The 922,746-nt window shown below is 37.0% G+C and carries 849 protein-coding genes, 2 tRNA genes, 2 other RNA genes, 9 pseudogenes, 5 riboswitches and 6 other annotated features (1 of these 873 only partly in view); of the genes and pseudogenes, 672 read left to right on the top strand and 190 right to left on the bottom strand.

The window, feature by feature from the left end; all coding sequences use genetic code 11:
• A protein-coding gene (locus tag IGK70_RS11220) for an ABC transporter permease (RefSeq protein WP_010713130.1) crosses the window boundary here: on the top strand, positions 1-8 show its end. 751 nt of this gene lie to the left of the window's left edge; the window shows 8 of its 759 coding nt (coding positions 752-759); the start codon falls outside the window, past its left edge; its stop codon occupies positions 6-8.
• 128 nt (positions 9-136) lie between these two features.
• Complete coding sequence (dinB, locus tag IGK70_RS11215; RefSeq protein ID WP_023894966.1) at positions 137-1,252, top strand: DNA polymerase IV; 1,116 nt, start codon at positions 137-139, stop codon at positions 1,250-1,252.
• Between the two features lie 44 nt (positions 1,253-1,296).
• Here dinB and nrdG read toward each other — a convergent pair whose 3' ends face one another.
• On the bottom strand, positions 1,297-1,893 hold the full coding sequence (nrdG, locus tag IGK70_RS11210) for an anaerobic ribonucleoside-triphosphate reductase activating protein (protein WP_002356379.1): 597 nt from the start codon (positions 1,891-1,893) through the stop codon (positions 1,297-1,299).
• Positions 1,894-1,925: 32 nt separating this feature from the next.
• The gene (gene nrdD, locus IGK70_RS11205; protein ID WP_002385686.1) at positions 1,926-4,109 is read right to left on the bottom strand and encodes an anaerobic ribonucleoside-triphosphate reductase; all 2,184 of its coding nucleotides are present in this window, start codon (positions 4,107-4,109) and stop codon (positions 1,926-1,928) included.
• Positions 4,110-4,514: 405 nt separating this feature from the next.
• On the opposite strand from nrdD, the gene IGK70_RS11200 reads away from it, so the two are divergent.
• The 14 genes from IGK70_RS11200 (at position 4,515) to IGK70_RS11135 (ending at position 19,917) form a co-directional block, all read left to right on the top strand.
• Entirely contained in the window at positions 4,515-5,282 is a 768-nt protein-coding gene (locus tag IGK70_RS11200; RefSeq protein WP_002356382.1) for an ABC transporter ATP-binding protein, read from the top strand.
• Positions 5,272-7,368 (top strand): FtsX-like permease family protein, encoded by a 2,097-nt coding sequence (locus tag IGK70_RS11195; RefSeq protein WP_438775259.1) that lies wholly within the window; start codon positions 5,272-5,274, stop codon positions 7,366-7,368. The genes IGK70_RS11200 and IGK70_RS11195 overlap by 11 nt, the downstream gene beginning before the upstream one ends.
• 203 nt (positions 7,369-7,571) lie before the next feature.
• A complete protein-coding gene (locus IGK70_RS11190) occupies positions 7,572-7,721 on the top strand; it encodes a teichoic acid D-Ala incorporation-associated protein DltX (RefSeq protein ID WP_002356384.1) in 150 nt (49 codons plus the stop codon).
• A 14-nt stretch (positions 7,722-7,735) separates the two neighbouring features.
• Complete coding sequence (gene dltA / locus IGK70_RS11185; protein WP_010713131.1) at positions 7,736-9,256, top strand: D-alanine--poly(phosphoribitol) ligase subunit DltA; 1,521 nt, start codon at positions 7,736-7,738, stop codon at positions 9,254-9,256.
• Positions 9,253-10,458 carry a D-alanyl-lipoteichoic acid biosynthesis protein DltB gene (dltB, locus tag IGK70_RS11180; RefSeq protein ID WP_002382500.1) on the top strand — a complete coding sequence of 402 codons (1,206 nt, stop codon included), beginning with the start codon at positions 9,253-9,255 and terminating at the stop codon, positions 10,456-10,458. The genes dltA and dltB overlap by 4 nt, the downstream gene beginning before the upstream one ends.
• 32 nt (positions 10,459-10,490) lie before the next feature.
• Complete coding sequence (gene dltC / locus IGK70_RS11175; RefSeq protein WP_002356389.1) at positions 10,491-10,727, top strand: D-alanine--poly(phosphoribitol) ligase subunit DltC; 237 nt, start codon at positions 10,491-10,493, stop codon at positions 10,725-10,727.
• The gene (gene dltD / locus IGK70_RS11170) at positions 10,727-12,001 is read left to right on the top strand and encodes a D-alanyl-lipoteichoic acid biosynthesis protein DltD (protein ID WP_010817612.1); all 1,275 of its coding nucleotides are present in this window, start codon (positions 10,727-10,729) and stop codon (positions 11,999-12,001) included. Before dltC ends, dltD begins: the two co-directional genes overlap by 1 nt.
• A 212-nt stretch (positions 12,002-12,213) precedes the next feature.
• Entirely contained in the window at positions 12,214-13,296 is a 1,083-nt protein-coding gene (locus tag IGK70_RS11165; RefSeq protein ID WP_002367214.1) for a M42 family metallopeptidase, read from the top strand.
• 20 nt (positions 13,297-13,316) lie between these two features.
• Positions 13,317-14,108, top strand: a complete 792-nt coding sequence (locus tag IGK70_RS11160; protein ID WP_002356392.1) for a DUF975 family protein — start codon at positions 13,317-13,319, stop codon at positions 14,106-14,108.
• A 145-nt stretch (positions 14,109-14,253) separates the two neighbouring features.
• On the top strand, positions 14,254-14,994 hold the full coding sequence (locus IGK70_RS11155) for an MBL fold metallo-hydrolase (RefSeq protein ID WP_002356393.1): 741 nt from the start codon (positions 14,254-14,256) through the stop codon (positions 14,992-14,994).
• 32 nt (positions 14,995-15,026) lie between these two features.
• Complete coding sequence (locus IGK70_RS11150; RefSeq protein WP_010817611.1) at positions 15,027-16,031, top strand: lipoate--protein ligase; 1,005 nt, start codon at positions 15,027-15,029, stop codon at positions 16,029-16,031.
• Positions 16,032-16,644: 613 nt separating this feature from the next.
• Positions 16,645-17,334, top strand: a complete 690-nt coding sequence (locus tag IGK70_RS11145; protein ID WP_002381418.1) for an O-methyltransferase — start codon at positions 16,645-16,647, stop codon at positions 17,332-17,334.
• Between the two features lie 240 nt (positions 17,335-17,574).
• Positions 17,575-18,138: an alkyl hydroperoxide reductase subunit C gene (gene ahpC / locus IGK70_RS11140; RefSeq protein WP_002356396.1), complete on the top strand. Its 564-nt coding sequence runs from the start codon at positions 17,575-17,577 to the stop codon at positions 18,136-18,138.
• Positions 18,139-18,234: 96 nt separating this feature from the next.
• Positions 18,235-19,917 (top strand): FAD-dependent oxidoreductase, encoded by a 1,683-nt coding sequence (locus IGK70_RS11135; RefSeq protein WP_104874334.1) that lies wholly within the window; start codon positions 18,235-18,237, stop codon positions 19,915-19,917.
• Between the two features lie 100 nt (positions 19,918-20,017).
• On the opposite strand, the gene IGK70_RS11130 is transcribed toward IGK70_RS11135, so the two are convergent.
• The 3 genes from IGK70_RS11130 to IGK70_RS11120 form a co-directional block, all read right to left on the bottom strand.
• A complete protein-coding gene (locus IGK70_RS11130) occupies positions 20,018-20,608 on the bottom strand; it encodes a hypothetical protein (protein WP_104855968.1) in 591 nt (196 codons plus the stop codon).
• A 120-nt stretch (positions 20,609-20,728) separates the two neighbouring features.
• A complete protein-coding gene (locus tag IGK70_RS11125; protein ID WP_002356400.1) occupies positions 20,729-21,262 on the bottom strand; it encodes a 3'-5' exonuclease in 534 nt (177 codons plus the stop codon).
• Positions 21,263-21,295: 33 nt separating this feature from the next.
• Positions 21,296-22,051 (bottom strand): exodeoxyribonuclease III, encoded by a 756-nt coding sequence (locus IGK70_RS11120; RefSeq protein ID WP_002367205.1) that lies wholly within the window; start codon positions 22,049-22,051, stop codon positions 21,296-21,298.
• A gap of 205 nt (positions 22,052-22,256) precedes the next feature.
• Between IGK70_RS11120 and IGK70_RS11115 the strand changes: the two genes are divergently transcribed.
• Complete coding sequence (locus tag IGK70_RS11115; RefSeq protein WP_010817608.1) at positions 22,257-23,171, top strand: Gfo/Idh/MocA family protein; 915 nt, start codon at positions 22,257-22,259, stop codon at positions 23,169-23,171.
• Between the two features lie 86 nt (positions 23,172-23,257).
• Positions 23,258-24,145: a UDP-N-acetylmuramate dehydrogenase gene (gene murB / locus IGK70_RS11110; protein ID WP_438775331.1), complete on the top strand. Its 888-nt coding sequence runs from the start codon at positions 23,258-23,260 to the stop codon at positions 24,143-24,145.
• 73 nt (positions 24,146-24,218) lie between these two features.
• Here murB and cbpA read toward each other — a convergent pair whose 3' ends face one another.
• Positions 24,219-24,857, bottom strand: a complete 639-nt coding sequence (gene cbpA, locus IGK70_RS11105; protein WP_002365057.1) for a cyclic di-AMP binding protein CbpA — start codon at positions 24,855-24,857, stop codon at positions 24,219-24,221.
• Between the two features lie 285 nt (positions 24,858-25,142).
• Here cbpA and rpmG point away from each other — a divergent pair, with 285 nt between their 5' ends.
• The 4 genes from rpmG (at position 25,143) to IGK70_RS11085 (ending at position 27,153) form a co-directional block, all read left to right on the top strand.
• A complete protein-coding gene (gene rpmG, locus IGK70_RS11100) occupies positions 25,143-25,295 on the top strand; it encodes a 50S ribosomal protein L33 (protein WP_002356408.1) in 153 nt (50 codons plus the stop codon).
• A 20-nt stretch (positions 25,296-25,315) separates the two neighbouring features.
• Complete coding sequence (gene secE, locus IGK70_RS11095) at positions 25,316-25,486, top strand: preprotein translocase subunit SecE (RefSeq protein WP_002356409.1); 171 nt, start codon at positions 25,316-25,318, stop codon at positions 25,484-25,486.
• Positions 25,487-25,610: 124 nt separating this feature from the next.
• Positions 25,611-26,156 (top strand): transcription termination/antitermination protein NusG, encoded by a 546-nt coding sequence (gene nusG, locus IGK70_RS11090; RefSeq protein WP_002384070.1) that lies wholly within the window; start codon positions 25,611-25,613, stop codon positions 26,154-26,156.
• Between the two features lie 118 nt (positions 26,157-26,274).
• Positions 26,275-27,153 (top strand): alpha/beta hydrolase, encoded by an 879-nt coding sequence (locus IGK70_RS11085; protein WP_010712763.1) that lies wholly within the window; start codon positions 26,275-26,277, stop codon positions 27,151-27,153.
• A 92-nt stretch (positions 27,154-27,245) separates the two neighbouring features.
• On the opposite strand, the gene IGK70_RS11080 is transcribed toward IGK70_RS11085, so the two are convergent.
• Positions 27,246-27,968: a MurR/RpiR family transcriptional regulator gene (locus tag IGK70_RS11080; protein ID WP_104855972.1), complete on the bottom strand. Its 723-nt coding sequence runs from the start codon at positions 27,966-27,968 to the stop codon at positions 27,246-27,248.
• A 76-nt stretch (positions 27,969-28,044) separates the two neighbouring features.
• Between IGK70_RS11080 and IGK70_RS11075 the strand changes: the two genes are divergently transcribed.
• The 3 genes from IGK70_RS11075 to IGK70_RS11065 are packed head-to-tail and all read left to right on the top strand — an operon-like array spanning position 28,045 to position 31,632.
• Positions 28,045-29,673, top strand: a complete 1,629-nt coding sequence (locus IGK70_RS11075) for a peptide ABC transporter substrate-binding protein (RefSeq protein WP_104845551.1) — start codon at positions 28,045-28,047, stop codon at positions 29,671-29,673.
• Positions 29,674-29,686: 13 nt separating this feature from the next.
• Entirely contained in the window at positions 29,687-30,790 is a 1,104-nt protein-coding gene (locus IGK70_RS11070; protein ID WP_002374067.1) for a M42 family metallopeptidase, read from the top strand.
• Positions 30,787-31,632 (top strand): M55 family metallopeptidase, encoded by an 846-nt coding sequence (locus tag IGK70_RS11065; protein WP_002365054.1) that lies wholly within the window; start codon positions 30,787-30,789, stop codon positions 31,630-31,632. Before IGK70_RS11070 ends, IGK70_RS11065 begins: the two co-directional genes overlap by 4 nt.
• 64 nt (positions 31,633-31,696) lie before the next feature.
• Here the strand turns inward: IGK70_RS11065 and sdaAA are convergent, their stop codons facing one another.
• Entirely contained in the window at positions 31,697-32,569 is an 873-nt protein-coding gene (sdaAA, locus tag IGK70_RS11060; protein WP_002362308.1) for an L-serine ammonia-lyase, iron-sulfur-dependent, subunit alpha, read from the bottom strand.
• A 22-nt stretch (positions 32,570-32,591) separates the two neighbouring features.
• Entirely contained in the window at positions 32,592-33,260 is a 669-nt protein-coding gene (sdaAB, locus tag IGK70_RS11055) for an L-serine ammonia-lyase, iron-sulfur-dependent subunit beta (protein WP_002414070.1), read from the bottom strand.
• A 375-nt stretch (positions 33,261-33,635) separates the two neighbouring features.
• Between sdaAB and lsa(A) the strand changes: the two genes are divergently transcribed.
• The 5 genes from lsa(A) to rplL all read left to right on the top strand — a co-directional run bounded on the left by lsa(A) (position 33,636) and on the right by rplL (position 37,731).
• Positions 33,636-35,132 (top strand): ABC-F type ribosomal protection protein Lsa(A), encoded by a 1,497-nt coding sequence (gene lsa(A) / locus IGK70_RS11050; protein WP_220421696.1) that lies wholly within the window; start codon positions 33,636-33,638, stop codon positions 35,130-35,132.
• 122 nt (positions 35,133-35,254) lie between these two features.
• The gene (gene rplK / locus IGK70_RS11045) at positions 35,255-35,677 is read left to right on the top strand and encodes a 50S ribosomal protein L11 (RefSeq protein WP_002356424.1); all 423 of its coding nucleotides are present in this window, start codon (positions 35,255-35,257) and stop codon (positions 35,675-35,677) included.
• A 111-nt stretch (positions 35,678-35,788) separates the two neighbouring features.
• Complete coding sequence (gene rplA, locus IGK70_RS11040; protein ID WP_002356425.1) at positions 35,789-36,478, top strand: 50S ribosomal protein L1; 690 nt, start codon at positions 35,789-35,791, stop codon at positions 36,476-36,478.
• Positions 36,479-36,540: 62 nt separating this feature from the next.
• Positions 36,541-36,670: a sequence feature (ribosomal protein L10 leader region), on the top strand.
• Between the two features lie 129 nt (positions 36,671-36,799).
• Positions 36,800-37,300 carry a 50S ribosomal protein L10 gene (gene rplJ, locus IGK70_RS11035; protein ID WP_002356426.1) on the top strand — a complete coding sequence of 167 codons (501 nt, stop codon included), beginning with the start codon at positions 36,800-36,802 and terminating at the stop codon, positions 37,298-37,300.
• Positions 37,301-37,362: 62 nt separating this feature from the next.
• On the top strand, positions 37,363-37,731 hold the full coding sequence (gene rplL, locus IGK70_RS11030) for a 50S ribosomal protein L7/L12 (protein WP_002356427.1): 369 nt from the start codon (positions 37,363-37,365) through the stop codon (positions 37,729-37,731).
• A 122-nt stretch (positions 37,732-37,853) separates the two neighbouring features.
• Here the strand turns inward: rplL and IGK70_RS11025 are convergent, their stop codons facing one another.
• Both IGK70_RS11025 and IGK70_RS11020 read right to left on the bottom strand, forming a co-directional pair.
• Positions 37,854-39,356, bottom strand: coding sequence for a glucosyltransferase domain-containing protein (locus IGK70_RS11025; protein WP_438775256.1), 1,503 nt, complete (start codon positions 39,354-39,356; stop codon positions 37,854-37,856).
• Positions 39,357-39,550: 194 nt separating this feature from the next.
• The gene (locus tag IGK70_RS11020) at positions 39,551-40,381 is read right to left on the bottom strand and encodes an AraC family transcriptional regulator (RefSeq protein WP_002356429.1); all 831 of its coding nucleotides are present in this window, start codon (positions 40,379-40,381) and stop codon (positions 39,551-39,553) included.
• 148 nt (positions 40,382-40,529) lie between these two features.
• Here IGK70_RS11020 and IGK70_RS11015 point away from each other — a divergent pair, with 148 nt between their 5' ends.
• The 3 genes from IGK70_RS11015 to IGK70_RS11005 all read left to right on the top strand — a co-directional run bounded on the left by IGK70_RS11015 (position 40,530) and on the right by IGK70_RS11005 (position 45,513).
• On the top strand, positions 40,530-42,029 hold the full coding sequence (locus tag IGK70_RS11015) for an amino acid permease (protein WP_002381422.1): 1,500 nt from the start codon (positions 40,530-40,532) through the stop codon (positions 42,027-42,029).
• On the top strand, positions 41,962-45,084 hold the full coding sequence (gene ebgA, locus IGK70_RS11010; RefSeq protein WP_162783028.1) for a beta-galactosidase subunit alpha: 3,123 nt from the start codon (positions 41,962-41,964) through the stop codon (positions 45,082-45,084). The genes IGK70_RS11015 and ebgA overlap by 68 nt, the downstream gene beginning before the upstream one ends.
• 180 nt (positions 45,085-45,264) lie before the next feature.
• Positions 45,265-45,513, top strand: a complete 249-nt coding sequence (locus IGK70_RS11005; RefSeq protein ID WP_002356434.1) for a GlsB/YeaQ/YmgE family stress response membrane protein — start codon at positions 45,265-45,267, stop codon at positions 45,511-45,513.
• 71 nt (positions 45,514-45,584) lie between these two features.
• On the opposite strand, the gene rlmD is transcribed toward IGK70_RS11005, so the two are convergent.
• Positions 45,585-46,955 (bottom strand): 23S rRNA (uracil(1939)-C(5))-methyltransferase RlmD, encoded by a 1,371-nt coding sequence (rlmD, locus tag IGK70_RS11000; protein ID WP_002356436.1) that lies wholly within the window; start codon positions 46,953-46,955, stop codon positions 45,585-45,587.
• A gap of 131 nt (positions 46,956-47,086) precedes the next feature.
• On the opposite strand from rlmD, the gene recX reads away from it, so the two are divergent.
• The 4 genes from recX (at position 47,087) to IGK70_RS10980 (ending at position 50,989) form a co-directional block, all read left to right on the top strand.
• Entirely contained in the window at positions 47,087-47,887 is an 801-nt protein-coding gene (gene recX / locus IGK70_RS10995) for a recombination regulator RecX (RefSeq protein WP_438775254.1), read from the top strand.
• Complete coding sequence (gene mutY / locus IGK70_RS10990; RefSeq protein ID WP_104855881.1) at positions 47,877-49,061, top strand: A/G-specific adenine glycosylase; 1,185 nt, start codon at positions 47,877-47,879, stop codon at positions 49,059-49,061. Before recX ends, mutY begins: the two co-directional genes overlap by 11 nt.
• 180 nt (positions 49,062-49,241) lie before the next feature.
• Complete coding sequence (locus tag IGK70_RS10985; protein WP_002368824.1) at positions 49,242-50,366, top strand: LCP family protein; 1,125 nt, start codon at positions 49,242-49,244, stop codon at positions 50,364-50,366.
• A gap of 137 nt (positions 50,367-50,503) precedes the next feature.
• Entirely contained in the window at positions 50,504-50,989 is a 486-nt protein-coding gene (locus IGK70_RS10980; RefSeq protein WP_002356444.1) for a hypothetical protein, read from the top strand.
• Between the two features lie 44 nt (positions 50,990-51,033).
• Here IGK70_RS10980 and IGK70_RS10975 read toward each other — a convergent pair whose 3' ends face one another.
• From IGK70_RS10975 to IGK70_RS10960, 4 genes are all read right to left on the bottom strand, one after another.
• On the bottom strand, positions 51,034-51,558 hold the full coding sequence (locus tag IGK70_RS10975) for a GNAT family N-acetyltransferase (RefSeq protein ID WP_002381427.1): 525 nt from the start codon (positions 51,556-51,558) through the stop codon (positions 51,034-51,036).
• A gap of 16 nt (positions 51,559-51,574) precedes the next feature.
• Complete coding sequence (locus IGK70_RS10970) at positions 51,575-52,414, bottom strand: NUDIX domain-containing protein (protein ID WP_002384084.1); 840 nt, start codon at positions 52,412-52,414, stop codon at positions 51,575-51,577.
• A 144-nt stretch (positions 52,415-52,558) separates the two neighbouring features.
• Positions 52,559-53,746: a toxic anion resistance protein gene (locus IGK70_RS10965; protein ID WP_002356447.1), complete on the bottom strand. Its 1,188-nt coding sequence runs from the start codon at positions 53,744-53,746 to the stop codon at positions 52,559-52,561.
• Positions 53,747-53,765: 19 nt separating this feature from the next.
• On the bottom strand, positions 53,766-54,446 hold the full coding sequence (locus IGK70_RS10960) for a 5-bromo-4-chloroindolyl phosphate hydrolysis family protein (RefSeq protein WP_002356448.1): 681 nt from the start codon (positions 54,444-54,446) through the stop codon (positions 53,766-53,768).
• A 402-nt stretch (positions 54,447-54,848) separates the two neighbouring features.
• Here IGK70_RS10960 and IGK70_RS10955 point away from each other — a divergent pair, with 402 nt between their 5' ends.
• From IGK70_RS10955 to IGK70_RS10945, 3 genes are read left to right on the top strand one after another with little or no spacing between them, the layout of a single operon-like run.
• Positions 54,849-55,433: an NUDIX domain-containing protein gene (locus IGK70_RS10955; RefSeq protein WP_162783027.1), complete on the top strand. Its 585-nt coding sequence runs from the start codon at positions 54,849-54,851 to the stop codon at positions 55,431-55,433.
• Positions 55,430-55,726: a cell wall synthase accessory phosphoprotein MacP gene (gene macP, locus IGK70_RS10950; protein ID WP_078131053.1), complete on the top strand. Its 297-nt coding sequence runs from the start codon at positions 55,430-55,432 to the stop codon at positions 55,724-55,726. The genes IGK70_RS10955 and macP overlap by 4 nt, the downstream gene beginning before the upstream one ends.
• Before the next feature lie 15 nt (positions 55,727-55,741).
• Positions 55,742-56,437: a 5'-methylthioadenosine/adenosylhomocysteine nucleosidase gene (locus IGK70_RS10945; protein WP_002356454.1), complete on the top strand. Its 696-nt coding sequence runs from the start codon at positions 55,742-55,744 to the stop codon at positions 56,435-56,437.
• Positions 56,438-56,504: 67 nt separating this feature from the next.
• On the opposite strand, the gene IGK70_RS10940 is transcribed toward IGK70_RS10945, so the two are convergent.
• Together IGK70_RS10940 and IGK70_RS10935 are read right to left on the bottom strand one after the other, a co-directional pair.
• Positions 56,505-56,771, bottom strand: coding sequence for a GIY-YIG nuclease family protein (locus tag IGK70_RS10940; protein ID WP_002356455.1), 267 nt, complete (start codon positions 56,769-56,771; stop codon positions 56,505-56,507).
• Positions 56,761-57,495: a tRNA1(Val) (adenine(37)-N6)-methyltransferase gene (locus tag IGK70_RS10935; protein WP_002356457.1), complete on the bottom strand. Its 735-nt coding sequence runs from the start codon at positions 57,493-57,495 to the stop codon at positions 56,761-56,763. Before IGK70_RS10935 ends, IGK70_RS10940 begins: the two co-directional genes overlap by 11 nt.
• 188 nt (positions 57,496-57,683) lie before the next feature.
• On the opposite strand from IGK70_RS10935, the gene IGK70_RS10930 reads away from it, so the two are divergent.
• From IGK70_RS10930 to IGK70_RS10915, 4 genes are read left to right on the top strand one after another with little or no spacing between them, the layout of a single operon-like run.
• Positions 57,684-58,310 (top strand): lysophospholipid acyltransferase family protein, encoded by a 627-nt coding sequence (locus IGK70_RS10930; RefSeq protein WP_002356461.1) that lies wholly within the window; start codon positions 57,684-57,686, stop codon positions 58,308-58,310.
• 51 nt (positions 58,311-58,361) lie between these two features.
• The gene (locus IGK70_RS10925; protein ID WP_173961587.1) at positions 58,362-59,630 is read left to right on the top strand and encodes an exonuclease SbcCD subunit D; all 1,269 of its coding nucleotides are present in this window, start codon (positions 58,362-58,364) and stop codon (positions 59,628-59,630) included.
• A 4-nt stretch (positions 59,631-59,634) separates the two neighbouring features.
• Positions 59,635-62,772, top strand: coding sequence for an SbcC/MukB-like Walker B domain-containing protein (locus IGK70_RS10920; protein WP_104855759.1), 3,138 nt, complete (start codon positions 59,635-59,637; stop codon positions 62,770-62,772).
• Positions 62,773-62,791: 19 nt separating this feature from the next.
• A complete protein-coding gene (locus IGK70_RS10915; RefSeq protein WP_104855758.1) occupies positions 62,792-65,989 on the top strand; it encodes a DEAD/DEAH box helicase in 3,198 nt (1,065 codons plus the stop codon).
• A 51-nt stretch (positions 65,990-66,040) separates the two neighbouring features.
• On the opposite strand, the gene IGK70_RS10910 is transcribed toward IGK70_RS10915, so the two are convergent.
• Positions 66,041-66,754: an HAD family hydrolase gene (locus IGK70_RS10910; protein WP_002356474.1), complete on the bottom strand. Its 714-nt coding sequence runs from the start codon at positions 66,752-66,754 to the stop codon at positions 66,041-66,043.
• A gap of 327 nt (positions 66,755-67,081) precedes the next feature.
• On the opposite strand from IGK70_RS10910, the gene IGK70_RS10905 reads away from it, so the two are divergent.
• Positions 67,082-68,797, top strand: coding sequence for an ABC transporter ATP-binding protein (locus IGK70_RS10905; RefSeq protein ID WP_002394119.1), 1,716 nt, complete (start codon positions 67,082-67,084; stop codon positions 68,795-68,797).
• 43 nt (positions 68,798-68,840) lie between these two features.
• On the opposite strand, the gene trpS (IGK70_RS10900) is transcribed toward IGK70_RS10905, so the two are convergent.
• Complete coding sequence (trpS, locus tag IGK70_RS10900) at positions 68,841-69,851, bottom strand: tryptophan--tRNA ligase (RefSeq protein WP_104855757.1); 1,011 nt, start codon at positions 69,849-69,851, stop codon at positions 68,841-68,843.
• Positions 69,852-70,210: 359 nt separating this feature from the next.
• Between trpS (IGK70_RS10900) and spxA the strand changes: the two genes are divergently transcribed.
• The 4 genes from spxA (at position 70,211) to pepF (ending at position 74,740) form a co-directional block, all read left to right on the top strand.
• Entirely contained in the window at positions 70,211-70,609 is a 399-nt protein-coding gene (gene spxA, locus IGK70_RS10895) for a transcriptional regulator SpxA (RefSeq protein WP_002356477.1), read from the top strand.
• 342 nt (positions 70,610-70,951) lie between these two features.
• A complete protein-coding gene (locus tag IGK70_RS10890; RefSeq protein WP_002356478.1) occupies positions 70,952-71,614 on the top strand; it encodes an adaptor protein MecA in 663 nt (220 codons plus the stop codon).
• A gap of 88 nt (positions 71,615-71,702) precedes the next feature.
• Positions 71,703-72,881: a competence protein CoiA gene (locus tag IGK70_RS10885; protein WP_104855756.1), complete on the top strand. Its 1,179-nt coding sequence runs from the start codon at positions 71,703-71,705 to the stop codon at positions 72,879-72,881.
• A gap of 47 nt (positions 72,882-72,928) precedes the next feature.
• Positions 72,929-74,740 (top strand): oligoendopeptidase F, encoded by a 1,812-nt coding sequence (gene pepF, locus IGK70_RS10880; protein WP_002356480.1) that lies wholly within the window; start codon positions 72,929-72,931, stop codon positions 74,738-74,740.
• Positions 74,741-74,831: 91 nt separating this feature from the next.
• Here the strand turns inward: pepF and IGK70_RS10875 are convergent, their stop codons facing one another.
• Positions 74,832-75,491, bottom strand: a complete 660-nt coding sequence (locus tag IGK70_RS10875; protein ID WP_002356482.1) for a ClpXP adapter SpxH family protein — start codon at positions 75,489-75,491, stop codon at positions 74,832-74,834.
• A 63-nt stretch (positions 75,492-75,554) separates the two neighbouring features.
• Complete coding sequence (locus IGK70_RS10870) at positions 75,555-76,133, bottom strand: CYTH domain-containing protein (RefSeq protein WP_002395485.1); 579 nt, start codon at positions 76,131-76,133, stop codon at positions 75,555-75,557.
• 196 nt (positions 76,134-76,329) lie between these two features.
• Here IGK70_RS10870 and IGK70_RS10865 point away from each other — a divergent pair, with 196 nt between their 5' ends.
• The 4 genes from IGK70_RS10865 to mgtE are packed head-to-tail and all read left to right on the top strand — an operon-like array spanning position 76,330 to position 80,107.
• A complete protein-coding gene (locus IGK70_RS10865) occupies positions 76,330-77,004 on the top strand; it encodes a GTP pyrophosphokinase (protein WP_002356484.1) in 675 nt (224 codons plus the stop codon).
• 12 nt (positions 77,005-77,016) lie between these two features.
• On the top strand, positions 77,017-77,814 hold the full coding sequence (locus IGK70_RS10860) for an NAD kinase (RefSeq protein ID WP_002356486.1): 798 nt from the start codon (positions 77,017-77,019) through the stop codon (positions 77,812-77,814).
• 7 nt (positions 77,815-77,821) lie between these two features.
• Positions 77,822-78,715, top strand: coding sequence for an RluA family pseudouridine synthase (locus tag IGK70_RS10855; RefSeq protein ID WP_104855754.1), 894 nt, complete (start codon positions 77,822-77,824; stop codon positions 78,713-78,715).
• A gap of 30 nt (positions 78,716-78,745) precedes the next feature.
• On the top strand, positions 78,746-80,107 hold the full coding sequence (gene mgtE / locus IGK70_RS10850; protein ID WP_220421697.1) for a magnesium transporter: 1,362 nt from the start codon (positions 78,746-78,748) through the stop codon (positions 80,105-80,107).
• A gap of 117 nt (positions 80,108-80,224) precedes the next feature.
• On the opposite strand, the gene cutC is transcribed toward mgtE, so the two are convergent.
• Positions 80,225-80,854, bottom strand: a complete 630-nt coding sequence (gene cutC, locus IGK70_RS10845) for a copper homeostasis protein CutC (protein ID WP_002359565.1) — start codon at positions 80,852-80,854, stop codon at positions 80,225-80,227.
• Between the two features lie 129 nt (positions 80,855-80,983).
• Between cutC and IGK70_RS10840 the strand changes: the two genes are divergently transcribed.
• The 4 genes from IGK70_RS10840 (at position 80,984) to recD2 (ending at position 86,144) form a co-directional block, all read left to right on the top strand.
• The gene (locus IGK70_RS10840) at positions 80,984-81,829 is read left to right on the top strand and encodes a methyltransferase domain-containing protein (RefSeq protein ID WP_104855753.1); all 846 of its coding nucleotides are present in this window, start codon (positions 80,984-80,986) and stop codon (positions 81,827-81,829) included.
• Positions 81,830-82,140: 311 nt separating this feature from the next.
• A complete protein-coding gene (gene trmL, locus IGK70_RS10835) occupies positions 82,141-82,647 on the top strand; it encodes a tRNA (uridine(34)/cytosine(34)/5-carboxymethylaminomethyluridine(34)-2'-O)-methyltransferase TrmL (protein ID WP_104855752.1) in 507 nt (168 codons plus the stop codon).
• 216 nt (positions 82,648-82,863) lie between these two features.
• Positions 82,864-83,508, top strand: a complete 645-nt coding sequence (locus IGK70_RS10830) for a histidine phosphatase family protein (RefSeq protein WP_104855751.1) — start codon at positions 82,864-82,866, stop codon at positions 83,506-83,508.
• A 26-nt stretch (positions 83,509-83,534) separates the two neighbouring features.
• Entirely contained in the window at positions 83,535-86,144 is a 2,610-nt protein-coding gene (gene recD2 / locus IGK70_RS10825; protein WP_104855750.1) for an SF1B family DNA helicase RecD2, read from the top strand.
• 66 nt (positions 86,145-86,210) lie between these two features.
• On the opposite strand, the gene IGK70_RS10820 is transcribed toward recD2, so the two are convergent.
• Entirely contained in the window at positions 86,211-87,170 is a 960-nt protein-coding gene (locus IGK70_RS10820) for a diacylglycerol/lipid kinase family protein (RefSeq protein ID WP_104855749.1), read from the bottom strand.
• A 262-nt stretch (positions 87,171-87,432) separates the two neighbouring features.
• Here IGK70_RS10820 and IGK70_RS10815 point away from each other — a divergent pair, with 262 nt between their 5' ends.
• Together IGK70_RS10815 and IGK70_RS10810 are read left to right on the top strand one after the other, a co-directional pair.
• The gene (locus IGK70_RS10815) at positions 87,433-87,939 is read left to right on the top strand and encodes a QueT transporter family protein (protein ID WP_104855748.1); all 507 of its coding nucleotides are present in this window, start codon (positions 87,433-87,435) and stop codon (positions 87,937-87,939) included.
• A 237-nt stretch (positions 87,940-88,176) separates the two neighbouring features.
• On the top strand, positions 88,177-89,382 hold the full coding sequence (locus IGK70_RS10810; protein ID WP_002408714.1) for an aminoacyltransferase: 1,206 nt from the start codon (positions 88,177-88,179) through the stop codon (positions 89,380-89,382).
• Between the two features lie 55 nt (positions 89,383-89,437).
• On the opposite strand, the gene IGK70_RS10805 is transcribed toward IGK70_RS10810, so the two are convergent.
• From IGK70_RS10805 to IGK70_RS10790, 4 genes are read right to left on the bottom strand one after another with little or no spacing between them, the layout of a single operon-like run.
• The gene (locus IGK70_RS10805; RefSeq protein ID WP_002356501.1) at positions 89,438-90,073 is read right to left on the bottom strand and encodes an ECF transporter S component; all 636 of its coding nucleotides are present in this window, start codon (positions 90,071-90,073) and stop codon (positions 89,438-89,440) included.
• Between the two features lie 3 nt (positions 90,074-90,076).
• Positions 90,077-90,631, bottom strand: coding sequence for a phosphopantothenoylcysteine decarboxylase (gene coaC, locus IGK70_RS10800; RefSeq protein WP_104855681.1), 555 nt, complete (start codon positions 90,629-90,631; stop codon positions 90,077-90,079).
• Entirely contained in the window at positions 90,628-91,401 is a 774-nt protein-coding gene (coaB, locus tag IGK70_RS10795; protein ID WP_078131043.1) for a phosphopantothenate--cysteine ligase, read from the bottom strand. The genes coaC and coaB overlap by 4 nt, the downstream gene beginning before the upstream one ends.
• 15 nt (positions 91,402-91,416) lie before the next feature.
• On the bottom strand, positions 91,417-92,409 hold the full coding sequence (locus IGK70_RS10790) for a YhdH/YhfP family quinone oxidoreductase (protein WP_002356506.1): 993 nt from the start codon (positions 92,407-92,409) through the stop codon (positions 91,417-91,419).
• A 263-nt stretch (positions 92,410-92,672) separates the two neighbouring features.
• On the opposite strand from IGK70_RS10790, the gene IGK70_RS10785 reads away from it, so the two are divergent.
• The 11 genes from IGK70_RS10785 to IGK70_RS10735 all read left to right on the top strand — a co-directional run bounded on the left by IGK70_RS10785 (position 92,673) and on the right by IGK70_RS10735 (position 103,496).
• Positions 92,673-93,215 (top strand): helix-turn-helix domain-containing protein, encoded by a 543-nt coding sequence (locus IGK70_RS10785; RefSeq protein ID WP_002356507.1) that lies wholly within the window; start codon positions 92,673-92,675, stop codon positions 93,213-93,215.
• 25 nt (positions 93,216-93,240) lie between these two features.
• Positions 93,241-94,326 (top strand): ABC transporter ATP-binding protein, encoded by a 1,086-nt coding sequence (locus tag IGK70_RS10780; RefSeq protein ID WP_002356508.1) that lies wholly within the window; start codon positions 93,241-93,243, stop codon positions 94,324-94,326.
• A gap of 18 nt (positions 94,327-94,344) precedes the next feature.
• Complete coding sequence (locus IGK70_RS10775; protein WP_002356510.1) at positions 94,345-95,151, top strand: ABC transporter permease; 807 nt, start codon at positions 94,345-94,347, stop codon at positions 95,149-95,151.
• Complete coding sequence (locus IGK70_RS10770; RefSeq protein WP_002356512.1) at positions 95,151-95,987, top strand: ABC transporter permease; 837 nt, start codon at positions 95,151-95,153, stop codon at positions 95,985-95,987. The genes IGK70_RS10775 and IGK70_RS10770 overlap by 1 nt, the downstream gene beginning before the upstream one ends.
• Positions 95,984-97,057 carry an ABC transporter substrate-binding protein gene (locus tag IGK70_RS10765; RefSeq protein ID WP_002359578.1) on the top strand — a complete coding sequence of 358 codons (1,074 nt, stop codon included), beginning with the start codon at positions 95,984-95,986 and terminating at the stop codon, positions 97,055-97,057. Before IGK70_RS10770 ends, IGK70_RS10765 begins: the two co-directional genes overlap by 4 nt.
• Before the next feature lie 149 nt (positions 97,058-97,206).
• A complete protein-coding gene (locus IGK70_RS10760; protein WP_002368872.1) occupies positions 97,207-97,890 on the top strand; it encodes a TVP38/TMEM64 family protein in 684 nt (227 codons plus the stop codon).
• Between the two features lie 109 nt (positions 97,891-97,999).
• Positions 98,000-99,292, top strand: a complete 1,293-nt coding sequence (locus IGK70_RS10755; protein ID WP_002359581.1) for a GntP family permease — start codon at positions 98,000-98,002, stop codon at positions 99,290-99,292.
• Between the two features lie 21 nt (positions 99,293-99,313).
• Complete coding sequence (locus tag IGK70_RS10750; RefSeq protein WP_002367172.1) at positions 99,314-100,462, top strand: glycerate kinase; 1,149 nt, start codon at positions 99,314-99,316, stop codon at positions 100,460-100,462.
• 141 nt (positions 100,463-100,603) lie between these two features.
• Positions 100,604-101,617, top strand: a complete 1,014-nt coding sequence (locus IGK70_RS10745) for a CdaR family transcriptional regulator (protein WP_104855577.1) — start codon at positions 100,604-100,606, stop codon at positions 101,615-101,617.
• Positions 101,618-101,739: 122 nt separating this feature from the next.
• A complete protein-coding gene (locus IGK70_RS10740; protein WP_010713166.1) occupies positions 101,740-102,642 on the top strand; it encodes a diacylglycerol/lipid kinase family protein in 903 nt (300 codons plus the stop codon).
• 119 nt (positions 102,643-102,761) lie between these two features.
• Positions 102,762-103,496: a YcjF family protein gene (locus tag IGK70_RS10735; protein ID WP_002384134.1), complete on the top strand. Its 735-nt coding sequence runs from the start codon at positions 102,762-102,764 to the stop codon at positions 103,494-103,496.
• Positions 103,497-103,778: 282 nt separating this feature from the next.
• Here the strand turns inward: IGK70_RS10735 and IGK70_RS10730 are convergent, their stop codons facing one another.
• From IGK70_RS10730 to IGK70_RS10715, 4 genes are all read right to left on the bottom strand, one after another.
• On the bottom strand, positions 103,779-105,488 hold the full coding sequence (locus IGK70_RS10730) for an ABC transporter permease/substrate binding protein (RefSeq protein WP_104855576.1): 1,710 nt from the start codon (positions 105,486-105,488) through the stop codon (positions 103,779-103,781).
• Positions 105,481-106,671 carry a quaternary amine ABC transporter ATP-binding protein gene (locus IGK70_RS10725; RefSeq protein ID WP_002388977.1) on the bottom strand — a complete coding sequence of 397 codons (1,191 nt, stop codon included), beginning with the start codon at positions 106,669-106,671 and terminating at the stop codon, positions 105,481-105,483. Before IGK70_RS10725 ends, IGK70_RS10730 begins: the two co-directional genes overlap by 8 nt.
• A 200-nt stretch (positions 106,672-106,871) precedes the next feature.
• Positions 106,872-107,504 carry a GntR family transcriptional regulator gene (locus tag IGK70_RS10720; RefSeq protein WP_002356525.1) on the bottom strand — a complete coding sequence of 211 codons (633 nt, stop codon included), beginning with the start codon at positions 107,502-107,504 and terminating at the stop codon, positions 106,872-106,874.
• Between the two features lie 14 nt (positions 107,505-107,518).
• Entirely contained in the window at positions 107,519-109,465 is a 1,947-nt protein-coding gene (locus IGK70_RS10715) for an ABC-F family ATP-binding cassette domain-containing protein (protein WP_002381483.1), read from the bottom strand.
• A gap of 213 nt (positions 109,466-109,678) precedes the next feature.
• Here IGK70_RS10715 and IGK70_RS10710 point away from each other — a divergent pair, with 213 nt between their 5' ends.
• On the top strand, positions 109,679-110,329 hold the full coding sequence (locus tag IGK70_RS10710; protein WP_002356528.1) for a redox-sensing transcriptional repressor Rex: 651 nt from the start codon (positions 109,679-109,681) through the stop codon (positions 110,327-110,329).
• A gap of 42 nt (positions 110,330-110,371) precedes the next feature.
• Here IGK70_RS10710 and IGK70_RS10705 read toward each other — a convergent pair whose 3' ends face one another.
• Positions 110,372-111,025, bottom strand: a complete 654-nt coding sequence (locus tag IGK70_RS10705; RefSeq protein ID WP_002356529.1) for a CPBP family intramembrane glutamic endopeptidase — start codon at positions 111,023-111,025, stop codon at positions 110,372-110,374.
• A gap of 18 nt (positions 111,026-111,043) precedes the next feature.
• A complete protein-coding gene (locus tag IGK70_RS10700; protein WP_002356530.1) occupies positions 111,044-111,220 on the bottom strand; it encodes a hypothetical protein in 177 nt (58 codons plus the stop codon).
• Between the two features lie 232 nt (positions 111,221-111,452).
• Here IGK70_RS10700 and groES point away from each other — a divergent pair, with 232 nt between their 5' ends.
• The 28 genes from groES (at position 111,453) to IGK70_RS10560 (ending at position 137,170) form a co-directional block, all read left to right on the top strand.
• Positions 111,453-111,737 carry a co-chaperone GroES gene (groES, locus tag IGK70_RS10695; RefSeq protein ID WP_002356531.1) on the top strand — a complete coding sequence of 95 codons (285 nt, stop codon included), beginning with the start codon at positions 111,453-111,455 and terminating at the stop codon, positions 111,735-111,737.
• A 57-nt stretch (positions 111,738-111,794) separates the two neighbouring features.
• Positions 111,795-113,420, top strand: coding sequence for a chaperonin GroEL (gene groL, locus IGK70_RS10690; RefSeq protein WP_002362559.1), 1,626 nt, complete (start codon positions 111,795-111,797; stop codon positions 113,418-113,420).
• A 301-nt stretch (positions 113,421-113,721) separates the two neighbouring features.
• Positions 113,722-114,441: a response regulator transcription factor gene (locus IGK70_RS10685; protein WP_002356534.1), complete on the top strand. Its 720-nt coding sequence runs from the start codon at positions 113,722-113,724 to the stop codon at positions 114,439-114,441.
• A gap of 23 nt (positions 114,442-114,464) precedes the next feature.
• On the top strand, positions 114,465-115,175 hold the full coding sequence (locus tag IGK70_RS10680) for a hypothetical protein (protein ID WP_104855575.1): 711 nt from the start codon (positions 114,465-114,467) through the stop codon (positions 115,173-115,175).
• A gap of 16 nt (positions 115,176-115,191) precedes the next feature.
• Positions 115,192-116,739: a glucosaminidase domain-containing protein gene (locus IGK70_RS10675; RefSeq protein ID WP_002400942.1), complete on the top strand. Its 1,548-nt coding sequence runs from the start codon at positions 115,192-115,194 to the stop codon at positions 116,737-116,739.
• Between the two features lie 218 nt (positions 116,740-116,957).
• Positions 116,958-117,368 (top strand): GtrA family protein, encoded by a 411-nt coding sequence (locus tag IGK70_RS10670; protein WP_002356537.1) that lies wholly within the window; start codon positions 116,958-116,960, stop codon positions 117,366-117,368.
• Positions 117,369-117,445: 77 nt separating this feature from the next.
• The gene (locus IGK70_RS10665) at positions 117,446-118,930 is read left to right on the top strand and encodes a nicotinate phosphoribosyltransferase (protein WP_002356538.1); all 1,485 of its coding nucleotides are present in this window, start codon (positions 117,446-117,448) and stop codon (positions 118,928-118,930) included.
• A 2-nt stretch (positions 118,931-118,932) separates the two neighbouring features.
• Positions 118,933-119,760: an ammonia-dependent NAD(+) synthetase gene (gene nadE, locus IGK70_RS10660; protein WP_002356540.1), complete on the top strand. Its 828-nt coding sequence runs from the start codon at positions 118,933-118,935 to the stop codon at positions 119,758-119,760.
• A 166-nt stretch (positions 119,761-119,926) separates the two neighbouring features.
• On the top strand, positions 119,927-121,756 hold the full coding sequence (locus tag IGK70_RS10655) for a heavy metal translocating P-type ATPase (protein WP_002380658.1): 1,830 nt from the start codon (positions 119,927-119,929) through the stop codon (positions 121,754-121,756).
• 91 nt (positions 121,757-121,847) lie between these two features.
• Positions 121,848-122,132 (top strand): (4Fe-4S)-binding protein, encoded by a 285-nt coding sequence (locus IGK70_RS10650; protein WP_002356543.1) that lies wholly within the window; start codon positions 121,848-121,850, stop codon positions 122,130-122,132.
• Entirely contained in the window at positions 122,122-122,397 is a 276-nt protein-coding gene (locus IGK70_RS10645) for a GNAT family N-acetyltransferase (protein ID WP_002356545.1), read from the top strand. The genes IGK70_RS10650 and IGK70_RS10645 overlap by 11 nt, the downstream gene beginning before the upstream one ends.
• Before the next feature lie 167 nt (positions 122,398-122,564).
• The gene (gene secG, locus IGK70_RS10640) at positions 122,565-122,801 is read left to right on the top strand and encodes a preprotein translocase subunit SecG (RefSeq protein ID WP_002356546.1); all 237 of its coding nucleotides are present in this window, start codon (positions 122,565-122,567) and stop codon (positions 122,799-122,801) included.
• 145 nt (positions 122,802-122,946) lie between these two features.
• Positions 122,947-123,720: an alpha/beta hydrolase gene (locus IGK70_RS10635; RefSeq protein ID WP_002384145.1), complete on the top strand. Its 774-nt coding sequence runs from the start codon at positions 122,947-122,949 to the stop codon at positions 123,718-123,720.
• A complete protein-coding gene (gene rnr, locus IGK70_RS10630; protein WP_002387150.1) occupies positions 123,720-126,089 on the top strand; it encodes a ribonuclease R in 2,370 nt (789 codons plus the stop codon). Before IGK70_RS10635 ends, rnr begins: the two co-directional genes overlap by 1 nt.
• A 12-nt stretch (positions 126,090-126,101) precedes the next feature.
• Positions 126,102-126,566 carry an SsrA-binding protein SmpB gene (smpB, locus tag IGK70_RS10625; protein ID WP_002356550.1) on the top strand — a complete coding sequence of 155 codons (465 nt, stop codon included), beginning with the start codon at positions 126,102-126,104 and terminating at the stop codon, positions 126,564-126,566.
• Positions 126,567-126,868: 302 nt separating this feature from the next.
• Positions 126,869-127,588 (top strand): F0F1 ATP synthase subunit A, encoded by a 720-nt coding sequence (gene atpB / locus IGK70_RS10620; protein WP_002356551.1) that lies wholly within the window; start codon positions 126,869-126,871, stop codon positions 127,586-127,588.
• Positions 127,589-127,636: 48 nt separating this feature from the next.
• Positions 127,637-127,858, top strand: coding sequence for an ATP synthase F0 subunit C (gene atpE, locus IGK70_RS10615; RefSeq protein WP_002356552.1), 222 nt, complete (start codon positions 127,637-127,639; stop codon positions 127,856-127,858).
• A 137-nt stretch (positions 127,859-127,995) separates the two neighbouring features.
• Positions 127,996-128,526 carry a F0F1 ATP synthase subunit B gene (gene atpF / locus IGK70_RS10610; protein ID WP_002362573.1) on the top strand — a complete coding sequence of 177 codons (531 nt, stop codon included), beginning with the start codon at positions 127,996-127,998 and terminating at the stop codon, positions 128,524-128,526.
• Positions 128,513-129,055 carry an ATP synthase F1 subunit delta gene (atpH, locus tag IGK70_RS10605; protein WP_002356554.1) on the top strand — a complete coding sequence of 181 codons (543 nt, stop codon included), beginning with the start codon at positions 128,513-128,515 and terminating at the stop codon, positions 129,053-129,055. The genes atpF and atpH overlap by 14 nt, the downstream gene beginning before the upstream one ends.
• 28 nt (positions 129,056-129,083) lie before the next feature.
• Positions 129,084-130,640 (top strand): F0F1 ATP synthase subunit alpha, encoded by a 1,557-nt coding sequence (atpA, locus tag IGK70_RS10600; RefSeq protein ID WP_002356555.1) that lies wholly within the window; start codon positions 129,084-129,086, stop codon positions 130,638-130,640.
• Between the two features lie 15 nt (positions 130,641-130,655).
• Positions 130,656-131,564 (top strand): F0F1 ATP synthase subunit gamma, encoded by a 909-nt coding sequence (locus IGK70_RS10595; RefSeq protein WP_002359606.1) that lies wholly within the window; start codon positions 130,656-130,658, stop codon positions 131,562-131,564.
• A 74-nt stretch (positions 131,565-131,638) separates the two neighbouring features.
• Positions 131,639-133,045, top strand: coding sequence for a F0F1 ATP synthase subunit beta (atpD, locus tag IGK70_RS10590; protein WP_002356558.1), 1,407 nt, complete (start codon positions 131,639-131,641; stop codon positions 133,043-133,045).
• A 16-nt stretch (positions 133,046-133,061) separates the two neighbouring features.
• Positions 133,062-133,481, top strand: a complete 420-nt coding sequence (locus IGK70_RS10585) for a F0F1 ATP synthase subunit epsilon (RefSeq protein ID WP_002356559.1) — start codon at positions 133,062-133,064, stop codon at positions 133,479-133,481.
• Between the two features lie 188 nt (positions 133,482-133,669).
• Positions 133,670-133,906: a DUF1146 family protein gene (locus IGK70_RS10580; RefSeq protein WP_002356560.1), complete on the top strand. Its 237-nt coding sequence runs from the start codon at positions 133,670-133,672 to the stop codon at positions 133,904-133,906.
• A gap of 102 nt (positions 133,907-134,008) precedes the next feature.
• Complete coding sequence (gene murA, locus IGK70_RS10575; RefSeq protein ID WP_002400933.1) at positions 134,009-135,310, top strand: UDP-N-acetylglucosamine 1-carboxyvinyltransferase; 1,302 nt, start codon at positions 134,009-134,011, stop codon at positions 135,308-135,310.
• Between the two features lie 13 nt (positions 135,311-135,323).
• Positions 135,324-135,500: a DNA-directed RNA polymerase subunit beta gene (locus IGK70_RS10570; protein WP_002356564.1), complete on the top strand. Its 177-nt coding sequence runs from the start codon at positions 135,324-135,326 to the stop codon at positions 135,498-135,500.
• A 127-nt stretch (positions 135,501-135,627) separates the two neighbouring features.
• On the top strand, positions 135,628-135,996 hold the full coding sequence (locus IGK70_RS10565; RefSeq protein WP_002356567.1) for a PTS glucitol/sorbitol transporter subunit IIA: 369 nt from the start codon (positions 135,628-135,630) through the stop codon (positions 135,994-135,996).
• A 4-nt stretch (positions 135,997-136,000) separates the two neighbouring features.
• Positions 136,001-137,170, top strand: a complete 1,170-nt coding sequence (locus IGK70_RS10560; protein ID WP_002381494.1) for an AI-2E family transporter — start codon at positions 136,001-136,003, stop codon at positions 137,168-137,170.
• Positions 137,171-137,231: 61 nt separating this feature from the next.
• Here the strand turns inward: IGK70_RS10560 and IGK70_RS10555 are convergent, their stop codons facing one another.
• Positions 137,232-137,858, bottom strand: coding sequence for an FMN-dependent NADH-azoreductase (locus IGK70_RS10555; protein WP_085367844.1), 627 nt, complete (start codon positions 137,856-137,858; stop codon positions 137,232-137,234).
• A gap of 300 nt (positions 137,859-138,158) precedes the next feature.
• On the opposite strand from IGK70_RS10555, the gene licT reads away from it, so the two are divergent.
• The 10 genes from licT to manA all read left to right on the top strand — a co-directional run bounded on the left by licT (position 138,159) and on the right by manA (position 151,050).
• Positions 138,159-139,001: a BglG family transcription antiterminator LicT gene (gene licT / locus IGK70_RS10550; protein ID WP_002359608.1), complete on the top strand. Its 843-nt coding sequence runs from the start codon at positions 138,159-138,161 to the stop codon at positions 138,999-139,001.
• Between the two features lie 162 nt (positions 139,002-139,163).
• Positions 139,164-141,044 (top strand): beta-glucoside-specific PTS transporter subunit IIABC, encoded by a 1,881-nt coding sequence (locus tag IGK70_RS10545; protein ID WP_220421699.1) that lies wholly within the window; start codon positions 139,164-139,166, stop codon positions 141,042-141,044.
• Between the two features lie 24 nt (positions 141,045-141,068).
• Positions 141,069-142,514 (top strand): glycoside hydrolase family 1 protein, encoded by a 1,446-nt coding sequence (locus IGK70_RS10540; RefSeq protein WP_104855571.1) that lies wholly within the window; start codon positions 141,069-141,071, stop codon positions 142,512-142,514.
• A 181-nt stretch (positions 142,515-142,695) separates the two neighbouring features.
• Complete coding sequence (locus tag IGK70_RS10535; protein ID WP_220421700.1) at positions 142,696-143,265, top strand: guanylate kinase; 570 nt, start codon at positions 142,696-142,698, stop codon at positions 143,263-143,265.
• A 147-nt stretch (positions 143,266-143,412) separates the two neighbouring features.
• The gene (locus tag IGK70_RS10530; protein WP_002367146.1) at positions 143,413-144,090 is read left to right on the top strand and encodes a TetR/AcrR family transcriptional regulator; all 678 of its coding nucleotides are present in this window, start codon (positions 143,413-143,415) and stop codon (positions 144,088-144,090) included.
• Between the two features lie 20 nt (positions 144,091-144,110).
• Positions 144,111-145,838 (top strand): ABC transporter ATP-binding protein, encoded by a 1,728-nt coding sequence (locus tag IGK70_RS10525; RefSeq protein ID WP_104855570.1) that lies wholly within the window; start codon positions 144,111-144,113, stop codon positions 145,836-145,838.
• Positions 145,835-147,703, top strand: coding sequence for an ABC transporter ATP-binding protein (locus IGK70_RS10520; RefSeq protein ID WP_104806292.1), 1,869 nt, complete (start codon positions 145,835-145,837; stop codon positions 147,701-147,703). Before IGK70_RS10525 ends, IGK70_RS10520 begins: the two co-directional genes overlap by 4 nt.
• A gap of 291 nt (positions 147,704-147,994) precedes the next feature.
• Complete coding sequence (locus tag IGK70_RS10515) at positions 147,995-148,864, top strand: VOC family protein (protein WP_002356578.1); 870 nt, start codon at positions 147,995-147,997, stop codon at positions 148,862-148,864.
• A 129-nt stretch (positions 148,865-148,993) separates the two neighbouring features.
• Positions 148,994-150,037: a serine hydrolase domain-containing protein gene (locus IGK70_RS10510; RefSeq protein ID WP_033625409.1), complete on the top strand. Its 1,044-nt coding sequence runs from the start codon at positions 148,994-148,996 to the stop codon at positions 150,035-150,037.
• A 41-nt stretch (positions 150,038-150,078) separates the two neighbouring features.
• Positions 150,079-151,050, top strand: coding sequence for a mannose-6-phosphate isomerase, class I (manA, locus tag IGK70_RS10505; protein WP_002388370.1), 972 nt, complete (start codon positions 150,079-150,081; stop codon positions 151,048-151,050).
• A gap of 54 nt (positions 151,051-151,104) precedes the next feature.
• On the opposite strand, the gene IGK70_RS10500 is transcribed toward manA, so the two are convergent.
• The 5 genes from IGK70_RS10500 to IGK70_RS10480 all read right to left on the bottom strand — a co-directional run bounded on the left by IGK70_RS10500 (position 151,105) and on the right by IGK70_RS10480 (position 155,742).
• Positions 151,105-151,650 (bottom strand): ECF transporter S component, encoded by a 546-nt coding sequence (locus tag IGK70_RS10500; RefSeq protein WP_104844749.1) that lies wholly within the window; start codon positions 151,648-151,650, stop codon positions 151,105-151,107.
• A gap of 2 nt (positions 151,651-151,652) precedes the next feature.
• Positions 151,653-152,627 carry a nucleoside hydrolase gene (locus tag IGK70_RS10495; protein ID WP_220421701.1) on the bottom strand — a complete coding sequence of 325 codons (975 nt, stop codon included), beginning with the start codon at positions 152,625-152,627 and terminating at the stop codon, positions 151,653-151,655.
• Between the two features lie 77 nt (positions 152,628-152,704).
• Positions 152,705-152,749: riboswitch (PreQ1 riboswitch) on the bottom strand.
• A gap of 114 nt (positions 152,750-152,863) precedes the next feature.
• Positions 152,864-153,556, bottom strand: coding sequence for a type 1 glutamine amidotransferase (locus tag IGK70_RS10490; protein WP_002356583.1), 693 nt, complete (start codon positions 153,554-153,556; stop codon positions 152,864-152,866).
• Positions 153,546-154,898, bottom strand: a complete 1,353-nt coding sequence (locus tag IGK70_RS10485; RefSeq protein WP_002362254.1) for a Mur ligase family protein — start codon at positions 154,896-154,898, stop codon at positions 153,546-153,548. The genes IGK70_RS10490 and IGK70_RS10485 overlap by 11 nt, the downstream gene beginning before the upstream one ends.
• A 205-nt stretch (positions 154,899-155,103) precedes the next feature.
• Positions 155,104-155,742, bottom strand: coding sequence for a helix-turn-helix transcriptional regulator (locus tag IGK70_RS10480; protein WP_002381503.1), 639 nt, complete (start codon positions 155,740-155,742; stop codon positions 155,104-155,106).
• A gap of 412 nt (positions 155,743-156,154) precedes the next feature.
• Between IGK70_RS10480 and ssnA the strand changes: the two genes are divergently transcribed.
• The 23 genes from ssnA to nifJ (IGK70_RS10365) all read left to right on the top strand — a co-directional run bounded on the left by ssnA (position 156,155) and on the right by nifJ (IGK70_RS10365) (position 184,611).
• Positions 156,155-157,489 carry a putative aminohydrolase SsnA gene (ssnA, locus tag IGK70_RS10475; protein ID WP_002368903.1) on the top strand — a complete coding sequence of 445 codons (1,335 nt, stop codon included), beginning with the start codon at positions 156,155-156,157 and terminating at the stop codon, positions 157,487-157,489.
• A 30-nt stretch (positions 157,490-157,519) separates the two neighbouring features.
• Complete coding sequence (gene ygfK, locus IGK70_RS10470; protein ID WP_104855568.1) at positions 157,520-160,525, top strand: putative selenate reductase subunit YgfK; 3,006 nt, start codon at positions 157,520-157,522, stop codon at positions 160,523-160,525.
• 29 nt (positions 160,526-160,554) lie between these two features.
• Positions 160,555-161,928, top strand: a complete 1,374-nt coding sequence (hydA, locus tag IGK70_RS10465) for a dihydropyrimidinase (protein WP_002362250.1) — start codon at positions 160,555-160,557, stop codon at positions 161,926-161,928.
• Positions 161,929-161,951: 23 nt separating this feature from the next.
• Positions 161,952-163,145 carry a diaminopropionate ammonia-lyase gene (gene dpaL / locus IGK70_RS10460; RefSeq protein WP_002367133.1) on the top strand — a complete coding sequence of 398 codons (1,194 nt, stop codon included), beginning with the start codon at positions 161,952-161,954 and terminating at the stop codon, positions 163,143-163,145.
• Positions 163,136-164,461, top strand: a complete 1,326-nt coding sequence (locus tag IGK70_RS10455; protein WP_002362247.1) for a YgeY family selenium metabolism-linked hydrolase — start codon at positions 163,136-163,138, stop codon at positions 164,459-164,461. The genes dpaL and IGK70_RS10455 overlap by 10 nt, the downstream gene beginning before the upstream one ends.
• A gap of 38 nt (positions 164,462-164,499) precedes the next feature.
• Complete coding sequence (gene ygeW / locus IGK70_RS10450) at positions 164,500-165,693, top strand: knotted carbamoyltransferase YgeW (protein WP_002359643.1); 1,194 nt, start codon at positions 164,500-164,502, stop codon at positions 165,691-165,693.
• Positions 165,694-165,933: 240 nt separating this feature from the next.
• Complete coding sequence (arcC, locus tag IGK70_RS10445; RefSeq protein ID WP_002359647.1) at positions 165,934-166,878, top strand: carbamate kinase; 945 nt, start codon at positions 165,934-165,936, stop codon at positions 166,876-166,878.
• A 14-nt stretch (positions 166,879-166,892) separates the two neighbouring features.
• Positions 166,893-167,273 (top strand): RidA family protein, encoded by a 381-nt coding sequence (locus IGK70_RS10440; protein ID WP_002356593.1) that lies wholly within the window; start codon positions 166,893-166,895, stop codon positions 167,271-167,273.
• A gap of 93 nt (positions 167,274-167,366) precedes the next feature.
• Complete coding sequence (locus IGK70_RS10435) at positions 167,367-168,686, top strand: nucleobase:cation symporter-2 family protein (protein WP_220421702.1); 1,320 nt, start codon at positions 167,367-167,369, stop codon at positions 168,684-168,686.
• A 93-nt stretch (positions 168,687-168,779) separates the two neighbouring features.
• Positions 168,780-169,139 carry a winged helix-turn-helix domain-containing protein gene (locus IGK70_RS10430; RefSeq protein WP_002356595.1) on the top strand — a complete coding sequence of 120 codons (360 nt, stop codon included), beginning with the start codon at positions 168,780-168,782 and terminating at the stop codon, positions 169,137-169,139.
• Positions 169,136-170,143: an XdhC family protein gene (locus IGK70_RS10425; protein ID WP_002419484.1), complete on the top strand. Its 1,008-nt coding sequence runs from the start codon at positions 169,136-169,138 to the stop codon at positions 170,141-170,143. Before IGK70_RS10430 ends, IGK70_RS10425 begins: the two co-directional genes overlap by 4 nt.
• Before the next feature lie 120 nt (positions 170,144-170,263).
• Entirely contained in the window at positions 170,264-172,837 is a 2,574-nt protein-coding gene (xdh, locus tag IGK70_RS10420) for a selenium-dependent xanthine dehydrogenase (RefSeq protein WP_104855566.1), read from the top strand.
• A gap of 13 nt (positions 172,838-172,850) precedes the next feature.
• Positions 172,851-173,432 (top strand): molybdenum cofactor cytidylyltransferase, encoded by a 582-nt coding sequence (mocA, locus tag IGK70_RS10415; protein WP_002419486.1) that lies wholly within the window; start codon positions 172,851-172,853, stop codon positions 173,430-173,432.
• Between the two features lie 13 nt (positions 173,433-173,445).
• Positions 173,446-174,594 carry a selenocysteine lyase SclA gene (gene sclA, locus IGK70_RS10410; RefSeq protein WP_104855565.1) on the top strand — a complete coding sequence of 383 codons (1,149 nt, stop codon included), beginning with the start codon at positions 173,446-173,448 and terminating at the stop codon, positions 174,592-174,594.
• Between the two features lie 15 nt (positions 174,595-174,609).
• Positions 174,610-175,632 carry a selenide, water dikinase SelD gene (gene selD / locus IGK70_RS10405; RefSeq protein WP_104855564.1) on the top strand — a complete coding sequence of 341 codons (1,023 nt, stop codon included), beginning with the start codon at positions 174,610-174,612 and terminating at the stop codon, positions 175,630-175,632.
• Between the two features lie 15 nt (positions 175,633-175,647).
• On the top strand, positions 175,648-176,235 hold the full coding sequence (yedF, locus tag IGK70_RS10400; protein WP_002374269.1) for a sulfurtransferase-like selenium metabolism protein YedF: 588 nt from the start codon (positions 175,648-175,650) through the stop codon (positions 176,233-176,235).
• Between the two features lie 20 nt (positions 176,236-176,255).
• Positions 176,256-176,513, top strand: coding sequence for a DUF3343 domain-containing protein (locus tag IGK70_RS10395; RefSeq protein WP_002367121.1), 258 nt, complete (start codon positions 176,256-176,258; stop codon positions 176,511-176,513).
• Entirely contained in the window at positions 176,501-177,256 is a 756-nt protein-coding gene (gene yqeC / locus IGK70_RS10390) for a selenium cofactor biosynthesis protein YqeC (RefSeq protein WP_002367120.1), read from the top strand. Before IGK70_RS10395 ends, yqeC begins: the two co-directional genes overlap by 13 nt.
• Positions 177,220-178,050, top strand: coding sequence for a selenium-dependent molybdenum cofactor biosynthesis protein YqeB (gene yqeB, locus IGK70_RS10385; RefSeq protein ID WP_002400904.1), 831 nt, complete (start codon positions 177,220-177,222; stop codon positions 178,048-178,050). The genes yqeC and yqeB overlap by 37 nt, the downstream gene beginning before the upstream one ends.
• A gap of 236 nt (positions 178,051-178,286) precedes the next feature.
• Positions 178,287-178,751, top strand: a complete 465-nt coding sequence (locus IGK70_RS10380) for a flavodoxin (protein ID WP_002382673.1) — start codon at positions 178,287-178,289, stop codon at positions 178,749-178,751.
• Between the two features lie 37 nt (positions 178,752-178,788).
• Positions 178,789-179,646, top strand: a complete 858-nt coding sequence (locus IGK70_RS10375) for a sulfide/dihydroorotate dehydrogenase-like FAD/NAD-binding protein (RefSeq protein ID WP_025186668.1) — start codon at positions 178,789-178,791, stop codon at positions 179,644-179,646.
• Complete coding sequence (gene gltA / locus IGK70_RS10370; protein ID WP_071981557.1) at positions 179,639-181,057, top strand: NADPH-dependent glutamate synthase; 1,419 nt, start codon at positions 179,639-179,641, stop codon at positions 181,055-181,057. Before IGK70_RS10375 ends, gltA begins: the two co-directional genes overlap by 8 nt.
• A gap of 20 nt (positions 181,058-181,077) precedes the next feature.
• Positions 181,078-184,611 (top strand): pyruvate:ferredoxin (flavodoxin) oxidoreductase, encoded by a 3,534-nt coding sequence (gene nifJ, locus IGK70_RS10365; RefSeq protein WP_438775247.1) that lies wholly within the window; start codon positions 181,078-181,080, stop codon positions 184,609-184,611.
• A 35-nt stretch (positions 184,612-184,646) separates the two neighbouring features.
• Here the strand turns inward: nifJ (IGK70_RS10365) and IGK70_RS10360 are convergent, their stop codons facing one another.
• Positions 184,647-186,062, bottom strand: a complete 1,416-nt coding sequence (locus IGK70_RS10360) for a Ktr system potassium uptake protein D (RefSeq protein WP_002385738.1) — start codon at positions 186,060-186,062, stop codon at positions 184,647-184,649.
• 369 nt (positions 186,063-186,431) lie between these two features.
• Here IGK70_RS10360 and IGK70_RS10355 point away from each other — a divergent pair, with 369 nt between their 5' ends.
• The 8 genes from IGK70_RS10355 (at position 186,432) to IGK70_RS10320 (ending at position 194,190) form a co-directional block, all read left to right on the top strand.
• Positions 186,432-187,949, top strand: coding sequence for a flavocytochrome c (locus IGK70_RS10355; protein WP_438775246.1), 1,518 nt, complete (start codon positions 186,432-186,434; stop codon positions 187,947-187,949).
• Positions 187,950-188,175: 226 nt separating this feature from the next.
• Positions 188,176-188,760: a thymidine kinase gene (locus IGK70_RS10350; protein WP_002356618.1), complete on the top strand. Its 585-nt coding sequence runs from the start codon at positions 188,176-188,178 to the stop codon at positions 188,758-188,760.
• 11 nt (positions 188,761-188,771) lie between these two features.
• The gene (prfA, locus tag IGK70_RS10345) at positions 188,772-189,845 is read left to right on the top strand and encodes a peptide chain release factor 1 (RefSeq protein WP_002356619.1); all 1,074 of its coding nucleotides are present in this window, start codon (positions 188,772-188,774) and stop codon (positions 189,843-189,845) included.
• A complete protein-coding gene (prmC, locus tag IGK70_RS10340; RefSeq protein WP_033600912.1) occupies positions 189,838-190,671 on the top strand; it encodes a peptide chain release factor N(5)-glutamine methyltransferase in 834 nt (277 codons plus the stop codon). Before prfA ends, prmC begins: the two co-directional genes overlap by 8 nt.
• A gap of 43 nt (positions 190,672-190,714) precedes the next feature.
• Positions 190,715-191,737 (top strand): L-threonylcarbamoyladenylate synthase, encoded by a 1,023-nt coding sequence (locus IGK70_RS10335; RefSeq protein WP_002356622.1) that lies wholly within the window; start codon positions 190,715-190,717, stop codon positions 191,735-191,737.
• A gap of 75 nt (positions 191,738-191,812) precedes the next feature.
• Positions 191,813-193,051 (top strand): serine hydroxymethyltransferase, encoded by a 1,239-nt coding sequence (gene glyA / locus IGK70_RS10330; protein ID WP_002356623.1) that lies wholly within the window; start codon positions 191,813-191,815, stop codon positions 193,049-193,051.
• A gap of 131 nt (positions 193,052-193,182) precedes the next feature.
• Positions 193,183-193,812, top strand: a complete 630-nt coding sequence (upp, locus tag IGK70_RS10325) for a uracil phosphoribosyltransferase (protein ID WP_002356624.1) — start codon at positions 193,183-193,185, stop codon at positions 193,810-193,812.
• Between the two features lie 105 nt (positions 193,813-193,917).
• Positions 193,918-194,190 (top strand): hypothetical protein, encoded by a 273-nt coding sequence (locus tag IGK70_RS10320; protein WP_071981555.1) that lies wholly within the window; start codon positions 193,918-193,920, stop codon positions 194,188-194,190.
• Between the two features lie 73 nt (positions 194,191-194,263).
• Here the strand turns inward: IGK70_RS10320 and IGK70_RS10315 are convergent, their stop codons facing one another.
• On the bottom strand, positions 194,264-194,500 hold the full coding sequence (locus IGK70_RS10315) for a hypothetical protein (RefSeq protein WP_002381528.1): 237 nt from the start codon (positions 194,498-194,500) through the stop codon (positions 194,264-194,266).
• A 158-nt stretch (positions 194,501-194,658) separates the two neighbouring features.
• Between IGK70_RS10315 and IGK70_RS10310 the strand changes: the two genes are divergently transcribed.
• A tRNA-Thr gene (locus tag IGK70_RS10310) sits at positions 194,659-194,731 on the top strand.
• A 125-nt stretch (positions 194,732-194,856) separates the two neighbouring features.
• Here IGK70_RS10310 and IGK70_RS10305 read toward each other — a convergent pair.
• From IGK70_RS10305 to IGK70_RS10295, 3 genes are read right to left on the bottom strand one after another with little or no spacing between them, the layout of a single operon-like run.
• A complete protein-coding gene (locus IGK70_RS10305; protein ID WP_033640571.1) occupies positions 194,857-195,996 on the bottom strand; it encodes a tyrosine-type recombinase/integrase in 1,140 nt (379 codons plus the stop codon).
• Positions 195,997-196,014: 18 nt separating this feature from the next.
• On the bottom strand, positions 196,015-196,530 hold the full coding sequence (locus tag IGK70_RS10300) for an ImmA/IrrE family metallo-endopeptidase (RefSeq protein ID WP_050492556.1): 516 nt from the start codon (positions 196,528-196,530) through the stop codon (positions 196,015-196,017).
• A gap of 3 nt (positions 196,531-196,533) precedes the next feature.
• Positions 196,534-196,905, bottom strand: coding sequence for a helix-turn-helix domain-containing protein (locus tag IGK70_RS10295; protein WP_010707258.1), 372 nt, complete (start codon positions 196,903-196,905; stop codon positions 196,534-196,536).
• A gap of 167 nt (positions 196,906-197,072) precedes the next feature.
• Here IGK70_RS10295 and IGK70_RS10290 point away from each other — a divergent pair, with 167 nt between their 5' ends.
• The 25 genes from IGK70_RS10290 to IGK70_RS10170 all read left to right on the top strand — a co-directional run bounded on the left by IGK70_RS10290 (position 197,073) and on the right by IGK70_RS10170 (position 213,504).
• Positions 197,073-197,252: a hypothetical protein gene (locus IGK70_RS10290; protein ID WP_016615081.1), complete on the top strand. Its 180-nt coding sequence runs from the start codon at positions 197,073-197,075 to the stop codon at positions 197,250-197,252.
• Positions 197,253-198,029: 777 nt separating this feature from the next.
• Complete coding sequence (locus IGK70_RS10285) at positions 198,030-198,281, top strand: hypothetical protein (RefSeq protein WP_033640569.1); 252 nt, start codon at positions 198,030-198,032, stop codon at positions 198,279-198,281.
• A gap of 85 nt (positions 198,282-198,366) precedes the next feature.
• On the top strand, positions 198,367-198,693 hold the full coding sequence (locus IGK70_RS10280) for a hypothetical protein (protein WP_002365226.1): 327 nt from the start codon (positions 198,367-198,369) through the stop codon (positions 198,691-198,693).
• Positions 198,693-199,097, top strand: a complete 405-nt coding sequence (locus IGK70_RS10275; RefSeq protein WP_033640567.1) for a DUF961 family protein — start codon at positions 198,693-198,695, stop codon at positions 199,095-199,097. Before IGK70_RS10280 ends, IGK70_RS10275 begins: the two co-directional genes overlap by 1 nt.
• Before the next feature lie 142 nt (positions 199,098-199,239).
• A complete protein-coding gene (locus tag IGK70_RS10270) occupies positions 199,240-199,392 on the top strand; it encodes a DUF6906 family protein (protein ID WP_033640565.1) in 153 nt (50 codons plus the stop codon).
• A 15-nt stretch (positions 199,393-199,407) separates the two neighbouring features.
• The gene (locus tag IGK70_RS10265; protein WP_033640563.1) at positions 199,408-200,124 is read left to right on the top strand and encodes a DUF2786 domain-containing protein; all 717 of its coding nucleotides are present in this window, start codon (positions 199,408-199,410) and stop codon (positions 200,122-200,124) included.
• A gap of 54 nt (positions 200,125-200,178) precedes the next feature.
• Entirely contained in the window at positions 200,179-200,502 is a 324-nt protein-coding gene (locus tag IGK70_RS10260; RefSeq protein WP_002399121.1) for a hypothetical protein, read from the top strand.
• 59 nt (positions 200,503-200,561) lie between these two features.
• Positions 200,562-200,894 (top strand): nucleotidyltransferase family protein, encoded by a 333-nt coding sequence (locus IGK70_RS10255; RefSeq protein ID WP_002399122.1) that lies wholly within the window; start codon positions 200,562-200,564, stop codon positions 200,892-200,894.
• The gene (locus tag IGK70_RS10250) at positions 200,878-201,246 is read left to right on the top strand and encodes a HepT-like ribonuclease domain-containing protein (protein ID WP_002365216.1); all 369 of its coding nucleotides are present in this window, start codon (positions 200,878-200,880) and stop codon (positions 201,244-201,246) included. The genes IGK70_RS10255 and IGK70_RS10250 overlap by 17 nt, the downstream gene beginning before the upstream one ends.
• Positions 201,247-202,755 carry an FtsK/SpoIIIE domain-containing protein gene (locus IGK70_RS10245; protein ID WP_033640558.1) on the top strand — a complete coding sequence of 503 codons (1,509 nt, stop codon included), beginning with the start codon at positions 201,247-201,249 and terminating at the stop codon, positions 202,753-202,755.
• A gap of 18 nt (positions 202,756-202,773) precedes the next feature.
• Complete coding sequence (locus IGK70_RS10240; protein ID WP_438775244.1) at positions 202,774-203,040, top strand: hypothetical protein; 267 nt, start codon at positions 202,774-202,776, stop codon at positions 203,038-203,040.
• Positions 203,041-203,337, top strand: a complete 297-nt coding sequence (locus IGK70_RS10235; RefSeq protein ID WP_002365214.1) for a hypothetical protein — start codon at positions 203,041-203,043, stop codon at positions 203,335-203,337. It abuts the gene before it with no gap.
• A 21-nt stretch (positions 203,338-203,358) separates the two neighbouring features.
• Positions 203,359-203,874: a hypothetical protein gene (locus IGK70_RS10230; protein WP_002399521.1), complete on the top strand. Its 516-nt coding sequence runs from the start codon at positions 203,359-203,361 to the stop codon at positions 203,872-203,874.
• A 24-nt stretch (positions 203,875-203,898) separates the two neighbouring features.
• Positions 203,899-204,324, top strand: a complete 426-nt coding sequence (locus IGK70_RS10225) for a hypothetical protein (RefSeq protein WP_010708074.1) — start codon at positions 203,899-203,901, stop codon at positions 204,322-204,324.
• A gap of 303 nt (positions 204,325-204,627) precedes the next feature.
• On the top strand, positions 204,628-205,911 hold the full coding sequence (locus IGK70_RS10220; RefSeq protein WP_033640555.1) for a replication initiation factor domain-containing protein: 1,284 nt from the start codon (positions 204,628-204,630) through the stop codon (positions 205,909-205,911).
• A 66-nt stretch (positions 205,912-205,977) separates the two neighbouring features.
• Positions 205,978-206,604: a YkgJ family cysteine cluster protein gene (locus IGK70_RS10215; RefSeq protein ID WP_033640553.1), complete on the top strand. Its 627-nt coding sequence runs from the start codon at positions 205,978-205,980 to the stop codon at positions 206,602-206,604.
• Between the two features lie 276 nt (positions 206,605-206,880).
• Positions 206,881-207,495, top strand: coding sequence for a hypothetical protein (locus tag IGK70_RS10210; protein WP_033640551.1), 615 nt, complete (start codon positions 206,881-206,883; stop codon positions 207,493-207,495).
• Positions 207,495-208,061, top strand: coding sequence for a hypothetical protein (locus IGK70_RS10205; protein ID WP_033640549.1), 567 nt, complete (start codon positions 207,495-207,497; stop codon positions 208,059-208,061). The genes IGK70_RS10210 and IGK70_RS10205 overlap by 1 nt, the downstream gene beginning before the upstream one ends.
• 95 nt (positions 208,062-208,156) lie before the next feature.
• Positions 208,157-210,154, top strand: a complete 1,998-nt coding sequence (locus IGK70_RS10200) for an isopeptide-forming domain-containing fimbrial protein (protein ID WP_033640591.1) — start codon at positions 208,157-208,159, stop codon at positions 210,152-210,154.
• Between the two features lie 108 nt (positions 210,155-210,262).
• Entirely contained in the window at positions 210,263-210,886 is a 624-nt protein-coding gene (locus IGK70_RS10195; RefSeq protein ID WP_438775241.1) for a class A sortase, read from the top strand.
• A gap of 13 nt (positions 210,887-210,899) precedes the next feature.
• On the top strand, positions 210,900-211,451 hold the full coding sequence (locus IGK70_RS10190; protein WP_033640547.1) for a hypothetical protein: 552 nt from the start codon (positions 210,900-210,902) through the stop codon (positions 211,449-211,451).
• On the top strand, positions 211,448-211,915 hold the full coding sequence (locus tag IGK70_RS10185; RefSeq protein ID WP_033640545.1) for a hypothetical protein: 468 nt from the start codon (positions 211,448-211,450) through the stop codon (positions 211,913-211,915). The genes IGK70_RS10190 and IGK70_RS10185 overlap by 4 nt, the downstream gene beginning before the upstream one ends.
• Positions 211,896-212,882, top strand: coding sequence for a conjugal transfer protein (locus IGK70_RS10180; RefSeq protein ID WP_033640543.1), 987 nt, complete (start codon positions 211,896-211,898; stop codon positions 212,880-212,882). The genes IGK70_RS10185 and IGK70_RS10180 overlap by 20 nt, the downstream gene beginning before the upstream one ends.
• The gene (locus IGK70_RS10175) at positions 212,882-213,106 is read left to right on the top strand and encodes a hypothetical protein (RefSeq protein ID WP_002365201.1); all 225 of its coding nucleotides are present in this window, start codon (positions 212,882-212,884) and stop codon (positions 213,104-213,106) included. Before IGK70_RS10180 ends, IGK70_RS10175 begins: the two co-directional genes overlap by 1 nt.
• Before the next feature lie 8 nt (positions 213,107-213,114).
• Positions 213,115-213,504 carry a conjugal transfer protein gene (locus IGK70_RS10170; protein ID WP_002394253.1) on the top strand — a complete coding sequence of 130 codons (390 nt, stop codon included), beginning with the start codon at positions 213,115-213,117 and terminating at the stop codon, positions 213,502-213,504.
• 76 nt (positions 213,505-213,580) lie between these two features.
• Here the strand turns inward: IGK70_RS10170 and IGK70_RS10165 are convergent, their stop codons facing one another.
• Complete coding sequence (locus tag IGK70_RS10165; RefSeq protein ID WP_002394252.1) at positions 213,581-213,889, bottom strand: hypothetical protein; 309 nt, start codon at positions 213,887-213,889, stop codon at positions 213,581-213,583.
• 5 nt (positions 213,890-213,894) lie between these two features.
• Complete coding sequence (locus IGK70_RS10160; RefSeq protein ID WP_002394251.1) at positions 213,895-214,113, bottom strand: hypothetical protein; 219 nt, start codon at positions 214,111-214,113, stop codon at positions 213,895-213,897.
• 161 nt (positions 214,114-214,274) lie between these two features.
• On the opposite strand from IGK70_RS10160, the gene IGK70_RS10155 reads away from it, so the two are divergent.
• The 7 genes from IGK70_RS10155 (at position 214,275) to IGK70_RS10125 (ending at position 221,423) form a co-directional block, all read left to right on the top strand.
• Positions 214,275-216,779 carry an ATP-binding protein gene (locus IGK70_RS10155; protein ID WP_033640541.1) on the top strand — a complete coding sequence of 835 codons (2,505 nt, stop codon included), beginning with the start codon at positions 214,275-214,277 and terminating at the stop codon, positions 216,777-216,779.
• A gap of 15 nt (positions 216,780-216,794) precedes the next feature.
• The gene (locus tag IGK70_RS10150) at positions 216,795-218,840 is read left to right on the top strand and encodes an ATP synthase F0 subunit A (protein ID WP_033640539.1); all 2,046 of its coding nucleotides are present in this window, start codon (positions 216,795-216,797) and stop codon (positions 218,838-218,840) included.
• Between the two features lie 42 nt (positions 218,841-218,882).
• On the top strand, positions 218,883-219,911 hold the full coding sequence (locus tag IGK70_RS10145; protein ID WP_033640538.1) for a phage tail tip lysozyme: 1,029 nt from the start codon (positions 218,883-218,885) through the stop codon (positions 219,909-219,911).
• Between the two features lie 11 nt (positions 219,912-219,922).
• A complete protein-coding gene (locus IGK70_RS10140) occupies positions 219,923-220,219 on the top strand; it encodes a hypothetical protein (protein ID WP_033640536.1) in 297 nt (98 codons plus the stop codon).
• 19 nt (positions 220,220-220,238) lie between these two features.
• Complete coding sequence (locus IGK70_RS10135) at positions 220,239-220,463, top strand: hypothetical protein (protein WP_010773678.1); 225 nt, start codon at positions 220,239-220,241, stop codon at positions 220,461-220,463.
• Entirely contained in the window at positions 220,460-220,996 is a 537-nt protein-coding gene (locus IGK70_RS10130) for an EF0163 family protein (protein ID WP_033640535.1), read from the top strand. The genes IGK70_RS10135 and IGK70_RS10130 overlap by 4 nt, the downstream gene beginning before the upstream one ends.
• Positions 220,997-221,063: 67 nt before the next feature.
• On the top strand, positions 221,064-221,423 hold the full coding sequence (locus IGK70_RS10125) for a lipoprotein (protein ID WP_033640533.1): 360 nt from the start codon (positions 221,064-221,066) through the stop codon (positions 221,421-221,423).
• A 238-nt stretch (positions 221,424-221,661) separates the two neighbouring features.
• Here the strand turns inward: IGK70_RS10125 and IGK70_RS10120 are convergent, their stop codons facing one another.
• The 5 genes from IGK70_RS10120 to IGK70_RS10100 all read right to left on the bottom strand — a co-directional run bounded on the left by IGK70_RS10120 (position 221,662) and on the right by IGK70_RS10100 (position 226,970).
• Entirely contained in the window at positions 221,662-223,932 is a 2,271-nt protein-coding gene (locus IGK70_RS10120; RefSeq protein ID WP_033640531.1) for an ATP-dependent DNA helicase, read from the bottom strand.
• 231 nt (positions 223,933-224,163) lie between these two features.
• Positions 224,164-224,730 carry a hypothetical protein gene (locus IGK70_RS10115; RefSeq protein ID WP_050492555.1) on the bottom strand — a complete coding sequence of 189 codons (567 nt, stop codon included), beginning with the start codon at positions 224,728-224,730 and terminating at the stop codon, positions 224,164-224,166.
• Between the two features lies 1 nt (position 224,731).
• Positions 224,732-225,631, bottom strand: a complete 900-nt coding sequence (locus IGK70_RS10110; RefSeq protein ID WP_033640529.1) for a nucleotidyltransferase domain-containing protein — start codon at positions 225,629-225,631, stop codon at positions 224,732-224,734.
• 318 nt (positions 225,632-225,949) lie between these two features.
• Positions 225,950-226,276, bottom strand: a complete 327-nt coding sequence (locus IGK70_RS10105; protein ID WP_002362235.1) for an AzlD domain-containing protein — start codon at positions 226,274-226,276, stop codon at positions 225,950-225,952.
• Positions 226,263-226,970, bottom strand: coding sequence for an AzlC family ABC transporter permease (locus IGK70_RS10100; RefSeq protein ID WP_002356628.1), 708 nt, complete (start codon positions 226,968-226,970; stop codon positions 226,263-226,265). Before IGK70_RS10100 ends, IGK70_RS10105 begins: the two co-directional genes overlap by 14 nt.
• A 213-nt stretch (positions 226,971-227,183) precedes the next feature.
• Here IGK70_RS10100 and IGK70_RS10095 point away from each other — a divergent pair, with 213 nt between their 5' ends.
• From IGK70_RS10095 to IGK70_RS10020, 16 genes are all read left to right on the top strand, one after another.
• Positions 227,184-227,735 carry a helix-turn-helix domain-containing protein gene (locus IGK70_RS10095; RefSeq protein WP_071981553.1) on the top strand — a complete coding sequence of 184 codons (552 nt, stop codon included), beginning with the start codon at positions 227,184-227,186 and terminating at the stop codon, positions 227,733-227,735.
• 112 nt (positions 227,736-227,847) lie between these two features.
• Entirely contained in the window at positions 227,848-229,179 is a 1,332-nt protein-coding gene (locus tag IGK70_RS10090) for a hypothetical protein (protein WP_002407190.1), read from the top strand.
• Between the two features lie 175 nt (positions 229,180-229,354).
• Positions 229,355-233,659 (top strand): bacterial Ig-like domain-containing protein, encoded by a 4,305-nt coding sequence (locus IGK70_RS10085; protein ID WP_438775238.1) that lies wholly within the window; start codon positions 229,355-229,357, stop codon positions 233,657-233,659.
• A gap of 198 nt (positions 233,660-233,857) precedes the next feature.
• Positions 233,858-234,559, top strand: coding sequence for a bacterial Ig-like domain-containing protein (locus tag IGK70_RS10080; RefSeq protein ID WP_002376645.1), 702 nt, complete (start codon positions 233,858-233,860; stop codon positions 234,557-234,559).
• Positions 234,560-235,996: a helix-turn-helix domain-containing protein gene (locus IGK70_RS10075; protein ID WP_002356635.1), complete on the top strand. Its 1,437-nt coding sequence runs from the start codon at positions 234,560-234,562 to the stop codon at positions 235,994-235,996.
• A 243-nt stretch (positions 235,997-236,239) separates the two neighbouring features.
• Entirely contained in the window at positions 236,240-237,427 is a 1,188-nt protein-coding gene (locus IGK70_RS10070) for an FtsW/RodA/SpoVE family cell cycle protein (protein WP_002367107.1), read from the top strand.
• Between the two features lie 24 nt (positions 237,428-237,451).
• On the top strand, positions 237,452-237,811 hold the full coding sequence (locus IGK70_RS10065; RefSeq protein WP_002376650.1) for an arsenate reductase family protein: 360 nt from the start codon (positions 237,452-237,454) through the stop codon (positions 237,809-237,811).
• A gap of 5 nt (positions 237,812-237,816) precedes the next feature.
• Positions 237,817-238,131: a glycine cleavage system protein H gene (locus tag IGK70_RS10060; RefSeq protein ID WP_011109554.1), complete on the top strand. Its 315-nt coding sequence runs from the start codon at positions 237,817-237,819 to the stop codon at positions 238,129-238,131.
• 53 nt (positions 238,132-238,184) lie between these two features.
• Positions 238,185-238,432: a binding site (T-box leader), on the top strand.
• Between the two features lie 113 nt (positions 238,433-238,545).
• On the top strand, positions 238,546-239,583 hold the full coding sequence (locus IGK70_RS10055) for a methionine ABC transporter ATP-binding protein (protein ID WP_002356639.1): 1,038 nt from the start codon (positions 238,546-238,548) through the stop codon (positions 239,581-239,583).
• On the top strand, positions 239,576-240,262 hold the full coding sequence (locus IGK70_RS10050; RefSeq protein WP_002356640.1) for a methionine ABC transporter permease: 687 nt from the start codon (positions 239,576-239,578) through the stop codon (positions 240,260-240,262). Before IGK70_RS10055 ends, IGK70_RS10050 begins: the two co-directional genes overlap by 8 nt.
• A 14-nt stretch (positions 240,263-240,276) precedes the next feature.
• Positions 240,277-241,095 carry a MetQ/NlpA family ABC transporter substrate-binding protein gene (locus IGK70_RS10045; protein WP_016616121.1) on the top strand — a complete coding sequence of 273 codons (819 nt, stop codon included), beginning with the start codon at positions 240,277-240,279 and terminating at the stop codon, positions 241,093-241,095.
• 347 nt (positions 241,096-241,442) lie between these two features.
• Positions 241,443-242,258, top strand: a complete 816-nt coding sequence (locus IGK70_RS10040; RefSeq protein WP_002356646.1) for an isoprenyl transferase — start codon at positions 241,443-241,445, stop codon at positions 242,256-242,258.
• Complete coding sequence (locus IGK70_RS10035) at positions 242,255-243,055, top strand: phosphatidate cytidylyltransferase (RefSeq protein ID WP_438775236.1); 801 nt, start codon at positions 242,255-242,257, stop codon at positions 243,053-243,055. Before IGK70_RS10040 ends, IGK70_RS10035 begins: the two co-directional genes overlap by 4 nt.
• 763 nt (positions 243,056-243,818) lie before the next feature.
• Positions 243,819-244,469: a hypothetical protein gene (locus IGK70_RS10030; RefSeq protein ID WP_010823866.1), complete on the top strand. Its 651-nt coding sequence runs from the start codon at positions 243,819-243,821 to the stop codon at positions 244,467-244,469.
• A gap of 87 nt (positions 244,470-244,556) precedes the next feature.
• On the top strand, positions 244,557-244,784 hold the full coding sequence (locus IGK70_RS10025) for a hypothetical protein (RefSeq protein WP_002362220.1): 228 nt from the start codon (positions 244,557-244,559) through the stop codon (positions 244,782-244,784).
• Positions 244,785-244,931: 147 nt separating this feature from the next.
• The gene (locus IGK70_RS10020) at positions 244,932-245,663 is read left to right on the top strand and encodes an HAD family hydrolase (protein ID WP_071981550.1); all 732 of its coding nucleotides are present in this window, start codon (positions 244,932-244,934) and stop codon (positions 245,661-245,663) included.
• A 23-nt stretch (positions 245,664-245,686) separates the two neighbouring features.
• On the opposite strand, the gene IGK70_RS10015 is transcribed toward IGK70_RS10020, so the two are convergent.
• From IGK70_RS10015 to IGK70_RS09995, 5 genes are all read right to left on the bottom strand, one after another.
• Positions 245,687-246,799, bottom strand: a complete 1,113-nt coding sequence (locus IGK70_RS10015; RefSeq protein ID WP_071981549.1) for an SHOCT domain-containing protein — start codon at positions 246,797-246,799, stop codon at positions 245,687-245,689.
• Positions 246,800-246,900: 101 nt separating this feature from the next.
• A complete protein-coding gene (locus IGK70_RS10010; RefSeq protein ID WP_010783600.1) occupies positions 246,901-247,452 on the bottom strand; it encodes a DUF5067 domain-containing protein in 552 nt (183 codons plus the stop codon).
• A gap of 222 nt (positions 247,453-247,674) precedes the next feature.
• Entirely contained in the window at positions 247,675-248,484 is an 810-nt protein-coding gene (locus IGK70_RS10005; RefSeq protein ID WP_002381542.1) for a TPM domain-containing protein, read from the bottom strand.
• Positions 248,481-249,626, bottom strand: coding sequence for a hypothetical protein (locus IGK70_RS10000; RefSeq protein WP_010776016.1), 1,146 nt, complete (start codon positions 249,624-249,626; stop codon positions 248,481-248,483). The genes IGK70_RS10005 and IGK70_RS10000 overlap by 4 nt, the downstream gene beginning before the upstream one ends.
• 103 nt (positions 249,627-249,729) lie before the next feature.
• Positions 249,730-250,962: an SPFH domain-containing protein gene (locus IGK70_RS09995; RefSeq protein ID WP_002381543.1), complete on the bottom strand. Its 1,233-nt coding sequence runs from the start codon at positions 250,960-250,962 to the stop codon at positions 249,730-249,732.
• 207 nt (positions 250,963-251,169) lie between these two features.
• Between IGK70_RS09995 and pbp4 the strand changes: the two genes are divergently transcribed.
• The 7 genes from pbp4 to IGK70_RS09960 all read left to right on the top strand — a co-directional run bounded on the left by pbp4 (position 251,170) and on the right by IGK70_RS09960 (position 258,754).
• Positions 251,170-253,212, top strand: coding sequence for a penicillin-binding protein PBP4(5) (gene pbp4, locus IGK70_RS09990; RefSeq protein WP_071981548.1), 2,043 nt, complete (start codon positions 251,170-251,172; stop codon positions 253,210-253,212).
• Between the two features lie 115 nt (positions 253,213-253,327).
• Entirely contained in the window at positions 253,328-254,047 is a 720-nt protein-coding gene (gene tsaB, locus IGK70_RS09985) for a tRNA (adenosine(37)-N6)-threonylcarbamoyltransferase complex dimerization subunit type 1 TsaB (RefSeq protein WP_010717684.1), read from the top strand.
• Positions 254,019-254,573 (top strand): ribosomal protein S18-alanine N-acetyltransferase, encoded by a 555-nt coding sequence (gene rimI / locus IGK70_RS09980; protein WP_002387121.1) that lies wholly within the window; start codon positions 254,019-254,021, stop codon positions 254,571-254,573. The genes tsaB and rimI (IGK70_RS09980) overlap by 29 nt, the downstream gene beginning before the upstream one ends.
• A gap of 7 nt (positions 254,574-254,580) precedes the next feature.
• Positions 254,581-255,045, top strand: coding sequence for a ribosomal protein S18-alanine N-acetyltransferase (gene rimI / locus IGK70_RS09975; RefSeq protein ID WP_002359702.1), 465 nt, complete (start codon positions 254,581-254,583; stop codon positions 255,043-255,045).
• The gene (tsaD, locus tag IGK70_RS09970) at positions 255,042-256,088 is read left to right on the top strand and encodes a tRNA (adenosine(37)-N6)-threonylcarbamoyltransferase complex transferase subunit TsaD (RefSeq protein WP_071981547.1); all 1,047 of its coding nucleotides are present in this window, start codon (positions 255,042-255,044) and stop codon (positions 256,086-256,088) included. The genes rimI (IGK70_RS09975) and tsaD overlap by 4 nt, the downstream gene beginning before the upstream one ends.
• A 42-nt stretch (positions 256,089-256,130) precedes the next feature.
• Positions 256,131-256,333: a binding site (T-box leader), on the top strand.
• A gap of 73 nt (positions 256,334-256,406) precedes the next feature.
• Positions 256,407-258,098 carry an arginine--tRNA ligase gene (gene argS, locus IGK70_RS09965; protein ID WP_071981546.1) on the top strand — a complete coding sequence of 564 codons (1,692 nt, stop codon included), beginning with the start codon at positions 256,407-256,409 and terminating at the stop codon, positions 258,096-258,098.
• Between the two features lie 155 nt (positions 258,099-258,253).
• On the top strand, positions 258,254-258,754 hold the full coding sequence (locus tag IGK70_RS09960) for an HD domain-containing protein (RefSeq protein ID WP_002356666.1): 501 nt from the start codon (positions 258,254-258,256) through the stop codon (positions 258,752-258,754).
• Between the two features lie 81 nt (positions 258,755-258,835).
• Here IGK70_RS09960 and IGK70_RS09955 read toward each other — a convergent pair whose 3' ends face one another.
• Positions 258,836-259,129: a helix-turn-helix domain-containing protein gene (locus IGK70_RS09955; protein ID WP_048941565.1), complete on the bottom strand. Its 294-nt coding sequence runs from the start codon at positions 259,127-259,129 to the stop codon at positions 258,836-258,838.
• Between the two features lie 131 nt (positions 259,130-259,260).
• Between IGK70_RS09955 and IGK70_RS09950 the strand changes: the two genes are divergently transcribed.
• The 20 genes from IGK70_RS09950 (at position 259,261) to tnpA (IGK70_RS09855) (ending at position 281,043) form a co-directional block, all read left to right on the top strand.
• Positions 259,261-259,584: a hypothetical protein gene (locus tag IGK70_RS09950; protein WP_002384203.1), complete on the top strand. Its 324-nt coding sequence runs from the start codon at positions 259,261-259,263 to the stop codon at positions 259,582-259,584.
• 64 nt (positions 259,585-259,648) lie between these two features.
• A riboswitch (Fluoride riboswitch) is annotated at positions 259,649-259,718 on the top strand.
• Positions 259,719-259,794: 76 nt separating this feature from the next.
• A complete protein-coding gene (locus IGK70_RS09945; protein ID WP_071981545.1) occupies positions 259,795-261,060 on the top strand; it encodes a voltage-gated chloride channel family protein in 1,266 nt (421 codons plus the stop codon).
• 49 nt (positions 261,061-261,109) lie between these two features.
• Entirely contained in the window at positions 261,110-261,388 is a 279-nt protein-coding gene (locus tag IGK70_RS09940; RefSeq protein WP_002356679.1) for a UPF0223 family protein, read from the top strand.
• Positions 261,389-262,171 (top strand): inositol monophosphatase family protein, encoded by a 783-nt coding sequence (locus IGK70_RS09935; protein WP_071981544.1) that lies wholly within the window; start codon positions 261,389-261,391, stop codon positions 262,169-262,171.
• 220 nt (positions 262,172-262,391) lie between these two features.
• On the top strand, positions 262,392-264,227 hold the full coding sequence (gene typA / locus IGK70_RS09930) for a translational GTPase TypA (RefSeq protein WP_002356682.1): 1,836 nt from the start codon (positions 262,392-262,394) through the stop codon (positions 264,225-264,227).
• 316 nt (positions 264,228-264,543) lie between these two features.
• A complete protein-coding gene (gene recQ, locus IGK70_RS09925) occupies positions 264,544-266,313 on the top strand; it encodes a DNA helicase RecQ (RefSeq protein WP_071981543.1) in 1,770 nt (589 codons plus the stop codon).
• Between the two features lie 226 nt (positions 266,314-266,539).
• Positions 266,540-266,845 (top strand): YlaN family protein, encoded by a 306-nt coding sequence (locus IGK70_RS09920; protein ID WP_002356684.1) that lies wholly within the window; start codon positions 266,540-266,542, stop codon positions 266,843-266,845.
• Between the two features lie 3 nt (positions 266,846-266,848).
• Positions 266,849-268,057: an FtsW/RodA/SpoVE family cell cycle protein gene (locus IGK70_RS09915; protein ID WP_071981542.1), complete on the top strand. Its 1,209-nt coding sequence runs from the start codon at positions 266,849-266,851 to the stop codon at positions 268,055-268,057.
• Between the two features lie 32 nt (positions 268,058-268,089).
• Positions 268,090-271,518, top strand: coding sequence for a pyruvate carboxylase (locus tag IGK70_RS09910; RefSeq protein WP_002376701.1), 3,429 nt, complete (start codon positions 268,090-268,092; stop codon positions 271,516-271,518).
• Between the two features lie 16 nt (positions 271,519-271,534).
• Positions 271,535-272,659 (top strand): CAP-associated domain-containing protein, encoded by a 1,125-nt coding sequence (locus IGK70_RS09905; protein WP_080488180.1) that lies wholly within the window; start codon positions 271,535-271,537, stop codon positions 272,657-272,659.
• On the top strand, positions 272,656-273,090 hold the full coding sequence (locus IGK70_RS09900) for a YlbF family regulator (RefSeq protein ID WP_002400862.1): 435 nt from the start codon (positions 272,656-272,658) through the stop codon (positions 273,088-273,090). The genes IGK70_RS09905 and IGK70_RS09900 overlap by 4 nt, the downstream gene beginning before the upstream one ends.
• On the top strand, positions 273,080-273,430 hold the full coding sequence (locus tag IGK70_RS09895) for a YlbG family protein (protein WP_002359714.1): 351 nt from the start codon (positions 273,080-273,082) through the stop codon (positions 273,428-273,430). Before IGK70_RS09900 ends, IGK70_RS09895 begins: the two co-directional genes overlap by 11 nt.
• A gap of 59 nt (positions 273,431-273,489) precedes the next feature.
• Entirely contained in the window at positions 273,490-274,083 is a 594-nt protein-coding gene (gene rsmD, locus IGK70_RS09890; RefSeq protein ID WP_002414371.1) for a 16S rRNA (guanine(966)-N(2))-methyltransferase RsmD, read from the top strand.
• A 1-nt stretch (position 274,084) separates the two neighbouring features.
• A complete protein-coding gene (coaD, locus tag IGK70_RS09885) occupies positions 274,085-274,576 on the top strand; it encodes a pantetheine-phosphate adenylyltransferase (RefSeq protein WP_071981540.1) in 492 nt (163 codons plus the stop codon).
• Positions 274,563-275,633: a SepM family pheromone-processing serine protease gene (locus IGK70_RS09880; protein ID WP_002382735.1), complete on the top strand. Its 1,071-nt coding sequence runs from the start codon at positions 274,563-274,565 to the stop codon at positions 275,631-275,633. Before coaD ends, IGK70_RS09880 begins: the two co-directional genes overlap by 14 nt.
• Positions 275,634-275,695: 62 nt before the next feature.
• On the top strand, positions 275,696-276,373 hold the full coding sequence (locus IGK70_RS09875) for a helix-hairpin-helix domain-containing protein (protein ID WP_071981539.1): 678 nt from the start codon (positions 275,696-275,698) through the stop codon (positions 276,371-276,373).
• A gap of 122 nt (positions 276,374-276,495) precedes the next feature.
• Positions 276,496-276,999, top strand: a complete 504-nt coding sequence (locus IGK70_RS09870) for a ComE operon protein 2 (RefSeq protein ID WP_002356697.1) — start codon at positions 276,496-276,498, stop codon at positions 276,997-276,999.
• Positions 277,000-277,033: 34 nt separating this feature from the next.
• Positions 277,034-279,298, top strand: a complete 2,265-nt coding sequence (locus tag IGK70_RS09865; protein WP_174114998.1) for a DNA internalization-related competence protein ComEC/Rec2 — start codon at positions 277,034-277,036, stop codon at positions 279,296-279,298.
• Positions 279,299-279,355: 57 nt separating this feature from the next.
• Positions 279,356-280,384 carry a DNA polymerase III subunit delta gene (gene holA, locus IGK70_RS09860; protein WP_002364451.1) on the top strand — a complete coding sequence of 343 codons (1,029 nt, stop codon included), beginning with the start codon at positions 279,356-279,358 and terminating at the stop codon, positions 280,382-280,384.
• Between the two features lie 203 nt (positions 280,385-280,587).
• Positions 280,588-281,043, top strand: coding sequence for an IS200/IS605 family transposase (gene tnpA, locus IGK70_RS09855; protein WP_002411089.1), 456 nt, complete (start codon positions 280,588-280,590; stop codon positions 281,041-281,043).
• A gap of 125 nt (positions 281,044-281,168) precedes the next feature.
• On the opposite strand, the gene IGK70_RS09850 is transcribed toward tnpA (IGK70_RS09855), so the two are convergent.
• The gene (locus tag IGK70_RS09850; RefSeq protein ID WP_071981538.1) at positions 281,169-282,110 is read right to left on the bottom strand and encodes a ketopantoate reductase family protein; all 942 of its coding nucleotides are present in this window, start codon (positions 282,108-282,110) and stop codon (positions 281,169-281,171) included.
• A 168-nt stretch (positions 282,111-282,278) separates the two neighbouring features.
• On the opposite strand from IGK70_RS09850, the gene IGK70_RS09845 reads away from it, so the two are divergent.
• Positions 282,279-282,836 carry an acyl-CoA thioesterase gene (locus tag IGK70_RS09845; protein ID WP_002382741.1) on the top strand — a complete coding sequence of 186 codons (558 nt, stop codon included), beginning with the start codon at positions 282,279-282,281 and terminating at the stop codon, positions 282,834-282,836.
• An 86-nt stretch (positions 282,837-282,922) separates the two neighbouring features.
• Here IGK70_RS09845 and rpsT read toward each other — a convergent pair whose 3' ends face one another.
• A complete protein-coding gene (gene rpsT / locus IGK70_RS09840) occupies positions 282,923-283,174 on the bottom strand; it encodes a 30S ribosomal protein S20 (protein ID WP_002356703.1) in 252 nt (83 codons plus the stop codon).
• 210 nt (positions 283,175-283,384) lie between these two features.
• Here rpsT and IGK70_RS09835 point away from each other — a divergent pair, with 210 nt between their 5' ends.
• From IGK70_RS09835 to IGK70_RS09825, 3 genes are read left to right on the top strand one after another with little or no spacing between them, the layout of a single operon-like run.
• Positions 283,385-284,419 (top strand): inorganic phosphate transporter, encoded by a 1,035-nt coding sequence (locus tag IGK70_RS09835; RefSeq protein WP_002356704.1) that lies wholly within the window; start codon positions 283,385-283,387, stop codon positions 284,417-284,419.
• 12 nt (positions 284,420-284,431) lie between these two features.
• Positions 284,432-285,055, top strand: a complete 624-nt coding sequence (locus IGK70_RS09830; protein WP_002356705.1) for a DUF47 domain-containing protein — start codon at positions 284,432-284,434, stop codon at positions 285,053-285,055.
• An 18-nt stretch (positions 285,056-285,073) separates the two neighbouring features.
• Positions 285,074-285,859 carry a ChbG/HpnK family deacetylase gene (locus IGK70_RS09825; protein ID WP_071981537.1) on the top strand — a complete coding sequence of 262 codons (786 nt, stop codon included), beginning with the start codon at positions 285,074-285,076 and terminating at the stop codon, positions 285,857-285,859.
• A gap of 38 nt (positions 285,860-285,897) precedes the next feature.
• Here IGK70_RS09825 and IGK70_RS09820 read toward each other — a convergent pair whose 3' ends face one another.
• Entirely contained in the window at positions 285,898-286,728 is an 831-nt protein-coding gene (locus tag IGK70_RS09820) for an undecaprenyl-diphosphate phosphatase (protein ID WP_002381570.1), read from the bottom strand.
• Positions 286,729-286,843: 115 nt separating this feature from the next.
• On the opposite strand from IGK70_RS09820, the gene IGK70_RS09815 reads away from it, so the two are divergent.
• The 5 genes from IGK70_RS09815 (at position 286,844) to IGK70_RS09795 (ending at position 291,943) form a co-directional block, all read left to right on the top strand.
• Positions 286,844-287,404, top strand: a complete 561-nt coding sequence (locus IGK70_RS09815) for a PTS sugar transporter subunit IIA (protein ID WP_071981536.1) — start codon at positions 286,844-286,846, stop codon at positions 287,402-287,404.
• A gap of 151 nt (positions 287,405-287,555) precedes the next feature.
• Positions 287,556-288,665 carry a DUF871 domain-containing protein gene (locus IGK70_RS09810; protein ID WP_002364446.1) on the top strand — a complete coding sequence of 370 codons (1,110 nt, stop codon included), beginning with the start codon at positions 287,556-287,558 and terminating at the stop codon, positions 288,663-288,665.
• On the top strand, positions 288,640-289,530 hold the full coding sequence (gene murQ / locus IGK70_RS09805; protein WP_002381571.1) for an N-acetylmuramic acid 6-phosphate etherase: 891 nt from the start codon (positions 288,640-288,642) through the stop codon (positions 289,528-289,530). The genes IGK70_RS09810 and murQ overlap by 26 nt, the downstream gene beginning before the upstream one ends.
• A gap of 22 nt (positions 289,531-289,552) precedes the next feature.
• The gene (locus tag IGK70_RS09800) at positions 289,553-291,007 is read left to right on the top strand and encodes a PTS transporter subunit EIIC (protein WP_002356713.1); all 1,455 of its coding nucleotides are present in this window, start codon (positions 289,553-289,555) and stop codon (positions 291,005-291,007) included.
• A gap of 87 nt (positions 291,008-291,094) precedes the next feature.
• The gene (locus IGK70_RS09795; protein WP_002382748.1) at positions 291,095-291,943 is read left to right on the top strand and encodes a MurR/RpiR family transcriptional regulator; all 849 of its coding nucleotides are present in this window, start codon (positions 291,095-291,097) and stop codon (positions 291,941-291,943) included.
• A 49-nt stretch (positions 291,944-291,992) separates the two neighbouring features.
• On the opposite strand, the gene IGK70_RS09790 is transcribed toward IGK70_RS09795, so the two are convergent.
• Both IGK70_RS09790 and IGK70_RS09785 read right to left on the bottom strand, forming a co-directional pair.
• Entirely contained in the window at positions 291,993-292,703 is a 711-nt protein-coding gene (locus tag IGK70_RS09790; RefSeq protein WP_002381572.1) for a histidine phosphatase family protein, read from the bottom strand.
• A gap of 40 nt (positions 292,704-292,743) precedes the next feature.
• Positions 292,744-293,370, bottom strand: coding sequence for an MBL fold metallo-hydrolase (locus IGK70_RS09785; RefSeq protein ID WP_071981535.1), 627 nt, complete (start codon positions 293,368-293,370; stop codon positions 292,744-292,746).
• A 219-nt stretch (positions 293,371-293,589) separates the two neighbouring features.
• Here IGK70_RS09785 and guaD point away from each other — a divergent pair, with 219 nt between their 5' ends.
• The 12 genes from guaD (at position 293,590) to thrB (ending at position 306,955) form a co-directional block, all read left to right on the top strand.
• Positions 293,590-294,975, top strand: a complete 1,386-nt coding sequence (gene guaD / locus IGK70_RS09780) for a guanine deaminase (protein WP_071981534.1) — start codon at positions 293,590-293,592, stop codon at positions 294,973-294,975.
• Positions 294,976-294,978: 3 nt separating this feature from the next.
• A complete protein-coding gene (locus tag IGK70_RS09775) occupies positions 294,979-296,310 on the top strand; it encodes a nucleobase:cation symporter-2 family protein (protein WP_002359736.1) in 1,332 nt (443 codons plus the stop codon).
• Positions 296,311-296,451: 141 nt separating this feature from the next.
• Positions 296,452-297,429, top strand: a complete 978-nt coding sequence (gene guaC / locus IGK70_RS09770) for a GMP reductase (protein ID WP_002356720.1) — start codon at positions 296,452-296,454, stop codon at positions 297,427-297,429.
• 161 nt (positions 297,430-297,590) lie between these two features.
• Entirely contained in the window at positions 297,591-297,923 is a 333-nt protein-coding gene (locus tag IGK70_RS09765; RefSeq protein ID WP_002356722.1) for a PadR family transcriptional regulator, read from the top strand.
• Positions 297,920-298,948: a permease prefix domain 1-containing protein gene (locus IGK70_RS09760; protein WP_071981533.1), complete on the top strand. Its 1,029-nt coding sequence runs from the start codon at positions 297,920-297,922 to the stop codon at positions 298,946-298,948. Before IGK70_RS09765 ends, IGK70_RS09760 begins: the two co-directional genes overlap by 4 nt.
• Positions 298,949-299,082: 134 nt before the next feature.
• On the top strand, positions 299,083-300,534 hold the full coding sequence (locus IGK70_RS09755; RefSeq protein ID WP_104855550.1) for a PLP-dependent aminotransferase family protein: 1,452 nt from the start codon (positions 299,083-299,085) through the stop codon (positions 300,532-300,534).
• A gap of 120 nt (positions 300,535-300,654) precedes the next feature.
• Entirely contained in the window at positions 300,655-302,379 is a 1,725-nt protein-coding gene (locus IGK70_RS09750; RefSeq protein WP_071981531.1) for a phospho-sugar mutase, read from the top strand.
• Positions 302,380-302,485: 106 nt separating this feature from the next.
• Complete coding sequence (proC, locus tag IGK70_RS09745) at positions 302,486-303,268, top strand: pyrroline-5-carboxylate reductase (RefSeq protein WP_010821004.1); 783 nt, start codon at positions 302,486-302,488, stop codon at positions 303,266-303,268.
• A gap of 116 nt (positions 303,269-303,384) precedes the next feature.
• Positions 303,385-303,693 carry an ArsR/SmtB family transcription factor gene (locus IGK70_RS09740; protein WP_002382758.1) on the top strand — a complete coding sequence of 103 codons (309 nt, stop codon included), beginning with the start codon at positions 303,385-303,387 and terminating at the stop codon, positions 303,691-303,693.
• A gap of 51 nt (positions 303,694-303,744) precedes the next feature.
• Positions 303,745-305,037 carry a homoserine dehydrogenase gene (locus IGK70_RS09735; RefSeq protein ID WP_002356731.1) on the top strand — a complete coding sequence of 431 codons (1,293 nt, stop codon included), beginning with the start codon at positions 303,745-303,747 and terminating at the stop codon, positions 305,035-305,037.
• A gap of 2 nt (positions 305,038-305,039) precedes the next feature.
• On the top strand, positions 305,040-306,095 hold the full coding sequence (gene thrC / locus IGK70_RS09730) for a threonine synthase (RefSeq protein WP_002356733.1): 1,056 nt from the start codon (positions 305,040-305,042) through the stop codon (positions 306,093-306,095).
• A complete protein-coding gene (gene thrB, locus IGK70_RS09725; protein WP_002359743.1) occupies positions 306,092-306,955 on the top strand; it encodes a homoserine kinase in 864 nt (287 codons plus the stop codon). The genes thrC and thrB overlap by 4 nt, the downstream gene beginning before the upstream one ends.
• A 42-nt stretch (positions 306,956-306,997) precedes the next feature.
• Here thrB and IGK70_RS09720 read toward each other — a convergent pair whose 3' ends face one another.
• Positions 306,998-307,855, bottom strand: coding sequence for a pyruvate, water dikinase regulatory protein (locus tag IGK70_RS09720; protein ID WP_002389973.1), 858 nt, complete (start codon positions 307,853-307,855; stop codon positions 306,998-307,000).
• Positions 307,856-307,953: 98 nt separating this feature from the next.
• Here IGK70_RS09720 and IGK70_RS09715 point away from each other — a divergent pair, with 98 nt between their 5' ends.
• The 12 genes from IGK70_RS09715 (at position 307,954) to IGK70_RS09660 (ending at position 319,246) form a co-directional block, all read left to right on the top strand.
• A complete protein-coding gene (locus IGK70_RS09715; RefSeq protein ID WP_002387080.1) occupies positions 307,954-308,394 on the top strand; it encodes a Fur family transcriptional regulator in 441 nt (146 codons plus the stop codon).
• Between the two features lie 165 nt (positions 308,395-308,559).
• Entirely contained in the window at positions 308,560-308,736 is a 177-nt protein-coding gene (rpsU, locus tag IGK70_RS09710) for a 30S ribosomal protein S21 (RefSeq protein ID WP_002356740.1), read from the top strand.
• A gap of 25 nt (positions 308,737-308,761) precedes the next feature.
• Entirely contained in the window at positions 308,762-309,211 is a 450-nt protein-coding gene (locus tag IGK70_RS09705; RefSeq protein WP_002356741.1) for a GatB/YqeY domain-containing protein, read from the top strand.
• Positions 309,212-309,345: 134 nt separating this feature from the next.
• A complete protein-coding gene (locus IGK70_RS09700) occupies positions 309,346-310,368 on the top strand; it encodes a PhoH family protein (RefSeq protein WP_002356743.1) in 1,023 nt (340 codons plus the stop codon).
• A gap of 28 nt (positions 310,369-310,396) precedes the next feature.
• A complete protein-coding gene (locus tag IGK70_RS09695; RefSeq protein WP_002356744.1) occupies positions 310,397-312,595 on the top strand; it encodes an HD family phosphohydrolase in 2,199 nt (732 codons plus the stop codon).
• A complete protein-coding gene (gene ybeY, locus IGK70_RS09690) occupies positions 312,595-313,074 on the top strand; it encodes an rRNA maturation RNase YbeY (protein WP_002356745.1) in 480 nt (159 codons plus the stop codon). The genes IGK70_RS09695 and ybeY overlap by 1 nt, the downstream gene beginning before the upstream one ends.
• On the top strand, positions 313,058-313,459 hold the full coding sequence (locus IGK70_RS09685; RefSeq protein ID WP_002382764.1) for a diacylglycerol kinase family protein: 402 nt from the start codon (positions 313,058-313,060) through the stop codon (positions 313,457-313,459). Before ybeY ends, IGK70_RS09685 begins: the two co-directional genes overlap by 17 nt.
• A 13-nt stretch (positions 313,460-313,472) precedes the next feature.
• Entirely contained in the window at positions 313,473-314,375 is a 903-nt protein-coding gene (era, locus tag IGK70_RS09680; protein WP_002359745.1) for a GTPase Era, read from the top strand.
• Positions 314,376-314,457: 82 nt separating this feature from the next.
• Complete coding sequence (gene recO, locus IGK70_RS09675; protein ID WP_002382765.1) at positions 314,458-315,252, top strand: DNA repair protein RecO; 795 nt, start codon at positions 314,458-314,460, stop codon at positions 315,250-315,252.
• A gap of 768 nt (positions 315,253-316,020) precedes the next feature.
• The gene (glyQ, locus tag IGK70_RS09670) at positions 316,021-316,929 is read left to right on the top strand and encodes a glycine--tRNA ligase subunit alpha (RefSeq protein ID WP_002379669.1); all 909 of its coding nucleotides are present in this window, start codon (positions 316,021-316,023) and stop codon (positions 316,927-316,929) included.
• Between the two features lies 1 nt (position 316,930).
• Positions 316,931-319,015, top strand: a complete 2,085-nt coding sequence (glyS, locus tag IGK70_RS09665) for a glycine--tRNA ligase subunit beta (protein ID WP_071981529.1) — start codon at positions 316,931-316,933, stop codon at positions 319,013-319,015.
• A 39-nt stretch (positions 319,016-319,054) separates the two neighbouring features.
• Positions 319,055-319,246: a DNA-directed RNA polymerase subunit alpha C-terminal domain-containing protein gene (locus IGK70_RS09660; protein WP_002382766.1), complete on the top strand. Its 192-nt coding sequence runs from the start codon at positions 319,055-319,057 to the stop codon at positions 319,244-319,246.
• Positions 319,247-319,279: 33 nt separating this feature from the next.
• Here IGK70_RS09660 and yidC read toward each other — a convergent pair whose 3' ends face one another.
• Together yidC and IGK70_RS09650 are read right to left on the bottom strand one after the other, a co-directional pair.
• Positions 319,280-320,212, bottom strand: coding sequence for a membrane protein insertase YidC (gene yidC / locus IGK70_RS09655; RefSeq protein ID WP_002382768.1), 933 nt, complete (start codon positions 320,210-320,212; stop codon positions 319,280-319,282).
• A 166-nt stretch (positions 320,213-320,378) separates the two neighbouring features.
• On the bottom strand, positions 320,379-320,654 hold the full coding sequence (locus IGK70_RS09650; protein ID WP_010715369.1) for an acylphosphatase: 276 nt from the start codon (positions 320,652-320,654) through the stop codon (positions 320,379-320,381).
• Between the two features lie 106 nt (positions 320,655-320,760).
• Here IGK70_RS09650 and IGK70_RS09645 point away from each other — a divergent pair, with 106 nt between their 5' ends.
• The 11 genes from IGK70_RS09645 to sufB all read left to right on the top strand — a co-directional run bounded on the left by IGK70_RS09645 (position 320,761) and on the right by sufB (position 331,033).
• Entirely contained in the window at positions 320,761-321,537 is a 777-nt protein-coding gene (locus tag IGK70_RS09645; protein ID WP_002356757.1) for a TrmH family RNA methyltransferase, read from the top strand.
• 19 nt (positions 321,538-321,556) lie between these two features.
• Positions 321,557-321,994, top strand: coding sequence for a GNAT family N-acetyltransferase (locus IGK70_RS09640; RefSeq protein WP_002382772.1), 438 nt, complete (start codon positions 321,557-321,559; stop codon positions 321,992-321,994).
• Between the two features lie 183 nt (positions 321,995-322,177).
• Complete coding sequence (gene rpsB / locus IGK70_RS09635; RefSeq protein WP_002356759.1) at positions 322,178-322,963, top strand: 30S ribosomal protein S2; 786 nt, start codon at positions 322,178-322,180, stop codon at positions 322,961-322,963.
• 105 nt (positions 322,964-323,068) lie between these two features.
• Complete coding sequence (gene tsf / locus IGK70_RS09630; protein ID WP_002356760.1) at positions 323,069-323,950, top strand: translation elongation factor Ts; 882 nt, start codon at positions 323,069-323,071, stop codon at positions 323,948-323,950.
• 260 nt (positions 323,951-324,210) lie between these two features.
• On the top strand, positions 324,211-324,933 hold the full coding sequence (gene pyrH, locus IGK70_RS09625; RefSeq protein ID WP_002356761.1) for a UMP kinase: 723 nt from the start codon (positions 324,211-324,213) through the stop codon (positions 324,931-324,933).
• 3 nt (positions 324,934-324,936) lie between these two features.
• The gene (frr, locus tag IGK70_RS09620; RefSeq protein ID WP_002356762.1) at positions 324,937-325,494 is read left to right on the top strand and encodes a ribosome recycling factor; all 558 of its coding nucleotides are present in this window, start codon (positions 324,937-324,939) and stop codon (positions 325,492-325,494) included.
• A gap of 368 nt (positions 325,495-325,862) precedes the next feature.
• Positions 325,863-326,633: a Fe-S cluster assembly ATPase SufC gene (sufC, locus tag IGK70_RS09615; RefSeq protein ID WP_002356763.1), complete on the top strand. Its 771-nt coding sequence runs from the start codon at positions 325,863-325,865 to the stop codon at positions 326,631-326,633.
• A 14-nt stretch (positions 326,634-326,647) separates the two neighbouring features.
• Positions 326,648-327,934: a Fe-S cluster assembly protein SufD gene (gene sufD / locus IGK70_RS09610; RefSeq protein WP_010827606.1), complete on the top strand. Its 1,287-nt coding sequence runs from the start codon at positions 326,648-326,650 to the stop codon at positions 327,932-327,934.
• The gene (locus IGK70_RS09605) at positions 327,931-329,166 is read left to right on the top strand and encodes a cysteine desulfurase (RefSeq protein WP_104855549.1); all 1,236 of its coding nucleotides are present in this window, start codon (positions 327,931-327,933) and stop codon (positions 329,164-329,166) included. The genes sufD and IGK70_RS09605 overlap by 4 nt, the downstream gene beginning before the upstream one ends.
• Positions 329,153-329,620: a Fe-S cluster assembly sulfur transfer protein SufU gene (gene sufU, locus IGK70_RS09600; protein WP_002356768.1), complete on the top strand. Its 468-nt coding sequence runs from the start codon at positions 329,153-329,155 to the stop codon at positions 329,618-329,620. The genes IGK70_RS09605 and sufU overlap by 14 nt, the downstream gene beginning before the upstream one ends.
• An 18-nt stretch (positions 329,621-329,638) precedes the next feature.
• Positions 329,639-331,033, top strand: coding sequence for a Fe-S cluster assembly protein SufB (gene sufB / locus IGK70_RS09595; protein ID WP_010827604.1), 1,395 nt, complete (start codon positions 329,639-329,641; stop codon positions 331,031-331,033).
• 80 nt (positions 331,034-331,113) lie between these two features.
• Here sufB and IGK70_RS09590 read toward each other — a convergent pair.
• Positions 331,114-332,378: pseudogene (locus IGK70_RS09590) on the bottom strand (ISL3 family transposase).
• 289 nt (positions 332,379-332,667) lie between these two features.
• Complete coding sequence (locus IGK70_RS09585; RefSeq protein WP_205216872.1) at positions 332,668-333,045, bottom strand: JAB domain-containing protein; 378 nt, start codon at positions 333,043-333,045, stop codon at positions 332,668-332,670.
• Positions 333,046-333,946: 901 nt separating this feature from the next.
• On the opposite strand from IGK70_RS09585, the gene IGK70_RS09580 reads away from it, so the two are divergent.
• From IGK70_RS09580 to IGK70_RS09510, 15 genes and pseudogenes are all read left to right on the top strand, one after another.
• Positions 333,947-336,694 carry a type I restriction-modification system subunit M gene (locus IGK70_RS09580; RefSeq protein ID WP_071981525.1) on the top strand — a complete coding sequence of 916 codons (2,748 nt, stop codon included), beginning with the start codon at positions 333,947-333,949 and terminating at the stop codon, positions 336,692-336,694.
• Complete coding sequence (locus tag IGK70_RS09575) at positions 336,695-337,936, top strand: restriction endonuclease subunit S (protein ID WP_071981524.1); 1,242 nt, start codon at positions 336,695-336,697, stop codon at positions 337,934-337,936.
• A gap of 14 nt (positions 337,937-337,950) precedes the next feature.
• Positions 337,951-341,058, top strand: coding sequence for a type I restriction endonuclease subunit R (locus tag IGK70_RS09570; protein ID WP_080488176.1), 3,108 nt, complete (start codon positions 337,951-337,953; stop codon positions 341,056-341,058).
• Positions 341,059-341,119: 61 nt separating this feature from the next.
• Positions 341,120-342,025: a DUF5655 domain-containing protein gene (locus IGK70_RS09565; protein WP_258318805.1), complete on the top strand. Its 906-nt coding sequence runs from the start codon at positions 341,120-341,122 to the stop codon at positions 342,023-342,025.
• Between the two features lie 613 nt (positions 342,026-342,638).
• Positions 342,639-343,907, top strand: a complete 1,269-nt coding sequence (gene rseP, locus IGK70_RS09560; RefSeq protein WP_002362168.1) for an RIP metalloprotease RseP — start codon at positions 342,639-342,641, stop codon at positions 343,905-343,907.
• Between the two features lie 71 nt (positions 343,908-343,978).
• Complete coding sequence (locus tag IGK70_RS09555; protein WP_002359769.1) at positions 343,979-345,697, top strand: proline--tRNA ligase; 1,719 nt, start codon at positions 343,979-343,981, stop codon at positions 345,695-345,697.
• A gap of 515 nt (positions 345,698-346,212) precedes the next feature.
• Positions 346,213-346,743 carry a hypothetical protein gene (locus tag IGK70_RS09550; RefSeq protein ID WP_010707318.1) on the top strand — a complete coding sequence of 177 codons (531 nt, stop codon included), beginning with the start codon at positions 346,213-346,215 and terminating at the stop codon, positions 346,741-346,743.
• A 12-nt stretch (positions 346,744-346,755) separates the two neighbouring features.
• Positions 346,756-347,079: pseudogene (locus IGK70_RS09545) on the top strand (hypothetical protein); the annotation flags it as partial.
• A 61-nt stretch (positions 347,080-347,140) separates the two neighbouring features.
• Positions 347,141-347,677: a hypothetical protein gene (locus IGK70_RS09540; protein WP_010828902.1), complete on the top strand. Its 537-nt coding sequence runs from the start codon at positions 347,141-347,143 to the stop codon at positions 347,675-347,677.
• Positions 347,678-347,690: 13 nt separating this feature from the next.
• Complete coding sequence (locus IGK70_RS09535) at positions 347,691-349,007, top strand: hypothetical protein (protein WP_010816153.1); 1,317 nt, start codon at positions 347,691-347,693, stop codon at positions 349,005-349,007.
• 13 nt (positions 349,008-349,020) lie between these two features.
• Positions 349,021-349,311, top strand: coding sequence for a hypothetical protein (locus IGK70_RS09530; RefSeq protein ID WP_010826188.1), 291 nt, complete (start codon positions 349,021-349,023; stop codon positions 349,309-349,311).
• 3 nt (positions 349,312-349,314) lie between these two features.
• The gene (locus IGK70_RS09525; protein WP_002381591.1) at positions 349,315-349,650 is read left to right on the top strand and encodes a hypothetical protein; all 336 of its coding nucleotides are present in this window, start codon (positions 349,315-349,317) and stop codon (positions 349,648-349,650) included.
• A 242-nt stretch (positions 349,651-349,892) separates the two neighbouring features.
• Complete coding sequence (locus tag IGK70_RS09520) at positions 349,893-354,248, top strand: PolC-type DNA polymerase III (protein ID WP_002381593.1); 4,356 nt, start codon at positions 349,893-349,895, stop codon at positions 354,246-354,248.
• A gap of 211 nt (positions 354,249-354,459) precedes the next feature.
• Positions 354,460-355,917: an amino acid permease gene (locus tag IGK70_RS09515; RefSeq protein WP_002356790.1), complete on the top strand. Its 1,458-nt coding sequence runs from the start codon at positions 354,460-354,462 to the stop codon at positions 355,915-355,917.
• A 217-nt stretch (positions 355,918-356,134) separates the two neighbouring features.
• On the top strand, positions 356,135-357,511 hold the full coding sequence (locus IGK70_RS09510; RefSeq protein WP_071981521.1) for a hypothetical protein: 1,377 nt from the start codon (positions 356,135-356,137) through the stop codon (positions 357,509-357,511).
• 275 nt (positions 357,512-357,786) lie between these two features.
• On the opposite strand, the gene IGK70_RS09505 is transcribed toward IGK70_RS09510, so the two are convergent.
• On the bottom strand, positions 357,787-358,224 hold the full coding sequence (locus IGK70_RS09505; RefSeq protein ID WP_071981520.1) for a MarR family winged helix-turn-helix transcriptional regulator: 438 nt from the start codon (positions 358,222-358,224) through the stop codon (positions 357,787-357,789).
• Positions 358,225-358,344: 120 nt separating this feature from the next.
• Here IGK70_RS09505 and IGK70_RS09500 point away from each other — a divergent pair, with 120 nt between their 5' ends.
• The 5 genes from IGK70_RS09500 to asnS all read left to right on the top strand — a co-directional run bounded on the left by IGK70_RS09500 (position 358,345) and on the right by asnS (position 365,959).
• Complete coding sequence (locus IGK70_RS09500) at positions 358,345-359,601, top strand: hypothetical protein (protein WP_010827586.1); 1,257 nt, start codon at positions 358,345-358,347, stop codon at positions 359,599-359,601.
• A 367-nt stretch (positions 359,602-359,968) separates the two neighbouring features.
• Entirely contained in the window at positions 359,969-362,758 is a 2,790-nt protein-coding gene (locus IGK70_RS09495) for an ATP-dependent DNA helicase DinG (RefSeq protein WP_071981519.1), read from the top strand.
• Between the two features lie 75 nt (positions 362,759-362,833).
• Complete coding sequence (locus IGK70_RS09490; RefSeq protein ID WP_002382785.1) at positions 362,834-363,352, top strand: cell wall elongation regulator TseB-like domain-containing protein; 519 nt, start codon at positions 362,834-362,836, stop codon at positions 363,350-363,352.
• A 38-nt stretch (positions 363,353-363,390) separates the two neighbouring features.
• Positions 363,391-364,590 (top strand): pyridoxal phosphate-dependent aminotransferase, encoded by a 1,200-nt coding sequence (locus tag IGK70_RS09485; RefSeq protein ID WP_002359774.1) that lies wholly within the window; start codon positions 363,391-363,393, stop codon positions 364,588-364,590.
• A 16-nt stretch (positions 364,591-364,606) separates the two neighbouring features.
• Positions 364,607-365,959: an asparagine--tRNA ligase gene (gene asnS, locus IGK70_RS09480; RefSeq protein ID WP_002398791.1), complete on the top strand. Its 1,353-nt coding sequence runs from the start codon at positions 364,607-364,609 to the stop codon at positions 365,957-365,959.
• A 46-nt stretch (positions 365,960-366,005) separates the two neighbouring features.
• On the opposite strand, the gene IGK70_RS09475 is transcribed toward asnS, so the two are convergent.
• On the bottom strand, positions 366,006-366,965 hold the full coding sequence (locus tag IGK70_RS09475) for a Gfo/Idh/MocA family protein (RefSeq protein ID WP_002382786.1): 960 nt from the start codon (positions 366,963-366,965) through the stop codon (positions 366,006-366,008).
• 166 nt (positions 366,966-367,131) lie between these two features.
• Between IGK70_RS09475 and IGK70_RS09470 the strand changes: the two genes are divergently transcribed.
• The 12 genes from IGK70_RS09470 to clpB all read left to right on the top strand — a co-directional run bounded on the left by IGK70_RS09470 (position 367,132) and on the right by clpB (position 384,031).
• Positions 367,132-367,656, top strand: a complete 525-nt coding sequence (locus IGK70_RS09470) for a hypothetical protein (RefSeq protein ID WP_002382789.1) — start codon at positions 367,132-367,134, stop codon at positions 367,654-367,656.
• Between the two features lie 59 nt (positions 367,657-367,715).
• On the top strand, positions 367,716-367,895 hold the full coding sequence (locus IGK70_RS09465; protein WP_002384259.1) for a hypothetical protein: 180 nt from the start codon (positions 367,716-367,718) through the stop codon (positions 367,893-367,895).
• Between the two features lie 99 nt (positions 367,896-367,994).
• Positions 367,995-368,636 carry a glycoside hydrolase family 73 protein gene (locus tag IGK70_RS09460; RefSeq protein WP_002366997.1) on the top strand — a complete coding sequence of 214 codons (642 nt, stop codon included), beginning with the start codon at positions 367,995-367,997 and terminating at the stop codon, positions 368,634-368,636.
• 19 nt (positions 368,637-368,655) lie between these two features.
• The gene (locus IGK70_RS09455) at positions 368,656-369,342 is read left to right on the top strand and encodes a hydrolase (RefSeq protein WP_002356802.1); all 687 of its coding nucleotides are present in this window, start codon (positions 368,656-368,658) and stop codon (positions 369,340-369,342) included.
• 146 nt (positions 369,343-369,488) lie between these two features.
• A riboswitch (purine riboswitch) is annotated at positions 369,489-369,586 on the top strand.
• A 154-nt stretch (positions 369,587-369,740) separates the two neighbouring features.
• Complete coding sequence (locus tag IGK70_RS09450) at positions 369,741-370,322, top strand: xanthine phosphoribosyltransferase (RefSeq protein WP_071981518.1); 582 nt, start codon at positions 369,741-369,743, stop codon at positions 370,320-370,322.
• A 2-nt stretch (positions 370,323-370,324) separates the two neighbouring features.
• Complete coding sequence (locus IGK70_RS09445; RefSeq protein WP_071981517.1) at positions 370,325-371,644, top strand: nucleobase:cation symporter-2 family protein; 1,320 nt, start codon at positions 370,325-370,327, stop codon at positions 371,642-371,644.
• Between the two features lie 327 nt (positions 371,645-371,971).
• Positions 371,972-373,087 (top strand): 5-(carboxyamino)imidazole ribonucleotide synthase, encoded by a 1,116-nt coding sequence (gene purK, locus IGK70_RS09440; protein WP_071981516.1) that lies wholly within the window; start codon positions 371,972-371,974, stop codon positions 373,085-373,087.
• A 42-nt stretch (positions 373,088-373,129) separates the two neighbouring features.
• A complete protein-coding gene (purB, locus tag IGK70_RS09435; protein WP_002400818.1) occupies positions 373,130-374,425 on the top strand; it encodes an adenylosuccinate lyase in 1,296 nt (431 codons plus the stop codon).
• Between the two features lie 396 nt (positions 374,426-374,821).
• Positions 374,822-375,883, top strand: a complete 1,062-nt coding sequence (locus tag IGK70_RS09430; protein ID WP_071981515.1) for a DUF916 and DUF3324 domain-containing protein — start codon at positions 374,822-374,824, stop codon at positions 375,881-375,883.
• A 30-nt stretch (positions 375,884-375,913) separates the two neighbouring features.
• Positions 375,914-380,581 carry an InlB B-repeat-containing protein gene (locus tag IGK70_RS09425; RefSeq protein ID WP_071981514.1) on the top strand — a complete coding sequence of 1,556 codons (4,668 nt, stop codon included), beginning with the start codon at positions 375,914-375,916 and terminating at the stop codon, positions 380,579-380,581.
• A gap of 202 nt (positions 380,582-380,783) precedes the next feature.
• Positions 380,784-381,155 (top strand): DoxX family protein, encoded by a 372-nt coding sequence (locus IGK70_RS09420; RefSeq protein ID WP_002362881.1) that lies wholly within the window; start codon positions 380,784-380,786, stop codon positions 381,153-381,155.
• A 269-nt stretch (positions 381,156-381,424) separates the two neighbouring features.
• On the top strand, positions 381,425-384,031 hold the full coding sequence (gene clpB / locus IGK70_RS09415) for an ATP-dependent chaperone ClpB (RefSeq protein WP_002356811.1): 2,607 nt from the start codon (positions 381,425-381,427) through the stop codon (positions 384,029-384,031).
• A gap of 34 nt (positions 384,032-384,065) precedes the next feature.
• Here the strand turns inward: clpB and IGK70_RS09410 are convergent, their stop codons facing one another.
• Both IGK70_RS09410 and IGK70_RS09405 read right to left on the bottom strand, forming a co-directional pair.
• Positions 384,066-384,545 carry a nucleoside 2-deoxyribosyltransferase gene (locus IGK70_RS09410; protein WP_002362157.1) on the bottom strand — a complete coding sequence of 160 codons (480 nt, stop codon included), beginning with the start codon at positions 384,543-384,545 and terminating at the stop codon, positions 384,066-384,068.
• A 23-nt stretch (positions 384,546-384,568) separates the two neighbouring features.
• Positions 384,569-385,789 (bottom strand): GNAT family N-acetyltransferase, encoded by a 1,221-nt coding sequence (locus tag IGK70_RS09405; protein WP_002356813.1) that lies wholly within the window; start codon positions 385,787-385,789, stop codon positions 384,569-384,571.
• Positions 385,790-386,035: 246 nt separating this feature from the next.
• On the opposite strand from IGK70_RS09405, the gene lepA reads away from it, so the two are divergent.
• Entirely contained in the window at positions 386,036-387,871 is a 1,836-nt protein-coding gene (lepA, locus tag IGK70_RS09400) for a translation elongation factor 4 (RefSeq protein WP_002362155.1), read from the top strand.
• 74 nt (positions 387,872-387,945) lie between these two features.
• The gene (gene trpS / locus IGK70_RS09395; RefSeq protein WP_071981513.1) at positions 387,946-388,950 is read left to right on the top strand and encodes a tryptophan--tRNA ligase; all 1,005 of its coding nucleotides are present in this window, start codon (positions 387,946-387,948) and stop codon (positions 388,948-388,950) included.
• Between the two features lie 53 nt (positions 388,951-389,003).
• Here the strand turns inward: trpS (IGK70_RS09395) and IGK70_RS09390 are convergent, their stop codons facing one another.
• Together IGK70_RS09390 and IGK70_RS09385 are read right to left on the bottom strand one after the other, a co-directional pair.
• The gene (locus IGK70_RS09390) at positions 389,004-390,782 is read right to left on the bottom strand and encodes an ABC transporter ATP-binding protein (protein ID WP_071981512.1); all 1,779 of its coding nucleotides are present in this window, start codon (positions 390,780-390,782) and stop codon (positions 389,004-389,006) included.
• Between the two features lie 52 nt (positions 390,783-390,834).
• Positions 390,835-392,562: an ABC transporter ATP-binding protein gene (locus IGK70_RS09385; protein WP_071981511.1), complete on the bottom strand. Its 1,728-nt coding sequence runs from the start codon at positions 392,560-392,562 to the stop codon at positions 390,835-390,837.
• Between the two features lie 66 nt (positions 392,563-392,628).
• On the opposite strand from IGK70_RS09385, the gene IGK70_RS09380 reads away from it, so the two are divergent.
• Positions 392,629-393,444, top strand: coding sequence for a MerR family transcriptional regulator (locus tag IGK70_RS09380; RefSeq protein ID WP_002398783.1), 816 nt, complete (start codon positions 392,629-392,631; stop codon positions 393,442-393,444).
• Positions 393,445-393,916: 472 nt separating this feature from the next.
• A complete protein-coding gene (locus tag IGK70_RS09375) occupies positions 393,917-398,059 on the top strand; it encodes an isopeptide-forming domain-containing fimbrial protein (RefSeq protein WP_438775231.1) in 4,143 nt (1,380 codons plus the stop codon).
• A 93-nt stretch (positions 398,060-398,152) separates the two neighbouring features.
• On the opposite strand, the gene IGK70_RS09370 is transcribed toward IGK70_RS09375, so the two are convergent.
• Complete coding sequence (locus tag IGK70_RS09370) at positions 398,153-398,740, bottom strand: CPBP family intramembrane glutamic endopeptidase (RefSeq protein WP_002398566.1); 588 nt, start codon at positions 398,738-398,740, stop codon at positions 398,153-398,155.
• Between the two features lie 351 nt (positions 398,741-399,091).
• On the opposite strand from IGK70_RS09370, the gene IGK70_RS09365 reads away from it, so the two are divergent.
• The 6 genes from IGK70_RS09365 (at position 399,092) to IGK70_RS09340 (ending at position 406,356) form a co-directional block, all read left to right on the top strand.
• Positions 399,092-400,048 (top strand): ABC transporter permease, encoded by a 957-nt coding sequence (locus IGK70_RS09365; RefSeq protein ID WP_002356852.1) that lies wholly within the window; start codon positions 399,092-399,094, stop codon positions 400,046-400,048.
• Positions 400,049-400,059: 11 nt separating this feature from the next.
• A complete protein-coding gene (locus IGK70_RS09360) occupies positions 400,060-400,983 on the top strand; it encodes a carbohydrate ABC transporter permease (RefSeq protein WP_002359877.1) in 924 nt (307 codons plus the stop codon).
• A gap of 23 nt (positions 400,984-401,006) precedes the next feature.
• Complete coding sequence (locus IGK70_RS09355) at positions 401,007-402,473, top strand: ABC transporter substrate-binding protein (RefSeq protein WP_002356854.1); 1,467 nt, start codon at positions 401,007-401,009, stop codon at positions 402,471-402,473.
• A 70-nt stretch (positions 402,474-402,543) separates the two neighbouring features.
• Positions 402,544-403,179: a YesL family protein gene (locus IGK70_RS09350; RefSeq protein ID WP_002381610.1), complete on the top strand. Its 636-nt coding sequence runs from the start codon at positions 402,544-402,546 to the stop codon at positions 403,177-403,179.
• Complete coding sequence (locus IGK70_RS09345) at positions 403,133-404,863, top strand: sensor histidine kinase (protein WP_002398568.1); 1,731 nt, start codon at positions 403,133-403,135, stop codon at positions 404,861-404,863. Before IGK70_RS09350 ends, IGK70_RS09345 begins: the two co-directional genes overlap by 47 nt.
• A gap of 11 nt (positions 404,864-404,874) precedes the next feature.
• The gene (locus tag IGK70_RS09340; protein WP_002359882.1) at positions 404,875-406,356 is read left to right on the top strand and encodes a response regulator transcription factor; all 1,482 of its coding nucleotides are present in this window, start codon (positions 404,875-404,877) and stop codon (positions 406,354-406,356) included.
• A gap of 40 nt (positions 406,357-406,396) precedes the next feature.
• Here the strand turns inward: IGK70_RS09340 and IGK70_RS09335 are convergent, their stop codons facing one another.
• Positions 406,397-408,538 (bottom strand): GH92 family glycosyl hydrolase, encoded by a 2,142-nt coding sequence (locus IGK70_RS09335; protein WP_071981509.1) that lies wholly within the window; start codon positions 408,536-408,538, stop codon positions 406,397-406,399.
• A 172-nt stretch (positions 408,539-408,710) separates the two neighbouring features.
• Between IGK70_RS09335 and IGK70_RS09330 the strand changes: the two genes are divergently transcribed.
• Positions 408,711-409,811, top strand: a complete 1,101-nt coding sequence (locus IGK70_RS09330) for an FUSC family protein (RefSeq protein WP_002389175.1) — start codon at positions 408,711-408,713, stop codon at positions 409,809-409,811.
• A gap of 43 nt (positions 409,812-409,854) precedes the next feature.
• Here IGK70_RS09330 and IGK70_RS09325 read toward each other — a convergent pair whose 3' ends face one another.
• Together IGK70_RS09325 and gloA2 are read right to left on the bottom strand one after the other, a co-directional pair.
• Positions 409,855-410,337 (bottom strand): SRPBCC family protein, encoded by a 483-nt coding sequence (locus tag IGK70_RS09325; RefSeq protein ID WP_002356863.1) that lies wholly within the window; start codon positions 410,335-410,337, stop codon positions 409,855-409,857.
• Between the two features lie 21 nt (positions 410,338-410,358).
• Positions 410,359-410,739, bottom strand: coding sequence for an SMU1112c/YaeR family gloxylase I-like metalloprotein (gene gloA2 / locus IGK70_RS09320; RefSeq protein ID WP_002356864.1), 381 nt, complete (start codon positions 410,737-410,739; stop codon positions 410,359-410,361).
• Positions 410,740-410,951: 212 nt separating this feature from the next.
• Here gloA2 and treP point away from each other — a divergent pair, with 212 nt between their 5' ends.
• On the top strand, positions 410,952-412,418 hold the full coding sequence (gene treP, locus IGK70_RS09315) for a PTS system trehalose-specific EIIBC component (protein ID WP_002388267.1): 1,467 nt from the start codon (positions 410,952-410,954) through the stop codon (positions 412,416-412,418).
• A 127-nt stretch (positions 412,419-412,545) separates the two neighbouring features.
• Positions 412,546-413,550 carry a nucleoid-associated protein gene (locus IGK70_RS09310; RefSeq protein ID WP_002356866.1) on the top strand — a complete coding sequence of 335 codons (1,005 nt, stop codon included), beginning with the start codon at positions 412,546-412,548 and terminating at the stop codon, positions 413,548-413,550.
• Between the two features lie 37 nt (positions 413,551-413,587).
• Here IGK70_RS09310 and IGK70_RS09305 read toward each other — a convergent pair whose 3' ends face one another.
• Positions 413,588-413,941, bottom strand: coding sequence for a YxeA family protein (locus IGK70_RS09305; protein ID WP_071981508.1), 354 nt, complete (start codon positions 413,939-413,941; stop codon positions 413,588-413,590).
• Between the two features lie 198 nt (positions 413,942-414,139).
• On the opposite strand from IGK70_RS09305, the gene IGK70_RS09300 reads away from it, so the two are divergent.
• Together IGK70_RS09300 and IGK70_RS09295 are read left to right on the top strand one after the other, a co-directional pair.
• On the top strand, positions 414,140-414,844 hold the full coding sequence (locus IGK70_RS09300) for a zinc metallopeptidase (protein ID WP_002384290.1): 705 nt from the start codon (positions 414,140-414,142) through the stop codon (positions 414,842-414,844).
• An 83-nt stretch (positions 414,845-414,927) separates the two neighbouring features.
• Positions 414,928-415,266, top strand: coding sequence for a hypothetical protein (locus IGK70_RS09295; RefSeq protein ID WP_002356871.1), 339 nt, complete (start codon positions 414,928-414,930; stop codon positions 415,264-415,266).
• A 27-nt stretch (positions 415,267-415,293) separates the two neighbouring features.
• Here the strand turns inward: IGK70_RS09295 and IGK70_RS09290 are convergent, their stop codons facing one another.
• Together IGK70_RS09290 and IGK70_RS09285 are read right to left on the bottom strand one after the other, a co-directional pair.
• The gene (locus tag IGK70_RS09290; RefSeq protein ID WP_071981507.1) at positions 415,294-416,139 is read right to left on the bottom strand and encodes a PhzF family phenazine biosynthesis protein; all 846 of its coding nucleotides are present in this window, start codon (positions 416,137-416,139) and stop codon (positions 415,294-415,296) included.
• Between the two features lie 56 nt (positions 416,140-416,195).
• Positions 416,196-417,047, bottom strand: coding sequence for a PucR family transcriptional regulator (locus tag IGK70_RS09285; protein WP_002383772.1), 852 nt, complete (start codon positions 417,045-417,047; stop codon positions 416,196-416,198).
• Between the two features lie 77 nt (positions 417,048-417,124).
• Between IGK70_RS09285 and tadA the strand changes: the two genes are divergently transcribed.
• The 3 genes from tadA to IGK70_RS09270 all read left to right on the top strand — a co-directional run bounded on the left by tadA (position 417,125) and on the right by IGK70_RS09270 (position 419,290).
• Entirely contained in the window at positions 417,125-417,646 is a 522-nt protein-coding gene (gene tadA, locus IGK70_RS09280) for a tRNA adenosine(34) deaminase TadA (RefSeq protein ID WP_002389160.1), read from the top strand.
• Positions 417,647-417,685: 39 nt separating this feature from the next.
• Positions 417,686-417,772, top strand: an RNA gene (gene ffs / locus IGK70_RS09275) — signal recognition particle sRNA small type.
• A 115-nt stretch (positions 417,773-417,887) separates the two neighbouring features.
• Positions 417,888-419,290 (top strand): IS3 family transposase gene (locus IGK70_RS09270; protein ID WP_240185197.1). Its coding sequence is split into 2 segments (ribosomal slippage): positions 417,888-418,353 and positions 418,353-419,290, totalling 1,404 coding nucleotides; the frame shifts between segments, so codons are not numbered across the junction.
• Positions 419,291-419,379: 89 nt separating this feature from the next.
• Here IGK70_RS09270 and IGK70_RS09265 read toward each other — a convergent pair.
• Both IGK70_RS09265 and IGK70_RS09260 read right to left on the bottom strand, forming a co-directional pair.
• Positions 419,380-419,760 (bottom strand): PH domain-containing protein, encoded by a 381-nt coding sequence (locus tag IGK70_RS09265; RefSeq protein WP_002356881.1) that lies wholly within the window; start codon positions 419,758-419,760, stop codon positions 419,380-419,382.
• 259 nt (positions 419,761-420,019) lie between these two features.
• The gene (locus IGK70_RS09260; protein WP_002389310.1) at positions 420,020-421,258 is read right to left on the bottom strand and encodes an aminopeptidase; all 1,239 of its coding nucleotides are present in this window, start codon (positions 421,256-421,258) and stop codon (positions 420,020-420,022) included.
• Positions 421,259-421,508: 250 nt separating this feature from the next.
• Between IGK70_RS09260 and IGK70_RS09255 the strand changes: the two genes are divergently transcribed.
• Entirely contained in the window at positions 421,509-422,081 is a 573-nt protein-coding gene (locus IGK70_RS09255) for a TetR/AcrR family transcriptional regulator (RefSeq protein WP_438775229.1), read from the top strand.
• A gap of 157 nt (positions 422,082-422,238) precedes the next feature.
• Positions 422,239-422,712, top strand: a complete 474-nt coding sequence (locus tag IGK70_RS09250; RefSeq protein ID WP_002356884.1) for a TspO/MBR family protein — start codon at positions 422,239-422,241, stop codon at positions 422,710-422,712.
• Between the two features lie 74 nt (positions 422,713-422,786).
• Here the strand turns inward: IGK70_RS09250 and IGK70_RS09245 are convergent, their stop codons facing one another.
• On the bottom strand, positions 422,787-423,230 hold the full coding sequence (locus IGK70_RS09245; RefSeq protein WP_002356885.1) for a flavodoxin: 444 nt from the start codon (positions 423,228-423,230) through the stop codon (positions 422,787-422,789).
• A 174-nt stretch (positions 423,231-423,404) separates the two neighbouring features.
• Here IGK70_RS09245 and map point away from each other — a divergent pair, with 174 nt between their 5' ends.
• From map to IGK70_RS09185, 12 genes are all read left to right on the top strand, one after another.
• Positions 423,405-424,169 (top strand): type I methionyl aminopeptidase, encoded by a 765-nt coding sequence (gene map, locus IGK70_RS09240; protein ID WP_002389095.1) that lies wholly within the window; start codon positions 423,405-423,407, stop codon positions 424,167-424,169.
• A gap of 15 nt (positions 424,170-424,184) precedes the next feature.
• A complete protein-coding gene (locus IGK70_RS09235; RefSeq protein ID WP_002383768.1) occupies positions 424,185-425,093 on the top strand; it encodes a YihY/virulence factor BrkB family protein in 909 nt (302 codons plus the stop codon).
• 110 nt (positions 425,094-425,203) lie between these two features.
• Positions 425,204-426,340 carry an MraY family glycosyltransferase gene (locus tag IGK70_RS09230; RefSeq protein ID WP_002366956.1) on the top strand — a complete coding sequence of 379 codons (1,137 nt, stop codon included), beginning with the start codon at positions 425,204-425,206 and terminating at the stop codon, positions 426,338-426,340.
• 121 nt (positions 426,341-426,461) lie between these two features.
• The gene (locus tag IGK70_RS09225) at positions 426,462-427,250 is read left to right on the top strand and encodes a glycosyltransferase family 2 protein (protein WP_002359892.1); all 789 of its coding nucleotides are present in this window, start codon (positions 426,462-426,464) and stop codon (positions 427,248-427,250) included.
• Complete coding sequence (locus IGK70_RS09220) at positions 427,250-428,077, top strand: glycosyltransferase (protein ID WP_002389137.1); 828 nt, start codon at positions 427,250-427,252, stop codon at positions 428,075-428,077. Before IGK70_RS09225 ends, IGK70_RS09220 begins: the two co-directional genes overlap by 1 nt.
• 3 nt (positions 428,078-428,080) lie before the next feature.
• The gene (locus IGK70_RS09215; RefSeq protein WP_002384299.1) at positions 428,081-428,794 is read left to right on the top strand and encodes a glycosyltransferase family 2 protein; all 714 of its coding nucleotides are present in this window, start codon (positions 428,081-428,083) and stop codon (positions 428,792-428,794) included.
• Between the two features lie 122 nt (positions 428,795-428,916).
• Positions 428,917-429,783, top strand: a complete 867-nt coding sequence (gene rfbA / locus IGK70_RS09210; RefSeq protein ID WP_002364387.1) for a glucose-1-phosphate thymidylyltransferase RfbA — start codon at positions 428,917-428,919, stop codon at positions 429,781-429,783.
• Positions 429,784-429,795: 12 nt separating this feature from the next.
• On the top strand, positions 429,796-430,368 hold the full coding sequence (gene rfbC / locus IGK70_RS09205) for a dTDP-4-dehydrorhamnose 3,5-epimerase (RefSeq protein WP_002356893.1): 573 nt from the start codon (positions 429,796-429,798) through the stop codon (positions 430,366-430,368).
• 24 nt (positions 430,369-430,392) lie between these two features.
• Positions 430,393-431,421 carry a dTDP-glucose 4,6-dehydratase gene (gene rfbB, locus IGK70_RS09200; RefSeq protein WP_002359895.1) on the top strand — a complete coding sequence of 343 codons (1,029 nt, stop codon included), beginning with the start codon at positions 430,393-430,395 and terminating at the stop codon, positions 431,419-431,421.
• 92 nt (positions 431,422-431,513) lie between these two features.
• On the top strand, positions 431,514-432,356 hold the full coding sequence (rfbD, locus tag IGK70_RS09195; protein ID WP_002356895.1) for a dTDP-4-dehydrorhamnose reductase: 843 nt from the start codon (positions 431,514-431,516) through the stop codon (positions 432,354-432,356).
• A gap of 58 nt (positions 432,357-432,414) precedes the next feature.
• Positions 432,415-433,140: a glycosyltransferase family 2 protein gene (locus tag IGK70_RS09190; RefSeq protein WP_002359897.1), complete on the top strand. Its 726-nt coding sequence runs from the start codon at positions 432,415-432,417 to the stop codon at positions 433,138-433,140.
• Positions 433,140-433,490: a DUF2304 domain-containing protein gene (locus IGK70_RS09185; RefSeq protein ID WP_002356898.1), complete on the top strand. Its 351-nt coding sequence runs from the start codon at positions 433,140-433,142 to the stop codon at positions 433,488-433,490. Before IGK70_RS09190 ends, IGK70_RS09185 begins: the two co-directional genes overlap by 1 nt.
• Before the next feature lie 73 nt (positions 433,491-433,563).
• Here IGK70_RS09185 and IGK70_RS09180 read toward each other — a convergent pair whose 3' ends face one another.
• Complete coding sequence (locus tag IGK70_RS09180) at positions 433,564-433,905, bottom strand: EamA family transporter (RefSeq protein WP_002356899.1); 342 nt, start codon at positions 433,903-433,905, stop codon at positions 433,564-433,566.
• A gap of 247 nt (positions 433,906-434,152) precedes the next feature.
• On the opposite strand from IGK70_RS09180, the gene IGK70_RS09175 reads away from it, so the two are divergent.
• The 15 genes from IGK70_RS09175 to IGK70_RS09105 all read left to right on the top strand — a co-directional run bounded on the left by IGK70_RS09175 (position 434,153) and on the right by IGK70_RS09105 (position 457,775).
• On the top strand, positions 434,153-434,947 hold the full coding sequence (locus IGK70_RS09175; protein WP_002356900.1) for an ABC transporter permease: 795 nt from the start codon (positions 434,153-434,155) through the stop codon (positions 434,945-434,947).
• A gap of 12 nt (positions 434,948-434,959) precedes the next feature.
• On the top strand, positions 434,960-436,177 hold the full coding sequence (locus IGK70_RS09170) for an ABC transporter ATP-binding protein (RefSeq protein WP_002356901.1): 1,218 nt from the start codon (positions 434,960-434,962) through the stop codon (positions 436,175-436,177).
• The gene (locus IGK70_RS09165) at positions 436,167-439,310 is read left to right on the top strand and encodes a glycosyltransferase (protein ID WP_071981506.1); all 3,144 of its coding nucleotides are present in this window, start codon (positions 436,167-436,169) and stop codon (positions 439,308-439,310) included. The genes IGK70_RS09170 and IGK70_RS09165 overlap by 11 nt, the downstream gene beginning before the upstream one ends.
• An 11-nt stretch (positions 439,311-439,321) precedes the next feature.
• On the top strand, positions 439,322-441,463 hold the full coding sequence (locus IGK70_RS09160) for a glycosyltransferase family 2 protein (RefSeq protein WP_071981505.1): 2,142 nt from the start codon (positions 439,322-439,324) through the stop codon (positions 441,461-441,463).
• Positions 441,464-443,467 (top strand): DUF7657 domain-containing protein, encoded by a 2,004-nt coding sequence (locus tag IGK70_RS09155; protein ID WP_002383759.1) that lies wholly within the window; start codon positions 441,464-441,466, stop codon positions 443,465-443,467.
• Between the two features lie 28 nt (positions 443,468-443,495).
• Positions 443,496-444,797, top strand: coding sequence for an EpaQ family protein (locus tag IGK70_RS09150; protein WP_071981504.1), 1,302 nt, complete (start codon positions 443,496-443,498; stop codon positions 444,795-444,797).
• Between the two features lie 105 nt (positions 444,798-444,902).
• Entirely contained in the window at positions 444,903-446,300 is a 1,398-nt protein-coding gene (locus IGK70_RS09145; protein ID WP_002410860.1) for a sugar transferase, read from the top strand.
• Positions 446,301-446,420: 120 nt separating this feature from the next.
• Positions 446,421-447,254, top strand: a complete 834-nt coding sequence (locus tag IGK70_RS09140) for a glycosyltransferase (RefSeq protein WP_002410862.1) — start codon at positions 446,421-446,423, stop codon at positions 447,252-447,254.
• Between the two features lie 15 nt (positions 447,255-447,269).
• Positions 447,270-448,112 (top strand): LicD family protein, encoded by an 843-nt coding sequence (locus IGK70_RS09135; protein WP_002410863.1) that lies wholly within the window; start codon positions 447,270-447,272, stop codon positions 448,110-448,112.
• Between the two features lie 319 nt (positions 448,113-448,431).
• Positions 448,432-452,091 (top strand): GW dipeptide domain-containing protein, encoded by a 3,660-nt coding sequence (locus IGK70_RS09130; RefSeq protein WP_438775227.1) that lies wholly within the window; start codon positions 448,432-448,434, stop codon positions 452,089-452,091.
• A 554-nt stretch (positions 452,092-452,645) separates the two neighbouring features.
• Complete coding sequence (locus IGK70_RS09125; protein WP_002378508.1) at positions 452,646-453,350, top strand: IspD/TarI family cytidylyltransferase; 705 nt, start codon at positions 452,646-452,648, stop codon at positions 453,348-453,350.
• 12 nt (positions 453,351-453,362) lie between these two features.
• On the top strand, positions 453,363-454,421 hold the full coding sequence (locus tag IGK70_RS09120; RefSeq protein ID WP_002411418.1) for an NAD-dependent epimerase/dehydratase family protein: 1,059 nt from the start codon (positions 453,363-453,365) through the stop codon (positions 454,419-454,421).
• 1 nt (position 454,422) lies between these two features.
• Complete coding sequence (locus IGK70_RS09115) at positions 454,423-455,400, top strand: glycosyltransferase family 2 protein (protein ID WP_002411417.1); 978 nt, start codon at positions 454,423-454,425, stop codon at positions 455,398-455,400.
• Between the two features lie 27 nt (positions 455,401-455,427).
• Complete coding sequence (locus IGK70_RS09110; protein WP_002411416.1) at positions 455,428-456,888, top strand: O-antigen polysaccharide polymerase Wzy family protein; 1,461 nt, start codon at positions 455,428-455,430, stop codon at positions 456,886-456,888.
• Positions 456,885-457,775: a hypothetical protein gene (locus tag IGK70_RS09105; protein WP_033919481.1), complete on the top strand. Its 891-nt coding sequence runs from the start codon at positions 456,885-456,887 to the stop codon at positions 457,773-457,775. The genes IGK70_RS09110 and IGK70_RS09105 overlap by 4 nt, the downstream gene beginning before the upstream one ends.
• A 396-nt stretch (positions 457,776-458,171) precedes the next feature.
• Here IGK70_RS09105 and IGK70_RS09100 read toward each other — a convergent pair whose 3' ends face one another.
• The gene (locus IGK70_RS09100; RefSeq protein ID WP_002411414.1) at positions 458,172-459,719 is read right to left on the bottom strand and encodes an oligosaccharide flippase family protein; all 1,548 of its coding nucleotides are present in this window, start codon (positions 459,717-459,719) and stop codon (positions 458,172-458,174) included.
• A gap of 211 nt (positions 459,720-459,930) precedes the next feature.
• On the opposite strand from IGK70_RS09100, the gene IGK70_RS09095 reads away from it, so the two are divergent.
• From IGK70_RS09095 to tnpA (IGK70_RS09010), 18 genes are all read left to right on the top strand, one after another.
• Positions 459,931-460,881 (top strand): GDP-mannose 4,6-dehydratase, encoded by a 951-nt coding sequence (locus tag IGK70_RS09095; RefSeq protein ID WP_071981502.1) that lies wholly within the window; start codon positions 459,931-459,933, stop codon positions 460,879-460,881.
• Positions 460,882-461,037: 156 nt separating this feature from the next.
• Positions 461,038-461,784, top strand: coding sequence for a glycerophosphodiester phosphodiesterase (locus tag IGK70_RS09090; RefSeq protein ID WP_010827565.1), 747 nt, complete (start codon positions 461,038-461,040; stop codon positions 461,782-461,784).
• A complete protein-coding gene (gene miaA, locus IGK70_RS09085) occupies positions 461,785-462,714 on the top strand; it encodes a tRNA (adenosine(37)-N6)-dimethylallyltransferase MiaA (protein ID WP_002411411.1) in 930 nt (309 codons plus the stop codon).
• 3 nt (positions 462,715-462,717) lie between these two features.
• Complete coding sequence (gene hflX, locus IGK70_RS09080) at positions 462,718-463,959, top strand: GTPase HflX (protein WP_002411409.1); 1,242 nt, start codon at positions 462,718-462,720, stop codon at positions 463,957-463,959.
• A 202-nt stretch (positions 463,960-464,161) separates the two neighbouring features.
• Positions 464,162-464,545: a MerR family transcriptional regulator gene (locus IGK70_RS09075; RefSeq protein ID WP_002388239.1), complete on the top strand. Its 384-nt coding sequence runs from the start codon at positions 464,162-464,164 to the stop codon at positions 464,543-464,545.
• Positions 464,546-464,587: 42 nt separating this feature from the next.
• Positions 464,588-465,928 carry a type I glutamate--ammonia ligase gene (gene glnA / locus IGK70_RS09070; protein WP_002356929.1) on the top strand — a complete coding sequence of 447 codons (1,341 nt, stop codon included), beginning with the start codon at positions 464,588-464,590 and terminating at the stop codon, positions 465,926-465,928.
• 257 nt (positions 465,929-466,185) lie between these two features.
• Positions 466,186-469,917, top strand: a complete 3,732-nt coding sequence (gene nifJ / locus IGK70_RS09065) for a pyruvate:ferredoxin (flavodoxin) oxidoreductase (RefSeq protein WP_071981500.1) — start codon at positions 466,186-466,188, stop codon at positions 469,915-469,917.
• A 196-nt stretch (positions 469,918-470,113) separates the two neighbouring features.
• Complete coding sequence (gene cdaA, locus IGK70_RS09060) at positions 470,114-470,998, top strand: diadenylate cyclase CdaA (RefSeq protein ID WP_002389035.1); 885 nt, start codon at positions 470,114-470,116, stop codon at positions 470,996-470,998.
• Complete coding sequence (locus tag IGK70_RS09055; RefSeq protein ID WP_002362088.1) at positions 470,995-472,158, top strand: CdaR family protein; 1,164 nt, start codon at positions 470,995-470,997, stop codon at positions 472,156-472,158. The genes cdaA and IGK70_RS09055 overlap by 4 nt, the downstream gene beginning before the upstream one ends.
• Entirely contained in the window at positions 472,151-473,506 is a 1,356-nt protein-coding gene (gene glmM, locus IGK70_RS09050; protein ID WP_002356936.1) for a phosphoglucosamine mutase, read from the top strand. Before IGK70_RS09055 ends, glmM begins: the two co-directional genes overlap by 8 nt.
• Positions 473,507-473,735: 229 nt before the next feature.
• Positions 473,736-474,287: an ECF-type riboflavin transporter substrate-binding protein gene (locus tag IGK70_RS09045; RefSeq protein ID WP_002356937.1), complete on the top strand. Its 552-nt coding sequence runs from the start codon at positions 473,736-473,738 to the stop codon at positions 474,285-474,287.
• Positions 474,288-474,387: 100 nt separating this feature from the next.
• Positions 474,388-476,094, top strand: coding sequence for an ABC transporter ATP-binding protein (locus IGK70_RS09040; RefSeq protein ID WP_438775225.1), 1,707 nt, complete (start codon positions 474,388-474,390; stop codon positions 476,092-476,094).
• Entirely contained in the window at positions 476,091-476,924 is an 834-nt protein-coding gene (locus tag IGK70_RS09035; RefSeq protein WP_002419726.1) for an energy-coupling factor transporter transmembrane component T family protein, read from the top strand. The genes IGK70_RS09040 and IGK70_RS09035 overlap by 4 nt, the downstream gene beginning before the upstream one ends.
• A 442-nt stretch (positions 476,925-477,366) precedes the next feature.
• Complete coding sequence (glmS, locus tag IGK70_RS09030; RefSeq protein ID WP_002356940.1) at positions 477,367-479,175, top strand: glutamine--fructose-6-phosphate transaminase (isomerizing); 1,809 nt, start codon at positions 477,367-477,369, stop codon at positions 479,173-479,175.
• 396 nt (positions 479,176-479,571) lie between these two features.
• The gene (locus IGK70_RS09025; protein WP_002362084.1) at positions 479,572-480,810 is read left to right on the top strand and encodes an aminoacyltransferase; all 1,239 of its coding nucleotides are present in this window, start codon (positions 479,572-479,574) and stop codon (positions 480,808-480,810) included.
• A gap of 47 nt (positions 480,811-480,857) precedes the next feature.
• Positions 480,858-481,148 (top strand): hypothetical protein, encoded by a 291-nt coding sequence (locus IGK70_RS09020; RefSeq protein WP_002359936.1) that lies wholly within the window; start codon positions 480,858-480,860, stop codon positions 481,146-481,148.
• Positions 481,149-481,323: 175 nt separating this feature from the next.
• On the top strand, positions 481,324-482,289 hold the full coding sequence (locus IGK70_RS09015; protein WP_002372066.1) for a hypothetical protein: 966 nt from the start codon (positions 481,324-481,326) through the stop codon (positions 482,287-482,289).
• Positions 482,290-482,483: 194 nt separating this feature from the next.
• Positions 482,484-482,939: an IS200/IS605 family transposase gene (gene tnpA, locus IGK70_RS09010; RefSeq protein ID WP_000063801.1), complete on the top strand. Its 456-nt coding sequence runs from the start codon at positions 482,484-482,486 to the stop codon at positions 482,937-482,939.
• 170 nt (positions 482,940-483,109) lie between these two features.
• Here the strand turns inward: tnpA (IGK70_RS09010) and IGK70_RS09005 are convergent, their stop codons facing one another.
• The 3 genes and pseudogenes from IGK70_RS09005 to IGK70_RS08995 all read right to left on the bottom strand — a co-directional run bounded on the left by IGK70_RS09005 (position 483,110) and on the right by IGK70_RS08995 (position 485,224).
• Positions 483,110-483,289 (bottom strand): hypothetical protein, encoded by a 180-nt coding sequence (locus IGK70_RS09005; RefSeq protein ID WP_002383739.1) that lies wholly within the window; start codon positions 483,287-483,289, stop codon positions 483,110-483,112.
• Between the two features lie 213 nt (positions 483,290-483,502).
• A pseudogene (locus IGK70_RS09000) lies at positions 483,503-484,994 on the bottom strand (glucosyltransferase domain-containing protein).
• Positions 484,995-485,151: 157 nt separating this feature from the next.
• Positions 485,152-485,224: transfer RNA gene (locus IGK70_RS08995), tRNA-Thr, on the bottom strand.
• A 263-nt stretch (positions 485,225-485,487) separates the two neighbouring features.
• Positions 485,488-485,733: a binding site (T-box leader), on the top strand.
• A gap of 295 nt (positions 485,734-486,028) precedes the next feature.
• Positions 486,029-486,279 (top strand) — a binding site (T-box leader).
• Between the two features lie 85 nt (positions 486,280-486,364).
• On the opposite strand from IGK70_RS08995, the gene IGK70_RS08990 reads away from it, so the two are divergent.
• The 5 genes from IGK70_RS08990 (at position 486,365) to IGK70_RS08970 (ending at position 492,103) form a co-directional block, all read left to right on the top strand.
• A complete protein-coding gene (locus IGK70_RS08990; RefSeq protein ID WP_071981498.1) occupies positions 486,365-487,435 on the top strand; it encodes a methionine ABC transporter ATP-binding protein in 1,071 nt (356 codons plus the stop codon).
• Positions 487,436-487,453: 18 nt separating this feature from the next.
• Positions 487,454-488,134, top strand: coding sequence for a methionine ABC transporter permease (locus IGK70_RS08985; RefSeq protein WP_002359998.1), 681 nt, complete (start codon positions 487,454-487,456; stop codon positions 488,132-488,134).
• A 19-nt stretch (positions 488,135-488,153) separates the two neighbouring features.
• Positions 488,154-488,987, top strand: coding sequence for a MetQ/NlpA family ABC transporter substrate-binding protein (locus IGK70_RS08980; protein ID WP_002366917.1), 834 nt, complete (start codon positions 488,154-488,156; stop codon positions 488,985-488,987).
• 14 nt (positions 488,988-489,001) lie between these two features.
• On the top strand, positions 489,002-490,195 hold the full coding sequence (locus IGK70_RS08975; protein ID WP_071981497.1) for an amidohydrolase: 1,194 nt from the start codon (positions 489,002-489,004) through the stop codon (positions 490,193-490,195).
• A gap of 369 nt (positions 490,196-490,564) precedes the next feature.
• Positions 490,565-492,103 (top strand): ABC-F family ATP-binding cassette domain-containing protein, encoded by a 1,539-nt coding sequence (locus IGK70_RS08970; protein ID WP_002409800.1) that lies wholly within the window; start codon positions 490,565-490,567, stop codon positions 492,101-492,103.
• Between the two features lie 54 nt (positions 492,104-492,157).
• Here IGK70_RS08970 and IGK70_RS08965 read toward each other — a convergent pair whose 3' ends face one another.
• From IGK70_RS08965 to IGK70_RS08955, 3 genes are read right to left on the bottom strand one after another with little or no spacing between them, the layout of a single operon-like run.
• The gene (locus tag IGK70_RS08965; protein ID WP_002425954.1) at positions 492,158-493,084 is read right to left on the bottom strand and encodes a metal ABC transporter substrate-binding protein; all 927 of its coding nucleotides are present in this window, start codon (positions 493,082-493,084) and stop codon (positions 492,158-492,160) included.
• The gene (locus IGK70_RS08960; protein ID WP_002369145.1) at positions 493,071-493,940 is read right to left on the bottom strand and encodes a metal ABC transporter permease; all 870 of its coding nucleotides are present in this window, start codon (positions 493,938-493,940) and stop codon (positions 493,071-493,073) included. Before IGK70_RS08960 ends, IGK70_RS08965 begins: the two co-directional genes overlap by 14 nt.
• Complete coding sequence (locus tag IGK70_RS08955; protein ID WP_002360005.1) at positions 493,937-494,686, bottom strand: metal ABC transporter ATP-binding protein; 750 nt, start codon at positions 494,684-494,686, stop codon at positions 493,937-493,939. The genes IGK70_RS08960 and IGK70_RS08955 overlap by 4 nt, the downstream gene beginning before the upstream one ends.
• A gap of 212 nt (positions 494,687-494,898) precedes the next feature.
• On the opposite strand from IGK70_RS08955, the gene IGK70_RS08950 reads away from it, so the two are divergent.
• The 4 genes from IGK70_RS08950 to mnmA all read left to right on the top strand — a co-directional run bounded on the left by IGK70_RS08950 (position 494,899) and on the right by mnmA (position 498,937).
• Positions 494,899-495,873, top strand: a complete 975-nt coding sequence (locus tag IGK70_RS08950) for a ribose-phosphate diphosphokinase (RefSeq protein ID WP_002362076.1) — start codon at positions 494,899-494,901, stop codon at positions 495,871-495,873.
• Between the two features lie 156 nt (positions 495,874-496,029).
• Positions 496,030-497,175 carry a cysteine desulfurase family protein gene (locus tag IGK70_RS08945; RefSeq protein WP_071981496.1) on the top strand — a complete coding sequence of 382 codons (1,146 nt, stop codon included), beginning with the start codon at positions 496,030-496,032 and terminating at the stop codon, positions 497,173-497,175.
• Between the two features lie 67 nt (positions 497,176-497,242).
• Positions 497,243-497,587 (top strand): DUF1831 domain-containing protein, encoded by a 345-nt coding sequence (locus IGK70_RS08940; RefSeq protein ID WP_002356959.1) that lies wholly within the window; start codon positions 497,243-497,245, stop codon positions 497,585-497,587.
• 225 nt (positions 497,588-497,812) lie between these two features.
• Positions 497,813-498,937 carry a tRNA 2-thiouridine(34) synthase MnmA gene (gene mnmA, locus IGK70_RS08935; RefSeq protein WP_002362075.1) on the top strand — a complete coding sequence of 375 codons (1,125 nt, stop codon included), beginning with the start codon at positions 497,813-497,815 and terminating at the stop codon, positions 498,935-498,937.
• Between the two features lie 179 nt (positions 498,938-499,116).
• Here the strand turns inward: mnmA and IGK70_RS08930 are convergent, their stop codons facing one another.
• Both IGK70_RS08930 and IGK70_RS08925 read right to left on the bottom strand, forming a co-directional pair.
• A complete protein-coding gene (locus tag IGK70_RS08930; protein WP_002374511.1) occupies positions 499,117-500,355 on the bottom strand; it encodes a multidrug efflux MFS transporter in 1,239 nt (412 codons plus the stop codon).
• Positions 500,356-500,371: 16 nt separating this feature from the next.
• Positions 500,372-500,887 (bottom strand): YbhB/YbcL family Raf kinase inhibitor-like protein, encoded by a 516-nt coding sequence (locus tag IGK70_RS08925; protein WP_002362073.1) that lies wholly within the window; start codon positions 500,885-500,887, stop codon positions 500,372-500,374.
• Between the two features lie 132 nt (positions 500,888-501,019).
• On the opposite strand from IGK70_RS08925, the gene IGK70_RS08920 reads away from it, so the two are divergent.
• The 8 genes from IGK70_RS08920 (at position 501,020) to cydC (ending at position 511,873) form a co-directional block, all read left to right on the top strand.
• The gene (locus IGK70_RS08920) at positions 501,020-501,589 is read left to right on the top strand and encodes a TetR/AcrR family transcriptional regulator (RefSeq protein ID WP_002356965.1); all 570 of its coding nucleotides are present in this window, start codon (positions 501,020-501,022) and stop codon (positions 501,587-501,589) included.
• A gap of 97 nt (positions 501,590-501,686) precedes the next feature.
• Positions 501,687-502,052, top strand: a complete 366-nt coding sequence (locus IGK70_RS08915) for a DUF1033 family protein (RefSeq protein WP_002356966.1) — start codon at positions 501,687-501,689, stop codon at positions 502,050-502,052.
• Between the two features lie 130 nt (positions 502,053-502,182).
• Positions 502,183-504,264, top strand: coding sequence for a DNA topoisomerase III (locus IGK70_RS08910; RefSeq protein WP_071981495.1), 2,082 nt, complete (start codon positions 502,183-502,185; stop codon positions 504,262-504,264).
• A gap of 84 nt (positions 504,265-504,348) precedes the next feature.
• Complete coding sequence (locus IGK70_RS08905; RefSeq protein WP_071981494.1) at positions 504,349-505,212, top strand: AraC family transcriptional regulator; 864 nt, start codon at positions 504,349-504,351, stop codon at positions 505,210-505,212.
• A gap of 731 nt (positions 505,213-505,943) precedes the next feature.
• Positions 505,944-507,362: a cytochrome ubiquinol oxidase subunit I gene (locus tag IGK70_RS08900; RefSeq protein ID WP_002356974.1), complete on the top strand. Its 1,419-nt coding sequence runs from the start codon at positions 505,944-505,946 to the stop codon at positions 507,360-507,362.
• On the top strand, positions 507,359-508,372 hold the full coding sequence (gene cydB, locus IGK70_RS08895) for a cytochrome d ubiquinol oxidase subunit II (RefSeq protein ID WP_002356976.1): 1,014 nt from the start codon (positions 507,359-507,361) through the stop codon (positions 508,370-508,372). Before IGK70_RS08900 ends, cydB begins: the two co-directional genes overlap by 4 nt.
• A 4-nt stretch (positions 508,373-508,376) precedes the next feature.
• Positions 508,377-510,110, top strand: a complete 1,734-nt coding sequence (cydD, locus tag IGK70_RS08890; RefSeq protein ID WP_002364369.1) for a thiol reductant ABC exporter subunit CydD — start codon at positions 508,377-508,379, stop codon at positions 510,108-510,110.
• A complete protein-coding gene (gene cydC, locus IGK70_RS08885) occupies positions 510,107-511,873 on the top strand; it encodes a thiol reductant ABC exporter subunit CydC (protein ID WP_080488173.1) in 1,767 nt (588 codons plus the stop codon). The genes cydD and cydC overlap by 4 nt, the downstream gene beginning before the upstream one ends.
• A 79-nt stretch (positions 511,874-511,952) precedes the next feature.
• On the opposite strand, the gene IGK70_RS08880 is transcribed toward cydC, so the two are convergent.
• Positions 511,953-512,933, bottom strand: a complete 981-nt coding sequence (locus IGK70_RS08880) for a polyprenyl synthetase family protein (RefSeq protein ID WP_002378476.1) — start codon at positions 512,931-512,933, stop codon at positions 511,953-511,955.
• Between the two features lie 121 nt (positions 512,934-513,054).
• On the opposite strand from IGK70_RS08880, the gene IGK70_RS08875 reads away from it, so the two are divergent.
• The 17 genes from IGK70_RS08875 (at position 513,055) to IGK70_RS08795 (ending at position 530,618) form a co-directional block, all read left to right on the top strand.
• Positions 513,055-513,960: a prenyltransferase gene (locus IGK70_RS08875; RefSeq protein ID WP_002360016.1), complete on the top strand. Its 906-nt coding sequence runs from the start codon at positions 513,055-513,057 to the stop codon at positions 513,958-513,960.
• Between the two features lie 28 nt (positions 513,961-513,988).
• Complete coding sequence (locus IGK70_RS08870; RefSeq protein ID WP_438775222.1) at positions 513,989-515,200, top strand: NAD(P)/FAD-dependent oxidoreductase; 1,212 nt, start codon at positions 513,989-513,991, stop codon at positions 515,198-515,200.
• A 313-nt stretch (positions 515,201-515,513) separates the two neighbouring features.
• Positions 515,514-517,937, top strand: a complete 2,424-nt coding sequence (locus IGK70_RS08865) for a DNA translocase FtsK (RefSeq protein WP_071981491.1) — start codon at positions 515,514-515,516, stop codon at positions 517,935-517,937.
• A 130-nt stretch (positions 517,938-518,067) separates the two neighbouring features.
• Positions 518,068-518,769, top strand: a complete 702-nt coding sequence (locus IGK70_RS08860) for a GntR family transcriptional regulator (protein WP_071981490.1) — start codon at positions 518,068-518,070, stop codon at positions 518,767-518,769.
• Positions 518,770-518,886: 117 nt separating this feature from the next.
• Positions 518,887-519,636: an ABC transporter ATP-binding protein gene (locus IGK70_RS08855; RefSeq protein WP_002384339.1), complete on the top strand. Its 750-nt coding sequence runs from the start codon at positions 518,887-518,889 to the stop codon at positions 519,634-519,636.
• Entirely contained in the window at positions 519,626-521,455 is a 1,830-nt protein-coding gene (locus IGK70_RS08850; protein ID WP_002389252.1) for an ABC transporter permease, read from the top strand. Before IGK70_RS08855 ends, IGK70_RS08850 begins: the two co-directional genes overlap by 11 nt.
• 124 nt (positions 521,456-521,579) lie before the next feature.
• Complete coding sequence (gene rlmN, locus IGK70_RS08845) at positions 521,580-522,653, top strand: 23S rRNA (adenine(2503)-C(2))-methyltransferase RlmN (RefSeq protein ID WP_071981489.1); 1,074 nt, start codon at positions 521,580-521,582, stop codon at positions 522,651-522,653.
• A 290-nt stretch (positions 522,654-522,943) separates the two neighbouring features.
• Entirely contained in the window at positions 522,944-524,272 is a 1,329-nt protein-coding gene (locus IGK70_RS08840; protein WP_438775221.1) for an APC family permease, read from the top strand.
• Positions 524,273-524,511: 239 nt separating this feature from the next.
• The gene (gene comGA / locus IGK70_RS08835; RefSeq protein ID WP_071981487.1) at positions 524,512-525,480 is read left to right on the top strand and encodes a competence type IV pilus ATPase ComGA; all 969 of its coding nucleotides are present in this window, start codon (positions 524,512-524,514) and stop codon (positions 525,478-525,480) included.
• Positions 525,437-526,483: a competence type IV pilus assembly protein ComGB gene (comGB, locus tag IGK70_RS08830; protein WP_104855908.1), complete on the top strand. Its 1,047-nt coding sequence runs from the start codon at positions 525,437-525,439 to the stop codon at positions 526,481-526,483. The genes comGA and comGB overlap by 44 nt, the downstream gene beginning before the upstream one ends.
• Positions 526,483-526,758 (top strand): competence type IV pilus major pilin ComGC, encoded by a 276-nt coding sequence (gene comGC, locus IGK70_RS08825; RefSeq protein WP_071981485.1) that lies wholly within the window; start codon positions 526,483-526,485, stop codon positions 526,756-526,758. The genes comGB and comGC overlap by 1 nt, the downstream gene beginning before the upstream one ends.
• Positions 526,755-527,201, top strand: coding sequence for a competence type IV pilus minor pilin ComGD (gene comGD, locus IGK70_RS08820; RefSeq protein ID WP_002366895.1), 447 nt, complete (start codon positions 526,755-526,757; stop codon positions 527,199-527,201). Before comGC ends, comGD begins: the two co-directional genes overlap by 4 nt.
• Positions 527,167-527,493 (top strand): type II secretion system protein, encoded by a 327-nt coding sequence (locus IGK70_RS08815; protein ID WP_010712601.1) that lies wholly within the window; start codon positions 527,167-527,169, stop codon positions 527,491-527,493. Before comGD ends, IGK70_RS08815 begins: the two co-directional genes overlap by 35 nt.
• Entirely contained in the window at positions 527,483-527,917 is a 435-nt protein-coding gene (comGF, locus tag IGK70_RS08810; RefSeq protein WP_002357060.1) for a competence type IV pilus minor pilin ComGF, read from the top strand. Before IGK70_RS08815 ends, comGF begins: the two co-directional genes overlap by 11 nt.
• Positions 527,917-528,270 carry a competence type IV pilus minor pilin ComGG gene (comGG, locus tag IGK70_RS08805; protein ID WP_071981483.1) on the top strand — a complete coding sequence of 118 codons (354 nt, stop codon included), beginning with the start codon at positions 527,917-527,919 and terminating at the stop codon, positions 528,268-528,270. Before comGF ends, comGG begins: the two co-directional genes overlap by 1 nt.
• A gap of 128 nt (positions 528,271-528,398) precedes the next feature.
• Entirely contained in the window at positions 528,399-529,406 is a 1,008-nt protein-coding gene (locus tag IGK70_RS08800; protein ID WP_002357063.1) for a class I SAM-dependent methyltransferase, read from the top strand.
• A 24-nt stretch (positions 529,407-529,430) separates the two neighbouring features.
• Positions 529,431-530,618: an acetate/propionate family kinase gene (locus IGK70_RS08795; RefSeq protein ID WP_002357064.1), complete on the top strand. Its 1,188-nt coding sequence runs from the start codon at positions 529,431-529,433 to the stop codon at positions 530,616-530,618.
• 111 nt (positions 530,619-530,729) lie between these two features.
• Here the strand turns inward: IGK70_RS08795 and IGK70_RS08790 are convergent, their stop codons facing one another.
• The 4 genes from IGK70_RS08790 to IGK70_RS08775 form a co-directional block, all read right to left on the bottom strand.
• Positions 530,730-531,203: a universal stress protein gene (locus IGK70_RS08790; protein WP_071981482.1), complete on the bottom strand. Its 474-nt coding sequence runs from the start codon at positions 531,201-531,203 to the stop codon at positions 530,730-530,732.
• A 177-nt stretch (positions 531,204-531,380) separates the two neighbouring features.
• Positions 531,381-531,659 (bottom strand): hypothetical protein, encoded by a 279-nt coding sequence (locus tag IGK70_RS08785; RefSeq protein ID WP_002380425.1) that lies wholly within the window; start codon positions 531,657-531,659, stop codon positions 531,381-531,383.
• 61 nt (positions 531,660-531,720) lie between these two features.
• Positions 531,721-531,914: non-coding RNA, 6S RNA (gene ssrS / locus IGK70_RS08780), on the bottom strand.
• Positions 531,915-531,986: 72 nt separating this feature from the next.
• On the bottom strand, positions 531,987-533,264 hold the full coding sequence (locus IGK70_RS08775) for a replication-associated recombination protein A (RefSeq protein WP_002360030.1): 1,278 nt from the start codon (positions 533,262-533,264) through the stop codon (positions 531,987-531,989).
• A gap of 128 nt (positions 533,265-533,392) precedes the next feature.
• On the opposite strand from IGK70_RS08775, the gene IGK70_RS08770 reads away from it, so the two are divergent.
• The 28 genes from IGK70_RS08770 (at position 533,393) to IGK70_RS08635 (ending at position 562,686) form a co-directional block, all read left to right on the top strand.
• Complete coding sequence (locus IGK70_RS08770; protein WP_071981481.1) at positions 533,393-534,070, top strand: DNA-3-methyladenine glycosylase; 678 nt, start codon at positions 533,393-533,395, stop codon at positions 534,068-534,070.
• Positions 534,027-534,512: a DUF3013 family protein gene (locus IGK70_RS08765; RefSeq protein ID WP_002388170.1), complete on the top strand. Its 486-nt coding sequence runs from the start codon at positions 534,027-534,029 to the stop codon at positions 534,510-534,512. Before IGK70_RS08770 ends, IGK70_RS08765 begins: the two co-directional genes overlap by 44 nt.
• Before the next feature lie 15 nt (positions 534,513-534,527).
• Positions 534,528-535,475, top strand: a complete 948-nt coding sequence (prmA, locus tag IGK70_RS08760) for a 50S ribosomal protein L11 methyltransferase (RefSeq protein WP_002357075.1) — start codon at positions 534,528-534,530, stop codon at positions 535,473-535,475.
• 1 nt (position 535,476) lies between these two features.
• Positions 535,477-536,229: a 16S rRNA (uracil(1498)-N(3))-methyltransferase gene (locus IGK70_RS08755; protein WP_071981480.1), complete on the top strand. Its 753-nt coding sequence runs from the start codon at positions 535,477-535,479 to the stop codon at positions 536,227-536,229.
• A gap of 214 nt (positions 536,230-536,443) precedes the next feature.
• Positions 536,444-538,651 (top strand): RelA/SpoT family protein, encoded by a 2,208-nt coding sequence (locus IGK70_RS08750; RefSeq protein WP_438775220.1) that lies wholly within the window; start codon positions 536,444-536,446, stop codon positions 538,649-538,651.
• Between the two features lie 22 nt (positions 538,652-538,673).
• Positions 538,674-539,120 (top strand): D-aminoacyl-tRNA deacylase, encoded by a 447-nt coding sequence (dtd, locus tag IGK70_RS08745; protein ID WP_002357080.1) that lies wholly within the window; start codon positions 538,674-538,676, stop codon positions 539,118-539,120.
• 62 nt (positions 539,121-539,182) lie between these two features.
• Positions 539,183-539,390 (top strand) — a binding site (T-box leader).
• An 87-nt stretch (positions 539,391-539,477) separates the two neighbouring features.
• Positions 539,478-540,779 carry a histidine--tRNA ligase gene (hisS, locus tag IGK70_RS08740; RefSeq protein ID WP_002362049.1) on the top strand — a complete coding sequence of 434 codons (1,302 nt, stop codon included), beginning with the start codon at positions 539,478-539,480 and terminating at the stop codon, positions 540,777-540,779.
• Between the two features lie 17 nt (positions 540,780-540,796).
• Entirely contained in the window at positions 540,797-542,566 is a 1,770-nt protein-coding gene (gene aspS, locus IGK70_RS08735; RefSeq protein ID WP_071981479.1) for an aspartate--tRNA ligase, read from the top strand.
• Positions 542,567-542,719: 153 nt separating this feature from the next.
• Positions 542,720-543,556: a bifunctional hydroxymethylpyrimidine kinase/phosphomethylpyrimidine kinase gene (locus IGK70_RS08730; protein ID WP_002385835.1), complete on the top strand. Its 837-nt coding sequence runs from the start codon at positions 542,720-542,722 to the stop codon at positions 543,554-543,556.
• Positions 543,540-544,046 carry an ECF transporter S component gene (locus tag IGK70_RS08725; protein WP_002357086.1) on the top strand — a complete coding sequence of 169 codons (507 nt, stop codon included), beginning with the start codon at positions 543,540-543,542 and terminating at the stop codon, positions 544,044-544,046. Before IGK70_RS08730 ends, IGK70_RS08725 begins: the two co-directional genes overlap by 17 nt.
• Complete coding sequence (locus IGK70_RS08720; RefSeq protein WP_002365825.1) at positions 544,043-544,612, top strand: TIGR01440 family protein; 570 nt, start codon at positions 544,043-544,045, stop codon at positions 544,610-544,612. The genes IGK70_RS08725 and IGK70_RS08720 overlap by 4 nt, the downstream gene beginning before the upstream one ends.
• 142 nt (positions 544,613-544,754) lie before the next feature.
• A complete protein-coding gene (locus IGK70_RS08715; RefSeq protein ID WP_002357090.1) occupies positions 544,755-545,633 on the top strand; it encodes a YitT family protein in 879 nt (292 codons plus the stop codon).
• Positions 545,634-546,052: 419 nt separating this feature from the next.
• Positions 546,053-547,090, top strand: coding sequence for a sugar-binding transcriptional regulator (locus IGK70_RS08710; protein WP_002357092.1), 1,038 nt, complete (start codon positions 546,053-546,055; stop codon positions 547,088-547,090).
• A gap of 39 nt (positions 547,091-547,129) precedes the next feature.
• On the top strand, positions 547,130-548,131 hold the full coding sequence (gene gap, locus IGK70_RS08705) for a type I glyceraldehyde-3-phosphate dehydrogenase (RefSeq protein WP_002357093.1): 1,002 nt from the start codon (positions 547,130-547,132) through the stop codon (positions 548,129-548,131).
• A gap of 126 nt (positions 548,132-548,257) precedes the next feature.
• A complete protein-coding gene (locus IGK70_RS08700; protein ID WP_002357094.1) occupies positions 548,258-549,451 on the top strand; it encodes a phosphoglycerate kinase in 1,194 nt (397 codons plus the stop codon).
• Positions 549,452-549,499: 48 nt separating this feature from the next.
• On the top strand, positions 549,500-550,255 hold the full coding sequence (gene tpiA / locus IGK70_RS08695) for a triose-phosphate isomerase (protein ID WP_002362045.1): 756 nt from the start codon (positions 549,500-549,502) through the stop codon (positions 550,253-550,255).
• A gap of 131 nt (positions 550,256-550,386) precedes the next feature.
• The gene (gene eno, locus IGK70_RS08690; RefSeq protein ID WP_002357098.1) at positions 550,387-551,685 is read left to right on the top strand and encodes a phosphopyruvate hydratase; all 1,299 of its coding nucleotides are present in this window, start codon (positions 550,387-550,389) and stop codon (positions 551,683-551,685) included.
• A 353-nt stretch (positions 551,686-552,038) separates the two neighbouring features.
• Positions 552,039-552,863 (top strand): toll/interleukin-1 receptor domain-containing protein, encoded by an 825-nt coding sequence (locus IGK70_RS08685; protein ID WP_002357099.1) that lies wholly within the window; start codon positions 552,039-552,041, stop codon positions 552,861-552,863.
• A 16-nt stretch (positions 552,864-552,879) separates the two neighbouring features.
• The gene (locus IGK70_RS08680; RefSeq protein WP_071981478.1) at positions 552,880-554,241 is read left to right on the top strand and encodes a deoxyguanosinetriphosphate triphosphohydrolase; all 1,362 of its coding nucleotides are present in this window, start codon (positions 552,880-552,882) and stop codon (positions 554,239-554,241) included.
• 211 nt (positions 554,242-554,452) lie between these two features.
• Positions 554,453-554,668, top strand: a complete 216-nt coding sequence (locus tag IGK70_RS08675) for a hypothetical protein (RefSeq protein ID WP_002357102.1) — start codon at positions 554,453-554,455, stop codon at positions 554,666-554,668.
• 143 nt (positions 554,669-554,811) lie between these two features.
• On the top strand, positions 554,812-557,583 hold the full coding sequence (locus IGK70_RS08670) for a sigma 54-interacting transcriptional regulator (RefSeq protein WP_071981477.1): 2,772 nt from the start codon (positions 554,812-554,814) through the stop codon (positions 557,581-557,583).
• A 71-nt stretch (positions 557,584-557,654) separates the two neighbouring features.
• A complete protein-coding gene (locus IGK70_RS08665; protein ID WP_071981570.1) occupies positions 557,655-558,074 on the top strand; it encodes a PTS sugar transporter subunit IIA in 420 nt (139 codons plus the stop codon).
• 11 nt (positions 558,075-558,085) lie between these two features.
• A complete protein-coding gene (locus IGK70_RS08660) occupies positions 558,086-558,556 on the top strand; it encodes a PTS sugar transporter subunit IIB (RefSeq protein ID WP_002357106.1) in 471 nt (156 codons plus the stop codon).
• A 15-nt stretch (positions 558,557-558,571) separates the two neighbouring features.
• Complete coding sequence (locus tag IGK70_RS08655; protein WP_002357107.1) at positions 558,572-559,363, top strand: PTS mannose/fructose/sorbose/N-acetylgalactosamine transporter subunit IIC; 792 nt, start codon at positions 558,572-558,574, stop codon at positions 559,361-559,363.
• Positions 559,344-560,177 carry a PTS system mannose/fructose/sorbose family transporter subunit IID gene (locus IGK70_RS08650; protein WP_002384383.1) on the top strand — a complete coding sequence of 278 codons (834 nt, stop codon included), beginning with the start codon at positions 559,344-559,346 and terminating at the stop codon, positions 560,175-560,177. Before IGK70_RS08655 ends, IGK70_RS08650 begins: the two co-directional genes overlap by 20 nt.
• A 10-nt stretch (positions 560,178-560,187) precedes the next feature.
• A complete protein-coding gene (locus IGK70_RS08645) occupies positions 560,188-561,264 on the top strand; it encodes an SIS domain-containing protein (protein WP_002370979.1) in 1,077 nt (358 codons plus the stop codon).
• A complete protein-coding gene (locus IGK70_RS08640) occupies positions 561,258-562,262 on the top strand; it encodes an SIS domain-containing protein (RefSeq protein ID WP_078127050.1) in 1,005 nt (334 codons plus the stop codon). The genes IGK70_RS08645 and IGK70_RS08640 overlap by 7 nt, the downstream gene beginning before the upstream one ends.
• Before the next feature lie 73 nt (positions 562,263-562,335).
• Entirely contained in the window at positions 562,336-562,686 is a 351-nt protein-coding gene (locus IGK70_RS08635) for a DUF2200 domain-containing protein (RefSeq protein ID WP_002360043.1), read from the top strand.
• A gap of 146 nt (positions 562,687-562,832) precedes the next feature.
• Here the strand turns inward: IGK70_RS08635 and IGK70_RS08630 are convergent, their stop codons facing one another.
• Together IGK70_RS08630 and IGK70_RS08625 are read right to left on the bottom strand one after the other, a co-directional pair.
• Positions 562,833-563,192: an iron chaperone gene (locus IGK70_RS08630; RefSeq protein WP_002360044.1), complete on the bottom strand. Its 360-nt coding sequence runs from the start codon at positions 563,190-563,192 to the stop codon at positions 562,833-562,835.
• Positions 563,193-563,342: 150 nt separating this feature from the next.
• On the bottom strand, positions 563,343-563,492 hold the full coding sequence (locus IGK70_RS08625) for a hypothetical protein (protein WP_002357118.1): 150 nt from the start codon (positions 563,490-563,492) through the stop codon (positions 563,343-563,345).
• Positions 563,493-563,700: 208 nt separating this feature from the next.
• On the opposite strand from IGK70_RS08625, the gene IGK70_RS08620 reads away from it, so the two are divergent.
• The gene (locus IGK70_RS08620) at positions 563,701-565,533 is read left to right on the top strand and encodes an LTA synthase family protein (protein ID WP_220421634.1); all 1,833 of its coding nucleotides are present in this window, start codon (positions 563,701-563,703) and stop codon (positions 565,531-565,533) included.
• A gap of 40 nt (positions 565,534-565,573) precedes the next feature.
• Here IGK70_RS08620 and IGK70_RS08615 read toward each other — a convergent pair whose 3' ends face one another.
• The 3 genes from IGK70_RS08615 to IGK70_RS08605 all read right to left on the bottom strand — a co-directional run bounded on the left by IGK70_RS08615 (position 565,574) and on the right by IGK70_RS08605 (position 567,997).
• On the bottom strand, positions 565,574-566,755 hold the full coding sequence (locus IGK70_RS08615) for a multidrug effflux MFS transporter (RefSeq protein WP_104855793.1): 1,182 nt from the start codon (positions 566,753-566,755) through the stop codon (positions 565,574-565,576).
• A gap of 109 nt (positions 566,756-566,864) precedes the next feature.
• Positions 566,865-567,260: a DUF3224 domain-containing protein gene (locus IGK70_RS08610; protein WP_002362038.1), complete on the bottom strand. Its 396-nt coding sequence runs from the start codon at positions 567,258-567,260 to the stop codon at positions 566,865-566,867.
• 71 nt (positions 567,261-567,331) lie between these two features.
• A complete protein-coding gene (locus IGK70_RS08605) occupies positions 567,332-567,997 on the bottom strand; it encodes a cyclic nucleotide-binding domain-containing protein (RefSeq protein WP_002381758.1) in 666 nt (221 codons plus the stop codon).
• Between the two features lie 88 nt (positions 567,998-568,085).
• On the opposite strand from IGK70_RS08605, the gene IGK70_RS08600 reads away from it, so the two are divergent.
• From IGK70_RS08600 to IGK70_RS08585, 4 genes are all read left to right on the top strand, one after another.
• Positions 568,086-568,736 carry a YczE/YyaS/YitT family protein gene (locus tag IGK70_RS08600; RefSeq protein WP_002364152.1) on the top strand — a complete coding sequence of 217 codons (651 nt, stop codon included), beginning with the start codon at positions 568,086-568,088 and terminating at the stop codon, positions 568,734-568,736.
• A gap of 317 nt (positions 568,737-569,053) precedes the next feature.
• Entirely contained in the window at positions 569,054-571,756 is a 2,703-nt protein-coding gene (locus tag IGK70_RS08595; protein WP_438775219.1) for a cation-translocating P-type ATPase, read from the top strand.
• 69 nt (positions 571,757-571,825) lie between these two features.
• Positions 571,826-572,362 (top strand): GNAT family N-acetyltransferase, encoded by a 537-nt coding sequence (locus tag IGK70_RS08590; RefSeq protein ID WP_104855794.1) that lies wholly within the window; start codon positions 571,826-571,828, stop codon positions 572,360-572,362.
• A gap of 69 nt (positions 572,363-572,431) precedes the next feature.
• Positions 572,432-572,872, top strand: coding sequence for a hypothetical protein (locus IGK70_RS08585; RefSeq protein WP_002385841.1), 441 nt, complete (start codon positions 572,432-572,434; stop codon positions 572,870-572,872).
• Positions 572,873-573,114: 242 nt separating this feature from the next.
• Here the strand turns inward: IGK70_RS08585 and IGK70_RS08580 are convergent, their stop codons facing one another.
• Positions 573,115-573,276: a hypothetical protein gene (locus IGK70_RS08580; protein WP_002357133.1), complete on the bottom strand. Its 162-nt coding sequence runs from the start codon at positions 573,274-573,276 to the stop codon at positions 573,115-573,117.
• A 33-nt stretch (positions 573,277-573,309) separates the two neighbouring features.
• Positions 573,310-573,666, bottom strand: a complete 357-nt coding sequence (locus tag IGK70_RS08575; RefSeq protein ID WP_002357135.1) for a hypothetical protein — start codon at positions 573,664-573,666, stop codon at positions 573,310-573,312.
• Positions 573,667-573,845: 179 nt separating this feature from the next.
• Here IGK70_RS08575 and IGK70_RS08570 point away from each other — a divergent pair, with 179 nt between their 5' ends.
• The 7 genes from IGK70_RS08570 to IGK70_RS08540 all read left to right on the top strand — a co-directional run bounded on the left by IGK70_RS08570 (position 573,846) and on the right by IGK70_RS08540 (position 582,644).
• Positions 573,846-575,180 (top strand): FAD-dependent oxidoreductase, encoded by a 1,335-nt coding sequence (locus IGK70_RS08570; RefSeq protein WP_104855799.1) that lies wholly within the window; start codon positions 573,846-573,848, stop codon positions 575,178-575,180.
• Positions 575,170-576,636 carry a helix-turn-helix domain-containing protein gene (locus tag IGK70_RS08565; protein WP_438775217.1) on the top strand — a complete coding sequence of 489 codons (1,467 nt, stop codon included), beginning with the start codon at positions 575,170-575,172 and terminating at the stop codon, positions 576,634-576,636. The genes IGK70_RS08570 and IGK70_RS08565 overlap by 11 nt, the downstream gene beginning before the upstream one ends.
• Positions 576,637-576,912: 276 nt before the next feature.
• Positions 576,913-578,418: a glycerol kinase GlpK gene (gene glpK, locus IGK70_RS08560; protein WP_002357138.1), complete on the top strand. Its 1,506-nt coding sequence runs from the start codon at positions 576,913-576,915 to the stop codon at positions 578,416-578,418.
• Positions 578,419-578,438: 20 nt separating this feature from the next.
• Positions 578,439-580,268 carry a type 1 glycerol-3-phosphate oxidase gene (gene glpO / locus IGK70_RS08555; RefSeq protein WP_438775216.1) on the top strand — a complete coding sequence of 610 codons (1,830 nt, stop codon included), beginning with the start codon at positions 578,439-578,441 and terminating at the stop codon, positions 580,266-580,268.
• Between the two features lie 7 nt (positions 580,269-580,275).
• Complete coding sequence (locus IGK70_RS08550) at positions 580,276-580,995, top strand: MIP/aquaporin family protein (RefSeq protein ID WP_162783024.1); 720 nt, start codon at positions 580,276-580,278, stop codon at positions 580,993-580,995.
• A gap of 283 nt (positions 580,996-581,278) precedes the next feature.
• The gene (locus IGK70_RS08545; RefSeq protein WP_002385845.1) at positions 581,279-581,806 is read left to right on the top strand and encodes a 5-bromo-4-chloroindolyl phosphate hydrolysis family protein; all 528 of its coding nucleotides are present in this window, start codon (positions 581,279-581,281) and stop codon (positions 581,804-581,806) included.
• A complete protein-coding gene (locus IGK70_RS08540; RefSeq protein WP_220421636.1) occupies positions 581,799-582,644 on the top strand; it encodes a hypothetical protein in 846 nt (281 codons plus the stop codon). The genes IGK70_RS08545 and IGK70_RS08540 overlap by 8 nt, the downstream gene beginning before the upstream one ends.
• Before the next feature lie 302 nt (positions 582,645-582,946).
• Here the strand turns inward: IGK70_RS08540 and IGK70_RS08535 are convergent, their stop codons facing one another.
• Both IGK70_RS08535 and IGK70_RS08530 read right to left on the bottom strand, forming a co-directional pair.
• A complete protein-coding gene (locus tag IGK70_RS08535) occupies positions 582,947-584,455 on the bottom strand; it encodes a helix-turn-helix domain-containing protein (RefSeq protein WP_002364143.1) in 1,509 nt (502 codons plus the stop codon).
• Positions 584,456-584,573: 118 nt separating this feature from the next.
• Positions 584,574-586,487 carry a PfkB family carbohydrate kinase gene (locus tag IGK70_RS08530; protein WP_162783023.1) on the bottom strand — a complete coding sequence of 638 codons (1,914 nt, stop codon included), beginning with the start codon at positions 586,485-586,487 and terminating at the stop codon, positions 584,574-584,576.
• A 146-nt stretch (positions 586,488-586,633) separates the two neighbouring features.
• Here IGK70_RS08530 and rihC point away from each other — a divergent pair, with 146 nt between their 5' ends.
• Genes rihC through IGK70_RS08515 form a run of 3 tightly spaced genes read left to right on the top strand, consistent with a single transcriptional unit; the run spans position 586,634 to position 589,477 of the window.
• Complete coding sequence (gene rihC, locus IGK70_RS08525) at positions 586,634-587,587, top strand: ribonucleoside hydrolase RihC (protein ID WP_002399043.1); 954 nt, start codon at positions 586,634-586,636, stop codon at positions 587,585-587,587.
• Between the two features lie 16 nt (positions 587,588-587,603).
• On the top strand, positions 587,604-588,977 hold the full coding sequence (gene dcuC / locus IGK70_RS08520) for a C4-dicarboxylate transporter DcuC (protein WP_078127038.1): 1,374 nt from the start codon (positions 587,604-587,606) through the stop codon (positions 588,975-588,977).
• Between the two features lie 11 nt (positions 588,978-588,988).
• A complete protein-coding gene (locus IGK70_RS08515; RefSeq protein WP_078127037.1) occupies positions 588,989-589,477 on the top strand; it encodes a GNAT family N-acetyltransferase in 489 nt (162 codons plus the stop codon).
• Between the two features lie 78 nt (positions 589,478-589,555).
• Here the strand turns inward: IGK70_RS08515 and IGK70_RS08510 are convergent, their stop codons facing one another.
• Positions 589,556-590,584 carry a lactonase family protein gene (locus tag IGK70_RS08510; protein ID WP_002366856.1) on the bottom strand — a complete coding sequence of 343 codons (1,029 nt, stop codon included), beginning with the start codon at positions 590,582-590,584 and terminating at the stop codon, positions 589,556-589,558.
• A gap of 191 nt (positions 590,585-590,775) precedes the next feature.
• Between IGK70_RS08510 and clpX the strand changes: the two genes are divergently transcribed.
• On the top strand, positions 590,776-592,029 hold the full coding sequence (gene clpX, locus IGK70_RS08505) for an ATP-dependent Clp protease ATP-binding subunit ClpX (RefSeq protein ID WP_002357154.1): 1,254 nt from the start codon (positions 590,776-590,778) through the stop codon (positions 592,027-592,029).
• 97 nt (positions 592,030-592,126) lie between these two features.
• Positions 592,127-592,708: a ribosome biogenesis GTP-binding protein YihA/YsxC gene (gene yihA / locus IGK70_RS08500; protein ID WP_002357155.1), complete on the top strand. Its 582-nt coding sequence runs from the start codon at positions 592,127-592,129 to the stop codon at positions 592,706-592,708.
• 16 nt (positions 592,709-592,724) lie between these two features.
• Here yihA and IGK70_RS08495 read toward each other — a convergent pair whose 3' ends face one another.
• The gene (locus tag IGK70_RS08495) at positions 592,725-592,877 is read right to left on the bottom strand and encodes an SPJ_0845 family protein (RefSeq protein ID WP_010827527.1); all 153 of its coding nucleotides are present in this window, start codon (positions 592,875-592,877) and stop codon (positions 592,725-592,727) included.
• A 177-nt stretch (positions 592,878-593,054) separates the two neighbouring features.
• Here IGK70_RS08495 and yidD point away from each other — a divergent pair, with 177 nt between their 5' ends.
• Entirely contained in the window at positions 593,055-593,357 is a 303-nt protein-coding gene (yidD, locus tag IGK70_RS08490) for a membrane protein insertion efficiency factor YidD (RefSeq protein WP_104855803.1), read from the top strand.
• 2 nt (positions 593,358-593,359) lie between these two features.
• Positions 593,360-594,241, top strand: coding sequence for an ROK family protein (locus IGK70_RS08485; protein WP_104855804.1), 882 nt, complete (start codon positions 593,360-593,362; stop codon positions 594,239-594,241).
• Positions 594,242-594,281: 40 nt separating this feature from the next.
• On the opposite strand, the gene IGK70_RS08480 is transcribed toward IGK70_RS08485, so the two are convergent.
• Positions 594,282-594,893, bottom strand: a complete 612-nt coding sequence (locus IGK70_RS08480; RefSeq protein ID WP_002366855.1) for an FUSC family protein — start codon at positions 594,891-594,893, stop codon at positions 594,282-594,284.
• 102 nt (positions 594,894-594,995) lie between these two features.
• On the opposite strand from IGK70_RS08480, the gene IGK70_RS08475 reads away from it, so the two are divergent.
• From IGK70_RS08475 to IGK70_RS08455, 5 genes are all read left to right on the top strand, one after another.
• Positions 594,996-595,955, top strand: coding sequence for an aromatic acid exporter family protein (locus IGK70_RS08475; protein WP_002360063.1), 960 nt, complete (start codon positions 594,996-594,998; stop codon positions 595,953-595,955).
• A gap of 117 nt (positions 595,956-596,072) precedes the next feature.
• Positions 596,073-597,026: a hypothetical protein gene (locus IGK70_RS08470; RefSeq protein WP_002360064.1), complete on the top strand. Its 954-nt coding sequence runs from the start codon at positions 596,073-596,075 to the stop codon at positions 597,024-597,026.
• 154 nt (positions 597,027-597,180) lie between these two features.
• Positions 597,181-598,518: a UDP-N-acetylmuramate--L-alanine ligase gene (murC, locus tag IGK70_RS08465; protein WP_002357163.1), complete on the top strand. Its 1,338-nt coding sequence runs from the start codon at positions 597,181-597,183 to the stop codon at positions 598,516-598,518.
• Positions 598,519-598,716: 198 nt separating this feature from the next.
• Positions 598,717-599,202: a MaoC/PaaZ C-terminal domain-containing protein gene (locus IGK70_RS08460; RefSeq protein WP_002357164.1), complete on the top strand. Its 486-nt coding sequence runs from the start codon at positions 598,717-598,719 to the stop codon at positions 599,200-599,202.
• Complete coding sequence (locus tag IGK70_RS08455; RefSeq protein WP_104855805.1) at positions 599,195-599,881, top strand: Bax inhibitor-1/YccA family protein; 687 nt, start codon at positions 599,195-599,197, stop codon at positions 599,879-599,881. Before IGK70_RS08460 ends, IGK70_RS08455 begins: the two co-directional genes overlap by 8 nt.
• 45 nt (positions 599,882-599,926) lie before the next feature.
• Here the strand turns inward: IGK70_RS08455 and IGK70_RS08450 are convergent, their stop codons facing one another.
• The 3 genes from IGK70_RS08450 to IGK70_RS08440 all read right to left on the bottom strand — a co-directional run bounded on the left by IGK70_RS08450 (position 599,927) and on the right by IGK70_RS08440 (position 603,034).
• Positions 599,927-601,729: a glycerophosphoryl diester phosphodiesterase membrane domain-containing protein gene (locus IGK70_RS08450; protein ID WP_002364138.1), complete on the bottom strand. Its 1,803-nt coding sequence runs from the start codon at positions 601,727-601,729 to the stop codon at positions 599,927-599,929.
• A gap of 100 nt (positions 601,730-601,829) precedes the next feature.
• Positions 601,830-602,438, bottom strand: coding sequence for a TVP38/TMEM64 family protein (locus tag IGK70_RS08445; RefSeq protein WP_002383106.1), 609 nt, complete (start codon positions 602,436-602,438; stop codon positions 601,830-601,832).
• A 221-nt stretch (positions 602,439-602,659) separates the two neighbouring features.
• Positions 602,660-603,034 (bottom strand): VOC family protein, encoded by a 375-nt coding sequence (locus IGK70_RS08440; RefSeq protein WP_438775214.1) that lies wholly within the window; start codon positions 603,032-603,034, stop codon positions 602,660-602,662.
• A 196-nt stretch (positions 603,035-603,230) separates the two neighbouring features.
• Here IGK70_RS08440 and IGK70_RS08435 point away from each other — a divergent pair, with 196 nt between their 5' ends.
• The 4 genes from IGK70_RS08435 to rplS all read left to right on the top strand — a co-directional run bounded on the left by IGK70_RS08435 (position 603,231) and on the right by rplS (position 606,445).
• Positions 603,231-604,592 (top strand): Nramp family divalent metal transporter, encoded by a 1,362-nt coding sequence (locus IGK70_RS08435; RefSeq protein WP_002357171.1) that lies wholly within the window; start codon positions 603,231-603,233, stop codon positions 604,590-604,592.
• Positions 604,593-604,699: 107 nt separating this feature from the next.
• On the top strand, positions 604,700-605,224 hold the full coding sequence (gene rimM, locus IGK70_RS08430) for a ribosome maturation factor RimM (protein WP_002362017.1): 525 nt from the start codon (positions 604,700-604,702) through the stop codon (positions 605,222-605,224).
• Complete coding sequence (trmD, locus tag IGK70_RS08425; protein ID WP_002381776.1) at positions 605,214-605,954, top strand: tRNA (guanosine(37)-N1)-methyltransferase TrmD; 741 nt, start codon at positions 605,214-605,216, stop codon at positions 605,952-605,954. The genes rimM and trmD overlap by 11 nt, the downstream gene beginning before the upstream one ends.
• Before the next feature lie 143 nt (positions 605,955-606,097).
• Positions 606,098-606,445: a 50S ribosomal protein L19 gene (gene rplS / locus IGK70_RS08420; RefSeq protein WP_002357176.1), complete on the top strand. Its 348-nt coding sequence runs from the start codon at positions 606,098-606,100 to the stop codon at positions 606,443-606,445.
• Positions 606,446-606,566: 121 nt separating this feature from the next.
• On the opposite strand, the gene IGK70_RS08415 is transcribed toward rplS, so the two are convergent.
• Positions 606,567-607,472, bottom strand: a complete 906-nt coding sequence (locus IGK70_RS08415) for a polysaccharide deacetylase family protein (protein ID WP_104874214.1) — start codon at positions 607,470-607,472, stop codon at positions 606,567-606,569.
• A gap of 223 nt (positions 607,473-607,695) precedes the next feature.
• On the opposite strand from IGK70_RS08415, the gene yqeK reads away from it, so the two are divergent.
• From yqeK to IGK70_RS08400, 3 genes are all read left to right on the top strand, one after another.
• Complete coding sequence (gene yqeK / locus IGK70_RS08410) at positions 607,696-608,274, top strand: bis(5'-nucleosyl)-tetraphosphatase (symmetrical) YqeK (protein WP_220421637.1); 579 nt, start codon at positions 607,696-607,698, stop codon at positions 608,272-608,274.
• A 90-nt stretch (positions 608,275-608,364) separates the two neighbouring features.
• The gene (locus IGK70_RS08405; RefSeq protein ID WP_002419915.1) at positions 608,365-609,366 is read left to right on the top strand and encodes a DUF4767 domain-containing protein; all 1,002 of its coding nucleotides are present in this window, start codon (positions 608,365-608,367) and stop codon (positions 609,364-609,366) included.
• A 334-nt stretch (positions 609,367-609,700) separates the two neighbouring features.
• Positions 609,701-610,453 (top strand): DeoR/GlpR family DNA-binding transcription regulator, encoded by a 753-nt coding sequence (locus IGK70_RS08400; protein WP_002374588.1) that lies wholly within the window; start codon positions 609,701-609,703, stop codon positions 610,451-610,453.
• A 40-nt stretch (positions 610,454-610,493) separates the two neighbouring features.
• Here the strand turns inward: IGK70_RS08400 and IGK70_RS08395 are convergent, their stop codons facing one another.
• From IGK70_RS08395 to IGK70_RS08385, 3 genes are all read right to left on the bottom strand, one after another.
• Positions 610,494-611,897 (bottom strand): PTS galactitol transporter subunit IIC, encoded by a 1,404-nt coding sequence (locus IGK70_RS08395; RefSeq protein WP_002357183.1) that lies wholly within the window; start codon positions 611,895-611,897, stop codon positions 610,494-610,496.
• A 94-nt stretch (positions 611,898-611,991) separates the two neighbouring features.
• Positions 611,992-612,294: a PTS fructose transporter subunit IIB gene (locus IGK70_RS08390; protein ID WP_002357185.1), complete on the bottom strand. Its 303-nt coding sequence runs from the start codon at positions 612,292-612,294 to the stop codon at positions 611,992-611,994.
• A 1-nt stretch (position 612,295) separates the two neighbouring features.
• The gene (locus IGK70_RS08385; RefSeq protein WP_002408828.1) at positions 612,296-612,790 is read right to left on the bottom strand and encodes a PTS sugar transporter subunit IIA; all 495 of its coding nucleotides are present in this window, start codon (positions 612,788-612,790) and stop codon (positions 612,296-612,298) included.
• A 222-nt stretch (positions 612,791-613,012) separates the two neighbouring features.
• Between IGK70_RS08385 and lacA the strand changes: the two genes are divergently transcribed.
• Together lacA and lacB are read left to right on the top strand one after the other, a co-directional pair.
• Positions 613,013-613,441, top strand: coding sequence for a galactose-6-phosphate isomerase subunit LacA (lacA, locus tag IGK70_RS08380; RefSeq protein ID WP_002357188.1), 429 nt, complete (start codon positions 613,013-613,015; stop codon positions 613,439-613,441).
• Positions 613,442-613,466: 25 nt separating this feature from the next.
• Positions 613,467-613,982, top strand: coding sequence for a galactose-6-phosphate isomerase subunit LacB (lacB, locus tag IGK70_RS08375; protein ID WP_002357189.1), 516 nt, complete (start codon positions 613,467-613,469; stop codon positions 613,980-613,982).
• Between the two features lie 245 nt (positions 613,983-614,227).
• Here lacB and IGK70_RS08370 read toward each other — a convergent pair whose 3' ends face one another.
• On the bottom strand, positions 614,228-614,515 hold the full coding sequence (locus IGK70_RS08370) for a hypothetical protein (RefSeq protein ID WP_002369241.1): 288 nt from the start codon (positions 614,513-614,515) through the stop codon (positions 614,228-614,230).
• A gap of 580 nt (positions 614,516-615,095) precedes the next feature.
• Here IGK70_RS08370 and IGK70_RS08365 point away from each other — a divergent pair.
• The 5 genes from IGK70_RS08365 to IGK70_RS08345 all read left to right on the top strand — a co-directional run bounded on the left by IGK70_RS08365 (position 615,096) and on the right by IGK70_RS08345 (position 618,845).
• On the top strand, positions 615,096-615,542 hold the full coding sequence (locus IGK70_RS08365) for a PTS sugar transporter subunit IIA (RefSeq protein ID WP_104855765.1): 447 nt from the start codon (positions 615,096-615,098) through the stop codon (positions 615,540-615,542).
• Positions 615,543-615,556: 14 nt separating this feature from the next.
• On the top strand, positions 615,557-616,054 hold the full coding sequence (locus tag IGK70_RS08360) for a PTS system mannose/fructose/N-acetylgalactosamine-transporter subunit IIB (protein WP_002357192.1): 498 nt from the start codon (positions 615,557-615,559) through the stop codon (positions 616,052-616,054).
• A gap of 33 nt (positions 616,055-616,087) precedes the next feature.
• Positions 616,088-616,939, top strand: coding sequence for a PTS mannose/fructose/sorbose/N-acetylgalactosamine transporter subunit IIC (locus IGK70_RS08355; protein WP_104855766.1), 852 nt, complete (start codon positions 616,088-616,090; stop codon positions 616,937-616,939).
• On the top strand, positions 616,914-617,783 hold the full coding sequence (locus tag IGK70_RS08350) for a PTS system mannose/fructose/sorbose family transporter subunit IID (RefSeq protein WP_002382434.1): 870 nt from the start codon (positions 616,914-616,916) through the stop codon (positions 617,781-617,783). The genes IGK70_RS08355 and IGK70_RS08350 overlap by 26 nt, the downstream gene beginning before the upstream one ends.
• Before the next feature lie 75 nt (positions 617,784-617,858).
• Positions 617,859-618,845, top strand: coding sequence for a hydroxyacid dehydrogenase (locus IGK70_RS08345; RefSeq protein ID WP_224798938.1), 987 nt, complete (start codon positions 617,859-617,861; stop codon positions 618,843-618,845).
• A gap of 427 nt (positions 618,846-619,272) precedes the next feature.
• Here the strand turns inward: IGK70_RS08345 and larD are convergent, their stop codons facing one another.
• From larD to larA, 4 genes are read right to left on the bottom strand one after another with little or no spacing between them, the layout of a single operon-like run.
• Positions 619,273-619,983, bottom strand: a complete 711-nt coding sequence (larD, locus tag IGK70_RS08340; protein WP_002357197.1) for a D/L-lactic acid transporter LarD — start codon at positions 619,981-619,983, stop codon at positions 619,273-619,275.
• Positions 619,984-619,997: 14 nt separating this feature from the next.
• A complete protein-coding gene (gene larC / locus IGK70_RS08335) occupies positions 619,998-621,272 on the bottom strand; it encodes a nickel pincer cofactor biosynthesis protein LarC (protein ID WP_002362001.1) in 1,275 nt (424 codons plus the stop codon).
• Positions 621,269-622,012 (bottom strand): nickel pincer cofactor biosynthesis protein LarB, encoded by a 744-nt coding sequence (gene larB, locus IGK70_RS08330; RefSeq protein WP_104855865.1) that lies wholly within the window; start codon positions 622,010-622,012, stop codon positions 621,269-621,271. The genes larC and larB overlap by 4 nt, the downstream gene beginning before the upstream one ends.
• A gap of 37 nt (positions 622,013-622,049) precedes the next feature.
• Complete coding sequence (gene larA, locus IGK70_RS08325) at positions 622,050-623,324, bottom strand: nickel-dependent lactate racemase (RefSeq protein ID WP_002357200.1); 1,275 nt, start codon at positions 623,322-623,324, stop codon at positions 622,050-622,052.
• 159 nt (positions 623,325-623,483) lie between these two features.
• Here larA and IGK70_RS08320 point away from each other — a divergent pair, with 159 nt between their 5' ends.
• From IGK70_RS08320 to larE, 5 genes are all read left to right on the top strand, one after another.
• Positions 623,484-624,140: a Crp/Fnr family transcriptional regulator gene (locus tag IGK70_RS08320; protein ID WP_002361998.1), complete on the top strand. Its 657-nt coding sequence runs from the start codon at positions 623,484-623,486 to the stop codon at positions 624,138-624,140.
• Positions 624,141-624,158: 18 nt separating this feature from the next.
• The gene (gene cbiM, locus IGK70_RS08315) at positions 624,159-625,145 is read left to right on the top strand and encodes a cobalt transporter CbiM (RefSeq protein ID WP_002361997.1); all 987 of its coding nucleotides are present in this window, start codon (positions 624,159-624,161) and stop codon (positions 625,143-625,145) included.
• The gene (locus IGK70_RS08310) at positions 625,145-625,930 is read left to right on the top strand and encodes an energy-coupling factor transporter transmembrane component T family protein (RefSeq protein WP_002398393.1); all 786 of its coding nucleotides are present in this window, start codon (positions 625,145-625,147) and stop codon (positions 625,928-625,930) included. The genes cbiM and IGK70_RS08310 overlap by 1 nt, the downstream gene beginning before the upstream one ends.
• A gap of 1 nt (position 625,931) precedes the next feature.
• Positions 625,932-626,645, top strand: coding sequence for an ABC transporter ATP-binding protein (locus tag IGK70_RS08305; protein WP_033593205.1), 714 nt, complete (start codon positions 625,932-625,934; stop codon positions 626,643-626,645).
• A gap of 105 nt (positions 626,646-626,750) precedes the next feature.
• Entirely contained in the window at positions 626,751-627,587 is an 837-nt protein-coding gene (gene larE, locus IGK70_RS08300; protein ID WP_033593204.1) for an ATP-dependent sacrificial sulfur transferase LarE, read from the top strand.
• A gap of 184 nt (positions 627,588-627,771) precedes the next feature.
• Here larE and IGK70_RS08295 read toward each other — a convergent pair whose 3' ends face one another.
• A complete protein-coding gene (locus tag IGK70_RS08295) occupies positions 627,772-629,694 on the bottom strand; it encodes an FUSC family protein (RefSeq protein WP_113793632.1) in 1,923 nt (640 codons plus the stop codon).
• 108 nt (positions 629,695-629,802) lie between these two features.
• Positions 629,803-631,259 (bottom strand): annotated as a pseudogene (locus IGK70_RS08290) (helix-turn-helix domain-containing protein).
• A gap of 227 nt (positions 631,260-631,486) precedes the next feature.
• Between IGK70_RS08290 and IGK70_RS08285 the strand changes: the two are divergent.
• From IGK70_RS08285 to sprE, 13 genes are all read left to right on the top strand, one after another.
• The gene (locus IGK70_RS08285; RefSeq protein ID WP_104855863.1) at positions 631,487-634,159 is read left to right on the top strand and encodes a bacterial Ig-like domain-containing protein; all 2,673 of its coding nucleotides are present in this window, start codon (positions 631,487-631,489) and stop codon (positions 634,157-634,159) included.
• The gene (locus IGK70_RS08280; protein ID WP_104855862.1) at positions 634,135-634,494 is read left to right on the top strand and encodes a peptidase; all 360 of its coding nucleotides are present in this window, start codon (positions 634,135-634,137) and stop codon (positions 634,492-634,494) included. Before IGK70_RS08285 ends, IGK70_RS08280 begins: the two co-directional genes overlap by 25 nt.
• The gene (locus IGK70_RS08275; RefSeq protein ID WP_002357217.1) at positions 634,487-635,038 is read left to right on the top strand and encodes a hypothetical protein; all 552 of its coding nucleotides are present in this window, start codon (positions 634,487-634,489) and stop codon (positions 635,036-635,038) included. Before IGK70_RS08280 ends, IGK70_RS08275 begins: the two co-directional genes overlap by 8 nt.
• Before the next feature lie 98 nt (positions 635,039-635,136).
• Positions 635,137-636,117 (top strand): DUF916 and DUF3324 domain-containing protein, encoded by a 981-nt coding sequence (locus tag IGK70_RS08270; protein ID WP_104855861.1) that lies wholly within the window; start codon positions 635,137-635,139, stop codon positions 636,115-636,117.
• Between the two features lie 208 nt (positions 636,118-636,325).
• A complete protein-coding gene (gene adhP, locus IGK70_RS08265) occupies positions 636,326-637,342 on the top strand; it encodes an alcohol dehydrogenase AdhP (protein WP_104855860.1) in 1,017 nt (338 codons plus the stop codon).
• A gap of 47 nt (positions 637,343-637,389) precedes the next feature.
• Positions 637,390-637,785: a hypothetical protein gene (locus IGK70_RS08260; RefSeq protein ID WP_162783019.1), complete on the top strand. Its 396-nt coding sequence runs from the start codon at positions 637,390-637,392 to the stop codon at positions 637,783-637,785.
• A 505-nt stretch (positions 637,786-638,290) separates the two neighbouring features.
• Positions 638,291-643,918: a TIM-barrel domain-containing protein gene (locus tag IGK70_RS08255; RefSeq protein ID WP_181035537.1), complete on the top strand. Its 5,628-nt coding sequence runs from the start codon at positions 638,291-638,293 to the stop codon at positions 643,916-643,918.
• An 81-nt stretch (positions 643,919-643,999) separates the two neighbouring features.
• A complete protein-coding gene (locus IGK70_RS08250) occupies positions 644,000-645,967 on the top strand; it encodes an amidase domain-containing protein (protein ID WP_104806307.1) in 1,968 nt (655 codons plus the stop codon).
• Between the two features lie 418 nt (positions 645,968-646,385).
• On the top strand, positions 646,386-647,117 hold the full coding sequence (gene fsrA / locus IGK70_RS08245) for a response regulator transcription factor FsrA (RefSeq protein WP_080442520.1): 732 nt from the start codon (positions 646,386-646,388) through the stop codon (positions 647,115-647,117).
• A gap of 88 nt (positions 647,118-647,205) precedes the next feature.
• Positions 647,206-647,934: a quorum-sensing system protein FsrB gene (gene fsrB, locus IGK70_RS08240; RefSeq protein WP_104806306.1), complete on the top strand. Its 729-nt coding sequence runs from the start codon at positions 647,206-647,208 to the stop codon at positions 647,932-647,934.
• The gene (gene fsrC, locus IGK70_RS08235) at positions 647,931-649,274 is read left to right on the top strand and encodes a sensor histidine kinase FsrC (protein WP_078126946.1); all 1,344 of its coding nucleotides are present in this window, start codon (positions 647,931-647,933) and stop codon (positions 649,272-649,274) included. Before fsrB ends, fsrC begins: the two co-directional genes overlap by 4 nt.
• 234 nt (positions 649,275-649,508) lie before the next feature.
• Positions 649,509-651,041: a gelatinase GelE gene (gene gelE / locus IGK70_RS08230; protein ID WP_104855857.1), complete on the top strand. Its 1,533-nt coding sequence runs from the start codon at positions 649,509-649,511 to the stop codon at positions 651,039-651,041.
• Positions 651,042-651,089: 48 nt separating this feature from the next.
• Positions 651,090-651,944 carry a serine proteinase SprE gene (sprE, locus tag IGK70_RS08225; RefSeq protein WP_080442518.1) on the top strand — a complete coding sequence of 285 codons (855 nt, stop codon included), beginning with the start codon at positions 651,090-651,092 and terminating at the stop codon, positions 651,942-651,944.
• Positions 651,945-652,091: 147 nt separating this feature from the next.
• Here sprE and IGK70_RS08220 read toward each other — a convergent pair whose 3' ends face one another.
• Positions 652,092-652,922, bottom strand: a complete 831-nt coding sequence (locus tag IGK70_RS08220) for an MBL fold metallo-hydrolase (RefSeq protein WP_104855856.1) — start codon at positions 652,920-652,922, stop codon at positions 652,092-652,094.
• A 391-nt stretch (positions 652,923-653,313) separates the two neighbouring features.
• Here IGK70_RS08220 and IGK70_RS08215 point away from each other — a divergent pair, with 391 nt between their 5' ends.
• The 9 genes from IGK70_RS08215 to IGK70_RS08175 all read left to right on the top strand — a co-directional run bounded on the left by IGK70_RS08215 (position 653,314) and on the right by IGK70_RS08175 (position 664,157).
• A complete protein-coding gene (locus IGK70_RS08215) occupies positions 653,314-654,168 on the top strand; it encodes a LysR family transcriptional regulator (RefSeq protein WP_104855855.1) in 855 nt (284 codons plus the stop codon).
• 381 nt (positions 654,169-654,549) lie between these two features.
• Positions 654,550-655,938, top strand: coding sequence for an MFS transporter (locus IGK70_RS08210; protein WP_256891523.1), 1,389 nt, complete (start codon positions 654,550-654,552; stop codon positions 655,936-655,938).
• A gap of 41 nt (positions 655,939-655,979) precedes the next feature.
• Positions 655,980-658,040 (top strand): LTA synthase family protein, encoded by a 2,061-nt coding sequence (locus tag IGK70_RS08205; protein ID WP_220421638.1) that lies wholly within the window; start codon positions 655,980-655,982, stop codon positions 658,038-658,040.
• Positions 658,041-658,319: 279 nt separating this feature from the next.
• Entirely contained in the window at positions 658,320-658,649 is a 330-nt protein-coding gene (locus IGK70_RS08200; protein WP_002398721.1) for an LPXTG cell wall anchor domain-containing protein, read from the top strand.
• The gene (locus IGK70_RS08195) at positions 658,646-659,305 is read left to right on the top strand and encodes a WxL domain-containing protein (protein ID WP_104855853.1); all 660 of its coding nucleotides are present in this window, start codon (positions 658,646-658,648) and stop codon (positions 659,303-659,305) included. Before IGK70_RS08200 ends, IGK70_RS08195 begins: the two co-directional genes overlap by 4 nt.
• Before the next feature lie 32 nt (positions 659,306-659,337).
• Positions 659,338-660,051 carry a WxL domain-containing protein gene (locus IGK70_RS08190; protein WP_010825313.1) on the top strand — a complete coding sequence of 238 codons (714 nt, stop codon included), beginning with the start codon at positions 659,338-659,340 and terminating at the stop codon, positions 660,049-660,051.
• A complete protein-coding gene (locus tag IGK70_RS08185; RefSeq protein WP_025190747.1) occupies positions 660,044-661,081 on the top strand; it encodes a DUF916 and DUF3324 domain-containing protein in 1,038 nt (345 codons plus the stop codon). Before IGK70_RS08190 ends, IGK70_RS08185 begins: the two co-directional genes overlap by 8 nt.
• Before the next feature lie 13 nt (positions 661,082-661,094).
• The gene (locus IGK70_RS08180; protein WP_101008465.1) at positions 661,095-662,822 is read left to right on the top strand and encodes a hypothetical protein; all 1,728 of its coding nucleotides are present in this window, start codon (positions 661,095-661,097) and stop codon (positions 662,820-662,822) included.
• A gap of 90 nt (positions 662,823-662,912) precedes the next feature.
• On the top strand, positions 662,913-664,157 hold the full coding sequence (locus IGK70_RS08175) for a GHKL domain-containing protein (protein ID WP_104874222.1): 1,245 nt from the start codon (positions 662,913-662,915) through the stop codon (positions 664,155-664,157).
• Between the two features lie 33 nt (positions 664,158-664,190).
• Here IGK70_RS08175 and IGK70_RS08170 read toward each other — a convergent pair whose 3' ends face one another.
• Together IGK70_RS08170 and IGK70_RS08165 are read right to left on the bottom strand one after the other, a co-directional pair.
• Positions 664,191-664,928, bottom strand: a complete 738-nt coding sequence (locus IGK70_RS08170; protein ID WP_104855851.1) for a LytTR family transcriptional regulator DNA-binding domain-containing protein — start codon at positions 664,926-664,928, stop codon at positions 664,191-664,193.
• 125 nt (positions 664,929-665,053) lie between these two features.
• Positions 665,054-665,893 (bottom strand): helix-turn-helix domain-containing protein, encoded by an 840-nt coding sequence (locus IGK70_RS08165; RefSeq protein ID WP_002381794.1) that lies wholly within the window; start codon positions 665,891-665,893, stop codon positions 665,054-665,056.
• Between the two features lie 202 nt (positions 665,894-666,095).
• Between IGK70_RS08165 and IGK70_RS08160 the strand changes: the two genes are divergently transcribed.
• The 19 genes from IGK70_RS08160 to IGK70_RS08070 all read left to right on the top strand — a co-directional run bounded on the left by IGK70_RS08160 (position 666,096) and on the right by IGK70_RS08070 (position 689,414).
• Positions 666,096-666,671, top strand: coding sequence for a WxL domain-containing protein (locus IGK70_RS08160; protein ID WP_002381796.1), 576 nt, complete (start codon positions 666,096-666,098; stop codon positions 666,669-666,671).
• 170 nt (positions 666,672-666,841) lie between these two features.
• On the top strand, positions 666,842-667,810 hold the full coding sequence (locus tag IGK70_RS08155) for a DUF916 and DUF3324 domain-containing protein (protein ID WP_048942385.1): 969 nt from the start codon (positions 666,842-666,844) through the stop codon (positions 667,808-667,810).
• Positions 667,807-669,975: an L-type lectin-domain containing protein gene (locus IGK70_RS08150; protein ID WP_220421639.1), complete on the top strand. Its 2,169-nt coding sequence runs from the start codon at positions 667,807-667,809 to the stop codon at positions 669,973-669,975. The genes IGK70_RS08155 and IGK70_RS08150 overlap by 4 nt, the downstream gene beginning before the upstream one ends.
• Positions 669,976-670,341: 366 nt before the next feature.
• On the top strand, positions 670,342-671,187 hold the full coding sequence (locus IGK70_RS08145; RefSeq protein WP_010777702.1) for a glycosyltransferase family 8 protein: 846 nt from the start codon (positions 670,342-670,344) through the stop codon (positions 671,185-671,187).
• Positions 671,177-672,076, top strand: a complete 900-nt coding sequence (locus IGK70_RS08140; RefSeq protein ID WP_438775212.1) for a glycosyltransferase family 8 protein — start codon at positions 671,177-671,179, stop codon at positions 672,074-672,076. Before IGK70_RS08145 ends, IGK70_RS08140 begins: the two co-directional genes overlap by 11 nt.
• A gap of 133 nt (positions 672,077-672,209) precedes the next feature.
• Positions 672,210-673,148 (top strand): magnesium transporter CorA family protein, encoded by a 939-nt coding sequence (locus IGK70_RS08135; RefSeq protein ID WP_010777700.1) that lies wholly within the window; start codon positions 672,210-672,212, stop codon positions 673,146-673,148.
• A gap of 36 nt (positions 673,149-673,184) precedes the next feature.
• Positions 673,185-674,015 carry a manganese catalase family protein gene (locus IGK70_RS08130; RefSeq protein ID WP_104855850.1) on the top strand — a complete coding sequence of 277 codons (831 nt, stop codon included), beginning with the start codon at positions 673,185-673,187 and terminating at the stop codon, positions 674,013-674,015.
• Positions 674,016-674,294: 279 nt separating this feature from the next.
• Positions 674,295-675,026, top strand: coding sequence for a GntR family transcriptional regulator (locus IGK70_RS08125; protein ID WP_002360115.1), 732 nt, complete (start codon positions 674,295-674,297; stop codon positions 675,024-675,026).
• An 11-nt stretch (positions 675,027-675,037) separates the two neighbouring features.
• Positions 675,038-676,210, top strand: a complete 1,173-nt coding sequence (agaS, locus tag IGK70_RS08120; protein ID WP_104855849.1) for an SIS domain-containing protein — start codon at positions 675,038-675,040, stop codon at positions 676,208-676,210.
• 22 nt (positions 676,211-676,232) lie between these two features.
• Positions 676,233-677,228: a tagatose-bisphosphate aldolase gene (gene lacD / locus IGK70_RS08115; RefSeq protein WP_002357245.1), complete on the top strand. Its 996-nt coding sequence runs from the start codon at positions 676,233-676,235 to the stop codon at positions 677,226-677,228.
• Between the two features lie 15 nt (positions 677,229-677,243).
• Entirely contained in the window at positions 677,244-678,185 is a 942-nt protein-coding gene (locus IGK70_RS08110) for a hexose kinase (RefSeq protein WP_010827495.1), read from the top strand.
• Positions 678,186-678,217: 32 nt separating this feature from the next.
• Positions 678,218-680,032, top strand: coding sequence for a glycoside hydrolase family 35 protein (locus IGK70_RS08105; RefSeq protein WP_025191144.1), 1,815 nt, complete (start codon positions 678,218-678,220; stop codon positions 680,030-680,032).
• Positions 680,029-680,508, top strand: a complete 480-nt coding sequence (locus tag IGK70_RS08100) for a PTS system mannose/fructose/N-acetylgalactosamine-transporter subunit IIB (RefSeq protein WP_002361968.1) — start codon at positions 680,029-680,031, stop codon at positions 680,506-680,508. Before IGK70_RS08105 ends, IGK70_RS08100 begins: the two co-directional genes overlap by 4 nt.
• A 13-nt stretch (positions 680,509-680,521) precedes the next feature.
• A complete protein-coding gene (locus tag IGK70_RS08095; RefSeq protein WP_002357253.1) occupies positions 680,522-681,421 on the top strand; it encodes a PTS mannose/fructose/sorbose/N-acetylgalactosamine transporter subunit IIC in 900 nt (299 codons plus the stop codon).
• A complete protein-coding gene (locus IGK70_RS08090; RefSeq protein WP_002357254.1) occupies positions 681,408-682,217 on the top strand; it encodes a PTS system mannose/fructose/sorbose family transporter subunit IID in 810 nt (269 codons plus the stop codon). The genes IGK70_RS08095 and IGK70_RS08090 overlap by 14 nt, the downstream gene beginning before the upstream one ends.
• Positions 682,218-682,236: 19 nt before the next feature.
• Positions 682,237-682,644 carry a PTS sugar transporter subunit IIA gene (locus tag IGK70_RS08085; RefSeq protein ID WP_002361967.1) on the top strand — a complete coding sequence of 136 codons (408 nt, stop codon included), beginning with the start codon at positions 682,237-682,239 and terminating at the stop codon, positions 682,642-682,644.
• 150 nt (positions 682,645-682,794) lie between these two features.
• A complete protein-coding gene (locus IGK70_RS08080; RefSeq protein ID WP_438775211.1) occupies positions 682,795-686,769 on the top strand; it encodes an endo-alpha-N-acetylgalactosaminidase family protein in 3,975 nt (1,324 codons plus the stop codon).
• Positions 686,770-687,494: 725 nt separating this feature from the next.
• Positions 687,495-688,649, top strand: coding sequence for an AI-2E family transporter (locus IGK70_RS08075; protein WP_002386882.1), 1,155 nt, complete (start codon positions 687,495-687,497; stop codon positions 688,647-688,649).
• 120 nt (positions 688,650-688,769) lie between these two features.
• Positions 688,770-689,414, top strand: a complete 645-nt coding sequence (locus IGK70_RS08070; protein ID WP_002364092.1) for a DUF998 domain-containing protein — start codon at positions 688,770-688,772, stop codon at positions 689,412-689,414.
• Between the two features lie 46 nt (positions 689,415-689,460).
• Here IGK70_RS08070 and IGK70_RS08065 read toward each other — a convergent pair whose 3' ends face one another.
• Entirely contained in the window at positions 689,461-690,072 is a 612-nt protein-coding gene (locus tag IGK70_RS08065; RefSeq protein WP_002381806.1) for a hypothetical protein, read from the bottom strand.
• Between the two features lie 178 nt (positions 690,073-690,250).
• Here IGK70_RS08065 and IGK70_RS08060 point away from each other — a divergent pair, with 178 nt between their 5' ends.
• The 6 genes and pseudogenes from IGK70_RS08060 (at position 690,251) to IGK70_RS08035 (ending at position 696,091) form a co-directional block, all read left to right on the top strand.
• Positions 690,251-690,703, top strand: coding sequence for a DUF2188 domain-containing protein (locus IGK70_RS08060; protein WP_002361962.1), 453 nt, complete (start codon positions 690,251-690,253; stop codon positions 690,701-690,703).
• Positions 690,704-690,893: 190 nt separating this feature from the next.
• On the top strand, positions 690,894-691,913 hold the full coding sequence (locus IGK70_RS08055) for a branched-chain amino acid aminotransferase (protein WP_002408876.1): 1,020 nt from the start codon (positions 690,894-690,896) through the stop codon (positions 691,911-691,913).
• Between the two features lie 215 nt (positions 691,914-692,128).
• Positions 692,129-692,769 (top strand): annotated as a pseudogene (locus IGK70_RS08050) (IS607 family transposase).
• Positions 692,770-692,791: 22 nt separating this feature from the next.
• Positions 692,792-693,868: pseudogene (locus tag IGK70_RS08045) on the top strand (RNA-guided endonuclease InsQ/TnpB family protein); the annotation flags it as partial.
• A gap of 199 nt (positions 693,869-694,067) precedes the next feature.
• A complete protein-coding gene (locus tag IGK70_RS08040) occupies positions 694,068-694,388 on the top strand; it encodes a cupin domain-containing protein (protein WP_002357264.1) in 321 nt (106 codons plus the stop codon).
• Positions 694,389-694,450: 62 nt separating this feature from the next.
• Complete coding sequence (locus tag IGK70_RS08035) at positions 694,451-696,091, top strand: peptide ABC transporter substrate-binding protein (protein ID WP_104855523.1); 1,641 nt, start codon at positions 694,451-694,453, stop codon at positions 696,089-696,091.
• A gap of 97 nt (positions 696,092-696,188) precedes the next feature.
• On the opposite strand, the gene IGK70_RS08030 is transcribed toward IGK70_RS08035, so the two are convergent.
• On the bottom strand, positions 696,189-697,064 hold the full coding sequence (locus tag IGK70_RS08030; RefSeq protein WP_010707493.1) for an NAD(P)H-hydrate dehydratase: 876 nt from the start codon (positions 697,062-697,064) through the stop codon (positions 696,189-696,191).
• 149 nt (positions 697,065-697,213) lie between these two features.
• On the opposite strand from IGK70_RS08030, the gene IGK70_RS08025 reads away from it, so the two are divergent.
• The 14 genes from IGK70_RS08025 to IGK70_RS07960 all read left to right on the top strand — a co-directional run bounded on the left by IGK70_RS08025 (position 697,214) and on the right by IGK70_RS07960 (position 710,914).
• Positions 697,214-698,080, top strand: coding sequence for an SPFH domain-containing protein (locus IGK70_RS08025; RefSeq protein ID WP_002357267.1), 867 nt, complete (start codon positions 697,214-697,216; stop codon positions 698,078-698,080).
• Between the two features lie 173 nt (positions 698,081-698,253).
• Entirely contained in the window at positions 698,254-698,742 is a 489-nt protein-coding gene (purE, locus tag IGK70_RS08020; protein WP_010822914.1) for a 5-(carboxyamino)imidazole ribonucleotide mutase, read from the top strand.
• Positions 698,735-699,859 carry a 5-(carboxyamino)imidazole ribonucleotide synthase gene (gene purK / locus IGK70_RS08015; RefSeq protein ID WP_104855522.1) on the top strand — a complete coding sequence of 375 codons (1,125 nt, stop codon included), beginning with the start codon at positions 698,735-698,737 and terminating at the stop codon, positions 699,857-699,859. Before purE ends, purK (IGK70_RS08015) begins: the two co-directional genes overlap by 8 nt.
• A gap of 151 nt (positions 699,860-700,010) precedes the next feature.
• Positions 700,011-700,724: a phosphoribosylaminoimidazolesuccinocarboxamide synthase gene (gene purC / locus IGK70_RS08010; RefSeq protein WP_002407785.1), complete on the top strand. Its 714-nt coding sequence runs from the start codon at positions 700,011-700,013 to the stop codon at positions 700,722-700,724.
• A 13-nt stretch (positions 700,725-700,737) separates the two neighbouring features.
• Positions 700,738-700,989, top strand: a complete 252-nt coding sequence (purS, locus tag IGK70_RS08005; protein ID WP_002357271.1) for a phosphoribosylformylglycinamidine synthase subunit PurS — start codon at positions 700,738-700,740, stop codon at positions 700,987-700,989.
• Positions 700,990-701,664 carry a phosphoribosylformylglycinamidine synthase subunit PurQ gene (gene purQ, locus IGK70_RS08000; RefSeq protein ID WP_002361952.1) on the top strand — a complete coding sequence of 225 codons (675 nt, stop codon included), beginning with the start codon at positions 700,990-700,992 and terminating at the stop codon, positions 701,662-701,664. It begins immediately after the preceding gene.
• Entirely contained in the window at positions 701,661-703,880 is a 2,220-nt protein-coding gene (purL, locus tag IGK70_RS07995) for a phosphoribosylformylglycinamidine synthase subunit PurL (RefSeq protein ID WP_104855521.1), read from the top strand. Before purQ ends, purL begins: the two co-directional genes overlap by 4 nt.
• Positions 703,856-705,295, top strand: a complete 1,440-nt coding sequence (gene purF, locus IGK70_RS07990) for an amidophosphoribosyltransferase (protein ID WP_104855520.1) — start codon at positions 703,856-703,858, stop codon at positions 705,293-705,295. The genes purL and purF overlap by 25 nt, the downstream gene beginning before the upstream one ends.
• A 1-nt stretch (position 705,296) precedes the next feature.
• Positions 705,297-706,328 carry a phosphoribosylformylglycinamidine cyclo-ligase gene (purM, locus tag IGK70_RS07985; RefSeq protein ID WP_002408888.1) on the top strand — a complete coding sequence of 344 codons (1,032 nt, stop codon included), beginning with the start codon at positions 705,297-705,299 and terminating at the stop codon, positions 706,326-706,328.
• The gene (gene purN, locus IGK70_RS07980; RefSeq protein WP_002366811.1) at positions 706,325-706,897 is read left to right on the top strand and encodes a phosphoribosylglycinamide formyltransferase; all 573 of its coding nucleotides are present in this window, start codon (positions 706,325-706,327) and stop codon (positions 706,895-706,897) included. The genes purM and purN overlap by 4 nt, the downstream gene beginning before the upstream one ends.
• Positions 706,849-708,435 (top strand): bifunctional phosphoribosylaminoimidazolecarboxamide formyltransferase/IMP cyclohydrolase, encoded by a 1,587-nt coding sequence (gene purH, locus IGK70_RS07975; RefSeq protein ID WP_373415119.1) that lies wholly within the window; start codon positions 706,849-706,851, stop codon positions 708,433-708,435. The genes purN and purH overlap by 49 nt, the downstream gene beginning before the upstream one ends.
• Before the next feature lie 18 nt (positions 708,436-708,453).
• Positions 708,454-709,701, top strand: a complete 1,248-nt coding sequence (gene purD / locus IGK70_RS07970; protein ID WP_071981471.1) for a phosphoribosylamine--glycine ligase — start codon at positions 708,454-708,456, stop codon at positions 709,699-709,701.
• A gap of 128 nt (positions 709,702-709,829) precedes the next feature.
• Entirely contained in the window at positions 709,830-710,159 is a 330-nt protein-coding gene (locus tag IGK70_RS07965) for a DUF1648 domain-containing protein (protein WP_002380370.1), read from the top strand.
• Positions 710,160-710,179: 20 nt separating this feature from the next.
• On the top strand, positions 710,180-710,914 hold the full coding sequence (locus IGK70_RS07960) for a TIM44-like domain-containing protein (RefSeq protein ID WP_002380369.1): 735 nt from the start codon (positions 710,180-710,182) through the stop codon (positions 710,912-710,914).
• Between the two features lie 39 nt (positions 710,915-710,953).
• Here the strand turns inward: IGK70_RS07960 and IGK70_RS07955 are convergent, their stop codons facing one another.
• The 4 genes from IGK70_RS07955 to IGK70_RS07940 all read right to left on the bottom strand — a co-directional run bounded on the left by IGK70_RS07955 (position 710,954) and on the right by IGK70_RS07940 (position 713,426).
• Positions 710,954-711,475 (bottom strand): QueT transporter family protein, encoded by a 522-nt coding sequence (locus tag IGK70_RS07955; protein ID WP_002385866.1) that lies wholly within the window; start codon positions 711,473-711,475, stop codon positions 710,954-710,956.
• Positions 711,476-711,620: 145 nt separating this feature from the next.
• Complete coding sequence (locus IGK70_RS07950) at positions 711,621-712,406, bottom strand: 3-oxoacyl-ACP reductase (protein ID WP_002398738.1); 786 nt, start codon at positions 712,404-712,406, stop codon at positions 711,621-711,623.
• 62 nt (positions 712,407-712,468) lie between these two features.
• Positions 712,469-712,702 (bottom strand): DUF2829 domain-containing protein, encoded by a 234-nt coding sequence (locus tag IGK70_RS07945; protein ID WP_002357284.1) that lies wholly within the window; start codon positions 712,700-712,702, stop codon positions 712,469-712,471.
• Complete coding sequence (locus IGK70_RS07940) at positions 712,692-713,426, bottom strand: YigZ family protein (RefSeq protein WP_002410598.1); 735 nt, start codon at positions 713,424-713,426, stop codon at positions 712,692-712,694. Before IGK70_RS07940 ends, IGK70_RS07945 begins: the two co-directional genes overlap by 11 nt.
• 69 nt (positions 713,427-713,495) lie before the next feature.
• Between IGK70_RS07940 and IGK70_RS07935 the strand changes: the two genes are divergently transcribed.
• Both IGK70_RS07935 and IGK70_RS07930 read left to right on the top strand, forming a co-directional pair.
• The gene (locus IGK70_RS07935) at positions 713,496-713,783 is read left to right on the top strand and encodes a DUF7662 domain-containing protein (RefSeq protein ID WP_002357286.1); all 288 of its coding nucleotides are present in this window, start codon (positions 713,496-713,498) and stop codon (positions 713,781-713,783) included.
• Positions 713,784-713,903: 120 nt separating this feature from the next.
• Positions 713,904-714,239 (top strand): PTS sugar transporter subunit IIB, encoded by a 336-nt coding sequence (locus tag IGK70_RS07930; protein ID WP_002364074.1) that lies wholly within the window; start codon positions 713,904-713,906, stop codon positions 714,237-714,239.
• A 324-nt stretch (positions 714,240-714,563) separates the two neighbouring features.
• On the opposite strand, the gene IGK70_RS07925 is transcribed toward IGK70_RS07930, so the two are convergent.
• Entirely contained in the window at positions 714,564-715,280 is a 717-nt protein-coding gene (locus IGK70_RS07925) for an AAA family ATPase (RefSeq protein ID WP_002357289.1), read from the bottom strand.
• A 271-nt stretch (positions 715,281-715,551) separates the two neighbouring features.
• Here IGK70_RS07925 and IGK70_RS07920 point away from each other — a divergent pair, with 271 nt between their 5' ends.
• The 16 genes from IGK70_RS07920 (at position 715,552) to IGK70_RS07845 (ending at position 731,683) form a co-directional block, all read left to right on the top strand.
• Entirely contained in the window at positions 715,552-716,868 is a 1,317-nt protein-coding gene (locus tag IGK70_RS07920; RefSeq protein WP_071981469.1) for a DEAD/DEAH box helicase, read from the top strand.
• On the top strand, positions 716,858-717,544 hold the full coding sequence (locus tag IGK70_RS07915) for a ComF family protein (protein ID WP_071981468.1): 687 nt from the start codon (positions 716,858-716,860) through the stop codon (positions 717,542-717,544). Before IGK70_RS07920 ends, IGK70_RS07915 begins: the two co-directional genes overlap by 11 nt.
• A gap of 138 nt (positions 717,545-717,682) precedes the next feature.
• Positions 717,683-718,234, top strand: a complete 552-nt coding sequence (gene hpf, locus IGK70_RS07910; protein WP_002357293.1) for a ribosome hibernation-promoting factor, HPF/YfiA family — start codon at positions 717,683-717,685, stop codon at positions 718,232-718,234.
• A 255-nt stretch (positions 718,235-718,489) separates the two neighbouring features.
• Positions 718,490-721,027 carry a preprotein translocase subunit SecA gene (gene secA, locus IGK70_RS07905; protein ID WP_010817353.1) on the top strand — a complete coding sequence of 846 codons (2,538 nt, stop codon included), beginning with the start codon at positions 718,490-718,492 and terminating at the stop codon, positions 721,025-721,027.
• 76 nt (positions 721,028-721,103) lie between these two features.
• Positions 721,104-722,205, top strand: a protein-coding gene (gene prfB, locus IGK70_RS07900) for a peptide chain release factor 2 (protein WP_113793629.1) whose coding sequence is annotated in 2 segments (ribosomal slippage) — positions 721,104-721,175 and positions 721,177-722,205 — 1,101 coding nt in all. Because the reading frame shifts where the segments join, the coding sequence is not laid out codon by codon here.
• Between the two features lie 105 nt (positions 722,206-722,310).
• On the top strand, positions 722,311-722,997 hold the full coding sequence (gene ftsE / locus IGK70_RS07895; RefSeq protein ID WP_002361935.1) for a cell division ATP-binding protein FtsE: 687 nt from the start codon (positions 722,311-722,313) through the stop codon (positions 722,995-722,997).
• The gene (gene ftsX, locus IGK70_RS07890; RefSeq protein ID WP_002364071.1) at positions 722,990-723,874 is read left to right on the top strand and encodes a permease-like cell division protein FtsX; all 885 of its coding nucleotides are present in this window, start codon (positions 722,990-722,992) and stop codon (positions 723,872-723,874) included. Before ftsE ends, ftsX begins: the two co-directional genes overlap by 8 nt.
• Positions 723,875-724,049: 175 nt before the next feature.
• Positions 724,050-724,904: a phosphate ABC transporter substrate-binding protein PstS gene (locus IGK70_RS07885; RefSeq protein WP_002357298.1), complete on the top strand. Its 855-nt coding sequence runs from the start codon at positions 724,050-724,052 to the stop codon at positions 724,902-724,904.
• A 122-nt stretch (positions 724,905-725,026) separates the two neighbouring features.
• Positions 725,027-725,947 (top strand): phosphate ABC transporter permease subunit PstC, encoded by a 921-nt coding sequence (gene pstC / locus IGK70_RS07880; protein WP_002357299.1) that lies wholly within the window; start codon positions 725,027-725,029, stop codon positions 725,945-725,947.
• The gene (gene pstA / locus IGK70_RS07875) at positions 725,947-726,831 is read left to right on the top strand and encodes a phosphate ABC transporter permease PstA (protein WP_002357300.1); all 885 of its coding nucleotides are present in this window, start codon (positions 725,947-725,949) and stop codon (positions 726,829-726,831) included. The genes pstC and pstA overlap by 1 nt, the downstream gene beginning before the upstream one ends.
• A gap of 16 nt (positions 726,832-726,847) precedes the next feature.
• Entirely contained in the window at positions 726,848-727,657 is an 810-nt protein-coding gene (pstB, locus tag IGK70_RS07870; RefSeq protein ID WP_002420128.1) for a phosphate ABC transporter ATP-binding protein PstB, read from the top strand.
• Positions 727,658-727,667: 10 nt separating this feature from the next.
• Positions 727,668-728,426 carry a phosphate ABC transporter ATP-binding protein PstB gene (pstB, locus tag IGK70_RS07865; protein ID WP_002357303.1) on the top strand — a complete coding sequence of 253 codons (759 nt, stop codon included), beginning with the start codon at positions 727,668-727,670 and terminating at the stop codon, positions 728,424-728,426.
• Between the two features lie 14 nt (positions 728,427-728,440).
• A complete protein-coding gene (gene phoU / locus IGK70_RS07860) occupies positions 728,441-729,118 on the top strand; it encodes a phosphate signaling complex protein PhoU (protein ID WP_002357304.1) in 678 nt (225 codons plus the stop codon).
• A 209-nt stretch (positions 729,119-729,327) separates the two neighbouring features.
• Positions 729,328-730,929, top strand: coding sequence for a daptomycin-sensing surface protein LiaX (liaX, locus tag IGK70_RS07855; protein WP_002360155.1), 1,602 nt, complete (start codon positions 729,328-729,330; stop codon positions 730,927-730,929).
• A gap of 74 nt (positions 730,930-731,003) precedes the next feature.
• Positions 731,004-731,327, top strand: coding sequence for a PspC domain-containing protein (locus IGK70_RS07850; protein ID WP_002357306.1), 324 nt, complete (start codon positions 731,004-731,006; stop codon positions 731,325-731,327).
• On the top strand, positions 731,327-731,683 hold the full coding sequence (locus IGK70_RS07845) for a phage holin family protein (RefSeq protein ID WP_002357307.1): 357 nt from the start codon (positions 731,327-731,329) through the stop codon (positions 731,681-731,683). The genes IGK70_RS07850 and IGK70_RS07845 overlap by 1 nt, the downstream gene beginning before the upstream one ends.
• Before the next feature lie 35 nt (positions 731,684-731,718).
• Here IGK70_RS07845 and IGK70_RS07840 read toward each other — a convergent pair whose 3' ends face one another.
• A complete protein-coding gene (locus tag IGK70_RS07840) occupies positions 731,719-732,681 on the bottom strand; it encodes a GIY-YIG nuclease family protein (protein WP_071981466.1) in 963 nt (320 codons plus the stop codon).
• Between the two features lie 209 nt (positions 732,682-732,890).
• Here IGK70_RS07840 and hprK point away from each other — a divergent pair, with 209 nt between their 5' ends.
• The 6 genes from hprK to IGK70_RS07810 all read left to right on the top strand — a co-directional run bounded on the left by hprK (position 732,891) and on the right by IGK70_RS07810 (position 737,888).
• A complete protein-coding gene (gene hprK / locus IGK70_RS07835; RefSeq protein WP_002357309.1) occupies positions 732,891-733,826 on the top strand; it encodes an HPr(Ser) kinase/phosphatase in 936 nt (311 codons plus the stop codon).
• Positions 733,827-733,843: 17 nt separating this feature from the next.
• Positions 733,844-734,677, top strand: a complete 834-nt coding sequence (gene lgt, locus IGK70_RS07830; protein ID WP_002381830.1) for a prolipoprotein diacylglyceryl transferase — start codon at positions 733,844-733,846, stop codon at positions 734,675-734,677.
• A gap of 68 nt (positions 734,678-734,745) precedes the next feature.
• Positions 734,746-735,768 (top strand): NAD(P)H-dependent glycerol-3-phosphate dehydrogenase, encoded by a 1,023-nt coding sequence (locus IGK70_RS07825; protein ID WP_002357312.1) that lies wholly within the window; start codon positions 734,746-734,748, stop codon positions 735,766-735,768.
• Positions 735,769-735,779: 11 nt separating this feature from the next.
• Positions 735,780-736,676, top strand: a complete 897-nt coding sequence (galU, locus tag IGK70_RS07820) for a UTP--glucose-1-phosphate uridylyltransferase GalU (protein ID WP_438775210.1) — start codon at positions 735,780-735,782, stop codon at positions 736,674-736,676.
• Positions 736,677-736,853: 177 nt separating this feature from the next.
• A complete protein-coding gene (locus IGK70_RS07815) occupies positions 736,854-737,285 on the top strand; it encodes a DUF948 domain-containing protein (protein ID WP_002357316.1) in 432 nt (143 codons plus the stop codon).
• A 15-nt stretch (positions 737,286-737,300) separates the two neighbouring features.
• A complete protein-coding gene (locus IGK70_RS07810; RefSeq protein WP_438775209.1) occupies positions 737,301-737,888 on the top strand; it encodes a YtxH domain-containing protein in 588 nt (195 codons plus the stop codon).
• Between the two features lie 120 nt (positions 737,889-738,008).
• On the opposite strand, the gene IGK70_RS07805 is transcribed toward IGK70_RS07810, so the two are convergent.
• Entirely contained in the window at positions 738,009-739,112 is a 1,104-nt protein-coding gene (locus tag IGK70_RS07805; RefSeq protein WP_071981465.1) for an aminopeptidase P family protein, read from the bottom strand.
• 214 nt (positions 739,113-739,326) lie between these two features.
• On the opposite strand from IGK70_RS07805, the gene ccpA reads away from it, so the two are divergent.
• The 3 genes from ccpA (at position 739,327) to IGK70_RS07790 (ending at position 742,320) form a co-directional block, all read left to right on the top strand.
• The gene (gene ccpA, locus IGK70_RS07800) at positions 739,327-740,328 is read left to right on the top strand and encodes a catabolite control protein A (RefSeq protein WP_002357319.1); all 1,002 of its coding nucleotides are present in this window, start codon (positions 739,327-739,329) and stop codon (positions 740,326-740,328) included.
• Positions 740,329-740,534: 206 nt separating this feature from the next.
• The gene (locus tag IGK70_RS07795) at positions 740,535-741,227 is read left to right on the top strand and encodes an ABC transporter ATP-binding protein (RefSeq protein WP_071981464.1); all 693 of its coding nucleotides are present in this window, start codon (positions 740,535-740,537) and stop codon (positions 741,225-741,227) included.
• A complete protein-coding gene (locus IGK70_RS07790) occupies positions 741,220-742,320 on the top strand; it encodes an ABC transporter permease (RefSeq protein ID WP_071981463.1) in 1,101 nt (366 codons plus the stop codon). Before IGK70_RS07795 ends, IGK70_RS07790 begins: the two co-directional genes overlap by 8 nt.
• Positions 742,321-742,505: 185 nt before the next feature.
• Here IGK70_RS07790 and IGK70_RS07785 read toward each other — a convergent pair whose 3' ends face one another.
• Positions 742,506-744,917 carry a transglycosylase domain-containing protein gene (locus IGK70_RS07785; RefSeq protein ID WP_071981462.1) on the bottom strand — a complete coding sequence of 804 codons (2,412 nt, stop codon included), beginning with the start codon at positions 744,915-744,917 and terminating at the stop codon, positions 742,506-742,508.
• Positions 744,918-745,101: 184 nt separating this feature from the next.
• Between IGK70_RS07785 and tyrS the strand changes: the two genes are divergently transcribed.
• Positions 745,102-746,364 carry a tyrosine--tRNA ligase gene (gene tyrS, locus IGK70_RS07780; RefSeq protein WP_071981461.1) on the top strand — a complete coding sequence of 421 codons (1,263 nt, stop codon included), beginning with the start codon at positions 745,102-745,104 and terminating at the stop codon, positions 746,362-746,364.
• A gap of 255 nt (positions 746,365-746,619) precedes the next feature.
• On the opposite strand, the gene IGK70_RS07775 is transcribed toward tyrS, so the two are convergent.
• A complete protein-coding gene (locus IGK70_RS07775) occupies positions 746,620-746,910 on the bottom strand; it encodes a hypothetical protein (protein ID WP_002393362.1) in 291 nt (96 codons plus the stop codon).
• Positions 746,911-747,346: 436 nt separating this feature from the next.
• On the opposite strand from IGK70_RS07775, the gene IGK70_RS07770 reads away from it, so the two are divergent.
• The 8 genes from IGK70_RS07770 (at position 747,347) to ybaK (ending at position 754,954) form a co-directional block, all read left to right on the top strand.
• The gene (locus IGK70_RS07770; RefSeq protein ID WP_002381844.1) at positions 747,347-748,009 is read left to right on the top strand and encodes a YdeI/OmpD-associated family protein; all 663 of its coding nucleotides are present in this window, start codon (positions 747,347-747,349) and stop codon (positions 748,007-748,009) included.
• Complete coding sequence (locus IGK70_RS07765; protein WP_071981460.1) at positions 748,009-748,476, top strand: DUF1801 domain-containing protein; 468 nt, start codon at positions 748,009-748,011, stop codon at positions 748,474-748,476. Before IGK70_RS07770 ends, IGK70_RS07765 begins: the two co-directional genes overlap by 1 nt.
• Positions 748,477-748,486: 10 nt before the next feature.
• Positions 748,487-749,380, top strand: coding sequence for a deoxyribonuclease IV (locus tag IGK70_RS07760; protein WP_071981459.1), 894 nt, complete (start codon positions 748,487-748,489; stop codon positions 749,378-749,380).
• 193 nt (positions 749,381-749,573) lie between these two features.
• Complete coding sequence (locus IGK70_RS07755; protein ID WP_002357397.1) at positions 749,574-749,792, top strand: YneF family protein; 219 nt, start codon at positions 749,574-749,576, stop codon at positions 749,790-749,792.
• A 197-nt stretch (positions 749,793-749,989) separates the two neighbouring features.
• Positions 749,990-751,741 (top strand): ABC transporter ATP-binding protein, encoded by a 1,752-nt coding sequence (locus IGK70_RS07750; RefSeq protein ID WP_071981458.1) that lies wholly within the window; start codon positions 749,990-749,992, stop codon positions 751,739-751,741.
• Positions 751,741-753,525: an ABC transporter ATP-binding protein gene (locus IGK70_RS07745; RefSeq protein WP_010777673.1), complete on the top strand. Its 1,785-nt coding sequence runs from the start codon at positions 751,741-751,743 to the stop codon at positions 753,523-753,525. Before IGK70_RS07750 ends, IGK70_RS07745 begins: the two co-directional genes overlap by 1 nt.
• A gap of 155 nt (positions 753,526-753,680) precedes the next feature.
• A complete protein-coding gene (gene aroD / locus IGK70_RS07740) occupies positions 753,681-754,442 on the top strand; it encodes a type I 3-dehydroquinate dehydratase (RefSeq protein ID WP_071981456.1) in 762 nt (253 codons plus the stop codon).
• Positions 754,439-754,954: a Cys-tRNA(Pro) deacylase gene (gene ybaK / locus IGK70_RS07735; protein ID WP_025186625.1), complete on the top strand. Its 516-nt coding sequence runs from the start codon at positions 754,439-754,441 to the stop codon at positions 754,952-754,954. The genes aroD and ybaK overlap by 4 nt, the downstream gene beginning before the upstream one ends.
• A gap of 127 nt (positions 754,955-755,081) precedes the next feature.
• On the opposite strand, the gene IGK70_RS07730 is transcribed toward ybaK, so the two are convergent.
• Complete coding sequence (locus IGK70_RS07730) at positions 755,082-755,489, bottom strand: ribonuclease HI family protein (RefSeq protein ID WP_002357402.1); 408 nt, start codon at positions 755,487-755,489, stop codon at positions 755,082-755,084.
• 100 nt (positions 755,490-755,589) lie between these two features.
• Here IGK70_RS07730 and IGK70_RS07725 point away from each other — a divergent pair, with 100 nt between their 5' ends.
• Positions 755,590-756,051, top strand: coding sequence for an EbsA family protein (locus IGK70_RS07725; RefSeq protein ID WP_002364050.1), 462 nt, complete (start codon positions 755,590-755,592; stop codon positions 756,049-756,051).
• A gap of 104 nt (positions 756,052-756,155) precedes the next feature.
• Here the strand turns inward: IGK70_RS07725 and IGK70_RS07720 are convergent, their stop codons facing one another.
• Complete coding sequence (locus tag IGK70_RS07720; RefSeq protein ID WP_002357404.1) at positions 756,156-756,362, bottom strand: cold-shock protein; 207 nt, start codon at positions 756,360-756,362, stop codon at positions 756,156-756,158.
• A gap of 178 nt (positions 756,363-756,540) precedes the next feature.
• Between IGK70_RS07720 and IGK70_RS07715 the strand changes: the two genes are divergently transcribed.
• The 16 genes from IGK70_RS07715 to IGK70_RS07640 all read left to right on the top strand — a co-directional run bounded on the left by IGK70_RS07715 (position 756,541) and on the right by IGK70_RS07640 (position 774,080).
• Positions 756,541-758,211 (top strand): formate--tetrahydrofolate ligase, encoded by a 1,671-nt coding sequence (locus tag IGK70_RS07715; RefSeq protein WP_438775207.1) that lies wholly within the window; start codon positions 756,541-756,543, stop codon positions 758,209-758,211.
• 104 nt (positions 758,212-758,315) lie between these two features.
• Entirely contained in the window at positions 758,316-759,020 is a 705-nt protein-coding gene (locus IGK70_RS07710; RefSeq protein WP_071981454.1) for a CBS domain-containing protein, read from the top strand.
• A gap of 5 nt (positions 759,021-759,025) precedes the next feature.
• Positions 759,026-759,502: a signal peptidase II gene (gene lspA / locus IGK70_RS07705; RefSeq protein ID WP_002366774.1), complete on the top strand. Its 477-nt coding sequence runs from the start codon at positions 759,026-759,028 to the stop codon at positions 759,500-759,502.
• Positions 759,489-760,394, top strand: coding sequence for an RluA family pseudouridine synthase (locus tag IGK70_RS07700; protein ID WP_002371061.1), 906 nt, complete (start codon positions 759,489-759,491; stop codon positions 760,392-760,394). Before lspA ends, IGK70_RS07700 begins: the two co-directional genes overlap by 14 nt.
• Positions 760,395-760,732: 338 nt before the next feature.
• The gene (gene pyrR / locus IGK70_RS07695) at positions 760,733-761,272 is read left to right on the top strand and encodes a bifunctional pyr operon transcriptional regulator/uracil phosphoribosyltransferase PyrR (protein WP_301280621.1); all 540 of its coding nucleotides are present in this window, start codon (positions 760,733-760,735) and stop codon (positions 761,270-761,272) included.
• Between the two features lie 16 nt (positions 761,273-761,288).
• Positions 761,289-762,569, top strand: coding sequence for a solute carrier family 23 protein (locus tag IGK70_RS07690; protein WP_002357410.1), 1,281 nt, complete (start codon positions 761,289-761,291; stop codon positions 762,567-762,569).
• A 13-nt stretch (positions 762,570-762,582) separates the two neighbouring features.
• Positions 762,583-763,509, top strand: a complete 927-nt coding sequence (locus IGK70_RS07685) for an aspartate carbamoyltransferase catalytic subunit (protein WP_002357411.1) — start codon at positions 762,583-762,585, stop codon at positions 763,507-763,509.
• Between the two features lie 8 nt (positions 763,510-763,517).
• Positions 763,518-764,801, top strand: a complete 1,284-nt coding sequence (locus IGK70_RS07680) for a dihydroorotase (RefSeq protein WP_002357412.1) — start codon at positions 763,518-763,520, stop codon at positions 764,799-764,801.
• Between the two features lie 2 nt (positions 764,802-764,803).
• Positions 764,804-765,883, top strand: coding sequence for a carbamoyl phosphate synthase small subunit (locus IGK70_RS07675; RefSeq protein ID WP_071981453.1), 1,080 nt, complete (start codon positions 764,804-764,806; stop codon positions 765,881-765,883).
• On the top strand, positions 765,883-769,065 hold the full coding sequence (carB, locus tag IGK70_RS07670) for a carbamoyl-phosphate synthase large subunit (RefSeq protein ID WP_002379494.1): 3,183 nt from the start codon (positions 765,883-765,885) through the stop codon (positions 769,063-769,065). The genes IGK70_RS07675 and carB overlap by 1 nt, the downstream gene beginning before the upstream one ends.
• A gap of 107 nt (positions 769,066-769,172) precedes the next feature.
• Entirely contained in the window at positions 769,173-769,964 is a 792-nt protein-coding gene (locus IGK70_RS07665; RefSeq protein WP_002365731.1) for a dihydroorotate dehydrogenase electron transfer subunit, read from the top strand.
• The gene (locus tag IGK70_RS07660; protein WP_002369312.1) at positions 769,961-770,899 is read left to right on the top strand and encodes a dihydroorotate dehydrogenase; all 939 of its coding nucleotides are present in this window, start codon (positions 769,961-769,963) and stop codon (positions 770,897-770,899) included. Before IGK70_RS07665 ends, IGK70_RS07660 begins: the two co-directional genes overlap by 4 nt.
• Positions 770,889-771,602: an orotidine-5'-phosphate decarboxylase gene (gene pyrF, locus IGK70_RS07655; RefSeq protein WP_002357417.1), complete on the top strand. Its 714-nt coding sequence runs from the start codon at positions 770,889-770,891 to the stop codon at positions 771,600-771,602. The genes IGK70_RS07660 and pyrF overlap by 11 nt, the downstream gene beginning before the upstream one ends.
• A gap of 1 nt (position 771,603) precedes the next feature.
• On the top strand, positions 771,604-772,236 hold the full coding sequence (gene pyrE, locus IGK70_RS07650) for an orotate phosphoribosyltransferase (RefSeq protein ID WP_002357418.1): 633 nt from the start codon (positions 771,604-771,606) through the stop codon (positions 772,234-772,236).
• Positions 772,237-772,418: 182 nt separating this feature from the next.
• Positions 772,419-773,132 (top strand): carbonic anhydrase, encoded by a 714-nt coding sequence (locus IGK70_RS07645; RefSeq protein WP_016616868.1) that lies wholly within the window; start codon positions 772,419-772,421, stop codon positions 773,130-773,132.
• Between the two features lie 18 nt (positions 773,133-773,150).
• Positions 773,151-774,080, top strand: coding sequence for a LysR family transcriptional regulator (locus IGK70_RS07640; protein WP_071981452.1), 930 nt, complete (start codon positions 773,151-773,153; stop codon positions 774,078-774,080).
• A 48-nt stretch (positions 774,081-774,128) separates the two neighbouring features.
• Here IGK70_RS07640 and IGK70_RS07635 read toward each other — a convergent pair whose 3' ends face one another.
• On the bottom strand, positions 774,129-775,175 hold the full coding sequence (locus IGK70_RS07635; RefSeq protein WP_002381851.1) for a GntR family transcriptional regulator: 1,047 nt from the start codon (positions 775,173-775,175) through the stop codon (positions 774,129-774,131).
• Between the two features lie 156 nt (positions 775,176-775,331).
• On the opposite strand from IGK70_RS07635, the gene IGK70_RS07630 reads away from it, so the two are divergent.
• The 4 genes from IGK70_RS07630 (at position 775,332) to IGK70_RS07615 (ending at position 781,664) form a co-directional block, all read left to right on the top strand.
• Positions 775,332-776,621 (top strand): glycoside hydrolase family 125 protein, encoded by a 1,290-nt coding sequence (locus IGK70_RS07630; protein WP_002357422.1) that lies wholly within the window; start codon positions 775,332-775,334, stop codon positions 776,619-776,621.
• Positions 776,622-776,632: 11 nt separating this feature from the next.
• Positions 776,633-779,323: an alpha-mannosidase gene (locus IGK70_RS07625; protein ID WP_010783570.1), complete on the top strand. Its 2,691-nt coding sequence runs from the start codon at positions 776,633-776,635 to the stop codon at positions 779,321-779,323.
• A gap of 161 nt (positions 779,324-779,484) precedes the next feature.
• On the top strand, positions 779,485-780,648 hold the full coding sequence (locus IGK70_RS07620) for a pyridoxal phosphate-dependent aminotransferase (RefSeq protein WP_104855391.1): 1,164 nt from the start codon (positions 779,485-779,487) through the stop codon (positions 780,646-780,648).
• Between the two features lie 125 nt (positions 780,649-780,773).
• Positions 780,774-781,664, top strand: coding sequence for a phosphate ABC transporter substrate-binding protein PstS family protein (locus IGK70_RS07615; RefSeq protein WP_002357425.1), 891 nt, complete (start codon positions 780,774-780,776; stop codon positions 781,662-781,664).
• Between the two features lie 41 nt (positions 781,665-781,705).
• Here IGK70_RS07615 and pnpS read toward each other — a convergent pair whose 3' ends face one another.
• Together pnpS and IGK70_RS07605 are read right to left on the bottom strand one after the other, a co-directional pair.
• On the bottom strand, positions 781,706-783,481 hold the full coding sequence (gene pnpS / locus IGK70_RS07610) for a two-component system histidine kinase PnpS (protein WP_002381855.1): 1,776 nt from the start codon (positions 783,479-783,481) through the stop codon (positions 781,706-781,708).
• Entirely contained in the window at positions 783,478-784,188 is a 711-nt protein-coding gene (locus IGK70_RS07605; RefSeq protein ID WP_002364032.1) for a response regulator transcription factor, read from the bottom strand. Before IGK70_RS07605 ends, pnpS begins: the two co-directional genes overlap by 4 nt.
• Positions 784,189-784,350: 162 nt before the next feature.
• Here IGK70_RS07605 and IGK70_RS07600 point away from each other — a divergent pair, with 162 nt between their 5' ends.
• The 3 genes from IGK70_RS07600 (at position 784,351) to ffh (ending at position 786,660) form a co-directional block, all read left to right on the top strand.
• Positions 784,351-784,815 (top strand): DUF523 domain-containing protein, encoded by a 465-nt coding sequence (locus IGK70_RS07600; RefSeq protein ID WP_002364031.1) that lies wholly within the window; start codon positions 784,351-784,353, stop codon positions 784,813-784,815.
• A gap of 83 nt (positions 784,816-784,898) precedes the next feature.
• Positions 784,899-785,237 (top strand): putative DNA-binding protein, encoded by a 339-nt coding sequence (locus tag IGK70_RS07595; protein ID WP_002357429.1) that lies wholly within the window; start codon positions 784,899-784,901, stop codon positions 785,235-785,237.
• A 4-nt stretch (positions 785,238-785,241) separates the two neighbouring features.
• On the top strand, positions 785,242-786,660 hold the full coding sequence (ffh, locus tag IGK70_RS07590) for a signal recognition particle protein (protein ID WP_002360194.1): 1,419 nt from the start codon (positions 785,242-785,244) through the stop codon (positions 786,658-786,660).
• Positions 786,661-786,734: 74 nt separating this feature from the next.
• On the opposite strand, the gene IGK70_RS07585 is transcribed toward ffh, so the two are convergent.
• Positions 786,735-787,490 (bottom strand): MerR family transcriptional regulator, encoded by a 756-nt coding sequence (locus tag IGK70_RS07585; protein WP_002360196.1) that lies wholly within the window; start codon positions 787,488-787,490, stop codon positions 786,735-786,737.
• 117 nt (positions 787,491-787,607) lie between these two features.
• Positions 787,608-788,162, bottom strand: coding sequence for an NADPH-dependent FMN reductase (locus IGK70_RS07580; protein WP_002357432.1), 555 nt, complete (start codon positions 788,160-788,162; stop codon positions 787,608-787,610).
• A gap of 141 nt (positions 788,163-788,303) precedes the next feature.
• On the opposite strand from IGK70_RS07580, the gene IGK70_RS07575 reads away from it, so the two are divergent.
• From IGK70_RS07575 to IGK70_RS07535, 9 genes are all read left to right on the top strand, one after another.
• On the top strand, positions 788,304-789,107 hold the full coding sequence (locus IGK70_RS07575; protein ID WP_010826102.1) for a GNAT family N-acetyltransferase: 804 nt from the start codon (positions 788,304-788,306) through the stop codon (positions 789,105-789,107).
• A 146-nt stretch (positions 789,108-789,253) separates the two neighbouring features.
• Positions 789,254-789,529, top strand: coding sequence for a 30S ribosomal protein S16 (gene rpsP / locus IGK70_RS07570; protein ID WP_002357434.1), 276 nt, complete (start codon positions 789,254-789,256; stop codon positions 789,527-789,529).
• 11 nt (positions 789,530-789,540) lie between these two features.
• The gene (locus IGK70_RS07565) at positions 789,541-789,786 is read left to right on the top strand and encodes a KH domain-containing protein (protein ID WP_002357435.1); all 246 of its coding nucleotides are present in this window, start codon (positions 789,541-789,543) and stop codon (positions 789,784-789,786) included.
• Positions 789,787-789,906: 120 nt separating this feature from the next.
• Positions 789,907-790,473, top strand: coding sequence for a hypothetical protein (locus tag IGK70_RS07560; protein WP_002357436.1), 567 nt, complete (start codon positions 789,907-789,909; stop codon positions 790,471-790,473).
• A gap of 214 nt (positions 790,474-790,687) precedes the next feature.
• Positions 790,688-791,629 (top strand): ribonuclease Z, encoded by a 942-nt coding sequence (gene rnz / locus IGK70_RS07555; RefSeq protein WP_002361891.1) that lies wholly within the window; start codon positions 790,688-790,690, stop codon positions 791,627-791,629.
• Entirely contained in the window at positions 791,630-792,418 is a 789-nt protein-coding gene (locus tag IGK70_RS07550; RefSeq protein ID WP_002381860.1) for an SDR family NAD(P)-dependent oxidoreductase, read from the top strand.
• A gap of 16 nt (positions 792,419-792,434) precedes the next feature.
• Positions 792,435-792,902, top strand: coding sequence for a LapA family protein (locus tag IGK70_RS07545; RefSeq protein ID WP_002381861.1), 468 nt, complete (start codon positions 792,435-792,437; stop codon positions 792,900-792,902).
• A gap of 154 nt (positions 792,903-793,056) precedes the next feature.
• The gene (gene recJ, locus IGK70_RS07540; RefSeq protein ID WP_002398750.1) at positions 793,057-795,369 is read left to right on the top strand and encodes a single-stranded-DNA-specific exonuclease RecJ; all 2,313 of its coding nucleotides are present in this window, start codon (positions 793,057-793,059) and stop codon (positions 795,367-795,369) included.
• Between the two features lie 2 nt (positions 795,370-795,371).
• Positions 795,372-795,884, top strand: coding sequence for an adenine phosphoribosyltransferase (locus IGK70_RS07535; protein ID WP_002357441.1), 513 nt, complete (start codon positions 795,372-795,374; stop codon positions 795,882-795,884).
• 105 nt (positions 795,885-795,989) lie between these two features.
• Here the strand turns inward: IGK70_RS07535 and IGK70_RS07530 are convergent, their stop codons facing one another.
• Together IGK70_RS07530 and trhA are read right to left on the bottom strand one after the other, a co-directional pair.
• Positions 795,990-796,187: a hypothetical protein gene (locus IGK70_RS07530; protein ID WP_002360203.1), complete on the bottom strand. Its 198-nt coding sequence runs from the start codon at positions 796,185-796,187 to the stop codon at positions 795,990-795,992.
• A 193-nt stretch (positions 796,188-796,380) separates the two neighbouring features.
• Entirely contained in the window at positions 796,381-797,034 is a 654-nt protein-coding gene (gene trhA, locus IGK70_RS07525) for a PAQR family membrane homeostasis protein TrhA (protein ID WP_002357443.1), read from the bottom strand.
• A gap of 131 nt (positions 797,035-797,165) precedes the next feature.
• Here trhA and IGK70_RS07520 point away from each other — a divergent pair, with 131 nt between their 5' ends.
• The 12 genes from IGK70_RS07520 (at position 797,166) to IGK70_RS07465 (ending at position 806,412) form a co-directional block, all read left to right on the top strand.
• Positions 797,166-798,008 carry a DegV family protein gene (locus IGK70_RS07520; protein WP_002357444.1) on the top strand — a complete coding sequence of 281 codons (843 nt, stop codon included), beginning with the start codon at positions 797,166-797,168 and terminating at the stop codon, positions 798,006-798,008.
• Between the two features lie 103 nt (positions 798,009-798,111).
• Positions 798,112-799,011, top strand: a complete 900-nt coding sequence (locus IGK70_RS07515) for an SGNH/GDSL hydrolase family protein (protein WP_002365717.1) — start codon at positions 798,112-798,114, stop codon at positions 799,009-799,011.
• Positions 799,004-799,657, top strand: a complete 654-nt coding sequence (locus IGK70_RS07510) for a YpmS family protein (RefSeq protein ID WP_002381864.1) — start codon at positions 799,004-799,006, stop codon at positions 799,655-799,657. The genes IGK70_RS07515 and IGK70_RS07510 overlap by 8 nt, the downstream gene beginning before the upstream one ends.
• A gap of 16 nt (positions 799,658-799,673) precedes the next feature.
• Entirely contained in the window at positions 799,674-800,189 is a 516-nt protein-coding gene (gene msrA, locus IGK70_RS07505; RefSeq protein WP_002357448.1) for a peptide-methionine (S)-S-oxide reductase MsrA, read from the top strand.
• Positions 800,190-800,194: 5 nt separating this feature from the next.
• On the top strand, positions 800,195-800,413 hold the full coding sequence (locus tag IGK70_RS07500) for a YozE family protein (RefSeq protein WP_002357449.1): 219 nt from the start codon (positions 800,195-800,197) through the stop codon (positions 800,411-800,413).
• A gap of 230 nt (positions 800,414-800,643) precedes the next feature.
• Positions 800,644-802,086, top strand: coding sequence for a S41 family peptidase (locus tag IGK70_RS07495; RefSeq protein WP_002361887.1), 1,443 nt, complete (start codon positions 800,644-800,646; stop codon positions 802,084-802,086).
• Between the two features lie 18 nt (positions 802,087-802,104).
• On the top strand, positions 802,105-802,659 hold the full coding sequence (gene lepB, locus IGK70_RS07490) for a signal peptidase I (RefSeq protein ID WP_438775206.1): 555 nt from the start codon (positions 802,105-802,107) through the stop codon (positions 802,657-802,659).
• Positions 802,660-802,773: 114 nt separating this feature from the next.
• Complete coding sequence (locus IGK70_RS07485; protein WP_071981448.1) at positions 802,774-803,229, top strand: hypothetical protein; 456 nt, start codon at positions 802,774-802,776, stop codon at positions 803,227-803,229.
• Between the two features lie 148 nt (positions 803,230-803,377).
• Positions 803,378-803,746 carry a GntR family transcriptional regulator gene (locus IGK70_RS07480; RefSeq protein WP_002357453.1) on the top strand — a complete coding sequence of 123 codons (369 nt, stop codon included), beginning with the start codon at positions 803,378-803,380 and terminating at the stop codon, positions 803,744-803,746.
• A complete protein-coding gene (locus IGK70_RS07475) occupies positions 803,743-804,597 on the top strand; it encodes an ATP-binding cassette domain-containing protein (protein ID WP_002366745.1) in 855 nt (284 codons plus the stop codon). Before IGK70_RS07480 ends, IGK70_RS07475 begins: the two co-directional genes overlap by 4 nt.
• Position 804,598: 1 nt before the next feature.
• Complete coding sequence (locus tag IGK70_RS07470) at positions 804,599-805,330, top strand: hypothetical protein (RefSeq protein ID WP_002366744.1); 732 nt, start codon at positions 804,599-804,601, stop codon at positions 805,328-805,330.
• A gap of 113 nt (positions 805,331-805,443) precedes the next feature.
• Positions 805,444-806,412, top strand: coding sequence for an NADP-dependent oxidoreductase (locus IGK70_RS07465; protein ID WP_002398751.1), 969 nt, complete (start codon positions 805,444-805,446; stop codon positions 806,410-806,412).
• Positions 806,413-806,491: 79 nt separating this feature from the next.
• Here the strand turns inward: IGK70_RS07465 and IGK70_RS07460 are convergent, their stop codons facing one another.
• The 4 genes from IGK70_RS07460 to IGK70_RS07445 form a co-directional block, all read right to left on the bottom strand.
• On the bottom strand, positions 806,492-807,094 hold the full coding sequence (locus IGK70_RS07460) for an alpha/beta hydrolase (RefSeq protein WP_002361880.1): 603 nt from the start codon (positions 807,092-807,094) through the stop codon (positions 806,492-806,494).
• Positions 807,095-807,106: 12 nt separating this feature from the next.
• Positions 807,107-808,069, bottom strand: coding sequence for a ring-cleaving dioxygenase (locus IGK70_RS07455; protein ID WP_002381868.1), 963 nt, complete (start codon positions 808,067-808,069; stop codon positions 807,107-807,109).
• Between the two features lie 10 nt (positions 808,070-808,079).
• Positions 808,080-808,508 carry a MarR family winged helix-turn-helix transcriptional regulator gene (locus IGK70_RS07450; RefSeq protein ID WP_002366740.1) on the bottom strand — a complete coding sequence of 143 codons (429 nt, stop codon included), beginning with the start codon at positions 808,506-808,508 and terminating at the stop codon, positions 808,080-808,082.
• A gap of 129 nt (positions 808,509-808,637) precedes the next feature.
• Positions 808,638-809,432, bottom strand: a complete 795-nt coding sequence (locus tag IGK70_RS07445; protein ID WP_002360217.1) for an SDR family NAD(P)-dependent oxidoreductase — start codon at positions 809,430-809,432, stop codon at positions 808,638-808,640.
• A 196-nt stretch (positions 809,433-809,628) separates the two neighbouring features.
• Here IGK70_RS07445 and IGK70_RS07440 point away from each other — a divergent pair, with 196 nt between their 5' ends.
• Entirely contained in the window at positions 809,629-810,381 is a 753-nt protein-coding gene (locus IGK70_RS07440) for a DUF7006 family protein (RefSeq protein ID WP_002398752.1), read from the top strand.
• A 104-nt stretch (positions 810,382-810,485) separates the two neighbouring features.
• Positions 810,486-811,208, top strand: a complete 723-nt coding sequence (locus IGK70_RS07435) for a TraX family protein (protein ID WP_002357468.1) — start codon at positions 810,486-810,488, stop codon at positions 811,206-811,208.
• A gap of 59 nt (positions 811,209-811,267) precedes the next feature.
• On the opposite strand, the gene IGK70_RS07430 is transcribed toward IGK70_RS07435, so the two are convergent.
• Positions 811,268-812,302, bottom strand: coding sequence for a YdcF family protein (locus IGK70_RS07430; RefSeq protein ID WP_002398753.1), 1,035 nt, complete (start codon positions 812,300-812,302; stop codon positions 811,268-811,270).
• 282 nt (positions 812,303-812,584) lie between these two features.
• Between IGK70_RS07430 and ptb the strand changes: the two genes are divergently transcribed.
• From ptb to IGK70_RS07390, 8 genes and pseudogenes are all read left to right on the top strand, one after another.
• A complete protein-coding gene (gene ptb / locus IGK70_RS07425) occupies positions 812,585-813,406 on the top strand; it encodes a branched-chain phosphotransacylase (RefSeq protein ID WP_002364006.1) in 822 nt (273 codons plus the stop codon).
• 18 nt (positions 813,407-813,424) lie between these two features.
• Complete coding sequence (gene buk / locus IGK70_RS07420; RefSeq protein ID WP_002381869.1) at positions 813,425-814,507, top strand: butyrate kinase; 1,083 nt, start codon at positions 813,425-813,427, stop codon at positions 814,505-814,507.
• Positions 814,508-814,512: 5 nt separating this feature from the next.
• A complete protein-coding gene (lpdA, locus tag IGK70_RS07415) occupies positions 814,513-815,922 on the top strand; it encodes a dihydrolipoyl dehydrogenase (RefSeq protein ID WP_002381870.1) in 1,410 nt (469 codons plus the stop codon).
• 10 nt (positions 815,923-815,932) lie between these two features.
• Positions 815,933-816,925 carry a thiamine pyrophosphate-dependent dehydrogenase E1 component subunit alpha gene (locus IGK70_RS07410; RefSeq protein WP_080488168.1) on the top strand — a complete coding sequence of 331 codons (993 nt, stop codon included), beginning with the start codon at positions 815,933-815,935 and terminating at the stop codon, positions 816,923-816,925.
• A gap of 21 nt (positions 816,926-816,946) precedes the next feature.
• Complete coding sequence (locus IGK70_RS07405) at positions 816,947-817,933, top strand: alpha-ketoacid dehydrogenase subunit beta (protein WP_002357475.1); 987 nt, start codon at positions 816,947-816,949, stop codon at positions 817,931-817,933.
• 23 nt (positions 817,934-817,956) lie between these two features.
• A pseudogene (locus tag IGK70_RS07400) lies at positions 817,957-818,127 on the top strand (biotin/lipoyl-containing protein); the annotation flags it as partial.
• A 195-nt stretch (positions 818,128-818,322) separates the two neighbouring features.
• Positions 818,323-819,255 (top strand): annotated as a pseudogene (locus tag IGK70_RS07395) (dihydrolipoamide acetyltransferase family protein); the annotation flags it as partial.
• Positions 819,256-819,398: 143 nt separating this feature from the next.
• Positions 819,399-820,451, top strand: coding sequence for a PTS sugar transporter subunit IIC (locus tag IGK70_RS07390; protein WP_002384478.1), 1,053 nt, complete (start codon positions 819,399-819,401; stop codon positions 820,449-820,451).
• Between the two features lie 8 nt (positions 820,452-820,459).
• Here IGK70_RS07390 and IGK70_RS07385 read toward each other — a convergent pair whose 3' ends face one another.
• Positions 820,460-821,350, bottom strand: a complete 891-nt coding sequence (locus IGK70_RS07385) for a LysR family transcriptional regulator (protein WP_002357478.1) — start codon at positions 821,348-821,350, stop codon at positions 820,460-820,462.
• Between the two features lie 176 nt (positions 821,351-821,526).
• On the opposite strand from IGK70_RS07385, the gene IGK70_RS07380 reads away from it, so the two are divergent.
• From IGK70_RS07380 to IGK70_RS07325, 12 genes are all read left to right on the top strand, one after another.
• Entirely contained in the window at positions 821,527-822,468 is a 942-nt protein-coding gene (locus IGK70_RS07380) for a 2-dehydropantoate 2-reductase (RefSeq protein ID WP_002357479.1), read from the top strand.
• A gap of 275 nt (positions 822,469-822,743) precedes the next feature.
• Positions 822,744-823,595, top strand: a complete 852-nt coding sequence (gene ylqF, locus IGK70_RS07375) for a ribosome biogenesis GTPase YlqF (protein WP_071981444.1) — start codon at positions 822,744-822,746, stop codon at positions 823,593-823,595.
• 1 nt (position 823,596) lies between these two features.
• Positions 823,597-824,364 carry a ribonuclease HII gene (locus IGK70_RS07370; protein WP_002408462.1) on the top strand — a complete coding sequence of 256 codons (768 nt, stop codon included), beginning with the start codon at positions 823,597-823,599 and terminating at the stop codon, positions 824,362-824,364.
• Between the two features lie 60 nt (positions 824,365-824,424).
• Positions 824,425-825,288: a DNA-processing protein DprA gene (dprA, locus tag IGK70_RS07365; RefSeq protein WP_002393384.1), complete on the top strand. Its 864-nt coding sequence runs from the start codon at positions 824,425-824,427 to the stop codon at positions 825,286-825,288.
• A 90-nt stretch (positions 825,289-825,378) separates the two neighbouring features.
• A complete protein-coding gene (locus IGK70_RS07360) occupies positions 825,379-826,032 on the top strand; it encodes a CPBP family intramembrane glutamic endopeptidase (protein WP_002381873.1) in 654 nt (217 codons plus the stop codon).
• Positions 826,033-826,228: 196 nt separating this feature from the next.
• Positions 826,229-828,307, top strand: a complete 2,079-nt coding sequence (gene topA, locus IGK70_RS07355; RefSeq protein ID WP_002357484.1) for a type I DNA topoisomerase — start codon at positions 826,229-826,231, stop codon at positions 828,305-828,307.
• Positions 828,308-828,414: 107 nt separating this feature from the next.
• Positions 828,415-829,722 (top strand): FADH(2)-oxidizing methylenetetrahydrofolate--tRNA-(uracil(54)-C(5))-methyltransferase TrmFO, encoded by a 1,308-nt coding sequence (gene trmFO, locus IGK70_RS07350; RefSeq protein WP_071981443.1) that lies wholly within the window; start codon positions 828,415-828,417, stop codon positions 829,720-829,722.
• Positions 829,723-829,933: 211 nt separating this feature from the next.
• Positions 829,934-830,833, top strand: coding sequence for a tyrosine recombinase XerC (xerC, locus tag IGK70_RS07345; protein WP_002381875.1), 900 nt, complete (start codon positions 829,934-829,936; stop codon positions 830,831-830,833).
• 28 nt (positions 830,834-830,861) lie between these two features.
• Positions 830,862-831,410 (top strand): HslVU peptidase proteolytic subunit, encoded by a 549-nt coding sequence (gene hslV / locus IGK70_RS07340; protein WP_002357489.1) that lies wholly within the window; start codon positions 830,862-830,864, stop codon positions 831,408-831,410.
• 14 nt (positions 831,411-831,424) lie between these two features.
• The gene (gene hslU, locus IGK70_RS07335) at positions 831,425-832,828 is read left to right on the top strand and encodes an ATP-dependent protease ATPase subunit HslU (protein ID WP_002381876.1); all 1,404 of its coding nucleotides are present in this window, start codon (positions 831,425-831,427) and stop codon (positions 832,826-832,828) included.
• Between the two features lie 20 nt (positions 832,829-832,848).
• Complete coding sequence (gene codY, locus IGK70_RS07330) at positions 832,849-833,631, top strand: GTP-sensing pleiotropic transcriptional regulator CodY (RefSeq protein WP_002357492.1); 783 nt, start codon at positions 832,849-832,851, stop codon at positions 833,629-833,631.
• A 33-nt stretch (positions 833,632-833,664) separates the two neighbouring features.
• Positions 833,665-834,540: an aldose 1-epimerase family protein gene (locus tag IGK70_RS07325; RefSeq protein WP_002381877.1), complete on the top strand. Its 876-nt coding sequence runs from the start codon at positions 833,665-833,667 to the stop codon at positions 834,538-834,540.
• 41 nt (positions 834,541-834,581) lie between these two features.
• On the opposite strand, the gene plsY is transcribed toward IGK70_RS07325, so the two are convergent.
• On the bottom strand, positions 834,582-835,211 hold the full coding sequence (plsY, locus tag IGK70_RS07320) for a glycerol-3-phosphate 1-O-acyltransferase PlsY (protein WP_002360243.1): 630 nt from the start codon (positions 835,209-835,211) through the stop codon (positions 834,582-834,584).
• A gap of 205 nt (positions 835,212-835,416) precedes the next feature.
• Positions 835,417-835,576, top strand: a riboswitch (cobalamin riboswitch).
• Positions 835,577-835,694: 118 nt separating this feature from the next.
• On the opposite strand from plsY, the gene IGK70_RS07315 reads away from it, so the two are divergent.
• From IGK70_RS07315 to IGK70_RS07175, 29 genes are all read left to right on the top strand, one after another.
• Entirely contained in the window at positions 835,695-836,723 is a 1,029-nt protein-coding gene (locus IGK70_RS07315) for an ABC transporter substrate-binding protein (RefSeq protein ID WP_002396310.1), read from the top strand.
• Complete coding sequence (locus IGK70_RS07310; RefSeq protein ID WP_002381878.1) at positions 836,716-837,723, top strand: FecCD family ABC transporter permease; 1,008 nt, start codon at positions 836,716-836,718, stop codon at positions 837,721-837,723. Before IGK70_RS07315 ends, IGK70_RS07310 begins: the two co-directional genes overlap by 8 nt.
• On the top strand, positions 837,720-838,487 hold the full coding sequence (locus IGK70_RS07305) for an ABC transporter ATP-binding protein (RefSeq protein ID WP_002357498.1): 768 nt from the start codon (positions 837,720-837,722) through the stop codon (positions 838,485-838,487). Before IGK70_RS07310 ends, IGK70_RS07305 begins: the two co-directional genes overlap by 4 nt.
• 141 nt (positions 838,488-838,628) lie before the next feature.
• A complete protein-coding gene (locus IGK70_RS07300; RefSeq protein WP_002363995.1) occupies positions 838,629-839,072 on the top strand; it encodes a EutP/PduV family microcompartment system protein in 444 nt (147 codons plus the stop codon).
• Positions 839,069-839,650 carry a cob(I)yrinic acid a,c-diamide adenosyltransferase gene (locus IGK70_RS07295; protein WP_002360247.1) on the top strand — a complete coding sequence of 194 codons (582 nt, stop codon included), beginning with the start codon at positions 839,069-839,071 and terminating at the stop codon, positions 839,648-839,650. Before IGK70_RS07300 ends, IGK70_RS07295 begins: the two co-directional genes overlap by 4 nt.
• Positions 839,651-839,694: 44 nt before the next feature.
• Positions 839,695-839,844, top strand: a riboswitch (adenosylcobalamin (AdoCbl) riboswitch).
• Positions 839,845-840,136: 292 nt separating this feature from the next.
• On the top strand, positions 840,137-841,267 hold the full coding sequence (locus tag IGK70_RS07290) for a 1-propanol dehydrogenase PduQ (protein ID WP_104855556.1): 1,131 nt from the start codon (positions 840,137-840,139) through the stop codon (positions 841,265-841,267).
• Between the two features lie 159 nt (positions 841,268-841,426).
• Positions 841,427-841,774, top strand: a complete 348-nt coding sequence (eutS, locus tag IGK70_RS07285) for an ethanolamine utilization microcompartment protein EutS (protein WP_002345864.1) — start codon at positions 841,427-841,429, stop codon at positions 841,772-841,774.
• Between the two features lie 27 nt (positions 841,775-841,801).
• Positions 841,802-842,374, top strand: coding sequence for an ANTAR domain-containing response regulator (locus tag IGK70_RS07280; protein WP_002357503.1), 573 nt, complete (start codon positions 841,802-841,804; stop codon positions 842,372-842,374).
• The gene (locus tag IGK70_RS07275) at positions 842,375-843,808 is read left to right on the top strand and encodes a sensor histidine kinase (protein ID WP_002357504.1); all 1,434 of its coding nucleotides are present in this window, start codon (positions 842,375-842,377) and stop codon (positions 843,806-843,808) included.
• A gap of 66 nt (positions 843,809-843,874) precedes the next feature.
• Positions 843,875-845,323, top strand: a complete 1,449-nt coding sequence (gene eutA / locus IGK70_RS07270; protein ID WP_104855557.1) for an ethanolamine ammonia-lyase reactivating factor EutA — start codon at positions 843,875-843,877, stop codon at positions 845,321-845,323.
• Between the two features lie 17 nt (positions 845,324-845,340).
• Positions 845,341-846,705, top strand: a complete 1,365-nt coding sequence (locus IGK70_RS07265; RefSeq protein ID WP_002357506.1) for an ethanolamine ammonia-lyase subunit EutB — start codon at positions 845,341-845,343, stop codon at positions 846,703-846,705.
• A gap of 17 nt (positions 846,706-846,722) precedes the next feature.
• On the top strand, positions 846,723-847,634 hold the full coding sequence (eutC, locus tag IGK70_RS07260; protein WP_002363986.1) for an ethanolamine ammonia-lyase subunit EutC: 912 nt from the start codon (positions 846,723-846,725) through the stop codon (positions 847,632-847,634).
• 13 nt (positions 847,635-847,647) lie between these two features.
• Positions 847,648-848,301 (top strand): ethanolamine utilization microcompartment protein EutL, encoded by a 654-nt coding sequence (gene eutL, locus IGK70_RS07255; RefSeq protein WP_002357509.1) that lies wholly within the window; start codon positions 847,648-847,650, stop codon positions 848,299-848,301.
• Between the two features lie 13 nt (positions 848,302-848,314).
• Complete coding sequence (locus tag IGK70_RS07250; RefSeq protein WP_002381883.1) at positions 848,315-848,833, top strand: BMC domain-containing protein; 519 nt, start codon at positions 848,315-848,317, stop codon at positions 848,831-848,833.
• Complete coding sequence (locus IGK70_RS07245; protein ID WP_002365684.1) at positions 848,824-850,302, top strand: acetaldehyde dehydrogenase (acetylating); 1,479 nt, start codon at positions 848,824-848,826, stop codon at positions 850,300-850,302. Before IGK70_RS07250 ends, IGK70_RS07245 begins: the two co-directional genes overlap by 10 nt.
• Before the next feature lie 123 nt (positions 850,303-850,425).
• A complete protein-coding gene (locus tag IGK70_RS07240) occupies positions 850,426-850,716 on the top strand; it encodes a BMC domain-containing protein (RefSeq protein ID WP_002357513.1) in 291 nt (96 codons plus the stop codon).
• A gap of 67 nt (positions 850,717-850,783) precedes the next feature.
• A complete protein-coding gene (locus tag IGK70_RS07235; RefSeq protein ID WP_162783015.1) occupies positions 850,784-851,353 on the top strand; it encodes a hypothetical protein in 570 nt (189 codons plus the stop codon).
• 3 nt (positions 851,354-851,356) lie between these two features.
• Positions 851,357-851,992: an ethanolamine utilization phosphate acetyltransferase EutD gene (gene eutD, locus IGK70_RS07230; protein ID WP_002357516.1), complete on the top strand. Its 636-nt coding sequence runs from the start codon at positions 851,357-851,359 to the stop codon at positions 851,990-851,992.
• 14 nt (positions 851,993-852,006) lie between these two features.
• Entirely contained in the window at positions 852,007-852,606 is a 600-nt protein-coding gene (locus tag IGK70_RS07225) for a TIGR02536 family ethanolamine utilization protein (protein ID WP_002381885.1), read from the top strand.
• A 12-nt stretch (positions 852,607-852,618) separates the two neighbouring features.
• Entirely contained in the window at positions 852,619-852,882 is a 264-nt protein-coding gene (locus IGK70_RS07220; protein WP_002357519.1) for a EutN/CcmL family microcompartment protein, read from the top strand.
• A gap of 12 nt (positions 852,883-852,894) precedes the next feature.
• Positions 852,895-853,995, top strand: a complete 1,101-nt coding sequence (eutH, locus tag IGK70_RS07215) for an ethanolamine utilization protein EutH (protein WP_002357520.1) — start codon at positions 852,895-852,897, stop codon at positions 853,993-853,995.
• Between the two features lie 12 nt (positions 853,996-854,007).
• Positions 854,008-854,451, top strand: coding sequence for an ethanolamine utilization protein EutQ (locus tag IGK70_RS07210; RefSeq protein WP_002357522.1), 444 nt, complete (start codon positions 854,008-854,010; stop codon positions 854,449-854,451).
• Positions 854,452-854,538: 87 nt separating this feature from the next.
• The gene (locus IGK70_RS07205) at positions 854,539-854,967 is read left to right on the top strand and encodes a CoA-binding protein (protein WP_002381886.1); all 429 of its coding nucleotides are present in this window, start codon (positions 854,539-854,541) and stop codon (positions 854,965-854,967) included.
• Positions 854,968-855,171: 204 nt separating this feature from the next.
• Complete coding sequence (gene parE, locus IGK70_RS07200; RefSeq protein ID WP_002381887.1) at positions 855,172-857,229, top strand: DNA topoisomerase IV subunit B; 2,058 nt, start codon at positions 855,172-855,174, stop codon at positions 857,227-857,229.
• A gap of 12 nt (positions 857,230-857,241) precedes the next feature.
• The gene (parC, locus tag IGK70_RS07195; protein WP_002381889.1) at positions 857,242-859,704 is read left to right on the top strand and encodes a DNA topoisomerase IV subunit A; all 2,463 of its coding nucleotides are present in this window, start codon (positions 857,242-857,244) and stop codon (positions 859,702-859,704) included.
• 289 nt (positions 859,705-859,993) lie between these two features.
• Positions 859,994-862,240 (top strand): formate C-acetyltransferase, encoded by a 2,247-nt coding sequence (pflB, locus tag IGK70_RS07190; RefSeq protein ID WP_002357529.1) that lies wholly within the window; start codon positions 859,994-859,996, stop codon positions 862,238-862,240.
• Between the two features lie 76 nt (positions 862,241-862,316).
• Positions 862,317-863,081 (top strand): pyruvate formate-lyase-activating protein, encoded by a 765-nt coding sequence (pflA, locus tag IGK70_RS07185; RefSeq protein ID WP_002357530.1) that lies wholly within the window; start codon positions 862,317-862,319, stop codon positions 863,079-863,081.
• Positions 863,082-863,176: 95 nt separating this feature from the next.
• Positions 863,177-864,103, top strand: coding sequence for a manganese-dependent inorganic pyrophosphatase (locus tag IGK70_RS07180; protein ID WP_002360265.1), 927 nt, complete (start codon positions 863,177-863,179; stop codon positions 864,101-864,103).
• A 71-nt stretch (positions 864,104-864,174) separates the two neighbouring features.
• A complete protein-coding gene (locus IGK70_RS07175; RefSeq protein ID WP_104855558.1) occupies positions 864,175-865,059 on the top strand; it encodes a DUF1803 domain-containing protein in 885 nt (294 codons plus the stop codon).
• Between the two features lie 58 nt (positions 865,060-865,117).
• Here IGK70_RS07175 and IGK70_RS07170 read toward each other — a convergent pair whose 3' ends face one another.
• Positions 865,118-865,669, bottom strand: a complete 552-nt coding sequence (locus IGK70_RS07170) for a DUF2179 domain-containing protein (RefSeq protein WP_002361848.1) — start codon at positions 865,667-865,669, stop codon at positions 865,118-865,120.
• A gap of 180 nt (positions 865,670-865,849) precedes the next feature.
• Between IGK70_RS07170 and cls the strand changes: the two genes are divergently transcribed.
• A complete protein-coding gene (gene cls, locus IGK70_RS07165) occupies positions 865,850-867,310 on the top strand; it encodes a cardiolipin synthase (protein WP_010827433.1) in 1,461 nt (486 codons plus the stop codon).
• Positions 867,311-867,403: 93 nt separating this feature from the next.
• Here cls and IGK70_RS07160 read toward each other — a convergent pair whose 3' ends face one another.
• Positions 867,404-868,069 carry a cyclic nucleotide-binding domain-containing protein gene (locus IGK70_RS07160; RefSeq protein WP_010827432.1) on the bottom strand — a complete coding sequence of 222 codons (666 nt, stop codon included), beginning with the start codon at positions 868,067-868,069 and terminating at the stop codon, positions 867,404-867,406.
• A 196-nt stretch (positions 868,070-868,265) separates the two neighbouring features.
• Here IGK70_RS07160 and IGK70_RS07155 point away from each other — a divergent pair, with 196 nt between their 5' ends.
• The 8 genes from IGK70_RS07155 (at position 868,266) to IGK70_RS07120 (ending at position 876,268) form a co-directional block, all read left to right on the top strand.
• On the top strand, positions 868,266-869,189 hold the full coding sequence (locus tag IGK70_RS07155) for a phosphate/phosphite/phosphonate ABC transporter substrate-binding protein (protein ID WP_002381894.1): 924 nt from the start codon (positions 868,266-868,268) through the stop codon (positions 869,187-869,189).
• 38 nt (positions 869,190-869,227) lie between these two features.
• Positions 869,228-870,001 carry a phosphonate ABC transporter ATP-binding protein gene (gene phnC, locus IGK70_RS07150; protein ID WP_010713386.1) on the top strand — a complete coding sequence of 258 codons (774 nt, stop codon included), beginning with the start codon at positions 869,228-869,230 and terminating at the stop codon, positions 869,999-870,001.
• Positions 869,998-870,777 (top strand): phosphonate ABC transporter, permease protein PhnE, encoded by a 780-nt coding sequence (gene phnE / locus IGK70_RS07145; protein ID WP_010713387.1) that lies wholly within the window; start codon positions 869,998-870,000, stop codon positions 870,775-870,777. The genes phnC and phnE overlap by 4 nt, the downstream gene beginning before the upstream one ends.
• Positions 870,774-871,556 (top strand): PhnE/PtxC family ABC transporter permease, encoded by a 783-nt coding sequence (locus IGK70_RS07140; RefSeq protein WP_002360274.1) that lies wholly within the window; start codon positions 870,774-870,776, stop codon positions 871,554-871,556. The genes phnE and IGK70_RS07140 overlap by 4 nt, the downstream gene beginning before the upstream one ends.
• A 1-nt stretch (position 871,557) precedes the next feature.
• Entirely contained in the window at positions 871,558-872,376 is an 819-nt protein-coding gene (locus IGK70_RS07135; RefSeq protein ID WP_104855727.1) for a metallophosphoesterase family protein, read from the top strand.
• Between the two features lie 338 nt (positions 872,377-872,714).
• Positions 872,715-874,595: a beta-glucoside-specific PTS transporter subunit IIABC gene (locus tag IGK70_RS07130; protein WP_104855728.1), complete on the top strand. Its 1,881-nt coding sequence runs from the start codon at positions 872,715-872,717 to the stop codon at positions 874,593-874,595.
• Positions 874,595-875,998, top strand: coding sequence for a glycoside hydrolase family 1 protein (locus IGK70_RS07125; RefSeq protein WP_438775204.1), 1,404 nt, complete (start codon positions 874,595-874,597; stop codon positions 875,996-875,998). Before IGK70_RS07130 ends, IGK70_RS07125 begins: the two co-directional genes overlap by 1 nt.
• Positions 875,999-876,106: 108 nt before the next feature.
• Positions 876,107-876,268 carry a hypothetical protein gene (locus IGK70_RS07120; RefSeq protein ID WP_002361843.1) on the top strand — a complete coding sequence of 54 codons (162 nt, stop codon included), beginning with the start codon at positions 876,107-876,109 and terminating at the stop codon, positions 876,266-876,268.
• A gap of 59 nt (positions 876,269-876,327) precedes the next feature.
• Here IGK70_RS07120 and IGK70_RS07115 read toward each other — a convergent pair whose 3' ends face one another.
• Together IGK70_RS07115 and IGK70_RS07110 are read right to left on the bottom strand one after the other, a co-directional pair.
• Positions 876,328-877,308: a LacI family DNA-binding transcriptional regulator gene (locus IGK70_RS07115; RefSeq protein ID WP_104855730.1), complete on the bottom strand. Its 981-nt coding sequence runs from the start codon at positions 877,306-877,308 to the stop codon at positions 876,328-876,330.
• A gap of 18 nt (positions 877,309-877,326) precedes the next feature.
• Positions 877,327-878,787, bottom strand: coding sequence for a sucrose-6-phosphate hydrolase (locus IGK70_RS07110; RefSeq protein WP_104855747.1), 1,461 nt, complete (start codon positions 878,785-878,787; stop codon positions 877,327-877,329).
• Between the two features lie 242 nt (positions 878,788-879,029).
• Here IGK70_RS07110 and IGK70_RS07105 point away from each other — a divergent pair, with 242 nt between their 5' ends.
• The 4 genes from IGK70_RS07105 to IGK70_RS07090 all read left to right on the top strand — a co-directional run bounded on the left by IGK70_RS07105 (position 879,030) and on the right by IGK70_RS07090 (position 885,369).
• Positions 879,030-880,703 carry a glycoside hydrolase family 13 protein gene (locus IGK70_RS07105; RefSeq protein WP_104855731.1) on the top strand — a complete coding sequence of 558 codons (1,674 nt, stop codon included), beginning with the start codon at positions 879,030-879,032 and terminating at the stop codon, positions 880,701-880,703.
• A 16-nt stretch (positions 880,704-880,719) separates the two neighbouring features.
• Positions 880,720-882,648 carry a sucrose-specific PTS transporter subunit IIBC gene (locus IGK70_RS07100; RefSeq protein ID WP_104855732.1) on the top strand — a complete coding sequence of 643 codons (1,929 nt, stop codon included), beginning with the start codon at positions 880,720-880,722 and terminating at the stop codon, positions 882,646-882,648.
• A 272-nt stretch (positions 882,649-882,920) separates the two neighbouring features.
• On the top strand, positions 882,921-883,802 hold the full coding sequence (locus tag IGK70_RS07095) for a helix-turn-helix domain-containing protein (protein ID WP_002357542.1): 882 nt from the start codon (positions 882,921-882,923) through the stop codon (positions 883,800-883,802).
• Positions 883,803-883,935: 133 nt separating this feature from the next.
• A complete protein-coding gene (locus IGK70_RS07090; RefSeq protein ID WP_104855733.1) occupies positions 883,936-885,369 on the top strand; it encodes a cryptochrome/photolyase family protein in 1,434 nt (477 codons plus the stop codon).
• A 212-nt stretch (positions 885,370-885,581) separates the two neighbouring features.
• Here IGK70_RS07090 and IGK70_RS07085 read toward each other — a convergent pair whose 3' ends face one another.
• The 5 genes from IGK70_RS07085 to IGK70_RS07065 form a co-directional block, all read right to left on the bottom strand.
• A complete protein-coding gene (locus IGK70_RS07085) occupies positions 885,582-887,018 on the bottom strand; it encodes a catalase (RefSeq protein ID WP_104855734.1) in 1,437 nt (478 codons plus the stop codon).
• Between the two features lie 302 nt (positions 887,019-887,320).
• Complete coding sequence (locus IGK70_RS07080; RefSeq protein ID WP_104855735.1) at positions 887,321-888,331, bottom strand: hypothetical protein; 1,011 nt, start codon at positions 888,329-888,331, stop codon at positions 887,321-887,323.
• Positions 888,332-888,470: 139 nt separating this feature from the next.
• A complete protein-coding gene (locus tag IGK70_RS07075; protein WP_438775203.1) occupies positions 888,471-888,896 on the bottom strand; it encodes an 8-oxo-dGTP diphosphatase in 426 nt (141 codons plus the stop codon).
• 88 nt (positions 888,897-888,984) lie between these two features.
• Positions 888,985-890,763 carry an ABC transporter ATP-binding protein gene (locus IGK70_RS07070; RefSeq protein WP_104855737.1) on the bottom strand — a complete coding sequence of 593 codons (1,779 nt, stop codon included), beginning with the start codon at positions 890,761-890,763 and terminating at the stop codon, positions 888,985-888,987.
• Complete coding sequence (locus tag IGK70_RS07065; RefSeq protein WP_104855738.1) at positions 890,756-892,504, bottom strand: ABC transporter ATP-binding protein; 1,749 nt, start codon at positions 892,502-892,504, stop codon at positions 890,756-890,758. The genes IGK70_RS07070 and IGK70_RS07065 overlap by 8 nt, the downstream gene beginning before the upstream one ends.
• 136 nt (positions 892,505-892,640) lie before the next feature.
• Here IGK70_RS07065 and IGK70_RS07060 point away from each other — a divergent pair, with 136 nt between their 5' ends.
• Positions 892,641-893,459, top strand: coding sequence for a helix-turn-helix transcriptional regulator (locus IGK70_RS07060; protein WP_104855739.1), 819 nt, complete (start codon positions 892,641-892,643; stop codon positions 893,457-893,459).
• Between the two features lie 54 nt (positions 893,460-893,513).
• On the opposite strand, the pseudogene IGK70_RS07055 reads toward IGK70_RS07060, so the two are convergent.
• Both IGK70_RS07055 and IGK70_RS07050 read right to left on the bottom strand, forming a co-directional pair.
• Positions 893,514-894,040: pseudogene (locus tag IGK70_RS07055) on the bottom strand (GNAT family N-acetyltransferase).
• Positions 894,041-894,059: 19 nt separating this feature from the next.
• Entirely contained in the window at positions 894,060-894,560 is a 501-nt protein-coding gene (locus IGK70_RS07050; RefSeq protein ID WP_104855741.1) for a GNAT family N-acetyltransferase, read from the bottom strand.
• Between the two features lie 176 nt (positions 894,561-894,736).
• Here IGK70_RS07050 and IGK70_RS07045 point away from each other — a divergent pair, with 176 nt between their 5' ends.
• On the top strand, positions 894,737-895,345 hold the full coding sequence (locus IGK70_RS07045; protein ID WP_002363964.1) for an NUDIX hydrolase N-terminal domain-containing protein: 609 nt from the start codon (positions 894,737-894,739) through the stop codon (positions 895,343-895,345).
• A 50-nt stretch (positions 895,346-895,395) separates the two neighbouring features.
• Here the strand turns inward: IGK70_RS07045 and IGK70_RS07040 are convergent, their stop codons facing one another.
• The 4 genes from IGK70_RS07040 to IGK70_RS07025 form a co-directional block, all read right to left on the bottom strand.
• Positions 895,396-896,736, bottom strand: coding sequence for an NADH oxidase (locus IGK70_RS07040; RefSeq protein WP_002369384.1), 1,341 nt, complete (start codon positions 896,734-896,736; stop codon positions 895,396-895,398).
• Between the two features lie 297 nt (positions 896,737-897,033).
• On the bottom strand, positions 897,034-897,477 hold the full coding sequence (locus IGK70_RS07035) for a Fur family transcriptional regulator (RefSeq protein ID WP_220421648.1): 444 nt from the start codon (positions 897,475-897,477) through the stop codon (positions 897,034-897,036).
• A gap of 138 nt (positions 897,478-897,615) precedes the next feature.
• Complete coding sequence (gene cysK, locus IGK70_RS07030) at positions 897,616-898,548, bottom strand: cysteine synthase A (protein WP_010775844.1); 933 nt, start codon at positions 898,546-898,548, stop codon at positions 897,616-897,618.
• 228 nt (positions 898,549-898,776) lie between these two features.
• Positions 898,777-899,637 carry a glucosaminidase domain-containing protein gene (locus IGK70_RS07025; RefSeq protein ID WP_002357562.1) on the bottom strand — a complete coding sequence of 287 codons (861 nt, stop codon included), beginning with the start codon at positions 899,635-899,637 and terminating at the stop codon, positions 898,777-898,779.
• A 354-nt stretch (positions 899,638-899,991) separates the two neighbouring features.
• Between IGK70_RS07025 and IGK70_RS07020 the strand changes: the two genes are divergently transcribed.
• Positions 899,992-901,182 (top strand): MFS transporter, encoded by a 1,191-nt coding sequence (locus IGK70_RS07020; protein ID WP_153853778.1) that lies wholly within the window; start codon positions 899,992-899,994, stop codon positions 901,180-901,182.
• A 50-nt stretch (positions 901,183-901,232) separates the two neighbouring features.
• Here the strand turns inward: IGK70_RS07020 and tkt are convergent, their stop codons facing one another.
• Together tkt and IGK70_RS07010 are read right to left on the bottom strand one after the other, a co-directional pair.
• Entirely contained in the window at positions 901,233-903,227 is a 1,995-nt protein-coding gene (gene tkt, locus IGK70_RS07015; RefSeq protein ID WP_025193365.1) for a transketolase, read from the bottom strand.
• 71 nt (positions 903,228-903,298) lie between these two features.
• Entirely contained in the window at positions 903,299-903,541 is a 243-nt protein-coding gene (locus IGK70_RS07010) for a DUF896 family protein (protein WP_438775202.1), read from the bottom strand.
• Positions 903,542-903,691: 150 nt separating this feature from the next.
• Between IGK70_RS07010 and lexA the strand changes: the two genes are divergently transcribed.
• On the top strand, positions 903,692-904,312 hold the full coding sequence (gene lexA / locus IGK70_RS07005) for a transcriptional repressor LexA (RefSeq protein ID WP_002357566.1): 621 nt from the start codon (positions 903,692-903,694) through the stop codon (positions 904,310-904,312).
• 13 nt (positions 904,313-904,325) lie between these two features.
• Here lexA and queG read toward each other — a convergent pair whose 3' ends face one another.
• The 18 genes from queG to aroE form a co-directional block, all read right to left on the bottom strand.
• Positions 904,326-905,495 carry a tRNA epoxyqueuosine(34) reductase QueG gene (gene queG, locus IGK70_RS07000; protein WP_002366694.1) on the bottom strand — a complete coding sequence of 390 codons (1,170 nt, stop codon included), beginning with the start codon at positions 905,493-905,495 and terminating at the stop codon, positions 904,326-904,328.
• A gap of 23 nt (positions 905,496-905,518) precedes the next feature.
• The gene (gene dfr, locus IGK70_RS06995; protein WP_002366693.1) at positions 905,519-906,013 is read right to left on the bottom strand and encodes a trimethoprim-sensitive dihydrofolate reductase; all 495 of its coding nucleotides are present in this window, start codon (positions 906,011-906,013) and stop codon (positions 905,519-905,521) included.
• A gap of 16 nt (positions 906,014-906,029) precedes the next feature.
• Entirely contained in the window at positions 906,030-906,977 is a 948-nt protein-coding gene (locus IGK70_RS06990) for a thymidylate synthase (protein ID WP_002357569.1), read from the bottom strand.
• Positions 906,978-906,994: 17 nt separating this feature from the next.
• Complete coding sequence (locus IGK70_RS06985) at positions 906,995-908,884, bottom strand: ABC-F family ATP-binding cassette domain-containing protein (RefSeq protein ID WP_002365663.1); 1,890 nt, start codon at positions 908,882-908,884, stop codon at positions 906,995-906,997.
• A gap of 110 nt (positions 908,885-908,994) precedes the next feature.
• Positions 908,995-911,049 (bottom strand): cation:proton antiporter, encoded by a 2,055-nt coding sequence (locus IGK70_RS06980; protein ID WP_002360309.1) that lies wholly within the window; start codon positions 911,047-911,049, stop codon positions 908,995-908,997.
• A gap of 35 nt (positions 911,050-911,084) precedes the next feature.
• Entirely contained in the window at positions 911,085-911,417 is a 333-nt protein-coding gene (locus tag IGK70_RS06975) for an ACP phosphodiesterase (protein WP_002357572.1), read from the bottom strand.
• 77 nt (positions 911,418-911,494) lie between these two features.
• Positions 911,495-911,971, bottom strand: a complete 477-nt coding sequence (locus IGK70_RS06970) for a hypothetical protein (protein ID WP_104855742.1) — start codon at positions 911,969-911,971, stop codon at positions 911,495-911,497.
• Between the two features lie 11 nt (positions 911,972-911,982).
• On the bottom strand, positions 911,983-912,177 hold the full coding sequence (locus IGK70_RS06965; RefSeq protein ID WP_002357574.1) for a hypothetical protein: 195 nt from the start codon (positions 912,175-912,177) through the stop codon (positions 911,983-911,985).
• Between the two features lie 193 nt (positions 912,178-912,370).
• Entirely contained in the window at positions 912,371-913,219 is an 849-nt protein-coding gene (locus IGK70_RS06960; RefSeq protein WP_002382324.1) for a DegV family protein, read from the bottom strand.
• Between the two features lie 75 nt (positions 913,220-913,294).
• Entirely contained in the window at positions 913,295-914,467 is a 1,173-nt protein-coding gene (locus IGK70_RS06955; protein WP_002365661.1) for an LCP family protein, read from the bottom strand.
• A 143-nt stretch (positions 914,468-914,610) separates the two neighbouring features.
• The gene (gene pheA / locus IGK70_RS06950) at positions 914,611-915,459 is read right to left on the bottom strand and encodes a prephenate dehydratase (RefSeq protein ID WP_104855743.1); all 849 of its coding nucleotides are present in this window, start codon (positions 915,457-915,459) and stop codon (positions 914,611-914,613) included.
• A gap of 7 nt (positions 915,460-915,466) precedes the next feature.
• Entirely contained in the window at positions 915,467-915,973 is a 507-nt protein-coding gene (locus IGK70_RS06945; RefSeq protein ID WP_220421651.1) for a shikimate kinase, read from the bottom strand.
• Between the two features lie 19 nt (positions 915,974-915,992).
• Entirely contained in the window at positions 915,993-917,279 is a 1,287-nt protein-coding gene (gene aroA, locus IGK70_RS06940; RefSeq protein ID WP_002420201.1) for a 3-phosphoshikimate 1-carboxyvinyltransferase, read from the bottom strand.
• Positions 917,280-917,285: 6 nt separating this feature from the next.
• Positions 917,286-918,380 carry a prephenate dehydrogenase gene (locus IGK70_RS06935; RefSeq protein ID WP_002374855.1) on the bottom strand — a complete coding sequence of 365 codons (1,095 nt, stop codon included), beginning with the start codon at positions 918,378-918,380 and terminating at the stop codon, positions 917,286-917,288.
• A 33-nt stretch (positions 918,381-918,413) separates the two neighbouring features.
• Positions 918,414-919,580 carry a chorismate synthase gene (gene aroC, locus IGK70_RS06930; protein ID WP_061101168.1) on the bottom strand — a complete coding sequence of 389 codons (1,167 nt, stop codon included), beginning with the start codon at positions 919,578-919,580 and terminating at the stop codon, positions 918,414-918,416.
• 1 nt (position 919,581) lies between these two features.
• Positions 919,582-920,658 carry a 3-dehydroquinate synthase gene (aroB, locus tag IGK70_RS06925; RefSeq protein WP_101008434.1) on the bottom strand — a complete coding sequence of 359 codons (1,077 nt, stop codon included), beginning with the start codon at positions 920,656-920,658 and terminating at the stop codon, positions 919,582-919,584.
• Positions 920,659-920,680: 22 nt separating this feature from the next.
• Positions 920,681-921,706 carry a 3-deoxy-7-phosphoheptulonate synthase gene (aroF, locus tag IGK70_RS06920; RefSeq protein ID WP_002363948.1) on the bottom strand — a complete coding sequence of 342 codons (1,026 nt, stop codon included), beginning with the start codon at positions 921,704-921,706 and terminating at the stop codon, positions 920,681-920,683.
• 36 nt (positions 921,707-921,742) lie between these two features.
• Positions 921,743-922,609 carry a shikimate dehydrogenase gene (aroE, locus tag IGK70_RS06915; RefSeq protein WP_104855744.1) on the bottom strand — a complete coding sequence of 289 codons (867 nt, stop codon included), beginning with the start codon at positions 922,607-922,609 and terminating at the stop codon, positions 921,743-921,745.
• Positions 922,610-922,746 lie beyond the last annotated feature (137 nt).

Below are 922,746 nucleotides of genomic sequence, written 5' to 3'. Positions count from 1 at the left end.
TCGTATAATTAAAAAGCTGGAAATCTGTGTTTATAACTTCACGGATTTTCAGTTTTTTCTGGTTGAAATAAAGAAGTTTCAATTTGAAAAAGAACGGACGTTCGTATATAATGGAGGGAGGAGGCGAATCAAAATGATGAGCGAATTACGTTTTCCCTTAAAAAAAGATACGTCGAGAAAAATTATACATATAGATATGGACGCGTTTTTTGCTTCAGTTGAAGAACGAGATCATCCAGAGCTAGTAGGACATCCGTTAGTTATTGCGCGCCATCCAAGTGATACTGGGGGCAAAGGAGTGGTGACCACAGCGAATTATATTGCTCGACAGTATGGTATTCACTCGGCTATGAGTGCTCAAAAGGCGTATGAACTATGTCCAAGTGCCATTTTTAAGCCAGGTAATTATCAGAAATATAGTGAAATTTCTCAAGAAATCCGTGAAATTTTTCGCCGCTATACAGATGTGATTGAACCAGTATCTATTGACGAAGCGTATTTAGATGTAACTGAAAATAAGGTCAACAGTAAGTCGGCTATTAAAATTGCGAAAATGATTCAATATGATATTTGGCATGAATTGCAGTTAACTTGCTCGGCAGGTGTTAGTTACAATAAGTTTTTAGCCAAGTTAGCATCAGATTTTCAGAAACCAAAGGGCCTGACGGTTGTCTTACCAGAAGAGGCCGAAGATTTTTTGAAAGCATTACCGATTGAAGATTTCCACGGAATCGGGAAAAAAACAGTGCCTAAAATGCATGAACTAGGGATTTTTACTGGAGCAGATTTATACAAGCAAGATGAGATGACGTTGATTCGGTTATTCGGTAAAATGGGTTATTCATTGTATCGTAAAGTCCGCGGTATCCATGATGCGCCAGTTCAAGTGACTAGAGATCGTAAGTCGGTAGGGAAAGAACATACTTACGGCACCCCTTTAACGACGGAAGAGCAGGTTACGGCTCAATTGAGACAATTAGCAGCAGGGGTTGAGCGTGCGTTGCAACGAGTGCAAAAACATGGCAAAACAGTAGTCCTAAAAGTTCGTTATACTGACTATACGACGATTACGAAACGTGTGACATTACCTGAATATATTTCTAAAAAAGAAGAACTTTTCTATCAAGCGAATTTAATTTGGGAAGATATTTTAGGTTTAGAACAAGGAATCCGTTTATTAGGCATTACTTTAACGAATTTAGATCCACTAGCGTATGAAAACATTGTTTTACCTTTATGGGAAAAAAGTTAGCCCTTTAGACACATCCTCAAGAGATGGCTAAAGGGCTAACTTTTTTAAATTGATTTTTTGATTTGTTCATAAGACGTTTCGGCGTCATGACATTTTTCCCAAATAACAGCTTTGCCAGCAGCAAGTGATTTGGGTACATCAATAATCCGTTGATTACTACTGCCACGAAATTGTAAATTTAAATTACGTTTTGCCAGTTCAAAGCGCCCATCAACTAAAATGTCAATTGAATGGAGTAGTTCAAGCTTATCAGGCGTTTCTAAAAGTAGTTCTTCAAAGGTATACCCAGACCAAGACCAGATATCTTTGGCTGAGCCAAATGTTTCCCGCACACGTTTGACTACACTAAGACAAACATCTGTATTCAGAAAAGGTTCACCACCCAAAAGAGTCAAACCTTGGACATAGTCATGGGACAAATCTTCAATAATTTGATTCATTAAAGATTCTGTAAACGGCGTACCGTAATTGAAATTTTGGACAGCTTTGTTAAAACAACCTTCACAAGCAAAGAGACAGCCGCTCACATATAAACTATTGCGTACACCTTCGCCATCAACAAAGTTGAACGCTTTGTAATCGGCAATCTTTTTTTGGCTGTAGTCTTCGGTTTTCCATTCTTGTGGTTTCGGATTACGCATCAGCAAAACTTCTTTCTATAGAATAATCGAGTTTAATTTTTTAAATGTTTCACACGAGAGGAAATTTCTTTGTGACGACCGTGTACCATTGGGCGAGCTTGCGGGTTACCTAAATAACCACAAGTCCGTTTAACGACATCACAAGTCTTAGGATCATGATTGCCACATTCTGGACATTCAAAGCCACGTTCAGTTGGATGGAAGTCCCCTTCAAAACCACAGGCATAACAATGATCAATTGGCGTATTGGTTCCTAAATAGCCAACTTTGTCATAAGCGTAATCCCAGACAGCTTCAAGTGCTTTGGGATTTTGCTGTAACATGGGGTATTCACAGTAGTGGATAAAACCACCAGAACAGTATTTTGGATAATCCTTTTCAAAATCAAGTTTTTCAAAAGGCGTTGGATTTTTGCGTACATCATAATGGAAACTATTTGTGTAATATTCTTTATCTGTAATATTTTCGACGATGCCAAATTTTTCAGTATCTAAACGGCAAAAACGGTCAGTCAAGCTTTCGCTCGGTGTAGAGTAGACACTAAAATGATAGCCGTATTCGTTGCCCCAGTTGTCGGCATTTTTTTTCAGTTCTTTTAAAATATCCAGTGTAAAGTTTTTGGCCTCTTGATTGTCCTCCCAAGCACCGCCGTAAAAGGCAGAAGCCACTTCATACAAGCCAATATAGCCAAGCGAAACCGTGGCACGTTTGTTTTTAAACAGTTCATCTACGGCATCCTGTGTAGCTAAACGTTTTCCAAATGCACCATACATGTATAAAATCGGTGCATTCGCTGGTTTAGCTTCTTTAACACGTTCAACCCGATAAACCAAAGCATCTTTAACGATCGCCAAACGTTCATTTAAAATTTGCCAGAACTTTTCTTGGCTTCCTTGCGCTTCTAAAGCGATTCTTGGTAAGTTCAAGGTCACAACGCCTAAATTCATTCGGCCAACATTTACTTCTTCACCTTGTTCGTCTTTCCAGCCTTGTAAAAAGGAACGACAGCCCATTGGTACCTTAAAACTACCTGTTAGTTCAACGATTTTATCATAGTTTAAAACATCAGGATACATGCGTTTCGTTGCGCATTCCAGTGCCAGTTGTTTAATATCGTAGTTTGGATCAGTAGGTTGCGCATTGACGCCGCGTTTAATTGTGAAAATCAGTTTTGGGAAAATAGCTGTTCGTTTTTCAATCCCTAAACCATTAATTCGGATTTGTAAAATCGCCCGTTGAATTTCTCGCTCAAACCAGTTGGTACCTAAACCAAATCCCAGAGAAGTAAAAGGGGTTTGTCCATTGGAAGTAAATAAAGTATTAATTTCATACTCAAGACTTTGCATGGCATCAAAAATATCTTTTTTCGTTTTCTTCCGAGCGAATGCTTTTTGGCGTTCTTCTCCTTCAATCCATTCTTGCGCATCTGCTAAATGTTTTTCATAATTACGTTCCGCAAAAGGCGCTAATAATTCATCAATCCGATCGGCAGAGCATCCACCATATTGACTGGAAGCTACATTGGCAATAATTTGAGAAATTTGTGCAGTGGCTGTTTGAATTGATTTTGGTGATTCGACATCAGCGTTCCCAATTTTAAAGCCATTGTTTAGCATGCCTTTAAAATCAATTAAACAGCAGTTTGTCATGGGCGTATATGGATGATAATCTAAATCGTGGTAATGAATGTCGCCTTTTTGATGGGCATTAGCCACGTGTGAAGGCAACATCTTTAAACCAATTGATTTTCCAACAATCCCAGCGGTTAGATCACGTTGCGTATTAAAAACGTCACTGTCTTTGTTGGCATTTTCGTTCACGACAGTCTGATCTTTATTAATTAATTTGCCGATAGATACATTAATATCAGTTGCTTTACTACGCTCAAAATCACGTTGGGTTCTGTAATGAATGTATTCTTCGGCTAAGGCATATTCATTGTTGGATAGCAGAGTATGTTCCACAATATTTTGAATTTCATAAATTTTTACGTTATTGGTAAAACGTTCGGCAATTTCTCGATTGACATCGGCAACAATCGATTGGACTTTTTGATGTGTCAAAGGAGTGACTTGGTCATGTATTTTTTGTTCAGCTTTGATCAAAGCATCGTATATTTTTTGATCATCGAAAGTCACTAAACGACCATCTCGTTTGACGACTTTAATTGTTGAGAGATTAACATCCTCGGCTTTTTCATCAGTAATCTTCATCATTTTATCCAGCTCCTTATATCTCGTTAGTAACTATCCTAATACAAAGGTCGGCTAAATTCAATCGATATATTGCGTATTTTTAGTAAAATATCACTAGACAAACACTATATATTGTGCTTGCGCTGTTTTGAAAAAATATGAAAACAAATGAAGAAAAGGATTGAGCAAATTTTTTTGTGTGAAAAAAATTCTTTGTCCAAATTAAAAAACAGCAAAGAGTTTTTTGCCAAATTGCTAAAAGCAACACTAAAAAATAACAATTATTAAATAATAATTGTTTGCGGATTTATTCACGAAATGCCAATTATTCTTTGACTACCGAACGATATTGTAAGATAAAACGATGTTCATTCAGATTTTTTCTTGGTAAAATAAGAGTAATAACAAAACGTTGGAGCGAGAAAAATGAAAAAAATTGTAGAAGTAAACCATGTCAGCAAGACATATGGTCGTTTAAATAATAAAACAGAAGTATTAGATAATATTTCGTTTACCGTTGATGAAGGCGAATTTGTGGGGATTATGGGTCCCAGCGGTGCTGGGAAATCGACACTGTTGAATGTCTTATCCTCGATTATTTTGCCGACCGCAGGGATCGTGCGCATCGCCGGACAAGATATTTTAAAAATGCGAGATAATCAATTAAGTGATTTTCGAAGAAACGAAATGGGGTTTATTTTTCAATCGTTTAACCTAATTGATACGTTAAATGTGAAGGACAATATTCTGTTGCCTTTAGCTGTAGAAAAAGTTTCATTAGAAGAAATGGATAAACGTTTGTTACATGTGACTTCGATTTTGGGGATTCAGGAGCTTTTATCTGCTTATCCACCAGAGATATCTGTGGGACAAAAACAACGGGTAGCAGCTGCTCGTGCTTTGATTACGAACCCTAAAATTATTTTTGCAGATGAACCAACTGGCTCGCTGGATTCAAAATCAGCAACAGAATTGTTGAAATATTTAGCTGAAATTAATCTACATGATGATGCCACAATTTTGATGGTGACACATGACCCGTACACGGCCAGTTTTTGCAATCGCATCTTATTCATTAAAGACGGTGCGATTTTCTCAGAAGTTGTTCGTCAAGGATCACGTAAGGAATTTTTTAATCGTGTGATAGATATGCAAGCAACGATTGGTGGAGGCGGGCGCGCAAATGATTTTTAAACTATCATTAAAAAATTTAAAAGCTCATGTACCTAACTATCTGGTTTATTACATTAGTATGACTTTTGCAGCGGTCGTTTATTATTGTTTCCGTGCGATTGCTTACAACCAGCCTCTTGTCGCAGGTGCAGGCCGTGATATCGAAATTAAGCGATCTTTAGGACTCGGTAGTACCTTAGTCACCATTATTATTTTGGGCTTTATGTTGGCAGCAAATCGTTTTTTTATAGGAAAACGTAGCCAAGAAATTGGATTGTATCGATTAATTGGCTTGAGAAAGAGCCAAGTTTCACTAATTTTTTTAGTGGAAAATTTAGTTTTAGGCTTTGTTTCACTAATTAATGGGATTATTTTAGGAGTGATTTTCACCAAGTTGTTTTCAATGATTTTAGCCAAAGTTATGTTTTTAGAAGTGCCCAGTTTCTTCTATATTTCTTGGCGTTCCGTTATTGAAACCGGTGTAGCTTTTGCATTTATGATTCTGATTGTCTGCTTAAGAAGTATTTGGATGATTTATCGTTATCCATTGTCGCAGCTTATGCACCAAGAAAAAATTGGTCAAATTAATTATAGTCGTTTAACGAAACGGCGGCAGTTTCTAGGTATTTTAGGTCCTATTTGTTTACTGGCCGGTTATTTTATTGCGTTTGATTTTCGGAATTTAGCGACAGGTATTGTGTATAAACAATTAAATGATTCATTGGATATCTCGATTCCAATGATTATTACGTTGACCCCTTTTATCATTTTGGGTCCATGTGTGGTGGGAACTTATTTATTTTTCCGTTATACCATGTATTTTATCATTCGCTTATTTAATCATAGAAAAAAATGGTATTACCAAGATTTACGCATGATTACTTTAGGCAATGCCAAACGCTACTTATTTAAAAGTAGCAAAACACTCACTGGTTTGACCTTGTTAATTGCGACAGCCTTGAGTGGGATTGGCGTGATGGTTTTTGTGTATACGATTAGTATGCACACGGTCAACAGTGATGGCCCCGTGGACTTTTTAGTTTCACAGGAAAGCTATCCTAAATTGAAGAAAGTTCTCGATGAAGCTAAGGACACCAAAATAAAAAATGAAGTGACACTTTCTTATAAAATTACTGGAATTGAACGAAGTTTGCGAATTGGTCAAGCGCAAGAGGAACAAGAAACGATTGAAGCAGTTAATGTTTTATCCTTCTCAAATTACCGCAACTATCAAAAAATTAATCCTTATTTAAACGATTTACATTTAAAAAATGACCAAAGTGTTATCTATATGGATAGCTTTACCAATATTTTAAGTGGTATGTCTCGTTATGAATCGAAACTGCAATTTGTTGAAGGAGAGAAGGCACAACTGCAACAAGTGCTGCCTAACTATCTAGGCAATTTTTTATTGCAATATTCCTTACCAACGATTGTCGTTTCCGATGCCCTTTATCAGAAAGTGACAAAAAATTCCATTCAGTATCAGATTAACGCCGTAAATGTTGACACGAAAAGCCGTGAAAAACTTTATGAAGCCGTAAATAAACAGATTGCCACAGAATGGCAAGCGCCAATTTTGTATAAGTATGAAAAAAATAACCAGCAGTTGAGTGGTTTTGCCAAACAAATGCCTAACGAAGAGGTAAAGAATACGCAAGATGATGTCACCGAAACTTGGCGGCTAAATATGAATGATCGCTACGCCTCTTTACGCTATGAACGAAAAATTAACGGCTTGACTTTATATGTCTCCATGTTTGTGGCAATTTTAGCGTTGTTTATTACGGGCAGTATTTTGATGTTACGACAACTGTTTTCAGCTGTAAGTGAGCGTCAAGATTACGTGACTTTAAAACGGATGGGTGTTTCTAGTAAAGCGATAACTAAGCAAATTTATCGACAGAATAGTTTGATTTTCTTTCCGCCGATGGTCATTGGGATTTTGCATACCACCTTTGCCATTTATTTGTTAAGCCAATTTATTAAGAGTCCAGGATATTTGTTAGTATATCTTTCTTGTGGAATCTTAATAATTGTTTATCTAATTTTTTATATTTTAACGTCTGCCATTTATGCGCGGATGATTCGACACATCCATTTTTAAAAAACTGTAAAAGCCGTTGTGAAGCGGTTTTTACAGTTTCTTTATGCGAAAAAATTATGAGAGTTCCCTTTATGAAAATCATGAAAATTTAAGAAGTGACGAAATTGTTAGTTTTTTTATTAAATTGTAAGAAATTTCAATGGACTTTGCTGAAATATAGCATAAAATAATGGATAGCGATTAACCTTAGGAGGTGAATGATAATGAAAACAACTTTTCAGAAAATTCTCAATAACGAAAGTCTTAAATTCATCGGTAAAACGTTATTTTATTCTTTCATTGTCATTGCATTAATTTATCTTTATCATTACAAGAATATCAATGGAGGAACCTTCATTTATAACGAGTTTTAAGGAGGCGGCTATACATGGAAAAAGTAATTAATATGATTCAAACGATTGATGAATGGGCACGTAAAGAACCCCAACGTCCTGTTTATTTAACCGAAGAAAAAGTCTCTACGTATGGAGAGTTAAAAGAAAAGTCAGACAATCTAGCCGCTTATTTAGCTGAGCTGAAAACGGACAAGTCAGCGATTGTCGTATACGGAGAATTAGATTTTGAAATGATTGTGAGTTTTTTAGGCGCATCGAAAGCTGGTTTTAGCTATATCCCCATTGATGCACATACACCAAAAGAACGCATTGAACTAATTCTAAACGTAGCCAAACCAACCGCAGTGATTGCTGTGCATGAATGGCCTGAATTAGCCACCGAAGTGCCAGTAATTACGGCGGAAGAATTAACAGAAATGATGATGCATGCACCCCGATATGCGCCTGCGTTGACGCCTGTCACAGGAGCAAGTAATTACTATATCATTTTCACTTCAGGGACAACTGGCGTACCAAAGGGTGTGCAAATCAGCCATGATAATTTAGTTAGCTTTACGAATTGGTTGTTGCAAGATTTTGGTTTAGAAGAAGGGGCCCGCTTTTTAGCACAGGCACCTTATTCGTTTGATTTATCGGTGATGTCTATTTATCCCGCATTGGCGTTAGGTGGCTCATTAACTCCGTTACCCAATGAAATCATTAACGATTTTAAACAATTATTTACGCGTTTGCCACAATTAACAATCGACGTCTGGGTTTCAACACCGTCCTTTATTGAATTGTGTCTAATGGAACCAAGCTTTGATGGTGAACATTTACCAGCACTGCGCACGTTTTTATTCTGTGGAGAAGAATTACCAAAACCAACGGCTGAAAAATTAGCCGCTCGTTTCCCAACTGCGCATATTTATAATACGTATGGGCCGACAGAAGCGACTGTAGCGATTAGTGCCATTGAAATCACTCAAGAAGTTTTAAAAAGTGTCCAACGTTTACCAATCGGGTATGTGAAAGAGGATACGCAAATTTATATTATGGAAGGCATGTCAAAATTACCTGCAGGTGAAATTGGTGAAATCGTCATTGCTGGACCAAGTGTTTCCAAAGGCTATCTAAATAATCCTGCGAAAACAGCTGAAGCTTTTTTCCAATTAGATGGCGTACCAGCTTATCGCACAGGCGATGCTGGAAAGTTAGTTGATAACCTATTGCAGTATGAGGGACGCTTAGATTTTCAAATTAAATTGCATGGCTACCGCATTGAGTTAGAAGAAGTAGATCATCACTTAACGAATGTTTCCTACGTGAAACAAGCAGTCGTTGTGCCGAAATATCAAGGAAATAAAGTCCAACAATTAATTGCCTATGTCGTTCCGCAAGCACATGAATTTTCAAGTGATTTTCAATTAACTAAGGCAATTAAACAAGAATTAGCCACGTTGACAATGGACTATATGATTCCGCAAAAATTTGTATATGTTGAACAATTACCTTTGACAAGTAATGGCAAAATTGATCGGAAAGGGTTGATGAATGAGGTGAATGCCACATGATGAATTTTCCTCATATGATTCCCTATAATGCACCGTATTACTTTGTTCTGCTAATTGCGGCCTTGTTGCCGATGATTTTAACTTTAGCCATTAAAGGGACACGTTGGCCTTGGTACCAAACACTCGTGACACTGGTCTTTCTATATATCAGTTTTGGTGGCGAATTTTGGCAACAAGGAGTCGCTCTGATTGTATATGTTATTTATCAAACGTTACTAACGTGGGGCTATGCGGCTTATCGAAAAAATAAAAATGCAGGTTGGGTCTTTTATCTGGCTGTCTTTTTAGCTATATTACCGCTTGTTTGGGTGAAAGTTTCTCCCTTCATGACAGGCAAAACAACCTTACTTGGCTTTTTAGGGATTTCTTATTTAACCTTTAAAGCGGTCCAAGTGGTCATGGATTTACGGGATGGCGTAATGAAGGAATATCATCCGTTTCGTTACATTCAGTTTCTCTTGTTTTTCCCGACTATTTCTTCAGGACCCATCGATCGTTATCGGCGCTTTGAAAAAGATTTGAAAAACCCGCCGAGTGCGGAGAAATATTTAGACTTTTTAGAAAAAGGAATTTTTTATTTATTTCTAGGGTTTTTATATAAGTTTATTATCAGTCATTATCTTGGTGGTGTCTTTTTACCACATGTGGAAAAAATGGCCTTGGCACAAGGTGGTTTATCTTGGTGGACAGTCGGCTATATGTATAATTACAGTTTGTATCTATTCTTTGATTTCGCAGGCTATAGTTTACTGGCCGTTGGCACAAGTTATTTAATGGGCTATGATACACCAATGAACTTTAACAAACCGTTCCTAAGTTGGAATATTAAAGAATTCTGGAATCGTTGGCACATGACCTTATCTTTTTGGTTCCGTGATTACATTTACATGCGCTTAATGTTTTTCTTAATGAAAAAGAAAGTCTTTAAAAGTCGGATTGTGACTTCTAATATTGGTTACTTTGCATTGTTCTTAATTATGGGCATTTGGCATGGATTAACGTGGTTCTACATCGCTTATGGGCTCTACCATGCAACACTAATTTGTGTGACAGATGCTTGGCTACGTTTTAAGAAAAAACATAAAGACAAGATACCATCAAACAAATTTACACATGCATTTGCAGTCTTTTTAACTTTCCAAGCGGTTTGTGTCAGCTTCCTGATTTTCTCAGGATTTTTAGACAAACTATGGTTTAAATAAACAAAAATAAAAATATAAAGGGGCAATTTACAATGAACATTCAAGAAACAGTATTAAACATTTTAGAAGATATTACAGGAACAGACGAAGTTGTGAACAATCAAGACATTCAATTATTTGAAGAAGGATTATTGGACTCTTTAGCAACGGTTCAATTATTAGTAGAAATTGAAGGACAATTAGGAATCCAAGTTCCTGTATCAGACTTTGACCGTGAAGTATGGGGAACACCAAAACAAATCATTCAACAAGTGGAAGCTTTACAATAATGTCTAGAAAAAAACGACTAATCAGAATCTTAGGTCCAGTGCTTTGTTCAGCGGTCTTGGTTGCAGTGTTCTTTTTTGCACCGTTCAGAATCAATTTAACTTCCGAAAAAACGTTGAAGGAAGCATCAACGTCAATGGCACCGAACGTTTTAAAAGGCAATGTGATTAAAAACAAAGCAGTGGCTTCTGGTAAATATGTTCCTTTTTTTGGCTCTTCTGAATTAAGTCGATTTAGTGCTTTCCACCCTAGTGTGCTCTCTGAAAAGTATCAACGGAACTATCGACCGTTTTTACTAGGAGAAGCGGGCACACAGTCATTAACCCAAGCAATGGTCATTCATTCGATGGGCGATGCGATTGCCAATAAGAAAGCGGTCTTTATTTTATCTCCGCAATGGTTTGTCAAAAAGGGTGTACCTAATGATAGTTTTGGTGCACACTATTCACAATTACAAACCTATCAATGGTTAGCTAATTTAACCGAATTAACCAGCGGTGACCAATATCTAGCACAACGTTTGATCAAATTTCCAGTTGTTCAAAAAGACAAAGTCTTAATGGAAACCTTGGCAAATCTGCAGGCAGGGCAACTTCCCCAACGCTCTCAACGAGATTATTTTATAATGAATCTCCGTTTCTTGAATCGTGAAGATGAATTGTTTAGCCAAATTGGCATGGTTAGCAGAGAACCAATTGTTGAAAAAGATATGAAACAATTACCTGCTACGTATAATTTTAATGAATTAGATCAGCTAGCTGGAAAAATTGCGGCAAAAGCCATTAATAATAATAAGTTTGAAATTAGTAACGGTTTTTATCGCCAACGGATTAAACCAGTTTTACCGAAATTAGCTCATTCACAAAAGAAATGGGATTATCGTTTTTCTCCAGAATATGGTGATTTCCAAGCTGCGTTGGAACAGTTAGCAGAAAAAAATGTCGATGTTTTATTTGTAATCCCACCTGTTAACAAACGTTGGTCGGACTATACGGGCTTGTCACAAGATATGTTGCAACAAGTAGCACGCAAGCTGAAATATCAACTTCAAGAGCAAGGCTTTACTAACATTGCTGACTTCTCAACATGTAGTAATGAACGCTACTTTATGGCGGATACGATTCATTTAGGTTGGCGTGGTTGGCTCGCTGTTGATCGTCAAGTAGATGAATTTATGAAACAACCTGCGCCTAAAAAGTTAGCGTATCAAATTGATGATCGTTTTTATCAGACAGATTGGCAACAACAAAATCCATTGGTCTTACCTCAATTTTAAGAAGGCAAGATGGATCAAGTACCAATTATCTGAAGCGGACTAGAAACGCTTCGTAACAATGAAAATAGCCTGTACCTGCCGTTGAATAACGAGCGTGCAGGCTGTTTTTTCGTTTACTTTTAGTGGAGAACGTTGCTCAATTTATTTTTTGTAAGTATTTTTTTAGTTCGTGGTATAATGGATAAAATTGGTTTTTGAGGGGAGTTATTTTTATGGATGCAAAAGAAGAAAAAATGTTAATTGATTTAACAAGTGCTAAAGGGATTGCTGGGAATGAAGACGAAGTACGTTCGTTATTTAAAAAGTATGCAGCACCGTATGCGGATAAATTTTTATATGATGGCCTTGGCAGTATTATTGCAAAAAATGTTGGTGATAAAGAAGGACCAAAAGTCTACATTTCTGGGCATATGGATGAAGTCGGTTTCATGGTTACCCAAATCACAGAAAAAGGCTTTTTAAAATTTCAAACCGTTGGCGGTTGGTGGGGGCAAGTGATGTTGGCCCAACAAGTTCAGATTAAAACCACGACTGGTAAGGTTTACCATGGTGTCATTGGGTCTAAACCACCGCATGTGTTAACAGCGGAAGTTCGTAACAAACCCTATGAGATTGCAGATATGTTTATTGATATTGGTGCAAGTAGCGATCAACAAGTTGCAGAATGGGGGATTCATCCAGGGGATATGGTGACACCATATATTGACTATCGTCGCATGAATGATACAAAATTTTTATTGGCAAAAGCGTGGGATAACCGAATTGGTACGGCCGTTTCATTAAAAGTTTTAGAAAATTTAGCGACAGAAGGGCACCCCAATATTTTATTTGCAGGCAGTGATGTGCAAGAAGAAGTGGGGCTACGCGGTGCGCAAACAAGTACGCATCTTGTGAATCCAGACATAGCGTTTGCTTTAGACACAGGAACAGCTGGTGACACACCAGGAATGACACCTAAAGAAGCCGACTCTGTTTTAGGTGAAGGGCCACAAATTTTGATTTATGATGCATCGATGATTCCGCATAAAAAATTACGTGATTTTGTTATTCAAGTGGCGGAAGAAAATAACATTCCCTTCCAATATACAGTGATTACAGGGGGAGGTACGGATGCTGGCCGCATGCATTTAACACGCAATGGGATTCCATCATTAGCCATCACGGTGCCTGTTAGATATCTGCATTCACATACCTCAGTTATTCATGAAGATGATTATTTCAACACAGTCAAATTAGTCACAGAAGTGGTGAAACGTCTAGATAAAGAAACAGTCGCTAAATTGACTAGTTATTAGTTTCAGAAAGGATGGAATGAATGAAAAGTTTAGTAACAAATTCGCAACATCGTGCCAATGCTCGCAGAGCCCTTGATGGGCAATGGGGGATCATGGCTTGGTTAACTTTCTTAGGAGTGGTTTTACAGAGCTTCTTAACATCGATTGTGCAAAATTTATTTTCTGGTGAAAATCAAGTTTTTCAAAGTAGTTTTGCCGCAGTATTACTGCAAATTTTTGTTTTATTCGCGTTAAGTTATGCGCTATATTACGCAGCCTTGAAGGTGTTGCGTGGTGAAAAGGTGCGGGTCAATATTTTAATGAGTGTTTTTCAAGGAAAATATTATGGTCCGCTATTTGTGGTCAACCTACTTCAAAAAGTACTTGAACGTGTAATTGGTTTGTTATTTTTGTTACCAATTCTATTTGGGGCAGGGACAACCTTGTATTTCAAATTGATGTTTAATACAGTTACACCAGAGGAAATCCAAGCCTTTTTCTTAAATGATTTTTCCTTTTTCCTAGCGTTTGGCGTCGCCTCTATCTTAATCTTTTTAATTGGTTTATTTGTGAGTGGCGTTTTTCAATTTGCTGTGTGGCTACGTTTTGATAATCCAGAACTGCCAATTATGATGGCGTTGAAACAGGCGTTATACTTAATGAAAAATCGTTTTTGGCAATATTTATGTTTACAATTTTCTTTTATTGGTTGGTATATTGTGGGCTTTTTAGCTATTGGTATCGGTCTATTATGGGTGATTCCTTATAACTATGTAGCGTTAGCTAGTTTTTATCAAACTGCCTTAGAAGAAAAAGGTTTAGCCGAAGAATAAAATAGAAGCTTGAATCCTTCGTCATCTCGACAAAGGGTTCAGGTTTTTTCTTTGGTCTTTTTGTGAAAATTTAAGCGTTTTAACCTCGTTTTTCCGTTATTTTATGGTAACATGGAAGTATCGTATTGAAGGAGGTTGTCCACACATGAAATTGACTGTCTTAGGCTGTTTAGGTGCTTATCCATACAAAGGAGAAGGAACGAGTTCCTATTTGTTAGAATCTGAAGGCTTTCATTTGCTTATTGATGCAGGCAGTACGACATTAGTGCGTTTAGAAAACTATCTAGATCCATTGAAATTAGATGCTGTCATTCTGTCGCATTATCATCATGACCATATCGCAGATTTAGGCGTTTTACAATATTATCGTCAGCTTTATCCAACGCTGGAACCGACTCCTATTTTGCCGATATATGGCCATACACAAGATCAAATGCATTTCAAAGAACTAACGCTTCCTAACGTTTCCGAAGGGAAAGAGTATTTTGAAGCAGAAGAGTTGGCAGTAGGACCATTTTTAATTACTTTCATGGAAACAATTCATCCTGTCACTTGTTACGCGATGCGGATTGTTGAAAAAGCGACCGGCAAAGTCTTTGTCTTTACAGGAGACTCTGGTTACTTAGCAAGTTTTGAAGACTTTGCAAAAGACGCGGATTTATTCTTAGCGGATACGTACTTATTTGAAGGTAATGAACGACATCATGCACACTTTACGTCAAGAGAAGCGGGTGAGATTGCCAAAGCAGCACAAGTCAAACAATTGATGTTGACCCATTTACCACAACATGGGTCATTGGAACAACTACGTGAAGAAGCGCAAAACTATGCTGGAACGGAAATTCCAGTGACATTAGCCCAACCAGATTTAACAGTTGAGATTTAAAAAAGTAACTATACCAAGGGAGAGAACCGATTGTGATTTTTGTACCGAATGAAAATAATGACCCACGAGTGAACTTAGCAATTGAAACATATTTGTTAACAGAAATGCCTTTAGATGAGCCCATTCTTTTATTTTACATTAACGAGCCGTCAATCATTATTGGCCGTAACCAAAATACAATTGAAGAAATTAACAAAGAATATGTAGATGAGCACGGCATTCATGTTGTTCGTCGCTTAAGTGGCGGCGGCGCCGTTTATCATGATCATGGTAATTTGAATTTTAGTTTTATTATGCCAGATGACGGCAACTCTTTCCGTGATTTTGCGAAAGTTACCCAACCAATTATTCAAGCATTGCACGACTTAGGCGTTGAAGGTGCCGAATTAAAAGGGCGCAATGACCTAGTGATTAATGATATGAAGTTTTCAGGAAATGCGATGTACGCTACCAACGGCCGCATGTTTGCACATGGAACCTTAATGTTTGATAGTGATATTGATGAAGTTGTAAATACATTGAAAGTACGGAAAGATAAAATCGAATCTAAAGGTATCAAGTCTGTTCGTTCACGGGTAACAAACATTAAACCATTTTTATCTGAAGATAAACAAGAGATGACAACGGAAGAATTCCGCCAAGAAATTCTTTTGAAAATTTTCGGCGTAGATTCGATCGACCAAGTTAAAACGTATGAATTAACTGATCAAGACTGGGCGGCTATTAACAAAATTTCAGAGCAATACTATCGCAATTGGGATTGGAATTATGGTAAATCACCTGCATTTAACTTAGAACGTCGCCATCGTTTTCCAATTGGCTCAATTGAAATGAAAATGAATGTGGCGGATGGTGTCATTCAAGAAATTAAAATCTTTGGGGACTTCTTTGGGCTTGGTGAAATTAAAGATGTTGAAGATATTTTAACCGGCGTGAAATATGATAAAGCTTCTTTAGAAGAAGCCATTGATCAAATTGACGTTAAAAAATACTTTGGCAATATCGAAAAAGAAGATTTGCTTGGGTTAATTTATTAAAAAAAAAGACAGCCGTTTCAAACGGTTGTCTTTTTTCTAGCTAAAAATAATTTTTAGCTTTTAGAAAGGTAGTGCTATGTGCAAAATCGTCGAAACGATTTTTATCAGGGAACTATCAAATAGCTCGCCTGCATATGTACTTGAACCAAGTCAAGTCCGGGAATTTGGTTATGTGCTTCACTATAAATCACTATCTGTAAAGAGTATACAAGATTTCCTTTCTTTTGTGATATCAAATTTTTACAGACAAAGTAGTAAAATTTGACGTTTCTTATTTTGGCAAGGTTATAGGCTTGTTTTGGGGCTTGAAATAGCAAGAATTAATAGTGATTTAAGGGAAAATATTAACATATGTAGAAGTATTTTTATAAGAAATAACGAGAAAAAATCAATAAGTATGTTCTTGAGGGCTACTTTTTGACGTTTTCTAATTAAAACTTAATAAAAAATAGCAGAAACAAAGAAAAAATGTGCTTACAAGAAGTAATCCGCATTTAGCTAGGAAGTTAAGAATGTGCATGTTATTTTCAAACAAATAATAAGAATCCTATTTCAATCCTTTACAGAGGAACAAGGACTTCGTATAATAAAGGGACGAAAAGGAGCGAAAGTGATGAGAAACGAAATGATGCATCGACCAGTCGTTAAACCAGAATTGGTTGAGTATATGCGTACAAAACAAAAGAAACTTCCCGGAGAATTAGGTGCAGTGGAGGCGGAAGCCAATGAAGCAGGGGTGCCGATTATTCCGCACGAAACAGTAGTTTTTCTACAATTTTTGCTAGGACAACTAAAGCCCAAAAATATTTTAGAAATCGGGGCAGCAATTGGTTTTTCTTCAAGCTTGATGGCCCAATTTGTTGGTGAAGATGGTCACGTGACCACGATTGATCGTTTTGACGTAATGATAAAAAAAGCGAAGAAAACCTACCAACGCCTAGACTTAGAAGAAAAGGTCACTCTTTTAGAAGGACAAGCAGCTGAGATTCTACCAACGTTGGAAGGACCTTATGACTTTATTTTTATGGATAGTGCCAAATCAAAATACATTGAATTTTTACCTGAATGTTTACGGTTGCTACCAGTTGGCGGCGTTTTAATGGTGGATGATGTATTTCAAGCTGGGACAATTTTAGACCCTGCTGAGGAAGTACCGAAAAAAAATCGAGCGATTCATCGTAAATTAAACCAATTTTTAGATGTAGTCATGGCGCATCCTGATTTAACTTCTACTTTAGTTCCTCTTGGTGATGGAGTTATTTTAATTACCAAAGAGAAAGAAACGATTATTTTAGATAGTTAAAGAATGTCTTCACAAAAAGAAAGCGAATCATTAAAAAGCAAGTTCTTTTAATGATTCGCTTTCTTTTTTATGTTATTTAAAAAGTTATCTCACTATTTCTAATTGAGAATTATAATCATAAAATTCTCAATATGACAGTATTATGTGTTAATAAAACCTCTTTTGTTTATAATTATTCTATTGACGGAATAATTATAAACTGTTATCCTTAAAGAGTAAAAAAACAGAGGAGGAACGACAATGAATTTAATTAATCAAAAACTTTTTGACTTTGAATGTGATGCCTATCACGATGGTGAATTTACACGAGTATCAACAGAAGATATTTTAGGAAAATGGAGTATTTTCTTCTTTTATCCAGCTGATTTTTCTTTCGTGTGTCCTACGGAATTAGGGGATATGCAAGAGCATTATGCGCATTTACAGGAATTAAATTGTGAGGTTTACTCTGTTTCAGAAGATAGTCATTATGTGCATAAAGCATGGGCTGACGCTACAGAAACGATTGGAAAAATTAAATATCCAATGTTAGCCGATCCCAACGGTCAACTTGCTCGTTTCTTTGGCGTTTTAGATGAAGCTTCTGGAATGGCTTACCGTGCTTCATTTATTGTGAGTCCAGAAGGTGAGATTAAATCTTATGAAATCAACGACATGGGTATTGGTCGTAATGCTGAAGAACTTGTTCGTAAATTAGAAGCTTCTCAATTTGTAGCAGAACATGGTGATAAAGTTTGTCCAGCCAATTGGCAACCAGGAGAAGAAACGATTGCGCCAAGCTTAGATTTAGTTGGTAAAATTTAAATTCGCTTTGTAAATAGAGGTCAAAGAGTTGGATAAAACAGAGAAAATGTTTTGTTCAGCTCTTTTTCTGAAACACAGAAGAAAGAGGAGAAGCAAGTGACAGAAGAAATCTACGATTTGATTATTATTGGTGGCGGCTCAGCTGCTTTATCTGCAGGTATCTATGCAGGTCGCGCAATGATGGATACCTTAATTATTGAAAAAGACAAAATTGGCGGACAAGTAACGACGACTTCTGAAATTGTGAACTATCCAGCGATTCGTCACACAACAGGTCCAGAACTAATGGAAGAAATGCGCATTCAAGCACAAGACTTCGGTGTAGCTTTTACAAACGACGAGATTATTGATGTTGATTTTAGTCAAACGATAAAAACTGTTCAATCGGCGAGTCAAACCTACCAAGCATATGCAGTATTGATTGCGACAGGAGCTTCTGCTCGTAAAATTGGTTTCCCTGGTGAAAGTGAATTTACAGGACGCGGCGTGGCCTATTGTTCTACTTGTGATGGGGAGTTTTTCCAAGGCCTAGATATTTTTGTGATTGGTGGCGGTTATGCAGCAGCGGAAGAGGCCGTTTATTTGACACGTTACGGTAAATCAGTAACGATGATTATCCGAGAACCTGATTTTACATGTGCAAAATTAACTGCGGAGGCGGCTAAAAATCACCCGAAAATTAAGATTGTTTATAACACAGAAGTGAAAGAAATTATGGGCGATGATTTTGTCCGGAAAGCTGTGTTTGTCAATAACCAGACGGGAGAAGAAACGGTTTATGAAGCACCAAAAGACAGTACATTTGGTCTGTTTGTTTTTGCTGGAAATAAACCAAGTACAGAAATTTTTGAAGGGAAAATTGCCTTAGACCGTGGGTATGTGCCAACAACTGAGAATATGGAAACTAATATTCCCGGAGTTTATGCAGCAGGAGATTTACGAATAAAAGAATTACGTCAAATTGTGACGGCGGTTGCAGACGGTGCAATTGCCGCCACTCATGCGCAACGTTACGTGACAGAACAAAAAACACAGGCGGGCCAACCGATTGTAACGAAGCGAATGACTGAACGATTAGCTAATCAATCTGCCCCTGAAACAAACAGTCAGCAACCAAAAGAAAAACAGTCAGCGAAAGTTACTGGTAAGCATCAGTGGTTCCCAGAAAGTATGCGCCAACAATTAAACGGTATTTTCGCTAAACTAACCAAAAAAGTGACATTACTTCAGTTTTTGGATGCAAGTGATGAAAAATCATTGGAACTTCAGTCATTCTTAACAGAATTTGCAAGTCTGGATCAGAAGATTACTTTAGAAACGATTTTGAAAGATACTGAGCCAGCCAAAGAATTGCTGTATGGGATTGAAAAAATGCCTAGCGTTGTGCTCTTAGATGCGGCAGGAAACTATACAGGAATTAAATTTAGTGGTATTCCTAGTGGCCATGAAGTAAACTCGTTGGTTTTGGCGGTTTATAATGTCGGCAGCGAGGGGCAGCCGTTAGAAGCAAGTCTGCAAAAGAACATACTTGCATTGCCAAAAAGAAAAATAGAAATCTTTGTTTCACTAACATGTCATTTCTGTCCCGATGTCGTGGCGGCTTGCCAACGTATTGCATCAATTAATCCTCATGTGGAAGCAGAAATGGTGGACATTAGTCTATTTCCAGAGTTGAAAAAAGAAAAGAAAATTATGAGCGTTCCAGCAATGCTGATTGATGGAGAACAAATGATTTTTGGTTCAAAAACAATGACCGAAATTATTGAAGCCTTGGCTTAAAAGAGGCGGAAAAAAGTAATTAACCTAAAGAACCTAAGTCATTCAAAAAAGTGAGAAATACGTCGAGATGACGTATTTCTCACTTTTTTCGCATAGTTAGTCAAGTACCTTTTTTGATTAAGCGATTGAGTTTCCTAAAAAGAACTAAAAAGACACAACAGCAAATGAACAATAGGCTTCCTGTTAGTGGTAAAAAGATACCTTGCATGTAGCTATCGATATGCATTAAACCAGGTACCTCGCTGAAAAAATCATGGATAAACTGTTGAATGAGCTTATTGGCTAGAAAAGCAGCTAAAGGCAAAACAAAAATCAAATAATAGATGGGTTGTAAGGCATAGCTAATTAAAATTTGTAATTTTGTCGTACCTAAAAGAGCTAAGATCAGTAAGTCGTTTTTTTGCTCTAAAAAAGTTAGGAAGAAAGCTCGACAAATATAACTAATCAGGAAGGAAAAGAGTGTTCCAGCGCTGATTCCAGCCAAACCTCTGAAAATTTTCAAGGGAGGAATCACTGCATAATTATCAAGAAGAATCATTTGTGAAAGCCATCGAGAAAACAACAAAGTCAATAATAGAGCAGAAAAAGTCAGAAAACTAATAATAAAGATAAGAATCAACGTACTAAATTGTTTTTTTGAGCGCCACGCATTTTTGAGAGAGTCTGTGAATAAGTAAAGAATCGAATACATCATCGCGTCCTTTCTGAAAAATTTTTGGTTTAGCGGAAAAGTTATGTAAAAGAAAAGACGTTATCTCCTGCCAACTAGCTGCTGAAAGAGATAACGCCTTCGCTGGAAACAAGAACTGGATTATTTCACCAATACTAATTTTTTTAAAGGTTCAACCCCAAATCGTTGTTCTTGTTGTAAAAGAATTTCGGCACAAGCTCGGCTATCTTCTAAAGCATCATGATGATTATTTAAAGTGATATTGAGGTTTTCACAAACGGTATTTAATTTATGATTAGGAAATTCAGGAAACAGTTTGCGACTCGTTTTGACTGTACATAAAGAAAGGTAATTAGGTTGTTCTAAGCCATAGTAATCTAAACAGCCAGCCAAAACACTACAATCGAAACTTGCATTGTGGGCGACCACTAACCGATTTGGTTGAAAACAATGCTGAATTTGTTGCCAGACTTCAGGGAATTTGGGCGCATTGACAACATCTGATTCATGAATGCCGTGAATTTGCGTATTTCGCCAGAAAAAAGGTGTTTCTGGCTTGATTAACGTATAAAATTCATCCACAATCCGACTATTTTCTACTTTAACAATTGCAATGGAACAGGCACTATGTTTATCATAACTAGCTGTTTCAAAGTCAAAAGCGTAAAAGTTCATTAAAAAAACTCCTTTCAACGCGTTGAGTAACACTTAAAAATCAAGTACAACTTCCACTGGACAATGATCACTACCAAGAATATCTGTATGGATTTTAGCACTGACTAAACGTTCATTCAAGGATTCTGACACAACGAAATAGTCAATCCGCCAACCTGCGTTATTTTTTCGTGCGTTAAAGCGATAACTCCACCATGAGTAGATGCCCTCAGCTTCTGGATAAAAATAACGGAATGTATCAGTGAAGCCACTGTCTAATAACTCAGTAAATTTTTGCCGTTCTTCAGGCGTGAACCCCGCATTTTTTTGATTGGTTTTCCAATTTTTTAAATCAATCTTTTGATGAGCTACGTTTAAGTCACCGCAAAGAATTACGGGTTTTTCTTGATTTAATTCGTTTAAGTAGGCACGAAAAGCATCTTCCCATGTCATTCGATAAGCTAAACGCTTTAGTTCAGCTTGTGAGTTCGGTGTGTAGCAAGTGACCATGAAAAATTCTGGATATTCTAAAGTGATCACGCGGCCTTCTTGATCGTGAGCCTCGATACCTAAGCCATAGCGAACACTTAACGCTTCTTCTTTAGCGAAAATTGCTGTGCCAGAATAGCCTTTTTTTTCGGCGTAATTCCAATACTGATGATAGCCAGGAAGTTCTAAATCAATTTGCCCAGCTTGTAATTTTGTTTCTTGTAAACAGAAAAAATCTGCATCTAATTCATTAAAAACATCCATAAAATTCTTTTTAACAACCGCTCGTAAGCCGTTGACATTCCAAGAAATACATTTCATTGTTGAAACTCCTTTCAAATAAGAAACGCTTTTGCTCGTTTCAGTGCAAACCAGAACCAAAGAAAAGGTCGCTTGGTGCTTTCTTCTATTCTAATACTTTTTAAAGAAGTTTTAAATACTTGAAAAGAAAAAGAGAAAATGACTGATTTTTGGAAAGAAGTAGTCTATGATAAAATAGTAAAAAGAGCAGAAATGAGGACAACGAATGAAAATAGGAGTCATTGGTTTAGGAAACATTGCACAAAAAGCGTATTTGCCAACTTATAGTGAATGCCGTCACTTGGCGGAGTTTGTATTAGCGACTAGAAACCCAGAAACACGACAAGAAATCGCTAATAAGTATGGCTTTACAGAAACCGTTGGGACCATAGAAGAATTGATTGAAGCGAAGATTGATGCTTGTTTTGTCCATGTAGCCACAAAAGTGCATGGTGCAGTCGTTCGCCAATTATTACAGGCTGGTATTCACGTCTTTGTGGACAAACCTTTAAGTGAAGAGCTTGCTGAAGTCAAAGAATTACAAGCATTAGCAGCAGCAAAAAATCTGCGCCTGATGGTTGGCTTCAATCGTCGTTTTGCCCCTTATACGGAAGTATTGAAAAATATTCCTGAAAAACAAACAATTTTTATTAAAAAGAACCGCATCAATACAACGAGAGAAACAAGTTTTATGATGTATGATTTATTTTTACATGTCGTTGATACCGCAGTTTATTTAGCGGAAGGACCGCTCCACGTGGTGCAGTCAAAATTAGTGGAAGAAAACGGTCATTTAAAACGAGCAATTTTACAATTAGAAACCGAACAGACAACAATTGTTTGTTCTATGGATTTACACTCTGGGGCCAATACAGAAACTTTTGAAGTCACCAGCCCCACAGGTACTTATCGCTTGGAAAATTTAACGCATTTGACCATCCAAACAGAAGAAGAATACCAAGTAAAAGAGATGGGAGATTGGACGCCAACATTGGAAAAAAGAGGTTTTTACCAAATGGTTACTGCTTTCATCCAGGCCATTCAAAAACCGCAAGAGCAAGAGTTGAAACAAGAAAAAGTCTATGAAAGTCATGCGTTATGTGAAGAAATGCTACGCCAACAACAACGACATGTCCTTTAAAGAGGACTAGCAACTTTCTTTCTATCGTGCTAGAATAAGACAGATATTTTGAAAAGAAAGGACTAACTTTCGTGAACACTAAAGCTATGTTAGAAACATTAAACGAAATTACTTTATTAGTAGATGAACCATTAAAAAACGTAACCTTTACCAAAACAGGCGGCCCAGCTGATGTGTTGGCCTTACCCAAAACAAAAAAAGAAGTCGAACAGATTGTGGCGTATTGCCGAGAACAAGGGCTTTCATGGTTAGTATTAGGCAATGCTAGCAACTTGATTGTTCGTGATGGCGGTATTCGCGATGTCGTGATTATGCTAACAGAAATGAAAGAAATCAAAGTAGCCGGTACCACCATGGTTGTGGATGCTGGTGCCAAACTGATTGATACAACCTACGAAGCCTTAGCAGCTGATTTAACTGGTTTTGAATTTGCTTGTGGTATTCCAGGAAGTGTCGGCGGTGCTGTTTATATGAATGCTGGAGCATACGGCGGGGAAATTAAAGATGTTTTCCAATCTGCAGAAGTGCTGTTGGCAGACGGCACTATCCAAACCATGACGAAAGAAGACCTGAATTTCCGTTATCGTCATAGTGAAATTCAAGAATTACATTGCATTGTCTTGCAAGCAACGTTTGCTTTAGAAAAAGGAAACCATGCAGAAATTAAAGCCCAAATGGATGAATTAACGGAACTTCGTGAACTGAAGCAACCGCTAGAGTATCCCTCTTGTGGCAGTGTTTTTAAACGCCCTGTTGGTCATTTTACAGGGAAATTAATCCAAGATGCTGGCTTACAAGGCTTAAAATGGGGCGGTGCTCAAATTTCCGAAAAGCATGCGGGATTTATTGTTAACATCGATCATGCAACCGCAACAGATTATGTGGAATTAATTGCACATATCCAAGAAGTGATTAAAGAAAAATTTGATATTGAATTGCAAACGGAAGTTCGAATTATTGGTGAAGAAGTCTAAAAAATAAGCTAGGGAGGTAAGTCATTTTGACTTGCCTCCCTAGCTTTAAATCCTAATATAAAGGTCGTAAATTTTACTCGTCTTCTAAATTTTCCAATTCTACAACTTTAAAGTTTTTCCGCTCTAAATGTTCTACAATGGCTGTACACGTTTCGGCAGTTGTGCCGGCTGGCAAAGTAATAAGTGTGCGACGAACAAATTCTTCACTATCAACATCCAATGTAATACAGCTGGCGATGCTGCTATATTTGGCAATGATTTTTGAAATGGCTGCTAAGTCGCCTTGTTGACCAACTGAAGCAATCGTTAAAACATAGCTCCCTTGTTTTACATTCCAAGATTGCGCTAAAATATTTAATAAGGTGCTGTGTGTTAAAATACCATAAAAATAATTATTTTCATCTAAAACAGCAATGTAAGGTAGTTCTTTAATAGTAAAAAATACCTTGAAAAATGAAGTGTTGACATAAATAAATTTTGTGGCATTTTTTAACAAATAGGTAACAGGTAAACTCATATCGCCACCATTTGCTTTATGGCGGTAAATATGCATTTTATAGATATTTCCTCGGAAAATTTTTCCAGATTCGTCTAAAATTGGGACACAACGGTAACCTGAGTCTTCTAAAATAGAAAGAGCTTCTTCTAGAGTACAAGATTCATTGACGGTTGTTAAATTATCTTTTTTAATAACTACAGATTTTAATAACATAAACAGGCCTCCTAAAGGTTCATTTTTAATAAATTTATCATATCATAACTTAGCAGAAAACAATAGCTGAGACCTCAGAATAAAAGCAATTTTGTTAAAATAAATAGAAAATAAAGAAAAATCAGATATTTTATAAAAGAAATCAAGCACGTATTCGCGATAATGGTAAAAAATTACGTAAGAATCGGCACAGCGCTTCTTTAAAAAGTAAATTAAACTTTGACAACTTTTTCGAATAATGGTACTGTTAAGAAGTAAATTTGTGAATAGAGGAGGTCGAAGAACATGGCAACAAAGAAAGCAGCTCTTGCTTGTTCCGTTTGTGGCTCTCGCAACTATTCTAAATCCGTTAGTGAAGGTAAACGTGGCGAACGCTTAGAAATCAATAAATTCTGTAAATATTGTAATCAATACACGTTACATAAAGAAACGAAATAGATTTAGAGGAGGGTATCAACATGAAATTTTTCCGCAGCGTTGCTGATGAGATGAAGCAAGTAACTTGGCCAACAAAAAAACAATTGCGTAAAGATACATTAGTTGTAATTGAAACATCTATTTTATTTGCAGCATTGTTCTTTATCATGGATACTGTTATCCAAACGGCATTTGGCTGGATTTTAAAATAATTAATTCTAGTATTTCCCGACGAGGGGTGCTATAATAGTATTCGAGAAAAAGCTTCGGGAAACTGAGCTTTTTTTATTTGCTCGAAAAAAATAAACTAAAACATTTAAAGGAGCCGAATCAGTAATGGAAACTTTTGAAAGAAATTGGTACGTATTGCACACCTATTCAGGCTATGAAAATAAAGTAAAAGCAAACATTGAATCACGTGCACAAAGCATGGGAATGGGCGATTATATTTTTCGTGTCGTTGTACCAGAAGAAACAGAAAAAGAAGTCAAAAATGGTAAAGAAAAAGAAATCGTTCATAAAACTTTCCCTGGTTATGTGTTAGTGGAAATGATTATGACCGATGATTCTTGGTATATTGTTCGTAACACGCCAGGCGTAACTGGTTTTGTAGGCTCACATGGTGCTGGTAGTAAACCCGCTCCTTTATTACAAGAAGAAATTAACCACATTTTACGTTCAATTGGCATGAGCACCCGTCAATCAGACTTAGAAGTAGCGCTAGGCGATACAGTGAAAATTATCGAAGGTGCCTTTTCTGGTCTTGAAGGTGTTGTGACAGAAATCGATGAAGAAAAACAAAAATTAAAAGTAAACATCGATATGTTTGGTCGTGAAACAAGTACAGAATTAGACTTTGAACAAGTCGATAACATTGATTAATAAGCAAGCTGACAAACTATTGTTCAGCTGATTGATACAGATTGTAGGGTCTGGAAAAGCAGTCAACTGACTTCTTTTCCAAGCCCTTTTTTAGTTCATCGCAGAAAGGAATGAAAAAATGAAACATGCCCAAAAATATCGTTATTTTTCTTTGCTAATAGGTCTTGTTCTATTATTAAGTGCTTGCCAAATTGGGGCAAGCACGAAGAATGACAATCAAGCCGCCACAAAAGAAGCAACTGTTGAGTTAAACCGCACACCAACACCAACACTTTTTTTTCATGGTTACGCAGGAACTAAAAATTCGTTTGGCTCGTTACTGCATCGCTTGGAGAAACAAGGTGCCACAACTCAAGAATTAGTGCTACTCGTTAAACCTGATGGGACCGTGGTTAAAGAGCGAGGAGCTTTAAGTGGCAAAGCGACGAATCCCAGTGTTCAAGTTCTATTTGAAGATAATAAAAACAATGAATGGAATCAAACAGAATGGATAAAAAACACATTACTCTATTTACAAAAAAATTATCAAGTGAACAAAGCCAATATTGTCGGGCACTCTATGGGTGGTGTTAGTGGTTTACGTTATTTAGGAACCTATGGGCAAGACGCATCGTTACCTAAAATTGAAAAATTCGTCAGCATTGGAGCACCTTTCAATGATTTTATTGATACGAGTCAACAGCAAACCATCGAAACGGAACTAGAAAACGGCCCCACAGAAAAAAGTAGCCGCTATTTGGATTATCAAGAGATGATTAATGTTGTTCCAGAAAAACTGCCCATTTTATTAATTGGTGGTCAATTAAGTCCAACAGATTTAAGTGATGGAACGGTACCGTTATCTAGTGCCTTAGCAGTCAACGCCTTGCTAAGACAGCGAGGAACTCAAGTCACTAGCCAGATTATTAAAGGAGAAAATGCACAACATAGTCAATTACATGAAAATCCTGAAGTAGATCAATTGTTAATCGAATTTTTATGGCCGAGTAAAAAATAGCAAAAAGGCACATGTTCCATAAAAAATGGAACATGTGCCTTTTTCTATACTTGGGCTAGCGAAATAGCTTTTTTCAGCTATAATAAATAAAATTATTTATTTTTAGGAGATATTGGAATGGAATCCTCATGATTTAAATAAGCACAAATCAAGGCTTCAAAGGTGATTAATGTTTGGCCAAAAAACATTTGTGGCTGAGCGACACTTGTTGAAAACGGGCTGTAAGAGTCAGTTGAAAAAACGAGATCTGCCAGTCGACCAAGAGTTGAATTTTTGGCACCAACAAAAGAAATGATAGGATGTTTTTTCTCTTTCGCAAGCAGAGCTGTTTCTTTTAGGTATTTTTCTTCACCAGAATGTGAAAGAATGATAAAAAGAAAATTCTGATTATTTTGACTATTTATCAAATGAGTATAGGCTGTTGTGATGCTGGGGATGCCATGAAAATTGAAAACTTCACTAATGTAAGCCGCCAAATGTCGTGAAAAGTCATGACCTAAAATAACAAATAAATGACTCTTGTGTTTGGCAAGCAGTCGACAAAACTCGTTGGTTGTTTCAAATGAAGGCGCTGTTTCAAAAGGGATTGGCTGAGAAAAATGGGCTTCTTTTAATTTGTAAATAAGTTCATTATAACCTGATAAATTTAATTTTTTGGCTAAACGAATGATGGAACTAGGCGAAGAAAAGCAGTGTTTGGCAACTTCTCGAATACTCAAATCGGCCGCGTTCGTACTTTGTTGTTCCAAATAATACAAAATCTGACTTTCTGTTTTTGTTAAATGATACGTTTCTTTTAAGTAATCTAAGTTCATGAGCAAACCTCCTTTATCAGATTATAAATAATTTTGTGGGAAAAAGGTATCAAAAAATAAAAAATGAGGTGTTTTTATGAAAAGGGCAACAAAGCAAAGGCTGTCTTTGGCAGCAATCATGGTTTTACTTCTCTCGGGCTGTGGAAGTGTTGGGAAAGAAACCAAAAAGCAAGAACAACAGGTATTACGGGTCGGAATTGATTCGGAATTATCAACGGCAGACGTGTCGTTGGCAATGGATAATACAGCAGCAGATGTAATGAGCCAAGTAGGGGAGGGACTTTTCTCCTTTGACGAAAAAGGAGAAGCTAAACCAGCATTGGCAACTGAAAAAGTACAGCCCTCCAATGATGGTTTAATCTATACTTTTACGATTCGAAAAGATGCAAAATGGAGTAACGGCGAGCCGATCACAGCCAATGATTTTGAATACTCTTGGAAGCGCACAGTGGACCCAAAAACAGCTTCCCCGCAAGCGTATTACTTTGAAGGGCTAAAAAATTATCGTGCTATTGTTGACGGTGGCAAATCTAAAGAAGAGTTAGGGGTAACAGCCATTGATGACCATACCTTGGAAGTAGAGCTAAGCTATCCTATGAGTTATTTTCAACAATTATTGGCGGTACCAGCTTTTTATCCTTTAAATGAAGCATTTGTCGAAAAAACGGGCAAAAACTATGGTACATCAGCTGAGTCAACACTTTACAATGGCGCCTTCACATTAGAAGGTTGGGATGGCACGAATAATACTTGGTCCTATGTGAAGAATAAAAATTATTGGGATCAAGCGAATGTTTCGCTAGATAAGGTGGATGTCCAAGTAGTTAAAGAAGTCAATACTGGGAAAAATCTTTTCGAAGGGAAAGAATTAGATGTTGTAAAAATTTCTGGAGAAATTGTTGCACAAGAACAAGGCAATGCAGCTTTGAAAATTCGTGAAATTCCTGGAACGTATTATATCCAATTAAATACGCAAAAAGATCTTTTGGCAAATAAGAATGCACGTCGAGCGATAGCATTATCATTGAATTCTGAACGTTTAGCTAAAAATGTTTTAAATGATGGCTCAAAAAAAGCACTTGGCTTCGTGCCAACAGGTTTCACTAATCAAGAAACGCAAAAAGATTTTGCAGAGGAATTAGGAGATTTAAATCCTAGTGAACCAGAAAAAGCGAAAGAGTTATGGCAAACGGCTAAAAAAGAATTAGGAATTGAAAAAGCGGAGCTAACGATTTTAAGTTCGGATACAGAAAATGCTAAAAAAATCAGTGAGTATGTTCAAGGAGCTTTAGCAGATAATTTAGAAAATTTAACAGTCAATGTTTCACCAGTTCCTTTTAATAATCGTTTAGAAAAAAGTCGCAGCGGAGATTTCGACATTGTGGTTGGTGGCTGGACGCCAGTATATGCTGATCCAATCGATTTCTTAAACTTACTGCAATCAAAAAATTCCAATAATTTTGGTAAATGGTCTAATAAGACCTTTGATCAGTTGCTTCAAGAAGCAAACGTAACTTATGCAAATAAATATGAAGAACGTTGGAAAACATTACAAAAAGCGGATCAATTGGTTGCGGAAGAAGCACCCCTAGTTCCTCTTTATCAATTAACAGAAGCACGCTTAGTGGACGATTCTGTCCAAAATTTAGTCTATGGTCCATTAGGTTCAGGCTATTACAAATCAGTCTCTATCAGTGACAAGTAAAGGTTGGGAAAAAATGAAAAAAAGTCAAGCTGTTCAATTAATTCAGGAACTTTCAAATGCTAATGGTGTTTCAGGTTTTGAAACAGAAGTCGTTAGAATCCTTCAACACGCAACTGCAGATTTTACTATTCAACGGCTAGATGCCATTAAAAATTTATATCTTGAGAAGAAAAATAATCTAAGTGAAGGTCCAGTAGTGCTTTTTGATGCTCATAGTGACGAAGTGGGTTTTATGATTCAAGCAATTAAAGAAAACGGCTTGTTGCGTTTTCTTCCGTTAGGTGGCTGGGTCCCTAATACGATTTCTGCACAAAAAGTTCGGATTCGCAACCGGGAAGGTACCTATCTGCCAGGCGTAGTTACTAGTCGACCTCCTCATTTTATGACACCAGAGGAACGTCAGCGGCCGTTAACCATTGCTGATTTGACGATCGACATTGGTGCTACCTCAAAAGAAGAAGTAATTGAAACGTACAAAATCGATCTTGGTGCACCGGTCATTCCAGATGTGACGTGCTGTTACAACGAACAGACAGATCTTTTTTTAGGAAAAGCTTTTGATTGTCGCATTGGCTGTGCTTGCTTAGTGGATGTCATGGAGGAGTTGAAAGAAGAGACACTTCCATTCAAGTTAGTTGCGACAGTAACTGCACAAGAAGAAGTTGGCGAAAGAGGAGCACTTATTGCCGCAAAGCAAGTCAATCCTGATTTAGCTATTGTTTTCGAAGGCTGCCCGGCTGATGATACGGCAGAAACGCCAGAGATGATTCAATCAGCAATGGGAAAAGGACCGATGTTACGTTATTTTGATGTTTCTATGATTACGAATCCGGAATTTCAAGAGTATGCACTAGAGATTGCTAAAATAAACAAAATTCCTGTTCAAGTTTCTGTTCGAAGTGGTGGTGGAACCAATGGCATGGCGATTACACAAGTTCAAGGAGCCCCGACGATTGTTGTAGGAATTCCTGTCCGTTACGCTCACACACCCCATTGCTATGTGGACTTTCAAGATTACCAAGCGGCGAAAGAATTAGTCATTCAATTAATCAAAAATTTAGACGCCGACAAAATTCAAGCACTGGTTCAGCCATTGTCAAAGGAGTGGAACAAATGAAGATTTATGTGTCATGCGATATTGAAGGATTAGCAGGTATTGCGACATTTGATATGGAAAAAGAAGACACCGTTTTATTTCGAGAATTATATCACCAACATGTGGCTTGGTTGATTGAAGGGATTCAAAAGAGTGCCAAAAATGAACAAATTACAGAAATTACTATTGCCGATTCGCATAGCCGTGGATTGAATTTAGCTTATGCGCGCTTGGCAGAAATGGATGAACGAATTTCCTTAGTGAGCGGCTTTCCTCGCATGGATTATATGATGAGTGGCTTGGATAGTAGCTATGATGTGGTCTTTTTCTTAGGTTATCATGCCGGTATTGGCAAACAAAAAGGGAATATGGATCATGGGTATAGCGCTAGTGTTGCTTATGATTTAAAAATAAACGACTTAGCGATGAATGAAACGACAATTAATGCAGCTTACGCTAGCGAATTAGGTGTCCCTGTTGGTTTAATTATCGGTGAATCAGGCTTAGAGGAACAACTTTTTCAAGAAAAAATGATGCCCGAAGTTCCCTTTGTTTCCACCAAAGAATCTCTGGGACGTTATGCAATCAAAAATAGACCCATGCAACAAGTTCGGGAAGCTATCGTAGCAACTACAAGTCAGGTGTTAACTTCCTTTGCGTTGTCTGAATTACCCCGATATGCCTTGCAAACACCAGCAACTGTAAAATTGCAATGCGTGACGACAGCACAAGCAGATCGTATTGAAATGTTACCAATGATTAAACGCATTGATGGTAGAACTGTTTCATTTGTAGGTGAAACGATGAAAGATGTCATGAATGGAATTGTCGCTGTGGTTGGTTTAGGCGGAACAAGTTATTAAAGAAGAAGCTTACGGAAAAAACGAGTGGACGTTTTTTTCTGTAAGCTTCTTGCTATAGTTATTTCTATTTTTGTTTCTCTAGAATTTCTTTGCTTAAACGTTGTGCAGTTGGTGTCACCGCAAGACCGCCTTCAGCGGTTTCCTTGAAAATTTGTGGCATTTGGCGACCCACTTGGTACATTGCGTGGATGACTTCATCTGGTGGAATGACACTTCGAATCCCCGCTAAAGCCATGTCAGCTGAGATGAAGGCTTGAGAAGAACCTAATGCATTTCGCTTCACGCAAGGGACTTCAACAAGTCCCGCAACAGGATCACAAATGAGGCCCATCATATTTTTTATCGTAATGGCCACAGCTTGAGCAGATTGATCAGGCGTACCGCCAGAAGCCGCAACTAAAGCGGCACTGGCCATTGCACTAGCAGAACCGACTTCAGCTTGACAACCACCTTCGGCACCGCTGATTGAGGCATTATTGGCAATCACTAAGCCAAAAGCCCCAGCTGTAAATAGAAAATCCAATTGTTGCTGATGCGTTAACTTTAAGCGATCAATAACTGCCAACAAGACGCCAGAAACTACTCCGGCACTGCCTGCGGTTGGTGTAGCACAAATCAAGCCCATTTTCGCATTAACTTCATTAACAGCAATCGCATTTCGCACGGCTTGTAAAATGGTCTCACCGCTTAAAAAGTTGCCTGAATGTATGTAATCATTTAAGCGGGTTGCATCGCCACCAGTTAGCCCTGTTACTGAGGTAACACCAGCGATTCCTTCAGCGACGGATTGTTTCATAACGGCTAGATTTTTTTCCATTGTTTCAATAATTCGTTCACGAGAATACCCGCCATGAGCCATTTCTGTTGCAATCATTAATTCGCTCACAGAAGGGTAATCTTTCGCTTGAGCTACCAAATCTTCAATTGAATAAAACATCGTATTACTCCTTTACGTTCATTTAGTCAAAATAGTTAACGCTATATATATGAGGGATTTCAGCTAATTGCATGACAATGTCACCGACTTCGGCTTGATCAACTTCAATAATCATAATCGCTTTTTCCCCTTTAGATTCTCGGGTAACGGTCATTGTACTAATATTGATATCGCTAGCTGAAAGGATGTTGGTCACCTTAGCAATCATGCCAGGAACATCTTGATGGACAACGATAAATGTTGGCGTGCCCATACTTAAAGACAATTTGAAGCCATTTAATTCAGAAATTTGAATGTTTCCACCACCAATTGAAATTCCTGTCACAGATAGTTTTCGGTCGCCAGAAGAAACCACAATTTTAACGGAATTAGGATGGTCTGCTTTTTCACTTTTAGGAATAAAACAAACTTCCATTCCTTGTTCATAAGCAATTTCCAAAGAATTGGCTAGTTGCTCATCATCTGGTTCCATACCTAAAAGGCCGCCAACTAAGGCGATATCTGTTCCGTGACCACGATAAGTTTTAGCAAAAGACTCATATAAATAAATGTCAACGCTATCAGGTTGCTGTCCAAAAATACTCCGAACCACTTTTCCAATTCTTGCCGCTCCAGCTGTATGAGAACTGCTTGGACCAATCATAACGGGTCCGATAATATCAAAAACACTATTAAAGCGTAACTCTTCCATTTCAGCACCTTCTTCATTAGAATATGTTTTCATTGGAAGTCTAACACAAAAAATGGCGGGGAACTAGGCAATCGCTTGTGTTTTAGCGAATAATTTAAATTTTTATTAGAATGAAAGCAAGGGGCCTTCGTTGACAAATCAGTGAAGAGATGCTAAATTCTAGATAATAAAAGACGAAAAGAGGGATTCGTGCGTTGAAAATTTAAGTTAATTTTTTAGAGAAACTGTATAACTTTGCCTGAATATAACGGGTGGAGTGTGCGGATTTTCGGAAATTAGCTTAAAGAATTCAGCCACGGGTCTTTTTGTATACCTTGGATTGATGCCGCTGATTTCCGTAAAGCTGCATCAATTTTGCTTTATGGAGGTATATTTATGTCGAAAATTGAACTAAAACAACTATCTTTTGCCTATGATAATCAAGAAGCGTTGCTTTTTGATCAGGCAAATATCACGATGGATACCAATTGGAAATTAGGATTGATTGGCCGCAATGGCCGTGGGAAAACAACCTTATTAAGATTGTTACAAAAGCAGTTGGATTACCAAGGAGAGATTCTTCATCAAGTCGATTTCGTATATTTTCCACAAACAGTTGCAGAAGAACAACAGCTCACTTATTATGTCTTACAAGAGGTGACTTCTTTTGAACAGTGGGAATTAGAACGAGAATTAACGCTTTTAAACGTTGATCCTGAAGTTTTATGGCGGCCCTTTTCTTCTTTATCAGGCGGCGAAAAGACGAAAGTTTTATTAGGTATTCTTTTTATTGAAGAAAATGCCTTTCCTTTAATTGACGAGCCAACAAATCACTTAGATCTAGCTGGCAGACAACAAGTGGCTGAATATTTGAAGAAAAAGAAACACGGGTTTATTTTAGTCAGCCACGATCGGGCATTTGTTGATGAAGTGGTTGATCATATTTTGGCGATTGAAAAAAGTCAATTGACGCTGTATCAAGGGAATTTTTCTATTTATGAAGAGCAAAAAAAATTAAGAGATGCTTTTGAACTAGCAGAAAATGAAAAAATCAAAAAAGAAGTCAATCGCTTGAAAGAAACCGCTCGTAAAAAAGCGGAATGGTCGATGAACCGTGAAGGTGATAAGTACGGCAACGCTAAGGAAAAAGGAAGCGGGGCGATTTTTGATACAGGAGCCATTGGTGCCCGGGCAGCGCGCGTAATGAAGCGCTCAAAACACATTCAACAACGTGCCGAAACACAATTAGCAGAAAAAGAAAAACTATTAAAAGATCTTGAGTATATTGATCCTTTGTCAATGGATTATCAGCCAACGCATCACAAAACATTATTGACGGTGGAAGAGCTTCGTCTAGGCTACGAGAAAAATTGGCTATTTGCGCCAATTTCTTTTTCAATAAACGCGGGAGAAATTGTTGGAATAACAGGAAAAAATGGCTCAGGAAAATCGAGCTTGATTCAGTATTTGTTGGGGGATTTTTCTGGAGATTCAGAAGGCGAAGCCACTTTGGCTCACCAATTAACCATTTCTTATGTGCGCCAAGATTATGAAGACAATCAAGGAACTTTATCCGAATTTGCAGAGAAAAATCAGTTAGATTACACTCAATTTTTAAATAACTTACGAAAACTTGGGATGGAGCGCGCCGTTTTCACTAATCGAATTGAACAAATGAGTATGGGGCAACGGAAAAAAGTCGAAGTAGCCAAATCATTGTCTCAATCAGCTGAACTTTATATTTGGGATGAACCCCTTAATTACTTGGATGTATTTAATCATCAACAATTAGAAGCGCTAATCTTATCTGTGAAGCCTGCAATGCTAGTGATTGAGCATGATGCACATTTCATGAAGAAAATAACAGATAAAAAAATTGTCTTGAAATCATAAAAACATCTTGAAAAAGTAAAGGGAATCCTGTATAATAACAGGGTATGTTTTAAATGTACGTTGAGTGGGAGGGGAAATCTCAACCCCATTAACCACGCACGAGAACTTAAGGAGGTATTTTCGTGGCTAAAAAAGTAGAAAAAATCGTTAAATTACAAATTCCTGCGGGGAAAGCAACACCAGCTCCACCAGTAGGTCCAGCGTTAGGTCAAGCAGGTATCAACATCATGGGATTCACTAAAGAATTCAATGCTCGTACAGCTGACCAAGCAGGCTTGATTATTCCAGTAGTAATCTCTGTATATGAAGATCGTTCATTTACATTCATTACTAAAACACCACCTGCTGCAGTCTTATTGAAAAAAGCTGCAAAAATCGAAAAAGGTTCAGGTGAACCAAACAAAACTAAAGTTGCAACAGTTTCAAGCGATCAAGTGAAAGAAATCGCTGAACTTAAAATGGCAGACCTAAACGCCGCTGACGTTGAAGCAGCAATGCGCATGGTTGCAGGAACTGCACGAAGCATGGGTATCATCGTAGAATAATTTTTATTCCACACTTACTCAAAGAAGTAGCTTCTCAGTTCGTTTCATATTTAAAGATATGAAAGACGTGGGAGGTACAACCGTTATAACCACAATCAAGGAGGAAACAAAATGGCTAAAAAGAGCAAAAAAATGCAAGAAGCATTGAAAAAAGTTGATGCTACAAAAGCTTACTCAGTTGAAGAAGCAGTAGCTTTAGCAAAAGATACAAACATCGCGAAATTTGACGCAACAGTTGAAGTTGCTTACAAATTGAACGTTGACCCTAAAAAAGCAGATCAACAAATCCGTGGAGCAGTTGTGCTTCCAAACGGAACTGGTAAAACACAAACTGTTTTAGTATTCGCTAAAGGCGAAAAAGCTAAAGAAGCTGAAGCTGCTGGTGCAGATTTCGTAGGCGACGACGACATGGTTGCAAAAATCCAAGGTGGATGGTTCGACTTTGACGTAGTTGTTGCGACTCCTGACATGATGGCTACAGTTGGTAAATTAGGCCGTGTCTTAGGACCAAAAGGTTTAATGCCAAACCCTAAAACTGGTACTGTAACAATGGACGTTACAAAAGCTGTTGAAGAAGTTAAAGCTGGTAAAGTAACTTACCGCGTTGACAAAGCTGGTAACATCCACGTACCAATCGGTAAAGTTTCATTTGATAACGAAAAATTGGTTGAAAACTTCAACACAATTAACGACGTATTATTGAAAGCTAAACCATCAACTGCTAAAGGTCAATACATCAAAAACATTTCAGTAACAACAACATTTGGACCTGGAATCCACGTTGACCAAGCTTCTTTCTAATTTGAAAGAAAATAATTAAAAAATTCTTGACTCACTCACTTACCCTATGGTAAAGTGAGTGAGGTTAATAATTAACTGTACCGAAGACAGTAGGTGACGCAAGTCTTAATTTCCTACCGAGGACAATTGTTGAGTTATATACAATTCAGTCCCTCTATGTCTACGGTGGCATGGAGTTTTGTTGTTTTACACGACTTTTTGAAAAAAAACGATGTAAAACAATACTTGGCGAGCGAAGTGAGCGAAGTTTCATTTGATTCTTCTACTTTACATATCGTAAACCAAGTCCAACTCCACCATCAAAATCAGGAGGTGAAATAAATGAGTGAAGCAGCAATCGCTAAAAAAGAAACCCTAGTTCAAGCAGCCGCTGAGAAATTTGAATCAGCAGCATCAGTTGTAATCGTGGACTACCGTGGTTTAACAGTTGAAGAAGTCACTAACTTACGTAAACAATTACGTGATGCAGGCGTAGAAATGAAAGTCATCAAAAACTCAATCCTTTCTCGTGCAGCTAAAAAAGTTGGTTTAGACGGCTTAGACGAAGTCTTTACAGGCCCAACTGCTGTCGCATTCAGCAACGACGATGTAGTAGCACCAGCTAAAATCATCGACGAATTTGCTAAAGATGCAAAAGCATTAGAAATCAAAGGTGGCGTCATCGAAGGAAAAGTTTCTTCAGTGGAACAAATTACTGCGTTGGCAAAACTACCAAACCGCGAAGGTTTACTATCTATGCTATTATCTGTATTACAAGCGCCAGTCCGCAACGTGGCTTACGCTGTCAAAGCAGTGGCAGAGAAAAACGAAGAAGTTGCTTAATTGCAGTCTAATTCAAACCAATAAAAAACAAACAATTTTAATTTAAATGGAGGAAATTCAAAATGGCATTAAACATTGAAAACATCGTTGCTGAGTTAGAAACAGCAACTATCTTAGAACTAAGCGAATTAGTTAAAGCTATCGAAGAAAAATTTGACGTATCAGCAGCAGCTCCTGTAGCAGTAGCTGGACCAGCAGCAGGTGGAGCAGCAGAAGAACAAACTGAATTCACTGTTGAATTAACAGCAGCTGGCGATCAAAAAGTTAAAGTTATCAAAGCAGTTCGTGAAGCAACTGGCTTAGGCTTGAAAGAAGCTAAAGCTGTAGTTGATGGCGCTCCTGCACCAGTTAAAGAAGCTGTTTCTAAAGAAGAAGCAGAAGCTTTAAAAGCTGCTTTAGAAGAAGTTGGCGCTTCAGTAACAGTAAAATAATTCATTCAACTTTTGAATGTTCGAGAACCCTTGTGTGGCAAGGGTTCTTTTTTTATAGCAAACGGTAGTTGTCTTTTGCTAAAACAACTACCGCTAGTAAAATATCTATAAAATTTAATTGTCTACTTTGACAAATTAACAACAATACAATCATCTACCACTCGGATAGAATCTTTGCTAGGCCAGACATTCATTTCCGCTTGTAAAGCTTTGTGTTTTTCAAAATCTTCTGGGGTAGGATCATTAAAATTTAATCCAAATGTTTTCATATAGAGCAAAGTATTTAAACTAGTATGCACCGAGTTAGGCATGAATTCAAATAATGAGACACCGTTTGTTTCACCTTTTATATTTGAAACATTCTGAGGAGAACGATTTCTATACATTAAAAGTTTATAGGATTCTGGATTCTCAATTTCCATTGAATAAATATTATTTGTAATCATTTCCGCAGTACGTAAATCTTCTTCCGCTGTTAGATACTCAGAATATTCTAGGTTGGTTGTTTCCCGAACTTGAATAAAAGTAAAGAGAATTACTATACCAATTAATAAATGTTTAAGCACAAAGTTGTATCCCCAATAAATCATAATAAAGATGAGTAATAACGCTAAAACAGCAGGGAAGTTAGGTACTTCACCTCTAATTGCTGGACGTTTTCCACCTAAAATTGTAAACATGAGTGGAGTGATTAGAATACCTAACAAGGTAATAAAGATGAAGAAAACATTTTTGCGTTTCAGATAGGACATATTAATTAATACAATGACCAGTAAAAGAATACATATCAAAAACAGCGGTGTAAAAAAAGTGTCTCCGACTGGAGGGAAGAATAGTTCTTTGGCGTAATCTTTAATATCGTTGATAGAATCTATCAAGGGGCGTTTACCCCAAAGAATCATATTATCTAGATAGGAGCTTTCAACGTTTAAAACTTTTTTCGCTAACACCGTCATTAGTTGAGATAGAACGAGAGATGAAATAGCTAGTAGAATAAAATGACCAATTTTGAAGGCATAGTCTTTAAAAGAAATTTTAAGGTCATTCAACTGAGCAAAATACAATGTCATTAAAATCTTGAATAAAATTAAGGTACACGCAAATACAAAGAATGATTGGTACATAGTAAGTGTAAATGTCAGCAACAAAAAGCCGAATAATTTAAAAATTTTATTGGGAATATGGTAAATAGCAATGAGAGAAAGTATAACCAAACAGATACCTAATGAAAATTCAAAATTTTGTAGGACGAAGTAAAATTGTTCGCTAAATAATTGACTGGTTGGAAAAATACTTGGGATAATATATAAATACTTTTTGTTATAAATCTGCTTAGTTGAAAGATCAACATAATAGCACAACAAGATAGTGGCGATAGCAAAGAAAATAATAGCTAACAAATTTAAAAAATAAACATTTACATAGTTGTATGTTAAAAGCTTTAAAGCTACTAATCCTGGTCTACCAATCGAAACCCAATGTTTTAAGTAGCCTCTGTAGTTAGTCATTAAGTGCATAGTATCAATAGCGTAAGTATTGTTAAATAGTTTAATACCATAAGTAGCAAAGACAATTAAAAAGCTGTAGATGGCTAAACCTTTGTTTTCTTTAATAAAATGTTTCATTTTTCTCTCCAATATTGTTTATTTGCTAAAACTTGTAAATTATTTATTGATTTTGATTAGTCTATATATCACACTCCCACCTATAATAAAACCCTAATTAATTATAAAATAGATAAATTATAAGAACTACCTAAATTTGAAAATTATTAAATAAATCGTTTTTTTCTTTAACTACAGATAAGCAACAATTTATTTTAAGTCAAAAACTGTTGACGATATTGTCGAGGTGTCATCTCTTTTTTCTGGAAGAAAAATTTTGAAAAATAAGAAGGTGAAGAAAAACCTGCTTCAAAACTGATTTCCGTGATGGTTAGGGAGCTTTTTCTTAACAGAGAACAGGCTTTTTGCAATTTTAAGTTTTGTACATAAATACTAGGATTTGTTTGTTCATAACGCTGAAACAGCTTAAATAAATAGCTACGATCAATGTTATACTCAGAAGCTAATTGACTAATTGAAAGATTGTTTGAAAAATTTTCGTGAATAGCCATTTTAATTTGGTTAAATAATTGTTGGCTTTGATTTTCGTGCTGTGTAACGGAATGATGCTCTAGATAATTCAACAATTGAAAGCTTTCACTTAAACTGCCAAAATGATTATGTTTCTTCGCTTCTTGGTAAATATTTTTAAATAAACTTTCTAATTTCTTATCAACAGTTCCTTTTAAAATACAATTTTCGGTAGTCAGGCCTATTTTTTCTAAATACTGAGACGAAAGATCTCCAACAAAACCGACCCAATGATAGGTCCAAGGATTTTGCCGATTAGGATAATAAATATTGCGACAATTAGCTGGAATCATAAACAAATCGCCAGCGGTAATGTGTTGTTTTTCCATAAAGGGTGTTGAAAAATAACCTTCACCATCGCTACAATAATGCAAAACCCAATAATTAATGGGGGCAAACTCAGTTGGTTTTGTCGGGCGGCATTTTTCATAGCCAGCTTCATAAAGATGAAATTCTTGGCTAATAGGTTGATCATTAATCAGGATGCTGACATTATTTGTAAAAACATTTTGCATGCTATCACCTCTTTATAAGAGTATGTAAAGGCTTTCTAAAAGTCAACATCTTTACAAGAAATAGGCAACATTTTTTATTTTTAAAAAACTGTAAGCGTTTTACAATGTGTGAGTACTAATTAATTTGATAAAGAGAGGATGTAGTAAAATGGCAACACATTCACGGGAACGATTAGGTTCTGTCGCATTGATGCTCATGACTTTTTCAGCGGTTTTTGCCTTTCCCAGCATTGTTAACAACAGTATTCAGATTGGCCTAGCAACTATTCCAGGCTATTTATTCGGCTCTATTTTTTACTTTTTACCATTTATTCTAATGATTGCAGAATTTGCTTCTGCTAATTCTGAAAATGAATCAGGTGTTCACAGTTGGTTGGAATCTGTGTTAGGACCTAAATGGGCATTTTTAGGCGCTTGGTCATATTTCTTTGTCAACTTGTTTTTCTTCTGTTCATTACTACCGAATACATTGATTTATGGTTCATACGCTTTTTTAGGTCAAAACGTTTTTCAAGGAAACCATAGTACTAAAATAATTGCAGTGATTTCTATTCTGTTATTTTGGTTAATGACATGGGTTTGTATTAAAGGGGTTTCGTGGATTTCGAAAGTGACTAGCTTAGCGGGTGGTGCTCGTTTATTTATGGGCGTGGCTTTTGTGGTTTTAGCCTTTGTCGTCGTGTTTGGTTTTGGCAATGAGCCAGCACAAGAATTTACCACGACGTCAATTATGCCAACTTTTAATTGGACTTTTTTCATGACGATGGCGTGGATTTTACAAGCTGTTGGCGGTGGTGAAAGTATCGGTGTATATATTAAGGATGTTAAAGGCGGCAATAAAACGTTTGTCCGCACGATGATTGGTGCAACGATTGCGGTCGGTATCATGTATATTCTTGGTGCCGTTGCTGTAGGTTTGGTAGTGCCAACGGACGTCTTAAAAGGAAATTTTTCAAATGGTATTTTTGATATCTTTAAAATTTTAGGTACGTATTTCCATATTCCCGCAGCAATGATGGTGCGCTTAGTAGGAATTATCTTATTTGTCGGAAGTCTTGGTTCTTTGGCTCTGTGGACAGCAGCACCAGTTAAAGTATTTTTCTCAGAAATTCCTGATGGGGTCTTCGGTAAGTGGCTAGTGAAAACCAACGAAGAGGGAAATCCAACCAATGCTTTGTTAGTTCAAGGAATTATTGTGACGATTTTAGTTGCCATTCCAGCACTAGGAATTGGAAATATAGATAGCTTTTTAGAAACGTTAATTAATATGACAGCTTCTACGTCATTAGTGCCTGTCTTGTTCTTGTTAATCGCCTATATTGGGCTTCGTTGGAAAAAAGAAACAATGCCGAGAAGTTTCCGCTTTGGTAATCGAACCTTTGGCTTAATTGCGGGGATTTTCTTATTAGCCATTTTTATCTTTGTATTCTTTATGTCAACTGTGCCGGATCCAAAATTAATCATGGAAGAAATCAATGGCACATTACCGAAAGGAACCGCTAGTCCACTGGGAATGTTGGCGTATAACATCATTGGGTTAATTGTCTTTATGGGCTTTGCTTGGATTTGTTGGAAACGGTATGAAACAAAAGAAAAAAATGAAGTTGGTAAAGGAGAAATGGATTATGAAGACTTGGGAAAATTATAAAGTAGATAGTATTAATCGGTTGCCTGGACGAGCACACTTTTCGAGCTTTCCCTCGAAAGAAACAGCGTTATTAAATGAAAATAAATATACACAAGCATACAAAAATTTAAACGGACGCTGGCATTTTTTCTTTTTAGAAGCGCCAGAATACAGCCCAGAAAACTTTTTTGCGACGGACTTTGATACAAGCCAAATGGATCAAATCACTGTTCCTGGAAATTGGCAAGTCCAAGGATATGGCAAAATGCATTACTCTGATTTATGGTACAATTTTCCCATTAATCCGCCGTATGTACCAACGGAAAACCCAACAGGTATTTACAAACGGACATTTGCTATAGATGAAACATTTCACGATAAAAAAATCATTTTACGTTTTTGTGGCGTAGATTCAGCTTATCATGTTTGGGTGAACGGCCATGAAGTTGGCTACAGTAAAGGTGCACGAAATGAAGCAGAATTTGACATTACGCATTACGCTAAAATTGGTGAAACAAATGATTTAACGGTGCGAGTCTATCAATGGTCAGATGGTACGTATTTAGAGGATCAAGATATGTGGTGGTTAAGTGGTATTTTTCGTGATGTTGAATTACTCGGTGTACCAGAAAATGGGCTGGAAGATTTCTTTATTATTTCCGATTTAGATGATTCGTATCAAAATGGCCACTTGGCAATTACGGGTAAATTTTGGCAAGACAAAGGACAACAAGTTCAATTGGAGTTGATGGATCAGCAGGGAAAAACGGTTCTTAAAGAGACTGTCGCAGGAAATCAAGGTACGGTTGAATTTTCAGCAAGTTTGCCGTCTGTCACTGCTTGGTCAGCGGAGAAACCATACTTGTATCAGCTATTTATCACTGTTTTTTCTGAAGGGGAAGTCGTCGAAGTTATTCCGCAAAAAGTTGGTTTCAGAAATATTCATGTATCTGGTGAGACTTTCTTAGTCAACGGTGTGGCCATTAAACTAAAAGGAATGAATCGTCATGATTATAATCCGAAAAATGGTCGAGTGGTTAGTCGTGAAGAAATTGAAAAAGATATTCGTTTAATGAAACAATTTAATATTAATGCCATTCGAACCAGTCATTATCCAGCATCTGCTTATTTCTATGATTTATGCGATGAATATGGAATGTATGTGATTGATGAAACTGATTTGGAATGTCACGGCTTTGAATTAACCGGAGAATATGATTGGATTAGCAACGATCCAGAATGGGAAACGGCTTATGTTTCTCGGATGGTACGGATGGTTCAACGGGATAAAAACCATCCATCAATTCTCTTTTGGTCGTTAGGAAATGAATCTGCGTTTGGTCATAACTTTATTGAAATGGCCCGTATTGCCAAAGAAATGGATCCAACACGTTTAATTCATTATGAAGGTGATTTTGAGACAGAGGTCGCGGATGTCTATTCTACAATGTATACGTGGTTGGAACACCCAACTAGAGAATTACTGATGAATACGATTATTGAAAATTCAAAAAAACCGCATATTTTATGTGAATATTGTCATGCGATGGGAAATGGCCCTGGGAATTTAAAAGAATACCAAGAGCTATTTTATGCTCATGATAAATTACAAGGTGGCTTTATTTGGGAATGGTTTGACCATGGCATTGAATCGGTAACAGATAACGGTGAAGTTTATTATCGTTATGGCGGCGATTTCGGCGATGATCCAAGTAACAAAGATTTTTGTATTGATGGGATGTTGATGCCTGACCGTACGCCATCTCCTAGCTTGTATGAATACAAAAAAGTCATTGAACCCATTACAACTAGTGCTATTGACGTTCTGTCGGGTGAATTCTCATTATTGAGTCGGTTTGACTTTGAAAACTTGGCTATCTTTAAGCTGGTTTATACAATTACTGAAGATCAAACAGTGATTCAATCAGGGACAGTAGCAGTGCCAGCAATTGCTGCTAGAGAAGAAGGAAGACTGCACTTACCTTATCATTTAGATTTTCCTAAAAAGGCAGGAGCCGCCTATTATTTAACTCTTTCATATCAATTGAAAGAAACGACCGCCTATGCATCTGCTGGTCATGAATTAGCTACCGCACAGTTTGAATTGCCAATTGCAACACCAGGGATTGAGATCACACCAGTTGGCTCGCTGATGGCAAAGGAGATTGGCCCTCATTTATACATTGAAGGACCAAACTTTTCAATTAATTTTGATAAAGTGAAGGGCGCCTTAACGAATGTGACACGAGATGGTAAAAAATTATTGCATAAAGGGCCGAGATTTACATTTTGGCGGGCACCAATCAGTAATGATATGGAAATTATTGATGAAATGAAGAAAAAATATTTCTTACATTTAGAGCATGAAATTGTCCGTTCTTTTGAGTGGAAAAAAGTTGATGATTTTATCCAAGTCATCGTAAAAACAATTAACGGAACGACTAACAGTGCTTGGCATTATCAATGTACCTATCAGTATTTAATTGCACCAAATGGCGAAATTTTCTTCGACTTAAAAGGTAGTCCTGCTGGTAAAATTGAAAATGCGCCAGATATGTTACCACGTTTGGGTGTGACTCTCCATTTAGACAAGTCTCTATCAGAAGTAAAATATTTCGGTAAAGGGCCGAGAGAAAACTATGTAGATTCACAAGAAGCTGGTTTACTTGGCGTTTATGATGCTACAGTGGCGGAGATGTTCACTAATTATGTTGTTCCACAAGCCAATGGTAACCACATGGCGACTAAATGGTCCGCATTCACGGATGATCGCGGCCAAGGAGTAGTAGCAACAGCGGCTGATTCATATAATTTTAGTGTTTCTTATTTTGAAGAACAAGCGCTAGATGTTGCTAAGCATACCAATGAATTACAAGAAAGTGAGTATGTTGTTTTAAATATCGATTACAAACAAAACGCCCTAGGTAGCTACTCTTGTGGCCAGTGGCAATTAGAAAAATACCGGACTACGTTTGAAGAATTCCAATTGGCATTCCGCTTAACACCTTTTAATAATAAAGAGATTCAAGCAGCGGATGTCGCACATGAACGAGTAAAACGACCAACGATTTCTTAAATAAAAGCTCAGAACAGTGCACTTCGGTCTCCTGTTCTGAGCTTTTTTAATGAAATTATCAGAAATTATTGCTTTTTTTTCATGGAAACGAGCAAACTATTTTGTTATCTAATAAAAGTAGTCCATAATAGTAACATAGCGAATTATTCGCTAGATAAAGCATTTAGGAGGAATTATTTTATGCATACTTTATGGGTTTTAATCGTTGGTGCTGTTATCGGTGCTATCGCTGGCGCGCTTACAAGCAAAGGTCAATCAATGGGTTGGATTGCGAATATCGTTGCCGGTTTAGTTGGTTCATTTATCGGAGAAAAAATCTTAGGTAGCTGGGGTCCTCACGTAGCAGGTATGGCAATTGTGCCATCAATTATTGGGGCAGTAATTTTAGTTGCTGTGGTTTCATTCTTCTTCGGACGAAAAAATAGCTAATTAAGTAAATAATTGTTTAATTAGTTAAAGGCACCAAGTCTCACGAATTTCGTGAGACTTGGTGCCTTTTTTTATTTTCTCGTTAATTTTACGACAACTTCACAACGAGCGGTTTGTGGAAACATATCAACAGATTGTAAATAGTCTACTTGATATACTTTGGCTAATTGAACTAAATCACGTGCTAACGTGGATACATTACAAGAAATATACACCATTTTCTTAGGTGGTTGTTTCAAAAGGGCCGTTAATAATTTACGATCCAAACCAGTCCGTGGGGGATCAACTACAATGGCATCAGGTTTAAAGCCTTCTTTGAACCATTTAGGTAATAAGTCTTCAGCTGTTCCAACAGCATAATGTGTGTTCGTAACACCAAGTCGTTTTGCATTGAATCTAGCATCGTCAATTGCGGCGGGAATGGTATCCATACCACGAACTTGATGCGCTTGTTTCGCTAAACTTAAGCCAATGGTCCCGACGCCACAATAAGCATCAACAACAGTTTCATTTGGTTGTAAATCTAAGGCCTTGATTCCTTCATTATATAAAACTTCCGTTTGTTCTGGATTCAATTGGAAAAATGCTCGCGGCGATAAATCAAAGACAACGTCGTTAATGTGTTCTTCAATGCTTTCTTTGCCCCATAAGTGAAGGGTATCATCACCCATTACTAGAGAGGTTTTTTTATTTTGGACATTTTGCATAATAGAAACAACTTCTGGTAATTGTTCATTAATTGCGCGAACCATTTTTTCTTTTTGTGGAAATTTCTGCGATTGTGTAATGAACACTACTTGGACTTCGCCAGTTTGGATGCCCACTCGAACCATTAATGTTCGAAAGATACCACTATTTTTACGTTCATCATAAATTGGTAATTGAAAGTTATTCAATAAATCAACTAATGTATTCATCACCTTGGTTGTCGCAGGCTGTTGGACCAAACAGTTATCAATCGGTACTAATTGATGTGAATCAGCTTGATAGAGACCAGCTTCTACTTGGCCATCGATTTGGCGTAATTGGAATTGGGCTTTATTTCGATAATTCCAAGGATTCTCCATCCCAATTGTTTTTCGTAGTTCATAGTTTTGATAATTGGCTGGTTTAAATTTGTTAAGAGCCTGCTTTAATAAATCTTTTTTAAAGTCTAATTGTGCTTTGTAGGCTAAATGTTGTAGTTGGCAGCCGCCACATGTTTCATAGACAGGACAAGGAGGGACCACGCGATCTTTAGCAGCTTTTTTGACAGATTGAAGGGTTCCTTCAGCAAATTTGGGTGTAACATTTGTGATCGTGGCAGTTACTTCTTCTTTGGGTAGCGCCCCAGGAACGAAAATAATTAATTTTTTATAATAGCCGATACCTTCGCCATTAATTCCTAATCGTTTAATTTTTAAAGAAATTTGTTGGCCTTTTTTTACTAGTTGTTGGGTCATATTCTTTCATCCTTTAGTCATCTCACATTTTTCACTTCCTCCCATTTTAGCACATTTTTATTTATTTGGCTTCCAAGGATTCTATGGTATAGTAGAATATATGTTCTGATTTAGAGGGGCAGGAGAATAAGATGACAACAATCACACGAATTAGTAAAGATAAAGGTGAATTTTATCTACTTTGGCTATCTTCAGGCGAAAAACTGCGTGTCTCGGAAGATATTTTAGTACGGCAGCGTCTGCTAAAAGGCCAAGAGTTATCAGATACTTTAATAGAAGAAATAAAAAAAGCCAGTTCTTATGATGTCGGGTTACAAATGGCGATGAATTATTTAAGCTATCAATTACGTTCAAAGAAAGAGATTTTTACTTATTTAAAAGAGAAAGAAATTGAACCTGAAGATCGAGTAAAAATCGTTCAACGTTTAGAAGAGCTACGGTTGTTAGATGATGCAATTTTTAGTGAAAGTTACGTACGGACAGCTATGCGAACCAGTGATAAAGGACCACGAAATGTGGCACAACAATTAAAGCAAAAAGGCATTAGTGAAGAAGATATTCAGCATGGCTTGACCTTTTATACGTTAGATGAACAACTTAATGTTGCCACAGAAACTGCAGAAAAAGCCATGAAACGCTATCGAACTAAAAGTTTTAAAGATGCACTTCAGAAAACGCGTCTGCATCTGATGCAAAAGGGCTTTACAAATGAAATCATTGATCTAGCTTTGGAATCTTTAGCTTTTGAAAAGGACGAAGAACAAGAACAACAAGCGTTAGACAAGGAAGGCGAACGTTTATGGCGTGCCAATCAGCGATTTGATTTTTCTAAAAAAGTCCAAAAAGTCAAACAAAGCTTATTCCAAAAAGGGTTTGACTATGATTTGATTCAGCAATTTATTAGCGAAAAGGAAGTAGAACATGACGAATAAAGAGCCTTGGGAGGCGTGGAGTCCCGAAAAAGTTAGTTCATTCCAGGAAGATTTTTTAGCTTGGTATGAACGAGAAAAACGCAATTTACCTTGGCGAGCGAATACAGATGCATATCGTATTTGGATTTCTGAAATTATGCTACAACAAACTCGCGTAGATACAGTCATTGATTATTTTTATCGATTTATGGAATGGTTTCCGACGATTCAAGATTTAGCGGAAGCGCCAGATGATAAGTTGTTGAAAGCTTGGGAAGGGTTAGGCTACTATTCACGAGCACGTAATTTAAAAGTGGCAGCGCAACAGATTGTTTCAGAATTTGGTGGGAAAATGCCTGACACAATCGAAGATATTCGGAGTTTAAAAGGAATCGGCCCCTATACAGCTGGTGCGATTGGCAGTATTGCCTTTAATTTACCCGAACCAGCAATTGACGGTAACGTCATGCGGGTAGTGAGCCGTTTATTTGAAATTGATGCAGATATTGCGAAAGCGAGTAGTCGTAAAGTATTTGAAGCGGCGATGCTTAAAATCATCGATCGTGAGCGTCCAGGGGATTTTAATCAAGCCTTAATGGATCTGGGCTCAGCCGTCTGCACCCCAACTTCCCCTAAGTGTGAAAGCTGTCCGCTTCAGCAATATTGTGCGGCCTATCAGGCAGATAAAATGACCGCTTATCCAGTCAAATCAAAAAAAGTTAAGCCGAAAGATGTGTATTATGTCGGCACTATTATTGAAAATAAAAAGCAAGAATTTTTATTAGAACAACGACCTGAAACAGGTTTGTTAGCCAATATGTGGCTGTTTCCGATTGAAGAAATTAGCAAAAAACAATTTCAACAATTGCAAAAAATGGCGCAACCAGCAGAAACGGAAAAACAATTAACTTTAGAGTTAGAGCCTGTAACAGAGCCTTTGGTCGCTGAAGAACCTGTCAATGTTTTTGCTGACTATGAAACAGTTGTCTGGCAAAAACGTGCCTTAGGCGAAGTCGTTCATATTTTCAGTCATTTAAAATGGCATATCTTAGTCTTTTATGGCCGAAATACAGGCGAATTAGCCACACTAGAGTCGCAGCGATGGGTGGCAGTACAACAATTTTCAGAGTATGTTTTTCCAAAACCACAGCAAAAAATGGTGGAATTGTTCAAAAAAGAACACAAAAATAAATAACAAAAAAGAGAGGCTTTTAAACAAACAAGCCCCTCTTTTTTGTTTCCTCTAGGTTATACCCCTATATAAATTCTGCTATGTTTAGTTTTGAAGGGGACTGGTAAGATAGACTTGTCTCTTGTCTGCTTAGAGGAGTAGTAATGATGGTGGAGACTTTTCAAGAGAGAGGAAGTACAGCCAATGAGTAGGAAGCGAAAAATCAGCTTAATTAGTTTAGTCATCATTTTGTTTTTTGTCACAGTCGGCTCAGCATACTTTGCTGTAGCGGGTAGCTATTTAAAGAAAACGATTGATAAAGGCTATGTCCCCATAAAAAATGATTATACTGAAGCGCAAAATAAAGATAGTCAATCGTTTTTGGTCATGGGTCTAGACAATACAATTGAACGGAAATTAGGCACAACTAGGACTGATGCTATGATGGTGATTACCGTGAATAACAAGACGAAGAAAATAACCTATTTAAGTTTGCCACGGGATAGTTTTGTTCAAATTGATGCGAAAAATTACCAAGGGATGCAGCGAATTGAAGCCGCCTATACCTACGATGGACCAACAGCTTCTGTTAACACAGTTGAGAAATTATTGAATATTCCAATCAATCATTACGTTGTGTTTAACTTTTTATCTTTTATTAAGTTAATTGATGCAGTTGGCGGCATAGATGTCAATGTCAAGCAGGCGTTTGATGGTGTCACCAAAGACGGGCCAGGATCCATTCATTTTGATGCAGGGAAACAGCATTTAGATGGTACGAAAGCTTTATCTTATGCCCGTGAAAGACATAGCGATAACGATATTATGCGTGGATTCCGACAACAAGAAATTATTCAAGCAGTTGAAGACAAGTTGAAATCTGGTCAATCAATCATGAAAATAATGGACATTATTGATTCGTTAAATGGAAACATTCAAACTGATGTGGATTCCAATGAATTGACTCATTTAGTCAAAGAAGGTTTGACTTGGACCAATTATGATAAACAACAGCTTTCTTTTGACTGGCGCACTTTTAGTAATGAAGGGCGCAGTATGGTTGAACTATATCCAGATAGTATTGAAAATGTCCGTCATCAATTACGTGTGTCTTTAAATTTAGAAAAGCCAGATGAACGAGATCAAGACGGCTATGTCTTCCATACGAACGGTGAATTTTTATATCAAAGTGATTATACCGTTCAAGATGAAGCAGCTGAGGAAAACGAAATGACTTCCATCAACGGCAATACGTATATTGGTGTTCCTGGTAATACACAGACCGGCCCGTTGCCATCAGTTAAAACGGAAAATGGCTTTATAAAATAATTTATTTTCCAAGTGTAGAAAATCCGAACATAACAGATTAAATAATCCGCTTACTTATTATTCTTCTAAGGAAAAAACGAAGGATTTTAGCAAGGAAACAGCGTATCATTTGATATAAACCCAACATTCCCTTTATAATGAAAGTAACAAGCAAATTTTTGTTACTTAGAAGGGGAAGGGAGCAAGGAGTTATGTTTAGTTATACAGATACCATTTTGTCAATTATGCAAAGAATTGAAGTATACAACGAAATTTTCAAAGCCATCTCTAAAGAAGTTCAAGAATACGGTTGTAATCAGGCTGCACATCGGAGAGGCCGTGACACTTATATGTTTTGCCGAAATAATGTGAATCGTTTTTTTACAGAAGAAATGATGTTTCGTAAAAATTTAGAGCCGTATTATGATAAAGAAGCAACGAAAATCTTGCTAGAAGGATTAGATACGTATAAAGAAGGAGTATTTTTCTGGTTAGAGGCATTAAGTGAATCTTGCCAAGTGACAGATGAATTGAAATATCAATTAGGAATCCGCCAAAAAGAATCCTCTTATTTATTAATTAATCAAGCTTGTAAAGAAGCCTGTGAGGGCATTCAAAGCGCTCATAGTGTTCATAAGATGTAAAAAGTTAGGGATAGCTGTCAATCTGGCAGTTATCCCTAACTTTTTTATTTCAATATCATCTGATAAGCATAACGTTCGCCATCGTTAACATCTAAAATCACGTCACCTTGATAAACAAAGCCAGCTTTTTTAATCAGGTGCTGCATGGCGAGATTTTGTGGATGTGTATCGATTCGAATATCAGTAGCACCTTGCAAACGAGCGGCTGTAACCAGTGAGCGCAAAAGCACCAAGGCCAGTCCTTGACCTTGAAAGGAACTTTTTAGAGCAACACGATGAATTGCCGTATACGTAGCTTGAGAATGAGGTTGCCAAGAACCATTAAAAATCGCTTCATAAGCAGGATCAATCTCCGAACATAAAACACCAACGCCTGCCAAGGCATCATCAACCATTAAAATATAGCAAGTTTGCTGGTCGATATCTTTTGCTAAAATTTCTTGATTCGGGCCATCGCCGTTTTGCCATTGGGGAATGCCACTTTTTTGTAAGGTGCGGCGTCCATCTTCAATGATAGCAAGGATGTCAGGCAAATCAGAAGGTTCTGCTTTTCTTAAGTAAACAGTCAAAAAATATTCCCTCCTCTTAGAACCCTGTTGTTGTTTTCAATTGGTAAATTTTTGAAGGACGGCCAATGCCAACGGGACGTTCACCTAACTCTTCAAAATATTGTGTCATGGCTTTTTTAAAATTTGAATGGTCAATGCTGCGATAATCAACGCCGAGGAACTTCGCAAAAACTTTACGGGCTTCCGTAATGGTGAAATCTTTTCCTAAGACTTGAAGCACTTGCGGTTCATGTTCCATTTTATCAACAACACGATTAAACGCCTTAATTATAATTTCACTATGGTCGAAGGCTAATGTATCTTTACCAAGAGAGGCCGCTGTTTTCAAGTCTAAAGTAATTTCCACATCTTCATGAGATAACGTGATATGTTGACCATGCCGTTCAAGATTGAACCAGTGGACTTCTTTGGCATCGTCGCCAGCAATTAAAGGTTCTTCACCAATAAAGGCTAAATAGCTGACTGTCACGACCCAGCCACGAGGATCACGATCTGGGCGACTAAAGCTGTGTAATTGTTCAATATTTTCTTGAGAAATCACCACACCAGTTTCCTCTTTTGTTTCTCTTAAAACACTATCTTCAGTAGATTCGTTACGATTAACAAAACCGCCAGGAAGCGCCCATGAGTTTCTAAAGGGGTGACCTTTACGTTGAATCAGTAAGACTTTTAATTGATCAGCTTCCTTGTTGTAACAAAGAAGAACCATATCAACGGTTAAAGAGGGTTTTTCATATTCAGGTAATTCTTGTTGATGATACCAAGTTAGAAACTCTGCTAAGCTAGCTTGGCGTTCATAATAATTTTTTTCTTCGGCTTTAGAAGCAAATTGTGGCACAATTGCTCCTCCTTTCAAAAAGAAACATGGTTTTCTTTTATTGTATCATTAAGTGGCTGAAATACAATATTCAAGCGTAAAAAGAAAAGCAAGCCTGGGACAAAAATCACTTTGGATTTTTGTCCCAGGCTTGTACTATAAGAAGTTTGTTCTAAACGTTGTTTATTGTGTTAATTCTAATAATTTATTTTTCAAATCTTCTTCCATATGGCCAAGTTCGATTTCGGCAGCTTGGCGTTTTTCTTTTCCTTCTTGTTGAATACGTAATGTTTCTTGGATAGTTTCAATTAAATCATTTTGTGTTTTTTGTAATGTTTCAATATCGACTAGGCCACGTTCGTTTTCTTTTGCTGTTTCAATTGCAGAAATTTTTAGCATTTCTGAATTTTTCTTCAGTAAGTCATTGGTGGTTTCAGAGACTTGACGTTGAGCAGTCACAGCATCTTTTTGACGGAGTAAGGTCAAGGCGATGACTACTTGGTTTTTCCATAACGGAATCGCTGTATTCACCGATGATTGAATTTTCTCAGCCAAAGCTTGGTTAGTATTTTGGATTAAACGAATTTGTGGGGCTTGTTGAATCGTAATTTGACGAGCCAAGCGTAAATCATGGGTTCTTTTTTCTAAACGGTCTAGGAATTGGTTATAATCATTAACAATTTGGACATCCATTTGATCCCCAGATTCTTCCGCTTTTTTCATGGCTTCAGGGATAATTTGCGTCCGTAGTTCTTCTGCTTTTAATTCCCCAGCGGCAATATAGATGTTTAAGGCATCAAAATAATCTTTATTTTTTTGATACAATTGATCTAACATGGCATTATCTTTTAAAAGACCATCTTTTTCATGGGTTAATTTGACAGCGATTTTGTCAATTTGCGCACCAATTTTTTGATATTTGGCGGTAATTTCGTAAACGGATTGTTTGACTTTACCTAACATTTTTTGAATAAAGTTGCCTTCGCCAGCACGTAATTCATTGGGATTGGCTTCATTTAAACGAAACATTAAATCGGTCAGTGAATCACCAACAGGACCAATGTCTTGTGCTTGAACGTGGTTTAACATCGCTTGCGAAAATTCGCCAAGTTTGATTTGGGCATTTGAACCATAGGTAATTACTGCTTGTGAATCTTGAACGTCAATTTTTGAAGCTAACTCTTTTGCTTGGGCTTGACGTTCTTGTGGTAATTTATCAATTAAACGAGGAGCTGCTTGCTGTTCTTTTAACTCAGATAGTTCATTTTGTTGCGTTGGTGTTAGTTCATCCATTGATGAAAATGGATTACTTAATAAATCGTCCAATGTATTGGTTACAGATGTTGTTTCTTTGGGTTGTTGCTCAGTCATTTTTTTTCCTCCCTAATGATTATTGCTGGTCTTCGTTTACTTGAGGTGATTCCTCAGTTGCAGCTTTTTGCGACAAGCTGCTTTTAGCGATCGACATTTCGACATCTAAATCGTCTAAGTCATCGGAAACGATTTCCTCATAATCATTTTTAACTAATTTTGACAATTGGTCAATGATTTGTGCGCTTTCTTCTAATTTTTCATACGTTTGTTTGTTTTTTACTTCATGTTGTTCGATTTCTAAATGTTTACTTGTTAAGTCAACGATATTTGGTAAATGTGTATAGAGAAAGTGATTGGCTAAGTGTAACTTTTTAGGTTCTTTCACTAACTCTTTAAACAGAGCTTTAGAAACCTTCGTTGTATCATTACGTAAGTCAATCGCCCGTAATTTAGTTGAACGATTCATGTTTTCTTGTAATTGTATGATTTGTTTTTTGGCTGTGCTCATTGTACTTCTGAAAAAATCAATTTCTTGTGGAGATAACCCCAACTCACGATAATGGGCTTCTTTATCTTTTGTTAAGTAAGGCATTTGATCGCTCTTGTCGGCGGCATTTTTCTTTTTTCGATAGAGAACGAATACTAAAAAGCCTACCAGAATCACAAAAGCGAAGAAGCCATATTCTCTAGCGACAGCAATGATTAAGGCTCCTAAAAGAATATAGCCAATCAGTAATTTTGTATTTAATTTGTTCATTTATATAGTTCCTCCTATCTATCTAATCCTCGAAAGAGTCAGCTCTCGTTACAATAGTTATTTTAGCATACTCTGTGAGAGAAAAGACATACAGCGGAAGATGTATTTTATGATTTAGTGAAATCATAAGAAAAAAAGTATAAAACGCAAAAAAAGACCCGTCCTAATTGGGGGTAGGACGGGAAAGGAGTTAAAAATGAAAAAGTGTTTTGTTAGGGTTGTTTGTTGGTATGCTTAAATAATACAAGGAAGTTGTGAATTTTTTATGTCTATTTTTTTTCGAAAATGTAATTTTTTTCTAAAGCAATAAATTTTTTTCTTTGAAAAGGGTTTAACTAGAGAAGAAGGGGTGCGATTTTTATCATTTTAGGGTATGATAAACAAGAAAGGTTGGTGAAAGATATGTTAAATTATGAGGACTTCGAAGAAAAAACACTTCAACGTCGAGAAATTTTTAAAGGAAAGATTATTGATGTTTTTTTGGATGACGTGGCTTTACCGACAGGCGGCACTGCTAAACGCGAATTGGTTTTTCATTCAGGCGCAGTAGCTATGATTCCGTTAACCGCAGAAGGAAAAATCGTCTTAGTTAAACAATTTAGAAAACCCTTGGAACAAGTAATTTTAGAAATTCCGGCGGGAAAAATTGATCCTGGAGAAGAAAATCAACTGGAAAAGACGGCTATGCGGGAATTGGAAGAAGAAACTGGGTATCGTGCAGGTCAACTTACCTACATAAATTCAATGTATCTGTCACCAGGATTTGCTAATGAAAAATTGGCTCTCTATTTGGCAACGGATTTGCAGAAAGTCGAAAATCCGCGTCCTCAAGATGAAGATGAAATCTTGGAAATTTACGAGCTAACAATAGCTGAAGCCAAAGCAGAAGTGGCAAAGGGCACGATTTGTGATGCAAAAACACTTTTTGCTATACAATACTGGGAATTGTATTTACTGCAGAGACAGTTTAAGGAGGACACGCAATGAGCAAAGGTCCGTTAGTCACTCGGACAGAACTTCGCAAACGCAGAGAAGCAGAAGAAAAAGAAGTAGAACGTCGTCAGCAGGAAGAACAGAAGCTGGCGGAAAAAGCGTATAAGCGAAAAGAAAAAGAAATTTCGACGTTTTATCGTAAAGAAAAGAAAAAACAAAAACCGATCAACAAGTCACGAGTAGGAGAATACTCGAAACGTCGAGAACGGAGTACTTGGTTAAACAAGGCAATTATTATTGTAGCGATTTTATTAGCCGTTGTGGCGTATATCGTTTTGAATTTATAGAAAAGAGGAATCACTATGAAAATTGGAATTATTGGAGCAATGGATCAAGAGGTCAAAATTCTAAAAGAAAAATTGACAGACACGATGTCATGGGAACGAGCAGGCGCTTTATTTGTTTCTGGTTCGTTAGGAAGACATGAGGTGATTGTGGTTCGTTCAGGAATTGGTAAAGTGGCCTCAGCTGTGACCACGACTTTATTGATTCATCAATATGGCGTAAATATGGTGATTAATACAGGTTCTGCTGGTGGTATCGGTGAAGGACTAAAAGTCGGCGATTTAGTCATTGCAGACAAATTAGCTTACTTTGATGTTGATGTCACTGGTTTTGGTTATGCCTATGGACAATTGCCTGGTGGTGTGCCTTTGTATTTTGAAACAAGTGAATACTTGCGGATGGAAATTGCGAAAGCTGCTGAAAAAACTGGGCTAGCTATTCGTAAAGGATTGATTGTTACTGGAGATACTTTTGTGGATAGCGCTGAGAAAATCGCCAAAATTAAGAAAGAGTTTCCTGAAGCCTTAGCTTGTGAAATGGAAGGCGCAGCAATTGGCCAAGCGGCTTCACAGTTCAATATTCCATTCTTAGTTGTACGGGCAATGAGTGATACAGCAGATGGCGAAGCAACTCAAAGCTTTGACGAATTCATCGATGAAGCTGGGAAAAAATCAGCCGAAATGGTTATTCATTTTGTCGAAAACTTAGTTTAAAAAGAGAAAGAAACAGCCATCATTTCATCAATGAAATGATGGCTGTTTCTTTCTGATTTATTGTCATTTAATGGAAGGTTTTTAAATACTGTTCTTTTTGTTTGCGCGTTAATTTTTTAAAGGCGGCTTCGGCTTTGGTGGCCGCGCTACGTGTTTCAAATTTCTCTGTATGAATCATTTTGACTGGCCGTCGTTTGGCTAATCGAGTATATTTTGCACCAGTTCCGCTATTATGTTCGGTTAATCGACGTTCTGGCTCAGTTGTATAGCCACCGTAAAAGGAACCATCTTGGCAAAGTAAAACATAAAAATAATGGGATTTCTTATTCTCCATACAGCATAGCCTTCATTTCTGCTTCGTATTCGTTCTTTTCATTGTATGTAAAAAGAGGTGGTAACACACGAAAACCGTCTTTTTTGCCTTGTTTAATGCCTTCAATTAGTAAAACATTGGCTTCTTTGCCTGGCTTCGGATAAACAAACCGAGCTTTTTTCGGCGCAATATTGGCGTTTTCCATGGCATGTAAAATATCCAGGAAACGATCAGGACGATGAACCATTGCGAGGCGACCATTTGTTTTTAATAAATCCGCCGACACAGTGACCACTTCTTGAAGAGACGTGTGAATTTCATGACGGGCAATCGCTAAGTGCGGGTTTGGATTTTTTTGGCTAGTTGGTCGTTCTTTAAAGTATGGGGGATTACATAGTACTAAATCCACAGAATCTTTTTTGATGACTTCTGTCGCTTGTTTTAAATCACGTTCATACATCGTTACTTGTTTTTCCAATTTATTTAATAGAATACTTCGTTGACCCATATCTGCCAAACGAGGTTGTAATTCGATTTGGTCGATCTTTGCAGCTGTTTTCCGACTAACGAAGAGGCCGACCGCGCCATTGCCAGCACACAAATCGACAATCTTGCCTTTTTTTGGTAGTTGCGGAAAATTAGCCAATAAGACTGCATCAATGGAAAAAGAAAAGACTTCTTTGCTTTGAATAATTTGAATATCATCCGCATATAATTGATCAATCCGTTCGCCGGATAATAACATAGATTAAGAACCTCCAACTTTTCATCTGATTGTTCATGTATTATACTACTTTTAAACCCGTATGACAAAATCTGTTCCCTAGATTAGTAGGGACATGTTATTTCTCTGATTGATAGACGTAAAAAAAGCTTGTCAAAAGGTAGAGCTTTCGGCATACTAGAAAGCGGAGAGAAGAAAGGAAGAAAATTATGTTTTTTACATTTATGCGTGGCGTGGTTCGCGTCATTTTATTTGTGATTAATGGAAATGCACATTATGAAAATAAAGAAAAATTACCAAAAGACCAAAACTATGTCTTAGTTGCGCCGCATCGAACATGGTGGGAACCGCTGTATTTAGCTGTTGCTGGCAGTCCTAAGAAGTTTAGCTTTATGGCAAAAAAAGAGTTGTTTAAAAATCCTGTTTTACGTTTCATTTTAAAACATGCGAATGCGTTTCCGGTGGATCGTGAGAAGCCCGGTCCCAGCGCGATTAAAACACCTGTCAAAATTTTAAAAAATTCTGATTTAAGTTTGATTATGTTCCCTAGTGGCACGCGTCATTCCTCAGAATTAAAAGGTGGGGTAGCCTTGATTGCTAAAATGGGGCGAGTACCTATCGTGCCATCTGTTTATCAAGGTCCGTTAACTTTAAAAGAGTTGTTTAAACGTAAAAAAGTAACGGTTCGTTTTGGGGAGCCAATCGATATTAGCGATATTAAAAAAATGGATAAAGACGGTTTAGCTGAAGTGGAACGTCGGATGCAAGAAGCATTTGATCAGTTAGATAAAGAAATTGATCCAACTTTTAAATATGAATCAACAGAAAAAGAATAAAACAAACCGCTACAAAATAGGAATGTTACTGGCAGGTAGTCTCATCAAAAGATGATGCTCCCTGTCTTTTTTCTTGTGTTAAGAAAAAAGTTTGTTAAAAATCTAATTCTTCTGTCCGATTTTCTTAAAAAATACCAGAAATTTGTTATAATAATAAGAAGGACTTTTTTAGGCGGTGAAAAAATGAAATTTTTACATACAGCAGATTGGCATATTGGCAAAAAATTACATGGTTTTGATTTATTGGCAGAACAAAAGGAAGCCTTTAAACAAATCTTAGCAATTGCGAAAGAAGAGCAAGTGGATGCTGTTGTGATCGCTGGAGATTTGTATGATCGCTCTGTTCCAGCGGTTGAAGCAGTCGAGATTTTTAATGAAATGATGATTCAAATGAATCTCAAAGAGCATTTACCCGTGTTAGCTATTTCGGGAAACCATGATAGCAGCACTCGTTTAGAAACAGGAGGCCCTTGGTTTAACCAAACGCAATTTCATTTGAATACGCGTTTAGAACAAGCCTTTCAACCAATTGAAATCGACAATACCCAATTTTATTTGTTGCCTTATTTTGAACCGATTGCGGCTCGCTTATATTTTGAAGATGAAACGATTCGAACGATTCAGGCGGCGATGGAAAAAGTTGTCGCGAAAATGCAGGAATCTTTTCTTCCCAACAAAAAACAGGTGTTAGTTAGTCATTTTTTTGTCGCTGGCAGTGAAAAAACTGATTCTGAAACAAAATTAACAGTGGGTGGTTTGGATGTTGTACCGACGGCTTTGTTAGAGCCTTTTGATTATGTCGCGTTGGGCCACTTACATGGAAAAAATGCGTTGCAGGCACCTAATGCTCGATACAGTGGCTCGCCTGTAAAATTTTCTTTATCAGAAATGACACAAGAAAAGGGTGTTTGGCTTGTTGAAACAGAAGCTGAAGTTCATTTTAAATTCCGTACTTTGAAACCATTGCGAGACATTCAACAATTGACGGGCTCGTTTCAGCAGTTAACGGATCCCGCTTTTTATCAAGAAGTGAATCGGGAAAATTATTTACATGTCCAATTAACCGACCGAGCGATCATTCCCAACATGATGAATCAATTGCGAAAAATTTACCCCAAAATTATTGGGTTGGAACGTTTGAATGGTCGAGAAACAAGCAACGGAAATCAGAAAAAAGTGGTACAAATAGAACAACGTTCACCAGAAGAACATCTGCATGACTTTTTTAACGATGTGACAGGAGAGGCCTTGACAGAACAACAAGCACAATGGGTCCAAGAAGAACTGAGTACACTTAATCAATTAGAAAGAGGGAAGTAACAGGATGAAACCATTATCTTTAACATTGAAAAACTTCGGACCGTATATTAATGAAACCATTGATTTTACGAAGTTTGAAGATTCTTCACTTTTTCTAATTAGTGGAAAAACAGGGTCTGGGAAAACAACGATTTTTGATGGAATGAGCTATGCTTTGTTTGGTGAAAGTTCTGGGAAATTACGTTTAGGCAAAGAAATGCGTTCCACATTTGCTGACCCCTCAGAAGCCACTGAAGTTACTTTGCTTTTTAAACATAACGAGTATCTCTATGAACTGAACCGCCTTCCCGAACAAGAACTTTTTAAAAAACGTGGCACAGGAGTCCGTAAACAAAGTGCCAAAATTTCTTTAATTGTCAAAGATGCTCAAGGGAAAGAACTACGAGCCTATTCTAAAAGACGCGAAGTGGACGAACTCATTCAAGAATTATTGCATTTGAATGCCAATCAATTTGCTCAAATTGTATTGTTACCACAAGGAGAATTTCGGACTTTTTTAATTGCTAAAAGTGATGAAAAAGAAAAGGTTTTGCGTAATTTATTCGGAACAGAATTGTATCAGTTGTTCAGCGAAAATTTAAAAGAACGCTTAAAAATTGCCAATCAAGAGATTCAAGAAACCCAGCAAAAAATTGAACTGAAAACAGAACAGTTGCATTGGTCAGAAGAACCTGAACCGACAATGACACTTTTTGAAAAACTTCAATTATTAGAAAGCCAACAACAAGAGGCTCAGCAACAACTATTAGTTGAAAGAGAACAAATTGCAACCTTAAAACAAGCCAAACAAGCAAAAGAGCAAGTTCGTTATGCCATTGAAGAACGGCAAAACTTGCAACAGCAAAAAGAAGAATTACTGGAAAAGAAAGCAAAACAAGCTGAACAGGAAACCGTCATTGAGCGGCTAAAGGAACAGATTCAGCAATTAAAATGGAGCCAAAAACAGCAATCTTTAGCTGAAAAAGTCTTTGAAAAACGAAGCGAAAAACAACAAAAAGAGCAAGAAACAAAGTCCAAACAACAAGCTCTTATGGAAACGCAACAAGCATTGACAGATTGGCAAGCAATCATGAGTGAGTTGGAAGAACAACAACCATTGATTGCTGAAAAACAAGAACGTCTTCAAACGATTCAACGTCAATTACCACAATACCAAGAATATGAACAGTTAGCCCAACAACAAATAGCAGAACAAGCCAATTATCAAGCCATTCAAAAAGAGTATGAATCTTGCCAACAGGAAAAAATAACATTAGCGGATAAAGTGGCGACAGCCAAACAATTTATTGAACAAGAAGGAACACTTGAAAAAGCAAATTTTGAATGTTCTAGTGTAGCAGATCATTGGCAAAATTTTGTAGAACGTTGGCAAAAAAATCAAAAAGCTTGGCAAAAAATTAGTCAAAACCAAGTGGAATTGCACGAGTTGACACAACGGTTTGCTGTTGAACAGCAACAAAAAAGCGCCGAAGAAGCGAAGTTGCAGACAAAGAAAAGTCAATGGGCCTCTTTACAAATCCAACGATTAAGCTTGTTACTTGAAGAGGGGGAACCTTGCCCAGTTTGTGGCTCTTTAGAACATCCAAAGCAACAAACTCATCAAGAAGTTTCCTTAGAAGAGATTGATCAAGCGGAACGGGAATTAACGGAAGTTGAAAAAACGGTTCAACGATTTACTGAAACGCTCTCTGCATTAGGGGCGGAAAAGCAACAGAAAGAAAGCCAATTACAAGAACAGGAAGCTGCGTATACTGAGGAACAAGAACAATTAGCAGCGCAGTTTGCTGACTTGCAGTTGCCGTTAACAGGACTAACTTTTTCACAAGTAACACCTGCAGAAATTGCGGAAGTTGAGTCGCAATTAGCTAAAGAAAAACAACGAATAGCACAAAAACTAACGGAAATTTCAGTCGAAAAGGACCATCTAGCGGAACTAGAAGAACAAGTAGCTGAAAATTCCCAACGCTTTGAAGTGCTCCGACAACAAGTAGAAACAATGCAACAAAGTCTGGAAAGAATCACTATCCAGCAGCAAATGATTGCTAGCCAATTATTGGATGCAACCGTCACATATGAAGAAATGACCAAACAACAAGCTTTGCTTCAAGAAGAACTCTCTGCATTTGAACGTCAAAAAGAAAACGTGACGACACAAGGAGAAACCTTGAAGAAAGAAGAAATGATCCTTGAAAGTACGTTGACGCATTTGGAGAAAGAACAACAAACACTTCAACAAACAGTCACGCAACTTGAGAGTCAGTTAAAGGCAGTTTTAACGGAACAAGGAGTGACAGAGGACCAATTGACGGAGTGGTTGAAAGAGGTACCGACACTAGAAAGTCAGCAAGAACAAATTTCTTTATTTGAACAAGAGCAAACCCAACTGACTATCCAACTCGCTGAAATTGAGAAAAAATTATCTAGTGATACGTTCCCAGAATTATCTTTAATCACCACAGAAATTGAACAAATAACACAACAAATTGAAGAACAAGAAAAAAAATACTATCAACTGCATGAAAAAATGCTGAACAACCAACAGTTGGTTCAAGAAATTAATGCGCAAAGAACAACAATTGAAGACAAGTTTGAGGAAGTTGCTGCACTACAACAGTTGGCAGATACGGTGAATGGCAATAATTCTAAAAAAATTAGTTTTGAACGGTATATGTTACAAACGTATTTAGAAAGAGTGCTGACAGTCGCTAATCAGCGTTTAGACCGCCTGACCAATAGTCGTTATCAATTTGAATTGAATCACGAAGCAGGCAGTTATCGGAATCAAACGGGGCTAGAAATCAATATTTATGATGACAATTCAGGGACGGTGCGCAGCGCTCACACGTTATCAGGCGGGGAAAGTTTTATAGCAGCGTTAGCTTTGGCACTTTCTTTAGCAGAAGTGATTCAAGAACAAGCAGGCGGAGTCTTAATTGATGCGTTGTTTATTGATGAAGGCTTTGGTTCCTTAGATGAAGAAGCATTGGAAATGGCAATGGAGGCGTTAGAAACGATTGAAAATGAAGGCCGCATGATTGGGATTATTAGTCATATTGGCGAATTAAAAGCACGAATTCCACAACAATTACAAATAAAAAGCAATGGAAATGGTCAAAGTACCGTTCACTATCAGCTAGCTTAGTAGAAGAGGAGGTGAGTCGATGAAATGGAGTATTCCAGAGCGAATCGTTGAACAAGGGCGCGAATATATGCAAGAAGGCCGGGTCTTATCTATCGTTCAAAATCCAGAAAAAAGGATCTGGTTGTCTGAGGTTTTAGGGGAAGAACTTTATCTTGTTGAATTGGATGGTACCGCCAAAGAACAAGATGTTTGTGAATGTCAATATTGGATGGAACATGGCTATTGCAAGCATACAGTGGCAGTTGAACTGGCACTGAAACAACGAGGCGTGTCAAGAATTATTCAAGCGAATCAAACAGTCAGTTTTGAGAAAACAAATCGATCAACAGCTGAAATGTTTACCAAAGGCTTTGCCAAATTAAGCAAAGCTTCTGCCGAAGTTCCCTTGCAGCCTTTACGTTTAGAATTTCATTTAGATGTGATTGAAACGAATAATTACTATCCAGAATTATCAACGATTGGTCTTTCTTTAAAAATTGGTTTGGAAGGCACCAAACCTAAAACATATATTGTGAAAAATATTGGTGATTTTTTACAAGCATATGAAAAAGAAATGACTTTTATGGTGAATAAACAACACCAATTTACTTTGCTACATGATTCTTTTTCAATGGAGATTCAAGAAATTTTAACAGAACTTGCGGCAATTTATCATACCAGCCAATTATTAGGTGCAAACGGTATTCAAGTTAAAGGGAAAATCGACAAACGTTATCTATTATTACCAATTGATCGCAGTCAATCGTTAGTTGAAAAAATGAATCGAACGGGTCAGTTTATATTGACCAATCAAACTCATAAGTATCGCTATCTAACGTTCAAAGAAACCAGTTTGCCACTTACGTTTACAGTACAAAAAACCGAGGAACAAAGCTTCAAATTAACTATTCAGAATCCTATTACAACGTTTCTAGCCCACTATCACTGGGCGATTGCGGATCAAACGGTTTATTTACTAACAGAAGAGCAGGAAGCCATCTACACCACGTTACTTCAATTAATGAAACGCTTGGAAGAGCCGACAATTATTTATGAAAAAGAAACAGTTTCTGATTTATTTAGTGAAGTGTTACCATTATTGGAAAAAATTGGTCGAGTGTCTGTTGAAGAATCAGTTGAAGAATTAGTCGTCCACCATCCTTTAAAAGCAGTCTTTATTTTTAAGAAAATTAAAGGTCGGATTAACGCTCGGATTGACTATCACTATGGAGAAGTCATTTTCTCGACAAACCCGAAATATGCTCAATTACCTGAAGTCAATCAAGAAATCGTTCGAGATAAAGCAAAAGAAACAGCAATTAAGCAACAATTTCAACAGTTTGCCTATCAGCAAACAACCACAGGCTTTGAAAAAGTCTTACCTGCTGGAGAGTCCTTGTATTATTTCTTTAAAGCCGAGGTTCCAGCTTTCCGTCAATTAGGAGAAGTTCGGATGGGACGGAAATTACGGGAATTGTATTTAGATGCCCAGCATCATCAACCAACGATTGAAGTTGCGGAAGGGGATTCTTGGTTAGATATTCGGTTTGATGTCACTGGCATTGATGAAACCGAAATCGATGCAGTATTGACTAGTCTGCTACGTAATGATGCTTTTTATACGTTAAAAAGTGGTGAAATTCTTGCTTTTGACTCAGAGGAATTTTTCCATACAAGTGCAATTTTAACGAAGCTGCGAAAAAATATGCATCAAGAAGACAATGTCATTCATGTGCCCAAAAACCAAGGCCTCATGATCGAAAGTTTATTAGAAGACAACGAGCGGGCACATTTTTCAGATTCCTTTAAAAAAATGGTCACGGATTTAACGCATCCAGAAAACTTTGAAGCGCAAGTCCCCAAAACCTTACAAGCAACGTTACGCCATTACCAAGAAACAGGTTATAAATGGCTGAAAATGCTTAGCCATTATCAATTTGGCGGTATTTTAGCTGATGAAATGGGTTTAGGGAAGACACTGCAAACCATTACCTATTTACTTTCGGAAAAAGAAGAAGAGCGCTTGAAAGGGACAGCTTTGATTGTCGCTCCTGCAAGTTTAACCTATAACTGGTTAGCCGAAGTCAAACGTTTTGCGCCAACCTTAAATGTTCAAGTGGTTTCTGGCAACCGCCAAGAACGAGCAGCGCTTTTACAAAATAGCACCGAAGATATTCTGATTACTTCTTATGCAAGTATGCGACAAGATGTTCAGCTTTATCAGGAAATGCGTGTCGGCTATTTGATTCTAGATGAGGCCCAAATGGTTAAAAATAGTGGGACTAAAACGGCGCAAGCCTTAAAAAGTTTAAAAGTACCACAACGTTTTGCATTAAGTGGCACACCAATTGAAAATAATTTAGATGAATTGTGGTCAATTTTCCAAATGATCTTACCGGGATTGTTCCCAGGCAAAAAAGCCTTTCGAGAAATTAAGCCGGAAGAAATTGCCAAAATGATTCAACCATTCATTTTACGACGAGACAAGAAAACGGTGCTTGCAGACTTACCAGAAAAAATTGAAAATAATATGTACAGTGTCTTAACAGAAGAACAAAAAACGGTTTATTTGGCCTATCTAAAACAAATGCAAGCAGATGTTAGTCAAATGGATCAGGCGACCTTCAAGAAAAATCGCATGAGTATTTTAGCAGGCTTGACCCGTTTACGACAAATCTGTTGCGATCCGCGTTTGTTTATTGAGGATTACACGGGAGGTTCTGGCAAAGTGGAACAAGTCAAAGACTTTTTAGTGGCTGCCAAAGAAAACAATCGTCGTGTCCTATTATTTTCTCAGTTCACAAGCATGCTTTCTATCTTAGAAAAAGAATTGAATGAATTAGGCTTAGAGACGTTTTATTTACGAGGAAGTACGAAGCCTCAAGATCGGTTAACGATGGCGAATGCCTTCAATGAAGGAGAAAAAGATGTCTTCTTAATTTCATTGAAAGCAGGGGGAACCGGACTAAATTTAACTGGTGCAGATACAGTTATTTTATACGATTTATGGTGGAATCCCGCAGTCGAAGAACAAGCGGCTGGTCGGGCACACCGCATGGGACAAAAAAAAGTTGTTGAAGTGTGGCGGATGATTGCAGAAGGAACGGTTGAAGAAAAAATGAATTCCTTACAGCAAGAGAAACGCGAGCTGTTCCAAAAAGTGATTCAAGGAAATGAAGAGCAATTAGCGAAAATGACGGAAGAAGATATTCGCACAATTTTAAGCATTGGAGAATAGAAAAAACCTAACTACATTTCAAATTTGAAGCGTAGTTAGGCTTTTTTATTTTTAAAGATTAAATAATTTCTCCACAGTCGGACAAAGTTCAGTGAAACAAGTGACTTCTGCAAGGTGTGATGCAGGTTGGCAACTTGGTAGTTCACGAGAGCGGTGGTTAAACCAAAGAGAATGCCAGCCACCATTACGTGCGCCTACAATATCATTGTCATAACTATCACCAACATATAAAGTATGTTCAGGTTCCATACAAAATTGATTACAGGCTAAATCAAAAATTTCCTTTTCAGGTTTTTGGAAACCCGTACTTTGAGAAATAATGATATTTTGGCTTGGAACCCATTTTTCAAGATTCAATTGTTTAACTTTTTTAAATTGATGGTCTGTTGGACCATTTGTAATAATCCCCATCGGAATTTCTTTCTCTTGTAAAGTATCAAGAAGCTTAGTAACTTCTGGATGCATCGTAATATTATCCAATTCTTCTTCATAAACTTGTTGGAAAATTTTTCCTTCTTCTTGTGAAATTCCTGGATAGTTTAGATCCTTTAATGTTTCATTCATCCGGAAAAACCGCATGAAATCTAGGGACCATTCATTGGCTAAAACTTTCGGAAACGTTTCATCGCTGTGGTGTCTAAAACGAAGATACAATTCATGCATATCCTCTGTCGCAACGTTCGGGAAAATTTTAGTCATCGCATTTCGAAAGGGTTGTTGCTGATCGTACAGCGTGTCATCAACATCAAAAACAATGGTTCTCATTTAACAAGTGCACCTCTTAACTTTTTTACAAAACTTTTCATATGTTATATTGTAGCCGATATTTTCACAAATAAATAGAGTATTTTTCACTGTATTTCAAGGTTTTGTACAGAAATCAAAGCCTTGCGGGAAAAGACAATTATAGTTATTTTTACCGAAAAAATGGAAACGATAAATGAAAAAATATTCTGATAATGAAAAGTTTGTGAAAATGATTTTGAGTCAAAGTTACTTAAATAACACGTGTTCTGATAGAAGTTAGAATTTTGCAAGAGACAGTCTTTTTCCGTATAATGAATGAGAATGAAGGGGGAGAGTTAGGGAGTTATGTTAAAGCGTTTTTTTGGGTATTATCGGCCTTATCGTCGATTATTTATTTTGGATTTTGGGTGTGCCGTTTTTGCGGGGCTGTTAGAGTTGGCTTTTCCAGTAGCAGTCAATCAAGTAATTGATAAGATTATGCCAAAAGGAGATTTTCGCCTCATTGCATTAGCTAGTGCGGGCTTATTTGCATTTTATATAATCAATACGTTTTTACAATTTATTGTGGTTTATTTTGGTCATATGTTAGGCGTGAATATTGAAACAGATATGCGTGAAGAATTATATCAACATCTTCAAACACAACCGTTTGAGTATTATGATAATCAAAAAACAGGGAAATTAATGAGCCGTTTGACCACTGATCTTTTTGAAATTTCGGAAGTGGCGCATCATGGTCCAGAAGACGTCTTTATTACGATTATGACGTTAGCAGGTTCTTTTTTATTAATGTTAACCATTCACGTGAAATTAGCCATCGCTACGTTTATTTTATTGCCATTTATCACGATTGCGCTAGGCTATTTTAATAAAAAAATGACAAAAGCGAATACGGATATTTACGATAATTTAGGTGAATTTAATGCTGGGATTGAAGCGTCAGTAAGTGGGATACGTGTCACGCAATCTTTTGCAAATGAACCATTTGAACGAAAACAGTTTAATTATTTAAATCAAATGTATCGAAAATCGAAATTATATTTTTATAAGGTGATGGGTGTCAGTTCCGCCTATAATTACTTATTAATTCGTCTGATAAATTTATTTTCATTAATTTTTGGTGCGTATTATACAATTAAAGGAGAAATTACAGAAGGCCAGTTTGTAGGGTTTATTTTATTAGCCAATATTTTTATTCGGCCGATTGAAAAAGTCAACAATATGATTGAAAGTTATCCCAAAGGATTTGCTGGTTTTAAACGTTTTACGGAAGAAATGGACAAACAACCGTCCATCAAAGATTTGCCAGGAGCTGTTGCTGTTTCGCATTTAGAAGGAACGATTGCCTATAAAGATGTTTCATTTGCTTATGAAGATGGCACAAAAGTTTTAGACCATATCAATTTAAAAATTCAACCTGGTGAAACCGTTGCTTTCGTTGGCCAAAGTGGTTCAGGAAAAACGACCTTGTGCAATCTGTTGCCTCGTTTTTATGAAGTCAGTAGTGGTGAAATTACGATTGACGGTAGAAATATCCAGCAAATGACCTTGGCTTCATTACGTAAGCAGATTGGAATTGTTCAACAAGATGTGTTTTTATTCCCTGGAACATTACGAGAAAATATTGCTTATGGGAATTTAAATGCTACAGAAATAGACATTCAACAAGCGGTGAAATTAGCACATTTAGAACATGTAATTCAGCTAATGCCAGATGGCTTGGACACAATTATTGGCGAACGTGGCGTGAAATTATCGGGCGGTCAAAAGCAGCGAGTGGCAATTGCGCGAATGTTCTTGAAGAACCCGCCAATTTTAATTCTAGATGAAGCGACTTCTGCATTAGATACAGAAACAGAGCAAGTGATTCAAGAGTCATTAAACTCGTTAGCTGACGGGCGAACAACATTAATTATTGCCCACAGACTGGCAACGATTAAACATGCTGATCGAATAATCGTAGTTAGTGACCAAGGAATTTTAGAAGATGGAACACATGAAACTTTGTACGCGCAAAGAGGCCACTATCGTCGGCTGTACGATGCTCAATTTAGAACATAAAAAAACCCGCGAATAAAACTTCGCGGGTTTTTATTATGTTTAGTTAGCGCCAAACTTTTCTTCCCAAACCAACAGCATTTTTCATTCGTTGAAGTGTTTTGTTGGCTACCTGGCGAGCGTTTTCTGCACCCTCATCTAAAATCATATCTAATTCTTCTGAAGCTAGAAGCTCTTGGTAGCGCACTTGAATAGGTTCTAATAAGGCAACTACTGCTTCTGCTAAATCTGCTTTGAAGTCTCCATAGCCTTTGCCTTCGTAAGCTTGAACAAGTTCCTCAACAGTTTGACCTGTCGCAGCAGAATAAATATTTAGTAAGTTAGTAATGCCAGGCTTTTCTTCTTTATTATATTCAATTACACCAGTTGAATCAGTTACAGCAGAGCGGATTTTTTTGCGAATCACTGCTGGCTCATCAAGCATTGAAATAAAGCCCTTCACATTTGTATCAGACTTACTCATCTTTTTCGTTGGTTCTTGTAAGCTCATAATTCGACTACCTTGCTCAGCGATTTTTACTTCAGGCATCGTTAAAATTTCTTGATTTTTTTGAGCGTAACGTTTGTTGAAGCGTTCCACAAAATCACGTGTTAATTCTAAGTGTTGTTTTTGATCATCTCCGACTGGCACTAAGTCAGCGTTGTACAACACGATATCACCAACCATTAATGGAGGGTATGTTAAAAGACCAGCGCTTACGCCAGCACGACCATTTTTTTGCGATTTATCTTTAAATTGTGTCATTCGCTCTAACTCACCAATAGAAGTATTGCACTGAATGATCCAACCAGCTTCTGCATGGGCACTCACTTCAGACTGTATGAAAATTGTTGCTTTTTGTGGGTCTAAACCAACCGCTAGGTAAAGAGCTGCTAAACTACGAATTTGCTGGCGTAGCTTTTGCGGTTCTTGGGGAACGGTAATGGCATGTTCATCCACAATACAAAAATAACAATTGTATTCATTTTGTAATTCGATAAATTGTTTCATTGCACCAATGTAATTTCCGATTGTCGGAGTACCACTGGGCTGAATACCAGAAAAAATTGTTTTCATTAAATAACCACCTGACTTTAGACTTAAGATAGTGAATAGTTCTATTATACATTTTATTAGAAAAAAATACATGGGAACTTCTTGAAAAATCACCAAGAGAAGTAAATTATAACAGCAACCATAAAAATAGAAAACTGTATTACTTTTTTACAGAATCATAACGAATATCCATAAAATTTCATAAAAATTAACCCTAATTTTACACGGATGTAATGAAGGAAAAATAAACAAAGTTAATAAAAAATGTTTAAAAACCCCTAGTATTTTTATTAGAAATTAGGTATACTGGTTTTAAATAGAGGAACAGTACAGTTCCCTGTTTCAGAAACGCGATGATTCGCGAAAAGGAGTGATGCACAATGTTGACACTTTATACTTCCCCAAGTTGCACGTCATGTCGTAAGGCTAGAGCCTGGTTGCAAGAGCACGAAATTCCTTTTAAAGAAAGAAATATTTTTTCTGAACCTTTAAATATTGAGGAATTAAAAGCAATTTTAATCATGACAGAAGATGGAACAGAAGAGATTATCTCTACTCGCTCTAAAGTTTTCCAAAAATTAAATATGGATTTGGACGAGCTTCCACTTCAAGATTTATTAGAGTTGGTTCAAGAAAACCCTGGATTGTTGCGTCGGCCAATTATGATTGATGAGAAAAGATTACAAGTCGGTTTTAACGAAGATGAAATTCGCCGATTCTTACCAAGAGATGTTCGACAACTGGAATTGCGCCAAGCACAATTAATGGCAGGTTTATAAAAAATATAAAATTTTGTTCTTTATTTGTTAATTGTAATAAAGAATGATTCATATGAATTTAGGGCCAGGGATTTTTATCTCTGGCTTTTTAATACATATTTAGAACTTGTATTCATTTGATTTGGCAGAACGTGGTCAAGGAAAAATAGTATCTTTTTTGGAGAGACTGCGTTAAGATGAAAAGGTAGAAGGAGCGAAAAACCAATCGTTAAAAAAGTTCAAAGTTTATAAAACGTTCGCTAGTTTTCGAGGATTTATAGACTTTCCACTTTACTTTTGTGTAGTTTTCGCTACAATGAACGTAAGAAGTTTCCTGATTGAAGCAAAGAGAGGTGTAGCGCTATGGAAATGGAACATATTAATGAAAATACGATTCGTGTGTTAATTGGCAACGAAGACCTGGCGGATAGAGGGATTACTTTTCTTGACTTACTAGGAAACCACAAAGATGTTGAAAATTTCTTTTATAGTATTTTAGAAGAAGTTGATGTCGAAGATGAATTCCAAGGTAGTGAAGCAGTCACTTTCCAAGTCTTGCCTAAAAATGATGGTTTAGAACTGTTTATTAGTAAAAATGTCGCTATGGACGACTTGTCTTCCTTAGAAGGTCTGAGCGAAGTCAATGCAGATGTTAGCGAATTAATTCGCAAACAAATTGAAGCAGACAAAGCAGCCGCCGATGAACTTGATGAGATGGAAGCCACAGATGAAACAAACAGAAATGTAATCTTTGAATTAGATAATTTTGAAGCGATGATCCAATTATCCAAAGAAGTCTTCATGCAATCTGTTTTGACTAACTTATACACGTACAACGATCGTTATTACTTACAAGTTTTGTTCTTAACCGATGAATTAGAAAAAACAAATGTTGACAATGAAATTGCACAGATTTTAGAATTTGCTCATAAAACAACTGTCACTCAGGATACTTTAGTCGAATATGGCACTTGTATTATGGAACGCAGTGCATTGGAATTAACACGTTATTACTTTAATGATTAAGCAAAAAAGCAAAAACTTTCGAGTTTTTGCTTTTTTTTTGATGAAAATTAAGAAACTTTGCGTAGTTTATTTATGAGAGGTGAAAATCATGTTAACAGCTTTAACGGCAGACAACCAAGAATTATTTTCTTTAATCGATTGCTCGATTGATGAATTAACACAGATACGAAGCGAACAAGCTTTTGTGTGTCCAATGTGTCATCAATCGGTCATTTTGAAGGCAGGCCCCATTAAAATACCCCATTTTGCTCATCGTAAAAAGAATAGTTGTTGGTACGAAGCAGAAGCTGAAACAGAAGAACACCTCCGCTTGAAGCAGCTTTTTGCGGAAAAGTGTTTACGTGAAAAGCTGTCTTTTCAAGTTGAGGCATACTTACCCGCCTTGAAGCAACGCCCAGATTTACTCATTGGGAAGATAGCCATTGAAATTCAATGTAGTCCATTGCCAATTAAACGTTTGGTGGAACGGACGGAGACTTATCAAACTCATGGCTATCAAGTTGTTTGGATTTTAGGTGAACGATTAGTGCCTAAAGACAAACTCACGCAATTAACGAAACAATTCCTTTATTTTTCGGAGTCCTTGGGATTTTATTTATGGTCGGCCAATAAGAAACAAGAACGAATAGAGTTACTTTGTCATATTGAAGAGAGTCAATGTCAACAATTTTATAGAAGAAAACAATCATGGGATTTTTACGAAAAAAAATTACTAGAAATCTTCCGACTCCCGACCGCTAATTTAAATTTACTGCCAGATAGACGGCACACTGGCCAATTGATGCATGATTATTATCAAAAATTGACTCAACAACTTGGTTACAGAAATGCTCAGTTGCTTAGGACACAGAGCTTTTTATATACGAAAGGTTGTCACCTTCTCCAGTTACCTCCTTGGTTTTACTATCCTGGATTGAAGCTATTACCTTCTTCTGAAGAAGATATTCATTTAAAAATGCTTGTTTGGGAAGCACTAAAAACCAAAGAAGGGCGTTTAGTGACCAAACAGGAACTATGGCGTATCTTGGAAGCTGTTTTTTTTAAAGAAGGGAACTTTGTTTGGCAACCGCTACCGAATATTGGCTTAAAAAAGCTTTTTAAAATCGTGGGGAATAGCTTATTGAGCTGGTTACAAGAATGTTATGTGTTAATTAAAGTAAACAATAAGTACCTAATAACTAGTATTTTCCTAAGAGAAGATCCTGAAAAGCTCATTCATTGGCTAAAAAAAGTGAAAAAACAACATTTTTTTAGTCACACGTGTTAAATTATGATAGTATAATGAGTAAAACGTTTCTTAAAGGAGAGTAAACTATGAGCGAAATTAAACAATTACCAACACGTGATGAAGTTCCAACTCCATTGACTTGGGATTTAACCAAAATTTTTAAAGATGATGCTGCTTTTGATGTTGCGTATAATCAGTTGACAGAGGAGCTAAATCAAGCAGAGTCATTTAAAGGTACCTTAGGGAATGGCGCAGAAGCTTTTCTAGCTGCGTTAGAATACGTTTTAGATGTCTATCGAAAAGTGGAAACATTATATGTCTATTCTCATTTAAAAAATGATCAAGACACTACAAATACAGCTTACCAAGCTTTATATGCCAGAGCTAGTTCTTTATATGCACAAGTTAGTGAAGCTGTTTCTTGGTTTGACCCAGAGGTTTTAACATTAAGTGATGAACAAATCTGGGGATATTTTGAAGAGCAGCCGAAATTAGCTGTTTATCGTCACTATATTCAAAATATTTTAGATGAACGTCCCCATGTTTTATCGATGGAACAAGAAGCTTTACTGGCGGGGGCTAGTGAAATTTTTGGTGCCTCAAGTAATACATTTTCAATTTTAAATAATGCAGATTTAGAATTTCCAACTGTGCAAAATGCTGAAGGCGAAACGATTCAACTTTCTCATGGCGTTTATGGTCAATTAATGGAGAGTGTCGATCCATCTGTTCGTGAAGCAGCATTTAAAGGGTTGTACAAAGTGTACAAACAATTTAGAAATACATTAGCCTCAACTTTAGGTGCACATGTTAAAACGCATAATTATAAAGCAAAAATTAGAAATTATGATTCTGCTCGGGCAGCCTCTTTAGCAAGTAATCATATCCCTGAAAGTGTTCACGAAACATTAGTAGCTGTAGTAAATAAACATTTACCTTTGCTACATCGTTATGTAAAATTAAGAAAAAAATTATTAAACGTAGAAGAATTACACATGTACGACTTGTATGCGCCTTTGCTAGGTGAAGCACCAATTCGTTACAGCTATGAAGAAGCAAAAGAAAAAGCAATTGAGGCTTTAAAACCACTAGGTGAAGACTATTTATCTATTGTTAAAGAAGCTTTTTCAAGTCGTTGGATTGATGTGATTGAAAATCAAGGAAAACGAAGCGGCGCATATTCTTCCGGAGCTTATGATACAGCCCCATACATTTTAATGAATTGGCATGATAGTTTGGATCAACTATTTACATTAGTCCATGAGATGGGCCATAGTGTTCATAGTTACTATACAAGAAATAATCAGCCGTATGTTTATGGCGACTATTCAATTTTCTTAGCTGAGATTGCTTCAACCACAAATGAAAATATTTTAACAGAATATTTATTACAAACAGAGACAGATCCTAAAGTACGTGCGTATGTCTTAAATCACTATTTAGACGGCTTTAAGGGAACCATTTTCCGTCAAACGCAATTTGCGGAATTTGAGCATTTTATTCACACGGAAGATGCTAAAGGCACGCCATTAACAAGTGAATATTTGAGTGAGTATTATGGCGAGCTCAATGCTAAATATTATGGACCAGAAGTAGTTAGAGATGAAGAAATTAGTTACGAATGGGCGAGAATTCCACATTTTTATTATAATTACTATGTTTATCAATATGCAACTGGCTTCTCAGCCGCTTCGGCATTGTCTAAACATATTTTAGCTGGAGAAGAGGGAGCTTTAGAGAACTATCTTAACTACTTGAAAGCAGGAAGTAGTGACTTCCCAATTGAAGTGATGAAAAAAGCGGGCGTGGATATGACACAAGCCGCGTATATCGAAGATGCAATGAAAGTTTTTGAAGAACGTTTAACGGAATTAGAAGCTTTGGTTGAAAAATTATAGACAAAGAAGTGGGATATAAGTCCAAATGACTTATATCCCACTTTTTAACTCTTAAGATAATTGGTTAACAGCTTTTGTCGCAGCATCTTTTTTATAATAAATGTAAATGTCCATTTGGAAAATGATAATTGGAGCGACGTTTAAATTCAAAGGTTGCGTCACCTTGGTCCAGCAACGGTTCGTTATGTGGATGGACACGACATAGTTGTTTAATTTCATCCATGTTTTCAAAATTTTCGACTAAAATGCCGAAATCATTCTCGCAAGTATAGTTGTAAACGACTGCGGTAGGATGTTGTTTAATCCCCATTTCTCGAGCAACTTTTTGGTCGGTTTGGAAAGATTCTTTGACAAAATCGGATTGTCGGTCTTTACGATACATATCAATATCCCCGCCGGCTGCTAGAAGTAGTTCTTCTGATAACTCAGGAGAGTAAGCTAGACCGTCTTCAGCTACTGCTTTTTGTAAGCCAATCAACAATTGTCGGCCTTTTTTTCGGCCTTGTAACTGTGCTGCTTTATAGTCAAGAGCGGCTGAGTATAAATCTTCAAAAATTCGATTCCGTCGTTTAATGTCATTAATCGGAATATGTTGACGACTCAAAAATTCATTGATCGTTTTCATGTTTAATAAAGGAATAAAGCGCAATTGTATTTTCTTCTTGTCGTTAACAGACAATTGTATAATTTCTTTTTCAATTTCTAAACAGACGCCGCCTAAAGGATTGACGAACAAATAAATTTCAACCATTCATACTTCCTCCAATGCCATGCTTTTTCAAATACAGGTGCCAGAACGTCAGTGCTTCGAATACTAAGGGGCAGTGGTCCGCATCATGCGTTGAATCTTGTTAGGTGCAAGCGTAATGGGAATGTTCAAATCAGCCATTAATGTTTGAAACGCTTGCTTGCCGCTTTCAGCTTCAGTAACTTCTAACTCTAATTCAAAATCGTGCTGTTGGTTATACCAACTTTCGTCTAACGCAAGTAGTCCTTGAGGAATTTGTTTTTCTGCACGTGCTGTTTTTAATGAACCAATCAAATGGATCGAGGCGATTTCAATACCTAATTCTTGTAATTTCTTCGCCACAGCCCCCTCAGTAGGGAGGTGATTCCTCTTGATAAAGTGGTTCGCCGTCTCAAGCGATAAAGGGTCATTGATTTCTAATAATCCTTCTGGCGCAGGAACTTTTAAGGTTAACTCACCACGATCTGCTAATACGCGAATTCTTAAGCCCATTCGTTGTGCTTTTAATTGAAAATCGTCCGTATCAAAATAATGATTTGTTTGCGTAAAAAAGTCCGTTTTTTGAATAGAAAAATGGTCGATTAATCGTTTGAAATCTTGCGGACTAACTAATGTTTTAAATTCAATTTCTAAGTGCTCACTCATGGGGTTCTCTCTCTTTCTTAAATCACTCCAATTTTCACATATTATATAGGTTTCCGTCAAGAAAAGTGGTCTTCTCTGTGAAAAATTTTTCTAATGAAAGGCGTTTGGAAATCAAATAGCGAATAACACCCTATTTTAGGGAGGACTGTGGTAAAATAATCAGTGAATGAAATTCAAGGAAATTGAGGGATCTACCATGGAACGAGAGTGGGAGCTGTTTTTAGCGCCATATGAACAGGCGGTCAGCGAATTAAAAGTAAAACTACGAGGTATTCGTAAACAATTTCGGGAGCAAGATAAACACATACCAATTGAATTCGTTACAGGACGTGTGAAACCAGTAGATAGTATTTTGACGAAGACGGCAATTCGGCATATTCCTTTAAATCGGATTGAAGAAGAAATGCAAGACATTGCTGGTTTGCGGATTATGTGCCAATTTGTGGAAGACATTTATCAGGTAGTCGCACTTTTAAGAAATCGTAAAGACTTAAAAATTGTGGAAGAACGGGACTACATTGAAAATAAAAAAGAAAGTGGCTATCGTTCGTACCATGTGGTGGTGGAATATCCTGTGCAATTAGTCACCGGGGAAAAGATTATTTTGGCCGAAATCCAAATTCGGACACTCTCCATGAATTTTTGGGCAACGATTGAACATTCTTTAAATTATAAATATCAAGGTGTCTTTCCTGAAGAAATGAAAGAACGCCTTCAGCGAGCGGCAGAGGCAGCCTATTTATTAGATGAAGAAATGTCATCTATTCGTGAAGAAATTCAAGAAGCACAACATTACTTCTCTCATGGCCGTGGCTTGCTAGAAAACGAATACTATAAGCAAATTAAAAACGAAACACCAGAAAATCAGTAAAGGAGTCTGCTTATGAAAGTGGCGATTGTTCATAACTCGGAAGAAAAATCGAAACAAGTCACAAAACAACTGACAACACTATTAGAGCAAAACCAAATTCAAATAGACAATCGTCAACCTGAACTTGTGATTTCAGTCGGCGGAGATGGTACGCTTCTTTCCGCTTTTCATCGATTTAATCATCTGTTAAACGAAGTAAGTTTCTTAGGTGTACATACCGGACACTTGGGTTTCTATACAGATTGGCGTGATTATGAATTAAAAGAACTAGTTGAGAGTTTGTGTATTCATCGTGAAAAAAGTACGAGTTATCCATTATTAGATGTGCGGATTCGGTTTAGAGATGGGAAACCAGATAAACATTTTTTAGCATTAAATGAATCAACAATTAAACGAGGAAACCGGACGATGGTGGGCGATGTGTTTATTAAAGACGAACTGTTTGAACGATTTCGTGGTGATGGGTTGTCGATTTCGACCCCAACCGGCTCTACTGCGTATAATAAAAGTATTGGTGGGGCTGTTTTGCATCCTAGCATTAATGCGTTTCAGTTAACCGAAATCGCCTCCTTAAACAATCGTGTCTTTCGAACATTGGGGTCACCGATTGTAATCGCACATACGGAGTGGCTGGAGATTAAATTACAGGAAAGTGATGATTATTTTGTCACGGTGGACCAATTAGATATTTATCAAGAAAATATCGCTTCCGTCTGCTATCGAATTGCAGACGAACGGATTCATTTTGCCTCTTATCGGCACATGCATTTTTGGCATCGAGTGAAAGATGCCTTTATTGGTGAGGATTAATTAAACGATGGAATTTCAATGGACATATGACAAAGAAACAACACAACAAGTGAAATATTTTTTAAAGGAACAAGGCGTTTCAAAAGGGTTATTAGCTAAGGTGAAATTTCAGGGTGGTAAAATTCAAGTGAATGGGACCGCTCAAAATGCCATCTATCCTTTACAAACTGGCGATGTCGTTAAAATGACGATTCCAGATGAAGCGGAACATGAGACATTATTAACAGATGATGAACCGATTGAAATTGTGTTTGAAGATGATCATTTTTTAGTAGTTAATAAGCCTGCTGGCATTGCCTCGATACCTGCTCAGTATCATCCTTCAGGAACGATGGCGAATCGTGTTAAGGGGTATTACAAGCGTCAAAATTACGTGAATCAAGTTATTCATGTCGTGACTCGTTTAGATCGAGATACTTCTGGGCTGATGTTATTTGCGAAACACGGCTTTGCTCATGCTTTAATTGACCAAGAATTACGAGAAAAAAAGGTGACAAAAATTTATTATGCCCTTGTTAGTGGAGCGATTGAGCAGTTAAACGAGCATCAATTGATTGAAAAGCCAATTGGGCGCGACTTGTCCTCTTTATTAAAACGCCAAGTTATCGAAACAGGTCAATTTGCTAGTACAGAATATTGGCTCGCAAAAAGAGGAGCCCAAGCAGCAGCTGTGCGCATTCAGCTCCATACAGGACGAACACATCAAATTCGGGTACATTTTGAAGCAATTGGCTGTTCATTGTTAGGGGATGAGATGTATCATGGAGAGATGGATCAAGGAATTGAGCGGCAAGCGTTGCATTGTATGGAACTAATTTTTACTCATCCTTTTACCAAAGAAACGGTTCATCTGATTTCCCCACTAGCGGAGGATATGAAAAATGTAGATGATACGTTATAATAATAAAGAGGCAGGAGGGGAAAGTGTAAGATGAATGAAGTCCAAGAAATGGAAGAGCAATTTGCCCTTCTTTTAGAAACGCTAAAAAATCAACAAATGAACGAATTTCGTGAGCTATTTTTAGCGTTACACATTTATGAACAAGGACAATTTTACCAATCGTTAGATGAAAAAGACCGACAACATTTATACAATTACCTATCTCCGAAAGAATTAGCGGATATGTTTGATGTTATCGAAGAAGATAATGAGAATATGAAAGATTATTTAGCTGAAATGCGCCCAAGTTATGCAGCCGATATGTTAGCTGAGATGTATACCGATAATGCGGTGGATTTACTAAATATGTTAGATAAAAGCCAAAAGGCGAAATATCTTAGTTTGTTAAGTAGTGAAGAAGCAGGCGAAATTAAAGAGTTACTTCATTACGAAGATGAAACTGCTGGGGCGATTATGACCACCGAATTTGTTTCGATTGTGGCGAATCAAACAGTGCGTTCTGCGATGTACGTCTTAAAGAATCAAGCGGACATGGCAGAAACAATCTATTACGTTTACGTAGTCGACCAAGAAAATCATTTAGTCGGCGTTATTTCGTTGCGGGATTTAATTGTTAATGATGATGATACCTTGATTGCTGATATTTTGAATGAACGGGTTATTTCAGTTCATGTTGGCGATGACCAAGAAGATGTCGCGCAAACAATTCGTGACTATGACTTCTTGGCTGTGCCAGTTACAGATTATGATGATCATTTGTTGGGGATTGTAACAGTTGATGATATTATTGATGTTATTGATGATGAGGCCGCTAGCGACTACTCTGGTTTAGCCGGGGTCGACGTTGAGGAAGTTAGTGAGAACCCTTTAAAAGCCGCTTCTAAACGATTACCTTGGTTAATTACATTGCTGTTTTTAGGAATGTCTACGGCCTCGTTAATCAGTAATTATGAGTCTTTAGTTAGCGAAGCGAGTATTTTAGCCGTTTTTATTTCTTTAATTACCGGAACAGCCGGCAATGCTGGGACACAATCATTGGCGGTTGCGGTACGCCGTTTGGCTATGAAAGATGAAAAGGATAGTAATTTTGGTCGCTTAATCTTAAGTGAAGTGCTCACGGGACTAGTGACGGGGGCTGTGACAGGTTTAACCATTATGATTGTGGTTGGCGTGTGGCAACATAATCTTCCGCTTGGATTTGTGATTGGGATGGCTATGCTCTGTGCAATTACTGTGGCAAATTTAGCAGGGAGTTTAATCCCAATGTTAATGGATAAATTAGGGTTTGATCCCGCAGTTGCCAGTGGCCCATTTATTACTACCTTAAGTGATTTAACCAGTGTATTAATTTATTTCAATATTGCAAGCATGTTTATGCGTTATTTTGTTTAAAAAATTGCACTTATCTATTATGAGACTGAGGTAAAAGGATTCGTTGGTTTGCTTGAAATCAAAAAAGTGAGATAGCCGTTAATACGACGGCTACCTCACTTTTTTAGATACAAGAAATTAAACAATTTTTGTGCCATGGACTTCTGTGACTTTTAAAGTGTCCATCACAGTTTGAACGTTTTCTGTGGAAATACCGCCACCTGGTAAAATAAGAATCCGTTGATCTGCGTAGGCAATTAATTCTTTTAAATGATCAAAGTTGTCTTCGATAGGGGTACCAGCTGGCCCACCATGAGTTAAAATACGCGTCACACCACGCTCAGCTAACCAGTCGATCGCCTTAAATTGGTTTTCTTTCGACAAGGCATCAAAAGCCATATGGAAAGTGATTTGCAAGCCTTCAGCTGTTTCAATGAATAAGTCCAAAGCTTCTTCATCTAACCAACCGTCCTCAGTTAAACAGCCAATAACAATGCCGTCGGTTCCTAATTTCTTTGCTTCGATTAAATCGGTATGCATAATTTTTAATTCAATATCATTATAGACAAAATTGCCGCCACGAGGACGAATGATTGTCATCACTGGTACAGAATGTTCGCCAGCGTATGCTAAGACTTCTTCAATAACACCAGTACTTGGCGTCGTTCCACCTACGGCTAAGTTATCGCATAATTCGATGCGATTCGCACCTTTTTGAATGGCTTGGGGAATCTTAGTGAAATTTTCGGCACAGAATTCTTTAATCATTTCTTATCGCTCCTTGCTTTTTCTTCACAGGCATTGTACCATAATTCTGCTTACTACCATAGCCCTGAAAAAAAGAGTGCAACTTTTTATAAGAGAAAATGTTCATTTGATGAACGTAAGGAGTTTTAAATGTTAAAGAAAATTGAACGAGCACAACAATTATTGAAAAAAGAAGCAGCCGTATTTCGCTGTCCAACTTGTCATGAACCAATGCATGTAGAAGGGGTTGGTCTGATTTGTCAACAGAGGCATCAATTTGATTTATCCAAGAAAGGCACGCTATACTTTCTAAATCATGGCGTACAGACAGAATATAATAAAAAAATGTTTACTTCTCGAGGAAAAATGATTCAAAGTGGCATGTACGCGCCTGTTTTAAACAAAATTATGCACTATCTTCCTCAAAATAAAACAGTAGTCGATGTTGGTTGTGGTGAAGGGAGTTTTCTAGCTGAGTTAAGTCAAGCAGGCTTATCTGGACTGAAAATCGGGTTTGATTTATCAAAGGAAGGAATCTATTTAGCAAGTAATCAACCAATTGATGCGTTTTGGTGTGTGGCGGATTTAACGAATTTGCCATTTGCGAATGAAGGGATTGATACGATTTTGAATATTTTTTCTCCTTCACATTATCAAGAATTTCGGCGAGTACTAAAAGCTGACGGGACTGTGATTAAAATTATTCCTGAAGAGAATTACTTAAAGGAATTACGAGCGGCTTTTTATCCCAATGACGAAAAGAAACAAAGTTATTCCAATCAAAAAGTAGTCCAACGTTTTGCCGAGGAATTAGCTGTGGAAGTAGATGAACGAATAACTTATTGCTTTGACATTCCCGAGGAAAGACGGTTGGATTTATTAGAAATGTCGCCATTAGAGTGGCAAGTTTCTCAAGAAGTTAAAGCCGAGCTACAACAGCGACCATTGGAAAAAATCACGATTGACGTCCGCTTGTCAGTAGGTCGTAAAAGATAGACTTTTTTGTGAAGAAAATCCTAAAAAAGTCTTGCAATAAAGTGACATTGGTGTTATATTACTTACAAGTTGTTTTTTCATTGGTTTTTATCAGGGTCCTGTTCTGATAAAAGTTAGTGAAGAGACCTTCACTAACGTAACGACTCGCCGTGCTAGACACCGAGACGGTACGTTTTTTTTATTGGTTAGAATAGCTGCCGCCTGACATCATCGCGTCATGCGGTTTTTTTTGAAAATAAGTATTGTGGGCGCTATTTATTTTGAATTTATGTTAAAATGAACACGATTGATATTTGAGGAGCTGAAGATAGTTGACGAACCATATTGTTTTATTTGAACCACAAATTCCAGCAAATACTGGAAATATTGCACGGACATGTGCAGCGACGAATACACCGTTGCATTTAATTGAACCTTTAGGATTTTCAACAGATGATAAACACTTAAAACGTGCCGGATTAGATTATTGGAATGATGTAAATATTACGTATCATAAAGATTTGGCTGCCTTTTTAGCCCATGTGGCAGGCAAACACTTGCATTTAGTAACCAAATTTGCTCACCAAACATACAGCGAGGTTAATTATAATGATGGCAAGGACCATTATTTCCTTTTTGGAAAAGAAACAACGGGCTTACCAGAAACGTTTATGCGAGAAAACGAAGAAAAGTGTATCCGAATTCCTATGAATGATGAACATGTGCGCTCGTTGAATCTTTCTAACACTGCCGCACTAATTATTTATGAAGCCTTACGTCAGCAAAATTTTCCGAACTTAGAACTGACGCATCATTATGAAAATGATAAATTGGATTAAAAAAAGTTAAGATAGTAGCGCTTTTTTCAAAAATGTCAGAAGAAAGTGGTTTTATTTTTACTGTTGCCCAGTTTTCAAGCCTAGAACAAAAAACAATTTAGATTTTTGTTCTAGGCTTATTTTGCTTGGATTACTAGAAACTTCCATGGATATTTTCGCAGGGAAGTGATAAACTAGAAAGACATATGAAGAGATAAAGAAGTTTGGAGAAGTTACATGAAATTATATTTTACACGACATGGAAAAACTGAATGGAATCAACAGAAACGATTTCAAGGAATGACAGGAGATTCGCCGTTATTACCAACTAGTTATGACGAAATTAAACAATTAGGCCAATATTTACAAGATATTCAGTTTGAAAAAATTTATTCTAGTCCGCTATTACGTGCCAAAAATACTGCGCGGGGAATTCAACAAGAATTGAATCATCCAGTTGAAATTGTTTATACAGATACCTTAAAAGAATTAGGTTTAGGTCGTCTAGAAGGACAATATATTGAAGAAATGCGTAATTTTTATGGAGAAGAATTAGATCATTTACGGCATCGTTTAGATTTGTATGATCCAACAATTTTTGATGGTGAACCAATCGAGCAAGCGATTCAAAGGATTTCAGAAACAGTTGCTGAAGCGGCGAAGCAACACGAAGGTCCAGTTCTATTTGTCGGACACGGAGCAGCGCTGACGGCGGCAATCCAAGCGATGGCTGGTAAACCATTATCAGAATTACGGACAATGGGCGGGCTGTTAAACAATAGCCTCTCAATCCTTGAAACCAAAGAGGCATCAAGGAACATGCCGTACGACTTAACGTTATGGAATGATACGTCTTTTTTAGCTAAAGAAAAAGCACAATAAGCGCACAACAGAAAGGAGGGCTTGTAGTGGTAACACTTTTTGGTGAAGACGAAGAAAAAGCCTTTATTGTTGGGACTGTACAAGCAATCTTTTTTGAAAATCCCAGTAATTTTTATAAAGTCGTTCTTGTAAATGTGACCGATACAAATACAGATTATTTAGAAAAAGAAATTGTAGTAACTGGAAGTTTTGGCCAAGTTCAAGAAGAGGAACCCTATCGTTTCTTTGGTCATTTTGTGGACCATCCTCGTTATGGCAGACAGTTTCAGGTGGATAGTTATCAGCAAGAAAGACCGACTTCGGCTAGTGGGGTGGTTAACTATTTATCAAGTGACAAATTTCCTGGCATTGGTAAACGAACTGCTGAAAAAATTGTTGAAGTATTAGGGGAAAGTGCGATTGACCGAATTATTGATGACCCGAGTGTTTTGGAAGAAGTTACTGTTTTAAATGAAAAAAAACGTCAAGTAATCGTCGAAACAATTCGCTTGAATCACGGGATGGAGCAAGTGATTGTGGGACTAAATCGATACGGCTTCGGTAGTCAGTTAGCTTTTTCAATTTATCAAACCTATCAAGAAGAAACCCTTTCTGTGATTCAAGAAAATCCTTATCAGTTAGTTGAAGATATTGAGGGAGTCGGATTTAAACGAGCGGACAATATTGCTGAACAAATCGGCATTCAGGCGGATTCTGCTGTTCGAATTCGAGCGGCGATTTTACATGAAGTGTTTGAACACTCCATTCGTTCAGGCAATACGTATGTTCAAGCAGATGTTTTATTAGAAGAAGCGATTCGGACCTTGGAAGCAAGTCGCCCAGTGGAAATCTCACCTGATCAAGTGGCCAATGAAATCATTACGTTAGTCGAACATGGAAAAATCCAACAAGAAGAGACTAAACTTTTTGAGAACAGTCTCTATTTTTCTGAATGGGGCATTGGTACTTCGATTCAGCGTTTACTTTCTCGTAAAAAAGAAATTCATTATGAGGAAGAAGAAGTCCAAAAAAATATCCGAATGATTGAGAAACGTTTAAATATTCAGTATGGCGACTCGCAACAAGCAGCGATTGAAGAAGCGATTAAATCACCGTTATTTATTTTAACTGGAGGGCCCGGAACAGGGAAAACAACTGTTATTAATGGGATTGTCTCGTTGTTTGCGGAACTAAATGGTCTTTCATTAGATCTCAAAGACTATACGCAGGAGATGTTTCCAATCTTGCTAGCGGCGCCAACTGGGCGAGCAGCGAAACGTATGAACGAAACGACAGGTTTACCTGCAAGTACCATCCACCGTTTGTTAGGCTTGACAGGTCGTGAAAAAAATCCGAGTTTAACCGCCAAAGAATTAGAAGGCGGTTTGCTAATTGTAGATGAAATGTCAATGGTGGATACTTGGTTAGCCAATACGTTATTAAAAGCTATTCCGACAAACATGCAAGTGATTTTTGTTGGTGATAAGGATCAGCTACCGTCTGTCGGTCCAGGTCAAGTCTTACATGACTTATTGCAAATTAACGAAATTCCCAAATGTGAGTTAAACGAAATTTATCGTCAAGGAGACGGTTCAAGTATTATTCCTCTTGCCCATGAAATTAAAGAAGGAAAGTTGCCTACTGATTTTCAAAAAAATCAAAAGGATCGCTCGTTCTTTGCAAGTGATATTGGTCATATTGAAGAATACATTCGACAAATCGTCACAAAGGCAAAAGCAAAAGGGTTTACGCCACAAGATATCCAAGTTTTAGCGCCAATGTATCGTGGCGCAGCTGGCATTGATGCCTTGAATAAAATGATGCAAGAAATCTTCAATCCAAATGAGGGGAAGAAAAAAGAAGTCAAGTGGAATGACACCGTCTATCGGATTGGGGACAAAGTTTTGCAACTAGTCAATACGCCAGAATTAAATGTGTTCAATGGAGATATGGGAGAAATCGTCGGAATTACTTTAGCCAAAGACTCAGAGGACAAAGTGGACGAGTTGGTTTTACAGTTTGATAATAATGAAGTAACGTATAAAAGAAATGAATGGAATAAAATTACGCTATCGTATTGTTGTTCGATTCATAAAGCGCAAGGTAGTGAATTCCGCATGGTGTTACTGCCAATGGTTCATCAGTATAGCCGAATGCTGCAACGAAATTTGCTGTATACAGCAGTGACACGTAGTAAAGAATTATTAATTCTACTAGGTGAGGTTTCTGCTTTTGAAACATGTGTCAAAAACGAATCGGCTAGTCGCATGACGATGCTAAAAGAACGAATCGTGAACGCAGAACAAATGACCTTAACAACTAGAACCCAGTTAGAAGCCTATGAAGAAGGTTTAACGGCAGACCATCCATTTACTGAAAAGGAAACAAAAGCTGTCTCTTATGAAACTGAACAGCAATCAACGAAAGCCGATCAGATCAAAGAAACAGACGAGCAATTAGTTGACACAACGGTACAAGAAGTTTCACTATTTGCTGATGAAGGGGAAGAGTCAACCCCAGAAACAGCAAATAAAGCGACAAAAGTTGTCGAAGAATCATTACCAAAAGAACCACGACTAACAGTCGAAATTATTCAAACAAATGCTATTGATCCAATGATTGGAATGAAGGATACGACGCCTTATCAATTTATGTGAGAAAAGGAAAGAGTGCCATAAGTCGTTTTGACTTATGGCACTCTTTTTCAACCTTAAGGGACTCAGTTAAAACCAAAACAAACGTTTTTGTGTGGTATAAACCATATCAATACTTCGTTTGCCTAAAATCTCGCCATCTGCGTGAATGGTTTGTGGAATCGTCGAAACAATTCGAATTTTGCTTGATTGAAAATGATGAAAATGCTTAGATTTCCCTTGTTTTTGACGAAGCAATAGGAAAATAAGCCACAAAATTTTAAAAATATTGATTCGTTCCACGACAACTAAGTCCACGACTGCTTTGCGAGGATTGGCCGTCGGCATAATTGATACGCCCCCGCCAAAATAAGGATGATTTGTGACCGTACATAGGAAAGCACGATTAAATGTGTATTGTTTACCATTCATTTCAACTAAAATTGGAAAGCCTTTTTGTTTAAAAAAGACATGAATGATTGAAGAAATATAGGAAAGCGAGCCAAGGTTAAATTTATTTAAGGCTTTTTTTGATGACGATTCGTTGGTTTTTTCCACGATTGCCGCATCTAACCCTAAGCCAACATTATTGGTGGCTAAGCCGATTTCTTCTTGGTTGGCTTCTACATAATGAATTGTTTGAATTTCTTTTGGTCGTCTGGTGCGCAGGATTTGATGCAATGCTTTATCAATATTTCTTGATAATCCCACCCCTCGTGCAAAATCATTTCCAGAGCCGCATGGAATATAGCTTAAAGGAATAGCTGAATCATATGGAAGTAATGAATTAATGACATTATGTAGTGTGCCATCGCCGCCTAGCACGACTAGGATTGGAAAAGTTGAAACGTCTAAGTCTTCAGACCAAGGAAGTAAAGTTGTTTCTGCAAGTTCCTTCGTCAATTCTTTTTCATGTCCAGCGTAATCAGTGTAAAGAGCCGTATATTTAAGTTCTTGTTGCTTGAGTTGTTGAATCACTTTTCTAGCGACTTTTCGGCCATTGCCGCTACTTGCCTGCTCGTTGATAATAAGATAGTAGTGAATGTTCATTGAGCTCCTCCTTTGAATCGCTATTGTCCATTATACCAGAGGGAGGAACTTCTGCGAATAAAGATTGCTTAAAAAAGTAAAAAATGACTAGAAAAAGGCACGAAACAATGCATGAGAGGTGAAAACTGCAAATAAGTGCAAAGTAAAACAGGGCTTTCATTGACTATTTTGACTTTCCATATTAGAATGTGAACTGTTGCAATTGTAACCAAGGTTCATCAACCATCCCTTGTAAAAAAACTCGGAGAAAGAAGGAAAAAGTATGCAAAATTCGTTTCAAGCCAATCGAAAGCTAAGAACAGTCTTAGCCAATGGTATCATTATGGGCATATATATTGTCCTCTCTTTATTGGTTCGGCCAGTTTCTTCTGGTATGATTCAATTTAGAATTTCAGAAAGTTTGAATCACCTAGTCGTTTTCAATCGCAAATTGATGTGGGGTGTTTTAGGCGGCGTTATCTTTTTTAACTTATTTTTTGGTTTCGGTGTAATGGATGCTCTGTTTGGTGGAGCACAAACATTATTTGCGTTGAGTTTAACAGCTTTTTTACAAAAAAAGGTACCAAGTATTCCTGTTAGAATGTGTCTAAATAGTCTATTTTTCACTGTAAGTATGTTTTTTATTGCCTTTATGCTAGTACCAAGTGGCGGTCAAGCATTTTGGACAACTTATGGTTGGTTAGCATTAAGTGAAGCGATTATTATGACGATTTCAGCACCAATCATGTACTTTATCAACAAATCATTAAAATTTGAAACACGTATTTAATTGAAAAGATGTGGATAGAAATGATTCATCCTTTGAATGGCAGTGAAGAAAAGTGTCGTTGCTATTAGTGAACTAAGTGATAGAATGAACTGTTTCTACCTCGTCTTTTTTACATAAAGAATAAGATCTACATTTTTTCTAAAAATTTTCATGTAAAACTTTACTAGTCTGTTGGAATACACTATGATAGTGTAAGATAAACGGACTATTGGAAAGTCACAGCAGAGGAGTTTGAACATGTACACATTTAAAATCGGTATTCCGGCAGAAGTACACGATACATTTGTTAAAAATCACCCATTATGTAATTTACTACAGTCATCTTCATGGGCAAAAGTCAAGGATAACTGGGGTTCTGAAATTGTTGGGGTTTATGAAAAGGATACATTAGTTGCATCAAGTTTAGTTTTAATCAAACCATTACCAGCCGGTTTTACGATGTTATATACACCAAGAGGTCCAGTAATGGACTATACAAATGAACGTTTGGTCAGCTACTTTATGGCTGAATTGAAAAAATTTGGCAAGAAAAAACGAGCTTTATTTATAAAAATGGATCCAGCGGTTCACTATCAAGATTTTCATTTGGGAGAAGAACATCAACCGCATGCTGAAGCGACATCTATTATTGAGACCTTGAAAAAGGCAGGGGCCAAATATCAAGGACTGACAATGGATATGGGGGCCACCATCCAGCCCCGCTTCCAAGCGAATATTTATCGTGAAGATTTTAGTGAAGAACAATTGTCAAAAAGCACCAAGAAAATGATTAAAACAGCTGAAAAAAAAGGGGTCGTTGTGCAGCAAGGGCATGTTGACTTTGTTGATGAATTTGAAAAAGTCATTCAATCAACCATGGAACGCCAACATATTTCTTTACGGAATAGTGATTACTTTAAGAAGCTGTTGAACATTTACCCAGAAGACTCCTTTATTATGCTGGCGCAAGTCAATTTAAAGGAACGCTTAGATAGCACGCGACAACGCTATGACAAAAATCAAAAAGACTTGAGTAATTTGAAAGAAAATCAAGTGAAAAAGCGCCATAATTTAGAAGAATTAGATGCTTCCTTGACTCGGGAACTAAAAGAATTAGAAGAAAATATCGCAGAAGCTGGTGAAATCGTCACGGTTGCTGGCGCCTTGGCTGTGACATTTGGTCCAACAAGTGAAATCCTTTATGCTGGCTTAGATGATCGTTATAAACGCTACATGCCAACTTATGTGACTTGGCGAGATGCCATTCAAGAATGTTTTAACCGTGGCTGCGAAAGCTGTAATATGGGCGGCTTAGAAGGTAGTTTAAATGATGGCTTAATTAAGTTTAAAGCGAACTTCAACCCAACGATTAATGAATTTATTGGGGAATTCGATTTACCGGTTAATAAATTATTATTTAAGGCCAGTGAATATGCCTATAAATTACGAAAACAAAAAAAATAAATAAAAAACACAGGGACTAAAAATCAAACTTGATTTTTAGTCCCTGTGTTTTTTTCTATAGTTTTTGCGTTGCATTCCGTTTCATTAAGCGAAGCAAAACGCTAGCAATTGCTGAAGCAGCTACACCAGCAACAAGAGCTTCTGGCACACCAGAACTGAAAATCGTCGCAATAATAGCTAGGTAAACAGCAGTTCCAGCTTTACCAATAATTTCAGCATAAGCTGAATTAAAAAGAAAATAAATCATGTTCATGACTAAAATGGTATTCGTTGCTGAGCCTAAAACACCAGCAACAAATAAGGAGACAGGTTGCGCTTTTTCCTTCGTTAATTTATTTAGCCATTTGTAAGCGAAATAAGGAACGACCCCAATTAAAATCCGCGGAATTAGCACAATTAAAAGAGCCTTCCAACTACCGTGATCGGTACCGATCACGGGAATAAATGGAGAAAAAACAAACGACAAAGGTGTTGGTGCTGTCGTATTTTTAATTAAGCTAATGATCCCAAACGTGCCGCCCAACATACTACCGATTTTTGGCCCTAAAACAATGGAACCAATAATTACAGGAATATGCATCGTGGTCGAATTTAAAGGACCTAATGTGATAAATCCTAGCGGGGTTAAAGCCAGTAAAAGTAAGATAGCTAAGAACATGGCTGTTAACGTAAATTTTTTCGTGTTATTCATAAATTACTCCTTGTTATCAGATGCTAAAATTTTCATCACTGTTTGAAGAATATCTTCAACAGTGGCAAGTGCGCCACGACCATAATCGCCACAAGCTAATAGAGCTTCACGTGGGATTATTTCTTGATAGCCGACTTCTTTTAAAATGCCAATATTTCGTTGGACAATGAGGTTTTGGTACATATACGTATTCATCGCGGGCGCAATAATTTTGGGTGTTTCAGGATAAAGCGCCAAAGCAACTGTTGATAGTAAGTCGTCGGCAATCCCATGGGCTAATTTCCCAATTGTATTGGCCGAAGCAGGTGCTACTAAAAATAAATCCGCTTTTTTAGCTAACTCAATGTGATTAATTTTACTGGGATCAATTTCCATCATGACATCCGTATGCACTGGATTCTTAGAAAGTGATTGTAACGTCAGCGGAGTGATGAACGCTGTGCTGCTTTTAGTCATTAAAATTTCCACATTGTAGCCAAGCTTAGCTAGTTGACTTGTAATATCTGCTGCTTTATATGCAGAAATGCTGCCAGAGACGCCTAATAAAATAGTTTTCATTGTTGTTCTCTCCATTTCTTTTCAACATTTTTAACGATCATTGAACCAATCCCTTGTTTTGAACAAGCTTCTTGGACAATGCCCGTTTCGTTAATTAATAATCCTTCGTGTTCTGTTTCATGAACATTCATCAAGTCATTGGCTAAGACAAAGTCACACCGATTTTTAATCAAAGCGGCTTGTGCAACTTGGACAAGTTCTTCTTGTGAAACGTTGACAAGTAATTTAAAGCCCACTAAAACAGTTTGGGGTTGCTTGTCACGAATCATTTGGATGACTTTAGGATTTTTCTTTAGAAAAATTAATAATCGGTCCGTATCAGATGAAATTTTTGTTGCTGTTTGAGGAATATCAGCAATCTGATTCAATGTGTTTTGAACGATAGTTACCAAGGCTTCTTTGGTCTTTGGCAATGTTTGTTCGCTTAATTGTTGCGCAAAAGAATCAATAAATTGTTCTTCCGTTTGCGCGGTTTCCGTCGTAAAATCACTGACTGCCATTGCGTGAACAATCGCATCAAATTGCTTTTCAGCAAAGAGTTGTTCTAACGTAGTGGCTAATTCAACCGTTGTTTCTATTTCTTTAATTGATAAGTCCAATTGTTGGGTTGGACGTAATGCATGTTTGGTTGTTACGTAGGTTACGGTGTGTCCAGCAGCTAAAAAACTTTCAGCAATTGCTTTTCCTAGTCCGCCAGAAGAATGATTGGTAATCGAACGAACATTATCAATCGGTTCTGACGTTCCGCCAGCAGTAACTAAAACATCCATAATCAAAACGCCTCCTTAAGAAATTCGGACAATGGTCCGTCCAATATGTTGGCCTGCTTGTAATGCTTCAAAAACAGGGGGAAGTTCTTCTAAAGTAATCTCTTGATACACAGCTTTTTCAGTGATGTCTAAATCAGTGGCAAGACGTTGCCAGACTATTTTTCGTTTGTCCATACCAACATTAACCGAATCAATGCCCAATAAATGAACGCCCCGTAAAATAAAGGGTAAAACGGTTGTCTCTAATGTAATTCCAGCAGCGCGGCCACAAATGGCTGAACGGCCATCATAACGAAGTTGTGGTAAAACAGCAGAAGTAATTTCCCCACCAGTGGTATCAATTGCAAAAGCAAAACGCTGTTTCATCAATGCTTTAACAGGAGTTGCTAAGAAATCTTCTACTAATAAGCATTCACTAACACCTAACTCTTTTAAAAGCTCAAAAGAATCTGGCTTTCTAGTTAATGCAGTGATTGAAGTGTAGCCTAATTGATGCAACATCGCAATAGACAATGTCGCAACACCGCCTGTCGCACCAGTTACAATAATGGGGGCTTCTTTGTCGTCTCGTAAGCCATCGTCTTCTAAAGCTGTGACAGATAATCCGGCCGTAAAGCCAGCAGTTCCGAAAATCATTGCTTCTTTGAGACTCATTTTTTCAGGAAGTGGAACTACCCAATCGCCAGGAACACGCACATATTCAGAATAACCACCAGTATGACTAACCCCTAATTGATAGCCTGTTACGATCACTTTATCGCCTTCTTTGAAACGAGGATCTTCCGATGTGACAACAGTGCCACTGACATCAATTCCTGGAATCATTGGATAATTGCGAATCACACCGCCGTCTTTTTTTGAAGCTAAAGAGTCTTTAAAGTTAACTGAGGAGTAGGCTGCTTTGATTACTACAGTGCCTTCTGATAAATCGTCTAAAGTAATGGTTTCTAGTTGACCAATAACAGATGTATCTTGTTCTCTTAACGTAAATGCTTGAAATGAATTCATATAAAAACTCTCCTTCCAATTATGTAAAAAAGCAACTCGTCTTATTTTATCATATTCTGATTTTTTCGTATCATTTTTCTTCTTATAAACAGTAAGTTATACAGAAAAGAAAGATTGTGTGACAATTAGACTAGAAAAATAAAGAAAAATGGTTGAAATTTTTCAAAAAGTTCGTATACTAAAAAAGGTAAAACTAAACTGTAAGTTTAGTATTACAAAACTTTTGTTGAAAAGATTAGCTGAAAATAGAAACGAGGTGTGCCATGGAAATTGGTGAGAAGTTGAGAAATTTACGCATTCAGAAAAATTTAACACAAGAAGAATTAGGCGAAAGAACGGATTTATCCAAAGGCTATATTTCCCAATTGGAGCGGGATTTAAGCTCACCATCAATGGAAACATTTTTCTCAATTTTAGAAGTACTAGGCGTGACGCCAGAGCAGTTTTTTAGTCAGCAACCGCTTGAACAGAAAATTGTTTACAATGAAGAAGAAAGTACTCTCTATTATGATGAAGAACATGGCTATGAACTAAAATGGTTAATTCCAGCCTCAAATGAAAAAGAAATGGAACCTGTCATTATTACTTTTGATAAAAATGGCGAATATAAAACGTTTGAACCTTCTCTATCAGAAACATTTATTTATGTGATTGATGGCTCCATTCGTTTGACATTAGGGGAAGCCACGTATATTGCTAAAAAAGGTCAAACCATGTATTACCAAGCAACAGAACCTCACCAAATCAGCAACAATGGTCGAGGAAAAAGTCGTGCGTTAATTGTGGCGACAGAATCGTATTTATAAAGGACGAAATGGAGGAGTTTATCCAGTGAGAAACCATGTGATTTCATTTGAAAATGTTGTCAAACAATTTGACGATGAACCAGTATTAAAAAATGTCAGCTTTGAAATTGAAGAAGGAAAATTTTATACCTTATTAGGACCTTCAGGATGTGGCAAAACCACGATTTTGCGTATTATTGCGGGATTCAATGACGTGACTTCTGGTGATGTTTATTTTGATGGTAAAAGAATAAATGATGTACCTGCCAATAAACGCCAAGTCAATACCGTGTTTCAGGATTATGCTTTGTTTCCTCACATGAATGTTTTTGATAATGTTGCATTTGGTTTAAAAATCAAAAAACTATCCAAAGCAGAAATTGAAAAAAAAGTGAAAGAGGCATTACGTTTGGTTCAATTACCGGGCTACGAAACACGTGAAATTAGTGAAATGTCTGGGGGGCAACGTCAGCGGGTCGCAATTGCACGAGCGATTGTCAATGAGCCAAAAGTATTGCTTTTAGATGAGCCGTTATCCGCTTTAGATTTGAAATTACGCACAGCGATGCAATATGAACTACGTGATTTACAACAACGTTTAGGAATTACTTTTATTTTTGTGACCCATGATCAAGAAGAAGCATTAGCGATGAGTGATGAAATTTTTGTCATGAATAAAGGTCATATCGTGCAAAGTGGCACACCAGTCGATATTTATGATGAACCGATTAATCACTTTGTTGCTGACTTTGTAGGGGAAAGTAATATTGTGGATGGCGTGATGCTGGAAGATAATTTAGTTTCATTTGTGGGCAAAAAGTTTGAATGTGTCGATGGCGGCATGCGGAAAAATGAACCTGTAGAAGTCGTTTTACGTCCAGAAGACTTAACGATTACCACGCTTGAAAAAGGCAAGCTAACTGTAACGGTGGACACGCAGTTATTCCGCGGCGTTCATTATGAAATTATTTGTTTTGATGAACAAGGAAACGAATGGATGGTGCATTCCACTCGAAAAGCCAAAGAAGGTGCTCAAGTAGGTCTCTCTTTTGAGCCAGAAGATATTCACGTGATGCGCTTCAATGAATCAGAAGAAGACTTTGATGCCCGTTTAGAAAGTTACGACGAGTAAACGAAAGGGGAAAATAAAATGAAAACAATGCGTCGAATTTATTCGATTCCCTATGTAATGTGGTTACTTTTATTCGTCATTGCGCCAGTGCTAATGATTATTTATCAATCATTTTTCGATATGAATGGCCAGTTTACCTTGGCGAATTACCAAACGTATTTTACATCAGGAACGTATTTAAGTATGACCATTAATTCAGTGTGGTATGCTTTTCTGATTACCATTTTTACGTTATTGGTAAGTTATCCTACGGCTTATTTTTTGACAAAGCTCAAGCATAAACAGTTGTGGTTAATGCTTGTTATTTTACCAACGTGGGTGAATTTATTATTAAAAGCTTATGCCTTTATTGGGATTTTCAGTATTCATGGGAGTATCAATCAGTTTATGAGTTTTATGGGTTTGGGCACGCACCAAATTCTGTTTACAGATTTCAGTTTTTTATTTGTCGCAACGTATATTGAAATTCCATTTATGATTATGCCGATTTTTAATGCCTTAGAAGAGATGAATCCTTCATTGATTAGTGCTAGTCGGGACTTAGGAGCTAGCAGTGCGGAAACATTCCGCCGTGTCATTTTTCCTCTCTCCCTAAACGGTGTGAAAAGTGGCGTTCAAGCTGTCTTTATTCCTTCGCTCTCGCTCTTTATGTTAACGCGTTTAATTGGCGGCAATCGGGTGATTACGTTGGGAACGGCGATTGAGGAACACTTCTTAGTAACGCAAAACTGGGGCATGGGTTCAACAATAGGTGTGATTTTAATTGTTGCCATGTTTATTGTGATGTTGCTGACGGGTGAGAAGAAGAAAGGGCGTGGCAAATAATGCAAAAGAAAAAGTTTAAATGGTCTTATGTGTATTTATTCGTTGTCTTTGCGCTACTGTACGCACCAATCTTTTATTTGATTTTTTATTCGTTTAACGACACGCAAACGATGAATCAGTTTACTGGTTTTACGTTAGATAATTATCGGAACGTTTTCGAAGACACACGCTTGTTAACCATTGTTCTGAATACGTTTTTGTTAGCTTTCTTATCGGCTTTAATAGCAACCATCATTGGAACATTTGGCGCGATGGGGATTTATTATACAAAACGTCGTAAAAACCGGAACACGTTGCTTAGCTTTAATAACATTTTACTCGTTTCACCAGATGTTATTATTGGAGCCAGTTTCTTAATTTTCTTCACGGCAGTAGGGTTTATCAGTTTAGGTTTTACAAGTGTATTATTGTCGCATATTGCCTTTAGTATTCCAATTGTTGTTTTAATGGTTTTACCAAAACTACAAGAGATGAACGATTCTATGGTAGATGCGGCACGGGATTTAGGGGCCAATAATGTTCAAGTGATTAAAAATATTATTTTGCCTTTTTTAGCGCCAGGAATTATTGCTGGCTACTTTATGGCCTTTACTTATTCGTTGGACGATTTTGCCGTAACATTCTTTGTGACAGGCAATGGTTTTTCAACATTATCTGTTGAAATTTATTCACGAGCACGTCAGGGAATTAGTTTAGAAATCAATGCCTTAAGTGCGTTAGTATTCCTATTCTCAATGATTCTAGTTGTCGGTTATTACTTTATCAGTAAAGACAATACGCCAAAACGTTTAAAGAAAATGCGTCGGGAACAAAGTGAGGTGGCCAAGTTAAAATGAAAAAATTACAGTCACTTTTTATTGGAATTATCGCTATTATTGTCATCTTGTTTTTTGGCGTGCGCCAATTGGAGAAAGCAAGTGGCATGGCAGGAGCAGATACCTTGACCATTTACAATTGGGGGGACTATATAGATCCGGCCTTGATTAAGAAATTTGAAAAAGAAACAGGTTATAAAGTCAATTACGAAACCTTTGATTCTAATGAAGCCATGTATACAAAAATTCAGCAAGGTGGTACAGCCTATGATATTGCCATTCCTTCTGAATATATGATTCAAAAAATGATGAAAGCGAAGATGCTTTTACCACTTGATCACAGCAAATTAAAAGGCTTAGAAAACATTGATGCACGCTTTTTAGATCAATCCTTCGATCCCAAAAATAAGTTTTCCGTTCCATACTTCTGGGGCACGTTGGGGATTATTTATAATGATAAATTTATTGACGGTCGTCAGATCCAACATTGGGATGATTTATGGCGCCCGGAATTAAAAAATAATGTCATGCTGATTGATGGCGCTCGCGAAGTGTTAGGATTATCTTTGAACAGTTTAGGCTATTCGTTAAACAGTAAAAACGACCAACAATTACGTCAGGCTACCGATAAGTTAAACCGATTAACGAACAATGTCAAAGCAATTGTTGCCGATGAAATCAAAATGTACATGGCTAATGAAGAAAGTGCAGTTGCTGTAACTTTCTCTGGTGAAGCTGCTGAAATGCTAGAAAACAATGAACATCTACATTATGTGATTCCCAGTGAAGGCTCTAATCTCTGGTTTGATAACATTGTGATGCCTAAGACAGCCAAAAATAAAGACGGCGCCTATGCATTTATGAACTTTATGTTACGACCAGAAAATGCAGCACAAAATGCAGAATATATTGGTTATTCCACACCAAATAAAGAAGCTAAAAAACTATTACCAAAAGAAGTTGCCGAAGATAAACAATTTTATCCAGATGATGAAACCATCAAACATTTAGAAGTTTACCAAGATTTAGGTCAAGAATACTTAGGAATTTATAACGATCTGTTCTTGGAGTTTAAGATGTATCGGAAATAAAAAAAGTACCTTCGTAACTTTCGAGCCGCCCCTAAAAGTTAGATTTTTAGTCTAACTTTTAGGGGCGGCTTTTATTCATACAAGCTTCTAATTGAGGCACAAAGAATCCTGTGCTACACTTTGTATAAAGCATAAAAGGAGCAAAGAAAATGAAAAGGAAAACAATCCGAATACTACTAATCAGTAGCGGGCTTATTTTAATCCTACTGGTAGGTTACCGTTTGTATCTAGAATATCAAACAGATATTCAATTATTTTTGAATCCTAAAGCCAGTAAGACACAATTATTAGAGCGAATTCGTTCACATGGTTTTTCAGCAGCGCTGTTGTTAGTTTTTTTGACCGCGATCATGTGTGCAGTACCAGGGATTCCAACCTCGGTAATTGGTGTGATTGCAGGATTGAGTTTTGGTCCCTTCAGCGGCACACTCATTAACGTTTTAGGGAATAGTTTGGGAAATTTAGTTGCAATCTTTTTGATGCATCATATAAAATTTTTAGATAGAAAAACGGAGACCAATCATTGGGTCCAGTCCATTCGACGGATGAAGCATCCAAAAATTGGGATTATGGTGGGCTACATGATTCCAATTATTCCTTCTTCTGTGATTAATTTTGCTGCGGATACTATGCAGTTGCCATTAAAAAATTTAATAGCCGCTATATTCATTGGTGTAATTCCTTCCTCAATACTTTACGCATGTGGAGGCGAAGCACTATTTCATGGATATAATAAAACGGCAGTATTGTTAATTGTGAGTGTTCTTTTGTTCGTTGGATTGGTGGTCATTATTGAGAAAGATAGAAAAAGATTTCAAAAAACTGTTCTTTAAGAACGGTTTTTTTGTGCATTTGAACAATAAATCCTGTTAAATTTACAATTTTAAAAAGAAAGGACTTTGATAGAATGAAAGCGTAAACAATTTAAGGAGCTGATTTTGAATGCCAGATATTACAATATCTTGGGTTGCTGCAATTTTAGGATTAGTTGTAGCGATAGTATTAATTTTGAAAAAATTTAATCCTGTGTATTCCTTGTTTTTTGGTGCAATTGTTGGTTGTCTTATTGGAGGCGCTTCCCTGTCAGATACAGTCGCTGTTCTATTAAACGGAACACAAAGTATTATGGGAACCGCAATCCGTGTCTTAGCAGCCGGCATGTTGGCGGGTGTGATGATGGAATCTGGTGCGGCAGAATCAATTGCCAACGCCATTGTACAAAAGCTTGGCGAGAAAAAAGCTATTTTATCTTTGGCATTATCCACAATGGTAATTACAGCAGTGGGCGTATTCATTCCTGTTGCAGTGTTGATTGTTGCCCCGATTGCTCTATCTGTTGGGAAAAGTACGGGTATCAGTAAGTTATCATTATTGATTGCCTTATCAGGTGGCGGCAAAGCGGGCAATATTATTTCGCCTAATCCAAATACTATTGCAGCGGCGAACGGCTTTGATTTACCTCTAAGTGACGTTATGATTGCTGGCTTTATTCCAGCCGTATTTGGCTTAATTACAGCTGTTGTTCTTGCAAATATCATGAGAAGTAAAGGATCAATGGTCAAAGAAACGGATCTTGTGGAGGAACAAACAAAAGAATTATTACCTTTGAAAAAGGCGTTAATCGCGCCAGTGTTAGCGATTGTCTTATTATTACTTAATCCGATTGGCGCCGTTTTAAATATTTCTTTCATCAAAAGTTTGAATATTGATGCTCTGTATATTTTGCCGTTCGCCTCAGTTGTTGGGACAATTGCGATTGGGCAAACAAAACAACTGGCCTTTTATGCATCTTCTGGCTTGAAGAGAGTAACCGATACCGTTTTAATTTTAATTGGTGCAGGTGCAATTGCTGGATTAATTTCTGTTTCTGATTTATCAACACAAATTGTCCACTTAATTTCTGTTATGGGAATTTCTGGAACCTTCTTGGCACCGATTTCTGGTATTTTAATGGGCTTAGCAGTTGGTTCAACATCCACAGCGGTTATTTTAGCGACAGGTTCTTTTGGACCAGCGATTTTAGATATGGGCACATCTTCACTTTCAGCAGCAGTCATGGTGCATACTGGGGCAACTGTGATTGATAGTGTTCCTCAAGGCAATTATTTCCATATTACGGCACAAAGTATGAATATGACGATTAAAGAAAGAATTCGAGTGATTCCTTATGAAATGTGTGTCGGTGGGGTAATGACGATTGTTGCAACCATTTTATATGGCTTTATTTTAAACTAGTTGGAAAGTAGGCGCGAAAAGATGACGAAAAAATTTGTTTTGGCTCCAGACTCATTTAAAGAAAGTATGAGTGCAAAAGAAGCCTGTCTGGCAATGGAAAAAGGGATTTTAGCTGTATTTAAAGATGCAGACATTCAACACGTCCCGATGGCAGACGGCGGGGAAGGAACGGTGGATTCCTTAGTGGATGCAACAGGAGGTACAAGAGTACCAGTGCGCGTGGCAGGACCGCTTCCTGATCAAATCGTTGAAACCTATTACGGCTTATTAGGTGACCAAGAAACGGTGGTCATTGAAATGGCGAAAGCCAACGGAATTGAATTGGTTAAAGCAGCAGAACGTAATCCCTTGATCACTTCTACTTATGGTACAGGAGAGATGATTCAACATGCGCTCAATCATGGGGCAAAAAAAATCATTATCGGCATTGGTGGTAGCGTGACAAATGATGGGGGTGCAGGTATGATTCAGGCACTTGGTGCGCGTTTGTTAGACAAGGAAGGGCAAGAATTGACACGTGGCGGTGGTGCATTAGATAAACTGGCGCAGATCGATTTAACACAGTTTGATCAACGTATTTTTGCTACCGAAGTTCTAGTAGCAAGTGATGTGAATAACCCACTAACAGGGCCAACAGGGGCGTCTCATGTCTTTGGCCCGCAAAAAGGTGCGACAGAAGAAATGGTGGCTCAATTAGATAAAAACTTAGCCCATTATGCAGCGATCATCAAAAAAGAGATCGGCATTGATGTTGAGATGATGCCAGGCGCAGGAGCCGCTGGTGGTTTGGGTGCAGGGTTACTAGCATTCACAAAAGCTCAGTTACGCCCAGGGATTGATATTGTCGTAGAAGTGAATCAATTAGAAGAAAAAATAAAAGCTGCTGATTATGTCTTTACTGGTGAAGGCGGTATGGATTTTCAAACAAAATTCGGCAAAGCCCCTTATGGCGTCTCACGTTTGGCCAAGAAGTATCAAAAACCGGTTTTCGCTTGTGCTGGCTATATCGGCAAAGATGTGGATGTCCTCTATGAAGAAGGGATGACGGCTATTTTTGGAATTTTGGCCAAAGCCGAACCATTGGAAGCAGCATTGAAAAATGGACCAGTTAACTTAGAAAGAACCGTTGAAAATATTGCTCGTACATTACAGCTGGTGCCTTGTGACTAAGAACTAGCCATGGTATCATCAGTAATGAAAGCTGAAATAAAAATGTTCAGTCGTTGATCTGAAGAATTAAGCGTTTGGGACATAAGTCATTGCGGCTTATGTCCCAAACGCTACTCGCTTTTTAGAAAGTTGGCGATAGCAATGTTAAAATTAGACAAAATCCAAGCAAATAAAATTGTTGAAAAGTTAATGGCGGATATTCCTTATAACATCAATATTATGGATGAACGAGGAAAAATTATTGCGAGTGGAGATTCTGCTCGAATTGGGGAGCGCCATCGTGGTGCAGAAAGAGCCATCAATGAACGGAAAAATATTGAAATTTATAAAGATACTTCTTTAGAGAAAAAAGGCACCAATGAACCGATTATTTTGAATGATCACATTTTAGGTGTCGTAGGCATTTCAGGAGAACCAGACGAGGTGCGCAAATTTACCAAGCTTGTGCGCTCGATTGTTCTTTTACTGACAGAAGAATTAAATACACAACAAGAACGCGAAAAAAAGAAGAAACAAAAAAATCAGTTTATCAAGCACTTAATGCATGTTGATTCTGCTTACTCAGAAGCCTTAAAATTTGAAGCGTTGGAACTATATAACCTTCAATTAGATGACCAGAATCATTGTGTACTAACCAAGGACAAGCGCTTATTATCCAGTTATTATCCTGGCCATGAAATATTTGAATGGGAAAATTGTTATCTGGTGATTACTTCTGAACCACCTCAGATAACAAAGCCAGTAACAGAATACCTTGTAATAAGTTCGGAAAAAGCCACGATTCAACAAATGGTCCAAGAGGCACAAAACACGTATTTACTTCTATCGTTTCTCCAATTAGAAAAGGCTAAGTTTTACCAAGCAGAAGATTTTTTCATTCAAGGAATTTTTAATTTTCCTTTTCATATTGAATTGGACTTTTTTGAAACCATCCAGACGATTTATGATGAATACTATGAAACCGTTATTTTTTTCGCCAATCATAACTTAAACATCAATGAAACCTCACAAGTATTACATATCCATCGAAATACATTGAATTACCGCTTGAAACGAATTCATGAATTGACGGGGATGGATCCAAAAGTTTGGCAAGATTTTTGGAAATTGTTCTATTATTTTGCCTATTGCTTTAAAGAACGTTTTGAAAAGTAGTGAGGAGCAGGAATGCTTGTTTGTTAAGCAAGTGTCAGCATATTTTTCGCCAGAATCAAAAATATCTTTTATAATAATTGTAAGGAATCAAACGATTTAGATATCAATGAGGAGTGGTACCAGTGAAAAAAGCAGTTTTAATTGTTAACCCCAGTTCTGGTGGTGAAAAAGCCAAAGAATTTGAAACGTTAGCAGAAGAAAAATTAAAACAGTTATTTGATGAAGTTGTAGTGAAACAAACAGAAAAAGGCGGCGATGCAGAACAATTTGCCCGTGAAGCTGCGGAAAGTCACTTCGACAGTGTTTTCGTAATGGGGGGAGATGGAACCGTTAATGAAGGAATTAGCGGGTTGGCAGAACAAGCTTACCGCCCAAAATTTGGCTTTTTTCCTTTAGGAACGGTGAACGATTTAGCGCGAGCCTTGAATTTACCGATGGATCCTGAAGAGGCGATTCAACAATTAGATTTAGAAAAAACCAGTGCTTTAGACGTGGGGAAAATCAATGACGACTACTTTATGAATGTCGTTGCGATTGGGACGATTCCAGAGTCAATTAACGACGTGGACGTTGAACAAAAAACGAAGTTAGGAAAACTCGCTTATTTTATTTCAGGTGCCAAACATTTAGCGAATGCTCAAACGTATCCTTTTCATTTAAGCTTGGATCAAAAAGAACAAACCATTGAAAGTAGTACCGTTTTAGTTGGCTTAACGAATTCAATCGGTGGGTTTGAAACATTATTACCAGAGGCCCAAGTGGATGATGGCAAACTTCATTTAGTTTATTTAAAAGATCAATCATTGTGGGATGCAGTAAAAGCAGTCCCAGATTTGTTAAAAGGTGTCGACCAGTCCACTGATAATTTAGTTTACCTAACCTTTAAAGAAGGAACAATCTCCTTAGAAAACCAAGAAGAATTAACCACTAATGTGGATGGTGATGAAGGAGCTGCTTTGCCAATTACGCTGGAAATTTTGCCTAAACACTTGACGGTCTATTGCGGTGAAGAACAAACAAAATAGCTGATTTTTTGAGAAAAGCTGGAACATTTCTATTTGTTTAAAAAACAGATAAGTTCTGGCTTTTCAAATCATCTAAAAGAGAATCAATCAGGGGCTATGCTATACTTTGTTTCTACATATTGATAGATAAGGGAGTTAATGAGATGAGAAGAAAAAAACATAAAAACAAAAAGAAACAAGAACTTTTTGAAGAGATTGAAAAACAAGAATTAGCAGAACAAGAAACTAAGCAATTGAATGAAGAAATCGAAGACCCAGAATTTCGTTCTTTTTTTCAAGATGTCTTGAAAAAATTTCCACAAAAAACGTCTACGGCCATAATGAATGCTTTCGCAACTTCTAAAGGTAAAGCAGAACAATTAGTGACGAACAGTCAAACACAACTCGACAAAGTATTTGATGAATTTTTGGCTGGTGTTTCACCTGACGTGAAAAAGAAAAGTCATCAAACGATTCATTTTGCTGCATTGTCAGCAGCAATTATTGGGTTTTCGCCAATTCCATTTTCGGATGCTTTTTTACTGGTACCTGTTCAATTAACTATGATGTCACGGCTGCATAAAATTTTTGGTCAGTCTTGGTCTGAAAGTTTAGGTAAAAGTTTAACCAAAGAATTAGTAGTGGTTAGTTTAGGTAAGAGCGCAGTCGGGAATATTCTAAAAGTGATTCCTGTTGTCGGAACTGTGACTGGTGGCATGGTCAATGCTTCAGTTGCGGTAGCAATTACGGAAGCGCTTGGCTGGGTGACCGTCAAAATGTTAAACGATGGTGTTGATATCTTTGATGATGTGATGTCTTTCAAAGGACAATTTTCAACATTATTTAAAGCCATCCAAAATGCTAAAAAGAAATAATCGCTGTATCGATTAACTAGGGTGAGACACATTTAAACTTTTTTAAGTAATTCGTAGCAAATTTCCAAGGTTTTCGTCACAAATTATTCACAGGTTCTCGTTAATATATAAGCATACCAACAAAACACCCAACATAAACACTTTTCATTTTTACTCCTCAAGTAAAAATAACTCCTTTCCACTCAGTCTACCCAACTGAGTGGTTTTTTTGCGAAAAAAGAGGGCGTTGAACAATTTGTTCAACGCCCTCTTTTAATAGATGGGGAAGTCATTTGTTAAGAATTATTTTTTCCATTCTGCTACTTGGTCTTTATGTGAATCAACCCAATCACGTGCAGCTTCTTGTGGGTCTTTGCCTTCGTTAATTTCTAACATGACAGATTCCATATCCTTAGTTGTCCAATGGAAATTATCTAACACTTTGTAAGCTTCTGGTTGATCTTCTTTTAGGCCTTGGCGAGCCATTGTGTGAATCGCTTCTTCGCCGCCCATAGTGCCTTTTGGATCAGCTAAATATTTTAAATCATATTTTGCAAACATCCAGTGAGGAGACCAGCCAGTAATAACGATGTCTTCGTTGTTTTTAATTGCTTGTCCTAAGGCGACAGTCATGGCACCTGATGAAGAAGTTTCAACAGACCAATCTTTCAAATTAGGATAAGCTTCTTTAGTTTTCTCTGCTGCTGCAACAACACCAGCCCCAGGTTCAATTCCAGTAATCTTTTTCCCAGCTTGATCAGATAAATCTTCGATAGAATCAACATCCATATAAGAAGGGACGACAATTCCTAGCTTCGCGCCTTTAAGGTTTTCACCAAGGTCGTCTAATTTATCTTTATATTGTTTATATTGCTCTGCGTGAGTTCCTGGCAGCCACGCACCAACCATGGCATCTGTTTCACCTTTAGCTACAGATTCCCACATAATTGCGTTATCTAAAGGAGTCGTTTTAACATCATATCCCATATCTTTTAAGACTTCGGTAACCACATGTGTGGAGGCTACTTCGGTATCCCATTCCACATAAGAAAGGGAAATTTGCTTATCATTTGTTGTTGTAAAAATTGAAGCACCAACTAAGCCAGCGACAATTACAACAACCGCTGCAATAATCCCGTATTTTTTCTTTTTAGAGGTGGCACCAGCTGCTTTAGGGGCTGCTTTTTTATTATTTAAATGTTGAGTAAAACGGTCAATGATAATCGCTAAAATAACTAAAGCCACACCATTTACGAAACCGTTCCCGACTTGTGCACGTTGTAAAGCGGAAAGGACGCCACGTCCTAATCCAGGCGCACCAATCATTGAAGCAATAACTACCATTGATAGGGCTAGCATGGTTGTTTGGTTAACACCAGCCATAATCGTGTTTTTGGCTAAAGGTAATTCTAGTTTGAATAATTTTTGCCAGCCAGTACTACCGTAAGAATCAGCTGCTTCAACAAGTTCATTTGGCACTTGTCGAATTCCTAAGTTCGTAAAGCGCACGGTTGGTGGTAAAGCGAAGATAACAGAGGCGAAGACCCCAGGAACCATACCAATTCCGAAGAATGCAACGGCTGGAATCAAGTAAACGAAACCAGGCATTGTTTGCATGAAGTCCAAAATCGGTGTAATAATACTCTTGGCTTTTTCACTTTTCGCCATTAAAATCCCTAGTGGCACACCAATGATAATGGAAATAACACTAGAAAGTAAAACTAACGTAACGGTACTCATTAAATCGTTCCATAAGTTTTGATTATAGATAAACATTAAGCCGATAAACGTGAATAAACTTAAGCCGATTTTTTTATTAGAAATAAAGAAAGCAGCAATCGTTAATAGCACAATCAGCACAAGTGGTGGTACGGCTGTTAGTAAGGCAGTAATGTTGTCCATTACACTTTGACCAATTGTTTGTAAAAAGCTGAATAATCCAGCAAATGTTGAAGTTAACCAATCAGTAAAACTTTCAACCCAAGACGCGACAGGTAATTGATACTTATTCATGTTCGTTCACCTCTGTTTCTGCAAGTGCTTCAAGTACGCTACCACGGATGACCACGCCTAATAGTTTGCCGTTATCAGTCACGGCAAGAGGCGTTTGTGCATCATAAATCAGTGGGAAAATATCATTCACTAACATATCTTTGTCGATTGTTTGAATTTCTGGATCCACACATTCTACAAGAGAAGTCCCGTTTTTACGCGCTTCTAAAGCTTTTTCTGCGCGTACAACGCCTTTTAGTTGGCGTTTTTTATCCACGGCAAGTAACATACTCACTTCTTCTTGACGCATCCGTTTTAAAGCAACAGTTGGGCCATCAATTTCAATGTTAGTAGTTAAAGCAGGTACCATAATATTTTGGGCAGTTAAGACTTTTGAACGATCCACATCTTCCACGAAGGTTCGCACATATTCGTTGGCTGGGTTGGTTAAAATTTCTTCTCCAGTCCCAATTTGCATAATTTGACCATCTTTCATCAAAGCAATCCGGTCGCCGATTCGTAAAGCTTCATTCAAATCATGTGTGATAAAGATAATGGTTTTTTTGACATTTTCTTGTAAATCTAATAGTTCGTCTTGCATTTCACGACGAATTAACGGATCAAGAGCAGAGAACGCTTCGTCCATTAATAAAATTTCTGGATCGTTAGCCAAGGCACGAGCAAGGCCGACACGTTGTTGCATCCCACCAGATAATTGACTTGGTAATTGGTCTTTAAAAGCAATTAAGCTAGAATTTTCTAAGGCTTTTTCAGCTTTTGCTTGGCGTTCTTCTTTAGGAACACCACGAATTTCTAAACCATATTCCGTATTTTCTAAGATAGTTCGATGGGGGAAAAGACCAAAGTTTTGGAAAACCATGCTCATTTTATTTCGACGTACTTCACGTAATCCTTCTTTATCTAAAGAAGAAATATCTTGTCCATCAATATAAATATTTCCTGAAGTTGGTTCAATCAAACGATTTAATAAACGAATTAATGTTGATTTCCCACTTCCTGATAACCCCATAATAACGAAAATTTCGCCTTCTTCAACTTCGAAATTTACATCATAAACACCGACTGTGGCACCCGTTTTTTCTAAAATTTCTGTTTTGCTTTTGTTGGCACGAATCATTTCAAGTGCCGGTTTGGTTTTCTTACCAAAGATCTTGGTAAGGTGATTTACTTTTACTTTTGGCAAATCATTGTTCCTCCTCATTAAAAAAAGTGACTACATCAGACTACTATAAAGTTGTCACTTTGTCAAATTAGATGAAAATCTTTCTGAAAATGAAGAAAAACAGTATTTTAACTAGGTTTTATAGTGGTTTTTTATGAAAAATAGAAATAATAAATAAAAAAAGTGACTATTTACCGCAAGATAAGTAGTCACTTTTTTGTTTAAGGATAAAAGAAATTCTGCACTCGTTGTAAGGTTGATTCGTCATGTCCAACAAAATAAAGTGTGTCGTTCAACGAAATCTTTGCATATGGACCAGGTGAGACCAGAAGCTCTTCTTTGTGTTTGATGGCGATAATCGTTGCCGAAGTGTTTTGCCAAAAATTCATTTCGCTAATCGTCGCCTCAAGATAAGCAGCTTCTTCTGTTAAAACTAATGAATAAGGATTCATTGGATTGAAAGAATCAAAACGCTTTGTTTGTTCAACAAGAGTATCTAGAATGCTAGAAAAATGAGTAAGTTCTTCTTTTTGTTTCGCTACGCTATCTAGCAATTCTTCTTTAATTTCAGCAATCGTTTGAACGTCTTGATATTGTGTCACAAAGTCCTGCGCTTTTTCTTTTGATGCCACATAGAAGCCGCTGCCGTGTTTGGCTTTAACGATTTCTAAATCGACTAAAACGATAATGGCTTTGCGGGCTGTTTCTGGCGACACTTGGTATTGGTTAGCTAGGGTGGAACGGGCATGGATTTTATCTCCAACATGTAATTTGCCTTCTGCAATTTTTTCCGCAACATCAACGGCGATTTGTTGATATTTGGGCTTCGTTAAACTGATTTTTTTGGAAGCCATAGTGAATCCCTCCGTTAATTGTTATTTTCCATTTCTTCTAATTCTAAACTGAAATTTTCCCATTGCTCAAGTAGTTCATCTTGTTGCTGACGAGCGTCATCTAATTGTTGGTTTAAAGCCAGCAATTCAACATGATTTTCTAGAATGTCTGGTTGACTCATTTGTGCTTCTAATTGTGCAATTGTCGTATCTAACTGAGCAAGATTTTCTTCGACTTGTGTTATTTTTCTTTGCAAAGTACGGAGTAATTTTTGTTGCTCCTTGTTTTGATAAAAGGTATTTTTGGCTGTAACTGGTTCGGGTTTTTTCGCCGCTTCTTCATTAGCTAAGAGGGCAGCGATTTCTTCTTCCTCTTGTTTCTTTTCTAAATAATAATCATAGTCGCCTAAATAAAGTTTGCTGCCTTTTTCAGAAAGCTCAACAACTTTTGTTGCAATTCGATTGATAAAGTAACGGTCATGGGAAACGAAGAGGATGGTTCCTTCATAATCAATCAGCGCATTTTCTAAAACTTCTTTATTATCGATATCCAAGTGGTTGGTTGGCTCATCGAGAATCAAGAAATTGTCACGATCCATCGCTAATTTTGCTAATGCCACACGGGCTTTTTCGCCACCGCTTAATAAAGGAATCGTTTTTTCAACATCATCTCCACTGAAGAGAAAGCCGCCTAAAATACTTCGAATCTCTTTTTCAGGTGTGGTTGGGTGTTCATCCCATAATTCCGCTAAGACCGTTTTATTGCCATGTAAATTGGCTTGCTCTTGGTCATAGTAACCTACAGAAACATTGGTGCCAAAAGTTTTACTTCCTTTAATGAAAGGAATGCGGTCAATAATTGATTTCAAGAGAGTGGATTTACCAATTCCGTTCGGTCCGACTAAGGCAATGGCTTCTTTACGACGAATATCCAAGTGAATAGGTTCGGATAAAATATGTTCTGGGTCGTAACCAATGGCGGCATCTTCGACTTGTAAAACAACATTTCCCGAGACTTTTTCACTATCGAAAAGAAAATGCGCCGATTTTTCATCTCCTTGAGGTCGGTCTAAACGGTCCATTTTTTCTAATACTTTTCGGCGACTTTGTGCACGTTTTGTTGTAGATGCACGAACCAGATTTTTGGCAACGAAATCTTCTAACTTATTGATTTCTTCTTGTTGCTTTTCATACGCTTTCCATTCACTGGCTAATTGTTCTGCTTTTAACTCTAAGTATTTGGAATAGTTTCCTTTGTAGTGAGTCATTTTTTTGCGACTCAGTTCATAAACTTCATTAACTACCTTATCTAAAAAATAACGATCGTGGGAAACAATCAATAGGGCGCCGGCATAGCTTGGCAAATAAGATTCCAGCCAAGAAAGCGTCTCGATATCTAAGTGGTTTGTAGGCTCGTCCAGAATTAAAATATCTGGTTTTTGTAAAAGCATTCTCGCTAATGCAAGCCGGGTTTTTTGACCACCAGATAAGGTTTGAATATCTTTCGTGTAAAAGGATTCATCAAAGCCAAAGCCGTGAAGGACTGAGCGAATTTCATTTTCATAGCCGTAGCCATTTTTTTCAGAAAACGTATGTTGCAATTGATCGTACTCTTTTAAAATTCCTTCATAAACGGAGGTGGTTGGCTCCATTTCACTAATTTTGGTTTCTAATTCTCGCATACGCTGTTCCATTTCTAGGATGTCAGCGAAGGCTTTTGTCATTTCTTCCCAAACGGTTTTATCTGATTCTAAGCCGGTATTTTGAGCTAAATAACCTAACGTAGCAGTTTTATTTTTGGCAATGGTTCCGCTATCGGGAGCATCAATGCCTGCAATGATTTTTAAAAAAGTCGATTTTCCAGCACCATTACGACCAACTAAGGCAATCCGACTTTTTGTTGCAATTTCTAAATGTATGTTTTCAAACAATGTTTCCGAGCCAAAATGCCGGGCAACTTGATTTGCTTGTAATAAAATCATCAGTAGTCCTCATTTCTAAATTCATTGCCCTTAGTGTAGCATAAAATCTGCTAAAATAGCACGTATCAAAAAATGCTTTGTGAAGGTTTATACCTTTTATCACAAACTTTTGAAGAAAAATGCTATTTTTGAGCCATAGAATTGCTTTTTATTGTGAAAAACTGCTATTATGTTAATGGATAAGATTTAAGTGAAAGTATTGGAGGTCCAATTGTGAAAGATCAAGTTATTCCAAAAGCAACGGCGCGACGCCTTCCTTTATATTATCGCTACTTAAGAATGTTACATGATACAGGAAAAAATAAAGTCTCATCAACTGAATTAAGTGAAGCGGTACAAGTAGACAGTGCGACTATTCGTCGTGACTTTTCATATTTTGGTGAATTAGGTAAACGTGGGTACGGCTATGATGTTGAAAACTTAATGAACTTTTTTGCAAAAACATTGAATGAAGATGAGTTAACCAATGTCGCATTAATCGGGGTTGGTAATTTAGGAAGTGCTTTATTAAAGTACAAATTCCATCAAAGCAACAGTATTCGTGTAAGTTGCGCATTTGATGTGAATGAAGATATTGTGGGACGCATTGTTGACGGTATTCCGGTTTATCCAATGGAAGATATGATGGAACAAATCCGTGTTCAACAAATCGAAGTAGCTATTTTAACTATTCCAGCTCGCAAAGCGCAAGAAGTTGTGAACAAACTTGCCGAAGCAGGGGTTAAAGGCATTCTAAACTTTACGGCTGCGCGTTTAGTAGCGCCACCTGAAGTATTAATTCAAAATGTTGACTTAACCAACGAATTACAAACATTAATTTATTTCTTACATCATGACAATGAATTGATTGACGAAGAAGAATAAGCAAAAGAAAAGGGCCTAGTCGTTTAGACGAAGGCCCTTTTCTTATTGAATTGCACCATTATGCAAAAGTAGTTGAACAATAATCACAATCGTATTCATGCCGCAATGGGCAATAATTGAGGTCCAAATTTTTCCAGTTTGCTTGTACAAAAGAGCAAAGAAAAATCCCATAAAGAAATAAACAAAAAAGTGACCATCGGCATGTGCGAGTGAAAAAATCGCCGAACTAACAGTAGCCGCAATCCAGAAATTTGTAAAAGGCTGGATTAAATGGATAAATGCATAACGAAAGACGAATTCTTCCATAATCGGACCACCGATAGTAGTTGCCAAAATAAATAAAGGATTTGCCAAAATCACCGCTACAATAGCTTGTGTATTTTGAGAAGTAGCTTGTTCTCCTGTGATGGCTACTTCAATGGCAAAAGTAACCCCTTGAATCAGCATGGCAATGAAAATCCCACTAACACCTAGTAAAAAAATAAAAATAGGTGATTTCAAGGTTGCTGTTTCCTCTAAAGGAGAAGGTTCTGTTGTTTTTAAAAAGATGCCAATCATTACAAGGGCGCCAATAATGTAGAGAGCAGTTGTCACATTAATCGCTGCATTGGGGGAAATACCCGAAAAAAGTAACGGCCCGAAAAAAGCGATAATGTATGTGACTAAAATAAATAAACTTGATTTTCTTAAGGTCATGGTTAATCCTTTCTATAATTATTTTTTACGATTATTGCGATATCCTAATAAAAGAAAAACGAATAAGAAAAAGAAAAGAGATTCCCAAAGTGTCGAAACAATTCCTTCTGTGACACTGAAAACAAGATTTCCTAAATTCGCTATCACAAAATAAACGAATGTTGCTATTAGTGCTGTAAGTAAACGTTGTTTCATTTTATTCGCCTCCAATCGTAGTCAATTTATTTTACCATGAATTAAAGGATTGGAAAAACATTCCATGAAAAAAGAATACTCAATAAAAAATGCGTATCTTATAATTGACAAGAAAAAGAGAGAAAAGACTTGCATTTTTAGAGTGAAATGAGTATTATAAATAGTGTGAGTTAGCACTCTTGTGTATCGAGTGCTAAAATAAGCGAAAACTTTTTATTTGGAGGGATTTATTGTGTTAAAACCATTAGGCGATCGCGTCGTAATTAGAGTCGCGAAAGAAGAAGAAAAAACTGTTGGAGGAATTGTTCTTGCATCCGTTGCAAAAGAAAAACCACAAACAGGTGAAGTTATCGCAGTAGGTGAAGGTCGTGTGCTTGAAAATGGCACAAAAGTTCCGATGGAAGTAAAAATTGGTGACACAGTAATGTTTGAAAAATATTCAGGAACAGAAGTGAAATACGAAGGCGTAGAATACTTAATTGTATCAGCCAAAGACATTATTGCCACTGTTGAATAATAAACAACTTTTACAGAATAATATAATAGAAGAAAAAAATTATGAGGTGAAGAAATCATGGCAAAAGAGATTAAATTTGCAGAAGATGCACGTGCAGCAATGCTACGCGGAGTAGATGTATTAGCAGATACAGTGAAAGTGACATTAGGCCCTAAAGGTCGTAACGTTGTTTTAGAAAAATCATTTGGTTCACCATTGATTACTAACGATGGAGTAACAATTGCTAAGGAAATTGAATTAGAAGATCATTTTGAAAACATGGGCGCAAAATTAGTTTCAGAAGTTGCTTCTAAAACGAATGATATTGCTGGTGACGGAACAACAACAGCGACTGTTTTGACACAAGCCATTGTTCGTGAAGGCTTAAAAAACGTAACTGCTGGAGCTAACCCATTAGGTATTCGTCGTGGGATTGAATTAGCAACAAAAACAGCAGTAGAAGAATTACACAATATTTCATCTGTAGTTGATTCAAAAGAAGCGATTGCACAAGTCGCTGCTGTTTCATCAGGTTCTGAAAAAGTCGGCCAATTAATTGCCGATGCAATGGAAAAAGTTGGTAACGACGGCGTAATTACCATTGAAGAATCAAAAGGGATTGAAACAGAATTAGATGTGGTTGAAGGAATGCAATTCGACCGCGGTTATTTATCTCAATACATGGTTACTGACAACGATAAAATGGAAGCTGTTTTAGAAAATCCATATATCTTAATTACCGACAAAAAAATCTCAAATATTCAAGATATCTTACCTTTATTAGAACAAATTCTACAACAAAGCCGTCCACTATTGATCATTGCGGATGATGTTGATGGGGAAGCTCTACCAACATTAGTATTGAACAAAATCCGTGGTACATTTAATGTTGTCGCAGTAAAAGCGCCAGGATTTGGTGACCGCCGCAAAGCGATGCTTGAAGATATTGCTATTTTAACAGGTGGTACAGTAATCACTGACGACTTAGGATTAGAATTAAAAGACACAACTATTGAAAACTTAGGAAATGCTAGCAAAGTAGTTGTCGACAAAGATAACACAACAATTGTTGAAGGTGCTGGTTCAAAAGAAGCCATTGATGCCCGCGTTCATTTAATTAAAAACCAAATCGGCGAAACAACGTCTGATTTTGATCGTGAAAAATTACAAGAACGTTTAGCTAAATTAGCTGGCGGGGTTGCTGTCGTTAAAGTCGGTGCTGCTACTGAAACAGAATTAAAAGAATTAAAATTACGAATTGAAGATGCATTAAACGCAACACGTGCCGCTGTAGAAGAAGGCATGGTTTCTGGTGGTGGTACCGCACTGGTCAATGTAATTGGTAAAGTCGCTGCGCTAGAAGCTGAAGGCGATGTGGCAACAGGGATCAAGATTGTCGTTCGTGCATTAGAAGAACCAATCCGTCAAATCGCTGAAAATGCTGGTTATGAAGGATCAGTGATTGTTGACAAACTAAAAAATGTTGACTTAGGTATCGGATTCAATGCAGCTAACGGTGAATGGGTAAACATGGTTGAAGCCGGTATTGTTGACCCAACAAAAGTAACTCGTTCTGCCTTACAAAATGCAGCTTCTGTGTCAGCTTTATTATTAACAACTGAAGCAGTTGTTGCAGACAAACCAGAACCAGCTGCACCAGCTCCTATGATGGATCCATCAATGGGCATGGGCGGTATGATGTAAAAATAAAAAAGTATTCTAAAAGCTTACGATTGAAAAATCGTAAGCTTTTTTTACATAAAGAATAAATAATCTAAATAATATCTTTGCTTATAGTATTTTCTCAAATATTTACTCATTTAACAAAAAAGATGATAATTTAAAGGCTTCGTTTTAGCTAGACAGCCTTGTTTTTATTCGATAAAATTTAGTAATAACAATCATTTTTTGAAAACTAGTAGTTGGTAATTTTTATTTATTAATAGAATATAAATAAAAATTATTATATTTTGAAGGGGAATATTAGGAAGATTGAGGTGGAAAAATGGAAAAATATACAATTGGTGTCGTTCCTTTGACAATTGAAACAAAAGAATACTGTCAAAATTGGTTTGTTAGTAATCAAGTAGAATGTCAGATCATCCAAGGAACAAATATACTTCTTCATTTGCACCATATTGATGGATTAGTGATTGAAGTTACTGACCACCAGCAAGTAAATACTTGTTGTGAGTTATTAATGACGATTCGCAAGCAGTCAGATTTACCGATTTGGTTATTTTCTCGGACAGAAGTAATTAGTAAAGTCAATCGAATTATTTATTTACAATTAGGTGCAGATGGCGTTTTTGATCATTCTTATGATCGTCAAGAATGCATGTTAAGCATGAGTAATTTATTGCAACGTGTAAAAAGACGTTTTTATCCTAAATTAGCTATTGCAAACGAGGAACAAACAGTTACTAAGAATCTTTCTGAGAGATTGTATTTAATTGCGCCAAATTTGAGTGTTTGCTTGGGAAGTGGAGAAGAAATTCTTTTAACAAAATTGGAATTTTTCACAATAGAGTATTTATACAAACACGCAGGACAAACAATTACATATGAAGAACTCTACAAAAATGTCTGGAAAGATACTGCGAATGAACGAAAATATCGTGTCGCTAATGTGATTTTCCATTTGCGTAAAAAAATTGAACAAGATGTGAACAAACCACAATATATCAAAACAATTCGCTCAAAAGGCTATATGTTAACGGTGTAAAAGGTACGAAGGAGGAGAAACAAATGTGGCAATTTTTGACTAAAAACAATGAAGATGAGGAGTATGAGAAGATGCCGGATTTTGAAAATGAACAATCGATGAAAGCACAACCAAAGGTAACAGAGGAAGCAATCTTTGATGACGAGTTCGTTTATGCAAAAGAGCAATCCGCAAAAGTAAAACAGGTCCAGCAACAAGTGCCGACTGAACTGTCAGAAGAGTCATTTTCTTTTGTTGAAAAACTAGAAGAAGAAAATCAACTATATCAGCAATCCATTAAAAAGCTAACGGAGCAATTATTAATGCAAACCAATGAAGTGGAAGCATTACAAAAACAAGTAGTCGAAAAAGATGTTCAACTTAAACATGTTAAAGAAACATTAAGTGATAAAGAAACAACTATCACTTCTTTACAGAAACAATTGTCTGAAGAAAAGATGCAACAGAGACAGACCAGTGAAGAGAATTTAGACACAGCCGTTACGCTTTCTCAAAAAGAAATTGGCGAAGTGTTATTGGAAGCCAAACGTCAAGCAAAAGAAACAATTAGTCAAGCCAAACAACAAGTTGCAACAGTTCATGAAGAAATGGAACAACGTTTAGCAACTTTAACACGCATGAAGCAAGTGGCAAGAGAGTACCAAGCTTATTGTGAACAAATGCTGACAATCAAGAATGAATCAACAGGAACGTACCAACAGATAGAGCAGTTATTAGCAGAAATAAAGAGGTAAATGAAGGAGAAATGCGATGAAAAAAAGAAAGGCAAGATATTTGAAGTTGGTATGTATTGGAATTTTAGGGATTTATGCGGGAGCCAGTTACTACAATTCGGAACCATTAATCGCTCAAGAAGAGACCGAAACGAGGGACGAAAGTCGACAGCTATCGCTGGAAGAAAAAAGAGCGGACCAAGCCAATCAAGATCAAGGAACCCTTACTTCTTCAACGCTGAACGAAACAATAATAAGTTCGTCTGAACAACAAGAAAGTTCAACACAAAATGACAGCGGTGACCATCAGGAAAATAATGTGGAACCTTCAGAATCTGAAAATAGTTTACCGCCACAAGAAAAGCCAATTGCTAGTACTAAACTAACCGAATCGTTACAAAGTGAGCAACCAGCGTCTGAAGAGCGTAAAGCACTCACTGAAAAGCCGCCTCATAATCAGGAACCACAAAATTCTACATTAACTGAAAAGACCAAAGAGCCGTTGGTACATTCAGAGATAGACAATAGTCAAGAAAAGGAAAAGCAAGCAGGAATTCAACAACAAGCCGAGGCAAATTTTGTTGTCCAAGGGAATGCTTCTACTTCTGAGTTTATTAGAAAAATTGGTGAAGAAGCACGAGTTATTGGTCAGCAACATGATCTATACGCTTCTGTCATGATAGCTCAAGCTATTTTAGAAAGTGGCTCGGGCAATAGTGCGTTAGCGGCGGCGCCAAATTATAATTTGTTTGGCATTAAAGGCGCTTACCATGGTCAAAGTGTCAGCTTTCCCACACAAGAAGATGATGGTAAAGGGAAGATGACCACCATTCATGCCGATTTTCGTCAGTATCCATCTTATAAAGAGTCATTAACAGACTATAGTAAATTAATTATCAATGGGCTGGCGGGTAATCCGACGTTTTATCACGGTGTTTTGAAAGCAAACACGACGAATTATCAGCAGGCAACAAAATTTTTAACAGGTCGTTATGCAACGGATACATATTACGATAAAAAATTAAACGCGTTGATTGAAACCTATCAATTAACTGAATACGATCAAGAAAAGAAGAAACCAGTAGTGACTAATTTGGCAGAAGAAAAGAAACCTTCGTTTGATAAGGAAGCAGTCAAAGAACAGCTAAAAAAAGAAGCAGTCATCTATGAAGTAAGCAAAGGAGATTCTCTCGCCACCATTAGCCAGACGTTTGGTGTGTCAGCAACAGCCATATTAAAACAAAATTCAAAGACTCAAGAAATGTTTTATATTGGCCAAAAAATCACGATTCCTCAGCATACAGCGGCGACTTCTCTAGAACCGAAAGAACAAGCGTTACTTCAATCACTAATAATCAGTAAATCGGTGACTAATGCTTTGGAAACAGCAGAGCAATCAAATGGTACAGCGAATGACTCAAAAACAGAGTCTACTGAGTATTATGAAGTAAAAAGAGGAGAGACACTCGCAAAAATTGCAAAAAAAACGGGCTATTCCTTAACCGCCCTCAAGCAGGCAAATGACTTAACGTATTCTGTATTAACCGAAGGACAAACGATAGCACTTCCTAAGCTAAAGGACTAATGCTGATTTAACTTATTGGTCGATAGAGTCAATATATTATTAGAGTAAGAGTAGAGGGTAAGTTCATTCATGGATTAACTTTTCCTCTACTCTTACTATGTTTTTCATAAATACTTAATAAATAGTAAAATTAGCAAGAGAATTGTGTCTTTACACAAAATAGATAGGTTTTCTTGCCGAAGTTTGATAAAATGATTAGTTGAAAGGATGCGTGAAAATTGAAAGAATTATTTCGTAAATACCGAGAAGTACTGGCTTATTTATTTTTTGGTGGTGCAACGACGGTCGTCAACTTAGTTGTGTTTTTTGTTTGTCAAAATGTGTTAGGGCTGGATTACAAGATAAGTAACACAATTAGTTGGTTTTTATCTGTTCTATTTGCCTTTTTCACGAATAAATATTGGGTATTCGCAAGTAAGCATGAAAGCATAGCTGGTTTTTTTAAAGAAATGGGCTTATTTTATTGGTACCGAATTTTATCTTTTGTGGCTGATATGGGTTTAATGATTCTCCTAATTGATGGCATTCATTTTTCATCGTTTTGGGCGAAAATGATTACACAAGTTGTAGTAGTGATTTTAAATTATTTCTTCAGTAAATTTTTCATTTTTAAAGAAAAAGAGGTCTAAGCAGATTTTAGGCTAAAAAAAATTTTTTTGTTATAATATAAACAAGTTTTTAATACAAAGAATAGAGGTAGAAAACGATGGACTATACATATGCAGATGATAGTTTGACATTGCATACAGATATGTATCAAATCAATATGATGCAAACATACTGGGAATTAGGGAGAGCAGATTTACATGCTGTTTTTGAATGTTACTTTAGAGAGATGCCCTTTAATCATGGCTACGCAATTTTTGCAGGTTTAGAACGTTTAGTCAATTATCTCGAAAATTTAACGTTCACAGAATCTGATATTGCATATCTCCGAGAAGTTGAAGAATATCCAGAAGATTTCTTGACGTATTTAGCAAATTTTGAATTTAAATGTACTGTACGCTCTGCTTTAGAAGGGGATTTGGTTTTTAATAACGAACCGTTAATTCAAATTGAAGGTCCTTTGGCACAATGTCAATTGGTAGAAACTGCCTTGCTAAATATGGTGAATTTCCAAACATTAATTGCGACAAAAGCGGCTCGAATTAAATCCGTGATTGGCGATGATCCTTTATTGGAATTTGGAACACGCCGAGCACAAGAATTAGATGCTGCCATTTGGGGCACAAGAGCCGCCTATATTGGTGGGGCGGACGCGACAAGTAATGTTCGTGCTGGTAAAATTTTTGGTATTCCGGTTAGTGGGACTCACGCCCATTCATTGGTTCAGTCGTATGGAAATGATTATGAAGCATTCATGGCGTATGCCAAAACACATCGGGATTGTGTTTTCCTTGTTGATACGTATGATACTTTGAAAGCGGGTGTGCCAAGCGCAATTCGAGTAGCTCGAGAAATGGGTGATAAAATTAATTTCCTAGGTGTGCGGATTGATAGTGGCGATATGGCTTATATTTCTAAACGAGTTCGTGAACAACTGGACGAAGCTGGCTTTACTGAAGCAAAAATTTATGCATCGAACGATTTAGATGAAAATACGATTTTGAATCTAAAAATGCAAAAATCAAAAATTGATGTATGGGGCGTGGGTACCAAGCTGATTACGGCCTATGATCAACCGGCTTTAGGAGCGGTGTTTAAATTAGTTTCAATTGAAGGTGAAGATGGTCAAATGAAAGATACCATTAAACTATCTAGCAATGCTGAAAAAGTGACAACACCAGGAAAAAAACAAGTCTGGCGCATTACACGTAAATCTGATAAAAAGTCAGAAGGGGACTATGTGACACTTTGGAATGAAGATCCTCGCCAAGAAGAAGAAATTTATATGTTCCATCCCGTTCATACCTTTATTAATAAGTATGTCCGTGATTTTGAAGCACGGCCAGTACTCCAGGATATTTTCGTTGAAGGAAAACGTGTGTACGAATTACCAACTTTAGATGAAATTAAACAATATGCAAAAGAAAATTTAGATTCACTTTGGGAAGAATACAAGCGGGACTTGAATCCGCAGAAATATCCAGTGGACCTTTCAACAGATTGTTGGAACCACAAAATGAATTTATTGGAAAAAGTGCGTAAAGACGTTAAACATTTAACGGAAACGGTGAATAAGGAGGCCTAGAAATGACAACACTTCAAGAAAAAATCATTCAAGAGTTAGGTGTGTTACCGACAATTGATCCAAAAGAAGAAGTTCGTAAAAGTATTGATTTTCTGAAAGCTTATTTAACTAAACATCCTTTTTTAAAAACCTTTGTCTTGGGAATTAGTGGCGGACAAGATTCAACATTAGCTGGGCGCTTAGCACAATTAGCGATGACTGAAATGCGCGAAGAAACAGGAGATATGTCGTATCAATTTATTGCGATTCGCCTTCCTTACGGTGAGCAAGCAGATGAAGCTGATGCACAAGCCGCGCTAGCCTTTATCCAGCCAGATGTTTCTTTACGAGTGGATATTAAACCAGCAGTGGATGCAATGGTTGGTTCGCTAGAAAACGCTGGCGTTCAAATTAGCGATTTTAATAAAGGGAACATGAAAGCACGTCAACGTATGATTACACAATATGCAGTAGCTGGCGAAAATGCTGGCGCAGTAATTGGCACAGACCACGCAGCCGAAAATGTCACAGCTTTCTTCACCAAATATGGTGATGGCGGAGCGGATATTTTACCGTTATTTCGTTTAAATAAGCGCCAAGGAAAAGCTTTGCTGAAAGAACTTGGGGCACCAGAAGCCTTGTATTTAAAAATACCAACAGCTGATCTAGAAGATGACAAACCGTTAGTTGCAGATGAAGTTGCCTTAGGTGTCACGTATGATGCCATTGATGATTATTTGGAAGGCAAAAAAGTCTCGGAAACAGATCAACAAACAATTGAAAACTGGTATAAAAAAGGACAACACAAACGGCATTTACCCATTACAATTTTTGATGATTTTTGGAAATAAAAACACAGACCATCGGCGAACGAACGATGGTCTGTGTTTTTTATATAACTACTTTTCAGAAAGTAAACGTTGCTACAGCAACTATTCTATGATAATGAAAGTCGTTTTCATTTAGACGTTTTCACTTTCTTTTTCAAAACAGAAAAGGTACGCTCAATAATGTAAAGTGAATGATGGGAGAGAAAAAGAGATGAAGCATGTAACAAAATTGGGGATTACAATTATAACAGGAGTTTTGGCATTATTATTTGAATTTATTTTACATCAGCCGAATTGGGCGTATGGCATTATTTTAATAACAGGTTCTGTAATGGCGTTAATGATGTTCTGGGAAATGATTCAAACCTTACGTGAAGGAAAATATGGTGTCGATATTTTAGCGATTACCGCTATCGTCGCGACCTTAGCTGTGGGAGAATACTGGGCCAGTTTGATGATTTTAATTATGTTGACTGGTGGTGATTCATTAGAAGACTATGCCGCTGGAAAAGCTAACCAAGAGCTGAAGTCATTATTGGATAACTCGCCACAAAAAGCTCATCGCTTGAATGGCGAAAATTTAGAAGATGTTTCTGTTGAGGAAATCAATGTTGGCGATGAATTAGTAGTAAAACCAGGGGAACTAGTTCCAGTTGATGGCTTGGTAAAAACCGGGACATCAACAGTCGATGAATCTTCATTAACAGGAGAATCAAAACCAATTGAAAAAAATCCTGGTGATGAATTAATGTCGGGTTCCGTGAATGGTGATGGCTCTTTGAAAATGGTTGCTGAAAAAACTGTAGCCGACAGTCAATATCAAACGATTGTGAACTTAGTGAAAGAATCTGCGGCACGTCCAGCTCATTTTGTACGTTTAGCAGACCGCTATGCGGTACCTTTTACACTAGTTGCCTACTTAATTGCAGGTGTTGCTTGGTTTGTTTCAAAAAGTCCGACACGTTTTGCGGAAGTCTTAGTTGTTGCTTCGCCGTGTCCTTTAATTCTATCTGCCCCAATTGCTTTAGTGGCAGGGATGGGTCGTTCAAGTCGTCATGGGGTCGTTATTAAATCGGGAACGATGGTCGAAAAATTAGCTTCTGCAAAAACGATTGCGTTTGATAAAACAGGCACGATTACGCAAGGACAACTTTCTGTTGATCAAGTCCAACCAATCAATGCTGAAATAACTGCTGCTGAATTAGTGGGATTGGCAGCAAGCGTGGAACAAGAATCAAGTCATATTTTAGCTAGATCAATTGTTGCTTATGCCAGAAAGCAAGATGTCCCATTAAAAAATATTACAGATCTAGCGGAAGTTTCTGGTGCTGGCGTGAAGGCATTTGTGGATGGTGCTGAGATACGGGTAGGTAAAAAGAATTTTGTGACACAAGAGTCTCAAACAACTGAAAAAATTGATAAAACGACCATTCATATTTCACGTAATGGCACATATTTAGGCCGAATTACTTTTACAGACACAGTACGACCAGAAGCAAAAGAGACTATGGAAAAATTACACCAATTACATCTTCAACGAATTTTAATGCTGACGGGGGATCAAGAATCCGTCGCAGAAACGATTGCTGCAGAAGTAGGAATTACCGAAGTACATGGGGAATGTTTACCACAAGATAAGTTAACTATTCTAAAAGAATTGCCCAAAGAAAACCATCCAGTCATCATGGTAGGGGATGGTGTAAATGATGCACCTTCGCTTGCTGCTGCAGACGTAGGTATTGCTATGGGCGCTCATGGAGCTACTGCGGCTAGTGAAACTGCTGACGTTGTTATTTTAAAAGATGACTTAAGTAAAGTCAGCCAAGCGGTCGAAATTGCCCAAGATACCATGAAAATTGCCAAACAATCTGTATTAATCGGAATTTTTATCTGCGTTTTACTAATGCTAATTGCTAGTACCGGGATCATTCCGGCGCTAATCGGGGCTATGCTACAAGAAGTTGTGGACACTGTGTCAATCTTATCTGCTTTGCGTGCTCGTCGAATTGGCAAGTAAGGTGGAACAATTAATTGCCTGAATGTCCAGCTTAGTGGTAAAATAAAGGTACGTTTTTAATATTAATAAGTTACAGGGGAGAGATTGTGCAATGAAAGGAAACCAAATAGATGGGCAACCAGTCACGGAAGAACAACTATTAAAAGAAGGCTACCGTAAATATACTGGGGAAGGAATTGATATCTTTTATAATAAAGATATTTGTGAACATATTGGTAATTGTGTTCGCGGAAATCCAGAAGTCTTTGAAGTTGGTCGGAAACCATGGATTATTCCAGATAACGGAAGTGTTGAAAATGACATGATTGTGGTAGATTCATGTCCAAGTGGTGCTCTAAAATATATTCGGAAAGCAGGGAACGAATATGCAAATTAAAGAAGAAAACAATCGTTTTGCTCTATATAACGATGAAAACCAAGAAATTGGTGAAATGACATGGTCAGATGCTGGTGAAAGCATGATGATTATTGACCATACGTTTGTTGATCCAACTTATCGTGGACAAAAATTAGCTGAAAAACTTGTTTTAGCCGGTGTTGAAAAAGCGAGAAAAGAGCATAAAAAAATTATTCCGCTATGTCCATTTGCCAAAAAAGAATTTGATACTAAACCTGAATACGGAGACGTATTGAGAAAATAAAAAAGAAGCTAGCAACAGCCGCAAGTAGAAATCTGATTCCTACTTGCGGCTGTTGCTATTAGAGACAAATAAGGAAAGACATTAAATTTCACTGGTGTTTACAGATAAAATATGCTACATTAAAGTAGATGAATTTCGCATATTTGTATAAAAAGGAGAATTAACGCATGTATAATCTAATCTTAACGTTGGTCATCATTTTATCTGTTTTAATCGTCATTACTGTTATGATGCAACCAAGCAAACAAAACAGTGCAGCAAGTGCCTTCACTGGCGGTGCAGATAAATTATTTGGGAAGCAAAAAGCGCGCGGCTTTGAAGCTGTTATGCAACGCTCAACAGCAGTTCTTGGCGCAATTTGGATGATTTTATTATTTGTTTTGGCGTTCTTATCTTCAAAATAAGTACGTAATCTTTTAAAATGACAAGTTTAGAACAGAGAGATGAGTGCGGACACTTATTTTTCTGTTCTTTTTCTTTCTGAAAAAGTCTTTGAAACTTATCATTTCGGAAGGTTTTCTTTGGAGAATATGATAGAATGAAGCTGAGGTGAGCGAAGTGGCAAAAAAAATCAATTTACCGAAGCCGTTATTTTCAGAAAAAGGAAAACGGGCGGTCCTTTTATTACACGCTTATTCTGGCAGCAGTAATGATGTACGGATGTTAAGCAGACGTTTAGAAAAAGAAAATTATACTGTCTATTCGCCTAATTTTTCAGGACATGGCACGCTAGTTCCTGAAGATATTTTAGATCAAACAACGGAACAATGGTGGCAAGATACACAAGAAGCAGTCGCTTTTTTGAGAGAAAGAGGCTACCAAGAAATTGCCATTTTTGGTTTATCAATGGGCGGGATTTTCAGTATGCATGCATTAACGGAACAATTAACAGGATTAATTGGTGGTGGATTTTTCTGTTCACCGATCTACCCTGTCGAAAATAAAGTCCCAGAAAATTTTGTATTATACGCAGAAAACGTGATGAAAATTGCAGAAGTTCCTGCAGAGGAACAACAAAGCCGGTTGCAATCGATTGAGCAACGAGTCAAACAACAATTAGGAGCGATTGAAACAATTGCTAGTCAGACGGCAGACAAACTAAACAAAATCCACGCACCTCTTTTCTTAGCGCAAGCTGGCAAAGATGAAATGATTGAGCCAATGGGCGTCTATCAAACGGCCCAAGCGCTAACACAAGCACGTGTGACCTTACAATGGTACCCAAACAGCGGACATGTCATTACGGTGAGTGGAGAACACAAACAATTAGAGCAAGATGTGGTGCAATTTTTAGCAACACTACCTTGGAATGAGGAGAAATAATGACAAAACAAACAATTAAAGAGCAAATTTTACATTTCATGGAAAGCCAAAAAAAGAAAAGCTTTTCAATGGAAGAAATTGCACAAGGCTTGAATTTAGAAAAAAGTTCAGATTTTAAAATTTTAGTGCAAACCATTGCACAAATGGAACGAGAAAAGTCAGTTAGTTTCAACAAAAAAGGCAAAGTCCTGTTACCAATGAAAGACTTATTAATAGAAGGAACGTTTCGTGCAAATGAACGAGGCTTTGGTTTCGTGACCATCGATCCTGAAGAACCAGATGTTTACATTCCTAAAGAGGCAACGAACTTTGCAATGGATGGGGACACGGTTTTAATCGACGTGATCCAACATGCGGATCCTTTTTCAGATCGCGGCGCAGAAGGTAAAGTCAAAGAAATTAAAGAGCGAGCAGTGAGCCAAGTTGTCGGAGAATTTGTGGCATATAGTGAAGAAGAAATGGCAGAAATGGGACTGTATGGCTACATGATTCCCAAAGATAAGAAATTGAATCAGTATACTGTATCAATTGCACCTGAAGGGATTAAGCCAGTAGATGGCAGCATTGTCATTGCTGAAATTACCTATTATCCAGATCAAGAATATCCAACGAGTATGGAAGGACTAGTCAAACAAGTGATTGGTCATAAAAATGATCCAGGAATGGATATTTTATCAATCGTGGTGGCTCATGGAATTCCCACAGCATTTCCTGATGAAGTTTTAGCTGAAGCGGACCAAGTACCAGAAACTATTGCAGAAAGCGATTTAGTCGGTCGTCGGGATTTACGTGATCAGTTGATTGTGACGATTGATGGAGAAGATGCGAAAGATTTAGATGATGCGGTAACGGTACAAAAGTTAGCAAATGGCAATTTCTTTTTAGGGGTGCATATTGCAGATGTTTCTTATTATGTAACTGAAGGAAGCCAATTGGATATGGAAGCGTATGAACGCGGCACAAGTGTCTATTTGACAGACCGAGTTGTGCCAATGATTCCGCAGCGATTATCAAATGGGATTTGTTCGCTAAACCCACATGTTCCACGTTTAACCATGAGCTGTGAGATGGAAATTACACCAGAAGGAGAAGTTATTTCGCATGAAATTTTTCAAAGTGTGATCCAAACAACGGAGCGAATGACCTATACAGCAGTCAATGAAATTTTAGAAGAGCAAAAACCTGAAACGTTAGAACGCTACAAAGAGCTAGTTCCCATGTTTAAAGAGATGGGCGAGCTGCACCACATATTAGAAGAGATGCGTATGCGCCGTGGTGCGATTTCTTTTGAAGATCGTGAAGCCAAAGTCCTAGTTGATGAAAATGGTCATCCCAAAGATATTCTTTTACGCACGCGTGGCGTGGGTGAACGATTAATTGAATCTTTTATGTTGGCAGCGAATGAAACTGTGGCACGTCATTATCATGACTTAAAACTGCCATTTATTTATCGGATTCATGAACAACCAAAAGAAGAAAAAATGCAACGTTTCTTTGATTTTGCTGCAGTACTTGGCATTCTTGTTAAAGGAACAAAAGAAAACATTTCACCGAAAGATTTACAAAAAGTTTTAGAGCAAGTTGAAAATAAGCCGGAAGAAGTGGTTATCAATACGATGTTGCTAAGAAGTATGCAACAAGCGAAATACTCAGAAGACAACTACGGACACTATGGGTTGGCTGCTGAATATTATACGCATTTTACTTCACCAATACGTCGTTATCCAGATTTAATTGTGCATCGTTTGATTCGCAGCTATAGCCAAGATCAATCTGAAAAAAATCAAGAAAAATGGAACGAAGCATTACCAGAAATTGCCAATCATAGTTCAAGTATGGAACGTCGCGCAGTTGATGCAGAGCGTGAAGTGGACGCTATGAAGAAAGCCGAATTTATGGTAGATAAAGTGGGAGAAACGTATGACGGGATCATCAGCTCTGTCACAAAATTTGGTATCTTTGTGGAACTGCCTAATACAATAGAAGGCTTAATTCACGTGAACAACTTAAAACAAGATTATTTCCACTTTATTGAAAATCATATGGCGTTAGTTGGTGAACGGACGGGAATGACTTTGAAAATTGGTCAGAAAGTTCAAATCCGTGTTGAAAAAGCTGATCCAGAAACAAGAGAAGTTGATTTTGAATTGATTTCAGCTGAGGAAGTTGCGCCAGTCGAAGGACCAAAAGGACGTAAAAAAGGTAAAGCCAATTCTTCAACTCGTTCAAATAATCAACGAAGAAATAAAAAAGATGAATCATTTGATGGTAAGAAAAAGAAAAATAAGAAAAAAGGCAAAGGCAAAAAACAACCTTTTTATAAAGAAGCAATGAAACAAAAAAATAAAAAAGGGAAAAAGAAGAAGTAGAGGAGGTCGCTTATGCCAAAAGGGGAAGGAAAATTAATCGCACAAAACCGCAAAGCTAGACATGATTATTCAATTATCGATACGGTTGAGGCTGGGCTTGTTTTACAAGGAACAGAAATCAAATCTATTCGAAATGGTCGTATCAATTTAAAAGATGGTTTTGCACGAATTCGAAACGGGGAAGCCTTTTTGTATAATGTTCATATTAGTCCATATGAACAGGGCAATATTTTTAATCATGACCCATTACGTACCAGAAAATTATTATTACACAAAAAACAAATTAATAAGTTAATCGGCGAAACCAAAAATACAGGTATCACATTGGTACCTTTGAAGGTCTATATTAAAGACGGCTATGCCAAAGTTTTGATTGGTTTAGCTAAAGGGAAAAAGCAGTACGACAAGCGTGAAGACTTGAAACGTAAGGAAGTTGACCGACAAATCAGCCGAACATTAAAAAATAACCGACGTTAAAAATGTAAATTTATTCTTTTTCGCATATTTGCTTGCCTTTCTTCGGATTAGGTGTAAAATCTGGTAAGTGTTGAGTAAATGAATGTAAATGATTCATTTTTTAATCGCTTCGGAAAGCAGTACCACCCTGCATTAGATTGGTTTATGGAAAAGGTTTTCCAACCAATTTTCAACACATGAAATTTTAAAAGTAAACTATTTGTAAATTATCAACAAGTGGTGGTACGATAGCTTTGCCAGGGATTATCACTCAGGAGTAGGATGAAACTTCTGAAAGATTGTTGGAAAAGAGGTGAATTGATTTGGAAGAGAAGAAATTACTCTTCAATATCGGACCAATTTGGTTTGATGGAACCATTGTTTTGATGGTGCTGTTGACGTGTATCATTGTTTTCGCCTTTGTCTATGCTTGTACGAGAAATATGAAGCTACGACCTAAAGGCAAACAAACGGTCATCGAATGGTTAGTGGATTTTATTCGTGGAATCATTACAGACAATTTACCTCGTAAAGAAGTGAGCAATTTTCATTTAATGGCGTTTACCCTCTTCATGTTTGTACTTGTTTCAAACATCTTGGGTCTCGTTACAAAAATCGTTGTGGGCGACGATCTCAGCGTTTGGAAAAGTCCAACCGCCGATCCAATCGTAACCTTAACGTTAGCGATGATGATGATTGTCTTAACACACTTCTTTGGTATGAAACGCTTTGGTTTTAAAGGCTATCTAGTTAATAGTTATTTAAGACCTGTTGGTTTCTTACTACCGGTAAAATTAATGGAAGAATTCACGAATCTATTAACATTAGGCTTGCGTTTGTACGGAAACATTTTTGCTGGCGAAGTTCTATTGGGCTTGATTGCTGGAACCGTAGCAAGCGTTGGATTATGGGTTATCCCACTAGCAATTCCGCTAGAAATGATTTGGGTAGCATTCTCAATCTTTATTGGATGTATCCAAGCATTTATCTTTGTGACACTTTCAATGGTTTATATGTCACACAAAATTGAAACAGAAGAATAATCAAGAAATACGAAGGACAAAAATTATCTTTTAGGAGGATTTTACACAATGGAAGGATTAAATTTTATCGCAGCAGCAATTGCAATTTTCGGTTCAGCTATCGGAGCCGCTATCGGTAACGGACAAGTTATTTCAAAAACAATCGAGTCAATGACTCGTCAACCAGAAATGTCTGGTCAATTAAGAACAACAATGTTTATCGGGGTCGCTTTAATCGAAGCTGTGCCAATTTTAGGTGTCGTTGTTTCTTTATTACTTTTATTCAGATAAGCAATAAAATGGAGGCAGGACGCTGATTATTATCGGGACCGTCACTGCTTTCTTCTATCTTTAGCCTTTTCAATAGCTAGTGATAAAGCAGTTGAAGAAGCTAAATCGATTTTTGCAAGAAAGGAAGTTGAGACTTCATGCTACTTACTATATTGGTAGTCGGTGAAACGGCTCCTAGTACCACACTAGGCACGATGATTGTTGTCAGTGGTGCATTTTTAATCTTGATGCTCTTATTAAAGAAATATGCATGGGGAGCAATCGTAGATATTTTGACACAACGTGAAGAAAAAATTGCCAACGATTTAGACTCTGCAGAACAATCTCGCGTAGCAGCAGCGAAAATGGAAAAAGAACGTCAACAACAATTACTTTCTTCCAGATCAGAAGCAGCTGAAATTATTAAAAACGCGAAAGAAAGTGGAGAACAGACTCGCCAAAAAACATTAAAAGAAACAACTGCGGAAGTTACTCGCCTACGCGAAAAAGCTCGGACAGATATTTCTCAAGAACGTGAAGAAGCATTGTCTTCAGTAAAAAATGAAGTGGCAGATCTTTCTCTTCAAATTGCAGCCAAAATTTTAAATAAAGAATTAACACCAGATGCACATGAAGCATTGATTGATTCTTATATTGAAAGTTTAGGTAAAGCAAATGAAACTAGATAAATATACAGTTGGTAAACGCTACGGCAAGGCTTTGTTTGAGTTGGCAGTTGAAAAGAACCAAGCTGAAGCAATTTATCAAGAATTATTGACGCTTCGCGAAGTCTATCACCAAGTACCTGGTATCGGCGATATTTTAAGTGATGATCGCTTAGAGCCTTATGAAAAAGACAGCATCATGGAAAAACTAGTAACAGGTTTTAGTGAAATGATGCAAAACTTTTTGCGAGTGGTTTACGAATATCGTCGCATGTACGATCTGCTCTTGATGATTGATGAATATGAACGACGTTATGATGAGCACCAAGGACTAATTTTGGGTTCAGTGACAACAGCCATTCCTTTATCAAAAGAACAACATCAAGCAATGGAAGAAAAAGCTGCCCAATTATTAGGGTATGAACAAGCGCATTTAGTCAATTTAATTGACCCGTCAATTGTCGGCGGAGTGGTTATTGAAGCAAACCATCAAGTAATCGATGGCAGCATCCGCAAACAATTAGAACATATGCAGCAGAAGTTATTAAAATAATCTTTAGGACTACAAAGAGGTGAATTGAATGGCTATCAAAGCAGAAGAAATCAGTGCCTTGATTAAAGAACAAATCGAAAACTATCAACAACAGCTTGCTGTTGAAGAAGTTGGAACAGTCACTTACGTCGGTGACGGAATTGCCCGCGCCCACGGTTTAGAAAATGCCATGAGTGGAGAACTTGTTGAGTTTTCAAACGGTTCATACGGAATGGCACAAAACTTAGAAACAAATGATGTAGGGATTATTATCCTTGGCGATTTTGAAACCATTCGTGAAGGAGATAAAGTACAACGCACAGGCAAAATCATGGAAGTACCCGTTGGGGAAGCTTTGATTGGCCGTGTTGTTAATCCATTAGGTCAACCATTAGATGGTTTAGGCGAAATTAAAACAGACAAAACACGTCCTGTGGAAGCAACAGCTCCCGGTGTTATGCAACGTCAATCTGTTGCTGAACCAATGCAAACTGGCTTAAAAGCCATTGATGCCCTCGTACCAATTGGTCGTGGACAACGGGAATTGGTTATTGGAGACCGTAAAACAGGGAAAACATCGATTGCAATTGATACAATTATTAACCAAAAAGGACAAGATGTAATTTGTATTTATGTAGCGATTGGTCAAAAAGAATCTACTGTTCGTAACCAAGTAGAAACACTTCGTAAATTTGGTGCCTTAGATTATACAATCGTTGTGACTGCAGGGGCTTCACAACCAGCACCATTACTTTACATTGCACCGTATGCAGGAACTGCAATGGGTGAAGAATTCATGTATAACGGCAAACATGTCTTAATTATTTTTGATGACTTATCAAAACAAGCCGTGGCTTATCGTGAACTTTCTCTACTATTACGCCGTCCACCAGGTCGTGAAGCTTATCCAGGGGATGTCTTCTATTTACACTCACGTTTGTTAGAACGTGCAGCTAAATTAAGTGATGAATTAGGTGGCGGTTCAATGACAGCCTTACCATTCGTTGAAACACAAGCAGGCGATATTTCTGCTTATATTCCAACAAACGTTATTTCAATCACTGATGGACAAATTTTCTTAGAAAGCGACTTGTTCTATGCAGGCACTCGTCCAGCCGTTGATGCTGGGTTATCTGTTTCTCGTGTCGGAGGATCAGCGCAAATCAAAGCAATGAAAAAAGTTGCCGGAACGCTTCGTTTAGACTTAGCTAGTTACCGTGAGTTAGAAGCCTTTACACAATTTGGCTCTGATTTAGATGCGGCAACACAAGCTAAATTAAACCGTGGTCGTCGTACGGTAGAAATTTTAAAACAAAAACTACATGCACCACTGCCTGTAGAAAAACAAGTTTTGATTTTATATGCGTTAACACACGGCTTTTTAGATAGCGTGAGCGTAGATAAAATTTTACACTTTGAACAAGATTTATTCGATTATTTTGATGGCAAACATGCAGACTTATTGGAAACTATTCGTACAACGAAAGACTTACCAGATACTGATGCATTAGATGCAGCGATTACAGAGTTTTCTGAAATGTTTGCAGCGGCAAACAACAGCGGAGATTCAGCCAAAGAAGCTTTAGAAAAAATCGATAACGCATAAGAGAGGTGAGCAACATTGGGTGCTTCATTAAACGAAATCAAACAACGCATTGCATCAACAAAAAAGACAAGCCAAATTACCAAAGCGATGCAAATGGTTTCTGCAGCCAAATTGACCAAGTCAGAAGGCGCCTCTAAAAGCTTTCAAGAATATTCTTCAAAAATTCGTAGTGTCGTTACGCATTTAGTAGCTGCTCAGTTAAGTGAATTACGTGAAACAGAACAATCTTCTCTTAGTGAAGGGAACTATCATGTGATGTTAGCGCAACGACCTGTCAAAAAAACAGGCTATATCGTTATCACTTCTGACAAAGGATTAGTTGGTGGCTACAATAGCTCAATCTTAAAACAAACCATGAGTATGATTCAAGAAGACCACGATTCTAATAAAGAATATGCCTTAATCGCTATTGGTGGTACAGGGGCGGATTTCTTTAAAGCACGCGGAATCGATGTTTCCTATGAGCTAAGAGGCTTAACGGATCAACCAACGTTTGAAGAAGTCCGTAAGATTGTGACAACGGCAACGACTATGTACCAAAACGAAGTGTTTGATGAATTGTATGTTTGTTATAATCACCACGTTAACTCACTAACGAGTCAGTTTCGTGTGGAAAAAATGTTGCCAATTACTGATTTAGATCCATCAGAGGCGACCTCTTACGAACAAGAATATCTTTTAGAGCCTTCACCTGAAGCAATCTTGGATCAATTATTACCACAATATGCAGAAAGCTTAATTTATGGGGCGATCATTGATGCGAAAACAGCAGAACATGCTGCTGGGATGACCGCCATGAAAACAGCCACTGACAATGCGCAAAATATTATTAGCGATTTAACAATTTCTTATAACCGTGCTCGTCAAGGGGCGATTACCCAAGAAATTACAGAAATTGTTGCTGGTGCAGCTGCACTAGAATAATCTAGTCTTACGTTTGAACGTTTGTAAAAAACGTTCAAAGCGTGTGACTTTATGAAGACTGGAGGAAAGAAATTATGAGTTCAGGAAAGATTGTTCAAGTAATCGGTCCCGTTGTTGACGTGGAATTTTCATTAGATCAATCCTTACCCGATATTAACAACGCTTTAGTCGTTTATAAAAATGGCGAAGCAAAACAAAAAGTAGTACTTGAAGTCGCTTTAGAACTAGGTGATGGAGTGATTCGTTCTATCGCCATGGAATCGACAGATGGTTTACAACGTGGAATGGAAGTTATCGATACAGGAAAATCAATTTCAGTTCCTGTTGGTAAAGATACATTGGGTCGTGTGTTTAACGTTTTAGGAGACACAATTGACTTAGAAGCGCCATTCCCTGCAGATGCTGAACGTAGTGGGATTCATAAAAAAGCGCCAGCATTTGATGAATTAAGTACCAGTAATGAAATTTTAGAAACAGGGATTAAAGTTATTGACTTATTAGCACCTTATTTAAAAGGTGGTAAAGTCGGGCTTTTCGGTGGTGCCGGTGTTGGTAAAACCGTCTTAATTCAAGAATTAATTCATAATATTGCCCAAGAACATGGAGGGATTTCCGTCTTTACTGGTGTTGGTGAACGGACACGTGAAGGGAACGACCTGTACTATGAAATGAAAGATTCAGGCGTTATTGAAAAAACAGCCATGGTTTTTGGTCAAATGAACGAACCACCAGGTGCACGGATGCGTGTGGCCTTAACTGGGTTAACGATTGCTGAATATTTCCGTGATGTGGAAGGACAAGACGTGCTATTATTTATTGATAACATTTTCCGTTTCACCCAAGCCGGTTCAGAAGTTTCTGCCCTTTTAGGTCGGATGCCGTCAGCCGTTGGTTACCAACCAACCTTAGCGACTGAAATGGGACAATTACAAGAACGGATTACTTCAACGAAAAAAGGATCAATTACCTCTATTCAAGCAATCTATGTTCCAGCCGATGACTATACCGATCCAGCGCCAGCAACAGCGTTTGCCCATTTGGATGCAACAACTAACTTGGAACGTAAATTAACCGAACAAGGGATTTATCCAGCGGTAGATCCGTTAGCTTCATCTTCTAGTGCCTTGGCTCCTGAAATTGTTGGAGAAGAACACTACGAAGTGGCTACCGAAGTGCAACATATTTTACAACGTTACCGTGAATTACAAGATATCATCGCTATTTTAGGGATGGACGAATTATCAGATGACGAAAAAGTACTTGTTGGTCGCGCACGCCGTGTTCAATTCTTCTTATCTCAAAACTTTAACGTTGCTGAACAATTTACAGGTCAACCTGGTTCTTATGTACCAGTTGCGGAAACAGTTCGTGGCTTTAAAGAAATTCTTGAAGGTAAGCATGACAATCTGCCAGAAGAAGCCTTCCGGAGTGTCGGTAAAATTGAAGATGCCATTGAAAAAGCGAAACAATTAAACTACTAGAAAGGCGGCAAACACAATGGATAGTCTTACTGTGAATGTAGTAACGCCTAATGGTCTAGTTTATGACCACCATGCAAAAATCGTTGTGGCGAAAACAACAGATGGTGAAATTGGTATTTTACCAAAACATGCGCCAATCATCGTTCCGCTAGCGATTGATGAAGTCCGCATCAAACGGACCGATTCAGATACACATGTTGACTGGGTAGCTGTAAATGGTGGTATCATGGAAGTCCGTGATAATGTCGTTTCTATTATTGCCGATAGTGCCGAACGTGAACGAGATATCGATGTACCTCGTGCTGAACGAGCAAAACAACGAGCAGAACGTTTAATTGAAGAAGCCAAAGCAAAAGATGACCGCGATCAACTACGTCGTGCGACTGTTGCTTTGCATCGTGCAATCAACCGGATCAACGTATCGAAACATGGGTAAAAAAGGCTGAAGGATTCAGTCACTTTTGTAGAGTTTAAGGCGCTTGCTATTGAGTCAGTTGCCTTAAACTCTATTTCTTCGTATTTTTTAATAAATAGTGTCAAATTTTGGCATTTCAAGTGGATTAATTATCGGTTTTTATTATTTTGTGATAAAATGTTCCTACGTTAGAAAAAAGGAGGCTCCTTATGCAATACTATGGAGTAGATGCTATTGTTCGAATCGTTAGTCATCTTATGTTCATTTACATAAGTTTTTGGGCGTTGCAATCATTGCGTATTGAGCAATTTTTCAAAACCCAATTTACACCGCAAATTAGAATGCTGATGGTATTTTTCGCCATCGCTATCGGATACACAGTTAGCTCGTTTGCTTTAGAATTGATTGCGCTTTGTCGAAATCTTTTCATTGTGTATTTTCCTTAAAAATTGAAAAATAAAAAAAGGTACAATTTTTAGTTGAATAATGGTATAATAGTAAAGATTTTGAATAGGAATACCTATTCTCATTTTTTTGGGGGGAACAAAATGGAACAAATTATTGTTCATGGTGGTAATACAAAATTAGAAGGAACTGTAAAAATTGAAGGCGCCAAAAACGCTGTCTTACCAATTTTAGCAGCTACTCTTTTAGCTGAAGAAGGCGTTACTACTTTAAAAAATGTACCAATTTTATCTGATGTATTTACAATGAATCAAGTAATTAAGCATTTGAATGTAGCCATTGATTTTGATGAAGACGCGAATGAAGTAACAATAGACGCAACACAACCTTTAGGGATCGAAGCAAACTATGAGTATGTTAGTAAAATGCGTGCTTCTATCGTTGTAATGGGACCTTTATTGGCTCGTAATGGTCATGCCAAAGTGGCAATGCCAGGTGGCTGTGCCATTGGCAAACGACCAATTGATTTACACTTAAAAGGCTTCCAAGCATTAGGTGCAAAAATCATCCAAAAAAATGGTTACATTGAAGCAATTGCGGATGAACTAATCGGTAACACTATTTACTTAGACTTCCCAAGTGTCGGCGCTACGCAAAATATTATGATGGCTGCTGTTCGTGCGAAAGGAACAACCATCATTGAAAACGTTGCTCGTGAACCTGAAATCGTTGACTTAGCAAACATTTTAAACAAAATGGGTGCCAATGTTATCGGTGCTGGGACAGAAACGATGCGTATCGAAGGCGTCGATAAATTACATGCCGTAGAGCATTCAATCGTTCAAGATCGAATTGAAGCAGGTACGTTCATGGTAGCTGCAGCAATGACTGAGGGCAATGTTTTAATTGAAGAAGCAATTTCTGAACATAATCGTCCGCTAATTTCTAAATTAACTGAAATGGGTGCAATCATTGAAGAAGAAGAAAACGGCATCCGTGTAATTGGACCAAAACATCTAAAACCAACAGATGTTAAGACAATGCCGCATCCTGGTTTCCCAACAGACATGCAAGCACAAATGACAGCGATCCAAATGTTTGCTGAAGGAACAAGCATCGTGACAGAAACAGTCTTTGAAAATCGTTACCAACACTTAGAGGAAATGCGTCGAATGAACGCTGACTTAAAAATTGACGGCAACATTGCGATTATTAATGGTGGCAACGAGTTACAAGGAGCAGCAGTGGAAGCCACTGATTTACGGGCAGCTGCCGCATTGATTTTAGTAGGGTTACGTGCAAATGGCATTACACGTGTCTCTAATTTGAAATATTTAGATCGTGGCTATTATGAGTTCCATAAAAAACTTCAAAAATTAGGCGCGAACGTTGAACGCGTCAATGATGAAAAAATTGAAGAAAAACAAGCAACGACAGTAATCTAAAGGAGTCAAACGTATGAGTTCATTTCGTTATATTTTAGTAACATTATTGAAAATTCTAGTGGTCATTTCGTTAGTCATTATCTTATTTGTTGTGGGAACAATGATTGGTTATGGTTTGATTGGAAATGGGAATCCAATGGATGTCTTTGATGAAAAAATTTGGACTCATATTATGAACTTCTTTAAATAAAAACTTATTTTAAGGCGGTGAACAAAAGTCAATTGACGATTGTTCACCGCCTTTTCTTTTTCCTGAATATCTATTTTATTCTATGCTATAATAATAGAAGTAAGATAATGAAGGAGTGGGATGGAAGATGCAAGCAACCGTAACAGAAATAGGCAAACATGCAATCGATGATTCAGAAAAAATGATTATTCTTTTTGGAGAAACTGCTACCGATACCTTGAAGCAACATGCAGTTATTCAATCATTCCCAGAAAAAGACCAAGTTACCTTGGCAGAAGGAGATCATCTGAAAATTGGCGATACAAACTATACAATTACAAAAGTGGGTTCTTTTGCCAATAGTAACTTGCAAAGTATCGCTCACAGCACTTTAATCTTTGCTGATGCACCAACCGATGAGGATGATGTTATCCGGAATGGTGTTTATTTAACGCCCCATCAGTTACCAAAGATAACTATTGGAACAACAATTGATTATTTAGTAAATGGAGCGTGAATCAATGGATAAAAAACAAACGACTGATAAACGCCTGTCTTGGTTTTGGCGTTGGTTTTTAAATAATCAAGTAGTAACAGCCTTACTGATTGTCTTATTGGTGCTGTTAATTATTCTAACTTTTACGAAAGTTTCTTATTTATTTAAGCCCGTCTGGCAGTTTTTCGGCGTTGTCGGCTTACCAGTAATTATGGCGGGGATTTTATATTATTTATTAAATCCGATTGTCGATTATTTAGAGAAAAAACAAATCTCACGTGTCTGGAGTATTATCGGCCTATTTATTTTAATTGTGGCACTACTCATTTGGGGTGGTATTGTAATCGTTCCTAAAATTCGTGAGCAATCTGTCAGCTTTGTAAATCATTTTCCTCAATATATTGATACAATTGATCAAAAATCGCAGGAAATATTAAGTGATCCACTTTTCGCGCAATTTAGAGAACAACTTGAAGCGGCAGGCGATAAAGTTGTCAGTTCGTTAGGTACCATCATTAAAAACGTCTCAACGTTCACAGTACAAGGAATTGGTAATTTCTTTGGGGCGGTGGCTACGATCTTTGTCGCCATCATTACGATGCCCTTTATTCTATTTTATTTACTGAAAGATGGCAAAAACTTAGCGCCATATTTAATGAAGTTTTTACCAGTGAAGATGCGTAAACCAACCTTAAAAGTTCTTGCAGAAGTCAATGATCAAGTCTCTTCTTATATTAGAGGACAGTTAACTGTCGCTTTCGCAGTGGCAATTATGTTTATGATTGGTTTTTCTGTCATTGGCTTAGATTATGCAGTCACTTTAGGTATTGCAGCAGGCTTTTTAAATTTAATCCCTTATTTAGGGTCATTTTTAGCCATGATTCCAGCAGTCTTTTTAGGAATTGTCAGTGGGCCAGCTTTGTTAATTAAAGTCTTGATTGTTTTTGCCATTGAGCAAACGGTCGAAGGTCGGTTTATTTCACCACTTGTCCTAGGCAGTCAGTTATCCATTCATCCAGTCACCATTTTGGTTGTTTTATTAACGTCTGGTAAACTATTTGGGATTGTCGGGGTAATTTTAGGAATTCCTGTTTATGCCGCAGCTAAGGTGATAATTACACACATTTTTGAGTGGTACCAAATTGTTTCTGGTTTGTATGATGAAGATAAGCCAGATCAACAAGAATCTACGTAACAAAAGAGACAAGCAGTGAATGAACTGCTTGTCTCTTTTTGATGTAAATCACTCGGAAAATTTAGAATGTTTTACCGTATTCAGTTGCTTTGGTCATAGCAGTATTTAAAAGTTCTTCCGCACGATCAGGGAAATGATCGATTCCTTCGATGAATAATCCGTCGACTTGATCAACACCAATAAAGTTTAGAATCGCTTTAATGTATTGAGAAGCAAAATCTTTTCCTTCGTAGAAGCCGCCATTTGATTGGATGTGTAAGGCTTTTTTGCCACTTGTTAGAGGTTTTGGTCCTTCTGCAGTATATTGGAATGTTTTTCCAGCAACGTTGATTGTATCTACCCAAGCTTTTAAGCGTGCTGGTACGTTTAAGTTCCACATTGGATTAGCAATTACTACTTTGTCTGCAGATAAAAATTGATCAGTTAATTCATTAAAACGAGCCACTTTTTGTTGTTGGTTTTCGCTTAATGTTTCAAATGCTGCACCAGCGCGAAGTGCACCCCAAGCAGATAATAATTCTTCATCGATTTCCGGCATGTTTGTTTCTGGTGCATAAACATCTAAAATTTCGATTTCGTCTGATGGATTTGTTTCGCGGTATGAAGCTAAAAATGTTTCTAACGCACGAACTGAGCGTGATTCTTCTTTTGTTAATGGATGTGCTTTAACAACTAATAATTTTGACATTGTGTAATCTCCTTAAAATAAATAGTTTAAAAATTCAACATCTCTATTTTACTAATAAAAAGTAAGAGAAAGCAAGTCTTTTTTTTACTTTTAGTAAACTTTTTTTAAAATGGATCAACTGAGTAAAAAATAAATAAAAATATTTTTTTGGAAAGGCTTGCATATTAAAAAAAAGCATGCTATTATTACTTTGTAAATAAGGATTGTTACTGCTTTGCAGGCAAAACCAGAGTCTTCCATTAACACAATCAGTGGAGGGATTCTGGGCTTTTTTTATAAAAAAGTGAGGTTGCATTCATCATGAGGATTGAAAAAGTTTTAAATAATAATGTCGTGCTTTCAAGAAATGAGCAAGGCGAAGAAATTGTTTATATGGGACGCGGCTTAGCCTTTCAAAAGAAGATTGGAGACACGATCAATCCAGATTATGTTGAAAAGGAATTCGTGTTAAAGGACTCCGCTATGGCAGGGCAATTCCAGCAGCTGTTTGAAGACGTCCCCACCAAAGAAGTAGAAGTCGTTAAACAAATCGTTGATTTAGCAGAAACAACGCTAGCGATTGAGCTTTCATCAAATATTTATTTAACTTTAACGGATCATATTCACTATGCGTTACTTCGAGCCAAAGAAGGAATTGATATTCCGAATCCTCTTGTATTCGAAACACGCAAATTTTATCCTAAAGAATTTGAAATCGCAAAGCAAGCATTAGCGATTATTGCTGAAAAGCTAGGGGTTCAATTTTCAGAAAATGAAGCGGGCTTCATTGCTTTTCATATTGTGAATGCTGAACAAGGAAATGGCAATATGGAAGTTACCATGGAAGCAACCAAGATGGTTCGTGATATTTTAACGATTATTAGTCGCTACTTTGGACAGGTGTTTGATGAAGATTCATTGAACTATCAACGAATTGTTACACATCTTCAATATTTTGCGCAACGTTATTTAAAACAAGAAGCGCATGATGAGGAGGACGAATTTCTTTTTGCATTGGTCCAAGGAAAGTATCCTAAGGCGTTTCAAGCGGTCCAACGTATTAATGAGTATTTATTAAAAAGCTATGATCGACCAATTGATCAAGCGGAAATGATTTATTTAACCATTCATATCCAAAGAGTGGTCAATGATAAAAAAGCATAACAACCAATAATCGCGGATTGTTACTGATAATGCAGGCAAAACCTAGATTGAAAAAACCGATAACGATTTTCGCAGACTGCGCAGCTGTGAAGAGAAGGATCTGGCTCTTTTTCAATGTAGGTTTTTTTGATATTAAAAATTAATGGAAATGAGGATCTAGAGATGAGTAAAAATCAAGAAATTGCAGCACGTGTGTTAAAAGCTGTTGGGGGCGAAGGCAACGTTAATAGTGTTGTTCACTGTGCTACACGCTTACGTTTTAAATTAAAAGATGAAAATAAAGCAGATACAGCTGCATTGAATGCTGACCCAGATGTTATTCAGGTAGTTCAAAGTGCAGGACAATATCAAGTGGTTATTGGCAGTCACGTTAGTGATGTCTATAAGGATTTGATGGCCAACAGTGGACTAGGTAATGATTCTGATAATAGAGAAAAAGAAAGTGGCGGAAATATCTTTAACCGTTTAATTGATATTATTTCTTCTATTTTTACACCGTTTTTAGGTGCAATGGCCGGCGCTGGGGTTCTAAAAGGCTTCTTAACATTGGCTGTAACTATGGGCTGGTTAGCTGACACTTCAGGCGTATATCTTGTTCTCTTTTCGATTGCAGATGGTTTATTTACTTTCTTACCAATTATGTTAGCGTTTACGGCTGCTAAAAAATTCAATACTAATCCCTTTTTAGCGGTTGCTTTGGCGATGGCCTTAGTTCATCCCAGCATTACTGCTTTAGCAGGCAAAACAATTAGCTTTGCTGGTCTTCCAGTGATTATTGGGCCAAGTGGCTATACTTCTTCGGTTTTACCAATTATTTTGGCTGTTTTTGCACAAAGTTATGTAGAACGTTTCTTCAAAAAAGTAATTCCGAGTTTTCTACAAATTATCTGCGTTCCGTTAGCTGTTTTCCTTATTATGGCACCTGTTACCTTCTTAGCTATTGGTCCTATCGGGACGGTCATCGGCGATTGGTTGGGACAAGGATACAACGCAATTTACGCTTTTAGTCCAATTATCGCAGGGTTATTAATGGGTTCGTTGTGGCAAGTCTTGGTAATGTTTGGTATGCATTGGGGCTTTGTACCAATTATGATGTTAAACTTAACACAAGGTGGCGATACGATGGTACCAATGTTATTACCAGCCGTTATTGCACAAGGCGGGGCTGCTTTAGCTGTCTTTTTCCTAACAAAAAATGTGAAATTAAAAGGTTTGGCTTTGTCTTCAAGTATTACGACTATTTTTGGAATTACTGAACCAACTGTATATGGCGTGACTTTACCATTGAAAAAACCATTTATTGCAGCTTGTATTGGTGGCGGTATCGGTGGTGCATTTGTGGCTATGAATCACGTGAAAAACTTTACGTTTGGCTTGGTTAGTATGTTGAGCTTGCCTGGCTTTATTCCTGCAGAGACAAAATATACTGCACCGATGATTACTGGTGCAATTGGTGCCGGAATTGCCTTTATCATTGCGTTTGTCTTAACGTTTGTCTTACGTTTTGAAGATCAACCTAATCCAGAAATAGCAACTGAAAAAACAGAAACTGATAAGATGGTGGCACCTGTAAAAACGAATCAAGAAGACAAAATTATTTTAGTAAGTCCACTTCAAGGTGAAATTTTACCGCTAGAAAAAGTACAAGACCCTGTTTTTGCGTCAGGTGCTTTAGGAAAAGGTGTTGCAATTGAGCCGACTGAAGGCAAACTATATGCACCCGCAGATGGTGAAATCACCACATTATTTCCGACAGGACATGCTGTTGGCTTGACGACAACAGAGGGCGTTGAATTATTAATGCATATTGGCATGGATACAGTCGAATTAGATGGTAAAGGCTTTGAATTATCAGTGAAACAAGGTGATTCTGTTAAAAAAGGAGATTTGCTGGTTACTTTTGATATTGCTGCCATTAAAGAAGCTGGTTATCCAGTAGTTACACCGATTGTGGTAACGAATACGAATGATTATTTAGATGTTTTGGATATGAACCAAACAGACGTGTTACATGGTGAAGACTTTTTAGCCATTATTAAATAAAAGACAATTGGAGGAGGAACAAGTATGACAACAACGACAAAATTTCCAAAAGGATTTTTATGGGGCGGTGCGACCGCAGCCAATCAATTAGAAGGGGCTTACTTAGCCGACGGTAAAGGTTTATCTGTGGCAGATGCGATGCCGGGAGGAAAACAACGTTTCGCTATTTTAGGAGATGAAGCGTTTGATTGGACGATTGACGAAACGAAATATCGCTACCCTAATCATACAGGAATTGATCACTATGATCGCTTTAAAGAGGACATTGCGTTATTTGCTAAAATGGGCTTCAAATGTTATCGGTTTTCAATTGCGTGGTCGCGTATTTTTCCACAAGGAGATGAAACACAACCGAATGAAGCCGGCTTGAAATTTTATGATGCGGTTATCGATGAATGCTTAAACTATAACATTGAACCAGTAATTACGATTTCTCATTATGAAATGCCACTGCATTTAGCGAAAGAATACGGCGGGTGGAAAAATCGTCAATTAGTTGACTTTTATGAACGTTTTGCGGAAACTGTTTTAACACGTTACCACCAAAAAGTTAACTATTGGATGACATTCAATGAAATTAATTCAGCTTTTCATTTCCCAGCACTTAGTCAAGGATTGGTGAAAAGCAATGGGGCCAATGATTATCAAAATATTTTCCAAGCCTGGCATAATCAATTTGTTGCAAGTAGTAAAGCTGTAAAAATTGGCCATGAATTAAATCCAGAATTAAAAATTGGATGTATGATTATTTATGCAACAACGTATGGCATTGATTCGAATCCAGTCAATCAAGTTGCTACAATGATTGAAAACCAAGAGTTTAATTATTATTGTACAGATGTTCAAGTTCGTGGTGAATATCCAGCATACGCAGAACGCATATATCAAAAATATGATGTGAAAGACTTAGTCATTGAAGAAGGCGATTTAGAATTATTAAAAGAATACCCAGTGGATTACATTGGCTTTAGTTATTATATGTCGACTGCTGTCGATGTTACTGGTACTACCAACGATACAGCAAATGGGAATCTTTTAGGCGGCGTTAAAAATCCCTTCTTAGAAGCAAGTGAATGGGGTTGGCAAATTGATCCCGAAGGCTTACGAATTGCCCTAAATGAATTATATAATCGTTATCAAAAACCTTTATTTATTGTGGAAAACGGCTTAGGTGCAATTGATAAAGTAGACGAAAATTTCTATGTGGCAGACGACTATCGGATTGATTATTTACGTCGTCATATTGAAGCAATGGCAGAAGCAGTTGCAGATGGCGTCGATTTAATGGGCTATACGCCGTGGGGCTGTATTGATTTAGTCAGTGCTTCCACAGGTGAAATGAGTAAACGGTATGGGTTTATTTACGTTGATTTAGACGATGAAGGAAATGGTACTAAAAACCGTTATGAAAAAAAATCGTTTAATTGGTACAAACAAGTTATCGAAACTAATGGACAAAACTTAGACTAGTTATTGTAATTAAACAAAACAAGATAAGCGTAGCAGGTTGTTGCTTCTGTTCCCGCCGTCTATTAATTTTTAAGCTTGGGCCAAAAATCTAAAGTGATTTTTGGCCCAAGCTCTTTTTTGTCAATTTTTCAAAATAGTGCACAATACGTTATAATAGAAACAACTGAGAGGAGCGTTTCTAATGATTAAGCAATTACAACATCCATTTTTTGTTATTATGGGTCCTAGTGGTTCTGGCAAGACCGCAATTACAAGTAAGGTTTTTCCGAAAAACTATAAAGTTATCTCGCATACTACGAGGAAAAAACGGTTGGATGAAGTGGATGGTGTGGATTACTATTTTGAAACAAAAGCAAGTTTTCAAACCTTGATTGAAACCAATCAGTTAGTGGAGTATGATTTTTACCATGGAAACTATTACGGTGTCGGTGTAGCTGCCATCGTTGAAACAACGAAAGAGCATCCAGCCTATAATGCGTTAACTTTTCCAGGCTTTCAAGCGGTCTTTGAGCGTTTTGGTGAGTCCGTCATTCCAGTTTTTTTTGACGTTTCAAAAGAAAATATTTATCAACGTTTAAAGCAACGAGAATCTGATCCTAAAATTATTGAAGAACGTTTAAACCTTTATGATCAAGAAATTCTTATCAAAAACCAATTGGAACAATATCCTAATTATCAACGAATAGATGCCAATGGACTTATAAAAGAGGTCGCTGGCTTGTTACAAGAATGCATCAAACACTATTATTAATCAAGCAACTGGTGAGACAGAATCTAACATCAATTTTGTCTTGCTAGGTGCTTGATTTTTTTTGTAAAAAACTTGCATTCTGAATAGAGAGTGCTATAATGACATGGTGTCATATGACAATGTGTCATAAAAGGGAGGAACACAAATATGCCTACGAATACGTTTTTTCATTTGCCAGAAGAAAAGCAACAACGCTTATTAGATGCTGCGCAAATTGAATTTTCACGCCATTCTTTACAAGAAGCGTCAATTGCAAATATTGTTAAATTAGCGGAAATTCCTCGCGGTAGCTTTTATCAATATTTTGAGAACAAAGAAGATTTGTATTTTTATTACTTTGCGACATTAAGAAAAAATAGTGAACGAGATTTAGAGAAACAAATTATTGCAGAAAATGGTGATTTAATCGAAGCCATGGATGTCTATTTCTCCAAAATGATTGTCGAAGTGCTAACGGGAGAGAATGCTTCTTTCTATCGGAATTTATTTGTCAACATGGATTATCGTGCTTCACGTCGGGTGACGGATAATTTAGCGACTGGAGAAGAGGAAAAAAATAGGAAACAGCACTGTCATAAGCATAGAGGAAGAAAAGGCCATGCTGCCTATGCAGAACATCTTTATCAAATAATTGATCGTTCGAAATTAACCATTGAAACGCCAAAAGAATTCACATGGTTCATGCAGACGGCGATGCATGCCGTTTTCTCAACAATTGTTGATGGGTATCGTCAACAAAGAGAAAATACTGCCTATGATTCAACTGAAGCAGTCAAACAATTAAAAATGAAATTAAATTGGTTGAAAAATGGCGCTTATAAGTAGCAAAAAGGAGGAGAAGTTAGTTGATTAAACTAGTCAAACGGATGTCGTTATGGTCGGTCTTTGCAGCGGTTGTATTTATGATCGTACAAATTATCGCAGATTTATATCTGCCCACATTAACATCTAATATCATTAATGACGGTGTCGCTAAAGGAGATATTAACTATATTTGGAGTACAGGAGTTGTCATGTTAGGCTTTTCTTTGATTAGCATTGTCGCTTCTATTGGAAATACCTTTTTTGCCACCAAAGAATCACAAAGTTTAGGTAAAAAATTACGGACTGATATTTATCGAAAAGTTGAAAATTTTTCTAATAATGAATTTGACAAATTCGGGACAGCTTCGCTAATTACACGAACAACCAATGATGTCAATCAGATTCAAATGGTTATGCAAATGTTTTTACGTTTAATGATTAACGCACCTTTAACGTTAATTGGTGCAAGCTTTATGGCGTATAATAAGGACCCGCAATTAACGAAAATTTTTCTATATGTTTTACCAATTATGGCTGTTTTAGTGGGCGGTATCATGTTTTTAGCGGTTCCGTTATTTAAAAGCATGCAAAAGAAAACCGACCGTTTAAATTTAGTTTTTCGTGAAGGACTGACAGGAGTTCGTGTGATTCGGGCCTTTGGCAAAGCAAACTATGAAGAACAACGTTTTGATGAAGCCAATAAGGATTATACACAAACGGCGATTAAAGTGAATACGATTGTCGCTTTGATGATTCCTTTAATGACACTCATTATGAGTGGTACCAATATTGCAATCACTTGGTTTGGCGGTCATTATATTGCGGAAATGCAACTAGAAGTAGGGAACTTAATTGCCTTTATGACTTATGCCATGCAAATTCTGATGAGTTTCATGATGTTATCTATGATTTTTGTCATGGTACCGCGGGCGCAAGCTTCTGCTGATCGGATTAATGAGGTGCTAAATACTGATTCAGAAATCAAAAATGTACCCAATCCAGAACTGCTCTCTCTAAAAGGTGACAAAGCAACATTGGCGTTTGAACATGTTAATTATCGTTACCAGCATGCTGAAAACTTAGCACTGGAAGATATAGATTTTTCAGCAAAATCTGGGGAGACGGTCGCAATTATTGGTGGGACTGGTTCTGGGAAAACAACGCTGGTTAATCTTTTACCACGTTTTTATGATGTTGAATCTGGCAAAATTTTGCTAAATGGTAAAAACATTAAAGATACGTCACAGCATAATTTACGAGAAATGATTGGCTTTGTACCGCAAAAGGCTGTTTTATTTACAGGAACGATTCGTGAAAATATGCAATACGGCGCCCCAAATGCGACCGATGAAGAAATTTGGCAAGCCTTAGAAATTGCGCAGGCAAAGGCGTTTGTTTCAGAATTGGCAGAAGGTTTGGATAGTCATGTCGAACAAGGCGGCGGTAATTTTTCTGGCGGACAACGCCAGCGGTTGGCTATTGCTCGTGCTTTAGTAAAACCAGCAGATGTCTATGTTTTTGATGATTCCTTTTCTGCATTGGATTTCAAAACAGATGCTAATTTAAGAAAAGCCTTAAAAGAGCAGATGACGGATGCAATTGTCGTTTTAGTGGCCCAACGTGTAAGTACTGTTATGGAAGCATCGACAATTTTAGTATTAGACGAAGGGAAATTAGTTGGTAAAGGAACGCATGAAGAGTTATTAGCGAATAATCAAACGTATCAAGAAATTGTACATTCTCAATTGAGAGAGGAGGACCTTGCATGAGTAGTCGACCAAAAGGCGGACCAATGGGCGGTGGACCAGGACGCAACATTGGCGCAAAAGGGCCAAAACCAAAAAATTTCTGGAAAACAGTGAAACGTTTATTTCGGTACATGTCTAAACGAATGCTGTCAATTATTGCAGTCTTAGTATTAGCAATCGCAGCCGTCGTTTTCCAAATTCAAACACCAAAAGTATTAGGACAGGCAACAACTGAAATTTTTAAAGGCGTCATGAAAGGCGCTGCTGAAATGAAACAAGGCTTAAAAATAACATCTTTTCCAATTGATTTTGACAAAATCGGTCAAATTTTATTAATTGTTATTGCCATGTACCTTATTTCTGCTGTCTTTAATTTCTTGCAGCAAGTAATTATGACACGTGTTTCACAGCGAACAGTTTATGAATTACGTCAAGAATTAGAAGCGAAAATGAACAAAGTTCCAATTTCCTATTATGATACTCATAGTAATGGGGACATCATGTCGCGGGCAATTAACGACATGGATAATATTGCGAGTACTTTACAACAAAACTTAACCCAATTAATTACCAGTATCGTGACATTTGTGGGCGTACTTTGGATGATGCTGACCATTAGCTGGCAGTTAACACTAATTGCCTTAGCAACAGTGCCATTAAGTTTAATTGTTGTGATGGTTGTGGCGCCTCGCTCGCAAAAACATTTTGCGGCTCAACAAAAAAGCTTAGGATTATTGAATAACCAAGTCGAAGAAACCTACGGTGGTCACGTAGTAGTAAAAAGTTTCAACCACGAAGAAAGTGATCAAGAAGTATTTGAAAAAGAAAATGAAAAATTATACCATGCTGGTCGCAAAGCACAATTTATTTCAGCAATCATTATGCCTTTAATGAACTTTATCAAAAATCTAGGCTATGTGTTTGTTGCAGTCCTTGGTGGCGTAAAAGTAGCGAATGGTATGATGGATTTAGGGGATGTCCAAGCATTTCTTCAATATACCAATCAATTTTCACAACCGATTACTCAAATCGCTAATTTAATGAATACAATCCAAGCTACGGTGGCTTCGGCAGAACGTGTCTTTGAAGTATTAGATGAAGAAGAAATGGTTGATGCACCTTCTGGCGTACCAGTGGAAACAGATAGTCCTTATCGTGTTTCTTTTGAACATGTTGCTTTTGGCTATTCACCAGAGAAATTATTAATGAAAGATTTCAATTTAAATGTTAAACCTGGGGAAATGGTCGCAATCGTGGGCCCAACAGGTGCTGGGAAAACAACCCTAATTAACTTATTGGAACGCTTCTATGATATTAGTAGCGGCAGCATCAAATATGATGGCGTAGATACGCGCGATTTATCTCGCGAAGAGTTGCGAGCACACTTTTCAATGGTTCTTCAAGATACTTGGTTGTTCACTGGAAGTATCTATGACAATATTCATTATGGTAATGAGCAAGCGAGCGAAGAAGAAGTGATCCGTGCGGCGAAAGCAGCCCATGTGGATGATTTTGTCAGAAAATTACCAGAAGGCTATCAAACGATTCTAAATGAAGAAGCCAGCAATATTTCTCAAGGTCAACGACAATTAATTACAATTGCTCGAGCATTCTTAGCAAATCCAGACGTTTTAATTTTGGATGAAGCCACCTCAAGTGTGGACACTCGAACAGAAATACTGATTCAAGCAGCAATGAATCGTTTATTGGAAAATCGGACTAGCTTTGTAGTTGCTCATCGCTTGTCGACTATTCGTGATGCCGATACGATTATCGTTATGGCAGAAGGTTCAATTGTGGAAACAGGAACCCACGATGAATTAATGGCGAAAAATGGTTTTTATGCTGACTTATATAACAGTCAGTTTTCAGAAGAAGTAGCCTAAAAGGCGAAGCAAAAAAATAGTAATTCATGATGGGAGGTCGGGACAGAAGCGTTTAACTCCGAGAAATAAGAAGGAATCTCCGAAAATTGTTCTTTAATTTTTGGAGAATTTCGGCTTATTTCCGAAGGAGTTGCTTCTGTTCCCGCCGTTTATCAGTGTTTGAGCGTGTAGCAAAAATCCAAAGTGATTTTTGAACCACGGTCTTATTTTTTTAACAAAAAGTTAGCGAAATTGAAAAATTTCTATTTTCTTTTGAGAAAAACAGGATATTACTTGATGAAATAGCAAGAGATGTATAAAATGGGAGAGAAGAAAATGGAGGTAACAGAAAAAATGACTGAATTTCAATTAGAAAAAGCTGCGACATTAAAAACAATTGCCATTCGTGCGAAAAAAGTTGGCGAAATGGTCGACTTTTATAAAAAAGTAATGGGTTTTGTTTTAAAGTCAGAAGAAAATAACCTGTCTATCTGGGGTACACGTGAAGCAGGAACGCAATTATTAATTTTAGAAGAAACTAGAAAAGCCGAAGATTTTCATAATGAAGAAAAGCAAATGGCTTATTTTTCAATTAAAGTTCCTACGGAAAAAGAATTTTTACAAATTGCTCAACGAGTGCTTGAACAAGACTACCCAATTGATGAAAGTTTCCAAATTGGCACACGTCAAAGCATGTTCATTACTGATCTTGAAGGCAATCAATTTGAGATTTTTCACGATGAAGCAACAGCAAATTCGACTTCTGAAAAGCAACCGATTGTGCTCAAAGATCTTATCAGTGAGGACTTAGAGCCACATCAAGGGTTAGCCGCTGGGTCATATTTAGCGCATGTGCAATTAAAAACAAACAATCAAAAAGAAATAAAAGCATATTATGAGGAAGTTCTGGGTTTAAAACGCAATGAAAAAGATCAATTTGTTTTAGAAGATGGCAAAGCAACTATTGGATTCCAAAAACCTGAAACAAGTGAAGTGGATCAATTACCTGATCCACACTTAGGTTTAGATTTCTTTACCATTAAGCTCTCTGATCAAGACCATATTTTAGCAATAGAGCAACAATTAACGGCAAAAAATCAAGAGTTCTTTATTGACCAGAAAAAAGCAATTGTCACTGTGTTTGATCCAATTGGCTTGGAATGGTGGTTTGTCTTAAAATAAACGCTTAGACAGACAAAATAAGCTTGTTTTAGCAAGTCTGGAATAAAGTCGGAATAAAAGTTTAACGCTACTTTTGTTCGGAACTTATTCTAGACTTTTCCTTTAATATTAAAAATAGAAGGTGAAAAAATGTACGAAAAAACAAAGTGGAAAATTCAAAAAATGATGAAAAAAGGTGTTTTTTCGGGGGCTAGTTTTTGTTTCATTGAAGGTGAAAAAGAGGAGAGCAATTGTTGGGGACTCGCACAAATAAAACCCACCAAAGAACAATTAACCTCGGCCATGCTGTTTGATGTGGCTTCTTTAACCAAAGTAGTCGGCACCACCACCGTTATTTTGCAATTAGTGGAAGAAGGAAAAATTATTCTAGATCAATCATTACAAACTTATTATCCCTCTTTTCAAGATTCTAATATTACAATCCGGCATTTGTTGACACATACGGCAGATTTACAAGGCTATATTCCTAATCGTGATCAGCTGAATGCCCAAGAATTAAAAGACGCCTACAATCATTCCTTTCACGCAGGCAAAGCAATAGGTGAAAAAGTCGTCTATACAGATGCAGGGACTATTTTATTAGGCTTTATGTTAGAAGAAATGTTCCAACAATCAATGATAGAAATTTTATCTGAGCGAGTATTGCTTCCTTTAGGGATGAACGAAAGTACGTTTCTACCAAAGAATCCTTTAAACTGTGTGCCAACAGAATTACATGAACAACGAGGGTTGATTCGAGGTGCAACCCATGATCCTAAGGCATTTGTTTTACGGGAACATGCAGGGAATGCTGGCTTGTTTAGCAATGTCTATGATTTAACAAAATTTGTTCGAATGTATTTAAATCGAGGCAGTTATCACAATCACCAATTCTTGAAAAAAGAGACGATTGATTTGTTACTAGTTAACCAAGTGCCAGCTGCAGATAAACCACGTTCTCTAGGCTGGGATTTTAAATATGATGTAGCTACGCAACGGCCATTATTATTCCATACAGGCTATACAGGCACTTTTTTGCTAATTGATGTGCGACAACAATCAGCGTTTATCTTTTTATCTAATCGAGTCCATCCAGAGGACCACCGGAACACTTATATCGAAGAAAGAGATCAGTTGTTGGCAACCTATTTAAAAGAGAAATCATCAGTTTCAGATGAAATGACTAGTTTTTAGTGATATAATGAGAGCGAATTCAATTTGGGAGGTCACAGTCAATGCAAGAACCATTATTTTTACAACCTGTTTTTCAAGAAAAAATTTGGGGCGGCAATCGTCTACACACGCTATTTGGTTTCGATTTACCGAGCGATAAAATTGGTGAAGATTGGGCAATCAGTGCACATCCACATGGCGTTAGTACTGTTTTAAATGGCGAATTTAAAGGAAAAAAATTAGATGAATTGTGGGCAGACCATCAAGAGTTATTCGGCCATGCAGATGGCGCTGTCTTTCCATTATTAACGAAAATTTTAGATGCTGAAGATGATTTATCCGTGCAAGTTCATCCCGATGATGCATATGGCCAAAAACATGAAGGCGAGCTAGGCAAAACTGAATGTTGGTACATTATTGATGCAGAACCTGGCGCTGAAATCATTTATGGACATCACGCGAAAACAAAAGAAGAACTAGCTGAAATGATTGAAGAAGGTCGTTGGGACGATCTTTTAAGAAAAGTACCAGTGAAAAAAGGCGATTTTTATTATGTACCAAGCGGCACTATTCATGCCATCGGCTCGGGTATTTTAATTTTAGAAACGCAACAAAGCAGTGATACTACGTATCGGGTTTATGATTATGATCGAACAGATGATCAAGGAAAGACCCGGGAATTGCATATTCAACAATCCATTGATGTGACAACCGTTCCGGCAAAGGATCCTGATCTCTCTATTCAACAAGAAAATCAAGGACAATCAAGCATTGTTACTTATGTAAAAACAGATTTCTTTAATGTCTATGAGTGGCGTGTCAGTGGGATTCTAAAAGTCAAAAAACAAGCACCTTATACATTAGCAACAGTTATTGAAGGTGTGGGTCGATTGATTACAGAAGATGCTGCAAAAGCAGATGTGGCTACTTTTGATTTGAAAAAAGGCGATAGCTTTATCTTTCCAACAGATATTCCGAGCTGGCGTTTTGAAGGTGATTTAACGATTATAGCTTCAGAACCTGGCAGTCGCTAAAAAAAAGAGGAGATCATCAACAGATGATTTCCTCTTTTTTAGCATTAAAACAGTTTATTTTGTTATAAAGGAACGTTTAGGTAAGACAGCGATAACAGCTGTGACGATGATGACTGATAGCAAACGATCCCCGTAATCTGTTATCAATTGAACCAACAGGACGCTTGCTAACTGATTTAAGCCTAAACCATATAAAAATTGGACAATTATGCTGGAGCCAGCAGAAGTAATTCCACCAAATAAACAAACTGTAATCAAGGAAGAAATCACTGTTCCTGGTATCGTTAACCACAACGTTTTAAATGGTAATTTGGTTACTTTTAACTGCTGATGAAGGAGCAAACCTGCTAAAATTCCTGTGCAGAGTTGGACAGGTGAATAATACAGAGAAAAGATATCCGTTGTCAATCCAGTTAATAGACTTGTTAAAATACCTGTCAGTGCACCAAAGAGTGGGCCTAATAACGCACCTGTAAAAATAGTTCCCGCACTATCAAGATAAATTGGTAAACGAAGGAGTAACGCAATGGTACTGCCAAGGTAATTTAAAGCAACACTAAAAGCGATAATTGTAATGATTCGTGGTGTTATTTTTTTCATGGTTATCCCATCCTTAAATTTTTGAAATCTCTTTCGATCTCATCTATTTGTACATTTAAAAGAATGGATAGAAACTTCACGAAAAACTGTTGACTATCAACCGTAGTCAAGACATGACAATTAGCTGGTTGCTGCTGGAAATGATATTGATCGATCATTGATTGCCCCATAGCAATGCCGTCAGGAACAATTTGTCCGTAACTGGAAAAGCCTTGGCAGAGCGTAGGATCAATAAAATAAGCAACCGCTAAGGGATCGTTGATAACACACCCTAAAATACGTTCATATTTCCAATGAAAATCAAAATAAAATTGAGTAATCTCAGCGAGGTAATTCCCCATTTTGGGGTTGAGTCGTTGGCAATAATTGAGAATTGTTGGTGTAAAAACAATTTCTCGTGTGACATCTAAGCCGACCATTTCGATTTTTGCACCTAATTTCTCAAAAACCCAAGCTGCTGCATCAGGATCACACCAATAATTAAATTCTACAACAGGAGAGCAATTGCCGTGGCTTTTAAAGGTACCACCCATTGAGACAAAACGTTGAAGATTTCGCCCCAGAAGAGGTTCTTTTTTTAAAGCTAAAGCAATATTTGTTAAAGGACCAAGGGCAATGATTGAGCAATCGGTAGCTTGTTGAAAGGTTTGTGCTAAATAGTCAGCAGCGGAAAGCGCTTGTGCTTGAATTTTGCTAGTTCTGGGGAAATATGTTTCACCTAAACCATCCATGCCATGTGTATCTTGTGCACTAACAAATGGCCGTTTTAAAGGGTTAGCAGCCCCTTGGTAGACAGGAATATCTAAGCGATTAACTTTTTCTAAACATTTAAAAACATTTCCCACGCCAATTTCCACAGGGACATTTCCACAAACAACTGTAATCGCTTGGACATCTAGCTCTGGTGAAGCAAGTGCATACAAGAGAGCAAGCGTGTCATCAATTCCAGGATCACAATCAATAATTACTTTTTGCATTTTTTCCAATCCTCCTTTTTCGTTAACTGCAAATGATAACTCTTGTTAAAAAAGCTATGACTTGAGTTAGTATTGAGAGATACTTAGTTTTTTATTCTGGGAAGTTTCCGAACCAGTCCGAGAAATTCTCGATTTTAAATGCACCTCTTTATCTTACTATATTTTGTAAAGATGTAAATAGTTGTCGGAGAAATGAAAAAGAATCTAGTCCTATATGTAGGAACTAGATTCTTCTTTTATTTATAAAGCGTTTCAGGAATAGCGATCGGTTCACCATATTTTTTCTCTAAAGCGGTCCGAATTAACCGAATCCCTAGATTTTTGTTGCGTGCTAAGATTGGACCGTGGAAGTAGGAGCCAAACACATTTTTATAGACAACGCCTTCGCCATTATCTTGACCGTTATTGCCTTTGCCTTGTTTGACTGTTCCTAAAGGTCGTTCACCTTCGCCTAAAAAAGTCATGCCATTATGATTTTCAAAACCATAATACGTTTCATCAAATTCTTCATTATAAATTTCGATATCACCAATGAAACGATTGTTGTCTTGGCTCAAAGTGTAATGATCTAATGCACCGATTCCTTTAATTTTTTCGCCTTGTGCGCCGACATAGTAATGTCCTAGAAGTTGATAACCACCACAGATAGCTAACAAGACGCCATCATTTTCAATATAAGAAGTCAAAGCTTCTTTTTTATTCTGAATGTCTTCTGAGATGATCAATTGCTCGAAGTCTTGACCGCCACCAACAAAGACTAAATCATATTTTTCGGGATCAAACGGTTCGTAGATACTGATAATTTCTGATCGGAAGGTAACGCCCATTTTTTCGGTTAAATATTTAAGCATCAATAAATTTCCGTTATCTCCGTAAGTATTTAATAAGTTGCCATATAAATGACAAACGACTAATTCTTTAGACACCATTCATTCCCCCTTGAATATACCCTTGGGCTGTTAATGATTTTCTTAATTGCAAAACAGCAGTATAGGTTGCCAAAATATAGACATGATCTGTCGGCAACGTTTTAATTTCTGAAATTACTTGCTCCAAATCAGGAATTTCTAGTAATTTTTCTTCAGGAATACCCGCAACTTTTAAACGCAAGGCCATATCTTCATGGCGATCACCGCCAGCAATTACTTTTGGAATGTCCATATCAGCAAAGGCTTCATGATTACCATCCCAAATCCAACTGACATCAATTCCATCTGCATAATTGGCATTTAATAATGAAACCAGCGAGAAAGAGTAAGGGGCTAAGCCCATCATATCAATGACCTGATTTAAACCAACGGGATTTTTTACTAAAACTAACGTACATTCTTTATCGCCAACTTTAATGGTTTCTTGACGCCCAAAAACTTTTTCATCATAAGCTAAGCCTGCTCGGATTTTATCTGGTGCCACCTGATAATATTCTGCTACCGCTGTGGCTGCTAGCGCATTATAAACATTATACATCCCACCAACAGCAATGCCGTATTCTTCGCCATCAATCACAAAATCAGCAGATGTATTATCCATCCGGACCATTTCCGTTAACTGCACATCCAACTCAGGCCGTTTGAAGCCACAATTTGGGCAATAGTAATCACCTAAATTAGCATACGTAATCATTTTATAATGAAGAATATGATTACATTTTGGACATAAAACCCCATCTGTATTGTAATGAGCCAATTGCTCTTTCGGTGGTAAATGATTAAATCCATAGTATTTGCGAGGATTTACAGTTTCTTTTGAATTAAAAATTGGCGAATCACCATTGCACAAAATAGTTGCTTCAGGAGCAGCAGCGGCGCCTTCCATAATTAAGCGATACGTCGTATAGATTTCGCCATAGCGATCCATTTGGTCGCGGAAAATATTCGTAAAAACAAATAATTTTGGTTGAATATATTTAGTGACACGGCTTAAACTTGCTTCATCAATTTCTAAAACCGCAAATTTCTTTTGTCCTTTTTTCGCCTTGGCATTTAAAAAAGTAGAGACAATTCCTTGCTCCATGTTAGCACCCGTTGGATTTGTTAATACCTCATCAAATTCTTGGCGTAAAATGTTAACAGTTAAAGCAGTTGTCAATGTTTTGCCGTTCGTTCCAGTGACTACGACAATTTCATAGTCTTTTGCCAATGTATCTAAAATTTTAGGATCGATTTTTAGGGCTAATTTCCCTGGGTAGCTACTGCCGCCTTTAAAAAATGTTTGTAAAACCCATTGCGAAGTTTTTCCTGCAGCAATTGCTAAATGACTTCGAATCCCCATTTGTTGTCCCCCAATTTCTATATCTTTAATTTTTCGTTATTTTAAATTAAACTCAATCTATCATACCATAACTAAAATAAAAAATTAATTCCTTTTACTTTTTCTTACTATTATTTAAAAAGTCTTTTAGAAAAAGTAGAATAGTGAAGGAAAAAAGAGAATAGACGACTTGTCTTAACAACAAATCGTCCATCGATTTCCATTTTTATTTCGCATCAATATAACTGTATAGCGTATATTTAGAAATATTGAAGAAGTTAGAAACTTTGTCCCCAGATTTAGTGACTAAGAAGGCGCCTTTATTGTTTAAAAATTGAATACACTTGATTTTATCGTCCTTCGTCATTAATGGGACCGGCTTACCAACTAATTTGACTGATTCATGAATTAAATCGTCTAACAACTCATTAACATCCTGAGGAATGTAATCAGGGTCTTTATCTTCTTCAGGTTCTGCAGTGGAAATCAAAGATTTTAAGTTTGACTCTGCAGCAATCAATGTAGTGATGTCGTAGTTAATAGCAAAAATACCATCGAGCTGACCATTCTCATCTTTAAAATACATTGTACTAGATTTTAAAATACGACCATCATGGGTGCGGGTCAGATAGTTAATATGATCATTCAACTCACTAGGGTCTTTTTTTAAGGCTTCTAAGACTACTTGAGAAGGTCCATCGCCTAGATGACGAGAAGAGACATGACCATTTTCAATAGAAACAATAGAATTGTTAATATTGTCTTCATTGATTTGGTGGATAACGACTTCGCAGTTTTCACCAAATTGACCAGCTAAACCTTTAGCAATTTGTGTTAAAAAAGTAAGTTTTTCGTCGGATAACATAAATAAGCTCCTTTCTAATGTGCCTGGCACAAACAGTTTTTATAAGATTGTGTCAAATTTAACATAATATTTTTAAATGGAATAGGCAGGGCTAAATCCTTTAATGTCGTGTACTACCTGTTCTGAAAAATAATGATAGCATGATAAAAATAATAATACAAGATAACGGCTGTCAAAATTCTAAAAAATATTTTTTAGGTAGCATTGTTTTTTTTAAGGTAAGGTGATATACTTTAATCAAGTTAATGAGTTCGTTAGTAAAAAATGCAAGCGCTTCAAATGCTTTTCGTAGGGATTTCGTAGGGATATAGATTAGCCAAGCTAGTCAAGCTATATTCGTGAATGATTGAGCGATAGGTTTGTAAGCGTTTGCCGCTTGTGGGGAATAGGTTGAAAAATAGGAGGAGAATACATGTTATTAATTGGAAATGGGCGTTTAATCACTCGGGATGCGCAGAATCATTTTTTTGAAAATGGGTGTGTGGCGATTGATGGTCAAGTTGTGAAACAAGTCGGAACGACAGAAGATTTAAAACAAGCTTATCCAGAAGCGACATTTATTGATGCTAAAGGTGGAGTGATTATGCCAGGCTTTATTAACATGCACAATCATATTTATAGTACCTTTGCACGTGGGTTAAGTTTAACGAATTATCATCCTAAAAATTTCATGGATATTTTGGTAGATCAATGGTGGCGAATTGATCGTGCTTTGACATTAGAAGACACTTATCAAAGTGGTAAGGTTGCTTATTTAGATAGTATTCGCAACGGCGTTACAACTGTCTTTGATCATCATGCTAGTTACGGAGAAATTACAGGGAGTTTAACCCAATTATCTAATGCAGCGGACGAGTTAGGGATTCGGACCTGCCTTTGTTATGAAGTTTCTGATCGCGATGGTGAGCAGAAAATGCGGGAAGCAGTTCAAGAAAATGCCGCCTTTATTAAAGCCAGTTCCTTAAGAAATGATGATATGCAAAAAGCGATGATGGGTATGCATGCAGCATTTACTTTATCAGATGCTTCTTTAGAATTATGTGCAGCCAATACGCCAGATGGGATTGGTTATCATATTCATATTGCAGAGGATTTAGCCGATGTTCATGATTCTTTGAAAAAATATGGGAAGCCGATTGTGAACCGATTATTTGATTTAGGAATTTTAGGAAAACAGACAATGGCAGGCCATTGCATCCATATTGGACCTCATGAGATGGAATTACTAAGAGATACAGACACAATGGTGGTCACGAATCCAGAGTCGAATATGGGGAATGCGGTCGGTTGCCCACCTGCGATGCGTATGTTTAATGAGTATGGTATTTTGATGGGTCTTGGCACAGATGGTTATACGAATGATGTGACGGAATCTTATAAGGTAGGAAATGTTATCCACAAACATCATTTAGCTGAGCCAAATGCGGCTTGGGCAGAAATTCCCACAATGCTGTTTGATAATAATCCGCAAATGGCTAATCGCTATTTTAAAACAAAGCTAGGCGTTTTAGAACCTGATGCAGCAGCGGACGTCATTATTGTTGATTACCATGGCCCGACACCAATGACAAAAGAGAATTATAACATGCATATTTTATTCGGCATGAATGGTGGGATGGTCACTGACACGGTGATTAATGGAGAAATTCGGATGCGTAATCGTGAAGTTCAAGGAATTGATGAAGAGAAAGTTTGGCATGATGCGCAAACGCAAGCACAATCTTTCTGGAAACGAGTAAATCAATAGCTTTCATTATAAATAAAAGGAGTGACGTTAATGAGTGATATTATGCATCCCATCTCAATTGATGCTTTGTTAAATTGGATTTTTAGTGAGTATCAACAAGATGGCACAATTTTTGGCATTCGTAAATTTTATCATGCGGATCCTACAAAAACGATTTCGTTATTTGGAGAAAAAATGGAAACCCCTTGTGGTCCAGCAGCAGGTCCCCATACACAATTAGCACAAAATATTATTGCGGCCTATTTAACAGGTTCTCGTTTTTTTGAAGTTAAGACAGTCCAGATACTGGATGGAGAAGATTTACCTGTGAGTAAACCATGTATCGCAGCAGCAGATGAATGTTACAACGTTGAGTGGTCCACAGAATTGCGCGTCCCCCAAGCTTATGATGAATACGTCAAAGCATGGTTTGTTTTGAAGTTACTTAGTAAAGAGTTCGAGCTAGGTGACCCGAATGGTTTCATTTTTAATATGAGTGTTGGCTATGATTTGGCAGGGATTCAATCACCAAAAATTGATCGTTATATTAACGAAATGCAGAACGCAGAAGGAACGCCGATTTGGGCGGAATGCCAAGCTGCTGCAAAAAAATATCTATCTTCTTTTAAAAAAGTAGATGACTTATATATCGAAGCAATTAGTCCTAAAGTCTGCCATTCTATTACGCTGTCGACTTTACACGGTTGTCCATCAGACGAAATTGAACAAATTGCGGCCTATTTATTAAGTGAAAAAGGGCTCCATTCCTTTATTAAATGTAATCCAACCATGTTAGGTTATGAATATGCGCGTCAAACGATGGATGAGCTAGGGTTTGATTATATGGTTTTTGACGATCACCATTTTAAAGAAGATTTACAATTTGAAGAAGCAGTACCGATGTTACAACGTCTGCAATTATTAGCCAATAGTAAAAATCTAAGCTTCGGAGTTAAAATTACGAACACTTTCCCAGTAACGATTGCGGCAAATGAATTACCTGGTGATGAAATGTACATGTCAGGACGTTCGCTATTTCCTCTTAGTATTTCATTGGCACAAAAATTATCAGAAGCATTTGATGGGAAACTACAAATTTCTTATTCTGGCGGTGCAGATATTTTCAATAGTAAAGAAATATTTGATGCTGGGATTTGGCCAATCACTATGGCAACGACGCTATTGAAACCTGGTGGCTATCAACGAATGAATCAAGTTGCTAATGTATTAAGCGCAGCAGAATATCCTCAGATGGTTCATGTCAACTTGGATAAATTAGCCCAAGTTGTTGAGAAAGCTAAAACACAAGCGCGTTACCAAAAATCAATTAAATTACCAGAAAGTACCAAACTAAGAAAAACAGTTCCGTTAACAGATTGTTATATTGCTCCTTGTCGAAGTGACGGTGGTTGTCCAATCAATCAGGATATTCCTGCTTACCTTCGTTATGTAAGTGAAGGCAATTATTTAAAGGCCTTGCAAGTAATTGTCGATAAAAATCCGTTGCCTTTTATTACTGGAACCATTTGTGCACATCCTTGTATGACTAAATGTACACGTCAATTTTATGAAGAATCTATTCATATTCGGGAAGTGAAGTTAGAAGCAGCTGAACATGCTTATGATGAATTATTGACGACACTAGAAAAGCCACAGCCAAAAGAAAATGCACCTAAAACAGCTGTTGTGGGTGGAGGCCCTGCTGGGATCTCTGCTGGGTATTTATTAGCACGTGAAGGCATGCCTGTTACTGTGTTTGAAAAATCCGAGACAATTGGGGGCGTTTGTAGCCAGATTGTACCAGAATTTCGAATTTCTATGGAATCTGTTCAAAAAGACGTTCAGTTAGCGGAATTTATGGGAGCCGAATTCCGTACAGGACAAGAGGCGCCATCATTGGCAGAATTGAAAAACCAAGGCTATACGAATGTTATTTATGCCATTGGTGCATGGAAACATGGGGTCCTTCGTTTAGAATCTGGTCGAGCATTGAATTCGTTAGAATTTTTAAAAGCAAACCGAGAAAATCCAACGATTAATCCTTACGGAGAACAAATTGTCGTCGTTGGTGGCGGAAATACAGCCATGGACTGTGCTCGTGCAGCCACAACATTACCTGGTGTTAAAAAAGTCTCAGTGGTTTATCGTCGGAATAAACGCAATATGCCAGCAGATGAAGAAGAACTTTATTTAGCCTTAGAAGATGGCGTTGACTTTTTAGAATTACTTTCGCCAATTAAACATGAAAATCAACAATTAACTTGTGAAAAAATGGTCCTAGGTGAACGAGATGCCTCTGGACGCCGTCGACCAATTGGTACAGGAGAAATGATTGATATTCCTGCTGATACAGTGATTGCCGCTGTTGGTGAAAAAGTAGATACAGAATTTTACCAAGCATTAGGCATTCACACAGACAACTATGGGAAAGTCGTTTCAAATCAAGAAACATTGGAAACAAATATACCAGGCGTCTATGTCATTGGTGACGCTAATTTAGGACCAGCCACAATTGTTGAAGCAATCGCTGATGCAACCAAAGCGACCAATAATATTTGTCTTGTCCACAATCATCACTATGAAAAAGATAATTTAAATAGTGATGTCGCATTTGTTAGAAACAAACGGGGTATCCTTGTGACAGACGAGATGTCTTGTAGTCAAGCTAGTCGTTGCTTAGAATGCTCCACAATTTGTGAATCTTGTATGGATGTCTGTCCAAACCGAGCAAATATTGTTGTGTATGTCGAAGGAAAACCACAAATTGTCCATGTTGATCGGATGTGTAACGAATGTGGTAACTGTGAAACATTTTGCCCTTATGCAAGTGCCCCTTACAAAGACAAATTTACCTTATTTAACAGTGAATCTGATTTTTATGACAGTACTAATTCAGGTTTCTATGTTCAAAATCCTGTGGATAAAATTTGTTTACTGCGTTTATGGGGAACGGTGTCAACAATTCAATTAACGGATCAAGGATTAGATGTACCAGAAGATTTAATCGCATTAATGGTAACTATGATTGAAGAATATGCTTATTGTATGCAAGCATAAAAGGAAATTTACGACTGGGGGATAAATAGATGTCTATTCTGCTCAAAGGTGGAACCGTCGTATCTGCATATAATCGTCGTCAATTGGATATTCGAATTGACGGCGAGCAAATTGTAGAGATGGGGGCAAATTTACCAGTAGAAAATTCTCAGATTGAGGATGTTACGGGGTGTTATGTATTACCAGGCTTTATTGATGCGCATACGCATCTGGAATTAAATAATGGCAAAGGTTCGTTAAGTACGGCGGATAACTTTACCACTGGAAGCCAAGCGGCGGTGGCCAAAGGTACGACTACGGTTATTGATATGGCTACACCTAATAAAGGCGGCTCATTGAAAGACTGTTTAGCTACTTGGAATCAATTGGCTGAAGGCAAGAGTTCATGTGATTATACTTACCATATGTCCATGATTGAATGGAAACCAACGATAGCTGCTGAAATTCAGGAAATGATTGCTGCAGGTATTACTTCCTTCAAAATGTATATGGCTTATGATAATTTGCGGACCACAGATGCGGAAATTTTTGAAGCGATGAAGGAAATAAAAAAAGTTAATGGAATGTTAGGCGTTCATTGTGAAAATGGTGATTTAGTAGATGAATTAATCCAATCATATGTTTCTCAAGGAAAGCTAACCCCGCACTATCATCCGTTATCAAGACCGGCGGCTGTTGAAGCAGAAGCGGTAGCAAGATATTTGATGATAGCGGAAATGGCTGATTTGCCGGTTAATATTGTGCATTTAAGCACAAAACGATCGTTAGAAGCGGTGGAACGGGCTCGTCAAAGAGGACAATCAGTCTATGTAGAAACTTGCCCTCAATATCTTTTACTAGATGATCACTTGTATGATGCGCCTAATTTTGAAGCAGCAAAATATGTCTGCTCACCGCCACTACGCAAACGAGAGGATCAACAGGCTTTGTGGCAAGGGATTAAAGAGGGGGCAATCAATACAATATCGACAGATCACTGCAGCTTTAATTTTCACGGACAAAAAACAGTTGGCGAAGATGATTTTAGTAAAATTCCAAATGGGATGCCAGGTGTTGAAACGAGACCAGAATTAATTTACACGGAAGGTGTGGCGAAGGGCCGAATCACCTTGGAAAAAATGGTTGCTCTGCTTTCTGAAAATATTGCTAAACAATTCTCGATGTATCCACAAAAAGGTGTGGTGCAAGAAGGCAGTGATGCCGATTTAGTTGTTTGGGATCCTAGAACAACCGGCGTGATTGCTGCGAGAACGCAGTTACAAAATGTCGATTATACGCCGTATGAAGGATTTGAAACACAAGGACAGGCTCGAATGGTTTATTTAAGAGGTCAAAAAGTTGCTGAAGCTGGGCAAGTCATCTTGGCAAATCAAGGAAAATTTGTTTTTCGTAAAGCAACTTAAAAATAGAAGGAGGAGAAGTATTTTTGGAAAAAATTAAATGGACAGCAAATGACATGCCGAAGACGGAGGATAAGTACTTACCTCTGATGTCTAAAGAAAAAATTGAGAAAGCTTTGGCTTTTCACAAAAGTTTTCCACAGTATTCAGAAACACCATTAGCAGAATTGAATCATATGGCCGCGTATCTGGGGTTAAATGATTTCTTTGTTAAAGATGAATCTTATCGCTTTGGTTTAAATGCTTTTAAAGTATTAGGTGGTTCGTTTGCCATGGCTAACTATATTGCCGAAAAATTAAAGAAAGATGTTTCGGAACTAACATATGATGAATTAACTTCTGATCAATTACGATCAGCTTTTGGACAAGCTACGTTTTTTACAGCAACTGATGGCAACCATGGACGAGGAGTCGCTTGGGCTGCGAATAAATTAGGTCAAAAATCAGTTGTACTCATGCCGAAGGGTTCAACACAGACGAGAAAAGAAAATATTGAAAAAGAAGGCGCAATCGTCACAATTGAAGAAGTTAATTACGATGAATGTGTGCGAATGGCTAATAAAATGGCCGAAGAAACTGAAAACGGTGTCATGGTTCAAGACACCGCTTGGGACGGATATGAAAAAATTCCGACTTGGATTATGCAAGGATATGGAACGATGGCATTAGAAGCCTCTCAACAATTAAGAAAATTTGGCTCTGAACGACCTAGTCATGTTTTTGTTCAAGCTGGTGTCGGCAGTTTAGCTGGTGCAGTGATTGGTTATTTTGCTAATGCTTTTCCAGAAAACCCACCGATTATGGTCGTAGTTGAGGCACAGGCGGCTGACTGTTTATATCAATCAGCAATTAAAAAAGACGGAGAAATTCGCTTTGTCGATGGTGATTTACAGACAATTATGGCTGGCTTAGCATGCGGAGAACCTAATACGATTTCTTTTGATATTCTAAAAAATCATACATCCTTCTTTGTTTCAGCACCAGATTGGGTTTCTGAAAAAGGAATGCGTATGTTGGGCGCGCCATTAAAAGGGGATCCGCAAGTTGTATCAGGCGAATCTGGGGCAGTAGCAATGGGCTTAGTAGCTACAGTGATGCAAGATCCCGACTATCAAGAATTACGTGAGGCATTGCAACTGGATGAGACGTCAAACGTTTTAATGTTTTCTACCGAAGGGGACACTGATCCAGACAATTATAAAAAAATTTTATGGAGGTAAAAGGAATGGATTTTAATGCAGTAAATGCAGCAGCAGAAGGTTACAGAGAAGATATGGTCAAATTTTTAAGAGACCTTGTCAAAATTCCAGGAGAAAGTGCAGAAGAAGGCAACAAAATTGCGCGAGCAAAAGCCGAAATGGAAAAATTAGGTTTCGATAAAATTGACATTGATCCTCAAGGAAATTTACTTGGTTATATGGGGTCTGGTGAAAAATTAATTGCTTTTGATGGGCACATGGATACTGTCGGAATTGGTGAAATGAGTAACTGGAAATTTGATCCTTACGATGGCTATGAAACAGAAACTGAGATCGGTGGTCGCGGTACGTCTGACCAAGAGGGCGGGATTGTTTCGGCTATTTATGGCGCTAAAATCATGAAAGATTTAGGTCTATTATCAGAAAAATATACTGCTTTAGTAACAGTTACTGTCCAAGAAGAAGACTGTGACGGTTTATGCTGGCAATACATTATCAAAGAAGACGGTATCCGTCCAGAATTTGTTGTTTCAACAGAGCCAACAGATGGTGGGATTTATCGTGGTCAACGAGGCCGAATGGAAATTAAAGTTGATGTCAAAGGCGTTTCGTGTCATGGCTCAGCTCCAGAACGTGGAGATAATGCCATTTACAAAATGGCGGATATCTTACAAGATGTTCGTGCCTTAAACAACAATGGAGATACAGAAAGCACAGCGATTCGTGGTTTAGTTCGTATGTTAGATCCTAAGTACAATCCAGAGTGGCAAGAAGCCCGTTTCTTAGGACGTGGTACGGTGACTGTTTCGCAAATTTTCCATTCTTCACCAAGTCGGTGTGCTGTTGCGGATGGCTGTACCGTTTCACTAGACCGTCGAATGACTGCTGGAGAAACTTGGGAAAGTTGTTTAGAAGAAATTCGCAATTTACCAGCTGTTAAAAAATATGGAGATGATGTGACGGTTTCAATGTACAACTATGATCGTCCTTCTTATACTGATTTAACTTATGAAATTGAATGTTATTTCCCAACGTGGGTCATTCCAGAAAATCATGATGTAACAAAAGCCTTGATGGAAACGCATAAAAATCTCTATGGAGAAACACGGAAAGGCTCTGTAGAAACAGTGGAAATGCGTGAAGAACGCCCATTGTTAGATAAGTGGACCTTCTCAACAAATGGCGTTTCAATTATGGGACGTAATGGCATTCCTTGTATTGGTTTCGGGCCAGGGGCGGAAGCACAAGCACATGCACCAAATGAAAAAACTTGGAAAGATGATTTGGTTCGTTGTGCAGCCGTTTATGCGGCATTACCAACGGTCTATTGTGGTTAAGTAAAGGATTATTAGATAAGCAAAAAGGAGCAGATGGAATGGAAACGTTTAAAGAATATATTGAGAAATTAGATAAATTAGAATTTGAAAAAATGTACGAAAATGACTTTTTCCTAACTTGGGAAAAAACAAGAGATGAATTAGAAGCTGTTTTTACAGTTGCCGATACATTACGCTATTTAAGAGAAAATAATATTTCAACTAAAATCTTTGATAGTGGCTTGGGGATTTCTTTATTCCGCGACAACTCTACAAGAACACGTTTTAGTTTCGCTTCAGCGTGTAATCTTTTGGGCTTAGAAGTTCAAGATTTAGACGAAGGAAAAAGCCAAATTTCTCACGGAGAAACTGTTCGTGAGACAGCAAACATGATTTCTTTTATGGCTGATATCATTGGTATTCGTGATGACATGTACATTGGTAAAGGCAATGCTTACATGCACGAAGTATCAGAATCTGTCCAAGAAGGATATAAAGATGGGGTATTAGAACAACGCCCAACGTTAGTGAATTTACAATGTGATATTGACCATCCGACGCAAGCAATGGCGGATGCGTTGCATTTAATTCATGAATTTGGTGGCATTGAAAACCTGAAAGGGAAAAAAGTTGCCATGACTTGGGCGTATTCACCATCTTATGGAAAACCATTATCTGTTCCTCAAGGAATTGTTGGTCTAATGACCCGTTTAGGAATGGATGTCGTTTTAGCACATCCAGAAGGTTATGAAATTATGCCAGAAGTAGAAGAAGTTGCGAAGAAAAATGCGGCAGAATTTGGTGGAAACTTTACTAAAACGAATAGTATGGCAGAAGCATTCAAAGATGCGGATGTTGTTTATCCGAAAAGCTGGGCACCTTTTGCGGCAATGGAAAAGAGAACTGAATTATATGGCAATGGTGACCAAGCAGGAATTGATCAATTAGAACAAGAATTACTGTCTCAAAATAAAAAGCACAAAGATTGGGAATGTACAGAAGAATTGATGAAAACAACGAAAGACGGCAAAGCTTTGTATATGCATTGTCTACCAGCTGATATTACTGGCGTAAGTTGTGAAGAAGGCGAAGTGGAAGCTTCTGTTTTCGATCGTTATCGGGTCGAACTTTACAAAGAAGCTAGCTACAAACCGTATGTTATTGCGGCTATGATTTTCTTAAGTAAAGTAAAAAATCCGCAAAAAACCTTAACAGACTTAGCGGATAAAGCGACACCAAGAGAAGTAAAATAATGAATTTGGCATGAAGACAGATGCTTTTTCTTTACACAATGAATCATTAGAAGTTGCCTCTTCAACATGAACAAATAAGACCTTCCCAAGTCTATTCATGAATGTGTGATTGTCTCGAGTCAAGAACGCTTAGTCATGTGCGTTGACTTCATGCAACGACAACAGACAGTTAATACGAAAACTCGTTGTGAAAAAGAAAAAGCATCGTCCTTTTTATAAAACAGAAAATGAGGTGAAGCAATGGGCAAACGCGTCGTAGTAGCTTTAGGTGGCAATGCTTTAGGAAATAATTTGACGGAGCAGATGACTGCCGTAAAACAGACTTCCAAAGCGATTGCAGATTTGATTGAAGCAGGATATGAAGTTATTTTATCTCATGGCAATGGTCCTCAAGTGGGGATGATTCAATTAGCTATGGAAGAATTTTCCTTTAATAATCCACAATATCCAGTTGTTCCGTTATCCATGTGCGTAGCCATGAGTCAAAGTTACATTGGCTATGATTTAGAGAATGCGCTACAAGAAGAGTTGCGTCAACGAAATATAAGTAAAGCCGTCACCACCATAGTCACTCAAGTGGTCGTGGATGAAAATGATCCGGCGTTCAAAAAACCAACGAAACCAATTGGCCGCTTCATGACAAAAGAAGAAGCAGAACAATTAGTCAAAGAAAAAAATATACAAGTGATGGAAGATGCTGGCCGTGGTTATCGCCAAGTCGTCGCTTCTCCTAAACCAAAAAATATTGTCGAACTTCTCACGATTCAAACATTGGTTGATGCTGGCCAAACAGTCATTGCTGGCGGCGGTGGTGGCATCCCAGTCATTCAAGAAGGGAACCGACTAAAAGGTGTAAATGCAGTCATCGACAAAGATTTTTGTAGTGAACGACTAGCTGAACAAGTAGATGCTGATCTGCTCGTGATTTTAACAGCAGTTGAAAAAGTTTGTATTAATTTTGGTAAAGAAAATCAAGAAGCCCTAGGGAATATTTCAACAGAAAAAATGAAACAATATGCGCAAGAAGGTCAGTTTGCTCCAGGTTCAATGTTACCAAAAGTTGAAGCAGCGATTAAGTTTGCTGAATCTAAGCCAGGTCGAAAAACATTGATTACGTTATTAGAAAAAGCCAAAGAAGGATTATCTGGAAAAACAGGGACTTTAATTGAAAATAAAGAATCATAGAATGGAGGAAAACGATGACAAACAAAATGATTAATTCTGCACAGGCACCAGCTGCTGTAGGACCTTATTCACATTCTGTCTTAGCGGGAAATACGTTGTACATTTCTGGACAACTAGGATTAGATCCGCAATCGGGTGAAATGAAGGCTACAGTGGAAGAACAAGCAAAACAAGCTTTTATCAATTTAGGTTCGATTTTAAAAGAGGTCGAGATGACCTATGATAATGTTGTGAAAACAACGGTGTTTTTACAACATATGTCTGATTTTAGCAAAATTAACGAAATCTATGGGAATTACTTTTCAGAAGTTTTGCCTGCACGTTCTTGTGTAGAAGTAGCCAAGTTGCCAAAAGATGGTTTATTTGAAATTGAAGCAGTTGCTGTCAAAGGATAATTTTTAAGATGTTTCTGAGGGAAAAAGGATTGCATTCTTTACTGATTAAGGGGAACAATCCTTTTAGAATAAAAAGAAGAAGGAAACGATCCTATGAATGAAAAAAAAGAGCAAGCATTATTTGAATATGATGCGAAACTATCAATTTCTGAAGCAATTCCGATGGGATTGCAACACGTTGTCGCAGCAGTAGTAGGGATTGTCACACCGGGAATCATGATTGCCAAAGTTTGCCAATTAAGTCCTAGTGATACGACTATTTTGATTCAAACATCATTGATTTTTTCAGCAGTTGCAACGTTAATTCAACTTTTCCCTATTTTTGGAAAAGTGGGTTCACGGTTACCAGTTATGATGGGGGCAAGTTTTGCGTATGTACCGATTTTGATGGCCATCGGAGCTGATTTTGGAATTGCAGCAATTTTTGGTTCACAATTAGTTGGCAGTATTCTTGTTATTATTGTTGGTTTGTTCATTAAAAAAATCCGTGTGTTGTTTCCGCCTTTAGTAACAGGAACGGTTATTTTAAGTATTGGCCTATCCTTGTTTCCAGTTGCGATTAAGTATATGGCAGGAGGAGCTGGTAGTGCTGATTTTGGTTCAGCCCGGAATTGGTTAGTTGCATTATTAACCTTTGCGATTGTCTTTTACTTCAATTATTTTGCAAAAGGATTTTTGAAGTTATCAGCAATTTTAAACGGAATGGTTATTGGCTATTTGATTTCTTTAGCTTTAGGGATGGTTAGTTTTGAGCCAGTTCAAAATGCTAAAATCGTTCAGGTAATTACCCCGTTTCATTTTGGACTGGATTTTCAATTGGTACCAATCTTTACGCTTGTGGTGATGTTTATTGTTGATGCTGTTCAAGCCATCGGTCAATTTACAGCAACAACGGTTGGGGCAATGGATCGGGATGCAACGGATGAAGAATTATCTGGCGGAATTATGGGGAGTGGTTTCACTAACTTTATTGGCAGTTTATTTGGATCAATCCCAGTGGCAACTTTTGGACAAAATGTTGGTCTGGTTACGGTAACAAAAGTGATTAATAAGTATGTTCTGGTTTTCGCTTCAGTTATATTATTAATTGCTGGTTTTGTTCCGAAAGTAGCTGCGTTATTAACTACGATTCCTTACGCAGTAATTGGTGGCGCAACGATTTCAGTTTTTGCTTCTATTTCTATGACAGGTATTCGGATGATTGCTTCGCAGGAAATGACTCCTCGAAATACTGGGGTTGTCGGAACAGCTCTAGCATTTGGAATTGGTGTCACATTGTCTACTGGAAGCTTAGCTGGTTTTCCAACTTGGGTAACAACGATTTTCGGTAATTCGGAAGTTATCTTAACCACTTTGGTAGCAGTCTTTTTAAATGTCATTTTAAAACCAAAAAAGCGCGTAGCACTTGAGTGAAGATTGCTTTTTTTGATACGAAAGTGAGTAAGCTTTCGTATCCTTTTTCCCTTACGTTATCTATAAAAAAATGAACGAATAAAGGAGGAGAAGATGTTTACGTATTCCCTAAACTTAAAATTAAAAACAGATCGGAACTTTTTTGGTCCTGGCGTTGTCGAAGTTTTACAAAAAATTCAGCAAACTGGTTCACTAAACTTAGCGGCAAAAGAGATGAAAATGTCTTATAATAAGGCATGGCGAATTGTGCGGGTAGCTGAAGAAGAGCTATCTTTTCCATTAATTATCAAAAGTGTTGGTGGTTGTAATGGTGGCGGGTCAATTGTTACGGATCAAGGAAAAGAGTTGATTGATCAATATCTTTTATTTGAGAAAAAAGTGTATCAACAGGTAGAGGCATGCTTTGAAGAAATATTTAAAGAACAGGATGTAGTATCGGAGGAACTGAAATGAGAGAAGTATTTCAGCGTTTGAAACAGGCAATATTGGAAAAGCAAGACACGATGTTATTAACGATTGGTACAAGTTCAGGATCTACACCACGAAGTCAAGGGGCTAGAATGCTGGTTTCCGCCGAAGGTAGAATAGCCGGAACTGTTGGTGGTGGCGCGGTTGAATTTCAGGCTGAACAAGTGGCAAAAAAGCTACTTATTGAGAAAGAAAATGCACAACGTCAATTTATTTTAGCACCGAATAATATTGCTGATTTAGGTATGGTCTGTGGCGGAAATGTCACGATTTTTTTCCATTATCTTTCATGGGAAACGCCATTTTTAAAAGAGTTGTGTGAGTCCATAGAAACGCATTTTCAAAATAATCAACAAGGTTGGTTAATGACTGAACTAGATCAAAACAATTTAGGAAAAGTATCCTTTTATAGTGAAACAGGCGAATTGATTGGTTCCACTTCTTGGGAGGGGGAATTAAGTTTGCTACCTAAAGGTATCCATTGTGAGCAAAAAGAGGACATAATTTTTTTAACAGAAGCAATCCTCCAAGTAGGGAAAGTGTATATTTTTGGAAGTGGTCATGTCGCACGCGCATTGGTACCTATTTTAAACTATTTATCGTTTTATTGCGTTGTAGTGGACGATCGTCCAGAATTTTTGACGGCACAAGCTTTTCCACAAGCTGAGGAACTACGGGTTATTCCTTTAGAAAATTTAGCTGCGTTTATTGAAATAACGGCGGACGATTATGGTATAGTAATTACCAGAGGACACAATTTTGATTTCATCGTTGCCAAACAGTTATTGGAAACACCAGCCAAATATATTGGTGTGATGGGGAGCAAACACAAAATTGCTTCACAAGTTCGACGGTTAAAAGAGGTCGGTTATACAATGAATGAAATTGAAAGAATTTTCATGCCAATTGGCTTAGACATTGCAGCCGAAACACCAGAAGAGTTAGCGATTAGCATCGCGGGAGAATTAATTCAACAGCGCTATCAATAATGAGGACCTTTAAGTTGAACAAAAAAGTTTTTTTGCTAAAAAATAATTTTTAGAACGAAGATTTGTGGTATAATCTAGGTGATTGAACACTAAACTATATCAGAAATCGAGGTGCAAGAAATGTATTCAATTATTGTAAATGGTCAAAGTGAAACCTGTGAAACAAACAAAAAATTAATGGACTTTTTGCGGGAGGATCTGGGCCTAACTGGAACAAAAGATGGTTGTAACCAAGGCTCTTGCGGCGCATGTACGGTGCTAGTAAATGGAAAGGCTTCCAAAGCGTGTTTGTTTACTTTAGAAAAATTAGCTGGTAAAGAAGTCACGACAATCGAAGGTTTAAGCCAACGGCAAAAAGATGTCTACGCCTATGCGTTTGCAAAAACGGGTGCAGTTCAGTGCGGATATTGCATCCCTGGGATGGTTATTTCGACACAAGGATTATTGAACAAGAAACCCGAACCCACAAAAGAAGACATTCAGAAAGCTTTACGCGGGAACATTTGTCGTTGTACAGGATATGTGAAAATAATAGAAGCCATTCAGTTAGCTGCTAAAATGTTTTGTGAAGAAACGAGCATTCCGGAAGAACATTCAAATGGTAAATTAGGGGAAGACTTCCAACGGGTCGATGCAGTAGAGAAAACCTTAGGAACAGGGATTTATGTAGATGACATTGACATAGAAGGAATGCTTCATGCATCTGCTTTGCGGAGTGCCTATCCTCGCGCAAAAGTTCTATCAATCGATAGTACCCAAGCATTGGCGCATCCTGACTGTGTGGCTGTGTTCACAGCTAAAGACGTTCCAGGAAATAATAAAATTGGTCATTTAGAATTTATTTCCGATTGGGATGTAATGATTCCAGAAGGAGAAATAACACGGTATGTTGGGGATGCAGTAGCACTCGTTGTTTCAAAAAGAAAAGAAACCTTACCAGAGATAAAAAATTTAGTGGAAGTTGATTACGAAGAAATGATACCGCTTACTTCTTGTGAAGCTGCTTTAGCAGAAGGTGCACCAGCTATTCATGAAAAGGGCAATATCTTGTCTCATGAACACTTGGTACGTGGCAACGCAGATGGAGTATTAGCAAATTCTGCGTTTGTAGTGACAGAACATTATTCCGTACCAATTAACGAACATGCCTTTATGGAACCCGAGTGTGCGATTGCACAGCCTGAAGGTGAGGGCATTTTACTCTTTAGTGCGGGTCAAAGTATCTATGATGAACAACGGGAAGTGGCTCGGATGTTAGGACTGGATAAGGAAAAAATTCATGTTCAATCAAAACTTGTTGGTGGCGGTTTTGGTGGGAAAGAAGACATGAGTGTTCAGCATCATGCATCCTTAGCCGCTTGGTTATTGAAGAAACCAGTAAAAGTACTGCTAAGCCGTGAAGAAAGTTTGATGGTTCATCCCAAACGCCATGGCATGGAAATGGACTTTACGACCGGCTGTGATGAAGAAGGCAATTTAACTGCAATGAAAGCAGTGATTTATGCGGATACTGGGGCCTATGCTTCTTTAGGAGGACCAGTATTGCAACGGGCTTGTACACATGCGGCAGGTCCTTACAAGTATCAAACGATTAATGTGGAAGGGTTTGCTGTATATACTAATAATCCGCCAGCAGGTGCATTTCGTGGATTTGGTGTTTGCCAAACGGCTTTTGCAATTGAAAGTAATTTAAACTTGTTAGCAGAAAAAGTCGGACTATCACCATGGGAAATACGCTTTAAAAATGCCGTCGCCCCAGGAGATACTTTACCGAATGGACAATTGGTCTCAAAAAATGCGGCGTTAAAAGAAGCCTTGTTAGCGGTTAAAGACGTCTATGAACAAGCGGAAGTTGCTGGAATTTCTAGTTTCTTTAAAAATAGTGGTGTGGGTGTAGGGCTACCTGATACAGGGCGTTGTATTATTTCTGTTGAAGAAGGAAAAATACATGTCCGCACAAGTGCTGCTTGTATCGGTCAAGGGATGGCAACCGTTACGACGCAAATTACCTGTGAAACATTAAATTTACCACCAGAAATGATTGTTGCGGAAGCCCCTGATACGAGAAGAACACCGAATTCAGGAACGACAACGGCTTCGAGGCAGTCACTCTTCACAGGAGAAGCAACTAGAAGAGCGGCAATGCAATTACGGTATGAACTTGATATGGGACGTGCTTTAAGTGATTTGGAAGGTGAAGAATTTTATGGGGAATATTCAGCGAAAACGGATCCATTAATTAATGATAAAAAAAGTCCAGTTAGTCATGCTGGTTATGGTTATGCTGCTGAAGTAGCTATTCTAGATGACAAAGGAAAAGTAGCTAAATTTGTGGCTGCGTATGATATGGGGCAAGTGGTGAATCCACGAGCTGCTGAAGGTCAAATTGAAGGTGGGATTGCAATGGGCATGGGGTATGCTTTAACTGAAAAATTTGCCTTAGAAGAAGGTTATGTTAAAGCAAAATATGCAACGCTAGGATTAGTGAACGCCACTCAAGTACCACCAATCGAAACAATTTTGGTTCATGCTGACAATCTTCACGAAGGTTTAGCCTATGGAATTAAAGGCGTAGGTGAGTTAGCAACGATCCCTACCGCACCAGCTTTAGCAGGCGCATATTTCGCCTTGGATGGTCAGCTCCGACCAAGTCTGCCTTTAGAAAATACCCCTTATCAAAAGAAAAAAAGATAAAAGGAGACAACTCATGTCACTCGTTAGTGTCATTATTCTAGCATCGGGCAATTCACAACGGATGGGCCAAAATAAATTGTTCTTAAAATATCAAGGAAAAACATTTTTAGAGCACACGTTAACCTTAGTGAACCAATTAGACGTATTAGAACGGATTTTAGTTGTTTCGCCTGAGAATCAGCCAGCGTTTCCTTTACCTAAGAACATTCAGTTGATTCTCAATCATCAATGGCAAGAAGGGCAAAGTAGCAGTATTCGTTTAGGAACTGAACAAGCTCGGGGAGCTGGCTATTTATACTTACCTAGTGATCAACCATTGTTAACACCTAAAATGCTACAACCCGTGTTAGATAAATGTCAGAGAAATAAAATTATAGTGCCATTACAAAAAGATGGTTGTCCTAGTAGTCCAGTATTATTCGGTAATCAATTTCGACAAGAACTATTAACATTGACTGGTGAAACAGGCGGACGCATGATTTGTGAACGCTTTCCAGAAGCAGTTCAGATGTTGAAAATAGCGACTCCTGGCCGTTTAAAAGATATCGATACGCCAGAAGAGTACAGAAAATTAATTCAAGAAACCAATAGTTAGAGAGGAAAAGCGTATGAAGGACTTGGTTTATTTAAATTATGCAGCGACTTCCTATAAAAAATTTCCAGCAACCATTGAGGCTTTGACTGCCTATTTAGCAGAAAATCAGTTCATGAATTACGGAAGAAATGCCCCTTTGCTTAGAGAGGGGCTTCCTCTTTTAGAGACACGTCAATTGTTAGCAGACTTTTTTCAGGCACCCAGTGCGGCTCAGATTACGTTTACGAATAACGCAACAACTTCCTTAAATCTTGCATTAGCGGGGATTTTACAACCTGGCGACCATGTGATTACGACCATGCTAGAACATCATGCAGTAGCTAGACCTCTTCACTTACTTGAGAAAGAACGAGGTATTTCAGTGACGTATGTTGCTTGTCAAAAAACGGGCCTGTTAGATGTAGAAGATATTCAGCGAGCCTGGCGAACGAATACAAAAGCATTGGTGATGACACACGCGTCGAATGTCTTAGGCACCATTTTACCCATTGAAGAATGTTTTCAATGGGCCCAACAGAAAGGATTATTAACCGTTTTGGATGCGGCTCAAACGGCGGGCTTTCTACCAATAAAAATGACTCAGATGGCCATTGATGTGTTAGCCTTTACTGGACATAAAAGCTTATATGGATTAGCAGGTATTGGTGGGTTAGCTTTTAGCGAGCGAGGGGCTGAAGCGGTCAAACCACTGATAACGGGCGGTACAGGTAGCCGTTCTAATTCTTTTGATCAACCCTCTTTTTTACCAGATAAATTTGAAGCTGGTACGTTAAACAGTTTAGGTATTTTAAGCTTAAATAGTTCTGTTAAAGAGTTGAATAAAATTGGTTTAGCAGCGATTCAAAAGCACGAACGAACCTTAATGCAGAATTTTTTAGATGGTTTATCAGGGTTATCTGTCACAATTTTAGGAACCAAGGACGTGGCACAAACTGTCCCTGTTGTTTCTATCACACTGTGGAATCAGGAAGAAACAGTGGTAGCACAGCAACTAGCAGAACAATATGGCATTATGACGCGCGCAGGTTTGCATTGTGCACCATTAGCCCATGAAACAGCTGGGACTTTAGCAACTGGCACCTTACGTTTTAGCTTTGGTTGGCAGACAACGCCTGAAGAAATTACTTGGACAATTCACGCTTTACAAGAACTACTAATTTGAGAAGGAGCGGACAGCATGGATTTTTTATCACAATGTACATCAGGTGGCTGCGGGGCAAAAATTGAATCCCGTGTACTGAATCAATTGTTGCAACACTTACCCGAAACACCGGCAAATGAGCGGCTACTCGTCGGATTTGAACATGCCGACGACGCCGCGGTTTACCAAATAACGCCTGAAAAAGCTTTGATTTCAACGGTAGATTTTTTTTCACCAATGGTCAATGATCCGTTATCATTTGGAAAAATTGCGGTCGCTAATGCTTTAAGTGATGTTTATGCCATGGGCGGAACAGTCCTTTATGCGTTAAATCTTGTTTGTTTTCCACAAAAGATGTCAAAAGAATGGTTGGAACAAATGCTCTTGGGTGGCAGTTTAAAATTAAAGGAAGCGGGTGCTTTACTGGCAGGAGGCCATTCGATTTATGACCATGAACCCAAGTATGGTCTAGCGGTAACTGGAGAAGTTCATCCAGAAAATTTGTGGCATAATAATACGCCACAGGTGGGGGATGTCTTGATTTTAACTAAAGCATTAGGTGTAGGAATTATTCAAGCGGCTGTTCGGGGGCAATTGGCGAAGCAGACGGAACAAAAAATCTCACAAGATTCGATGGAACGTTTAAATAAATATGCCGCTGCGAATGCTCGATCCTACGCAGTACATGCTTGTACTGACGTGACTGGGTTTGGTCTATTAATTCATGCGAAAGAAATGGCTGATAATCAGGTAACATTACTGATTGATACAGAAGCATTACCAACCATTACAGGAGCGTTGGCCTACGCCGCAGAATGTTTAGTCACTGCAGCTGGGCAAAGAAACCGACAAACAATCGGAACGACAATCGATTATTCAAAAATTTCTATGGAAATGCAAGAACTTTTGTTTGATCCACAAACATCTGGCGGACTGTTAATTAGTGTCGCTGCTGACGAAGCGGCAGCCTGTTTAGCAGCTATTCAAAAAGAGGACCCTGTTGCCAAAATTATTGGCGAGGTTCTGCCAAAAGAACAACAAGCAGTAGTACTTTTATAGAAAGAAGGGCCAAATATGAAATTAGTAGATGCATTGGGGAAACCTTGCCCAATACCTGTGATTGAAACAAAAAAAGCTTTGGCGGAGTTAGGTTTAGCTGGAGGCACTATCGAGGTTTTAGTCGATAACGAAGTCGCTGTTGAAAATTTGAAAAAATTAGCTGCTAAAAAACAGGCCACTTTGACTGCGAAGCAGATAGAAGCCACGGTTTTCTCTGTCAAAATTACGGTACCTGAAGAAGCGACGCAACAAACAAGTCAGTCAGCAACAGATTTAGTAATTACGATTGGCTCCGATCAATTAGGTACTGGAGACGAGCAGCTAGGACGACTACTAATGAAAAGTTATCTTCAATCCTTATCAGAAGCAGAAACTGTTCCTACACAGCTATTATTCTTTAATCGAGGGGCGTTTTTAACGAATCAAGCAGCGAATACCTTAGCTGATTTGCAACAATTAGCGGAGAAGGGAACCACGATTAAAACGTGTGGGGCCTGTTTAGATTTTTATCATTTAACAGACACCTTAGCTATCGGCTCTATTACTAATATGTACGAAATTGTTGAAACAATGAATCAAGCGGCTAAAGTAATTACGCTTTAACAAAAAAAGAAGGTGAAAAGATGGAGTATTTGCTAACCTTTCCGAATACACATTATGCTGTTCAGGCAGAACAAGTACTGTTGACAAGAAAGGTGGCTGTTCGGGTCTTTACTTTGCCACCATCATTGACGGATGGCTGTGGGATCGGTTTACTCATTAATGAAGCGGAAATAACTCACAGTGTATGTTTTTTAGAAGAAGCAAAAGTACGCGTAGCCTCTATTTTTTCTGTGAAAAATGACCTTGGGGAAAGGAGGTACCAACTGTGGAGTCCTTAAAAAAGTGTTTTGATTTACAAGGAAAGGAGATTGTGTCAATTGTTGGTAGTGGTGGGAAAACAAGCTTAATGTGGGCGCTAGCAAAAACATATCGAAAGGAAGCTGTTCTGGTTAGTACAACTACAAAAATTGGGTTTCCCCAACGTCAATTGTATGATTATTTTTATACAAACCATTTTGAAAAAATAACGCCGAATATCTGCGGAATCACTTTAGCAGGAACCGCTATCAACAATCAAACAAAACTAACGATGCCTGCAATGACTTCGCTTCAAATATTGTTTCAGCACTTCACGAAAGTTTTTTTAGAAGCGGATGGTTCCAAACAACGACCTTTGAAAGGCTGGTCCTCTTATGAACCCGTGATATTAAAAGAAACAACCACCACAATTGGTGTGCTTCCGATTTCTGTGATTGGTCAAAAGATAGATGAAACGACCATTCATCGGTTGCCGCTTTTTTTGGAATTAACCGATGCGCAACAACAAGAACCAATCACAGAAACATTGTTAGCTCAACTGATTGCTCATCCAAAAGGATTGTTTAAAGAGAGCCAAGGCAAACGAATTTTGTGTTTAAATCAAACCCATACGCGAAGAGAGTTCGTTCAAGCGATGAATGTCTGTCTTCAGTTACCCAAAAGCTGTTTTGAAAAATTAGACAAAATTATTGCTTGCAATATGGAATTAGAGAAAGGACTTATTTTATGGGAGAAATCAGTCAAAACATCCAAGAAAAATTAGTGATTGTTCGCGGAGGGGGCGATCTAGCGACAGGCGTTATCCAAAAATTATGGCACGTTGGCTTTAAAATACTAGTATTAGAAACAGAATGTCCTCTGGCCATTCGGAGGACTGTTTCAGTTTGTGATGCTATTTTTCAGAAAGAACAAAGAGTGGAAGATTTGATTGCTGTTCGAATTACTTCATTAAAGGATTGCGCGAAATGTTGGCAGCAAAATAAGCTGCCTGTTTTTGTCGATCAAACAGCAAGTGCTATTCAACAATTGAAACCACTGATTGTTATCGATGCGATTTTGGCTAAGAAAAATTTAGGTACGCATCGAGGAATGGCACCGATTACGATTGCTTTAGGACCAGGTTTTTCAGCACCGCAAGATGTCGATGTTGTGATTGAGACAATGCGTGGCCATAGGCTGGGACGTTTATACTTTGAAGGAACAGCTTTACCTAATACAGGTATTCCAGGTGAAATTGGCGGAAAAAGTGCGGAACGAGTTGTCCATGCCCCTGCTTCCGGACAAGTTACCCACCTTAAAAACATAGGGGATCTCGTGTTGAAAGGGGAAGTATTATTTTTTATCGATCAGGTTCCAGTTTATTCGCCTCTGACAGGGACTTTGAGAGGATTGATTTCAGAAAAGGTAACCTGTTATCAAGGGTTGAAGTGTGCGGATGTAGATCCTCGACCGGTTGAGAAAGTCGATTGCTTGACGATCTCCGACAAAGCTCGTGCATTAGGGGGAGCGGTTTTAGAAGCAATTTTTATGATTGGAAGAAGGAAAAACATTTTATAAAAAAGAACCTAAATAATATTTTTTTTACCTTAAAAATATTGTTAAAAAGGTTTGGAGTGTGGTATAGTAAAGACGTAGTAAAAAATACTCTATCTCGAAAGGAGAAGAGTACATACTTAGTTAGATTAGTTTGTGAATAAAATCATTTGTAAAAGTTATTTTTTTAGGAATTAATGTAAGGGGTTACAATTGCATTTGAATGCATTGAAATATTTAGGACAACAGAAAGGAAATGAATGAAGATGGCACTAGTAAAAATTGTTTATGCAAGTATGACTGGAAACACAGAAGAAATTTCCGAGATTTTGGAAGAACAGTTTCAAGAAGCTGGAGTTGAAGTAGAACGTGAAGAATGTTCAGAAGTTGATGTAGACTTCTTTGATGATGCAGATGCTTGTATTATCGCAACGTATACTTATGGTGATGGGGAACTGCCTTTTGAATTTGAAGATTTCTTTGATGAATTAACTGAAAAGGATTTAGCAGGTAAGCCATTTGGCGTTGTTGGTTCCGGTGATCGTGAATATGGTGAATTTTTCTGTAAATCAGCGCATGATTTTGTAGGAGCTTTTGAAAAAGCTGGTGCTAAAAAAGTAGCTGAAACAGTTGAAATTGAAAACAATGCAGAAGAAGAAGACATCGAAATGCTAAAAACATTTGTTAAAAGTGTCGCCACAACTTTATCTGATAGCGTTGCCTAAAGGTTTAAGAAAGTAGGAGTCAGAATGAAAAGGAATGATGAAGGTAGGTATTTCAATGTTTAATATTCTTCAGTCGACTCAATTATCTAGTAATACATTTGATTTTTGGCTGGAAGCACCAAGAATAGCGACACATGCCCAGGCTGGACAGTTTGTTATTTTAAGAATTGACGAAAAGGGAGAGCGGATCCCTTTAACGATTGCGGAGACAAATCCACAAGCAGGCAGTATTCGAATTATTTTCCAAGTAATCGGTAAGACAACAGCTGCACTTTCCCAGCTTAAAACTTCAGACTCTTTGTTAGATATCACTGGACCTTTAGGTATGCCCACAGAAGTGAAGCAATATGGAACGGTGATGGTTGTCGGTGGCGGGGTTGGCATCGCGGCTATTTATCCAATTATCAAGGCTTTAAAAGAAGCAGGCAACCGAGTGATTACGATTTTGGGGGCACGAACAGCTGAGTTAGTTCTGTTACAAGAAGAATGCCGTCGTTATTCGGATGAACTAATCATTACAACGGATGATGGTTCATTAGGTAAAAAGGGCTTAGTAACAGAAGCGATGGAAGAAGTTATTGCACGTGAATCTGTAGCGTGCAGTTGGGCGATTGGGCCCAGCATCATGATGAAATTTTGTACCTTGACAGCTGAAAAACATCAATTACCAATTTATGTTTCCTTGAATCCTATTATGATTGACGGAACAGGTATGTGTGGCGGTTGTCGGGTCACTGTTGATGGCACCATGAAATTTGCCTGTGTTGATGGACCTGAGTTTAAAGGCAATGAAGTAAATTGGGATGAATTCATTAATCGAATGAAGCAATATCAGGAAGAAGAAGCAGTTTGCTTTACAGATCGTTTGAAAGAGCAGGTGAAGAAAAATGGCTAGAAAAAGTCGTATAAAAACACCGATTGCGGAACAAGCACCTACTATCAGAAAGAGTAATTTTGAAGAGGTTTGCTTAGGCTATACATTAGCAGAAGGGCAAGAAGAAGCGGTTCGTTGTTTACAATGTAAAAATGCACCTTGTATTGCTAAATGCCCCGTGATGATTGATATTCCTGGATTTATTTTAGCTATTCGTGAAGGAAACATGGAACAAGCAGCCGATATTTTAAGTAAATATACGAATTTACCTGCTATTTGTGGACGCGTTTGTCCGCAAGAGAAACAATGTGAACAAGTTTGTAAATTAGGGAAAGCCAAAAACTTTGAACCAGTGGCAATTGGCAAATTAGAACGTTTAGTTGCCGATTGGGCATTAGAAAATCACATGTTTCCTAAAAAAACAGCGGAACCAACAAAAGGGAAAATCGCAGTGGTCGGTTCTGGTCCTTCTGGGTTAACAGTTGCGGGGGATTTGGCAAAGCTAGGCTACGAAGTAATTATTTTTGAAGCGCTTCATGAAGCTGGCGGCGTATTAACCTATGGCATACCTGAATTTCGATTACCGAAAAAAATTGTTAAACAAGAAATTGCGAGTATTGAAGCCTTAGGTGTAACAATAGAAACCAATGTGGTAGTAGGTAAAACGATTACGATGGAAGAAATAATGTCAGAGTTTGATGCCTGTTATCTATCGGTTGGTGCAGGGGCACCAAACTTTATGGGAATCCCAGGAACTAGTTTAAATGGGGTTTATTCTTCTAGTGAATTTTTAACACGAATCAATTTAATGCATAGCTATGAGTTTCCAGAATATGATACACCGATTAAACGTGCTAAAAATGTTGTTGTGATTGGCGGCGGGAATGTTGCAATGGATGCTGCTCGTTCAGCCAAACGATTAGGCGCTGAAAATGTGAACATTGTGTATCGTCGTTCGTTAGAAGAATTACCAGCAAGAATTGAAGAATACCACCATTCCCTTGAAGAAGGAATTAACTATTATTGGTTAACGAATCCAATTGCTTATTTAGATGACCAACAAGGAAATCTAGCCGGTGTTGAATGTGTCAAAATGGTTTTAGGTGAACCAGATGCGTCTGGAAGACGACGGCCAGAACCGGTTCCAGACAGCACGTTTACCATTCCTGCTGATGCAGTAATCGAGGCAATTGGCCAAGGGGCAAATCGAGTCTTGTTATCAACATATCCAGAAATAGAACTAAACCAATGGGGGTACATTCAGGCTGATCCTAAAACAGGAGCAACCTCAATACCTGGCGTTTTTGCTGGGGGCGACATAGTCACAGGTGCTGCCACCGTTATTTTAGCGATGGGCGCCGGAAAAATCGCAGCTAATGCAATTGATCAGTATGTCAAAACACAAAAAACAACAGTCACAAGCAATGCTTAGGAAAGATAAAAGGTGAAAAAATGAAAAAAACAATGGATGGAAACACCGCAGCGGCTTATATTTCATATGCGTTTACAGAAGTTGCCGCTATTTATCCTATCACACCAAGTTCAACAATGGCTGAGTTGGTGGATGAATGGGCGGAAAGTGGTTTAAAAAATATTTATGGTCAAAAAGTTCAAGTTATTGAAATGCAATCAGAAGCTGGGGCAGCGGGAGTAGTTCATGGTTCGTTAAAAACAGGTGCGTTAACCACTACTTATACTGCTTCACAAGGTTTACTGTTGATGATTCCCAATATGTATAAAATCGCAGGAGAATTGCTGCCTTCTGTGTTCCACGTGGCGGCTCGGGCAGTAACGACAAGTGCGTTGAGTATTTTTGGTGATCATGGCGATGTGATGGCTACCCGCCAAACAGGTTTTTGTATGTTAGCAGAATCGAGTGTTCAAGAAGTGATGGATTTGTCGGCAGTTGCTCATTTAGCTAGCTTAGAAGGTAGTTTACCTTTTGTAAACTTTTTTGATGGTTTTAGAACGAGCCATGAACTACAAAAAATCGAAGTGATTGATTATGATGACCTGAAAGAAATGGTGAATCAGGAAGCTGTAACTCGTTTTAGAATGGGAGGCATGAATCCTAATCATCCCACTGTTTCAGGGACCGCTCAAAATCCTGACATTCATTTTCAACAAAGAGAAACAGTCAATAAAAATTACGAAGAAATGCCAAAAATTGTTCAAAAATACATGAAAAAAATTAACAATCTTCGTGGAACAACGTATGATTTAACCGATTATTACGGGGTTGAAGATGCAACAGAAGTCATTATTTCAATGGGGTCGGCTTCGCCAGTAATCAAGCAAACAGTTGACTATCTCAATCAACAAGGACGCAAAGTTGGTTTTATCAATATTCATTTATATCGTCCATTTCCTACCGAAAACCTTCTTGAAAAATTACCAGCTACAGTAGAAAAGGTTGCGGTTTTAGATCGAACAAAAGAATCAGGAGCCGAAGGAGAACCGTTATTGTTAGATGTTCAAAGCGCTCTCTATCAACATGAAAATCGACCAATTGTGATTGGTGGACGTTATGGGTTAGGCTCTAAAGACGTAGCGCCTAATCAAATTAAAGCGATCTATGATCATTTGTTATTGCCATTTAAAGAATTAAAACAACGTTTTACGGTAGGGATCGTTGATGATGTAACCTATCAATCATTGCCAGAAGAACCTACTTTAGATTTAACGCCAGATACTACCTTCCAAGCAAAATTTTGGGGCTTTGGTTCTGACGGAACTGTGGGAGCAAACAAGCAAGCGATTAAAATTATCGGAGATCATACCGACCTTTATGCACAAGCTTACTTTAGTTATGATTCTAAAAAATCAGGCGGTTTAACCGTTTCGCATCTGCGTTTTGGTAAAGATCCAATTACTTCCACGTATTTAATTGAACAAGCAGATTTCATCGCTTGTCATAATGCTTCCTATTTGCATAAATACGACCTGTTAAAAGGTTTAAAAGATGGCGGAACGTTTTTACTGAATACTATTTGGGATCAAGAAAAGGTTCACCGTTTATTACCGGCTAAGTTAAAAAAATATATTGGGGAGCACCAAATCAAATTTTATATTATCAATGCGGTTGAGTTAGCTCGCAAAGTAGGCTTAGGCCGTCGGATCAATACAGTGATGTCTACTGCCTTTTTTGAAGTAACAGATATTTTAACGAAAGAGCAATATTTACCGTTACTTAAAGAAGAAGTGAAAAAGACTTATGGAAAAAAATCAATGGAAATTGTTGAAAAAAATTACCAAGCGATTGATGCTACCTTTGAATCGCTGCAAGAAATCGTAGTTCCAGAAGATTGGGCAACCATTGTTTTAGAACCAGAAAATCAAGAGTCGGAAGCTCCAGCTTTTGTGACAAATATTTTAGAACCAATCAATCGTCAAGAAGGGGATCAGCTGACCGTTTCAGATTTGATTGAAAACGGAATGAAGGGCGGTGCCATTCCTATGGGCACTGCGGCTTATGAAAAACGTGGCATTGCGTTAGAAGTGCCTGAGTGGCAAATGGATAAGTGTACGATGTGTAATGAATGTGCCTTTGTTTGTCCACATGCGGCTATTCGACCGTTTTTAGCGGATGAAGAAGAACTGAAAGAAGCACCTGCAGGTTTTGCCATGCGCGAAATGCGTGGCACAGATGGGTTGATGTATCGTATCCAAGTTTCTTTAGAAGACTGTACAGGTTGTGGTCTTTGTGTTCAGGCATGTCCCGTGAAAGACAAGGCGATTTTAATGAAACCTTATGAAACTCAGAAAGAGCAAGCGATGAATTGGGCCTTTGCGATGACTCTTAAACAAAAAGCCAACCCAGTCAAAAAACTTTCAGTTAAAGGTTCCCAATTTAACCAGCCATTGATGGAATTTTCAGGTGCTTGTGAAGGCTGTGGCGAAACACCTTATATTAAGTTGTTGACGCAATTATTTGGTGATCGAATGATGATTGCTAACGCAACAGGCTGTTCATCAATTTGGGGTGGTTCGTCACCAGTGACACCTTATACAACGAACGAATGTGGCCAAGGACCAGCTTGGAGTAATTCGCTGTTTGAAGATAATGCGGAATATGGTTATGGTATGTATATTGCCAATCGAACGAAACGGCAACATTTAGCTAGTCTGGTTGAAGAAAGTCTTGCTAAAAACGTCGGATCAGATTCACTTCAAGCCTTGTTAAATGATTGGTTGGAACACATGGCTGAAGGGGAAGGAACACAACAGCGAGCAACCAAACTAGCGGCGGCATTAAGTGAAGAAGCCGATGAAGATCCACTTTTAACAAAAATTTACGAACAAAAAGATTTACTAGTGAAAACGAGTCAATGGATTGTCGGCGGCGATGGTTGGGCCTATGATATCGGGTTTAGCGGCATTGATCATGTTCTTGCCAGTGGGGAAGATGTTAATATTTTTGTTATGGATAATGAAGTATATGCCAATACAGGTGGGCAAACATCTAAAGCTACACCAGCTTCAGCCATTGCCAAATTCTCAGCGGGTGGGAAACATACCTCTAAAAAAGATTTAGGGATGATGGCAATCACTTATGGGAATGTCTACGTTGCACAAGTAGCTTTAGGCGCAAACTCAATGCAAACGATTAAAGCAATTGACGAAGCGGAGCGGTACCCAGGCCCATCAATTATCATCGGTTATACCCCATGTATTAATCACGGGGTCAAAGGCGGAATGGTTCGGACGTTAGATCAAGCTAAAGAAGCCGTTGAATCTGGCTATTGGCCTCTTTATCGCTATAATCCAGAGTTAGTTAAGAAAGGCAAAGATCCGATGGTCATTGACTACAAGAAAACAGATTTTGATAAAATGCGTGATTTTCTTGAAAAACAAACACGTTACTCTGCGCTGCATACAATTAAAGAGAATCAAGAAGTAGTCGAACATTTACTTGATAAAACTAAAGAAGATGCAATTGAACGCTCTGAAAGTTATAACAAACTAGTCACACACATGAAAAAATAAAAAAACAAAGCCTCTTACTTGAGAGGCTTTGTTTTTTATCCAATAATAATTTTTTCTGAAGGGTATTCGTAGCCTAAGTCACGTGTTTCTTTTGGTACAAAAATCATTAAGGTATAAAGCATACCAATACGTCCAATAAACATTAATAAGGCAATCATTAATTTACCTACTGTTGTTAAATCGTCTGTAATGCCCAAAGAAAGACCGGTTGTTCCAAAGGCAGAAGCGACTTCCACAATGATTGAAATCAAGGGCAGATTTTCAGTGGCTGACAAAAAGACGACAGCGAAAAAGCACATAATCAAAGATAACATGAAGACGACAATCGATTTTTTGACATCATCGTCATCTATTTTACGGCTAAAGACGCTAATATCATCTTCACTTTTTAAAAAGGCTAACAAATACAAGCCAATAATCGCAACAGTCGTTGTTCGAACACCACCACCAACAGAGCTAGGACTACAACCAATAAACATTAACACAGAGAAAATAATCAACGTTGTAATTTGGAAGTCCCCTAAATCATTAATTTGGAGGCCAGCGTTTCGTGTAGTCATCGAATAAAACATCGAACTTACCCAACGGCCACTTTCATTCATTGTCAAAAATAGGTGATCTTTTTCTAATAAGTAAATCAAAATAGTCCCACCAATAAACAGAACAATAAACGCTAGCAAAGCAATTTTACTAAACAATGAGAAGCGGAAAGGCAAGCCTCGTTTCTTCTTACGAAAGTTCTTTTTCTTAAAATGTAACCACTCATGAATTTCCAGTAAAACGGGAAATCCAATTCCGCCGATAAAAATTAAGAACATAATTGCCAGTAAAAAGAGATAATCATGAGCAAAAGGAATAATTGAATCACCTGAAATATCAAAGCCTGAATTAGTCACTGCAGAAATAGCTTGATAAAATCCATAGAATATCGCATCTCGCCAGTTTGTATAATAACCACTTATATAAAAATAAAGCGAAAAGAGCGAGCCGAAGATTACTTGGAACCAAATTAAAATCAAAAAAGTGGTGCGGATCAGTCGAACAATTCCGCTCAGACGCGGCTGATTCATGTCAGTCATAATTAACTGACGTTGCTTTAATGTGATTCGCCGTTTTGATAAAATAAAAAAGACCGTTGAAATCATCATAATCCCTAAGCCACCAACTTGGAAAAGAACCTCCAATAAGACGATCCCACGATCATTAAAAACCGAATTAATATCGACTGTGGTGAGTCCAGTAACACTGACTGTACTGATTGCTAAGAAAAATAAATCAATAAAAGGAACATGCGAGTCAGGTTCTCTGAAAATAGGGAGGCAAAACAATAAATAAGAAATAACCGTCATTAATATGTAATAAGCGACGATGATTTGAATAGATGAAAAATTTTTGCGAATAAATCGATCGCTTTTTCGCTGTGCCAGCCACAGCAAACGTGTATGGTTCACTAGATAACCTCCCAATTCTAATTAAACTAAGTATACCAAAACTTTTCGCCTCAAACGAATAATTCTGCCAGAAAATCCTTGAAATGACAAATAAAAATAAGAAATTCGTTAGAAATAATTGGAAAACATCCACAAACAAGCGAGAACATGATATTTTATGAAAGAATAGAAAAATAGGTTGTTCCCCAAACAACTTATTGCTAATTGGTCAGTTTGTCTAACGATACAACTTTAAAAAGTAGTGGTAGCTTTTTTATTTCGGTTGATATGTGAATGTGTTCACTTTATGTAACAAACTGTTATTTTTATTCAAATGAAAAATAAGAAATTGTGTTGGTAGAAATCAATAGTTTATAAGGTGGGAAAACAATGAAAAAAGTGTTAATGGGAGTTCTTTCCCTAGGGTTATTATTAGGTGCAGCAACAGGTTGTACAAGCGATCAAGAAAAAGCCGCTGGTAAAACAAAAGCGTCTTCTGAAAAAACAGAAGCAACATCTGGTGCCTCTGCTAATGGTTATACAGATCCAAGTGAACTAAAAGACAGTTATGATGTTGTTATTGTTGGTTCAGGTGGTGCGGGGATGACCGCTGCATTACAAGCCAAAGAAGCTGGCATGAATCCAGTTATTTTAGAAAAAATGCCTGTTGCAGGTGGGAATACAATTAAATCGTCTTCAGGAATGAATGCTTCACAAACAAAATTCCAAGAAAAAGAAGGCATTAAAGATAGCAACGATAAATTCTTTGAAGAAACACTAAAAGGCGGTAAAGGAACCAACGATCAAGAATTACTACGTTATTTTGTTGATCATTCAGCTGAAGCAATTGATTGGTTAGATACAAAAGGAATTACATTGAGCAATTTAACGATTACAGGTGGAATGAGCGAAAAACGCACACACCGACCTGCTGACGGATCAGCAATTGGGGGCTATCTAGTTGACGGTTTAGTACGTAACGTTCGCGAAGAAAAAATTCCATTGTTTGTTGATGCTGACGTCACAGACTTAGTTGAAGAAAACGGTCAAATCGATGGCGTAAAAGTGAAAATGAAAGATGATAAAGAAAAAACAGTTAAAGCAAAAGCAGTCGTTGTCACAACAGGTGGTTTCGGTGCCAACGAAAAATTAATTACACAATACAAACCAGAATTGAAAAACTATGTTACAACGAACCAAGAAGGAACAACAGGTGACGGTATCCAAATGATTCAAAAAGTTGGCGGTGCGTTAGTGGATATGAAAGAAATTCAAATTCACCCAACTGTTCAACAAAGCGATGCTTTCTTAATTGGTGAAGCAGTTCGTGGAGAAGGCGCAATCTTGGCTTCTCAAAAAGGAGAACGTTTTGTTAATGAGTTAGATACACGCGACAAAGTTTCCGCAGCAATCAATGCCTTACCAGAAAAATCAGCTTATTTAGTCTTTGACCAAGGCGTACGCGACCGTGCAAAAGCCATTGATTTCTATGATCAAAAAGGCTTCGTGGAAAAAGGTGAAACGATTGAAGAATTAGCTGAAAAAATTGGCATGCCTGCCGATACATTGAAAGTAACGATTGATACTTGGAACCAAGATGTTAATGCCAAAGATGACAAACAATTTGGCCGGACAACTGGAATGGAAGCTGACTTAAGCACAGCGCCTTACTACGCAATTAAAATTGCACCAGGGATTCACCACACAATGGGTGGCGTGAAAATCAACACGAAAACAGAAGTTTTACGTGAAGATGGCACACCAATTAAAGGTCTATATGCTGCTGGTGAATTAACAGGTGGCTTACATGGTCAAAACCGTATCGGAGGCAATGCCATCGCCGATATTATCATTTATGGTCGTCAAGCAGGTACGCAATCAGCAGAATTTGCCTCTGCTCAAAAATAACTAGCATTAAAAAGTCTGAAATTGTAGTCAAATAACTACAATTTCGGGCTTTTTTATTGCATACTAGCAGGATCATTAGTTGGAGTATAAACAGCCCTGCTAAAATGACTTTGGCGTAGATTCTGTTTTTTTCAGAAAAATGCACGACCATTTTAGCTAAAAATACTGCTTTTTTGCTGAAAATATAGTAAAATACGTAAGGAACTAACGGAAAGGTGTAGTGAACATGGCTCAATTATTTTTCAAGTATGGCGCAATGAACAGTGGTAAAACCATTGAAATCTTAAAAGTAGCACACAATTACGAAGAACAAGACAAACCAGTTGTTTTGATGACCAGTGGACTAGATACACGTGATGGTGTTGGGAAAGTATCCAGTCGCATCGGATTACGCAGAGATGCTATTCCAATTTTTGAAGAAACCAATGTCTTTGACTTGATTAATGATTTGTCTTACAAACCTTTTTGCGTATTAGTCGATGAATGTCAATTTTTAAACAAGCATCATGTCATTGAATTTGCACGAATTGTTGACGAATTAGATATTCCAGTAATGGCATTTGGGCTAAAGAATGATTTTAGAAATGAATTATTTGAAGGCTCAAAGTATTTACTTTTATATGCAGACAAATTAGAAGAATTAAAAACGATTTGCTGGTTCTGTCATAAAAAAGCAACTATGAACTTGCACTATATTGATGGCAAACCCGTTTATGAAGGGGATCAAGTCCAAATTGGTGGGAATGAAGCCTACTATCCTGTTTGTCGCAAACATTATTTTCATCCAAAAACAGTGAATGAAGAACAGTAAGGAGAGACACTATGTACGATCAATTACAATCTATTGAAGATCGCTATGAGGAATTGGGCGAATTATTAAGTGACCCAGCAGTCATTAGCGATACAAAACGTTTCATGGAATTATCGAAGGAAGAAGCTAATACACGTGAGACGGTTGAAGTTTATCGCCGATATAAACAAGTTGTTGAAGGGATTAGCGATGCCGAAGAACTTTTAAGTGAAAACTTAGATGCGGAAATGGCCGAAATGGCGAAAGAAGAACTTTCTGATTTGAAAAAAGAAAAAGAAGTGTTAGAAGACCGCATTAAAATTTTATTATTACCAAAAGACCCAAATGATGATAAAAATATCATCATGGAAATCCGTGGTGCAGCCGGTGGCGATGAAGCCGCACTTTTTGCTGGCGACTTATTTAATATGTACCAAAAATATGCAGAAGCACAAGGGTGGAAAGCGGAAGTTTTAGAAGCAAACGTCACTGGAATCGGTGGATATAAAGAAGTAATTATGATGATTTCAGGAGATAACGTCTTTTCAAAATTAAAATACGAAAGTGGTGCTCACCGCGTGCAACGAGTTCCTTCAACAGAATCACAAGGACGGATTCATACATCGACAGCAACCGTTGTAGTTATGCCGGAAGCGGAAGAAGTCGAAATCGAATTAGCTGATAAAGATATCCGTGTCGATATTTATCATGCAAGTGGCGCTGGTGGACAGCACGTCAATAAAACCGCTTCGGCTGTTCGTTTAACCCATTTACCAACAGGAATCGTAGTCGCAATGCAAGATGAACGTTCACAGCTAAAAAACCGTGAAAAAGCAATGAAAGTTTTGCGTGCTCGTGTGTATGACCAAATTCAACAAGAAGCACAAAGTGAATATGATGCTAACCGTAAATCGGCGGTGGGGACCGGAGATCGTTCAGAACGAATCAGAACGTATAACTTCCCACAAAATCGAGTAACGGATCATCGTATCGGTTTAACCATCCAAAAACTAGACCAGATTCTTGCTGGCAAATTAGATGAAATCATTGATGCATTAGTCTTATATGATCAAACATCGAAATTAGAAGAGATGCAAAATGGCTAAACGTTACTTTGAAGTCCTTAACTGGGCTTCTTCTTTTTTAGAGGCGCAAGGCAAAGAAGGCTATGCTATTCACTATGTTTTTTTAGAACGTAAAGGTTGGGATAAAACGCAGTGGCTCCTGCATATGCAAGAAGAAATGCCCCAAGAAGAAGAGGAACAATTAAAAACGGATTTAGCCCAATTATTGACAGATTACCCAGCACAATATTTACTAGGACAAGCTGAATTTTATGGACATTCCTTTATTGTTAATGAACATACTTTGATTCCTAGGCCAGAAACAGAAGAATTAGTCGAGCGTTGCTTAAAAGCCAATCCAGATACTCCTTTGACGGTCGTGGATGTCGGAACAGGGACAGGTGCCATTGCGATTAGCTTGAAACTGGCACGGCCCAACTGGCGAGTTATTGCCATTGATCTTTCAGAGGAAGCGTTGACTGTCGCTAAACAAAACGCGCAAGCATTAGGTGCTGGCATCGAATTTTATCATGGGAATGGCTTACAGCCAGTTACTTCTGAAAAAATTGATCTGCTTATTTCTAATCCGCCCTATATTAGTGAACAAGAATGGCATTTAATGGATGCAAGTGTCCGAACGTATGAACCTAAAACCGCTTTATTCGCTGAAAATAACGGTTTGGCCTTATACCAACAATTAATTCATGAAAGTCAAACGATGCTTAAAGCAGACGGTAAAATTTATTTTGAAATAGGGTTTCAACAAGGCGCAGCCCTCCAAGAATTATTGAGCGCCGCCTATCCACAAAAAACAATTAAAATTGAAAAAGATTTATCTGGCAACGATCGCCTCGCGATAGCCGAGTAACTAAGGTTCTTCGTCGCCACTTTTCTAGAAGGAGCGATTTGCAATGGAAACAAAAAAATTAACCAAACAAGAAATAGCCCAAGCAGCAGCAGCCATTCAAGCAGGCGAGCTAGTGGCTTTTCCAACAGAAACTGTTTATGGCTTAGGTGCCGATGCCTTAAATGAAGCGGCAGTAAAAAAAGTTTACCAAGTAAAAGGCCGCCCCAGTGATAATCCATTGATTGTTCATGTGAACAACGTTGAGATGGTCAAAAAATACGTGGCGACCTTACCAGAAGTCGCTACAAAATTGGTGTCTGCCTTTTGGCCGGGACCATTAACTTTAATTTTTAATGTGCCTAGCGATACATTTTCTAAAACAGTAACAGGTGGTTTAGAGACAGTCGCTTTTCGTATGCCAGATAACCAAGCGACCTTAGCTTTGATTGAACAAGCCAATGTTCCATTGGTCGGACCAAGTGCGAACACTTCTGGCAAGCCTAGTCCAACATCTGCAGAGCATGTTTATCATGATTTGCAGGGGAAAATTGCTGCCATATTAGATGATGGTCCAACTCAGATTGGGGTGGAGTCAACGGTCTTAGATTTAACGGCGGAAGATGGTGTGCCAGTTATTTTACGACCAGGAGCAATTACCAAAGAGCAGTTGGAAAGCATTATTCCTCAAGTGAAAATCGATACACATTTGATTAGTGAAACTGCAGCACCCAAAGCGCCAGGGATGAAATACAAACACTATTCTCCTGATGCGGAAGTTTGGATTATAAGCGGTCAAACAGCAGAATGGCAAGCGGCGATTCAGCAAGCAAAAGAACAACAGGAAAAAATCGGCTTATTTTTAAGTGATGAACAGGCAGCACAACTAGATACAGAAAATGCGTTTGTTTATTCTTATGGTGCAGAAACGGTTGAAAATGCCACAAAAGAACTATTTGCAGGGTTAAGAGCGTTAGATGAGCAAGGAGCTACCACGATTTTTGCACAAGGATTTGCAGAAACTGGTTTAGGCACTGCTTACATGAATCGCTTGAAAAAATCAGCCAATCAAAAATTTTTTGAAAAATAAGAGGTATTTGTAACGAAGCTGACACAGAAGTATGATACAATCAGACAAAAGAAAACAAAATGGAGTGTTGTTTGAATGGATTACAAAACGTATGACCCAGATTTATGGAATGCAATTGCAAGAGAAGAAGAGCGCCAAGAAAATAACTTGGAACTAATCGCATCTGAGAATGTCGTGTCAAAAGCGGTGATGGCTGCCCAAGGAAGTATTTTAACGAATAAATATGCAGAAGGTTACCCTGGTAAACGGTACTATGGTGGTTGTGAATTTATCGATATCGTAGAAAATTTAGCTATTGATCGTGCCAAAGAATTATTTGGTGCAAAATTCGCGAATGTACAAGCCCATTCAGGTTCTCAAGCCAATACAGCGGCATACCTTTCATTGGTTGAACCAGGTGATACCATTTTGGGGATGGATTTATCAGCTGGTGGTCACTTAACACATGGTTCGCCCGTTAACTTTAGTGGAAAAACCTATAATTTTGTCAGTTATGGAGTGGATCCTTCAACAGAAGTAATCGATTACGATGTCGTGCGAATTTTAGCAAGAGAACATCGTCCAAAATTAATTGTTGCTGGCGCAAGTGCGTATTCACGAACGATTGATTTCAAACGTTTCCGTGAAATCGCTGATGAAGTAGATGCCAAGTTAATGGTTGATATGGCGCATATTGCAGGCTTGGTAGCTTCAGGGTTGCACCCAAATCCAGTTCCGTATGCTGATATCGTAACAAGTACGACCCATAAAACATTGCGTGGTCCTCGTGGCGGTTTAATTTTGACAAATAGCGAAGAATTGGCGAAAAAAGTAAATAGTAGTATTTTCCCAGGCATTCAAGGTGGCCCATTGGAACATGTGATTGCCGGAAAAGCCGCAGCTTTTAAAGAAGCATTGGATCCAAGTTTTGCTGAATATAGTCAGCAAGTGATTGCAAATGCGCAAGCGATGACAAAAGTTTTCAATCAAGCGCCAGAAGCTCGTTTAATTAGTGGGGCAACAGACAACCACTTATTACTGATTGAAGTGACAGGTTTTGGTTTAAATGGAAAAGAAGCAGAAGCTATTTTAGATAGTGTAAATATTACTGTCAATAAAAATTCAATTCCGTTTGAACAATTAAGTCCATTTAAAACAAGTGGTATCCGTATTGGAACGCCTGCGATTACTTCACGTGGTTTTAAAGAAGAAGATGCGGTAGAAGTTGCCAAATTAATCGTTCAAGTCTTAAAAGATCCAGAAAATACAGCAGTTCATGATGAAGTCAAAGCAGCTGTAGCAGCGCTAACTAAAAAATATCCATTATATAACTAACATCAGGGATAGCTGAAGCGCGATTCTCTGTACAAATAAGAGTCGGAGCTTAGGATTTAAGGAATTCAACTTGTGTCCTAGGCTCTTTTGTTTTACAATAAGAAAGAATAAAATAATGAAGGAGAATAGATATGGGAAAATTTCAAGTAATTGATCATCCGCTAATTCAACACAAACTAACAATGATTCGCGAAAAGAACTGTGGGACAAAGGTTTTCCGCGAAGTTGTCAACGAAATTGCTATGTTAATGGCTTATGAAGTATCACGGGATATGCCTTTAGAGGATGTTGTCATCGAAACACCGATGGGTAAATCAACACAAAAAACACTTTCAGGGAAAAAAGTAGCAATCATTCCTATTTTACGTGCCGGCATTGGCATGGTTGATGGGATTTTAGAATTAATTCCAGCAGCGAAAGTTGGACACGTTGGACTTTACCGTGATGAAGAAACATTGCAACCACATGAATACTTCGTGAAATTACCTGAAGACATTGCAAGTCGTCAATTATTTGTTGTTGACCCAATGCTAGCAACAGGTGGTTCCGCAATTATGGCCATCGATTCATTAAAAGAACGTGGTGCTAGCAACATTAAATTTGTATGTCTAGTGGCCGTTCCAGAAGGTGTGAAAGCTTTACAAGAAGCGCACCCAGATGTAGATATTTATACAGCAGCTTTAGATGAGCGCTTAAACGAAGACGGCTATATCGTTCCTGGTTTAGGGGATGCTGGTGACCGTTTATTTGGAACAAAATAATAACAAAAAACCGTTAGATAACCGATTATGGTTACTAACGGTTTTCTTTTGCTTAAAGAACTTTTCTAGGTGTATAATAAAAAATAAAAAAACAAAGGAGTAGCTATGAAAAAGAATAAAAAAGCCTTACACGCTATCGCTGTGATTGATAGTGTGATGTCAGTTTTGATGTATGTTTCATATATTCCACAAATTTATGGAAATTTACATGGGGAAAAAGGCAATCCGACGCAACCATTAGTGGCAATGATTAATTGTATTTTTTGGACGATTCATGGGTTATATGGAGACGATGGAGAAACACGAGATAAGTCCATTATTTTTGCTAATGTGCCCGGAATTATTTTTGGTTTTTTTGCGTTTATTACAGCATTATAGTTTCCGACGAATTGGAAAGTATTCCAATTCTGTACATAAAAAAGAGCGGGGGAAATTTCCCACGCTTGAAGAATTAAATCTTTTTCAATTGTTTGTAATTAATAACAATCACACCATTGCTGTGCACCATTAAGTGATTGTTTTTTTGCGTTTCGTCAATTTCGACGACAGCGGCATTTTTTAATTGTTTCGTAACAACGCCTGTTTGTGGCTGTCCGTGAACAAGAAAAGTAACATGGGTGTCAACGGCGAAATCCTTACCAGCATCCGATGGAACAACAGGAGTAACCATACCATTAAAATTTGACATACAAAAAACCATCCTTTCTTGATATCTCTATTATACCACATTTTCAGAAAAAAGTTTGTAAAGTCGCTATTTGGCTTATTTTAAAGAGATTTTGCATAAATAAATAACAAACAGACTTTACAAATAAAGTAGAAAGTCCTATAATAGATTTGTTTCAGGCCAGCTTAGCTCAGTTGGTAGAGCAACGCACTCGTAACGCGTAGGTCACAGGTTCGATCCCTGCAGCTGGCATAGATTGAAAGACAGATACACCAAGCCGTAAAGGTAATAGGTATATCTGTCTTTTTTGTGTTTTGAAAGTTTCCGATGCCTAAAATTGCCTACTTATTAAAAGTTAGTATTTAAAACATGTTATTTTATAGCTCGAAAATATCATAATTATCAAATTTGTCGCTCATTGATTTTTGAGAATTAGGGTATAAATGACCATAAGTATCAATTGTTGTAGTAATGGAAGAATGACCTAATCGTTCTTTTATAGTAGTATTTTTTTCGTTATTGTGAATAAGAAGAGCTACGTGTGAATGTCTAAAGTCGTGTAATCTTATAGTTTTAAGGTTCAAGTCGTTTTTTGCAATTATTTTTTTTATTTGTTTAGAATAATAATCACTTGAAGGGTGTTTTTCATTGTATTGAAAAACAAGTAATTTGTCACTATCAATATTTTGAAAATTATCTATTAGTAATTTTGGTTGTATTTCTTGCCATTTTTTTAACATGGAGGTGATTTTTGTGTTGATAGTAATATATCTGTTACTGCTTTCCGTTTTTGGTGTTGTGGTTACGTAATTACCATTAATTAGTTTAGCACTTTTATTTATACGGACTGTTTGATTATAAAAATCAATGTCACTCCACGTTAAAGCAATCATTTCTCCTGCACGCATTCCTGTAAAAAACGCAAACTGGTAAAATACTTTTAAAAATGGTTTATTTTTATCTATATGAGAAATAAAGGTTGTAAATTCGTCTAATGTCCAAAAATTAATTTCTTTTTTTTGCACTTTTAACTTGTCTATTTGGTTACAAGGATTTTCGTAGAATAATCCTTCTTTCATAGCTACGTTAAATAATTTCTGTAGATGAATAATAATCATATTGATAGTCTTATTTGATAAAGTCTCTTTTCTCTTAGGTTTACTGGTTAATAGAAACTGTTGAAAATCATAGATTTGTTGTTTTTTTATTAGCTTGATTTGAGTATCTTTAAAATAAGGTTCTATATAGTTTTTAAAAATTCTTTCTTGTGTTTGTTTGTAAGATGGCTTAAGGTTTTGCGTGTATTTTTCTTCGTAAATTTCATAAATATCTTTTAAAGTTAAGTCTGAATTAGTTGTTAATTTATTTTCGTGGTATAACCTTAAATACTTTGATTCAATTTGTTGGGCTTCTTTTTTAGTTGAAACTGTAAGTCTCTTTCTACGTTGTTTGCCTGATATTGGATCAATCCCCAAGCTAACGTCAACAAAGTAACCATTTTCTTTTTTTGTAATCATATGCAGGTCTCCTTTTTATTAATAATATATATTATCTTTTGCGAACGTATGTTCTTTTTGGTTTAAAAAAAATAAATCATATTTCATTTTTACAATATCGAAGTCTAAATTAAAGTAAGAAGATAGTTCGTAAATATTCATATTTTGGATAAAGGGTAATTCTTCTTTCAGCATTGAATCATTTAATAATAATTCAGTTGCGAATATATTTGCTTCATTTTCTAAAGTAGCTTCAAAAGCTAGGGTGTGCATATCTACACAGAATACATTTAAATGTTTGTGTAAGAAATAATGTCCTAGCTCATGAGCTATTATTTTATCCTGTCTTATTTCATCGGTAATATTGCTATTAACGTGAATGATGTAAGTATGATTATAGTATTGTAGAAAACCTTCTACATTGCCTAAGTTAGATTTTAAAACATGAATTCCTAAGAATTCTGAAATTCTTTTTGGATCATTAGATGAATAAAAATTAATTATACCTTCAACTTCGCTTTTTATTTTTGAATAGATGCTACGTATCGTACTCACTCCTTAGTCATTTTTCGTCATATCGTCAACAGTTTTTATACCATTTTTTATAGCAGCTTTTAATAATCTAGCTGTATTTTCGTCAAACTCCCCGTTTTTCATAAATAATAATGTATCTTCATTTTTTAATTCGTCAATAGTTGAATCAATAATTTGTTCAAGTTGGTTTTTGTTTTTTTCGGGTTGACCTAATAGATAGTTAGTTGATACATCGAAATAATCAGCAAGTTCTATAATAACTTTAGCTGTAGGTTGAATTTTTCCATTTTCATAGCCACTAATGGTTGTTTGCTCAACAAAGATAATATCAGCAAGTTCTTTTTGGGTTAATTTTTTTTGTTTTCTAAGTTGTCTTAAAATTTGTCCGAACTCCATTAAGAACGCCTCCTTTTAAATTATATTAGCAGTTTAAATCATAATTAGGAATGAAATATAAAAAATATTCATATTACTATTGACAATAGGATTATAATCCTATAATCTATGTGTATAGAGAATAAAAAGAGATAAAAAATCATTTAAAATCATTTGGAGGGATAGGAATGAAAATTAAGTTTTTGACAGCAAATGACGTTAGTGAATTAATGAATTGTTCAAAAGCTAAAGCCTATGGAATTATCAAAGAATTAAATAGCGAATTAAAAGAACAGGGAATGAAAACTTCGGCAGGAAGAGTGAATGAACAATTTTTTGCTAAAAAATTTGGTTTTGAGCATGAGTAATAAAGTTGGATATTTTGTTTTATTAGAGTATCTGATTATATGTCGGATATTCTCATAAGGCAAAAAGCCTTAATAAAATTGAATAAACAAAAAAGCGTTCACGAGAAGAAAATGAATTTCTGTTTCGCAAACACTTAAAGTAATACCTAGACAATATTATTTTAAGCGATTTGATGAAATAATACAAGAATGAAATTTTTGTTCGAGGTTATAAGTCTGTTTGTGGTGGGGCAAGTCAGCCAATGAATGACTTGTAAGGTGGTAACGAGTATCTTTAATTAGAGCCACGTAGAGTGATTTTTTGTAGACAGAAGTTTTCTTGTTTATTGCTAAGGACTAGATTTCTTGTTCGTATTGAACGGTGGAAATATTGGAAGTAATTCCGCTTAGCGTAAATCGGTATCTGTTTATGATAATCAGTTCATTTCTAATAGCCATGTCGAGATGACACGCTAGAAATGGATATGGAAGCATACTAGAAAACAAGTATGTGGAAATCGTTACAAAGGAGGATAGGGACACCGTATGAAACAATTCTATTAATGAGCCGTGATGTATAATTACTAGCCGTTGAAGATCGATTCTAAGAATTGTTTTGAATGTAAGAATCAAAAATGTATTCTCACTAAGATGATTGTTTAAAAAAAGTGGAAAAGATTTTTTCTAAAAGAATAATCAATCTTAGTTTAAGTATGCACAACTGGATTACTCTGGTTGTGCTTTTTTTATTCCAAATGAAAAACAGAATTTGTTATTAAGTGAATAAGGAGGATAAGAATGATAGAAGAGTTGTTACTTTTCGTTGAAAAGTTTGTTGAACGTATGAAACGACAGAAAAAAGCTTTTTCTATTTCGGATATAGAAAAGAGCTATAACTTAAAACGTAAAAAGTTAGGTAAGAGTGTAGTTAAGTTAACAAACATGGAACGTTTGACAATTGAAAGTCGATTGTTAAAAAATCAGGTTTTACAACGAACATATAAAATGACAGGTTATCATAAACCTTGTCAAGTTGTGTTTTTTAGTTAATAAGAAGAATGGCATAAAGAGAGAAAGGCAGTCAATGGTTGACTGTTTATTTTTGTATAAAAATTAGTGAAAGAAGGAAATTATTTTGGCAAATAGAATTCAAGAAATCGCATTAAGTGATAAAAATTTAGGAAGTAAAATTAAAGCTGTTTATAAAACAGAACGTGATATTTATGTAAATGGAGCACCTGTTCGTGGTCGTGTGTTCACCGCTTCAAGCGAAAAGCAACGTGATTTTGAGATTTTTGTTCCTCATTTGCGAAACTCACAAATGTTGAATGGCCGTGAAGAAGTAAAATTAATTGATCCAGTAGCACGAATCAATGTAAAACGGAATAACATTGGAAATAGTCGCTCAATTGACATGGTAGTTTATGCAAAACGTTTAGAAGTAGTTGGAGGTAATAAATAATGGGATTAACATTTGAAAATAATACAATTGAAAATTTTGACGTACAAGGCACATTTGGTACGATGAATTTCTTAGAAGTAGTGGCAATTAATGAGCGTGATGGTGAAGGAAATGTCACTGACGAAGTTCGTGAACAACGAGTGACGGTTTATTCTAGCAAATTAAATGACCAAGTAGAGATTGCGATTGATCCAGACTATGATGTTAGTGGTATTAATTATGATGATGAGATTGAATTGACTGGAAATGTAACTGCTCGTGGTTGGCTTAATACTTTCAAAGGCTTTAATGACAATGTACAAACTGAACAAGCCTTTAAAGTACGTGCAGCTGGTATTAAAAAAGTAGGGAGTATTAAACCAACGCAGGTATCTCAACCAAAAGAAAAACAAGAAAATAAATAATAAAAGTAAATATTGTATTCGGACGAACGGTGGCACCGTTTAACAGCTGTGAAGGGCATTCTAACGAGTGCCCTTTTTATTATTAATTTGTGTCAACAAGGCTTGTTAACAGACATTAATAATAAAGAATAGGAGTGGTTAAATGAAACAAGGGAAACGCCCAGTTAGGAAAGAAAAAGAATTGCTGAAAAGTCGCAGATTGAATGCAATGAATTGGTTAGTGGAAAGACGGTTGAAGAGTAGTGTTATTTTTCTGCATAAAGAAAGTGGTAATTTGAAAGAAATACATTATTAAGAAAGGAGCGCTGTTTTGGATAACAAAAAAATAATTAAAAAGATAAAAGGTTTGCTAGCTATTTCTAGGGATCAAAAAAATGACGAAGAAAGCCAATCAGCTTTTGTTTTGGCACAAAAATTGATGATTCAATACAATATTGATAAAAATGAAGTAGAAGAATTATCTATTGATTCTGAAAATGATGTAATTGGAGAGGAAAGTGTCACGATATATAAAAGGCTTTATTGGTGGGAACGTCAATTAGCATTTATTATTTCTAAAAATTTTAGAGTTAAAAATTTTTTGAATAATAAATATTCAGGTAGACAAAAAAAGCGAAGAATCGTTTTTTATGGTTTTGGTCGTGATTTAGAGTTAGCTAAAGAAATGTATATTTTAGCCTACGAAGTTATTTTGTTTCATAGTAAAAAATTTATTGATAACTATTATTTAGAAAATCCTAAAGTTAGTCGAAGTAGATATATGACCAATAGTTTAAAAGCTAGTTATATTAATGGCTTTTTGGAAGGGTTGGAACAAAGGTTTGACGAACAAGTTTCAGCGCTAAGAGAAGTTTATGAAGTTCTTGTATTAGTACCAGAAGAAGTAGAGAGTTCTTATAAAGATTATTCGGAAAACTTTGGTAAATCAACATTTTCTAAACCTAATTCTAATATTCATGAAGCATATTGGGATGGATATGTTACAGGGAAAGAGATAGATTTTACTAAAAGTACAATTGACGGATAATGTGATGTTAAAGCTAGATGATGTATGAGCTGAAAGGGGGTGTCTTGTAAGTTAATGAGTAGTCTGTCGGAAAAAATGGAGCATAAACAAGTAAGATATCGAGCGTTTTTAGAAAGAAGATTTTATTCATACAGGGGGTGGCAAAGTTTTAATTATTACCGTGACTTGTACTTAAAATTATTTGATGAAACGAGTAATGGTCTTATTCAATTCTTATTACTAGATGATTCTTTTTTTGAAAGTGAACAAGCTGTTTTGAAATTATTAGATAGTTTTTTGGATCAATTAGTTCGTGCGTACGATTTAAAGTTCCATGAAGATTTTGAAAAGAAAGTGTATTTTGAAGAATATCCATTAGGAATAAGTGAGGTAAATTGATTGTGATGGTTTGATGGCTTATAATGGCTTTAGAATAGACGTTAGAAGAGGTGAGACAAATGGTAATGACAATGAATGAAATTAAAGAGCGTGTGAAGCCAATAGCTGAAAGATACGAAATTCCTGTGATATATGTGTTTGGTTCTTATGCTAGAGATGAAGCGAAGGAATCAAGCGATATTGATTTTTTGGTTGGCACTACTGGTTTGCCAGAAAAATATCGGTGGTCTGTGTATAGTGATTTTTTCGATGAATTGAAGGAAGCCGTTGAACATGAGATCGATTTAGTAGAGCTTGAAGCATTTGAACAACCAATTGATTCAGAATACCAGAAAGAGTTTTACGATACTATGATGAAGGAGAAAGTTAAAGTATTTGAAAGAGAAAAATAGAGATATTCGTGTTCTCAAGGGAACATTGATTTATTGTGAAGATGTAAAATCGGCACTCAATCGTTGTAGCAGAAGCTTTGAAGTTTTCTCTCACGATAGAGTGTTTTTTCATGCAATCAGTATGTCTTGCATGCAGGTAGGAGAACTTGCTAACTCTTTTTCTGAAGGGTTTAAGGAAAGAAATAGTGGTGCGGTTGATTGGCGACAATTAAGGTCAATTAGAAATATTTTTGCACATGCGTATAGTAATATTAATAAACGGACTGTTTGGGAACTTGCAACAGTCTTTTTTCCTGTTTACGAAGAATTTTGTAGACAAGAATTAGCACGATTACAAAAAGAAGGTAGGTAAATGTTTAAAAAATTATTTAGATATAGAGGAAGGCGTATCCGTTATTCTTCAAGAAATTTGTTGGCACTCTATCGAGTGTTATTTTTTATGCCAATTTTTGTTTGTTTAGGCTATTTTGTGGGCTATAAATGGCTTTATCCATTGTATCTCTCAAATCCACCTGATTGGAAAATTTATATTGTGCCAGCGTTAATCATTGTAGGTGTTTCGATAGGTGCAATTGTGCTAATTACATTGCTTGTTAAGGCTTCAATTATCAATTCAGGCTATTTTTCTAAAGTAGAACAACGTCAAGTGTTAGCTCGTATGATTATTGACAATGGCTATTATACGAAGAAACAAGTGAAAAGTTCTGATGGTAAAACAAGAGAAAAAATCAAGTTTCCAAAAATTTATTATAAGTCTGAAAAAAATAGTATTTTCGTTTCATTTGAAACAGCAGGTAATAAGTTTCAAGAAAAATTTGAAACCATTGGTGGTTTTTTGGAAACAGCGTTTCATGCGGATAATTTAAGTCAGACTAGTGAAAAGGGATTTGTAATTTATGAGTTAGCAACTGATGTGTATAGTAAACGTATTTCCATTAGAGATATGCAAGCAGATAAAGGCAAAGTCCAGTTGATGAAAGGGTTATATTGGCATTTCGATAAAGACCCGCATATGTTGATTGGAGGAGGTACAGGTGGTGGTAAAACTTTTACCATTCTTTCTTTAATCTATGCTTTGTGTCGTGTGGGTGAAATAGAAATATGTGACCCAAAAAATTCAGATTTAATGGCACTAGGTAGATTGCCTTTATTTGAAGGAAAAGTTTATACAGGGAAAACGGATATTGTCAATTGTATTAAAAATGCAGTTCAGGAAATGGAAGATCGATTTAAAACTATCAATGAGAGTCCAAAATTTAAAATGGGTAAAAATTATGCCTATTACGGATTAAAACCAAAATTCATTGTCGTAGATGAATTTGCTGCATTTAAAGCAGAATTAGCGAATGACTATGCGACTGATGGTGATGTAGATGAATATTTAACTCAACTTATTTTGAAAGCTCGTCAAGCAGGGATTTTCTTTATTGTTGCAATGCAAAGACCAGATGGAGAGTTTATCAAAACGGCATTAAGAGATCAATTTATGTTTCGTATGTCTGTTGGCCGTTTATCAGAAACTGGTATTTTGATGATTTTCGGTGATGAAAATAAAAATAAAAAGTTTAAATATGTTGAAAAAGTCGATGGATTGAAAGTTTATGGACGTGGTTATGTTGCTTTAGGTGGTTCTGTCGCAAGGGAATTTTATAGCCCACAAGTACCACAAGATTTTGATTTCATTCAGGAATTTATCAAGATTTCTAAAGAGCTAGGATATGAAGATGTTTCAAAAGAAGTGCAAGAAGAAGTATCTCAAAAAATAGCTAAGCATGTAGATAAAGAAGCCCTTGCGGAAATTGATGAAGAGTTAGAAAAAGGTCAAGCAAAGTTAGCTAAGTTAAGTGAAAAATTTGAGTAATGAGGAAGGAGATTTTTATTGGATTCTAGCGAAATAATCAAACGTGTTAGAGAACGAGTGTATGTTGAAGTCAAGAAACGATATAAAAAGTCTGATTTAGATATACGTATTCGTGACATTCTGTATGAACAATCAGAAAGCTATGCAAAATTAGTGAGGTTTTCTAACGGAAAGCGAATAAAGAAATTAGCTGACCCTGTAGAGTTTGAAAAATTTATGGAAAATAGGGGGGCTAAAATTGTTGATGAAGTGATTGTTGGTTTAAATGAAAAAGGAGAAGTATAAATGGAATTTAAAAATAGTAATCAACTTATGGAATATTGGGAAACAAAAGTAAAGGAATTTGAAAAAGAACTTAATAGTGGAATTTCCCAATTGTCAAAAGAAGAGAGACAAGAATCATGTGTTGTTGAAGCAAAAAAATATTTAGAAGAAAAAAGAAAATATGCGAATAATCTTCATGCGTTATTTTATGTTGAAGGTAGTTATCAGAATTCTAATGAAGTAGATAGGAAATTTGATAGAGAATTCTATCCAGCGTTTTATTCGTTTTTAAGTGAAATTGATATTTTGGCTCATTAATAGAAAGGAATAGTGATTGGTATGAATGGTAAATTGACTCTTGAAGAGTTTTATAAAAAAATGTCTTCGGAAATTTATAGAAAAGTGAAATTAAAATACAAGAAAAAAGATTTAGATGATAGGTTTAGTCAGGTATTGCATAATTCGTCTTTTCGTTTTATTTATAGAAAATATCAGAATCGTCCTGATAGTTTACTTACTTATCAGGAAAGTGAAATGGAATTGGATAAAAATTTAGATGGTCTTGTCGATGAAGTATTAAAAGGATTAACAAATGTTCGTCAAATTGATTTTTCGGAATATCTGGAAACTGTCAAACGTGCAACATTTAAACGCTGTTCTGAAAAAACAACAAAGTATTTTTCTAGTCAAGATTTTAATTCTATTTTTAGAGAAGAATGTTTTGACTTTGTGAAGAGTGCTTTTAAAAGAGATTCAGACGGAGAAAGTGTTATTTGCTGTGATGATTTAGATATTTTAATGGAAATAGTAGTGAAGGATTGTGTTGAAAAAGTTATGCGTGTAATTAATAAGTAATGCAGGGGGAGCAGGTGAGTGAATATGTTCTCATTTGAAGAAGTGCTTTTTGAATTAGATAATGCTATTTCTTTGAAAACGTTGAAAAATTGGGCAAATAAAATTGAAAAATTAACAGATGTTCGATTTGTTCGCCAATACGCTAAAAATAAACAGGGTAGAAACTACTCGTATAAAGTTTTTAGTGTAGAACAGGTTGAACAGTTAAAGCAATTGGTTCAATTAAGGAAGCAAAATGTCCCGCTAGATCAGGCAATGATTGAAGTGTTTATGTCTGCAGAAGAAAAAGAAAGGCAGCAAGTAATTACTATTGCAAAAATAGATTTTGAAGAAAATAAAGCAACGGTGAAAGAATTAATTGACTTAGTAAAAGATGTCTTGTCGGATAATGCAGAGATAAAAAAGCGACTGAAAGTTCTAGAAATGAAGCAAGGAATGACAAGAGAGTAGACTAGTAGTTGCTAGGGATTGTTGCGTGATTTGTAGGTGGTGTAGGGGTGGCGCCCTAAGGCGCCCGCCCCTACACCACCGTACACAAAATTAGCAACGTATATCCCAAATACTTCTAGTCGTGAGGTGGGCTTGTCCCACCTCAAAAGTTTCTACCCCCGTTTTATAACATGGGGGTAGAATTTAACATACCATATAAAAAAGTTGCTTAAACGCTATGTCCCACAAGGGATTGAGCGATTTTGTTTTTGTCACATTTTTTGACTAAAGTTGTCACATTTTTTTGGAAGTAGGTTTAAAGCAGTGAGAGGTGTTGATTTAAAGCGATATAGAAAAGAGCTAAAATTAAAACAGCAAGAATTGGCAAGTAAATTAGGAATTGAGCGTTCGTTAATTTCAAAAATAGAATCTGGAAAACGTGTTATTTCTAAAGAGTTAGAACAAAAGATTATTGATGTGTTGAACTTAGATGGTGGGTATGCTTCGGTAGAAGCAAAAATTGACTTTTTGAGAATACGATTTAAGACATTAGATGTTCGGACAGTTGTTGAAAAGTTGTTGCATATGGATATGAACTGGTTTACTCATGAACCTAGAGGGTTTTATCATTATACTGAAACATTTTCGTATAGCTCTATTCGGATTTTTCGGAATCCAGAAAACGTGAATATGGGAATTATGTTGGACTTGTCTGGCGAAGGTTGTCGTCAATTAGAAGAAATTTTTGAAGAAGACAACAAGCGATCGTGGACAGAATTTTTTCGCTCACTCTATGATGATGATATTTTCGGGCAAGGTGTTTTAGTTGATACAAAAATAACTCGAATTGATATTGCTCTTGATGAATTGATTGTGAAAGAACAAGAAAATTTTGATTTATATGTTTTGAAAGAAAAAATGGAACAAGGGCTTGTGGATACCACTTTTAAGAATTTTGATTTTAGCGGGGGCTTTGCTTATGAAAATAAAAAAATGGTAAATAAAGGTTTGTCTCTTTATTTTGGTAGTCGTCAATCGCCATTATATTTTAACTTTTACCAAAAAGATTACGAGTTAGCAAGAAAAGAAAGTATAAGTGTTGAGGAAGCAAGAGAAAAATATGAAATTAAAAATCGATATGAAATTCGCCTTTCAGATGAAAAGGCGTTTTTGTTTGTAGAATATTTTCTATCAAGCGGTGAGTCGTTAGATTGGTTAGTGAAAGAAATTATTAATCAATCTTTGACTGTATATGACATTGAAGATGGTACGAAAGTTTATTGCAAAGCTTGGTATGATGTCGTTGACAAATTGGAAGGCTTAAAATTATCTATTCAAGGTGAAAAACCGTCTATTGAAAAAACACTTCGGTGGTTATCAAATTATTTAGCCCCTTCATTAAAGATGATTAAAGAGATTGATAATCTGTTAGGAACAAATGAGTTGATGGAACGTATCGATTTAGCAGAACTAAAGGAGAAACACGAGGAAATTATTGAAATGGTGTGTGTTGATGCGAAAGATTTATTGTTTACCAGTAACTTGAATGCAAGTGTTCGGAATTATATGGAACAAGAATTTGATTTAGAGGAAGAGTATCCGTTTTAATATTTGATATAGAAAATATTGAATCATGTTATAATGATTATATAAATTATGACATGAGGTGATTATGTGGGACGAAATGATAAGTGTTTTTGTGGAAGTGGCAAGAAAACAAAAAAATGCCATTATACGGTTAAAGAGACTAGTAAGTTAGCGGAGATTTACAAAGCAAATGTAACCTTTGATTTGAAAGTAAAAGATAGTAATATTCATGCTAATTGTCCAGTGAATTGTTCTAGTTGCTGTAATGATTTTTTCTTTGTTTCAGAAAATGAGTTTTTGTTAATTTTGGATAGTATTCAAAGAAAAGGTGGAAAAACGTTGATAGAAACGTATCAACAAAAAGCAGAAGAGTATCAAAGTTATCTAGAAGTTTATTATCCTGATATAATGAATATGTTAGATTCATTTATGCCACAAGGTAATAGAGAAGATACAAGAATTTATTTTAATGATCAGTTTCAATGGGATAGGTCAAAAAGTTGTATTTTTTTAGAAAATGGGAAATGTACAATTTATGAAGATAGACCACATATTTGTCGTATGTATGGAGTGTGTCAGTGCTGTCCTATTATTAATAATGAGCCTTATCATTTTCAGGAAGAAGTTGATTTGGCTTTAACAGATTTAATAAAAGGTGAACGTGCTATTTTGAAGAGACCATATCCATTGTTTTATTATTTTAGCTTTTTTTAAAACAGCCATATTATGACAGTATTATGCAAAAACTTACAATGATTCGAACTAAAACTGAAAAAGAATATGCTGAATTTTGTGAACAAATACAAATGTAGGAAAGAACGGTACAGGTAACTTAATACTTGTACTGTTTTTTTGTAATTAATTTATAGCTTATTAGATGAAAAGGAGAGTAATAGAATGACACAATGGGAAATTGTAAGGTTAATTGAAAAAAATAATAATATTTCTATAGTAGTAATGGATAGTAAAGCTAAAAGGAGTGTATGAATTATGAGTAAAGAAGTTATTGAACGAAACACGAAAGTAGCAATTGCTATTACTGAAAAAATGAAAAAAGGTAGAAATGATTTAAAAAAAGCCAAAGAAAAAATTATTCAATTAGATAAACAAGGAGAGTTGACTATTCCTTTTTTAAAGACTACTTTTGAAAAGCTTTCAGAATCAAATGAAGAGCTTTTAAAAGAAATTTCAAGATATGAATATACTTATGTGGTTCATGAAGCAGAAATGACGGTTAAAGAGAAAGCAATTTGGGAAGAATTTTTCAGTATAAAAAAATTGTATGATAAAGAGCTTTCAGAATTTGCCAGTTTTAAAGAGAAGTATAAATATTTTGAGTCTAAAAATAGTGAAGAATTAAAAAAACAAGCTCGAGTGTTGCTAGAAAAGAAAGGGTATATTGTTGATAGTCCATTTGAAGGAGATTTTGAAAGATGGATTGGCGTTTATGCTAGACCTAAAGATAAACCAACTTATTTAGATCCAACTGATGGAGAAGAAGCTGGATTACAAGAATTGTACAGTGTAGATGGATTTAAGCAAGACTTTGCAGAATGGTTTGAGTTTGAAGTTGTGGAAGGGAAATTAAAGGAGGACATTTTGTAGTGAAAAAGATTTGGCAATTGGCATGTTTAGAAAATAATTATGATTCACACAGCTCTTATTTTCGGGATATGGTAAGATATTTTTCCTATACACTGTTAGCACTACTTTTATTCTTTTTAGGTTTGTATTTTAACATAGATTGGCTAGGTGGTTTTTGTTTAGTAGGTTTGATACTTTTACCATATATGGGTTTTTTATCTCATGATAATTATAGAGAATTCGCGCCGAAAGTATGGAAAATAAGAGATGTTCGAGAGTTAGAAGAATTGTATCCTGTAGTTGTTGATAGAGTATGGGATAGATTACTTTTTTATGAAAAGAAACTCTATTTAAAGGGAGATAGTTTGAAGCATGCGGATTCAATGAAAGAAGGTTTTGTTCTTTCAGAAATTTCTTTAGAAAATGAGTTGATTTTTAATGCTAGTATAGCAAAGAAAAGTTGTATAGTTGTTGAGGAGTATGTATATGAAAATGTAAATTTTGAAGAAGAATTCCAGAATAAAAAGAATCAAGAAGCTCCTGTATTACGCTATATAGTTTATACAAATAACTTTTTAAGTGAATAACTATGGAAAGGTGAACCAATGAAGAGGATTCGTGGCTCTCCTATTTTTTTATGCAAAATCTAGGAGAAATGAAATAGAAATACAAAAAAATAATGATGAAAAGAGGAACTATTTTGAAGAAAACAACGATTATTCAAGGATTAGCAACGACAATTATTTTAGCAGGTATGGCAATGCCAATGATGGTTCAAGCGCAAGAAGGCGGACAAGTTCCACAAACAGTTAGAGCCGACTTTTTTCAACGTGCAAATGCAAGCTCTAACTCAATCATTAATGCGCCGAACGCTTCTGTAGTCACACCAGATGATGAAGCTGGTTCAAAGTATAGTTTTATTGCAAAGTTTATTAAAGGTGTCACTACGGTTGAAACAGGTGGTGATGGGTGGACGAATGATGTTTACGTTAATATGCCTCCACAAAAATGGGATGGGAAAATCGGTCTTGATGTAACGAAAACAAAGAAAGGGCAATCGTGGATTCGTTACAATAACGTTGGTACAGCTGATGATGGGACACCGATTGATTTAAAAATTACCATTCAAGACTGGGAACAATATAAAAATGCACAAAATATGGTGTCAAATAATATTGTTGCCTTTAACAATGTATCCGCAATTGCAACCTACCAAGGTGGTTTCTCATGGGTGAAACAAACATGGACGTACCTAGAACATGGCACAGACAAAGAAAAACCAGTCAGTGGTTACTATTCATGGATTGATATTGATAATTTACAAGGAATGACGATTGACAAAGATTCGTACAAAGCAATAGATAAATTGTACGTACCAACGAAAGATACAATTGTTAAATACAAAGAAGAAAAAGACGGTGGAAAAACTTTTTACGATTCTGACGATATTCCATTAGATGATGGTGACAATCGTGGTGATTTTACGTTCTTGTATTCTAATCGTTCTCGATTTGATTTCACGTACAGTGAAGATTTCGCGACACGTGAAAAGAATTTAGGGTATCCTTTACCGCCAAAAAATAATAACCAGTACAGCTATTTTGGCTATAGTGCCAAAAAAACAGTTCGGACAGCGCCAATGATTCCTACTAAAACGGTGACAGATAGTGATGAAACAAATGTTGATAAAAATACGTTAGAAGGATTAGGCGAAGTATATAGCTATACGATCACACATAAAGTTCCTGATGAAATGAAAGAATTTTATTATAGCAACTATGAAATGCAAGACGAACTAATCCTTGAATTGGAACGTGTGTCTGATGTGAAAGTCACTGATGAAGCAGGAAAGGACGTTACCAATAAATTTGAAGCGAAGCATGAAGGCAATTTAGTACGTATGGTTGCAAAGGCTGACGTATTAAAAACAGCGGATTTCTATAATCACGAATACAAATTCAATTTCCAAACAAAAATTCGTGAAGGTGCCAGCTTAGATAAGTACCTTATTGATGGCAAGTTACAAATTCCAAATAAAGCAAAAATTATCCAAAACAACAAAGAAGTCCCAACTGATGAAACAACCACCACTGTCACACCAAAAGACCCGTCTATCGCTAAGAAAATCCTTGAAGGCGATAAAGAAGTGGATTTGACCAGTGCCAAAGTGGGCGATGAAGTGACATTCAAATTAGATGTGCAAGTGCCAAACACCAAAGATATGACGTCTTTAGTGATTCAAGATGATTTAGAAGATGTATTGGAAGCGAATAAAGAAGTGAAAGTTACTCTTTCAGATGGGACAGATATTACGGATCAGGGGAAAATTAGTGTTGATGAAAAAACACAAAAAGTTTCTTGGACTGCCAATGAACCAAACAAATTAAAAGAAAAACAATTGTTTGTGTACATTAAAGGGAAATTGAAAGACGCAGACTTTTCGCAATATGTCGATGATAAAGGGAAAATTATGATTCCAAACGTGGCACAATTGGTGATTAATGATGAACCGACAGATTCTAACAAAGTGAATGTTACAACTCCACAAGAAAAACCAAAAGTATTGCCAAATACGAATATGGATTTTGGAACAAGTGCAGGTGTAGCTACAGTGATTGCAATTTCATTAATTGGTGTGGTCGTAGCAGTGAAACGACAAAAAGATAGCAAAGAGGGCTAATTAATGAAAAAATGGATTGAAAAAAACAAATATTTTGTTGGAGCAATTTGAGTTATTCTCATTGCTCTTTTTTCATTCCTTCTTTTTCAAAACCAACAAAAAGAAGAAGTGAAAGAAGCTATAAATACAATGGTATCAAGTGGCTTAGAGGAAGCAGAAAAGCCGAAAAAACATGTAGAGACAAAATCTAGTGAAACTGTTCAAAGTAATCAAGTAGATGTTATTACTGGTACGGAAGTACAAGAAGAAACACCTATTCCAACAGTGATTTCTTTAACCGAAGGCGAACGTCCGTCTGTTAAAACGATTCAAAGTGCCCAAGTAAATTTTAATGAAGTGTCGGATTCTGTTTTGGGGTCTATTGAAATTGATTCTATTCAATTAAAATTGCCTATTTTAATGGGTGATAGTTTTGACAATATGCTTTATGGAGCGTGTACTGTTTTATCAAAACAAACGATGGGAAAAGGAAATTATGCTTTAGCTTCTCACAATGCTGGATATGAAGGATTACTTTTTACCTCGTTAAATAAAGTTTCTGTAGGAGATTTGGTCAAACTTAATGATCGTGAAGGACATTCGTTCACATATAAGGTAAAAGAGCAAAAGCATGTTGATATGACTGATACAACTATGTTGAATCTAACAAGAAAGCCAACATTAACTTTAATAACTTGTGACCAAGCCACAAAAACAACAGGAAGAATTATTGTGATTGCGGAATTAGTTTAGAGGAGGGAAAAAGTTGGTTGAAAAAATAAGGGAATTATCAAAAGAAGAATTTGTCAATAAGTACATGTTTGATTTTAAGTCATTAATTTTCAAATCCAATAATCCTGAAAAAATAACAGCTAAACAAGAAAAACTCTTGGAATGTGAAAAGAAAATCGCTGTATTATTTTATGAAACATATAAACGAATGAAGGGGTATCCGCCTGATGAAAAAGAACTGGGTAGGATTGTTCAAAGAAATTTCCTTGACCGTTTAAAGTTATTTCGAGTGGAATATGATGTGATTAGTGAAGAAAAATTTTGTGGTCTACACGTACAAATGGTCAAACAGCAAATGCCATTAGAAAAGTATCGATCCGATGATTTATCTTATATTTTAGGACGAGAAAAGAAGATCGCTATTAATTATTTTATCGCACATGATGATTTTCCTATGGGTTATGAAGAACTAATGATAAGTCGTTCTAAAAAAGCAGTTACCCAAGGCTTGGAAGAGTTAAGAGGAGAATTTATGGAAAGATACCATAAATATTACAGAAAAATGGAAAGGAGTTGTATTTTATGAATCAACATATTATGCCAATTTTTAGAGAGCATAGTAAATTTTACCAAAGGTATTCAAATGTACCAGTTCCTGAAATGCTTCGCTTGCATGGATTCATAGTTGATGAAATGCCAATTGATGAAGCAGATATTGTTTATATGGAAGAATATAAAAATTCTTTACTTAAAATGGGGATTATTATTGATGAAGTACCTTTTAAGAAGGAATTTGTTGCGCAATACGTTTTTCATGGCGGTATAACTAGTTTGATTGCAGAAGGTCAATACTTGAGAAAGCCTAACGGGGATAAAATGTACAATTCGTATTATTTTTATTTGTATAAAGAAGGTTTTCAAACACATAAGGGGCATGTTAGAGAGAGAGTTTATGTTGAAAAGGCGATTAAATCTACTTTTTTAAAAACGTTTGAAAGTTGTTTGGGCTTATTAAGAGTAGGAGGGGAATATGAATTTAAAGAAAATTAAAAAGAAAGAGAAGAAAGAAAAAACACCAAAGGTTAAAACTTTTTCTCAAAAGAAAGCGAATCGGGTTGTGTTAATTGGCGCTAGTGTTTTACTGGTGATGTCTGGAGTTGGTGCGCTTCGAGCCAATGTGATGGCAAGTAATGTAGATAATTTGTATTCAAAAGTGGATACATTAAGTGAACAATCAAAAAAGAATAAAGTTGATAGAGAGGAGCTTGATTATTCAGCCCTCTCTTTTTATGTCGAAAATTTTGCGAAAGAGTATTTGAATTATAACTCGAAAGCTAGTGATGAAGCGAAAAAGGCTCGTATTGATCGATTATCTAAATATTTATCACTAGATGTAAAAGATGTTGATGAAACAGAAAATCTACAAGGGAATGTCTTACGTACGTTTAAAAATACGTCTTTATCACGTATAGAGAAAATGGAAGATTGTTATTTGGTTTATCTAAATGTGAATTATGAATTGGAGAAAGATAAAAAGACTGAAAATGTGACACAGAATATGGTTTTACCAATTCAAGTAAAAGACAATTTGTTTTCAATTGTAGGGCGTCCTTATTTTGTAGCAAGTAGTTTACCACAAGGGAAAACAGTACCTCTAAAACATACAGAAAATTCAATAGATGTTGATGGGAAAGAAAAACAATCTGTAGAGAAATTTTTAAAGATGTTTTTTACAAAATATTCAGTTGGGAACAAACAAGAATTAATGTTGTTAATGAAAAATCCAACAACGACAGCTGGTCAAGACTCGTTTGTTTCAATAGATTCTGGTGATATGAAATTTTTTGATACAAAGCAGAAAGACGTAACAGGGGTTCAAGTATCGGTTACTTTTTCAGATAAAACAACAAAATTAACGCATACAGAGGATTTTTCGCTTTGGTTATCTAAAACGGAGAATTCTTATTTTATTAATACGATGAAACATTACTTTACAGAGAAAGAAGGAAATGACTAATGAATACAGGAAATTTGAGTAATTTTTTAAGTACAAGTTTTATTACAATTATGGCGGCTGGTGTAATTATTTTGATTCTAAAACACTGGAAAGGTGCTGAATGGGCAAAAATTGGTTCAGTAATTGTCATTGCCTTAATCTTACAGGATTTTGCGACGAATCAAGGAAAAAATATTTTTGCAGTTGTTAAATGGTTCCTAAGTTTAGTTGGAATTAAGATGTAGGTGAGTATATGAAATATTACGATTATTCGAGGGGCTTAAAAGCCCCTTATTCAATGCAAGTTATTAAGTCGCCTAAGGGTCAAGTGGTCTGGGTATTTGCACAACCTGTTAGCCTATCCTATCTCCTAATTCTATTTTTAGGGATTGTGTTAACTGGTTTGTTTTGGAAAGAAGTACCATTACCACAAATTTTAGGAATTAACTTAAATTTGTTAATCATGGTGTTGGTGCCGAATAAAGTTGCTCGTTGGTATTCCGAAAAGGAATTCGAAGGAAAAACAGGCTTTGGTTTTTTAAAAGATGGTTTTGTCTATGTGAAAAATTATGTGTTAGATAGTAGACCAATTGTAGCTTTCGAACGAGTAAAAGAAATAGAAGAGTTTTCATTTAAACGTTAGTACAAAAAGCGCACTATATCTATGAATAAAAAAACAAGGAGCGCATAGCATTAGCTCCTTATTTTTTATGTCTAAATTATGAATTTTTATATTTTAAATAAAGCATGACTGCACAGACTATTATTCCAATGACTAAAAGTAGCACAGTAACAATACTTTCATTTTTATTTATTTTTCTTTCAGGTCTATAGCTAGGATTAATTTGTTTTGCGTTAAAATCAGTAATTCCAAAGTCTAAAGTAGGAAGTAAAAACAGTAATAAAATAATATATATAATTCCTGCTATAAGGAAAATAGGAGCGTTGGTGAAAAGTGAAATAATGGTACCTATGATTATAGGAGTTAAAATGTATAAAAAGGATTTGATAACATTTTCTTTTCTCATTTTAATTACCAAATTTTGTTATTCATGTTTCCCATATTTCCTAAAGGAACACAATAACCACCGCTCATATTTTTTCCACCTGTAGACCAACCACCTTTTTTAAAATAAAAACCACCAGGGCAAGAGCTACCAAATTCAGCTTCTCTGGCACTAGCTTCTGAACTAAAAATAAAAGGTGTTACCATTGCGAAAATAGTTAAAGCTAAAAAAACTTTTTTCTTCATACACTTTCCTTCTTTCCAATTATTATTTAAAAGCTATATTAAATATAGCTTTATTTTATAATAACTGAATGAAAAAAAGTTGTCCAATAATATATAGAAATTTCTGAAAAATCATTTTTAATGTTAATTACTAAAATAAAATCAACAAGAAAGGAAAAAATATGCAATTAGAATATCCATTAACGAATCATATGAAAGGAAATATTGTTTTAACACAAGAAAAAACAGCGATAGCTTACTATCGTGTTCGCTCTGAAACTGTAATGTTGACTGATGTTGAAAAGAAATTAAAAACGAAAAGGAAAGTTTCTCGTGCGTTAAATCGTTTAAAAGCTAATGATGGATTTGAAATTAACCTTTTGCCAGTTAATGCCGACATTCGAGGAAAAATGGGTGCTATGCGTTCTTTAATTGATTCTAATAATTATGAAGTAGGCGTAGATAAATTGATGAAAACGGCAATGGTTTTAGAACAAGAAATGGGCATGGTTTACGAATATACATGGGTAATTGGTGTACCTTTAATCAAGAAAGACTTGGCTGTTGATTTAAAAGAAACCGTTACTAACTCAATTAGTAACGTATCGGAAAAGTTTGTCAAAGGCTTAGGTTTTGATGTAGAACTAGCAGAAGATTGGGAAAAAGATTATCGAGAGCAAGAATTAGAAGTTTACCAAAATCTATCTGAATTGTTAATTGAACGATTAACAGAAGATGAATTGTATTATTACCAAGCGTACCAATTCTTGAAAAATATTCCTCATGAGCGACAAGATGTTCTTTCTAGTCAAAATTTAGATAATTTAATGGCAACAAAAATTAAACCATTATTTGGCGGGGGATTGCATTTGAATTGTGATTATGGCGAAAGCTATATATCCTATCTTCCAATGGGAGATGTAGGTGTTTTTCTTGATGGTAATCATTTTTTAGAGGTCGTTCAAAAAATGCCTTTCCCAGTCGAAGTGAAGATTCAAGCGACTTTTGCAGAAAGTAAAGGGCAATTAGCACTGTCTGGGCGTTCGTCACGTGCAAGAACCCGCACTAAGAATATCATGCAGGAAGCACACTTAGCTGGTTCTAAACAAAAACGAAAGATTGTTGAAGGTCAATTATCACTAGACGATTTAGACCAAAAAATTGATGATGGTGTGGATATTATTGACTGGAAAGCAGTGATTGTTGTTAGTGGTAGCACGAAAAAACAAATGCGTGCAAGAAAAAAATATTTAATCAATCGTTTTGATAGTTTAGATATTCCACTTATTAAAGCAACGTTTGATAATCCTTATTTATTTCAATCCACTTTGTTTGGTAATTTTATCCGCATGCAGACTTCTCGTTGGCAACACACGTCAACGATTGAATCGTTTGCCGAGTTGAATTTCTTTACTTCACTTCATGCAGGTACGAAGTTAGGCTTTTACCTTGGACGAGTGGATACAACTTTGGAAGAAAAAGAAGATAGAAAATCTATTATTTCTAGTTCAAAAAATCTAATTTTTATGAACATGTTACTAGCGAATAAACAAAATGTTGATGGTAAGAAAACCAATAATCCACACTGGGCTTTAACTGGAGATACTGGAAACGGAAAATCGGTTACAGCTAAAACATTGTTTATGCAAATGGCACTTTTAAAAGACAGAGTGTTATACATTGATCCAAAAAAAGAAATGCGAAAGCAATTTATGTATACAATCAATGATCCTGAATATCAAAAGAAATATCCTTTAGATGTTGATTTTGTGAAGTCCTTTAATTTCGTCACTTTAGATGTTCGTGACACGAAAAATCATGGGGTACTGGATCCGATTGTTTTGTTTGATGAAACAGAAGCGATTGCAACAACTAAAGCAATGTTAACCAATATATACGAAGGAACATGGAATTTAAAGCAAAAAACAGAAATTAATGAAGCGATTGCGAAAGTTGTTTTGGAACGGAAAGAAGGCAAAAAGGTTGGGTTTTGGCATGTAATTGAGCGATTAGTGGAAAGTGAAATTTCTGACGTGATAGATATGGGTAGATTTATTTTGTCGACTGTTAAAGGTTCAGTTTTAGAATTAGCTTTTTCTCATGGTGATGTTGAGGGTCTATCATTCGATAAGAAAGTAACAATTTTAGAAATTGAGGACTTAGACTTACCAACTGATAAAAATGAAAATTTAGATGAAAATAAACGTCTTTCTGTTACATTGATGTTTGCTTTAGGAACGTTTTGTTCGAAGTTTGGTTCAAGAAATCCAAAAGAAGAAACAGTGACGTTCTTTGATGAATCTTGGATTTTTCAATCTTCGCCAGAAGGTAAAGCGATTTTAAAATCAATGAAACGTATTGGTCGTTCGTTTAATAATTTCTTAGTATTGATTACACAATCAACAAATGATTTGGATGATAGTGAAGATGGTACTGGTTTTGGTACAGTGATTTGTTTTGATGAAGTTCAAAATCGAGAAGGTGTTTTGAAATATCTCAATTTACCAGTGAACGAAATTAACATGAAATGGGTCTCAAATATGGTTCAAGGTCAGTGTTTAATGAAAGATATGTTTGGTCAGACTAATCGAATTGTTGTTCATGTTATTTTTGAAGAATGGTTGGAACTGTTCAAAACCGTTGATGATACAGAAGCTTCTAAAATGGAGAACCGCTTTGTTGCATAGGAAGGAAGTGAGAATATGCAGTATCTAATTGACAGTTATAGTGCGTATACGGTTGATGGTGGTTTGTTGGATAAAGGATGGCAAGTAGTGAATTGGTTCTTTGTAGATATACCATTCTTTATCTTACGAATGTTTGTTTCTTTTTTCCTTTTTTGTGAGAACGTCTTAAACCAATCTAGTTTCTTTGAAGGAAAACAAGAAACAGTATTGAATATGTCAAAAAATGTTCTAAGTGGCATTGGTGGCAAGGGATTTAGAGGTGGTTCTTTACTAGCATTAGCGATTCTTATTAGTGCATATTATCTGCTTTATCATTTCTTTTCCAGTCGTAGAAGCTTTTCAAAAGTATTCCTTCATTATTTAGCAGTTGTTGTTTTGTTTGGTTTTTGGTTTGGCTCTGTATCAACGTCAACGGGCACAACAAGTGGCTCAATGTTCTTGATTCAATCAACTAACGCAATTGCTAAAGGAGTACAAAGTACATTTACTTCAAGTGCTAATTTAGGAACAGAAGGATTTAAAGATGGAGAAGTATATCAAAGTCCAATTTTTGATGCCACAGTAAAACAAACATTTAATTTTGTGAATAGTGGTTCGCTAGATGGAAAAATGGAGAATGGTAAGAAATTAGATGAAGGTAAACTACTAGAAAAGCCTAAATTGTCTAAAAAAGAAAAAGCAAAGTTTGAGGATGAAAGAAGTACCTATATAAAAAATAATGAGAAAGATAATCCATACTTCTCACAGGACGGAGCAAAAACAATGGAAAAAGCTTTTGGCGTTGGTGTGGGTGTAGTCAATTTAGCAGTCTTAGCAGTGCCTGTCACGTATATTAATATTATGCTCAATGTAATTCAAATCATTGTTGATTTACTCATTCTTGTTTTTCCGATTATTGCGTTGGTGTCTTTCTTCCCTCGGTGTCAAATGATGATGTTTAAATTTTTTAAATCATTAATTGGCATTTTATTTTTACCTGTAGTTTTCGGTATATTTTTGTCTGTGTTATTTTGGATCAATAAGTTAATTGACCAAGCGTTTTTAGGATTGATGGATAAAGTAAGTAGTAGTTTATTAATGGTGATGTCTGGTGGTGTTTTTCTTTTAGGCACATTAATTGTTACTGCATTGGTGAAAATTATTTTGTATCGGAAAATTTGGAAAAGCAGATATAAAATATTATCATTCTTTTCTGATGGTCAAGTTCAACAACCTTCTTTTGAATCAAAAATGAATGAAAAAACAAAAGAAACGGTTGCACGTACAGGTGAAATTGGTGTTGGAGCAGTAAAAGCAGGAATAGGTGCTTCCACTGGAAATTTAGCGTTGGCTGCTGATGGTGCTAGTCATTTAATGCCAAAACATGACAAGGCATTGAACTTAGCCAAAGACCATTTTATTGACGATAATGGGCAATTTGCTGGTGTTAAAACAGGATTGAATTCATTATTGAATCGTTCTACTCAAGAAGAACAACAACCATTAAAAGACGATATGTTGCCCGAAAAAGAAATTGCGGAAGTAGAAGAGCCAACCAATGTTGATAATGAGGAATTAGAAGAAATAGAAGATAAAGCTTTAACTGATGAAGTGGAGAATTTTGAAGATTTAACAGATGATGAAGCGGATAATTCTTTAGAAGAAATTGATGTTCCTGTATTAGATGAAACTGTATCTGATTCTGATACTTCTTTAGCTGATGAAAGTAATATTGAGTTAGAGCCAATTATTGAAAATGAACTTGATAGTTTAGATTCAAGTGTAGAATCAAGTGAAAATGATAGAGAAGAGCCAATTCATGAAGTTGATGAGCAAGAAATAGCGGACAATTTGAATGTTACGGTCGATAATTTTGATGAGTTGGCATTTGCTCGTGAAGAACGTGCATTTTTTGATGGTGGAGAGGATAGCGAGTTAATCACAAACAATAATGATTCATTAAATAACGTTTATTCATTTTACCAAACAGAAGAAAACTTTAATAATTTAGAACAAACAGAGGAACAATTTTTTGGTAGTGTGAATACGGAAGAATATAATTTTGATGTTGTAGAGGGCTGATGAAATGATTATCAGCCTTCTTTTTTATTGAAAGGAGAGATCATGAAGAAATTAGGCAAGGTTTTAATTGTTAGTTGTTTTATTTTTATTCTTCCTTTTTTATTATTTTTAGGTGTATTTTCTTCTAGTGAAAGCGGAGATTCTTCCCAGTTTCAGCCTGCTACACCACAGGAAAAAGTAGCATTAGAAGTTTCTAACTACGTGACGTCACACGGTGGAACGTTGCAGTTTGCTTCCGCTTGGATTGGCAATATGGAACATGAAAGTGGATTAAATCCTGCTAGAATTCAAAGTGATTTGGCTTTTAATCCTTCTATTGCTTATAACGCTAGTTTAGGCGGTTATGGAATTGGGTTAGGACAATGGGATTCAGGACGAAGAGTTAATTTATTAAATTTTGCAAAAAGTCAAAAAAAGGAATGGAAATCAGTAGCTTTACAAATGGATTTTGCGTGGAATAAGGATGGTTCTGATAGTGACTTACTTAAAAGAATGTCTAAATCAAAAGATGTGAATACACTTGCGGTAGATATTTTGAAGTTGTGGGAACGAGCTGGAACAAAAGATGATCCTGTAGAACAAGTAAAAAGAAAGACTAGTGCTAACAATTGGTATAAACGACTTTCTACAGGTTCCATGGGCGGAGGTTCAGCCAATATTGGTGGTGGAAAAATTGATGTTTTGGAAAAAGTAATGGGACAAACTATTAATGGTGGTCAATGTTATGGCTTATCTGCTTTTTTTGTTGAAAAACAAGGAGGTTTTCAAATGATGGGTACAGGGCATATGTTCGCAAGTGAGATTGGTAATGATTACAATTGGCCGTCAATAGGTTGGAAAGTGATAAAGAATCCAAACTACTCGGATATTAAAGCAGGAGATGTCATTAATTTTGGTCAAGGTGGTGTGGCTACTAGTATTTATGGGCATACTGGTGTTGTTGCAGGCGTAGAAGGCAAAGGAAAATTTACAACATACGAGCAAAATGCGGAACAAGGTCAAATTATTGCTAAGTATTCTCGAACTTGGGGATTAGATTTTCCACATGTAACGAGTTTAGTAAGAAAATAGGAGGGCTATGAATGGTAAGTTGTAAATCAGAAGTTGTTTCATTAAATATTATCAATAGCTATTTTTTAGGAATAAGGGAGATAAATTTTCCTGTCTATCAAAAGCAATTTAAACAAATAGATTTAGAATTATTTATAAGTTTAGCTGATTTTATGGGAAATTTAACAGAGCTAGAAAAAAATAATTATATACAATTGGTCTTAGAGGATTTAAAAAAATTTTTGATGTCTATTGAAAGTAAAAATTATTCTCGAACGGTTCAGAGAATGCTTTTAGATATGAAAACAGAGATAGCCAAGATAATTTAAGCTAAGGAGGAAGTTAAAAATGTTTTTAAATAAGAGAAGTGGATTAACCAATCGTCAGATAAAAGAAGTTTGTTCGAGATTTAACTGTAAAAAAAATGAATTTGCAGTTCAAAAGTATCAAGATGGTTTTTTAGTAGCTGTGAATAATAAAGAGTATCGTGTTAAATTTTCTGAGGGGATTTTTTCAAAGATTGTGTATGTTAAAGAAGTACAACGCATTTCAAAGAAAGTAGGTAGAAAATGAAAAAGTTAAGTTTAGTAGTTTTATTATTAGGTGCTGGATTAGTATTTACTGCATGTGGCGGGAATACTAAAGGTCATGAAACGGTGGTTTCGTTAGCAACTGACTCTGTGGATATGAAACCAGTTGATGATATGACTTCTACGAAAGGAAGTGAAGTAACTGAAAAAAGTAGTACTAAACCTATGCAGATTAAAGATAAACTAGCAGAAGAAAAAGTATCTGATACTTACCAGTTGGTAGAGGACTTTGGAAATGCTTATGCTAATTTTTCTAGTATTAATGATCGTAACGAAAAATTGAAGAAATTAATGACTACTGAATGTGTAAAGAAAAATGGTATTGATGTGAAAACTGGTGCAAAATTGGAAAGTAAAGGTGAAGTAAGTTCAGTATATCAAAATGATAAAAAGGAATATGCAGTCTTACTTGATTGTGAACAAAACGGAACAAAAACGAGAGTACTTTTATTGGCAAAAGTGAAAGGGAATAAGATAGCAGAAATGACCTATAATTCTGTTAAACAAGAGTATTAACCTTGATATATATGGATTTGTACTTTAGTTAATGGTATAATGTATGTATAAGTAAGGAGATGGAAAAATGAAAAAGGTAGTTTCAATTGTGTTGATGGTTGTTGCAGTTTTCACATTAACTGCATGTAATGGTTCTAAATTAGATAAAACAGGTGAAGAATTTAAAGATTCTATAATGAAAGATTCTGCATATGGGGATGAGTATTCGGAAGATGGGTTTAGTTTTTTAATGTATAAAGATAAAGATACTAATCGTTATTTGGCTGATGTTTGGGTTCCTGTTAAAAATGAAACTAGTGCACTGGAGTATTTTTATTATTATGATGAAGATAAGCGATTAGATAGTACTAAAAGTAAAGTAACCTTTGATGATATGAAAGCTAGTGGTAACTATGAATTGGTGTACAAATCAGGAAAATTTAAATAAGTCTTTGAACTATGTTTAAGGTTTTTATATGAATCTTTGAATGAGAGTAATATATTATTGTTAATAAAAAGTAAAACCATTACACCAATAAATGGATTATTTGGTGTGATGGTTTTACTTTTTTTAGTTAGCTAATGTGTATAGAATATTTTAATATAATAAAATACATATTGCACTTCTTAATTTTATTGATTTAACGTATTTTAAATTAGCACAGTGTACAATAAAATGTGATTTTTTATTGAGCAGTTATGGTTATAACTGGTCCTGAGACTGTAGGGCTTAAACGTGCCAAACTTTTATTGTAGGTCGGAAAACTCTCCGCTACTATTTTATAGTCTATTCCTTTTTGATGACAAAAGTTTATAGCAGCTTGATAAACTTCTTTATCCGAATGACATTTTTTATAAGGAACTCTTGGATTTTTATATGGCGTATCTTTCTTATGCTCTTGAACAAAGAGTCTGAGCCATTTTTGTAAGTCATTTTCTTCGTTTTCTTTTTTTAGATTTTTCCGTATATTGCTTGTCGGATTATTTTCAAGAGTAGTAGAATTATTGTTAAATATGATTGTTGGAAGATTTAATTTTTTTTTGTTGTAGTGACTAGTCGATATGTTAATTATTTTTTTTTGATTATTTATTATAAATTTTTCTACTTCCAAAATATTTGATGTGATTTTATATCCTAATTTTTCTATAAAAAATTTTATATTTTTATTGGAATAGACTCTAGAATCAAAAAGAGTTATTATTCCAAAATCTGAATTACTTCGAATAAGTCGTCCTAATCCTTGTTCAAGTTTTTTTAACATTATAGGGAGATAAAAATTGTCATATAATTCGTGCCTTTCATAACCTTGAGAAATTAATTCTATATAGGGATCTGTTGGAACTGGATAAGGAAGTTTAGTTATAAGTAACTTATTTAAAGATTTTCCTTCAATAGAAAAACCAGTAAAAAAACTTCCAGATCCGACCAATATGCTATTAATATCTTTCCTGAATTTATTACTTAGATGTTGAGTACCTTGGTCACCTTGAACATAAATAGTTTCATGAATCTTTTTATTTTCTTTTAAGTATTTTGATAGATATGTTAAATATTTGTTTGATGTACATAAAATTAATGTTCCGCCTGAAATTAATTTTATTATTCTAGGCAGATCTTCTTGAATATGCTGAAGGTGATGTTGGGAATTTGGGTTAGGATAATTTTTTGGAATGTACATAATAGATTGTTTATCTAAAGAAAAAACAGTAGGGTAGTTTTTATAGATATATTTATCTGATGTCAAATTCCAGTCTACGTTTATATCTTTTTCATAATCGGTAACAGTTAAAGTTCCAGACATGAGAATAATTTTTGAATATGACGATAGATTAAAAAGATATTCTTGGAACTGCCTGTTAAAATTTAAATCTACATAATGTAAAGACAAGTCTTTATTATCAAATTGTATCCATGATTTATGTTTTTGGCTTTTTAAAAAAATTGATAAAAATTCACTTGCATCATTAATCTCTTCAACAATATTTTCTGGATAGTTTTGACGTGCAGTTAGAGAAATTAAATTTTCATTTAGAATGTTCATTAATTCGATAAGTAAATATTTATCTTTATATTGTATTTTATATCGCATTGATGTGTTTTCAGAATCGCAGTCTATATAATTTAAGAAAGATTTTGATAATTTGTTTAAGTAACTAAAATATTTTTTTCTATTTTTAGTTAGCTTTAGTTTTCTTAAATTTTTTGTATTGTAAGACTTTTCGATACTTGCAAGAAAATTTTCTTTGAGAGAATGTGCTTCATCGATAATGAGTATATTATTTCTAAAATTTACGATAGGTGCTCTTCTTTTTTTTTCATTAACATATGATTGATTTAATTGGTTATGGTTAGTAATTGTAAGTTGATGTCTTTTTTTATATGTGCTTCTATGTCTGTGTCCAGGACATTTAAAATCCTCGCAACGATGTGTAACGTACTCCATTGATAGGTATTTATACTTATTTTTATTTATACTAGGTAGTAATATTTCTAATTCAGAAAATAAACCAAACTTACATGTTTCAAAAAATTGAAAAAGTAATTTCTTTTCTTTAGCAGTAAATTTATCAATATTTTCTTTAAAACTGGTTTTGCAAGTGTAATTTGATTTTCCTTGTGCTAATATTTTATTTGAAGTCTTGAGTAGTTTTAATTTCTCTAGCATAATTGAGTCGACATCGTATATTTGATGTTGAAGGTTGATTGTGGAAGTAGCATATAATATACTATTTTTGTTTTCTTTGGTGTATAAAAGACTGGGAATTAATACACCTAGTGACTTACCTGTTCCAACTGGGGCTTCTAAAAACATAATTTGTTTTTTTGAATTAAATAGAAAATCAGCAACGTCAAGAGCCATTTGAACCTGATGCTGTCGAATACTAGTTTTATTGTTAAAAATAGCTGGAATTTCATTTTCAAAGTAATTAAGAATTTCTGCTGTTATATTTTTCAATAATGTATCCTCCTAAGAAAATCAATTATTTTAGTTCTATTGTATCATGAATTTACCTTGTATATTAAAGATAGTGGAAAAGAAACAAGTTATTATTTAGTTAAATTGTGAACTTCTTATGATGAAAGAAGATTAAATGACATTAAAAAATGCTATTAAATTAATAATAAGATTATATGTATAAAAAGCCTATACTTCAATTAGTACAGACTTTTTCATTTGTGAATAGGATTATAATCGGGTCAAGTTTATATCACCAATGGTTTTTCTATCAGTCCAGTACATTCCATTAAGAGTATTATTTCCAATTTCTAATATAACACTGCCATAATGAATAGGGCTATTTCCACGATGACTAGATTTTGGAGTATTACGATAAATATATATTAATTTATTCTGTTGACTATTTTCATCGATGATGTAATCGAAAGAAATACTTTCACTTTTACTTTCATCTGTAATCATTGTACAGCTAGTTTTAAATAAAGATTGTCTGATTTCTAATGTTATATTTATTGGTTTAGATTGGTTATTCCAAGAAGAAGTTAAGCTTCCTTTCCATGTACCATTTAAAACTGGAATTAACACAAACCACCCGTTAAATAATTTGAATTTCCAAAGATATGAACAAAATAAAATAGAAGCTGTTGTACATACTGTAGTAGATGCCGAAAAGCAACTGATGAAAAAATTAAGGTTCACTTCTTCAGAAGACAATAACATATATTTAATTCCGGTTGTGAGAATAACTAAGCCAACTATAACGCTAAAGGCAATTGAACTTTTAATATTTTTCATATTAGTACTCCATAAATGACCATAGAGAGTTTACAAAACTTGACACATCGTCACTTGTCCATTTTCTATTATTATGGAATAAATAAAACATTCCACTAACTTCTGTCCAGTTTTTATATGAATTATCGTTAATTGATGATTCGAGAAAAATTAGAGTTTGTTTAATAGTTTCATCCCATGTGTCATAGTCATTAATGTAATTATTAGGAACATTCCAGATTAAGCATTCGATTAAAAAAGAGGTAATGTTTTCGTTAGTAAAATGGTTTTCTGCAGTCATTTTATTTCTTAAACGTTTTATTACTCGGACAAGTCTTTTGTAATTTTTATGGGTTTGGTTATTTTTTTCAATACCATTATTAATGTGAACTTTTGGATAATTAACTACTGAAGTATTATCTGATGCAAAATATTTTATACCTTCAATATAGTTGTTTGGAGAAGAACTATTTTTATATTCATAATTTCTATATAGAAGACTTGGTATGCAGTCAGCTTCAACTCTATAGGAGTTTGAAGTAATTTTTATGGATTTATTACCTACAGTTACATTCCCAGTTCCAAATTTATTGGTAAGCGCTGTAAGAATCAAATCCTTATACTCATTATAGGTAATAGTTCCATCAGTAAAGCCATAGTCGGAATCTGTTTTACCTTCGGGATATTTCGAATAAAATGTACTGGTGAGCATGATATTTACATCAATATCACTGTTGGTTCTAACGTTAGTATTATTTCCATAAGAACCTTGCACAAAAACTTCATAGACTAAATTATCAAAATTATTATCATTTTTTATGGCGGATTTAATCATTTTAATGGTATTTTCAATTCTATCTTCTTCTGTAACGCTTGCGGGTTTTGTCCAACCACTTAATGTAGATTCACTAAATTTACTCAAGATAAAGACTCCTAACTTATTTTTTTGATAATATTGTATCATATAAATTTATAAGTGTTACTATGAATTGGAAAAAATAATTTCAGAAGTTCAGATAGCTAAAATTTGTTATATTTTTATGTCTAAAAATGACTAGAGTATTCTTTATTATGTCTAGTTTTTGTATTATTTGTAATAGCAATGTTGATTTAAAAGTATTTATAAATAAAAAGCAATATTTTATTTACTCGTAACGCGTAGGTCACAGGTTCGATCCCTGCAGCTGGCATCTAAAAAAACAGACAGGCACTACCAGATGGTAGTGCCTGTCTGTTTTTTTTAGATAAAATTTTGGATTAGTGCAAATGAAGCAATGCCTACCAGTACAATAAGCAATAAGTTTTTAGTAAGTATTGCGGCTAAAATGGTAGGGAATGAAGCGAATAAATAAGGAAGATTGAGGCTTGGTAAATGCCCAATTCTTTGTTCAAATAAGCTACTAAACCATAAGGCGGACATAATCACAATGGGAACAAAACTTAGATATTCTAATAATTTCTGTGGCAGACTGATTTTTTTTAAAAGTAAAAATGGCAGTATTCTTGAAAGCCAGGTTGCAACGGTACAGCCTAAAATTGTTAAAAAGAGATACTCAGAAGAAGGCATGTTTTATCATCACTCCTATTCCACACCCGATTAACGTGACAACTAAGACAATTAAATTACTGGGAATAAAAATTAGACCAATAGACATCAACCCAAAAGTAATCAGGACCATGATGAGTTGTAAAGCGATTTTCATGGAACGATCACTAATTATCTGCAGATAGAGTAAACCAATGAACATAGCCACGACCGCAAACTCAAGACCTAATGCTTGAGGGTTTGCAATAAAGCGCCCTAGATAGGCACCGATGATCGTCGAAAAAACCCAAGTCGCATAGGAAATCAAATTGGCAGCATTAAACCACTCAAAACTTAAACGTCCTTTGGTATGGTTTAATTTATTCATTCCTAGTGCAAAACTTTCATCCGTCAGTAAGGTTCCCAACCAGAGATTTTTACCGAGAGATTCGGCTTTAAAGTAAGGCGCAATGGTCATTCCCATAAGAATCATACGCGCATTTACTAAGAAAGTCGCTAACACAATAGATAAGATAGGGCTGCCGCCAGTCAACATACTAACTGTTACAAACTGAGCAGATCCTGCAAAAATAAAAAACGACATCGCACTAACAATCAGAGGGGAAAAACCTGCTGCTTGTCCTACGATACCAAAAGCAATGCCAATACCAATATAGCCAAAAACCGTTGGCAAGGCTTCACGAATGCCAGTGCGTGCATCTAATTGGTGGTTCATTCTCTTTTTTTCCTTCTTTCTGTATAAAATTTAAACACGTGTGTCTGAAAATCTAGACCTTCGATAATAAGACACAACGAGCGAATGAGCGTTTTCATTATTAACCACTCCTTTTGAACAACTAAGATATATATTGTATAATACAATAAAGAATACTTTTGTTCAATATATTAAACTTTTGGATGATAAAAAGAAGCAGAAGGAGCAACTATTTTGGAGATTAATACAATTATTGGCAATAATTTAAAAAAAATTAGACAAGAAAAAAAACTTACGTTAGATGAACTAGCTGGGATAACCGGAGTGAGTAAAGGGATGCTTTCGCAGATTGAAAAAGGAACCACCAACCCTACCATAAATACAATTTGGAAAATAAGTAATGGACTCAATGTTCCATATACGTATTTATTAGAAGATGACTATGTTAAAGAAAATCCCGTGGTTAAAAAAACTGAGACGGTAACACAACATTCTGAAGATCACTCCTATCGAGTCTTTAATTACTACTCAGACAACCAGGAAAGAAACTTTGAACTCTTTCAGTTTGAATTAGATCCAGGGAAAAAGTATCAAGCTGTTGGGCATTCAAAACGTTCGACAGAATATGTCATGGTTATTCAAGGATCATTAGCTATTGAAGTGGGCGGTCAGAGATACCTTCTTCCAAAAGACGCCGCTATGTATTTTGATGCTAATCAAGTACACACGTATATAAATGATGGAACAGAGAAAGTCCAAGCTGTTGTCATTAACTATTATACGTAACAGTGGAAAATAAACATTAGGAAATTGCTACATCTGTTATTTTATGGACAAAAAAAGTAAACAATGCTACCCTAAAAATAATAGAAAATGAAAGATAAAAGAAGAGGTCAAAATGAATAAAAAAATTGAAAGTCTTGGTAATACAGCATTAAGTTTACTAAGTAATACGATTATAGTTGTGCCTTATTTACTTTACATTCAATTGAGTGATGGACACAACCTTCTAACAATTTTACCATTTGTCTTATTTTATACATTGCGTATGACAGGCATTTTTCTAGTTCGAGGAATTAATTTGTCTTTGACTAGTCTAGGTCTACTAAAGATTTCTCTATTGTTAGGTTTGGCAGGATCCTTAATTGGGATCGCCGGCGCTTTTTCTTTCCCGCTTTATAGTATTTCAGGAATGTTGTTAGGACTTAGTGGGGCGTTGTTGCCACCAAGTAATCAATCAATTCGCTTTTTCTTGAAAGAAGAAGGTCAAAAAATTAGTCACAGCAATCTTTTAACGACAGTCTTATTGACCGCTGTTTTATTTGGCGCTTTATTTTTTAAAGCGACTGAGATTGGACTGGCGTTATTGGTGTACGCGCTCTATTTTCTGGTTGCTTTAGTAGCAATCAAGAGCTATCCTGTTTCATTAAACGAGCTAGAAGAAGAATCAGCAGAAGTTTCACGAAAAGAATTAATTCTGTTTGTTATCTTTTTTGTGTTATTACTTTTATTAAGAAGTGGTCGCTTATTAACGAATGCGGTGGAATTTGATTATGCGATTGTTGGCGCCTGCTGTTTCTTTGTGGTGGCTGTCCTTTTCGTTAGTCATTATGGCAAACGCGGCGCATATAAAGTATCATTAGAAATGAATCTTGCGACCTTGATTAACGGGATTGTGGGGAACTATTTATTTTTATTTGGTTCCATTTATGTTGCAGGGGTTTATGGCAGAGCTCATATGGGCATCTATCTCTATTTACCTTATGTTTTAGGGATGATTTTTGCAATGATTGCAGCTAGTAAAACGAAACAATGGTCAAACAACATACCAATGGTTGGTCTGGCGGGAAGTTTGGGAATATTACTTCTTACCTCGTGGACTATTTTAGGCCTGTTTCTCTTGAGTTTTTTCAAAAGCACATTGAACAGCTTTTTAGCTAGGCGATATTATCAAGAGACAGATTTGCCAAAAGATAGCCGCATCCTTATCAAATATACAACACAAACAAAAGGGAGTTTATTCCATCAATTTATTTTGATGGCGCTTATGTTAGTCACTGTAGTAGGCAAAGGTGGTACGACACAATTTTTATTAGAATTGACTGGCGGCAAAGGCATTTCAATGCAAACAAGTCAATTTTTAACTTTTATTAAAAATAGTAACTCGCTCTTAGTGTTATTGTTTATTGCAGTTTATTTCGTGGTCGTTTTTCGTCAAAAGAAACGATAATTTACAAATATTAATAAAAAAATACTTGGAAAAACAGTGATTGTGGCTGATTTTCCAAGTATTTTTTTATGAAAAGATGTTTTTTTTTTTTGAAGATTCAAAAAAAATTAATCAATTGTTTCATTTTTAACAAGCTATTATTAGGTTATATGAATTTTATTGAAAGGGGATTAGTATGAAGAAAAAAACTTTTTCTTTTGTGATGTTGAGTATACTTCTCGCACAAAATTTCGGGTTTGCCGTAAATGCCTATGCTGTAACAACGACAGAAGCACAAACAGAGACCATTGATACAGCAAAAAAAGAGGCAGAGTTATCGAACTCAACACCATCTTTACCTTTAGCAACAACGACTACTTCAGAAATGAATCAACCAACTGCAACAACTGAATCGCAAACCACAGAGGCGAGCACAACAGCTTCCAGTGATGCTGCTACACCATCTGAACAACAAACAACGGAGGGCAAGGACACCTCACTTAATGAAAAAGCCCTACCAGATGTTCAAGCGCCAATTACAGATGAACTACTTGACAGTATGAGTCTTGCGCCGATTGGTGGAACAGAATACAGCCAAACAGAGGTTCACCGCGAATTAAATACAACACCGGTAACCGCTACGTTCCAATTTGCTGTTGGAAACACGGGTTATGCACCTGGATCAGTTTATACAGTTCAATTACCAGAACATTTAGGTTATTCAACTGTCAGCGGAGAAGTGACAGGCATTGGCGCAACTTGGGCAGTCGATGCGGCAACCAAAACATTAAGTATTACGTTTAATCAGCGAGTTTCGGATACCTCCTTTAAAGTAGAACTAAAAAGTTATCTAACAACAGAGGCGGAACCATTAATCAAAATTGAAACTCCAGGAAAAAATAAAAAAACCTACTCGTTTGATTTATATGAACAAGTAGAACCAATTCAATATAACGAACGAACCAGAACGACAGGGTTAGATGGCGAAATTTTTTATAATTTAGACCGGACGTTAACTGGCAATCAAACATTAGAATTATTAACAACAGAGACGCCAGGCGCTGTCTTTGGAAAACAAGATAACTTGGAACCTCAAGTTTTCAGTTACGATGTCGACATTAATGGTCAAATTTTACCAGAAACGCAAACCCTGTTAACACCTGGCAAAGATTATACATTAAGCGATAATTCACTAGGGCGGATTGCTGTAACTGTTCCAAACATGAATCAACAAAAAGCCTATTCCTTATCGATTAATCGGACAATTTATTTAGAGAGTGCTTCGGACTATAACTACTTATATTCGCAGCAGTATCCAACAACAAAAATTGGGTCAATTTCTTTGAAAAGTACGACAGGAACTAAACAAACAACCGATTTTACTGCTAAGACGAGTCAAACAAGTAAAGTAATTGCTGATCGTGAAATGCGTAGTATGTCCTATATCAGTTTTCAAAGCAAAGGGAAATATTATGTAACAATTTATGGCACGTTAACAGAAACAAAAGTGGGTCAACAAATCGTATTAGAGAGTACAAACGGTCAAGAAATTAAGAATCCTAAATTTACGGCGTATGGACCTTTATATGAAAATGTAAAATTGGAAGACTATTTTGATATTAAAACTGAAGGTGGCAGGCTCATCTTAACGGCCACAAAAGATAGCTATTTAAGAATAAATATTTCTGATTTAACAATGGATTTTGACAAGAAGGACATTAATCTATCATTAAGTACACCTGTAATTGGTCCCAATAAAGCCATTCAATTAGTATCCGATCAATATATTGAACCCATTAGTGTTGTTAATCCTTTGAATGCTGAAACTGCTTGGGGTAATTATGATCAAAATGGTGCCTATTCATCAAGAACAACTGTCTCAGTTATGGGAAGCAAAGAGACACCGATTCAAAATTTAGAAATTAAAGTAAAGCATCCTAATTATCTTTCATTGCGAGCTACAAAAGAAATTTATTTTTATTACAAGTTAGGAACGGATTATACAGTAACGCCAACGTCAGATGGTTCAGTTATTAAGTTCACTACGCCAATAACCAACGAAATCCAAATTCCAATTGGTTTTAATTATGTGCCAGATAGTTTGCCAAAAGATAAAAGTATCCCAGTCGATACGATACCGATAACAATGAGTGCTGAAGGTTTAACTCCAGTTGATACGACAGTAACTACTAATAGTAAGCGTGGTTCTGAACGAACACTTCAAAGTAGTAAAAATCAATTCCTTGTCAATGCACGAAATGATTCTTTTGACTCACTAAGCGTCCGTACAAAAATTCCAGCTGGCGCCGATGTTCTTTTTGACATTTATGATGTTTCAAACGATCAGGTAGATTCAATTTATCCACAATACTGGGATCGTGGCTATTATTTTGATAAACCAATGTCACCAGACAGTCCTGGATACCCAACGATTACTTTTGACGAAAATACCAATAGTTACACGTTTGATTTTGGAAAAACCAACAAACGTTACATTATTGAGTATAAAAATGCCAATGGCTGGATCGACGTGCCAACTCTTTATATAACAGGGACAGCGAAAGAACCACAATCGAATAATAATGAAGGGTCTGCTACGGTTTCTGTTCAAAATGAAGCGTTAGACATTTTGAGTGCAACACAAGCGGCGAATCCAACATTAAAAAATGTAACAAAAACGACAGTAACAACAAAAAATATTGATAATAAAACACATCGCGTGAAAAATCCAACGATTGAATTAACACCAAAAGGCACAACCAATGCTCAAATCGATTTGAATTCTATTACCGTGAAAGGCGTGCCAGAAGATGCTTATTCATTAGAGAAGACTACAAACGGTGCGAAAGTCATTTTTAAAGACTATACATTGACAGAAAACATTACGATTGAATACAATACTGTCTCTGCAAACGCTGGCCAAATCTATACAGAAATAACAATCGACTCTGAAACATTGAACCAGATGTCTGCTAGCAAGAAAAAAGTCACCACTGCACCAATCACATTGAAATTCTCAGAAGGCGATGCGGAAGGCATTGTTTATTTAGCAACTGCCACATTCTATACGCATAACATAGAGGATGAAAACCAAGCAATTGCGAAGGTTTCTTTTGAACTAATTGATAATGTCACGCATACAGCAACCGAATTTACAACAGATGAAAAAGGTCAATACTCCTTTGATGCCATCATGACAGGTGATTATACTTTGCGAGTAACGAATGTACCGCAGGAATATTCCGTGGATGAAGAGTATTTGACAGGAAAAGCCATTAAGCTGGTCAAAGGAGACAATCAACTAAAAATTCCATTAACTAAAACAATTGATCACAGTCGTTTACAAGTCAAAGATACAACGATTTATGTCGGCGATTCATGGAAACCAGAAGAGAACTTTGTTTCAGCAACAGATAAAACAGGTCAAGATGTTCCCTTCGAAAAAATCACTGTTTCAGGTCAAGTTGATACTAGCAAAGCAGGCGTTTATCCAATCGTATACAGTTACGAAGGTAAAGAAGAAACAGCTAATGTGACCGTCAAAGCCGACCAGTCTAAGTTAGAGGTCAAAGATTCAACGATTTATGTTGGTGATTCGTGGAAACCAGAAGATAATTTCGTTTCAGCGACAGACAAAACAGGTCAAGACGTTCCGTTTGAAAAAATTGATGTTCAGGGAACAGTGAATGTTGATAAAATAGGCGATTATGAAATTGTCTATAAAAATGGCACAAAAGAAGCGAAAGCAATCGTTCATGTCCGTGATGACAGTCAGTTAGAGGTCAAAGATACAACAATTTATGTGGGTGATAAATGGGAAGCAGAAGATAACTTCGTTTCCGCGACAGACAAAACAGGTCAAGACGTTCCCTTCGAAAAAATCACTGTTTCAGGTCAAGTTGATAACACCAAAGCAGGCGTTTACCCAATCGTATACAGTTACGAAGGTAAAGAAGAAACAGCCCATGTGACCGTCAAACCCGACCAATCTAAGTTAGAGGTCAAAGATACAACGATTTATGTTGGTGATTCGTGGAAACCAGAAGATAATTTCGTTTCAGCGACAGATCGTGACGGTCATGCTATATCCTTTGATAAAGTTCAAGTAAAAGGGGAAGTTGATACAAAGAAAACAGGAGAGTACCAGATTTCCTATACCACTGAGCCAGTTAATGAAACCAAACCAGCTGTGCAGTCACGACTTTTCTCAATGTTTTCAAACGAAACACCTCGTCAATTGACGACAGTAGCAACTGTTCATGTGATTGATCGTAATCCTACACCACTACCAGATAAAAATGAGAACAACCAGACTAGTTCCTCAACGAATCAAACCACGATAAAACGTAGTCAGTATGTCACACATATTGTGAAACCTGACAAGCAGGGCCGTTATCCAAAAACGGGAGAACAAACTAATGGTCTATATCGTGTGCTAGGACTTGTTGTGTTACTTATTGTGATTATTAGTGGTATAGTCATCAAGAAGAAACGAAAATAATTAAATGAGCGTGGGGCAAAAGTTTAAAGTAACTTTTGTTCCACGCTTAAAAGATGAATAAGTGCATGAATGAGGGTAGCTGTTTCCTTGGAAAATAGGAAGTTTTACAAGTGACTTTTATTTTAAGAACACCTATTAGCAGGTTTTTCTGTTAAGATAGTTATTTTTATGAAATAGTTTGGAGGAATAATAAACGAGATGAACCAGCGAACTATTTATTATGGTAGTATCGGCACAGCCTTATTTCTTTCTTCAGGAATGTTGATTGCTTCAGTGAATAGCTATGCAAACGAAGCGACAACACCAGGCAAATACACCGTGACTTATGAAGTGGATGGCAAAATTGAAACAGCAACCATTACGGTCAAAGAAAATCAAACGGAACTTAAATTAAAAGACACGTTTTTAGGAGTTAATCAAGCATGGTCACCCTTAGACAATGTCGTTTTTCTAAAAGATAAAGAGGGTCGCCCTTTAAATTTAGAAAATGTAATTATAGAAAATAATGTAAATACTCAAAAAGTAGGCCTTTATTTTGTAACCTTCCGTTACGAGTCATACCTTTCTATTGCGAAGGTGTATGTCAACCCTACTAATTTTGCTGCAGAGGGGAATATGCTTGCAGAGCTTCCTTATAGTCATGCAATGATTGGGCCAGAAAGACCAATTATTGCCTCGAGACAGGACAAGGAGCAACAAACAAAACAGGAGAAAAAGAAAAATAAAATTGAACAGGAACGAGTAAATAAAAAGGTGCTGTTAAATGATGAGTTGTTGAAAAAAATAGATACGATAGCCCCAGTGGAAATTACTGGAGGAGCGGCAAGTGGGGCCTCTCAATTTGGCACCACTTTAAGCTTCCTGTCAGGCTCACTTTTGTATGGAACAAGGAGAGTTTAAATGGAATTCTTGTTATTAGATGATCGGGAAAATTTAAAATTAGCGATTATTAGAAAGTTAGAGCAACAATATTCATTTTCTGAACGAAAAGATCGTTTATGTAAGCAATTAGCTATTTCTCCTTATTTGCTAGAACGGAACATAACAGAAATCAATGCAGATTTGCAACGCTTTGGTCTGATTAATGAGATGGAAATCAGTGAAAAAAATAATGAAATTTTGTTATCTCAAAGCCTTCGTATTTCTTCAAGTATTATTGAAGAATATTATTTAAAAGACTCGTTAGAATTTAATCTATTAAAAACTATTTTCTTTCATCAGTTTACCTCAATCAAAAAATATGGTGAAAAGCACGGGATGAGTCGAACGGTTGTATACAAAATTGTTGACCATATCCGGAAAGAATTAGGTCAATACGGTATTAAGTTATCCAAAAATTTACAACTTAGCGGCAATGAAATGGCGATTAGACAATATTTTACTATGCTTTATTACCGAATTTACAAAGATTCTGAAGAATTATATAATCAAACAGATCTTCGCGCAGTGAACCAATTATTGGCTCAATTGAAAGGCTCTTATGAAAATATCACTAATTTTCATTTATTTAAACATTATGTATTGGTGGCGTTAGAACGAACGCAAAGAAAAGCTAATTATTTTTTATCCCAAGAAGAAAATCCATTCGCTTTTGATGAAGAAAGTTCGATTTATCAAGAAATTCAAAGTTGGATCAACGAAGTGATGAAGGCGACTCATGCAGAGAAAAACGCAGAAATTCAAGGAATTATCGGCAATTTATCGGTCTATCAAAGTGAACTTATTTCGGAACATTTGCTAAGTTCTCACAATGAGGCAATTACGGCTACGAAAACATTATTCTTTTCTTATATGCCGTTTACAATTTCGGACGAAGAATTTTATCAAGAAATTGTTCCGATTATTTATCAACATCGTTTTATTACGCCGTTCATCGATATCACCTTACGAATTATGGATTTAGAATTTTTTCAGGAACGCTACCCAATTGTTTTTAATAGCTGTCGTCAGTTTTTATTTGCGTTGGATTGCTCGGCGTTTGAGTTTAGTAAGCTTTCTTTATTTTTTGATTTGCTATTAGTGTTATCCCGTCTTTATGACCAAAGGAATGAAAAAAGCACGATCAATCTTTATGTGAATTTTACGCAAGGAGAAAAATATACTCAGTTTATCAAAGAACAAATCAAAATATTCGAATCTTTCAGCATTCACTTTCATTCAGCGATTCGACCAGATACTGATTTAGTAGTTTCGGATTATTTACCAAAAACGTTATTTTCAGTAAAATGTTTAATTTGGTTAGCGCCTCCGCGAGCCAGTGACTGGCAAAATTTTGGCAACGAAATTGTCCGAATTAATAAAGAGCTACAACAAACGAAACAAAGAAAAAGCGAATAAAAACAGTCGCAACGTGTTTTAGTTGCGACTGTTTTTTGTTACTGAATGTTTATAGTAAACTTTCTCATTATCACTGATGTAAAAAATTTTAAATAAAAGCCAAATAGGATTGAAGAAAAAGAAAAAATTGCTAGTGAAGGACCAATTCTCTAAAGTTTTTCTCAAATATAGTAGAATTCCTTTCTTTTCTTCTGTGAGAAAGATATAATAAAAAACGTATGAACAAAGGAAAAGGGATGACGAATGAATAGAAAAGAGAAAACAAATTTAGATAGTCGAATTGATTACGGCGTGATATTACCAGTTTTTCTTTTATCACTAATTGGTATGCTATCGCTTTACGTAGCGCTTTACAATGATCCAAGCAAACCTAAAATTGGTAGCTTGTTAATGAAACAAGGACTGTGGTATTTAGTCGGAGGATTAAGTATTGTCATTATTATGCATTTTAGCTCAAAATTACTCTGGCGGTTAACGCCCGTTTTTTATGCACTTGGATTAGTATTAATGGGATTACTACTGAAATTCTATGACCCCGTGCTAGCAGAGCAAACAGGTTCTAAAAACTGGATTCGCTTTGGTGGCACCACATTCCAACCATCGGAATTGATGAAGATTGCGTTTATTTTGATGTTGGCCTATATAGTGACCATGCATAATGTTAAATATGTGGACCGAACACTCAAAAGCGACTTTTGGCTAATCGCTAAAATGCTATTAGTCGCGATTCCGGTAATTGTTTTAGTACTTTTACAAAAAGACTTCGGGACGATGTTAGTTTTCTTAGCCATTTTTGGGGGAGTTTTCTTAATGTCTGGCATTACTTGGAAAATTATTGTGCCCGCCTTTATCATAGCTGCTCTAGTCGGAGCTGGAACCATCTACTTGGTAACAACAGAAACAGGAAGAGACTTATTGTCTAAAATTGGCATTAAAGCTTATCAATTTGATCGGATTGATTTATGGCTAAATCCTTTCCATACAGATCCAGATCGCTCATTCCAACCAGCGCTAGCATTAACAGCAATTGGTTCTGGGGGCCTTTTCGGAAAAGGCTTTAATGTGAGTGATGTGTATGTCCCTGTTCGTGAGTCAGATATGATTTTTACAGTTGTTGGTGAAAACTTTGGCTTTATTGGTGGCTGTTTCATTATTTTGTTGTATTTTATTTTAATCTACCGCATGATTCGCGTTTGTTTTGATACAAATAATGAATTCTATGCCTACATTGCCACAGGAATTATCATGATGATTTTGTTCCATGTTTTTGAAAACATTGGAGCGAATATTGGTTTACTACCATTAACTGGGATTCCATTACCGTTTATTAGTCAAGGTGGTTCTTCCATTTTAGGTAACATGATTGGGGTGGGCTTAATTATGTCCATGCGTTACCAACAAGAAACGGTTCGTACCAGAAGTGGTCGTTAAAGAAAGAAGAAAGAAGGGGTAGAAATGTACACACTTTATGAATATCCTAAATGCTCAACTTGTAAAAAAGCGAAAGCGTGGTTAGACCAACAAGGCGTTAAATACCAAGCAATTGATATTAAAACAACACCGCCTAGTAGTGAACAACTAGCAAAATGGATGAAAGAAACCGGCTTGCCTGTTCGTCGTTTTTTTAACACAAGTGGGGTTTTATATAGAGAACAAGGCTTAAAAGATCTTGTTGACAGTTTTTCTATTGAAGAAGCAAGTCAGCGCTTAGCTGCGGATGGCATGTTGATTAAGCGTCCAATTCTCTTAAAAGACAATACATTTCTAACGAATGGTTTTAAAGAAGCAGATTACGAAGGAGTGCTTGGAAAATGAGTGAAATGAAACAAATTGATCAATTATGGATCTTACCAACAGAAGCAGGTTATAAAATTGGTTTAACCGCCGAAGCCCAAGAGGATTTAGGAAAGATTACTTTTGCAACGTTTCCAAAAGTCGGACAAACATTAGCTAAAGGTGACTCTTTAATTGAATTAGAAGCAGAAAAAGCAGTCAGTGAATTCAGTAGTCCATTATCTGGTAAGGTAGTTGCGATTAATGAAGCGGCTGATCAAGAGCCAAGTGCATTAGATGAAGAAAATGCCTGGATTGCTGTTTTAGCAGATGTTGAACCAACAGAATTTGAAAATCTTTAGTCTTACGTTGACAAGGCCAATGTTTATTGCTATAATTTTCTCAATCTAATCAAAAGAAAGCTTTGAAAAGAAGAGTACATGTTAAGGACGTTTGAAGAGAGCCCTGTTTGCTGAGAATGGGTAACAGATTTAAGATGGAAGATGGTCTTTGAGCAGAGTAAGTGAGCGAAGCAGTGAACTTACTACGGGGCGCCCGTTACAGCCAACGGTATGCGAAGAATCAAGTACCGTATGAGGTTATTATTGAGAAATAATAGCGAATTAAGGTGGTATCACGAAATGACAAACTTTCGTCCTTTTTGCTGTAATAGCAAAAGGATGGAAGTTTTTTTGTTTTTATTAAGCAAATTCGTTTCATAAAAAGTGCGAAACCTTCAAAATAAGAAAGTAGAACAGAAAGAAGAGGAGAACAAAATGGCATTAATTGAATTACGTCATGTAAAAAAAGAGTTTTCCGGTAAAGCGGGTAAAGTCACGGCTTTAAAAGATATTGATTTAACAGTTGAATCAGGTGATATTTATGGCATTATTGGCTATTCAGGTGCAGGAAAAAGTACGTTGGTTCGCCTATTGAATGGACTTGAAACACCTACAGAAGGTGAAGTAGAAATTCAAGGACAAGATATTGCATTGTTGCCAAATAAAGAACTACGAAACTTCCGTAAAAAAATTGGGATGATCTTTCAACATTTTAATTTATTATGGTCACGGACGGTCCTAGAAAATATCATGCTCCCATTGGAAATTGCTGGCGTTCCAAAACAAAATCGGAAAAGCCGCGCAGAAGAGTTAATCAAGTTGGTTGGTTTAGAAGGACGGGAAACCGCCTACCCAAGTCAACTCTCTGGTGGGCAAAAGCAACGAGTGGGGATTGCCCGTGCCTTAGCTAACAATCCTGATATTTTGCTTTGTGATGAAGCAACGAGTGCTTTGGATCCGCAGACAACCGATGAAGTGCTAGAATTACTACTAAAAATCAACCAAGAATTAAATTTAACGGTTGTATTAATTACCCATGAAATGCACGTGATTCGTAAAATTTGTAATCGCGTAGCCGTGATGGAATATGGTGAAATTGTTGAAGAAGGTAAAGTGATCGATATTTTCAAAAAGCCTCAAACGGAAATTGCGAAACGCTTTATCCAACAAGAAGCGGATAAAAACATTGAAGAAACGGAACTGGTTGTTGAAGAAATGTTGGAACAATATCCGAATGGAAAAATTGTTCGCCTACTTTTCCACGGCGAACAAGCAAAATTGCCAATTATCTCGCATATTGTCCAAGAATATCAAGTAGAAGTCAGTATTATTCAAGGGAACATTCAGCAAACAAAGCAAGGTGCAGTGGGTTCTCTTTATATTCAATTATTAGGCGAAGAGCAAAATATTCTAGCAGCCATTGAAGGATTACGTAAACTTCGTGTAGAAACAGAGGTGATTGGAAATGAATAATCGTGGCTTAGCAAGTTTCTTTGATTTTTCCCAAATTGATATAAGTAAACTACAAGAAAAAACGATTGAAACACTCTATATGACAGGGATTTCAATCATAGTGGTCGCCATTTTAGGGCTGATTTTAGGACTACTACTTTTTGAAACGTCAGGCAGAAAAGGGATTTTGAGCCGATTACTGTATTGGCTAGTGGCCATTTTTGTAAATATTTTCCGTTCGATTCCGTTTATTATCTTAATCGTTCTGTTAATTCCTTTTACAAAAATTATTTTAGGGAGTATGTCTGGTGTCAAAGGCTCCTTACCAGCATTGATTATTTCCGCAGCACCTTTTTATGCTCGCATGGTCGAAATTGCTTTTCGTGAAGTCGATAAAGGCGTGATTGAAGCAGCCAAAGCAATGGGGGCCAATCGTTTCCAAATAATTTGGAAAGTTCTATTACCAGAAAGTCTGCCAGCACTTGTTTCTGGCTTAACCGTTACAACCATTTCTTTAGTGGGCTACACTGCAATGGCAGCTGCTATTGGAGCGGGTGGTTTAGGAAGTTTGGCGTATCAAGATGGCTTCCAACGTGGTCAAAATACAGTTACCTTAGTAGCAACGATTTGTATCTTAATTATTGTCTTTGCGATTCAATGGCTTGGGGATACAGTCGCTAAAAAAATAGATAAACGATAAATGGAGGGAATAAGATGAAAAAACGTACATTATGGTCAGTAATTACTGTAGCAGTAGCTGTCTTAATTTTAGGGGCTTGCGGCAATAAAAAGAGTGATGACTCGGTCTTGAAAGTTGGGGCTTCACCGGTTCCACATGCAGAGATTTTAGAACATGTAAAACCTTTATTAGAAAAAGAAGGCGTAAAACTAGAAGTGACGACTTATACAGATTACGTGCTACCTAACAAGGCGTTGGAAAGTGGTGATATCGATGCCAACTATTTCCAACATGTGCCGTTCTTTAATGAAGCGGTTAAAGAAAATGATTATGACTTTGTGAATGCAGGTGCGATTCATTTAGAACCAGTTGGGCTTTACTCGAAAAAATACAAATCGTTACAAGAAATTCCTGATGGTTCAACGATTTACGTTAGCTCTTCCGTTTCAGATTGGCCACGTGTTTTAACGATTTTAGAAGATGCTGGTTTAATCACGCTGAAAGAAGGGGTAGACCGGACAACTGCTACTTTCGATGATATTGATAAAAATACTAAAAAGTTGAAATTCAATCATGAAAGTGATCCAGCAATCATGACCACTCTTTATGACAATGAAGAAGGGGCTGCGGTTTTAATTAACTCAAACTTTGCCGTGGATCAAGGATTAAATCCGAAAAAAGATGCGATTGCCTTAGAAAAAGAAAGTTCACCTTATGCCAATATTATTGCGGTTCGTAAAGAAGACGAAAACAACGAAAATGTAAAAAAATTAGTCAAAGTGTTACGTAGCAAAGAAGTCCAAGATTGGATTACGAAAAAATGGAACGGTGCCATTGTTCCAGTCAATGAATAAAGAGAAAAAGACAATAGAATAAAAACTTGAGGTCGGGACAGGCGTGTTAAGCTTCAAGAAATAAGAAGAAAGTTCTGAAAGATGCTTTTTGTCTCTCAAGGACGTTCAGCTTATTTCCGAAGAAGCTGCTCCTGTCCCGTTGTTTATTTAAAATTTTAAAGCTAGGCAGATACATCATGTTGATTTACTTGCCAAGTCTAAGTTTTTTTCTTTTAAAAAAGGACTATAAATGATAAAGTTACAAGGAATTTCTTAATTATCAGGAAAATTCAGGGACTATGCATAGGCATTTGCATTAGTTATTGTTATAATAATTAAGATAGATTTTTTGGAATGGAGGGAAAAAGATGTTACGTTTTTTTCCGCAAAAAAATAAATATGTAGAAGAAGCAAGCCAGTACGCCTTTGATAAAGAAGGCCAAATTCCGCAGCACATTGCCATTATTATGGACGGAAATGGCCGGTGGGCACAGAATCGAAGACTGCCGAGAATTGCTGGACATAAAGAAGGCATGGATACGGTTAAAAAAATAACGAAGCATGCTAGTCATTTAGGCGTTAAAGTTTTAACACTTTATGCATTTTCAACGGAAAATTGGAAGAGACCAACAGATGAAGTCAATTTCTTAATGCAATTGCCTGTTGATTTTTTTGATACATTCGTGCCTGAATTAATTAAGGAAAATGTTAAAGTCAATGTAATGGGCTACCAAGAGTTTCTACCAAGCCATACGCAAGATGCTGTTAAGCGGGCCATTGAGCAAACCAAGGACAATACGGGCATGGTTTTGAACTTTGCTTTAAATTATGGGGCGCGTGCGGAGCTACTAACTGCCATGAAACAGATTGCTGCAGAGGTTTCAGAAAAAACATATACGGCAGATGAGATTACAGAAGAAACGATCGCAGATCACTTAATGACTGGCTTTTTACCCACGGAACTTCGTGATCCAGAATTGTTGATTCGAACAAGTGGGGAAGAGAGAATTAGTAATTTCTTGCTATGGCAAATTGCTTATAGCGAGTTGTTTTTTACAAAAGCATTATGGCCTGATTTTTCAGGGGACACTTTAGAAACCGCGATTGCTTCTTTCCAAAATCGTAATCGTCGTTTTGGAGGTCTAAAAGAAACTACAGAAACAGAAGGGAGCGATCCGCAGTGAGACAACGTGTCATCACAGCTATCGTCGCATTAATCATCTTTATTCCAATTATCTGGTATGGTGGTTTTGCAATTGAGATTGCCGCTGTTGCTTTGGCAGTAGTCGGCGTGTACGAGTTATTCCGTATGAAAGGATTAACGTTATTAAGTTTTGAAGGTATTTTATCAGCATTAGGGGCCGTTTTTTTAGTTATCCCAACAATTAAATGGTTAAACTTTTTGCCGGAAATGCAAACAAATTTCATTTTATTTTATGTCACTATAATGTTGTTGTTAGGTGCTTCGGTAATTTCTAAAAATACATATACGATTGAAGAAGCTGGCTTTCCAGTTATTGTCAGTTTATATGTAGGGATGGGGTTCCAGAACTTTATTAGTGCCCGTTCCGCAGGTTTTGAAGTCTTGTTATTTGCTTTATTCATTGTCTGGGCAACGGATATTGGTGCATATCTATTTGGACGCCGATTTGGTCGTCATAAATTGATGCCAGATGTTTCACCCAACAAGACAATAGAAGGTGCACTTGGTGGTATTTTATCAGCCGTCGTTGTAGCAGCGTTGTTTTTAGTTTTCACAGCTAATAAAGGGCTATTTCCTTATCAAATGCCGGTGATGCTCGTATTGACGGTTCTATTTTCTATAGTAGGGCAATTCGGTGATTTGGTTGAATCTTCTATCAAACGTCATTATGGCGTGAAAGACTCTGGTAACATCTTGCCAGGACATGGTGGTATTTTAGATCGTTTTGATAGTTTATTATTTGTTTTCCCAATTATGCACTTATGTGGATTATTTTAAATTGATTAACAAAATTTAAAAAAGTATCGTCAAATAAGCAAAAATCCAGAAGAGAGACTCTTCTGGATTTTTGCTGTTTATTGAGATAATGCGTGAAACACTGACAGGGTATGTTTGAGATAAGTTTAATTTTAAACATTCGGTGGTTTTACTCTTTAATTGACAATAGCCTTCTCTTTAAAGAGAAGGCTATCTAACGAATCAATATTATTATTTTAAAGTTGGATCAGACTATTTCTAGTATTCAAGTATTTTTCATTTAAGCGATGTATTCCCTACCTCTAATACATCCTTGTGTCTCTCTAGACACGCCAGTTTTGAATAAAATCATCAAAACAATTGAATGGTTCGTTTAAAAATATTTTTCGTGTTCTAATTATTATAACATAAAACTCGTCAACTGACCACTAGCTGACGAGTTCATAATTTTTCCAGATAAATAGACAGCCGTTTTCCGCCGACTGTCTAAGATTAAGATAGATTTGTAAAGAAGTGAATAAATGCTTCCTACCCTCTCTTTATAACATGAGGAAAAGAAAACTGCAAAAGATAGCTGTGTTTTTTGAAAAAAAGATCAGCTGGTTTCCGCCAGCTGATCATCCGTTGAAAAGAGATATAAAGAAGTGAATAAAGCTTGCTTTACCTCTATTTTATACCATGTTTTGATTCAAATAACTATTCAGTATTAGTTATACTTAAATAATAAATATGTATACGGATGTATTATTTTGAGGTATAGTCATAGAGAAAAGAGGGAACGTTTATGAAAAAATTTTGTTTAAGTTATAGCTCTGGTAAAGATTGTTTATTGGCGATGGATCGATTGGTACAAGCAGGAAATCAGCCAGTTGCGTTAGTGACAACATTAAGTGATGAAATTAATCGTTCTTGGTTTCACGGCATACCAATCTCCGTCTTAGAATCAGCAGCCGAAGCGTTAGATTTACCACTTGTTATATCACATAACAACGAAACAAATTACACAGAAAAAGTGGTTGAGGCACTGCATGAAACTAAAAAATTGGGTGCAGAAACGGTTTGTTTTGGCGATATAGATATTGAACAAAATGGTGCTTGGGATCGCCAAGTTGCATTAAGTGCTGGGCTTGAGCCACAATTACCTCTTTGGCAGGAGAATCGCGAAGCACTTGTCAAAGAATTCTTGGCAAAAGGGTACACAGCAATTATCAAAACGGTCAGCAAAGAGGCAGGTATTCCAATAAAATTTTTAGGAGAACCGTTAAATGAAACATTTATCACGTACCTTAAAGAGCATCAATTAGATATTTGCGGAGAAAACGGGGAGTACCATACGTTGGTAATTGACGGCCCGCTATTTAAAAAGAGGCTCAATTATTATACTTCAGGAATTTATGAAAGTCCTTATGCTTATTCCTTGATTATTGATGCTTAAATGAAAGTAAAAGGATACAAGCTGCCACTTTTTCTAGGGATATGCTATAATTAACTTAAGAAAAGTAGAGAAAGTGAGTGGTTAATTATGGAAGAAACTGTCTTTTTTAATTTAGGAAATGCCCTTGCTTCAAAAAGAGATCAAAAAGAATTAATTAAAGAAGCCCAAATTGCGAAAGATACTCGAAAGATTCCAGGAAAACTGATTATCGTTGAAGATGAAGAAAATGGTACCCATATTTTATTTGAATTAGCTGATCAAACAGAACCGTCTGCTGAAACAAAAGAATTCAAAGTGAAAAAAGTAATCGATTAATATAAAAGCAACGAATTTTTCTAAATTCGTTGCTTTTTTATATTTTTTTACACAAATGATACAAAAAGAATATCAAAATCAAATAAATGATTAGTATACTTGAAGAAACAAATAGGAAGCAAAGCAAACGTTTTGAGGTGTTCTTTCATGGAAAATCGAGGAATTTTATTTGATAAAGATGGTACGTGTATTCGTTTTGACACTCTTTGGCAAGCAGGTTTGAAAGCTTGTTTTGAAACACTAAGTATGTTAGCCCCTCATCATTCAGCAGAAATAAAAAAGATATTAGCTATTCAGGAGCAACGTTTTTTGCAAAAACATTTACTTGATGAAGTCCTTTATCAGGAACTTTATCAGGAATTGGCGCAATTTGAGGAATTAGTCGAACAGGGAATCAGCAGTCGATGGCTGGAGCAATTTTTTTATGATTATTTACGAAAAAATCTGAAAAAGATTGAAGCAATTGGTGATTTAAAACAGTTATTTCTTGAGCTGAAACGGAAGAACTATAAAATTGGATTAGCAACTTCAGATACTTTGCCAGCGACTATGTTAATTATGGAATATCTTGGTTTAACAGAAATGTTTGATTTTATTGCGACAGGAGATCGTTACTTACCGAAACCAGATGTGGACATGCTCCAAGCCTTTTGTCAGTCATGTCAATTGAAGGCGACAGAAGTAATTATGGTAGGTGATTCGCTCGTGGATGTTTTCATGGGAACGTGTCATGGTAAAGCAGGAATTGGCGTTTTAACCGGCAACTGCCAGTCAACTGATTTTGAAAAGTTTGAAGTAGCTTATTTTCGTGATATCCATGAAATACCTTATCAAGAATTATGGGAAAATACCAAGAATAAAAAAATCCTGAAAAGATGACGAGTCTTTTCAGGATTTTTTTATTAATCTAATTGAAGCAATTGCCGTTTCTTTTGTTGAAATTCTTCTTCTGTTAGAATTCCTTCATCAACTAACAGTTTTAAATTTCTTAACTCAGCCATTACGTCTTCAATAGCGCTAGGTGAGTTTTTTTGTGAATCAAATAGCTTTGCTTCAATCGGTTGGTTTTTATCACTCTTTATAGGAGTTGGTATTTCTTTTTCTTTTATTCGACGAACAATAGTGTCTAATGATGAAAGGGCTCGTTCGGCGTTGAAACGGGCTCTATCGATCGCTAATTGACGATCAAATTCAGTAGTTTGCTCACTAAGTGTCTTTAAAAAGGAAATAGTGATGGTTGGACGTTGCAAATCATCTAGATTAATCAAAATATAGACACTACTAACGCGATCATAAGGTACGTTTTCTTCTGTGAAATGGGTATTTTTTTTCTCTAAAATTTTGTAATCAGCGATAATGCTTACGGGCAAAATTTTTGATGAACCAACCAGTCGGAATTTTTTTTCAGGTTCATCGAATTCAATCGAGCCAGCAATAGTTGTTGTAGGATTGAATAGCCGGTTGTCTTCTTGGACATTTCTTAAATCCGTCAATGTCCAAGTTTGGGTATATCCTTGTCCTTGGACACCGAGTTGACCTGCACATTTCTTACAGATTTGGTAATTATCTGAAGTTAAATATTTTCCTTTATTATCCTGACAAAGAGCACATAGATTTCCATAAACTTCAGCATTTTTTTCATTTGCTTTTGCGATTTCAGACTGCTTGTTTATTAACTTTTGCATTTGTTGTAAATCAGCTAAACTTTTTTTATCAACGGACCAAGTGGATACTTTAAGTTTTTTTAAACAGCTTTTTCCTACGCGATAAAAATCACTCGTAAAGTACTTGCCAGTTTCCTCTTCGCAAAGATAACATAAATTTCCCTTTGCTTGCATTGCTTGATCCTTTTTTATAATTTCTTCTTGACGTTTTATAATACTTTCCATTGTTCGATCTTTAATTTCTTTTGGTTTTAACTCTAAATGTTCTGCACAATGTTTACAGATACCGTGATTATCAAAGGTGATGATTTTACCAGGATTTAGATCACACAGTTCGCACATATTTTTCATGGGATGACTCCTTTTGGTTAAGATAAATTAATTTTACCATTCAACTCTATGAAGAACAAACCAAAAAAGCAAGTAGAACTAAGTGCCTACTTGCTTACAGACTATTTAATTGTAATTTCTTCAACAGCGATAGGATCTCCCATGCTGAACATACTGTCTCTGAAAGTAAAAGTTACAGGTTTTGTTTCATCAGCAAATTCATAAGGGTATGCTGCTTGGACAGTTGCGCCAGGATTAACTTTTTTATTTAACATGTCAATTCTATCTTTAATCGGAGAATCATTAACAATTCCATAAGTTAAATCTTCTGTTGTATCGCCGGTATTTTGTGATACGCTAACAAAGCTAGAGTATAACATTTGTACATCTTGTGCTTCCTTAGTGTTATTAGTCAAATCAAATAGTACATAAAAGATTGGTTTACCATCGAAACTTGTACCTTTTTGGAATTCGGTGATTTTTAATACACCATCAGGAACAGTCAATGTTCGATCTTTATAAGTCCCTTTATCTTCTTTAGCTTTTGTTTCAGTTGTTGCGGTAGCAGTACTTGAAGTTTTTTTAGTTTTATTAGTGTTGTTTGTTCCAGAACCACATGCACCTAAAATCAGAGTACTAATTAAAACTAATCCTAACATAGAAAATTTTTTCATTTTCACTTTACCTCCCATAGTTTAGTTAATGATTTGTAGCGCTTACTAAATAGTTGAAAACAATCCCCAATTAAATAACTTTGGACTACAAATCACTTAGTTTAAATGAAAATAAGTATACCGTCCTGTGTAAAAATAACACACCACAGTATACTTATTTTATCATTATTCCATAAAAATAACACCATTATTTTTATGAAATAATTAAAAAAGATAAAAAATCTAAAAACTTCGACCGCCGCCACCGAATGTACCGCCGCCAGTTGAGTGGGTGGTGCTACCACCACCGCCCATTCCGCCACTGCCACCATTGTTTTTAGGAATACGACGAGTAGTGATGAAAGAGTTGGTTAACTGATCTGTGCGGGAGGTTAAGTTTAACGTTGTTTTTTCCCTAAAAGGATATTGATAACTTGAAAATTTTAATTGATATTTAGAAATATTGATGCCTAAGAAGACCAAGCTGAGTATCAGCGCAGCAGCAAAAGCAATTACCATTTCCAGCGGGGTAATGACTTTATAACGAGTGATTTTACCTGTTTCGCTGTCCACACGATAGTGACCCCCAGGAACCCCTTTATCAACAAATGCTTGAGTTTCCTGAACAAAGGTTTGAGCAGCCGCAAAATAATTTCCTTGACTCATTCCATCCATTACTTTATCTAAGGTATCATCAATTCGTGCATCCGTCATATAATCAATCATGTTTCCAGAAGTAGAGATGTAGACTTTCCGTAAGTCCATATCAATGAGAAAAAGAATCGCATTTTGATCCTTACCAACTTTATTTAAAAGATAATGATCTGCATAGTCTTGTTCATCACCATAAGTATTATTATTTGTGGTCACAATAAAGACAGAGGCTTTGGTCTTTTCTTCTAAAGGTTGTATCTCTTGTTTTAGTTGGTTGATTTGATCAGGTGTCAGTAATTGTGCACCATCATCAATTGAATTTTCAGCCGCCGAAACAGGTAGGGCAAGGCCAAAGGAAAGAAGTATTAGGAAAAAAATAGGTAAAAGTCGTTTTTTCATAGGAAATAACCTCCTAATAAAAAGAGTGCTAAGAGTCCAGCGAAAATGCCTAACGTTGCTAGTCCTAAACGAGTGTAACTAATTGGAAGCACACCGCTTACTTTACCTGTTTGTCCATTCATGGCATAATAATAAACTTTTTTTGATTGTTCCTGACTGCGATAGGTGACTAACCAAATTGGCAAAAGCATATAGTGATTATTTTCTTGGTCTAGAGAAATATCCGTGCGAACATTTGTCAACGTAGTATAACCAGAAGCAGAGTCCCGTAACAATGATTCCGAATAATCTTGTAATTCTTGTTGGACGTGTTTTTTGATTGCTTCATATTCAATATCGCGTTTTTCTGCTTGAAAACCTGCTAGGTATTGGCTTTTGAAAGGCACTGCTTGATCAATTAAAAATGGTTGAACGCCTTCCACCATTTTTTGTTGGACGTTTTTTGACAAGGCATTTTTAACTAATTCTTTAAACGATAATTTTCCTGAACGTCCCACATTGAAACGTTTTGTTTCGGTGTATTCAATATCACCTACGCGCCAAATGCGAATACTTGTGCCAGTAGCTTGGAGTTGTCCATCGACTTCTGCATCAACGACCCAATAGGGGAAGTAAACCCCAGTTAATTTATCGATTTGATTTTTGCTGAAAAAATCTCGGGGAATGAACCATTTTTTCTTGGTCCAAGCGAGAAATTTTTCAATCGCTTCGTCTTTTTCAATTGTAAAGGGTAAGACGTTTTCTGGTAAAAATTCGCCACTTAATCGACCAGCCAAGACAACAGGATTATGGCAATAATAACAGTATGTGGCAGCCGTTGTTGCATCGGTGACAATTTGAGCGCCACAGCTTGGACAATTAAAAATTTCCATTGTGCCTGCATCTGCAGCTGCTTCATTCTCAGTGGTCTCTGTTTGTTGCGTAGCGGAGGATTCTTCTTCCGCCGTGAAAGTCAAATTTTCCTCGGCAGTCGTTGTTGAGGGATTCTCTAAATGCGCCTCATGTTGCTGTTGCTCATAACGAGTCACTTCTTCTTCCGTGTAAATATTTAAACAATATTCACAATGAAATTTTTGATCTTTGGGATTAAATAAGAGCGGGCCGCCACAGTTGGGGCATTTATGGGTAAATGTTGTTTCCATTGCAACCGTCCTTTCTAATAGAGTGAGTAAATAACAGGAATCTGATTCAAAGAAAAAGGGTAGACTTGTGCCTGACCCTTTTCTTTAATTGTTCACTACTTGCTTATAAAGGAACCCCTTGGAATGGTTTACCACAATGTGGACAGAACTTAGGAATACCATTACTTAAGTCAACAATTTCGCTACATTCACTACATTTCATTTCTAATTTTGGTTTCTCGTTTGTTGGTTTTGGTGTACCACAGTTTGAACAAAACTTCCCAGTGTTTTCAGTCCCACATTGTGGGCAAGTCCAAGTGTCTGTAGACCCTTGTGCGTTTTGCTGGTTTTGTTTTTCTTGCATTTGTTGTTGGTTTGTTTGAGACGCTTGCGCAAAGTAGTTGCCATTCGCATTCATGCCCATACCAACGCCCATAAAGCCGCTCATAGCGCCACCTTCATTTTTACCAGCAGCCTCCATACCACGAGCCAAGGAACCTTGAACATAGCCTTCGCGAACACCTGGATCGCTGAGCATAGCTCCTTCATTTCGCATGTTGATTAATTTTGTTGAATCATCTGTATAAGAAATGCTCGCAACTGCTACAGAAACAATTTCCATGCCGCGATTGGTGCGCCAATCCTCATCAAGTGCAGTTTGCATATATTTGCTTAATTCAACACTTTTTGAGGGAACATAAGAAATACGTTGCCCATCAGCAGACATTTGATTGATTGCTGCTTGCAATGCTGTAATGAACTCTGCCAAATATTGTTCATTAATATCATTAATATCTACTTGCGTTTGGTTTTTAGGAATCGCATTAGTATAAAATAGTAAAGGATCTGTAATTTTAATTGAGTAATTTCCGTGTGCACGTAAGAAAAGTTCGGCATTATAAAAATTATCAAAATAGTTTAATGGCGCAGGTGTTCCAAATTTAATGCCTTTAATTTCTTGCAAGTTAATATAAAAAACTTGTTGTTTTTGTGGAGTTACGCCACCAAATTTGAAACGACTGAAGGTTTCTGCAATCGCATCTTTTAAAGAACCGTTAAACATTGAAGGCGCAGAATCATTTTTGACTGTATAATAGCCTTCTTCAGCAGTGTAATCGATGATTTTGCCCCCATCGACAAGAAGCATCATCATGTTGGGATAGACATGTACAACAGAACCATCTGTTAAAACATCGTCCGTTCCTTTACGATTAGAACCACGTTTATCATCTTTACGTACAAAAACACCTTTTGTCATGACGGTTGTGTCCCCCATATTATCAGGTTCAATAACCTCTAGCCATTGATCGGCCAAGCCACCGCCAACTGAACTTGTTGCTGCTTTAATAAGTCCCATGTTCATTCCTCCTAATAAAAAACTAATTGTTACAGCTAGTATACCACACAATGAATGCAGAGAAATCCAACGAAAGCCTGATGAAATGGAAAAAATTGATCAAACTTTATTAAGAAATTAAAAAAAGTATAGGTGAAACACAAGCATTTTAAAAAAAGTTACGTATAATAGAAGAAAAGGCATATTATATAGTTAGGGGATTATTGAATGGAACGAAGCAATCGTAATAAAAAATCTTCAAAAAAACCACTTATTCTTGGTGTTTCTGCCTTGGTTCTAATCGCTGCTGCCGGTGGCGGGTATTATGCTTATAGTCAATGGCAAGCCAAACAAGAATTAGCCGAAGCGAAGAAAACAGCTACTACATTTTTAAACGTATTGTCAAAACAGGAATTTGATAAGTTACCGTCCGTTATTCAAGAAGCTAGCTTAAAGAAAAATGGCTATGATACTAAATCTGTTGTTGAAAAATACCAAGCAATTTATTCAGGGATTCAAGCAGAAGGAGTCAAAGCTAGTGATGTTCAAGTCAAAAAGGCGAAAGACAATCAATACACATTTACCTATAAATTATCGATGAGTACCCCTTTAGGCGAAATGAAAGATTTGTCTTATCAATCAAGTATCGCCAAAAAAGGCGATACCTACCAAATCGCTTGGAAGCCGTCTTTAATTTTTCCAGATATGTCAGGAAATGATAAAATTTCGATTCAAGTAGATAATGCCAAACGTGGAGAAATTGTCGATCGTAATGGTAGTGGGCTAGCAATTAACAAAGTGTTTGACGAAGTGGGCGTAGTGCCTGGCAAACTCGGTTCTGGCGCAGAAAAAACAGCAAATATCAAAGCTTTTAGTGATAAATTCGGCGTTTCTGTTGATGAAATCAATCAAAAGTTAAGCCAAGGATGGGTCCAAGCAGACTCCTTTGTACCAATCACAGTCGCTTCTGAACCAGTGACAGAATTACCAACAGGGGCTGCGACAAAAGATACAGAGTCACGTTATTATCCGCTGGGGGAAGCAGCTGCGCAATTAATCGGGTATACGGGCACCATTACTGCAGAAGATATTGAAAAAAATCCAGAGTTAAGTAGTACGGGCGTAATTGGTAAAACTGGCTTAGAACGAGCGTTTGATAAAGAATTAAGAGGGCAAGATGGTGGCTCACTAGTTATTTTAGATGACAAAGAGAATGTCAAAAAAGCTTTACAAACCAAAGAGAAAAAAGATGGTCAAACGATTAAATTAACGATTGACAGTGGCGTACAACAACAAGCCTTCGCTATATTTGACAAACGCCCTGGTAGTGCGGTCATTACCGATCCTCAAAAAGGCGATTTATTAGCAACGGTTAGTTCACCTTCGTATGATCCTAATAAAATGGCCAATGGCATTTCTCAAAAAGAATATGATGCTTACAATAACAACAAAGATTTACCATTCACAGCACGTTTTGCGACAGGCTATGCACCAGGCTCTACCTTTAAAACAATTACCGGTGCCATTGGTTTAGATGCAGGGACATTGAAGCCAGATGAAGAGCTAGAAATTAATGGTTTGAAATGGCAAAAAGATAAATCTTGGGGCGGCTATTTTGCGACACGTGTAAAAGAAGCAAGTCCAGTCAATCTGCGTACCGCTTTAGTTAATTCAGATAATATTTATTTTGCCCAACAAACATTACGGATGGGGGAAGACAAATTTAGAGCGGGTCTTAATAAATTCATTTTCGGTGAGGAACTAGATTTACCAATTGCCATGACGCCTGCTCAAATTTCAAATGAAGATAAATTTAATTCTGAAATTCTTTTAGCAGATACGGGCTACGGTCAAGGCCAATTGTTAATTTCGCCAATCCAGCAAGCTACCATGTATAGTGTTTTCCAAAATAATGGAACATTGGTCTATCCAAAATTAGTTTTAGACAAAGAAACGAAGAAAAAAGACAATGTAATCAGCGCCAACGCAGCGAATACAATTGCCACAGATCTTTTAGGTAGTGTGGAAGATCCTTCAGGTTATGTTTATAATATGTACAATCCGAACTTCTCATTGGCTGCTAAAACAGGAACAGCTGAAATAAAAGATAAACAAGATACAGATGGCAAAGAAAACAGTTTCCTTCTAACGTTAGATCGTAGTAACAATAAATTCTTAACAATGATTATGGTTGAAAATTCAGGAGAAAATGGTTCTGCAACAGATATCAGTAAACCATTAATTGATTACTTAGAAGCAACCATTAAATAAAAAGAGAAAATGAACGAAACGAGGTTTCTGTAAAAAGAAACCTCGTTTTCCCTTTTTAGAAAAAGGAAAGTGTGCTACAATGAAGCGACTAAATTGTAGAAGGAAAGGGATTCGTGTGCGAATTTTAGCAATAGATACATCTAACCAAACATTGAGTATTGCTGTGTGTGAAAATCAAAAAATTCTGGGAAGTTATACAGCAACGGTTAAAAGAAATCATAGCTTAACATTAATGCCGGCAATTGACTATTTGATGAGCCAATTGAACTTGGCGCCAACGGCAATTGATCGTTTTGTCGTAGCAGAAGGACCTGGATCATACACTGGCTTACGTTTAGGCGTGACGACTGCCAAAACATTGGCCTATACTTTAAAGAAAGAGCTAGTAGGCATTTCCAGTCTACAAACGTTAGCTGCCAATTGTGTTGGACAAACCGGTTTAATTGTGCCTCTTTTTGATGCGCGTCGTAAAAACGTCTATGCTGGTGCTTATCGGTTTGTCGATGGCGTGTGGCAAAATGAGTTACCGGACCAACATATTTCCCTGCGGGAGTTATTAGAACAACTAAAAAATGAACCAAATCTTTTTTTTGTTGGTGAAGATGTTGAAAAATTCACTGAAGAAATAGCTCAAATCATTCCTCATGGGGAAATTTGTGATGTCCCGCAATGGCAAATTCCTAATGCCGCAGTTTTGGCTGCGTTAGGTAGTGTGGCTGAACCTGTTGAAAATGTTCATGGGTTCTTACCTGCGTATTTGAAAAAAGTAGAAGCGGAAGAAAATTGGTTGAAGACACACACGCCTAATGGAGAAAGCTATGTGGAAAAACTTTAATTTTGTGACAAAATACTTTACAAAAAGACGGCAACGGTATATAACTAAAACCATTGCAATGAACCAGCAAGAATTTCAATTGCGTGAAATCACCTACCAAGATATTAAGGATTTACTAGCAATTGAACGTGAAGTTTACGCTGGGGAACTTCCTTGGACGATGTCTGCTTTCATGGCAGAACTTGGCTCAAAAGCGCCGCATCTCTATTTGTTAGCGGCAATTAACGGAAAAACAGTTGGCTTTATTGGTTGTCGGATTCAAGGAACGGATGCACACATTACGAATGTCGCTGTCCATACAGCATACCAAGGCTTAGGTTTAGGTCGTTCTTTAATAGAAGAAACGCGAATTTTTGCCAAGAAAAATCGTTGTGAAACCTTATCGCTAGAAGTACGAATGAGTAATGTTAAAGCCCAACGTTTATATCGAAAAATTGGCTTTGTCTCACAGACGGTGAAAAAAGGCTATTATGACGAAAATAATGAAGACGCACTAGAAATGATAATTGATTTAAAAGAAGAGTGAAGAAAAAATGTTAGTAACAAAAAAAGAAATATCTGTAGCAAATATTGGTGAAGAATTATGGCGTTTTAGTAATTCTTCTTATACAACTGGCTCCCCTTGGACAGAAACACAATTCGCGGAAGATTTTGCTCAGGAAAATAGCGAATATCTTTTTTTAGTTGAAAATGGCCAGTGGTTAGGTTATATTGCCTATCATTTTATTTTAGATGAAGCAGAAATTAGTCACGTTGTTGTGAATGGTCAGAAACAACACCAAGGAATTGGTTGTCAGTTAATGAAAGCTTTTAAAGAATATGTTAAAAGTCGTGACATTACACAAATTTTCTTAGAGGTCAGAGAATCGAATACATTAGCTCAAAAACTTTATGAGAAAACAGGTTTTCGGAAAGTAGCTGTTCGAAAAAATTATTATAAAGAACCTCAAGAAAATGCCTTTGTAATGTGTGCGAAATTAAGGAAGGAAGCCCAATGACAATTTTTACAAAAGAACGTAAATTATTATTAGCTGTGGAAAGTAGCTGTGATGAAACAAGTGTGGCTGTCATTGAAGATGGCGACAAAATTCTTTCCAATATCGTAGCTTCGCAAATTAAGAGCCATCAACGTTTTGGCGGAGTCGTTCCGGAAGTTGCGAGTCGTCATCATGTTGAACAAGTGACGATCTGTATTGAAGAAGCATTAACAGAAGCAAAAGTCACACCAGAAGAACTCAGTGGCGTTGCTGTGACCTATGGGCCTGGGTTAGTCGGTGCTTTATTAATAGGACTTTCTGCAGCAAAAGCATTTGCTTGGGCGCACCAATTACCACTTATTCCAGTCAATCATATGGCTGGGCACATTTATGCTGCCCGTTTTGTGGCACCGCTCGAATTTCCATTGATGGCCTTACTCGTTAGTGGAGGACATACGGAATTGGTCTACATGAAAGAAGATGGCTCTTTCAAAATTGTTGGTGAAACACGTGATGATGCAGCTGGTGAAGCGTATGATAAAGTCGGACGTGTGTTAGGGTTGCCTTATCCTAGTGGCAAAGAGATTGATGCTTTGGCCCATGAAGGCACAGATACCTACCAATTTCCACGGGCGATGCTAAAAGAGGATAACTATGACTTTAGCTTTAGTGGTTTGAAAAGTGCGTTTATTAACACGGTTCATAATGCAGAGCAACGTGGTGAAGTACTGTCTACAAAGGATTTAGCCGCAAGTTTTCAGGCGAGTGTGGTAGAAGTATTAGTGACTAAAACCATTCGTGCTTGTCAAGAATATCCTGTTAAGCAATTGCTAATTGCTGGGGGAGTTGCTGCGAATCAAGGATTACGAGAAGCAATGAGACATGCAATCAGTGAACAATTGCCAACAGTAACATTACTTATTCCGCCATTAAAACTTTGTGGGGATAACGCGGCGATGATTGGCGCTGCCGCTTTTATCGAAGCTGAAAAGAATCATTTTGCTTCGTATAACTTAAATGCAGAACCTGGCGTTAGTTTTATGACAATTAGTGAAGAAGGCTAGCCAGCTAGACAAAAATTTGCTATAATGAAGCCAGTTTAACAATGACATTCGATGATAAAGAGAGTACTTATTTCAACGTCAGCTTAGCGATCTTGGGAAGGTGGGAGCCAAGAGTGATCGGAATGAGGAAGCGCACTTTTAGAATTCTGCTGAAAGCAGACGGCAATCACCGTTATCGATGAAGCAGGTCTATCCAGTAGTATAGACAATTAGAGTGGTACCGCGGGTAAATTCTCGTCTCTGACAAAACAAATCATTTTGTTTTGTCAGAGACGTTTTTGTTTTTTTAATACTTACAAATTAATCAGGAGGGTTCTTATGAACAACAAAGAAATCGTAGCAAAAGCGTTACATGATGTTTTAAATGAAGAATTAACGATGGATCAAATCGAACAATTATTGGAAAATCCTAAATCTGTCGATCATGGAGATGTGGCTTTTCCAGCCTTTTCATTAGCTAAAATTTATCGTAAAGCACCTCAACAAATTGCAGCAGAATTAGCAGAAAAAATTGATGGCACGAATTTTGAAAAAATTGAAGTGGTGGGACCTTATTTAAACTTCTTCATGAATAAAGAAGCAGTCAGTCAAGCTGTTATTGGCGAAGTAGTCAAAGAAAAAAACAACTACGGAAACAGTACCTTTGGTAATAATGGCAATGTTCCTATTGATATGTCTTCACCAAACATTGCTAAACCAATTTCTATGGGGCACTTACGTTCTACGGTAATCGGGAATTCAATTGCCTTTATTTTAGAAAAAATTGGGTATCAGCCAATTCGGATTAACCACTTAGGTGACTGGGGTACACAGTTTGGTAAGTTAATTGTAGCTTATAAAAAATGGGGTTCTGAAGAAGCAGTTCGCCAACAACCAATTAATGAATTATTGCGCTTATATGTGCAATTTCATGAAGAAGCAGAAGAAAAACCAGAATTAGAAGACGAAGCACGTGCTTGGTTTAAAAAATTAGAAGAAGGAGACCAAGAAGCCAATGAATTATGGAAATGGTTCCGTAGCGAGTCTCTAAAAGAATTTGATAAAATCTATTCCATGTTAGAAGTTGAATTTGATTCATACAATGGCGAAGCCTTTTATAATGATAAAATGGATGAAATTGTTACTTTATTAGAAGAAAAACATTTATTAACAGAAAATCAAGGTGCAGAAATTGTTGATTTGACAGAATATAATTTAAATCCAGCACTTATTCGTAAATCAGATGGTGCGACGTTATATATCACACGGGATTTAGCGGCTGCGCTTTACCGTAAACGGACGTATGATTTTGCCAAATCACTTTATGTAGTCGGCAACGAACAAAGCAATCACTTCAAACAATTAAAAGCAGTCTTGAAAGAACTAGGGTTTGACTGGTCAGATGATATGGAACACATTCCGTTTGGTTTAATTACTCAAGGCGGTAAAAAATTATCCACACGTAAAGGGAAAATCGTTTTATTAGAAGAAGTATTGAATGAAGCTGTTATTTTAGCAGGAAATCAAATTAACGAGAAAAATCCAGACTTAGCAAATCGTGAAGAAGTGGCGAAACAAGTAGGTGTAGGTGCAGTTATTTTCCATGACCTTAAAAATGATCGTCTAAATAATTTCGATTTTGTATTAGATGAAGTTGTTCGTTTTGAAGGTGAAACTGGCCCATATGTTCAATATACGCATGCTCGTGCGATGAGTATTTTACGTAAAGCAAACTTTACACCAGACGCTACACAACGTTATGCACTAAATGACAAGGACAGCTGGGAAGTCGTGAAGTTGTTACAAAAATTCCCTGAAACTGTGATGCAAGCTGCTGAAAAATATGAACCATCTGTTATTGCGAAACATAGCATTCATTTAGCACAAGCGTTCAATAAATATTATGCCCATGTTCGGATTTTGGATGAAGATGCTCAAAAAGAGGCACGCTTAGCGTTAGTTTATGCAGTAGCTACTGTTTTAAAAGAAGATTTACGTTTACTAGGGTTACATGCACCAGAAGAAATGTAGAAGTTTTTGTGAAAATTTTACTGCGTTGAACGCTAAACTTATTAAGCAAATATTAAAGTTAAGTTACAGATTGAGAAATTCATAGTAATTAAATAGCTGGGGTGCTATACTCGAGTCAAGTTATAAAAGGATTAGAAAAGGTGGCACCCAATTATATGACAGAAAAATGGCGTGAAGACGAAGAATATCTTTCTTATGTAGAAGATTTATTAGCAACCGAAGAAGTCCAAAAATTAGCAGAATACACACAACATATGCATTCAACTCGTTTAGAACATTCAATTAGTGTTTCCTATCATAGCTATAAATTAGCAAAGCGTTGGAACGGCAATGCTCGTGCAACAGCTCGTGCTGGTTTATTACATGATTTGTTTTACTATGATTGGCGCACAACAAAGTTTGACGAAGGCTCTCATGCCTATGTTCATCCACGAATTGCAGCCAAAAATGCTGAAAAAATTACAGAGTTGTCTGATTTAGAACGAGACATTATTATTAAACATATGTGGGGTGCAACTATTGCACCACCAAAATACAAAGAAAGTTACATTGTAACCTTTGTTGACAAATATTGTGCTGTGAAAGAAGCGGCGTTGCCGATGACGACAGCCATGAAAACCAAATGGCGTCAGTATTTTGGCCAACAGTCAATCTAATAAAAAGCTTATCCGTAAGGATAAGCTTTTTTTGTTTGACGTTGACTAAAAAGTCTAGCATTCATCTATTTAAAATAAATATTAAAAGTAATTTTGTTCTGTTAATTTCTTTTGAGCATATCGATAGACTGCTTCTTGATTTTCAGTTGTCAATTGTTTGTAAACATTCATAATATTGGTCGGGACAACAAATGGCGTTTCTTCCGTTTCAGGAATACCTAAGATTTCAAGAGGTGATACATCTAAAACTTTAGATAAGGCGACAATTTTATCCCTCCCCATATTTTCAATCATTCCAGTTTCCCATTTCCTGACGGTACTTTTTCCAACACCAACAAAATTTCCAACTTGTTCTAATGTAAGATTTTTCTCCATCCGTTTTTGCTTCAAAAAATTCTCTTTCAAAAAACCACCTCCGTAAAAACATTCTAGCACAAAAAGTGTCGCAAAAGAAACATGTTTTACTCTATACATAGAGTGATAAATAACTATTGAATAGGCATATATTGACGGTTTTTTCACAAAATGATATACTTCCAGTGTCTAATAAGACACTAAAAGGGGTGAAAAGGGGGAGTAAAATGGAATCAAATTTAATTCATTCAAAATTGAAATTAAAAGGGAAAAATGTTGAATGGTTAGCAAGTGAAATGACCGCTGCAGGTCAACCAATCTCAGCTTCAACAATTTATAAGAAATTAAAAGGAGAGGTTGTATTTAAAGCTTCAGATATTAAATTGATTTCTAAGTTGTTAGATTTGGAAAGCGAAGAAATCATGGTTATTTTTTTTAATGAACTAGTGTCTAAAAAGACACGTGAAGGTTGTTAAAGGTAATGAGTTATTCTTCTATTGCACTTTCCAGAGTTGCGTGGTATTATTTTTAATAGTTTAATAGCAACATGGTGATGGTGTTCACCACGAACTATTTATTGGACGAATAAATTAATGACGCCTACCAAACGGGAGAAGTGTACCCTTTGGTAGGCTTTTTCTGTACGCTAGGATTGGCGATAAGAAAATTGTAAAGGAGCATGTAAAGTGAAAAAAGAAACAAAGCAACTACTATCAATTGGCGGGTATATGGCAAAATGGTTGCTCATTACCGCAATTATTGGTTTATTTATGGGGGCGTTATCCGCCTTTTTCTTAAAGAGTCTCACCTATGTAACAGATGTTCGTTTAGCAAATCCTTGGTTACTCTTTATCCTCCCCATTAGCGGTGTCGTTTTTACGTATTTCTATACGCGTTTTGGGAAAAATGCTAGCCGAGGAAATAACTTAGTGATTGAACAAGGCAATGGTGGGGAAGAAGATATTCCCTTGCGCTTAATTCCTTTAACATTGTTTGGCACGATTACTACGCACTTATTTGGTGGTTCCGTTGGTCGTGAAGGAACGGCGGTGCAAATGGGGGGCACAATCGCAAATGCTGTAGGAAAAGTCTTTAAACTGTCCGCTTTGGAACGACAAGTAATTATTATTAGCGGAATTAGTGCAGGTTTTAGTTCTGTTTTTGGCACACCATTAGCGGGAACGGTTTTCGGATTAGAAGTTTTGGCGATTGGAAAAGTTCGTGCAGAGGCACTTTTCCCAAGTTTTTTTGCAGGCTTATTTGCTAATTTTGTGACTGAAAGTTTTGGTGTAACACATACGCATTATCCGATGGGCAAAATTCCGACTTGGTCGGTTGAACTATTTGTAAAATTATTTTTGGCATCGATTTGTTTTGGTTTGGCAGGTTGGGTTTTTAGTCGTTCCATTGTCTTTTTAAAAAAGACCTATGCAAATTGGTTTGCTAATGTCTACCTTCGTGCGTTTCTTGGCGCTGCCATTGTCGTTCTGTTTGTGCTCGTCTTAAACAACCAACGTTATTTAGGCTTGAGTTTACCTTTACTAGAAGATGCTTTTGCAGGCAATGCGCAGCCTTTTGATTTTGTTGGGAAATTATTCTTTACGGTGTTATCCTTGGGTGCCGGATTCCAAGGAGGAGAAGTGACGCCATTGTTTGAAATTGGGGCTACGTTAGGTAGTTCTTTGGCCCCTTTGTTACATCTATCAATTCCTTTTTTAGCAGGTTTAGGATTTATTGGTGTTTTTTCTGGCGCCACGAATACGCCGATTGCTTGCTTCATTATGGGCATTGAACTATTTGGTAGTGAAGCGGCGGTCTATTTTTTCATGGTCTGCTTAATCAGTTTTATGTGTTCAGGAAATAGCGGTATTTATGCTTCGCAACAAAGTTTGTATCGTAAAGGAACAGCAGAATATCCTCTCTTTAACGCATTAAAAAATCGACGTAAATAAGATGTTTTTTTATGAAAATATGCTAAACTAGAGAAGATGAGGTGAAGACATGAAAGACTATCAATATCCATTAGATTTAGATTGGACGACAGAGGAAATGGTGATTGTCACTAATATGTGGACAGCAGTTGAGCAAGCCAATGAAACAGGCTTACCTGTTGACAAATTTTTAACAACTTATCAACAATTTAAAACGGTCGTTAAAAGTATCGGCGAAGAAAAACGCTTAGGTCGTGAATTTGAAAATGCTTCAGGATATTCGTTATATCGTACGCTTCAACAAGCTAAAAAACAGGGAAGCGGTAAATTAAAGCTGGGGGATGATTAGATGACTGAAACGCAAAAATTTATTCAAACAATTCAAAGTTGGCTTTTTGAAGCAGCCGATGTGATTCGAATGAACTTGGAATCAGAGTTAACCGTTCAACAGAAAAATGGCCGCACTGATTTAGTGACAAATATGGATGAACAAACCCAAGAATTTTTAATGAATAAAATTCAAACAAATTTTCCCGAAGATCAAATTTTAGGGGAAGAAAAAGGCTACAATACTTTAAAAAGTTTTGCTGGTCGCGTGTGGATCATCGATCCGATTGATGGCACAATGAATTTCGTGATGGAAAGAGAAAATTTTTGTATTATGTTAGCTGTTTATGAAGACGGCATTGGTAAATTAGGTTTTATCTATGATGTGATGCGAGAAGAACTTTATTGGGGCGGCAAAGGACTTGGCGTTTATCGGAATAATCAATTATTAAAAGCGCCTACTATGAAAGCCTTGGCAGATGGATTATGGGGCATGAATGCTTACATGCATGGAAAAAATATTCATCACGCAACGGAAATCGGACAAGCAAGCATGGGCGTGCGTATTAGCGGTTGTGCAGGTTTGGAAATTATTGCTATGTTAAAAGGCAACCATCATGGCTATTTATCTAATATAAGTCCTTGGGATTATGCAGCAGGCTTAGTACTTTTGGAAGAATTTAGGTTTAAATACTCTGGTATTACAGGAAAACCATTAACTTTTACGGGTCGTGAATACTTTATTGCAGCAACGCCTGAAACCTATGATGAAGTATTTACCCAGTATTTAAATGAATCGGAATAATCAAAGAAGAGCGTTGCTGAAAGGTAAGGCTCTTCCTCTTTTAAAAGAGAAAAATTTGTAAAAAAATGTCCTTGTTTTCAGAAAAAGCCGAATAATTTCTAAAACTTTCATTATTTTTGCAGGCGAAAGCCTTTTTTTAATGAAAAAAGTTTGCTATAATAAGCAGTCGGCTTTTATGGACTTAAGTAACATAAGCGTATATAGATAAGGAGCAATTAAATTGAAATACAGAGATGATATTCGTAACGTGGCAATTATCGCCCACGTTGACCATGGTAAAACAACCTTAGTAGATGAACTTTTAAAACAATCTGACACTTTAGATGGGCATACACAATTACAAGAACGTGCAATGGATTCCAATGCACTTGAAAGTGAACGTGGAATTACTATCTTAGCAAAAAATACAGCCGTAGATTATAACGGTACACGTATCAACATTCTAGATACACCAGGACACGCGGACTTCGGTGGTGAAGTAGAACGTATCATGAAAATGGTAGACGGTGTTGTTTTAGTTGTCGATGCGTATGAAGGAACAATGCCTCAAACACGTTTCGTATTGAAAAAAGCATTAGAACAAAAAGTAACACCAATCGTGGTTGTTAACAAAATTGACAAACCTTCTGCTCGTCCTGAACACGTAGTAGATGAAGTTTTAGAGTTATTCATCGAATTAGGTGCAGACGACGATCAATTAGATTTCCCAGTTGTTTATGCTTCTGCTTTAAACGGAACTTCAAGTGAATCAGATGATCCAGCAGATCAAGAGCCAACAATGGCCCCAATTTTTGATAAAATTATTGAACATGTGCCAGCTCCAGTTGATAATTCAGACGAGCCACTTCAATTCCAAGTCTCATTACTAGACTACAACGATTACGTTGGACGTATTGGGATTGGCCGTGTGTTCCGTGGCACAATGAAAGTCGGCGACCAAGTTGCGTTGATGAAATTAGATGGCAGCGTGAAAAATTTCCGTGTAACGAAAATTTTAGGTTTCTTTGGCTTACAACGTGTGGAAATTGATGAAGCAAAAGCGGGCGATTTAATTGCCGTTTCCGGAATGGAAGACATTTTCGTTGGGGAAACAGTTGTAGATGTTCACAATCAAGAAGCATTACCAATTCTACACATTGATGAGCCAACCTTACAAATGACTTTCTTAGTTAACAATTCTCCATTTGCGGGACGTGAAGGAAAATACATTACCGCTCGTAAAATCGAAGAACGTTTAATGGCTGAATTACAAACAGACGTATCTTTACGTGTTGATCCAATTGGCCCAGATTCTTGGACTGTATCAGGCCGTGGCGAATTGCATTTATCAATTTTAATTGAAAACATGCGTCGTGAAGGCTATGAATTACAAGTTTCTCGTCCAGAAGTTATTGAGCGTGAAATTGACGGGGTTAAATGTGAACCATTTGAACGTGTTCAAATTGACACACCTGAAGAATACATGGGTAGCGTGATTGAATCACTAAGTTTACGTAAAGGCGAAATGCAAGATATGATTAATGCCGGTAACGGACAAATGCGTTTAATCTTCTTAGCACCAGCTCGTGGCTTAATTGGTTATTCAACAGAATTCTTATCAATGACTCGTGGGTATGGTATTATGAACCACACCTTCGATCAATACTTACCAATGATTCAAGGAACGATTGGCGGCCGTCATCAAGGTGCATTAGTTTCAATCGATACTGGTAAGGCAACGACTTACTCAATTATGAGTATTGAAGAACGTGGTACAGTTTTCGTTGAACCAACGACAGAAGTTTACGAAGGAATGATTGTTGGGGAAAACAACCGTGACAACGATTTAACTGTGAACATCACAAAAGCTAAACAAATGACTAACGTTCGTTCGGCAACGAAAGACCAAACATCAGTCATCAAAAAACCGAAAAAATTAACGTTAGAAGAATCATTAGAATTCTTGAATGAAGATGAATACTGTGAAGTAACACCAGAAAGCATCCGTTTAAGAAAACAAATTCTTAACAAAAACGAACGCGAAAAAGCAAGCAAGAAAAAGAAAAAAGCTGAATAATTTTTCGACAAATAAACATTTAAACCAACTATGCTCGTTTTACTACGAAAATAGTTGGTTTTTTTGATGGTAAAAACGAATTAATGCGTATTTTAAGATAAGTATATTTTTTATGTGTGGATAACTACTCGTTATCCACAACAAGCAAATGTCGCTATTTTTGAAAGCTTTTGATAGCAAGCTTTCACAATTTTTCATTCTTTTTGATGTTTCACGTTAACTGGTGTTTCACGATTGTGTCTTGTTTTAACACACCTTGTTCCTGTTAGATTAGCGTGTTAAAATGACTTGTAGAACAAAGATTGGAGCGCAATAAATGAGTGCATTACAAGAATTATTAAAAGATACATTTGGCTATGATGATTTTCGGCCAGGACAAGAAACGATTATTCGTCATGTATTGCGACAAGAAAATGTCTTAGGCATTATGCCAACAGGTGGAGGCAAATCAATTTGTTATCAGTTGCCAGCCTTACTTCTGGATAATTTAACATTGGTGATTTCACCATTAATTTCTTTAATGAAAGATCAAGTAGATGCCCTGAATTTAATGGGGATTCCAGCTACATATATCAATAGTACCATTTCCTATCAAGAAATGAATCAACGTATTCAATTAGCGGTTAACAAAGAAGTCAAGCTATTGTATGTTGCGCCAGAGCGATTAGAATCTTATGATTTTCAACAGATGCTGACACATGTACCAATTGATTTATTGGCAGTAGATGAGGCACACTGTATTTCACAATGGGGGCATGATTTTCGTCCAAGCTATTTGCGTTTAGCAGAGATTATTGATCAATTTCAACAGCAACCAACTGTGATTGCACTAACAGCTACAGCAACGCCACAAGTAGCGGAGGATATTGTTAAACAATTAAGAATTCCATCAGAAAATGAAATCAAAACAGGGTTCGCTCGAGAAAACTTATCTTTTCAAGTCGTGAAAGATCAAAACAGAGACGTTTTTCTTTTGGAATATTTAAAGATGAATACTGGGCAATCAGGTATTATCTATGCAAGCACGCGGAAGGAAGTTGAACGAATTTATCATTTATTAGAAAGTAAAAAAATTGCAGCTGGGATGTATCATGGGGGCATGAGTGAACAGTTACGTAGTGAAAATCAAGAAGCGTTCTTGTATGATCAAGTGCAAGTGATGGTAGCAACAAATGCCTTTGGTATGGGGATTAATAAGAGTAATGTTCGTTTTGTCATTCACGCACAAGTACCAGGAAATATTGAATCTTATTACCAAGAAGCGGGCCGAGCTGGTCGTGACGGTCTACCTAGTGATGCTGTGTTAATGTTTGCTCCACAAGACTTGCAAATTCAACAATACTTTATTGAACAATCTGAAATGACCATTGATTATAAGCAGAAAGAGTACTTGAAATTACGGGAAATGTCACAATATGCGAATGCACAAATGTGTTTACAAAAATATATTTTACGCTATTTTGGTGAAGAAGGGACGGACTGCGGTCGCTGCTCGAATTGTCTGGATAATCGAGAATTAGTCGATATTACGGTCGATGCCCAAAAAGTCTTGTCTTGTGTAAAACGTATGGGAGAACGTTTCGGTAAGGGCTTAGTTGGTAAAGTCTTGACTGGTTCAAAAGATCAAAAAATTGATCAATGGCATTTTGATCGTTTGCCAACATACGGACTAATGAAAGGTCGCACCCAAAAAGAAGTCACACAGCTGATTGATTATTTAACAGCAGAACGTTATTTAATTCCTTCTGATGGGCAATTTCCGTTGTTATCAGTCTCGACAGAAGGTGTTCAGGTGCTTTTAGGAGAACGGAAAGTCTTCCGAAAAGAAGACCAAAAAGTTCGAAAAGTAGCAGTGGATGATGCCTTGTTTGAACGATTGCGCGAATTACGTATGGACATGGCTCAAGAGGCAGGCGTGCCGCCATATGTAGTCTTTTCCGACAGTACACTTAAAGAAATGTGTGAAAAATTACCGCAAACAACGATTCAATTATTGCAAATAAAAGGGGTCGGCCAAAATAAATTAGATAAATATGGCACCGCCTTTTTAGAAGTAATTAAAGAATATCAAGAGATAAAAAAATGATATAGTTTGTTATTTTATTTAAAATTAAAAGCAGAAAATAAGAAAAAAGTCTTTTAATGTATTTGTTGTTGTATTGATAAAATAAGCTTGTTATATAAAGATATTTCTTACTTAATATATCGCTTGGTTTTAGAAAATTTCTTAAAGGAAATTTTCTGAAATCATCATGTATCTAACTGAGAATTATGTTATAATTATTTAATTAAGATAGGGAGGTTCTGTACAAATGGACGAAGGAATTTCAAAGAAATTTGCCATTCAATTATTAGAAGACGATGCAGAACGCATTAAAATGCTTATTCGTAATCAAAAAAACAGTTTGTGTATTTCTCAATGTAAAGCATTTGAAGAAGTAGTGGATACACAAATGTATGGTTTTTCAAGACAAGTGACCTATGCGACCCGTTTGGGGATTTTAACTAATGATGAAGGACATCGCTTACTAAGTGATTTAGAACGAGAATTGAATCAATTATATACAGATGTTTATGAAGAAACACAAGAAAAAAACGAGATTGGCAAGGAGGGTTAAGCTTTGCCAAACAAAGTAAAGAAACGGCATTTGCTAGACTATAGTATTTTTATTCCATATTTAATTTTAAGCATCGTGGGATTGATTATGGTATATAGTTCCACATCCGCATTACAAGTAATGAAAGGTTTTTCACCTACGTCATTCGTTATTAACCAGGTTGCCTTTTGGGTGGTAGGGTTAGTTGCAATGTTTTTTATTTATAAGATGAAAACATCCGTTTTCCAGAATCGAAGTTTTATCATGTTTGCCATTGCAGTAATTACGGTTATGGTTTTAGCCGTTCGGATTCCTGGTATCGGGAAAGAAATTAACGGCGCACGTGGTTGGATTGAGATTGGTGGATTTTCGATGCAACCAGCTGAGTATTTAAAAATTATGGTTGTCTGGTACTTGTCTTATATTTTAGCACGGCGACAAAAGACAATTAATGGAGGCATGGATCAATTTAAACAAGCTGCCGGGCGACCGTTGATGCTCGTTTTTGTATTAATTGCTCTAGTTGCAATCCAGCCTGACTTCGGGAATGCGGCCATTCTAACATTGATTACCGTCGTGATGGTTTTAGCAAGTGGGATTAATTATATGTATACCTACTTGGTCGGTGGCTTGGGCATTTTAGGTAGTATCACGGCTATTCAGTTATTAATTATGTCGAAAGGAAAAATTTTCCCAGCGCGTTACCAATATATTTATAATCGTTTTGCTGTTTTTAAAAATCCATTTTTAGATGAACGGAACTTAGGCCATCAGTTAGCTAATTCTTATTATGCAATCAGTAATGGCGGCTGGTTTGGTAAAGGTCTAGGAAATAGTGTTCAGAAAAAAGGCTTTTTACCTGAAGCACATACGGATTTTATCTTTGCGATTACTTTAGAAGAGTTAGGCATTATCGGCGGTCTAGCGATTTTAGGATTGTTGATGTTTATGATTGCGCGAATTATTTTAGTCGGTGTACGCTCGAAGAAACCTTTTAATTCACTAATGTGTATTGGAATTGGTACAATGTTATTAATTCAAGTCTTTATTAATGTTGGTGGGATTACTGGGATTATTCCATTAACAGGAATTACTTTCCCGTTCTTGAGTCAAGGTGGGAATAGTTTGCTGATTATTTCGATTGCTGTGGCCTTTGTCCTGAATATCAGTGCAGATGAAACACGTCAGAAATTAGAAAATGAGTACTATTTATCTTTAGAACAGAACCAATAAATTTGAAGGAAATTGATGGTAGGAGTGACGTTATGAAAAAGGTATTAGTTGCCAATCGTGGCGAAATTGCGATTCGAATTTTTAGAGCTTGTACAGAATTAGATATCCGTACAGTAGCGATTTATGCTGCAGAAGATGAGTATTCTGTTCATCGTTTCAAAGCAGATGAAGCGTATTTAGTTGGTAAAGGGAAAAAACCAATTGAAGCCTATTTAGACATTGAAAACATTATCCAAATTGCCAAAAAATCGGGAGCAGATGCCATTCATCCTGGTTATGGCTTTTTATCTGAGAACTTACGCTTCGCCGAACGTTGTGAAGAAGAAGGAATCATTTTTGTTGGACCTAAAACACATCATTTAGATATTTTTGGCGATAAAATTAAAGCGAAAGAAGCAGCTGTAGCTGCGGGGATTGCTTCGATTCCAGGCTCAGATGGGCCAGTAGCAACGGTGGAAGAGGTCGTAGCTTTTGGTGAGACGCATGGCTTTCCTATCATGATTAAAGCTGCTTTAGGTGGCGGCGGTCGCGGGATGCGCGTTGCCCACGATGCCAAGGAAGCACGAGAAGGTTACGAAAGAGCAAAAAGCGAAGCGAAAGCAGCCTTTGGTTCTGACGAGGTTTATGTTGAAAAGTATATTTCTAATCCTAAACATATCGAAGTACAAATTTTAGGCGATCATCATGGGAATGTCTTGCATTTATTTGAACGTGATTGTTCCGTTCAACGGCGCCACCAAAAAGTGGTAGAAGTCGCACCATGTGTATCAATGAATGAAGAACAACGAGCAGCCATTTGTTCGGCTGCTGTGCAGTTAATGGCGCATGTCGGCTACGTGAATGCGGGAACGGTTGAGTTTTTAGTAGAAGGGGATCAGTTTTATTTTATTGAAGTGAATCCTCGTGTTCAGGTAGAACATACTATCACAGAAATGATTACAGATATTGATATTGTGATCTCTCAATTACAAATTGCGCAAGGGCTTGATTTGCATAAAGATATGCATTTGCCAGAACAAAACGAATTGACATTAAAAGGCGCGGCTATTCAATGTCGGATTACGACTGAAGATCCACTGAACCAGTTTATGCCAGATACAGGGAAAATCGATACGTATCGTTCACCAGGTGGTTTTGGTGTGCGTTTAGATGTAGGGAATGCTTATTCTGGCTACGCTGTGACGCCCTACTTTGATTCTTTATTGGTTAAAGTCTGTACGCATGGTTTCTCTTTTGAACAGGCAATCAGTAAAATGCAACGCTGCTTAAAAGAATTTCGGATTCGTGGCGTGAAAACAAATATTCCGTTTTTACAAAATGTTGTGAGCTATCCAGCGTTTCAATCTGGCGAAGCCAAAACAACCTTTATTGATAATACACCTGAATTATTTGAATTTCCTCGTATGCGCGATCGTGGCAATAAAACGATGAAATACATTGGAGAAGTAACGGTCAATGGGTTCCCTGGCATTGAACGAACGGAGAAAAAATATTTTGAAGCTCCGCGCGTGCCGACAGATATTGAAGTTCCAGAAAAAGTGATCACAGCTAAAAATATTCTAGACGCTCAAGGAGCAACCGCCGTCATCGATTGGGTTAAGAATCAAGAAAGTGTGTTAATGACAGATACCACGTTCCGTGATGCGCACCAAAGTTTATTAGCTACTCGTGTGAGAACACAAGATTTTAAAGCAATTGCTGGTCTAACTGATGCAGCCCTGCCTGAGCTGTTTTCTAGTGAAATGTGGGGTGGCGCTACGTTCGATGTTGCCTATCGCTTCTTAACCGAAGACCCATGGCAACGTTTAAGAAAAATTCGTCAGTTGATGCCAAACACACTTTTACAAATGCTGTTCAGAGGTTCTAATGCGGTAGGCTATCAAAATTATCCTGATAATGTTATTGAAGAATTTATTAAAGAATCCGCTCGCCAAGGAGTCGATGTTTTCCGAATTTTTGATAGCTTAAACTGGATTCCTCAAATGGAAAAAAGTATTCAAGTCGTTCGGGATACCGGAAAAATTGCGGAAGCAGCAATTTGTTATACTGGGGACATCAATGATCCAGCCCGAGCAAAATATAATGTTCAATATTACCTTGATATGGCTAAAGAATTGGAAAATTTAGGTGCACAAATCATTGCGATTAAAGATATGGCTGGCTTATTGAAACCACAAGCTGCTTATCGTTTAATTAGTGAATTAAAGGCAGCCACGGATTTACCAATTCATCTCCACACTCACGACACTAGTGGCAATGGGATCATCACTTATTCAGCAGCTACTAAAGCGGGCGTTGATATTGTTGACGTCGCAATGAGTGCGATGAGTGGCGCAACTAGCCAGCCAAGTATGAACAGTCTATATTATGCTTTAGTCAATGGTGAACGGACGCCAACTATTAACATTGATAATGCACAGAAAATCAATCATTATTGGGAAGATGTGCGCATGTATTATCAACCATTTGAAAATGGGTTAAATGCCCCGCAAACAGAAGTCTATATGCATGAAATGCCTGGTGGTCAATACTCTAATCTACAGCAGCAAGCAAAAGCGGTAGGCTTAGGGCACCGTTGGGATGAAATCAAAAAAATGTATCACACAGTAAATTTGATGTTTGGCGATATTGTAAAAGTGACGCCATCTTCAAAAGTCGTGGGAGACATGGCACTCTTCATGGTTCAAAATAATCTGACAGAACAAGATGTTTATGCGCGTGGTGAAGAACTAAGTTTTCCTGAATCAGTTGTGACTTTTTTCCAAGGTGATTTAGGTCAACCAGTTGGTGGGTTCCCGAAAGAGCTCCAACGAATTATTCTAAAAGGTCGACCAGCCTTCACAGAGCGGCCAGGTGACTTAGCAGCACCAGTTGATTTTGCGAAAGTACAAGAAGAATTAGCCGAAAAAATTGGGTATCAACCTAAATTGGAAGAAGTTTTAAGTTATTTAATGTATCCACAAGTATTTTTAGAGTATCGTCAAAAATACGAAACCTTTGGAGATATAACCTTATTAGATACGCCAACATTCTTTAATGGTATTCGTCAAGGAGAGACATTGGAAGTTCAAATTGAACGAGGAAAAACGTTAATTATTCGTTTAGATGAAATTGGCGAACCTGATATTGACGGAAACCGTGTCTTGTTCTTCAATTTGAATGGGCAACGTCGTGAGGTTTTAGTTAAAGATGCCTCTATTAAGTCAGCTGTTCAAGTAAAACAAAAGGCGGAACCAACTAATAAAGAACAAATCGGCGCAACGATGTCTGGTTCTGTTCTACAAGTATTGGTCAAACGTGGCGATAAAGTAGAAAAAGGTCAGCCGTTGCTGATTACAGAAGCCATGAAAATGGAAACGACTATCGAAGCACGTTTTGCGGGCACGGTAGATCACATTTATGTTGAAGAAGGCGAAGCAATCAGCTCAGGTGATTTGTTATTAGAAGTAAAAGAAAAATAAGATGAGAGGGGAAAAAATGAAGCGATTTTGGGCCTTTACTGCTGTTTTTTTAACAGTTCTACTCATCGGATATTTAGAGCCAGTTTTTTTCCCTGCTGAAAAACCAACCGAAACAGCTCAAAGTGGGCGCTTATCCAGCGCTCACACCGCTGTTCCTCATGAAGAATTGCCAGCTTCTGGCTACGCAGTATACATAGGGAAAGATGTGGAAACCTTTATCCGCCAGTTTGGCAATCCTAAAGAAAAAATTAAAACAGGTCGTACGTATGAATTATGGACGTTCGGTTTGACGATGAATGATTACTTAGAAGTCAACGTTCGAGAAAATAAAGTCATCGCAATTAAGGCCTTTAACAATGACAAAATGATAGAACCGTTTAAGATAGATATGAAGCTTGCTGACTTGTCTGATTTAATGACGATTTATTCGAATTTTGCATTTAATTTTCATCATGAAGCTTACGATGTCGAGCTGATGGAAGAAGATATGAACTATCGACCACTGGTTGCTTTTGATAATGGCAGTTTTGCAGTGTTATTTTTTAATCAGCGGACAGGTGGTTTGATGGCAGTTAATTATGTCAATAAAGAAACGTTGCTTACGGAAATGCCGTATCAATTAAATGAAGGTTCTCCTTTGCCAGTTGATATAACGCAGTCAATGACCTTCGATCCTGTTCAAAGTAACCAAGCGATTTATGTCATGAATCTGGTTAAACAGCAAGAAAAGCAAGCTGCTTTTTCAGTTTCCACACAAAGTCAAAAAGATGCCCAAACATTGTATCAAACGCTGGCTAATCATACACCAACAATTTTGTCGGCAAATCGACAAGCAGAATTGTTACAAACGAGAGAGGAACATACAGCCATTCGTCCCTTTCAGTTGACTAAGGACGAATTTTCTTTATTAGTTAAAACGAGCAAACTTTCGTTGAGAGAACCAGCAGGTATTTTCCAAGAACCTGTTTATGATAGTACCTTTACTATTTTGTCATGGTTTTCGGACCCGCAATATGATAGCTATTTTGCTGAGTCAGAAACGACAGAATTGGGCGTTGCCTTTTCCAATGAAGGTGTGTTAGTCTTATTAGAGAAACGACCAGAAAATAGGCAAATCACGGAGAGTAGTGAAAAGTTATGATTGTGACAGAACATTTATTTGCAATTGAAGATCAAACAGAATGCTTAATTTCAGCACTTTTAGAAAGTGATGCTGTTCAAAACTATAAAGAAACAAAAAAAGCTATGTATGCTTCGACGGAAGTTGCTCAGTTACAAAAAGCATTTTTAGAAGCTAAGTCAGCTTTTGAGCGAGTAGAGGCTTATGGAATTCATGCACCCGATTTTCGGGAGAAACAACGAGCCCTACGTAAAGCAAAGCGGGCGCTTGATTTAAATGAAATCGTTGCAAACTATCGTTTTGCTGAGACAAACGTTCAAACGTTGCTAGATACAATTGGTTTAAAGATTGCGCAACTAATTTCTGAAGATATTAAAGTAGATGCTGGAAATCCTTTCTTTGAACGAGGAAAGAAACATTCAGGTTGTGGAGGAAGCTGCCATGCAAGCTAAAGAAGAAAAAGAATTTACGCTTCAAGAGCGTCGTTGCCTAATTGTTTGGGTATACACATTAAAACCGTTAAAACAGTTACGCCGATATGGACTGATTCACTATGTTTCACGAAAAATGAAATATGTGGTGATTTACATGAATGAAGAAAATATTGAAAGTAACATGGAAAAAATTAATCAGTTACATTTTGTTCGTAGTGTCGATAAATCGTATCGACCAGATGTCGAAATGAATTTTGCTGAAAAAATTGGTACCAAAGCGGCTTATCAAGAACAAGAAGACGACGGCTATGTAGTAGAGGAATTATCTACAGAGATTCGCTTAGCAGAGAATGTCTAATGCAAAAGAGTGAGAAATGTTATGAGAAATTTCAAACATTTTTCACTCTTTTTGTTATAATGAATTATAAAAGAATGATTGATAAAGGAGTCGAAACAATGCGTGTTATTTCTGGAGAATATGGTGGACGGCGCCTGAAAGCGTTAGATGGCGACAATACTAGGCCTACAACAGATAAAGTAAAAGAATCTATTTTTAATATGATTGGTCCATATTTCGATGGTGGAATGGCGCTGGATTTATATTCAGGAAGTGGCGGGTTAGCGATTGAAGCCGTTTCTCGTGGAATGGACAAAAGTATTTGTATTGAAAAGAATTTTGCTGCACTAAAAGTAATTAAAGAAAATATTGCGATTACAAAAGAACCAGAAAAATTTGAAGTTAGAAAAATGGATGCTAATCGTGCCTTAGAACAGTTTTATGAAGAGAAGCTACAATTTGATTTGGTCTTATTGGATCCGCCCTATGCCAAACAAGAAATTGTTTCACAATTAGAAAAGATGTTAGAACGGCAGTTATTAACAAACGAAGCCGTTATCGTTTGTGAAACAGATAAAACTGTCAAATTACCGGAAACGATTGGTACACTAGAAAAAACAAGAGAAACCGTTTACGGAATCACTCAAGTAACGATTTATCGTCAGGAGGCGTAAGATGCGTAAAATTGCTCTATTTCCCGGAAGTTTTGATCCGATGACAAATGGTCATTTAAATTTGATTGAACGCAGTGCGAAGTTATTTGACGAAGTCATCATTGGCGTTTTTATAAATACAAGTAAGCAAACATTATTTACGCCAGAAGAGAAAAAATATTTAATTGAAGAAGCAACTAAAGAAATGCCAAATGTGCGTGTTATCATGCAAGAAACCCAGTTAACTGTGGAAAGTGCAAAATCATTAGGGGCTAATTTTTTGATTCGTGGCATTAGAAACGTCAAAGACTACGAGTACGAGAAAGACATTGCTAAAATGAATCAACATCTGGCGCCAGAAATTGAAACGGTTTTTCTATTAGCAGAAGAAACATATGCACATGTAAGCTCCAGTTTACTAAAAGAAGTTTTACGTTTTGGAGGCGATGTGTCTGACTATCTTCCTCCCAATATTTATCATGCGTTAAAACAAAAGAAGAATGACTGGAGCTAAAATAATGAATAAAAAAACAGAAAAATTTTCGTTTAAATCACTCATTCCAATGGTATTGGCATTGCTGCTAATTGGTTTGTTTATCGTCCCAATTCCTTATTATATTGAAGGACCAGGAACGACAGAAAATTTAAAAGAGTTTGTAACTGTTGATGGAAAAAAAGATACGCAGTCAGGTGCTTTTTATTTAACAACGGTGGGCATTCGTTCGGCCACTATTTTTTCTGCCATAAAAGCAAACTTTTCGGATTTTCAAGAAGTCATGTCCAAAAAAGAATTAATGGGAGATAGTAGTAATAGCGAATATAATCGAATTCAACAATATTATATGGATTCCTCAAAAAACGCCGCAATTGAGCAAGCCTTAAAATTAGCGAAGGTTCCATATGAGATGAAATTTAAAGGTGTCTATGTGTTAGCGATGGAAGACAACTCAAGTTTTAAAGGAAAAATTGAAGTTGGCGATACCGTGACAGGCGTGGATGGTAAATCTTTTAAAAGCAGTGAAGAATTAATGAATTACATTAAAGCACAAAAAGTGAATCAAAAAGTCACTGTTCAATTTATTCAAGATGGCAAAGCAAAAGAAGCGACCGGCAAATTAATTGAATTGCCAACAGATAAAAAAGCGGGGATTGGTATTGGTTTGACTGATCATACTGAAATTGATTCTTCTATCCCAGTATCTATTGAAGCGGGTGATATTGGTGGGCCATCGGCTGGGTTAATGTTTACTTTGCAGACCTATGAACAATTAAGTCATAAAGATTTACGTAAAGGTCATGAAATTGCTGGAACAGGTACGATGAACAGTCAAGGAATCGTTGGTAGAATCGGAGGCATTGACAAAAAAGTTGTAACTGCCAGTGAGAACGGCGCAGAAATTTTCTTTGCACCTGATGATGAAATAACTTCAGAAATGAAAAAAGTTGAGCCAAAAATCAAATCGAATTATCAAGAAGCACAAGAAGCTGCGAAAAAAATTGGGACAAAAATGAAAATTGTCCCAGTAAAAACGGTTCAAGATGCCTTGAACTATCTAGAGAAATTAAAATAAAAGTACGCCTGGACCAAAAATTACTAGTGATTTTTGGTCCAGGTGCATTTTTTTGTTAAAAAATGCGTAATTATATTTTGAAGGGAGGACAAACGATGGATTGGTTGAAACAGTTACCTAAAAAGTGGCTATTGCTAGGTAGTGGCGCGTCTATAGTTATTTTGATAACTCTATTAGTGGGCATTTATTTGATGGTTAATAAGGAGCCACGAGTAGACACCACAATGTGGGAGGAGACAAGTCTGACCACTATGGCAGAGGTCGCCACAGATACCACAAAAGAAAGGGCAGAAACAATGATCTATGTTGATATTAAAGGCGCAGTGAAAGTACCAGGAATCTATCAACTAAAAAATCAGCAGCGGATTTGGGATGCTTTAGCTTTAGCTGGAGGCGTGAGCGAGGAAGCTGATACTGCCCAGGTCAATTACGCTCAAAAAGTAAAAGATCAAATGATTATTTACGTGCCCAAAAAAGGAGAAGCAGTGGCACAGTCATTAGAAACGCTGCAGGAATCGGCACCTGCTCAGCAAAATCAGGAGGAAAAAATCAACCTTAATACGGCAACAGAAGCAGAGCTACAAACGATTTCAGGAATCGGTGCGAAAAAAGCACAAGAGATTATTCGTTTTCGTGACGAACAAGGACCGTTTAAAACCGTCGAGGAACTGAAAAATGTTCCAGGTATTGGAGAGAAAACAGTAGAACGTTTAAAAGACATGTTGACAGTGACTGGCTAACTTTTAACAGAAAATTCCTGAGAATTCTTGACTATGGGATGCGGATAACATACTATTTGTAATAAGATTAAATGATTTGGCAAATCGAACACAGGAGTCATTAAAAATAAAGGAGGTTTATTATGGAACGAATTCCATGGGACCAATATTTTATGGGACAAAGCGTCTTATTATCATTAAGAAGTACTTGCACACGGTTAACTGTCGGAGCAACCATTGTTCGCGACAAACGAATTATTGCAGGAGGTTACAATGGTTCAGTCAGTGGCGGAACGCATTGTATTGATGAAGGATGCTATGTTGTTGATAATCATTGCGTTCGAACAATCCACGCAGAAATGAATGCAATTTTACAATGTGCGAAGTTTGGCGTCCCTACAGAAGGGGCAGAAATTTATGTGACACATTTCCCTTGCCTGCAATGTACAAAGATGATTTTACAAGCAGGGATTAAAAAGATTTATTATTTAAAGGATTACCGTAATGATGCGTACGCCCTAAATTTAATTGAACAAGTAGGAGCCACGGTTGAAAAAGTGACTTTAGTACCAAAATATTTTGCCGAATTACAATGGGGAGAAGAATTTGCCACGCTTGAGGACAATCCTTCCTCAGCTGAGGAATAATTGGTTCTTCATAGCTCTGCTGATTAGTTGTGGGCTGTGGTGTCTTTTCGCACCTAGTTTATTAGGAGCTCTTCTTCTTTCTATCACTGTTATCCGTATTGTCTGTACAAAAAGTTTTCCTGTTATATTGGGAGGTTTTTTGTGCAGTTTTTTAATAGTAGGAGGCGTATTGATTTTCCAGTGGTTAAAGCCAGTCTCTTTGTTGCCTAAAGAAGTCCGCTTGTCAGGACAGCTAATGATATTACCAGATGAAATACAAGTAGATGGCGATCAAGTGAAATTTCCTGCCAATTGGATCGTAAAAGGCAAAAGGCAGAAAGTACTGGCATTTTACCAATTAAAAAGTGTGAAAGAAAAACAGCAATGGCAACAACTAACCACAACCATTCAGGCAACCGCTGTAGGTATTTTAGACTCGCCCCAAGGTCAAACCAACAAAAATGGCTTCAATTATCAACTATTTTTAAAGAATCAAGGAATCGAAGCTATTTTATTCATTGAGGAGATAGGACAACCGCGTCCTTTTTTTTCTTGGCGGTTTAAAGAAATCATTAGCGGCTGGCGGAAGTGGGCGATGGTACATATTCAGAAAAATTTTGCTGAGACTAGTGCAATGTATATGAATGCGTTGCTCTTAGGTTTTCGTAATGAAGAATTTGCTGAAATAAGCGATAAATTTTCAGCATTAGGCATTTTGCATCTTTTTAGTTTGTCAGGGATGCATGTTTCTTTTTTCCTTCGTTTATTTCGCTTGCTAATGCTAAGAATTGCTCGCCGAACGCAAGAAAGTTATTTTTTGTGGCAATGCGGTTTTTCACTGATATATGCTGGTTTAACAGGATTCTCAGTCAGTGTCATGCGGGCGCTTTTACAAACAAACCTCAATACGTTCAATCGACGGTTTAATTGGCAGGTACCGGCCCTCGATTGTTGGAGTTTAACTCTCTTAGTGCACTTGATTGTTCAGCCAACCCTCTTTTTTTCAGTCGGCGGTCAATTTAGCTACTTACTTTCCTTTGTTCTGCTGTTTTTAGAGCAAACATTGGTTGGTTATTCTTCGCCTTTCATTAAAAATTGTTTAGGCTCTTTCCTATTGGCTGTGGCTTCCTTACCTATTTTAGTCCAATCATTTTATGAATGGCCCTTGTTAGGAAGTTTCTTAACATTTCTCTTGTTACCAATTTTTGAACGGTTCTTGTTACCGCTTTTGACGTTGAGCTTTTTTCTAGTGATTATTATGCCAGCACGCTATTTAGCAGCCTTGCTCGAACCACTATTTTTAACAATGAATGGCTTATTTGAGTGGGTGCTAGTTCACTTAAACCCGAAGCTGACCATCGGCTATTTAAATGCTTGGATACAAATTAGTTTGTTATTACTAATCGGTCTTTCGATGATTTATTTAGCAGACAAGTCTAAAAAAATTTTTTTCTCAATCGGACTACTAATTGTTTTGATAAATAGTAAATACCTTTCGCCAATTGGCATTGTTGCAATGATCGATGTAGGCCAAGGGGATAGTTTGTTTATCCAAGCGCCTTTTCACAGAAAAAATACACTGATCGATACAGGTGGTCGGTTGTCTTTTGACAAAGAAGCTTGGCGGCAACGGAAAAATAGTCGATCAGGAGCGGAATATTCAGTGATTCCTTTTCTCAAAAGTCAAGGGGTCAAACGTTTAGATGAAGTGATCATTACACACGCACATGAAGACCATTTTGGCGATTTATTAGCTATTGCGCAGAAGGTTCCAATTTCTGTTCTTTATTTCCCTAAAGGAGCAGCTGAAGCCAATTTTTCGTTTCGCCAAGTCTTGAAACAACTCCAAAAAAGCGGAACAGACTGTCGGCCAATTTTAGCGCCCAAGCGAATTAATGGGCCCGTTTCTTTTCAAATTTTATCGCCAAATAAGAGCAGTATTGGGGGCAATAATGACTCGATAGTGTTTTCCACACAATTAGGCGGACGGCATTTTTTATTTACTGGTGACTTGGAAGCCGAAGGAGAAGAACAAGTGTTGGCTCGCTATCCCCAGTTGAAAATCGACATCTTGAAAGTCGGTCATCATGGTAGTAAAACGTCGTCTACTAAAAGATTTATCAAACAGCTTAATCCGCGAGAAGCATTGATTTCAGCTGGACTGAATAATCGTTTTAAACATCCTCATCAGGAGACATTAGCGACGCTGGAGGAGCAAAAAATAAATTATTATCGGACCGATCTTCAAGGAATGATTTATTATCAATGGTTACCTTGGCAAGGGCTTTCTAAAGCCAAATTTGTTAAAGAACAAGACTAGTATTTCCAGAAGTAACATGATAGGATAAACAAGAGAAACGAGAAAAGGAGCGAGCCAATGGAGTTACAAAAAGCTTTGAAAGAAGTGCGAGAGCAAAAAATCGCTCCAGTGTATTTATTAATAGGAACAGAACTTTATTTAACTGAATTATTTAAAACAACATTGATGAAAGAATTGTTGACGGAAGAGGATGATCAATTTAACTTTTTCTCATTTGATATGGAGGAAACACCTTTAAGTGCAGCGATTGCTGAAGCGGAAACAATTCCGTTTTTTGGTGATTATCGCCTTGTCTTTGTGGAAAATCCTTACTTTTTAACTGCCGAAAGAAAAACAAACGGTGTGGAACATGATGTCAATCTTTTATTGAATTATTTGGAAAGTCCATCACCAACAACTGTTCTTGTTTTTATGGCCTCTTATGAAAAATTAGATGAACGCAAAAAAGTTACCAAAGCATTGAAAAAAAATGCCACAGTAGTTGACGTCAATCCAATGGATGAAAAGGCTATTCGTCAGTACATTTCTCAAACGATTGAGAGCGAAGGGTACACTATTCGCTCCGATGCTTTTGATTTATTACTTCAATTGACAGACTTGAACTTATCAAAAATTATGGGAGAATTACAGAAGCTGTATTTATATGCCCTTGAAACGAAGACAATTACACGAGGTGCGGTTCAAGAATTAGTCCCTAAGTCTTTGGAACATAATGTTTTTGATTTAACCAACGAAGTACTTTCTGGAAACAGTGAAAAAGCTGTTCAATTGTATGAAGATTTACTTTTACAAGGAGAAGAAACCATTAAGTTAAATGCAATCTTATTGAATCAGATTCGCCTTTTTCTGCAAACAAAAATTTTGGCTAAGATGGGCTATCAACAAGCGAATATCGCTGATACATTAAAGGTTCACCCTTATCGAGTCAAGTTAGCGTTACAACAAGTCCGACGATTTGAATTGTCTCGATTAGAAAGACTTTATGATGAATTAGTTGAAAATGATTACCGCATGAAAACGGGCCAAATGGATAAAGAATTACTATTCCAATTATTTATTTTAAAATTGACTGCGCAAGCAAAATAAGAAAATGCCAGAGGCAATCGTCATACAACGATTGCCTCTGGCACTTTCTTATTAATGACTTTAGTCAGTCGAAATCTCTAAAGAGATTTCGACAAAAAAACCACGCGTACTGCGCGTGGAGGCCAGAGCTTTAGCGATAAAAACTCCTTTCGATATAATAGATAAAGGCTACCAACCGTTATCAAATCGAAAGGAGTTTTTGAATGTCGAACGACGATAAAAGTTTAGCACATACTCGTTGGAATTGTAAGTATCATCTTGTGTTTACACCAAAATATAGAAGAAAAGTAATCTATGGTCAATTGAGGCGAGATATAGGGAAAATACTAAGGAAATTGTGTGAGATGAAAGAAGTCGAAATCATTGAAGCGCATGCAATGCCCGACCATATCCATATGTTGGTAAGAATTCCGCCGAAGTTGAGTGTATCAGGTTTTATGGGTTTCTTAAAAGGAAGAAGTGCAGTAATCATTCATGAACGTCATGCGAATTTAAAATACAATTATGGAAATCGATCCTTTTGGTCAAAAGGCTATTATGTGAGCACTGTAGGATTGAACCAAAAAACGATAGCTAAGTATATACGAGAACAAGAAGCAGAAGATCGAGTAAGGGATAGTATAAACAAAAGAGAGTATAAAGATCCATTTAGGAAGTAACAACTAGATAAGAATAGAATGGTAGCGGTTGGCAGTCTCTAAAAAAAGCTCCCTTAAAGGGAGCAGCAGGTAGCGAGCCCTTCTAGGGCTATTAAAAAGCCACCCGCTATGCGGGTGGATATTTACTATTTAGCTCCTAATAGTTCTTCTTTTCCGTGAACAAGCTGTGTCAACATGGCACAGAAAGGTGTTGCTACGTTGTATTTTTGTCCTTTGCGCCAAACAGCACCATTAATGTAATCAATTTCTGTGAGACGATGATTTTTAATTAAATCTTGATACATAGATGGATAGTGCAAGCCAATACCGTTTGGATCATAAGTTTGAGCAATATGTGTATAGACTTCTGCTTGATCTAAATGAATGGCTTCTTTTTCTGCGACTGCTGCAAATTCACTGATTAATGTTTTAACAAGGGATTCACTAACAGGTAGTGCGCCAAATTCGGCAATATTACAATCAAGGATTGTACACAAACCGTTTAGCGTGCCATTGACACAGGCTTTCCGCCAAATAGAGTAGCGAACATTGCTACTATAGCTTGGATTTAAACCAGCTTTTTGGAAGACATCAACGACTTCTAAAGCAAATTCTTTACCAGAAAGATCAATATTTTCTAATTCAATTTCGCCATCACCTAAAAGTTTAACACGTCCCGGTCCTTCTAAACCAGCTGTCCACATGGTAATGCCAACCAAGATGTTTTCTTTTGGTACATATTTTTCTAGTACATCTTCATGACCTAAGCCATTTAATAAACATAGTACATACGTTTTTTCAGTAATCATTGGTTGAATCGCTTTAAACATTGCATCTAATTGTTGTGCTTTAGTTAAAGCGATAATTAAATCTACTTGTTCATTTTGATGGTCAATTTCTTCTGGTGAGAAGATTGGTAGGTTCGCGACAACTTCTTCTCCATTAAAATCAGCGATTAAACCATTTTTACGAATAGCTTCAATGTGCGCGGGCCATTGATCGATTAAAGTTACATCATTTCCGCCTTGATGCAACATAATTCCTAAACGGCTGCCCATAGCGCCAGCACCAGCAATTGCAATTTTCATGTGTATCCATCTCCTTAAAAGTTCTTTAACCGTTATTATTATACAGCAACTTTCCTAAAAATGAATAAATGGGACTTGCAAATTTGTTATTTTTTAAATGTTTCCTAAAAAGTAAGGATTGCATCAAATGGTAAAGTAAGCTAAAGTAAAGCGTGGAAAAGTTTATAAATGAAAGTAGAGGAATCGTTAATGACGAAAGAAAAATTTTGTCGAGAATCACGAGTGATTCAAACACATCGTGTATTTCCCTTTGATTTAAATCCCTTTGGTGCACTATTTGGTGGGAAATTAATGTCTTTAATTGATGACGCCGCATCCATTTCCGTTTCACGACATTGTCGGAGAGGGGCAGTTACAGCATCTTTAGATAACTTGAATTTTTTAAAACCTTTAAAAGAAAATCACTCAGTGTGTGTTGAAACGTTTGTTTCTGGCGTGCATCATAAATCGATGGAAGTATTTGTTAAAGTTGTAGGAGAAGATTTAACAACTGGAGAGCGTTATTTAGCGGCGACTTGTTTTACAACTTTTGTAGCCATTCCGTCTCATATGAATCCCGAAAGTGACTTCCAATTAGCGGCAGTCGTCCCAGAAACTGCAGAAGAAAAGTTGATTTGTTCCAATTATGAAACGAGACGACAACAACGTTTAGCTTTGCGAGAAGAGACCAAATTATTTAGTCAACATCTCACAACGGATTTACCGTGGATTGATTCACCTTTATAAAAAAATGTCCGAGTCTTTGTGAAAACAGACTTGGACATTTTTTGATGAAAAAAGAAGCTAACATGAATGCTAACTTCTATCTCACATTATTTAGCTAATTTGCTTAAACGAATTTTATCGCGGTTAGCTTTGTTTTTATGGATTAAACCTTTAGTTGCAGCCATATCAACAGCTTTAACAGCTTCGTTGTATAAAGCATCGACGTTATCAGCTCCAGCAGCTACAGCTTCTTCAAATTTCTTGATTGCTGTACGCATTGCGTTTGTTTGAGATGAATTTTTCGCATTCGCGTTAGCACTTGTACGTACGCGTTTGATTGCAGATTCGATATTTGGCATTTGTTTCACCTCCGATGATTTAGGTTTTACACTGGTCAGCCAATGTAATTCAACAGTAATCATTATACCTAATCCATTGTTCCATTGCAATAAAAGACGACAAGTTTTTTTCCTTAACAGACAATTTCAAGAAAAAAATAAGAAAATTTGCCAGAGCCTTAAGAAAAAAGCATACATTTTTTTTAAAACATGCTATGATAAAATAGATAAATGAAAAATGGTGGTGTCTTTGTGAGTATTGCATTATTGGTAACGATTACTTTGGTAATGGGTGTAATTTTTGTTAACGGTTGGACGGATGCGCCGAACGCAATTGCAACCGCTGTCTCGACTCGGGTGTTAAAACCGAATGTCGCAATTTGGATGGCTGTTGTGATGAACTTTTTAGGTGCATTAGTTATGACCTTTTTTAATGCCCAAGTAGCTGAAACGATTAGCAACATTGTTAGTTTTGACGCAAATGGAAACGCTTCACAGGTGGCTTTGGCTGCTTCGCTTTTTTCAATTGTGGTTTGGGCAGTTGCTGCGTGGTATTTTGGTATTCCCACAAGTGAAAGCCATGCGTTAATTGCCGGCTTGACTGGTTCGGCAATGGCATTAGGTGGTTTGGGTGCAGTCAATGGCTCGGAATGGATCAAAGTGCTTGTTGGTCTAGTTGTTTCTACCGTTATGGGCTTTGGCGGCGGTTATTTGATTGCCAAACTTGTTGTGAAAGCTTTCTCGGCTGTGCCTAGAAGAAAAGCCAACAAATTTTTTACAGTTGGACAAGCCTTTGGTGCAGGAGCTAATGCTTTTTTACATGGTGCGCAAGATGGGCAAAAATTTATGGGCGTGTTCATGTTAGTGCTTTTTTATAATAATTTAGTCGAAAAAACAGGTGGCGGTTTTGTGATTCCGTTATGGGTTATGGTTCTGTGTTCCATTACAATGGGCATTGGAACTTCTGTGGGCGGCATGAGAATCATTAAATCAGTCGGGATGGATATGGTAAAACTCGAACGTTATCAAGGCTTCACTGCAGATTTAAGCACGGCTATTTGTTTATTTTTAGCATCGGCTTTTGGGATTCCAGTTTCAACTACTCATACAAAAACAACAGCGATTATGGGAGTAGGTGCTTCTAAGCGAATCTCAAGTGTTGACTGGCGTATCGTGAAAGAAATGCTGATAGCATGGATTTTAACTTTCCCAGGATGTGGGCTGATCGCTTATGTGATGTCAAAATTATTTATTGCAATTTTTTAAGGAGAGAAAAACATGGCACGTAAAAAACAATTTGATTATTTTGGAGAATTAAACCAGTTAGCAACAAATGCTTATGAAGCAGCAAAGGTTTTGCAAGAAATTGTAGACAATTATTCATTAGAAAACTTAGTAAAAAAATCAGAAGCGATTCATCAATTGGAAAAAGAGAATGATGAAATTGTTCGCAAAATTTTAAATGAACTCTATATTTCCTTTATTACGCCGATTGATCGAGAAGATATTGTCGATATTACGGATCACTTAGATAACATTATCGATAGCATTAATAGTTTGTCTTATTTACTTGATCATTTAGTTGTCGAAGAAATGATTGCGCCCGCGCTAGAATTAACTGCTTATATTGTTAAAGCGACAGAAGGCGTTAAATCAGCAACGAAGGAATTTGCAAAATTTAAGAATTCTAAAACGTTAGTTTCATTGATTGATGAAGTGAATACGATTGAATCTCAAGGCGATAAATTATACAGTAGCGCCATGAAAGATTTGATGACTAACGAAAAAGATTTATTAAAAGTTATCAAGTGGAAAGATGTTTATGATCAGCTTGAGCGCACGATTAATGATTGTGAATCAGCTGTTAATATTATTGTCGGAATTGTCATCAAAAATACGTAAAGAAAAGAGGGGGAGCTGTTGGTTAAAGTAATTGTTGATGCTGATGATTTTGGGATGTCAGAAGCGATTAATCATGGCATTATCAAAAGTTATGTCGATGGTTTAACAACGTCGACACTTTTGATGCCCAATTTACCAACAGCAGAACATGCCGTTGCGTTAGCAAAAAATTATCCAGGCTTATTTGTAGGTCAGCATACGAATTTTTTATTAGGGAAACCTTGTGCGGACCCATGTATGATTCCTTCACTGGTAGATGAACAAGGCAATTTTCATCGCTCTTCTTATTATCGTCAACAAAAGCAAGTAGCCTTCGTATATGAAGAAGTACGACTTGAAACGATTGCGCAATTGACGCGTTTTAAGGAACTAACTGGACATTATCCTGAACATTTTGATTGCCATTCGATTGGTGATGAAGTGGTTGATCAAGTATTTTTAGAATTAGCAGAAGAGTACGGACTTCATACAACCCTGAAATATAGTGGGGAAAAAGAATATCCACCGCAACAAGGTTATTTCCAGGTGACACATTTGTTAGAGTCTGGCGCGTTATCTTATATTCACGAAGGCGTATCAGTGGAGAATTTTTTAGAAGACGACTTTGGTTTATTACGGATGCCGGAATCGGCAATTGCTGAGATGCATTTTGATGTTGGGTATTTGGATCAATTTGTGTTAGACAATTCTTCTTATACCACTTTACGCTGCAAAGAATTAGCAACGATTTGTGATCCTCGTGTTCGTCAGTGGTTTGAAGAACAGGGGATTGAGCGAATAACGTTTGGCGATTTAAAAAAATAAAACCGTTGCTTTCGACAGTGAAAGCAACGGTTTTATTTTTATGAGAATAACCAGTAGCCAATTAAAATCGCACCTAAAATTACACGATACCAACCGAAAACTGTAAAATCGTTTTTCTTCAAGTAATTCAATAAGAATTTAATCGCAATGATGGAAACAACGAAGGCAACAATAGAGCCAGTTAATAAAATAATGATTTCTTCTGACCCAAACGTATTTCCTTTGGCCAAGAATTTAAAGATTTTTAAAAAACTTGCTCCAAACATTACTGGAATTCCTAAGAAAAATGAAAACTCTGTTGCAACAAAACGTGAGGCCCCAATTAAGATTGCCCCTAAAATGGTCGCTCCTGAACGTGAAGTTCCTGGAATTAATGCCAGTACTTGGAAAGCACCAACGATTAAAGCGGCTTTATAAGTGAAGTCTTTTAGATTAGTACACTTCGGTGCAACATTTTTATTTCGTTTTTCAATGATAATAAAAGCAATCCCATAAACAATTAACATAATCGATACTGTTAAAAAGTTATAAAAATGTGCATCTAAATAATCATCAAATTTTAGACCAATAACTGCCGCTGGTAAACAAGCGACTAAGACTTTAGACCAAAGAATCCAAGTATCTTTTTTCTCTTCGCCATTTTTCTTTGGTGAGAAAGGATTCAATTTGTGGAAGTATAAAATAACAACCGCCATAATCGCTCCCAATTGGATAACGACGTTGAACATTTCCATAAAATCTTTACTTAGATTGAGTTTAATAAACTCATCCACTAAAATTAAATGTCCGGTACTACTAATTGGAAGCCACTCGGTAATTCCTTCGATAATACCAAGAATAATTGCTTTCCATAGGTTAGCAAAAAGCATGTCACCATTCCTTTCTGAAATAAATGCAAAACACATCAAGTATAAGTATACCCGCTGACAAAGTAAATGCCAATGCAAATTCTTATTTTAAAATAAATTTTAGAATTATACAAAGGTGCCACTTGTAATTCATGAAACTTTTTTCTATACTAGTGATACTTTAAAAAATGGGGGAAGAGAAATGTTTGGATTTTTGAAGAAAAAGAATGAAGTTGTCGAAAATAATACAATGCATGCCGTTGCCAATGGAACCATTATCCCAATCAGTGAAGTGAATGATCCTGTTTTTTCACAAAAAATGATGGGAGATGGCTATGCAGTAGTTCCAGAAAATGGTGAAATTTATGCACCTATTGAAGGAGAAGTTTTAAGCGTTTTCCAAACAAAACATGCCATTGGTTTAAAAATGACAAACGGTCTTGAAATTTTATTACACATGGGTATCGATACGGTAGAGTTAAACGGGGCACCGTTCACTATTAAAGTGAAAGAAGGCGACCAAGTGACTGCAGATACGGTGGTCGCAATTGCTGATTTAGAAGCAATTAAAGCAGCTGGTAAAGGAACTGAAATGGTTGTTATTATTACCAACATGGATAAAGTAGCACAATTTTCGTTAGAGAAAACTGGCGTGGTTACAGCTGGTACACCAGTTGGCTCTGCCACAGCCAATTAATGCATTAGACAGATATTTCTATAAAGGAATATCTGTTTTTTTTTGAACAGAAATAAAATTTTATTTTGGAATTAAAAAATATTTAGAAAAATAGTTGAAATTTTATTTCAAACAAGTTATAATGAAAGCGTATTAGAGAGGAGCTAAAAAGATGTATGGTATTTCAGTTTTTCTTGGTGAAGAGATTACAAACGATACAATTATTTATATCAAAAAGATGAAAGCGCTTGGATTTGATGGTATTTTCACTTCTTTACACATTCCAGAAGATGATACTTCCCTTTACCGCCAACGCTTGACTGATTTAGGGGCAATTGCTAAGGCAGAAAAAATGAAAATTATGGTAGATATTTCAGGTGAAGCGTTAAAAAGAGCGGGTTTTTCTTTCGATGAATTAGAGCCTTTAATCGAGTTGGGCGTAACTGGCCTTCGGATGGATTATGGCATTACGATAGAACAAATGGCTCATGCTTCACATAAGATTGATATAGGATTGAATGCTAGTACCATTACACTGGAAGAAGTGGCTGAGTTAAAGGCTCACCAAGCGGACTTTTCTCGCTTAGAAGCTTGGCATAATTATTATCCAAGACCTGAAACAGGCATTGGAACAACATTTTTTAATGAAAAGAACCGCTGGCTTAAAGAATTAGGCTTACAAGTTTTTACTTTTGTGCCAGGAGATGGGCAAACAAGAGGCCCAATTTTTGCTGGTTTACCAACATTAGAAAAACATCGGGGGCAAAATCCTTTCGCCGCTGCCGTTGGTTTGATGGCTGATCCTTATGTCGATGCTGTTTATATTGGTGACCCCACAATTAGTGAGCGAACCATGGCTCAATTTGGTTATTATCACCAAACCAATCAATTTCTGTTAGAAGTAGCACCTAGCGAGAGCCGCTATTTGAAGCGAATACTTGGGACTCATACCAATCGTTTAGATGCTGCAAGAGATGTTTTGCGAAGTGAATTATCAAGAACGAGTGAAATGTTCAGAAAAGATGAAATTGCAACGATTGAGTCAGAGCAGACTGAAGCACGTCCAGTGGGAACCGTAACGATTGATAATGAAAAATATGGTCGCTATATGGGAGAAATTCAAGTCACACTGGTGGACTTGCCGAAAGATGAAAAAGTCAATACGATTACACGAATTATTGAAAAAGATCAAACGATATTGCCGTTAATCAAGGCAGGCAATCAATTTACGCTAGTCACGGAAGGAACGATAGAAAATGAATTTAGAAAACTTAACAACTGAACGTAGAAATGAAAATACAATGGGCTTAGATGAGATGAGTGTCAAAGAAGCTTTACAAAAAATGAATCAAGAAGACCAAAAAGTTGCAATTGCAGTGGGTCAAGAATTAGCAGCCATTGAACCAGTGGTAGAAGCCATCATCAAAAGCTTCAATCAAGGCGGCCGCTTGATCTACATGGGCGCTGGTACGAGTGGTCGGTTAGGTGTCTTAGATGCAGCCGAATGTGTACCAACTTTTGGCGTCGAGCCAGAGATGGTTCAAGGCCTCATCGCTGGTGGTCAAAAAGCAATGACTGTCGCAGTAGAAGGTGCTGAAGATTCAAAAGAACTAGGTCGTCAAGATTTAGTTGATCTAAAATTATCAGCAAATGACATTGTTGTTGGGATTGCAGCCAGTGGTCGGACGCCTTATGTAATTGGCGGTTTAGAATATGCAACAACGGTGGGAGCAGCTACCGCAACTGTGGCATGTAATAAAAATGCCGAAATTAGTAAATATGCGCAAATGCCGATTGAAGTAGATGCAGGACCTGAATTTTTAACAGGTTCGACTCGCTTGAAATCTGGGACAGCTCAAAAATTAATTTTAAATATGTTATCAACTATTTCTATGATTGGTATTGGGAAAGTCTACAATAACTTAATGGTTGATGTAAAACCAACCAATGAAAAATTAGTGGAGCGTTCCAAACGGATTATTATGGAAGCAACGGGTTGTAGTTATGAAGTTGCCGAACTAAAATTTGTAGAAGCAGAAGAAAATGTGAAGTTAGCAATTGTAATGATTTTAACTGATAGTACTAAAGAAGAAGCAACACAAAAATTAATTGACGGGAATCAATTTATCAAGAATACATTAAATTAAGGAATTAGGAGGGTGTTTTAACATGGCAGAAGAAAGAATTAAACGCATTGCTGATGGGATTTATAAAGAAGTTGGTGGTCAAGAAAACGTGGACAAAGTCATTCATTGTATGACTCGTGTTCGTATGGATATCCGAGATTATGACAAAGTGGATATTGAGGGATTGAAAAAAATTGATGGCGTTATGGGCGTCGTAGAAGATGATACGTTACAAGTAGTTGTTGGTCCAGGGACTGTTAACAAGGTTGCACAAGAAATGGTAGATCAAGCAGGTGTCAAATTGGGAGAACCATTTAATCATGACACCGCAACTGATGCTTCAGCAGGCAAATCTGGAAAAGATTTAGTAGAAGAAAAAGCCGCTCAAATGAAAGCACAACAAAAAGCGAAACAAAATAACACTTCACCATTTAAAAAAGTGTTAAAAGCCATTTCTAGTATCTTTGTTCCGATGATTCCTGCCTTTGTTGGGGCTGGTATTATTGGCGGGATTGCAGCTGTTATGTCTAACTTAGTTGTTGCTGGTGATATTTCAGCTTCATGGCAACAATATATTGATGTCTTAAATATTATTAAAAATGGGATTTTTGCTTATTTAGCTCTTTACACTGGGATTAACAGTGCCAGCGTTTTTGGTGCAACGCCAGCGTTGGGTGGTGTTATTGGGGCAGTCACAATGTTGACAGGAATGAATCCAGATGCACCAATCAGTAATATTTTCACTGGGGGAACATTATCTGCAGGACAAGGCGGAATTATCGGTGTTATTTTTGCCGTATGGTTATTATCATTGTTAGAAAAACAATTGCATAAAATTGTCCCAGAATCAATTGATATTATCGTAACGCCAACCATTTCACTTTTAGTGATTGGCTTAGCAACTATTTTCTTAATCATGCCTGTAGCCGGAGCTATTTCTAATGGCTTAGTTGGTATTATCAATGTTGTCTTAGAAAAAGGTGGTATGGTTGCTGGCTTTACTCTTGGTTTAACCTTCTTGCCAATGGTAATGTTTGGTTTACATCAAATTTTGACGCCAATCCACATTGAAATGATTAATCAAACAGGGATGACTTTGTTATTACCAATTCTGGCCATGGCTGGTGCGGGACAAGTCGGTGCAGCTTTAGCATTATGGATTCGTTGTAAATCTGATAAAAAATTAGTTGAAATGATTAAAGGTGCCTTGCCAGTTGGGATTTTAGGTATTGGTGAACCATTAATCTACGGAGTTACTTTACCATTAGGACGTCCATTCATTACTGCTTGTATCGGCGGTGGTATTGGTGGTGCGGTGATTGGGGCCTTCGGTAATGTTGGTGCGATTGCTATTGGACCAAGTGGGGTGGCTTTAATTCCATTAATTGCCAACAACCAATGGCTTGCATATGTATTAGGTTTATTGGCTGCTTACGCAGGTGGTTTTGTAGCAACGTTATTCTTTGGGATTCCTAAAGATATGCAAACAACTAAATAATAAATAGAAAAAAGGAGAACTTGGCTTCTCCCTTTTTCTTTGTTAAAATTTAATTGCGTAGGAAATGGTGTATCAGGAGGGGTGTTTATGCAACAAAATATTGTCTTATCTATCCAAGATCGTCTACAACAATTACCAAAATCAGAACGAAAAATCGCAGAATATATTTTAAAAAATACAGAAACAGTTATTTCAATGAATGCGCAAGAGCTAGCGAAACAAGCAGGATCAAGTCCAGCGGCAATTATTCGCTTTTGTCATTCTATGGATGTGAATGGCTTCACAGAGTTGAAACTTTTATTATCTGCAAATCTTGGCCAAATGAAGCAGCAAATGTACACTGAAGTTACTAAAGGGGAATCAACAGCTGATATTAAACAAAAGTTACAAGCGCGCTTTGTTCATGTGGTTGAGCGAAGCGGTCAGACATTAGAGGATGTCGCAGTGAATGAAGCCGTTGATTTGTTGGAAAAAACAGAAGTAATTTTTGTCTATGGGTTGGGTGCCTCTTCGTTGGTTGCTCAAGATATTTATCAAAAATTTACGCGATTAGGCCGAACGGTATTTACAACATTGGATCATCATTTATTTGCTTCTATGTTAGGCTCAACAGAAAAGCCTAGTGTTTTTATTGTTATTTCTAATTCTGGAACGAATAAAGAAGCAAGTACTTTAGCTGATTTAGCGAAGCAGCAAGGGATTCCTATTATTAGTATCACACAAGATGAAAAATCAGTGATTGGTGAAAAAAGTGATATCGTCCTCCAAACCTCTAGTGGGGAAGACGTGCCATTGAGAAGTGCGGCTACTGTTTCCTTGGTGGCACAATTGTATGTAGTCGATGTTTTATTTTTTGCTTATGCAGCAAAAAACTATAAGGAAACCTTAGAAAAAATTCAAATCTCAAGAAAAAATGTAGAACGTTTAAAAGAATAAATAAAAAGAGAAGGTTATCTGTCATTTTGACAGATAACCTTCTCTTTTTTTACAACAAACGGCACTTTTCAGCGATCTTTTTTCCCTTTTCAATATAAGAACTATCATTAATTCCTTGAATGGTAAATGTTCCTTTTTCGTAAGTTAAGGTCGTCACGCTACCATTCTCCAGTGCCATCTGCATAGGCAAACTTGCATCAATTAAGGAAAGTAAAAAGGAAATTGTTAGTCCATGGGAAACCACCATGACTTTGCCGCCACCATTTTTTTCTCGATGATGAGCGATATCTTCGAAACCAGACCAAACACGATCACGAATAACTTCATAAGGCTCCGCCCAGTCAGCCGTATCGGCTTCAATAATAGCATTTGCTAGCTCACGATAGGTAATCTTCGTGGTCATCATGTCCTCATAACTTTTAAAAGCTAAAATGCGTGGCACCACACCCCAAAGTTCACCATCATAGCCACCATCTAAAGAACCAAAACACCACTCACGAATCCGTTTATCGGTTAGGTAAGGAATATTTTGGTGGTTTTGATGTTCTTGTAAAATAATCTGAGCGGTTTGCATGGCACGACCACTATCACTACTATAAGCTTCCCTAAAGTCTATGTCTCTAAGACCTAAGCCTAAATGATAAATGCCTTCTTCTCCTTGTTTGGTTAAGGGGGTATCTGACCAGCCTTGGGTTCGGCCAATCGTATTAAACATCGTTTTTCCGTGACGAATAATATAAAGTGTCGTTGCTTCAGTCATTGCTACTCCTCCTAAGTTTCTTTAAATAGTGAATAAATCTCTAATTAAAAAATGGGTTTGTGGCTTTTTCATGTTGAATGGTCGTGGCATCACCATGGCCTGGATAAACAGGAAATTCTTCTGGTAAAGTGAATAGATAGGTCGTAATGCTGTGTAATAATTGTTGCATATCACCAGTGTGTAAATCAGTACGACCAATACTACCTTTAAACAATGCATCCCCAACAACAACAAAATTATCAAAGACAAAGCTGACGCTACCAATTGAATGACCAGGTGTTGGGACTACGGAAAATTTCATGCCGCCAATTTCATAATCGGTTAGTTTAAATTCATGTTCGGCGGGTTGAACAATAATATTTGCTATATCGTCATGTCTGCCTAATCCTGAAAGATTCAAAATAGGATTGGAAAGCCACGCTTGTTCTAATGGACTAACATAAACAGGGATTTGATAATGATGGCGCAATTCTTCTACCGCACCAATATGATCATAGTGAGTATGTGTTAATAAAATAGCGGCTGGTTTCTTCCCTAAACGGGTAATTTCTTGAATTAGTTTTGCTCCTTCTGCACCTGGATCAATAATTAATAATGCTTCTTCATTATAAACAAGATAACAGTTTTCTTGAATAACACCTGTTCTAATTTGTTCGATCTGTATCATCTCAGGACCTCCTAAAGTTCTAACGATTCTCTTCAAGTATACCGAAGAATCTTAAGAATAGAAAGTTTTCTTGTTTATCCAAAGAAAAAATAAATCATTCTTAGAATGTTCGGTTTTTGCTTGTTTTAACACGTATTTTTTTTAAAAAACTCACATTTTTATAGTTATTAAACGAAAGTTTATGTATAATCTTCATGTGATAGTAAGGAGGAGTATTAAATGTTTCATTTTGTAATAAAAGGAACAGGTTTTTCTAGTAAAAATTTGCAAGAGATTAAAGTTTATGAAGAGACACTTTTTTGTATAGATGAGGCCGGAGTAATTCAGGAAATAATTGAACCAGATGCTGAAGCGTATGAAACTGTGCTAGCAGAACAAAAAGAGGCACAACGTTTTCAAGAATTGCCCCAAGATTCTTATCTTTTACCCGGCTTTGTTGATTTACATGTCCATGCACCTCAGTGGGCACAATCAGGGACCGCCTTGGATATTCCATTGTATGAATGGCTGAATACGTACACGTTTCCTTTGGAGTCCAAGTTTGCAGATTTAGCATTTGCCCAACAAGTCTATGATGAATTGGTAACCCAATTGTTAGCTAATGGGACAACAACAGCCCTTTATTTTGCAACCATTCATTATGAAGCTAGCCGTCGTTTGGCAGAGATTTGTGCGGAAAAAGGGCAGCGTGGCTTAATTGGTAAAGTTGTAATGGATGATCTTAATGAGAATCCTGAATACTATCGTGATCAAACAACGCAACAAGCATTAGAAGAAACGGAACGGTTTATTCAAGAAATTCAAACATTAGCGCAGCAAACAAAACAAGGCGTGTATCCCGTTGTAACTCCGCGTTTCATTCCTAGTTGTACAGAGGAAGCACTTAAAGGATTAGGAGAATTAGCAGCGAAATATCAAGTCCATGTTCAAAGTCATTGTAGTGAGAGTGATTGGGAACATCAATTTGTTCAAGAACGTTTTGGAAAAAATGATGCTCAAGCATTGAATGATTTTGGTTTATTAACAGAAAAAGCAGTGATGGCACATGCAGGCTTTTTAGAAGAAGCAGATATGAATTTATTCCATGAAACAGGGACGGCTGTGGCGCACTGCCCAATCTCTAATGCTTATTTTGGCAATGCAGTAACACCGATTGCAAAATTAGTACATCAACATCAAGTAGAAGTTGGTTTAGGTAGTGATCTTTCAGGTGGTTTTTCACCAAGTCTTTTTGACAATTTAAAGCAAGCGGTTATTTCTTCTAGAATGTTAGAAGATGGTGTCGATGCTACAAAAAAAACAGAAATACGAGGTGTTAAAACAGCACGGATTACCGTAAATGAAGCGTTTTATTTAGCTACTGCTGGTGGTGGTCAAGCGCTAAGTTTACCAATTGGAAAATTAGAAAAAGGGTATGCTTGGGATGTTCAAATTATTAATACAAGCTTGTCACAAGCACGAATCCCTAAAAATCCAGGGGAATCATTGCTTGATATTTTCCAAAAAATCTTATATTTAGCACGACCAGAAAATATTCGAGAAGTCTGGGTACAAGGTGAAAAAGTACATGATAAAAATTTAATGTCAGCAACTAAAGGAGTATAAAAAATGAGTGAAAAGAAACAAAATAATCTTCATTTAACAGTGGGGCCAGAAGATTCAGTATCTTTTGGGCAGGCCACTATGTTAGGGATTCAGCATGTCTTAGCAATGGACGTGTACGTCGTACCTGTGATCATTGCTTCAATTATTGGGATTAGCACAGCACAAACGTCTTCTTTAATCCAAGCAACATTCATAGCAGCAGGACTTGCCACGATTATTCAATCTCATTTTTGTATGAGATTACCAGTTGCGCAAGGCCCTTCATTTATTCCAATCGGGGCAATTGCAGGAATTTATTTTGCCAATAACCAACAAGGAAATGGCTGGGGCGCAGTTTTAGGTGCTAGTTTAGTGGGGGCAATTGTTGTTATTATATTAGGATTTACTGGTATCTTTAATCGTTTAATCACTAAATTTGTTCCACCAATTGTGGGAGGAACAATTATTTTTGTGGTGGGGCTTTCGTTAATGCCAGTCGCTTTATCGGATAATATTTACCACGCAAAAGGGGAATTAGGACAAAATATTTTATTAGCATTTATAGCAGCGGGTACGTTGATCTTCTTTGCGCTCTTAGGTTCTGCTTTGAAAAAAGGGCGGATTTTCCGCGTTTCTTCTGTTATTTTGGCATTATTATTTGGGAGCATCGCGGCACAATTATTAGGGGTACTTGATTTATCAGCCGTTAGTGAAGCGGCTTGGTTTAGTTTGCCTCAGTTACCATTAGTTAACTTTTCTTTCCAATTTGACTGGTCAGCCATTGCCACGATGTTAGTTATTTATCTGGTTTTAATGGCGGAAACAACAGGCACTTGGTTTGCTGTGAGTCATGTTGTCGCTGAACCTTTGACCGAAGAAAAAATTAATCGCGGCGTAATTGGTGAAGGCTTAGGTTGCTTAGTTTCTTCATTCATTGGCGGCACGCCAGTAACTAGTTACTCTACAAATGCTGGGATTATTTCAATCACTGGGGTTGCTAGTCGCAAGGTTTTTGTGGCTGCAGGTGCGTGGTTTGTCTTATTTGGCTTATCTGGAAAACTTTCCACCTTGATTTCGGCCATTCCGGCACCAGTTATCGGCGGTGTTTTTGTGGTTGTTTGTGGCATCATTTCTGTAAGTGGAATGAAAGTCATGAGTGATGTAACAATTCATGAAAAAGAGATGTATGTAATTGCCGTTCCGATTATTATGACATTAGCGTTGACATTGTTACCAAAAGAGTTTTTGGAAACTCTACCACAATTTTTACAATATTTATTTAGTTCACCCGTGGCAACTGCCTCAATTGTTGCTATTTTATTGCAGGCCATTTTACCAAACGTTCAAGAAGGGTAAAAAGATTAATTTTCGTTAAAACGCCTTTGACAAGTGGCGGTAAATAGTGTAAATTAACAATGGTGTTTGTAAACACGAACGTTAAATGACCGAATGTTCGGTTTTTACGTTATTTTTGTAAATAACTAGGAGGCAGTAAGTATGAAAGTTTTTGATTATGAAGATGTCCAATTAATTCCCAATAAATGTATCGTGAATAGTCGTTCTGAATGTGATACTACAGTAACTTTAGGAAAACATTCGTTTAAAATGCCTGTCGTTCCAGCGAACATGCAAACAATTATTGATGAAACGATTGCGGAAACCCTTGCTGAAAATGGTTATTTTTATATCATGCATCGGTTTGATGAAGAGGCGCGAGTGCCATTTATTAAAAAAATGCAACAAAAGGGCTTAATCACGTCAATTAGTGTGGGTGTGAAAGAAGGGGAATACGCTTTTGTTGAAACGTTAGCCCGAGAAGGTTTAGTTCCTGACTACGTGACAATTGATATCGCCCATGGTCATTCAAATGCGGTGATTAATATGATTCAACACTTGAAAAAATCTTTACCAGAGACGTTCGTTATTGCGGGCAATGTTGGAACACCAGAAGCCGTTCGCGAATTAGAAAACGCTGGAGCCGATGCCACCAAAGTGGGGATTGGACCAGGAAAAGTTTGTATTACTAAAATTAAGACTGGCTTTGGGACAGGTGGCTGGCAGTTAGCGGCTTTACGTTGGTGTGCCAAAGCTGCTCGGAAACCAATTATTGCAGATGGTGGGATTCGGACCCATGGAGATATTGCAAAATCTGTGCGTTTTGGGGCAACTATGGTCATGATTGGTTCATTATTTGCTGGACATGAAGAATCACCAGGTGAAACAAAAGTGGAAGATGGCGTTGTTTACAAAGAATACTTTGGTAGCGCCTCTGAATTCCAAAAAGGCGAAAAGAAAAACGTTGAAGGCAAAAAAATCTGGTTACGCCATAAAGGGAAGTTGGCAGATACTTTAGTCGAAATGCAACAAGATTTACAATCTTCCATTTCATACGCGGGAGGTCGTGATTTAGAAGCGATTCGTAAAGTTGATTATGTGATTGTAAAAAATTCTATTTTTAATGGTGATACCATTTAACATTCAACTATAGACTGAAAAGAAGACAGCACGTAGTGCAGAAATTAAATTGATTTCTGCATTACGTGCTTTTTTTACTTTACCTATCGTAGTAATCGTGTTAAGATAATTACAACGACAGACGTAGTACGATAGTTGAAGTACTTGAGGGAGGAATTTATGTGATTGGTAGTGATGCAATTCGAGGATACAACGATACCTTTATTCTCTCAATCTTACAATCCGGCGCTTCATATGGTTATGCGATTTCTAAACGCATTCGTGAAATTTCTAAAGAACAATATTCGATTAAAGAAACGACACTTTATTCTGCTTTTACACGTTTAGAGAAAAATGGCTACATTGAATCATTTCCAGGAGAAGTAACGCATGGCAAAAAGCGGACCTATTATCAAATAACCCATGCAGGAGAGCGTTATTTAGAGGAAAAGTTACTAGAATGGGAAGTAACAAAAGACGTCGTCGAAGCATTTGTAAAGGAGATGGGAAAATGAAAATTATAGAAGAATTTATTGATAGCTTATTTTCAGGCGTTGTTGAAACATCTGAAACAAAACAATTAAAGGCGGACTTATTAGCAAATGCTGAGGATCGTTATGAAGACTTGCTCAGCCAAGGAAAATCGGAAAATGAAGCAATTGGTACAATTATTTCTGAATTTGGTACTATTGATGAATTAATGGAAGAATTGAATTTAGAAAATAAACAAGTGGATGAAACAAACGATTCAATGAACGGTTTGCCAGAAATTTCAGTGGAGGAAGGACTTGACTATTTAGCTGTCCAACGTAAAGGTGCTATTCAAATTGGCCTTGGTGTTGTTGCAATCATGGTGGGTGTTGGCTTGCTGGTTGGTATGCGTGGTGTTCTTTCTAACGGTCTTGGTTTAGTTTGTCTTTTCATAGGTGTGGCAATCGGCGTTCCATTATTTATTGTTGCTGGTAATCGGTTTGTTGCAATGGACAAACAACTGGGGCAACGATTGATTCCGATTAAGTTAAAAAAAGAAGTTGCACAAAGAGAACAAAGTTTTCAACGATCATTTATTTTTTGTATGGCAGCGGGCGTCGTTTTTTGTATTTTGGGTTTAATCCCAGTTGTTGTCTTTAGTAGTGGCCTTCATCTGATGATGCGCCGTTCCATGCATCAAATGATGGGCGGACAATATTATAATGGAACGATGGGGATTAGTTGGCTCTTCTTTTTAGTATCGGTTGGCGTCTTCTTGTTTATATTTGGTGGAGTAATTAAAGGAAGTTTTAATAAATTGTTGAATGAAACTTATTTTTATTCAGAACATGTTGGTCATTCTGATTTTGCCCCTCAACAAACAAAAACAGAGGAAGGACCTGTGGGAAATCCTGTCGGTGCAATTATTGCATCCGTTTATTGGCCCTTAGTTGTTGCACTCTATCTATTTATTAGTTTTGTTTTAGGGGATTGGCGGTTTAGTTGGTTAATCTTTATGTTCGCAGGAATCTTTTATAACACCATCCAAGCATTTTTACACAAACATTGAGACAAACCTGTTAATAGTAAAACAGAAAAGTGGGACATTCGTCAAAACGGCTGTCTCACTTTTCTTGTATTTTCGATTGACAAAAGCATTAAACTGGATTACTTTTAACTCATCCAATTATTGAGGTGATTGCTATGTGGCAACTTAAAAAAGAACAAAATGTTCCCATTTATCGCAGTATTATGGAAATGATTGTTCAAAAGATTCAAACAGGCGAATTATTACCAGGCGAAAAAATCCCTTCGGAACGTAAACTGGCAGAATACTTGTCTGTCAATCGTTCAACCGTTGTTCATGCATTAGATGAACTGGTGGACTTAGGCTGGATTGTGCGAAAAAGAGGGAGTGGAACGATTGTCAACGAAGGGAAATGGGGGGTAATGATGACACCACGAACGGATTGGCATCGTTATTTAGAACAAAATGTGTTCAAACAAGTTCATCCCTTGGTGACAGAGATTGAGTTACGAGCTAAACAAAATTTGCCGACTGACTTAGATATGTATACAGGCGAGTTGCCGTTAGACTTAATTCCCAGTTTCGATTTTCCAGCATTAAATTGGAAACAATTTTTAAAAGAGGAAGCACAAGATGAATTAGGTTATTTGCCGTTAAGAAAAGAAATCCAAGCCATTACAGCAACGGAATATCAGCTTCATTTACCAAGTGAAAGTTTATTGCTTACTTCAGGTGCGCAACAAGCACTTTTTTTAGTTTTGCAAGTTTTATTGAGACAAGGAGATAGTGTTGCTGTAGAAGATCCATCTTTCTTCTATGCCTTACCAATTTTCCAAGCTGCTGGTGTGCGCTTATTTGGTGTGCCCATGACAGATGAAGGGATTGATCTTGAAGCGCTAGAACAAACAATCCGACAACATCGCATCAAAATGGTTATGGTTAATCCTTCCTTTCAAAATCCGACTGGGACAGTGATGCCTTTAAGAAAAAGAGAACAGCTTGTGAAAGTCTGTCAAACGTATCAAGTTCCTATTTTAGAAGATGATGTTTTTGGGCAGTTAAGTTTTATCCCGAAAACAGAAATTCCTCCTTTAAAAAAATTAGATCCAGATAATGTCTTGTATATCGGTTCGTTGTCAAAAATTTTAGGTTCGACCACGAAAATTGGTTGGTTAAGTGCGCCCGCCTCCGTGACGAAACAAATTGCAGAAGCCAGAAAAATGATGGATGTTTCGTTGAGTATTTTTCCGCAGATGCTCGCTAAAATGGCGATTGAAGATCCTTCTTTTTCTGAAAAAATTACGTTATTAAATAAACAAGTGGAACAACGAGCAACAGCTGTATATCAAGTATTTAAATCGTTGCCAGAATGGGAAGTTTCGCCAGTAAAAGGCGGCTTTTATTTATGGGCACATTGGCGTCAAGGGGCACTTAAGCCAGAAGATTGGCAAGTATTTTTACGAGAAGGTGTTTTGGTAGCACCAAGTGTAGCTTTTAGTGAAAAACGTGGAAGTATTCGCTTGAACTGTTCCCGAATTTCACCAGAAGAAATGCCTCTTTTTTGTGAGCGAATGGTACGGATTACACGACAGCTTTCTGAAAATAGACAAACAAAAATAGAACACTAAGTAAGATTTTTCTTATAAAAATCATTTGCTGAGAGAAAACGCTACAACTTCCCTTTTCTAAACGAATATCCAATGCTATACTTAAAAAGTAAAAACAAAAAAACAAATGAGGTGTTTTCCATGTCTTGGGAACAAGTTTACCAACAATGGTTAAATGAAGAAAATATTCCAGAAAATTTAAAAAATGAATTAAAGGACTTAAATACAGACCCTGAAAAATGTGAAGATGCATTTTACGCACCATTAGAATTTGGGACTGCCGGGATGCGCGGGATTTTAGGCGCCGGTATTAATCGGATGAATATCTTTACAGTTCGTCAAGCGACAGAAGGGCTTGCACGTTTTATGGATACGCAAGATCCTGAAACAAAACGTCGCGGTGTAGCCATTGCCTATGATTCACGTCATATGTCTCCAGAATTTGCAATGGAAGCAGCTAAAACATTAGCTAAACATGATATTCCTTCTTTTGTGTTTGAAAGCTTACGACCAACACCAGAATTATCTTTTGCGGTCCGTTACTTTAAAGCTTTTGCGGGAATCATGATTACGGCTTCTCACAATCCAGCTGCCTATAATGGCTACAAAGTCTATGGTGAAGACGGTGGTCAAATGCCGCCAGCTGATGCAGATGCATTAACTAAATATGTTCGTAGTATCGAAAATCCTTTGAAAATTGATGTCTTACCAGATGAAGAAGTTGCCCACAGCGGTTTAATTAACATTGTTGGTGAAGAAGTCGATAACGCGTATTTGAAAGAAATTAAAACAGTTACGATTAATCAAGAATTAATTAACGAAATGGGTAAAGAATTAAAATTAGTTTACACTCCCTTACATGGAACTGGGAAAATGTTAGGAGAAAAGGCATTAAAACAAGCCGGTTTTGAAAAATTTGTTTTAGTACCTGAGCAAGCCGTTGCTGATCCTGACTTTACTACAGTTAAGTCACCAAACCCTGAAGAACATTCAGCTTTTGAATACGCGATTCGTTTAGGGGAAAAAGAAGGCGCTGATTTATTGATTGCAACAGATCCAGATGCTGATCGTTTAGGTGCTGCTGTGCGGATGCCAAACGGAGACTACCAAGTATTAACAGGAAATCAATTAGGTTCAATTATGATTCATTATATTTTAGAAGCCCATCAACAAGCAGGCACGTTGCCTCAAAATGCTGCGGTTCTAAAATCAATCGTTTCTAGTGAACTTGCTACAGCGATTGCTGAGAAATATAATACGAAGATGTTTAATGTTTTAACAGGTTTCAAATTTATTGCTGAAAAAATTCAACAATACGAAGAAGACCACAGTCAAACGTTTATGTTTGGTTTTGAAGAAAGTTATGGTTACTTAGTGAAACCTTTTGTTCGTGATAAAGATGCAATTCAAGCGTTAGTTTTATTAGCAGAAGTAGCGGCTTTCTATAAAAAACAAGGAAAAACATTATACGATGGTTTACAAGATATCTTTGAAGAATTTGGTTACTTTGAAGAAAAAACTATTTCCGTAACAATGAGCGGAATTGAAGGCAGCGGTAAAATCAAAGCTTTAATGGCAAAATGTCGTGAACAAGCGCCAACTGAGTTTGCCGGGATTCAAGTTGCTCAAACGGAAGATTTTAAAGAATTAACACGCACTTTTGCAGATGGTCAAACAGAACAATTACAAACGCCTCCTTCTGATGTGCTGAAATATCATTTAGAAGATGGCAGTTGGATTGCTATCCGACCATCAGGAACAGAACCAAAAATTAAATTCTATCTAGCGACAAAAGCAACAAGTAGTTCAGAAGCTTCTGAAAAAATTGCTGCGTTTGAAGCAGTCGTTAATGAATTAACAAAATAAAATAAACGAAACAGGCTGTACGGAAAAAAGTACGAATGTTAGTGTTTGTGTCAAAAGCTAATTGACTTTTGACACAAACACTTTATTTAACTAAGGAGGGAATGCTATGAAAATTGGCTTTATCGGTGCTGGCAGTATGGGCGGTGCCATGATTAAAGGGTTACTAAAAGCTGAGGCAGTCAAGAAGGAACATTTATATGTGAAAGGTGGCTCAAGTGGAACAGCAGAAGCACTTCAAAAAGAGTGGGGCTTTCAACTTGTCACAGATTATGCACTTTTCCAAGAATGTAAGGTTATTTTTATTGCGACAGGAGCAAAGGTCGTGTTACCTGTTCTTCAGGAATTAGCTCCTCATTTTTCCAACGAAAGTCTATTGATTTCTGTTGCAACAGGTCATACCATACAAGAAGCACAAATGGCCCTTGGCAATAAAGAAGCCAAAGTTGTTCATGCCATTCCTAATACACCAGTTAGCGTGAATCAAGGCGTGATTGGCGTAGCCTTGGCACCAACAATTGAAGGCCAAACGAAGGAACTGGTAATGGAACTTCTTGCTACTTTAGGGTTAGTCAAAGAAATTCGTGAAGCGCAACTGGAAACTTTTGGTACTGTGGCTGGTTGCAGTCCAGCTTTTGTTGATATCTTTATGGAAGCATTGGGAGATGCAGCAGTCTTAGAAGGGTTACCAAGGGACTTATCTTATGAAATTGTCGCTCAAATGATAAAAGGAACGGCGACCTTAGCCTTAGACACGAAAAAACATCCAGGAGCATTGAAAGATGAAGTGACTTCTCCAGGAGGAAGTACGATTCGCGGTGTCGTAGCTTTAGAAAAAAATGGCTTCCGTTATGCCGTGATGGATGCAGTTCAGCAAGCCAACCACGAATAGATGAAGAAAGTTGGAAAATCGACAAGTTTGTCATTTTTCCAACTTTCTTTGTGCCATATTTTTCGTAGGAAAGAACAATCGCAGTTCTTATTTTAAAAAACTCTGTGTTATAATGAGTGCAAAGTGAGGCGACTATAATGAAACAAATGGAAGAAATCAAACAAGTAAGTCAATTATATAAAGTATTAAGTGATCCAACACGTTTAAGAATTTTGCTACTTTTAAAAGAAGGCGAGCATAATGTAACGGCGATTAGTGAACAATTGGAAATGGAACAGTCCGCCGTTTCTCATCAACTAAAATTATTAAGAGATAGCCGGGTTGTCAAGGCACGTCGCGAAGGAAAAACGATTTTTTATACATTGGATGATCATCATGTAATAGATATTTTAAATCAGACCTTTGAGCATATTGAACATCGATAAAAAGTAGGAAAAAATAGCGTAACTAGAATAGCGCTGTTGATGGAGGTAAAAATGAAGGATACCTTAAAGATCGGGTTACTAGGATTAGGGACTGTAGGCACTGGCGTTTTAACTCTCTTGAAAGAACATCAAGAGAAAATTTCACAAGTGACAGGAATGAATGTAGTCATTGAAAAAGCATTTGTCCGAAATCTTGAAACGAAACAAGCGCAAGCGGAAGAATACGGTCTGTCTTTAACAACTTCAATTGATGATATTTTAGAAGATAAAGAGATTCAAATCGTTGTGGAATTAATGGGAACCATTGAACCAGCCAAAACCTATATCATGAAAGCTTTAGAAAAGGGCAAACATATTGTGACTGCCAATAAAGATTTACTGGCGCAACATGGGAGTGAATTAGTAGCGTTAGCCCAAAAACATCATTGTGATTTATATTACGAAGCAAGTGTTGCTGGCGGGATTCCTATTTTAAGAACAATTGCTAATAGCTTAGCGGCAGACAATATTCAACAAGTTTTAGGAATTGTGAACGGTACGACGAATTATATGCTTACGCAAATGGTTTCTGCTGATAAAAGTTATGAAGAAGCTTTAGCAGAAGCGCAAGCGTTGGGATTTGCTGAAGCGGATCCGACAAATGATGTCGATGGAATCGATGCAGCCTATAAAATGGTTATTTTAAGTCAATTTGCTTTTGGGATGAATGTTTCATTACCACAAGTTGATATTCGCGGAATTCGCGGATTGTCTTTAGATGATGTCGCCATGGCTAAACAACTGGGGTATGAAATCAAATTGATTGGCTCTGCTGAACAAAATGAGAATAGTATCTCGGTGGAAGTGGCGCCTATGCTAGTCAATCAAAAGCATCCTATTGCATCTGTTCGGAATGAGTACAATGCAGTATTTATAAAAAGTGCAGGCGTGGGCGAATCAATGTATTACGGTCCAGGAGCTGGCGCTAAACCGACAGCAACCAGTGTGGTCAGTGATTTAATTACGATTGCTAAAAACATTCGCTTGGCAACGACTGGCCATATGTTCAATTCGTATCAACATAAAACCCAATTGACGAGTTCCGAAAATGTATTTGGGCAGTACTATTTTTCATTAGATGTTCCAGATACACCAGGACAATTTTTGCAGTTGACGCAATTAATGACTAAAGCAGAAGTCAGCTTTGATCAATTAGTTCAACAGAAATCAGATGGACAGCGAGCAAGAATTGTTGCCATTACACACCAGATATCAAAAGCACAAATGCAACAAGTTGTGACAGCTATTCAAAATACGGAAGCCTTTCAGTTATTGAATGTAATGAAGGTTATAGGAGATGAGTAAACATGTATGAAGGTTTGTTAAAACAGTATCAAGCGTATTTGCCCGTAACAGAAAAAACACCAATGATTTCTTTAGCCGAAGGAAATACGCCACTGATTCCTTTACCTAATTTATCCAAAGAATTAGGTATTCAATTATATGGAAAATACGAAGGCTTAAATCCCACTGGCTCATTCAAAGATCGCGGGATGGTGATGGCTGTAGCAAAAGCGGTAGAAGAAGGTGCCAAAGCGATTGTTTGTGCTTCTACAGGAAATACTAGTGCCGCCGCTGCTGCGTATGCCACAAGAGCAGGCATTAAAGCGTATGTAGTGATTCCAGAAGGAAAAATCGCACTGGGAAAATTGGCGCAAGCTATTATGTATGGGGCAGACATTATTTCGATTCCAGGTAACTTTGATGAAGCATTAAAAGCGGTGCGAGAGATTGCGAAAACTGAGGCAGTTGCGCTAGTTAATTCAGTGAATCCTTATCGCTTAGAAGGGCAAAAGACAGCAGCTTTTGAAGTTTGTGAACAATTAGGTCAAGCGCCCGATGTCTTAGCGATTCCAGTTGGAAATGCCGGCAATATTTCCGCTTACTGGAAAGGCTTTAAAGAATGGCATGAAAAACAAGGAACAACTTTACCAAGAATGCATGGTTTTGAAGCAGAAGGTGCCGCAGCGATCGTGAAAGGCCAAGTGATTGAGCAACCTGAAACCGTGGCAACAGCGATCCGGATTGGAAATCCTGCTAGTTGGCAACTAGCAGAACAGGCACGGGATGAATCCGGTGGTTTCATTGATGCCGTGACAGATCAAGAAATTTTAACGGCTTACCGAAAAATTGCTGCTCAAGATGGGGTTTTCATTGAACCTGGTTCGGCTGCTTCATTAGCTGGAGTTATTCAACATGTTAAAAGCGGTAAAATCAAAGCAGGTGAAACCGTCGTGGCAGTCTTTACTGGTAACGGATTGAAAGATCCGGATACAGCAATGGAGACAGAAGTAGCTATTTCAAAAATGAGTGACGTGGAAGAAATGCGTCTGCACTTACGAAAAGGAGTCGCAACACTATGAAAATAAGAGTACCTGCCACTAGTGCCAACTTAGGACCTGGCTTTGATTCATGTGGCATTGCATTATCCGCTTATTTAACAATCAACGTTTTAGGTGAAAGTGAATTTTGGGAAATTCAACATACTTTGGGAGAAGAGATTCCTACTAATGAAGAGAATTTATTAATTCAAACGGCATTGAAAATTGCACCAGAATTAACACCAAAAGTTATTCGGATGGTTTCTGACATTCCCCTTGCAAGAGGACTAGGCAGTAGCTCAAGTGTGATTGTAGCAGGCATTGAATTAGCTAACCGACTAGCACATTTAAATTTGTCCCCTAAAGAAAAAGTTCGTTTGGCCACAGAGATGGAAGGACATCCGGATAATGTTGCCCCAGCTATTTTAGGAGATTTCGTGGTGGCTAGCCATGTAGAAAACCAAGTCTACCATGTCAAACATCACTTTCCAATGTGTGATGTCATTGCATTTATTCCAGAGGAACCATTATTTACCGAAAAAAGTCGCGCTGTTTTGCCCGAAAAATTGACTTATAAAGAAGCGGTCGCGGCCAGCTCAATTGCCAATGTTATGATTGCCGCAATTTTAAACGGGGATTTACCTTTAGCAGGCAAAATGATGGAACAAGATAAATGGCATGAAACGTATCGTCGTTCATTGGTTCCTCACTTAAAAGAAATTCGTCGTTTAACTCAGCAAAAAGGTGCTTATGGCTCTTTCTTAAGCGGTGCTGGTCCAACTGTGCTAATCTTGTCGCCAGAAGAACGAACCAACGAAATTGTTCAAAGTTTGGAGAAATTATCTACCAAAGCGAGCATCCAAATTTTCAATATTGATCAAGAAGGCGTTCAAGTCTTTTAAAAAAAACGAGAAAAAATCACTAGTGATTTTTTCTCGTTTTTTTTAATCCTCGGCTGTTTCCGTGGAATAATAACTATGATCTTCTAAGTTCAAAGCATTAAGAATCATTGAGGCAGTTTCTTCAATTGAAAGAGAAGCGACATCAATAACGATACAACCTAATTTTTGATAAAGATCATTAGCAAAAGCCAGTTCTCGCCGAATTTTTTCAATATCTGAATAAGAAGTATTTTCAGGCAATCCATATGCGCGCATTCGTTCTTTACGAATCCCGTTTAAAACATTGGGATCATTGGTTAAGCCAACAATTTTTTTAGGGTCCATTTCGAATAATTGTTTCGGTAAATGTGCTTCAGGAATTAGTGGCAAATTAGCAACTTTTAAGTTCTTGTTGGCTAAAAAGAGACTTAGCGGTGTTTTAGAAGTTCGGGAAACGCCAAGAAGTAACACATCCGCTTCTAAAAAGCCTCGTGGGTCCTTGCCATCGTCATATTTGACAGCAAATTCCATTGCTTCAATTCGTTTAAAATAATTTTCATTCAGATGATGTAAGGCACCTGGTTCCCGCATGGGTGCGACACCTGTTAATCGTTCGATTTCCGCAACTGGTGGTGTCAAAATGTCAAAATGGAACAATTGATGCTCATTGAAAAATTGATTAGCAATCGCCACGAGATGATCATTAATGATAGTATGCAGTACCATGGCCTCTGCTTTTTTGGCATCTTCTAACGCTTGCACCAGTTTATCTTCGTCTTTAACGAATGTTCGTCTAATCAAAGTAAAATCAACAGTGGGGTACTGGGCCATTGAAGCAGCCGCCAATTTTGAAGCGGTCTCGCCAGCAGAATCTGAGATGACAAAAATCGTCACACATTTTTTTTCTTCAGAAATAGTCATAGAGGGTAAGTCCTTTCTTGCATTTTTAATAATTTTATTATACCATAAGTCCAGAATCTATTTCGTAATGATTCTGATTTAGGTTGGTGAGGGAGGAAATGGCGATGGCACCAGTAAAAACCAATATTGAACAAGCCTTAGAAACCATGAAAGCCAGTGGATTAAAATATACTAAAAAACGAGAATTACTGATGAGCTATTTGATTAAGCGAAATCGGTATGTTTCTGCACGTGAAGTGTATGAATTTATGAATGAAACCTTTAAAGGAGTCAGTTATGATACGGTTTATCGTAACTTGCATGACTTTGAGCGCTTAGAATTACTGGAAAAAACAGAATTAAATGGCGAGCAAAAGTTTCGTTTCCGTTGTTGCCAAGAGGTGGAACATCATCATCACTTTATTTGTACGGTTTGTGGCAAAACGGAAGAAATTCACATGTGTCCGATGAATTTTTTTGAAGAACAGTTAAAAGGTTGTTCAATTGAAGGACATCGCTTTGAAATACTTGGTCGTTGTGCCGATTGTTGCGAAAAATAGCGAATAAGACGAAAAATCAAACAAAAATTTCGTATTTTATCAGTAGAGTGGTTGACGGTTATTTATGCTTTAGCTATAATATAACAAGGACAGTATTTTAATTTGTGGGTTTTTCCCACAAATAAGAAAAACGGTTACTTTTTAAGCTCGGAGGGAGGGAATAACATGTCAAAAACAGTCGTTCGTAAAAACGAATCTCTTGATGATGCTCTTCGTCGCTTCAAACGTTCCGTTTCAAAAGCGGGTACTTTACAAGAATCACGTAAACGTGAATTCTACGAAAAACCAAGTGTAAAGCGTAAGAAAAAATCTGAAGCAGCTAGAAAACGTAAAAAATTCTAGTTTTGAATGAATTGGAGTTGGTGGTATGTCATTGCTAACCACATTGAATGACGACATTAAAACAGCGATGAAAGCTAAAGACAAAGAAACTTTAGCCGTACTTCGTATGTTAAAGACTGCCATTCAAAATGATCAGATTAAAGCGGGCCGTGAATTGAACGGAGAAGAAGAACTCACTGTATTGTCTCGTGAGATGAAACAGAGAAAAGATTCTTTATCAGAGTTTGAAAAGGCGGGACGCGACGATCTTGTTGAAAAAGTAAAAGTTGAAATAGCAATTGTTGAAAAATATATGCCTCAACAACTAACAGAGGAAGAAATTCGTCAACTAGTTCAAGAGGTAATGACGCAAACTGGCGCCACTTCACCAAAAGATTTTGGTAAAGTGATGGGCGCTATGATGCCGAAAGTCAAAGGCAAAGCCGATGGCAACCAAGTTAACGCAATTGTGAAAGAATTATTACAAGAAAACTAAGAGCGTTATCGAAACTAGGACAGGATACTGTCCTAGTTTTTTTATGCCAAGAGAAAACCGGTAGCTTTTTACGGTTTTCTCTTTTTTGACTTTCAAAGTCAAATCAGGTACGACTTCTTTTTAAACAGATAAGAATGTGGTATCATTGTAAAGGACTATATAATAAAGGAGATGGACGTTTTTTGACAGATAATCAGTCAAAATCTTTAGAATTAATACTTACTGATTCTGATGATGCACACATGCTTTTAGGAACACATGATAAACATATCAAATTTTTAGAAGAGAATACCCACGTAACGATTAATAGTCGTGGCGAAGTTATTCAGTTAATTGGCGAATCATCAGAGGTAGAGTTAGTCGCTTCCGTGTTAAGAGCGCTACAAACATTAATTCAACGAGGCATCAAAGTGCATACGCCAGATGTCGTTTCTGCTTTAAAAATGGCCAAAGCTGGAAATTTAGAGGCGTTTATTGCCATGTATGAAGAAGAAATTATGAAGGACCATCATGGTCGGGCCATCCGAATTAAGAATGTTGGTCAAAAAAAATATATCGATGCAGTTAAAACTCATGACGTCATTTTCGGGGTGGGACCTGCGGGAACAGGAAAAACCTTTTTAGCCGTGGTGATGGCGGTAGCAGCTTTGAAAAAAGGAGAAGTACAAAAAATTATTTTAACTCGTCCAGCGGTGGAAGCTGGCGAAAGCTTGGGCTTTTTACCAGGTGACTTAAAAGAAAAAGTCGATCCTTATTTACGTCCAGTTTACGATGCCTTGTATCAAATTTTTGGTATGGATCATACAAATCGTTTAATGGAACGCGGCGTTATTGAAATAGCCCCGCTTGCTTATATGCGTGGTCGTACATTGGATGATGCTTTTGTCATTCTAGATGAAGCACAAAATACCACGGTTGCCCAAATGAAAATGTTTTTAACTCGTTTAGGGTTTAGTTCAAAAATGATTGTTAATGGAGATACTAGTCAGATTGACTTGCCACGTGGTGTAACAAGTGGTTTAGTTAACGCCGAGCGTACGTTAAAAGACATTGAAAAAATTGCCTTTGTAAATTTTGAAGCCAGTGACGTTGTGCGTCATCCGGTTGTAGCACAAATTATTCAAGCCTATGAAAAAGAACAACAAAAGCATTCCTAAGCAGTTAGGGAAGGAGTGAAAGTACCTTTTGAAAAAAGTACTTACAAAGTTAGGGGATCGTTTAGGTAAAGCCTATTTACCTATTTTATTAGCCGTTTTTTCTCTTCTTTTATTTATGATTATGTTTGGCAGTGTCCATCAGAAAAGAGTAGAAATTAAAGAAGGTCAACTGGCCGAGAAAACCATTCGTGCAAATAAAAATATCGAGAATACCTACGAAACAGAACAAAGAAAAAAATTGGCAGCAGAAGCTGTCACCCCCGAATATATTTATCAAGAAGATACGGCATCTGTCCAACATAATCGTATTGATAAATTATTTAAATTGATTGATTCTGCGAATGAAAAAGTAGACAAAGAGTACAGCAATAAGCAAGCGAAGGCCAAAAAGGAAGAAACGATTCCTGCGCCGACCGTGGAAGAACGAGTAGCTAGCTTAAAGTCATTGTTTGAATCTTTACCGCAAGATGAAGTTACGTTTTATCAAAGTTTTCCTAATGTTTTTTATCAAACAATCTTTACATTAACCTCTGAGCAATTAGATAAGGTTCGTTCAGAAAGTTTGATGTTGGTGGATGACGCAATGCAAAATCACGTTCGAGAATCTGATTTGGATAAAATTCGCCAAGAAGCTAACGGTAAAATTCAATACTTAGACATTACGAGTACCATGCAACAAGTCATTCGTTACATTGTTAACCAAGGGATTGTGGTAAACGATATTGCCAATGAAAAACGAACAGAAGAGCTACGCCAAAAAGCGATGAATGCTGTTCAACCCGCAATGATTTATCAAGGCGAAATTATTGTTCGTGAAGGTACTCAAATTGATGCAAAAGCGGTCGAAAAACTTGAGTTACTAGGAATGACTAGTCAAAATACGTCTATTTTTCCGATGGTGGCATTAGCATTAGCTATTTTACTTCAAGTTGAAGTGTTGATTTTCTTTACAAAACAAGTGACTGAGCCTTCGCGACAACGCTCGTTTATTATCTTTTACACGGGTGCTATGCTAATCAGTGTTATTTTAATGAAATTCTTCCAGATTTTCCAAACAGAGCAGTTGATGTATATTCCCTTGTTCTATCCAGCAGCCTTTGCGCCGCTGATTCTAAATCATTTTGTGAATCGTCGTTCAGGGATAATCGCTGCCATTTTCCAAGTCGTTTTTGCGTTATTTATCTTTTATAATTCTATTGGCACAAACTCGTTGACGGTTATTCTGATTATGTACTTATTCTCAGGATTTCTAGCAACAGTTGTTAAACGAAAACGGATGAGTGAGCAAGTTTTCCCAGCTTTAATGTGGGTAGTGGTCTTTCCTGTTTTCATGGCGGTTGTCTTAATGATTTATCAAGGGATGAGTTTAACAGATGGTAAAACGTGGACAGCTTTAATTTGTGCAAGTGCAGGAACGGTACTTTCATTTTTAGCAACAATGGGCTTGCATCCATATATCGAATTATTAGTGACCGATGATAGTATGATTGTCTTGAATGAATTAAGTAATCCGAACCATCCGTTGTTAAAACAATTGTTAGAAGAAGCGCCAGGTACCTATCATCATAGCATGATGGTGGCTAGTTTGAGTGCTAACGCTGTTGCTGAGATTGGCGGGCGGTCGCTATTAACACGAGTTGCTTGTTATTACCATGACATTGGCAAAATTAAACACGCCAATTTCTTTGTGGAAAACTTACCTGCTGGTGCAGAAAATCCACATAACTTTTTATTACCAGAAGATAGTAAACAAATTATTTTTGGCCACGTAATTGATGGCGCCAAAATTTTAGAAGAGTACAATATGCCGCAAATGGTGATTGACATTTGTCGTCAACATCATGGCACAACATTGATGAAGTTTTTCTATGTGAAAGCAAAAGAACGCAATCCTGAAATTAAAGAATCAGACTTCCGTTATCCTGGACCACGTCCACAAACACGAGAAGCAGGGATTGTGAGTATTGCTGATACTTGTGAGGCTGCTGTGCGGGCGATGGATCATCCGACCAACGAAAAAATTCAAGCCTTTGTGCATAATGTGATTCAAGACAGAATTTCAGATGGCCAATTAGATGAATGTGGGTTAACGATGAAAGAGATTCGCATCATTGAAAAATCATTAATTAATGGATTATGCAGTACCTTCCATTCACGGATTAAGTATCCAAAAATGAAAGCTGAAGCAGAAGAAATGAAAGATGAACAAGAAAAGAGAGATGACTAATGGATATTACTTTCATTGATGAAACCGAAAAAGTGCCAACAGAAGAAATCAAAGAAATCGAAAACTTGCTGCAATTTGCAGCGGGTTTTCTAGAAATTGCCGAAGATACGGAGATGTCGGTGACTTTTACAGATAACGCAGGTATCCAAGTGATTAATCGTGACTATCGGGGCAAAGATATGCCTACAGATGTCATCAGTTTTGCTTTAGAGGATGAAGGGGAAGACGAATTGCCAATTATTTTTGATGATGAAGAGTTGGCAGAGCTACCACGTAATCTAGGTGATTTAATTATTTCAACAGAGCGAGCAGCAGAACAAGCAGTTGAATATGGGCACACATTGGAACGAGAAATGGGCTTTTTGGCAGTACATGGCTTTTTACATTTGAATGGGTACGATCATATGGAACCTGAAGATGAAAAAGAAATGTTTGGTTTACAGAAAGAGATTTTAGATGCGTATGGCCTTAAAAGATGAGCAAACAGGAAAAAATAAACATTTTATTAATTCATTAGAATTTGCCTGGCAAGGAATCAAAACAGTTTTTCGAGAAGAACGTAATATGCGCAAACATGTGGCGTTTGGCGTCACGGCCATTGTGTTTGGTTTCTTGTTTTCCTTAACACTTGCTGAATGGCTGTGGTTGTTATTGGCCGTTTTTCTTGTCTGGTTGGCAGAAATTATCAACACAATTTTTGAAAATGTCGTAGATATGTTTACGGATTTTCACTTTCATCCAATCGGAAAAAAAGTTAAAGACATGGCCGCAGGAGCTGTTTTATTAACAGCCGGTTTCGCAGTGCTAGTAGGACTAATTCTATTTGTACCAAAAATTTTACAAATCATTCAAATGTGGAAATAAGAGGAGAAATACAATGACAACTGAACATAAATCTGGTTTCGTAGCCATTGTCGGCAGACCAAATGTTGGAAAATCAACATTGTTAAATCGAATTGTCGGCCAAAAAATTGCAATTATGAGTGACAAAGCACAAACAACTCGTAATAAGATTCAAGGAATTTATACAATTCCTGAAGCACAAATTGTTTTTATCGATACTCCAGGGATTCACAAACCTAAACACCGCTTAGGCGATTTCATGGTGGAAAGTGCCTACAATGCGATGCGTGAAGTAGATGCTACTTTATTTATGGTAAGTGCTGATCAAAAACGCGGGAAAGGTGACGACTTTATTATTGAACGATTGAAAAATAATAATAGTCCAGTCTACTTGATTATTAATAAAATTGACAAAGTCCATCCAGATGATTTATTGAGTATTATTGAAGACTATTCGAAACAAATGGACTTTAAAGAAATTATTCCCATTTCTGCCACTGAAGGAAATAATTTTGAGCATTTGATGGATGTTCTCGTTGAGCAAATGCCAGAAGGACCACAATATTTCCCTGATGACCAAATTACGGATCATCCAGAATATTTTATCGTTTCCGAATTAATTCGTGAAAAAGTGTTACTTTTAACAAGAGATGAGATTCCTCATTCTGTCGCTGTCGTTGTGGACTCAATGAAACGGGATGAAAACGATAAAGTCCATGTCCAAGCAACCATTATTGTGGAACGGGACAGTCAAAAAGGTATCATTATTGGCAAAGGCGGAAAAATGCTGAAACAAATTGGTACCAAGGCGCGTCAAGATATTGAATATTTATTAGATGACAAAGTGTATTTGGAGCTTTGGGTAAAAGTCCAAAAAGACTGGCGTGACAAAAAAATCTATTTACAAGATTTTGGTTATCGCAAAGAAGAATATTAAGAAAGTAGTGTTTGGGAAGCGAGTGTATAAACGAACTTTCCAAACACTACACTAATTTACATAAGAAATGGAAGTGAATTGAATGGCATTAGGGGAGACCAAAGGCATTATTTTATTTACGAAGGATTTTAAAGAGAAGGATAAACTCGTCAAAATTTTTACAGAATCCTATGGGAAATTGATGTTTTTTGTGAAAGGCGCGCATCGAAAAAATAATCCTCTTTTGCCAGCGATTCTGCCATTTACAGAAGCCGTCTACATCGGAAATTTTAGAGAAGAAGGCTTATCTTTTCTCAATAGCAGCAAAGAAGTTCAACCTTTTCGAAACATTCAACAAGACATATTTATTAACGCATATGGAACATATATTTTAAACTTAGTCGATGCAGCAATTGAAGATCAGCACTATGACCCTAATTTATTTCAATTTACCCACATGGCATTATCCGCTTTAAATGAGCAAAAAGATCCGGAAATCATTACAAATATTTTTGAAATTCAATTGTTAGAACGGTTTGGTGTACGACCAGAATGGCATCATTGTGTGGCTTGTGGCGAAACACAAGGGAAATTTGATTATTCCTCAAGATATAGCGGTGTGCTTTGTGAAAAACATTGGCATTTAGATGAACAGCGATACCATGCAGATCCTAGAGCAATTCATTTTATTCGCTTATTTTCGCAAGTCTCCTATGAAAAAGTCCAAAACATTCAAGTAAAAGAAGAAACTAAGAAAAGTATTCGAGAAACGATTGATATGTTATACGATGAATATGTCGGGTTGCACTTAAAAAGCAAAAAATTTATTGATCAAATGAAAACGTGGGAAAATACGTTAAAAATTCCACCACGAAAGAAGGAAGAAAAAGAAACATAAACAAGCAGTCGTTTTTCTAAAAAAAATTTGACAACTTCCCTCAGACACCGTATTATGATAGAGAAGTTAAATACGTACGAAGAAAAAGAGAAGTAAAAAGAACCCTCTGTTAAGCGAATCTGGGAGAGTGGGAGCCAGAAACACGGAACTTTTGAAAGGCACTTTGGAGTACGACAAACGAAGCTGCCGATGAACACATCGGAAGTAGGGTGGAACCGCGATAATTATTCGTCCCTATGTCTATTAATAGGCATGGGGACTTTTTGCTGTGAATCACTACGATTGGCGCAAATGCGACAGAGTAGATGATGAACAGTACAAGGTGACCAAAGGGAACGTTGTAACCGAATAAAAAAAGCAAACAGTTAACACCAAAAGAAAAATAGTAACGTTTATTCAAAAAAGCTCAATTGGCGCAAAAGTGTCAGAGCAGATGTGGAACAGCACAAGGTGACCAAAGGGAACGTTGTCTCCTCTATGTTAAAACAAACTGCTTAGCCAAAAACATGGAGTAGATGATGAACAGTACAAGGTGACCAAAGGGAACGTTGTAACCGAATAAAAAAAGCAAACAGTTAACACCAAAAGAAAAAATAGTAACGTTTATTCAAAAAAGCTCAATTGGCGCAAAGGCGACAGAGTAGATGATGAACAGAATAAAAATTATCCCATTCTACAAAATTGTTTCTCTGTAGCCCTTTTTAAATTTACATTCCCGAAGCAAAGCCAATCCCTATGTCTATAAAAAATATTCCAAGGAGGAAAACAATGAAAAACAAGTTAACCGTACAAGAAATGATTTTAACCTTGCAAAAATTTTGGTCATCTAATGGCTGTATGTTAATGCAAGCCTATGATACAGAAAAGGGAGCCGGTACCATGAGTCCTTACACGTTTTTACGTGCCATTGGACCTGAACCATGGAATGCTGCCTACGTAGAACCTTCTCGTCGTCCAGCTGATGGACGCTATGGTGAAAATCCGAATCGTCTATACCAACATCATCAATTCCAAGTTGTAATGAAGCCTTCTCCTGAAAATATCCAAGAACTTTATCTAGAAAGTTTGAAATTATTAGGAATTGATCCATTAGAACATGACATTCGTTTTGTAGAAGATAACTGGGAAAATCCTTCAATGGGCTGTGCTGGTTTAGGTTGGGAAGTTTGGTTAGATGGCATGGAAATTACCCAATTTACGTATTTCCAACAAGTTGGCGGCTTACAATGTCATCCTGTCACTTCTGAAATTACTTACGGGTTAGAACGCTTGGCATCATATATCCAAGAAGTCGAAAGTGTCTATGATCTAGAATGGACACAAGGCGTTAAATATGGTGAAATTTTTGTGCAACCTGAATATGAACATTCAAAATATTCCTTTGAAATTAGTAACCAAGAAATGCTTTTAGAAAACTTTGACAAATTTGAAAAAGAAGCTAAACGCTGTATTGAAGAAAGCTTAGTTCACCCAGCCTATGATTATATTTTAAAATGTAGCCATACATTCAATTTATTGGATGCTCGCGGCGCTGTCTCTGTAACGGAACGTGCAGGATATTTAGCCCGCATTCGGAATATGGCTCGTTCCGTAGCGAAAATTTTTGTGGCTGAACGTGAAAAATTAGGGTTTCCATTATTAAATAAAGACCAAAGTGTATCCAAGGAGGCAGAATAACATGGCAAAAGATTTATTATTAGAAATTGGCTTAGAAGAAATGCCCGCACATGTTGTCACACCAAGCCGTATCCAACTTGAAGAAAAAGTAATCAAATTTTTAGATGAACATCATTTAGACTATGAAACAGTGCAATCCTTTGCCACACCTCGTCGTTTAGCCGTGAAAGTAACTGCGATTCCTGAAAAACAAGCGGATGTTGAAGAAGAAGTAAAAGGTCCAGCGAAAAAAATTGCTTTAGATGCTGAAGGAAATTGGTCAAAAGCTGCACAAGGTTTTGTACGCGGCCAAGGAGTCACAACTGAGGACATTGTTTTCAAAGAATTAAATGGTGTCGAATATGTCTATGTGACGAAGTTTACCAAAGGCCAAAGTGCCAAAGAAGTATTAACAAAATTAAATGACGTGATTACAAGTCTAACTTTCCCGGTAACAATGCACTGGGCAAACTATGATTTCGAATATATTCGTCCAATTCACTGGATTGTGGCACTACTTGATGATGAAGTAATTCCTTTCAACGTGTTAGACGTGACGACAGGGCAAACTTCTCGTGGCCACCGTTTCTTGGGAGACGATGTGACGTTCCAACATGCTAATGAATATGAAGCAAAATTAAAAGAACAATTTGTAGTGGTTCAACCGAATGAACGGAAACAAATGATTGTTGATCAAGCGAACGCACTCGCTGCAGAAAAAAATTGGCAGTTAGCTTTAGATGAAGAGTTATTGGAAGAAGTTACGAATTTAGTGGAATATCCAACTGCATTTGTAGGCAGTTTTGATGAAAAATATTTATCTGTTCCAGATGAAGTATTAGTGACTTCTATGAAAGAACACCAACGTTACTTTGAAGTTCGTAACGACCAAGGCTTATTAATGCCGCATTTTATCGCTGTTCGCAATGGGGATAATGTTCACCTTGAAAACGTGATTAAAGGAAATGAAAAAGTGTTAATTGCTCGTTTAGAAGATGCAGAATTCTTTTACAATGAAGATAAAAAATTAACGATTGAAGCATGTGTTGAAAAACTAAAAAATGTGACTTTCCATGAAAAGATTGGCTCAATTTATGAAAAAATGCAACGGGTTGCTTTGATTGCACAAATCATTGGTCGAAAAGTTGGCTTATCTGAGGAGGAATTGGAAGATTTAAAACGTGCCTCTGAAATTTATAAATTTGACTTAGTAACAAATATGGTTGGTGAATTCCCAGAATTACAAGGAATTATGGGAGAAAAATATGCCTTATTACAAGGCGAAAAACCAGCCGTAGCAACGGCGATTCGAGAACATTATCTACCAACTTCCAGTGAAGGTGAATTGCCAGAAACAGCAATCGGGGCTGTTTTAGCCTTAGCCGATAAGCTTGACAGCGTCTTTTCATTCTTCTCAGTTGGTATGATTCCAACAGGTTCTAACGATCCTTATGCACTTCGTCGTCAAACCTATGGCGTTATCCGAATTATTGAAGATAAAGGCTGGACCTTCCCATTAGTCCAATTACAAACAGAAGTTGATGAAGCAGTGAATCAAGATGTTGAGAAATATGGCGTTTTACTAAACGAAGGACAAGCAGAAGTCGTTGAATTTGTGAAAGCTCGCTTACGTCAATTATTAATGACGAAAAATGTTCGCCATGACATTATCGATGCAGTGGTGTCTGCTGAGCAAGCCGATTTATCGAAAATATTTGCTTCAGCAAATATTTTAAAAAGCCGTTTTGAAGATCAAGATTTTAAACCATCAATGGAAGCCTTAACGCGTGTTATTAATTTAGCGAAAAAAGGTCAAGAACTTTTAGGTGATACTGAAGAAGGGATTGATCCAAGTCTGTTTGAAAATAAGGCAGAAAAAGAACTGTATCAAGCAGTTAACGATTTATCTGAAGCTTTTGCGACACGCACGATTGCAGAAAACTATGAAGCACTAGTAAATCTACGTCCGTTAATTGATGCGTACTTCAATGAAACGATGGTTATGGTTGAGGATGAAAAAGTCAAACAAAACCGATTAAAACAATTAATGCAAATTGCTAAAATGGCGTTATCAATTGCTAGCTTAGATTTATTAATTGTAAAATAAAAAGCGCTGCTTTTCGACCGCTAAGGAGGAACCGACAGCATGTCTGAAACAACGTTTGAACAAATTTTAACACAATTATCAAAGCCAGCTGTTCGTGCACTAACGAATGAAAAAATCGACAGTGTGGATGAACTCTACGCACGAGGCCGAAAAGCGTTACTTTCGTTGCATGGCTTTGGTCCAAAGTCTATTCGAACTATTGAAGAGATGACTGGGAAAGAATTGAAGTAAAAAAAGGATCGCCGTTTAGAGGCGATCCTTTTTTTATTTACGTTTTTGTTTTCCAGCATTGCGACCTTTATTGCCGTTTGCTTTTGGTTGGTTCGTTTTTTGCGTTACTTTGTTTGTTTCTTTTGGTGTCACATCCTTAATAGGAGTAACCACTTGTTTTGGTGGGTTATTTTTCAATTCTTCTTGTACTTGTTTTTTAATTCTTGGACGTAAGAGGATATTTGTGATGGCAGATTGAATACATGTGAAAATACCACCAACTACCCAGTAAAGCGCTACGCCTGCAGGTGAGCTAAAGGACATGAAAACAATCATTAATGGTGAAACAATCAGCATTGATTTCATTGTTTTCTTTTGTTCTTCAGGAATACCAATCATTGAAATATAACCTTGAGCTAAATAGGCTAAACCAGCTAATGCCACTAAAATCATATTTGGTTGCCCTAAATTCATTCCTAAGAAGCTTGCCGTGGCAATACCTTTTGTATAACGAGCAGCAAAGAACAGAGAAGAGAAAATAGGCATTTGAATTAATAAAGGCAAACAACCAATTCCGCCAACCATACTCACATTGTTTTCTTTATAAATCCTTTGTAGTTCTGCTTGTGCGGCCATTTGTTCTTCACGCGTACTTGCTTGTTTCATTTTTGCTTGTGCAACATCCACTTGAGGTTTGATTGCTTGCATTTTTTCCGTTTGGATAAAGCTTTTTTTCGATTGATGTAAGCCTAACGGTAAAATAATGATTCGTACAATAATGGTGATAAAAATAATCGCCCAACCATAGTTCCAATTAAAGTTATCGACAAGATAAGTAATTGCATTACTCATCGGTAAAACAAGGAAGTTATAGACAAAACCTTCACCAGTTGGTTGTCCATCTGCTCCTGTTTTCACACAGCCTGATAAAAACATTACTAAAAATAGTAAGCCAGAGCCGTAAAGCCATCGGTTTAATTTACGCATGTAATTCGGTCCTTTTCTAAAAAATTTTTACATGGTTAACTATACTTGAAACAGCGCTCTTTTTCAATCAAAATCGAAAAGAAGCTCTTACAAAAATCAATAAAAAGCAGGAACTACTTGCTGTTCAAGGCTTCTTCCCAAAGAAATCAATCGTTAGAAAGTAAGTTTATTGAATCACTTTAAATTGTTCCGTTTCTTCTAACAAAGGGTCTTCTTGAATATCAACATACGTTACACGTCCCGCTGGACTGGGGGAATCTTTGATTTTTTTGATAAATGTTTCCATTATGTCTTCAGGTGCCATTGCTGTGATTGAAACGGACCCGTCGTCTTCGTTTTTCACCGAACCAGTGACACCTAATTGATCTGCCACCATTTTGGTCATGTAGCGGAAGCCAACACCTTGGACACGCCCTTGTACATTCATTCTTAGTTTTTCCATGAGAGACACTTCCTTTGCTTTTTTCTTTATGATAGCGATTTTTCTTGGTTCTAGCAAGTATCCAAGCAAGCTAGAAGCATGCTATAATACAAAGGCGAGGTGACTTATGAAAGAAATTACATCAACGAAAAATAACCAATTAAAAGAATGGAAAAAATTACACAAAAAGAAGTACCGAGAAGAACTGAACCAATATATAATAGAAGGATTTCATTTAGTTGAAGAAGCCGTGAAGGCCAACGCCGATGTTCAGTGGATTTTGTTTAACCAAAGAGGTCAACAAGAATGGGGAACTTGGTTAGCTGAACAAGAAACAGAAAAATTAATTTTTGTTAGTGATGAGGTTTTAAATAGCTTGTCGGAGCTGCCAACTTCACAAGGAATTTTGGCAATTGTCACCTTGGAAACGCAACAAGAGCAGTCGCTTTCTTTTAAAGGTGGTTGGTTACTTTTAGATAATATCCAAGACCCTGGTAATGTTGGTACGATGATTCGCACAGCTGATGCAGCAGGTTTAGCAGGTGTGATTTTAGGTAAGGGCACAGCAGATATTTACAATACAAAAGTGTTGCGCTCAATGCAGGGAAGTCACTATCATTTGCCGGTTCTCCAACGAGAATTGACCGAAGTGGTTCAGGCATTCAAGAAGCAAGGTCTACCAGTTTTCGGTACAGAACTAAATGAAGCTGCGATTGCTTATTATGAACAAGAGGCAGTGGAAAATTATGCGTTGATTTTAGGCAATGAAGGTAGCGGGGTTTCGCCAGAATTGTTAGCAGAAACCACGAAAAATCTTTATATTCCAATGAAAGGTCAAGCAGAATCATTGAATGTCGCTATCGCAGCGGGCGTGTTAATGTTTTATTTTGAAAATAATCAATAACAGAAATGAGTGTCAAAAAATGCTGACTATCAAAAAGACAACCCAGTTAACAGAAAAAGAATTAGAAACCATTATGGCTATTTGGCTGCAAACGAATCTAGAAGCTCATCCATTTGTCGCGCCAACTTATTGGCAAGAAAATAAAGCATTTGTCCGCGCTGCGTTACCAAAAGCAACACTGATCTTAGCAGAAGAAGAGGATCAGATAATTGGGTTTTTAGGATTAATGGATAACTATATCGCAGGAATTTTTATAAAAAAAGCGTTTCAAGGGAAGGGCATCGGTCAGAAATTACTGCAAGTAGCAAAAGAAGAACAGGATGTCTTATCTTTGGCTGTTTACAGGGAAAATCAAGCAGCTTATGCCTTTTATCAAAAACAAGGCTTTGTCCAACAAAAGCGAACCATCGATGAAACGGGAAACGAAGAATGTCATCTTGTTTGGCAAGCGCAGTAGGAGCGACATTTCTAGTTTTAAGGCTTGCTATTTTTCTGAAAATATCTTATACTGTTAAAGGTGTGATTTTCACACACGAAATCCACATTCTTTTCCATCTGCGAAGTGGTGCTACTACGGTAGTTCTTCAAGGAGTTGACGAAAAGAAGAGGAAAATAAAAACCAAACTGGAGGAAACACAACATGGCAGTAATTTCTATGAAACAATTACTAGAAGCCGGCGTACACTTTGGTCACCAAACTCGTCGCTGGAACCCAAAAATGAAGAAATATATCTTCACAGAAAGAAACGGTATCTACATCATTGACTTACAAAAAACAGTGAAATTAGTAGATGCAGCTTACGATTACATGAAAAACGTTGCAGAAGAAGGCGGCGTTGCTTTATTCGTAGGAACTAAAAAACAAGCACAAGAAGCAATCAAAGATGAAGCAATCCGCGCTGGTCAATACTATGTAAACCATCGTTGGTTAGGTGGTACGTTAACTAACTGGGATACAATCCAAAAACGTATTGCTCGCTTGAAAAAAATCAATGCAATGGAAGAAGACGGCACTTTCGAAGTTTTACCTAAGAAAGAAGTTGCTGGCTTAAACAAAGAACGTGAACGTTTAGAAAAATTCTTAGGTGGTATCGCTGATATGCCAAGAATTCCAGATGTAATGTACATCGTTGACCCACGTAAAGAACGCATTGCTGTTCAAGAAGCACACAAATTAAACATTCCAATCGTTGCAATGGTTGATACAAACTGTGATCCTGATGAGATCGATGTTGTAATCCCTTCAAATGATGATGCAATCCGCGCCGTGAAATTAATCACTGCTAAAATGGCTGATGCTTTCATCGAAGGTAACCAAGGGGAAGACCAAGCAACTGAAGAGTTATTCGTTGAAGAAACACCAGAAGCAACTTCAATCGAAGAAATCGTTGATGTTGTTGAAGGAAACAACGAATCAGCTGAATAATAATGATTACGGAGCTGTCTCAAAGGCTAGGCGACAAAAAGCCTGATTCTCCTTTGAGATAGCTTTTTTAAAAAGAATTGATAATATCCGAGGAGGACACAAATAATGGCAGACGTTACAGCTAAAATGGTAAAAGAATTACGCGATATGACTGGCGTTGGAATGATGGACGCTAAAAAAGCATTAGTAAAAGTAGAAGGCGACATGGAAAAAGCCGTAGACTTTTTACGTGAAAATGGTATGGCTAAAGCAGCGAAGAAAAATGACCGCATTGCGGCTGAAGGTTTAGCAAACGTAGCAACTGTAGGTAACGTTGCAGCAATCGTTGAAGTAAACTCAGAAACTGACTTCGTTTCTAAAAACGAAATGTTCCAAGATTTAGTTAAAGATATTGCGACTAAAGTTGCTGAAAACAAACCAGCTACGATGGAAGAAGCAATGGCTATTAAAACTGAAAAAGGCACAATCGAATCTGATTTAATCGAAGCAACAACTGTTATCGGTGAAAAAATCAGCTTCCGTCGTTTTGAAGTTGTCGAAAAAGCTGACAATGCTGCATTTGGCGCTTACTTACACATGGGTGGCCGTATTGCTGTATTAACAGTTATCGATGGCACAACTGACGAAGAAGTAGCGAAAGATGTTGCTATGCACATCGCGGCAATCAACCCTCGCTATGTCAATGAATCTCAAATTCCTCAAGAAGAATTAGAACACGAAAAAGCTGTGTTAACTGAACAAGCATTAAACGAAGGTAAACCAGCAAATATCGTTGAAAAAATGGTTGTTGGTCGTCTACAAAAATTCAAAGCAGAAATCGCTTTGGTTGACCAACCATTTGTTAAAGATCCAGATATGACTGTCGAAAAATTTGTTGCTTCTAAAGGCGGCGAAGTGAAATCATTCGTACGTTTTGAAGTTGGCGAAGGTATCGAAAAACGTGAAGATAACTTTGCGGATGAAGTAATGAGCCAAATGAAAAACTAAGAGCATCAAACGCTCGGTTGAAAAGCCGTGAATCATAAGTATCTAAACAGACAGCGATCCCCAAAGGAAGCTGCATAAATTGATTACTGCTTGATTCAAGGCAGTCTTTCAGCCATTTGGGAACGCATAACTTTGATATGCGCTCCCTTTTTTTAGGCAAAACCAGTGGATCGCACTGCTTGGTCTAAAAAATCATTTTGGTGAAAAGTCATCTAAATGAGGAATTGAATGATTTTTAGAGAATCTTGGAGGGAATTATGATGGTTAAACCTAAGTATCAACGTGTCGTATTAAAGTTAAGTGGAGAAGCGCTAGCCGGAGAAGACGGTTTTGGCATTAAACCACCAGTCATTAAAGAAATCGTCCAAGAAATTAAAGAGGTCCATGAATTAGGTATCGAAATGGCCATCGTGGTTGGCGGCGGAAACATCTGGCGTGGACAAATTGGTGCTCAAATGGGCATGGAACGTGCACAAGCAGATTATATGGGCATGTTAGCTACTGTGATGAATGCCTTAGCATTGCAAGATACATTAGAAAATCTTGGTGTGCCTACACGTGTTCAAACATCAATTGAAATGCGTCAAATTGCAGAACCATACATTCGTCGTCGTGCAGAACGTCATTTAGAAAAAGGCCGCGTTGTTATTTTTGCCGGAGGAACAGGAAATCCTTACTTCTCGACAGATACAACGGCTGCGTTACGAGCTGCAGAAGTAGATGCAGACGTCATCTTAATGGCGAAGAACAATGTTGATGGTGTTTATTCTGCAGATCCACGTGTGGATGAAACAGCGACAAAATTTGAAGAACTAACACATTTAGATGTTATTTCTAAAGGGCTGCAAGTAATGGATTCAACAGCAAGCTCATTAAGTATGGATAACGATATTCCTTTAGTTGTCTTTAACCTAAATGAAGCAGGAAATATCCGTCGTGCCATCCTTGGTGAAAATATCGGAACAACTGTAAGGGGGAAATAAAGAATGTCTAAAGAAGTTTTAGCAACAGCCAAAGAAAAAATGACAAAAGCGGAAGAAAGCTTACGCCGTGAATTAGGTCAAATTCGTGCTGGTCGTGCGAACGCAAGTCTATTAGACCGTATTCAAGTAGAATATTATGGTGCACCAACACCAGTTAACCAATTAGCAAGTATCAATATCCCAGAAGCACGTGTATTAATGATTACACCGTTTGACAAAAATTCTATCGCTGATATTGAAAAAGCTATTCAAATGAGTGATATCGGCATTAGTCCAACCAATGATGGAAATGTCATCCGTTTAGTGATTCCACAATTAACGGAAGAACGTCGGAAAGAATTAGCCAAAGACGTGAAAAAAGAAGCGGAAAACTCAAAAGTTGCTGTCCGTAACGTTCGTCGTGATGCAATGGATGAGTTGAAAAAAGCTCAAAAAAATGGCGACATCACTGAAGATGAATTACGTTCATTTGAAAAAGATGTTCAAAAATTAACAGACGATAGCATCAAAAATATCGATGCGATTACTGCTGAAAAAGAACAAGAACTTTTAGAAGTATAAAACCAATCACTAATAAAAATTATTGAATCCAGAGAAGCAATTGCTCTGGATTTTTTGTATAGATGAGGAAGGCGTATCTCAACGCTCTCTTTGCGAAAGTCATTCTAAAGTAATTATTCAAGAAAACGCTTTCTTTAATAAATTTTTTTATTCTACCAGAATTTTTTTCTTTGTGTAGGGAGGATCACTTAAAAATATAGAGAAACTTTGAAATATCAGCCTTTTAAAATTTTCCTTCACAAATTGAATCCTAAAATTTGATGATAAGAGTTGTTATTTTTAGCAATTGTAATTTGCGATTCATTCTCAATTAGGCTAAAATGAGTGAGAACGGAAAAACGATTAAAACAAGTTGGAGGGAATTGTACATGTCTGTGTTAGAAATCAAAAATTTACACGTATCAATTGAAGATAAAAAGATTCTAAAAGGAGTCGATTTAACAATTAATACTGGAGAAATCCATGCAATTATGGGGCCTAATGGAACTGGTAAATCTACTTTATCAGCAGCAATTATGGGAAATCCTAACTATGAAGTCACAGAAGGAGAAATTCTATTTGATGGCGTCAACGTTTTAGATTTAGAAGTAGACGAACGCGCTCGCCTAGGCTTATTCTTAGCAATGCAATACCCAAGTGAAATTCCAGGGATTACCAATGCTGAATTCATGCGTGCAGCAATCAATGCAAAACGTGACGAAGACAACAAAATGTCAGTCATGCAGTTCTTAAAAAAATTAGATAGCAAAATGGAATTATTAAATATGCCTGAAGAAATGGCTGAGCGTTACTTAAACGAAGGGTTTTCTGGCGGCGAGAAAAAACGAAATGAAATTTTACAATTATTGATGTTAGAGCCTACGTTTGCCATTTTAGATGAAATTGATTCAGGCTTAGATATCGATGCGTTAAAAGTAGTTTCTAAAGGGGTTAATGAAATGCGCGGCGAGAACTTTGGTGCGTTAATTATTACCCATTATCAACGCTTATTGAACTATATCACGCCAGATGTTGTTCATATCATGATGGAAGGCCGCGTTGTGAAAACTGGTGGGGCTGATTTGGCAAAACGTTTAGAAACAGAAGGCTATGCTGGTATCAGCCAAGAATTAGGTATTGATTACAAAGAAGAAGCGTAAGGAGGACAAGATAAATGAAAAAAGTAAATCTAATGGATTATCTTGACGAAGTCACCGCTTTTTCACTAGAACATGAAGAACCAGCTTGGATGACTGAATTGCGAACAACGGCTTTAAAAAACGCTGACGAAAGTGAGTTACCACATATTGATCGTGTGAAATTTCATCGTTGGCCTTTATTAAATGTTCACATGGAAAGTTATGTGCCTTCTGAAGGAAATGTCGCAAGTTTTGATCAAATGAAAGACAATCCTTTAATTGTTCAACAAGGATCTTTTCATGCTTTTGAGCAATTGCCAGCCTCATTAGCGGAACAAGGGGTAATTTTTACAGACATTTTTACTGCTTTACAAGAGCACCCAGAATTAGTTAAAGAATACTATATGACTAAAGCCGTATTATCAGAAGAAGATAAGCTGACAGCAGCTCATGCAGCTTTCATGAATAGTGGCGTTTTCTTATACGTTCCTAAAAACGTAGTGATTGAAGAGCCCATTGAATCTTTGTTTATTCAGGATTCAGATAGCAACCAACCTTTCTTTAAACATGTTTTAATCGTTGCAGATAATCATAGTGAATTCAGTTATTTAGAACGTTTTCAATCAACCGGTCATCACGCAGAGAAAGCTTCTGGAAATATTGTTGTGGAAGTGATTGCGAAAGATGGCGCAAAAGTTAAATACTCAGCTGTGGATCAATTGGGGCAAACTGTAACGACTTATATGAATCGTCGTGGCTATATTATGCGGGATGCCTCTGTTGATTGGGCTCTAGGCGTCATGAATGATGGCGATGTTGTTGCTGATTTTGATTCTGATTTAGTTGGCGAAGGCGCTCATTCAGAAGTTAAAGTCGTTGCAATTAGTGCAGGTAAACAAACACAAGGCATCGACACACGAGTGACAAACAAAGCGCCACATTCGATTGGTCATATTTTACAACATGGAGTCATTCGTGAACGTGGTACTTTAACGTTTAACGGAATTGGCCACATTTTAAAAGGCGCAAAAGGAGCCGACGCACAGCAAGAAAGTCGTGTTTTAATGCTGTCTGATAAAGCTCGTGGTGATGCCAATCCAATTCTTTTAATTGATGAAAATGAAGTGACTGCCGGACACGCAGCCAGCGTTGGTCGAGTAGATCCAGAAGAAATGTATTATTTAATGAGCCGCGGCTTGCGTAAAGAAGAAGCGGAACGTTTGGTGATTCGTGGCTTCCTAGGTTCTGTCATTACAGCAATTCCAGTTAAAGAAGTACAAAATGAATTTGTAGAAGTAATTGAAGGGAAGTTAAACGCATGATGGATGCAGCAACCATTCGTCAATCGTTTCCTATTTTATTTCAAGAAGTTAATGATGAACCGCTAGTTTATTTAGACAATGCTGCAACAACCCAAAAACCAACGGCAGTGTTAGATGTTTTACGACATTATTATGAAACCGATAATGCCAATGTTCATCGTGGGGTGCACACGTTAGCCGAACGAGCAACGAAGGACTATGAAGCCTCCCGCGAAAAGGTTCGCCAATTTATCCATGCCAAAGAAACAGCGGAAGTTTTATTTACACGAGGAACAACAACCAGTTTGAATTGGATTGCCAAAAGTTATGGTGACTTGGCAGTTACAGCCGGGGATGAAATCGTCATATCTTACATGGAACATCATTCAAACATTATTCCCTGGCAACAATTAGCCCAACGTACAGGGGCTATTTTGAAGTATATAGACGTCACTGAAGACGGCTTTTTAGACATGTCAAGTGCACGTCAACAAATTACAGAAAAAACGAAAATTGTTTCGATTGCTCATGTTTCAAATGTGTTAGGGGTCATTAATCCAATCGAAGAATTAACACAATTAGCTCATCAAAATGGCGCTGTGATGGTGGTAGACGGCGCGCAAGCAGTTCCTCATATGCCTGTGGACGTTCAAGCCATCGATGCTGATTTTTATGCATTTAGTGGTCACAAAATGTGTGGACCAACTGGAATTGGTGTCCTTTATGGCAAACGTCATTTATTGGAACAAATGGAACCTGTGGAATTTGGTGGCGAAATGATTGACTTTGTTCATCTTCAAGAAAGTACTTGGAAAGAGCTTCCTTGGAAATTTGAAGCTGGCACACCTAATATTGCTGGGGCAATTGCCTTAGGTGCCGCCATTGATTATTTAACTGAAATTGGTTTAGAGGCCATTCATCAACATGAAGCAGCCCTTATTCACTATGTTTTGCCAAAGTTGCAAGCTATCGAGGGCTTGACGATTTATGGTCCACAGAATCCAAAAGACCACACAGGTGTGATTGCTTTTAATATTGAAGGTTTACATCCACATGATGTGGCTACAGCGTTAGATATGGAAGGGGTCGCTGTCAGAGCGGGTCACCATTGCGCGCAACCGCTATTAAACTATTTGAGCGTGCCAGCAACCGCACGGGCAAGTTTTTATTTATACAATACCAAAGAAGACGCAGATCGCTTAGTTGAAGCGATTAAAGCGACAAAGGAGTTTTTCCAGCATGGCACTTTCTAAATTAGATAACTTATATCGCCAAGTCATTTTGGACCATTCTAGCCACCCACATCACCACGGAACGCTAGATGCGTCTAGCCAAACAATTGAACTGAATAATCCTACTTGTGGAGATGTGATTGAACTGGATGTGGCCATTGAAGACGGTGTGATTAAAGATATCGCCTTTCAAGGAAGTGGCTGTTCCATCAGTACCGCAAGTGCTAGTATGATGACTGATGCGGTCTTAGGAAAAACAATCGCCGAAGCAACGGCCTTAGCAGAGGATTTCTCTCAACTTGTTCAAGGAAATGAAGTGGCCGAAGATGAAAAATTAGGCGATGCAGCAATGTTAAGCGGCGTAGCTAAATTTCCAGCTCGGATTAAATGTGCAACCTTGGCTTGGAAAGCCTTAGAGCAGGCTGTTGCTAATAACGGCCAAGGCGAAGCCGGTCATTTACATTGTGAAAAATAAAGAAAGGGTGACGACGAATTGAGTACAGTACCTGAATTAGAAGAATATAAATTTGGCTTTCACGACGATGTGGAACCAATCTTTAGTACCGGAGACGGCCTAACCGAAGACGTTGTTCGCGAAATTTCTCGCGTGAAAGGCGAACCAGAATGGATGCTTGACTTCCGTTTAAAATCGTTAGAACAATTCAATAAAATGCCCATGCAAGAATGGGGTCCAGACCTGTCAGATATTGACTTTAGTAAAATTAAATATTACCAAAAACCGAGTGACAAACCCGCACGCGATTGGGATGATGTACCTGATAAAATCAAAGAAACCTTTGAAAAAATTGGGATTCCCGAAGCTGAGCGTGCTTATCTAGCTGGGGCTTCTGCTCAATATGAATCAGAAGTTGTTTATCATAACATGAAAGAAGAATTTGAAAAATTAGGCATCATTTTTACAGATACTGACTCTGCTTTAAAAGAATATCCTGACTTATTCAAAGAGTATTTTTCAAAACTTGTGCCACCAACAGATAATAAACTGGCCGCTTTAAACTCAGCTGTTTGGTCAGGTGGAACCTTTATTTATGTACCAAAAGGTGTTCGAGTTGATGTACCATTACAAACATATTTCCGAATCAACGCTGAAAATACCGGCCAATTTGAACGGACCTTGATTATTGTCGATGAAGGGGCCAGCGTTCACTATGTTGAAGGTTGTACGGCACCCACGTATTCAAGTAACAGCTTGCATGCGGCCATCGTAGAAATTTTCACTAGAAAAGATGCTTATTGTCGTTATACGACCATTCAAAACTGGTCAGATAACGTCTACAACCTAGTAACCAAACGTGCTAAAGCTTACGAAGGTGCCACTGTCGAATGGATTGATGGTAACCTAGGAGCTAAAACAACCATGAAATACCCAAGCGTTTACTTAGATGGCAAAGGTGCCCGTGGCACGATGTTATCGATTGCCTTTGCTGGCGCTAACCAAATCCAAGATACTGGGGCCAAAATGATTCACAATGCGCCGAATACCTCTAGCTCAATTGTTTCAAAATCAATTGCTAAAGACGGCGGCGAAGTTAACTACCGTGGCCAAGTGACTTTTGGCAAAGACAGCGCAGGCTCGATTTCCCACATCGAATGCGACACGATTATCATGGACGAAAAATCAAAATCAGATACGATTCCGTTTAACGAAATCCATAACAGCCAAGTGTCCTTAGAACACGAAGCCAAAGTTTCAAAAATTTCTGAAGAACAATTATATTATCTAATGAGTCGCGGCTTGTCTGAAGCCGAAGCGACAGAAATGATTGTTATGGGCTTTGTTGAACCATTTACGAAAGAATTACCGATGGAATATGCGGTTGAGTTGAATCGATTGATTAGTTATGAGATGGAAGGTAGTGTGGGTTAAACCTTTTTTGTCAAATAATGTTGGTAAAGAGAAATTGTAGAATTATGTCGAGTCCAGAGGAGAAAATCCTCTGGATTTTTTTATTTGGTCTGTAGGGCTTGTCCTTGTTGGACGAGAATCCGCAACTTGAAATTATAAAAGTTACGAAAACCATAGGCATTCCGCTTTAACACTTTGATATGATTATTTAGACACTCTAATTGTCCATTGGAATAAGAATAATTCAAGGCATGATGAATTTGTTTTTGGTACTTTTTAAAGGTTCGTAAAGTGGTTTGATAAGTAGCTGGCAAGTGAGAAATAAAATATTTTGCGTAAGCAAGACATCAAAATACGTTTGGTCGCGTTTATGAACGGCATACAAGAAGTCTTGGTACAACGTGTAGCCTTGCGTTAATTCAACGCTATAGGAAAGCAGTCTGTCCACAAGCTCTGTTTCAGTTAAATACGTTTTAAACGAAGGGCGCCAACGGCGGTTTAAACTATCCAACTCTTCTTGATTTTTTTGTAATAACTTCCAATATTTTTTGTGCTGTTTTCCTTGTCGTTTTTCAGCTAAACTTGAACTTTTTAATAGGCGATTTGTCCAAGTGATTCGATGATTTCGAAAGGTCCGACCGATGTGTTGAACGATATGGAAGCGATCAATGATGATCTTTGCGTTAGGAAAACATTTTTTCACTAGAGAAACGTAAGGTGTGTACATATAAATGACAATAAATTGGACGTTTTCTCGCACAGACAGCGGAAAACAAGTAAAATAACGTTCTATAAGGCAGTTGTCGGTTTTCAACAATATCAAATAATTTTCTTGTTTGACCATTTAAATGATAAAACTCATGGCGCCTGAAACCTGACGAACGGTTGGTAAGGTTGTGTTAAAGGGATTCATCGGTTGGTAAAAGCGTTTCAGCACACAATAAACAGAAGTAATAGACACATTTTTTTGGCGAGCGATGCCTGTCATGGAAGTATTTTCTTTCAACCGTGTAGTAATGGCCCATTTAACGGATTGGCTAATGAAGCAGTGTTTTTATGCAATACTTGTGTCCGCAACAAAGGTCCGTTGACACGCATTACATTTAAATCGTTGTTTTCTCAATTCCAGATACGTTTTGAACTCTACGACTTCATTCAGTAACAACCGAACGGTTGTCATTCCCCAGCGAATAATCGTAGAATGACTTTTACAATGTTCACAGGAATTTGGCAAGTAGGTTAATTTCCCTGTATAAACTTTACAAATTTGTCCGTTTATTTTTTCTTTTCGCAAACAATTTTCTTCAAAAGTAACATTTAGGTCTAGAATATTTAGAGTTTCTTTGATAAGCTCAGTATAGGACATCTTGATTCCTCCTTAGAATGGGTTCAACGACTTTAATTTTACAGGATTTCGAGGTGTCTTTTCTTGTGAAACAAAAAAGATGTTGGTAAAAATACCAACATCAGAAGGCATAGAGCCAAAATTCAAAGATTACAATTGTGTAGTCTATTTATTTTTTCTAAAACTAAGTAATCATCACTTTCATATTTGCTGAAATAGAGGATTTTTGACGTCAAAAAAACCTTAGCTAAACCAGCTAAGGCTAGAATACAACATTATTTTTGATTTGTGAATAGCTCGCATGCTTTTGTTAATCTTGATGTAAATACACTATCAGATTCACTGGGGTGGGATCACCAGAGGGATGATTATGAGCAACAATAATTTGAGCGGAATTATCTCTTATTGCTTCTCGAAAAATGTCTCGAGGATGCACAATACTTTGATTTAGAGTTCCAATAAATAATGTTTTTTTTCTAATAATTTGGTTCTTAGTGTTTAATGTTAGGAGAATAAAATGTTCTTGTTCTAAATTATGTGTTTCTTGAATTAAGTGTTGGGAAAGCCCATACGAGCTAGTTACTTTCTCCTTTTTTATATCAAATTGTAAAATACGTTTTGATATAAAAAAGCTTGCCTTGAATTGGAATTCCATAGTTGGTGGAAATTCGGTAAGTCCATTTCTCAAATCTGCTAGAGTATCTATACTTTCTAATATTTCAGCTGCTTTTGAAGGTTTTAGATTGAATGAGAGTTCAATTAATTCTTGAGTGCTAAGATTATTGAATTTGTCGTTCTTATTCGATCGTTAAACATATAAGATGTCATTAACTGCTTTTTTAGAGTGTTTTCTGTTGCTACTGCCATTTTTAATCATTCCTATTCTATTTATTCATCACTCTTTTTCGCAAGCATGGCTTGCATTGATTTATAAAAGAAAGGTTTGAGGATGAAAGTAAGAACAGAGTAGCGTAGATAGCTTCTTCTTGATTCTCGTGCAACTTAGAATAAGGGACAGGAGTGTATTTTTGTAATAAATATTAACTTTCACTGTAATTATTAAAAGGTTGGTATGGTAGTGTTTTTAATGGGTTTTATGTTGGAATTACAAAATTACATATTTTGGGAGTTCTTATTTTATTTCGATATACACTCATAGACACAATTTTATATATTTTATTATAAAAAAGTGTAATAAGTGTAATTTTATTTGAAAAGATAGTGTTTATGAGGAGGAACAGAGCTTCGAAATGTAACAGTGAATTAATTCTGTGTAATTTTAAGTAATCTTGTTGACTTGATGAGCGAGATAAAGAATAAAGAAGCTAAAAAGTAATAGCTTTCCTGTCTTAAGTGTGAGCGATGATGCGTCCCGAGAAAATATGATTATCATTATCTGTTCAAAGTAGTAGTATTTTAATCACTCATCATTCATTTTTCCTTATCATAATAAGAGAAACACAAAAATATTGCAATCGAAAAATTACTACTCAATGTGCTATAATAAAAAGGATTGTATAGAAAATTAGAGTGGTGAAAATTCATCATTTTTTAAACTGAAAAATAACTATAAGGAATAGGTGGACAGCATGAATAAGAAACAATTAGCTGCTAAAATATGGGAATCAGCAAACAATTTACGTGGTAAAATGGAAGCAAATGAGTATAAAGACTATATTCTTGGGTTTATTTTTTATAAATTTCTTTCTGATAATGAAACGACATTTTTAAAGAATGAACATTATACTGATGAAGATATACAAAATTTGACAGAAGAAGATCAGGATCAAGTGAACTATATTAAGGAGAATCTTGGATACTTTATTTCTTATGAAAACCTATTTCAACACTGGATTGAACTAGGAAATGATTTTAGTGTGGATAATGTTGTCACAGGACTTTCTGATTTTAACAAAAACATTGGGGAAACCCATAAAAAAGTTTTTAAAGGTATTTTAAAAACTTTAGATCAAGGAATTACAAAACTAGGTGACACTGCACAATCTCGTACGAAGTCTATTCGTGAATTAATCCGAATTATTAAAGATATTCCGACTGATAATAAGTCTTATGATGTACTAGGATTTGTTTATGAATATTTAATTAGTCAGTTTGCATCTAATGCAGGTAAAAAAGCTGGGGAGTTTTATACGCCACATGAAGTATCCGTTGTGATGGCAGAATTGATTGCTAACCATGTTCAAGGCTTGGATAAAATGCATATCGATATCTATGATCCAGCTAGTGGTTCGGGTTCTTTACTTATAAATATTGGTTCGTCAGTGGCAAAATATATGAAAAATAAAGATTCTATCAAGTTTTATGCGCAAGAGTTGAAAGAAAATACCTACAATTTAACACGGATGAATTTAATTATGCGTGGTATTATTCCAGATAATATTGTTGCTCGAAATGGTGATACACTTGATGATGATTGGCCTTACTTTGACGAGAATGAGAATGGAGCTATTGAGGGAACTTATACTACTTTAAGGGCTGATGCAGTAGTAGCCAATCCACCCTATTCTCAAAAGTGGGATATAGAGGGAAAGGAAAATGATCCCAGATTTAGTGGCTATGGATTAGCTCCTAAGTCAAAAGCAGATTATGCATTCTTATTACACAACCTTTACCATCTAGATACGAATGGAATAATGACAATTGTTCTTCCACATGGAGTTTTGTTTAGAGGGAATGAAGAAGGAAATATTCGAAAACAATTAATAGAAAATGGCTATATTGATGCAATAATTGGGTTGCCAGCAAATATCTTTTTTGGAACGTCAATTCCTACCGTTATTTTAGTACTAAAGAAAACGCGAAAAAACAACGATGTTTTATTTATTGATGCATCAAGCGGATTTGAAAAACAAAAGAATCAAAATGTGTTAAGAGCACGTGATATAAAAAAAATTGTAGATACAGTTATTTCTCGTAAAGAAGAAGCAGGTTATTCTTATGTGGCAAATTATGAAGAAATTAAAAATAATGATTACAATTTAAACATACCAAGATATGTATCTTCTTTTGGTGGTGGGGATTTCGTAGATTTATATGCATCTGTTTATGGAGGAATACCTAAAAAGGAACTTGAGATTTTTAATGATGTATGGGAAACATTCCCCACATTGTTTAATACACTATTTACAGAAGTTAATACTGATTATGTTTCCCTTAGAGAGAAAGATCTTAAATCATTAATGAATTCCAACAAAGAAGTTGAGTCATACAAGAGTAGATTTTCTCATGATTTTGAAGATTATCCTAACTACTTAAGGAGTAATTTAATTGACAAGGTTGAGACAATTAATGAAGCAGGTATTGTAGATAAATTAACCGTGGATCTTTTTCAGCGCTTAGAAAATTATGAATTAATAGACAAATATTATGCTTATCAACTACTATCAAATTCTTTTCTCAAGATTTTAGAAGACCTTGAAATCATCCAAAGTGAGGGAATTGAATCAATTATAAAAGTTGATCCAAATGAAGTTGAAAAAACAAAAAAAGGGAAAAAAGTAATTGTCCAAGATGGCTGGATAGGTCGCATTCTGCCGTTTGGTCTAGTCCAAAAAGAATTGTTAAAATCAGAGTTGATCGAAATTGACAATAAAAAACAAAGGCTATCTGAAATAGAGAATAGCTTAATTGAAATCAAAGAGATGTTATCAGAAGAAGATGGGGAATTTGATGTCTTAAATAATGATAATTCAAAATTTGTGAAGACTGAAGTGAATAAAAAATTAGTCGAATATCGCTCAGATATCGAATTACCAGAAAAAATTCTTTTTGAAAAATATCTAACTTTAAATCGAAATGAAAAATTAGATTTTGTACAAGAACATGATGAGATTAATTGGGATCAGATGACACTTGGTAAAAATGGCTACACTAAAGGAGAACTTAATAAGTATCTGAATCATTTGCTAAACAGTTTTGATTTTCCAGAAGGAACTTTTGCAGCTAAACTTGCTGAAGTATCCAGATTAATGGAAGAACAAGCTGAATTGACTAAACAAATTAAGTCTGATGAAGAAACCCTTCATAATCAAACGAAAGAGACAATTGAGTCGCTTTCTGTTGATGAGTCTCTCAATTTGTTAGATATTAAATGGAACCAACCAATAGTAGAAAGTATAAATGGACTGCTTCCTAATGCAATAAGTGATATTATTTCTGAAATTGATACTTTAAACAATAAGTATATAGATACACTGATTTCTATTGAAACAGATCTAAAGGCAGCTAATAATAAAATGAAGCCTTTATTGGATGGATTTAAAGGAAATAAAGATGCTCTTCAAGCATTGGAAGAACTAAAAGGGGTGCTTGATTAAATGTCTAAAAGCAAAGAACCATCTTTAAGATATCAAAAATTTACTGACGCTTGGGAACAGCGTAAGTTAGGAGAAGTAGCAGATATCGTTGGTGGAGGAACACCAAATACAAGTATTCTAGATTACTGGGGTGGTGATATAAGCTGGTATTCTCCTGTTGAAATTGGTGATCAAGTTTATATGGGAGACAGTCGAAAAAAAATCACAGAGCTTGGATTACAAAAAAGTTCTGCTCGTATGTTGCCAGTTGGAACAGTATTATTCACGTCTCGTGCTGGTATCGGAAATACTGCTATTTTAATTAAAGAAGGTTGCACGAACCAAGGTTTTCAATCTATTGTTCCGCATGAAACTGAACTTGATTCTTATTTCATATTCTCTCGTACCCACGAATTAAAATGCTACGGTGAGACAAATGGCGCCGGTTCAACATTCGTGGAAGTGTCAGGTAAGCAGATGGCTAAGATGCCAATTTTACTACCTAGCATTAAAGAACAACAAAAAATCGGCTCCTTCTTCCAACAACTCGACAACACTATTGCTCTTCATCAACATAAGTCGAATAAACTAAAGCAAATAAAGAAATCTTTGATGAGTCAAATGTTTCCAAAAGACGGAGTAGATACTCCTGAGTTAAGAATCGGTGAGTATTCAGATAATTGGAAAGAAGAACAATTAGGTCAGTTAGTTGAACAAGTAAAATCTTATTCGCTATCCAGAGATGTAGAAACAAAAAATAATACAGGTTTTAGATATATTCATTATGGTGATATCCATACTAAAGTTGCGGACATGATAGATAGTAAAAGTAAGTTACCTAACATAAAAGAGGGCCAATATGAGTTGTTGAAAAAAGGGGATGTAGTTGTGGCGGATGCTTCAGAAGATTATCAAGGCATTGCTACTCCTGCCGTTATCACAACAGAGTTACCTTATAAATTAGTAGCAGGGTTGCATACAATTGCTTTAAGACCTAAAAAAATTGATTCTGTATTTTTATATTACTTAATTCATTCTCCTGCTTTTAGAGAATATGGGTACAGAATTGGAACTGGAATGAAAGTATTTGGAATCAGTGCTAAAAATCTTTTGAACTTTGAAGGTAAGTTACCTTCTATTGAAGAGCAAACCGCTATAGGGAACTTTTTTAAGCACTTAGACGAAACTATTGCTATTCATCAAGAAAAATATGAAAAATTGAAGCAAATAAAAACAGCTTTATTAAATGATATGTTTGTTTAAGGAGAGGAGGTAGAATGATGCAATTTACAAGAGAGATTGATTTCGAAAATGCTTTAGTAGAATTATTAAAGAATAAAGGATGGGATGGCGGAGTTATTGAAAACCCTACTGAACAGGAATTAATTCAAAACTTGGCCGACATTCTTTTTAACAACAATAAAAGTGAAAATCGTTTAAATAGAGTCCCTTTATCTAAAGGTGAAATTGATCAAATTATCGAACAATTAAATGGTATAAAGACGCCAAATCAAGCAAACAAATGGATAAATGGCGGATCTATTCAAATTATTAGAGATAAAGATTCTGAAGATTTATTGCATCAAGGAAAAGTAGTGAGTTTGAAGCTCTATGACAGACGCGAGATAGCAGCAGGGAAAAGTCATTATCAACTGGTTCGTCAACCAAAGTATAAGAAGAAAATTGATGTTTCTAAAGATAGAAGAGGAGATGTTTGGTTATTAATTAATGGTTTACCAGTTATTAATATTGAATTGAAGCGTTCAGGTGAAACAGTTTACAGAGCAACAGGACAGATAGAGAAATACTACTATGAAGGTGCTTTTTCCGGATTATTCAGTCTAGTTCAGATTTTCATAGCAATGACGCCAGAGGAAACAGTTTATTTTGCCAATCCTGGTAGTGTAGAGGCTTTTGATGAAAAATATTTTTTCAAGTGGGCTGATATTAATAATGAACCTATAAATTATTGGAAAGATATAGCTGAAAGATTGCTTTCTATACCAATGGCACATACATTAATAGGGTATTATACGGTTGCTGATGATAGTGATGGTATTTTAAAAGTAATGAGAAGCTATCAATTTTATGCGGCTAGTACAATTTTTAATCAAATGAAGAAGACAGATTGGTCAGCACCAGAAAAATTAGGCGGATTTATTTGGCATACTACTGGTTCGGGAAAGACATTGACTAGTTTTAAGTCGGCTCAACTAATCGCAGACTGGGGAAATGCTGACAAGGTTGTTTTTCTATTGGATCGAGTTGAACTTAGTACACAATCTTTTGAAAATTTCCAAGGATTTTCTGATGATGAAAATGATATACAAGATACGAATTCAACTTTTGAATTAAGAAAGAAACTGATTGATACTGATCAGAGTTCGACGTTAATTGTTACATCTTTACAGAAAATGAGTATTGTTAGCAATGATGATAAGAATTTATCAGATTTGGAAAAAATAACGGACAAAAGAATTGTTTTTATCGTTGATGAGGCACATAGAACTACTTTTGGAGATATGCTTACTGATATCAAAAAAAGGTTTTCACGCGCAGTGTTTTTTGGGTTTACTGGCACACCAATAATGAAAGAAAATGAAAAAAATGGGAATACAACATCTGATATTTTTGGTTCTGAACTTCATCGTTATTCATTAGCGGATGGCATTCGAGATAAAAATGTATTAGGATTTCAGATTGATCAGGTTCCGACATTTTCTGATGAAGATATCCGACTTGCGGTGGCACTTGATAAGGCAAAAGCAGTTGATTTTATAGAAGTTAGTAGTGATGAACAAAAAAAGAAAGTTTTTGATTATTATATGAATCCTGCTAAAGTAAAAATGGCTGGTGAAAAACTAGATGGTAAATATAAAAAAGGAATTGAAGACTATCTTAATTCTTCTCAGTACAAAGATAAAGATGAACATTATGATGCAGTATTAACAGATATTGCTAAACAGTTTCCTGTATTGTCACAAGCCAATAAATATCACGCAATATTGGCAACTACTTCAATTGAAACAGCTATAAAATATTATAAAAAAGCTAAGAAAAAATATCCAAACATAAAATGGGCAGCTGTTTTTGATGCAGATGATTCGAACAGTTTTACTTCACTCTCTAAAATAAAGGGATTACATGAAGTTTTAGAGGATTACAATAAACAATATAACCAATCTTTTTCAGTAGAGAGTGGCTCATTTAAAAAGTATAAAAAAGATGTTGCCAATAGATTAGCTCATAAAAAACCTTATCAACATATAGAGTTGGGTCAACAGATTGATGTCATAATAGTTGTACGTCAACTTTTAACTGGATTTGATTCTAAATGGATTAATACAATCTATCTGGATAAAGTACTTGAATATGCTGATGTAATTCAAACTTTTTCTCGGACGAATCGCTTGAATGGATTTGATAAACCCTTTGGAAATATTCGCTATTATCAGAGAATTCATACAATGAATAAAAATATTGAGGAAGCGATAGATTTATATTCAGGCAATCGACCAGAGTTACTTTACGTAGCTAAGCTAGGATTGAATGTTCAATTGATGAATCAAAAGTATGAAGAGATAAAATTGCTATTTCTTAAAAATAAAATTACTAATTTTGAAAAGCTGCCTTCTGAAGTAGTTGAAATTAATCAATTTGCTAAATTGTTTAACGAATTGGACGGTATATTAACAGCGGCAAAATTACAAGGCTTTGTATGGGAAAAAAATGAATATCTGTTTGAAGGTGAAGTTATTGAACTACAGTTTTCTGAAGAAGACTATTTAGTCTTAGTTCTTCGGTATAATGAAATTGAACGTGGTAATGGTGGTGGAGAAGGTGTGGGGAAGGTTCCTTTAGATGTGCCTTATCACCCAATACCATTGAACAAAACAATTGTAGATAGTAATTTTTTCAATAAGCTTTTTGTTAAGTTTGTTAAACTGAGTCAAGAAGATTCTTCAGAGGAAGTAATAAGTGAGGCATTGAATGAATTACACTCGAAATTCTCATCTCTAACTCGTGAACAACAAGATTATGCTGAAATTGTTATTCAAGATATTCAAAATGGAAAACTTTCAATTAATGAAAATGCGAACTTTTTAGAATTAATCAGTGAGTATCAATTCCATCAGGAAATGAAAGAATTGAATGAAATTGCAAATTCTCTAGGTCTTGATGCAGAAAAATTGAAAAAAGTAAAGAATGTAGTTACAAGTGAATCTAATTTGAATCAATATGGTCAATTTGATAACTTGAAAAAAATGGTTGATTTTGAAAAAGCGAAAATTCTTTTTGAAAAAGAGTATGGTAAAAAAATACCAGCGTTTAAGATAAATCAAGAAATTGATAAACGTCTGAGAAAATTTATACTTGAAAAATAGGAAGAACTTATTCCTTACAGGAGGTGTTATGTTGGCTCTTTATCATATCAATAAACATAAGATGGTAAAAATTCAAGAAGTACCATTTGCTAAAGAAAAGGAATTACAATTTTTAGTAGAATCAAATTTAGAAAAGTTGTTCAATTTGAAATTTGTGGCTACTGAATTTTCTGTAGATGATTTTCGGCTGGATACGGTAGCTTATGATGAAGAAACCAAGAGTTTTGTAATCATTGAGTACAAAAAAGGGAAGCGATTCAGTGTAATTGATCAAGGCTATGCTTATCTAAACTCATTATTAGCTCATAAAGGGGAATTCGTTTTGAATTATAATGAGCAGTATCCAGATCAACTAAAGCGTATTAGTGAAATCGAATGGTCACAAACGAGAGTCATTTTTATAGCGAATGATTACACTAATTATCAACAGGGAGCAGTTAATAATCCCGATTTACCTATTGATTTGGTGACAGTTAAAAAATATGAAAACGGCTTGATAGATGTTGAAACGTTAAACAAAACTAATTTAAAGCAGGCTAAAGTTAATAAGCAGAGTAATCAGGGAGAAGCAAACAAGAAAGGTTTATCTAAAGAAATTATAGTTTATACAGAAGACGAACATCTTGAGAAAGGTTCTACAGAGGTTCAAGAACTTTATGAAGAATTAAAAGAAATTATTTTGAGCTGGGATAGTAATATTCGAATCAAGCCTGTCAAATTATATAATTCTTTTAAATTAAAACGTAACATAGTAGATATTCAAATTCAGAAAAGAGCTCTAAAAATTTGGATTAACCTAAAATATGGAGAACTAAATGATCCTGAAAATATAACTCGAAATGTAAGTGAGACAGGTCATTGGGGAAATGGTGATTATGAAATTATTATGAAAAACAATCAAAATATTGAGTATATTGCTAGTTTAATTAAGGAATCTTGGCGATATCACAAGCAGCAATTAAGTTAATTACTAACACCTAAACTAGCGCCAATCCCGAAAAATCATCAGAATTTCATGGTACCGCCCAAAACAACGGATGTTGAGCTAACAGCATTTAGAAGCTGTTGAAACTTGTAGAAACCACTAACCCTTTGCTGAAAGGTTCAGTCGCCTGAAAACTCAAACCAACAACATACTTCAAGAAACCAGCGTCTAACGCTGGTTTCTTTCTTTAACAACTACCGTTATGCCTTGCAAAAAACAAATAAGAAATTCCCTTATCTACTCAAAGTTATTTCTATTAGAACCAATCAACTATAGCTTATATTTTTTTCTATAACGAGCTAAACAAACCACATTCTTATTGAATTTTTAAAGCAACGTTCTCAAATTAACGGATTTTCTAAAAAAACACAAAATATCCAGACGAACTGGTCAAGTCCAATGGTTATTTATGAGTGAATATGCTAAAATAAAACTTGTCTTACATAAGGAAAGATTTGTTCACTAACAGTGGCGACTGTTCTCAGTAAACAGTTGCACTGGTTTATCGGGAAGGGAACAGAGCAAGTTTTACGAGACTTTCCCATGTAATAATAAAAAGCACTGAACGTCAGTGAATGAAGGAAGAAGGACATCTATGAAAACAATTATCACATTCATTATTGTCTTCGGTATTCTTGTCCTCGTACATGAATTTGGCCACTTTTATTTTGCAAAACGAGCGGGTATTTTAGTTCGTGAGTTTGCAATCGGAATGGGACCAAAGATTTTTGCGCATCGTGGAAAAGATGGCACCACTTATACGATTCGCTTATTGCCAATTGGTGGCTATGTGCGAATGGCTGGGATGGGCGAAGACATGACAGAAATCACACCAGGTATGCCTCTATCTGTTGAGTTAAATGCCGTGGGTAATGTGGTTAAAATTAATACAAGTAAAAAAGTACAATTACCTCATAGTATTCCGATGGAAGTCGTTGATTTTGATCTTGAAAAAGAATTATTCATCAAGGGCTATGTCAATGGAAACGAGGAAGAAGAAACCGTTTATAAAGTTGACCATGATGCAACGATTATTGAAAGTGATGGAACCGAGGTGCGGATTGCGCCACTTGACGTTCAATTTCAATCAGCGAAATTATCGCAACGCATTTTAACGAACTTTGCGGGGCCCATGAATAACTTTATCTTAGGGTTTATTCTGTTTACGTTAGCGGTTTTTCTACAAGGAGGCGTTACTGATTTAAACACGAATCAAATTGGACAAGTGATTCCTAATGGCCCAGCCGCAGAAGCTGGGTTGAAAGAAAATGATAAAGTCTTATCGATTAATAATCAAAAAATCAAAAAATACGAAGATTTTACAACCATTGTGCAGAAGAACCCCGAAAAGCCGTTAACGTTCGTAGTTGAGCGTAACGGCAAAGAAGAGCAACTAACAGTGACACCAGAAAAACAAAAAGTGGAAAAACAAACGATTGGTAAAGTCGGCGTTTATCCTTATATGAAAACCGATTTACCGTCAAAATTGATGGGCGGTATTCAGGATACTTTAAATAGTACGACACAGATTTTTAAAGCACTTGGCTCACTATTCACAGGCTTTAGTTTAAACAAACTAGGTGGGCCAGTCATGATGTTTAAATTATCGGAAGAAGCATCCAATGCTGGAGTAAGTACAGTTGTATTCTTAATGGCCATGCTGTCAATGAACTTAGGGATTATTAATTTGTTGCCGATCCCAGCTTTAGATGGCGGGAAAATTGTTTTAAACATTATTGAAGGTGTGCGTGGAAAACCAATTAGTCCTGAAAAAGAAGGCATCATTACGTTAATTGGCTTTGGGTTTGTCATGGTGTTAATGGTGTTAGTTACTTGGAACGATATTCAACGCTTTTTCTTTTAAGGAGAAAGCTTAAGTAAAAAAGTGTGTAAAGAAATCAAAAATAGTTGATTTTAAAATAGAGGAGAGTTTTAATGAAACAGTCAAAAATGTTAATTCCAACGTTAAGAGAAGTACCAAATGATGCAGAAGTCTTAAGTCATCAAATTCTGTTGCGCGCAGGCTATATTCGTCAAGTCGCTGCAGGGATCTATTCTTATTTACCTTTAGCCAATCGTGTTTTAGAAAAATTAAAAACGATTATGCGAGAAGAATTTGAGAAAATTGATGCAGTTGAAATGTTAATGCCTGCGTTATTACCCGCAGAACTTTGGAAAGAATCAGGCCGTTATGAAACTTATGGACCTAACTTGTATCGCTTAAAAGATCGCAATGACCGTGACTATATCTTAGGTCCAACGCATGAAGAAACCTTCACAGAATTAATTCGTGATGAAATCAATTCTTACAAACGATTACCTTTGAATTTATACCAAATTCAAACAAAATATCGTGATGAAAAACGCCCACGTTCTGGCTTATTAAGAGGCCGTGAATTTATCATGAAAGATGGCTATTCTTTCCATGCCGATGAAGCTAGTTTAGATCAATCATACCGTGATTACGAAAAAGCTTACTCACGCATTTTTGAACGCTGTGGACTAGAATTCCGTGCCATTATTGGGGACGGTGGTGCCATGGGTGGTAAAGATTCTAAAGAATTTATGGCGATTTCTGAAATTGGGGAAGATACTATTTGTTATTCAACAGAAAGTGATTATGCTGCCAATTTAGAAATGGCAACAAGTCTTTATACGCCGAAAAAATCACATGAAACACAATTAGATTTAGAAAAAATTGCAACACCAGAAGTGGGTACAATTGCCGAAGTGGCAAACTTCTTTGAAGTTGAGCCACAACGTATTATTAAATCAGTACTATTTATTGCCGATGAAGAGCCAGTAATGGTCTTGGTTCGTGGCGATCATGATGTCAATGATGTCAAATTGAAAAACTTCTTAGGCGCTGATTTCCTAGATGAAGCAACAGAAGAAGATGCTCGCCGTGTCTTAGGAGCTGGCTTTGGTTCAATTGGTCCAGTCAATGTTTCCGAAGATGTTAAAATTTATGCAGATTTAGCTGTTCAAGATTTAGCCAACGCCATTGTTGGGGCTAACGAAGATGGCTATCATTTGACAAATGTAAATCCAGATCGTGACTTCCAACCAATTAGTTACGAAGATTTACGCTTTGTTCAAGAAGGCGATCCTTCTCCTGATGGCAATGGTGTCTTAGCCTTTACTAAAGGAATCGAAATTGGCCATATCTTTAAATTAGGAACGCGTTATAGTGATGCTATGGGCGCAACAGTTTTAGATGAAAACGGTCGTGAAAAATCAGTGATCATGGGTTGCTATGGCATCGGCGTTAGTCGTTTACTTTCAGCAATCGTTGAACAAAATGCAGACGAGCGCGGTATTAATTGGCCAACAGGAATTGCGCCATTTGATTTACACGTGGTCCAAATGAATGTGAAAGATGAGTATCAAACAAAACTATCACAAGAAGTTGAAGCAATGATGACCGAAGCGGGCTACGAAGTATTAGTTGATGACCGCAATGAGCGCGCAGGTGTAAAATTTGCTGATGCTGATTTAATTGGTTGTCCAATCCGTATCACAGTCGGTAAAAAAGCAGTCGATGGTGTGGTAGAAGTCAAAATCAAACGTACTGGTGAAATGTTGGAAGTACGCAAAGAAGAATTAGAAAGCACACTTTCTATTTTGATGAACACAACATCAGAAGTAGAATAAATAAACAAACTTAATAACAGTATAAAGCTTAAAACGAAATCAAAGTTTCTCTGATTTTGTTTTAAGCTTTTTTAATGTAATAAAAAACTTAAATGTCTCAAGCTATAAACAATATTCGATTTTAAAGATTAATCTATATAAAATTATTTCCTTTATTGTTTTTAATAATAAAAGAAATAAATAAGTGGTTTAAGCTGATTAAATGATATTTTTTTGTTTTTAAACAAATTTTTCATATATAGATAAAATTTAAAATTATATTTACACTAATTATATGTTGGTGATATTATAAAATAGTGGCTAATTCATTAGATTAAATGGAAGAGATTATAACTAATAAAAAATAGGTTAGAAAATTAAAGAAAATACTCTTTCAGAAGAGAAACGATTGAATGAAGTTAGGCTAGTAAAGGGAACCCAGTAGCATTGGTGCTGTACTAGTGAAAGGAATTTATGGGACGAATCCAATAAGTGTTAAAACATGATTGTACATAAAAAAGAAAGGAGGGAAGCCAGTGAAAAAAGGAAAACTAAGTACCTTAGCTGCTGTAGTACTAATCATAATAGGAATTGGAGGGAAACAATACATGGATAAAAAAGCAATAGAAAAAGATTACCAACAAGGCATCGGTTTAATTCAAAAATATGTATCAAACTATTTGGTAGAAAACTATGAAGGTATTGAGAAGATTGAGTGGCAAGGCGTTGGCGTGGAATGGCGGAATGCAAAAGGATATGGGCCTTCGTTGTTGGGGAATTATGTGAATACTAGAGTGAATATATTTGTATCAGAAGATAAATATTTTTCTGTAAGATTTACTTTGACAGATGAAACAGATTATGACAATAATTTGAAAAAATATGTTAAAGCAAGTTCTTTGAATTCTGAAAATATTGATTTTTCAATCAAATCGGATTTGGAAAATGCTACCTATGATTTAAAACAGAGTGAAAAAGAATCATTCACGAAGCTAGAGAAGTCAATTTTTGGTAGTGATAATGCAAAAATCATTTATAACTTAGAAATTTATGAGTTGAACTATTAGGGGGGAGAATCTATGAGTAGAGAAATCACAACGGAAATATTAGCTAACGCTATTGATGAGACGAAAGATACTGTTCAAACAAAGAATACAAATGTACGATTGAAAATTCAAGGAAAAAAAACAGACTTCAAAATCATCCACAAAGCCGCCAGCACCCAATCCAACCAACTAAATGCCATGGCCATCGCCCCTTTAGATGACCAAGGCAAACCTGACTATAACAATGTCACTGTCGTGTACGCTGGTACCAATTCCTTTGGTGATGAAGGCAAAAAAGGCTTTGAAACAGCTGGGACGGCTTTTGTAGGTGGCTTTTCTTCTGAATATCAGGAAGCCTGAATATCTTAACATAGAGTTTTAAAACATGATTGTACATAAAAAGAAAGGAGGGAAGCTAGTGAAAAAAGGAAGATGGTGGCTAATTGGTTTAGCTACTGCATTACTAATCATAATAGGAATCGGAGGAAAACAATACATGGATAAAAAAGCAATAGAAAAGGATTACCAACAAGGAATCGATTTAATTCAAAAATATGTGTCGAACTATTTAGTGGAAAACTACGAAGGCATTGAGAAGATTGAGTGGCAAGGCGTTGGCGTAGAATGGCGGAATGCAAAAGGATATGGGACTTCGCTGTTGGGGAATTATGTTAATAGTGAAATTAGAGTATATGTATCTAAAGATGATTATTTCATGATGTATTTTCGTCTAACCGATAAAACAGAATATGATGATGAATTGAAAAAATATGTTGTGCTAGACTCATTAAACGATAAAAATACAGATGTTGCAGTTAGAGTAGGATTAAGGAATGCGACATACGATTTGAACCAAGCTGAAAAAAAAGTTTTTGAGAGATTTAGAAAGTCTGATAAAGGAAGTCCAAATGCAAAAGTAGTTTATAACTTAGAAATTCATGAATTAATATATTAGGAGGGAAAGGAATTTGAGTAATGATGAAATTACAACAGAGACCTTAGCAAAAGCAATTGATTCTACAAAAGAGACAGTTCAATTGAATAGTGATACAGTAGTTTTAGAAATTCAAGACAAAACACAAGACTTCAAAATAATCCACAAAGCCGCCAGCACCCAATCCAGCCAACTAAATGCCATGGCCATCGCCCCTTTAGATGACCAAGGTAAACCTGACTATAACAACGTCGCTGTCGTGTACGCTGGTACCAATTCCTTTGGGGATGAAGGTAAAAAAGGCTTTGAGACAGCTGGGACAGCTTTTGTAGGTGGACTTTCTGAAGAATATCAGGAAGCTGAAAATTTTTTAAAACAAACGCAGCAAAAAATCGCCTCGCAAAACGGCACAATTACCGATGTTGCAGGCTTTAGTCAATCAGGTGGCTACATGATGAAAATGGCAGGGAAATACGGGCAAGAAATGGGCTTTCGTACCACCAGTTTTGATGATTGGGGCCGCAATCAATTTGAACGTTTAACGACGAGTGAAAAACAGTGGTTACAAGAAAATCCAGAATTTTTGATTCGCTACCAAAATGATTCATGGGCAGCACTGTCAGGACGTGATAGTAAATATGGCACGCTTTCTTCGATTTCAGGGGTTGGTGAACATAATACTTTAGCTAACTATTTTGACGGGGACGACTTGGATTTGGATCGTTTAGCCAAAGATGGCATTTTCGCACCGAATATGACTTTGGAGCAAGTCAAGTTAGCAGCGAAAGTCTGGGCAAAGAAAAATGGCGACTGGGATCCCACCACAAATAATGAAGCCGAAGCGAAAAAACGAGTGCAGGAGTACTTAGAACTCTATGGCGAATTTGCGCAAACGAATGCGAATTTGGAAAAATTAAAATCTGGTACTGATAAAGCTATTCGTTCCTTACATACAAAAATTGCCAGTGCTTCTGGCGGTCAAAAAATCAAGTTACGAGCAGACTTGGCATTACAGGTAGCTAATCAGGCTAGAACAATCGGTGAAGAAGCGGAGAAATTGCTGAAACAAAGCCAGCAAGACACAGAACAAGCGTTAGCAGAAATTTCCAAGGAAATTTTAACAAGTGCCAATGAAATAAGACAATATTTGTCTTATTCTGAGGTCCAAGCAATGATTGCACCCTATGAAAAAAGTCGTTTGTGGGACGAGGCACAGGCCAGTCACAATCGGAAACAAGTTCAACAATATAATCAAAAACTGATGACATTTAGTGAAAAGTTAACAACTGCGGCTAAAAATATTCAAGAATACGATCGCCAAGCAGGGAATCAGTTATTTACACAGAAATGAAAGGATGTCGCACATGGATGAACTGGAAAGAGAACTTCAATTAGAATTAGAACGCATACAAAAGATGCAAGAACGCCAAGCCATTCAAGCTGTGATTACAGCAAAACAAACCAGAATCGCAACCATCAAACAAACCTCCACACAGACAATCAAGGAACTTTCAAAATTAATGAGCAAGCAATCAAAAACTGCGTTGCCATCTTCCTTAAAAGGTGCGTTTCAAGGGCAAGTGGCGGACGCAGCGAGCCATTATTTGAAAGCGATTCCTGACGCAAATTTAAAAACACCAGCAAAAGGAGGTTAGGAGATGACACCGGAAGAAAAACGCCGCAGTTACCAGATGATTGAAGACAGCTATTATCAAGAAAAGCGCAGAATCAATCAACAACAGCAACATGTTTCCGCTGAAATCCAGCGATTTAGACAACAAACGAACCAACTAGTAGACAAGGTGGCTTATTTTACTAGAAATGATACTTGGGACAAACGAATGTTTCATCATCAAATAGCCACCAGTTTAGATGAAGTGAAACGAACAGAAAATCGGTTTGTTTCAATCCTAGAAGAAACAGAACAAACCATGCGGAAAAATTATCGAAAAGAGATTGAGAAATTGGAAGAAATGGCAAGAATGGATTTGTAAGGGATTGGTAAATACGGATTGACAGGATGTTTTTTGTTCAATATGTTCAAACAAATAATGGAATTCTTCACGAGTACATTACTCTTGTTCTCTAATTTTTAGCAAGCCATTGACGGAACAAGATTGTTTTTTTACAAAAAACGAGTATACTTAATAGAGAAGCGAATGCAGAGAAACCGAAAAAAGGCACTTGACAGATTTGTCTGAGGGCCTTTTTTCAATGATAGAAGGAGGTTCATTTTGTGACAGAAAAAGCACGCGATTTATTTGATAAACTGATGACGCAAATTCAGTTAGATGACACAGCGAAAGAACATCCCTTAATTCAAAATGGCCGGATTGACAAGGTCATTGTTCACCAACAAAGTCGCTTATGGGAATTTCATTTAAGTTTTGATGAATTGATGCCAGTGATGCTATATCAAACATTTATGCAACAATTGGAACTAGCTTTTCAACAAATTGCACAGGTTTCCGTTCAAATAACCACAAATCAGACAACATTTACTGAGGAACAATTAACGGATTATTGGCAGTTGGCCTTGTTAAATAGTCAATGCAATACGCCGTTAGTTCAGAAAGTCTTAAAAACACAGACACCACAATTTGAAGATCGGAAAATTATTTTACCTGTTGATAATGAAGCAGTTATTCCTTATTTGAAGCAACAATATTTACCAATTATTGAGGAACTTTATTTCTCTTACGGGTTTCCTAAATTTCATATTGAACCAAAAATGGATCAACAGCAAGCTGCAGAAGTGCTGAAAAAGTTTGAAGAGCAAAAATTAGAACAAGCCGCAGCCTTTCAACAACAAGCTGCTGAATCGCTTGTTAAACATGAACAAATGAAAAAAGAAAAACAACAACAAGCGCCTGCGTTTGATGGTCCAATTCGTTTAGGGCGGAATATTCCCAATGATGAACCCATTATGCCAATGGGAAACATACTGGAAGAAGAACGTCGGATAACGATTGAAGGCTTTATTTTTGATAAAGAAGTGCGTGAATTGCGTTCTAAACGAAAAATTTTAATTTTGAAAATAACTGATTATACTTCCTCTTTCGTGGTGAAGAAATTTTCGAATGGGGAAAAAGATGAACAAGTTTTTGATGCGATTCAACCACAAAGTTGGATTCGTGTTCGTGGTAGTGTACAAGAAGATACCTTCATGCGTGATTTAGTCATGAATGCTCAAGATTTGATGGAAGTCGCCCATGCGCCAAGAAAAGACTACGCGCCAGAAGGTGAAAAACGTGTAGAATTACACATGCATAGTAACATGAGTACAATGGATGCGACCAATAAAGTCGGTGACTTAGTGGCGCAAGCGGGGAAATGGGGTCACAAGGCCATCGCAATTACGGATCATGGCGGCGCCCAAGCGTTTCCTGATGCCCATGCTGCAGGTAAAAAAGCAGGCGTTAAAATTTTATACGGCGTGGAAGCCAATATTGTTGATGATGGTGTACCTATTGCTTACAACGAAGAACATATTGAATTAACAGATGCTACCTATGTGGTCTTTGACGTGGAAACAACGGGGCTTTCCGCTGTTTATGATACAATTATTGAATTGGCCGCTGTCAAAATGCACAAAGGAAATGTCATTGAGACTTTTGAGCAATTTATTGATCCTGGCCATCCATTATCTCAAACAACGATCAATTTAACTGGGATTACAGATGAAATGGTGCGCGGTTCAAAATCCGAAGAAGAAGTTTTACGCATGTTTAAAGAATTTTCAGAAGGAACTATTTTAGTGGCCCACAACGCTTCTTTTGATATGGGGTTCTTAAATACAAGTTATGGCAAACATGGAATACCTGAAGCGGCTAATCCCGTCATCGATACATTAGAATTATCCAGATTCTTGTATCCACATTTCAAAAGCCATCGTCTAAATACCTTATCGAAAAAATTTGGCGTCAACTTAGAACAACATCACCGCGCCATCTATGACTCGGAATCAACAGGTCATTTGTGCTGGATTTTCTTAAAAGAAGCGAAAGAGAATCATGATATGCATTTCCATGATGATTTGAATCGTCATATTGGCGAAGGAGACTCATACAAACGAGCTCGACCTTTCCATGCAACGATTTTAGCAACAACTCAAGCAGGATTAAAAAATCTTTTTAAATTGATTTCCATGTCCAATGTAGATTATTTTTTCCGAGTACCACGGATTCCTCGTTCGCAATTATCGAAATTAAGAGAAGGGCTTTTAATCGGTTCCGCATGTTCAAACGGCGAAATTTTTGAAGCAATGATGCAAAAAGGTGTCGAAGAAGCAAAAAATCGTGCCAAATTCTACGATTATATTGAAGTTATGCCCAAACCAGTATACGCGCCATTAATTGAACAAGAATTGGTGAAAAATGAAGCAGATTTGGAAGAAATTATTAGTAATCTAGTGAAAATCGGTGACGAACTTGGCAAGCTGGTTGTCGCCACTGGAAATGTTCATTATTTAAATGAAGAAGATGCCATCTATCGGAAAATTTTAGTCGGGTCTATGGGTGGCGCTAATCCGTTAAATCGCCATAGTTTACCAAAGGTTCATTTCAGAACCACCGATGAAATGTTAACGGAATTCCAATTTTTAGGACAAGACGTCGCTAAGCGAATTGTGGTAGAAAATCCCAACAAAGTCGCTGATTTATGTGAAGAAGTTATTCCAGTAAAAGACGATTTGTATACGCCAAAAATTCCTGGGTCTGAACAAGAAATCACTGATTTAAGCTACAATCGTGCGCGCGAATTGTATGGCGATCCTTTACCAGAAATTGTCGAAAAACGTTTAGAAAAGGAACTGAATTCGATTAACGGGAATGGTTTCTCGGTTATTTATTTAATTTCTCAAAAACTGGTGCATAAAAGTAATGAAGACGGCTATTTAGTCGGTTCACGGGGCTCTGTCGGTTCGAGTTTTGTTGCGACAATGACAGGGATTACTGAAGTAAATCCTTTAGCGCCACATTATTATTGTCCTGAGTGTCAATATTCTGAGTTCTATGAAGATGGTTCCTATGGTTCAGGTTTTGATATGCCTGAAAAAGCCTGTCCAAAATGTGGCGCTCGATTGTTTAAAGATGGTCACGATATTCCTTTTGAAACGTTCTTAGGATTCCATGGCGACAAAGTTCCTGATATCGATTTGAACTTTTCTGGCGATTATCAAGCCGAAGCCCATAACTACACGAAAGTTCTTTTTGGTGAAGAATATGTCTACCGGGCAGGAACCATTGGTACAGTAGCCGACAAAACAGCGTATGGCTTTGTTAAAGGATATGAAAGAGATCATAATTTACATTTGCGTGGTGCTGAAATTGATCGCTTAGCCAAAGGTTCAACAGGGGTTAAACGGACGACTGGGCAGCATCCCGGCGGTATTATTGTAATTCCTGATTACATGGATGTTTATGACTTTACGCCAATCCAATACCCTGCAGATGATCAAGAGGCAGAATGGAAAACGACGCACTTTGATTTCCATTCTATTCACGATAATATTTTAAAACTTGATATTCTAGGACATGATGATCCGACCGTGATTCGGATGTTACAAGATTTATCTGGGATTGAGCCAAAAACCATCCCAACAGACGATCCAGAAGTGATGCGTATTTTTGAAGGACCTGATGTTCTAGGTGTGGATGCAGAGCAAATTTATTCTAAAACAGGAACTTTAGGAATTCCTGAATTTGGGACACGTTTCGTTCGAGGTATGTTAGAACAGACCCATCCATCAACTTTTGCAGAATTACTTCAAATTTCTGGACTGTCTCACGGAACCGATGTGTGGCTAGGGAATGCAGAAGAATTGATTCGCCGTGGCGAAGCCAATCTTGCTGAAGTAATTGGTTGTCGGGATGATATCATGGTTTATTTAATTCATGCTGGTTTGGACAGTGGGATGGCCTTTAAGATTATGGAAACGGTACGTAAAGGACAATGGAATAAGATTCCTGATGAACTACGGGATACGTATTTAAATGCGATGAAGGAAAACAACGTCCCTGACTGGTATATTGATTCTTGTTCTAAAATTAAATATATGTTCCCGAAAGCCCATGCGGCAGCATACGTATTAATGGCATTGCGGGTCGCTTACTTTAAAGTTTATTTCCCAATCTTATATTACTGTGCATTTTTCTCCGTTCGGGCGGATGACTTTGACTTAGTGGCAATGTCACAAGGGAAAGAAGCTGTGAAAGCACGAATGAAAGAAATTACGGACAAAGGGATGGACGCCTCCACCAAAGAGAAAAACTTATTAACGGTTTTAGAATTATGTAATGAAATGCTGGAACGGGGCTATAAATTTGGCATGATTGATTTGTACAAATCAGATGCTGAAAATTTTGTGATTGAAGGGGATACCTTGATTGCACCTTTCCGAGCAGTGCCAAGTTTAGGACTCAACGTAGCGAAAGCCATTGTCGCTGCGCGAGAAGAGCAACCGTTCTTGTCGAAAGAAGATTTGGCAACACGAGGCAAAGTTTCTAAAACGTTAATTGAATACATGAATGAAAATGGTGTCTTAAAAGACTTGCCAGATGAAAACCAATTATCATTATTTGATATGTTATAAAAGAAAAATCTCTTAGAAAAGGGGCGGTGAAGCGACTTATTCACCGCCCCTTTTTTAGTAAACAAATAAATTAGAAAACCATTGCTAGAAGCGTTTTAATTACTTATTAAAAAGCCATCTTTATTTAATTATGTTAAGCTTGTGCATAAAAAGTAAAATGCTTATGATAAATGAAGAGCTTTATTTTTTTATTAAGAAAGGAATTGGTTATATGGACAAAAAGCAATTACGATGGTTTACCGTCGGGTTAATTGCCTTTAACATGGTCTGGGGTCTTGGAAATGTTGTGAATAATTATGCACAACAAGGGATTTCAGTGGTCACTTCATGGCTTTTGATTTTAGTTTTATATTTTATTCCCTATGCCTTAATCGTAGGACAGTTAGGTTCAACATTTAAAGACAGTAATGGTGGGGTTAGTTCGTGGGTGCAAAACACCAGTACTAAACGTCTAGCCTATTATGCAGCATGGACTTATTGGGTAGTGCACATTCCTTACTTGGCACAAAAACCACAAGCAATTTTAATTGCCTTAGGTTGGGCAGTTCAAGGGAATGGAAACTTAGTCAATACGATGCCAATCGTAACGGTATCATTTATTTCATTAATAATTTTCTTGGTTTTCTTGTTATTATCAACGAAAGGGTTAACCACCTTAAAAGTTATTGGTGGTTTAGCTGGAACCGCCATGTTTGTGATGTCTATTTTATTCATTTTATTAGCGGTAGGCGCACCATTTATTAATTCAACGGTTGAATTTGCGACGCCAAACATGTCACAAGTCAGCACTTACATTCCTAAATTTGACTTTAGTTATTTTACAACCGTATCAATGTTAGTTTTTGCGGTAGGTGGCGCTGAAAAAATTTCTCCTTACGTAAATGCAACTAAAAATCCAGCCAAAGAGTTCCCTAAAGGAATGATTTTCCTAGCAGCAATGGTTGGTTTATCGGCTGTTTTAGGTTCATTTGCAATGGGAATGTTATTCTCAAGTGACAATATTCCTAAAGATTTAATGGCAAATGGTGCCTACAGTGCCTTCCAAAAATTAGGCGCATATTATGGTGTCGGTAATCTCTTAATGATTGTTTATGCTTTGACGAATACAGTGGGTCAAGTGGCTGCGTTAGCCTTTTCAATTGATGCTCCACTGAAAATTCTTTTAGCTGAAGCAGATCCAGAATTTGTTCCAAGTTGGTTACGTAAACGTACGAAAAAAGGTACGTTAATTAATGGTTACTTATTAACAGGTATTTTAGTAAGTATTATTATTGCTTTACCGATGTTTGGGTTGAAGGACATGAACGAAGTGGTTAAATGGCTAACTAACTTAAATTCTGTAGTTATGCCAATGCGTTACTTGTGGGTCTTCTTTGCCTATATGCTTCTAAACAAAGCATACAAACAATTTAATTCAGAATATAAATTTGTTAAAAATCCTAAAATTGGTTTTGTGTTTGGTCTTTGGTGTTTCCTATTTACAGCCTTTGCTTGTATCCTAGGAATGGTGCCTAAATTTGAGTATGCCTCAGACCCTCAAGGCTGGTTGTTCCAATTAGCTTCTAACATTGTGACACCAATCGTCTTAATTCTATTAGGAATGATTTTACCAGCAATTGCACGTCGCGAGAAAAAAGACACAATTTTGCCAATTGATTCAGCAGAATAATTGGTTGCATGTTTCAAGGATAAAATAGTCAGTTTAAGTATTTTGCGTGAGATAAATGGTCAATAGGACTGTTTGTCTCACGTTTTTTTCTATCGATTTTTCTCTAAAATTTCTGTTGTCTCTTAAAAACATGAGAAAATCAGAAGAATTTCTCCTGTATACTAAAGGTATCTATCATTAAAAATGGTTATTAACGGAGAAAAAGGAAGTGAACCTCATGACTAAAACACTTGAAACACAACCAGAAGAGAAAACGGTCTTTCTTTGTAAAGAAACGAATCCAGATTTTTTAGGACGAGAAATTTATGCGGATAATGTTGAAACACCGTATAATTTTTACTTAATTCGCAAGCTTTATTTAGCGAAAGAGTATCAAAATTTAGCAGAAGGGGAACAATTTTTTGAGGCTTTATGTGAAAGTTGGGATGAATCAGAACAGTTTGAAGAGTTAATTGTTAAAAAGATTTATGTCTATGTTGAAACGGAGTTAATGTACTACACTGTTTATTTTGGAAGCTTTGAGCCGACCACTCGTGACTTACGATTCGCACTAAAACAATGGATGTATGAAATACCGACAACTAAAAATAAAAAAACAGTCCGTACGAATGAAACCAATGTGCAAGTAGTGCCGCAAGAAAATCAATTAACGGAATTAGCTGGTGAAATTGCTGTCTTACGTGAAATGTTGACACTTTTAAAAGAAAATTTAGCCTCCTTGAATGAAGCCGTTAATCAAACGAGAAATCCCGTCATTTCTAGACAAATAAAAACGATCCATTTGAAAAGAGCTTCTCCTGTGATAGCCGCAGAACAGGCATCTCTGAAAATATCAGAGGATACTAATCCGGAACAACCAGACGTCAATCTCTCGCCTGATAATCTGGAAAAGCAAGAAGTTGAAACTACTGTAGCACCAAGTGAAGCAGTGCTTCCTGTTAACAAACCAGCGCTTGAAGAACGAGCGAAAGAACCAGTGTTATCTGAACCAGCGCCATTTGAAGAAGCGCTGCCAGAAGAACCTCAAGAAAACCAGCAGAGCACCGCGGTAAAACCTTTATTTACTTTTCTACAAGAAACAGAAAAAAGCTCGCTAAATTCAGTGAATGAATCTGCCGAAAAAGAAGAGGAGCAGAAGCCAGAAAAAGAAGCTGTCTCTATGGAAAGTGAGGAAGAAAATTCATCAAGTCGGACAATTCCTGCAGACTTTCAACGACAATTGGACGAATTAGAAGAGGAAATTTATCGTCGCTTTATGAGTCGCCAGTTAGAGGATACTGATGGAAATCAAGCAGTTCCGAAAATAACGATTGAAAAAAGACAGTTAGAAGTACAAATGCTTGAAGCAAAAGCATTCTCACAATCATTTAAACAAGTTCAAAAGAAAAAGGCAGGAGACGTGCGAATTTGCAATCAGTTAAGTTGTATAAAATTAGAAAAAGGATTAGATAAATTTTTAGACGAAGTTACAGAATATGTTGAAAAGCGGACCCTATTTAATAAAAAGGTTCGTTGTCCGCTCCCAGTAATCAGAGAATTGGAAGGCTATGGGCAATTAAACCAGTATATGCAGAAAATCCTTGACTGTTATTAATAAATTGACTAGAAAGGGATGGGCTACATAAACCAAAACGACTATCTAATATATCTTAATGCTTAAACTAATGGTGAGGTTCAAAAAAAGCCTGAGACAAGAATCATTTTGAATTTTTGTCTCAGGCTTAAAAATTGATAAAAACTGAAACATTTTTGTTCAGATTTCTAAAGTATCGCTAAAAATAAGTCGATATAGATTGTAATTATCGAAGAATTTAATGATTTTGATTCGATATTAGACTACACATTTTTGGTTTTAGAACTTAGCTCGTGTTAATCAGAAGTTTCGTCTTCAGTTAAATGAAGATAAACTTTTTCCAATTTTGGCATGACTTCTTCGGGTTTTAGTTCTGGCATTTTTTGAAAGAAATCTTGCCACCATTGATCCATAATCTGTTGCAGGCGTTGTGCTAATTGAACGCCTTGTTCAGTTAAAACAATTCGTTTGGCACGTCCGTCTGTTTGGTCGGAAATTCGTAGCAATAAGCCTTTTTTTTCTAAAGTCCGCAAATCTCGTGTTAGTAGACTAGGATCAATTGCCATTTGTTCTGCAATTTGTTTTTGTAAAAAATTAGGATGCTCATAGATAAATAATAAAATATCACTCTGTGTTGCACGAACGTCTAAATGAGTGATTTGTTGATTAAAATCATTTTTTGATTTGCGGTAAATGGTTGCAATATATTTACTAATTAAGTGAAATTGAGACATTTTTTCCTCCTAACGAAAATAGTTGACAAGTCCATTAAATAGAATATAATAAAAATTGTCAAGGGTTTAACGTGTACTTTTGATGAAAAAGGAAAAAATAAGGGAAAAGGAAGTGGTAATATGAAAAAAGTCAGTACGATTTTAGAATTACAACAAGCATTGAAAAACGCAGAAGAATCTGTGATTGAATTACAAAATTCAATGACTTCGCCTACTGTTTTGCATGTGCCAAAAGGAGTTAAATTAGTAGGAGCGAAGGATCAACTTGTTTTGTTAGCCTTTAGTAGTGACGATGGAATTGCTTTAAATGGAAATAATGAAATTACTAATATTGCTATCCAAACAAATCCGAGCAATCGAGCAATCTTCATTGAATCTGTTGAAGAAGATTTAGGTATAATTACTTTACAAAATTTAACGATTACTGGACAAATTCAATTATTGACTAGAGAAGCCACAATGAAAACCACAATTATCGCAAAAGACATTGACGTTGTTATGGCTGATAGCCGTCGCTACTCTGAACAGCCACAAAAATATGGCGTGAATGTCTATCAAGGAGCGTTCACAATTTATAACTATAATAGTAATCCTGATAGTCTAATTAAAGCAACTTTAGAAAACATAACCATTGGTCGTGAAAATGCACCGAGCGTTGGTTCCGGTATTTTTATTAGTGGTTTCAATGACAATGGTGGGCAAGTTCGTGTGGATCAACTAACAACAGGTGATATTTATACAAACGGGATGATTCCAGCAGGACAACCTAATTTAATTACTGGCGGTATCTTTATTGTAAACAGTGTTAAAGCAGAAAAGATTCATAGCTTAGGAACTGTCGTAACTTATGGAACCAATGATATGGTTCTCGATGTTTGGGGGGAAGTGGTTAATTGGACATTAGAAAAACCGGTAATTTCTTATGGTGCTAGTGGGATTGGTTTTGTGAACTTTGGAATTGTTCATAATTTTATTGCAAAAGAAGAAATTTCTACATATGGTTTAGGAGCTCGAGGTTTTAATCAATACGATGGAACCGTTGATAACGCAGAATTTGATTCCATTACAACTTATGGACAAGGTGCGATTGGCATTCAAATTAGTAAGCCAGTAGGTTCTATCAAAGTCAATAACTCTGTTGAAACACATGGATCTATTGGGAATACCTTAGTAAAAGGTGTAATTATGTCGCTAGCTGCAGATGGAATTAGTGTTAAACCTGGCGGTGAAGTCCAACAGTTAGAAATCGGTAAAAATATTGTAACTCATGGCGATAATGTAACATGTTATCATATTGATGGTGGTGTGGTAGAAAACTTCCATTTAGGTGGCGAGTTGATTGCTAAAGGACAAAACTCTGCTAAAGAACAGATTTAATAGCAATACAAAAGAGGAATTAAGTAATAAAAGATTTGTATAAATATTTGAACAAAGAGGATGCTGCGGTATTATTAGTAAATCATCAAAGTGGATTGATTTCAGGATTATGCTTCAGAAACTTTTCAACAAAATATTTAAGTGCCAGGTTGATACAGCTGCGTACTTCGACTTATCGACTATTGCGACAATAAGTTTTCAAGATGATATAAAATGAAGACCGCAAATCATAATAAGGATTTGCGGTCTTCATTTTATGGTTTTGAGGGATTGATTGTAAACTTTTTTATCTCTGGAAAAGATTTCAAGAGAATTTTTGAAATACTAGTGAAAATCCTATAAATTGTAGTATAATTTTCAAAGATGAATGAAAGGCGTGAAGTCATTGAAAGACAAACAAGTGTATGCAGTAGTTGACCTTGAGACGACTGGAACAGATCCTACAAGTGATCGGATCATTCAGTTTGGATGCGTTCTCGTTCAAGATGGAAAGATTATTGCGAACTTTGCGACAGATGTGAATCCCAATCAAGTAGTACCAAAACAAATTCAAAGTTTAACGGGGATTAGTAATACGCAAGTTCAAAAAGCGCCTTATTTTGAAGATGTAGCACATACAATTTATCATTATCTGGAAGATACTATTTTTGTGGCGCATAACGTCCACTTTGATTATAATTTTTTAGCTCGTGAACTGGTACGGTGTGGCACGCCGCCACTTACCATTCCAGCCATTGATACAGTGGAATTGGCACAGATTTTTTTACCGACAGAAAAAAGTTTCCGTTTAAGTGATTTGTCGGAAAGTTTAGGTTTGTCTCATGAGAATCCCCATCAAGCAGATAGTGATGCGCAGGTTACAGCCGAACTTTTGTTATTAATTCAAGAAAAAATGAAATCTTTACCATTAGTCACTATGGAAAAAATTGCGGAATTAAGTCAACAGACAGCGCGGGAAACCAGTGCCTTTATTCAACAAACGTATGAACAAATGAAAAAACAAGTCACACCATTAAATCCAGCTTATCAAGTGGTCAGTGGCATTGCTTTACGCAAAAAAGAAGTTCCTCTTTTTGAAGAAACGTTCTATCAGACTAGTACGTATCCCAAAACTAAAAAAGCCAAAGAAAAACTGTTTGGCGAACGTTTCGCTTATCGTGCGGAACAGAGTCGGATGATGAATTTAGTCTATGATCATTTTACAGAAGGAACGACAAAAGATTTATTTATTGAAGCAGCGACTGGAACGGGAAAAACATTAGGCTATCTGTTGCCGATGAGCTATTTAGCAACGCCAGAAAAACCAGTCATCATTTCAACAGTTTCGATTGTTTTACAAAATCAATTAGTGGAAAAAGATTTACCATTAGCCAATCAAATCTGCCAAGGGAAATTACGAGGCATTGTTATTAAAAGCCATCGACACTATCTTGATTTACAACGCTTTAAGGCAACGTTGAATCAGCCAACTCCGCAAAAACAATACGCTCTTTATCAAATGGGCGTTCTCGTCTGGTTGCTAGAAACAGAAACGGGCGATTTAGATGAACTACAATTGACGAATTTAAATCATTTATTCTGGAAAGAAGTTACACATCGCGGATTGGATTTTCTTTCAAAAAAAGATGAACTTTATGAAGTTGACTTTTTAAGACATCTGTATAAAAAAGTCGCTCAAAGTAACGTGTTGATTGTTAATCATGCATTTTTGGCGCAAGAGTCGCTAAGGAAACAACCGTTATTACCTGAAAGTCCGTGGCTAATTATTGATGAAGCACATCATTTACCAGACATCGCTAGTCGGATGGCGAGCGAACGAGTGAACAGTGTGATACTAAAAAAACAAGTCACACATTTTATTGAAAAAGAACAACTTTTTGTTGCTTTACAGCAAATTTTTCAACAGTTTTCTGAAGAGCAGCGGTTTGTAAAAATTTATCAGCAAGGTTTACTGGATTTTGTGGATGAATGGCAAGATTTTCTTTTTGAATTGCATCGTTTATTTAGTAAAACGCAGAAGCGGATAGACCATCAGGAGTTGCTTTTAACCAAAGAACGTATTGATTATTTATCTGCTGCGGGAGAAAAACATAGTCAAACGCTCCAGCTTTTACTGCAGGAGTTGTTAACTATTCAAAGTAAGTTACAGCAAACAATTATGAGTCAGTTGGAAACCTTTAGTTTGGCTGATCGCATCGTTTTTGTTCGCTTGTTTCAATTTTTTGATGAAATTGAACGTATTCATCACTGTTTTACCATTTATCTTGATGATTGGCGTCCACGTTGGGTAAAAGAATATTTACCGCAAAATGAAGACCATGGCTTGATTGAAATTCATGACTTAGAAGCTAGTTTGCTTCCTGAAACAAAGTGGTATCCGCGGTATGAACGAATTATTTATACAAGCGGCACATTGAAGTTTGGCAACAATAAAAAGTATTTACCGCAACGATTAGGTTTAACAGAGGTGATGTTCAAAACCCTGCCAACGCCATATAACTATGCAGAAAATGCGCGAGTCTATGTACCGGAAGAAGCAGTAGCCATTCAAAATGCCTCTTCCTATGAAATGGGTCAATACATTTCAGATACCATTGAAAAATTGATGGCGCAAGAGGAACGTTCGCTGTTGGTTCTTTTTACTTCGCATGAATTATTGTCCACCGTGTATCATCAAGTCCAGCCGAGATTATTGGAAAAAGGACAAGAGGTCCTCGCCCAAGGGATTAGCGGCAGTCGTGAAAAAATTCTTAAACGGTTCTCTAATGGAAAACCGAATGTCTTGCTAGGAGCCGATAGCTTTTGGGAAGGTGTGGACTTACCAGGAACAGCTTTACAGTTATTGATAGTCACGCGTTTACCTTTTGAAAACCCGAAACGACCACTTGTGCAAGCAAAATATGCGTATTTAGAAGCAGAAGGGATACAACCATTTGCTCAAGAAGCGGTACCGAAAGCAGCCTTACGTTTGCGACAAGCACTGGGCCGTTTAATCCGTTCTGAAGAAGATAGAGGGGCATTGCTGATTCTGGATCGTCGTTTAGTCACTGCAAAATATGGCAAACGATTAATCAAAGCGTTTCCCAAGGGACTCTCAGTAAAAGAAGCGCCCATGCCTGAAATTTTAGAAGAATTAAAGGAATTTTTAAACAAATAATCGATTATTTTTAGGTCATATTTGTGAAAGGCCGCTATTTTTCTGCTATAATAAGACCCAGTAAGTTTAGAGAGGATGGAAGGATTTTTGGAGGAATTAGAAGAAAAGAAAGAGAAGAAACGGATTACTGTCCTTTTAACCCTATTGGCAATCCTTTTAGCAATTCTTGTAACAATAATTATCTTTTTTGTACGAACCAATCAACCAATGGCTCAAGCCAAAAAAGAAGCAACCGCAATTGCCAAAACTTCTGCTAATTTAGAAACAGTTGATAAATTTTACTGGTTTACACGCAAAAATACGTATTTTACTTTAACCGGCAAAAATGATAAAGGCACAGAGATTGTCGTGATTGTCCCTAAATCGGGAGAAAAAGTCACGGTCTTAAATCAAAAAGATGGTCAAACTGAACAACAAATAACAGACATTGTTGCTAAAGCCCATCCCGATGAATCGGTGATGAAAGCTACGTTAGGGCTTTATGATAAGCGCCCTGCATGGGAAGTGGTCACCGAAAATGATCAAGGAGTACTAACATATTATCTTATGAGCTTTGATAAAGGCGAAGAGATCAACGTTGTCAAAGATATTTAATTTAGATAGGTTTTGATGAAAGTGGGAGTGAAAGGTGTATGAACGTATCAAATCGAGCACAGCAATTGACTCCTTCTGTTACATTAGCAGCTGCCGCCAAAGCGAAAGCATTAAAAGCAAAAGGTGTAGATGTTTTAAGCTTAACGGTTGGGGAACCAGATTTTGTAACCCCGAAAAATATTCAAAAAGCAGCAATTGCTTCAATTGAGGATGGAAGAGCAAGTTATTACACACCTTCTGGCGGCATTCCTGAATTAAAGCAAGCAATTGTCTCTTATGTGGAACGAGAATATCAACTTCGTTATCAACCCAAGCAAGTTATTGTGACAGATGGTGCCAAATATGCGCTGTATCTATTATTTCAAGCCATTTTGAACGTTGGGGACGAAGTGATTATCCCTGTCCCTTATTGGGTAAGTTATGGTGAACAAGTCAAGTTAGCAGAAGGCAAGCCAGTATTTGTATCAAGCACGCAAGAGCAATCATTTAAAGTGTCAGTCGCACAATTAGAAGCTGTACGAACGGACAAAACAAAAGCAATCATTCTAAATTCACCATCTAACCCAACTGGTGTTATTTATACGGAAGAAGAATTACGCCAAATTGGTGAATGGGCAGTTGCTCATAATATCCTCATTATTGCAGATGATATTTATGGTCGTTTGGTGTACAATGGACATCGGTTCACACCAATTGCAACCATCTCAGAAGCAATTCGTCAACAGACAATCATTATTAATGGTGTTTCCAAAACATATGCAATGACAGGCTGGCGCATTGGTTTTGCAGTCGGGGATGAAAAAATTATTCAAGCAATGACACAACTCGCTTCACAATCCACCAGTAATCCAGTCGCAGTTAGCCAATATGCGGCAATTGAGGCTTTAACAGGTGAACAGTCGACAGTTGAAGACATGCGTCAGGCCTTTGAAAAACGCCTGAATCATATCTATCCAAAAGTAGCAGCTTTGCCAGGTGTTTCGCTAATAAAACCTGAAGGCGCCTTTTATCTATTCCCGAATGTCAAAAAAACATTAGAAATTTGTGGGTATGATAACGTGACTAATTGGGTGGAAGATTTATTACAAGAAGCGCATGTTGCTCTGGTAACGGGAGAGGGCTTTGGTGCACCAGAACATGTGCGGATGAGCTATGCGACAGATTTAATGACGTTAGAAAAAGCGATTGAGCGAATGAATGACTTTATAGAAAAGAAACGAATTCAGCACAACGCCTAAAAGAATAAACTAAGAAATGAACGGAGAGACAAACGTGGAACAAATTCAAATTATTGATTCAAACAAACATGTTGGAGAAACAGTAAAAATTGGCGCTTGGATTGCTAACAAACGTTCAAGCGGAAAAATTGCCTTTTTACAATTACGTGACGGGACAGCCTTTTTCCAAGGTGTCGTGTTCAAACCAAACTTCATTGAAGCCTTTGGTGAAGAAACTGGTACAGAAAAATTCCAAGAAATTAAACATTTATCACAAGAAACAGCAGTCATGGTTACTGGTGTTATCAAAGAAGATAGCCGTTCTAAATTCGGCTATGAAATGGATATCACTGATTTAGAAGTTGTTGGCGCTTCAGAAGATTACCCAATTACGCCGAAAGAACACGGCACAGATTTCTTAATGGATCATCGTCATTTATGGTTACGTTCAAGCAAACAACATGCAATCATGTTAGTTCGTAACGAAATTATTCGTGCTACTTACGAGTTCTTTAACGAACAAGGATTCATTAAAATTGACAGCCCAATTTTAACAGGCTCAGCACCAGAAGGCACAACAGAATTATTTGAAACAGATTACTTCGGACAACCAGCATTCTTATCACAAACAGGTCAATTATATGCAGAAGCTGGTGCGATGGCATTTGGAAAAGTCTTTACTTTTGGACCAACTTTCCGCGCGGAAAAATCCAAAACTCGTCGTCACTTAACGGAATTCTGGATGATTGAACCAGAAATGGCATACACAACTCATGAAGAATCACTAGATATTCAAGAAGCCTACGTAAAACATTTAATTAAATCAGTATTGAAAAATCAACAATATCCATTGGATGTTTTAGAACGTGATACAGCGTTACTAGAGAAATATGTTTCGGAACCATTCAAACGTATTACTTACGATGATGCGATTGAGTTATTACAAAAAGAAGAAGCAAACAATGATTATGATCACATTGAATGGGGCGAAGACTTTGGTAGCCCACATGAAACCTTTATTTCAAATTACTATGGCGTTCCAACATTCATTTTAAATTATCCAAAAGCAATTAAAGCCTTCTATATGAAACCACATCCAACACGTGAAGATGTTGTAATTTGTGCCGATTTAATTGCGCCAGAAGGTTATGGTGAAATTATCGGTGGTTCAGAGCGTGCAACTGATTATGATTATTTGAAAGAAAAAGTAGCTGAGTTTGGCTTATCTGAAGAAGAATATAGCTGGTATTTAGATTTACGTAAATACGGTTCTGTACCACATTCTGGCTTCGGATTAGGTTTAGAACGTGCTGTTACGTTCATTACTGGTAATGAACACATTCGTGAAGCGATTCCATTCCCACGTATGTTAAACCGTATTTATCCATAGAGAACAAATAAAAAAGAGAACTTCAGCAAAAGCCGAAGTTCTTTTTTTAATTCTGCCATAATTTTTGCATCTGGTCCAAAATATCAATGACTTCTGTCGTGAAAAATAAGGAGCGGTTGGGTTGTGTACCTTTGATTGCTTCAACCATATTGTAGATTTCATAATTCATGGCTTCAGCTGAGTACCCAGAAACGATGGTCTCAACCGTACCGTCATTGTAGTGAACGATTGCTTCATCTGCACGTGGATAATCTGTAATGGTAATATAGGCATCTTCAAAAGCAACAATTCCTTGCTTTGGCATTTTTGCTTGGAATGTTAATGAAATAGTAGCCAACTCATTTTCTTTATTCCGAAGCAATGTCACCGATTGTTCATCAACGCCAGTAGAGAAGGGAACCATGCTAGAAGCTAAAACGTCTGGCTGTGAGCTGAGAAACCAACGAGCAAACGAAACCGCATAAGTACCAATATCTAACAATGCGCCGCCTGCTAAGTCAGGATTAAAAAAGCGATTTTTAGGATCGGGTTCTTTGTAACTTCCAAATGGTGCTTGAATCATTTTTAACTGACCAAATTTGCCAGCATCCATCAAGCGACGTAATTCGTCGTATAGTGGCATGTTAAAAATAGTCATGGCTTCTGCTAAAATAAGGTCATTTTTTTCTGCAACTGCCAAGGCTTGTTTTAATTCTGCCGCGTTCATCGTAATAGCTTTTTCACACAACACATGTTTTCCGGCCTGGAGCGCTTTTAAAATGTGTTCAGCATGTTGTTTATTTGGCACTGCTATATAAACAACATCGATTGTTTCATCTGCTAGCAATTCTTCATAAGAACCATAGGCTTTAGGGATTGAATAATCAGCGGCAAATTGTTCTGCTTTAGACAATGTCCGTGAAGCAACAGCTGCAAGTTGGCTAGTTTCTTGTTTAAACGTTGAAGCAAATTCGTGGGCAATCCCACCTAATCCGACGATGCCCCATTGATATAATTTTTTTGTCAAAAGAAGTCCTCCTAATCTATGCAATTTCTTCAAATCTTCTTCATTATTTATTATACTGTAAACAAGAGAAATTAGAAAACAAGGACAATTTTGTAAATATGATAAAATCCAGAGATAAAAAGATGCTTTTTTTAGAGAATTTCAGTAAAATAGAAAATGGAGGCGAATGATTATGCATCAAGTTTATGTAGATATTATTGTTGACGCAATTATTGAACAGTACCAAACAGAAGAAAATTTTTACTCCGCTTATCAAATTCAAGCAGCCGATTGGCAAGCTTGGAAAGAAGGCCAATTTGGTTTGGACAATGAAGTCATGCAAAAAATTAAGAATTTGTTTACGGATTATGAGTGGATGCTGACTCAAAAAATACTCCGCCAAACCATCTTATTTCCGGAAAAACGTAACCTAGCTGTTTCGGAATATAAACGGTTAAAAACAACAATTGCCAAAAAATGGTTACAATCTGATTTGGGCGTTGTAGAATTGATTCCTAACAATAAACAGGAACAAGAAATTGCTGCTGGTTATATTGATTTGAAAGTGACGCTGGCCTATGGCGAATGGGGTTTTGATGATATTATTACATTCCGGTTACCAGCTACGATTCAACGACAATTGGAAGGTTCAAAAGTTGAATTATTAGATTGGGTCAATGAAAATCTGATGGATACTTACGTAGGTGAATAACGAATAGGAAGGATGGTCTTTTGAAATACACAATTGCTGGGATTTTATCTGTGATTATTATGTTTGGTGCGGTAATTTTTGTCTTTTTTGGCAAAAAGCCAGTTGAAGAATCTGTTCACACATCAACTGAAACAACAGTGAAATCATCCACTAAAATTTCTGAAAGTAGTACAGTTTCTTCAACTGCTACCACTGAATCAAGTACTGAAATCACGAGCGTAAGCAGTGATGAAAGTTGATAATTTTCTGTGAAAATGATACAATTATTCGGTTATAGTAACAAATGAAATCAATCACGAAAGTGAAAGATAGTGAAACATTTTATCGGAAAATAAAAGATGAAGTGGGGAATTAATGAAGTGAGCAACTATCAGAAAAAAAGAAAAAAGCAGCTGAATTTGCCAAAGTTATTCTTAGGCGTAGTTGTCGTCGGTTTGGCCTTTGTCTTTTCGTTATCTGTCCTTTCTGATTCAGATAAGGGACAAAGCGAGTCAGTCAATCGCCAAAATGAAAACATCTCAAAAGAAGAATTTGTTGCTGAAATCACACCGTATGCACGTGAATTACAAGAATCTTACGGGGTATTACCAAGTATTATTATGGGGCAAGCAGTTTTAGAATCAAATTTTGGACAAAGTCAATTAGCATCGAAATATAACAATCTTTTTGGGATTAAAGCATATGGCAATCAACCAAAAGTCAATTTAGAAACAAAAGAGTATGTCAATGAGGTCTGGATTACGATTCAGGGCGATTTTCGAGTTTATGACAATTGGGAAGAATCCATGCGAGATCATACCAAGTTATTTGTTGATGGGGTCGATTGGGATCCAAATTTATATGAAAAAGTCTTGTTAGCCAAAAATTATAAAGAGGCTGCACAAGCGCTTCAAGATGCTGGATACGCAACGGATCCTACATACGCTGATAAGATCATTCATGTAATTGAAGAATACAATTTAAATAAATACGACCGTTAAGCATGGAGGAACGATGACAATGAGCGAAAAGTGGATTCCAGAAATTATGACGCCGCTGAAACAAGATATTGTAAAAATGCCAGAGATTATTCGGCAAGCCAGTGGCATTAAAATTTTTGGCCGTAAAATAAAATCAATTATTTTTACGACAGATATTGCGATTATCCGCAATACGGATGCACAGGCAGTGATTGCTGTATATCCTTTTACACCGCATCCAGCGATTACAAAAGGCATTATTGAAGCAGCGGATATTCCTGTCTTTTCAGGAGTCGGCGGCGGTTTAACGCAAGGTATGCGTTCTGCTTATATGAGTTTATTTGCAGAAGCACAAGGCTCAATGGGTGTCGTTTTGAATGGTCCTACACCAATTGAAACAATTAAAATGGTGGATGAAGCAATCGATATTCCTATTATCAGCACAGTAACTTCTATTCATACGCCAATTGATGAAAAACTTGCGGCTGGCGTGGATATGATTAATATCAGTGCGGGAAAAGACACTGCAGCCACCGTACGCTATTTCCGTGGCAAGTATCCAGAATTACCGATTATTGCAACAGGAGGACCAACTGAATCGAGTATTCATGAAACCATTATCGCCGGAGCGAATGCTATTACATATACGCCCCCTAGTAACGGTGAATTATTCAGCAAAAAAATGAAAAAATATCGTGAACAAGAAAAAGCAACCGATGAAGAATAAAAAACGCTTTGGCAGTCTATCCTGCCAAAGCGTTTTTAGCTATTTAATGTTCGCTTTTACGGAACAATGGAAGAATGAACCAATTATTTGAAAATTCTAATGAAAAAAAGTTGTTAAACCATTGAAAGTTAGAGATTTTTGTACTATCCTAGAGAAACATAGAAGCTTGTATAAGGTTAAAATACGGTTGACCGTCTCTACCCAGCACCGTAAATGCTGGTCTATAAGTGAAGAAGAGCGGATAGCCCTTTTTTGCTTTGGCAAAATGGGCTTTTTTCTTTTGTTAGAACACGAATATAAATAGCACTTTGTTTTATTTCGTTCGTTTTTAACGAACCGTCCTTTCCTCAGGATGAGAACAAAGCATCTATCGAAAAATAAGTAAAGGAGTTCATATTGTGAAGGAATTAGTCGAACGTATTAAAAATGATGGCCGTGTATTAGGTGAAGGTGTTTTAAAAGTAGATAGTTTTATTACGCACCAAGTGGATCCAGAATTGATGGAGGCTATGGGTAATCGTTTTGCTGAGGTTTTCGCAGAAGCAGGCATTACCAAAGTAATTACAATTGAAGCATCAGGAATCGCTCCTGCCTTATACGCAGCGCAAAAATTAGGCGTGCCAATGATCTTCGCTCGTAAGGCAAAAAGTTTAACCATGGATGAAGAGCTCTTAACGGCTTCAGTTTATTCATTTACAAAACAAGTGACAAGTCAAATTTCCATTTCAAGAAAATTTTTATCTGATGCTGATAAAGTGTTGATTATTGATGACTTTTTAGCTAACGGACAAGCTGCCAAAGGGTTGGTAGAATTATGCCAACAGGCTGGTACAAAGGTTGAAGGAATTGGTATCGTAATTGAAAAATCATTCCAAGATGGTCGTCAGTTATTAGAAGACATGGGCTTAAATGTAGTCTCTTTAGCACGTATTGCTTCATTAAGTGAAGGAACGGTGACGTTTTTAGAGGAGGATGCATAATCTTGGAAACAAAACAATTGAATACACCACAACAGACGGAAACACCAAATGGGAAAGCCGCCGTTTTAGGATTGCAACATTTATTAGCGATGTATGCTGGAGCAGTTGCCGTACCTTTATTAATCGGAACCGGCTTGAATTTTGATTCGCAACAAATGACGTATTTGATTTCAATCGATATTTTTATGTGCGGCGTTGCGACACTTTTACAATTAACGGTGAATAAGTTTTTTGGGATTGGCTTGCCAGTCGTTTTAGGTTGTGCCATTCAAGCAGTTGCGCCTTTAATCATGATTGGTACGAACAAAGGGGTTGGGGCAATTTACGGTTCAATTATTGCTTCGGGCATTTTTGTCGTTCTTATTGCAGGATTTTTCTCAAAAATTAAACGTCTATTTCCGCCTTTAGTCACCGGCACAGTCATTACAGTTATTGGTTTGACCTTAATTCCTGTTGCTGTTGAAAAAATGGGTGGCGGCTTAGCAACGGACAAAAGTTTTGGTGATCCTAAAAACTTGCTACTCGCATTTGTAACAATTGCCTTAATCACTGTTGTGCAAGTTTGGGGACGTGGCTTTATCAAGTCAATTGCCGTGTTAATCGGCCTAGTCGGTGGCACAATTTTAGCTGCGTTTCTGGGATTAGTGGATTTGTCTCCTGTTGGTCAAGCTACGTGGTTTCATTTTCCACAGCCATTTTATTTTGGCAAACCAACGTTTGATCTTTCTTCTATTGTGTTGATGATTATTATTTCAATTGTTAGTATGGTTGAATCAACAGGTGTTTATTTTGCCTTAGGAGACATTACAGGGAAGAAAATTGGCGAAGATGATTTACGTCGTGGGTATCATGCAGAAGGTTTAGCCGTCATTTTAGGGGGGATTTTTAATACGTTTCCTTATACAGGTTTCTCTCAAAATGTCGGGTTAGTTCAATTATCTGGGATCAAAACACGTCGACCAATCTATTTTTCTGCTTTTTTCTTAATTATTTTAGGCTTATTACCAAAAATTGGTGCGATGGCCCAAATTATCCCAGAGCCAGTTTTAGGCGGCGGAATGCTAGTTATGTTTGGAATGGTGGCTGTCCAAGGAATGCGCATGTTGTCAAAAGTTGACTACTCAAATGACAAAAATTTATTAATTATTGCCATCTCGATTGGCTTTGGTTTAGGCTTTAATATTATGCCGACGCTCTTTAATAAAGTACCAGAAACTGTTAGCATGTTTACTGGTAATGGAATTGTCATGAGCAGCATTACCGCAATTATTTTAAATCTTTTATTCAATGGTTTAAAAGAAACCTCAGAAAGTAACGAATAGTTTCAAAAAAGTATGATAGATAAGGTCAGGTGGCTTTTCTTTCATACTTTTTTGACCTCATCATCGTTTAGAAAAATTTAATGTTTTCATCCATTTGAAGAGAAAAAGAGAAAAAAGCTTGGTTACAAAGAGACAAGTAGTAAGTTACCGCTGTTTTATCCTAAAGTATGTTAATAAATTCTGATGAGAAAACCTAATGGAAACACTGCTGGCACTTGAAGTTGAGCCTTTTTCCTTGTATCATGTAAAAAGAGCACTCTTAAAGGCTAGACTGCGACGAGAAACCGCAGAAGGATTTTAAGGATAAAACTGTGATGGAAAGTTGTGATGAACTTGGATAAACCACTATTACCTGGTCAAGTGATTGGTATCATTGGTGGCGGACATTTAGCAAAAATGATGGCCCTTAGTGCAAGAGAAATGGGGTTTCGAGTGGGTGTGCTAGATCCACAAATTGATTGTCCTGCTGCACAAGTTGCCGATTGGCAATTATTAGGAGCATATAATGATCCTGAAGCGTTAGAGAAATTGGCAAAACGTGCCCAAGTGATTACGTATGAATTTGAACATGCAGATGTTGATGCGTTAACAGCGATTCAACATTTAGCGAATATACCACAAGGAACAGACATTTTAGCGATTACGCAAGATCGCTTAATGGAAAAAAGTTTCTTGGAAGATAATAATATTGTGATTGCCCCTTATGCAACGATTGTTAGTCCGACTGATATTCAAGAAGCAATTGATGGCATTGGTTATCCGTGTATCTTGAAGAATACGCGAGGGGAAGGTCGTTATGTACTACATAGTACTTCAGACTTAGCGCCATCCATGAATCTTCTAAGAGAAGGAACCTGTGTTTTGGAAGCTTGGATTCCTTACGAAAAAGAATTATCTGTTCTGATTTCTGGTAATGGTCGTGGCGAATTTGCGACATTTCCAGTTGTGGAAACAATTAAAAAAGAGCGTAAGCTACATGAAACGATTGCACCAGCCCGAATTGATGACGAAGTCAGTGGTGAGTTGCAACGAATTGCTAAGGTGATTGCTAAAGCAGTTGGTTTAGTCGGCACCCTTTCAATTGAAATGTTTTATACAGAAACAGGCGGGATTTATGTAAATAAAATTTTACCTCGTCCAGAAGATGCTGGGAATTTTTCAATAGATGCTTGTTCTTTTAGCCAATATGATACGCATATTCGTGGTTTATGTAATTGGCCAATGCCAACGATTCAACTGTTGTCTGAAGCAGTCACGGTCAATGTGCTTGGAAATGAAGCCTATGAAACGATGGACATTATTAATGAACATCCAGATTGGCATTTCCACTATTATGGCCACAGTGAAGCAAAAGCGCAACGAGCGATGGGGCATATTACTATATTAACCAAAGAAATCGATGAAACACTGGAAGAAATTAAAGAAAAAAAGATTTGGTCGTAATTATTTTTCAAAAATTGAGGAGTAAAGAGGGGATAAGGCACAATGATTGATCGTTATACAAGACCCGAAATGGGCGCAATTTGGACAGATGAGAACCGCTACAAGGCATGGCTAGAAGTTGAAATTTTGGCGGATGAAGCTTGGGCAGAACTTGGCGAAATTCCTAAAGAAGATGTACAAAAAATCCGAGAAAATGCATCATTTGATGTTGCACGTATTTTAGAAATTGAAGCAGAAACACGTCATGATGTTGTCGCTTTTACCCGTGCCGTTTCAGAAACGCTTGGTGAAGAGCGAAAATGGGTGCACTATGGGTTAACCAGCACAGATGTTGTGGATACTGCCTATGGTTATCTATTGAAACAGGCGAATGATATTTTACGGAAAGATTTACAAACATTTACGGAGATTGTCGGAGCCAAAGCCAAAGAGTATAAACATACGGTCATGATGGGAAGAACGCATGGTGTTCATGCAGAACCGACTACATTTGGTTTGAAATTAGCGTTGTGGTATTCTGAAATGAAACGCAACATTGAACGTTTTGAACATGCAGCCAAAGGTGTCGAAGCGGGTAAAATCAGTGGAGCCGTAGGTACCTTTGCCAATATTTCACCATTTGTTGAAGAATATGTTTGCGAACATTTGGGGATCCGTGCTCAAGAGATTTCGACACAAGTTTTACCACGTGATTTACATGCAGAATATGTTTCTACCATGGCATTAATTGCGACAAGTATTGAAAAATTTGCGACAGAAATTCGTGGTCTACAAAAATCAGAAACACGTGAAGTAGAAGAATTTTTTGCAAAAGGACAAAAAGGATCTTCGGCAATGCCGCATAAACGGAATCCAATTGGTTCTGAAAATATGACTGGTTTGGCACGTGTGATTCGTGGTCATGTTATTACTGCCTTTGAAAATGTGAGTTTATGGCATGAACGAGATATTTCTCACTCGTCTGCTGAACGGATTATTATTCCCGATACGACGATTTTACTAAATTACATGTTGAATCGTTTTGGTAATATTGTCAAAAACTTAACGGTCTTCCCAGAAAATATGAAACGTAACATGGATGCGACCTATGGACTAATTTACAGCCAACGTGTCTTATTAAAATTGATTGACCATGGCATGACACGTGAAGAAGCGTATGATCTGGTCCAACCAAAAACAGCTTACGCATGGGATCATCAAACGGCGTTCCGTCCGTTGCTAGATGCGGATGAAAAAATTACTTCTGTTTTATCAAAAGAAGAGCTAGATGATGCCTTTGATTACCATTATCATTTAAAAAACGTTGACACGATTTTTGAACGTGTTGGTTTAGGATAAAAAGAGAGCAGCTAGGATAAAAACACTTTGTTTTTTGTCCTGGCTGCCCTTTTTTATTTTCAGAAAAAAAGTTGAAAAGTTATTTAGTAGAAATTAGAGAAAAAAGTATTAAATTTTAGCGAGCAAACGTCAATAGGTGAAAGAACGACACTTATCTTATGATGTTTGTTCGTTGTTTATTTGTTTGCACTTTAGATTTTAAAGGAGATATTTTTCAAAACAAGAGGGAATTTAGACGTTTTCATAGGGAGAAAGGGTCGCTAAACCCTTGTGGTATAAGAAGATACTGTTTTTTTTATTATAGGTTTAAAAATTCAAAATTATTTTTTGTGTGTCTTCAGATATAATGAGTCTATTAACGGTAATTCTTAAAAGAAAGGGGGAAAGTTGGTTGAAATGAAATTGTCACAAGTCATAAATAAGACTACAGGGGATGGAATGAAAGTATTTAGCTATCTCTGTTTTATAATTATTTATTATCTAATCTTCTTACATTTCGAAGTTGCTTTAGCGCAACAACCTGAGTCAAAGCCGCTAGCAGGTTTTACAGTTGAAAGTGTGATACCAGATAATCAGCTAGATAAGAACCAAACTTATTTTTATTTAGGCGTTCAGCCAAGTAGTCAGCAGATTATTCAAGTGAAAATCAGAAGTTTGCAGAAAGAACCAGTCACTGTCGCTTTAGGTATTCATGATGCGGTTAACGGAACGGAAGGACAGATTGACTATACGCAGACGAATCCTAAATTAGATTCTAGTTTAACGAATTCCATCAAGCAAATTGTACATTTACAAAATAAGGAAGCTACGGTCACTGTAAAAAACTTTGAAGAAAAAATAGTAAATTATGAAATTAAAACGCCTAAAGAGCCGTTTTCGGGAGTTAAATTAGGTGCATTACGATTTGTCAAACAACTAGAGGATGAATCATTAACAACTAATCAATTTACATCAACCTATGCTTATACTATTTCAATCATGCTGACAGAAGATAAACAGCCATTTGATGAAGGAGCAGAATTGAAACTAAAAAAAGTTGATACAACGATCAGCGGTGGCCTACCTGTTGTTCAAGCAACATTCCAAAATCGACAACCAAAAGTTATGAAAGGAGCAACAATTACCAACTGGTTAACCAAAAAAGGTCAGTCAAAAGAGTTACTAAAAAAAGTACAAGCGGATGTGTCAGTGGCACCTAATTCTCTATTAGCTATGGATTTATCATTGAATGAAGTCGCCCTTTCACCGGGAACGTATACTTTTCATAGTCAAGCCAGCGCTGGTAATCAAGAATGGCACTGGCGAAAAGATTTTACAATCACACAATTGCATGTAAAACAATGGTCGGCTAGTACATCTTCAGCAAAAAGCCAACCGCTTTTGTTAATAGTTCTTAGCACATTGTGTCTTGTTACAATTAGCGTTTATTTTTATCTTAAAAAGAGTAGAACAAAATAAAGGAATAAAAAGGAAAAGAAGGTGTTGGTTATGAATAAGAAACCGAGTTGTCTTATTTGTGTCATAGTCATATTATTAGGAATGATGATTTTACCAATTAATGGCTTAGCTGAGGGGTCTAAGTCGACAACAGTAACGAGTGAAATGCAACAAATTATTGAAGATTCATTACCTAAGTTATCAGATCCATCACAACAAGCGACAGAAACAACAGATTCTTCAACAAGAACAACGGAAACAACAGATTCTTCAAGTGAAACAACTCAAGAAACGAAAGAAGTAGAAACTGTTTCTTTTACTTGGTCTCAACAGGAACCAGAACATCAAGTGCCTGCAGGAACAGATTTTTATCTAAAAATAACTAGCAATGTAACCTGGGCGGAAATACAATTGCCTCAGGAAATTCAATATAATCCCAAAAAAAATCAACAATTGAAGGAGCATAGTTCCTATAATCAAGAACAACATAGCTTGGTTTTAAGAGACTTAGCGCAGTTGGGGGAGAGTTACCTGCTGTTAACTACAACAAAAGCAGGAACCTTCACCTTGTCAGTCAAAGATAAAAATCAAGAAATTTTGGCTAAAAATTTAGAAGTGACGATTGCTAAAGAGCCAATACCTGAGCCTCAAAAGACACAGGAGAGCAGTGAGAAGAAACAAACGAAGGAAAACAAAAAAAGCAAATCCGTCGGTAAAACTAAAAAGATTGCCTCAAAAGCAAATGGGATTACGGTCGGTTTGACTGCTCCTGCCACTTATCGCACGTATACTGACCCTGTGACAGGAACAGCACCAGATTACTTAACGATTTCTATACCAGTTTCCATCAGCCAAGCGGGCCTCACTGGTACTTCAATTGAACTTCCTTATGGCTTTTATCCAAGTAAAAGCGACCCCGTTTTTAAAGACTTTGATAATACAGCACCCATTTTTTCGTTAGTCACACCTAGTACGCCTAGTGCTAATTCAATTGTAGCATCGTATGTAAATGATACGACTAATAAAAAGTTGATTATTCGTTTGAAACAAACCAAGACAACATTAGAGACGATTAATTTACGGTTTAAATTTAATAACGTCTATAATGCCAAAATCCCATCTGGACAAATCGTGTGGAATAATCTCCAAGCGAAGGTATTTGACAATACCGGTAAACAAATCGCAAATTCAGGGACGAATAAAACCGTAAAAACTGATGTAGGTTCTCTTGCTGCATATATAGGCTCTAGTTACGCAGTTCCTAGTGACAACAATTATTTTGATGGTGATATTGTTTTGACACATTCTTATCAGTTTTATTATTTAGCTAGAGCAAATTTAGACCCTAGCTATAATCATCAAGTGTATGTGGAAATTCCAACAGGAGCTACATTAAAGGGAAATTTAGCCAATAGATTATTAAAAACAGGGATCACGAACGCACAAGATCCTAGTGTTCCTGTAGGTTTAACTCGGTACTATCAGAAATTAGTAACTCTCACACCAACCATTTTAGACAATCCAGCAACTCTTGTTGATTTACGCTATAGCGATACAAGGGTCACTTTGAATAAAGCTTATGCAGAAGGTCGTTCTTTTTCTATAAATTTTGGAATGAAGGTAAAATTCCAGAATGGGAAAATAGATACGCTCACAAGTACGAAAAGTTATATAAAACGTTCTAGACCAGATTTTCAATTATCAGGAATAGGTTATCATTATGATGGTACAGGAGCTACTACAGCAGTTAATAATTTAGACAATTTAGCGACAGCTGGATCTTTTTACGCTTTTGGACATTCTACGTTTAGTACCTCTAGTACTATTAAGAATACTGGAACTAAAGCGATTCAAGGTGTGAAATATTCATTACAAGAATTAACGGCAGGATCAGCTAAAGGCAACTTTGCTAATTTATATATTTATGGTGTTACTGATGGAGTAAGTGCACCAGCCTATTATCGCCCTTGGTATTATATTAGAAATGCTGTAACCGGAGTGGGTCGTTCTGTTTGGAGTAGTACACCAGCTATAGTTGGCAACTTTAGTCCTGCTTTACCGACTTTAAAAGCTAATGAATATATTTCAACAATTTATGTCATTCCTATGGGAACCGATGGCACAACAGCCAATTCGTTACCTCCAGGTAATGGGATGTTTCTTGGATATCGCATTAAAAGTTGGCTTAATGGGAGGTGGCCAGATGGAACCACACTTTCTAAGAAGTCTAATCCAATTACCTTTGGAGCCACCATGCAGTACCAAGATGCAACTGGTACTCCTACAACGCTTAAATTAAGAGATCACGTCGTGTATTATAATAAAGGCGTAGCCTTGAATGTTAATGCTAACTTGACCAGTGTTAATAGTCAAAATAAATTACCTGGAGAAACGATTAACTATGAAATAATTGGGAGAAATCATAGCTACTATACAGACACTTCTTCGGGGGATTGGGTGAATCCCATTATTACAATTAAAGTTCCCAAACAGTTACGGTTAAAAGCTACTACGAAAAAAGATTTTATTGATGGCAGTAATCAAGTTACCTACCCAGCTTCGGTGACAGTTGAAACGTTACCTATCAAAGACACGGCTTACAATTATTATCGTTTTAAGACGTCTAGCACGGCTTATAAATCCAAAGTACTGAGAGAGTCTAGTATTTTTCGGATTCCATTAGAGTTTGTAGTTGATAGTTTAACCGCTTCGGGAAGCTATCAGATTCCTTATGTCGCCTATAGTAGTTCTAAGACAACTGATTTCTTTAGAGGTGTACCTGCTCAGTTAGATGCTGCAGAGGCTAAAAAAATCGGTTTAGATAACGCAAATGAAAATAGCTATGCGATGAACGCATCTACTGCTAGTAATATCGGTTTTTCCGTTGTTGATGCTTCAAAACTGGATAGCGCAACGAATGCTCGGGGATCAGCGACGCAAACTTGGTCTAGCAGTAATATCTTTGCGGTAGAGAGTAAAGGAACACCGCAAATGCAAACAGTGATTAGAAACTCAGGGAATACCAGCTTTACGAGCGTTCGGTTATATGACATATTACCTTCTGCTAGTGATGGTCGTGGTTCAACAGGAAGTATCGGTTTTACAAACTTGACTAATAATAGTGGGACAGCCAAAATTTACTATACAACTAAGCCTGTTTCACAATTACCTAGTTATACTAACAATGATTTACAAGCTTGGAATGCCACTAAATTAACTAGTTTAGGGTTCACTACAACTAAACCCGCTAACTCAGCTTTAATCACAGCAATCTATGTCGATTTTGGCGCAACGACAATCAAACCAAGTGAGACATTAGATGCGATTATGAACTTTTTAGTGCCGGATGCGGAGAATCAAAAAGCGATTAATCAATTTCAATATTCTGCCAAAGAAGCCAAAGCAGGAGCAGCTTTAACGGCAGTCAGTGACAAAATTACCTTTAGTACGGAGTTTGCTCAAGTAGCATATGAACAAAATTTACCAAGTGTTATCGTGCCAGGAAGTGGCGTTAAAGGTCTACCTTCTCCGCAAACGATTCAGTTAGATGTGAATGGTGCTGGAAAAGTTGTTATTCCCACAACAAAACCAACACTTAGTGGTTATACTTTTGTGGAATGGCAAGATGTTGCAATGGCAACCAAAAAGTATCAACCGGGTGCAACGATTAACTTTACGTCTACTTCAACTACTACAAAAATAACACTGAAAGCTATTTGGAAACCCATCTCAGTGAATGTGACTTTTAATGCCAATGGGGGCTCAGGTGATACAGCTGCTAAAGCATATACTTTTGGGACGGCAGTTAATTTAAGCACCGTTGCGAAACCAACAAGAACAGGTTACACTTTCCAAGGTTGGGCTACAACAGCCAACGCCGCAACCCCAAATATTACAACAAATCCTCTCGTTAATTATACTTCAGCTAGGACCTATTATGCTGTTTGGAAAGGAAATAGCTATACTGTGAAGTTTGATGCTAATGGAGGAACTGGTACGATGCCTAGTACGAGTTTTGTTTATGGAATAGGTAAGCCATTACCAGCCAATACTTTTACAAAAGAGAGTAATACATTTCTTGGTTGGGCAAGGACGCGAGCAAGTGAAGTTGTGTATACAGATAAACAAATAGTTTCAATATTAACTGCTACTAATAATGGAACTGTAACGTTATATGCGAAATGGAGTGGACAACGGCCTGTATTGATGGGGACACCAAGTACTTTTGATTTTGGGAAACAAGCTATTTCGCCGATGACAAAAAATTACGGATTAAATTCAGCAAACTATGTAGGAAGTCCCGAATTACAACAAGCTGGTTTTAAGTTACGTCTAGAAGATAATCGACCAATCAGCACAGGTTGGAAATTAAACGTTAGTTTATCTGAATTTAAAGATAGTACTGGTAAATCTTTACCACAAGGAGAAGGGATTACCTTGAACTTTGCGAACACTCAACTTCAAAAAGTTCAATATGCTAATACAACCGTGGAATCAGTAACTAATAGTTTTACCAATGGACCGACGTTAGGTTCTCAAGCTTTTCGATCAGGTGCAACAGCCCAATCAATAATCACAGCAACTGGAACACAAGGAAGTGGAACTTGGCAACTATATTTTCCTTTTGAAGAGATAAAATTAACTGTGCCTGCAAATGTAGGAGAAATATCAAAAGTATATCAATCTACAGTAATCTGGTCCTTGGACGATGTAGTCTAATCTTAGTATGTTTTACTTAGAAGGAAAGTTAATTGTATTAGGGGAAATGCTTCTGAAGAAAAATATAAGTTTTACAGTAACATTAAAAAACAAACGTATTGTTAAATACGTTTGTTTTTTTCTATACTTTTTTCTATTTATCCTTTATAATGTAACTTAAGTAGTTACATTAACTATTAAATGCAAACAAAGGAGGAGAAGTATGGATAAACAACAACGAGGCATTCAAGTGATTAGAATTTGGCTAGGGGTGACGATGCTAATTCATGGAGTGATGAAAGTAACGTCATTGGAAGATACTTTAGCGTTTTTTGGTAGTATTGGTTTGCCAAGTCTTTTTGTTTATGGTGTAGCAGCAATTGAATTAATTGGTGGATTATTTATGATTATTGGCTTTTTAATTCCTTTGGTATCAGTAGGATTCATAGCAGTTTTAGTCGGAGCTATTTTTTCTTTTGGTTTGGCAAGTGGTTTTAGTGGTTATGAGTACGAATTATTTTTAGCGATAACCAGTTTGGCTATTTTGGTTAGCTATGCCGATAAAAAGTATCTTACGTTAAAACTTTATTTTTAATAAATCAAAGCAATAAAGAGTTGGTCAAACTAGTTGTGATTGCGAAAAAGCCCTAAAACAGTGATATTTAGTTGTTTTAGGTTTTTTTTATCAAAAAGGTCAAAAAAGGTCAATTTATTTATTGATCTTTACTGACCAATGGGGTATAATAAATTTATAAGGTTTACGAATACCTTAACTTTTGAAGAAATCCATCAAAAGTCGGATAATAATAATTGTAAAGAATGTTAAAATAAAAAAGACAAAATAATAAACGGGAGGGATCGTTTATGAATATTGAAAAAATGACAACCACGCTTCAAGAGGCGATTGCTGAAGCTCAAAAAGTTGCGGTGACACGGCAACATCAAGAAATTGATATCGCACATTTATGGAAAATTTTTCTTCAACCAAACCATTTTGGACGTAATTTTTACACAGATGCTGGTTTAGATGTTGACGCATTTGAACGAGAAGTAGATAACGCGTTAGATGAATATCCAAGTGTGGCGGGCGGTAATGTGCAATATGGTCAAAATTTAAGTCAAAATTTGTTCCATTTATTGCAAGAAGCTGATTCACTTCGAGAAGAATTCCAAGATGAATTTTTATCAACCGAAATTGTACTTTTAGCTTTAATGAAATTGAAAAATTATCGTTTAACAAAATATTTAATGCAACAAGGCATTACGGAAAAAGAGTTAAGAAAAAATATTGAAGAGATGAGAGGAGGAGATCGTGTGACTTCTCAAAACCAGGAAGAACAATATAAAGCACTAGAAAAATACGGTGTTGACTTAGTACAACAAGTAAAAGCAGGAAAACAAGATCCAATCATTGGTCGTGACGAAGAAATTCGTGACGTTATTCGGATTTTATCAAGAAAAACTAAAAATAATCCAGTCTTAATTGGTGAACCAGGTGTTGGTAAAACAGCGATTGTTGAAGGATTAGCACAACGAATCGTTCGTAAAGATGTCCCCGAAAACTTAAAAGATAAAACCATTTTTTCTTTAGATATGGGCGCCTTAATTGCGGGAGCAAAATTCCGTGGCGAATTTGAAGAACGGTTAAAAGCTGTTTTAAAAGAAGTGAAAAAAAGTGATGGCAAAATCATTTTATTCATTGATGAAATTCATAATATCGTCGGAGCTGGTAAAACAGAAGGCAGTATGGACGCCGGGAATTTATTAAAACCGATGCTAGCACGTGGTGAATTGCATTTAATCGGTGCCACAACGCTTGATGAATATCGCCAATATATGGAAAAAGATAAAGCCTTAGAACGTCGTTTCCAAAAAGTATTAGTCAAAGAACCAACAGTAGAAGATACAATTTCTATTTTGCGTGGCTTAAAAGAACGATTTGAAATTCACCACGGCGTGAATATTCATGACAATGCTTTAGTTGCTGCCGCTACTTTATCCGATCGCTATATTACTGATCGTTTCTTACCAGATAAAGCGATCGACTTAGTCGATGAAGCAAGCGCAACGATTCGAGTGGAAATGAATTCGATGCCAACAGAGCTCGACCAAGTAACACGTCGGTTAATGCAACTAGAAATTGAAGAAGCGGCCTTGAAAAAAGAATCGGATGATGCAAGTAAAAAACGGTTAGCCAACTTGCAAGAAGAATTAGCAGATTTGCGTGAAGAAGCCAACTCAATGAAAATGCAATGGGAAACGGAAAAAGAAGAAGTTAATGCGGTTTCCAATAAACGTGCAGAGATTGATAAAGCAAAACACGAATTAGAAGATGCTGAAAATAATTATGATTTAGAACGAGCTGCTGTTTTGCGTCATGGAACAATTCCGCAATTAGAACATGAATTGAAAGAATTGGAAGAAAAGAACGCTAAAGATAACGTCAAAATGGTACAAGAATCGGTTACTGAAAACGAAATTGCGCAAGTGGTCGGTCGTTTAACCGGCATTCCTGTGACAAAATTAGTTGAAGGCGAACGAGAAAAATTAATGAAACTGAATGAAACATTACACAAACGTGTGATTGGTCAAGATGAAGCCGTCGATGCTGTTAGTGATGCGGTAATTCGTTCAAGAGCAGGCTTACAAGATCCAAATCGCCCACTCGGTTCGTTCCTTTTCTTAGGACCAACTGGTGTTGGTAAAACAGAACTTGCTAAAGCCTTAGCTGAAGATTTGTTTGATTCTGAAGATCATATGGTACGGATTGACATGAGTGAATACATGGAAAAACATGCCGTGTCTCGTTTGGTTGGTGCTCCTCCAGGCTATGTTGGTTATGAAGAAGGTGGCCAGTTAACAGAAGCTGTTCGTCGAAACCCTTATACAATTGTCTTATTAGACGAAATTGAAAAAGCGCACCCAGATGTCTTTAATATCTTATTACAAGTTTTAGATGATGGTCGTTTGACAGATTCTAAAGGTCGGGTCGTTGATTTTAAAAATACAGTTTTAATTATGACAAGCAACATCGGTTCTCAGCTTTTATTGGAAGGTGTGACACCTGAAGGAACAATTCCAGAAGAAGTTGAAAATCAAGTCATGAATATTCTAAAAGGACACTTTAAACCAGAGTTCTTAAACAGAATTGATGATACTATTTTATTTACACCATTAAGCTTGGATAATGTGAAAGGAATCATTGGTAAAATGACCGCACAACTTGCTCATCGTTTAGAGCAACAAGAAATTGTGTTGGAAATCACTGATGAAGCTAAAACATGGATTGCTGAAAATGGGTATGAGCCAGCTTATGGAGCTCGTCCGTTAAAACGTTTCATTACTCGCGAAGTTGAAACACCATTAGCAAAAGAAATTGTTTCTGGACGAGTAATGCCAAAAACAAAAGTCACGATTAGTCTATTAGACAATCAATTAGTTTTTGAAAATGAACCGATAGAAGAAGTATAAAAAAGAACGAGCGAATTCGCTCGTTCTTTTTTTATTATGACAATCGTTGCTTAATTTCTTCCAACAAGTCTTCTTCTGAAGAAACAACCCGACCATTCAATTTAATCAAACCAACTGTGTAAAGGTTTAAATAATGGAATTGATTTTCAGCGACTTCGTTCAAAGCATCAAGCTTTTGGTGATTATCAGCACCTTGTTGGCGGCTGTCTGTGTAAAGGGCAACCACCGGGATTCCTTTGGCATAAGCAACACCAATTTCGGAAGCTACGCCCGCATCAATGGTTGGACCGTCTAATAAAGCAACCAATAAGTCGCTAGCAAGGACATTTTCTGTATCTGCTAAGGCAATCATTTTACTATCGGCATAAGCAGATTTGTCGTTAATCGCCGCATTTTCTTGTGGTAAATAAAGATCGATTGTTTTATCCAATTGTCGAATTTGTTCGACTAAATAGGCATTATAACGTAAGTCAGCTTGCGAAAATAAAGGTCCTGCAAAATAAATTTTTGTCATTTGTCTGTCTCCAATCCAAGGGTTTAGAAATAATCACTGAAATAAGCTTCTTGGTCAGGAAAAATCCGTTCCAAAGAATTTAAAGTTTCTTTATCTGTATCAATGCGCTCAATTCGATGTAAGTACGAAGGGCGTCGGTAATTCATGACTAAACAAGTTAGTGTTTGAATATCTAAGTGAACGGCGGTGCCTAGAGGTTCATCCGTAATGGTTACTTGATCATTTTCATCCCAAATTAAGCCAAAAATACCATTATTCCACTCAGCCACAGGATCTTTAACGACAAAATGGAAGGGCTTAGCCGTACTTTCAAAAGGAAAATTTTCTAAAAAGGCTTTGACATCAACAATTCGCGCCATATAATAGGGCTCAATGCTTTCTTTAATTTGGCTGTCTTCTAAAAGAAAGGCTAAAGGTTCGTTTTTATAGATATCGCCCTTGACCCAATAAACCATCGAAAAATGCGCAGTAATAAAATTCCACAAGCCATTTCGGGCTTCTTGGTTCAAGTAAAACATTTCCTTAATATGAAATACCTCATCCGCCACCCAATAGAAAAGTACTCCTAAAGGTTCTTGATTGGCACCATAATAGACAGCAGCAGTCCGTTCTTCCTCGTTTTCGAAACGCCAATATTCTTCCCAGTTGAAGGCACTACGAATGAGTGCGCCGTGATTTTGACGAGCGAATCGCGCATAGACATCAAAGACATCTGGGTGATCGACAGCTAACCGTTCAATCATTCCTGGAACGGGAACGGTTTTTGGTAATTGCGTATCCCGAATTTTAAAAGATAACTTGTCGGACATGATTTCCCAACCTTTACGTCGGTAATAAGGAATGTTGTAAGGGAAAAGATAAGAAATCCACTGTTTATCTTGGCGCATTTCTTCTAATGCCGTTTGAATCAAGTCTTTCATTAAACCGTGGTTGGCATATTCAGGATAGGTACCGACACCAGTAACACCACCCATTTTATATAAAGCGCCATGGATATTGACTTCGCATGGATAGATAGCAATTTGTGAAATTAATTGATTTTCGTGAAACCAGCCAAATACTTTTGAAAGTTCTAAAATCGGTTGTTTTGATTTGATAAATGCGCGTTTGTTTTCAAAACCACTTTCTTCAATATCTGCTTCAGTCACTTGAAAAACATAGGAAAGAAGTTCATTAAATTGATCAATGTGTTCTTCCTCAACAGGCTTTAAGGTCAGTTGCTTTCGAAATTCTTGTTCATCCATTTTTCCATCTCCAATAAATTTACTGTTTTTAGTATACCAAATTTTTCGAAACTCTGTTAGCCTTTCGAAACCAAAAGAATAAAAGGGAAGTGCTTTAAATCTTCTTCAAAAATTGGTATAATGAAAAGTGCTGATTATCCTAGACCTTTAAACATGATAATTTGATAAAAAAGGCAACTAAAATATAACAATTGATTGATGAAGCTAGCAGGGAGTTAGCTTTTCTTAAAAGAAATGAGGCAAAAAATGAACAATAAAGAAATGAAAGCAAGACAAGAGAAAATTCGTAATTTCTCGATCATTGCCCACATTGACCATGGGAAGTCAACTTTAGCCGACCGGATTTTGGAAAAAACAAATACAGTTAGCAGTCGAGAAATGCAAGATCAATTACTTGATTCAATGGATTTAGAGAGAGAACGCGGCATTACCATCAAATTAAACGCAATTGAATTAAACTATACAGCCAAAGATGGTGAAACCTATACTTTCCATTTGATTGACACACCAGGGCACGTCGATTTCACCTACGAAGTTTCTCGTAGTTTGGCAGCTTGTGAAGGGGCTGTTCTAGTTGTTGATGCGGCGCAAGGAATTGAAGCGCAAACGCTAGCAAATGTCTATTTGGCATTGGATAATGACTTAGAAATTTTACCTGTTATTAATAAAATTGATTTACCCGCCGCTGATCCAGAGCGTGTTCGGACAGAGATTGAAGACGTAATTGGAATTGATGCATCGGAAGCTGTTTTAGCAAGTGCAAAAGCAGGGATTGGGATTGAAGATATTTTAGAACAAGTGGTGGAGTATGTACCAGCTCCATCAGGCGATATTGAGGCTCCTTTAAAGGCTTTGATTTTTGACTCTATTTACGATAGCTATCGAGGGGTCGTTTTAAACATCCGTGTAATTGACGGTGTCGTTCGTCCTGGGGATAAAATCCAAATGATGAGTAACGGTAAAACGTTTGATGTAACAGAAGTCGGCGTTTTTTCACCGAAACCAATCGCTCGTGATTATTTAATGGTTGGTGATGTGGGCTATATCACCGCTAGCATTAAAACGGTTCAAGATACACGTGTCGGGGATACAGTGACTTTGGCCGACAATCCAGCAGCAGAAGCACTACCAGGCTATCGCAAAATGAATCCAATGGTTTATTGTGGCTTATATCCAATTGATACGTCGCGCTACAACGATTTACGGGAAGCATTAGAAAAATTACAATTAAATGATGCGGCGTTACAATTTGAACCGGAAACATCGCAAGCTTTAGGGTTTGGTTTCCGTTGTGGTTTCTTAGGTTTGCTGCACATGGATGTTGTTCAGGAACGTTTGGAACGAGAATTTAATTTAGAGTTAATTACAACAGCACCGTCTGTAATCTATCATGTTAATAAAACTGACGGAACAACCGTTGTTGTTGATAACCCAGCTGAATTTCCAGAACCAGTAACGATTGAATCTGTGGAAGAACCTTATGTTAAAGCGCAAATCATGGTGCCAAACGATTATGTAGGAGCAGTAATGGAATTATCACAACGTAAACGTGGCGAATTCATTACAATGGATTACTTAGACGATTATCGTGTAAACGTAGTTTATGAAATTCCGTTATCTGAAATCGTGTTTGACTTTTTCGATAAATTGAAATCAAGTACAAAAGGCTATGCATCCTTAGATTACGAAATGGCTGGCTATCGTACCAGCCGCCTAGTGAAAATGGATATTCTATTAAATGCTGAAAAAGTGGATGCGTTAAGCTTTATTGTTCACCGAGATTTCGCATTTGAGCGTGGAAAAGCGATTGTTGAGAAACTGAAAAAACTAATTCCACGTCAACAGTTTGAAGTCCCAGTTCAAGCGGCGATTGGTCAAAAAATTGTGGCTCGTTCAGATATTAAAGCCTTACGCAAAAACGTACTGGCTAAATGCTATGGTGGCGATGTTTCTCGTAAACGTAAATTGTTAGAGAAACAAAAAGAAGGGAAGAAACGGATGAAACAAATTGGATCCGTGGAAGTTCCTCAAGAAGCCTTTATGGCGGTTCTGAAAATGGATGAAGATGATCAGAAAAAATAAACAGAAAAACAAGACAACCTTTTTCGTTGTCTTGTTTTTCTAAACTACTTAAAAACGATAAAGGTGTGTAGACAATGAATACTATCTTAACAGGTGATCGTCCAACTGGTAAATTGCACCTAGGACATTACGTAGGTTCTTTAAAAAAACGAGTAGAAATGCAAGCAGACCCTACAAATCAATTATTTGTCATGATTGCAGATTTACAAGCATTGACAGATAATGCAAAAAATCCCGAAAAAGTTTCAGTCAATGTTTTAGAAGTTGCTTTGGACTATTTAGCAGTTGGTTTAGACCCTACGAAAACAACAATTTTTATCCAATCGCAAATTCCACAGTTAGCTGAATTAACAATGTACTATCTAAATTTAGTGACCACGTCACGTGTTCGTCGGAATCCAACGGTCAAAGCAGAAATTGAGCAAAAAAAATTTGGGGAGGGTGTTCCGACAGGATTCTTTATTTATCCCGTTTCACAAGCTGCTGATATTACTGCCTTTCAAGCGAACTTAGTCCCAGTTGGGGAAGACCAAAAACCAATGTTGGAACAAGCGCAAGAAATTGTGCATAGTTTTAATCAGACGTACGGTGAAGTTTTAGTTAGACCGGAAGCTGTGTTACCACCAAAAGGCATGGGACGCTTGCCAGGAATTGATGGCAACGGAAAAATGAGTAAGTCTTTAGGCAATGGTATTTATCTTTCAGATCCAGCTGAAGTGGTACAGAAAAAAGTAATGAGTATGTATACCGATCCAAATCATATTCGTATAGAGGACCCAGGACAAGTTGAAGGAAATATGGTCTTTACTTACTTGGATGTCTTTGGGAAAGAGAAAGAATATATTGAAGAATTAAAAGAGCACTATCGTCATGGCGGTTTAGGAGATGTGAAAATTAAACGTTACTTAATTGATGTCCTAGAAGAAGAACTCGCACCGATTCGTCGACGTCGTGAAGAGCTGGCTAAAAATCCAGAAGCGATTATGGAAATGTTGCATAAAGGAAGTCTTGCTGCTGAAAAAGTGGCAGCACAAACCTTAACAGAAGTCAAAAAAGCAATGGGAATTCAATACTTCTAAGCAATAAAAGAACTGGAACAAGTCAAAAGAAGAATGACTTGTTCCAGTTCTTTTTAAGTGGTTTGAAATTGACTATTATATAAGCTGGCGTAAAGAGTCGGAGCTTGTAATAGTTCCTGATGCGTTCCTTTTTCAATAATATCGCCATTTTTCATCACTAAAATTAAATCAGCATTTTCAATCGTGGATAATCGATGAGCGATAACGAAGCTTGTTCGATTTTCTGTGACAGTTTCCATCGCTTTTTGAATATGGGCTTCTGTTCGTGTGTCCACACTCGAAGTTGCTTCATCGAGAATAACAACGGGCGGATTTGCTAAAATGATTCGGGCGATGGTTAATAACTGTTGTTGCCCTTGTGATAATGCACCATTTTCGCTAGAAATAATTGTGTCATATCCTTGAGGAAGGGTCCGAATAAAATGATCACATTGAGCAATTTTAGCTGCTTCAATTATTTCTTCACGAGAAGCATCTTTTTTTCCATAGGCAATATTATCTGCTACGGTTCCTTCAAATAGCCAAGTGTTTTGTAAAACCATGCCAAATAAATTTCTTAGATTTTGTCGAGAAAGTTTCGTAATATCAATCCCATCAAAAGTAATGGCACCTTGATTTATTTCATAGAAACGCATTAATAAGTTGACTAATGTTGTTTTACCAGCGCCGGTGGGTCCTACAATGGCCACTGTTTTTTTCGGTTGAACAGAAAAATCAACATTCTTCATTAAAATTTTTTCTGGTGTGTAGCCAAATTGAACATTTTTAAATTCAATGGCTCCTTTAGGAGAAGAAATAGTTTCTAAATGAGTTGCTTCTGGCTGTTCATCAGCTTCATCTAAGATAACAAAAATCCGATCAATGGAAGCCATCGCTGCTTGAATTGAGTTAATGACATAAGAAGCAGTAGAAATCGGCTCAGAAATTTGGTTGATATATTGCAAATACGCTTGCAAGAAACCAATCGTAATACCACCAGATAAAACGAGCATTGCGCCTAAGATAGCACTGATAATAAAAGCCAACTGATTGATAAAACGAATAGCTGGATAAATCGCAAAATTTAGAAACTGTGCTTTTTTAAAGGCGCGATAATGTTGTTGATTAACAGCATCAATTGTTTTTTCAGCATTTTGCTGTTGATTAAAGGTTTTTGTGACCAAATTTCCTGCTAAATATTCTTCCATCTTATTATTTAATTGACCTAATTCAGCTTGACTTTGATCAGCAAACACCTTGTTTTTATTCGCGATTTTTGTCGTCATGAAAGTACTGCCGCCAATTAGCAGCAACACTAAAATGGTTAATTTTGCATCAATATAGAACAACATGATTCCTGCAAATAGGATAGTCACGACGGAAGTGAAAAATTGGTTGATGCCTGTTAAAAGAACTTGTGACAATTGGTTTAAGCCAGTTGTTGAACGACTAATGATATCGCCCACTTGGTGATTGTCAAAGAAGGCCATTGGTAAAGTTTTAAACTTTTTTGTCACTTCTTTTCTAATTCTTAAAGTAACCCGTTCGCTTAAAGAAGCCATTGCTCGTTCCTGAATAAAAGAAGTGATACTACTAATGATTGAAAAGAGAATTAAAAGTAAGACGGGACCTAAGAGCGCTTCTTCAACTAAAGTAAGTGTCATGCCTTTGAGCCCGACACGCTTGATAGCTTCTAAGAGGTTATCAATCCCGATTGCCATAATATAGGTCATGGCAACAATTAATAAGTTTCCAATTAAACTGCAGATCATTAGACCATAAAAGATTGGATGCTCAGGTTTAATCATTTTCCAGAAACGTTTAAAGCTTTGAAGATTCATTGTTTTTTTCATTGTATGGCTTGAAAAGAAAACTTTCTTTCAAGCAGTCACATCCTTTCTTTAGTTATTTGGGTAAGATACCTTGTGATTTAGCAAAGTCTTGGTAATAGCTATTAGTGGCAAGTAAATCAGCGTGGTTGCCTTGACCAACAATCCTTCCTTCATCTAGGACGATAATATTGTCAGCGTTCATGATTGTACTTAACCGTTGAGCAACAATGAGTAAAGTTTTGTCCGCCATTTGTGCATATAAAGCGGCACGTAGAGCGGCATCAGTTTTGTAATCTAATGCGGAAAAGCTGTCATCGAAAATATAAACGTCTGCCGGTTTGATTAAGGCTCGTGCAATACACATTCTTTGTTTTTGACCACCAGAATAGTTGGACCCGCCTTGTGCTACGAAACTTTCAATCCCTTGTGGTAAGGAATCGATAAATTCAGAAGATTGTGAAATTTCTAGTGCCGTTCTTATTTCTTCTGTAGTTGCTTTGGCATTTCCCATTAATAAGTTTGATAAGATTGTCCCACTGAAAAGAAAGGCTTTTTGTGGCACATAACTGATGACTTGGCGAATCGTTTGCTGAGATAATGAGCGGATATCTGTGCCAGAATAGCTAATCGTGCCGGCTGTGACCTCATTTATTCGTAAAAGTAACTTAACTAAAGTACTTTTACCAGCGCCAGTTGCTCCAACAATCGCCGTTGTTTTTCCTTTAGGAATGACAAAACTAACATTTTCTAAAACAGGATCAGCTGTTTCTGTGTATTGAAACGTGACGTGATCGAAGCAAATCAAGGCTTTCTCAGGATGATAAGCAATGGTTGCTTCAGTATGAGGATCGCTAATTTCAATTTCTTCTGACAAAACTTCTTGCAAGCGATTCAAGGAAGCAACGGACCGTGGAATGACAACTAATACCATAGCCGCGATCATTAAGTAGGCCAAAGTTAGAAGCGTATATTCAATCACAGCTGTAACGGTGCCAATTTGTAGGGTGCCTACTGCAACTAAATTACCGCCAAACCACAAAATAGAGGCGTACACAACGCCCATTAATAAAAAGGCAACGGGAGTAATCCAAGCAAAGATTCGATTCACTTTACTCATGCGTTCAGCATAATTTTTAAATGTTTGATTGGTTCGCTGCTCTTCAAAGTCTTGATTATTGAACGCACGAATCATATTAATTCCAGTAAAGAACTCTCGTAAAGTCGTAGTAATTCGATCCATTTTTGGTTGAATTTTTAAAGATAAAGGGGTACCTTTTTTCATTAAAAAATAAACAACGACTAAGTAAAATACGATGGAAGCCAATGTTACCCAAGCGAGTGAAACTGAATAAGAAAATGTCATCACTAAGGCAAATAAACTAATAATAGGCGCTGGAAAGATTAATTGGCAAAATAGCACAATCATTGTTTGAACATTATCTACATCGTTGGTCATTCTAGTTAGCAAAGAATTTGAACCAAATTTATCAACATTTTTCATCGAGAATTGTTGAAATTTTTTAAAGAACAATCCTCTAACTTGAAAACCAAATTTAGCAGCTACTAAAGCAGACAAATAGCTAGAAATAATTGCGGCAATTGTTCCAATGAATGCCACAAGAAACATTTGTATGCCAATCGTTTTAATTACTTGTTGGTCACCGCTAACGATGCCCACATCAATCAACTTGCCAACTAATTTAGGGACGCCAAGGGTTCCTGCGATTTGCAAACAGATGGTTAAAGTTGTCGCAAGAACAATCCATTTATTTTCTTTAATAAACTCTTTCATTAATTTCATGAAATTTCCTCCTTAAACAATACCGTTTTAGCTGTTACAAGGAGTCATTGTACACGTTCAAGTAACTTGAATGTCAACAGTAGAAATGCTAAACTTTTTGATGGAGGGAACAGGATGGAAAAAAATTACACAATAAAAGATGTTTCTGAGTTGTTAAATATCCCTAAGTCCACGATTCGTTATTGGGACGAGCAAGGGTTGATTAGTACCACACGCAATGAAGAAAACGGATATCGAACCTTTGATTTAGAAGATTTGTTCAAAATATATGATATTGATTTTTATCGAAAAATGGGGATTCCTATCAAAGATATGTTGAATTTATATAAAAAGACACCTACCGATCTCTATGCCACCATGGAAGCAACAGAAGAACAACTGGGTCAAGAAATAAAAAGGCTTCAACATAAATACAAAGAAATCAAAAAAAGAAAGTTACATTTACATGCGTTAATTGATTTAGAAACATTGGTTTTTTCAGATGAACCAATTCCTTTTGATAAAATTGTTGTTGTCGATATTGAAGATCCAGAAGAGATGAAGGTTTACATGGAACACATTTCAACTTTAGGCATCTATGGGGATTTAAGTGAATCCAATGAACTGACGTATGGGATTTGTTTGGCAAATCATGTGAATAAAAAAAGTTTAGACAAAGTGATTTGGCTCAAAGAACCAAGTAGCCAATACAAAGGCTTTATTTTAAAAGTCAATACACAAGATACCCGTTTGAATAATATCGAAGAAGTAAAAAAGCGTTTAGCAAAACAAGGATTTGAAACAGGCATCGTTGTCGGGGAACATATCTTGACACAACTAGAAGAGGAAAATCAATATATTGAATATTATTATGGTTGGATTGAAATTTTAGGGGAAAAGTAAAACAATTAAAAAAAGGAACTAGCAATAGCAAATGTAGCTAAGCTAGTTTCTTTTTTTGGTAAATATAATGAAAATTACATGAAAAAAGTTTTAGTTTTTAAAACAATTTAGAACGAATGTTATTAAAGGGAAAACAATAAAAAAATTACTCTTAAAGCTAGAACTTGCCTATACTTGTATTTTTTAGGAAAAGTCAATATATTTGCTTCATATAAAACGTGTTATTTAATTCGTGGTTTTTCGTTGAAATATCGGGCTTTTTTCTTTTTTTAGCTAATAGAATATGTTACTTTTTTGTTATAAGGAGAAACGGAAAATCGTACGTTAAAAAAGTTGTTGTGGCTGAATAAATAAAAAATTGAAGGTTGAAAAAGTATTTTATGGAGGTGGATATTGAGAAATAATTAGTAATTGTAAAAGTTGTTTGAAGATGATTTGTTTCATTAAATGAAAAGAACGAAGGAGAATGTAAATGAATAAAGCAGTTAAAAATTTTGTCAGCTATCTCATGATCACAATGCTGTTTATTTTAAATTTGTTACCAATGATGAACGCATTTGCTCAAGAAGTAACAAGTGATGCTGAGAATACTGTTGAAAAAGACGGGCTCAAAGTAATAGGGAAAATAGAAGATACATCGTCTCAAGAAGATATTAAAACGGTCACTTACGAAGTAACAAATACACGAGATGTACCAATCAAAGATCTCATTTTAAAACAAAAAAATAACAATGATAGTCCAATCAAATTTGTATTAGATACTTTAAGCGAAGAGCGAGGACCTACGTCTTTAGAAGAACAAGCAAAGGTTGAAACAAATGAGAAAGATCAAACAACCGATATTAAACTGCTTAACCTTCAACCAAATTCGACAAGAAAGATTACCATAAATGGGCAAATAACTACAAAAGCGTCGAGCAAGTTATTGGTCAGCGTACTAATAGAAGATAATGAAAAAGGAACACTAGTAATTGATTTACCTAGTAAAGATATGCTAGCAGATAAAGAGTTTGTTTCGAAGGAAAAACAGGAAACTTCAGAAACAAAAGTAGAAAATCAGGCAAGCGAAACAGCCTCTTCTACAAATGAAATGACCGCAACTACTAGTAACGAAACAAAGCCTGAAGCAGGAAAGGCGACAGAAAGTATTCAAGATACAGCACTAACGCAGGCTACCGAAAGTCCTGAGCAACCTCCATTAAAGGCGCAACCTACTGGTCCGTTAGTGCCACCAACACCTGGTCGGGGGTTTAATACACCGATTTATCAAAGCGTTCATAAAGGAGAACTTTTTTCAACGGGAAATACCAACTTAAAAATTGCGAATGAAAATACGGCGGCTGCGCAAACATTTTTAAATACACGAGGAGCAAGTAGTGGTTATGCAATTAACAATTTTCCTTTAGAATTTGCAGATGTTGACAATGATCCAAATACGTATAACTCTAGTCGGGCTTATATTGATTTAAATGGTGCAAAAGAGATTGCTTGGGCGGGCTTATTTTGGAGTGCGTCTAGATATAAAGGCCCTGCTTACGGAACAAATCTTTCTGATGAAGAAATTAGTGCACCAGTTCAATTTACAACACCAAATGGAACCGTACAGCGCGTTTCGCCCCAAAGGTACCATCGTATCGATCAAGATGCAACAAACCCAGGACAACGTTTCGGGTACAATAACACTGGATTTTCTAATTATGCAGATGTAACTTCAATTTTACAAGGGGATAAAAGTGCGACAGGAAGTTATACGTTAGCAGATATTCCTATGACAAGTAGTTTAAATGGTCAATATCAATATTATAACTTTAGCGGTTGGAGTTTGTTTGTTGTTACAAAGGATCAGGCAAGTAAGTCAAGAGCTTTTAGTATTTACTATGGAGCACGTGGCAATGCTGCTGGAACTAATAATGAATTCACTATGAGCAACTTTTTAACAGCAAAACAAGGAAAGCTTGATCCAATTGTGACCTGGTTTACTGTTCAAGGAGATAAATACTGGACTGGAGACAACGCACAAATTAAAAATAGCGCAGGAACTTGGGTAAATATTTCGAACACGCTCAACCCAGTTAATAATGCTATGAACGCAACTGTGACAGATAACGATGAACATATGGTAGACAAGTATCCAGGTAAATTTGCGCCGGATCATCCTAATTTTTTAGATATTGATATCGATCGTATGGCAATTCCCGAAGGTGTTTTAAATGCTGGACAAAACCAAATTAATTTTAGAACAACAAGTAGTGGTGACGATTATTCTACGAATGCGATTGGTTTTGCTGTAAACGCAGAAACACCTGAATTTGAAATTAAGAAAGAAATTGTGGAACCAAAAGAAACTTACAAAGTTGGTGAAACAATCACGTATCGTGTCTCACTAAAAAATACAAAAGCTGATTCAGAAGCGATAAATTCAGTTTCGAAGGATGCACTAGATGGTCGCTTAAATTATTTGCCAGGCTCTTTAAAAATTATTAGTGGACTAAATTCTGGTGAAAAAACGGATGCTTCAGGCGATGATCAAGCAGAATATGATGCAACCAATAAACAAATTATAGTCCGTGTTGGCAATGGTGCAACTGCTACACAAGGAGGTAGCTACAAAGCTGATACAGCTGAAACAATTTACGAATTTAAAGCGCAGATAAATGAACGAGCAAAAGCAAATGAATTAGTGCCTAATAGCGCAACCGTTGAGGCAGTAGATATTTTAACATCTGCAAAAGTCAACGAAACCTCTAATATAGTAGAAGCAAAAATTGCGGACGAACAAGTAACTGGCAAATTAACCGCTACAAAAACCGTTAATAACGCCAAACCAAAACTAGGGGAAGCAATCGAATACACCATCAGCTTCCGCAACACCATCGAAAATGGCATCCTAAACAAAGTAGTTATCACAGACCAACTACCAAAAGGATTGACGTATGTCAAAGATAGCCTAACAAGTGTCGGTGATGAACCCAAGCCAACCAGCTTGAAAGAAGCCAACGGCACAATCACAGCGGAATACCCAAGTATCACCGATACAAAAGAGCGGAGTATTCGTTTTAAAGTGATTGTTAATGAAGAAGCCAAGGCAGGCGAAACAATTCTCAACAAAGCCAAAGTAGATGACACAGTTAATCCGCCCGAAGAACCAGAGGTACCCATTACACCCGAAGAACCAATCACACCTCGAATAAAAGAAGGCAAACTAACCGCAACAAAAACCGTTAATAACGCCAAACCAAAACTAGGGGAAGCAATCGAATACACCATTAGCTTCCGCAACACTGTCGAAAATGGCGTCTTAAACAAAGTGGTTATCACAGACCAACTACCAAAAGGACTAACGTATGTCAAAGATAGCCTAACAAGTGTCGGTGATGAACCCAAGCCAACCAGCTTGAAAGAAGCCAACGGCACAATCACAGCGGAATACCCAAGTATCACCGATACGAAAGAGCGGAGTATTCGTTTCAAAGTGATCGTTAACGAAGAAGCCAAAGCAGGCGAAACAATTCTCAACAAAGCCAAAGTAGATGACACAGTTAATCCACCAGAAGAACCAGAGGTGCCTGTGGTACCAGAAACGAACGCAGGCAAACTAGCCGCTACAAAAACCGTTAATAACGCCAAACCAAAACTAGGGGAAGCAATCGAATACACCATTAGTTTCCGCAACACCATCGAAAATGGCGTCCTAAACAAAGTAGTTATCACAGACCAACTACCCAAAGGATTGACGTATGTCAAAGATAGCCTAACAAGTGTCGGTGATGAACCCAAGCCAACCAATTTGAAAGAAACCAACGGCACAATCACAGCGGAATACCCAAGTATCACCGATACGAAAGAGCGGAATATTCGTTTCAAAGTGATCATTAACGAAGAAGCCAAGGCAGGCGAAACAATTCTCAACAAAGCCAAAGTAGATGACACAGTTAATCCGCCCGAAGAACCAGAGGTACCCATTACACCCGAAGAACCAATCACACCTCGAATAAAAGAAGGCAAACTAACCGCAACAAAAACCGTTAATAACGCTAAACCAAAACTAGGCGAAACTATCGAGTACACAATCAGCTTCCGCAACACCATCGAAAACGGCGTTTTAAACAAAGTAGTTATCACAGACCAACTACCAAAAGGGCTGACGTATGTCAAAGATAGCCTAACAAGTGTCGGCGATGAACCAAAACCGATCAGCTTGAAAGAAGCCAACGGTACAATCACAGCGGAATACCCAAGTATCACCGATACAAAAGAGCGGAGTATTCGTTTCAAAGTGATCGTTAACGAAGAAGCGAAGGCAGGCGAAACAATTCTCAACAAAGCCAAAGTAGATGACACAGTTAATCCACCCGAAGAACCAGAGGTGCCTATTACACCCGAAGAACCAGCGAAAAATAAAAAGGAAACAAAAAAAGTTGTTACAGACCAGAACAAACCTACAAAAAATAGTAAAAATGAAATTGCCATAAACAAGAAAGAAACGTCTAAATCATCCTATTTACCAAAAACAGGAGAAAAAGTCCAAAAAATATTTGCATATCTGGGTGTAGGACTGATCTTAATTGTATTAATTCTCTATGTTATAAAGAGAAACAAAGAAAAAGAGGAGTAAACAAAATCGATTGTTTTAGAACGACTAATTAGCTGAAAATTTAAGAGTTGGCAACATAAGTCAAAATGACCTATGTCGCCAACTCTTTTTGATTTATAACAAGAAACCCAACATATTATTAACAATATGAATAGCCATAACAAATACAAGCGAACGATTTGATTTTAAGTAAGCTGCAGATAATAAAATAGCTCCTGGCAGATAAATGAGAAAATCAAGGGGCTGTTGTGTGTGCATAAAGGTGAATAAAAAAATTGAAATTATAGTCGCACTGGCTATACCAATTGTTTCCGATAAACAATTCATTAATACTTGCCGAAAAACTAGTTCTTCAGCAATTGGCCCCACGATTGCTAAGAAAAATAGAGTAACAAGCAATGGAACTTGTGCACCAAATGAGAGAACATCTTGTTGATTAGCAATTGGATTATTACTCATGATTTTTTGAATAATAACATCGACTAAAAAAATCAGCCCCACCCATAAGAAAATGCTAAAAATACGCCAAAGAGTCTCTTCTTTAAAATAGTCGAACCCAGCAACGATTTCTTTCCAAAATAAAACTATTCCCACAATAGCAGTAATAGTTAAACCTGTTACGAGATTCGCAAAAGATGATTCTACTAAATTATTATTAAATAGTAGTGAGATAGCTAATAATAATAAAGAACCAGCTTGCATTAAAACTGCAAAAAAATATACCACAATTAAACTAATTGCTCTGGCGTTTTTACGGATAAAATTCAAAAATAGTCCTCCTCAAAAATAATTAGATAATATCCTTTGTGAAAATAACAAGTTCTCAGCTTTTATACAACAAATACGCACTAGTGAAATCGCTTTATGAGTGAGATTTATTCAATTATTTTTAAGGTTCTTAAGCAGTTGTTAAAAAAATATCAGATAAACGTTTTCACAAAGAACAGTCAATTCGGTAAATTTTTAGCTTAAAATGATACAAAATCTATAATTTGTTTCTCAAATCCTATAATTTGTTCCTTAAAAAGATATTATGAAAACGCTATTATATTTATGAAAGGAGCGAAACGAATGAAGAAGAAAAACGGGTTTTTTCAAAATGTATGGCGTTATAAGGCCTTAATCCTTATGGCGTTACCAGGATTTATCTGGTTTATATTTTTCTTCTATATACCAGTCTTAGCCAATGTGGTCGCATTTAAAGATTTTCATATTTCACCAGATGGTTTCTTAGCTAGTCTAAGAGAAAGTCCTTGGGTTGGTTTTGAAAACTTTAAATTTTTATTTGCGTCAAAAGATGCTTGGTTAATTACTAGAAATACCATTTTGTACAATGTCGTCTTTTTAGCCTTTAACTTATTCTTCGCGATTGCTTTTGCTATTATTATGAGTGAATTAAGAAATCGTCGCTTGGTTAAAGTTTATCACACGATGTCATTGCTACCATATTTCTTATCTTGGATGGTTATTAACTATTTTGTTTATGCCTTTTTAAGTCCAGATAAAGGGATTTTGAATCAATGGATTACTGGTAATGGCGGCACAATGATTAACTGGTATGCAGATCCACGTTGGTGGCCAGTAATTTTTGTCTTCCTAAATGTTTGGAAGAGTCTAGGCTACAACAGTATTATCTACTATGCTTCTGTGATGGGGATTGATCCGACATACTATGAAGCAGCGATGGTAGATGGTGCCAACAAATGGCAACAAATAAAAAATGTTACGATTCCACAAATTTTACCAATGATGTCTGTTTTATTAATTTTAAACATCGGCGGTATCTTCAGAGCAGACTTTGGTTTGTTCTACATCGTACCAAGAAATTCAGGTGCGCTTTACAACGTGACAAGTGTGTTAGATACCTATATTTACAATGGCTTAACGGCTACTGGTGATGTAGGCATGACGGCAGCTGCAGCGTTATATCAATCTGTCGTTGGGGCATGTTTATTATTAATTGCGAATTTAGTTGTTCGTCGAATTGAACCAGATTCAGCACTATTTTAGGAGGAAGGATTATGAAAAAGAAAAAAGTCACTAGCGTTAACGTTCGATCCTTCAACCCGACAGCGAATTTGATTTTCAATATTGTCATTGCTATTTTTGCTATTTCCTGTGTGGTTCCGTTTTTCTTTGTTATTATGATTTCATTGACAAGTGAAGGATCATTAGCAGCAAACGGCTACCGGTTTTGGCCAAAAGAATTTTCATTGGAGGCCTATCGTTACATTTTCCAAGGGGCAATGAGTCAACGCATTATTCATGCCTTAGGGGTAACGGTCTTCATTACGGTGACAGGGACGATTGTCAATGCAACAATGACGTCATTATATGCCTATGTCATTTCTCGTTCCAACTTTCCATTTAAAAAATTCTTTACATTGTTTGCGTTAATTACAATGTTATTTTCACCAGGGATGGTTGCGAACTATTTAGTAATGACAAACTTATTGCAATTGAAAGATACAATTTGGGCGTTAATTTTGCCTTTAGCTTTAGGACCATTTAATATTTTAGTGATGCGAACGTTTTTCAAGAAAACCGTGCCTGACAGTATTATTGAATCGGCACGTATTGATGGCGCAAGTGAAATGCGCATTTTTGTCAGCATTGTGTTACCACTAGCCGTTCCAGGGATTGCCACAATTAGTTTGTTTGCGGCTTTGGGTTATTGGAACGATTGGTTCAATGCGTTACTTTACATTCAAAAAGATACCTTGGTACCATTACAGTATTTATTGATGAAAATTCAAAACAACTTAGAGTTCTTATCAAGAAGTACGGATATGGGTGCAGCAGCACAAGAAGGGTTAGGCGTTCTACCAAGTGAATCGGCTCGAATGGCGATTGTTGTCTTATCTACGTTACCAATTGCGTTAACTTACCCATTTTTCCAAAAATATTTCGTGGGTGGTTTAACAATCGGCGGCGTGAAAGAATAAAATTGTACAGGAGGAAATAAGGAATGAAAAAATGGCAAAAAGGATTAGCCGTAGCTGGCGCAGCAGCTTTAGCTGTAGGATTAAGCGCGTGCGGTAAATCTTCAAAAGATGCAGCGTCAAAAGGTGATGATAGTACACCAACGTTATTAATGTATCGTGTTGGGGACAAACCAGATAATTATGACCAATTAATCGATAATGCGAATAAAATTATCGAGAAAAAAATTGGGGCAAAATTAAAAATGGAATTTGTTGGTTGGGGCGATTGGGACCAAAAAATGTCAACAATCGTTGCTTCTGGTGAAAGCTATGATATTTCATTAGCACAAAATTATGCAACGAATGCACAAAAAGGCGCCTATGCTGATTTAACTGATTTAGCACCTAAATATGCAAAAGAAGCCTATGATCAATTACCAGATAACTATATTAAAGGAAATACGATCAATGGAAAACTGTATGCGTTCCCAATTTTAGGTAACTCTTACGGTCAACAAGTTTTAACTTTTAATAAAGAATATGTCGATAAATACAATTTAGATATTAGTAAAGTCGATGGTAGTTATGAAAGTGCAACGGAAGTTCTAAAAGAATTCCATAAAAAAGAACCAAATATTGCTGCTTTTGCTATCGGCCAAACATTCTTTGCAACAGGTAATTATGACTTCCCTATTGGTAACCAATATCCATTTGCAGTAAAAACAACTGATACTGGCTCACCAAAAATTATTAACCAATATGCCGACAAAGACATGATTAATAACTTAAAAGTCTTACATCAATGGTATAAAGATGGCTTGATTCCAACAGATGCTGCTACAAGTACAACACCATATGACTTAAATACCAATACTTGGTTCATGCGTCAAGAAACACAAGGACCTATGGATTATGGTGATACAATCTTAACACAAGCTGCTGGCAAACCACTTGTTTCTCGTCCACTAACAGAACCATTAAAAACAACATCACAAGCGCAAATGGCTAACTATGTTGTTGCAAACACGTCTAAAAACAAAGAAAAATCTGTTGAATTGTTAGGTTTATTAAACAGCAATCCAGAATTGTTAAACGGACTTGTTTATGGTGAAGAAGGCAAACAATATGAAAAAGTTGGCGATGATCGTGTGAAATTATTGAAAGATTACACACCAACAACTCACTTGAGTGCTTGGAACACAGGAAATAACTTAATCATTTGGCCAGAAGAATCTGTCACTGAAGACATGGTTAAAGAACGTGATAAGAGCATCGAAGAAGCAAAAGATTCACCAATTCTTGGTTTTACTTTTGTAAATGATAAAGTGAAAACTGAAATCACTAACGTTGCTACAGTTATGAACCGCTACGCAGCAAGCTTAAATACAGGAACTGTTGATCCAGAAGAAACACTTCCAAAATTAATGGATGACCTAAAAACAGCTGGCTGGGATAAAGTTCAAAAAGAAATGCAAACACAATTAGACGAATATATCCAATCTCAAAAATAATCACAGGAGGCTGAGGCATTAGCTGAGCGCTTTTGGCTCAGCCTTTTACATAATAGAAAGGAAGAGGAAGATGGAAAGTACAGGGATTCAACGGTTGTTTTACCTTTCCTGGACAGTAATCAAACTAAATTTACTGTTTGTTTTATTTAGTTTAGCTGGAGGGATTATTTTTGGTGTTGGTCCAGCACTCCAAATGATGACTGATTTCATTTTGGAAGAGGGCATGAATTATCAAGCAATCACCGTTAAACGAGCATTTGAATCATGGAAAGCACATTTTAAAAGAAGTAACTGTTATTTTTTACTTTTTCTCTTCACTTTAGGATTTGTTTTTTATAATATTTATTTAGCCGTTCAATTTACCGGAATAATGTGGTTAATTATTACATTTATTTTATTTTTTGTTTCCCTAATACTCGTTATTTTTTACATTTATATGCTACTATATGAAGGAAGCTATTTTATCTCAACTATTGATTTAATGAAGCTTTCATTTATCAGTATCTTTTTAAACCTCGGTGTATTTTTTAAAGTCTTATTCGGTGTAATTAGTATCATTGCTTTAACTTGGAAAATGAAAGGACTGCTACTATTTGCTTCGTTTGCCTTAATTATGATGTGGTGTGCCTATGTCACGCGTAAAAATCGCCAGTTTATTGATGGAAAGTTGGAACAAAATGAAGCGAATCTTCAAAAAACTGTTTAAAAAAAAATATTTATTAAATCGATTAGTACAAAAATACAGTCTACTGTTAACAAGTATTATTTTGTTAACGGTGGCTGCTTTGTGCGCTTATGTTACTTATACAATTAACTTATCAATTGATTCACAAAAAAATAATGCCATTTCCCAAATTGACAGCTATGTAACGAATAAAAATAATGCGGCGACAAATATGATTAATGAATTAGCTGGCTCTGCAAGTAAAATTGAAAACATGCGAAAATATATGGAACTTTCTCCTCCTGAGTATTTTGACTATACTTACAGTCAATGGTCGGAAGATCGGGTCAGTACCCACTTTGGAAATAATTTAAGTACATTATTTAGCACCTTTCCTGACTTAGAAGAAGTGATTATTCGCTTAGATGAATTTGATCAGGTTTTGTTCGCCAATCGCACAGCTACAAATGGGAAAAAAATGGATATGTCATCAATTAAAAAACATGGCTTTCAACTAATGCGAATTATTTCCGATCCTTATACAGGACAACCGTTGGGAGAATTATACACTGTGTTTTCAAGTCAAGAGTTGCTAGGCAACCAAGCAGACTTATTGAAAAAATCAGGTATTAATGCGTTTATCTATGATAGTGCTGGAAATCAAATTTTTTCTGAAAAAGCACAATTTACCAAAGAAGAAGAGCGGCAACTAGATAAAAGAATGCACACCGATAGTGACATTCAACAGGTTTTTCATAATCGCTACGATATTACGGAAATAGAAAGCAGTGGCCGGAGTACCATTCTCTTATTAACAAGCCGCCGAGTCTTATTTCAGCAATTGTTTATGAATTATGCGGCCATTTTAGGGATTGGGTTACTTTTGATTGTTATTTTATTAGTGGGCTTAAACCGCCTGTTTAAACGCTATTCTCAACAAGTCCAATTAATTTTAGAAGCGACACGAGCCATTGGCGATGGCAATTTAAAAGAACGAATTGACACGAATCAAGTTCAGGAAGAGTTGAATGATATTGCTTCCGCGATTAATTTTATGGTAGACAGTTTAGATCAATACATTCACGATATTTATACTTTAGAAATTAAGCAACGCGATGCTCACATGAGAGCGTTACAGTCGCAAATTAATCCTCATTTTCTTTATAATACGTTGGAATATATTCGTATGTATGCCTTGAGTCGGCAACAAGAAGAACTAGCTGATGTTGTCTATGCTTTTTCAACGTTACTTAGGAATAATATTAACCAAGAAAAAACCACGACCTTGGCAGAGGAAATCTCATTTTGCGAAAAGTATGTGTATTTGTATCAAATGCGTTATCCCGACCAATTTGCCTATAAGTTCGAAATAGAAGAAACAATTGCTGATGTCGAAATTCCTAAGTTCATTATTCAGCCGCTTGTCGAAAATTATTTTGTGCATGGTATTGACTATCAACGACAAGACAATGCTATTAAGGTCCACGCCTACCGAGAAGGCGAAAAAATTATTGTGGCTGTTGTGGATAATGGAAAAGGAATCACCGCCAATCGGTTAGAGGAAATTCGCGCACGTTTAAATCAAACAGAAATAGAAACGGAACAATCCATTGGATTAAGAAATGTTCATGAACGTTTACAACGCTTTTTTGGGGAGAGTTATGGTTTAACCATTGAAGGGAAAGAAGGAGAAGGGACGACAATTCGTCTTTCGTTTGTAGCATAAGGGGTGAAAAGATGTATCGAGTGATGTTTGTTGATGATGAATATATGATTTTAGAAGGCTTAAAATGGATTATTCCTTGGCAAGAGTTAGGCTTTGAAATTGTTAAAACAGCGCGTAGTGCGCAAGAAGCATTGGCTTTTTTAGAAACAGAATCCATTGATGTTTTATTAACAGATATTACGATGCCGGAAATGAGTGGGATCGAATTAATTGAGCAAGCAAAGAAAAAAGGACATCAATTTATTAGTTTAATTTTATCAGGTTATCAAGAGTTTGATTACGTCAAAAAAGGCATGGCTTTGCAGGTCCAAGATTATCTTTTGAAACCAGTCAATAAGCAAGAACTATTAGCCAATATCCAGAGAATCAAAACAGAATTAGACCAACAAAAAAAATCCCATGCCCGCGTGCGTCTATATCTAGAAAATGGCTTGATGCGTTGGCTTAATGATGAAATCAGCGAAGGGGAATACGAAGAGTTAATGCAGCAATTTGCGACTATAAAACCAGGTGATTTTACCGTTTTATTGGTTGAAGCTGAGATGCCATTTTTAGAAACAATCAAGGAACTATTTATGAAAAAAGGTCAACTGTTATTCATTGAAAGTTGGATGAGTACGTACCACCAATTGTTACTTATCTATAAAGGAGCCAGACAAGAAGCGTTCTTATTTATTCGTGAAATTGAAGCGATTCTAGCTGGTCAAGGTCAGATTTTTGTAGGGGAATCTGTCAATGAATGGGAAACGGTTTATGAAAGTTATGAGAAAGTAAAACAGTTGCAAGCAATTGAAACGTTTTATCAAGAATTTCTGCCAAATAATCAAAAAGAACAAATGAATCGTTCGGCAGAAGATTTTACTTTTCTAGCGTTTAACCAAGCCTTGATGATTGGGGATATGCAGACCATTCAACGGGAATTAGATGCTATTTTCAATCAGTTAAGTCAACAACACGCTACGCCAGAATATGTACGCTATGTAGTCTTCTTACTTTTTTCAGATATTTCCCGTCAGTATCCAACTGTGTTAGAAGAAAACTATGAAAAAATCGTGGAAGAAATTCGAGCCAGCAACAATCTTAATACACTGTATGCGTTAATGCAGCAAGTCTTGGCAGAAGTGAAAAATAAACCTAAAATAAAAAAATATTCAGAAAGTGTTAGCCAAGCTGTAGAAAGAATTGAACAAGGCTATTTAGAAGAATTAAACTTAAAAACGGTGGCGGATGAGCTTCATTTGAACCCTAGTTATTTAGGCCAAATTTTTAAAAAAGAAACCAAGCGGAGTTTTTCTCAATATTTGAATCAAGTGCGTACCAAGCATGCCCAGAAATTATTATTGTACACGGATGATACAATCAACGAAATTTCAGAAAAAGTAGGATTTAACAATACCAACTATTTTTCAAAAATGTTTAAAAAATTAAATGGAATTACGCCAAAAGAATTTCGAGAGCAATACCAATCAAATTACGCAGGTGTCGAAGAATAAAAAGAAAGATGTTCAATTTTTATGAACATCTTTCTTTTTATTATTTTTCCGTACTTAATGAAAACGGTCGTTCTGCTGTGTTTTGTGGATTCGGGACGATCCCTAATTGATAATCTAAAGTCCCGCCGTTTAATAGTTCTTGATGAGTAAAGTAAGGCGCAGTATGTTTTTCTTGGTTTAACTGAATTTCATGAATAAATTGTTGTTGGACTTTGTTTGGTGATGTCTGAATGGTTAATTGTTTACCATTTGACAGTTTTACTTCCGCCGTCTGGACTAAAGGCATCCCGATTACATATTCACCAGTTCCTGGTGTGACGGGATAAAAGCCTAAGCTATTAAAAATATACCAAGCAGACATGCTGCCATTGTCTTCATCACCTGGATAGCCAGTTGGTGAAGCATCAAATGTTTGCATTAGTTGTTTTAAAAGTGGTTGAGCCATCTCTGGTTTGCCGATGTAGCTGAATAGAAACGGATAATGGAAACTTGGTTGATTTGAGATGGCTAATTGACCAAAATCAATTGCCGCCATTTCACTCATTTCATGAATTTCAAAACCATAGCCTTCAACGTTAAAGTTAGGCGCTTGATTGCAGAGCTGAATTAATTTTTTTTCGAAAGCTAACTCGCTACCATATAGCTTAATCAAACCTGCAAAATCTTGATAAACCGCAAAACTTGATTGCCAAGCACTTCCTTCGGCGTAATCTTTGCCCCAACGAATATCTAAAAAGTCAGGACGGAAATGGCCTTCAGTATCCTTTGCTTGCATAAAGCCAGTTTCAGGATTAAAAAGTTGTTGATAATTCAAGGCTTGTTGACGATAAAACGTTGCGGTCTCTGAATCATTCAATGTTTTTGCAACTTGCGAAATACAGAAATCACTGTACGCATAGTCTAAGGTATGATTGACAGATTCATGATAGGTTGAAGGAACATAGCCATATTTTAGATAATCCAGAGTTCCTTGACGTCCATAATTTTCTCGTTCGCTTTGTTGTGTGGCGCCTTTTTTCATCGCTTCTAGGAACTGAGGCATCAAGTCAGGACGAATCTTTTTCACGGCGGCATCAGCAATGACAGCGTCAATCAAGGTGCCGGGCATTAAACCACGCTCATCTGGAGATAACCATTTTGGCAAGAAACCTGTTTCGTTGTAACTATTTAAAAAGCCTTCTAGCATCTCTTCGTATTTTTCTTGAGCAATTAGTGAGAACAATGGGTAAACCGTTTTATAAGTATCCCAAAAGCCATTATTGGTATATAGTACACCAGGACGAACCGTTTGCGAGAACGTATCATAATGAATCGGCTGCTGATTTTCGTCCAATTCATAAAAGGTTTGCGGAAATAGGAATGTTCGATACAGTGTATGATAAAACGTTTTAGTATGTTCAGGATTTTCATGCGTTACTTTAAGGCGATCGAAATAATTATGCCAATCTGCGATTCCTTGTTGCAGCATCTCAGTAGAACGCAAAGAGATTTCTCGCGCTAAATTTAACTGCGCTTGTTTTTCAGAAATAAATGAACTACTAAAATGAACAACTTGTTGAGCAATATTTCCAAAAGAAAGAAGGATTTTGCCATCTTCACCTGAAGAAGGGGCAAACCATTTGGTTAAAGGCTGTTCAAAATGAAGCACAAAATAAAAACTAAAATCTGGATCTTCACAACCAGAATAGTTGATGACTTTTACAGCCACTTGATGGTCATCTAATTGTTTTACTTGATAACGTCCAGGCAGAGTTAGTAGTAAGTGATTATCTTTTTGGTGATAATCAATGGTTAAGATACCACCATACATGCTTGGGATTAATTGAGAAGTTATTTGATAGCGTAATTGAGTTAAGTTAATTTCGACAGGAGAAAAAAGGCTTTCTTCTGGACGATAAGAACTTTGGGCATGGAATAAAGAAAGTTCCGACAATGAACCACTGACAGGGGTCATTAATAAATGGCTAAAATCACCCATCCAAGGACTTGGTTGATGCGTTACTCGATAGCCTTGAAATGTTCGATCTTCTGGATGAAACCACCAGCTGCCTTTTTGGTCAGTTGTTTGCGGGGCGTAAAAATTCATCCCAAATGGCACGCCAGTATAGGGTAGACAATTTCCATTTGAAAAACTATGTTGGTTGGCAGTTCCGTGTCGCGTATCAATCGCTTGAATATTCATGAAAGTAGCTCCTTTGTTTTAAATGATATATCATATAGGCTGATTATAGCACAAAAAACGAGAAATGAAAGCGTATTTATTTGCTTTTTTATTTATTTTTAACGAATTGGTATATTCAATTTGGAGAGGGAATTGACAAGCATGTTACAATGGATAAGGAATCGATATTGGAGTGATTGTTATTTATTTTTTTAGTACAAAAAGTCAGCAATTTTTTGCGTATGTTTGGGCCATTTTCCCAGTCATCGCCTTTTTTTTGGTTAGTTTTTATACATTGGATTTTTTATTTTCCCCAAGCTATTTAATTATGGTGCCTGTATTTACTATTATGTTTAAAATTAACTATAAAAAAGATTATTCGCTTGTAGCGCTGCTCAAAATGAGTATCAGGCAATTTGTGATCAGTTTTTTAGCATTTATAGCTAGTAGTTCCTTTAGCTGGTCTATTATTTTAAATAGTAGTGTGACATTTTTAATTGTTTATTTATTTTATTCATCTGCGACACCGATGCGGTATCATAGTTATTTGATGATGTTTACGTTTTGTCAGTTAATCCAGGTTAAAGGAAATACATTTTTGATGCAATCTCAAGTTGTGGCCTTTTTAATTGGTCTTTTTTTATTGGCTTTAACATTAAATGCTTGGTGGCAAACAGGATTAAGTCAGCTAACCAGCTTAAAGAGTAGGGGCCATAAAAGTATTCAATTAAATATGAAGCAACAGAAATTGGCGGTTATTAATTTCTGGCACGACTTACAACAGACTTTTTTTGGGATTACAAGTTTCAAACAATTTTTAGAAAGTCCTGACGAAAGGGTGCAACGATTTCGTTTAGCTGTTCGTATGAGTTTCACCATTACGCTGAGTTTTATTTTAATGTGGAGTGTAGGAGGCATTAAAATAATTTGGATTCCGATGAATGTTTTTCTACTCTTGCATCCAGTGAAAGCAGAAATGAACACGCGTATTAAGACACGTTTTTGGGGGACTCTTTTAGGATGTTTCCTTAGTCTGTTTGTTGTCAATTGGCTTCAATTGCCACTGACACACCTCGTTGTTTCTAGTATTATTGGCATTTTTGTTTATGCCCTAAAACCAGGAACCGTGTTACAAGTGACAATGGCAACGATTTTTGGGTTATGTTTGGCAACAATTAGTTTACGAGGGATGTACGCCGCAGAGTTGCGGGTCTCTTTTGTATTATTGGCAATTTTTGTTGTTTGCTTAATTGATTTAGGTTTATTTGTTTATCAGCGTATCTTGCGTTTTTAAAAAGTGTGGCACAGAGGGTTATTTACCCGTTGTGCCACACTTTTTAATTTTCTAAATTCGTTAATTTTTCCAAGTAATGATTTTCTATTTGCGGAAAATCTATTTTTTCTGGTGCTGCATCAGGAGTTTCAACTACTTGCTTCAAGCGATTGAGAACAATTGACCAACCAGCGATATCTTTATGGCGAGGTGTTGTAAAATTTTCTGGGAGAGATTCTGAAAAGACTAACAGGGTCTGATGAGGTGCTTGTTCTTTTAAGTCAAAATAGATGATACCAGTATCCCAAGTCACGCCCAGATATTTTTCCTCTGCATAATCAGTGAAAGGCATTGTTTCTTCAAAATCGGGCAGAATAAACCGCCAAAACCCGTTAACACCTAATTCACCAATCTCTAATTCTGGAAACCATTGTTTTAGCTTGTCTGTCTCAGTTAAGTAGCGCCAAATCGTTTGAGGGCTGGCTGAAATTGCTCGTTCTGTACCAAAATAAATCGTCTGGTTTTCTAAGCGAAAGGTATCTTTCATTTTGTTTCTCTCCTTTATTTATTATTCATGAAGTTCTAAAGGTAGTCCATCTGGATCAAAAAAGAAGGTCATTTTTTCACCCGTAAAATCATCTACTCGTAGCGGTTCTGTTTCAATTCCTTGCTCATTTAAAAAAGCAATCACTTCTTCAATATGTTCAACTTTAAAAGCTAAATGACGTAATCCTAAAGCTTCAGGATAAGAGGGGCGAGCTGGAAATTGATCAGAAATGAAAATTTCCAATTCTTGGCTGCCTAATTTTAAATCTAATTTAATATCGTTTTTTTCGGGACGATGATTTTCGCGAAGAACTTCAAAGCCCAACTTTTCGACATAAAAATTTTTAGTTGCTTGATAATTTGAGGCATTGATTGCCACATGATGAATTTCTTTAAAAAACATTTTTCATACTCCTTTTCGTTTTTTCCCTCTGTAGTATAGCAATAAAGAAGCAGCTAAAAAAGCGTTCTGTTTGACTCTTTAAGTAAAGACAAGGGATTTGTAAAAAAATAAAATTCTTTTTTTTGAAAGAAAGCGCTTGCCAAAAAAAGAATAATCAAGTATGATGTATATACAACTTAATTGTATATACAAGTTTGAGAGGAGAATGTAAAATGGGTAAGTTTCAAAGCGATGCACAACAGTTGTTGAAAGCAGTAGGAGGCAAAGAAAATATTTCAGCTGTTTCTCATTGTGCAACTCGAATGCGTTTTGTATTAAAAGATCCAAAAAAAGCGGATGTACCTGTGATTGAAGATATTCCTTCTGTAAAAGGAACCTTTACAAATGCTGGACAGTTTCAAGTAATTATTGGGAATGAAGTCCCACAATTTTATAATGATTTTTCTGCAATTTCCGGTTTAGAAGGGGTTTCAAAAGAAGAAGGGAAAGCAGCTGCCAAAAGTAATTTGAGTCCTGTTCAACGAGTTGTTTCTGTTTTAGCTGAGATTTTTACACCATTAATTCCTGCACTTGTTATCGGGGGATTGATTTTAGGGTTCCGCAATATTTTGGAAGGGGTTCCATTTGGCTTTCTTGATGGTCAAACAATCGTGGAAGTTTCTCAATTTTGGAATGGAGTCAATTCATTCTTATGGTTAATCGGCGAAGCAATTTTCCACTTCTTGCCAGTTGGGATTACGTGGAGTATTACGAAGAAAATGGGAACCACACAAATCTTGGGGATTGTCCTAGGGATTACATTAGTCTCACCACAACTTCTGAATGCTTATTCAGTTGCGACGACTAAAGCAGCAGAAATTCCTTTCTGGGATTTTGGGTTTGCTCAAGTTAACATGATTGGTTATCAAGCGCAAGTTATCCCAGCTATGTTAGCCGGCTTCTTGCTTGCCTATCTTGAAATTTTCTTTAGAAAAGTGATTCCTCAAGCAATTTCAATGATTTTTGTCCCATTGTTTGCTTTAGTACCAACAGTATTGGCTGCACATGTCATTTTAGGACCAATCGGTTGGACGATTGGTAGTTGGGTTTCTGATATTGTAAATGCTGGATTAACGTCAACATTTAATTGGTTATTTGGCGCCGTCTTTGGCTTTATGTACGCACCATTAGTCATCACTGGGTTACATCATATGAGTAATGCTATTGATTTACAGTTGATTGCTGACTTTCAGTCAACCAACTTATGGCCAATGATTGCTCTATCAAATATTGCACAAGGTTCAGCGGTTTTAGCAGTTATCTTTATGCATCGTGGAAACAAAAAAGAAGAACAAGTTTCGATTCCAGCGATGATTTCTTGTTACCTAGGTGTGACTGAACCAGCGATGTTTGGGATCAACTTAAAATATGTTTATCCATTTGTTGCGGGCATGATTGGTTCAGCAATGGCAGGAATGTTTGCCACTTTAATGGGCGTTCGTGCGACAAGTATCGGCGTCGGTGGCTTGCCAGGAATTTTATCTATTGTGCCACAATATTACTTGCCGTTTTTAGTCGCAATGGTGATTGCCATTATCGTACCAATGGGCTTAACTTATATTTTCAGAAAGAAAGGCATCTTTAATAAAGTCGATCCAGTTGATGAAGCAACAGGGATGTTATACAGCGAAGAAGGGTAATCGCTTTTTGAAGTTAAGAAGAATTCGTAGACATTTGTCTACGAATTCTTCTTCTTTTTATAGAAACTATTGGCTTTTTTCTCTCTTTCAGTTAGACTAAAAAGGTTGAGAAAAGGAGAGCGTAAAAATGGATATTTATTTAAAAAAAGCAATTTTACACATTATTGATCGAGAAACTGGGACGCCGGTTTTTTCTGAAAAGGAACTAGATTTAACCACTGAGTATATTCGAACGTATTTAACTGCAAAAATTTCAAAACTTTCGACTGCACAAACAAAGACTGGAACATTGGCGGAAAATAGTTCCTTTGTTGACACGTTACGTGGGATTCCTAGTGATTTTGTGAAGAAAAGCCAAGAAGTTACCCAACATTGGTATGATGTTTATTCAGGAAGCGAAGATGCGCCTAGTGCTGATATTTTGTTCATTTTATATGAATTAGATACGGTGTTACATGTCGCAATGATTAAATTAAACTATAAAGAAAGTTACACGCATTACGTCGACTATGAAGAAGAATCCGTTTATAACAAACTGATTATCAATCGAGCAATTTTGTCTTCAAAATCACAAAAACCAGATGAAGGGATTACGGTTGACTTAGATACATTAGCGTTTGAATTACTAGAGAAAAGATATGAATTTTCAGGAGAAAAAATCTGGTATTTCTCTGAAAAAGTGATTGAGACGCAAGCGGCACCTTCCATGGAAGAAAATATCAAAGAAATTAAAAAGGCAGTCAAACGCATTGGAAAGAAATTTAACGAAGATGAGTTTGAACTAATGGCTTCTGTAAAAGAAGCGGTATATGATAGTATTGAGGAAACGGGAACGATTGACAATGAGCAAATTGCTGAGCAAGTGTTTAAAGAAAATGTATCAGCTAAATTAGCTTACCAAGAAGAAGTGAATGAATCGAAGTTTGTCGACAAAACACCGCCAGTCAGAGAATCTCGCGAAATTTCTGAAAAGAAATTTGGCAAACAGAAGTTAAAAATGGATAACGGTATTGAATTAATTGTTCCGTTAGATGTTTACCGCAATGGCGATTTAATTGAATTTGTTAATAATCCAGATGGCACAGTGTCCATTATGCTAAAAAATATCGAAAAAATTAGTAATCAATTATAAAGAAAAAACCGTTGGTCGCTTGCCAACGGTTTTTTCTTTATTTTAATTTTTCTAAAGCTTTTTCAGGGACTTCTTTTTCTGTCACTTCATTCCAGCTGATCACGCCTTTACGGGAATTAACTTTCAATTTTAGATAGGCTTTCATACGCAATGGTTGATCACGGGATTCGTTTAATTCCACGGTTTTTTCTTCACCGTTTTTATTAAACGCAGGTTGTTGATAGTAATAAATGGTCATTGCTTCACCAGAATTTGTTTTTTCATCTTTCTTTTCACCAGATGTTGTGATTTGTGTATAATAGGCTTCTCCACCGTAATAGTAATTATAAACGCCCCAGCTACCACCGGCTAAAATGACTATGGGAATTAATATTTTTAGTAATGTTTTCATTTTCCTCACCTCAAGGAATAGTATGCCTTTTTTTTAGGAAATTTGCCATATTTTTTACCGTTAATTGAGTGACAATTTTGTTAGTTTCGGCACTTTCTTGAAAAATTCATCATTTTTTTAAACAAAAGACAACGTTTGTCGCTCCCTTTTTTTCACTATCATGCTACAATAAAGAAAAAAAGATGGAGGTAGAGGACAATGATGCCCTTTTATTTTGGAATCGATCCAACCTATATATTGGTAATTATCGGAATTGCGATTTCTGGTGCGGCCTCCGCATATGTTAACAGTACCTTTCGTAAATATGATCAAGTACGAAGCAGTAAACATGTTACAGGCACGCAGGCAGCACAATATATTTTACAAAAAGAACAAATTAATGATGTTGGAGTTCAGCAAATTGCTGGTGATTTAACTGACAATTATAATTCTGGAAACAAAATGTTGAGCTTATCCGAAGCCACTGCTCAATCGACATCGGTTGCGGCTATTGGCGTGGCGGCTCATGAATGCGGACATGCGGTACAAGATCATACGAACTATGTGCCTTTACGTCTTCGTGCAGCTATTGTTCCAGTTGCCAACATCGGTTCAACCATTTCCTTTCCACTAATTTTGATTGGTGTTTTATTTAGTTGGAATCAAACATTAATCAACATTGGAATTTTGGCTTTTTCATTAGCCTTGATTTTTCAATTGGTGACTTTACCGGTGGAGTTTAATGCGTCTAGACGTGCATTAAGTATTCTTTCTGAAGGTGGGTTATTAACAGAAGAAGAAGTCCCAATGGCCAGAAAAGTTCTTTTTGCAGCTGCACTTACCTACGTAGCAGCGGCGCTTTCGACCTTTTTACAACTTTTACGTTTGGTTATTTTATTTGGTGGCAATAACCGACGGGACTAAGTGCTAGTAAAGGTCTTTCTATTACGCATAAAAGTAATAATATGTTATGATTAAAGTAGAAAATAACAGAGGAGCTGAAGGAAATGAAAGCATCAACAAAAATTGGTATCGGTTTAAGCATTGCTGCAGTTGCAAGTGTCTCTGTTGCAGTCATCGCTTCTGAAAAAATTATTAAGAAGGTATCTCATGTTTCCAATCGTTATAAAGTTAAAAAGTTTGTAGACGATAAATTTGATGGAAACCAAAAATTATTATCGATTGTCGATGATTTATCCGATGATGAATTAGATTCTGTTTTAAATGTTGTTGATCGTGTGAAAGATGGCGGTTCAAAATTAGCTGAATATGGCGAAAAAGTTAAAGACAATACAGATTCTTTAAAAGAACGCTTTTTCACATTTATTGAAGATGCAATGAAGTAAAAAAGATGGCCTAGGCCATCTTTTTTTTTATAAAAATAATTCTTTTGTTTCAACATAATAGCCTCTGCCACCAACTAGAACTTGATTAATTGTCTTTTGAGGTGTAGTGTTCAAACACACTAAGACTTCTGAAGGAGCGTTTAAGGTATAACCTTGGACGAAAGTGTAATTGGTTTTTTGTAAAATTTGGTGATGGTGCAGATAACAAGCTAACGCACCGTTTGATGTACCAGTAGCGGCTTCTTCATCGATGTCATAAAGGGGTGCAAAATTCCTACAAATGATATTTTCTTCAGACAAAGCAAAAAGATGCATCCCGATAACTCTATACTTTTGACTAAGTAACTTAATTTTTTCAAAGTTTGGTTGTAAATCCTGTAATAATTGCGCATTTTTAATGGGAACCAAAATATCTTTTAGGCCCGTTGACACAATCTGGATAGGAAAAGCAGTTGCCACTGCGTTTAAATCAAAGCAGCCGCTCAATTCTTCTAAAGTGAGCGTATCATAAAAAGTTGGGACAGTTTGTTCCATAAATAGTTGTTCACCGTTAGCCGTGATTGCGAGCAAACCGCTGTTCGTTTCGATTGTATATTCTGTTTGCAATAATTTATTTAAGTGCTTCATAATGGTGAAAGCGCCAATTGTCGCGTGGCCACATAAGTCGACTTCTTCTTTTGGTGTAAAATATTCAAGGCGGAAATCAGCAATCTTTGAGTCTGAAATAAAAGCAGTTTCTGCAAATCCTAGTTCTTTGGCGATGGCCATTTTTTGGGTTCTCGTTAAGGGCTGTGTCATAAAAACAACGCCTGCTTTGTTGCCACCTTCGTGGTTTTTACTAAATGCACTAGCGACATATGCGGTAATTTTCATTGGAACGCCTACTTTCTAATTGGGAATAAAAAACATACGAGTAAAAAATGGACGTACTACTTTCTTAATAACAAATAACAAAAGATTAAATCATCCATTTTTTTTAAAGATAAGCCAGTTTGTTCAAAAAACTTTTCCAACCGATAGTGTAAAGTATTTCGATGCATAAATAAATCTTTTGCAGTGGAGCTGATATTGCCTTGATTTTTCCACAAAGCGCTGATGATTGGCTGAATATCGGTGTCTTTATTTAATAAACGACGATAATACTCAACAAGTACATTTTGGCTCATGGCTTCCTTGGTAAAATAGTGGAGGGCAACATCGGTTAAACTAAAAACAGTCGTCCGACTAGAGGAATTAAGTTCTTCTGAAAAAATACGTTGTTCTTCATGGAAACAACGCCGGAGAATGTCTTCAGAGGAATAAAAATTGCCAACAAATACAGCACTAGTGCAATCAAAGTCTGTATCTAATGTTAAAAAGATTCCTTGAATTTCTTCTTGTTGAAAGGTATTTTTTGACTGTTCTTCAACTAAAATATACATATTATTACTTGGACTGAAACAATCAACTGTATCTGGAAACATCTTTGTTAAATTAAATTGCCATTCAGCTTGTAATTCTTTTGTGACATTCGTTTGAATTTGCAACATACGAAAGGTCCCTTCGGCAGGTAATTTTGCCTGTTGAAATAAGTAACTGAACCAAGGATGGTTACCAGTAATTGTTGGGTTTTCAGAAATTGGGAAAAGCGCTTCCAACAAATGCTGTTCTTTAATACTTAAGAAAGCTTTATTCACAATGAAAAATTGGTCGTCAACAGGAATTGAATAGGTGGCTTCGGAACCAATTGTTTTTGATAAATAGCCTTTGGGATAAAGCTGAGATAAATTTTCAATAATCATAGACACACCTCACTGATTTATTGTACCATGAAGCAAGACAGAAGTTTAGTGGGAAAAAGCCGAAAGGTGGAAATTAATTGGGAAAAAAAGAAACAACGTTAACACAAGAAGAAAAAGAATTTTTTATGCGAGAAGCCATTGCAGAAGCGAAAAAAGCAGAAGGTTTGGCTGAGGTGCCTATTGGAGCTGTAATTGTTCGGCAAGGGGAAATTATTGGCCGCGGGCATAATCTGAGAGAAGCACGGCAAGAAGCAACGGCGCATGCAGAAATGTATGCAATCCAAGAAGCGTGTCGCGGGATAGAAAATTGGCGTCTAGAAGAAACCCAATTATTTGTAACTTTAGAGCCTTGTCCAATGTGTAGTGGGGCGATGCTTTTAGCACGAATTCCAGAAGTTTATTATGGCGCAACCGATCCTAAAGCAGGCACTGCTGGCACATTGATGAATTTATTAGAAGATGAACGCTTCAATCATGTGGCCTATGTCGAAGCAGGCGTTTTAGAAGAAGAGTGTCGCTTATTGCTAGTTCAGTTCTTTAAAAAGTTACGGGCAAAGAGAAAAGAAGAGAAACTTTTAAAAAATCAAAAGAAAGACTAGTCAAAAGAATAAAAATACGTTATACTAGGTTTTGCCGAAAGGCTAGGACAATGGCGGGCTAGTGAATTGTGTCAGATCCGGAAGGAAGCAGCACTAAGCAAGTGCCGCCATGTGTCTGATTGAATAAGGAACGTATCAAGGCTGAGAAGCCTTTTTTATTTTATCTAAAATTAAAAAGACAGGAAATGAGCCGACCCCCAAAAGTTAGACCTAGAAATCTAACTTTTGGAGGTTTTTTTGTATGGCAAAATACAGTTTTGAATTTAAACTTAAACTTGTTCATGACTACTTATCTGGTCAAGGAGGTCTAAGGTTTCTCGCAAAGAAGTATGGGTTTAAAGATAGTTCTCAAATAAGCAAATGGATAAATGCCTATAAAGAACTTGGTGAAGAAGGCCTACTTCGCAGTCGAAAAAATAAGAATTACTCTGTTCAATTTAAGCTAGATGCGATAGAGTTATATTTAACAACAGAGTTGTCCTATCAAGAAGTAGCTAATCTTCTAAAAATGAACAATCCATCATTGATTGCGAATTGGCTTAGAACGTATCAGAAGTTTGGTATAGAGGGACTCTCTAAACAGAAAGGACGTCCACCTACCATGTCTAAAAAGAAACGAAATGAACCTCAACCACTACCAAGTGAACGATCTCAAGTAGAGAAACTAGAAAAAGAAAATAGAATGTTAAAAATTGAGAATGCCTATTTAAAAGAACTGAGGAGACTGCGTTTAGAGGACGAACAAAAAATGAACGAATCGCACGAATCATTCACAGTCTCCGAAGACACTTTCGATTAAAAGATATTTTGGAAACCCTAAGGTTTCCAAAATCTACTTACATGTACTGGCAAAAACGCCTCGACAGAACAGCTTCAACACAAATCATTGAAGAAGAAATTCAAGCGATTCGTAAAAAACATCAGCATTATGGCTATAGAAGGATAACCCAAGAATTGAAACGACGTGGATTTCAAGTGAATAAAAAGAAAGTTCAGCGATTAATACAAAAGTTAAAGTTACAAGTCAAAGCTTTTACTAAGAAATCCAGAAAATATAATTCCTATAAAGGAACCGTTGGTAAAATCGCTAAAAATTTGATTCGTCGCCGATTTAAAACCTCTGTTCCTCATCAAAAAATTACAACTGATACAACTGAATTTAAGTACTTTGAAGCAGATAACGCAGGCATCTTTCGTCAGAAAAAACTATACTTAGATCCATTTATGGATATGTATAATAGTGAAATTCTAAGCTATAGCCTTTCTACTCAACCAAATGGTAAAACAGTTATGGAAGGTCTGAAAGAAGCAATTTCTCAAACAAATGATTGTCCCTATCGGCGCACCTTTCACTCTGATCAAGGCTGGGCTTATCAAATGAATGTCTATATACAAACATTAAAGGACAATAATATCTTTCAAAGTATGTCTCGAAAAGGAACCTGTTTAGATAATTCTCCTATGGAGAATTTCTTCAGTATCCTAAAACAAGAAGTGTACTATGGAAAAATCTATCAAAGTCAAAATGAATTGAGAGAAGCAATTGAGAACTACATTTATTATTACAATCATCACCGAATCAAAGAAAAACTTAACTGGAAAAGCCCAGTAGAATTTCGACAATTCAATCAAAAAACTGCATAAAAATAGAGTGGAAAAATCCACTCTATAAAAAGTCTAACTTTTTGGGGTCACTACAAAAGTTGGTCGCTTTCCTGTCTTTTTTTGTGGATTCAAGATAATACAGCAGCTGCTAAAGCTTGTTGAATAGCAACAATATCTTTATCTTTTCTAAATTGAAGACTTACTGAAGGTAACTCAGCACTTGAAATCCATATCTTTAGTTCTGCATCTAGGTCGAAATGTCCACTAGTTTCAACAGAAAAGCGTGAAATAGATTTGTAGGGAATCGATTTATAATCAACTTTTTTACCTGTAATTCCTTGTTTATCGACTAAAATTAAGCGTTTATCTGTAAAGACAATTAAATCTCTTACTAAAGTGAAGGCCATATCTACTTTTTCGTTAGGGATTAAAACATCCCGTAATTCTTTTTCAGCTGTTTCATTGTTATTTTGTGTTGCATTCCCTAATAATCCATCAAATAATCCCATGTTAATTCTCCAATTCTCCTTTTTTGAAAAAAATTCTTTTATTTAAAAGTAAACTTATATCGTGTAAAAGAATCCGATTTCAATTTGATTATAACGTTAAAGGTCCTTCGAATGCAATTGATTTTTTAGCATAAGAAAGTGAGGCCTAAATCGCTGCAACTTAGGCCTCACTTTCTAAATTTTAAAAGAACCTACTGAATAAAAGCAGTTTCTTCTTATTTCTTGGAGCTAAAAACTTTGGTTTCAACATTTGGTAGGACTATGCCCAATCGCCATTTCTAAAAACTGGAACAATCGTCCCGTCTTCCTTAATGCCGTCAATATTCATTTTGTCAGATCCTACCATAAAGTCCACATGTGTTTGGCTACGATTTAAACCAGCTTCAGCTAATTCTTCTTCGCTCATCTCCGTGCCGCCTTGTAAGTTGAAGGCATAGGCCGAACCAAAGGCTAAATGATTAGAGGCGTTTTCATCGAACAATGTATTATAAAAAATCAAACCGGATTGTGAAATTGGTGAAGGGTCAGGTACTAAAGCAACTTCCCCTAGGTGTTTGGCACCTTCATCAATAGCTAAGAGATTTTTCAATGCTTCTTCGCCTTGTTCAGCTGAGAAGTCAACAACTTTTCCATCTTTAAATGTAAATTTCATTCCCGAAATGATTGTGCCAGCATAACTTAGTGGTTTTGTACTAGAAACATAACCATCAACGCGGCGACTATCTGGGGCGGTGAAAACTTCTTCTGTTGGCATATTAGCCATGAATTCTTCCCCACGCGCGTTATAACTACCAGCGCCTTCCCATAAATGGTTTTTAGGCAAACCAATCGTTAAATCTGTCCCAGGAGCTGTGTAGTGTAAAGCAGTAAATTGTTGTTCGTTTAATTCAGCCGCTTTTTCTTGTAATTTTTTATCATGGATATCCCAAGCAATGACTGGGTTTTCTTCATAAATTCGTGTTGTTTTGAAAATTTCATTCCAAAGTGCATCAACTTGTTCTTCACTTGTTGCTAATTCTGGAAAGACTTTAGCTGCCCAGCCTTCACTAGCAGCAGCTACAACAGTCCAACTTACTTTGTTGGCTTGCGTTGCTTTTCGTAGGTTGACCAATGCTTTCCCATTAGCCGCTTGGAAAGCTGCTACACGTTGTGCATCCACGCCAGCTAATGCATCAGGATTAGAAGAAACCACGCTAATTCGGCTTGCGCCTTTGGCAATCCAATCATCGGTTTGATCAATTTTATATTGAGGAACATTTTCAATACGATCAGTTGCAGCATGAGCTAAAAATTCACGTTGAATGGTTTCGTCGCTCCATTGAACAATTACTTCGGCCGCGCCTAAGCGATAAGCTTCTTCCGTAATTAAGCGGGCAAGGGGCGCTTGATTGACACTGATTTGTAAAACAACCGTATGATTGTCCTGAACATTGACACCCGTTTCAGCAATTAAACGTGCATATTTCTTTAGATTTTCATTAAAATTCTCTAAGGTCATTCGTGATTCCTCCTTCAATTTGATGGGTAATGACTGCTCATATCATAACACGGAAGAGCGGGGAACTCAACGAAATAAAGCCTTTATCAACTGTTATTTTAAGTTGGGGTAAAAGTTGTCGTGCTCCCGCTCAGTGAACTTTTGTACAAAGAGTTGTTCTAATTTTGCATAATAGAAAAATCGTGTTACAATAACCATAAGCATTTATTTGGAAGCGTTGTATATGAATGAATAAAGGGGATAGGGAATTATGGCAAGAAAAAAAACCATTACGAAAGAGAAGATTTTAACAGCTGCCTATGAAGTAGTCGCCACTGAAGGATTTTCGAAGTTCACTGCACGTAATATTGCTAATAAAATGAAATGTTCCACCCAACCGATTTATTTGGAATTTAAAAACATGGATGATTTACGCGATGCTTTATTCCAAAAAATTCATAAATACTTAGCGAAAGAAGTCTTTCCAGTAAAACATACTGGGAATACAATTGTTGATTTGGCTTTAAACTATATTCATTTTGCGACAAGTGAAAGTAAGCTATACCGTGCGCTTTATTTAGAAGAATATGGTGGCGGCAAAAAAATGCAAGAATTCTCTTATCACTATTTTACTGAAGCGGTAAAAGCTGATCCTGAGTATGCTAATTTAAACGATGTTCAAATTGACTCTTTACACATGGGAACATGGGTGGTCGCTACTGGTGTGGCTGCGTTGATGACTTCTGGAATTATCCATCCTTCAGAAGAACAAATCATTCATTTAATGAAAGATAGTATTGAAGCAATTCTTGAACGAGATGAACCAATTGATATTGACCTATAAAAATTAAAAAAAGTGTAACCTCATGCTGATAACTTCTGTGAGGTTACAGCAAAAGACTGTTTCTTAAAAGAACGGTCTTTTTTTGTTAAGTGTATTAATGGTAGATTATTCGCAACCATGCTACAGTAAAGAAGAGAAATAGAAAGGGGCAAAAAACATGAACCGAGTGAAAGATAAGCGTTTATGGCTAAGTATTGTAGGAATTACCGGACTAGGGCTCTTGTCGGGCTTATTTTCAGTAAATGCGAGAGAATATTATCAAGCGTTGAGATTACCAAGTTTTGCTCCGCCAGGCTGGTTATTTGGACCAGTGTGGTTGGTGTTGTATATTTTTATGGGCATTACTTTTTATTTCATCTTAGTTCATCCAAATAAACAACAGAAAAAACGGATGATTACGCTATTTATTTTACAATTTATTGCGAACTTTTTCTGGACATTTTTCTTTTTTTCTTTACAAAATAATTTATTATCTGTGATTGATATCTCATTGTTATGGCTATTATTAATAGTTCAACAGTGGGACTACTTGCGTTATAAATTAATAACGCGTGGCTGGTTGATGATTCCTTATATTCTTTGGGTTACTTTTGCGGCAGCATTAAATTACAGTATTTTATTTTTAAATTAGGAATATCAAAACACCAGAGAAAAATGGGAACTAGCCATTTTTTTCTGGTGTTTTTTTTATTTATTTCAAAGTAGTTATTCTGCGGCAGTTGCTAATTTTTTCGCAAATTCTTCTAAACGTTGGATGTCGTCTTCTTCAGCGGCTAAATCAACTTTAACGCTGTCGGCGCCTTTTTTTGCCCCAATTTGAGTAAAGACTGCTTCGAAGTCGTCCACCGATTTACAAAAATCATCATAAAACGTGTCTCCTGAACCACAAACGCCGAAGATTTTTCCTGATAAATCAATCTCTTGTAAGTCTTCATAAAAGTCGACAATTTCATCAGGTAAATCGCCATCGCCATACGTATATGTAGCTACTACACAGATATCGGCCTCTTCAAAATCAGCGGCATCGACTTGCGTACACTCATCAATTTCGACCTCTAATTCTAAATCTTCAAATGCTTCTGCAACAATGTCGGCAATTTCTTCTGTATTCCCAGTCATGCTTGCATACACAATTTTAGCTAACGTCATAAACTTTCTTCCCCCTCATACAATTCTGTCACTTATTATAGCAGATGCGCATTTCTTATAAAAGACTAGCGAGTGCTTTTATTAAGGGACTTTTTGAAAATTGGTGTTTGAACAATCTTTTTTGCAAAAAATGTGATAAAATAATTTGAATGAAACAAGTTTAGGAGAGATAGTATGATTACATTAAAATCACCACGAGAAATTGAAATGATGGATGAATCAGGGGAATTATTAGCGGATGTTCACCGTCATTTACGGACGTTTATTAAACCTGGCATTACAAGCTGGGATATTGAAGTATTTGTGAGAGACTTTATTGAAAGTCATGGTGGCGTGGCGGCTCAAATTGGCTATGAAGGTTACAAATATGCTACTTGTTGTAGTATCAACGACGAAATCTGCCACGGATTTCCTCGTAAAAAAGTATTAAAAGATGGCGACCTAATCAAAGTAGATATGTGTGTCGACTTAAAAGGCGCAATCTCTGATTCATGCTGGTCTTATGTCGTGGGTGAATCAACACCTGAAATTGACCGCTTGATGGAAGTAACCAAAAAAGCGCTATATCTTGGGATTGACCAAGCACAAGTAGGAAATAGAATTGGCGACATTGGTCATGCAATTCAAACGTATGTAGAAGGGGAAGGCTATGGCGTAGTTCGCGACTTTGTAGGTCATGGCATTGGCCCAACTATTCATGAAAGTCCAATGATTCCTCACTATGGTGAAGCAGGTAAAGGACTACGTTTAAAAGAGGGAATGGTTATTACCATTGAGCCAATGGTTAACACAGGAACTTGGCGCATGAAAATGGACCCAAATGGTTGGACTGCTTATACTGAAGATGGCGGTCTAAGTTGTCAATATGAACATTCATTAGCGATTACGAAAGAAGGTCCAAGAATCTTAACGTCACAAGGCGAAGAATTGACTTATTAATAAGGAGAGTGTGTGATGAAGTTTCTCGACAACATCAAAAAGAATCAATCTTTGATGCGTTTTATTGAGACAACGCAAAGTCACATGGTCACAGCCGAAATAGGCAACAGCTCAGTGGTTGTTGCCTATTATTTATTACTCTCGCTGTTTCCATTACTGATTGCGGTGGGCAATGTCTTACCTTATTTAAGAATCGACCCTAATTCTGTGTTGCCTTATATTGCAGAGGCCATTCCGAAAGATGTTTATAAGAACTTAGAACCAGCGATTCGTTCACTATTGACTCAACGTTCAGGGGGGTTGCTTTCTGTTTCCGCTTTAGCAGCATTTTGGAGTGCCAGTCAAAGTATTAATGCACTACAAAACGCGATGAATAAAGCTTTTGGTGTCGAACAAAGGAAAAATTTTATTCTCGTAAGAGTGGTCTCATTTTTAGTTATTTTGTTATTTATGGTAGCGATTGTTGGTGTAGTAGTAATTTTAGGTTTGGGTCAGTACATTATTGAATTACTGCAACCAATTTTCCACTACTCAACATCTGTGATCGATACTTTCCAAGCGTTAAAATGGCCGTTAACGACCGTTGTTTTATTAGTGATTATGTGTTTGATTTATGCGGTCGTTCCTAATCGGAAATTATCGTTACGTTCCATTTTGCCAGGGGCTATTTTTTCGACAGTCGGTTGGATGTTATTATCACAAATTTTTGGTTTGTACGTAAAATATTTTAGTTCTAGAATCGCAAGTTATCAAATCATCGGGAGTTTTATCATCTTAATGTTATGGCTGAATTTTGCTGCCACGATTATTATTTTAGGAGCAATTGTCAACGCTGTTGTCGATGAATACTTATCTGGAGATAAAGAAAAAAAACAACCAAGTTTTGAACAACGCTTGTTTAGATGGTTTAAAAAGAAAAAATAAATGGATTTCTTTAAAAAAGTCTAAACCGTTGCCAGAACACATGTTTCAGCTTGTAAATGCTTCAGTTTACGGTATAATATACCCTGAACGAGAAGAAAGTGGGTTCGACTATGTCACTATTTATTTATGAAGTTTTGATACGTTTATTTATGACATTTATCTTATCTTTGCTATTAACACCACTTGTTAAGCTTCTAGCGTTTCGGATTGGCGCCTATGATGCACCAGGAGAGCGACGAATCAATACCAAAAATATGCCTACAGCAGGAGGACTTGCAATCTACATTGCTTTTGCTAGTTCATGTTTATTGATTTTTCGTTCGATTATCCCACAAGATTATATTTGGCCGATTATTTTGGCTGGTGGAATGGTTGTTTTGACAGGCCTCATTGATGATATTAAAGAGATTACTCCAATGAAAAAAACAATCGGTATTTTGTTAGCAGCATTAGTTATTTATTTTGTTGCTGGAATTCGGATAGATTTTGTGACGTTGCCAGTTGTTGGAATGATTGATTTGCGCTGGTTTAGTTTACCACTAACTTTATTGTGGATTTTAGCGATTACGAATGCAGTAAATTTAATTGATGGTTTGGATGGTTTAGCATCAGGCGTATCCATTATTGGATTAACCACGATTGGTATTACAGGGTATTTTTTCCTACATGCTAAAACGGTCTATATCCCAATTGTTATTTTTATTTTAGTTGCGAGCATTGCGGGATTTTTCCCATACAATTTTTATCCGGCTAAAATATTTCTAGGAGATACCGGGGCGTTATTCCTCGGGTTTATGATTGCAGTAATGTCGTTACAGGGCTTGAAAAATGCTACGTTTATTACGGTAATTACGCCAATGGTGATTTTAGGTGTGCCAATTACGGATACGGTTTATGCAATTATTCGACGGCTATTGAACAAGAAGCCCATTTCCTCAGCAGATAAAATGCATTTACATCACCGCTTGTTATCTTTAGGTTTTACCCATAAAGGGGCGGTCATGACTATTTATGCATTAGCGTTAGTTTTTTCCTTTGTCTCTTTATTGTTCAGCTATTCAAGTACAGTAGCATCAATTTTATTAATTGTCTTTTGTTTAATTGGCTTAGAACTATTCATTGAACTAATCGGTCTAGTTGGCGAAGGGCATCAACCGTTGATGTATTTGTTACGGATTTTAGGGAATCGTGAATATCGTCAGGAGCAAATGAAAAAGCGACTTGGCAAGCATTCTAAGAGAAAGTAAAGAAATCTTTAGGTTGCTTTGCGAGAGCGTAAACCTATGATATAATTCCATTAAACTTAAAAAAGTATATGTGTGAAACATATGCTTTTTTTTTAAGACGATGTTTCAGTAGTAAGGAGAAATGAGCATGCAAGAAATGGTAACAATCTCGATTGTCACTTATAATAGTCGTTACATTTTTAATGTACTAGACCAATTAAAAGCCGAACTAGGTACTGATAGTATCTATGATATTCATATCTATGACAATCATTCTGAAACAGCGTATCTTGAAAAATTAACAACATATGAACCATTTATTACTATCCATCGCGCTGAAGAAAATCAAGGGTTTGGTCATGGTCATAATCAAGTGTTATTCAATGCTTCGACAAAGTATGCAATTATTTTTAATCCCGATGTGTTGGTTACTAAAGACGTGCTTGATCGTTTATTAGACCGTATCAAAATAGATAAGAACATTGCAGTCGTTAGCCCTAAAGTGTTAAATGAAGATGGCACGACGCAATATTTAGTTCGTCAAAAATTAGATGTCTTCGATTATATGTTACGTTTTATTCCCTTTCAATTTGTAAAGAAAATTTTTGATAAACGTTTGAGTATTTATGAATGTCGCGATTTGTCGGATACAGAAACAACGGATATTAAAATGGGCTCAGGCTGTTTTATGTTGATTGATCGTGAAAAATTCGTTGAAATTGGTGGGTTCGATGAACGTTTCTTCATGTACTTTGAAGACAACGATTTATGTTTACGCTTTGGCAAAGCAGGCTATCGGATTCTCTATACGCCTTTTGAAACGGTTGTTCACATGTATGAAAAGGGCGCCCATAAAAGTCGAAAATTGTTTAAAATCTTTATGCAATCAATGGGGAAATTTTTTAACAAATGGGGCTGGAGGTTCTTTTAATGAGTCAAAGATTAGCGGTAGTCATCGTCTTATATCAAATGAAAATGGCTGATACGCCGAATTATTTGTTATTAAAAGAAGTGGTAGACCACCCCCAATTGCACTTATTTATTTATGACAACAGTCCACTTCCTCAAGAAGATGCATTATTTTTACAACCAAATGTTACTTATCGACATAATCCTGATAATCCAGGACTAGCGACCGCTTATAATGAAGCGATTGCTTTTAGTCAAGCGAATCAATGTGAATTATTGTTGCTCCTTGACCAAGACACAGAAGTGCCAGCCTCTTATTTTGATACGTTGATCATCATGCCATTAGATCCGACTGTGGCAGTCTATGTTCCAATTGTAGAAGCAAATGGACAACAAATTTCGCCAGTATATAGTGATCAATACGTTGGGCTTAAAGGAGCAAAGCCAACAGCAGGGATAGCCAACCAACCGTTGATGGCTATCAATTCTGGTACAGTTATTACGGCAGAAACGCTACGCTGGTTGGAAGGATTTTCGGAAGAATTTCCTTTGGACTATTTAGACCATTGGTTCTTTTATCAATTAAATCAAGCCAATAAAAAGATTGAAGTCTTACCAATCCACCTAAAACAAGAATTGTCTGTTTTAGATTATCGTACAATGAGTCCTCAACGTTATCGCTCTATTATTGAAGCAGAAACGTTATTTTATCGTCGATATGATCAAGAAAAGTTTTCCCATCATCGACGCCATTTATTTTTACGCAGTAGTAAGCAATTTTTAACTGTCAAAAATCGCCAAATTTGGCGGCAAACATTGGCAGAATTTCTCAAGTTAATGAAAGGATAATCTATGATCTCAGTTTGTATTGCGACATATAATGGAGAAAAATATCTCGCGGAACAATTAGATAGTATTCTTTTACAAGTCAGTGAAGAAGATGAACTAATTATTTCAGATGATGGTTCTACTGATCATACGTTGGAAATTTTGAGGACGTATGCAGCGAATTATCCCCAAATTCAATTGTTACAAGGTCCAGGGCAAGGAGTGATTGCTAATTTTGCATTTGCGCTTACGCATACGAAAGGCGAAGTAATATTTTTAGCAGATCAAGATGATGTTTGGTTGCCAAATAAAGTAACGACGGTGACAGAATATTTTGAAGCGCACCCTGACATCCAAGTGGTTATTAGTGACTTGAAAATTGTTGATGCGGATTTACAAGTTACCAATCCCTCTTATTTTAAGTTTCGAAAAGTCAAACCAGGGTTTTGGCGAAATGCGATAAAAAGTGGCTATATTGGGGCAGGTATGGCCTTTCGTCAAGAAATGAAAAACGTCATTTTACCCATTCCGCCAGAAGTTCCTATGCATGATATGTGGATTGGCTTATTAGCTGCACGGAAGAAGCAAACGGGTCTCATTAAAGAACCATTAGTGCTTTACCGAAGACATGGAGCGAATGTCAGCCCCATTATTACCAAAACAAGTTTCCAACAAAAATTAAATTGGCGTGTGAATTTATTAAAAGCTTTACATCAGCGTTTAAAGGAACAGCGCTAAACTTTTACAGATTTGTAAAATTTACGTAAAAAACATGACAAACCCTATGCTTAATGCGATAATAGGGAAGGATATTTGGTTTTATAGAAACTAAAAATAGAAGTTATTTAAGGAGATTGTTCATGAAAGGAATTATTTTAGCAGGCGGAAGCGGGACACGCTTATATCCGTTAACAAAAGCAACATCAAAACAATTAATGCCAATTTACGACAAACCAATGATTTATTACCCAATGTCAACGTTAATGTTGGCGGGAATTAATGAAATTTTGATTATCTCTACACCAGAAGATACACCACGTTTTGAAAGCTTATTCGGCGATGGCCATGATTTAGGCATTCATATCGAATACGCGGTGCAAGAAAGCCCAGATGGTTTGGCGCAAGCATTTATTATTGGTGAAGAATTTATTGGTGATGATAGTGTCTGCTTAGTTTTAGGGGACAATATTTATTATGGTGGTGGCTTATCAAAAATGTTGCAACGAGCGGCTTCTAAAGAGTCAGGGGCAACAGTCTTTGGTTACCATGTAAATGATCCAGAGCGTTTCGGCGTGGTAGAATTTGATGAAGAGATGCGGGCGCTTTCTATTGAAGAAAAACCAGCACAACCGAAGTCAAATTACGCAGTGACAGGTTTGTATTTTTACGACAATGAAGTGGTTGAAATTGCGAAGGGGATCAAACCTTCAGAACGTGGGGAATTAGAAATAACAGACGTTAATAAAGTCTACCTTGAAAAAAATAAACTTTCTGTTGAGGTAATGGGCCGTGGCTTTGCTTGGTTAGATACAGGCACACACGAATCCTTATTAGAAGCGTCAACATTTATTGAAACAATTGAAAAACGTCAAAATTTAAAAGTCGCTTGTTTGGAAGAAATTGCTTATCGAATGGGCTATATTACAAAAGAACAATTGGTAGAATTGGCACAACCATTGAAGAAAAATGGCTACGGCCAATACTTGCTACGTTTAGCAGCAGAATAGGAGCGAAGAAACGTGAAAGTTATTGATACAAAATTACAAGATGTCAAAATTATCGAAATGGATGTTTTCGGTGATCATCGTGGCTTTTTTACAGAAAGTTATTCCAAAGCTAAATTTGCAGAACATGGATTAGACTTTGACTTTGTCCAAGATAATCATTCATTATCAACAGAAGCAGGTGTCTTGCGTGGATTGCATTTTCAAAAAGGCGAAGCTGCGCAAACAAAACTAATTCGTGTTGTAACAGGTGCGGTATTAGATGTGATTGTTGATATTCGTAAAGGGAGTCCAACCTATGGCCAATGGGAAGGCTACATTTTATCAGAACATAATCACCGTCAACTTTTAGTACCAAAAGGTTTTGCCCATGGTTTTGTCACTTTGACACCGAACGTGAACTTTATGTACAAGTGTGATAATTACTACAATGCGGCAGCAGACGGCGGTATTGCTTTTAACGATCCAGCGTTAGCTATTGATTGGCCAATTGCGCCAGAAAAAGCGATTACGTCAGAAAAGGATCAAAAACATCCAACCTTAAAAGAATTTGAAGCGGAAAATCCGTTTATCTATGGCGAAATTTAAGAAAAAAGTAGGAGAGTTTCAATTATGAAAAAAATCATCGTAACAGGTGGAGCTGGTTTTATCGGCTCAAATTTTGTTCATTATGTTGTAAAGAATCATCCAGAAGTTCATGTAACTGTATTAGATAAATTAACGTATGCAGGAAATGAAAAAAATCTTGAAGGTCTACCAAGTGATCGCGTGGAATTAGTCGTAGGAGATATCGCTGATGCTGAATTAGTTAATCGTTTAGTCGCTGAAACAGATGCGGTTGTTCACTATGCTGCTGAATCGCATAACGACAACTCATTAAACGACCCATTCCCATTTGTACAAACCAATCTGATTGGGACGTACACATTGATCGAAGCTTGCCGTAAAAACAATGTTCGTTACCACCATGTATCGACTGATGAAGTTTATGGCGATTTACCTTTAAGAGAAGATTTACCAGGACATGGAGAAGGCGAAGGGGAAAAATTCACTGCCGAAACGCCTTACAATCCTTCAAGTCCTTATTCTTCAACAAAAGCAGGATCTGACTTGTTAGTCAAAGCATGGGTTCGTTCTTTTAACTTACAAGCAACAATTTCAAATTGTTCAAATAACTATGGTCCATATCAACATATTGAAAAATTTATTCCCCGTCAAATTACCAATGTCTTAAGTGGCATTACACCAAAACTTTATGGTGCTGGTAAAAATGTTCGTGACTGGATTCATACAAACGACCATTCTTCGGCTGTTTGGGCAATTTTAACAAAAGGTCAAATTGGCGAAACATATTTAATCGGAGCCGATGGTGAAGAAGACAATAAAACAGTGATGGAATTAATTTTAGAATTAATGGGACAACCTGTTGATGCCTATGAGCATGTCAACGATCGTGCAGGACATGACTTACGTTATGCGATTGATTCAACCAGATTACGCGAAGAATTAGGTTGGGAACCAGAATTCACGAATTTCCGTGAAGGCTTGGCAGAAACCATCAAGTGGTATACAGAAAATGAAGACTGGTGGCGTGCAGATAAAGAAGCTGTTGAAGCAAAATATGCACAAAATGGTCAGTAATTTTTTCTGACATGTGAGATAACAGTCGAAAGGCGATGGCAAAGTACAAAAGCTACTTTGCCCTGCCTTTTTTTCAAGAAGGAGCGAAAAAAATGATTTTAATTACTGGTGGAAATGGCCAATTGGGCACAGAATTACGTCACCTATTAGACGAACAAGGAATTGAGTATGTTTCAACGGATTCCACAGAATTAGATATTACTGATGCGGATAGTACGTTGGCAAAAGTGAAAGAAATTCAACCAAGCGTCATTTATCATTGTGCTGCTTATACAGCTGTTGATAAAGCAGAAGACGAAGGCAAGGAATTAGATGAAAAAGTGAATGTAGATGGCACACGTCATGTTGCAGAAGCTGCTAAAGCAGTGGGGGCGACACTTGTTTATGTAAGTACAGATTATATTTTTGATGGAACTAAAAAAGAAGGCGTCTATGCGATTGATGATCAACCGAATCCTTTAAATGAGTATGGTCGGACGAAGTTATTAGGTGAACAAGCGGTACAAGAAATCCTGGACGACTATTATATTATTCGAACATCATGGGTATTTGGTCAATACGGTCATAACTTTGTCTTTACCATGCAAAAATTAGCGGAAACAAGAGACCAACTAACGGTAGTGGACGATCAGTTTGGCCGCCCAACTTGGACAAGAACGTTAGCCGAATTTATGGCATTTGTTATTGCAGAAAAAGCGCCATTTGGTGTTTATCATTTGTCTAATGAAAACAGCTGTAGCTGGTATCAGTTTGCTAAAGAAATTTTAAAAGATACTGAAGTGGAAGTACTGCCAGTGGATTCAACTCAATTTCCACAAAAGGCGCAAAGACCACAATATTCTGTCATGGATTTAAGTAAAACAGAAGCGTTAGGCTTTAAAATTCCTACTTGGCAAGAAGCCTTAGCACAAATGTTAGAAAATGTTCAACAATAAATTGTTTTGTGTAAGTGAGGGGTTTTGTTAGAGAAAAAGTGGAAAGGTGTTTCTCTTTATGAAGGTACTTTTAATCATTCCTGCTTACAATGAGGAAGAAAACATTTTGCGGACGATTGCTTCCATTGAAACATTTAAACAGGAAGTTACGCATTTTCAACATGAATTGGATTATGTGGTAATTAATGATGGCTCGACAGATGGAACCAAACAAATTTTAGAAGTCAACCAAATTAATGCCATTCATTTAGTGTTGAATTTAGGTATTGGCGGGGCGGTACAGACCGGCTATAAATATGCCTTAGAAAATGAGTATGATGTGGCGGTTCAGTTTGATGGTGATGGTCAACATGATATCAATAGTTTACCTATTTTACTGGAACCATTAGCAGAGGGTAAATGTGATTTTTCGATTGGCTCTCGTTTCATTCCTGGAAACGAAGCGGCTTTTCAAAGTACGAAAATGCGCCGTTTTGGTATTCGTTTGTTATCTTTTTGCATTCGAATGGCTTCTGGTAAAACAATTTATGATGTGACTTCTGGTTATCGAGCGGGAAATCGGAAAGTGATTGCTTTTTTTGCAAAGCGTTATCCGACAAATTATCCCGAGCCAGAATCGATTGTTCACTTAATTAAAAAACGCTTTGTGATTGTTGAAAGACCTGTCAATATGATGGAACGGCTTGGTGGTGTTTCTTCGATTCGTGCCTTGGCTTCTGTGAAGTATATGCTGGAAGTCGGCTCAGCAATTCTGATTGCTGCCTTTATGAAGGAGGGAGATTAATGCTACCAACCGTGTTATGGCTAGCTTTATTTTTATTTGCAATTGGCTTTTTCTTATACATTATTCGAGGGATTAATAAAAATATTTTTCTCCTAAAAAATGCTTTGATTTGGTTATTAATCTCAATTGTCTTAATTATTTTTGCTATTTTCCCGCATGTGGCAGAATGGTTAGCAATGGCCTTTGGGTTTGAAACAACATCAAACTTCTTATTATCAGCTGCGGTGATTGTCCTTTTAATCATGGAAATTAAAAATTCTGTGTTGATTTCAAAACACGAAAATCGCATTAAAACATTATTGCAAGAATTATCTATCATGAAATCTGAAGAAAATAAAAAAGATCGCTAATGTGTAGTGACCCTTAAAAGTTGGACCTGAAAGTCTAATTTTTAAGGGTCAGCTCAATGAATAGCGATCTTTTTTATTTAAGATTCATAATCACAATGCCGACAATAATAACCACAGCACCAATAAGGGCATTCGTTGTGATTGTCTCTTTTAGAATCAGATTTGAAGCAATTAAAATAGCGATGTTTGTACAGGCAACGCCTAAAGGAACAATGTAAGAAACATCGGAACGACTAATAATTAACATCCATAAAATAAAACTAATTAAATAACAAAATAAACCTAATAAAGATATAAGTGAGATATTCATTGAAAAAATTGTTTGTTGGAGTTGGATGTTCAAACTGCTAGAACCTAGTTTAAATAAGACCAGACCAGCAGAAGACAGAAATACGTAAATAATAAAAAGAACCATAATTTCCCTTCTCTCAAAAATAGTTTCCGTGCAAAAAAATGCAAGACCTCCATTATTGTAGCATAATCTCCTAAAAATTGGACAAGATTTTTTAATATAGCTAAATCAGTTAAATTTTTCTTTATAAAAAGGGGTCTACTATTGAAAAGCTAGGCGTTTATCGATAAAATAGAAATGTTGTTTAAAATGGCATTTTTGTATCCAAAAATTTTAGATAAAAATAGTTTATTACGGAAGGAATAAGTATATGTTTAAAGAAACATTTTCAATTTTCAAGAATATTTTTCAGAACAAAAAATTGTTATTACAATTTTCATTTAATGATTTTAAGGCCAAGTATGCTGGTTCAGCACTAGGAATTGTCTGGGCGTTTTTAACGCCATTAGTAACTGTTTTGACGTATTGGTTTGTCTTTTCTGTAGGCCTTCGTTCTAGAGCTGGCGACAATATGCCATTCATTGTCTATTTAGTAACAGGGATGGTACCTTGGTTCTTCTTTTCAGATTCGTTATTATCAGCCACGAATGTGTTTCGTGAATATAGTTATTTAGTTAAAAAAGTCGTGTTTAATGTACAAATTTTACCAACATCTAAAATTTTATCGAACTTGTACACCCACTTGTTTTTCATTCTAATTGGTTTTGTAATTACTACAGCTAACGGTTATTACCCAAGTCTGTACAGTTTGCAATTAATTTACTACTTAGCTTGTTTATTAGTCTTTTTAACAGCAATTACGTGGATTACTGCTTCAACACAACCATTTTTACCTGATATTATGCAATTTATCAATATCATTATGCAAACAGTTATGTGGACATTACCAATTTTATGGCAACCAACTGGAATGATTGCGACAATCTTAAAAATCAATCCATTATATTATATTGTTCAAGGATACCGCGAATCTTATTTAGGCGGTGCATGGTTCTGGGAACATTGGCAATATAGCTTATATTTCTGGGGAGTTACTATTGTTTTACTATTAATTGGCTCAACCGTGTTTAGACGCTTAAAACCACATTTTTCAGATGTACTATAAGGAGAGAACGACATGTCAGAATATGCAATCGATATCCAACATATTACCAAAACATACAACATGTATAAAAAGCCGTCCGATCGGTTTAAAGAAGCGCTTAGTCCAACCAAAAAATCCTACCACGATTTGTTTTATGCGTTAGACGATGTCACGATGCAAATTAAAAAAGGCGAGATGATTGGCTTTGTCGGCGAAAATGGTTCTGGAAAATCAACCATGTTAAAAATTATTACAGGAGTATTAACGCCAACCTCCGGGTCCATGGTGATTAATGGGAAAATTTCAGCGTTGCTTGAATTAGGTTCAGGTTTTAACCCTGAATATTCAGGATATGAAAATATTTTCTTAAATGGAATGGTCTTGGGTTTTTCCCGAGAAGAGATGGAAGAGCGTGTCCAAGATGTCATTGATTTTGCTGACATCGGCGATCATTTGTATCAACCAGTTAAGACATACTCTAGTGGTATGTTTGTCCGCTTGGCTTTTGCGGTAGCTATTAACGTGGATCCCGATATTTTAATTGTCGATGAAGCGTTGGCTGTCGGGGATTTAGAGTTTCAATTAAAATGTATGGAAAAATTTACGGAAATTAAAAATTCTGGTAAAACAATTTTATTTGTTTCTCACGATGTAAACTCCATTCGTCGTTTTTGTGACAGAACTTTTTGGTTGCAACACGGGAAAGTCGTTGAATATGGAGATACGATGGACGTGACGACCAACTACGAAAACTTTTTGAAAAAGAAATCAATTAAAACGGTTGACCGCGAAGCGACCATGAAAGATGAAACCCCAACACCAGATATTATTGAAGTGGATCATGCGGAACTTTTAAATGCGGATTATGAACCATTAGAAATGGTAACGCAAGATGAAAAAGTGATTGTAAAAATTGAATATACTGTCAAAAATGACCAAATTAAGAAGCCTGTTTGTGGGGTCGCTATTCGAACAGTGGACAATCATTATGTCTGTGGCTTAAATACGTTGTTAGATGGCGTGCAAATTCCTTGGAAAAAAGGACGGAATGTTTTTTATTTAGAATATGAAAAAATGTCATTATTAACAGGTGAATATTATTTTGATATTGCTTTCTTTGAGGAACATGCAACAGTCCCATTAGTCTACAAAACAAAATACGTGACGATGTTTATTACCGGTCGTTATGCCGGAGAAGGAATTGTCATCTTAGATCATAAATGGAAGGATACGACAAAAGATGAAGTATGATTTTGAAATGGAAACAGACGAGAGTACCAGTGTTGGGAAAATCGTAGCACAAATCAAAGAAAATAGTGATGTCTTGGAATTTGGTCCAGGTAATGGGCGAATGACTAGCTATTTGATGGAAGAAAAAAAGTGCCAGGTCTCAATTGTTGAATTAGACAAAGAACTTTATGATCATGTCAGTCAATTTTCAACAGATGCCTTTTATGGCAATATTGATGAAAATGATTGGGTCGAATACTTTGCTGGTAAGACGTTTGATTATATCGTTTTTGCAGATGTGTTGGAACATTTAATGAATCCTCAAAGCGCCTTAGCAAAAGTCAAACCATTTTTAAAACCAGGTGGTCAAATCTTAATCACTTTCCCTAATTTGGCGCATAATTCGGTCTTAATTGATTTATTTAATAATCGTTTAACATGGAATGAAACTGGGCTGTTGGATGCTACGCATAAATCATTCTATTTACAAGAAGGATTTGAAAAAGTTTTTGCAGAAGTTGGTTTATACATTGCCAAAGAAGATTTTACATTTAATCAAGTTGGCTACAACGAAATTCCTACGACGTATGAAGCGTTACCTGTAGAAGTACAAGCAGCTTTTAAAGCGCGTCCCTTTGGCGAAGTGTATCAGTACTTTTTTGCCTTGACTGCTGAACCAGTAGAACAGCCAGAGCGAGTGACACCAGTAAATTCATACAATGAAAAAAACGTTCATATTTTAATTAATTGCGGCGAAGAAAAAGAGACTGAGTTGGATCAACCAGTTGATTTACAAAAACCTGAAACAAAACGGTTCCAACTAAAGATACCAGAAGACGTCCAACTGATAAAATTATTCCCAAGTTTAACAGGGGCAATTGTCAAATTATCCATGACGATAGACGGGGAGACAGTCCCAGTCGCAGCCACGAATGCTTTTCTGGTACAAGAGGATATCTATTATTTCTTAGATACACAAGTACCTGTAATCGAAGTAACCGAGGCACAAATGGCAGGCAAATACCTGACAGTAGCCATTGATTATTTCTTTGAAGGCAACTATTCAGAACGTGAAAATACCTTTATTCATGCACTGTTAGATGAAAGAAATCAATTTTTAGAAGAAATGAATAAACAGACGGAGACTGCCCCTATGCCTACTGGAAAATATAAACGAATCACATTAACTAAATTTGATAAAATGATTAACTTAACCATCGATGATATTGCTCGCGATGTAGAAAATAACGTTTCTGTTATCAGAGGGTGGGCGTATGACAAACAAACAAATTATCCGCTAAGATTCAGTATTGCAGAAGCTAGTGAATCAGTCACTTATACGGTGGAAACAGAATATCGTCGGGATGTTATTGATATGTTTGAATTAGAAGGCGATCAAGATTATGGTTTTGTCATTACGATTAAAGATCCAGAAGATTTACCAGCCTACACGTTAAACATTGATACCAAATCAGGCCAGAAGGTTCAATACGTGGTGGAGCGTCCAAACATGGTTCAACCGGGCACGAAATTTGATCGAGCATGGCGTTCGATTCAGACACGTGGTTTGATGGGCTCAGTGAAGTGGTACTTTAAACGACAAGAAAAAGCAGAATCCCCTGTTGACGTGGAGACAGTTTTAGCGGAAATTAAAACGTTCCAATTTCAGCCTAAAATTTCTGTCGCTGTGCCTGTTTATAATGTCGAAGAAAAATGGCTTGCAGCGTGCGTTTCTTCTTTACAAAATCAGTACTATGAAAATTGGGAGTTATGTTTAGCAGATGATGCATCGCCAAGCGAACATATTAAGCCCATGCTAGAAAAATATAAAGAACTAGATCAACGAATCAAAGTTATTTATCGCGAAGAAAACGGACATATTTCAGAAGCAACTAACTCAGCTTTGTCGATTGCTACTGGCGATTTTGTTGGTTTCATGGATAACGATGATGAATTAGCGCCACAAGCATTATATGAAGTGGTCAAAGCTTTAAATACAGACCCAACGATTGATTTTCTTTATACTGATGAAGATAAAATTACAGAAAATGGTCGTCGCTTCAACGCGTTTTACAAATCGGACTGGAATCCAGAACTGATTTTAAACCATAATTACATTACACACTTTGTTGTTGTGAAACGTGATTTATTAGAAAAAGTAGGCGGATTGAACTCAGCATATAACGGCGCTCAAGACTATGATTTCGTATTACGAGCAACGGAACAAGCAACGAAAATCAAGCATATTCCTGGTATGATGTATCATTGGCGTGCCATTGAATCATCGACTGCTCTAAACCCTGAAAGCAAAGGTTACGCCTATGTAGCTGGTCAAAAAGCGGTCCAAGCGGCAACGGAACGCCGTGGCTTAAAAGCACAAGTAGAGATTGCCGAATTTTATGGTTCCTATAAAATTAACTATCTTTATGATCATGTGCCGATGGTATCATTGATTATTACGAATGATACAGAGAATATGAGTAGCTACTTACGTCAATTATTAGAAAAAACTGCCTATACAAATTATGAAATTCTATTGCCTGCACGCTTCGAGAATCAAATAAATATCCAAAATGACCGTCTTCGTTATGTTTCAACAGAAACACGTCATGGCATGATTCAAGCTGCTAAGGGAGAATATGTGGCTTTATTAAATGCTGGATTGGTACCAACGAAAAATGATTGGTTAAAAGAGTTAATGAACATTGGTCAACAAGAGACCTCTGGTTTAGTGACTGGCCGCGTAGTTGACGCACGCTATCGTGTGGAAACAGTAGGAGTATCAGTTGATACAGACAAAGGTCGATTACTTTATCCCGAAAAAGGCACCCCTGGTAAAAGCTTAGGTTACTATTACAGAATTGCTTTACCAAGAAATATTCAAGCAGCAACTGAAGACTGCTTACTATTCAACAAACAACTTTACCTAAATTTAGAAGGAATTAACGAAAACTTAGGAAAAGAATGGATGGGTGTCGATTTATCGTTACAATTTGCTAGCGCTGGTAAACGAAATGTATATGTGTCCTATGCAATTTTGAAAGCAGACGAAAAAATGCAAAACCATGATAAAAAAGGATCTTATAAAGAACTTGCGGAAAAATGGACCGCGGAAGCTTTAGTTGATCCCTACCGAAATCCGAAACATCTATAAGGAGAATGCACATGAATGAAGACATTAAGGTGATCTTTGATAGTATCTATCGCGACAAAACAACAAATAATTTAACCATTACAGGTTGGGCGTTGGATACAATCACTAAAGAAAGCCCAACTTTCACAATTAATAATGAAAACCAAGTGTCCGCTTATAACATTCAGCGCGTTTTACGTGAAGATGTTAATCAAATTTATCAAACAGAGCCTGCGATTGAAGCTGGCTTTGTTGTTACACTTGAAGGAATTAAACAAAAAAAAGTACTCCCTTTTCATTTTCAATCATCAGCACATGTTGTAACGGTGGATTTCCCCTTGAATAAAAAATATCCAGTGATTCCAGGGACAGAAGATAAAATGACTCGTCTCTGGATAAAAGCCAAAAAAGGATTTAAGTATATGGCTAAAAATGGTATTTCTCATACCATTCAACGAGCGAAAATTGAGAAACTGAGAAATCAAGCTTCGTATCCTAACTGGTTAGCTAGAAATGAAGTACTTGACATAGAAGCGATGACACAAGAAATCGCAACATTTCATTACCAACCTAAAATTTCCATTGCGATGCCAGTGTATAATGTTGAAGAAAAATGGCTTCGGTTGTGCATTGATTCTATTTTGAATCAAGTCTATACTAACTGGGAATTATGTATGGCCGATGACGCCTCAACAGATCCCAATGTCAAAAAGATTTTAACAGAGTACCAGCAATTGGATGAGCGAATTCGGGTCGTCTTTCGTGAACAAAATGGTCATATTTCCGAAGCAACCAACTCTGCTTTAGCGATTGCTACCGGAGAATTTGTCGCCTTACTAGACAACGATGATGAATTAGCGATCAATGCTTTTTATGAAGTGGTTAAAGTGCTTAATGAAAACCCAGAACTGGATTTAATTTATAGTGATGAAGATAAGATTGACATGGATGGAAATCGTTCTGATCCAGCCTTTAAACCAGATTGGTCACCTGATTTACTTTTAGGAACCAATTACATTTCGCATTTAGGCGTGTATCGTCGGAGTATTCTAGAAGAAATTGGTGGCTTTCGAAAAGGTTACGAAGGTTCTCAAGACTACGATTTAGTCTTAAGATTTACTGAAAAAACGACAAAAGAACGCATCAAACATATTCCAAAAGTTCTTTACTATTGGCGGATGCTACCGACCTCAACAGCAGTGGACCAGGGTTCCAAAGGTTATGCTTTTGAAGCGGGACTAAGAGCCGTGCAAGATGCGCTTGTTCGTCGAGAAATTAATGGTCGTGCAACGCATGGGGCGGCGAATGGCTTATACGATGTTTATTATGACATTAAATCCGACAAGTTAGTCTCAATTATTATTCCAACTAAAAATGGCTATAAAGACGTACAACGTTGTGTTTCATCGATTATTGAAAAAACAACCTACCAAAATTACGAGATTATTATGGCTGATAATGGAAGTACAGATCCAAAAATGCACGAATTGTATGCAGAATTTGAACAACAATTACCTGGCCGCTTTTTCGTTGAATCAATCGATATTCCATTCAATTTCTCAACTATTAACAATCGTGCAGCGAAAAAAGCGCACGGAGAGTATTTATTATTTTTAAATAATGATACCGAAGTGATTACAGAGAATTGGTTAACTTTGATGGTTTCATTTGCTCAGCAAGAACGGATTGGCTGTGTAGGTGCGAAATTATTGTATCCAAATAATACGGTCCAACACGCAGGCGTTATTTTAGGATTAGGTGGTGTTGCTGGACATGGTCATTATGGTTATCCCCATGGTGACTTAGGCTATTTTGGTCGGTTAGCTATTAATGTTAATTATTCAGCAGTAACTGCCGCGTGCTTACTTATGAAAAAAGCAGATTTTGATGCAGTTGGTGGTTTTGAAGAAGCGTTTACCGTAGCTTTCAATGATGTTGATTTATGCCTGAAAGTCCAAGCTTTAGGACGTGACAATGTTTGGCTTCATGAAGCAGAGCTTTATCATTTTGAATCTCAAACTCGTGGATATGATGATAAAGGCAAAAAGAAAAAACGTTTTGAACAAGAAAAAGTGATGATGGAAGAAAAATGGGGACCTTTAATTGAAAATGATCCATTTTATAATCCTAATCTGACAAGGGATATTCCCAACTTTTCATTACGAATTGACTAGATGCAATTGCGGATGACGAAATGGAGCGAAAAGATGGAACAACAACTAACTACAAGAAAAGAAAAACAACCATTACGCAACCAAGCTGAGCAGAGCGCTCGCTTGGTTGATCATTTGTTACGCTGGCGCTATCTGCTAGCGGCAGTCATTTTTATTTTACTGGTCGCCTTTAAAGTCCATGGTAGTTCATTAAACATGTGGGATGCGTATGTTTCTGAATATGCGGATGGCCAAAAAAGTTCATTAATTGCTGGTGAACCAAGAGGTGTTCGTTCGGATGAATGGCTCGTTCAAACCCCATTTAGTCTGTCGCAAACACAAACGGGTTTGAAAACACATAATGATGTGATTACGTTAAATGGTCAAGACATGGTGGTAGGCTATAATTCGCCAGCGTGGAATTTGGCCACGTTAGCGAAACCTTTTACTTGGGGCTACGTGCTACTAGGTAAAGAATATGGCTTATCTTGGTATTGGAATCTTAAATTAATTGGTTTGATTTTATTCTCTTTTGAAATTGGTTTGATCGTCACACGGCGGAATAAATATTTAGCTTTGTTAGCAAGTGTTTGGATTCCGTTTTCTTCGGCCCTTCAATGGTGGTTTGTCTCGCCAGTTGGAGATTTAGTATTTTTTGGCTTAGGTTTTTTAGTGGGAATTTATAATTATTTCTATTATCATAGTAGTGTTCGACGTCGTGTCATTTGTGCGATAACGGCTGTTATTATGGCCTCAGGATTTGTTTTAGTTATTTATCCTGCGCTACAAGTACCACTTGGTTATTTGATTTTATTATTTTTAATTTTATTCTTTTTAGAATTTCGTAAAAAAATTAAGTTGGATAAGTGGGATGGGGTCCTGATAGGTGGGGCACTCTTGATGACGGCGATTATTGTTGGCGGATCGCTATATGGCTCATTGGATTCCTTAAAAGCAGTAATGGATACCGCTTATCCAGGAAAACGGGTAAGTTTAGGTGGCGATATGCCTAAACGCGATATTTTGTTATTTTTAACAAATTGGAAAATGCCGTTTCAAGATGTTCCATATTCAAATAATTCGGAAATCAGTAGTTTTTATCAATTATTTTTTGTTATTTTGCCGCTCTCACCATTTATTTTTTATAAAAAAATCAAAGAAAACATTTACGGTTTTGTCTTATTCGTGTATTGTTTATTTAACTTAGTTTGGATGAGCGTGCAATTTCCAACAATTTTTGCTAAGTTGACATTGTGGTCTTATGTGCCAGAACAACGGGCGATGTTATCCTTCGGGTTTGCCGCTGTGTTGTTGAGTTTATGGTTCATCGATTATTTATGGAATCGCCAAGCAAAAATTCCAATGATGGCCTGGTTAGGGGCGCTAGGATTAAATGTTGTTCTGTATTTCTTTGTTTTATATACGGGCAATTTACGGTTATACGTTACACGAATGGACATCATTGGTGTCTTAGTTGTCGCTACCGTTTTAATTGTTGCTTTATTTAAACGTTGGCGCACGTTATTTGTCCTTGTCTTATTAGGAATCATTATGGTTTCTGGTGCCTTTGTTAATCCAATTTCTCGAGGCGTTTCTGCTGTCTATGGAAAAAAATTAGCGGTAGAAGTGGAAGAAATTAACAAAAAAGACCCCAACCAATTGTGGGTGGGCGAACGCTTGATGTATGGCTATTTGCCAATGTTAGGTGTGCATACATTTAACGGTGTTGCTTTTACACCTGACTTAGAGGCTTGGAAACCATTAGATCCAAAAGGAAAAGACACATTTATTTATAATCGCTATGCGCACATCAATGTTGAAGTAGGAAATCAGACCCCTGTTTTAGAGTTGATGCAAAAAGATGCGATTATTGCTCGTTTATCTCCAGAAAAATTAAAAGAATATGGGATTAAATATGCGGTCGTTTATAAACCATTAGAACCGTTAGACACACCAACGATTCATTTTGAAAAATTATATGGACCTGATCAGAACGGGGCATATATTTATCGAATAAACGACTAGTGATTCATTCATGGAATGAGGTTTGAATATGGGAAAAGTATTGAATAGAATCGGTCGACTTATTTTATTAGTTACAATGATCGGCTCGTATACGATGTGGGTCGTAGGAATTGATGCGCCAGTCACAAAATATATGTATGCCAATAGTTCAATTTTATTATTAATAGCAGTAATACTTGTACTGCTATTAAATTGTACGAAATTAAAATTTATTGACTGGCTGACCGTAGCGTTGGCGCTAGCCACCTGGCTCTTGTTTCACTTTACGGAATCAATCCGTCATAGCACGATGCAAACAGATACAATGATTCCTTTAATTATTTTGTTGGTCCTTTGTTTTAAAGTTTGTGTCTTTGACCGTATGGATCAAACGCTTTTATTAATTGTCTCTTTAGTTGCTTTGAGTGCGACTTTGTATCGGATGTCCGTGGAGTTGCCACAGTTGATTCCAGCAGACGAAATTTTTAAAGAATCAAATAAACTAGAAAGTATTTGGATTAATACCAATACGATTGGTGCAACATTGATGTTTTCAACAATGATGGCCAGTAGTTTGATCAAAGCATATAGAAATAAGGTTTTTAACCTGCTGCTTTTACCTGTATACATTGGTGGTGTTTTAGGTACATGGGTCAGTCAATCAAAAACCTCTTTTGCCATTTTAGTTGGTTTTATTCTGGTGGATAATCTTTTACCAAAACGTTTCTTGCAACGTTCGAAAGTTTGGCTGTTTGGTTTTGTCGGAGTAGCTGCATTGGGACCATTGTTATTTTACTTATGTGCGGAATCGGATACTGTGGATTTATTTACAGGAAGAGAACGAATTTGGCATGAGTTTTTTGCTAAATGGTTATCTGATCCTCAACATATTAAAGTCGGTATGGAGCCTTTTGTGGCCTCATGGAAACCGCTGGGGACACATAATGCTTTTCTATTTACGTTAAGTAATTTTGGTGTCATTGGCTATCTGATTTTATTTGGTTTTTTAGTCAGTATGATTTTATTGATTGGTTTCCGCAAAAAAACATTGGATCGTATGCAAGTTAGTTTACTTTTAGGCTTCCTTTTAATCTGGATTCATTCATTTATGGAAGATATTTTATTAGCGCCTCATTGGATGCCGATTGTTTATAGTTTCCTTGGGCTAGCCTTCTACTTCCGGCCAGAGAAAAAACGAGGAAGACATGAAAGACCAACGACACCTAAAAGAAGAAAACGAGTGAAACAAACAAGTCCTGTTAGCAATGAAGAGCGCCCGATAGCACCTGTTGACGAAGAGGGCTGGGACCAACCTGAAGAATTAAGTCGTGTCCAAAGACATCGCAGATAATTTTCATCCTATAGAACTTTCTTGTCCGCTGACATTATGGTAATATAGGGGTTGCATGTTATTACAAATAATGTAATTACTGGAAGTGAAGAGAGGAAGTTTTTAATGACATCAAAAAGTGAATGGAGTAATGCAAGACGGATTGTAATTATTTTAGCAGACGTTTTGCTCTATAATTTATCAATCATCTTAGGATTTATAATGAAATTTGGCCGAGCAATACCATCATTTAACTTTGTGGCTTATGAAAAATCTGCAATTTATATTTCAATCTTTTTTATCTTTTTGAATTTGTTGTTAGGTGCGTATATTTTTTATAATCGCAAAATTAGTGACATCATTTTTGTCACGGTGATTGGTCAAATTTTAATGACTTTAACGATTATGATTGTGACATTTGCCGGACGTTGGTTTACGTTCCCGCGTTCTGTTTTAGGATATTCTTTTATAATCGGAATTATTGTTCTAAGTTTTTGGCGAATTCTTGTTTATTATCTTTACTTAAAGGTCAGCAATGAGCGAAAAGTTGTTTTACTAGGTAAAGAAAATCAAGTCATGCGGTCAATTCAAAACTTTATGTCTGATAAAAATAACAAGCATAAAGTAACGAGTGTTGTTGTCAGTAATTACTATGAAAACTTAAAAAAAATTATCGATGAAATCGATATTGTTTATATTTCAAGTAATGTTGATGAGAACGAAAAAGTAAAATTGTATCAATTAATTGTCAAACACAAGAAAAAAATCTTTTTAGATACAAGTTTTGAAAATCTAATTATGTTAAAACCAAACATGATGAACTTTGAAGATGAAAGTATTATCGAAGTCTCAAATTTTGAAATTCAACCAGAAGAGAATTTTATTAAACGTTTATTCGATATTTTAGTCTCTGTTTGCCTATTTGTGATTACCTCCCCCTTAATGCTTATTGCAGCAATTTTAGTCAAAGCAACCTCACCGGGACCAGTGATTTACAAACAAACTCGGATTACATTAGATCAACGTGAGTTCTCGATTTTAAAATTTAGAACGATGTCGGCAACAGCGGAAGCAAAATCAGGTCCAGTCTTATCTACAAGTAACGACAGTCGCGTCACTACAGTTGGTAAATACTTGCGCGCTTTACGTATTGATGAGTTGCCACAACTAATCAATGTTATTCGCGGGGATATGTCCATTGTCGGACCACGTCCTGAACGACCATTCTTTGTTGATCAATTTAATCAGGAAAACCCGAATTACTATTTACGTCACAATGTACGTGCGGGGATTACTGGCTATGCCCAAGTTTATGGGAAGTATGCTTCTGACTACAATAGTAAATTGAACTTTGATTTACTGTACATCAAGAATTATTCATTACTGTTGGATATGAAAATTCTGCTTCAAACCATCAAAATTCTCTTTGATAAAGTATCATCAAGAGGATTGGATGAGTCTGAAGAACGTGAAGAATTGACGATGGATTATTGTAAAGAGAATGCTATTAGAATTTACCGTTAAGAGGAGCAGTAGCTCCTCTTTTTTTGAAAAAAAAGAGAGACTTCTAACAAAGCTTGAAAAATTAGGTATTCTATGTAAAAATATACAAGCGTGGATGAAAAAAGAAATAGGGGTGAAGAAATGGAAAAGGTACCAGTAAGTGTCTTACTTTCCATTTATATAAAAGAGCGTCCTGAATATGTTATTGCATGTTTAGACAGTATTTTTAATCAAACTGTAAAAGTCGATGAAATAGTATTAGTAGAAGATGGTCCTGTAACTGAAGAAATGACAGTCATTGTAGATAAATATAAAGAAACGTATCCAGAAGTGCTTCATGTTTTACCTCTAGAAAAAAATGTTGGTTTAGGTAAAGCGTTGGCAGAAGGGGTTAAAGTTTGTCGTAATGAACTGATTGCACGAATGGATGCAGATGATATTATGAAGACGGATCGGATTGAAAAGCAGTGGCAATTATTTCAAAAAAATCCTAACTTGGTCATTGCTGGTTCTAACATTATCGAATTTGAAGGGAACATAGAAAATGTTTTGGGTTATCGTAACCTTCCCAGTTCTAATGAGGATATTCGTGAATTTTCCAAAAGAAGAAACCCGTTTAATCATATGACTGTCATGTATAAGAAGTCAGACATTTTAGAGGTCGGTAACTATCTGCCAATGTCAGGATTTGAAGATTATTATTTGTGGGTGCGGTTATTGAAAAAAGGAAAGGAAGCTCAGAACCTTTCTGAACATTTAGTCTATGCTCGAACAGGCAGTGATATGTACGCACGGCGTGGTGGTTGGCAGTATTTTAAGTCAGGACTAAAAGGACGCAAAGCAATCTATCAAGCAGGACTTGGTAGTTTTAAAGATTTTTTTGTGAGTTCCAGTGCACATGTTGTCGTAAGTTTGATGCCGAATAATTTACGAGGTAAATTTTATGAGAAGTTTTTAAGGAAAGATAATGATTAAGATTGAGGTAAAATTATGCAAGAGATGACCCAGACAGATTTAAAAGAAATACAAGCTGTAACATTAACTATGTCCAAATATTTTGTTCAATTTTGTCAAGAAAATAATTTATTATGTTATTTCTGTGGCGGTGGTTGTATTGGTGCTGTACGCAGTCAAGGATTTATTCCGTGGGATGATGATTTGGATTTTTTTATGCCACGACCAGACTATGAAAAATTAAAAAAGCTATGGCCGCAGAAAGCAGACATAAATAGATATCCATTATTAGTTGCTTCTAAAACATATAATGATCATAATTCATTTATAACTATTAGGGATACTGCCACTACTTTTATTAAACCCTATCAAGAGGATTTAGATATCCCTCATGGTTTACCAATTGATATTTTTCCATTAGATGGTGCGCCAGAAGGGAAATTGCGAAGAAAAATTCAAAAGTTTTGGGCACTGATTTATGCGTTATTTTGTTCGCAAGTTGTTCCAGAAAAACATGGTGGTCTGATGGCTACAGGAAGCAAGGTTTTATTAGGGATTTTTTCTTCAAGCAAAATTCGCTATCATATTTGGCGCTTCGCTGAAAAAAGAATGACCAAGTATTCCTTTGGTTCAACTCCTTATGTCACTGAATTATGTGTCGGACCACGCTACATGGGCAATATTTATCATTTAGAAGATTTTAAATCTGCTATTTTTGTTCCATTTGAAGATACAAAAATGCCAATACCAGTGGGATACAATCGCTATTTGACACAAGTTTTTGGAGATTATATGCAATTGCCACCAGAGGAAGATCGTCAACCTCATCATGAAGCGCTAATTGTTGATACTAAAAAATCGTATACAGAATATATTTAAAAACTTCAATTATTTATACTAATGCTGAACGTTATCTATAAATAGCGTTCAGCATTTTGTTGTAAAAAAATAAATAACACAATCAATGTAATAAAAAGATAAAGTTTAGAAATAAAATAGTAAAAAAAAGTTAGCAAGATTTTCTTGACGTAAGCTAAAATTTATTAGAAAATTATTTGAAACTAGTGCTCATTCTAATCAGTTTTGAGAAATTTCAATTTGAAAAGTAAAAAATTGTTGGTTTCAAGTAAAATTTACATACTATAATTAAATGAGGATTAATTGTAAAGAATACGTAAAAAGAAGGGTTAAATAAATAATGAAGAGAATAAATAAAATATCTGTTATTACAATGCTAATGCTGACAACATTGGTTCCTAGTTCATCAATAGTGTATGCAATCGATGCATCAAGTAGTGAAAGTGCAGAAGAAGTAATTTCTGCGGATACAGCAGAAACACTAAACTCTACGTCATCTAGTGAGGAAACTTCGACAGAAAGTTCTTCTAGCACCTTATCATCAGTTCCTTCGGAAACAAAAAATAGTTTGGACACGAGTGGTGCTACAGACACTAGGCAATCAACAGATGCTGAAGAAACTTCGGAAACGACTAGTTCTTCAGAAGCTAATAAGAAAGATGAAGACGAAATCGTAATAACAGAGGATATGAACAAACCTATGGGATCAGGAATGAAAGGAACGAGAAGAAAAAGAGCCGCATATGCCTACGGTGATCCTATTAGCATAACAGAGGCAAATCGTCCGCCTAAAAACTTTATCGATGTATCTTCTTGGAATGGTAGTTTAAGTGTAGCAAATTATCAAACTATGAAAAGTTATGGGATAGGCGGAGTGGTCGTTAAAATGACCGAAGCGACAACTTATCAAAATCCAGAAAGATTTGCACAAGTTCAAAATGCAAATGCAGTGGGAATAAAAGTATCCGCCTATCACTATAGTCACTTTACAACAAAAGATCAGGCAATAAAAGAAGCAAACTACTTTGCCGATACAGCAATTAATACTGGATTATCAAAAGACACTTTAATGATTAATGATGCAGAAGAAGGTAGCATGAATAATGGACAATTGACAGCTAATTCAATTGCTTTTGCCAATCAATTAAAAGCAAGAGGCTTTACGAATGTATTACATTATTCAATGGCAGCCTGGTTTACAGAAGGAGTTTTATCGCCTACACAACTAGGGACTGAAAATATTTGGATTGCTCAGTATCCTTTTGAACCGACTGCAGATCAGTTATGGCACAAAAATGAAGGTTATGCGGCATGGCAATGGTCTTCTTTATTAACGATTCCAGGTGTTGATATCGGCGTAGGTGTGTTTGATATTAATGCTGATTACACTGGACGATTTACATCTAGTGGTGGAAAACAGTATGATGTAATTTTAGATGAAAAACAATATGATTACACGGCAAGGGTAAAACCAGCAGCTGAATCAGGAAAACACGGCGTGTTTAATGGGATTATGAATACAGCTCCTGGAATCGTTAATATCGGTATGGGAGATAAATATGCGAACCAAAGCGTTCATATCATAGGATATGCCAAAACAAGCCGGACAGAGTTACTCCATTTTACAGTAGGTGGAAAAGATGCAGGCTGGATGGACAAACGAGCATTCACAGCTACACTAGATAAAGCCACGTATAGTAAAATGAGTCGTGGAGCCAAAATAGGCGATGTAGCAGTTTCATCGAAGCATGGATTATATACAAAACCAAATAATACAGCAGAAGATGGAGAAAAAATAGGTTTAGGCTCTCTATATGCGAATCAAAACGTGCAGATTATTCAATCCGCTAAACTATCAACAGGTGTTACGGCTTATCAATTTCAAATAAATGGACAAACAATTGGCTGGTTGGACAGCCGTGCCTTCAGCAATGTGTATGATGAGCTGCTAGATGAAAAAAGCTATGATTACATGGCAAAAGTAAAACCAACAGCTGAATCAGGAAAACATGGTGTGTTTAATGGAATTATGAATACAGCTCCTGGGATCGTTAATATCGGTATGGGAGATAAATATGCGAACCAAAGTGTTCATATCATAGGATATGCCAAAACAAGCCGGACAGAGTTACTCCATTTTACAGTAGGTGGAAAAGATGCAGGCTGGATGGACAAACGAGCATTTACAGCTACATTAGATAAAGCCACGTATAGTAAAACGAGTCGCAAAGCCAAAATAGGCGATGCAGTAGCTTCATCGAAGCATGGATTATATACAAAACCAAATAATACAGCAGAAGATGGAGAAAAAATAGGTTTAGGCTCTCTATATGCGAATCAAAACGTGCAGATTATTCAATCCGCTAAACTATCAACAGGTGTTACGGCTTATCAATTTCAAATAAATGGACAAACAATTGGCTGGTTGGACAGCCGTGCCTTCAGCAATGTGTATGATGAGCTGCTAGATGAAAAAAGCTATGATTACATGGCAAAAGTAAAACCAACAGCTGAATCAGGAAAACATGGTGTGTTTAATGGAATTATGAATACAGCTCCTGGGATCGTTAATATCGGTATGGGAGATAAATATGCGAACCAAAGTGTTCATATCATAGGATATGCCAAAACAAGCCGGACAGAGTTACTCCATTTTACAGTAGGTGGAAAAGATGCAGGCTGGATGGACAAACGAGCATTTACAGCTACATTAGATAAAGCCACGTATAGTAAAACGAGTCGCAAAGCCAAAATAGGCGATGCAGTAGCTTCATCGAAGCATGGATTATATACAAAACCAAATAATACAGCAGAAGATGGAGAAAAAATAGGTTTAGGCTCTCTATATGCGAATCAAAACGTGCAGATTATTCAATCCGCTAAACTATCAACAGGTGTTACGGCTTATCAATTTCAAATAAATGGACAAACAATTGGCTGGTTGGACAGCCGTGCCTTCAGCAATGTGTATGATGAGCTGCTAGATGAAAAAAGCTATGATTACATGGCAAAAGTAAAACCAGCAGCTGAATCAGGAAAACATGGCGTGTTTAATGGAATTATGAATACAGCTCCTGGGATCGTTAATATCGGTATGGGAGATAAATATGCGAACCAAAGTGTTCATATCATAGGATATGCCAAAACAAGCCGGACAGAGTTACTCCATTTTACAGTAGGTGGAAAAGATGCAGGCTGGATGGACAAACGAGCATTTACAGCTACATTAGATAAAGCCACGTATAGTAAAACGAGTCGCAAAGCCAAAATAGGCGATGCAGTAGCTTCATCGAAGCATGGATTATATACAAAACCAAATAATACAGCAGAAGATGGAGAAAAAATAGGTTTAGGCTCTCTATATGCGAATCAAAACGTGCAGATTATTCAATCCGCTAAACTATCAACAGGTGTTACGGCTTATCAATTTCAAATAAATGGACAAACAATTGGCTGGTTGGACAGCCGTGCCTTTAGCAATGTGTATGATGAGCTGCTAGATGAAAAAAGCTATGATTACATGGCAAAAGTAAAACCAGCAGCTGAATCAGGAAAACATGGCGTGTTTAATGGGATTATGAATACAGCTCCTGGAATCGTTAATATCGGTATGGGAGATAAATATGCGAACCAAAGCGTTCATATCATAGGATATGCCAAAACAAGCCGGACAGAGTTACTCCATTTTACAGTAGGTGGAAAAGATGCAGGCTGGATGGACAAACGAGCATTCACAGCTACACTAGATAAAGCCACGTATAGTAAAATGAGTCGTGGAGCCAAAATAGGCGATGTAGCAGTTTCATCGAAGCATGGATTATATACAAAACCAAATAATACAGCAGAAGATGGAGAAAAAATAGGTTTAGGCTCTCTATATGCAAATCAAAATGTGCAGATTATTCAATCCGCTAAACTATCAACAGGTGTTACGGCTTATCAATTTCAAATAAATGGACAAACAATCGGTTGGTTGGATAGCCGCGCCTTTAAAATATAGAATAAGTTTATAAAGGTAACGAACAAACAATCTATCGAGGTTCTTTGTCAAATAGTATTGGTAAATAAAAATAGTGAACATCGTAAAAGTCAGAGGAGAAAACCCTCTGGCTTCTTCATTTTTTATTAAGTGATTCTTATTATGAAATTATTTTTTTATCAAACATATGGTTATGGTCTATTTAACGTATTTGAATAAAAAATAGTATTTTCTGAAATACTTGTATCCGTGACAAATGGCATTTAAGCCTATTTTTACTCACTTCTAAATACGGCTTGAGTTCTACTATTTGAATTCTACAGAGTTTTGAGATGTTTTTTGTAAATCAAAAAGTATAGAGTTTTTATCGTTTGTCCGTAATTTTTGTATTAAAATAACGAACAAAAATATTTACAGTTCGATTAAGGTCTACGATAAATTATTGAAACTTACTGTTAGTTATGAGAAAATATAAAAGATTGAATGCAGTTTTGGCTGTGTTGATGAATATATAAGTTAAACAAAATTGAAATAAAACTAGTGGTTGACTAGTTAGAGAAAGGATTTTGTATCAAATGATTACAGCTTTAATTATTGCCGGTGGGGTCGGCAAACGAATGGGGCAGGAGATTCCTAAACAATTTATTATGGTAGAGGAAAAACCGATAATTATCTACACATTGGAATCTTTTCAAAAGCATCCACTCATTGATCGAATCTTAGTTGTGTGTAAAAAAGGTTGGGAACAAACACTAGATGCCTATGCAAAAGAGTACCATATTGACAAATTACAATGGATTATTCCAGGAGGAAATTCTGGTCAAGAATCAATTAATAATGGGGTTAATTTCTTAAAAGAACATTCAAACCCAGAAGATACTATTGTTATCCATGACGGAATTCGTCCATTAGTTGATGAATTAGTTTTATCTGATGTAATTGTTAAGTGTCAAGAATACGGTAATGCAGTGACTTCGTTGCCATATAATGAACAAATTTTTGTAAAAGAAACTGAGGAAACAACTCGACAATATATTAATCGTGAAACATTACGTCGCGTGTCAACACCACAAGCCTATAAATTTGAAAAATTAACTTGGGCTTACGAAAAAGCATTCCGTGAGAATATTGGTATTTCTGAATCGTCATACACGAATACTATGATGGTGGATTTAGGCGAAACATTGTATTTTGCTTTAGGCTCAGATAAAAACATTAAGTTAACTACACAAGATGACTTACAGTTATTTAAAGGATTCTTGAAAATGAAAGAAGAGTAGTGGAGGGATACCATGTTATTTACAGACGATAATTATTTATCAGACGTTGAACGAGTTTTAGAGAAGACACCAGATTGGACGAAAGTAACTAATAAATCTGTTTTTATAACTGGTGCTTCAGGCATGATTGGGACCTTTTTAATTGATGTGCTTATGTACCAAAATAAAACGAGAAATGCGAATATTTCGATCTGGGCGATGGGACGAACATTGTCGCGTTTAGAAGAGCGATTTACTAGTTATCTAGAAGATCCGTTATTCCATATAGTTATCGGAGATGTCATAGAAGAAATTCAGGTAGCAGAAGCTTGTGACTATGTGTTGCATTGTGCTAGTAATACACATCCTAAATCATATGCCAGTGATCCAATTGGAACGATTATGACCAATATTGCTGGTACGCAGCATATTTTAGATTATGCGGTCAAAGCGAATAGTGAAAAAGTGTTATTTTTATCAACTGTTGAAATCTATGGAGAAAATCGTGGAGATCTTGATAAATTTACGGAAGACTATTGCGGCTATATTGACTGTAACACGCTACGGGCCGGTTATCCAGAAGGAAAACGAGCAAGTGAATCATTATGTCAAGCCTATATTCAGAAATATGGTATTGATGTTGTTATTCCAAGAATTAGTCGTACTTTCGGGCCTACGATGTTACTTTCGGATAGTAAAGCTTCTTCTCAATTTATTATGAATGCAGTCCATAAAGAAAACATTGTGTTAAAAAGTGCAGGGACCCAACTATATTCTTATGCATATGTTGCAGATATTGTATCTGCTCTTCTGTTTTTATTAGTTAAAGGGCAAAAAGGGGAAGCTTACAATGTTTCAAACGAACATTGCGATATTACGTTACGTACTTTTGCGGAAACATTAGCCAATGTGGCTGGAACAAAAGTGATTCATGGAGAAGCCACCGCCCAAGAAAAACAAGGATTTTCTAAAGCAACAAAAGCACTACTAGACAATCAAAAAATCTACGCATTAGGTTGGCGTCCATTGTACGACAGTATGGAAGAACCATTAAAACATACAATTAAAATTTTAGAAAGTAGCGGAAATTGATATGCCCAAAATTAGTATTATTGTTCCTGTATACAATGTAGAAAAATATTTAGAAAAATGTGTACGCTCTATTTTAGCTCAAACATTTACTGACTTTGAATTGATTCTTGTAGACGATGGCTCTCCAGACAGTTCTGGAGCAATGTGTGATCAGTTTGCTAAACAAGATGAACGGGTAAAAGTTATCCATAAAGAAAATGGAGGACTGAGCGATGCTCGTAATGCTGGAATTGAAATAGCGACAGGTGAGTATTTAGGTTTCATAGACAGTGATGATTACATTGCAGATGATATGTATGAATTATTATATACAAATATCGTAAAAGAAGATGCCGATTTATCAATATGTGGTATTTATGATGTCTATGAGGGGAAAGAGCCTGTAGAAAAACAACAGCAATATATAGTACTAGATAAAGTAGCAGCAATGAAAATGATTTTAGAAGCTAAAGTTGTATCTGTTCATGCCGTGAATAAGTTATATAAAAAAGAAATTTTTGAAGATATCCGATACCCTGTAGGCATGATTACAGAAGACGGTGCAGTTATTTTATCTATTCTAGAGCATACAGAGAAAATTGTTATTGATACGCAACAAAAATATTATTATTTTCACCGTGCCAATAGTATTTCAACCAATCTTTTTTCTAAGAAAGATTTAGATACAATCAATGTTTGGAAAGAAAATGAAAAATATATCTTAGACCGGTATCCTGAATTATCTAATGTTGTTCATACACGTGTATGTTGGGCAAATTTTATTGTTTTAGATAAAATGGTTACTAGTCAGTTAACGGAAGAAGAAAAAATAATTCAAAAAGAGGTTATTTCTTTTTTGAGGAAGAATTTTCTGTTCATTATGAAAAATAAATATTTTACTAAGGCTAGAAAGATAGCCATGTGTGCTCTACAATTTAGTAAGTGTGCGTATTCTTGTTTCCCTAAATTACAAGAAGCAAATAATAAAAAGAATAGTTAAAATTTAAAAAGTTGTTAGGAGAATATTATGAAAAAAAAGCTTAAACTGGATATATATACAATTACTCAAACCATCTGTATAATTGTATCGATTATTCTTTTTTTCTATGGTAAAGCTAAGATGTTGTACAATTGGCAACTATTTGGTGTAATGTTTTTTTGGACAGGCAATTTGGTTTATTCATTTAAAAATTTCGGACAAAAATCAGTTTTTTTCTTTTTTAATATTACTATTTTTGTCTTCTTATTAAGTCGTCCATTTATTAGTTTCTTTCGTAATAGAATTTGGTGGCATTGGGGGTATTCAGGATCAAATTTTGCGATGAATGTTCTGTATCTAACTTTAATTGGCATCTTAATAGGTGCGATGTTATTTCAAAGGTTTGGACTTAAAGATTTTGATTCTAAGCTGGAAAAACAAAAGTATCCTACTTATCGAATATATTTAATGAAATTTAGTTTAGTCTTTTATTTCATAACATTGATTGTAAGTGTTTATGGTGATATGGAAAAACTAATATTTGTACGTAGTACGTCATATGAAGAGTTCTATGCATCTTTTTCTTCGAACTTGCCAACATATGTGCAAGTATTAGGTTTAATGATGCCTTATGTTGTGTGCATTTATTTAGCTTGTATGCCCAAAAAAGGCATTAGTTACGTGGTATTAGGAAGTTATGTGATAAGCTCTTTTCCAACTTTTTTAATGGGACAGCGAGGCCCGTTAATTTTAAAAATTATCTTTGCGTTACTTTATTTTATTATTAGAGACTATTTACAAGATTCTCAAAAATGGATAAGTAAATTTGAAAAAATTGTAATTATTCTAGCGACACCTTTAATGATTGTATTGATGGGGGCTTTTAACTATATTAGAGCAAATTCTTCAATTGAAACAAACGGATTTTTTTCATTAATTGTTGATTTTTTCTTCAAACAAGGAACCTCTTTTGATACAATTATATTTGGGCATGATTTTTTGGACAAACTACCATTTATTGATGTAAAAAATTATACATTTGGAAGTTTTATTGATTCTTTTAAGTATGGATTTATTGGTCAAAAGCTATTCAATGGTATCGGATTGCCTAGCACTAATAGTCCGGAAAAAGGCATGATTAGTAATAGTTTGGCACATAATTTGGCATATGTTTATCGTAAAGATGAGTATTTAGCTGGAAATGGAAATGGTTCTTCTTATCTGTTAGAAATATTTGCAGATTACGGATATATAGGGGTTTTTATAGCTAGTATTTTATTAGGAATTATTTTGATTTTTCTTGTAGTAAGTTTTAAAAGAAACAATTTACTTTTATCTACGATTGCATTGATTTGTATTTCTAATATTTTGTTTATTCCACGTAGTGATGCTACTAGCTGGTTACAATTTATTATGAAACCAACATTTATTGCACCAATGATTATATGTTTTGGCAGTTCATTTTTACTTGCTAAGTTGGAGAGGTTAAGGAAGGTAAGTCGTAAATGAAAAAAACAATTGGGACAATTCTAACAGTTATTACAGTAAGTATTTTATTGAGTGGATGTAGTAAAGCAAAATATCCAATTATTCATTTCACTCAAAAGGAATTTGTAGCAGATGGCAACGGTGTTGTAGAGATCAAAGGACAATTTTTGAATGGTGAACCAGGTACTTTAGAAGCTAACATAAACAGGAAAGCAGGCAAAGTTAAAGTCGATAAAGATCAGAATTTTCATATTCGATACCAAATGGATTCCATTAAAGATACAGATTTTTATTTAGGAATTAAGGATGAAAAGAATCGTATTGCTGTGGGGACAACTAAAATTGATTCTTCTGAAGTAGAAGCTGTCCAAAACGATTTTGAAGTTATAAGAACAAGTGATATCATTAGTTATTTTAATAAATATGATATAAAATTTTTAGACTATAATGAGAACAACGTTGCAGAGCTATCTGGTTTAACTAGTTCTGTAGTTTTTAATGTAGGAACAAGAATGGATGGGACTTCAATAAAAGAAGGAGTTTATTTATTTGAAGACCCAGAGTCTTGGAATAAGGCTAATTTATCGATTTTAGATTGGTGGAATAAAAAAGTATCCAATTCATTAAATAAAAATTATAATGATTTAGATAAAGATTCATCTGTAAATTTTTTATACGGACCTAATTTTATCGATTCAGCGGAAGAAAAAATGATTAAACAAATTGATTTTTTTGATAATAATCGTTTTTTATGGACGTATAGAGATAAAGAAAAATTTTTAATATTAGTTTCGGATCCAGAATTAACAAGTATTGAACGCGGCAAAAGTATGCTTGCCATTCAAAGCTTATTAATAGATAAAACTTTTAGTTTAGACAAGGATGAAGAAGATTCAGAAAGAGGATAATTTAGCAAAAATCTATTGAATTTTGTACACATTATTATCATGTTTAAAATCTAAGAAATTATTTAAAATAAAAAGACACTCCTGTAACACAAACGAATATAGGGGTGTTTTTTTGCTCTTTGTTAATAAGGGTTGATGAGTTGTAAAAATGAGCCTGGGACAAAAATCCAAAGTGATTTTTGTCCCAGGCTTAAAAATTGATAAAGAGCGGGAGCAGAAGCAACTCTTTCGGAAATAAGCCGAAATTCTCCAAAAATTAAAGAACAATTTTCGAAAATTCCTTCTTATTTCTCGCAGTTAAACACTTCTGTCCCGACCTCTTGATACGATTCTACAATATTTATTTACTAACATTTAATAAAAAGCTTTTTTTCATCATATAATAAATAAAACGTATTAATGCCTTTTTTTGAGCTTAGTGATAAGGCTGTTAAAAATACTTATTACAAATTTAAATTCAGCTGTGCGATAAAATAAAATAACGAAGACTATTGCTCCAATAACAATTCCAGCTAAAGATCTCAATATAATACTTAAAAGAGTTGTAGCAGATATCAAACTAAATAATGGATAAGTAGCTAGAATACCTAATCCTAAGGCTATGCAATACTTTAAAGTGACAAACAAATACTTGCCAAATCTATCATGAATACCATATTTTAAGACTACATAAGGTTCATACCAAGAAACTGAGGTTAGAGAAGATAAGATAGTGGCTAAAATAACTCCAGCGATACCCATATCGAAAATTAATAAGAAAATTAAAGAAAATACGATGTTTAAAATGGACTCCACAACAGATTTCCATCTTTGAATCCAAGCTAAACCATATGCAGCTATGAATACTTGCGCAGAATTTCTAAAAACGCCAATAACAAAGTTTAAGATGATTAAAGTGAAAATGAAATTATCTAGTTGGTAAGAAGAGCCTACCCACCAAGATATGAATGGTTGTATAGATAAGAACATAACAATCGTTGCAAAATAAATCAGAATAAAATTTATAAAATAGTGTCTAAAAAATATTTCACGACCATTTTCTCTGTCATCTGAGACGGCTACGCTTCCAATGCTGGCTGTTATAGAATTAGTAAACTGGTTGAAAATACCTTTAATACTATTTACAATTAACACATAGTTGGAGTAACGTCCTACTGCAGCTAAATTAACAAATATGGAAATTAAGATATTATCTGTACTCAAAACAACGACAGAACCAATTTTATTAGAAAGATTTCCAATGGTATTTTGTTTTAAAATCTTAATAGTTTCTCTATCCAATTTTTTTATTTCTTGATATTGAAATACGTGTTTGTATCTTTTTTTTACTCGCAGAGAAATATCAATGTTTGAAATTACTGTACAAATAATTTGAATAAGTAAATAAAGTGCGTAATTGCCCGTTGTGTATAATACGAACACCTGAATAACTGTAGCGACAACTAAATAAGCAAACGTGTTAATCACATTGAGGTATCCAAGCTGATCTGCATTAAGCAATGAGCGGTTATAAGTAAAGAAATAGCTGAAAACGGAGTTGGCTAAAAATAATAAATATAAAAGCTGAATATTCGGGATACCTACATCTTTACCGACTATCACAGGTAAAAAAGGAATGAGTAAACAACCTATGATACCTATTGCTATACCGATTATATTGTATATTTTTTTATATAGATGCATTAAAGCTTTAATTGTTGCAGTATCCTCTTGTTGCAATGGTTTGTATAATGAGAAAATGATTGAGGTTCCAACACCTAATTCGGCTAATGACAACATACTAAGTATATTTGTAAATAAGCCGTTTAGTCCTAAGTATTCAATTCCTAAAAAGCGAATGAATATCGTTCTAGAAATAAACTGAATTCCTATGGTCAAAATAAATATTATTGTTGAGATGCTAGAATTAATAATAGAATATTCTAAACGTGATTTTTTTTGCATAATGTTCTGTTCTCCTTATTAAAATGGTTCTACTAAGATAAATAAAAACTTTATTCAGTTGCAATCATAACTTAATGAAGAAAGAATATCAATTCTCTAAGAGATTTTTTCGTAATATATTAATAATTGTTATTCGTTAAGGAACGATGTTTTATGGTTAAAAATATGATAAAATACAATAAATTAATCATTTTAGAAAGTAGGGACAAAAGTGGAATCATTCCTAATCACAGGCGGTGCCGGCTTTATCGGCTCAACCTTAGCAAATTATTATAGTAAAGACAATCAAGTTGTGGTCATTGATGATTTATCAATGGGCCAAACTGAAAATTTAAACGCATCTGAAAACATCACGTTCATTGAAGGTAGCGTGACTGATCAACAATTAATGGAAAAAGTACTACAAGAGTATCAGTTCGATTACATTTTTCACTTAGCCGCGATTGCTAGTGTAGCAGACTCAGTAGCACGTCCAGTGGAAACACACCAAGTGAATTTTGAGAGTGTGTTACAATTACTGGAATTAATTCGGAAATACCAGAAAGATTTAAAACGTTTGGTGTTTGCTTCTTCTGCAGCAGTTTACGGCGATGAGCCAACTTTACCAAAACAGGAAGAATCAGTAATTCGTCCATTAACGCCTTATGCGGTGGATAAATTTGCTTCTGAAAAATATGTGTTAAACTATTGTCATTTATATGATGTTCCGACAAGCGCTGTTCGGTTCTTTAACGTTTATGGGCCAAACCAAAATCCTAATTCCCCTTATTCTGGCGTTATTTCGATTGTGATGGACTCTTACAAACGCTTATTAGCCAATCAAGAAGTGACATTCAATATCTTTGGTGATGGAAAACAATCTCGTGATTTTGTCTTTGTTGAGGACGTGGTTCAAGCGTTGAATCTTGTCGCTCATTCTGACCAATCACTTGGGGAAGTATATAATGTCGGAACAGGGAAAGCAACTGATTTAAATGAGTTAATTTCTTCTCTAAATGATATTATGAAAGTCACTTTGCCAGTTGAATACAAAGAAGCGCGAGCTGGGGACATCAAAGATTCTTTAGCGGATATATCTAAATTACGTGCCATTGGATATGAACCAAAATATAGTATCCAATCTGGTTTAGATAAATACGTTAATTATGAATTAAAAGATTAAGAGAATAAAAAGACGGATTTGAGACTAAATTGTTTATAAGACTTAAAGAGTAGGACATCAGTCGCTTTGATTGATGTCCTACTCTTTCTTTTAGTTTTTCCCATATTTGAACCCACCTCACTCCAATGGTACAATAAACAAGATTGGAGTGAGAGCATGACAGATATTATTGCACATCGAGGAAGTAAAGGCACCCATCCTGAAAATACGTGTATTGCTTTCAGAGAGGCTGTTCGTATTGGTGCTGAAGGAATTGAATTAGACGTTCACCTATCTAAAGATGGTTATTTAATCGTTATGCATGATGAAACGGTGGATCGTACGACAGATGGTCATGGTGAAATCCAACAGTTAACATTAAACGAATTAAAACAACTAGACGCTGGAAGCTGGTTTCAGAAAAATCCTTCTGTTCAATGTGTTCCAACATTGGAAGATGTTTTAAATTGTCTTGTAGAAGAACAATTCAATGGTTTTTTGAATATTGAACTTAAAACGGATATTATCCATTATGAAGGAATTGAGAAAAAAGTCGTCCAACAAATGAATCAAAAAAACTGGCCGTTTCGTTATTTATATTCCAGTTTTTATTTTCCAAGTTTAGTTAAATTAAAAAAAGCTGATCCTAAGACAGAAATTGCCTTTATTTATGAATCTGCAGAGGATTTAAGTCAAGCGGGACCGGCATTTGCGCTTGTCGATAGTTTACATCCAAAATTGTCATGGGTGTTGGCTCATAAAAAAGAACTTATCACAATTGGCAAACCGCTGCGGCCATGGACTGTTAATCGGATGGAAGAAATGGAAAATTGTTTTCAGCTAAAATTGGCGGGTGTTCATACGGATTTTCCTGAAGAAGCAAAATTTGCTCGTCAAAATTGGCAAGAAGAAGGAGAAACATAATTGGAGAAAGTATTAGTTATTGTAGGACCCACTGCGGTGGGGAAAACAGCATTAAGTATTGCTTTAGCAAAAAAATTTAATGGTGAAATTATTAGCGGTGACTCCATGCAAGTTTATCGCTCGTTAGACATTGGCACCGCTAAAGTCACAGAAACAGAAAAAGAAGAGATTCCTCACCATTTAATTGATTGCCGTGAAGTCAGCGAAACATATTCTGCTGCTGATTTTCAGAAAGAGGGTCGTCAAAAAATCAAAGAAATTACTGAAAAAGGGAAACTACCAATTATAGTTGGAGGAACAGGTTTGTATATTCAATCACTCCTTTATGATTTTCAACTAGGAAGTCGTGAGATAGATGACTCGCCTGAAATTAGAGAAACGTACAATTTATTTGCGGAAGAAAAAGGGAATCAAGCCTTATGGCAGTTATTACAACAAAAGGATCCTCTAGCGGCTGACAGTATCCATTTTAATAATCGCAAAAAAGTCATTCGTGCGTTAGAGGTCTTTGATAAAACCGGTTATAGTATTTTGACCCCGAAGGAAAAACCAGCTCGTCTCTATGATTATTATTTATTAGGTTTGGAAACAGATCGCGCTTTATTGTATGAGCGTATTAATCAGCGGGTGGATCAAATGATGACAGAAGGACTGTTGGAAGAAGCAAAACAGATGTTTCAGCAACCACATGCACAAGCAGCTCAAGGTATTGGCTATAAAGAATTTTTCCCGTATTTTTCCGGTGAACAATCATTAGAGATGGCGGTTGAAACAGTCAAACAGCAATCGCGGCGATATGCCAAACGTCAATTGACTTGGTTTAGAAATCGAATGGCTGCGCATTGGTGGGATTTGGTTCAGCAGCCAACAGATTTGCCCAAGTTGGAAAAAGAAGTAGCGGAATGGCTACAACAGAAGGAGAGTGAGTAGGCGATGACCACTCATGAAAAAGTGATTCTAGTAGGAGTTGAGACGGAAAAAAATTATCAGACATTTTCTGCATCAATGGAAGAACTGGCGAATTTAACGGAAACCGCTAATGGAGAAGTGGTGTTTGTTTTAACACAAAAACGACCACAAGTCGATCGACAAACCGTAATTGGTAAGGGGAAATTGGAAGAATTAATTCAATTAACAGATGCCTATGAAGCGGATCTTGTGATTTTTAATCATGAGCTCACACCGCGTCAAAATCAACTGTTATCTGAAGCGTTAGCTGTGCGAGTAATTGATCGTGTACAATTAATTTTGGATATCTTTGCTTTGCGTGCGCGCTCCAAAGAAGGAAAGTTACAAGTTGAATTAGCACAATTGGATTATTTATTGCCTCGCTTGGCTGGGCAAGGAAAACAGTTGTCCCGACTTGGAGGAGGTATTGGGACGCGCGGGCCTGGTGAAACGAAATTAGAGTCGGACCGCCGACACATTCGGAATAAAATCTTAGGCATCCGTCGTGAGTTAAAAGAAGTCACTGCTCATCGTGAACGAAGCCGGCAGAAAAGACAAAATTCAGAACTATTTCAAATTGGCTTGATTGGTTATACCAATGCTGGCAAATCAACCATTCTCAACATGTTGACAACAGCAGGAACTTATTCAGAGGATCAATTGTTTGCAACGTTAGATCCTTTAACTAAAAAATGGCAATTGCCTCAAGGCATGGAAGTTACTCTGACCGATACGGTTGGCTTCATTCAAGATTTACCAACACAACTGATTGAAGCCTTTCAGTCGACATTGGAAGAAAGTCGGACGATGGATTTACTGCTCCATGTGGTGGATGCAAGTGCGCCAGATCGTTTACAACATGAACGCACAGTTCAAACATTGATTAAAGAATTAGCGTTGGAAAATATTCCATGCTTGACGGTTTATAATAAAAGAGATCAAGTGGACAGCAAAGAATTTGTCCCAACCTTATTTCCCAATGTATTGATCTCAACTAAAATTTCTGAAGATAAAGAACGACTGGTTCAAGCTATCCGTGCCCAAATGATGGAATTACTCGAGCCTTATCAATTAGAAATTAGCCCAACTGACGGACAACTATTAAGTGAACTTCGCCGGATGACACTAATGGTTTCAGAAGAATATGCTGAAAATGAAAATCGGTATATCGTGAAAGGATTTGCGAAAAAAGAGTCTAAATGGTTGGCTGAATCCGAAAAAGAATAAAAAATGGTAAGTTGATTAGAAATGATTTGTAAAAACAAATCATTTCTATTTTTTTGATTAGTAGGAGAAAATCAGCCGTGAAAAGATGGGAAAGTCCATATTTATCAGGTTTTTTGTTTTATGTTAGAAAATCTAACATAAGTTCTTGACAATTTGTCATTCTATTGTTATTCTAAGAAATAACTAAGAGAGGAGGATGGAGATGAGAGAAAAAGAGTTACGCCGTTCCATGTCAGTTTTTCCAATTGGTACAGTTATGAAACTAACGGATTTGACCGCTCGACAAATTCGCTACTATGAAGAACAGGGATTGATTCATCCAGAACGTAGTGAGGGCAACCGACGCATGTATTCTTTAAATGATATTGATGTTTTGTTAGAAATTAAAGATTATTTATCTGATGGATTGAACATGGCAGGGATTAAGCGTGTGTATGAAATGAAATTAGAGGAACAAAAAAACACCGCCGAGGCAACTCGTCCATTAACCGATGCAGATGTTCGTCAGATTTTATACGACGAAATTCTTTCGCAAGGAGGACTTACTCAGCAAAATCCGTTCCAATCGAATGTACCAAGGCTTTAACGTTTCAGCAGCCAATAAAAATGAAGGATGGGGATCAGACCGATGACAAGAAAAGCCAAAACGGCAGAAGAGATTAAACATATTGCAGAAGAAGAAAACGTACGTTTTTTACGACTAATGTTTACCGACATTATGGGAACAATTAAAAATGTTGAAGTTCCTGTGAGTCAGCTAGATAAAGTATTAGATAATAAAATGATGTTTGATGGGTCATCCATTGAAGGATTCGTTCGTATCGAAGAAAGTGACATGTATTTATACCCTGATCTATCTACATGGATGATTTTTCCGTGGGAAAGCGACCATGGAAAAGTTGCGCGCTTAATTTGTGATATTTACAATCCTGATGGTACCCCTTTTGCCGGAGATCCCCGCGGTAATTTAAAACGTGCCTTAGCAGATATGAAAGAATTAGGCTTTACTTCGTTTAACTTAGGACCAGAACCAGAATTTTTCCTATTTAAATTAGATGAGAATGGTGAAATTACCACTGACTTGAATGATAAAGGTGGCTATTTTGATTTTGCGCCAACCGATTTAGGTGAAAATTGTCGCCGTGATATTGTTTTAGAGTTAGAAAGTTTAGGCTTTGAAGTGGAAGCTTCGCATCATGAAGTAGCACCTGGTCAACATGAAATTGACTTTAAATATGCTGATGTAGTTGATGCTTGTGACAATATTCAAACGTTTAAGTTAGTTGTGAAAACTATTGCACGCAAACATGGTTTGCATGCAACATTCATGCCAAAACCTTTATTTGGAATTAATGGTTCTGGCATGCACTGCAATATGTCATTATTTAATGAAGAAGGTAATGTTTTTTATGACGAGTCAGGAGAGATGGGCTTAAGCCAAACTGCGTATCATTTCTTAGGTGGTTTATTAAAACATGCCCGTGCCTATACTGCGGTATGTAACCCAACAGTGAACTCTTATAAACGCTTGGTACCAGGTTATGAAGCACCTGTTTATGTAGCTTGGAGCGGCAGAAATCGTTCACCACTCATTCGAGTTCCTGAATCTCGTGGTTTATCGACTCGTTTAGAATTACGTTCTGTCGATCCTTCAGCGAATCCGTATTTAACAATGGCAGTCTTATTACAAGCAGGTTTGGATGGTATTCGTAATGAACTTACGCCACCGCCAGCAGTTGATCGTAATATTTATGTGATGAATGAGGAAGAACGTCAACATGCACAAATTGAAGATTTGCCATCAACCTTACACAATGCCATCAAAGAATTACGTAAAGATCAAGTAATGATTGATGCATTAGGTCGTCATATTTTTGCCAATTTTGTAGAAGCGAAACGAATGGAATGGGCAGCCTTCCGTCAAACCGTTTCTGAATGGGAAAGAGAACAATATTTGGAGTTGTACTAAAAGCCGTTACTTTTAATAATCTTAATGTTTAGAAAGAGGAAGATAAGTCGAAACGCTTATCTTCCTCTTTCGTTCTTTAGTTTGTGAATGAATAGATAATTTTTATTTCACAAAATAAAGTAATTTTAATTCAGTGAAATAGTTTGTTTATAGGGGAGAAAGGGGGTTTTTCTCAATTTCTCTTTTATTTTTAAGCAAAAAAATTGACAAAATCTTTCATAATTTGTGAAATTCCGCTATAATAAACAAGAATATGCGTGCAACTATTCTATTTTTTAGATATAAAGGATGAGAAAAACATGCGGAAAATGAAAACAATGGATGGGAATGCTGCAGCAGCTTATATTTCCTATGCTTTTACAGAATTAGCAGCCATTTATCCAATAACACCAAGTTCAACGATGGCTGAACTTGTTGATCAGTGGTCGGCCGAAGGTAAGAAAAATATCTTTGGTCAACCTGTGAAAGTAGTCGAAATGCAATCGGAAGCTGGTGCTGCCGGCGTGGTCCATGGCTCTTTAAAAACAGGCGCGCTTACCACGACCTATACGGCTTCACAAGGGTTACTTTTAATGATTCCTAATATGTACAAAATAGCTGGAGAACTATTACCATCTGTTTTTCATGTGGCGAGCCGAGCTATAACCACGAATGCTTTAAATATTTTTGGTGATCAAGGAGACGTAATGGCCGCACGCCAAACAGGCTTTGCTATGTTGTCAGAAAGCAGTGTGCAAGAAGTGATGGATTTGGCACCAGTGGCTCACTTGGCTTCGATTGAAGCGAGTGTTCCATTTATGAACTTTTTTGATGGCTTTAGAACAAGTCATGAAATTCAAAAAGTGGCAGTTCTTGACTATGAAGAATTAGCACCCTTAGTAAACCAAGAGAAATTAGCCGAATTTCGTCGTCGGAGCATGAACCCGAATCACCCTTCCGTTAGTGGAATGAACCAAAATCCAGATATTCACTTTCAACAACGAGAAACAATAAATCCTTATTATGAAAAATTACCTGGTATTGTTCAAAAATATATGACAGAAATTAATCGGTTACGGGGAACCAATTATGATTTAGTGACGTATTATGGCGCAGAAGATGCAGAAGAAGTGATCGTCACGATGGGTTCAGTTGCACAAACAATTGAACAGACGGTTGATTATTTACAAGAACAAGGAAGAAAAGTTGGCTTCCTTAATGTCCATCTTTATCGACCATTTCCAGTTGAAACATTTCTCGAAAAAATACCACAATCAGTTAAAGCAATTGCTGTTTTGGATCGGACGAAAGAGCCCGGCGCTGGTGGCGAACCGTTATTATTGGATGTCCAAAGTGCGATGTATGAAACGGATATTCGCCCGACGATTATTGGTGGGCGCTATGGTTTAGGTTCTAAAGATGTATTGCCAAATCAAATTGTTGCGGTTTTTGATGAATTAATGAAAGAACGTTCTGCCATGAAGAAGCGCTTTACAATTGGGATTGATGATGATTTAACTTATACTTCATTAGAAGTTGGCAAACCACTTGATTTGACGAATCCGAAAACCTATCAAGCTAAATTTTGGGGCTTTGGTTCTGATGGCACAGTAGGGGCGAACAAGTCAGCAATTAAGATTATCGGTGATCATACAGACAAGTATGCGCAAGGCTTTTTCTATTATGATTCAAAAAAATCAGGCGGGTTGACCGTTTCTCATTTACGTTTTGGCGAGACACCCATTCGCTCAACGTACCTCATTGAACATTCTGATTTTGTGGCTTGTCATACAGCCGCTTATTTGCATACCTATGATTTAGTAAAAGGGTTAAAAAAAGGCGGTACTTTCCTCTTAAATACCATTTGGAATGATGAACAACTAGCACGATTTTTACCAAATCAATTAAAACGGTATCTAGCTGAAAATGAGATTCAGTTTTATACAATCAATGCAGTGAAATTAGCTAGTGAAGTCGGACTAGGCGGGCGAATTAATACCGCGATGGAAACAGCTTTCTTCAAATTAGCGGAAATTATGCCTTTTGAGCAAGTGTTGCCAATTTTAAAAGACGAAGCATTGAAAAGTTATGGTCATAAGTCCATGAAAGTTGTCGAAAAAAATATTCAAGCAATCGATAAGACCGTTGAATTGTTGCATCAGGTACCTGTTCCAGCAGAGTGGAAAACGCTTGAAGTTCAACCGCGAAAACGTTCAGAAAATGTTAGTGATTTTGTTCATGAAATTGTTGAACCGATTAATCGTCAAGAAGGCAATGCGTTATCTGTTGCGACACTAGCGAAAAATGGGATGACAGATGGGCGGATGCCTTTGGGAACTGCGGCAGTTGAAAAACGTGGAGTTGCATTAGAAGTACCTGAGTGGATTAGCGATCGATGTACTATGTGTAATGAGTGTGCCTTTGTATGTCCTCATGCGGCGATACGACCATTCTTAGCCGATGAAGAAGAAATGACTGAAGCGCCAGAAGGATTCATTGTGCGTGATCTACGTGGTGCCGACGGCTTGAAATATCGTATCCAAGTCTCAGTCAAAGATTGTACTGGCTGTGGACTTTGTGTTGAAGCCTGTCCAGCTAAAGGCAAAGCTTTAGTAATGAAACCTTATGAAAAAGAAAAAGAGCAGGCTATGAACTGGGCGTTTGCTATGACGTTACGTCAAAAGGAAAACCCAGCAAAACCGAATACTGTTTTAGGTTCGCAATTTAATAAACCTTTATTAGAGTTTTCTGGTGCTTGTTCTGGTTGCGGCGAAACGCCTTATGTTAAATTATTGACGCAAATGTTTGGTGACCGAATGCTGATTGCTAATGCAACAGGTTGTTCATCGATTTGGGGTGCTGCAGCGGGTGTGACACCTTACACTACTAATGAACAAGGACAAGGTCCAGCTTGGTCAAATTCTCTTTTAGAGGATAATGCCGAGTTTGGTTATGGCATGTTGTTAGCAACGCAAGCCCGTCGCGAACGTTTGGCTAGTAAAATGACCAAAGCTTTTTCTGTAGCCAGTGACTCGTTGCGTCTATTGATGGAAGATTGGATAGCACATCTGTCCGAAAGTGAAGGTACGCAACAACGTGCAGCTAAATTACGTGCAGCTTTGCTTGAAGAAAAAACGAATCAACCTTTATTGGAAGCAATTTATGACGATCAAGATCTTTTTGTTAAACCAAGTCAGTGGATGATTGGTGGAGACGGCTGGGCTTACGATATTGGCTACGGCGGTATTGACCACGTGTTAGCTAGTGGCGCTGATGTGAATATGTTAGTTCTAGATAATGAAGTCTATTCCAATACAGGTGGCCAAACTTCCAAAGCAACTCCGGCATCAGCGATTGCGAAATTTGCTGCCAGTGGGAAATATGCCTCTAAAAAGGATTTAGGGATGATGGCAATGACTTATGAAAATGTCTATGTCGCTCAAATTGCCTCAGGTGCAAACCAAATGCAGACGATTAAAGCTTTTGAAGAAGCAGAAAAATTCCCTGGACCATCGATTATTATTGCTTATACACCATGTATTACACATGGTTTAGCAGGTGGGATGAGTCAAACGTTGAAAGAAGCGAAAGACGCAGTTCATTCAGGTTACTGGTCTTTATATCGCTATAATCCATTATTGCGAGAAAAGGGCAAAGAACCAATGACATTGGATTTCAAAAAACCAGATTTTTCATTAATGAAAGAGTTTATGCGCCAACAAGTTCGCTTTGCATCCTTAGAATCTAGTCAACCAGATACAGCGGAATTGTTATTTAATAAAACAATTAATGATGCTAAGAGACGGTTCTATAATTATGCTCGTTTAGCTGGTCAAGAAGAAAAAATTCGAGCAAAACTAGAAAAACAAAGTGAACCAGAAATAAATACGCCAGAGAACGAGAAGCCACGAGTGAAAAAAGAACGCGTAGTTGATCCGGAAGCGGAAGCAAGAAGGGCTGCCCGTCGCGCTGAACGAGCAGCCAAGAGAAAACAACGTGGGCAAGATTAAATAGAAATCAAAAAAACGTGTCTGAGCTTTTTGCTTAGACACGTTTTTTAGTTAGAAATGCGATTTTTTGATGAAAAATTTCAAGTTATTTGAAAAAGTTCCTAAATTTTTTTGATGTTTCCGCTTGCGTTCTGTGATGAAAGAAAATAATGTGGTATACTTGTTAGGAAATCTTGAGAGAGAAGTGAGGGGTATGATGTCGTTTCAATTGAATCAATTATTAGATTTGAATTATTGGCAGCAAGTCATCTCAACGGATTTCTTATCTAAGGATTTTGTTATCAATATCATAGATATCCTAGTCGTATGGTACCTCGTTTACAAATTAATCATGCTTGTTCGTGGAACAAAAGCAGTCCAACTATTAAAAGGTGTCGCTGTTTTTATCATTATCCGCATTCTAAGTGAGATAATTGGTCTACATACATTATCTTGGTTAATGAATCAAGTCATCATGTATGGTGTAATCGCCGCGGTTGTTATTTTTCAACCAGAAGTGCGAAGAGGGCTGGAACATCTAGGGAGAAGTTCGTTTTTCCGCCCGAATAAAGGTGCGCAACAAGAAGATGAGCGTATTATTCAGGCCTTTGACAAAGCCATTCAGTACATGTCAAAACGGAAAATTGGTGCTTTGATAACCATTGAACGCAATACCGGTTTAGATGAATACATTGAGACAGGTATTGATTTGGATGCCGATATTACTGGTGAATTACTGATTAATATTTTCATTCCAAATACACCACTACATGATGGTGCAGTGATTATCAAAAATGAAAAAATTGCTGTTGCTAGTGCGTATTTACCGCTATCAGAGAGCAATTTAATTCCAAAAGAATTTGGAACGCGCCATAGAGCCGCAGTCGGTATCAGTGAAGTCAGTGACGCCATTACGATTGTTGTTTCTGAAGAAACTGGTGACGTTAGTTTGACGTTGAACAATGAATTAATTCCTGGACTAACGCAAGAAGAGTATTTAACAATTTTGCGTAAGGAGTTAATTTCGGAATCATCGGAAGATAAAAAAAGTGCTTTGCAGCATTTTATCGATGATGTAACAAAGGGGGTTAAACGCAAATGAGAAAAGCCTCCCAAAAAAGCTGGTTTAATGGTTTGCTTTCATTGCTGTTTGCATTGTTGTTATTTTTTAATGCCAATGCAACAGGCAATAATCCCTCCAATTCAGGTTCAAGCCAAACGTATAGTGAGACACTGAATAATATTCCTGTCCAAGTCCAATACGATAAAGACAAATATTATGTCTCTGGATTTGAAGAGAGTGTAAATGTTCATTTACGTAGTGCGAACCGCATTCAATTAAACATGGAATCAAATGCTGACACACGAAATTTCCAAGTGGTCGCAGACTTAACCAAATTGCCATTAGGGACTTCGGAAGTACCCTTGACAGTTCGGGGACTAAGTTCAGCTGTTACAGCTGAAATTGAACCGAAAACAGTGACTGTAACGATTGAAAAGAGAGTAACAAAAAAATTCGATGTAGAAGCACAACTTTCTGATAACATTGAAAAAGAAGGCTACAAAGTAAAAAATATTTCTGTAGATCCAAAAACTGTAGAAGTAACAACTGGAGAAGAAACAGCGAAAGCAATTGACAAAGTGATTGCGCCAGTCTCAAGTGCCAAACAAACAATTGATACGATTAAACAAACGGTAAATGTCCAAGCGCTAGATGCCAAAGGTCAAGTCCTAAGTATCGAAAATCCAGCACCACAAGTCAAAGTAACAGTAGGCTTAACTGCGCCAACAAAAGATGTACCACTGAATGTTAGTATGACAGGTACGCCACCTGCTGGGATCGCTCATTACAATTATAGTTTATCAACGTACCAAGTTAGGGTCAGTGGTCCGCAATCAATTTTAGATACGCTAGAATCAATTGAGGTACCGGTAGATATTTCTGATATTCGCAAAGAAACAAAACAATCAGTGACTATTCCCGTTAATGGAGAATACGTAGTTACACCAGATGAGGTTGACGTTTCTTTGAGCCCCGTGTACAATCAACAACAGTCATCAAATACAAATGAAACTTCAGGGGAACCTGCAAGTTCAACAACGGCTGGCTCAGGTAGCCAAGCAGTACAACCAAGTACATCCAGTCAAGTAGAATCAAATACTTCTGAAACAACAAGTGAGGGATCAACAGTAGAAAGTACAACTGCTGGTTCAACTGAAAATACAGAGAATCAAGTGACTAAGGAGAATCAAAATGGGTAAATATTTTGGAACAGATGGTGTAAGAGGAATTGCAAATAAGGAGTTAACACCTGAATTAGCCTTTAAATTAGGGCGTTACGGTGGTTATGTGTTGAGTCAACATGAAGATAGTTCAAGAAAACCTCGTGTTCTCGTAGGCCGCGATACACGTATTTCAGGTGAGATGTTGGAACAAGCATTGATTGCTGGATTATTATCAGTCGGGATTGAAGTTTTCCAATTAGGGGTGATTTCAACACCTGGTGTAGCATATCTTACTCGTTTACAAAAAGCATCCGCTGGCGTAATGATTTCAGCTTCACATAATCCTGCGGAAGACAATGGGATTAAGTTTTTTGGGGCAGATGGCTTCAAATTAGTAGACGATCAAGAAGCAGAAATTGAAGCATTGTTAGACGCAGAAGAAGACACCTTACCAAGACCTTCTGCAGAAGGCTTAGGCTCATTAGATGAATTTCCAGAAGGCTTACTAAAATATTCGCAATTTTTAGTTCAAAGTATTCCTGGCGATTTAGCAGATATGACTGTTTGTTTAGATGCTGCCAACGGAGCAACTGCAACAGCAGTCAATCGTGTCTTCGCGGATTTAGAGACAGATTTCTATACAATGGGAACAAGTCCTAATGGATTGAATATCAATGATGGTGTGGGTTCCACTCATCCTGAAGCTTTGGCAGAAATGGTTGTTGAAAAAGGCGCAGATGCTGGTTTGGCTTTCGATGGCGACGGTGATAGAATTATTGCAGTCGATGAATTAGGACGAATTATCGATGGTGATAAAATCATGTATATTTGTGCCAAATATTTAGCTGAGAAAAAACGTTTGAAAAAAGATACAATCGTTACAACGGTGATGAGTAATCTAGGTTTCCATAAAGCTGTAGAAGAAATTGGCTTAAAAGATGTGGTAACGCAAGTGGGTGATCGTTATGTTGTAGAAGAAATGCGTAAAAATGATTACAATTTTGGTGGCGAACAATCTGGTCACATGATCTTTTTAGATTACAACACAACAGGTGATGGCATGCTTTCAGGGATTCAATTGTTGAATGTTATGAAGCAAACGGGCAAAAAATTATCTGAATTAGCGGATGAAGTGACGATTTATCCACAAAAATTAGTCAATATTCGTGTCACAGATAAAAATGGTGCAATGGAAGTTCCGGCAATCAAAGCAGTTGTCGAACAAGCAGAAGCAGAAATGAATGGCGAAGGTCGTATTTTAGTTCGTCCTTCTGGAACAGAACCATTGTTACGTGTGATGGCCGAAGCGCCAACACAAGAAAAAGTTGATTATTACGTTGATAAAATTGCTGAAGTAGTACGTGCAGAAATCGGCGTTGAATAAGAACAAATTAGAAACCAGACACTTAATGCTAGCTTGCGTTAAGTGTCTGGTTTCTTTGTTGGAAATCAAAAAAAGAAAATAGCTAATAAGCTCCGTCTATCATTGACATAGAGCGGTTAAAAGGGTACTATTTTAGAAGTAAGATGCACCGCGTATCTTCTTTTTTTATTTGATAAAATCAAGAAGGGAGCGGCTGTAAATCAATGGAGTTATAGAATGGAGGAGCGAAATGAAAGAAAAAATGTCCGTCAAGACAATTGTAGCAATTGGAATTGGCTCTGCAGTTTTTGTTATTTTAGGTCGATTCGTTGTAATTCCAACTGGGATTCCTAATACGAACTTAGAAACGTCGTATCCATTTCTTGCTTTAATGTCAGTTGTTTTTGGACCAGTAGCTGGAGGGCTAATTGGTTTGATCGGTCACACGTTAAAAGATTTTACCACGTATGGTAGCGCTTGGTGGAGCTGGATTATTTGTTCAGGAATTATTGGTATTATTTTTGGCTTCGCTGGTCGTAAAATGGATCTTCAACATGGTGAATTTACAACAAATGACATGGTGCGTTTCAATATTTTCCAAGCGTTTGGTAATATCGTCGTTTGGGGCTTAATCGCGCCTAGCTTGGATATTTTGATTTATAGTGAACCCGCAAGTAAAGTATTTACACAAGGCGTATTCGCGACTGTTTCAAATATTGTCGCTGTGGGGATTATTGGAACATTGTTGATGAAAGCTTATGCATCAACAAGAACAAAGAAAGGCAGTTTATCGAAAGATTAAGAAACTGTCGAAATAATTTAAATGGTTAAGGGTCTGCCCTAGTAATTACTTTGCTAATGCTCAGACCCTTTCTTTTATGGAGAAACTGAGGTGAGGCCGAATGAAAAAACCAATCATTACTTTTAATAATTTTTCCTTTCAATATCATAGCCAATCTGAACCGACATTAAAGGGGATTCAATTAACCATCTATGAAGGAGAAAAGGTTTTAATCGTTGGGCCTAGTGGTAGTGGTAAATCAACATTGGCGCAATGTATCAACGGGTTAATTCCCAATATTTATGAAGGTGAGATTCAAGGAACAGCTACGGTTGCTGGTAAAAATATCCAAGAAACAAGTCTATTTGATTTGTCTTTTGATGTAGGAACTGTTTTGCAAGATACCGATGGGCAGTTTATCGGTTTAACGGTTGCTGAGGATATTGCTTTTGCTTTAGAAAACGATGCAGTTGTACAAGCAGAAATGAAAAAAGCGGTCCACAAATGGTCCGAGATTGTTGAGCTGAATCAGTTATTGCAACACCGTCCACAAGATTTGTCAGGTGGTCAAAAACAACGTGTATCTATGGCGGGCGTTCTAATTAACCAATCAAAAATTTTACTTTTTGATGAACCTTTGGCTAATCTTGACCCACGAGCGGGACAAGAAACAATGACTTTGATTGACACCATTCAACAAGAAACAAAAGCGACTGTTTTAATAATAGAACATCGCTTAGAGGACGTTCTTTGCGAATCAGTTGATCGAATTATTGTCATGAATGAGGGCGCAATTATTTCTGATACAACGCCAGATGAATTGTTACGTCAAGATACGTTGACCCAACAAGGGATTCGTGAACCTTTGTACGTTACAGCCATGAAATATGCTGGGATTGATTTAACACAAGTTAGTCATTTAGACAAATTAGCCGAAGTATCAGGCGAAACAGTTTTGTCCAAAATGACACAGTGGTCTGTCCAACCTAGTTCAGTTAGTGCAGTCAAAGGAGCTGAACTATTACGTTTGGAACAAGTGTCCTATCAATATGATCGTCACGGTGAAAAAGTGTTAGATGACTTCTCAGTAACTATTCATCATGGAGAAATGATCAGCATTGTAGGAAAAAATGGTGCCGGGAAGTCTACACTTTCTAAAATAATTTGCGGGTTCATCACGCCTCAATCGGGCAAAGTTTTATGGGAAGGCCAGGATTTTTCCAATTATTCAATCAAAGAACGTGCAGATAAAATTGGTTATGTGATGCAAAATCCCAATCAAATGATTTCTAAAAAAATGATTTTTGAAGAAGTAGCTTTAGGATTAGTTTTACGAGATGTGCCACAAGCAGAAATTGAGGAACGTGTGACGAATATTTTACATATTTGTGGGCTGTATCCCTTCCGGAACTGGCCGATTTCTGCATTGAGTTTTGGGCAGAAAAAACGGGTAACTATTGCATCAATCTTAGTTTTAGAACCTGAATTATTAATTTTAGATGAACCAACAGCTGGGCAAGATTTTAAACATTATACAGAAATGATGACATTTTTAGAAGAATTGAACCGCTTAGGTGTGACTATTTTAATGATCACTCACGATATGCACTTAATGTTGGAATATACAACACGTGCGTTAGTAGTTTGTGATGGACGTTTACTAGCAGATGCGACTCCAGTTGCTGTTTTAACAGATGAAAAATTAATTCAAGCGGCTTCTTTAAAAGAAACGAGCTTGTTTACCTTTGCTAAAGCGTTAGGCTTGGAAAATCCCTTGCTATTTACGGAAAAATTTGTTGCTTACGATCGTGAGGTGCGTTTTGGATGAGTGAACGACAAATGTTAGGCTATCATCCTGATTCAACCTGGATTCATCGCTTAAACGGCACAAGCAAATTAGTCTTTTTAATCGTTGTCTCTGTGGCTTGTATGACCACGTATGATACTCGTTATCTGTTAGGAATGTCTGTGATTTCGCTTGTTTTGTTAAAATTATCAAATATTAAATGGCATCAAATATCTTTTGTTATTAAATTTATTGCTATTTTTTCTTTGTTAAATATCTTAACGGTTTACCTTTTTGCACCTGAATATGGGGTTGATTTATATCAATCACGTACCGTGATTTGGGAAGGAATCGGACGGTTTACTTTGACACAAGAAGAATTATTTTATGAATTTAATTTAGTTTTAAAATATTTCTGTACGATTCCGTTGGCATTAATCTTTTTATTAACAACAAATCCTAGTGAATTTGCCTCCAGCTTGAATCGAATTGGTGTGAGTTATCGGATTAGTTATGCAGTAGCGCTGGCTATTCGTTATATTCCCGATATCCAAGAAGATTTTTTTAATATTTCTTTAGCACAACAAGCGCGAGGTTATGAGATGTCTAAAAAGGGACGGTTAGGCCAACGAATCAAAGGCGTAGCACAAATCGTTTTACCCTTAATCCTATCTAGTTTAGATCGAATTGAAACTGTGAGTACCGCTATGGAATTAAGGCGTTTTGGTCAAAAGAAAAATCGAACGTGGTATGCGCAACAACCTTTTCATCTGCGTGATTTTTCGGTAATGATACTTGCCTTGTGCTTATTAGGAATCAGTTTCTGGTTGTTCCATGTGAATGGTGGACGGTTTTATAATCCATTCCAATAAATAACAAATTGATAAGGTTCTATAAATAGAACGGATATTTTTTTATTATTAAGAATCTAGTACTTTCTCTTACTATGAGTGTACTAGATTCTTTTTTTACAACTTTAAAGAACTAGACCGATTTTCGTTTTTTAGATTTTTGTTGACAAGCACCTACTTTTAATTGTATTATTGTTTATGTTTCTACGGAATATATTTGCAAAGGAGGTATATAGACCAATATTGGATAGCGCCAGACCTGAACGTTCAGGTGACGAGGAGAGAGCTTATCGAAGATTCGGCGGGTGGCTCTAGGGACTGCACTCTACAGATAACAAAGAAAAACTAATTGTGAAGTTAGAACAAAGCGGTTATCACGCAGGTAGAAACATATAATGGGATTTGCTAGTTAAACAGGACCTAGTAAATACAGAATTTCAATTGGAAAGTAGGAATTAGCATTATGTGTGGAATTGTCGGAATGATTGGGAAAGAAAATGTCACGGAAAGTTTGATTCAAGGATTAACAAAATTGGAATATAGAGGTTATGATTCTGCTGGGATTTGTGTGAATGATCAAAGCCAACAGCCCCATGTAGTTAAGGCAGTTGGGGGCATTGCCGATTTAGCAGCAAAATTAACGCCAGAAATCGATGGAACAGTTGGTATTGGTCATACTCGTTGGGCCACTCATGGCGAACCAACTGTCGCCAATGCACATCCCCATGTTTCAAGCGATCAACGCTTTGCATTAGTGCATAATGGTGTCATTGAAAATTTTGAAGAATTAAAAGAACAATTTTTAAGTGGTGCTCACTTAATTGGTGATACAGATACTGAAATCGTCGTTCAATTAATTGCTCATTTTGCTGAAAATGGTTTTTCAACAAAAGATGCTTTTAAAGCGGCTTTAGCCGAAATTAAAGGTTCATACGCTTTTGCTTTAATGGATAAAATGGACCCCAATACTATCTACGTAGCGAAAAATAAAAGCCCGTTACTTATCGGTCTAGGTGAAGGCTTTAATGTTATTTGTAGTGACGCGATGGCGATGATTAAAGAAACCAATCAATTTGTTGAGATTGTTGATGGTGAAATTGTAACTGTTACAGCGGATAAAGTAGTAATCGAAACGCCAGAAGGACAAGTAATCAACCGAGAACCTTTTGAAGCGCAATTAGATTTAAATGACATTGAAAAAGGAACATATCCGTTTTATATGCTCAAAGAAATTGATGAACAACCTGCAGTGATGCGCAAAATTGTTCAAGCATATACTCAAGGTGAAAAAGTGACTTTAGATGAGGCGTTACTTGAAAAAATTAATCAATGTGACCGAATTTACATTATTGCTTGTGGGACAAGTTATAATGCAGGTTGGGTCGGAAAATCTTTAATTGAAACGATTGCCAGTATTCCTGTGGAAGTTCATTTATCAAGCGAGTTTGGCTACAACATGCCTATTTTATCTGAAAAACCGTTCTTCATTTTCTTAAGCCAAAGTGGTGAAACGGCAGATAGTCGCCAAGTACTGGTACAGGTTAATGAATTAGGTCATCCATCACTTACATTAACAAATGTTGCTGGCTCAACATTATCACGTGAAGCGGACGATACCTTGTTATTACACGCAGGACCAGAAATTGCTGTCGCTTCCACCAAAGCTTATACTGCTCAAATCGCTGTCTTAGCTATTTTAGCAAAAGCAATTGGCGAAGAACGTCAAACATTAGCAGCCGTCTCATTTGATGTGGCTCACGAATTGAGCGTGGTAGCGGCTGTCATGGAAACCTTGATTGATGAAAAACAACAAATGAAAGCCTTAGTGGAAGATTATCTGACGTATACTCGAAATGCCTTCTATATCGGGCGAGGAGTCGACTATTATGTGTCGATGGAAGCGGCCTTGAAGTTGAAAGAAATTTCCTACATTCAAGCAGAAGGCTTTGCGGCAGGTGAATTGAAGCATGGAACGATTGCCTTAATTGAAGAAGGAACACCTGTGATTGGGATTGTGACAGATGCCAAAGTCGCAGCCCATACAAGAGGCAATTTAAAGGAAGTCGAAAGTCGTGGAGCAAGAAATATTGTGATTGCCTTGGAATCCTTGGCAAAACCACAGGATCAACTGATTATTCCAGATGTTCATCCGTTACTTTCTGCCTTAGTTAGCATTGTTCCAGGTCAATTATTAGCGTACTATGCAACCTTACAAAGAGGCTACGATGTTGATAAACCAAGGAACTTAGCCAAAAGTGTAACTGTTGAGTAAATCAAGAACCTGAGAGAAAGATGTTTAACGGGTTCTCATAAGTTTTAATATCTGAGGTCGGGACAGAAGCGTTTAACTCCGAGAAATAAGAAGGAGTTGCTTCTGTTCCCGCCGTTTATAAGTTTTTGAGCGTGGAGCAAAAATCCAAAGTGATTTTTGTCCCACGCTCAGATATTTTTTATAAAAGAAAGATATTCAGTCAAAAATGAAAGATTCCAAAGAAATTCTTTTTTTCCGTTGAAAACTGTTTGCATTTTAGCAAAATTAGATATAATTAATAAGAACCGAAAAATAAGAATTAGCCAGTGAGGTAACTTTGTTTGAAAGAAAGCAAAAAGTAGGTTAAGCTGAAAAGTGCTAATTTATTTAACAAAAAAAGATTGTGAGTTGTTTGATATGGATCAGTTTAGTACATTAACTGAACAAGAATTTACTACCTTTGCAATGACACATCCTGCAGGTAACTTTTTAGAAACACCCGAAATGAAACATTTATTGGAACGACGTGGCTGGCATTGTGAATACGTTGGCGTCAAACGAGAAGGCCAACTAATTGCTGCGTGTATCCTAAGCAAGAAAAAAGTCAAAATTGGTTATGCTTTCGACATTGACGGCGGAATTTTGATGGATTATACAGATAAAAAATGTGTAGAAGCCTTTTTCACAGGCTTAAAAAAATATGTGAAAAAAAATGATGGCCTTTATTTAACCTTTACTCCCAATAAACAAATTTGTTTACGTGATTTTAATGGCGGTGAAGTTGAAAAGGTCAATCAAGAAACATTTGACTATTTCACATCAATTGGTTTTGAACACCAAGGGTTTGATGTGCACAATTTTGATGGCGCGCCACGTTGGCTGTTTGTCAAAGATATGGCTGGATTAACAGAAGAAGAGCTCTGGAAATCTTATGGAAAAGATGCTAAATATGACATCAAGAAAACATGGGAATATGGAGTAACAACCCGAGAACTTCGTTACGAAGAGCTACCTCTCTTTAAGAAATTAACGGAAGAAACAAGTGCACGACGTAATTTTGAAGATAAGGATTTAGCTTATTACCAAGCTGTTTATGAAGAGTTTGGCGAACGAGCAAAATTTATGGTGGCGGAACTAAACTTTGCTACTTATTTAGAAAATCTTCATGAGAAATTACGCAAATTACAAGAGACGCTCAACGAAGTCAATGAAGCGTTAATTGCCAATCCTAAAAGCCGTAAAAAAAATAACCAGAAACGTGAATTTGAAGATGAAGTTCGTACCGTGCGCAAACGGATTGACGAGGCTAAAGAAATGAAAACATCAGATGAACCTGAAATTTTAGCAGGCGCCTTATTCATTGTTCATCCACAAGAAGTTGTTTACTTGTTTAGTGGTACGTATGAAAAATATAAACAATACTATGCACCGTATTTAATTCAACATAAAATGTTAACTTACACAGTAGAAAATAACATTCCCAAATATAATTTTTATGGCGTTGACGGTGTTTTTGATGGAAGTGATGGGGTTCTTAAATTCAAACAATCCTTTGGCGGTCATGTCGAAGAATTAATGGGCAATTTCCAATGGAAAGCCAAACCAATGAAATATGCCTTATATCACGCATTAAAAACAATTAAAGAAAAAGTCTAAAATTAAAACCTAATCCTTAAAAAGGAATGGCAAAGTGAGGCGTTTAAATGGAAAATCAAGTCGAGGTTATGACGTATGCACAGTTAAAAGAAATTATGCAGGCGTTAGAAGCAAACGAAGCGATTACAGAAGATACAAAAGTCTTTATTGATACAGGCTGGGATAGCGTGCAAGAAGTAGCACCAGATGCAGTCAGTATTGAAAAAGTTGCTAAATTTACAGTAGCAGATGTTTTAACAAACGAAAGTTTTGCTGGGTATAGTTTAGAAGAAAAGGCGGAGAAGATGAACGCTGAGGGCGACCTAGAAACGGCAATTATTATTCGTAATCTTTACTAAAAAAGTCCGTTTGAATAGTTAAAATCGAGGTCGGGACAGAACTGTTTAGCTCCGAGCAACGCGTAGTGTTGGTTCTGTTCCCGCCGGTTATCAGGTTTTGAGCCTGGAGCAAAAATCCAAAGTGATTTTTGTCCCAGGCTCATCTGCTTTAAATAAGAAATAAAGGAGGTTAGATATGAGTACCATTCATGAATTTCCAAAAAACTATGAACGTTTTATTGCGAAAGGAGAAGAAGCACTTGTAGAACATAATCAGATCGCCGCTTTAGAAAATTTTCAACAAGCCTATCAGCTACAACAAACGCCGCCAGTAAACCAAAAAATTGTCCAATTATTGTTGGAAATGGATGAAGCTGACGAAGCACTAGCATTGGCAGAAGCGTTCCAAGATTCTTATTTTGAGAACCTCGAAACAGCGGCAATTTATATGCAAATTTATAGTCAGAGCCGTCGCTTTATTGAAGGATATATTTTATTGAAGCAACTACTTCAAACTAATAAAATAACGCTAGCACAACAAAAAACGTTAGAACAGCAATTAATGCAAGTGGAAGAGGCGTATCGACAATTAGAAACGCAGCAAATTCAAGCAATTAAAAGGAACTTGTTAGTAAGCGATCAATTGCCCGTTTATCAACAATTAGCGAACATTAAAACCAGTTTATATTTGCCTAAACCAGTATTTGTGGAAGTCGCAAAAGATTTAGTTATGAACCAAGCACTTAGTTATTTTGCTCGGGAATGGTTCATTGAAGAATTAGCACTGTTGCAATTTTCAGAGCCACTGACTTTTCTTTGGTATGACAATCAGCCTCAGACAGTCTTACTAGAAGGAAAAACTGGACCGTTAAATACGCCGATCTATTCCGAAATTTGTACTGAACTTAGGAATCGCTTAGAAAATGATGATCCAATTATGCTGCAGCATTTGGAAGAAGAAATTCGGTTGCATCTTGCCTATTTGTATCCATTAGCAGAGACGGTTATTTCAGATCCAACTATCTGGGTCTTGGGTTATTTGGCAACCTACTATCCTGAATATATTGAAAAAGAATTGACTGAAGCAAAAGGCCATCAAATCGCTGCTGTTCAAAAAGTTCAACAGCCGATACGAACGGCTTTTACACAAATAATGCTTTAAAAAATGGCACGTCCTAAAAACGAGGACGTGCCATTTTTTCGGTTAATGACTTTAGTCAGTCGAAATCTCTAAAGAGATTTCGACAAAAAAACCACGCGTACTGCGCGTGGAGGCCAGAGCTTTAGCGATAAAAACTCCTTTCGATATAATAGATAAAGGCTACCAACCGTTATCAAATCGAAAGGAGTTTTTGAATGTCGAACGACGATAAAAGTTTAGCACATACTCGTTGGAATTGTAAGTATCATCTTGTGTTTACACCAAAATATAGAAGAAAAGTAATCTATGGTCAATTGAGGCGAGATATAGGGAAAATACTAAGGAAATTGTGTGAGATGAAAGAAGTCGAAATCATTGAAGCGCATGCAATGCCCGACCATATCCATATGTTGGTAAGAATTCCGCCGAAGTTGAGTGTATCAGGTTTTATGGGTTTCTTAAAAGGAAGAAGTGCAGTAATCATTCATGAACGTCATGCGAATTTAAAATACAATTATGGAAATCGATCCTTTTGGTCAAAAGGCTATTATGTGAGCACTGTAGGATTGAACCAAAAAACGATAGCTAAGTATATACGAGAACAAGAAGCAGAAGATCGAATAAGGGATAGTATAAACAAAAGAGAGTATAAAGATCCATTTAGGAAGTAACAACTAGATAAGAATAGAATGGTAGCGGTTGGCAGTCTCTAAAAAAAGCTCCCTTAAAGGGAGCAGCAGGTAGCGAGCCCTTCTAGGGCTATTAAAAAGCCACCCGCTATGCGGGTGGATATTTACTTCAGAAATTTGCTGAATCTGCTCTAATTGCTTTTCTTGACTGATTATTGCGGATAATAGAAAAAAGCAAGACAGAAATAAGTAAAAAGAATTCCTTGAATCAAGCAAATCACAACGAACAATGGCGTTGCTCCTGGAAAAGAATCAGAAATCCGTGTAATTAAAAATTCAACTAACCATAAAATCATTGAAAATAAAAATAATTTTTTCTGACGAGTTCTCATAGTCCGCAACAACCTTTCTGGTGATTTTCACTTCTCTATCATAACATAGAAAACGAGCTGTTTTTTCTCAAAAATTTTGTTACTTCATAAGAAAAATGGGAAATAAACAAGTTTCAGGAAGTAATAAATGTACCCGAAAAGAATACTTAATCCATCTTAATCAAACCATACAGTCACGTTTATTGCAAAAGAAGTGTTTTTGGATGGAACAAATTATTTCATAAACACAAATATTTCTTTGTTGTTTGTATAAATGTCATAAAAGTGATTACTTACTACTTTTTGATTTTTAGACATATCCGTATCGGTCAGTGGTGCCATCTCTACTCCTAAATTCGATGAAGTATTGAACCAAACGTAATTAGGGAAGTATAGACCGTCATTTGGTGGCACAATTTTTGAAAGAATTGGGTAGTTTCGACTTGTATTAGCATAAACAGTTGAATTTTTGAAAAACGTATTTAAATAAACTTTTTTTCGTTCGTTTGTTACAACATTTTTTAAATCATCTGTTAAAACAGCTGCTTGGCGATTGAATGCTTCTTTTTGATAGTTTAATGTGGAAGAATACACCAAAACAAACGATAAAATATAATAAGATAACAAGCTGGCCACAAGTAACGAAGTTAGATAAATTGCTTTCACTTGTCGATTGTTAAATAAACTTAACATGCTGATTGTAACAAAAACAGCAAATCCGTAAATATAGCGAGGCGCATCACCAGCGATATTTCTTGAATAGACAATAAAAATACCAAAACTTAAGAGAGAAGCAAGTCCTAAATATAAGATACAATAAAGGAAACTTAAGCCCAAGTTGATTTTGCTATTTGATAGATGACTAATAAAAAATAAAACAAGCAGTAGGAGCAGTAATAAGAGCCATAAACGATTACTCTGGTTCAATAGCTCTGAAAAATAATGGTAACTATTTTGATAAGCCACACTTGGAATATCGTGCAAACTTGGTAAGGCCTGACTGCCCCCAATGTTGTTTGTTGCGGAAGGTACAAATTTTAACTCGATAAGGTAGCTGACTATAGAAAGTAGATAAGCGATAGCAGCAAGTGCGACTTTTTTACAAAGAGCAATGAAATTTTCTCCAGCAAGTAACTGCTTGAAAGTAAGGAATAAGACGATAACTATATAAATTCCTGACGAGGCTTGGTAAGTATTAAACATAACAAACAGTGAAAAGGCAGAAACCAAGAAAAACGTAAAAGAATTACGCTGCCACCAATAAAAAGGGAGAAACGAACAAAAAATACTCAATGCCATATAGGGACTATCAAACCTGAAACTAAGACATTGAAGGAACCAAGGATTGAGGCCAATTAAAGTAGCTACTAAAGAGGAACCCCAGCTAATTTTTTTGGTCATTGATGATATAAATAGCCAGTATGCTTGTGAGAGATAAGATAAGACCTGTTAGAATCGGTGTGGTCAAGCCCAGATCTGTCAAATGACGACTTCCTTGAACAAACCATGAGAGAAATTCACTGCCCCAACGTGCGTAAGTCGTACCAAAATCTGTCATTCCAGCGACTTGGCGAGCATTATCATCTAAGTAAGGGAAATTGATAATGCCGATGGATAAAACTGCCACTTGATAAATTAAAATGATCAATAGAAGATAGGCTTTATTTTCAATACACCAATTCTTTAAATCAAATTTTTTTGATTCTGTAGGTAATTGTTTCATCATTGTACTCCACTCCAATAATTATTTAACAATTAAAATATACCATAACGAGTGGAATGAAGAAATTGCTTTTGTTATTTTCTCATCTTGACAGAACACTAAGGGTAGGCAAAACAAAAAAATCCCAACTCTTTATTAAAGAGTTGGGATTTTACCAAAAAGCCACCTGCCGGGCTTGAACCGGCGACCCCCACCTTACCATGGTGGTGCTCTACCAACTGAGCTAAGGCGGCGTTTTCAAAGGCTAAACTAACTCGAGGATTGCAACGAAGTGAAACCCATAGAGTTCACTTTCAAAGGCTACACTGCGACGAGTAATCGTCAAAGTTCCTTTTGAAAAATCGTACAAATCTCGTGCACAAGAAATAGAATAACGTATAGACGAAAGTTTGTCAATTGCTCTTTCGTAAAAAAAGAAAAATGATTTTTTTCTAAGAAAAACTGTTGACAATCTCTTTTTTCTCTAGTAAAGTGTAAATCAACATCACAGATAACTATTCATTCGTTGAAGAGAAGAGTAAATTTTGATGACCTTCAAAAGAGAGTCCTGATTGGTGAAAAGGGACAAGGTTCAGAAAAGTTGAAGATGGCCTCTGAGAATAAATTGCTGATAAGTAAGCAATTTCGGCTAAGCACCCGTTACCATGTGCACCAAGTTAATAAAGACTTGGATAAGAGATGAGATATAAAGAATCAGTTATATTTCGAAAAAAGGTGGTACCGCGAATCATTCGCCCTTTACTAGCAAAACGCTAGTGAAGGGCTTTTTGCTGTGAATCACTACGACTGGCGCGAAGCGACAGAGTAGATGCTGAACAGTACAAGGTGACCGAAGGGCAAGTTGTGTCATTTGCACGAAAGTGTTCCTACGATTCTCGCCAAGGCTGTGATTCTCGTCACAGTCAAATCCTGTTGAGCACTACGACTGATGCAAAGAGAGAGAGTAGCTATTATCTGCGATTACTCTTGAAGGGATAGGAACTCTAGTCTGTTTAATTTTGAAAACAGATGAAAATCAGTTTAGAATGAATAGAAATAAAAAAGCAGTGATATAGTAAGTACAAGACTTGATTTGTCTAACAGAGAGCCTAGGTAGCTGAGAATAGGTGACAAAGACGTTTTGGAAAATGGCTATTGAGCAAGCGCTCCGAGTGTTAAACACAAGGCGGCGACGGGGGCTCCCGTTATCGAGCTAGGGTATCGAACATATTGTTCCGTACTTGAAAAGGGAATTTGTGTGAGCAAATTCTGAACATGAGGTGGTAACACGCAAAAAAGCGTCCTCAACGATACAACTTGAGTTGTGTCGTTGAGGATGCTTTTTTCTTTTTTATGAAAAAATGCAGGTTGGTAAGAATGAAGGGGGATAAAGAATGATTGAACTAAAAAATATCAGTGTGACATTTCAACAAAAAAAACAAGAAATTCAGGCTGTCCAAGATGTTTCTTTGACAATTGATAAAGGGGATATCTACGGAATCGTTGGTTATTCCGGTGCTGGAAAAAGTACGTTAGTACGGGTAATTAATTTATTGCAACGACCAACAGCGGGCACCGTTATTATTAACAAAGAAAATATTTTAACTTTTTCTAAAAAGGAATTACGACAACAACGAAAAAAGCTTGGAATGATTTTTCAACATTTTAATTTGATGAAAGAGCGGACTATATTTAGTAATATCGATTTTTCATTAAAATATTCTGGGCTAAGTAAAAGTGAACGGCGTCAAAAAATCAGCCATTTATTAGAGCTAGTTGGACTAAGTGAAAAACGGGACGCTTACCCCAGTCAACTATCAGGAGGGCAAAAACAGCGGGTTGCGATTGCCCGCGCTTTAGCAAATGATCCTGAAATTTTACTTTGTGATGAAGCGACGAGTGCGTTAGATCCAAAAACAACGGGACAGATTTTAGCTTTGTTAAAAAAGTTAAATCAAGAACTGAACTTGACGATTGTCTTAATCACCCATGAAATGCAAGTGGTTAAAGAAATTTGTAATAAAGTCGCGGTGATGGAAAATGGCTGCGTTGTCGAATCAAACGATATTGTTTCGATTTTTAGTCAACCCCAACAACCTTTAACCAAAGATTTTATTCGGACAGCAACTCATATTGACCAAGCATTAACCACGATTCTTGAACATCCTAAATTAGCTGATTTAGATAAAAATCAAGAATTAATTGAATTTTCTTATGTGGGAGATCAAACGAACGAGCCATTAATTGCACAATTGTATAGCCAATATCAGGTATATACAAATATCCTTTATGGCAATGTCGAAATTGTTCAAAACGTTCCTATTGGCCATTTAATTGTGGTGCTTTCTGGTGATGAGGCCCAGCGTCAACAAGCCCTTACTTATTTAGCGAAACAAGGCGTGCGAACCAATGTTTTGAAAACCTATCAGCAAACGAAGCAAAAGCAGAATTTACAGGTGATTTAAAAAAGGAGTGAACTGAGAATGTATCAATTATTTGAGAAATATTTTCCGAATGTCGTTCAATTAAAACAAGAGTTTCTTCAAAGTACATGGGAAACATTATACATGGTTTTTTGGACAGCCTTAATTGCTGGTGTGTTAGGAGTCTTGTTGGGTGTTGTGCTTGTCAGTACTGGCCCCAGTGGTGTTTTGAAAAATCCACCCCTGTATAGCGTCTTAGAAAAAATTATTAATGTTTGTCGTTCTATTCCTTTCATCATTATGCTCGCACTGATTCAACCATTAACACGAATTTTGGCAGGAACGACAATTGGTACAACCGCAGCGTTAGTCCCATTAGTTATTGGCGTAATTCCGTTCTTCGCGCGCCAAATTGAAAATGCGTTATTAGAAGTGGATCCTGGCGTTATTGAAGCGGCAGAAGCCATGGGGACGAGTCCCTTAGGGATTATTTTTCGGGTTTATTTAATTGAAGGGTTACCAAGTATTATTCGTGTTTCAGCAGTGACAATTATTAATTTGATTGGATTAACAGCCATGGCAGGAGCGATTGGAGCCGGTGGTCTGGGCAACTTAGCGATTACTCGAGGATACAATCGGTTTCAAACCGATGTGACATTTATGGCCACGTTAATTATTTTAATTATGGTATTTATCAGTCAAGCCATTAGTAATCAATTAATCAAAAAAACATCACATTAGAAAAAAGGAGAAATGACAAATGAAAAAATTTAGTAAATTAATTGGACTTATTGGGGTATTAGCTTTTACGATTGCAGGTTGTGCATCGGGGTCTGCGAAGGATACTAAGACAGAAACCGTTAAACTAGGGGTTGTAGGAACAAAAAATGATGAATGGGAATCGGTCAAAGACCGTTTGAAAAAGAAAAATATTGATTTACAATTGGTAGAATTTACAGACTATACGCAACCAAACGCAGCATTAGCAGAAAAAGAAATTGATTTAAATGCCTTTCAGCATCAAATCTTTTTAGACAATTACAATAAAGAGCATGGAACGAAATTAGTATCAATTGGCAATACAGTCAATGCACCATTGGGAATTTACGCTAATAAATTGAAAGATATCACGAAAATTAAAGACGGCGGAGAAATTGCTATTCCTAATGACCCAACGAATGGTGGGCGGGCGTTAATTTTATTACAAACTGCAGGACTGATAAAAGTTGATCCTGCGAAACAGCAACTACCGACTGTCAGTGATATTACTGAAAATAAACGCCAATTGAAAATAACTGAATTAGATGCTACGCAAACAGCGCGCGCTTTACAAGATGTCGATGCTTCAGTGATTAATAGCGGCATGGCTGTCGATGCTGGGTATACACCAGATAAAGATGCTATTTTCTTAGAACCTGTAAACGAAAAAGCGAAACCTTATGTGAACATTGTCGTGGCTCGAGAAGAAGATCAAGAGAATAAACTTTATCAAAAAGTTGTAGAAGAATATCAACAAGAAGAAACGAAAAAGGTCATTGCGGAAACATCAAAAGGCGCCAATGTTCCGGCCTGGGAAACATTTGGTAAAAAATAAAGGAGGCATTTATAATGAGTACAACAACGATTCAAACAATCCAAGAAGCTATTGCTACAGAAAAGGAATGGATAATCCATTTAAGACGTCATTTTCATCAATACCCTGAAGCAAGTTTAAAAGAATATGAAACGATTAAGCGAATTAAAGAAGAACTACTAGCCTTAGCTATTCCTTTTGTAGAAGTAGGGGAAACAGGTGTTTTAGCAACCATTGAAGGAAGTCTTGGCGCTGGCAAAACGATTTTGTTACGTGCAGATATTGATGCGTTGGAATTGCCAGATGCAACAGGTGCTGCCTATGCTTCTAAAAATCCAGGACTCAATCATGCTTGTGGACACGATGGTCATGCGGCAGCATTGCTAGGTGCAGCTAAAGTGCTCAAAAAACATCAGGATACCTTTTCAGGAACGATTAAACTGGCCTTCCAGCCAGCTGAAGAAATTGGTGCAGGCGCTCGACAATTTGTGGAAGGAAATTATTTAGAAGCAATCGACCAAGTGTTTGGGATTCATTTAGATTCCAGTGTGCCGGTTGGAAAATTAGTCGCTACCAAAGGCGCCACCAACGCCTCTTGTGATATTTTTAAAATTGAAGTCAGTGGTCAAAGTAGTCACGTCGCCCAACCACAGAATGGCCGGGATGCTGTTTTAGCAGCGGCCAGTATCGTTGTGGAATTACAAAAAATTGTAGCTCGCGAGATTGATCCTTTAGATTCTGTCGTAGTAGGAATTGGCGTTTTACAAGCAGGAACACGCTATAATATTGTAGCAAACCAGGCAACCATTGAAGGTACTGTTCGAACATTTAGTCAGGAAACGCGCCAATTTGTTTTACAACGAGTCGAAGAAATTGCCCATGAAATTGCCCAGTCTCATCGCACAGAAATTGCTGATTTTTCTGTTTATGCGGCAGCGAATCCATTAATTAATGAAGAACAAGCAACCAACCGTGCACAGCAGGTAGCCAGTGAAATTGTTGGTTTTGAAAATGTTGTGACCAATCATCCTAAAAGTTTAGGGGCGGATGATTTTGCTGATTACTTAGCGGTAATTCCTGGTATCTATGGACGGGTCGGTTCACGAAACCCTGAAAATCCTGCTACTCATTTTGGACACCATCATGAACAATTTGATATTGATGAACGTGCCTTACTTTTAGCAGCAGAGTACCACGTACGCTATGCATTAAACTATTTATCAGAATAACAGGGATAGGGAGCCGACAAAATGATGGTTTGTGGGCTCCTTTCGTTATAAACCAACGTGGCTTGCTTTCTTGTCATTCTATGGTAGAATACAAGCATAAGAAAGGTGATTCACATGTTTTTTGTTTTAACTGATAAATTAACAAGAAAAGTAGCTCCCGATAGTTTAAGAACAGATGAAGCACTGTTGTGGAGCCGAGCAATTAATTTCTTCATCGCTTGATAGGACATTTTTTGACTAGAAAAGCTAGTCTTATTTGAGTGTACGTACAAGCGGTTGTCGGGATTTCTGTCAGGATGGACGACGTGCAGACGTGGTTCTTTTTTTGTTGTCCCAAAATAATCAGTTAACAAGAAAGAAGTGACGAAAATGAGTATTTTAACTATTGAACATTTAACGCATCGATTTGGCGAAAAGGTCTTGTATGAAGAGGCTTCATTGCAAGTGAATAAAGGGGATCATTTAGGCTTAACTGGCCAAAATGGGGTCGGCAAATCCACCTTAATTAAAATTTTAACGGGGGAAGTATTGCCAGACGAAGGAACGATTCAGTGGCAAAAAAATTGCAAGATTGGGTACTTGGATCAGCACGTTTCTGTAGAACAATCACTAACGATGGTTGATTTTTTGAAACAAGCCTTTCAAGAACTTTTTGATAAAGAAGCGAAACTGACAAAGCTTTATGAAGAATACAGTCAAACGGCTTCGGAAAAACTTTTAGAACAAGCAGGCAAGTTACAAACAGATTTAGATGAAAGTAATTTTTACCAAATCGACACGATTATTCAGGATTTAGCCAATGGGTTAGGACTACAAGCAATTGGTTTGGATAAAAAGTTAGGGGAGCTAAGCGGTGGTCAACGTTCAAAAGTGATTTTAGCAAAATTATTGTTAGAGGCCCCTGATGTGTTACTTTTAGATGAACCCACCAACTATTTAGATGATACACATATTCAATGGCTTGTTCGCTATCTGAATAATTTTGAAGGAAGCTTTCTATTAGTCTCCCATGATTATCAATTTTTAAATGAAGTGACGAATTGCATCGCAGACATTGAGTTTGGCAAGTTAACCAAATATACTGGAAATGTAGAAAAATCTTTTGCACAAAAAGAGCAGAATAAACAAACCTATTTGAAACAGTATCAGGCCCAACAAGAAAAAATTGAAAAAATGGAAGCCTATATTCGTAAATACAAAGCTGGAAATCGAGCAACGATGGCTAAAAGTCGACAAAAACAATTGGACCGGTTGGAACGATTGACTCCGCCTGGTTCCTTGACTAAGCCAGCGATTGAATTTCCTTATCAAGGGTTAGTTGCAACGCAAGCACTAACGACCCAGAAGTTAGTTGTCGGCTATCGGGAACCTTTGTTAGAACCGTTAAATTTAATGGTTCATGTCGGTGAAAAAGTCGCATTGAAAGGCTTTAATGGGATTGGCAAATCAACATTAATTAAAACGTTGACGAAAGTGATTCCTTCATTAGATGGAGAATTTCATTATCCGCTGAATACAAAAATTGCTTATTTTACCCAAGACTTAGCGTGGCCTAATGAGCAGTTAACGCCGCTAGACTATTTATCAGATCGTTTTCCAGATACAACGATTAAAGAGCGAAGAAGTCATTTGGCTAGGGCAGGTTTACCAGATAAGCTAGCAATGCAGTCGTTAGCCCTGTTAAGTGGTGGTGAGCAAACAAAAGTAAAACTAGCGGAACTAATGATGCAAACAAGTAATTTGTTATTTTTAGATGAGCCAACCAATCATATTGATGAAGCGGCCAAAAAAAGTTTACAAGAAGCAATTCACGTTTACCCAGGAACGGTTTTTCTGGTTTCCCATGAAGCAGATTTTTATGAGGAAATTGTGGATCGAGTAATTGATATTGAGGAATTAGTTAAATAAAGAAGAAAGAACCAAGTTGAGGGGGAGTCAACTTGGTTCTTTCTTCTTTATTATTTATTTACTCATTAAGCCATCATGGATTTTTGTTAAATTCCAGTTCATCATGCTGTAGTACGTATCGCCTTCTGTTCCTTCTTTGGCAAGAGAGTCTGTGAAAAGTGTATCGTAAATTGGTCGTTTCACTTCTTTTGAGACCCGTTCCATACTACGTTTATCGACACTGGTTTCAACAAATAACACAGGTGCTTTTGATTTCTTAATGGTATCAATAATCGTGGTCATTTGTTCAGGTGTTCCTTGACTTTCTGTGTTAATTTCCCAAATATAAGCGGCATTTAAATCATAAGCTTTGGAGAAATATTTAAAGGCACCTTCACTTGTAACTAATAATTTTTTATCATCAGGAATATCAGCGAATTTAGCTTTGGCTTCCTCATGTAGTTTGCTAAGTTTTTCGGTATAATTTTTCGCGTTTTCTGTATAGAAATCTTTATTTTTTGGATCTTTTTCTACTAACACGTCACGAATGTTTTCTACATATTTAATGCCATTTTCAATGTCTAACCAAGCATGCGGATCTTCTGTTTGTTCTTGACCGGCACTTGTTAAATATTGTGGCGTAACATTTTTACTTGTAGAAAAGTAATCTTTATTCTCAACTTTTTTGGCCGTTTTCATTAATTTGTTAAACCAGCCATTTCCGCCTGTTTCTAAGTTCAAGCCGTTAAAGAATAAAATGTCCGCTTCAGAAGCTTTCGCAATGTCTTCTGGTAACGGTTCATATTCGTGAGGGTCTGTCCCAATTGGCACAATACTATGCAGCTCAATTTTGTCTTGCCCAACATTTTTCACTAAATCGGATAAGATCGAGTTCGTTGTCACAATTGCTAATTTTTCTTTCTTTTCAGCGGCTTGATTCCCGCAAGCAGCTAACGTTAACCCTGCTAAAAATGTTAAAAAAAATAAACTAAATTTTTTCATTCGTTGATTCCTCCATTTCTTTCTCACGGTTTACAAATACTAGGCCTTTCTTTGGTGAGAAAAAGAAAGCCAATAAAAAGAATAAGGCGGCGGTTAAAACAATCGTCGCACCAGAAGCTAAGTTATAAGAATAACTAAAGAATAGGCCAATCACTGAACTTAAAATCCCAAAAGTAGAGGCTAAGCCAATCATTGTCGGTAAGTGATTTGTTAATAGATAAGCTGTTGCCGCTGGCGTAATCAGCATGGCAATGACTAAAATAGTTCCGACGGTTTGCAAAGAAGAAACAGCGACTAATGTTAGTAAAAACATCAATGCATAGTGGAAAAATTGAATATTTAAACCATAGGCCTGAGCCATTGTGGGATCAAAAGAAGTGAGTTGCAACTCTTTATAAAACAATGCCACAAAAATCAAAACAATCACGCCGACGACACAAGTAATTAAAATATCGGTATCTGCGACCGCTAATACATTTCCAAACAGAATATGATATAAATCGGTGGAACTTTTTGCAAAAGAGATAAAAATAATCCCTAAAGCAAAAAAAGAGCTAAAGACAACACCAATGGCAGTATCATTTTTTAGTGGACTTTTTTGGGTAATAAAGCCGATTGATAATGCAGCTAATAAGCCAAAAATAGAAGCGCCAAAAATATAATTGAAACCAAACATATAAGAAACAGCGACCCCTGGTAAAACAGCATGTGAAATCGCATCACCCATCAAAGACATCCCACGTAAAATAATGAATGAACCAATTACCCCTGAAATGAGTCCGACAATTACAGACGTCAAAAGGGCATTTTGTAAAAATTGATAACGGAATAAACCATCAATAAATGCAGCAATCATTTTGCAACCCCCTGTATTAATAAATCACCTAACAAATCACCGTATGCTTCTTGGAGCGTTTCTGCAGTAAATGTTTGTTCAACAGGACCCGCAGCAATTAGCCGGTTTTTCAAAACGATTAATTCATCAAAATAGTGGGACACTTTGTGCAAATCATGGTGAACAATGATAATCATTTTACCTTGATTTTTTAATGATTTGAGAATATCCATAATCACTTTTTCACTAGACATATCAATGCCGACGAAAGGTTCATCTAAAAAAATCACCTCAGCACCTTGGGCCAAAACACGAGCGATAAACACACGTTGTAATTGGCCACCAGAAAGTTCGCCAATCTGGCGTTGCGCATAGTCTTCTAATTGCACCATTTTTAATGCAGCCATGGCTGCTTGCTTTTCTTTCTTTCCTGGGCGTTTTAATAGTCCCAAGTTTGGATAGGTTCCTAGCAAGACCGTTTCAAAAACGCTAATTGGGAAACTAAGATCCAAGGCGCTACGTTGTTCTACATAGGCAATGGTTGTTTTTTGTTGGTCAATCGCTTGATTATTTAACAAAACATCACGTTCCTTTGTTTTAATCAAGCCTAATAACCCTTTAATAAATGTTGACTTTCCAGCACCATTTGGTCCGATAATTCCAGTAATTTTACCGGAGGGAATAGTAACGTGGATATTATTTAAAGCGGTCCGTCCTTGATATTGAACGGTTAACGCTTGAACAGCTAAGTTAAAGCTTTTTCTCATGAAATTCCTCCTTTTTAGGTTTGCCTTAAAATCAGTATAAGGGATAGTTTAAGAAAATGCAAATAATTTTTAGGCGCACCTAAATACAAGCGCTTTTTTCACAAAGAAAACTGTTTCTTTCAATAAATTAAGGAGGATCCCATGATTTTTATGACAAAAAATGGTAGAATATGAATGAAAACGACTATTATTTTATATTGACGGAGGATATCATGACCGAAAACTATCAAGATGACACCTTACGCATCTTCAGTTTAAATGCAAATCGACCACTTGCTGAAAAAATCGCAGCATCAGTAGGAACAGAATTAGGAAAAAGCACCGTGCGCCAATTTAGTGATGGCGAAATTCAAATTAATATTGAAGAAAGTATTCGTGGCGATCATGTCTACATCATCCAAGCAACGAATGCCCCTGTAAATGATCATTTGATGGAACTGCTTATTTTAATTGATGCATTAAAACGTGCTAGCGCAAAAACAATTAATGTTATTTTGCCTTACTATGGTTATGCTCGCCAAGACCGCACAGCGAAACCAAGAGAACCCATTACTGCGAAATTAGTTGCTAATATGTTGGTAGAGGCAGGCGCAACACGTTTGTTGACATTAGACTTGCATACTGTTCAAGTCCAAGGATTTTTTGATATCCCAGTAGATAATTTATTTACAATGCCTTTGTTTGCTCATTATTATCGTCAACAAGCATTAGTAGGGGAAGAAATTGTGATTGTTTCGCCTAAAAACAGTGGTGTTCAACGCGCACGTAGTTTATCGGAGTACTTAGATGCGACCTTAGCAATTGTCGACCATGAAGAGATTGATGGGGTGCGTCAAGAAGGTTACGTTATTGGGAATGTCGCTGGGAAAAAATGTATTCTTGTTGATGACATTTTGAATACTGGTCAAACGTTAGCCACAGCGGCGGAAGTTTTAATGAAAAATGGTGCGCAAGAAGTGTATGCTTGCGCCTCGCATGGTTTGTTATCAGAAGGCGCAAAAGCAACCTTAGAAAATGCGCCAATTAAGGAAATTAGTATTACTGACTCTGTTTATACGACAGCAGACCGCCAACCAGCAACCTTGAATATTATTTCTTGCGCTGAGTTAATGGGGGAAGCGTTACTTCGTATTCATGAAAATAAACCAATGAGTCCATTATTCCGTTTAGAACCAAAAGGAGAATAAGTGATTCCTTAAACTAGAAATAGGTCTAACAACTTTAACAGTGTTGGACCTATTTTTCTTATCTCTTTTATAAATAGAAGAGAAAGTATTCTGATTTTGTGTTTTAAGCTTTTTATGCTAGAATAACGCCAGAACATAAGGAAAGGGACGAGTCATTTGGAACCCATTTATTTAGATCATGCGGCAACAACACCGCTTCATCCAACGGTCATTCAAGCGATGACTGAAAATATGCAAACGACTTTTGGCAATCCATCAAGTATTCATCAGTTTGGACGAAAGGCACACGGTCTTCTGGAAGAAGTGCGTCAAACGATTGCCGAGAGCTTACAAGCCAAACCCCACGAAATTATTTTTAATAGTGGTGGCACAGAAGGGGATAACACAGCCATCTTGGCAGTTGCTTTTTCTCGTCAAAAGGAAGGAAAACATATTATTACTACGGCAATTGAACATCCCGCTGTATTACGAACGATGGAATACTTAGAAACGTTAGGCTTTGAAGTGACTTACTTGCCTGTGAATGAAAATGGTCAGATTTCAATGGATCAATTCAAAAAGTCTTTACGCGAAGAAACGATCTTGGTTTCAATGATGTATGGCAATAATGAAATTGGAAATCGATTACCGATTGCTGAAGTTAGTGCAATTCTTAAAAATCATTCGGCGATTTTTCATACAGATGCCGTCCAAGCTTATGGAAGTGAAGTCATTTTACCTCATGAATTAGGGATCGACTTATTAAGTATTTCCGCTCATAAAATCAATGGTCCAAAAGGCGTAGGGTTTTTATTTAAAAGCGATGCAATCCAATTACCACCTCTTTTACATGGTGGGGAACAAGAAGAAAAACGACGTGCGGGCACGGAAAACTTAGCTGGAATTATTGGCATGGGTACTGCCGTTTCATTACTAACTTCTACAGAAAAGCAAGCAAGAAAAACAGCTTATCAAAGTTTTCAAACGATTATTTTAAAAGCGTTAGAAGAAGCCAATATTGATTTTTCAATTAATGGTGAACCAACCAATCGTTTAGCGCATGTCTTAAATCTTCATTTAAAAGGAATTCCCAGTGATTTGCTCTTAATGCATTTGGACTTAAGAGGTATTGCGATTTCAACAGGCTCGGCTTGTACAGCGGGAACTGTGGATCCTTCGCACGTGTTGACAGCGATGTATGGAGAAAATTCCTCAGCTATTAAAGAATCAATCCGGATTAGTTTTGGCTACGGGAACACACCAGAAGAAATTGCGACTTTTTCTGAAGTACTAGTTGCAGTGATTCAACAATTGAAAAAATAATCTGATTGCGGCAGCTACAGGTTTTCGCTATAATGAAGATAACAATGAAAATAACGAGGTGGAACCCATGGCATTTACAACAACGGCTGCTGTTGAAGGCTCAACAGTTTTTTACAAAGTACATCCTAGTGCAAAACGCTATACATTAAAAGATAACGGCTTTACTGAAACAAAATCAGGGAACTTTCAATTGATTCGTTCCTTAGATCCAACGCCTCAGAGAAATGAAGGCTTCAAATTGAAAATTACGATCACTGCTGATCTAAAAGAGTTGAAAATGTCCATTACAACGGCAAATGGTTTAAAACCAATGAATATTTTCAAGAATGAACAACATGAAATGAGTAAAGAAAAATACTTTTTCTTAATGGATGGCTTAATTAGTCGTGGTGTATTAGAGAAAGTAGAATAATTTAGAGAAACCTGAAGAAACAAGTGAAAGTAGCTTGTTCCTTCAGGTTTTCTGTTTATTTGAAAGCAATAGCTTGTTCGCTGTGCCTTTGTTCCAAGTATTTTCTCATTATACGCCCGGCTTGCTTTACTTATTTCAAAAAAATAGTATAATGAAAAGCACTGAAAAGTTACGACCTTCAAATCGTGGATGATTTCAGAATCTAATTGAAATGATGGTGATAAAATGGCAGATAACAGCAAAACGCGTGTCGTGGTAGGCATGAGTGGCGGTGTCGATTCATCTGTCACAGCGTTGCTTTTAAAAGAGCAAGGCTATGATGTAATTGGGATCTTTATGAAAAATTGGGATGATACAGACGAAAATGGTGTCTGTACCGCAACTGAGGATTATAAAGATGTCGCAAAAGTAGCGGATCAAATTGGGATTCCGTATTATTCGGTCAATTTTGAAAAAGAATATTGGGACCGTGTGTTTGAATATTTTTTAGCAGAATATCGGTTAGGACGGACACCAAATCCAGATGTCATGTGTAATAAAGAAATTAAATTTAAAGCATTCCTAGATTATGCTATGCAACTAGGCGCTGACTATGTTGCAACTGGCCACTATGCACAAGTAGAAACGGATGAAAATGGCGTAGTGCATATGTTACGTGGAATTGATAATAATAAAGATCAAACCTATTTTTTAAGCCAATTATCACAAGCCCAATTGGCAAAAACAATGTTTCCATTGGGTGGCATGGAAAAATCAGAAGTTCGTGCAATTGCTGAACGTGCTGGATTAGCCACAGCCAAGAAAAAAGACTCAACGGGCGTTTGTTTTATTGGTGAAAAGAATTTCAAAGAATTTTTGAGTAATTATTTACCAGCTAAAAAAGGCAACATGGTGACAGAAGATGGCGAAATCAAAGGACAACATGATGGTCTGATGTATTATACTATCGGTCAACGCCAAGGCTTAGGAATTGGTGGCGGCGGTAAAACACAAGAACCATGGTTTGTGATTGGGAAAGATTTAACTACCAATACATTATATGTGGGACAAGGATTTCACCATGAAAAACTATATGCAACACATTTAGAAGCTAGTGAGGTTCATTTTACTGTTGATACGCCAATGCCAAAAGAGTTTGACTGTACGGCTAAATTCCGTTATCGTCAAGCAGATATTCCAGTGCATGTTTCCTTATCTGAAGATGGCACAAAAGCAACCGTTACGTTTAAGGAACCAGCGCGCGCAGTCACTCCAGGTCAAGCTGTTGTTTTTTATGATGGGATGGAATGCTTAGGGGGCGGCTTAATTGATCGCGCCTACCAAGATGAAAAAGAACTACAATACGTCTAAAAAGTTTCACGAGTTGTGAAACAAAAAGGATGAAGTCAACCAAAAGAAAAGCGGATATGCTGGTCATAAAACCAGTAAATATCCGCTTTTCTTTTTTATTTTATATGCCTATTTTTTTTAAAATAAGAAAAAGAGAAAAATTAAAAATTAAAATTGTGGATAACTTTTCTGTGTATAACTCAGGCATCATTTTTCTCTTTTTTTAATTCGGCGGTGCTTCGACGAACCCATAGAAGGTTAAGGAGAACCAGACAAGAAGTGGAAATAAAGACCCCACGATAACCGAAAGCGGCAGATACGCTTGAACCAATCATAGGACCAATCACATTTCCTGTCGCTTGGAAAGATTGATTGTAACTGAAAATACGACCTGCAGCGTCACTTGGGGAATAACGAGTGATCAATGTTTGAACAGCTGGTAGTAAACAGGCATCGGAAATCCCAACTAAGAAACGAAGCATAGCAAGCTGCCAGACATTTTGAACAAAGGCCATTGGTAGATAAACGAAAATGGCTAAAATTAAGCCAATTGTCAAGATGCGTTCACTGCCAATACGATCGCCTAACCGGCCGAAACGAGGGGCGGCTATTAACGTTGCAATCCCTGGAATAGAAGCAATGACTCCGCTGATTAAGGTGACATTTCCGTGACCACCCAACAATTGTTGAATATATAAACTGATGATGGGACTAATTGAATTATTGGAAGCTTGAATAATTAATGTCGTAATAAACATTCCAAGAATCACGTGGGGATGTTCTAGTTTTTTTAAAATTTGTTTCCCAGATGCGGCTTGATTTTTTTCAATTGGCACAAACTCTTCATGGACAAAGACGAGACTCAAAACAAAAACGAGTAATAAAATCGTACCAGTAATAAAAAAGGTTGGCCGATAACCGAAAATAGACGCAGTGACACCGCCCAAAAGAGGACCAAGCAACGTGCCGGTAACAGAACCAGTGGCTAAAGTACCAAGCACTTGGCCGCTTTTTTCCTTAGGTGTGCCTGTAGCAACTAACGCAGTCGCATTACTGATATAACCAGAAAAAACACCTTGTAATAAGCGTAAGCCAATCAATTGATAAACACTTGTGACTGCGCCCATTAAACTAATGACGATAGCCATTCCTAATGAAGCGCGTAATAACATTAACTTGCGTCCTTTTCGGTCGGCTAAACGGCCCCACCAAGGTGAAACAATGGTTGTGACTAAAAAAGTGGAAGAGAACGTGATTCCGCTCCAAAAATTCAATTGTTGGTGGGTAAAAGTACCTAATGTGTTGATATAAAGAGGCATAAATGGCATCACTAAGCTAAAGCCAATACCAGCCATAAATGTGCCAAACCATAAAACAAGCAGATTTTTTTCCCAAGGTTGTCTTGGACGGAAAATTTTACTTTTAATTAATTCATACATTCTATTTCCTCACTTTCTAGTAAAGAAATTCAAATTTGGCTTTGGCGAGTCGTTGATCATTCAATGCTTGATGCAATTCATTCGCAAAAAAGCCTTCTTTTAAATTTAGTGGATTTTTTGTAGCGTATACATATAACGTATAGGTGTGCACACCAGAGCGAGGGCTTAACCCCAGATAACGTTCGGTTAACTCAGGTAACGTTTCAGTGGCAAGCGCAGGAATCATCTGTTTCCCCAAAGGAGAAGCAAGACTATTTTTTCCTTGAATGGTAGGCTTGAGTGCTGTTCGACTAAAGTCTTCAGGAATCTCATTGGTTACAGGAACATTGGCAGCTAACCAATGAATAAAAGGGAAACCGATTAGAGGAATCGTGTCATAATCAATTAATTCCCAAGATAAATAACGGGCTTCTTTAGGAATGGCCGCTAAAGAAATAGGAAAAGATAAAATAGGACGTTCGTGTAATAAAAATTCTGCACTGGTTCGTTTGCCATAACGATCGGCCAAATGAGAACGGTTGGTAATATGCATGCCAAACAGCCTTCTTTCAAAAATGATGTTTACAAATTATTATTATAAACTATAATTTATAGTTTAAAAAGAGTCAATAGATATGATAAACTAATAATTGTCCAAAATTTAAGAATTGGAGGCGTCAGAAAGATGGCAAAAAAACGGAATTTAACGAAAGCCAAAATCCTTGAAAGTGCCCGCAACCTAGCGGAAGAATTGGGCGTTCAACAATTAACCTTTCAAAATTTAGCCGTTGATTTAGGCATCAAGTATCCTTCACTCTATAATCACTTTAAAAATATTGCTGAAGTAAAAAATGCTCTAGTGGACTTGTTAATTCAAGAATTAAATGATGCATTGCGACGAGCCTTAGTGGGTAAGAGTGGCGCAGAAGCAATTCGGATATATGCTGAAACGTACCAACAATTTGCTTTTGAAAATTCTGCAGTCTATGAATTACTTATCAGTGTGCCGAAAACGCAAAACCAACAATTAATTGAAGGCATCCATGAAACCAATCAAATTATCTTACAACTTTTAGCTTTTTATCCATTTAATAATGAAGAACGACTGCATAAAAGTCGAGAATTACGTAGCTTAATCCATGGTTATATTACCTTACGTTTTTTAGGTTATTTTCAACGCGAAGAAGCCACGCCAGAAGAAAGTTATCGTCGCATGATTGAAGATTTTATTGCTTCTTTAGAAGTGGCAGGATAAAATAAATTTCAAAAATTTCTCAGTCCGAAACCAAATCCTTGCAACTTTTTCAGAAAGTGACTATGATACCTACAGTAGCAAAAAAAGGAGCGGTTCAATGTATCAAGTAATTACAATGTATGGCGACAATGAACCTTGGTGGTTTTTTGATGATTGGCAAGAGGACATTGTTCAAGAAAAAACCTTCGATAACTTGACCGATGCAGAGACATATTATGTGGAAGTTTGGCAAAAACTTTCTCAGAATTATACATACGTCAACACAAAGCCTAATTATTTAACGGCTTTCTGGAATGATGGGGAAGAACGCTGGTGTGAAGAATGCGATGAAGATTTACAACAATACTTCGGTTTAGCATTACTAGAAAATCATCATGCAGTTACTTTTGAAAATAAAGCTGAGTTTACCACAATATCCAATCATTTTGGCAAAACAAAATTCTGCAAACGGAAAGTTATTTGAAACGCATGAGTTTAAAGAAAAACCTCAGGGAATTTTCTTTAAACTCTTTTTCTATTCTCGGAATTTAGAGAAAATCGAGCTAATATTTGGTATAATACGAAAAGATAGCACTCAAAAAGGAGCGAAACTAGTGGTTGCAAAACAATTAATTATTGCCGAAAAACCTAGCGTAGCAAAAGATTTAAGCCGCGTTTTAGGAGCAAATCAAAAAAATAAGAATTATTATGAAGGACCCAACGTGATTGTCACCTGGGCTTTAGGCCATCTCTTAGGACTAAAAATGCCAGAAGATTTAAACAAAGAATGGCAAACGTGGCAAATGGAAACTTTACCGATGATTCCTAAGAATTTAGGGATTAAACCGTTACCGAAAACGGGACATCAATTAAAAGCGATTAAACAATTAGCCAATCGTAAAGATGTTTCTGAAGCCGTGATTGCCACCGATGCTGGTCGTGAAGGTGAATTAGTGGCCCGCTGGATTTTAGAATATGTCCGTTTTAACAAACCAGTCAAACGCTTATGGATTTCATCTCAAACAGACAAAGCCATTAAAGACGGGTTTAAGAAAATTCGCCCAGCGAAAGACTACGATAATTTGTATTACTCTGCCTTGGCGCGCGCAAAAGCTGACTGGTTAGTTGGGCTAAACGTCACACGGGCCTTGACAGTGAAATATCAAGATAACTTATCCGCAGGTCGTGTTCAAACACCAACTTTAGCAATGGTACGCCAACAAGAAAAAACGATTGAACAATTTAAGCCTCAAACTTATTTTACTATCTCGTTAACTGTTGAATCAGAAAAAGCAAAGATGACCCAAAAAAATCCATACGCTTTGAAAGAACGGCAGGAAGCAGAACAATTAGTCAAAGAACTCTCAAAACAAAAGGGCTTAGTTACCGATATCCAAGAAAAAGTTAAAACAGAAAATGCGCCGTTACCGTATGATCTAACCGAAATCCAGCGTGAAGCCAATCAGCGATTCCAATTTTCTGCAAAGAAAACGTTGTCTCTTGTACAAAGTTTATACGAAACACATAAAATTGTTTCCTATCCTCGAACTGACAGCAAATATCTAACAACGGATATGAAAGGAACGATGAAAGAACGACTTCAAGCCATTGCTGATTTTTCACCAGAAGTGAAAGGCTACCTTAAAAATGGGGCCGTTGTTAAACAACAAAAAGTTTTCCAAAATGCAAAAGTCACGGATCACCATGGATTGATTCCAACTGAACAACGTCCTCGTTATGAAAAGCTAAGCAATGATGAACAAAAAATCTATCAAATGATTGTTCAACGATTCTTAGGTTTGTTTGCTGAGCCAAATCAAACCAAACAAACAAAAGTTACAGTCGCTTTTGGAAAAGAAACATTTGTCTTTCATCAAAATAAAGTAGTTGTTGCTGGCTGGAAAACAACAGCCGAACAGCCGCTATCCACTGTCCAATGGCAAAAAGGCATGACCGTTGCGCCAAACTTTACCATTAACAAAGAATTAATGTCGCCGCCAAAACCATTAACCGAAGGAACGTTGTTAGGAAAAATGGAGAAACACAGTTTAGGCACACCGGCAACGCGAGCTGAAATCATTGAAAAACTGATTAAATCAGAATTGATGGAACGAACCAATAGCGGTTTAAGTGTCTCTGCCAAAGGAAAGCAACTATTAGACTTGGTGAATCCATCACTTGTGACACCTGAACTAACGGAAAAATGGGAAAAATCGCTCGAAGCAATCGCTTCGGGTCAACAAAAGAGTCAACTTTTCTTAAAGGATATTGAAGAGGATACGAAAAAATTAGTCCGTGAAATTAAACAAAGCGAGAAAAAATATCAAGATTTTTCCATTACGCAAAAAAAATGTCCAGATTGTGGCTCAAACTTACGGGAGAAAAATACAAAAGATGGGAAGATTTACGTTTGTACAAACCAAGAATGTTCTTATCGTCGGCGAAAAGATCCTAAAGTATCCAATCACCGTTGCCCACAATGTCATAAAAAAATGGTCATTATAGAAGGAAAAAATGGTCGTTCTTTCAAATGTAAATTCTGTTCGATTACTGAAAAAATTCCCGATAAAAAAGAACGAAAACAAAAAATGACTAAACATGAAGAACGTCGTTTGATGAAAAAATATTCACAACCAGACGAACCTGAAGAAAGTGCTTTAGCACAGGCTTTAAAAGCCGCTATGAACCAAGAGTAGCGACTTGACGAATGTTGGCTCTAAATAATCAAGTCATCTTTGTTGGTCTTTAGTAAACTTTCAAATAGAAAGAGAGGGACACGGATGCTCGCAAATTTAAATCAAGCAATGGATTATATTGAAGAACATTTAACGGAAGAAGTATCCTTCGATGAATTGGCGAAAAAGACAGGGATTTCTGTTTACCATTTTAAACGAACTTTTTCGTTTATTACGGGGATGAGTCTGGCTGAGTATATTAAAAAGAGACGTTTGGCGGAAGCAAATTTAGCATTACTTGCTGGTGAAAAAGTGACAGATGTAGCTTTTAAATATGGTTATCAAAGTATTGAAGGATTCTCAAGAGCTTTTCGCGATTGGTCAGGACAAGCCCCTTCTGAAGTAATGAAAACACAAATCCAAAAAACGTTTCCTAAATTCTCTTTCTATATTGATATTAAAGGAGGACAATCAATGGATGTTAAATTGATTGAAAAACCAGCGTTTCAAATAGTCGGAGTTAGTCAGAAGGTTCCCTTGCAGTATCAAGGGGAAAATCAAGCAATCATGGAATTAGCACAGCGCATTACACCACAACAACGAGCGGAAATGCATATATTTGATGATGTATATCCTCATCAAGTAGTAAATGCTTCTTTTGACTTTCAAGAGGGACGAACAACAGAGGGTGGAGAAATGACACACATGATTGGCTTTGCCACTTCGCAAGAAAATACCTATGAAGATTTGGAGCAACTAAGCGTACCTGCTCATACATGGGCGGTTTTTCCAAATGAAGGTCCTTTCCCACAAACTTTACAAGAAACCTGGGCAAGGATATTCTCTGAATGGTTGCCTTCATCTGGTTACCAAGTCGTTGCAGCACCAGAAATTTCGTTTACGCAATATCAAGGACCAGCAGAAGCTAAGTATAGTGAAATCTGGCTCGCTGTTACAGCTACTAAATAAAGAAAACCCACCATTGAAAAATGGTGGGTTTTTCCGCCAAGAAGGAGAAAGTTTGGTATAATAAACGTGAAGAAAAAATTCAGACCTTCTAAACTGAAATCTAGCTATGGATAAGTGATGCGAATACGGAATCATGGAGAAAAAATAATTCTCCGAGGTTTTAGAGTCATGTTGTTTGGAATGGTACCAAAACAACAAACCCTTGTTCAGCATAATGACTATAGTTTTAGAGTCATGTTGTTTGGAATGGTACCAAAACAAACTTTTTTGATTTGGCTTTTTCTCCCCTGTTTTATAGCCATGTTGTTAAAAAACAAACTATCACCACAAGCAATCCGTAATTTTCATCACAAGATTAGAATTTTTATCATCAAAGACGAGCTGCTTCGATTTTCGAAAACTAATCAAGTGATAAGTCAAAATGTTGATAGATTGAGATTAGTTCTTCCTTTTTTTAGGAAGGGCTTTTTTTATTGATAGAAGAAAGGGAAGAAATCTTGGTAGCACCTAAAAAAATTGTGAGAAATGCTTCTGTATTGTTTGGTTTCTGCCTCAGAAAGTTGTATACTTAGATTGGAATTATTCTATATTACATGCATTTTCACACTTTTTGGAAAAGTTCACTTGAATTTTCTTTTAGTTTCGTAGATAAAAGGAGTCATCGCTAATGGAAATGAACAATTCAGGTAAGCTTGTTTCTTTGTGTGGAGGCAAATCAGGGAGGAAATAATATGTTTGATATTGTAACATTGGCGAGAATCCAATTTGCGATGACAACAGTTTTCCACTTTTTCTTCGTACCGTTTTCAATAGGATTAGCACTTGTTGTAGCAATTATGGAAACAATGTACGTTGTGAAAAAAGAGGAACGTTATCGTAAAATGGCCAAGTTTTGGGGAAATATATTCCTATTAAGCTTCGCTGTTGGGGTTGTAACCGGGATTATTCAAGAATTTCAGTTTGGGATGAACTGGTCTGATTATTCTCGATTCGTCGGAGATATTTTTGGGGCACCGTTGGCGGTAGAAGCGCTCTTAGCTTTCTTCTTAGAGTCAACATTCTTAGGTTTATGGATCTTTACTTGGGATAAAATGAATCCAAAAGTTCACGTAACCTTTATCTGGTTAGTCGTATTCGGTTCAATGATGTCTGCTTTCTGGATTTTAGTTGCCAATAGTTTTATGCAACATCCAGTAGGTTATGTCATCAATAATGGCCGTGCTGAAATGGTGGACTTTGTAGCTGTCATCAGCAATCCAAAAGTTTGGTATGAATTTTCACACGTTATCATGGGCGCCTTTACATTGGGCGGCATGGCAGTAGCTGGTATGGCTGCTTTCCAATTGTTGAAAAAACGGGATATTTCATTCCACAAAGCATCTATGCGCATTGGTTTATGGGTTACTTTGTTCGGTTCAATCGGCGTTTTATTAGCTGGCGACTTGCAAATGAAAGCTCTAATTGAAGGACAACCAATGAAATTTGCGGCGATGGAGGGGGCCTATGAAGACTCTGATGATCCTGCTGCTTGGACATTGATTGCTTGGGCAGATGAACGGGAACATAAACAAGTTTTTGGTATCGATATTCCGTATATGCTAAGTATTTTATCGTATAACAAATTATCAGGTTCGGTTGATGGAATGGATACAGTCAACAAGCGCTTGGTAGAAAAATATGGGGATGATAAAAATTATTATCCACCAGTTAACACTTTATTCTGGAGCTTCCGTATCATGGCTGGTTTTGGTGCCTTAATGTTATTGGTTGCTGCCTTAGGACTATTCTTTACAAGGAAGAAAAAACCATCTCTGTACGAGAAGAAATGGATGCTGTGGATTGTTGCTTTATGTACGTTCGCACCATTCCTTGCGAATACAACAGGTTGGTTAGTCACTGAATTAGGTCGTTATCCCTGGACTGTCTATGGATTATTTACGATTGAACAAAGTGTTTCACCAAATGTATCGGTTGCTTCATTAATTACGTCAAATGTCATTTATTTCTTATTATTTGCTGGTTTAGGTAGTGTCATGGTTTACTTGGTCATTTTAGAATTACGTAAAGGACCAGACTATGAAGCGAAAAAATTAGCGAAAGAAAATGAACCAGCGTTGGATCCATTTGATAAGGGGGTATTTGGCGAATGAGTACACTACAATTATTATGGTTTGTCCTTATCGGCGTCTTGTTCTCAGGTTTCTTCTTCTTAGAAGGATTTGACTTTGGTGTTGGAATGGCCGTTCAAACGTTGGCACACAATGACGACGAAAAAGATCAAGTCGTTGCAACAATTGGACCTGTTTGGGACGGAAACGAAGTTTGGCTATTAACAGCGGGCGGCGCAATGTTTGCCTCTTTCCCATATTGGTATGCTTCATTATTTAGTGGCTACTATTTAATTCTATTTACGATTTTATTTGGCTTAATTATTCGCGGAGTTTCCTTTGAATTCCGCCACAACATGCCGGAAGGTAAACGTCGTCGGATGTGGAACTGGACGCTATCAATTGGTAGTTTCCTTGTACCGTTCTTCTTTGGTATTTTGTTTATCAGCTTAGTCCAAGGGATGCCTTTAGATGCAAACGGCAATATGCATGCGCAATTTACGGATTATTTTAATCTGTTTTCAATTGTTGGTGGTGTAGCCTTAACATTACTTTGCTACTTACACGGTATGAACTATATTGCTTTAAAAACAGAAGGCCCAATTCGCGAACGTGCTCGAAATTATGCAGAAATCTTATACGGCGTTTTATATGTCGGTTTAGTAGTTTTTGCAGTGTTGATGTACTTCAAAACGGACTTTTATGAAAAGAACTTTGCGGTCACTTTAATTTTAACGTTAGCAATTGTGGTCTTAACGGTCATTGCTAATGTTGGGGTGTTTAAACGCAAAGAGATGTTAGCTTTTCTAGCGAGTGGTTTAACATTAGTTGTACTAGTTGCTCTCTTGTTCAGTGGCTTGTTCCCACGTGTTATGATTGGTAGTGAAGGTTTTGATTTGTTGATTAAAGATGCAACAAGCACACCATATACACTAAAAATTATGACGTGGATTTCTTTAAGCATTTTACCATTCGTGTTAGCTTATACTGCTTGGTCCTATTATATTTTCAGAAAACGTATTTCACAGACAGCCGTACCAGAGGGGTATTAAATCTATGATTGATAAAGACATCTTACAGATGCCTAAAATCAAAAAAATTCTTGTCTTGCTTGCAGGTTTTTCTTTCCTGCAAGCAGTCTTTATAATTGGGCAAGCTTTTTTTCTTTCAAAAGCCATTGTCGGCCTTTGGAGTGGCGGGCATCTTAACCAACAACTACAGAGTATTTTACTCTTTTTTATTTTTTATCTTGGTCGACATGTTATTACGTATTTTCGTGAGAGAATGCTCGATACATTTAGTTATGAACGCTCGAAAGAATTACGCGAACAATTATTAACCAAAATTTTCCGTTTGGGGCCAAATGTTGTTCAAAAAAATGGAACTGGAAATATGGTTACCATGGCTTTAGAAGGCATCAGTCAAACCGAAAATTATTTACAATTGATTTTGACAAAAATGATGAATATGATGATTATTCCTTGGATTATTTTGGCCTTTGTTTTTACACAAGATATTCGTTCAGGCGTAACATTGCTGATTGTTTTTCCGATTATTATTATTTTTATGATTGTGTTAGGTTATGCAGCACAAAGTAAAGCGGACAAGCAATATGCGGCGTTTCAAATGCTTTCCAATCATTTTATTGATTCCTTGCGAGGAATTGACACGCTGAAACTGTTTGGGTTGAGCAAAAAATATGCTGGAAGTATTTACCATACAAGTGAACGATTCAGAAAAGCGACCATGAGTACATTGAAAATTGCTATTTTATCAACCTTTGCGTTAGACTTTTTTACGACATTATCGGTAGCTGTTGTGGCAGTTTTCCTTGGATTAAGTTTATTAAACGGCACGATTTTATTATTTCCTGCCTTGGTTACTTTAATTTTAGCACCTGAGTTCTTTTTACCGATTCGTGATTTTTCAAGTGATTATCACGCAACCTTAGATGGAAAAAACTCTTTTCAAGCGATCCAAGCGGTATTAGCATTGCCAGAAGCAGAACAGACCGATGTGCTCACGTTAGATGATTGGCATCAAGAAAGTCAGTTGTCAGTCACAGCGTTAAATTTTTCCTATGAAGATGCAACGCAAGAAGCGATTCAATCGTTGCAATTCTCTGTTGATGGTCGCAAAAAGATTGGAATTATCGGGGCGAGTGGTTCTGGTAAGTCAACGTTAATTAATTTATTAAGCGGCTTTTTATTACCAACAGAAGAAACGAGTCAATTGGCGATAAATGGCCAAACGATTCCACATTTTTTACAAAAAGACTGGCAAAAACAAATCCTTTATATTCCGCAAGCACCATATATTTTCCAAGATACTTTGGCAAACAATATTCGCTTTTATACACCTGAAGCAACAGATGAGGCGATTCAGCAAGCGATTCAGTTAGTTGGCTTAGACGAGCTGGTTAAAGATCTTCCCGAAGGAATTCATACCTTGATTGGGGAAAGTGGTCGAATGTTAAGTGGAGGACAAGCGCAACGAGTAGCGTTGGCCCGCGCCTTTGTCGATCAAAAACGCCACGTCTTGCTGTTTGATGAGCCGACAGCGCATTTGGATATTGAAACAGAAGTTGAAATGAAAGAGCGCATGTTGCCATTAATGAACAATCATCTTGTCTTTTTTGCGACACATCGTCTGCATTGGATGGAAGAAATGGATTACATTTTAGTGATGGAAAAAGGTCAATTAGTGGAACAAGGAACGCTAGCAGAGTTGATTGAAAAAGATGGCTACTATGTTCAATTAATGAAGCAAATGAGAGGAGGACGCCAATGATGGAAAAACAGCCGACAACGAAAGACGTTTGGAAAAACGATCAATGGGTTCGTCCTTTCTTAAAACGCTATAAAAAAACCTTGTATTTTGCCTTACTTTTAGGCTTCTTGACGTTCTTTAGCGCAGGGGCATTAATGTTTACGTCTGGTTACTTAATCAGTCGTGCGGCTTCCTTACCAGAGAATATTTTATTAATTTATATTCCCATTGTTTTAACAAGAGCATTCGGGATTGGCCGTCCTGTTTTTCGTTATGTGGAGCGTCTAACGAGTCATAACTGGGTGTTAAAAATGACCTCTGATCTGCGCTTGAAACTTTATAATGTACTAGAAAAAGATGCGATTTTCTTTAAGACAAAATATCGCACTGGGGATATCTTAGGTTTGCTTTCGGAGGATATTAATCATATCCAAAACTTGTATTTACGAACGATTTTCCCAACCGTTATTGCTTGGATTTTGTATATCTTTTTAGTGATTGCATTAGGTTTCTTTTCTTGGTGGTTTGCTTTATGCATGTTACTGATGTTAGGAGTGGTTGTTTTTCTATTACCACTTGTTTCAGTTCTAGTGAATGGTGCGCGTCAAGAAAAACATAAATATGCCAAAAATGAGTTATATCAAACACTAACCGACAATATTCTAGGTGTGTCTGATTGGGTATTTAGTCAACGAGGCTCTGAATTCGTTGCTCGTTATGAAACAGATGAAGCAAACGTTCGTGCATTAGATGAAAAAATGAAGCAATTTAACCGTGGCCGAGACTTTGTTTTACAACTTCTGTTTGGTGTGATTGCGATTGCTGTCTTAGCTTGGACAAGTGTGCGGTTTCCAGGTAATCATGGGGGCGCAGCCAATTGGATTGGTGCCTTTGTTTTAACCGTTTTTCCGTTAATTGATGCCTTTGCTCCGCTACCTGCTGCAGCACAGGAAACAACGATTTATAAGGATTCCATTCGTCGTTTTAATGAGCTTCCTGAAGGGGAAGATGACTCAACAGAAGCGCCTGTTCAGCCAAATGGCACCAGTTTATCGATAGAACATTTGTCTTTTGCATATGAAAATCAAGCGAAAAAGGTATTAAATGACTTATCGTTAACAATTCCTGAAAAACAAAAATTAGCGATTTTAGGGCGCAGTGGTTCCGGAAAGAGTACGTTGGCTTCGCTCATTCGTGGTGATTTACAGCCTACTTCGGGAGAAATCCTTTTAGGAAATATCCCAACTGAGGCATTTGGTGAGACGATGACTGAATATATTGGGGTTATGCATCAAGCACCGTACCTATTTCGAACAACCATTTTAAATAATATTCGGATTGGTAGAGAAGAAGCAAGCGAAGCAGAAGTTTGGGCGGTTTTAGAAAAAGTTGGCTTAAAAGAAATGGTTGCCCAATTACCAGAAGGTTTACAAACAATGGTGGATGAAGCAGGTTTGCGTTTTTCTGGTGGCGAACGACATCGCTTGGCGCTAGCGCGGATTCTTTTGCAAGATACACCGATTGTGTTATTAGACGAACCAACTACTGGTTTAGATCCAATTACAGAACAGCAATTGCTGGAAACCTTTTTTGAGGCATTAAAAGATAAAACCGTCATCTGGATTACCCACCATTTGCAAGGCGTAACTTTGATGGATCAAGTGATCTTTATTGAAGATGGCCAATTAGAGATGAGTGGTACGCCAGAAGAATTACTTGCAACCAATGCGCATTATCAAAAACTTTACCGAATTGATCGTGGCATTAGTTCTTTCGAGGAATAAAAAAACGACTGGTTGTTGATTAAAGCAAACAATCAGTCGTTTTTCTATTTCAATTAATGGCAATTCTTCCATAAAACGTTTAAAATGAACGATGTAATAAGAGCTCAGTTAAGGAAAGTAAGGTTTCTTTTGCTGTGCCATCAGGCAATTGTTGAATATCAGTGATTGCTTTGTTGGTTACTTTTTTAGCAAAAGCTTGTGCTTCTGTAACGCCATGATAGTCATTGACTAGCGCCGCAACTTCAGCTGCCTCTTCTAAGGTAATGGCGCGTCCTTTATCCAAATAAGGGCCGAATACGTCAGGTGCTGCTTGATAAGCGAAGAGAAGGGGTAACGTATAAACACCTTGTGACAAGTCTTCTAAAGCGGGCTTTTTCAAAGTTTCCGTGTCGGCAGTGTAATCTAAAATATCGTCATAGACTTGAAAAGCAATGCCAATATGACGGCCAATTCGTTTAGCTAAACGTTGGACTTCTTTTGAACTATGACCGAAATAGGCCCCTTCAAGACAGCTTAGTGAAAAAAGTTCGGCTGTTTTGCCGTTGACACTTCTTAAATAAGCAGGAATCGACATGCGGCGGTCAAATCGATGACTCATTTGATCGAGTTCACCAAGTAATAACCGTTTCATTCCTTGTGCATTGATTTTCATAAATTCAGAGCCATTCATGGCATCTGCAATCAAAGTAAAGAATTCAGTGAATAGTAAATCACCTGTGTAAACAGCCACGTCTTTACCATATTGTGATTGAATAGTCACAGCGCCTCGGCGCAATGGAGAATCGTCAATAATGTCATCGTGAATCAACGTAGCCATATGTAGGATTTCCAAAGATGCAGCTATTTTTAATAGTTGTTGTTTCTCTTGTTTTTCTTCATCACCCAGTTGAGCAAAAAGAAAGAAAAAAGCGGGGCGTAATAATTTGCCGCCAGAACGAGCCAAAGTTACTAAGGCTTCTTCAATGTCTTCGTTGCGTGTATGCAACGTTTGTTCAATTAATTCACATGTTTCCGTTAAAGAACGTTCAACGTCAGGAAACGACTTCCAAAATGTGTTCATAAATATACTACGATCCTTTCAGTGGTTCAATACTATTTGATTGTATACGAATTGGCGACAGAAATACAGTAATTAAGTTTTAAAAGTAACAAAGTTTGTAAAAAAGTAGCGGAGGGATAGTTTGAATCGAGAAATATTTTTTGAATTAGTAGAATTAAAAGCAAAAACAGCTAGTGTTTTGCCATTTTTGTTAGGAATTTGTTTTAGTTGGTACCAATATGGGCGGCTCCATGTTGGTTATGTTTTAATTTTTTTCATTGCGATGTTTATTTTCAATATGGCGGTCGATATTTTAGATAATTATAATGATTACCATCATGCCACAGAAGTCCATGATTATAAGGAAAAAACGAATATTATCGGTCGAGAAAATTTATCTTTGCCATTAATACGCAAAATGATTTTTTGGATGATTCTCGTTTCTGCTTTAATGGGGATTGGGTTGTCATTTATTGTCGGCTGGCCGTTATTAATTATGGGTCTTTATTGTTACTTAATTGGTATTTTTTATTCATCAGGACCGAAACCTTTGTCCAGTCTACCATTAGGGGAAGTTTTCTCAGGATTTACAATGGGGTTCATGATTACCCTTATTTGTGTCTACATTAATACGTTTGAAGTTTTCAATTGGTCAGCAGCTAATTTATGGGGGATTTTCTTAGTCGCCTTACCTAACACTTGTTACATTGCTAACTTAATGTTAGCAAATAATATCTGTGACTTAGAGGAAGATGAAAATAACAAGAGATATACATTAGTTCATTACCTTGGCAAAGCAAGTTCTTTGAAATTATTCGTCGGATTAAATACAATAGCAATGTTAGCCATTTTGTTAGCTGTCGGTTTAGGATTAACCCCGCCAACAATGTTACTCATGCTTTTAACTTTACCTTTTGTACGGAAACAAACCCAAGCCTTATTGAAGGAACAAGTGAAGAGTAAAACATTTGTTTGTGCTGTGAAGATCTTAGCTGTGGGAGCAACTGCACAAGTGCTATTTTTTGCCATAGGTTTGTGGTGGCTGTAAATTTTTTATAGAGTGGAAGGGAATCAAAATGAATAAGAAACATGTTGTTATTTTAGGTGCTGGTTACGCAGGCTTAAAAACATTACGCGAATTACAAAAAGGCGCCAAAGACGTCGAAATTACTTTAGTGGATCGTAATAACTATCACTACGAAGCAACGGACTTGCATGAAGTTGCTGCTGGAACACAACCAGCTGAAAAAATCACATACAATATTATGGATGTTGTCGATGAAAAAATGACCACCTTTATCCAAGGAACAGTTAAAACAATTGATGCCGCAACACAAACAGTTGCTTTAGAAGATGGCCAAACAATCAATTATGATTACTTAGTTGTTTCTCTTGGGTTTGAATCAGAATCATTTGGTATCCCTGGTGTGCAAGAACATGCTCTACAAATGGTAGATGTGAAAACGGCTTTAAACGTGTATGAACATATCCAAGAACAAATGCGTCAATACAAAGCAACTCAAAACGAAGAATTCTTAAAAATTGTTGTCTGCGGAGTAGGCTTTACAGGGATTGAATTATTAGGTTCTCTTGTTGAAAACAAACCAAAATTTGCTGAAATCGCAGGTGTCTCAGCAGATCAAATCCAAATTTATTGTGTCGAAGCAGTTACTCGCCTATTGCCGATGTTTAACGAAAAACTTGCGAACTATGGTGTGCAATTATTAAAAGATTCAGCTATTCATTTATTATTAGGTAAACCGATTAAAGAAATCAAACCAGGCGCAGTTGTTTATCAAGATAACGAAGCAGGCGACTTGGCAGAACTTTCTGCCAAAACAATTATTTGGACAACGGGTGTTAGTGGAAGCCACGTTGTAGGCGATTCTGGCTTTGAAGCTCGTCGTGGTCGTGTCATGGTTCAACCAGATTTAACAGATGCGAACCATAGCAACGTCTATATTATTGGTGACTGCTCAGCAGTGATGGATACAGAAACTAATCGACCTTACCCAACAACAGCACAAATCGCCTTGAAGATGGGCGCTCATGCTGCTAAAAATATTCAAGCACAATTGAAAGGGGAAGCAACTAAACCTTTCAGCTTTAAATCACAAGGTTCTGTTTGTTCTGTCGGAAATACACGTGCTTTAGGAATTGTTGGTAAAACAGACATTAAAGGATACCCAGCTTCATTCATGAAAAAAATTATCATGAACAAAGCGCTCTTTGAAACAGGTGGTACCAAAGAAATGATGGCTAAAGGTCGTTTCGACTTATACCATTAAGAATCAGCAAAATAAGAAATAATGAGGTCGGGACAGAACCGTTTAGCTCCGAGAAATAAGAAGAAATTTCCGAAAATTGCTCTTTAATTTTTGGAGAATTTCGGCTTATTTCCGAAGGAGTTGGTTCTGTTCCCGCCGTTTATCAGTTTTTGAGCGTGGAGCAAAAATCCAAAGTGATTTTTGTCCCACGCTCATTTTTCTTAAATGAAAGTTTTTAAAAAATTTCCATGATTTTTTAAGTAAAATGAGGTGGGCACTTTTGTTCGATTCCATTTTTATGTATAATGAGAAGTGATGGAAAGAGGGAAGTTAAATGGCACAAAAAAGAGCAACAAATAAGAAAAAAAGTACGACAAAGAAAAAGACCAAAAAACAACAGCAACAACAAGAACGTTTAAATTATATGTTTCTTGGCCTGATATTTATTTTATTCGGTGTCTTCGGACTCTTTCGCTTAGGGTTTTTAGGCACGTTATTAGCAAATTGTTTACGCTTAGTTGTAGGTAATACCTTTCCATTTGCAGCGATTTTACTAATCCTGTATGGCTTATTAGTCATGATTTATGGGAAAGATTTTCCGTTAAAAAGAGGGCGCCCTATTTTTGGGGCTGTTCTGATTTATATTAGTGTTTTGTTATTTTTCCATGCCTTTATGTTTCGAAATGTTAGTGGCAGTCAACCAGATATTTTAGGTAACACTTGGGAATTTTTGCAAAGTGATTTAAAAGCCAACCAAGTGACGCAAAACGTAGGGGGTGGTATGATTGGCGCGCTGCTTTATCAAGGAACGTACTTTTTGGTGGCACAATTTGGCAGCTATTTAATTGCCACATTGCTACTGTTAGCGGGTATTTTCTTGATGAGTATGTGGGATTTTCAGCAAATTGTTGATCATTTCCAAAGTATTCAAGATCGCCTAAGTCATGTTTCGGCAAAATCACAGGCGCGACAAGAAGAAAAAGAGGCAAAGCGAGCAGCGAAGAAAGAAGCTAGGGCTGCAGAACGCCAAGCAAAAATTGAAGCCGCTGCCCAACAAAAATTACAAGAACGGGAACGTATGGAACAAGCGGCAGCCGAGCGCTTAACAAAAACACCAGTTGAAACCCACCAACCAATGGTGGAAGAACCGGCCGCACCAACGCCTGTTCAAATTGATTCGTTTCAACAGCAAAATCAGGCGATGCCTGTACCACCAATTGCAGCAACAAAACCGCAACGAGAGCAGGAAGAAGAAGCGGCAGATGAAGCTGGTGTTCTCGAATTTGAAATTTCTGAAGAAGCGGAAGACCGTGATTATCAACTACCACCAACTGATTTGTTAGATACAATTCAAGCAACGGATCAAAGTGGTGAATATGAAAAAATCGAAAAAAACATTGGCGTCTTAGAACAAACCTTCAAGAGTTTTGGTGTTGATGCTAAAGTAGTCAAAGCTAGTTTAGGACCATCTGTCACAAAATTTGAAGTTCAACCCGCTGTTGGGGTAAAAGTTAGCAAAATTGTTAACTTGACGGATGACATTGCTTTAGCGCTTGCGGCCAAAGATGTTCGTATGGAGGCCCCGATTCCTGGGAAATCACTAATTGGGATTGAAGTTCCTAATAGTGCAATTAGTACAGTATCCTTTAGAGATATTGTTGAGGCACAACCAAGTCATCCAGATAAACTATTAGAAGTACCTTTAGGTCGAGATATTTCAGGGATGGTTCAAACTGCGGATCTATCAAAAATGCCGCATTTATTAATTGCGGGATCGACAGGGAGTGGGAAATCGGTTGCTATCAATGGCATCATAACAGGTATTTTGATGCAAGCAAAACCCCATGAAGTAAAATTAATGATGATTGACCCGAAAATGGTGGAATTGAATGTGTATAACGGGATTCCTCATTTATTAACGCCAGTGGTTACTAATCCGAGAAAAGCGGCACAAGCCCTGCAAAAAGTAGTTCAAGAAATGGAATTTCGTTATGAAAAATTTGCAGCAACAGGCGTCCGAAATATCACTGGTTACAATCAACTAATTCAACAGAAAAATGCGGAAGATGGCGAAAATCGTCCGATTCTGCCATTTATTGTTGTCATTGTTGATGAGTTAGCTGATTTAATGATGGTGGCAAGTAACGAAGTAGAAGATGCGATTATCCGCTTAGCCCAAATGGCACGGGCAGCGGGCATTCATATGATTTTAGCGACACAACGGCCAAGTGTGGATGTCATTACAGGAATCATCAAAGCAAATGTCCCTTCTCGAATGGCTTTTGCAGTCTCAAGTGGGACAGACTCGCGTACCATTATTGATACCAACGGGGCGGAGAAACTATTAGGTCGAGGCGATATGCTCTTCTTACCAATGGGAGAAAATAAACCAATTCGTATCCAAGGGGCCTTTATCTCTGATCAAGAAGTCGAACGAGTGGTTGCGTTTGTAACGGACCAACAAGAAGCTGAATATCAAGAAAGCATGATGCCAACAGATGAACCGACCACTTCAGGCGGTGGCGAAGCTCCTCGAGATGAGTTGTTTGAAGAAGCGAAAAACTTGGTGGTTGAAATGCAAACAGCTAGTATTTCATTGCTACAAAGACGTTTTAGAATTGGCTATAATCGTGCGGCTCGCTTAGTAGATGAATTGGAAGCACACGGAGTTATTGGACCATCAGAAGGTAGCAAACCAAGAAAAGTCTTTCTACAAGCGGAATCAGAAGAGGCAGCACCTGAAACACCAGAACAATAAACAAAAAGAACAAAAATAGATAAATTTATCTATTTTTGTTCTTTTTTTATAATTTCAGCAAAGCATCATGTTATAATCATCATTTTCTGGTAAAATAGAAAGGAATAGTGCGGTTGGGAGGGAGCGTATCATGAGAAGAAAGAGCGTGCTTTATTTAGAAGTAGCAGATCAGATTAAAGAAGATATTTTGAGTGGCAAGTATCCAGTAGGAACGTTTTTACCAACAGAAACAGAATTGGAAGAGCTGTTTAACGTTAGTAAAATTACGATTCGGCGGGCAATCGAAATGTTAGCAACGGAAGAATTTGTTGAGAAAAAAAGTGGCCGAGGCACAACTGTGTTAAGCAATCGTCCCTATAATAAACTATCAAAAGCAGGGACATTCACTGAATTTTTGAATGAATCAGGTCAGAAAGTAACCAAAAAAGTTTTACAAGTTGAAAACTTGACGTTGTCAAAAGAGATGCCGGCTTATCAATTTTTAGGAGAAGAAGTGGTTCACCTTTCACGGTTATATCTAATCGATGAACAACCCTATATTTATTTTAATTACTATTTGCCAGCTGCCATGAAAGACATATCATTGACTGAATACAAAGAAGAATCCTTGTATCGTTTGATGGATCGACATGCCATTGAAATTTATAAATTTGAAGACCGTTTTGAAGTTGCAACTTTGACAGAAGCAGAGCAAAAGATGTTGCAAACAACTGAAACAACGGGCTTAAAAAGAATTCGGCGTTCGTTAAGCCCAACAGGTCGTTGCGTAGAATATTCAGAAGCTATTTATAATACGAAGATTCATCCTTATGTGATTGAATATGAAGCATAACTTTTAAAAGAATAACAGTGCACTTACAGTAATGTAAGTTCATTGTTATTCTTTTCTATTGTCGTTTTTTTTCGTTTTCGATACACTAAATGAGTGAGAAGAATAGGAGTGGAAAATATGTTAGAAGTACAAAATTTGAAAAAAGTTTACGGAAACGAAATTAAATATGAAGCTTTAAAAGGGATTAATTTAACTGTCCAAGACGGTGAATTTATTGGTATTATGGGACCTTCTGGAAGTGGGAAAAGTACACTTTTAAATTTATTGGCAACAATCGATAGTCCAACAGACGGTGAAATACTTTTAAATGGAAAAAATCCAAACAATTTGAATCAAGAACAAATTGCTAAATTCCGTCGTACAGAATTAGGATTTGTTTTTCAAAGCTTTAATTTAATGCCAACATTAACTGTTGAAGAAAATATTATTTTACCATTGACACTTGATGGAGAAAAAGTCTCTGTAATGAAACGACAATTAGCAGAATTAAGTGAGCGTTTAGGTATCAATCATCTGTTGAAAAAACGAATTGCAGAAATTTCTGGTGGACAAGCACAACGGGTCGCCGTTGCTCGGGCAATGATTCATCATCCACAATTATTATTGGCTGATGAACCAACAGGAAACTTAGATACGAAATCATCTAAGGATGTGATGGGCTTGTTACAACAATTAAATGAAGAAGAAGCGGCGACTATTTTAATGGTGACCCATGATCCGCTAGCCGCAAGTTATTGCAAGCGCATCGTCTTTATTAAAGATGGTGAATTAATTGATGAAATTATCCAAAACGGCAACCAAAAAGAATTCTACGATTTAATCATGGTGAAACTGGCTGAGATTGAAGGTGTCGATAATGAATTTTAATCAGTTTGTTATAAGAAACACGATTCGAAATAAGCATTTATACTTGGCTTATTTCCTAAGTACAATGTTTTCTGTGATGATCTTTTTTACGTTCACTGGTTTTGTCTTTCACCCAGCCTTAGCTAATGGTTTAAATCCTAAAGCACAAATGGGAATGACGGCTGCGGCAATTATAATCTATGGTTTCTCTTTCTTATTTGTTTTATACTCGATGGATGTCTTTATCCAATCTCGAAAAAAAGAGTTTGGAACCTTGATGATTCAAGGGATGAGTCCAAAACAGTTAAAGAAAATGATTTTTATTGAAAACTTAGTGATTGGTTTCTTTGCTACAATTTTTGGTAGCATTTTAGGTGTTGGATTTTCACAGTTTATTTTATGGATTAGCAATTTATTGATGCATCTAGGTTTAGGTTTTTATTTGCCAGTGATGCCGTTTATCATTACTGTCATTTCATTTGCGGTCTTGTTCTTAGTAATTTCTTTCTTTATTCAATTCCGCTTGCCAAAAGCGACACTTCAAGAGCTATTAAAAGCAGGAGAAATGGGTAAAGGTGAAATCAAAAGCTCTAAAGTTAAATCTTTCTTAGCCGTGTTGCTTTTAGTTGTCGGTTACGGAATTGCTTTAGTTGCTAAGGGACAGTTAGTTTTAATGGTGATGTTCCCAGTAATTTTCTTAGTTATTTTAGGGACAAAATTCTTATTTGACCAATTGAGTGTTTCTGTCATTGAACGTTTAAAACGGAAACCAAAAATCTTTTGGAAAAAAACCAATATGGTCGTTTTATCAGATTTAGCATTCCGCATGAAAGATAATGCACGTTCGTTCTTCTTGGTTTCGGTGATATCAACGGTTGCTTTTGCTGCCATTGGAACGTTATACGGCGTGAATGAGATGATTTTTAAAGGAATAAGTTCTGTACCGTACGAACTGACATTGTCTGATTCGACCAACCCAGAAAATCAAGAAATGAAACAATTTGCGACAAAAACATTCCAAGAAAAAAATATTCAGTTTGATCAGATTGATTACACAATGTACAAAACAAGTGCCGGTATCCAATTAATCAAAACATCTGAATATAATAAACTCGCAAAATTTATAGATGAACCAACTTTAACAGGTGAGAAAGTAGTTAATTTATCACAAAAAGATGCTCCTTCTGCTGCATCAGTAGATGTCAAATCTGTTCAATTGGGAAATGATCAAGTTTTAAACATTGATAAAACAGAAGAAACCAATGTATTACCGACTTTTGGCGGTGTGGTTGTTATCCCAGATAGTACCTCAACAGATGGAATCAAAGCGGAAACAGAAACAATTTGGCAACCAAAAGAAGGCACAGATAAAGAAACCTTAATTGATGCTGAAAATATTATTGGTGACAAGTATCCCATGTTACTAGGAACCGCGGCTACAGTTGCAGGTATTACGCAATTTTATACGCCAGTTCTATTTGTCGGACTATTTATCGGTATCGTGTTCTTTGTTTCGGCGGGTAGTTTCTTATACTTCCGTTTATACAGTGATATGAATACGGACGTTGAAAAATTCAAGATGATTTACAAACTTGGTTTGACGAAAAAAGAATTGAAGAAAATGATTTACCAACAAGTAGGTATTTTATTCTTTACCCCAATTGTTGTTTCATTTATTCATGGAGCTGTTGCTTTGAAAGCAATGTATGCTGTCTTAGATCAGCCAATGCAATTAGCTGGCTGGCAAGTTTTAGGCGTTTTCTTATTGATTCAGGTCGTTTACTATTTAATTGCTAGAACGTTCTACTTCAAAAAAGTTTATCACTTAGTGAAAGATTAATTATAAAAAATCGTTAAGCATGCACGCTTAACGATTTTTTTTGATGTTCTTCGTGATATTGCATTCAAAGTGAGAATACGTTATAGTTATGAAGCGAATGTAATAGCAGAAATGAGGAAAAGAAATGCAGAAAGAATCCATTTATGGACTGACGAGAGAACAGCTTGTGGACTGGTTTTTAGCCCATGGCGAGAAGAAATTTCGCGCAACACAAGTGTGGGAATGGTTGTATACAAAACGTGTTGCTTCATTTAGTGAAATGTCGAACATTTCTAAATCGTTGATGACTTTATTAGAAGAAAATTTTTCATTAAATCCATTAAAACAAGTCATTGTGCAAGAAGCGCAAGATGGTACCGTGAAATATTTATTTGAATTACCAGATAAAAATATGATTGAAACAGTCTTGATGCGTCAAGAATATGGATTATCTGTTTGTGTGACCACTCAAGTTGGCTGCAATATTGGGTGTACATTTTGTGCTAGTGGGCTATTAAAAAAACAAAGAGATTTAACTGCTGGCGAGATTGTTGCCCAAATTATGTGGGTGCAACATTATTTCGATGAACGTGGGTTGGATGAACGTGTTAGCCATGTCGTTGTGATGGGAATTGGTGAACCATTTGATAATTACGCCAATGTCATGAACTTTTTACGAACGATTAATGATGATAAAGGCTTGGCTATTGGTGCCCGCCATATTACAGTTTCAACAAGTGGTTTAGTGCCAAAAATTCGTGAATTTGCAGACAGTGGACTACAAGTAAACTTAGCAATCTCATTACATGCTCCTAACAACGAAGTCCGTACATCAATTATGCGGATTAATCGTAGTTTTCCAATTGAAAAATTAATGGCAGCAATTGATGAATACATTGAAAAAACCAACCGACGTGTTACATTTGAATATATTATGTTGAGTCAAGTGAACGACCGACCAGAACATGCTCAACAATTAGCAGATTTACTACGGAATAAGAAAAAACTTTCTTATGTTAATCTGATTCCGTATAACCCAGTGAGTGAACACGATCAATATAGCCGAAGCTCTAAAGAAGCGGTATTAAAATTTTATGATGTACTCAAAAAGAATGGCATCAATTGTGTTATTCGTAAAGAGCACGGAACAGATATTGATGCGGCTTGCGGACAATTACGCAGCAAACAAATGAAAAAAGAAAAAGTCGAAAACCAATAACGTAGTTAAAATCGGATCAAAAAGGTTTCTTTTTGATCCGATTTTTTATTTATTTAATGAAAAATCGTAAATTTCTCAATTCTTGTTTATAAACAAAAGATGAATGCTCTAAAACTTTTATGACAAATTTTCTTTTTGTGGTTTTCAAACTTGAAATTCTAAAAGAAATAGCTATACTGAAAAGAGATCGTTACAGAATTTTTCATGAAAACAGCTATTATTTTCGTTATTTTTTCAAGAAAGTGGAAATTTTGTTACGCTTGTTTATTTTAGATGAAATGAGGGAGTCTATGGAGAAAAAGCAATTAAAAAGAGAGATAACAACGTTTGGTGCGTTATCCACGGTAATGGGTACGGTGATTGGCGCTGGTGTTTTCTTTAAAGCTGCGAGTGTCGTTGGACACGCACAGTCAGCTAGTTTAGCTATTTTTGCTTGGGTGTTAGGTGGTGCCTTAACCATTTGTGCAGGATTAACCAGCGCCGAACTTGCTACAGCAATCCCTGAAACAGGTGGCGCAGTGAAGTATATTGAATATACATATGGTAAATTAGCTGGTTTTCTTTTAGGGTGGGCACAAAGTATCATTTATTATCCTGCCAACATTTCGGCGTTATCCATTATTTTTAGTACACAACTAATCAATTTGTTTCATTTATCGGCAAATTTATTGATTCCAATTGCCATTCTTGCGGGAACCAGTATCACGATAATTAATTTATTAGGAACAAAAATTGCTTCTTTGGTCCAATCAACGACATTGGTAGTAAAACTGATTCCAATTGCCTTGATTTCTTTAGTAGGATTATTTACTCCCGGACAGGTAGCTGTTTCACTTTTTCCTGTTGAAACAACAGCGAATACTGGCTTTTTAGTTGCTTTTTGTGGCGCCTTAGTCGCCACCATGTTTGCTTATGATGGCTGGCTAGGTGTGGGTAACGTGGCTGGTGAAATGAAGCGACCAGAAAGAGACTTGCCTAAAGCCATTATTTTTGGTTTGTTATTGATTACTTTAATTTATGCTTTAATTAATTTTGTGTTTCTAAAAACATTACCAATTGAGCAAATCGCTGGGAATTTGAATGCAGCTTCTGATGCTTCTGTGGCTATTTTTGGACCAATTGGTGGCAAAATCGTAACTATTGGGATTTTAATCTCTGTATATGGTGCGTTAAACGGCTACACAATGACAGGGATTCGGATTCCTTATGCCTTAGCCTTAGATAATCTGATGCCTTTTAGTCGTCAGTTTCAAAAGTTGTCTAAACGCTTTGTTGTTCCTTACGTTGCTGGAATTTTCCAGTTAGCTGTAGCCATTATCATGATGTTTTTCGGGACCTTCGATTTATTGACGGATATGTTAGTTTTTGTTATGTGGCTGTTTAATCTATTAATTTTCTTAGCCGTTTTTATTTTAAGAAAACGAGAACCTGAATTAAAACGACCGTATAAAGTTCCTGGCTATCCAATTATTCCAATTATCGCAAGTCTAGGTGGTATCTTTATCTTGGTTACAACGAGTATTACACAGCCTATTCTAGCATTGATTGGTATAGGAATTACGCTTCTAGGAATTCCAGTTTATTTAGTTAATAAACAAAAAATGAAGCCAAAAATGTAAACGATCCGATCTGATTCTCATAGTTTTTCTCAAAAATTTTGTGATTCAGAGAAATTTTTGAAAACTAAACGCAAAATTTTTTTAGTATAATACTAAGTGTCTAGTAGTTCCACTATTTTGGGGAAGATAGATGGACAGCGCAAACTTCAAAAAAGAACCTTCATCTTATTGGTGAAGGTTCTTTTTTTTGCTGAAATCATAAAATAAATGCGTAGTTTATTAGTGAGAGGAGGAAATGAATGACTGAAAATGTAAAAAAATTGGCCCATCAATTAATTGAATGGGGCGTCCTTCATGGGGCACAAGACGTTTATTTTTTACCCAATGATACCGAAATAGCTATCTCTTTTCGGACAGGGATGCAACGGACAACTTACACACAAGTTTCCGCAGAAATAGGCGAAAAGTTAATTTTCCACTTTAAATTTATAGGCGGCATGGATGTCGGAGAAAGACGAAAAGCACAATTAGGCGCGACAACTTATCTAATTGGCGAGATGAAGCAACGCTTGCGTTTATCATCTGTGGGAGATTTTCAGAATCGAGAGAGCTTAGTGATTCGTTTTTTACACCGATTCGGTAAACAAGCTGAACATTTTTTCTTTCCCCACCAGCTAAATGAAATTGAAGCATCTTGTCAGAAACGAGGACTTTATTTATTCAGTGGGCCAGTTGGTTCCGGGAAAACAACAACCATGTATCGTGTGGCTAAACAAAGAAGTGGCGAACAACAAGTGATAGCGATTGAGGATCCTGTTGAAATTGAGGAAAAACAGTTTTTACAGTTGCAAACAAATGAAAAAATTCAGTTAACTTATGAAGCCTTAATCAAAGTTTGCTTGCGCCATCATCCTGATATTTTGATTATTGGTGAAATTCGTGATGGCGAGACGGCTCAAGCAGTTATTCGAGCCGCCTTAACGGGTCATACTATTTTTGCGACAATTCACGCCCGTAACTTATTGGGAGTGCAACGGCGTTTGATAGAATTAGGTGGCCCAGAGCATGAATTGGCTGAATACTTGCAAGGTATCATTTATCAACAGATTTTGACAACCACGATTAATAAGGAACAAGTAGCGGGAATTCTTTATGATTATTTCTTCTTTAAGGAAGCCGTTATAAAGAGTAGTTGGCAAAAGAATCTAAGAAAGGCGTGGGCGTATGGGTTTATTACAGAAAAAACGTATTTTCAAGCCATCGAATAAATTAACGAAAAAACAACAGCAGCTTTTTCTGAAACTATTAGCGGATTTGCTTGCAAATGGTTTTAATATACAAGAAAGTTTTTCCTTCATGAAAAAATCAAACGCATTACCCCAGCACAGTATAACTTTTTTAGTTGAAGGCTTTTCCTCAGGCATTGTCTTACAAGCTTTAGTCGAAGAATTAGGATTTTCAACAATGGTCTCGGCACAATTGTCGTTTGCTGCTGCACACGGGGATTTGGTAGGGACACTACAAGCGATTTCCGAACATTTTTTTCAAACGGAAAAATATCGGCAACAGTTCTATAAAATAATTAGTTATCCGCTGCTCCTGATTGCTTTTTTGATTCTCGTCATTGTTGGTATTCGGCAATTTTTATTGCCCCAATTAATGGAAAATGATGCCAATAGTTATTCTAAAAATATTGGGATTCTTCTGATTGTTTACAGTCCATACATTCTGGTTACCTTAGTTTTTGTCCTCTCATTTAGTTTCTTCATTTTAAACCGTTATTTGAAGCATCAGTCTGCTATTCAGCGGGCCTTCGTATATCTGAAACTACCAATTATCCGTGGACTTTATCGGGAATACGTCAGTGCTTTTTTTGCACTAGAATGGGGGAAGTTGCTTGCACAAGGATTAGAAATGAAAGAGGTCATCGATTTGATGCGCCATACAACCAATTACCCCTTAATGAAAGAATTAGCTGGAGCAATTAGTGAAGGACTGCTAGTTGGTGAAACCTTACATAGACAATTAGCTGCTTATCCTTTTTTTACGAAAGCATTGAGTTTAATGATTCAACAAGGAGAAGTAAAAGGAAAATTAGGCAAGGAGTTGATGGTTTATAGTAATGTCTGTTTCCAAGGTTTTTTCAAAAAAATTGAACGAGTCATTACTCTTGTTCAACCACTTATTTTTATCATAATTGCTTGTTTAATTATCGGTGTTTATGGGGCAATGTTGCTGCCTATTTATGGCAATATGGAAGGAGTTTTATAATGAAAAAGAAACAAAAATACGCAGGGTTTACATTATTAGAAATGTTGATTGTCTTATTGATTATTTCCGTATTGATTTTACTTTTTGTTCCTAACTTAGCGAAACATAAAGAAACAGTTGATAAAAAAGGCAATGAAGCAATCGTAAAAATTGTAGAATCACAAAGCGAGCTCTACACACTAGAAAAAAATAAGACGCCTTCCTTAAATGAATTAGTCAACGAAGGCTACATTACTAAAGAGCAGTTAGATAAATATACAGCAGAAAAGCAATGAACAAGTCAGCAGGATTCACATTAATGGAAACACTTGCTAGTTTAACGATTGTTTGCTTTATGACTATGCTCCCAACACTCGCTATTCACCGCTGGCAAGAAACATTAAAAATTGAACAGTTTCTTGCTACGGTAGAAAAACAACTTCGTTTTGCGCAACAGCAAGCAATTGTTTTAGAGGAAACACAAGAAGTTTGGTTTTTTGAAGAACAACAAAGCTTTTCATTTCCTGATAAATTGAACCAATCAGCTCGAAGGACTTCGCTAGCTGTACCTGAAAAAATGACAGTGAGTGGCCCAAGCAAACTTAGTTTTCTTCATTCGTCAGGAAACAATGGCCGTTTAGTGAAATATATTTTTACTTGGACTGAAAAGAAACAGCAACTTATTTTACAATTTCAGATGGGGAGTGGCAAATATACGAAGAAAATTAACTATTTATAGCGGTTTTATTTTATTAGAGAGTCTCGTTAGTTTTAGTATTGTATGTGTGGTAGCAGGGATATTCTCCCTGACTATTACACAATTAATTCAGCAAAATTATCAACGGGAGCAAGAATTAACGCGCACTCGTCTTGGATACGAAGCAATTTTATTTTTAGAGCAGACGGGTGATTTACGTTTCAAAGAGCGGATATATCAAGGAGAAACTTACCGATTTTTTTTGATGGAGAACGAGGGAAGAAGGATACTAAAAGTCACAGATTCAAGAGGAGCGATTTTGATTGGTGAATAAAAAATATGCGGGTTTTACGATGTTAGAGTGTTTAGTGGCACTAGTCGTTTTAAGTTGTATGTGTCAATTGTTTCAGTTGATGATTCAACAAAGTTTTATCGGAAATCAATATTTGAAAAACAATGATTCGAAATCCTGGCATATTTTTTTAATTCAATTAGAAAAAGAATGTCAAAAGCTCGTTTTCCAAACAGGCTCTGCTCAAGAGATTTCTTTCCTCGACTCAGAAACAAACAAGACTATTTCAATTCAAATCAAAGAAGATAAAATTATTAAGCGAGTCAATGGTAAAGGCTACCAACCGCTGTTAATTGGTATCAAAAATGGCCAGTTTAAAAATGAAGGACAATCGTTTACTTTGGAAGTTACTTTTACTTCTGGAAAAACATTTGATAGTTTTTTTCCAATAAAGGGAGAATTTTAATGAGGCAAAAATATTCAGGAAACTTATTGTTCACGGCCGTGGCATTTGTTTATTTGATGAGTTTTCTCGCCCTTCAGTTACTAGAAGAACGTCAGTTAACACAAAAATTTACGCAAGCTACCCAGGAATACTATGCAGGGAAAAGTATCCTTCATTTATTTCTTGCAGATGTTAAACAAAATAGACGAAAGTTAAAAACAGAAGAAAGGCTCTTATACGCGCAAGTGACCCTCGATTATACATACAAAAATGAACAATTAAGAATAACTGTTTTATTAAACAAATCTGGTCGAAAATACCAATATCAAGAGAGAGTTTCTCATCAAAAAAAAGCGGAAACAATACTGGAATAGCGTTGTTTTTCTACAAATTATTAGATTTTAGAAGAAAGACAGTAAAGGCATTGATTATTCTTTCTTTTTTCGTTAAAATAAAACAGGTATGGAAGTTGTTACATTTTGAATAGAATAGAGGTGCTAATTTGTTCCCAGAAAAAATTGAAGAGGCTTTCGAGCCAATGGAACAAGCAATCCAGTTATTGCAACAGTCATTGGATACTTCTTTTTTAGATGCGTATATTGAAAATGGTGAAAATATTTTAGATGATTTTCAAGTACGAGTACTTGACGGAGTACCTAATCCAGAGACAGTGAAACAATTAGAAACGCTGTATCATACGATTAAAAAAATTGATTTAGCTCCTGAAGATGTGCGACGCTTGTCCCAATTACTTTTGTTAAAAGGAACGAGAAAAGAGCAGCTTCAAGCAAATCATCAATTGACGCCAGACGGTATTGGCTTTTTGTTTGTTTATTTAGTAGAACAATTAACAAATAAATCAGAGCCATTAAAAATTTTAGATCCTGCTTCAGGAATGGGAAATTTACTGTTAACGGTTCTGCTGAACCTTGAAACAGCTGGTTACAAAGTTTCTGGTTATGGTGTGGATATCGACGAAACACTTCTGGCAGTATCTTCTGTGAACAATGCTTGGTCACAAGCCAATATTCAGTTGTTCCATCAAGACGGATTGCAAGATTTGTTATTGGATCCAGTTGATTTAGCATTAAGTGACTTGCCGATTGGCTATTATCCAAATGATGAGCGAGCAAAGGGATTTGCTGCTGCTGCGGAGGAAGGCCATAGTTATGCGCATCACTTATTAATGGAACAAGCCATGAAATACGTGAAGCCAGCAGGGTTTGGCTTATTCTTAATCCCGACCAATATTTTAGAGACTGAGCAAAGTGAATTCTTTAAAAATTGGTTGACAAAAAATGTCTATTTACAAGGAATGATACAGTTACCTGATGAATTGTTTAAGTCAGAACAATCACGTAAAAGTATCTTGCTTGTTCAAAACAAGGGTGCAGATGCTGAGCAAGTGAAGGAAGTTTTGTTAGCAAAACTTGCCTCTTTGAAAGATATCAATAAAGTAACGGAGTTCTTTAAACAATTTGAAGCTTGGAAAGCTTCAAATTTAAAATAAAATAGTAACGAAGAGGAGAAAATTATGTCTAAAACAATTGCAATTAATGCAGGTAGTTCAAGTTTAAAATGGCAATTATACCAAATGCCAAATGAAGAAGTGATCGCTAAAGGAATCGTTGAACGTATTGGCTTAAAAGATTCTATCTTCACAATTAAATATGGTGAAGGACAAAAATATGAAGTAATTGTTGATATTGATAACCATGAAGTGGCAGTAAAAATGTTACTAGACCAATTAATCGACTTAAACATTTTAGGTTCTTATGATGAAATTACTGGTGTTGGTCACCGTGTAGTTGCTGGTGGAGAAGAATTTAAAGATTCTGTTGTTATTACAGACGAAGTATTAGAAAAAATTGAAGCTTTATCTGAATTAGCACCTTTACACAACCCAGCGAATGCAATGGGGATTAAAGCATTTAAACATATCTTACCAGAAATCATTAGCGTGGCAGTCTTTGATACGTCGTTCCACACAACAATGCCAGAACACAACTATTTATATAGTGTACCGCGTGAATACTATGAAAAATTTGCTGCTCGTAAATATGGGGCACATGGAACAAGTCATCGTTATGTCTCTCAACGTGCTGCAGAAATGCTAGGTCGTCCAATTGAAGACTTAAAAATTATCACTTGTCACTTAGGAAATGGTGCTTCAATCACTGCAGTTGATGGTGGTAAATCAGTCGATACATCAATGGGCTTCACTCCTCTTGCTGGCGTTACAATGGGGACTCGTTCAGGGGATGTTGATGCGTCACTATTGCCTTATTTAATGACAAAACTTGGCTTGACTGATGTACAAGACATGGTTGATATTTTAAACAAAAAATCTGGTTTATTAGGTTTAACAAATGGTTTATCAAGCGACATGCGCGATATTCAATCAAATCTAGATAAACCTGAAGTTCAAACAGCATACAACATTTTTATCGATCGTATTCGTAAATACATTGGTAGCTATGTCACTGTTATGAATGGCGTTGATGCGATTGTCTTTACTGCTGGAATCGGTGAAAATGCTGTTGGTGTTCGTAAAGATATTATTGATGGCATGACTTGGTTTGGTTGTGAAATCGATGATGACAAAAATAATGTACACGGTGAAGAAGCAGTTATCTCAACTGATGATTCAAAAATCAAGCTTCTATTAGTACCAACTGACGAAGAGTTAATGATTGCCCGTGACGTAGAACGTCTAAAATAATTAAACGAACACACCTTGTGAGACGCTCTCACAAGGTGTGCTTAATAGGTAAATAAGAAAAAACTGAGCCAACTATCAAAAGTGATAGTTGGCTCAGTTTCTTTTTATTTTTTATTTTTCTTCATTTTTTGGTAATTTGTTGTCTAAATCCGTCCGTACAACGAGAACATCGCAACTAGCGTTACGGATAACTGATTCAGAGACAGAGCCAATAAATAAACGCTCAACGGCATTTAATCCAGTTGCTCCTAACATAATTAAATCAATGTTGTATTCTTTTGGTAATTCTTTGGCAATAATGTTCTTAGGAGAACCATAGGCTAGAACGCTAGAGACTTTTGTTTGTCCCATATCCATCGCTTGTTGTTGGTAGGTGTCTAAGGTTTCTTTTGCCATTGACATTGCTTCTTCTGCTAGCGCACCATCAAAAGAGGACACTGATTGGAAAGAGCGCGTATCAACAACATGTGCTAATAGTAATTCAGCATCGTTTCGTTTAGCGACGTTGACCGCTTTTTTAAAGGCTAAGTCTGCTTCGTCAGAACCATCGATTGCTATCATAATTTTTTGATATTGTTGTAACATAATAACCGCTCCTTTCAGCGTAAAAAAAATCATTAATTGTTTCTATAATAATTGTAAAACAAACAAAGAAAAAAAGAAACTGAAACCGCTTCTTTTTTTCTGAATATTAGCATTTTTTTGTAAAAAAAACTTCGTTCAAAAAAATCTTTTTGAACGAAGTTTTAAAATCATCGTCTTTTATGACATTTTTTTTGCAAAAGTTAAACTAAACAACGTTGAAAGTAATAAAACAAAAAAGATAAAACCAATTGACAATAACGGGCGATTAAAAATAGCCGCTAGAACACCTAGAATGGCGATAATCAAGTAATAACGCCCAAAACGTTCGATAAACTGTTGACTTTCTGTTGCAGTTTCTTTTTTTAAGAGTGGTAAAAAAGCTGCACTTTTCTTCATCAAATAATAACTGGCTACGCCTGTGACAACGGCGAGTAATAGTACGAGTATACGAATCATCTTGTCCTCCAAAAAAAAACAACTTGCCAGAGCAAATTGTTTAGAAATCTACATAAAAATGGTAAAATCCGTCGATGCCGGTAATCGTCCTAGAGTATTGAACCCGCAAGATAAGCAGGTGGGTTCCTCGATCGCAGTATTGAACTACCAAAAGAAAAGGCATGTTACCAACTTTGATACAAGCAGGATCCCTAGATATCAATAAAAATGTTCGGTCAACACAGTGAAAGGACAACGCGTACATCACAGATTTACCATCTTTATAATAGCATACTCTCTCAAAATCGGCAACGAGATTGTTTCTTTTTTTGAAAGCGTATTATTTTGTTATTTTTTCTGTTTCCATTCTTGGATACGCTTGAGTTGCTGATGTAAGGCTTGTTCATATTTACCAATATCAATCGGCTCGTAATAACGTGCCTCTTTTAATTTGTCAGGTAAGTATTGCTGATTGACCCAACCGTTTTCAAAATTATGTGGGTATTGATAACCAATACCACGGTTTAATTCTTTGGCTCCAGCATAGTGGGCATCACGCAAATGATCAGGAACGTCTCCCACAGAGCCTTGTCGAATATCTGCCAAAGCAGCATCAATCGCTGTGACTGCAGAATTTGATTTTGGGGATAAACATAAATCAATGACGACACTAGCTAGAGGAATCCTAGCTTCTGGAAACCCTAGCTTTTCGGCGGCTTGAACAGCGGTGACTGTCCGAGCGGCGGCCGCAGGATTCCCAAGACCGATATCCTCGTAAGCAATGACCATTAAACGACGACAAATAATCGGTAAATCACCTGCTTCAACTAAGCGACCCAAATAATGAAGTGCAGCATCTACATCGCTTCCTCGGATCGACTTTTGGAAAGCGGAAATTACATCATAATGGGCATCGCCATCTTTATCATGGGTTAAGGCTTTTCTTTGCACGCACTCTTCAATAATCGGTAAGGTGATCTTAATTTCGCCTTGTTCATTTTTTGGTGTTGATTTAACAGCTAATTCTAGTCCATTTAGCGCACTACGTAAGTCACCGTTCGTTGCGCGTGTCAAATGTTGTAATGCTTTTTCTTCTAAGTGGACGGGATAATCGCCTAAGCCACGTGTGCTATCGGTTAAGGCTTCTTGAATCGCTTGCTGAATGTCTGTTTCTGTTAAGGGCTTTACTTCAAAAATTTGCGTGCGACTACGAATCGCAGGATTAATTGTAATATATGGATTTTCGGTAGTGGCTCCAATCATAATAATTCGTCCGTTTTCTAAATGAGGGAGCAAAAAATCTTGTTTTGTTTTATCTAATCGGTGAATTTCATCAAGCAGTAAAATCACTGTGCCACTCATTTTGGCTTCTTCAGCAACGATTTGTAAATCTTTTTTGGTGTCTGTGGCCGCGTTCAACATGCGAAAGGCATAATTTGTTGAACCAGCGATTGCGCTGGCAATACTGGTTTTTCCAGTGCCAGGCGGCCCATAAAGAATCATCGATGAAAGCATTTTGGCTTCGACCATCCGACGAATAATTTTACCAGGGCCGACTAAATGTTGTTGACCAACCACTTCGTCTAAGTGACGAGGTCTCATTCGATAGGCTAAAGGTTGTTGCATAAAAGGACCTCCTTTTTCATAATCATCTTATTATAACATAAAGAACGTACATTCGCTTTTTGGTGGTTTTTTGGGTTTTAGATGGATATAGCGGAAGGTTTCGTGTATGATAGGGAGTGGTGAAAGAAATGAAAGAAACGATAAATATCTTTAACACAAAAACAACTGAAGAAGTGGCACAATACTTGTTAGGGATGTATTTAGAGCACGAAACAGCAACAGGCGTTTTAGGTGGGTACATTGTGGATGCAGAAGCTTATTTAGGTCCTGATGATGAGGCGGCCCATAGCTTTGGCTTGAGAAAAACGCCACGCTTACAAGCCATGTATGACAAACCAGGCACGATTTATTTATATACTATGCACACGCATTTAATTTTAAATATGGTGACACAAGAACAAGGCAAACCACAAGGGGTGATGATCCGCGCGATTGAACCTGTTGAAGGTGTCGACAAAATGATTGAAAATCGCCAAGGACGTCAAAGCGTGGAATTGACTAATGGACCAGGTAAATTAGTTGCAGCCTTAGGAATTGATAAGCAATTATATGGGCAGTCGATTTTTTCTAGTTCGTTACGGCTCGTGCCAGAAAAACGAAAATTCCCGAAAAAAATTGAGGCACTACCACGAATTGGAATTCCCAATAAAGGTCGTTGGACAGAGTTGCCTTTAAGATACGTCGTGGCTGGCAATCCATATATTTCTAAACAAAAAAGAACAGCAGTAGACCAAATAGATTTTGGCTGGAAGGATGAAGAAAATGAAAAAAGCAACAATGCTCACATACTTAGAGGAACAACTTGAAAAACACTTAGGAGATTACGAAGTAGGCCTTGATTGGGATCGCAAAAACCATACCATCGAAGTCATTGTTCGTTTATATGCAGAAAACAATGAGCAAGTGGCGATTGATGATGTTGATGGTACACTTTCAGAAGAAGAATTCATTGAATTTGAAGATGGTTTGTTATTTTACAATCCGCAAAAGTCTGTCGTTGATGACGAAGAGTATTTAGTCACAATTCCTTATGAAGGAAAAAAAGGGCTACGCAAAGCAGTTTTAGACGGATTCATTCACTATTTAAAAGTGGTTTTAGATGAAGGGCAAAGTGATTTGTTAGACTTTTTATCAGATGAAACAGCGGAAGTTTTTGAATTGCATTGGGAGCCAGCAGATTTTGAAGCGATGATTAAAAAAGTGGCAGAAACAGAAAAAGAACAATGGATTGCGTATCCAAGTTATTAATTTAGAGGTGAGAACATGAAGTGGACAGAAGTAAAAGTAGAAACGGCTAGCGAAGCAGTTGAAGCAATTTCAAACATTATGATGGAAGCTGGCGCAAGTGGCGTGGCCATTGAAGATGCGTTGGACATTGAAAATTTTGAAAGTGATCTGTATGGGGAAATTTTAGATAAAGAGCAATTCACCCACATTAAAGAAGGGGCGATTGTGATGGCTTATTTTCCTGAAACAACCTTCTTACCAGAAATTTTACCATTTATGAAAGAAAATATTTTACGCTTGCCTGAGTACGGCTTATCCATTGGTAAAAACGAAATGACAATTAGTGAAGTAGCAGAAAGCGACTGGGCAACTGCTTGGAAAAAATACTATCATCCTGTCCGTGTCACACGATTCTTAACGATTGTGCCAAGTTGGGAAGCCTATCACGCACAAGATGAAGCAGAAAAAATTATTACATTGGATCCGGGCATGGCTTTCGGTACAGGCACGCATCCAACGACTCGTTTAACCTTGCAAGCTTTAGAAACTGTTTTACGTGGTGGCGAAACAGTTCTAGATGTAGGAACGGGTTCTGGTGTTTTGAGTATTGCAAGTCGCTATTTAGGGGCTAAAGACGTCTACGCATATGATTTAGATGAAGTAGCAGTTGCAGCGGCAAAAGAAAATATGGATTTAAATCCCATTGCGGCCGATGTTCATGTGTCAGCCAATGATTTACTAAAAGGGATTGACCATTCTGCTGATGTAATCGTCGCAAATATTTTGGCAGATATTATTGTGTTAATGATTGAAGATGCTTGGCGTTTGCTAAAACAAGACGGTACCTTCATTATTTCTGGAATTATTGAAGATAAAAAAGCAATGGTTTTAGAAGCACTAACGAAAGTCGGGTTTGTGGTGGACCAACTCTTTAATCAAGGCGATTGGTATGCGATTATCTTGAAGAAACCAGAGGAAGAGTAAAATGCAACGGTATTTCATGAAAGAAGATTATCAAGAAAAAGATTTGTATAAAGTCGCAGATGAAAACTATCATCATATTGTGCGAGTTATGCGAATGACGCCGAATGATCGTTGTTATTTAGTATTTCAAAATAAAACTGCCATTTTAGCTGAGATTGTGGAAATTGATCCAACGTCTGTTTACTTTAAAGAAATTAGTAAAGAAGAAATGGACAAAGAATTGCCAATTGAAGTGACGATTGCGTGTGGGTTACCAAAAGGGGACAAGTTAGAATGGATTGTTCAAAAAGGCACGGAGCTAGGTGGCAATCAGTTTATCGGCTTTCCTGCGAAAACTTCTGTTGTCAAATGGGACCACAAAAAAAGAGCAGCCAAAGAAAAAAGATTACAAAAAATTGCCACAGAAGCGGCGGAGCAATCGCATCGGCAGCAGACACCAAATGTTTCTTTGGTGGAAAAAACACAAGAAATCATTGCGCAATTTGACTCATATGACACAGTCTTGGTTGCGTATGAAGAATCAGCAAAACAAGGAGAAAAAAGTCAATTAGCACAAGTATTATCCACTTGCCAGTCAGGCGCACGTTTGTGTGTGCTCTTTGGACCTGAAGGTGGCTTTGCACCGCAAGAAATTGAACAATTTCTGCAGGCTGGGGCGAAACTTTGCGGGTTGGGTCCGAGAATTTTACGAGCAGAAACAGCACCATTGTATCTTTTAAGTGCAGTTAGCTACCAAATGGAACTTTTAAATTAAACGAAAGCCCGCCTGTAAAATTCTTGTAGGCATTCTCTTTGAATAAAGAGAGAGTAAAAAAGCGACAGTGATTGAAATTTAAGGGAAATTTAGTATAATAGAGTTGTTGAAAGTGCTACTGTTTCAAGTGGTACTTTTCTTTTTTATTAAAATAGATAATACGTGAACGAAGTGTTCTTTATCCAAAGGTCACCTTCATAGAGGAGTGAATACCATGCCAAAAGAAGAAATACTGACAGGCCCAGCTGTCATCAAAATTGTAAGTACCTATATGGGACCAGAACATGTTGAGTTGGTTCAAAAAGCATTAACTTATGCTGAAAAAGCACACGAAGGTCAAGTCCGACAATCAGGTGAACCTTACATCATCCATCCGATTCAAGTGGCAGGCATTCTGGCTGAATTACATATGGATCCCCATACTGTAGCAACAGGATTTTTACATGATGTTGTCGAAGATACGGACGTAACACTGGACGATTTAAAAGAAGAATTTGGCGAAGACATCGCAATGTTAGTCGATGGCGTGACGAAACTAGGAAAAATTAAATATAAATCTCATGAAGAACAATTAGCTGAAAATCATCGGAAAATGTTATTGGCAATGGCGCAAGATTTACGGGTTATTATGGTGAAACTAGCCGATCGTTTGCACAATATGCGCACATTAAAACATTTACGTGAAGATAAGCAACGACGGATTGCACAAGAAACTTTAGAAATTTATGCGCCTTTAGCACATCGCTTAGGGATTAGTCGAATTAAATGGGAATTAGAAGATACTGCCTTACGTTATATTAACCCCAACCAATACTATCGAATTGTTAATTTGATGCAAAGCAAACGCGATGAACGTGAAGCTTATGTGGCAGAAGCAGTCGAAGATATTCGTTTAGCTACGGAAGATTTAGAAATTTACGCAGAAATATATGGTCGACCAAAACATATTTATTCAATCTATCGTAAAATGAAGGACCAAAAGAAACAATTTAATGAAATCTATGACTTATTAGCCATTCGTGTTATTGTCGATTCCATTAAAGATTGCTATGCCGTGTTAGGGGCGATTCATACACGTTGGACACCAATGCCAGGTCGCTTTAAAGATTATATTGCTATGCCAAAAGCGAATATGTATCAGTCTATCCATACGACAGTTATTGGGCCAAAAGGGAATCCAGTAGAGGTCCAAATTCGGACCCATGAGATGCACCAAATCGCCGAATTTGGGGTGGCGGCTCACTGGGCCTATAAAGAAGGCAAAGCGGAAAAAATTGAAACAGATGAACTGACGAAGCAAGTCGATTGGTTCCATGAAATTATTGAATTACAAGATGAAAGCTATGATGCTTCTGAATTTATGCAAGGTGTGAAAGAAGACATTTTTAGCGACAAAGTCTATGTCTTTACGCCAAGTGGAGATGTAACCGAACTGCCAAAAGGCTCCGGACCACTAGATTTTGCTTACAGTATCCATACTGAAATTGGGAATAAAACAACCGGTGCGAAAGTCAACGGCAAAATGGTACAGTTAGACTATGTCCTAAAAAATGGGGATATTATTGAAGTCCTAACATCACCGAATTCTTTCGGACCTAGTCGCGACTGGCTGAAAATGGTTAAAACAAGTAAAGCCAAAAATAAAATCAAACGTTTCTTTAAAGAACAAGACCGTGAAGATAACATTATTAAAGGGCATGATGCTGTCATTAAATACATGACAGAAATCGGCTTTACACCGAAAGAATTTTTAACGAAGAATAAAATGGCGGAAGTGCTAGATAAATTTAAATTTCAAACGGAAGATGATTTATTTGCGGCAGTAGGTTATGGCGAAGTAAGTGCGCAAGTAGTGTGCAATCGTTTAACAGAAAAAGAACGCCGCGAACAAGAGTTGGAACGTCAAGAAGCAGAAGAGTTGTTAAATCAGCCAGCTAAAAAAGAATCAGAAAAAATGAAAGTTCGTCATGAAGGCGGCATCGTGATTCAAGGGGTGGACAACCTATTGATTCGTTTAAGCCGCTGTTGTAATCCAGTGCCTGGTGATGAAATCGTTGGTTACATTACCAAAGGACGTGGCGTTTCAATTCATCGTGCGGACTGTCCTAACGTACAACATCAAGAAGAACTAGCACAACGTCTAATTGAAGTTGAGTGGGAAGATACCGAGCACAGTCGCAAAGAATACGCTGCCGATTTGGAGATTTACGGCTATGATCGTAGTGGCTTACTAAGTGATGTTTTACAAGTCATTAGTTCGATGACAAAAAATTTAGTCGGTGTTGAAGCTCGTCCATCCAAAGATAAGATGGCCCAGATTCATGTCACTGTAAAAATTCAAAACCTTTCTCATTTAAAAACCATCGTTGACAAAATTAAAAGTGTACCAGATGTTTATAGTGTTCGTCGAACTAATGGGTAAGTGTAAAAGTGAGGCAAAAAAGATGAAAGTAGTTATTCAAAGAGTTAGTCAAGCACAAGTTGCGATAGAAGAGCAGATAGTGGGACAAATCAAACAAGGCTTCATGGTGCTGGTGGGCATCCATCAAGAAGACACGCCAGAAGATGTGGCTTATGTTGTTGGCAAAATCAGTAAATTACGTGTTTTTGAAGATGACGAAGGAAAAATGAATCGCAGTATTCAAGAGATTGAAGGATCAATTTTGAGTATCTCTCAATTTACCCTCTATGCAAAAACTAAAAAAGGCAATCGTCCCAGTTTTATTGAAGCGGCTCGTCCAGATGTGGCGATTCCTTTGTATGAATTATTTAATCAACAATTAGAAGCAGAAGGAATAGCGGTAGCCACAGGAGAATTTGGCGCGGATATGCAAGTGTCGTTGACCAATGATGGTCCAGTGACCATTGTGATTGATACACGAGAAAAATAATTGATTTTCCTGTCGGAACCCCTTGACTTTCTAAGAGAACTTTAGTAGTTTATAGATAATATTAAAAATCTATGAAGGAACGAGTAAGTTTCATTTGTTTGCGAAGAGAGAGTTGCCGTGGCTGAGAGCAACTTCAACAGTGAAAGTGAAAGACATTCTGGAGATGGACGGAAGAAAAGCCGTCCCGTTACGAGCGTTAATCGTTGAGGAAAGAGTAAAATCTTTCAAAACTAGGTGGTACCGTGTAAAAGAGACTTTTACGCCCTTGTATGTTCAACATACAAGGGCTTTTTTCATTTTTAGAAAAAAGAAAATGGCGCACACATTTTTGTGGAATGATAGAAGGAGAGAAAGACAATGAGTTATCAAAAACCAAAAGGAACAAACGATATTTTGCCAGGAACTTCTGAAAAATGGCAATTTGTGGAAGAAACAGCTCGTTTGATTTTTAAAGATTATCAATACCAAGAAATCAGAACCCCGATTTTTGAACATTATGAAGTAATATCTCGCAGTGTTGGCGATACCACAGATATTGTTTCAAAAGAAATGTATGATTTTTATGATAAAGGAGACCGTCACGTGACGCTACGTCCTGAGGGGACAGCGCCAATTGTTCGGGCCTTCGTTGAAAATAAATTATATGGTCCGGAATATACGAAACCATACAAAACCTATTACATGGGGCCGATGTTCCGCTATGAACGCCCACAAGCTGGTCGTTTGCGTCAATTCCATCAAATTGGTGTGGAAGCATTTGGTAGTGAAAACCCAGCATTGGATGTTGAAATTATGGCTATGGCTTTGGACTTCTTCAAACAATTAGGCATCCAACAAATCAAATTAGTTATTAATTCCTTGGGGGATAAAGAAACACGTGCTACGTACCGTCAAGCATTAATCGATTATTTAGAGCCACATATGGCAGAATTAAGCGAGGATTCACAGCGTCGCTTACATGAAAATCCATTGCGGGTGTTAGACAGCAAAGATAAAAAAGACAAGGTGATTGTCGCAGAAGCGCCCTCCATTTTAGATTATTTAAATGAACCATCCAAAGCACATTTTGAAGCAGTAACTGATATGTTAGATTTACTAGAAATTCCTTATGAAATTGATAGTAATATGGTTCGCGGCCTGGATTATTACACACACACAATTTTTGAAATTATGAGTGAAGCGCCTAAAATGGGGGCGCAATCAACTATTTGTGCAGGGGGCCGATACAATGGTTTAGTTGAAGAATTAGGCGGCCCAGATACACCAGGCTTTGGTTTTGGTATGGGCATTGAACGAGTGTTGTTAACAATGGAAGCTGAAGAAGTTGTGATTCCAGCGTTATCTGAATTAGACGCATATGTGGTTGGTATTGGCTCAGAAACCAACGTCGCAGCTTTGCAACTTGTTCAAAGCATTCGTAACTTTGGTTTCTCAGCTGATCGTGATTATATGAATCGCAAACCAAAAGCGCAATTTAAAACGGCCGATAAATTACAAGCAAAATTAGTTTTAACAATCGGTGAAAATGAATTGAATGAAGGCATTGTCAACGTAAAATCAATGGCAACACGCGAAGAAAAAGCCTTCCCGTTAAGTGCTATTCATGATTCATTTGATGAAGTGTATGATGAAATGATGACAAAAATGATTGAAGAATAAAAAGGAGAGATTGAGAAATGGCAAAACGCACAACCTATTGCGGCAATGTATCTGCCGAATTTATTGAAAAAGAAGTTGTATTAAAAGGATGGGTTCAAAAACGTCGTGACTTAGGAGGCGTTATCTTTATTGATTTACGTGACCGTGAAGGAATCGTCCAAGTGGTCTTTAACCCAGAAAAGTCAAAAGAAGCATGGGAAATTGCTGATAAATGTCGTAGTGAATACGTCATCGAAGTTAAAGGTCAAGTCGTTTATCGTGATAAAGAAGCGATTAATCCCAAAATGAAAACTGGCGAGTTTGAAGTGATGGCGACTGACATTACGATTTTAAATACTGCGAAAACAACGCCATTTACCATTGAAGATGACAATAACGTTAATGACGAATTGCGCATGAAATATCGTTATTTAGATTTGCGTCGTCCATCAATGACAAACAACATTAAATTACGTCACCAAGTAACGAAAACAATCCGTCACTATTTAGATAATCATGACTTTTTAGACATTGAAACTCCTTATTTAGGCAAATCAACACCAGAAGGCGCTCGCGATTATTTGGTTCCTTCTCGTGTCCATGCCGGTCATTTTTATGCTTTGCCACAATCACCACAACTCTTTAAACAATTATTAATGGGGGCAGGCTTCGATCGCTATTACCAAATCGTTCGTTGTTTCCGTGATGAAGATTTACGAGGCGACCGTCAGCCAGAATTTACACAAATCGATATCGAAACGACCTTTTTAACACCAGAAGAAATTCAAACATATACAGAAAATATGTTGGCTGAAGTGATGAAAGAGACAAAAGGAATTGAGATTTCTGTTCCGTTTCCACGAATGAGCTATGACGAAGCAATGGCACGCTATGGTAGCGATAAACCCGACACTCGTTTTGCTATGGAATTAATTGATGTTGCAGATGTAGTGAAAGACATAGACTTCAAAGTTTTCCAAGCAGCGTTGGAAAATGGCGGACATGTGAAGGCTTTGAATGCAAAAGGCGCCGCAGATAAGTATTCTCGTAAAGATATGGATAACTTAGGTAAGTATGTGAGTCAATTTGGCGCAAAAGGCTTAGCTTGGTTAAAAGTTGAAGAAGATGGCTTAAAAGGACCGATTGCTAAATTCTTAACAGAAGTTAGTGATGAATTAATTGCTGCTACCAATGCAGAAGTCGGTGATATTTTAATGTTTGGTGCCGATAAACCTGAAATCGTAGCCGCTGCTTTAGGTGCGGTACGTACACGTTTAGGTAAAGAATTAGGTTTAATTGATGAATCGAAATTCAATTTCTTGTGGATTGTGGATTGGCCGTTGTTTGAATATGATGAAGAAGCTGGTCGCTATGTTTCTGCTCATCATCCATTTACACAACCAAAAGCAGAGGATGGGGACCGCTTAGCAACAGACCCAGCCTCTGTGTATGCTGAAGCTTACGATGTTGTCTTAAACGGCTACGAATTAGGTGGCGGCTCATTACGGATCCATACACGAGAATTACAAGAAAAAATGTTTGAAACGTTAGGTTTTACAAAAGAAGAAGCACAAGACCAATTTGGTTTCTTGCTAGACGCATTAGATTATGGCTTCCCGCCACATGGAGGGATTGCTTTAGGGCTAGACCGCTTAGCAATGCTATTGGCTGGGGAAGAAAACATTCGTGAAGTGATTGCCTTCCCTAAAAACGGGAAAGCAATTGACCCAATGAACAACGCACCAAGTTTAGTTTCTCCATTACAATTGTTTGAATTAAACATTGATGTAACAGCCATTGACGAATAAGTGTTAAATCCAAAGAAAGAGTGACTTCATTGACGGATGAGGTCACTCTTTCTTTGGGAAGGAAAAAGATAACGAAAGACTTAAAAAGTGGCTGAGCTAAAAATCTGCCAATTGGCTGTTTTTTCTTTTTAGAAAACTTTGTATGATAACTGAGTGTATAAAGGAGCGAAACAAATGACAAAAATAATTTTAACAATTGGCGGTTCCGATCCTTTTTCAGGAGGCGGGATTCAAACAGATTTAAAAACGTTTGAAAATCATCAAGTCTTTGGCTTATCAACTTTAACTTGCCTTGCTACAGCCCCCAAGAATCATTTTCAGATTCATGACCTGGAGACTTCTTTGGTGAAAGAGCAACTCGCTTCCATACCTGCCGGGAGTTTAGACGGCATCAAGATTGGCTTGATTCACAGTGAAGAAAGTATGTTACAAATTGCAACCTTTTTGAAAAAGCACGCAGGTCTGCCGGTGGTGTTGGATCCTGTCTTAGCTTTTAAAGAAACGACTTCAGTTTATGAAAAAAGATACATGCAGTTATTGATTGAAAAACTTTTTCCATTTGCAACGATTATAACGCCTAATTTAAAAGAAGCAGAATTACTCATTGGCAGAAAATTAACAACCGTCGAAGAAGTCCAACAAGCGGCGGAAGAGTTAAACTCTTTAGGAGCGGCAACGGTGGTGATTAAAGGCGGTAATCGTTGGCTTGGTCAAGAAGCACGTGACTTTTTTTATGATGGACAACAACATATTCAATTGGTCAAAGAAAAAGTAATGGCCCACACCATTGATGGCGCTGGTTGTTCCTTTGCTTCTGCAATTGGTGCGAATTTAGTTAAAGGATATCCGTTAATTGAAGCAGTTGATTTAGCAAAAACATACGTTCATGAAGCCATTGTTTCTGGGGTCCAGCTAAATGCAGCTTTTGGAAGTGTGTGGCATGAAGGATTACTAGCAGGAGGTGTGGCGGATAATGACAAGAAAAATTAGTCTATATGCAGTAATTACCGCTTTAACAGTGGCTGTGTCAATGGTCTTTATTATCCCCGTCCCAGCAACAAATGGCTTTGTTACATTGGCGGATGCAGGGATTTACATTGCTAGTTTACTTTTTGGTCCGATCGGTGGCTTGACAGTCGGAGCTTTAAGCGGTGGTTTAATTGATTTATTGTCAGGCTATCCACAATGGTTCGTTTTTTCGTTATTGATTCATGGCGGACAAGGTTGGTTAGCAGGTCACTTCTTTAATAAAAATAAAAAGATGCAAACGCTAGGATTACTTTTAGCCAGTCTCCTCATGATTAGCGGGTATGCTTTAGCGACTAGCTGGCTTTACGGCGTGGGTGCGGGGATTGCCTCTTTACCAGGGAATATCATTCAATCCTTATTTGGGGTGATTGTAGCATTGCCTCTTAGTCAAACATTAAAACGTGTGTTACCAAAAAATGGTCGTTTAGAAGAAAGAAGGATGAACAAATGACTATCGATGAAAAAATGTTAAAAGAACAGTTAGTGACAATTACAGAAGAAGTCATTACAGCAGGAAATTTACAAAAAGGGGACCTATTTGTTTTAGGTTGTACCACCAGTGAGGTAGTAGGCGGCGTCATTGGTAAAAATTCCAGCGCCGAAGTAGGACAATGGATTGTCTCAACCTTAATTGAACAATTAGATAAAAAAGGCATCTCTTTGGCTGTGCAAGGATGCGAACATATTAATCGTGCTCTAGCCATGGAACGTCGTGTGGCTGAAGAGAAAGGCTTTGAAATTGTTTCTGTAGTACCGCAATTACATGCTGGCGGTTCTTGTTCAGTGGCTGCCTTTGAAAAATTTGATGAACCTGTGGAAGTTGAACATATTGTTGCTCAAGCAGGGATTGACATTGGCGATACATCTATCGGTATGCATGTAAAACATGTGCAAGTTCCTCTTCGCTTGAGCATTCGAACGTTAGGTGCGGCTCATGTTACAGCATTATATTCTCGTCCTAAATATATTGGTGGACCAAGAGCCCATTATGAAACAACCCAAGAACGAAATCGTTAAGATTTCGTTCTTTTTTCATTTCTATAAACATTTGATGAATCTTCCGTAATTATTATAGGAATCTCTTTTTTTCTCTCGGTAAACCACGTATAATATGAAAAGAAATGTAATTTATTGAAAACCTGAAACGAGGCTATTATTTATGAAAAAAATTTATGACGGACTGCCAGTTCATGACTATACAACAAAATTTTCCGTGTCGATTGTCTATGCTATTCTTGCATCAATTGCCATGAACTTTTTCTATCAACCAGGAAATATTTATTCCAGTGGCTTAACAGGCTTGGCACAAATTTTAACAACCCTCTCAACAAAAATTGTCGGTTTTAATGTGCCTGTCTCCATTACATTGTATCTTTTAAATGTGCCGTTATTCTTTATTGCGTGGAAGAAAATAGGTAAGAAGTTTACAATTTTTACTTTCATTACCGTGACTTTAACTTCATTATTTATGCATATTGTTCCGCAAACGGTGATGACCCAAGATCCAATTATCTGTGCTATTTTTGGTGGGGCGATTTCTGGATCAGGAATTGGTTTTGTCTTAAAAAACGGGGTTTCTTCTGGGGGCTTAGATATTCTAAGCATTACCATTCGGAAAAAAACGGGGCGTTCCGTTGGCTCGATTTCAATTTATTTTAACGCACTAATTGTCTTCGTTGCAGGTTATTTATTTGGCTGGCAGTACATGTTCTACAGTGCGTTATCAATTTTTGTAAGTGGGAAGGTCACAGATGCTGTTTATACTAAGCAAAAGAAAATGCAAGTTATGATTGTCACCAAGAACCCAGATCGAGTCGTGGATGAGATTCAAAAGAAAATGCGCCGCGGTATTACAATTATTCATGAAGCGGAAGGGGCATATCGCCACGACCGCCAAACTGTTTTGCTCACTATTGTGACACGCTTTGAGTTGCCAAGTTTAGAAGCAGCCATGAAAGAAAGTGATCCGAATGCCTTTGTCAGCATCTCAGATAATGTTAAAATTTTAGGACGTTTTTACGAAGAAGATTACAAATAAAAGGGTATGAAGCAACGAGAGAATGGCTGTGTCTATTCCTTCGTTGCTTTTTTTGAAAAATAAGTAAAAAATGCTTTGTGAGAGGACCTGAAATTCCCATTTAAACAAGAAGTTAATTGAAAGACGTTCGTGAATTCCTTTGCTTTTGGTTTAATTAGATCTAATTATTCGGAAATAAGTCGCTATTGTTTCCCACAAACGAATGCTTTGTTTGGATTTGAAAGAAAACGATGAAAAAAGAATCATTTTTATTGAAAAGACCTAAAAAAACTGGTACACTAAGTGTGTAATTGATAAGTACTTTTAATACTGTTATGAATAAATAGTAGGAAAAACGAACATCAATTCTATTTTTTTAAAGTTCATAGGTCGTTTTCAGTCTTACTTGGACATATTTCGACCCACAAAAGGAGCGCATCATGTTAAAAGAATTTAAAATGATTGAAGCAGTTGCTCCAGATATGCTCGATGTATTACAAGAAAGATTCCAAATCCTTCGCAATATTTATTGGATGCAACCTATTGGACGTAGAAGTTTATCAGAAACGATGGGAATTACAGAGCGAGTCTTGCGTACAGAAACAGATGTTTTAAAGCAACTCAACCTGATTGAACCTTCAAAAAGCGGGATGACATTAACAGAACGCGGTTTGGAAGTCTACCAAGGTTTAGAATTAGTCATGAATCAATTGCTTGGTATGCACCAAATCGAAAAAGAAATGACACAGTACTTTGGCATTCAACGTTGTATCGTTGTTGCAGGAGATAGTGATATCCAAAAGAAAGTTCTTTCGGACTTTGGAGATGTCTTAACCAATACGCTGAATTTACTCTTACCAAATGGTGAGAATACAATTGCGGTTATGGGTGGGACAACAATGGCCATGGTGGCCGAAAATATGGGATCACTAGAAACTGAAAAACGTCATAATTTGTTTGTTCCAGCCAGAGGAGGGATTGGTGAAGCAGTTTCTGTCCAAGCCAATTCAATTAGTGCTGTAATGGCCAACAAAACGGGTGGTAACTACCGGGCGTTATATGTCCCAGAACAATTGAGTCGTGAAACGTATAATAGTTTATTACAAGAACCCTCGATTCAAGAAGTTCTTACGTTAATTAGTCATGCCAACTGTGTGGTGCACAGTATTGGTCGAGCGTTGCACATGGCGGCACGCCGAAAAATGTCTGATGACGAAATGGTTATGCTCAAACAAAAAAATGCCGTGGCAGAATCGTTTGGTTATTTCTTTGATGAAGAAGGAAAAGTGGTCTATAAAATCCCACGAATTGGTCTTCAATTAAAAAACTTACAAGAAATTCCCTATGTCGTCGCAATTGCGGGCGGCAAAACGAAAGCCAAAGCCATTCGCGCATATATGAAAAATGCACCAAAACAAACGTGGCTCATCACAGATGAAGCTGCTGCAAACGAGATTTTAAAAGGGGTAACCCTTTAAAATAAAAAATTTTTGATTTTCATAAGGAGGAAATCTTTAATGACAGTTAAAGTAGGTATTAATGGATTTGGACGTATCGGACGCTTAGCTTTCCGTCGTATCCAAGATGTAGAAGGAATCGAAGTAGTTGCAATCAACGACTTAACAGATGCTAAAATGTTAGCACACTTGTTAAAATATGACACAACTCAAGGCCGTTTCAACGGTACAGTTGAAGTTCACGAAGGTTCATTCAACGTTAACGGCAAAGAAATCAAAGTTTTAGCTAACCGTAACCCTGAAGAATTACCATGGGGCGAATTAGGCGTAGACATCGTATTAGAATGTACTGGTTTCTTTACTTCTAAAGAAGCTGCTGAAAAACATTTAACTGCTGGTGCAAAACGTGTAGTTATTTCAGCTCCTGGTGGTAACGATGTACCAACAATCGTTTACAACACAAACCATGAAACATTAACTGGAGAAGAAACTGTAATTTCAGGCGCTTCTTGTACTACAAACTGCTTAGCTCCAATGGCTAAAGCTTTACATGACAACTTTGGTGTTGTTGAAGGTTTAATGACAACTATCCACGCTTACACAGGTGACCAAATGACATTAGACGGACCACATCCTAAAGGCGACTTCCGTCGTGCGCGCGCTGCTGCTGCAAACATCGTACCTAACTCAACTGGTGCTGCTAAAGCAATCGGCTTAGTAATCCCAGAATTGAACGGTAAATTAGATGGTGCTGCTCAACGTGTTCCTGTGGCAACTGGTTCATTAACTGAATTAGTTACTGTATTAGACAAAGAAGTTACTGTTGATGAAGTAAATGCAGTAATGGAAAAAGCTGCTAACGAATCTTATGGTTATAACACAGACGAAATCGTTTCTTCTGATATCGTAGGTATGACTTACGGTTCATTATTCGATGCAACTCAAACAAAAGTTATGACAGTTGGCGACAAACAATTAGTTAAAACTGTTGCTTGGTATGACAACGAAATGTCATACACTGCTCAATTAGTTCGTACTTTAGAATACTTCGCTAACTTATAAGATTCATTCTTATCATTAGTGAAATTTGAACAATTGTGAAATAATAAGCGGGGAAGCAACGCGCTTCTCCGCTTTCTTTTTTTAAAAAAGAAAAATCCTAAAATTGACAATACAGGAGGTCTACTCATGGCTAAAAAGACAATTAAAGATGTAGATTTAAAAGACAAAAAAGTCCTTGTCCGTGTTGACTTTAACGTTCCGTTAAAAGATGGCGTGATCACAAACGATAATCGTATCGTAGCGGCTTTACCAACAATCAAATACGTGATTGAAAATGGCGGAAAAGCAATTCTTTTCTCTCATTTAGGTCGTGTAAAAACAGAAGAAGATAAAGCTGGCAAATCATTAAAACCAGTGGCTGAACGTTTAAGCGAATTACTAGGTCAACCAGTTACTTTTGTTCCAGAAACACGTGGTAAAGAATTAGAAGACGCTGTTAACAATATGAAAGACGGCGACGTTTTAGTATTTGAAAACACTCGTTTTGAAGATGTTGACGGCAAAAAAGAAAGCGGCAATGACGCTGAATTGGGTAAATACTGGGCTTCTTTAGGCGATGTATTTGTCAATGATGCTTTTGGTACTGCACACCGTGCACATGCCTCAAACGTTGGAATTGCTTCAACTGGTATCCCAACAGTTGCTGGTTTCTTAATGGAAAAAGAAATTAAATTCATCGGCGAAGCTGTTGAAAATCCAAAACGTCCATTCGTAGCAATCTTGGGTGGCGCAAAAGTTTCTGACAAAATCGCTGTCATTGAAAACCTAATTGAAAAAGCCGACAAAATTTTAATCGGTGGCGGTATGGCTTACACATTCATGAAAGCACAAGGCTATAGTGTTGGTTTATCTTTACTTGAAGAAGATAAAGTGGACTTAGCGAAAAGCTTAATGGAAAAAGCTGGCGACAAATTAGTTTTACCGGTTGATACAGTTGTCTCTAAAGAGTTCAGCAATGACGCTCCTTTCCACACGGTTCCTTCAACTGAAATCCCAGACGATGAAGAAGGCTTGGATATCGGTGAAAAAACAATTGAATTATTTGCTAACGAATTACAAGGTGCGAAAACAGTTGTTTGGAATGGACCAATGGGCGTATTTGAAATGAGTAACTTTGCCAAAGGAACAATTGGTGTTTGTGAAGCGATTGCTAATTTAGAAGACGCAACAACAATCATCGGTGGCGGGGACTCTGCTGCTGCAGCAATTCAATTAGGCTACGAAAACAAATTCTCTCACATCTCAACAGGTGGCGGAGCAAGTTTAGAATTATTAGAAGGCAAAACTTTACCAGGTTTAGCTTCTATTAACGATAAATAATTAGTTTAAAAGACAATATTTTTAAAAAAAGAAAAGGATGTGCTTTTCATGCGCAAACCAATTATCGCTGGTAACTGGAAAATGAACAAAACTTTAAGCGAAGCACAAAGCTTTGCAGAAGCAGTAAAAAATGCTGTTCCATCAAACGACGTTGTTGACGCTGTGATTGGATCTCCAGCATTATTCTTAGCTCCTTTAGCTTGGAACCTAAAAGATTCTGAAGTGAAATTAGCTGCACAAAACTGCTACTGGGAAAACGCTGGTGCCTTCACTGGTGAAAATTCACCAGCTGCAATTGCAGATTTAGGTGTGAACTATGTGATTATCGGACACTCTGAACGTCGCGAATATTTCCACGAAACAGATGAAGATATCAATAAAAAAGCCAAAGCAATCTTTGCAAATGGTATGACACCAATCTTCTGTTGTGGTGAAACTTTAGAAACGTATGAAGCTGGTAAAACAGCGGAATGGATCGAAGGTCAAATCACTAACGGCTTAGTTGGTTTATCAAACGAACAAGTTGCTTCAATGGTTATCGCTTACGAACCAATCTGGGCAATCGGAACTGGTAAATCTGCAGATGCTAATATTGCAGATGAAATCTGTGGTGTTGTTCGTTCAACAGTTGAAAAATTATACGGCAAAGAAGTTTCTGAAGCTGTTCGTATTCAATACGGTGGTTCTGTTAAACCAGAAAACATCGCTGAATATATGGCAAAAGAAAACGTTGATGGTGCTTTAGTCGGCGGCGCAAGCTTAGAAGCAGACTCATTCCTAGCTTTATTAGATGCTGTAAAATAAGAAATCACTAACGGTAACGTTTTCTCAATGACTTTTGCAAAAAAATGTTTGCATAGTTTGCGAGAATTAACTACAATCATACATGAGGGAATCCCCTTAGTATAAATACAAACTCAAAGGAGAGACAAAACATGTCAATTATTACTGATATTTACGCACGCGAAGTCTTAGACTCACGCGGTAACCCAACAATCGAAGTAGAAGTTTACACTGAAAGCGGAGCTTTCGGCCGTGGAATGGTTCCTTCAGGAGCTTCAACTGGTGAATACGAAGCAGTTGAATTACGTGATGGCGACAAAGCTCGTTACTTAGGTAAAGGTGTTACTAAAGCTGTAGATAACGTAAACAACATCATTGCTGAAGCAATCATCGGTTACGATGTACGCGATCAAATGGCTATCGATAAAGCAATGATCGATTTAGATGGAACTCCTAACAAAGGTAAATTAGGTGCTAACGCTATTCTTGGTGTGTCTATCGCCGTAGCTCGTGCTGCTGCTGATTACCTAGAAGTGCCTTTATATCACTACTTAGGCGGATTCAATACAAAAGTATTACCAACTCCAATGATGAACATCATCAACGGTGGATCACATGCTGACAACAGTATTGACTTCCAAGAATTCATGATCATGCCTGTAGGTGCGCCTACATTCAAAGAAGCTTTACGTATGGGTGCAGAAGTATTCCACGCATTAGCTTCAATCTTAAAAGGTCGCGGCTTAGCTACTTCAGTAGGTGACGAAGGTGGTTTCGCTCCTAACTTAGGTTCAAACGAAGAAGGTTTCGAAGTAATCATCGAAGCTATCGAAAAAGCTGGCTATGTTCCTGGTAAAGACGTTGTTCTTGCTATGGATGCTGCTTCTTCAGAATTCTACGACAAAGAAAAAGGCGTTTACGTTTTAGCTGACTCAGGCGAAGGCGAAAAAACAACTGAAGAAATGATCGCGTTCTACGAAGAATTAGTTTCTAAATACCCAATCATTTCAATCGAAGACGGCTTAGACGAAAACGACTGGGACGGATTCAAAAAATTAACTGAAGTATTAGGCGACAAAGTTCAATTAGTTGGTGACGATTTATTCGTAACAAACACAACTAAATTAGCTGAAGGTATCGAAAAAGGTATCGCTAACTCAATCCTAATCAAAGTTAACCAAATCGGTACTTTAACTGAAACATTTGAAGCAATCGAAATGGCTAAAGAAGCTGGCTACACTGCAGTTGTATCTCACCGTTCTGGTGAAACAGAAGATTCAACAATCTCTGATATCGCTGTTGCAACAAACGCTGGCCAAATCAAAACTGGTTCATTAAGCCGTACTGACCGTATTGCTAAATACAACCAATTATTACGTATTGAAGATCAATTAGGCGATGTAGCTGAATACAAAGGCTTAAAATCTTTCTACAACTTAAAAAACAAATAATTCATTTAATGAATAACGCTTAAAGGGAGAATTGGTTAATGAACCAATTCTCCTTATACTCGGACGTAAAAACACGCCTTTCTGCAAAGAAAGGCGTGTTTTTTTATATTTATAAAAATATTGAAAAAAATAGATTAGAAATAACTTCAACCGTACATCGCTCTATAATCACTTGTTTAAAAATAACAAAACATTAACAAAACAACATTATATAAAAATTTAATAAAACAAAATAATTGTTATTTTATAATTTTAGTATTGACTGGTTTCAGATAACGCTGTACGCTTAAAGAAATAGTATAGAATTTCACAAAAAAATGAAAACACAAATTTAACTTGGAGGATGTTGAGTAGTGAGCAACGGGAAAAAGATTTTTATTAGTCATAGTTCAAAGGATCAAGAATATGTGGATGCGTTTATCCAATTGTTGAAAAAGTTTGGGTTTCGAACACAGGATATTTTTTATAGTTCCACTATTGAAACAGGTGTACAGCCAGGAGAATTAATTTTTGACACGATTAAAAGGGAGCTAACCAATCAACCTGTCATGCTGTATTTTTTATCTGATCATTATTATCAGAGTATTCCATGTTTAAACGAAATGGGTGCTTCTTGGATGCTATCAGATAAACACTATCCAATTGCGTTAAATAATTTTTCTATGAAAGATATGAAAGGTGTTATTAGCAGTGAGCGTTTGGCGATTGCGTTTAATGATAAGACAAGTACTAATGAAATCAACTGCTTATTAAAAAAGTTATCTCATGACACGGATGTACAAGCTGAGCCAGATTTTGAACTAAACGTTGAGAAAAATATTCAGCCATTCCAAAATAAACTGACACAACTGATTCGGCAAGCAAGTTATTTAAAACCTGATGAAAAGGGATATTTTGAAACGATTCTTAGCACTCATCGTCCTGTGTATGGCACAGCAAAAGGGGTCTATGACTGTTTTAAATTACCTAGCTTAATTGAGCCTAAAAGTTTAGGTTTAGACACGCTATCAGAGGATGAAAGCCATTGGCTATTCTTTTTTCTTACGTGGGGAACTTTTCAAGAAGGCGAAAAAGTGCGGTTTAAATTGAAAAAGGATAAGGCGTATAACAATCGGGAATTTAGTGATATTGGTAAATGTAAAAATATTTACGTCTCTTATTTAGAGAAGGTAGAGTAATTGGAGGAGGTAATAAATGAAAATGAATTGGCGTCAGTTGGCTGGTACATATCGTATTTCTGATAATGGTAAACAATATCAAAATGACTGGTTAAATAAGCAAGTTGATTTAGCCACAGAACTTCGTAAATCTTTTGATAGTGACTATCGTAGAGTAATTAAAAGTGATGCATTTAGACGTTTACAAGACAAAACACAAGTTTTTCCTTTAGAACGTAATGATTTTGTAAGAACGCGTTTAACGCATAGCTTAGAAGTGGCAATGCATAGCAGGGATATACTTAGATTAGTTATTTCACAGTTGAACGAACGAAACATTGAGGTTATGGAATTATCAGAATGCTATCGGTTGTTAGAAACAGCTGCATTAATCCATGATATTGGCAATCCCCCTTTTGGACATTTTGGGGAAGAAGCCATTCGTATTTGGTTTGAAAAAAATGGTCCTTTGTATGCTTGTTGGTCTGATTTTTCGGAGCAACAACAAAATGATTTTCTTAACTTTGAAGGCAACGCTCAAACCATCCGACTTTTAACAAAACTGCATCATGATAATGGGACTTCTAAAGCAGGAATGAAACTAACAGCCACGACATTAGATACAGTTATCAAATATACGGCATCTTCAGATCAATTAAATAAGCAACAGCTTTTGTCTAAAAAAGTTGGCTATTTTTACTCGGAAAAACAAGTGTTTAACGCCATTAAATTTGCGACAGGAACACAAAATAAGCGACACCCATTAGTCTTTTTGTTAGAAGCTTCAGATGATATCGCCTATACTTTTTCAGATATCGAAGATGCCTATAATTATGGTTTATACAGCTATCAAGATTTAAAGCAGTTTGTTGATGGGCAAACAGGAACAAAAAAATTTTTAATGTTAGAAAAAGATAAAACAGAAGAAGCTACCTTACAAGAATTTTTGAGAAAGACACAAAGAGCTGTTTGTCAAAGCGTAGCGAAAAATTTTGCTAATCATTATGACTTAATTATGAGAGGTATCTATCATAATGAAATTATCATTGAAGATTGTGATGAAGTGAAATGCTTTCAGGCATTAAAAAACTTTTCTAGAGCCTATGTTTTTCAAACAAAAACAATTTTGGATCAAGAGGTATTGGGCTTCAATATCATCAATCGTTTACTAGATGAATTTGTTCCAGTCGTACTAAAATACGAAAAAGTTTCCATGAATAAGTATGAGGAGCGAATCTTTAATAATATTTCGGAAAGCGCGAAAGCGTTGTATAGAAGAGAAGCAAAGAACGCTACAGAAGCAGAAAAAGACTATTATCGTTTGAAAATGGCGGTAGATTTTGTATGTAATATGACGGATGGATATGCCAAAAAAGTTTATGATACATTATTCACTTAAAATTTGAGAAAAAGCTTCTCAGCGGTTGCCGCCGCTGAAGAAAACTAGTTCATTGCACAGGCTGATCGTTTCAGTAAAAATTTTAAAGATGCTAGTAATTTCACTGAAAATCGGGTACACTAAAATTAGCTAGTGTAACTAGCAAAAAAGGCAACTGGAATAGATAGGTTGTGCTGTCTATGAAGGGCTTTGTTTGTCAGGTGGTGCTGACATGCAAAGTGCCTTTTTTCTTTTTCTCAACATTTTAAGGACAAAAAACGATTGCAACATGTCACAATCGCTAACCTCGGAGAAAAAGGAATTTTTCTCCAATGGCCATTTCGATAACCTGTTGTGTGTTTCGAAACATTCAGAACGGTGGTGCGTTCTTTCAGTGCCTAATTATCCAATTCGTTTCTTGTTCCTCTATTTACAGTATACTGAATGAAAGCCTATTCTGCAATGATAGAATCAGGTTCCTGTGATTAAATAACATAAAAAATGGGCCCCTTATATAAAGAAAAATAACAAAAGAAATTTTGAATATTGACGTTTTTTTTAGGTACGTTATGATAAACGAGAGGTGATTTTATGTTAAAAACGCAAATTGTTGATTATTTACGCAATCAAACAGCTTTTTTTGAACCATCTTTAGTCAGTGAAATTTTCACAGCAAGCAATATTGCAACGACATTTTCTATCAAACGAAATACAGCTAGTCACTATTTAAATCAGTTAAACGAAGAAGGAATTCTAGTTAAGATCAATACACGACCAGTTTACTTTTTTCATAAAGAAGCGTTTCAGCAACAAAACTATCTTTTAAAAAGAACTGTTTATCAAAGTTTCCAAGAAATGATCGATGAACAGCCTGTTTTTGATCGCAAAAGTGATTTTTTTCAGTCGGTCATTGGTTATCGCGGTAGTTTAGCCCAGACCATCGAACAATTAAAAATGGCAGCGCTTTATCCTGGCGGTGGATTGCCTGTCTTAATTACAGGTGAAAGTGGTACGGGTAAAAGTTTTTTAGCATCCTTATATTATCAGTTTTGTCTTTCAAAAGAACTACTTGACGATTCAGCACCTTTTGTAACAGTTAATTGTGCGCAATATGCCAACAATCCAGAGCTTTTAACTAGTCAATTATTTGGACATCTTAAAGGCGCTTTTACGGGAGCAGATTCCGATAAAATTGGGGCCTTTCAAAGTGCAGAAGGGGGCGTTTTATTTTTAGATGAAGTTCATCGTTTGAGTCCTGAAGGGCAGGAAAAATTGTTTACATTTTTAGATCAGGGTATTATTTATCGAATGGGTGAAACCAATCGGCCCATTCCTGTTACGTGTCGGTTGTGCTTTGCCACAACTGAAGAAATTTCTAGCACCTTTTTAACGACATTTTTAAGACGAATTCCTATTCAAATTAAAATCCCAAGTCTTGCTGAACGCACTCAAGCGGAAAGAAAACAATTAATTATGCGAGCATTTTATGAGGAACAGCAAGCTATTCAAAAAGCAGTTACTATCACGCCACAAGTTATCCAACTTTTAGAAAACCACCATTATGTAGGCAATGTAGGTGAATTAAGAAATAATATAAAAATTATTACTGCACGCAGCTTTGCCGCCAATCTTGATAAATGTGTTATTCCAATCACTTTGCACGATCTACCGAAAGAATTTCTGGATCAATCAATCAAACTAGCTCCTGATGAAAATGAATTGCCTATTCGTTTAGATGAGCAAACAAATCTGGTTAGTTTGTTAGAGGAAACAGAGCTTGCGCAAAGAAGAATTATCCAGAGTTATGAACGAATCCTTCGTCTTTATGTCTCTCACCATCATCATCTTTCCACTGCTAATAACGATATCTCGAAAGAAATTGAACGCTTATTCGATGATTTATTATTTGAAAAGAAGCGAGAGAAAAATCACGAAATGCTATTGTTTATTACGCAAAATATCCGTCAATTATTGGAAACGATTGAATCGTCTTATCAAATTCGGTTTAATGGCAGTTTAGTCTATGCATTAAGCACCTATCTGTTTCAACGAAGATGCATTGATTGGTTTCCAGAACAAGAACCTACAACAGTCATTGACGAACTTTTAACAGAAGTTCAAACCAAATTAGCAACTAGTTATGGCTACGCTGAACAACTGTTAACTTTAGTGAAACGTTCATTAGATATTGAACTATCCCAGATGGATCGAATTATTGTCACCATTTATCTTCACTATTCGGGTTCAGTAAAGGAAAGTCACTATCCGAAAGCGGTGATTGTTGCCCACGGATATGCCACAGCAAGTAGTATTGCGAATGTTGCAAATCGGCTGTTAAATGTGCCAATTTTTCAATCGTTTGACATGCCGTTAGATGTTACTCCCAAAAAAATTTCCGAACACTTAATTCACTATATGGAACGTCAAGAAACGAGGAATGGTTTAGTAATTCTTTTTGATATGGGTTCATTGAAAGAAATTTATCAGTATTTTCCGGCAGAAGAAGAAGGTCCTTTTTTATTAATGAATAATGTGACAACAAGCTTGGCTCTGTCTATAGGAGAAGCCATTAAAGACGAAGTTTCTTTTGAAGAATTGCCCCAAAAAGCGTTAACGGTTCATCCAAATGAATGGGAAATCATATTACCTGAAAATAAAACGGAACGTGTCATTTTAACAACGTGTAGTACCGGAATTGGCACAGCCGTTAAAATTAGAGATTTACTTGAAAAAAGTTTACCTGCGGAAGCACAATTAAAGATTATTCCTTGTGAATATAATCAATTACGTAATGCAGAGTCGATCAAAGAAAGTTTTCCAGAATATGAGATTGTCGGCATCATCGGTACAAACAACCCGTCTTCAAATGACCTCCCGTATATCTCTTTAGAAGAGTTGATTGCAGGAAAAGGAATTACGACCCTTTTAGAATGGACAAAGAGAGAATTAACTAAAGATATGCTGTCCTATGTAAATCATGAGTTGATTCGTAACTTTTCATTAGATCGGGTCATTCAATCAGTGACGATTTTAGATACAGAAAAAATTATTCGACAAGTAGAAGTCTTTTTAATTCAATTAGAAGAGCGGTGGCAACAAACAATTCAAAATGATCGTAAATTAGCGGTATATGTCCATGTCAGTTGTTTAATTGAACGATTAATCCGGAATGAACCTATTGAAAATTATAATGGCGCTGAACAACTAAAGCAGTGTCAAAGAACGGTCTTGCAAGAGTTAAAAGAGGCGTTTAGTGTCATTGAAAAAGTTTATAGTGTCAATATACCTGAATCGGAGCTTTTTTATGTCTATGATGTGTTGTTTGGAAAAACGGAGTTTAACAACGCAGAAAGCGATTTTTAAAATAAAAAGGAGGGAGTGCCACTTTTTTGGCACTCTTTTTGCTATATAAAGAAGTAAGTGAGGTGAAGAAAATGGAACGTAAAATTATTCTGGCAACACATGGTAATTTCGCTGCAGGGATTCAGACATCATTAGCTTTAATTTGTGGTGAAACAAAGAATGTGGAATGTCTTTGCGCTTATATGGAACAACCTTATGATTTAGCCAAGACGGTCAAAGACATTTTAAAGAACAATCAACAAAATGAATTAATTGTGATTACAGACCTATTTGGCGGAAGCGTGAATAACGAATTCTTTAATTATGTGGGGAAACAAGCAATGCATTTAATTTCAGGATTAAATTTAGCAACGTTAATTGAAATATATACCCAAATAAATACTGTTGATTCATTAGTTGATTTAGTAAAACGTACCGTTGAAAACGGACAAGAAAGTCTTTGTTATTGTAATGAGTTATCTAGTAAAGAAATTTTAGAAGAAGAATTTTAGGAGGAAATGAAATGATTAAATTATTAAGAGTCGATCATCGCTTGTTACATGGTCAAGTGGCTTTTTCATGGACCCAAGGCTTAGGCGCCGATTGTATTTTAATCGCAAATGATGACGTACCTAAAAATGATATTCGAAAAACAACCATTAAGCTAGCTAAGCCAGCAGGAGTAAAACTGGTCATTAAAACGATTGAAGATGCGATTGCCGCACTAAAAAGTGGTGTTACAGAAAAATACAAACTTTTTATTGTAGTTGAAAGTGTGGAAGATGCTTATCGATTGGCTACTGCTTATCCAGAAATAAAAGAAATTAACTTAGGAGGGATGAAAGTAAGGGAAAATACTCGAAACATTTCTAAAGCAATTAATATCACACCGGATGAAGAAAAAATGGTTAAAGAATTGGTCGCAAATGGTTGTGAAGTTGAAATTCGACAAGTCCCAAATGACAAAAAAGTAGCAGCATTAAATGTCTTGTAGAAAGGAGAAATACAAATGATAGGACAAGCGATTCTTTTAGGTTGCATCGCTTTTATTGCGCAGTCGGAATATGCTTTAGGTACCTCGTTGCTTTCAAGACCAATTGTAACCGGTTTATTTGTCGGAATTGTATTAGGTGATGTTAAAACGGGCGTAATCATGGGCGCGACCTTAGAGTTAGCTTTCATCGGTTCTTTTTCAGTGGGCGCATCAATCCCACCTGATGTAGTGACTGGTGGGATTCTTGGTACAGCGTTTGCTATTACTGCTGGCGCAGGAACAGAAACAGCCTTAGTCTTAGGCTTGCCAATCGCAACGTTAACGTTGATTCTTAAAAATATTTATTTGGGTTTGCTCATCCCAATCATGAGTCAAAAAGCTGATCAGTATGCTGAAGAAGGAGCATATAAAGGGGTGGAGCGCATGCATTTACTTGCAGGCTTTGGCTTATCGTTCATGCTAGCGCTCATTGTAACTATTTCATTTGCCGTGGGCAGCAACACCATTAAAGGCTTACTTGATCTGATCCCTGAATTTATTCAACATGGGTTGTCTGTTGCAACGGGGATTATTCCAGCGCTAGGATTTGCGATGCTTGCACGCTTACTGATTAACAAACAAGTAGCGCCATATTTCTTTTTAGGCTTTGTCTTAATGGCCTACTTTAAGTTACCTGTAACAGGAGTAGCAATTTTGGGTGCCATTACAGCAGTAATTGTTGTGAATATCATGAATTATGCCAAAGGAAAGAATGAAACAATACAAACAACGAGTGGGGAGGTAATTGATGATGACGAAGACTTCTAAAACTAAGACAGAAAACTTAATTACAAAAAAAGAACTTAATCAAGTCTTTTGGCGTTCATTTCAAATGGAATTTTCATGGAATTATGAACGTCAGATGAATATGGCTTATGTCTATGCTATGATCCCTATTTTAAAGAAATTATATCCTCAAAAAGAAGAGATGGCGGCAGCTTTAAAACGGCATCTTGCTTTCTTTAATACCACGCCGCATATCGTGACGTTTATTTTAGGAATTAATGCTGCAATGGAAGAAGAAAATGTTCTGGACGAAAATTTTGAAGTTGGAACAATCGATAGTATTAAAACCTCGTTAATGGGACCTTTAGCTGGTTTAGGTGATTCCTTTTTCTGGGGAACCTTACGCTTGATTGCAACAGGTGTTGGAACTTCGTTAGCTTTACAAGGGAATGTGTTAGGGCCAATTCTATTTTTACTCATTTTTAACGTCCCCCATGTGATTGTTCGTTATTTACTGAATCGTTGGGGCTATAAATTAGGAACTGGTTTTCTCAAAAAAATTCAAGCAAATGGCATGATGGAAAGTCTCACATTAGGCGCTTCAATAATTGGCTTGATGGTGGTAGGTGCTATGACCGCCTCCATGATTGATTTAACTATCCCGATTACAATCAGCGGAAGTGGCAAAAATGCAGTCACGGTTCAAAGTATCTTTGACGATATCATGCCTAAATTATTACCGCTTGCATCCTTTGGTTTTGTTTTTTATTTATTAAAAAAAGAAGTAAAACCTTTAGCGATTTTAGGTGGCATGGCAATTGTCGGAATTCTTGGCTCATTAATTGGTCTATTTTAGGAGGCAAAATATGAAAACGATGCTGGATTATATAAATGAGGAGCAAGCAGCCCTAACTCAGATTCTTAACCAATTTCAATTAACTGATACAGACGTTTCAAAGGTCACGCACTGTCTAATTTTAGCAACTGGCTCGTCACATAATGCTTGTCAGGCGGCTAAAGTTTACCTTGAAGAAGTGGCGCCTATTTATGTGGAAATCCAAGAGCCGTTCAATTTTGCTCATTATGGCAAAGTGGATGATCGGTTTGATCTGGTCGTAGCGGTTTCGCAAAGTGGTAAAAGTGCTTCAACAATTGATGCCATTGCAAAAATTAAAAACCAAACGTCTGTAAAAACAGTGGCCTTGACAAGTGATGTCACCAGCCCGATTACGGAGGTTGTGGATGAAGTCTTGGATTTAAAAATGGGGCTTGAAACAGTTGGTTTTGTCACAAAAGGCTATACGGCAACACTTTTAAATTTATTTCTATTTGGTTTGAAACTGGGCTATCAAAAGCATCAATTAACAAAAGTAGAGGTTGAAGAAGAATTAGCAAAACTTGCCAAAGCAATTCAGGAAATCGATTCGGTGATTTATAAAACCGAACAATTTTGGCAAAAAACGAAAAAAGAATTAACAGAGGGTACACGATTTATCGCAATTGGTTATGGGCCCAATATTGGTACGGCGAAAGAGTTTGAGACGAAGTTTACAGAAACAGTTCGCTTACCTTCCCAAGGATTTGAAGTCGAAGCCTATATGCATGGGCCTTACCTTGAAGCGGATACTACACATCTTTTGTTTTTTATTGAGAATCAAAGTCCTATTCAAGCACGTAGCCAAGCCTTGAAAAACTATCTAGCCAATTATGTTGGTCAATGTTACACAATTACAACGCGTTCAACGAGAGCATCAAATACGTTAGAGTTAGCAAGTGATGTCGAAGAAAAAATTAGTCCTTTATTGTTAGTTATTCCATTTCAATATTTGGCGTATCAAGTAGCTACAAGTAAAGGAATTGATTTATCTCAACGGATTTTTGATGATTTTGATTGTGTCCTAAAAAGTAAAATAGCAAAGAAAGAGGGAAATCAGCCATGTTAAAATTTAATGAAGAACAACAAATCAAAGACATACGAGGTGCCTTAGCCTTGCGTTCAGATGTTGAAAAAGTTGTTGATCAAGTTTGGACGAAAGGATTTGATGCGGTCTATTATTTAGGAATCGGCGGTACTTATGCTTCAGCCATGCAAGCAGTTACTTATGCGAATGGAAAAAGTAATTTACCAATCTATGTTCAACATGCTGCTGAGTATTACACAACAGGCAATAAACGTTTAACAGAAAAATCATTCGTCATCTTGTCTTCCGTTACTGGGACAACACAAGAGGTGGTGCAAGCCGTTCAAGAAATCAAAAAGGTCGGGGCGACGTTATTTGGTTTTATTGATGCAAAAGACAGTCTTTTAGCAGATTTATGTGATTATGTGGTGACTTATCCAGCCCCAGGAACTGAGCAAATCAAGTTCTTTATGGTAGCTGATCGTTTAATGCAAAAAAACAACGAATTTAAAGATTACGAAAATTATTACCAAGAATTGGAAGAATATTTGCCTACAGGTTTAGCTGAAGCCGAAAAAAGTGCCGATGCGTTTGGCTTAGCTTTTGCGGAAAAACATCGTCATGATAGCATTCACTATTTTATTGGCGCAGGGAACCAATGGGGAGCGGTCTATTCTTATGCAATGTGCTATTGGGAAGAGCAAAGTTGGCTTCGTTCAAAATCAATTCATGCAGCAGAGTTCTTACATGGAACGCTAGAAATTGTAGATGAAACTACGCCAGTAACGTTGTTTATTGGAGAAGACGAGCAGCGACCGTTGGCAGAACGAGTAGCAAAATTATTGCCGAAAATCTGTGCCAATTATACAATTATTGATTCGAAAGCGTATGAACTTCCAGGAATTAGTGAAAAATATCGTGGCCGAGTTGTTTCATTTCTCCTAATGCATGCGGTAACGCAACGCATTGATGCGCATGTAGAAAAATTAAATTGTCACCCATTAGAGATTCGTCGTTATTATCGTCAATTTGATTACTAAGACAAAATAGCCTCTTTTTCCAGCAAGCCTGTGGTAGACTGAAGAGAGAATACTTCAGAAAGTAGGAAAACCAATGACAAAACCGAAAATCTATACAATGACCTTTGCCAGTGTTTACCCGCTATACATCCAAAAAGCAGAACGTAAAAATCGAACGCAAGCGGAGGTTGACGAAATTATTTATTGGTTAACTGGTTATGATGAAAAAGGCTTGCAACAACAATTGGCTCAAAAAGTAACGATGGAAACATTTTTTGAAGAAGCACCCAATTTTAATGAAAACGCCCAATTGATCAAAGGCGTAATTTGTGGCTATCGCGTGGAAGAAATTGAAGATCCTTTAATGCAAAAAATCCGTTACCTAGATAAATTAATCGACGAATTGGCCAAGGGAAAAGCGATGGAAAAAATTTTAAGAACATGAAGAGGTCGGGACAGAAGTGTTTAACTCCGAGAAATAAGAAGGAATTTCCGAAAATTGTTCTTTGATTTTTGGAGAATTTCGGCTTATTTCCGAAGGAGTTGCTTCTGTTCCCGCCGTTTATTAGTTTTTGAGCGTGGGACAAAAATTCAAAGTGATTTTTGTCCCACGCTCTTCATGTTCTCTTGTACACGGAATTTAACTATTTCCTGTATTAACGAAAGAGGTAACTCTTGCGTGTAGGGAAATTGAATGGCACCTTTCGAGGTTTTAAAAGGGCGTAATTCTTTGCTGAAACGTTGGATGGCTGATGGCGTAGGATAGAAACCTAAATGTTGCTTGGCCGCCGCAAAATGCACTAAATTGCCATTTAAGTAAAAGGTCGGCATTCCATAAGCGATTTTTTCAGTAGTCTCCTGAGGAACAACCGCTAAAATTGCTTGGTAGATTTCTGTTAACTGTGTTTGACGTTGGGGTTGCTGGCGAATATAGTTTGCAATGATGGTCATATAAAAACATCTCCGTTTGTTTCAGTATACTATGTAAAAAATAAAAGGCGAAGAAGATACAAAAAAACCGTCTAGTATTTTTTCTTTACTAAACGGCTTTTAGCTTAAATAACTACCTAAAGGGTCTTGCATGGAAATGTTTGTCACTCCTTAGTTTAATTGTTTTAAGTGTGCAATTGCTTCTTCAATTGTGTGACCAGTTGCTGTTTTACTTTCATTTTTTGCATCAAAAACAATGAAAATATTTTTGTCTGTGTCTAATTGAATACGGTATTGAATGTTTTTTACTTTGTAAGTCATAGTTATTCTCCTTTCATAAAGTACTCTAAAAAGGCGACGATAACTGATAACGAAATTCCATTGTTACTATACCACTGGAAAATTATTTTTGCAACAAATAACATTTTTTCTTTACTATTCCTTAGACTTCTTTGTTAGCTACTTCTTTACATTCTTTTTCAAGAAGCATAAAATAAATACATTACTAGTTTTTGAATAGGAGATCGATGTGAAAAAGAGAGTTGAGAAATTTAAACGATGGTCCTACCGCTATCTTCTGTATGGAATCGGGTTCATCATATTAATTATTTTTAGTAATTTATATCTGCAATGGTGTCAGAATAACTTGTCTGCTGATTTAGCCTTCAAGTTTGCTTTTTCGTGGCATACGGAAAAGTTTTTCTTAGGTTGTTTTGTGCTAAGCGTTTTTTTACTTTTTTTATGTAGTCTGGCAGGCTCATTAGGAGTTGGCGCTCTTTTATATAGTGTCATAATAGGTGTTTTAGGATTTGCGGACTATCAAAAGATGTTTTATCGTGTCGAACCTATTTACCCAGACGACTTAAAAATGATCACAGAAGTTAGTTTATTAAAAGAAATGGTTGGTTTATGGCCGTTTATTTTTGTGGTAGCGTTAGGTTGTATAGCACTTTTTATCTTAGGAAAAGCCTTTTATAAAAGTTTCTTTTTATCGAAGAAAAAACAAACGATTCGTGTGTTAAGTCTTGTTCTTTCGATAGGTCTATTTTCATATATTGGTGATTTTAACAATCCGCAAAATTTGTTACGTAAAGCCTATAATAAAACCGCGTTATGGATTCCTTACAGCCAAAAAATGAATTACTACAATACGGGATTTATTGGTGGTTTTCTATATAATTTAAAAGTAGAGGCTATGGACCAACCAAAGGGTTATTCAAAAGAAGCTATTTCAGAAATTACTCAGAAATATCAAAAGTTAGCCGAGGCGAAAACAGTGCCGAGCAATGAGCAACCAAATATTGTGTTTGTCATGAGTGAAAGTTTTTCAAATCCAGATCATCTGAAAGGTTTGTCCATTATTGGTAATCCTTTAGCTGATTATCAGCAAATCGCTGATAAAACTTACAGTGGCCAGATGCTTTCACAAAACTACGGGGGCGGAACTGCGAATATTGAATTTGAAGCCCTAACAAGTTTTTCGATGGAATTAATGAATGCCCAAATGACTACACCTTATACAATGATGATTCCTAAGATGACGGAATTGCCTTCCATTGTTTCATTACTTAAGGAACAAAAGTACCAAACAACGGCTATTCATCCGTACAATACATCTATGTATAAACGAAAAGATGTGTATAAAATTTTAGGTTTTGATCAATTTATCAATGAAAAAACAATGAACTATACGGATAAACTAGAAAATAATCCTTACATTTCAGATCAAGCAGCGTATCAGGAAGTGACGACACTGCTTAAAGAAAAAGAGCAACCGCAATTCATTCATTTAGTTACTATGCAAACACATATGCCCTATGAAAACAAATACACAACGTCCAATTATTTTTCTCAAGGAAACGGCAATCAAGTCGCGCTCAATAATTACTTGCAAGATATTGCCTACAGTAGCGAAGCTTTGAAAAATTTCCTACAAGAAATCGAAAAAATGCCCAAACGCACATTAGTCGTTTTTTGGGGAGATCACTTACCAAGTATTTATGATGAAAACATTCAAGCGTTGAATGAAGGGGCAGCCCTTCACCAGACAGAATTTCTAATGTATGATACGGCGAACCAGTTAACAGAAAAAAATCAGCATCAAGCAACTATTAGTCCATTTTATTTTGCTCCCTCACTTTTCCAACAAAGCGGCTTACCGCAATCGGGATTTTACGCTATGCTAAATGAGGTACAAGGACAATTGCCTGCTTTTGAAAAGGGAAATTACTATCTCGGTGGGGAATGGAAAAAAACAGTAGAAATGAATAAAAAGCAAGAACAACTATATGAGGAATATCGACTGATTCAATATGACATTGTTTCAGGGAAGCAATATAGTTTAGAAAATCAATTTTTTTAGCTAAAAAAAACACACGAAACATTCGTGTGTTTTTTGATTTTTATTTTAAAGTTTTACGATAAACAATGACATAATAGCTGAAAGCTAACAGGCAAGCAAAACTTAAAAAGTAAAGCGGTAAGACCCAAATGGTGCCATTGTGAAAGTAACTAATCAAATAGGTAAAGAAACTAACAAACAAGTAATAGACAAAACTAAAAATCCCACTGGCAGTACCAATTACAGATTCATAGCCTTTTAAGGCCATACTTAAGGCATTGGGCAAAGTAATATTAATCCCTAAGAAAAAGAGAAAAATAAACAAAATAAGACCAATGATTGATTCAAATTGTGTCATTATTAATAAACAGCAAGCCGCAAAGATACTTAGCAGCAAACCAGCAAAGGCAATTTTTTCCGCTGACCAATATCCTAGCAACCAATTGATAAGAACTGCAGCAAGAATACTAGACACAGCTAAAACTAAACCAAGAAAGCCATATTGGACACTGCTAAAGCCAAAGTGATTGATGAAAATAAACGGAGCTTCTGCATAGTAGCTAAACAATAAACCATTAATGCCACCAATCAATAAGCCGTAGCACCAAACTTTCGAATCGAAGGAAAGGCGTTTCGCCACGGACCAAAAAGGCGCTTTCTTTAAGGTATTTCCTAAGTGAAAGGTTTCTGGTAAACGATAAAAACTATAGAAAAGTAATAGAACAGCCATGACAATTAAGGTGCTAAAGACATGCTGATAGCCAAAATAGGTTTGAACAAGTCCGCCGACTAAGGGTCCGATGGCAGGAGATAGCGATAGGGCAGCGCTTGTTTGAGCAAAAATTTTCCCTCTTTGAAGATCGTTAAAGCTTTCCCGCATCATCGATTGGGTAATAACAGAACCAACGCTTGCACCAAATGCTTGAATTAAACGGAAGAATAACAGCCAAGGAAATGTCGGACTCAAAAAAAGGCCAATATTTCCAATTAAATAGCATAAAATTCCTAATAACATAGCTGGGCGACGTCCAATCGTATCGGATAAAATTCCCCAGAATAAAACGCCAACGGCAAAGCCAACAAAATAAATACTCATGGTTAATTGTGCCACGCTATCGTGAATGTTAAAAGCAGAACTAAGCGCTGGTAAAATGGGTGTGAAAATCGACTCGCTGATTTGTGGAAATCCCACAAGCAAAATAATAATTAGTAATGATGGGACGGTGTTTCGGGTGTTTTTCATGATTTTTCTCCTTAAAAGTTTAATCTAATCAAAAACACCCATTGTCTTTTACAACCGCCAAATTTAAAATAAGTAAAATAATGTCACCAACTTTCCTTGAAATTTTTTATTATACAAAGTCTAAATGAAGAAGCGCTTCTTCTTGACTAAATTCATAAGTGTAGCGACCGGATAAACCGGCAAGCTCACCTGATGCTTGAAATAGTTCACCTGGGCAGTCTAAAAGACCCTGTGTAAACGTCCCTTTTTCGCAAGCAGTAAAGGTGCCTTTTTTTCCTAAATAAGTTCCTTCGAAATGTAGGAAACCGACCACTTGAGCCACAGCTTCAAGCCCATCTGCCATTGAAGAGCCTTGATAAGTCATTAAGTATTCCACAGAAGCTGTCCCAGATAAGGCGCCTGACAATTGATAAGTAGCGCTCGCTTGATTCACTGGGAAATTTTCATTAAGATTATCAATTGGTTGTTCTTGCCAACTAGATACAGTAAATGATGCTTGCTCCATTGCTGTCCCTTCTTTCTTATTAATAAGAATAGGGTAGCGGGAAGCGCACTATTTGTCAACAATCCACCACTTTAACTCTTCATTTTTTGAACAAAAGAATGTAACGCTAAGCGGTTGATGTGATAAGCAGTTCCTTGTTTTTGAATAAAGCCGCGCTCTCGAAATTGTTTGAAGGTATAAATAAGATGGCGATAACTAACCCCTAAGTATTCGGCAATCTCAGTATGTTTTTCTTTATAAACATCTTCGTGATTAGCGGCAACCAATAGCAATTCCGCTAGCCGATAACTTAGTTCATAGGTCTGATTCGTTGTAAAGTGGTCCACCCGTTGGAGCATTTTTTTCCCTAGATAATGGCTGAGTTGCTGCATAAAAAGTACCTTGTTTTTTAAAACAGTTTCTGCGTAAGCTAAAGGTACAGCCAAACAACAGGTTTCACCTAAGGCGATAACGTCCTTGGTTATCGTTTCCGCTTGAACTAATGTTAAATCGCCAATTAAATCACCTGTCGTTAAAAACTGAACAATGGATTGGCGGCCATTGCGTTCTGTTTTTAAAATTTTCGCTTTTCCTTTGATTAAATAAAAAAGATAATTGAATGGCTCTGCTTGGTGATGAATGAATTCTTGATTTTCAAAATCGATAATAAAACTGTGTTTTAAATCAGTTTCATTAAAAAAAGGCGTATTTTTAGCTAATTCTTGTTTCGGTGATCGTTGGTAGGCTGTTTTAAGCATTTTTTCTCCTTATAATAGGAGATATCTCCTATTTGTTTCTTCTATTGTAGCACATAATAGACGTATCAAGAGTAGAGGAGTTTTTATAATGTGGAAGAAAAAAATTGTGCTATCGTTTCTTTTTTATTTAATTAGTGCATTGGGCATCAGTTTGACAATTCAAGCAGGCATTGGAGTTAGTAGTTTTAATGCATTTAATGTGACCTTTGCAACACTTACTCATTTAAAAGTCGGAACTGTTACCACAGCTATCAATTTAGCTTTTTTAGGCACGTGTTGGTTGTTAGATCAGCAGCGTAAAATTCAGGACTATTTGATTATTTTGGTGGCGTTAATTGGCTTTGGTTTTGTCATTAATTTTTTCTTATATCAATTATTTGGTTCGCTTGTTTTTCAAAATTATTTGGTTAAAATTGTTCTATTTATTTTAGGGACAATCATAGCAGGAATCGGGACAGGACAGGTAGTTGCGCTAGGTGTTTTGCAATTTCCCATTGAAAAATTTTGTACACTTATTTCTGAAAGAACGCGCTATAGTTTTCAGTTTTATCGTTATTTAGTTGATATTTTTTGTGTCAGTTTAGCACTAGGATTGTCCATTAGTTATCATTTGCCGATTTTTGTTCGTGAGGGAACCGTGATTAGTCTTTTCTTACTTTCTTGGGTTATTAGTTGGTCGAGAAAGCGGGGACAACAACGTATTTTACGAATACAAATCAAGAAACTGGAATCCGAATGAAAGGATTTCAGTTTTTTTCAAATGAGCAGAACTTTTATTTGAAAAAAAGAGTGGAAAACGGTATACTAATTAAGTAATTATTCATAACATTGGTTCTCCAATCAATGTTAAATAGTTTTTTCATGAGGGAGTAACTGACAGTATTTATGCTGTGACAACATCACCAACTCCGAAAGCAATTTCTGGTGTTGTCTTAAACGGTGAGACTTATGTATGTTCGACGAAGTAGCATACACAAGTCTATTTTTTTTCATTTATTTTTGATGAAATGTAAAATAGTACTTGAAGGATGCTGCAAAAAATAGAGGAGGAAGAACATGTCAGAAGAAAAGAAAACACAATTGTCTGAAGCGTTTTACGCACAAGACGACACAGTTGTTTTGGAGAAAATGAACACAACAACTGATGGATTAAGTGCACAGGAGGCTCAAAAGCGTTTAGAAACGTACGGGGAAAATGTGCTAGATGAAGGGAAGAAAAAATCACTTGCCGTGAAATTCTTTGAGCAGTTCAAAGATTTTATGATTATTGTTTTATTAGCGGCAGCGGTCATTTCAGCCGTCTTTTCCCATGATGTGGTAGACTCGATTATCATCTTAGTGGTTGTTATCTTGAACGCCATCTTTGGGGTCATTCAAGAAGCCAAAGCGGAACAAGCTATTGAAGCATTAAAAGAAATGTCTTCACCAAATGCGAATGTTCGCCGTGATGGACACGTCATTACTGTTAAAAGTGATGAATTAGTACCAGGCGACATTGTTTTATTAGAAGCAGGCGATGTCGTTCCAGCTGATTTACGTTTATTGGAAGCGAATAGCTTAAAAATTGAAGAAGCAGCGTTAACCGGTGAATCTGTTCCAGTTGAAAAAGAAGTAACCATCTTAGAGGGAACCGATATTGGTATCGGTGACCGAATCAATATGGCTTATTCCAATAGTAATGTGACGTATGGACGTGGTCTTGGCGTTGTGGTTGGCACAGGAATGAATACAGAAGTCGGTAAAATTGCTGGCATGCTAGCAAGCGAACAAGAAACGGAAACGCCTTTAAAACAAAACTTAAACCAATTGGGTAAAATGTTAACAATTGCCATTTTAGTCATTGCAGCGGTGATGTTTGTGGTAGGAATGATGAATGGTCGTTCATGGATTGACATGTTATTAACGTCAATTTCGTTAGCTGTAGCGGCAATTCCAGAAGGATTACCAGCGATTGTCACAATTATTTTGGCTTTAGGGACTCAAAAAATGGCCAAGAAAAATGCGATTGTCCGTAAGTTACCAGCCGTTGAAACATTAGGAAGTACAGATATTATCTGTTCAGATAAAACAGGTACGTTAACCTTAAATCAAATGACCGTTGAAGCGTTGTATACAGATGGTCAAGTGTTATCTGCTTCCACAGAAATCCCTGCTGATAATATGGCTTTAAAAATCATGAACTTTACGAATGATACAAAAATCGCTCAAGATGGTTCATTAATTGGTGACCCAACAGAAACTGCCTTAGTACAATTTGGTTTAGATCATGCGTTTAACGTAACCGAAAAAGTAGCAGCTGAACCTCGTGTGGCAGAGATTCCTTTTGACTCTGATCGTAAATTAATGACTACTGTTCATGAATTAAAAACAGGTGGCTTCCTAGTTTCTGTCAAAGGTGCACCAGATGAATTATTGAAACGTTGTACGGAAATCTTATCAAATGGAGAAACAAGTCCATTAGATGAAACAAAACGTCAAGAAATTTTGAAAACCAACACCTCATTAGCGAAACAAGCCTTACGTGTTTTAGGAATGGCTTATAAATATGTTGAGACGATTCCAGCCGAAATGAGTTCTGAACTTGTGGAAAAAGATTTAACATTTGCTGGTTTAGTCGGTATGATTGACCCAGAAAGAAAAGAAGCTGCAGATGCTGTAAAAGTCGCGAAAGAAGCGGGTATTCGTCCAATTATGATTACGGGTGACCACCGTGATACAGCAGAAGCAATTGCGGCACGTTTAGGCATCATCAAAGAAGGTGACGACGATGCCGTCATTACAGGCGCTGAATTAAATGAATTGTCAGATGAAAAATTCGCACAAGTCGTGGGACACTACTCTGTCTATGCTCGTGTTTCACCAGAACACAAGGTTCGGATTGTTAAAGCGTGGCAACAAGAAGGAAAAGTGGTTGCGATGACTGGTGATGGCGTAAATGATGCCCCAGCCTTAAAAGCTGCTGACATCGGGATTGGTATGGGAATTACCGGAACAGAAGTATCAAAAGGTGCTTCAGATATGGTCCTTGCCGATGATAACTTTTCAACAATTATTGTAGCAGTAGAAGAAGGACGTAAAGTCTTCTCAAATATCCAAAAAACGATTCAATATTTACTTTCAGCTAACTTAGGGGAAGTATTAACCTTGTTTATTGCAACAATGCTCAATTGGGATACCTTGTTACCTGTTCACTTATTGTGGATTAACTTAGTAACGGATACTTTCCCAGCGATTGCGTTAGGTGTGGAACCCGCAGAACGTGATGTGATGAGCCATGAACCTCGTGGTAAAAAATCGAACTTCTTCTCTGGCGGCGTTTTAAGCAGTGTTGTTTATCAAGGGATTACGCAAGGGGCATTGACTTTGATTGTGTATAAAATGTCAATTATGTTCCCAGCTACCGCAGCTAACACAAACTTATCGGCGCAAGCGTTGTATGATTTACAACACGGCGATGCTTTAACCATGGCCTTCGCTACTTTGGGATTAATTCAATTGTTCCATGCCTTTAATGTGAAGTCGATTTATCAATCAATTTTCAAAGTTGGCTTATTCCGCAACAAATCATTTAACTATGGGATTCTTGTTTCGTTCTTGCTATTAGCTGCAACGATTGTTATTCCAGGATTTAATGATTTATTCAGCGTCACACATTTAGATGCATATCAATGGGCAATTGTAGCAGGTACATCTTTTGCTATCATCCCAATTGTGGAAATTGTGAAGTTCTTCCAACGTAAAGCAGGTAAAGGTGCTTAATAAATAAGAAAAGAAAATTGGCTGGTACTTAAACCAGTCAATTTTTCTTTATGTAAGGAGTGAAAGGGCTTGAAACGGAAAATTATTTTCGAAACACAACGACTTATTGTCAGAGAATGGCAGTTGGAAGATGAAGTGGAATTGAAAAAATTTTTGCAAGATGAAAATGTGATGTATGCCTATGAACACGCTTTTTCTGATGAAGAGGTTGCAAACTGGCTAAAGTGGAACTTACAGTCCTATCAAGAATACGGCTACGGCTTATGGGCGTTAGAGAAGAAACGAACAGGCGAAGTTATCGGCGAGTGTGGTCTCACCAATCAATTAGTAAAAGGTAAGAGCTATCCAGAAATTGGTTATCATTTATGTGGGAAAGAATGGCACAAAGGGTATGCGATTGAAGCTGCCGCAGCGACAAAACAGTACGCATTCGATGTATTAAATTTTCCAGAAGTTATTTCAACGATTCGTGATACGAACTTAGCCTCTATGAATGTCGCTATTCGAAACCAGATGCTTGTTAGGGATCGATACATTAAAACATACCGTGGCAAAACGATGCCTCACTATGTTTTCTCTGTTAAAAATCAAAAGAATAAAGACTGAAAAAGTGCCACTTGTCAGATGGAATAGAAAAAGTGTAAAATGGAGTGAAAGAGAAAAGGGAAAAGAGGGATGGTTATGAGACCAAATTTAGGATTTTACGTTCAAACAATTAATGATATCGTTAAAACAACAGAAGATATTGGCGAAGTCATGAATCCATATTACGAAGAAGTTCGTCAAGCGATCGATAAGAATAAAGTGAATGATTTAACAGCCGAACGAATTGCAGAAATTCAAGCAAAATTTAAAGAAGGTACTGAAAAATATGAATTAATGCTCAAAAAAGTCGGAACATTAAAACCAACACCACAAGTACTTGGCATTCACAAAAAATTTCAACATGCTTATACAGAATATGTAGCAGGATGCAATGAAATGATTTTAGCAACAGATCCAGAAACAGGCATTGATGCAGATTTATTTAATGCTTCAGAGGAAAAGCAGGATCAAGCAACGGATGAATTAACCTTTGCCATTACGCGAATGAGCAACATTCTTTTGAAAAAATAAAAAACTAATAAAAATAACTAACGAATTTAATATTTTTTTCATGTCTTTTTTATGGACAAAAGAGAAAGTGTATTGTATTATTAATTCATACCAACAACAACCTTTTTATTTTTCATTTTACTCTTATTGAGTAAATACTCCTTTTCCATCGGCAAAACTGCCGGTGGTTTTTTTTGTTATTTTTTTTATTTAATAATAAAACAACCTTTGATTTTATTAAAATCAAAGGTTGTTTTAGCTTGTTAATTTTCAACATTTCGCACATAATCATCAAAGTATTGAATTAACTCTTTCTTGATTTGTTGATAATCTGCTTCAGAATAGTTCTTTTCTTCTAACGTACCATTAAAAAATGGCAAATTTAGTTCTTCTTTTAAACGTTCAATCACTTCTTCTTGCTTCATAAGGACCCCTTCTCAACGAATTGTTCTCTTCTATTATAGAACATTGTAGTCATCCGTCAATTGTTCAAAGGCAATTTTCATTTCCTCTAGACGTTCATTCAATTGATTGGTTTCATCTTCTTCATTGAAAAAATGTTGTTTTAATTCAAAATAAAAATTTTCGAAGGCTTGGAAAAAAGGCTCAGACTTGTTGTTTTCAAGAGCAGGAACACTTGTGTAGAGAACACGAGCGCTATGATAGTAAGTGAAAACCTCGTTAATATTTAATAAAATACGCGCTTCCTCTGGGCGTGGTCGACTTGTAACTAAGTCATGTAAAGATAAACTTTTTGTATGGGTTTCAGATAAATAAAATAAAAATAGTTCCAATTGCTCTTTTGTTGCAGACATGAAAACTCCTCCTCAAACAGTAGTAACATTTATTATAAATGAAAATGAAAGTGCTTGAAAAGCAATGCGCTCAGCAAAAATAATTATTTTAAGGGAAAACTATAGTTGTTGCTTTAGCATTCTTTTTAATCATGATAAACTGAGAGAAGTATAATAGGTCCTGACAGAGGAGGAAACAAATGAAAATTGTGATTATTGGTGCATCATTCGCAGGTATTTCCGCAGCAATTGCTTCAAGGAAAAAATATCCCCAAGCAGAAATTTCTTTAATTGACAAGCAAGCAACAGTGGGGTATTTATCTGGTGGCTTAAGTGCGTATTTTAATCATACCATCAATGAATTACACGAAGCACGTTACATAACGGAAGAGGAATTACGTCGTCAAAAGATTCAGTTGCTTTTAAATAGAGAAGTCGTGGCAATGGATGTTGAGAACCAATTGATTGCTTGGGCACAAAAGGAAGAGCAACAGTGGTATTCTTATGATAAATTGATTTTAGCGACAGGCGCGAGCCAGTTTTCCACGCAAATTCGTGGTAGTCAAACAGAAAAATTACTCAAATATAAATTTTTATCAGGTGCTTTAGCGGCTGTTCCATTACTGGAAAAGAGCCAGACAGTAGCCGTCATTGGTGCAGGACCCATTGGAATGGAAGCTATTGATTTTCTTGTGAAAATGAAGAAAACGGTCCATGTCTTTGAAAGCTTGGAAAATCTATTGCCTAAATATTTTGATAAAGAAATGGTCGCAGAAGTTCAAAAATCTTTGGAAAAACAAGCAGTAATTTTCCATTTTGAAGAAACGGTCCTAGGAATTGAAGAAAAAGCAAATGGTATTGTTCTTGAAACAAGCGAGCAGGAAATTTCTTGTGACAGTGGGATTTTTGCTTTAAACTTACATCCTCAATTAGCCTATTTGGATAAAAAAATTCAACGGAATCTGGATCAGACAATCGCGGTGGATTCTTATTTACAAACTTCAGTGCCGAATGTTTTTGCCATCGGAGATTGCATTTCAGTTATGAATGAACCAGTCGAGGAAACTTTTTATGCTCCGTTAGTGAACAATGCGGTACGAACTGGCTTAGTAGTCGCCAACAATTTAGAAGAAAAAACACACCGATTCATTGGCTCTTTGCGAACAATGGGAACAAAAGTGGGGGACTATTACCTTGCTAGTACAGGTCTAACCGAAACGGAAGGTTTATTTTTTCCGCAAACACTTGCTTCCATAATTGTTAGACAGCCAGCGCCGCCTCTACAACACGGGACAGAAATTTTAGGCAAATTAATCTATGATAAAGTGACGCAACGGGTCCTTGGGGCACAGCTTTGTTCAAAAAACAATTGTTTAGAAAAAATAAATACGTTAGCATTAAGTATCCAAACAGGTCAGACACTGACAGACCTATTACAAAAAGATTATTTTTATCAACCTTCCTTAACCAATATTTATGATATTACAAATTTGATGGGTGCTTCGGCTTATTGGAGAGAGAACGATGAAAGTTGAGACGTTATTGGAAAAGAAAGCGATGCGACAATTATTAACGGTGCAACAAACCATCTTAGCAGGCGGCACCTGCTCAGTCTCTGATTTAACAGCATTTTTAGCGGTCACAAAAGCCTCCTTTGAAAAAGACTTAGAGGATTTACATTATTTTTTGAAACCTTTTGGACAGGACTGTCAGCTTACTTATGATGGCCAGCAGCTATCAATCACCTTATCGGATTTTTTTTCGTTGAATCATTTAATTGAAGCATTTGTAAAAGAGTCTCTTAAATTTCAACTTTTAGATTATTTATATCGTAATAAAGAGTTTTCTATTGTTCAATTAACGACTAAATTTATGATTAGTGAGTCTTCTTTATTTCGAAAGATTAAGGAACTCAATCAATTGTTAGCCGCCTTTGATTTGCAAATAAAAAATGGACAACTACAGGGAGAAGAATTGCAGATTCGTTACTTTTACTTTCAGTTGTATTGGTATATTACTCCCTATGAAATACACCAGAAAAAAACGATGTCGCCGTTAAATAAACGGATAATTGAAGGGATTGAGACTGGCTTAGGTTTTACTTTTAATGAACATAATGCGTTAAAAGTTAGCCTTTGGTTGAGTATTACGAAAAAGCGCCTAGCGGTCACTTCAAAAAAATATCAACAATTGAGAAAGAAAATGATTGATTTTAAAGAAGATCCGTTATTTAAGCAAGTTCGACAATTGTTTTTCCGTTTTTCTAGTCGCTATTCATTAGAATTAGACGAAGGAGAAAGCATGATTCATTTTGTTTTTCTAATCACAATGTCGGTCTTACCAGAATCAGCTTTTGATGAATATTCCTTAATTCGGGGACGTCGTTCCGCTGTTTCTTTAGCTGATACGTTTATCTTGGAAAATGTGGTCTTGTATTATCGGCCCCATAAATTTGAACCTACTCTTGAGAAAACCATGGCTTACTATTTTTCACAAATTCATGGAAAACTGTATTTTTTTAAAGGAGAATTGGAAGTTTTTGATCGGGCCCATATCTGGGAAAAAGAACAGCAATTATCTAGTCGGGAATTAGCTTCTTTTTCAACAACGTTATTAGAAAAAGCTTTAGCTTGTTTTGATGAAACGTATCAACCAGGAGATAGTTTGCATGAACTTTCTCTGGTCAAATATTTAAGCGTGTTGGCATTAATTGAATTTAAAATGATTGGTGAAATAAAAATTGGAATTCATTTAGCAATGGATGCTCTTTATCAAGTGGCGTTAACACAAGTATTAATGCTTAGTCTTAAAAATATGAATGGCACGCTGGTGGAGAGGTATCAGCCTGAACAAACATATGATTTAATTGTGACCAATTATCAGCAAACGAGCTATCAAGGAACACCGGAAGTCTATGTTTTGTCAGAATTAAGTTCGACCTATGATGTGCAACAATTAAAAAAGAAAATACGCACCTTGCGGGAGAAATAAACAAAAGGTTGGTGTGACGGAAATTGTCTGATCCTCGCACCAGCCTTTTTACAATTAAAAGTCGAAAATTAGGCTTTTTTAAACAAAAATGTTTCTTTTTATTGAAAAATTAGAGATAATAAAAGTATTATTGAAAGCGTTGTCTTTGTTGGTTTTAGTAGAAATCCTTTCAATTTTTTTAAAATAAAAAAAGTTTTTGACATGTTTAGTTATTCTTTTATTTGTAAGATAGGGACATAAAGAAAACGATTTCAAAAACGTTTAGGAGGAATTATCATGGCAGAAGAAAAATACATTATGGCGATTGATCAAGGAACGACTAGTTCTCGTGCAATTATTTTTGATAAAAAAGGAAACAAAATTGGTAGTTCACAAAAGGAATTTACTCAATATTTTCCTAATGCAGGCTGGGTGGAACATAATGCCAATGAAATTTGGAATTCTGTTCAATCCGTTATTGCAGGTTCTTTAATTGAGTCAGGAGTGAAACCTACAGATATTGCCGGAATTGGGATTACAAACCAACGGGAAACAACCGTTGTTTGGGACAAAGCAACTGGGTTACCCATTTATAACGCAATTGTTTGGCAATCACGCCAAACGACACCTATTGCTGATCAACTAAAAGAAGATGGCTACAGCGAAATGATTCATGAAAAAACTGGGTTAATCATTGATGCTTATTTCTCAGCAACGAAGGTTCGTTGGATCTTAGATCACGTAGAAGGTGCGCAAGAACGTGCAGAAAATGGAGAATTGATGTTTGGGACAATTGACACTTGGCTCGTTTGGAAATTAACGGGAGATACTCATGTCACTGATTATTCAAATGCAAGTCGGACGATGTTGTTTAATATCCATGATTTAGATTGGGATCAAGAAATTTTGGATCTTTTAAATATCCCACGAGTGATGTTACCGAAAGTCGTTTCGAACTCTGAAGTGTATGGACTAACAAAAAATTACCATTTTTACGGAAGTGAAGTTCCTATCGCTGGTATGGCTGGTGACCAACAAGCCGCTTTATTTGGTCAAATGGCCTTTGAACCTGGGATGGTTAAAAATACCTATGGAACAGGCTCATTTATTGTCATGAACACTGGCGAAGAACCTCAACTTTCTAAAAATAATCTGCTTACCACTATTGGCTATGGTATTAACGGCAAAGTATATTATGCCTTGGAAGGAAGTATCTTCGTGGCTGGTTCAGCGATTCAATGGTTACGAGATGGCTTAAAAATGTTGCAAACGGCTGCTGAATCTGAAGCAGTAGCCAAAGCGTCAACAGGGCACAATGAAGTTTATGTGGTTCCGGCATTCACTGGTTTGGGCGCACCATATTGGGATTCACAAGCGCGTGGGGCTGTCTTTGGATTAACACGCGGTACCACGAGAGAAGATTTTGTCAAAGCGACACTTCAAGCAGTTGCGTATCAAGTTCGTGACATTATTGACACGATGAAAGAAGATACAGGCATAGATATTCCTGTCTTAAAAGTAGACGGTGGAGCAGCAAACAATGATTTCTTGATGCAATTCCAAGCAGATATTTTAAACACTGCTGTTCAAAGAGCCCATAACTTAGAAACAACGGCCTTAGGCGCAGCTTTCTTGGCGGGCTTAGCGGTTGGCTTCTGGAAAGACTTAGAAGAAATCAAAGCATTCCAAGAAGAAGGACAACAATTTGAACCAATTATGGCGGAAGAAGAACGAGAAGATTTATATGAAGGTTGGCAACAAGCAGTAGCAGCTACCCAACAATTCAAACGTAAAAATAAGTAAATGGAAAAGGGGAATTTTCTATGACTTTCTCAATAGAAACACGCCGACAATCAATCGACGCTTTAAAAACACAACACTTAGATGTCTTAATTATTGGTGGTGGCATTACTGGCGCAGGCGTTGCCCTGCAAGCCAGTGCCGCTAAAATGAAGACAGGGTTAATTGAAATGCAGGATTTCGCAGAGGGCACCTCTTCACGATCAACCAAATTAGTTCATGGTGGTATCCGCTATTTGAAAACGTTTGACGTGGAGGTGGTGTCAGATACAGTGAAAGAACGAGCCGTCGTTCAATCCATTGCGCCACACATCCCTAAAGCGGATCCCATGTTATTGCCGATTTATGATGAGCCAAATGCAACATTTAATCTATTTTCTGTCAAAATAGCAATGGATTTATATGATCAGTTAGCTGATGTAACAGGTACCAAGTACGCCAACTATCTGTTAACAAAAGAAGAGGTTTTGGCACGTGAGCCACAACTAAAAAGTGAAGGTCTACAAGGTGGCGGTGTTTATTTAGATTACCGAAATAATGATGCTCGTTTAGTTATTGAAAATATTAAACAAGCAGTAGCTGACGGGGCACATGCTGTGAGTCGGGTTCAAGCGGTGGGCTTTTTATACAATGATGAAGGTAAAATTACTGGCATTCAAGCAAAGGACCTACTAACTGACGAAAAGTTTGAGATTCACGCAGATGTTGTGATTAATACTACTGGTCCTTGGTCAGATAAATTAAGAGGCTTAAACAAAAATGATTCATTTACACCACAAATGCGTCCAACCAAAGGGGTTCATTTAGTTGTCGACAAAAGCCGTTTAAATGTTCCTCAACCAACGTATTTTGATACAGGTAAACAAGATGGCCGCATGGTCTTTGTTGTTCCAAGAGAAGAAAAAACATATTTTGGGACGACGGATACAGATTACCATGGAGACTTTCAACATCCAACAGTAGAACAAAGTGATGTGGATTACCTATTGGAAGTAGTAAATAATCGTTATCCAGAGGTGCAATTAACAATTGATGATATCGAAGCCAGCTGGGCTGGCTTACGACCTTTAATTTCTGCTAACGGTGGCTCAGATTATAACGGCGGAAACAATGGCAAACTTTCAGATAAAAGTATTGATGAAGTCATTGATGTCGTTGACAGATACCAAAAAAATCAAACAGATAAACGAGAAATTGAAGAAGTCCTAAACCATCTAGAAGACAGTTTGGTGGAAAATAAAGTCAATCCTTCAGCTGTCTCTCGAGGCAGCTCATTGGAAAGATCAGCGTATGGCTTGCTCACTTTGGCTGGTGGGAAATTAACAGATTATCGTAAAATGGCAGAAGGTGCGATGAAAATGATTCAAACCATCTTAGCAGAAGAATACCAGAAAGAATTCACCTTAATTGATTCTAAAAACTATCCAGTTTCAGGCGGGAAATTGAACCCTGCAACGGTAGACGAAGAATTAGAAGCGTTGGCAAAACATGGCGTGTCTAAAGGGTTAAGTGAAAAGGATGCACTATACTTAGCTCATTTATATGGCTCCAACGTACCAACTGTTTTTGAAATGATTGATGATGCCAAAGTAATTCCTGGTTTAACCTTAACAGAAACTGTCTCTTTAAACTATGCGATGGAAGAAGAAATGGCTTTAACACCCGTCGACTTTTTATTGCGACGGACCAACCACTTATTATTTATGCGTGATCGTTTGGACCAAGTGAAAGCGGGAGTCATTGAAGAAATGGCACAGCATTATCAGTGGACAGCGGAAGAAAGAGCACGACACATTGAAACATTAGAAAAAGTAATTGAAGAATCAGATTTAAAAAATTTGAAAGTAGGGTGAAGAAAAAATGGGAACTTCGATGATGACACAATTATTCGGTGAATTTTTCGGAACGGTGATTTTAGTTTTACTAGGGGATGGCGTCTGTGCCGCAGTTAACTTGAAGAAAAGTAAAGCCTTTGCTTCTGGTTGGGTCGTTATTGCTTTAGGTTGGGGCGCTGCTGTTACATTAGCTGTTTACATGTCTGGGTATATGAGTCCAGCGCATTTAAATCCTGCTGTAACAGTTGCGATGGCAATTACTGGAAACTTTGAATGGGGCATGGTTTTACCTTATATCGTAGCTCAAGTCCTAGGCGGTTTTATTGGTGGTTTAGTTGTCTGGTTAGCTTATTTACCCCATTGGAACATTACAGAAGACAAAGGTGCTATTTTAGGAACCTTCGCCACTGGTCCAGCTGTCCGTAACTATCCAGCCAATGTTTTAACAGAAATTATCGGCACATTTGTCTTGGTTTTTGGCTTACTAGCCTTTTCTCAAAACGACTTAGCGGCTGGCATTAACCCAATGCTTGTTGGGATTTTGGTCTTAGGACTAGGTCTATCATTAGGCGGACCTACAGGTTATGCAATTAACCCTGCACGTGATTTAGGACCTCGTTTAGCGCACCAAATTATTCCTGTGAAAACAAAAGGTGATTCTGATTGGGCTTATTCTTGGGTGCCAATTGTGGGACCTATCTTAGGTGCTTCATTAGCTGCAGTAATTTATTTATTCACTATTTAATAAAATGAAATGTAAATAGTTGTTTTAGACAATAAAAAACGCTTGTGAGAAGTAATCAATTCTTGCAAGTGTTTTTTGCTACATATTAAACAAAAAAAGATTTCCTTAGACATTTAGACAATTTGTCTAAATGCGGAACAGAACAATTTTCCTATATGATACAATAAAAGTGCACAAGTAATTGGGGGAGTAACATTTCATACTTATTTGTCAATTTTAAGCTGGACAATGTGTTCAGTAATATATACTAATTTAAAAAGGAGTACATGATTTGAATGGGATAATGGTTTTGTTAGTGGGGACTGGGTACATTGGTTGGGTTATTTATAGAAATGGTCGTACGTATTTCCGTTATAAAAAAAATCTAAAAAAATATCAAACGACGCACCATCTAACGGACAGTGACCTAGAGATGTACCAAAGAATTATGGACGAATTAAAAAAACAAATTATTTATTTAAACGAACTAACGAATAAGTCACGAAATTTAAAAAAAATTGAACAAGTAGAACTGGGTGTTGCTTCCGCTAAGGGCATCTTTAAACACTTAGTGAAGTATCCTGAAGCAATTACTCATTTTAGTGATTTTTTATATCATAAGGTACCAGAGATTTTACGAGCATCAGAACGGTTTTTAAGCATTAAAGAAGATAAATTGTCAACAGAAGAAATAACACTTGCAACCAATGGTATCTTAAGTACCATACGAGTGTTATCGGAAAGTATCACAGATGATTATGAAAGATTAGTCTCCGAAGCATCTGAGGAAATTGCCTTATCAAAAAAATTAGTGGAGAGAAAAAATGGCTAAACAAAAGAATTTTTATGATACATATGATGCGCTTTTTCAAAAGCCAAAATGGTCGTTTTTTCCTGTCACAAGAACAGACACAGTAAAGCAACTTGCTAACCCAAATAAAAAAGTGGTAAAACCACAGACGAAAAAAAAGAAAAAACAAAAAAAGAACAAAAAAATTATTTGGATAGGCATTGCTGTAGCAATTGGCTTTATAGTATATATTGATCTTGCGGAGAAAGATGATTATTGGGATTACTCCGCTTCATCAGAAGATGTTTATCCTTTAAAAGAAGCTGGACTTACCACAACTGGACCTGTTGATTTAGAAAAACCACTAAAAGTCACAATAGAAGAAAATAAACTTTTATTTAATCAAGGCTATCAAATAGAAATTATCGGCGATGCCGATATTGAAACCAGTGGCGGAAAGAACTTTTTAATTTTACCTTCTACAGAGGAGTATCCAGATACAAAATATCTAGTCAATATCAGTTTTTATGAAAAAAGAGACTATTATACATCGGCAGGTATGTACCTTTCTGGCAATCTTGTCAACAGTCTTTCTGATTATTTGGATACAAGTAAAGAGTTTATCAAAGCATACCCAATTGATAAAATTGCTGATGTACAAACCGGCTATATTTTAAAACGGAATCAAGGATATACAGACATCTCAAAATATTATCTCTTTAAAGATGGAACAGGATTTGAATTAGAAGTCTCTGTTGACCAATTGGAAAAGGTCAAAGATCCCAAAGACTATTCTTCTTTTGTAAAAACATACGCAAAAGAAGTCGCTTTTATAGAAAAAAGTTTTAAATTTGAGTCTACTGATGAGGAATCTCGATAGAGAAAATAGTTTTCAGCTTCAAGTAGCGCCTAGCAATACCTTTGTTGAAAAAATGTAAGAGCCTGAGACAAAAAACACTTTGGATTTTTGTCTCAGGCTTAAAAACTGATCGGCAGTGGAAGCGTAGCACTTTAAGGACTGAAGTACGCTACTAGATTGTCTTTGAAGGTAACATAGAAAAGAACAGCAATATACAAGCGACCTACAAACTATTTTCTGTCAGACTAAAACTGGCAGAAGTGGTTTGTAGGTCGCTTGTTTTCATTATGGCTGGTGAGACAGGTTGGCGCTTGATGTTTGTTTTAATATTGCAAATCAAAAATGGCGATACTTATTTTACTGAAAATTAGTTCCCAATCTTCTCGGGTTAATTCTTCTTCTAAAATGTAAATTCGGTCTATTTCTTTTGGTAAATCAAATAAGGGATAGTCAGTAATCACAATATCACAACTAGAAAAATCGGTTCGTTCAAAAATAATATCCTCACTAAATGCTTGCTTGATTTTCATCATAATAAAGCTAGCAATGTAAAAATCGCGAGAATATGCAACACCAATTTTAATTTTTTTGCGGGGACTATAGTGCTTATAAATTCGTAACAACAATTCACATGTCCAAATTGGGTTCTCCTGATCCTTAAATCTTAACTGATAAGGGGAATGCGCTGAAAAGTTTCGATAAAAAGCATAAATTTTTTTCTGTAAATCTTTTTGATAAGTACTATTTTTATTGACTAAAAAATCTAGAATTGCGGTATTTGGTTGCTGCGAAATAAATAATTGGTTATAGATAATATTTTTAAATAAAATAAGTAAGAAGTAATGACGATCAAATTCACGCATTTTTGGAATTTGAAAAACTTCGCAAAAATTGGTTAATAAAGAATCAACGTAGAAATATTCTGGGCAAGAAATTTCATTTAGAGCAACCAGTAAATCTTTGGCTCGTTTTGCTGAATCAAAATTATCAATGGCAATGGGTGCAATGATATCTACAACCCGCTGTTGATCTTCTGAAAAATTTGATTGGGAACAAAAAATAGTTTGTTTTGAGTCTGAGAAAAGCCTTAAATAAGGATGTTCTTCAAATTCTTTTTGGAGATCATCTTCACAAGTATATGGAAAGCGATATTTTGCGATGTGTAAAAGTAAATTTAATTTTAGTAGAGAAGCGTGTTCCAAGCGTTCAAGAATTTCTGGTTTAATATGTTGCGTCAGTATATCTTCAAAATAAGTAGAGGTATAACGTGGTAAGGCTAAGGTATTTAAAAAGATGGTCCAGTAGACATCAAGAAAAGCATATAGGACTTGAAATTCAGAACCTGTAATCACTTTACTCGCCGAGGGGGAAAAATGGACGGAAATTCCATACAAACCAAATAGTTTATTAATGTTATTTAACCGTTTGTAAATGTAAGATGAGCTAAAATTAGTTTCTTGACTCACTTTCCAGACAGAATTGTTTTCTTTTTTGATAATTGCTTGAAAAAGAATGAAGTCAGTAGAATGGACACAGTAATAATTAAATAATAAAAAATAGTGGGAAAGAAAATCATTGGAAGTCGTATGTAATGAAATTTTTCCGTGATGGATCTGAATCTCTAAGGTATTTTCAGGAAGGGTTGCTAAGTCTTCTTGAATTTCACGAAGATAAATTGATAAATTTTTAGTAGAAAGATCGAATTTTCGGGCAACACTAGATAAATCAAGGTTCGTTTGTTTTGCTAAGTATAAAAAGACAGCCAATTTTTTTTGTGTTTTCTTTGAAAGTAAAAATGTTTTTATGGCATCTTGTGTTTTGATGAGACTCACTCCTTAGTAATAACTTCTCTTTTATTATAATAGTTCGCCTAATAAATTGTAATAAAAAAGAACAATTCTCATTGGTTTATGAGAAAATAACAAGATATTCAGCAGGAAAACACCTGTGTCAGTCGACACAGGTGTTACGATGAGCAAAAAGAGCGGGTTCTTTTTTTATCAAATAATTTTCCAAAGTGACGTGATCAACTAAAGAATCAATCACCCCTTCTTTAGAAACTGAAAATCCTGCAGCCTGAATTGCTATTTGAATGGCTGCTTCAGTCGGATAACCTTTCGAAAGATAGGAGGCGAGCGCGCTGATAAAGCTGTCACTGGCACCAGTACTATCCACAGCTATATTTTCTGTTGCAGGGAAATAGTGGCACACTTGGGGTGTTTTTAATAACACGCCTTTTTTTCCTAAAGTAACAATGACATTTTTTACGCCCATTTCTAAGAAGTACGCCGCTTTCTCTTCTAATGTACCAGTATCTGGTTGAAGTTCCAATAATTCATCTTCATTGGGAATGAAAAAATCAACCTTTTCTAGTATATTCACTGGAATATGATGAATAGCAGCTGGTTTTAAAATAATCGGTACGCCTGAATGTTGGGCAATTTCACAAGCTTTCTCTACAGCAGACAAAGGAATTTCTGTTTGAATGAGACAAAAACTGGCATCCATAAATAGGTGTTTTTGCTGTGCGATTTTTTTAGGTGTAAGCGCTATGTTTGCACCAGGTAAGATTGAAATCATGGAGTCGCCGCTTGTCTCAACATAAATATAAGCTTGACCAGTCTCAGTATCTTGAATACGTGTGATACCATCTGTCGTAACGTGGTATTTTTCTAATTCTTTATATAAGTAATTCGCATCTGTGTCTGAGCCTAAACAACCAATTAAGGTGGCTTGATGGCCCAGTTTGGTTAAGCCAACAGCTTGATTTAATCCTTTTCCGCCGGGGAATTTAGCATAGCTAGACAAAAAATTTGTTTTGCCGTTATGTGGTAAATTTGTTGAATACAGATAATTATCAACGTTTAAACTACCTACTACAATCATTTTGCTATGTGGATTAACACTAGACATGCCTAATGTATTTTTGTGATCTAGCACCAATTTTTCAGCGTCATTAATCAAGGCTGTTTTTTCTTTGCGTTTGTTAAGCAATAATAAGGCTAACTGGCTGCCAAACGTCTCTGTATCTAATAAGACGGAAGAAATATGATCAGGTAAAAATGAACGATCAATTTTTCGCTTAATTGCGAGTAAAGAGTAATTATCGGGGGTTCGCAAACCGCTCTGCTTTAAAAGCTGTTCCAAAAAAACAGCCTGGGTATAGTCATCAGTAAGGATACCCGTAATCCCATCTGTGATAAGCTGATTACTGAAATCAGCAGGGATAGTAGTTAAAATATTTTCTTTACTAAAGGGTAAATTGACATCAAACAAGGCTTTTTTATAGCCTGCAATAATTGCTTCTTTATATTTTGGGTTAGTGACGAAATAACTAATTTTTTTATGGTTATTCTGTAATAATTCTTGGGTTAAAACATAACTAGCTTCTTCATAAAGCCCCGCTAGAGAAGGTAATTCGTTAGTTGAGTGATTGACGAAATAGTAAGGAATCGTTAATTCTTCTATAAATTTCGCGTATTGTTTACTGTTTTCATTGATTGGGTCCCAAATAATGCCACTGGCTTGTTTTAAAGTTGGCGAGGTAATATTTTTCAGTTCTTGTTCTAAACTACCGTGACTATTTAAAATCAAGCAGTTATAGCCATTTTCTTGAGCTTTATCAATAAAGCTCGTAACCCAAGCCTCAAAAGTTTCATGGCTATTTAATAATAACACGAAGGTTTTTGTAGTACTATTTGTGACGAGATTTGCTGAGTAAGGTGTGTAGTTGTAATCTCGAACGATTTTTAAGACACGCTCACGGGTTTCTTTACTAATGGTTTGATCTTTATTATTTATAATTTTGGATACAGTTGAAGCGGAAACGCCAGCTAATTTTGCAATATCTTTAATATTCATCATTTTCGTCCTTTCACTGAACTCTTTTTTATAGTAAGCATTCTAAAAGCAGAAAGTCAAGAAAAAGCCTAATTATTTATTATTTAGAAATTCTGCTTGACTTTTAATGAAAGCGCTGTTAATCTCAAATTAAGAAAACGTTTCCGGAAATGTTTTTCCTAAATGTGAATGGAGGAAGAAAAATGGATACAAAGAAAAGACCGATCATTATTGATACGGACCCAGGAATTGATGATGCTGTAGCTTTAGCGATTGCACTGAATCATCCTAACCTAGAAGTTCGCTTAATAACGACGGTTGCAGGGAATGTAGATGTAGAAAAAACAACAAATAATGCCTTGAAACTTGTCGATTTTTTTGGGAAAAATGTTCCTGTAGCCAAGGGGTGTAATTGTCCGTTACTTATTCAATTGGAAGATTCTGCTGAGATTCATGGGGAGACTGGCATGGATGGCTTTGAGTTTCCGCAACCTATCTCTACGTGTTTAGATATTCATGCAGTGGAAGCTATGCGAAAAGAAATTCTGTCTAGTGATGTTCCTTTGACCATTGTTCCAATTGCTGCATTAACGAATATTGCTTTGTTACTGACCCTCTATCCAGAAGTCAAAGAAAATATTGCAGAAATCGTCATGATGGGTGGTTCATTAGCAAGGGGAAATACAAATACAAGTGCCGAATTTAATACGTATGTCGATCCACACGCTGCACAAATTGTTTTCCAATCAGGTGTCCCGCTAACAATGGTAGGATTAGATGTTACAAGTCAAGCTGTGTTAACGAATCATGAAGTAACAGCCATCAGAGCGCTTGGTAGAGTTGGGGAAATGTTTTATGGTCTTTTCCGTCATTATAGAGGCGGCAGTCTAACTACAGGTTTGAAAATGCATGATGTCTGTGCGATTGCCTATTTAACTTCACCAGAATTATTTGAGACAACTGAAACGTTCATTGAAGTTGCTTTGGAAGGTCCAGCTGCGGGAGCTACTGTTGCGGATTTAAAAATGAAGTATCATAAAAACACGAATGCCGTTGCCTGTATAGATGTAAATGTTGAAGCTTTTCAAAAATGGGTTGTCGAAAAAATGAAAGCGGTTAATTAACTGAAGGAGGATAAGTATGATTGAAAGTTTATTGGTATTGGTCGTTTTAGTTGTGGTAGCCTATTTGATTGTAAAAAATTATCATCCCGCACTCAGCTTAATTATTGGTGCGCTTGTTCTACTTGCATGTGCATGGATATTAGGACATCCCATTTATCCTGCAGGAGAAGGAACCGGTTTTGGATTATTTGATATTTTCTTGAAGTTTAAAGATACAATTATTGCACAAGTGAGTTCAGCAGGAATTGTAATTATGATTCTTTTTGGTTATTCAGGCTATATGAATGCAATCGGGGCCAATCAGATGGCTGTCAACTTTTTGGTGAAACCATTAATGAAGATTAAACGTAAATCGTTATTTGTCCCTGTGGTCTTTTTAATTGGAAATTTAATGTCACTAGTAGTTCCTAGTGCATCAAGCTTAGCGATTATTTTAATGTCTATATTATATCCGATGCTAGCCAGCATGGGGATTTCATCATTAACTGCTGCAGGTGTGATTGCAATGACGGCAACTATCATGCCAACACCTTTAGGCGCGGATAACGTAATCGCCGCAAATACCCTTGGTTATGATGTGTTAAATTATGTTGTATGGAATGCCAAAATTTCGCTGCCATCGTTATTAATCATTGCGGTTGCACAGTACTTCTGGCAAAAATACTGCGATAAAAAAGAAGGCGAGGCTGCCTATGTCTCATTAAATGAAGAAGGCTTAAGCAAACAAAAAGAATTTGATGTTCCTAAATTTTATGCAATATTGCCAATATTACCGTTATTATTAATTGTTGGAGTGGGAATCGCAGGAATGTTTGTCAAAGGAATAACGATGGATATTTTTGTTCTTACATTTATTTCTTTCTTCATTGCGGTATTGGTTGAGACGCTTCGCTTGAAATCTTTTAAAAAAGTTCAAGATACAGCTGTCGAGATGTTTAAAGGAATGGGGCAAGGGTTTAGTCAAGTTGTGATGCTTGTCGTAGGCGGTTCATTATTCACGTCTGCGATTCAAACGTTAGGAATTATTGATAGTATTATGGCATCTGTCGAAGCATCAAGTTCAGCAGGAATTGTCACGACCTTAATTTTCAGCGGTGCAACGACCCTTTTTGGAATTTTAAGCGGTGGTGGACTGGCAATGTTTTATGCGGTTATCGAACTAATCCCTGGAATTGCCGAAAAAGCTGGGATTGATGGCATCTTAATTTCCTTGCCAATGCAGATGATCGCGAATTTAACTAGAACGATTTCTCCTGTAGCAGCAGTTGTCATGATTGTCGCATCAACAGTAGGAGTTAGTCCCATCAGAATTTTAAAACGGACGAGTGTACCGACCATCATTGGCATTATTAGTGTGATTGTCTTGTCGATTCTATTGTTACCTTATTAAGAGAATAAACAATGAAAATTAGAGTGGCTGATGAGAAAGAGTTACCGATGATTCTTCAATTTTTAACAGAAGTAAAGGCATACATGGACGTTGTGGGCATTACGCAGTGGACAAAGGACTACCCTTTTCAAGAAGATATCCAAGAAGACATTACAAAAAAACGGTTGTATTTGCTAGTGCACGAAGAAATGATTTTTTCAATGGCAACGTTCTGTATGGAGCAGGAACAAGACTTTGTTTGGTTAAAGCGCTTTGCAACTTCGCCTAATTATATTGCCAAGGGTTATGGCAGTTTGTTGTTCCATGAATTGGAGAAACGAGCAGTCTGGGAAGGAAGACGTAAAATGTATGCTCAGACTAATCATACAAACCATAGAATGATTCGATTTTTCGAAAGTAAAGGGTTCACAAAAATTCATGAATCTTTACAAATGAATCGCTTAGATTTTGGCTCTTTTTATTTATACGTTAAAGAATTGGAGAACCAATCCATCGTTTAAAATAAGAAAACAGGAGTCAGATGCAAAAATTATTTAGCATCTGACTCCTGTTATTTTCCAAGGAAATAGTCAACTTAATTATACAAATAAAACACAAACACATTCGGGAACAGCAACATCTTTTTGAATCATTTCTAATAAGCCTGTTTCTTGGTTCCGACGATAAAGTGTTAAGTTATCAGAGTCTTGATTAGCGACAACAACGAAATCTTCAGACGGATCTAAATCAAAATCTCTCGGAATATCGCCTTCTGTTGAAATTAATTGAATTCGTTCAATCGCTTCGCCATTTTCTGAAACAGCATAGACAGCAATTGAGTTATGGCCACGGTTTGAAGCATAAAGGAAACGGCCATCAGAAGAAATACGAATTGCAGCACCACCATTAAACGCATCATAATCAGCAGGCAAAGTAGAAACTTTTTGTAATTCAGTAAAAGAACCATCTGTTTCATCATATGAAAGAACTGAAACAGTGCTATCTAACTCACCAAATAAATAAGCCAATGATTTTGTTGGGTGGAACACTAAATGACGTGGACCAGTCCCTGGCTCAGTCACGAATTGAGCGATTTCAGAAAGCTTTCCATCTAAGCTAACATTATACGTATACACGCGATCGGTTCCTAGATCACAGACGACTAAGCGTTGATCAGGCGTCAAATCTGTGTAATGAACATGGGCATTGTTTTGATTTTCATGAGGACCAGTTGGCTCTGTATGAATCACTTTGTCAGCATCTTCCAAAGAACCATCTTCTAAGATACGATACACGTGAACGATACCTTGGTGATAATTTGCTGCATAGACAAGTTGTCGGTTTTCGTCAACAGCTACATAACATGGCGGCGCACCTTCCTCAGTTACTTTATTCAATAAGTTGAAATGGTCCATTTCTGGTTGATAAGCGGCAGTGCCACCTTCACCGTCAACACTAGTGACGCTAAAAAGTTCGCCCTTTTGACTCAGAGCAAGATAGGTAGGACTCGTTTCTTCTAACAAAAGTGTCGCTTCTGTTAAACGACCTTGTGTCGTATCTAATGCAATTTTATAAATGCCTTGGCTGGCTCTTCGAGTATAGGTACCTAGTAAAATTTGTTCTAACATCACAATTCCTCCAATTTGTTTCAACACAATCACTTTTTATGAAAGTGCTTTTATATAATGTAGTATACCATAAGAAGTCTAAGAACAATAAAACTTTCTATCTGAGATGTTCGCATTTTAAAGTGGTTTGTGCTATTATGATGAGAGACTGTGATGACAGTCATTTTTTGATTTTTAGAGGGGTGACGAACATGTACGACAATACGGATAATAACGGGACCGTTCGTTGTTCATTTTGTGGGAAAACACAAGAAGAAGTAAAAAAAATTGTTGCTGGTCCGGGTGTCTATATTTGTAATGAATGTATTGATCTATGTAAAGAGATTATTGATGAAGAATTTTATGATGAAGCAGTCCGAGAATTAACGGATGTGCCAAAACCCCAAGAAATTTTAAATGTTTTAAATGAATATGTTATTGGACAAGAACGTGCAAAACGCACACTTTCTGTTGCTGTTTACAATCACTATAAACGTGTGAATCAATCAGAAACAGCTGCAACTCAAGATGACGTTGAATTGCAAAAAAGTAACATTTGTTTAATTGGACCAACAGGTTCAGGTAAAACTTTCTTGGCTCAAACGTTAGCAAAAACATTAAATGTACCTTTTGCAATCGCTGATGCGACCAGTTTAACAGAAGCAGGTTATGTAGGGGAAGATGTTGAAAACATCCTTTTAAAATTACTACAATCTGCTGACTATAATGTTGAACGTGCGGAAAAGGGCATTATCTATATTGATGAGATTGATAAAATTGCCCGTAAGAGTGAAAATGTTTCGATTACTCGAGATGTTTCAGGTGAGGGTGTTCAACAAGCCTTACTAAAAATTCTTGAAGGAACAGTTGCAAGTGTACCACCACAAGGGGGCCGCAAACATCCACATCAAGAATTTATCCAAATTGACACAACGAATGTTCTCTTCATCGTTGGTGGAGCATTTGATGGAATTGAAACCATTGTTAAAAATCGCTTAGGCGAAAAAACTATTGGTTTTGGTAAAACCAATTCTGCTTTAAATGAAGAAGAAAGCATCATGCAACATATTATTCCAGAAGATTTATTGAAATTTGGTTTAATTCCAGAATTTATTGGACGCTTACCTGTAATGGCTGCGCTTGATAAATTAACGAATGATGATTTGGTTCGAATTTTAACAGAACCGAAGAATGCCTTGGTGAAACAATATCAAAAATTATTATCTCTTGATGACACTAAATTAGAATTTGAACCAGAAGCATTAAAAGCCATCGCAGCCAAAGCCATTGAACGTAATACTGGCGCACGCGGACTTCGTTCAATCATTGAAGAAATTATGATGGACGTAATGTTTGATGTTCCTTCAGATGAAAGTATTGAAAAAGTTATCATTACTAAAATGGCAGCTGAAGGTACCGGTAAACCAACAATTATTTATAACAAAAAAGATAAAGAAGCTGTATAAGATTGAAGCTGAAAACAGCTCTTTCGGCGGATCTCCGAAAGAGCTGTTTTTGTTAAGCTTTTGAATGAAAGACTGAATAGAAGAACGGAGGAAAACAATGAACGTACATAATGCAGAAATCGTGATTAGTGCGGTATCCCCTAAACAATATCCTGAATCTCAATTACCGGAGATTGCTTTAGCTGGACGTTCGAACGTTGGGAAATCATCTTTTATTAATACCTTGATTAATCGTAAAAATTTAGCAAGAACTTCAGGAAAACCTGGTAAAACGCAAACGCTAAACTTTTATTTAATTGAGGACGCCTTACACTTTGTGGATGTTCCTGGCTATGGTTATGCCAAAGTTTCTAAAACAGAACGTGCGAAGTGGGGAAAAATGATTGAAACGTATATCACGCAACGTGAGCAATTACGTGCAGTCGTTTCTTTAATTGATTTACGTCATCCGCCGACCCAAGATGATATCCAAATGTATGAATTTTTGAAATACTATGATTTGCCAGTTATTATTGTGGCAACTAAGGCAGACAAAATTCCGCGGGGCAAATGGAACAAACATGAGAGTGTCATCAAAAAAGCCTTGAATTTTGATAAACAAGATGACTTTATTATTTTCTCTTCTGAAACAAAAGAAGGAAAAGAAGCAGCTTGGACAGCAATTGAAAAGTTTCTATAGAAAAAAACAAGCAAAATTACTCTTTTGCTTGTTTTTTTGCTTCTTCTTTTTTTGTTTCTTGTCGTTGTTTTGCCAGTTCTTCAAGAGGTACTTCTTTCTTTAATGGATCAACGGCGAAAGAATCGAAGAGTTTATCTAAGTCATTGGAACGTTCAAATTTTAATCCCATTTACTAAGCCTCCATTCCTTTTTTTATAGTGTAGCACGTTTTTTTTCATTTGGATAGCAACAGAAATGTAAGAATTCGTAATAGGTGCACCTGGTGTGATTTCTCGTAACTAGGACTTGCCAAACATGAAAAAACAAGCTATTCTTTAGTAAGAATTAGTTAGAAAGAAGGCACTTTATGAAAAATCCGTTAATCGGCGGTGTTCGTTTTTATCAACGATTTATTTCTCCAGGATTGCCTGCACGTTGTCGCTATTACCCAACGTGTTCACAATATATGATTGATGCAATTCATACACATGGAAGTGTCAAAGGAACAACGATGGGAGTAGCACGGATTTTACGATGTCATCCTTTTGTTAAAGGCGGCATTGACTATGTTCCATTGAAATTTCGCTTGACGAAAAATCCTGATGAGACCTATCATGGACCGTATACGTATCTAAGAAATAAGAAAACAGAAGTAGAAAAGGATGGATAAATATGGCAATTTTAGCATTTGATCTTGGCGGTTCTTCCGTGAAATACGGCGTTTGGACAGGCAAAGAATTAACAAATCAAGGGAGCTTTCCAACACCTGGCTCTTGGGAAGAAATGAAAGCGCATTTATATTCGGTTTATGCAGACAAAAGAAATGAGCCGATTAGTGGTGTTGCTTTTAGTTCACCTGGAGTAGTTGACGAAAAAAGTCAACAGATTTTAGGGATTTCCGCCATTCCATATATTCATCATTTTAACATTTATGAAGAATTAGAAGCGTTGTTTGGGTTACCAGTGACTATCGAAAATGATGCGAATTGTGCTGGTTTAGCTGAGATATATGAAGGCGCGGCGAAAGGGAAAAAAGAAGTGCTTTTTGTCGTTATTGGGACAGGAATTGGCGGAGCGATTTTTCGCAATGGCGAATTGTACAAAGGTGCTCATTTATATGGAGGCGAGTTTGGACTGAACTTTTTAAGTAATGGCCAAACATTCAGTGAAATTGGCACAGCTGTCAAAATGGCTCAGCGTTATTGTGAACGAATTGGAGTCGAAAAACAGGCGGTGACAGGAGAAGAAGTTTTTGAACTGGCACAACGAGGGGATGAGGTTGCTCGCGAAGAAGTCAATAATTTTTATGATTATTTAACACAAGGATTATTCGGATTACAGTTTTCTTATGATCCTGAAATGATTGTACTTGGAGGCGGTGTTTCTGCTAAAGAAGGCTTATTAGCAGAGATTAATCGCCGGATGCTAACGCATTTACAGACCTTTGAATTAAAAGATTTTGTTCCAGAAATCGTGACCTGCCATTATCAAAATGATGCCAACTTGATTGGCGCAGCCGCCAACTTTCAAGCAAAAAAGAATTGGGAACTATAAAGAAACAGCCGATTGTTATTCTCTTCAATCGGCTGTTTCTTTATTTATTTGCCTTGTCGTCAGTGTTTTCTTCTGCAGCAATCCGCGCTTGAACTTGTTGGCGTAAAGCTTCTAGTTCTTTTTCCTTCTTTTCTAATTCAGCTAAATCTTCAGAAATTTCATGGGCTTCTTCTGCTGGCTTAGGTTGTAAAAAGACGTTTAAACCAATCGCTATAAAGGTCCCAATGAATGTATCCAACACACGTTCCATTGCATATTGAAAGGAATCGCTTTGCGGAATACTTAAAGAAATCATTAAAAGTGTCGCAGTTGCAGAAATGATTCCAGCATTGTTATTAATCCCATCAGAAACAACGATGACGATAATGACTAAAAGTGGTAGTAGCATTAATTCTACTAAGTTTTGATTAGGAAAATAATCTTGTGCTAATACATAAAGCAAAGCTAAAAAGCCACCCAATGTGTTTCCAATAATGCGCGATTTTCCAAAAGACAAACTGGTATTTAAATCTTGTCTTAGCGAAAAAACAGCTGCTAAACAGGCAATCATAGGTGAGCCACGATGGAAAAATTGAAATAAAAGAATACACAGCATGACAGCAATTGCTGTTTTTAACGTTCGCATGCCTAAACGAAATCGACCCACTATCATAAATATTCGCTCCTAAATAACTTTTCTCTTTAATGATAACCGAAATAGAGGTAAAATTACTAGAGAAAAGTGAAGAATTATTATTTTTTAAGGGGAGTATGCATGAAAATTGGTTTACGAACAGTCAAGACAGCCATTAGCGCTGCATTAGCAATGATTATTGCGGAAAAACTGGGATTACTTTATGCCCCTTCGGCAGGGATTATTTCGGTTTTAAGTGTTACTAGCACGAAAAAAACATCTGTCATGACAGGGATTTATCGTTTGTTATCCTTAGCTTTAGCAACTATTTTAGCGTATATTTGTTTTACTTTTTTAGGTTTTACAGCGATTGCTTTTGGTATTTTTTTGTTATTATTTATTCCAGCAGCTGTGTATTTTCAATTATCTGATGGGATTGTTGTGAGTTCCGTTTTGGTAACTCATTATTTAGTCGAAAAAAATCTTTCTTGGGCGATTATTGGAAATGAGTTTTTATTAATGAGTATTGGTGTGGGACTAGCGTTATTAGCTAATTCTTATATGCCTGATACAGAAAAACGTTTAAGAGAAGACCAAGAAGTCATTGAAACAATGTTTCGTAAAATTTTAAGGGAAATGGCGCTACATTTAAACAACGCTGCAGGAGAGCGAAATTTGGTCATGCATTGTGCAGATTTAAAAACCTTTATTCGCACAGGCGAGACGTGGGCCAAAAATCATGCCGAGAATCAATTGCTGTCTACCAATACGTACTATTTAGAGTACTTTGCGATGAGAAAAATGCAAAGCAATATTCTAAAAAACATGTTGGAATTATTAGAAGATATTACTGTTGATGCGCAACAAGTTCGCTATATTCAACAATTGTTGGAATATACGGCAGAAACATTTGCAGAGAATAATGATGGACAAGAAATTATGAATCGAATTAAGACCGTTTATGAAACCTATCGCACAAAACCATTGCCGCAAACAAGAAGTGAATTTGAAAATCGGGCGCGACTCTTTCAGTTTTTACAATTGTTTCAGTCATTCATTCAAGTCAAAGCGGACTTTGCCAAATTACAACTAGATAAATAAACAAAAAAGAAACCTTTTTAAACGGAGGTTTCTTTTTTTGTTCTCTTAAAAATTCAGGCAAGTTCTTTAGTATTCATTGAGAATGTGTTAAACTAATGAGAAAGAAAAATAAAAGGAATGACCGCAATGGATAATGCTCAAGTGAAGAGAAAACATTTCCGTTTTCCAGCATATGATGATGAACAGGGCGTAAAATTACCAACAGATAATGAACGTAACTTATTTCAAGATGATCTGATTGGTAAAGCAATGTCTGGTAGCAGAAGAACTGCAACATCTGCCGAAGATACCAGACAAAGCACACCATCCGTCCAACAACCAACAACGAATCAATCAACTACAAATAAACAAACACAACAATTAACAGCAGCACAACAAGAGCAATTAGCACGTCATCGTTCTAATTTGCCAGACTACACAAAACATGCTAGTAAAGCAACGAAAAATAAACAAGCAACGAAAAAAAATAATAGCCTTTTTGGGACACCAAAAGGAAATGGCTGGACACAAACGTATAAAAAAAAAGAAGTCGTAGCGAAACCAAGTAGACCTGCCGCATCACCATTAGTGCAAAAAACGACACCTTCTTATTTTGTTCCTAAATATATCCCGGCTTCTGTGATTCCTGAGGAACAGGAACCTAGTTTTACTGAAGAAGAGTTGCTAAAAGCAATGAAAAAAGATCGGCGTTCATATGTCATTCTTGATGATGAACCAACGGCTTTTCAAGTGAAAGATACGGAAGAAGATCCAACGGTGCGGAAATTTAATATTCCAACCTCAGAACCTGAGATTCCTTTAACTAGACGACAATATCAACAAATCAAACCAGACTTAGAACGTTTTGGCGAAGATGCGTTGGATTTACGTTCGCGTTCCCGTTTGAATGCCGCAAAGAAAAATGCTAAAAGTCAAACGGCTTATGGGAAAAAATTAGCTAAAGCGAATGCTCAAGTGGAGCCGGAAGCACCTGTGACAGAAGAGAAGAAAAAGGGCATCTTGGATAAACCATTAAGTGGGATGCTAGAAGATTCAAGTTCTGTATTAGAAAACAGTAAATATTTTAGTTAAGAGATGAAACTTGCATGTGGAATTGAAACATGTAAGTTTTTTATTCTGTTTTAATAGTTGATTATTTTTTTGTTTTATACGATAATGAATCTCGTATGATTGAAATTTTTTTAAAAAAGGTATGTTTTATATAGTGACAGAGAAGAGGATTATAATGGGAAATCAAGAGAACAAATTATACCATTTTGTCGGAATTAAAGGTTCTGGCATGAGCTCATTAGCGTTGGTCTTACACCAAAAAGGCTACAACGTTCAAGGATCAGACGTAGAAGAGTATTTCTTTACACAACGGGATCTTGAAAAATCAGGTGTCCCTATTTTACCATTTAATGCAGATAATATTGATAAAGACATGATTGTTATTGCTGGAAATGCTTTTCCAGATACCCATGAGGAAATCGCCCGCGCCATCGAATTAGGCGCAGAAGTAATTCGTTACCACGATTTCATTGCTCGTTTTATCGAACCGTACACAAGCATTGCTGTAACAGGGTCACATGGGAAAACAAGTACGACTGGTTTGCTAGCACATGTATTAAGTGGTATCAATCCAACTAGTTATTTAATAGGGGATGGCACTGGCCACGGCGAACCAGATGCTGATTTCTTTGCATTTGAAGCGTGTGAATATCGCCGTCATTTCTTGGCCTATTCACCAGATTATGCGATTATGACGAATATCGATTTTGATCATCCAGATTACTACAAGAGCATTGAGGACGTTTTTTCAGCGTTCCAAACAATGGCTCATCAAGTCAAAAAAGGAATTTTTGCTTATGGTGATGATAAGTATCTTCGCCAGTTAGAATCAGAAGTGCCAGTTTATTATTATGGTGTCAGCGAAGAGGATGATATCCAAGCCCGAAATATTCAACGAACAACGGAAGGCTCATCTTTTGATGTTTATCACAAGGATGATTTTGTAGGTCATTTTGTCTTACCAGCATTTGGCCATCACAATATCATGAATGCGCTAGGTGTGATTGCTGTGGCTTATTTTGAAAAACTTGATATGCAAAAAGTCGCAGAAGAAATGCTAAGTTTTAAAGGTGTAAAACGTCGTTTTAGCGAGAAAAAAGTCAGTGACATGATTATTGTTGATGATTATGCGCACCATCCAGCTGAAATTAAAGCAACGATTGATGGCGCTCGTCAAAAATATCCTGACAAAGAAATTATTGCTGTCTTCCAGCCACATACATTTACACGAACAATTGCGTTAATGGATGAATTTGCTGAAGCACTGGATTTGGCAGATGAAGTATTCTTATGTAATATTTTTGGCTCTGCGCGTGAAACACAAGGCGAGGTACGCATTGAAGATTTAGGCGAAAAAATTCAAAAAGGTGGACAAGTAATTACCGAAGATAATGTGTCGCCTTTACTAGATTTTGAAAATGCAGTGGTGGTCTTTATGGGTGCTGGCGACGTTCAGAAATTTGAACAAGCCTACGAAACATTACTAAGTAACACAACTAGAAACGTTTTATAAGAGAACATAAACAAAATCGGGACAGGGGTATCTGGCTTCAAAAAATAAGAAGCTGCTCCTGTTCCGTTGTTTGTTTTTAGAATGCTAGCATGGTAGATAAGTTGGTTTTGTTTAAACATCCTTTAAAGACTACTTTTTAGCTTGCCTTTTAAGTACATTTTGGTACAATTATCTTATCAATAACGGAGGTGTACTAATTTGAATATCGGAAAACCGAGAAAATTAGGCAAAACCATCGAAGATATCGAAGAGGGAGATTCGTTGTCCTTGACAGAGTCAATTGAAGACAAGGACTTATTACTTTACTTGGGCTTGACCAATGATGCGAATCCTTTATATATCCAACATGATTATGCCCAAAAAACAGAATATGAAAAACCAATCGTACCATCAATTATGCTGATGGGAATTATCACTAGTGCGATTTCAAAACATTTACCAGGACCAGGTTCACATGTTGTGAATTTCTCTGTGAACTTTGTGGAACCCGTTTTTCATTACGAAACATTGACTTTCCAATTAGAAGTAATCAAAGTCGACAAAATGAAAGATGTGATTACCATTTCAGTTGAGGCTGTTAATGAGCAAGAAAATCGCGTGTTAGATGCAGTGGTGATGGTTCAACCACCCCAAGTGACGATTGATGAACTAACAGAGAAAGAAGGGACTTTAACTTATGAATAATCAAGAGTATATCCAAACTGGCACAGGTTTGAATAAATTTTATGCCAAAATTTACGGATTTTTAGCGTTAGGAATTGGTATTAGCGCAATCATGGCTTATGCAATGATGACTGTCTTTTTACCTGTTCTAGCTACTTTATTCAAATCAAGCTTAGCTTTTTGGATGATTTGGCTTGTTGAAATTGGCTTAGTTTTATATCTAGGCGCAAAAGCACAGAAGAATCCAACCATTGCGATTGCAGGATTTGTTGCGTATGCATTATTAAATGGTGTCACTTTATCCGTGACGTTATTAATGTATACTGGTGGAACAGTGGCCGGCGCATTTTTAAGTGCAGCAGCTACCTTTGGCGCGATGTCATTAGTAGGTGTCTTTACGAAGAAAGACCTATCAGCAGTTGGTCATGCCGCTTATAGTGCCTTAATCGGAATCATCATTGCGATGTTGCTAAATATGTTCCTTTTACACAGTAGTGCTGTAGAATTCTTTATTTCCATTTTAATGGTCCTAATTTTCTCAGGGATTACTGCTTACGATAACCAACGTATTCGCCAAGTCTATGCGCAAACAGGTGATCAAGCAGGTACTGGGATGGCCGTTTTCTTCGCATTACAATTATACCTTGACTTCATCAACTTATTCTTAGCTTTCTTAAGAATTTTTGGTAAAAACAACTAACATGAACGTAAAAGAGCCAATCTGCTCAGCAGATTGGCTCTTTTTTTAACCCATTCCAATAGCGAAATTCAACAGTTTATCGGAGTATGTTGGATTTTCTAAATCAGTTTTCATTGTTTCATTCAGTAGACTGAGCTGATCGGTAATGATACCATCGACGCCATAAAAAATCATTCGCGTCATAACATCTTCATCATTTGCTGTCCAAGCATAAACCTTTTTCCCATCATGGTGAGCGGCATTTACAAAGTTACGATTCATTGTACTGTATTCCATAGTAAAAAAGTCAACTGGCATTTTAGGCGGTCCCACAATGTTGAAAGGAATAACGTAGCCTACATAAAAGCGTGGTTCTTCTTTCTTTAAGGCCATCGCCGTATCATAGGTTAAGGTATGAAGGATATGGCCGTTTTCTAAAATATTTTCACGGTATTGTTTGACAAAGCGCTGCACTAAATCAGGGCTATCCTGAGGCGTGGTTTTGATTTCAATTAATAAACGTTGTTTTAATTGATTGGCTTTGGCTAAATAATCATCGAAAGAAACCATTTTAGCAGTTTGACCATTTTCTGTGACATTCATATTCGTTAATTCTTTAAGTGTTAATTGATTCGGTCGTTTATTAACACCCGTTAACGCCCGTAAATTAAAATCGTGCATGACAATAAATTGATGGTCTTTGGTTTCTTGAATATCCATTTCAACATAATCAGGTTTTGCCTTATTGGTCTCGATTAAAGAGTCTAAGGTGTTTTGAACGCCATTGTTACCATTGACACCACGATGGGAGATGGTAACCGGTTTTCGGTCAGGTGTATGACTTAGGTAATTCGTATTATAGGTGCCTACACCAATTCCGAAGATGATTGCAATCAAACAAAAAAGAACGACTCTGAAGGTGGTCCATTCTACCCGAACCTCTGATTTCGGGGTGAACCATTCTGGCGTGTCAGGCAAAATCCCTTCATCCTCCATATCATCAACAATAATGTAAAAAATAGCAACACTAGACAACACCAAGTTTAAGAGCATCATAACCTGAAGGAGCGTCATAGCGATGACAGCGCTAGGTAAAGACCACTCAGGTTTAAACGTTTCAACGGCGGTTTGACCTAAAAATATCAAGAAATAGCCAGCCGTAAAAATCCCTAAAACAGTTCCTCCAATGATAATAAATTGCCCTAAAATCTGGAAAAAGCGCCGCTTTGTAATTTGCCAACTACGTTTTAAAGACTCACGAAAACCAACATCACGTAAAATCAACTCTGGAAGGGCAAAAGCAAGTCGAATCGCTAAATATAAGATAATCAGTTCTAACAATACGAAACCAATAATAATAATGACGCGATTTGCAAAAATAAAATCTAAGATAAAGGCTGGAATCTTAACTCTTGTTAATAAATAAGAGCGGAAGGTTAACCCACTTAATGGTAAAATCAAAAAGAAATAGGCCAGGAAAAACAGAAAGGTAATTCCTCGAACTTTTTTGATCTGAAGCAAGGTGCCGTGCAATAATTGCGTTAGAGTAATTGGTTGCTTTTTCTTAATAAAATAAACACTAAGCAATAAAAAGGTAAATTCAAAAAAGAGCGCCAGTAAAATTAACAGCCCAATTAGTAGAAAAGTCAAAAGAACATAGGGATGTTGCGTAGCAATTGCCCCTAAGTTATCGTAGGAAATATAATCAATCCCACCTTCTTTGAGTACCAATTTGGACAAACTTGTCAATAAAGGCAATAGAACGAATAACATAAATCCGTGCATCAAGAGCACATCGCGAAAATACGCCGTTGTCCCTTTAAGAAAATCTAGCGTATTCACAATACTATTTTTAAAATAACTAAACATCAAAAGTCCCCCAGTTTCTACCAAAATTCCATAATAAAAGGACTAAATCAAACTGACACAGGCAGAGTTTTGATTTAGTCCGTTCGCTTTTTTATTTATTTTACATTCCCAGTAAGCTAGTTAAAAATGTACCGCCATAAATTAACGCAAGACTATATAAATAGATAGAAGCAGGTTTTGCTAATAGAATAATCAGAGTAAATTTTTTCACAGACATTTTTGTTAAACCGGCCATTAAACAAAGCGCATCATCCGGTGCAATCGGGAAGAAAATTGCTAAAGCAAACAATCGTTCAAAACGTTTTTCATTGTCTAACCAACCGATATACTTGTTATATGTTTTATCACTGACAAGGCTCATAATGAATGGTTTCCCATAATTACGACCTAATAAGAAAATGATAATAGAGCCAAGTGCAATACCAACGTAATTATAGACGAAGCCCATTGTTGGACCGAAAATCAAGACTCCTGCAGCACAGCTAACACCACCAGGAATAATCGGAATAACCACTTGAATAATCTGAATTAACATGAAAATAATCGGACCGAGAATGACAGATTGCCCTACTAGTCCTCTTAGTGCATTGATGTCCTTGAAGACACCTAATCGGATAAAATAGATGGTTGCAATTATGGTTGCAACAATGCCCAAAATGGAAATAATATTAACAATTTTTCTAGATAGGGTAACACTCACATTTCTCATCTCCTTTAGTTATACTCATCGTACTTTTAGTATATAACTTTTTATCAATAAAAAACATCGTTTGTTCTTTCTGCAAACGAACAAAGTTGTAAGATACGCATCATTTGATAAGTTTATTATACAAAAAAAGAGACAGAAAAGACATCCTACTTAAGACCCATTCTGCACTGATCTTTCGAAAGAGAGTTAAAGAAACGAAAGTGGCGCATTTTTTAGTAATATTATAGAGGGGCAAAGAGTGAAATTAAATTTGCATCCACGTCTTTAATGATTGCGTATCGTTGGCCCCAAGGTGCATTCCAAGGTTCTTTAAAAACAATGTAACCAGCTTGGCTCATTTTTTTCACGGTGTTATCAACTTCTGCGGCCGTTTTACAAAGAAAAGCAAGTTCGATTTTATCGCCTTGCTGACTAGGCGCAAACCCATAGACACCAGTAATCATTTGTAGTGAATTTAAAGAAATCCTGACGCCATTGTTTTGTAATTCTGTGTAATCGGGCGAAGCTTCTCCCAGCACGTTAAAACCTAGCGTTTGGTAAAAAGAGAGTGCTTGTGTCATATCGTTGACGATAATACCGACCATATCTAACTTCATCCTCATAACCTCCGATCTATGATAAAATAAGTGTAAGGGATTTTTTGGTAAAAACCAAACGATTTATAGCGAAAGTGCTTAAAAAATTAGAATGTAACAGTTTACAACGAAGAATAAGAAGACTATAATTATGTTAACTAGTTTTAGGTGTACCTAAAAGTGAAATGTGTGAACAAGATAGATTGAGGGATGTTGGATGAAAGAAAAGAAAACGGAAAAAATGCTTAATTATGCAAATGGACCTAGTTTAGAAGAGATAAATAATACCGTCGAGGTACCTAAAAACGCTAGCTTTTGGCGAACTTTGCTAGCCTATAGCGGACCTGGCGCTTTAGTGGCTGTTGGTTATATGGATCCAGGAAATTGGATTACGTCAATTGCTGGCGGAGCGGAATATAAGTACACGTTACTTAGTGTGATTTTACTTTCTAGTTTAGTTGCCATGTTACTACAAAGTATGGCTGCGCGCTTAGGAATCGTGACAGGAATGGATTTAGCCCAAGCGACTAGAGAGCATACAAGTAAACGAACGGGCGTTGCCTTGTGGGTGGTGACGGAGTTAGCCATAATGGCTACAGATATCGCTGAGGTAATTGGTGGTGCAGTTGCTTTGCAATTATTATTTGGTTTTCCATTATTAATTGGTGTGTTAATAACAACGTTTGATGTTTTATTACTGTTGCTACTGACAAAGTTAGGCTTTCGCAAAATCGAAGCAATTGTTTCTTGTTTAATTGCAGTTATCTTTTTTGTTTTTGCTTATGAAGTGGCATTAGCAGATCCAAATATTGGTGAAGTGTTACGAGGTTTTATTCCAGACACAAAAATAGCGACAGATAAATCCATGTTATTTTTAGCCTTGGGAATCGTTGGAGCGACAGTCATGCCTCATAACTTATATTTGCATTCTTCCATTGCGCAAGCTCGGAAATTTGATCGTAACGATGATGCTGAGAAAGCCAAAGCAATTCGTTTCACTACTTGGGATTCAAATATTCAATTAACTGTCGCTTTTGTCGTAAATTGTTTGTTGTTAATTTTAGGAGGAGCATTATTTTATGGAACCAACAGTGAATTAGGTAAATTTGTTGATTTATTTGATGCTCTGAAAAATCCAGATATTGTTGGTAATATTGCTAGCCCAGTGTTAAGTATTCTTTTTGCAATTGCTTTACTGGCTTCGGGTCAAAATTCAACGATTACAGGTACGCTGTCAGGACAAATTGTAATGGAAGGCTTTATCCATTTAAAAATGCCGTTGTGGGCACGACGAGTGTTAACTCGTTTGTTAGCAATTGTGCCAGTCATTATCTGTGTCATTATTTATGGCGGTAGCGAAACGGCTGTTGAAGACTTGTTGCTTTATACGCAAGTTTTCCTAAGTATTGCTTTGCCAGTGTCGATTATTCCTTTAACGATGTATACAAGTGATAAAAAATTAATGGGCCAATTTGCGAATCCAGCGTGGGTGAAATTTTTAGCTTGGATTATTGCTATTGCCTTGACGTTATTGAATTTATTTTTAATTTATGGCACATTAACTGGTTTAACGAATTAATAAAAACAAAGGCTGACTGGAAAAGTTGGCCTTTGTTTTTTCATAGAATTTGCGCGTAAGAAATGGTAGAATAGGAAAGATGAAATACAAGGAAGAGAGGCTTTCACGTGACAGATTATTTAAATGTAGGAAAAATTGTGAACACACAAGGAATCAAAGGGGAAGTTCGGGTCATTTCGAAAACGGATTTTCCAGAAGAACGTTATCAAAAAGGGGCAACGTTACTGCTATTTCAAGAGAAAAAAGCACCAATTGAATTGGTCGTGAAGTCCCACCGCAAGCATAAGAATTTTGACATTTTAAGCTTTGAAGGACATCCAAATATCAACGATGTTGAAAAATATCGTGACGGTATTTTAAAAGTTGAAAAAGACAATCTCGCTGAATTGGCAGAGGACGAATTTTATTATCACCAAATCATTGGTGCCACTGTTTATGATGAAACCGGTAGTGAACTGGGAAAAATTAAAGAAATTTTATCTCCTGGTGCGAATGATGTGTGGGTCGTCCAACGACCAAAGAAAAAAGATTTACTTTTACCGTATATTGAAGGCGTTGTTACAAAAGTCGATGTCGAAAATCAACGGATTGATGTGGACATTCCAGAAGGATTGATTGACGATGAGAATTGATGTATTAACTCTTTTTCCTAGAATGTTTGAAGGACCAATGGGGGAATCAATTATTGGGAAAGCTCGGGAAAAGCAGTTATTAGAATTGAATGTCTCTAATTTTCGCGATTTTTCAGATAACAAACACCAAACGGTCGATGATTATCCGTATGGCGGTGGCGCGGGGATGCTTTTAAAAGTACAACCGATCTATGATAACCTAAAAGCAATTGAAGAAGAGACAAACCAGCAACCAAAACGGGTCATCTTATTAGATCCAGCAGGAAAACCGTTTAATCAAAAAATGGCCGAGGAATTTTCACAAGAAGAACATTTAGTTTTTATTTGTGGACATTATGAAGGCTATGATGAGCGAATTCGCACGATGGTTACAGATGAAGTTTCATTGGGGGATTACGTTTTAACAGGGGGCGAATTAGGCGCAATGGTCATGATTGATGCGACAGTCCGTTTATTACCTGATGTCTTAGGTAACAATCTTTCTGCACAAACGGATTCACATTCCACTGGCCTATTAGAGCATCCACAATATACCAGACCTGCTATTTTCAACGATATGGAAGTCCCTGCCGTGCTAACGAATGGTAACCATAAATTAATTGCAGAATGGCAACTAAAAGAATCATTACGACGGACCTTTTTGCGTCGACCTGACATGTTGGAATCAGTAGAAATGACGCCTGAAATGTTGAAGTTATTAGAAGAAATTAAACAAGAAGAACAAAAATAAGGGAACTTTCAAGAAAATTCTCTTTACAGCTTATTTTGTCTGTGGTAAACTAATTTGGTGAGTGCAATGCGCTCTAACTATTACAATATTCCGCTGTGGCAGAAGTGACCATAAGAATATTTGGGAATAAGGAGAAGGATAAAATGAATCCATTAATTCAAGAATTAACACAAGAACAATTACGTACGGATATTCCTGCGTTCCGCCCTGGTGACACTGTTCGCGTTCATGCGAAAGTAGTCGAAGGTACTCGTGAACGTATCCAGTTATTCGAAGGTGTTGTAATTAAACGCCGTGGTGCTGGAATCAGCGAAACTTACACAGTACGTAAAGTTTCAAATGGTGTTGGTGTGGAACGTACATTCCCATTACACACACCACGTGTTGCTCAAATTGAAGTGGTTCGCTACGGTAAAGTACGTCGTGCAAAACTTTACTACTTACGCGCATTACACGGAAAAGCAGCTCGTATCAAAGAAATCCGTCGTTAATCTTTACTATTCGACAAACGAACACCCTCTTGCTCAGCAAGAGGGTGTTTTTGTGTGTAATTAAGTAGAAAATCAACATTGACTAAGATCAGAAATGCTTCCTTTAGTGCTCCGAGTTGCTCTAATACAAGACACCAAATTGATAACCATTTGCTTGATAAAACTCTATTAATTGTGGCAATGCTTGTTTTGTTAATTCCTTATCTACTGAATCATGCATTAAGACTACTCTAATATTATAATCCGGATAAACCTCAAGTGAATGTTGATGGAAAGCGAGCATTTCTGCGACTGTAGTAGGCTGTCTGTCTAAAGGCTCCGCATCCCCAACCATCGCATTCCAGTCAATCCAATGGATGCCAAGTTGTTTGAATAATTCATCAGATTTTTCTGTACCTCCCCATGACATATGACCTCCTGGGTATCGCCAGAGAGTTGTTTGAAATGTTTCGCCCAATATTTTTTTAAGAGAGTTTTTCATGGTTGCTATTTCCGCTTGTATTTCTTCAGTGTTGACAATCCCGTTTGGATATAACGTTGCATAATCATGAGTTGAACTATGAAAGCCTATTGAATGTCCTTCTGCAACTTCGCGTTTCACTATGTTTTGATTTTCGGAAGTTAGGGTATTTCCTACAAGAAAAAAAGTTGCGTGGACGTTATACTTTTTTAATGTATCTAGGACTTGTGGGGTTATTTGATTATTAACGCCATCATCAAAGGTTAAGAATACTAATTTTTCACCTTTGTAAGGTTCTTCTCCAGTTATATATTTTCTGATTTTGTCTGCTGAGTAAGCATATTTTTTTGATGAAATAGTCATGTGTGTTGATTCCTTTTCTAACTTGGTCGGGGAATCTTTTTTTGCAGTTGAATTTTTAGTCGATGTCTGCGTAGTATCATCATTTTTACTTGTTATCTTGGGTTGAGTTAATAGGAACGTTTGAATGAAAACAAGAACAATGAGGATTAACGCACTAAATAATACATACCCGTTTATTTTGAATTTTCTTTTCTTATGTCGCATACTTTCACTCCTCTTTGGTTAATGAAAAAGTTAAAAAATACACCTCCACGTTATACAAAATTGAACGTCCTATTAGTTATAGACGAATTTGAGGACCAAAAAGTTTCAATTTTTTCAATTTAGTTAGTTGTTTATTTAATAAAAAATAAAAGGTTGCTAGAGGATGAAAGGAGTTTAATTTATTTATCTAGAAGAGTAATCGGAATGAGAAAGGGCTGTGGAAATGGATCATCAACAGGTGTTGAAAAATGAAATTAAACAATATTTAGTGAGTAAAAACTGTGAGAAGACGTATTATCATTGTATGGAAGTTGGAGAGTATGCCTATCAACTTGGTGAAAAATATTTAACTAGTCCAGAAAAAGTAAGTATTGCAGGATATTTACACGTTATCTCTGCGGTTTATCCAAATAATCAGAGAATTAATGTCGCACAAAAATATGGGATTGAATTAAACGAAGCAGAAATGGCCTTTCCAATGATAATTCATCAAAAAATTTCTAAGTCTATTGCGAAAATGGATTTTGGTATTGAAGACAATGAAATTTTATCAGCTATTGAATGCCATACAACATTGAAGAAAAACTATTTGGACATAGATTTAGTTTTGTTTGTCGCTGATAAAATAAAGTGGGATCAAGAAGGGAAACCACCATACTTAGATGGTTTATTACAATCTTTAAATTGTTCTTTAGAAAATGCCGCATATTTCTATATCGATTATATTTTGAAACACGATATTAAAGTTGTGCATCCTTGGTTATGGGATGCTTACAGTCAACTTAAATTGACAATTAAATAACAAATAAATATAGCCGTTTTTAGTCGAGTTTTGCTGGTGAGAAAAGGGGAAAAGTAGTACAGTATTCTTGTCAGAAAGAAGGGATTCCCAATGAAAAAAATAATCTTGATAGGTCTTTTATTGAGTATTTTATCAGGATGTTCTTCCAATAAAAGTGGTGATAGCACTGCAAGCAAATCAAGCAAGCCGACAGCAACATCAGAAATGAAAGCACCTGCTACCGTTAACAACAGCCAAGCAAGTCAAATGAGCACGGAGTCAAAATCTAGTACGACTCAAAGTAATTCTTCTGCTTCTACTAAAACTGAAAATCAGTTGTGGTCTGCGCAAAAAAAGGCACAGCTACAACAATTTATGGCTGATTGGGGGCAACGGATGAACCAAACGTATAAAGAATATACACTAGGAAATTCAATCAATTTTAATGGTGTTCAAGCGCCTGATGGTCTAGTAGGAAATGTTACTATGCAGCCAGCGATTGGTCAGCATCCCATTTATTTAGAATGGTCTGAAAATGGACAAGTGAAGGATGGATATGCGTTAGTTGCTGTTTACTCTGATGCAGAAACGCAACCAGAAATGCAAAAGCACTTGTATTTATTCACCATCGTTAACAATCAGCCCTTAGTTTTAGTGACGATGCAAAATCAAGGAAATCCTTATGACTATCTATATTTTGGAGCAACAGATAATGCAGAGTTGAGGGCTGGCTTTGAAAAAATTGTAGGTGCCCCGTCAATTACTAAAGAACAAATCCCAAATATTTCAGTCAATCCGTGGTCTTCAAAAGAGGAAGCGATTGATTTTTACGAAGGAATGTATAAAAACACGACAAACGAAATTTCAACTCAAATTGACTGGCATAACTATCAGCGGGCAAATTGGCGCGAGGTAGAAACAAAAGGCGATACTATGACATTACATTTTGCCAACGTGGGCGGTGCTGGGGGCTCATACACACAATTCACGAAAGTTGGTACGAATACTGTTGTTGTATCATTTGATGGCAATGCTGCTTATCCAGATAACCCAAGTAGCGTTTTACTCGTGCAAAACAGTGATTATAAAGTTTTAAGGACTTTGAATCAGTAATAGGGGAAATACATCGTTTACTTAAACATAGGCAAAGGCGGGTTGCTTACCTTTTTATAAGTAACCTGCCTTGGCCTATGTGCTATTTTTTTGATAGAGGTGCTCAGGGTAGGGGATGTTTTTCTGGAAAATTTTTATGCTAGATCTCTGTTTGACTAGGCTCAAATAGATCTAAATCAATCGTTGAAGTGATATCTGTTTATATAAAGATAGGCTAAATCGTCAATTTTTTACAAATCGTCGTTCATGTTAAAATAAATGGAGAAATGTTTTAGTATTCATAGTAAGTATTTTATCGTAGAATAAAAGATATACTAACAATGGAGCGATGAAAATGCTAAAAGAAGAAAGATTAAATGCGATAGTCTCTCTAGTAGATCAAAAAGGGGCAATCAAAGTTACTGAAATTATGGAACGATTAAATGTTTCGGATATGACTGTTCGTAGAGATTTGACAGAATTAGAAGCAGCGGGGCGTTTAAAACGAGTACATGGAGGAGCTAGCAGTTTAAATACATATCGTCCACATGAATTGTCTCATGCTGATAAACAAATTATTAATAGTGTTGAAAAAAAAGAAATTGTCCAAAAAGCATTAAGTTTAATTCACGAAGAAGAAACTATCTTCCTAGGACCAGGAACAACTATTGAACTTTTAGCCGAGGCAATGGAATTTAAACATTTAAGAGTAGTAACAAACTGTTTGCCTGTGTTTGAAACGTTAAGTAAAAAAAAGAATGCGTTAACCATTTATTTAATTGGTGGAGAAATGCGACTTTTAACTAAATCTTTTTTTGGCGAAATCGCTAATAAAGCATTAGAAGAAATGCATTTTCATAAAGCATTTTTTAGTTGTAATGCGTTAAAAGATAATAAAATTATGACAGCCACTATTGAAGAAGGACAAACACAAGCAATTGCATTAGATAACTCAATAGAAAAATATTTGTTAATGGATACTTCTAAAGTAGAGAAACAGGATTTTTATTCTTTTTATCAATTAGAAGAAGTGACAGCGGTAGTTACAAATAAAGATAAATTTGACACATCTAAAGTATTGGAAAAAGTTGTCAGGGTGATCTACTAAAAAGAAGAGGTGCATCTGCACCTCTTCTTTTTAGTTCCCCTTATTGAGCTTTTTGAGCATAAATAATATTTCGCTTCTTCATTTGTTTTGCATACCAAATGAAAATCAGTAGATAGGCGACTAGCGCCAGACATGCGTATAAAATAAATTCGAGTTGACCTTGTGATGCATTGCCGACTAAGTATCCTAAGAATTTTTCCATTGGCCCTTCCATGGTAGTATGTGAAATTAAAGTATTATTATTTAGACCCGCTGGGAAAGCACCAACTTTTTTTGCGGTTTCGGTAACGAACGGTGCAATTAGGGTACCAGACCATAAGAACAAAGGTAATTCGATTGCTCCAATGATAATCATTCGGATGAGTTTACCTCTTGTAACTACTAGTAGAGCAGGGGTTACACCCATTGCAATAATTCCGCCAAGTGGTAAAAGTTTGTTGCCAGGTAGGACAATGGCTTCTAATAGCATAATTGGAGCCAATACGTTAGCTGCTGCCCAGATTTCAGCACGACCAGCTAAGAAAGGCCAATCTAAACCAATATTAAGTGTACGTCCTTTTAATTTATTCGAAGCAAAATCAGTGATACCTTGTGATAAAGGCTCAACTGCAGCGATAAACCAAGTTCCAATTAAAGAGAATAGTTCCAAACAGACTGCAGCCGTAAAGGATAGAGAAAAAATTTGCGTGGGTGTTTGGCCAGCTAAAAGACCCACAAAAATCCCTAAGTAAATCCCGATGGCAAATTTTGATCCCCAAAAGCCAATTTTACTATTCAATTTGGCAGCGTCAAAATCGTATTTATCTAACCAAGGGAAAAGCTTATCAAAAATTTTATCAAAAACCATAATGATTGGGTTCATCATATAGTTCATATGCGTGGTAGTCATAGGATTGGTATCTGGGGCGTTAAGTAAATCGTTAAACGTTGGTTTCATTAAGTCAGAATTGATAATTTTTAAAACACCTATGAAAATAACTAAGATTGTTGCAATTATTAAGTTTGCGCCACAAAAAATAGCAAATAAACCAACAATCGATAGATGCCAAATGTCGAAAATATCCACATCTAATGTGTTTGTTTTATTTAGAATTAACATAATGACATTGACAATCACCATAATTAAAAGAAAGTAAAGGGTGTAAGGAGATCCCCAAGTGATGGTGGCTAAAGGTGCCCAACCAACATCAGTAATATTTAAAGAAATTCCTGTACGTTCTACGAAAGAGGCCATTGCATCTGAGAAAGCAGTAGTTAAAATTCCTATAATAGCACTGATACCAGTTAAAGCAATCCCTAGTTTAAGACCACCTTCTAATGCGCGAGTGGGTTTTACCTTAAAACAAAGGGCAATCAGTGTTAAAACAATAGTCATTAAAGGAGCAGCACCTAAATCAATTAAAGGTTTAAAAATTGTATTTGCTAGGTCAATAATCGTATTCATTTATTTTCTCCTTCATAAGCTAAGATAACAAAATTTTTATCTTAGTTTTGTTATTGTTGACAGTGAAGCGTAAGTAATTAGTCTGAAAAGGAAATCATTTGTTTAAAGAGTGAATGATACTTTCCATTTGTTGATAAACAGGTTCAGCCATTGCTGGAATTCGATAAAGAATTGCGCCTGCATCAACTACAGGAATCGTGATAGGGAAACCCAAATCTGTTTTGGCGATTTGGGCGAAAATATCATAATGGGATAGCATCTCTTGATTGATATCTTTAATCATTACGGCATCGCAAGAAACTTGGTAGCCTCTTTTAGATAATTCTGTTTCTAATGCAGATTTGATTTGATGGCTAGAGTTTACCCCAGCCCCACATGCAGCTAAAATTTTGATCATGTTAAATCTCTCCTTTAAAATTTTTTTGTAAAAAACGATAAACTTCTTCTTTATCTTCACATTGAAAAAAAGCCAATAGTGATGAACGGTCTGTCGTGTTAATAAAATCCATGATAGTTGCTAAAAGACCCGTTTGTTCAATACCGTTTTCATTTAAAATCATGAAAAGAAAGGAAACAGAGAGCGTTTCATCTGGGATAATCATGTTATGAAATGATAAGGGTTGATTCAATTTAATCGGGATAATTCTTGTCGTCCGTACAAAGGTACTTTCGGTATGCGGAATGGCGATATTCGGTAGTTCAGGATCAATCAGTGTTAAACTTAAACCAGTCGGATAGTTATGTTCTCGTTCCAATAAATTAGTTAGAAAATCAGGTGTAACTAATTTCTTTTTTAACAAGTCTAAATAAACTTCTTCAAAAACTTCTTCTTGTGTTTTTTTGTTTGAAATATAGGTAGTATCTAATGAAAAAATCGATGTTTTAATAACCATAGAACCCCTCGTTTCTTTAATATATTATTATTTATTTACAAGTATAATATAAAACGCTTTCAAAAAGATGTCAACACAATATTAAACAATAATAAACAAAAAAGAAAATAAATGTTGAATAAAGTTCGATATTGTTTTATTATGTTTTCGAGAAGGGGATTTGAGTTTAAAGAAAGGGACAGAATTTTAATAGTAGATACACGAGGTAAGGAGGAAAACAAAATGCGTGTCATACTTGGTTCAGATTTAGATGGAATAAAATTAAAAGCAGAAATGAAACAATACTTATTGCAAGAAAAAGTTGAGGTAATCGATAAAAGTGAAAGTGCTTCGGAAGACTTTATAGAAGCAACGCTTGCTGTTGCTCATGAAGTTTTAAAGGATACTGAAAGTTTAGGAATCGTTTTTGATGGTTATGGGGCAGGTAGTTTTATGACTGCTGCTAAAATTAAAGGAATGATTGTCGCTGAGTTGTCAGATGAGCGTTCTGCATATATGGCGCGAGAACACAACAATGCTCGGATGATCACGGTGGGCGCAAAAATTGTTGGAACAGAACTAGCCAAAAACATAATAAAAGAATTCTTAACAGGTCATTATGCAGGCGGGCGTCATCAAATACGTGTAGATATGTTAAATAAAATGGCTTAACAAATAATAGAAAGGAAGCGTTTTTATGAGAATTGCCATTGGTTGTGATCATATTGTGACGGATACCAAAATAGCAGTTTCTGATTTTTTGAAAGCAAAGGGATATGAAATTTTAGATGTAGGCACGTATGATTTTACTCGAACTCACTATCCTATTTTCGGAAAAAAAGTGGGAGAAGCCGTAATGAGCAATCAGGCTGATTTGGGTATATGTATTTGCGGAACAGGCGTTGGAATTAACAATGCGGTTAACAAAGTGCCGGGTATCCGTTCTGCTTTAGTTCGCGATATGACTACAGCGTTGTATGCGAAAGAGGAATTGAACGCAAATGTTATTGGTTTCGGTGGGAAAATAACAGGAGAATTCTTGATCTGTGATATCGCTGCTGCTTTTATTGAAGCACACTATCATCCAACAGAAGACAACGAACAACTAATTGAAAAAATTAATCAAGTTGAAAAACAACATCCAGAACAACAAGATGCGCACTTTTTCGATGAATTTTTAGATAAATGGCAACGAGGAGTCTATCACGATTAGTACGTAATCAATGAGGGTTATTTGAGAAAGCGGTCTTAAATAATAATCATTGGTATTTGAGTTAAATTCCCCTTCATTAATTTTTATTGCTGTTTTAACGTAGCACTGTAAAGAGCATTATCAAGAAAAAGAAGTAACAAAGGAACAAATTGAAGGCTATACAGGTAACCATAAAAAGTACACGAGTTCTTTTCTCGTGTACTTTTTATGGTTTTACTGCTTGTTTTATTTTAGTAATTATTTTTCTATAAAAATAGTCCCAGAATTATTAAAATAATCCCGATAACTAAACTGCCGATGCCAGAAGCCGTACCATATTTTTTACCTAAATTTATATCAGTAGTATTTTTAGGAATCAAGTTTGAGAAAAAATAAAATTTTTTTACCAAGATTAGATATGCAACAAGTAAAAGTAATAATCCTAAGAGAAGATAACTAAGATTTTCAGCTAATAAATCTAGATGAGCTAATAACAATATCCCTAAAAAGAGTCCTACCAATCCATATTTCATCGTTTTTTCTTTTGCTGACATATAAATATCCCTACTTTACTTTTTAATTTATTAAGAGCATAAAACCATAGATTCGATATAATTTCATTTTGTTATATCCAAAAGAGGATGACCTGGAATGACCTATATAATTAGAAAATTGGAGTGATATATGGTTATTTTACCATAGGTTAAATGAGTTGATTAACTCCGAATAATGTACAACTATGTACACCTATTGTGGGTGGAATGTGTGTTGGGACTTTGCTAACCTAATAGTTGAAAAAATGAATCAATAAATTTAGAAAAGGGACTATTCAAACGTAAATTTTTTTGGAAATTGCTATATTATTTATTTTTTTAAGCGTAATCAACTAAATGTTTTTATGGATAAAGAAAGTCATTGTTCCTTGTCATCAAGCTACAACAGTCAAATTCATTAGAACTTTTTTAGTGAATGACTTTAATTTTAGAAAGGTACTGTTGTTAAACATTCATGCTATCAAAGGAGTGTGAGGCGAACGAAGCAAGTATTGTCATTTTATAAAAGTTGTATTATGAACTCTTAAAAAGAGGTGATTTAAAAAATTTGAAGTGGAAATGTCAAGAAAGGAGAGAGGAAATGACTTATTTAGTTCTGGTTAGTCATGGCGATTTTGCTAGAGGGTTAAAAAATTCATTAGGGATGTTTGCTGGCGATGAGTTAGAGACAGTCAGAGTGTTTGGCTTACAACCTGGTGAATCTACCGATAATTTTGGTAAGCGGTTTCTTTATGAGGTTGAAAAATTACCGCAGGAAACGAGGCTAATCGTTTTGGCTGATATTGTAGGCGGGAGTCCACTTGCTACTATTTGTAAAGTATTAGATAAGCAAAAAATGCTAGAAAATTCTCTGATTGTTGGAGGAGTAAATTTTCCAATGGCTTTAAATGCGCTTCTATTGAAAGAAACTAGTGAATTATCTGATTTGAAAAAAATGATAGTAGCAGATGCTTGTCATGGCATTAGAGAGTTAACTGTAACTGAAGACGATGTAACTGAAAACGATATAACTGAAGAGGATATCTAAAGGAGAAGATGAACATGTCAATTTCTTTTGTTCGAATCGATGATCGAATGATTCATGGCTTAATTACTTTACGTTGGACTAAAGAAATGCCATGTGATGGCATTATAGCTGTGAATGACAAAGCAGCAAGTAACCCTATTTTAAAGGAAGCATATAAAGCAGCTGCACAAGATAAAAAAACCTTTATTTGGACAATGGCGCATTTTTTTGATGTAAAGGATAAAGTATTAGCGTCTAAGTCAAAATACTTTTTGATCACAAAGAGTCCTTTGGATATGAAAAAAATTTTGGTAGATTGGCATTTTGTTCCAAGTGAAGTAAAAATGATTAATGTTGGGCCGGGGAATGATCGGGAAGGGACAATTAAATTAGGGGATAATCAATCCTTTACAGCAGAAGAAGCAGCGGCTTTTGAAGAAATTGAAAAGGCTGGTTACAAAGTGGATTTTGCCTTATTACCTGATCAACGAATTGGTTCTTGGGCGCATTTTAAAGCTAAATTTGGTTACTGATTCTAGAAATTTTGAAAAGAGGAGAGTAGTATTATGACAATCAGCTGGATACAAGCGGCTATTTTAGGGCTATTTGCTTGTCTCTGTTCAAATTCTTGTATGGCTGGACAAGCGGTGGGAAATTATACGATTGGGCGTCCTTTAGTCGGCGGCTTAGTTTGTGGCATTATTTTAGGAGATTTAAAATTAGGAATCGCTTGTGGCGTAGCGATGCAATTAGTTTACATTGCTTTAGTCACACCTGGAGGAACAGTGTCTGCTGACGTGCGGGCAATTTCATATATCGGGATTCCTTTGGCAATGGTGGCGATTTCGACCAAAGGGTTAAATCCACTTGGCGGCTCTGCAGCCGACCTGGCTAAATCGGTCGGCACATTAGTTGGAACGATCGGAACGGTATTATTTTATTCTGTTGCCGCGTTAAATTTAGTTTGGCAATCGTTTGGTTGGAAAGATATAAAAAAAGGCAAGCTTGATCATTTATACGCCATTAATTTTGGTTGGCCGTGGATTTCTCATCTACTTTTTTCCTTTTTGCCAACCGTGATTTTAACCTATTTTGGGGCTACGGCTGTTACAGCAATGAGAGATGCATTACCTATGGATGGTCTTGCAATGAAAACGCTTTTTACTGTAGGTGGCATGCTTCCGTGTGTGGGAATTGCAATTTTGTTACGTCAAATTGTTAATAAGAACATTGATTTTGTACCTTTTTTTGTAGGGTTCACATTAGCTGCTTCATTAAAACTCAATTTAGTCTCAATAACGATTATTGCGCTTCTTTTTGCTGTAATTTTTTATAAAATTGCTTTGATTAAAAACAATACTAAGCTGGTTGATTCAACAGGAAGTCTGACGAATGATGACGAAGAGGAGGACATATGAGATGGAAGAGTTGAAAGCAAATAAATTAGATCAAAAAACGTTAAAGCATTCTTTTCATTTATGGTTTTGGGGAGCGTTAACTTGTTTTTCACAACAGCATATGCAAACGTTCGGCTATCTTTCTTCAATGCTTCCTATTATCAAAAAACTTTATCCAAAACATGAAGACCAAGTGAAAGCCATTCAAGCATATACAGCTTTTTTTAACACAAATCCAATGCTTGGAACGGTCATTGTTGGTGTGACTGCTAGTATGGAAGAGGCTAGAGCAAGTAAGAATGAAATTGATGGAGAAACCATTAATGATATGAGGGCAGGATTAATGGGACCAATTGCAGGGATTGGTGATTCATTAGTTGATGGTACCTTGATTCCTATCTTGTTAGGAATTTCCTTAGGAATGTCCACGGGCGGTTCGCCAATTGGTGCCATATTTTATATTATTGTTTGGACGTTAATTTCCTATTTTGGCCAACGCTTTTTGTATTTTAGAGGCTATCATTTTGGCGATAAAGCAGTAAGTTTCTTAGTTGGGAAAGAAGGAGCCGCCGTTAGAGTTGCTATCGGAGTTATCGGTAGTATGGTTGTCGGTGGGGTCCTTGCATCTTGGGTAAATGTAACTACTTCTCTTAAATTAATAGGTGCTGACGGAAAAGTTTTCCTTAAACTGCAAGATAAAATTGACAGTATTTATCCAGGATTATTAACGATACTTGTTACCTTGTTTTGTTGGTGGTTGATGTCGAAAAAACATGTTTCCGCTATTTGGACCATGCTTATTTTAGTTGTTATTTCTCTCGTTGGCGTTTTATTAGGTGTTTTCAATCCAGGATTAACTTACTGAATAATCACCAAAAAGGGCTCTAAGTGTTAGAGCAAACTGGCTTATATGTATATAAAAAGTTCTATGGAGGCATGTATGTTAAAATTATTATTAAGTGAAAAAATAAGTGAAAAAGCAATTAAGCTTTTAAAAGATGCAGGATTTTTAGTTAAAATTTCTCCTTCAACTGATGAAGAGGTCATGGAAAAAGAAATTAGAGACGTAGATGCGGTATTAGTCCGAACTACTCCTATAACTAAAAAGATAATGGATAGCGGAAAAAAGTTACAAATTATTGCACGACATGGCACAGGTATAGATAATATTGATGTTGTAGAAGCAACAAAAAAAGGTATTTTAGTAACAAATGTTGACGGGGTAAATGCGTATTCTGTGGCTGAATATGTTGTGGCTTCAATGCTGACCTTAAGTAGAAAGTTATATAAATCTAATCATTTATTTACGGAAGGGCGTCTATCAGTGAAAGGGTCATCCCTACCAGCATTGGCCAGTCGATATGATTTGAATGGCAGTGAAATTCGAGGAAAGAAGCTAGCTATACTTGGTCTTGGCAAAGTTGGAATTATTTTAGCTAGCTTAGCAGAAAAGATGGGTGTCCAAGTTGTTGCATATGATCCATATCTTACAAAATCGCCAGTACCGTTAATTCCTAATTTAACAGAAATTTATAAAACAGCAGACTTTATTTCAATCAATATGCCTCTTACTAGCCAAACTAAGAATATGATAACAAAAAAAGAACTTCAAAACATGAAAAAAAGTACATTTATTATTAACGCAGGTCGTGGTGGCATTATTAATGAACAAGATTTAGCTGATGCACTTAACGAAGAGCTTATTGCAGGAGCAGCAGTAGATGTTTTTTTGCCAGAACCTCCTGAAAAAAACAATCCACTACTTACAGCAAAAAATAGTTTATTGACTTGTCATATTGCTGGAACTACTATAGAGGCAATTGAATCATTAGGTATAGAGGCTGCAAACAGCATTATTGATTATTTTAATGGTCAAATGCCGAAATTTCCTGTAAACCCTGAAATCGCTAAGGAGTTACGTGCATAAAAACTAAGAAGCTCATTATGGCTATTTAGATTTTCTGATTAGTTTTCCAATGCTTTTACTATTCCAATTCTATTTTACTAGTTAGGCAAGATCTGCTAGATTTAGAAACGATACTTTAAAAAAATACTTTTTGGATTTTTAAAGTAATACAAAAGTTTGCTACAAGACTAATTATGATTTTAACTTCCGCTTACACGATAAGCTATGGCTGGATGTAGATATTAGTATGATCAATAATAAAATAGTCCAAGATGTCTTTCCTATCTAAAAATTAATTAGACTACTGGAAAAGCTGATAAATTGAATTATTGTTCTCTAAGATACAGAAAAAATCTTGTGATTAAAATAAAAATATATAAAATAGAAGAAATTTAGAGACTAGCTTCTATTTTATATATTTTTTTGTTTTAGAAATTTAGTTGGTTTATTAGAATTTTAGGAAAAATTTTACGAAAAGTGTCGCAAAAATGGCTCCTAAAAACGGTGCAGTTCCGGGAACAATCAACCCATATTGCCAATCATTATTGGTTTTATTTTTGATTGGTAAAAGTTGATAGGCGATACGAGGACCTAAATCACGTGCTTGATTCATTGCGAATCCTGTAGTACCACCTAGTCCCATGCCGATTGCCCAAACAAGCAAACCAACAGCAATGGGTAGTTGTGTTTCGTAGGAATGTGCAATCGCTAAAATAGATGTTAAAAAAATGAATGTTGCAAAAGTTTCAACAAAATAGTTTCTTGGTAAATTTCGTTGGTTCGGATTTGTAGAAAAAATATTACGAATAGCGATTGGATCGACACTATCGGCGGATAGCTTGAAATGATCAGCATACATAATATAAACAATGACGGCGCCACAAATGCCGCCTAACATTTCAGCGATGACATAGGGAATGAAGTAAGACCATGGAATCATTCCTAAAATAGCTTGAGCGAGGGCCATTGCTGGATTAATACAGACTCCGCCAAAGACGAACAGAACAACAGAGATTCCAAAAGCCCAAGTAGTGATTGCAAACATGTGACCAGAACCAGCGTATTTTGTTCGTTTTAGGACATCGTCGCAGTGAACACCTACCCCAAATACGATCATTAATGCAGTTCCCATAAATTCTGATAAGATATGATGAAACATAAGATAAAGCTCCTTTAATCAATAGTTTTATTATTTAATGTTTGGACGAGGCGATAGACTTCCTCAATTGTAAAATTATATTGTTTAGCAATTCGTTCACAATCTTGGTATTCAATAGACTCTTTCAATAGGCCATGATAATGATTTTTTTTAATATGGACCTTACCAAAAGGTGTTTCCAAGATTTTGAAAGAACGGTCCATCACACTACGTTCCATTGTTTGAAAACGCATACCAATTGTAGAAGTATGTTTAAAGAGTAGTTCTGTAAAATATTCTTTTTCCTCTGTTGTTGTTAAAACCGTTAATAGAATGGCACTTCGGTTTTTTTTCATATGAATGGGCGTGAAAAAAACATCTAGAGCACCATGCTCCAATAATAGATCCATTACGTAACCTAACTGTTCAGGTGTTTGATTGTCTATATTTGTTTCAATTTTTAAGACTTGGTCATGGTGTTCTGTCCTCTTTTTTTTACTATGTGTTTCAGTAAAGATCGATCCTCTGAGGGCATTGAACTTGCCTGTTTCTCGTTTGCCAAATCCGTAACCTATTTTTTCAATTAATCGTTGTTCTGGTGCGACAAATAGAGGACTAAGTTCTTTAAAAATAGCTAAGCCAGTCGGTGTGACAAGTTCAGTTTTTATCTCAAAGTCTTGTTGAATGATTAAATTCGTTTCTTTACGTAATTCCATCACCGCAGGAACTGGTATTGGCATGACTCCATGGGCAATTGTGATAGTGCCACTTCCATCTGTAATTGGCGTTGAATAGACTTGTTCAATCTCTAACTGTTCCCATAAGATAAAAAAGCCAACGATGTCAACAATTGAATCAATTGCTCCAACTTCATGAAAATGAATAGTGTCAATTGTTTGTTGATGAACAGCAGCTTCAGCTTTTGCAATGTCATAGAAAACATTTTTACTATGTTTTTTTACAAAATTGGACAAGTCGCTTTTTTCAATTAATGTATAAATATCTTTTAAATTTCTAGAATGGCTATGATGATGTGCATGTTCTTTCGTTTCATGATGTTCATTTTCGTGGTGAGGAGAGAGACTGTGTTTTATACCGTAATCCTTTTTTCCATGTTGTAGGAGAACATCGAAATCTGTTCCGTAAATACAACTTTTAGCAATTCGTTGGGCTTGAATGGTGAACCCATCGATGGGAAGTTTTTTTAATTCGATTAACAGTTTGTTTAAATCCCCGCCTAAGTCAAGCAACAATCCATTTAACATATCACCACTAAGACCAGAAAATGGTTCTAAAAATAAGCTTTTCATAGTGAAGACTCCTTTATTTGATTAATCATACTTGCATTATAAGCGGCACCAAACCCGTTATCTATGTTGACTACACTAACGCCAGAGGAACAACTATTTAGCATTCCTAAAAGAGCAGTCAGTCCTTGGAAATTGCTGCCGTAGCCTATGCTAGTAGGGACGGCAATCACTGGCACGCTAACTAGTCCGCCTAACACGGACACCAGTGCGCCTTCCATGCCTGCAATCACAATAACCGCCGAAGCCTGTTGAATCTCATCTAGGTGAGCGAACAAACGATGAATGCCAGAAACGCCTACATCATAGATACGTTTTATTTGATTGCCGAAAGTTTCTGCAGTGATTGCTGCTTCTTCAGCAACGGACATGTCTGACGTTCCAGCAGTAACTATCGCAATATAGTTTTTTGTTGTAGTCTCCATTTGGTGGATAACGAAACAACGTGCAAGTTCATAGTAGGTTCCATGAGTAAAGTTCGACTCTAAAGGTTGGGCTTTTTGTTGTGAAACGCGAGTAACTAAGATTGTATTGTTTTCTTTTCTTAAGCTATTGATAATTTTGATGAGTTGCTCAATTGTTTTCCCTTCCCCATAAACGACTTCTGGATACCCAGTTCTTTCTTTGCGCTGCGTATCAATTTTTGCAAAGTCTAATTCGCAAAAGCCATTTAATTTGTTTGTTGCTTCTTCTAAAGATAATTTTCCCTCTTTAAAAGCTCCTAAAATTTCTTTCGGTTGCATAATACAACGCTCCTTATTCCTGATTTCTCAAGGATCATTATTCTACAATGACAGACAAGCCATCTCGAATCACAGTCACTTTTGCATTTAGACCTTCTCTTTCAAATGCTCGCTCTAACGCTTCATCAAACGTTTTTGCTATTTCCATATGCATCGAAGTGATAAGCTCAGGATCAACAAGATCTGAAACAAAAATTATATGATGATGAACTAAAATTCGCGCTAAAATTTGCGAAGTCCATTGATCTGGCACGGTTTCTAATCGTGGTGTATGGATGGCTGCTTCTAAAAATTCGTTTGGATTTTTAACATTGGCAATATTTTCATAAAAACCTTCACCACCGTGACCATCACGACATCCAGCGACCATAATAATGACACCGCCGTCTTTATTGGTTGCTTCTGCAGCGGTCATCCCTTTAACTGCTTGATAAATGTTTTGATCAAGTGGAAATCCGCCATTCGTTGAAACCGCAATGTCGCAAGGTATTTTTTTGACACGGGCAATTTCTTTTACAAAGTTACAACCAACTTTATGCGCTTCAACCATATCGCCTGCGAAGGAACCAATAATTTTTTTGTCACCATCTAAAACGACATTAACAATAAAAGCTAGATTCGCTTTAGCGGCAGCGTAGACCATGTCATTATGAATTGGATTATCCGTTAAATTTCCTGTCCGTGAGTTGGAGGAATCAATAAATTCTCCAGAATGGTTAGCCATGATGGTTTTATAAGAAGCAATTCCAGGTAAAACAGATTTACGTCCACCAGAAAATCCTGCAAAAAAGTGTGATTCAATAAATCCTTCGGCCAGCAGTAAATCTGCTTCTGCTGCAATGCGATTAATGATACAATCGCCCCCTGAAGGTAGTTGACCGATTTTGACCATTGAGGAATCATCAGTAGAGATATGCATAACGATTTCTTCATTCTCTACGATCTCTTTACCATATTTACTAATCAGTTCTTCTCGTGTAGAAGGGCGATGAAAGCCTGTAGCAACTAAAATCCGGATTCTAGCTGTTTTGTTCACTGAACGAATTCTACGCAAAATAATTGGGGTGATAATATGTGAAGGAACGGGACGTGTGTGATCGGAACTAATGAGGACAATGTCTTTTTTACCCTTAGCTAATTCTTCTAATGGAAGGCTTCCAATAGGATTGTCCAGCGATTTTTCGACTGTTTCTTTCTCAGTATATGGATTTGAAAAATGTTCAGCTTTTGATTCGAGAAGCCCAATAAAATTTTTATCGGGAATTCTTGCAGTAATCATTTTCTTGTCATAAGGTAGGTTAATTTCTACCATAGCAATCATCTCCTAAGTAATATTTTACGAGACTAAGTATAATGAAATTTAGAAATCACACAGTCCTTATTGTGGGTAACATTTGCTAACAAAAGGTTGGTGAGAGTGTTTATAATAGTTAACGAATCAAACAGAAACTTAGTCAAAGGAGTGACAATTATGGAGTCAGATTATCTTACAGCTTTCTTAGATAGAAAGAAGACGCCGATTATCAAAAAAAAACGCCATACTTATCTCGCTTATCATGGATTGGAGGAAGCGTACACCTATGTATTAAAGAAAGGGGTCGTTAAGACGAGTATTATTTTAAAGGATGGACGAGAATTTAATCTGTCGTATATTGTGTCTCCTGACATTATTTCATTGTTACGTGATGAAGTATCAAATTATACATCTGCTCCTTTTAATATCCGCATTGAGTCGGAAGAGGCTAGCTTTTATCGGATACCAAGGACTGTATTTTGGGAATATGTTAGAGAAGATGCTGTTCTTCAAGATTATGTACGGGATTACTACCGAGCAAAATTATCGGAGAGTATTAGTTCCTTACAGAATATGACAATGAATGGTAAGAAAGGGGCTGTTTGTACTTTTATTTACCAATTAATTGATTTGTTTGGTGTACAGACAGAGGAAGGAATATTAATTGATTTTCAAGTAACTAATGAGGATATTGCGGGGTTTTGCGGGATTTCAACGAGAAATAGCGTAAACCGAATTATCCATGATTTAAAAGAGGAAAAAGTCATCGATATCAAAAAACAAAAAATTGTGATTTACGATCAAAGTTATTTAGCTGATTATATTGATCGATAAGATAGGAGTCTGACGAACATGCATATTCCAGAAAATTATTTAAGCCCACAAACTTGCGCAGTGATGGGCGCGATTATGGTACCTGTCTGGTACCGCGCTGTAAAAAAAGTTGACGTTCAAATTAAATTAAAAAAAGATACAGGGACCATGTTAGGGATTTCCTCCTCCTTGTCATTTTTAATAATGATGTTTAATTTGCCAGTACCTGGTGGAACAACTGCGCACGCTGTTGGGGCTGTTCTCATCGCATTATTGATGGGACCTTGGGCCGCGACGCTATCTGTTTCGGTGGCTTTACTATTACAGGCTTGTTTATTTGGTGATGGTGGTATATTAGCTTTTGGTGCAAACGCCTTTTCTATGGCGTTTGTGATGCCATTCGTGGGATATGGAGTTTATAAGCTAGTTACGCGTGTAAAAAAATTTGAAACAATGGGTCTTTTCTTAGCTGGGTATCTTGGTGTAAATGTGGCGGCATTTTCTACTTCTGTATTATTAGGTATCCAACCCTTACTATTCCATGAAGCGAATGGTACGCCACTTTATAACCCATATGGTCTTTCTATAACTATACCAGCAATGATGAGTGTCCATCTGTTAGTAATAGGAATTGTTGAAGGTCTCTTCACCGTGTGTGTCTATAATTTTGTAAAAAGTGTGTCAAAAGATGCAATTTTTATCGAAGAAAAGAAGAAAAGGACTCCGTTGTTGCGATTAAAGAGACTGTTATTGGTTATGGTAATTTTATGTCCATTAGGTTTGATTGATCATGCCACTGCTTGGGGTGAATGGGATTTATCTGAATTAGTCAAGAATTTAAAACAGAATCATTTACCTGCAGTACAACCAAAAGGTATGGTGAATGGTTTTTCATTTCATGCACTTTTCAGTGATTACTTTATTCCAGGACTGCCATTAGCACTTGGATATATTTTAAGTGGCGTAACAGCCATAATCGTTTTTTTACTCATTTTTCGTTTATTTAATGGAAGAAGGCAAAGTTGATGCCTGAATGGATGAAAGAATCTTCCACGTCCCTTGAACCTAATAAAAAAGAAACCTTTATGCTTAAAAATCGAAAAGGAATCCTTTTTTTATTAAATAAATTTCAGGTGAGTGGGAAACGCAATAAGACTATTCTCAGTGATATACACCCAGCAATTCAACTGATCAGTACTTTTTTACTAATTGTTTTAATCAGCACAGCACAAAAAGTTCTTGTTTTGTGGCTCTTAGGCATCTACCTAGGCATGTTACTTTTAGTTGAAAAACCAACTATTCTACGAAACATTGTCAAAAAAGCTAGTATCCTCATTTTGATGCCGCTGATTATCTATTTACCGATCTTTTTTTTAGGTCAATTTAGTTTATTATTTATTGTTCATTTGTTTTTTTTAGCCATAGCGATTAGTCAATATATGGAAACAACCAACATGAATCAATTTATAGCAGCATTAAAAATCTTTCATTTTCCGAATATAATACTTTTACAATTAGATATTACGATTAAATATATCTTTTTCTTTGGAAATCTCTTAATCCAACTGCTTGCCGCTGTAGAAGCTAGAGCAGTTGGTGGGAATATCCAGTTGAGTACGGGTAGTAATTTAATCAGTCTTATTTCTTTAAAATCTTTTACGTATGGGAAAAAGTTGGACATGGTGATGGAAGCAAGAGGATATACTGGTCAATATTATCGAGTAAAGCAACCATTAAAAACGAAAGATTTTTTGGTTAGTATTGCCTATCTTTTATTTTTCGGGGGGTTGCTTTATTTAGGGAGGAACTAATATGTATCGAGTAAATCATTTGGTTTATCGCTATCAAACGAAGCCTGTTTTTTCGCCTTGTAATTTGGAAATAGCCAGAGGAGAATATCTGGTTTTGATGGGAGATAACGGCAGTGGAAAATCCACTTTTTTAAATTTGCTCGCAGGTTTTTTAAAACCTTCCGAGGGAACGATTTATTTTATGGAACAATCATTAACGGCCTGGAAAAAAGACCCTATTCATAAAAAGAAGTATTATGCTCATTTGGGTATATTATTTCAAGAGACAGACACACAATTATTTAATGCAACAGTTTATGACGAATTGGCATTTGGCCCTAGACAGCTCCAACTATCCGAGCATGAAACAGCAAAAAGAATTAATGATTGTTTGAATTTATTAAAAATTACCCATTTAAGCAATCAAGTGCCTTATCAATTATCGGGAGGAGAAAAGAAAAAAGTGGCTTTTGCTAGTCTGTTAGTAATGAATCCAGACGTGTATTTATTAGATGAGCCGTTTACTGGGTTGACAAAAGAATCGGAAAAATTATTTAAAAAGATAATAAAAAATCTGCATCAACTTGGTAAAACAATTATCCTTTCCACCCATGACTATTTGAGTATTTGCGAGGAAGCTGATTCCATTTTATTGTTTGATTCGGCTGTTACAAGGTACTCAAAGGAAGAGATAGAAGCCAATGCTAACTTGTTACAACATTTAAAACGGTATTAAGTGTACAAATATTGACAATAATTGATACTATGAATCGTGATTTTTTCTAATGTGGAGATGTCTATAATTAATTATGTAAAAGAAAATCAATAGGAGATGGTTTAAATGTCTGTCATGAAAACGAAAGAACAAAGTTTAGTTCGCGAATTACAAAAAATGGATAAGTTGGCTGTTGCATATTCAGGTGGAATTGATAGCTCTTACTTGCTAAAAAAAGCTTTGGACACTTTAGGTGCTGAAAATGTACTTGCGGTTGTTGTAAATTCAGAATTATTTTCTGATGATGAGTTTGATAAAGCGGTCGATTTAGCTAATGGGTTGGGAGCAAATGTGTTAGGCCTTGAAATGAGCGAATTAGCGGATGATAGAATTGTTGCAAATAACCCTAATAGCTGGTTCTACAGTAAAAAATTATTATATAAAACTATTCGTTCGGCTATTCAGAAAGAGGGATTTGATGTTCTGGCCGATGGGATGATTATGGATGATAATACTGACTTTCGTCCTGGATTAAGAGCAAGAGATCAAGAAGGGGTCATCAGTCCGCTACAACAAGCTAAATTATATAAAATTGAAATACGTCAACTTGCTAAAGACGCAGGTATTTCCAATTGGAGTAAAGTTGCCTCATGTAGCATTGCTTCAAGAATTCCTTATGGCATTAAGTTAACACGCTCAGCTATTGATCAAGTATTTGCTAGTGAAAAATATTTACGGGAAATAGGTTTTCCAATTGTCCGTGTCAGAGCACATCATGATTTAGCACGGATTGAAATTCCAGAAGACAAACTTTCTCTGTTATTAGAAAACAGAGAAAAAATTGCAGATTATCTTAAAAAACAAGGATTTAATTATGTAACTTTTGACTTAGAAGGATTTAAATCTGGCCGAATGAATGATATCCTCACAGAAACTGAAAAAAAAGTTTTTTGTGAATGTTAGAGAGATAAGTTTATAAAATTGAGTCGGTGTAACGGAGTCAGGACAGGGGTATTCCGTTACAAAAACCAAGTTTTCTGCTCGATTAGATCGGTTGTTTTCATTGATTACTCTGCCAGTAGATTATCAACTTTTAAGCCTAGGAAAAATTCCCTTTGGATTTTTCCTAGGCTTTTTGTCTATTTAATCATTTGATATTTGCTAAAAAGAAATTAGCTGTAGAATTTTTTAAGATTACCAGTGATTGTTCAATTTGAGGAAAATAAATGGATTGTTTGGACTGGTTGATTAGTCGATTATTTTGGGGATTCGTGAGTGAAAGTATTTGCTGTGAATAGTTAAATAACTCAGTGTTTAGTGTATCCGGCTTAACTGGTGCTAATTTTTTTAAGTAGTGTTGTGTTTTCATAAGTTCTAAAAGAAGCTCTTCCATAGCAGTTTGCATTTCCAACAGTTGATCATTTAGTTGTTTTTGTTGCATTAAGCTTTCAGCAGAGGCATCGTTACTATAAATAGGAGATTCAAGAACAATTTCTTGAATAGAATAGTTTACTCTACGTTGTACTCGATAAGCTAGTACCCAAGCATCACTAGGCAACGTGGTCTCTTCATTGATTAACGCTAGCAAAATAGAGCTGATCGTTTTTGACCAACTATTGATATTTTTACGTAATACTTGACTATGCCATGTTGGGAAAATAAAAAACATAACAAAAGCAATCAGCGCACCAATAATTACATCAAAAACTCTTGTATAGCCTGCAGAACTACCACCTAATGTGAAAGTTAACCAAGTGGTCACACTTAGCATTAGAAATGCTTGACTTAATTTACGGACGGTTTCATACAATATAACTAGCAAACAAGACAATAGCATTGGCCATAAAGGATTTAGGTTTGTTAAGTTAGCAATTAATTGAGACAAAAAGATGCCTAAACAACCACCTAAAATAGAGCCAATAGTTCTTGAAGTGATTTTGCCGAGTGTACCATGATAACCTGGCATAACCATCAAACAACCAGAAATAACTACCCAGAATTCGTGATTAGCTAAAGGCAAAGGGTACATGTAATTAAGTATAAGCGAACAAAAATGACACACTAAACCTGTTAAAGCTAAACGAATTGCGAATCTAGCAGAGCTGCCTTTGTAAGAATGAAGGATCTCTTTGGCTTCTGCAAGTCCTTCTTTTGTGGGTAAGAAAGATTTAAATGAGATTTTTTTAAAGGATTGTTTGTTTTGTATCAAAAGGATTGCTGATTTTATTTCGGTGTTTGCTGAAGCAAATTCTTGAAGAGGCAGGGTTAATTGTTCTCCTTTTAAAAAGAGTAGAATTGCTTTTAAAGCAGGAAGATTTTCAGCTGCATTGGTTGAATCTAACGAGCCTGCAATTGCATCTGCTTGTGAAACCAAGGGATAAATCCATGGTGTTTTTTGATGATTGACCCATGGCATCGTTTCAACAGATTCGCGTACTTTTATTCTGAAATGGACATAGCGTGCGGGTTTTCCTTGTGCTAATAAATATAATTGTTCATATAAATCGGCTACTAATTTTCGTGCTTCATTATTTTGCGGCTTAGAATAAAGACAATAGAACAAACAAAGGATGGACATACCTAAAATTATTGCACCCAGACCTTCAAAAGTTTGACCAATAGACAAATTGCCTTTTAATTGCGCACCAGCTAGTAAAGAAATGGTCCCAAAGAGACATCGAATATACAGACCAATACTAAAGTTTCTTACAATCCCTGAAAAATACAAACCAAGGACGAATAATAAAATAATGAATATACTTGACGACTGTAAAAGTATCCCCAGACTGGCACCAAGAAAAATCATTAAAATACCATCTATGGCACTTCTTTGTGGAGAGCTATGTCGTGGTAAGACACAAATTACAGTGCCCAAAAAGCTACCAACATTTACTAAAACAAAAGCGAAAGGAAAGACTATTGTTAGAACAGCACCAACAGCATTTGCAATAATGATACTAAGAACAAGAGCAAACCAGTTCTGTCTTGTATCAAAAGTTAGTATAGGGCGACTATACGCCCAAGACGATTCTAAGAAAACCTCAAAAAATTTTTTGATAGATAATTTCACAAAACATTCCTTCTTTAAAAATTTATTAGAAGCTAAAAAATTATTCCTCTGCTAGTATACACCTCTAAAATTTTTTTTCAAATTTGCTCTTTTTAAGAAAACTCACAATTATAAGCCAACATTAAGTTTAGCCATATATTTTTGTTGAATAAATTCTGTAAGCTCATGCCAACTTTCTTCATTTTCAATGGAATCTAAGTAGAAAATATCTTGATTAGAAGTAGCTTTTTCGAAGGAATCTGTGATGATGATATCCGCATTTGTGAAGTCTTCGGTAATAGAGATTGCGTTTGTATTATATAAGGAGGATAACCGTGTTTTAATAAAATAATTTGCATAAAAATCTTTGATAATTTGTAAATAGATTCTCACTTGTACTTTTTTTTCGGACACAGACAATGTGTAAAGCAGTTGACTGAGTAACTCTAAATGCGTTTCTTGGTGAACTAATTTTGCCACCGTTCCTTTTATTCGATTAAAGTATGCCACATCTGACGGAGTACAAATTTCTGGCTGCGGTAAATAAAGTGTTAAAAAAGTATAATAATTGCCCTCCGTTAAAAAGTACCAAGCATTAAAAATAGAAAGATAGTAAACGTATTGATAATTATGCTGATTTGTCAGTAAGTAGGCTACTTGCTTAAATAATTTTTTTGATAAGACACAATAAGGATGGTTAGATTCTATAAATAATTTTTCTATTTGTTTCGTTTGCTTTTCCGAAAAGATATAAGGGATAAAAATGCGAGATAAAAAATTAAAGTATAAAATTTCAGTTTTTCTTGTTTTGCATTGAATGTCAGCGAAGGAGTGTTCAAGAAAAAATAAAGTCATATGACTGTATTGATTGATCAGAATAAAAAAAGAATGCAGGTTTTTAGAGTGCGGCATCTTTAAGAAGTTTTGTGCACTTGTTCTAGTTTTAAATATCGCATATAAAATATAAAACGCTCTTTTCTTCATTCGGACATTTTTATAGGATCGTTCAAGAAGTTCATCGGGTAGACTTTTTTTATTTCTTCAAGACTTATTTTAGAGAAAGGCCAAGCCAATTCTTGAAAGGAATCTTGTAGGAAAATGAAAGAAAACACTCGAATCGATAATTCATTGCCAGTTAATTGATAAATACCCTTAATACTAACGATTACTATATCAAAAATTTTAAAAAAGTTATTCAGTTGTTTCGTGATTTTTACCAGATAATGTTCAGAAATATATAAAACTTTAATTAATTCGTTTTTATCAATGGAAGAATGTGTGACTAATTGTACGCAATAATTAAATTGTACATTGTTTTTTAAAAGATTGAGTTTTAACGTGTAGGCGTATTCGACCGCGCTTTTTCGGTACGCTGGATTTACACAAACAATGCCATTATTGTTAGAGACAATAAAATGTTGGATTTGATAAGTATCCTCGAATTCTTGATTTATTTTTATCAGATTTTCCTTGACCGTTCTTTTTGAAATTTTTAAATTGGAAGAAATTTCATTTAATGACGTATGAGCTCGCTTCACTATATAAAATAAAATTTCTAGCTCATTCGTTAGGTAGGATGGAAACATGTTATGGACCTCCAAAAGTAAAATTTAGGTTCATTGTAGTCTACTTTCTTTAAATTTTTGTATTGATATGTTAACACAAGCGCAATAAGAAGCGGCCATCACAATTAATGTACAGCCTTATACATTAATTGTGTGTGGCAAAGCAATTTCAATGTTGATAAGCTAGCAGTAGTTAGAATAATTATTATTTAGTTTCTAATTCCAAAAAAGGTCAAGGTGAGTAAGCAATGAAAAAAATCAACGAACAATTAAAAATTAAAATGCCAACCTGCAAAAGAAAAAAAAGCATTGCTTATTTCTTTTACTCTTGTCTACTATTGGTAACGATTTCTTGTTTTTTGAGCGTGCATTTTCAAGAATGTGAGGCAGCTTCACTCTATCAAGCGGGAGGGATAGCCATTGATTTGAGAACTGATTTACCTTATGGAATGGAGATAAGCCATGACGATGGTGGTGGTCCTGATGGATCATTTGGAGGAAAATTACACGTAAAATTATCCGGAACAGTGGACACTTCTCATACACAAAAAATTACTGCTCTTGCTTTCGATACCGATGGGATGCAATATGCTCTGATGTTTCATTTACCAGAAAATATAAGTGCAGATAATTTTAAAGCGGCTTATGACAAGGCTTATGCGGATAATCCAGAAAATTTTTATTCAATTAGTGGACAAAAAAATACACGAATATCAATCATCAACACAAAAGGAATGCGGACGTTTAACGGTTTTTCAGAAGATGGTTCACCAGGGTGGGGTGATCCCGAACAAGACTATAGTGGGGTTGATACTGAGCATCAGGTGATGTTTTGTGAACGTGGAGATTCTATTGATTTGTCTCTTGGGAAAATTTATGACATTTGGAGTAATGAACCTGATAAAACTAAAATAACATTTGAGCTTCATTTTGATTTAGATGTGGCAACTTTGATGAAAGATGGCGATTCGAAGGATTATTCCCTCAATAAAAGTTTAACGAAACATCGCTTACCTGTATCAAATGTTTTGTCGGATGGTAATGAGAGTGATCAATTTTTGTTATCGGCAGATTTTTTTGGCCGGACGTATGAATTGGGTAGATTTTCAGATACAACGAATACAGTTAATCATAATATGGTAACGGCTAGTGCAGACATGTGGTTACGTGCGACAAGTTTAGCGGCAGCAGCAAAGCAAGATCCAAATAATTTGAATCATCAAATTATTACTGGAATCACCGGGAAAGTGGCTACTTGGTCTTCTTATATCTCGCCATGGGACAGCGGTGATAAAGACAATCCATTATCCAATTACAATACCCAAGATGCCTCTAAATATCCTGAAATACCTGAAAGCACAACGATGTTACCAGGGGAGTTTTTATCACCAAAGTTTACGATGAACCAAAGACAAGACAATCCGCTTAATTGGACAGATGGGTATGTTGCTCAACGGTTTGCGCGCGTAGTTAATTTTCATACTCACACAGTTGATCCTAAGGCCAATGTGAATGTCTCTTCACAACAGCAAAACGGGTTAACAACTTATTTGTTTAGTGGCAAAGATGGTTGTGGGCTGCCGTTAGTCAATCCGCCAGGAACGGATTCTTCAGAGCCCACAGATAAAACATATATGCGCGTCACAATAGATCCATACCAAGTGCCAAGTTTAGAAAGGGCAGCTTTTGTTAAAGGTCAAACAACATTTCACCCGCAACAAAAGATACCAGTAGAACTAACCGTTAAGGCTCCGACAACTAGAAAAGTTCAGATTGAAGAAAAAATTTCAGGTGCTGCCCAAACTGATTTTCATAAAATTGGGAAGCAAGATTTAAAAAATTTACCAGTCACAGATGATTGCGTTAGTTTTAACTGTTTAGCAGATGCTTTACCAACTTCAGGAGATTACACATTAACATTTAGAATTCTTGATGTTGATGATACATCTAAAAGCTACTCAAATGAGAAAAGTTTAGCTGTGCACATTGATCAAGCGCAAATTAAAGTTAAATCTCAAGATACGATTTATCAATATACTCAATGGCAACCAGAAAGTGAAGTGACTAGCTTACAAACACCAGATGGTAAAAAAGGTGATTTTCGAGACGTAAGTGTCACTATATATAAACTGGACGGAGAGCAAAAGGTCCCAGTAGATGCGGTGGATACAAAAGTGGTTGGTAAATATGAAATTGATTATAAATACCTAGGATTGGAGGCGCAGACTGCACTAGAAGTCATTCCCTCTTCAGCTCATATTGGTGCACATAACGACAGCTTTTCTGTGGGGACGCCCTTTGATCCAAAACGTCTTTTTGATAGTGCAACAGATAATGATGGACAGTCCATTCCTTATAGTAAGATAACGATTCGCTATACGCCTGATCAGGTAAACGATGAAGTAGCGGGCGTCTATAAAATTACTTATGATATCTCTAAAATAGTAGGTTTTAGTGAAAGTATTACCGTTGATTGGACCTACTATTACTCTAATCGTCTAGACTTTTATCACTTATCTGAACAACTAATGCCTTTTGAGAACGTAAAATTTAATGGCCAAGATCAAACACAGACATTAAAAAGTTGTGAGATGAACATTGAAGATACGGGGGATCCTAATCGGACAACTGGCTGGCAGCTTGAAGTAGCCTATAATTTAAATGATCAGAAAACACAAGCGTGGAAAGACGCAGGGCTTGATCTCACGCTAAATCCAAAGTCAGTCGATTATGTAACAACTGAGCAAAATATCATGGTTAACGATGAGCAACAATTAGTAGCTGGCGTAAGTAACCAATCTATCAAAAATAAAAAAGTTTTGACGAAATTACAATTATTGCCCACATTAACTATTTCAAAAGTCACACCTGCTGGTAAATATGAAGCTCAGTTAATTTGGAACTTAGAAGCAACACCGTAAGGGAAGAGGGAATAGCTGTGAAATGGTTTATCTATGATTTATTGTTTGTTGCCTTTATTCTCGGTTTGCCAATTCAAGTACAAGCTGAAGACAAGACAACTGACGCACAAGCTGGCACAAAAGTCATGGTAATAGTGAAAGAGAGTGAGGATATTGTTCCACATCCCAATGAGCTTATACCGCAGACTAACGATATGCCAACTTCACGAGGACAACCTAATTTTTTACCAAAAACAAACGAGATTACGTCTCAAGAGACGCTTTTAGGAATCGTGGTACTCGGAAGTACATTAATCGTTGGACTTTATAAAGAAAAGAGGAAAAATAATGAATAAAAAAATAATTGGTTTAACTGTCACTTTAGGAACGGGGATCTTTTTAATTGGACAACAAACTGTGAATGCGGCTGATAATACCAATACCACAGCGAATGTGTCGGTTTTGGGTGGCGGATTAACCATTACACCATTAGCACAAATTAACTTTGGGACGGTGACAAAAGACGGCCAAGATCATACGCAACCAGATCAAAGCAAGTCGCAACTTATCATTAATGATAATCGTGGGACAACGAATACAGGTTGGTATCTGACAGCGAATTTAGAAGATAAAGGAAAAGGTGTCACTGGCTTAGACGGAATGACACTTCATTTAGACACTAAAAAACCTGACGGATCTTCTGAAAAAGGTACCTTTACGGGCGTTGATTTAACCACAGATGCTTCAACCATTATTTCGCTAGATAAAAGTGATATCCGTTTATCAGACACTGTCACGACAGCCGATTTAAATGCAACGTTAAATATACCTAAAAGTATTGCTGCAAATACCTACTCTGGGACCATCGTCTGGAATGCCATCGATGGAGCACCCGCCTAAGAATTTAACATAAAACGATGTAAGAAAACGAGGCAGATAAATTGAAAAGAATTTTAAAGATACTTTTTATATTGACTATTCTCTGTTTAGGTGGAGCGATGCGTGCCTGGGCAGATCCGTCTAATACCAATAGTTCAGCAACAATTGACAATGCGAATGCGTATACAGTCACACCCGTTTTCGGAGCAACTCAAAATAACAAAACCAGTAATTTTTTTGATATGACATTAACTCCGAAACAAAAAGATACATTCAAATTAACGATAACCAATACTACGCCGAACCCTCAAAAATTTAAAGTTCAGGTAAATACAGCAACAACAAATAGTAATGGGATAGTTGACTATACAAAAAGTAGCTTTGAAAAAGATCCATCGATGAGTTTGGTACTTAGTGATTTGATTAGTCCCAATAGGAAGGACATTAGTGTTCCTGGTAAACAATCACAAACGATTGATTTTCAAATAACGATGCCAGAAAAGTTATTCTCAGGAATTTTATTAGGTGGAGTGACGATTCGACCTGTAGAGATAGCTGGGGACCAAAGCAAGGGTGGAATTCAAAATGTTTATATGCATACGATTGCTATTCGGGTGAATGAAACAGCAGAGACCATACCTGCAAAATTGGAAAGTGGTTCTGTTAAAATTGGGCAAATTAACCGCCACAATACTGTTTCGATGGAAATTAAAAATCCACAGCGGAAGTTATTGTCAAAAGTCGAAGGAGATTTTTTTGTTAAAGAAAAAGGAACAAACAAAACGATCATTCACGAAAAGAAAAATAATCTGAGTTTTGCACCAAACACAAGGTTTGACCTGCCTATTTTACTGAAAGATTCGTTTAAACCTGGAGACTATACCTATACCATTAAGTTGAAAAATCATGAGGGGAACTGGACGTTCTCAAAAGATTTCACGATAAACAAGAAGCAAGCTGATCAGTATAATAAGCGTTCTGTTGATCATAAAGCCAAAAACCTTTACTGGCTTAAGTACCTCATGGCCTTTTTAATTCTAGTTATTTTAGGTACCGTCTGCTATATCTTGGGAAAAAAGAAGGGAAAAATGAGGTTGTAAAACCTGCCTTTAAAATAGTTGACAATTATGCAGAAAAAAACATGCTAGTATGAATTATCTATGATATAAGGGAAGAAGGGCTGTCTAGCAAGGATAAACTGTCAAATTAGCGTTAATTTACGCAAGTCATTGGTGTTCCTTATTTTGGAAAGTAGTATTATACTATTATTGTTCAATGATTCACAATGGAAACAAGGAGGAAAGAACCATGTATAAAGCAATTGTCGCAGCAAAAGGAAAAACAACAAAAATTGTTGAAAAAGAATCGCGTCCATTGAAAGATAATGAAGCGCGGTTGAAAATGGAAGTCTGTGGTGTCTGTCATACGGATTTACACGTTAAGAATGCAGATTTTGGCGATGTTAGCGGTTGTACCTTAGGTCACGAAGGAATTGGGATTGTGACGGAGGTTGGAAAAGACGTTACTAGTTTAAAAATTGGTGATCGTGCATCTGTTGCATGGTTTTATGAAGGCTGCGGGCATTGCGAATATTGTACTTCTGGTCGAGAAACGCTTTGTCGTTCAGTAAAAAATGCTGGATATACAGTTGATGGTGCCATGGCCGAAGAATGCATCGTCACAGACGGTTATGCAGTGAAAGTGCCAGAAAATTTAGCATCAGAGCCAGCTTCCTCTATTACTTGTGCAGGGGTAACAACCTACAAAGCGATAAAAGAATCTGGGATTCGTCCAGGTCAATGGCTAATGATTTCAGGATTAGGTGGGCTAGGTAATCTAGCTTTACAATATGCCAAGCATGTCTTTAATGCAAAAGTAGTAGCTGTTGATGTGAATGATGATCAGTTAGCTTTTGCGAAAGAAATGGGTGCTGATCTTTTAATTAATCCAGTTAAAGATCCTGATTTTGCTGCACAACTTCAAAAAGAAATTGGTAGTGTCCATGCAGCAGTAGTCACTGCGGTAGCTAAATCAGCATTTAATGGCGCAGTAGATGCAGTCCGTGCGGGAGGAACGGTTGTCGCCGTTGGATTGCCTGTTGAGACAATGGATTTATCTATTCCACGTCTTGTTCTTGATGGCATTCACGTAGTCGGATCGTTAGTTGGAACCCGTCAAGATTTAAGCGAAGCTTTCCAATTCGGTGCAGAAGGAAAAGTTGTTCCTGTTTGTCAAACACGCCAACCAGAAGAAATTAATGCTATTTTTGAAGAAATGGAACAAGGAAAAATTCGCGGGCGAATGGTCATTGATTTTCGCAGTTAATTTAGTTTTTTAGTGATTCGTTGATTTAATCTGAAAACCATGAAAGGATGGATGGAATGTTTGCGAATCTTACTCTCCGTGAGAGACGACTGCTTAAGCAAGCACAAGTGGGAGCCACAATTAGCTTTATTCTTTTGTTTGTACCAATTCTGACAATCAGTCTTTTGCATACCAGTGATTTATTAGCAAAATGGCTAGGTATAGTTGGGGTAATTATGGTTTTACCATTGTTGTATTTTGCGTGGCAGATTTTAAAGATAGCCTATAAAGATCAAAAAGATAATCCAACGCCTCCTTTGTGGGTTCCGAAAGTTTATGGAATTGGGCTTTCGATCAATCCCTATCACAGGTTTGGAAAGTTAATTTTTATATTGCTAGCGTTACTGATAGTTGGCATCATCATTAGTTTGCTTTTCACACCAGCAAGTCAAATCAATCACTAAAAAAACGAGTAATCAACACTCTCTTGCTGAGCAGGAGGGTGTTTAATATTTTTAAATAGACTAAATTTGAGCAACAGGTATTAGATTTTTGAAAAAAGTCTTTCTTTTTCTGATGTGGATATTTTCGCAATAAAATCATCATTATAAGTGAATTAACAGGTTTATCAAGGGTTAATACTTGTTAATGGTGGCTGCTATAATTAACCGTTGACAAACACAAAAAAACCATCATACGATAATTATGTTATTAAAAAAGTGAAAAATTGGTAGTCAACAAATGAAAACGTATTCATTGGGAAATTGTGATTCTGTACTAAAATTTTTATATAAGATGAAAATAGATTGTTTTCATTTAATAATTTATTGAAAGGATGTGTTTATGAAGGGGTTACTGAAACTGACTTTCTAACAGTCTCAGTAAACTAAGAAAATCGTTATGACTTTTCATCTGGATAAAATTTTGTTGGGTTTTGGATTTTGCGAGTAATTGTGTCGGAACTATTCTATGGGGAGCAATTTTAAGGAGGAAAAAATGAACAAAGAGTATCAGGGTAAAAAAATTTACGGTAAAAAGCACTGGTTGACATTTTTATTAGTGAGTTCGTCTGTATTGGCGTTCCATTCGTTTGTTACGATGGATTCTCAAGTGGTTGATGCGCAAGAGCAAACAGCAAAAGAAGACGTAGCTGATTCAGCAACGTCAGTCGGAGCAATTGTGTCGATTGAAAAAGCGGAGAAAAACTTTGTCATTACGTATGCTTCTGGAAAAAAAGCACAAATTAGTATTTTAAACGACCATCTTTTTCGCTATCATCTAGATCCAACTGGTAAATTTGAAGAATATCCAACGCCAAATGATCCAAAGCATGTTGCGAAAATTACGGCTAAAACAATGGCCGACTATGGCACACAAGCCTTTGAGCAAACGAACGTCACAGATTCAGGAAACCAATTTACTCTAGAAAATAATGGTTTAAAAATTATATTCGAAAAAGAAAGCGCTTTAATGAAGGTTCTAGACAAGAAAAAGAATCAAGTCATTTTAGAAGAAACCGCTCCGCTATCCTTTAAAAATGATAAAGCTACACAAACGTTAAAACAAAGTAGTCAAGAAAATTATTTTGGCGGAGGAACTCAAAATGGTCGATTTACGCACAAAGGAACAGCTATCCAGATTGTCAATACGAACAATTGGGTAGATGGCGGAGTAGCATCGCCTAACCCATTTTATTGGTCAACTGCAGGGTATGGCGTTGTTCGAAATACATGGAAACCTGGCAACTATGATTTTGGAAGTCATGATCCACAAACAACTACAACGACGCACGAAGGAACAGATTTTGATGCCTTTTATTTCTTTAATGATTCCTCAGCAGGTATTTTAAAAGATTACTATGAATTAACCGGGAAACCAGCTTTGATGCCAGAATACGGGTTCTATGAAGCGCATTTAAACGCGTATAATCGGGACTATTGGGTGAAAGTAGCAGAAGGAACCGCGGGAGCAGTTAAGTTTGAAGATGGTAATTTTTACAAAGAATACCAACCAGGCGATCTAGGAAACTTAAATGGCACGCTAGAATCTTTAAATGGAGAAAAAGAGAATTATCAATTTTCTGCACGCGCAGTTATTGATCGGTATAAGAAAAACGATATGCCATTAGGGTGGTTCTTGCCAAATGACGGCTACGGTGCTGGCTATGGTCAAACAGATTCATTGGATGGCGATGTACAAAACTTAAAAGAATTTACTGATTATGCTCAAGCCAATGGTGTTGAAGTGGGGCTGTGGACTCAATCTAATCTCCATCCAGCTGATCCTAAAAATCCTAAAAAAGGAGAACGGGATATTGCGAAAGAAGTTAGTGTCGCTGGTGTTAAAGCCCTCAAAACTGACGTGGCGTGGGTCGGGTATGGGTATTCCTTTGGCTTAAATGGTGTAGAAGATGCTGCAAATGTTTTTGTAAAAGAAACAGACGGCGCAGTTCGTCCGATGATTGTTTCATTAGATGGTTGGGCCGGAACCCAACGGCACGCTGGTATTTGGACAGGCGATCAAACGGGTGGTCAATGGGAATATATTCGCTTCCATATCCCAACATATATCGGGACTTCATTGTCTGGCCAACCAAATGTTGGTTCAGATATGGATGGAATTTTTGGTGGAAAAAATAAAGAGGTCAACATACGTGATTTCCAATGGAAAACTTTTACACCAGTACAGCTAAATATGGACGGCTGGGGCTCCAATCCGAAAACGCCATTTGCTTTTGATCAAGAAGCCACAGATTTGAACCGAGCGTATCTAAAATTAAAATCAATGATGATGCCTTATAACTACAGTATTGCCAAGGAATCAGTTGATGGACTACCAATGGTACGGGCTATGGCTTTAGAATTTCCTAATGAAGGAACAGCATATACAAAAGATTCTCAATACCAATATATGTGGGGACCCAATTTACTCGTTGCCCCAATTTATAATGGCAATCAAGATGAGGCAGGAAATTCAATCCGTGATGGAATCTACTTACCAGATGAAAAACAAGTCTGGGTTGACTTATTTACAGGCGAAAAATATCAAGGTGGCCGTATCTTAAATGGAGTAAAAACACCGCTGTGGAAGGTGCCCGTTTTCGTCAAAGATGGCAGTATTATCCCAATGACGAATCCAAACAACAATCCAAAGGAAATCCAACGAGATCAACGATCTTTCTTGATTTATCCAAATGGCGCCACTTCTTTTAATATGTATGAAGATGACGGAATTTCAACTAGTTATGAAGCTGGGCAATCAGCTACGACTAAAATAAATAGTCAAGGCCCTAAATCAAACGAAAAAGGGGATCTGACCGTTACTATCGAACCGACAAAAGGAAGTTACAAAGGCTTTGTTGATGAACGAAGCACCACGCTTGATTTGCTAGCTTCAGAAGCACCCGAAAGCGTAACAGCAATGGTGGGGGGAACAGAAGTAACCTTGAAAGAAGCAGCTAATAAAGAAGAATTTTTAGCTGGCACAAATCTATATTATTTTGATAAAGAATTCCAAGTGAATCAGTATCTTTCTGAAGCTTCAGGAGAAAAACTGAACCAATCAGCGTTATCAGTAAAACTAGCGAAACAATCTGTGACCGCCAAAGATGTTCAAATAACTGTCAAAGGTTTCATTAATAAAGGAACGGTTGATGGAGGAAATACAACGGTCGATGACCAGTTAACTATTCCGGCAAATGTCGCAATCAATGAAGAAAAAACAACGCCATCTTCTTTGACTCTTCAATGGGATCAAGTAACTGAGGCAACAAGCTATGAAGTAGAGCGTGACGGGACTGTTTTCGGAAATATTCAAACGAATACAGCAACATTTGATGGATTTTCCTTCCTAAGCGAACATACTTTTCGAGTTCGAGCTGTTGGAAAAAACGGGGTCTCTGAATGGAGTGAACCGATTAAAGGAAAAACACAAGATGATCCCTATAAAGAAACAATTAATCAAGTCAAAGCAACAAGTAATTTACCAGAACAACCAGGCGCAGAATTGAAGAAATTAACGGATAAAGATTTAAGTACAGGTTGGCATACGAACTGGTCAACCGGCATCGCTAATCCAAGTGATGGGAATTTCTTGACTTTAAAATTTGATCTTGGTGCGGAGTATCAAATGGATAAAATTGAATACTTGCCAAGAGACAATGCCGGCAACGGAAATATTTTGCAGCTCCAGTATCGGACGTCGAAAGATGGAGCTAATTGGACAGAGTTTTCAGAGCCTATTAACTGGAAGCAAGATGCTTTGACAAAAAACATTGAAACGAAGGACCAAGCGTATCGTTTTGTTGAAATGAAGGTATTAAAATCGGTGGGTAATTTTGGATCTGGTCGTGAGATGCTCTTTTACAAACAACCAGGAACAGAAGGAATCTTACATGGAGACATTACTAACGATGGAACGATTGATGAAAATGATGCAATGAGTTATCGAAACTATACAGGCTTAGAATCTGTGGACAGTGACTTTAATGGCTATGTTGAAAAAGGCGATTTAAATAAAAATGGGGTAATTGATGCTTATGATATCAGTTATGTTTTACGACAATTAGATGGTGGGATTGAAATACCTGATGTCGAAGAAATTGCGGGCGGTTTATCCCTTGCTGTGGTTAATGAAAATGGCAAGGATACCTATCTTCCTGGCGATACATTAACCTTTACACTTAAAGGTCAAGACTTAAAAAACATTAATGCGTTAAGCACAAAAATGTCCTTTGATTCTAGCAAATTTGAACTTGTCGGTCAGCCTGCAACCACGAATAATACAAAACAAATGGAAAATTATTCTAAATATCGGAAACATTCAAATGATGTGGAGAATCTATATTTAGTTCTTAGTAATCAAGGAAATAAACAATTGTTGAATGGTTCAATGGACTTAGTTACCTTTAAAGTTAAAGTAAAAGAAACAACTCGCGTAAAACGTGCGACAACTGTTGAGCAGCCATTACAATTTGATATGAGTCAAGGCTTATTAGTAGGCCAAGGATTCCAACAAGCCACACTTTCAGATTTTTCTGTAACAGTGAAGCCAACAGAGCTAGTAGATAAAGAGTTATTACAAGCGCTAATTACGCTAAATCAAGCACGTGTCGAAAAAGAATATACGCCTGAAACTTGGGCAATTTTTAAACCAGTCTTAGATGAGGCAGTAGTTGTTCTAGCCAATGAACAAGCCACACAGACAGACGTTTCTGTTGCTGTGGAAAATCTAGAAAAGGCTGTAGAACAGTTGGAAAAAATGCCTAATGTAGCGAATAAAGCTGATTTAGAAAAAGCAATTCAAGAGGGGCTGGCGAAAAAACCAAGTGATGGGCAAGAATTCACCGAAGAAACTAAAAAAGTTCTCGAAGAGTCATTAGCAGCAGCTCAAAAAGTATTTGCTCAAGAAAAAGTTACCCAAGAAGAAATAGACCAAGCGACTAAAACATTGCGTGAAGCAATTGCACAATTAAAAGAACAACCCGTCGCCGTTGATAAGGAAACCTTAAAAGAGCAAATCGCTCAAGCCAGAGGAAGAAAGCCGGAAGGAGGATACCAATTTACAAAAGAAACAGAAAAACAATTGCAAGAAGCAATTCAAGCGGCTGAAGCAATCGTAGCGAAAGAAACGGCGACAAAAGAAGAAGTCTCAGCGGCTCTAAACGCATTGGAAACTGCAATGGCTCAATTAAAAGAAGTACCACTTGTAAATAAAGACCAATTACAAGAAGTTGTCAAACGAGCGCAGCAAGTCACTCCAAGTGAAGGGCACCAATTTACTGCCTCCTCGTTACAAGATTTACAAAAAGCGCTTTTAGCAGCTAAAAACACATTGGAAAACCCAGCAGCTAATCAAAAAATGATTGATGAAGCGGTTGCTGAATTAACTAGTGCCATCGATGGGTTACAAGAAGAAGCGTTAGTTACAGATAAAAAAGCCTTAGAGGCAATGATAGCCAAAGCAAAAGCAATCAAACCATCTGCCGGAAAAGAATTTACCAGCGAGTCTAAAGCGCGCTTAACTGAAGCAATTGACCAAGCGGAAGGGATTTTAGCTGATAAAAATGCTCGGCAAGAACAAATTGATACTGCTGAAAAAAATGTAAAAACTGCTTTGGATAGTTTAGAGGAACAAGTCCTTCAAACGGATAAAACAAAGTTGAAAGAACTGCTTCAAAAAGCAGAAACATTGAAACCTAAAGCAGGAAAACAATTTACAAAAGCATCGCAAGAAGCTTTAGCTGAAGCAATTAAACAAGCAAAAGCACTTGTTGAGGACCCAAGTGCGACGCAAGAAGCTGTGGACAAATGTTTAAGTATTTTAGCACAAGCCATTGAAGCAATGGCAGAAGAGCCAATCAGTAGCAACTCTACAGGCAACAATGGAAATCATGGCACGGTTAGCGGGACTGGTGGTGTAACCAGTCCAGGAAAGGGCACAGCAGCAGGTGGAACGACAACAAAAACCACCACTTCTGGTACTTTGCCAAAAGCAAATGAAGTTGTTTCGCCAATCTGGTCAATTAGTGGTTTTCTATTGATAGTAAGTATTGGTTTAGGAAAATTATTCTTCAAAAATAAAAAAGACCAAAATTAGCGTATCATTAACTTACAAGGCGCATTTGTACAAAAACAGTGTGCAAATGCGCGAGTATGTAATAGGAGAGGATTTTTACGAATGAAAAGAAAGAAAATCAAGAATCAACTACTTGTTTTAACAAGTATTCTCGTTCTTCTGAGTTTGGAAGTCGCTCCAGTTGTTACGTTGGCTGCAGAATTACCAAGTAGCTCGCTACAAACAGCTCTGTCCTCGGAAACGACAATTACTTCGGAAGAAAAAGTAATTGAAACAACCGAAACAACCGAAACAACTGTTGCTACATCGACAACGTCCACTAGTAGTTCGTCATCTGAATCAAATAGTTCTACCGATACGACTACCGAATCAACGAGTCATTCAACGACAGAAACGACAACCACAAATACTAGTTCTGAAACAAAAAAAGAACCTACAGAGTCAACGGTATCATCAGAAATCACGCAGCCTGTTGAACAATCGCAACCACCACAAGTTCCTGTGACCAAGCAAGAACCTGAAGAACCTATTCAAGTTCCTGAAGCCACCAATAACGTTGTTGAAGAAAATCAGGCTGTATCGTTAAATCCGTCCCTCAAAGTAGATGAAATCGCTTCTTCAAATTTAAAAGGCTACGAACTTCCACTGTTGTCGTCTTTTGGCGAAAAGAAACGGGCAGTCGTGGTGGCTGAAGCATTAAGACACGTTGGGAAAACAAAAAAAGAATTTAATTTGACAGAGCAAGTATTGACCAGTAGTTTCCTTGCCCAAAAAATTTACCAACAATTATTTAAAATAGACATTGGCAGTACGCCGCAAGAACAAATGACATTTGGTAAAGTTCGTTCTATAGAGGAGGCAGAACCTGGTGATCTGATTTTTTGGCAAACAGCTGAAGGAAAAACGCTTCAAAATGGTGTTTATCTTGGCCAAGGAAAATATTTAATTGCCGCAGCGGAAGCGGATTCTAAAGAGAAACCAGAAGTAATCGCTCAGTTAGAGAATATCTATACTGCCAAACAACAACCAGACTCAAAAGAGGAAAAACGCTTGGTAGTGACTAATCCTTTTAAGGAGTTCACATTAACGGAGTATGGCAAAGAAGTTTTAGCAACATATGGTGCATCATTTGAAATGCAGAAGTCAGAACAAACCACAGCGTTTATTAAAAAAATTGGTGAGACAGCCAGAGAACTTGGCGAAAAATACGATGTTTTTGCATCAGTGATGATAGCTCAGGCTATTTTAGAAAGTGGCTCTGGCGAAAGTCAACTAGCCAAAGAACCTTATTATAATCTCTTTGGCGTGAAAGGTTCGTTCCAAGGAAATAGTGTCAGCTTTTCAACAAAAGAGGCTGATCAGAGGGGCCAACTTTATACAATTTCCGCTGGGTTTCGCGATTACGGTGGCTATAATGACTCACTGCAAGATTATGTTCAATTACTCCGACAAGGGATTGACGGAAATCAAGATTTTTATAAACCAGCGTGGCGTTCGGAAGCCAAAAACTACCTTCAAGCAACGCGTTTTTTAACAGGTAAATATGCAACAGACAAGCAATACGATAATAAATTAAATTCGTTAATTGCGGTTTATAACTTAACGCAATTTGATTTACCAAAAACAGTGGACGGTTTGATTATCCAATCTAAAAATGAGCTGTCGGAAGCGGAACAGCAACAAATGCATTTTCCAGTCTATGATGGGATCAATTATAATCGAAGTGGTAGCTATCCCGTGGGCCAGTGTACGTGGTATGTCTATAATCGTTTCAAACAGTTGGGCACTTCTGTGGATGAATTTATGGGAAATGGCAGTGACTGGGGAAGAAAAGGACGTGCATTAGGCTATCAAGTTAGTTCATTGCCTAAAGCTGGTCGTGCGATTAGTTTCCAACCAGGAGTTGCTGGCGCAGATAATCAATATGGACATGTTGCTTTTGTTGAAGCGGTCACTTCTGATGGAATCATTATTTCTGAAAGCAATGTCATCAATGATCAAACGATTTCGTATCGTGTCTTACCTAATGTAATTGCTTATAGTAGTGGCGTGACCTACATTGGCGCTTAATCGACTCATTCAACAGGAAGAACTGTGGATGTTTAAGTAAAAAATTAGCACAATGATCCATGTGTGAACTAACAAATTAAAATAACCAGAATCGACCAATGAATTGATTTTGTCATGTATAAAATGACAAGAACAGTTTGGCGGTTGATTCTTTGTTTTTCATCAACGAAGAGACAATCGTCCTCATGATTCGTTAGCAAAAGATGAATAGTCCAAAGTACTCTTTCTTGATACTTTGTTATTTTATGTTTTTGTTTGCAGGAAACTACTGAAATCGCTATACTAAATTTATGTGAATATACTAACAGACAATCAATTTTTTATCTCTTTTATTGGTGTATAAATTGATTGAACATTATAATCATTTGTCTTTTGTTGTGTAATTTTATATCTTCTTGAGAAAGGGATGAGTGAACAAATGGCTATTTATATATTAGAAGACCAAATTATTCAAGCAAAAGCGTTAGAAGCATTGTTAACAAATATCCTACATTCAAGAAATATTTATAATGAAACAATCCATTTATTTTCACGTTCAGATGAATTATTACAAGTGGCATACCAGGACGCCCAACTAAATATCTTTTTCCTAGATATTCAAATGAACAATCATATCCAGGCAGGATTTGAGGTTGCTAAAGAAATCAGAAAAACAGACAGTGAAAGTCTGATTGTATTTATTTCTACTCACACAGAATTAGTTTTAACTTCCTACAAATATATGGTTTCAGCTCTTCAATTTATTCAAAAGAACGTGGATTTTCTAGATTTCCAAAAAGAGGTCGAAACATGTGTCGATGCATATATTCAACAAAAAGAAAATATAAAGACAAAAAGTGAATATATTATCATTAACTTAAAAGCGTCCTCTATAAAAATGGATATTAATGATATTTATTTCTTTCAAACGGAATACGATCATCGTGTATCAATGGTTGGTAAAAATTTTAAAAGAGAATTTTATGGAACGTTATCAAAAATTGAACAACTGCATCCAGATTTGATTAGAGTCCATCAATCAATCATCATCAATAAAAAATATGCGTCAAAATTAAATTATAAAACGCATCTTTTAACTATGAGAGACGGAACGGAAGTACCAGTCTCAAGAAGATATTATACTCAGGTCAAGGCGCTATTTCTTACTTAGGGAGGGATAATGACTAATTAAGGAATTATCTATCTATTAGTCGCTATATTCGTTATAATTTAGTGCAATACTTGAAGAGGAGGGCGATATGCTAATCGATTGGATTCTAAAAAATATTATGGATATGGATCAGGAAGATCAATCAGGAAAAACACAATGGACAAAGTATTATCTAACCGTTTATTTTTCTGGCTTATTTAATTTTCTGATGATTCTGATTTTATCAGTTTTATTTGGGACGTTAAGCGAAACCTTTATTGTATACGTCATACTGATTTTTTTACGGCCTGTCGCAGGTGGCTGGCATGCAAAAACCAAATGGCTCTGTCGTCTAGAAAGCATTGTTATCTATGTCGCCATACCATTTGTATTGAAAAATTCTTCTGTGAGCTTACCGTTTATTTATAAAATTCTATTGATTTGCCTCTTAGTCGTATTATTTTATTGGTATGCGCCACAAGGAACAGCAATTGAACCTGTTCAGCCATCTGATTTAAACGTGCTCAAAAAGCAAAGCCTTATAAGGGTGTGTTTACTTATTTTATGTAGTCTGTTTGTCAAAGAAAAGATTGCTTCAGTAATACTCTACGGTCTCGTCATCCAAGGTCTGATGATACTCCCTGTAACAAAAAATTTAATTGAAGGAAGTGTTTTTATGAAATTTGGTAAAAAAATAATTAAAAATGTTATTGAAAAAAGAGTTGCAAAAGTTAGTGATGGTGTGGGAACTAAGCCTAGATTAAATCAAAATTCGCCCAATATATTTGGACAATGGATGGGACAAACTGAAAAACCTAAAAAGAATATTGAAAAATGATTTTGTCGTTATTAGCTACTAACGTTTTGCTTGTATCTAGCTTTATCGTTTTTGTCTTTTTACGAGTAACATTGATTAAGATTGAATGTAAAATACCGTTACTTTCATTGCTTATTGTCATTAATCTTTGTTCGTTTGCGGCATTAATGTTGGGCTACTCTTGGTTGATTTATGCGCTGACAGTCGTTGTTTTTACAGGATTTTTACTCATTCACAAAAAGAGGTTCTCAATTTTTAAAGCGATATTTTTATCCGTTTTTACATTGCTTATGGTTTCGTTTATCAATTACACGGAGCAAACGATTTTAAGTGTTTTTTTTCAACAGATTTATCAAAATAAATTATTATGGATTGCCTCAAATGTTCTTCTGTTGCTTATAAATATCTGGATTGCTTTAAAAATTCCCAATAGTGTTTTTTTAAGATTAAATCGTGTGTTAGAAAATAGCCGAATTTTTTTTGGTTGTTTACTTTTATTGTTGATTCTGTTGTTACTTTTTGTGTTTTTGATTTCGCCAGAGATTTCACCTGACTTTATGCGAGGATTTGTCACGGTAAATAGTTCTAAATTGGAGTTATTAATAAGTGTAGGTTTATTTTTAATTCTGATTGGCTTAGTCATTGAAGCTTATTTGGAAGAACAACGTATCAACACTCAATTATTGAATAATTTAACGATTTATACTGAAAAAATAGAATCCATTAACGAAGAGCTAGCGATGTTTCGTCATGATTATAAAAATTTATTGTATAGTTTACAAATTGCTATTTCATACGAAGATATTCTGGAAATCAAAAGAATTTATGAAGAAACGATTGCACCAACCAAAAAAATTATTGATAATGAAGAATTTGAACTTATGAAGTTAAATCGTTTGAAAAATATGGAACTTAAGGCACTCATAAGTATGAAAATTAATACCGCAAAGCAAGCAAAACTAAAAGTGATTGTTGATGTGCCAGAAGTATTTATTCTTGATACATCAATCGACTTAGTGGTTGTGATTCGTTTGTTGGCTATTCTATTAGATAACGCGATTGAAAACAGTGCAAAATCAGAATTGAAAATGTTCGCTATCTCAATTTTCAATAAAAATGAAACACAAGAGTTTGTGATAACAAATAGTGTCCAAGCCGAATTTGATTTTAAGGTTATGAAGAAAACCAAATTTAGTTCTAAAAGTAACCCAGAAGAGCACGGTTGGGGATTGTTATATGTAAAAGAAATTGTTGATTTTTCAGATCAATTTGATTTGCAAACGTCCTTCAATGAAGGATCGGTTACTCAACATTTAATTATTGAAAAAAATCATAATAGTAAAAAAGTTGTTAACGAATGAATTTGTTAACAACTTTTTTGCTATGGTATTGAGTTATGAGGGGCAATACAGGGAAAAATGTCGGCTGATTAAGGAATTTAGATAGTGCCGGTTAGGTAGTTGTCTATAATGAAAATAGCAACAAATATTTACGCAGGGAAAGGGGCGGTCGTTTAACGGGAAAAATTAGGGAGGATAAAGCAATACTTTTGTTGGGAAAAGAAATAAAAGGAAACTGGGGAAGGAGTTAATTGTTTGATGAAGGGAAATAAAATTTTATACATTTTAGGTACAGGCATCTTTGTTGGAAGTTCATGTCTATTTTCTTCACTTTTTGTAGCCGCAGAAGAACAAGTTTATTCAGAAAGTGAAGTTTCAACAGTTTTATCGAAGTTGGAAAAGGAGGCAATTTCTGAGGCAGCTGCTGAACAATATACGGTTGTAGATCGAAAAGAAGACGCGTGGGGGATGAAGCATCTTAAGTTAGAAAAGCAAACGGAAGGCGTTACTGTTGATTCAGATAATGTGATTATTCATTTAGATAAAAACGGTGCAGTAACAAGTGTTACAGGAAATCCAGTTGATCAAGTTGTGAAAATTCAATCGGTTGATGCAATCGGTGAAGAAGGAGTTAAAAAAATTGTTACTTCTGATAATCCAGAAACTAAAGATCTTGTCTTTTTAGCTATTGACAAACGTGTAAATAATGAAGGGCAATTATTTTATAAAGTCAGAGTAACTTCTTCACCAACTGGTGACCCCGTATCATTGGTTTATAAAGTGAACGCTACAGATGGAACAATTATGGAAAAACAAGATTTAACGGAACATGTCGGTAGTGAAGTAACGTTAAAAAACTCTTTTCAAGTAACGTTTAATGTACCAGTTGAAAAAAGCAATACGGGAATTGCTTTACACGGAACGGATAACACAGGGGTTTACCATGCAGTAGTTGATGGCAAAAATAATTATTCTATTATTCAAGCGCCATCACTAGCGACATTAAATCAGAATGCTGTTGACGCCTATACCCATGGAAAATTTGTGAAAACATATTATGAAGATCATTTCCAACGACACAGTATTGATGATCGAGGGATGCCCATCTTGTCAGTTGTTGATGAACAACATCCAGATGCTTATGACAATGCTTTTTGGGATGGAAAAGCAATGCGTTATGGTGAAACAAGTACACCAACAGGAAAAACGTATGCTTCCTCTTTAGATGTAGTTGGTCATGAAATGACACATGGTGTGACGGAACATACTGCAGGTTTAGAATATTTAGGACAATCAGGTGCGTTGAATGAATCTTATTCTGATTTGATGGGTTATATTATTTCGGGTGCATCTAATCCAGAAATTGGTGCGGATACTCAGAGTGTTGACCGAAAAACAGGTATTCGAAATTTACAAACGCCAAGTAAACACGGACAACCAGAAACCATGGCTCAATACGACGATCGAGCACGGTATAAAGGAACGCCTTATTATGATCAAGGCGGTGTTCATTATAACAGTGGAATTATTAATCGGATTGGTTACACCATTATCCAGAACTTAGGCATTGAAAAAGCACAGACTATTTTCTACAGCTCGTTAGTAAATTACTTAACACCTAAAGCACAATTCAGTGATGCTCGTGATGCGATGCTTGCTGCTGCAAAAGTTCAATATGGCGATGAAGCAGCTTCAGTGGTGTCAGCAGCCTTTAACTCTGCTGGAATCGGAGCTAAAGAGGATATTCAAGTAAACCAACCAAGTGAATCTGTTCTGGTCAATGAATGAAAAAAATTCTCCAATTAAATAAAAATGGATAAGGAGTGGCATAATCTTATGAAAAAGTTCTCCATACGAAAAATTAGTGCTGGTTTTTTGTTTCTGATTTTAGTAAGTTTGATAGCTGGTTTTAGCCTCTCTGCAAATGCAGAAGAGTATATCGTTCCTGCCGAAAGTCATTCACGACAAAAAAGATCGTTACTGGACCCTGAAGACAGAAGACAAGAAGTGGCAGATACAACCGAAGCGCCTTTTGCGTCAATCGGAAGAATCATTTCCCCTGCCAGTAAACCAGGCTATATTTCTTTAGGAACAGGCTTTGTTGTTGGAACTAATACAATTGTCACCAATAATCATGTGGCTGAAAGTTTTAAGAATGCCAAAGTATTAAATCCGAATGCCAAAGATGATGCTTGGTTTTATCCAGGTCGAGATGGCAGTGCGACACCATTTGGCAAATTCAAAGTGATTGATGTAGCTTTTTCCCCGAATGCGGATATTGCGGTCGTGACTGTCGGCAAACAAAACGATCGTCCAGATGGCCCAGAGTTGGGAGAAATTTTAACGCCATTTGTTTTGAAAAAGTTTGAATCTTCAGATACCCATGTCACAATATCAGGCTATCCAGGTGAGAAAAACCACACACAATGGTCTCATGAAAATGATTTGTTTACATCTAACTTTACAGACTTAGAAAATCCATTACTATTTTATGATATCGATACAACCGGTGGTCAATCTGGTTCACCAATCTATAATGCTCAGTTTGAAGTAGTTGGTGTTCATTCCAATGGTGGCATTAAGCAAACAGGAAATCATGGTCAAAGACTAAATGAAGTGAATTATAACTTTATTGTCAATCGAGTGAATGAAGAAGAAAATAAACGTTTATCCGCTGTGCCAGCAGCGTAAAGAACCATAAAAATACTCGGAATTTCCAGAATCACGGGAAATTTCGAGTATTTTTGTTTTTTAAGATAGTGTAAGTTACGATATAAGTACCTTGTAATTATCGGTTAAAAGCATATAATAGTGCTGAAAAGAAGGCAAATAATCCGATTAAGTTAGTATTTCTAAACCATCATAACTCGTAATGATTTCATGCTTTTGAGATAGAGCCGCCATCTCCGCATAAGACAAGCCGCCATTGTGAGAAAAATGGTTGGCAACGTAAATCGTTTTATCTGTGACGAGTTTTCTTTCTTTTAATTCTGCAATTAATTTTAAATTTTCTTCCCAATTCATATGACTATTACCAGTTTCGTTTGTTTGACTAGTACAATCTAAAGAAACAATACTAAGAAGTAAGTGGCTCTTTTCAAGATATTCAAACATTTCTGACGTAAAGTAACCTGTATCATGGGTGGATAAAAAAGCATCTTTACCATCGTCTATAACGAAAATAAAACAATCTTCACTGAAATTTCCATGTTGTGCAGGAAGGGGATAAATCATATAGTTCGCAATAGTAAAACATTTGTAGGGCTGAATAACCTGATAATGTAATCGGGTATTGTCTTGACGACCTTCTAAATCAAAGGCGCGCTGATAAAACGTCTTAACTGCTTCATTTCCATAAACAGTTAAACGATTGGGAACATCTAATGCATAACCAGACATTCGATAAGCCAAATCCTCGCCGTAAAAATGATCGGAATGCCAATGAGAGATTAGTAAAGAGTTAAAGTCTGCAAAACACAAGTCATACTGCAACAAGTGTAAATAAGAATCCCCTGGAAAATCAATCAGCAGGACATCATCAATAATTAATTGAGTTTGTGTACGAATTTCTCGTCCTTTTTTCTCTCGAGCGTACTTACATAATTTACAATTACAAAAAATTCCTGGAATCCGTTCTGCTGCACCCGTGCCTAAATAATTGATTTTCATTGGGAGTACCTAACCTTTCTTTGACATTCTTCATACTTAGTAGATAACGCTGAACCTTAAAGTAAATGGGCATGGAAACTGAAACATTTGTTGTGTCCATCTTACCTTTTTTAGAAAAGAATTGAAATGGAATTTCTTAAGTAAATTTGCGTAAAATAGAAAAAGCTAGACGCCTTTGTTAATAAGCTGAATTTACTGCGAATGCTCGTACTATTTCCGAAAAAAAGTTTTACCAAAGGCACTTTCATATCCATCTGCTATTAGTTATAGAAAAATAACAAGATGGACATAGCTTATTAGAGCAAAAATAACTACGCTATTGATAAAGAGTGAGGCGTGTTTTGAACAGGTTGCGTGGGCAAATGAATTTGAATAAAAGGGATGACAAAAGATGACTATTGAAAAATTAGAATATTTTTATACCATTGCAAAATATAATAGTATTTCCAAAGCAGCCTCTGAACTCCATGTTAGTAAATCAACCTTAAGTGCGTCATTAAAAGATTTGGAAAGTGAATTGGGCCATTTACTTTTTGACCGTAACGGTAATTCTTTGACGTTAAATTCCTATGGTGATAAAATCGTCCAATCTGTCTATATCATTTTAAACGAGGCCAAGAAAATGAAACTTAATTTGCATGAAATGATTGAGAATCCAGTGATGCGTTTAGGTTTTGGAAATACGTCCTTGATGTATAAAGTGACAGAAAATGAGGATCAACTGAATCGTTTTTGGGAATGTTACCATGGTTCATCGTTTGAGTTATTGAATAAATTGGAGAATCATGAGTTGGATTTTGTGATTACTTCTGCAGATGTGAATAGTCCAGTTTTAAAGAAAGAACAATTAATTGAACTAAAAATGTATCTTTGTGTTTCAAGAAAAATTAAACAAGAAATTGAGGAAGAAGGCTTCACCTGTTTGACCAACTATCCATTTCTATTTTTGCCTCATCACTTAGATCATTTAGAAGCTACCAAGAGCGTGCTAGAAATGTTGCAATTAACAAGTCCGCTTGTTTGTTGCTACGATACGTTGATGCTTACTCGTCTCATTGAAAAAAGTAAAGGAGTTTATGCGGTAATCTCTCTTCGGAAAGAACAACTGCAGGAAATTGATTCTAAACTCTTCTTTTTACCGATTGAACGAAAACAAAAATTTTATTTATACCGAAATGTTTCCAGTTCGGTTTTTGTCCAACCTGGTCAAATCAAGGCAACTTTACAAAAGTTGCTAGAGACTTAGCCATTAAAATTACTTTGGAATAGTTACCAAAAATAGCATTATTCGCTTAGATTTACTTCTGCTGCGGATAAGGCTATTTTTGTTGTTCATTGTTTAAAAGAAATGCTCAATTATGGGACTGTTCGATATTTCTGAACGGAATGTTCAATTATTTAATAACTTAAGAATCGATAAATCGTATCTATTACGGTTCAATTTAAAGGGGTTCTGGTGTATAGTTTGGCTATCTAAAGATTTACTTTTTTAAGTATAAAATAACTAAATGGCAAGCAATATAAAGAACTGTTGATACGTGAGTACTTGCGATAATCGTGTCGTTAGAAGTTTAAGTGTCATTGTTGCTTTTCCTGTTTTATGTAGTTGCTAGAAAGGACTGTTTTTATGATCGATAGAAAAAAAGTTATTTTGTATACTTGTTGCATGAGTTTGTTTGTAGTGACCATGGATGTTACGGTTGTCAATGTGGCGTTACCATCCATTCAAAGTGATTTTCACACGAATCTGTCTACATTACAGTGGGTAACAGATGGGTACACTTTAATGGTAGCATCCTTATTATTGTTATCTGGGTCTACAGCAGACCGAATTGGCCGTAAACGAGTCCTTCAATTGGGCTTAGCCTGTTTTGGTTTAGCGTCTTTCCTATGTGGGATTTCGCAAACCCCAGGGCAATTGATTGCGTTTCGCATGTTGCAAGGGATTGGTGGTTCTATGTTAAATCCGGTAGCAATGTCTATTATTACACAGGTATTTACCGAAAAGTTAGAACGAGCGAAAGCAATTGGCTTGTGGGGCTCTGTTACAGGGATTTCCTTAGGAATGGGCCCGATTATTGGCGGACTGATTGTTTCTTATTTTAGCTGGAGGTATGTCTTTTTTGTCAATGTACCGATCATTGCTGCGGCAATCATCCTTACACAAAAGTTTGTACCTGAGTCAAAAGTAGAGAAGACGGTGAAAAATGATTTTGTTGGTCAAGCATTGATGATTCTTTTTCTATTTAGTTCTATCTATTCCATTATCGGACTACCTAGAAAAGGGCTTTTCGCGCCAGATATTTTAAGTACTGGGATAATCGGCTGCTTAGCCATTGTTATTTTCTTTATTTATGAATATAACATTGACAATCCGTTAATCAATCCGCGCTTCTTTTTATCTATTCCCTTTACATCGGCTTCTTTTTTAGCTATTTTTGGCTTTATCATATATAACGGTTATTTATTTTTAAACACGCTATATTTGCAAGAAATGAGAGGCTTCAGCCCGTTGGAAGCTGGCTTATCAACCATTCCTTTGGCTTTTGTTAGTTTTCTTGTTGCCCCGAGAGCCGGCGAAATGGTAGGGAGAATAGGGACGAAACGTCCTATTATGCTTTGTGGTATTTCAATGTTGGCTGTTAGCTTTTTACAATTATTTGTAACTAAAACAACGCCTATGATTATTTTATTTGTTATTTATATCTTTTTAGGCATTGGGTTTGGGATGTTAAATTCACCGATTACCATTACAGCGATTGAAGGAATGCCATTTTCTCAGTCAGGAACGGCAGCAGCCATTGCGGTGACATGTAAGCAAATTGGCAATTCTTTAGGGGTGGCGCTACCAAGTCTTTTAATTACAAAGCCTATTACTAGTTCCCTTACTCGAACACCTTTTACAAACGTATGGCTTTTATTTGGATGTTGCGCCATTGCGATTATCTTTTTAAGTTATTTATCCAATTCTCCGCTAGCGAAAAAGTCATTGCGCAGAGTTAGGTTTTATTTTTAACAAATCAAGATTTTTTTGAAGGGAAAGGAAGACAAACTTAGATGAAAAAAATAAATAACCGATTAGGACTCTTTTTATTTTTTGTTTTACTCTTTTGGGCAAAAACGATTCTGGCGTATTACCTAGATTTCTCATTGGGCGTTAAGGGCAGTCTCCAACGAGAAATTTTGTGGTTCAATCCAGTTGCTACTACGCTGTTATTATTTGGCTTTAGTTTGTATTTTAAAAAGCATAAAACATTTATGCTTAGCTTAACTCTTTTAAATGTTTTAAATACATTAATTTTATATTTGAATATTATTTTTTATCGTGAATTCACTGACTTTATTACCATCCAATCTGTTTTTGGCTTTTCAAAAGTTTCAGAAGGGATTTCTGGTGATTTACTTGCCTTAATGAGGGTCCACGATGTCTTTTATTGGCTAGATACTTTAGTGCTGCTCGTTTTGGTATTTTACTCTTTTAAACAGCGACGGAATCATCAAGTCTTTGTGACCAAACCTATCAACAGAAGATTGGCGATCTCAATTAGTTGTTTAAGTGTCTTGCTCTTTTCGGTTAACTTATTTTTAAGCGAAACCGATCGTCCTCAATTGCTTCAAAGAATTTTTGATCGTAATTATATTGTAAAATATCTTGGCTTGGATGCATTCACAGCCATCGATGGTGTCAAAACAGCCATGTCAAATGAGGTAAGAGCAGAAGCTAGTTCAAACGAATTACCTGAAATCATGAAATTTACCAAGCAAAACAATTTACCGCTTAATCCGCAGTATGCCGGGATTGCCAAAGGAAAAAATGTATTTGTGATTCATTTAGAAAGTTTTCAACAATTTTTGATTAATATGAAAGTCCAAGGCCAAGAGGTTACACCGTTTTTAAATCAGCTCTATCAAAACAAAGCGACAATCAGTTTTGATAATTTCTTTCATGAAGTAGGGCAAGGAAAAACGAGTGATGCGGAGAACATGTTGGAAACAGGAACATTCGGGCTACCGCAAGGCTCTCTTTTTACACAATTAGGATCAGACAATACTTTCGAAGCGGCTCCCGCAGTTTTAGGACAAAAAGGCTATACAACCGCTGTTTTCCATGGAAATGTGGGGAGTTTTTGGAATCGAGACCATGTGTATAAAAACTTAGGTTATCAATGCTTTTTTGATCGGTCATATTTTTCAAAAGATGACAAAATGCTAGGTTACGGTATTTTAGATAAACAATTGTTGCGTGAATCAGCTAGTGAGCTTGAACATTTACAGCAGCCATTCTATGCGAAGTTTTTAACTGTGACCAATCATACCCCTTATTATACGGATGACCAAAACTTCCCGTTTCCTAAATTGAACACAGGCAATTCGATTGTGGATGATTATGTTCGAACAGCGCACTATTTGGATCAATCGCTGGAACAATTTTTCCATTACTTGCAAACAACAAGTTTATACAATCATTCTATTTTTGTTATTTATGGTGACCACTTCGGTATTTCAGATGCGAACAACAAGGACTTATGTAAAGCCTTCAACCGCGATCCAAAAGCGTGGACAAACTATGACAATGCGCAATTGCAAAGAGTACCTTTGATGTTTTACATGCCAGGCTATACGCAAGGGAAAATCATGCACGAATATGGTGGGGAAATTGATGTTTTACCGACACTGTACCATCTTTTAGGTGTCGATGATAAAAATTATATCCATTTTGGCACGGACCTTTTATCCCCTCAATATAAACAAGTGGTTCCTTTTAGAAATGGCGATTTTGTAACGCCTCAATTTTCTTATCTAGGTGGGGAAATCTACAACAATCAAGGGAAAAAATTAGACCAAGTTCCAGCAGATTTAAAAGCAGAAGTCACGAAAGATAACGATTGGGTGAAAAAATCGTTAAGTTTATCTGACAAATTAAATCAGGAAAACCTTTTACGTTTTTATAAACCACAAGGATTCCAAGAAGTGCAACCAAAGGACTACAACTATGATGTGACTTTTGAAAAAAACAAAGTCTTAGAAGTAGAAAAACAAAAAAATGCACAATCAACCAGCTTGTTTAGTCAAAATGGCAATCAAACGACAGTCCAAAATTATCCGACTACGCCGTAGATCATTTAAGAAGGATAATTTTGGAAGGGAAAGAGAATCATATATGAAGTGAAGGACAAAAATCATTTTAGATTTTTGTCCTTTATTTTTTTTCTTAGAAAGAGAAAAAATATTAAATTGTATGATATTTTGACACAACTTTATAAGAAAGCGATTCCAAAATCAGGAAATGTTGTTTTGATTTAAGTATACTATGGATGTTCTGAATTGTAATAATTCTAAATTGATCAAAACTTCAGTTTGGGGGTGCTATTCGATTAATGGTAAGGGGGACAACAAATGAAAAAATTTAGTAGACAATTGCTTATAATGCTAATGATGATTGGATGTATTCAAATATCTACTAGTTTTGGACAGGATGCTTTTGCAATTAGCGAAAAAAGTAACGTTGGCATTACCTTTAAAAGCAATATGCCACAACAAAAAACGAATAATTCAGATGTACAAACACAAAACAGCAAAAAGTATCACGAAATGAAATCCCAGAAATTATTTCCAATGACTAATGAACTAAAAAATCATTTTTTTATGCTTAGTGGTTGGTTACTTATTGGCGGATTACTATTATGGATATTTTTCAAAAGAAGAAAGAAGGAAACAGAACAATGAAAAAAATGATTTTAATTACGGCATTATTTAGTTGTGCAACATTAGGTAGTACAGTCGTTCATGCTGAAGATAAAGATGCTACAAGTATAGCAAAAATCGGCATCTCACAAGCAGATCCAGATAATCCTGTTGGACCAATTGATCCTATTGATCCAGATGATAATCCTAATTCCAATGATTCAACAGGAAACACTGGGGTCTTGCGTATCGATTACATTTCTAATATTGATTTTGGTACGCAAACAATTTCTGGTTCTACAGAAACGTATGCCGCACAAAAACCTTCTTTACGTACAGAAGCTCAAGTATCCGATTTACGGGGAACTGGTGCAGGTTGGAATTTACAAGTCAATTATGATAGCGAAAGTGCTGGATTCAAAACACAAAGTGGGCAAGAATTGAAGGGGGCACAATTAACTTTACCTAACGGCACGCCTAAAACGGTGAATGATAATCAATCTGCAACGCCATCTACAGCAGTTGTAACAGTTAACACAGAAGCCCAAAATATCATGACCTCAGCAGTGAATACAGGGTTAGGAACATGGGCAGATCAAATGACTACAACAGATGTTTCTTTGAAAGTTCCTTCTGGAAATTTGGCTGGGGATTACACAGCGACTCTTGAATGGACGTTAACGGATGCACCCGCTTAAAAAAAATTACAAACACATAAAGGAGAATGAATATGAAAAAAAGTATCTTATATTCTTTAGCAGCGACAACATTATTGTCTGCAACACTTTTGACTGGAGTTTTAGCAAATGCAGCCGAGTCAGGTGATGCAACAACGACTACAGCAAAAGTCACTTTTACTGGAGGAAACGATGATCCAGTTAATCCGGTTGATCCAGACGATCCAGATAATCCTGTCAATCCGGTTGACCCAGATGATCCAGATAATCATGGAACAGACGATAATGGTCCTTTATCTATTGATTATGTCTCTAATATTAGTTTTGGGACCCAAGAAATCTCTAGTGATAGTCAAGTATATAGCGCTTTAAATGCTGAACCACATGTCCAAATTACTGATAAACGTGGTGTTGAAGGAGGGTGGACTTTAACCGCAAGTGCTTCTAAATTTAAAGCAGAGGATCAATCTGAATTAAAAGGGGCCGTCTTATCGTTTGAAAATGGAGTTGCTCGAAAAAAATCAGATAATACCAGTGCACAACCTACTGTAAACGAAGATGTAACTTTCAATAATACTGAAGCACAAAATGTCATGTCAGCAGCTAGTCTGGCAGGAGAAGGAACCTGGCTAGATGTGTTTCCTGGTGAAGAAGGACATAATACAGATGTTCAACTAGCCGTTCCCTCAGGAAGTGCTCAGGCAAAAGAATATACAGCGACGATTACTTGGACTTTAACTGCTGGTCCAATTGATGCGCATGAATAAGAGCGGACCTCGTTTCTCCCTCATTAAAAGTTGTTTGTTTATCGGAATAAGTTTTATTATTTTAGGAATGAACAATGTAAAAGTGTATGCTGATTCTTCAGAATCAGCATACAGTGTTAGCGCAAATCTTCCATCTTTTCAAAATAATAAAAAGCTTTCTTATTTTGACTTATTATTAAAACCGAGTCAAAAAGAACAAGTTTCTATTCATGTAAAGAATAATAGTCAAGAGAAGGCGACTTACCTTGTCGATGTTAATAATGCTGTAACGAATAGTAATGGTGTCATTGATTATGGACAAAAAAACGTAAAAAAAGATGTATCAGCTGATTATGTGTTAAATCAATTGGTTTCACCAGAGACACAAGAGGTGACATTACAACCTGGAGAAGCAAAAGATATTCCCTTTCAAATAAAGATGCCAAAACAAGCTTTTACAGGGATAATTCTTGGCGGCATTCATATCACTAAAAAAGATACGCTAAGTAAAAAGGTTAGTGGGACAGCAATAAGAAATAAATATGCCTATGTAATCGGAATGAAATTAGAAACGAATACAAATAAAGTGACGCCAGATTTAAAATTACTAGCTGCGCGGCCCGGTTTAGAAAATTCGTATACGACTATTTTTGCAAATGTCCAAAATCCAACACCAACAATTATCAGTAAAGTAAGTTTTGACGCAACAATTACAAAAAAAGGTTCTAAAAAGGTTCTTTATAAATCGAAAAAAGAAAATATGTCCATTGCGCCTAATACAAATTTTAACTTTCCAATTGGCTTAAATAAAGAAAAGATTACACCAGGTAACTATACCGTCACAATTGATGCTAAAGAAGGGACTACCAATAAAACTTGGCATTTGACGACTGATTTCGAAATACAAGCTAAAAAAGCAGAAAAAATAAATAAAAAAGCTGTTCTAGAAAACAAAGGAGTTCCGTATTTACCGATCATTATCGTGGTAGGTTTATTATTAATAGGGATTATTCTAGTTTTAAGTTATAAATTACTTAAACAAAAGAAGTAGGTGAGCATATTCAATGAACATAATTAATAAAAAATTTTTTGCCACCAATTGTTTAGTTCTAATGTGTGCCATTTTTATTTCTCTGATTTTTTTTTCAGGGAATGTTTTAGCTGCAGACTACCCAGATAATCAAGAAGCAACCATTTTGGGTGGTCATGTGAAAGCTACAATTGCTTATGAAAAAGACCATTCACCGTACTATACCGCTGTTGGGGACACGGTCACAGTCAATACAACTTTGGAAAAACTAGATGATGGCGTCTTACCTGAATCTTTTAATCAATCTTCCATGTTAGTTCTTTTTCCAGATGAAACACAAGGATTGAAATTAGAAGGAGAACCAACGTTTATTTATAAAAGAGGAAGTTTATCTGATACTGGCTCATTCGTTAATACTTCTAAAGAACTTCATCGAGATATATTTTGGGCCTTTAATGCAGAAGCACAAGTGATGTATCATGATACTGTTTCCTATGATGGTCGGATGACAGAACTTCAAGTAACGAATCAATATGATGATGGTCCTTATGATGACACTTATCGAATTTCCAATTTGTTAATAAACAAAGGAGATAAAATTATTCTTTCGTATAAAGCCAAGGTTACAGAGGAAGCGTTAAAAAATAAAGAGTTTTCTCTTCATTCAGGTATTTATGACAGCTCTAAAGGTGATTTTGATTGGGAGGATTTTTTAACTACGAAAATGCCAGCTATTCAAAGTATCAATGTATCTTTTGATGAGGAAAGTAAAAATAAAGTAGTCGACATCACTGATGCAAATTCCTACCATATAACTTTAACCGGTACATGGACTGGAAATATAGCGGATCTAAAACCCACGTTAACTGTTAATGGTCAAACTGTTGCGATACCAACTGGGAGTTTTCAAAAAGAGGGAACATTTTCAATACCCGTTGATTTAACTAATATAGGAATGATTGGCCAAAATAAAACACAGATTGAAATAAAAGATAGTATGGGGCAAACCGCATCCGATAACGGGATACTAACGTTGGTACAAAAAAATACACCTCCTCAACTTCAGTTGGTGGACGCATTATCAAATAAAACTATTCCAATAACGCCGAATCTTTCATCCTTTAAAGTGGAAGGACAATGGAAAGACGCTGAGAGTCAAACGGGGACTCTTTATTACAAATTAAATGGGGTAGAACATCTACTAGAAAATTCTGTAGCGAATGCAAATAAAGGGACTTGGAATGTTTTTTCACAAGAAATGTCATTAGCCGATTTAAAGCTTGGAGCGAATGCTGTTGAAATTTATGTGGTAGATACAGAGGGACTCAAGTCAAATGTTGCAACTTTTACCTTACAATTAATGGAAGGCACTGTACATTTTAAATCTGTTGATTCAGTCCTATCTTTTCAAGATGCTGTTATTAATGGACAAACAGTTCACTCTCTTCCTCAAAAACCAGTCGATATAAAAATTGAAGATACCACGCGTTCACCAGGAAACTGGCAATTAGTAGTCAGCCAAATAAGCACATTTAAAAATGCGCAAAGAGAACTTCCAGCTGTTCTCAGTTATCAAAATAATAGAGATAATTTAGTCATTACGAATAATCAACAAGTTACCTTACCTGTTGTCAAAGAAACTGACACGGAATATGGTCTGATACAAGATGGAAATCATCAATTTGATTTAGCGATTTCATCGAATGCATATATTGGCGATTATCAATCTGAGTTAGAATGGACAATTATTGAAGCGCCCTAGTTAAAAAGAAAGGAAAACATAGATTCTTTGTTTTTCTTTCTTTTTTGGTATGATAATATAGGTTAGCAAGTCAGGAGTGGAAGTAAAATAATGGAATTAATTGTATTTGTGGGTATGGTGTATGTAAATATTTTAATAGGCATCAATCTATTATTTCAGGAGCGAAGTACGTACTTTTTTACTATCTTTTATTTATTATTGGCGGTTTGTAATTTACTTATGATAAAATATACATTCTTTTTTTTATTTCTGCTCTATTTTTCTCAATGTTACTATATCTATATTAAAGTAGAGAACATTTATCTTTCTATCTTACTAAATAATTTTTTAATGAGTTGTGGGGGATTAATTATCTTCTTGTGTATTGATCTTCCACGATATCTAGGATTCAATCATTTATATATTACTGTTTTTCTAGAAATCGCTATGACAGTATTTTTATGTCTGTACTTGAAGCATCTTGATAAAAAATATCATATTTTTGACTATTTTACAGATTATACGAAAAAAATGAAAAGCATTACCTTATTGTCTACTTTAATGATGGCAGGACTTTATTTTCTACATGCACAAGTGAACCTATATTCACTAGATTACGTGTTAACTTCAATTATTATGTTAGGATTCAACCTTTTTAGTAGTGTAGCTTTTATAGTGTTCATTATTAACAGAAAACGTAAGGAATTTGTTACTTCTTACTTAAAAGATTTAAAAGAAACACAAGAATATTACAATAAATTAGATGAATTTCGTCATGATTATTTAAATTTTATTGCAGCCTTAGAATATGGAATTAGTCATCAGACACCAGAAGAGGCGCGAGAACTGGTAACTCATTTTAAAGAGTATTCTTTAGAGAGGATAGAAGATGCTAGACATAATCCAATGAAAAAGATTACAGACCCAGTGATTAAAGGTTTACTTTATGATTTTATCGATAAAGCAGAAAAGAATAATAGATCATACTCTATTCAAGTTTTAAATGTGATTTCAACGGTTGCTGTGGACTATATCGACTTGATCCGTCTACTTTCTATTGCTTTAAATAATGCCATTGAGCATTATTCGGCAACAGATAATGCTCAACCGATTGTTATCTGTTTAAACGAGAAAGATCAGGCTTTTCATTTTTTAGTTAGAAATCCTGCGATAATTGACCATGGTGGCAATTTAACGGTACTTTTAAAACGTGGTCATTCCGAGAAAAAAGCAGGAGGACTAGGGCTTTATAATTTTTCAAGAATTGTTAACCTGTATAACAATATTAATTATGATTTGCGTTATGATAAACAAGAGAAACTGTTTGAATTATCTTTAACTATTTCTTTTAATTAAACAAAAAGCAGGCATATTTTGCCTGTTTTTTGTTTATCCTAGAGCATCAATGTACGTAAGTAATTTCTTTATGCTGGTAGCACTCAATGACAAACACTCTTCGTTTTTAAAAATAACTTCTAATGTATTTTTATTTATTTCTTTAATATTATACGGATTAATGGAAAAGCTTTTTAAATCGTTAAAGTAATGATAAGGAGCAAGTAATTGTTTTAAATTTTTCATTTTATCTTGAATGATAAAATTTTCTGTTGTACCGAAAAATTCTATAGACGAACGAAATCCTTTAATAGTGGAGAGGTAGTTAATTTCATCTGGATGAATCAGATAGACTTTTGAAGAACCTTTAAGTTCAATAAGAGCAGTTGTGTTATTAACTTTTTTTAATCTAGATACCAAGATATTTTCCAAAGCTAAAAATACGTTGCTCATTTCATTTTTAGAGAGATATAAATCAGGTCGAATATGTTGATTGATAATTTCTAAACCTTTAGTTGTATCATTTGATAAAAAGATGATGTAGCAATCAGGATTAATTAGTCGAATCTTTTTTGCAAAATCAATACCAGAATGAAGGGATTGCAAATCAATATCTATTAAGAAGATATCGGAGACTGAAAAATCAAAAGTATCTAGTTTTTTATAAATACTTTCTAATTTATTATTGGGAAATATCTCTACAGGAACAGAACGTAAACTTTCATAGTTGTGGCGTTCTTTTTTAAATCGCTCTTGATGAAAAGGATTGTCTTCAATGTAATAAATTTTCATAAATTTACGCTCTCCTACCTACATATTTCTTACTTAAGTATAACAGAAATAAGTTAGGAAGAGAAAGTGCTACGTATACTTTCTTCCATAAGGCTAATACTGTAAAAGTCACAAAAATGAACCTATTAATAGATAGTTTTAATATACTCAAAGTATTGCTGATATTTGCGAGAAAAATTATCCATCTCTAATAAATGAAAAATTTGAAAGGCCTCATTAACTTTTTTTGTACCCGCAAGTTGTGCTCCTTTGGCATAGCAAAGCAATCCTTCTAAGAATAAAGCCATTGTTTTTCCGTATAAATCTCGAATTTCTAACATTTCTCGAAACTGTTTCAAATAACTTAGCCCTTCGTTGAGATACTTGTTGTTTACACAGAGAAGGATGGTATTGATGAGTATTTTGCTATATGGAGAATTGTAGCCATCAGAAGCAGAATAAAGATTTCTTTTTTTGAGCAATCGATTGACAATAATTAACAAGGTTTCGATAGGAATTTCGTCCATAATCGTAATGAACATCGTGACTTCCCTACTAGTCCAATTTTCTAAGTTCATCAAGTTTTGAACAATATGAGCTATATTTTCGGCGACGACATTGCCACCCAAACGATAAATAAACAGGTTAATTAATTGAATCGTAATTTCTTCTTCGTGTGGCAGTTTTCCAGTTAAAATCGCTGTTTTATAGTCCTCGAGACTTTTCATATTTCCTGCATGATAAAGTTCGGTAATCTCAAACCAAGTCTGATCTTTTAAAGCTTTCTGATAGTCATTGTGAATATACATAAATTCTTCTAATCGAACATTCAAATTTTTTATGATCTCCATAAATATATCGATGGTAGGGGTACTAATGTTTCGTTCAATTCGGCTGTAATAGCTCAGTGTCACAACTCCTTGGCAAACATCTTTTTGAGTTAACCCTTTGTCTTTTCGAATTTTTCTGATTGTTTGACCATACACGCCAGTTTTCCTCCTTGGTCTCTGAAAGTTTCTTTCTGTTTCCCTATTATACCATCATAGAAAGGTCTTTCTCTAATGAAAATGACTTATAGTACATCTTTTTTTAAAAGGAAAAACATCTTGTGTTATGCTCCAATTCAGGCTAATTATCTTTTAGATGGTTAAGGTCATTTTTTGAAAATTTTAAAAAGGATGGGATAGGATGAAAAAAAGTATTTTATCAACAATAGCAGTACTGGGAGTGACTTTGGGAGATGGAGCAATCAATTCGTATGCCGCTGAAGCGAACCCAACAGCTGAATTGACAAGTGAAGCATCTTTGACAATTCAACCAGGAATCTTAAATTTAGATGCAGTTTCTAACTTTAATTTTGGAGAGCTAACGATTCAAGATGTTGCGGAATCTGATCAAACATTGACTGGAACACCAGAGATAACGAAAGTATCTGATTATCGAGGGCCAAACGAATCCGGCTGGATGTTGTCGTTAAAACTATCAGATATTAAAAATGAAAATAACGTAAAATTACAATCTGCGAAATTGAATTTAGCAACCACACGGGCAAAAGGTGATGCGACAGTTACTGCTACGACAACAATTGACGCTGGCACGACTGAGCCGACACTTGTCGCTAGTGCAAACGGAACAACTGGATTGGCAGCGAATGAATTTGATTTATCAAACACGACGTTAACTTTTCCAAAACAAAATATTAATAGTGGTCGCTACAGTGGAACGGTTACTTGGGTGTTAACAAACGCTTATACTCCTGAATGAAGCAACCTAGACAAAAAAATTAATAATTTGTCTGTAAGTTAAATGGCTCAACAACAGAGTTGAAATTTTGGCTGTTAGGAGGAGAGAGCATGACGGTTAAAAGTAACACTACTTTTTTGTTATTTTTTTTCACATTATGTAGCATATTTTTTAGCATAAATAGTAAAGTAATGTCTGTAGAGGCGGAAACGACCGCTTTTACTGTGACACCCGAGTATCCTGAAAATCAAGTATCAGAAGCTACATATTTTGATTTATATCTTCAGGAAAATAAACAAACGTTGACTCTTCTAGTTACAAATACATCTGAACAAACATTGCAAGTAAAAGCGAGTGCTTTAAACAGTTATACAACATCTACGGGTATAATTGCTTATCAAAGCCGTGAAACTGCAGAAATGTATCAGGGGCAGTCATTTACTCAATTTGTTGAACCAAAACAACAAATAATAAGTCTGAAGCCTTCTGAAAGTAAAAAAGTTTCGTTTCAGTTAGACAGTCAACGACAAAAAATTACTGGTGAAGTGCTAGGTGCTTTTGCTTTTGAAACAATTACTTCCCCAAACCAAGAAAAAGCAATGCATTCAATGATTCAGGCAAAATATCTAACCCAAATCGGTGTCAGGTTACGCACCGATTTGGGTTCACTGCCTGAGCCTAATTTACTTTTTGACAAAACTGAGCCAGTCATAAAAAATGATACTGTAGTTATCAAAAGTACCTTGATAAACAACCAGCCTACCGCATTTGGTAAGGTAAACGTTGAGACAACTGTCTATGATAAAACAAATAAAAAAATAATTGGTACGAAAAAAGCAGACAACTATCAAATTGCTCCTAACTCCTTGATTCCAATTTTAACAGAGTTAAAGGAAGAAACCTTAAAATCTGGAACATATAATGTTCATATCGCAATTCATTCCTCAAAAGGCAACTGGGTGTTCGATGACTCGTTTACTGTTTCTGCTGCTCAAGCGAAAGTAATTAATCAAAAAACAGTCTTTTTCACCAAACAGAAAGATGAATCTATTATATTTTCAATTTTAGTTGGAATGCTGATTGTGTTTTTACTAGCAATTCTGGGCTTACTTTGGAAATATTACCAATTAAAAAATAAAAAGAGGGTGAATCAAGAATGAAGCCCAGCAAATTAGGCGGCTTGTTTTTTTTACTTTCCTATTTACTACTTTTCTTTGGTGGCCTATTTTTCTTTCCCGGTGAAGGGTTAGCAGCAATCATTGAACCAGCGTTTGAGACATTGCCAATTGATCAAACGATGATTTCGACGGTAGGAAAAGCGGGAAGTCCAAGTGGATCTGAAAATCACCGCTATGTTCAGATTAATGATACAACACCGAGTTCTAGTGGGGCAGTTTGGTTTAATAACCCAGTGAGTTTTACAAATGATTTTAAAATTGAGATGGCTTTTTATATTGAAAATGTAACAAATGATAGTGATGGATTAACATTTGTTATGCAAAGTAATGGTCCGACAGCAATAGCCGAAGAAGCTGGTCCAACGATTGGAGTATGGGCAAACACAGGAGATTCTACACCATTAAGTAAGGGGGCAATTCCTAACAGTTTGGCGATTGAATTTGATACCTTCTATAACAATAATAGTAATCTTATTGCAAACGATGGCATGATGGATCGTGATACAAGTTCCAAAGGTCATCATATTGCCTGGGCTTATCCGGGGGCAGAAACTTCCTATACAAAAGATGGTATTTTTAAGATTGACAAAGTCCTTCATCACCGAAATGAAAAAGGAGTGACAGATTTATCTGATAGTAAGTGGCATAAATTTATCGTGGAATTTAAACGAGAAGCGGGAACATTTACCTATTCTGTTCCTGATTATGCCTTAAATATTACGATTCCTGTGGATACGGAGTTTAAAAATAACTTAGGCTTAAATGAAAATAAACGTGTTTATTTTGGATTTACTGGAGCAAACGGGGGCTATGCACAAGCAAAAGCTATTTCATTTACAAATGTGGAAGGGCTGGTAGATTTGCAATTACGTACGGGTGTTGCACAATCAGCGGATAACCAATTGCTAGCAGACACTGGGATTCCTCAAAACGAAGTTCATTCTGTTGACAGAAGTCAAGAAATCACGTATATGACAGCGATTGATTATTTACAAACAAGTGATTTACTTCGTTTACAAGCCGGGACGAGGATCCAAATGACACTCCGTGATAACTTTGAAGTGCTAGAGAATAAGGTTTACTTCGGGAGTGCTCAAGAAATTGGGACAGGCGCTCAACCAACGGGTGGACAAGCACTCCCTTTTACAAGAGAAAAAGACAAAATAGTCATTACATTGCCGGCACTTGAAAGAGGTACGTTGTATGGTCTTTATTTCAAAGTGAAAAACAAGCTGGTTCAAATAAATAGCCTGCTGGATTTAACTGTTCCTGTTTCTAGTACTTTTTCCGGGAATGCTTTTTCTAAACCAGTGACTACCGGGGATCCAGCTGCCCATTATTACAAGCTAACAGGGAAATGGATGCCGACAATTACAACTGGTCATTCTTCTGCAACGGAGGCAGCTCAGTCTCCTCAAATTGTAAGACAAAAACGTAAGGCCTACCTTCCTGTTCAAATTGAAGATGAAAATTCTACGTCCACTAAACTGTTTATGAGTCCTATTGTTTCAGAAGAAGAATTAGCTACGACTACTTTTATTGAAAAAGCACATCTTTCGAGAGAAAATTTAACGGAGAATTTTGAAACAACTATTGAATACGAAACTTCACAGCTTCAACCTGAAAAAATGTATTACGTAGGTATGTATACAGTAGATGCTGAAGGAAATCAATCAGAAACCAAAATTCAAGCCATTGATTTTAAAGGAATTATAGAATTAACTACAGTTCCTACTGCTTTTGTTGGAAACACTTTGACAATCAACGAATTAGTTCAAACGAAGCGTGAAGATGGTTATTTCTATATGAAAATAGAAAATTTACCAGAGAATGATTCGTTGACAATTACAAATACAAGTAGTTACTCTTGGGAATTAAGCGGACAACTAGCAACTATCGTTGAACAACTAGAAAGCTGGGGACAAGAGGTCTCTCTTTGTTTTTTTGAAAAGAATACTCAAACATTGCTTTTTCAATTAACCAAAGATGAACAGTTAATTCTAAAGCAAGAAGTAGAGGGTAAGGATGTAACTAAAAGTCTCAATGATTATGATCTCTATTTTCGTTTTAAAGCTGATCCTTTAAAGGTTGTACCAGGACGATACTCAGGAAATGTTAGATGGCGGTTATCAGAAGTTAAGCCTTGAAAATGAGAATATTTTTAAAGATTATTAAACAAAAAACTGACTACTTAACTGAGTAGTCAGTTTTTTATTGGTAATATTTTTTTTAATATTAAAACAAATAAGAAAATCTAGAAGCAATACTTTTATCCGAAGTAAAAAAATAGTAGTGGCAGTATTAAGTAGGTTTTGTTTTGCTTAATATATCCCTAAATTAGAGGTCTATTATTTATTTTTGTTTCCTCATAAATATTTTTTAATAGCAATAAAATATATTTTTTTTATAATTTAATTATGTTTATTAAAGCGTATGATTTGCATAAATATTTTTTCGGTCCTATTCTGGTTATGAACTTAGCTATAAAAAGATGAAAGAGGAGAGTGGTTTTGATGAGAAAAACTCAGAAGATTGTGCCAATTGTGACAGCTTCAAACGAAAATTATGCTCCTTATTTGAATGTAATGATGACAACTGTTTTAGAAAATTGTCATGGGGAGAGACCTGTTCATTTTTATGTGATTGATGATGGGCTGTCGCTATCTAGCAAAAAAGCACTCCGAGAAACGGTTAGTAGTAATTCACAAAGTGCGACTGTTGAATTTCTAACAGCAGACAAAGAAGTCTATCAAAATTTTTTAGTGAGTGACCATATTACAACGACCGCTTACTTACGCATTTCTTTACCGTCACTTTTACAAAAATATAGCTATAAAAAGGTTCTTTATTTAGATGCAGATACGCTTGTTTTAGATGATATTGCCCAATTGTATGATACGCCATTAGTGAACCAAACGATTGGCGCAGTTATTGATCCTGGTCAAGCATATGCCTTGAAACGTTTGGGCATCCATTCATCCGATTATTATTTTAATTCAGGAGTCATGATGATTGATATTGACCGATGGAACGAGAAAGCAATCACCCAAAAAACAATTCAGTATCTAGAAGAAAATGGGGACCGCATAGTTTATCATGATCAAGATGCTTTAAACGCCGTTCTTTATGAAGATTGGCTAGCTTTAGAACCAAGATGGAATATGCAGACGTCTTTAGTTTTTAATCGTCATGAAGCGCCTAATGAGGCTTACCAAAAATTATATGCAGCGGGAAATCAAGAGCCAGCGATTATTCATTTTACTGGTCACGATAAACCCTGGAATACGTTAGAAAATCATCCTTATACAGCTCTTTATCTAAACAAGTTAAAGAAAGTAGGTGCAAGAAATGGAAAATAGAAAAGAACTAGCAATCGTCTCCTGTTGCAATACCAACTTTGTACCGCATCTTGCTGCTATGTTTGTTTCAATTTTAGAAAATAGTCCTTCAGCGGCAGCTGTTCATTTTTATGTGATTGATGACAATATCAATTTTGAAAGCAAGCAACTATTGTACTTTACGATTAAACATACCCAACTCAATGCAGAGTTAACATTTTTAAAAATTAACCCACATTTTTTCAAAAATGTTGTAACCAGTGAGCGAATACCCAAAACAGCCTACTATAGGATTGCTATTCCAGAGTTATTTAGAGGAAGCCAGATCGACCGACTTTTATATATGGATTGTGACATGAATGCATTAGATGATGTCGCAAAATTATGGACAGTAGATTTAGGTGAAAATATCATCGCTGCTGTTGAAGATGCAGGATTCCATCAACGTTTGGAAAAAATGGCGATTCCTGCAGAATCTATGTGTTATTTTAACTCAGGCTTGTTGCTAATCGATGTAAAAAAATGGTTGGATTTAGATGTAACCACTAAAGTTTTAAGATTTATTGAACAAAATCCCGATAAATTACGTTTCCATGATCAAGATGCATTGAATGCGGTTTTACACGACCGTTGGACCTTGTTACATCCTAAGTGGAATGCCCAAGGTTATATTCTGTCAAAAGCGAAAAAACATCCGACTATTTATGGAGAAAGACAATATGAAGAAACGAGAAGAGCACCATCCATTATCCACTTTACTGGCCATGTCAAACCTTGGACGAAAGAATTTCAGTGGTATACCAAGCGTTATTATGATCAATATGCGAACAGGACTGCCTTTCGTTGTGCAAAAACATTTAGTAAATATCTTTCTTATGCCAAAAATAGTAAAGCTGTTGAACACGTTTGATAACCCTTGTTATTTAGAATAATAGAGGTACACCTCAATTAATTACTACAGAAAAGTGGAGACGTAAAGAAGACTAATTTGCGCTAGGCATTGTGCGTTTACTCGAAATATTTTTTAGAAGGAGAGATTTATAATGCCCAAGTACTACTTTATTGGTGGGGAACAAGTGAGGGAGACAGAAGAAAAAGATTTTAATTGGTTAGTGATTGACACTAGTGAAACCCAGGTAATTGAAAGAATAATTAAAGAGTATAATTTTCCTAAAGATATTTTTGTGGGTACGTCGTATCCAGAAGAAGTTTCTCGGTTTGAAGCTCTTTCGGGAACGACGTTGAAACAACCGATTTCGCTAGTGCTTATGAACCTTTTGAAAGAGGGCGAGAACATTGAGGAACGTTTAGCACCTATTTCCTTTATTTCTTCAGAAAACCTTTTAATTACATGCACTAACGAGAACAATCATTTTTTTGATCGTTTATTAGAAAAATATGATTGCAAAATAGATACGTTTGAAAAACTAATAACGTATGCGATTTTAGATATCTACTCACATTATGTAGAAGAGTTAAAGGAAAAGAAACAACGGATCGATCGTCTAGATAAAAAAGCACGTATGACTACAGAAAATGAAGAATTGTACAAACAAGCCGATTTAGAAAGAGAAATTGTTTACATTGATCATACGTTAAGAGATCAAAAAAGCACGTTAGAATTACTCTGGCAATCTTCCCAGTTTGTTCAACGATTATCCGATAAAAAACTACTTTACGACGTTCAATTAAGACAACGACAAACCGAAAAAATGATTTCGATTTATAGAGACCTCTTAGAAAGTATTGGCAATCTTTTTAGCGGCATGATGGATAACCAATTAAATCATTTAATGAAATATCTTGATTCAGCGGCATTAATTATTTCAATTCCAGCGATGATTGCTGGTGTTTGGGGGATGAATACTGGCGGCCTACCAGGTAAAAGTTCTGGTTTAGGGTTTTTATTAGTCGTCCTAGGTGCGCTCATTATCTCAGTAGCCTTTGGTTATCATCTTTACAAAAAAGATTATTCAAAATAAAGAGGCATTAAAATTTATTATATAGGAGGATGAATCATGTTTAGACACCAAAAAGAATTACAGTTTGATGCGAAACCAGACAAACCAAATCCGTTAATTGCAAAGTATCTTCAAGAATTAATTGGTGGACAGTACGGTGAAATGAGTGTAGCAATGCAGTATTTATTCCAAGGATGGAGTTGTCGCGGAGAAGAAAAGTATAAAGATATGTTAATGGATATCGCTACTGAAGAGTTGGGCCACGTTGAAATGCTTGCAACAATGGTCGCTCGTCTACTTGAAGGAGCACCAGTGGAAGATCAAGAAGAAGCAATGAAAAAAGATCCAACAATTGGGGCAATTATTTCTGGGATGAATCCCCAACATGCAATTGTCGCTGGTTTAGGGCCACGTCCCGCAGATAGTGTTGGAAATCCCTGGAGTGGTGGGTACATTATTGCTAGTGGAAATATGTTAGCTGATTTTCGTGCTAATTTAAATGCAGAATCACAAGGACGCTTACAAGTTGCTCGAATTTATGAAATGATTGATGACCGTGGAGTGAAAGATTTACTTTCTATTCTTTTAGCTAGAGATAGCTATCATCAAAATTTATGGGCAAGCGCTGTGAAGGAACTGGAAACAAAAGAGGGCTCTATCTTAGTTCCAAGCACTTTTCCTAGAGAAGAAGAACGTTTAGATATTGCCTATGATTTCTATAACTTTTCTGAAGGAGATGCAAGCAGTCAAGGCTCATGGGCTAGTGGTAAAGCATTAGATGGAGAAGGAGAATATCAATGGTTAAAAGAACCAAAAATTGAAGGAAAAGCTCCTAACTTAAAGCCTGTTACACCTAAAATGTACGGCACACCGAAATTAAAAAAATAAAAGATATTTATCTGTATATGAAAAATGAGCAAAAAAAGATTCTCTTTTAGAGGATCTTTTTTTATCAACTGGTATCATATTTAAGGGTGGTTTTTTATAAAAAAATGATTTCTTGAGGAAAAAAATATTATAATAAAGAAAAATAAAAAAATGTAAACGTTATCATTTCAAGGTTATAGCGGTATGAAGATATTTATTAATACTTTTTATTGACAAAATAAAAAAAACCACCGTACTATTGGTTTGTGGTTATAACCAGTTAGGGTAAAGGAGAAAGTTATGGAAAATGCCTTTAAAAACAAAGCTTTGTATCATCAACTTGTTGATTTGCTGCAGGAACGAATCGAAACATGCATGATTCCTCATGACAAGTTGCCCTCTGAACGTGAATTGACTGCACAATATGGAGTGAGTCGGACGACGGTCCGGTTAGCGCTACAAGAACTAGAAAATAGAGGTTCCATCTATCGTCGTCATGGCAAAGGAACATTTGTTTCAGATATAAAAAAAGAGGCCGCTGATTTAGCTGGCGCATATAGTTTTACAGAACAAATGAAAGGGTTGGGTCGAAAACCACATACCCGTATATTATCCTTCGAAAAATTGGAAGCGGATAAATTTATTTGTCAGCATTTGAATCTGTCGTTAGGAGAGGCAGTTTTTAAATTAAGTCGGTTGCGGATTGCTGATAACGAGCCATTAATGGTTGAAGACACATACTTGCCTGTGAAATTTTTCTTATCACTCACGGATCAATTACTACGTAGTAAGCCATTATATGATCTATTTTCGGAAGATTTTAAGCAAACCGTTCGTTTAGCTGATGAAGAATTATACGCTAGCATTGCTTCAAAAGAAGATGCCAAATTATTGATGATTCCAGAAGGAGCGCCAGTCCTTCATTTAGCACGCCAGACATATAACATGAAAAATGAAATTATTGAATTTACGTTGAGTGTGGCGCGAGCAGATCAATTTCATTATCAGATACGCCATATTCGGAATAGTTAGGAGAGTTAAGTATGTTTACAGCAGAAAAAGAAGAACTAGAACAACTAGGAGCGGAAATCACGACACGTGAAATTCGTCAGCAACCTGAGCTTTGGCAAGAAACCGTGACACTTTATCATGAAAATCAAACAGCTTTGGAAAACTTTTTAAAAGAAGTCCAGGCCAAAGCGCAAGGAAAACGAACAAGAGTAATTTTTACAGGAGCAGGGACTTCGCAATATGTCGGTGATACGGTTGTACCTTATCTCCGAGCACACGGCGACACACAAGCCTTTTCATTCGAAAGTATTGGGACAACGGATATTGTGGCCAAACCAGAAGATTATCTGATTAAAGACGAACCAACATTGTTAGTTTCGTTTGCAAGAAGTGGAAATAGTCCTGAAAGTTTAGCGGCAGTTGAAGTAGCTAATCAAGTGGTTGAAACAATTCATCATTTAGCGATTACTTGTGCCGAAGAAGGACAACTGGCACAAATAAGCCAAAAAGAAGAAAACAGCTTTTTATTCTTAATGCCAGCACGTTCCAATGATGGTGGTTTTGCGATGACTGGTAGCTTTTCTTGCATGACTTTGGGTACATTACTACTCTTTGATCAAACAGCCTTTGAGCAAAAACAAGATTATGTAACCGCTCTAATTAAATTAGGTGAAGAAGTGCTATCCCGTGAAGAAGAATTAAATGAAATTGTTAACCTTGATTTTGAACGCATTGTTTATGTTGGTTCTGGAAGTTTAGCTGGTTTGACAAGAGAAGCGCAATTGAAAATTTTAGAACTAACAGCCGGCAAAGTTGCCACAATTTTTGACTCTTCTATGGGCTTCCGTCATGGACCAAAATCATTTATTAATGAAAAAACAATAATGTTTGGTTTTGTTAATAATACACCATACACAAGAGATTATGACTTGGATATCTTAGAAGAAGTTCACGGTGACGAAATTGCGGCGGGTGTTTTTGCGATTGCTCAACCCGGCAAACGTAATTTCTCAGGTTCAACTATTGAATATTCCGCAGAAACTGCTCTATTACCTGATGGCTATTTAGCATTAGCAGATATTATGGTAGCCCAAACAGTCGCACTTTTAACATCTATTAAAGTTGGAAATAAACCGGATACCCCTTCACCGACAGGTACAGTGAATCGTGTGGTTAAAGGCGTAACGATTTATGACTATAAATAATACAACATTTGGAGGAGGAACTATGCTTACGTTAACAGCTGGAAAAAAAGCGGCAATGGATCGTTTGTCAACCCAAGAAGGAATCATTAGCGCATTAGCCATTGATCAACGAGGTGCCTTGAAAAAAATGATCAAAGCGCTAGATGTAGAGCCAACTGATGCACAAATTGAAACGTTTAAAGAATTAGTCTCGAAAGAATTGACACCTTATGCGTCCGCCATTTTATTGGATCCAGAATATGGATTGCCTGCTGCAAAAGCACGCGATACCGAGGCTGGATTGTTACTCGCTTATGAAAAAACGGGCTATGATGCAACAACTCCGGGACGATTGCCTGATTTACTAGCAGATTGGTCTGTTTTACGCTTGAAAGAAGAAGGCGCAGATGCGATTAAATTTTTACTCTACTATGATGTGGATGAGGATCCAGAAATCAATCATCAAAAACATGTATTTATTGAACGCTTAGGGAGTGAATGTGCAGAAGAAGACCTACCATTTTACTTAGAATTAGTTTCTTACGATGCACAAATAGCAGATGCGACTTCTTTAGAATATGCAAAAGTTAAACCGCATAAAGTGAATGAAATGATGAAAGAATTTTCTAAACCCCAATATAAAGTAGATGTATTGAAAGTGGAAGTTCCAGTTAATATGAATTTTGTAGAAGGTTTTGCGCCAGCTGAAACAGCGTATACAAAAGAGGAAGCGGCGAATTATTTCTTAGAACAAAGTCAAGCCACTGATTTACCATTTATCTTTTTAAGTGCCGGTGTCTCAACAGAGCTATTCCAAGAAACACTACGTTTCGCTAAAGAAGCTGGTTCAACATTTAATGGTGTTTTATGTGGCCGTGCTACGTGGAAAAATGGCGTGAAACCTTTCGTTGAAGCAGGAGAAACTGCGGCTTGTGATTGGTTAAAAACAGAAGGCCGAGAAAACATTGAAAGTTTAAATGAAGTCATCGCGGCAACCGCCAGCTCTTGGCATGCAAAAGTTCAAGTAAACGAAGGGTAATTGGGAGGCATAGCTGTGATAGTAACAGTAACAATGAATCCGTCAATTGATATCTCCTACCTATTAGATCATCTAAAGCTTGATACCGTTAATCGGACCAGTCAGGTGACCAAAACCCCTGGTGGCAAAGGATTAAATGTCACTCGTGTCATTCATGATTTAGGTGGAGATGTTATCGCTACCGGCGTTCTTGGTGGTTTTCATGGGGCGTTTATTGCAAACGAGTTAAAGAAAGCAAACATCCCCCAAGCATTTACGTCAATCAAAGAAGAAACGCGTGATTCGATTGCGATTTTGCACGAAGGGAATCAAACTGAAATTTTAGAAGCTGGACCGACTGTTTTACCAGAAGAAATCAGTAACTTCCTTGAAAATTTCGATCAATTAATTAAGCAAGCAGAAATTGTGACAATTTCTGGAAGTTTAGCGAAAGGATTACCATCAAATTTTTATCAAGAATTAGTTCAAAAAGCTCACGCACAAGAGGTTAAAGTGCTACTAGATACTTCTGGTGATAGTTTAAGGCAAGTTCTTCAAGGACCATGGAAACCGTATTTAATTAAACCTAATTTAGAGGAACTAGAAGGATTGCTAGAGCAAGATTTTTCAGAAAATCCATTAGCAGCTGTACAAACAGCTTTAACAAAACCAATGTTTGCTGGAATTGAATGGATTGTCGTATCTTTAGGAAAAGATGGTGCAATTGCCAAACATCACGATCAGTTCTATCGTGTAAAAATTCCAACGATTCAAGCTAAAAATCCTGTTGGTTCAGGAGATGCAACCATTGCTGGTCTTGCATATGGATTAGCCAAGGATGCCCCAGCTGCCGAACTGCTAAAATGGGGCATGGCGGCTGGAATGGCTAATGCCCAAGAAAGAATGACTGGGCATGTAGACGTAGAGAACGTGAACAAACATCTTATGAACATCCAAGTAGTCGAAATTGCTAAATAAAGAGCTTTCTTTATTTAGCAATTATCCAGGAATTGAAAGCGTTTACTAGAAAGGGTGGCAATGTGGACAGATTTGAAATTAAAGAGGAGTTTCTTTTAAATGATCAACCATTTAAAATTTTATCAGGCGCCATTCATTATTTTCGTGTAGATCCCTCAGATTGGCATCATTCACTTTATAACTTGAAAGCTTTAGGCTTCAATACAGTTGAGACATATGTACCATGGAATTTACATGAACCGCAAAAAGGAACATTTCATTTTGAGGGAATATTAGATTTGGAGCGCTTTTTAAAATTAGCACAAGAACTTGGACTATATGCGATTGTGCGGCCGTCTCCTTATATTTGTGCAGAATGGGAGTTTGGCGGTTTTCCAGCATGGCTATTAAATGAACCAGGACGGATGCGTTCGAATAATCCAACCTATCTGAAGCATGTTGCGGAATATTATGATGTTTTAATGGAAAAAATTGTTCCGCATCAACTTGCTAACGGTGGCAATATTTTAATGATTCAAATCGAAAACGAATATGGTTCATTTGGCGAAGAAAAAGCGTATTTACGGGCGATTCGCGATTTGATGATTGCACGTGGCGTGACAGCACCATTTTTTACTTCTGACGGGCCATGGCGCGCAACATTGCGGGCAGGCAGCATGATTGAAGATGATATTTTAGTAACTGGGAATTTTGGCTCAAAAGCCAAAGAAAATTTCGGTATGATGCAAGCCTTTTTTGAAGAACATGGTAAAAAATGGCCGCTAATGTGTATGGAATTTTGGGATGGCTGGTTTAATCGTTGGAAAGAGCCAATTATTAAACGAGATCCGCAAGAATTGGCTGAATCAGTTAGAGAAGCATTAGCATTAGGCAGTATCAACTTATATATGTTTCATGGCGGCACCAATTTTGGGTTTATGAATGGCTGCTCCGCACGAGGAACCATTGATTTACCACAAATCACTTCCTATGATTATGATGCGCCACTTGATGAACAAGGGAACCCAACCGAAAAGTATTTTGCGTTACAAAAAATGCTTCACGAAGAGTACCCTGCGTTACCACAAGCTGAACCATTAGTAAAAGATTCTTTTGCGCAAACAGCAATTCCTTTAACCAACAAAGTGAGTTTGTTTGCGACTTTAGAAACGATTAGTCAGCCAGTAATCAGTGTTTATCCGCAAACCATGGAACAATTAGGACAAAATACAGGTTATCTTCTTTACCGAACAAGCATTGAAAAAGATGCTGCAGAAGAAAAGCTAAGAGTGATTGACGGTCGTGATCGTCTGCAATTATTTGTCAATCAGGCACATCAAGCAACGCAATATCAAACGAAAATTGGCGAAGATATTTACGTTACACTGCCGCAAGAGAATAATCAAATCGATGTTTTAATGGAAAATATGGGTCGTGTCAATTACGGGCATAAACTATTCGCAGATACTCAGAAAAAAGGGATTCGAACGGGTGTCATGGCAGATTTACATTTTATGACGCAATGGCAACAATATTGTTTACCTATGACAAGCTGTGAACAGGTAGACTATTCAAGAGAATGGCAACCTGATCAACCAAGCTTTTACCAGTATCATATGGAGTTAGCAGAAGTGAAAGATACATTTATTGATGTTTCTAAATTCGGCAAAGGAATTGTTTTTGTTAACCAAACCAATCTTGGTCGTTTCTGGAATGTTGGTCCGACGCTTTCCTTATATATTCCCAAAGGATTATTAAAAGAAGGGCAAAATGAGATCGTCATTTTTGAAACGGAAGGAACGTACCAACCAGAAATTCAGTTAGTAAAAGAACCACTATATAAAGAAATGAAAGAGGGATTACAATGAGTATTATTGGCGTAAGAATTGATGGACGTTTGATTCATGGACAAGTGGCAAATTTATGGGCGACAAAATTGAATATTTCCAGAATTATGGTCGTTGATGATGAGGTTGCAGGGAATGCCATTGAAAAAAGCGGCTTGAAATTAGCAACACCAGCTGGCGTGAAACTAAGCGTGTTACCAGTTGAAAAAGCTGCTCAAAATATTTTAGCAGGAAAATACGACTCACAACGTTTATTAATTGTGGTACGGAAACCAGATCGTTTATTAAAACTAGTAGAACTTGGGGTGCCGATTAAAGAAATCAATGTTGGGAACATGTCTCAAACAAACGAAACACGGTCGATTACTAAGTCAATCAATGTGGTCGATCAAGATATTGAGGTTTTTAAAGAGTTAAATGCTAAAGGTGTCCATCTGATTGCTCAAATGGTGCCAAGTGACAAAGCGGAAGACTTTATGAGTTTGATAACAAAATAGGAGGGAACAAAAAATGAATATCTTATGGTGGCAGATCTTATTATTAACATTATACGCAGGATACCAAATTTTAGATGAATTACAAATTTATTCTTCATTAAGTGCGCCAGTGTTTGCAGGTCTTTTTGCAGGATTAGTGATGGGGGATATTAAAGCAGGACTTATTATTGGTGGAAGTATGCAATTAACTGTATTAGGAGTTGGGACTTTCGGGGGTGCCTCCAAAATTGATGCTAACTCAGGCACGATTCTTGCCACAGCATTTTCTGTGTCTTTAGGAATGAACCCTGAACAAGCAATCGCTGCTATTGCAGTACCAGTTGCTAGTTTAATGATTCAATTAGACATTTTGGCTCGTTTTGCGAATACCTACTTTGCACATCGGATTGATAAAATGGTCGAAGATATGAACTACAAAGGAATTGAACGTAACTTCTTAATGGGTGCCTTACCTTGGTCTCTTTCTCGAATGATTCCAGTCTTCTTAGCACTTGCTTTTGGTGGTGGTTTAGTACAAAAAGTTGTATCTGTCCTAAATGGCGATTTGAAATGGTTAGGTGATGGCTTGTCTGTTGCTGGGGCGGTCTTACCAGCGGTCGGTTTTGCAATTTTACTACGTTACTTACCAGTGAAAAAACATTTCCCTTATTTAATTCTTGGTTTCACTGTAACTGCTTTACTAGGAACAATCTTTACAAACATGCAACTTTTAGGAACATCTGTTGCGAGCGTTGTGAAAGACTTCAGTGGTGTATTTAACGCACTACCAATGTTAGCAGTCGCTTTAATTGGTTTCGCTTTAGCCGCAATTAGCTACAAAAATGGCCAAATGATTCCGAGTGGGCCAGCAGCCAAAAAAGAACATGCAGCGAATGATTCAGACGAAGGAGAGATTGAAGATGACGAAATCTAATTATAAATTGACGAAAGAAGATTTTAAACAAATTAATCGCAGAAGCTTGTTTACTTTCCAATTAGGTTGGAACTACGAAAGAATGCAAGGATCAGGTTACTTGTATACGATTTTGCCACAATTGCGTAAAATTTATGGGGATGATACGCCTGAATTAAAAGAAGTAATGAAAACACACACGCAATTTTTCAATACTTCAAACTTCTTTAATACGATTATTACAGGGATCGATTTGGCCATTGAAGAAAAAGAAGGCATTGCTGGAAAACAAACAGTTTCAGGTTTGAAAACTGGTTTAATGGGACCGTTTGCAGCAATTGGGGATTCAATTTTCGCAGCTTTAATTCCAACTATTTTTGGGGCGCTAGCTGCCAACATGGCGATTAATGGCAACCCAACTGGTATCTTTATCTGGATTGTTGCTCAAATTGCCGTGATGGTCTTCCGTTGGAAACAATTGGAATTTGCGTATCGCGAAGGAATTTCTTTGGTGACAACTATGCAACACCGCTTAACTGCCTTAACAGACGCTGCAACTTTACTAGGGGTCTTCATGGTTGGCGCTTTAGTGGCAACGATGGTTAATGTGAAACTATCATGGGCACCAAGTATTGGGGATGTAACACTTAACATGCAAAATAACTTGGATATGATTTTACCACGTCTACTTCCTGCAGGAATTGTCGGTGGCGTTTATTGGATGCTAGGTAAAAAGAATATGACGTCTACTAAAGCCATTTTTATCGTATTAATTGTCTGTGTCGCATTGTCTGCGTTAGGTGTTATTTCAAAATAAGTAAGACAGGAGAAAATCGATGAGTGAACATTTAGTTTTAGTAAGTCATGGCCGTTTTTGCGAGGAATTGAAAAAAAGTGCGGAGATGATTATGGGACCGCAAGAAACAATTTCCACTGTTGCTTTATTACCAGAAGAAGGTGAAGCTGACTTTTTAGAAAAATTTGAAGCGATTACGGAATCGTTAGAAGATTTTGTTGTCTTTGCTGATCTATTAGGGGGGACACCTTGTAATATTTTATCTAAAAAAATTATGCAAGGTGCTTCGTTTGACTTATATACTGGGATGAATTTACCGATGGTTATCAGCTATGTAAATGCAAGTTTATTAGCGATTGAAGGTGACTATGTTAAGGAATCAGCAGAAAGTATTGTGAAAGTCAACGAATTGCTGCTAAATGTTGCAGTAGATGACGAGGATGAATAATTCTGACTTGTTGTCGTAAGTAATCAAAGTTTTTAAGAGAATGATTTAGAGATGGACGTTCCAAAAATAAAAGAATTTATTTTTGGAACGCCCCTTTAATTGCTAATAATGAAAGCGTGTTCAAAAAATGTTAGGGGGCTGATTTATCAGATGAAACATGGAAAAATAAAACGATTTAGTACATTGACACTATTGGCAAGCGCAACGATTTTAGTACCATTAAGTACGTCTGCAGAAGAAACAACAAACAGCAGCACTGAAACAAGCTCATCAATGGTGGAACCTGCCGCAACCGAAGAAAAATTGTGGCAATCTGATTTTCCAGGAGGGAAAATTGGTGAGTGGCAAGATGTGATTGGTAAAACAAATCGAGAATTAGCAGGAGAGTCATTGGCGATTTCACGAGATGCAGCAGCAGGTAATAATGCCGTATCTTTAAATTTAGATTCCCCTAAATTAGCTGATGGTGAAGTAGAAACAAAGTTTAAATACACTGCTGGAAGCGGTCGAACGGGTGTGATTATACGTGGTAATACCAAAGATAGCTGGGTTTTTGTAGGCTATAACGCGAATGGCAAATGGTTAGTTGAAAGCCCTAATTCGTGGAATGATTCGATTTCTGGGCCAACGTTAAATGAAGATACGAATTATTTGTTGAAAGTACGTTATGTTGGTGAAAAAATTACTATCTGGCTTAACACCACGTTGATTTACGAAGGAGAACCTGTTTTGGCCAATGGAGACAAAATTCCAACAGAAGCCGGACATGTGGGTGTCCGTTTGTGGTACGACAAAAAAATTGTCAATTATGACTATTTTAAAAATGGCCCCGTAGATAGCATTCCAGAAATTGTGCCAGAAGTGACACAAATTGCGCCAGTCAAAGTTTTTACAAAAATTGGTGTTGCACCAAAATTACCGAAACAAGTAAAAGTGACCTATAATACTGGTAAAGAAGCCAATGAAGCAGTCCGTTGGGATGAAATCGATCCTGATGCATACAAAGAACCAGGAACTTTTGAAGTCGACGGTACTTTGGAAAATACAAATATCAAAGCAAAAGCCAGCGTTGTTGTTGCTAAAGACAATGAAGCTGAAAAAGGCGACAAAATCTCTTCTGCAGATTTAACAGCCGTGGTTGATCCACAATTTCCACGAATTATTCGCTACGAAGACCCTCAGAGTAATCAAGTGATTTTTAATGGCCAACACGAGAAAATTGACCAAGTAATGATTGATGGCAAAGCATATAAAGCAACTGCTGAAAAACAGAAGAGTGAAGCAAATCAAGCCGTTTATAACGTAGCTGTCCCAGAAATTGGTCTGCGTTTCACAACGACATTGACTGTTTCAGAAGGCCAAGAATTAGCTATGAAACTCTCAGATATTCGTGAAGAAGGAACCAAAATACACACAATTTCAATTCCAAATCAAGGCTTGATTTCTGTCAATAGTATAGATGAAGGGGCGACTTTTGCTGGCGTTGTGATGAATACGGGGACAAATGCAAATAACGGAAATAAAAATGGTGATACTATCCAAGATTTAACTACAACTAGTCAAGAAGAAACGAAAAAATATATGTACGGTTTCTTAAATACAGCAAATTATGCTGCAAGTTTTTGGACGAACGCCTATGGAGACGGCTCTGTCGATGGTAGTGACAACAATCGAATCCATAAACAAACAAAAGAAGCGGCGACTGGTTTTGTAATAACCTTGTCAAGTGGGGCATGGACCTATCGACCATTTGATGCACCGGAAGATTATACAACTGGGGAAACGCCAGAAGTGAAAGTTAAATTCTCAAAAGATAGCAATGACGACAAGCGGGTGGATTGGCAAGATGCGGCAATTGGGTTCCGTTCAATTATGAATAACCCAATGGGCGCGGAAAAAGTTCCTGAATTAGTCAACCAACGGATTCCTTTTAACTTTGCTAGTCAGGCGACAAACCCATTCTTAGTGACGTTAGACGAATCAAAACGCATTTACAATTTAACAGATGGATTAGGACAAATGAATTTACTAAAAGGGTATCAAAATGAAGGACATGATTCTGCGCATCCAGATTACGGTGCTATTGGTCAGCGACCTGGTGGGGAACAAGCGTTGAATCAATTAATTGATGAAGGACATAAATTAAATGCCGTTTTCGGTGTGCATATTAATGACACCGAGTCTTACCCAGAAGCAAAAGGATTTAATGAGGAATTAGTTGATCCAACGAAGCGTGGCTGGGATTGGTTAGATCCGTCTTATTTTATTAAACAAAGACCCGATGCATTGAGTGGTCGTCGCTATGAGCGCTTTAAAGAATTAAAACAAAAAGCACCGAATCTAGATTATATTTATGTTGATGTTTGGGGCAACCAAGGCGAATCAGGTTGGGCAAGTCGTCAACTAAGTAAAGAAATTAATTCACTCGGTTGGTTTACAACCAATGAATTTCCGAATGCTTTAGAGTATGACTCGGTTTGGAACCATTGGTCTGCAGAAAAAGATTACGGCGGTACAACAACGAAAGGCTTTAACAGTACAATCGTTCGTTTTATTCGGAATCATCAAAAAGACACTTGGATTATTTCCGACAACCCTTTGTTAGGTGGAGCTGAATTTGAAGCCTATGAAGGTTGGGTGGGTAAAACCAATTTTAATACCTATCGCCAAAAAACTTTTGCCATTAATGTCCCAACTAAGTTCTTACAGCATTACCAAATTACAAACTGGGAAACTACAACAGCAGAAGATGGTCAAATCTATGGCACGATTAAATTAGCGAACGGTGCTGAAAAAGTGACCGTTACTCAAGCAGATGCTAATTCGCCAAGAAGCATTACGTTAAATGAGACAGAAGTTCTAAAAGGTGATGCGTATCTACTGCCTTGGAATGTCAATGGTCAAGACAAACTATATCACTGGAATCCAAAAGGCGGTACCAGCACTTGGTCATTGGATAAGAAAATGCAAGGAAAAACGAATTTACATTTATATGAATTAACAGACCAAGGGCGTATTGACAAAGGCGCAGTTGCCACTACAAATAACCAAGTGACCATCCAAGCCGAGGCTAATACACCGTATGTCATTGCTGAACCTGACAGTATTGAACCGATGACATTCGGAACAGGAACACCATTTAAAGATCCTGGATTTAATGAAGCCAATACCTTGAAAAATAACTGGAAAGTTTTCCGAGGTGATGGAGAGGTTAAAAAAGATGCCAACGGTGATTATGTCTTTAGTTCAGAAAAAGAAAGAACCGAAATCAAACAAGACATCAATCTTCCTAAACCAGGAAAATATAGTTTGTATCTAAACACAGAAACACATGATCGTAAAGCCACAGTAACTGTTAAAATTGGTGGTAAGAAATACACGCGGACAGTGAATAATTCGGTTGCCCAAAACTACATTCAGGCAGATATTAACCATACAAGCAGGAAAAATCCGCAGTATATGCAAAATATGCGAATTGATTTTGAAATCCCAGATAATGCCAAAAAAGGCTCGGTGACGTTAGCGGTTGATAAAGGCAATTCCGTTACAAAATTTGATGATTTACGAATTGTTGAGCGTCAAACTGATATCATGAACCCAGACAAACAAACAGTTATTAAGCAAGATTTTGAAGACACACAAGCAGTTGGGTTATATCCGTTTGTTAAAGGCTCAGCTGGTGGTGTAGAAGATCCACGGATTCATTTATCAGAAAGAAATGAACCATACACACAATATGGTTGGAATGGAAACCTTGTTTCAGATGTATTAGAAGGCAACTGGTCCTTGAAAGCCCATAAACAAGGAGCAGGTTTGATGCTTCAAACAATTCCGCAAAATATTAAATTTGAACCGAACAAGAAATATACGGTCCAATTTGATTATCAAACTGATGGTGAAAATGTCTTTACTGCTGGGACCATTAATGGGGAGTTAAAAAATAACAATGACTTTAAGCCAGTCGGTGAGTTGACTTCGACAGCAGCAGATGGTCAAACCAAGCATTATGAAGCAGAAATAATTGGGGATGCTTCAGGAAACACTACGTTTGGTATTTTTACAACAGGTGCCGATAAAGATTTCATTATGGATAACTTTACGGTCACAGTGGAATCGAAAAAATAAATTTAGTCTATCTAGAAGAGGTCGGGACAGAAGTGTTTAACTCCGAGAACCAAGTAGGTACTGTTTAACATCTATTTGCTTTGCAAATAGTGTTTCTCAGCAATAAGAAGGAATTTCCGAAAATTGTCATAAAACACAACGAGGAACGAGTTGATGTTGCATGATACCTACCCGGTGTTCTTTAATTTTTGGAGACCAAGTAGGTATTGTTCATCATCGAATCACTACGTTCTTCGTGATTCTCAACAATTTCGGCTTATTGTTTTCTCGCCAAAGGCTCGTCACAGTTTTATCCTTGTAAGTTCCGAAGGACCTTCACCAAGTAGGTACGATGATTTCATCTGTTCATGCTTCACAGTGAAACATCGCAACTCTTAGAGCTGTAGCTCTTTTGAAGGCTGTACTGTGACGAGACGCATGTCGAGAAAACACCTTAGAAGTTGTTGAGATCGGAGCAACGCGTAGTGTTGCTTCTGTTCCCGCCGTTTATCAGTTTTTGAGCGTGAAGCAAAAATCCAAAGTGATTTTTGTCCCACGCTCTACTTCTTTTATGAAAAGAAGCAAGGTCTAGTGCCTCATTTTTATACTGCAGAATAAACAGACACATTTTTAAAAGTATCAGGCTTCTTTGTGTATTTCATCATGAACGAATGGACAAACTTGCCTTTTGCCACAAATCGTTTACAATTACAATGATAGGCATAATTTATTTAGAGGTGAAGTGATTGAAGAAATACAATGTTGATTGGAATTACTGGGTTGTCCGCTTTTTATTTGTAATGGCGTTGATTGTTGGCTATTTATTAATCACGAATTATCAGCACTTTGTCCATAGTGTTTCGGGTTTGTTAGGCATCTTATCCCCATTCATTACTGGGTTCGTGATTGCTTATTTATTGAGTGGAAGTCAGAAAAAAATCGAGGGATTACTAGAAAGAGTTCCTTTACCAGTCGTAAAAAAAGCGAAACACGGCTTGAGCGTGCTCCTTTTGTACCTGATTATTTTGTTTATTTTTGTCTTGACATTAAACTATATCGTTCCGCTACTCATTAGTAATTTAGTAGATTTAGCAAACTCTTTACCCACTTTTTATGATCACATGGTTCAGTTTGTGATGAGTTTAGAAGATAAAGGGATTTTAAAAACAGCCGCGATTGAAAAATATTTAAATAGTGTCCTTAAAGATTTGTCGCCAGAACGTTTTTTAAATCAATGGACACAAGCGTTGTTTTCATTAGGAACGTTGACTAAAAATGTTTCTTCATTCTTTTTAAATGCATTTTTGACGTTGATTATCTCAATCTATGCGCTGGTATTTAAGCAATCTATTTTGACATTTGTTGAAAAGGCCGCCCACAAATTGCTGTCTGAAAAAGTGTACAAGCAAACACAAACTTGGTTAAATACAACGAATAAAATTTTCTATAAATTTATCAGTTGCCAATTTCTTGATGCTTGTATTATTGGCGTTTCATCAACGATTTTGTTAAGTATTTTGAATGTGAAATTTGCTGTGACTTTGGGGATTTTATTAGGTATTTGTAATATGATTCCTTATTTTGGTTCGATTTTTGCGTCAATTGTTGCTGGTGTGATTACGCTTTTCACAGGTGGTGTTACTCAAGCCATTACGGTGTTACTAGTTTTATTAATTTTACAACAAATTGACGGCAATATTATTGGTCCTCGAATTATGGGAGATGCCCTAAATGTCAATCCGATTTTAATTATTGTTTCAATTACGATTGGGGGAGCGTACTTCGGCGTCTTAGGGATGTTTTTAGCAGTTCCTGTTGCTGCAATCATTAAAATTATTGTCTCGGAGTGGCTAAATGAATCAAAAGAAAATGATAAGATTGTAGATTCTATTGAATCCTAAAGTAAAACTTTTCGTCTCGCGTTGACGAAAAGTTTTTTAGTGGGAAAGAAAGTTTCATTATTTGGAATTTTTGATATGCTATACTTGAAGTAAATAGAAAATCAAAATTGAGGTGAATAAATGCAGCTTTTAAAAAAATATGGCGGCTATTTTTTAGTTTTAGGGGTCTTACTTGATTTTTTTACACCTTATTATGTCGGATTCAAAGATCAAGGTTACAATCAATTGACAGAAGTAATTAGCTTATTAGGTGATGTGAATAGTCCAGTTAGGGAAAACTTTAATCGGTTAACTATCATTGCGGGAATGTTGATGTTAGCAAGTTTACCTAGGATATATGCTATTTTTTCCAGAAAAACGAAAAAAGGTGCTTGGTTAGTAGTGGCAATGATTGGCGCTTATGGTTTATTTGATTGTATTTTCAGTGGGCTCTTCAGCGTAGACACTTCAACCGCTGGCACAGTTGCTGCCGCGCTTCATAACGGAGGATCAGCAGTCGGTTATACAGGCTTTTTGTTGTTATCAGGCGTCTTAACCATTATCTACAGTAAATACGGTTCGCAAAAAAATAAAAACCTTTTTGGCTTTTTGTTTATTTTATGTATGCTTGCAGCCGGCTTATATGGCTTAGCAAGGATTCCACAGTTGCAACAGGTAAAACCATTTAATTATTTAGGCTTATGGCAAAGAGTGAGTTCATTTTGTAATTATCTACCAATGCTGGCACTGTGTTTACAAACTAAAACCAATGACAAATTTGATTGAACATTTGTCATTGGTTTTTTACTAGTTAAAATTGTCTGGTAATAACTTAATTATTGGCTACGGTGACTTCACCAGTAACAGTGGCACCATCTTTTTCTAAGTCAGCAGAATCTTTGTATTCTTGTTTATCAAAAGTAATATTGCCATTAACTTTGGTACCATTTAAAGTAAAGCCATTTGCTTTCACCTCAATATCACCTTTGACAGTCCCGTGAACGATGTTGAAATTTTCAGAAGAAACGATTAGCTTAGGAACCGTGATTTCATATTCAGCAGTTACTTTTTTATTATCATCTTGAGAATAAAGCGCTAATTTACGATAGACATCGTTGGAATCTTTCCCCTTATCATGGAAAGTACCAGCAACTGTTACCTCGTTATCAAAAGTGACATTGTCAGTAGCTGCGACAATCCAATTTCCTTTATCACTTAACGCCATTTCGAGCTCTTCAGGCTTGGCACTAATTGAAGCACCAGAGACTACTTCTGTACTTGAATTAGCTGTTTCTTTGCTACTAGAACTACTATCTGTTTTTTTATCAGATGAACAAGCACTAAGCAGCACAAGAGCAGCAGTTGCCGTCAAAACAGTGGTGAGTACTTTAGACATTTTCATGAAAATCCCTCCAAAAAATTTATTTATTTCTTCCTTTATCATAACTGATTCAAAGGGAAATGAGTAATCATACACTCAAAGATTGAGAAGTTTGGCTAATGGGAAATTAGGCTTATTCTCTCAAGAAGGTTCAGGAAATATTCAAAGTAATCATTTCTTTTTCAAATGTTCCTTTTCTGTAGTAAGCTATTAATAGACAGAATTTTAGGAGGAGATTTTGATGCCTTGGAATATGAATGATTATCCTACATCAATGAAAAATTTAGCACCTTTGATTCGGAAAAAAGCGATAGATATTGGCAATGCGTTGCTTGCGGATGGCTACCCTGATGATCGCGCCATTCCAATTGCGATTAGTCAAGCGGAGAAATGGTATCAAGAGGCAAGTGCAGCAGACAAAAAGGCCTTCGAACAAGAAGCAAATCCTACGAAACAAGATTCGCATAAACAGGATAAACATGCGGGGAAATTATTAACGGCGGCTGTCAACGTTAAATATAAAGACGACCAATGGTTGGTGATTTCAGACAGCGCTGAAAAAGCAAGTAATACATTTACCCACAAACAAGAGGCGATTGAACGAGCTCAAGAAATTGCTCGGAATAAGCAAACAAAGCTGAAAATCTATAAGCAAGATGGTACGTTACAAGAAACCAAAGAGTATACTGAATAATTTTTCGAAACCTTGATATTCCGTTGCAATTCAAGAAACGGCTATCAAGGTTTTTTGGTGAGGGAGAAATGGACAAGTAAGAAAAAATAACAAAAGTTAAGAATGAGAATAAGGCTTGCTTTTCTAGTTTTTGGTGGGTACAATTACACTAATTAAGATAAAAAATCAAAATAATTGAGGTGCTACGACAATGGAAAAAGCCAATCTTGATTGGAATAATTTAGGATTTTCTTACATTAAAACGCCCTTTCGTTATATTAGTTATTGGCGAGATGGCAAGTGGGAAGAAGGCACGCTAACAGATAACAATCAGTTAACGATTAGTGAAGGTTCGCCTGCTCTACATTATGGCCAACAATGTTTTGAAGGATTAAAAGCGTATCAATGTGCAGATGGTTCTGTCAATTTGTTTCGTCCAGATGAAAATGCCAAACGGTTACAAAAAAGTTGTGCGCGTCTACTGATGCCACAAGTACCAGTAGAAACCTTTGTTTCTGCATGCCAAGAAGTGGTGAAAGCCAACCTTGCTTATTTACCGCCGTATGGAACGGGCGGTACGTTGTATCTTCGCCCTTATATGATTGGTGTCGGCGATAATATTGGTGTAGCACCTGCCAAAGAATACATTTTTTCTATTTTTTGTGTGCCAGTTGGTTCGTATTTTAAAAATGGTTTAGCACCAACCAACTTTATCGTTTCTGAATATGATCGAGCGGCGGGCCGAGGAACTGGGGCCGCTAAAGTGGGGGGCAATTATGCAGCTAGTCTTTTACCAGGTGCAGAAGCACATGAGAAAGAATTTAGTGATTGCATTTATTTAGATCCGTATACGCATACGAAAATTGAAGAAGTTGGCGCAGCTAATTTCTTTGGCATAACCAAAGATGGTACTTTTATTACGCCGAAATCAGCGTCTATTTTACCAAGTATTACTAAATATTCATTATTGATGCTAGCAAAAGAACGTTTAGGGATGACGGCGCTTGAAGGAGACGTTTACATTGATCGATTAGCGGACTTCTCCGAAGCGGGTGCTTGTGGCACAGCGGCGATTATTTCTCCTATTGGTGGGATTCAAAACGGCACAGATTTCCATGTATTTTATAGTGAAACGGAAGTTGGACCAGTGACTAAGCAACTATATGATGAACTGGTTGGCATACAGTTTGGTGACAAAGAAGCGCCAGAAGGCTGGATTGTAAAAGTTTAAAGAAACAAAAAAGAGAGAATTCATGCTCTCTTTTTTTTGTGTAGAATATTCAGAATTTTCTATAAAAAGATTGACTTTAGTACTATTTAAAGGAATAATGGAAGATACAAGATTTAAAAAAGGAGGGTGACAACAGTTAATGATAATGTATAAATATCTATAAATATATTATTATGAATATCGATATATGGGATAATCATGTTGAGGTGAAGATGATGACTATGTATTCGATAGGGGAATTTGGAAAACAAATAGGTGTAACGTCACAAACATTGAGAAATTGGGATAAAAAAGGGAATTGAAACCTGCTCATGTTTCGAAAGGTGGCACTCGTTATTATTCTGAAGAACAACGAAATCAATTCTTAGGAATCACTGGAAGAAAGAAACCAAATCGGATAACTATAGGTTATTGTAGAGTAAGTTCAAATAAGCAAAAAGACGATTTAGAACGTCAAATTGAGAACGTTAAGACTTACATGATTGCACGAGGGTATCAATTTGACATTATTCAAGATGTTGGTAGTGGAATCAACTACAATAAAAAAGGATTAAATCAATTAATCAATAGAATTACTAATGGCGAAATAAACAAGGTAGTGATTCTGCACAAAGACCGTTTAATCCGATTTGGTTATGAACTTATTGAAAATCTTTGTAATAAATATGGTACAGAAATAGAAATCATTGACAATACAGAAAAGATTGAGGAACAGGAACTAGTCGAGGACTTAATCCAGATTGTCACAGTTTTTAGTTGCCGATTACAAGGAAAACGAGCGAATAAAGCTAAGAAGATGATTAAGGAGTTGATGGAAGATGATACGAGCGAAAAAAGTAAGGTTGCGCCCGACTGAAGAATAAGAAAAGCAACTATGGCAATCGTCTGGTACTGCACGATGGATTTTCAATTGGACGTTAAAAATGCAAGAAATGAACCATCGGTTTGGCGGAAAGTTCATCAGTAACAACGATTTACGAAAGCACATCACAAAAATGAAGCAATGTCCTAAGTATGCTTGGTTAAACAATGTATCCAATAATATTGCTAAACAAGCCGTAAAAGATGCTTGTAACGCCTATAAAAAGTGGTTTGATGGTATGACAGGTAAAAGTCGTTTAAAGGCTGAAAAGCCACGATTCAAGGCAAGAAAGAAGTCGAAACCAGCTTTTTATAATGACAATATCAAACTGAAAGTAAAACATAAATCGGTCTTACTTGAAAAAATTGGTTGGGTAAAGACAAGTGAAAAGTTGCCGGTGAATACGAAGTATTTTAATCCACGAATTAGCTTTGATGGAAAGTATTGGTATGTATCAGTTGGCATTGATGAAGTACAACCAGCGCAGAGCTTAACAGGTGAAATTATTGGAATTGACCTAGGTATCAAAGATTTAGCGATTGTTTCTAATGGCAGAGTCTACAAGAATATTAATAAAACAGGAAAAGTAAAGAAGATTGAGAAACGATTACGTCGGTTACAGCGTAAAGTCTCACGAAAATACGATATGAATAAGGAGGGAAACCGATTCGCCAAAACTTGTAACATCTATAAATTAGAAAGAGGAATTCGACATACACATCGAAAACTAGCGAATATTCGTCAGAACCATTTACATCAAACAACAACGGAGATAGTGAAAACCAAGCCATCGAAAATCGTTGTAGAAACCTTGAATGTAAAAGGCATGATGAAAAATAAGCACTTAGCAAAATCAGTTGCACAACAAAAATTCTACGAGTTCAAAAGACAACTCCAGTACAAGTGTGAAGATTATGGTATTGAATTAGTGGAAGCTGATAAGTTCTATCCAAGTTCTAAATTGTGTCACGAATGTGGGAACAAAAAAGTAGACTTAAAACTGTCTGACCGTACCTATCACTGCGAAGAATGCGGATATACAGCGGATAGAGATTATAATGCAAGTCTGAATTTAGCAAGTTATAGTGCGTAATCTACGAGCTTCTACTGAAACAGAAACGTAGATAGGTAGGATTCGTTGTATCCGAATTAACGCCTGCGGAGTGTTATAGCAAACGGGAGTAGCGAGCAAGCGGCAAAATCGGACACGTAGAAACAGGAAATAAACATAAATCTGACAACTTTTATAGTTGGTTAGAAATATTTATAGATTTTTGGCAACGGGAAAGCTATTGCTTATTAAATCAGCAGAATCAGAAGAAATGACGATTTTTTTTGATAAAGAAAACCAACCAAATGCACAAGTTCAAATGGGCATTATTACATTACAGCCTGGTGAAAAACGGCCTTTAGCTGGATATGCTCGCCATGAACAGGATGAATATTCTTATGTGATTTCTGGCGAAGCACATACGATTTTAGAAGATGGTCAAGACTTAGTTGGAAAAGCCGGACAAGCCCAATTAATTGAAGCTGGTGAGGGGCACATTAATTATAATGATGGGTTGGAGCCGGCGGTCGTTGTCTGGATGCTTGTGGAAAGGACAGAATAAAAGGGGAGCTGTCTTTCTGTAAGTAAAAGCATAAAAAAATGAAGAGTTATAGGAGAAAGAAGATGAAAATGTATTTAAAAATCACAATAGTTTGTGTTTTATTGGTAGGATTTTTAGCTGGGTGTACCAATAAAAATGAAAATAAAAAGAAACAGAAAAATACCAAAGAAGCCGTTCAACTGATGTCACCTTCAGAACTAACAACGCTCAACACCTCTGTATTATTGGATTTTCCAGATGCTATTGTCCAAACTGCAGCGTTTGAAGGGTTATATAGTTTAGATGAACAAGACCAATTGGTACCAGCCGTAGCGAAAGCATTGCCGACGATTTCAGAAGATGGAAAAACTTACACGATTTCTTTGAGAAAAGAAGCGGTTTGGAGTAACGATGATCCTGTCACAGCACATGATTTTGAATATGCTTGGAAAAAAATGATTGATCCTAAAAACGGCTTTGTTTATAGCTTCCTCATCGTTGAAACAATTCAAAATGGTGCAGAAATCTCAGCTGGGAAATTAGCACCCAATGAACTAGGTGTCACAGCTGTGGATGATTATACATTAAAAGTGACGCTCAAAGAGCCAAAACCGTACTTTACGTCCTTGTTAGCTTTTCCGACATTTTTCCCGCAAAATCAAAAAGTAGTCGAACAATTTGGTGCGGACTATGGAACTGCTAGTGATAAAGTCGTCTATAATGGTCCGTTCGTGGTAAAAGATTGGCAGCAAACAAAGATGGACTGGCAACTAGCAAAAAATAATCGCTATTGGGATCACCAGAACGTGCGCTCAAACATTATCAATTATACGGTTATCAAAGAAACATCTACCGCATTGAATCTTTTTGAAGATGGACAATTAGATGTGGCTACACTAAGTGGTGAACTGGCGCAACAGAATAAAAATAATACGTTGTATCATTCGTATCCAACAGCGACAATGAACTATTTGCGCTTAAATCAAAAACGGAAAGGGCAAGCAACGCCGCTTGCAAACGAAAACCTGCGTAAAGCGTTGGCTTTAGGCATAGATAAAGAAAATCTAGTCAATAATATTATTGCAGATGGTTCTAAAGCGCTACATGGTGCGATCACGGAAGGTTTTGTGGCGAATCCCACAACAGGCCTCGATTTTCGTCAAGAAGCAGGTAATTTAATGGTTTATAACAAAGAAAAAGCGCAAAGTTATTGGAAAAAAGCACAAGCAGAATTAGGAGAAAAGGTTAACGTTGAATTGATGGTAACAGATGATGGTTCTTACAAAAAAATTGGTGAAAGTTTGCAAGGCTCGCTACAAGAACTGTTTCCTGGTTTGACAATAGAGCTAACCGCATTGCCGACTGAAGCTGCATTGAACTTTGGGCGAGAAAGTGACTATGATTTATTCTTAATTTACTGGACACCAGACTATCAAGACCCTATTTCTACCCTGATGACTTTATACAAGGGCAATGATCGCAATTATCAGAACCCCGTCTATGACAAATTATTAGATGAAGCAGCCACAACCTATGCCTTAGAGCCAGAAAAAAGATGGGCGACACTGATTGCAGCTGAAAAAGAAGTGATTGAAACGACTGCTGGCATGATTCCACTTAGCCAAAATGAACAAACAGTCCTGCAAAATGATAAAGTCAAAGGCTTGAATTTTCATACCTTTGGCGCTCCATTAACGTTAAAAAATGTTTATAAGGAAAAATAAAAAGAGAGCCTGGGCTGAAAATCGCTTTTGATTTTCGGCCCAGGCTTAAATCCTGCTTTTTAACCCAAAATTTGTCACCATTTAGCCTTTTCGGGTTTTATCTCGAACGCTTCTGTTCTAATAGTTCAGAATCAGGTGCAGTGTGTGGCTGGGCATATTTTTTCATATATGTCGGCAAGGCTTGACTAATCTTCGTTGGTAAAACAACATAGTCAGTTTTGGCCAAATCATCTCCAATGAGACTGTGTAAGTAGACGGCGCCAGCAATGGTTTCAATTGTCGGCTTAAACTGAGCTAAAAAACCAGCAATGATGCCAGCCAAGGTATCCCCAGTTCCGCCAGTAGCCATCCCAGGGTTGCCACCTGTATTTTGAAAAGGTTCTCCTGCGTGGAAAATTGTGGTGCGATGACTTTTTAAAACAATCGTACTGCCTAATTTTGCTTGTTGGCGCTGGTTATTTGCCAGTGTTTGTTGCTCAATAGGTAAGTGACTCAAACGTTGCCATTCCATTTGATGAGGTGTGAAAACAACTTTTTCAGGATAGGTAAGGGAAAAATTACCTTGGCTAAACAGGGTAATTGCTGAGCCATCGATAATTAACCATTGTTGTTTTTGATGTTGGGCAAGCACCCTCTTCAACATTTGTTGTGCAGTAGCATCTAAGCCTAAACCTGGACCAATTAAAATAACCTCCGCTTGCTCTACGACGTTCGTCAGAAGGACTGTTTCTTCAAAGCCCACGACCATCGCTTCTGGGCATCTTGCATGTAAAGGCCCGTGATTTTTAACATCAGTAATCACAGTGGTGAGACCAGCGCCACTATTGATACACGCTTCGGTACTCATGATGATGGCTCCGCCATATTGTCGGTTTCCTCCGATTAATACAACACGCCCAAAATTACTTTTATAAGAGTCAGAGGGGCGTTGAGTGATGACTTCCTCTAAAATGTCCTTGCTTAAATAGCGCATTCTATCACTCCTTTTCTTGGGATTTCTTTGTTCTCAGTATACTACAAGAGCCCCGAAAAAATCAGTTTATTTAATGTTAAAAGTTACTCTATTGAAGGCAATGAGGTGTATAATAAGGACCAGATAAATGAGTTAGGAGAGTGAAACAGATGGAAGAGAAAAAAACATTTTATATGAGTGGCTACGTAGGAATTGCGAGCTTATTAGTTATTTTAATTGCGGGAATTGGTTTATTTATTTATGGAGCAAGTCATACCAATGGAGTTCTTGTTGTTTTAGGTATTATTTTGTTAGTTGGGGCTATTTTATTTTTAAGTTCCCTAACTATTGTTAGTCCCAACCAGGCGAAAGCTATTTTATTTTTTGGTCGTTACTTAGGTACGATTAAAGAAAATGGGTTGTTTATTACCATTCCATTTACGCAAAAAATGAACATTTCTTTGAAAGTACGAAATTTCAATAGTTCTCTATTAAAAGTCAATGACTCTGACGGGAATCCAATCGAAATCTCTGCGGTCATCGTTTTTCGGGTAGTCGATACAGCTAAGGCGTTATTTAATGTCGATTATTATCAAGACTTTGTGGAAATTCAAAGCGAAACGGCAATCCGGCATGTAGCAACACAATATCCTTATGACACTTTTTCAGATAATGATGTAACTCTGCGAGGAAATACCGAACAAATTTCCGAGGAGTTAACCAAAGAATTGCAAGAACGCTTAGCAGTGGCTGGTGTAGAGGTTATCGAAACACGGTTGAATCATTTAGCTTATGCAACTGAAATTGCTAGCTCCATGTTGCAAAGACAGCAAGCAAAAGCAATCTTAGCGGCCCGACAAACAATTGTTGAAGGTGCGGTAAGCATGACACAAATGGCCTTAGAACAGATTGAAGAAGGGCAAGAAATTAATTTTACCGATGAACGAAAAGTACAACTTATTAATAATTTACTAGTCTCAATCATTACTGATAAGGGCACACAACCAGTTATTAATACAGGCGACGTTTCTTCTTAAAGAGGAAGCAACGCTAAAAATAGCAAAAAAGAGTCATCTTTCCGATGGCTCTTTTTTTTGATAAACACAAACATTATATAATTTTAATTTATAATATTTCGGTTTTTCTTTGACATCTCTTTTTCTCATTGTTAGAATAACAGTGAAAAAAGGCGGAAGGAGTTATTACATTCATGAAACCATTAGTCGCTGTGATTATGGGAAGTACCTCAGACTGGGCAACGATGAAAGTTGCTTGTCTTGTGTTGGAAGAGTTGAAAATTCCTTATGAAAAACGAGTGATATCAGCACATAGGACCCCTGATTTGATGTTTCGTTTTGCAGAGGAATCACGAACAAAAGGATTGAAGGTTATTATTGCTGGCGCTGGTGGAGCGGCCCATTTACCAGGGATGGTAGCTGCAAAGACAACCTTACCTGTCATTGGTGTTCCAGTTAAAACACGAACATTAAACGGTATTGATTCACTGTTGTCTATTGTGCAGATGCCAGGGGGAGTTCCTGTAGCAACAACTGCGATTGGCTCAGCAGGTGCTACCAATGCTGGGTTATTAGCTGCAGAAATACTAAGTATTGATGATTTACAGTTAGCAGAAAGAATCCAAGCAAGACGACAATCATTGGAAAAAGCGGTTATGGAAAGTGGGGAACAACTTGAATAAACCTTTAAAAGTCGGAGCAACTATTGGCATTATAGGTGGGGGACAGTTAGGGCGAATGCTAGTCATGAGTGGTAAAAAAATGGGTTTCCAAATGATTGTGTTGGACCCAACGCTCAATAGTCCAGCTGGTCAAGTAGCTGACCGTCAAATTGTGGCAGCCTTTGATCAGATATCTGCTTTAACTGAACTAGCAGAGTTATGCGATGTGATCACCTATGAATTTGAAAATATTGAAGTGGCCTCCCTAGAAAAGGCCATTCCACTAGAAAAGCTGCCACAAGGAACAGAATTGTTAAAAATTACTCAAAATCGATTGCTTGAAAAAATGTTTCTTCAATCGATTGGCTGTAAGATTGCCCCTTTTACGGAAGTGAAAAGTCAGAAAGAGCTGCCACAAGCAACAGAAAAGATTGGTTTTCCATGTGTCTTAAAAACTATTCAAGGTGGATACGATGGAAAAGGACAGGTCGTCTTAAAATGCGAAGAGGATTTCTCCCAAGCGACTAAATTATTAGCTAACACCACTTGTGAATTAGAAAAGTGGGTGCCTTTCACTAAAGAACTTTCAATCATCGTTGCAGGGAATAAGCATGGTTACCAAAGCTTTCCTGTATCTGAAAACATTCATCGAAAGAATATCTTGCATGAATCAATTGTGCCCGCTCGAATTTCTGAGAATGTGCAACAAAAAGCAACGGAATTGGCGCAACACATTGCTGAGGAATTAAATTTATCTGGGGTTTTAGCTATCGAACTGTTTTTAACGGATTCAGAAGAGTTGTACGTCAATGAATTAGCGCCACGGCCTCATAACTCAGGTCATTACTCTATTGAAGCTTGCTTATTTAGTCAATTTGATGCGCATATTCGAGGGATTAGCAATTGGGGCATTGGGTTACCCCAGTTACTTCAACCAGTGGTTATGGTGAATCTCTTAGGTGAACACTTAGAAAAAAGCTACCAGTTATGCACGTCAAAACCCACTTGGCAAGTCCATTACTATGGAAAAGCCGAATCAAAAGTTGGCAGAAAAATGGGCCACGTCACCATTACAACACCTTGCTTATCAGAAACGTTAAAGGAAATTGAGACTGTTGGTATTTGGAACGTAACTTAATAAATGCTTGCTCCAAGCAAGTTTTTTATTTTTACATTCGACAAACACGAACGATTATTGTTTTTTTGTAACTAATGTAAGTTTTTAACTGATGTAAATCAGCTGGCTTAGAAAGAATAGGGTTCATGAAGCTAACGAGAAGAGGGAAAGAATGGAAAAGAAAGCACTTGTGTATACAGGAAAAGCGAAGAAGTTGTATCAAACAGAAAATGCAGCGGTTCTTTTTGTGGAATATCTTGATCAAGCAACAGCTTTAAACGGTCAAAAAAAAGACAAAGTTCTTGGGAAAGGCGCTTTAAATAATCAAATCACTAGTCTAATTTTTGAACATTTACAGCAACAGAAGATTCCCAATCATTTTATCAAAAAAGTATCTGAAAACGAACAATTAATTCAGGCCGTAGAAATGATTCCTTTGGAAGTTGTCGTACGTAATTATGCGGCAGGAAGTTTTTCGAAGCGTTTAGCGATTGAAGAGGGCACTAAATTAGTGACGCCCATTATTGAATTTTATTACAAAGAAGATCGTCTGGATGATCCTTTTATTAACGAAGACCATATTCAATTTCTAAAAGTAGCCACTCCTGCTGAAATTGTGGAGATTAAAGCATTGGCTTTACAAATTAATCAGGCGCTTAGTCAACTCTTTCAACGCCTCAATATTTGTTTGATCGATTTTAAAATTGAAATTGGTCGGACGAAGGCCAATCAATTGTTACTGGCAGATGAAATTTCTCCAGACACCTGTCGTCTATGGGATTTAAACACAAACGAACATCTGGATAAAGATGTTTATCGCCGTGAATTAGGAGAAATAGTTCCTGTATATGAAGAAGTTTTACAACGTTTACTAACAGCTAATTGAGGAGGAAGCGCGTATGTATTTTGTCAAAGTCTATGTTACGTATAAAGAATCAATTTTGGATCCCCAAGGTGAAGCGGTTAAGGAAGCAGTCCATCGGCTTGGTTTTACAGAAGTAGCCGAAATCCGTGTCGGTAAGTATTTTGAAATGCACGTCCAGCAGACAGAAGCAATTGAAGAGAAAATTGAACAAATTTGTGATCAACTATTAGCCAATGTAAATATGGAATCCTATCGTTTTGAAATTTTATCTTTGGAGGAAATTTAAATGAAATTGGCAGTGATTGTTTTTCCAGGATCCAATTGTGATGCAGACTTATTGTGGGCTGTCAAAGAGGTGATGGGCGTCGATGCAGAATTTGTCCGACATGATGCCACTTCTTTAGCAAAATTTGATGGCGTATTGTTGCCGGGCGGTTTTTCTTATGGCGATTACTTACGTTGTGGTGCAATTGCTCGGTTTTCGCCAATTATCAATGAGGTGATTCGCTTTGCTACAGAAGGCAAAATGGTTTTTGGTACTTGTAATGGCTTTCAAATTTTAACAGAAATTGGCTTACTTCCTGGCACGTTGCTAAGAAATGATTCGCTTCGTTTTATTTGTAAAAGTGTCCCATTGAAAGTGAATACGCACACAAAGTTTACAAGCGAGTATCCTGAAAATGTTTCGATACATTTACCAGTAGCGCATGGCGAAGGGAATTACTATTGTGATGAAAAAACGTTGAAAGAGCTGAAAGAAAAGAACCAAATTGTTTTTACGTATCAAGAAAAGGTGAACGGTAGTCTTGCGAATATTGCTGGTATTTGTAATGAACAGGGCAATGTTCTAGGAATGATGCCTCATCCGGAACGAGCGATGGAAGAATTGTTAGGTTCAACAGATGGACGCAGCTTTTTTGCTTCAATCATTAAAAACTTTGGAAAGGAATTAAGCCAATGATGAATGAACCAACACCAAAAGAAATCAAGGAGACACGGTTGTATGCAGAATGGGGACTAACAGATGAAGAATATCATCAGATTGAGACCATTTTGCAAAGAGAACCTAATTATACAGAAACTGGCTTATTCTCCGTGATGTGGAGTGAACATTGCTCTTACAAAAATTCCAAGCCCGTTTTAAAAAAGTTTCCGACGGAAGGGCCACAAGTGCTTCAAGGCCCTGGTGAAGGAGCTGGGATTGTCGATATTGGTGACGGATTAGCTGTTGTTTTTAAAGCAGAGAGCCATAATCATCCTTCTGCAGTAGAACCTTACGAAGGAGCAGCTACAGGCGTTGGTGGAATTATTCGCGATATTTTCAGTATGGGGGCGCGGCCGATTGCTTTACTGGATTCGTTAAGATTTGGCGAACTGACGGATGCACGAACACGTTATTTGTTTCAAGAAGTTGTGGCGGGGATTAGCGGTTATGGAAATTGTATTGGTATTCCAACCGTTGGCGGCGAAATTGCTTTTGAGCCATGTTATCAAGGAAACCCACTTGTTAATGCTATGTGTGTGGGATTGATTCGTCATGATGAGATTCAAAAAGGCCAAGCAAAAGGCGTCGGAAATAGCATTCTTTATGTAGGTGCAAAAACAGGACGAGATGGAATTCACGGTGCGACCTTTGCTTCAGAAGAATTTAGTGAAGGTGAAGAACAGCAACGATCTGCGGTACAAGTAGGTGATCCGTTTATGGAAAAATTATTATTGGAAGCTTGTCTTGATTTAATCAAAAATCATCAGGATATTTTAATCGGCATCCAAGATATGGGGGCGGCTGGCTTGGTTTCTTCAAGTGCTGAAATGGCATCAAAAGCAGGTTCAGGCTTGATTCTAGAGCTAGATAAAGTTCCACAGAGAGAGACGCAGATGAGCCCCTATGAAATGCTCTTGTCTGAGTCCCAAGAACGGATGTTAATCTGTGTGGAAAAAGGAGCAGAACAGCAAGCTTGTGAATTGTTTCAAACGTATAACTTAGAAGCGGTAGCGATTGGCTCCGTAACAGATGATGGACAGTATCGTGTCTTTCACGGTGGCAAAATAGTCGCAGATGTACCAGTAGATGCTTTGGCAGAAGAAGCACCTGTTTACCAGAAAGCCTATCAAGAACCAGAACGGATGCGTGCTTTTAAAAAATTAGCGCCCTTCATTCCAGAAATTACGAATAGTACGGAATTATTAAAACGCCTATTGCAACAGCCAACGATTGCATCGAAAAAATCAGTTTACGAAACCTATGATAGTCAAGTACAAACGAATACAGTGGTGCAACCAGGAAGTGATGCAGCTGTTTTAAGAGTGCGGGGCACCAATAAAGCCTTAGCGATGACAACAGATTGTAATAGCCGTTATTTGTATTTAAATCCTGAAATTGGTGGGCAAATTGCGGTTGCAGAAGCAGCCCGTAATATTGTAGCAAGTGGAGCACAACCTTTGGCTATCACTGATTGTTTGAATTATGGTTCCCCTGATAAACCAGAAAGTTTTTGGGAATTATGGACGTCGGCGGATGGAATCGCCGCAGCCTGCCGTCAGCTAGGAACACCCGTGATTTCAGGGAACGTCTCTCTTTACAATGAAACAGATGGTCAAGCCATTTACCCTACGCCGATGATTGGCATGGTGGGCGTGATTGAAGATGTTTCACAAATTACCACACAAGCGTTTAAACAAGTGGATGACTTAATTTATCTCATCGGTGAAACCCACGCAGATTTTAACGGCTCAGAAATTCAAAAAATGCAACTGGGCCGAATTGAAGGGCAATTACGCTCATTTGATTTAAAAGAGGAAAAAGCAAACCAAGAATTAGTTTTAAAAGCAATTCAAGCAGGCCTAGTTGCTAGCGCGCATGATTGCGCTGAAGGCGGCGTTGCCGTTGCTTTAGCCGAGTCGGCTTTTGCTAACGAACTGGGGTTACAGGTGATACTGCCATTAAAAAAAGAATATCTATTTGCGGAGACGCAATCCCGTTTTATTCTTTCAGTTAGTCCCCAGCATCAAGAAGAATTTGAAACACTAATTGGAAAAAAAGCCCAACACATTGGGAAAGTGACTGAAACTGGTTTGGTCATCAATGCGTTAGATGATGTGATCAATTGTTCAACAAAAGAAGCCAAAGCCTTATGGGAGGATGCGATTCCATGTCTTATGAAGCAAAAAGCTTAAATGAAGAGTGTGGTATTTTTGGTATTTGGGGTCATCCTGATGCGGCACACGTGACCTATTTTGGCTTACACAGCTTGCAGCATCGAGGCCAAGAAGGCGCGGGAATTGTGGCGAACAATTCTGGGAAATTAGATGGCCACCGTGATTTAGGTTTATTAGCAGAAGTATTCCAAAAGCAAGAACAACTGAATGCGTTAGAAGGAACGGCGGCTATTGGTCATGTACGCTATGCAACCGCTGGTACGGGTAGCGTGGATAATATTCAGCCATTTTTATTTAAATTTTATGATAGTCAAATTGGGTTAGCACACAATGGCAATTTGACAAATGCCAAGCGTTTACGAAAACAACTAGAAATAGAAGGCGCTATTTTTCATTCCAATTCAGACACTGAAATTTTAATGCACTTGATTCGAAAAAGCACTGCTGCCTCGTTTCTCGATAAACTAAAAGAGAGCTTGAATTTGGTTAAGGGGGGCTTTGCTTATCTTTTATTAACAGAAACGATGATGATTGCTGCACTCGATCCCAATGGCTTTCGCCCTCTCTCCATCGGACAAATGAACAATGGGGCGTACGTTGTGGCATCCGAAACGTGTGCATTAGAAACAGTTGGGGCTCGCTTTATTCAAGATGTGGCGCCTGGTGAAGTAGTCATCATTTCTGATGAAGGCTTGAAAATAGAGGTTTTCACTACGGAAGTCCAACCAGCGATTTGCGCAATGGAATATATTTATTTTGCACGACCAGATTCAACTATTGCTGGAGTTAATGTGCATACAGCTCGTAAAAGAATGGGGAAGAACTTGGCAATCGAAAGTCCAGTCGCAGCTGATATGGTAATTGGGGTACCAAACTCGTCATTGTCTGCAGCTAGCGGCTATGCAGAAGAAGCACGGATTCCTTACGAACTAGGTTTAGTAAAAAATCAATATGTCGCTCGAACATTCATTCAGCCGACACAAGAATTAAGAGAACAAGGTGTCCGTATGAAACTATCGGCAGTTCGTGGCGTGGTCAAAGGAAAAAAAGTCATTTTAGTAGATGATTCGATTGTTCGCGGGACCACTATTCGACGCATTATTCATTTATTAAAAGAAGCAGAAGCGCAAGAAGTTCATGTCAGAATTGCTTCACCACCATTAAAATATCCGTGTTTTTATGGCATTGATATACAGACGCGGGACGAACTAATTGCGGCAAACTATTCAATTGAAGAGATCAAAGAGCAGATTGGCGCAGATTCGCTGGCTTTTTTGAGTGAAGCAGGGCTGATTGATGGGATTCAATTAAATTATGATGCTCCTTATTCTGGGCTGTGTATGGCTTACTTTAATGGAGACTATCCAACGCCTTTGTATGATTATGAAGAACAATATCAAGCATCCTTGAAAAAAGAAACTAGGAGGAATTGACATGGAAAATGCCTATTCAAAAGCTGGCGTAAATGTTGAGGCAGGATACGAAGTAGTGGAACGAATTCAAAAGCATAGCCAAAAGACACAACGGACGGGAACGTTGGGCATGCTTGGTGGTTTTGGTGGTTGTTTTGATTTAAGTAGTTACAAGCTTAAAGAACCAGTTTTGGTATCAGGAACGGATGGCGTAGGCACAAAGTTACTCTTGGCAATTGAAGAACAGAAACACGAGACAATCGGAATTGATTGTGTAGCAATGTGTGTCAATGATGTCGTCGCACAAGGCGCCGAACCGTTATATTTTTTAGATTATTTAGCGTTAGGGACCGTTAATCCAGCTAAAGTTGAAGCAATTGTTGCGGGTGTTGCGGCTGGCTGTTGTGAGGCGAATGCAGCCTTAATTGGGGGCGAAACAGCTGAAATGCCTGATATGTATGAAGTAGATGCTTATGACGTAGCTGGTTTTGCCGTGGGTATTGCTGAGAAAAGTCAACTCTTGACTCCAAGTAACGTAAAAGAAGGCGATTTCTTGATTGGTCTTCCTTCAAGTGGTCTTCATTCTAATGGTTACTCTTTAGTAAGAAATGTTTTTTTTAAGAAACATTCGTTTAAAACAACGGACAAGCTTCCAGAATTGGCACCCAAAACGTTAGGGGAAGAATTATTAACACCAACAAAAATTTACGTGAAGGAATTATTGCCATTGTTAAAAGCAGGACTCGTGCATGGTGCTGCGCATATTACTGGCGGCGGGTTTTTAGAAAATCTACCAAGAATGTTTCCTTCTTCATTAGCTGCAGAGATTCAATTAAATAGTTGGCCAGTGCTACCAATTTTTAAATTAATTCAAAAATACGGTGAAATTCCATCTGAAGAAATGTATGAAATTTTCAATATGGGCTTAGGGATGATTTTAGCGGTGAGTCCAGAGCATGTTGAAAAAGTTCAGGAGCTTTTGCCAGAAGCGTTTGAAATTGGTCGTTTGGTACCTAGGAAAACGAAAGCCGTTATTTTTAAGGAAGCCTTATGAAGATAGCTGTTTTTGCATCTGGCAATGGTAGCAATTTTGAGGCGATTGCTGCAGCTTTTTCCCAAAAAAAAATCGCAGGGCAGTTGAGCTTAGTCTTTTGTGACCAGCCTGAAGCCTATGTATTGACCCGTGCCCAAAAACGCAAGATTCCCGTTGTTTGCTTTTCGCCATCTGATTTTCCATCTCGTGGGCAGTATGAAGAACAAGTATTGAAACATTTAAAAGAGCATCAGATCGATTTAATCGTGTTAGCTGGTTATTTGAGAATTATCGGCAAGACTTTACTGGAGGCTTATCCAAAGAGAATCGTCAATATTCATCCTTCGCTGTTACCTAGTTTTCCAGGTCTTCACGGAATTGAAGAGGCATTTCATTATGGAGTGAAAATAACAGGAATCACTATCCATTATGTTGACTCTGGGGTTGATACAGGACCGATTATTTTCCAAACAACCACCAAGATTGATACTGAAGATACATTGGACACATTAACAGAGAAAATTCATGCTCTTGAGCACGAATGGTACCCAAAAATAATTTCACAAATTGTAAAGGAGACAATGAAATGACCAAAAGAGCATTGATTAGCGTTTCAGACAAAACAGGAGTGACAACATTTGCAGCAGGCTTAGTTGCAAATGGCTTTGAAATTATCTCTACTGGGGGAACAAGGACTGTCTTAGAAGAAGCGGGGGTACCGACACTTGCTATTGACGACATCACTGGCTTTCCAGAAATGTTAGATGGCCGTGTCAAAACGTTACATCCGAATATCCATGGCGGACTTTTGGCAAAAAGGGGAAACCAAGCGCATCAAAAAGCACTGACTGAACAAGGCATTCACTTTATTGACCTTGTAGTAGTGAATCTTTATCCATTTAAAGAAACAATTTTAAAACCAGCGATTTCTGAAGCAGAAGCGATTGAAATGATTGATATTGGCGGTCCTAGCATGTTACGTTCAGCGGCAAAAAATTATCAAGACGTAACAGCAGTGGTTGATCCTAGTGATTATGAACAGGTATTAAGTGAAATTAGCAGCACTGGAACTAGCCAGTTAGCCACTAGAAAAAGATTAGCAGCAAAAGTCTTTCGTCATACCGCTGCTTATGACGCGCTTATCGCTGACTATTTAACGACGCAAGTGGGTGAAACTGAACCAGAGAAACAGACGCTTACTTATGAACGTAAGCAAACATTGCGCTATGGTGAAAATAGCCATCAACAGGCCACCTTTTATCAATCCGTTGTACCTGTATCATTATCCATTGCTTCCGCTCGACAACTTCATGGCAAAGAACTTTCATATAATAATATTCGAGATGCTGATGCAGCGCTCCGGATTGCTAGCGAGTTTACAGAACCTACGGTCGTCGCTGTTAAACATATGAACCCATGTGGAATTGGAACAGGAAAAACGATTTTGGCAGCCTATCGTCAGGCATTTGAAGCAGATCCAGTTTCAATTTTTGGTGGCATTGTTGTTTTGAATCGTCCAGTGGACCAAGCGACTGCGGCTGAAATGCATCAAATCTTTTTAGAGATAATTATTGCGCCTAGTTTTGAAGAAGAAGCTCTGGCACTGTTATCTCAGAAAAAGAATCTTCGTTTGTTAACGTTAGATTTTCATGCTCAAGAAAAAAAAGCGGTGGAATTAGTTTCTGTTATGGGCGGGTTATTAATTCAAGAACAAGATACAGTTGTTGAAAATGACCAAGCATGGCAAGTTGTTACAGAGCGCCAACCCACACCAGCTGAAAGAGACGCATTGAACTTTGCTTGGAAAGCAGTCAAGCATGTAAAATCAAACGCTATTGTTTTAGCCAATGAAAGTCAAACAGTGGGAATTGGCGCTGGTCAAATGAATCGAATTGGGTCAGTAAAAATTGCAGTTGATCAAGCCCAAGCAGCTGGAAAATTACAAGGGACCGTCTTAGCAAGTGATGCCTTTTTCCCCATGGCAGATAGCGTGGAATATGCTGCACAACATGGTATTCAAGCAATTATTCAGCCAGGTGGGAGCATTAAAGACCAAGCATCAATCGATCTAGCGAATCATTATGGCATTGCGATGATTTTTACTGGGACTCGTCATTTCAAACATTAATTTTTAAAGGAGAAACCGATGAATATATTAGTGATTGGGCGTGGTGGTCGTGAACATGCAATCGCCAAAAAATTACAACAAGAAGACAAAGTCAAGACTGTTTATTGTGCACCAGGTAATCCTGGTATGAGTGGTGATAATATTCGGACTGTACCTATCAGTGAAGAGCAGCAAACGGAACTAATTCAATTTGCGAAGGATAATCAGATTGATTGGACATTCGTCGGACCGGAAACGCCATTAATTGAAGGGATTGTAGATGCCTTTCAAGCAGCGGGATTACTGATTTTTGGCCCGACAAAAGCAGCTGCAATAATTGAAGGTTCAAAAAGTTTTGCGAAAGATTTTATGCAAAAATACCAGATTCCAACGTCGGAATATCGGGTCTTTCAACGTTTGGCACCTGCCTTAGAATATATTGAACAGCAAGGAGTACCAATTGTTATTAAGGCAGATGGTTTGGCAGCTGGAAAAGGAGTAGTAGTTGCCGAAACAAAAGCAGCCGCAAAACGGGCGCTAGTTGCGATGATGGAGGACCAACAATTTGGAGCAAGCGGTCAAACGGTTGTAATCGAAGAATTTTTGCAAGGAGAAGAATTTTCCTTAATGGCTTTTGTTTCTAATGAGAAGGTATATCCGATGGTGATTGCTCAAGATCATAAGCGAATTTTCGATGGGGATGCTGGTCCGAATACAGGGGGAATGGGCGCTTACACACCAGTGCCTCAGATCCCAGAAGAAGCGGTTCAGCAAGCCATTAGCCAAGTCCTGAAACCGACTGCTAAAGGAATGGTGGCTGAAAAACGTCCGTTTCAAGGGATTTTATATGCTGGTTTAATCCAAACAGCAACTGGCCCCAAGGTTATTGAATTTAATGCTCGATTTGGGGATCCAGAAACACAAGTTGTGTTGGCACGTTTAGAGAGTCCCCTTTCAGAAATAATTTCTTCATTGCTGGCGAAAGAGCAACCAACGATTGTATGGAATGAGTTAGCGAGTGTTGGTGTTGTTGTAGCAGCAGAAGGCTATCCTAATCAATACAAGACAAATCTACCATTACCCGAAATGTCCGGTGAAACCATCTATTATGCAGGGGTAACTCGTTCAGAACAGGCTCTGGTTTCGGCTGGTGGACGAATCTTTTTAGCAGAAGAAACTGCTTCGACTCTTGAAGAAGCCCACAAAAAAGTTTATCAAACATTGGATAATTACTCATTTCCTGGAATGTACTATCGAAAAGATATAGGTGTGAAAGGCTTGATTTAGGATTTTTAAAAACAGAGGCAAGGACATTTAATCGAATGTTTCCTTGTCTTTTTTTTATTGCAAATTCAGATAGGGAGGCATAAACTGAAAGTATATCCATCATTAAACTAGAGGAGAAAGCTAAAATAATGAGAGAGAAGCAGATTGAAAAAGTTAGTCAGCGGTTGTTTATTGTTACAAGTATTTTAGCAGTCAGTTTACTGTTATTAAGTGCGGTGGTTTATCCTGATTTACCAGCTCATGTGCCCATTCATGTGAATTTTTTGGGCGAGGGTAATTCGTTTGGCCCAAGATCTAGTATATTTATGTGGCCAGCGGTCCTGTTTGGCTTGAGTATTTATCAACGAAGTTATCAATCAGTACAACCATATGGCAGATGGCTGAAGGTATTATTAATCATTGTTAATCTTGGCGCTTTGTTTAGTATTCTGCGTCTATTTATTCATTTGTTGGTTTGAAGGGGTCGAAAGGTGAGAGAATGAGAAAGTTAATTTTGGTTTTTGTGGGCTGTGCCATGGCCTTTTGTTTATGGCCTAATCAAGCGGCGGCTGTAGCTGGTGGCTATGGCGGCGGACGTGTAGAAAGTCCTAGCGGAGGTAATCCCTCGAATGGTTTTTCGCCAAGCGGTGATGGATCAAGAAGTTATGTTCATCATAACGAGACCGGGACCAGCAACACAACGCCACTGGAAGGCTTAATTTCAACAGTGTTTTTTGTTCTTTTTGGGGGCGCGATGATTTGGCAAAGACGCCGTAGAAATCAACCAGTCGATGAAGGCGCTTTTCAAGAAATGTGGGCAGCATTACCTGGAACATCAAAAGAAAAAAAGGCACTCTTAAAAGAAATACAACAAACGTTTTTAGAAATACAACAAGCGTGGGATCAAGAAAATTTGTCTGTAGTCAAAGATAACTATACAGAAAAACTTTATCAAAAACATCTTGCAGTATTACAAGCAAATCAACAAGCGGGCATCAGAAATCATGTAAAAAAAGTGAAAGTAGCGCCAGCTTCGAATTATCATCCTATTAGTGAAACCAGTTTTTCACTGATGCTTCATTTTTCTTGTATTGACTACGAGGAAGATACTCAAAGCGGTCGTGTTTTATCGGGATACAAGCATCAAAAACAATATTTTTCACAACTTTGGTATTTTGATTACAATCCATCTCTTGGAAAATGGCAAGCAGACTTCATTCAACCTAAAGGATAGTGCTAAAAAGCGCTTGGGGTTTAAATCCCAAGCGCTTTTTTATTCTTCGATGCGTTTTACAAGCTGTATTTTTTTATTTAATACGTAAATCAGGATACCGCCGACGGTCATTGAAAGAAGTTCACCAAGTCCAACGGTCAACCATGTGTACCAAAAAGGTAACTGATAAAAGAACGTTAAGGGTCCAGCGACAGTGAACATGGACAAAGCAAAAAGAATGGCCGTCAGCATTAGTTTAATCAATAAATTTTGCTGATTTTTTGTCGCAAAATAGGCAATCCATAAGACTGCGCACGTTCCAGCGCTACCGATGACTATATCGATGATACCAAGAGGTGAAGCGGTGTTGGCAATCGCAACCCCTAACGTAATGGACCAGATATATCGCTTGTTAAAAACGCCTAAATAATTAAATAATTCGGCAAGACGAAGCTGTATCGGACCAAAACTAAGCGGAGCGAGAAGTACAGTGACAACGACATACAAAGCGGTAACCAGCGCCATTTTAGCCAACGCCGTAGCTGACCACGTACTGGTTTGTGGATTTGATGAATGATTCATTTAAGATTCTCCTTTATAAAACAACGACGTGTTTTAGTGATAACCATAACCAAAGGAAGGGCAGCAAAGCCAACTGAAGTGTTATGGTGTGAGTTGCCTCACTGTGTTACATGTTACTGAAGAACAGACACTCTGTAAAGTCTTTTTATTTCATGGTCCAACCACCATCAATGGTCATAACTGTGCCATGGATATAATCAGCGTCATCACTAGCTAGAAATAATGAAAGTTTTGCTACCTCTTGTGGCTGTGCCCAACGGCCCGCAGGTGTTTCACTTGCTACCCAAGTAGCCATTTCACCTTCTCCTGCAAAATCAGCTGCGTTCATGGGTGTTTGGATGGCACCTGGCGCAATCGCATTTGCTCGAATGCCTAATTTGGCATAATCGTAGGAAAGTTGTTTTGTATACCCGATGATTGCGTGTTTGGAGGCAGTGTACGCTGCGCCGCCGCCCCCAGCTACTAAGCCAGCGATAGATGCCATATTAACGATTACTCCTTTTTTTTGTTGGAGGAAATAAGGTAATATGGCATTGGTCACTAAAAAGACACTTTTTAAATTGGTTGCTAAAATTTGATCCCATAAAGCTTCTGAAGTTTCTAGAGAAGGGCGATAATCATCTAAAATACCTGCCGTATTTAATAAAATATCAATTTGGCCGTTGTTTTTCACAATTTGTTTCATCGTGGCTTGCACAAATGAGGGAGAAGACACATCACCGACAAAATAAGTAAACGACTTAGCAGAATCTGGGTCAACCAGTGCGGCTGTCTGCTTTAACCCCGTTTCGTCTAGGTCGATGCCAATAACTTCAGCACCTTGCTCAGCAAAGGCAATTGCTTGTGCTTGGCCAATCCCTGAAGCTGCACCAGTTACAAGCACCCGTTTTGTTTCAAATTCTTTTGGCATAAGAAAAACTCCTTTAAACATTTAAAAATTAAGGTCTGGAAGAACGAGCAATCGCCGTAATCTGCCAGACCTTATGTGTGTAGTTATGCTTCAACAATCACCCAATCTTCTGCTAAGACATCACAAGGTGTTGGTGAAAACATGCTGTAGCCTTCATCAGAAGTTTTGATTAAAAAATACGGGGTAACTTGTAAAAATTCACCTTCGGAGGTGCCAATTTCATCACGTAATTCAATAAAAAGTTCGAAACCGCTCCAGCCTTTACGTACGGCTTTTTTTCCTGCTTTAATCTGTGGCAATACTTCTTCAAATGTCATTTGCTTGTGCTCCTTTTTCGTTAAATGGTAGTTCGTGATAGCTCGTTGCGCCTTTTTCAATTGTCAACTGACCGTTAAGTAAATCCGTCATTTCAGCTATAAATGTTTCTGTTGCTTGTTCATCTACTAAACAAATTAACTGAATAGACTCTGTGTAAATAGTTTCTTTAAGCGTGTAGGGACTATGTTCTAAAAAGGCTTGGGCTTTTCCTAATAAAGGATAGGCGATCGTAATCAATAGTTCTTGTTGCAATTTGCCAATGACTAAACCAATTTCATCTAAAGTGTGGGAAAGAGCATGACTATATGCTCGGATTAAACCACCAGCGCCTAATTTTATTCCGCCAAAATAACGAGTGACAACAGCCACTACGTTGATTAACTCTTTTTTCTTTAAGACTTCTAGCATTGGAACACCAGCAGTGCCACTAGGTTCGCCGTCATCGCTGCTCCGCTGAATGTCATTTTTTTCGCCGATCACAAAAGCACTACAATTATGATTGGCTTTCCAATGTTCTTTTTTTATTGCGGCGATAAAGGCTTTTGCTTCTTCTTCTGATGTTACGCGCTTTACAGAACAGATAAACCGCGATTTCTTGATTTCAATCTCGCTGAAACCATCTTGTTTGACTGTAATATAGCTTTCTAACATATGGGCATCCTTTTCTCTCGTAATAAAGTCAGTATAAAAAAGAATCAACTGAATAGCAACTTTTTCTCTCATCTTTTTTGTGAGATTTTTTGGAAAAAAACGTTATAATAAGGTATGATAGAGAAAAGGGAGGCGCTGGAAATGGTACATACACGACAGAAAAAATATGATACAATTACTCATTATTTGAAAACGAATGGCGGTTCCCAAGTTACCTTGACCTTTACCCAGTTTGATGAATTGTTATTCCCTCATTCTGGTTTACCAAAAACTGCTAAGACAGATGTCGATTGGTGGGCGAACGATTATAAGCATCCAGAAAAAGGCGCTTATGGTTGGTTGAATGCGAGTTACCAAGTAGTTCAAGTGAATTTGGAAAAAGAATATGTGGTATTTAATAAATTGCTGAAGTCAGCATGGTACGTTTAAACCAAGATTGTATCCGCTTTAAAAAACAAGAATGATTGACAAAAATTAACTTTACACTATAATATTTTTAATAGATAATGTTGAAAATTGAAAAAGGCAAAGGTAAAAGGGGCTGTTAAAATGTCAAAAAAAACAATTATGTTAGTTTGCTCCGCAGGAATGAGTACTAGTTTACTTGTTACAAAAATGCAAAAAGCAGCATTTAATCAAGGTTTAGATGCCCATATATTTGCGGCTTCTGCATCGGAAGCAGACACAAATTTAGAAAATAATCCAGTCGATGTGTTATTGTTAGGTCCACAAGTTCGTTATATGAAGAGTGATTTTGAAAAGCGTCTATCACCAAAAGGTATCCCAACAGATGTCATTAGCATGTCTGATTACGGCTTAATGAACGGGGAAAAAGTGTTGGAACAAGCCTTGGATTTGTTAGCACAAGCAGATAAAAAAGAGTAAAAACAAGTTGTTTTTTCGAGAATCTTCGAAAAAGCAACTTGTCTTTTTTTATGATTTTAGTTAATTGGAATTGAGCTGAGGCAGTCATTCTGGTTTATCAGTTCCATAAATTATAGAGCCGAAATTAGTCCTGTGAGCTAGAGAAAGACAACTGTCTTTAATTTTTTACTTTAATCTAGATACTAAAAAAACATACTTAACAATCTATTTTCTGAATAATAAACGCCTTTTTCCGTAGTCTAAAAGTAGTAATTCAAAGAATGATTAACAATATTTTTATATACGAGTCATTATAGTATGGCATAAGCAATTCGAATAACAGACTTATTCAGCAAATAAATGAGAGAGAATTCTGTTTTTGTTGTTTAAAAATAATGAGGTTATTTCATAAGGCATACTTTCTTCATACGTGATTTCTAAAGGACTATCTTTATCAAAAGAAATAATTTGTGAGTCAGGCATTGCAAGTAATATAGGTGAATGAGAGACAATAATAAACTGAGACCCCTCATCAATTAGTTTTTTTATAGATATCATTAAGGCTAGTTGGCGTTGAGGTGAGAGAGCCGCTTCAGGTTCATCTAACAGGTACAGACCATTTCCTCTAAACCGATGGTTCACCAGATTCAAAAAACTTTCGCCGTGTGATTGATGATGTAGGGATTTATCGCCATATTCAGAAAAATCTAAGTCTATATTTTCTGCATATGTAGCAACATTGTAGAAACTTTCAGCTCTTAAAAAGAAGCCATCCTTAGCACGCTTTACACTTTTTCCAACAGTTAAATAATTATGTAAATCCAAGTGAGTATCGTTTGTAGAGAAATTAAAATTAATACTACCGCCTTCAGGATTAAATCCCCAATTGACTGCGATTGCTTCTAATAAAGTGGATTTTCCAGTTCCATTTTCACCTGAAAAAAAAGTAATAGGTTTTTTAAAATTTAGTGAATTAAATTTATTCAGCCCTTCAATTTTTGAAAAAACAGAATCTTCTTCAAAAGCTTTGAGTTCTAGTCTTTTTAAAAAAATATTTTCCATGATAAAGCTTGCTCCTCTCTAGTCTTTTCAAATTAAAGCTTGAATTACTAGATATACTTTAACATTAATTTTTCTTTAAAGGTAGATAAATTTGTTATAAAAAATCTGCATATAGGTAAGTCGAAAGTGGAAGATTCGTGTAAACAATAAAGCGTATCAAGAGTTTGTTTAGTAGGTAACGACTAGATAAGAATAGAAAGATAACGGTGGGAGATTTCCTTTTTCGCAAAAAAGCTAGAGAAATGCGTATTTTATAATTGAGGTGGTTAACATGGAAGATTTGCATGGACGTAAAATAATTCTTGAAGAAACAGAACGTTCAATACAGACAAAACTGGTTTATTTACCAACAATGTTAGAGCGTTCCCCCCTAACAATTCAATGTCAGCGGTGCGGGGAAGTCGTATCCAAAAAAGAAAACAGACTGGCGACAAATGTATACTACTGTCATGCGTGCATTCAATTAGGCCGTGTGACTTCTTGTCAAAAATTTTGTCATTTACCAGAAAGGCCCAATAGCCCAAGAACTGTCTTTTTTGAGTGGTCTGGACAATTAACAAAGGGACAGCAAGCGATCTCGGTTGAACTTTGTGAGACAGCAAAAGCAAGAGAGAATCGCTTAGTGTGGGCAGTTACAGGTGCAGGCAAAACAGAAATGTTATTTGCTGTTTTGCACCAAACCTTACAAGAAGGTGGGCGAATTGCGCTGGCTTCGCCGCGTGTCGATGTTTGCTTAGAACTGTTTCCCAGAATCCAAGCGGTTTTTCCTCATGAAGCAATTGCTTTACTTCATGGAAACAGTCAAGAGCCGTATCGTTATACGAAACTAGTGATTTGTACCACGCATCAATTATTGAAATTCCATCAAGCATTTGATTTACTTATCGTTGATGAAGTCGACTCTTTTCCTTTTGTTAATAACGAGCATCTTTATTATGGAGTGCGTAACGCACGAAAAAAAAGAAGTAGTTTGGTGTACTTAACAGCAACGCCTACGAAAGAATTGCGGAAGCTTTTACAGCAAAAGAAGTTAGCAGCCAGTATTTTGCCAGCAAGATATCACCGTAGGCCATTACCTGTGCCACGCCGATTTTGGGTTCAGTCGTGGCAACGTATTTCTAGCAAAAATATTAAAATCATTGCACATCATTTGAAACGTTTATTGGTGCGTAATTCAGTTTTACTATTTTGCCCAAGCATTTCATTAATTCACCAATTGCATGCATTAATAGCTGAGCGATTTTCCGACAAAGAAGTTGTCGCCGTTTATGGTAGTGATGAGCTTCGCCTGGAAAAAGTTCAAGCAATGCGTCAGCAGAAAACGGATATTTTGATCACTACAACCATTTTAGAACGTGGTGTGACTTTTGATGCAGTCTCAGTAATTGTTTATGGTGCCAATCATCGAGTCTTCACTTCTTCAACACTTGTCCAAATTGCGGGCCGAGTCGATCGAAGACAAGAATTCAATTACGGCAAAGTTTTATTTTTACATGATGGGGAAACAAGAGACATGAAAGAGGCAATTCGGCAAATAAAGCAAATGAATCGCTTGGCTAGCAAACGAGGGATGTTAGATGGATTGTAAAAATTGCGCAAGCCCCATTCGTTTGGAGATAACATTAAAAATGCTCTTACGTTTTAAAAAATGGGCGAGGCCTTCACTTTGCCAGCACTGCCAAGCAAAGTTCCAGAAACTGCCAAGGATAGGCACTTGTTTTGGCTGTAGTCGTGTCAGCCAAGAGTATTATTGTTTAGATTGTCGAAGATGGCAGCTGCTTTATCCAGAGTATTCTTTTCATAATGCAGCGTTGTTTCATTATGATGAAGGAATGCAAGAGTGGATGGAACGCTATAAATTTCAAGGAGACTACCGCTTAAGAACGTGTTTTAACGAGGAAATTAACTTTTACTTTCAGCAACAATCTGCGGACTATATTATTCCGGTGCCCTTATCCGAAAAGCGAATGCAAGAACGAGGCTTCAACCAAGTAATTGGCTTACTAGAAGCGGCTGATGTTCCGTACAGCCCTTTTTTAATTAGAAAAGAGGAAAATGTTCCGCAATCTAAGAAAACTAGAAAGGAAAGGATGCAGTTGCAACAACCATTTGCCATCCAAAAAGAAAACCAAAAAAAATTAAAAAATTGTTCTGTTATTTTGGTGGATGACATCTATACCACTGGACGAACTCTTTTCCACGCAGCTGCTGTTATCAATGACTGTTATCCTAAAAGTTTGAATACGTTTACTCTCGCGCGGTAAAAAGAAAAGAATTCATAAATTTGATGACTATTTTGTTGGCAAAACCCAGATTATTCGATATAATGAAATTAAGAAGAAGGGAATTAAAGAGTGGTCCTTTAATCTTTTCTTTACTGGTAGATGAAAGGGGTAATTGTTATGTTTAGATATAATGTACGTGGAGAAAATATCGAGGTAACCGAAGCGATTCGAGACTATGTTGAGAAAAAAGTCGGTAAATTAGAAAGATATTTCAGCGATTCACCTGAAGCAACGGTTCATGTGAATTTGAAAGTGTACACTGAAAAAACAGCCAAAGTCGAGGTTACTATTCCTCTTCCTTATCTAGTTTTACGAGCTGAAGAAACGTCACCTGATTTATACGCAAGTATTGATTTGGTTGTCGATAAATTAGAACGACAAATTCGTAAATTTAAAACAAAAATCAACAGAAAATCTCGTGAAACAGGACGTAACAATACAAAAGCCGCTGTCTTCTTAGTTGGTGAAGAAACAGAAGAAACACCTTCAGAATTAGACATCGTTCGTACAAAACGTCTATCATTAAAACCGATGGACAGTGAAGAAGCTGTTTTACAAATGAACATGTTAGGACACAACTTCTTCATTTTTGAAGATGCTGAAACAAATGGAACAAGCATTGTTTACCGTCGTAAAGATGGCAAATATGGCTTGATTGAAACAGACTAAAGCTTAAAATAAGAGCTGAAATGCCTTCGTGCATTTCAGCTCTTTAAACATCTTTAAAGCACGGAGTAAAGAAAAAATAAAGAAATACATAAAATAACTTTAAAAGTTCCTCTTTTAAAGGAAAATGTCTGTAAAATAGATAGAAATGGTTTTCTTTCTCGTCAAGTAATGATAAAATAAAACGGATAGATTGTGCTTCTTGTACAAAAAGGATACAAAAATAAAAAGAGGTAATTGAAAGGAACACAGATACCAATGGCAAATTTTTTGAAAAAAATGATCGAAAACGATAAAAAAGAATTAAGACGATTAGAAAAAATCGCCGATAAAATTGATGCACATGCAAGTGCAATGGAACAACTAAGCGATGAACAATTACGTGAAAAAACAGATGAATTTAAAGCCCGTTATCAAAAAGGGGAAACCTTAGACGAACTATTACCAGAAGCGTTTGCGGTTGTCCGTGAAGCTGCTAAACGTGTACTAGGTTTATTCCCATACCGTGTCCAATTAATGGGTGGGATTGTGCTTCATGACGGGAACATTCCTGAAATGAGAACAGGTGAAGGGAAAACCTTGACTGCCACAATGCCTGTATACTTGAATGCACTATCTGGCGAAGGAGTACACGTTGTTACAGTTAATGAATACTTAGCAACCCGTGACTCTAACGAAATGGGAGAATTATATAATTTCTTAGGCTTAAGCGTTGGCTTAAACATTAACTCTAAATCTTCTGATGAAAAACGTGAAGCGTATAACTGTGATATCACTTATAGTACAAATAACGAATTAGGATTTGACTATTTGCGTGATAACATGGTTGTTTATCGCAGCCAAATGGTTCAACGTCCATTAAACTATGCAATTGTCGATGAAGTGGATTCAATCTTAATTGATGAAGCAAGAACCCCATTAATTATTTCTGGACAAGCTGAAAAATCGACAGCACTCTATACGCGTGCCGATAATTTTGTCAAACGCTTAAAAGAAGACGAAGATTACAAAATTGATATTCAGTCTAAAACAATTGGTTTAACAGAAGCAGGTATTGAAAAAGCGGAACAAACTTTCGGATTGGATAACCTTTACGATATTGAAAATACAGCATTAACGCACCATTTAGATCAAGCGTTACGGGCAAACTATATCATGTTACTAGACATTGATTACGTGGTTCAAGACAATAAAGTCTTAATTGTTGACCAATTTACTGGTCGTATCATGGATGGTCGTCGTTATTCTGATGGCTTGCATCAAGCGATTGAAGCAAAAGAAGGCGTCGAAATTGAAGATGAAACAAAAACAATGGCGACGATTACGTTCCAAAACTACTTCCGGATGTACAAAAAACTAGCCGGGATGACTGGTACTGCTAAAACAGAAGAAGAAGAATTCCGTGAAATTTACAATATTCAAGTCATTCAAATCCCAACCAATCGTCCAATTATCCGTGACGATCGTCCAGATTTACTTTATCCAACCTTAGAAAGTAAATTTAATGCAGTGGTGGAAGATATTAAAGAACGTTACCACAAAGGACAACCAGTGTTGGTGGGGACTGTTGCGGTAGAAACGTCAGAATTACTTTCTGATAAATTAAACGCAGCTAAAATTCCTCATGAGGTATTAAATGCGAAAAATCACTTTAAAGAAGCCGAAATCATTATGAATGCCGGTCAAAAAGGCGCAGTTACAATTGCAACAAATATGGCTGGTCGTGGAACGGATATTAAACTTGGTTTAGGTGTACTTGAACTAGGTGGTCTAGCGGTTATCGGGACAGAACGTCATGAGTCACGTCGTATTGATAATCAGTTGCGTGGACGTGCAGGACGTCAAGGGGATCCAGGGGTTTCACAATTTTATTTATCTTTAGAAGATGACTTAATGAAACGCTTTGGTTCAGAACGAATTAAAACATTCTTAGAACGAATGAATGTGCAAGAAGAAGATGCAGTTATTCAAAGTAAAATGTTTACTCGCCAAGTAGAATCTGCTCAAAAACGTGTGGAAGGAAATAACTATGACACACGTAAAAATGTCTTACAATACGATGACGTGATGCGCGAGCAACGTGAAGTTATTTATGCGCAACGACAAGAAGTAATTATGGAAGAAAATGACTTGTCTGATGTATTGATGGGCATGGTAAAACGGACGATTGGCCGAGTGGTGGATAGCCATACACAATTAGAAAAAGAAGAATGGAATTTAGATGGGATTGTCGATTTTGCAGCCTCAACACTTGTCCATGAAGATACGATTTCTAAAAAAGATTTAGAAAATAAATCAGCTGAAGAAATCAAAGACTACTTAGTGGCACGTGCGCAAGAAGTATTTGAAGAAAAATCTCAACAATTGAATGGTCAAGAACAATTGCTAGAATTTGAAAAAGTAGTCATCTTGCGTGTCGTCGATACTAAATGGACAGATCACATTGATGCGATGGATCAATTACGCCAATCTGTCGGCTTACGTGCATACGGTCAAAACAACCCATTAGTAGAATATCAAACAGAAGGTTATTCTATGTACAACAATATGGTGGGTTCAATCGAATATGAAGTAACACGTTTATTCATGAAATCGGAAATTCGCCAAAATGTCCAACGTGAGCAAGTAGCTCAAGGACAAGCGGAACATCCAGAAACAGAACAAGATGCAGCTGCACAAAGCAACACAAGTGCGAAGCGTCAACCTGTGCGTGTAGATAAAAAAGTGGGCCGTAATGATTTATGCCCATGCGGAAGTGGCAAAAAATTCAAAAATTGTCATGGGAAAAACGCTTAATTAAAGAAAAAACGCAGGGTGGGGCAATTTGTCCCGCCTTTGCTCTTTTTACCATAAAGAGAAAGAAGGAATCATTTTGGAAAACCCAGAAATTCGTACATTATTAGACGAAATGACACAAAAAATTACTAGCTTCAGGAGGTCTCTTTGACTTAGACCAGTTAGAAGAAGACATTGCCGAGGCGGAAAATCGGATGGGAGAACCTGGTTTTTGGGACAACACAGAAACGGCTCAAAAGCTAATTAACGAAACCAATAGTTTGAAAGAAAAATATCAACAATTTCATCAGCTCTCTGAGGAACTTGACGAATTAACGGTGATGTTTGAATTACAACAAGAAGAATATGATGCAGAGATTCAAGAAGAATTGGAAGAAAGAATTCATCTCTTGCAAGAACGTTTAACAACTTATGAGCTATCCTTACTACTAAATGAGCCATATGATCATAATAACGCCCTAATTGAATTACACCCTGGTGCCGGTGGTACTGAATCACAAGATTGGGGAAGTATGCTTTTACGAATGTACACACGTTGGGCAGAAAGTCACGGTTTCCAAGTTGAAACGTTGGATTACCAAGCTGGAGATGAAGCAGGGATTAAAAGTGTCACCTTATTAATCAAAGGTTACAATGCTTATGGCTACCTAAAATCAGAAAAAGGTGTCCATCGTCTTGTGCGGATTTCGCCCTTTGATTCCGCTAAACGCCGTCATACTTCGTTTTGTTCAGTTGATGTAATGCCTGAATTAGACGACACAATAGAAATTGCGATCAATCCAGATGACTTAAAAATTGATACCTATCGAGCAAGTGGTGCCGGTGGTCAGCATATTAATAAAACAGAATCAGCTGTTCGAATCACACATATTCCAACAGGCACCGTTGTCGCAAGCCAAGCACAACGTTCTCAATTAAAAAACCGTGAGCAAGCAATGAGTATGTTAAAAGCCAAATTATATCAATTGGAAATGGAAAAGAAATCCCAAGAAGCAGCAAGTTTACGTGGTGAACAAATGGAAATTGGCTGGGGCTCACAAATCCGTTCTTACGTATTCCATCCGTATTCAATGGTCAAAGACCATCGGACAAATTACGAAACTGGCAATGTGCAAGCTGTGATGGATGGAGACCTTGATGGTTTCATTGATGCCTACTTAAAACAGCGCTTAAGTTAAGCTCTTCATTAAATTGAAATAAAAATGTAACTTAATGCAAGAAGTTTGCAATATTGACATGTTATAATGAGTAGGATTGAAGAAAAAAGAGATGGAGAGAACGCCATGATTGAAATGAAAGATGTAATGAAGAAATATTCGAATGGTACAACAGCGATTCGAAATATTTCAGTAGAGATTGACCAAGGCGAGTTCGTCTATGTGGTTGGTCCCTCAGGTGCAGGGAAATCAACCTTTATTAGATTAATGTATCGTGAAGAAAAAGCAACAAAAGGTAATTTGACAGTTGCAGGTCATGATTTAATGAAAATAAAAAATAAAGAAGTTCCTTATTTACGTCGTGAAATCGGCATCGTTTTCCAAGACTATAAACTATTACCAAAGAAAACTGTGTATGAGAACGTGGCCTATGCGATGCAAGTTATCGGACGACGTCCTCGCGAAATCAAAAAACGCGTGATGGAAGTTTTAGATTTAGTCGGTCTAAAACATAAGGTACGTGTTTTTCCAAGCGAACTTTCTGGTGGGGAACAGCAACGGGTATCCATTGCACGAGCAATCGTAAATACACCGAAAGTTTTAATTGCCGATGAACCAACTGGAAACTTAGATCCAGAGAATTCATGGGAAATCATGAAATTGTTGGACCGGATTAACGCACAAGGAACAACAGTCGTGATGGCAACGCATAATAGTACAATTGTAAATACGATTCGTCACCGTGTTATTGCCATTGAAAATGGTCGCATTATCCGTGACCAAGTGGAAGGAGAATACGGCTACGATGATTAGAACATTCTTTTCTCATTTATTTGAAAGTATCAAAAGTTTAAAACGGAACGGTTGGATGACTGTTGCCTCAGCAAGTGCGGTTACAATTACATTAGTTTTAGTTGGTATTTTTATGGGCGTTATTTTTAATGCAACGAAACTTGCTGATGATATCGAAAAAAACGTGACAGTGTCTGTCTTTGTCGATATTGGTACAAAACAAAATGAAATGAAAACATTAGAAAAACAACTTAAAGGATTAGACAATGTTGAAGATATTTCTTATTCAAACAAAGATCAACAATTGAAAAAAATCCAAGAACAAATGGGGGATGCCTGGAATCTTTTCGAAGGCGACAGTAACCCATTATATGATGTGTATTATGTCCGTGCGAAAACACCAGAAGACACGAAAGATATTGCGAAACAAGCAGCTAAATTCCCAAGTGTTTTTAAAGCCGATTACGGTGGTGTAAATTCAGACAAAATCTTTAAAATCGCTCAAACCGTTCGAACTTGGGGCTTAGCAGCTGCTGCATTACTTTTATTCGTTGCAGTGTTCTTAATTTCCAACACTATTCGGATTACGATTTTATCTCGTCAAAAAGAAATCCAAATTATGCGTCTTGTAGGAGCCAAAAACAGTTTCATCCGTTGGCCGTTCTTCTTAGAAGGTGCTTGGATTGGGTTGATTGGCGCAATCGTGCCAGTCATTATTATGACGTTAGGCTACCATCAAGTTTATAACATGTTTAACCCGCAGTTATTGCGTTCGAATTATTCATTAATTCGTCCAGAAGATTTTATCTGGAAAGTTAATCTATTAATGATTGCAACAGGAATGATTATTGGATCACTAGGTTCAGTTATTTCAATGCGTCGTTTCTTGAAAATTTAAACGAAAAAAAGCTCTCCATTTTGGAGAGCTTTTTTTGTTTTAGTTTTAAAATACTTGTTATTTAATTTAAGAGTTTTCTCAGTTGTACCAACAAATTGATAACTTATAATTTTCAAGTCCTACATATAATGGTAAAATAGAATAGATTGAAATTAATTGGAGGAATAATGAATCGATGAAAAAAAGATTGCTATTATTTATTGGTTTGGCAAGTATACTTACTTTGACAGGATGTGCAAAATGGATTGATCGTGGTGAATCCATCACAGCGGTAGGCTCATCAGCTTTACAACCATTAGTAGAGACAGCGAGTGAGGAATATCAAAGCCAAAATCCGGGAAGATTTATTAATGTCCAAGGGGGCGGAAGCGGAACAGGTCTGAGTCAAGTCCAATCTGGCGCGGTAGACATTGGTAATTCTGATTTATTTGCAGAAGAGAAAAAGGGCATCAAAGCGGAAGACTTAATTGATCATAAAGTTGCTGTTGTTGGGATTACACCAATCGTTAACAAAAATGTCGGTGTCAAAGATATCTCAATGGAAAATTTAAAGAAAATCTTTTTAGGTGAAGTAACAAACTGGAAAGAACTTGGCGGGAAAGACCAAAAAATTGTTATTTTGAATAGAGCGGCCGGTAGTGGTACGCGTGCGACTTTTGAAAAGTGGGTCTTGGGAGATAAAACAGCCATTCGTGCGCAAGAACAAGATTCCAGTGGCATGGTTCGTTCCATTGTTTCTGATACACCAGGAGCGATTAGTTATACCGCATTTTCATATGTTACTGATGAAGTAGCTACGTTAAGTATTGATGGTGTTCAGCCAACAGATGAAAATGTAATGAACAATAAATGGATTATTTGGTCTTATGAACACATGTACACTCGTAAAAATCCAAGTGATTTAACCAAAGAGTTTTTAGACTTTATGTTGTCAGATGATATCCAAGAACGTGTGATTGGTCAATTAGGGTATATTCCTGTTTCGAAAATGGAAATTGAACGGGATTGGCAAGGAAATGTCATTAAATAATTCTCTTAACACAAAATTTACAAACTTAACATAAAATTTACATGTTATTAAAAACAAATTGATGTAAAAAAGGTACACTATTTTTATCTGTAAAAGTTGGATTGTTTGAGGAGGAAATATTCTTGGAAGATGTACAGAAAAAATTATTAACAAAATCGAAAAGAGCCAAGATGGAGCAACGAGGGAAATTTATTAGTTTCCTATGTATTGCCTTAATTGTAGCAGTGGTTGTTTCAATTTTCTATTTTGTTGCAAGTAAAGGACTTGCTACATTCTTTAAAGATAAGATTAACGTGTTTGATTTCTTATTTGGAACAAACTGGAACCCAAGTGATATCGGCGCAGACGGTAAACCCATGGTTGGGGCTTTACCAATGATTGCGGGTTCCTTTATTGTAACGTTTTTGTCAGCGATTGTTGCGACGCCATTTGCGATTGGAGCGGCTGTTTTTATGACAGAAATTTCACCTAAAAAAGGAGCGAAATTTTTACAACCAGTTATTGAATTACTTGTAGGGATTCCCTCTGTTGTTTATGGATTTATTGGTTTATCTGTCATTGTTCCTTTTGTCCGTTCAATCTTTGGCGGAACTGGCTTCGGTATTTTAGCTGGTACATTTGTACTATTTGTTATGATTTTACCAACGGTCACTACAATGACCGTGGATGCGCTAAAAGCTGTACCTAGACATTATCGTGAAGCGTCGTTGGCGCTTGGTGCTACGCGTTGGCAAACGATTTATAAAGTTGTCTTGCGGGCAGCTGTGCCTGGTATTTTAACTGCGGTTGTCTTTGGTATGGCTCGTGCGTTTGGTGAAGCCTTAGCAATCCAAATGGTAATCGGAAATGCAGCTGTGATGCCAACTAGTTTGACAACACCAGCTTCGACACTAACAAGTATTTTGACAATGGGGATTGGGAATACAATTATGGGAACAGTTGAAAACAACGTTCTTTGGTCTTTAGCCTTGATTCTATTGTTGATGTCTTTACTATTCAACATTGTTATCCGAATTATCGGTAAGAGAGGAGCCTTAAAATAATGAATGCAAAAAAAGCAGATAAAATCGCAACAGGTATCTTATATGCCGTATCTGGCGTCATTGTTTTAATTTTGGCGGCCTTACTGATTTACATTTTAGCTAGAGGAATTCCACATATTTCGTGGGAATTTTTAACACAACCATCCAGAGCGTATCAAGTTGGTGGTGGGATTGGTATTCAGCTTTTCAATTCACTATATTTACTATTGATTACAATGATTATTAGTATTCCAATTTCATTAGGTGCTGGAATTTACTTATCGGAATATGCGAAAAAGAATTGGTTAACTGATTTAATTCGTACCTCGATTGAAATTTTAAGTTCATTGCCTTCCGTTGTTGTGGGGCTGTTCGGCTTCTTGATTTTCGTTGTACAAATCGGATATGGCTTTTCAATCTTATCAGGTGCGTTAGCATTAACATTTTTTAACTTACCATTATTGACTAGAAATGTTGAGGAATCTTTGAAAGCCATTCATTATACACAGCGTGAAGCGGGGTTAGCCTTAGGTCTTTCACGTTGGGAAACAGTTAAAAAAGTTATTTTGCCAGAAGCGTTACCAGGAATTTTGACAGGGGTTATTTTGAGTTCTGGTCGGATTTTCGGTGAAGCCGCTGCGCTAATTTATACAGCAGGACAAAGCGCACCTGCCTTAGATTTCAGTAATTGGAATCCGTTGAGCGTTTCAAGTCCAATTAGTATTTTCCGTCAAGCGGAAACGTTGGCTGTGCATATTTGGAAAATTAATACTGAAGGTACGATGCCAGATGGCGCTGCGGTCTCAGCAGGTGCCTCCGCTGTGTTAATTTTAGTAGTTTTACTTTTCAATTTCGGCGCTCGTTTTATCGGCAACCGTCTTTATAAGAGAATGACATCAGCTTAATGTTAGGGGAATTAGCATGAAAGAATACAATTTAAATGATACCCATTTACTTCAACTAGATAGCCAAAAAGACCCAATTGCGTTACACACGGAAGACTTACATGTCTTTTACGGGGACAATGAGGCTATCAAAGGTGTTGATTTACAATTTGAAAAGAACAAAATAACCGCCTTAATTGGACCTTCTGGTTGCGGTAAATCCACGTATTTACGTTCGCTAAATCGTATGAACGATGGCATTGCCAATACACGTGTTACTGGAAAAATCATGTATAAAGATGTCGATGTCAATACGAAAGAAGTGGACGTCTACGAAATGAGAAAACGCATTGGCATGGTTTTTCAGCGGCCCAATCCATTTAGTAAATCTATCTATGAAAATATCACATTCGCATTGAAACAGCATGGTGAAAAGGATAAGAAAAAATTAGATGAAATCGTTGAAACAAGTTTGAAGCAAGCCGCACTTTGGGATCAAGTGAAAGATAACTTAAACAAAAGCGCCTTAGCTCTGTCTGGTGGGCAACAACAACGTTTGTGTATCGCTCGGGCAATTGCGATGAAACCAGATATTCTGTTGTTAGATGAACCGGCAAGCGCGTTAGATCCGATTTCAACAGGAACGGTTGAAGAAACGTTAGTGAATTTAAAAGATGATTACACGATCATCATTGTGACACATAACATGCAACAAGCGGCGCGGATTAGTGACTATACAGCTTTCTTCTATATGGGCAAAGTCATTGAATACGACCATACAAGAAAAATCTTTACACGACCAAAAATTCAAGCAACGGAAGACTACGTTTCAGGACATTTTGGTTAGGAGGAGCAAGATGGGCAAAGAAATTATTTCATCAAAAGATTTACATTTATATTACGGGAAAAAAGAAGCATTGAAAGGCATTGATTTAACTTTTAATCAAGGAGAATTAACTGCCATGATTGGTCCTTCTGGTTGCGGGAAGTCAACGTATTTACGTTGCTTGAATCGTATGAATGATTTAATCCCAGACGTAACTATTACTGGAAGTGTTGTCTATAAAGGAAAAGATATTTATGGACCGAAAACAGATAACGTTGAATTGCGTAAAGAAATTGGGATGGTTTTCCAACAGCCTAATCCATTTCCATTTTCAGTTTATGAAAATGTGATTTATGGCTTGCGCCTAAAAGGAGTCAAAGACAAGCAAGTCTTAGATGAAGCAGTTGAAACCAGTTTGAAAGCTGCTGCCGTTTGGGAGGATGTCAAAGATAAACTTCACAAAAGTGCACTTTCACTTTCTGGCGGACAACAACAGCGGGTTTGTATCGCTCGTGTGTTAGCTGTGGAACCAGATATTATTTTATTAGATGAACCAACTAGCGCCTTGGACCCAGTTTCTAGTGGTAAAATTGAAAACATGCTGTTAACATTAAAAGAGAAATATACCATGATTATGGTGACACATAATATGTCACAAGCATCACGGATTTCTGATAAAACGGCCTTCTTTTTACAAGGTGATTTAATTGAATTTAATGACACGAAAAAAGTATTTTTAAATCCAAAAGAAAAACAAACAGAAGATTACATTTCTGGTAAATTTGGTTAAAAGGGGGAAAAAGAATGTTACGGACACAATTTGAAGAAGAACTATTGAATCTGCACAATCAATTTTATGAAATGGGTATGATGGTTAGTAGTGCCGTCCATAAATCCGTGAAGGCATATATTAATCATGATAAAAAATTAGCTCAAGAAGTGATTGATCGCGATATTGAAATCAATGATATGGAAGTCAAACTTGAGAAAAAGAGTTTTGAAATGATTGCGTTACAACAACCAGTTACAACAGACTTACGTATGATTATCACTGTTATGAAAGCTAGTTCGGATTTAGAAAGAATGGCGGACCATGCCGTTTCAATTGCTAAATCAACGATTCGCTTAAAAGGAGAAACACGTATTCCTGAAATTGAAAAAGAAATTTCAGATATGTCTGATTATGTGAAAAAAATGGTGGATAATGTTTTAATCGCCTATGTTAAAACGGATCAAAAAGATGCACGAATGATTGCACAAATGGATGATCGTACTAATGAATATTTCGATAGTATTTACAAACATGCCGTAGAAGCAATGAAAGCTAATCCAGAAACGGTCATTAGCGGAACTGATTATCTACATGTGGCACAATACTTGGAAAGAATTGGCGACTATGTCACAAATATTTGTGAGTGGATTGTTTACTTGGCAACTGGTAAAATTACCGAATTGAATAGTAATCGTGACGAACAATTTTAAGATAAACAAATAAAAAAAACTAGGAGACGGCCTTTTTTAGACCAATTCCTAGTTTTTTTAACGTAAAATGAACTGATTTTATAAAACTAGTCCTTACTAATGAGAAGAAATCGTTCTTAAGTCCTATGACAAATGATCAAAAACAAGGCATAATAATGCATGTAAGGAAAACACTATTGAGTGAAAAATTTGCTAAGGAGGCAATATCCATGAAAGAAAGAGAACGCGTATTAGAATTAGTGAAAAAAGGTATTCTAACGTCAGAAGAAGCGTTAATTTTATTAGAAAATATGGCAACTGAAAAAGATGAAAAACAAATCGAAAAAGCTGCTGAAAAAGTCGATACACAAAATATTGGAACAACAAATAAAGAAGATCAAGTCGCAGATTTAATGGATGCATTAGAAAAAGGCGAATCAGAAGGACCTACTGTTGATTCGTTTGAAGAAAATACACAGGACAGTGCAGAAAAAGATCGTGAAAACTTAGAAAGAATTCTTGATGAGTTAGCAACAAAAGCCAATCGCGCTTCGGCTGAATTGGACGAAGTCAACGCAGAAATTGCCGGCATCAAAGAAGAAATTAAAGAAGTCGCAGAAGAAATTGGAACATTAGATACAAAAGAAGAGTTAGATGCATTAACAGAAGATGAACAAGTTCAACGAAAAGACTTGCACGTTTTACTTGCACAACTAGAAGAAAAATTAGCGACTCAAAGTACTGAAAAAACAGCACTGGAAGAAGAACTAAAAAACATTCGCAAAGAACAATGGAAAGGTCAATGGAATGATACAAAAGAAAAAGTTTCTTCTCAATTCTCTGAAGAGTGGAAAGATCAAGCCACAGACACCTTTAACCAAGTCGGCGGCAAAGTTGCCGAAGTTGGCGGCCAAGTGGGAGAATTCTTGAAAAAAACATTTAATTCTTTCAGTGATACCATGAATGATAATGTGGAATGGAAAGACATTAAAATGAAAGTTCCTGGTGTGGCAACAACTAAGTTTGAACATGAATTTAACTATCCAAATCCACAAGCAAGTTTAATTGATGTCAAGGTAGCAAATGGTACCGTGGTTTTCAAAACTTGGGATCAAGAAGATGTGAAAGTCGAAGCAAAAATCAAATTATATGGTAAAATGGCAGGAGATTCACCAATGGAAGCTTTCTTAGAACGAAGTGACATTGATGTGGATGATGAAACAATTTCTTTCCAAGTGCCAAACAAACGGGTGAAAGCAGATTTAACGTTCTATTTACCAAAACGCACTTACGATCATGTATCTGTTAAATTATTAAACGGAAATGTCTTAGTAGAAGAGTTAACAGCGAAAGATGTTTACACAAAATCAACGAATGGGACGATTACGTTTAAAAAAATTGATGCAACTATGTTAGAAATTGAAGGCGTGAATGGTGAAATTAAAGTCCTAGAAGGAACGATTTTAGATAACATTATTGAAACAGTCAATGGTGATGTGTCTATTTCCGCGGCACCAGAAAGTCTAAGTGTCTCTCTGATTAATGGAGATATCCGCATTACAGCTAAAGAAAAAACGCTTCGCCGTGTTGAAGCAAGCTCTGCAAATGGGAATATCAAGTTGGCCTTGCCAAATGACTTAGGCGTTGAAGGGCAAGTGAAAACGAATTTAGGTAGTATTAACAGCCGTTTAACAGATATTGAAGTTGTTCGTGAAAAGAAAGATCGCGGCAATCAACAATTACATTTTAGACGTGTACTGGAAGAATCAATGGCTCAAATTAATGCTTCTACAACAACGGGAAGTATTTTCCTAAAAGATACGGATAAATAATTAATAATTTTAAGCTAGATGGGCTGACGAATCAGCCTTTCTAGTGTAAAATTTAGTAGACGAGGTGAAAACATATGAAAAGAAAACTAACAAAATCTCCGAATAACGTGGTTTTAACAGGAAGCTTAGCTGGGATTGCTGATTGGCTAGGAATTGACCCAACAATTATTCGTGTCGTTTATGTCTTGCTCAGCTTTTTCTCAGCAGGATTTCCAGGCATTCTCTTATACATTGCCTTAGCAGTCTTGATCCCTTCTGGAAGAACAGGAAGCGATCGCGGCTACGGCCATCAAAATCCTTATAATAGAAATGTTCGCAATGAAAATCCTTATGCTGCCAATAAAAAGCAACGTAAAGAAGCGGAAAAAATTGATGATGACGAATGGAGTGACTTTTAATGACATATTTTCAGCGATTGGTTGTTAATACACTGACATTCATTTCTTTATCAGTTGTTTTTCCTGGCATGATTCATGTGAGAGGCATAATGCCTGCAATTATTGCCGCCTTTGTTCTCTCAATCCTAAATATGTTGGTGAAACCAGTCTTAACAATCTTGTCGCTCCCATTTACTTTATTAACGTTTGGTCTATTTAGCTTTGTTGTCAATGCAGCGATTTTACAAATGACCTCGTTTTTTGTGGGGGAAATGAACTTTGGCTTCTCAAGTTTTTGGGCAGCGGTGCTAATGGCTGTAATTATGTCAATTGTCAATACGATCGTTACGGATCACAATTTATCGAAATATGAATAAAAAAAGCCTGAAGAGCGCAGCATAAAATGCGTTCTTCAGGCTTTTTCGATGGTTAAATTTTCTAGGTGACATTCTGGATGGCGGCTGATATAGCCATATAAAATGTTTAAAAAATCAACTTGTTGCTTCGAGTAATGCTCAATTGTTTTCGGTGGTTTTTTGGGCATGATTTTTTTTGCTAGTTCAAGCGGTGAATATTTTTGAAACGTTTGTTTAGTTACAACACGTGTTGCTACCACCAAGCCTTGGTAAATTAAATAGTATTTGATTTTTTTCTGACAAGGTAACCACATCAGTTGCCAATCTCGTTGGTTAGCTTGACTAATTCGTTGATTTTGGTTTGCAAAGCGCGTCAGAAAGAGCCAATCTTCCTTGAGTTTTGCCGCTTTTTCGAAGGCTTGTTTTTCAGCAGCCTCTTGCATTTGTTGAGCAATTCGTTTGATTGGTTCTCGTCCTTGATTATGGAAAAAGTCGAACAATTCTTGTTGAAATAGTTCGGTCGGAATGGCACTCTCTTTTTGAAAGGTTTGATGCCAGTAGTTGGTTGGGACGAAATCGTAGATATTATCCAAAATTATTTTTAAACGGTTTAATTTTCGGCGAATCGAATAAGGACCAAAACAGTTCTCTTTAGTGGGAATATTTAAGAGTTTAATCTCTAATTGCCGCTCATTAACGGCTACCGATACATAAGAATATTGTTCATAAGCATTCATTTGGCGATTGTAGCGCGGCCGATACTGTTGAATCAGTTGACATTCTAGGAGGAGTGCATCCAATTCTGTGTCAGTATGGAGAACATCGAAGTCTATAATTTGTTTGACTAAACGCATCGTCTTTCGAGAATGTTGATTACTATTAATAAAATAGCTCGACACGCGATTTTTTAATTTTTTGGCTTTACCCACATAAATAATTGTGTCGGTTGCGTCTTTCATTAAATAAACACCCGGTGTTAACGGTAATTGATGGGCTTTTTCCTTTAAATATTCTTTCATAAGTTTCCTCTTTTCTTAAAAGGATCGGCTTCAAGTATACAAAGTTTTCTGAAATAGTCAAGTAACAGAAATAGCATAGGTAATTTCACTGAAAAATAGTTTCATTTTTTTAAAATATGATAATTCTAGGAATTATCTAGTGAATAGCTAGAAACTTGTATTTTTAAATGATAAAATATAACAAGTAGCAGAAAGGACTGACATTCGATATGACAGAAGTGGTAAAGATTTATCAACTGGTAGAAAATCTTTCTTTAGAAGTAGTATACGGAGATGAAGAAAGCTTAAATAGAACAATTAAAACTGGTGAAATTTCCCGGCCAGGTTTAGAATTAACTGGGTATTTTAATTATTATTCCCATGACCGTTTACAATTATTTGGGAGCAAAGAAATTACCTTTGCAGAACGAATGATGCCTGAAGAGCGTTTATTAGTGATGCGCCGTTTATGTGCGAAAGATACTCCAGCCTTTATAGTATCCAGAGGACTAGAAATCCCCGAAGAATTAATTACAGCAGCAAAAGAAAATGGGGTTTCTGTGCTACGTTCACCGATTTCAACTTCCCGTTTACTAGGGGAACTATCCAGTTATTTAGATGGCCGTTTAGCTGTTCGGACAAGTGTCCATGGGGTTTTAGTTGATGTTTATGGACTTGGTGTTTTGATTCAAGGAGATAGCGGTATTGGTAAAAGTGAAACAGCTTTAGAGCTTATTAAACGTGGACATCGGCTAATCGCAGACGATCGCGTCGATGTTTATCAGCAAGATGAATTAACCGTGGTTGGAGAGCCACCAAAAATTTTGCAGCATTTAATTGAAATTCGTGGTATCGGGATTATTGACGTCATGAACCTGTTTGGAGCTAGTGCGGTCCGTGGCTTTATGCAAGTTCAACTGGTTGTTTATTTAGAGGCATGGGAAAAAGACAAGAAATATGATCGCCTCGGTAGTGATGATGCAATGGTTGAAATAGCTAACGTTGATGTCCCTCAGATTCGTATTCCTGTTAAGACCGGCCGAAATGTGGCCATTATCATTGAAGTGGCAGCAATGAATTTCCGCGCGAAGACAATGGGCTATGATGCAACAAAAACGTTCGAAGAGCGCTTAACCCGTTTGATTGAAGAAAATTCAGGAGAATAGAAGGAGAAGATGTGATGATGTTAGCTCAAGTAAATTCAATTGCATTTCGCCTTTTCGGTATTCCCGTCTATTGGTATGCAATTATTATTGTTTCAGGGATTGCTTTAGCTGTTTGGCTAAGTAGTCGTGAAGCCGTTCGTGTTGGTTTAAAAGAAGATGATGTCTTTGACTTTATGCTCTGGGGATTACCTGCAGCAATTGTTGGCGCGCGCTTGTATTACGTCGCTTTTCAATGGCAAGATTATGTAGACAATCCGATTGAAATTTTCTTTACTCGAAATGGTGGCTTAGCGATTTATGGTGGTCTTATTGGTGGGGGACTGGCGCTGTTTTTCTTTACGCGTCATCGTTTCATTTCTACATGGACTTTTTTAGATATTGCCGCACCAAGTGTGATTTTAGCGCAAGCAATTGGTCGCTGGGGCAACTTTATGAATCATGAAGCCTATGGGCCAGCGACCACCAGACAATTTTTAGAAAATCTCCATTTACCAACGTTTATCATTGATAACATGAATATCAACGGAACGTATCATCAACCAACATTTTTATATGAATCTGTCTGGAATGTTTTAGGCTTTATCGTTTTAGTGTTATTACGCAAAAAGCCACACTTTTTAAAAGAAGGCGAAGTCTTTTTAGGTTATATAATATGGTATTCTTTCGGCCGCTTCTTCATCGAAGGGTTACGGATGGACAGTTTGTATGCGTTTAGTAATATTCGTGTCTCACAATTGTTGTCTTTAGTGATGTTCGTGGCAGCAATTGTTATTGTGATTGTTCGTAGAAGGAATCCCAATTTGAAATTTTACAATCGGGAGAAACAAAAGAAAAAAATAACAACTTCTTAATCCAACTTGATCGAAGAATATGGTAAACTAGAGAAGCAACGTTGTTTAGCGAAAGGAGAGTTTCACCGATGAAACAAAAAGTCGCTGTTTTAGGACCAGGTTCCTGGGGGACAGCTTTAGCTCAAGTATTAGCCGAAAATGGACACGAGGTCTGTATTTGGGGAAATAAACCAGAGCAAATCGATGAAATAAATACAAAACATACCAACAAACATTATTTACCAGAATTAATCTTACCTACTTCAATTCAGGCAACCACTGATTTAGCCACTGCTTTAGTAGATGTTGATGCGGTACTGTTTGTGGTACCAACTAAAGCCATTCGTTCAGTAGCACAAGAAGTGGCCCAACATTTAAAAACAAAACCAATTATTATTCATGCAAGTAAAGGGCTCGAGCAAGGTACACATAAGCGAATTTCAGAAGTAATAGCGGAAGAGATTCCAGCAGAAAAACGGCAAGGGATTGTGGTTTTATCTGGTCCAAGCCATGCAGAAGAAGTCGCTGTTCATGACATCACAACCATTACAGCAGCAAGCGAAAATTTAGCAGACGCTGTGTATGTGCAAGAGTTGTTTATGAATGATTACTTTAGAATATATACGAATGATGATGTGATTGGTGTAGAAACAGGGGCGGCCTTAAAAAATATTATTGCTTTGGGCGCCGGAGCGATTCATGGCTTAGGCTTTGGTGATAATGCCAAAGCGGCAATTATGACTCGTGGTTTAGCAGAAATTAGTCGTTTAGGGGTTGCGATGGGAGCAAACCCATTAACATTTATTGGTTTAAGTGGTGTTGGGGATTTAATTGTTACTTGTACAAGTGTCCATTCTCGAAATTGGCGTGCGGGTAATTTATTAGGAAAAGGTCATAAGTTAGATGAAGTCTTAGAAAACATGGGCATGATTGTAGAAGGTGTTTCAACAACTAAAGCAGCCTATGAATTGGCACAACAACTAGAAGTCGAAATGCCAATCACAGAAACAATCTACAATGTCTTGTACAATGACGAAGATGTACAACAAGCAGCAAAAGAAATCATGTTGCGTGATGGCAAAACCGAAAACGAATTTACACTTGATTTTTAGGAGGAAAAAAGATGAAAGTTAAAAAGGCAGTTATTCCAGCAGCTGGGTTAGGAACACGTTTCTTGCCGGCTACTAAAGCGATGGCAAAAGAAATGTTACCGATTGTTGATAAACCAACGATTCAATTTATTGTAGAAGAAGCACTAGCTTCAGGAATCGAAGATATTTTAATTGTGACAGGCAAAGCCAAACGTCCGATTGAAGATCATTTCGATTCAAATGTTGAATTAGAAAATAATTTAAAAGAAAAAAATAAAACCGATTTATTGAAATTAGTCGAAGAAACAACGGATGTTAATTTACATTTTATTCGTCAATCCCATCCGAAAGGCTTAGGACACGCTGTTTTACAAGCGAAAGCATTTGTTGGCAATGAACCTTTTGTCGTGATGTTAGGCGACGATTTAATGGAAGATAAAGTGCCATTAACGAAACAATTAATGGATGATTACGAACAAACACATGCTTCGACAATTGCGGTAATGAAAGTACCCCATGAAGATACTTCAAAATATGGTATTATCAATCCAGAAAAAGAAATCGAAAAAGGACTATACAATGTCGAGAACTTTGTTGAAAAACCAAAACCTGAGGAAGCACCAAGTGATTTAGCGATTATCGGCCGTTATTTATTAACCCCTGAAATTTTTGATGTACTTGAAAATCAAAAACCAGGCGCTAGTAACGAAATTCAGTTAACAGATGCGATTGACACTTTAAATAAAACACAACGCGTTTTTGCTCGTGAGTTTAAAGGAGAACGTTACGACGTTGGCGATAAATTTGGGTTTATGAAAACAAGCATTGAATATGGGTTGACTCATCCAGAAGTAAAAGATAATTTACGAGAATACATTATTAATTTAGGTGCTCAATTAGCGAAAAAAGAGCAACCAAAAGAAAAATAAATAAAAATAAGCGTAAAATTTCAATTCGTTAGAAGGAAATTTTACGCTTATTTTCTTAAAGAAAAGGGCATGAGAATTTTATAAAATAAATTGTCATTCTTAGCTTTATGAGTTGTGAAAAATATAAGTTGGTGTTATCCTAAGATTATAAATAAAATTTCAGAGGGGAGTAATGATATGTCAGGTGGGGAAATTGCTGCCTTAATTGCAGCGGTAGCATTTGTTGTTTTAGTCATCTTTTTAGTACTAGTGTTATATAAAGTTTCTCAAGTTGTTTCAAAAATTGAAGATACAATTGATGAAACAAATACAACAATCAAAGTCGTGACTAGCGATGTGAATGTATTGAGTCGCCAAGTGGAAGGCTTGCTTGTTAAAAGCAATGAACTATTAACAGATGTGAATCAAAAAGTGGCAACGATTGATCCGTTGTTTACGGCCGTTGCTGATTTAAGCGAAAGTGTCTCTGAATTGAACACCTCAAGTAAACATTTGATTACGAAGGTAGGAACCGTAGGGAAAGGCACAGCGAAAGCTGGTTTAGTGAGTAAAGTAGGCGGTTCTGCTTTTAGAGCAATGCGTTCAAAAAATAAAAAAACAAATAACTAATTGGAGGAGATTTTTATGGCTAAAAAAGGCGGATTTTTCTTAGGAGCAGTAATTGGTGGAACAGCAGCAGCCGTTGCCGCATTATTACTTGCACCAAAATCAGGTAAAGAATTACGTGATGATTTATCAAATCAAACAGATGATTTAAAAAACAAAGCGCAAGATTACACAGATTATGCTGTTCAAAAAGGAACAGAATTAACAGAAATCGCAAAACAAAAAGCCGGCGTTTTATCAGATCAAGCCTCTGATTTGGCAGGTTCTGTCAAAGAAAAAACAAAAGATTCATTGGATAAAGCACAAGGTGTTTCTGGCGATATGCTTGATAACTTTAAAAAACAAACAGGTGATTTATCTGATCAATTTAAAAAAGCAGCTGACGATGCTCAAGATCACGCGGAAGATTTAGGTGAAATTGCCGAAGATGCAGCAGAAGATATCTATATTGACGTTAAAGATTCTGCGGCAGTGGCCAAAGAAACTGTTTCTGCTGGTGTCGTTGAAGCAAAAGAAACCACCAAAGATGTTCCTGAAAAAGCTGCAGAAGCAAAAGAAGATGTTAAAGATGCAGCGAAAGACGTAAAAAAAGAATTTAAAGGGTAATAAGCGTTTAGCTCATGAAAGTTAGCAACCTATCGTGTTGCTTTTGTTCAGCGGCTTACCTTAAAATTTAGAAATGAGGCCATCAGTCCAGTTGACTGATAGCCTCATTTTATTTTTATGCTATTGAATAATTTGCAATTCTTTAGTTGTCTTAGTGAATGGTTCGGAGCCTGTTTTTGTTACGTGTAAACAATCTTCAATACGAACGCCTACTTTTCCAGGAATGTAAATACCGGGCTCAATAGAGAAACACATACCTTCTTCAATGACTAAATCATTGCCATGAACCAGCGATGGGAATTCATGAACAGTGGTTCCAATGCCATGGCCTAAGCGATGGTTAAAGTATTCACCATAACCAGCTTTTGTGATTACACCTCGGGCAATATCATCTAATTCGCCTGCTGTAACACCAGGTTTCACCGCTTCAGTTGCTGCTAATTGTGCTTCTAAGACAATTCCATAAATTTCTTTTTGGAAATCAGAAGGTTCCAAGTAGCTGACTGTTCGTGTAGCATCACTACAATAGCCATTATGAACGACACCTAAATCAAATAGCACTAAGTCATGAGGCTCAATTTTTGTTTCGCCAGGTACCCCGTGAGGACTAGCTCCGTTTTTTCCTGTTAAGACTAACGTATCAAAACTCATTGAGCGAATACCTTGACGTTTTAATTGATACTCGATTTCTGCAACAATTTCTTGTTCCGCAACGCCTGCTTGAATTGCTTTGAAGCCAATCTCAAAAGCGACATCCGCCCAACTACCAGCTTCTAGTAAACGTTGAATTTCAGGTTCTGTTTTAATTAATTGAAGTTTTTCAATTAAAGGCGTAACATCATGCGAAAAATCGCTAGCTGGGAAATAGGTTTTCAATTGATCAAAACGAGCTAAAGAAAGAGCTTGTTTTTCTAAAGCAAAGCGTGGTGTGCCTTGTGTTCGTTTATTTAATAAAGCCGCAATTTTTTCCCAAGGATTTTCGCTATCTAAATAACCATAAACGGGATAAGTCCAACTACTATTTTCGGCATCTTCGACTTCTAATGCAGGTGTAAATAAAAATGATTGGTCGTCCGCAGCGATAAACAAAGCTAACACGCGTTCATGAGGTTCGCTTTCGTAACCGGAAAAGTAAGCGATATGACCAGGATCACTAATATAAGTGAAGTCAATCTTTTCTTGGTGCATCCAATTTTTCAAATCGGCAATTTTTTCTTGATTCATAAAACATCCTTCTTTCTTTTATTCTGAAGTGAATCACAGTACTATCATAACATGAAATGACAAAAAGTTCCTTTTGAAATGGAAAGTAAATTTTCATGAAAAAACGATAAAACGGTTGCAAAAATAGAAGAATTTTGATATTCTAGGCTAGGAAAGAAATGTAAACAGTGTTTTCAGAAAATGAGAACAAATTCATATTTATAGGAGAAGAAACATGGAAAAACAAACAATTACAATTTATGATGTTGCTAGAGAGGCAAATGTATCTATGGCTACTGTTTCTCGTGTTGTCAATGGTAATCCCAATGTAAAACCAGCAACGCGTAAAAAAGTCTTAGAAGTGATTGATCGCTTAGATTACCGTCCTAACGCAGTCGCACGTGGTTTAGCAAGTAAAAAAACGACAACAGTGGGTGTCATTATTCCAGATGTTAGTAATGCATTTTTTGCTTCATTAGCACGTGGCATTGACGACGTGGCTACAATGTATAAATATAATATCATTTTAGCTAATTCAGATGGAGACGATCAAAAAGAAGTTACTGTATTAAACAATTTACTTGCCAAGCAAGTAGATGGGATTATCTTTATGGGTCATCGCATTACAGATGATATTCGTGGTGAATTTTCACGTTCAAAAACACCTGTTGTCTTAGCAGGTTCAATTGATCCAGACGAACAAGTTGGTAGCGTTAATATTGATTACACAGAAGCAACGAAAGATGCAACAGCGACTCTAGCGAAAAATGGGAACAAAAAAATTGCTTTTGTTAGTGGTGCATTAATCGATCCAATTAATGGTCAAAACCGAATGAAAGGCTACAAAGAAGCCTTAGCGGAAAATGGCTTGTCTTATAATGAAGGCTTAGTTTTTGAATCTGAATATAAATTTAAAGCAGGGATTAATTTGGCTGAGCGTGTCCGTAATAGTGGGGCAACTGCTGCCTTTGTTACAGATGATGAGCTAGCGATTGGTTTATTAGATGGGATGCTAGATGCTGGTGTGAAAGTTCCAGAAGAATTTGAAATCATTACAAGCAATAACTCATTGCTTACAGAAGTCTCTCGTCCACGTCTATCAAGTATTACACAACCTTTATATGATATCGGTGCCGTGTCAATGCGTTTATTAACAAAACTAATGAACAAAGAAGAAATTGAAGAAAAAACAGTTGTTTTACCTTATGGAATTGATCAAAAAGGTTCAACAAAATAAGAGAAAATTCTATTAGAAATGCAAAAAAGTACAAGAAGAAATCATGAAAATGATTTCTTCTTGTGCTTTTTTTAATGAATTACTTCCTTGCATTCTGCTATTAATACACAGTAAGGTTAAAAATTAAAATAAGATTAAATTGATTAGAAAACAGGTCGGTAAAACATTGCGCATGGTATCTTTAGATTAAAAAAAGAGGTGTTTTTGTGAAGGTAAAAGAATTAACTGTCGAGTATGGTAATAGAACAATTATAGAAAATTTATCTATGCAAGCTGAATTTGGTGAAATAATTGGCTTAGTTGCTCCTAATGGAACTGGAAAAACCACGTTATTTAAAGCTATATCTGGTTTAATCCCTAGAAAAAATGGAAATATTAGTTTAAATAAGATTGATTACAATAGTAGAGGTGCAACGTATTTAAAAGAACTATTTTTTCTTGAAAGTAGTAAAAATTTATATGATTATTTGACGCCGAAAGAACATCTTGAATATATTAAAACCGCTTGGAAAAGTAATAGCGATATAGAACATATTTTTGAACAATTAAAGATGAAAGAATACCAAAATAGAACAATAAAAAAATTATCTCTCGGAATGAAACAACATGTATTATTAGCGATGTACCTAGCAAGTGATGCAACAATACTTTTGTTAGACGAACCTTTTAATGACTTGGATCCTACTAGTGTTAGTTTATTCATAATGTGCTTAAAAGAAATAGTTTCTAAAGATAAAATAGTTATTTTATCTTCTCATGATTTGTATAATGTTGAACACACATGTACACGTATTTTATTTATGAAAAATAAAAAGCTGGTTGAGAACGATCAACGTAACCTTTCTTTACGTGAACAATATGATAACTTATATTTAAGAGGAGAAGAGAGAAATGCTTAAGATAGAAACGATAAAAATATTGAAAGAGAAGAGTCTGTGGTTTGTGTTTGTAGCCTTTATTTTAATGTTAATTTATCCGTTGCTAGCTCAACCCCAACAACTTTCTTTTAAAGAAATGCAATATGAAAACCGAATCAAAAATAACGAACAAGCGAAAGAAAAAATGAAAAATGAACCTGCAGTAAAAGAAACTTTAAATGAGATAGAAGATGAAAGTGAGCAATTAAGGAAAGCAATTAATGCCATCAAAATTGGTGATGAATGGGCTTTATTAGAAGCTGAGAAAAAATTGGAAGAAAGTAATTTAAACGCAATGTTAAAAGGAACGTTGTACAGTATACCAATTATTGAGCAACAAAAAAGAGTCAAAGAATTGCAATATTTATCTGAAAACAGGATCAAACAAGTGGATTCTTCTGAAGTTGCTAAAATGCCTGCTTTGAATTACCTAGGTTTTCTTTTATCGATGGATTTTCCATATACATTATTATTAATTATCCCTAGTTTAATGATTATAGCGCTCGCAACTTTAGAAAAAAGAAAAAATACTGTTTCTTTATGGAACGGCCTTCCCTTAAAACTATGGGAAAAATATTCTATTAAAATAAGTAGTATTTTGTTTACAGTCGGATTGGTTTCTTATCTGTCAATCTTTCTTTCTGTAATCAGTGCATTTTTCAAAAATGGTCTGGGAAACCCTGATTATCCAGTCGCGATTATTGAAAAGGGACAAAGTGTTACAATCATTTCTCTTTCTAACTATTTGTTGAGAAGCCTAATTATGTTTGGTATGCTGTTATTAGCATTGACAGTATTCAGTTTCTTGCTTTCGCTGTTTACTGGAAATTTGATTGTTCATAGCTTGCTAATTGTTGGTGTGGTATTATCTTCAGGAGTTAGCCTGATTTCCAATAAATTTTTCTTTACAGCTTATATGAATTTTCCTAAAATTATTAATGGAGGAAATGGGTATGAGCCGATGGATGAGATAGATCTCACATTTGATTTTTCTTTAAAGATGATAGTTGTCTATGTATTAATAAGTTTAATAGTATCTGCTATTGTTTTGAGAAACAGAAAGGGATTATTTTAGTTAAAATAGGTTGATTGCTGCATATTATTTCATTAAATGTAGGAGCTATTTTTGAATAGCTCGAGCTAGTATCGATGGTAACGAATAAGAGAAACAATAAAAGTAGAGACGTAATTCATCAATTGATGGATTACGTCTCTACTTTTTTACATAATTTTGGTTACAAGCTTAACTTATCAAATTCTTTAGTTGTTCTTTTTATTATCGTTGTTTTTATTGTTATTGTTGTTGTTATTATTTGTAGTGGCACGTGGAGCAAGATTTCCCCAGTAAGAAGCGTAATTGCTGTCTGTTCCACCGATTCCAAATTTATAGGTACTTTGTGGTGCACCATCTTTGGCATAGTATGAAGTCGTTGTTTTGCCAGGTGTATTGAACTTGGCACCATTATAGGTAATTGAGCCAGGTTTTTCACCAGTAAATTCAGAAACTTTTGATTTAATAACACTTGGGTCTAATTCAAATTTTTGACCAATGCCAAACAATTCTGGATTCGCATAGTACAGCGCGTTGGCTAAGTTCGCCATATAATTCCCATTATTGTCGCCGCTGGTCATCGTCATTGGCGCTGGTAGATCATGTCCTGCCCAAGAACTTAGTGTCACAGTTGGGGTAGAGACAATCAGCCATGAATCTTTATAGTCATCAGTTGTCCCAGTTTTTCCGACCCAATCAGCACTAGCTAAATGAGGATTCAAGCCAGCTAACGTTGGTTTGAATTTTGTTGTATTCGCAGAATCCACCACTGAACGTAACAAGTCATTCATAATAGAAGCGGTCGCCGGTGAATAAACTTGCGTTCCTTCATCTTTGTGTTCGTAGACCACATGTCCGCTATTGTCTGTAATTTTTTCAATAATGTAGGCTTTTTGATATTTGCCTTTGTTAGCAAGTGCTTGGAAACCGTTTGTTTGAGTTACAACATTTGTTTCTACTGGACCCAATGGCGCAGATTCGTAAGCCCAAGCATCTGAAGCTGGATAGTTCATTTTACTTAAGTAGTGATTGTAAGAAAAATTATCATCACCTTTTTTCTTTTTCAATTCTTCATTTACATGATACACAGGGATGTTAAAAGACCAGTTTAACGCATTTCGAACGGTTACAAATTGATTTAAATCCACAGTTGTTGAGTTAGCAAAAGGAGTACCATCTGAATAAGTAGTCGTGTAGTTGGCCAAACGACTTTCAGAACCAATGATTCCTTGATCAATTGCAGGACCATAGACAGAAATTGGTTTAATCGTAGAACCAACTTGACGATCGGCATTAAAGGCATGGTTGTTTTGATTAATATCGAAGTTTCTGCCGCCGATAAAACCGAGGATACGACCAGTAGCGTTATCCATTAAAATATTCCCAGTTTCAATCATTGTATTCCCATTGACATCTGCAGTTCCATCATCAAGCAAATAACCATAATTTGCGACAGCGGTTTGCATCGTGTTGTAAATATTCTGATCAATGGTCGATTGGATTGTATAGCCTTGCGACTGGATTTCGCGACGTGCTTGTTCTTCATATTGATCTAAACCAACTTGATCTAAATCATCACGATTAACTTTAGCTTTTTTCATATCTAAATCCATGACAATCTCAACTGCTTTATCTAACACCGTATAGTATAGATAGCCTTCTGTATTGACATTGGCCTGTTCAGTTGGTAAAAAGTCTTTTTTCAAGTCGTAAGCTTTGGCTTCTTCATATTCCTTTTGCGAAATAGCTTTTTCTCGGTACATACTGAAAAGAACAAAATCTTTTCTCTTCATTCCTAAAGACAAATCGTCTTTCAAGGCACCAGTGTTAGTATAGGGCGTGTAAACAATGGGACTTTGGGGAAGTCCTGCGATAAAGGCCGCTTGAGGAAGATTCAAGTCCTTGGCACTTTTACCAAAGAGTCCTTTGGCTGCTTCTTCCACGCCTGCAATATTTTCACCTTTGTTATTACGACCAAAAGGGGAGACATTTAGATAAGTTGTCACGATTTCGTCCTTAGAAAAGTATTTTTCAATACGTAAAGCTAATAAAATTTCGTTGGCTTTCCGTTTAAAGGTCGTTTCATCAGTTAAAATCTGTTGCTTGACTAATTGCTGAGTCAATGTTGAACCACCAGAAGAACCGCCGATACCTGTCGCATCAGAAATCAACGCTCGAACTAGCGCTTTTGGTACTACCCCATGATGTTCTTCAAAATATTCATCTTCTGTTGAAATAATGGCTTTTTTTAGCAATGGAGACATTTGATCGCCATTAATTCGTGTCCGAATTAAATCTGATTTGATGTTAGCAATCGGGGTACCGTCTGCGTAAGTCATTTTTGACACTTCGGTAATATCACTGATTTCTTTTTGCAATTCTTCCTTCGTTGGGGGCTGTGTATCTTCAACTAGAAAAGCAAAATAGCCCATTCCGATACCTAAGCCAAGAGAGCCACCTAAGACAATCAGAATAACCCCAAAAACCACTAATGACTGAAAAACGCGAATAATGACATTTAAAATAAGTAAAAAGACATTGCCGCCAGAAGAGGTCGTTGGTTTTTGCTTATTGTTACTTGAATTATTTTTCAAAAGCTTCACCTCAATAAAATGATACATTCTGTGTTATTATAGCAAAAAAAAGCTTCTATGAATAGTTTCTACACCAATTGCCATTTTTTGTTGAAAAAACTTAAGAGAAAATAGGTAAATCTCATTTTTTGACTTTTCAAGTGTGACAGAATCGGTTACTATGAATAGGGGAATTTGATCTATTATTATGTTTTACTATAGGAGGAAAATCATGAATTCAGCTTTTTTTGAAGAATTAAAAGCCCGTGGGTTGGTCTACCAAGTCACAGATGAAGAAGCCTTACAAAAACAATTAAATGAAGAATCTGTTAAATTATATATCGGCTTTGATCCAACGGCAGACAGTTTACACATCGGGCATCTACTGCCAATTCTCATGTTACGTCGTTTCCAACAAAATGGTCATGTGCCCATTGCTTTAGTTGGTGGCGGAACAGGCATGATTGGTGATCCATCATTCAAAGATGCAGAACGTAGTTTAAACACACTTGATACAGTGAAAGCTTGGTCTGAAAGTATTAAGGGCCAGTTGTCACGTTTTATCGATTTTGAAGATGAAAAAAATCCAGCGATTCTAGCAAATAACTATGATTGGCTTGGAGAGCTTTCATTAATTGATTTCTTACGTGATGTTGGAAAAAACTTTACAATTAACTATATGATGAGTAAAGAAAGCGTGAAACGCCGAATCGAAACAGGAATTTCTTATACTGAATTTGCGTATCAATTATTACAAGCGTATGATTTCTTGAAATTGTACGAAACAGAAGGCTGTTTATTGCAATTAGGCGGCAGTGATCAATGGGGGAACATTACTTCAGGGATTGAATTATTACGCCGAGAACAAGAAGTTCAAGGATTCGGCTTAACCATGCCTTTAATTACAAAAGCAGATGGTACCAAATTTGGTAAAACAGAAGGAAACGCAGTTTGGCTAGATGCGGAAAAAACTTCGCCATATGAATTTTATCAATTCTGGATTAACACAGATGATCGTGATGTCGTGAAATTCTTGAAATACTTTACTTTCTTAACATTGGATGAAATTGCAACAATTGAAGAAGAATTTACAGCGAATCCAGGTCAACGTGCTGCGCAAAAAGCGTTAGCCAAAGAAGTGACTACTTTAGTCCACGGTGAAGCAGCCTATCATCAAGCGGTTAAAATTTCAGAAGTGTTATTCAGCGGGGATATCCAAAGCTTAACAGCAGAAGAAATTAAACAAGGCTTTAAAGATGTACCAACGTACGAGGTGCAACCAGAGGATCAATTAAGTTTAGTCGATTTATTAGTTACCTCAAAAATAGAACCATCCAAACGTCAAGCCCGTGAAGATGTTCAAAATGGAGCGATTTACGTCAATGGAGAACGTAAACAAGATTTAGCAGCTGAATTGACAGAAACTGATAAAATCGAAGGACAATTTACTGTGATTCGTCGCGGGAAGAAAAAATATTTCTTGTTAAAATACTAAAACACTGTGAACTTCAATCTTATACGGTTTATAAATTAAAAATAATAGTTAACAGTTAATACTAGCTTAATATTTTGCTTTAGGAAGACTTGTTTACCTTAATGTAAGCAAGTCTTTTTATAAAGTTTTGCTTATAGTACTAGAATCAATAGTCACCAACATTATCTTGAACGGTTTATTATATAAAAATACCGACCAAGTTTCTCTGGTCGGTATTCTGTCTAATTTTTAAGTCTCACTACAGATAGCCAATCCTTACTTGTATAATATTACTGTATGGAAACCTTCCATAGATCCTGACAGACCTTGATTTTGTAGTGAATCAATTTTTATATCAACAATTTCATAACCATCTAACTGCATAGAAGATATTATTTCATCAATTTGCGTAGTGTATTTGTCCTCACAGCCAAAATTTTGATTAATCCATTTACTAAAACTATTTACCATAACTAGATGAGTTAAACCATCTTTAGGTTTTAAAAATTTTTTTATTTCTTTTTGATAAATAGATTCTGCAGCACTTTTTTGTCCTTTTGTAAACATTCCCACTCTATTTCACCACCTTTCCAGTAAAATTATTATTGCTAATATATTTATTGCTTCAAGCTTTTTGTGAATGTCCAAAGTGTTAATCACTAATAAAGTTAGACTATTATTCCTCTCTATGGTGATTCATTAAGGAAAAGTATTGGTTAAAGCATATAGACGATAAAGATAGTATATCAATGTTCACAAAAGTCTACAATAAAAATTCAAATTTGTTATAGACTATATTAGAAAAGTAATGGGTGGGTATTGTTGTATCAACAATAAGGAGGACTGTAAGAAAAGTCCTTTGTCAAGATAGTATTGAAATAAAAAGCTGAAAATCAAAAGGACAAATGTTACAAAAAACTCTTTTTTACTATTGGGCATATTCAATTACAGATAACTTGTGCTATGCTAGAATAAAAAGTGCAGTCGCTATAAGGAGTAGGTTATGAAATCAATTGTCGAAAAGTTAAACTTAACGAAGTATCAGCACCCAGTTATTTTAAATAGACCACAGGCAGAGTATCTATCTGAATTTGCTTCAGCCGCGCAGCAATTACCCTCAGAACCAGTTGAGCTGATTTTTGCATTTGTGAAAACGATGGCGGAATTTCAAGAGATTGTTTCAATGGTGATTGAAGGTCAACATTTAGTAGAAAATGGGTTGTTATATGTGGCTTATCCGAAAAAAGGCAATAAAATGTATCCAACCTTTGTCCACCGAGATGAAATTTTTCCAACATTACAAGTAAACGAGGCAGATGGGTATATTAAAGGATCAACCTTAAAATTTAATCGCATGGTTAGTTTAGATGAGACTTTTACGGTTGTCGGCATGAAGAATGTTCTTAAAAAGCCAGCGAAGAATCAGACCAGTTCTGCTGTTGGGGATTATGTTCAATATTTACCAGAAATTGAAGCGTTGGTACAAACAGAACCAGCTGCTGCAGCGACATTCGCTGCATTAACGCCTGGTTATCAAAAAGAGTGGGCGCGGTATGTATTTAGTGCAAAGCGAGCGGAGACACGGAAAAAGCGGCAAACTGAGATGTTAGCCATTTTAAAAGAAGGCTATAAAACCAAAGCCCTTTATCAGCAAAGGAAGAAATAATGGGGCAGTCAATTGAAACAGTTACAGCATACATCGAAACAGTTGAACCAAACTGGCGAATTGCTTATCAGCAAGTATTAGATGTCGTTTCGAAAAATTTGCCAGCAGGATTTGAATTAAAGATGCAATATGGCATGCCAACCTTTGTTGTGCCGCTTTCAGTATTTCCAGAAGGCTATCTCAACCGTGGTGATGAACCGTTACCATTTATCAGCTTAGGCGCTACTAAAAGGCAAGTAGCTTTATATCACATGGGATTAATGGGAAATGAAGCCGTCCGAAGTTGGTTTCAAGAAGCCTATCAGGAACAAGTGTCAACAAAGCTAAACATGGGGAAAAGTTGTCTTCGCTTCACTAATCCTAAGCGAATACCCTATGAACTAATTGGCGAATTAGTAACAAAAATCACGCTTGAAGAATGGCTGCAACAGTATCAACACTACCAAAAGAAAAAGAAGAATTATTAGGAGGAACCACATGTTATTAGGATCACACGTTAGTATGAGTGGCAAGAAAATGCTATTAGGCTCTGCCGAGGAAGCGGCTAGTTATGGCTCAACAACCTTTATGATTTATACAGGTGCGCCACAAAACACGCGCCGGAAACCGATTGAAGAAATGAATATTGAAGCTGGGCATGCTTTTATGAAGGAACACAATTTAAGTAATATCGTCGTTCATGCCCCGTATATTATTAATTTAGGTAATACAATTAAAACGGAAAATTTCGGTTTTGCCGTAGACTTTTTGCATCAAGAAATTGAGCGAGCACAAGCGTTGGGAGCAACGCAAATCACGTTACATCCAGGTGCGCATGTTGGTGCAGGTCCAGAAGCCGGCATCAAACAAATTGTTAAAGGTCTAAACGAAGTCTTGTGGAAAGAGCAAATCCCTCAAATCGCTTTAGAAACAATGGCTGGTAAAGGAACCGAAATTGGCCGTACGTTTGATGAACTAGCTGCGATTATTGACGGAGTTACGCTAAATGATAAACTTTCTGTCACTCTGGATACTTGCCACATTAATGATGCAGGTTATAATGTAAAAGATGATTTTGATGGCGTATTAGTTGAATTTGATAAAATTATCGGATTGGATCGTTTAAAAGTTATTCATGTGAATGATTCTAAAAATCCTATGGGCTCACATAAAGATCGTCATGCCAATATTGGCTTTGGCACTATTGGTTTTGAAGCTTTAAACGGTGTGGTTCACCATGAAAAATTAGCTGCTTTACCAAAAATTTTAGAAACACCTTATGTCGGAGAAGACAAAAAAAATAAAAAGGCCCCTTACGGCTTTGAAATTGCGATGTTAAAAAATCAAACATTTGATCCAGAATTATTAGAAAAAATTCAAGGACAAAACTAAAGCAACAATCGCTCTTAAAGGTCCTATTGACATTTAAGAGCGTATATTTTTGACTTTTAATCACTATTTTGCAAAAAAATCAGACTTTTTTCATTATTTAAGAGAAATCCCGCAAAAAGAACTTTTCTTTTTTTGCTATTTCTAGTAAAATAATTCATTGAGAGCAAAACTATACGGAGAGGAGAGAGTTTCAATGGCAACAGGTTGGGTAGTATTAATCGCAGTAATCGCTTTATTAGTAGGCGCTGCAGGGGGCTTTTTCCTTGCACGCAAATATATGCAAGATTATTTCAAAAAAAATCCTCCCGTTAATGAGGATATGTTACGCATGATGATGGCATCAATGGGTCAAAAACCGTCAGAGAAAAAGGTTAGACAAATGATGCAACAAATGAAAAACCAAGGAAAATAGTAAAGGTTATTCAGGTAATCATGAATAAGTGTAAAAACGGGCTGATTTTCAGTCCGTTTTTTTGTTGTTTTGCGGGAGAATAGGATAATCTAGGAGGAAAAGAGCGAAACGTTTAATCAAAAACAACAATAACGAAGAAACCTTCTAGCTCGAAAGTAGTCTTCGTAGAACAACAAAGTAAAAGGAGGGACAACTGAATGTCCATATTCAAAAAATTAGGCTGGTTTTTTAAGCAAGAGAAAAAAAGTTATATTATTGGGGTTTTCTCATTAATGATGGTCGCTCTTGTTCAATTAGTCCCGCCCAAAGTTATTGGCGTCGTTGTAGATGAAATCGTTAACAAAGAAATTCGCTTAACGAAAATTATCGTGTGGGTTGCACTCTTGATTGGTGCTGGGCTTGCCCAATATCTTTTTCGATATATTTGGCGGATGCATATTTGGGGGAGTGCCGCTCGTTTGGAAAAAGAGCTACGGACTCAATTATTTCATCATTTCACAAAAATGGATAGCATCTTTTATCAGAAATATCGGACAGGTGACTTGATGGCGCATGCAACCAATGATTTAAATGCCATCCAAAATGTGGCTGGAGCTGGGATTTTAACATTTGCTGACTCTGTGATTACGGGAGGAACAACGATTATCGCAATGGTTCTATTTGTCGATTGGCGCTTAACATTAATTGCTTTATTACCGCTGCCTTTATTAGCGGTCACCTCACGAGTTCTAGGTTCTAAGTTGCATGATGCCTTTCGAGATTCACAAGCTGCTTTTTCAGCGATTAATGATAAAACACAAGAAAGTATCACTGGAATTAAAGTCATTAAAACATTTGGGCAAGAAAAAGAAGATCTTGCTGATTTTACAGAGAAAATTGATGATGCTATCGTCAAAAATAAACGAACGAACTTTTTAGATGCACTATTTGATCCGTTTATTACGCTGATTATTGGTGTTTCTTATGTTTTGACAATTATTATTGGTGGTCGTTTCATCATGGAAGGAACGATTAGTTTAGGTCAGTTGGTCTCTTTCATTGCCTATATTGGGATGCTAGTTTGGCCAATGTTTGCGATTGGGCGCTTATTTAATGTGTTAGAACGTGGGAATGCTAGTTACGATCGTGTGAACGAATTATTACATGAAAAAACGCATATTATCGAACGAAAAGATGCCATCAAAACAATGGCGCAAGGGACAATTTCAATGAAGATTGATTCTTTTTCTTATCCAAAAGAAGAGACGGTGGCTTTGGAAAATATCCAATTTTCGTTGCAAGAAGGAGAAACCTTGGGGATTGTTGGCAAAACAGGCGCTGGTAAAACCACTATTTTGAAATTGTTGATGCGTGAATATGACCAATACCAAGGAACGATTTTCTTTGGAAAACATAACATTAAAAATTACACATTAGATGCATTGATGGGTGCAATGGGGTACGTGCCACAGGACCATTTTCTCTTTTCCATGACGGTACGAGATAACATTCGTTTTGCTAAACCAGACTTGGAACAAGCAGCAGTTGAACAAGCGGCAGCATTAGCATTTATTAACCAAGAAATTAAAGCATTCCCTGAAGGCTATGACACAATGGTTGGGGAACGTGGCGTTTCGCTTTCTGGAGGACAAAAACAACGGATTTCTATTGCACGGGCCTTGATTGTTGAACCAGAATTGTTAATTTTAGACGATGCCTTATCTGCAGTCGATGCGAAGACTGAAGAGGCGATTTTATCAAATCTAAAAGAAACGCGCCAAGAAAAAACCACTATTATTACAGCGCATCGTTTAAGTAGTGTCATGCATGCAAAAGAAATCTTAGTGTTGGATGAAGGGGAAATTATTGAACGGGGGACGCATCAGGAGTTACTGGCTCAGAAGGGTTGGTATCAGCGGATGTGGGAAAAACAGCAATTAGAAGCGAAAATTGAAGGGAATGAGAGTTAATGGAAGAAAAGTATCAATCCGAATGGTCCAGAGAATTACCGTTGAAAGAACAATTAACGATTGTTCAGCGTTTGTTTCGTTTTGCCAAACCGTTTCGGCGCATGTTTTACACAGCTATTCTCTTTGCGTTTGGCTTATCAATTATCAATATTCTTTTGCCTAGAGTCATTCAAGTTTTTATGGATAATTATTTAACGCCTAAAACTGCTACAATGCAAGTGATTCTAACTTTTGCTGCTATTTATTTTTTTGGTGTCATTGTCAAAAGTATTGTTTGGTTTTTCCAATGGTATTTGTATTCGATGGCTTCTTTAAAAACGTATCAATATATACGAGTGAAATTATTTGAAAAATTACACACTTTAGGTATGCGTTATTTTGATCAAACACCAGCGGGTTCGACGGTGTCTCGTGTTACAAATGACACAGAAACATTGTTTGAATTCTGGTATGTATTCTTAATGGTGATTACAGGAATTTTTGCCGTAATCTCGTCATTTTTTGCAATGTTTCAACTCAGTCCAGAAATTTCATTTTATTGTCTAATTTTCTTGCCAATTTTATTAGTTGTAATTTGGTATTACCAAAAATTTAGTTCAAAATTATATCGCAGTATGCGGGAAAAATTAAGTCAATTAAACACCAAACTAAATGAATACATCTCTGGTATGCAAATCATTCAACAATTTCGCCAAGAAAAGCGTTTGGAAAACGAATTTGAGGAAACCAATGATGATTATTTAAAAACACGAGTAGCAATGATTCGTATGAATTCATTATTATTAAGTCCCATCATTAATTTGTTGTATACATTGGCGATTGCATTGGCCTTAACTATGTTTGGCATCGATGCTTTACATTCTCCTGTTGAAGCGGGGATGATTTATGCTTTTGTAACGTATGTCCAAGCTTTTTTTAATCCGATGACACAAATGATGGACTTCCTAAGTATCTTCACAGATGGGATTGTCGCAGGTAGCCGTATTTTAAAAATTATGGATACGGAAGAATTAACGCCGCAACAATCAGTAGGTGCGAATGGGGAAATTATTCGCGGGAAAATTGAATTTCGCAATGTTACTTTTTCTTATGACGGCAAAAATGAAGTATTGAAAAATATTAGCTTTGTCGCAAATCCCGGGGAAACCGTCGCTTTAGTCGGTCATACAGGAAGTGGTAAAAGTTCAATTATTAATGTACTCATGCGTTTCTATGAATTTTATGAAGGGCAGATTTTAATTGATGATCGTGATATTCGTGATTTTCCCATGACAGAATTACGGGAAAAGATGGGCTTGGTATTACAGGACGCTTTCATGTTTTATGGAGATATTGCTGGAAATATCCGTTTACTGAATCCCAATATTACAGATGAACAAATTAAACAGGCTGCGGAATTTGTTCAGGCGGATAAATTTATTCACACGTTACCCAATACCTATCATGCGAAAGTCATTGAACGAGGAGCGAGTTATTCTAGCGGACAACGTCAATTAATTTCGTTTGCACGAACGATTGTGACTGATCCCAAAATTTTAGTTTTAGATGAAGCAACTGCTAATATTGATACAGAAACAGAAGGATTGATTCAAGAAGGATTAGCCAAAATGCGTCAAGGGAGAACGACAATTGCGATTGCGCATCGCCTTTCGACGATTCGTGATGCAAACTTGATTTTAGTTTTAGACAAAGGGCAGATTGTAGAACGAGGAACGCACGAAACGTTACTGGCAGAAGGTGGCCTTTATGCGGATATGTATCAGTTACAAAGTACGGAAGTTTAACGTAACAACAGAAAGAGTTAAATAACCCAAACAAAGGCATTTAGTGTTAGGAAATTCCTAATTCTAGGTGTCTTTGTAGCTCTTTAAATTGCAAAAAAGAAGAGAAATGGTATGATATGAAGAGAGAAAAATAAACGAGGAAGTTAGGTGGAACTGTGAAGCCAGTTATAGTCAAACATGTGCGAATAGGTGAAGGCAATCCCAAAATTGTGGTGCCCATTGTTGCTCGAACAGCCGAGGATATTTTGGCCGAAGCAACGGCGAGCCAAACACTAGATTGTGATTTGGTGGAATGGCGTTTAGACTATTATGAAAATGTCGCTGATTTTTCCGATGTATGTAATCTTTCACAACAAGTAATGGAACGGTTGGGGCAAAAACCGTTATTGTTAACTTTTCGTACACAAAAAGAAGGCGGCGAAATGGCTTTTTCTGAGGAAAATTATTTTGCTTTGTATCATGAATTAGTGAAAAAGGGTGCGTTGGATTTATTAGATATTGAATTATTTGCGAATCCGCTGGCGGCAGATACGTTAATTCACGAAGCTAAAAAGGCGGGGATTAAAATTGTTCTCTGTAATCACGACTTTCAGAAAACACCGTCGCAAGAGGAGATTGTCGCGCGGTTACGCCAAATGCAAATGCGTCAGGCGGATATTTGTAAAATAGCTGTGATGCCACAAGATGCGACAGATGTACTTACGTTACTTTCAGCAACCAATGAAATGTACACCCATTATGCATCCGTCCCAATCGTTACTATGTCAATGGGACAGTTAGGGATGATTAGTCGCGTAACAGGTCAACTGTTCGGGTCGGCACTAACTTTTGGCTCAGCCCAGCAAGCGTCTGCACCAGGCCAACTATCCGTACAAGTATTAAGAAATTATTTAAAGACATTCGAACAAAACAAGTGATTCAGAAGGTGAAAAAAGTGGCAAAGAAAAAAACACAACAAAAAACGAATGCGATGCGCATGGTAGAACAACATAAAGTACCATATAAAGAATATGAATTCGCTTGGAGTGAAGATCATTTAAGTGCAGAAAGTGTCGCTGAAAGTTTAGGTATTGACAAAGGACGAATTTTTAAAACCTTGGTTACAGTAGGTAATAAAACAGGTCCAGTCGTGGCTGTCATTCCTGGTAATCAAGAATTAGATTTGAAAAAATTAGCGAAAGCTAGTGGCAACAAAAAGGTAGAAATGCTTCACTTAAAAGATTTAGAAGCAACCACAGGCTATATTCGTGGGGGCTGTTCCCCAATTGGGATGAAAAAACAATTTCCCACCTATTTGGCTGAAGAAGCTCAACAATATTCTGCAATTATTGTTTCTGCAGGCAAACGTGGCATGCAAATTGAATTAGCGCCTGAAGCAATCCTTTCGCTAACCAATGGACAATTTGCGGGAATAACGACAGAAGAATAAGTGGTTATAAGAAGAGGTTGAGACAGAACCGTTTATCTGTTTTTAAGCGTGGAGCAAAAAACACTAGGGATTTTTGCTCCACGCTTAACTATCAAATTAATAAAGGAAAAGCATTGACTAATCTGTGCTACTTTTTATTGGGATAAAATTTTTGTAATGCTTGCCGTGCGAGCATATCGGCCGCTTTGTTTTGACTTTCAGGTAGCCATTTGATTAAGAGCAAAGGGAAATTCTTTTCTAGTTGTTGATATTCTGCTAAATAAGGCTGGTACTTTTCATTTTTAGCATAGTTTTTTTCAATTGTTTGGACAACAATTTTACTATCTGAGTGGAGAAGAACGGTTTGTTGATTGTCTTCATTGGCAATCGCTTGTTTTAAAGCTTCAATCAGCACTTTAAATTCGGCTTCGTGATTACTAACAATGCCTAAAGGCACATGCAATTGTTGCCGCGATTGGTCGGTGAGGTAAACGATACCGCCGCCAGATTCACCTGGATTGCCTTTTGTTGCAGCATCTACATAAATTCTTAACATAAAATTACTCCTAATTTCTTTTTGTTCTTAAAAAAAGTATGTTACTATTATAACATATTTAAATTTAGCGGCGTTGATCCAGAAGTAGTGAGGGCACTTTATGAAAAAACAGAAATTCTATTGGCAGCCAGAATTAGCATCAACAATTATTTACTGGTCTTGCACATTTTGTATATTATTTATTAGTTTAATTTTAGCATTGGAAAATAATGGTCCTTACTTGATTAGTAATCTGGTGATGGTTCCATTTTTTGTGTTTGCTTATCTAGGAATTGCGCGGTCTTTTAACATGACAGAAACATCTTTAATTGTCAGAGATGTTTTATGGTTTCGCAAAAAAGCACTTCCGCTTTCTCAGATAGAAAAAGTAACCTACAATGAAAAAAGCATCGAAATTTTTTCCTCAGAATTTAAGGAAGGCTCAAAAGTCTTTTTAATGAAAAAGAAAACGATTCCGTTATTTCTTGAGGCACTTAAGATAAAAAAGCCTGAATTGAAGGTAGCAGAAGATCATTCTTTGGGCCTTCATAAAAAAGAAGAAAAAAACAAGAGTGAGTCATAAGTCGAAACGACTGGTGACCCACTCTCAAAATCTTAAAATAATCAGCTGAAACAAACGCTACGTTTACTTACTTTTTGGAGCAAAGCGTTGTTGGTTCAGCTTTTTTAGTTATCTATTTTTTTGACATGTGCTGCTTGTAGCCCACGATTGCCTTCCATTATCTCGAACTCTACAGATTGATTCTCATCAAGTGATTTGAATCCGTCACCTTCTATAGCAGTGAAGTGGACAAAAATCTCATCTTCTTCGTTGTAAACGATAAAACCATAGCCTTTTCTGTTATCGAACCATTTGACAATTCCTTTTTGCATCCAATTCACGCTCCTTTTAGATTTGTAAAGACACTTTCATTATACGAGAAAAGGCTACCAAACGTCAATGGTTGGGTTGTTTAAAAAAGGTTATTCTAGCCATTCTATTCAATACAAGCTATAATTTAAAAGAAACAATGTGTCACAAAGACGATAAAGAATTGAAAAGGGGTCCGTTATGAAGACAGATATTAACATTGCACAAGCAGCAACATTAAAACCTATTCAAGAGATTGCCGAAACAATCGGTCTTTCAGAAGATTCGCTAGAACTTTATGGGAAATACAAAGCGAAAATAGATTTTCCAACGCTTCAATCCTTAGAAGCGCAACCAGAAGGTAAATTAATCCTCGTTACGTCGATTAATCCAACGCCAGCAGGAGAAGGAAAGTCAACCGTGACCATTGGTTTAGGAGATGCATTAAATCAAATCAATAAAAAAACCGTTATTGCCCTAAGAGAACCATCATTAGGTCCTGTGATGGGGATTAAAGGTGGCGCAACAGGTGGCGGTTACGCACAAGTATTACCAATGGAAGAAATCAATTTGCATTTTACTGGTGATATGCATGCGATTACGACAGCCAATAATGCCTTAGCTGCGTTACTAGATAATCATTTACAGCAAGGAAATGGATTAAAGATTGATTCTCGACGGGTGATTTGGAAACGGGCAGTGGATCTAAATGATCGTGCGCTCAGACAGGTCGTTGTTGGTTTAGGCGGTCCTTTCCAAGGTGTACCAAGAGAAGACGGTTTCGATATTACTGTGGCAAGCGAAATTATGGCGATTCTTTGTTTAGCGCAAAATTTAACGGACTTAAAAGAACGCTTAAGTCGGATTATTGTCGCCTATAATGACCAAAGAGAGCCGGTGACGGTTAAAGATTTAAACGTGGCAGGTGCCCTGACTTTATTATTAAAAGACGCCTTAAAACCTAATTTAGTTCAAACGATTGAAGGAACTCCAGCTTTTGTTCACGGTGGTCCTTTTGCCAATATCGCTCATGGATGTAACAGTATTTTAGCGACAAAAACGGCTTTGCATCTAGGGGATTATGTTGTAACAGAAGCAGGTTTTGGTGGCGACTTAGGTGGCGAAAAATTTTTAGATATTAAAGTACCTTCTTTAGGAAAAGCACCCGATGCCGTTGTGATTGTGGCAACGATTCGCGCGTTGAAAATGCATGGCGGTTTGGCGAAAGATCAGTTAGCAGAAGAAAATTTACCAGCGTTACAAAAAGGCTTTGCCAACTTAGAAAAACATATTCAAAACATGCAACGTTATGATGTACCAGTAGTTGTTGCAATTAATGAGTTTACACAGGATACAGAGAAGGAAATTCAACTGTTGAAAGAAGCCTGCCAAGCGTTAGGCGTGCCCGTCGAGTTAACAAGTGTTTGGGCGCAAGGTGGCGCAGGTGGCACGAATCTAGCGAAAACAGTGGTAGCAGAGATTGAAGCCAATACAAAGCAGTTTCAACCTTTGTATAACCCTCGCCAAACAATTGAAGAAAAAATTCAAGCCATTGTACAAACGATTTACGGCGGGGAACAGGCGATTTTTTCTCCGAAAGCACAAAAGCAAATTGCAGACTTTACAAAAAATGGTTGGGATCAATTACCAATTTGCATGGCGAAGACACAGTATTCACTTTCTGACGATCCTCAAAAATTAGGACGGCCAGAAGGATTTACGATTACGATTCGTGAACTAGTTCCAAAAATCGGTGCGGGGTTTATCGTGGCGTTAACGGGTGACATTTTAACGATGCCTGGCTTGCCGAAAGTTCCTGCTGCGTTAAATATGGATGTGGACGAAACGGGTCAAGCGAGAGGTCTCTTTTAAAGCCGCTCTTTCCTGAGACCTATTTTTAGTATATACTTGAAAGTAGCTCAATAAAAAATAATGACGGAAATTTATTGCGTAGTTTATTATAAGGAGCAACGACTATGGGGGAACGAGCAGATACATTTTTAGCACACTTTAATCGCATTGAAAAGTGGATGAGAGAGAGACTGAACAATCCTGTCAATATGGGATTCAGTGAAATGACAAGACGTCTTTCCCGAAAAGAAAAAGGACAGATTGCTCAATTTGAAGAGGATTTGCTTCAAATGGCTCAGTTAAGAAATGCCATCGTTCATGAGCGAATTGCTGATGATTTTGTAATTGCAGAGCCAAACGAATGGGCAGTTCAACGAATTGAAACGATTGAACAAGCTTTAACAAAACCAGAAAAAGTAGTGCCTAAATTTGCGAAACGTGTTACAGCTTTTGAAATCATCACTTCTTTAGAAACGTTATTAACGATTATTGCAAAAAAACAATATTCTCAATTTCCGATTTATGAAAAAGGTGTATTTAAAGGATTAATCACGGTTCGAGGGATTGGTGTATGGTTTGCCATTGAGAGCACCAAAGGCGAAGTTCACATTGCCAACCGAACGGTGCGAGAATTGTTGGCATCAAATTATAAACGCAGCAACTATCAATTTGTTTCAATTGAAGCAACCGTTTTTGAAGTTGAACAAATGTTTCGGGAGCAGCCACGCTTAGAAGCTGTGCTTATTAGTAAAAGTGGCCATCCTAACGGTGAGTTAGTAGGCATTGTTCGACCAAGAGATTTAGCAAGTATTCATAGAGAAAAGGAATGACGCGATTGTTAGTAGTATATTTTTTAATCAGTGCCTTATTAGTAGGGCTTGACCAATGGAGCAAATATTTGACGGTCCAAAACATTTCTTTGGGTGAAACAAAAGAATTCATTCCTGGATTTTTGTCTCTGACCCATTTAAGAAATACCGGAGCTGCTTGGAGCTTATTAGAAGGAAAGATGATATTCTTTTATGTCATCACAGTAATTGTTAGTGTCGTGATTATTTATTTATTAATTAAGAATTATAAAAAAAGTGTCTGGTATTCTGTAGGTTTGTCTTTTGTCTTAGCAGGTGCCATTGGGAATTTTATTGATCGTGTACGTTTAGGCTACGTGGTGGACATGCTCCAAACGGATTTTATGAACTTTCCTATTTTTAATGTTGCAGATAGTACGTTAGTGGTCGGCGTTATTTGTATATTTATTTATTTGATTTTAGATGAAAAAGCAGCAAAGGAAGGCAAAAATGGAACAAATTAACGTAACGATTCAAACAGAAAAAGGCCGGATTGACAAAGTATTAAGTGAACATTTACCCAATCATTCCCGCTCGCAAATTCAACAATGGTTAAAAGAAAAACACGTAACAGTTAACGGTGAAACGGTCCGCGCAAATTACAAAGTTACAGCAGGCGATGAAATTGTTGTAACAATTCCTGAACCAGAAGTTCTAGATATGGTAGCAGAGGATATTCCTTTGACCATTGTTTATGAAGACAATGATGTGATTGTCGTCAACAAACCTCAAGGCATGGTTGTTCATCCTTCGGCAGGGCATCCCAATGGTACATTAGTGAACGCGTTACTTCATCATGCGGATCACTTATCGGCGATTAATGATGTGGTGCGACCCGGAATTGTTCATCGAATTGATAAAGATACTTCGGGGCTATTGATGGTGGCTAAAAATGATCAAGCCCATGAATCATTAGCGAAACAGCTAAAAGAAAAAACATCGTTACGCAAATACGTCGCCTTGGTCCACGGTGTTATTCCTCACGATAAGGGAGAGATAAATGCGCCTATTGGTCGTTCCAAGGTTGACCGCAAAATGCAAGCGGTCATTGAAGGCGGTAAAGAAGCAGTCACGCATTTTACTGTTTTAGAGCGTTTTGATGCATTTACCTTAGTTGAATTACAACTAGAAACAGGCCGGACACATCAAATCCGTGTTCACATGAAATATATCGGTTATCCATTAGCTGGAGATCCGTTATATGGACCGAAAAAAACATTGCCTGGCAATGGACAATTTTTACATGCGAAGTTATTAGGCTTTACACATCCTACTACAGGTGAACAATTAGTCTTTGAAGCACCTTTACCAGAAGTTTTTGAAAAAACTTTACACCAATTAAGAAATAATCATTGATTTTTTTCTGAAGAAGAGGTAAACTCTTTTTTAAGAAGAAAAATAACTAAATAACTGTAACCTTTAAGTTTAGTCCCGTGAGGCTAAGAAGGAATCATGCAAAAGAACACTAGGTGCGCTTAGTTAGTAAGTTGTGTGGGCTACATGGTACCCTTGTACCTTTTTAAACTGTAACCAACATCCTCCTATCCTCATACGGGTAGGAGGATTTTTTGTTGGAAAAAATAACAGGACAATTTCAATAAAAATCCACTTATTTTTCAGCTGCTCAATTGAAGGAAGAATCGCTGACCCCAAGACAGCGAGGACGTAGATAAAAAAGAAATGAGGAGGAAATTATTATGCCAAAGAAAGAAGTTGTTGACGCAGTCACAATGAAACGAGCGCTTACTCGAATCTCGTATGAAATTATTGAAAGAAACAAAGGAATTCAAGACATTGTTTTAGTAGGAATTAAAACGCGTGGGATATACATTGCACAACGTCTAGCCGAACGCTTAAAACAATTAGAAGATATTGACGTGCCAGTTGGTGAATTAGATATTACTTTGTATCGTGATGATGTGAAAGATATGGAGGAACCTGAATTACATTCTTCTGACGTACCAGTCTCAATTGAAGGTAAAGAAGTTATTTTAGTGGATGATGTCTTGTACACGGGCCGGACCATTCGTGCTGCGATGGACGCTGTTATGGATTTAGGTCGTCCAAGAAAAATCTCTTTAGCAGTCTTAGTAGATCGTGGGCATCGGGAACTACCGATTCGTGCCGATTATGTAGGGAAAAATATTCCAACATCAAAAACTGAGGAAATTATTGTGGAAATGGAAGAGCGTGACGGCGCAGATCGTATTATGATCAGTAAAGGAAACGAATAAAAAGGAGTGAACAACGTTGTCAGAAAAAGAATTTCGAAATGAGGATGCAGTCTTAGATATTAAAGACAGACCGCAAGCTTTTCACTGGGTTGGCCTAAGTTTACAACATTTATTTACGATGTTTGGTGCAACGGTTTTAGTACCAATCTTAGTAGGAATTGACCCAGGGATTGCGTTAGTCAGTTCAGGATTAGGAACAATGGTCTATCTGATTACTACAAAAGGAAAAATCCCCGCTTATCTTGGCAGTAGCTTTGCTTTTATTGCAGCGATGCAGATGTTAATGAAGAGTGATGGTTATCCAGCCATTGCCCAAGGTGCTATGACAACCGGCTTGGTATACCTAATCGTTTCATTAATCATTAAAAAAATTGGTTCCGACTGGTTGGATAAAATTTTACCGCCTATCGTTGTAGGACCTGTCGTGATGGTTATCGGTTTAGGCTTGGCAGCTAATGCCGCAAATAACGCAATGTATAACAACAACGTTTATGATTTTAAATATATTGCCGTAGCCTTAATTACTTTAGGCTTAACCATTTTTTACAACATGTTTTTCAAAGGCTTCCTAGGATTAATTCCAATTCTTTTGGGAATTGTTAGTGGGTACCTAGTCGCTTTAGCTTTCGGAATTATTGACTTAACCCCTATTAAAGAAGCTGCTTGGTTTGCTTTACCGAATTTTGAAGTACCTTTTGTTCAATATGAACCGAAATTGTATTTAAATGCCATTACAACAATGGCACCAATTGCTTTTGTAACAATGACAGAACATATTGGTCATTTAATGGTCTTGAATAAATTAACCAAGCGCAACTTTTTCCAAGACCCAGGCTTATCTAAAACTTTAATGGGAGATGGCTTAGCGCAAATTGTAGCAGGTTTTGTTGGTGGACCACCAGTTACAAGTTATGGTGAAAATATCGGCGTGCTGGCAATTACAAGAGTACACAGTGTCTTCGTGATTGGTGGAGCCGCGGTGTTCGCTGTAGCTTTAGGATTTGTTGGAAAATTAAGTGCCTTGATTCTAAGTATCCCAGGACCAGTTATTTCAGGAATTAGTTTCGTCTTGTTCGGTGTGATTGCCGCAAGTGGTTTGAAAATCTTAATCGATAATAAGATTAATTTTGATAAGAAAAAGAATTTATTGATTGCTTCAGTAATTTTAGTCATCGGCATTGGTGGCTTAGTCTTCAAAGTAGGAACCTTTGAATTGTCTTCAATGGCATTAGCAACCGTCTTAGGAATTGTTTTGAATTTAATTTTACCGGAAAACGCACGTAGCGAAGAACAGTAGGAGGACTGGACGAATGATTATTACATCTGAACGAATTAGTTTAAAACATCTTTTAACTGCTGAGGCCTTAACCGACCGTGAAGTCATGGGGTTAATCCGTCGCGCAGGAGAATTTAAACAGGGGGCAAAATGGCACCCGGAAGAACGTCAATATTTTGCAACAAACTTGTTTTTTGAAAATAGTACTCGAACACATAAAAGTTTTGAGGTAGCTGAGAAAAAATTAGGCTTAGAAGTGATTGAGTTTGAAGCAAGTAGAAGTTCTGTTCAAAAAGGAGAAACGTTATACGACACAGTACTAACGATGTCGGCAATTGGTGTAGATGTAGCAGTCATTCGTCATGGTAAAGAAAATTATTACGATGAATTGATTCAAAGTAAAACGATTCAATGTTCTATTATTAACGGTGGGGACGGGAGTGGACAACACCCTACACAATGTTTATTGGATCTGATGACCATTTATGAAGAATTTGGTGGATTTGAAGGCTTGAAAGTGGCGATTGTGGGAGATATTACACATTCTCGCGTTGCTAAATCAAATATGCAGTTATTAAACCGTTTAGGCGCTGAAATTTATTTTTCAGGTCCAGAAGAGTGGTATGATCATCAGTTTGATGTCTATGGACAATATGTGCCGCTAGATGAAATTGTTGAAAAAGTCGATGTGATGATGTTGCTTCGCGTGCAGCACGAACGTCATGATGGTAAGGAAAGTTTTTCAAAAGAAGGCTATCATTTGGAATATGGTTTAACCAACGAACGGGCAACTCGTTTACAGAAACACGCAATTATTATGCATCCAGCGCCAGTCAATCGGGATGTTGAACTGGCAGATGAATTAGTGGAAAGTCTGCAATCAAGAATCGTCGCGCAAATGAGTAACGGAGTCTTTATGCGCATGGCAATTTTGGAAGCAATTTTACATGGAAAGGCCTAGGTGGAGAAATGAAGACGTTAATTAAGAATGGAAAAATCATCAAAAAAGAGAATCAATTGATTGAGGCAGCACTTTGGCTAGAAAATGGTGTGATTCACGCAATCGGGGAATCGTTTGACGAAGCAGATTTTGAGCAAGTGTTTGATGCGAACGGGCAACTAATCACGCCAGGCTTGGTGGATGTGCATGTTCACTTTAGAGAACCAGGCTTTACGTATAAAGAAACGATTAAAACGGGTAGTAAAGCTGCTGCTCGCGGTGGTTTTACTACGGTTTGCGCAATGCCCAATTTGAATCCAGTACCAGATACGGCTGAAAAATTAAGTGAGGTTTACGACTTAATTCAAAAAGATGCAGTCGTGAAAGTTTTACAATATGCCCCCATTACAGAAGAGCTACGGAGTGAAGTTTTAACCAATCAGAAGGCCTTAAAAGAAGCGGGCGCCTTTGCATTTACGAATGATGGTGTTGGTGTCCAGACGGCAGGAACGATGTACTTAGCCATGAAAGAAGCGGCTGCATTAAATATGGCACTTGTTGCGCACACGGAAGATGAATCTTTATTATTTGGTGGTGTGATGCATGAAGGAGAAGTTTCTAAGAAATTAGGCCTACCAGGGATTTTAAGTGCAACGGAAGCTTCACAAATTGCTCGGGATATTACTTTAGCAAAAGAAACAGGCGTTCATTATCATGTTTGTCATGTTTCAACAGAAGAAAGCGTGCGCGTTATTCGAGATGCTAAAAAAGCAGGGATTCACGTAACAGCCGAAGTTTCGCCACACCATTTAATTTTAGTCGATGAGGATATTCCTGGTGACGAAGGGTTTTGGAAAATGAACCCGCCATTACGTGGTTTAGCAGATCGACAAGCATTGATTGACGGCTTGTTAGATGGCACGATTGACTGTATTGCTACCGACCATGCGCCCCATGGTTTAGAAGAAAAACAACAATCATTTTTAAACGCACCTTTTGGTATTGTCGGTAGTGAAACGGCCTTCCAATTGATTTATACGAACTTTGTCGAAACAGGCATTTTCACATTAGAACAAGTGATTGATTGGATGGCAGTGAAACCGGCAGAAATTTTTGGATTAAACGCAGGAACACTAACAATTGGTGCACCAGCAGATATTGCAGTTTTTGACTTAGCAACAGCTGCACCAATTGATGCAGAAGCATTTGAATCAATGGCTGTCAATACACCATTTACAGGGTGGACAGTCAAAGGAAAGACACTTATGACATTTGTTGACGGAGCATTAGCTTGGTCGGAGGAGGCGCAGTAGGTTTGAAAAGGTTATTGATTTTAGAAGACGGAACAGTATTTGAAGGAAAAGCGTTTGGTGCAGAAGGCAATGTAGTAGGAGAAGTTGTTTTTACTACTGGCATGACAGGTTACCAAGAAGCAATTACTGACCAAAGTTTTAATGGACAAATGATTACTTTTACGTATCCATTAGTTGGAAATTACGGGGTCAACCGAGATGATTATGAATCCATTGCACCAACCTGTAAAGGTGTCATTGTTAAAGAGCATGCGCGGGTTGCTTCAAATTGGCGTCAACAAATGACCTTGGATGAATTTTTAAAGCGCAAAGGGATTCCGGGAATTTCAGGAATTGATACGCGTGCGCTGACTCGTAAGTTACGATCAGCTGGAACAATGAAAGGGAGCATCATTGATGCCGTGGATGATTTGCCGCATGCGTTTGATCAATTAAAAGCGACAGTCATGCCGAAAAATCAAGTGGCACAAGTCTCCACCACTAAGCCTTATCCGAGTCCAGGTGTTGGGCGTAATGTAGTCGTCGTTGATTTCGGGTTGAAACATAGTATTTTGCGAGAATTATCAAAACGGCAATGCAACTTAACCGTGTTGCCTTATAATACAACGGCCGAAGAGATTTTAGAATTAAGTCCCGATGGTGTCATGTTGACAAATGGGCCTGGAGATCCCAAAGATGTGCCTGAAGCTATTGAAATGATTCAAGAAATTCAAGGAAAAGTTCCAATTTTCGGCATCTGCTTAGGTCATCAGTTATTTTCATTAGCAAATGGTGCGGATACGTATAAGATGAAGTTTGGACATCGTGGTTTGAATCATCCTGTACGAGAAATTGCAACAGGACGCATTGATTTCACTTCACAAAATCACGGATATGCCGTGGATGAAGCAACAATTGATCCAGAAAAATTACTTGTGACCCACGTGGAAGTCAATGATGGAACGGTTGAAGGCGTGCGTCATCGAGATTATCCAGCTTTTACTGTGCAATATCACCCAGATGCGGCTCCAGGACCGCACGATGGTCTTCATTTATTTGACGAATTTATGGAATTAATGGATGCATGGAAGGAGCAAAACTAATGCCAAAACGAACGGACATCAAGAAAATCATGGTGATTGGTTCAGGACCAATCATTATTGGACAAGCAGCAGAATTTGACTATGCAGGCACACAAGCCTGTTTAGCGCTAAAAGAAGAAGGGTATGAAGTTGTCTTAGTAAACTCAAATCCAGCGACTATCATGACCGATAAGGAAATCGCGGATCATGTTTATATCGAACCGATTACTTTAGAATTTGTTTCAAGAATTTTGCGAAAAGAACGTCCTGATGCTCTTCTACCAACATTAGGTGGTCAAACTGGATTAAATATGGCGATGGAATTATCGGAATCAGGAATTTTAGATGAGCTAAATGTAGAATTGCTAGGAACAAAGCTCAGTGCGATTGACCAAGCGGAAGACCGTGATTTATTTAAACAATTGATGGAAGAATTAGAACAACCGATTCCAGAAAGTGAAATTGTCAATACGGTGGAACAAGCCGTGGCTTTTGCCAAACGAATTGGCTATCCAATTATCGTTCGTCCCGCATTTACTTTAGGTGGAACAGGCGGCGGCATGTGTGATACGGAAGAAGAACTCCGCCAAATTGCCGAAAACGGTCTGAAATTATCACCAGTTACACAATGTTTAATTGAAAAAAGTATTGCTGGTTTTAAAGAAATTGAATATGAAGTGATGCGTGATTCGGCTGATAATGCGATTGTGGTTTGTAACATGGAAAATTTTGATCCTGTCGGCATTCACACTGGGGATTCGATTGTTTTTGCTCCGAGTCAAACCTTATCAGATTATGAATACCAAATGTTGCGAGATGCGTCTTTGAAAATTATTCGTGCATTAAAAATTGAAGGTGGCTGTAATGTTCAATTAGCTTTGGACCCGCATAGCTTTAATTATTATGTGATTGAAGTGAATCCTCGTGTTTCTCGCTCATCTGCACTTGCTAGTAAAGCCACAGGGTATCCCATTGCGAAGTTAGCCGCAAAAATTGCTGTTGGTTTAACATTAGATGAAATGAAAAATCCAGTTACTGGAACCACTTATGCCGAATTTGAACCGGCTTTGGACTATGTTGTTTCCAAAATTCCTCGTTGGCCTTTTGACAAATTTGAAAAAGGTGCTCGAGAACTAGGAACGCAAATGAAAGCAACCGGGGAAGTCATGGCAATTGGCCGCAATATTGAAGAATCCTTATTAAAAGCAGTTCGTTCTTTAGAAATTGGTGCTTATCACAACGAGTTAGAAGAACTAAGTCATGTCAGTGATTTAGAATTAACGAAGAAAATGGTCCATGCGCAAGATGATCGATTGTTCTACTTATCAGAAGCCATTCGCAGAGGATATAGCATCGAAGAATTACAAAGTTTAACGAAAATTGATTTATTCTTCTTGGATAAACTTTTACACATTATCGAAATTGAAACAGCCCTTGAAAGTCACGTGGACAACGTAGCTGTTTTGAAAGAAGCCAAACAAAATGGTTTTTCTGATCGGAAAATCGCAGCACTTTGGGGACAAACAGAACAAGCCATCGCTGACTTCCGCAGAGCCAATCAAATTGTGCCCGTCTATAAAATGGTGGATACGTGTGCTGCAGAGTTTGAATCACACACGCCTTATTTTTATAGCACGTATGAAGTGGAAAACGAAAGCAATGTTTCGAAAAAGCCTTCTGTACTAGTATTAGGTTCTGGTCCCATTCGCATTGGTCAAGGGGTCGAGTTTGATTATGCAACGGTTCATTCTGTCAAAGCGATCCAAGCGGCTGGTTATGAAGCAATTATTATGAATAGTAATCCTGAAACAGTTTCAACAGATTTCTCTGTTTCTGATAAATTATACTTTGAGCCATTAACTTTAGAAGACGTCATGAATGTGATTGATTTAGAAAATCCGATTGGCGTGATCGTCCAATTTGGTGGACAAACAGCGATTAATTTAGCTGAGCCGCTCACAAAACAAGGCGTTAAAATTCTTGGAACAACGATTGAAGATTTAGATCGTGCGGAAAATCGTGATTTATTTGAACAAGCTTTGCAAGAGTTAGCGATTCCTCAACCACCAGGAGATACGGCCACAAGTGCAGAAGAAGCAGTCGTGATTGCTGATCGTATCGGCTATCCCGTTTTAGTTCGTCCAAGTTATGTTTTAGGTGGTCGTGCAATGGAAATTGTCGAAAATCAAAAGGATTTGGAAGATTATATGCGACATGCAGTCAAAGCTTCTCCAGAACATCCTGTCTTGGTTGATAGCTATTTATTGGGACAAGAATGTGAAGTTGATGCCATTTGTGATGGTGAAACAGTACTAATTCCAGGGATTATGGAACATATTGAACGAGCTGGCGTGCATTCTGGTGATTCAATGGCGGTTTATCCACCGCAGTATCTTTCTCAAGAAATTCAAGCAACAATTGCCGATTATACAAAAAAACTGGCACTTGGTTTAAACTGTGTAGGTATGATGAATATTCAATTTGTTATTCATGAAAATCGTGTTTATGTGATTGAAGTGAATCCTCGTGCGAGTCGAACAGTTCCTTTCTTAAGTAAAATCACAGGGATTCCGATGGCCCAAGTTGCTACAAAAGCGATTCTTGGTGAGAAACTGACTGACCTAGGATATCAAGATGGATTATATCCTGAAAGTAAACAAGTTCATGTGAAAGCCCCTGTATTCTCCTTTACGAAACTACAAAAAGTAGATACGTACTTAGGGCCTGAAATGAAATCAACTGGGGAAGTTATGGGTAGTGATTATTATTTAGAAAAAGCCTTGTATAAAGCCTTTGAAGCATCTGGCTTGCATTTGCCAAGTTATGGGGCTGTACTTTTCACCATTGCTGATGAAACAAAAGAAGAGGCGTTAGAAATTGCTAAGCGTTTTTCAGCAATTGGCTATAGTTTAGTCGCAACGGAAGGAACCGCTGACTTTTTAGCGAAGCATCAGTTGCCTGTTAAGAAAGTGACGAAAATTTCTAATCCTGAAGGGGAAACCGTGCTGGATGTCATTCGTAATGGGAATGCACAAGTGGTAATCAATACCATGGATAAAAATCGTTCCAGTGCCAACCAAGATGGGTTTTCAATCCGTCGGGAAGCAGTCGAACATGGGATTCCATTGTTTACCTCACTTGACACAGCAAATGCGATTTTAAAAGTTTTAGAATCAAGAGCCTTTACGACAGAAGCCATTTAAGCAAAAATCTGGAACAATCGTCTGAGGAGGACTGTTCCAGATTATTTTACGAAGAAATAGAAAATCATTTATAGGGGAATCAGAGAATAAAGGAGTGAAGGATACTGATGCAGAGAAAGCAAGAAATGATGACCATTGTAGCTCAAAAACAGTTAGCGCCACGGATTTATCAGTTAGACTTACAAGGCGAGTTAGTGAAAGAGATGACACGACCTGGACAGTTTGTGCATATCAAGGTTCCGCGTGCAGATTTACTTTTGCGGCGACCGATTAGCATCAACCAAATTGATCATTCGAATGAAACCTGTCGTTTGATTTATCGAGTCGAAGGCGCTGGAACGGAAGTGTTTGCCACCATGAAGGCTGGTGAACAATTAGATATTTTAGGTCCTTTAGGAAACGGCTTTGATATAACTACCGTAGCAGCTGGTCAAACTGCTTTTATCGTTGGCGGAGGAATCGGGATTCCCCCATTGTATGAATTATCAAAACAACTCAATGAAAAAGGCGTGAAAGTGATTCATTTTCTTGGTTATGCATCAAAAGAGGTTGCTTATTACCAACAAGAATTTATGGCATTAGGAGAAACACATTTTGCCACAGATGACGGCTCGTTTGGCGCTCATGGCAACGTGGGCCGTTTATTGTCAGAAGCGTTAGCAAAAGGACGGATCCCTGATGCAGTGTATGCTTGCGGTGCGAATGGTATGTTAAAAGCAATTGATTCTTTATTTCCAACACATCCACACGTTTACCTTTCTTTAGAAGAACGGATGGCCTGTGGAATTGGGGCTTGCTATGCCTGCGTTTGCCATAAAAAAGGAGACACTACTGGAGCAAAAAGTGTCAAGGTCTGTGATGAAGGTCCGATTTTTAAAGCAAGTGAGGTTATCTTATGATGAAAAATCCTTTAGCCGTTTCAATTCCAGGTTTAACATTAAAAAATCCAATTATTCCCGCCAGTGGTTGCTTTGGGTTCGGGGAAGAATATGCTAACTATTATGACCTTGATCAATTAGGTTCAATTATGATTAAGGCGACAACGCCCCAAGCACGATATGGAAATCCCACACCACGTGTAGCTGAAACACCCAGTGGTATGCTAAATGCCATTGGATTGCAGAATCCAGGTTTAGAAGTGGTGATGCAAGAAAAATTACCGAAATTAGAAAAATACCCTAACTTACCGATTATCGCAAATGTTGCAGGTGCTTGCGAAGAGGACTATGTGGCTGTTTGCGCAAAAATTGGGCAAGCGCCTAACGTCAAAGCAATTGAACTGAATATTTCCTGTCCCAATGTGAAGCATGGCGGCATAGCTTTTGGTACAGATCCAGAGGTTGCTTTTCAATTAACACAAGCAGTCAAAAAAGTCGCCTCTGTTCCGATTTATGTTAAACTATCACCAAACGTAACGGACATTGTGCCGATCGCCCAAGCAATTGAAGCAGGGGGCGCAGACGGTTTTTCTATGATTAATACATTGCTAGGGATGCGCATTGATTTAAAAACGAGAAAACCTATTTTAGCCAATCAAACTGGTGGACTATCTGGCCCAGCCATTAAACCTGTTGCTATTCGCTTAATCCGACAAGTCGCCAGTGTTTCTCAGTTGCCAATTATTGGAATGGGCGGTGTTCAAACAGTGGATGATGTCTTGGAAATGTTCATGGCAGGTGCTAGCGCTGTCGGTGTTGGTACGGCCAACTTTACAGATCCATATATTTGTCCGAAGTTGATTGACGGATTACCTAAGCGAATGGAAGAGTTAGGCATTGAATCGTTGGAACAATTAATTAAAGAAGTGAGAGAGGGGCAGCAAAATGCACGATAGACCAATTATTGCGTTAGATTTTCCCACGCAAAAAGAAGTGGCTGTTTTTTTAGAAAAATTTCCTAAGGAGGAAGCCTTGTTTGTTAAAGTGGGGATGGAACTTTTTTACGCAGAAGGACCAGCGATTGTTCGCTGGCTTAAAGAACAAGGACACGATGTTTTCTTGGATTTAAAATTACATGATATTCCGAATACTGTGGAAAAAGCGATGACAAATTTAGCAAAATTAGGCGTTGCCATTACCAATGTCCATGCAGCAGGGGGCGTTCGAATGATGCAAGCAGCTAAGGAAGGTCTAATCAAAGGGACTCAGCCAGGCGCTAAGGTTCCTGAGTTAATTGCTGTAACCCAGTTGACTTCTACTAGTGAAGAAGAGATGCACCATGATCAATTAATCAACGTTCCTTTAGAGACAAGTGTCATTCATTATGCTAAATGTGCGGAAAAAGCGGGTCTGGATGGCGTGGTTTGTTCAGCATTAGAAGCACGTGGTATTCAAGAAGCAACCAAGCAAACGTTTATTTGCTTAACACCTGGTATTCGTCCAGCAGGAAGTGCAGTAGGTGACCAACAACGGGTCGTAACGCCGCAACATGCTCGCGAAATCGGGTCCACATATATCGTTGTTGGCCGACCTATTACCCAAGCAGAAAATCCTTATGAAGCCTATCAAGAAATCAAAAAAGACTGGAGCGGAAAGTAACATGACAAAAGTAGCAAAAAAGATTGCCAAAGATTTATTAGATATTGAAGCGGTATTTTTAAACCCTAATGAGCCGTTTACCTGGGCAAGTGGCATAAAAAGTCCGATTTATTGTGATAACCGTATCACGATGAGTTATCCTGCTGTGCGTAAAGAAATTGCAGAAGGCTTAGCGGCAAAAATTAAAGAGACTTTCCCAGAAGTCGAAGTGATTGCTGGGACAGCTACCGCAGGGATTCCACATGCGGCATGGGTAGCCGATATTTTAGGATTACCAATGGTTTATATCCGCAGTAAAGCCAAAGATCACGGCAAAGGGAATCAAATTGAAGGCCGAATTTCTGAAGGACAAAAAATGGTAGTTATCGAGGATTTAATTTCAACAGGCGGTAGCGTGTTAGAAGCGGCAGAAGCGGCGGAACGTGAAGGAGCAACGGTTTTAGGCGTTGCGGCAATCTTCACTTATGAGTTACCCAAAGGAACGGCAAATTTTGCAGATAAACAGATGACGTTACTAACGTTAACCAATTATTCAACTTTAATTGATGCTGCATTAGAAGCAAATTATATCGAAGAAAAAGATGTTACCTTATTACAAGAATGGAAAAAAGATCCTGAAAACTGGGGCAAATAACCGTTGAACTAAAGATGGTTCTTGTCGTCTGATTTTTAGTGTCATTTTCAGTAACCAGATTTAACGGTAGGAGAACTTAGGTCATTTGCCGAGGAGCGTAATGATCTAAGTTCTTTTGTTTGACGTAGAAAAGATGTTAGGATAGAGTTTTAACATGAGTTTTACCTGATTACTATGTGGAAATGAAGGAAGAGTGTATGAAAAAAATAAAAAATATGGACGTTGAATGGAGCTATACAGGCAACGATGGACCAGAACATTGGCATACGCTATGTGACTGGTTTGCAGAAGGTGCTAAGTTTGCTTATCAATCGCCAATTGCTTTAGAAAAAGAAAGTGCTGAGACAATAAATTCTCAGATTACGTTTCATTATAAAAAAGAAGAATTCACTGAAAAGGAATTCAAAAATACGTTTCATTTTGTACCACCAAATACGGAAAGTTACGTAATGTTTGAAAATGTTGCGTATCATTTAACCGATATCCATTTTCATATGCCTAGCGAACATTTGCTGTCGGGAAAACAGTATCCGCTAGAATTCCATTTGGTTCATATGAATGATGCTGGCGAAAATTTAGTTGTCGGTTGCCTGTTTAACATCACAGAGGAAGAAAATCGTTTTTCAGAAGCGAATCATCCGATGGACTGGGAAAACGGCACGCACCAACAATGGTTTAATCCGTCAATCTTTTTACCAGAGGAGCGTCTACACTACCATTATGTAGGCTCGTTAACAACACCGCCAACTAAGGGTCCAGTGAAATGGTTTGTATTTGATACCATTCAAAAAATGGATCAAGCCTTTTTAAATAAGATCAAGGAAGGAATGTTGGCCTTTAACAATCGGCCCCTTCAGCCGTTGAATGGGCGTAAGATTTATTTTTCAAATGATTAGTGTGTGGAGGAAAAAGTGTTGAATATTCAACAAATGAAGTATGTTGCTGCCATAGCTAACAATGGGAGTTTTCGGGAAGCAGCCAAAAAACTATTTATTACACAACCTAGCTTGTCAAATAGTATTCGGGAATTAGAAGAAGAACTAGGGATTTCCCTCTTTTTACGTACCAATAAGGGCGCTTTTTTAACAGAAGAAGGAATGGTTTTTTTAGAACAAGCAGAGAAAGTCTTAGTTCAAATGGAGTTATTGGAAAATCGCTATCGCGAGACAGTGACCAGCGAACGATTCTCCATCTCTTCGCAACATTACGATTTTTTAGGTGAGGTAATTGCCAAAGTTCTTAAAAAGTATGGGGATCAATATAAAGATTTTCGTGTCTTTGAAACCACGACCTTAAAAGTAATTGAAGACGTCAAAGGATTTCACAGTGAATTGGGGATTATTTATTTAAATGAACAAAATAGTGTCAGTATTGAACGGTATTTAGAACAAGCTAATCTAGCCTACGAGGTAATTAGTACCTTTAATACACACATTTTTTTAGGAAATCATCATCCTTTAGCCAAGCAAAAAGAAATTCATTTAGAGGAATTAGTTCCCTATCCACAAGTTCGCTTTAATCAAGAAGGAAGCAATTTTTCCTATTTTTCTGAAGATTTAGTTGAAATTCCTGAACAGGAATCGGTCATTCATACTACAGATCGTGGAACCTTGATGAATTTGTTGGTAGAAACCAATGCTTATGCTTCTGGTTCAGGAGTCGTAACGGGTTTTACGAAGAAAGAAATTCGGTTAGTGCCATTGGCGCCAGCTTTGGAAAATCGTATTTGTTTACTCTTTCCCAAAAATCGGGAAATCAGTCCAATTGGTCGCTACTTTATCAAAGAATTAAAAGCGTTGTTTAAAAAAGAGGGAGATACCAAAACATTTAGCACTAAGGAATAAAAAGAAGGGACTATCAGTGATTTGACTGATAGTCCCTTCTTTTTTGGCTCATTTTGAAACAGTAGAAATGGTTTCTCTTTCAATTAATGTGACAGGCACTTGAATGTCTTCTATGATTTGAAGGTCTTGTTGCATCGTTTGTAATAACACTTCGCCAGCTAGTTTTCCCATTTCTTTAAAGTCTTGTGCCATGGTTGTTAATGGCGGTTCGACAAATGCTGCTGCTTGAATATCGTCAAAACCAATAATCGATAATTCTTTTGGCACATGAATACCTAGGTTTTTACAGTTTCGTAAACAATGTAACGCGCTGAAGTCATTATCGCAGACCACGGCTGTGAGTTGGTGCGCCTCAAAATAATGTTTAAAGTTGTGTTCATCTAAGAGATTGGTTTCCGTGATTGCTGTATGGAACGCCAGATTGGCTTCTTTTAAAGCTTGGAGATAACCTAAATAACGTTGCCGAACGGATTGTAGGGCCGGACTTCCTGAAAGGATATATCCAATTTTCGTATGTCCTAAGCCAATTAAGCGTTCGGTTGCTGTTTTACCACCAGCAAAGTTGTCTGATTGAATGGTTGCAAAAGGTAAATCATGGATCTTTTTATCCAAGACAACGACTGGAAAATTCATCAAAGCCAACTCAAACAATAAGTCGAGGTAGTCATTACTAGTAGCAGCATAATAGACAAGCCCGGCAAACTCATTCACAATGTCCGCAGCATTTTTCTCTCTCAAAAAATTAGGCGAGGTCATAAAGACTTCTAAACCAGCTGCTTGAATAGTAGGGGCCAAACCGCTATAGAAATTTCCTACTGATAAATCGTCTGCAAAAGGCAATAAAAAAAGAACTTTATTTAAAGAGGTATGAAGAGGATGCTTTGGTGCTTGAACAAAACTTCCTTTTCCTTGGTGACGTTGGATTACGCCTTGCGTTTCCAACTCAGTTAGCGCTCGTTTGGACGTAATTCTACTGACGTTAAACTGAGCCGATAATTCTTTTTCGGTAGGCACTTGCGCTCCAACAGGCAATCGCCCTGAATCAATTTCATTTTGTAAATAATCAATAATTTGTTGATATAATGGTTGCTTCATTCATTTCACCTCACAATAAGATATATCTTATTTATAGTTTACCATAAATTAATTGGTTTTAAAATGAAAAAAATGATCGAAATCACTAGACAAAGTGAAATGTAAACGCTATAATTCAATTGTGAAATGATATATCAAATTTAAGAGGTGACGAGAATGGTTTATACAGAAGTTCCAAAATCCGTAGCAACATTTATGGAGACAATTACAGAAAAATGCGGTGAAGCACATCAAGATTGGGCAAAAAACTTTCAGGCGGCCTTTGCCAATACTTTACTAACAACAGTGAAACGTCAAGAAGATGGTACTACCTTTTTATTAACAGGCGATATTCCAGCAATGTGGTTAAGAGACTCAACAGCGCAAGTTCGTCCCTATTTAGTGATTGCGAAAGAAGACGAAGACCTTGCTCAAATGATTGCTGGGTTGGTTAAGCGCCAGTTTCGTTATATTTGCATTGATCCTTATGCCAATGCGTTTAATGAAACAGATAATCATGCAGGCCATCAAACTGATAAGACAGAAATGAATGGCTGGATTTGGGAACGGAAATATGAAATTGATTCATTATGTTACCCGGTCCAATTAGCCTATTTACTTTATAAAAATACTGGGATGACCGAACAATTTAATTCAGACTTTGTGGAAGGCGTCAAAAAAATTCTCAACGTTTTTACAACAGAACAAGATCACGCACAGTCACCTTATTTATTCGAACGAGATACGTGGCGTCAAGAAGATACGTTGGTTGAAGCAGGGAAAGGAACACCAGTTGGGAAAACAGGGATGACATGGTCAGGCTTCCGTCCTAGTGATGATGCCTGCCAATATGGTTACTTAGTTCCTTCTAACATGTTTGCTGTTGTAATTTTAGGCTATATTCAAGAAATTTTCTCTGATGTTTTAGAAGATGCTACGATTGTGGCGATTGCTAAAAAATTACAAGAAGAGATTGAAGAAGGCATCCAAACATTTGGACGAACAAAAAATCAAAATAACGAAACGATTTACGCGTATGAAGTGGATGGCTTAGGCAATGCAAGCGTGATGGATGACAGTAATGTTCCCAATTTAGTAGCAGCCCCTTATCTGGGTTATTGTTCAACAGAGGATGAACAATATTTAACAACGCGTCAAACCTTATTAAGTAAAGAAAATCCTTACTTCTATGAAGGCAAATACGCGAAAGGGATTGGTAGCTCGCATACACCAGAAAATTACGTGTGGCCGATTGCTTTAGCAATGGAAGGAATGACAACCAAAGATAAAGCAGAAAAAGAACGAATTTTAGATTTATTAGTTGCCACAGATGCGGGGACTCATTTGATGCATGAAGGTTTTGACGTAGATAATCCTGAAAATTATACAAGAGAATGGTTTTCATGGGCTAATATGATGTTTTGTGAATTAGTTATGGATTATTTTGACATCCGAGTGGAAAAATAGGAGGAAAAGTGATGACAAAGAAAAAAGTCTATATTGTTTCCCATAGTCATTGGGATCGTGAATGGTATCTGCCTTATGAAGAACATCATATGCGCTTAATTGAATTAGTGGATAATGTATTAGATTTAATTGAAAATGATCCAGAGTTTAACAGTTTCCATTTAGATGGACAAACGATTATCTTAGACGACTATTTACAAGTTCGCCCAGAGAAAAAAGAAGCCGTGAAAAAGGCTGTCCAAGCAGGCAAACTAAAAATCGGACCATTTTATATTTTACAAGATGACTTTTTAATTAGCTCTGAATCCAATGTTCGAAACATGCTGATTGGGCATTTAGAAAGTCAAAAATGGGGAGCACCAGTTCAATTAGGTTACTTCCCGGATACATTTGGGAATATGGGTCAAACGCCTCAAATGATGCAATTAGCAAATCTGCCTGCGGCTGCGTTTGGACGCGGGGTGAAACCGATTGGCTTTGATAATCAAGTCTTAGAAAGCGACTATAGCTCACAATATTCTGAAATGTGGTGGGAAGGTCCTGACCAAACGAAAATTTTCGGCTTGCTTTTTGCGAACTGGTATAGTAACGGGAACGAAATTCCTTCAGAAAAAGAAGCGGCAATCGCTTTTTGGAAACAAAAATTGGCTGATGTGGAACGTTACGCTTCCACAAACCATTTATTGATGATGAATGGGGTCGACCACCAACCGGTACAAAGAGATATTACTAAGGCCATCGCTTTAGCCAATGAACTATTCCCAGAATATGAATTTATTCATTCCAATTTCGATGACTATTTGAAAGCTGTTCAAGAGGAGTTACCAGAAGATTTAGGAACAGTAACAGGCGAATTAACGAGTCAAGAAACGGATGGCTGGTACACATTAGCCAATACTTCTTCTGCTCGCGTCTATTTAAAACAGTGGAACACAAAAGTGCAACGCCAATTAGAAAATATCGCAGAACCTTTAGCAGCAATGGCTTACGAAGTAACTGGCGACTACCCACATGACCAATTTGATTATGCTTGGAAAACATTGCTTCAAAACCATCCGCACGATAGTATTTGTGGCTGTTCTGTCGACGAGGTTCACCGAGGCATGATGACTCGCTTTGAAAATGCCAATGATGTCGGGCATTTCTTAGCAGATGAAGCAACACGACAATTAACAGAAGCAATTGATACAAGTGTTTTCCCAGAAAAAGCGCACCCGTTTGTTTTATTTAATACTAGTGGCTATCAGAAAACGGAGGTTGTCACTGTGGAAGTGGAGATTGAACGATTGCCATTTTATACAGGAAAACCTGAAGATCTTTATCATGAATTAAAACAAAAAGCCACCCCAGATTATCAAGTGATTGATCCAACAGGACAAGCCGTTGCAAGCCGTGTTGTCAAAGAAGATGTTCGTTTTGGTTACGATTTACCTAAAGATGCCTTCCGTCAACCGTACATGGCTAAATACTTAACGGTCGAATTATCTGTCAAAGAAATGGCGCCATTCTCTTGGGATAGCTTTGCATTGATTCAAGGAGAACCGAAAGCTTTTGAAGGAAGTCTTTTGGCTCAACCAGCAACAAATGAAATGGAAAACGAATTTATTCAAGTGAAAATTGAAAACAATGGTAGCTTAACCATTGCTGACAAAAAAACAGGAGAAACATTTTCAAAATTATTAACATTTGAAGATACTGGCGATATTGGGAATGAATATATCTTTTTCAAACCGACCGAAGACCAAGGAATTACAACTGAAAATGTAACGGCTGAAATCACGAATAAAGAAAATTCCCCTGTAAAAGCAAGTTATCAAATTAAACAAACTGTCATGTTACCAGTTGCAGCAGATGAACGATTAGAAGAAGAACAAAAGGCTGTTTGTGAGTTTAGAGAACGCCAAGCACAACGTTCAACGACGCTTCGCCCGTTCGAAATAACGACAGTGGTTACAATGATCAAAGAAAGTAACCAATTGTTCTTTGAAACAACCATTAATAATCAAATCAAAGATCATCGTTTACGCGTGCTTTTCCCAACTGGCATGGTCACAGAAACACACGAAGCGGATAGTATTTATGAAGTCGTGACACGACCAAATCAAGTAAGCGATACATGGGAAAATCCAACAAACCCGCAGCACCAACAAGCGTTTGTGAATGTTCATGACCAAAATAAAGGCGTGACTATCTTCAATGAAGGCTTAAATGAGTATGAAGTATTGGCAGATGGAACCATTGCGGTCACATTAATTCGTTGTGTTGGCGAACTAGGTGATTGGGGCTATTTTGCGACACCAGAAGCACAATGCCAAGGAGAATATACCTTTAAATATGGTTTGTCATTGCATGGAAAACCAGAAGAACGCTTTGCTACGTATCAACAAGCCTATAGTGCACAAATTCCTTTTACTGCAGCTACTACTACGCGTCATGAAGGTAAACTAGCACCGAACCATGTCTATTTGACAACGGCAGAAGGACCAATTGGTTGGACAGCCGTTAAACGTCAAGAGCAAACAAATCATTTAGTCGTTCGTGGCTTTAATCTAACAGCGCAAAATATTCCTTGTGAACTTCACAAAGAGACACAACCAGCGACTTGTTTAACAAATGTATTAGAAGAACCGTTGACACCAGCGATAGAAGTTGATGCACCATTACGTCCGTTTGAAATTCGGACATGGCGTTTCGAAAAATAAATAAATAGGAGAACTTTGTTGAAAAGGACAAAGTTCTCCTATTTTCTTCTCTGTCGTTTTTTTGAGATATTTATAATAAAAATCTAGCGAAACAATGAGAAAATCATTCATTTTACGGTCAATTTGTGCTACTATAACGTCAACTGAAGGAGTGAAGCTAAATGGATTTAACCAATCGTTTTAATCGTCAAGTAAATAAAATTGCTGTTTCTTTAATTCGTCAATTTGACGAACAAGTCTCAGGAATTGAAGGTATTTTAAAATTAACGCTAGGAGAGCCGGATTTTAACACACCTGAGCATGTCAAAAAAGCAGCCAAAGAAGCAATTGATGCGAATTTTTCTCATTATACAGGGATGTCTGGTTTATTAGATGTCCGTGAAGCAGCCGCTTATTTTATGAAAGAAAAGTATCATTTGACTTACCAGCCTGCGACAGAAATTTTAGTAACAGTTGGAGCAACAGAAGCGATTTCAGCTTCGTTATTAGCAATTTTAGAACAAGGTGACAAAGTGCTATTGCCAGCACCTATTTACCCAGGGTATGAACCAATTATTACATTGGCGGGGGCGGAACCGGTATATTTGGATACACGAGACAACGATTTTGTCTTGACACCTGAAATGATTGAAGCGGCAATGGCCGAGCATGGGGAACAAGTCAAAGCAATTATTTTAAATTATCCTAGCAACCCAACTGGTGTCACCTATAACCGCCAAGAGTTGCAAGCAATTGCTGATGTTCTAAAAAAATACGACATTTTTGTGATTAGTGATGAAATTTATAGTGAGTTAACTTATGATGAGAGTCATGTTTCGATTGCTGAAATGTTACGTGACCAAACGATTTTAATTAACGGTTTGTCGAAATCACATGCTATGACAGGCTGGCGGATTGGCTTTATTTTTGCACCAGCGATTTTAACAGCGGAGATCATTAAAGTTCATCAGTATTTAGTTACTGCGGCTGCAACTGTGTCTCAAAAAGCGGCTGTTCGTGCCTTAATCGAAGGAATGCATGATGCTGAAATTATGAAAGAAGAGTATCGGAAACGGCGCGATTTTGTTTATGAACAGATGACTCAATTGGGGTTTGAGGTTGCACGTCCAAATGGCGCCTTTTATATTTTTGCTAAGATTCCTACTGGTTATGAACAAGATTCTATGAAATTTTGTATTGATTTAGCGCAAAAAGAAGCAGTAGCGTTGATTCCAGGTATTTCTTTTGGTCCAGAAGCAGAAGGATACGTCCGAATTAGTTATGCGTCCGATATGGATAAATTGACAACGGCCATGGAACGAATTGCACATTACATGGCGACCTAACGCGTAACGCACTAGCCTTTATAGATTCTTTACACACCTTTACCTTTTATTTACATTTAATTGAAACAGAATTAACAGAGTCTTGGTAGACTAAACTTGTAACTAATTGAAAAGGAAGTGCAAAGATGAAAAAACGTGTAATTGCAGCAACTATGCTGAGTCTAGGGTTATTATTAACTGGGTGCGGAGCTCAAGGAGGCACAACTGAAAAATCCAGCGAAGCGGATAGTAACAAACCAGTTAAAATTGTCGCTGTTGGTTCCACCGCTTTACAACCGTTAGTAGATGCTGCGAAAGATCAATTTACACAAGAACATCCTAATTATACAGTTTCTGTCCAAGGTGGCGGCAGCGGAACAGGACTTTCGCAAGTTGCAGATGGCGCAGTGACCATTGGAAATTCCGATGTGTTTGCCGAAGAGAAAGATGGCGTGGATGCCTCTAAATTAGTTGATCATCGGGTGGCCGTGGTTGGTATGGGACCAGTGGTCAACAAAGAAGTCGGCGTGAAGAATTTAACGAAGCAACAATTGATTGATGTCTTTACTGGCAAAGTCAAAAACTGGAAAGAAGTGGGCGGCAAAGATCAAGAAATCGTCGTAATAAACCGCGCAAACGGAAGTGGCACCCGAGCAACATTTGAAAAATGGGGCTTAGATGGAGCTAAACCAGTTCAATCACAAGAACAAGATTCTTCGGGAACAGTTCGTAAAATTGTTGAACAAACACCAGGAGCAATCAGCTATTTAGCTTTTTCTTATATGGATGATTCCACTGTTGCCTTAAGCATTGATGGTGTTGAACCAAAAGAAGAACACGTGAAAGACAATTCATGGAAAATCTGGTCTTATGAACATATGTATACAAAAGGGGAGCCTAATAAAGAAGTAAAAGCCTTCTTAGACTATATGGTCACCGATGATGTTCAAAAGACAATTGTCAAAGACTTAGGTTATTTAGCCATCACAGACATGCAAGTAGAACGTGATGTAAATGGAAAAGTAACTGAAAAATAAACAAAAAAACTCAGCCAATAAACAGGATTGGCTGAGTTTTTTTAGGCTTCTTTTTTTGTTAAAGGCAAGGTGATTGTAAAAGTGGTCCCTAAGCCTAAGTGACTATCAATGGCGATTTTACCGCCTAATAATTCTGTGTAATTTTGGACAATAGCTAGACCTAGACCGGTGCCACCAGAATGACGGCTACGTGCTTTATCGACACGATAGAACCGTTCAAAGATCCGTTCTTGGTCTTTTTGACTAATGCCAATGCCAGTATCTTGAACAGATAAACGTAATTGCTGATTTTCAATAGCATAAGAAATAGTAATCTGTCCATTTTCTTGGGAATACTGAATGGCATTTTCAATTAGATTCTTCACGATTGGATAAAACAATTCGTATTTGGTGAAAAACTGGCTCTCTGGCAGACCATGAACGACTGTTTTCAGCTGTTTTGCTGCCAATTGTTGCTGATAAGAACCGAGAATTTCTGTAATAAATTTTTCTAAAGTAATTTCTTGTTCTGCATAAGGAATTGTTGCACTGCCCCGAGAAAGTTCTAAAATTTCTTGAATTAATTGTTGCAGACGCTGGGCATCTTTTTGCATGATGTGCAAAAATTGATTAAGGACTTCCGGATCTTCTTTGGCGCCGTCTATGAGTGTCTCGGTAAAGCCCAAAAGAGAAGTGACAGGCGTTTTTAATTCATGAGACACGTTTGATACAAAATCTTTTTGCATTTTTTCTAGTTGGCGAACGCGCGTTAAATCATAGGCAATTCCTAACACTTGATAATCATTGGCACTTTGATCATCCAAGTAACGAAGAGAAAGATCTAAGCGTAAAGGTGTTGGTCCCTGTGTCACAGTGATTTCTTGATGTAAGCTGTTTTTTTCAGCGACGACTTGATGGATTAAATGAATCAAATCGGCGTCTTGAATCACTTCAAGATAATTGCTTTGCATATTTTTAGCAGAGAGTCCTAACATTTCCTGCATTTTAGGGTTCAACAGACGAAGCCGTCCTTGCGTATCAATGATAAAGACACCAATCATCAACTCATCTAAAAGTTCGTGAAATTGCTCATCCGCAGACGTATACGCTTTATACGTTTGACTTACTTGTTGACTCAGTAAGTTAATAGTTTCGTAAAGTTCATTCCATTCAGAAGATTGCTGGATAATGGATCGATTTTCATCTGGATGTTTAAGCATTCGTTTCAGAATCGGTAAGACAGTCACTAGCGGTTGATTTTTTTGCCGTAACAATAAAAAGATAAACAAGGTAATTAGTAGGAACAAGATGCCAAATGTAAAGATAATATAGCGACGAAAAGATTGGATATTTTTAGAAAATAGCGCGGTTTGTTCCGAAATCCGAATAATACCAACGATTTCTCCTGATTTTAAAACAGGCGTGGCAACGTACAGAAGTTCTTTATTTAACGTTTTACTCTTTCGTAAAGCTGAACCATAGGTAGCTCCTGATAGAACCGCAGCGATTTCAGGTCGTTTTTTGTGCGACTCTAGCGGTTCATTTTGGCTGCTGTCAAAAAAGACGGTACCATTTTTTTGCAACAAAGTTACCCGTTCTTCTGCATCATCTAACGCATGGGTGACAAGGAGTTGTTGTTGGTTTGTCAGTTGCCCTTTTTCGAAAACGGAAGGGGGCAACTGGTCTGTTAAAAGGGTATTTTTTCTTCTTAAATAGGTTTCTTGCTGAGCAACCATTTCTTTTTGAAAGAAAAAATTGGTCGCTGCAATACTTCCGACAAATAATAAAAGCATGACTGCCGCAACAAAAAAATATTCAATCCGCAGTCTCTTTTTCATCGTTTTGGCTCCTGAAAACGGTAGCCAAAGCCACGGACAGTTACTAAGTAAACGGGCCGTTTGGGATCAGGCTCGATTTTATCACGTAAATGACTAATGTGGACATCGACGATGCGACTTTGTCCAGCGAAGTCATATTGCCAAATTCGTTCCAACAAGGTTTCCCGATTAATGACCCGATCTTTGCGTTTCATGAAGTAAACGAGTAATTCAAATTCTTTCGGTGTTAGCTCAATGGGCTGATTGCGCACAAAGACTTCATAATTTTGTTCATCCACACGAATCTCGCCAATCACAAGCGGAGCTTTAGGTGTGTCCTCTTGAAGCGTTTCGGTCGTGGTAGGTTTTAAACGACGAAAAATAGCTTTCATGCGTGCTAGGACTTCTCTGGGACTAAAAGGTTTTGTTAAATAATCATCTGCCCCAATTTCTAAGCCGATGATTTTATCTACTTGTTCATCTTTGGCAGTTAAAATCAAAATAGGCGTGTCAATTTTTTCTCGACGAAGTGCCTTGGTAATTTCTAAGCCATCCATACCAGGAAGCATTACATCTAAAATTATAAAATCATATTGATTAGACAAAGCTAATTCGAAGCCGTTTTTACCATTTTCGGAAGTAGTCACCTGATAGCCTTCTTTTTCCAAATTAAAGGTTAACAAAGTTAAAATCGATGGTTCATCATCGACGACAAGAACTTTTTTCATTTACATAACTCCTTCAAGAAATTTCTGAAAATAAGTGTATATTTCACTATTGTTAGTTTAACATATTTTTAGAGGAAGAACGTACTTTAAAGTAAGCGAGAATGCTACTTTTGAGAAAAGTCAACTCATGGTATAATAGAGAAATGAAATGAGGAGAAGCGAATGATTGGTATTAGTAGTTGCTTAGGTGGGATTTGTTGCCGTTACGATGGAAAATCTCAAGAACAAGAAGCGTTAAAACAACTTGTAACTAATGGAAAAGCAATAATGATTTGTCCCGAAGTTTTAGGAGAGTTGCCCATTCCACGTCCGCCAGCAGAAATCATTGGCGGGGACGGCTTCGATGTTTGGGCGAATACTGCTTATGTATATACGGATAACGGGGAAGATGTCACTGAGGCATTTAAAGCAGGGGCACAACGCGCGTATCAAAAATTAAAAGCCCAACAAATTACAACCTTGATTTTGAAAGAAAAAAGTCCCAGCTGTGGCAGCCAGCTGATTTATGATGGACAATTTTCTGGCATTAAAAAAGCTGGAGTTGGAGTCGCAACTGCTTATTTTATTCAACAAGGAATGACCGTTTATTCTGAAGAAACATGGCAACTTGCGGACATTTCTTTTTAAAAGGTAAAAACTTAGTAAAAAAAGATTGACTATTCCCTATGAAATCGGTAACCTATAAGGGATTGAAGATGGGAGCACGGCTCATGGAAATGGAAAAAACAAACCGCATGAATGCGTTATTTGAATTTTATTCGACATTATTAACGGAAAAGCAGATGAATTATATGGAGCTTTACTATGCTGATGACTTTTCTTTAGGAGAAATTGCGGAAGAATATGAGGTTAGTCGTCAAGCGGTTTATGATAACATTAAACGAACCGAAAAAATTTTAGAAGAATACGAAAAAAAGTTACATCTTTATTCAAACTATGTTGTACGGAAAGAATATCTTGAACAACTACAGCAGTATGTTCAAGAAACTTATCCCAAAGATAGTGAAATCAAAAAATATATTGAACAAATTCAAGAAATAGAGGAATGAAACTATGGCTTTTGAGAGTTTAACAAACCGCCTACAACAGGCAATGAGTAAAATCCGTCGTAAGGGAAAAGTTTCCGAAGCCGACGTAAAAGAAATGATGCGAGAAATCCGTTTGGCTTTATTAGAAGCCGACGTTAATTTACAAGTGGTCAAAGATTTCACAAAACGCGTCAGAGAACGGGCAGTAGGAGTCGAAGTATTAGAAAGCTTATCACCAGCCCAACAAATTGTAAAAATTGTTGATGAAGAATTAACGAAAACGTTAGGTTCAGAAACGGTTGAACTGAATAAATCTCCAAAAATCCCGACAGTGATTATGATGACAGGGTTACAAGGGGCTGGTAAAACAACTTTTACTGGTAAATTAGCAAAACACTTAATGAAAACTGAAAACGCTCGTCCGCTTTTAATCGCTGGTGACGTTTATCGTCCAGCAGCGATTGATCAGTTGAAGGTTTTAGGTCAACAATTAGAAGTTCCCGTTTTTGATATGGGAACCGATGCTAATCCAGTGGAAATTGTTCGTCAAGGGTTAGCATTAGCAAAAGAAAAGAAAAATGATTATGTCTTAATTGATACGGCCGGCCGTTTACACATTGACGAAGCTTTAATGGACGAATTGAAACAAATTAAAGAGTTGGCTAATCCCAATGAAATTCTGTTAGTTGTTGATGCGATGACGGGGCAAGATGCTGTCAACGTTGCAGATAGTTTTAATGAACAGCTTGGAATTACTGGGGTTGTTATTACCAAAATGGACGGCGATACTCGTGGGGGGGCTGCGCTGTCAATTCGGGCAGTAACGGGCGCTCCGATTAAATTTGTCGGTTCTGGTGAAAAATTAACCGATTTAGAAATTTTCCATCCCGATCGTATGTCGAGTCGTATCCTAGGTATGGGGGACATGTTGACGCTAATTGAAAAAGCGCAACAAGATTACGATGAGAAAAAAGCAGAAGAACTTGCTCAAAAAATGAAAGAAAACAGTTTTGACTTTAACGATTTCATTGAGCAATTGGATCAAGTTATGGGCATGGGACCGATTGAAGACTTATTAAAAATGATCCCTGGAATGAGTAACATGCCTGGTATTGAAAATGTCAAAGTCGATCCAAAAGATGTGGCACGGAAACGGGCGATGGTCTTATCAATGACCCCTGCAGAACGTGAAAATCCTGATCTATTAAATCCTAGTCGCCGCCGCAGAATTGCAGCTGGTTCAGGAAATAGTGTGGTTGAAGTCAATCGTATGATTAAACAATTTAAAGAATCCAAAAAAATGATGCAACAAATGTCCAAAGGGGATATGAACATTCCTGGTATGGATCAAATGTTAGGTGGCGGCGTTAAAGGCAAGCTAGGTAAAATGGCCATGAATCGTATGATGAAGAAAAACAAAAAGAAGAAAAAGAAAAAAAGATAAACAGGCTTTAGTTAATTATCGTAAGAAACAGAAAGTGCGCCATCAGTCGAAGAGACTGATGACGCACTTTCTGTTTAAGCGTAGTTTTGGATAATTGCGTTTAACGATTCGGCAAAACCAGCGCCGTGTTGTTCATAATATGACGTAAATCGTTCATCACCAACATACATAAGCCCTAACCCTTTATGTGCTTCTGGCGAATAGCTTGACCAAGAGTACATTAACCAATCTTTGTGTAATTGGAAAATTTCTTGCGCAAGTTGGCTAGTCAACTTGGGTGATTTTTGATACATGGCTAACTTAGAAAATAAATCTTTTTCCACGTTCTGCATTGCTTGCATGTCTTTTTCCGTCAAGTTTAAATATTTTTTGTTGGCTTGTTCAATCGTTTCGTTGCCATATTTTTCCCGAATCTCTTTACCATATTTTTCTTCGTTTTCTTGAACTTTTTGTTGTTTGAATGCTTCGAATTTTTGCTGATCTGACATGTTTATCTCTCCTTTGTAATGGTGTAAGGTTTGTTGAACAGAGGCTAAAAGACGATCAATTTCATTGCGCTTTTCCAATAGCTTTTGTTGATGCTCGTATAAAGCCTGTTCAACATTAAAGTCAGGTTGCTCCAAAATTTCTTTAATTTCATCTAGTTTCAGATCCAATTCACGGTAAAAAAGAATTTGTTGCAAACGATTCACCTCGGCTTGCCCGTAAATTCGATAACCAGAAGAATTAATTCTGGCTGGTTGAAGAAGACCAATTTCATCATAATATCGTAACGTCCGTGCACTGACGCCAGATAGTGAAGCCATTTTTTTAATTGTATATTCCATCATTCATTCCTCCTGACAAAATCTATCATAAACCTTTACGTAACGAGAGGGTCAAGCAAAAAAATAAAAAAAGTGAGACAACCTGTAAAAAGTTGCCTCACTTTTTCTCGATTGATTCAATTAGGCAGTTAAGCGATTAAAGAAATCCACGTAAGCATCTACAATTGATTGTAAGAAACCAACAGTGCCATCAATAATTTTACCATCTTCACCAATTAAGTTCGTAATACCGCCAATATAGGCTTCAGGTTGTTGTAAAGTTGGAACATTTAAGAAGACTAATGATTGTCTTAAATGATGGTTCGCACCAAATCCGCTAATTGCACCTGGTGAAACACTCACCACAAGTCCTGGTTTTTTATCCCAAACGCTTTCGCCATACGGACGTGAACCGACATCCAATGCATTTTTTAAAACAGCTGGTACTGAACGGTTATATTCTGGTGTTACAAACATTACGCCATCTACTTGTTTAACTTCTTCACGGAATGTTGTCCAAGCTTCGGTGGGGGTTCCTTCATCATCCAAATCTTGATTGTATAATTCTAAATCACCAATGTTAATAAAAACAGGTTCGAAATCAGCTGGAAATAAGTCCGCCATTGTTTTTGCTACCAATTTGTTAAATGAATCTTTTCTTAAACTCCCTACAAAAATACCAATTTTTTTTGTCATGTAAATCCCTCCATTTTTCTTTTACTTACTTTATGATAGTACTTTTCCAAAAAAAGCGCAAACGTTTTATCCTTGTACATTGTTGAACTTCGTAACTTCACGTATAATAGCTAGTAAAAGGATGAGTAAAGGAGCAACTGCTTGAATAAAAAAATAAATTGGCGCCGACAGTTAACACCGTTGGAGAAACAAACATTGACTGAATTAAGAAATAAGGAAATGATTAAACAAGGAACTTTTTATAAATTGGAACAAACATTTCCTGAGGAATCAGCTTATACTTATTATGGTTTATACAGGAAGGAACAAACCATTCAAGCATATATCGTAGGGTATTGTTTTGATGGGGAAACCTTGGAAGCGACGATTGTTGCGCCAAATGTAGGGCCATTTTTTGAAGAACTTGTTCAAGAACTCGAAAAGCAAGCAGCTTTGTGGGGAATGAAAGAAGTCTTTCTCGTGATGGACGACAAGCAATCTGTTGGCCTGAATTATTTTAATAGACAAGGAATTGTGCCAGCTTTTTCAGAACAGTATCTGGTTTTTCAAAGAGAAACTTACTCACAGGAGTTGGCGAAGCTGACACTTCTCCGACCACAAGCGGCTGATTTGCATTCCTTGGCTAGGTTACTCGAAGGTACGCCTTTGCCGGAGGACCTTCAACGAACACTTATTTATAAAGAAAACAATCAACTTTTAGCCACGCTACGTTTGGATCATTTTGAAAACGAATGGGGGATTTATGGCTTTGTTGTGACAAAAACGCAACGAGGTCGCGGTCTTGGCCGTCAAGTGTTACAGTCTGCGCTCCGAATGATTTTAGAAAATTCAGCTTCAGCGACTATTTTTTTAGAAGTTGAAACAGAAAATCAAGCAGCGCTTCATCTCTATCAAACAGAAGGCTTTCAAGTGAGAAACCAGTACAACTATTATCAAATTTTGTAAAAATTCTTCATTATTTCGTTTGTTTTCCTGCAAATTGGCTAAAAAAATTGAAAAAAAGTAAAGGTGTCAAGAAAAAACTCTTTACAGGTTGTTGTTAATCTGTTAAACTAACTCTTGTGATTAAGTTAATGGAGGTGTATTTAATAATGGCAGTTAAAATTCGTTTAAAACGTATGGGTTCTAAAAAGAGTCCTTTTTACCGTATTGTAGTAGCTGATTCTCGTTCTCCTCGTGATGGACGTTTCATCGAAACTGTAGGTACTTACAACCCTTTGAAAGACCCTGCAGAAGTAGTTTTAAAAGAAGATTTAGTTTTAGATTGGTTATCTAAAGGTGCGCAACCTTCTGATACAGTTCGTAACATCCTTTCAAAAGAAGGCGTTATGAAAAAACATCATGAAGCTAAAAACGTTAAGAAATAAGGTGATTGAATATGGCAGATGTGAAAGAGTTAATTTTAACTATTGTCCGTCCGTTAGTCAGTCAACCTGAAGCGGTCTCATTAGAAATTGAGGAATCAACTGATTTCCTCGAGTATAATTTGACTGTGGCCAAAGAAGATATTGGACGTATCATTGGTAAACAAGGGCGTGTTGCAAAAGCAATTCGGACAATTGTTTATAGTGTACGTATCGATGGTCCGAAAAAGGTCCGTTTAAATATTCTTGATGGTAAATAAGCATTAACAAGGAGGTAGCCTAGCTATCTTCTTTTTTTATACATAACCAAAAAGTTTTCATTGCTAGAGACAGGCCTTTCTTGCTAAAATAGATTTATCCAGAATAAAGGAGCGATTTGTATGGCAAAACGAATTATCATTATGAACTTTGATATTGAAAGTAAATCGTACCAAGCATTTTCCGAAATAAAAAAGATGCAGGCAGAAAGACAGCTTAAAGGTGAGCAAATGGCGGTTGTTACGCATGTTAATGATGGCCAGCATCAATTTAAAATCAATGATTTTATCGATTTTACAGGCAACAATCATACATCAAAAGATAGCATGATCGGGATGCTAGTAGGCATATTAGGTGGTCCTCTGGGCATTCTTTTTGGCTGGTTTGCTGGAAGTATGTATGGTGCGAGCAAAGACGCCAAAGAAATTCAAGAAGCCCAAACGGTTTTTGAACATGTGATTCAAAAGATTGATGAAGGACAAACGGGATTGTTATTAATTGCAGAAGAAGAAGACAACCGTCCGCTCAACCAATTGGTTATGTTTGACTTAGGTGGCGAAATCACGCGGCTTGATTTAGAGGAAGTCCAACAAGAAATTAACGATGCGAACGAAGTTGCAAATGAAGCGAAACAATCGTGGCAAGCAAAAAAAGAACAACACAAAGAAGCGACATCGAAAGAAGAATAAGGATCAAAGACTGTTTTCTGAATAAAGGGAAACAGTCTTTTAAAATACTAAGAAATCACGTTTTTTTATGGTAGTTTGCTAATTTTTTGTTATTTTATCGTAAAATGCGGTAAACTAAGAAGAAAACTTTGAGAAAATAGATAAATTATTATTTGCTAAAGGAGCAAACTTCTTCTAAAATAAAAAGGAAGTTTAAAAGAAAGTATGGTAGCAGATGGAAATACAATTTTTAGGAACAGGCGCTGGTGTGCCAGCAAAACATCGCAATGTCACAGGAATTGCGTTGAAATTATTAGATGAACGAAATGCAGTTTGGCTCTTCGATTGTGGGGAAGGGACTCAATTGCAAATTTTAAAAAGTAGTATTCGCCCAAGAAAAATTGAAAAGATTTTTATTACACATTTACATGGGGATCATATTTTTGGTTTACCTGGTTTGTTAAGTAGTCGTTCTTTTCAGGGCGGGACAGAACCTTTAGAAATCTATGGACCAGTTGGGGTTGCTGACTTTGTCAAGACTTCTTTACGGGTCTCGCAATCGCGGTTGTCCTATCCACTGAAATTTATTGAATTAACGAAAGAAAATGACGTTATTTTTAAAGATAAACAATTCACTGTTCGCTGTAATATCTTGGACCATGGCATCACGAGCTTTGGCTATCGAATTGAGGAAGCAGCGCATGAAGGAGAATTACAAGTAGAGAAACTTCAAGCTTTAGGGATTCCTTCTGGGCCATTGTATGGCAAACTCAAACGTGGTGAAACGATTGTTTTTGATGGACAGGAAATTAATGGACAAGCGTTTGTGGGAGAGCGTAAACCTGGACGAATCGTGACGATTTTAGGAGACACTCGCAAAACTAAAAATAGCGTAACCTTAGCACGACGAGCGGATGTTTTAGTCCATGAAAGTACGTTTAATAAACACGAAGCGAAAATGGCAAAAGCCTACTTCCACTCAACCAGTCAACAAGCAGCTGAAGTTGCAAAAGAAGCGCAAGTAAAACAACTTATCTTAACGCATATTAGTGCCCGTTATTTAACCAAAGAGGCCTATCAGCTTCAAGAAGAAGCCCAAGAAATTTTCCCCAATACAAAAATCGTGAAAGATATGGATATCATTGAGATTCCATTTGCCAATGAAGGAGGAGCTTAGATGGATTTAACAAATAAAGTCGTTGTCGTAACTGGAGGTTCAGCTGGTTTAGGTGAACAAATTTGTTATGAAGCAGCTAAACAAGGGGCGGTCGTCGTTGTCTGCGCCCGCAGAATTAATTTGATTGGTAAAGTTCGCGAGCAGTGTGCTGCTTTGAGCGGACGAGAAGCATTTTCTTATCAATTAGATATTGCCGATCCAGAAAGCGTTGAACGTGTGGTTGAAGCTATTTCAGCAGAAGTTGGTCCTATAGATGTTTTAGTCAACAATGCTGGTTTTGGCTTGTTTGAAAATTTTGTTGAGATTGACTTGGCTGTTGCACGCCAAATGTTTGATGTCAACGTTCTAGGAATGATGACGTTTACTCAAAAAGTAGCTATTAAAATGATTGAAGCTGGGCAAGGACATATTATCAACGTTGCTTCAATGGCTGGGAAGATGGCTACAGCTAAATCAACCGTTTATTCTGCAACGAAATTTGCTGTGTTAGGTTTTTCAAATGCTTTACGTTTAGAATTGAAACCGTTGGGTGTAGCAGTAACGGCTGTCAATCCAGGACCAATCCAAACAGAATTCTTTGATAAAGCGGACCCGACAGGCACATATCTAGCTGCGGTGGATAAAATTGTTTTGGACCCTACGAAATTAGCGAAAGAAGTGGTTGGGAGTATGGGGACTTCTCGACGTGAGATTAATCGTCCATTTGTCATGGAAGCGGCTGCCCGCTTTTATACATTGTTTCCACATTTAGGAGATTTCATAGCGGGAAATATTTTAAATAAAAAATAAAGGAGTCGATCAAGTCATGAAAAATCAATGGCGTGTTATTTTGGGCCTTGTGTTGGTCTTAATTGTTGTTATTTTTGCTGTTTTAAATAATCAAGCTGTTCCAGTAAACTTTGGTTTTACTAAAATTAGTGGACCGTTAATCTTAATTATTTTAGGTTCTGCAATTATTGGCGCACTAGTTGGGTTACTAACCTCCACAACCACCATTTGGAACCAACGTAAGGAATTAAAAGCTGTACAAAAAGAGTTGGATATTTATAAAAATGATATGGATAAATTAGTCAAAGAAGAAACGGAAAAAGTTCAACGTTCATTTGATAATCAATTGGCTGATTTGCAAGCCAAACAAGCGGCAGCACCACAAGTCGCAGAACCAGTGGTCAACGAACAAACATCAAACACAGAAGTAGATACCACGCCTGTGTCAGGTAGTCGTATTGATCGTTATGTGAAACCTCGTGTGAATGAAGAGGAACAAAGATAAGGAAGAGACTTTATCGCTAAGTTTCTTTTAAAATAAAACTGTGATATCTGCTATTTATCTAACAGATATCACAGTTTTTTTCTCAGATTTAAAAAAATGCTTTCTTTAGTTTTTGGAAAAATTTTGCTATAATTACTTGGTTAGGAGTGACGTCGTGAAAAAATCAAACTATCAATGGCAGTTACAGACAAAGACAGAATTACCTGTAGAATTTATAGAACAATTAAAAAAAGAACAAATTAATCCATTAATTGGCCAACTTTTATGGCACCGCAATATCCGGACAAAAGAAGCATTACGTAAGTTTCTACATCCGACTATCGAAGATATTTATGATCCGTTCTTAATGCATGATATGGAGAAAGCGGTAGCCCGCATTCAGCAAGCCGTCGAAGCGGGTGAACAAATCCTTGTCTATGGGGATTATGATGCAGATGGCATCACTAGTACCACGGTTATGAAAGAAGCAATCGAATTAGTCGGTGGCATGGTTCAGTACTTTCTACCGAATCGTTTTGTTCATGGATATGGACCTAATAAAGACGTATTTGCTGAACAAATTGAACAAGGAGTCCAATTAATTGTAACCGTTGATAATGGTGTAGCCGGACATGAAGCAATTAACTACGCTATGGCACAAGGAGTAGATGTAATCGTTACTGACCATCATGAATTGCCTGAACAATTACCAGGAGCCTATGCGATTGTCCACCCTAGACATCCGCAAGGAGACTATCCTTTTGGAGATTTAGCTGGTGTCGGCGTGGCTTTCAAAGTCGCTACTGCGTTACTTGGTGAATTGCCAATTGAGTTATTAGATTTGGTAGCAATTGGGACAATTGCTGACTTGGTTTCATTAACCGATGAAAATAGAACGTTTGTCAAAATGGGCCTTCAAATGATTCAAACTGGTGATCGAATTGGCTTAGACGTTTTACTACAAGAAGCGGGTGTGAAAAAGGAAGCTGTTTCAGAAGAATCAATTGGCTTTACCATCGGACCTCGTTTAAATGTGTTAGGTCGATTAGGGGAAGCCGCACCAGGTGTTGAATTAATGACTACATTTGATGAAGAGCAAGCGCTGGAAATCGCTAAATATATTGATCAACAAAACAATGAACGAAAAGACATTGTAACGACGATTGCCAAAGAAGCGCTGGATTTAATCGACCCGAATGCGCCGGTCCATATTTTAGCGAAACAAGGCTGGCATGAAGGCGTCTTGGGGATTGTCGCGGGCCGCATTATGCAAGAAACGGGGAAACCAACCATTATTTTAGCAATAGATGAATCTGGTACGACCGCTAAAGGCTCTGGACGTAGCATTAGCGCATTGAATCTCTATGAGGCGTTGAACGAAGTGCGTGAGCAATTCACTCATTTTGGTGGGCATCATATGGCAGCGGGAATGACTTTACCTGTTGAAAATATTCCTTTTGTTCAAGAACATTTGGCACACTTTATTGAAAAAAATCAAATTGATATGGCTAATGGACAAGAGTTGCTCATTAGTGAGAGCTTAGCGGTTTCGCAGGCAACGACTACTTTTATTGATCAATTGCGTATTTTGGCGCCTTTTGGGACTGATAATACTGTTCCAACTTTTGTATTTAAGGAAATCACGCCTACGCAAATTCGGCAAATTGGTGCAGATAATGCACATCTGAAATTTCAAATGAATCAAGAAGGGGCACAATTGGATGCAATTGCTTTTCAAATGGGGCCTCAAGCGGATGAACTAGCACAAGGAACCGCCGATGTGGCAGGCCAACTTTCCATCAATGAATGGAATGGTCGTAAGAAACCACAATTAATGGTGACTGATTTTGCTGTATCGGGAAGACAATTATTTGATTTTCGTGGCAAAAATAATCAAACGAAACCAATTCCTTCAGAAGCAACAGCTTATCTTTTGTTTGATGAAAAAAATCAAAAATTCATTTCAGATCCAACCGCTAATATTATTGTTTGGTCAAACCAAGAAGAATTGGTGGAAGCTGTTTCTCAAAATCAAATCGAACAACTGGTTTTTGTCGACTGTCCTGTGGAAGCAATCACGGTTAAAGAAATTGTTGAAGCGACTGAGATACAACGTATATACATGATGTTTATTTCACCAGAAGAAGCTTATTTAAACGGTATGGCTTCACGTGAACAATTTGCAACATTGTATAAATTTATTTTGCAGCAAAAAGAAGTAAATCTACGTTCCCAGCTATCGAAGGTGGCAAATTACTTAAATATCCAAGAAAAATTATTAATTTTCATGATACAGGTGTTTTTTGACTTAGGATTTGTTACAATAGAAAGCGGTGTTTTAAACAGTATTGAGAAACCCGACAATCGACCATTGACTGAAAGTCAAGTGTACCAACAACGATTGAAAAAAATAAAAACAGAAGAATTTCTACTTTACAGTGATTGTCAAACAATACAACAATGGCTGTGGAATGAGGAGGACAAATAAAAATGGATTTAAGAGATTACATTGCAAGCATTCCAGATTATCCTGAGAAAGGGATCGTGTTCCGTGACATTTCTCCATTAATGGCTAATGGGGATGCCTACCGTGAAGCAACGAAACAAATCGTGGATTATGCGAAAGAAAAAAGAATTGATATGGTTGTAGGACCGGAAGCTCGTGGCTTTATTGTCGGCTGTCCAGTGGCTTATGAACTAGGGGTTGGCTTTGCTCCGGTTCGCAAAAAAGGAAAACTTCCTCGTGAAACCATCGAAGTGACTTATGACTTAGAATATGGTTCAGATACATTAACGTTGCACAAAGATGCCATCACACCAGGTCAACGTGTGTTGATTTGTGATGACTTGTTAGCAACTGGTGGTACAATTAAAGCAACCATCGAATTAGTCGAACAATTAGGTGGTATTGTGGTTGGTTGTGCGTTCCTAATTGAATTAATGGATTTACATGGCCGCGATAAAATTGATGGCTACGATATTGTTACCTTAATGGAATACTAATCTAATTTAATTAGAAAGAGCGAAGGATTTAATCCTTCGCTCTTTCTTTGACATATTTATAAAAACGGAGCATAGCTTGGGGGGAACGCACCGTTTTATTATTTATTAAGGGAACTTACGATAAACGTATCTTGCTTGCTGTTGTTTACGTGTACGTGTATAACGCTTCTCATCCCATGACATAAACCAAAGAATAAATAACGGCGTCACGATCATAAAAGCAAGACGTAATCCTAATGTTCCCAAAAAAATACCTATAACCAATACAAAAAATAAAAATCCAACACGACGAATTGCTTCCATGTGTATCACCTCTTCATTTGATTCGAACGAGTGTTCGTATTGTTATTATACGAATGTATGTTCTTTTTGTAAAGTCTTTTCTACTAATTTATGTTAAAATAATTCGAAAAGAAGAATAATCTTTTATAATAAAGAGATTTAGGGCAATAAAAGAACACGATGCTTTGAGCATCGTGTTCTTATTGTGCTGTGATTACGTATAAAAGAGAACAGAAAAATACATGAGGATCGCTGCAAGCATGACGAACAAGTGCCAAACTACATGCATAAACCGCACATTTTTCAATGAATAGAAGGCTGCACCTAATGTGTAAGACACGCCTCCTGCGACCAATAACGCTGTTCCTGTAAATCCAAGAGATTCATATAACGGACGAGCAGCGATGATACAGAGCCAACCTAAAACAATATAAATAATCGTTGAAATGTTTTTCACTGTTTCTTGTTTATGCAACGTGAGGGATTTATAGACAATACCGACAATGGCGATTAACCAGACTAAACTGAACAAGGTCCAACCTAACCAACCGCCAATACTAATTAAGCAAAACGGCGTATAGCTGCCAGCAATCAATAAGAAAATAGAACTATGATCGAAGACCTGAAAGACCTTTTTGGCTCTTGTAAAAATTAAACTATGAAATAACGTTGAAGATAAAAAAAGTAGAATCAACATGGAGCCATAAATAGCATAAGATACCACGTGAATTGGTGAGCCTAAACGAGCCCCTTTAACAAGTAAAATGACTAAACCAGCAATACTTAAACCTGCGCCTATGCCATGTGTAACTGCATTTAAGACTTCGTTCACGATTAGGTATTTTTTTGAGAAATGCGTTTTTTCCAATAAATTCACTTCCTTTATTTTAATTTGATGAAAAATTCGGCAGTGTCTGTTATACTATAACTAGATAATTAACCGTTTAATGGTATTCTACCATGAAAACAGGTTCCTTTTAAAGAAAGAGTGATAATTTTATGACAAACGTTAAAATCGTAACGGATTCTTCATGTACGATGGAAAAAAGTCTTAGAGATGAATTAAATATCCATATGATGCCTTTATCAATTATGGTTGATGGCGTTGTTTATCCAGATGATGATCATTTGCCAGGCGAAAAATTTATGGACATGATGGCTAATGCGAAGGCCTTACCAAAAACCAGTCAACCACCAATTGGTGAATTTGTAGAATTATATGATCGCTTAGGTGAAGATGGCAGTGAAGTAATTTCGATTCACATGACAAAAGGCTTAAGTGGAACGGTTGAAGCGGCCCGTCAAGCTAGCAACTTATCATCAAGTAAAGTAACGGTGATTGATAGCGATTTTACAGACCAAGGTTTGTCTTTCCAAGTCATTCAAGCAGCAAAATTGGCACAAGCGGGAGCGGGTGTTCCAGAAATTTTAGCTGAAATTGAACGCGTCAAACAAAATACCAAATTATACATTGGCATTTCAACATTAGATAATTTGGTTAAAGGTGGACGAATCAGCCGTACAACAGGATTATTATCAAACATTTTTAATATGAAAGTTGTCATGGACTTTGAAAATACGGAATTGATTCCTGTAGCGAAAGGCCGCGGCGTTAAAACGTTTAATAAATGGTTTGACGAATTGAAATCAGAATTAAGTAAGATTCCAAATGTTCGACAAATTGGCATTTCTCATGCGGATGGGCTAGAACTAGCAAATGGATTCAAAGAAGGATTACAAGCAATCTTTAAAGACATGGATATTCCCGTATTACATACGAATCCAGTCATTGCAACACATACAGGAAAAAATGCCTTTGCTATTATGTACTATACAGACTAAGAAATAACGAGGTTGGGTCTCACTCTTAAATGAGTAGACGCAACCTCTTTCTAACAAGAAAAGGAAAATTTCTTGTTGGTTTATTTAAAAGGAAGTGACGAAGATGAAAAAACAAACACAGCATATTTTGCTGACCGTCTTAACACCTATCCTCATTGCGCTAGGTGTTTTTACATTGTTAAGTGTGGCCATCCCCAAAGCAAAGCCACTATTAAAGCAAGAGAAAGTGGCCACAACTGCTCAAAAAAATCAAAAAGAAGTCATTCATTATACAGCAATCGGTGATTCTTTAACTGAAGGAATTGGCGATTTGACGAATAGTGGAGGTTTTGTTCCTATTGTGGCAGATGATTTAAAAGAACACTACAACTTGAACGGTGTTCAAACAGACAATTTTGGGAAAAACGGGGATCGTAGTGATCAAATTTTAAAACGAATCAAAGAGAAACCTGAAATTCAAAAGGGCCTTGCCTCTGCGGACGTGATTACGCTAACGGTTGGTGGAAATGACTTAATGAAAGTAATTAGTAGTAATATTTTCGACTTGAAAGTCAGCTCGTTCAATCGTCCACAAAAAGCCTATCAACGCCGAGTAAGACGATTACTTGAAGAAATCCGAGAATACAACGAGAAAGCCCCTATTTATGTCTTAGGAATTTACAATCCCTTCTACTTAAACTTTTCCGAAATTACAGAAATGCAAGAAATCGTTGATAACTGGAATCAAGCAACCGAAGAAATGGTTCAAGAGCAAAAACGAGCCTATTTCATTCCTATCAATGATTTACTCTATAAAGGTCGTGGCGATGAAGTTGGCGTAACTGGTGGCGACTCAGAAACTACAGGAAGTAGTGCTAGCAAAGAGGATTTAAACAATTTGTTATATGAAGAAGATCGTTTCCATCCGAATAATCTTGGCTACCAAATTATGGCCGGAGCTGTCCGGGATGAAATGGTCAAGACAGAGAAAGAATGGATAACCAAATCAGAAGGTAGTGAATAAAATGAATGAAGAAAAGCCAAAAACAAGTAAATCAATTAAAAAGACACAACCAACCAATCTTAAACGAAATCCCTGGAAAATCGCTTTTCTTATTCTAGTGGGTTTAGTCATTGGTAGTGTAGCTTTCGTGACATTTCGAGCAACACAAGTTCGCGAACCAGATTTAAAGAAAATACCAGCAATTGTTGAAAAAGAAGGCGAGCCAGTCGTCACCATTCAGTCAAAAAAACAACAAGTGAACAAACTGATTGACTTTTATTTAGCCGACTTTCAAAAAGGTTCGGAGATCAAATATAAATTTTATTTAGAAAATGATGCTTTATTAAATGGAACATTTCAGGTGTTAGGGCATGACATTCCTTTTTACTTATATTTTGATCCTTACGTGATGGCGAATGGCAATGTACAATTAAAAGCAAAAAGTTTATCTATAGGAACGCTAGGCTTGCCAATTAAAGAAGTATTGAAATTTGCTAAACGTTCTTACAAACTACCTAAATGGGTTGAAATCAATCCAGATGATCAAACTGTTTTATTACGTTTAGATCAGTTTAGAATGCAAAATGGTCTATTTGTTCGAGCAGAAAAGATTAATTTAGTTGACGATGACATTCGGATGAATATATACTTGCCAAAAGAGAAATAAAAAAGGAGTGTTAGAGATGGAAGAAAAAGCAATTTTTGCAGGCGGCTGTTTCTGGTGTATGGTGCAGCCTTTTGATACACAACCAGGGATTATCTCAGTTGTTTCGGGTTATACAGGTGGGCACGTGCCTAATCCAACATATGAACAGGTTCTAACACACACAACAGGCCATACGGAAGCAGTAGAAATCACTTTTGATCCAGCGATTATTTCTTACGAACAATTAGTGGATATTTATTGGCAACAAACGGATCCTACTGATGCTTTCGGTCAGTTTCAAGACCGCGGCGATAATTATCGGCCAGTTATTTTTTATCGTTCTCAAGAACAAAAAGAAATTGCTGAGAAAAGTAAAGAACGTCTAGCTAATAGTGGACGTTTTACAGAACCAATTGTTACCACCATCGAACCAGCAGCACCATTTTATCCTGCTGAAGAATACCATCAAGACTTTTATAAAAAAGACGCTTTGCGTTATGGATTGTCCCATCAACGTAGAAGTGAATTTATTGAAGAAAAATGGAGTGACTAATTTACATGAGACGAAGCTTTTACCATTACTTAATGACATTAAAAGGTCCGGCTAAAGATCCTGAAACTGATTTTGCCAATGAAGCGGCCAAAGATATTCAGTTTCCAAAACAAACCGAGGATTATCATGAACTTTCTTCTTATTTAGAAATGAATGCTGACTATTTAAGCAACATGGACATCTTTGATGAGTTATGGGAAAAGTACCTTGAAAACAATAAATAAATCCAGAGCGTGGGACAAAAATCACTTTGGATTTTTGCTCCACGCTCAAAAACTGATAAACGGCGGGAACAGAAGCAACTCCTTCGGAAATAAGCCGGAATTCTCCAAAAATTAAAGAACAATTTTTGGAAATTCCTTCTTATTTCTCGGAGTTAAACGCTTCTGTCCCGATCTCTTTTTTCATTCATGTTATAGTAAACAAAAGTAGTGACGAATTTGTTAGAAATGAGATGAAATCTATGAAGAACAAACGAACTGTTCCTTTTTATCAATATATTATTTCGCTCCTCTGTGTCGCATTTTTAGCTGGAGGAAGTAGTTATATTTATTTTGATCATCGTGTTAAAAAGATGAGTCAAGAAGGGGCAATTACCAATGCTGATTTAAGCAAAGTGCAGGATTTATATAATGAAATTAGTACCAATTATGTAGGTGAAGTAGATAAAAATGAATTAGTTGAAGGCGCCTTAAAAGGCATGTCTGAAGCCATTGGAGACCCATACTCAACTTATCTAAATGAATCTGCTGCCAATGATTTAAACGAAAGCTTATCTGGTGATTTTGAAGGAATTGGTGCCACTATGACAATGAAAGATGGCGAACCAGTTGTAGCAGAGGCCCCTGTAGCAGATTCCCCAGCTGAAAAAGCGGGAATCAAAGAAGGCGATATTATTGAAAAGGTTGATGGTACAGCTACAAAAGGGATGAAACTAGCAGAAGTCGTCTCAAAAGTCCGAGGTAAAAAAGGAACTTCCGTTGAATTGACTATCCAAAGAGAGGGAGAAACTAAAAATATCTCAATCAAACGTGGGAAAATTCCCGTTAAAACAGTGACTGGTGAGTTAGACAAAAAAGATGCACAAATTGGCTCGATTAAAATTACGTCCTTTGGTAAAAAAACATATCAAGAATTGAAAGAAACAATCACGAATTTACGAGACAAAGGAGCTAAATCCTTTGTAATTGATGTACGCCAAAATCCTGGTGGACTGCTAGATCAAGCAGAGCGAATGGCCAGTATGTTTTTAAAAAATGGCGAAACAATTGTTCAATTTGAAGACAAAAAAGGACGTACGATGAAAGAAGTTGCTTCCAAAGAATTAGACGACGGCTTTAAAGTAAAAGAACCTGTTGCAGTTATCATTGATGGCAATAGTGCCAGTGCATCCGAAATTTTTGCTGCAGCACTGCATGAATCTGCGAATGTCCCATTAATTGGAACGAAAACATTTGGCAAAGGAACGGTCCAAACGGTGAAGGATTTAAATGACCAAACCGAAATAAAATTGACTGTTTTAAAATGGTTAACACCAAAAGGCGAATGGATCAACGAAAAAGGAATTGAACCAACCATCAAAGCTGATTACCCAGAGTATGCCTATTTAAAATTGATTCCTCGCGATAAAACGCTAAAAGAAGGAGATCAATCTGAAGATATTCAGAACTTAAATGCTATTTTAGCTGTATTAGCGTATCCTGTTGATGAAAACAATGCAAACTACACCGCAGAAACAAAAGCAGCGGTTAGCGATCTTCAACAGAAAAATGGCTTGCCTGTAACTGGAGAAATCGACAATGAAACAGCCACAAAAATTGAAGCCACTTTAGGTAAATTAATTCTTGAAAATGACGCTGCCTACGATACAGCAGTCAAAGAAATTCAAAAAAATTAGAAAAAAGGTGGCACGAAGTTGAAGAAGAAACGTGATTATGTTGGGTATTTAATGTACTTTCTGAAAATTTTAGTACCAGCAATCGTAGCCGTTTTTATTTTAAGAGGATTTTTCCTGATTCCTGTTCGGGTGGATGGCCATTCTATGCAAAAAACCTTGAATCAAGGAGAGATGATTGTGATGGAAAAATTCTCCGCCATTAAACGGTTTGATGTGGTGGTCTTTAAAACAGACACAGGATCGATTCTGATTAAACGTGTGATTGGTTTACCAGGGGAAGCTGTGCGTTACGAAAACGATCAATTATATGTCAATAATCAGCCAATCGCTGAACCGTATTTAACTAAAAACAGAAAAAAAGATCATGAAACGATGCCTTACACTACGAATTTTGATTCAAAAGAATTGTTAATGCAAGAAAAGTTACCTAAAGATAGCTATTTTGTGCTTGGTGATAATCGCCGTATGTCCAAAGACAGCCGTTCTTTTGGTGCAATACATGCAGATCAAATCTTAGGGAAAGCACAATTTGTTTATTACCCACTCACTCATATGAAGATCATTCCTAAATAAGTAAGGCCACTAGTTCGTTTATTTAAATAACGACTAGTGGTCTTTTCTAATCTTAAAAATTGTTCTCTTAGCTGAAAAATGTTAAGGTTAAAGTAATGATAGATGTAGGAGGTCATGCAAATGATTAGAAAAACAATTTTAGCAAGTTCTATCTTAGGCGTTGGGTTGCTAATTGGTGCATGTGGGAATCAAACCCAAACCCAAACTCAAATGAATTCAACCAATACCAGTGAATCATCACAGCCTAAAGTAACTGAATCAAGTCGCAAGTCATCTGAAAGTGCGTCTAATAACGAAGGTGTATCAAGCGATTCTAATAAACCCACAAGTTCCACTACAGAATCAGAAATCTTAAAAGGTCTGGCGGAAGAAAAAACGCTAAAAGAAAAAATCCCGTCCTTAAATCAAACAACGATTAAGAAAGTCACTGATAATGAGTATAAACGCATTCTTGTGATGGAAGAAAAGGCTACAGGAACGACCTATAAAAGTATTTTGATAAAAAAACAAAATCGCTTAAAAATTGTCAACGAAACAACCGATGAATTGTTATACAATGGAACCCTATAAGAACGAAACCATTCAATAAACTCAAAAGTATAGCCATTGTTTTCAAAGAAAAATTTCTTTGGAAACAATGGTTTTTTTATTGACAAAAGAATTTCTAGGATATATAGTTAGTTACATAAGTAGTTAACCGTTTAAGCGAGGTGTAAAAATGGAATTTAATTTTTCGGGGGAAAAGCCTTTATTTCAGCAAGTAGCCGATCAGATTGCCGAAGGAATTTTTAATGGCGCTTACTTAGAAGGCGAACAAATTCCCTCAACCACAGAAATATCAAAAAGTTATCAAATCAATCCAGCCACCGTTTTAAAAGGAATGAATTTATTAGTAGAACGACAGCTGATTGAAAAGAAACGGGGGATTGGCATGTTTGTCTTACCAGGCGCTCAAGAGAGAGTAAGAAGTGCACGGAAAGAAGAATTTTTAAATAAAGAAGTCTTAGAAGTTGTCGCCGAAGCCAAAAAATTAGGGATCACAGCTGAACAATTAAAACAACTAATTGAAAGAGGGTATGACGCATGAGTTTGCGGGTGGAATCAGTAAGTAAAAAATATCATCAAAAACAAGCACTAGATAATATTTCAATTACTTTTGAAAAAGAAACGATTTATGGGCTCTTAGGCAGAAACGGGGCTGGTAAAAGTACGTTATTAAATATCATAAATAATCGAAGTTTTGCCACTTCAGGTTCCGTTAAATTGGCGGGAGAAACAGTGACCGATAATGAGGCTGCTTTGACTCATATTTACTTAATGAGTGAAGATAATTTGTTTCCTCCTCAGTTAAAAATTAAAGATATTTTTAAAACGACTGAAGGTTTTTATGGATCCTTTGACTGGTCTTTAGCCGAACAAATGTTAAGCGATTTTGATTTAGATGGTAAAAAGACATTCAAAAAATTATCAACTGGTTATCGGAGTATTGCTAAACTAATAGTGGCGCTATCCGTCCCCTGTGAGTATATTTTTTTAGATGAGCCAGTCTTAGGTTTAGACGCCAATCATCGGGAATTATTTTATACTTATTTAATTGAGACATACCAAGAACGTCCCCGTACGTTTGTGATTTCTACCCATTTGATTGAAGAAATTGCGAATTTATTAGAAGATATTATCATCATTGATCAAGGAAAATTGATTCGCGCAGAATCTATTGAAACAATTTTGAAAAACGGTCGCATTGTTTCTGGGCCGAAAGAACAAGTAGAGCGCTATACTCAGTCATTGGAAATCTTAGGCATGGACACTTTAGGTGGAGCAGTTACGGCTTACGTGTACGGCGACTTGCCGACTGAAAAAGCAGAGGTTCAAATTGCGCCGCTAAATTTACAAACATATTTTGTGCAATTAACCAATAGAAAGAAGGAAAAGTAAAATGAAATTTAAAACAGCTTTGCAGTATCGTGTTATTTATCAAGTCCGTTCTTTAGCAATTTATTTTGGCTTTTATGCTTTGTTCGGCATTCTTTTTCCTCTTATTGGCTTGCTCTTTTCTAACGACGTAAATACTGTCAGCTCTGATGCAGTAATTCCTTGTCTGGTTTTTATGGGGATACTATCATTTTTAGGGGTAAACACAGATTTTAAACTGTTTATTCAAAACGGGCTTTCCCGCTGGACAATTTTTTTGGTGAATTTTGTAAGTAATGCTATTTTATCTTTGGTTGGATCCTTGGCTGTACTTGTACTGATTAAAGTATTTAGCGGCAATTTCATTTCTCATTTTCAATTATCAATGAAATTAATTGATGTCTATGCGCAAGGAGACTTTTTCATGTCGTGGTTGCTCTTTTTTATCTTACTAATGCTTAGTGGCTCACTTGGCTTGTTAGCAGGTGTCTTTAATGATCGGATAGATGGCGTAAAAAAACTCATTGTTTTATTGCTGTTATTAATGATTCCTATTTTACTGGGCACGATTGCACAATTAGGGGGGGCACCAATGCGCCTGAGAATGCTCCATGTCTTGCAAGCAATGGTTGGTTATCAATCCACTGGTTTTACTGTCCTGCCACTTCTTCTGACAATCAGTTGCTTTGTTGGCATTAATCTTGGTTTGGCCTATTTATTGAATAAACATCGTGAAATTAAACGCGTAAATGCATAACTAATTAAATTAAAACAGATCGAGATTAATAATGAATACACTTTCTCTCAATTTAACTAAAGCATATTCTTATATAAAAAGAAGGCAATAGGCGTATACTAAAAGTGTGAAAAATGAAACAAATGAGAGGAAGTTGGTTTATGAAAGCTGTTGTGATTAATCAGTACGGAAGTAAAGAGGTACTTGAAGAAGCAGAAGTAACACTGCCAGAATTATCGGAACATCAAGTGTTGGTAAAAGAATACGCGACATCAATTAATCCGATTGATTGGAAATTGCGTGAAGGATATTTAAAACAGATGTTTGATTGGTCCTTTCCGATTATTCTTGGTTGGGATGTCGCTGGTGTGATTACAGAGGTGGGGAGTCAAGTAACGGATTGGCAAGTTGGCGATAAAGTTTTTGCTCGTCCTGAAACTACTCGTTTTGGCACCTATGCAGAAGTAACGATTGTGGATGATCATTTATTAGCAAAAATCCCTGAAACAATTAGCTTTGAAGAAGCGGCTGCCGTTCCGTTGGCTGGTTTAACCGCTTGGCAAGCATTGTTTGATCATGGTCACCTTAAAGAAGGAGAAACTGTTTTAATTCATGCTGGTGCAGGTGGGGTCGGTACTTATGCGATTCAACTAGCAAAAGAAGCGGGCGCACATGTCATCACGACCGCTAGCGCAAAAAATCATGCCTTACTGAAAAAAATTGGTGCAGATGAAGTGATTGATTATCATACAACGAATTTTGCAGAGGTATTAACTGATGTTGATTTGGTCTTTGATACAATGGGTGGTGAGGTTCAAAAAAATAGTTTTGACGTCTTAAAACCAAACACCGGTCGTCTTGTTTCAATTGTGGGCATTGAAGATAAACAATTGGCAGCCGAAAAAAATATTTCTGCTGAAAGTATTTGGCTTCAACCAAATGGAGAACAATTACAAAAAATTGCTGATTTGATGGCAGCTGGAAAAGTGAAATCAATTATTGGTGAAGTTTTCCCTTTTTCTAGACAAGGGATTTATGATGCACATGCACTCAGTGAAACGCACCATGCAGTTGGTAAAATAGTTGTTCAAATGGCAGAATAAAAAGAAGCTCAGACAGTGAATTATCTTAAAATAGAAAAAGTGGGTCCTAAGTCATTTCGACTTAGGACCCACTTTTTTGTTAAGAGGACAGATGTGCCAACCAAGTTTGTGTTTCCTTAATTTCTTGATAAGTTAATTGATGACTTTGTGTCCAAACCTCTTGTACGGTTGCTCCATGATTCTGAAATAATTGAATCACACGCATACTTTCAGGAAGTGGAACAATCGGGTCATGCTCTCCTAGAGATAATAAAACAGAAGTGTCGGTCAAGTCTGGTTGATTGGTCAATTCAACAGGAAACATGGGATGATAGAGGACAGCTTGATGGTAACTATCGGGATGAGTAAGCAATAATTGAATAGCGATATTGGCCCCATTTGAATAGCCAATAAAAATAATTTTATCCAATGAAAATTGATGCTCGTTAGCGGCTTGTTGAATAAACTTATGAAGCGCCTCGCCGCGTTTTTCTAGATCTTCTAAGTCATAATGACCTTCCGCTAGGCGCTTAAAATAACGATTCATTCCATTTTCTGAAACATCACCACGAATACTTAGCACAGTAGCTTGTTTATTTAGTTCTTGGGCAATTGGTAGGAGAGATGTTTCATCACCACCTGTACCGTGAAGTAGCACAAAGACAGGTGCTTCAGGATGTCCTTTTTTAAAAATTGAATGCATGTTTTTTCCTCCTTAGGCTCGTTTTGTATTGAACGGCTTGATAACACTCTCAATATACTCACGACGGTTTTCTAAAAATGGCGCAAGAGATAACTTTTCTCCTAATGTTTCGTAAGGTTCGTCCCCCATAAATCCTGGTTCATCGGTGGCTAATTCGACTAAAATATGTCCAATGCGAACATACAATGATTCAAAGTAATAACGATCGACATAGCCAGAGTTTTGTAAGCCTAAATGATCAAAGAGCGCTTGCCAAGTCCCAAGTGATTTACGATCCGCTAAGCGGAATGCAACGTGATGTACTTCACCATATCCTTGTTGTGCTTGTGAGCTAGTATCATCGTCTACCAAAACGACTTGGGCACCATTGCCACCTTGGCCAACTTCAAGTAAATAGCGATTGCCTTCTTGTGCCACTACGTGAAAGCCTAGAATTTCTTCAAAGACTTCTTTGAATTCATGAAAATAGGAAATAGCTATTTCGACAGGTCCTAAGCCATAAATCGCAAATTCTGTAGGGACAGGTCCTTTTTTCCAAGGGGTGCCCGCTGCAACACCCTGATTTAATTCATCAGAGATTAATTGATACGCTTGATCATCAAAATCCCAGAAGCGAAGGACTTTTTTACCAAATTCTTCAGAAATACCTGTGTGTTTGACAGCAAATTCATTGAAGCGATTTTCATAATAGGTCAAAGCTGCATCTGAAGGAACCCGGAACCCTGTTCTTGAAATTGTATTGGTTCCTTTTAATCCTTTAGGGTTATTGGGAAAATCGAAAAAGGTCATGGTTGTACCTGGTGTACCCAAATCATCGGCAAAATAGGTATGGTAAGTATAGATATCATCTTGATTCACTGTTTTTTTGACTAAACGCATCCCTAAAACGTCTGTAAAGAAGTGATAGTTTTTTTCTGCATCACTTGTCATAGCTGTAACGTGGTGGATTCCTAATAATTGATCTTCTTTTTTCATCATTATTTCCTCATTTCGTTTCATTTGTTATTTTTCGTAAAGTTTTTTGAAGAAGTGTTAATTCTTCGGAAGAGAGTTGTTCAAATGCTTCTGCAATTCGCTTTGCATGCGTCGGGAAAATTTCTTCAATTAATGTTTTTCCAGCTTCTGTTAATTCAACGTAAGTAATGCGTCGGTCTTTTTCACTGGGGGTGCGCGTTACATAGCCTTTTTTATGTAATTGGTCAATAACATAAGTGGTGCTACTGCTAGCGATTAAAATTTTCTCCTTAATTTTTTGGATGGTCTGAGGACCTTTATGGAGTAACAGCTCTAATACTGAAAATTCTGTAATGTTTAAGTCATAACAAGTAACATCTTGCTTGGCAAGTTGCTCTAGTCGATGGCTGGTTCTTAATAAACCGATATAGGCTTTTAAAGCTTCTTGCTGTTGGTTCATTGTTTCACCTCTTTTTATTTCGAATTCGAGATAAATATAACTTACTTTTGGTAAGTAATCAATTAATATGCTTAAAAAGACAGCCAGCAAAAAAATGTGAATTTTTGCTGGCTGTCTTTTTTGTTTAATTTAGAAGATCGTTGGAACTAAGCCGCCATCGATTCTTAAGGCTTCTCCTGAGAAAGAAGAAGAATCCGGGCTGGCCACAAAGGTAACAAAACGACCAATTTCTTCTGGTCGAATGAGCCGTTGGATTTGTGAACGAGAACGATGATTTTTCATGAAATCTTTTTCCCAATCCTCTTTGGGAATGTCTGAATCAGCGTACATATCTTCCAACATTTTTTCTACACCTTCGGTAAGGGTTGAGCCAGGCATAACCGTGTTAACGGTGACATGTGTGCCGACAGTTAAGTTGGATAAACTTTTAGCTAAGGAAAGATTCATCGTTTTTGTCATGCTATATTGGGGCATTTCGCCAGAAGGCATCACCGCTTCTTCGCTAGCAATGAAAATAATGCGACCAAAATCTTGTGCAAGCATTTTAGGTAGATAAGCTTTTGCTAATGCATTGCCTGACAACACGTTCACAGTAAAAAATTTTTCCCAAGTGGCGTCATCGATGTCCCAGTATTCCATTGGTTCAAAAATCCCCATATTGTTCACTAAAATGTCGACTTTAGGGAATTTTTCAAGTAAAGTAGTTCGTTGACTTTCAATGGAAATATCGGCAGTTCCTGCTTGAGGATGAGTGTCTGGAAACATTGTTTGTATTTCTTCAACAACTTTGATTACTTCGGCTTCATTGCGCCCATTGATAATGACATCGGTCCCTTCACGAGCCATTTCAATCGCAATTGCTTTGCCAATTCCTTTGGTTGAACCAGTAATTAATGCTAATTTATTCGTTAAGTGTAAATCCATTTAAATCCCTCCAACGTTTGTCTATCTCTAGTGTAGGTCTTTTTCTGGACTTTTAAAAGGAAAAAGTTTTTTCGGCCCGCGAGAAACAAGCCCCAATAATTACTTAACAGCTGAGTTTTCACTTTTTGGGCGTAAAACGAGTAATTATTGTCAGTAAAAAAGCGTCGCTTTTTTGATAGAATAACTAGAGACGAAATTGGCAAAGACCAATTTTGTAAAATTGTACATAAAAAAGAAGAGTGGGAATGCTATGAAGAAACAATATTACTGGAATATACCCGATAACTTATTAAACTCGTTAAAACAGCGGAAAAAGTTATACAGCTTTTATAAAAATGAACAAAATAAGGCAAGAGAATTAGTAGAGAATTGTCAGTCGGTTCTTTTTCCTGAATTAGTCGCTTCGCTGAATAAAATAGATGAGCGGATTAAATTATTGATATTCTATCAAAATTTAGAAGATTGTGAGCTTTCAGAAGAAGAAATTATTACTGTGATTGAGCGAGAATATTTTGTGACTTTTTATGAAACAATTGAAGAACCGACCACTGAAATTATTAGTAGTCATTCTATGTATTATTTATTGCAACAGCCGACTAAAGAAATGCTTTGGGATTTAGACTTTAGTAACATGTTAAAACAAGGTCAGTTAGTTGATTTAATGGATTATCAAAAATTGACCAAATGTTATCAAAAGCTGCAGAATCAAGCTAAAAATTTGATTGAAAAATTAAATAAAGAAACATTTTACACATTCTATAGTCAACTTTTATTGATTGACTGCCAATGCAAATTATTAATAGAAGAGGCGCTTCTGAAAGAAGAATCATTGATGACGGTCGATGAATGCTTAATAGCCATTAAGCAAGAAATTCGAAAAATTCATTTTGAACAATTTAAATACCAACATTATTTATTCGAAGATTTATCTTTGCGGTACCAAGTTTAACAAAAGTGACAAAAAGAATGGTTGAATCTAACAAGAATGTTCGTTGTTTTCTGTTATATAAAAAGATATGATAGTTTCTGTAGAAAAAATAAAGGAGACGATTCATGAACGCAAATCGCTTAAAGTTGTTGATGATGGGGTTAATGGTTCTTGACCATATTAGTTATTTTGTTCCGCCAGAATGGGCACTGATTTTTCATGTAATTACTCGTTGTGTCGGTGTGTTTTTTGGTTACATGGCTGTAGAAGGGTTCAACTATACACGGAATGTTTATCGCTACAATGGTCGTTTGTATATTTGGGCAGCAATCATGTTTGTTGGAAATACGCTTCTAAATCATTTAGTGAATAATCCAGCTGTTGCTGTTCACAACAATATTTTCTTCACCTTAGCCCTTGGTGTCAGTATGTTAATTGTGACAAAAGCGATGCTAGAGATGCCAAAAATCAGTTTAAAAATTGTTTTATTGATTAGTATATTAGCAATTTTAGGAATAGGAGCAATGTTTGCTGAAGGTGGCATTGTGATGTTACCTTTTATGTTGATTACGTATTTAGCCAGAAAGAGACTTGTCTTACGGAACTGTTTATATGGTGCATTAGCGCTCTTTTTCTTAGTTACAAGTTTTCAATGGTTGGGAGATTGGCCAACGACAATTGAAATGTTAGCTTATAATTCTGATTTTATGTTTATCACTGTGTTACCATTTATATCGCTTTACAATGGTGAGAGAGGAAGCAAAGCACCATTTTTCAAATATTTATTTTACGGATTCTATCCGCTTCATTTATGGCTGATTGCATTGATAGCCAATTACGTTCATTAAACCTTTTTATATTAAAAAAATAAAAACAGCGACTCACAAAAATGTGAGTCGCTGTTTTTTTAGATGGGTAAGATACTGATTCCTAAAAGAAGAGTGACAAGTAGAAAAACAAAAAGCACAATTCGCTTATCATGAACCAGTAAGGCAATGTATTCTCGGATTAGAGCAGTTGGTAAAAAATATAAGGCAGTTGGCGCCCCGACACCTTCAGCTTTTAAGCCGACACGATGGGCATACATAGCTCCTCGTAAGACATGATAGTTATTTGTTGAAAAAATAACAGAGGGTTGTTTAGAATCAGACGGCATCTTTTGCCAATCTGCCTGAATTATTGCTTTAGAAAACAACATATTTTCATAAGTGGTTGTGGATTGGTCCTCCATCAAAATTGCTTCTGCAGGAATATTTTGTGAAAGCAAATATTTTTTCATTGCGAAAGCTTCGGCCACAGGTTCGTCAGGACCTTGACCACCGCTGACTACAAATTTAGCGGTGGGATTTTTTTCATAATATTCAATCCCTTTATCTAACCGACTCTTCAAAAGTGGAGGTACTTCCTCGCTACGAATTCCCGAACCTAAAACAATGATATAATCAACCGCTTTTTTTAAAGGAATCATTTGGTACATCCATGAATACAAGACGTAAGCAGCAAATAGAAAGGTCAGCAAAAGATCCATTAACAATAGAAAAAGTAAGAGCAGAAAAAGCACATAAGGTATTTGCGCTGTGCCAACTGATAATAAATATAGAAAGGCGGGTAAAGCAATTAATAAGTTCAGTCCTAGGCCAGCAGACAATTTAGCCGTGACACTTTTGCCTTCTTTCGTTTGCATCGTACGTGAGTTAAAAATAAAGTAAAGGCAAATGCCGATAAACACAGAGGGAATTAATAGATAAGCAATTGCCAAAGTAATTAGGTCGCCATTCTTAAAATGTAAATAAATTTTGTCTAGTCCGATAAATAGTAAGGTGACTAATGACAATAAGGTGCCAGAAGCCAGAGTGATACCGCCGAGGATACTGCGGTTATTAATTTTTAATATACCAAATCCTAGTAGGGCGATAAACAAAAAGAATAGTAGTAGTGCCATTTAATTCCTCCTAAAAATAAGTATCTAAAGTATAACATGGTTTAGAATCTGACATAAATAAACAGCTGTGCCGAAGCATAAGTTTTCCTTTCATTCTTAGAAAAGAAGTTTTTTCATGAAAAGCAAATTAGATAACAATTGTTTAGAGAAAGAAAAGCTTGATTTACTAAGCTTTTCCTTCTCTATAAAAAATATTAATAAGGACATAAAAATTAACAATTTGTATGCGCTTACATACTAAGGTAGATTTAAAGTGTAAAGAAGAAAAAATGAGGTGAGAAAATGATCACTGTTTCAATTGCAGGAGGTTCACAACCAGAGATTTTACAGTTAGTTAAAAAAGCACTAAAAGAAGCCGAGCAACCGTTGCAGTTTATTGTATTTGATACAAACGAAAATCTTGATACTGAAAATCTCTGGAAATATGTTCATTGCTCAGATGAGGCCGCGGTAGCACAGGAAGCTGTCAGTTTAGTTGCAACTGGTCAAGCACAAATTTTATTGAAAGGAATTATTCAGACCCACACATTACTAAAAGAAATGTTGAAAAGTGAGCATCAATTAAAAAATAAACCGATTCTTTCCCATGTAGCAATGGTGGAGCTGCCTGCGGGGAAAACCTTCTTGTTAACCGATTGTGCGATGAATATCGCCCCCACTCAAGCGACCCTCATTGAAATTGTTGAAAATGCTAAAGAAGTCGCCCAAAAATTGGGACTGCATCACCCGAAAATTGCTTTGTTAAGCGCAGCGGAAAATTTCAATCCTAAAATGCCTTCGTCTGTTTTAGCAAAAGAAGTCACGGCACATTTTAATAATCAACAAGAGGCTACGGTTTTTGGTCCACTTTCGCTTGATTTAGCGACCTCTGAAGAAGCGGTTGCGCATAAACGTTACAGCGGTCCTATCATGGGGGATGCAGATATTTTAGTGGTTCCAACTATTGATGTTGGAAATTGTTTATACAAATCATTAACCTTGTTTGGGCACGCCAAGGTGGGAGGAACGATTGTTGGCACAAAAGTCCCAGTCGTTTTAACATCTAGAAGCGATTCGACAGAAAGCAAATTCCATTCATTAAGATTTGCCATGAGACAAGTTTAAAAAAAGGAGCAGAAAACAATGGAAACAGTATTGGTTATTAATCCTGGCTCGACCTCCACTAAGTTAGCGCTTTTTGCTAATCATGATTGCTTGGCGGAAGAAACGCTTAGACATAGCGTCCAAGAATTGGCACCTTTTGAAAATGTTGTCAGTCAAACATCATTTCGAAAACAAATGATCGCGGAATTTTTAGAAACACATAACATCACACAATTAGCCGCTGTCGTAGGGCGTGGTGGTTTGCTTAAGCCTATTCCTGGCGGTACGTATCTTGTCGATCAACAAATGCTAGAAGACTTGCAGACAGAACGCTTTAATACCCATGCTTCAAATTTAGGGGCGATTTTAGCCAATGAGTTTGCAGAAAAATATCACGTGCCAGCCTTTATTGTCGATCCTGTTGTTGTAGATGAGCTACAGCCATTAGCCAGGATTTCCGGATTAAAAGGCATTCACCGGCGTAGCGTTGGTCACGCCTTAAATCAAAAAGCGGTCGCTCGAAAAATCGCTGAGGATTTAGGGAAAACATATGAGCAAAGCAATTTTATCGTTGTTCATTTAGGTGGGGGCATTAGCTTGGGGGCGCATCAAAAAGGCCGCATGGTGGATGTGGTAAATGGGCTTGATGGTGAAGGTCCTTATACGCCTGAACGCAGTGGCGCCTTACCGCTCGTTGAATTTGCGCAATGGATACTTGAACAGGAGTTAACGATTAGCCAAGTGAAAAAGCTAATTGCGGGTAATAGCGGCCTTAAATCATACCTAGGTGAAACAGATTTACGGCATATCCAAGCACAAATAGCTGCAGGTGATCAAACAGCAAATTACTATTTAAAAGGAATGTGTTACCAAATCGCAAAAAGTATTGGCGAGATGGCCGTGGTTCTTGAAGGCGCAATTGATGCAATTATTTTAACAGGGGGCGCAGCCTATTCGCAAACCGTTGTTCAAGAAATTACTCAAAAAGTCACTTGGATTGCACCAATTAAGGTTTACCCAGGTGAAATGGAGATGGCTGCTTTATATGAAGGCGTCAATCGAGTATTAACAGGGGAAGAACAAGCTTTAAATTATAGTGAAGCAAAAATTGAGCAGGAGTGATCAAAATGGCGGAACAAACAGATTTACTGATTTTAGGTGGCGGAACAGGAGGCTATGTAGCAGCAATTCGAGCCGCACAAAAAGGGCTAAACGTCACAATTGTTGAAAAATACAAATTAGGTGGCACTTGTTTGCACAAAGGCTGTATCCCTACAAAAGCTTTATTAAGAAGCGCAGAGGTTTTTGATACCTTAAAACAAGCGGCTTCTTTTGGGATTGAAACAGAGGCAGCGTCCATTGATTTTTCTAAAATACAACAACGAAAAAAAGGAATTATTGAGCAGTTACACAAAGGTGTTGAAGGCTTATGCAAGAAAAATAAAATCAAAATTTTAGCAGGCGAAGGTGCGATTTTAGGTCCCTCTATTTTTTCACCAGTCTCTGGCGCAGTGGCAGTTACGTTTAATGATCCAACACGGGAAGAAGAAATTATCGTTCCTAAAAATGTCATTATTGCGACAGGCTCTAGTCCTAAAACGTTACCTAATTTGCCACTGGATGAAGAATTTATCTTATCTTCTGATGGGATGCTTGAATTAGAAGAATTACCAGAATCAATTGCAATTATTGGTGGTGGCGTTATTGGTGTCGAGTGGGCTTCTTTATTAAATAGTTTAGGTGTCAACGTAACTATCATTGAATTTTTGGATCGTTTACTTATAAATGAGAGTGCAACAATTTCTAAAGAATTAAAGAAACGTTTAGAGCAACGAGGAATCAACATTTTATTAGGTAGCAAAGTCCAAGAAGCGAAAGTTACTGGACAAAAGGTTCAAGTAGAAGTTGCAGGACAAGAAACCCTCACCGTTGACAAAGTCATGGTAGCAATTGGGCGTCAGCCCAATATCAATAAGTTAGGGTTACAGAATACCTCAGTGAAATATACTGACAAAGGCATTGAAGTAAATGAATTTTATCAAACCACAGAAGGACATATTTATGCGATTGGCGATTGTATCGATACACTTCAACTAGCGCATGTGGCTATGAAAGAAGGAGAGCTAGCTGTTCAGCATCTTTTAGGCGAGACAGTTGAACCTTTAAATTATACAAACGTGCCTCGAGGTGTTTATACAAATCCTGAAATAGCAAGTGTCGGCTATACTAGAGAAACTTTACCAGCAGATAAAGAAGTAGTGATTGGCACCTTTAATTTTAATGGTAATGGTAAATCCCTTGTTTATGGAGAAACAGATGGCTTTATAGAAGTAATTCGTGATAAGAATACCGATGATTTATTAGGGGTTTCTATGATTGGCCCACATGTCACGGATTTAATTGCCGAAGCAAGTACTGCCATGTATTTAGATGCTGCGCCCATTGAAATTGGCGAAGCAATCCATGCGCATCCAACAATGACAGAAGTATTGCAAGAAGCAGCCTTAGATACTTATGGCTTAGCGATTCACAAATAGAGAAAGGTTGATGAAAATGAAAGCGCTTAAAAAATCAGGTTTATCAAAAGAAGAATTGATTCAGGCATATCGTGAAGTACTAAGAGGACGTCGTTTAGACGAACGGTTGTGGCAATTAACAAGGATTGGTAAGACCTCTTTCAATATTTCTGGTCAAGGGGCAGAAGTTGCACAAGTAGCGATGGCGATGGCTTTTGATCCTCAAAAAGATTATTTTTTACCGTATTATCGTGATATGACCGCGTGCTTGGTTTGGGGCATGACCTCCAAAGATATTTTAATGGGTTGTTTTGGAAAAGAAGCGGATTCTTCTTCCCATGGTCGTCAAATGCCGAATCATTATGGTTCAAAAGAGCATAATATTGTTTCCTTCTCTTCAACAGTAAGTACACAAATGCCATTAGCGACAGGTGTTGGTTATGCAGCGCAACTTCAAAAAGCTGATTTTGTTGCATTGACCACCACTGGGGAAGGCTCTGCCAATCAAGGAGAAGTCCAAGAAGCTATGAACTTTGCAGGCGTAAAAAAATTACCAGTCATTTTTGTTGTTGAAAATAATGAATATGCGATTTCTGTCCCAATTGAAGAACAGTATGCCAATAAACGAATGGCCGATCGCGCGAAAGCTTATGGCTTTGAAGGTGTAACCGTTGATGGTAGTGATTTTACTGAAGTCTATCTAGCATTTAAAGAAGCAGTAAAAGCGGCTCGCGGGAAAAAAGGACCAAAATTGATTGAATTAATGGTTTCTCGCTTGACTTCTCATTCCGCTGACGATGATCAATCTGTTTATCGTTCAAAAGAAGAAATTGAAGAAATGAAAAAGAACGATGCAGTGAAGCTTTTTGAAAAACAATTATTAGAAGAGGGCTATTTAACAGACGAAGACATTGCCAAAATTGATGAAGAAATTCGTGCAGAAATCAATCAAGCAACGGATGAAGCAGAAGCAATGCCAGATCCTGTACCGACATCAATTTTAGAAGAAGTGTATGCAAAATAAGAGAAGAGGAGAAGAAATATAATGGCTGAGATGACTTATTTAGAAGCAATTAACTTAGGAATTTCTGAAGAAATGGCTCGTGATGAAAAAGTAGTTATTTTTGGGGAAGATGTCGGCGGGGACAAAGGCGGCGTGTTCGGTGTAACAAAGGGCTTGGCTGCTAAATACGGTGACGAGCGTTGTTTTAATACACCGTTAACAGAAGGTTTAATTGGTGGTTTAGCTGTCGGCTTAGGTTTAATGGGCTATCGCGCAATTGGTGAATTTCAATTTGCGGATTACATTTTGCCTGCAACCAATCAATTGTTATCAGAGGCTCGGACAATGCGCTATAGAACAAAAGGCGATTGGACTGCGCCAATCGTTTATCGGACACCTTATGGCGGCGGTGTTCGTGGTGGGCTGTATCATTCTCAGTCTACAGAAAAAGTTTTTTGTGGACAACCAGGATTAAGAGTGGTGACCCCCTCTAATCCTTATGATGCAAAAGGGATGATTAAAGCAGCGATTCGTTCCGATGATCCAGTCATTTTTTACGAACATAAGCGTTTATATCGTTTACTAAAAGATGAAGTGCCTGCAGATGATTATATCGTACCAATTGACAAAGCGAATGTCGTTAGAACGGGTAGTGATTTAACCGTGATTAGTTATGGCATGACCTTGCAATTAGCTTTAGCTGCGGCGGAAAAACTAGCCGCTGAAGGAATTGATGCCGAAATCGTCGATGTTCGCTCATTATATCCTTTAGATCGCGAAACATTAGTAGCTGCAGCTAAGAAAACAGGGAAGGTCTTACTCGTAACAGAAGACAATAAAGAAGGCAGCGTGATGAGTGAAATTGCGGCAATGATTTCAGAAGATGCTCTCTTTGATTTAGATGCACCGATCCAAAGACTTGCAGGACCTGATTGTCCAAGCATGCCTTATGCATTACCTTTAGAAAGAGAATTTTTAATCAATGAAGAGCAAGTATTAGCAGCAATGAAGGAATTAGCAGAATTTTAATTGAAGCAAGGAGGAAAAAATATATGGCTACAAAAGAAATCAAAATGCCTCATCTAGGCGAAAGTGTCACAGAGGCAGCCATTGTCCAATGGTTAGTTAAACCAGGAGAGTCAGTGAAACGCTATGATCCCTTAATGGAAGTCGTTTCTGATAAAGTCACCACGGAAGTCCCATCAGATTTTGATGGTGTAGTAAAAGAATTTCTGATTTCTCTAGATACAGATGTGCCCATCGGAACAGCGGTGATGACGTTAGAGACAGAAGAAACAACCGAAAAAACAGAAGAAGCTACTTTAGCACCAGTGAAAGAAGCAAGTGCGGAACAAGCGCAAGAACATGAAACGGCTGAAACAACAAGCACTGCGACGTCCCATCAAAAAAATAATGGTCGTTATTCCCCAGCAGTCCTTAAAATTGCCCAAGAAAAAAAGATTGATTTAACACAAGTTACAGGGACAGGTCGTGATGGTCGAATTACTAGAAAAGATGTTACAAACTTTACACCAACACAGGCAAGAACACCTGAGAAAACAGTGAGTCCAGGAACTAGCCCTTCAATTCCAGAGGAGCCAGTTGCTTCGCAAAATGAAAGCGCCGCAATAGCTAGTCCAACTGAAACAACCACAGATAAAATTGTCTCTGCAGATCCTGTACGTAAAGCAATTGCTAAAAAAATGGTCCAAAGTGTCAACGAAATCCCTCACGCTTGGTTAATGGTGGAAGCGGATGTGACCAACTTAGTCCAACTTAGAAATTCATTAAAAGATGAATTTAAACAACAAGAAGGCCTGTCTCTAAGCTTCTTCCCATTTTTTGCCAAAGCAGTCATTCAAGCGTTAAAGAAAAATCCAAAAATCAATACATCTTGGGATGATGGCTCAATTATTTATCATAAAGATGTTAATTTATCCATAGCTGTAACGACAGACGAGCATCTTTATGTGCCAGTGATTCAACAAGCGGATAACTATTCGATTGCAGGGCTAGCTAAAGAAATCAATCGCTTGGCACAAGAAGTCCGACAAGGAACGCTAGCAAGCAAGGAAATGCAAGGAGGGACCTTTACTCTTAATAATACTGGAACACTAGGTTCAGTCCAATCGATGGGAATTATTAACCATCCACAAGCTGCGATATTACAAGTAGAGTCAATTAATAAACGCCTTGTGCCAACCGCAGATGGAGGCTTTAAAGTGGCAGATATGGTTAATTTATGTCTTTCTATTGATCATCGAATTTTAGATGGACAACAAGCAGGTAAGTTCTTTCGAGATGTTAAAGATAATTTAGCGAAATATAATGCGGATACGGATGTATATTAAAAATCGTTCCTTGCTTTAGTTAAATAAAAAGCGCCTCAAAGAAATAAGCGCTCTTCTTTGAGGCCGCTCTTTATCTAACAGAAAGTTCAATCATTCTCAAACTTGTTTAAAAAAAACAAAAATAATCAATAGGAGTGTTGAAAATGCCCACTGATAAACTGGATGCTCAATTAACCCCAAGAATATTTTTTAACAAAGTGTTAGCTGGAACAGCTTCCGGCACCATTATCGCCTTAATTCCCAATGCTGTATTAGGAGCCATTTTAAAATATTTTGCAGAATACAAAATTATCGAAATGATTATTCATGCGGCGCAAATTTTCCAACTAGCCACCCCTTTAATTATCGGTGGACTGATTGCTTTTCAATTTGGCTTAACGCCACAGAAAATGATGATTGCTGGCGGTGCAGCGTTTGCTGGCTCTGGCGTGATTAAATTTAATTCAGAAGTGAAAGGCTTTATTGGTGCAGGCACTGGTGACATCATTAATATTATGATTACCGCTTCTGTTGCAGTCTTACTTTTATTAGTCATCGATAAAAAATTCGGTTCAGTGGAAATCATTGCTTTACCGATCGTTGTTGGAGTAGGTGCAGGTTTGTTTGGCATGTTGATTTACCCATATGTGACACAGATCACGGTCGCCATTGGTAAAGTGATTAACAATTTTACTGATTTCCAGCCAATTATCATGAGTATTTTAATTGCTTGTTCATTTGCTGCACTGATTATTTCGCCAATCACTACTGTGGCAATTGGTTTGGCGATTCAGTTGAATGGCTTGTCTGCAGGTGCTGCTGCAATGGGAATTGCAGCCACAACTGTTGTTCTTGTGATTAATTCTTGGAATGTCAACCAATCAGGAGTGACACTGGCTGTCTCTTTGGGCGGCATGAAAATGATGATGCCTAACTTATTTAAATACCCAATTATTTTAATTCCTTGTTTATTTACAGCGACTATTTCAGCAATTCCTGTGGTTCTATTCAACATTTCTGGAACCCCACAATCGGCTGGATTTGGCTTGGTTGGACTCGTGGGACCACTTGCTTCATTGGATGCGGGCTTAGGGATCTTACCCTTACTCTTTTCTTGGTTTGTTGTTCCAATTGTCGCGGGTTTATTCTCAAAATTCTTATTTGAAAAAGTGTTGAAACTTTATGATAGTAAAGTCGTCTTTGCTTATCAAGGCTAGATTATCCATTAATTTTCTTTAATGATTTGGATAAAATCTCTAACATCTTCTGTCATACTAAAATCGCGGCGCAAAGCAATGCCGATGGGGAAATAGTCAAACTTATCTTTTAAAGGAATCCATTTCAGTCCCTGACTTTTCCCCACTTCATAATATTCAATCGGCAGCAAACAAATCGAATTGTTTTTTTGTAAACTATAAAGAAGTACTTGTAAATCATCGTTATGCAAAATGATATTCGGCTCATAACCGAAGCTCCGAGTCCGATCTAATAGTAGGCGACCAATCATAAAATTATCACTTAATGATGAAAATCGTTGATCTTTCAAATCTTTAAAAGTTAATTTTTCATATTGGGAGAGAGGATTTGATTCTGGTACCACGACATAAACATGGTAGCCCTTGGTAGTCGTTTCTAAAGGTTCAATATGAATAATTTCAGGTAAGGTATTTGGGAAAGAAATTAGTCCCATATCAATTTCTTTATTTGCTAACATCGTTTGTAATTTTGGCGAGCCATCTTGCTGTAATATTAAATTCACATGTGGATGGGTTGTTAAAAATCGTGAAATTTCTTTCATAAATTGTACAGCAAATAAAGTAGTTAAGCCTAAACGTAATTGCTTTTTGACTGGTTTCTGGTTCATTTCACGAATATCTGTTACCAATTGATCGAATTGAAAAACAACTTCTTGGCCATGTTCATATAAATAAACACCAGTATCGGTTAATTGAAACGGTTGATCAGAATGATCAAACAACGCTGTGCCTAACTCAGATTCCATTTTTTTCAATGCTAAAGAAAGTGTTGGTTGGGTGACAAATAAATTGCGAGCGGCCGCCGATAAACTGCGGGTATTAACAATTTCAATGAAGTACTTTAAAAGCTGAATATTCATCAGAAACTCCCTTTCTTTTTAAAAGCGCTTACATAAATGCGCTTGGATAAAAAATAACAAATAGATCACTTATAATATAACATATATTTTGCCTTTTTATTGCTATAAAAGTAAGAGATAGAGATTTTCTTAGCAGATTTTTACCTAAAAATAAAAAATTGAACGGAGGAAAAGAAATGAAGATTATTATCGCAGGTGCTGGCGCTATGGGCAGTCGCTTTGGACTAATGTTACATCAAGCAGGAAATGATGTTATTTTTGTCGATGGTTGGCCAGAACATATTGAAGCAATAAGAAAAAACGGGTTAGTTGCTGATTTTAATGGCGAAGTGGTGACCGCTAAAATTCCTATCTATCCTCAGACAGAAGTAGCAAGCATCGATTTTACGGCAGACTTAGTTATTCTATTTACAAAAGCAATGCAACTGGAAGGAATGCTTGAAGCATTAGAACATTTCCTTAATAAAAATACGAAAGTTTTATGCTTGTTAAATGGAATTGGGCACGAAGATATTATCAAAAAATACGTGCCATACGAAAATATTTTATTAGGAAACACAATGTGGACCGCTGGGTTAGAAGGACCGGGCAAAGTAAAATTATTTGGCAATGGTTCGATTGATTTACAAAATTTAGGAGCGCAAAGTGAACAAGCAGCAGAAGCAGTCATTAAGGTATTAAATAACGCTGGCTTAAATGCTCGTTATTCTGAGAATATTTTATCATCCATTTATAAGAAGGCCTGTGTGAATGGAACAATGAATGGTTTATGTACTTTGTTGGATTGCAATATGGCAGACTTTGGCGAAACAGAGCAAGCAGATCAAATTGTTCAACAAATAGTTAATGAATTTTTAGCAGTCGCTGAAGTGGAACAAGTTACGTTAGATAAACAAGCAGTGCTTCAACAAATCCGCTCGTGTTATAATCGAGAAACAATTGGTTTGCACCATCCATCGATGTATCAGGACTTAATAACCAATCATCGTTTAACCGAAATTGATTATATCAATGGAGCAATTGTTCGCAAAGGGAAAGCCTATGGGATTGCTACACCGTACTGTCAGTTTTTAACAGAGTTAATTCATTGTAAAGAAAATTTACTTCATGCTAAATAACAAGTAAAAACAGAAATATTCTTGAGTCGGTCTTGAGAAGAGCTTGACCTACTTCTTTCTATACTTTGCCAGTGTACAAGGCTGAGACAAAATCCAAAGTGAGTTTGTCTCAGCTTTTTTGTTTTTTAAAGAACACTACAGAAAATAAATCAAATCCGTGAAAAATATGTTAAACTAGAGAAGGTGTTTTTTCGCAAGAATCTACGCGGAACACAGGACTCGTTGAAGAATTGAATCAAAGAAACAATGTGTTAAAGAAGGGATTTGAACAGATTATGACCATTCAATGGTTTCCCGGCCATATGGCCAAAGCAAGAAGAGAAGTTTCTGAAAAAATCAAATATGTCGATATTGTATTTGAACTAGTTGATGCGCGGTTACCGCTTTCTTCCCGTAACCCAATGATGGACCAAATTGTCCAACAAAAACCACGATTAGTCCTTTTAAATAAAGGGGACTTAGCAGATAACGACCAAAATAAAAAATGGCAACATTACTTTCAAAAGAAAGGATACCAAACCCTAGTCATCAATGCCCAACAAAATAAAGGAATCAATAAAATTGTGCCAGCAGCCAAGGAAGCGTTAAAAGAAAAATTGGCTCGTGAACAGGCGAAAGGCTTGAAACCGCGTGCGATTCGCGCCATGTGTATTGGGATCCCCAATGTTGGTAAGTCAACCTTAATGAATCGTTTAGTCGGAAAAAAAATTGCGCAAACTGGGAACAAGCCAGGTGTGACAAAAGGACAACAATGGTTACGCTCTGGTTCCCAATTGGAATTACTGGATACACCAGGAATTCTTTGGCCAAAATTTGAAGATGAAGAAATTGGGAAAAAATTAGCTTTAACTGGCGCTATAAAAGATCAATTATTGCATTTAGATGATTTGGCGATTTATGGATTAGAATTTTTTGCACGTTTTTATCCGCAACGTTTGACGGAACGATATAGTTTAACAGAGGAAGAGCTATTTTTACCTGCTCCAGAACAGTTGATGTTAATTAGCCAAAAACGTGGTTTTAGAGATGATTATAATCGAGCCAGCGAAATGATTATTTTAGAAATTCGCAGTGGAAAATTAGGTACGTATACTTTGGACCGCTGGGAAGAACTAGGAGACGAATAACATGGCAAAAGAGTCGATTCAGGCAATCAAAGAAGCGTTGTTAACTGTCACTGATGCAACCGATGAACGATTAGCAAGCTGGCGAGAAGATGAACGTTCAGGAGTGCAACAAGCGATCAAACAATGGGAACGTCGCCAGTTAGCCAAAGAACAAGAGTGGCAACTTTTTAAAGAAATGAGTCAATTTGAGGAAGCGGCCTATAAAAAAGGCCATCGTTTAATTGCGGGAATTGATGAAGTAGGCCGCGGACCATTAGCTGGTCCTGTTGTGACAGCTGCAGTTATTTTACCGAAGGATTGTCAATTATTAGGCTTAAATGATTCAAAAAAGCTATCTGCTAAAAAACGGGAAACGTTATATAACCAGATTCAAGAACAGGCTGTCGCTATCGGGTTAGGTATCGCTGATCAAGGAGTCATTGATCAGATTAATATTTATCAAGCAACTAAACAAGCGATGAAAATGGCAATTGACGATTTAGCTTTTACACCAGATTATTTATTAATTGATGCAATGCAGTTAGACGTTCCCCAACCACAAGAAAGTTTGATTAAAGGGGATGCACGGTCCATTTCAATTGCAGCAGCCAGTATTATTGCAAAAGTAACAAGAGATCGATTAATGGAAGAATATGATGAATTATATCCTGGATACGGATTTAAAAACAATGCAGGCTATGGAACAAAAGAACATCTTCTCGGGTTAGAAAAATACGGTGTAACACCCATTCATCGACGTACGTTTGCGCCAATAAAAGATATGATTTAAAAATAAAACACTTTTTTTACGTATTCTTATTTTAAGAAGATGTGAAAGAGGTGTTTTTTGTTGGAAATTTTACAACGACAATTATTATTTAAATTAGCAGTATGCCAAGGAATTGGCAATTTAGGTATCTTAAAAGTATTACAAGAAGCTATCGCACAAAAGCGTGTTGATTTTTCCAGTACAGAAATTATTAGAATTGCTGAAATCAAGAAATATCGTGAATTATTTGAACAATCTTGGTTACACCATACGATTCATAGTGAAGCGTTATATATACGACAATGCCAACACCAATTTATGACAATTTTAGATGCCGTCTATCCTAAATTATTACGAGAAATTTATAATCCACCAGCAATTCTTTTTTATAGAGGAAATTTACAATTGTTAAGCAGAAGGAAAATTGGCATCGTCGGCGCTCGCTATGCCACTTCGTATGGGTTAAGAGTGACTGAAGCTCTGGTTCCTAAAATAGTCAAAGAAGGGTTCACAATCGTCAGCGGTCTTGCCAAAGGTATCGATAGTCGTAGCCATGAGATGGCCATCCAGAGCGGGGGTCAGACAATTGGAATTTTAGGCACTGGATTAGATGTATATTATCCGTACGAAAAGAAAGAATTACAGCAAACTATGAAGCAGAATCAGCTTGTTTTAACAGAATATGTGAATGGGAGTGGGCCGAAAAAATATCATTTTCCTGCACGTAATCGCATTATTGCTGGATTATCTTTAGGGGTCTGCGTGATGGAAGCTCGTAAGAATAGTGGCTCTTTAATTACTGCACAAGCGGCGATGGATTACGGGCGCGAGGTATTTGCCGTGCCGGGAAGTATTTTCCAGTCTTTTTCAACAGGCTGCCATGAATTGATTCAGGACGGCGCTAAATGTGTTCAGACAATTGATGATATTTGTGAAGAATTGTGACTTTTACTAATTGTGAATTGACAACCTACGTTCACTTCGGTACTATTTAATCAGATTTTAATCTTTTGGTTGTTAGTTAGGAGTGTCTAAATGGAAACGGTTGTTAGAAAAAGATGGTTGTTTGGTATGCAGCTACTGGGCTTTTTGGTTTTGGATCAAATTCCTTTGATGATGGTCTCAGTTGTTCAAGTTTCTACAGAAAACTTTTGGTTTCGCTTTGTTAGTGGATTAGTGGCTGTTGGACTTGGTGCCTATTTCGTCTATCTATTTGTTGTTTTTTTGAAAAAGAAAAAGCTCATAACTTGGACTTTTTTAGGAATCAAAGAAACCTTGCCAGTGGTCTTGTTAGGTTTGGTGATAATCTTTTGTGTGGGAATACTTGGTGATTTCTTATTACGTCTGGAAGGACTAGAGACGACCTCTAACCAACAAAGTGTTGAAGAAATTGTTCAAGCCATTCCTAAAGGGCTTATACTTATTTTTGCAGGTGTGATTGGACCAATTTTTGAAGAGGGAATTTTTCGTGTCGGGATTCAAGCGTTTTTCAAGCCAGCTTCAAAAATAGGAATACTCGTTTCTTCTATTTTATTTGCACTTGTACACACACCCACAGATATAGGTAGTTTTGTTATTTATTGGGGCATGGGTTTAGCTTTAAGTTGGGTCTATCTACGCACGGGTCGCTTTGAAGCTGCTGTCTTGACTCATTTTATTTGGAATGTTTTGGGTATTTTAATGCTTTAGGATAAAATCTACAAATCATAGGCATTTTTTATTTATAAATTCGGACAGTCAAACAGAAATGACAGAAATGTTAGAAAGCCTAGTCTTGACAAACCTATTCTATATAGCATATGATGTATTACGATTTGTGCGTTTTTTACATATTTTTTTACATATATTATATAGTAGGAAAGCGAACGCGAAAGGAGCTAATTGAATGGCCTATAAGTATCTCGTGATTGTAGAATCACCTGCCAAAGCCAAAACAATTGAAAAATATCTAGGAAGAAACTACAAGGTGGTTGCCAGTGTTGGTCACATTCGCGATTTACCAAAAAGTAAAATGGGGATTGATATTGAAAATAATTATGAACCTCATTATATTTCGATTCGCGGAAAAGGCGATGTCATCAAAAGTTTAAAAGCTGCTGCAAAAAAAGCGGAAAAAGTCTATCTCGCAGCCGATCCGGACCGAGAAGGTGAAGCAATTGCTTGGCATTTAGCTTATCTTCTTGGCCTTGATTTAAAAGATAAAAACCGTGTGGTATTCAATGAGATCACTAAAGAAGCGGTAAAAGCGGCATTTAAAGAACCTAGAACCATCAACGTTGATTTAGTTGATGCACAACAAGCACGGCGCATTTTAGACCGTTTAGTTGGATACTCGATTAGTCCTATTTTATGGCGTAAAGTCAAAAAAGGCTTGAGTGCTGGTCGTGTGCAATCTGTTGCTTTAAAAATGATTATTGATCGAGAAAATGAAATTCGAGAATTTAAACCTGAAGAATATTGGAGCATTGATGGGAATTTCCAAAAAGGTCGCAAGAAATTCAAAGCAAATTTCTGGGGCGTAGATGGTAAAAAGAAAAAATTACCAAATGCAGAAGCGGTGAAAGAAATCACTTCTCGAATTGACGGTAAAGATTACGATGTTACAAAAGTTGAGAAAAAAGAACGGAAACGTAATCCTGCATTACCTTTTACAACCAGTAGTTTACAACAAGAAGCGGCACGTAAATTAAATTTCCGTACCCGTAAAACCATGATGGTTGCGCAACAATTGTATGAGGGAATTGCTTTAGGGAAACAAGGCACTGTGGGGCTGATTACCTACATGCGTACAGACTCAACCAGAATTGCTGATTCCGCCAAAGCAGAAGCTGCTGAATTCATTGAAAAGACCTACGGAGATGAGTTCTCAGCACATGGCGGCCGCAAAGCAAAAAATACGCAAGGTGCACAAGATGCCCATGAAGCGGTTCGTCCGTCAAGCGTTTTAAGAACACCCGATGAAATGAAGAAGTATTTAGATAAAGATCAATTAAAATTATATACTCTTATTTGGTCGCGCTTTGTTGCTAGTCAAATGACACCAGCGATTTTAGATACCATGAAGGTCACGCTTCAACAAAACGGCGTAACGTTTATTGCCAATGGCTCCAAAGTGAAATTTAAAGGGTTTATGCAAGTATATGTTGAAGGACGCGATGATGGTAAAGAGGACAAGGAAAATATTTTACCTGAATTAGTGGAAGGTGACGTTGTTAAATCGGTCGATATCGAACCGAAACAACACTTTACTCAACCACCGGCTCGTTTTAGTGAAGCCACGTTAATCCGGACTTTAGAAGAAAATGGTGTGGGCCGACCATCAACATATGCGCCAACATTAGAAACCATTCAACGGCGTTATTACGTGAAGCTAACGAATAAACGGTTTGAACCAACGGAATTAGGTGAAATTGTGAATTCCCTAGTTTCAGAGTTTTTCCCACAAATTGTCGATACACATTTTACAGCGACAATGGAAACGGACCTAGATAAAGTCGGTGAAGGCCAAGAAAAATGGGTTGAAGTTGTCGATCGCTTCTACAAGCCCTTCGAAAAAGAATTAACAAATGCCGAAGAAAAGATTGAAAAAATCCAAATTAAAGATGAACCAGCAGGTTTTGACTGCGAACTATGTGGACATCCAATGGTGATTAAACTGGGTCGCTACGGGAAATTTTATGCATGTAGTAATTTCCCAGATTGTCGGAATACAAAAGCGATTGTCAAAGAAATTGGCGTGACGTGTCCTGTGTGTCACGAAGGGCAAGTTATCGAACGCAAATCAAAGAAAAATCGGATTTTCTATGGCTGTAGTCGGTACCCAGAGTGTGACTTCACTTCTTGGGACAAACCAGTAGGCCGACCATGTCCAAAATGTGGGCAATATTTAGTAGAGAAAAAAGTTAAAGGCGGCAAACAAGTCGTTTGTATCAATGGCGATTATGAAGAAAACGTCCAAAAATAAGAAAAATTGAGACCGAAGAATTTACTTCGGTCTTCTCTTTTAGTAAAATGAATTGAGTTTGTAAGAGACAGCTCTTAACTTCTTGACATAGAAAGGAATTTTTATACATGACAAAAAAAGTCACAATTATTGGTGCCGGTTTAGCCGGAAGTGAAGCGGCATGGCAAGTGGCCAATGCTGGCGTACCAGTTGATTTATATGAAATGCGCCCTGTCAAAAAGACACCAGCGCATCAAACAGAAAATTTTGCAGAGTTAGTTTGTTCTAATTCATTACGTGGAAATAGTTTAACCAATGCGGTAGGTGTTTTGAAAGAAGAAATGCGCCGTTTAAATTCAATCATTATTGGTAGTGCAGATCAAACCGCTGTACCAGCTGGCGGCGCCTTAGCAGTTGACCGTGATTCTTTTTCTGAAACAATCACTGAAAAAATTAAAAGTCATCCATTAATTACAATCAAAAATGAAGAAATCACTGATATTCCGGAAGGGATTGTAATTATTGCAACGGGTCCCTTAACCTCTGAAAGCTTATCTCAAAAAATTCAAGAATTTAATGGTTCTGAAGGCTTTTATTTTTACGATGCAGCAGCACCAATTATTGATAAATCAACAATTGACATGGATAAAGTTTATTTAAAATCTCGTTATAACAAGGGGGAAGCGGCTTACTTAAATTGTCCGATGACTGAAGAAGAGTTCAATGCTTTTCATGAAGCGCTAGTCAATGCAGAAGTGGTTCCTTTACGCACGTTTGAAAAAGAGAAGTTTTTCGAAGGCTGTATGCCCATCGAAGTAATGGCGCAACGTGGCATTAAAACCATGTTGTTTGGCCCAATGAAACCTGTCGGACTAGAAGACCCTAAAACAGGTAAACGCCCTTATGCTGTAATTCAATTACGTCAAGACAATGCTGCAGCTTCTTTATACAATATTGTTGGTTTCCAAACGCATTTAAAATGGGGTGAACAAAAACGAGTATTCCGTATGATTCCGGGATTAGAAAATGCTGAATTTGTTCGCTATGGCGTCATGCACCGTAATAGTTTTATGAATTCTCCAGAGTTGCTAAAACCAACCTACCAATCAAAAAAACGTGACGATCTGTTTTTTGCTGGACAAATGACTGGTGTTGAAGGATATGTTGAAAGCGCGGCAAGTGGTTTACTCGCAGGTATTAACGCAGCTCGTCTTGCCAAAGGGGAAGAGCCGATTGAAGTCCCTCGCGAAACGACTTTAGGAAGTATGGCTTATTATATTACACATGCAGAAGGCAAACATTTCCAACCAATGAATGCAAACTTTGGGCTTTTCCCAGAGTTACCTGAACGAATTCGTGACAAAAAAGAACGCTATGAAGCGATTGCTAATCGGGCCTTAGATGTTCAAGCTCAAGTTATCCAATCTTTAGACTAAATTAGAAAAAATATGAGAAAAGACTGAGCATCATTGCTAAGAAATGCGATGATACTCAGTCTTTTAATTTTTAGAAAAAAATAACAAAAGCTAAAGAATAGTTAAAATTGTGAACATATTTAGAAATATTGATTAAATTCTGACAACTTAATTGTCTTTTGAAAAAGGTTATGCTAAAGTTACTTTGTAATCGAATGAGGAGGGCTATCACATGGAAGAAAAGAATTGGCCTGAGTTATTTGCTCGTTATCTTATTGTCGAAAGAGGCTATTCAGAAAAAACAAAAAAAGCATATCAAGAAGATATACAACATTTTTTTTCTTTTTTAAAGACTTCAGGTAATGACAATTATTTGACTGTGGAACATTTGGATGTTCGGGCTTATTTGAGCGAATTATACGATCAGGAATATAGCCGCAATTCGATTAGTCGAAAAATTGCCAGTTTGCGTTCTTTTTATCAATTCTTATTAAAAAATGAAGCAATCCAAGAGAATCCTTTTTCCTATGTTCATATGAAAAAGAAACAGTTACGGTTGCCCCGTTTTTTTTATGAAAAAGAAATGGATGCATTATTTGAGAGCGCACAAGGGGAGCAACCGCTTGATTTGAGAAATAAAGCGTTGCTAGAAGTTCTGTATGGGACTGGTATTCGGGTCAGTGAATGTGCGAACTTAACGGTGGACGCAGTTGACTTTCAAGCTTCTGTTTTATTGGTTCACGGAAAAGGAAATAAAGATCGCTATGTGCCTTTTGGTTCATTTGCACAAGACGCCTTAAAGGATTACTTAGAGAATGGCCGCGCGCTATTAATGACAAAATATCAAAAAAAACATCCGTATGTCTTTGTTAATCATCATGGTGAACAAATCACGCCAACAGGGATTGAATATGTCTTAAACCAACTAATTAAAAAAAGTTCATTAAATGCGGAAATTCATCCCCACATGTTACGCCATACATTTGCGACACACTTATTAAATAATGGCGCCGATATGCGGACAGTTCAAGAATTATTAGGACATGCTAATTTATCAACAACTCAGATATATGCGCATGTGACAAAAGAAAGTTTACAAAAAAATTATCGAACGTTTCATCCTCGTGCATAATGGAGGTAAACGTCTAGGAGGAACAATAATGGTTGAATCACAATTTCACTCTACAACAATTTGTGCAGTCGAAAAAGATGGAAAATTTGCAATGGCTGGTGACGGCCAAGTAACAATGGGCGAATCTGTCGTTATGAAAGGTACGGCCAAAAAAGTGCGCCGTATTTACAATGATGAAGTCGTTGTCGGTTTTGCAGGGAGTGTGGCAGATGCCTTTACATTAGAAGAAAAGTTTGAAGGAAAATTAAATGAATACAACGGAAACTTAACGAGAGCTGCGGTTGAGTTAGCCCAAGAGTGGCGTACACAACAGTCTATGCAAAAATTAGAAGCTATGCTGATTGTGATGAATAAGGAAGAAATGCTCTTAGTTTCAGGAACTGGGGAAGTCATTACACCAGACGATGGTATTTTAGCAATTGGTTCTGGCGGTAATTTTGCTTTGTCCGCTGCAAGAGCCATGAAAAACTTTGGTGATAAAGAAATGCCAGCGAAAGAGATTGCTAAAAATGCCTTAAATATTGCTGCAGATATCTGTGTATTTACGAATCATAATATCATTGTAGAAGAATTATAAGCGAGGGAAAATCCATGAATGAATTAAACAAAACACCAAAAGAAATAGTCAAAGAACTAGATCAATATATTGTTGGACAGCAAGCTGCCAAAAAATCAGTGGCGGTAGCTTTACGTAACCGCTATCGTCGCTTGCAATTAGAAGAAAATATGCAACAAGATATTACGCCTAAAAACTTACTAATGATTGGACCAACAGGTGTTGGTAAAACTGAGATTGCTCGTCGTCTCGCAAAAATTGTCAATGCGCCTTTTGTAAAAGTTGAAGCAACCAAATTTACAGAAGTAGGCTATGTCGGTCGGGATGTCGAATCAATGGTTCGGGATTTAGTAGAAAATGCGATCCAAATTGTTGAAAAACAACAATACAGTCGCGTGTATGCGCAAGCGTTAAAAAAGGCCAATCAACGTTTAGTCAAAGTATTAGTGCCTGGAATTAAAAAAGAACAAAAACAGGTTGGCGGTAATCAATTTGAACAAATGATGAACATGTTTAACATGGCTCAGCAACAGCAAGAAGCACAAGAAGAAGTAACGGAAGATATTCGAACGAATCGCCGAACAATTTTGGAACAGCTGGAAAAAGGTCTATTAGATAATCGTGAAGTAACAATTGAAATTGAAGAACCGAAGAAAACGATGCCAGCTATGAACAATGGCCTAGAACAAATGGGTATCGACTTAAATGAAACGTTAGGCGCTCTGTCACCAAAGAAAAAAATCGAACGTACTGTAACGGTGAAAGAAGCACAAGAATTATTAGTGAAAGAAGAATCAGCAAAAATTGTCAATGACGCTGATATCCATAGTGAAGCGATTCGTTTAGCTGAATCAAGCGGAATTATTTTTATCGATGAGATTGATAAAATCACCTCTAAAAGTCAACAAAATTCGGGCGAAGTCTCTCGTGAAGGAGTACAAAGAGACATTTTGCCGATTGTTGAAGGCTCTCAAGTTAACACGAAGTATGGTCCTTTACAAACGGATCACATTTTATTTATCGCTTCAGGTGCTTTCCACTTGTCAAAACCAAGTGACTTGATTCCAGAATTACAAGGCCGCTTCCCAATTCGAGTTGAATTAGATGATTTAACGGCTGATGACTTCGTAAGTATCTTAACTGAGCCAAACAATGCTTTAATTAAACAATATGTAGCATTAATCGGTACAGAAAATGTTTCAGTCATCTTTACCAAAGAAGCAATTGAACGGTTAGCACACATCGCTTATGATGTAAACCGTGATACAGATAATATTGGGGCGCGTCGTTTACACACAATTTTAGAACGTTTATTAGAAGATTTATTATATGAAGCACCAGATATGCAAATGGGTGAAATTACGATTACCGAAGCATATGTCAATGAAAAATTGAATGACATTGTTCAAAATGAAGATTTAAGTCGTTACATCTTATAAAAAAGGCTGGAGGAGAAAAGATGGCTACATTATTAGAAAAAACACGTCAAGTGAACGAGCTTTTGCAAAAAAATAATCTGTTTGACGTACAAGCAGAACTTCCGTACAACAAAATGGCAATGATTTTAGGGGATATTTTAGAAAGTAATGCGTATATTATTAGCAGTTCAGGGGATTTGTTGGGGTATACTGAAAAATTAGATGTTAATAATGCCCGTATCAAAAATATGTTTAAAGAGAAAAAATTTCCTCAAGGATACACCGAGGCCGTGGATATGCTCAAAGTAACCGAAGCCAATATTCCAATAGACAGTGATTTAACTGCATTTCCTTTTGAATCACGAGAGCTGTATCCGTTTGGGTTAACCACTATTGTGCCTTTGTACGGTGCTGGCAAACGCTTGGGTACGATTATTTTAGCGCGTGTTGAAAAATCCTTTAACGAGGATGATTTAGTGTTAGCTGAATATAGTGCGACCGTTGTCGGCATGCAAATTTTGTATCATCAATCCAGAACAATTGAAGCAGAAGTTCGCAGTGCGACTGCCGTGCAAATGGCCATCAACACTCTTTCCTATAGTGAATTAAAAGCCGTCCATGCTATTTTTGAAGCCTTAGATGGCGAAGAAGGTCGTTTAACCGCTTCAAGTATTGCAGACGAAATAGGCATTACTCGTTCCGTAATTGTGAATGCCTTAAGAAAATTAGAATCAGCTGGAATTATTGAATCACGTTCTCTTGGTATGAAAGGGACTTATTTAAAAGTATTAAATCAACAATTTATTAAAGAGTTGGAAAAATAAGCAATTGCTCGTATCAACTAGGAGGACAACGCAATGACTGTACAAATTGAAAATGAATTTCTAATCGCAACATTTGCTGAAGAAGGAGCAGAATTAGTAAGTTTACAATCAAAAGAAACCGGCATTGAATATATTTGGCAAGGAAATCCTGAATTTTGGGCCCGCCATGCGCCCGTACTTTTTCCGATTGTCGGTCGTCTAAAAGAAGATACGTATATGTACCAAAATCAAGCGTATCATTTAACTCAACATGGTTTTGCTCGTGATCAAGTATTTGATGTGATTGAAAAAGGTGGAGAAGAAGTTTCTTTTTCACTAAAATCAACAAAAGAAACCAAGAAGAAGTATCCTTTTGATTTTGAACTAGTGATTACTTATACATTAGAATACCAAGAATTGACTGTAAACTACCAAGTAGAAAATACAGGGAAAGAAGAGATGTATTTTGGGATTGGTGGTCATCCAGCCTTTAATGTACCTTTAGAATCTTCACTAACGTTTGAAGATTATTATCTAAGTTTTTCACCTAAAAAATCACGGACACAAATTCCCTTAGCAGGCCCGTTTATTGATTTAGCGAATAAAACGCTAGCCCAAACGAATACCAGCTTTGACTTAACGCATCAATTATTTGAAAATGATGCAATGATTTTTGAAACAAAAGGTCAAACAGCAATTACGATTGCCACAGACGAAAGTGACCATCAAGTCACTTTGAGTTATCCAGAAATGCCTTTTGTGGGGATTTGGTCACCGACACCGAAAGAAGCGCCTTTTGTCTGTATCGAACCTTGGTGCGGGATTGCTGATGCTGTCGACGCAACTGGCCAACTTGCTGAAAAATTTGGCATCAATAAGTTACCAGCTAACGAACTATTTAAAACACAGTATATGATTAGTGTAAAATAAAGAAAAAGGCTGTGAACATTATTTGTTCACAGCCTTTTTCTTTATTTTTTTGCACGTAAGCCAAAAGAGAGGCGACTTTCTGTTCCATTTTTAATTCGCTGAATGTTTTCACGATGACGGACAAAGATAAAAGTAGTCAAAGCAATCGCAATCACGGTTAATAACCAGTTAAATGTTGGTAAAATAGCTGGGACAGTGAAAGGCAAAATAATAGTAGAAAGTGTAATTAGTACAGCGCTAATCATACTTGTTAAACTCACCATACTGGTTAGATACAGACAAATCACAAAAATAAGAGCAGAATAAATAAAAAATGTGGGGCTGTATGCTAATAACATGCCAGCGCTAGTGGCTACGGCTTTACCACCTTTGAAATTGGCAAAAATAGGGAAGGTATGCCCTAAAACAGCTGCTACCCCAAAGAAGAGTGGGTTCACGCCTTGTAAACCAAACAAATAGGGTAATGAAGTGGCTAACGTTCCTTTCAAGATATCCATTAATAATACCGTGATTCCGGCAGGTTTCCCTAAGACACGAAATGTATTGGTTGTTCCTGTATTCCCACTCCCAAATTGGCGTATATCTTTTTTAAAGAAAAGTTTGCCAATCCAAACACCTGAGGGAATCGAACCTAATAAATAGGCAACAAGTAACAAAATGACGATTTTCATCAAGTTAACCTCTTTCTTATTCAAACTAGGATTTATTTTATCATGAATAGAAAAACGGAACAACGTCTAATAACTAAAACAAGAAAAGTTTTTCTTTTGCTTGAGGAAGCGTTGACAAATGGTTGATAACCGTTATAATAAATGTGTGTCATTAGACAAAGACGTCTAATCACTGGTTTGAAAATTAGTTATCAACGAAGATACAATATATATGTACTTATGAAGTGTCAGGGAAAGAGGTGCGAATCCTCTACAGACCTACCTACTGTATGGTGGATGAAACCAATAAGACCACAGATTATTCTGGAAGGATTGGGAGTAAGAAGAAGCTAAGTCAGGATACCGGCTTGATAAGTCTAATCATTCTTTTGTAGGAAAAAGAAGGGGCTTTGAAGATAACTGGCTGAGTATATCATTAGCATAGTTAAGTGACTGCTTTTTTTCTATTGGAGAAAAAAGTGGTTTTTTTGTATTGTTTTGACGTTGAGACAAAGGAGGTTCATTTCAGAAAATTTTCCCCAAAATAAAATAGACGAATGCGAGGATGAAAAAATGAAAAAATTTACCTTAACAATGATGACTTTAGGCTTAGTAGCAACACTTGGCTTAGCAGGGTGTGGCAAACAGGAAAAGAAAGCAACTACCTCTTCTGAAAAAACAGAAGTAACGTTACCAACCAAAGACCGTAGCGGCAAAGAAATTACTTTACCCAAAGAAGCAAACAAAATTATTTCCCTAGTACCATCAACAACAGAAGTGATTGAAGACTTAGGTAAAACCGACCAATTAATCGCAGTTGATACTCAAAGTAGCACAATGATGACTGATTTAAAAAAATTACCACAAATGGATATGATGGCTGTCGATGCAGAAAAATTGATTGCCTTGAAACCACAAATTGTTTATGTGAATGACATCAATTTAGCTAGCTCAGAAAGTGTTTGGAAACAAGTGGAAGATGCTGGAATTACAGTCGTTAACATCCCCACTAGTACAAGTATCAAAGCAATCAAAGAAGACGTCCAATTCATCGCGGATAGCTTATCTGAACATGAAAAAGGACAAAAGTTAATCAAAACAATGGATCAAGAAATCGACGAAGTAGCCAAAATTGGGAAAACTATTAAAAAACCAAAAACTGTTTTGTTTGAAGTAGCTGCCTTACCAGACATTTATAGTTTTGGTAATGGGACATTTTTAAATGAAATGATTGAAACAATTGGGGCAAAAAATGTTTTGGCAAATGAAAAAGGCTGGTTACCAGTGACAGAAGAAGCGGCCATTGCTGCAAAACCAGAAGTCATTTTAACCAATGTTAACTATATGAAAGATCCCGCCAAAGAAATTTTAGCTCGTAAAAACTGGGAAAGCGTTCCAGCAGTTCAAAACAAAGAAGTTTTCGAAATTGATAACATGTCTAGCTCTTTACCAAATAACCACATTACCAAAGCATTAAAACAAATGGCAAAAGCTGTTTATCCAGAGGAATATAAGGATTTAAAAGATGAGTAAAAAAACGTGTCTCATACTGATGCTCTTGATCAGTATGAGCATGCTCTTTTTGGGTATTAAAATTGGAAGTGTTCAGATTTCGTTTACGGATTTGCTTCAAATTTTAGTGAAAAAGACGGTTTCAGAAGACGGGATTTTAGAGGGAATCATCTGGAATGTTCGGTTACCGCGTGTCGTGATGGCCTATCTCGTGGGCGCAGGCTTAGCAGTAAGTGGCACGGTGATGCAATCGCTCTTAGGTAATCCTTTAGCTTCTTCGTATACTTTGGGCGTATCAGCGGGAGCATCCTTAGGCGCTGCGTTAATCATGGTAACTGGAGTAACTGCTTCGATCTTAGGGGCATTTTTATTGCCTTTAACTGGTTTTATCTTTGGCTTAGCAACGGTCTTTTTAGTTTTGTTATTTACGCAAACAATGGATAGTCAAATGTCCAATCAAACAGTTGTTTTAGTGGGGATGATTATGACCTTGTTTGTCGGTGCTATTTTGACGTTGATTACAGCACTTTTCCAAGATTATTTGAAACAATTAGTCTTTTGGCAAATGGGTAGTTTTTCTGGCAGTAATTGGCAAAAAATTGCTATTTATTGTCCAATCTTGCTTGTCAGCAGTCTGTTTCTTTGGTTTGATGCCAACGCATTGGATGTTCTTGGCTTAGGAGAAGAACATGCGATGTTAGCGGGAGTAGAAGTCAAAACAGCAAAACTACGCATTATTCTTTTGGCTAGTTTACTAGCAGGAAGTGCGGTTTCATTTGTCGGTGTGATTGGTTTTGTTGATTTAATAGCACCACATATTGTCCGTCGCTATCTAGGGGCGACTCATCGCTGGCTGATTCCTGGTTCAGCAATCTTAGGTGGGACCATCATGGTAATAGGGGACACAATTGCCCGCACGATTTTATCACCAAGAGAAATTCCCATCGGGGCCGTAACAGCCTTGATTGGAGCGCCATTCTTCTTGTATATTTACTTTAAAAAAAGGGGCGTTGCTGCATGATTGAATTAAAAAAAACAGCTGTAACACTCCAACAAACCCCCATTTTAAAAGATATTTCCCTCGTTTTTCCGACAGGTAGTAAAACTTGTATTTTAGGTCCAAATGGTTGCGGTAAAACGACACTTTTAAAAACGATTGCCGGACTTGTCCCTTATAGTGGTTCTGTTTTAATTGATGGTCAAGAAGTTCATGGACAAAAGCGGAAGGAATTGGCAACGAAAGTAGCGATGATGAGTCAATTCACGACAGTTGCTTTTGATTATACGGTTTACGAAACAGTTTTGATGGGGGCGTATCGACAACAAGCACAACGTTTTTTACCTATTGTTTCTAAACAAGAAAAAGAACGAGTCCTTTATTATTTAGAACGCACGGGTTTATTGCCTTTAAAAGATAAAGTTGTCAATCAGCTTTCAGGAGGACAACAACAACGAGTATTTTTGGCTAAATTATTTGTACAAGATCCAGAAATTATTTTATTGGATGAACCCAATAATCATTTGGATATTCGGTATCAACAAGAATTGATTCAGCAGTTAAATGAGTGGAGTGCGCAAGAAGGGAAAACGTTAATCGGGGTGTTTCATGATATCCGTTTAGCGTTAACGCTAAGTGAAAAAATTGTGTTTATGAAGCAAGGGAAAGTGGCCGCGCAAGGTGATTTTCAAACGTTGGCTTCCAAAGAATTTTTACAAACAATTTTTGAAACAGATATTGTCTCATATTTTCAGAAACAACATAAAGTTTGGGAAACTATTCAATAATTTTGACAAGTTTTTTGGAAACAGGTAAGATAAAGGCAAAGAATCAGAAACACAATGGTGTGTTTTAACAAATCGGCAAAGGAGCCCAAGACTAAGTACGTGATGGTACTTGCTTTGGGCTCCTTTTTTATGGAGGTAGCGATGAAACGAATCATTTTAATGGGAGCTATCGGGTGTGGCAAAACCACGTTATGTCAAGCTCTGCAAGGCAAAGAATTAATTTATGATAAAACACAGGCGGTGGAATTTCATACAGAAATGATTGATACACCGGGCGAGTTTATTTTGCATCGGCAATATTATAATGCGTTAAACGTCACAGCGGCAGAAGCAGATGTGATCGGTTTGGTTCAAAGTGCTGTAGAAACACAACAAGTTTTTTCACCAGGATTTGGTAGTATTTTCCCGAAAGAAATCATTGGTATTTTAACCAAGATTGATTTAGCACAAGATTCTCAGCAGTTAGAGATTGTTCGGCAACAATTAAAAAGTGCGGGTGCAACAAGAATTTTTGAAATTTCTTCTGTTGAAAAAATTGGCTTGCAAGAATTAGTAGATTATTTAGAGGAGGATGAAGCAGAATGAAAATTTATACAAAAACTGGCGATAAGGGAATGACGAAATTAGTCGGCAGCTCAACCGTCGCTAAGGATTCTGATCGAGTTGAAAGTTATGGAACGATTGATGAATTGAATTCTTGGGTGGGCTATATTATCAGCCAACTTCCACAAGAAAATCAAGAAATTAAAGAAGAACTAGAAGCTTTACAACATTTACTTTTTGATGCGGGAACAGATTTGTCAACACCGATTGAAGCACAACGACCATTTAAATTACAAAAGGAAAGTGTCCATTGGCTAGAACAGCGGATTGATTTCTACACTGCACAATCACCAGATATTGATCGTTTTATTTTACCTGGCGGAACCCCAGCAGCCAGTATGGTTCATGTGGCTCGGACGATTGCACGGCGCGCAGAACGCATCATTGTTCGTTTAAATTGGACAGCCAAAATTAACGAAGAGGTATTAATTTTTACCAATCGTTTATCAGATTATTTTTATGCGTTGGCTCGCTATTTAAATGTTCAAGCACAACGACCTGATGTTTTTTATGAACGAAGCGAAAAGGTTTTCCATAAAATTAAAGAAGATGGATTGTAAACAGTTGCTTTTCTAAAAAACTTATGGTAAATTTCAGATAGATTAAACGAATATTTTATGAAAAATATGAATGGAAGCCAGTGAGAATCTGGCACGGTCCCGCCACTGTGAAGAAGCAAGGTTGCTTTTAAGTCAGGTCTTTTCATTTTTTCATTATTGGGCATGCTGTTTCGAGGCAAAACAGGATGTTTCTTAACAACGCTTGTGTTGAAAATCCAGCCCAAGATATTTGTATTAATCCAATTAATGGCACGAGGAAGTGCTTTTGGGAATTTTGGGCTGGTCTTTCAATGTTGAAGGAGATTTCAGGTACAATGACGTACTGCTATATTCCCTTTTTTTATTGACAATTAATTAAAGGCGTTGTACTCTATGGATAAGGTTTCGTGTACAATGGCGTATACATAAGGAAGCAAAGACGCTTCAGACAGATGATTTTTCGTTTGTTTGAAGTGTCTTTTTGTATTTTATTAAGGAGGAATTGAGATGAAAACAATTCATTTCCCTACCGAACTATGGGTAGGAGAAGGCGCATTAGCCAATTTGGAAACACTTCATGATAGACGTGTTTTCATTGTCACAGATCCATTCATGGTTGACTCTGGATTTGTGAATGAAGTGACAAAGCATTTAACAAAAAGTGAATGGCAAATTTTTAGTGATATCATCCCCGATCCACCAATTGATAAGATTGCTGCGGGAATTAAGAATTTAGCGACATTTCAAGGAGATACGATATTAGCTTTAGGTGGGGGATCCGCTATTGATGCGGCCAAAGCAATGAAATTTTTTGGCAAACGTACTTTGCAAACTCAGATTGCTGAGTTTATTGCGGTTCCTACAACTAGTGGAACTGGTTCAGAAGTTACGAATTTTTCAGTGATTACGGTTGCTGAAACTGGCACCAAAATCCCGCTTGTAACGGATGAAATTCAACCAGAAATTGCGATTTTAGATACAAATTTAGTGATGAGTGTCCCACCAAAAATCACAGCGGATACAGGAATGGACGTCTTAACGCATGTTATTGAAGCGTATGTTTCAACAGAAGCAAATCCGATTTCAGATGCGTTGTGCGAAAAAGTCGTTCGCCTGGTATTCGACAATTTAGAAATAGCCTTTAATCAGGGTAGCAACCAACAAGCCCGTGAAAATATGCATTTAGCTTCATGTATGGCAGGGATGGCGTTTAATGTTACTTCGTTAGGCTTGAATCACGGTATTGCTCATGCGGCCGGTGCGCGTTTACATGTGCCACATGGACGAATGAATGCAATGCTCTTACCTGAAGTCATTGCATATAACAGTGGCTTAGCGAATGGCAAAGTCACCAACGAACCAACAGCTAAACGTTATGCGCAGTTAGCAAATTGTCTAAATGATACACAGACAACCAATGCACGGATTGGTGTTCAACAATTTATTCGACAAATCAAGCAACTCCGTCAAAAATTAAACATGCCTGCCACTTTTAGTGATTATGGTTTACCAAAAGAAGAAGTCCAAGCTGCGATCCCAAAAATAGCTGAAGGCGCATTGATGGATGGCTGCACCAAAACAAATCCTGTCCAACCAACAGCAGCAGAAGTGACAAAAATTTTAAATTCTATCTTATAAGCGATTGACAGGATGAAATCGATAACATATAATGTGGGTAGCACAACGGCGTGCTTCAAAATTTAAGAGCAAAGAAGCTCCTTAGTAGAAAGCGAAAGTGGAACCTTTACGTTTTTTATTGAGGATTTTTTATTTGCTAAATTAAAGGAGCGAGTCTGGTTGGAAGAAAAACAACGAATGATTCAAGAATATGTTCCTGGGAAACAAGTAACGTTAGCGCACATCATTGCTAGTCCTAATAAAGAAATTTATACAAAATTAGGGTTGCCAGAAGGCACCAGCAATGCACTAGGTATTTTGACAATCACTCCGAGCGAAGCGGCAATTATCGCTGTTGATATTGCGACTAAAAGCGGAGATATCCAAATCGGTTTTATTGATCGTTTTTCTGGATCGGTAGTCATTTCTGGTGACGTAAGCTCAGTGGAAGCAGCCTTACAAGCGGTGATTGAAGGTTTACAACAGATTTTAAACTTTTCTGTAACTTGTAAAATTACCAGAACATAGCGTTGAAAGGACAAGGGCGTGAAGAAAATGGATGGACGAATTGTAATAGTCGATGATGAACCTATTACGAGACTCGATATTCGTGATATTGTGATAGAAGCAGGGTACGAAGTAGTCGGTGAAGCAGCCGATGGTTTTGAAGCAATTGAAGTATGTAAAAAAACACAACCTGACCTAGTATTAATGGACATTCAAATGCCAATTTTAGATGGTCTAAAAGCAGGTAAAAAAATTGTTCAAGACCAACTAGCCAGTAGTATTGTCTTTTTATCTGCATACAGTGACGTACAAAATACGGACAAGGCTAAAAAATTAGGCGCACTGGGTTATTTAGTTAAACCTCTAGATGAAAAATCATTAATACCTACAATTGAAATGAGCATTGAACGAGGCAAACAAACGCAGCTGTTACTAAATCAAATCGATAAATTAAGTTTAAAATTAGAAGAACGTAAAATTATCGAAAAAGCCAAAGGTATTCTTGTAAAAGAAAATCATATATCGGAAGAAGAAGCCTACCAAATGTTGCGTACGTTAAGTATGAACAAACGCGCACGTATGAGTGAAATTGCAGAATTGATTGTAATGGATGATGAATAAATGAAACGATTAGAGCAATTATGTCACCAATATACCAATCTTTCAGAATCAGACATTAAAGAATTACAACGTACAGCACGTTATCTTTCTTCGACGACACTCTATCAAAGTGCAGATGTTTTTATTGATGTGTATAAGGAAATGTCACAGCAAGCACTAGTCGTTTATCATAAGCCGCCTGCGAAGACAACTTCTTTATATAGCGGAGATGTCGTCGGGATGGAAGCTTTATTAAAAAATGAACCTGGTGTTCTGCGTACCATGCAAACTAGCTTAAATAGCATTGGTTTGTTAGCAGTGACTCAGGAAAATCGTTTGATTAAGCAAAATATCTATCCCATTCGCAATGAACATCGAACGATTGGTGTCATTATTGTCGAGATTGCGGCAGATGAAGAGATTCAAGCGGACTTACAAAAAGAGGAGCTAAATAACTGCCAGTTAGCAAAAGTAGCGAAATCAACTAGTCAAGTCGACGCATTATTTATTGATCAATTGGCAGAAGCCGTTTTGATTTTTGATGCGGCGGGTCACTTATTAATTACCAATCACAATGCACAAGAGCTTTATCGCAAACTTGGTTATCGGGATAATATCATTGGAATGAGCTATGACAATTTGTCCATCGATTATACAACTTTTGAATATGTGTTGTATCAAATGAAATATAAAATGAGTAATCAACCAATTGAAAGCAAAACGACCTACCTTAATTATTATTTTAAGGTTCGGAAAGTGTGGTTGGCATCAGAAGAACAACTGATTATGATTATTCAAGACAATACAGAATTTAAAGAAAAAGAAGCGGAAATTATTTCCAAATCTGTTGCGATTCGTGAAATTCATCATCGTGTTAAAAATAACTTGCAATCGGTGGTTTCCTTATTGCGTATTCAAGAACGGCGAACGCAAAGCCCCGAAGCAAAGAAAGTCCTTCATGAAAGTGTCAATCGAATTATGGCGATTGCAGCCACCCATGAATTGCTGTCAAAACAAGTCAAAGATGACGTTGCTTTACGGCAAACATTGGAAGCAGTGATGTATAATTTTAGACATCTTTTTCAAGGCGCACAACCCATTGAGATGATGATGGATGTTGATCCAGCCATTATGGTTTCTAGCGAACAAATGGTCACCATTTCCCTTGTTGTCAACGAACTATTACAAAACATTTTTGATCACGCATTTGAGCCACAAACAAGTGGCGTTGTTAAACTTAGTGGAACATTAGATAATAAAATGATTACCATTACTGTTACAGATAATGGTAAAGGCTATGACGTTCATCAAAGTAACGAGACCAGTTTAGGTTTGATGATTGTCAAAAGCTACGTAAAAGATAAATTAAAAGGAAAAATTACAATTGAATCCAATAAACAGGGAACTAAAACCTGTTTCTATTTCGAACAGAACACCAGTGATGTTGTTCATTGATTAAGCAAAGGCGCTTAAAGAAAAGTAGAAAGAAATTTTCTAACGATTCTTTAAGTGCCTTTTTGTATGCAAAAGGAGGCGAGTCAGGCGATGTCGAAGGAAACACTTTTAACCGTAGGGATTGATTTAGGGACGTCTACAACCCAATTAGTCTTGTCAGAATTAACTGTTGAAAATTTTGCCTCTGCGTTTACAGTACCACGTATCAGCATTTCTGATAAAAAAGTCATTTACCGAAGTGACATTATCTTTACACCCTTACTTAACCAATCAGAAATTGATGCAGAACCTATCAAAGCGTTTGTAGCGGAGCAATATCGCCAAGCAGGTATTCATAAACAAGATATTCAAATGGGTGCGGTAATTATCACAGGTGAAACTGCTCGAAAAAGCAATGCCAACAATGTGCTACGAGCACTTAGTGGCTATGCAGGTGATTTTGTCGTTGCTACGGCTGGTCCTGATTTAGAAAGTATCATTGCTGGGAAAGGCGCTGGGGCTCAAACTTATTCTGAGACGAAACGCAAACCAGTGGTTAATTTAGACATTGGTGGTGGAACGACAAATTTAGCTGTCTTTAAAGATGGTGAAGTGATTGACACGGCTTGTTTTGACATTGGCGGACGCTTAATTAAATTAGATCAACAACAAAAAATCACCTATATAGCTCCGAAGATTCAAGAAATTATAAATAAAAAAGGGCTAACCTTGCACCTTGGTGACCAAGCCACCGAACAAAACTTACTGCCAATTATTTCGGAATTAGTTGCCGTGTTAGAAAATAGCATTGGCTTGGGGACACAAAGTCCGTTCTACCAGTTATTAGTAACCAACCATCCACTACGAAAAGGTGAGGAATTACCAATTGTAACATTTTCTGGTGGTGTGGCTGATTGCTTAAATACGACAAGTACGAGTCTCTTTAAATATGGGGACATCGGCTTGCTTTTAGGAAAATATCTGAGAAAGTCACTGATTTTTTCGGAAAAAGAAGTCTTAGAAAGCGCAGAAACAATCCGAGCGACGGTCGTCGGAGCAGGTTCACATACTGCTGAAATTAGCGGAAGTACGATCGCTTATCGTGAGCAAATTTTGCCGGTAAAAAATATCCCAATTCTAAAATTAGCGCAAGAGGATGAAACCCTTACTGTGACAGAATTAGGCCAGCGAATCCAAGAAAAACTCAATTGGCATCGTATTGAAGAAACACCCCAGATTGCCCTAGCAATTAGAGGCATGAGCAATCCAACATTTGCTGATATTCAACGCTATGGTCAAGGGATTGTGGAAGGATTAGCTAGTTTAGTTGCTGAACAAATTCCCATTATTGTTATGGTGGATGAAGACATGGCGAAAGCTTTAGGGCATGCCTTAAGTGCCCATCTGCCAAAAGACTATCCGTTTATCTGTCTTGATTCGGTCAAAGTAGAAAACGGTGATTATGTAGATATCGGTTTACCAGTGGCAGAAGGAGCCGTCCTTCCAGTCATTGTTAAGACCTTAGTATTTAATTAAAAAGGAGCGACACAAAGATGATTTTAAAAACCAAACTATTTGGCAAAGTCTATCAATTTACATCCGTTAAAGAAGTCTTAGCCAAAGCCAATGAAGAAAAGTCTGGCGACAAGTTAGCTGGCGTAGCTGCTAATTCAGCCGAAGAACGCGTGGCAGCGAAAGTCGTTTTATCGGAATTGTCCTTAAATGACTTGTTTAACAATCCCGTTGTTGATTATGACGAAGACGAAGTGACACGCATTATTATTGACCAAGTCAATATGCGAATTTTTGAAAGTATCAAACATTGGACAGTTGCGGAATTACGCGAATTTATCTTATCTTCAGAAACAACCGATTTTGATATCAAACGAATTTCCCGTGGACTCACTTCTGAAATGATTGCTGCTGTCTGTAAATTAATGTCCAACATGGACCTAATTGTTGGCGCAAAAAAAATCAATATTGAAAAAACCGCCAACACAACGATTGGCCGTCCCGGAACTTTTTCAAATCGTTTACAGCCGAACCATCCAACCGATAATGTCGATGGCATTATGGCATCAGTTATGGAAGGTCTTTCTTATGGCGCCGGTGATGCGTTAATTGGTTTGAATCCTGTTGATGATTCTACAGAAAGTGTTAAACGGATCTTAAACAAATTTGAAGAGTTCCGCAGCGAATGGGAAATTCCAACACAAACTTGCGTGCTTGCTCACGTAACGACACAAATGGAAGCCATGCGTCAAGGCGCGCCAACTGGCTTAGTCTTTCAATCCATCGCTGGTTCAGAAAAAGGGAACACAGCATTTGGTTTAAATGCAGAAATTTTAGCTGAAGCACAAGATTTAGCCCTTCACAGTGGTCAAGCAGCTGGTCCTAATGTGATGTATTTTGAAACAGGTCAAGGCTCAGAACTTTCTTCTGAAGCGAACTTTGGCGCAGACCAAGTCACAATGGAAGCGCGTTGTTATGGCTTAGCCAAAAAATTTGATCCGTATATTGTAAATACTGTTGTCGGCTTTATTGGACCAGAATATCTTTACGATTCAAAACAAGTCATCCGCGCTGGTTTAGAAGATCATTTCATGGGCAAATTAACTGGAATTTCAATGGGCTGTGATGTCTGCTACACCAACCATATGAAAGCTGATCAAAATGATATGGAAAACTTAGCAATGTTATTAGCAACAGCTGGTTGTACGTATATCATGGGGATTCCTCATGGCGATGATGTCATGTTAAATTATCAAACAACTGGGTTCCATGAAACTGCGACGATTCGTGAAACATTAGGCTTACGTCCAATTAAAGAATTTGAAGAATGGATGGAAAAAATGGGCTTAATGGAAAACGGAAAATTAACAAGTCGCGCTGGCGATGCATCTGTATTTATTAAATAAACGAGGTGAGAATACAAATGAACGAAAAAGAATTAAAAGAAATGATTGCCGGAATTTTAACAGAAATGGTCGCTGACAATCAAGCGGTTTCGACTGCCACTGTGACTGCTGAAGAAAAACCAGTCACAACACACGTCACTGAAACGACAGAAATTGAAGAAGGCCTAATTCCTGACATTACTGAAGTAGATTTACGTAAACAATTACTATTGAAAAATGCCGTAGATCCTGAAGCACTATTAAAAATGAAAGCTTTCTCGCCAGCTCGTTTAGGCGTTGGTCGTGCAGGGACGCGTTATATGACTAGTTCAACATTACGTTTCCGAGCGGACCATGCGGCAGCACAAGATGCGGTCTTTTCAGACGTAAGCGAAGACTTGGTAAAAGAAATGAATTTTATTTCTACAAAAACAATCTGTAACAGTAAAGATGAATATTTAACACGTCCAGATTATGGTCGTCAATTTGATGAAGAAAATAGTGAAATCATTCGGAAAAATACGACACCAAAAGCCAAAATCCAAATGGTCGTAGGGGATGGCCTTAGTTCAGCTGCTATCGAAGCGAATATTAAAGAAGTCCTACCAGCAATTAAACAAGGATTAAACATGTACAACTTAGATTTCGACAATGTAGTTTTTGTTAAATATTGTCGCGTGCCAGCAATGGATAAAATTGGTGAAATCACTGACGCTGATGTTGTTTGCTTGCTAGTTGGCGAACGTCCTGGTTTAGTAACAGCTGAATCTATGAGTGCCTACATTGCTTACAAACCAACTGTCGGTATGCCAGAAGCACGGCGGACAGTTATTTCAAATATTCACAAAGGTGGGACACCGGCTGTTGAAGCAGGGGCCTACATTGCCGAAATTATCAAAAAAATGTTAGACAAGAAAAAATCTGGTATTGATTTAAAAGAAGCTGAATAAAGGAGGATTTCTCATGAAAAATGATCGTCTAGGCGCAAATGTCCTAAGTATGAAAGTCATTCCCAATGTCGATCCGGCATTAGCAAAAGAATTATCATTGAAACCAGAACATCGCTCATTAGGAATTGTTACTTCCGATTGTGATGATGTCACTTATGTTGCATTAGATGAAGCAACCAAAGCCGCCGATGTTACTGTAGTTTACGGTAAAAGTATGTATGCTGGCGCAGCAAATGCTTCAACCAAATTAGCCGGTGAAGTGATTGGCATTATTGCTGGTCCGAGTCCTGCCGAAGTCAATAGTGGCTTGAGTGTCATTACACAAGTCATTGAAGAAGAAGCCAGCTTCTATAGTGCTAACGAAGATGACAGCATTGTTTATTTTGCACATGTAGTATCAAGAACGGGTAGCTTTTTATCTGAACAAGCGAATATTCCTGAAGGTGAAGCGATTGCTTATCTGATTGCACCACCGCTAGAAGCAATGGTTGGCTTAGATGCAGCAATGAAAGCTGCCGATGTTCAAATGGGTGTCTTTTATGGCCCACCTTCTGAAACGAACTTTGGCGGTGCCTTATTGACAGGTAGTCAATCTGCATGTAAAGCTGCTTGCAGTGCGTTTGAACAAGTCATTCAAAATATCGCTGACAATCCGTTGAGTTATTAAGGATGTGACCTGAATGAAAGCATTAGGAATGGTCGAAGTCAAAGGTTTTTTAGGTGCCATTAGTGTGGCCGATGCGGCATTGAAAGCCGCCGACGTTACTTTGTTAAAAGCTGAAATTATTAATGGCGGTTTAACAACTGTGGAACTGATTGGTGACGTTGCCGCGGTCCAAGCTGCCGTTGAAGTAGGCACGGAAGTAGCTAAAGAATTAAATTGTTTAATTGCTCATCATGTGATCTCACGGGTTGATGCTCAAACGGAAGTGATTTTATCAGATCCAGAACCTGAGTCAGCACCTGAACCGATGGAACAAGTAGAAGTAATTGAAGAAGAGATTGAAACACCAGATTTGGAAGAACACACTGGCACACGCCAAAAATTAGAAACACAACGCGTGGTTGATTTACGCAAACAAGCCTACAAAATGAACCTAAGTAGTTTAAAGAAAAGTGAGATTAAATTTGCCAATAAAGAAGCTTTAATTCAAGCAATCATGGCTGAAATAGAAAGAAGTGAAGACGAGTGGAATTAGTAGATAAAGACTTACGTTCCATCCAAGAAACAAGAAATTTAATCAGAAAAGCCAAAGAGGCACAGCAAGTATTAGCAACATTTTCGCAAAAACAAATCGATGCGATTGTTCAAGCGGTTTCAGAGGCTACATTTAACCAACGAGAAAAGTTAGCGAAAATGGCCAATGAAGAAACAGGATTTGGTATCTATGAAGATAAAATCATCAAAAATGCTTTCGCTTCAAAAGTAGTATATGACGAAATGAAGGACAAAGCTACAGTTGGTGTGATCAATGATGATGCTGCCAAAAAAGTCACTGAAATTGCTGTCCCAGTTGGTGTGATTGCAGGATTAATTCCTTCTACCAACCCGACATCAACAGTCATTTACAAAGCATTAATTTCATTAAAAGCTGCCAACAGCATTGTTTTTTCACCACATCCCAATGCGTTGAAATCGATTATTGAAACAGTGGAAATTATCCAAAAAGCGGCTATTGCTGCAGGGGCACCAGAAGGTTGTGTCTCGGTCATCAAAACGCCAACCATGCAAGCGACTAGCGAATTAATGAAAAATAAAGAAACAAATTTAATTTTAGCTACTGGTGGAAACGCAATGGTTAAAGCAGCGTACTCTTCTGGAACACCAGCAATCGGTGTTGGGCCTGGTAATGGACCAGCCTACATCGAACGAAGCGCAAATGTTCCTCATGCAGTGAAACAAATAATGGATTCAAAAACTTTCGATAACGGTACAATTTGTGCATCGGAACAATCAATTATTGTTGAAACTGTCAACCGTGAAGCGGTCAAAGAAGAGTTAATTAAGCAGGGCGCGTATTTCTTAAGTCCAGCCGAAGCCGACAAATTAGCTAAATTTATTTTACGACCAAACGGTACAATGAACCCGCAAATCGTAGGACGTTCCGTTCAACATATTGCTTCATTAGTTGGTTTATCTATTCCAAAAGATCGCCGCTTAATTGTTGCCGAAGAAACACATGTAGGCTTGAAATATCCATTTTCAAGAGAAAAATTGGCACCGATTATTGCTTTCTATACAGTTGAAAACTGGGAAGCAGCTTGCGCGTTATCAATTGAAATTTTGAAAGGTGAAGGTGCGGGTCATACGATGGGTATTCACACAGAAAACAAAGAAGTCATTCGTGAATTTGGCTTAAGAAAACCCGTCTCTCGTTTGCTTGTTAACACCTCTGGTACACTTGGCGGAATTGGTGCTTCAACTAACTTAGTGCCAGCATTAACACTAGGTTGTGGCGCAGTTGGTGGCAGCTCAACTTCTGATAATATTGGAGTTGAAAATCTGTTCAATTTACGTCGTGTTGCTTATGGCGTGCGTGATTTAGAAGAGATTCGTCAAGAATTTGGTCAAACATCAACCACATCTGTGGCTACTTCTTGCGAAACAACCAATCAAGAAGAACTAGTAAATGCCGTGGTAGCTCAAGTTTTAGCTCGCTTAAACTAACAAGAAACGAGCGAGTAAGAGTAAAACAAATGAATTATTGGATTTAGGGTTTGGGACCTAAGTCAAATTGATAATTGTCCCAAATTTTTAAAAATAAAACATACATCTTAGGAGGAAATTATAATGTCAAGTACAAATGCTTTAGGAATGATCGAAACTCGTGGTTTAGTAGGTGCTGTTGAAGCAGCCGATGCAATGGTGAAAGCGGCAAACGTTACTTTAATTGGAAAAGAACAAGTCGGTGGCGGTTTAGTTACAGTAATGGTTCGCGGTGACGTTGGTGCCGTGAAAGCAGCAACGGATGCTGGTGCTGCAGCAGCAGAACGTGTTGGTGAATTATTATCTGTCCATGTAATTCCACGTCCACATACAGAAGTAGACGCTATTTTACCACACGCAACAACTGAATTATAATTTTGATTTTTTGGGGCAGAGGTAGGTTCATTACTTCTGTCCTAAACTTTCATTGAGGAGGGGTGTTATGACAGTTATTACAGAAGATATGCTTCGCATCAAAAGGCTAAAAAAAGAACTAGAAGATGGCACGGATTTTGTGTTTCCTGTAGGCAGTTTTCTGACGCCTGCCGCCAAAAGCTATCTACGCGAGCATCGGATTAATAGCAGCTTCTCTTCAACAAACCCATTGCTTTCTGAGGTTCATTCAGTGAAGGCCTCCTCACAAAAACAAAAACAAGAACATTTATCAAAAGAAACAATTTATGAGATTCGGCACTTAAGCCATCTATTGTATTTGCCTTTCTTAACGAATGAAGCGTTATCAACAGAAGGTTGGTTATATTTCGAACAACAACAACTGTGGTTAGAGAAATTTATTTTAGAACAGTCGCTTGTAATGGAACCAGTCATTTTGGAATCAAAGGTAACTATTCTAACTAACCAACAGAGACAATGGCGCTATTCCTCAAAAGAAATTCAATTACAACTAGATAAAATTATTCTCCAGTTAAAAGGAGAATCACAACTGTTCGGACTTTTTCAAGCTTGGGCTACAGAATTAGTTAGCACCATGACTGAAATATCACGAAACTAGGAGATGAACAAATTGGATTCAATGAATGAAATTGTTGAAGAAGTTGTTAAACGAATTCAGCAACAACAACAAAATACTTTTGAAGTTGAAGCTTCTGGCCGACATGTTCATTTGTCTCGTCAAGAGATTGATGCATTATTTGGACCAGGATATCAACTAACAAAAGTGAAAGATTTATCACAACCTGGACAGTTTGTTTGTAAAGAACGAATTACGGTTGCTGGACCTAAAGGACTTTTTCAAAATGTGGTTATTTTAGGCCCTGAACGTAGCGAATCACAAGTCGAAGTTTCTATGACGGATACACGTATTTTAGGAATTAACGCCCCAGTTAGAGAGAGTGGCAAGACAGAAGGGACGCCAGGCGTCACGTTGATGAACGGATCAGCAGTTGTGACATTAAGTCACGGCTTAATTGTTGCCAAACGTCATATTCACATGACACCCGAAGACGCCTTGAAAAATAAAGTAAGCAATAGCCAAATTGTGCAAGTCAAAGTGGAAGGCACACGTCCGTTAATCTTTGATGATGTAGTTGTGCGAATCAGTCCGCGATTTGCAACGTACATGCACATTGACTACGATGAAGCCAACGCTTGCGGCTTAACCAAAGGAGCTCGTGGCTATATTCTTAAGTAAAAGGAGGAAGGACAATGAACGTTTCTGAAATGGAAAATTTGATTCAACAGATTACTGATCGAATTTGCCAACAATTGCTGTCGTCGTCTTATTCAGTGGCTTTAGCAGAAGCAAAAGAAGCATTTCCTGAAGAAATGTTTGTTCGTTTTCCTGATGTAAATTGGGTAACCAAGGAGCAGAAGCTAGCACGAGGCTTGGTTGTAAAGAGGCTAACGATTTCCCAAGTAAATGCGATTGCGCATTTACAGGAAACGGATGAATTAGTCAAAAACATCTTAGCATTCTTATTTGAAGGTAAGCCGGTATTGGTTTTAACCCCAATACCTTCAGTGACTAAAAATTCACGATTGAAGTATCGTTTGAAACAAACGATTCAGGAAAACGTGGACATTTGCCAACAGTTTGGGCTGATTTTTTATCATGATTCAGAAAATTACGCTGTGTTTCAGGCGGCCTGTCAAAAACAACTTCGTTCATTGGCTGAGACCAAACGAACCTACATTACTGAAAAACAATTGATAAGAATGACAGAATCAGGTGTTTCTTTAAGTAAAAACGCCTATTTAACCCCGTTAGCGAAAGATTATGCTAGGAAACATCAATTGCTGACGTAAGGAGGAAAAACGATGCTTTTAGGAAAAGTGACTGGTAGCCTTTGGTCAACAAGAAAAGATGAAAAATTAAATGGCTGGAAATTTATGATGGTTGATATTTTGAATCAAGAGGACGAAAAGCAAGGATTTCTAATTGCTGCTGACAACGCTGGAGCTGGTGTCGGGGACAAAGTGTTAATTAGTCAAGGCAATGCTGCCCGTATTTCGGCAGAAGATCCGAATGTCCCAATTGATGCAATGATTGTTGGTGTCATTGATTCTACAGAGGAAGAATAGGGAGGACGAGACATGAGCATTAATGAAATTATTATGTATATTATGGTTCTTTTCATGATTATTGGAGGAATCGATAAATGTATTGGCAACAAACTAGGTTTAGGAGAGCAATTTGAGGAAGGGATTATGGCTATGGGTTCTCTAGCGCTTTCTATGGTAGGGATTATCACTTTAGCGCCTGTCTTAGCCAATCTTTTAAGTCCGATTGTCGTTCCTGTCTATGAATTACTAGGGGCTGATCCAGCAATGTTTGCCACAACCTTATTGGCTAATGATATGGGCGGCTTTGCGTTAGCACAACAATTAGCCAATGATCCCCAAGCTGGTTTATTTGCGGGGGCAATCTTAGGTGCAATGATGGGACCAACGTTAGTCTTTACAATTCCAGTAGCGCTTGGCATTATCCAAAAAGACGACCAGCAATTCTTAGCAACGGGTGTTTTGAGCGGGATTATTACAATTCCTTTTGGTTTATTAGCAGGTGGTTTAACAGCTGGCATGCCATTGTCATTGATTATTCCTAACTTAATTCCAATTATTATTGTTGCCGCTTTAATTATTTTAGGTTTATGGTTAGCGCCAAAAGGCATGATTAAAGGCTTCCAAATTTTTGGCCAAGGCGTAGTGATTGTCGCTATCTTTGGTTTAGTTGTGGGGGCGATTCAACTATTATTAGGAATTACAGTGATTCCTGGTATTGCACCAGTTACTGAAGGAATTGAAGTCGTTGGCGGGATTGCATTAACTTTAGCTGGCGCTTTCTGTTTAGTAGCAGTGATTACGAAAGTCTTTAATAAACCATTGATGAAACTAGGAAAAGTTTTAGGAATGAATGAAGTAGCGGCTGCAGGAATGGTTGCTACATTAGCTAACAATATTCCCATGTTCCAAATGTTAAAAGACATGGATAATCGAGGAAAAATTATTAATATCGCTTTTGCTGTTTCGGCTTCTTTCGTTTTAGGTGACCACCTTGGTTTTACTGCAGGCGTAGCAAAAGAAATGATTTTTCCAATGATTGTTGGCAAATTAGTTGGAGGGATTACCGCCATTTTTGTGGCTATCTTTATGGCAAATCGAATGCTAGGGAAACCCGAAACAGAAGTGAAATAATGAGGTGTAAATATGACAGAATTAAATCGTGAAATGATTGAAACGCTTGTTCGACAAATTGTCACAGAAAAATTAATGCCGACTAAACAAGTGGATCCAAGTGGGATTATGTCCATCAAATTACCCGAAATCGACGTAACAGAAGACGACCGCTTAGATACAGGCAACCCAGCGGACATTGTTTACACAAAAGATCTGTTTTCTTTAGAAGAAAGCCCGCGCCTTGGTTGCGGTTTAATGGTGATGAAAGATACCACCTTCGACTGGACACTAGAATACGATGAAATTGATTATATTATTTCAGGACAATTAGATATACTGATTGACGGACGTAAAATTTCTGCAACAGCCGGCGAAATTATTTTAATCCCGAAAAGTAGTAAAATTCAATTTTCAGTGACGGGTGATGCCCGCTTTGTCTACGTGACTTATCCAGCAGATTGGCAAAGCCAATAATTATTTTGTCGGTATTCAGAGAATAATTTTGCCAAAACCCTTTACTCAGCGTTATAATAAATAAGAACGAAAAAAGGGGTTGAGTGAATGACATTTGAGAATCCAAGTCAAAATCAAATTTTTGATATTTTAAAACAAGCAAAAAATATTGCGGTGGTTGGTTTGAGTAACAAGTCCGACCGCACGAGTTACAAAATTGCGGAAATTTTACAGCAACATGGCTATCGTGTGTTACCTGTCAATCCAGTTTTAAAAGGTGAAACGGTGCTTGGCGAAACGGTTTATGGGGCATTAACAGAGATTCCTGAAAAGATTGATATTGTTGATGTCTTTCGGCGGAGTGAATTTTTGCCAGAAGTGGCCGCAGAAACATTGAAAACAGAAGCACCTGTTTTTTGGGCCCAACTAGGTTTGGAAAACGAAGAGGCAGCGAACTTGTTATTAAATGAAGGTCGGCAAGTTATTATGAACCGTTGTATTAAAATTGAATTGGCAAAAATGGCAGATGCTGAATAAACACGTGTAATTTTATAAAGAAAGAGCGTCCTGAACGGAAAGCTCTTTTTTTTTTGACCCAGATAGAGTATTATTGTAATGATGGTTTTAGAAGGAGCGAACGGAAAACGCAAGAAACCGGCTCACTCTTCTTCTAATTCTTTAAGAAATAGTTAATGTACGCTTATTAACTAAACGAGAATCTAAGTATAAGGAGTTTTTTCTTTGGCTAAAAAAATTAACAATGAGTACAATGATGCCTCTATCCAAGTCCTAGAAGGATTGGAAGCAGTGAGGAAAAGACCTGGTATGTATATCGGTTCAACCGATAGCCGTGGACTCCATCACTTAGTCTATGAAATTGTCGATAACGCAGTCGATGAAGCGTTATCTGGCTACGGGAATGAAATCAACGTAACTATCCAAAAAGATAATAGTATTTGTGTTGCAGACTCTGGCCGCGGAATGCCAACAGGGATGCATGCTTCTGGTATCCCAACAGTAGAAGTTATTTTTACTGTCTTACATGCGGGTGGTAAGTTTGGCCAAGGTGGCTATAAAACTTCAGGCGGACTCCATGGGGTGGGTGCCAGTGTTGTTAATGCCTTATCTAAGTGGTTAGAAGTTCATATTGTTCGTGATGGCGTAGAATACATGGAACGATTTGAGGACGGCGGTAAACCAGTTGGTACCTTAAAAAAAATCGGCAAAACAAAAAAACGCAACGGTACCTCTGTTACTTTTTTACCTGACGACACTATTTTCTCTACGACAAATTTTTCTTACGAAATTTTAGCAGAACGTTTGAGAGAATCAGCTTTCTTATTAAAAGGCGTCAAAATTACTTTAACAGATGAACGTGGAGAAGAACCCAAAGAAGAAGTCTTTCACTACGAAGAAGGCATTAAAGAATTTGTTGCCTATCTAAATGAAGAAAAAGATACATTAACACCCGTTGTTTATTTTTCAGGAGCCAAAGAAGGTATTGAAGTTGAATTAGCCTATCAATACAACGATGGCTATTCTGAAAATGTTTTATCTTTCGTTAACAATGTCCGCACAAAAGATGGCGGTACCCACGAAGTCGGTATGAAAACGTCAATGACAAAGGCGTACAATGAATATGCACGTAAAGTAGGACTATTAAAAGAAAAAGATAAAAATTTAGAAGGTAGCGACTTCCGTGAAGGCTTAGCAGCCGTCCTTTCTATTCGAGTACCAGAAAACTTACTACAGTTTGAGGGCCAAACCAAAGGAAAATTAGGTACACCTTTAGCAAGAACCGTTGTCGATAACGTCGTAGGCGAACAAATGGGCTTCTATTTACAAGAAAACAGTGAAATGAGTCAATCATTAATTCGGAAAGCGATTAAAGCCCGTGAAGCCCGTGAAGCGGCTCGCAAAGCTCGTGAAGAAAGCCGGAACGGTAAAAAACGGAAAAAAGGTGAATCGTTACTTTCTGGAAAATTAACACCGGCTCAATCTAGAAATCCTAAGAAAAATGAACTATATCTTGTCGAAGGAGACTCGGCCGGTGGCTCAGCAAAACAAGGACGCGACCGGAAGTTTCAAGCCATTTTACCGCTACGAGGAAAAGTCATTAATACGGAAAAAGCGAAAATGCAAGACATCTTGAAAAACGAAGAAATCAATACTATGATCTATACAATTGGCGCAGGCGTTGGTCCTGAATTTTCAATTGAAGATTGTAATTATGATAAAATCATCATCATGACCGATGCGGATACCGATGGTGCCCATATTCAAGTGTTGCTATTAACGTTCTTCTATCGTTATATGAAACCATTAATTGAAGCCGGCAAAGTCTACATTGCCTTACCACCACTTTATAAAGTCTCTAAAGGAACTGGAAAAAAATCAGTCATTGAGTATGCTTGGACCGATGGTGAATTGGCAGAAGTGATTGATAAAGTTGGTAAAGGCTATATGCTCCAACGCTATAAAGGTCTGGGGGAAATGAATGCAGAACAACTTTGGGAAACAACGATGGATCCTGAAACTAGAACCTTAATTCGTGTTCGGATTGATGATGCAGCTCAAGCAGAACGCCGTGTGACCACATTAATGGGCGACAAAGTCGAACCTCGTCGAAAATGGATTGAACAACATGTTCAATTTACGCTGGAAGAAGATGGCAGTATTTTAGATCGTTCAGAAGAAGACACTTCTGCACCAACAGGAGAAAGTCTTTTAGATGCGGAAAAAACAAAAGAAGCAGAACAAACCGATGACACTGAAATCAGTTTGTTTGACATAGAGTAGGGAGTGACAATTTTGGAAAAACGCCAAGAAGTTCAAGAATTAACCCTTGAAGAAGTAATGGGCGATCGTTTTGGAAGATATTCCAAATACATCATTCAAGAACGGGCCCTACCAGATATTCGAGATGGGCTAAAACCAGTACAACGCCGCATTCTCTTTTCAATGAATAAAGACGGCAATACCTTTGATAAAGGCTTTCGTAAATCAGCAAAATCTGTCGGAAACATTATGGGGAATTATCATCCCCATGGCGACAGCAGTATTTATGAAGCGATGGTCCGTCTAAGTCAAGACTGGAAATTACGGGAAGTACTAATTGAAATGCACGGAAACAACGGAAGTATGGATGGCGACCCGCCAGCGGCGATGCGTTATACAGAAGCTCGTTTATCACAGTTAAGTGGTGAGTTGTTAAAAGATATCGAAAAAAATACCGTCGATTTCGTCTGGAATTTTGACGATACAGAAAAAGAACCCACTGTTTTACCAGCCAAATATCCTAATTTATTGGTAAACGGCTCAACGGGGATTTCAGCAGGCTATGCAACAGAAATTCCTACGCATAATTTAGCGGAAATCATTGATGGAACTGTGTATTTAATTGATCATCCTAATGCAAGTTTAGAGAAATTAATGGAATACATTCCAGGACCAGATTTCCCAACAGGTGGGATCCTACAAGGAAAAGCAGAAATTAAAAAAGCCTACGAAACCGGCCGTGGTAAAGTAATTTTACGTGCGAAGACAAAGATTGAGCCCTTAAAAGGCGGCAAACAACAAATTGTCATTTCTGAAATTCCTTATGAAGTCAACAAAGCAACGCTAGTGAAGAAGATGGATGAAATCCGTTTAAATAAAAAAGTAGACGGCATTGCCGAAGTTCGTGACGAAAGTGACAGAACTGGCTTGCAAATTGTTGTTGAACTAAAAAAAGATGTCAATGCAGAAGGTATTTTAAATTATCTATTTAAAAACACTGAATTGCAAATCAATTACAACTTTAACATGGTAGCCATTGACAACATGACCCCGCAACAAGTGGGACTAAAACGGATTTTAGAAAGTTACATTACGCATCGCAAATCAGTTATCATTAACCGTTGTCAATTTGAGTTGGACAAAGCTCGCAAACGTGAGCATATTGTTGCTGGTTTAATTAAAGCATTGTCTATCTTAGATAAAGTGATTGCAACAATCCGTGGCAGTAAAGATAAAAAAGATGCGAAGAAGAACTTAGTATCCGACTATGCGTTTACTGAAGAACAAGCTGAAGCAATCGTTACTTTACAGCTATACCGTTTAACTAATACAGATATTACTGATTTACAAGAAGAAGCGAAAACTTTAGAACAACAAATTGCTGAGTTATTGAACATTTTAAACAATGAAAAAGAACTATTCTCAGTCATGAAAAAAGAACTTCGCGAAGTTAAAAAGCAATATGGCAATCCGCGCTTAACTCAAATTGAAGAGGAAATCCAAGAAATCAAGATTGAAACAGCCGTGTTAGTTGCGCAGGAAGACGTGGTCGTAACCGTGACGCACGAAGGCTATATCAAGCGGAGTAGTATTCGTTCTTATACAGCATCAAAACCAGAAGAAATCGGCATGAAAGAAGGCGACTTTTTATTATATGCTGGCGAAGTCAATACATTAGATCATCTTTTACTAGTAACAAATAAAGGGAATATGATCTATCGCCCCGTCCATGAGTTGCCAGATTTACGCTGGAAAGAAATTGGCGAACATATTTCTCAAACCATTTTAAATCTTGCTATCGATGAATCGATTATTGCTGTATATCCTTATAAAGAGTTAAGTCCGACAAAAACCTTTGTTTTCATTACAAAAGCTGGCATGATTAAACAAACCAAAATGGCTGATTTTGAGCCTTGGCGCACTTATAAGAGCCGCCCGACATCTTGTATGAAATTAAAATCAGACCAAGATGAAATTACCAATGTTTATTTAACAAATGATCAAGACTTATTGGATGTTTTCCTCGTTAGCAATCGCGGTTTTGGCTTACGTTATCCATTATATGAAGTACCAGTCGTGGGTAGTAAAGCGGCTGGAGTTAAATCAATGAACCTCAAAGAAGACGATTATGTCGTTAATGGTTTGCTGGTTCATTCTGAAGGGGATACACCGATTGTCATCGTTACCCAACGTGGCGGTGTTAAACGCATGTTAGCCCAAGAATTAACACAATTAGGACGAGCAAAACGTGGATTAATGCTCTTACGGGAATTGAAGAAAAATCCACATCGTGTTGTCTTTATGTCTGAAAGTACCGATTTAGATTTATTAGTTACTACGCAAAAAGGCACACAAGAAGTTATTCAGTCGAAAAACTATCCAATCAGTGAACGAACATCCAACGGTTCCTTTGTCATCGATGAACAAAAAGATGGCCAAGTAATGGAAGTCCACGAGATGCATTCTGCAGTGATTGAAGAAGAACAAACAAACTAAACTGTGTTATAAATATCTCCACAGCAGCCATCTGTATTAATACAGATGGCTGCTGTTTTTAATACAGAAGTACATTTTTCACAAGTGATAACAACTATAAATCGTTCTTATTTTCACAAGTATAAATGTTTATATATCAGCGTTTAGAATCTTCGATCCCCATTTATTTATTAAGAAAGTGCAATAAATAATAAAAAAACGCTTGCATCTAAAAGGTTATGTGTTATACTAATCACATAAAGCTGTTACATACAATCAAGTAGCAGTTAACTAAGGAGGCAAACACTTCATGAAACAATGGGAAGGCTTTAAAGGCGACAAATGGAGAACAAGCGTTGACACTCGTGATTTTATTCAAAACAACTACACAGAGTACAAAGGCGACGACAGTTTCTTAGAACCAATCGCTCCGAGCACTGACAAATTATGGACAAAACTACAAGAATTATTTGAAATCCAACATGAAAAAAATGGCGTTTATGACATGGATAGCGATATCCCAGCAACTATTACGTCACATGAACCTGGTTACTTAATCAAAGAAGAAGAAAAAATTGTCGGTTTACAAACAGATGTACCATTAAAACAAGCATTTATGCCATTCGGTGGTATTAAAATGGCGAACAATGCCTTAGTTTCAAATGGTTATGAAACTGACGAAGAAATGACAAAAATCTTCACAGAATACAGAAAAACACATAACCAAGGTGTTTTTGATGCCTACACAGCTGAAATGCGTTTAGCACGTAAAAACAAAATCATTACTGGTCTTCCAGATGCTTATGGCCGTGGCCGTATTATCGGTGACTATCGTCGTATCGCATTATATGGTATCGACTACTTAATGGAACAAAAGAAAAAAGATCATGATAACACTGGTAACAAAGAAATGACAGACGATGTTATTCGCTTACGTGAAGAAATTTCTGAACAATACCGTGCGTTAAATGACTTAAAACAAATGGCTGCTTCTTATGGTTTCGATATTTCTCGTCCTGCTGCAAATGCGCAAGAAGCAATCCAATGGTTATACTTTGGTTACCTAGGTGCCATTAAATCTCAAAATGGTGCGGCAATGTCAATTGGTCGTATCTCAGCATTCTTAGATATCTATATCCAACGTGACTTAGAAGCTGGTTTAATCACTGAATTTGAAGCACAAGAAATGATTGACCATTTAATCATGAAATTACGTATGGTTAAATTTGCACGGACACCAGAATACAACCAATTATTCTCTGGTTATCCAATTTGGGCAACATTATCTATTGCTGGTATGGGTATTGACGGTCGTTCATTAGTTACTAAAAATGACTTCCGTATCTTACACACCTTAACAAACATGGGACCATCTCCAGAACCGAACTTAACTGTATTGTATTCTTCTCACTTACCAGAAGGCTTCAGAACATATGCAGCTAAAATCGCGAAAGAAAGCTCATCTATCCAATTTGAAAACGATGACTTATTACGTGAAAACTGGGGTTCTGACGACTGTGCAATCGCATGTTGTGTTTCTGCAACAGTTATGGGTAAAGATATGCAATTCTTCGGCGCTCGTGCGAACTTAGCGAAAGCTGTTCTTTATGCAATTAACGGCGGGGTCGACGAAAAAACTAAAATGCAAGTAGCACCAAAATATCGTCCAATGACTGGTGACAAATTAGATTACCATGAATTCATGGAACGCTATAAAGACATCTTAGACTGGTTAGCTGAATTGTATGTTAACACATTAAACATTATTCATTACATGCATGATAAATATGCATATGAAGCACCACAATTAGCTTTAATGGATACTGATTTACAACGGACATTCGCAACTGGTATTGCCGGAATCTCTCATGCGACTGATAGTATCATGGCAATTAAACACGGTGAAGTAGAAGTAATCCGTGACGAAGATGGTATGGCAATTGATTATGTACCAACAAAAGAATTCCCAACATACGGAAATGATAACGAAGAAGCCGATGCAATGGCTAACTGGATTTTAGATTACTTTATGACACAAATTAAACGTCAACACACATACCGTAACTCTAAACCAACGACTTCATTATTAACAATCACTTCAAACGTTGTTTATGGTAAAGCAACAGGGAACACGCCTGACGGACGTCGTGCCGGCAAACCTCTTGCACCAGGTGCGAACCCAAGTTATCAAGACGGTAAATTCTTAGGTGAGAAAAATGGCTTGTTAGCTTCATTAAACTCAACAGCTCGTTTAGAATATACAATCGCTTTAGATGGTATTTCTAATACACAAACCATCAACCCTAATGGTTTAGGTAAAGACGACGACACAAGAATTAACAACTTACGTAACGTATTAGATGGCTACTTCGATAAAGGTGGTTACCACTTAAACGTAAACGTATTTACAAACGAATTATTATTAGATGCACAAGCACATCCAGAAAAATATCCAAACTTAACTATCCGTGTATCTGGATATGCCGTGAAATTCCGTGACTTAACTCCTGAACAACAAGCAGACGTTATTTCAAGAACTTCACACGACAGACTATAAAAAACATTTACATTATTTAACTGAAAGGGTGACATTTAACGTGTCATCCTTTTCGTTTGAAAGAAGAGGGATCATTATGACAACACCAGTTACAGGTAGAATTCATTCAACAGAAAATTTTGGTACCGTTGATGGCCCAGGTGTCCGTTTTATCGTATTTACACAAGGGTGTCGCATGAGATGTCAATTCTGTCATAATCCAGATACTTGGAAAATTGGTTCCGGTGGTCGTGTGGTGACGACTGACGAAGTATTAGAGGAAGCATTACGTTTTCGCTCTTATTGGGGCGAAAAGGGTGGTATCACTGTCAGTGGTGGTGAGCCGCTATTGCAAATGGACTTTTTGATCGATTTATTTAAAAAAGCCAAAGCACAAGGCATTCATACAACCTTAGATACGTGTGGCAAGCCTTTTACTCGGGAAGAACCCTTCATTAGTCAATTTGATGAATTGATGAAGTACACAGATTTACTCTTATTCGACATCAAACATATTGATAACGAGCAGCATAAACTGTTAACAACGCAATCAAATGATAATATTTTAGAGATGGCTACCTATTTATCTGAAATTGACAAACCTGTTTGGATTCGCCACGTATTGGTGCCTCAACGTAGTGATTACGACGAATATTTAATCCGTCTGGATGCCTTCATAAAAACATTAAACAATGTAGATAAAGTTGAAGTGCTTCCTTACCATACGATGGGCAAGTACAAATGGGAAGAACTAGGTATTCCTTATCCATTAGAAGGAATTGAACCTCCTAAAAATGATCGTGTTGAAAATGCAAAAAAACTACTACATGTCGAGGACTATCAAGGTTATCTAGCACGTTAACAAACGAAAAAATAGAAAAGAAGACAATTTTTTTGTTGTTTCTTTTCTATTTTTTGTTATCATTAAGAGTGAATCAAAACCAAGGAGTGTGTATTATGTCAAAAATTTTAGTTTTTGGACACCAAAATCCTGATACAGATGCTATCGGAGCAGCAATTAGTTTTGCTTACTTACAAAAAGAATTAGGAAAAGAGACAGAAGCTGTCGCTTTAGGAACACCAAGTGAAGAAACACAATATGCCTTAGATTACTTCAATATTGAAGCACCACGTGTTGTCACTGAAGCAGCTAGCGAAACAAACCAAGTCATGTTAGTGGATCATAACGAATTCCAACAAAGCATTTCAGATATCGCTGAAGTAAACATTTTAGCAGTAGTGGATCATCACCGGATTGCCAACTTCGAAACAGCAGATCCATTGTATTATCGTGCAGAACCAGTAGGGTGTACCAGTACAATCATCTATAAAATGTTTAAAGAAAATAACGTGACAATTCCAGCTCAAATTGCTGGTATGATGGTCTCAGCGATTATTTCTGATACATTATTATTTAAATCACCAACTTGCACACAAGAAGACATCGATGCAGCGCACGCCCTAGCTGATATTGCTGAAATTAATTTAGAAGGCTATGGTCTTGACTTATTAAAAGCAGGAACAAATTTAAGCGATAAATCAGCTGAAGTTCTTTTAGATTTAGATGCTAAGAGCTTCCCAATGAACGGCAAAACAGTTCGCGTTGCCCAAGTAAATACCGTCGATTTAGCAGAAGTTTTAGATCGTCAAGCTGAATTAGAAGCAGCTATGGCCGCAGAAAATGCAGCCAATAATTATGACTTGTTTGTCTTAATTATTACGAATATCCTAGACAGTGATTCTGAATTATTAGCGATTGGTGCGGAACAAGCCAAAATTGAAGCAGCATTCAATGTAACATTAGTTAACAATCGTGCGTTCTTACCAGGCGTTGTTTCTCGTAAAAAACAAGTAGTACCACAATTAACAGAAGTCTTTAACTAAAACCGTAAGCGCCTAAGCAACGCGATAAATTCCTTGTTGCTTAGGCGCTTCAATAGTAAAGGGGCGTTAACATGAATGATTTAGCAATTTACTATCATTCTCCGCAACAAACGAAACAATACAATCATTTGCTCAACCAATCACTTTTTTTCCCTCTTGTTACTTTTATGTATGAACATCGGGAAGAAAGAATCATTTTAAGACAATTAAAAGCGGCCTTTGCAACACAAGCCAAGTTAGAACAATTTTTATCAGAAATGATTGATTGTCAGTTAATCATTCGGGAAAATCGTCAATATCGTTTGAATTTTCCTATTTATACGGCAGCTGAAGTTGCGAGTTTGCCCTTGGCTGAAGACGAACTTCCTAAGTTTAAAGGAAATGTAACAGAGCAATTATTTTGGCTAGCTGAATCTTTTTGGCCACAAGTGTTTCCAGAAGAGGAAGACTATTTTTTTGGCGTGAGCGGTGGCCCCTCATTTTATCAAAAACAAAGATTGGCCTCGGCACAACTATCTATGATTACGCTTGAAAAAGAAAAGACAGAGGTTCCAACAATGCCTCGTTATTTTGATTACTTGTGCAAAGAGCAACCCTTGCCAGAAGCCTTCAGCGCTTTATATGACTTGCTAGGGGACGTAAATCCTGAATACTATCTTTCGCAAGCGAGAAGAGTTATTAAACAAGCTCTGCGAGGCCGCAAAGTCAGTACTGTGCCTAATATTTTTCAAGAAAGTTTGCACCTGACCCAAGTGATTGCGATTGACCAGGACCACTTAAAACTCCTTTTACCAGTAGCAACGGAACAAGCCGAGCCTTTAGAAGCACAGCCGGATATTCTAGCATTTTATTATGAAAAAATTGCTAACCGATCGGCCATCGAACGCTTAGTTTTTATGCAACAATTGATTGAGCAACTAGGTACGAACTCTCTAAGTTATCTTAGAATAAATTAAAGTTACAATAATATTATTATGTAAACTAAAAATCAATAACAAGAAATGACGCCGCTTCTTAGTGAGAAATGGCGTCATTTCTTTTGCGAACTTTTTTCGTCCAAAAACCACCAGAAATGAACTTAGGCTCATAGGAAATGATAAATGCTCTCGGCTCTAATTGATTGATTAACTTGTACAATGTACGTTCGTTTTTTCTTGGGGAAAGAATTTCTAAGACCATTCGTTCTCCTTCGCGTCCGTAGGCGACACTTTGCGTAACACCATAGCCGTGTTCACGAAGAGTTTCTGGTAAATGAAATTGTTCAGTAGTAGAAGGGAGGATAACCGATACCATAATATAACCCAAGGCCAAATAGTCTTCGATTTTAATTCCTACACTAATGCCAACAGCGTAACCAAGCGCATAAACAAGTAAATTTAAAGGATTGTCTAACCGATTCAGAACCATACTTAGCCCTAAGACATAAATTGTTATTTCAGCCATACTAACCAGCGGTGCAATAACCCGATAACCTTTCATCGTTAACATAAAACGAATAGTATTTAAGGTAATATACGCAAAATTAATGATAAAAATCATAGCTAACATTTTCAAATCAACGACCATAAAATAAGTACCTCTTTTCAAAATCTTTACATCCAGCCCTCATTATAGTACAGAAAAACTGAGAATCAAAGGCGAAACACTTATAGAAATGAATTCTTTTTTGAATACTCGCTCATATTATTCGCCTAATTTAACTGTTATTTGATATAATCTTAGTATGAAGTAAGAAGGAGGTAAGCGATGAAAATTTTTGTTTGGATTTTGTTATTTTTATTAGTAATTAACGTTATTGCTGCCTTAATTACTGTTTTTAGAAAACCTCGTAGTATTTCCAGCGTTTTAGCATGGATGATGACGTTGATTTTCTTGCCTGGTATCGGCTTTATTATTTACTTATTCTGTGGGCGGGGTATCGATGGACAAGAAGTATTTAAATTGTCTGATGATGAAAAACAAATGGTTCAACGAATTAAAGAAAAAGTGGACATTGATAACAAAAAAGCAGGGCGCGATAAACGTTATGATTTACTTTATGATGCGAAAGTTTTAAATCGTTATTTCCGGAATATGGACGCATCACCGTTGGCCAAAAGAAATAGTTTGCAATTATTCACAGATGGCCAAGAAAAATTCCAAGCATTATTTGAAGATATTCGTGCAGCGAAAGAAACCGTTCATGTGGAGTATTATGCTTTTTTTAATGACACAATTGGCAATCAATTTTTAGATGTATTAATCGAAAAGTTGCATGAAGGCGTGGAAGTTTACTTAATTTACGATCCTTGGGGTTCACCAGGCGCAAATAAAAAGTTTTTTGCTCGTTACGTTGACGCTGGAGGAAAAGTAGCTCCCTTTATTACTTCACGCGATATGATCCGTAAAACACGTCTAAATTATCACTTGCATCGAAAAATTGTTGTCATCGATGGCAAAATTGGCTGGACCGGCGGGTTCAATGTCGGGGATCAATATTTGAATGTCACCGAAAAATTTGGTTACTGGCGAGATACCCATATTCGTTTGGTCGGAACGGCCGTATTTTCATTGCAAGAGATATTTATCATGGATTGGAATGCTTCAGTCAAATATCCTGAAGAACGTATGACGTATCATGAAAAATATTTTAAATTACCAGATGATCATGAAGTGGAGCATTTGTCCTTACAAGTTGTTTCAGATGGTCCTGATTCAGAAGAAGAAATTTTGAAAAGCGGGTTTGTCCGGATGATTTTTTCTGCAGAAAAGAGTGTCTGGATTCAAACACCGTATTTAATCCCTGATGATAGTATGATTAATGCGTTGTTAGTGGCGGTTCGTTCGGGTGTCGACGTGCGAATTATGATTCCTTGTATGCCTGACCATCCCTTTATTTACCGCGCAACACAATATTACGCGAATTACTTACACAAACGCGGCATTAAAATTTATATCTATGATAGTGGGTTTATTCATGCAAAAACAATGGTGATTGATGATGAATTAGCTATGGTTGGGACAACAAACCAAGATATTCGCAGTTATTCATTGAATTTTGAGGTAAGTACGTTTATTTACAATCCCGACATTGCGTGGATGTTAGCGCAAGTCTTTGAAGAAGATATAGAAAAAAGTGTCTTACTAACCGACGAGATAATTAAAAAACAAGGGTACTGGCTACGTTTCAAGCAAAACTTTTCACGCTTGTTGTCACCAGTCTTGTAAAAAATATCTTTTAAACAGCTGTACGCTAGTCAAAGAATGATTAACTAATAAAAAACTAAGAAATTAGATAAAAATCTAATTTCTTAGTTTTTTTTATCGTTTCATTTTTGCTATATCTGTCAATTTTTCTGGATTAAGGATGAGGTACTCTTGTTTCTCTTTTTGAATGAGGCCCTCTTTTTTAAATTGTGTAATGAGGCGTGTTAAATGACGATAACTAACGTTTAATGTAGTTGCACAAGTGGTTAGTTTACAATTGAAATAACTATTCTTTTGATGCGCTAAAATATATTTTGCTAAGCGAACATCAACAGGCTCTATCAAAGAGGAAGCCAGAAGTGCACCAGAGTTAAGTCGCTCACTTAAGGTAAGACAAATGGTTTGTAAAAAAAGTAAATCATTCTGTAACACTGTGCGGTGTTCATTTAACGGAATACATAAACAAAGACACGCAGTATTAGCCAAAACATTACTTTTTGGTGATTTTTTCCATAAAGAAGAGGCTTCGCCTAAGAGCGCAATTGGGTGAGTATAGCTGATGCAAACTTTCTGGTCTTCTAATGTGGGCGTATAAATCATAACATTTCCTTCCAAAAGAAAGTATAAATGGTTAGAGGATTGATCAAGTTCAATTAAATGTTCGGATTTTTCAAATGTTACTAATTGGCCAATTTCTGCTAATGGTGTATCCATGTAACTCTGCAATTGATATAAATCAATATATTCTTGTAATTTCTGTCTATTTTTCAAATATTTCATAAAAACTGTCAGCACCTTTATTTATTGTTAGCTTCATTATAAAATATTTCCAGATAAAAAACGAATATTTTTTTGTTATTTTTGTTAATTGTATGTAAATAAAGTGTAAATAAGGACTTGTGTCTCTATTTAATACTTTAAAAGTTTGCTATGATTTCCTTTGTAAACGAAACATTTATTTTTAGGAGGAGAAAAAATGCGTTTAAAAAAAGTGACATCAATTGTTTTGGGAAGTTTACTTATTCTAGGGTTAAGCGGTTGTGGCATGAGTCAAGCAAAGAAAAAAGAAGTAACATCAGATAAATTAGTCGTTCAATTTGTGCCTACAAATAATGATGGCAGTATGGAAGCGAAGACAAAACCTTTTGCAGAATATTTGTCAAAAAAATTAGATCGTGAAGTGGAAGTAACCTTAGCAACAGATTACTCGACGATTTCTGAAGCAATGGATTCTGGAAAAGTAGATTTAGGAATCATGCCACCTGCAGCCTACGTACGTGCAAAAGATATGCACGCGGCGCAAGCGATTTTAACTTCACAGTTGAAAGATTATGATCAAAAAACAGGGAAGCCTTTAGACAATGTTTTAGCGACAACCTTTAAAGGTGAAGTTTTAGTCCGTAATGATAGTAATTTAAAAGAATTAAAAGATTTAAAAAATAAAAAAATCGCAACATTGAATCCTAATTCTGCAAGCGGCTATATTTATCCTGTCGCTGAGTTAAAAGATTTAGGAATTGATCCCGTACAAGAAGCTACTTTAACTACGGTAAATGATATTCCCAGCGAAATTACTGCCGTTTTAAACGGCCAAATGGATGCAGCCTTTGTTTTTGAAGGAGCGCGAAATGTTTTTAATGCAGCCTTTCCAGATAAAGATTTAACCAAAGAATTACGTGTCCTTTATTTAACAAAAGGTGATATCCCTAACGATGCAATTGCAGTCAATCCAAAAATGTCAACTGATCTAAAAGAAAAGATCAAAGAAACATTTTTAGAGATGAAAAATGACCCTGAAGGAAAAGAAGCTATGAATTTATGGGGGCATTTAGGTTATGAAGAAGCAGCAGATGATGCATATAATACAATCCGTGCATATACAGAAAAAGCAGCAGAATAATCACTAAGACTAATCTAATCAATTAAAGGAGTATCAAAATGATTGTTTTTACTAATGTATCTAAAACCTATCCAAACGGGGTAAAAGGATTACAAAATGTTAACTTGACAATTAAGGAAGGCGAAATTGTGGCCATTATTGGTTTGAGCGGTGCTGGGAAAAGCACCTTTTTGAAATCGATTAATCGGCTAGTGGAAATAACGGAAGGTGAAATTCATATAAACAATCAGTCAATTACTCAGGCTAAGAAAAAAAAGCTGCGCTTGATTCGCCGACAAATTGGTCTTATTTCACAAAATTTTAATTTGGTAAAACGCAGCTCTGTACAAAAAAATGTTCTCTCTGGGCGTTTGGGCTATTACTCTACTTGGAGAAGTATCTTTGGCTTATTTACTAAGGAAGACTATCAAAAAACAACGGCAGCTTTAAATGCTGTCGGACTTGTGGATAAACTGCATACACGTAGTGATGAATTAAGTGGCGGACAGCAACAACGTGTCTCTATTGCACGTGCGTTGGTTCAACAGGCGCCGATCATCTTGGCAGATGAACCCGTAGCTTCATTGGACCCTATTATGACAAAAAAAGTGATGAACGATTTACAAACGATTAATCAGACACTAGGGAAAACTATCGTTATAAATTTACATTCTGTTTCTTTAGCACGGGAGTATGCCACAAGAATTATTGCTTTAAAAAGTGGTGAAGTTGTTTTTGATGGGATTCCAGAACAATTGACTGATACTCGTTTAGAAGAAATTTACGGAATGGCAATCTTTGAAGAAGTGGAAATGGCGGAGAACAACGTATGAAGATAAAAGATACTATCCATTTTCTATGGTATAAAAAACTATTTATATTGTTTATTATATTTATTTGTATAGAAAGTAGTATTGCTGTTACTGGTGCGGATTTTACTGAAATTCTTACTAATTTCAGCCAAATGGGGCGCTTTTTGCAGCAATTTTTCCCACCAGACTTTTCATTTTTACCCAAAATTATTACACCTTTAATCAAGACATTGGAAATCTCTTTTTTAGGCACGATACTAGGATTCCTTTTAGCAGTTCCTTTTAGCTTTTTAGCCTCAAATGTTGTCACAAAAAACAGAATTGGGTTGTTAATATTAAGATTTTTTCTAAGTTTGATTCGGACAATTCCGACACTTTTACTTGCGGCATTAATGGTGGCGATTTTTGGAATTGGTGAAGCAACAGGTGTCCTGACAATTACCATCTTTACTTTTGGTATGTTATCACAATTAATGTTTCAGGCAATTGAAACAATTGATTTAGGGCCAATTGAAGCTACCGAAGCAACAGGAGCCACTCAATTACAAATTGCTGTATGGTCTATTTTCCCGCAAGTAGCCAGTCAATTTTTTGGGTATGCTTTTTACGCCTTTGAAGTAAATGTTCGTGCATCCACAGTATTGGGTTATGTAGGTGCTGGGGGCATTGGGATTATTTTAAACACCTCCCTTTCTTTAGCTAAATATGATCGCGTGGGTATCATCATTCTAGTCATTTTGGTAATGGAAATAGTTGTTGATTGGTTGAGTGCATATGTTAGGAGAACGTTATTATGATCATAACAGAAATAAGTAAAAAGAAAATAGTATCAACAGTAGTACTAATTTTACTATTTTTCATTACACTTACACGAATCGATTATACAGGACTTCAAACATTTTCTTTAAAAATGGCGATAGATGTATTTATTGGATTGGGGCATCCAGATTGGTCCTTTGTCTACGATGGGAGTGGGGAAGATTTAGTAAGTTTACTTGTTTTAACGGTTGCAATTGCTTGTTTGGGTACTTCTTTTGCAACTGTATTAGCAATACCAGTAACTTTACTTAGTGCCGTTAATTTGTGGCCATCTGCACCTTTTTTAACAAAGTTTGGCAAGCTTGGTAGCCATATTTTACGCGCTTTTCCAGAATTAATTTTAGCAATTATTTTTGTAAAAGTCTTGGGGCCCGGCCCATTTGCTGGAGTAATGGCAATTGGTGTTCACCAAATTGGGATGTTGAGTAAGTTGTTCACAGAAGAATTAGAAAGTATGGATGAAAAATTGATCGAAAGTATGGATGCTGTGGGGGCAAATTTTTGGCAAAAGTTATTTTATGTGCGAATCCCTTCTTTACTACCTATTTATAGCTCTCTGATATTAAATCATGTTGAAATTGCTATTCGAAGTGCAGCTACTTTAGGCTTAGTAGGTGCTGGGGGCATTGGAGCACCATTAATTTTTGCGATCCAAACAAGAAATTGGAGTAAAGTGAGTATTCTATTAATAGGTGTTGTATTGACAATTTTTGTTTTAGATCAAGTAACAGAATTAATTAGAAAGAAATTGAGATAGTATGGATATTTTACATTTATCAGATATTCATTTTCGTAGAAATTATGGAGAAGTGAAAGGGGGTTACAAAGGAATGTTAACCAAAATGGAAAATCCGTTGATTCGCTTAGAGTCCTCTTTAACCAGTCTATTAAAAATAAAAAAAATTGATTTAGTAATTATCAGTGGTGATCTCACAGAAGACGGTGAGCCAGAAGACTACGCTTTTTTAAAAGAAAAGTTACAAACTATCTTACAGGGAATTCCGATGATTGTGACATTAGGAAATCATGATATAAAGAAAAACTTTCGAATTGGTTGGCTTAATCAAATAGGAAGTGAACAACCATATAACGTTGTACAAACTTATCCAGAATTTCACATTATTAGTCTAGATAATTCAGAATATGACAATCCTGATGGCCATATGAATAAGGAACAAAAAGATTGGTTGCAAATAACTTTAAAAAAATTGTCAGATAAGCCTATCCTATTAGTCATGCATCATCATTTGTTAAGGGAACAAAGTAGTATGCCGACATTGCCAGAAGCAGAGGAAATCATTCAATTATTAAAAGATTTCGATATTTTAGGTATATTAACTGGCCATACACATCATCCGTATTTACACCACATAAACGGGATTCCCTATTATACGGTAGCTGGCATGTCTTTTGTTGGCGAAGATGAAGGTCAGGGGATTGTAAGGTTTGAAGAAAATTATGGCTATAACCTATATTCTATTGACAAAGGTCGGTTTACCCATTTTCAAGTAAATTATTATAGAACAGACAAACTATTAGCTAAATTAAACATGCAGATAGATAACTCTGTTTTATAATTACACAATAACATACCATAGTAACTGGTCATAAAAAATCAGTTTGCTATGGTATTTGCTATGTGGGAAAAGATTAAAATAGAGTGTAGTGCACGACAATTTCATCTTCATCTGCTTATCTTAGGTTCGTACACCTAATTCATTGATAATCCCTCTAAATAATGGTAAATTAAAAATAAATTCAATCAGCTATTCTATCGTGAGAAACATAGTTATTACGTAGATCAGATCAAGGGGACATTCACGACGAGCAAATATTGAGTGTGTTTGCTGAAACGTGCATGTGTGATTTGGTCTTTTTTATTGAGCTGTTATTTTATAGATAAGGAGTGGTCACCATGGACTACCTAGCAATAGCAAAAGAAATTTTGAAAGACGTAGGTGGCAAAGACAATATCGTGGATGTCACACATTGTTATACACGATTGCGTTTCGTATTGAAAGACACGAAACAAGCGAACAAAGAAGCCTTACTACAAACAGAAGGCGTCATTTCTGTTGTTGAAAGCGGCGGGCAGTATCAAGTGGTTTTAGGCAATAAAGTCGCGCATGTCTATAATGCTCTAGAACCTTTGTTGGCTCAGCAACTTACGACCAAAACATCCACAAAAGAAAAAAATTCATTAGGCAATCGAATTTTAAATACTGTTGCCGCGATTTTCACGCCTGTCGTACCAGCAATTGCCGCTTCTGGCATGTTAAAAGGAATTTTAGCTATTGCTGTGATGGTCGCAAACAATTTTTACCAGGTCGATTTAAAACCTTTGAATACGTATATTATTTTAAGCGCCGCTTCCGATGCACTTTTTTATTTTATGCCAGTTATTTTAGGTTATTCAGCTGCTAAGGTTTTCAAAACAAACGAATATATCGCCATGGTAATTGGTGCTACCTTATGTTATCCGACCATCGTTTCATTAATGACTGAAAAATCAGCGGTTACCTTGTTTGGATTACATGTGACCAAAGCCAATTATGTTTCCACGGTAATTCCAATTATTCTTGCAATTTTTATGTTAGCTTATGTGCAACGCTTTTTGGAAAAAGTTATTCCAGAAGTTCTAAAAATCATTATGGTTCCTACGCTATCATTACTTTTAATGATTCCAGCCACTTTATTATTATTTGGACCAATAGGGATTTATTTAGGTGACGGCGTGAATTGGTTGTATTATTATATAATGAATTTGAGTCCCATCTTGTTAGGCGGTTTTATCGGCGGAATTTGGTGTGTCTTAGTCATTTTTGGGGCTCACCGTGGGCTTGTGCCAATTGGGATTAATGATGTCGCTCGAACAGGACGGCAAAATTTGCTAGCGTTTGCTGGTGCAGCGAATTTTTCTCAAGCGGGCGCCGCATTTGGCGTGTTTGTCCGCACAAAAAATAAAGACTTGAAAGCTGTTGCTGCCTCTGCAACAGTGACTGCATTATTTGGTATCACAGAACCAGCCATTTATGGGGCAAACTTGCGGCTAAAAAAACCGATGATTTATGCGGTGGCTAGCGGAGCAGCAGGCGGGGCCTTAATGGGCTGGGGCGGGGCCTACGGGACAGCCTTCGCTAATCAAGGACTCTTGACCATCCCAGTTTACGCAGAAGCAGGAACCAAAGCCTTTATTTGTTATTTATTAGGTTGTGGCATTGCTTTTTTTGGTGCATTTCTATTAACGATTTTTCTAGGCTTTAATGATTTACCGCTTGACGAGTCACGTCAAGAACCCGGCTTAAAGACAGAGGCAGGGACAGTCAAAGAAAAGCAACGGATTCAAGCACCTGTTCAAGGACAACTCGTATCTTTAGACCAAATCAACGATGAAGTCTTTGCTTCTCAACAAATGGGAAAAACGCTAGCTATTTATCCGACAGAGGAACAAATTGTTTCACCAGGAAATGGGCAAGTGACGGCTTTATATCCAACTCATCATGCAATTGGCTTAAAGTTAGACAATGGTGCTGAAATCCTCCTTCACATTGGAATCAATACAGTCGAATTAAAAGGGCGGGGATTTGAAACGTTCGTAAAAGCAGGAGAAAGAGTCAGACTAGGACAAAAACTGCTCTCTTTTGATAAACAAATCATCCAAGCTGCTGGTTATGATCCAACCGTCTTAGTCATCGTAACAAATACTGCGGAAATGGCTGTAATTGAGACAACCAAACAAACAGAGATTACACCACAAACAAATTTATTTTTCATGCAAGTAAAGGAGCAAAACTAATGGTTAAACAATTTAAGAACGATTTTTTATGGGGAGCTTCTTCCTCCGCTTTTCAAATTGAGGGCGCTTGGAACGAGGACGGCAAAGGCCTAACAGTCGCTGATTACAATTCTTTTAAAAAGTCAGCTGTTCAAGCAGATACGAAAGTCGCCAGCGATTTTTACCATCATTTCAAAGAGGACATTGCGTTAATGAAAGAATTAGGCTTAAAACGTTTTTCTCTTTCATGGGCACGAATCATTCCAACAGGTGATGGCGAAATCAATCAAGCCGGCATCGATTTTTATAATGCTGTCATTGATACACTTTTAGAAAACGATATTTTGCCGTTTGTCACACTTTATCATTTTGATTTACCTTTTGCGTTGGTGGAAAAATACAATGGTTGGGCGGATCGTCGCTGCGTTTCCGCATTTCAACGCTATGCGCAAGTTTGTTATCAAGCGTTTGGTGATCGAGTCAAAAATTGGCAAGTTACGAACGAACAAAACTTAATGATTCGTGTCGATGAACGAATGAATATGTACGATGTTGTACCAGAAAATACTGAAAAAATTCGTGCACAAATGGATTACCATATGTTTGTTGCCCATGCGTTAGCAACGAATGATTGTCACCAATTGGTTGCTGGGGGAAAAGTCGGTCCCTCTGTTTCCTCAACAATGACTTATCCTAGTTCCAATAAGCCTGAAGATGTTTGGGCAGCTCGTATGAATGATAACTTTAAAACGAATTACGCTCTAGAAATGTATTGTTTTGGCGAATACCCTGGTTACTATCAAGAGTATTTGACCAAATGCGGCATTTATCCCGAAACACAGCCAGAAGATCAAGCAATTTTGAAAGCCGCTAAACCAGATTTTATCGCCCTTAATTATTATCGGACGTTAGTCGCTAGCTATTTACCGACAGATGAGCAACACCCATTGGGTACGAAAGAAAAGGACATTGATTTTGATCTATACGGTTATTTCAAAATCGAAAAAAATCAACATTTAAAAACCTCTAAGTATGGTGCCCAAATTGATCCAACTGGTCTACGTTTAGTTTTAAATGATTATTATCATCAATACCGTTTACCGTTAATCATTACAGAAAACGGCTTAGGCACACCAGATCGCCTAACAGAGGACGGAAAAGTTCATGATGACTATCGAATTGCGTATTTGTATGACCATATTGCTGCTTGTCATGCGGCTATTTCTGACGGTGTTGAGTTGTTTGGTTATTGCCCTTGGTCGGTCATGGATATTTTAAGTTCCCATCAAGGATTCAAAAAACGCTACGGTTTTATTTACGTTAATCGTGAAGACCATGAGTTAAAAGATTTACGACGTATTAAAAAAGATAGTTTTTATTGGTACCAATCAGTGATTAAAAATAATGGGTTACCAGAAGAATAGTGACCAAAAAGGATCATCCATTGCATAAGTGGGTGATCCTTTTGTTTTCAAGTTTTGTCGTTCCGTGTTAGGCTTAAGTTAATAAACCCATTAAAGGTGGTGAGAGAGATGAATAATTACGATTTATGGAAATGGGCTGCCGGGAAACGAACCGAAAAAGATAAAAATGAAACCTATAGCGCCAAAAATTGGTGGTATGTTTTACTAATGCTCGGTGTATTTGTAGGGATCATGTTGTTGTATTATTTAATCTCTGTGCTTTGGAATTAAGGGAAAATGGGCAAATGAGGAATTAAGAATAAAAAAAGACACCTTTTCAGGTGTCTTTTTTAACAGGATTCAGACAATGATAGCTGAATTGGAATAGGATAATTTTCCTCGAGCGCAACATCAGGATCCTTCATTCTACGAAGCAGTAAGTCAATCATAACGTCACACATCTCGTCGATTGGCTGCACAATGGTTGATAGTTGTGGGGCAATTCTTTTGATTAATTTTGTCCCATCATAACCAATTACTTTTAATTCTTCAGGAATGGATATCTTCAATTTTTGAGCAATATTCATAACTGTAATTGCTGTCAAATCATCGGTACAAAAGATGCCGTCCACAGTTTTATTTTGAAGCAAACGTTCGATTTCTAGATTTTTTAATGTTGTTGAGGTCCCATTATCAATTTGTAGAATCGTTTTTTCTGCGCCATATTTTTCCATTGTTTGTTTATAACCAGCCAATCGATAATCGCTAGGTGCGCCTGTGTTATTAGCACCAGTAATAATTGCAATCTTTTGTGCACCACTTGCAAATAAGGCTTCAGTGGCTTTTTGGCCCCCTTGAAAGTTTTGCGAAGAGACAATTGGAATGCCAGGTGCCAAGAAACGGTCAAAGGAAACAATAGGTAGTGAAACATTTTCATATTCGTTAATAGCTAAGTTATGGCTACCAGTGATTACACCGTCCACTTTATTTGCAGCGAGCATTCGTAAATAGGCGCGCTCTTTTTCTGGATCTTTTTCACTATCACATAAAATCACTTTATATCCTTGAACAAAGAGCTTTCTTTCCAGTGTTTCAATTAATTCACCAAAAAATGGATGACTAACAGAAGGGAAGACTAAACCAATCAGCTGCGTACTTTTTCCTTGGAGGCTTCTGGCTAATCCATTAGGTTGATAATTTAATTCTTTCATCGCTTGATGAACTTTATCAATTGTTTTTTGACTAAGATAACCATAATTATTAATCACGCGGCTTACCGTTGTCGGGCTCACCCCAGCAAGCTTTGCTACATCCGTTAATTTAACCACCATCAAAATTCACCATCATTCCTAATTATTCGTATTTTCCAGCTCATAAAAACAAGCTTTTGCCGTCTTGGATAGATGAAGATACTGTTGCGCTTTATCTGGAAAGAAGCGACCAGTCATCGTTTTTTCACCTTTATTTACATAGATTTCTGCAACAGAGCAATCAACAAAAATAGTTAACTGAACTGACTTATTTTTCCTAATTTTAGTTTCACGAATTGTGCCATACTTTTCAGCAAAAGGTTGGCCAGCAAATGTTCGATCAAGGGTTATTTTACCATGAATCGTATCAATTGTAATTAAAAGTCCTTTTGAACCCGTTTCGTTCGCTAAAAGCCGAATAAAAGCAATCTCATTTTTGGGAATATCCACTTCTAATTCAAAAGAAGCAGTAGATAATAAATGGCAGCCATTTGATAAAGTAGTAGCGGATTGACGAAGCATTTCTGTTTCAGAAACTGGATATTGAAATAGTTTCCCGTTGTGAATTGTGAGTTCTTTAACCAGACTTAAGCCATTTGCCCAACCCTCCTCATCACTTGGGTAAGTGATTTCTGGCAACCCAATCCAACTGACCGCAAGTGCACGACCATCTGGCGCATTAAAGGCTTGAGTGGCGTAGACATCAAATCCTTCATCTAAATTTTCAAAAGGCCCAGCCTGAATTAAAGAAAGATTCTCCAAATCAAACGTTTCGGCCAATGTGTACATATTCGGATAGATATTCTGATAACTTTTTACAGATGGAGATAGACCTTGTGGGCAAAATAATAAGACAGGCTGGCCATCAATAAATACCAAATTGGGGCATTCAACCATGTAGCCTAATTCTTGGTCGGTGAACGTCAATTCGCCAAGTTGATGAAAATTGTGTACATTTCGATCTTTAGATAAATAGACCACAATTTTTCCTTGTCCATTTAAATCACTAGCACCAATTAATAAAACAAGTCCTTCTTGATAAGGAAATACCATCGGATCACGAAAATGGGAAGAATAATTGGGGTCAATAGGTAGGAATGGTGTTGATTCCTTTGTGATCGCACCTAAAGAATTCAGCCATGCAATATTTTGATATGCAAATCGTTGCCAAGTTTGATCACGAACATTTCCTGTATAAAATAAACATAGTTGGTTATCTATTGGTAAAGCTGAGCCTGAATAGACTCCATGAGAATCATATTCAGAGTCGGGATAAAGGGCAATTCCTTCATAATCCCAGTGAATTAAGTCGGAGGAAGTTAAGTGGGCCCAACTTTTTAGTCCGTGAACACTCCCGAAAGGAAACGCTTGATAAAATAAATGCCACTGGTTATTGAAATACGAAAAACCGTTGGGATCATTTAGTAGTCCTGTCTGTGGTTGAATATGATACTTAAAACGCCAACTAGATTGCGCGATAATAGAAGTTAGATTTTCGAGGTGAGCAGATGTCCAAGAAGAATAAGGCGCATAACGTAATTCATCAGTCCATTGGTTCATGATGCTTGACATAAGTAATGTCTCCTTTATTAGAAAATAGTAGTTAATCTAATAGTATAAACAAATCAGAAAAAAGTCAAACGTATAACATATATAAATCTATTTAAATAAAAAGAATATTATAATTTACATTTATTTATGATAAACGTTTGACATATTACACAAAAACGAGTATCATACAAAATGTAAAAACGGTTACAGAAAAAATTAACAGGACTAGTTTAAGAGTGAGGAGAACCAGAATGAACAGAAATTGGTGGCAAAAAGAAGTGGCCTATCAAATTTATCCACGTAGCTTTTCGGATAGTAATAATGACGGAATTGGTGATTTACAAGGCATTATTCAAAAAATGGATTACTTAGAAAATTTAGGAATTACGCTGATTTGGCTGAGTCCAATGTACCCGTCGCCAATGGCTGACAATGGATATGATATTTCAGACTATTATGGTATTTCTAGCGATTTTGGTACAATGGCAGACTTCGATGAACTCATTGAAGAAGCAAAAAAACGAAACATAAAAGTTATTTTAGATTTAGTGGTAAACCATACATCTGATGAACATGCTTGGTTTCAAGATGTTTTAAAAAATCCTCAAAGTCGTTTTCGAGACTTTTATATTATAAAAGAAGGACAAGAAGCACCTACAAATTGGCGGTCTAACTTCGGTGGTAGTGTTTGGGAAAAATTACCTGGGGAAGATGCCTACTACTTTCATGCCTTTCATAAAAAACAGCCGGATTTAAATTGGGAAAATCCTGAACTACGCAAAGAAATCTACCAAATGATCCGTTTTTGGTTAAACAAAGGAATTGCTGGTTTTCGTGTAGATGCGATTAATTTTATTAAGAAAGATTTGACTTGGACAAACTTACCTGCTGATGGGGCAGATCAATTAGCCAAAGTAACAAAAGCTAGTAGAAACATGCCAGGAATGAGTGACTTTCTGAACGAATTAAAAGAAAAAGCTTTTGCTGGCTTTGATATTGTCACAGTTGCCGAAGCGGCCGGCGTCAATTATCCAAATTTATCAGAATTTATTGGAGAAACAGGGTATTTCGACATGATTTTTGACTTCAAATGGGCTGATTTGGATGTGAAATCAGGAAGCGAATGGTTTTATAGAATCGATTGGTCTTGGAATGATTTACGCACATTAATTTTCAAACAGCAAGAAGCCATGCAAAAGGCTGGTTGGAGTGCAAATTTTATTGAAAATCATGATCAACCTCGAGCGACAACGAAATATTTAAAAGAACAGGCTCAACAGCCAAATGCGGTTAAAACATTCGGCGCCATGTATTTCTTTTTAAGGGGCACGCCTTTTATTTACCAAGGACAAGAATTAGGAATGACCAATTTTGAAAGGGGTTCGATTGATGAATTCGATGATATTTCTAGCATTGATCAATACTATCGAGCAATAAAAGAAGGATTTACGCCCAAAGAAGCCTTGTCACTTGTCAATTTGCGTAGTCGAGACAATGCCCGCACGCCTTTTCCATGGAATGATTCTATGTATGGCGGTTTTTCAAGCGTCAAACCTTGGTTAGGAATGGTGGATAATTATAAAGAAATCAATGCCGAAGCAGAAATAAAAAATAGTCAAAGTATTTTTCATTTCTATAAGCGGATGATTGCATTTCGTCAAAAGAGTCCCTATACAGACATCTTACTTTATGGAACATTTGAGGGTCTATCAAATCTTCCAGATAATGTTATTGCTTATAAACGCAAATTAAATGAAAAAACGATTTACGCCTTTTTTAATTTTGGTGAGGCGGTTCCAATCCCTCATTATTTAGTTAATGGCACAGTTATTTTTGATACACAGTCTGAAGAACGAGAGCAGTTAGTTCAGCAGGGAACATTATTAAAAAGCTATCAAGGACTATTGATTACTATAAATGAGTAGCTAGGAGGAGTATAACATGGCAGAAAATTATCAGCAGGCAGCCAAAGACATTATTCAATTAATCGGTATGGATAACATTATATCGGTCACCCATTGTCAAACGCGGTTACGTTTTATTTTGAAGGACCACGAACAAGTAGATGGTAAACAACTAGAAAAAATCGATTTAGTCAAGGGTGTTTTTTATAATGGTGGTCAATACCAAGTGATTTTAGGAACTGGTATTGTGACTAAAGTGTATGATGAAATAGAAAAACTTGGAATCAATGTTGTGTCAAAAGCAGAGCAAACAGCAATTTTAAAAAATAATGAAACGGGCATGCGCAAAACAATGCGCATTTTAAGTGAAATATTCATTCCAATTGTTCCAGTAATTGCAGCAACAGGATTGTTCCTAGGGTTAAAAGGTGTTATTTTTAACGATACTTTTTTACAATTATTCGGAGCAAGTGTAGCCAATATTCCTGAAAGCTTTCAACAAATTGTCTCTGTCATTACAGATACCGTCTTTGCCTTTTTGCCAGCTTTGATTGTTTGGTCTACCTTTAAAGCATTTAATGCGACACCTGTAATCGGGATTGTTATTGGTTTAATGATGGTATCACCCATTTTACCAAACGCTTATGCAGTTGCAACACCAGATTCTGGCGTGAAAGCTATTATGGCTTTTGGTTTTATCCCAGTTGTCGGTGCACAAGGATCCGTTTTAAGTGCAATTGCTGCTGGTATAATTGGCGCAAAGATTGAACTTTTTTTCCGAAAAAAGATGCCGAATATTCTCGATCAAATTTTTACACCTTTTATGACTATGTTAATTACTTTTTTAATCATGATTCTCGGAATTGGCCCAATTTTGCATACCGTTGAGTTAGGCATGGTAGATGTTGTCCAATGGTTGATTGGGTTGCCCTTAGGACTAGGTGGTTTCGTGATTGGTGCCTCATATCCTTTAATGGTTTTGATTGGTATTCATCATACACTAACTATGGTAGAAACATCATTATTAGCAAATACAGGATTTAATGCATTGATTACAATATGTGCCATGTATGGGTTTGCCAACGTTGGCAGTTGTTTAGCCTTTGCGAAAAAAGCGCAAGATAGCAAAGTGAAGTCGACAGCCATTGGTTCTATGTTGTCTCAATTATTTGGAGTTAGTGAGCCTGTGTTATTTGGATTACTTATTCGTTGGAACTTAAAACCGCTGCTATGTGTCTTGTTTACATCAGGTTTAGGCGGAGCAATTTTAGCTATTTTTCATATTCAATCAAATTCTTATGGCTTAGCCGTTATTCCTTCTTTCTTAATGTATATCTATAGTGCACATCAATTAGTGATCTATTTATTAGTCGCACTTTTATCTGTCGGTGTATGTTATGCATTAACCAGTCTATTTGCAATTCCGCAAGAGGTTTTGATTTCAGATAAAGTAATCGAAGAGGAAGAACGCGAAGTCTTTGAAATGCAATACAATACCTTAGATGAACAACTTTTTTCTCCGGTAACTGGTTACGCCATGAATCTTACTGCTGTTAATGACCCAGTATTTTCAAGCGAGATGATGGGCAAAGGTTTAGCAATCATGCCAACAGCGAACAAGGTTTACGCGCCTGCAGATGGTTTATTAAACTTGGTTGCAGAAACTGGGCACGCTTATGGTATCCAAACGGACGCAGGAGCTGAAGTATTAATTCATATAGGAATTGATACTATCACATTGGGGCAGGAGGTCTTTCAGACACAAGTAACCCAAGGTCACCGTGTTAAAAAAGGAGATCTTTTAGGAACGTTCGATCGAAAAGCCATTAAAGAAGCTGGGCTTGACTCAACTGTCATGGTTATCATTACAAATACTTCAAGTTATTTAAGCGTAGAACCAATGATGTCAGATCATAATGAAATTACGCCGGAACAAATCATTTTAAATCTAAATACACCTAACTAAACAAAAGAACAGCAAGAAGTAGTTATCACTTCTTGCTGTTCTTTTTCTTAATAAAAAACCAATGATTTTCGGTTGTATTTATCTATCCGTTTGTAGTATGATTGAGTCAGTTTTAAAGGAAACATGCCAAGTATGGAAGACCATACTTGACACGTATTGACTAATTAAACATGGGGAACGTTGCCATAAGTTGATGTTCCAGTCAATAATGCAAGTAAATCAAACATAGCATGTACCTCCTTTAATTGATAATCAAAGTATAACATTTTTTAATGAATTTACATAATAATACAAGTGGAGGTCTGTTCGTGAAGGTAGCAGGAGACAAAATAAAACAAGCGAGAAAACTTAAAAAAATCACACAATCAGAGCTGGCTAACGGCATCTGTACGCAAGCAACAATTAGTAATATTGAAAACCGTAATCTATGTGACAGTTTAGATATTTTCTCATCTATTTGCCTCCGATTAGATTTAGAAGTAGAAGAATGTATGATGATTTCTGAAGAAAAGAAAATTGAAAATCTACTAAACAAAGTCGAGGATTTATCTTTACGGCTATTTCACTTAGAGGCCTACAATTTATTACAAGAAGTGCCTGAAGGTCTTATCTTATCTAATAATGAACTAACGACTAAATTGTTATATTATAAGGGAATTACTTGTTTATTAGGAAAAAAAGATAAAGCAGAGGCCTTGTTTTACCTATATCGGGGCGCGGAAATTGACCGTAAAGTCAATATTTACAACATTTTAAGCCTGAATGCGCTAGGTACGCTATATGAACTGGAAAAAGATATGAGAAAAGCGCAAGTGTATTACGAAAAATCATTACAAGAATTGGAACAATTTAAATTAGAATGTTCCTTGGAGCGTTGTAGAATTTATTATAATTCTGCTAAATTCTACTCGGAAATGAAAGACTACCAAAAAAGTGTCACTTTAAGCGAAAAAGGGATTCAGATTTGTCGTGACAAACACTCCATTTATTTGCTAGATTATCTTTTATATGAAAAAGCCTTTAATAAACAAATGCTCGGGGAAGACACAGCCGATGACTATCGTCAAGCCTATTATTTTACACAATTTTTTGGCAATACAGAAGTCCTACAATATATTGAGAAAGATATGAAAGCTTTTAATATTTCCTATTAATTTAAATCAAAAAGCCGATAAAAGCTGAAAAACCAGTTTTTATCGGCTTTTTGAAAAGTCTAGGCAAGTTGCTTTTAAAAATCAGCAGTCACGGTTACGATAAGCAAGACGAAGTATTTAGGAGGATTTAAAAATGAAAAGAGTAATGTGGTTTAGACGTGATTTACGATTACAGGATAATAAAGCATTAGCACACGCGTTACAAAATTCTGCAGCTGATGAATTGATTTTATTATTCCAAATGAATCCTCAACAATTTATTCAAGAAAGTGCTAATCATAACGCTTTTTTTGCAAGTTTAGCCTCGTTCAAAGAACGAATCGATCAAGAGGCACATTTACAAATCATGGTCGGCGAACCGTTAGATTTATTTTCACGTTTGAAATGCAAATTACCCGATTGGCAGGCCATTTATTTTAATGAAGATACTTGTGGCTTTGGGGCAAAGCGGGACCAGCAAGCTATGCGCTTTTTTGAAGAAAATAATATTCAGTCTTTCTCTTTTCAAGATGCCTATTTGCATGGCTCTGAAGAAATTAAGAAGAACGATGGCAGCAAGTACCAAGTGTTTACGCCCTATTACAATAAATGGAAAGAGGCGCCTAAAGAAACACCGATTCCTGTTTCCTATACAGCTGAAAAAATTTTTAGTGCGTGTCTTTTTCCAGAAGAGGAAGCAGCTTATCGTGAACAGATTGCGAGGATTCCTTTAACACACTATAGTGTCGGCGAAGAAACAGCCAGAAGGCGCTTAAATACTTTTATTGATCAAAAACTTCAATCCTATGAAAATAAGCGTGATTTTCCTTATCAGGATCAAACGAGTCATCTGTCTACTTTTTTAAGAACGGGAGAACTTTCGATTCGCACCATTTGGCAAGAGCTTGCATCTGTGCCTTCTAGCTTAAGTAAAGAAACCTTCAAAAAAGAATTAGCTTGGCGCGACTTTTACAATATGATCTATAGTGCGTTTCCACAACAAAAAGAGGAAGCTATTCAAGAAAAATTTCGTTATATTCAATGGACAAATGACCCAGAAATGTTTGCCAAGTGGCAAAAAGGGGAGACGGGGTACCCTATAATTGATGCCGCAATGCGACAACTGAATCAAACTGGTTGGATGCACAATCGCTTAAGAATGATTACTGCCTCTTTTTTAGTTAAAAATTTACACATTGATTGGCGTTGGGGTGAAAAATACTTTCAAAAAATGTTGATTGATTATGATGCCGCCAATAATATCGGTGGCTGGCAATGGGCTGCTTCCACAGGAACGGACGCTGTCCCGTATTTTCGGATTTTTAATCCAATTATCCAGTCAAAAAAATTTGATAATGACGGCCAGTTCATCAAAAAATATGTCCCAGAACTTAAACAAGTGCCACAAAAGTATATTCATCAACCAAATCTAATGAACGAAGCCTTACAAACGCAATATCATGTACATTTAGGAGAAAATTATCCAAAACCCATTGTCGATTATGCATCAAGTAAAAAACAAACATTATTTCTATATGAAGCGAGCAAAGAAATTCATCAAGAAATGAACAATCCAAGGTTTCAATAAACAGTAAACCCAACTAGCTTAGCAAACAACTGTAAGGTTAGTTGGGTGAATTGATTGGTCGAAAGAGAAGTGGCAAGTTATCGGCTAAAGTTTTTTATTTTATTCTAGTTTACATAATATACATTATACAAAGTAGAGTAAGAAGCATTGAAAAGCAAACAAACCCAGTCTAGATAAACTAAAGACTGGGTTTGTCACGTACGTTATATAAATTATGCTTGTTGTTTGATAGCTTGTTCGACGCGTGCTCCATATTCTGGATTTACTCTAGTGAACAAATCAATTTGACGCGCGATGATTTCTTGATTTTTCACTTGACCTAAAGATGCCGCTATATTGTTAATTAAGTTTTCTTTTTCTTCGCTTGGCAGCAAGTTATACAAAGCGTTTGCTTGTGTAAAGTGATCTTGATTATAGCTATAATTACCAACATTTCCCTCAACCTCAAAGGAACTAATTTTCGCCTTAGGATCTTCTTTTGGTGTTTCAGTATAACTATTTGGTTCGTAATTAATTTCGCTATTGCCATTGTCAAAACGCATATTGCCGTCTTTTTGGTAGTTATTTACAGGTGCTTTTGCTTGGTTGATCGGCAATTGGTGACTATTAGCGCCCACGCGATGACGATGTGCGTCCCCATAAGCGAACAAACGTCCTTGCAATAATTTATCTGGAGAAGCTTCAATACCAGGAACGAAATTCCCTGGTGAAAAGGTTACTTGTTCAACCTCTGCAAAATAATTCTCTGGATTTCTATTTAAAGTCATCGTGCCAACTTCAATCAGCGGATACTCTTTTTGAGAAACCGTTTTTGTTACATCAAAAAGTGTTTCTTTCATTGTTAACGCATCTGCATACGGGATAATTTGCACAGATAATGTCCAAGAAGGAAATTCTTGATTTTCAATTGCATTATGCAAATCTTCAATATGGAAATCGGGGTTTTTCCCAGCAATTTCTTCTGCTAATTGACTCTCTAGATTTTTGATTCCTTGATTCGTCTTGAAGTGATATTTAACAAAAAATACTTCTCCAGCAGCATTGACCCATTTGAATGTATGGCTACCAAAACCATGCATATGACGGAACGATAGCGGAATGCCACGATCACTCATTAAAATTGTTACTTGATGAAGGCTTTCCGGTGAATGAGACCAAAAATCCCAAACAGCTTCTGGACTTTTCAAATGCGTCCGTGGATTTCTTTTTTGGCTATGAATAAAATCTGGAAACTTAATTGCATCACGAATGAAAAAAATGGGCGTGTTATTGCCAACTAAGTCGTAATTTCCTTCATCTGTATAGAATTTAAGCGCAAAACCGCGAGGATCACGCAATGTATCTGATGAACCTAACTCTCCAGCTACTGTTGAAAAACGAGCGAATAAAGGTGTTTCTTTGCCAACTTCAGATAAAAAATCTGCTTTAGTATATTGTGCCATTGATTGGCTCACCTTGAAAATCCCATGAGCGCCAGCACCTTTGGCATGAACAACCCGTTCTGGCACGCGCTCACGATTAAAATGAGCTAATTTTTCTAATAAATGAACGTCTTGGATTAGGACAGGACCAAATTCTCCTGCAGTTAGCGAATTTTGATTATCGCCAACTGGACTTCCTTGTGACGTAGTTAAATGTTGATTTTTCACCTAAAACACTCCTTCATCTAAAATTATACTCATTGTATAAAAAAACCACTCTGCATAACAAAAATAATGCTTAAAAACACTCAAAAACATTTGTTATTTAATAGAATGATTAAAAATAGCAATAGAATTTAAATCAAAAACAAATGTATTAATTTTAAACTGTTTACACCACCAAAAATAACAACCAATAATTCAAAGAAAACTAAAATGCTGTTTTTTTATTCAAAAAAGACCTAGCATCCCAATCATGCTAGGTCTTTCGTTACTTTTTTTGAGGGACCGTTTTTATTGGTCATTCATCGTTATTGATTGATCGCAACAGTCGTTTCTTCAGTCGATAGACCTGTCATAGAGGTGCTATCGGAAAATATTTTTTCAACTTCTTGTTCTGATAAAATATTTTCTTTCTTAGGCATTGAAATCGTCGCTTTTTTGGCTTTTTGTGTAATGCTAATTTTACTAGATAATGATTCAAGTCCCATGTCAACGTTCTTGTCTTGCTGCGGTTTCACATTAATCAACATATTTGTTTTATTTTCTTTTGTATTAACAGAAACTTTAGCAGAAACATCTTTAACTTTTTCGAAAGGATCTTGTTCTTTACCTTTCTCAGATGCTTCTGTCGTAATTTTGATTAACTTTTGTAATTCTTTTTTTGTAAACGTATGGGTAATGGTATCCCCTTTTTTCTCAAACGTATCCTTGTCTAATCCTTCTAAAAACTCTTTGTATTCCTTAGCAGACTGTTTTCGTTCTTTTTCCGATTCTTGATACTCTTTGATTGTATCTTGCCATTCTTTCGCACTTTCCTCGTTCATGGCTAAAAGATCAATGTATTTCCCTTTTAGTTTTTCTGTATCTAACTGAGAACTATCAATAGCACCGTCAGTCATTGAGTCTGCGACAGCGACAATATATTCCATCATATCTGTTGCTAAATAGAGTTTTGGCTCTTTGCCCTCGTTATCTAATGATCCAATCAATGAAATCGGTACATCCATGCCCATCGCTTTTAATTTCATCTCTAAGCTGAATGCTTTTTCTTTTTTGGCATCTACTTGAATCTTCCCAGAAAGCGATGCGTCTTTGATTTGCGTGATGAGCATCCCAATCATAGGATTCGTTTGTGCACCATCTTCTTGTGAAAATTTCATGTCACTAATTGACATAGAGAAATCCCAAACCCCAGATTCTTGTGCGTTTTGATTGCCAATCCCTTGAATGAACTCATCTTTCGCACTTTTGCCACAGCCTGTCAGTAACAAAGCTGAACAGAAAACGCCTGCGATAATCCCCACTTTTCTTTTTAACACACTTTTTCCCCCTCATTATATAAAAAATTAATTCCCTTTTATTAAGAATAGCAAACATTGCTTATAAATAGCAATGTTTAATTTTAGATTTTCTCTCTTTTAATAAGTGGGATTGATTTAATCTTTTAGGTTTGAATCATTAAGCTGTATTATTTTTAAAATAAAATTGCTTTTCGCCAAAAAATACTGGGAAAAGTTCTGCTAAACTGCCAGCTAAAGGACCTTCTCGCAATTCTTTTTCAGTGACCCAAAACAAGGGTTGTTCCGTTTCTTCTGGTAGTTCATCCGCTGTTTCTGCAATGAATAATGCGGCTAATTCCCGCGCACCCGAACAATCATTCAGCCATTCTGCAACACCTACTAATTGTGGTTTCAGCACTAAGCCTGTTTCTTCAAGGAGTTCGCGAACCATGGCTGTTTCCATACTCTCGTTTTTTTCAACATGTCCGCCAGGGAACGTCCAACCAGGCCAATCCTTTTTTTGTCGTTCCTGCACAAGGATTTCATTTTTCTGATTTCTAATCATACATAATGTTGTTAATTCCACTTCAAAATTCCGATTCATTTGGCACCTCATCATTTTTTCCTTTGTTAAGGTTACGATACAGAAAAACAGAGAAAGATTCAACTAAGAATTTTCTCTGTTTTATCATCTAGCTCTTTAATAAGTCGTATTGCGATTGATATAAATGATGATATAACGCATGTTTTGCCATTAGTTGATCATGAGATCCTTCTTCCACAATACGACCACCATCAATATAGAAAATTTTATCGCTATTTTTGATGGTAGAAAGTCGATGAGCAATAATAAACGATGTCCGTCCTTTCAGAAGTTGTTGTAATCCTTCTTGTAACAATTCTTCTGTTTTTGTATCAATACTGGAGGTAGCTTCGTCTAAAATTAAAATTTTGGGATCTGCCAGTAAAGCACGAGCAAATGAAATTAATTGGCGTTGTCCTGCCGAGAGTGTACTACCCCGCTCTTCCACAACTGTTTCATAGCCATCTTTTAAATCCTTGATAAAGTCGTGCGCACGAACAATTTTTGCGGCTTGGATAACTTCTTCCTCTGTGGCTGCTAAATTTCCGTACCGAATGTTTTCAATAATCGTTCCTGAAAAAATAAACGTATCTTGAAGCATTACCCCCATTTGTTTTCTTAACGAACGGAGTGTCACATCGCGAACATCATAACCATCAATTTTAACGGCCCCTTCATTCACATCATAAAAACGACTTAACAAATTGATGATTGTTGTTTTACCCGCACCTGTTGGCCCAACCAAGGCGATTGTTTGTCCTGGCTCAATATGAAAACTAACATCGGTCAAAATATTTTTTCCTTCTTCATAACGGAAATAAACATGCTGAAAGTCAACGGTTCCTTTAATTGTCGGCAACGCAATAGCATGCGGCGCATCTTGAATTTCTGGAACAACATCCATCGTTTCAAAAATCCTTTCCAAATAGGCAGTTGCAGTAATCAGAGAATTGTAGAAGTTACCAATATTGATGACCGGATTCCAAAAGTTATTGATATAACCGATAAAAGCAATTAGCGTCCCAGTAGTAACGGACACACCTAATTGACGGATTCCTACGAAATAGATAAAACAAGTCGTAATGACGGATATATTTTGCACTGCTGGCCATAATAAATACTGGACACGCACAGCTTTCATAAAGGATTGGCGATATTCTTCACTTACCTCGTTAAAAATTTGGAAATTTTCATCTTCTCGCGCAAAAGATTGCGTAATTTTAATTCCTGAAATACTTTCATGAATATAGGCATTTAAGTTTGATTGTTTATTGCTAAGCTCTTGGTAAGCTTTCCGTTGTTTCCCTTGGATAAATAGAACCATCACGAACAACACAGGCAATAGCAGTAAACTGTATAAGGTTAATTTCACATCAATAAATAACATGAAGATTAAGGTGATAATCACATTAAATAAATCAGAAATTAAATTGATCAATCCGTTACTTAGTAAATCACTTAACGTATTGATGTAATTGACCACCCGTATTAAGATTTTTCCATGCGGCCGACTGTCAAAATAAGAAAATGGTAATTTTTGTAGATGCTCAAAAATTGAAAAACGCATATCTTTTAAAATATCTTGTCCAATTTCTGTGATGGCATATATTCGATAACGCATACACCAACCAATAATCACCAAGGAAAATAGGAAAATAGCCCCTAGTATCAAGAGTAACGAGAGATTCTTTTGTGGAATTACTTGGTCAATCGCAATTTTAGTAAAGTAAGGGCCTAACATACTTGCCAGATTAGCTAATATGATGACAAATAATGTTTTAAAAACAGCTTTTTTGTAAGGTTTAATATAGACGCCTAATCGTTTATAGTGAGACCAATTAAATTCTTTTTCTAAAGTCTCATCCACATCAAACGTATTTCTAGCCACGCGACTCACCTTCCTTTGTCAGACCTAATTGTTTTTGATATACGTCAAAATATTTGCCTTTTTGTTCGACTAATTCGCTATGCGTACCGCTTTCCACCACACGGCCTTTTTCCATCATCAAAATTAAATTGGCCTCTCTCACAGAAGAAATTCGGTGGGCAATAATAAATGTCGTTTTCTTTTCCGTCAAACGACCTAGTTCTTTTTGAATTTTTGATTCTGTTTCCATATCAACAGCGGAAGTTGTGTCATCTAAAATTAAAATAGCTGGATCTTTGGTTAAGGCACGGGCCAGTGAAATCCGCTGTTTTTGGCCACCAGATAGGCCAACGCCGCGTTCACCAACAATTGTTGCATAACCTTCGGGCATTCTGGAAATAAAGCTATGGGCATCAGCAATTTCAGCCATCATTTGCACTTGTTCCAAGTTAGCCAATGTGTTACCAAAAGCAATGTTATCTTCTATTGTATTGGAAAAAAGAAAGACATCTTGCATAACCATGGAGATATTTTCTCGCAATTTACGAACAGAATAGCTTTTAGCATCTTTTCCATCAATATAAACAGTGCCTTTTGTTGGATCATAGAACCGAGCGATTAAGTTAACTAAAGTGGTTTTGCCTGAACCAGTTTCCCCTAAAATACCAATTGTTTCACCAGGTTTTGCTGAAAATGAAACATCCGATAAAATGGGGGTTTCTGGATCATCTGAAAAATGAAAGGACACGTGATCAAACGTCACATAGCCTTGGATCGGTTCTGCTTCTTTTTCCCGAGCAATGGGAATCTTCGGTTTCGTTGCTAATAACTGACGAATTTTAATGGACGATGCCGTAAAGCGTTGCACATCATTGATCAACCAGCCACTCATTCGCATCGGCATGTTCAACATCCAGAGAAAGCCGTTAAAGGCCACTAAATCACCAATTGTCATCCGACCTTGAATTACAAAGAGGCCACCAAGAACTAAGGCAATAACATTTAAACTACCTGCAAAACCGTCTAACCACGGTAAATATTTTTTAGAGACATCTGCAGAAGCCATATTCCATTTTTTATAGTCTTCATTGTGCTTGTTAAACTTTTCAATTTCATAAGGTTCTTGAGAAAAAGCTTTAACCACCCGATTTCCACCAATATTTTCTTCGACCATTGAATTTAACCGAGAAAAACTTTCCCGAATCTCAAAAAATACCGGATGCGATTCCTTCGACATTTTTTGTGTTAACAGAAAAATCAAAGGCGTAATTAAAATTAATGTCAGCATCAATTGCCAATTGATCGTCCCCATCACAATCACGGCTGCGATGAACCATAAAATACATTCTAAGAGGTTATAAGTGACCCAAGAAACAAAATGGCGGATAGCGTCTGTATCCCCTGTCATTCGCGCCATAATATCGCCAACACGTGTATGATTAAAGAAATCAAAATCTAATTCTTGAAGTTTGACATACATATCTTTTCTTAAGTCAAATAACGCAGATTGTCCAACCGATTCAAACAAGACTTGATAACTATAACGAACAACTGTCCGAATAACGGTCACTCCAATCATAATCCCAAGAATTGGGACAAGTTCTTCAGTTTTTCCCTGATTGATTACTTGGTCTACAATTCTGCCAGATAACAATGGAATAATAACAATTAAAATAGCGTTAATAACGACAAAAATAACAGCTAGCAGTAACTTATTCTTATTTTTTTTAGCATATTGCCAAATCCATTCAAAACTATTCATTTTCTCCCCTACTCTCTCTTGTTTTTATGGACGTGTATAAGATTACTGTTTTTTTATAGGAAAAGAAATGGGCATTCTTGTATATTTTGATGTACAATATAGTATAGAAAGCGGATACAAGTAGGAGTGATTTTTTATGAACTACACAAATAGTCGAACGTTTAATCCTGAAATTTTATATGCCTTCGATCCTTGGAACGAAGAGCCCCACCCTTATAATTGTCATCATCATGAATTTCTGGAAATATCTATTCTTTTAGAAGGTGAATCTGAATATATTGTTCAAGGGCAACAGTACCATGCCACTGCTGGTACGGTGTTTCTTTTTAATCCGCGAACGGAACATGGTGAGCAACAAAAAGTAGGAACTTACTCACATCAACTACACATTGGCATTTCAAATCTCTATTTAGAAGGCTTAGCGCGAAACGTATTTCCAAATAAATCAGCTTTATTAGATTTAAGTCATTTACATGGTGCTTTTTTAGAAAAAGCTTGGCAAATTGTTCATGAATTAAACCATCAAGAAGTTGAATCAGCGTTACAAATTAAAGCTTTAGTTATTGAACTATTGGTCTATATTTTAAGAAGCTTAGCAGTTGATCAAGAAAATAAAATTGAAACTCGGCTATCGAAAACGGAAAAAAGAAAACGAAATTTAGTCAATCATACGATTTATTATCTGGAAACGCACCATGACGAAGAAATTACTTTGGAACAGTTAGCAGAAATGTTATATGTTACCCCGACTTATTTGTCGAAAACCTTTAAAGCGGCCACAGGCGTTGGGCCAATCAATTATTTAATTCAAGTCCGCTTAAACCATGCGAAAGAATTGCTGAAAAATGATTCCTTAAGTGTCAAAGAAGTGGCAAAAACGGTTGGTTACGAAGATGCCTATCATTTCAGTAAATTATTCAAAAAATATTATGGAAAATCCCCTTCACAATTTTAAGATAAAAAAACAAGGAATCGTCGGCTTCATTGCGTCCGTTTCCTTGTTTTTGCTTTACGTTGACTCTTTTAACTGTTTCGTCATTGTATAATCGGTATGACGTTCATTTCCCATATAAAATCATGTTCATCTGTTTTGACGAAGCCTAATGATTGATAAAATTTTTGCGCTGAATGATTATGTTCCCAAACACCTAACCAAACCGTCTCTTTTTCTGCTTCTTCTGCTAATTCAATTGCTTTCGTAATCAAATGTTTGCCTAAGCCTAAACGCTTAAAAGATTTACGAATATAAATGCGCTCAACTTGTAACGCTTGTGGATGTTGATAGGTAATCTGAGCATCACCGTGATTTAATTTCACATAACCTGCAAGTTCATTATTATAAAAAGCAAAGAAATATTGCGAATCTTTATGTAAGATTTCGCTTTCTAAAACTGCTGGACTAAATTTCCTCTCATAATGTGCCTGTAAATCCTCTTCGTTTTCGCCATCTCCATAAGTATCTGCAAAAGTCTCTTGGCAAATGGCCTCTAATTCTGGTACGTCTGCGACGGTACACTCTCTAATAAATACTGACATACTAAAACTCCTTTGTAGATTAAATCAACTGTTTAATTAAAATTAAACAAGGATTCCAAGCGTCCCATAATGTCGGAAAAACCTCAAGGCGCTTAAAACCCAATGATTCGTAAAAACGAATAGTATGATCGTACACGGAATAATTTCCTTCGTCAACTGTTTTGACTTGAATAAAAAAATAGTTATTGATAGAATACGTTTCCACGCTTTCTATCAATAACTTGCCGATACCTTTGCGATGATACCGCTTTTTAACTGCCATACAATGGATTTCTACTGTATCTTTACTTGTTTCTGAAAGTGTTATAAAACCGAGTATTTTATTCTCTACATCCTTTGCCACCCACATAGGTAAAGTGCTAGCTATATCGATATACTTGCGGGTCTCTTTTTCAAGGCCAAACCATTCTGGAAGATTAAACAATACTTCTTGTGCTGCCTGAGTCTTTTTATCTGCATTTTTTTCCCTTATAATTGTAAATTCTTTCAATTCACAACCTCCTTTTTGTTTACATAACAAAATTATTGTATACTCAATCCTTTTTATTAAATAATAGCATAGGTAGTTTAAAAATGTAAGTTAGTCATTTATTCTTTATTATTTCCTTAAAACGACGCCTTTTCTCGCTAAATCTGCCCTTCCTTTGTTTTTTTCTGTTAAACTAAACGTATTAAGTCTATGAGGAGCGTGCGTATATGGATTATCTGAACACCTATAAACGGTTGCTAGCATTGGCGGATGCAGGTCTTTTTTACGGGAAAGATGCTTTTGATCAAGAACGTTACCAAGAACTACGAGAACTTACGTTACAACTTATTAGCGCAACCGGACCCGAAGCGACTGTTTTGCCCGACTTAGAAAAAATCTTAACTAAAGAAGAAGGTTATCCAACACCGAAAGTAGATGTTCGCGGTTTAATAAAAAAAGAGAATCGTTTTTTATTAGTTGAAGATTTACGGACCAAAGAATGGTCATTACCTGGTGGCTATGCCGAAATTGGCTGCTCCCCTAAAGAAAATATTGAAAAAGAAGTATTGGAAGAAACTGGCTTAGTTGTTACAGCAAAAGAATTGCTTGCTGTTTATGATACAGATAAACGAAAAGACATTCCTCAACTATTTCAGTACTATAAAATGATCTTTTCTTGTGAGATTTTAGAAAATCATCCCTTTGAAAAAAACATTGAAACCTCGAATTGTGCTTATTTTTCTTTAGATAATCTCCCCCCTCTTTCTATCAAACGAACAACGAAAGAGCAATTAATGGCATTAATGAACCAAACAACTGGAGCGCTTAGTGACTAACAAAAAGGATGAAGAACTTCTGTTCTTCATCCTTTTTCTATTATTATTAATTACATATTTTCTAAAGCGGCTTGGGCTAATAAGTTTAAGTAGTTCCAAGGGCGATCAAAATGTGGTTGGAAGAAGAAATCAGAAATCGCTAAATCTTCGACAGTCATTTTATTTTGGACCGCTAATGATAAAGTATTGGCAGATTGTGTGATATCATATTTAGACATCAATTGACCACCAACAATGCGTTGTGTTCCTTTTTCATAGACTAATTCCATCAGAACTTTTTCAGTTGTTGGCATAAACTCTGGACGATAGTTATCTTCGAAAACAGTCGCTTCGACATCTAGTCCGTTTAATTTGGCACTTTCTTTTGTCACACCTGTTGAACCAATTTTCCAACCGAATAAATATAAACCAGAAGTTCCCTGTGTGCCACGATAAGCCAATTTTTGTTCAGTCAAATTACGACCTACTAGCATACCTTGACGAACAGCATTCGTTGCTAATGGGATATAATTTTTTGTTTGACTTGGGTTGTAGTGAACAACTGCACTATCACCCGCAGCAAAAATATCAGGATTGCTTGTTTGCATATACTCATTGACTTCGATTGCACCATTTGGTAACATGTCAACTTTATCTTTTAATAATTCTGTATTTGGACGGAAACCAACACACATAATCACCATATCTGCTTCGAATTCTTGACTTGGTGTAATGACTTTTGCTACTTTTCCTTGCTCATCTGCTACGAATTGTTGGACATTTTCACCTAAAGCTAAATTAACGCCACGATCAACTAATTCTTTTTCTAGAACATCTGTGAATGGCTTATCTAAATATTTATTTAAAATGCGGTCTAACCCGTCAACTAAAGTGACTTCTTTACCAGATTCTACAAAAGCTTCTACTAATTCAATACCAATATAACCGCCACCAACGACAACGACACGTTTGGCATCTTTCGCTTTTTCGATGATCACGTTGGCTTGTGAATAGTTTTTACATAATAAAATATTTTCAGCATCAATTCCTGGAATTGGTGGAATAATTGGCCAAGAACCAGTTGTCATCACTAATTTATCATAAGAAACGGTCTCAGTTGCGCCCGTTTGTAAGTTTTTCGCTGTAACAGTTTTGTCGTCCACGTTGATTTCTTCAACATTGTGTTCCATCTTCACTGTTGCTCCTAAAGAAGCCAGTTCTTCTGGATTTGAATAAAATAAATCAGCAGCATTTTTAACTACGCCTCCAACGTACAAGGCAATTCCGCAAGATAGGAAGGAAATATTGTCATTTCTTTCATATACAGTGACTTCCGCCTCCGGGTGATTTGCTAAAATACTTTTAACTGCTGAAGTTCCAGCATGGGTACATCCTACGACTACGACTTTCATGTTGTAAATCCCTTCTTTCACAATCTTTGTTTTGCAGAGGTGACGTCTCCCTCTGTCTGTTTAAAATATATCAGAGGAATCAAGCTTATTCGAGTTCTATGCTTGTGAATCGCATATAAAAAAATTCACAAACTGTTGTTAATTCTTAATAATAGCTAGTTAATTTTTTGTTTTTAAGAATTTAAAAGTCAATAACCACACAAAAAAACAAGCATAAGAGTGAAAACTCTTACGCTTGTGAAATTTGCCTAGACAAGTGACTTATCTTTTGATAAATTTTTAACAGTATGTAATTTTTTACACATTCTCCTGTTGTGCTTGTTGGCAATCTGGACATAATCCATATAATTCTAAACGATGTTCATTAATTTCGAAGCCTGTTAATTTACTAGAGGCCATTTCAACGTCCTCTAACCCTGGATAATGAAAATCAACGATTTTACCACATTTTTGACAAATCACGTGATAATGTTTCTTCGAACTAAAATCAAAACGACTAGATGCATCGCCATAACTCATTTCTTGAACGAAACCGATTTCAGTAAATAAACGTAGATTGTTGTAAACCGTTGCTACACTCATATTTGGAAAATGATCTTCTAGTGCGCGATAAATTTCATCAGCTGTTGGGTGTGTATGATTTTCGATTAAATATTCCAAGATAGCATAACGTTGCGGAGTAATTCGGATATTGGCTTCTTTTAATTCAGCGAGTGCATTTTTAACCAATACGTTGTCCATCTTTGTATCCCTCCCCTGTCTATCTTTCTTAAATAATACTATTTCTTATTACGATTGACAAGAATTATTGTAGGATTCTCGTGGAAAAAACGAGCATTTTACTAAACTAAGAGAAATGCTCGTTTTTTTGCGTGTTTTTTATTCTGGAAATTCGTAAAGAGCTGTCGAAAGATAACGTTCACCGTTATCTGGAACCAGCGCTAAGACACGTTTGCCTGCGCCTAATTCAACTGCCAAATCAATGGCAGCTTTAATTGCTGCCCCTGCTGAAATCCCCACAAGGATGCCTTCTTTTGGCCCCATTAAACGAGCAGTTTCTAATGCGTCTTCACTAGAAACAGCGGCAACTTTTTGATAAACGGTGGTGTCTAAAACTTCTGGGACAAAACCAGCGCCTATTCCTTGGATTTTATGTGGACCTGGTTCGCCACCTTCTAAAACAGGCGACTCCGTTGGTTCTACTGCAACAATTTCAATGTCTGGAAAAATCCGTTTCAATTCATGGCCAACTCCTGTAACGGTTCCTCCAGTGCCAACACCAGAAACAAACGCATCTAAGCCACGTTTACCAAAGACATCAACAATTTCTTTTCCTGTTTTTTGTTCATGTACCATTGGATTAGCTGGATTATTAAATTGCAAAGGCATGAAGTATCCGTGTTCTTCTGCTAATGCTGTGGCTTTTGCAATTGCCCCTTTCATTCCTTCGGCACCAGGGGTTAATAATAGATCAGCCCCATATGCTTGCATTAATTTGCGGCGTTCAATACTCATAGTATCTGGCATCACAATCTTAACTGGATATCCCAACGCAGCACCTACCATTGCTAACCCAATGCCTGTATTACCACTAGTCGGCTCAATAATCGTTTGTCCATGTTTTAGGCGACCATCTGCTTCGGCTTGTTGGATCATGCTTAAAGCAATTCGATCTTTCACACTGCCACCAGGATTAAAGAATTCTAGTTTAACAAAAACATCTGCAGCTCCTTCTGGTACCATCCGTTTTAATTTCACAACTGGGCTTTGACCAATTAACTCTGTTACTGATTTTACATAACCTTTAGTCATAATCCTACATCCTCCAATTTTACAAACAATATAATAATTCTTTCTCTAAGCATAGCTCAAAAAAACGATTTCTACCAGAAAAACGAATTTTAGTTTGTGAAAAATTAAATAAAAAAACGGATTATGCTCATCAAATAATTGCTGCTGGCCCTACCTATTTTCACGATAAAAGACCTTACAAAAACTACTGCTTTTGTAAGGTCTTTCTTCAACTAAATAATTGCAAAATTAACCGATTTGGATGGTTTGACCCACCGATAAAACAGAATCCAATGTTAATCCATTTAGTGACATTAAATTATCAACTGTCGTTCCAAAACGTGCAGCAATGTCCCACAATGTGTCGCCGTTTGCGACAGTGTAACTTTGACTAGCTACAGTTTCTGCTGTTGCTGTTGCAGAAGCCGCTGTATCGATTGTTGTATCAACGGTTCCCGTTGTATCTGAATAACTAGTGGTTTGAGCGACTGGTGCTCCCCAATCATATTGAGTTAAATTATATGCTTCAATTAACCAATTCAATTTTTCGGCATAGCCTGGATCAGTTGCATAACTTCCGGCTAAAGCGGCTGTTGCATCGCGATAACTGCTAGTATTACTCTTCCAAACGCCTGAATAATGGTATGTATCCCCAAAAGCAGTAGAACGAATAACATTGGCATGATCTTGGAACGATTCCGCATAAGAATTATAACTTCTAAATGCTGCTGTGACGGTCACCCATTGTCCGTCTAAATATTCTTTTGTTGGCATATAAACAGATTGTCCATTATAACTTCCTTTTACACCAAACAAGTTATAGTTCGGTGCAGATGCTAACCCAGAACTACCATAACTACTTTCTAGCAACGCTTGAGCAATCATGACGGAAGCATACATATCATTGCTATTGGCAACGGCTGCTGCTGAATTTCCGATTTCATTAATAAATGCTTGCTGGCTTGATTCTGCTTGGGCAGGTACCGCAGCACCAACCACAGGTGCTAAAATCATTGAAGTCCCCGCAACGGCGGTAGCACGTTTATAAGCTTTTTGCTTTTTAAGAGCTTTTTGAATATGTTTACTACTTCTTGTTAACTGTTCGCTCATTCATTTTTCCTCCTCACTGTCTCACTTTTCTATTTTACCGTTAATTTCCTATTGAAACAAGAAATAAACGTATTAAATTTTGAGTTTTAAAATTTCTGTAATGTAATTGAAATCTTGTTTGTATTTAATTAACCCTCTTCACACTTGTGAAAACAACCACTTCTTCTTTTCAATTTGATGAGATTTTTGTTATTTATCCTCTTACTTTTCTTTATTTATTGTGATAAACTTTTTAATGGACTTGTCACTTTTTGAACAAACTTTATAAGAGGAGTCTGTTTTTGTAGTCAAAACAACTATTGCCGAGTAGTTGTTGTATTACAAAATGAATTACATAGAAATGTAGGTGGTTAGATGAAGAAACAACAATCGGGTTTAACAAATCAAGTGACGTTTTTATTAGCGTTAACTTGCGGGGTCGTGGTCGCCAATATGTATTATATTCAACCAATTGGCACCCAAATTGCTCAGGACTTTCAAGTCAGTATTGGTTCTATTGGTTTTGTTACTATGCTGACCCAATTAGGCTATGCGCTAGGCTTACTTTTTCTTGTTCCATTAGGTGATGTCGTTGATCGCCGCAAATTAATCATTCGAGTAGCTGCGCTCTCCTCGCTGTCTCTAGGTGCTGCGTTTTTTGCACCAAGTTTTCTCCTGTTTGCATTCTCTTCTTTTTTTATTGGGTTGCTCTCTATTGCCGCCCAAATTATTATTCCTTATGCTGCGGTCATGGCGGGACCAGCAAACCGTGGTAAAGTAACAGGTCGAATGCTGGGCGGACTATTGACAGGAATTTTATTATCTCGAACGATTTCAGGTTTCATTGCTAGTGCAGCTTCTTGGCGAACAGTGTACCTAATCGCCGTAATATTCGTGTTAGCATTGGTCGTTCTACTCCAATTAAAATTGCCCAAAACAGTGATACATACTCAAACTTCAAATCGATTAACTTATTTAGGTTCTTTGAAAAGTCTTCCTAAGCTAATCAAATCGCAACCTTTGTTAAGAGAAGCAACTGTCAATGGCTTTTTTATGTTTGCAACCTTTTCAATCTTTTGGTCTACGTTAATTTTCTTTGTTAGTAGTCCAGCTTATTATTGGGGACCGAAAGAAGTCGGTATTCTAGCAATTTTTGGTTTATCGGGAGCTTTCGTAGCACCCATCATTGGTCGTCTATCCGATTATTATCCAGAACGGAAGATTGTTTTGATTGGCCTGCTGATGCAGTTCGGTAGTTTTATCTTACTTTTTCTAGGTGGAACACATGTGGTCTTACTAATCTTAGCAATTATTGTTTTAGATATCGGTACTCAATTTGGGCAAGTAGCCAATCAAACACGCGTCCAAAATTTGGGAGAAGAAGCCAGCAATCGTAACAATACCGTCTTTATGTTTTTCTATTTCATCGGCGGTTCACTGGGTTCATTGATTGGTACATTAATGTGGCAAAACTATGGTTGGTCTGGTGTTACTTTAACTGGTATTGGGTTCCAATTGTTCGCATTATTTTTTCACTTTATGCTCTTTGCTCCCAAAAAGAAATGAAGCAAAAAACCTGAATGCTATCACAAGCATTCAGGTTTTTTAATGTTTATTTATAGTGATTTATAGGTATTAACCACATTTTCAGGAGTAAAGCCGAATTTTTCAAGAACTAGACCGCCAGGTGCAGAAGCGCCGAAGTGATCAATTGTGATTGTTTTGCCTTCTGTTCCTACATAGCGTTCCCAACCAAAGCTTGCTGCAGCTTCAATCGCCACACGTTTTGTCACAGCTTTAGGTAACACACTTTCTTTATATTCAGCAGATTGTTTTTCAAACAAATCAAAACTTGGCATTGACACGACAGATACATCGATGCCTTCTTCCGCTAATTTCGCTTGTGCTTCCACTGCTAGATTTACTTCAGAACCAGTCGCAATTAAAATCCCTGCTGGTTGTTCACCTTTTTGTGGTGACAATACATAAGCACCTTTTTGAACAGAATCAGAAGCGTGTTCTAACGTTCCTTCTAAAACAGGTAAGTTTTGACGACTTAGAACTAAAATAGTTGGTGTTTCCGTAGAATTCATAGCAATTTTCCAAGCAGCAACAGTTTCATTGCCGTCTGCTGGACGAATCACATGAACATTTGGAATGCAACGAACACTTGCTAATTGCTCAATTGGTTCGTGTGTTGGCCCATCTTCACCCACCGCAACAGAGTCATGCGTTAAGACGTAAGTTACAGGAACTTTTTGTAAAGCGGCTAAACGGATTGCTGGACGTAAGTAGTCAGTAAAGACGAAGAATGTCCCGCCATAAACATGGCTACCACCGTGTAATTGAATCCCGTTCATTGCTGCAGCCATTGCAAATTCGCGAACACCAAACCAAATATTACGGCCTTCGTATTGACCAGGTTCGAAATCTTTTTCTGCAGCAACCATTGTATTATTTGAGGCTGATAAATCAGCTGAACCGCCCCAGAAACTTGGAACAACTTTTGAAATAGCTTGAATCGTTTCTTTACTTGTTACACGACTTGCGGCACTTGTTCCTAGTTCATATTTAGGTAATTCTTGTTCCCAACCTTCAGGTAATCGGTTGGCAAAAGCTTCTTTAAATTGTTTGGCTAATTCTGGATGCGCATGTTCATAGTTCTTAAACATCTCATTCCAAGCCGCTTCTGCTTTTTGGCCTTCGTCAATCATCGTTTCTTTAAAACGAGCAGCGACTTCCTCTGGCACAGTAAAGTCAGGATATTCCCAACCATAAACAGCTTTAGCCGCTGTAATGCCCTCTTCACCAATTGGCGCGCCGTGAACGGAAGAAGTTCCTTCTTTTGGTGCTCCGTAACCAATGACTGTTTTAACTTCAATCAATGTTGGTTTATCTGTTTCAGCTTTAGCCGCTTCAATCGCAGCCTCTATTTCATCTAAATCATTGCCATCTTTAACTAAAATATGTTGCCATCCGTATGCTTCATAACGAGCCCCAACATTTTCAGTAAAGGCTTTAGAAGTTGGTCCATCTAATGAGATGTCATTTGAATCGTACAAGACAATTAATTTACCTAATTTCATATGACCAGCCATTGAACTTGCTTCTTGAGAAACACCTTCCATTAAATCGCCGTCACCACAAATTGCGTACGTATAATGATCCATAATAGGGAAACTATCACGATTATAAGTTGCAGCTAAATGCGCTTCAGCCATTGCCATACCAACAGCCATAGCAATCCCTTGTCCTAGAGGTCCTGTTGTTGCTTCAACACCATCTGTGTGGTGCACTTCTGGATGCCCTGGTGTTTTACTATCCCATTGACGGAAATTTTTCAAATCGTCAATTGTTACGTTGTATCCTGATAGATGTAATAAGCTGTACAACATTGCAGAGCCGTGGCCTGCTGAAAGTACAAAACGATCACGATCAACCCAGTTTCTAGAAGTTGTTGGGTTCACCTTTAAATGTTTTGTCCAAAGTGCATACGCCATTGGGGCAGCACCCATTGGTAAACCAGGATGTCCTGAGTTCGCTTTTTGTACGGCTTCAATACTTAATGTCCGGATTGTATTAACGCCCAATTGATCTGTCTTGTCAAACAAAAAAATCATCTCCTAATTTAGGTTTTTTTTACCTTTATTCATAGTGTAGCTTATTTCGACAATGAAAGCAATTACTTTCTGTTGTGAAGTCCTTTTTCACGTTGAATTTGTTTTAGTTTTTCAGGAGTCACATCGGTCCCTTCTTGATTCACGACCTTCATTCCTTCAATATGGTGACGCATCCCTCCACGAAATGCTTCTAAATACTCTTTACGTAATTCTTGTTGTTCGACTTTTTCTTTCGCACTAAGTTCTTCCACTTTTGCTTTATTCGCTAATTCATTTATACGGGCAATTTTTTCTTTCGATAACATCAAAATCCCTCCTTACTCTCACTGTCTATATTATAAGAACTGCCTTAAAAAAACAACTATATTCTGATATTTATAAAACACGAACGCTTGTTTGATTTCGTTCGCATTTTATGGTACACTAATTTTATCAATTGAAAGAAGGTGCGGGTTTTGGCGAAACGTACAGAAACAAGACAATTAGAAGTACTTAAATATATATACGAACAAGTCGAATTAAAGGGTTATCCGCCAACCGTTCGCGAAATTGGGAAGGCTGTTGATTTATCCTCAACTTCTACCGTTCACGGACATTTAGCTCGTCTTGAAAAAAAGGGTCTAATCTTACGTGACCCAACAAAACCGCGAGCAATCGAATTAACACCAGAAGGCTTGGAAAAGATCGGGATTCAACCGACAACTATTCCGATGTTAGGTGTCGTAACTGCTGGTGAACCAATTTTAGCGGTGGAAGAAGCATCAGATTTCTTCCCGTTACCTCCTGATTTACGTACAGAAGAAAATGCTTTATTTATGTTGACGATTCGAGGAGAAAGTATGATTAACGCAGGTATTCTAGATGGCGACCAAGTGATTGTTCGTAAGCAATCGAATGCCAATAATGGCGACATCGTAATCGCAATGACCGATGAAGATGAAGCAACCTGTAAACGATTCTTCCGAGAAGTAGATCATATCCGCTTGCAGCCTGAAAATGATGCATTAGCGCCTATTCTTTTAGATAACGTTACAATTTTAGGTAAAGTTGTTGGTTTATATCGCAATCATATTTAATAAAAAAAGGAAGTCACTCTGTTGAGCGGCTTCCTTTTTTGCTTGTTAACAAGTGAATAGCCTTTTGGGCTTCCTCGATAACCTCTTCTTCAGTTTCTACAGAAAGTAGATAATTTAAAGCTTCTAAACTTTGCTCGGGTTCTCTTTTTGCGAGCTGACCTAACGACCAAGCAGCTGTTCCGCGAATGACAGGACGCTGATCATTTAAACAGAGAATAATTTGTGGGATAGCTTCACGGCCGCCCAAATTCGCTAACGCAATTAAAGCATTCCGTTGCAATGGTTTTTTACCACGCCAAGAGCCTGCTAAGTGTCCGAATTGCTGTTTAAATTCTTTATTGGAAATAGTTAATAACGGTGCCAATTTGGGATAAACTTCTTCAATCTTTGGTTCCATCTCTTCATGAAAATGAAAATCTTTTCCTTTATTATAAGGGCAAACCAGCTGACAAATGTCGCAACCATAAATGACGTTACGCATTTTTTTCCGATACTCTTCAGGCATCATGCCTTTTGTTTGCGTTTGATAAGACAAACATTTTTGAGCATTCATTCGACCGTCCCCTAACAAAGCCCCTGTAGGACACCCTGTGATACAACGAGTACAATCACCGCAACCATTTGGAACAGGTTCATCTGGTTCAAATTGAATGTTGGTGGTCACCTCACCTAAATATACAAAGGAACCAAATTCTTCGGTAATCAGTAGACCATTTTTACCAATGAATCCTAAACCCGCCCGCTGAGCAACAGCGGTGTCAACATATTCGCCAGTATCTACTTGTGGCCGAAAGCGCCAGTGTTCTTTTTCTGCTTCAGTGGCAGCTTGCTCTTCAATAAAAGCAATTAATTTTTGCAACCGATCCTGCAAAATGTGATGATAATCAATTCCCCAAGAGGCTCGCGCAAATTGTCCACGCTTTTCATCTCTAGGCATTTTTTCCTGAGCTTTGGTGGGATAAGCTAAAGCAATGGAGATAATACTTTTAGGATGCTCAAACGTTTTTTCTGGGTAAATTCGTTCTTCCACATTTTGATGTTCAAATCCCGAGTTATATCCTCGCTCTCGTTGTTCATGCAGAGAATCTTCTAATTCAATAAATGGTTCAGCATGAGTAAAGCCGATTTTATCGATGCCTAAACGTTGACTCTCTTGAATAATTTTTTCTTTCAATGTCGGCATTGCTCATGCCTCCCTTCATTTTATTATTTATCGTTTCGATGATACGTTTCATAGTCATGTGCATAGAGATTTTTCTCGTCCACGACGCCGGGAACAGTGGCAACTTTTTCCCAAACAGACCAGTCAATTTCTGGAAAGAAGGTGTCGCCTTCAAATGTTTCATGAATCATCGTCCGATATAAGACATCGCATGCGGGAATCAGTTCTTTAAAAACGACAGAACCTCCACCAATAACGGTCACGCCTTCATAGTTGTCAGCATACGCAAGAATCTCCTCTACGGAATGCATAACCAAAACGCCTTCAGCTTGGTAATCCAGATTACTGGTAAGAACAATCGTTGTTCGATTTGGTAACGGACGACATCCCATGCCTTCGAAAGTTGCACGTCCTAAGACCAATGTATTATGAATTGTTTTTTCCTTGAAAAATTTCAAGTCGTTGGGTAAATGCCAAGGCAATTTGCCTTCTTTACCAATCACTCCTTGTTCATCTTGGGCCCAAATGGCTGCTAACATAGCTTCTCTCTCCTTTTTATACGGCAATCGGCGCTTTAATCGTTGGATGTGGGTCATAGCCTTCTACTTTAATATCTTCCATATCAAAATCAAAAACAGAAGCCTTGTCTGGATTCAAAACGAGCGTTGGGAAAGAACGAACTTCTCGTGATAATTGTTCTTGCATTTGTTCCACATGATTTTGATATAAGTGGGCATCTCCTAGCGTGTGTACAAACTCCCCCACTTCTAAACCTGTTTCATGCGCAATCAGATGTGTCAATAAAGCATAGCTTGCAATGTTAAAAGGAACACCTAAAAAAACATCGGCACTGCGCTGATAAAGTTGACAGCTTAATTTTCCTTCATTTACATAAAATTGAAACATAGTGTGACAAGGCGGCAACGCCATTGAAGGCACATCTTCTGGATTCCAAGCGGAAACAATTAAACGGCGAGAATCAGGATTGGTTTTAATCATTTCAATCACATTAGCTAATTGATCAATAAAGCTACCATCTTTGGTTTCCCAGTGACGCCATTGCGCACCATAAATATTCCCTAATTCACCATATTTTTCTGCAAACTCTGCATCATTTAAAATGGCGTCACAGAATTTTTGATGTTCTTCTTTGTATTGTTCTGCAAATGCTGGATCTTGTAAGACACGATGCCCAAAATCCGTCATGTCTGGTCCTTGATAATCTGCGCTTTTTACGTAACGTTCGAACGCCCATTCATCCCAAATATGATTATTTCGCTCTAACAAATAACGAATATTCGTGTCGCCTTTTAAAAACCACAATAACTCACTTTTAATCAAGCCAAACGGTACTCGTTTGGTTGTTAGTAATGGAAATCCTTTGGCCAAATCAAAACGCATTTGATAACCAAATAAACTATACGTCCCAGTTCCTGTACGGTCTTCTTTAAAATGACCTTCTTCTAAAATCTTTTTTCCTAGCGCTAAGTATGCTTCTTCCATCTTATTCCCTCCGTCTCTTAATCCGCGTATTCACTCAAGTATTCCCAACGATTCATTTTTTCTTCTAACAATTGTTCCGTTGCTGTTACTGCTTCTTGCAATTCTTGTAAACGAACAAAATCATCACCCTGATGATTCATTTCTTCAGTTAATGTTTCTAATTTCGTTTCTAATTGTGTGATATCTTCTTCAATTGTTGCCCACTCTTTTTGTTCCATATAAGTCAGCTTTGTTTTTTCTTTCTTTTCTGTCGATGCTTCTTTTACTGGTTTATTGAGTGGCTTTTCTTTGACCTTTTCTTGTTCTTTTTGGTTCGCCAAATATTCACTCATCGTGCCATAAAATGATAGGATCTGACCATTTCCTTGAAAAACTAACAATTTATCCATTGTTTTATCCAAGAAATAACGGTCATGAGAAACCGCAATTACCGCTCCTTTGAACGTTTGAATATAATCTTCTAAAATGGTCAACGTATCAATGTCTAAATCGTTGGTTGGCTCATCCAATAATAACACGTTAGGCTGACTAATTAATAATTTTAAGAGATATAACCGGCGTTTTTCTCCACCAGACAGTTTGCCAATCAGTGTGCCATGCATAAAACGAGGAAATAAAAAGCGCTCTAACATTTCAGCGACCCCAACGCTGCTTCCATCACTGCGTTTCACTTCTTCTGCTGCTTCTTGCAAATAAGCAATCATCCGTTGATTAGGATCCATTTCTTCGTTTTGCTGGGTATAATAGCCAATTCGGACGGTTTCACCGATACTATATAGGCCACTCTCTAAAGGAATGCGGCCAGCTAAAATATTTAATAATGTGGATTTGCCTGCACCGTTTTTACCAGTAATGCCAATTCGATCGTTTGCTTGAATGAGTAAATTAAAGTCTTTCAAAAGCTGTTTATGATCAATGGCATAATTTCCTTCCTTGATTTCCAGAACTTTTTTCCCTAAACGCTGCGTGGCAAAGTCTGCTTCTAAGGTGCCATTGGTTTGTACCTGATGCAAGTTTTCTTTTAAATCCTGAAACCGATCAATTCTTGCTTGCTGTTTCGTTCCTCGTGCTTGAACGCCTGCTCGCATCCACGCTAGTTCTTGTTTGAAGAGGCGTTTTCTTTTTTCTTCTTGTTCTACAGCGACACGTTCACGTTCGGCTTTTTCCATCACATACGTTTCATAGTTTCCTTTGTATTCATACAGTTTTCCAAAAGAAAGTTCGAAAATCCGATTGGTTACTCGATCTAAAAAGTAACGGTCATGGGTCACCATTAAAACCGCACCACGATAGTTATTTAAAAAGTTTTCCAGCCATTCAATCGTTTCATAATCCAGATGGTTCGTTGGTTCATCCAATAACAGTAAATCAGGCGCTTCAATTAAGACTTGCGCTAAGCTTACTCGTTTTAACTGCCCACCAGAAAGCTCACCTATTTTCTTTTCCAATGTGGGAATGCCTAATTTTTGTAAAATAATTTTTGCATTGGTATCTGCTGTCCAAGCATCTTGTTTATTCATGGCTTCTTCTGCTTGCGTGTAACGTCTTTGAACCCCTTCGTCTAAACCATTCTCACTTAAAGCAGCTAACGCTAATTCATAATTTTTGACCGCTTTTATGATCGGGCTGTCTCCCTGAAACACGGCTTCTGCAATCGTAATATTCTCATCAAATGTTTGATTCTGGGAAAGGTACCCAATTTGATAATCACTTGGCTGCTGAATCGCAGCAAGATCACCATCACCGCTATCTACGCCAGCAATAATATTTAATAAACTGGTTTTCCCTGTGCCGTTAATCCCAATTAAACCAATGCGATCTTTTTCATGAATCAAAAAAGAAAGATGATCAAATAGTGTTTTTTCCCCATATGTTTTGGTTAAATCTGTTACTTTTAATTCTTTCACCGACACTACCAACTCCTTCTATTTTGGTCTTGCTTATTGTATCAAAAATTGGATTATAAAAAAAGTGCATGAGATAAAAATCGTCTTGGTTTCATCTCATACACTATTACTTATTCTTTATTAAAATTTTTAACAAATCGTTTCAGCGGAACGTTATTCACTTCGCCGCTAATCGAATAACTCTCTAATAAATTGACATTTTTTCGTAACTCGTTCGCTTCGATAATTGAAATGCGTTCAGATTGTTCGTAATGATCAATCATCCGTCGTTCTTCTTGGAAGCCTAATAATAGGTCTTTGACATAGTCTGTCTCCGTATGAACAATATATGAATCAATAAATTCGCCTTTTTCAAACTTATGGGCTAAATCCAAGCGTCCGTCAATGAAGAAATCAATTAAATCATCATCATAGACACCGCGCAAATTATCTAAACTCTTCAGAATAACTTGAGAATTTCTTAGAAAAACTTGGCGAATATTTTCTAGTTCTTCATTTCGTAATTCTTTTTCTTCTTCAGAAGCTTCACCACGATTGAAAAATAGCTTAGGATGTAAAAGAATCGAAATGATTTGTCGAGCAAATAATAACCAAAAGCCTACAATCGATAATAATTGTTTGGCAATCGACCGTTGCATCCGTGTAATCAAGCGTTGATACATACGATAACTTCTGACACTAATTTCTCCTTGTTTCAGACTTTCTTCTAAGCCGTCTCGTTCAATGGACACAATTAACGTCCGCAACTCTTGCACTTCTTGTTTTCGTTCTGCACTTAGCTGCTCGGTATACAATTCTTTTAAACGATCTTGATAATTTTCAATGACCGCATTCATTTCACCACGAGGATTTTCTTCATTTTGCTGTTTTAAGACATCAATGACATCACGTAATAAATCAATTTCGACTGACTCTTCATTTTCCACTTCCGTCTCTGAATCAGTTAAAAATGGTAAAACTAGAATCCCACCAATCAGAGTCACCAAAATAACACAAGCCGTAATGAATAGTAATAACGGTCGTTCTTTAAAATGCTCGCCGTTAATCGCTGTTGGCAAAATAAAGATGGTGGCTAAACTCACTGTTCCTTTAACACCGCCAAAAGTTAAAATCAGCATTTCATTCATTGCGTTTTTAACTTTCTTAAGGCCATGTTGAAGCGTGTAAACACTGAAAATGGCTAAGAAACGAATCAAAAAGACAACGGCGCTAATAATTAGAACAACCATTAGTAGGAACCAGTTTGAATATTGTTGGTCAATCCAAATTGGCGAAAACACTTGAGAAAGTTCAATTCCTAAGAATAAGAAAACTAAGGCATTTAAAGTGAACTCAATCATACTCCAAATACTTTCGCCAACATTTGACAGCTCTGCTTCAAAAAGCGAAACTTTTTTCAAACTAGATGCTTGCATAATTCCAGCAATCACAGCAGCAATAATTCCAGAAACGCCAATCAACTCTGAAATTAAATAAGCAATAAATGGCAAGAGTAATTCAATCAACAAGTAGCCTGTAACATCTTTTGCCACTGCGGTTTCAAGCAAATGAACAATTTGCTGTTTTAATAGAACTAACACGATTCCGACTACCGCTCCACCAATGCTGGAAATAACCAAGGTCCCTGCCGCTTCCACCGGCGAAAATGACCCCGTTAATAAAGCCGCTAATGCAAATTGAAAGGCTGTAACGCCTGATGCATCATTAATGAGTCCTTCACCAGATAAAATGTTCATCGAACGTTCAGGAATGTCAATTCGACCTGATAACGAACCTACCGCCACCGCATCCGTTGGCCCTAGAGCCGCTCCAAAAGCGAAGCAAGCGGCTAATGGTAAAGTAGGCAAAATCATATGCAGGGTCCAGCCGACTCCGACTAAGGTAATTAACACACCAAAAAAGGCCAAGAAAAGAATCATCCCGAAATTTTTCATCATTGCTTTCAGATTGATTAGCTCCCCTTCTCTAAATAAAAGCGGTGCAATAATCATTACTAAAAACACTTCAGGCTCAAATTCAATTTCCTGCCCCATTTTAGTTAAACCAATTAGAACGCCTACAATAATTTGCACAATTGGCAGCGGAATGACGGGAACAATCCGGTTGAATATGTTTGAGAAGGTAATAGACAGTGCAAAAACAATGATTAGAAAGGTAAATTCCATCCTATCATTCCCTTCTATATTAAATTTTTATTGACTTACCGATCAAAACATTTAAGTAATTTTTTCTTTTTAAGAATAATTTTCTTTTCGACTTCTTCTAACTCAGAACTGCGTTCGCAAAGTTCCAATTGAGCGCGTCGTGCTTCTAAACGAAGAAGTTCTCCTTTAATTAATTCAATTTTTTTGTAGCGTAAGAAATTTTTCTTTTGCATACGTTCTGCAAAGTGTTGTCGTTTTTCTTCAGGGATTGCTTGATATTTCTTTTTCAAGTCAGCGACACACTTTTCAAATTCTTCACTCACCGAAACAACTTCCTTCCAAAATTTAATCTGACTAATTATAACAAATTTTACCAAAAGTACAAGCAAAATTGCTTTCTTTTTTTTAAAAGAAATTCAGACAAAACTTAACGCGGGAAAAGCTGATTTCTAGGAGCTGAACATGGTTAATCTTCATTAACAATAATATCAATTTCTGCCTCTTCATTCATCCGTGTTGAAAGAAAAAGAACCATTTCTTCTAGTGGCGCAGAAAAGCGTAAAACCACCCCTCTTCTGCCTTTTTTTAAATACCCTAAACGAATACCGTTCGACTTTTGAACAAGGACAATCTTTTCGATATCTTTAAAGGCCGTGCCCCGATTGTCAAAAGGATGCGTAATAATACAGTCCTCCGCAAAACCTCTTGCATCGTAAAGAAAACTGAAGATAATCAAAATATATAACACACTTCGAATCATTTCAATTTTATCTCCTGCCAAAAATACATTGGCCAGAATCATTAAACTAAAAAAAGCAACTAAATATTTTGTTGTAGGATGTTTTGCAGCCGGAATTACAATACTTTTACGTACGAAGTAAAAGTAACCATACATAACGACGACAAATAAAAATAGCAATAACGTAAATCCATCGATAATCACAAACGACTCCTTTATTTCTTTTTCTTTTGAATATCTGTTAATATATCATTTATTTCTTTAATTTCTTTTTTTGATTCGTTAATCTTTTTGATAACCGCCTCACGGTTTTTTCCAGGCGGTAAGTCAATTGATTCTTGGTAGTAGTTTGCTAAAGCTTGAACTTTTTTCATTTTTTCGCTTTGCAACAAGGCTATATTTCTTTTCATTTAACCGCCTCCTCTTCCTTAGTATACATTACTTTGTAAGGAATTGCTTAATTTGCAAGATATTTTCTAATAAAAAGGAGTAATTTTACATTTTCTTATAAACAAAAAGTATTCGGCTGAGTAACAGCAGCAAACGATAAAATAATAGAATAAAAGATGAGACAGAAGTAGTTTACTTTTGTCTCATCTTTTATTATTGAGCTGAAATCGCTAAACCAATTGCTTTTTCCCCTAGGTGGGTCCCAATAACTGGACCAAAATGACCGATTTCAATTTCTGCATTTGGGTATAGCTTTTGTAATTTTGCTTGTTCTTTTTCAGCAACGATGCGGTTATTGGCATGAATCACATACAGTTTAACTGGTGCTTCAATCCCTGCGTTTCGTTCACCAATAATCTTTTCTGCACGAGCAAAAGCTTTCTTTGTTGAACGGATTTTTTCAAATAATACAATTTTTCCATCTTCAAAAGTCAAGATAGGTTTAATCTTCAATAGCCCAGCGATCAAGGCTGCGCCATTCGTTAAGCGACCGCCACGAACTAAGTTGTTCAGATCTTCTACAATTAGATATGCATACGTATTGTCACGAATTAAATCTAATTTGGCAAAAATTTCTTCTAAGCTGGCTTTTTCTTCTGTTAAATCTAAAGCAGCTTCTACCATGTGTCCCATTGGCATACTTGTAATTTTTGAGTCATATGGATACAAAGCAACGCCTGGGATTTCATCAGTAAGTCCGTGCAATGTATGAACAAAACCAGAGATTCCTGAAGAAAGATGAATGCTGATGATGGTGTCGTACCCTTGTTCAGCGATTGATTTGTAAAGCTCTAACACTTCTCCTAAAGCAGGTTGTGAAGTCGTCGGAAATTCTTTACTATTATTTAGCAATGCATAATATTCATCTGCTTCAATGTCAATGCCTTCGTTGTATATTTTTCCATCTAAAATGACTGGGATGGGAATTACAAAAAGATTCGGATGATCTTTAATGCGCTCGGGTAAATAAGCTGTACTATCTGTCACAATAGCAATTTTCATTTTGTAACCTCGTTTCACTAATTTTCCACGTTGTTTCTAATATAGCATAAAAAAGGATATTTTAAAATGCTTTCCTTATTCGTTCAGGAATTTTTCGATGGCGTCAGCATTTTTTTGTTCATCTACTTCTAAAATACTGCCTGCATAAGAGGATTCACCAAAATTCCAAGAATCTGGTACCGGAACCGATAATGACTCAACCCCTGCTTTTCCTTTAATCAGCAATGATGGTCCGTTCGTTAGCATGAAACTGACAGGCACATCTGTCGACATATAGCCGACTAATTTCCCAAGTGATTCTGGGGTTCTTAATAAAGTCATTGGATTTTTCATTTGGCTCATTACAGCTGACATAACTTGTTGTTGGCGACGAACCCGACCAAAGTCGCCTTCTTCATCCATCCTAAAGCGAGCGTATTGAAGTAAGACATGTCCATCCATGACCTGTTGCCCTTTTTCAATATCAACGCCATCTAAATTCAGTGATTTTTCTGCATCGATTTTGACACCTTTTGGAAACATAGAGTCAACAATTTTTTCAAATGATTGGAAATCTACCTTAGCATAATATTTCGTATCTAAATTAAAGTTTTGTTTTAACGTTTCACGAACCAATTCAGCACCGCCATAAGCGTATGCGGCATTAATTTTATTCGGCCCGACACCAGGAATGTCCACGAATGTATCACGCATAAATGAAATTAATTTCGGTTTTTTTGATGGTCCATTTAGTTGGAGAACCATTATTGTGTCGGCTCGTCCAGCATCTTCCCCACGTGTATCGCTGCCAAGAATTAAAATATTCTTAGCCCCATTGCTACTTTTGACACCATTAAATGTTTCTACTTTTTCTTGAGGCAACGAGTCATCATGTTCTGCTGCAGATTTTCCTTTTAAAAACATGACTGTACTATAGGCAAATAACAGAATCAATAGGATCACTAGCCATTTGAAAAAGCGTTTTGTTTTTGATTTTTTACGTTTCTTTTTTGGTTTCTTGTCTTTTTTTCCGCGGGGTGGTTGGTCAGAACCGTTGCCACCACCTGAATCTGTTTGGTGTCGCCTCTCACTTCTGCGACTGTCCTCAGTATAGCTGTCTTCGTAAACTGGCTCTTGAAGGCTTTCAGCTAGTTCTTCTGGTTCTTCTTCTCTATGTTCACCCATTGATTTTCGGGGATTAAAGGTCTTTTTATGCTCTGCTGGTCTCGATTTTTCATGAATATGTTTATAACGATCTACACGACTCATCGTGTCACTCCTTTACCTCTGTGTTTTATCACCTTTCTTAGGATACCTCATTTCGCAGGAAATTCCTATTACAAATATGTAATTTAATAAAAAATGAAACTCACTTTATCTAATAAGTAAGCTTCATTTTCATTTTTAACTCTTTAAAGTGTGGACAAAACATAGATCGGGTAATCCCCTAAAATTTTTATTTCTGCGCCAATCAGTTCCAGTTCTGTTAAAGCTGCTTCAATTAGTTTTTCTGGTTGATCATTCACTAAGTCCATTAAAAAGAAGTACTCTCCGAGCTTTGTTTTCAACGGCCGCGATTCTATTTTGCTAAGATTAATCCCTCGCCAACTAAACACGCTTAATGCTTTGTGTAAAGAGCCAGGAACATTACTTGGCATCGTAATCGCCAGCGTTATTTTTTTCTCAGATAGCGGGAAAGAAATCGCTAAATTTTCAGAACCAAGAACCCAAAATCGGGTTTGATTTACCGATAAATCTTGTATATTTTTTTCAACAATGGTCAAATCATACATTTTCGCAGAAAGTTTTGGTGCAATAGCTGCAAAAGGTAATTCTGGATGTTCTGCAATGTATTTGGCGGCGTAAGCTGTTGAAGGCGTTGCTTCTAAAATCGCTTCTGGAAAGTTTTTCTCTAGAAACATCTGCGATTGAGCTAATGCTTGCGGATGTGATAAAATTTTCTGACTTTGTTGCCAGATCGCTTGATTCTCTTTTGCCACCATTAATTGTTGTTGAATCGGTAAAACCAACTCTGCTTGGACAGGTAACTGCGCTTGATGATACAAATAATCTATCGATGCATTAACGGTTCCTTCAATCGTGTTTTCTAATGGGATAATGCTACATGCCACTTCTTGCTGTTCAATTGCTTTCAAGCAAGCTGGAATCGATGCGTACGGTATCAATGTAGCATCAGGAAAAGCAGCCAACGTTGCACTGTACGTAAAGGAACCAATCGGACCTAAATAACCAACTTTCATCGTTTCTCTACTCCTTTAATTGTTGCAGAATTTCATTGATAATTTCTTCTGGCGAGCGATTGGTCGTATCAATTGTCATCTTCGCACATTCTTCATAAAAATTTTTACGAGACTCAAATAAAGTAATGATTTCTTTTGAAGAACGTTCTATAGCTAAGGGTCGTTGGTTTTCAGTATCTTCTCTGATTCTTTTTAACAGCTCTTCTGGTGTCGCATGTAGATAAATCACTTGCTGAAAAGATTTTAATAAGCTACGATTTTCTGGTCCGACAACAATCCCGCCCCCAGTTGAAAGGACGGCTGTATTTTTTGACAGCTCCTTTAAAAGTTGGGTTTCCTGTTCTCGGAAAGCTGCTTCACCATATTTTTCGAAATAGTCAGGAATTGAGCGTCCTATTTTTTCAATTAACGCTGTATCTAAATCAAGATGAGGCATCTTTAGTTTATTGGCCAAACTTTGGCCGATAGTTGTTTTACCCGCGCCCATGAAACCAATTAAAACAATGCTTTCCATGGTTCGTTATCCTCCTTCGTTAACAACTTAAACGTTCTAAGTCGTCAAAAAATGCTGGATAAGAAACTGAAACTGCTTCAGCCTTATCTAATTCAACAGTGCCTTCTTTTACAAGTAATGCAGCAATTTGTAACATCATCCCGATACGATGATCCCCATAACTGGTAACTCTTCCACCATGTAAAGAAGTTGGTCCATGTATAATTAAGCCATCATCAGTAGGCGTGATGTCGGCGCCTAAAATTGTTAATTCTTTCGCTACTGCATCAATCCGATTGGTTTCTTTGACTTTCAATTCTTCTGCATCTCGAATGATTGTCGTGCCAGTAGCCTGAGTAGCTAACAAAGCAATAATCGGTAACTCATCAATTAAACGTGGGATAATAGCGCCACCAATCTCTGTAGCTGTCAATTGACTCGTTTTTACAAGTAAATCGCCAGAGTGATTGGCCTCATCTTCATTTAAAATAGTGACGGAACCACCCATGTTTTTAATCACATCTAAAATACCTGTCCGCGTTTGATTTAAGCCAACATTTTTCAGAAGTATCTCGCTATCTGGGACTACTAAACCCGCAACTAAAAAGAAAGCTGCAGAAGAGATATCACCAGGAACTACCACATTTTGACCTGTTAATTGTTGCGGTCCAGTTAACATAATTTTTTTATCGTCTACTTCAAGTGTTCCACCAAATTGTCGAATCATCTCTTCTGTATGATCACGTGTCTTTTCTTTCTCAACCACTACAGAAGTGCCCTCGGCTTGCAAAGCGGCGAATAAAATAGCCGATTTCACTTGAGCACTCGCAACAGGCATTGTGTAGTCAATCGGTTGCAAATTTTGAGTCCCGCGAATAGAAATTGGCGGAAACTCCGTTTGTTGAACCCCTTGACATTCCGCTCCCATTTGGTTTAAAGGAAGCATCACACGATTCATCGGTCGTTTAGCAATAGACGCATCACCAGCTAGGCGCGTTTCAAAGGGACAGCCAGCTAAAATGCCTAGCATTAGACGAATTGTTGTCCCTGAATTTCCAACATCAATTGTATTCTTCGCCTTTTTTAAGCCTGCAAATCCTTGCCCCTCAACGGTGATTGTCGTCCCGTCATCTTCAATGTTCACACCTAAAGAACGAAATGCCGCTAAGGTACTTAAACAATCTTCGCCTCTTAGAAAATTTGTAATCGTCGTTTTTCCAGAAGAAATCGCTCCAAACATAATACTTCTATGGGAAATCGATTTGTCGCTAGGAACCATCAGAGTCCCTTGTAAATGTTTCACATTTGTACGTAGTTGCACCCTCATCACCTCTTATTTTTCGTAACACGTATAGTTCGTTTTTTTAGATAAAATTTGTTTTGCAGCTTGGCAGTCTGATTGATTTTTAAAAGACAATTGAAGAATCCCATAGATTTCTTCTCTCGTTTCTAAAATTTTAATATTTGTAAGAGAAAGGTCCGCTTCGCCTAAAATTTGCGTAATTTCAGCAATGATTCCTGGTTGATCTGGTACATCAACAAACAGATCATAGAAAGCTGGGATTGCGCCTTCTTTATGAATGGGCAACTGAGCACGTGTTTCTTTGGCCTTATCAAAAAAATTACGAATAGCTGGGGCATTTTTTTCTGTTAACCATTGGCAAACAGTAGTCATCTCTTTTTGCCAATTTTCTAGTAAGTCCAATAATACTAAGCGATTGCTTAATAAAATATCCGTCCACATCGTTGCATCAGAGGAAGCAATTCGAGTAATATCTCTAAATCCTCCAGCCGCTAGCTGCTGTGCTCTAGGGTAAGTGGTATTCAGTTGCTGACTTTCGTTCACTAAAGCTGCGGCAACAATATGTGGCAAGTGACTTAGAGCACCAGTAATTTCATCATGTTCCTGTGCAGGCATCGTAATAAACTTCGCATGCGTTCCTTTTAGTAACGTTTGTAACTCCTGAATCTGTTTGTTTTTTTCGCCATGGTCATCGGTAAAAATATAGTAGGCATTTTCAAACAAACGTTCATCAGCGGCTGTTACGCCAGATTTATGTGAACCAGCCATTGGATGACCACCAATAAAATTTTTCATGTTAAGCTTTGTTGCTAACTGATTAATTTCCACCTTGGTACTACCCACATCTGTGATCAGAGCAGTTTCTAGTGATAATTGGTTTAATTCTTCTAGTTGTACTAAAGTTGCTTTAACTGGGGAACAAAGAAAAATAATCTCTGCTCGTCTTGCCCCACTTGTTAAAGATTCAGCTATCTCATCAATTAGACCCGTTTTCTTAGCAAATTCAGTTGACTCCGCTTGATTATCGAAACCGATAATCTCACTGTTTGGATGCCCTTTTTTGATACACAAAGCCAGTGAACTCCCGATTAGCCCTAATCCTACGATTAAAATACGTTTCTTCATTTTTTCCCTCCATATACTTGCGACTTTCTTCCATTAAAAGTTTTGAGTATATAGACGATAACGTTTCACTGCTTCTTTCATTTGTTCAAATGAGTCACTATCAAATTTTTCGAGCATAGCCTTCGCTACTTCCGTTGCAACAACGGCTTCACAAACAACGCTAGCGGCCGGTACCGCCGTGCTATCAGAGCGCTCAACGCTAGCCTTATAAGGCTCTTTTGTATCAATATTCACGCTTTGTAATGGTTTATAAAGGGTTGGAATAGGTTTCATGACACCACGAACGATGATTGGCATTCCGTTGGTCATTCCTCCTTCAAAACCGCCTAAATTGTTGGAAGTTCTGGTATAACCTGTACTTTCGTCCCAAACAATCTCGTCCATCACTTGACTACCAGGGCGTTGCGCCATTTCAAATCCAATGCCAAACTCAGCACCTTTAAAAGCATTGATGCTTACAACGGCTTGCGCAATTTTGGCATCTAGTTTACGATCCCATTGAACATAGCTACCTAAGCCAGCTGGAACGCCACCCACAAGTACTTCTACTACCCCACCAATTGTATCGCCATTTTTCTTGGTTTGGTCAATTAGTTCTTTCATTTTTTCTTCTACGGAAGGATCTAATACGCGAACGGCAGATTGTTCAGACCGTTCTTGAATTTCACGGATCGTTAAATTTTCAGGAATCGTAGCTTCAATCCCGCCTAATACCGCGACATGCCCAGCGACTTGGATATCCAGTTCAGCTAAGAGTTTTTTAGCAACCGCACCAATCGCCACACGCATCGTTGTTTCTCGTGCCGAAGACCGTTCTAAAACATTCCGTAAATCATCATGTTGATACTTTATGCCACCGACTAAATCAGCATGTCCTGGACGTGGTTTGCTGACGCGGCGGATTTTCTTTTGTTTTTCAGGAACTGGCTCTACTGACATCACGGAGGTCCAATTTTTCCAGTCTTTGTTTTCGACAATCAACGTTACTGGTGAGCCAAGTGTTTTACCATGCCGAATGCCCGAAGTAATACGTACTTGGTCTTTTTCAATTTTCATCCGTCCCCCACGACCGTAACCGCCTTGACGTCTTGCTAATTCTCGGTTAATCTCTTCGCTACTTAAAGGCAGACCGGCTGGTAAGCCTTCAATAATAGCAGTTAATTCAGGTCCATGTGATTCGCCTGCTGTAATAAAGCGCATCTTAAATTCCTCCTTCTCTGTTCAAAAATGCTCGAATTTCTTCCGTTGGTAAAGAGACAATTTTCGCTTGACCAATTTTTTCTAAGACAATGATTTTAATCTGTCCCCCACGTGTTTTTTTATCATGTGTAATTGCTTGATAGAGACGTTCTTCTGGCCAACAATCTGTCGTTACTGGTAAATGGAACTTTTCTAGCATGGTGACCAACTCTTGGGTAGTCCCAAGTGGGGAAAGCCCTCGTTGTTCTGCGACTTGAGTTATTTGAATCATTCCTAAAGAAACGCCTTCACCGTGAGCAATCACCCCGTAACCAGCTGTATTTTCTAATGCGTGGCCGATCGTATGCCCAAAATTCAGAATCAAACGTAAGCCCAAATCTAATTCATCTTCTTCGACGACATCACGTTTAATCTTGCAACAGGCCGTGATAATTTCTTCTGCATGTACCACTAAATCTTGTTCATTTTCCAAAGAGGATAAACGGTGCCACAATTCAACATCAGCGATAGCTGCTGATTTTACAATTTCTGCAATTCCTTCACGCACACGTCTAGGTTCTAATGTTTTAAGTGTATTAGGATCAATTAAAACCCCATCTGGTTGGGCAAAAGTACCGACAAGATTTTTGGCTTTTTTAGTATTAACCGCTGTTTTACCTCCAATGCTACTATCTACTTGTGCCAGTAAGGTTGTTGGTACTTGCAAAAAGTGAATACCGCGCATATAGGTTGAAGCGACAAATCCAGCTAGATCTCCCACAACGCCTCCACCTAGAGCAATTAGACCATCACTTCGAGTCAATTGCTGTTCCGCTAAAAAATCATAAAGCAGCTGAGCTGTTTCGAGGCTCTTACTTTGTTCACCTGCCGCTACAGCAATCAATGATGTTTCAAAACCAGCAGCTTGCAATTCTTTCTCAACAGCTGCGCCATATAATTTATTCACCGTTTCATCGGTAATAATCGCTACCCGTTGTGGCTGCCACAGGCTACGTACCCAGGTGCCAATTTTATCTAAGGCACCTGTTTCGATGGTTAAATCATATGAATGTGTAGGTAACGTTACGGTTAATTTCATGTCCTCTACTCCTCTGTCTTTACTAATCTTCTAAAGCATTAATTTCTTTCATTGCTTTTTCGATGATATGAACTTCTTTCATCATACGTAGGTAAGTTTTTTCATTCAAGGATTGTGGCCCATCTGACCACGCATTCGCTGGATCTGGGTGAATTTCTACAATCAAGCCGTCCGCACCTGAAGCAACACCTGCTCGGGCCATTGGCGGTACTAAATCCCAGATACCAACACCATGACTCGGATCAACAATAATTGGAAAATGACTTAATTTTTTAATTAAAGGCACCGCACTTAAATCAAGTGTATTGCGCGTAGCGGTTTCGTACGTACGAATCCCACGTTCAATGAAGATCACATTGAAATTTCCTTGCGCAGCAATGTATTCAGCTGCGTTTAGCCATTCATCAATCGTACCGGCAATCCCGCGTTTTAAGCCAATAGGTTTTCCAGTTTTACCAACCGCTTGTAATAACTTGAAATTTTGCATGTTACGCGCACCGATTTGTAAGATGTCACTGTATTTTGCGACAAGCTCTAAATTCGCTTCATCCATCACTTCTGTAATGACTTGCATATCTAATTCATCAGCCGCTTGACGAATGTATTTTAGTCCTTCTTCTTCTAGTCCTTGGAAAGCGTATGGCGACGTTCTAGGTTTGAATGCACCACCTCGTAAAATTGTTGCACCGCCAGCTTTAGCAATTCGCGCACATTCACGAATCTGATCTAAGCTTTCGATTGAACAAGGGCCCGCCATCATGGTCATACTGCCGTCACCGATTTTAACACCGTTCACATCAACCACTGTATTCTCTGGATGAAATAAACGACTCGTTAGTTTGTAAGACAACGAAATGCGGACACTTTTCTCCACGCCTTCTAATGCTGTTAACTCTGCTTCAACTAATTTTTCTGTATCACCAATCAAGCCTATCACTGTTTTTCCATTATCTTGACTTGTTTGAGTAGTTAAGCCTGCACCTGTTACTAAATCAATGACTTGTTTCATTTGCTTTTCGGTTGCATTTTCTTTCATAATTACGATCATTATATTCTCTCCTCATGCCTTTAAACGGCGCTCTTTTTATCTATTTTCAATTTTACGTTTTACGACTGATACAGGCATTTTTTGTCCTGTCCATTGTTCAAAAGCAGCAGCGCCTTGATAAAGTAGCATGTCCAAGCCGTTGCTTGTTTCTGCGCCACGTAAACGGGCTTCTTTTAATAACTGTGTTTCTCTGGGATTATAAATAGCATCATACACAAATAACTTCGGTTGAATCATTGCATAATTTTCTATAGGACTACTATGCGCATGTGGATGCATACCCACACTCGTTGCATTAACTAACAAGACGCTTTCAGCAACATCTTTTGCTAGTTTTTCAGTATCCGCTAAATCGTTTAAATGAATTACACAGTTGGTTCGTTCAGTGAAATTTGCCAGTTTTTTTTGACTTTCATTAAACCCCGCGCTTTTCCTGTTGTAAACGGCGATTTCTTTCACGCCATCTAAAGCAGCTTGGGCAATGATTGATAAGGCTGCACCACCTGTTCCTAAGATGGTCATTTTATTCTGAAAAACGTCAACCTTTTTCTCTTTCAAACTCCACATAAAACCAGTACCATCCGTGCTGTCTCCGTAAAGTTTTCCATCTTTGTTGACAATCGTATTAATCGCGCCAACCAGTTGAGCGGTAGGACTTAGTTCATCCATATAACTTACAGCCGCCACTTTATTGGGCATTGATAAGTTGGCCCCTAACATGTGAAACGTTCGAATCGCTTCAATTGCTTGTGGCAGTGTCTCTTGTCCAACGTCAAACGCCAGATACCGAGCATCAACTCCTAAATTTTGAAATGCTGTATTATGAATCAACGGTGAAATACTGTGTCGGCTGGGTTTCGCGAATAGCCCAGCTAAACGAGTAGATCCAGTTATTTCTTTCATCCTGTGTGCTCCTTTACGAAATTTTTTTAGTAAGTTTCTGAAATCCTAATTTTTGGCCAAACAAAAAGGATATTCACAGTAAATTTTAAGAAAAATCTACAGTGAATACCCTACAAAAAAGCAATATAAAAGCCACT

The sequence above is a fragment of the Enterococcus sp. DIV0358 genome, assembly GCF_051713465.1.
GTDB lineage: Bacteria > Bacillota > Bacilli > Lactobacillales > Enterococcaceae > Enterococcus > Enterococcus faecalis.
The sequence above is the reverse complement of the archived record's forward strand: the minus strand, read 5'-3'. Positions and strand labels throughout refer to the sequence as shown.

What these genes read in the sequence shown, in the direction of transcription:
- IGK70_RS07745 (WP_010777673.1), top strand. Translation starts at nt 751,741, where the DNA reads ATGGAAGAAAAGTATCAATCCGAATGGTCCAGAGAATTACCGTTGAAA.
- IGK70_RS08260 (WP_162783019.1), top strand. Translation starts at nt 637,390, where the DNA reads ATGGATGGAATGTTTGCGAATCTTACTCTCCGTGAGAGACGACTGCTT.
- IGK70_RS07110 (WP_104855747.1), bottom strand. Translation starts at nt 878,787, where the DNA reads ATGAACCAATGGACTGATGAATTACGTTATGCGCCTTATTCTTCTTGG.
- cydC (WP_080488173.1), top strand. Translation starts at nt 510,107, where the DNA reads ATGATGGAAAAACAGCCGACAACGAAAGACGTTTGGAAAAACGATCAA.
- IGK70_RS10155 (WP_033640541.1), top strand. Translation starts at nt 214,275, where the DNA reads ATGCAATTAGAATATCCATTAACGAATCATATGAAAGGAAATATTGTT.
- IGK70_RS09165 (WP_071981506.1), top strand. Translation starts at nt 436,167, where the DNA reads ATGAAGTATGATTTTGAAATGGAAACAGACGAGAGTACCAGTGTTGGG.
- IGK70_RS07500 (WP_002357449.1), top strand. Translation starts at nt 800,195, where the DNA reads ATGAGACGAAGCTTTTACCATTACTTAATGACATTAAAAGGTCCGGCT.
- sufD (WP_010827606.1), top strand. Translation starts at nt 326,648, where the DNA reads ATGAAAAAAGTAAATCTAATGGATTATCTTGACGAAGTCACCGCTTTT.
- IGK70_RS09190 (WP_002359897.1), top strand. Translation starts at nt 432,415, where the DNA reads ATGAAGGTACTTTTAATCATTCCTGCTTACAATGAGGAAGAAAACATT.
- IGK70_RS10840 (WP_104855753.1), top strand. Translation starts at nt 80,984, where the DNA reads ATGTTAAAGAAAATTGAACGAGCACAACAATTATTGAAAAAAGAAGCA.
- IGK70_RS08970 (WP_002409800.1), top strand. Translation starts at nt 490,565, where the DNA reads ATGAGTATTTTAACTATTGAACATTTAACGCATCGATTTGGCGAAAAG.
- IGK70_RS08920 (WP_002356965.1), top strand. Translation starts at nt 501,020, where the DNA reads ATGGCAAAAAAACGGAATTTAACGAAAGCCAAAATCCTTGAAAGTGCC.
- glnA (WP_002356929.1), top strand. Translation starts at nt 464,588, where the DNA reads ATGACAAGAAAAGCCAAAACGGCAGAAGAGATTAAACATATTGCAGAA.
- IGK70_RS10440 (WP_002356593.1), top strand. Translation starts at nt 166,893, where the DNA reads ATGACAAACAAAATGATTAATTCTGCACAGGCACCAGCTGCTGTAGGA.
- sdaAA (WP_002362308.1), bottom strand. Translation starts at nt 32,569, where the DNA reads ATGTTTTATTCAATTGAAGATTTGGTAGCTCAAGCGAAAGATTACCCT.
- IGK70_RS10790 (WP_002356506.1), bottom strand. Translation starts at nt 92,409, where the DNA reads ATGAATTCATTTCAAGCATTTACGTTAAGAGAACAAGATACATCTGTT.
- IGK70_RS08140 (WP_438775212.1), top strand. Translation starts at nt 671,177, where the DNA reads ATGGAAAATAGAAAAGAACTAGCAATCGTCTCCTGTTGCAATACCAAC.
- IGK70_RS10355 (WP_438775246.1), top strand. Translation starts at nt 186,432, where the DNA reads ATGAAAAAAGTGTTAATGGGAGTTCTTTCCCTAGGGTTATTATTAGGT.
- IGK70_RS10745 (WP_104855577.1), top strand. Translation starts at nt 100,604, where the DNA reads ATGTTAAAATTAGACAAAATCCAAGCAAATAAAATTGTTGAAAAGTTA.
- IGK70_RS11065 (WP_002365054.1), top strand. Translation starts at nt 30,787, where the DNA reads ATGAAGATTTATGTGTCATGCGATATTGAAGGATTAGCAGGTATTGCG.
- IGK70_RS11190 (WP_002356384.1), top strand. Translation starts at nt 7,572, where the DNA reads ATGAAAACAACTTTTCAGAAAATTCTCAATAACGAAAGTCTTAAATTC.
- dltC (WP_002356389.1), top strand. Translation starts at nt 10,491, where the DNA reads ATGAACATTCAAGAAACAGTATTAAACATTTTAGAAGATATTACAGGA.
- map (WP_002389095.1), top strand. Translation starts at nt 423,405, where the DNA reads ATGATTACATTAAAATCACCACGAGAAATTGAAATGATGGATGAATCA.
- IGK70_RS09305 (WP_071981508.1), bottom strand. Translation starts at nt 413,941, where the DNA reads ATGAAAACATTACTAAAAATATTAATTCCCATAGTCATTTTAGCCGGT.
- galU (WP_438775210.1), top strand. Translation starts at nt 735,780, where the DNA reads ATGAAAGTTAAAAAGGCAGTTATTCCAGCAGCTGGGTTAGGAACACGT.
- IGK70_RS09155 (WP_002383759.1), top strand. Translation starts at nt 441,464, where the DNA reads ATGCAATTGCGGATGACGAAATGGAGCGAAAAGATGGAACAACAACTA.
- lacD (WP_002357245.1), top strand. Translation starts at nt 676,233, where the DNA reads ATGCTTACGTTAACAGCTGGAAAAAAAGCGGCAATGGATCGTTTGTCA.
- IGK70_RS09955 (WP_048941565.1), bottom strand. Translation starts at nt 259,129, where the DNA reads ATGGAGAAAAATCTTACATTAGAACAAGTTGGAAATTTTGTTGGTGTT.
- IGK70_RS10510 (WP_033625409.1), top strand. Translation starts at nt 148,994, where the DNA reads ATGTACGAAAAAACAAAGTGGAAAATTCAAAAAATGATGAAAAAAGGT.
- IGK70_RS07815 (WP_002357316.1), top strand. Translation starts at nt 736,854, where the DNA reads ATGTCAGGTGGGGAAATTGCTGCCTTAATTGCAGCGGTAGCATTTGTT.
- secE (WP_002356409.1), top strand. Translation starts at nt 25,316, where the DNA reads ATGAAATTTTTCCGCAGCGTTGCTGATGAGATGAAGCAAGTAACTTGG.
- IGK70_RS10685 (WP_002356534.1), top strand. Translation starts at nt 113,722, where the DNA reads ATGGAAAAATATACAATTGGTGTCGTTCCTTTGACAATTGAAACAAAA.
- IGK70_RS10485 (WP_002362254.1), bottom strand. Translation starts at nt 154,898, where the DNA reads ATGGGGATTCGAAGTCATTTAGCAATTGCTGCAGGAAAAACTTCGCAA.
- tnpA (WP_002411089.1), top strand. Translation starts at nt 280,588, where the DNA reads ATGTCGAACGACGATAAAAGTTTAGCACATACTCGTTGGAATTGTAAG.
- IGK70_RS09790 (WP_002381572.1), bottom strand. Translation starts at nt 292,703, where the DNA reads ATGACTGAAGCAACGACACTTTATATTATTCGTCACGGAAAAACGATG.
- IGK70_RS08100 (WP_002361968.1), top strand. Translation starts at nt 680,029, where the DNA reads ATGAGTATTATTGGCGTAAGAATTGATGGACGTTTGATTCATGGACAA.
- rpmG (WP_002356408.1), top strand. Translation starts at nt 25,143, where the DNA reads ATGGCAACAAAGAAAGCAGCTCTTGCTTGTTCCGTTTGTGGCTCTCGC.
- recO (WP_002382765.1), top strand. Translation starts at nt 314,458, where the DNA reads ATGGCATTAGGGGAGACCAAAGGCATTATTTTATTTACGAAGGATTTT.
- IGK70_RS10870 (WP_002395485.1), bottom strand. Translation starts at nt 76,133, where the DNA reads ATGAGTGAGCACTTAGAAATTGAATTTAAAACATTAGTTAGTCCGCAA.
- IGK70_RS07850 (WP_002357306.1), top strand. Translation starts at nt 731,004, where the DNA reads ATGAAAAGAAAACTAACAAAATCTCCGAATAACGTGGTTTTAACAGGA.
- hydA (WP_002362250.1), top strand. Translation starts at nt 160,555, where the DNA reads ATGTCTATTCTGCTCAAAGGTGGAACCGTCGTATCTGCATATAATCGT.
- IGK70_RS10455 (WP_002362247.1), top strand. Translation starts at nt 163,136, where the DNA reads ATGGAGGTAAAAGGAATGGATTTTAATGCAGTAAATGCAGCAGCAGAA.
- coaB (WP_078131043.1), bottom strand. Translation starts at nt 91,401, where the DNA reads ATGGATGTTTTAGTTACTGCTGGCGGAACGTCAGAACCGATTGATAAT.
- IGK70_RS09960 (WP_002356666.1), top strand. Translation starts at nt 258,254, where the DNA reads ATGACAGAAAAATGGCGTGAAGACGAAGAATATCTTTCTTATGTAGAA.
- cydD (WP_002364369.1), top strand. Translation starts at nt 508,377, where the DNA reads ATGATTGATAAAGACATCTTACAGATGCCTAAAATCAAAAAAATTCTT.
- IGK70_RS08495 (WP_010827527.1), bottom strand. Translation starts at nt 592,877, where the DNA reads ATGGGATTAAAATTTGAACGTTCCAATGACTTAGATAAACTCTTCGAT.
- IGK70_RS11005 (WP_002356434.1), top strand. Translation starts at nt 45,265, where the DNA reads ATGCATACTTTATGGGTTTTAATCGTTGGTGCTGTTATCGGTGCTATC.
- aroA (WP_002420201.1), bottom strand. Translation starts at nt 917,279, where the DNA reads ATGAGGGTGCAACTACGTACAAATGTGAAACATTTACAAGGGACTCTG.
- fsrC (WP_078126946.1), top strand. Translation starts at nt 647,931, where the DNA reads ATGATTTTGTCGTTATTAGCTACTAACGTTTTGCTTGTATCTAGCTTT.
- gloA2 (WP_002356864.1), bottom strand. Translation starts at nt 410,739, where the DNA reads ATGTTTTTTAAAGAAATTCATCATGTGGCAATCAATGCCTCAAATTAT.
- rnr (WP_002387150.1), top strand. Translation starts at nt 123,720, where the DNA reads ATGACAAAACAAACAATTAAAGAGCAAATTTTACATTTCATGGAAAGC.
- IGK70_RS09700 (WP_002356743.1), top strand. Translation starts at nt 309,346, where the DNA reads ATGTGGTATCATTGTAAAGGACTATATAATAAAGGAGATGGACGTTTT.
- IGK70_RS09920 (WP_002356684.1), top strand. Translation starts at nt 266,540, where the DNA reads ATGGACGAAGGAATTTCAAAGAAATTTGCCATTCAATTATTAGAAGAC.
- IGK70_RS07205 (WP_002381886.1), top strand. Translation starts at nt 854,539, where the DNA reads ATGACATTTGAGAATCCAAGTCAAAATCAAATTTTTGATATTTTAAAA.
- IGK70_RS10380 (WP_002382673.1), top strand. Translation starts at nt 178,287, where the DNA reads ATGAAGATGGCACTAGTAAAAATTGTTTATGCAAGTATGACTGGAAAC.
- IGK70_RS08095 (WP_002357253.1), top strand. Translation starts at nt 680,522, where the DNA reads ATGAATATCTTATGGTGGCAGATCTTATTATTAACATTATACGCAGGA.
- IGK70_RS07405 (WP_002357475.1), top strand. Translation starts at nt 816,947, where the DNA reads ATGGCTGAGATGACTTATTTAGAAGCAATTAACTTAGGAATTTCTGAA.
- IGK70_RS09820 (WP_002381570.1), bottom strand. Translation starts at nt 286,728, where the DNA reads ATGCTTTTTGCTAACCTATGGAAAGCAATTATTCTTGGTATTATCGAA.
- IGK70_RS10350 (WP_002356618.1), top strand. Translation starts at nt 188,176, where the DNA reads ATGGCTCAATTATTTTTCAAGTATGGCGCAATGAACAGTGGTAAAACC.
- murQ (WP_002381571.1), top strand. Translation starts at nt 288,640, where the DNA reads ATGAATTTAGAAAACTTAACAACTGAACGTAGAAATGAAAATACAATG.
- IGK70_RS10570 (WP_002356564.1), top strand. Translation starts at nt 135,324, where the DNA reads ATGAGTTCATTTCGTTATATTTTAGTAACATTATTGAAAATTCTAGTG.
- IGK70_RS08385 (WP_002408828.1), bottom strand. Translation starts at nt 612,790, where the DNA reads ATGGTTATTAAAACATCGATTTTTTCATTAGATACTACCTATATTTCA.
- IGK70_RS07730 (WP_002357402.1), bottom strand. Translation starts at nt 755,489, where the DNA reads ATGTTAAGAATTTATGTAGATGCTGCAACAAAAGGCAATCCAGGTGAA.
- IGK70_RS08440 (WP_438775214.1), bottom strand. Translation starts at nt 603,034, where the DNA reads ATGAAGTTAGATATGGTCGGTATTATCGTCAACGATATGACACAAGCA.
- IGK70_RS08630 (WP_002360044.1), bottom strand. Translation starts at nt 563,192, where the DNA reads ATGACCATCATTGCAAACTATATTCGCCAGCAACCCCAACGTCAAACA.
- IGK70_RS08170 (WP_104855851.1), bottom strand. Translation starts at nt 664,928, where the DNA reads ATGAAAATTTATTACATTGAAGACAATCCTTTTCATCAAGAGCGATTT.
- IGK70_RS07750 (WP_071981458.1), top strand. Translation starts at nt 749,990, where the DNA reads ATGTCCATATTCAAAAAATTAGGCTGGTTTTTTAAGCAAGAGAAAAAA.
- thrC (WP_002356733.1), top strand. Translation starts at nt 305,040, where the DNA reads ATGTATGAAGGTTTGTTAAAACAGTATCAAGCGTATTTGCCCGTAACA.
- IGK70_RS10000 (WP_010776016.1), bottom strand. Translation starts at nt 249,626, where the DNA reads ATGGAAACAACATTTACCCATAAATGCCCCAACTGTGGCGGCCCGCTC.
- IGK70_RS08070 (WP_002364092.1), top strand. Translation starts at nt 688,770, where the DNA reads ATGCAGCTTTTAAAAAAATATGGCGGCTATTTTTTAGTTTTAGGGGTC.
- IGK70_RS09255 (WP_438775229.1), top strand. Translation starts at nt 421,509, where the DNA reads ATGGCAAGAAAAAAAACCATTACGAAAGAGAAGATTTTAACAGCTGCC.
- clpB (WP_002356811.1), top strand. Translation starts at nt 381,425, where the DNA reads ATGAATATTGAAAAAATGACAACCACGCTTCAAGAGGCGATTGCTGAA.
- IGK70_RS07915 (WP_071981468.1), top strand. Translation starts at nt 716,858, where the DNA reads ATGGATTGTAAAAATTGCGCAAGCCCCATTCGTTTGGAGATAACATTA.
- pheA (WP_104855743.1), bottom strand. Translation starts at nt 915,459, where the DNA reads ATGAAAGTTGGTTATTTAGGTCCGATTGGTTCCTTTACGTACAGTGCA.
- IGK70_RS10565 (WP_002356567.1), top strand. Translation starts at nt 135,628, where the DNA reads ATGCAAGCAACCGTAACAGAAATAGGCAAACATGCAATCGATGATTCA.
- ygfK (WP_104855568.1), top strand. Translation starts at nt 157,520, where the DNA reads ATGAGTGATATTATGCATCCCATCTCAATTGATGCTTTGTTAAATTGG.
- IGK70_RS07710 (WP_071981454.1), top strand. Translation starts at nt 758,316, where the DNA reads ATGGGGGAACGAGCAGATACATTTTTAGCACACTTTAATCGCATTGAA.
- tyrS (WP_071981461.1), top strand. Translation starts at nt 745,102, where the DNA reads ATGAATTCAGCTTTTTTTGAAGAATTAAAAGCCCGTGGGTTGGTCTAC.
- yidD (WP_104855803.1), top strand. Translation starts at nt 593,055, where the DNA reads ATGAAAAATCCGTTAATCGGCGGTGTTCGTTTTTATCAACGATTTATT.
- IGK70_RS08365 (WP_104855765.1), top strand. Translation starts at nt 615,096, where the DNA reads ATGACTTATTTAGTTCTGGTTAGTCATGGCGATTTTGCTAGAGGGTTA.
- IGK70_RS09505 (WP_071981520.1), bottom strand. Translation starts at nt 358,224, where the DNA reads ATGTCTCAATTTCACTTAATTAGTAAATATATTGCAACCATTTACCGC.
- IGK70_RS11070 (WP_002374067.1), top strand. Translation starts at nt 29,687, where the DNA reads ATGAAAAAAAGTCAAGCTGTTCAATTAATTCAGGAACTTTCAAATGCT.
- IGK70_RS08485 (WP_104855804.1), top strand. Translation starts at nt 593,360, where the DNA reads ATGGCAATTTTAGCATTTGATCTTGGCGGTTCTTCCGTGAAATACGGC.
- IGK70_RS10720 (WP_002356525.1), bottom strand. Translation starts at nt 107,504, where the DNA reads ATGGCTTCCAAAAAAATCAGTTTAACGAAGCCCAAATATCAACAAATC.
- frr (WP_002356762.1), top strand. Translation starts at nt 324,937, where the DNA reads ATGTCTAAAGAAGTTTTAGCAACAGCCAAAGAAAAAATGACAAAAGCG.
- IGK70_RS09800 (WP_002356713.1), top strand. Translation starts at nt 289,553, where the DNA reads ATGGCAGAAGAAAGAATTAAACGCATTGCTGATGGGATTTATAAAGAA.
- IGK70_RS07240 (WP_002357513.1), top strand. Translation starts at nt 850,426, where the DNA reads ATGTCAAGTACAAATGCTTTAGGAATGATCGAAACTCGTGGTTTAGTA.
- IGK70_RS10255 (WP_002399122.1), top strand. Translation starts at nt 200,562, where the DNA reads ATGGTAATGACAATGAATGAAATTAAAGAGCGTGTGAAGCCAATAGCT.
- fsrB (WP_104806306.1), top strand. Translation starts at nt 647,206, where the DNA reads ATGCTAATCGATTGGATTCTAAAAAATATTATGGATATGGATCAGGAA.
- hslV (WP_002357489.1), top strand. Translation starts at nt 830,862, where the DNA reads ATGGTTGAATCACAATTTCACTCTACAACAATTTGTGCAGTCGAAAAA.
- IGK70_RS07155 (WP_002381894.1), top strand. Translation starts at nt 868,266, where the DNA reads ATGCGTTTAAAAAAAGTGACATCAATTGTTTTGGGAAGTTTACTTATT.
- tsaD (WP_071981547.1), top strand. Translation starts at nt 255,042, where the DNA reads ATGACAATTTTTACAAAAGAACGTAAATTATTATTAGCTGTGGAAAGT.
- IGK70_RS09140 (WP_002410862.1), top strand. Translation starts at nt 446,421, where the DNA reads ATGGAAAAGGTACCAGTAAGTGTCTTACTTTCCATTTATATAAAAGAG.
- IGK70_RS08155 (WP_048942385.1), top strand. Translation starts at nt 666,842, where the DNA reads ATGTCTGTAGAGGCGGAAACGACCGCTTTTACTGTGACACCCGAGTAT.
- IGK70_RS10750 (WP_002367172.1), top strand. Translation starts at nt 99,314, where the DNA reads ATGACGAAAAAATTTGTTTTGGCTCCAGACTCATTTAAAGAAAGTATG.
- rplS (WP_002357176.1), top strand. Translation starts at nt 606,098, where the DNA reads ATGAATCCATTAATTCAAGAATTAACACAAGAACAATTACGTACGGAT.
- ffh (WP_002360194.1), top strand. Translation starts at nt 785,242, where the DNA reads ATGGCTTTTGAGAGTTTAACAAACCGCCTACAACAGGCAATGAGTAAA.
- IGK70_RS08085 (WP_002361967.1), top strand. Translation starts at nt 682,237, where the DNA reads ATGAGTGAACATTTAGTTTTAGTAAGTCATGGCCGTTTTTGCGAGGAA.
- IGK70_RS08625 (WP_002357118.1), bottom strand. Translation starts at nt 563,492, where the DNA reads ATGACTTACAAAGTAAAAAACATTCAATACCGTATTCAATTAGACACA.
- IGK70_RS11025 (WP_438775256.1), bottom strand. Translation starts at nt 39,356, where the DNA reads ATGAAACATTTTATTAAAGAAAACAAAGGTTTAGCCATCTACAGCTTT.
- secG (WP_002356546.1), top strand. Translation starts at nt 122,565, where the DNA reads ATGTATAATCTAATCTTAACGTTGGTCATCATTTTATCTGTTTTAATC.
- IGK70_RS08090 (WP_002357254.1), top strand. Translation starts at nt 681,408, where the DNA reads ATGACGAAATCTAATTATAAATTGACGAAAGAAGATTTTAAACAAATT.
- IGK70_RS08715 (WP_002357090.1), top strand. Translation starts at nt 544,755, where the DNA reads ATGAAAAAAATTTATGACGGACTGCCAGTTCATGACTATACAACAAAA.
- IGK70_RS11200 (WP_002356382.1), top strand. Translation starts at nt 4,515, where the DNA reads ATGAAAAAAATTGTAGAAGTAAACCATGTCAGCAAGACATATGGTCGT.
- IGK70_RS09235 (WP_002383768.1), top strand. Translation starts at nt 424,185, where the DNA reads ATGAAGTTTCTCGACAACATCAAAAAGAATCAATCTTTGATGCGTTTT.
- trpS (WP_071981513.1), top strand. Translation starts at nt 387,946, where the DNA reads ATGAATACTATCTTAACAGGTGATCGTCCAACTGGTAAATTGCACCTA.
- IGK70_RS07560 (WP_002357436.1), top strand. Translation starts at nt 789,907, where the DNA reads ATGGCAAAACGAATTATCATTATGAACTTTGATATTGAAAGTAAATCG.
- IGK70_RS07360 (WP_002381873.1), top strand. Translation starts at nt 825,379, where the DNA reads ATGGAAACGGTTGTTAGAAAAAGATGGTTGTTTGGTATGCAGCTACTG.
- IGK70_RS09850 (WP_071981538.1), bottom strand. Translation starts at nt 282,110, where the DNA reads ATGAAAATTGCAATTGCTGGTGCTGGCGCTATGGGCAGCCGTTTAGGA.
- IGK70_RS09125 (WP_002378508.1), top strand. Translation starts at nt 452,646, where the DNA reads ATGATTACAGCTTTAATTATTGCCGGTGGGGTCGGCAAACGAATGGGG.
- murB (WP_438775331.1), top strand. Translation starts at nt 23,258, where the DNA reads ATGTTAGAAACATTAAACGAAATTACTTTATTAGTAGATGAACCATTA.
- IGK70_RS10270 (WP_033640565.1), top strand. Translation starts at nt 199,240, where the DNA reads ATGAAACAAGGGAAACGCCCAGTTAGGAAAGAAAAAGAATTGCTGAAA.
- IGK70_RS09735 (WP_002356731.1), top strand. Translation starts at nt 303,745, where the DNA reads ATGAAGGATACCTTAAAGATCGGGTTACTAGGATTAGGGACTGTAGGC.
- IGK70_RS07615 (WP_002357425.1), top strand. Translation starts at nt 780,774, where the DNA reads ATGAAAAAACGTGTAATTGCAGCAACTATGCTGAGTCTAGGGTTATTA.
- secA (WP_010817353.1), top strand. Translation starts at nt 718,490, where the DNA reads ATGGCAAATTTTTTGAAAAAAATGATCGAAAACGATAAAAAAGAATTA.
- prfA (WP_002356619.1), top strand. Translation starts at nt 188,772, where the DNA reads ATGTACGATCAATTACAATCTATTGAAGATCGCTATGAGGAATTGGGC.
- rpsU (WP_002356740.1), top strand. Translation starts at nt 308,560, where the DNA reads ATGTCAAAAACAGTCGTTCGTAAAAACGAATCTCTTGATGATGCTCTT.
- IGK70_RS10775 (WP_002356510.1), top strand. Translation starts at nt 94,345, where the DNA reads ATGAAAACAATGCGTCGAATTTATTCGATTCCCTATGTAATGTGGTTA.
- IGK70_RS10045 (WP_016616121.1), top strand. Translation starts at nt 240,277, where the DNA reads ATGAAAAAACGTACATTATGGTCAGTAATTACTGTAGCAGTAGCTGTC.
- IGK70_RS07465 (WP_002398751.1), top strand. Translation starts at nt 805,444, where the DNA reads ATGAAACAAATGAGAGGAAGTTGGTTTATGAAAGCTGTTGTGATTAAT.
- dinB (WP_023894966.1), top strand. Translation starts at nt 137, where the DNA reads ATGAGCGAATTACGTTTTCCCTTAAAAAAAGATACGTCGAGAAAAATT.
- asnS (WP_002398791.1), top strand. Translation starts at nt 364,607, where the DNA reads ATGAACGGAGAGACAAACGTGGAACAAATTCAAATTATTGATTCAAAC.
- IGK70_RS09810 (WP_002364446.1), top strand. Translation starts at nt 287,556, where the DNA reads ATGTATGGTATTTCAGTTTTTCTTGGTGAAGAGATTACAAACGATACA.
- IGK70_RS10100 (WP_002356628.1), bottom strand. Translation starts at nt 226,970, where the DNA reads ATGAACCACCAATTAGATGCACGCACTGGCATTCGTGAAGCCTTGCCA.
- mutY (WP_104855881.1), top strand. Translation starts at nt 47,877, where the DNA reads ATGACGAATAAAGAGCCTTGGGAGGCGTGGAGTCCCGAAAAAGTTAGT.
- IGK70_RS10050 (WP_002356640.1), top strand. Translation starts at nt 239,576, where the DNA reads ATGAATAATCGTGGCTTAGCAAGTTTCTTTGATTTTTCCCAAATTGAT.
- IGK70_RS10770 (WP_002356512.1), top strand. Translation starts at nt 95,151, where the DNA reads ATGCAAAAGAAAAAGTTTAAATGGTCTTATGTGTATTTATTCGTTGTC.
- IGK70_RS09015 (WP_002372066.1), top strand. Translation starts at nt 481,324, where the DNA reads ATGAGTACCATTCATGAATTTCCAAAAAACTATGAACGTTTTATTGCG.
- IGK70_RS09785 (WP_071981535.1), bottom strand. Translation starts at nt 293,370, where the DNA reads ATGATACAGATCGAACAAATTAGAACAGGTGTTATTCAAGAAAACTGT.
- IGK70_RS08790 (WP_071981482.1), bottom strand. Translation starts at nt 531,203, where the DNA reads ATGTTACAACAATATCAAAAAATTATGATAGCAATCGATGGTTCTGAC.
- IGK70_RS07475 (WP_002366745.1), top strand. Translation starts at nt 803,743, where the DNA reads ATGAGTTTGCGGGTGGAATCAGTAAGTAAAAAATATCATCAAAAACAA.
- IGK70_RS07960 (WP_002380369.1), top strand. Translation starts at nt 710,180, where the DNA reads ATGAGAAAGTTAATTTTGGTTTTTGTGGGCTGTGCCATGGCCTTTTGT.
- carB (WP_002379494.1), top strand. Translation starts at nt 765,883, where the DNA reads ATGCCAAAACGAACGGACATCAAGAAAATCATGGTGATTGGTTCAGGA.
- lepA (WP_002362155.1), top strand. Translation starts at nt 386,036, where the DNA reads ATGAACAATAAAGAAATGAAAGCAAGACAAGAGAAAATTCGTAATTTC.
- IGK70_RS09145 (WP_002410860.1), top strand. Translation starts at nt 444,903, where the DNA reads ATGACATCAAAAAGTGAATGGAGTAATGCAAGACGGATTGTAATTATT.
- IGK70_RS08640 (WP_078127050.1), top strand. Translation starts at nt 561,258, where the DNA reads ATGTTAAAATTTAATGAAGAACAACAAATCAAAGACATACGAGGTGCC.
- IGK70_RS09895 (WP_002359714.1), top strand. Translation starts at nt 273,080, where the DNA reads ATGCAAGCTAAAGAAGAAAAAGAATTTACGCTTCAAGAGCGTCGTTGC.
- IGK70_RS09335 (WP_071981509.1), bottom strand. Translation starts at nt 408,538, where the DNA reads ATGAATATTCAAGCGATTGATACGCGACACGGAACTGCCAACCAACAT.
- IGK70_RS10375 (WP_025186668.1), top strand. Translation starts at nt 178,789, where the DNA reads ATGAAGGTAGGTATTTCAATGTTTAATATTCTTCAGTCGACTCAATTA.
- rimI (WP_002387121.1), top strand. Translation starts at nt 254,019, where the DNA reads ATGGAGAAAGCTATGTGGAAAAACTTTAATTTTGTGACAAAATACTTT.
- IGK70_RS09360 (WP_002359877.1), top strand. Translation starts at nt 400,060, where the DNA reads ATGAAAAAGAAAAAAGTCACTAGCGTTAACGTTCGATCCTTCAACCCG.
- IGK70_RS09365 (WP_002356852.1), top strand. Translation starts at nt 399,092, where the DNA reads ATGAAAGGAGCGAAACGAATGAAGAAGAAAAACGGGTTTTTTCAAAAT.
- IGK70_RS07010 (WP_438775202.1), bottom strand. Translation starts at nt 903,541, where the DNA reads ATGTTATCGAAAGAAAAAATTGCCCGTATAAATGAATTAGCGAATAAA.
- IGK70_RS07385 (WP_002357478.1), bottom strand. Translation starts at nt 821,350, where the DNA reads ATGAATATTCAGCTTTTAAAGTACTTCATTGAAATTGTTAATACCCGC.
- rplA (WP_002356425.1), top strand. Translation starts at nt 35,789, where the DNA reads ATGGCTAAAAAGAGCAAAAAAATGCAAGAAGCATTGAAAAAAGTTGAT.
- IGK70_RS08395 (WP_002357183.1), bottom strand. Translation starts at nt 611,897, where the DNA reads ATGAATACGATTATTGACCTAGCAAATACAATTTTTAAACCTTTAATT.
- IGK70_RS10295 (WP_010707258.1), bottom strand. Translation starts at nt 196,905, where the DNA reads ATGGAGTTCGGACAAATTTTAAGACAACTTAGAAAACAAAAAAAATTA.
- phoU (WP_002357304.1), top strand. Translation starts at nt 728,441, where the DNA reads ATGTTACGGACACAATTTGAAGAAGAACTATTGAATCTGCACAATCAA.
- glmM (WP_002356936.1), top strand. Translation starts at nt 472,151, where the DNA reads ATGGGTAAATATTTTGGAACAGATGGTGTAAGAGGAATTGCAAATAAG.
- IGK70_RS11085 (WP_010712763.1), top strand. Translation starts at nt 26,275, where the DNA reads ATGAAACATGCCCAAAAATATCGTTATTTTTCTTTGCTAATAGGTCTT.
- IGK70_RS10105 (WP_002362235.1), bottom strand. Translation starts at nt 226,276, where the DNA reads ATGCCTTCTTCTGAGTATCTCTTTTTAACAATTTTAGGCTGTACCGTT.
- IGK70_RS08665 (WP_071981570.1), top strand. Translation starts at nt 557,655, where the DNA reads ATGGAACGTAAAATTATTCTGGCAACACATGGTAATTTCGCTGCAGGG.
- IGK70_RS08965 (WP_002425954.1), bottom strand. Translation starts at nt 493,084, where the DNA reads ATGAAAAAATTTAGTTTATTTTTTTTAACATTTTTAGCAGGGTTAACG.
- IGK70_RS09265 (WP_002356881.1), bottom strand. Translation starts at nt 419,760, where the DNA reads ATGGGATTATTTGATGGATTATTAGGGAATGCAACACAAAATAACAAT.
- IGK70_RS09910 (WP_002376701.1), top strand. Translation starts at nt 268,090, where the DNA reads ATGAAAAAGGTATTAGTTGCCAATCGTGGCGAAATTGCGATTCGAATT.
- cbiM (WP_002361997.1), top strand. Translation starts at nt 624,159, where the DNA reads ATGCATATTCCAGAAAATTATTTAAGCCCACAAACTTGCGCAGTGATG.
- IGK70_RS09420 (WP_002362881.1), top strand. Translation starts at nt 380,784, where the DNA reads ATGGATAAACAACAACGAGGCATTCAAGTGATTAGAATTTGGCTAGGG.
- yqeK (WP_220421637.1), top strand. Translation starts at nt 607,696, where the DNA reads ATGGATCATCAACAGGTGTTGAAAAATGAAATTAAACAATATTTAGTG.
- IGK70_RS10260 (WP_002399121.1), top strand. Translation starts at nt 200,179, where the DNA reads ATGAGTAGTCTGTCGGAAAAAATGGAGCATAAACAAGTAAGATATCGA.
- lacB (WP_002357189.1), top strand. Translation starts at nt 613,467, where the DNA reads ATGAGAATTGCCATTGGTTGTGATCATATTGTGACGGATACCAAAATA.
- IGK70_RS10540 (WP_104855571.1), top strand. Translation starts at nt 141,069, where the DNA reads ATGACAACAACGACAAAATTTCCAAAAGGATTTTTATGGGGCGGTGCG.
- IGK70_RS07785 (WP_071981462.1), bottom strand. Translation starts at nt 744,917, where the DNA reads ATGTATCATTTTATTGAGGTGAAGCTTTTGAAAAATAATTCAAGTAAC.
- pflB (WP_002357529.1), top strand. Translation starts at nt 859,994, where the DNA reads ATGAAACAATGGGAAGGCTTTAAAGGCGACAAATGGAGAACAAGCGTT.
- IGK70_RS09170 (WP_002356901.1), top strand. Translation starts at nt 434,960, where the DNA reads ATGTCAGAATATGCAATCGATATCCAACATATTACCAAAACATACAAC.
- cdaA (WP_002389035.1), top strand. Translation starts at nt 470,114, where the DNA reads ATGTCGTTTCAATTGAATCAATTATTAGATTTGAATTATTGGCAGCAA.
- nrdD (WP_002385686.1), bottom strand. Translation starts at nt 4,109, where the DNA reads ATGATGAAGATTACTGATGAAAAAGCCGAGGATGTTAATCTCTCAACA.
- lacA (WP_002357188.1), top strand. Translation starts at nt 613,013, where the DNA reads ATGCGTGTCATACTTGGTTCAGATTTAGATGGAATAAAATTAAAAGCA.
- IGK70_RS09290 (WP_071981507.1), bottom strand. Translation starts at nt 416,139, where the DNA reads ATGAAAATTACCGCATATGTCGCTAGTGCATTTAGTAAAAACCACGAA.
- IGK70_RS10495 (WP_220421701.1), bottom strand. Translation starts at nt 152,627, where the DNA reads ATGCAAAAAGTAATTATTGATTGTGATCCTGGAATTGATGACACGCTT.
- IGK70_RS07105 (WP_104855731.1), top strand. Translation starts at nt 879,030, where the DNA reads ATGAACAGAAATTGGTGGCAAAAAGAAGTGGCCTATCAAATTTATCCA.
- IGK70_RS10010 (WP_010783600.1), bottom strand. Translation starts at nt 247,452, where the DNA reads ATGAAAAAATTTTCTATGTTAGGATTAGTTTTAATTAGTACTCTGATT.
- IGK70_RS08125 (WP_002360115.1), top strand. Translation starts at nt 674,295, where the DNA reads ATGGAAAATGCCTTTAAAAACAAAGCTTTGTATCATCAACTTGTTGAT.
- IGK70_RS10285 (WP_033640569.1), top strand. Translation starts at nt 198,030, where the DNA reads ATGATAGAAGAGTTGTTACTTTTCGTTGAAAAGTTTGTTGAACGTATG.
- IGK70_RS09410 (WP_002362157.1), bottom strand. Translation starts at nt 384,545, where the DNA reads ATGACAAAAATTTATTTTGCAGGACCTTTATTTTCGCAAGCTGACTTA.
- IGK70_RS07620 (WP_104855391.1), top strand. Translation starts at nt 779,485, where the DNA reads ATGGATTTAACCAATCGTTTTAATCGTCAAGTAAATAAAATTGCTGTT.
- IGK70_RS09250 (WP_002356884.1), top strand. Translation starts at nt 422,239, where the DNA reads ATGAACCGAGTGAAAGATAAGCGTTTATGGCTAAGTATTGTAGGAATT.
- IGK70_RS08960 (WP_002369145.1), bottom strand. Translation starts at nt 493,940, where the DNA reads ATGATTGCTGCATTTATTGATGGTTTATTCCGTTATCAATTTTTACAA.
- ssnA (WP_002368903.1), top strand. Translation starts at nt 156,155, where the DNA reads ATGTTATTAATTGGAAATGGGCGTTTAATCACTCGGGATGCGCAGAAT.
- IGK70_RS09385 (WP_071981511.1), bottom strand. Translation starts at nt 392,562, where the DNA reads ATGAAATTAATGAAAGAGTTTATTAAAGAAAATAAATGGATTGTTCTT.
- IGK70_RS10200 (WP_033640591.1), top strand. Translation starts at nt 208,157, where the DNA reads ATGAAAAGAGGAACTATTTTGAAGAAAACAACGATTATTCAAGGATTA.
- phnE (WP_010713387.1), top strand. Translation starts at nt 869,998, where the DNA reads ATGAAGATAAAAGATACTATCCATTTTCTATGGTATAAAAAACTATTT.
- IGK70_RS10025 (WP_002362220.1), top strand. Translation starts at nt 244,557, where the DNA reads ATGGAAGAAACTGTCTTTTTTAATTTAGGAAATGCCCTTGCTTCAAAA.
- IGK70_RS08670 (WP_071981477.1), top strand. Translation starts at nt 554,812, where the DNA reads ATGTTAAAAACGCAAATTGTTGATTATTTACGCAATCAAACAGCTTTT.
- IGK70_RS07275 (WP_002357504.1), top strand. Translation starts at nt 842,375, where the DNA reads ATGAAACGATTAGAGCAATTATGTCACCAATATACCAATCTTTCAGAA.
- IGK70_RS09995 (WP_002381543.1), bottom strand. Translation starts at nt 250,962, where the DNA reads ATGGGACTTATTAAAGCAGCAACAAGTTCAGTTGGCGGTGGCTTGGCC.
- IGK70_RS08135 (WP_010777700.1), top strand. Translation starts at nt 672,210, where the DNA reads ATGCCCAAGTACTACTTTATTGGTGGGGAACAAGTGAGGGAGACAGAA.
- larA (WP_002357200.1), bottom strand. Translation starts at nt 623,324, where the DNA reads ATGGTAGAAATTAACCTACCTTATGACAAGAAAATGATTACTGCAAGA.
- IGK70_RS07935 (WP_002357286.1), top strand. Translation starts at nt 713,496, where the DNA reads ATGGTACATACACGACAGAAAAAATATGATACAATTACTCATTATTTG.
- tnpA (WP_000063801.1), top strand. Translation starts at nt 482,484, where the DNA reads ATGTCGAACGACGATAAAAGTTTAGCACATACTCGTTGGAATTGTAAG.
- IGK70_RS10680 (WP_104855575.1), top strand. Translation starts at nt 114,465, where the DNA reads ATGTGGCAATTTTTGACTAAAAACAATGAAGATGAGGAGTATGAGAAG.
- IGK70_RS07625 (WP_010783570.1), top strand. Translation starts at nt 776,633, where the DNA reads ATGACAAAGAAAAAAGTCTATATTGTTTCCCATAGTCATTGGGATCGT.
- IGK70_RS07480 (WP_002357453.1), top strand. Translation starts at nt 803,378, where the DNA reads ATGGAATTTAATTTTTCGGGGGAAAAGCCTTTATTTCAGCAAGTAGCC.
- IGK70_RS09310 (WP_002356866.1), top strand. Translation starts at nt 412,546, where the DNA reads ATGGATATTTATTTAAAAAAAGCAATTTTACACATTATTGATCGAGAA.
- IGK70_RS07720 (WP_002357404.1), bottom strand. Translation starts at nt 756,362, where the DNA reads ATGCAAAAAGGAATTGTCAAATGGTTCGATAACAGAAAAGGCTATGGT.
- IGK70_RS09405 (WP_002356813.1), bottom strand. Translation starts at nt 385,789, where the DNA reads ATGGATGAACAAGAATTTCGAAAGCAACTGACCTTAAAGCCTGTTGAG.
- rpsT (WP_002356703.1), bottom strand. Translation starts at nt 283,174, where the DNA reads ATGCCAAATATCGAATCTGCAATCAAACGCGTACGTACAAGTGCTAAC.
- IGK70_RS09150 (WP_071981504.1), top strand. Translation starts at nt 443,496, where the DNA reads ATGGGAAAAGTATTGAATAGAATCGGTCGACTTATTTTATTAGTTACA.
- IGK70_RS08435 (WP_002357171.1), top strand. Translation starts at nt 603,231, where the DNA reads ATGAAAGAAAAGAAAACGGAAAAAATGCTTAATTATGCAAATGGACCT.
- IGK70_RS11020 (WP_002356429.1), bottom strand. Translation starts at nt 40,381, where the DNA reads ATGCAAAATGTTTTTACAAATAATGTCAGCATCCTGATTAATGATCAA.
- IGK70_RS10245 (WP_033640558.1), top strand. Translation starts at nt 201,247, where the DNA reads ATGTTTAAAAAATTATTTAGATATAGAGGAAGGCGTATCCGTTATTCT.
- IGK70_RS10665 (WP_002356538.1), top strand. Translation starts at nt 117,446, where the DNA reads ATGGACTATACATATGCAGATGATAGTTTGACATTGCATACAGATATG.
- IGK70_RS08650 (WP_002384383.1), top strand. Translation starts at nt 559,344, where the DNA reads ATGATGACGAAGACTTCTAAAACTAAGACAGAAAACTTAATTACAAAA.
- IGK70_RS10055 (WP_002356639.1), top strand. Translation starts at nt 238,546, where the DNA reads ATGGCATTAATTGAATTACGTCATGTAAAAAAAGAGTTTTCCGGTAAA.
- IGK70_RS10320 (WP_071981555.1), top strand. Translation starts at nt 193,918, where the DNA reads ATGAAAAAGAATAAAAAAGCCTTACACGCTATCGCTGTGATTGATAGT.
- IGK70_RS08405 (WP_002419915.1), top strand. Translation starts at nt 608,365, where the DNA reads ATGAAAAAAATAATCTTGATAGGTCTTTTATTGAGTATTTTATCAGGA.
- IGK70_RS10500 (WP_104844749.1), bottom strand. Translation starts at nt 151,650, where the DNA reads ATGAAAAAAATAACACCACGAATCATTACAATTATCGCTTTTAGTGTT.
- rfbB (WP_002359895.1), top strand. Translation starts at nt 430,393, where the DNA reads ATGAAAAAAATCATCGTAACAGGTGGAGCTGGTTTTATCGGCTCAAAT.
- IGK70_RS09555 (WP_002359769.1), top strand. Translation starts at nt 343,979, where the DNA reads ATGAAACAGTCAAAAATGTTAATTCCAACGTTAAGAGAAGTACCAAAT.
- IGK70_RS10705 (WP_002356529.1), bottom strand. Translation starts at nt 111,025, where the DNA reads ATGACCTTAAGAAAATCAAGTTTATTTATTTTAGTCACATACATTATC.
- IGK70_RS07605 (WP_002364032.1), bottom strand. Translation starts at nt 784,188, where the DNA reads ATGAAAAAAGTTCTTGTCGTCGATGATGAACCATCGATTTTAACTTTG.
- IGK70_RS09660 (WP_002382766.1), top strand. Translation starts at nt 319,055, where the DNA reads ATGTCTGAAACAACGTTTGAACAAATTTTAACACAATTATCAAAGCCA.
- IGK70_RS09350 (WP_002381610.1), top strand. Translation starts at nt 402,544, where the DNA reads ATGGAAAGTACAGGGATTCAACGGTTGTTTTACCTTTCCTGGACAGTA.
- cls (WP_010827433.1), top strand. Translation starts at nt 865,850, where the DNA reads ATGAAAATTTTTGTTTGGATTTTGTTATTTTTATTAGTAATTAACGTT.
- IGK70_RS10935 (WP_002356457.1), bottom strand. Translation starts at nt 57,495, where the DNA reads ATGTTATTATCCGGCGAACGGATTGATCAATTATATGCGGATGATATT.
- IGK70_RS10915 (WP_104855758.1), top strand. Translation starts at nt 62,792, where the DNA reads ATGAAATGGAGTATTCCAGAGCGAATCGTTGAACAAGGGCGCGAATAT.
- era (WP_002359745.1), top strand. Translation starts at nt 313,473, where the DNA reads ATGACAACTGAACATAAATCTGGTTTCGTAGCCATTGTCGGCAGACCA.
- purB (WP_002400818.1), top strand. Translation starts at nt 373,130, where the DNA reads ATGATTGATCGTTATACAAGACCCGAAATGGGCGCAATTTGGACAGAT.
- IGK70_RS08775 (WP_002360030.1), bottom strand. Translation starts at nt 533,264, where the DNA reads ATGCAACAACCTTTAGCCTATCGAATGAGACCTCGTCACTTAGACGAA.
- IGK70_RS07485 (WP_071981448.1), top strand. Translation starts at nt 802,774, where the DNA reads ATGCAAATGATTAGAAAAACAATTTTAGCAAGTTCTATCTTAGGCGTT.
- IGK70_RS08530 (WP_162783023.1), bottom strand. Translation starts at nt 586,487, where the DNA reads ATGATGAATATTAAAGATATTGCAAAATTAGCTGGCGTTTCCGCTTCA.
- glyA (WP_002356623.1), top strand. Translation starts at nt 191,813, where the DNA reads ATGGATTACAAAACGTATGACCCAGATTTATGGAATGCAATTGCAAGA.
- IGK70_RS09465 (WP_002384259.1), top strand. Translation starts at nt 367,716, where the DNA reads ATGTTTGGTGCGGTAATTTTTGTCTTTTTTGGCAAAAAGCCAGTTGAA.
- IGK70_RS08930 (WP_002374511.1), bottom strand. Translation starts at nt 500,355, where the DNA reads ATGTATGAATTAATTAAAAGTAAAATTTTCCGTCCAAGACAACCTTGG.
- coaC (WP_104855681.1), bottom strand. Translation starts at nt 90,631, where the DNA reads ATGAAAACTATTTTATTAGGCGTCTCTGGCAGCATTTCTGCATATAAA.
- nrdG (WP_002356379.1), bottom strand. Translation starts at nt 1,893, where the DNA reads ATGCGTAATCCGAAACCACAAGAATGGAAAACCGAAGACTACAGCCAA.
- IGK70_RS09495 (WP_071981519.1), top strand. Translation starts at nt 359,969, where the DNA reads ATGAAAGGCGTGAAGTCATTGAAAGACAAACAAGTGTATGCAGTAGTT.
- IGK70_RS07965 (WP_002380370.1), top strand. Translation starts at nt 709,830, where the DNA reads ATGAGAGAGAAGCAGATTGAAAAAGTTAGTCAGCGGTTGTTTATTGTT.
- IGK70_RS09295 (WP_002356871.1), top strand. Translation starts at nt 414,928, where the DNA reads ATGAAAGCATCAACAAAAATTGGTATCGGTTTAAGCATTGCTGCAGTT.
- IGK70_RS10865 (WP_002356484.1), top strand. Translation starts at nt 76,330, where the DNA reads ATGGAACGAGAGTGGGAGCTGTTTTTAGCGCCATATGAACAGGCGGTC.
- IGK70_RS10235 (WP_002365214.1), top strand. Translation starts at nt 203,041, where the DNA reads ATGGAATTTAAAAATAGTAATCAACTTATGGAATATTGGGAAACAAAA.
- IGK70_RS07045 (WP_002363964.1), top strand. Translation starts at nt 894,737, where the DNA reads ATGGATTATCTGAACACCTATAAACGGTTGCTAGCATTGGCGGATGCA.
- IGK70_RS07020 (WP_153853778.1), top strand. Translation starts at nt 899,992, where the DNA reads ATGAAGAAACAACAATCGGGTTTAACAAATCAAGTGACGTTTTTATTA.
- IGK70_RS09100 (WP_002411414.1), bottom strand. Translation starts at nt 459,719, where the DNA reads ATGCAAAAAAAATCACGTTTAGAATATTCTATTATTAATTCTAGCATC.
- IGK70_RS10715 (WP_002381483.1), bottom strand. Translation starts at nt 109,465, where the DNA reads ATGATTTTATTACAAGCAAATCAAGTTGCCCGGCATTTTGGCTCGGAA.
- IGK70_RS10290 (WP_016615081.1), top strand. Translation starts at nt 197,073, where the DNA reads ATGAAAATTAAGTTTTTGACAGCAAATGACGTTAGTGAATTAATGAAT.
- IGK70_RS09510 (WP_071981521.1), top strand. Translation starts at nt 356,135, where the DNA reads ATGACTAAAACACTTGAAACACAACCAGAAGAGAAAACGGTCTTTCTT.
- aroC (WP_061101168.1), bottom strand. Translation starts at nt 919,580, where the DNA reads ATGCGCTTTATTACAGCAGGCGAATCACATGGACCTGAATTAACTGCT.
- macP (WP_078131053.1), top strand. Translation starts at nt 55,430, where the DNA reads ATGAGCAAAGGTCCGTTAGTCACTCGGACAGAACTTCGCAAACGCAGA.
- atpE (WP_002356552.1), top strand. Translation starts at nt 127,637, where the DNA reads ATGGAAGGATTAAATTTTATCGCAGCAGCAATTGCAATTTTCGGTTCA.
- IGK70_RS08940 (WP_002356959.1), top strand. Translation starts at nt 497,243, where the DNA reads ATGGCATTTACAACAACGGCTGCTGTTGAAGGCTCAACAGTTTTTTAC.
- IGK70_RS07065 (WP_104855738.1), bottom strand. Translation starts at nt 892,504, where the DNA reads ATGAATAGTTTTGAATGGATTTGGCAATATGCTAAAAAAAATAAGAAT.
- ahpC (WP_002356396.1), top strand. Translation starts at nt 17,575, where the DNA reads ATGAATTTAATTAATCAAAAACTTTTTGACTTTGAATGTGATGCCTAT.
- IGK70_RS08475 (WP_002360063.1), top strand. Translation starts at nt 594,996, where the DNA reads ATGAAAATTGGTTTACGAACAGTCAAGACAGCCATTAGCGCTGCATTA.
- IGK70_RS08080 (WP_438775211.1), top strand. Translation starts at nt 682,795, where the DNA reads ATGAAACATGGAAAAATAAAACGATTTAGTACATTGACACTATTGGCA.
- IGK70_RS07450 (WP_002366740.1), bottom strand. Translation starts at nt 808,508, where the DNA reads ATGAACCAACAGCAAGAAGCTTTAAAAGCCTATATCGGTTTATTAAGA.
- IGK70_RS07495 (WP_002361887.1), top strand. Translation starts at nt 800,644, where the DNA reads ATGAAATCTATGAAGAACAAACGAACTGTTCCTTTTTATCAATATATT.
- IGK70_RS10435 (WP_220421702.1), top strand. Translation starts at nt 167,367, where the DNA reads ATGAATGAAAAAAAAGAGCAAGCATTATTTGAATATGATGCGAAACTA.
- IGK70_RS09705 (WP_002356741.1), top strand. Translation starts at nt 308,762, where the DNA reads ATGTCATTGCTAACCACATTGAATGACGACATTAAAACAGCGATGAAA.
- aroF (WP_002363948.1), bottom strand. Translation starts at nt 921,706, where the DNA reads ATGATCGTAATTATGAAAGAAAATGCAACCGAAAAGCAAATGAAACAA.
- IGK70_RS08205 (WP_220421638.1), top strand. Translation starts at nt 655,980, where the DNA reads ATGAAAAAAATAAATAACCGATTAGGACTCTTTTTATTTTTTGTTTTA.
- IGK70_RS07170 (WP_002361848.1), bottom strand. Translation starts at nt 865,669, where the DNA reads ATGGTCGTTGATTTGAAAATGTTAGCTATGATTTTTATCATTAATTTT.
- IGK70_RS08195 (WP_104855853.1), top strand. Translation starts at nt 658,646, where the DNA reads ATGAAAAAAATGATTTTAATTACGGCATTATTTAGTTGTGCAACATTA.
- IGK70_RS09500 (WP_010827586.1), top strand. Translation starts at nt 358,345, where the DNA reads ATGAAAAAAGTCAGTACGATTTTAGAATTACAACAAGCATTGAAAAAC.
- IGK70_RS08220 (WP_104855856.1), bottom strand. Translation starts at nt 652,922, where the DNA reads ATGAAAATCAATTATTTAGGCACGGGTGCAGCAGAACGGATTCCAGGA.
- agaS (WP_104855849.1), top strand. Translation starts at nt 675,038, where the DNA reads ATGTTTACAGCAGAAAAAGAAGAACTAGAACAACTAGGAGCGGAAATC.
- IGK70_RS07305 (WP_002357498.1), top strand. Translation starts at nt 837,720, where the DNA reads ATGATTGAATTAAAAAAAACAGCTGTAACACTCCAACAAACCCCCATT.
- IGK70_RS10765 (WP_002359578.1), top strand. Translation starts at nt 95,984, where the DNA reads ATGAAAAAATTACAGTCACTTTTTATTGGAATTATCGCTATTATTGTC.
- aroB (WP_101008434.1), bottom strand. Translation starts at nt 920,658, where the DNA reads ATGAAATTAACCGTAACGTTACCTACACATTCATATGATTTAACCATC.
- IGK70_RS09045 (WP_002356937.1), top strand. Translation starts at nt 473,736, where the DNA reads ATGAAAGAAAAAATGTCCGTCAAGACAATTGTAGCAATTGGAATTGGC.
- IGK70_RS10145 (WP_033640538.1), top strand. Translation starts at nt 218,883, where the DNA reads ATGAAGAAATTAGGCAAGGTTTTAATTGTTAGTTGTTTTATTTTTATT.
- IGK70_RS07310 (WP_002381878.1), top strand. Translation starts at nt 836,716, where the DNA reads ATGAGTAAAAAAACGTGTCTCATACTGATGCTCTTGATCAGTATGAGC.
- IGK70_RS10755 (WP_002359581.1), top strand. Translation starts at nt 98,000, where the DNA reads ATGCCAGATATTACAATATCTTGGGTTGCTGCAATTTTAGGATTAGTT.
- IGK70_RS07845 (WP_002357307.1), top strand. Translation starts at nt 731,327, where the DNA reads ATGACATATTTTCAGCGATTGGTTGTTAATACACTGACATTCATTTCT.
- dcuC (WP_078127038.1), top strand. Translation starts at nt 587,604, where the DNA reads ATGATTGAAAGTTTATTGGTATTGGTCGTTTTAGTTGTGGTAGCCTAT.
- IGK70_RS10225 (WP_010708074.1), top strand. Translation starts at nt 203,899, where the DNA reads ATGTTCTCATTTGAAGAAGTGCTTTTTGAATTAGATAATGCTATTTCT.
- rlmD (WP_002356436.1), bottom strand. Translation starts at nt 46,955, where the DNA reads ATGACCCAACAACTAGTAAAAAAAGGCCAACAAATTTCTTTAAAAATT.
- IGK70_RS08150 (WP_220421639.1), top strand. Translation starts at nt 667,807, where the DNA reads ATGAAGCCCAGCAAATTAGGCGGCTTGTTTTTTTTACTTTCCTATTTA.
- clpX (WP_002357154.1), top strand. Translation starts at nt 590,776, where the DNA reads ATGTACGACAATACGGATAATAACGGGACCGTTCGTTGTTCATTTTGT.
- IGK70_RS09225 (WP_002359892.1), top strand. Translation starts at nt 426,462, where the DNA reads ATGAGCATGCAAGAAATGGTAACAATCTCGATTGTCACTTATAATAGT.
- IGK70_RS10020 (WP_071981550.1), top strand. Translation starts at nt 244,932, where the DNA reads ATGGAAAATCGAGGAATTTTATTTGATAAAGATGGTACGTGTATTCGT.
- IGK70_RS09340 (WP_002359882.1), top strand. Translation starts at nt 404,875, where the DNA reads ATGTATCGAGTGATGTTTGTTGATGATGAATATATGATTTTAGAAGGC.
- IGK70_RS08660 (WP_002357106.1), top strand. Translation starts at nt 558,086, where the DNA reads ATGATTAAATTATTAAGAGTCGATCATCGCTTGTTACATGGTCAAGTG.
- arcC (WP_002359647.1), top strand. Translation starts at nt 165,934, where the DNA reads ATGGGCAAACGCGTCGTAGTAGCTTTAGGTGGCAATGCTTTAGGAAAT.
- hisS (WP_002362049.1), top strand. Translation starts at nt 539,478, where the DNA reads ATGAGTTATCAAAAACCAAAAGGAACAAACGATATTTTGCCAGGAACT.
- IGK70_RS09160 (WP_071981505.1), top strand. Translation starts at nt 439,322, where the DNA reads ATGAATGAAGACATTAAGGTGATCTTTGATAGTATCTATCGCGACAAA.
- IGK70_RS10875 (WP_002356482.1), bottom strand. Translation starts at nt 75,491, where the DNA reads ATGGTTGAAATTTATTTGTTCGTCAATCCTTTAGGCGGCGTCTGTTTA.
- glyS (WP_071981529.1), top strand. Translation starts at nt 316,931, where the DNA reads ATGGCAAAAGATTTATTATTAGAAATTGGCTTAGAAGAAATGCCCGCA.
- IGK70_RS07630 (WP_002357422.1), top strand. Translation starts at nt 775,332, where the DNA reads ATGGTTTATACAGAAGTTCCAAAATCCGTAGCAACATTTATGGAGACA.
- IGK70_RS09025 (WP_002362084.1), top strand. Translation starts at nt 479,572, where the DNA reads ATGGATCAGTTTAGTACATTAACTGAACAAGAATTTACTACCTTTGCA.
- IGK70_RS08175 (WP_104874222.1), top strand. Translation starts at nt 662,913, where the DNA reads ATGGAATTAATTGTATTTGTGGGTATGGTGTATGTAAATATTTTAATA.
- IGK70_RS07460 (WP_002361880.1), bottom strand. Translation starts at nt 807,094, where the DNA reads ATGCATTCAATTTTTAAAAAAGGACATCCTGAAGCACCTGTCTTTGTG.
- IGK70_RS07175 (WP_104855558.1), top strand. Translation starts at nt 864,175, where the DNA reads ATGAATGATTTAGCAATTTACTATCATTCTCCGCAACAAACGAAACAA.
- manA (WP_002388370.1), top strand. Translation starts at nt 150,079, where the DNA reads ATGCAAGAACCATTATTTTTACAACCTGTTTTTCAAGAAAAAATTTGG.
- IGK70_RS11120 (WP_002367205.1), bottom strand. Translation starts at nt 22,051, where the DNA reads ATGAAATGTATTTCTTGGAATGTCAACGGCTTACGAGCGGTTGTTAAA.
- IGK70_RS07410 (WP_080488168.1), top strand. Translation starts at nt 815,933, where the DNA reads ATGAAAATGAAAGCGCTTAAAAAATCAGGTTTATCAAAAGAAGAATTG.
- IGK70_RS09830 (WP_002356705.1), top strand. Translation starts at nt 284,432, where the DNA reads ATGGCACGTAAAAAACAATTTGATTATTTTGGAGAATTAAACCAGTTA.
- IGK70_RS09185 (WP_002356898.1), top strand. Translation starts at nt 433,140, where the DNA reads ATGCTACCAACCGTGTTATGGCTAGCTTTATTTTTATTTGCAATTGGC.
- pyrF (WP_002357417.1), top strand. Translation starts at nt 770,889, where the DNA reads ATGCACGATAGACCAATTATTGCGTTAGATTTTCCCACGCAAAAAGAA.
- IGK70_RS10820 (WP_104855749.1), bottom strand. Translation starts at nt 87,170, where the DNA reads ATGAACATTCACTACTATCTTATTATCAACGAGCAGGCAAGTAGCGGC.
- IGK70_RS10480 (WP_002381503.1), bottom strand. Translation starts at nt 155,742, where the DNA reads ATGTTATCCGACGAAAAACTTACTTTTTTAACACAAATTGCTAAAGGT.
- IGK70_RS07585 (WP_002360196.1), bottom strand. Translation starts at nt 787,490, where the DNA reads ATGATGGAATATACAATTAAAAAAATGGCTTCACTATCTGGCGTCAGT.
- IGK70_RS10180 (WP_033640543.1), top strand. Translation starts at nt 211,896, where the DNA reads ATGAATTTAAAGAAAATTAAAAAGAAAGAGAAGAAAGAAAAAACACCA.
- IGK70_RS08215 (WP_104855855.1), top strand. Translation starts at nt 653,314, where the DNA reads ATGACTATTGAAAAATTAGAATATTTTTATACCATTGCAAAATATAAT.
- licT (WP_002359608.1), top strand. Translation starts at nt 138,159, where the DNA reads ATGAGGATTGAAAAAGTTTTAAATAATAATGTCGTGCTTTCAAGAAAT.
- IGK70_RS07125 (WP_438775204.1), top strand. Translation starts at nt 874,595, where the DNA reads ATGGTTAAACAATTTAAGAACGATTTTTTATGGGGAGCTTCTTCCTCC.
- IGK70_RS09220 (WP_002389137.1), top strand. Translation starts at nt 427,250, where the DNA reads ATGAGTCAAAGATTAGCGGTAGTCATCGTCTTATATCAAATGAAAATG.
- lpdA (WP_002381870.1), top strand. Translation starts at nt 814,513, where the DNA reads ATGGCGGAACAAACAGATTTACTGATTTTAGGTGGCGGAACAGGAGGC.
- IGK70_RS09485 (WP_002359774.1), top strand. Translation starts at nt 363,391, where the DNA reads ATGAACGTATCAAATCGAGCACAGCAATTGACTCCTTCTGTTACATTA.
- dltA (WP_010713131.1), top strand. Translation starts at nt 7,736, where the DNA reads ATGGAAAAAGTAATTAATATGATTCAAACGATTGATGAATGGGCACGT.
- IGK70_RS11125 (WP_002356400.1), bottom strand. Translation starts at nt 21,262, where the DNA reads ATGAACTTTTACGCTTTTGACTTTGAAACAGCTAGTTATGATAAACAT.
- ftsX (WP_002364071.1), top strand. Translation starts at nt 722,990, where the DNA reads ATGATTAGAACATTCTTTTCTCATTTATTTGAAAGTATCAAAAGTTTA.
- dltD (WP_010817612.1), top strand. Translation starts at nt 10,727, where the DNA reads ATGTCTAGAAAAAAACGACTAATCAGAATCTTAGGTCCAGTGCTTTGT.
- IGK70_RS08310 (WP_002398393.1), top strand. Translation starts at nt 625,145, where the DNA reads ATGCCTGAATGGATGAAAGAATCTTCCACGTCCCTTGAACCTAATAAA.
- IGK70_RS09110 (WP_002411416.1), top strand. Translation starts at nt 455,428, where the DNA reads ATGAAAAAAAAGCTTAAACTGGATATATATACAATTACTCAAACCATC.
- IGK70_RS07250 (WP_002381883.1), top strand. Translation starts at nt 848,315, where the DNA reads ATGAAAGCATTAGGAATGGTCGAAGTCAAAGGTTTTTTAGGTGCCATT.
- IGK70_RS07180 (WP_002360265.1), top strand. Translation starts at nt 863,177, where the DNA reads ATGTCAAAAATTTTAGTTTTTGGACACCAAAATCCTGATACAGATGCT.
- IGK70_RS11165 (WP_002367214.1), top strand. Translation starts at nt 12,214, where the DNA reads ATGGATGCAAAAGAAGAAAAAATGTTAATTGATTTAACAAGTGCTAAA.
- IGK70_RS07060 (WP_104855739.1), top strand. Translation starts at nt 892,641, where the DNA reads ATGAACTACACAAATAGTCGAACGTTTAATCCTGAAATTTTATATGCC.
- hflX (WP_002411409.1), top strand. Translation starts at nt 462,718, where the DNA reads ATGACCACTCATGAAAAAGTGATTCTAGTAGGAGTTGAGACGGAAAAA.
- pnpS (WP_002381855.1), bottom strand. Translation starts at nt 783,481, where the DNA reads ATGAAAAAGAGACTGCGGATTGAATATTTTTTTGTTGCGGCAGTCATG.
- buk (WP_002381869.1), top strand. Translation starts at nt 813,425, where the DNA reads ATGGAAACAGTATTGGTTATTAATCCTGGCTCGACCTCCACTAAGTTA.
- IGK70_RS09640 (WP_002382772.1), top strand. Translation starts at nt 321,557, where the DNA reads ATGCTGACTATCAAAAAGACAACCCAGTTAACAGAAAAAGAATTAGAA.
- IGK70_RS07805 (WP_071981465.1), bottom strand. Translation starts at nt 739,112, where the DNA reads ATGAATCAAGAAAAAATTGCCGATTTGAAAAATTGGATGCACCAAGAA.
- adhP (WP_104855860.1), top strand. Translation starts at nt 636,326, where the DNA reads ATGTATAAAGCAATTGTCGCAGCAAAAGGAAAAACAACAAAAATTGTT.
- IGK70_RS08255 (WP_181035537.1), top strand. Translation starts at nt 638,291, where the DNA reads ATGGGGAGCAATTTTAAGGAGGAAAAAATGAACAAAGAGTATCAGGGT.
- IGK70_RS10940 (WP_002356455.1), bottom strand. Translation starts at nt 56,771, where the DNA reads ATGGAGAATAAGAAATCCCATTATTTTTATGTTTTACTTTGCCAAGAT.
- rplJ (WP_002356426.1), top strand. Translation starts at nt 36,800, where the DNA reads ATGAGTGAAGCAGCAATCGCTAAAAAAGAAACCCTAGTTCAAGCAGCC.
- purL (WP_104855521.1), top strand. Translation starts at nt 701,661, where the DNA reads ATGATGAATGAACCAACACCAAAAGAAATCAAGGAGACACGGTTGTAT.
- IGK70_RS07370 (WP_002408462.1), top strand. Translation starts at nt 823,597, where the DNA reads ATGGCAAAAGAGTCGATTCAGGCAATCAAAGAAGCGTTGTTAACTGTC.
- dfr (WP_002366693.1), bottom strand. Translation starts at nt 906,013, where the DNA reads ATGTTAGCAGCCATTTGGGCCCAAGATGAACAAGGAGTGATTGGTAAA.
- IGK70_RS08305 (WP_033593205.1), top strand. Translation starts at nt 625,932, where the DNA reads ATGTATCGAGTAAATCATTTGGTTTATCGCTATCAAACGAAGCCTGTT.
- IGK70_RS07435 (WP_002357468.1), top strand. Translation starts at nt 810,486, where the DNA reads ATGAACGCAAATCGCTTAAAGTTGTTGATGATGGGGTTAATGGTTCTT.
- IGK70_RS10785 (WP_002356507.1), top strand. Translation starts at nt 92,673, where the DNA reads ATGGAAATTGGTGAGAAGTTGAGAAATTTACGCATTCAGAAAAATTTA.
- IGK70_RS08470 (WP_002360064.1), top strand. Translation starts at nt 596,073, where the DNA reads ATGACCGCAATGGATAATGCTCAAGTGAAGAGAAAACATTTCCGTTTT.
- rsmD (WP_002414371.1), top strand. Translation starts at nt 273,490, where the DNA reads ATGAATTATAAAAGAATGATTGATAAAGGAGTCGAAACAATGCGTGTT.
- IGK70_RS08450 (WP_002364138.1), bottom strand. Translation starts at nt 601,729, where the DNA reads ATGTTTAGTTATTTTAAAAATAGTATTGTGAATACGCTAGATTTTCTT.
- IGK70_RS08610 (WP_002362038.1), bottom strand. Translation starts at nt 567,260, where the DNA reads ATGGAGCAAGCATCATTTACTGTATCTAGTTGGCAAGAACAACCAATT.
- IGK70_RS08655 (WP_002357107.1), top strand. Translation starts at nt 558,572, where the DNA reads ATGATAGGACAAGCGATTCTTTTAGGTTGCATCGCTTTTATTGCGCAG.
- IGK70_RS08605 (WP_002381758.1), bottom strand. Translation starts at nt 567,997, where the DNA reads ATGCTTAAAACAGCCTACCAACGATCACCGAAACAAGAATTAGCTAAA.
- xdh (WP_104855566.1), top strand. Translation starts at nt 170,264, where the DNA reads ATGTATTCAATTATTGTAAATGGTCAAAGTGAAACCTGTGAAACAAAC.
- tpiA (WP_002362045.1), top strand. Translation starts at nt 549,500, where the DNA reads ATGCGCAAACCAATTATCGCTGGTAACTGGAAAATGAACAAAACTTTA.
- IGK70_RS08675 (WP_002357102.1), top strand. Translation starts at nt 554,453, where the DNA reads ATGCAAAGTGCCTTTTTTCTTTTTCTCAACATTTTAAGGACAAAAAAC.
- IGK70_RS09835 (WP_002356704.1), top strand. Translation starts at nt 283,385, where the DNA reads ATGAAAAATGGTGGTGTCTTTGTGAGTATTGCATTATTGGTAACGATT.
- rpsP (WP_002357434.1), top strand. Translation starts at nt 789,254, where the DNA reads ATGGCAGTTAAAATTCGTTTAAAACGTATGGGTTCTAAAAAGAGTCCT.
- IGK70_RS07445 (WP_002360217.1), bottom strand. Translation starts at nt 809,432, where the DNA reads ATGGATTTACACTTAACGAATAAATTAGCATTAATTACTGGTTCAACC.
- IGK70_RS08145 (WP_010777702.1), top strand. Translation starts at nt 670,342, where the DNA reads ATGAGAAAAACTCAGAAGATTGTGCCAATTGTGACAGCTTCAAACGAA.
- IGK70_RS09760 (WP_071981533.1), top strand. Translation starts at nt 297,920, where the DNA reads ATGAAAATTATAGAAGAATTTATTGATAGCTTATTTTCAGGCGTTGTT.
- IGK70_RS10005 (WP_002381542.1), bottom strand. Translation starts at nt 248,484, where the DNA reads ATGAAAAAACGACTTTTACCTATTTTTTTCCTAATACTTCTTTCCTTT.
- IGK70_RS08160 (WP_002381796.1), top strand. Translation starts at nt 666,096, where the DNA reads ATGAAAAAAAGTATTTTATCAACAATAGCAGTACTGGGAGTGACTTTG.
- purE (WP_010822914.1), top strand. Translation starts at nt 698,254, where the DNA reads ATGAAACCATTAGTCGCTGTGATTATGGGAAGTACCTCAGACTGGGCA.
- IGK70_RS07095 (WP_002357542.1), top strand. Translation starts at nt 882,921, where the DNA reads ATGAATTTACATAATAATACAAGTGGAGGTCTGTTCGTGAAGGTAGCA.
- IGK70_RS09325 (WP_002356863.1), bottom strand. Translation starts at nt 410,337, where the DNA reads ATGAAAGATACCTTTCGCTTAGAAAACCAGACGATTTATTTTGGTACA.
- comGD (WP_002366895.1), top strand. Translation starts at nt 526,755, where the DNA reads ATGAACAAGTCAGCAGGATTCACATTAATGGAAACACTTGCTAGTTTA.
- purM (WP_002408888.1), top strand. Translation starts at nt 705,297, where the DNA reads ATGGAAAATGCCTATTCAAAAGCTGGCGTAAATGTTGAGGCAGGATAC.
- IGK70_RS07825 (WP_002357312.1), top strand. Translation starts at nt 734,746, where the DNA reads ATGAAACAAAAAGTCGCTGTTTTAGGACCAGGTTCCTGGGGGACAGCT.
- IGK70_RS07075 (WP_438775203.1), bottom strand. Translation starts at nt 888,896, where the DNA reads ATGAATCGGAATTTTGAAGTGGAATTAACAACATTATGTATGATTAGA.
- nadE (WP_002356540.1), top strand. Translation starts at nt 118,933, where the DNA reads ATGACAACACTTCAAGAAAAAATCATTCAAGAGTTAGGTGTGTTACCG.
- IGK70_RS10515 (WP_002356578.1), top strand. Translation starts at nt 147,995, where the DNA reads ATGTATAAAATGGGAGAGAAGAAAATGGAGGTAACAGAAAAAATGACT.
- IGK70_RS10070 (WP_002367107.1), top strand. Translation starts at nt 236,240, where the DNA reads ATGAATAGAAAAGAGAAAACAAATTTAGATAGTCGAATTGATTACGGC.
- rfbA (WP_002364387.1), top strand. Translation starts at nt 428,917, where the DNA reads ATGAAAGGAATTATTTTAGCAGGCGGAAGCGGGACACGCTTATATCCG.
- IGK70_RS09580 (WP_071981525.1), top strand. Translation starts at nt 333,947, where the DNA reads ATGAATAAGAAACAATTAGCTGCTAAAATATGGGAATCAGCAAACAAT.
- IGK70_RS08285 (WP_104855863.1), top strand. Translation starts at nt 631,487, where the DNA reads ATGAAAAAAATCAACGAACAATTAAAAATTAAAATGCCAACCTGCAAA.
- IGK70_RS07160 (WP_010827432.1), bottom strand. Translation starts at nt 868,069, where the DNA reads ATGAAATATTTGAAAAATAGACAGAAATTACAAGAATATATTGATTTA.
- coaD (WP_071981540.1), top strand. Translation starts at nt 274,085, where the DNA reads ATGCGTAAAATTGCTCTATTTCCCGGAAGTTTTGATCCGATGACAAAT.
- mgtE (WP_220421697.1), top strand. Translation starts at nt 78,746, where the DNA reads ATGAATGAAGTCCAAGAAATGGAAGAGCAATTTGCCCTTCTTTTAGAA.
- IGK70_RS08065 (WP_002381806.1), bottom strand. Translation starts at nt 690,072, where the DNA reads ATGATAAAGGAAGAAATAAATAAATTTTTTGGAGGGATTTTCATGAAA.
- IGK70_RS08600 (WP_002364152.1), top strand. Translation starts at nt 568,086, where the DNA reads ATGTGGAAGAAAAAAATTGTGCTATCGTTTCTTTTTTATTTAATTAGT.
- IGK70_RS10305 (WP_033640571.1), bottom strand. Translation starts at nt 195,996, where the DNA reads ATGATTACAAAAAAAGAAAATGGTTACTTTGTTGACGTTAGCTTGGGG.
- yihA (WP_002357155.1), top strand. Translation starts at nt 592,127, where the DNA reads ATGAACGTACATAATGCAGAAATCGTGATTAGTGCGGTATCCCCTAAA.
- IGK70_RS08400 (WP_002374588.1), top strand. Translation starts at nt 609,701, where the DNA reads ATGCTAAAAGAAGAAAGATTAAATGCGATAGTCTCTCTAGTAGATCAA.
- IGK70_RS10585 (WP_002356559.1), top strand. Translation starts at nt 133,062, where the DNA reads ATGGATAGTCTTACTGTGAATGTAGTAACGCCTAATGGTCTAGTTTAT.
- IGK70_RS07280 (WP_002357503.1), top strand. Translation starts at nt 841,802, where the DNA reads ATGGATGGACGAATTGTAATAGTCGATGATGAACCTATTACGAGACTC.
- IGK70_RS11075 (WP_104845551.1), top strand. Translation starts at nt 28,045, where the DNA reads ATGAAAAGGGCAACAAAGCAAAGGCTGTCTTTGGCAGCAATCATGGTT.
- IGK70_RS07580 (WP_002357432.1), bottom strand. Translation starts at nt 788,162, where the DNA reads ATGACAAAAAAAATTGGTATTTTTGTAGGGAGTTTAAGAAAAGATTCA.
- larE (WP_033593204.1), top strand. Translation starts at nt 626,751, where the DNA reads ATGTCTGTCATGAAAACGAAAGAACAAAGTTTAGTTCGCGAATTACAA.
- IGK70_RS08355 (WP_104855766.1), top strand. Translation starts at nt 616,088, where the DNA reads ATGACAATCAGCTGGATACAAGCGGCTATTTTAGGGCTATTTGCTTGT.
- upp (WP_002356624.1), top strand. Translation starts at nt 193,183, where the DNA reads ATGGGAAAATTTCAAGTAATTGATCATCCGCTAATTCAACACAAACTA.
- larD (WP_002357197.1), bottom strand. Translation starts at nt 619,983, where the DNA reads ATGTTTCATCATATCTTATCAGAATTTATGGGAACTGCATTAATGATC.
- IGK70_RS08320 (WP_002361998.1), top strand. Translation starts at nt 623,484, where the DNA reads ATGGAGTCAGATTATCTTACAGCTTTCTTAGATAGAAAGAAGACGCCG.
- xerC (WP_002381875.1), top strand. Translation starts at nt 829,934, where the DNA reads ATGGAAGAAAAGAATTGGCCTGAGTTATTTGCTCGTTATCTTATTGTC.
- topA (WP_002357484.1), top strand. Translation starts at nt 826,229, where the DNA reads ATGGCCTATAAGTATCTCGTGATTGTAGAATCACCTGCCAAAGCCAAA.
- IGK70_RS08580 (WP_002357133.1), bottom strand. Translation starts at nt 573,276, where the DNA reads ATGAAGCAAGAAGAAGTGATTGAACGTTTAAAAGAAGAACTAAATTTG.
- purQ (WP_002361952.1), top strand. Translation starts at nt 700,990, where the DNA reads ATGAAATTGGCAGTGATTGTTTTTCCAGGATCCAATTGTGATGCAGAC.
- IGK70_RS11155 (WP_002356393.1), top strand. Translation starts at nt 14,254, where the DNA reads ATGAAATTGACTGTCTTAGGCTGTTTAGGTGCTTATCCATACAAAGGA.
- ybeY (WP_002356745.1), top strand. Translation starts at nt 312,595, where the DNA reads ATGGATATTACTTTCATTGATGAAACCGAAAAAGTGCCAACAGAAGAA.
- IGK70_RS09530 (WP_010826188.1), top strand. Translation starts at nt 349,021, where the DNA reads ATGGATGAACTGGAAAGAGAACTTCAATTAGAATTAGAACGCATACAA.
- IGK70_RS10060 (WP_011109554.1), top strand. Translation starts at nt 237,817, where the DNA reads ATGAAACAAATTGATCAATTATGGATCTTACCAACAGAAGCAGGTTAT.
- yqeB (WP_002400904.1), top strand. Translation starts at nt 177,220, where the DNA reads ATGGGAGAAATCAGTCAAAACATCCAAGAAAAATTAGTGATTGTTCGC.
- IGK70_RS11115 (WP_010817608.1), top strand. Translation starts at nt 22,257, where the DNA reads ATGAAAATAGGAGTCATTGGTTTAGGAAACATTGCACAAAAAGCGTAT.
- IGK70_RS09715 (WP_002387080.1), top strand. Translation starts at nt 307,954, where the DNA reads ATGGCGATGGCACCAGTAAAAACCAATATTGAACAAGCCTTAGAAACC.
- IGK70_RS07520 (WP_002357444.1), top strand. Translation starts at nt 797,166, where the DNA reads ATGACAAACGTTAAAATCGTAACGGATTCTTCATGTACGATGGAAAAA.
- IGK70_RS10985 (WP_002368824.1), top strand. Translation starts at nt 49,242, where the DNA reads ATGAGTAGGAAGCGAAAAATCAGCTTAATTAGTTTAGTCATCATTTTG.
- sclA (WP_104855565.1), top strand. Translation starts at nt 173,446, where the DNA reads ATGAAGGACTTGGTTTATTTAAATTATGCAGCGACTTCCTATAAAAAA.
- IGK70_RS09055 (WP_002362088.1), top strand. Translation starts at nt 470,995, where the DNA reads ATGAGAAAAGCCTCCCAAAAAAGCTGGTTTAATGGTTTGCTTTCATTG.
- IGK70_RS08955 (WP_002360005.1), bottom strand. Translation starts at nt 494,686, where the DNA reads ATGAGAAAAAGCTTTAACTTAGCTGTTCAAGCGTTAACCGTTCAATAT.
- IGK70_RS10910 (WP_002356474.1), bottom strand. Translation starts at nt 66,754, where the DNA reads ATGAGAACCATTGTTTTTGATGTTGATGACACGCTGTACGATCAGCAA.
- IGK70_RS08250 (WP_104806307.1), top strand. Translation starts at nt 644,000, where the DNA reads ATGAAAAGAAAGAAAATCAAGAATCAACTACTTGTTTTAACAAGTATT.
- IGK70_RS10210 (WP_033640551.1), top strand. Translation starts at nt 206,881, where the DNA reads ATGAGTAAAGAAGTTATTGAACGAAACACGAAAGTAGCAATTGCTATT.
- IGK70_RS10335 (WP_002356622.1), top strand. Translation starts at nt 190,715, where the DNA reads ATGGAAACAAAAAAATTAACCAAACAAGAAATAGCCCAAGCAGCAGCA.
- IGK70_RS10810 (WP_002408714.1), top strand. Translation starts at nt 88,177, where the DNA reads ATGTACACATTTAAAATCGGTATTCCGGCAGAAGTACACGATACATTT.
- IGK70_RS09570 (WP_080488176.1), top strand. Translation starts at nt 337,951, where the DNA reads ATGATGCAATTTACAAGAGAGATTGATTTCGAAAATGCTTTAGTAGAA.
- IGK70_RS08025 (WP_002357267.1), top strand. Translation starts at nt 697,214, where the DNA reads ATGGAAGAGAAAAAAACATTTTATATGAGTGGCTACGTAGGAATTGCG.
- pepF (WP_002356480.1), top strand. Translation starts at nt 72,929, where the DNA reads ATGAGCGAAATTAAACAATTACCAACACGTGATGAAGTTCCAACTCCA.
- IGK70_RS08445 (WP_002383106.1), bottom strand. Translation starts at nt 602,438, where the DNA reads ATGAGAAATGTGAGTGTTACCCTATCTAGAAAAATTGTTAATATTATT.
- IGK70_RS09905 (WP_080488180.1), top strand. Translation starts at nt 271,535, where the DNA reads ATGAAGCGATTTTGGGCCTTTACTGCTGTTTTTTTAACAGTTCTACTC.
- IGK70_RS09470 (WP_002382789.1), top strand. Translation starts at nt 367,132, where the DNA reads ATGATTATGCATCAAGTTTATGTAGATATTATTGTTGACGCAATTATT.
- IGK70_RS09645 (WP_002356757.1), top strand. Translation starts at nt 320,761, where the DNA reads ATGAAAGAAATTACATCAACGAAAAATAACCAATTAAAAGAATGGAAA.
- IGK70_RS10930 (WP_002356461.1), top strand. Translation starts at nt 57,684, where the DNA reads ATGTTTTTTACATTTATGCGTGGCGTGGTTCGCGTCATTTTATTTGTG.
- pyrH (WP_002356761.1), top strand. Translation starts at nt 324,211, where the DNA reads ATGGTTAAACCTAAGTATCAACGTGTCGTATTAAAGTTAAGTGGAGAA.
- IGK70_RS08850 (WP_002389252.1), top strand. Translation starts at nt 519,626, where the DNA reads ATGAATTTTAATCAGTTTGTTATAAGAAACACGATTCGAAATAAGCAT.
- IGK70_RS07300 (WP_002363995.1), top strand. Translation starts at nt 838,629, where the DNA reads ATGAAACGAATCATTTTAATGGGAGCTATCGGGTGTGGCAAAACCACG.
- cysK (WP_010775844.1), bottom strand. Translation starts at nt 898,548, where the DNA reads ATGACTAAAGGTTATGTAAAATCAGTAACAGAGTTAATTGGTCAAAGC.
- IGK70_RS08975 (WP_071981497.1), top strand. Translation starts at nt 489,002, where the DNA reads ATGAGTACAACAACGATTCAAACAATCCAAGAAGCTATTGCTACAGAA.
- IGK70_RS08865 (WP_071981491.1), top strand. Translation starts at nt 515,514, where the DNA reads ATGGCACAAAAAAGAGCAACAAATAAGAAAAAAAGTACGACAAAGAAA.
- IGK70_RS08030 (WP_010707493.1), bottom strand. Translation starts at nt 697,064, where the DNA reads ATGCGCTATTTAAGCAAGGACATTTTAGAGGAAGTCATCACTCAACGC.
- IGK70_RS07225 (WP_002381885.1), top strand. Translation starts at nt 852,007, where the DNA reads ATGAACGTTTCTGAAATGGAAAATTTGATTCAACAGATTACTGATCGA.
- IGK70_RS07090 (WP_104855733.1), top strand. Translation starts at nt 883,936, where the DNA reads ATGAAAAGAGTAATGTGGTTTAGACGTGATTTACGATTACAGGATAAT.
- IGK70_RS10085 (WP_438775238.1), top strand. Translation starts at nt 229,355, where the DNA reads ATGAAGAAAAAAACTTTTTCTTTTGTGATGTTGAGTATACTTCTCGCA.
- IGK70_RS09755 (WP_104855550.1), top strand. Translation starts at nt 299,083, where the DNA reads ATGTGGCAACTTAAAAAAGAACAAAATGTTCCCATTTATCGCAGTATT.
- IGK70_RS09375 (WP_438775231.1), top strand. Translation starts at nt 393,917, where the DNA reads ATGAATAAAGCAGTTAAAAATTTTGTCAGCTATCTCATGATCACAATG.
- IGK70_RS10805 (WP_002356501.1), bottom strand. Translation starts at nt 90,073, where the DNA reads ATGAATAACACGAAAAAATTTACGTTAACAGCCATGTTCTTAGCTATC.
- IGK70_RS09900 (WP_002400862.1), top strand. Translation starts at nt 272,656, where the DNA reads ATGATTGTGACAGAACATTTATTTGCAATTGAAGATCAAACAGAATGC.
- atpA (WP_002356555.1), top strand. Translation starts at nt 129,084, where the DNA reads ATGGCTATCAAAGCAGAAGAAATCAGTGCCTTGATTAAAGAACAAATC.
- murA (WP_002400933.1), top strand. Translation starts at nt 134,009, where the DNA reads ATGGAACAAATTATTGTTCATGGTGGTAATACAAAATTAGAAGGAACT.
- spxA (WP_002356477.1), top strand. Translation starts at nt 70,211, where the DNA reads ATGTTGACACTTTATACTTCCCCAAGTTGCACGTCATGTCGTAAGGCT.
- IGK70_RS10065 (WP_002376650.1), top strand. Translation starts at nt 237,452, where the DNA reads ATGTACACACTTTATGAATATCCTAAATGCTCAACTTGTAAAAAAGCG.
- IGK70_RS09575 (WP_071981524.1), top strand. Translation starts at nt 336,695, where the DNA reads ATGTCTAAAAGCAAAGAACCATCTTTAAGATATCAAAAATTTACTGAC.
- IGK70_RS07290 (WP_104855556.1), top strand. Translation starts at nt 840,137, where the DNA reads ATGAAAACAATTCATTTCCCTACCGAACTATGGGTAGGAGAAGGCGCA.
- IGK70_RS08645 (WP_002370979.1), top strand. Translation starts at nt 560,188, where the DNA reads ATGAAAACGATGCTGGATTATATAAATGAGGAGCAAGCAGCCCTAACT.
- phnC (WP_010713386.1), top strand. Translation starts at nt 869,228, where the DNA reads ATGATTGTTTTTACTAATGTATCTAAAACCTATCCAAACGGGGTAAAA.
- purF (WP_104855520.1), top strand. Translation starts at nt 703,856, where the DNA reads ATGTCTTATGAAGCAAAAAGCTTAAATGAAGAGTGTGGTATTTTTGGT.
- rnz (WP_002361891.1), top strand. Translation starts at nt 790,688, where the DNA reads ATGGAAATACAATTTTTAGGAACAGGCGCTGGTGTGCCAGCAAAACAT.
- IGK70_RS10275 (WP_033640567.1), top strand. Translation starts at nt 198,693, where the DNA reads ATGGGATTAACATTTGAAAATAATACAATTGAAAATTTTGACGTACAA.
- hprK (WP_002357309.1), top strand. Translation starts at nt 732,891, where the DNA reads ATGACAGAAGTGGTAAAGATTTATCAACTGGTAGAAAATCTTTCTTTA.
- IGK70_RS07765 (WP_071981460.1), top strand. Translation starts at nt 748,009, where the DNA reads ATGGGGCAGTCAATTGAAACAGTTACAGCATACATCGAAACAGTTGAA.
- rpsB (WP_002356759.1), top strand. Translation starts at nt 322,178, where the DNA reads ATGGCAGTAATTTCTATGAAACAATTACTAGAAGCCGGCGTACACTTT.
- IGK70_RS08540 (WP_220421636.1), top strand. Translation starts at nt 581,799, where the DNA reads ATGGCTAAACAAAAGAATTTTTATGATACATATGATGCGCTTTTTCAA.
- IGK70_RS09875 (WP_071981539.1), top strand. Translation starts at nt 275,696, where the DNA reads ATGCGTAATTATATTTTGAAGGGAGGACAAACGATGGATTGGTTGAAA.
- IGK70_RS10040 (WP_002356646.1), top strand. Translation starts at nt 241,443, where the DNA reads ATGTTACGTTTTTTTCCGCAAAAAAATAAATATGTAGAAGAAGCAAGC.
- IGK70_RS08545 (WP_002385845.1), top strand. Translation starts at nt 581,279, where the DNA reads ATGGTTTTGTTAGTGGGGACTGGGTACATTGGTTGGGTTATTTATAGA.
- IGK70_RS08060 (WP_002361962.1), top strand. Translation starts at nt 690,251, where the DNA reads ATGCCTTGGAATATGAATGATTATCCTACATCAATGAAAAATTTAGCA.
- rihC (WP_002399043.1), top strand. Translation starts at nt 586,634, where the DNA reads ATGTTTTTCCTAAATGTGAATGGAGGAAGAAAAATGGATACAAAGAAA.
- IGK70_RS08480 (WP_002366855.1), bottom strand. Translation starts at nt 594,893, where the DNA reads ATGATAGTGGGTCGATTTCGTTTAGGCATGCGAACGTTAAAAACAGCA.
- IGK70_RS10015 (WP_071981549.1), bottom strand. Translation starts at nt 246,799, where the DNA reads ATGAAAAATATGTGCGAACTGTGTGATCTAAATCCTGGTAAAATCATC.
- IGK70_RS07545 (WP_002381861.1), top strand. Translation starts at nt 792,435, where the DNA reads ATGAAAAATCAATGGCGTGTTATTTTGGGCCTTGTGTTGGTCTTAATT.
- IGK70_RS09035 (WP_002419726.1), top strand. Translation starts at nt 476,091, where the DNA reads ATGAGTGAACGACAAATGTTAGGCTATCATCCTGATTCAACCTGGATT.
- IGK70_RS10555 (WP_085367844.1), bottom strand. Translation starts at nt 137,858, where the DNA reads ATGTCAAAATTATTAGTTGTTAAAGCACATCCATTAACAAAAGAAGAA.
- comGB (WP_104855908.1), top strand. Translation starts at nt 525,437, where the DNA reads ATGGGTTTATTACAGAAAAAACGTATTTTCAAGCCATCGAATAAATTA.
- pstB (WP_002357303.1), top strand. Translation starts at nt 727,668, where the DNA reads ATGGGCAAAGAAATTATTTCATCAAAAGATTTACATTTATATTACGGG.
- IGK70_RS07645 (WP_016616868.1), top strand. Translation starts at nt 772,419, where the DNA reads ATGAAGGAAGAGTGTATGAAAAAAATAAAAAATATGGACGTTGAATGG.
- IGK70_RS09300 (WP_002384290.1), top strand. Translation starts at nt 414,140, where the DNA reads ATGATGCCCTTTTATTTTGGAATCGATCCAACCTATATATTGGTAATT.
- IGK70_RS08785 (WP_002380425.1), bottom strand. Translation starts at nt 531,659, where the DNA reads ATGATTCGTATACTCGTACTATTACTCGCCGTTGTCACAGGCGTAGCC.
- IGK70_RS10855 (WP_104855754.1), top strand. Translation starts at nt 77,822, where the DNA reads ATGGAATTTCAATGGACATATGACAAAGAAACAACACAACAAGTGAAA.
- IGK70_RS07760 (WP_071981459.1), top strand. Translation starts at nt 748,487, where the DNA reads ATGTTATTAGGATCACACGTTAGTATGAGTGGCAAGAAAATGCTATTA.
- glmS (WP_002356940.1), top strand. Translation starts at nt 477,367, where the DNA reads ATGTGTGGAATTGTCGGAATGATTGGGAAAGAAAATGTCACGGAAAGT.
- comGG (WP_071981483.1), top strand. Translation starts at nt 527,917, where the DNA reads ATGAGGCAAAAATATTCAGGAAACTTATTGTTCACGGCCGTGGCATTT.
- IGK70_RS08615 (WP_104855793.1), bottom strand. Translation starts at nt 566,755, where the DNA reads ATGAAAAACACCCGAAACACCGTCCCATCATTACTAATTATTATTTTG.
- IGK70_RS09935 (WP_071981544.1), top strand. Translation starts at nt 261,389, where the DNA reads ATGACTGAAACGCAAAAATTTATTCAAACAATTCAAAGTTGGCTTTTT.
- IGK70_RS10030 (WP_010823866.1), top strand. Translation starts at nt 243,819, where the DNA reads ATGAAAAAATTTTGTTTAAGTTATAGCTCTGGTAAAGATTGTTTATTG.
- IGK70_RS10700 (WP_002356530.1), bottom strand. Translation starts at nt 111,220, where the DNA reads ATGAAACAACGTTTACTTACAGCACTAATAGCAACATTCGTTTATTTT.
- IGK70_RS08700 (WP_002357094.1), top strand. Translation starts at nt 548,258, where the DNA reads ATGGCTAAAAAGACAATTAAAGATGTAGATTTAAAAGACAAAAAAGTC.
- IGK70_RS07265 (WP_002357506.1), top strand. Translation starts at nt 845,341, where the DNA reads ATGATTTTAAAAACCAAACTATTTGGCAAAGTCTATCAATTTACATCC.
- eutA (WP_104855557.1), top strand. Translation starts at nt 843,875, where the DNA reads ATGCAAAAGGAGGCGAGTCAGGCGATGTCGAAGGAAACACTTTTAACC.
- IGK70_RS09650 (WP_010715369.1), bottom strand. Translation starts at nt 320,654, where the DNA reads ATGGAAAAACTAAGAATGAATGTACAAGGGCGTGTCCAAGGTGTTGGC.
- IGK70_RS10160 (WP_002394251.1), bottom strand. Translation starts at nt 214,113, where the DNA reads ATGAAGAAAAAAGTTTTTTTAGCTTTAACTATTTTCGCAATGGTAACA.
- IGK70_RS09845 (WP_002382741.1), top strand. Translation starts at nt 282,279, where the DNA reads ATGAAAGTAGAGGAATCGTTAATGACGAAAGAAAAATTTTGTCGAGAA.
- nusG (WP_002384070.1), top strand. Translation starts at nt 25,611, where the DNA reads ATGGAAACTTTTGAAAGAAATTGGTACGTATTGCACACCTATTCAGGC.
- ccpA (WP_002357319.1), top strand. Translation starts at nt 739,327, where the DNA reads ATGGAAAAACAAACAATTACAATTTATGATGTTGCTAGAGAGGCAAAT.
- IGK70_RS09605 (WP_104855549.1), top strand. Translation starts at nt 327,931, where the DNA reads ATGATGGATGCAGCAACCATTCGTCAATCGTTTCCTATTTTATTTCAA.
- IGK70_RS07940 (WP_002410598.1), bottom strand. Translation starts at nt 713,426, where the DNA reads ATGAGAGAAAAAGTTGCTATTCAGTTGATTCTTTTTTATACTGACTTT.
- IGK70_RS10890 (WP_002356478.1), top strand. Translation starts at nt 70,952, where the DNA reads ATGGAAATGGAACATATTAATGAAAATACGATTCGTGTGTTAATTGGC.
- IGK70_RS07955 (WP_002385866.1), bottom strand. Translation starts at nt 711,475, where the DNA reads ATGAATCATTCATCAAATCCACAAACCAGTACGTGGTCAGCTACGGCG.
- IGK70_RS08680 (WP_071981478.1), top strand. Translation starts at nt 552,880, where the DNA reads ATGAAAATGAATTGGCGTCAGTTGGCTGGTACATATCGTATTTCTGAT.
- queG (WP_002366694.1), bottom strand. Translation starts at nt 905,495, where the DNA reads ATGCCGACATTGAAAGAAAAAATTATTCAAGAGAGTCAACGTTTAGGC.
- IGK70_RS10135 (WP_010773678.1), top strand. Translation starts at nt 220,239, where the DNA reads ATGTTTTTAAATAAGAGAAGTGGATTAACCAATCGTCAGATAAAAGAA.
- IGK70_RS10315 (WP_002381528.1), bottom strand. Translation starts at nt 194,500, where the DNA reads ATGTCAAATTTTAATGGTATGGTTACTCCTGTTGTTCCATCGGATGCT.
- IGK70_RS10075 (WP_002356635.1), top strand. Translation starts at nt 234,560, where the DNA reads ATGGAATTCTTGTTATTAGATGATCGGGAAAATTTAAAATTAGCGATT.
- IGK70_RS10945 (WP_002356454.1), top strand. Translation starts at nt 55,742, where the DNA reads ATGAAAATTGGAATTATTGGAGCAATGGATCAAGAGGTCAAAATTCTA.
- IGK70_RS07515 (WP_002365717.1), top strand. Translation starts at nt 798,112, where the DNA reads ATGAAAAAACAAACACAGCATATTTTGCTGACCGTCTTAACACCTATC.
- IGK70_RS10080 (WP_002376645.1), top strand. Translation starts at nt 233,858, where the DNA reads ATGAACCAGCGAACTATTTATTATGGTAGTATCGGCACAGCCTTATTT.
- IGK70_RS09135 (WP_002410863.1), top strand. Translation starts at nt 447,270, where the DNA reads ATGCAAGAGATGACCCAGACAGATTTAAAAGAAATACAAGCTGTAACA.
- comGA (WP_071981487.1), top strand. Translation starts at nt 524,512, where the DNA reads ATGACTGAAAATGTAAAAAAATTGGCCCATCAATTAATTGAATGGGGC.
- IGK70_RS10150 (WP_033640539.1), top strand. Translation starts at nt 216,795, where the DNA reads ATGCAGTATCTAATTGACAGTTATAGTGCGTATACGGTTGATGGTGGT.
- IGK70_RS10560 (WP_002381494.1), top strand. Translation starts at nt 136,001, where the DNA reads ATGGATAAAAAACAAACGACTGATAAACGCCTGTCTTGGTTTTGGCGT.
- IGK70_RS10425 (WP_002419484.1), top strand. Translation starts at nt 169,136, where the DNA reads ATGAGAGAAGTATTTCAGCGTTTGAAACAGGCAATATTGGAAAAGCAA.
- IGK70_RS06960 (WP_002382324.1), bottom strand. Translation starts at nt 913,219, where the DNA reads ATGAAAATTGCTATTGTGACAGATAGTACAGCTTATTTACCCGAGCGC.
- ebgA (WP_162783028.1), top strand. Translation starts at nt 41,962, where the DNA reads ATGAAACAAAAGAAAAAAATGAAGTTGGTAAAGGAGAAATGGATTATG.
- IGK70_RS07930 (WP_002364074.1), top strand. Translation starts at nt 713,904, where the DNA reads ATGTCAAAAAAAACAATTATGTTAGTTTGCTCCGCAGGAATGAGTACT.
- IGK70_RS08270 (WP_104855861.1), top strand. Translation starts at nt 635,137, where the DNA reads ATGCGTGCCTGGGCAGATCCGTCTAATACCAATAGTTCAGCAACAATT.
- pstA (WP_002357300.1), top strand. Translation starts at nt 725,947, where the DNA reads ATGAATGCAAAAAAAGCAGATAAAATCGCAACAGGTATCTTATATGCC.
- guaD (WP_071981534.1), top strand. Translation starts at nt 293,590, where the DNA reads ATGTTTCATTTTGTAATAAAAGGAACAGGTTTTTCTAGTAAAAATTTG.
- ptb (WP_002364006.1), top strand. Translation starts at nt 812,585, where the DNA reads ATGATCACTGTTTCAATTGCAGGAGGTTCACAACCAGAGATTTTACAG.
- IGK70_RS07635 (WP_002381851.1), bottom strand. Translation starts at nt 775,175, where the DNA reads ATGAAGCAACCATTATATCAACAAATTATTGATTATTTACAAAATGAA.
- IGK70_RS07235 (WP_162783015.1), top strand. Translation starts at nt 850,784, where the DNA reads ATGACAGTTATTACAGAAGATATGCTTCGCATCAAAAGGCTAAAAAAA.
- rplL (WP_002356427.1), top strand. Translation starts at nt 37,363, where the DNA reads ATGGCATTAAACATTGAAAACATCGTTGCTGAGTTAGAAACAGCAACT.
- IGK70_RS09120 (WP_002411418.1), top strand. Translation starts at nt 453,363, where the DNA reads ATGTTATTTACAGACGATAATTATTTATCAGACGTTGAACGAGTTTTA.
- purK (WP_071981516.1), top strand. Translation starts at nt 371,972, where the DNA reads ATGAACTTGGATAAACCACTATTACCTGGTCAAGTGATTGGTATCATT.
- pyrE (WP_002357418.1), top strand. Translation starts at nt 771,604, where the DNA reads ATGACAAAAGTAGCAAAAAAGATTGCCAAAGATTTATTAGATATTGAA.
- IGK70_RS08510 (WP_002366856.1), bottom strand. Translation starts at nt 590,584, where the DNA reads ATGTTAGAACAAATTTTACTAGGTACCTATACTCGAAGAGCCAGCCAA.
- IGK70_RS07945 (WP_002357284.1), bottom strand. Translation starts at nt 712,702, where the DNA reads ATGACATTTGAAGAAGTATTGCCACAGATTAAAGCAGGAAAAAAAGCC.
- IGK70_RS10645 (WP_002356545.1), top strand. Translation starts at nt 122,122, where the DNA reads ATGCAAATTAAAGAAGAAAACAATCGTTTTGCTCTATATAACGATGAA.
- IGK70_RS11160 (WP_002356392.1), top strand. Translation starts at nt 13,317, where the DNA reads ATGAAAAGTTTAGTAACAAATTCGCAACATCGTGCCAATGCTCGCAGA.
- IGK70_RS08185 (WP_025190747.1), top strand. Translation starts at nt 660,044, where the DNA reads ATGAATAAGAGCGGACCTCGTTTCTCCCTCATTAAAAGTTGTTTGTTT.
- trpS (WP_104855757.1), bottom strand. Translation starts at nt 69,851, where the DNA reads ATGAAAACAATTTTTTCTGGTATTCAGCCCAGTGGTACTCCGACAATC.
- IGK70_RS07925 (WP_002357289.1), bottom strand. Translation starts at nt 715,280, where the DNA reads ATGGAAAATATTTTTTTAAAAAGACTAGAACTCAAAGCTTTTGAAGAA.
- IGK70_RS09720 (WP_002389973.1), bottom strand. Translation starts at nt 307,855, where the DNA reads ATGACTATTTCTGAAGAAAAAAAATGTGTGACGATTTTTGTCATCTCA.
- IGK70_RS09940 (WP_002356679.1), top strand. Translation starts at nt 261,110, where the DNA reads ATGAAAGACTATCAATATCCATTAGATTTAGATTGGACGACAGAGGAA.
- IGK70_RS09075 (WP_002388239.1), top strand. Translation starts at nt 464,162, where the DNA reads ATGAGAGAAAAAGAGTTACGCCGTTCCATGTCAGTTTTTCCAATTGGT.
- glyQ (WP_002379669.1), top strand. Translation starts at nt 316,021, where the DNA reads ATGAAAAACAAGTTAACCGTACAAGAAATGATTTTAACCTTGCAAAAA.
- IGK70_RS09175 (WP_002356900.1), top strand. Translation starts at nt 434,153, where the DNA reads ATGTTTAAAGAAACATTTTCAATTTTCAAGAATATTTTTCAGAACAAA.
- IGK70_RS07530 (WP_002360203.1), bottom strand. Translation starts at nt 796,187, where the DNA reads ATGGAAGCAATTCGTCGTGTTGGATTTTTATTTTTTGTATTGGTTATA.
- IGK70_RS07025 (WP_002357562.1), bottom strand. Translation starts at nt 899,637, where the DNA reads ATGAGCGAACAGTTAACAAGAAGTAGTAAACATATTCAAAAAGCTCTT.
- IGK70_RS09425 (WP_071981514.1), top strand. Translation starts at nt 375,914, where the DNA reads ATGAATAAGAAACCGAGTTGTCTTATTTGTGTCATAGTCATATTATTA.
- IGK70_RS09005 (WP_002383739.1), bottom strand. Translation starts at nt 483,289, where the DNA reads ATGAGAACTCGTCAGAAAAAATTATTTTTATTTTCAATGATTTTATGG.
- IGK70_RS07725 (WP_002364050.1), top strand. Translation starts at nt 755,590, where the DNA reads ATGAAAAAACAGAAATTCTATTGGCAGCCAGAATTAGCATCAACAATT.
- IGK70_RS09090 (WP_010827565.1), top strand. Translation starts at nt 461,038, where the DNA reads ATGACAGATATTATTGCACATCGAGGAAGTAAAGGCACCCATCCTGAA.
- IGK70_RS08565 (WP_438775217.1), top strand. Translation starts at nt 575,170, where the DNA reads ATGAAAGTTGAGACGTTATTGGAAAAGAAAGCGATGCGACAATTATTA.
- IGK70_RS09455 (WP_002356802.1), top strand. Translation starts at nt 368,656, where the DNA reads ATGAGCGAAAAGTGGATTCCAGAAATTATGACGCCGCTGAAACAAGAT.
- IGK70_RS08925 (WP_002362073.1), bottom strand. Translation starts at nt 500,887, where the DNA reads ATGCATATTACCAACCGTTCTCATTTGGCCGATCGTTATGGCAAACGA.
- IGK70_RS08455 (WP_104855805.1), top strand. Translation starts at nt 599,195, where the DNA reads ATGAATAATCAAGAGTATATCCAAACTGGCACAGGTTTGAATAAATTT.
- eno (WP_002357098.1), top strand. Translation starts at nt 550,387, where the DNA reads ATGTCAATTATTACTGATATTTACGCACGCGAAGTCTTAGACTCACGC.
- IGK70_RS10395 (WP_002367121.1), top strand. Translation starts at nt 176,256, where the DNA reads ATGGAGTATTTGCTAACCTTTCCGAATACACATTATGCTGTTCAGGCA.
- IGK70_RS10170 (WP_002394253.1), top strand. Translation starts at nt 213,115, where the DNA reads ATGAAATATTACGATTATTCGAGGGGCTTAAAAGCCCCTTATTCAATG.
- IGK70_RS09490 (WP_002382785.1), top strand. Translation starts at nt 362,834, where the DNA reads ATGGAAGGATTTTTGGAGGAATTAGAAGAAAAGAAAGAGAAGAAACGG.
- thrB (WP_002359743.1), top strand. Translation starts at nt 306,092, where the DNA reads ATGAAAATAAGAGTACCTGCCACTAGTGCCAACTTAGGACCTGGCTTT.
- IGK70_RS08795 (WP_002357064.1), top strand. Translation starts at nt 529,431, where the DNA reads ATGTCTAAAACAATTGCAATTAATGCAGGTAGTTCAAGTTTAAAATGG.
- IGK70_RS10090 (WP_002407190.1), top strand. Translation starts at nt 227,848, where the DNA reads ATGAATAAAAAAATTGAAAGTCTTGGTAATACAGCATTAAGTTTACTA.
- purN (WP_002366811.1), top strand. Translation starts at nt 706,325, where the DNA reads ATGAAGATAGCTGTTTTTGCATCTGGCAATGGTAGCAATTTTGAGGCG.
- comGC (WP_071981485.1), top strand. Translation starts at nt 526,483, where the DNA reads ATGAAAAAGAAACAAAAATACGCAGGGTTTACATTATTAGAAATGTTG.
- IGK70_RS09115 (WP_002411417.1), top strand. Translation starts at nt 454,423, where the DNA reads ATGCCCAAAATTAGTATTATTGTTCCTGTATACAATGTAGAAAAATAT.
- IGK70_RS08275 (WP_002357217.1), top strand. Translation starts at nt 634,487, where the DNA reads ATGAATAAAAAAATAATTGGTTTAACTGTCACTTTAGGAACGGGGATC.
- IGK70_RS11195 (WP_438775259.1), top strand. Translation starts at nt 5,272, where the DNA reads ATGATTTTTAAACTATCATTAAAAAATTTAAAAGCTCATGTACCTAAC.
- IGK70_RS09355 (WP_002356854.1), top strand. Translation starts at nt 401,007, where the DNA reads ATGAAAAAATGGCAAAAAGGATTAGCCGTAGCTGGCGCAGCAGCTTTA.
- mnmA (WP_002362075.1), top strand. Translation starts at nt 497,813, where the DNA reads ATGGCAGATAACAGCAAAACGCGTGTCGTGGTAGGCATGAGTGGCGGT.
- IGK70_RS08370 (WP_002369241.1), bottom strand. Translation starts at nt 614,515, where the DNA reads ATGTCAGCAAAAGAAAAAACGATGAAATATGGATTGGTAGGACTCTTT.
- yedF (WP_002374269.1), top strand. Translation starts at nt 175,648, where the DNA reads ATGAAATTAGTAGATGCATTGGGGAAACCTTGCCCAATACCTGTGATT.
- IGK70_RS08880 (WP_002378476.1), bottom strand. Translation starts at nt 512,933, where the DNA reads ATGAACACATTTTGGAAGTCGTTTCCTGACGTTGAACGTTCTTTAACG.
- IGK70_RS07550 (WP_002381860.1), top strand. Translation starts at nt 791,630, where the DNA reads ATGGATTTAACAAATAAAGTCGTTGTCGTAACTGGAGGTTCAGCTGGT.
- IGK70_RS09460 (WP_002366997.1), top strand. Translation starts at nt 367,995, where the DNA reads ATGAAGTGGGGAATTAATGAAGTGAGCAACTATCAGAAAAAAAGAAAA.
- IGK70_RS09430 (WP_071981515.1), top strand. Translation starts at nt 374,822, where the DNA reads ATGAAATTGTCACAAGTCATAAATAAGACTACAGGGGATGGAATGAAA.
- atpH (WP_002356554.1), top strand. Translation starts at nt 128,513, where the DNA reads ATGAAACTAGATAAATATACAGTTGGTAAACGCTACGGCAAGGCTTTG.
- trmD (WP_002381776.1), top strand. Translation starts at nt 605,214, where the DNA reads ATGAGAATTGATGTATTAACTCTTTTTCCTAGAATGTTTGAAGGACCA.
- IGK70_RS10185 (WP_033640545.1), top strand. Translation starts at nt 211,448, where the DNA reads ATGAATCAACATATTATGCCAATTTTTAGAGAGCATAGTAAATTTTAC.
- IGK70_RS08905 (WP_071981494.1), top strand. Translation starts at nt 504,349, where the DNA reads ATGCTCGCAAATTTAAATCAAGCAATGGATTATATTGAAGAACATTTA.
- IGK70_RS10520 (WP_104806292.1), top strand. Translation starts at nt 145,835, where the DNA reads ATGAGTAGTCGACCAAAAGGCGGACCAATGGGCGGTGGACCAGGACGC.
- IGK70_RS10650 (WP_002356543.1), top strand. Translation starts at nt 121,848, where the DNA reads ATGAAAGGAAACCAAATAGATGGGCAACCAGTCACGGAAGAACAACTA.
- IGK70_RS10675 (WP_002400942.1), top strand. Translation starts at nt 115,192, where the DNA reads ATGAAAAAAAGAAAGGCAAGATATTTGAAGTTGGTATGTATTGGAATT.
- IGK70_RS08585 (WP_002385841.1), top strand. Translation starts at nt 572,432, where the DNA reads ATGGTTATGAGACCAAATTTAGGATTTTACGTTCAAACAATTAATGAT.
- IGK70_RS07130 (WP_104855728.1), top strand. Translation starts at nt 872,715, where the DNA reads ATGGACTACCTAGCAATAGCAAAAGAAATTTTGAAAGACGTAGGTGGC.
- IGK70_RS08765 (WP_002388170.1), top strand. Translation starts at nt 534,027, where the DNA reads ATGAAAAAAGCAACAATGCTCACATACTTAGAGGAACAACTTGAAAAA.
- IGK70_RS09515 (WP_002356790.1), top strand. Translation starts at nt 354,460, where the DNA reads ATGGACAAAAAGCAATTACGATGGTTTACCGTCGGGTTAATTGCCTTT.
- atpF (WP_002362573.1), top strand. Translation starts at nt 127,996, where the DNA reads ATGCTACTTACTATATTGGTAGTCGGTGAAACGGCTCCTAGTACCACA.
- IGK70_RS11080 (WP_104855972.1), bottom strand. Translation starts at nt 27,968, where the DNA reads ATGAACTTAGATTACTTAAAAGAAACGTATCATTTAACAAAAACAGAA.
- dltB (WP_002382500.1), top strand. Translation starts at nt 9,253, where the DNA reads ATGATGAATTTTCCTCATATGATTCCCTATAATGCACCGTATTACTTT.
- IGK70_RS09285 (WP_002383772.1), bottom strand. Translation starts at nt 417,047, where the DNA reads ATGATTATTGAAAATTTATCTCAGCTTTATCCCAAAGGCTATTTATCA.
- IGK70_RS11145 (WP_002381418.1), top strand. Translation starts at nt 16,645, where the DNA reads ATGAGAAACGAAATGATGCATCGACCAGTCGTTAAACCAGAATTGGTT.
- glpO (WP_438775216.1), top strand. Translation starts at nt 578,439, where the DNA reads ATGACTTTCTCAATAGAAACACGCCGACAATCAATCGACGCTTTAAAA.
- mocA (WP_002419486.1), top strand. Translation starts at nt 172,851, where the DNA reads ATGTCACTCGTTAGTGTCATTATTCTAGCATCGGGCAATTCACAACGG.
- IGK70_RS10165 (WP_002394252.1), bottom strand. Translation starts at nt 213,889, where the DNA reads ATGAGAAAAGAAAATGTTATCAAATCCTTTTTATACATTTTAACTCCT.
- IGK70_RS07950 (WP_002398738.1), bottom strand. Translation starts at nt 712,406, where the DNA reads ATGTTTAAAGGAGTTTTTCTTATGCCAAAAGAATTTGAAACAAAACGG.
- IGK70_RS08855 (WP_002384339.1), top strand. Translation starts at nt 518,887, where the DNA reads ATGTTAGAAGTACAAAATTTGAAAAAAGTTTACGGAAACGAAATTAAA.
- pbp4 (WP_071981548.1), top strand. Translation starts at nt 251,170, where the DNA reads ATGGAACGAAGCAATCGTAATAAAAAATCTTCAAAAAAACCACTTATT.
- IGK70_RS09040 (WP_438775225.1), top strand. Translation starts at nt 474,388, where the DNA reads ATGAAAAAACCAATCATTACTTTTAATAATTTTTCCTTTCAATATCAT.
- glpK (WP_002357138.1), top strand. Translation starts at nt 576,913, where the DNA reads ATGGCAGAAGAAAAATACATTATGGCGATTGATCAAGGAACGACTAGT.
- pstB (WP_002420128.1), top strand. Translation starts at nt 726,848, where the DNA reads ATGAAAGAATACAATTTAAATGATACCCATTTACTTCAACTAGATAGC.
- IGK70_RS08710 (WP_002357092.1), top strand. Translation starts at nt 546,053, where the DNA reads ATGTTAAAAGAATTTAAAATGATTGAAGCAGTTGCTCCAGATATGCTC.
- IGK70_RS08985 (WP_002359998.1), top strand. Translation starts at nt 487,454, where the DNA reads ATGTATCAATTATTTGAGAAATATTTTCCGAATGTCGTTCAATTAAAA.
- IGK70_RS08720 (WP_002365825.1), top strand. Translation starts at nt 544,043, where the DNA reads ATGACTATCGATGAAAAAATGTTAAAAGAACAGTTAGTGACAATTACA.
- IGK70_RS07885 (WP_002357298.1), top strand. Translation starts at nt 724,050, where the DNA reads ATGAAAAAAAGATTGCTATTATTTATTGGTTTGGCAAGTATACTTACT.
- IGK70_RS10925 (WP_173961587.1), top strand. Translation starts at nt 58,362, where the DNA reads ATGATGCTCCCTGTCTTTTTTCTTGTGTTAAGAAAAAAGTTTGTTAAA.
- purD (WP_071981471.1), top strand. Translation starts at nt 708,454, where the DNA reads ATGAATATATTAGTGATTGGGCGTGGTGGTCGTGAACATGCAATCGCC.
- IGK70_RS07120 (WP_002361843.1), top strand. Translation starts at nt 876,107, where the DNA reads ATGAATAATTACGATTTATGGAAATGGGCTGCCGGGAAACGAACCGAA.
- IGK70_RS09105 (WP_033919481.1), top strand. Translation starts at nt 456,885, where the DNA reads ATGAAAAAAACAATTGGGACAATTCTAACAGTTATTACAGTAAGTATT.
- rlmN (WP_071981489.1), top strand. Translation starts at nt 521,580, where the DNA reads ATGCAGAAAGAATCCATTTATGGACTGACGAGAGAACAGCTTGTGGAC.
- IGK70_RS07565 (WP_002357435.1), top strand. Translation starts at nt 789,541, where the DNA reads ATGGCAGATGTGAAAGAGTTAATTTTAACTATTGTCCGTCCGTTAGTC.
- IGK70_RS07100 (WP_104855732.1), top strand. Translation starts at nt 880,720, where the DNA reads ATGGCAGAAAATTATCAGCAGGCAGCCAAAGACATTATTCAATTAATC.
- IGK70_RS09775 (WP_002359736.1), top strand. Translation starts at nt 294,979, where the DNA reads ATGAGTGAAAAGAAACAAAATAATCTTCATTTAACAGTGGGGCCAGAA.
- IGK70_RS10905 (WP_002394119.1), top strand. Translation starts at nt 67,082, where the DNA reads ATGTTAAAGCGTTTTTTTGGGTATTATCGGCCTTATCGTCGATTATTT.
- IGK70_RS10130 (WP_033640535.1), top strand. Translation starts at nt 220,460, where the DNA reads ATGAAAAAGTTAAGTTTAGTAGTTTTATTATTAGGTGCTGGATTAGTA.
- IGK70_RS09130 (WP_438775227.1), top strand. Translation starts at nt 448,432, where the DNA reads ATGAAGAGAATAAATAAAATATCTGTTATTACAATGCTAATGCTGACA.
- purC (WP_002407785.1), top strand. Translation starts at nt 700,011, where the DNA reads ATGGAAAAGAAAGCACTTGTGTATACAGGAAAAGCGAAGAAGTTGTAT.
- IGK70_RS09020 (WP_002359936.1), top strand. Translation starts at nt 480,858, where the DNA reads ATGGAAAATCAAGTCGAGGTTATGACGTATGCACAGTTAAAAGAAATT.
- recQ (WP_071981543.1), top strand. Translation starts at nt 264,544, where the DNA reads ATGAGTGCATTACAAGAATTATTAAAAGATACATTTGGCTATGATGAT.
- IGK70_RS08860 (WP_071981490.1), top strand. Translation starts at nt 518,068, where the DNA reads ATGAGAAGAAAGAGCGTGCTTTATTTAGAAGTAGCAGATCAGATTAAA.
- trmFO (WP_071981443.1), top strand. Translation starts at nt 828,415, where the DNA reads ATGACAAAAAAAGTCACAATTATTGGTGCCGGTTTAGCCGGAAGTGAA.
- tsf (WP_002356760.1), top strand. Translation starts at nt 323,069, where the DNA reads ATGGCAGACGTTACAGCTAAAATGGTAAAAGAATTACGCGATATGACT.
- IGK70_RS08595 (WP_438775219.1), top strand. Translation starts at nt 569,054, where the DNA reads ATGTCAGAAGAAAAGAAAACACAATTGTCTGAAGCGTTTTACGCACAA.
- IGK70_RS10760 (WP_002368872.1), top strand. Translation starts at nt 97,207, where the DNA reads ATGAAAAGGAAAACAATCCGAATACTACTAATCAGTAGCGGGCTTATT.
- IGK70_RS07295 (WP_002360247.1), top strand. Translation starts at nt 839,069, where the DNA reads ATGAAAATTTATACAAAAACTGGCGATAAGGGAATGACGAAATTAGTC.
- nifJ (WP_438775247.1), top strand. Translation starts at nt 181,078, where the DNA reads ATGAAAAAAACAATGGATGGAAACACCGCAGCGGCTTATATTTCATAT.
- IGK70_RS06955 (WP_002365661.1), bottom strand. Translation starts at nt 914,467, where the DNA reads ATGAGTCGTGTAGATCGTTATAAACATATTCATGAAAAATCGAGACCA.
- IGK70_RS09345 (WP_002398568.1), top strand. Translation starts at nt 403,133, where the DNA reads ATGGAAAGTTGGAACAAAATGAAGCGAATCTTCAAAAAACTGTTTAAA.
- msrA (WP_002357448.1), top strand. Translation starts at nt 799,674, where the DNA reads ATGGAAGAAAAAGCAATTTTTGCAGGCGGCTGTTTCTGGTGTATGGTG.
- sufU (WP_002356768.1), top strand. Translation starts at nt 329,153, where the DNA reads ATGGCACTTTCTAAATTAGATAACTTATATCGCCAAGTCATTTTGGAC.
- IGK70_RS07920 (WP_071981469.1), top strand. Translation starts at nt 715,552, where the DNA reads ATGGAAGATTTGCATGGACGTAAAATAATTCTTGAAGAAACAGAACGT.
- IGK70_RS06990 (WP_002357569.1), bottom strand. Translation starts at nt 906,977, where the DNA reads ATGGAAGAAGCATACTTAGCGCTAGGAAAAAAGATTTTAGAAGAAGGT.
- smpB (WP_002356550.1), top strand. Translation starts at nt 126,102, where the DNA reads ATGCCAAAAGGGGAAGGAAAATTAATCGCACAAAACCGCAAAGCTAGA.
- fsrA (WP_080442520.1), top strand. Translation starts at nt 646,386, where the DNA reads ATGGCTATTTATATATTAGAAGACCAAATTATTCAAGCAAAAGCGTTA.
- prmC (WP_033600912.1), top strand. Translation starts at nt 189,838, where the DNA reads ATGGCTAAACGTTACTTTGAAGTCCTTAACTGGGCTTCTTCTTTTTTA.
- IGK70_RS07135 (WP_104855727.1), top strand. Translation starts at nt 871,558, where the DNA reads ATGGATATTTTACATTTATCAGATATTCATTTTCGTAGAAATTATGGA.
- IGK70_RS08840 (WP_438775221.1), top strand. Translation starts at nt 522,944, where the DNA reads ATGGAGAAAAAGCAATTAAAAAGAGAGATAACAACGTTTGGTGCGTTA.
- atpD (WP_002356558.1), top strand. Translation starts at nt 131,639, where the DNA reads ATGAGTTCAGGAAAGATTGTTCAAGTAATCGGTCCCGTTGTTGACGTG.
- holA (WP_002364451.1), top strand. Translation starts at nt 279,356, where the DNA reads ATGGAGTTACAAAAAGCTTTGAAAGAAGTGCGAGAGCAAAAAATCGCT.
- IGK70_RS10490 (WP_002356583.1), bottom strand. Translation starts at nt 153,556, where the DNA reads ATGGTGTCTAAAGAATTAGTCGTTTGTCATTTATATGGCAACTTATTA.
- IGK70_RS08515 (WP_078127037.1), top strand. Translation starts at nt 588,989, where the DNA reads ATGAAAATTAGAGTGGCTGATGAGAAAGAGTTACCGATGATTCTTCAA.
- plsY (WP_002360243.1), bottom strand. Translation starts at nt 835,211, where the DNA reads ATGAAAATCGTCATTTTGTTACTTGTTGCCTATTTATTAGGTTCGATT.
- IGK70_RS08415 (WP_104874214.1), bottom strand. Translation starts at nt 607,472, where the DNA reads ATGCGACATAAGAAAAGAAAATTCAAAATAAACGGGTATGTATTATTT.
- IGK70_RS07665 (WP_002365731.1), top strand. Translation starts at nt 769,173, where the DNA reads ATGCAGAGAAAGCAAGAAATGATGACCATTGTAGCTCAAAAACAGTTA.
- IGK70_RS07810 (WP_438775209.1), top strand. Translation starts at nt 737,301, where the DNA reads ATGGCTAAAAAAGGCGGATTTTTCTTAGGAGCAGTAATTGGTGGAACA.
- IGK70_RS07715 (WP_438775207.1), top strand. Translation starts at nt 756,541, where the DNA reads ATGAAGACAGATATTAACATTGCACAAGCAGCAACATTAAAACCTATT.
- IGK70_RS10125 (WP_033640533.1), top strand. Translation starts at nt 221,064, where the DNA reads ATGAAAAAGGTAGTTTCAATTGTGTTGATGGTTGTTGCAGTTTTCACA.
- eutC (WP_002363986.1), top strand. Translation starts at nt 846,723, where the DNA reads ATGAACGAAAAAGAATTAAAAGAAATGATTGCCGGAATTTTAACAGAA.
- IGK70_RS10580 (WP_002356560.1), top strand. Translation starts at nt 133,670, where the DNA reads ATGCAATACTATGGAGTAGATGCTATTGTTCGAATCGTTAGTCATCTT.
- IGK70_RS09370 (WP_002398566.1), bottom strand. Translation starts at nt 398,740, where the DNA reads ATGCAAGCTGGTTCTTTATTATTATTAGCTATCTCACTACTATTTAAT.
- IGK70_RS08980 (WP_002366917.1), top strand. Translation starts at nt 488,154, where the DNA reads ATGAAAAAATTTAGTAAATTAATTGGACTTATTGGGGTATTAGCTTTT.
- larB (WP_104855865.1), bottom strand. Translation starts at nt 622,012, where the DNA reads ATGCAACCGAAAGAAATTTTAGGAGCTTTTAAAGAGGGAAAATTATCT.
- purH (WP_373415119.1), top strand. Translation starts at nt 706,849, where the DNA reads ATGGTACCCAAAAATAATTTCACAAATTGTAAAGGAGACAATGAAATG.
- sdaAB (WP_002414070.1), bottom strand. Translation starts at nt 33,260, where the DNA reads ATGGAAGAGTTACGCTTTAATAGTGTTTTTGATATTATCGGACCCGTT.
- IGK70_RS09565 (WP_258318805.1), top strand. Translation starts at nt 341,120, where the DNA reads ATGGTAAAAATTCAAGAAGTACCATTTGCTAAAGAAAAGGAATTACAA.
- IGK70_RS10860 (WP_002356486.1), top strand. Translation starts at nt 77,017, where the DNA reads ATGAAAGTGGCGATTGTTCATAACTCGGAAGAAAAATCGAAACAAGTC.
- IGK70_RS07390 (WP_002384478.1), top strand. Translation starts at nt 819,399, where the DNA reads ATGCCCACTGATAAACTGGATGCTCAATTAACCCCAAGAATATTTTTT.
- pflA (WP_002357530.1), top strand. Translation starts at nt 862,317, where the DNA reads ATGACAACACCAGTTACAGGTAGAATTCATTCAACAGAAAATTTTGGT.
- eutD (WP_002357516.1), top strand. Translation starts at nt 851,357, where the DNA reads ATGAACAAATTGGATTCAATGAATGAAATTGTTGAAGAAGTTGTTAAA.
- IGK70_RS09870 (WP_002356697.1), top strand. Translation starts at nt 276,496, where the DNA reads ATGGAACGAATTCCATGGGACCAATATTTTATGGGACAAAGCGTCTTA.
- IGK70_RS09260 (WP_002389310.1), bottom strand. Translation starts at nt 421,258, where the DNA reads ATGACCTTAGAGAATTTTAATGAAAATCTAAAGAAATATGCACGTTTA.
- IGK70_RS07325 (WP_002381877.1), top strand. Translation starts at nt 833,665, where the DNA reads ATGACTGTACAAATTGAAAATGAATTTCTAATCGCAACATTTGCTGAA.
- IGK70_RS07535 (WP_002357441.1), top strand. Translation starts at nt 795,372, where the DNA reads ATGGATTTAAGAGATTACATTGCAAGCATTCCAGATTATCCTGAGAAA.
- IGK70_RS11130 (WP_104855968.1), bottom strand. Translation starts at nt 20,608, where the DNA reads ATGTATTCGATTCTTTACTTATTCACAGACTCTCTCAAAAATGCGTGG.
- IGK70_RS08035 (WP_104855523.1), top strand. Translation starts at nt 694,451, where the DNA reads ATGAAAATGTATTTAAAAATCACAATAGTTTGTGTTTTATTGGTAGGA.
- recX (WP_438775254.1), top strand. Translation starts at nt 47,087, where the DNA reads ATGACAACAATCACACGAATTAGTAAAGATAAAGGTGAATTTTATCTA.
- IGK70_RS08200 (WP_002398721.1), top strand. Translation starts at nt 658,320, where the DNA reads ATGAAAAAATTTAGTAGACAATTGCTTATAATGCTAATGATGATTGGA.
- IGK70_RS07470 (WP_002366744.1), top strand. Translation starts at nt 804,599, where the DNA reads ATGAAATTTAAAACAGCTTTGCAGTATCGTGTTATTTATCAAGTCCGT.
- IGK70_RS10535 (WP_220421700.1), top strand. Translation starts at nt 142,696, where the DNA reads ATGATTAAGCAATTACAACATCCATTTTTTGTTATTATGGGTCCTAGT.
- IGK70_RS07115 (WP_104855730.1), bottom strand. Translation starts at nt 877,308, where the DNA reads ATGGTGGTTAAATTAACGGATGTAGCAAAGCTTGCTGGGGTGAGCCCG.
- rfbD (WP_002356895.1), top strand. Translation starts at nt 431,514, where the DNA reads ATGATTTTAATTACTGGTGGAAATGGCCAATTGGGCACAGAATTACGT.
- sufC (WP_002356763.1), top strand. Translation starts at nt 325,863, where the DNA reads ATGTCTGTGTTAGAAATCAAAAATTTACACGTATCAATTGAAGATAAA.
- IGK70_RS07775 (WP_002393362.1), bottom strand. Translation starts at nt 746,910, where the DNA reads ATGTTTACAAAAGGACAAAAAAGTGCTGCAGAATCTATTTATCAAAAA.
- proC (WP_010821004.1), top strand. Translation starts at nt 302,486, where the DNA reads ATGAAAATTGGCTTTATCGGTGCTGGCAGTATGGGCGGTGCCATGATT.
- lgt (WP_002381830.1), top strand. Translation starts at nt 733,844, where the DNA reads ATGTTAGCTCAAGTAAATTCAATTGCATTTCGCCTTTTCGGTATTCCC.
- IGK70_RS10230 (WP_002399521.1), top strand. Translation starts at nt 203,359, where the DNA reads ATGAATGGTAAATTGACTCTTGAAGAGTTTTATAAAAAAATGTCTTCG.
- groL (WP_002362559.1), top strand. Translation starts at nt 111,795, where the DNA reads ATGGCAAAAGAGATTAAATTTGCAGAAGATGCACGTGCAGCAATGCTA.
- IGK70_RS08635 (WP_002360043.1), top strand. Translation starts at nt 562,336, where the DNA reads ATGACAAAACCGAAAATCTATACAATGACCTTTGCCAGTGTTTACCCG.
- IGK70_RS10885 (WP_104855756.1), top strand. Translation starts at nt 71,703, where the DNA reads ATGTTAACAGCTTTAACGGCAGACAACCAAGAATTATTTTCTTTAATC.
- IGK70_RS10430 (WP_002356595.1), top strand. Translation starts at nt 168,780, where the DNA reads ATGTTTACGTATTCCCTAAACTTAAAATTAAAAACAGATCGGAACTTT.
- murC (WP_002357163.1), top strand. Translation starts at nt 597,181, where the DNA reads ATGGGAAATCAAGAGAACAAATTATACCATTTTGTCGGAATTAAAGGT.
- IGK70_RS07430 (WP_002398753.1), bottom strand. Translation starts at nt 812,302, where the DNA reads ATGGCACTACTACTATTCTTTTTGTTTATCGCCCTACTAGGATTTGGT.
- IGK70_RS07680 (WP_002357412.1), top strand. Translation starts at nt 763,518, where the DNA reads ATGAAGACGTTAATTAAGAATGGAAAAATCATCAAAAAAGAGAATCAA.
- IGK70_RS07040 (WP_002369384.1), bottom strand. Translation starts at nt 896,736, where the DNA reads ATGAAAGTCGTAGTCGTAGGATGTACCCATGCTGGAACTTCAGCAGTT.
- IGK70_RS10920 (WP_104855759.1), top strand. Translation starts at nt 59,635, where the DNA reads ATGAAACCATTATCTTTAACATTGAAAAACTTCGGACCGTATATTAAT.
- gap (WP_002357093.1), top strand. Translation starts at nt 547,130, where the DNA reads ATGACAGTTAAAGTAGGTATTAATGGATTTGGACGTATCGGACGCTTA.
- IGK70_RS08570 (WP_104855799.1), top strand. Translation starts at nt 573,846, where the DNA reads ATGAAAATTGTGATTATTGGTGCATCATTCGCAGGTATTTCCGCAGCA.
- liaX (WP_002360155.1), top strand. Translation starts at nt 729,328, where the DNA reads ATGAAAGAAAGAGAACGCGTATTAGAATTAGTGAAAAAAGGTATTCTA.
- IGK70_RS07685 (WP_002357411.1), top strand. Translation starts at nt 762,583, where the DNA reads ATGATTATTACATCTGAACGAATTAGTTTAAAACATCTTTTAACTGCT.
- IGK70_RS09685 (WP_002382764.1), top strand. Translation starts at nt 313,058, where the DNA reads ATGGCCTTAAAAGATGAGCAAACAGGAAAAAATAAACATTTTATTAAT.
- selD (WP_104855564.1), top strand. Translation starts at nt 174,610, where the DNA reads ATGGATTTTTTATCACAATGTACATCAGGTGGCTGCGGGGCAAAAATT.
- IGK70_RS08210 (WP_256891523.1), top strand. Translation starts at nt 654,550, where the DNA reads ATGATCGATAGAAAAAAAGTTATTTTGTATACTTGTTGCATGAGTTTG.
- IGK70_RS08900 (WP_002356974.1), top strand. Translation starts at nt 505,944, where the DNA reads ATGTTTGATATTGTAACATTGGCGAGAATCCAATTTGCGATGACAACA.
- IGK70_RS08055 (WP_002408876.1), top strand. Translation starts at nt 690,894, where the DNA reads ATGGAAAAAGCCAATCTTGATTGGAATAATTTAGGATTTTCTTACATT.
- IGK70_RS08360 (WP_002357192.1), top strand. Translation starts at nt 615,557, where the DNA reads ATGTCAATTTCTTTTGTTCGAATCGATGATCGAATGATTCATGGCTTA.
- IGK70_RS07790 (WP_071981463.1), top strand. Translation starts at nt 741,220, where the DNA reads ATGCTTAAGATAGAAACGATAAAAATATTGAAAGAGAAGAGTCTGTGG.
- IGK70_RS08725 (WP_002357086.1), top strand. Translation starts at nt 543,540, where the DNA reads ATGACAAGAAAAATTAGTCTATATGCAGTAATTACCGCTTTAACAGTG.
- IGK70_RS08750 (WP_438775220.1), top strand. Translation starts at nt 536,444, where the DNA reads ATGCCAAAAGAAGAAATACTGACAGGCCCAGCTGTCATCAAAATTGTA.
- IGK70_RS08575 (WP_002357135.1), bottom strand. Translation starts at nt 573,666, where the DNA reads ATGTCTGCAACAAAAGAGCAATTGGAACTATTTTTATTTTATTTATCT.
- IGK70_RS09880 (WP_002382735.1), top strand. Translation starts at nt 274,563, where the DNA reads ATGACTGGAGCTAAAATAATGAATAAAAAAACAGAAAAATTTTCGTTT.
- hslU (WP_002381876.1), top strand. Translation starts at nt 831,425, where the DNA reads ATGAATGAATTAAACAAAACACCAAAAGAAATAGTCAAAGAACTAGAT.
- cbpA (WP_002365057.1), bottom strand. Translation starts at nt 24,857, where the DNA reads ATGTTATTAAAATCTGTAGTTATTAAAAAAGATAATTTAACAACCGTC.
- ygeW (WP_002359643.1), top strand. Translation starts at nt 164,500, where the DNA reads ATGGAAACGTTTAAAGAATATATTGAGAAATTAGATAAATTAGAATTT.
- rimI (WP_002359702.1), top strand. Translation starts at nt 254,581, where the DNA reads ATGTTAGTAACAAAAAAAGAAATATCTGTAGCAAATATTGGTGAAGAA.
- eutH (WP_002357520.1), top strand. Translation starts at nt 852,895, where the DNA reads ATGAGCATTAATGAAATTATTATGTATATTATGGTTCTTTTCATGATT.
- aspS (WP_071981479.1), top strand. Translation starts at nt 540,797, where the DNA reads ATGGCAAAACGCACAACCTATTGCGGCAATGTATCTGCCGAATTTATT.
- IGK70_RS08190 (WP_010825313.1), top strand. Translation starts at nt 659,338, where the DNA reads ATGAAAAAAAGTATCTTATATTCTTTAGCAGCGACAACATTATTGTCT.
- IGK70_RS07220 (WP_002357519.1), top strand. Translation starts at nt 852,619, where the DNA reads ATGCTTTTAGGAAAAGTGACTGGTAGCCTTTGGTCAACAAGAAAAGAT.
- IGK70_RS08870 (WP_438775222.1), top strand. Translation starts at nt 513,989, where the DNA reads ATGAATAAGAAACATGTTGTTATTTTAGGTGCTGGTTACGCAGGCTTA.
- IGK70_RS08755 (WP_071981480.1), top strand. Translation starts at nt 535,477, where the DNA reads ATGCAACGGTATTTCATGAAAGAAGATTATCAAGAAAAAGATTTGTAT.
- IGK70_RS07660 (WP_002369312.1), top strand. Translation starts at nt 769,961, where the DNA reads ATGATGAAAAATCCTTTAGCCGTTTCAATTCCAGGTTTAACATTAAAA.
- IGK70_RS09245 (WP_002356885.1), bottom strand. Translation starts at nt 423,230, where the DNA reads ATGACGTTAGCTAAAATTGTGTATGCAAGCATGACTGGGAATACAGAA.
- IGK70_RS06980 (WP_002360309.1), bottom strand. Translation starts at nt 911,049, where the DNA reads ATGGAATTTACCTTTCTAATCATTGTTTTTGCACTGTCTATTACCTTC.
- hpf (WP_002357293.1), top strand. Translation starts at nt 717,683, where the DNA reads ATGTTTAGATATAATGTACGTGGAGAAAATATCGAGGTAACCGAAGCG.
- IGK70_RS08770 (WP_071981481.1), top strand. Translation starts at nt 533,393, where the DNA reads ATGAAAGAAACGATAAATATCTTTAACACAAAAACAACTGAAGAAGTG.
- IGK70_RS09750 (WP_071981531.1), top strand. Translation starts at nt 300,655, where the DNA reads ATGTCTTGGGAACAAGTTTACCAACAATGGTTAAATGAAGAAAATATT.
- IGK70_RS07700 (WP_002371061.1), top strand. Translation starts at nt 759,489, where the DNA reads ATGGAACAAATTAACGTAACGATTCAAACAGAAAAAGGCCGGATTGAC.
- IGK70_RS10965 (WP_002356447.1), bottom strand. Translation starts at nt 53,746, where the DNA reads ATGACTGAGCAACAACCCAAAGAAACAACATCTGTAACCAATACATTG.
- aroE (WP_104855744.1), bottom strand. Translation starts at nt 922,609, where the DNA reads ATGAAAGAAATAACTGGATCTACTCGTTTAGCTGGGCTATTCGCGAAA.
- IGK70_RS10815 (WP_104855748.1), top strand. Translation starts at nt 87,433, where the DNA reads ATGCAAAATTCGTTTCAAGCCAATCGAAAGCTAAGAACAGTCTTAGCC.
- ylqF (WP_071981444.1), top strand. Translation starts at nt 822,744, where the DNA reads ATGACCATTCAATGGTTTCCCGGCCATATGGCCAAAGCAAGAAGAGAA.
- IGK70_RS10730 (WP_104855576.1), bottom strand. Translation starts at nt 105,488, where the DNA reads ATGAATAAGTATCAATTACCTGTCGCGTCTTGGGTTGAAAGTTTTACT.
- IGK70_RS07840 (WP_071981466.1), bottom strand. Translation starts at nt 732,681, where the DNA reads ATGAAAGAATATTTAAAGGAAAAAGCCCATCAATTACCGTTAACACCG.
- gltA (WP_071981557.1), top strand. Translation starts at nt 179,639, where the DNA reads ATGGCTAGAAAAAGTCGTATAAAAACACCGATTGCGGAACAAGCACCT.
- rseP (WP_002362168.1), top strand. Translation starts at nt 342,639, where the DNA reads ATGAAAACAATTATCACATTCATTATTGTCTTCGGTATTCTTGTCCTC.
- IGK70_RS10175 (WP_002365201.1), top strand. Translation starts at nt 212,882, where the DNA reads ATGAATACAGGAAATTTGAGTAATTTTTTAAGTACAAGTTTTATTACA.
- IGK70_RS10960 (WP_002356448.1), bottom strand. Translation starts at nt 54,446, where the DNA reads ATGAACAAATTAAATACAAAATTACTGATTGGCTATATTCTTTTAGGA.
- IGK70_RS09215 (WP_002384299.1), top strand. Translation starts at nt 428,081, where the DNA reads ATGATCTCAGTTTGTATTGCGACATATAATGGAGAAAAATATCTCGCG.
- IGK70_RS09795 (WP_002382748.1), top strand. Translation starts at nt 291,095, where the DNA reads ATGCAACAAAATATTGTCTTATCTATCCAAGATCGTCTACAACAATTA.
- dtd (WP_002357080.1), top strand. Translation starts at nt 538,674, where the DNA reads ATGAAAGTAGTTATTCAAAGAGTTAGTCAAGCACAAGTTGCGATAGAA.
- IGK70_RS10530 (WP_002367146.1), top strand. Translation starts at nt 143,413, where the DNA reads ATGCCTACGAATACGTTTTTTCATTTGCCAGAAGAAAAGCAACAACGC.
- IGK70_RS07140 (WP_002360274.1), top strand. Translation starts at nt 870,774, where the DNA reads ATGATCATAACAGAAATAAGTAAAAAGAAAATAGTATCAACAGTAGTA.
- IGK70_RS08950 (WP_002362076.1), top strand. Translation starts at nt 494,899, where the DNA reads ATGACCGAAAACTATCAAGATGACACCTTACGCATCTTCAGTTTAAAT.
- argS (WP_071981546.1), top strand. Translation starts at nt 256,407, where the DNA reads ATGAACAACAAAGAAATCGTAGCAAAAGCGTTACATGATGTTTTAAAT.
- IGK70_RS07455 (WP_002381868.1), bottom strand. Translation starts at nt 808,069, where the DNA reads ATGAAAAAAGAAGATCAATTATTAGGAATCCACCACGTTACAGCTATG.
- IGK70_RS08550 (WP_162783024.1), top strand. Translation starts at nt 580,276, where the DNA reads ATGGGAACTTCGATGATGACACAATTATTCGGTGAATTTTTCGGAACG.
- cydB (WP_002356976.1), top strand. Translation starts at nt 507,359, where the DNA reads ATGAGTACACTACAATTATTATGGTTTGTCCTTATCGGCGTCTTGTTC.
- IGK70_RS07770 (WP_002381844.1), top strand. Translation starts at nt 747,347, where the DNA reads ATGAAATCAATTGTCGAAAAGTTAAACTTAACGAAGTATCAGCACCCA.
- IGK70_RS07380 (WP_002357479.1), top strand. Translation starts at nt 821,527, where the DNA reads ATGAAGATTATTATCGCAGGTGCTGGCGCTATGGGCAGTCGCTTTGGA.
- prmA (WP_002357075.1), top strand. Translation starts at nt 534,528, where the DNA reads ATGAAGTGGACAGAAGTAAAAGTAGAAACGGCTAGCGAAGCAGTTGAA.
- IGK70_RS09230 (WP_002366956.1), top strand. Translation starts at nt 425,204, where the DNA reads ATGTCACTATTTATTTATGAAGTTTTGATACGTTTATTTATGACATTT.
- IGK70_RS06965 (WP_002357574.1), bottom strand. Translation starts at nt 912,177, where the DNA reads ATGAAAAGAAATATAGCCTTGTTGCAAAGCGAAAAAATGAAAAAAGTT.
- IGK70_RS08990 (WP_071981498.1), top strand. Translation starts at nt 486,365, where the DNA reads ATGATTGAACTAAAAAATATCAGTGTGACATTTCAACAAAAAAAACAA.
- IGK70_RS09525 (WP_002381591.1), top strand. Translation starts at nt 349,315, where the DNA reads ATGACACCGGAAGAAAAACGCCGCAGTTACCAGATGATTGAAGACAGC.
- IGK70_RS08350 (WP_002382434.1), top strand. Translation starts at nt 616,914, where the DNA reads ATGATGACGAAGAGGAGGACATATGAGATGGAAGAGTTGAAAGCAAAT.
- IGK70_RS07755 (WP_002357397.1), top strand. Translation starts at nt 749,574, where the DNA reads ATGGCAACAGGTTGGGTAGTATTAATCGCAGTAATCGCTTTATTAGTA.
- eutL (WP_002357509.1), top strand. Translation starts at nt 847,648, where the DNA reads ATGAAAAATGATCGTCTAGGCGCAAATGTCCTAAGTATGAAAGTCATT.
- cutC (WP_002359565.1), bottom strand. Translation starts at nt 80,854, where the DNA reads ATGATTAAAGAATTCTGTGCCGAAAATTTCACTAAGATTCCCCAAGCC.
- IGK70_RS08915 (WP_002356966.1), top strand. Translation starts at nt 501,687, where the DNA reads ATGTATCAAGTAATTACAATGTATGGCGACAATGAACCTTGGTGGTTT.
- guaC (WP_002356720.1), top strand. Translation starts at nt 296,452, where the DNA reads ATGAAAGTTTTTGATTATGAAGATGTCCAATTAATTCCCAATAAATGT.
- larC (WP_002362001.1), bottom strand. Translation starts at nt 621,272, where the DNA reads ATGAAAAGCTTATTTTTAGAACCATTTTCTGGTCTTAGTGGTGATATG.
- yidC (WP_002382768.1), bottom strand. Translation starts at nt 320,212, where the DNA reads ATGCGTAAATTAAACCGATGGCTTTACGGCTCTGGCTTACTATTTTTA.
- IGK70_RS08180 (WP_101008465.1), top strand. Translation starts at nt 661,095, where the DNA reads ATGAACATAATTAATAAAAAATTTTTTGCCACCAATTGTTTAGTTCTA.
- IGK70_RS09390 (WP_071981512.1), bottom strand. Translation starts at nt 390,782, where the DNA reads ATGAAAAAAACAATGAATCTTCAAAGCTTTAAACGTTTCTGGAAAATG.
- IGK70_RS06945 (WP_220421651.1), bottom strand. Translation starts at nt 915,973, where the DNA reads ATGGAAAGCATTGTTTTAATTGGTTTCATGGGCGCGGGTAAAACAACT.
- IGK70_RS07035 (WP_220421648.1), bottom strand. Translation starts at nt 897,477, where the DNA reads ATGGACAACGTATTGGTTAAAAATGCACTCGCTGAATTAAAAGAAGCC.
- IGK70_RS07210 (WP_002357522.1), top strand. Translation starts at nt 854,008, where the DNA reads ATGACAGAATTAAATCGTGAAATGATTGAAACGCTTGTTCGACAAATT.
- IGK70_RS09180 (WP_002356899.1), bottom strand. Translation starts at nt 433,905, where the DNA reads ATGGTTCTTTTTATTATTTACGTATTTCTGTCTTCTGCTGGTCTGGTC.
- IGK70_RS07595 (WP_002357429.1), top strand. Translation starts at nt 784,899, where the DNA reads ATGGAAATGGAAAAAACAAACCGCATGAATGCGTTATTTGAATTTTAT.
- IGK70_RS10140 (WP_033640536.1), top strand. Translation starts at nt 219,923, where the DNA reads ATGGTAAGTTGTAAATCAGAAGTTGTTTCATTAAATATTATCAATAGC.
- purS (WP_002357271.1), top strand. Translation starts at nt 700,738, where the DNA reads ATGTATTTTGTCAAAGTCTATGTTACGTATAAAGAATCAATTTTGGAT.
- sprE (WP_080442518.1), top strand. Translation starts at nt 651,090, where the DNA reads ATGAAAAAGTTCTCCATACGAAAAATTAGTGCTGGTTTTTTGTTTCTG.
- IGK70_RS10955 (WP_162783027.1), top strand. Translation starts at nt 54,849, where the DNA reads ATGTTAAATTATGAGGACTTCGAAGAAAAAACACTTCAACGTCGAGAA.
- treP (WP_002388267.1), top strand. Translation starts at nt 410,952, where the DNA reads ATGGGTAAGTTTCAAAGCGATGCACAACAGTTGTTGAAAGCAGTAGGA.
- IGK70_RS10545 (WP_220421699.1), top strand. Translation starts at nt 139,164, where the DNA reads ATGAGTAAAAATCAAGAAATTGCAGCACGTGTGTTAAAAGCTGTTGGG.
- ftsE (WP_002361935.1), top strand. Translation starts at nt 722,311, where the DNA reads ATGATTGAAATGAAAGATGTAATGAAGAAATATTCGAATGGTACAACA.
- codY (WP_002357492.1), top strand. Translation starts at nt 832,849, where the DNA reads ATGGCTACATTATTAGAAAAAACACGTCAAGTGAACGAGCTTTTGCAA.
- IGK70_RS10115 (WP_050492555.1), bottom strand. Translation starts at nt 224,730, where the DNA reads ATGAAAAATATTAAAAGTTCAATTGCCTTTAGCGTTATAGTTGGCTTA.
- IGK70_RS06935 (WP_002374855.1), bottom strand. Translation starts at nt 918,380, where the DNA reads ATGAAGAAACGTATTTTAATCGTAGGATTAGGGCTAATCGGGAGTTCA.
- IGK70_RS11015 (WP_002381422.1), top strand. Translation starts at nt 40,530, where the DNA reads ATGGCAACACATTCACGGGAACGATTAGGTTCTGTCGCATTGATGCTC.
- IGK70_RS08345 (WP_224798938.1), top strand. Translation starts at nt 617,859, where the DNA reads ATGTTAAAATTATTATTAAGTGAAAAAATAAGTGAAAAAGCAATTAAG.
- IGK70_RS08390 (WP_002357185.1), bottom strand. Translation starts at nt 612,294, where the DNA reads ATGATCAAAATTTTAGCTGCATGTGGGGCTGGGGTAAACTCTAGCCAT.
- IGK70_RS10830 (WP_104855751.1), top strand. Translation starts at nt 82,864, where the DNA reads ATGAAATTATATTTTACACGACATGGAAAAACTGAATGGAATCAACAG.
- IGK70_RS07600 (WP_002364031.1), top strand. Translation starts at nt 784,351, where the DNA reads ATGATTGGTATTAGTAGTTGCTTAGGTGGGATTTGTTGCCGTTACGAT.
- IGK70_RS10980 (WP_002356444.1), top strand. Translation starts at nt 50,504, where the DNA reads ATGAAAGTAACAAGCAAATTTTTGTTACTTAGAAGGGGAAGGGAGCAA.
- IGK70_RS08130 (WP_104855850.1), top strand. Translation starts at nt 673,185, where the DNA reads ATGTTTAGACACCAAAAAGAATTACAGTTTGATGCGAAACCAGACAAA.